Here is a 918,143-nt window from a genome sequence, read left to right as displayed (position 1 = left end):
TTATAATTAACGCTTCTTACGGTTGGCCACGTGAATGGCGCCGCCATTCACCGCCAGCGCTGCTTCATGCAACGCTTCGGACAGGGTTGGATGGCTGAAGACCATCATGCCCAGGTCCTCGGCACTGGTGCCGAATTCCATTGCGATTGCGCCCTGCTGCACCAGTTCGGCAGCCGATGGGCCAATCACGTGTACACCCAGAACGCGGTCAGTCTTGGCATCGGCGATGACCTTGACGAAACCACCGGTGTCGTTGGCCGCCATCGCACGGCCGCTGGCAGCGAACGGGAAGGTGCCTACGTTAACCTCAACACCCTCGGCCTTCAAGGACTGTTCGGTCTTGCCGACCCATGCGATTTCCGGGTGGGTGTAGATAACCGAAGGGATCAGGTCGTAGTTCATCTGGGCCTTGTGGCCCTTGATGCGCTCAACCACCATGATGCCCTCTTCCGAGGCCTTGTGGGCCAGCATCATGCCGCGTACCACGTCACCGATGGCGAACACGCCCGGCACGCTGGTGGCGCAGTGATCGTCGACGAAGATGTAGCCACGCTCATCGATGGTCACGCCGCTGTCCGAAGCCAGCAGGTCGGTGGTCACCGGGCGACGGCCGACCGCAACGATCAGCTTGTCGAAGGTAATCTTCTGCTCGCCTTCGGCGTTGGTGTAGGTGACTTCGACTTCGTCGCCGTTGACTTTCGAGCCGGTGACGCGCGCACCCAGCTTGATGTCCAGGCCTTGCTTGGTCAGGGTCTTCTGGGCTTCTTTCGACACGGCGGTGTCGGCAGCCATCAGGAAGGTGTCCAGGGCTTCCAGGACGGTGACTTCAGCACCCAGGCGAGCCCACACCGAGCCCAGCTCCAGGCCGATGACGCCGGCGCCGATAACGCCCAGGCGCTTCGGTACGGTCTGGAATTCCAGGGCGCCGGTGGAGTCGACGATGACGTTCTGGTCGACCGGGGCCGGCGGAATGTCGATCGGACGCGAGCCGGAAGCCAGGATCACGTTTTCGGCTTCGATGACTTCGGTGGTGCCGTCAGCCTTGGTCACTTCGACTTTCTTGCCGGCCAGCAGTTTGCCGTGGCCCTGGATCGAAGTAACGCCATTGGCCTTGAACAGGGTGGCAACGCCGCCGGTCAGGTTCTTGACGATGCCAGCCTTGCGGCCAACCATCGCGGCCACGTCCATCTTCACTTCGCCAGTGGAGATACCGTGCACGTTGAAGCTCTCTTTGGCTTCCTTGTACTTCCAGGAGCTGTCCAGCAGCGCCTTGGACGGGATGCAACCTACGTTAAGGCAGGTGCCGCCCAGGGCCAGCTTGCCCTCGCCGTCGGTGTATTTTTCGATACAGGCAGTCTTCAGACCAAGTTGGGCGGCCTTGATGGCAGCTACATAGCCGCCAGGACCTGCACCAATCACCACTACGTCGAATTTCTGGGTCATAAAAGATTCCTTATCAGCAACAAGCTACAAGCCAAAAGCTGCAAGCCTACACGCTTCTACTTGAAGCTTGCAGCTTGCAACTTGTGGCTGTTTGATTAGATGTCCAGCAGCAGGCGAGACGGATCTTCCAGCAGGTTCTTGATGGTGACCAGGAAGGTTACCGCTTCCTTGCCGTCGATGAGGCGGTGATCGTACGACAGCGCCAGGTACATCATCGGACGGATCACGACCTGGCCATTGATGGCCATCGGGCGCTGGATGATGTTGTGCATGCCGAGAATGGCGGCCTGCGGCGGGTTGACGATCGGGGTCGACATCATCGAACCGAAGGTACCACCGTTGGTGATGGTGAAGGTGCCGCCGGTCATTTCCTCGATCGACAGCTTGCCGTCACGGGCCTTCTTGCCGAAGGTGGCGATGCCGTTCTCGATTTCAGCCAGGCTCATCGACTCGGCGTTACGCAGTACCGGTACCACCAGGCCACGGTCGCTGGATACGGCAACGCCGACGTCGGCGAAGCCGTGGTAGACAATGTCGTTGCCGTCGATCGAGGCGTTGACTGCCGGGAAACGCTTCAGCGCTTCGGTGGCGGCCTTGACGAAGAACGACATGAAGCCCAGGCGCACGCCGTTGTGGGTCTTCTCGAACAGGTCCTTGTACTTCGAACGCAGGGCCATGACTTCGGTCATGTCGACTTCGTTGAAGGTGGTCAGCATGGCCATGTTCGACTGGGCTTCGACCAGGCGCTCGGCGATCTTGGCGCGCAGGCGGGTCATTGGCACGCGCTTCTCGGTGCGGTCGCCAGCGGCGGTCACAACCGGGGCTGCAGCGGCAGCGGCAGGCTTGGCAGCAGGAGCCGCGGCAGGCGCGGACTTCTTGTTGGCGACTGCAGCAACCACGTCTTCCTTGGTGATGCGACCACCTTTGCCGGTACCGGCCACGGTAGCCAGGTCGATGCCGTTTTCTTCAGCCAGCTTGCGCGCGGCCGGGGCGGCAACCGGGTCGTCTTCGCCAGCGTCGGCAGCAGCGCCAGCCGGGGCAGCAGCGGCCGGGGCTGCAGCTGGGGCAGCAGCAGCGGCAGCGCCTTCAACGATCGAACCCAGTACTTCGTCGGACAGGACGGTATCGCCCTCGCCCTTGACGATGTCGCCCATCACGCCATCAGCGGTAGCCAGTACTTCCAGGACGACCTTGTCGGTCTCGATGTCGACGATCAGCTCGTCACGCTTGACGGCTTCGCCCGGCTTCTTGTGCCAGGTGGCAACGGTGCCATCGGCAACCGATTCCGGGAAGGTTGGGGCTTTGATCTCGATAGCCATTATCTGTGTTTCCTTAAATTCGGTTTCAGGTGCGCGAAGGTGTTAGACAGTGAAGGCGTCTTGCAGCAGTTTTTCCTGCTGTTCGGCGTGCTTCGAAGCGTAACCACAGGCTGGCGCGGCAGAAGCGTCGCGGCCGGCGTATTCCAGGACCAGTGCCTTGTTGTGGCGGCCCAGGATACGGCGCATGTGGTGCTGGCTGCTGTACCAGGCGCCCTGGTTCATCGGCTCTTCCTGGCACCATACGGCGTGCTTGAGGTTGCTGTATTGACCCAGGATTTCGACCAGGTCGTCCTCCGGGAACGGGTACAGCTGCTCGAGACGCAGGATGGCGATGTCTTCGCGGCCTTCGGCACGGCGTTTTTCCAGCAGGTCGTAGTAGACCTTGCCGCTGCACAGCACCAGGCGCTCGACCTTGGCCGGATCGATCGCGTCGATTTCCGGGATCACGGTCTGGAACGAGCCTTCGGCCAGGTCTTCCAGGGTCGAGATGGCCAGCTTGTGGCGCAGCAGCGACTTCGGCGTCAGCACCACCAGCGGCTTGCGCAGCGGGCGGATCACCTGGCGACGCAGCAGGTGGTAGATCTGTGCCGGGGTGGTCGGTACGCACACCTGGATGTTGTGCTCGGCGCACAGCTGCAGGTAACGCTCCAGACGCGCAGAGGAGTGCTCCGGGCCCTGACCTTCATAACCGTGCGGCAGCAGCATGGTCAGACCGCACAGGCGGCCCCATTTGTGCTCGCCGCTGGTGATGAACTGGTCGATCACCACTTGCGCACCGTTGGCGAAGTCACCGAACTGGGCTTCCCAGATCACCAGCGCGTTCGGCGTGGTGGTCGAGTAGCCGTATTCGAAGGCCAGTACCGCTTCCTCGGACAGGAACGAATCGTACAGGTCGAAACGTGGCTGGCCCGGGAACAGGTTCTGCAACGGAATATAGGTGCTGGCGTCCTTCTGGTTGTGCAATACCGCATGGCGGTGCGAGAAGGTGCCACGGCCGATGTCCTGGCCGGTCATGCGGATCGGGTGACCTTCGAACTGCAGGGTGGCGTAGGCCATGGTCTCTGCATAACCCCAGTTGATCGGCAAGCCACCGGCCTGCATCTTCTGACGGTCTTCGTAGATCTTCGATACCTGGCGCTGGACGACAAAGCCTTCAGGCAGCTCGAGCAGCTTGGCCGACAGGTCCTGCAGGGTCTTGAGGTCGAAGCGGGTGTCGTGACGCGCGGTCCAGGCATGGCCCAGGTACGGACGCCAGTCGACGAACAGCTCGCGGTTCGGCTCCTTGACCAGGCTTTTTACAACGTGCAGGCCATTGTCCAGCGCGTTGCGGTACTCGTCGATCTTGGCCTGGGCGCGGTCGGCGTCGATGCGCCCGGCCTTGATCAGTGCCTCGGCATACAGTTCACGGGTGGTGCGCTGCTTGCTGATCTGCTGGTACATCAGGGGCTGGGTGCCGTTCGGCTCGTCAGCCTCGTTGTGGCCGCGACGACGGTAGCAGACCAGGTCGATGACCACGTCACGCTTGAACTGCATGCGGTAATCGATGGCCAGCTGGGTCACGAACAGCACGGCTTCCGGGTCATCGCCGTTGACGTGCAGGATCGGCGCCTGGATCATCTTGGCAACGTCGGTGGCGTACTCGGTGGAGCGCGCGTCCAGCGGGTTGCTGATGGTGAAACCGACCTGGTTGTTGATCACGATGTGCACGGTACCGCCGGTCTTGAAACCGCGGGTCTGTGACATCTGGAAGGTTTCCATGACCACGCCCTGGCCAGCGAACGCAGCGTCGCCGTGGATCGAGATCGGCAGCACCTTGTCGCCAACGGTGTCGTTGCGGCGGTCCTGACGGGCGCGCACCGAACCCTCGACCACTGGCGAAACGATTTCCAGGTGGGACGGGTTGAACGCCATGGCCAGGTGCACTTCGCCACCGGTGGTCATCACGTTCGAGGAGAAGCCCTGGTGATACTTCACGTCACCGGAGCCCAGCTCGTTCATCTTCTTGCCTTCGAACTCGTCGAACAGCTCGCGCGGGTTCTTGCCGAAGGTGTTCACCAGCACGTTCAGACGGCCCCGGTGGGCCATGCCGATGACGACTTCCTTGGTGCCGTAGGAGCCGCAACGCTGGATCATTTCGTCCAGCATCGGGATCAGGCTCTCGCCACCTTCAAGGCCGAAGCGCTTGGTGCCTGGGTACTTGGTGCCCAGGTACTTCTCAAGGCCCTCACCGGCGGTCACGCGCTCGAGCAGGTGGGTCTGCACGTCGGCGGAAAACTCCGGACGGCCGCGCACGCTTTCGAGGCGCTGCTGGAACCAGCTGCGCTGCTCGGAGTCGACGATGTGGGTAAATTCGGCGCCAATGGTGCGACAATATGTCTTCTGGAGTGCATCGACGATGTCGCGTAGGCTCGCCTCCTCTTTGCCGATGAACAGGTCGCCGGCACGGAAGGTCGTATCAAGATCGGCATTGGTCAAGCCGTAGTGATTGATCGACAGGTCTACGGGCGCAGGGCGCTGCCACAACCCCAACGGGTCGAGCTTGGCAGCCTGATGGCCACGCATACGATAGGCCTGGATCAGTCGCAGAACTTCAACCTGCTTCTTCTCGTGTTCACTGCTCACGCTCCCGGCAGATACCGGTTGGGCGCGGCGCTGGTTCTTTGCCAGCAGTACGAAATGGTCGCGGATTGTCGAGTGCGATACATCGGTAGCGGTGCTGCCGTCGGCGGGCAACTTCTGGAAGTAGGTGCGCCACTCTTCTGGCACAGCGTTAGGGTCGTGCAGGTAGAGCTCGTAGAGCTCTTCCACATATGCAGCGTTACCACCTGAGAGGTGGGCGCTTTCCCACATGCGCTGCATCACGCTTTCTTGCATGCTTGGTCACCCTCGATTAGGGGACTGATCGGCGAGAGCCACAGCAAACCTGGAAAAGTCCGAATAAAGCGACTGAACCACGCCACTTGGATCCTGCTGATTTTCCGGGTACCAGCCCGGAAAGCCCCTGCTGGTCTCATATCTTCATAGGTAATGAGCGCGGGCTTTGTGGGCCCTTGCTCGGGTTTTACCTCAGTGCGGGCTCACCACCCGCACCTCGGCTTACTGCAGGTACAACACTTTGTATCAGGTGCCGCTTTGCAGCAGCATGTTACGTACGTGACCGATTGCCTTGGTCGGGTTCAGACCTTTCGGGCAAACGTTTACGCAGTTCATGATCCCGCGGCAGCGGAATACGCTGAACGGGTCATCCAGGGACGCCAGGCGCTCCTGAGTCTTGGTGTCGCGGCTGTCGGCCAGGAAGCGGTAAGCCTGCAGCAGAGCGGCCGGACCCAGGAACTTGTCCGGGTTCCACCAGAACGACGGGCAGGAAGTCGAGCAGCAAGCGCACAGGATGCACTCGTACAGACCGTCCAGCTTATCGCGGTCTTCCGGCGACTGCAGGCGCTCGATGGCCGGCGCCGGGGTGTCGTTCTGCAGGAACGGCTTCACCTTCTCGTACTGCTTGTAGAAGATGCTCATGTCGACCACCAGGTCACGAATGACCGGCAGGCCTGGCAGCGGGCGCAGAATCAGCTTGTTGCCCTTGACCACACCCGACAGCGGGGTGATGCAGGCCAGACCGTTCTTGCCGTTCATGTTCATGCCATCGGAACCGCACACACCTTCACGGCAGGAGCGACGGTACGAGAAACCCTCGTCCTTTTCCTTGATCAGTGCCAACACATCGAGAACCATCAGGTCCTTGCCGCCGGTATCGACGTCGAACGACTCCATCTTGGGCGCCGCGTCGGTGTCGGGGTTGTAGCGATAAACTTCGACTTTCAACATAGCAGCCACCCTTAGTAAGTCCGGATTTTTGGTTCGAAGGCCGGTACGGTCTTCGGCGCAAAGTTGACGCCACGCTTGGCAACGCGCTTCTCACCCGGGTAGTACAGGGTGTGGCACAGCCAGTTTTCGTCGTCACGGTCTTCGAAGTCTTCACGGGCGTGAGCGCCGCGGGACTCTTTACGGGCTTCGGCCGCGATGGCGGTAGCTTCGGCGACTTCCAGCAGGTTCTGCAGCTCCAGCGCTTCGATCCGCGCGGTGTTGAAGGCCTGGGACTTGTCGTTGATCTTGACGTTGGCGATGCGGTCACGCAGGCCGGCCAACTGCTCGATACCCTTCTGCATGTATTCGCCGGTACGGAATACACCGAAGTAGTTCTGCATGCAGCTCTGCAGTTCGCGCTTGAGGCTGGCAACGTCTTCGCCAGTGGAGCGCTCGTTGAGCTTGTTCAGGCGGTTCAGGGCAACATCGATGTCGGTGTCGCTGGCGTCGAGGTGCTCGATGCCGTCGCTCAGCGCCTTCTCCAGGTGCAGGCCGGCAGCACGGCCGAACACCACCAGGTCGAGCAGCGAGTTGCCGCCCAGGCGGTTGGCACCGTGAACCGATACGCACGCCACTTCACCTACTGCGAACAAGCCAGGGATGATGTGATCCTTGCCTTCTTCGTCCATGGTGATGGCCTGGCCATGAATGTTGGTGGCAACGCCGCCCATCATGTAGTGGCAGGTCGGAACGACCGGCACCGGCGCGACCACAGGGTCGACGTGGGCGAAGGTCTTGGACAGTTCGCAGATACCTGGCAGGCGGCTGTGCAGCACTTCCTCGCCCAGGTGGTCCAGCTTCAGCAGTACGTGGTCCTTGTTCGGGCCCACGCCGTTGCCAGCGATGATTTCCTTGACCATGGAACGGGCAACCACGTCGCGGCCGGCCAGGTCTTTCGCGTTCGGCGCGTAACGCTCCATGAAGCGCTCGCCGTGGGCGTTGATCAGGTAACCACCTTCACCGCGGCAACCTTCGGTGACCAGTACACCGGCGCCGGCGATGCCGGTCGGGTGGAACTGCCACATCTCGATGTCCTGCACCGGTACACCGGCACGCAGGGCCATGCCGATACCGTCACCGGTATTGATCAGGGCGTTGGTGGTGGAGGCGTAGATGCGGCCTGCACCGCCAGTGGCCAGAACGGTGGCCTTGGACTTGATGTACATGGTTTCGCCGGTTTCGATGCAGATCGCGATCACACCGACAAAAGCGCCTTCCTGGTTCTTCACCAGGTCAACGGCATAGTACTCGTTGAGGAAGGTGGTACCGGCTTTCAGGTTGCCCTGGTACAGGGTGTGCAGCAGCGCGTGACCGGTACGGTCGGAAGCGGCACAGGTACGGGCGGCCTGGCCACCTTTACCGAAGTCCTTGGACTGGCCACCGAACGGACGCTGGTAGATACGGCCGGTTTCGGTACGCGAGAACGGCAGACCCATGTGGTCCAGTTCGAAGACCGCAGCCGGGCCTTCCTGACACATGTATTCGATAGCGTCCTGGTCACCGATGTAGTCGGAGCCCTTGACGGTATCGTACATGTGCCAGCGCCAGTCGTCGTTCGGGTCGGCCGAAGCGATGGCGCAGGTGATGCCGCCCTGGGCGGATACAGTGTGCGAACGGGTCGGGAAGACCTTGGTGACTACGGCGGTCTTGTGGCCGCCTTGAGCCAGTTGCAGCGCTGCGCGCATGCCGGCGCCGCCGCCACCGATGATGATGGCGTCGAAGGAAATGGTTGGAATGCTAGCCATGGATCAGATACCCCAGAGAATCTGCACACCCCAGACGAAGTAAGCGAACATCGCAACGCCGCATACCGCCTGGAACAGGAAACGAATCGCAGTTGCCGACTTGCCGAACGACATTGGCGTCAGGTAGTCGGTCGCAATGGTCCACATGCCGACCCAGGCGTGAGCGCCCAGGGCAACGAGGGCCAGCAGACTGAAGATCCGCATCGCGTTGTTGGAGAACAGACCATGCCACTGGGTGTAGTCGATGCCTGGGTGGGCGACCACGTAGCCGATCAGGAAGATGAAGTAAGCCGCGAGAACGACCGCAGATACGCGCTGCGCCATCCAGTCATAGAGGCCCGAACGCGACAGGTTCGTGACATTGGTTACCATACCCAAACTCCCACCAGAACGATCAGCACCACGGAGATGACAATCACGATTTTCGAGCCCAGTTTGCCGCCTTCCAGCGTCTCACCGATGCCCATGTCCATGATCAGGTGGCGAACACCTGCCACCAGGTGATACAGCAAGGCGGATAGCAGGCCCCAGGTCACGAACTTGGCCAGCGGACTGGTCAGACACGCCTTCACCTCACCGAAGCCTTCCTCGGAACCCAGCGATTTGCCCAATGCGTAAAGCATGATGGCAAGGCCGATGAACAGGATGACGCCGGAGATACGGTGCAGAATGGACGTGTACGCGGTGACAGGGAGCTTGATGGTCCTTAGGTCTAGGTTTACAGGTCGTTGGCTTTTCACGGCTTTTTTCACACTGAAGAGCCCCTAGCGAATCAGGGCAAAGTTGTTGGTAAGTGTACTGGTCAGGTACCCACCACCCAGGGAACGGCGACCCCCAGCAGTTCGGGCTTGCAAGCCCCTGGCGGTCGGGTGCCGAGTATAGACAGTTAGGCTGCTTATGACAACGTGACGGGGTAGCCCAAATAGCGCATTGCCTTTAGCGAACAAAAGGCGTAAATGGGCGAGAATTTCGCGAAAAACCAGGCTTCAAAGCCTGTTTCAACAAGCCTTTAGGCAAATTGACATCTGAATTTATCCCTCTATAGTGGTGCGGGCCCTGCGTGGGGGGTCTGTCTGATGATTTCTAGCATTAATAGGAGGCCACATGGCTGACAAAAAAGCGCAGTTGGTCATCGAGGGCGCTGCCCCCGTCGAGCTGCCCATTTTAACCGGCACCGTTGGTCCTGATGTAATCGACGTCCGCGGGTTGGGGGCCACTGGTCACTTCACCTTCGACCCTGGTTTCATGGCGACCGCCTCGTGCGAGTCGAAGATCACCTACATTGACGGCGACAAAGGTATCCTGCTGCACCGCGGCTACCCGATCGAGCAACTCGCCGAACAGTCCGACTACCTCGAAACCTGCTACCTGCTGCTCAACGGCGAACTGCCGAATGCCGAGCAGAAGGCCCAGTTCGTCAGCACCGTGAAAAACCACACCATGGTTCACGAGCAGCTGAAGTCCTTCTTCAACGGCTTCCGTCGCGACGCTCACCCGATGGCGGTGATGTGCGGCGTGGTCGGCGCCCTGTCGGCGTTCTATCACGACTCCCTGGACATCAATAACCCGCAACACCGCGAAATTTCCGCGGTGCGCCTGGTCGCGAAAATGCCGACCCTGGCCGCGATGGTCTACAAGTACTCCATGGGCCAGCCGATGATGTACCCGCGCAACGACCTGTCGTACGCGGAAAACTTCCTGCACATGATGTTCAACACCCCGTGCGAGATCAAACCGATCAGCCCGGTGCTGGCCAAGGCAATGGACCGGATCTTCATCCTCCACGCCGACCACGAGCAGAACGCCTCCACCTCCACCGTGCGCCTGGCAGGCTCCTCGGGCGCCAACCCGTTCGCCTGTATCGCCGCCGGTATCGCTGCACTGTGGGGCCCGGCCCACGGCGGTGCGAACGAAGCCGTGCTGACCATGCTGGATGAAATCGGCGATGTCTCGAACATCGACACCTTCATCGCCAAGGCCAAGGACAAGAACGACCCGTTCAAGCTCATGGGCTTCGGTCACCGCGTGTACAAGAACCGCGACCCGCGCGCCACCGTCATGAAGCAGACCTGCGACGAAGTCCTGCGCGAGCTGGGCATCAAGAACGACCCGCAGCTGGAACTGGCCATGCGCCTGGAAGAGATCGCCCTCACCGATCCTTACTTCATCGAGCGCTCGCTGTACCCGAACGTCGACTTCTACTCGGGGATCATCCTCAAGGCCATCGGCATTCCGACCAGCATGTTCACCGTGATCTTCGCCCTGGCACGTACCGTGGGCTGGATTTCGCACTGGAAAGAAATGCTCTCCAGCCCGTACAAGATTGGCCGCCCGCGCCAGCTGTACACCGGCGAGCAGAAGCGCGACATCGTTGCGCTGACGGACCGCAAGTAAGCTTTTTCAGCCGAACGCAAAAAGGCTGCCCTCGGGCAGCCTTTTTTATTTGTCCTGTATTGGTCTCTTCGCGGGCAAGCCCGCGAAGAGACCAATACAGGCAGCATAAAACCTCAGTTTTTCTCGGCCCGCTCACGCAGCCCTTTCAGGGTATTGAACGGCGCATCCACCACGAATTTGTTGGCCACCATCGCAGGCACACTGCCCCCCGGCTCGGTATGCACCTGGTACGTGACCTCGGTGTTGTCACCCTTGGGCACCAGCTTCCAGAAGCCCTCGACCTTGGCCACCCGCACAAAGCCTTTCTCTTCCGGGATATAGGTCGGTTCCTCCTTCAGGTTACGCGTCAGGCTGCCATCAGCACCCTTGACCGTGGTCACGTGCAGCACAGAATCCCGCGGCGTCACCGGCCATGGCGTATTGAACTGGGTGTAGGTCCAGCTCTGGTCACCTTCATGCTTGAGCAGCTTCTGCGTCTTGCACTCGTGAATCCAGGCGCAAGCACCGGCCACGTCTTCCTGCAACGCCTGGACCTTGGCCAGCGGCGCCTTGATCAGGGTCACGCCCTGATAGGCCTTGTACTTGGAGCCCGCCACTTCGCTGAGGGAAACCTTGATCCCCTCCTCGTCCTTGGCCACCTGCCAGTTTTCGGCCCAGGCAGCAGGCGACAGCAGAACACCCATGCCACACAGCAGTGCAATACGCTTGAACGATCTCATCATGTTTATCCTTGTTGTCGAAGATCCAGCCAGTCACGCCGCCGTCATCTGCTCCCACCAGCCAAGAATCCTGATTGCCTCTTCACTGTCACTGCCACACACCTCGGCATCTGCCTTGAAACCACCACACACCGCCGGCCGCTCGGGCTTGCCGAACAGGTCGCAGAGGTTGGCGGCCGTCAGGTGCAGGCAGCGCTCGCCCGCCGGCTTGCCATTGGGCATGCGCGGCATGGCAGAAGTGATGGACGGGGCGATGCAGCAGGCACCGCAACCCTCACGGCAATTCATGGCAACTCACCAAAATCAGGACTCCCTGAAACAGAAACGGGACGAATGCCCCTGGATAGTAACGGCTCAAACAGACGTTTGAAATTGCTGGCACAAGGAAATATGCCGTGACCCGGTAGTCAGTTCCCGGTTACTGACGATACTCGAAATCGATGGCTGCCCCTTCCACGTCATGACGGCTGTCATTGCGCAACTGCAACTGCATTTCGTTGCTGATCAGCCGACCATTGAGCTGGAACGGGCTATCGCTGGGCTCAGGGCTCTGGCTGAACATGGGAGGCAGCAAAGGTTTGCGACGCTGGATGGGTGAAGGCGTAACTACATTCGGCTCGAGGTTGTCGACCAGGTCCGTGGGCAGACTCAAATCGAGCGTTGCCTTGGGCAATGGCTTGGCGACGGCCTTGCTCACCGGTTTACGCGCCGGCTTGGCCTTGCTGTTGCTGGCCTTCTTCGCCACCGGCTTGGTTGCCGCCTTGGTTGCCGCCTTGGGCGCCGGCTTGTTCGAGGCCGCCTGCGCCTGAGCAGCCGGCTGCGCAGCCTGGGCGACACTACCCAGCGTGCAGAACGGTGCAAGGCACAAGATCAGGACAAAACGGCGTAAGGCGCTCATGGCAATTGGACAGACTGGCCGGAAAAGTGCGTATGCTCTCTGTTCCGCGGGCTGCTGGCAAGCCTTACAAAAGTGTGAGGGCAGGCTCTCTGCACAGCTGTTGCGCCAGCAAACCCAGGGTAATCACTGCGCGCTCGGCCTCTTTGTTCCACGGAATACCGCAATTCAAGCGAATGCAGTGATTGAACTGTTCTGTGTTACTGAATATTAGCCCCGGAGCAATGCTGATCCCCTGCTCCAGCGCACGCACGTGCAGCTCCTGGGTATTGACCCGCCCAGGCAGGCTCACCCACAGAATGAAACCGCCTGTCGGCCGGGTCATCTGGGTACCCTCGGGAAAGTGCTGCTGCACCGCCAGCTGGTAGGCACTGAGGTTCTTGCGGTACTCCTGGCGAATGTAACGCAGGTGGCGATCATAGCCGCCGTTTTCCAGGTAAGCCGCCACCCCCATCTGCGTCACGCTGCAGGCCGAGTGGGTGGTGAAGGTTTGCAGGCGCTGGATTTCGTCCTTGTAACGCCCGGCAATCATCCAGCCAACACGCACCCCCGGTGACAAGGTCTTGGAAAAGCTTGAGCAGTAGATCACCCGGTCCAGCCGGTCGTACGCCTTCAGCGCCTTGGTCTTGCCCTGCTCGAACATCAGCTCGCCATAGATATCGTCTTCGATGATCTGAATATCGAAGTCCGAAGCCAGGCGCAGCAATTGCTTCTGCCGTTCTTCGGGGACGGTGCCGCCCAGCGGATTGCTCAGGCGCGCAGTCAGCACCAGAGCCTTGATCGACCACTGGTTGGCTGCCAACTGCAAGGCTTCGAGACTGATCCCGGTGGACGGGTCACTAGGGATCTCGATCACCTTCAGGCCCAGCAGGTCAGCCAATTGCAGCAAGCCGTAATAGGTCGGCGACTCGGCGGCGATCAGATCACCCGGGCGCGTCAGCACACGCAGCGACATCTGCAGCGCATCGACACAGCCGTGGGTCACGATCACCTCTCGCGGATCGACCAGCACCCCGGCATCGCGCATGCGAATGGCGATCTGCCGGCGCAGCGGCTCGAAACCCGGGCTGAACATGTAACTGAAGGCGCGCGGGCTGTGAAAGCGCGTCACCTTGGCAATTTGCTGGTGCAGGGCCCGCACGGGCAGATAGTCGACATGCGGCACGGCGGCGCCAAACGGGAAAACGCCGTCGCGCCGCGCCTCGGTCAGTACCTGCTGGATGATGCTGGCGCGGGTCACCAGACCGGGGCGCTCGACCCGGGCGATGTCCGGGGTCTGGGCAGTCAGGGCCGGGGTCTGGTGCACGTAGTAGCCAGACTGCGGCCGCGCGCGGATAAGGCCCTGGTCTTCGAGGTTGGCATAGGCCTGCAGCACCGTGGCATGGCTGACATTGAGCTGGGCGCTCATCTTGCGCACGGAAGGCACCCGCTCGCCTGGCTGGTAGACACCGCGACGGATGTCATCGGCCAGTTGCTGGGCGATACGCTGGTACAGCAGCAGGTTGGTCATGGCTGGATCTCGACGCGCGGACGGCTAGTTATTCTTGTGCGACACACTGACGGTAGAGGATACCGTAACAGTTGCAAAGTGTACTGGGACAGATGGCAAGATAGTCAACAATACAATTGCGTGGCAGCCATAGAAAGGATTATGCCGCTGCCAGACCAATCACAAGCGGGGGCTGCTCTGCAGCCCCCGCTTGTCATCAATCAGCGCGCTGGCGCGAGCTTGCCTTTTTCATCGGAAAACACGATCTCGACCCGGCGGTTCTGCGCCCTGCCCCGCTCCGACGCATTGGCCTCGATCGGATACTGGTCGCCATAACCTTCCACCTGCAGGCGCTTCTCGTCGATGCCCAGGTCGACCAGCATGTCGGCCACGGACTGTGCCCGATCGCGCGACAGCTTGACGTTGTCCTCGGGGGCGCCGGTGCTGTCGGTATAGCCCTCGATACGCACCACCCGACGCGGGTTCAGTTGCAGGAACTGCACCAGCTTGAGCACGGTACGGCTGGCCGAGTTCTTCAGGTCGGCACGGCCGGTATCGAACAGCACATCGCCCAGGGTCATCACCAGGCCACGGTCGGTCTGCTCCGAGGCCAGCGCTGCAATCTGCGACTCGACCCACTTGCCCTGCTGCTGCACGCTGGCCAGCTTGGCCTCGCGCAGGGCCAGTTGCAGGCGCTGGCGCTCGAGATCGAGCTTGGCCTGACGCTCCTGGCTCAGCGCCAACTTGGCATGCTCGCCGGCGATTTCGCTGTAGCGCTGGCTGAGATAGGCGTAATGCCGCACATCGGAGCCGGTGCCGATATAGCTCGACAGGCGCTCGGCGCGTGCCAGCGATTCGCCAGCACGAATCACGTCGCGCGGCGCGCTGCGCAGCACATCGGAATCATCCTTGACCTTCTGGAACGCGGCAGTGGCGTCGTCCAGCGCTGAGCTGCTGCGCTGGCTGGCGCAACCTTGCAAACCTGCCGCCAGCGCCAGCAACGCCAGCGCGGCCAATGGTGCACGGCGAATCATGGCTGCACCTCCAGCTGCTTGCGCAGGCGCTTGACCCGCGACTGCAGCAGTTGCAGCTGCTCTTCGCTCTTCTGGTTCAGCACCTGGGCCTCGGCCAGACGTGCATCCAGCTCCGCCTGCTCGGCGCGCATGCGCGCATCGCGATAGTCTTGGGTAAGCATATTGGTCTTGGCCCGGGCCAGCTTGTCTTCGGCCAGTTTCAGCGTTTCGACCTGGTCGGTGGCACCGACGGCCCTGGCCTGCTCCAGTGCCTGTTCGGAAATGCGCATCTGCTCGTCAGGGGCCGGATCATTGGCGCAGCCAGCCAGGCCGAGCACGGCCAGGGCAAGGATTAGTGGTTGGGTTCTCACGCAATCTTCCTAGTGTTTGGGGGCGTCCGTCGGCACCCGCAGTTGCTGCGCTTTCCAGCGCTCGACATTACGTTGCAGCACGGCCTCGGACGCACCGGAGATCGGCAATTCTGTCAGTTTTTTCGCCAATTGCCCACGCAACCAGCTGTCATTGCATGCCGAGTTGTGTGACAGGGCCAGGTACAGGCCCGGCCGATCCACCGGCAAGCCCCGGGCAATCAGGTCATTGCTCATGCCCAGGCTCTGGGCCATGGCCATGCCCGCATAGCGGCCAGCCAGCACATAGTCGACCTGGCCGAGCACCAGTTTCTGGAATGCCTGGGTAAGGTTCTGTGCCGGCACCAGCTTGAGCTGGGTTTTGGCGAAGGCAGTGAAGGCTGGCGTGAGACGTGCGCGTTCGGACAAACTGCCCTGGTACCTGGCCAGGTCCGCCGGGCCGTCGAAGTCCAGCACGGCATCATGGCGCGTCCATACCAGGTACTCGTTGAGCTGCAGGGGTGGATGGATGTAGTCCAGCGCGGTCAGCTGCTCCACTTGCATGGGGGTGTCGAGCAGCAGGTCCATGCGCCCGCTGCGTACCTCGTCCAAGGCCTGATCGCGACGGCCCGCATTCAGCACTTCTACCTTTACACCCAGCTCGCCAGCTACCTGGCGCAACAGGTCCACATTGGCACCGATCAGGTGTTTCGGGTCTTTCGGGTCTTGCCACGAATACGGTGGCGCATCCGGGCTGCCGGTCGCCACCAGGCGCTCGCATTTGCCTGCTGCCATGGCCAGTGGTGACATCAACACCGCCACACATGCCAGCGCCCTGCCCGTTCCGCGCAACCTCATCCCTCACTCCTTGTATTGCTTGATCCGGCCCTATCGCCGGCAAGCCAGCTCCCACAGGTACTGCAACGCCCTGAAGCGTGGCGCCGTACCTGTGGGAGCTGGCTTGCCGGCGACAAGGCCGCTACAGACCATAAAAAAACCCGGCCCCCTGTACGAGGGCCGGGTTCTTTATAAGTGAAGCAGGCGGATCAGACCAGCTTTTCCAGCTCTGGCACCGCTTCGAACAGGTCAGCGACCAGACCGTAGTCGGCTACCTGGAAGATCGGCGCTTCTTCGTCCTTGTTGATCGCAACGATCACCTTGGAGTCCTTCATGCCGGCCAGGTGCTGGATCGCGCCGGAGATACCGACGGCGATGTACAGCTGCGGGGCCACGATCTTGCCGGTCTGGCCGACCTGCATATCGTTGGGCACAAAGCCTGCGTCGACCGCAGCGCGCGAGGCACCGACGGCAGCGCCGAGCTTGTCGGCCAGGCTGTACAGGTGCTTGAAGTTGTCACCGTTGCCCATGCCACGGCCGCCGGAAACGACGATCTTGGCAGCGGTCAGCTCTGGGCGGTCGGACTTGGCCAGCTCTTCACCAACAAATACCGAGATGCCAGCGTTGTGCGCGGCACCTACCGCCTCAACGGCAGCGGAACCACCTTCGGCAGCGACAGCGTCGAAACCGGTGGTACGCACGGTGATGACCTTGACCGCAGCGCTGGATTGCACGGTGGCAATGGCGTTACCGGCATAGATCGGCCGCTTGAAGGTGTCGGCGGACTCGACCGCGATGATCTCGGAGATCTGGTCGACATCCAGCAACGCGGCAACGCGTGGCAGGATGTTCTTGCCGTTGGTGGTGGCCGGGGCCAGCACGTGGCTGTAGGCCTTGGCCAGCTCGACGATCAGCGGCGCAACGTTTTCCGGCAGAGCGTGGGCGTAGGCGGCGTTATCAGCTACCAGCACCTTGGCCACGCCAGCGATCTTGGCAGCGGATTCGGCAACACCACCGACGTTCTGGCCAGCGACCAGCACGTGTACATCACCACCGATCTTGGCGGCAGCAGCTACGGTGTTCAGGGTGGCCGGGGCTACGGCACCATTTTCGTGTTCAGCGACAACCAGGATAGTCATTTAGATTACCTTCGCTTCGTTCTTCAGCTTCTCGACCAGTTCGGCCACCGACTTGACCTTGATACCCGCGCTGCGGGCAGCCGGGGCTTCAACCTTCAGGGTCTTGTTGGTGGAGGCGAGGGAAACGCCCAGATCGTCAGGTTTGACGGTCTCCAGCGGCTTCTTCTTGGCCTTCATGATGTTCGGCAGCGACGCATAGCGTGGCTCGTTCAGGCGCAGGTCGGTGGTGACGATGGCGGGCAGGTTCAAAGCCACGGTCTGCAGGCCGCCGTCGATTTCACGGGTGACGTTCAGCTTGTCGCCCGCCACTTCGACCTTGGAGGCGAAGGTGCCTTGGGCGAAGCCCGTCAGCGCCGCCAGCATCTGGCCGGTCTGGTTGTTGTCGCTGTCGATGGCCTGCTTGCCGAGGATGACCAGCTGCGGCTGCTCCTTGTCGACAACGGCTTTCAGCGCCTTGGCCACGGCCAGGGAGTTCAGTTCGTCAGCGGCTTCGACCAGGATGGCACGGTCGGCCCCCAGGGCCAGGGCAGTACGCAGTTGCTCCTGGGCAGTGGTCGGGCCGACGGAAACCACGACGATCTCGGTCGCAACGCCTTTTTCCTTCAGGCGTACGGCCTCTTCCACGGCGATTTCGCAGAAGGGGTTCATGGACATCTTGACGTTAGCAAGGTCGACGCCGGAGTTGTCCGCTTTGACGCGAACCTTGACGTTGTAGTCGACCACTCGTTTGACAGCTACAAGAACCTTCATGGATTCCTCGTTACTCTCCGGTGAATAGATAGTCGCCTGGGGCAGAGCCCAGCGATGCGCGTGGGTACAAGGGCACCTCTGAAGACGTAGCGGGAGGCAGCAACTTCACAGTGACCGAACAGTCATGACCGGACTCTTGCGACAAATACTCGCGGGTCATTTTCTGTCGTGGCGTGTAAACTCCACTACAAACCGGATTTCAGCCCGAAAACCCTGCTCCACACCTGGTCTTTAGAGGTGTACCTGCGCCCGGCTGCAAGCCTACGGCGAACGTAAAACCGCTCGTATCTTGACCGTAACACCCCATCCGGTCAATACGGCAAATCGGTCACCCTCCAGCCGCGTTCCTGTGATTTTACTGGCCTGCGGCAAATTCAAACAAACGTTTGTATTGGACCCGCCAAGTGGTGTAGATATAATGCGCGGCCAAGACAAAACGGTGTAGTCCGTCATTTGCGCAGCTACAGTTTCGCTCCCGTGATGAGCCACTGTGCGCAAGCACCCATAAGACAAAGCAACAGCACGAGCCTTGATGAGTAGGAGAGAACCTGTGGAACGCGAATACATGGAATTCGACGTGGTCATCGTCGGCGCCGGCCCGGCAGGCCTGTCCGCCGCCTGCCGCCTGAAGCAGAAGGCCGCCGAAACCGGTAGCGAAATCAGCGTCTGCGTGGTGGAAAAAGGCTCTGAAGTCGGCGCCCACATCCTCTCCGGCGCGGTGTTCGAGCCCCGCGCCCTGAACGAACTGTTCCCTGACTGGAAAGCACTCGGTGCGCCGCTGAACACCGAAGTGAAGCGCGACGACATCTACGTGCTCAAGGATGCCGGCAGCGCCACCAAGGTGCCTGACCTGTTCGTGCCCAAGACCATGCACAACCATGGCAACTACATCATCTCGCTGGGCAACCTGTGCCGCTGGCTGGCCCAGCAGGCCGAAAACCTCGGCGTGGAAATCTACCCGGGCTTCGCCGCCCAGGAAGCGCTATTCGACGACAACGGCGTGGTCCGCGGCATTGTCACCGGCGACCTGGGTGTCGACCGCGAAGGCAACCCCAAGGACGGCCTGTACACCCCGGGCATGGAGCTGCGCGCCAAGTACACCCTGTTCGCCGAAGGCTGCCGCGGCCACATCGGCAAGCAATTGATCAAGCGCTTCGATCTCGACAACGAGTCCGATGTCCAGCACTACGGCATCGGCCTGAAGGAAATCTGGGAAATCGACCCGGCCAAGCATGAGCAGGGCCTGGTGGTGCACACCGCCGGCTGGCCGCTGGACGTGGTGGCCAAGGACAACACCGGTGGCTCGTTCCTTTACCACCTGGAAAACAACCAGGTGGTGGTCGGCCTGATCGTCGACCTGTCCTACGCCAACCCGTACCTGTCGCCATTCGACGAATTCCAGCGCCTCAAGCACCACCCGGTGATGAGCCAGTACCTCGAAGGCGGCAAGCGCATCAGCTACGGTGCCCGGGCCATCTGCAAAGGCGGCCTGAACTCGCTGCCGAAAATGGTCTTCAACGGCGGCGCGCTGATCGGTTGCGATCTCGGCACCCTGAACTTCTCCAAGATCAAGGGCAGCCACACCGCCATGAAGTCCGGCATGCTCGCCGCTGAAGCGGTGGCCGAGGCCCTGGCCGCCGGCCGCGAGGGTGGTGACCAGCTCGACGGTTATGTCAGCGCGTTCAAGGCCAGCTGGCTGTATGACGAACTGTTCGCCAGCCGCAACTTCGGCCCAGCCTTGCACAAGTTCGGCCCGCTGCTCGGTGGCGCGTTCAACTACGTGGACCAGAACTGGTTCGGCGGCAAGCTGCCGTTCACCCTGCACGACACCAAGCCGGACTATGCCTGCCTGAAGCTGGCGGCCGACTCGCAGAAGATCGACTACCCGAAACCGGACGGCAAACTCAGCTTCGACAAGCTCAGCTCGGTATTCCTCTCCAGCACCAACCACGAAGAGGAACAACCCTGCCACCTGAAGCTGACCGACCCGAACGTGCCGATCGCCAGCAACCTGCCGCTGTACGACGAACCGGCCCAGCGCTACTGCCCGGCAGGCGTGTACGAGGTGGTCACCCAGGAAGACGGCAACAAGCGCTTCCAGATCAACGCGCAGAACTGCGTGCATTGCAAAACCTGCGACATCAAGGACCCGGCCCAGAACATCACCTGGGTCACCCCTGAAGGCGCTGGCGGGCCTAACTACCCGAACATGTAAGGCCCCTGCCCTGGCTGTAACAAAAAGCCCCCGGCTCGTGAGAACCGGGGGCTTTTTGTTGCCTCCTGGTGTCAGGCCGTACGCACTTCCTCGAAAAGCTCTGGATGACGGTCCAGCAGCTTGAGCAGTTTCACCAGCGCCACTGGCGGCGTGGTCTTGCCGTTTTCATAGCGGGAGAATGCATTGACCCCACCGCCGAAAATCTCACCCGCTTCGCGCTGGTCGAGGTCGAACTTTCTGCGTATGGAGGCAATAAAGGAAGGATCTACAACAGTTGCGTTGATCTGGCGCTCGAATACCGTCATCAGGTGACTGACGCGCATGGCTTCATCATGACTCAGTACACATTCACCACATGCGGAACAGTAATCGCCACTTACTTCAGGGATCACTGTCGCCTCTCCTTTGTAGCTATAGGGCATGCCCTGAACGTCAGGTGCAAGCTCCGAGCCGCCGCATATTGGACATCTCATGGTTACAACTCCTTGAAAGACACGATGAGCACGTCGTCTACCACGGACAATTTCAGATAAACGTACCCAATTGCTGTAAGCGGGCGATACACGTCCTCCCAGACCCGATGATCAATATGGCTGGTCATGCTCTTGTAGAAATCATTGCGCCTCAAGCTGTTGATTACTTCAAGCATGCCCGAAAAATCCATTCCCAGCGCCTTGGCACCTCTCAATGCAGCGCCCGTAGGGCTGATTCGCCTTGCCGCAGCCAAGGCCTTCACCCGCTCCAGCGGGCAGTGAGGCGTTCTCTTTTCCATGAGAAATTAACCTTCCAGGTTAAATTTGGCTAATAGGTTATTCCAATAACCCCCGCCCAGAAGTCTGCCTCACCACCCCACAGCCGTTACCGGCTCATTTGTCACCGCACATGATCGGCATCGGCTCTGCCGCCAGCCCCAATGGCTCGCGACGCCCGAAATACAAGGCGGTCAGCAGCCCCACAGCGCCCATCACCAGACAAAAGCCGACACACACCCACGGGCTCCACGGCATCAGCGCGATCAGCGCCAGCGGCGTGGTGCTGGCCCACAGCGCGTAGGCCACGTTGTAGGTAAAGGAAATGCCCGACACGCGAATCTCCGCAGGGAACAGCCCCACCATGATCGACGGCACCACGCCCACCACACCGCAGCTCAACCCGGCCAGCGCATAGGCCAGCCAGGTCATGCCCCACTGCCCCACCAGGCTGGCGTACAACGCGCCGATCCCCAGCGGCAACAGCAGGCTGTAGAGCATCAGCGCACGCCAGGCGCCCACGCGATCGACCAGCAGGCCAGCCAGCACGCAGCCGATGTTGAGGAAGACGATGCCCACGCTGCTGAGGGCAAAGGTATGCCCGGCACTCATGCCGAAGCGCTGTTGCATCACCGTCGGGGTGATCACCACCAGCACCACCACGGCAGAGGTCAGCACACAGGTCAGCAATGTTGCCGGGATCAGCGCCCCACGGTGCTCGCCCAGCACCCGCCGCAGCGGGAACTTCACCGGCTGCTGCTGGCGTGCGCGCAGGGCCAGAAACACCGGCGTTTCGCTAAGCCAGCGGCGCAGCCACACACCGATTACCCCAAACACCCCACCCAGCAGGAACGGATAGCGCCAGGCGTAGTCGAGGATTTCCTGTGGGCTGAACAGCTGCGCCAGCAACGTCGCGGTCAGCGCCCCCAGCAGGTAACCGAAGGTCAGCCCGGCCTGAAGGAAGCCCAGGGCATAACCACGCCGCCCGGTCGGGGCATGCTCGGCGACGAAGGTCCAGGCACTTGGCACTTCGCCGCCTACCGCAGCGCCCTGCAGGATGCGCAGGGCCAGCAGGATCAGCGGCGCGGCATAACCGATGTCGGCATAGGTCGGCATCACCCCGATCAGCAGGCAAGGCAGGGCCATCATCAGGATGCTCAGGCTGAACACCCGCTTGCGCCCCAGGTGGTCGGCGAAATGCGCCATCAGGATGCCGCCCAGCGGCCGTGCCAGGTAACCGGTGACGAAGATGCCGAAGCTTTGCAGCAGGCGCAGCCACTCGGGCATCTCGGGCGGGAAGAACAGCTGGCTGAGGGTTAGCGCAAAGAACACGAAGATGATGAAGTCGTAGATTTCCAGCGCGCCGCCCAGCGCCGCCAGGCCCAGGGTCCGATGGTCGCTGCGGCTGAAGCGCGGCGGGCGAGCGGTATCGATGGCAGTCATGGCAGGGTCCGCAAATCGGCAAAGGGCAAGAGCATAACAAATACCTGCCGCGTTGCCCTGCCCGCTGCGTCGCTAGCGGTTGAACACCGTATGCGCAAAGTTGGCGCGCGGCCGTGGCCGCGTCGTGGTAGCGGGCATGGCGCCTGGCAGCGGCAACTTGCCGACCAGCAGCGGTGCGTCGATGATCGTCATGAACGACTCCAGCGCCTCGTTATCGGGCACCTGGGGCAGGCTCAGGCTGACGGCCTGGCGCTCGGTCTGCGGTACGGCTGGCACCTTCAGCTGGGTGGAGTGGTAAAGCAGGGCGTGCTGGATTTGCGTGCTGACCCGGCAGAAGCGCTCCAGGTCGACCCCGGCATGGCTGGCCAGCTCGATATTGCCCAACAGCAGGTGGAAGGGCTGCAAGGCGCAATGCACCAGGCGCTGCAGCTCCTCGAAACTGTCCACGGGGGCTATGCGGAAGTAGCCCAGGCCGTTGAGCAGCCGCTCCAGCTGCAAGCGCTGACAAGGGTGTGCGTCGGCGATGAGGATGCGCAGGGTCTTGTTTGCCATGGACGGACCTGGGCAGTTGGCTGATAGGTAGGCTCCATGACCATAACTGCGCCAGTGACGGCTACTGCCAAACCCACGCGTGGCAGCGGTCTTCTTTGATAAAAGTCGGGAAAGCCGCATAAATCAAGTGATTGACTGACGGAATTTTCATTTCGCTTTAACTCGGCAATCAGGATTCCCACTCACGCATGCGCACCCTGCAGTGCTTCATGGCATTGACGATGTGCTTTTCCACCACGCTGCGGGACACGCCCAGGTGTTCGGCAATCTGCTGGTGCGACAGGCCTTCGAGCTTGCGCAGCAAAAAACATTCGCGGCACACCTGGCCCAGTTCATCCAGCGCGCGCTGCATCAGCGCCAGGCGCTGATCGAGCTGCATGTCATGCGTGAGCGCCGGGCTGTGCCAGCGCTCGTCGCTGTCCAGCACCTCCAGCGGCTCGGACTGGCGCACCAGATGGCGCCGATGGCGGTCGACCACCAGGTTGAGCGCGGTGCGGTAGAGGAAGGCGCGCGGGTGCTCGATGCGCTCGGCGTCAGTGCGCTCCAGCACCCGCAGGTAAGCATCGTGCGCCACGTCCTCGGCGGCCTGGCGACTGCCCAGGCGGGCGGAGAGGAAGCCCACCAGTTCGCGATAATAATGTTCCACGACGTTACCTGAGATCGTCCTGCCAGCTTGTGCCCGAAAATCCTTTCAGGCGGCAACGCGGGACCGAGTGATGTCAACGTGCGATCTTACAAATTATAATTATTCTCAGCAACAGGGGTGTGTCTGAAGAGGTTTGCCGCCACGAAGCTGTCAGCTCCAACCCGATATCCGCTAAATCCCCCCCTCCCGCTCTCGTCTATCTGGCACCCGGTCCGCGCCTGCCACCCGCGCGTACCCACACCCCTCGGCTGGATGTCTGCATGAGACCTTTAACCAACACCCGTCGCCGTGTCCTGCTCACCGGCCTGGGCCTGCTCGGCCTTGGCAGCCTGCTCGCCTGGAAGACCCTGCCCTACGGCGCGCAGCCGCTGAGCACGGTTGCCGTGACCCGCGCCGACATCGAAAGCAGCGTAACAGCGCTGGGCACCCTGCAGCCGCGGCGCTACGTGGACGTTGGCGCACAAGCGTCCGGGCAGATCCACAAGCTGCACGTCGAAGTCGGCGACACGGTGCGCAAAGGCGAGCTGCTGGTCGAGATCGACCCCTCCACCCAGCAGGCGCGGCTGGATGCCGGGCGCTTCTCGATCGATAACCTCAAGGCCCAGCTGGCCGAGCAACGTGCCCAGTACCTGCTGGCCCAACAGCAGCTCAAGCGCCAGCGCGACCTGGCCGCCGCCGGCGCCACCCGTGACGAGGACGTGCAAACCGCCGCCGCCCAGCTGAAAGTCACCCAGGCGCGCATCGACATGTTCCAGGCGCAAATCCGCCAGGCCCAGGCCAGCCTGCGCAGCGACGAGGCGGAACTGGGCTACACGCGTATCTACGCGCCCATGGACGGCACGGTGGTGGCGGTGGATGCCCGTGAAGGGCAAACCCTCAACGCCCAGCAACAGACGCCGTTGATCCTGCGCATTGCCAAGCTCTCGCCGATGACCGTATGGGCCCAGGTGTCGGAGGCCGACATCGGCAAGGTACAACCGGGCATGACCGCCTACTTCACTACCCTGGCCGGCGGCAAGCGCCGCTGGACCAGCACCGTGCGGCAGGTGCTGCCGATCCCGCCCAAACCGCTGGAGCAGTCCAGCCAGGGTGGCGGCAGCCCGGCCAGCGTCAGCAATGGCAGCGCCGGCAGCCAGGTAGTGCAGTACAGCGTGTTGCTGGATGTCGACAACCCGGACGGGGCGCTGATGGCCGAGATGACCACCCAGGTGTTCTTTGTTGCAGGCCAGGCCAGCCAGGTGCTGACCGTGCCACTGGCGGCGCTGGAGGACGGCGACGACCTGCGCCTGGCGCATGTGCTTACCGGCGAGGGCAAAGTGGTGCAGCGCCAGGTACGCACCGGCCTCAGCGACCGCCTGCGAGTGCAGGTGCTGGAGGGGCTCGACGAAGGCGAGCGCCTGGTCATTGGCGCCCCTGGCGTGAGCGGAGGCTGAATGAGCACGCCATTGATCGAGCTGGTCGACATCCGCAAGTCCTACAGCGGCGTCGAAACGCCCAAGGTCGACATCCTTCACGGCATCAGCATGCGCATCCACCCCGGTGAGTTCGTCGCCATCGTCGGTGCCTCGGGCTCTGGCAAGTCGACCCTGATGAACATTCTTGGCTGCCTCGACCGGCCTACCTCCGGCAGCTACCGGTTTGCCGGCAGGGACGTGGCCGAACTGGACAGCGACGAACTGGCCTGGCTGCGCCGCGAAGCGTTTGGCTTCGTGTTCCAGGGCTACCACCTGATCCCCTCGGGCTCGGCTCAGGAAAACGTGGAAATGCCGGCCATTTATGCCGGCATCGACGCCAGCGAACGCCACGCCCGCGCCAGCGCCCTGCTCGGCCGGCTGGGATTGGCCAGCCGCACCGGCAACCGCCCGCACCAGTTGTCTGGCGGCCAGCAACAACGGGTGTCGATTGCCCGCGCGCTGATGAACGGCGGCCATATCATCCTCGCCGACGAGCCCACCGGCGCCCTCGACAGCCACAGCGGCACCGAGGTGATGGCGCTGCTCGACGAACTGGCCAGCCAGGGCCACGTGATCATCCTGATCACCCACGACCGCGAAGTGGCGGCGCGGGCGCAGCGGGTGATCGAGATCCGTGATGGCCTGGTCATCAGCGACTCGGCCGCCGAGCAACGCCCCGCCAACACCGGCCAAGGGCTGCAGGCTGACCAGCTGCGCCAGCGCCTGGACCGTGGCGCAACCTTGCGCGGGGCGTGGAAAGGCGAGTTGATCGAAGCCCTGCAGGCCGCCTGGCGGGTAATGTGGGTCAACCGCTTCCGCACCGCCCTGACCCTGCTGGGCATCGTCATCGGCGTGGCCTCGGTGGTGGTCATGCTGGCGGTGGGCGAAGGCAGCAAGCGCCAGGTGATGGCGCAGATGGCCGCCTTCGGCTCCAACATCCTCTACCTCAACGGCAAACCGGCCAGCCTGGGTGAACAGGCCGGCACCATCACCCTGGATGATGTCGCCGCCATCGGCCAGCTGCCGCAGGTCAGGCACGTGATGCCGGTGATCGGCGAAAAGATGATGGTGCGCCATGGCAACAGCAGCCAGCGGTTCTACGTGGGCGGCAACAACACCTGGTTTCCCGAGATTTTCAACTGGCCAGCGGTCGAAGGCAGCTTCTTCACCGACGCCGACGAGCGCAACGGCGCGGCAGTGGCGGTGATCGGCCAGAAAGTGCGGGAAAAGATGCTCGAGCCCGGGCGCGATCCGCTGGGGCAGTACATCCTGATCGGCAATGTGCCGTTTCAGGTAGTCGGCATCCTGGCCGGCAAGGGCGCCAGCTCGGGCGACCAGGACAGCGACGGGCGCATCGCGGTGCCCTACTCCGCCGCCGCCATCCGCCTGTTCGGCCAGCGCGACCCGGACTACATCACTGTCTCGGCCATCGACTCTACCCGCGTAAACGAAGCCGAAGCGGCCATCGAGCGGCTGTTGCGCCAGCGCCACAACGGCCGCCAGGATTTCGAGCTGACCAACGATGCGGCACTGATCCAGGCCGAAGCGCGCACGCACAACAGCCTGTCGCTGATGCTTGGGGCGATCGCAGCCATTTCGCTGCTGGTGGGCGGTATCGGCGTGATGAACATCATGCTGATGACCGTGCGCGAGCGTACCCGGGAAATCGGTATCCGCATGGCAACCGGTGCACGCCAGCGCGACATCCTGCGCCAGTTCCTCAGCGAAGCGGTGATGCTGTCGATGGTCGGCGGCCTGGCCGGCATCGTCCTGGCCCTGGCCATCGGCGGTGGCCTGATGCTGGCCGAAGTGGCGGTGGCCTTTGCCCTGCCCACCATGCTCGGCGCGTTCGCCTGCGCCGTCGTCACCGGCATCGTGTTCGGCTTCATGCCGGCACGCAAGGCCGCCCGCCTTGACCCGGTCAAAGCCCTTACCAGCGAATAGCCCATGACATTGCCCAGCCGCATCAGCCTGTTGACCTTGTGCCTGCCCCTGTGTGCAACCATTGCCGCCTGCAGCACACCGCCCACACCCGCCAGTGGCATCGCCGCGCCGCCCGCCTGGCAAGGCGGCACATCGGCGTTGGCACAACGGCCGACAACAAAATGGTGGCATGCCTTCGCCAGCCGAGAGCTGGACCGCCTGGTGCAGCGGGCCCTGCTCAATGCCCACGACCTGGCCGCCGCCACCGCGCGGGTACGCCAGGCACAGGCGCGGGCGGTGATTGCTGGCGCGCCTTTGCTGCCAGAGCTGCAACTGGGCCTGAATGGTGAACGCCAACGCCTGCTGCACGGCGATGGCAACGACCAGCTCGACGTCAGCCGCAACCAACCCACCAGTACCTCGTTCGACATGCAGCTCAGCGCCAGCTACGAAATCGACTTCTGGGGCGGCCTGCGCGCGACCCGCGACAGCGCCTTGCGCACGCTTGATGCCAGCCGCCTGGACCGCAAGACCGTAGAGCTGACGCTGGTCAGCGCGGTCGCCGACAGCTACCTGCAAGGGCTGGCCCTGGAACAGCAGTTGCGCATTGCCCGCCTTAACCTGCGCAATGCCCAGGACGTGCTGAAACTGGTCGAGGCGCGCCAGCGCAGCGGTTCTGCGACCCGCCTGGAGCTGGCCCAGCAGCGCAGCCTGGTCGCCACCCAGCAACGTCAGCTGCCGCTGCTGGAACAGAAATGGCAGGACAGCCGGGTCACCCTGGCGACCCTGCTCGGCGACCCCGTGCAGTCGCTGCCCGCCAGCCAGGAGGCGATCGATGCGCTGCAATGGCCGGCCATAGGCAGCGGCGTGCCCAGTGAACTGCTCACCCGTCGCCCGGACATTGCCGCGGCAGAAGCACGGCTGGCTGCAGCCAGTGCCAACGTGCAGGTCGCCCGCGCCGCCATGCTGCCCAAGCTTACCCTTGGGGCCAACCTGGGGGCTGGCGCCAACACCTTTGCGCATTTGTTCGACAGTTCCTACTACACCCTCACCAGTGGCCTGGTCGCACCCATCTTCAACAATGGCCGGCTGCGCGCCGCGCGCCAGCTGGCCGAAGCCGAGCAGGCGGAGCTGTTGGAGGCCTACCGCAGCAGCATCCTCGCCGGGTTTGCCGATGTGGAGAAAGCGCTTAATGCGATCCAGGGCGTGGACCGCCAGCGGCAGTGGCAGGATGAAGAGCTGGATCAGGCGCGGCTGGCGTTCGACCTGGCGCAGCAACGCTATGGGGCGGGGGCCGAAACCCTGCTGACCGTGCTGGAGACCCAGCGCACCTTGTATGTGGCACAAGACCAGCAGGCGCAACTGCGGCTGGCGCGGTTGCAGGGTAGCGTGGCGCTTTACAAGGCGCTGGGGGGCGGGTGGGAGGTTGGGCGGTAGGGTTCATCGACCACATTGCCGGCAGGCCAGTTCTCATAGGGACCGCATCAGGGCTGACAGGCGCTGAATATACCAAGGCATACACCTGACAGCCCTGATGCAACCTGCACATACCATGGAATTCCCCACAGGTACGGCAGCGATAGCCCCAATACAGCCCGTAGCTAAGCTCGAACCTTCAGATTGCGCGCATACCACGGCCGCTGCGGCACCCTGGGCCGCAGCTTGTCGAACAGGCCTTCATCGCTGTAGATGATGCGCAATGCCAACTTCATGGTCTCCGGGTCCATCTCCACGCTGCGCCCCGGCCGCAGCCCTGGCACCGTCGAACACCCGTGGGTATCCGGCCCCAGCCACGGGTCCGCCACTTCCACCCAGCGCCCCGGCGCAAACCAGGGCACGCCGTTGACCTCAAGGCGCCGCACCTCACCGGGGTGAAGCCGTTCATGGGCACGGAACCAGTCCTCGATGCGGTCGTCTATCCAGCCGTGAAAATGCCAGAACACCGGGTTTACATGGGATGAAAACGGGTCGCCAAGAAAGTCGTTTTCCGCCGCGAACCAGCGCTCGGCAAAGTCATCCGGCGTGCGTGCCGTCGGCACCGGCATGCCGTTGGAGGGGTCACGCGGCACCGAGGCCCAGCGCATGTGCAGCCAGTCGTGCAGGCCCAGCTCCACCTCCGAGCCGAACTGGCCCAGGGTCAGGGTGCTGAGGTAGTCCGGGTCGGTGTAGCGCGACTCCCAGACCTGGAAGTTGCCGTGGAAGGTGTCCGGCGTCTTGATGTCGCGCACCCACTGGGTGTATTCCCCGTCACCGCTGGCCAGCCAGGTCGGCGGCAAGGCACTGCCGTCATGGTTGTCGAAGTAGCGGGCAAAGCCTGCGCGGTCACGCTCGAGCTCGGGTTGCGGCAGCGGAAAACGCGTCCATGAGGGCAAGTCTTGCAAGGCTCGGGCGCTGCCGAGCATGTGCCGGTGCATGAAGAAAAAGTCCTCGCCCGAGCCGTTGCGGTCTTTGTGCCGGCCACGTGCGTCACGCTCGTGGTCTCGTGGCCCTGGCTGCCAGCCCAGGCCGCGCAGCGCGCCCTGCTTGTCCTTGTCCAGCTTGTGCCATTTGTCCCGCGACGAATGCCACAGCTGGTGGAACAGGCGATGCTCCGGGGCGATCAGCCGGGCCAGCAGTACCGGGTTGAGCGGGGTACGCTCGCGCGCCTCGGGGAAGGTGCGCTTCACGGCCAGGAAACGGTTGTCCTGCACGGGCAACGACAGTGCGCGGTCCATGCATGCGATGCGCCCGTTGAGGCTTGCCGGGCCGGCGTTGCCGAAACGCCCCCAGACCTGATCGAGCACAATATGGCATTCATAGCGGGCCTGCGCCTGACCGGTTTCGAACAGGCGCCAGCGCAAGCGGCCTGGGGTGTCTGCCAGCAAGTCGCCGACCACCCGGTAACGCGGCTGCGCATCGCCGCGCAAGCGTTCGGGGGTATCCAGGTAGCCGCGCAGGGCGCGGCCGCTGGCGGCCACGTCGAGGAACAGTTCCAGTTCGCCCATGGGCAAGCCATGCAGGTCTGCGTCCTTGCCCTGCATGGTCCAGCGCCAGATGCCACGCAAGGTGTCGCCCAGCTGCTGCAGCCCGGTATCGGCCAGCTCGACGACGGCCTCGCCAGGGGTTTCCGGGAACTCCTCGGCGGCCCGCTGGCGTTGCACATACAGTGCACCCAGCGCACCGGGCACCACCACACCCGTCAATGCCACACCGGCGATGAAACCGCGTCGGGAAATCGTCATTGCATACCTGTGCATTCATTGCGGCCATGGAGCACGGCCCGTCCAAGGCTAGAACGTTGCGCGGGCGACGAAATTTAACGGCGCAGCGCCCCTGTCACTGGCTAAATTTCCCGGCTGCGGGCTCGTTCCCTCCAGGTAGCGGCGGCCTCTGTGCCCATCCCTCGACGGTGAACCTACTGAGACCAAGATGACGACTCCACGCTGGAAGAAAGCCCTGTTTATCAGCCTGGCCGCGGCAGTTGCCGCAGGGGCCGGGTTCGCCGCCTGGCACTACTTCGCCACACCCGCTGGCTACTCGCGCGAGGTGACCCGCCAGGCCAACGACCTGCAGCAACGCATCATCTCGTTCGATAGCCATATCACCCTGCCGCTGGCCTTCGGCACCGAAGGCAGCGAAGCCGACAAGGACGGCGATGGCCGCTTCGACCTGGCCAAGGCTGCGCGCGGGCGCTTGTCGGGCGCGGCCCTGACCATCTTCGCCTGGCCCGAGTCCTGGACCGGCAGCGGCGGCCCGCACCGCCCTACCCCGGGCTTCGTCGAGGCTGCCCGGCATACCCAGGAAGTGCGCTTCAACGCCATCAGCGCCATGGTCCGCGACTTCCCGCAGCAGGTCGGCATCGCCTACACACCGCAAGACATGCGGCGCCTGCACGGCGAAGGCAAGTTCGCGGTGTTCCTCAGCATGCTCAACGCCTACGCGCTGGGCGATGACATCGATCAGCTCGACCGCTGGGCCGCGCGCGGCGTGCGCATGTTCGGCTTCAGCTACGTGGGCAACAACAGCTGGGCCGACTCTTCGCGCCCGCTGCCGTTCTTCAATGATACTGCCGATGCACTGGACGGCCTTTCGCCCGTCGGCAAGCGTGCCGTACAGCGGCTGAACGACCTGGGCGTGATCATCGATGTGTCGCAGATGTCGAGCAAGGCGCTGGTCCAGGTGGTCGCCCTCAGCCGCGCACCGGTGGTGGCTTCGCACTCGGCGCCACGGGCGATGGTCGACATCGACCGCAACCTCTCCGACAAGGAGCTGCAGCTGATCAAGGACAGTGGCGGCGTGGTCCAGCTGGTGGCCTTCTCCACCTACCTCAAGCCCCTGAGCAGCAACACCCAGGACAAGCTCAACGCGCTGCGTGCCCGCTACGCCCTGCCACCGCTGGCCAACCTCAACTACGCACTGATGCCCGGCGATCCGGTGATTGCCGGCTGGCCCGAGCCGAAGGTGGGCCAGTATGCCAACGAGCTGTACGGCATTCTCGACGAAGAGCCGCCAGCCACCCTCAAGGACTTTGGCGACGCCATCGACTACACGGTGCGCAAGGTGGGTATCGACCATGTCGGCCTGAGTTCGGACTTCAACGAAGGCGGCGGCATCGACGGCTGGCATGACGCCAGCGAAGCACGCAATGTCACCGCCGAGCTGATCAGCCGCGGCTACTCGGAGGCGGATATCACCAAGCTCTGGGGCGGCAATTTCCTGCGGGTGTGGGAACAGGTACAGCGCACCGCGCAGCCTGTGGCCACTTCGTCTCCATAACTCGTCGAGCACAGCCATGAACGATCGCCGCACCTTTCTCAAGCAGGCTGGCCTGCTGGCTGCCGCCCTGCCCTTGAGCGGCCCGGGCGGATTGCTGCCTGCAGCCCACGCAGCGCCTGCGAAACCGCTCACGGGCGATAACTGGGCCGGCTTTCGCGAGCTGTTCGAGCTGGACCTGGGCTATGCGCACTTCGCCAACTTCCTGATCACCTCACACCCCAGGCCGGTACGCGAAGCCATCGAGGCCCTGCGTGCCCGCTTCGACCGTCACCCGGCACAGATGGTCGACTGGGACAGCCAGTCCGAGTGGAAGCACGAAGCCGCCGTGCGCGAGTCGGCCGCCCGCTACCTCGAAGTGACACCCCGGCAGATCGCCCTGACCGGCAGCACCACTGAAGGCCTCGGGCTGATCTATGGCGGGCTGAAGATTACCCCAGGGCAGGAAATTCTCACCACCGTGCACGAACACTCGGCAGCCCGCCATACCATGGGTTTTCGCACTACCCGCGATGGCACGCCAGTGCACCGGTTGCGCTTGTTCGAAGAACCGGCCAAGGTCAGTACCGACCAGGTGCTGGCAACGATTGCGGCTGCCATCGGGCCGAAAACCAGGGTACTGGGGATGACCTGGGTCCACTCGGGCAGCGGTGTGAAGCTGCCAGTGGGCGAAATAGGCAAGCTGGTGCGCGAGGTCAATCGCCAGCGTGACGAACAGGACCAGATTATCTACGTGATTGACGGGGTGCACGGCTTTGGCGTTGAAGACGTGCGCTTCGCCGACTTCAATTGCGATTACTTCATCGCCGGCACGCACAAATGGATGTTCGGGCCGCGAGGCACCGGAATCATCTGTGCAGCCTCCAGCGAAATGAAGCTACTGACGCCGACCATTGCCTCGTTTTCGGAGAATGAGGATTTCGCCACGATCATGACGCCAGGCGGTTATCACGCGTTCGAGCACCGCTGGGCGCTGGGCAAGGCGTTCGATTTGCACCTGCAGCTCGGCAAGGCGGCAGTGCAGGCGCGTATCCATGGGCTGAACGACGTCCTCAGGCAGCGGCTTGAGGCACTGCCGGGGATTGAACTGGTCACCCCGCGCAGTGCCCGCTATTCGGCGGGTTTTACCTTCTTCCGGGTCAAGGGGGAGGATGCCGATGAGGTGGCCAAGTACCTCAACAGCCAGCGCATCGTTGTGGATGCAGTGTCGCGGGATGCCGGGCCGGTGGTGCGTACGGCGCCTGGCCTGCTGAATACCGAGGCTGAGATCGAGCGGTTGGTGGATGTATTGGCGCGACGTGTTCGCGGGTGACGCCCTGGGCGGGCGCGTTGCGGCTTCAAGCTTCAAGCTTCAAACTTCAAACTTCAAACTTCAAGCCATGGGCATCAACACCAAGTTGACATTCATCAGCGAGGGTGGCGCTAAGTCACCTTTCCGCCCTTACGGCGGGTCACTTTTGTCTTGGCAAAAGTAACCAAAACCGCCCGCTCCCATCATCCGGCCCCTACGCTGCGCTTCGGGGTCCCCTCGCTCCGGCCTTGCTCCCGGGAGGACCGCGCTGCAGGCCCCATCCTGGGGCCCAGCGCTTGACGGGCATCCATGCCCGTCACCTCCCTCCGCAAGCCCTACGCTCGGCCTCCTGAAGTCGCAATCCGTGGCGCCTGGACTATCGCGCGCTTAGAAGCAAAAGCAGGAGCAGGAGCTGTTGCTGTTGCTGTTGCTGTTGCTGTTGCTGTTGCTGTTGCTGTTGCTGTTGCTGTTGCTGTAGATCTTGATCTTGATCTTGATCTTGATCTTGATCTTCGCGACTTCAGGAGGCCGAACGCAGGCCTTGCGGAGGGAGGTGACGGGCATGGATGCCCGTCAAGCGCTGGGCCCCAGGATGGGGCCTGCAGCGCGGTCCTCCCGGGAGCAAGGCCGGAGTGAGGGGACCCCGAAGCGCAGCGTAGGGGCCGGATGATGGGAGCGAGCGGTTTTTGGTTACTTTTTTCCAAGAAAAAAAGTGACTCGCCGTAAGGGCGAAAAGGTGAGTAAGCGTCGCCATCGCAAATGGACTGTTCGCTGCATCAAAACCGGCACATATCTGCAAGCTGCAAGCTGCAAGCTGCAAGCTGCAAGCTGGAAGCTGGAAGCTGGAAGCTGGAAAGTCATGACTGACCGTCGACCACCTTCAACCACTCCCCAACATCCCGATAAAGCCCCTCCACCTGCCCGACAATCCCCGACATGCGCAGGAAGTCATGGGTCAACCCCTCCACCCGGGCAAAGCTCACCGCCGTTCCGCCCGCCAGCAACCAGTCCCGATACGCAATGCCTTCATCATGCAGCGGGTCATACTCGGCCACGAACAGGTACGCTGGCGCCAAGGGTGTCCGCAGCGTCGACAGCAACGGCGACACCCGCCAGTCCAGGCGCTGCGCAGGCAGCGGCGCATAGTGCTGGTAGAACCACTCCAGGGTAGGCGTCTCCAGCAGGTAGCCCTCGGCGTGCTCGCGATGAGAATCACGCTGGCAGGAAATATCGGTCACCGGGTAGAACAGCAACTGCGCCAGCGGTTTGAATGCCAGCGCTTCGGGCTGTTCGACCGCAGTAATGGCCAGTACCGCCGCCAGGCTCGCCCCCACACTGTCCCCTGCCAGCACCACCCGGCGGCTGTCCAGGCCCAGCGCCGTTGCCTGTTCGGCCAGCCAGTTAGCGACATCCAGCACATCGTGCAGGGCCACCGGGAACTGCTGCTCAGGCGCCAGCCGATAGTCCGGCGCCAGCACCGCAAACTCGCCAAGCGCCGCCAGACGGCGGCACACCGAGTCATGCGAGTCGAGGCTGCCAACCACATAGCCACCGCCATGCAGGTAGAAGATCACCGGTTGCAAGGCATCCCCGCCATCGCCCTGGCGATACAGACGCGCTGCCAGGCTGGCCCCGTCGCGGGCGGTGAGCTGCAGTTCGCTGACCGTGAGATTGCCGGGCGGGCTCGGGTCGAGTACCTGCGAGCTGCCGGCGAACTCGGCCCGGGCCTGGGCAACGTCCATCGCATGCATGGGCAGGCTCCTGCCCGTCAGCCGGCCAAATTCGACCAGTTCCAGAAATGCCGCCAGATCAGGATGCAATGCCATGTGGGTTCCTTGGGTGAAGAATGTGACGCGAACATTCCTACGGGACGTAGCAGCAGCCTGAAAAATTACCCACCACACGCTAAATCGCTGGTGCAGGTACTCGTTATTCCTGCACAACGAAAGACCGCCAGAGGCTTACCGTGGACCTTCAGAGCATCCTCAGCAAACTGTTCGCCAACGCCCATGCCGTCGGCATCGAAGGCGTTTTCCAGTTCGTCTTCGGCGACGACCGGGCCTTCTGGTCGGAGGTGCGCGACAGCAGCCGCACCGGTGCCGGCCGGCACAGCGCCCCGGATGTCACCATCGAAGTGGCCGAGCGCGACTTCCTCGGCATCATGGGCGGCACGGCCAACGTCGAGGAACTGTTCGCCAGCGCCCGGCTGAAGATCACCGGCAACATGGGCCTGGCCACTTTGCTGCCGCAGATTATCAGCAACGCCCGTCGCGGCACGCCAACTGCCAAGGCATCGATGAACCAGCGTTACCCGACACCGGCGCGCCTGAGCGAACGGGTGTCGGCCGCGCAACCGCTGCAGCGCGAGGTGGCACGCATCGCCTACACCGACATGCCCCTGGCGCGCTTCCAGCGCGAGCACCTGGAGCACGGCAAACCAGTAGTCATCTGCGATGCGCTGCAGGACTGGCCGCTGTTCACCATGGGTCGGCAAGCCTCGCTGGAGCACTTCGCCGAATTGCAGGGCATCACCCGGCACGGCGATTACGTGAAGAAAACCTTCTCCACCGACCGCGACTTCCGCTCCACCTCCATGGCCGACTTCATCGCGTCGCTGGACACCCCGGCCAAACCGGGTGAAACCCCTGCCTACATGGGCAACAACATCGTGCCAGAGAAGCTGTTGACGCTGATCCGTCACCCGCAGTACTTCAGCCGCGACAAATTCATCGCGCCGCGCATCTGGATCGGCCCCAAGGGCACCCTCACACCCCTGCACCGCGACGATGCCGACAACCTGTTCGCCCAGGTCTGGGGGCAGAAGTCGTTCATCCTCGCCGCGCCGCATCACCGTCCGGCCTTGGGCACCTGGTCGACCAGCCCCAAAGGCGGCCTCGACGGCTGTGATTTCAACCCCGACGCGCCGGATTACCAGCGCTTCCCGGCAGCGCGTGACGTGCCCTTTCTACGCGTGGTGCTGCAGGCCGGTGACCTGCTGTTCCTGCCTGAGGGCTGGTTCCACCAGGTGGAGTCAGTATCCACTTCGCTGTCGGTGAACTTCTGGGTTAACTCCGGGCGCGGGTGGTAACCGCCAGGGTGGAGTTAATTTGCGCCGCTGGCGGCTCGCTCCTGAAGACCACCGCTTGCAAAAGCCCCCCGCATGTCCAGCTCCGCCAGCATCACCCAAGCGCTGCAGCAAGGCCTGCGCAGCCTGATCAAGGGCTGCGCGCCGGGGGACATTCGATTGATTTGCGCCGGGCGCGCTGTGCACGCCTTTCGCCGGCAAGCCAGCTCCCACAGGGGTCGCCTCAGGGCTGACAGGTGCACGCCACAACATTATCAGCGCCTGTCGGCCCTGATGAGGTCCCTGTGGGAGCTGGCTTGCCGGCGAAAGGGCCGCAGCGCGGCCCCGACAATCGATCAGACGGCCGCGATAAACGCCTCGGCAAATCGCTGCGCCACTTCATCGATCTGTTCACCACTGATGATCAACGGCGGCAGAAAGCGCACCACCGCGCCATGGCGCCCACCCAGTTCCAGAATCAACCCACGCTTGAGGCACTCACGCTGCACTTTCGCGGCCAGGTCACGATTGGCCGTCGGGTAACCCAGGGCGTCACGCGGCGCTTGTGGATCGATCAGTTCCACTCCAAGCATCAACCCACGCCCGCGAATATCACCCAGTTGCGGATAATCCTTCTGTAGCGGCTGCAAATGCTTGCGCAGCCGCAGCCCCATGGCCTCCGCATGCTCGGCCAGGCGATGCTCGACCAGGTAATCGATCACCGCCGACCCCGCCGCCATGGCCATCTGGTTGCCACGGAAGGTGCCGGCATGTGCGCCTGGCTTCCAGGTGTCCAGCCACTTGCGGTACACCACTACCGCCAGCGGCAGGCTGCCGCCAATGGCCTTGGACAGGGTCACCACGTCCGGCACGATGCCGGCGTGCTCAAAGGCGAACATGCGCCCGGTACGGGCAAAGCCGCTCTGGATCTCATCGACGATCAACGCCACGCCAGCCTGCTCGGTGATACGGCGCACGCCCTTCAGCCATTCGATAGCGGCCGGAACCACGCCGCCCTCGCCCTGCACCACCTCAAGGATCACCGCAGCCGGTAGCGGTACACCGCTTTCCGGATCGAGCAGCAGGTTTTCCAGGTAATGCAGGCTGGCCCTGACCCCGGCTTCGCCGCCCAGGCCGAACGGGCAACGGTAATCGTAAGGGTACGGCATGAACTGTACACCGCTGCCAAGCAAAGCCCCCAGCGGCTGTTTCGGCCCATGGCTGCCCATCAGACTCAAGGCGCCCTGGCTCATGCCATGGTAGGCGCCGTGGAAGGCCAGCACCGTGCTGCGGCCGGTGGCGATGCGAACCAGCTTGAGCGCCGCCTCCACCGCGTCGGTGCCGGACGGGCCGCAGAACTGTACCTTGGCCTCGCGGCGCAGGGCCTCTGGCAGGATGCCGAACAAGTCCTGTACGAAGCGGTCCTTGACCGGCGTGGTCAGGTCCAGGGTATGCAGAGGCAGCTCGTCGGCCAGTACCCGCTGGATTGCCTCGACCACCACCGGGTGGTTGTGGCCCAGCGCCAGGGTGCCAGCGCCGGCCAGGCAGTCGATGAACTGGCGGCCTTCGACATCCTCTACATAGATGCCACGGGCGCGCTTGAGCGCCAGCGGGATGCGTCGTGGATAGCTGCGGGCGTTGGACTCCTGCTGCTGCTGGCGTTGCAGCAACGGCGAATCGTTGAACTCGTACAAAGGCTGCGGCGCGCTGGCCGGCGGGACCTGGGCAAGGCTGGAAGCGGTGGACATGGGTGAATCCTCGCAAGCAAGCGAATGAGCGGTTATCGCTTGGGAAACGCTTGAGTGCGGGGAGGATTTAGCCGTTGTTACCGGATTTTGCTTTACCTGCACCGGCCCTTTCGCGGCGGTCGAAATCAATGCCCCGGGCGCGCCGGCACTTGCAACAGCACCCGCAACCCGTCGCTACGGCTGTCGAACCTGAGGTGCCCGGCACAGCGCTGCACGATCGCCTGCACAATCGCCAGGCCCAAGCCGCAGCCACCACTCTGCCCATTACGCCAGAAGCGCTCGGTCAGGTGCTCCAGGTCCGCCTCGGCAATCCCCGGCCCATGGTCACGCACCATGAAACCCACCTGCCCGTCGGCCATCTGCACGTCCAGCTCTACCGCCGCATCACCGCCATGGCGCAGGGCGTTGTCCAGCAGGTTGCGCAGCGCCGCCACTGCCAGCGGTGCGGGCATGCCCAGGTAGATCTGCGTGGCCTCCTCCGGCAGGCGCAACACGATGCGCCGGTTGTCACCGCCCCCGGCATCCTGCACGGCCTGGCGGGCCACCTGCTCGGCGCTGCACTGCACGCCATCCTCGAACGACAGGCTGCCTTCCACCCGCGCCAGCATCAGCAACTGCTCCAGCGTGCGGTGCATGCGGTCGGTGCCCTGCTCGGCATGCTCCAGCGCCTGCTCGCGCACGGCACCGTCGGTCATGCGCGCCACCTGCAGGTGGGTCTTGATCGCGGTCAGCGGGCTGCGCAATTCATGCGCGGCGTCGTCGGTGAGGCGCCGCTCGCGCTCGATGGTCTGGGCAATGCGCAGGAACAGCTGGTTCTGGGTTTCCAGCAACGGCTGCAGCTCGCTGGGCATGCCGGCCACCTGCAGCGGCTCGACACTGTCCGCGCGCCGTCGGCGCAGTGCATCACGCATGCGGTTGAGCGGCTCGAGGCCCTTGCCCAGGCCGATCCACAGCAACCCCAGGCTGCCAAGCAGCGCCATCAACACCGGGGCCGACGCCGCCAGCAGAATCGACTGGTTCAGCGCCTCGCGCTCCATGTGCCGGTCGGCGGTGGTAATGCGTACATCACCGTGGTTGTAGGTGAAGGTGCGCCAGCGTGCGTCGTCGATGGTCTGGTCACGGAAACCGCTGCGCTCGTCGTCCATGGCGCCATCGTGCTTGTGGTTGCTGGCCAGGATCTCGCCACGCAGCGAGCTGACCTGGCAGGCCATGCCGTCTGGCACGCTGAACTGGTCAGCGGAAAAATGCGCCTCGCCGCCCTTGGCGGTGAGCGGTTGCGGCAGCTGGTCGATCAGCCCGGCGACCATCCGTGCCGACGCCACCAGGCGCTGGTCGAGGGAAAACATCATCTGCTGGCGCAGGTCACGCAGCATCCAGGCGGCAGCCAGCGCCCAGATGATCACGAAGGCACTGCCCAGGATCAGGCTCAGACGTACCCGCAGGCTCATGATGCTGCCTCTTCCGGCGCCTGCGCCGGGCCCAGCCGGTAGCCCAGGCCGCGCACGGTTTCGACGATGCCGTTACCCAGCTTGCGCCGCAGGTGGTGGATATGCACGTTCAGGGCATTGCTCTCGACCTCGTCACTGAAGCCGTACACGCAGTCTTTCAGTTGCTCGCTGGACAGCACTCGCCCGGGGTTCTGCAACAGGGCCTGAAGCAGCGCCTGCTCACGGCGGGACAGGTCGACCGGGTGGCCGGCCAGGGTGGCCACGCAACTGCTCGGGTCATAGTGCAGCGGGCCGTGCTCGATCCCATTCACCGCCCGCCCGGCCACCCGCCGCAGCAAGGTATGCAGGCGTGCGGCCAGTTCGCGCAGGTCGAAGGGCTTGAGCAGGTAGTCGTCGGCGCCAGCCTGCAGGCCATCGACGCGGTCGGTGACTGCATCGCGGGCAGTGAGCACCAGCACGGGCAGTGTCTCGCCCTGCTGACGCAGGCGGCGCAGCAGCTTGAGGCCGTCTTCGTCGGGCAGGCCGAGGTCGAGGATCATCACGTCGAACTGCGCGGCCTGCAACATCGCGCGCGCATCCTTGGCGTTGCCCACCCGGTCCACGGTCAGGCCCTGGGCGGTGAGGCCGGCACAGATGCCGGCGGCGATCAGGTCGTCGTCCTCGCAGAGCAGAACATGCATGGTGGAGGCTCCCGGAGTGGTGTGGCGGGTATTGCACCTTGGGCGGATTAAGGGGGGATTATGGACCTTTGTGACCTGGGTGGGGTACCCGCTCAGGCTGCGCTAACGGCCTTGCCAATCGCCAATTTTCACACCCCGGAAACGAAGTCGCCTTTTCCTACCACTGACTCAGCAATTTCCGAACCCGATCCATGATGGGATTTCCCCCTGCCCACGCTGTCAGGGAGACACCCATGTACCTTGGTTACCCCGTACCCTCGTGGCCCGAGATCGAATCACGCATTGCCGATGAAACGGGCTATCAGGGACACGCCCATTATCGTACCCAGCTCAACGAACCGGCAGCTTCACTGGCCCTCAACCTACGTCGGGTCAGGGCTGTCCAGTCAGCCTTCAACCAGGCCGAATGGCAGGCCAGCAACATCCTGCGTCGGCGCTTTGCCGAGCTGGAAATCGCCAGCATCCTCAACGAACTGCTCCAGGCAGTGAGAGAAATGGCGATGATCGTCGTCGGCAGCACCCTCAGCGGCGCTGCCATTGGCGCCGGCATCGGGGTATTTGGCGCGGGGGCCGGGGCCATTCCCCTGGCCGGCACAGGCGCGATGATCGGGCTCAAGGTCAGTGGCTGGATACTGGGTGTACTAGGGCTTTCCTCGATTGCCGAATTCTTTATCGAAGGCCTGCCCCGCACCGGCAAGTACTACCTCGATGGCATCCGCATTGCCTGGGAGGGCACGCGGGACGAAAGCCAGAACCCGTTCGGGCGGGACGATCCGCACGCAGTTTCCAGGGCTGCTCACCACATCGCCCTGGGCCATGTGGACGTGGTGGTGTTGCTGCTAGGGGCAATGGTGTCGTATCTCACCCGCGGGCGCGGCGATGCCCGGGTGCTGGCACAGGAGATGGCAGCCAGCCGCAAAGGCGCAAGGCTGGGGCAATGGATGCTCAAGCATGAAGAGGGGTTGAAGCAACGGCCGGATCTGCAGGTGCCGGAGCGGCGCAAAGGAGCAGTGATTGAATCACAATCCATACCCCCGCAGCGGCCGACGGGCAAGGACAAGGAGCCGTCGCCAGGGAAGCCCGGTAGCATGCCGCTGCATACGGTGTCGTGCTTCAAGGCGGACAAATTGCCAGCATCGAAGCATGGAGAGTTTGAGCGGCAGTTGAAAGGGCAACAGGATGGATTGAACCGCCTGACGGTTGAAGAGTTCCTGGAAAATGTTAACAACCCCATCAAACGTGACCCCAAGTTTGCCAAAAAGGCACGTAGGGATCTATACACAAATTTAAGTGACAGGATTCACCAGGACTTATCCAGAACGATGGGGCCGCGTGAAGCAAGAAAGCTTTCGGAAACGCAAGCCAAGGAGACGATGTCAACGCTCGCAGCGTTGCACAACCCTGATCTTAGTGCGGGTGGACGAGACACTATCGCTGACTTCGGCGATAAAAAGGTTAATTCGAGCATCGGCCCTCAGTGGAAAAGCCGATCGGAGGGCTCCGACAAGTCGCCGAAGAAATGGCTGGGTCGGGTGGCGGGAGCGGCCATTTAAACGTGAAATTACACAAGTGCTGACAGACGGGAGATCATCATATGGATGAAGCATTCTCTGTTTTCATCGAAGAAGCTGGAGCACCCATGCACAGACAGGAGGTTCCCCCATCAACTATCGAAAACTATTTGGGGAAGCTACCGGACAAGCTTCTGGAATATTGGATTGAGCATGGGTGGTGTGGGTACGGGGAAGGAATATTTTGGACCGTGAACCCAAAAGAGTATGAGGGGGTGGTCGCATCTGTGCTTGAGAGTGCAAATCTAGCAACCTTCGACAGATTTCATCTCATCGCCCGAGGCGCCTTTGGCGACCTTTACCTGTTTGGTGAAAGCACAGGATTTTCATTGAAAGTCGCGCCACACATAGGCCGTTATATTGCTAGTAAGCGTGAGATAACAAGGGCCGACATGGACAGAGAGGTGCAAAATTTCTTTGCCAGTCGAGATCTGGATTCGAATGACTTCGGTGACATGTTTGTGCCTGCTAAAAATAGCCTCGGCATACTTGAACCCGAAGAAATGTACGGTTTCGTTCCGGCCTTGGCGTTCGGCGGACCAAGTGAGCTTGCCAATATCGAAAAAGTCAAGGCAGTGGAACACTTGATACTGCTTTCTCAGATTGCCACCCTCGAACCCTACAGTTTCTCCGACTTCTGAGCACACAAAAAGGACCTGACAAATGGACGTGATCTCACCGTTTTCCTGGAAACCTACGGGACACCGTCGGCCACCAACCTGTAGCGCCCTGCGCCCTCGGTCATTACCAAGGCAAACTCCCCGATCGTCTTCCTGAATACTGGTCCACGGCTGTGGCGTGTTCTGGCTGGTAAATCCCCAGGACTACGAAGACATGGTAGCGGCGCTGACAAGCGCGTTCACCGGTGCACGGCGTCCGGGCTGTCGACATCCAGCAGCACACCGGCATCCTGCACCTCCAACCTGACACAACTCGTCGGGTTGGCCTTGACCACCGAACGCGCGCCTTCATCACCCGTCAGCCGCGCCAGTGCCGGCCAGAAAGTGCGACCGAACAGCACGGGGTGCCCTTGTTGCCCGTCATGGCAAGGCAACACGATAGTCGATGCGCTCGCATTGAAACCCAGCCCCGCGAGGGTCGCGGTCTCCACCCAAGGCATGTCCCCCAACAGTATGGCCACCGCCTGCGCCTCGCTGTCGACCAGTGATGCGGCGCCGGCTGCCAGGCTATGGCCCATGCCCGATGCGCAATTCGGGCTGGAGATCACCCGACATCCCGGTGGCAACCCCAGGTCCATGCCCCGCTCCCCGTCGCGCAGCACTACCCGCACATCATCGAACACTGCACAGGCCCGCTCGACGCTATGCACCAGCAAGCTGCGACCATCCATCAACAGCGCCCGGCGCTTGTCAGTGCCGAAACGCACGCTGTTCCCGGCAGCAAGTACCAATGCAACCACGTTCACAGCGCCACCCGCTCGATACCGTTGCGCACGCGGAGGATATCGGCCAACACCGCCAGGGCGATCTCCGCCGGGGTCTTGCTGCCCAGGTTGAGGCCGATCGGGGCGTGGATGCGACCCAGCTCGGTAGCACCCAGGCCACCAATGCGCTGCAGGCGTTCACGGCGCTTGTCGGAAGTGGCCCGGGAGCCCATCACGCCGATGTAGAAAGCCTCGGTGCGCACGGCTTCGAGCATCGCCAGGTCATCGATCTTCGGGTCGTGGGTAAGTGCCACCACTGCGGTATCGGCATGGCAACCGCCGTTGAGGATGAACTGCGAGGGCAGCTCGCGGCGCACCTCGATGCCATCCAGTTGCACACCCTCTAGCAATTCTTCACGTGGCTCGCAAAGCACCACTTCGAAACCCATGCCCCTGCCAAATTCGGCGCAAAAATGTGCCACGCTGGAATACCCGGCCAGCAGCAGACGCTGCGCAGCACCGACGCGCAAGCGTACACGGGCGTGTTCCCGCTCCACACGTGGCCCCTGGCTGAGGTCATCGGCCAGCTGGCGCGTCCCCTGGGGCAGGCTCACCTCGCGCAGCACCCGGCGCTGGCCCAGCAGCGCGCTTTCCAGCGCACGCAGGTGGGCCTGCACCTCGCACTCGGCCGGCAGGTTTTCCACCAGCACCTCAAGCACGCCGCCACACGGCAGGCGGATGCTTGAACGCGGGTCGCTGCCATCGCCGTAACGCACGATGACAACCGGCTCGGGGTATTCACCCGCGGCCACCCGTTCCAGGAAATCGTCCTCGACGCAGCCACCGGACAGCGAACCCAGCCACTGACCGCCGGCATTCACCGCCAGCAGCGAACCCGGCGCGCGCGGCGCCGAGCCGTAGGTGGCGAGCACCGTGCACAACCACACCCGCTGGCCAGCGCACGACCACTGCAAGGCCTGGCGGATCACCTGTAGATCGAGATGCTGCACGCTTACTCCGCCTTCAGCTCGGCGAGCTGCTGTAGGTTCAGGTCGCCAGGCAGTCCACCCCAGGCCTGGCGCAAGTAGTTGACCATATCCGTCACCTGTTGGTCATCGAGCTTGTCGGCAAAACCCGGCATCGGCTGCATGCGTTCGAAGCCGGTGAACTGCTGCTCGCGGATACCTTCGAGGATGACCTTGACCAGGTTGCGCGAGTCATCCTGGCGCAACACGGTGTTACCGCGCATGGCCACGGCGATGTGCGGCTTGCCTTCGCCGTCTACCCCATGGCAGCCGGCGCAAACGTTCAGGTACTGCTGATGGCCGCGTTTGGCACTGTCGCTCATCTGTTCCAGGGCAACCGCCTGGATCACCTTGGCCGGCGGTGGCTGGTCGCCCAGCAGGTAGGTGGCCATGGCGGCCAGGTCGGCGTCCTGCAGATGCTGGGTGCTGTGGTGTACCACCGGGAACATCTCGTTGAACATACTGCCCTGGGCACTGATGCCGTGCTTGAGGAAGGTGGTCAGGTCTGGCTGGGTCCAGCCGCGCTCGGCCAGGTCCTGCGCCAGCAGGCTTGGGGCCAGGTAGCCGCCCAGCAGGCCGCCGCTCAGGCGCAGGTCCTGCTGCAACGCGCCGATCGGGTTGCGCGGAGTATGGCATTCGCCACAGTGGCCCATCACCTCGACCATATACTGCCCACGCTGCCAGGCCGGGCTTTTGCCTTCGGTGGGCTGCAACTGCACGCTCTTGCCGTACAGCATGTTCCAGCCACTCAAGCCCAGGCGCACATTGAACGGGAAGCGCAGCGCGGTCTGCGGCGCCGGGCGGTTGATCGGCGGCACGGTCATCAGGTAAGCGAGGATTGCGTCCGAGTCCTCGCGCCTGATCAGGTGGTACGAGGTGTACGGCATTGCCGGGTAAAGGTTGGCGCCATCCTTGCGCTTGCCCTCGGTGACGGCGGCAAAGAACTCGTCGGCGCTGTAGTTGCCGATGCCGTACTGCTTGTCCGGGGTGATGTTACTGCCATAAATAGTGCCGAATGGTGAATGAATCGGCAGGCCGCCGGCGTATGGGGCGCCGCCTTCGGCGGTATGACAGGCCATGCAGTCGGCCGCGCGGGCCAGGTATTCACCACGCTTGACCTGTGCCTGGTCGTCGGCCAGGGCAGCTGAAGTGACGGCAAGGCCGAGGGCCAGCGCCAGTGCGCTACGAACGAAAGCCATGCTCAACCCTCCTTGACCAGGCCAAGGTCGTTGAGCACCGTGCGGGTGGCAGCGTAATAGCGCACGTAGCCGGTGCAACGGCAGATATGGTGGCCCAGGCTGGCCTCGATGCGCTCTTCCACCTCGCTCTTTTTCAGCGGCTGACGCTGCGCCGTTTCCACCAGTACGGTGGCGGCGTTGACGAAGCCCGGTGCGCAGTAGCTGCACTGGAAGGCGAACAGGTCGACGAATTTCTGCTGGATCGGATTCAACGTCAGGTTGCCGGCCTCGTCCTGGCTGGCATGGCCCTCGATGGTGCGGACTTTCTTGCCTTCGAAGTAGTGAGCACCGGTGATGCAGGTGCGCACTTCCTCGCTGGTACCGTCGGGTTTGTCGACGATCACCACGCAGGCGTGGCAGATGCCCTGGCCGCAGCCCAGGCGCGAACCGGTGAGGTTCTGGTGTTCGTGCAGGTAATCGATCATCGCCAGGTCATCAGGCACCTCGACCGGGCCGACCGGTTGACCATTGAGGGTCAGTTGCAGTGGACGGTTAGCCATTGAGGGCCTCCTTGATACGGGCTGGGGTGATGGGTAGATCGCGCACGCGCTTGCCAATGGCATGCGCGACAGCGTTGCCGATGGCGCCGACGACCGGGATCATCACCACTTCGGCGATACCCTTCGACGGGTCGGTCGGTGACAGCGGCGGGAGGATTTCGCTGGTCTGCTTCCATACCGCCACGTCACGCGCATGCGGCAGGCGGTAGCGGTTGAAGTTCCAGTCGCCCTCCCCGGGCCCGCCCTCGTACATCGGCATTTCTTCGGTCAGTGCATGGCCAATGCCCATGGCGATACCGCCTTCGAGCTGGCCCTTGACCAGTTCCGGCACCAGCACCCGGCCGCATTCGACCCAGCTGTGGTGGTTGAGCACCTGCACCTCATGCGTACCCTTGTTGACCTTGACTTCGACGATGGTCGCCACCGGGCTGTAGTAGGTGACCATGGCATTGTTCAGTTGGGTGTCCGGGTAGTGCGCGTTCTGCCGGTCGAGCAGGTGGTAGCCGTGGCTGCTCATCTGCGCTTTCTTGGCATTCACCGCGCCATCGCCGTATTTCACCGCCACGGCATCAAGCGGGAAGCGCTCGCGCACGCCGTCGACGACGAAGTCGGCCTGGGCCCAGCTCCAGCGGTTGAAGCCGTGCACGCTAACCCCGGTAACCAGGCCCATGTCGTGGGCCTTCTGGGCCAGCTGGGCGAACGGGATCGGCGCCAGACCGTTGCCGGTCAGCTCACCGTTGACCCACACCGCATTCTCGCGGCGCACCACCAGCGGGTTGGCCTGGCCGCCGTATGGCCCCTGGCTCCAGATGGCCATGGCCGCCGGCCACAGGCCGTGGTTGAACAGTACGCGCGCCGCCTCGCGGGTGGCATGGCTGAAGTAGAACGCCGAGTTGGTCGCCGATGATGGCGAAGCCAGTTTGCCGACCCAGCGCGGGTTGCGCAGCGCAGCGTCCTGCTCGGGCTGGCTGATCAGGTACGGGTTGCCGCTGGTGGTCAGCTGCAACTCCGGCCATTCGGTGACTGCAGTCCTGACCTCGTCCGCCGAGCGACCAAGGAAATCGCTGACCACCAGGGCCTGGGAAGTGGACATGCCAGTGCCCAGCTCAGTGCCGATATGGCGCAGGCTGATGCGCCCGTCGCGGCTGAACTCGATGCTGGCCATCGGCGCTTCGGAACCGGTGCCGAAGTCCTTCTGGCAGATGGCAAAGCCTACGCCGTACCAGTGGTCCTGGTCCTGGGCATCCATCTGCTGCTTGCGTGCGTCACGGTTGCGCCACCAGTCGTGCACGGCGGCCTTGTCGAGGATCTCGTACAGACGCAGGGCACCGGCCGGCACCGCGCCTTGGGTGTTCTTCATGCCCGACTTGAGTGCGTTGGCGCGGCGCAGGTCGATGGCATCGACACCCAGGCGACCGGCGATCTCGTCGACCATCATCTCGGTCGCAGCCATGGTCTGCAGGGTGCCGTAGCCGCGCATTGAGCCGGCCTCGACCCCACGCGAATGGTAGGCGGTGACCGACAGGTCGTTCTGCGGCATGTAGTAGATCGACTGCGCCGCCGTGGCCCCCACCGCCGCCACCGACGGGCTGTAGTTGATACGCCCGCCGCCGTCGCAACTCAGGTCGGCACGAAAGATCTTGAAGCGGTTGTCACGCTTGTCCACGGCCAACTGGTAGCGGATATCGAAGGCATGGCGCTTGATGCCGCTCTGGAACTGCTCGTAGCGGTCGTTGGCCAGGCGGATCGGTACACCCGCGCCGTACAACGCGGCCACGGCGGCGTAGAAGACGAAGATGTTGTTGTCCTTCGAGCCATAGCCCACGGTGTAGCCCGGGTGCATGTTCAACGTGTTCAGGGCAAAGCGCGACGGCTTGATCATGTGCACGCATTCCTGCGCCACTTCGAACGGGCACTGTGTCGCGACCACGAAGTGCAGGGTGCCGGTGGCCGGGTCATACCAGCCGTTGCCGTTGTCCGGCTCGAGGGCTGCAGGTTCGATGGAGGGTGTCTTGTAGCGTTCGTCGAACACCAGCCAGTTCTCCGGCGGGTTGGCCAACTGCTCGGCGATGCGCCCGGCGTAGAACAGCCCCTGCTCGGTCAGGTCGCCATGCTGGTTGGGCTGCTTGGACCACACCGGTTTGCGGTTGAGAATGGTCGGGAACAGCATGGAGTTCTTCAGGCTGGAGAATTCATCGTCGTCGAACGGCGTAGCCCCGCCCACCCGCACGAAACGAAAGCTGCCGTAAGGGTCGCGCTGATACAACGGGGCCTGGGCACCGTAGCGGATCGCCTGGTCGTTGAACTGCAGTTTGCGCTTGGCCTGGCGGAAGCGCTCGAAGTCGTGCCAGATCAAGATGGCCACCGGGTGGCCGATGAACATCGGCACTTTGCCCGGGGGCAGCAGCGGGTCCGGCGAGTGGGCCTCGGGCCAGGCGATGCCGTCCTGCTCCAGGTCGGCGGCGGTGACGACGCGGTCCGGTTGCAGGTCGGCGCCCAACAGGGTCAGGTCGTGCCCGGCGTAGATGCGGTCGGCCTTGGTCGCCTTGAGCAACAGCGCATGGCCCTGCTGCGCGGGCCAGCCGGGCATGTCCTTGGCGCGGATGTCGCGGGCGAAGACCTTGTCGCCGCAGACCTTGGACAACGCATCGTTGCGAAAACGCGCCTTGCCGTCATGGTTCATCCACTTCAGCGGCGAGGTGGTGACGCGGTCCTCCATCAGGGCGGCGAATGCCTGGCTGCCAAGCGGCGCCATGGTCACGCCGACACCAGCGATCAGGCCGCCTTGCAGGAAGGCGCGCCGGGAAATATCACGGTTGGACATGCTTGATCCTCTGGGCAGTTGGGGGCCTGCCCTTTTTTGATTCTAGTACTAGCGGGGAAAAGCTGACTTGTGCGTCAACTTTACAGCAAATTGGTGGGGGGAAGCAAAGTCAAGCCGACAATGTGTCGCGGTATGTCTCAGATGTGTGCGGGTGCGGGGCGTGAGGCGGTTAACCTTTACTTAATCATCCCCAGCCAGCATGGCCCCATTCCCAGTTCTGCCAAGGCGAAGACATGCGCGTCCTCCTGCTCTTCCTGACATTTTTCCTGGCCGGCCCGTTGCAGGCCAACCCGTTCGAGGTCAAACCCGACTTCCTGCCGGTCAACCAGGCCTTCGTGCTGACCCACGACCGCCAGCCCGATGGCCAGATGCGCCTGTACTTCCAGATCAAGCCGGGCTACTACCTGTACCAGAAGCGCCTGAAATTCGACGGCCTGCCGGCCGAGCAGCACCCGCAATTGCCGCCGGCGCTCAACCACCATGACGAGTTCTTCGGCGACAGCGCGGTGTACCGCGACCAGCTCGAACTGCTGCTGCCCGCCAACGCCCAGGGCCAGCTGCGCCTTGGCTGGCAGGGTTGTGCCGACGCCGGCCTGTGCTACCCGCCGCAAACAACCATGATCGAGCTGGGCGGCAGCGCGGCACCCGCCGCCGAACAAGCCAGCGACCAAGCCCTGGCCAGCGGCCTGCAAAGCGGCAACCTGGCCTGGGGCGTACTGGCATTCTTCGGCCTTGGCCTGCTGCTGGCCTTTACCCCCTGCTCGCTGCCAATGCTGCCGATTCTCGCCGGGCTGGTCATGGGCAATGGCGCCAGCGCCCGGCGCGGTTGGCTGCTGGCCGGCGTCTACGTGCTGAGCATGGCCCTGGTGTATGCCGCCCTGGGCGTGGTCGCCGCGCTGCTGGGAGCCAGCCTGCAGGCCTGGCTGCAGCAACCCTGGCTGCTGGGCAGCCTGGCGGGGCTGTTCGTGCTGCTGGCCCTGCCGATGTTTGGTGCCTTCGAGCTGCAACTGCCCGCCGCCCTGCGTGACCGCCTCGACCGCGCCGGGCAAGGTACCCGCGGTGGCAACCTGTATGGCGCGGCGCTGCTGGGCGCGCTGTCCGGCCTGCTGCTCGGCCCGTGCATGACCGCGCCACTGGCCGGCGCGCTGCTGTACATCGCCCAGAGCGGCGACGTGCTGCAAGGTGCGCTGGTGCTGTTCAGCCTCGGCCTGGGCATGGGTGTGCCACTGCTGTTGCTGGTGACCCTGGGCAACCGCTACCTGCCGCGCCCGGGCGCCTGGATGAACCGGGTAAAAGGCGTGTTCGGCTTCGTGTTCCTGGCCATGGCGCTGTACACCGTGCGCAGCCTGCTGCCTGCCCCCCTGGTGCTGGGCATTGGCGGCGCCTGGCTGATTGCCCTGGCCTGGGCTGCCTGGCCAGCCCTGCAACGTTTGCCGGCGTTGCGCGCGGTGCCCCTGCTGTGTGCCCTGTGGGGCGGCCTGCTGCTGGTGGGTGCAGCAGCCGGTGGCGACGACCTGTGGCAGCCGCTGCGCCCGTTCGCCGGGGGGGGTGCACCGGCCGCCAGCCAGCACGCCGAAGACCGCTTCGTCACCGTCAGCCGGCCCGAAGACCTGCAACGTGAACTGGATGCAGCCAAGGCCCGTGGCCAGTGGGTGATGGTCGACTACTATGCCGACTGGTGCGTGTCGTGCAAGGTCATGGAAAAACAGGTATTCGCCCGCAGCGACGTGCAGGCCGGCCTGGCCGGTGTGCACCTGCTACGGCTGGACGTGACCGCTGACAGCCCGGCCAGCAAAGCCCTGCTGCAGCGCTACCAGGTACCCGGCCCGCCAAGCATCATCTGGATCGGCCCGGAAGGCGACGAACGCCGCGCGCGGCGCATCACCGGTGAAGTGGATGCGGCCACGTTCCAGCAACACTGGACCCAGACCAGGAGCCAAGGCTGATGCTCACCGTAACCCTCGGGCCACTGACCATGGCCCTGAACCACCTGCTGATGCTGACCGCCCTGGTAATTGCCAGCGTGGTCGGCTGGTGGGTGGCCCGGCGTGGCGGCCAGAGCCCGGAATCGGCGCTTTTCAACCTGTTCCTGATCGGCCTGCTGTGCGCCCGCGCCGGCTTCGTGCTGGCCTACTGGCCCATGTACCAGGGCGACCTGGTGCAGGTCATCGACATCCGTGATGGCGGTTTCCTGTTCTGGTCGGGCCTGGCCGGCATCGTACTCGCAGCCCTGTGGCAGGGCTGGCGCCAGCCGGGCCTGCGCCGGCCGCTGGGCTGGGCGTTGTTCAGCGGCGCATTGTTCTGGGGCCTGGCCAGCTTCGGCGGGCACTTGTACAGCAAAGGCACCGAGCTGCCCGAACTGACCCTGCGCAATGCCGGCAGCCAGCCGGTGGCACTGCACAGCTACCGCGGCAAGCCATTGGTGATCAACATCTGGGCCACCTGGTGCCCACCCTGCCGGCGCGAAATGCCGGTACTGCAACAGGCGCAAGGCGACTATCCGCACGTGACCTTCCTGTTCGTCAACCAGGGCGAAACCCCGGAAAACGTCAGCACCTTCCTCGCCACCACCGGCCTCAGCCTGACCCATGTGCTGTTCGATGGTACCGGCCTGCTGGCCCAGCGCGTCGGCTCCATGGCCCTGCCCACCACCCTGTTCTACGACGCCGATGGGCGGCTGGTCGGCAGCCACCTGGGCGAGCTGTCCCGGGCCAGCCTGCGCCATGCCCTGGAGCCTTTCGACCGGGCCGCAGCGCCCGCCCCTGCCGCACAAGGAAACTGACATGCGATTGACTGCACTACTGCCCCTTTCACTGGCCCTGCTGGCCGCCCCCGCCCTCCAGGCCGAAGAACTGCCCAAGGCGGTTCAGCAACTGCAAGCCAAAGGCGCCGTGATCAAGGGCAGCTTCGACGCCCCCAACGGCCTGCGCGGCTATGCCGCCGAGTATCAGAACAACGCCCTGGCCCTGTACCTGACCCCAGACGGCAAGCACGTACTGGTCGGCAGCCTGTTCGACGAACAGGGCAAGGACCTCAGCGCCGAGCCGCTGCAAAAGCTGGTGTACGCACCGATGAGCAAGGAGGTCTGGGCGAAGATGGAGAAAACCGCCTGGATCGCCGACGGCAAGGCCGATGCGCCGCGCAAGGTATACCTGTTCAGCGATCCCAACTGCCCGTACTGCAACATGTTCTGGGAGCAGGCGCGGCCGTGGGTGGAGTCGGGCAAGGTGCAGTTGCGCCATATCATGGTCGGCATCATCCGCGAGGACAGCCCTGGCAAGTCGGCGGCGCTGCTGGCAGCGAAAGACCCGGCCAAGGCGCTGCAGCAGCACGAGAAGGCAGGCAAGGCCAGTACGCTGAAGGCCCTGGACCAGGTGCCGGAGGCAGTGCAGCAGAAGCTGGCGGCAAACATGGCGCTGATGGAAGAGCTGGGGTTGCAGGCTACCCCGGCGATTTTCTATCAGGATGAGCAAGGCCAGCTGCAGAGCCAGCAGGGGGCACCGCGGCCGGAGATGCTGGGCAAGATTCTCGGCAAGCGCTAGCGCATGTCGTGAGTTTTGCAGTGGGGCAGAGATCGAGCGCCGCCCGCGCGGCGCTCGATTTCCGCCACTCTGCATGTCCCAAGCCGAACCCTCCCCTACAACCCCTCCAGCTCGGCCATCAGGTCACTCAGCCGGTCGACCTTGTCGTCATCCAGCGCACTGCCCTGCAACCCCTGCACATACACCGCAAGCTCCGCCACCGTGCTGCACTCGAACATCGCCCGCAGCGGCACATTCAGTTGCAGTTGCTTCTGCACCCGCGAGGCGATCTGCGTGGCCAGCAGCGAATGCCCGCCCAACTCGAAGAAGTTGTCATGCACCCCGACCCGGTCGGCCTTCAGCACATCAGCCCAGATACCGGCCAGTACCTCCTCCAGCTCGTTGCCCGGCGCCTGGTATGCCTGGCTGTGCTGGCCACCGATATCGATGGCCGGCAGCGCCTTGCGGTCGAGCTTGCCATTGGCGTTGTGCGGCAGGCTGTCGAACCAGCCCCAGTTCAGCGGCACCATGTACTCCGGCAACTCGGCACGCAGGCGCTGCTTGACCCGCTCCAGCAGCGCGGCATCAGCGACGATGCCCTGGTGCGCCACCAGGTAACCGACCAGGTGCTTGCCGTTGACACCCTCCTGCACCCCGACGGCAGCATCGCGGATTTCGGCCTGCTCATGCAGCCTGGCCTCGATCTCGCCCAGTTCGATGCGGTAGCCGCGAATCTTCACCTGATGGTCGATGCGGCCGACATACTCCAGCACACCGTCCGGTCGTTGCCGGGCCAGGTCACCCGTGCGGTACAGGCGTTCACCCGGCGCCCCGTAAGGATGAGGGATAAACGCCAGCGCAGTGCGCACAGGGTCACCCACATAGCCACGGCCCACACCGGTACCGGCCACGCACAGCTCGCCCACCGCCCCCAGCGGCACCAGCGTCTGGTCCTCGGCAAACAGGTACAGGCGGTTGTTGTCGGTGGGGGTGCCGATCGGCAGGTAGCTGCCTTGGGTCGACGCGGCATCGACGCGGAAGAACGCCACGTCATCCGAACACTCCGCCGGGCCATAGGCGTTCACCAGGCCCATGTGCGGGTATCGCTGCAACCATTGCGCCGCCAGTTCCGGTGGCATGGCTTCGCCGGTCGGCAGCATCCAGCGCAGGCCATCCAGCGCCTGGTGGTCGTTGGCCAGCATGCCCTGGATCAGCGACGGCACGCTTTCCAGCACGGTGATGCCAGTGGCCTGCACATGCGCCAGCAAGCCCTGCGGGTCATGCGCGATGGCGTTGGGCACGATCTCCACTTTGGCGCCGAACAACGGTGCCGCGAGGAACTGCCACACCGAAATGTCGAAGCTCTGCGAGGCGGTCTGGGCGATCACGTCGTGCTCGCTCAGCGCCAGGTAGGGCACCTTGCTCAGCTGGTTGTTGAGCATGCCGCGCTGCTCGACCATCACCCCCTTCGGCAGGCCGGTGGAGCCTGAGGTGTAGATCACATAGGCGAGGTTATCCGGCCCACTGTGGATACCCGGGTTGTGGCTCGCCACCGAGCTGGCCTGGATGTCTTCCCACACCAGCAACTGCGGCCGCACGGTCGCTTCCAGTTCACCCAGCAACTGCCGCCCCTGCTCGGCACAGGCCGCGCTGCACACCAGCACTGGCGTGCGGCTGAGCTGTACAATGCTTTGCAGGCGCGCCGCCGGCAGGCCCGGGTCCAGCGGCAGGTAGCCAGCACCGGCCTTGAAGCTGCCGACGATCATACCCAGCAACGGCAGCCCGCGTTCGGCCAGCAACGCCACCGGCTGGTCCACGCTGACCCCGGCGGCTACCAAGGCGTGGCCCAGTCGGTTGGCCGCCAGGTTCAGGCCGGCGTAGTCGTAGGCGGCCTCCAGGCAGCGCGCCACGGTACGTTGCGGGTGCGCGGCGACCTGCGCTTCGAACTGCGCGATGTAGCTTTGCTCCAGGGGGTAGGCGCGCTCGGTGCGGTTGCAGTCCTCCAGCAGGAAGCGCTGCTCCTCGTCGCCCAGCAGCGGCAGTGCACTCACCTCCCCTTCAAAACCTTGCACCAGCGCCAGCAGCAGGCGCTTGAACTCGGCGAGCAGGCGCTCGACGGTCGGGTAGTCGAAGTAGCGCTGGTCGAACGACAGGTGCAGGCCCAGGTCATCGCCCGGGTAGCACACCGCCGTCAGCGGGAAGTTGGTGTGGGTACGGCCCGAGTCGGAGCTGGCGTTCAAGTGCTGGGCGTGGTCGAGCACGGCGGTTTCCACCGGCGCATTCTCGAACACGAACAGGCTGTTGAACAGTGGCTGGCCCTTGGGCAGTTCGCTGCATTCCTGGATTGCCACCAGCGGCAGGTACTCGTACTCGCGCAGTTCCATGTTGCGCTCCAGCAGGCTTTGCAGCCACTGGCGCACGCTGCAGCGCTCGCCGGCTGCCGGCAACTGCACGCGCAGGGCGACGCTGTTGATGAACAGGCCGACGGTGCGCTGCATCTGCGGCATGCTGACCGGGCGCCCTGCAACGGTGACACCAAAGGCCACGTCGCGCTCGCCACTGTAGCGTGCCAGCACCAGCGCCCAGGCCGCCTGGGCGAAGGTGTTGACGGTGAGTTGATGGGCCTGGGCCAGTTCGCGCAGGCGCCCGCCTTCGCTTATGTCCAGGCGGGTATGGCAGTCGCCCACGATCATGCCGTCACCGGCATGGTCATGACGCAGCGGGCGGTCGCTGGGGATCGCCGTGGCGCGTTCGAAGCCGGCCAGGCTGGCCTGCCACCAGGCGCGTGCGTCGTCCAGGCCCTGGCGTTGCAGCCAGCCGATGTAGTCGCGGTAGCGCGGCGGCACCGGCAGCTGCGCCTGGCGGCCTTCGCCGAGGGCCTGGTAGAGCTCGAAGAAGTCGTTCATCAACAGCGAGCGGCACCAGGCATCGATGAGGATGTGGTGGTTGCTCATCATGAACCAGTAGCGCTGGTCGGCCACCCGCACCAGGCGCAGGTGGAACGGCGCTTCGCTGAGCAAGGCAAAGCCGGCTTCGCGCTCCTGCTTGTGCAAGGCCTGCAGGCGCTGCTCCTGGGCGTCATCGGCAACGCCGCGCCAGTCCTGGTAGTCCACCGCCAGGTTGCCCGGTTTGTGGATGATCTGCAGCATTGCCTCGCCGCTGTTCCAGCTGAACGATGCGCGCAGCGCCTCGTGGCGCGCGACCACGGCCTGCCAGGCCTGGGCAAAGCGTTCAGGGTCGAGCGCGCTGTTGATGCGGTAGCGGTCTTGCATGTAATACAGACCGGTGCCCGGCTCCAGCAGGGTATGCAGCAGCATGCCTTCCTGCATCGGGGTCAGCGGGTAAACGTCCTCGATCTGTGCAGCCGGCACCGGCAGCGCGTCGATCTGCTGCTGGGTCAGGTGCGCCAGCGGGAAGTCCGAGGGTGTGAAGCTGCCATTGCCATCGGCCAGGCAATGGGCGATCAGCGCCAGCAGCTCCTGGCGATAGGCGTCGGCCAGGCGGGCGATGGTCGGCTCGTCATAGCGCTGGGCGCTGAAGGTCCAGCGCAGTTGCAGGGCGCCGCCATACACCTGGCCATCGACGCTCAGCCAGTTGGGCAGCGGCGCGTCGAGGTCATGCGCCAGACCGGCAGCGCTGTCCAATGGCTGGAACAGCGCGGTGCTGTCGAACTGCTGGTCGAACTGGCCGAGGTAGTTGAAGGTGATCCGCGCTTGCGGCAAGGCCGCCATCTGCTCGCGCCCGGCCGCATCGGCCAGGTAGCGCAGCACGCCGTAGCCCAGGCCTTTGTGCGGCACCTGACGCAGCTGCTCCTTGATGCGCTTGATCGAACCGGCCCGTGCCACCTCGTCCTCGCCCGGCAGCGGGCGCAGGCTCAGGGGATAAGCGTTGGTGAACCAGCCGACGCTGCGGGTCAGGTCCATGTCTTCGAACAGCCCGTCGCGGCCATGGCCTTCAAGCTGTACCAGCACTTCTTCGGCGCCGCTCCATGTGCACAGGGCACGCGCCAGGGCGGTCAGCAGCAGGTCGTTGACCTGGGTGTGGTAGGCCGCCGGGGCCTGCTGCAGCAACTGCCGGGTCTGCTCCACATCCAGGCCGATGGCCAGGGTGCGGGCATGGCGGTGCAGGTTGCCGCCCTGCGGGTGATCGCACGGCAGCTCACGGCGCACGCCGCCCAGCTGCCCTTGCCACCAGCCCAGCTCGTCGCGCAGCGAATCGCTGCCGGCGTAGCTGGCCAGGCGCGCGGCCCAGTCGCCCATGGCATGGGTCTTGGCCGGCAACGGCTGGCCGCGGTACAGCGCCTGCAGGTCTTCGAGCAGCACGCGCCACGACACGCCATCGACCACCAGGTGATGGATCGCCAGCAACAGGCGCTGGCTGCCCTGCCCGTCCTGCACCAGCAAGGCGCGCAGCAGCGGGCCCTGTTGCAGGTCGAGGCTGCGCTGCAGGTCGCTGTACAACGCCTCGCAATCATTGAAGTCGGCGACGCTGGCGGTCCACAGCAGCTGCTCGGCGGCAGGCGCGGTGTATTCGGCCTGCCAGCGGCCAGCGGCGTCGCTGAAACGCAGGCGCAGGCTGTCATGGTGCTGCACCAGGCCGGCCAGCGCCTGTTCCAGTGCGGCCTCGTCCAACGGCTGCCGAGCCTCCAGCAGCACGGCCTGGTTCCAGTGCTGCGGCTGCGGCACTTCGCTGTCGAAGAACCAGTGCTGGATCGGCGTCAGGCCAGTCTGGCCTTGGCGCAAGCCCTGTTCGATGTTGCCCGGGGCGTCGCTGTGGCGGGCGACGGCCGCCAGGGTCTGGATGGTCTGGTGCTGGAACAGGTCGCGCGGGGTGAATTGCAGGCCGGCCTGACGGGCGCGGCTGACCACCTGGATCGACAGGATCGAGTCGCCACCCAGTTCGAAGAAGTTGTCCTGCACGCCGACCCGGGCAATGTTCAGCACGTCGCGCCAGATCTGCGCCAGTTGCGCTTCCACCTCGTTGCCAGGCGCCTGGTATTGCTGGCGCGCCTGTTCCAGGTCCGGCAGCGGCAACGCACGGCGATCAAGCTTGCCGTTGCCCATCAGCGGCAGGTTGTTCAGCAGCACCAGGTGCGCGGGCACCATGTAGTCCGGCAGATGCTGGCGAGCGTCGGCCTTCACCGCCTCACGCAAGCGGCTTTGCGCCTCGCTGTCGGCGGCGGCCTGTCGGCACACCAGGTAACCCACCAGTTGCTTGCCACCCGGCAGGTCGAGCGCCAGCACCACCGCCTCTTCGACATCGGCATGCGCCTGCAGGCGGCTTTCGATTTCGCCCAGCTCGATGCGGAAGCCGCGGATCTTGACCTGCTGGTCGGCACGGCCGACGTACTCCACCAGGCCATCCGTGCCCAGGCGCACCAGGTCACCGGTGCGATACAGGCGCCCGCCTTGGGTGCTGAACGGGTCGGCAACGAAGCGCTCGGCACTGAGGCCCGGGCGGTCGTGATAGCCCTGGGCAAGGCCGGCGCCGCCGACATACAACTCACCAATGCCGCCTTGTGGCAGCAGGGCCAGGTCTTCGTCGAGGATGTAGGCGGTACGGCTGCCGATGACGCGACCGATCGGCACGCTGCCCAGCTCCGGCGGCAGCGCCTCTGGCGCCAGGCAGGCCAGTGGCATGACCACGGTTTCGGTCGGGCCGTAGGCGTTGAAGAACTGCTGCGGCACAAACGCCTGGCGGATGCGCTGCAGGTGCTCGCCGGTCAACGCTTCGCCACCAGTGATCACCAGGCGCACGGGCAACTGTTCGGCCTGCCCGCCCAGGTACTGCGCCAGCTGGCTACCGTAGCTGGGGGTGAAACCAAGAATGCTCACCTGATGGTCGCGCACCAGCTGGCAGATTTCCTCGGCGCCCCACTGCCCCTGGGCGCGCAGCACCACACGGGCACCGCACATCAACGGCACCCACAGGCGCTCGCTGGCAGCGTCGAAGTTGATCGAATAGAAGTGCAGCTCGCAGTCATCGCTGCGCATGCCGAACGCAGCGATGACTGCCTGGCAATGCATGGCGAACTCGCCGTGGCTGACCACCACACCTTTGGGCTTGCCGGTGGACCCGGAGGTGTAGATCAGATAGGCCTGGTGTTGCGGCAGGGTAAGGTTGTCCAGCGCTGCATCGCTATACCCCGACAAACTGGCAGCGTCGTCTTCCAGGCTCCAGCGCGCCACCCCTTCGGGCAGCTCGCCCAGGCTTTGCAGCAGCTCGCGCTGGCCTAGCAGCAGGCCGATGCGGCTGTCTTCGATCATGTAGCGCAGGCGGTCGAGCGGGTACTCGGGATCGAGCGGCACGTAGGCACCACCGGCCTTGAGAATGGCCAGCAGGCCGACGACCATTTCCAGCGAGCGCTCCAGCGCCAGGCCCACGCGCACCTGCGGGCCGACACCACGCTCACGCAGGGCGCGGGCCAGGCGGTTGGCCTGCTGGTCGAGTTCGGCATAGCTCATGTGCTGGCCGGCAAAGGTCAGCGCACCCGCCTGCGGCGTGCGTGCGGCCTGGGCGGCAAACAGGCCATGCAGGGTCTGCCTGAGGTCGAAGTCATGCTCGCCCTGCAGCTGGCTCACCATCACCTGCTGCTCGGCGTTGCTCAGCATCGGCAGCTCGCACAGGCGCTGTTGCGGGTTGTCCAGCAGGCCGACCAGCAAGTGCTGCCAGTGCTCGGCCATGCGCGCAATGCGCGGCTCGTCGAACAGGTCGCGGCTGTAGGTCAGGCAGCAGCCCAGACGGCCGTCGAGGTCGGTCACCTCCAGGTACAGGTCGAACTTGGTGGCGCTGGCGTCGTTGACCAGGTAATCCACCTGCATGCCCGCCAGCGTGCGGCTTTGCTGGAAGGCCCAGCGCTGCACGTTGCACATCACCTGGAACAGCGGGTTATAGGCGCTGCTGCGCGGCGGCTGCAAGGCTTCTACCAGCTGATCGAAAGGCAGGTCCTGGTGCGATTGGCCTTCAATGGCGGCCTGGCGTATCTGCTCCAGCAACGCGCTGGCGGTCATCTGCCCGTCCAGCTCGCAGCGCAGCACCTGGGTGTTGAGGAAGGCGCCGATGAGGCCTTCGCTTTCAGGGCGAATGCGGTTGGCCACCGGCGCGCCGATGCGCAGGTCGCGCTGGCCGCTGTAGCGGTGCAGCAAGGCGGCCAGGGTGGCGGTCATGGTCATGAACAGGGTCAGGCCGCGCTGGCTGTTGAACGCATGCACGCGGGCGACCAGTGCCGGGTCGAGCTCAAAGCGGAACAGCTCGCCGCGGTGGCTCTGCACAGCCGGGCGCGGGCGGTCGGCGGGCAAGGCCAGCACCGGGTGCTCGTCGCCCAGGCGGGCTTGCCAGTAGGCGAGCTGGCGGGCGCCTTCGCCGCTTTCCAGCCATTGCCGCTGCCACACGCTGTAGTCCAGGTATTGAACCGGCAGTGGCGCCAGCGGCGACTCGCGGTCATCGACGAAGGCTTCGTACAGCTCGCCCAGCTCGCGGGCGAAGATGTCCATGGCCCAACCTTCGGTGACGATGTGGTGCAGGGTCAGGACGAAGAAGTGCTCGCGCTCCCCGGCCTTGACCAGGCAGGCACGCAGCAGCGGGCCGCGCTCCAGGTCGAACGGCTGGTGCGCCTGGTCGTCGGCCAGCTGCTGCAGGCTTTGCTGGCGCATATCGACGGGCAAGGCGCTGAAATCCTGCCAGTCCAGCTGCAGGCCGCTGTCTTCGGCCACGCACTGGTACGGCACGCCGTCGATGCTGGGGAAGGTGGTGCGCAGGGTTTCGTGGCGCACAATCAGCGCCTGCAGCGCGCGCTCGAAGGCATCCACATGCAGGGTGCCGCGCAGGCGTGCCATGCCGCCGACGTTATAAGCCGGGCTGCCCGGCTCCATCTGCCAGAGGAACCACATGCGCTGCTGCGAATACGACAGCGGCACCGCCTGGCGGCGATCGACGCGGGCGATCTCGCCTTGCAGGTTGCGCTCACCGGCTGCGCGAATACGCGCAATCTCGGCACAGAACGCACCCAGCTCGCTGGCTTCGAACAAGGCCTTGAGCGGCAGTTCGACATCGCAGGCCTGGCGGCTGCGCGAGACGATCTGGGTCGCCAGCAGCGAGTGGCCGCCCAGGGCAAAAAAGTCGTCCTGCAAGCCCACGCGCGGCAGGTTCAGCACTTCGCGCCAGATGGCGGCAACCTGTTGCTGCAGCTCGGTTTGCGGTTCGACGTGCTCACGCTGCTGCCACACCGGGGCCGGCAGCGCCTTGCGATCGACCTTGCCACTGGGGCCCAGGGGCATCTGTGCCAGCGGGATCAGTTGTGCCGGCACCATGTAGACCGGCAGTTGTTCAGCCAGCACGGCCAGCACCTCGGCAGGCTGAGCGCTGCCGCTGTAGTAACCGACCAGTTGCGCACCGACAGCATCCTTGTGGATCACGACCAGCGCCTGCTCGACACCCGCCTGTGCGAGCAGGCAGGCCTGGACTTCCTCGGGCTCGACGCGGAAGCCACGCACCTTTACCTGCTGGTCGATGCGGCCAAGGTACTCCAGCGCCTCGAGCTGGGCCTGCCAGCGGGCACGGTCGCCACTGCGGTACAGGCGTTCGCCGTTGCCGTCGGCGTGGGGTACGAAGCGCTCGGCGGTAAGGCCCGGGCGGCCGAGGTAGCCACGGGCCAGGCCCGCCCCGCCCAGGTACAGCTCGCCCGCAACGCCCGGGGCGGCCAGTTCCAGTTCATCGTCCAGCACGCGGCACAGCACATTGCCCAGCGGGCGGCCGATTGGCGAACGCTCGCCATCTGCAACCTGGCAGTGCCAGTGAGTGACGTTGATGGCGGTTTCGGTCGGGCCATAGCGGTTGTGCAACTGCACCTGGGGCAGCACTTGCAACACCCGGTCCCGCAGTGCGGCAGGCAGCGCCTCGCCACCGGAGAACAGCCGGCGCAGGCTGCTGCAGGCGGCAGCCTGAGGCTCCTGGACGAACACTTGCAACAGTGGCGGCACAAAGTGCAGCGTGGTCACGCCATGGGCCTGTACCAGCGCGGCGATGCGCTGCGGGTCGCGGTGCTCGCCGGGGCCGGCAAGCACCAGCTTGCAACCGGTGACCAACGGCCAGAAGCACTCCCACACCGAAACGTCGAAGCTGATTGGCGCCTTCTGCATCAGCACGTCGCTGTCGTTCAGCGCATAGGTGGCTTGCATCCATTGCAGGCGCTCGGCCAACGCCGCGTGGGTGCTGCCCACGCCTTTGGGCTGGCCGGTGGAGCCGGAGGTGTAAATCACGTAGGCCAGGTTGTCGCCGTGCAGGCGCAGGCCGGGGGCATGGCTGGGCCAGCTGTCCAGGTGCAACTGGTCGAGGGCGATGGCGCTCACCCCTTCGACCTGCGGCAGCTTGCCCAGCAGGTTGCTGTGGCTAAGCAGCAGGCCGGCATTGCAGTCGGCGAGCATATACGCCAGGCGCTCCGCCGGGTAATCCACGTCCAGCGGCACGTAGGCACCGCCTGCCTTCAGAATCGCCAGCAGGCCGACCAGCAGTTGTGACGAACGCTCGATGGCGATGGCCACGCAGGTGTCGGGACCGACGCCTTTGTCGCGCAGGTAGTGGGCCAGGCGGTTGGCCTGCTGGTGCAGCTCGGCGTAATCCAGGCTGCCACCTTCCCAGGCCAGGGCAGTGCGTTGCGGGGTCGCGCGTGCCTGCTCGTTGAGCTGTTCTACCAACAGGCGCTGCGGCGCAGCGGTGGGTGCCTGGCCCCAGCCCAGCAACTGCGCGCGGCTTGGCGCGTCAAGCAACTGCACTTCGCCCAGCGCCCGTTGCGGCGCGGCACACACCTGCTCCAGCAGGGCCAGCAGATGCTGTGCCAGGCGCTTGACGGTGCTGGCCTCGAACAGCTCGGCGGCATAGTCGAAGGCCAGGCTCAGGCGGCCCTGGTGGTCTTCTTCACTGTGCAGCTGCAAGTCGAACTTGGCCTCGCGGCTGTGCCATGGCAGCTCTTCGGCCAGCAGACCCGGCAGCCGGCGCAGGGCCGACAGGTCGCGTTGCTGATGGTTGAACATGACCTGGAACAGGCCCTGCTCACGGGCTTCGGGCAGGGCTTCGACCAGCTGTTCGAAGGGCAGGTCCTGATTGGCCTGTGCCTCCAGCGTGGCCTGGCGCACCTGCGTCAGCAGCTGGGTGAACGGCAGGCGACCATCCAGTTGTGCGCGCAGCACCTGGGTATTGATGAAGAAGCCGAGCATATCCTGGGTTTCCAGGCGTGGGCGGTTGGCATTGGGTACGCCGACGCGAATGTCGGCCTGGCCGCTGTAGCGGTGCAACAGCGCCTGCCAGCCTGCCAGCAGGACCATGAACAGGCTGGCCTGCTGCTCACGGGCCAGGCCCTTGAGCGCGTCGGCAAGCTGGGCCGGGACCTTGAGGCTGAGCCGGGCGGCGCTGTGCTCGCGCTGGTTGGCGCGCGGGTGGTCGGTGCACAGGTCGAGCACCGGCAGCTCATCGCCCAGTTTGCCTTTCCAGTACTGCAATTGTCGCTTGGCTTCGCCTGCGGCCAGCCACTGGCGCTGCCAGGTGCCGTAGTCGGCGTAACCCAGGGTCTGCGGCGCCAGTGTGGCCTCCAGGCCTTGGCAACGCGCGGCGTACAGCTTGGCAAACTCGTCGAGCAGAATATTCAGCGACCAACCGTCGGCCACGATGTGGTGCAGGGTCACCCACAGCTGGTGATCTTCATCGTCCAGGCGTACCAGGGTGACGCGCAGCAGCGGGCCCTGGGTCAGGTCGAACGGCAACCGGGCCTCGGCTTCGCGCCGGGCCGCAACCGCTTCGCCACCCAGGCCTTGCAGGTCCAGGCGCTGCACGTCGAGGGGCTGATGCGCCAGGATGCGCTGCAGCGCCTGGCCGTTGTCTTCGCTGAACACGGTGCGCAGGGATTCGTGGCGCGCTACCAATGCCTGGAAGGCGGCTTCCAGTGCGCTTTGGTCAAGCTCCCCACGCAAACGCAGGCCGGCCGGAATGTTGTAGGCCGCCGATTGCGGCTGTAACTGCCAGAGTAACCACAGGCGGTTTTGCGCCAGCGACTGGGGCAACGCCTGAGCGCGCTCCAAGGTAGCGATTGCCGCGTTCTGGGCACCGCCTTCGGCGAGCAGGGTGGCCACGGCGTTGCTGTAATCGGCCAGTACCGGCGCTTCGAACAAGGTGCGCAGGCTCAGGTTGATGCCCAGCTCATCGGCCAGGCGTGCGGTGGCCTGGGTGGCGGCGATGGAGTTGCCGCCCAGCAACAGGAAGTGGTCGTCTGCCGTCACCGACCCTACCTTGAGGATGTCGCGCCAGACGCCGGCGATGCGTGCCTGCAGTTCATCACCCGCCGCCGCGCCCGCACGCGCTTCGCTCACCTCGGGGAAGCGCGCGTAGCAGTCCAGGCTGCCATCGTCCATGCGCAGGCGGCAGGCCGAGCGCTGCAGCTTGCCGCTGGAGGTTTTCGGCAGTGCGCCGGGGTTCAGCAGCAGGACCACGGCCGGGGCTTGGCGGCACGCATCGGCGATGACCTGGCGCAGCGTCCTGATCAGTTCCTGGGGCTTGATTGCCTTTTGCACGTTGCGGCTGATTTCCACTGCAACGCCGATGCCCTCCTCGCCCTGGTGCTCGACCGCGAACACCGCCACCCGGCCTTTGCGCAGCACCTCGACTTCGCGCTCCAGGGTTTTTTCCAGGTCCTGCGGGTACAGGTTCTGCCCGCGCACGATCAACATGTCTTTCAGGCGCCCGGTGACGAACACTTCGCCGCCCCGCATGAAGCCAAGGTCGCCGGTACGCAGCCAGGTCTGGCCGTCCATTTCGACAAAAGTGCGGGCACTGGCTTCGGGGTTGCGCCAGTAACCCAGGGCGATGCTCGGGCCACCGGCCCAGATTTCGCCGACCTGATTGTCGCCCAGCACCTGCAGACGCTGCGGTTCGACGACGCGTACCGCGTGCCCTGGCTGGGGGTAGCCGCAGCTCATCAGCACACTGCCCTTGCCGGGCTCGGCGCGGTTGGCGGCGAAGGCTTGGGCGTCCAGTTCCAGTGCGGCGATGCCCTGGCCACGGCGGCTGCCGCTAACGAACAGGGTCGCCTCGGCCAGGCCGTAGCTGGCGAAGAAGTTCTGCCGGTCGAAGCCGCAGGCCTGGAACTTGTCGGCGAAGGTCGCCAGGCTGTCCTGGCGGATCGGCTCGGAGCCGGAGTAGGCGACACGCCAGCGGCTCAGGTCGAGGCCGGCCAGGGACGCTTCGCTGACCCGCTCGCTGCACAGGCGATAGGCGAAGTCGGGGCCACCGCTGATGGTGCCGCCGTACTCGCTGATGGCCTGCAACCAGCGCAGCGGGCGGGCCAGGAAGTAACCCGGCGACATCAGCACGCAAGGCACGCCGCTGAAGATCGGCTGCAGCAGCCCGCCGATCAGGCCCATGTCGTGGTACAGCGGCAGCCAACTGACGATCACGTCGTCGGGGTTGAGGTCGATGCCGAAGCCACAGCGGATCAGTTGCTCGTTGGCCACCAGGTTGCCGTGGCTGACCTGCACGCCCTTGGGCAGTGCGGTGGAGCCCGAGGTGTACTGCAGGAAGGCGATGTCATCGCCCTTCAGCGCCGGCTCGCGCCAGCTGGCGGCCAGTGCCGGGTCCAGGCCATCCACCGCCAGCAGTTCGGGGCCATCGGCTGCCGCCAGGGCATGCAGCCCTTGCAGGCTGTGGTGCAGCGCCGCCACGGTCAGCAGCAGGCGCGGTTCGGCGTCGGCGATGATCGACAGCAAGCGGTCCTGGTGGTGCTGGCGTGCGGATTCCGGCGGGTAGGCCGGCACCGCGATCACGCCCGCGTACAGGCAACCGAAGAACGCCGCCACGTAGTCCGGCCCGCTGGGGAACAACAGCACTGCACGGTCGCCGAAGCTGGCACGGGCCTGCAACGCAGCGGCGATGGTGCGCGCGCGCTGGTCGAGGTCCCGGTAGCTGAGCATGGCCTGCTCGCCGGGAGCATCGGCCAGAAAGCGCAAGGCGATCTTGTCCGGGGTCTGCGCGGCGCGTTGCGCCAGGGCCTGGACCAGCGAGAGCGGGAGTTCGAAGGCGTCCGTCATGGGGTGTTCCTGCCAGTGTCTGGTGGGGTCGGCCGGCTGCTCCGCGACGTGGGGCGGGCAGGGTCGGCGGCCGGGGATGTACACAGGGGAACGGATGGGCGGGGGGAGAAATTAGCGGGGGGTTGGGGTTTTGGGGGTTGTGGGGGCATGCCTTAAGAGGGCTGCCCTTAGAACCGAAAGATACAGATACTAATTACGTTTCGTATTTGACAATCATTATCATTCTGAATAGTTTGTCGCACGTCGTAGGAAGCTTCCCAAAAACGGGTGCGTCCTTTCCCCTCTGTGACAAGGTGATTTCCATGGCGGAACAACTATCCACAAGTAAGTGCGATTCACCATTACTCCAGGCCTTCGTCGACAACCGCAGCATCCTGGTCAAGATCGCTGCACGCATTACCGGCTGCCGCTCACGCGCCGAAGATGTGGTGCAGGATGCGTTCTTCAGGCTCAGCGCCGCCCCGCAGATCACCTCGTCGTTCAAGGCGCAGCTCAGCTACCTGTTCCAGATCGTGCGCAACCTGGCGATCGACCACTACCGCAAGCAGGCGATGGAGCTGAAGTACTCCGGCACCGAGGAGGAAGGCCTGAACGTGGTCATCCAGAACGCATCGCCCGAAGCCACGCACATCAACCTTGCCGCACTGGACGACATTGCCGAAGCCTTGAACGAGCTACCGCAGCGCACCCGCTATGCCTTCGAGATGTACCGCCTGCATGGCGTGCCGCAGAAGGACATCGCCAAGGAGTTGGGCGTGTCGCCGACGCTGGTCAACTTCATGATTCGCGATGCCCTGGTGCATTGCCGCAAGACGGCCAACCGGCAGGCTTGAGTCTTCAGGTTCGCGTCCATGGGGCTGCTACGCAGCCCATCGCCGGCAAGCCAGCTCCCACATCGACCGCATCAACTTCAAGCCATGCGCCATCCCTGCGGGAGCTGGCTTGCCTGCGATGGGCCGCAAAGCGGCCCCATGGCCCTCAAGCCAGTTTGCAGCGGTCGAAAAACCGCTCCCGCCCGAGAATCATCAGCGCCGCCCGCTTGTGCGGGAAGTCGAATTCCTTGTCGCAATGGAAACACTGATCCTGCATGTAGCCGATCATCTTGCCGTTGTCGGCGCGCGGCTCGGCCACCACCCGCTGGGTACGCGGGTCATCCAGGAACAGGTAGTGCACCAGCGCCGAGAGCCAGCTGGCCACCTTGTGCGGACCGCGATGGCTCTCCTCCCCAACCAGCATGTGAATGCCACGGTCGTAGTCGTCGGCCGGATAGAACGGCGCGATGCGGTCTTCCTTGGCCCAATACGCCTCGAAATAGGCGAACGGCTCATCATCGAAGCAGCCGATCAGCGTCAGCGTATGCGGGTCCACTTCAAGCTTGCTCAGGTACTCATGGTGCTGGGCAAGCGAGCCACCCTCCTGCCAGAACGCTTCTACCCGCGGGTTGTTCTGCCAGCGGTTGAAACGCTCCAGATCGTGCTCGATCTCCAGGGTGCGCAGCGACACCCAGCTCCCCAGCCGTGCATCGAAACGCCGGTACACTTCGCCACGCGGTTTGGGCGCGCGGCGCGGGTGGCGCTTGCCGTTGCCGAGCTGCATCTGCTGCGGGTACACCGCGGCCGCCGCCTCGCCCAGCCAAGGCTGCGGCAACTGCCAGAACAGCGACCGCTCGCACAGGTACTCACCCGGCCGTTCAGCGATCAGCAGCAGGCCACTGGCCAACGCTTGCGGCAGCGCCTCGGGCAGGTGCCAGGCCAGGCGCTGGCAGGCTGTGTCGCGGGACAACAGCCAGTAGCAGGCAGCCCACAAGGCTTGATAGGGGCGCTCGGGGCACAGGCGCTCAAGGTGAACATGCAGGGTGGCACCCGCCTCCAGCCGCAACTGGATCAGCGGGCGGCCTTCAAGCGACAAGCTCAACACGCTATCGCCCTCCTCGGCACTGAGGCTGCGCCAGCGAGGCGGTGATTGGGGCTGCGAAGCGGCATCGAAGGGCATGGGCTCGACTCACTAAAATGAAGAAAAGGCTCACTGCTGGGAACGAGGCCGGCGCGCCGGAATTTACTCCTTGGGTGCCGTGACCGTGATGCGATAGGGCGCGAAGATGCGCGCCAGCTCACCGCTGTCGCGCAGGCCCCGCAGCAGCTCGGCGAACGACTGCTCGCCAATCGGCGCGCCCGGGCGCAGCAAGGCGTAGTGGTGATAGACCTGGTCGATACGCTGCGACGGCACCAGCTGCGCCTGGCTGGCCGGGTTGCGCGCCAGAAAGTCGCTGAGGTAGGAACGGGTGACCAGCGCGATATCCGCACGGCCTGCCTGCACCATCAGCAGGTTGCTGTCGTGTGAGTAGGTCAGGGTCGCGCTGTAGGTTTTGCGCAGGTAGTCCGGGTCGGACTTGAAGCCGGCGAACGCATAGTGATAGCCGTTGAAAAGGGCCAGGCGCTTGCCGCGCAGCTCGTCGAAGTAACGCGGGTCACGGCCGTTGGCCTGGCGGGCAACGAATACTTCGGCGTCTTCCAGGCCCATGTCCACGGTCTGGTGGGCAATCGTTTGCCAGCCCCATTGCGGGTTTTCGAAGATAGCCATGTCGGTGCGGCCTTGCTGGAAGTCACCAAAGCGCCGCTGGATGGACGTCGGCACCAGTACAAAATGGTAGTGCTGCTGAGCGCGGTTCAGCGCGTCGATCAGTTGCGGCAGCAGGCCGGTGTCGGCCCCCTGTTCCGGGCGCACCGTGTAAGGCGGGAAATGCGCCGCGCCGATCTTGACCTCGACCGCTGCACCAGCCCATGCCGGCCCCGCCAGCCAGAACATGGCCAGCAGCATCAGGGTGGACAAGGCCTTGAGGCCGGGCGCTGGAGTCAAGACGGACACTCGTAACGGATCATGCCTGGGTCCGCCTAAGCTAGGCGTTTTCCGGGGAGGGCACAACTGCTGATGCCTGATCTTTGCCACTCTTCATGCCGCTCTTTATGCCAAGGCAGACGGCAAAATGCCATAGGGTGCCGGATGCCCCGAGTTTGGCTACGCTCTAGCAGGATCTGCAAGGGAGCCTGCTATGGGCCAGTGGTTGGTGATTGACCTGGAAGCCACCACCGACGAGGGTGGGTGGCCGGTCACAGAGATGGAAATCATTGAAATCGGCGCAAGCCTTGTGACCCGCGAAGGCCGCGAAGTCGACCACTTCCAGCGCTTCGTGCGGCCGCGGCGGCGGCCGCAGCTGACCCCGTTCTGCCGCGAGCTGACCCACATCAGCCAGGCCGACGTGGACAGCGCCGTGCCGTTTCGCGAGGTGTGGGCGAGCTTCGAGCGCTGGCTCGGGCATTATCGCGGGCAGCTTCAGGGCTGGGTCAGTTGGGGCGACTACGACCGCCAGCAGTTGCATCAGGAATGGCAGCAGCAGGGGCTCGACAGCCTGCTGCGCAGCCTGCCCCATATCAACCTCAAGCAACGCTTTGCCAAGGCCCGCCACCTGCAGCGCCCCACCGGGCTCAATGGTGCCCTGCAACTGGCCGGCATGCACTTTTGCGGGCAGCAGCACCGGGCCCTGGAAGATGCGCGCAACACGGCGCGGTTACTGCCTTCGACCCTGCCTCCAAATGGCACCTGAAAGCGGATGACGGGGCGGATGGGCTTGGGCATACTGGCCAGCCCTTTTTTCATCTCCCTCTATTCAGGAGTCGCCCATGTTCCAGGTCAACGAGTACTTCAACGGCACCGTCAAGTCGATCGCATTCGCGGGCGAAGAAGGCCCGGCCACCGTGGGCGTCATGGCCCCGGGCGAGTACGAATTCGGTACCGCCAAGCGCGAGATCATGCACGTGGTATCGGGTGCGCTGACCGTGAAGCTGCCGGGTAGCGACAACTGGGAAACCTTCAAGGCTGGCGACAAGTTCAACGTGGCTGCCGACAGCAAGTTCCAGCTGAAAGTGGCAGTGGATACCGCTTACCTGTGCGAGTACCGCGACTAAGCATTGCTATCGGCACGCTCGTTGTAGGAGCGGCCTTGTGTCGCGAAAGGGCCGCAACGCGGCCCCAGCAACTCGGGTTGCGAAGCTTGGATCCTGGGGCTGCTTCGCAGCCCTTTCGCGACACAAGGCCGCTCCTGCAAATCATCTGCCAACCAGGAAATCTGCTACTTTTTCGGCGGCCGCCTGCATATGCTGCTCATGACTGAACCCCGACGCCTTCAACGGCTTCAGGTCATGGTCCCCCGCCACTAGCCAGCACACCTCGATCGCCGGCGACAACACATACCCCGCCACCGCCTCGCGATTGCCCAGCGCATCCCGCTCGCCCTGCACGATCAACGTCGGCGTCTTCAGATCGGCCAGGTGCTCGACCCGTGGCTTCTCCGGTTTGCCCACCGCATAGAACGGGTAGCCCAGGCACACCAGCGCATCCGCACCCAATTCGTCAGCCACCAGGCTGGCCATGCGCCCGCCCATGGACTTGCCGCCCACGGCAAGCTTGCCCGCGACCAAAGGTCGCACCTGCCGGTACACCTCGCGCCAGCATTCCAGCAAAACCTTTTGCGGATTCGGCGGCCGCTTGCCGCCGCCAACCCTGCGCTCGGCCATGTACGGAAACTCGAAGCGCACTACCGCTACCCCAAGTGCCGCAAGCCTTTGCGCCATTTCTTCCATGAACCCGCTGTCCATCGGCGCACCGGCGCCGTGGGCCAGGATCAGGCAGCCCTTGTAGCCGTCTTTGCCCTGCACCTGGGCAGGATCGCAGCGCAAGCCTGGGACATTTGCGACCTTCGCCCATTGATCCCCGTCAATACCGGCACTTTGCCCATTAATCATGCTTGCCTCGCTGTAAAGCCTGCCAAATAACCGTGGATGGGAACCCATACATGAACACAACCAGCAGTACCGCCTATAACTACAAGGTGGTCCGCCAATTCGCCATCATGACGGTGGTGTGGGGAATCGTCGGGATGGGGCTCGGCGTCTTCATCGCCGCCCAGCTCGCCTGGCCTTCCCTCAACTTCGACCTCCCCTGGACCAGCTTCGGCCGCCTGCGGCCCCTGCATACCAATGCGGTGATCTTCGCCTTCGGCGGCTGCGCACTGTTCGCCACCTCCTATTATTCGGTGCAACGCACCTGCCAGACCACCCTGTTTTCGCCCAGGTTGGCGGCGTTCACCTTCTGGGGCTGGCAACTGGTGATCGTGCTGGCGGCCATCAGCCTGCCACTGGGCTACACCAGCTCCAAGGAGTACGCCGAGCTGGAATGGCCGATCGACATCCTGATCACCATTGTCTGGGTCTGCTATGCCATCGTGTTCTTCGGCACGCTGATGAAGCGCAACACCAAGCACATCTACGTGGGTAACTGGTTCTTCGGCGCCTTTATCCTGACTGTGGCGTTGCTGCATCTGGTCAACAACCTGGAACTGCCGGTCAGCCTGACCAAGTCGTATTCGGTGTATGCCGGCGCCACCGACGCCATGGTGCAATGGTGGTACGGCCACAACGCCGTGGGCTTCTTCCTGACCGCGGGCTTCCTGGGGATGATGTACTACTACGTGCCCAAGCAGGCCGAACGCCCGGTGTATTCCTATCGCTTGTCGATCGTGCACTTCTGGGCGCTGATCACCCTGTACATCTGGGCCGGCCCGCACCACCTGCACTACACCGCCCTGCCCGACTGGGCGCAGTCGCTGGGCATGGTGATGTCGCTGATCCTGCTGGCACCCAGCTGGGGCGGCATGATCAACGGCATGATGACCTTGTCGGGTGCCTGGCACAAACTGCGCAGCGACCCGATCTTGCGCTTCCTGGTGGTGTCGCTGGCGTTCTACGGCATGTCCACCTTCGAAGGGCCGATGATGGCCATCAAGACGGTCAACGCCCTGTCTCACTACACCGACTGGACCATCGGCCACGTGCACGCCGGCGCGCTCGGCTGGGTGGCGATGATCTCGATCGGCGCGCTGTACCACACCATCCCGAAAGTGTTCGGCAAAGAACGCATGCACAGCCTCGGCCTGATCAACGCGCACTTCTGGCTGGCTACCATCGGCACTGTGCTGTACATCGCCTCGATGTGGGTCAACGGCATCGCCCAGGGCCTGATGTGGCGTGCGGTCAACAGTGACGGCACGCTCACCTACTCGTTCGTGGAAACCCTGGTGGCCAGCCACCCAGGCTTCGTGGTGCGCTTCGTCGGCGGCGCGATCTTCCTCAGCGGCATGTTCCTGATGGCCTGGAACACCTGGCGCACCGTCCGTTCGCCGGCGCTCGATATCGCCCCTGCGAACGCCCAGCTGGCTTGAGGAGACCTGCCTGATGAAACATGAAGTCATCGAGAAAAACGTCGGCCTGCTTGCCCTGCTGATGGTGTTCGCCGTCAGTATCGGCGGCCTGACCCAGATCGTCCCGCTGTTCTTCCAGGATGTGACCAACAAGCCGGTGGAGGGCATGAAGCCCTACACGGCGCTGCAACTGGAAGGCCGCGACATCTACATCCGCGAAGGCTGCGTGGGCTGCCACTCGCAGATGATCCGCCCGTTCCGCGCCGAAACCGAACGCTACGGCCACTACTCGGTGGCCGGCGAGAGCGTGTGGGACCACCCGTTCCTGTGGGGCTCCAAACGCACCGGGCCGGACCTGGCCAGGGTCGGTGGCCGCTACTCGGACGACTGGCACCGCGCGCACCTGTACAACCCGCGCAACGTGGTACCGGAGTCGAAGATGCCGTCGTACCCGTGGCTGGTGGCCGAGCAGGTCGACAACAGCCACACCGACACCAAGATGCGCACCCTGCGCACCCTCGGCGTGCCGTACACCGACGAAGACATTGCCGGGGCCCGCGAGGCGGTCAAGGGCAAGACCGAGATGGATGCCCTGGTCGCCTACCTGCAGGTGCTCGGCACCGCGATCAAGAACAAGAGGTGACTGCGATGGAAATGGACATCGGCATGATCCGCGGGCTGGGCACCCTGGTGGTGATGATCGCCTTCATCGGCCTCAGCCTGTGGGTATTCAACCGCCGCCGCGACCGTGATTTCGCCGAAGCGCGCCTGCTGCCCTTCGACGACGACCGCCTGCCCGCTGCCGGGCAGGAACCTGCCAAGCCTGCCGTTAGGAGTAATGGGCAATGACCACCTTCTGGAGTACGTACATCAGCGTACTGACCATCGGCAGCCTGATCGGCCTGACCTGGCTGTTGCTGTCGACCCGCAAGGGCCAGAGCAACAACACCACCGACCAGACCATGGGCCACAGCTTTGACGGCATCGAGGAATACGACAACCCGCTGCCCAAGTGGTGGTTCTGGCTGTTCGTCGGCACCCTGGTGTTCTCGGTCGGCTACCTGATCCTCTACCCGGGCCTGGGCAACTGGAAAGGTATCCTGCCGGGCTATGAAAACGGCTGGACCGGCGTCAACGAATGGCAAAAGGAAATGGACAAGGCGGATGCCAGGTTCGGCCCGATCTTCGCCAGGTACGCCGCCATGCCAGTCGAGGAAGTGGCCAAGGACCCGCAAGCGCTGAAGATGGGCGGGCGCCTGTTCGCATCGAACTGCTCGGTGTGCCATGGCTCGGACGCCAAGGGTGCCTATGGCTTCCCCAACCTCACCGACAAGGACTGGCGTTGGGGTGGCGAGCCGGAAACCATCAAGGCTTCGATCATGAACGGCCGCCACGGTGTGATGCCGGCCTGGGCGCAAGTGATCGGCGAGCAGGGCGTGGCGGATGTGGCTGCGTTCGTGCTGACCAACCTCGATGGCCGCAGCCTGCCGGAAGGGATCAAGGCCGACGCGGCCAAGGGCAAGGAGGTTTTCGCCGCCAACTGCGTGGCCTGCCACGGGCCTGAAGGGAAAGGTACAGCGGCCATGGGGGCGCCGGACCTGACTCATCCGCAGGCGTTCATCTATGGTTCGAGCTTTGCGCAGCTGCAGCAGACCATTCGCTATGGCCGCCAGGGGCAGATGCCGGCGCAGGCCGAGATCCAGGGTAATGACAAGGTGCATCTGTTGGCGGCTTATGTGTACAGCCTCTCGCAGGAGCCTGAAAACCTCACCGCCCAGTAACACCCGGGGGCTGCTTTGCAGCCCATCGCCGGCAAGCCAGCTCCCACAGGTACAGCGCAAGACTTCAGCGTTGTGAAATCCTGTGGGAGCTGGCTTGCCGGCGATAGGGTCGCAAAGCGGTCCCCGCTCTTGCCCGCCACATACCCTCCCTTGCACCCCCTCCGAACACAACTAAGCTTGTTGCCTCAGCGGGCGTCGCTCCAAAAGGGCCGACGCAGACGCGGCGCATGGCCTGTCGCCGCCCCGATAAAAGCCTGACCGATCGATCAGAAAAATATGAAAAACGGTACACATTACAAATATTTATTTGTGTACAATCGTTCAGACCCGATCGCTGCGGGACATCAGTGAACGGGCCCGGACACGGGTCGGCGTACCAAAGTTGCGTTGCGGTAACCGCGGTGGTTATCAATACTGGCGCCGATTTTTCGACCAACAAGAACATCAAAACCGTGGAACCTTAGAATGAGCACAGCAATCAGTCCGACTGCTTATAACTATAAGGTCGTCCGCCAGTTCGCCATCATGACGGTGGTCTGGGGGATCCTTGGCATGGGCCTCGGCGTCTTCATCGCCTCGCAGCTGGTGTGGCCGCAACTGAACCTGGACCTGCCCTGGACCAGCTTCGGCCGCCTGCGCCCGCTGCACACCAACCTGGTGATCTTCGCCTTCGGCGGCTGTGCGCTGTTCGGCACCAGCTACTACGTGGTGCAGCGCACCTGCCAGACCCGGCTGATCTCCGACAGCATGGCCGCCTTCACCTTCTGGGGCTGGCAGGCAGTGATCGTCGGCGCACTGATCACCCTGCCGATGGGCTACACCACCACCAAGGAATACGCCGAGCTCGAATGGCCGCTGGCAATCCTGCTGGCCATCGTCTGGGTCACCTACGGGCTGGTGTTCTTCGGCACCATCGTCAAGCGCAAGACCAAGCACATCTATGTCGGCAACTGGTTCTACGGTGCCTTCATCGTGGTCACCGCGATGCTGCACATCGTCAACCACATCTCGCTGCCGGTAAGCCTGTTCAAGTCATATTCGGCCTACGCCGGCGCCACCGACGCGATGATCCAGTGGTGGTACGGCCACAACGCGGTGGGCTTCTTCCTGACCACCGGTTTCCTGGGGATGATGTACTACTTCGTGCCCAAACAGGCCGAGCGGCCGATCTACTCGTATCGCCTGTCGATCGTGCACTTCTGGGCGCTGATCACTCTGTACATCTGGGCCGGCCCGCACCACCTGCACTACACCGCCCTGCCTGACTGGGCGCAGTCGCTGGGCATGGTGATGTCGATCATCCTGCTGGCGCCAAGCTGGGGCGGCATGATCAACGGCATGATGACGTTGTCCGGCGCCTGGCACAAACTGCGCACCGACCCGATCCTGCGCTTCCTGGTGGTGTCGCTGGCGTTCTACGGCATGTCCACCTTCGAAGGCCCGATGATGGCCATCAAGACCGTCAACTCGCTGTCGCACTACACCGACTGGACCATCGGCCACGTGCACGCCGGCGCCCTCGGCTGGGTGGCGATGATCTCCATCGGTGCCGTGTACCACATGATCCCGCGCCTGTATGGCCGCGAGCAGATGCACAGCGTCGGCCTGATCAACGCGCACTTCTGGCTGGCCACCATCGGTACCGTGCTGTACATCGCCTCGATGTGGGTCAACGGCATCACCCAAGGCCTGATGTGGCGCGCCATCAACGATGACGGCACCCTCACCTACTCCTTCGTCGAAGCCCTGCAGGCCAGCCACCCGGGCTATATCGTCCGCGCGCTGGGCGGTGCGTTCTTCGCCAGCGGCATGCTGCTGATGGCCTACAACGTGTTCCGTACCGTACGTGCCGCCAACCCGGTAGAGGCTGAGGAAGCCGCCAAGATTGTTGTCGTGGGAGCGCACTGATGAAGCATGAAGCCGTCGAGAAGAACATAGGCCTGCTGGCCTTCTTCATGGTCATCGCCGTGAGCGTCGGTGGCCTGACCCAGATCGTCCCGCTGTTTTTCCAGGATGTGACCAACAAGCCGGTGGAAGGCATGAAGCCGCGCACCGCGCTGGAGCTGGAAGGCCGCGACATCTACATCCGCGAGGGCTGCGTGGGCTGCCACTCGCAGATGATCCGCCCGTTCCGCGCCGAAACCGAACGCTACGGCCACTACTCGGTGGCTGGCGAGAGCGTGTGGGACCACCCGTTCCTGTGGGGCTCCAAGCGAACCGGGCCGGACCTGGCCCGGGTCGGTGGCCGCTACTCCGATGACTGGCACCGTGCGCACCTGTACAACCCGCGCAACGTGGTACCGGAATCGAAGATGCCGTCCTACCCCTGGCTGGTCGAGAACAAGCTCGACGGCAAGGACACCGCGAAGAAGATGGAAGTGCTGCGCACACTCGGCACCCCGTACACCGACGCCGACATCGCCGGCGCGCGTGACGCGGTCAAGGGCAAGACTGAAATGGACGCCATCGTTGCGTACCTGCAGGGTCTTGGCACCATCATCAAGAGCAAACGGTGACGCTGATGGATATCGGGATGATTCGCGGCCTGGGCACCGTGGTGGTGATGGTGGCCTTCGTGGGCCTGGCGCTGTGGGTGTTCAACCCGCGGCGTAAAAAGGACTTCGACGAAGCGACCCAGCTGCCCTTCGCAGATGACCCCGATGCCAGCCGCCACGTTGAGCACGAGCACGCAAAAGCTTCTGGGAGCAAAAAACAATGACAACCTTCTGGAGTCTGTACGTTACCGTCCTGACCCTGGGCACCATCTTCGCGCTGACCTGGCTGTTGCTGTCGACCCGCAAGGGCCAGCGCGAGGAGGTGACCGATGAAACCGTGGGGCACGCCTTCGACGGCATCGAGGAATACGACAACCCGCTGCCGAAATGGTGGTTCTGGCTGTTCGTCGGCACCATCATCTTCGCCCTCGGCTACCTGGTGCTATACCCGGGCCTGGGCAACTGGAAAGGCATCCTGCCGGGCTATTCGTACCTGGACAGCGAGAAGCAGACCGAGTTTTCCAACGGCCAGCCGGGCTGGACCGGCGTGCACGAGTGGGAAAAGGAAATGGCCAAGGCCGACGCACGCTTCGGGCCGATCTTCGCCAAGTTTGCCGCCATGCCCATCGAAGAGGTGGCCAAGGACCCGCAGGCGCTGAAAATGGGCGCGCGGCTGTTCGCCTCCAACTGCTCGGTCTGCCACGGTTCCGACGCCAAGGGTGCCTTCGGCTTCCCCAACCTGACCGACAACGACTGGCGCTGGGGCGGCGAGCCGGAAACCATCAAGACCACCATCATGGGCGGCCGCCACGGCGTGATGCCGGGCTGGGCCGAGGTGATCGGTGACCAGGGCGTGGCCGACGTGGCTGCGTTCGTGGTCAGCAAGCTCGATGGCCGTACCCTGCCAGAGGGCGCGAAGGCCGATGCCGAGAACGGGCAGAAGATCTTCGCAGCCAACTGCGTGGCCTGCCACGGGCCGGAGGGCAAGGGCACGCCGGCCATGGGCGCACCGAACCTGACCCACCCGCAGGCGTTCATCTATGGGTCGAGCTTTGCGCAACTGCAGCAGACCATTCGCTATGGCCGTCAGGGGCAGATGCCGGCCCAGGAGCAGATGCAGGGTAACGACAAGGTGCATTTGCTGGCGGCTTACGTGTACAGCCTCTCGCACAAGGACCAGGAACAGGCCAAGGCTGAGTAGGCAGGCCTGGCCCTTTCGCGGCTAAAGCCGCTCCCACAGGATAATGCAATCGCTGTGGGAGCGGCTTTAGCCGCGAAGAAGCCGGTACTGGCACAGCATTTCTTGCAGGCAAATGACCTGGATCAATTGACACCTGCCATAACACGTTTCACACCCCAAACCCAACGCGACTAAAGGTCGCAGCGAGGTCCCATACCGCCACCAGCGGCGTATCATGGACCGCAGAGCGCTAGCAGATTGCGCGAGACTGCGGCCGGCACGCACTGGCCGCGGCGTTTCTCCACTGCCGTGGGACTTGATGATGAGCAAGCAAATTCCGGTACATGATGTAACCCCGCCTGCCAACAAAGGGAAGGATTCCGTCGACCTCTACGCCTCCCGCGAGAAAATCTACACCCGCGCCTTCACCGGCGTATTCCGCCGCCTGCGCATGGTTGGCGGGGCGCTGCTGTTCCTGCTGTACTTCGGCACCGTCTGGCTGAGCTGGGGCGGGCACCAGGCCGTGTGGTGGAACCTGCCCGAACGCAAGTTCTACATCTTCGGCGCCACCATTTGGCCACAGGACTTCATCCTGCTCTCGGGCATCCTCATCGTCGCCGCCTTCGGCCTGTTCTTCGTCACTGTCTATGCCGGGCGCGTGTGGTGCGGCTACACCTGCCCGCAAAGCGTGTGGACGTGGATCTTCATGTGGTGCGAAAAGGTCACCGAAGGCGATCGCAACCAGCGCATGAAACTGGACAAGTCGCCCATGAGCGGCAACAAGTTCCTGCGCAAGTTCGCCAAGCACAGCCTGTGGCTGCTGATCGGCTTTGTCACCGGCATGACCTTCGTCGGCTACTTCTCGCCGATCCGTGAACTGGTCATCGAATTCTTCACCGGCCAGGCCGACGGCTGGGCCTACTTCTGGGTCGGTTTCTTCACCCTCGCCACCTACGGCAACGCCGGATGGCTGCGCGAACAGGTGTGCGTTTACATGTGCCCGTATGCACGCTTCCAGAGCGTGATGTTCGACAAGGACACGCTGATCGTTTCCTACGACCCGCGCCGTGGCGAAACCCGTGGCCCGCGCAAAAAAGACGCCGACTACAAAGCCCAGGGCCTGGGCGACTGCATCGACTGCACGATGTGCGTGCAAGTCTGCCCTACCGGCATCGACATCCGTGATGGCCTGCAGATCGAGTGCATCGGCTGCGCCGCCTGCATCGACGCCTGCGACAGCATCATGGACAAGATGAACTACCCCAAAGGCCTGATCAGCTATACCACCGAGCACAACCTGTCCGGGCAGAAGACCCACATGCTGCGCCCGCGCCTGATCGGCTATGCCGCCGTGCTGCTGGTGATGATGATCGGCCTGGCCACTGCCTTCGCCACCCGCTCGCTGGTCGGCTTCGACGTCAGCAAGGACCGCGTGCTGTACCGTGAGAATGCCCAGGGCCGAATCGAGAACGTGTACAGCCTGAAGGTGATGAACAAGGACCAGCGCGACCACGTCTACGTGCTGGAGGCCGCCGGCCTGCCGGACCTCAAGCTGGAAGGCCAGCGCGAGATCCGCGTCGCCGCCGGTGACATCGTCAGCCTGCCGGTGCAGCTGTCGGTAGCCCCTGAAAAACTGCCGTCGACCACCAACGAAATCACCTTCATCCTCAAGAGCGCCGACGACAGCGACGCCCAGGTTGAAGCCAAGAGCCGCTTCATCGGCCCACAGATCCGCTAACAGAGAGATATCGCACAATGCCTGCCGCCACCGCTACCAGCCCCTGGTACAAGCACCTCTGGCCCTGGATCATCATTGGCATCCTCACCACCTCGGTGTGCCTGAGCCTGACCATGGTCAGCATCGCCGTGAGCAACCCGGACAACCTGGTGAACGACAACTACTACGAGGCAGGCAGGGGCATCAACCGCTCGCTGGACCGTGAACTGCTGGCGCAGAACCTGAACCTGAAAGCCAGCGTACACCTGGACGAGCTGACCGGCGAAGTGGACCTGCGCCTGGCCGGCAACAGCGACCCGCAGAGCCTGGAACTGAACCTGATTTCGCCGACCCAGCCGCAGAAGGACCGCAAGGTACTGCTGAGCCGGGTCGAGGCCGGGCGTTACGTGGGGCAGCTGGAGGATGAGGTCGACGGGCGCCGCTTTGTGGAACTGCTGGGTAGCGAAGGTGGCCAGGTGTGGCGCTTGTTCGAGGAGGAAAAGGTCGAGCATGGCGTGACCTTGGAACTGGGTGACGAAGCCATCCAGGGCGCCGAGCACCATTAACCAAATCACCGCCGCCAATCCCTGTGGGAGCGGGTTTACCCGCGAATGCGTCAGACCTGAGCCCATCATTACCTGAGCTGACGCATTCGCGGGTGAACCCGCTCCCACTGGTACTGTGACCGGCCCGCGCTATGTGCAAGGCAATGATGTGATGACCCAACCCACCCCCTGCTACCACTGCGCCCTGCCCGTCCCGGCCGGCAACCGCTTCAGCGCCGTGGTCCTCGGCCAACCCAGGCAGTTCTGCTGCCCCGGCTGCCAGGCAGTTGCCGAGTCGATCGTTGCCGGCGGCCTGGAGCACTATTACCAGCACCGCAGCGACAACAGCGCCAACCCCGAAGCCCTGCCCAGGCAGTTGCAGGACGAACTGGCCCTGTACGACCGCAGCGACGTGCAACAAAGCTTCGTCCGCCACCAGGGCCAGCTGGCCGAAACCACCCTGCTGGTCGAAGGCATCAGCTGCGCCGCCTGCGGCTGGCTGATCGAAAAGCACCTGCGCAATCTGCCTGCCGTCGCCGAAGCCCGCCTCAACCTGTCCAACCACCGCCTGCTGCTGAGCTGGGACGACCAGCAGCTGCCGCTGTCACGCCTGCTCGCCGAGCTGCGCCAGATCGGCTACGCCGCCCACCCGTACCAGCCGGACCAGGCTGCCGAGCAGCTGGCCCGGGAAAACCGCAGCGCCCTGCGCCGGCTGGGCGTGGCCGGGCTGCTGTGGTTCCAGGCGATGATGGCGACCATGGCCACCTGGCCGGAATTCAACATCGACCTGTCGCCCGAATTGCACACCATCCTGCGTTGGGTGGCGCTGTTTCTCACCATCCCCATCGTGTTCTACAGCTGTGCGCCGTTCTTCAAGGGTGCAGCGCGCGACCTGCGCACCCGCCACCTGACCATGGACGTGTCGGTATCGTTGGCCATCGCCCTGGCGTTCGGTGCAGGTATCTGGACCGCAATCACCGGCAGCGGCGAGCTGTATTTCGACACCGTGGGCATGTTTGCGCTGTTCCTGCTGACCGGCCGCTACCTGGAACGCCGCGCCCGCGAACGCACTGCCGCGGCCACCGCGCAGCTGGTCAACCTGCTGCCGGCTTCCTGCCTGCGCCTGGACGCCATTGGCCGCAGCGAGCGCATCCTGCTCAGCGAGCTGCACTGCGGTGACACGGTGCAGGTGCTGCCGGGTGCAGTCATCCCCGCCGACGGGCGCATCGTCGAAGGCCGCTCCAGCGTCGACGAATCGCTGCTGACCGGGGAATACCTGCCGCAACCGCGCCGGGTTGGCGAACGGGTCACTGGCGGCACACTGAACGTCGAGAGCACCCTCAACGTGGAAGTCGAAGCCCTCGGCCATGATTCGCGGCTGTCGGCCATCGTTCGCCTGCTGGAGCGGGCCCAGACCGAAAAACCACGCCTGGCGGAAATCGCCGACCGGGCCTCGCAGTGGTTCCTGTTGTTCTCGCTGCTGGCGGCCGCGGCCATCGGCCTGTGGTGGTGGCACCACGACCCTTCACGGGCGTTCTGGATTGTCCTGGCCATGCTGGTAGCGACCTGCCCGTGCGCCCTGTCGCTGGCCACGCCAACGGCGCTGACGGCAGCCACCGGCACCCTGCACAAGCTCGGCCTGCTGATCACCCGCGGGCATGTGCTGGAAGGCTTGAGCCAGATCGATACCGTGATTTTCGACAAGACCGGTACGCTGACCGAAGGCCGCCTGACCCTGCGCAGCATTCGCCCGCTCGGCAACCTGGCTGCCGACCGCTGCCTGGCCCTGGCGGCAGCCCTGGAAAACCGCTCCGAGCACCCCATCGCCCGCGCCTTCGGCCGCACCGCCACACCGGCCGACGACGTGCAGACCATGCCCGGCCTGGGCCTGGAAGGGCTGGTCGAAGGCCAGCGCCTGCGCATTGGCCAGGCCACCTTCGTCTGCGCCCTGAGCGGCGCAGAAATCCCCGGCGTGCCAGAGCCTCGCGGCCAGTGGCTGCTACTGGGCGACCGCCAGGGGCCGCTGGCCTGGTTCGGCCTGGACGACCGCCTGCGCGACGATGCCCCGGCCCTGCTGGCCGCCTGCAAGGCCCGTGGCTGGCGCACGTTGCTGTTGTCGGGCGACAGCTCACCGATGGTCGCTGAAGTGGCCGCGCAACTGGGCATTGACGAAGCTATTGGCGGCCTGCGTCCGGACGACAAGCTGGACCGCCTGAAGGCACTGCAAGCGGCCGGGTGCAAGGTGCTGATGCTGGGCGACGGGGTCAACGACGTACCCGTGCTGGCCGCTGCCGACATCAGCATCGCCATGGGCAGCGCCACCGACCTGGCCAAGACCAGCGCCGATGCCGTGCTGCTGTCCAACCGCCTGCAGGCGCTGGTGCAGGCCTTCGAACTGGCCCGCCGCACCCGCCGCAACATCCTCGAGAATCTGCTCTGGGCGACCCTGTATAATGGCCTGATGCTGCCGTTTGCCGCGCTCGGCTGGATCACCCCGGTATGGGCCGCCATCGGCATGTCGATCAGCTCGCTGATCGTGGTGCTCAATGCCCTGCGCCTGACCCGCATGCCGGCATCGGGCTTGCCGACACCTGCAACCCACTTGCCCGCGAGGAAGTCGCCATGCCCGCCCTCTATGTCATGATCCCCGCGGCCCTGCTGCTGGTCGGCGTGGCCGTGTACATCTTCTTCTGGGCGGTGGACAGCGGCCAGTACGACGACCTCGAAGGCCCTGCCCACAGCATCCTGTTCGACGACCAGGACCCGCGCCACCAGGCGGCAGTGAACGCTGACGACGCCCCGGCTGACGCCGACAAGGAACCACCACCCCGTGCCTGACCTGCTTCCCCTGCTCGGCTCGGCTTTGATCCTCGGTCTGCTCGGCGGCGGCCACTGCCTGGGCATGTGCGGCGGCCTGATGGGCGCGCTGACCCTGGCCATCCCGCCCGAGCAACGCGGTCGGCGCCTGCGCCTGCTGCTGGCGTACAACCTTGGGCGTGTGCTGAGCTATGCCAGTGCCGGCCTGTTGCTGGGCCTGGCCGGCTGGGCCGTGGCCAGCAGCCCGGCGGCGCTGGCGCTGCGGGTGCTGGCAGCGCTGCTGCTGATTGCCATGGGGCTGTACCTGGCCGGCTGGTGGAGCGGGTTGACCCGTATCGAAGCACTGGGCCGTGGGCTGTGGCGGCATGTCCAGCCGGTGGCGTCGCGCTTGCTGCCGGTATCCAGCCTGCCCCGCGCGTTGCTGCTCGGGGCCTTGTGGGGGTGGTTGCCGTGCGGGCTGGTGTACAGCACCCTGCTGTGGGCGGCCAGCCAGGGCAATGCTGGCCATAGCGCAGCGCTGATGCTGGCGTTCGGGCTGGGAACCTGGCCGGTGTTGCTGGCCACGGGTCTGGCGGCGGAGCAGGTCAACAGGTTGTTGAAACGGCGCAGTGTGCGCGTTGCCGGCGGTGTGCTGGTGATCCTGTTCGGGGTATGGACCCTGCCCGGCCCGCACCAGCATTGGCTGATGGGGCATTGAAAGGGGCAGCACAAAGCTTGAGACTTACACGCCCCCCTGTGGGAGCTGGCTTGCCGGCGATTGGGCCGCACAGCGGCCCTCGATAGCACGCCGACTCCCCTTGATACAAATCAACACAGATTCCTACGCGCGACCATAGACTCCGGTGCACTGCTGCTCTTTCCAGGGACCGCCTTCATGCTCGACGACCTACGTTGGGATACCGACCTGATCCGCCGCTACGATCTGGCCGGGCCACGCTATACCTCCTATCCGACCGCCGTGCAGCTGCACAGCGAAGTGGGCTCGTTCGACCTGCTCCACGCCCTGCGCGAAAGCCGCAGGGCGGTGCGCCCTCTGTCGCTGTACGTGCACGTGCCGTTCTGCGCCAACATCTGCTACTACTGCGCCTGCAACAAGGTCATCACCAAAGACCGCGCCCGCGCTGCGCCCTACCTGCAGCGCCTGGAGCAGGAAATCCGCCTGATCGCCTGCCACCTGGCGCCTGGGCAACGGGTCGAGCAACTGCATTTCGGCGGCGGCACGCCGACCTTCCTCAGCCATGTGGAATTGCGCCAGCTGATGGCCACCCTGCGCCAGCATTTCCACTTGCTGGAGGACGATTCCGGGGACTACGGCATCGAGCTCGACCCCCGCGAGGCCGACTGGTCGACCATGGGCCTGCTGCGCGAGCTGGGCTTCAACCGCGTCAGCCTCGGCGTGCAGGACCTCGACCCGGCCGTGCAGCGCGCAGTCAACCGCCTGCAAAGCCTGGAGCAGACCCGCACCCTGATCGAGGCTGCGCGCACGCTGCAGTTCCGCTCGGTCAACCTCGACCTCATCTACGGGCTGCCCAAGCAAACCCCGGAAGGCTTTGCCCGTACCGTCGAAGAAGTGATCCGCCTGCAACCCGACCGGCTCTCGGTGTTCAACTACGCCCACCTGCCCGAGCGGTTCATGCCACAGCGGCGCATCGACAGCAACGACCTGCCCAGCGCGGCCGCCAAGCTGGAGATGCTGCACGCGACCATCGACCAGCTGACCGCAGCCGGCTACCGCTACATCGGCATGGACCACTTCGCCCTGCCCGACGACGAGCTGGCGATTGCCCAGGAAGAAGGCACCCTGCAGCGCAATTTCCAGGGCTACACCACCCATGGCCATTGCGACCTGATCGGGCTGGGCGTGTCGGCCATCAGCCAGATCGGCGACCTGTATTGCCAGAACAGCAGCGACCTCGCCACCTACCAGGAAAGCCTGTCCAACGCCCAGCTGGCCACCCAGCGTGGTCTGCTCTGCAGCCAGGACGACCGCGTACGCCGGGCGGTGATCCAGCAGCTGATCTGCCATTTCGAACTGGACTTCGAGCCCATCGAACAGGCTTTCACCCTCGACTTTCGCGGCTACTTCAACGACCTCTGGCCCCAGCTGCTGAACTTGCAGCGCGACGGCCTGATCAGCCTGGACGACAAGGGCATCCGCATCCTGCCAGCTGGCCGCCTGCTGGCGCGCTCGGTGTGCATGGTGTTCGACGCCTACCTGGCGATGCAGAACCGCCAACGCTTCTCACGGGTGATCTGAACACCGAGTCGTTCGACCGCATGGACAAGTTTCCTTGTCGGGCACACTATTGGGCACACAAGGACTCCCGGCAGGCCACTGCCGGGGTTTCGCCACGGCGCACCATCATCGCGCACGCTGGCCTACACCCTGTGTCGTGGGTTACCCTTACGACTTATGTGTGCTTTCCCACAAGGATCGATTCAAATGTCCGAGCCAGTCAAACTGCGCCCACACAACCAGGCCCATTGCAAGGATTGCAGCCTGGCCCCCCTGTGCCTGCCTCTTTCACTGAATCTGGAAGACATGGATGCACTGGATGAAATCGTCAAGCGCGGGCGACCGCTGAAAAAAGGCGAGTTCCTGTTCCGCCAGGGGGACAGTTTTGGCTCGGTTTACGCGGTACGTTCCGGCGCCCTGAAAACCTTCAGCCTGAGCGACAGCGGCGAGGAGCAGATCACCGGCTTCCACCTGCCCAGCGAGCTGGTCGGCCTGTCGGGCATGGATACCGAAGCCTATCCGGTATCGGCCCAGGCTCAGGAAACCACTTCGGTGTGCGAAATCCCCTTCGAGCGCCTCGACGAGCTGTCGGTGCAACTGCCGCAGCTACGCCGCCAGCTGATGCGGGTGATGAGCCGGGAGATTCGTGACGACCAGCAAATGATGCTGCTGCTGTCGAAAAAGACCGCTGACGAGCGCATCGCCACCTTCCTGGTCAACCTGTCCGCACGTTTCCGCGCACGCGGCTATTCGGCCAACCAGTTCCGCCTGAGCATGTCGCGCAACGAAATCGGCAATTACCTGGGCCTGGCGGTGGAAACCGTGTCGCGGGTGTTCACCCGCTTCCAGCAGAACGGCCTGCTGCGCGCCGAAGGCAAGGAAGTGCACATCCTCGACCCGATCCAGCTGTGTGCGCTGGCCGGTGGCGCAATCGAGGCCTGAGGCCTGCGTTTAGCGGGTATACTTGGCCATTCGTTTTCCCAGGATACCCGCAACAATGCACAGCGACGCTTTCGACCTCAAAGCCCTGATCCGCCCGGTAGTGGACTTCCCGAAACCAGGCGTGATCTTCCGCGACATCACCCCGCTGTTCCAGTCGCCGCGTGGGCTGCGCTATGTCGCCGACCAGTTCATCGAGCGCTATGTCGAGGCTGAGTTCAGCCACATCGGCGCCATGGACGCGCGGGGCTTCCTGATCGGCTCGATCATCGCGCACCAGTTGAACAAGCCGCTGATCCTGTTCCGCAAGCAAGGCAAGCTGCCGGCTGACGTGCTTAGCGAGGGTTACCAGACCGAATACGGCGAAGCCTTCCTGGAAGTGCATGCCGACAGCCTGTGCGAAGGGGATTCGGTGCTGATCTTCGACGACCTGATTGCTACGGGCGGTACCCTGCTGGCAGCAGCGAACCTGGTGCGTAGGACCGGGGCGCAGGTGTTTGAGGCGGCGGCGATCATCGACCTGCCAGAGCTGGAGGGGTCGCGCCGGCTGCAGGCGGCCGGGGTGCCTACCTTCTGCCTTACCGAATTTTCTCTCAGCGAATACTGATTATTCGGGGGCGCAACGCGCCCCCGGCAATTCCGAATCAGAGCGAAATCGGCCGCCGCCCTGCAAAGGCGTGGGCCAAGGTCCCACCATCCACCAGCTCCAGCTCGCCGCCCAGCGGCACGCCATGGGCAATGCGCGACGCCACCAGGCCCTTCTCGTTCAGCAACTGCGCAATGTAATGCGCCGTCGCCTCACCCTCCACCGTCGGGTTGGTCGCCAGGATCACCTCAGTGAAGGTGCCCTGCTCCTCGATCCGCGCCATCAGCTGCGGAATACCGATCGCCTCCGGCCCCAGGCCGTCCAGCGGCGACAAGTGGCCCTTGAGCACGAAGTAACGGCCCCGGTAGCCGGTCTGCTCCACCGCATACACATCCACCGGGCCCTCGACCACGCACAGCTGGGTGTCGTCACGACGCGTATCGGCGCATTGCGGGCACAGCTCCTGCTCGGTCAAGGTACGGCACTGGCGGCAGTGGCCCACCCCTTCCATGGCCTGGGTCAGCGCCTGGGCCAGGCGCAGGCCGCCGCTGCGGTCACGCTCGAGCAGTTGCAGGGCCATGCGCTGGGCGGTTTTCTGGCCGACACCCGGCAGAATGCGCAGGCCGTCGATCAATTGGCGGATGAGGGGGCTGAAGCTCATGGGAATGGCCTGACAAATCAATAAGAGGCGGTTTATACCCAGCGTGGGCAGTGGCGTCAAATCAGCCTCCAGCCCCACACCGTCCTTGTAGGAGCGGCCTTGTGTCGCGATGGGGCGCGCAGCGGCCCCAGGAGCTTTGCTTCGCAGCATGAATTGCCGCGGCTGATGCGCAGCCCTATCCGACCGGTCCGGCGCCCCGGCAAGGCCGCTCCTACAAAAGAGCAGACCGCATCTGGCCTGAAATTTCTGCACAAAAAAACCGCCGCTGTTGTCAGCGGCGGTTTCGGTATCGCAATGCCCTTAGAACGGCATCTTGAAGCCCGGAGGCAGTTGCATGCCGGCGGTCATGCCGCCCATCTTGTCCTGGCTGCTCTGCTCGATCTTGCGCACGGCATCGTTAAGCGCGGCGGCGATCAGGTCTTCCAGCACTTCCTTGTCGTCTTCGTCAGTCGACATCAGGCTCTGGTCGATGCTGACGCGCTTCACGTCGTGACGACCGGTCATCACCACGCTCACCAGGCCGCCACCGGACTGACCGGTGACTTCGGCGTTGGCCAGTTCTTCCTGCATCTTGGCCATTTTTTCCTGCATCTGCTGGGCCTGCTTCATCAGGCCGGCCATGCCACCTTTCATCATGGGGGTATACCTCGATTGGGTCATGTGATGCGGCCCGGCACCGGGCCGGCCGCATGGTTATCCGTTACTGGCCCTGATTGGCCAGGGCCTCTACAGGCTCAATAGTATCCTGCCGCACCTTGGCACCGAACAACTTGATCATTTGCTGGATCAACGGATCCTGCTCGATCGAGGTGACCGCGTCCTGCTGGCGCTCGGCACGCTTGCGCGCCCCTGCCTGGGCCGGGGTTTCCTGCTCGGGCAGGATCAGCTCGATACGCAGGTTCAGGGTACGCCCCAGGTGCTGGTTGAGCGCATCGTTCAGGCGCCGCTGCTGGGTGGCGTTGAACAGCGCGCCTTGGCCAGGGTCCAGGTGCAGCAGCCAGTCATCGCCATCGGCGGCGATCAGGGTACAGTTTGCCGCGATGTTGCCTGTCATCCCGGACACAGGCAACTGCGGGAATAATTCCAGCCATTGCAGGGCCAGGCCGGTGGCCGGCTTGGCCGCTGGCAGCGGTTGCGCGACAGGTTTGGGCGCCTCTTCCTGGATGTGTTCGGCCAGTTCGTCCAGGTAGCTGAAGCCGACCGGGTCGCTTTCACCGCCGTAATAGTCGTCGTCCAGCGGCGGCTCATCGTCGCGATCCATGCCCACGGCGGCGTAGGCGGACGGATCGAAAGGCGGCGCGTCGGCTTCAGGCTGAGGTGCCGGCCGGGTTGCCGGCGGCGCAGGCTGAGGCGCTGCCTGCGGGGCAGCCAAGGGCTCTGGCACAGGCTCGACCGGCGCAGGCTCGGAGGCTGCGACCGGCTCCTCCCAAGGCAGGTCAACCACCTCGGCAACCGGCTCGGGCACTGAAATGGCCTCGATCTCGGCTTTCAGCGCGGTGTCTGGTTCCTGTTCCGGTTCATGGTCAGCTGTGGCAGGCGGCGGCACTACCAGCGGCGCAGTGGCAGGGGCAGGTTCTGGCGACACAGCCTCGGCAGGGGGCGGCGCCACGGCAACCGCTGGCGCTGCCACCGGGGTTGCAGGATCAGCTGTGGCCTGGCTGATCCCCACTGGCTTTAGCACCGGCTTCGGCGCATCGTCGGTGTCGGCCGGGCGGAACGCCAGCATGCGCAGCAACACCATTTCGAAGCCGCCACGCGGGTCCGGCGCCAAGGGCAGGTCACGGCGACCGATCAGGCCCATCTGGTAGTAGAACTGCACGTCCTCGGCGGGCAGCGCCGACGCCAGCGCCAGCACCCGGTCACGGTCGCCCTGGCCGTTGTCCACGGCCTCTGGCAGCGCCTGGGCAATGGCTACGCGGTGCAGCACATTGAGCATTTCGGCCAGCACGCCAGCCCAGTCCGGCCCCTGCTCGGCCAGGTTGCGCACGGCCTCGAGCAAGGCCCGGGCGTCGCCTTCGAGCAGTGCCTGCAACACACCATAGACCTGGCCGTGGTCAAGGCTGCCAAGCATCGCGCGCACATCGGCCGCCAGCACCTTGCCCTCGCCAAAGGCGATGGCCTGGTCGGTCAGGCTCATGGCGTCGCGCATCGAGCCATCGGCGGCGCGGCCCAGCAGCCACAGGGCATCGGGTTCGAACGGCACGTTCTCAGCGGCCAGCACGTGACTCAGGTGCTCGACCACCCGCTCCGGGCTCATGTTCTTCAGCGAGAACTGCAGGCAGCGCGACAGGATGGTGGCCGGCAGCTTCTGCGGGTCGGTAGTGGCCAGGATGAACTTGACGTAGGGAGGCGGCTCTTCCAGCGTCTTGAGCAAGGCGTTGAACGAGTGGGTCGAGAGCATGTGCACTTCGTCGATCAGGTAGACCTTGAAGCGCCCGCGGCTGGGGGCGTACTGCACGTTATCGAGCAGTTCGCGGGTGTCCTCGACCTTGGTACGGCTGGCGGCGTCGATCTCGATCAGGTCGACGAAGCGGCCCTCGTCGATTTCCCGGCACACCGAACAAGTGCCGCAGGGTGTAGAGGTGATGCCGGTTTCGCAGTTCAGGCACTTGGCGATGATTCGGGCGATGGTAGTCTTGCCCACGCCACGGGTACCGGTAAACAGGTAGGCATGGTGCAGGCGCTGGTTGTCCAAGGCATTGATCAAGGCCTTGAGCACATGGGCCTGGCCGACCATTTCGCGAAACGAGCGCGGACGCCATTTACGTGCAAGAACCTGATAACTCATCGAAAAACCATCGTAGCCTGATCGAGCGGAAGATCGCTAATGCTAGCGGAGCGGGGGCAAAATTGCACCCTGCGCGAGTCGTCTAAGCTTCAATACTGACGCGCTGTCCAGGGAGGATTGCTTTTGCGAACACTGCTGACCCTGTTACTGCTTTGGTGCTCCTGCAGCCTGGCTGAGCAGCCCGTAGTGCGTTTTTCCGTAGCTGAAAGCTGGAGCATGCCACTGGTGCGCATCGAAGGCGACCAGCCGGTGGAGGGTTTGCTGTACGACCTGATGCAGGCCATGGCCAGGGAAGTGGGCGTCCGCCCGGCGTTTCACGTGATGGCCCGCCTGCGCTTGCAGGAGGCCATGAACAGTGGCGATATCGATGTGCGCTGCTATGTGAGCACCCAATGGTTCAATGACCGGCCGGGGGATTTTGTCTGGAGCATCCCGCTGATTCACCAACGTGACGTGCTGGTGGGGGGGGTGGGTGAAAGCCAGCCGATGCCACCTGAGGATCTGCCACCCCAGACGGTCGGCACCGTGCTGGGCTACACCTATTCGACCCTGCAGCCTCTGCTGGACCAAGGCCGATTGCAACGCGAAGACAGCCGCAGCCAGCTGCTGGTGCTGCAGAAGCTGCAGGCGGGGCGGTATCGGCATGCGGTAAGCAACCAGCTGTCGTTGCAGTGGTTCAACCAGGGCTTGCCGGCGCAGCAGCAGCTGCCTGCGCTGGCAGTGCTGGAGGAACAGGACCTGGGGTGCATGGTGCGCAATGATCCGGCGATACCGACGCAGAGGCTGCTGCGGGCCTTGGTGCGGATGAAGCAGTCCGGTGAGATCGAGCGGATTGTGCAGCGGTATGGGGGGATCGGGTTGGTTGGGGTACGGCGGTAGTGCTTGATGGCGCAGCCGTGCCAGCACTGCCGCATCTCCCTATCTCCTCACACCGAAGCCAGCAGCCGCGCACTCACAAACAGCCCTACGCCAAACACGAAGTGCGTGGCCAGGCTCTTAAGGCAGTTACGCGCAGGCATCGGCGTTTTTGACGCAAAGAACCCCGCCCCCATCGCCGGCTGCATGAAGCACAATGGCGCCACGACGGTCAGCACACCTAGCGCCAGCGCTGGCACCAAGGTAGGGACCAGCAACCACCCCTCCCCCGCAACCACCACCAGAAGCACCGCGAACAGCACGCCAATGGCGTAATGAATCACCCAGCCCAACGCCAGTTCATGCCGAACCGGCTCGGCCTTGGCAATCGCCTGATGCCGCACACGCCCGCTCAGCAAATGCCCCGCCCAGCGCCCGACCATGGCCATATTCAACGTGGCGATACCCAGCCGCCTGAGCAGAAGCGCCCACAGGTCCATCACTACCGTGGCACCGATACCAATGGGCAACGCAGCGGAAAATATCGATAAAAATGTCATGCAAAAGCCCTCCAGGATTGACGATCAACACCATGCCGCGCAGCATAGAAGTTGAAGTCAACTTCAAGTCAAGGGCCCGAATGGATATTGCTGACGTCGCCAAGCGCACAGGCGTACGTGCATCGACGCTGCGTTATTACGAGAAGAAAGGCTTGCTCAAGTCCTTGGCCGGACCTGGGCAACGGCGGCAGTTCGCCGCCGATGTTGCGGACCGCCTGGCGTTGATCGCCCTAGGGCAGGCTGCAGGTTTTTCACTGGACGAAGTGGGGGCGATGCTGGTGGACCTGCAGGTAGACCGGCAGATGCTGATGGCTAAGGCGGACGAACTTGATGCGCGGATCAAGCAGTTGCAGGCCATGAGCAAGGGCTTGCGGCACGCAGCGCAATGCCCGGAAGAAGATCATTTGGCATGCCCGAAATTCCGCCGCCTGATGCAGCTAGCTGCGGCGGGGCTTGGGAAAAAAGGGGGCTACACAGGCCTGACGAGATGACAGTCAATGCGTGTGTAATACGCAAAAGGGCTGCCGTGATGCGCTGGCGGTAATAAAAAATATAGAACCGCGCGACTGATCCCAGTTTTGGGATCAGTCGGATGCTTTTTAAACTGGCAGCCACTGAAGTTAGCCAGAGATGCATGGCTTTTTCGGACCATCCCTAAAAAGGTGTGTACCGAATGTTATCGAGATGCACATTTGTACCGCCATCCATGAACTCAAACGACTTGATGGCAGAACTAGGTGAGGTGAATGAAACCCGTGTGGAATGAGGTCGATACCCCGCCGGCTTGGCATCGGAAAATTTCGGCGCTGGAATGGTAGTAATCACAGTGCCGGCTGCCGTGTAAAAGCGTACTTTATGCGCCCCTCTAAAATCATCCGCGATATCAAAGCTGATCGCCTTGGCCAACCCTCTCAGAGTAAATTTTATATGGGCACCATGGCCCGTAGAAATAATATTCCCCCAGGTTGGATACCAACCATCGCAGCGGCTACACAACAATGAGCAATGGCCTCTGGTCACTGTAACGGTTAGCCCAGGGCACTCTAGTACCGCCCCAAGCGGCAAAGTCCTGGCCCCAACCGACTCAAAATTCTCCTTGGAAACCGCTCCAATAAGCTGCAAATTAAGCACATTGGAAAGAGTGACCTGCGTGGTCCCATTGCGTACCAATTCGTAGCGCACAGCAAGGGGTTGAGCAGCACTATCCAGCAGTGATTTCATGTTCTGAGCGAGTACTCGATCAAGCGGCAAATTGAATGTTTTGGCACCCGCACTGGTCAGCAGCATCTTACCGCTTGAGTAATTACCGACCTTGATGACAACTTCATCGCCAAGCGCCAGACTGGGGTGATCGACACGCACGGGGAGTAGATTGTCAATGATTGGTGTCAGGTTCAGTTTGCCGCCCACTTCCAAGGGCACCACTGGAGCGCCAATGAAATTCTTCTGCATCGCTGCGGTTGCCACGGTGAAGACAAAATCAGCGGATGCAGCAATAGGCTTTCCTGGCCATTCGACCGCGTAGTATACCGTCATTTCTACAGGCGCTGCACCTTCTAACTCATAGACAGAGCGAGGCACAGTGAATCGAAAGGGTCCGTTATCATCTTTAGAGACTTTCAGTTCGTCGCGATAATAATCACCTTCAGAGGTTTCCCAATGCAGGTAAATCGTGCACGGGGCCGGTTGCTCAGCACCCTCAGGGATCTCGATGACCATATTGAATTCATATTCATCATTATCGGGATCCAGGGTGCTATTGATCAGCGGCAATTCAGTTGCAGGTGCCGGCAGGCTCTCAACAGGGTCGCCAATTTCGTAAGTTGCGGTTTCAGACTTGAAGACCTGCTTGCCTCGTGCCACGTGGTACGAGACTTTCACAAAACCACCTTCAAGCACCTTGAGGAAAGTCAGCCCAGCAAGCCGGATCGCTATCGGGCTGCCAACCATATTGCTGGTGACCGGTACCTTTTTTACAGGTATCGAAAGCGGGGAACCCTCCGATTTTGTACCATGCCACACAAGGGTAATTTCATCTTGTGCTTGAAAATTGGCAGTCAGCGGAATCAGGACATTAATGAATTTGAGGTCCGGATCAACCCAACCACCTTCTGTCTTGTGGATCGTCGGCACTGGCAACAACGAAGCCATGCCTGTAACGTTGATATACCCTTTCTTCGATGTAATGGGCACCCCAGTCTTGGGTGTCAACGTATATGAAAACTGTGCACTGCCTCCACCGAGTGGCCACCACTGATCGTACGGAACTTGAACTTGCTGAGGTTTGATCGAATCTTGGACGATAAGCGGCCCAAAGTTCTTTGATGTGCTTTGACCTTGCTCGGTAGTGCCCACCCAATGCAGGAGGAGACTGTCACCCACCTGAAACTTTCCAGGAAACTGAAGGGCCACATAGTCCAGTGAAATACTGGCAGTCTCGATCTCACCCGTTGTGATAACAGCACCATTACCACTCAGCACTTCAGGCGCGCTCAGCGTAACGCCTTCAGTATTGACCTCGACCTTGGTTTCTTCGGACCATTCCGATTCGTTACCAACGACATCTGCAACGTAATAATATACAGGCAATGATTTACTATCGCCCTCTGCCTTTACAACACCTTCCGGCACCATCAATTCAATAGGCTTACCGACCTGAGCTTCAGTCACCTTGTGCGAGATTTCCTGATCCCCCCAGTACACATAGATCACATCATTCTCATTCATGCTCAGATAGGCAAGTATGGTGACCTTGATACCTGCTTTTGCTTCGTCTTGACCAATAACGGAAGACGCAGGCAAGGCCACGACGGGCGCACTGAGCTCCAAGCCAACACCTTGCGTCCCTTTCACGCCCGGCTGACCTCTACGGAACAACGTGCTAACTGTCGGAGACTCAAGAAATGCGCCGCCGACTGCTTTGTACACCGTATACTTCAAAAAAGAGCTACCTTCTGGGATTTTCTTACCTTCAATCTTGAATGTCTTATACTTCCCTGCCTCACTACTAGTGATTTTCCCTCCCGCAACCAGATTCCCCCCCCAAAACAAGCCAAGATAGTCTTGCTCCGCCGTTTTGGCATCCAGAGCAACAAGCACAGTCACCGTACTCTCAGAATCCTCAACCAATTCATCACTGATCCCAAAATCCTCGGTGGCCGCAGGGTGAATCACATCATCTATATAAGGACGTTGCAAGGCTGTAGACGTCGTGTTCGGATATTTCGATTTCACGTAAGCCGCAAAGCCCTTGAGCTCTTCATCAATCGACGCGACGCCATCCACTGTTACTGGGGCGCTTGGGGGTACAGCTCCTGGTAAACTCATGGCTCATTCCTCACTCGTAACGGCATGGATTAAACAGCTCTACTGTAGGAGTGCCCGCTATGCAGGACAACTGGCAGAAATGTCAGGTCCAGCCCCCCTCCTTTCACATCTTTTGAGACCAGGGATGCTCCGACCAACTTCCCGCGCGGAAGCGGTGAGTTGATATTTCCCCGTCACGGTGAGCTATCTACAAATGCTATTAATAATCCCGAAATGAAAAACCCCGCAGACCTGGATCTGCGGGGCTTCATGTATGATGGCGGACAGATAGGGTAGGAAAAATGGCGGAGACACTGACAATTGCAACTGCTACGCCTACTGCGGGGTATCCAGAAGGAGCGGTACTTGCCGCTCCAGCTAGAGCCGCAGCAGCCACCTTCTTATCAAACGCAGTCTTGCGAGTTGTTTGGTTAGGTTGATCGCCAGTACCACGCCGCTGGGTACTGCAATGCGCATGCTACTGCCCTGTAGAAAATTGGGGCCGCAACCTCACAGTAACCTAACGAACACGACTATTACCACGGTAGCAAAAAGTGGTGGTGGAGCCTGTCTGAAGGCGGTTTATAGTCGGCTGGAATGCCGTCCACAGCGCACCACTAGGTGCAATACGGTACTGGCCCACTTCTAGATTTTCTTGGGAGGAAGTCCTTTAGAATTAAGGACTTACGTAATGGAGGCGGCCCCACCAGCCACACCCCGGCACTCGATGTTCCCGCTATGGCTGCTTCCTTCCGGATCTGACCAGGTTGACGGGTAATCAATGCGGGGGGACCGATGGGGCCACCACTACATGCCTCGCTGAGCAGCGAGTGGCGCCATTGTACCGGTCTTGGGGGCAGATACAACCTCTGGATGAGAAAAAGTCATCATTTCTCAATGACTTGTCCGGACAGGGGTGACCTGCAAAGGCCTATTCGCGGGTGAACCCGCTCCTACAATGGGAGGGGCGGCGCAAGGCCGCTCCTACAGGGGTGCGCAGAAGGGTTAGACCGCGATACCCTGCTCGGCCAGGAAGCCGATGAAGGCATCCTCATCGAGCACCTTCACCCCCAGCTCGCTGGCCTTGGCCAGCTTGGAACCGGCACCCGGCCCCGCCACCACGCAGTGGGTCTTGCCAGAAACCGAGCCGGCCACCTTGGCCCCCAGGCTTTCCAGCTTGTCCTTGGCTATGTCGCGGCTCATGCGCTCCAGGCTGCCGGTCAGCACCCAGGTCTGGCCCGCCAGCGGCAGGCCTTCGGCAACCTTCTTCTCGCTGCTCCAGTGCATGCCGAACGCCAGCAGCTGCGCCTCGATGGCCCGCGCCAGCTTCTGGTTGGCTTCATCCTTGAAGAACTCACGCACGGCATCGGCCTGCTTGGCCGCCAAGGCCTGGCGCAGGTCGATGCCGTCGGCCGCGATGATCTTTTCCAGGCTGTCGAGCTTGGCCACCAGCTTCTCGGCACCGGTCGGGCCGACCGAGGCGATGTCGAGCTTGGCAATCATGCCGGCCAGCGTGGTGCTGGCCGCAAAATCTGCCGCCAGCTCGCCTTCGTCCTGCAGCTGCATGCCGCTGTCCAGCAATTGCCTGATAACCTTCTGGTTGTGCTCGTCTTCGAAGAAGTTGTGGATCTCGTGGGCAACCTCCAGGCCGATGTCCGGCAGGTAGGTAAGCACCTGCGGCAGTGCCTGCTGCACCCGTGCCAGGCTGCCCAACGAGCGGGCCAGCACCTTGGCGGTTTCTTCACCAACATCCGGAATGCCCAGTGCATAGATGAAACGCGCCAGGCTCGGGCGCTTGCTGGCCTCGATGGCGTCCAGCAGTTTCCTGCTGGACACTTCAGCGAAGCCTTCCAGGCCGACGATCTGCTCGAATTCAAGCTTGTAGAGGTCTGCCGGCGAACCGATCAGGCCTTCGTCCACCAGTTGCTCGACGCTCTTCTCGCCAAGGCCGTCGATGTCCATGGCGCGGCGCGACACGTAGTGAATGATTGCCTGCTTGAGCTGGGCGCCACACGCCAGCCGGCCGACACAGCGATATACCGCACCTTCGCTGGTGGTTTCCTTGCCTTTGCTGCGCTTGACCAGCTGGGTACGCTCGACCTGCGAGCCACATACCGGGCATTCGCTTGGCACGGCGACCGGACGGGCACCTTCCGGGCGGCGCTCTAGCACCACCTGCATCACCTGCGGAATCACGTCGCCGGCACGGCGGATGATGACCGTGTCACCGATGCGCAGGCCAAGGCGGGCAATTTCATCCATGTTGTGCAGGGTGGCGTTGGACACGGTCACGCCGGCCACCTTGACCGGTTTCAGGCGGGCCACAGGCGTTACCGCACCCGTGCGGCCAACCTGGAACTCGACGTCGAGCACTTCGGTGAGTTCTTCCATGGCCGGAAATTTATGGGCGATTGCCCAGCGCGGCTCACGGGCACGGAAACCCAGCTCGCGCTGGGAGGCCAGGCTGTTTACCTTGAACACCACACCGTCGATTTCGTACGGCAGGTTGTTGCGCCGCTCGCCGATGTCGCGGTAGTAGGCCAGGCATTCCTCGATACCCGCCGCGTGCTTGAGCTCGCGGCTGATCGGCATACCCCAGGCCTTGAGTTGCTCGAGAACGCCGATATGGCTGTCGCCGATGCTCTCGGAAACCTGACCGACGCCATAGCAGCAGAACTCCAGCGGGCGGCTGGCGGTAATTTTCGAATCCAGCTGGCGCAGACTGCCAGCGGCGGCGTTGCGCGGGTTGGCGAAGGTCTTGGCGCCGGCCTCGGCCTGAGCAGCATTCAGCCGATCGAAACCGGCCTTGCTCATGTACACCTCGCCGCGCACCTCCAGCACCGCCGGCCAGCCCTCGCCCTGCAGCTTGAGCGGGATGTTGCGCACGGTGCGCACGTTGGCGCTGATGTCCTCCCCGGTGGTGCCATCGCCACGGGTGGCGCCCTGCACCAACTGGCCGTCGCGGTACAGCAAGCTCACGGCCAGGCCGTCGAGCTTGGGTTCGCAGCTGAAGTCGACCGCCCCGGGCTGGTCGAGGCCGTCAACCACGCGGCGGCCGAACTCACGCAGGTCGGCTTCCTCGAAGGCGTTGCCCAGGCTGAGCATGGGCACTTCGTGGCGCACCTGGCTGAAGGCGGCCAAGGCCTGGCCGCCGACGCGCTGGGTGGGCGAGTCGGGTGTTACCAGGTGCGGGTTTTCGGCCTCCAGGGCCTTGAGCTCGTTGAACAGACGGTCGTATTCGGCGTCGGGCACACTGGGCTCGTCGAGCACGTAATAGCGGTAGTTGTGCTGGTCGAGTTCGTGGCGCAGTTCGTGGATACGGGATTCGGCGGTCATGGGATTTGTCTTCTCTTGCAAAGCAAAAGAGCAGCCTGGAGGTGGTGACTGGAGCCTGGATTTGTTATCGCCTGCTCCGGCCCTATCGCCGGCAAGCCAGCTCCCACAGGTACACCACAGGCCCGGTGGACAATGGTATGTCTGTGGGAGCTGGCTTGCCGGCGATAGGGCCGGAACAGGTAACAACAACACCCGAACCGACCAGCACGCCCTCAGGCTGCTCTTTCGTCTGGATCTGTCAGCGCTTCTGGGTCAGCGCGCGGCGCTCGAATTCGACGATGCGCTGGCGGTAGTGCTCGATGGTCTGGGCGGTCAGCACGCTGCGCTGGTCATCCTTGAGCTCGCCGTTGAGCTCGTGGGCCAGCTTGCGTGCCGCGGCCACCATCACATCGAAGGCCTGCTTCGGATGACGCGGGCCTGGCAAGCCAAGGAAGAAGCTGACTGCGCGGGTGCTGAAGTGGTCGATGTCGTCCAGGTCGAACACACCAGGCTTGACCGCATTGGCCATGGAGAACAGCACTTCGCCGTGACCGGCCATGCTCTCGTGACGGTGGAAAATGTCCATTTCGCCGAAGCGCAGGCCGCTTTCCAGGATGTTCTGCAGCAGTGCCGGCCCCTTGAAACCGCCCTCGTCGCGGGAGATCACGCTGATGACCAGCACTTCCTCTGCCGGCGGCAGCTCCTTGACGCTGCTGCTGGCAGGCGCCGCACCGCTGCTGCGAGTGTTGTCGGCGGCAAAGTCGTCATCGCTGTCGGCAAACAGGTCGGCCTCGCGCGGAGCGGCGCTGAGGTTGAGATCGCCCTGCTGCACCTCTGCCGTAGCGGTGGCACGCTTGCCGCGCTTGCTGGCCTTGGCTGGCTTGGGCTCGCGCTCGCGATCACGCCCAGAAGCGCTGAGCGACGGCAGGTCGCTTTCGTCCAGCTCAGGCTCTTTGTGGGCATCCAGCACCCGGTGTGGGCCGAGCACTTCGGCAGTGCCGCCCTCTTCGTCCGGTACGTTGGAATAACTGCGATCCAGACGGAATTTCAACTTGCCTTTACCGCCGCGCATGCGGCGCCAGCCGTCGAAAAGAATCCCGGCAATGACAATGATGCCGATGACGATCAGCCACTCGCGCAGACCGATTTCCATGTAATCCCGTGCCTCTATAAAAATATGCTTGAAAACAAAGGGTTCAAAGCCCTTTAACACGTGGCGCCAACTCTATGTTCTGACAGGCGTTTTACCCACGCAAAAAACGAGTGACATTAAGCTAGCACGACCAAAGACAACTTTACACCGTCTGTCGCACCTGACGGGGGCATTTCGCTGCAGAATGTGCCCCTATCGTCGCGCATCAAGCGTCGACCATGGCCATGGCCGCCTCCACATCAACTGCTACAAGACGTGAACAACCTGGTTCATGCATGGTCACCCCCATCAATTGATCCGCCATCTCCATGGCAATCTTGTTATGGGTGATGTAGATGAACTGCACGCTCTCACTCATTTCCTTGACCAGGCGCGCATAGCGCCCGACGTTGGCATCGTCCAGCGGTGCATCGACCTCGTCGAGCATGCAGAACGGTGCGGGGTTCAACTTGAAGATGGCAAACACCAGCGCCAAAGCGGTCAGTGCCTTCTCGCCGCCGGACAGCAAGTGGATGGTGCTGTTCTTCTTGCCCGGCGGTCGCGCCATGATCGTCACCCCTGTATCGAGTAGATCTTCGCCCGTCAGTTCCAGATAAGCGCTGCCGCCACCGAAAACTTTTGGGAAAAGTGCCTGTAATCCGGCATTTATCTGATCAAAGGTATCCTTGAAGCGATTGCGGGTTTCCTTGTCTATCTTGCGAATGACGTTTTCCAGTGTCTCCAGGGCTTCGACCAGGTCGGCGTTCTGGGCGTCCAGGTAGCGCTTGCGCTCAGACTGCTGCTCGTACTCTTCGATGGCCGCCAGATTGATCGCGCCCAGGCGCTGGATACGCGCGTCGAGCTGCTCCAGCTCCTGTTCGGTGGCCTGTTCGCTGGCCTCGGCCTCCAGGGTGGCGAGCACCCCTTGCAGGTCGTAGCCATCGGCCAGCAACTGCTCCTGCAGGGTCTTGCGCCGCACATCCAGGCCTTGGGCCTCCAGGCGCAACTGCTCCAGCTGGCCACGCAGCAGCTGGGCCTGCTGCTCGGCCTGGGTACGGCGCTTTTCAGCATCGCGCAGTTCGCGGTCGGCTTCGTCCATGTGCAAGCGGGCCAGGCGCATTTCCTCGTCGACGCTCATGCGCCGCTCCAGCAGTTCTTCCAGCTTCAGGCGCAGCTCTTCTTGCGGGGCCTCGCCCTCCTCCAGGTTCAGGCTCAGTTGCTGCTGGCGCTCGGTCAGGCGCGCGGCCTGCTGCTCCAGGCGCTCCAGGGCCTGGCGGGTGGAGTCGTGCTGGGCACGCAGCGACCCCAGGCGCACGGCCAGCTGGTGGGCGTGATCCTTGTGCTGGCGGGCATCCTGACGCACCCGGTCGAGGCTTTCGCGCAGGGTGTCGCGGCGGGCCATCAACTGCTCGCGCTGTTCGGTGTCCTGAGCCATCAGTTCCAGGGCTTCCTGCAGCAGCAAGCGCCCTTCGCCCAGTTGCTCGTGCTCCAGGGCGCGCTGCTCCTCCAGCTCGGCCAGTTCTTCCTGCAGGCGCCGGCGGCGCAGTTCGACCTGCTCGGCGCGGGCGCGGCTGGCCGAGAGGCTGGCTTTCAGCTCGCCATGCAGGCGGTTTTCTTCCTGGGTGCGGCGGCGCAGTTGCTCGCGTTGTTCTTCCTGTCCCAGCTGCTGCTCACGCAAGGCCTGCAGTTGCTGCTCCAGCTGCTCAAGCGCCGCTTCCTGTTCCAGCTGCTGCTGGCCCAGCCGCTCGATTTCCTGGCCGCGCGCCAGCACGCCGCCCTCGGCTTCACTGCCACGGCGCACGCGCAAGAAGTGCCGACCCACCCAGTAGCCGTCGCGGCTGACCAGGCTCTGGCCTTCGCCAAGCGATGCGCGCTGCGCCAGCGCCTGGGCCAGGTCTTCCACGGGCTTGACCTGGCCCAGCCAGGGCGCCAGGTCGATACGGCCTTCGACCTTTGCCAGCAGGCTGCCGGTCAATGCCGGGCTGACGCTGCTGGCCACCAGCAAGCGCAGTTCACCTTGTTCCAGGCCAGCGAAATCGAGGCGACTGAAATCATCTACCAGCACGGCCTGCAAGTCGGCACCGAGCACTGTCTCAACCGCCAATTCCCAGCCCGGCTCCACCCGCAGCCCTTCGGCAAGGCGCGGCTGTTGCTCCAGGCCCTGGCCACGCAGCCAGTCGGCAGCACCGGCACCTGGCTCCAGTGCCGCCTGCTGCAGGGCTTCCAGCGAAGCCAGGCGGCCACCGAGGCGCTGCAGGTCACCCTGCGCCTGCTGCTGGGCCTGGGTGGCCTGTTGCAGCTGCTGACGCAGGTTTTCCAGGCGCTCGACCACCTGCTCTTCGGACAGCTGCAGCTCTTCAAGCTGCATTTCGCTACTGGCCAGTTGCTCGGCCAGTTCCAGCATGGCGGCGTCCTGCGGGTCGCTACCCAGTTGTTCGCGCTCCTCACCCAGCTTGCGCTGGCGTTCGGCCTGGCGCTCCAGGCTGGCCTCCAGCTGCAGCAGGCGCGCCTGCTGCACTTCGGCCTGGCGGCGCGGTTCGGCAGAGCGGCTGTTGAAGCTGTCCCACTGCTCCTGCCAGCCGTGCATGCCCAGCTCGGCCTCTTCCAGGGCCGCCGCAGCCTCTTCCGCGGCGGCCAGGGTCAGTTCCTGCTCGGGCTCGAGCATGGCCAGCTCTTCACCCAGGGTAGCCAGCAGGGTGCGGTCGTGACCCAGGTGCGACTCGGTTTCAAGCCGCGTGCGCTCGGCTTCCTTGAAGTCGTCCTGCAACTGGCGCAGGCGCTGCTGGCCGTGCTGGATGCTCTGCTCGACCCGGGCGATGTCACCGGCCACCGAGTAGAAGCGGCCCTGCACCTGGTTGAAGCGTTCGGACAACTCATGATGGCCGTCGCGCAGGCGCTCGATGCTCGCATCGGCATTACGCTGCTCGGCCACCAACGCTTCGTGCGAAACGTCCTGGTCGCCAATCACCGACTCGCGCTGGCGCACGCGCTCGTCCAGATCGCGCCAGCGCAACGCCGACAGGCGCGCCTTCAGCTGGCGCTCGTGGGCCTTGTACTCGCGGTACTTCTCGGCGGCCTGGGCCTGGCGGTGCAGGCGCTCCAGCTGGCGCTCCAGCTCTTCGCGCAGGTCGCTCAGGCGGGCCAGGTTTTCCTGGGTGCGGCGGATGCGGTTCTCGGTCTCGCGGCGGCGCTCCTTGTACTTGGAAATGCCGGCGGCTTCTTCGATGAAATTGCGCAGTTCCTCGGGCTTGGCCTCGATCAGCTTGGAGATCATGCCCTGCTCGATGATCGAATAACTGCGCGGCCCCAGGCCGGTGCCCAGGAAAATGTCGGTGATGTCGCGGCGCCGGCACTTGGTGCCGTTCAGGTAATAGCTGTTCTGCGCGTCGCGGGTGACCTTGCGGCGGATCGATATCTCGGCGTAGGCGGCGTATTCGCCCACCAGCGTGGTTTCGCTGTTGTCGAACACCAGCTCGATGCTGGCCTGACTGACCGGCTTGCGGCCGCTGGAGCCATTGAAGATGACGTCGGTCATCGACTCGCCGCGCAGGTTCTTGGCCGAACTCTCGCCCATCACCCAACGCACCGCGTCGATGATGTTGGACTTGCCGCAACCGTTGGGGCCGACCACGGCCGCCATGTTGCTGGGGAAGTTGACCGTGGTCGGGTCGACGAATGACTTGAACCCGGCCAGGCGAATGCATTTCAGGCGCATCGGTCAGCCTCGGGCCAGCGCCGCCAGCACCAGTTCGCAGCTGCGCTGGCCATAGGCGGTAAGCACCTCGCGAATGCGCGGCAGGTCACGGGCAACCACGGCGTCAAGCAGGCGGGCAAACAGGTCCAGGTAGTCGATCATGTTGGCCTGGCGCTGGTCCAGCGACAGGTAGTAGGCGCGGCTCATGGCTGGCTGCAGGTTTTCCACGGTTTCCTGCAGGTACGGGTTGTCGGCAAACGGGTAGGCCGCACGCATGACCGCGAAGCTGTCAGCGACGAACGCCTTGATGTCCAGCTGGTCATGGGCGCGCTGCAGGCGCTGCTGGATGTCCAGGAACGGGCGCAGGTCGGCATCGGTGCGCCATTTTTGCGCAACCGCGTTGCCCAGCAGGATGTAGAACTCGCCCATCAGCGCGCACAGGCTGCGCACACTGCGCTCGTCCAGCTCGGTCACGTGGGCACCGCGACGCGGCAGGATCGCCACCAGGTGACGGCGCTCGAGGATCAGCAGCGCCTCGCGCACCGAACCGCGGCTGACGTTGAGCGCCTGGGTAACCTTTTGCTCCTGGATACGCTCGCCTGGCGCCAGCTCGCCGCGAATGATGCGTTCGGCCAGGTAATCGGCAATCTGCTCGGAAAGGCTGTCCGGGGCCTTGAACGTCATGGTTTTCCTTCAAAATCGTTGAGCTCGCACAAGGGGCGGATTGTAGCGTACTTGATCGCTGCTGGCGCAGAGGGGCCAGGCGGTTTATTTGACCTGTCAGACAGCCATGCGCGCGGCGCGATCTATGCTTGTGATATGGGCGTACTGATCGGCCGGGTATGGATACGGGCATTTTCTTGACCTTTGAGTCAGAAAAATATTGACCTGCTGGACAGGTCTTGCTTAGAGTCCGCCCAACAACAATAAAACCATTGCGAGGCCACCCCCGTGATCCAGTTTCTCGTCAACCAGGAGCTGCGCAGCGAGCATGCCCTGGACCCGAACATGACGGTGCTGCAGTACCTGCGCGAGCACCTGGGCAAACCCGGCACCAAGGAGGGCTGCGCCAGCGGCGACTGCGGCGCCTGCACCGTGGTGGTCGGCGAACTGACCGAGGACGACCAGGGCAACGACAGCCTGCGTTACCGCAGCCTGAACTCATGCCTGACCTTCGTCTCGTCGCTGCACGGCAAGCAACTGATCAGCGTCGAAGGCCTCAAGCACCAGGGCCAGCTGCACAGCGTGCAACAGGCCATGGCCGACTGCCATGGTTCGCAGTGCGGCTTCTGCACCCCCGGTTTCGTCATGTCACTGTTTGCCCTGCAGAAGAACAGCAGCGGCCCTGACTTGCACCTGGCCCAGGAAGCCCTGGCCGGCAACCTGTGCCGCTGCACCGGCTACCGGCCAATCCTGGATGCCGCCGAACAAAGTTGCCGCCAGCCCTGCCGCGACCAGTTCGATGCCCAGCAAGCGCAGACCATCAGCCGCCTCAAGGCCATCGCACCGACCCAGACCGGCGAGCTGAACAGCGGCGACAAGCGTTGCCTGGTGCCGCTGACCGTGGCCGACCTGGCCGACCTGTACAGTTCGCACCCCGAAGCGCGACTGCTGGCCGGCGGTACCGACCTGGCGCTGGAGGTCACGCAGTTTCACAAGACCCTGCCGGTGATGATCTATGTCGGCCACGTGGCCGAACTCAAGCGCATCGAAAAAACCGCCAGCCATCTGCAGATCGGCGCCGCCACCCCGCTCACCGACTGCTACGGCGCGCTCCACCAGGAATACCCCGACTTCGGCGACCTGCTGCACCGCTTCGCCTCGCTGCAGATCCGCAACCAGGGCACGCTCGGCGGCAACATCGGCAACGCCTCCCCGATCGGCGACTCGCCGCCCCTGCTGATCGCGCTGGATGCGCAGATTGTCCTGCGCCAGGGCGAGCGGCAACGGGTGATGCCGCTGGAAGACTACTTCATCGACTACCGCATCACTGCCCGCCAGGACAGCGAGTTCATCGAGAAGATCATCGTGCCACGCGCCACCAGCGACTGGGCGTTCCGCGCCTATAAAGTGTCGAAGCGCCTGGACGATGACATCTCTGCCGTGTGCGGCGCCTTCAACCTGAGCATCGAAGACGGCGTGGTCAGCGGCGTGCGCATCGCTTTCGGCGGCATGGCGGCGATCCCCAAGCGGGCCCGCGCCTGCGAGGCGGCGCTGCGCGGCAAGCCGTGGAACCAGGCCGCCATCGAGCGCGCCTGCCAGGCTCTGGCCGAGGATTTCACCCCGCTCAGCGACTTCCGCGCCAGCAAGGAATACCGCCTGCTGACCGCGCAGAACCTGCTGCGCAAGTACTTCATCGAACAGCAAACGCCGCACATCGAGACCCGGGTGACCGCTTATGTCTAACCATCACGTAGCCAAGAGCCAGGCCGAGATGGCCGAACTGTTCAGCCAGGACCTGACCACCGGTGTCGGCCGCAGCGTCAAGCACGACAGCGCCGACAAGCATGTGTCTGGCGAGGCGGTGTATATCGACGACCGTCTGGACTTCCCCAACCAGCTGCACGTGTACGCACGCACCGCCGACCGCGCTCATGCGCGCATCCTGCGCGTCGATACCACACCCTGCTATGCATTCGAGGGCGTGCGTATCGCCATCACCCACGAGGACATCCCCGGCCTCAAGGACATCGGCCCGGTGGTGGCCGGCGACCCGCTGCTGGCCATCGACAAGGTCGAGTTCTTTGGCCAGCCGGTACTCGCTGTCGCCGCCCGCGACCTGGAAACCGCGCGCCGCGCCGCCATGGCCGCGATCATCGAGTACGAAGACCTGGAGCCGGTGCTGGACGTGGTCGAGGCGCTGCGCAAGAAGCACTTCGTCCTCGACAGCCATACCCACCAGCGCGGCGACTCGGCTGCTGCCCTGGCCAGCGCTCCGCACCGCATCCAGGGCACCCTGCACATCGGTGGCCAGGAGCACTTCTACCTGGAAACCCAGGTGTCCTCGGTGATGCCCACTGAAGACGGCGGCATGATCGTCTATTGCTCCACGCAGAACCCCACCGAAGTGCAGAAGCTGGTCGCCGAAGTGCTCGACGTGCCGATGAACAAGGTGGTGCTGGACATGCGCCGCATGGGTGGCGGTTTTGGTGGCAAGGAAACCCAGGCCGCCAGCCCGGCGTGCCTGTGTGCCGTGGTGGCGCGCCTGACCGGCCAGCCGACCAAGATGCGCCTGCCGCGGGTCGAGGACATGACCATGACCGGCAAGCGTCACCCGTTCTACGTGGAATACGACGTGGGCTTCGACGATGACGGCCGCCTGCATGGCATCAACTTCGACCTGGCCGGCAACTGTGGCTACTCGCCCGACTTGTCCGGTTCGATCGTCGACCGCGCGATGTTCCACTCCGACAACGCCTACTACCTGGGCGACGCCACCGTGCACGGCCACCGCTGCAAGACCAACACCGCCTCCAACACCGCCTACCGCGGCTTTGGCGGCCCGCAGGGCATGGTCGCCATCGAGCAGGTGATGGACCACATCGCCCGCCACCTGGGCCGCGACCCGCTGGCGGTGCGCAAGGCCAACTACTACGGCAAGACCGAGCGCAACGTCACCCACTACTTCCAGACCGTCGAGCACAACATGCTCGAGGAGATGACCGCCGAACTGGAAGCCAGCAGCGACTACGCCGAGCGCCGCGAGTCGATCCGTCGGTTCAACGCCAACAGCCCGATCCTGAAAAAAGGCCTGGCACTGACGCCGGTGAAGTTCGGCATTTCGTTCACCGCCACCTTCCTCAACCAGGCCGGTGCGCTGATCCACATCTACACCGATGGCAGCATCCACCTGAACCACGGCGGGACCGAGATGGGCCAGGGCCTGAACACCAAGGTGGCGCAGGTAGTGGCGCAGGTCTTCCAGGTGGATTTCAGCCGCATCCAGATCACCGCCACCAACACCGACAAAGTGCCCAACACCTCGCCCACCGCTGCTTCCAGTGGTGCCGACCTGAACGGCAAGGCGGCGCAGAACGCGGCCGAAATCCTCAAGAAGCGCCTGACCGAGTTTGCCGCTCGGCACTACCAGGTCACCGAGGAAGACGTCGAGTTCCGCAACGGCCATGTGCGCGTGCGCGACCAGATCGTCAGCTTCGAGCAACTGGTGCAGCAGGCGTACTTCGCCCAGGTATCGCTGTCCACCACCGGCTTCTACCGCACGCCGAAAATCTACTATGACCGCAGCCAGGCACGCGGCCGGCCGTTCTACTACTTCGCCTTTGGCGCCGCCTGTGTGGAGGTGATCGTCGATACCCTGACCGGCGAATACAAGATGCTGCGTGCCGACATCCTGCACGACGTGGGCGACTCGCTGAACCCGGCCATCGACATCGGCCAGGTAGAGGGCGGCTTCATCCAGGGCATGGGCTGGCTGACCACAGAAGAACTGGTGTGGAACGCCAAGGGCAAGCTGATGACCAACGGCCCGGCCAGCTACAAGATCCCGGCGGTGGCCGACATGCCGATCGACCTGCGGGTAAAGCTGGTGGAAAACCGCAAGAACCCGGAAGACACCGTGTTCCACTCCAAGGCCGTGGGCGAGCCACCGTTCATGCTCGGCATCGCCGCCTGGTGTGCGATCAAGGACGCCGTGGCCAGCCTGGCCGATTATCGCCTGCAGCCGCAGGTGGATGCGCCGGCGACGCCGGAGCGGGTGTTGTGGGGGTGCGAGCAGATGCGCAAGGCGGTGGCTGCCACGCAGCCTGCCGAACAGGAACTGGAAACCGCTCCTCACTGACAGCGAGGAACCCTGTGGGAGCGGCTTCACCCGCGAAGGCGGCGGTAATTCCACCCTCGCATTCGCGGGTAAACCCGCTCCCACAGGGACTGTGGAAGACCTTAAAAGAGGTTATGGATCATGCACCAATGGATCAACGCCCTCGCCGACCACCAGTCCCGGGGCGAAGCCTGCGTGCTGGTGACCATCATCGAGGAGCGCGGCTCTACCCCGCGCAACGCCGGCTCGAAGATGGTGGTCAGTGCCAGCGGCCTGTTCGACACCATCGGCGGTGGCCACCTGGAATACAAGGCCCTGCACATCGCCCGGCAGATGCTCGAAGAGCAGCGCACTACCCCGCACCTGGAGCGCTTCAGCCTGGGGGCCAGCCTGGGCCAATGCTGTGGCGGGGTGACCGTGCTGCTGTTCGAACCCATGGCGGCGGTACAGGCGCAGATCGCCGTGTTCGGCGCGGGCCATGTCGGCCGGGCTCTGGTACCCTTGCTCGCCGCGTTGCCCTGCCGGGTGCGCTGGATCGACTCGCGCGAGCAGGAATTCCCCGAGTTCATCCCCAACGGGGTGACCAAAGTGGTCAGTGAAGAGCCGGTCGACGAAGTGGCAGCACTGCCGCCAGGCTGCTACTGCATCGTCATGACCCACAACCATCAGCTCGACATGGAGCTGACCGCCGCCATTCTCAAGCGCAACGATTTCACCTGGTTCGGCCTGATCGGCTCGAAGACCAAACGCGTCAAGTTCGAGCACCGCCTGCGCGAGCGCGGCTTCGACGAGGCCGTGATGGCGCGCATGCGCTGCCCCATGGGCCTGGCGGAGGTCAAGGGCAAGCTGCCCATCGAGATCGCCGTGTCCATCGCCGGCGAAATCATCGCCACCTACAACGCCTGCTTCGGCCAGCACGATGCTGCTGCCAATGCCGGCCCCATTGCCCAGTTGCTGCCGCCCTCCCGGCGCAGCCAAGCCCTATGACGAGTGTGTTATGACCGTTACCCGCAAAGCCTACCGTGCCGCCATCCTGCACAGCATCGCCGACCCGGCCGAGGTGGGCCTGGAGGCTTCCCATGAGTACTTTGAAGACGGCCTGCTGGTAGTCGACGATGGCCGTATCAGCGCCATTGGCCACGCCAGCGAACTGCTGCCAAGCCTGGATGCCGACATCCCGGTGCAGCACTACCAGGACGCACTGATCACCCCGGGCTTCATCGACACCCACATCCACTTCCCGCAGACCGGTATGATCGGCTCGTACGGCGAGCAGCTGCTGGACTGGCTGAACACCTACACCTTCCCTTGCGAAAAGCAGTTCGCCGACAAGAACCACGCCGACCAGGTAGCGAAGATTTTCCTCAAGGAGCTGCTGCGCAACGGCACCACCACTGCACTGGTGTTCGGCAGCGTGCACCCCGAGTCGGTCAATGCCCTGTTCGAAGAGGCCGAGCGCCTGGACCTGCGTCTGATCGCCGGCAAGGTGATGATGGACCGCAACGCCCCGGACTACCTGACCGACACCGCCGAATCCGGCTACGCCGAAAGCAAGGCCCTGATCGAGCGCTGGCACGGCAAGGGTCGCCTGCATTACGCCGTCACTCCGCGCTTCGCGCCCACCAGCACACCTGAACAGCTGACCCTGGCGGGCCAGCTGCTCAAGGAGCACCCGGGCGTGTACATGCACACGCACCTGTCGGAAAACCTCAAGGAAATCGACTGGGTCAAGTCACTGTTCCCCGAGCAGAAGGGTTACCTGGACGTTTACGACCACTTCGAACTGCTGGGCGAGCGCTCGGTGTTCGCCCATGGCGTGCACCTGTGCGACGACGAGTGCCAGCGCCTGGCCGAAACCGGCTCGGCGGTGGCCTTCTGCCCTACTTCCAACCTGTTCCTTGGCAGCGGCCTGTTCAACCTGCCGCAGGCCGAACGGTTCAAGGTCAACGTCGGCCTGGGCACCGACGTCGGCGCCGGCACCAGCTTCTCGCTGCTCAACACCCTGAACGAAGCGTACAAGGTGATGCAGCTGCAAGGCGCGCGCCTGCACCCGTACAAGTCGCTGTACCTGGCCACCCTCGGCGGTGCCCGCGCACTGCGCCTGGACGATCGCATCGGCAGCCTGCGCACCGGCAATGATGCCGACTTCGTGGTGCTGGACTACAAGGCCACGCCGCTGCTGGACTACCGCATCCAGCAGTCCAACAGCATCGAAGAGACCCTGTTCGTGCTCACCACCCTGGGCGACGACCGTACCATACGCGAAACCTACGCTGCCGGGCGCTGCGTGCACCAGCGCTAAGGTTCTTTCGCCAGGCCCCGGTACAATGCGCCGCCGATTGCAGCCCCTATCAGCGGCGCCACCCAGAACAGCCACAGCTGTTGCAACGCCCACCCACCGACGAACAAGGCGGGCCCCGTGCTGCGCGCGGGGTTGACCGAGGTATTGGTGACCGGGATCGAGATCAGGTGGATCAGGGTCAGGGCCAGGCCGATGGCGATCGGTGCGAAGCCGGCCGGCGCCCGGGCGTCTGTTGCGCCCATGATCACCACCAGGAACATCGCCGTCATCACCACTTCGCTGACAAAGCCCGCCCCCAGCGTGTAGCCACCTGGCGAGTGGTCGGCGTAGCCGTTCGATGCCAGGCCCGAAGACAGCTCGAAACCGGCCTTGCCGCTGGCAATCAGGTAGATCACCCCGGCCGCCAGGATGGCGCCGATCACTTGGGCTATCACGTAGGGCAACAGCTCTTTTGCCGGGAAGCGCCCGCCCACCACCAGCCCGAAGGACACGGCGGGGTTGAGATGACAACCGGAGATATGGCCGATGGCGAAGGCCATGGTCAGCACGGTAAGGCCGAAGGCGAAGGCGACACCGAGTACACCGATGCCCAAAGGGGAACTGGCTGCGATTACCGCACTGCCACAGCCGCCAAGCACTAACCAGAAGGTACCGATCAGCTCGGCACCCATTCGTTTACCCAGAGACATGGTCATGGACCTTTCCTCAACAAGTAGTGGAACGCAACGGATGCGCAAGCCCAACTGCTTGATGAAGGTTTGCCCACAAGAATTTAGCAGACCTTTGGCTGATGGCCAGAAATGACTGGGGCCCCTTCGCGTTCCATTCGCAGCACAAGGCTGCTCCTACAGGGGTTACGCGATGCCCGTAGGAGCAGCCTTGTGCTGCGAATGGGCGGCGAAGCGGCCCCCTTCAATCAGCCAGGCAAACGATCAACCCTTGGCCGAAACCTTGGGCTTTTTCAGCAAATGCGAGAACACCGCATGCAGGTCGTCCGAGGCGCTCTCCTCGTCCAGGTTCAGCTTGCTGTCGATGTGGTCCATGTGGTGCATCATCAGGTTCACTGCCAGGTCGGCATCGCGCGCCTCGATGGCGTCGATCAGCTGCATGTGCTCGTCATACGAGCAGTGCGAGCGGTTGCCGCTTTCGTACTGGGCAATGATCAGCGAAGTCTGCGACACCAGGCTGCGCTGGAAGCTGACCAGCGGTGCATTGCCCGCCGCTTCGGCCAGCTTGAGGTGGAACTCGCCGGAAAGCCGGATGCCAGCACCCCGGTCACCCCGGGAGAAGCTGTCGCGCTCCTCACGCACCATCTGCCGCAGCTCGTTCAACTGCTCGAGGGTGGCGTGCTGCACGGCCAGTTCGGTAATGGCACGTTCGACCATGCGCCGCGAGAAAAACACCTGGCGCGCCTCTTCTACCGTCGGGCTGGCCACCACCGCACCGCGGTTCGGCCGCAGCAGCACCACGCTCTCGTGGGCCAGGCGCGACAGCGCGCGGCGGATGATGGTGCGGCTGACGCCAAAGATTTCGCCCAGTGCTTCCTCGCTCAACTTGGTGCCTGGTGCCAGGCGCTGCTCGAGGATCGCCTCGAAGATGTGCGCGTAGACGATGTCGTCCTGGGTACCACTGCGGCCGGCCTTGCCGACACGCGCAGGTTTCTTCAGAGGTTGCAGCTGTTCGTTCATGGGCTCTCGAGGCACGAAGAGAAAGTATGGCGCCATTGTACACAGGCTGAGGCGATTCCGCAGGGGGCGTTTTACCTATATAGCCGTTGTACGACGCATTGCGCACACAAAAGATAAAACATTATTTGCATTCTTTGTACACAAAAGCATAATCCACCGAGCAACTTCTTGACCCATGAGTCAACAAACAGGTCGGACGTCTGCCTTCCCTCTTGGGGCTACCAAGTGCATCGCTCAGGAACTGGCCCCTACAACAACAAGAAAGACTTGAGGAGTACTCGCTGTGGAAAGCCGCAAATCCGAAGCCCCTGCGCTGGATCTCGCCCCACCGCTCGAAACGAGCTGGCTGGAGCGGATTTTCAAACTCAAGCAACACGGCAGTACCGTCAAAACCGAGATGATCGCCGGGGTGACCACCTTCATCACCATGGCCTACATCATTTTCGTCAATCCCAACATCATGGCCGACGCCGGCATCGACCATGGTGCAGCCTTCGTCGCCACCTGCATCGCCGCCGCGCTGGGTTGCCTGCTGATGGGCCTGTACGCCAACTGGCCTGTGGGCCTGGCGCCGGGCATGGGGCTCAACGCCTTCTTCACCTACACCGTGGTCGGCACCATGGGCTACAACTGGGAAACGGCACTGGGGGCGGTGTTCGTCTCAGGCGTGCTGTTCATGTTCCTGACCTTGTCGAAAGTGCGCGAATGGCTGCTGAACAGCATCCCGGTCAGCCTGCGCCATGCCATGGGGGCCGGCGTCGGATTGTTCCTCGGGCTGATCGGCCTGAAGACCGCCGGCATCATCGTCGACAGCCCGGCCACGCTGATCAAGCTGGGTTCGCTGCATGAGCCAGGGCCGCTGCTGGCAGCCGTGTGCTTCCTGTTGATCGCCATCCTCAGCTACAAGCGGGTGTTCGGTGCGATCCTGATCAGCATCATTGGCGTAACCGTGGCTGGCTGGGGCCTGGGCCTGGTCAAGTTTGGCGGGGTGATGTCGATGCCGCCCAGCCTGGCACCCACCTGGATGGCCATGGACGTGGCTGGCGTGTTCAACGTCAGCATGATCAGCGTGGTGCTGGCGTTCCTCTTCGTGCACATGTTCGACACCGCAGGCACGCTGATGGGCGTGGCGCAGCGGGCCAATCTGGTGGCGCCGGACGGGCGTATCGAGAACCTCTCGCGGGCGTTGAAGGCCGACAGTGCTTCGAGCGTGTTCGGTGCGGTGGTCGGCGTACCGCCGGTGACCAGCTATGTGGAGAGCGCTGCGGGGGTCGCTGCCGGTGGTCGTACTGGTCTGACGGCGGTGGTGGTCGGCCTGTTGTTCGTCGCCGCGATGTTCTTCGCCCCGCTGGCCGGGATGATTCCGGCGTACGCGACGGCGGGTGCGCTGATCTATGTGGCCATGCTGATGATGGGCAGCATGGCGCACATTCATTGGGACGAAGCCACCGACAGCATTCCGGCGATCGTCACGGTGATCATGATGCCGCTGACGTTCTCTGTAGCGGACGGTATTGCGCTGGGCTTCATCAGCTATGTGGCGCTGAAGGCCGGTACCGGCAAATACAAGGAAATCTCGGCCAGCTTGTGGGTGTTGTGCGCGATCTTCATAGCCAAGTTCGTGTTTCTCTGACCCCTCATTGCACCAGTCAAGGGCGCCTCGGCGCCCTTTCTCTATTGCTTTAGCCTGTGCCTGCCTCTTCGCGGTGAACCCGCTCCTGGGGTTAGGTGATAGATGTTTGTGTGCGGCGGTGCGGCGATCCGATTACCCGCAAAGAGGCCAGATCAGACAATGCAAAAACAGCAGACGAAAAAAAGCCCGCCAGTGTGAGAGCGGGCCAAAGGACCTACGAAGATTCTTCTAGCGACCAACTAGCTTCCACGATAGGTCGAATAGCTGTACGGCGAAATCAGCAGCGGCACGTGGTAGTGCTCTTGCTGTTCATCGATACCAAAGCGCAGCACCACAACGTCCAGGAACGCCTGGGCCGGCAGCTGCACGCCGCGGGCGCGGTAGTAATCACCAGCGCTGAACTGCAACTGGTAGACACCGCTGCGATAGTCGTCACCCTGCAGCAGCGGCGCGTCGACGCGGCCATCGCTGTTGGTCAGGGCGGTGTTCACCAGCTCCAGCTGCTGGCCTTCGACGCGGTACAGCTCGACCTTGATCGAGCTGCCGGGGCAGCCATGCGCGGCATCCAGTACGTGTGTGGTCAAACGTCCCATTGCTTGTCGCCTCTTGTTCAATCTGTGGGCAAAAAATACACGGCCATCACCACGCCAAAGGGCCTGCGATGTGCGGGAATGACGCTATTAAGACATTCCGATGCAAAATTGTACACAATTTTTTGGGCCCTTCTTGCGCTCCTCCCCGATCATGCCCATAAACGACCCATCGGTCGCAAATACACGCTGCGTGCCGACGTCAACATCATTAGCTGACCGATCAGGCAGGTTTCTTGCACTGTATTTCCAGAGCGCTGCGAAGCGACAAAAGGGAAGAAATGCGGAAAAACAGGCTTACAAAAGATTTCAGAAGTTGTATACAATCAGCCCATCCGGTGGTGCGACATACCGACGCGGCCCGCCCACCACCCGCACTAACGCACAAGAAGGAAGACTGCAGTGAGCGCTGACTACCCTCGCGACCTGATCGGTTACGGCAACAACCCTCCTCACCCGCACTGGCCGGGCAACGCTCGCATCGCGCTGTCTTTCGTTCTCAACTACGAAGAAGGTGGCGAACGCAACATCTTGCACGGTGACAAGGAATCCGAAGCCTTCCTGTCCGAGATGGTTGCCGCCCAGCCGCTGCAGGGTGCGCGCAACATGAGCATGGAGTCGCTGTACGAGTATGGCAGCCGTGCCGGTGTGTGGCGCCTGCTGAAGCTGTTCAAGGACAGCGGCGTGCCGCTGACCGTGTTCGCCGTGGCCATGGCCGCCCAGCGCCACCCCGACGTGATCCGTGCCATGGCCGAAGCCGGCCACGAAATCTGCAGCCACGGCTACCGCTGGATCGACTACCAGAACATGGACGAGGCCCAGGAGCGCGAGCACATGCTCGAAGCCATCCGCATCCTCACCGAAATCAGCGGCAAGCGCCCGGTGGGTTGGTACACCGGCCGCACCGGCCCGAACACCCGCCGCCTGGTGATGGAAGAAGGTGGTTTCCTGTACGACAGCGACACCTATGACGACGACCTGCCCTACTGGGAGCCGAACAACCCCACCGGCAAGCCGCACCTGGTGATCCCCTACACCCTCGACACCAACGACATGCGCTTCACCCAGGTACAGGGTTTCAACTGCGGCGAACAGTTCTTCCAGTACCTGAAAGACGCGTTCGATGTGCTGTACGCCGAAGGCGCCGAAGCACCGAAAATGCTCTCCATCGGCCTGCACTGCCGCCTGGTGGGCCGCCCGGCGCGCCTGGCCGCGCTGAAGCGTTTCATCGACTACGCCAAAAGCCATGACCAGGTCTGGTTCGCCCGTCGTGAGGACATCGCCCGCCACTGGCACGCCACCCACCCGTACAAGAAAGAGACCGCCTGATGACCGCTTTCAAAACCCTCAAGCCTTCCACCCTGGGCCGTGACGCCTTCGTCGAGGCGTTCGCCGACATCTACGAGCACTCGCCGTGGGTTGCCGAAAAAGCCTATGACCTGGGGCAACTGGCTGAACTGGACGAGATCGAGGCGCTGCACCAGCGCATGAGCGACATCCTGCTCAGCGCCAACCACTCCGACCAGCTGGCGCTGATCAACGCTCACCCGGACCTGGCCGGCAAGGCCGCCGTCCAGGGCGAGTTGACCGAATCGAGCACCAATGAGCAAGCCGGCGCCGGTATCCACCAGTGCACCGCCGAAGAGTTCGCCCGTTTCACCGAGCTGAACGATGCCTACAAGGCCAAGTTCCAGTTCCCGTTCATCATGGCGGTGAAGGGCAGCAACCGGCACCAGATCCTGGCCGCCTTCGAAAAACGCATCCACAACGATGCCGATGCCGAATTCAAGGAAGCCCTGGCGCAGATCAACCTGATCGCCCTGTTCCGCCTGCTGCAGTTGTAAGCGACAGCCGAACCTTTTTCAGTACAACGAACATATAAGAGAGACCCGCATGCGCACCCTGATGATCGAGCCCCTGACCAAAGAAGCCTTTGCCCAGTTCGGAGACGTGATCGAAACCGACGGCAGCGACCACTTCATGATCAACAACGGCTCGACCATGCGCTTTCACAAGCTCGCCACGGTCGAAACCGCCGAGCCTGAAGACAAGGCGATCATCAGCATCTTCCGCGCCGACGCGCTGGACATGCCGCTGACCGTGCGCATGCTGGAACGCCATCCGCTGGGCAGCCAGGCTTTCATTCCGCTGCTCGGCAACCCCTTTCTGATCGTGGTCGCGCCAGTTGGCGATGCACCTGTATCAGGTTTGGTCCGCGCCTTCCGCAGTAATGGCAGGCAGGGCATCAATTACCATCGCGGCGTCTGGCACCACCCGGTGCTGACGATCGAAAAGCGGGATGACTTCCTGGTGGTTGATCGCAGTGGTTCTGGCAACAACTGCGATGAGCATTACTTCACCGAGGAACAAATGCTGGTCCTCAATCCCCACCAATAAGAGAAGGTCGGTCATCCGGGTTTCGACCTGAACGGTGACTGGCAGAGGTACATACTGTGGAAGCACACCTTCACGAATGGCTGAACCTGAGCATTCGCTGGGTTCACATGATCACCGGTGTCGCCTGGATCGGTGCATCGTTCTACTTCGTCTGGCTGGAGAACCACCTGAACCGAAGCAACCCGCGCGATGGGTTGTCGGGTGATCTCTGGGCGATTCACGGCGGTGGTATCTACCACCTGGAGAAATACAAGCTCGCACCCCCGAAAATGCCCGAGAACCTGCACTGGTTCAAATGGGAAGCCTACTTCACCTGGATGTCCGGTATCGCCCTGCTGTGCGTGGTGTTCTACTGGAACCCGGCGCTGTACCTGCTGGCCCCTGGCAGCACCCTGAGCGGCGCCGAAGGTGTGGCCATCGGTATCGGCTCGCTGGTCGCCGGCTGGTTCATCTACGACTTCCTGTGCGACTCGCCTCTGGGCAAGAAGCCAGCGCTGCTCGGCGGTGTCCTGTTCGTGCTGATCATTGCTGCATGCTGGGGCTTCAGCCTGGTGTTCAGCGGCCGTGGTGCGTACCTGCACACCGGCGCGATCATCGGCACCATCATGGTCGGCAACGTGTTCCGCATCATCATGCCGGCCCAGCGCCAGCTGGTGGCGGCGATCGAGAACAACCAGACACCTGACCCGGTACTGCCGGCCAAGGGCCTGCTGCGCTCGCGTCACAACAACTACTTCACCCTGCCGGTGCTGTTCATCATGATCAGCAACCATTTCCCGAGCACCTACGGTAGCCAGTACAACTGGCTGATCCTGGCTGGCATTGCAGTGGCCGCGGTACTGATCCGCCACTACTTCAACACCCGCCATGACAGCAACAAGTACGCCTGGACCCTGCCCGTCGGCGCCCTGGCAATGATCTGCCTGGCCTATGTCACCGGCCCGAAACCGATGGCCGTAAGCCCGGAGCAAGCCGCAGCGAAGATCGAGTACCAGCCGCTGCCGGCGACCGCCGTAGGTGGCAAGACCGCTGCCGAGCAGCGCGCCGAGGACGCCGCCAAGGCTGCCGAAGCACCCGCCGCTGAAGCCCAGGCTCCTGCCCAGGCCACGGCGCAGGTTGGCGGTGACGCTTTCGACAAGATCCACAATGTCATCCAGGAACGCTGCACCGTGTGCCACTCGTCCAAGCCGACCAGCCCACTGTTCAGCGCGGCCCCTGCCGGCGTGATGTTCGACACCCCGCAGCAGATCCAGGCCCAGGCCGCGCGCATTCAGGCGCAAGCGGTCGCCAGCCAGATCATGCCGCTGGGCAACATCACCCAGATGACCACCGAAGAGCGCAAGCTGGTCGGTGACTGGATCGCCAAAGGCGCCCCGGTGAACTGATACACAACTCTCGGGATCTCGCCGCTCCTGTGGGAGCGGGTTCACCCGCGAAGAGGCCGGTATTGCCGGCCTCGGTTTCAAGCCATACGCAACAAGCTAGCATCGAGCGTTCAGACTCAAGCGGGAATTCCAGGCTCTCTTCACCGGGAGCCTGCCGCTTGGGCCTGCCGCTTGGATCCGAGAATAAAAACAAAACTCGAGGTGCTGCATGTCCGAGTCACGCAAGGCGTACATCCCTGTTGCGCCGCCGCGAGAACCTCTGCCCTTGTTCCAACTGATACTGGTTGGCCTGCAACACGTCCTGCTGATGTACGGTGGCGCAATCGCTGTGCCGTTGATCATCGGTCAGGCCGCCGGTTTGTCCCGTGAAGAAGTCGCTTTCCTGATCAACGCCGACCTGCTGGTCGCTGGCGTCGCCACCATCATCCAGTCATTCGGTATCGGCCCGGTGGGCATCCGCATGCCGGTGATGATGGGTGCCAGTTTTGCTGCCGTCGGCAGCATGGTGGCCATGGCCGGCATGCCGGGCGTAGGCCTGCAGGGGATTTTCGGTGCAACCATCGCCGCCGGTTTCTTCGGCATGCTGATCGCGCCGTTCATGTCCAAGGTCGTACGCTTCTTCCCGCCACTGGTCACCGGCACGGTGATCACCTCGATTGGCTTGTCACTGTTCCCGGTGGCAGTCAACTGGGCCGGTGGCGGCCATGAAGCGGAAGCCTTCGGTTCGCCAATCTACCTGATGGTAGCCGGCCTGGTGCTGGCGGTAATCCTGCTGATAAACCGCTTCATGCGTGGCTTCTGGGTCAACGTGTCGGTGCTGGTGGGCATGGGCCTGGGCTACATCCTGGCCGGTTCCATCGGCATGGTCGATCTGTCCGGCCTGAGCGACGCACCGTGGGTGCAAGTGGTAACCCCACTTCACTTCGGCATGCCGACCTTCAGCCTGGCGCCGATCCTGTCCATGTGCCTGGTGGTGGTGATCATCTTCGTCGAGTCCACCGGCATGTTCCTGGCCCTGGGCAAGGTGACCGATCGCGAAGTTACCCCAGGCATGCTGCGTCGCGGCCTGCTGTGCGATGCCGGTGCATCGTTTATCGCCGGGTTCTTCAACACCTTCACCCACTCCTCGTTCGCCCAGAACATCGGCCTGGTGCAGATGACCGGGGTGCGCTGCCGGTTTGTCACGATCGTCGCCGGTGCACTGCTGATCGTGCTGAGCCTGCTGCCCAAGGCGGCCTTCCTGATTGCCTCGATCCCGCCTGCCGTACTGGGCGGCGCCTCCATTGCCATGTTCGGCATGGTCACCGCCACCGGGATCAAGATTCTGCAGGAAGCGGACATCGGCGACCGCCGCAACCAGTTGCTGGTTGCCGTGAGTGTCGGCTTCGGGCTGATCCCCGTGGTGCGTCCGGAGTTCTTTGCGCAGATGCCGCAGTGGATGGAACCCATCACCCACAGCGGTATTGCCATGGCCACGGTCAGTGCCCTGGTGTTGAACGTGTTGTTCAACATCCTCGGTGGCGCCGATCGCGCTGTGCACAACGACGCCTGTCACCAGCACTGAGTCGCAGGGCGGCGCAACGCCGCCCTTTCTCCCCTTTGCATTGATCGCAACACCGTCGGCCCGCCGGAATGGGCCGCCCGGGGCGCCTGCGCGCCAAAAAAATCCAACAAAAACAATAAGTCCGGGAACCACAACATGAAACGCATCGCATCAAGTCTCTTGCTGGGCAGCAGCCTGCTGGCCACCCTCCCCGCTCACGCTGGCGAATGGCTGCAGTGGCACGGCGAAAGCCTGACCTACCTGTACGGCAAGGATTTCAAGGTCAACCCGAGCATCCAGCAGACGGTGACCTTCGAGCACGCCAACAAATGGAAGTACGGCGACACCTTCATGTTCGTCGACAAGATTTTCTACAACGGCAAGCCCGACCCGGGCAAAGGCGTGACCACCTACTACGGCGAGTTCAGCCCGCGCCTGTCGTTCGGCAAGATCTTCGACCAGAAGCTTGCCTTCGGCCCGATCAAGGACGTGTTGCTGGCCATGACCTACGAGCGTGGCGAGGGCGATAACGAGGCCTACCTGATCGGCCCAGGCTTCGACCTGGACATCCCCGGTTTCAACTACTTCACCCTCAACTTCTACGTGCGCAACACCGAGGGCAGCCGCCCCGGTGACAATGTCTGGCAGATCACCCCCGGTTGGTCGTACACCATCCCCGTGGGCAGGTCAGACATTCTGATCGACGGCTACCTGGACTGGGTCACCGACAACGACCAGACCCGCCGCGGCACCTATCACGCCAACCTGCACATCAACCCGCAGGTCAAATACGACCTGGGCAAGGCGCTGAACCTGGGCGCCAAACAGCTTTATGTCGGCTTTGAATACAGCTACTGGAAGGACAAATACGGCATCGACAGCCGCGGTAACCTGGACAGTAACCAGAGCGTCGCCAGTGCCCTTGTCAAGGTACACTTCTAGAAAGTTGACCAAACGCACAAGTTTGTATCACCCCGCTCCAGGACGGAGCACTTGAGGCCCGGCGCGCAAGCCAGTAATCTGCGCGCCCCCTCGATCAGGGCAGAACGGATTCTGCCTGCGTTTACTGACCGCTCAGTCAATGAATACGGGCGGTTGGCCAACGTGTTGCCAGCCTGAAAGACCCTTTTCATCCGTTCAGAACGAAGTCGAGCAGGAAGGTTTTGCCAACCCGGAAAAGTTGGCCCAACCCTTGCCAAACAGCTGTGGCCTATCGAAAAAAGCTGACCCGAAAGACAAGAACAGCGCCACCACCGAGCGCTGACAACAGATCAACCAAGGGAGCGACACTCGCGATGCGTACCATCAATAGCCTGATCCTCGCCGGCGGCCTGCTGGCCTGCGGCGCCACCCAAGCCGACGACCTGCTGCAGTGGCAGAACAACAGCCTGACCTACCTGTGGGGCAAGAATTTCAAGGTCAACCCGGCGATCCAGCAGACGGTCACCTTCGAGCACGCTGACGGCTGGAAATACGGCGACAACTTCATCTTTGTCGACAAGATCTTCTACCAGGGGCAGAAAGACGCAGGTAACGGCCCGAACACCTACTACGGCGAGATCAGCCCGCGCCTGTCGTTCAACAAGATCTTCGACCAGAAGCTGGAATTCGGCCCGGTCAAGGACGTGCTGCTGGCGATGACCTACGAGTTTGGCGAGGGTGACACCGAAAGCTACCTGATCGGCCCCGGCTTCGACCTGGCCATCCCCGGCTTCGACTACTTCCAGCTGAACTTCTACAACCGCACCACCGATGGCAGCCGCGCCGGCGACAACGTGTGGCAGATCACCCCGGTATGGTCGTACACCATCCCGGTCGGCGATTCCGACGTGCTGATCGATGGCTTCATGGACTGGGTGGTGGACAATGACGAGAACCGCCGCGGCACCTACCAGGCCAACTTGCACTTCAACCCGCAGATCAAGTATGACCTGGGCAAGGCGTTGCACCTGGGCGAGAAACAGCTGTACGTGGGTGTGGAGTACGATTACTGGAAGAACAAGTACGGCATTAAGGACAGCGATGCCTTTACCACTGACCAGAACACCATGAGCTTCCTGGTCAAGGTGCACTTCTGACCTGATTGCGGGGGTCGCTTTGCGGCCCATTCGCGGGTAAACCCGCTCCCACAAGTTCCGCGCCGGGCTCAATGCAGGCGCTGCACCTGTGGGAGCGGGTTTACCCGCGAACCGGGGCAACGCCCCGGCCATGCGCACTAGCTGGCCGGCCGCACCAGCCGCCAAAGCTTGCTGGCCACCGCCACCACTGCCAGCACCACGGCACCGGCCACCACCCCGGCCACGCCGTTGAGCAGCGCCCCGGTCAGCGCCGCGCCGCGCCCTTCGCTGAATGCCTCGATGGCGTGATGCAAAGGCGCGATGCCATGCACCAGAATCCCGCCGCCTACCAGGAACATGGCCGCGGTGCCGATCACCGACAGGCTCTTCATCATGTATGGCGCCGCCCGCAGGATGCCGTTGCCGAGCCCCTGCGCCAGGCGCGATGCCTTGGTAGTCATCCACAACCCAAGGTCATCCAGCTTGACGATGCCGCCGACCAGCCCGTAAACGCCAATGGTCATGACAATGGCGATGCCCGACAGCACGATGATCTGCTGGGGCAGCGGCGAGTCGGCGACGATGCCCAGGGTAATGGCGATGATTTCCGCCGACAGGATGAAATCAGTGCGCACCGCGCCTTTGATCTTGGCCTTCTCGAAGGCCACCAGGTCAACACTGGCATCCGCCACCGCCTCCTTGCGTGCCTCGTGTTGCGCCGCGTCATCCTCCTTGCTGTGCAAGAACTTGTGGGCCAGCTTCTCGAAGCCTTCAAAGCACAGGTACGCCCCGCCCAGCATCAGCAACGGCGTCACCGCCCAGGGGATGAAGGCACTGATCAGCAGCGCCGCCGGCACCAGGATGGCCTTGTTCACCAGCGAGCCCTTGGCCACCGCCCATACCACCGGCAGTTCGCGGTCGGCACGCACTCCGGTGACCTGCTGGGCATTGAGCGCCAGGTCGTCGCCCAATACACCTGCGGTCTTTTTTGCCGCGACCTTGGTCATCAGCGAAACGTCGTCCAGCAAGGTGGCGATGTCGTCGATCAGTACCAGTAGACTGCTTCCTGCCATGTTGAGCTGTTTCCAAATGTGTGAATGAGCGGGAGTCTAGCCCAAAGCCGCTGCCTTGAGCGCCCGTCGAGCCCGGTGCTACCATGCCCGATCCCTCTTAGAGGTGGCCAGACACGAGGAAGATCCCTGACCATGAGCACCATTCGCGAGCGCAACAAGGAACTGATCCTGCGCGCGGCCAGCGAGGAATTCGCCGACAAGGGCTTCGCCGCCACCAAGACCAGCGATATCGCGGCCAAGGCCGGCCTGCCCAAGCCGAACGTGTATTACTACTTCAAGTCCAAGGACAACCTCTACCGCGAGGTCCTGGAGAGCATCATCGCGCCGATCATGCAGGCATCCACGCCGTTCAATGCCGACGGCGATCCGAAAGAAGTGCTGAGTGCGTACATTCGCTCGAAGATTCGCATTTCGCGGGACCTGCCCCATGCGTCCAAAGTGTTTGCCAGCGAAATCATGCATGGCGCGCCGCACCTGTCGCCGAACCAGGTGGAACAGCTGAACGAACAGGCCCGTCACAATATCGAGTGCATCCAGCGCTGGATCGACCGCGGGCAGATCGCCCACGTCGATGCCCACCACCTGATGTTCAGCATCTGGGCAGCGACGCAGACGTACGCGGATTTCGACTGGCAGATTTCGGCAGTGACCGGCAAGGCCAAGCTGGCTGACAGTGATTATGATGCGGCGGCCGAGACCATCATTCGCATGGTGCTCAAGGGTTGTGAGCCAGAGGTGGCCTGACAGGACCAGAGGGGCTGCTTTGCAGCCCATGCCGGCAAGCCAGCTGCCACAGGTCCTCCACAGACCTGAAGATCGGTGAAGCACCTCTGGGAGCCAGCTTGCAGAAAACCATACAATCTCCCGCAGGGCCATCACAGATCTGACTGTGGTGTCCCTGTGGGAGCTGGCTTGCCGGCGATGAGGCCAGAACAGGCAATAAAGGTTTAAGCTGCTACACCCGCATCCGCCCGCAACCCCACCTCCTCGATCGCACTGATCGCACACTGCTCGTCGATATCCGACGTATCGCCGCTGATCCCTACCGCACCCAGCACCTTGCCATCCTGATCACGAATCAGCACCCCACCCGGTGCCGGCACCACCGGCCGTTCCCCCAACCCGTTAAGCGCAGCAAAGAACGCCGGACGCTGCTGTGCATCCAGTGCCAGCAAACGCGAGCCCTTGCCCAGTGCAATCGCCCCCCACGCCTTGCCCGTGGCCACCTCGGGCCGGATCAGGCTGGCACCATCCTCGCGCTGCAGCGCCAGCAGGTGCCCGCCGGCATCCAGCACCGCCACGGTCAGCGGCGCGGCGTTGATCTTGCGGCCCGCTGCCAGCGCGGCATTGACCAGGCTGACGGCGAGTTTCAGGTTCAAAGCATTCATGCAAAAGGTCCTCTTCTTGTTGTGAGAAGCCCTGAGGGCAGTTGAAAACCGATCACACAAATAGAACACAACGAACAGTATTTTTGTATACAATATTTTCAAATGATCGTATGCGATAGCGCAAACCCCTGTTTTCACGGGCGCTCAGACGAAAGCCAGCTGACCCGATGAAAACCCATTGACCTAAACCGTCAGGCGTGAATACACTCTGTCGCAAAGCAAGTTGTATACAATTACAAAATCGATGAGGCACAACCCATGAGCAAAATGAGAGCAATCGATGCGGCCGTTCTGGTCATGCGCCGTGAAGGTGTAGATACCGCGTTCGGCATCCCAGGGGCTGCCATCAACCCGTTGTACTCGGCCCTGAAGAAAGTCGGTGGCATCGATCACGTCCTCGCTCGCCACGTCGAAGGTGCCTCGCACATGGCCGAGGGCTACACCCGTGCCAACCCAGGCAACATCGGCGTGTGCATCGGCACTTCCGGCCCGGCCGGCACCGACATGGTCACCGGCTTGTACAGTGCCGCTGCCGACTCCATCCCGATCCTCTGCATCACCGGCCAGGCCCCACGTGCGCGTCTGCACAAAGAAGACTTCCAGGCTGTCGACATCACCAGCATCGTCAAGCCGGTCACCAAGTGGGCCACCACCGTTCTGGAGCCAGGCCAGGTGCCTTACGCCTTCCAGAAGGCCTTCTACGAAATGCGTACCGGCCGCCCAGGCCCTGTGCTGATCGACCTGCCGTTCGACGTGCAGATGGCCGAAATCGAATTCGACATCGACGCCTACGAGCCACTGGCAGTCAACAAGCCGTCCGCCACTCGCGTTCAGGCCGAAAAAGCCCTCGCCATGCTCAATGACGCCGAGCGCCCACTGCTGGTAGCCGGCGGCGGCATCATCAACGCCGACGCCAGCGACAAGCTGGTCGAGTTTGCCGAACTGACCGGCGTACCGGTGATCCCGACCCTGATGGGCTGGGGCACCATCCCGGATGACCACGCACAAATGGTCGGCATGGTCGGCCTGCAGACCTCGCACCGCTACGGCAACGCCACCCTGCTGAAATCCGACCTGGTGTTCGGTATCGGCAACCGCTGGGCCAACCGCCACACCGGCTCCGTCGACGTCTACACCGAAGGCCGCAAGTTCGTGCACGTCGACATCGAACCGACCCAGATTGGCCGCGTGTTCACCCCGGACCTGGGTATCGTTTCCGATGCTGGCAAGGCGCTGGACATGTTCCTCGAAGTGGCCCGCGAGTGGAAAGCCGCTGGCAAGCTGAAAGACCGTGCCGCCTGGCTGGAAGACTGCCAGCAGCGCAAGGCCAGCCTGCAGCGCAAGACCCACTTCGACAACGTGCCGGTGAAACCGCAGCGCGTGTACGAAGAAATGAACCAGGTGTTCGGCAAAGACACCTGCTACGTCAGCACCATCGGCCTGTCGCAGATTGCCGGCGCGCAGTTCCTGCACGTGTACAAACCACGCCACTGGATCAACTGCGGCCAGGCCGGCCCGCTGGGCTGGACCATCCCGGCAGCCCTGGGCGTGGTGAAAGCCGATCCGAAGCGCAAGGTTGTAGCGCTGTCGGGTGACTACGACTTCCAGTTCATGATCGAAGAACTGGCAGTGGGCGCGCAGTTCAACCTGCCATACGTCCACGTACTGGTGAACAACGCCTACCTGGGCCTGATCCGCCAGGCGCAGCGTGGCTTCGACATGGATTACTGTGTACAACTGGCGTTCGAGAACATCAACTCGACCGACGCCGCCAGTTACGGTGTGGACCACGTAGCCGTGGTCGAAGGCCTCGGCTGCAAGGCCATCCGCGTATTCGAGCCGGCCGAAATCGCCCCTGCCCTGCTCAAGGCGCAGAAGATGGCCGAAGAGTTCCGCGTACCGGTGGTTGTCGAAGTGATTCTCGAGCGTGTCACCAACATTTCGATGGGTACCGAGATCAACGCGGTCAACGAGTTCGAAGACCTGGCCCTGGTCGGCAACGACGCGCCTACCGCGATCTCGATGCTCGACTGATTGCCTGACGCCCCCGCGCCAGCACGGCCGGGGGCTCTATTCTGCAAGGAGACAACCATGCCTCGCTTCGCTGCCAACCTGTCCATGCTGTTCACCGAACAGGACTTCCTGGCCCGCTTCAAGGCTGCCGCAGACGCTGGTTTCAGCGGCGTCGAGTACCTTTTCCCGTATGACTTCAGCGCCGCCGAAATCAAGCAGCAGCTGGACGCCAACGGCCTGACCCAGGTGCTGTTCAACCTGCCGGCGGGCGACTGGGCCAAGGGCGAACGTGGCATCACCTGCCACCCCGACCGCGTCGAAGAGTTCCGCGCCGGGGTCGACAAGGCCATCGAATACGCCAAGGTGCTCGGCAACACCCAGGTCAACGCCCTGGCCGGCATTCGCCCGCAAGGCCTGCAGTGCGCCGACGTGCGCAAAACCTTCGTCGACAACCTCAAGTATGCCGCCGACAAGCTCAAGGCCGCCGGGATCCGCCTGGTCATGGAAATGATCAACACCCGCGACATCCCGGGCTTCTACCTGAACACCACCCAGCAGGCCCTGGAAATCCAGGCCGAAGTGGGCAGCGACAACCTGTTCCTGCAGTACGACATCTACCACATGCAGATCATGGAAGGTGACCTGGCTCGCACCATGGAAACCAACCTGAAGCTGATCAACCATATCCAGCTGGCCGACAACCCCGGCCGCAACGAGCCAGGCACCGGCGAGATCAACTACCGCTTCCTGTTCGAGCACCTGGACCGCATCGGCTACCAGGGCTGGGTGGGCGCGGAATACAAGCCGCTGACCACCACTGAAGCCGGCCTGGGCTGGCTGAAGACCCACAACGCAATCTGAAGGCTGCTCACACCCTGTGACACACAATTGACCTTGTGGGAACGGGTTCACCCGCGAACACCGGCAAAGCCGGTGCCATCCACCGCGGTGCCTGCTTCGCGGGTAAACCCGCTCCCACAGGAGTTTTGTGTCCAACAGGAGGACTGTGCTGCCCTGTTCCATCGAGATTCAACAAATACAACGAGGTAATCTCTCATGGCTAAAATCGGTTTCATCGGCACCGGCATCATGGGCAAGCCCATGGCCCAGAACCTGCAAAAAGCAGGTCACAGCCTGTTCGTTTCCACTCACCACGACGCCGCCCCTGCCGACCTGATCGCAGCCGGTGCAGTGGCCCTGGCCAACCCTAAAGAAGTTGCCCAGGAAGCCGAATTCATCATCGTCATGGTCCCCGACACCCCACAGGTCGAGGCCGTACTGTTCGGTGAAAACGGCGTGGCCGAAGGCGTCGGCCCGAACAAGGTAGTGATCGACATGAGCTCGATCTCGCCGACCGCCACCAAAGCCTTCGCCGAAAAAATCAAGGCCACCGGCGCCGCCTACCTGGACGCCCCGGTGTCCGGTGGTGAAGTCGGTGCCAAGGCCGCGACCCTCAGCATCATGGTCGGTGGCTGCCCGAAAGCCTTCGAGCGCGCACTGCCGCTGTTCGAAGCCATGGGCAAGAACATCACCCGCGTGGGCGGCAACGGCGACGGCCAGACCGCCAAGGTCGCCAACCAGATCATCGTCGCCCTGAACATCCAGGCCGTCAGCGAAGCACTGCTGTTCGCCGCCAAGAACGGCGCCGATCCTGCCAAGGTGCGTGAAGCACTGATGGGCGGTTTCGCCTCGTCGAAAATCCTCGAAGTGCATGCCGAGCGCATGATCAAGGGCACCTTCGACCCAGGCTTCCGCATCAACCTGCACCAGAAAGACCTGAACCTGGCCCTGCAGGGCGCCAAGGAACTGGGCATCAACCTGCCCAACACCTCCAACGCCCAGCAAGTGTTCAACACCTGCCAGGCCCTGGGTGGCGGCAACTGGGACCACTCGGCGCTGATCAAAGGCCTGGAGCACATGGCCAACTTCTCGATCCGCGGCGACAAGTAATTCGAATTCGGGGGCTGCTGCGCAGCCCGATCGCCGGCAAGCCAGCTCCCACAGGGACCGCACAATCCCTCAATCCTGTGCTGTACCTGTGGGAGCTGGCCTGCCCGCGATGAATTCCACACCGATGAACCTGCGACCACAGGCTCATAAGGTGACACCGAGCAACACCCGCCCCTGGTTCGGCCTGCACGGAGGCAGTTCCAGGGGCGTTTTTGATTCTGCAGAACAACAATAACTGGGAGCCTGCCATGTCGGTCGATCCGCAAAAAATTCTCCGCGAGCTGTTCGACACAGCCATCGCTGCCGCCCACCCCCGCCAAGTCCTCGAACCCTACCTGCCCGCCGACCGTAGCGGCCGGGTCATCGTCATCGGCGCCGGCAAGGCCGCAGCCGCCATGGCCGAAGTGGTCGAGAAAAGCTGGCAGGGCGAAGTCTCTGGCCTGGTCGTGACCCGTTATGGCCACGGCGCCAACTGCCAGAAGATCGAAGTGGTCGAAGCCGCCCACCCGGTCCCTGATGCCGCCGGCCTGGCCGTGGCCAAGCGCGTGCTGGAGCTGGTCAGCAACCTCAACGAAGACGACCGCGTCATCTTCCTGCTGTCTGGCGGTGGCTCGGCGCTGCTGGCCCTGCCTGCCGAGGGCCTGACCCTGGCGGACAAGCAGCAGATCAACAAGTCGCTGCTGAAATCCGGCGCCACCATCGGCGAGATGAACTGCGTACGCAAGCACCTCTCGGCGATCAAGGGCGGCCGCCTGGCCAAGGCCTGCTGGCCGGCCACGGTCTACACCTATGCGATTTCCGATGTACCCGGCGACCTCGCCACGGTAATTGCCTCCGGCCCCACCGTGGCCGACCCGAGCACTTCGGCCGATGCGCTCGCCATCCTCAAGCGTTACAACATCGAAGCACCGAAAGCCGTTATCGACTGGCTCAACAACCCCGCATCGGAAACCGTCAAGGCCGATGACCCGGCCCTGGCCCGCAGCCACTTCCAGTTGATCGCCAAGCCCCAGCAGTCGCTTGAGGCAGCGGCGGTCAAAGCCCGTCAGGCCGGTTTCAGCCCGCTGATCCTCGGCGATCTGGAAGGTGAATCGCGCGAAGTGGCCAAGGTGCACGCCGGTATCGCCCGGCAGATCGTCCAGTACGGCCAGCCTTTGAAGGCGCCCTGCGTAATCCTGACCGGAGGCGAAACCACCGTGACCGTACGCGGCAATGGCCGTGGCGGGCGCAACGCCGAGTTCCTGCTCAGCCTCACCGAAAGCCTCAAAGGCCTGCCGGGCGTGTATGCCCTGGCCGGTGATACCGACGGCATCGACGGCTCGGAAGAAAACGCCGGCGCCTTCATGACCCCAGGCAGCTACGCCCGCGCCGAGGCCCTGGGCCTGTCGGCCAGCGACGAGTTGGACAACAACAACGGCTACGGCTACTTCGCCGCACTGGATGCGCTGATCGTCACCGAGCCGACCCGCACCAACGTCAACGACTTCCGCGCCATCCTGATCCTCGAGACTGCCCAATCATGACGCCTGATAAAAAAGTCAAAATCCTCGCCACCCTTGGCCCTGCGATCAATGGCATCGATGACATCCGCCAGCTGGTCGAAGCCGGGGTGAACATCTTCCGCCTCAACTTCAGCCACGGCGAACATGCCGACCACGCCCTGCGCTACCAGTGGATCCGTGAAGTCGAGCAGCAGCTCAACTACCCGCTGGGCATCCTCATGGACCTGCAAGGGCCAAAGCTGCGCGTCGGCCGTTTTGCCGAGGGCAAGGTGCAGCTGCAACGCGGCCAGGCGCTGCGCCTGGACCTGGACAAAACCCCGGGCGACAGCCACCGGGTCAACCTGCCACACCCGGAAATCATCGCCGCGCTGGAGCCGGGCATGGACCTGCTGCTGGACGATGGCAAGCTGCGCCTGCGGGTTACCGCCAAGCACAGCGACGCCATCGACACCGAAGTGCTGAACGGTGGTGAGCTGTCCGACCGCAAGGGCGTCAACGTGCCGCAAGCGGTACTCGATCTGTCCCCGCTCACCGAAAAAGACCGCCGCGACCTGGCCTTCGGCCTGGAACTGGGCGTGGACTGGGTGGCCCTGTCATTCGTGCAGCGCCCGGAAGACATCGTCGAGGCGCGCCAGCTGATTGGCGACCGCGCCTACCTGATGGCCAAGATCGAAAAACCTTCGGCGGTCGAGCAACTGCAAGCCATCGCCGAACTGGCAGATGCGATCATGGTGGCCCGTGGCGACCTGGGCGTGGAAGTACCGGCCGAAAGCGTGCCGCAGATCCAGAAGCGCATCATCGCTACCTGCCGCCAGCTGGGCAAACCGGTGGTGGTGGCCACGCAGATGCTCGAGTCCATGCGCTTTTCGCCCGCCCCGACCCGTGCCGAAGTCACCGACGTGGCCAACGCCGTGGCCGAAGGTGCCGATGCGGTCATGCTGTCAGCCGAGACGGCCTCGGGTGACTACCCGCTCGAAGCCGTGCAGATGATGAGCAAGATCATCCGTCAGGTAGAAAACGGCCCGGACTACCAGGCCCAGCTGGATGTTGGCCGGCCGAAGGCCGAGGCTACCGTGTCGGACGCCATCAGCTGCGCGATTCGCCGCATCAGCGGCATCCTGCCGGTGGCGGTGCTGGTCAACTACAGCGAGTCGGGCGCCTCTACCCTGCGTACTGCGCGCGAGCGACCACGGGCACCGATCCTCAACCTGACGCCGAACCTGAACACCGCGCGCCGCCTGAGCGTGGCCTGGGGTGTGCACTCGGTGGTCAACGACCGCCTGCGTCAGGTTGACGAGGTGGTTTCAACTGCGCTGGAAATTGCCCAGGCGCAGGGTATGGCAACCCGTGGCGACACGCTGCTGATCACTGCCGGTGTGCCTTTCGGCAAGCCGGGGTCGACTAACACCCTGCGGATCGAGACCTTGATCTGAGATTGCAGGGGGCGCTTTGCGCCCCCTGTGGGAGCTGGCTTGCCGGCGAATGGAGGGCGCAGCCCTCCGCCAACACTGAAAGCACACCTGCGGAAAACCTGAGGCCCAAAGAGGCCCACCGCCCTCCACCCACCTCACTGACTGCCCCATGTACAGCAAAAATTCCGTCAACCCGTGCCCCGACTGGGCCACGGCTATGCTCAACGGCTTCAGCCAGGTACTGCTGCTGCGCAGCCCCCTGTGCGGCCTGTGCTGCCTGCTGGCCATCCTGCTCACCGCGCCCAGCCTGGTCGGCGGCGCCCTGCTCGGCGCCCTGGCCGGCCTGCTGACTGCCCAGGCCCGCGGCTACGACCGCGCCGACCGCCAGGCCGGGCTGTACTGCTACAACGGCGTGCTGATCGGCATCCTGATCTGCGCCGTGCTGCCCTGGTCGGTCATTCTGCCGCCGCTGATCATCGCTGCGGGTGGCCTGTCCAGCATCATTACCCACCAGTGGCGCAAGCGCGGTGGCAAGCTGTTGATCGCCTATACCGCGCCGTTCGTGCTGTTGGGCTGGGCCACGCTGCTGCTGGCCGACCCCGGCACCTCGGCGTCGGTCGACGCAGCCCCTCTATTTGCCGTATTTCGCGGCGTGGGCCAGATCTTCCTACTGGACCAGCCCATGGCAGGGCTGCTGATCGCCGGCGGTTTGTACCTGGCTAATCCCTATGCCGCCACCTGGGCGATAATTGGCTCATTGCTAGGCGCCGGCGTAGCTTGGCTAGCCGGCGATTTCCAGGCGGCATGGCTTGGACTTTATGGCTTCAACGCCGCGCTGGCGGCACTGGCATTCAGTCGGCAAGGAGAGCGGCCGTGGGTGACACTGCTGGCGATCGTCATGGCGATCGTTATTCAACGAACTGCGTCCAACCTCGACCTGCCGCTGCTGACTGCTCCATTCGTCGTCGCCAGCTGGGTCATGGGCGCCGTCCTGGTTCAAATGAAACCAGGCAGATCGCATCAAGACTTGACCCAACGCATGTGAAGGCCACTTAGTTCGATGATGTACTTCTAGTGCGCTGCATTAGAACGGAAAGATCATCACCATAGTCGTTGCTCTGGACATTCAGGCTGAGATCGGCAATTCCGACGGCTCGGGCTTTCCCCACTTTAGGCGATATGGCTTCGAGAAGAGTATCGACGTCAAACTTGAATTTTCTAAAACCAGCGTTCAGAAGGCCTTCGACTGTGCTTGGAGGAGCTTTGCTTGCCGGAATAAACAAATCGTCACGCCGATAAAAAACCTCGTCGCTCAAGAAGGAGTCAAATACCCTAGTTCTGGAGAGCTTTTCCCCCTTGATCTTAGTCCCAAACCCCATGAACTCATACCTTTCAAATTGTTCGCCTTTAAGTTTGTATACCGTCCTTTTCTTACCAAAATTCTCTATATCAATCAGTGGTCTAAGAAAATCGCGAAGGGGTTCCTTCGGTAGATTGAATTTATTCAACCGCTTGGTAAGAAGCGTTCTGCCACGTCCCGAAGGATCGTGAAAATTTACGGGATCGCCAGAGCAGTATGCGTAGGCGTTGACTCCGCCCGCACCAAAGGGGCTTAGGCTGTCGGAGCTCAGGAACCGCATGATTGCCGGGCGATACACCCTGTGCCCGTTGCCCATCAGATATCCCTGCACTGCGGGATCAAACCACTGCCCGACAAACCGCAGCCCGCCGCCAGCCCGCTGCTTGGGAAGCTGCCCATAGGGTGGAAAAGACCACTCCTCACGACGAACGCGCTGATCGGCGACGGTACTACCGAGGCCATCATCCTGCAGCAGAAGGGTTTCGCCGGCGCACGGGGGTGAAGCAGGTAATCCAGACATTCTGTTCGCTCCATTTTCAAGCAGACTGAGGCTCAATGATGGCCGCTGCCCTTGCAGCGGAAAACTGGCATTTCTAACAGTTCCCTAGCTCTGCGCCGGCTTGTGCATCTCACCCGCGCACCTTAGTGTTGATCATCAACGTCAAGTATCAGGTACCTCATGTCCTCGCAATCTTTGCGCGAACGCCTCTACGTCATCGTCTTCCAGACCGACACCGTAGCCGGCCGGCGCTTCGACAAGATCCTCCTGCTGATCATCCTGGCCAGCCTGGTCACGGTAATCCTCGACAGCATCGACGAGGTTCACCAAGGCTACGCCGGCCTGCTGGCCGCCATCGAGTGGGGCTTTACCGCGATCTTCCTGGCCGAGTACATCACCCGCCTGTACTGCTCGCCCAAGCCATTGCGTTACGCCTTCAGCTTCTACGGCTTGGTCGACCTGCTGGCGATCGTGCCGGGGGTCATCGCGCTGTACTACAGCGACGCCCAGTACCTGCTGATTATCCGGGTGATCCGGATGCTGCGGATCTTCCGCGTACTAAAGCTCAGCCCGTACCTCAAGCAGGCCAACTACCTGATGGAGGCGCTGCGCGGCAGCAAGCAGAAGATCATCGTGTTCCTGGTCAGCGTATCGACCCTGGTGACGGTGTTCGGCACCTTGATGTATGTGATCGAGGGGCCGGAGCATGGCTTCACCAGCATCCCCAAAGGGATCTACTGGGCCATCGTTACCCTGACGACGGTAGGCTTTGGCGACATCGTGCCGAAAACGCCACTCGGGCAGGTGCTGTCGTCGCTGGTGATGATTACCGGTTATTCGATTATTGCCGTGCCGACCGGGATCTTCACCGCAGAGCTGGCCAATGCAATGCGCGGCGAGCAGTTGCAGCATGATTGCCCGACCTGCCACAAGAAAACCCATGAGCATGGGGCGGCGTTCTGTTCCCGGTGCGGGAATGGGTTGTTTCCCAAACAGTGATGTTGCCTGATCTGGCCCTATCGCCGGCAAGCCAGCTCCCACAAGTGCACTACAGCTATCAAGCCTTGTGCAGTACCTGTGGGAGCTGGCTTGCCGGCGATGGGGCCGGTATAGGCAGCGGAATAACCAAAGTCATTTTTGTTCTTTAATCCGCGCAAACCCACCCGCTATAGTCGCTGGCAACCTGCCCCAAAAACCTTCAAGAACAAGGAAGCAACGTGAAAAAACTCTTCACCGCCTCGCTGCTCGCCGCAGGCCTGGCGCTGGGCAACATCGCCCAGGCCGCCCCGACCCTGCTGAACGTTTCCTACGACGTGATGCGCGACTTCTACAAGGACTACAACCCGGCCTTCCAGAAGCACTGGGAAGCCGAGCACAACGAGAAGGTCAACCTGCAGATGTCCTTCGGCGGCTCTAGCAAGCAGGCGCGTGCGGTGATCGATGGTCTGCCGGCCGATGTCATCACCATGAACATGGCCACCGACATCAATGCTCTGGCCGACAACGGCAAACTGGTGCCGGACAACTGGGTGACCCGCCTGCCGAACAACAGCGCGCCATTCACCTCGGCCACCGTGTTCATCGTGCGCAAGGGCAACCCCAAGGCGCTGAAGGACTGGCCCGACCTGCTCAAGGACGGTGTGCAGGTGATCGTGCCCAACCCGAAGACCTCGGGTAACGGCCGCTACACCTACCTGTCGGCCTGGGGCTATGTGCTCAAGCAAGGCGGTGACGAGAACAAGGCCAAGGAATTTGTCGGCAAGCTGTTCAAGCAGGCACCCGTGCTGGACACCGGCGGCCGTGCGGCCACCACCACCTTCATGACCAACCAGATTGGTGACGTGCTGGTGACCTTCGAGAACGAAGCCGAGATGATCGCCCGCGAGTTTGGCCGCGACCAGTTCGAAGTGGTCTACCCGAGCGTGTCGGCCGAAGCCGAGCCGCCGGTGAGTGTGGTCGACAAGGTGGTGGCGAAGAAAGGCACCCAGGCCGTAGCCGAGGAATACCTGAAGTACCTGTGGTCGCCAGAGGCCCAGGAAATCGCCGCCAACAACTACCTGCGCCCGCGCGACGCGACGGTACTGGCCAAGTACACCGACCGTTTCCCGAAAGTCGATTTCCTGTCGGTGGAGAAGACCTTTGGTGACTGGCGCACCGTGCAGAAGACCCACTTCAACGATGGTGGGGTGTTTGACCAGATCTATACCAACCAATAACCGTAAGGGGGCTTCTGGCCCTCTTTTTTCGCCCCCCTTACTTACCCCTTTCGCAATCCCTGCTAGTCAAGAAACCATTTGATATAGCACACTCCACCCCCAACACCGGACCTATAACCTACAAATAAGTAAGACATTTCTGACATATAGAAATATCTCGTACACACCTGCCTTTCAAGCTACCTTGCCGAGAAAATCGCAAAGCGTTAAGGTACCGTCGACGACTTGAAAAGGATCAACCCAATGATAAATGGACATATCAATTGGTTGATAAAGCCGCTCGGCTATCAGCCAATTACCAAGCGATGCCCTTCGTGCGAAGTCAAAAAACTTTTTCTACCCGCAGGCACTTTCAGGGTCAACGCCCAGAAAAAAACTCTTGATGTCTGGAATATCTATAAATGCGAAAAGTGCGACTACACGTGGAATATTGACATCCACGCCCGCATCAACACCAACAAGCTCGACCCTGAACTTCATCAACGCTTTCTGCACAATGACCTTGATGAGGTTCGTCGTTACGCCTACAACTACAGCTTATTGAAACGCAACCATGCCGAACTCGGCCCGACCCCACGCTATGAAATACAGGGGCCATCACCGTATGCGCTCACTGACGCCGAACAGGTGACCATCACCCTTGACTTCGAGCAACCCATTCCTGTACGCCTGATCAATATCCTCACCCGCAAGCTCTGCCTTTCCCGCGGCCAGGTCGCTCGCCTGATCGACGAGGGCGTGTTGCTCGACTTGTCGCCAAGCGACCTCAATCGCAAGTTCAAGCAGAGCATGACGCTGCGCATGAACCTGGCACGCCTCTACCAGCTCGATCCACCGTTCGTGGAAAGTCCGGCCAATGTGGAAGTCTCCTGACATCAATGTTTTTCCAAGGAGGAGGACACTGTCATGCTGTTTGCAAAACCCGCCCATCCCGACAAACTCAATCTGCTGTGCTTTCCCTTTGCGGGTGGCAGTGCCGATTTCTACAACCGCTGGAAGCTCCCGGCGTTCGATGACATTATTGTCCACCCAATTCAATTACCGGGGCGCGGCCAACATATAAACCTGCCACTCATCAGTAGCATGTCACTGTTGATAGATCTGATAACCAACGAACTACATCACTTTCGCGATTGCCGCTTTGCATTACTGGGCACCAGTATGGGCGGGTGGCTCGCCTTCCAACTTGCACAACAACTCAAGCACCAAGAAAGTTCGCTGAAACCGGAATGCCTGGTCATATGTTCCACGGCCCATCCTGCTTTCCGAAAACACTTGCCGCAGATCGATAACATTGATCATAGCGCCGCGATCAGGCGGCTGGGCGAATTCAATCCCTCCTGCCTGGTCACGTTGAAAAACCCTGAACTGGCGTCGTTGTTCCTGCCCATCCTGCAAGCCGACTTCACCCTGTGCAGAACATGGCAATTCAATTCGAACATTGGCGTCGACTGCCCGATCTGGGCATTTCATGCCCATGACGATCACATCGTCGACCACAGCATGATGCTGCCCTGGAAAAACCTCACCTGCGGCGCGTTTCAGATGAGCCGCGTCGATGGTGATCATTTTTTCACCGAACACCCCTCGCCCGCGTTTCTCGAACAACTGCACCGCCTGCTTCACTTGACGCAACGCCAACCTCTGCTACGTCCTTGAATAGCGCCGGCAGTCACTGACGGCGCCCACCTCATCCCTAACCATCGACTTCTTCGAGCAAGCCACTGATCTGCTGGCGCACATGCGCGAACAACCGCCTGCCGATATCCGCGCTGGCGGTCGAAGTTTTCGACAACACCCCTTGAGTCGATGCGCCTTGCGAAAGCGGCAACCGGTAAACGCCGCAGCGTGGCGGATGCTCATGATCGGGACGCGGCGCACGTACCAGATGAGGGTGCAAGTGCAGCATCAAACTGGTCTCCGTGATCCCCGCATGCTCTGCATGCCAGCCAGGGAACTCGGGCAGGTGCTCGCCGACCCATCGTTCATCGACCAGGCTCCACCAACTGAACGCCAGAACCGAGCGCTGGCCAAGCAGCCCACGCTCGCGCACTTTGTCGAGCGCCTCGAAGACAAACGCTTCATTTTCATAGTGGCCGTTGATGATCACCAACTGCCGGAACGGCAGGCTGGCCAGGCTGCAAAGCGATTGTTCCAGGTAGTCGATGAAGGTGCCCCCTTCGACGAACACCGTACCTGGAAACTGCAACCCTCCCCCACTCTGTGGCAGCGAACGCACGGAGATGGGCAGCAGTGGCAGCATGATCGCCTGACGCTCGGCACACAGCGCCTCGGCGAATGCCTCGGGAATCAACGCATCCACATTGAGCGGCAGGTGCGGCCCATGCTGCTCGATGCCGCCCACCGGCCACACCAACACCTGGCCCTCCACGGCCTGCCGCACATCCTGGCTGGTCAGCTCGCTGAACCGCACGATGTTGAGCCCACTCATCCCGCCACCATCCGTGCAGATCCCAGATCGAGTTCGAAGTATTCATCGGTAATACGTTCAAGCGTGCCGAACATGTCCTGGTGCAGCGCCGAATACACCTGCGCCGTCTGCGCGCCGGCCAACTGGTACTCGCGCACATCGCGGCCGCTCTGCACGCCTCCGCAGCCCATGATCGGCAAGTCGAAACCGCGCTGGCGCAGTTCGTAGATCGCGGCGAGCACCAGTGGCTTGATCCCCGCACCGGAATAACCGCAAACCCCTCCCAGCACCACGTCCCTGCACTCAGGGTCGAACGCCAGCCCCGAGATAGTGTCGCTCAGGGTCAGCGCCGATGCGCCGCCACGCTGTGCGGCCATGGCACGCTCGTGCAAGCCTTGGCCGAGGGCCAGCTTGACCGCGAATGGCGCGTCGGTGCTTTGCCTCACGGCCTGTGCATAGGCCTCGACACGCCCGGGCGTGTCTTCGGTAACATCCTCCGCGTGCAGGCAGGAGATGCCCAGCTCCAATGGACAATCGCTGGCTTGCGCGACCTGCGCGGCCAGTTCGCCAAGCGCTGCAGGTGTGGCGGCGTGGATCGAGGCAATGATCGCCAGCCCCTCACGCTGGAACTGGCCGAGCAATATCAACCAGTCGGCGACCGAGCGCTTGGAGTAGGTAGTGTTGTTCAGCATGCCGGTACCAATAGCATGGATCCGCTCGGCATGGGTCTTTTCGCACCCCGGGAAAATGGTCTTGGTGACCACTGCCCCAGCCCCGCGCGCCAACAGCTGCCGGATGTTTCGCGCCTGGTCCGACAGCAGCCCCGAACCTACGATCAGCGGCGACGCCAATTGCAGGCCAAGCACCGAGTAGCCCCTGCGTTGTTGTTCAATGTTCATCACTGCATCCCTGTGACAAGAGTCGAAGAGGTGGAGCGTGGGCAGGCGCTTACACCTGTACCGCGCAAGGTTGCCTGGCGAGCAGCCCCTGGAAGATCTCGCCGATCTGCCAAGGGTTGGCGCGAAAATCACGGACATCGAGTCGGGCAACCGTGCCCACATGCTCCAGCCCCTTGAGCAGGTGGCTGGCGTTGTCGACGATCGGCATTTCGGTGACCAGCAGCACCGGCCGATGCAACGCCGAAGCCCAACCCAATTCGATGTGCGTGCCGTCGGTGCGCAACAATTCGCCATTGGCCAGCACCGGCAGGATAGGCATGAATACATCGCACTCCTGCATCCAGGCAAAATCACGTCGCGAGACCATTTCCGGGGTGAAGGCTGGCGTATCGACACCGAACTTCTCGGCTAGGTGAGCCGACAGCACCTGGCCGTTGAGGTCTCTGACCGCTTCGACCGCCAACTCGATGGTCTGCCTGAGTTCCTGATTGAAACTCTTTTTATGGATGGCGAACTGGATCGGGCCACCAATAAACACTTTCAGGTTGCGCAATGGCATGGGAACACTCCTTTTTGAGGTACTGGATGAACCATCGAGGGTGCCCGGCAGGCACCCTCGCCGGGTTAGATCAAGCCTTGGCCACGCAGCTCTGCAAGGCTGTCGGCGAATGCCTGGTGTACCTGGTCCAGGTGCCGGTTCTGGTGCGCGGCGCTGAGGAACCAGCAGCGCCACTCCCAGATGTAGACGCCGCGAAGCAGCAGGTTGTAATAGAGCAAGTCCATATTTTCGCGATGCACCAGGCGCATGAACGACGAGAAACTGCGCGCCTCGATGGCCACCTGATAGGTCGCGAACAGGTCGTTCAAGCGCGCCGCAAAAACCTGTGTCCGCAGGTTGAGCGCCTCGGTGAACGCCGCACCGCGGCGCTTGACTTCAAGTAACGAAGCCTTGGCGGTGGCCATCGCCAACGGGTGCTGGAAGAAGGTCCCGCCAAAGAATGTCGGTTCCACCGCGGGGAAGCTGTCGTCCCCGTACTGCCAGGGGCCACCATCGATGGCATCCAGCGTGCCGCCACGCCCGGCGACCACGCCCAGCGGCATGCCTCCACCTATGGTCTTGCCATAGGTCACGATGTCCGCGTCGATGCCGAATAGCCCTTGCACCCCTGCAGGGTGCGCGCGGAACCCAGTGACGATCTCGTCGAAAATCAGCAAGGCGCCCACGGCGCGGGATGCATCACGCAAGGCGCGCAGATAGGCTGGGTCGGCGAGGCCCGGGTCGCGGGTCGGCACCGGCTCTATCAACACCGCGGCGACCTGCTGGCCATGACTGGCAAGAAAATCAAGCGCCGCCTGCGCGCCGAACTCGAATACCGATACATCCGCCACCATGCCTGCGGGGATACCAATCGAGACCGGGCTGGTCGCGCCCGCGCGCGATGGGTCGGCGCTGGCCAGTACCGCATCCCAATGCCCGTGATAGCTGCTGGAAAACATCACCACATGGTTGCGCCCGGTCGCCGCCCGCGCCGCGCGCACGGCATTCATGATCGCCTCGGTGCCGCTGTTGACGAAGGCCACTCGGTCCATGCCTGTGACCTCGCACAACAGCTCGGCCACCTGCAGCGTCGTCTCGTTGCGCGCGCCCAGGCCAAAGCCCTGCTCAAGCTGGCTCTCCAGCGCCTGGCGGACGAAGCTCGGGGCATGCCCGAACAGATGGGTACCGAAGCCCATGGTCATGTCGATGTAGTCATTGCCATCGAGGTCGCGCACCCTGACGCCCTCGTACTCAGTGCACACCAGCGGGTAGAGCAGTTCCTTGACCGAACCCTTGAAGCCGATGCCCGAGCGGCTGTCGGCGATTCGCTGGCGAACGGCCGTGGCATGGGCCTTGGACATTTCGGTGCGCTGGGTATAACGCGGGATGAAGTTCGCCAGATAGCGGCGCCGGACATCCGACTCGATCGGGTCCGAACCACGACGCATCCACTTGAACGCGCCCTCCGGGAGCTCGCCCGCCACCTGTTGACCTGGCAAGCCTGACTGCACCTGCAAGTGCTCGCATAACTGACGGATGGTTTGCAGCTCGGCGAAGAACTGCCGCACCGACAACTTGACGCCGAACTTGCGCTGGATCGGCGCCAACACTTCGAACAACTGCAGCGAGTCGGCCCCCATCTCGGTGAGCGTCGCATCGATATCGACAGAGCGGGCCGGCAGGCCAAAGGCCTCGGCAAACACCTCGATCAGTTCCTGTTCCCTGGATTGCACAGCTTGCATGGGTATTTCCCTCCTTGACTATCAATCAGCGTATCTGTTCATGCCACGCCCGGTGCGCCGCCGACGATGACGTGCGCGTTGGTTCCACCGATGCCGAACGAGCTGACGCCAGCCAGACGCTCATGCACCGCGCGCTGCCACTGTCGGCTCCTGCCGCTCACGTCGAAGGGCGACAATGGGTCGCGCAACTCGCTGCAAGGTTGCTCGCAGTTGAGGGTCGCGGGCAGTACACCCCAGCGCACGGCCTGAATGGCCTTGATCAAGCCGACGATGCCTGAGGCGCAGTCCGCGTGCCCCAGCGTCGCCTTGACCGACCCAAGCGCACAGCTGCGTGGGGGCAAACCCTCGAAGATTCGCGACAACGCCCGCAGCTCCACGGCGTCGCCCACTGGCGTGCCGGTACCGTGGGCCTCGAGCAGGCCAACGTGCTCGGGTTGCACGCCCGCACGGCGCATCGCCTCGCGGATGACCCGCTCCTGGGCCTTCACGTTCGGCGCGCTGTAACCCGCCTTCTCCAGGCCGTCGTTATTGACCGCGGAGCCCTTGATCTGCGCCAGCACCGGGTTGCCGTCGCGCCGGGCATCAGCCAGGCGGCGCAGGCCGACGAAGGCTGCAGCATCGGCGAACAGGGTGCCATCGGCACGCTGGTCGAATGCCCTCACCCGACCCGACCGGGACAGAATGCCGCCTTCGTGGTGCAGGTAACCGACGTGCGCCGGGTAGCGCACGCACACACCGCCGGCCAGCGCCAGGTCGCACTCGCCGGCCCGCAGGCTGGCGCAGGCCAGGTGCACCGCCACCAGCGAGCCCGAGCAGAAATTCGCCACGTTGATCGCAGGCCCCGTGCAATCGAGCTTGTAGGCCACACGTGTGGCCATGGCGTCGCTGCTGCGGCCACCGAGGGTGAGCATCGCATCGGAGGGGCTGTGATCTTCGAGGCGTTGAAGGTCATGCCAGGTATCGGCTCGCGTGCCGACGAACACCCCGCAATGGCCGGCCTCGCGTCCCGTGCGGTAACCCGCGCCCAGCAATGCCGCCTGGCACAGCACCAGGCATTGACGTTGCTGCGGGTCCATGCGCGAAGCCTCACGCGGAGTAAAACGAAATGCACCATGGTCGAACTGCTCCGGCGCCTCGAGAAACGCCCCGCGCGGGACCAGCACCTGGCCTTCGCCGGCAGGCACCGGCCCACACCCCGGGCCATAGGTGGCTACCAGCTCCTGGGCGGCCTGGATCGCCTGCCACAGCGCATCGCAGTCAGCGGCTCCGGGAAAACGTCCCGCCAGGCTGACCACGGCAATCTCATCGGCGTTGTTGATGATGGCCTGCATCGCCCTCTTCCTCCTTGGTCACATCAGGTTGCTGTGTCTTCACCCGCTCGGCCAGTGCACGCGCACTGGCGAATTCGAACAGATCGACCATCGACAGGCTCACGCCAAACTGCAGATTGACCTGTCGGATCAATTCAGCCCCGACCAGCGAATCCCCTCCCAGATCGAAGAAGTTCGCCTCGTCACTGACCTGACAGCGCAGCACCTGCTGCCACAGGGCTGTCATCGTCTGCGGCCCCTGGCGTTGCGCGGCATTCGACACGCTCACGCAAGCTGGCGTGTGCGCGGCTGGCGCCGCGGCCAGTCGAGCGGCCAACGGGGTGCTGGAAACGACGAACCGGTGGTGGCCTTTCAGCGCGGCGAAGATCGCATCCAGCAGGCCATCAACCTCCTCGGCCACCAGGCCGGCGCTGCGACTTGTGCCATAGCGGAAACCCTCGTTGTGCTCCCAGCCCTCCCAACCATCCCAGTCGATGGCGAAATAGTTCGAGTGCCCGGCCCCGTGCCCGCTCCAGAAGGCACAGGCTTCATTCGCCGCAGCATAGGGGCCCAGGCCAAGACCACCGGCCAGCACCGCCAGCGAAGAGACAAAGCAGCCAAAGTGCAGGGGGCGCTCAGCGAACCACGCATGCAATGAACAGGCGCCCTCCCACTTGGCAGCCATCAACGCCTGCCACTGCTCGACCGTCGAACGCATCAGCCACTGCTGTGTGCTGGTGCCCGACAGCCCGGCCGCATGCACGAAGGCATTGGGCTCGATACCGCCCGCCTGCAAGCGGTCGAGCGCGGCGAACAGCGCCTCGCGGTCGGTGATGTCGGCGTCGACCACCTCCACACGCACGCCCAGTTCACGCAGGGCCGCCAGGCGCTGCTGGCGTGTCCGGCGACGTTCGTCATCGGTGCCTTGCGGGCGTTGCACCAGCACCAGGTCGGCAGCGTGACGCCGCGCCAGGTAGCTGGCCATGCCAAAACCCACCGTACCGAGCCCGCCGGTGACCAGACAGACCAAAGGCTGGGCAAACGTCGGCGCCTTGAGGGTGTTCGCCATCACCGCATGGCCCCGCGTCCACACCTGCCCTGAGCGCAGCGCGCAGAGCATCGGCAGCGAACCCGCTCGCGCCAGCACCTCGGCCAGGGCAGCGGCCTGGTCGGGGTCATCGGTCAATGCCGGAGGGACATCGATGACCCTGATCTTCACCGCGGGATGTTCATGCCCGATGGCCGCGACACACGCCAGCGCAGCGGCGGGGCCGACGCGCACCTCAGCGACAGCCAGGGGATCGACAAAACCCGCCCCGACCAACACCAGCTCCACGGCCTGGTGGCCATGCTCGATCAATTGCCTGACCTTTTCGCACAAGCGCCATGCCAGGCTCGGATCATCCATCGACGGTGCTCGGCTTTCCCACAACCAGACAAGCCGTTCGCCACCTTGTCCGGCTTGCCCTTCGGCCAAGGCTTGCACCCCCCGCCGCCGCAGTGCCTCGCACAGGGGCCCACGCATGCCCGGCGCCCCGCCGAGCAACCGCACGGAATCGGCAGCCCCGCCAAGGGCGCCCCCCTGCAAGCGCCCCTGCCGCCGCCACTGCTCCACATAAACCTCGGGACCCCGCTGTGCCGCGTCAAGGACCGGCTGCGTGTACCAACACTGCCTGCGCCGCAACGGCGCGAACGGCAGCTCACGGTGCGTCGCCTGCCGCCCCCCTGCGAGCACGGCCCAATCCACCTGCCCGCCCATCACCCAGAAGCGGCCCAGCCAGGCCCGCAATGGCGACCCGCACGCCTCCAGGTCCAGCACCAGCGTCGCCTGCCGGTGAGCCGCGAGGGGCGCTTCTTGCGGCTCGAACGCGAAGGCCAGCGCGTGCCCCGGCAGCAAGCGTTCTAGAAAGTCGGTCAGTGCCCAAGCCGGCATTTCACCTTCAAGCTCGTCACCCTGTACGCCTGCCTCGCCCTGCAATTGCCGCAGGCAACGCTGATAGCCAGGCTCATGGGAAAGTGCCAGCAACAGCGCGTGATTGACCACGACACGCAGCGTACGGGGCTCGGCTTCGACCTTGGCCACGCTGAACTCGCGCGCGCGCAGGGCATGGCTCAGTTGCTCGAGGTCATCGACATGCAGCGCCGCTCGCCAGGGCAGGCTGGCACGGCCCTGCGCCAGTCCATCGGCGACGTGTTCGAGGTGCAGGTCCGACGCCTGGCCAATCCGCTCGCCCAGCGCATCGGCCAGGGCCAGCACATCCTGCTGGTCACGCCCGCTGAGCAGGATCGCCTGTGGCAACCCGAGGGCCACCTGGACGGGCCGCTCGGGCGCTTGCTCGAGCACCATATGCACATTGCTGCCACCCGCACCGAACGAACTGACACCGGCCCTGCGCACCTGGCCTGGCTGCCAGTCCTTCGGCTGGGTATTGACCAGGAACGGGCTGCGCTCGAAATCGCAAGCCGGGTTGGCACGCGTGAAGGTCGGGTGTGGCGCGATACAGCTATTGCGCAGGCACAACACGGCCCTGGCAAGCCCGGCAAAACCAGCCGCGGCAGCCAGATGGCCGAGGTTGGCCTTCACCGAGCCCAGCGCGCAAAAGCCTCGACGGTCCGTGTGCTGGGCGAAAGCACGGCACAGGGCATCGAATTCGACCGGGTCACCGAGCGTCGTGCCGGTACCATGTGCCTCCACCATGCCAATCGTGTGCGCCTCGACCTGGGCCAGGGCCATGGCCTGAAGGATCAACTGCCGCTGCCCCTCCATACCAGGCGCGGTGAAACCGGCGCGCCCGGCACCGTCGTTGTTGGCCGCCGAACCCAGGATGACCGCCTGGATGCTGTCGCCGGCCGAAAGGGCGTCCTCCAACGGGCGCAGCGCCACCAGGCCGACGCCGTCACCAAAGAACGTGCCGCTGGCCTGGGCGTCGAAAGGCCGACAGCTGCCGTCACGCGAAAACATCAGACCAGGTTGGTAGAAGTAACCTGGGCGCGCCAGGGCATGAAACGACACCCCCCCGGCGAACGCGACTTCGCACTCCCCCAGCAACAAGCTGTTGACCGCCAGGTGCAGGGCGCTCAGTGAAGAGGAGCAGCCCGTCTGCACACTTATGCTCGGCCCCTCCAACCCAAGCTTGTAGGACACCCTAGCGGTCATGTAGTCCTTGTCGTTGGCCAGCATGCGTTCAGTACCGGCGGCGGACATCAGGTCACATTCCCCGCCGATCACATTGAGCTGGTAGGTGTTCATCGAGCACCCGGCGAACAGCCCGATTCGCGGACGCCGAAGCGGGTTGCCCAGCCCAGCGGTCTGCGTCAGCTCCCAGGCGCACTCGAGCAACAGACGATGCTGCGGGTCGAGCAGCTCGGCTTCGCGCTGGGTCATGGCGAAGCATTCAGGGTCGAACTGCGCGGCATCGGCAAGCCGCGCGTCGACCGGGACGAAGGCGGGGTTATCGATCACCGCGGCACTCACCCCCATGCGCCTCAGTTGCGCCGCCTCGTACCGGGTGGAGCAAACCTTGCCTTGCACCAGGTTGCGCCACAGCTGGCGAGGATCCTGCGCGGCCGGCAACCGGCAACTCATGCCGATGATGGCAATGGCTTGATCATTCATGGCGGCCTCCTTCGGCGACCTGTATCCCGGGCCGCTGCCTGCGCCGCAACAAGGTATCGCGCCGCCGCTCAGGCTCGAGAACCGGCGCGCTGGCCAAGTGGCCCTGCGCTTGCAGCGCCTCGGCCAACATCCTTGGCGTCACCCAGCGGAACAGGTCCGAGGGGCGCAGCTGCCGACCCTCAGGCCACTGTTGCAAGCGGCCATGCACTTGCAGCAGCGCCATCGAGTTGCCGCCCAGGTCGAAGAACACATCGTCCAACCCCACCTGGCTGCGCCCGAGTACCTGGGCCCAGATCGTCCGGACTCGTTCGCGCCAGTCGTCACTGTCCGCCGAGGATGGCGCTGGCGCCGCGTTGATAGCCTCGAACAGTTCGCCGACGGCCTTGCGATCGAGCTTGGCGTGACGGTTCAGCGGCAGCTGCGCCACTGCCAGCAACCGCGTAGGCTGCATGTAGGCCGGCAGCCTTCGGCGCAGGTGCTCGCGCAAGGCTTTCTCGTCGAAGCCGGTAACCTTGTCATGGCACTGCACCAGCACAACCAGTCGCGCATGCCCCGCCACATCTTCCAACAGCGCCGCCGCCTGACGCACTTGAGCGTGGGTTTCCAGGCAGCACTCGATCTCGCCAAGCTCGATGCGATAACCGTTGAACTTCACTTGCTCGTCGAGACGCCCCGCAAAGCGCAGCCGTTCACCATCCCAGTAGCCCAGGTCGCCGGTGCGATAGGCGATGGCATCCCCACGGTAGGGGTCGACGATGAAACGCTCGCGGTTGTGCTGGGCCAAGCCGACATAACCCAACGACACCCCCGCCCCACCGATCACGATTTCGCCCACCCCGCCCATGGCGGGGCACGCCTCGTCGTTGAGCAGATAGAGCGTTGCAAAAGGCAGTGCCCGGCCGATCGGCACGATCACCTCCTGCGCCAGCGCGGGGGTAACGCGCTCGATACTGGCGAACACTGTGGTTTCCGCCGGCCCATACAGGTTCCACAGCGCCCAGCGCTCGCTCAGAAAACACCTGGCGGTCGCACCGGGCAGTGCCTCGCCGCAAACGATCCAATGCCGGGCGGCGAGCTGCGCCGAATGCCTGGGCAAGTCGGCCAACAACTGCCGCAGCCCGGAAGGTGTCTGGGTGATCACATCGACCTGATGCCGAACCAGCCACTCGAGCAACTGGTCCGGACGTGAGCGCACCGCCTGCGGGATAACCAGCAGGCACCCGCCAGAGCACAGCGCACCCCAGATTTCCCAGATCGAAAGATCGAAGCTGGCCGCGTGCGACCAGCTCCATACCAGGCACTGCGGCATCTGCAGCGTCGTGAACATGGTTTCGAGCAGCGCCACCACGTTGTGCTGCGCCACATCGATCCCCTTGGGCTGGCCGGTGGAACCGGAGGTGAACACGCTGTAGGCGCAAGTGCCGGGTGCACTCAGGTCGAACAGTGGCCCCTGAACCGGCTCAAGACCTGGGCCTGCAACCGGGCAGCAGCGAACGCCGTGTTCATCACGCCATGGCAATGGCCCCTCGGCGACCACCAGGCTGATCGCCGACTGCCGGACGATCATGGCCAGGCGCTCGGACGGCAGGTTCGGATCCAGCGGGACATAGGCGGCTCCAGCGCGCATGGCCGCAAGCATCGCCACCACCGCCTCGATGCCGGGTGCGAGCAGCACGCCGACCCGATCACCGGGCGTCACGCCCAACTCGCCCAACTGCCGGGCCAAGCGCACGCTGCACGCCTGTACGGTGCGATAATCCAGCTCGGTGTCCTGGCCTCGCAGCGCCGCCGCGTGCGGATCGCGGGCAGCATGGGCATCGAACCAGGCCACCAGCGAGGGCTGCCGCGCCCTCTGGACCGGCTCACTGTTCAACGGCCCGGGGACACGGTTGTAGTCGCTGTGCCAGGCGATGTGATGCGCGTCGCCGCACACCGCCTGCTCACCCAGCAATGCATCGACGACACCCAGCCAATGCGTCGCGAAGCGCTCCAGGCCCGTGGTGGAAAAGCTCCGAGGATCACCTTTGATGACGCAGCGCAGGCTATCGTGAGCATCGACCAGCTCCAGTGCGATATCCACCTGGCCCTGCTGTTGCGCCAATGGCCAGGGGGCGATACGCAACCCGGCCCATTGGGCACACGCCTGCGGCCCTGCCATCTGCAAGGCCAACCAGCGCGAATGCTCCACCCGGCCAAGCAGGTTGACGGTGGTCTGGAACAACGGGTTGCGCCCTTCGGGGCGCGGCACGCCCAGGGCATCCACCACCGCGGCCAGGTCGAACCCCCGATTGTCCAGTGCCGCATGCAGGTCTGCGCGGATGGCACCGATCAGGTCATGCCATGCCTGCGCCGGGCGCACGCGCAAAGGCAGCACGTTGAACAAGCTGCCAAGGGTATGGACGAATGTCGTGTCGCGCATCGACATGGGCATGCCGACCACGATCTGTTCCTGGGCGCAGGCCCTGGCGACCGCCGTCGCCCAGGTTGCCAGGATCACCGCATACAGCGACGCCTGCCGTTCTTCGGCCACGCGCCTGAGACCACGCAGGCGCTCACCGTCGACATCCAGGTAGTGGCTGTCGCCTGCCGCGATCCCCTGTCGCCAGTGGTTCGGCCAGTCGAGGGGCGCCAGTACCTGGCCCAGGTAGCGATGCCAGTAGGTTTGCTCGCAACCTACGGATGAATCGCTGGTTCCGTGGGCACGGCGACGGTACTCGTCGAACGGCACGGGCGTGTCGCGCCAATGCTCGACCTCACTGCCGGTTTCGTCCAGGTACAGCGATTCCAGCTCATCGAGCATCAGGCCAAGGGAGGTGAAGTCGGCGATCACGTGGTGCGCGCATAGCACCAGGACATGCGCCTGCGCCCCCCGGGCGAAGCAGCCCAGGCGCAGGCAGGGGCCCTGGCGAAGTTCGAAGGGGGTGTCGAACCAGTTATCGACCCGCGCCTTGATGGCGGCATCGTCCAGGCCCTGCCCATCGATGAACGCGACTGGCACGTCCAGCTCGGCGTGGCAAACGGCCGTTGGGCCACTGCGACCGCCGTCATACGTCGTGCGCAGGATGTCGTGCCCGGCCACCAGCCTGTGCCAGGCGAAGCGCAGTGCCTCCAGGTCGAGGAAACCGGTAATGGCCGTGGCCAGCCCGATGTTATAGCGCGTGTCGTCCGGTTGCACCTCGGCCATCAGCCACTGTGCATGCTCTTGGGCCGTCACCCGCGTCTCCAGGGTTTGCGATGTGTCCATGAACGGTATCAACTCCTTGTAATGGGCCGTGTCGAATCAGGCTTGAGGTAGCAGCTTGGCCACCACGTCTTGCAGTGTCCGGCTGTCGAAGAACGCAGTGATCGGCAGCGACTTGCCGGTGCGCTCGCGGATACGCTGGACAATCGCGACCGCGCCGAGCGAGTCCAGGCCAAGCCCGGCCAGCGTGGTGTCACTGGTCACTGCCACGTTGCGCGTGGCCTTGCCCAGTTCTTCGATCACCAAGGCGGTCATCGCGGCATGCTGCTGCTCAGGGCTGCCCTGCATGGCCACCGGTTCACCCAGCGGCTCGTCCTGCACAGCCACACCGTGCTGGCCGCGCAGGCCCACGCGCTGGCGCAGAACATCCGGCGCTGCCTGGGCAACCATCACGTGCGGATGGGCGTCGAGCCCAGAGCAACCAAGGGCCCAACGCACCACCTCCTCAAGCGGCATCTGACCCAGCCCCGCGGCCTGCAAGCGTTGTTGGTGATCCGCCGCAAGACGCGCGGTCATGCCCGCGGCCCACGGCCCCCAGGCAATGGTCTGGCCGGCCAGGCCCATGGCCGTACGCTGGGCCATGAAGGCCTGGGCGAAACCGTTGGCCGCCGCATAGGCGGACTGCCCTGCCAGGCCGATGCACGCCGACAGCGATGCGAAGGTCACGAACCACTGCAACGGCTGCCCTTGCAGGGCGTGGTGCAAATTGACCGTGCCGGTGACCTTGGGCGCCAGTACACGGCTGACCGCTTGCGCATTCAGGCGTGTCAGAAGGGCATCCTCGACCACGCCCGCCAGATGCAGTACCCCCACCAGCGGCTGCCCTCGGCGCGCCACTTGGCGCATCAGCGCCTCGACATCGGCGGTGCTGGCCACATCGCCCTGGAACAGGTGCACATCAAGGCCCTGCTGGCTCAGGCTCCTCGACTCTTCGACCAAGGCCTGCGACGGCCGGCTGCGCCCCATCAGCGTGATCTGTCGCGCGCCACGTGCGATCAAGCCTCGGCACAACGCCTGCCCGGTGTCGCCAAAGCCACCGGTAATCAGGTAACGGCTGCCCGCTCGCACCGTCATCGCCTCGTCAGGTGCGTATGCCAGGGGCTCCAGGGCTTGCTCGAACACACGTCCGTTTTCCACCCGCAGCAATCCAGCGCCAGGCGCACCGCCCAGCAACCCCAGCAGCACATTGAGGTCGGTTGGCGACGGTGGCCACGGCGCGGGCAAGTCGATCGCCTGGCAGCGGATCGCCGGATACTCGCTGGCAATCACCCTCAGCACCGCAAGCGTCGCCGCGCCGAGCAGGTAGTTGTCGCCCGCTGACGGCTCATGGGCGCCCCGTGTCACCACGCAGAGGCGCGCTTCGCTCACCCCCGCGTCCTCGATCTGCCCGCACAGACGGCGCAACTGCTCCAGCCGCCCGCTGATCGCCACCGACCAATCAGCCGTGGCTTCGCGCCCTTGCCCGCCGGTATCCACCCATTGTCCGGGCGCGTCAGCCATCCCTGCAGCGGGGCGTGCGGACTGTTCGAGCCTGGCGGCCAGCAGGTTCGCCAATGGATCATTACCCAGCACCACAGGGCATAAGGCGACCGGCGTCAGCAGCGCTGACGGCATTTCACGCCAGGTGAACCCACACGCCAGGGTGACGCCCCCCGATTCGCTGTTGAGCAAAGCATCGCGCTGGGCGCGCTTGAGCTGGACATTGCGCAACGTACCCACCCGCCACCCCTGATCGTCGTGCAGCTCGATGTCGCCTTGGACGATCTGGCTGTGTTGATCGAAGTCTGCAGTGGTCAGGCGGATCGTCGCTCGCAGCTCACCGTGCACAGCGCGAGCGAGCGTCAGCTCCCCAATGGCCAGGGGAATGTAGAGATCCATTTCCGGGCATTGCTGCCAGTAGCCGGCAAACAGCGCCTGGAAACAGGCATCGAGTGCGCCAGGGTCGAGCACCAGCCCTTGGTCCTGCGACATGGCGCTACTGGCGAGCAGGCGCACCTGCATGAGCTGCGTGCGACAGTCGAGCCACATCGACTCGATCCGCTGGAACAACGGTCCCAGTTGCAACCCCCTGGCATAGGCCTGGGTGTAGAACGCCACGCAGTCCAGTTGCCGGGCGTCGGCGCCAGGTGCTGACGGCAGTTCATCCGTCACCCAGGACGATGACGGCATGGCCTGCACCACTGCGCTGGACAACACTTGAGGATTGCCTTCGTTAGCCACGGCGACCCCTGCCTGGTACTCGCCTTGCTGTGATGTACCGGCCCACTCGATGACCACTTCACGCCGCTCGCCAGGGGCCATGAGCAACGGCCGCAGAAAGCGCACGTCACGGATACATACCGCACGCATGTGCAGGCCCCGCAACGCCTGGGTGACCAAGGCACTCAGGTGCATCGCTCCAGGCACCACGACGCGGTCGAACATGCGATGGTCAGCCAGCAGCCCGGTGCCTGGCCAACTGGCCTCGAACCGCTTGGCCTCCGCGCCATCGCTCACCCGCGTGCCGGCAAGGCCCGGCAGCAAAGGCGGTGCCTCGCTCACGAATGGAGGCAACTCGTAGGTGGCGTGCTGCCAGGTGTGCAGCCGTGGCGTGGGATCGAGCTCGACTCCCAGCGCCTGTCCCGCCTCGTAGAGGTCGGCGAGCAAGGTGTTCAGCGATTGCTGCAACGGCTTGTGCCGATTGAGTACCGCCATGGCCCGCAGGCCAAGCCGCGAAGAGCCCAGGCAACGCTGGATGTGCTGGACCAGTGACGCATGCGGCCCCAGCTCGACGAACGTGTCACAACCCAGTTCCGCCAGCCGCGCCATGGCAAGGTCGAAGCGCACGGGGCGCAGGGCATTGCGCACCCAATAGCCGGCGTCCCGTGGCACAGGCGCCTCGTCATCGCCATGGCTGGTCGAAACGAATGGCACCACGCCCTGGCCGTGGCGCAGGTGCGCGAACGCTTCCTGCAGGTCCTGGGCCAGCGGTTCGAGTTGGCTGCAATGGAAGGGATAATGCTCATTGACCATGACCGGCTCGACACCGGCGGTGGCGCAACACGCCTGAAACCGAGCCAACGCCGACGCCGCAACCGAAACGATGCTGGCGCCGGGGCTGTTGTAAGCGCTGATGGAGACACCTGGGCACTGTTGCACGATTCGCTCGACCGTATCCGACGGAGTCAGAAGCGCATACATGCTGCCCTGCCCGTGCAGCACGGCCATGCAGCGCCCCCGGGCCAGGGCCGCCTGCAATGCCTGCTCACGGCTCAGTATGCCGGCGCAGCAGGCAGCGGAAAGTTCGCCGATGCTGTGCCCGCTGACTGCCGCAGGCTTCACGCCCCAGCTGATCAGCATGTCGAACAACGCCAGCTGGATCGCCACCACGCAGGGTTGCGCCCATTGGGTGAGCGTAAGGTCGGTGTCGCTGCGGGCGGCGATCGCACCGAGCAACGACCACCCGGCCAAGCATTGCACGATTGCCTCGCTCTGTTGCAGACTGCGTCGGAACGCTGCATCCTGCGCCAACAGCTGGTCGACCATCCCTGGCCACTGGCTGCCCTGGCCGGAGAACACCAAAGCCAGCTTTTCGCCCGGCCCTTGGGGCTGGCCGTCCTGCGCCAGCCATGCGCGCATGTCGTTGGCCAGCGCACCGGCCGTGCTGGTCAGGAAGGCCTTGCGAAACGCCCCTGTCGCGCCGGGCGAGTTCGGCTCGACTCGCTGATCGCCAGGCAGCGCGGCGAGCGCCGTGCAAGCGCGCGCCACCTCCTCGCGCAAGCCATCGCGGGTCTGGGCGGCAAGCCTGAACAAAGGGTCAGGCATCTTCGCAGCGCCTTGGGAGGCACTGGCGAGGATCACCTGGGCATTGGTGCCCGACCAGCCGAAGGAGCTGACAAGTCCGTACAACGGCTCGCCACCGGCATCCGGCCAGGCCAGGTTGGTGCGTGGAAATGCCAGGCTGGTGTGCGCGTCGATATGCTGGTTGAGTGACCTGAGGTCGGCAAGGCCCGGCACGCTTCGATGCTGCAGGCACAGGACGGTCTTGATCAACGAGGCGATACCTGCAGCCGCTTCGCAATGGCCGATATTGCCTTTGACCGAACCGATCAGGCACGGCGGCGATTCTCGCCGGGTGCCCAGCACCTTGGCCAAGGCCGCCACCTCGATCGGATCGCCCAGCTTGGTGCCCGTGCCATGCGCCTCGACATAGCCCAGGCTGTCGGCACTGATGCCGGCCCGGGCGAGCACGCCACGCAGCAGGGCCTCCTGGGCCAGGCCGTTGGGTGCGGTCATGCCGTTGGTGCGGCCATCCTGGTTGACCGCCGAAGCCTGGATCAACGCCAGCACTCGATCACCGTCACGGGTCGCATCGCTCAGCCGCTTGAGCACTATCACCCCACAACCATCACTGCGCACGATACCGTCGGCACGCTCGTCGAACGGTTTGCAGCGGCCATCCGCCGCCATCAACCCCATGCGCGAGGTCGCCACGGTGAACTCGGGACTCAGGACAACGTTCACGCCGCCAGCGACGGCCTGCTCGCACTCGTCGTTGCGCAGGCTCTGGCACGCCTGGTGAACCGCGACCAACGACGAGGAGCAGGCGGTATCGATCGCAAGGCAGGGGCCTTTGAGATCGAACAGGTAGGCCAGGCGGCCCGCCAGCACACTGTTGGAGACCCCGGGGCCACTGAAGGCGTTAACCCGTTCGATGTCATCGAACAGCCGTCGCGCATACCCATCGTTGTAATTGACCGCCCCGACATAGACACCCGTCAGGCTGCCGCGCAAGCGTTCACGGGTCTGCCCGGCGTTGACCAGCGCCTCCCAGGCGACCTCCAGGAAGATCCGCTGCTGGACATCCATGTGTGCGGCCTCGGTGTCGCTGATACCGAAGAAGGCGGCATCGAACGCCCGCTCATCGATCACCCCGGCCCAGCGGGTAGCCAGCTTGCCCACGGCCATCGGGTCGGGGTCGTAGTACCGCGCGTTGCTCCAGCGCGATGCAGGCACCTCCTCGATCGCATCGCGCTGTTGCGTCAACAGCGACCAGAACGCCTCCAGCGAGTCGGCCCCAGGCAAGCGGCAGGCAGCGCCAATGATGGCGATGGGTTCTTCGTTGCGTTGCAGTACGGCCTTGAGCTGGCGGACACTCGCCAGCGCCTGCTGCAATGCCGATGCCGATGCCGTTTCGGGTTTGGCTGATCCTTGTGTCATTTCATGTTGTCCCTGAATTTGTCCTTGAGCGTGGCCAGCTACCTGAGCAGCTCCGCCATCAACGCATCGTCATCCTCGTCAGGCTCCGTGATCGGCTCGGCCTCGCCGAGCCCTGCGCCCTCAATGGGCCACATCAACGATTCGAGGTAGCAGGCCAGGGCGGTGATGGTCGGGTAGTTCCACAGCACCGTGGCGGGCATGCGCACCTGCAGCTCGGTTTGCAGGCGATTACGGATTTCCACGCCCAGCAGCGAGCTGACCCCCAGTTCGGTCAGCGGCGCGTCCACCGGGATCCGCTCAAGCGGCACCTGAAGCAGCGACGCCACGAAACGACTGACGATGGCGCACAGTTGCCCATGGCGGTCCGCCGTGTTGGCCAGCACGTCATCGCGCTCCGCCAAGGTTGGCAGGTCACATGCCAATGCTGCCGGGCCGCGATAGCACATTATCAGCGGGTGGCCATGGCCCTCAGGCCATTGCTCCAAGTACCGCAAGGCCTCGCGCATGTCGATCGCCGGCAAGTGCTCGAACACCTGTGCAGCGCCACCCTGAACCAGCAACCCCTCGTCAGCGAACGGGCCGAACCTTGCACTGATGGCGGGTAACCCCTGGCTCAAGCGGTAGTCGGCCAGGCCATCGAGGTAGGCATTGCCGCTGGCGTAGGCAGCATGGCCGGGAAAACCGAACAGGCTCGAGACGGACGACACCAGAAGGAAGCGACGCACCGGCCACCGCAAGCTGACCTGGTGCAGGTTCCAGGCGCCCTCGCGCTTGGCGCGTACGCCGTCGAGAAAACCGGCCAGGGTCATCCCCTCGAGCGCCCCCGAGTGCAGCACGCCCGCCGCGTGGCTGATACAGGTCAGCGGCCCGAGTTGCCGGGCGGCAAGCTCGATCGTCTCGTCCAGGTGGGCAGCGTCAGCGACATCAAGCTGCTCGACGATGATCGTCGCGCCTTGGCTGCACAACGCCTCCATGGCCTCCATGGCCTGCTGGCTTGCCGGGCTGCGGCCCAGCAACAGGAAACGGCGCTCGCCCTGATCGAAATAGCGACGCAGCATGACTTGCCCCAGCGCCCCGAAGCCTCCCGTGATCAGGTGGAAACCTGCCTCCTCCTCAAGAGGGGTATTGGTTACCAGCGCCTGCGCGGGCACAGGCTGCAACGCCGGTACGTAGCGCACACCCACACGCCAGGCGCTTTGCGATACAGGCGTGGCAAGGCTGGCCAGCGTCGCCTGGACGAGGTCGCATTCAGCCGCCTCTGCATTGGCCGGGCCGACATCGGTGATGCACAAGCGCTGGCCATCCAGTTCCAACTGCGCCGTCCTGAGCAGCCCCCACAGCAAGGTGGCGTCTGCGACAACCCGGGTATCCATGGGCAACCGCTGGGCGGCACAGGTGACCACGTGCAACGTCGCAGCGCCTGCACGCATCCTGCCCAGCGCCTGCAGCAGACCCAGGACGCACGCGACCTCGGCTGACTCGGCCAGCAGCACGATAGTGTCGAACGCAGCACCTTCGAGCAGTTCGAGAAGATCCCGCTGATAGGTCTGGCAGGTACCACCGGGGGCAAACTCATGCCATGTGGCCCTGGCGAAGCTAACATGTGCGCGCAGCGCCGACCATCCAGGCGCACGCCCGACAACCAACAGACTCTGCGCATCAACACCAGCCACTGGCGAGCAGTCGGTTGGCAGCCAGGCCAGGCGATAGCCACTCGCACCGTTCGTTGGTGCAGATTCACGGGCTGGCCGTGTACCAGGGAGGGAGAGCGGTGGCTGTCGTGCGGCCGGAAGCGTCATAACGCCGACGCCGGCCAGGTAACTGCGCAGCTTCAACTCGGCGAGCAACTGCGCGGCCGTGCTGCCCTGAAGGTTTTCGAAGCACAGCAGCGCACCGTCGCCGACGCCCTCGGCTTGCGGCCAACCCCGCGCATCCCGCTCAACGACGGCACGGACCAGCACGCTCAAGCCGGACCGCCCCGCCACCAGGTCTTCAATGCTGCCAACCGTGTCGCCTGCACGATAGCGCGTGACCATCACGCCTTCATGACGCAGTAATTCGGTACAACCGATGTACATGGCCACGCCCTCGACCAGGTGCGCCTCAATGCCCAGGTCGTGCGCGACCTGCATGACCCGACCGTATCCGTTGGCGAATACGGGCAAGGCCTGAAGCACGTCCCTTTGTGCGGGGGAAAGTGGCGCACGCGGGCACACACGCAACAAGGGCGCAGCGCACACCCTGCTGGCTGCGAGCTCTACCGCCAGTGCCGAGCGCAGGCAGGCCAGTGCCTGGGCTGGCGTCTCGGCCATGAACGCCAGGCGATGGCGCTCATGGCTGCCGGCGCATTGCAGAGCCTGAGCGCAATCGGCCAGACGCAGTGTCGTATCCTGCTCGATCCAGTGCGCAATGCTGGCGCAACGTGCGAGCAGTGCTGCATGGCTGTGGCCACTGAGCAGTACTGCTTGCGGGCTGTCGCCCAGCAAAGGCGCCACTTCGTGGCAATCGTCCAGTGCCTGTGCCAAGGCATAGGCGTCGCTGCCCCCGCGCCGGGCAGTGGCCAGCAGGCCCCTGCCCGGCGCAGTCGCCGCCAGAGCTTCGCGCAGGCTGCCTTGCAGCACGGGATGACTGGAGACTTCCACGACCACCCCGTCACTGGCCCGCAAGGCCGTGCACAGCGCATCGAACCAACGCACCGGCCGGGCCACCGCATCCGCCCAGTAGCGCGGGCGCAAGCAGCCATCGGCCGCTGCGGCCGGACAGGTCCCCAGCAAAGGCAGGTGCGGGGCGCTCGGCACGATGTCCTCAAGCGCCTCGCACAGCGCCAGGTAGCCGTCTTCTTCAGCCCCGGTATGCACGGCGACTTCACACCTGATCTGGTTGAAGCGCATGCCGTTGTGCTGGCAATACTGTTGCACCTGGGCGATGGCGTCAGCCGAACCGCTGATGACCGTCGCCTGGTCAGCATGCTGGATTGCCACGCTGGCGGTCACTTCAAGCGTGGCGAGCAGCGCCTCGGCAGCGTTCCAGCCGAGGCCCAGCAAAGCCATTGCCCCTGGCCGCAGAGCAGCCCAGCGTGCCTGCGCAAGAATGACCCGCAAGGCATCGCGAAGGCTCAGCACCCCACACACATGCGCTGCTGCCACTTCACCGATGCTGTGGCCGATTGCCGCGACCGGGCGCAGGCCCTTGGCGAACCATACTTCGGCCAACGCTACCTGGAGGGCGAAATGGCAGGGCCAGGCGACTTCGACATCGCTGAAACATTCCTCGGCGTCATAGAGACGTTCGGCCAAGGACCAGCCTGCCATCGCCGTGAACAACTGGTCGCATCTGGCCACGCACGCGCGGAAAACCGGGTCAAGCCGGGCCAGCCGCAGCCCCATGCCCGGCCATTGCGCCCCTTGTCCGGAAAACACCAGCAAGGCACCTTTCGCCTTGCTGGCGGGCGGCACCACGATCAGGGAAAGGTCACTGCCATCAAGCGTGTCATCAGCCGGCACCGACCATTGACGGCCCACGATCACATGGGCATTGGTGCCACCGAAACCGAAGGAGCTCACCCCCGCCAGTGGCTGCGCCGAAGCCCAGGGCGTGTTCTGCAACACCGGTTGCAAGGACAGGCGCGACCAGTCGAGCGCAGGGTTGGGAGCGCGGTAGTTGAGGTGGGCAGGTATCACTTCATGCTGCAGCGCAAGCAGCACCTTGATCAGCCCGGCCATCCCCGCCGCCGCCTCGGCATGGCCGATGTTGGTCTTCACCGAACCGATGAGCAGGGGGTGACGACGGGCGCCGCGCGGGCAATAGGCTGCGGCGATGGCAGTGGCCTCGATCGGGTCGCCCATGGCCGTGCCGGTACCGTGGGCCTCAACGTACTCGACATCGCCCGGAGCGATCCCGGCCTGGCGCACAGCCTCGTCCAGCAATGCTTGCTGGGCTTGCATCGACGGCGCCGTGAGGCTGTTGTGAAAGCCGTTGTTGTTGACCACCGACGCGCGGATCACCCCCCAGATCGGCGATGCCGCCTGCAACGCGTCGGGTAGCCTGCGCAGTACCACCACGCCCGCGCCTTCGGCCCGTACATAGCCGTCGGCGGCCGCGTCGAAGGTATGGCAGGTCGCCGTCTCCGAGAGCCCGCCAAATCGGCGCATAGCGGTAAAGCTGTGCGCCGCAAGCATCAGGTTGACCCCGGCGACGATGGCGAAGTCGCATTCACCCTGCCGCAGGGCCTGGCAAGCCAGGTGCAGGGCGACCAGCGAGGAGGAACAGGCGGTGTTGACCGTCAAGCTGGGCCCTCCGAGCCCCAGGGCGAACGAGATCCTGGCCGAGAGGATGCTTGTATCCAGGCCCGTGGCGCTCTGCGCCGTCATCTGTTGCGGCGGCACATGATGGGCGAAGTCCGAACACATGGCGCCGACATAGACCCCACCGCGTTGTCCGCGCAATGCCGCAGGCGGCATCCCGGCCTGTTCCAGGGCAGCCCAGGCCAAGGTCAGCAGCAAACGCTGTTGCGGGTCCATCTGCGACGCCTCGTGGCCACCCAGCCCGAAGCGCTCGTGGTCAAAGTCGCAGGCACCGTCGATAAAACCACCGATCTCGTCAGGCGCCACATGCCAGCCACTTTCCGCTCGCTCGGTGAAATGATCGTGAGCAACCGGCCCGATGCCTTGGCCGCCGTTTTCGAGCAAGCGCCAGAACGCAAGGCTGTCGTCGGCCCCGGGGAAACGGCAGGCGAGGCCCGTGATCGCCACCGCCTGTCGGTGATCTGCAAGCCTTGATGCCTGCGGTTCGACACGTTCGCCCTCGTCACCACACAGGTGCCGGCACAACTGCGCGGGGGTCGCGAAGCGCCAGAACAAGGTAGGTTCCAGGTCCCGTTCCAGCTGTGCTCCCAAGGAAGCCAGTAGGCCGGTCACGGCGATCGAATCCAGGCCGAGGCTACCCAGCCGGGTGTCCTCCTCTACCCGCTCCCCATCACAGGCCGACGCCAGTTGCGTTAGCACCACAGCCATTACTTGCTCGTATCCAGCACTCATGCAGATATCCCTTTAGGTTTGCCATGGCTTCCTGTCATGGCGGCGGGTCGGTCATGCTCCACTTTCTGCCATTGCGATCGGCCGCATGTCCTCGAACAATCGATGGACCAATGCCTCGATGGGGAGCACACGGGCGATCTCAGGCGCCACCAGCACGGTGAGGCGCAAGCGTCGCTCGTACAGTTCGGCCTCGAAACTCAATGGCAGGTCGGCCACCTGCCGAGGATCGCGCGCGATGTGCAGTTGCTCCGGGGCAGGCCGGTAACCAATCAGGCTGCCGCCCGGCTTGTGCGCCGAGATGAAGTTGAAACCGATGGCAGGCAAGTCGGGCACCGGCGCGCCCGCGACACCGCTGAAATACCGGATTGCGAAGGCGTGTGCCTGCGCCATGGCCTGTTCGACCTCGGCCCTGGCCGACCGCGCGGTTTCTCGCAGGCAGGGTCCGGCCTGAAGCGTCAAGCGCACCGGGAGCGGGAACGACACCGACCCCACCAGCTGGGTGACGGGTGTCTGCCATTGGCCAACGAAATGCGGGCTGACCCACATCATTAGCGCTACCGAGCCGTGAGCCTGGATTTGGCTCAGCACTTGCAGCCAGCAACCGAGCAGGTAGTCGCTAAAGCTCACCTGCCACTCGGCCGCGCATCGACGCAGCTCATCCACGGCCTCAGGTTCCAACTGCAGGCAGTGCCCCACGAGGGTATGCTCCAGGACCTTGCCAGCCTGTTCCCCTGCTGCCTGGTCGAGTACCCCGACAAGTGCCGGGGCGCCGAGCGCTGGCGACACCTCGGCGGGCAGTGCCCGGTAGCACTGGGCAAGTTCCTGTGCGAAAGCCGGATAACTGTCGCAGGCCTCGTCGTCGAGCGGGCAGCCCTGCATCGAGGCGCGATAGGCCCTGGAAAGGTCCCGCCAGAGTATCCGGCTAGAGATGCCATCGCAGACCAGGTGATGGAAGATAAGCACCAGGCGCTGGTCCTCGGCCTGGTCGGCATCATGCAGGATGTACCTCAGCAAGGGAGGGACCAGGGTCGAGGTCGCGAGCAGTGCGTCGACGCTGGCCTGGGCCTGTGCACCAGGCAGCACCCCGGGTGCGGCGGCAACTACCTGTAACGCCTGGTCTACGGGAAATGCGTCCACAGCAAGAAAGTCCATGCGCCATTCGCCTTCGCTGCGCGTGAAACAGCCGCGAAGTGCCGGATACTTCTTCACGACAAACCGGATGGCCTCACGCAGATGATCAGCATAAAGATGCTCCTGCGGTATCAGGACGTCACCTACATAACGCTGCTCCAGATGCAAGGCCGCACGCTGATCATACAATTGCCCCAATAATAGGCGCATGCCATCTCTCCAAATTTAAAGCAGCACAAATCCGGACCTGTAACTATTCAACCGAACAGTTCCAAGCCAAGCATTATTTGACTGAATTAAGTAGAAACTTACTGTTCGGCAGAAGCTGTCGGATACCTTCGAAAGTTTACAAACACCAACAATGCGATCACCACCAGCACCCCCACGGTGGCCATCATTACCGATGACACCGCCTGGTCGAACGCCAATCGCGCATTCACCGCGATTTCCTGCCCCAGCGGTGCGGGCATCTGCGCGGCAGCAGCCAGCGCGCTGTCGATCCCGTCCTGCAGGCGCACCGCGTCGGCGGCCTGCTCGGGCACTACCAGGGAGCGGCTGTATACCACCGACATCAGGCTACCCATGAAGGCGATGCCCAACCCCCCTCCCAACTCGTAGGAGATTTCCTCGGCCGACGCGGCCATGCCCGCTCGCTCCGGCGGCGTGCTGACCATAATGATGGTGGACGCCCCGGTCATGCTCGCCCCTACGCAAGCGCCCATGACGAACAGCAGCAGCAGTTGCAGGGCGACCGAATGGCTGAAACTGTACATGAACAGGCCAATGGCACCGGCGTAGATCAACAGTGCGAGCACCAGGAACCGGTCACAGCGAACCTTGGGCAGCATCCAACCGCTCAACGGACCTGCCACGATCGCACCCACAGAAAGGGGCAGGAAATACAGACCGGTCTCGAGCGGGGATAGCCCGACCACCAATTGCAGGCGCTGGCTCAGTACCAGGTTGATGCCCATCAGGCAGCCGGCCGCGGCCAAACTGGCGATGACCGCGGAGGAGAACGCGGGACTGCGGAAAATCTGCAGGTCGATCAACGGAAATCCACGCTTGCGCTGCCCCCGTACGAACAACCAGCCGAAGCCCGCGCAGAGGACCAACGCCCCTAGCGCCGCAGCCAGCGAGGGCTCAGGCTTGGCGAATTCCTTGATCAGGTACGCCAGGCTAATGAGCCCTACCATTGCCTGCAGGGAACCAAGCAGGTCCCATGGGCCGGCGTTGGCCTGCGGCGTGTTCCTGATCAGGAGCAAGGACAACACCAAGGCCACCAGCACAATGGGCACGTTGATCAGGAATACCGAGCCCCACCAGAAATGCTCGAGCAGCGCCCCCCCTATCAGCGGGCCTATCGCTGCACCACCGGAAGCCACGGCCGTCCAGACGCCAATGGCCAAACCGCGCTCACGCTCATCCTCGAAGGTCAGGCTGATGATCGCCAGCGTGGCCGGCATCATGGCCGCCGCACCGACGCCCAGCGCCCCCCTGGCCAGGATGAGCAGCGCGGAAGATGGCGCGGATGCAGCCAGAAGCGACGCCGTCCCGAACAGCACAAGGCCGATCACGAACAAGCGCTGGTGACCGATACGATCACCCAAAGTGCCGGCGCCCAGTAACAGGCCAGCAACTACCAAGGGATACATATTTATGATCCACAGCTTTTCGGAGGCAGATGCCCCGAGCGCATGGGTAAGTGTAGGCAAGGCGATGTAAAGGACCGTCATGTCGATCGCAACCAATAGCAAGGCGAAGGACAGAACGGCCAATACGAGCCATCGCTGGTAATTGTTGAACATTGGCATTCTCCCTGCCTTGATCAAGCCGATCACTGATTGTCGGCGCCGCATCCAAATAGGAACTCTGACCCTAGTAGACGGCCAACCGCATTGCAAAAATCAAATATTAAAAATTGTAAAGCAATCAATCTTCTCACAATAAATATAAAAAAATAGATTATATCCGTAAGATAATTCCTACATCATTGGATGAATAATGACGTTTTTATAATATAACCCCATCGCCTTGAGCGCTCCTCCACGCCCGCATCCGAAAAATCCGGCGGATTCGCCAGCCGCTCGGCGAACGCCAGCGCCGGCGCATGCAAGGACAACTCTTCGATCAGGAACTGCAGCCCGATGCCTGGGTCGTTGGCACACGCCAGTAAGGTGTCGAACAACGGGGCAACCCGCCTGCCGGACAACAGCGTGCCGTTCACCTCGGCTCCTGCAAGGGATGCGCCGACATTTCATCGAACTTTTCCCTCGCCAATCAGTTCCTTGAGTAACCGAGCCCCGCTCACCCCGGCCCAAGGAGTACTCCAGTGCTGCGCTACCTCTATACCCTGCGGCTTGGCTGCCTGCTGAGCACCCACCTGCTGGCTGCCGACCCCGCCCCCACCGAAGAACAACCCGCCGAGCCCGAACCGGTACTGCAAGGCGGCCTGCTGGGCGCCCTGGCCGATGGCCTGGACAGCGCCGCCCAGGAGCTGGACCTGGACGCCCATCTGGTCGATGCGTGGCGCCTGCGCACCGAACGCGCCGCCAAGGAGGTGAAACGCCTGGTTGACCGCCATTCAGCCAGCGACTCGCTGCAACTGGCCGGCAAATTCCTGTTGCTCACCCTCACCTGGGCGGCCGCCTTCGCCCTACTCACCAGCCTGGGCCGCTGGATGGCCACTGGCTGCGCGAGCGCAAACGCGCCAGCAGCCTGCTCGGCTACCTGCTGCCCTACACCCTGCCAGCGCTGGCCAGCCTGCCACTGACGCTGTACGTCAGCCGCTTCCTCGACCCCTCGGTGGCCCGCGCACTGGGGCTGAGCCTGGCCTACGCCACCAGCAGCGGCCTGTTCTCGACCTCGATAATCCTCTGCCTGATCACCCTGTTCGACGCCGACCACAAGCCCCCGGCCGTGGCCGTAATCAAGCGCCTGGCGCCACGCCCGCTGTTCCTCATCGGCTTCCTCGCGGCCTGGAGCGACGCCCTGACCAGCCCACAGATCGCCCGCCAGTTGGGCGGCAACATCACCGCCAGCGTCGCCGTGATTACCGGCCTTACCGCCACCTTCATCTTCGCCAGCCTGGTCATCCGCTTGCGCCGCCCGGTAGCCCACCTGATCCGCAACCGCGCGTTCAAGGACCGCGTGCAACACCGGGCCGTGCAGGAAACGCTGCGGATCTTCTCGGCGCTGTGGTACCTGCCGATCCTGCTGATGATCCTGGTCTTGGCGGTTCACCTGGTCGGTGCCGGCGCAGAAATGCCAGAAGGCCTTGCAGAAAGTCTTGCTGACCACCGTGCTGCTGGTCTCGACCGTGTTCCTCAGCACTTTGCTGCAACACCTGCTGGCCCCGCGTGAAAGCGACCCAGCGCAGCGCGTGCGGCCCTACGAGGAACTGCTGCGCAGCCTCGCCCACGCATTGCTGCGCATTGCCATGGCCGTAGCGTTCATCGAGCTGCTGGGGCGCATCTGGGGTTTCTCGGTGATCGACTTTGCCCTCAGCAACAGCCTGGGCCAGGCGATCAGCAACTCGCTGTCGAGCATTGGCCTGATCCTGCTGGTCACCTGGCTGTTGTGGGTGGTGCTCGATACCGCCATCCAGGAAGCGCTCAAACCCGCCGTCGGCCGCCGCAGTGCGCGCCAGCCGAGCACCCGCGTGCGGACCATCCTGCCGATGCTGCGCAACGCCATCAAGGTGATCCTGATCGTCATCTGCACCATCACCACCATGGCCAACCTGGGCATCAACGTCGCGCCGCTGCTGGCCGGTGCCGGGGTAATCGGCCTGGCCATCGGCTTCGGTTCGCAGCAACTGGTGCAGGATGTGATCACAGGGTTGTTCATCCTGATCGAGGACACCATCTCGATTGGCGACTGGGTGGTACTCGACTCCGGCCATGCCGGCACCGTCGAAAGCCTGACCATCCGCACCCTGCGCCTGCGCCTGCGCGATGGCAAGGGCTTCGTACACTCGGTGCCGTTTGGCCAGATCAAGGCGGTTACCAACCAGTCGCGGCAGTTCGCCTATGCGTTCTTTTCGGTGCAGTTCACGTATGACAGTGATGTGGATGCGGCACTGGGGCTGATCCATGAAGTAGGCAAGTCGATCAGCGAAGACCCGCTGCTGCGCATCAATCTGCAAGGCCCGCTGCAGGTGTTCGGGGTCGACCGCATGGACTTGAACGGGTTTGTGCTGACGGCGCAGTTCCGCACCATTTCCGGGGGGGCAGTATGCGGTAAGCCGGGCGTTCAACGAGCGGCTGAAGAAGCGGGTGGACCAGACGGAGAATGTGAGTTTTTGCCCAGGTGTATCCGCTGCCGGTGCAGGCGCTGGGGGCTTGATGTTGCCTGGGCTGGCCCTTTCGCGGGTAAACCCGCTCCCACAGGGACCCCATAGTTTTCAAAGCTGCGGTGATTCCTGTGTGGCTTTAGCCGCGAAAGGGCCGGCAAAGACAACATCACACCTGGCGGAATACCAAGGCTTTGAGCCCACCCGCCGGGTCAACATCCGGAAATTCCGGCGGGTTTTCCAGGCGCTCGACAAATGCCAGTGTCGGCGCCTGCTCCGCCATCCCCTCTATCAGGAATTCCGGCCCGATCCCCGGGTCGTTCACGCACGCCAGCACTGTCCCACCCTCGTTCAGCAGCTCTGGCAAGCGCCGCAAAATCTTCGCGTAGTCCTGAGTCAGCACGAAACTGCCGCGCTGGAACGTCGGCGGGTCGATGATGATCAGGTCATACGGCCCATACTTGCGCACCTTGCCCCATGACTTGAACAGCTCGTGCCCCAAGTACGCCACCCGCGAGGCATCGTGACCATTGAGCCGATGGTTGTCCCGTCCACGAGCCAGGGCCGACTTGGCCATGTCCAGGTTCACCACCTGCTCGGCGCCACCGGCAATCGCTGCCACCGAGAAGCCACAGGTGTAGGCGAACAGGTTCAGCACGCGCTTGCCTGCAGCCTGCTCGCGCACCCAGCGCCGGCCATGACGCATATCGAGGAACAGGCCGTTGTTCTGCCGCACGCCCAGGTCCAACAGGTAGGTCAGGCCGTCCTCGACCACCTCGCGTTGCTGGCATGGCTCGCCCAGCAGCCACTGGCCCGGGCTGTCGGGCAGGTAGCGGTGCTGGATGATGATGGCTTGACCAGTCCACAGTGGTTGCTCGGCCAGGCTGCGCAGCATGGCTTCCAGTTCGGCCAGCTGGCCTTCGGGCGGCTCGCGGAACAGCGCGACCGACAACACCCCTTGCAGCCAGTCGACGGTGACCTGCTCAAGGCCCGGCCAGCAGCGGCCGCGGCCGTGGAACAGGCGGCGGGTTTCCTGCGGGGCAGGGTCGAGGGCGGCGAGCAGGTGTTGCTCCAGAGTCTGGATGGGCGAGGTCATGGTGGGTCGCAGGCTGGCAAAAAGCGGCATTCTACCCCCTTGAGGGCGCTTTGCGCCCTATCGCCGGCAAGCCAGCTCCCACAGGTTCCGCGTAAACGTCAACGCCTGCGCATTCGCCGGAGCAGTGCAATAGCCAGTTCCCACAGTTACTGCGCAAGCCTCTGTGGGAGCTGGCTTGCCGGCGATAGGGCGCGAAGCGGCCTCAATGGCCCTTGACCACTAACACCTTGGGCCTGAACCACCAGCCCTGCTGCATCCCCGCCGCGGCCAGCAGGATCAACCCCACCCCCAGCCACTGCAGCGGCGCCAGGCGATGCCCGAACGCCACCCAGTCGACCAGAATCGCCGCAATCGGGTAGATGAACGACAGCGCGCCGGTCAACGCCGTGGGCAGGCGCTGGATCGCGCTGTACAACAGCACATACATCAAGCCGGTGTGCACCATGCCCAGGGTCAGCAGGCTGGTCAGCGCCGGCACTTCAACCGGCAGCCCGCCGAGCTTGACCCACGGCGCCAGCAACAGCACGCCTGTAGTCACCTGGATCAAGGCGATCAGATGCGGGGGTGTGCCACTGAGGCGCTTGATGATCAACGCCGCAATTGCGTACAGGAACGCCGCCCCCAAGGCCAGTGCGATGCCCAGCAGGTAGTCCTCGCCGCCCCCCTGCCCCGTGCCATGGGCGCTGACGATGGCCAGCATGCCGAGGAACGCCACGCTCAGCCAGGTGAGCTTGGCCAAGGTGATCTTCTCGCCTAGAAACAGCGCCGCCAGGCCTACCAGTATGAACGGCTGCACGTTGTACACCGCCGTGCCGATAGCGATGGACGCTCGCGAGTACGAGGCAAACAACAGCAGCCAGTTACCGACGATGGCCATGCCACTGACAATTGCCAACAGGAACACCGTGCGGCTGATCACACCTGGCCGCAGAAAACCGAACGCAGCGCAAATCACCAGCAACGTCACCGCGCCGAACACACAACGCCAGAACACTACGTCCAGCACCGGCTGACCCGATACCAGCACGAACCAGCCTATGGTCCCCGAAATCAGCATGGCAGCGACCATTTCCAGCGAACCACGGCGCAACGAACTGTCCATCCCACACCTCCCATTGACGATGGCAACAGTATGCGAAGGTTACTGGCGGGCCTTCCAGCGGAAAACCAAGGCAGATTGGAAAAATGACCTTTACTATCAAGGCGAATTACATAGTTTACCTAACGAGGCGAAAATGACGGATGACATCGACCAGACCCTGATCAATGCGTTGATGGAGGACTCGCGCCGCTCGCTCAAAGCCTTGGGCCAGGTCAGCGGGTTGTCCGCGCCCAGCGTCAGCGAGCGCCTGCGCCGCCTGGAAGAGCGCGGCGTGCTGCGCGGCTACACCGTGGAGGTGGACCCGCACGCGTTTGGTTACCAGTTGCAGGCGATCGTGCGCATTCGCCCTTTGCCGGGGCAGTTGCACGAGGTGGAGCGGCAGATCATTGCCATCCCCGAGTTCACCGAATGCGACAAGGTTACCGGCGAGGACTGCTTCATCGCCCGGCTGCACGTGCGCTCGATGGAGCAGCTGGACACCTTGCTCGACCGTATCAATGTACTGGCCGATACCAATACCGCGATCGTCAAGAAGAGCCCGGTCAAGCGGCGGTTACCGCCAATGAATTGATGTCAGCGGTGCCCCGAAAAGGCCCGCACTGGAAAAGCTGCCTATTTTTTGTACACAAGAATGTCACCTTAGGTGCCATTTTTGTGTGCACTTTTTAGGTAACGCCCCAATACGTTACACCGTACTCACAACTAATTTTGACCAAATGATCAACTAATTATGCCTCTTGAAATTTAAACCTGTTCATTTGGTCAACTTATAACTTCGTCATTTCATCAACTTATCTTTCAACTAGATAGATTCAAAATGATGGCCACCTGAAGTGTGCTTTTCCCTTGGCATGGAACTGGCTTTTGTGTGTTCGTGTTTTGTATACAAACCGACCAAAACATAAATACACAAGAACTCGCGACGCCGCCCCAACAGCGGCCGCCGCGCCCAGAACCCTGTGATGCCAACGCTGCACCGACGAGATGGCGAGCCCGTGCGCATGCCCGCTCATCGCAGTCACGTGCATCAGGAGCCCGCCGGAATGAGCAACAGCCTCGACCTTGCCCCTGAACTATCCGTCGCCAGCACCCACCCCGCTTCCACCCTCGCCGGCAACCCGCCGGAACTTGCCCTGAGCCCGCGCCTGCATAACCGCGACCTTGCCCCGACGCGCATCGAAGGCAGGCGCTGGGGGCGCTACAGCATCTTCGCTTTGTGGACAAACGATGTGCACAACATCGCCAACTATTCGTTCGCCATGGGCTTGTTCGCCCTCGGCCTGGGTGGCTGGCAGATTCTACTGTCGCTGGGCATTGGTGCGGCGCTGGTGTACTTCTTCATGAACCTGTCGGGCTACATGGGGCAGAAGACCGGCGTGCCGTTCCCGGTCATCAGCCGCATCGCCTTCGGCATCCACGGCGCGCAGATCCCGGCGCTGATCCGCGCGGTCATTGCCATTGCCTGGTTCGGTATCCAGACCTACCTGGCGTCAGTGGTGCTGCGCGTGTTGCTGACGGCCGTGTGGCCGCAACTGGCCGCCTACGATCATGACAGCATTCTCGGCCTGTCGAGCCTGGGCTGGGTTTGCTTCGTTGCGATCTGGCTGGTGCAGCTGGGGATCCTGGCCTACGGCATGGAGATGGTGCGCCGCTACGAGGCTTTCGCCGGCCCGGTAATCCTGATGACGGTCGCCTCCCTGGCGGTGTTCATGTACATCAAGGCTGACGCGCATATCGCCTGGTCGGTGGCCGCACCACTGACCGGCGTTGATATGTGGCGCAACATCTTCGCCGGCGGCGCGCTGTGGCTGGCAATCTACGGCACCCTGGTGCTGAACTTCTGTGACTTCGCCCGCAGCTCGCCGTGCCGCAAGACCATCCGCGTCGGCAACTTCTGGGGGCTGCCGGTGAACATCCTGGTGTTCGCCATGATCACCGTGGTGCTGTGCGGCGCGCAGTTCCAGATCAATGGCCAGATCATCGACAGCCCGACGCAGATCGTCGCCGCCATCCCCAGCACGCCATTGCTGGTGCTCGGCTGCCTGGCCTTCCTGATCGTCACCGTGGCGGTGAACATCATGGCCAACTTCGTCGCCCCGGCCTTCGTGCTCAGCAACCTGGCGCCACGCCACCTGAACTTCAAGCGCGCCGGGCTGATCAGCGCCACCCTCGCCGTGCTGATCCTGCCCTGGAACCTCTACAACAGCCCGCTGGTGATCGTCTACTTCCTGTCCGGCCTGGGCGCCCTGCTCGGCCCGCTGTACGGGGTGATCATGGCCGACTACTGGTTGCTGCGCAAAGGCTGCATCAACGTGCCGCAGCTGTACAGCGAAGACCCGGCCGGCGCCTACCACTACACCAAGGGCATCAACCTGCGCGCGGTGGCCGCCTTCCTGCCGGCCGCGCTACTGGCCATCGTCCTGGCCCTGGTGCCCAACTTCCACAGCGTGGCGCCGTTCTCCTGGCTGATCGGGGCCGGCATCGCCGCCGCCGTGTACCTGCTGATCGCGCCACGCCACCGCCAATACTTTGATGTCAGCGGCGAATGCATTGCCGTCGACCACAGCAGCCACTGACCGGGGAAAACCGAACATGCGTATCCTGATCGCCAACGTCAACACCACCGAAGCCATCACCGAAGCCATTGCAGAGCAGGCCCGCGCCGTGGCCTCGCCCGGTACCGAAATCGTCGGCCTCACCCCCTGGTTCGGCGCCGAATCGGTGGAAGGCAACTTCGAAAGCTACCTGGCCGCCATCGCCGTAATGGACCGGGTGCTGGCCTACGAGGGCCCTTACGACGCCGTGATCCAGGCCGGTTACGGCGAGCATGGCCGTGAAGGCCTGCAGGAACTGCTGAATGTACCGGTGGTTGACATCACCGATGCCGCCGCCAGCACCGCGATGTACCTGGGCCACGCCTACTCGGTGGTGACCACCCTGGACCGCACCGTGCCGCTGATCGAGGACCGGCTGAAGCTGTCCGGCCTGTATGACCGCTGCGCGTCGGTAAGGGCCAGTGGGCTGGCGGTGCTGGAACTGGAGGCCGACCCGCAACGGGCGGTGGAGGCGATTGTCGAGCAGGCCGAACGCGCTGTGCGTGAGGACAAGGCCGAGGTGATCTGCCTGGGGTGCGGCGGCATGGCCGGGCTTGATGAACAGATCCGCCAGCGCACTGGCGTGCCGGTGGTGGATGGTGTGAGCGCGGCGGTGACCATTGCCGAATCGCTGGTGCGCATGGGGCTGAGCACTTCCAAGGTGCGCACCTATGCCACGCCGCGGGCGAAGAAGGTGGTGGGTTGGCCGATGCGCTTCGGTCGCTAGCCTTCTGTTTACCCGTACCGGCCCTGTCGCCGGCAAGCCAGCTTCCACAGGGACTGCGCAAGGTTTGAGGCCTGCGGTACCTGTGGGAGCTGGCTTGCCGGCGACAGGGCCGGTCCTGCTAATCCATCATCCTGGCCAACCGCTGCGCACTGCCACAGGCCAGGGTGAATCCCAAGGCCCCATGCCCCAGGTTCAGCCACACATTGCGATACAGCGTGCCGCCAATCATCGGCACGCCGGTCGGTGTCGCCGGTCGCATCCCTGCCCATTCCACCGCCTGGCCATAATCTGCAGCCTTGGGCAGCGTCTCCAGCGCCAACCGCCGCATGCTCTGCAGCCTGCGTTTTTCTACCGACTCGTCGAAGCCGACAATGTCCACCATCGCCGCCACTCGCAGTTGCTGCCCCAGACGGGCATAGACAATCTTGCGTTCATAGTCGGTCAGGCTCAGCTCCGGCGCCTGGTGCCCGGCACTGATCGGTGCGGTCAGGCTGTACCCCTTCAACGGGTAGACCGGCAGCTTCATGCCTGGCAAAGCCAAAGCTGTGCCGCGATGCCCGGCACACAGCACCACCTGTTCGACGTCCAGCCGGTCGAGCCCCAGCTGCAGCGCCACCACCCGGTCCTGGTGCCGCACCAGTTGCGTTACCGGCTGGCCGAGCAGCAGACGACACTCGCCCGAAGCGCGCAGCAGCGCCGCCAGTCGCTGACAGAACAGGTGGCAGTCGCCGACTTCTTCATCGGGTGTAAATACGCCGCCTACGAACGGCGCGCCATCCAGTGCAGGTTCCAACACGCGCAGCTCGGCTGTACTCAGCACACGCTGGCTGGCCGGGTCCAGCAGCTGATCGCGGCCATGGGTGAAAGCGCGCTCGCTGCGAAAGGCCACCAGCTTGCCGTTTCGTCGCCAGGCAAAATCGCCGAAGTCCTGGCTTTCGCGCCATTGCGCCAGAACAGCCTGGCTGTGCAGCGCAAGGTCCAGCAACTGCGCGGCATTGCGGCGATTGACGCTGCGCCGGCAGGCCAGGGTAAACGCCAACAGCCAGCGCCACTGCGCCGGGTCCATGCGCAAGCGCAAGCGTAGCGGCGACTCACCCTGCAACAGCCAGCCCAGCGCCTGCCATGGCACGCCGGCGTCGGCCAGCGGTGCCACATAGCGATAGGACAATTGCCCGCCGTTGGCGAAGCTGGTGGCCGACGCCAGGCTGTCGCGGGCTTCGATCAGGTCGACCGAATGCCCCTCGCGGACCAGGGCGTAGGCCGTCGCCAGGCCAATCACGCCACCGCCAATTACCGCCACACGCTGTTTCATCGCTCATCCCTGTTCCGGCACCATCGCCGAACAGTACCAGCGGATCAGCTCGGGCAGCTATGCGCGCCGTCGTTCAGGCCCTGGCGCACGTTGCGGCTGAGCAGGCTGGCCTTGCCGTCATGCCAGGTCAGGGTCAGTACGTAGAGGGTGTCGAAGTCGTCGCCGCTCCAGTCCTCGGTGATCACCCGCTCTTCACCGAGGGCCTTGCCGGCCACGCTATTGATCAGCTCCGGGAGGTAACCGTGGGACCAGGCGGTGTACACCGTCGCGTTGCGGTATTTGTCGCTCAGCAGCTCATCGGCCAGTTCGTCGGTATCGTTGGCGCCGTAGTCGATGTTCACCGGCAGGCCCAGGCGGATGGCGCTGGGGGTGATGGTCATCAACGGGCGAATGTAGCTGTAGGTTTGCTCCTGGCTGCCTTCCTCGACATGCCGTGAAGGGTTGGCAGCGAACACATAGTCGGCCTTGCCGAAGCGCTCGGGCAACAGCGTGGCCAGATCCAGCGCACGGTTGAGGCCTTGGCAGTTCAACTGGCCCAGCCCCTCGCCCGGCTTTTCGGCATGGCGCAGGAACACCAGGGTCTGGGTGCCATCGACCGGTTGTGCCCGGCTTTCGATTGCCTCCATCGCCAACGGTACGGCGACGGCTGCAAGCACCAGGCTCAGCAGCAAGGGGCGACGACGGCGGAAGAATGTAGGCAACTTCATCAAGGCAGGCTCGTGTGGCAAAGAAAATCGGGTCTACCCGCCACATCGCCCCGCTTGCGGTATCACGGGGCGCCATTAGTAGTGAATGCCATCCTTGGCAACGAGTGAGGGTCAGAGTGCCCTGAACCCGTTTGGTTCCTCCCTGGAGGTGGATGCCGTTCCCTGGGCAAGGCTTAGATTAAGGGAACGGTGTTGCTGAATTGTGTACGGTGCCAGAACCTGGGTAATAGGTCGGTGCCCGTATGCAGGGCCCTCATCAATCATCCCGCGTCAGCACTTCCAGCAATTCGATCTCGAACGTCAGGTCCGAATTCGGCGGGATTGCCGCCATGCTGCGCTCGCCATAGCCCAGCTGGGCCGGCACCAACAGTTTGCGCTTGCCGCCGACCCGCATTCCAATGATTCCCTGGTCCCAACCCTTGATCACCCGGCCTGTGCCGATCACGCACTGGAACGGCTTGCCGCGCGACCAGGACGAATCGAACTCGCTGCCGTCGGCCAGCCAGCCGGTGTACTGGGTGGTGATCAGGGCGCCTTTGACGGCGGCTTTGCCTTCACCCTCGACCAGGTCGATGATCTGCAGTTCTTGGCTCACGGGGACACTCCAACGCTGGAAAACAAAGCCGCCCTTTTCTCAGGAATGCACCGGTTTGGCAAGTGTGTGCGGGGTCAGGCAAAAGATAGATGCACGGTGGCATTCTCTGGAGGCATGGCTGGGCGCGGAGGCGAGCCAGCCGTAGGGAGCGCATCAGGGCTGACAAGTGTACCGACCTGAATCAGCTGCTCTGCTCAAACACCTGCTGCCCGGTCATTTCCCTGGTCTGGTTGGCAAAACAGTACCAGGCAGGTTTCTCTTCAACGAAGATCTGCATATTGAAATCCCAGTCCTGGTCGCCGTCGAGCAGGCCGACCGGGACGGCATGGAAGTCGTTGGCCTTGAGCCGATAGTAGAGATGTGTGCCGCATTGGCCGCAAAAAGCGCGTTGAGCCCAGTCGGACGAATCGTAGACGCTGGGCGCACGCCCTTCGATCAGCGGGGGTTTGCTGCAATCGACCACCAGCAGCGGGCCGCCGGTCCACTTGCGGCACATGCTGCAGTGGCAGGCGCTGATGTGGGTATTGTCGACGGTGACGGTAAGCCGGGTAGCGCCGCACAGGCAGGTGCCGTGTTTTTCCAGGGCCATGGCTGGCTCCTTGAGCGGAAGATGGGCCTGCAAGTATAGATGCGCGCTCTTGCAGGAGCGGCCTTGTGTCGCGATGGGCTGCGAAGCGGCCCTAGGATTCAAGCGGACACGTTGGATCCTGGGGCCGCTTCGCAGCCCATCGCGACGCAAGGCCGCTCCTACAAGGGGCAATATCGGTCGGTCAGATGAACACAGTGCCGCGCAGGTACAGCGCCGCACGCCCACTGATTATCACCCGGCCATTGCCCGGCACTTCACACAGCAGCTGCCCTTTGCGCACACCGCCCTGCTCGCAGGTCAACACGTGCTTGCCCAAACGTTCGGCCCAGACCGGCGCCAGCGAGGTATGCGCCGAACCTGTCACCGGGTCTTCATTGACGCCAACCCGCGGGCCAAACCAGCGCGTGACGAAATCAAAGCCACGGCCTGCGGCGGTCACGGCGATGCCGCGCACATCGAACGCCGACAGCGCAACGAAGTCCGGCTTCAGCGTATCGAGCAACAGGGCGTCATCGATCACCACCACATAATCGTCGCTGTGGTACAGCGCCTGCGCCTGGCTAAGGCCCAACGCCTGGAGCAGCCCGGCCGGTACGTCCACGGCCACCGGTTGCTTGGCCGGGAAGTCCATGGCCAGCAGCCCGTCAGCGCCCCGGCTGACGCGTAGCTCGCCGCTGCGGGTATTGAAGCGCAGCACCTGGGCATGCTCGCCCAGTTGTTCGAACAGCACATAGGCCGAGGCCAAGGTGGCGTGGCCGCACAGGTCGACTTCCACGGTGGGCGTGAACCAGCGCAGGTCGAAGGTTCCCCCATTACGTACGAAGTAGGCCGTTTCCGACAGGTTATTCTCTTCGGCAATGCGCTGCAGCACGTCGTCCGGCAGCCAGCTCTGCAGCGGGATCACTGCAGCCGGGTTGCCACCGAAGGGTTCGGCGGAAAAGGCATCGACCTGGAAGATTTCGAGTTGCATGCACACACTCCTTGTTACCTGGGCGCTGCCAGGCGGATATCTGGGAAAAGGTTACAGGCGCACTGGGGTCAACACGGGTTCGCCGGCGAAGAACGCCTGCAGGTTGCGCAGCACCCGATTGACCGTAGCGCGCGCCGCTTCCTGTGACTGGCCGGCTACGTGGGGTGTGAGCACGGAGTACCCCAGCACCTTGACCGAGCGCGCCGCGAGTCATTACGGCATCGATTTCGTCGGCATGCCGCTGGATGGCGTCGGCAGGTGTTTCGGCACTTTTGCGGGCAAGCCCGCTCTACTGGCCGAAAGCGCGCCCCAGCCCACCCGGCACACCACTGCTGTCGGTGTCCTGCCAAGGTCCGTTCGGGCTCAGCGACCAGCTCCAGCCATTGTCGAATCGGTAGTAGGTGCGCTGGCGGTAGAAGGTATTGGGTTGCTTCTCTAATACGTAGACACCCAGCTTCGGGTCCCAGTGGCTGGCCCCCCCAGGCGGTGGCGCAAAGCTGGCCGAGGTACGTGGCATCGGCTTGGGAATCGCCGCCGGCTTGCTTGGCTGGGTGGACGGCTGCCCACCCGGCAGCGGCTTCACAACCGGCCCCTGCGGCGGCACCCGCTCGATCGGTGGCGCGGGCTGCTCGTACGGCTGATGCACCGTACACGCAGACAAACCCAGGGCCAGGGTGATCAGGGTCAGGCGGACGGTGCTGTGCATGGCAGTGCTCTCTTACTTGTCAGGGCTGTCGATGGTCAGGTGCTGGGTGGCCTGGCTGGCGCTGGGCATTGGCGCGCCCTGGCCAATCCACTCGCCATGGGTAGGCTGGCCAGCCCGTGACACACGTGCAACCAGTTGGACTTCGCTGAAGTCGGACAGTTTCATCTGCGGCATCATCGCATCGGCATCAGACAACTCCACCTCGATCGGCAACTGCGCCACCGTCACCCGCTTGGCCGCCAGCGGCATCGGGGGGCCATTGCTGGCGCGGGCAAAGATGAACACCGTGTCCTCCGGTTTGACCTTGTCCCGCAACGCGGCAGCCAGTTCTACCCGCACCTTCAAACGGGCCGTTGCTACTGCCGCCGCGGGCTCTGCGGCCTGCGCTGGCGAGCCGCCCAAGCGCTCGGCGGCGCGATCAATGCCGCCCTGCAGGGCCGCACGTGAGGTATCGCCTTCCGGCAACTGCGCCAGCAGGCGCTTCCAGTAGTCGATGGCTTCCTGATAGCGCTCGCCTTCGAACGCGGCAATACCGCGCAGGCCCAGGCTGGTCACTTCGTTGGCGTCGGCCTGCAATGCTTCGTCAGTCAAGGCCTGGAGTTGCGGACTCCATTGCTTGTCGGCGGCAAAGTACAAGGCCTGGGCCCACTGCCCGAGCAGCTCTGGCTGACGACCGGCAAGGGCCACGGCACGCTCGAAGGTACGCGCGGCATCAGCGGGGCGCTGATCGGCCATATAGGCGCGGCCGAGGAAGTAAAGGGCCTCGGCCGAATCCGGCTGGGCCTTGACCACGCGCTCCAGGCGGGTAGTCATTTCTTCCATCGACTTGGGTGCCTGGGCAAACTCCTGGGTCAGGGCCACCTTGTCGGCCGCACCAAAATGCAGGTACAGCCCCAGCGCCATCAGCGGCACCAGTACGGCCGCAAGCAACGGCAAGGCCTTGCCAAGATGGCCCTGACGGGGTGCCTCGGCGCCTTCGGTATCGGCCAGCAGCTCTCGGGCAGCCTCGTCGCGGCCCTTGGCCAGCTGCGCCTCGTCGAGCACTCCGGCGGCCTGCTGGGTAGCCAGTTCGGCGATGCGCTCCTGGTACAGGGCCACGTTCAGGGCGGTGCGGTCTTCTTCCGCCTGACGACGACGGCCACGCAGGATCGGGATCAGCAGGAAGCTGAGGGCAGCGAGCAGCAGCAGGCCCGCGCTAAGCCAGAATTCAATCATGGGTCTGTTCTTTATCCAGCAGTTTGGCGAGACGCTCGCGTTCTTCGGCAGACAACTCATTACCGCCCGGTGCGGCCGTACTGCGGCGGCGGCGCACGATCAGCGCCAGCACCACGAAACCACCCGTCAGCAATATTCCCGGGCCAAACCACAGCAGCCAGGTGCGGCCACTGAGCGCCGGCTTGTAGCGCACGAAATCGCCGTAGCGGTCGACCATGAAGTCGACGATCTGCTGGTTGTTCTTGCCTTCACCGAGCATGCGAAAGATTTCCCGGCGCAGGTCGGCGGCAATCGGTGCGTTGGAATCGGCGATGTCCTGGTTCTGGCACTTGGGGCAGCGCAGTTCCTTGGTCAGCTGCTGATAGCGCTCGCGCTCGGCATCATCGCGAAACTGATAGGTGTCGATGGCTGCCTTGGCCACACTCGCTACGCCCAGGCCCAGCACAACGGCTGCCAGCCAGCGCTTCATGGCTTGGCCTCGTCGACCAGGCCCTGATACAGCGGCGCCAGCTGCTCACGCCACACGGTGGCATCGACGATGCCCACGTGCTTGTAGCGGATCACACCCTTGGCATCGATCAGGAAGGTTTCCGGCGCGCCATACACGCCAAGGTCCAGGCCCAGGCTGCCCTGCTCGTCACGGATATCCAGCTGGTAGGGGTTGTGGAATTCGGCCAGCCACTTCTGCGCGGCGGCGTTGTCGTCCTTGTAGTTGACCCCGTGAATCACCACGCCCTGCCGGGCCAGCTGGTTCAGGTAAGGGTGCTCGACCTTGCACGACGGGCACCAGGTGGCCCAGACGTTGACCAGCGCCGGGCGGCCGTGCAGATCGACCTGGGTCAGCGTGCGGTCACCCTGGGTCGAGGCCAGGGAAAACGCGGGGAATGGCTTGCCGATCATTGCCGAAGGCAGCTCGTCGGGCTTGAGGAACAGCCCCTTGTACAGGAACACCACCACCAGCAGGAACACCACCAGTGGGACTACCATGATCCAACGCTTCATGCAGCTGCTCCAGACACGCCCAGGGCCTCACGCACCCGGGTCTTGACCTTGACGCGGTAGCGCCGGTCGAGGGCCGCCAGCAACCCACCCAGGCCGGTCAGCAGACCGCCCAGCCAGATCCAGCGGACATAAGGCTTGATGTGCACGCGCACGGCCCAGGCGCCGTTTTCCAGTGGCTCGCCGAGGGCAACGTACAGGTCACGAGTAAAGCCGGCGTCGATGCCGGCCTCGGTCATCATCGACTGCTGCACGGTGTACAGGCGCTTCTCCGGGTGCAACGTGGTGACCTCACGGCCATCGCGGCTGACCACCACGGTGCCCCTGTCGGAGATGAAGTTCGGCCCTTCGAAATGCCTGGCACCCTGGAACAGGAACTGGTAACCGCCCAGCTCCACGCTTTCGCCCGGCGCCATGCGCAGGTCGCGTTCGGCGCTGTTGTTGCTCGACAGCACCACGCCCAGCGCGCACACCGCCAGGCCCAGGTGCGCCAGTTGCATGCCCCAGTAGCTGCGACCCAGGCCTGGCAAGCCCTTGATCAGGCCTTTGTGGCGGGTCTTGTCGAAGATGTCACGGAGCCCGCCGAGCACCACCCAGGCGGCCAGGGCGAAGGCGGTCAGGGTCGGCCAGTCGAAGTCGTCGACGATGAAGCCGGCAGCCGGGGCGAGGATGGCGCTGCCGATCAGCACCGGGGTCATCATGCTGACCAGCCATTTGCCCGGGGTGTCCTTCCAGCGCACCAGCACGCCCACGCTCATCACCACCATCAGCAAGGCCATCAGCGGCAGGAACAAGGCATCGAAGTACGGCGGGCCGACCGACAGCTTGGCCCCGGTAAGCGCATCGAGCACCAGCGGGTACAGCGTACCGAGCAGAATCATCGAGGCCGCCACCACCAGTACCAGGTTGTTGGCCAGCAGCAACGTCTCACGCGACCACAGGGTGAAGCCGACCTGGCTCTTGACCACGGGCGCACGCAGGGCGAACAGGGTGAGCGAACCACCGACCACGAACAACAGGAAGATCAGGATGAAAATGCCGCGCGACGGGTCGGCAGCAAATGCGTGCACCGAGGTGAGCACGCCGGAACGCACCAGAAAAGTCCCCAGCAGGCTCAGCGAGAACGCGGCAATGGCCAGCAGCACGGTCCAGCTCTTGAACACACCGCGTTTTTCGGTCACTGCCAGCGAGTGGATCAGCGCCGTGCCCACCAGCCAGGGCATGAACGAGGCGTTTTCCACCGGGTCCCAGAACCACCAGCCCCCCCAGCCAAGCTCGTAATAAGCCCACCAGGAGCCCAGGGTGATACCCACCCCGAGGAAGGCCCAGGCGACAATGGTCCAGGGCCGCGACCAGCGCGCCCAGGCTGCGTCCAGACGACCGCCGAGCAAGGCGGCGATGGCGAAGGCGAAGGCCACCGAGAAGCCCACATAGCCCATGTACAGCATCGGCGGGTGGACGATCAGGCCGAAATCCTGCAGCAGCGGGTTAAGGTCACGGCCATCGGTCGGCACCTGCGGCAGCAGCCGCTGGAACGGGTTGGAGGTGATGATCAGGAAGCTCAGGAAGCCCACGCTGATCATGCCCATTACCGCCAGCACTCGGGCCAGCATCACCTGCGGCAACTGCCGCGAGAACACCGACACGGCGAACGTCCAGCCGCCGAGGATCAGCGCCCACAGCAGCAGCGAACCTTCGTGGGCACCCCATACGGCACTGAACTTGTAGTACCAGGGCAAGGCGCTGTTGGAGTTGCTGGCTACATAGGCAACCGAGAAATTGTCGGTCATGAAGGCATGGGTCAGGCAGGCGAAGGCAAAGGCCAGGAAGGCAAACTGCCCCCAGGCCGCCGGCCGCGCCAGGCTCATCCACAGGCTGTCGCCACGCCAGGCGCCGAGCAGCGGCACGCTCGCCTGCACGATGGCAAAGCAGATGGCCAGGATCATTGCCAGCTGGCCGAGTTCGGGGATCACCAGTGCAGCGTTCATGGCTTGGCCTCCGCGCCGGCGGCGGCCTGGCCGCTTTCCTTCAAGGCCTTGGTGACCTCGGGTGGCATGTACTTCTCGTCGTGCTTGGCCAGCACCTCATCGGCCACGACCACGCCTTCGGCGTTGACCTTGCCGAGGGCAACAATACCCTGCCCTTCGCGGAACAGGTCGGGCAGGATGCCGCGGTAGGTGATGGGCACCGACTTGTTGAAATCGGTGACCACGAAGCGCACGTCCAGCGAGTCGGCCGAGCGCTGCACCGAGCCCTTCTCGACCATGCCGCCGGCGCGGATGCGCGTATCCTGCGGCGCTTCGCCGTTGGCGATCTGGGTGGGTGTGTAGAACAGGTTGATGTTCTGCTGCAATGCGCTCAAGGCAAAGCCGACGGCAACCCCGACGCCGACCAGCAGGCCGACGATGAGCAACAGGCGTTTCTTGCGCTGCGGATTCACTGGTTGTTCTCCCGGCGCAAACGGCGCGCCTCTTCTTGCAGGTAACGACGGCGGGCCAACAGGGGTGCGGCGACATTCAGCGCCAGCACTGCCAGGCAAATGCCATAGGCCGACCACACGTACAGGCCATGGTGGCCCATGGCGAGAAAGTCACCGAAGGTGGCAAAACTCATTGTGCCGCCCTCCGCCCCAGGCTGTTCAACACTTCGTCCTTGACCCAGCTGGCGCGCGCTTCGCGCTTGAGCACTTCAAGGCGCATGCGCAGCAACAGCACGGCGCCGAAGAAGCAGTAGAAGCCCAGCGCCGTGCACAGCAACGGCAGCCACATCTCGGCGGGCATCGCCGGTTTTTCGGTCAGGGTGAAGGTGGCGCCCTGGTGCAGGGTGTTCCACCACTCCACCGAATACTTGATGATCGGGATATTGATCACGCCGACAATCGCCAGCACCGCGCAGGCCTTGGCCGAACTGTCACGGTTACTGATTGCCTGGCCCAGCGCAATGATGCCGAAGTACAGGAAAAGCAGGATAAGCATGGACGTAAGTCGTGCATCCCAGACCCACCAGCTGCCCCAGGTCGGCTTGCCCCAGATGGCGCCGGTGACCAACGCCACGGCGGTCATCCAGGCGCCGATCGGCGCGGCGCATTGCAGGGCGACGTCGGCCAGTTTCATCTTCCACACCAGGCCCACCACCCCGGCCACTGCCAGCAACACATAGCAGGACTGCGCCAGCATCGCCGCCGGCACGTGGATATAAATGATGCGGAAACTGTTGCCTTGCTGGTAATCCTCGGGCGCAAAGGCAAGGCCCCAGGTGATGCCGACCGCCAGCAGCAGCACGGCAGCGCCAGCCAGCCAGGGCAGCATGCGGCCGCTGATGGCATAGAACCATTTGGGGGAGCCCAGCTTGTGGAACCACGTCCAGCTTATTTTCATCAGGGTACATCCAGGGTATTTGCCGGGCTTGAGAGCCCGGGACTCGTTATTCGCCAACGCTGATCTTCAGGCCAGCCGCTATCGCAAAGGGTGCCAGGGTCACGGCCAGGGCCGTCAGGCTGGCGAGCCAGAGCAGGTGGCCGGTTGCGGGCATATTCTGCAACGCCGCCTGCAACGCACCACTGCCCAGGATCAATACAGGGATATACAACGGCAGAATCAGCAATGCCAGTAACAAACCACCACGCTTCAGACCGACCGTCAGCGCGGCACCTACCGCACCCAGCAAACTCAACACCGGCGTACCCAGCAACAAGGAAGCGAGCAACACCGGCAAGCACTGGCTGGGCAGCCCCAGCATCAATGCCAGCAGTGGCGCCAACAGTACCAGTGCCAGCCCGGAAAAGATCCAGTGCGCCAGCACCTTGGCCAGCACCAGCAGCGCCAGCGGATGCGGCGACAGCACCCATTGTTCCAGCGAGCCGTCTTCGAAATCGCTGCGGAACAGGCCGTCCAGCGAGAGCAGCACCGCCAGCAGCGCCGCCACCCAGACCAGGCCTGGCGACAAGGTTTGCAACAATTGGCTTTCCGGGCCGACCGCCAGCGGGAACAAGGCCACGACGATGGCGAAGAACACCAGCGGGTTGGCCAGCTCGGCCGGGCGCCGGAACAGCAGGCGCGCTTCACGGCGCAGCAGCAGGATGAATACGCTCATGCGGCCCACTGCCCCAGGTTCAGCTCACGGTAACCGGACGGCTTGCGGTCGAGCGTGTGGTGGGTGGTCAGCACCACCGTGCCGCCCTGCTCGCAGTGGGCTGCCAGGTGCGCTTCAAGTTGCGCCACGCCTTGCTTGTCGAGGGCGGTGAACGGCTCGTCGAGAATCCACAGCGGCGGGCAGGCCAGGTGCAGCCGGGCCAGGGCCACGCGGCGCTGCTGGCCGGCAGACAAGGTGTGGCAGGGCACGTCTTCGAAACCGCGCAGGCCTACTGCCTGCAGCGCCGCCCAGATCGCATCGCGGCTGGCGGGCTGGTGCAAGGCGCATAACCAGGTGAGGTTTTCCTCGGCAGTGAGCAGGTCCTTGATACCGGCGGCATGGCCGATCCACAGCAGGATGCTGGCCAGGGCATGGCGCTGCTCGGCCAATGGCTTGCCGCCCAGCAGGATCTGCCCGGCGGTCGGCTGCATCAGGCCCGCCAACAGGCGCAACAGGCTGGTCTTGCCACTGCCGTTGGGGCCGCTGATCTGCAGCATGTCGCCGGGCCGCAGCTCGAAAGCGAGGTGCTCGAACAGCAGGCGCCAGTCGCGCTCGCAGGCCAGGCCTGCGGCTTGGAGGTGAAGGGTCACGGTTTCGCCTTATCTTGGTAGGGCCCAGCCCGATATTTTGCCTGTTTCGCGGGCAAACCCGCTCCTACCGGTACCGCGCAGCGCTCGGATGCTGCACAAAAACCTTGTGGGAGCGGGTTCACCCGCGAAGCAGGCAACACCGCGCTGACGCCCTCATGTCTCAAGTCGCCCCCCGCGCTGCCGTTATACTGGCAACCACGGGCGCTCGGCATTATTACACGCGCCGCCGCGCTGCCAAGAGGCCGGGCTCGACAGGTTGTATACAATCATGACTGAAATCAATAGTCTCGGCACACAAACCGCGATCAACAACCAAGCCATGAAGGCGGGCATGACCGGCGAACTGCTGCGCCTGATCCAGGCACAGCCCGGTTTGCTGGCCCCCGGCGAGACCGCGCAGGCCCAGGTAGTGTCGTTGCGCCAGACGGGCCAGGAATTCCAGCTGGTGCTGCGCCTGATCCAGGCCAACGGCGTGCAGACCCAGCTGCAAGCCAGCACCAGCCAGCCCCTGCCCCAAGGCAGCCAGGTCACAGTCAGCCAGACCGAAGGCAATCGCCTGGCGATCCTGCTGCAGCAAGCCAACGCCAGCCAGATCGCCACCCTCACCCGCCTCGATACCAGCAAAGTGCCAGTGGGCACCCTGCTGCAAGGCAAGGTCGTGACCAATCAGCTGCTGCCCCAGGGCCCTGGGCAACCCGCCGCCTACCGGGCGCTGGTCAGCCTGCTCAACAGCGCCCAGGCCGGCGCTACCCTGAGCATCGACAGCCCGCGCCCGCTGGCCATCGGCAGCCTGCTCAGTGCGCTGGTGCAGGGCGACCAGTCGCTGCGCTTCGTGCCGCTTAGCGGACGGCAGGACCAGCTCAATATTGCCCAGCAGCTGCTGACCCAGCAAAACCGCCAGGCCTCGCTGCCCGGCCTGCTTAACGCCCTGCAACAGCTGACCCGCGACCCAGGCGTCGAGGGTAACCTGCGGGCCAGCGCCGAACGCCTGCTGGCCGGCCTGCCGGACGCGCGGCAACTGGGCGACGCCAAGGGTGTGGCCCAGGCCTTGAACAACAGCGGGGCCTTCCTCGAAGCGAAACTGCTGGGCGGCTTCCCTGCCACCGTCGCTACCGACCTGAAGGCGCACCTGCTGCGGCTGGTGGCGCAGGCGCCGATCAACCCGACCGGCGCCCCCAACCTGGCCCCGGCCAGCCTCGCCGTGACCATGCCGGCGCTGGCACGCGGCGCACTGGGCATGCTCGAGCGGGTCAGCCCCAAACCGCAGCCCGGGGCCTTCCCGCTGCCGTCGCGCCTGCTCAAGGCCATGGAAGAAGAAGGCGACCTGCAGCAACTGCTGCGCCTGGCCGCTGCTGCCGTTTCACGCCTGCAAAGCCACGCCATGAGCAGCCTGCAGCAAACCGGCACACTGGAAAACGGCAACCTGCAGAGCACCTGGCAAACCGAAGTGCCGATCCGCCACGGCCAGGAGTTCATCCCCTTGCAGGTGAAGCTGCAGCGCGAGGAAACCCCGCAACAACAGGCCGACCGTCAGCATGAGGCGCAAGACCCGCTACAAGCCCTGTGGCGCATCGAGCTGGCCTTCGACCTCTCACCACTGGGCCCCATGCAGGTCCAGGCGCAACTGAGCCAGGGCCGGCTGAGCGGGCAGCTGTGGGCAGAACGCGAACAAACCGCGCGGCTGATCGACACCCAGCTCGGCGCCCTGCGCGAACGCCTGCTGGCCCGCGGCCTGGATGTCGGCGACCTGGAATGCCACCCCGGCACCCCGCCACAAGGCCCGCGCACGCGGGTAGAGCAACGCTGGGTGGATGAAAACGCATGACTCAGAAGCATCCCCGCCAGGCCATCGCCCTGAGCTACGACGGCCAGCAAGCCCCCACCCTCAGCGCCAAGGGCGACGATGCACTCGCTGAAGCCATCCTGGCGCTGGCCCGCGAACACGAGGTGCCGATCTACGAAAACGCCGAATTGGTGCGCCTGCTGGCGCGCCTGGAGCTGGGTGAGCAGATCCCGGAGGCGCTGTACCTGACCATTGCAGAGATCATTGCATTTGCCTGGCAACTGCGCGGCAAGGTGCCGCCCGGCTTCAGTGACGAACCCGCCACGCCCCGCGACATCACCCCGGTAACCCTGCTGCCGCCACCAGGCGACAACCGGTAGCTATCTACCACCCCCAGTCGGCGTCACCCGTTCAGCCTTGCCCTTTCCAAAAATGAGCAAGGTGAACACCATGTCCACGACCCGCATCAACGCCGCCGGCGTGCAGTATGTTCGCGACCACCTGCGCCAGGTGCCTCGCCCGGACCAGGAGGCCAGCCGCGCCCTGCGCCAATGGCTGGCCAGGCAGGGCCATGATCTCGACCCCACGCAGATCGACGTGGTTACCTTGCATCACGCCCCCGATGTGCGAGCTGGCCACTTGGTCGCGGTCACTCAGCGTGCAAGCCTGGTCGAGGCTCTGCTGGCCAACTGGCCGGGGGTAACCAACAACGATCTGTTCGGCGCCCTGTTTCGCCAGCCGTGGGCCGGCAGCTTGCCTGGCGGTCCGCTGCGCCTGGTCGAGACCTTGCCGGCACCGGCGCTCAACCACTATGGCGCCCCATACCAGGTATTCAACGGGCTGTTCCGCCGAACCTCGCCGCAACGCTATGACGCCTCGACCCTCCTGCCGATAGCCGCCGAGGCATTGCAGCGCTTCATCGCCGCCCTGGACTTCCATATCCCCTTCAAGGCCCAGCTGGACCGCTACTGGCGAGACCACCTGAACGGCCACCGGCTGGCCAGCAAGCTCAACTTCATCGCAGCTTGTAACAAACAGGTCAGCGAAGGCAGCCTCAGCGAGGCAGCAAGAAGGTTGATATGGCAAGCCGGCGGGCTGATGCCACGTGACAGTGCGCTACGGGTGAGCATGTTGAACATCTACGGCTACGCAGCCACCGATCTGTTGTGCCTCAAGGCCCCCGCCAGCGGCTTGATCGTGCTCTATGTTCCCGGCAACAGCTCGCCGCTGCTGGAGTTCGCCAGCGAAGACCTGCTGAAGGACTGGGTAGGCCAACAATGCAAAAACCCTGACAGACGCGCAGCGCTGAAGCAGCATTTCAGGCTGGCGGACGCCCCCCAGGGCCTCGACTTCAGCGGCCTGGATACAGCCCTTGAGGGTTTGGCCGCGTACCCTGCCCGGCATCCGTTACCGCCTGAACATGGCTTTTTCAACGACGACGGCAAGTGGTCACCGCGCACCTACGTGAATTACCGTCAGGAAAAATACTCGCCCGACATTGATGGTGACCTGTTTCAGGCAATGGCAGACCACCAGCGCCAACGCAGTTACGACGACGCAGCCTTTCTGATCACCACCGACAGCCAGGTCAGCAAAGCCCGCTGGGGCGGTTACCTGTCCAGCACCCTCAGCCTGTTGGCTCCGTTGTGCCTGGTAGTACCCGGGCTGGCGCCATTGCTGGCTATCGGCGGCATCGCGCAACTGGGCCTGGGGCTGGACCAGGCCATCAATGGCAAGTCGCTGCACGAAAAGCAGGATGGCGTCGGCAACATCACCTGGGGCCTGTTCAATGCCGTGCCGTTGGCTATCGCAGGCGCCACCAAGGCCCAAACCCTGTTCGAGTTCAAACTCGATGGCTTCGTGCCGCCCACCCGGCTGAACGAGCAGATCGGTTACCCGGCGAGCCCGGTCTCAGCCCCGCGCTTGCCAGCCCCGGAAGGCGTGCCCTATTTCCATATCACTGAGCCGATCCCGCCACTGCCCGATTGCGATCAGGCCATCGCCGACGCTGTCATCCGCGTGCCCCAATACGACAGCAATGTCGACCACCTCGATGCCTGCATCGACGGCTACACACAGCGCATGGTCTACGACCTTCAACGTGATGTGTTCATTCGCGAAGGGGATCTGAACGAGATCGAGCCCACCGGTTACGTTGCCCAGGCTGGCCGCCGCGACCTGGTCGCTGCGCCCGCCAGTCGCGTGCCCGGCAATGGCATGCGCAGCCAGAGCCTGCGTGCCCTGGGCGTAGAGCTCAGGTTGCCGGTAGATATCCCGGTGCAGGCCAGCAACAGCTACCCGATTCCGAAGACCATTTCGTGCCTGTGGGTAGGCGACCGCACCATCAGCCCCAAGCTCCTGGCCAACCTGGACAATAACGCTGCCCGGCTGAAGGACAGCGAGTACGAGTTGCGCCTGTACCTTGGCAAATCCGCCCCTCAGGCCTATGCCGAAAACCTTGAACTGCTGGCCGAACATGCGCCCGGCCTGCAAGTACTGCCACTAGAGGAGCAAGCGTTCTTCAGGGCCTTTCGCCAAAGCCGCTACTACGCACAGTACGACGCGGCCCTGGATGGCAACGGTGGTATCGCCACCAACTACGCCTCGGCATCCGATGTGCTGCGCTACCCGATGCTGCACCATGAAGGCGGCTTGTACATGGACGTCGACGACACCTTGCTTGGCACTGGCGAATACCCGCAGGTCACCGACGGGCAAACCGCCGGCAGCCCTGGCGAAGCTATCGACCAGGTAACGCTGGCCACCACCCCGGATGGCCTGCTGCTGGCGCCGCCCATGTCCAATGAAAAGCTGGGCATGAACTGCCTGTACAATACCAGCCTGATAGGCAGCCACCCGGGCAATCCGTTGCTGGAGGCCATATCCGAAGAAATCCACGCCCGCTACCAGACCAACCAGGACTTCTACGACAGCAAGCCGAGCCTGGCCGATGATCCAGCCAACTTCTACCGCTATGCCAACCGCCTCAGTCGCCTTACCGGCCCAGCCATGCTCACCGACGTCGTCGACCGTCACCTGCCAGGGCTGCGTACCCTGCGCCAGCTGATCAACCTTTACGCCATACCCCGGATCAATGCCTACCGGTTCGTCGACCTGGCCCAAAGCCAAAAGGCCATGCGCACACTGCTGCCACTCAACCGCTTCGCGAGGGTTGGCGGCAATCATTCCTGGAGCCACTCATGAGCCGGCAGCAGACCCGGCCTGGTCGGGGGTAAATACGCGAACAGACCGGGGCAGAGCCGTCAGGACGAGGCGTTTTCGCTGCGATGCAATTTACTCATCAGCTCCGCCTCGGCCTGGGTCAGGCCGCAGCTTTCGGTGAGCTCGGCGACGCTGGCGCCCATGCCCACCAGCTTGGCCGCCTGGCTGAAGGTGACGTTGCTGGGGTCGCGCTGCTCCAGTTGCTGGATCTTGTCGGGCAGCGGGGTAACCACTGCGCTCAACGCGTGCAGCGCCTCGCCCATGCGCACGGTACCGTTCTGGTAGTCGTCCAGGCGCTTGGCCAGGTCCTTGATGCGCTGGTCACGCAGGGCATCGCCCTCGGCCTGCTGCGCGGCCAGCTCGCGCTGGCGCTTGCTATAGTTGAGGAAAAACCACAGGCTCAGCGCCCAGACCAGCGCCAGGAAGATGACAGCAACCTGTAGGATCAACTCAGATATTCTCCAGCTCGGACCACTCTTCCTCGGTCATCATCTTGTCCAGCTCGACCAGGATCAGCAGTTCGCCATTCTTGTTGCACACGCCCTGGATGAACTTGGCCGACTCTTCGTTACCCACGTTAGGCGCGGTCTCGATCTCGGACTGGCGCAGGTACACCACCTCGGCCACGCTGTCGACCAGGATGCCGACCACCTGCTTGTCGGCCTCGATGATGACGATACGGGTGTTGTCGGTAACTTCGGTGGGCATCAGGCCGAAGCGCTGGCGGGTATCGATCACCGTCACCACGTTGCCGCGCAGGTTGATGATGCCCAGCACATAGCTAGGCGCGCCCGGCACCGGAGCGATTTCGGTGTAGCGCAGCACTTCCTGCACCTGCATCACGTTGATGCCGTAGGACTCGTTGTCCAGACGGAAGGTAACCCACTGCAGAATCGGATCTTCGGAACCTTGTGCGGACGACTTTTTCATTCCCCTACCCTCAAAATCCGCCATTGGCGGTGTGTTCGCTGTCATTGCTGTTTGGCATGCATCTGCTTGACCGCGCCGCTGGCGATCAGCTCGGCCAGTGCGGCGACGTCGAGCAGGGCACACATGTGTTCAATCACCGTGCCGGCCAGCCATGGCCGCTGGCCGCGCTGGCTGCGCCACTTGATCTCGGACGGGTCCAGGCGCAGCGAACGGCTGACCTGGTGCACGGCCAGCCCCCATTCGTAGCCCTGCACGGAAATCACGTATTGCAGGCCCTGGCGAAAGTCATCGCGATAGCGGTCAGGCATCACCCAACGGGCCGTGTCCAGCACCTTCAGGTTGCCGGCCTGGCAGGTCAGGATGCCGAGGAACCAGTCGGGCTGGCCGAACAGCGGCGTCAGCTCCTGGCCCGCCAGGTTGTAGATCGAGCCCAGGCACACCAGAGGCACCGCCAGGGTCAGACCGGCAACGTCGAACAGCAGGCATTCGAACGGCTCGGCCGCCCACGCCGGGCGACCGTCTTCACTGGGTGGCGGCGCAGGCAGGTCGGGGGCCGGCAAATGCACATCGACCAACGGTACCGCGGGCTGCGGGGCTTGCTCTTCGACCAGCACCGGTATGGCGGCCTCGGCCACCACCTGCTGCTCGACCACGGTCACCACCGGCGGCTCAACCGGTATCACGCTGGGCAACACCGCCAGCCGGGGCTCGGCGAAAGGTCGCAGCGCAGGGCTGATGTCGGCTTCGGCTGGCGCTTGCCTTGCCGGCTGGCGGGCATCACGCGCCTGCTTCTCGCGCACCGCTGCGGCGAATTCTTGCGCCGCTGCCGGTAGCTCGATCAGGTCGTCAGCTTCGGTGGCCTCCTGCAGCAACCCGTCAAGGTACGATTGCAGGGCCACCTGTGGCCGGGTGCTGGTGTGCCGAGTCTGGGTCATCAAGCCACCTGCGCTGCAGTCTTGTAAGTGAGCAGGTGCTTTAGCAGCGCCCGATAGGCAATCAGGCCGCGGCTCTTGCCGTCGAACTGCGAGGGCGTGACACCCTTGCGGCTGGCATCGCGCAGCCGCGTGTCGACCGGGATGTAGCCCTGCCACACCTGCTGGCCGTAGGTATCGCGCAACAGCTTGAGCGTGCCCAGCGAGGCCTGGGTACGGCGGTCGAACAGGGTGGGCACGATCTGGTAAGGCAGTGCCTGCTTGCGCGAGCGGTTGACCATCGCCAGCGTACCGACCATGCGCTCAAGCCCCTTGACCGCCAGAAACTCGGTTTGCACCGGGATCACCAGCTGCTGGCTGGCCGCCAGCGCGTTCACCATCAGCACGCCGAGCAATGGCGGGCTGTCGATCAGGGCGTAGTCGAAATCCTGCCACAGCTGCGCCAGACTCTTGGCGATCACCAGCCCCAGGCCATTCTGCCCCGGCGACTGGCGCTCCAGCACCGCCAGCGCGGTGCTCGACGGCAACAACGAAATGCGCTCGTCGCTGGTGGGCAGCAGCAGTTGCCCAGGCAAGCCTTCGGGCACCCCGCCCTTGTGCAGGAACAGGTCGTAGCAGCTGTGCTCCAGGGCATCCGGGTTGTGCCCGAAATAGCTGGTCATCGAGCCGTGCGGGTCGAGGTCGACGACGACCACGCGCTTGCCGGCCTCGGCCAGCAGGCCGGCCAGGGCAATGGTAGTGGTGGTCTTGCCGACGCCACCTTTTTGATTGGCTACTGCCCAGACTCTCATCAAGCAAACTCTATCTATTGATTTGGCAGGGACACTGCCTTGCTCAAAATTTGAAAGCTCGCGCAATCAATGTGGGAGCGGGTTTATCGAAGCGTCGAACCGCCACGAACACCGGCAAAGCCGGTGCCATATACCGAGTCGCGATCTTCGCGGGTGAACCCGCTCCCACAGGGATCGCCGTCAATGTCATGAACTCGTTAACAGTGACAGAGATTTGACGACTTATTGCCCCGCCACCGTTGCTGGCGTTGCCGGTGCACTTTGTGTGCCAGCCCGGCGCAATGCAGCGTCCGGTTTAGCGTTGGCACTGCCCGAGCCGGTCAGGCTGCGGCGCACTTCGAGGTTGCGCGAAATCACCAGCACCACCCGCCGGTTGCGCGCACGGCCGTCGGCGGTGTCGTTGCCGGCCACCGGCTGATACTCGCCGTAGCCCACCGAGGCCATGCGCGCCGGGTTGACCCCTTCCATGGCCAGCAGGCGCACGATGCTCGCCGCCCGCGCCGACGACAGCTCCCAGTTGGTCGGGTACTGCGCCGTGCGAATCGGCAGGTTGTCGGTAAAGCCCTCGACGTGCACCGGGTTGGCGAACGGCTTGAGAATGTTGGCCACCTTCTCGATGATGGCAAAGGCCTTGTCGCTGGGCATGGCATCGCCACTGCCGAACAGCAGCGACGAATTGAGCTCGATCTCGATCCACAGCTCGTTACCACGCACGGTCATCTGGTTGCTGTTGATCAGATCGCCAAAGGCATCGCGCACGTCATCGCTGATGGTTTTCAGCGGGTCGACATTGGTCGCGCCCAAGGCAGCCTCGGTCTGCTCGCTCTCTTTGACCAACGGCTCGGCCGGGCGCACGCTCAACGGCTGCTCATCACCGATAGGGATCGGCTTCATGCTGCGTTCCGGGTCGTTGAACACCCCGAGCAAGGCCTGGGAAATGACCTTGTACTTGCCCTCGTTGATCGAGGAAATCGAGTACATCACCACAAAAAAAGCGAACAGCAAGGTAATGAAGTCGGCGTACGACACCAGCCAGCGTTCGTGGTTTTCGTGTTCCTCGGTATGGCGACGGCGACGCATGGGTTACTCCATGAAGCCTTGCAGCTTCAGCTCGATCGAGCGCGGGTTTTCACCCTCGGCAATCGACAGCAGGCCTTCGAGCAGCATCTCGCGGTAGCGCGACTGGCGCATGACGAGGGCCTTCAGCTTGCTGGCGATCGGCAGCAGTATCAGGTTGGCGCTGGCCACCCCGTAGATGGTGGCGACGAAGGCCACGGCAATACCATTGCCCAGTTGCGCCGGGTCGGCCAGGTTGCCCATCACGTGGATCAGGCCCATCACCGCACCAATGATGCCGATGGTCGGCGCGTAGCCGCCCATGCTCTCGAATACCTTGGCAGCCTGGATGTCACGGCTTTCCTGGGTCAGGAAATCGACTTCGAGAATGCTGCGGATGGCTTCCGGTTCGGCGCCGTCCACCAACAACTGCAGGCCCTTGCGTGCATAAGGGTCGGGCTCGCTGTCGGCCACCCCCTCCAGGCCCAGCAGGCCTTCCTTGCGTGCGGTCAGGCTCCAGTTCACCACGCGGTCGATCCCGCCCGCCAGGTCGACCCGTGGCGGGAACAGAATCCAGCGCAGGATCTGCAAGGCACGCTTGAACGACGACAGCGGCGACTGCAGCAGCGCCGCCGCCAGGGTACCGCCCAGCACGATCAGCGCCGCCGGGCCGTTAACAAGGGCACCGGCATGGCCGCCTTCGAGAAAGTTGCCACCGACAATGGCGACAAAGGCGAGGATCAGGCCGATCAGGCTGAGGACGTCCATCAGACGCACGCCTCCACCAGGTGCTTGCCGATTTCGTCCAGGCTGTACACGGCGTCAGCCAGGTTGGCCTTGACGATGGCCATGGGCATGCCATAGATCACGCAGCTGGCTTCATCCTGGGCCCACACCGTGCTGCCGCCCTGTTTCAGCAGGCGCGCACCTTCGCGGCCATCGGCGCCCATGCCGGTGAGCACCACCGACAGCACCTTGTCGCCATACGACTTGGCCGCCGAGCCGAAGGTAATGTCCACGCACGGCTTGTAGTTCAGGCGCTCGTCGCCGGGCAGGATCTTCACCGTGCCACGGCCGTCGATCATCATCTGCTTGCCCCCCGGGGCCAGCAGCGCCAGGCCGGGGCGCAGCATGTCGCCGTCCTCGGCTTCCTTGACACTGATGCGGCACAGTTTGTCGAGGCGTTCGGCAAAGGCTTTGGTGAACGCGGCCGGCATGTGCTGGATGAGCACGATCGGTGCCGGGAAGCTGGCCGGCAGCTGGGTCAGCACCCGCTGCAGGGCAACCGGGCCACCGGTGGAGGTGCCGATGGCGACCAGCTTGTAGGGCTTGCGCTTGGCGGCTGGCGAATGCGTAGGCGCAGCGGCCGGTGCACGGGCAGGCACGGGAGTACGCGCCGGTGCAGGGCTGGTGAAACCGCTGGCAGGTGCAGGGCTGCTGGAAGGCGCCGGTGCAGGTGCGGCCACCGGCACGTGGCTGGCGTAGCTGCCAAAACGGCGGTTGCTGCGGGAAATGGTGTGCACCTTCTCGCACAGCATCTGCTTGACCTTGTCGGGGTTGCGCGAGATGTCCTCGAAGTTCTTCGGCAGGTAATCAACCGCACCGGCATCCAGCGCATCGAGGGTGACCCGGGCGCCTTCATGGGTCAGCGAGGAGAACATCAGCACCGGCGTCGGGCAGCGCTGCATGATGTGCCGCACCGCGGTGATGCCGTCCATCATGGGCATTTCGTAGTCCATGGTGATGACATCGGGTTTCAGCGCCAGCGCCTGGTCGATTGCTTCCTTGCCGTTGGTCGCGGTACCCACTACCTGGATCGTCGGATCCGACGAGAGGATTTCCGAGACGCGGCGGCGGAAGAAACCGGAATCATCCACCACCAGGACCTTGACTGCCATAAACACTCCATTAGGCGGCGCAACCCGCCAGGGTGCGCCACCGAAATCAAATACGCCGCGCGGCGTAACGCTTGAGCATGCTCGGGACGTCGAGAATCAACGCAATGCGCCCGTCACCGGTAATGGTGGCCCCGGACATCCCCGGGGTCCCCTGCAGCATCTTGCCCAGCGGCTTGATTACCACTTCTTCCTGGCCAACCAGTTGATCGACGACAAAACCGATGCGCTGGGTGCCCACCGACAGGATCACCACATGGCCCTCGCGCTGCTCTTCGTGCACCTGGCCCTGCACCAGCCAGCGCTTGAGGTAGAACAGCGGCAGTGCCTTGTCGCGCACGATCACCACTTCCTGGCCGTCGACCACGTTGGTGCGCGACAGGTCGAGGTGGAAGATTTCGTTGACGTTGACCAGCGGGAAGGCGAACGCCTGGTTGCCCAGCATCACCATCAGGGTCGGCATGATCGCCAAGGTCAGCGGCACCTTGATGACGATCTTCGAGCCCTGACCCTTGGCCGAGTAGATGTTGATCGAGCCGTTGAGCTGGGAAATCTTGGTCTTCACCACGTCCATGCCCACGCCACGCCCCGACACGTCGGAAATCTCGGTCTTGGTCGAAAAGCCCGGGGCGAAGATCAGGTTGTAGCAGTCCGACTCGCTCAGGCGCTCGGCGGCGTCCTTGTCCATCAGGCCCTTTTCAACGGCCTTGGCGCGCAGGATGTTCGGGTCCATGCCCTTGCCGTCGTCCGAGATCGACAGCAGGATGTGGTCGCCTTCCTGTTCGGCCGACAGCACCACGCGGCCCGTGCGCGCCTTGCCGGAGGCATCACGCTCATCGGGCATCTCGATGCCATGGTCGACGGCGTTGCGCACCAGGTGCACCAACGGGTCGGCCAGGGCCTCGACCAGGTTCTTGTCGAGGTCGGTCTCTTCGCCGACAAGCTCCAGGTTGATTTCTTTTTTCAGCTGGCGAGCCAGATCGCGGACCAGGCGCGGGAAGCGGCCGAAGACTTTCTTGATCGGCTGCATGCGGGTTTTCATCACCGCGGTCTGCAGGTCGGCGGTGACCACGTCGAGGTTGGACACGGCCTTGGACATGGCCTCGTCACCGCTGTTCAGGCCCAGGCGCACCAGGCGGTTACGCACCAGCACCAGTTCGCCGACCATGTTCATGATCTCGTCCAGGCGCGCGGTGTCCACCCGCACGGTGGTTTCCGCTTCGCTGACCGCGTGCTTGTCGGCGGCCGGGGCCGGCGCGCGAGGGGCAGCAGCAGGTTTGCTGGCAGGCGCAGGCGCCGCAGCTGGCGGCTGCGCCCTGGCCGCAGCCGGTGCTTCGACCGCAGCAACGTCGCCGCCGAACTTGCCCTTGCCGTGCAACTGGTCGAGCAGGGCTTCGAATTCGTGTTCGCTGATTTCGTCGCTGGCGGCGCTGGCCGTAGCGGTCTGTTCAGCGGCGGCAGGCGACGGCGCCTTGGCACCCGGCAACGCATCGACCTGGAACGTACCCTTGCCATGCAACTGGTCGAGCAGCGATTCGAACTCGGCGTCGCTGATCTCGTCGCTGACCGCTTCAGCGCTGACCGCAGCCGGCGGCGCCACAACCTCGGCGCTGAACTGGCCTTTGCCGTGCAACTGGTCGAGCAACGACTCGAACTCGGCGTCGGTGATTTCGTCGCCGGCCGCACTGACGGGCTCACCCTGCATCTGCTCGTCGGCAGCAGCTTGTGCCTTGACCGCATCGAGCGAATCGAGCAGCTGCTCGAACTCGCTGTCGGTGATGTCCTGGTGCGCGTCATCGGCCGCAGCAGCCAGCGGCGCCTCGGCGGCGGGCTGGGGTGCAGCAACGGGTGCCGCAGGCGCTTCGGCGCTGCCAGGTTCGGCCAGGCGCGACAATGCCGCCAGCAGCTCAGGGGTGGCCGGAGTCACTTCGGCGCGCTCGCGCACCTGGCCAAACATGCTGTTGACCGTATCCAGTGCTTCAAGCACTACATCCATCAGTTCCGCGTCGACCCGGCGCTCACCTTTGCGCAGCACGTCGAACACGTTCTCGGCGATATGGCAGCACTCCACCAGCTCGTTCAGCTGAAGGAAGCCGGCGCCCCCTTTTACAGTGTGGAAACCGCGAAAGATCGCATTGAGCAGGTCGGCATCGTCGGGCCGGCTTTCCAGCTCGACCAGTTGCTCGGACAGTTGCTCAAGAATTTCGCCGGCTTCTACCAGGAAATCCTGGAGGATTTCTTCATCGGCGCCGAAGCTCATCAAACGTGCTCCTTAAAAACCCAGGCTGGACAGCAAATCATCGACATCGTCCTGACCGGACACAACGTCTTCACGCTTATCGGCATGAATCTGCGGACCTTCACCCCGAGTCGGATGTTTTTCTCGATCTTTTTCTGCACGCAATTGATCGTGGTCATGCTGAATGCCCGCAAACCGGTCGACCTGGCTGGCCATCAGCACCAGCTTGAGCAGGTTGCTTTCCACTTCGGTCACCAAAGTGGTGACACGCTTGATCACCTGACCGGTCAGGTCCTGGTAGTCCTGCGCCAGCAGAATGTCGTTGAGGTGACCAGCTACCTTGCGGTTGCCTTCAGCGCTGTGCGTCAGGAAACTGTCGACGCGCTTGACCAGGTCACGGAACTCTGGCGCAGCCACTTCGCGGCGCATGAAGCGCTGCCAGTCGGTGCTCAGCGCCTTGGCCTCGCTGGCCAGGTCGTTGAGCACCGGAGTGCTTTCCTCGACCAGGTCCATGGTGCGGTTGGCCGCGCCCTCGGTGAGCTTGACCACATACGACAGGCGCTCGGTGGCGTCGGTAATCTGCGACACCTCCTCGGCTTGCGGCATGGTCGGGTCGATCTGGAAACTGACGATGGCACTGTGCAGCTCGCGGGTCAGCTTGCCGACTTCCTGATACAGGCCGCGGTCGCGGGTCTGGTTCAGCTCGTGAATCAGCTGCACCGCCTCGCCAAAACGGCCTCGCTCCAGGCTTTCGACCAGCTCCTGGGCATGCTTCTTGAGGGTCGATTCGAACTCGCCCAACGACGTTTGTGATGATTCCATGGCGCGCCCCCTGGCGTGACTCAGCCGTTGACGCGTTCGAAGATCTTCTCGATCTTTTCTTTGAGCACCTGAGCGGTGAACGGCTTGACCACGTAACCATTGACGCCGGCCTGGGCCGCTTCGATGATCTGGTCGCGCTTGGCTTCGGCGGTCACCATCAGTACCGGCATGGTTTTCAGCTTCTCGCTGGCACGCACCTTACGCAGCAGGTCGATGCCGGACATGCCAGGCATGTTCCAGTCGGTCACCAGAAAGTCGTAGTCACCGTTCTCCAGCATCGGCAGCGCCGTGGTGCCGTCGTCCGCTTCGTGCGTGTTGGTGAAACCCAGGTCGCGCATCAGGTTCTTGATGATCCGCCGCATCGTCGAAAAGTCGTCAACGATGAGGATTTTCATATCTTTGTTCAAGTAGACCTCCAAGCAGTCTCGAACGCGCTCGGCTGCGAGCGCGCATTCAATCAATCCGGTACAACGTAGAAAACGACTGCAACGACAACGGGCTCAACGCGCCCGCCATTCCCCAAGGCGGCTGCGCAGGCGCGCAGCACACTGGCTGTGCAACTGGCTGACCCGCGACTCGCTGACCCCAAGCACCTCACCGATTTCCTTGAGGTTCAGCTCTTCGTCGTAGTACAGCGCCAGCACCAGGCGCTCACGCTCCGGCAGGTTGGCGATGGCCTCGGTCAGGGCTACCTGGAAGCGCTCGTCCTCCAGGCCGCGGGCAGGTTCGACCTGGCCGCTGGCGCCATCCTCATGCAGCCCTTCGTGCTCGCCGTCCTGCAACAGGTCGTCAAAGCTGAACAGGCGGCTGCCCAGGGTATCGTTCAAGATCCCGTAGTAATCATCGAGACTCAATTGAAGTTCGGCAGCAACTTCATGATCTTTAGCGTCACGGCCAGTTCTGGCTTCGACTGCGCGCATCGCGTCACTGACCATGCGGGTGTTGCGGTGCACCGAGCGCGGTGCCCAGTCGCCCTTGCGCACTTCGTCCAGCATCGCGCCGCGGATGCGGATACCGGCGTAGGTTTCAAAGCTGGCGCCCTTGCTGGCGTCGTACTTGTTGGCCACTTCCAGCAGGCCGATCATGCCGGCCTGGATCAGGTCCTCGACCTGCACGTTGGCCGGCAGCCGCGCCAGCAGGTGGTAGGCGATGCGCTTGACCAGCGGCGCGTAGCGTTCTATCAGCTCGTACTGGGCGTCTTTCGACGCCCGGCTGTACATCTTGAAGCCACTCGCGTTCATAGCACGGGTCCCGCGCTGGTGGGTTGCACCAGACGCTCGACGAAGAACTCCAGGTGGCCGCGCGGGTTGGCCGGCAGCGGCCAGCTGTCGACCTTCTGCGCAATCGCCTTGAAGGCCAGCGCGCACTTGGAGCGAGGGAAGGCTTCGTAGACTGCACGCTGCTTCTGCACCGCCTTGCGCACACACTCGTCGTACGGCACGGCGCCCACGTACTGCAGGGCAACGTCAAGGAAGCGGTCGGTGACCTTGGTCAGCTTGGCAAACAGGTTGCGCCCTTCCTGCGGGCTCTGCGCCATGTTGGCCAGCACGCGGAAACGGTTCATGCCGTAGTCGCGATTCAGCAGTTTGATCAGGGCGTAGGCATCGGTGATCGAGGTCGGTTCGTCACACACCACCAGCAGCACTTCCTGCGCCGCGCGGACAAAGCTCACCACCGAGTCGCCAATGCCCGCAGCGGTGTCGATCACCAGCACGTCGAGGTTGTCGCCGACGTCGCTGAACGCCTGGATCAGCCCGGCATGCTGGGCCGGGGCCAGGTGCACCATGCTCTGCGTGCCCGAGGCCGCCGGCACGATGCGCACGCCGCCGGGGCCCTGCAGCATCACATCGCGCAGCTCGCAGCGCCCCTCGATGACATCGGCCAGGGTACGTTTGGGAGTCAGGCCCAGCAACACGTCGACATTGGCCAGGCCCAGGTCGGCGTCGAGCAGCATGACCCTGCGGCCAAGCTCGGCCAGCGCCAGGGACAAGTTCACTGAAACGTTAGTCTTGCCGACGCCACCTTTACCACCGGTCACGGCGATCACCTGTACAGGATGCATGCTACCCATGTCTGTTCTTTACCTTGTCTCGCTGGGACTCAGGCCACACGTAGGGCAATTCTGCGTACCCCTTGGTATAGCGACTTTGCACACGCTTCATGGTCAACCCGCTCGCCGTGGGTTGTGATAGAGATCAGCGAACATGTCGGCCATGGCCTCTTCACTGGGCTCGTCCTGCTGCTGCACATTGACTGCCCGGGTCACCAGCTGGTGCCCACGTGGCAAGTGCAGGTCGTCTGGAATGCGCGGGCCATCGGTGAGATAGGCCACGGGCAGTTCATGACTGATGGCAAGGCTCAGCACATCGCCAAGGCTTGCCGATTCATCGAGTTTGGTCAGGATGCAGCCCGCCAGGCCACAGCGCTTGTAGCTGTGATAGGCGGCGGTCAGCACCTGCTTCTGGCTGGTGGTGGCCAGTACCAGGTAATTCTTTGCGGCAATGCCACGCCCGGCCAAGGTTTCCAGTTGCATGCGCAGGGCCGGGTCGCTGGCCTGCAGGCCGGCGGTATCGATCAGCACCACGCGCTTGCGCAGCAGCGGCTCCAGCGCCGCAGCCAGCGACTGGCCCGGGTCGACGTAGGTCACCGGCACGTTGAGGATGCGGCCCAGGGTCTTGAGCTGCTCCTGGGCACCGATGCGGAAGCTGTCCATACTCACCAGCGCCAGGTTCTGCGCGCCGTACTTGAGCACGTAGCGGGCGGCCAGCTTGGCCAGGGTGGTGGTCTTGCCCATGCCGGCCGGTCCGACAACGGCAATCACCCCGCCCTCTTCGATCGGCTCGATTTCGGGAATGTCGATCATCCGCGCCAGGTGCGCCAGCAGCATGCGCCAGGCCTGGCGTGGTTCTTCGATTTCGGCGGTCAGGTCCAGCAGCTCACGGGCGATCGGCCCGGACAGGCCGATGCGCTGCAGGCGGCGCCAGAGGTTGGCCTGCTGCGGCTTGCTGCCCTGCAACTGAGTCCAGGCCAGGGAGCCGAGCTGCACTTCCAGGAGCTCGCGCAGGCCCGACAGCTCGGAGCGCATGGCATCGAACAGGCGCGGATCGACTGGCGCCGCGGCCGGGGCGGCAGCCGCCTCGGGGGTGTCGACGTGGGGCTCGACCAGCGGTTCGGCGGCCGTCAGCGACTGCCCGGCAAACAATTGGCGGTTGTTGTCGCTGCTGTCCTGGCGGTGGTCCAGCTCGGCCTGGGCAGTGGCGATGCGCGTGTGGGTCTTGCGCAGCTCTTCTTCCAGCTCGGCGTTGGGCACGCGCGGGGCCAGGGCGGACAGCTTGTAGTCCAGCGCAGCCGTCAGTTCGACACCACCGGCAATGCGGCGGTTGCCAATGATCGCGGCATCGGCGCCCAGCTCATCACGGACCAGTTTCATGGCCTGACGCATATCGGCGGCGAAAAATCGCTTAACTTGCATTATCCACTACCTCAGCCGTTAGGGCCCACGGTGGCAACGATGGTGACTTGCTTGTTGTCCGGTATTTCCTGATACGCCAGCACATGCAAATTCGGTACAGCCAGGCGACCGAAACGCGACAGCATGGCGCGGATCGGGCCGGCGACCAGCAGGATGGCCGGCTGGCCCTGCATTTCCTGGCGCTGGGCCGCCTCGATCAGCGAACGTTGCAGCTTCTCGGCCATGCTAGGTTCCAGAAGAACACCATCTTCCTGACCCTGCCCGGCCCTTTGCAGACTATTGAGCAAAATCTGTTCCAACCTTGGCTCCAGGGTAATCACTGGCAGCTCAGACTCAACACCGACAATGCTTTGCACGATGGCGCGACACAATCCGACGCGCACCATCGCCACCAGCGCGGCGGTATCTTGACTCTTGCCGGCATTGTTCGCGATCGCTTCGGCAATGCTGCGGATATCGCGCACCGGCACCTGCTCCGACAGCAGAGCCTGCAGCACCTTCAGCAGGCCCGACAAGGAAATGACACCGGGCACCAGCTCTTCTGCAAGTTTAGGCGATGCCTTGGCCAGCACCTGCAGCAATTGCTGCACCTCTTCGTGGCCGATCAGCTCGTGGCAGTGCTTCTGCAGGATCTGGTTGAGGTGGGTAGCCACCACGGTACTGGCGTCAACCACGGTGTAGCCCAGCGACTGCGCCTGCGAGCGCTGGCCAACGTCGATCCACACCGCTTCCAGGCCGAATGCCGGGTCCCGCGCGGCAATACCGTTGAGCGTGCCGAATACCTGGCCCGGGTTGATGGCCAGTTCGCGGTCCGGGTAGATCTCGGCCTCGGCAAGGATCACCCCCATCAGGGTCAGGCGGTAGGCACTGGGCTGCAGGTCGAGGTTGTCGCGGATGTGCACCGTGGGCATCAGGAAGCCCAGGTCCTGGGACAGTTTCTTGCGCACCCCCTTGATCCGCGCCAGCAGCTGACCACCCTGGTTGCGGTCGACCAGGGGGATCAGCCGGTAACCGACCTCCAGGCCGATCATGTCGATCGGCGTGACATCGTCCCAGCCAAGCTCCTTGGTTTCCAGTGCACGTTGCGGCGAAGGCAGCAAGTCCTGCTGCTGCTGCGCCTCCTTGAGTGCCTGCAGCCTGGTCTTCTGCTGCTTCTTCCACACCAGGTAGGCGCCACCGCCCGCCAGCAGGCCAAGGCTGATGAAGGCGACGTGCGGCATGCCCGGCACCAGGCCCATGACGATCATCAGCCCGGCGGAAACCGCCAGTGCCTTGGGCGAATCGAACATCTGCCGGTTGATCAGCTTGCCCATGTCCTCGGAGCCGGAGGCACGGGTAACCATGATCGCGGCAGCGGTGGACAGCAGCAGTGAAGGCAATTGCGCCACCAAACCGTCACCAATGGTCAGCAGGGCGTACACCTTGCCGGCCTCCGTGAAACTCATGCCGTGCTGCATCATGCCGATCAATATGCCGCCGATCAGGTTGATGAACAGGATCAACAGGCCGGCGATGGCGTCCCCGCGGACGAACTTGCTGGCACCGTCCATCGAACCGTAGAACTCGGCCTCCTGGGCCACCTCGGCACGGCGGTGCTTGGCCTGGGCCTGGTCGATCAGGCCGGCGTTGAGGTCGGCGTCGATAGCCATCTGCTTGCCGGGCATGGCGTCGAGGGTGAAACGCGCGCTCACCTCCGAGATACGCCCGGCGCCCTTGGTGACCACCACGAAGTTGATGATCATGAGGATGGCGAACACCACCGCACCAACGACATAATTACCGCCGATCACCACCTCGCCAAAGGCCTGGATCACCTTGCCGGCGGCGCCATGGCCTTCCTGGCCGTGCAGCATCACCACTCGGGTGGAGGCCACGTTCAGGGCCAGGCGCAGCAGCGTGGCCACCAGCAAGATGGTGGGGAATGCGGCGAAATCGAGCGGCCGCAGGGCGTACACGCAGACCAGCAGGACAACGATCGACAGGGCGATGTTGAAGGTGAAGAACACGTCGAGCAGGAACGGCGGTATCGGCAACATCATCATTGCCAACATCACCAGCAGCAACAGCGGCACACCCAGGTTGCCCCGGCCAAGACCGGCCAGGTTGTTACGGGCGTTGCTGATTAACTGAGTGCGATCCACCGCGAGTCCTCTTGATGCAAAACTTTGACGCCCAAGGGGCGTCTGCGGCTGGCTCTGCAAGAAGCTGTCCAACTTTGCTCGGCGGGGGATTTATATTGCCTGTCCCGGCCCTGACACAAGATCAACTGTCACGCCGCAAATCCGGCGGGATCGGCAGGTCGTCTTTCAACGGCTCCGGTCGCTTCCCTCTACCCGCCCGGTACTGGCGGATCTGGAACACATAGGCCAGCACCTGCGCCACCGCCAGGTACAACCCGGCGGGGATTTCCTGCTCGAGCTCGGTGGAGTAGTAGATCGCCCGCGCAAGGGCCGGCGACTCAAGAATCTGGATCTTGTGCTCGACAGCAATTTCGCGAATCTTCAAGGCCGTGAAATCAGCCCCCTTGGCCAGCAGCAACGGCGCCGCCCCACCCTTCTCCGGGTCATACTGCAACGCCACCGCATAATGCGTCGGGTTGGTGATGATCACATCGGCTTGCGGCACCGCGGCCATCATGCGCCGCTGCGACATCTCGCGCTGCAGCTGGCGAATGCGCTGCTTGACCTCGGGCTTGCCCTCGCTGTCCTTGTACTCGTCGCGCACTTCCTGCTTGGTCATCTTCATTTTCTTGTGCGTCTGGTACAGCTGGAACGGCACATCCGCCGCCGCAATCAGCAACAGCCCGGTCGCCATCCACAACGCACTCCAGCCCACCACCTGCAAGCTGTGAATGATCGCCTGCTCCAGCGGCTCGTTGGCAATCGACAGCAAGGCCTGGCGGTCGTTGGTCAGCACCACCACCGCCACTATCAGGATCACGAAGAACTTGGCCAGCGCCTTGAGCAGCTCGGTCAGGCTGTTCATCGAGAACATGCGCTTGATCCCCGACAGCGGGTTCATGCGACTGAATTTAGGTTGCAGCAGGCTGCCAGAAAACAGAAAACCGCCCAACGCGATAGGCGCCACGAAGGAGATCACAAACAACAGGATCAGGATTGGCTGTACCGCCCATATCGCCATCTTGCCCGATGCCAGAAGAAACGCCCCCATGGCCCGCTCGTCGACGATGATGTCGCGGGTCAGGCTGAAATTCATGCGCATCATCGCCAGCAGCGTCTCGGCCAGGTGGCCGCCGAACGCCAGCAGGCCACCGGCACCGGCCAAGGTCACTGCCACCGTGTTGAGCTCCTTGGAGCGGGCGATCTCGCCTTTCTCGCGGGCATCGCGCTTGCGCTTCTCGGTGGGGTCCTCTGTCTTGTCCTGGCCACTTTCGCTTTCTGCCATGCTCAGCGCGCCCTCGCCAGTTCACGCAGCCATTGCAGCGCTTCGCTGGCCAATGCCTGGTAGTGGGACAACACATCGGCCAGGCCGACCCAGAAGATGAACATGCCCATGACCAGGGTCAGCGGAAAACCGATGGAGAAGATGTTCAGCTGCGGCGCCGCGCGGGTCATCACGCCAAATGCGATGTTCACCACCAGCAAGGCGGCGATCACCGGCAGGATCAGCAGCAGGCCGGCGGCGAACACCCAGCCCAGGCGCCCGGCCAGCTCCCAGAAGTGGTTGACCACCAGCGCATTGCCCACCGGCAAAGTAGTGAAGCTTTCGGTCAGTACCTCGAACACGACCAGGTGGCCGTTCATCAACAGGAACAGCACGCTCACCAGCATGGTCATGAACTGGCTGATGACCGCCACGTTGACGCCGTTGGCAGGGTCGACCATCGAGGCGAAGGCCATGCCCATCTGGATGGCAACGACCTGACCCGCGATCACGAACGCCTGAAACAGCAGCTGCAGCGAAAAACCGAGCAGCGCACCAACAATCACCTGCTCAGCGCACAGCAACATCCCGCGCAGGCTCAGCGGGTCGAATTCAGGCAGTGGCGGCAGCGCCGGCACGATCACCACGGTGATGGCCACCGCCACGTACAGGCGCACCCGCGCCGGCAACATGCGGGTGCCAAAGATCGGCATGGTCATCAGCACCGCCGTCACCCGGAATAACGGCAGGATGAACGTGGCGACCCAGGTGCCGATCTGCGCGTCTGTCAGCTCCAGCATCGCCGCGTCAACCGATCAGCTGCGGGATGTTGGTGTACAGGTTGGTGATGTACTCCATGAACTTCTGCACCAGCCAGGGCCCGGCGACGATCAACGTGACCAGCATTACCAGCAGCCGCGGCAGAAAGCTCAGGGTCTGTTCGTTGATCTGCGTGGCCGCCTGGAACATCGCCACAACCAGACCCACCAGCAGGCTTGGCACCACCAGCACGGCCACCATCAGGGTGGTCAGCCACAAGGCATCACGGAACAGGTCAACGGCAATTTCCGGGGTCATGCGCTCTCCTTGACGGCGTCAGACGCCGCCGAAACTGCTGGCCAGGGTGCCCATGATCAGCGCCCAGCCATCAACCAGAACAAACAGCATGATCTTGAACGGCAGCGAGATGATCAGCGGTGACAGCATCATCATGCCCATGGCCATCAGCACACTGGCGACCACCATGTCGATGATCAGGAACGGGATGAAGATCATGAAGCCGATCTGAAATGCGGTCTTCAGCTCCGAGGTGACGAACGCCGGCACCAGGATCGTCAGCGGCACCTGGTCAGGGCCGGCGATGTCGGTGCGCTTGGACAGGCGCATGAACAGGTCCAGGTCGCTTTGCCGGGTTTGTGCCAGCATGAAGTCCTTGAGCGGCCCCTGGGCCTTGTCGATGGCCTGCTGCGCGGTAAGCTGTTCGTTCAGGTAGGGCTGCAGGGCGTTCTGGTTCACCCGGTCGAACACTGGCGCCATGATGAACAGGGTCAGGAACAGTGCCATGCCGGTGAGGATCTGGTTGGACGGCGTCTGCTGCAGGCCCAGCGCCTGGCGCAAAATCGAGAACACGATGATGATGCGGGTGAAGCTGGTCATCAGGATGACGAACGCCGGGATGAAGCTGAGCGCCGTCATGATCAGCAGGATCTGCAGGCTGACCGAATACTCCTGCTGCCCGTCCGCACCATTGGACAGGGTAATGGCCGGGATCGACAGCGGGTCGGCGGCCAGGGCCAGCGGCGCCGCCAGCAGCAGCGCCAGGGTCAACAACGTACGCAGCGCGCCACTCATCACTTCTTGTCCTTAGGGTCCTTGCCCATCAGCTCCATCAGTCGCTGGGCAAACTCGGGCGCCGCCTGGCGGCTGCCAACCGGCACTTGCACGGGCTCGGCCATGACATGCAGGGCCTCGATACTGCCGGGGGTATGGCCAATCAGGATCTGCTCGTTGCCCACCTGCACCAGCAACAGCCGGTCACGCGGGCCGATGGCGCGGCTGCCGACGATCTCGATCACCTGCCCGCCCTTTACCGCCGTGCTTTGCAGGCGCCGCAGCAGCCAGGCCAGGAAGAAGATCAGGCCCACCACCAACAGCAGGCCGAAGACCATCTGCGCCAGCTGCCCGCCCAGGCTGCCGGGCGCAGACGCCGGGGTCGCCGCAGGGGTGGCTGCGGCCAGACCTGCCTGGCTGGCAAGCAGCACCGCGGACGCCGCGATGGCGCGCATCGTGCCCTTCACTCAGCGCAGCTTCTTGATGCGTTCGCTGGGGCTGATCACGTCGGTCAGGCGGATGCCGAACTTTTCGTTGACCACGACCACTTCGCCATGGGCGATCAGCGTGCCGTTGACCAGCACGTCGAGTGGCTCGCCCGCCAGCCGGTCAAGCTCGATAACCGAGCCCTGGTTGAGCTGCAGCAGGTTGCGGATATTGATCTCGGTGCTGCCCACTTCCATGGAAATGTTCACCGGGATATCCAGGATCACGTCCAGGTTCGGGCCTTCCAGGCTGACGTTCTCGTTCGGCTTGGGCGAACTGGCGAACTCTTCCATCGGCAGGCGGCCCGGGCCACCCATACCGCCGGTGTCACCCCCCAGCAGCGCATCGATATCGGCCTGGCCGGCCGCACCGGTTTCTTCCAGCGCTGCGGCCCACTCATCGGCCAGTGCCTGGTCCTCTGCGGAGGTGATTTCGTTTTCGTTAGCCATGGTTTCCTCGACAGGCATTCAATTCGTTATGAGCGAGCGCTGCGCCGTCAGCGGCGCACGATCGGGTCGATGATCTGCAGGGCCAGGTTGCCCTTGTGCGAACCCAGCCGGGCCTTGAACGACGGCACGCCGTTGGCGCGCAGCACCAGGTGCTCGGGCAGCTCCACCGGGATCACATCGCCAGGCTGCATGTGCAGGATGTCGCGCAACTTCAGCTGGCGCCGGGCGACCGTGGCGGTCACAGGCACGGCCACGTCCAGCACGTCCTCGCGCAGGGCCTTGACCCAGCGCTCGTCCTGGTCGTCGAGGTCGGACTGGAAGCCGGCATCGAGCATTTCCCGCACCGGCTCGATCATCGAGTACGGCATGGTCACGTGCAGGTCGCCGCCACCGCCGTCCAGCTCGATGTGGAAGGTCGATACCACCACCGCCTCGCTGGGGCCGACGATGTTGGCCATGGCCGGGTTGACCTCGGAGTTCATGTACTCGAAGGTGACCGGCATGATCGCCTGCCAGGCTTCCTTGAGGTCGACGAAGCACTGGTCCAGCACCATGCGCACTACCCGCAGTTCGGTCGGAGTGAATTCACGGCCTTCGATCTTGGCGTGACGGCCATCGCCACCGAAGAAGTTGTCTACCAGCTTGAACACCAGCTTGGCATCGAGGATGAACAGCGAGGTGCCACGCAACGGCTTGATCTTGACCAGGTTGAGGCTGGTGGGCACGTACAGCGAATGCACGTACTCGCCGAACTTCATCACCTGCACGCCGCCGACTGCCACGTCGGCCGAGCGGCGCAGCAGGTTGAACATGCTGATGCGGGTGTAGCGGGCAAAGCGCTCGTTGATCATTTCCAGGGTCGGCATGCGACCCCGCACGATACGGTCCTGGCTGGTCAGGTCGTAGCTTTTGATACTGCCGGGTTCCGATGCACTTTCGGTCTGCACCAGCCCGTCGTCGACGCCGTGCAACAGGGCATCGATTTCATCCTGGGACAGCAGGTCCTGTACGGCCATTGCGGACTCCTACTGCAATACGAAATTGGTGAACAGCAACTGGTCGATGACCGGTTTGCCGACTTCCTTCTGCGCCACTTCCTGAACCACGGCAGTGGCCTTCTGGCGCAGCATCTCCTGCCCGACCGGGCTGGCGGCAAGGGTGTCGAAGCCTTGGCCGGAGAACATCATCACCAGGTTGTTGCGGATCACCGGCATGTGCACCTTGAGGGCGTCCATGTCGGCCTGGTTACGCGCCTGCAGGGTGACGCTGAGCTGCATGTAGCGCTGCCGGCCGTTCTGGTTGAAATTGACCACGAAGGCCGGGGTCAGGGCTTCGTAGATGGCCACAGGCTTGACGTTGCTGGCTGCAGTTTCGGCGGCCGGGGCCGGCTCGCTCTTGTGCATGAAGAACCAGGTAGCGCCCACCGAAAGCCCGATCGCCAGCAAAAGGCCTACGACGGCCAGCAGGATCAGCTTGAGTTTGCCTTTAGTGGCGGGGTCTTTGACTGCTTCGCTTTTCGCCATGCCAATAATCCGTCGTCCATTGGGAGTTCAAGGGAGAATGGCTTGGCTTGAGCAAGTGTTATGCCAGATTTAGCAGAGGTGGACCAATTGCGCGTGAGCAGGCTCGGCCCTATCGCCGGCAAGCCAGCTCCTACAGGATCTCCGTAGGCCATGAACCTTGTGCAGTACCTGGGGAAGCAGGCTCGGCCCTATCGTTGGCAAGCCAGCTCCCACATGCTCCCCGCAGGTCTTGAGCCTTGTGCAGTACCTGTGGGAGCTGGCTTGCCGGCGACAGGGCCCGCCCATTTAAACATCAGGCGTAATAATCGACCGCACTGTCACCCACAACCACCTGCTGTTCCACAGGCCGGGCGCTGTCGACAACCTCACGACCCTGCTCCGCCTGCCGCGCCGCCACCCCCGACAGGTTGCTACCCTGCGCCTGCCCCTGCTGCTGTTGCTGCCCGCGCGACTGGTCAGCCACATTCACATCCGGCTGCGCCAGCCCCTGCTGGGCAAACAGCTCGCGCAAGCGGTGCACCTGGCTGTCGAGAGCGTCACGCACGCCAGCGTGGCCGCTGATGAAGGTGACCTGGGTGGCCTGGTCCGCCGCTACATTGACGCGAATGTCCAGGCGGCCCAGCTCTGCCGGCTCCAGCTGGATATCCGCCGACTTGAGGTTCTGGCTGGACAGGTACATGACCCGGTTGACCAAGCCTTCGGCCCACGCGTTCTGGTTCATCGGCAATGGCTGGTGCAACGGGCTGGCGCTGGCCGGCACGGCATTGGCGGTCTTGGCCGTGGCAGCCTGGGTCAGGCTGGCCAGGCGGTTGGCGAAATCGTCGACGCGGGTATCGCTGCTGGCGCTCTTGGTGTCCTTCAGGCCATCTTCGAGCAAGGCACCGAAGGCCTTGTCACCCGATTCAGTGGATTCGCCTTCGCCGCCTTCGACCAGATTCGCCAAGGTATTGACGGCTGCCCGCCCTTCTTCACCCTGAGCCTGTGACGGGTCCAGAGCATGCGCAGAAGTGCCCCCCTTGGCCTGGGCACTGTGCTCCAGAGCCAGGCGCAGTGTAGGCAAATTGGCCAGGGGATCGGCGTCCGGGTCGAATGCTTCCTCGGCAGCCGCCTCCTCGGGTTGCGCGGCAGAGGCCTGCGCCGTAGCGGCCTGCAACACAGGCGCCACCGCCTCGGCCTGGGCCTGGATCAGCTGGCTGCCTGGCTGTGCGTCGGTTACCTGGCCGGCCACCAGGCTGGCATCGCGCAGCCCGGTATCGGCCTGGTCGTCTGCTGGCAACTTGTTGCCGTCATCGGCAACTGCGGCTTTGTCGGCGGGGTCTTTCTTGCCGCCCTGTGCAACCTCGGGCTTGTCCTTGGGCTTGGCCTGGGCGACCTTGTCGTCCTGGCCGCCGACCTTGTCGCGCCCCTGCCTGGCCATCACCTGGCCAAAGCCGTCGCCCTTGTCGCCCAGCGCCTGCAGCGGTTTGTCCATCTGCGCGGTGGCAGCACGCGAGGAATTGGCGATGGCGTTGGCTTGCAACAAAGGGTTGGGTGCGACAGGCATCGAGCGGTCTCCGCGCCAGAAACAAAAAGATCATCCGGCCAGAGACAGGCAAGACTCGCGCCAAGTCGAGTCTCAGCCCGCAGAAATGCGCTGGTGCTCGTCCTGGTAGAAGCGCTGCACCTCCAGAAATTCCTGGTCGATGCGATTGACAAGGTCCTCGATGCCATACAGCGGCGGCTGCCGGGCACGGTCTTCCAGCAGCTGGCACAGCGCGGCCAGCGCCACCGCACCCATGTTGCTGCTGCTGCCCTTGAAACTGTGCGCGGCGATGCCAAGCTCCTCGGCACTCTTGGCAGCGTGCAGCTGCGCAAGGCGCCGCTCGGAATCTTCGAGGAACGTCTGCACCAGCTGCAGGTAGCCCTCTTCCATGACATCACGCAGGTCGCTGAGCACCTTTTGGTCGATATGCATGTCAGTCACTTGTTCACTCCTTGATCAAGCCAGATTATGCCTGAGCCTGCCTGTGGCTCACCATACGAACTCGACGTGCGCACAGCGCCCGCCCTCACTCCAGCGCGCGTGGCTGGCCAGCCGCCGTACCAGGTGCAGGCCACGACCGCTCAGACCGTGCTCCTGCGAAGGCCGGGACAGCACCCGCTGCACATCGAACCCCGCTCCACTGTCGCGAACCTGAATCATCAGACGCCCGCCATCGGCATGCGGTTCAACCTTGAAATCAATGCGTACAAAACCATCGGTCAGCGACCCCAGCCGCCGGGCGCGCTCCTGATAGTAGTCGGTAAAACCCTGCACATCGCGCTTGAGTTGCGAGTCCAGGCCCAGCACGCCATGCTCGAGGGCGTTGGCGTACAGCTCGCTGAGCACGCTGTGCAAGCTACCGGTACGGGCGCGCAACCCGTGGATTTCCTGCAGCAACTGCACCAGGTACGGCACCGGGTTGAAGCGCTTCAGGCTCTCGCCACGCACTTCGAAGCCCAGTGACCAGTCAAGCGGGCTGGAGCGACCACTGTCAGCGTAAATCGTCGGCGCCGGCACCCGCTCATCGGCGCTGAACATGCGGATGTCGCACAAGCTGATGTCGTCGCGCGGATGCCCGCCAAAGTCCTCCAGGGCCTGCATCAGTTGGTCGAACAGCTGCGCCGGGTCACGGTTGTCGGCAAGCACCGCACGCAGCCGCTGCACGCCGAACAGGCGGTCATCGTTGTCGGCGGTATCGAGCACGCCGTCCGACAGCAACAGCAGGCGCTCGCCGGGCGCCAGCGGCAGTAACTCGGTGCTGTCATCGAACCGCTCGGCCGTCAGAATGCCCAGTGGCAGATGCCGCGAACTCAACGCCGACAACACCTCGCCGCTCGCCGACAGGCGATAGCCATCGGGCATGCCGCCGTTCCACACCTCTACCGTACCGCGCTGCATGCTGAGGTTGAGCAGCACTGCACAACAAAACATGTCGACCGGCAGGATGCGCTTGAGCTTGGCGTTCATCTCGCGGAGCATCTGCGCCATGCCGTAGCCCTTGGCGGTCATGCCGTAGAACACCTCGGCCAGCGGCATGGCGCCCACCGCCGCAGGCAGGCCGTGGCCGGTGAAATCCCCGAGCAGCACACGCATTTCGCCGGCCGGGGTGAAAGCCGCCAGCATGAGGTCACCGTTGAACAGCGCAAAAGGTGATTGCAGGTAGCGAATGTTCGGCGCAGACAGGCAGCCGGAGTGGGCCACCTTGTCAAACACCGCCTTCGCCACACGCTGCTCGTTGAGCAGGTGGTGATGGTGCCGGGTAATCTGGTCGCGCTGCTGCAGCACGGTGGCCTGCAACCGGCGCAGGCGGTCCATGGCGCGGATCTTGGCGCCGAGGATCACCGCACTGTAGGGCTTGGCCATGAAGTCGTCACCGCCCGCCTCCAGGCAGCGCACCAGGCCCTCCTCTTCATTGAGCGAGGTCAGGAAAATGATCGGCACCAGCGCCTCGCCAGCCAGGGCCTTGATCTGCCGCGCTGCCTCGAAGCCGTCCATCACCGGCATCAGCGCATCAAGCAGCACCAGCTGCGGGCGCCGTTCGACGAACAGCGCCACTGCCTGCTCGCCGTTTTCTGCGGTAAGTACCTGATGGCCCTGACGGCGAACGATCTGCGCCAGCAGCAGGCGGTCGGCGGCACCGTCTTCGGCAACCAGCACGGTCAACGCCTGTTCCGCCGGCATGTCGGCGCTCAACTGATATCGAAGAGTTTTTCGAAATTGGAAATGGCGAGGATCTTGCGCACGTCGGAGTTGGTATGCACCACACGCACATCCGAGTCATCGCCGCCCACATGGTCGCGCAGCATCAGCAGCATGCCGAGTGCGGAACTGTCGATGTAGGTGGCGTCGCTGAGGTCGACGACCACCGAATCTGGCTTGCTGATGCGTTCGTAAGCCTTGCGAAATTCCTGGTGTTTGCCGAAGTCGAAGCGCCCTTTGATCTTGATCGTCAGTTTTTTCCCGTCCGGCGAAATATCCGTATCGACTGCCATGCTAGCGATTCCTTCGATGATGGCGAATGCAACTCCATTAAGGTTTAGCAGGCCGCTGCAGGTGTAGCAAGGTCATACCTGTACCGGCCCTATCGCCGGCAAGCCAGCTCCGACAGGTGCGGCGCAAGGCCCGAGCCCTGCGCAATTCCTGTGGGAGCTGGCTTGCCGGCGATAGGGCCGGTACAGGCTAAAGGTGATTCTGCCGCGGCAGGCGCTGGGAAAGCTCGTCCAGCAAGCGCTGCTCGCGCTTGTCTTCGGCGCGCCGGGCCTCGTCCATATAGCGCTGCACCAGTTTGCGCAAACCTTCCACCCGGGCATAGGCCTGCTGCCAGGTGCCGCGGGCGTTGTTGAGGTTGTTCTGGTGCCACACCAGGCTCTGGCGCTGCTGGGTCATGGCCGTTTCCAGCTGCCCCAGGAAGCGCTGGTAATTGACCAGCCAGCTGCCATTGACGCCCTGCCCGCCGCGGTTGATCCACTGCAATTGGTAATCCTCGCGAAAACGCTCCAGTTCGGCCAGCTTGGCCTGCGCCGTGGTCACCTGCTGCTGGAAATGCCCAAGGCGCTGCGCTGCCTTGCGCTCGGCCTCCTCGGCCATGTCCACCACCGGCGCCAGGCGCGCGGCGCGCCCAGGCAGCGCCATGGCCTATCAGCCCGCCGGGGGCGAGAAGATCGCCCCCAGCTGGTCGCGGCTCTGCGCCATGCCCACGTTCTCGCGCAGGCCTTGGCGCAAGAACTCCACCAGCCTGGATTGCAAGGCAATCGCCAGGTCGGTTTCCGGGTCGCCGCCGGGCACGTAGGCGCCCACGCTGATCAGGTCGCGGCTTTGCGACAGGCGCGACCACAACTGCTTGAACTTCTGCGCCTGGCGCAAATGATCGGCATCGACCACCTGCGGCATGACCCGGCTGATCGAGGCCTCGATATCGATGGCGGGGTAATGGCCTTCCTCGGCCAGCCGGCGCGACAGCACGAAGTGGCCGTCGAGCACACCCCGCGCCGAGTCGGCGATCGGGTCCTGCTGGTCGTCGCCTTCGGACAGCACGGTGTAGAACGCAGTAATCGAACCACCACCCGCCTCGCCGTTACCGGCCCGCTCCACCAGCTTGGGCAGCTTGGCGAATACCGACGGTGGGTATCCCCGGGTGGCGGGCGGCTCGCCGATGGCCAAGGCAATTTCCCGCTGGGCCTGGGCAAAGCGGGTCAAAGAGTCCATCAGCAACAGCACATTCTTGCCCTTGTCGCGGAAATATTCGGCAATACGCGTGCAGTACATGGCGGCACGCAGGCGCATCAGTGGCGCATCGTCGGCGGGCGACGCCACCACCACCGAGCGCTTGAGGCCTTCTTCACCGAGGATATGCTCGATGAATTCCTTCACCTCGCGACCGCGCTCGCCGATCAGGCCAACCACGATGATGTCGGCTTCGGTGAAGCGGGTCATCATGCCCAGCAACACCGATTTACCTACCCCGGTACCGGCGAACAGGCCCAGGCGCTGGCCACGACCGACGGTGAGCAGGCCATTGATGCTGCGGATACCCACGTCCAGCGGCTTGCTGATGGGGTCGCGGTTGAGCGGGTTGATCACCGGGCCGTCCATCGGCACCCAGTCCTCGGCCTTCATCCCGCCTTTGCCATCCAGCGCGCGGCCGGCGCCATCGAGCACCCGGCCGAGCATGCTCATGCCCATCGGCAGCCGGCCGCCGTCATCCAGCGGCACCACCCTGGCGCCCGGGGCGATGCCGACGATGCTGCCGACCGGCATCAGGAATATCTTGGGCCCGGCAAAGCCCATGACTTCAGCCTCGACCTGCACCGGGTGGTAGCTGTCGTCGTTGATCACCAGGCAGCGGCTGCCTACGGCGGCGCGCAGCCCTTCGGCTTCCAGGGTGAGGCCGACCATACGCAGCAGGCGGCCTTCGACAATGGGCTGGGTCGGCAGCTCGATGGCTTCGGCGTAGCTGCCGAGACGCTTGCCGAAAGTGGTGCGTTCAAGGCGCATCCGGGCCATCCACAGAACGCTCGAACGGGGCATCCAGGTCTACCGCCATGTCTGGCGCGGCAGGGTGCAGGGAATGGTCGTGCAGCTGGTCGAACAGTTGTGCCACGGCCTTCTCGATGCGGGTTTCCATGCTGGCATCAATGCGGCTATGGGCCGTCTCGATGCGACAGCCGCCGGGCAGCAGCGCGCTGTCTTCGAGCAGCCGCCAGTTTTCCTCATGGCGTTCGCGCAAGGCCTTGGCCAGCTCGAAATCCTGCGGGTTGAGGTGGATGCGGATATTGTCCGCGCCCATGGGCAGCAGCTTCAGCGCTTCGCGCAGCACCTGGGTGATCTGGCTGGAGTCACTGCGCAGTTCACGGCCGATTACCTGGCGGGTCATGTGCGCCACCAGGTGCACGAGGGATTTCTCGATCTGCGTGTCCTGCTCGGCGATGGGCTCCATCAGGTTGGCCATCAGCCGCTCAAGACCGACCAGCTTCGCCTTAAGGGCCTCTTCGGCTTCCTGGCGAACCTTCAGCTGGGTGCTGTGGAAGCCCTCGCGCTCACCGGTGGCGAAACCTTCGTTGTAGGCTTCCTGGCGGATGGCCTCGAGTTCTTCCAGGGTCAGTGGCTGGACTTCTTCCAGCGGCACTTCCTCGACTTCTTCCTCGATCACCTCGGGTTCCGGCTCGGGCTCGGGTACGTACTCGGGCTCAGGGTCGAAGCTGGGCAGCCTCCACACGTCCACGCCTTCGAGGTCGCGGGCGCGGATCAGGTCGCTGGGGTGATGTTCTTTGGTGGACATGTTTTCAGATACTCAAAAGCCAGCAGCAACCAACGCGCCCCCTGTAGGAGCGGCCTTGTGTCGCGAAAGGGCTGCGGAGCAGCCCCAGATTTCAGCTTCGCAGTAGCTATAGTCGGGGCTGCTTCGCAGCCCTTTCGCGACACAAGGCCGCTCCTACAGGGACCGCGTCGCCCTCTGGATCAGATCATTTCCTCGGCGCCTTTGCCGCCGAGCACGATCTCGCCGGCCTCGGCCATGCGGCGGGCGATGGTGAGGATTTCCTTCTGCGCCGTTTCCACGTCGCTGACCCGTACCGGCCCCTTGGCCTCCAGGTCGTCGCGCAGCAGCTCCGAGGCACGCTTGGACATGTTCTTGAAGATCTTGTCCTTGACCCGCTCGTCGGCGCCCTTGAGCGACACCACCAGCACGTCGGACGACACTTCGCGCAGCAGTGCCTGGATACCGCGGTCGTCGACATCGGCCAGGTTGTTGAAGACGAACATCAGGTCTTCGATCTGCTCCGACAGGTCGCTGTCGATTTCGCGGATCGCGTCCATCAGTGCACCTTCCACCGAACTGTCGAGGAAGTTCATGATGTCGGCGGCGCGCTTGATGCCGCCCAGGGTGGTGCGCGCAGCGTTGGAGTTGCCCGAGAACTGCTTCTCGAGGATCTGGTTCAGCTCTTTCAATGCCGCCGGCTGCACGGTGTTCAGCGACGACACGCGCAAGACGATGTCCAGGCGCACCTTGTGGTCGAAATTGCTCAGCACTTCACCGGCCTGGTCGGGGTCCAGGTAGGCCACCACGATGGCCTGGATCTGCGGGTGCTCGTAGCGGATCACGTCGGCCACGGCGCGTGGCTCCATCCACTTCAGGCTGTCCAGGCCGCTGGTGTTGCCGCCCAGCAGGATGCGGTCGACCAGGCCATTGGCCTTGTCTTCGCCCAGCGCCTGGTTGAGCATCTTGCGGATGTAGGCATCCGAGCCCACCCCCAGGCTGGTCTGGTCGCCGACGATGTCGACGAACTCGCTCATCACCTGCTCGACCTGGTCACGGTGCACATTGCCCATCTGCGCCATGGCCACGCCCACCCGCTGCACTTCCTTGGGGCCCATGTGCCGCAGCACCTGGGCGGCATCGGTCTCGCCCAGCGAGAGCAGAAGGATCGCCGCTTTGTCGACGCGGCTCAGCTTGGCGGTAACGGCTCGGTTATCACTCATCGGCGTTGATCCAGTCTTTCACGACCTGGGCAACACGGCCCGGGTCTTCGGCCACCAGGCCTTTGATTGCGTTGAGCTGTGCCTCGTAACCCTCGCTCGGGCTAGGCAGCAGAATGCTTGTCGGGCCACCCAGGCTGACGCGATCGTTGGCCAGTTCGCCATCGAGCCCCATCATGCCGCCCAGCTCCATGTCGCTATCCGGGGCAGCCTGCTTGCCGCCCCCTGTGATGTTGTTAAGCACCGGCCGCAGCACGCCGAACACCAGCACCAGGATGAACACCACGCCCAGCACCTGCTTGACGATGTCCCAGAACCACGGCTGCTGGTAGAAGGCGATCTCGGCGATTTCTTCGCCACGGTCCACGGCGAACGGCACGTTGATCACCGTCACGCTGTCGCCCCGGCTGGCGTCGAAGCCGACGGCGTCCTGCACCAGGCGGGTAAAGCGTGCCAGGTCCTCGGCAGCCCACGGCGCACGAGTGGTGTCGCCAGTAGCCGGGTCGATCTTGACCTGGTCGTCCACCACCACAGCCACCGACAGGCGGGTCATGCGCCCCTGCTGCTGGCGGGTGTGGCTGATGGAACGGTCCAGCTCGAAGTTTCTGGTGCTTTGCTGGCGCTTGTCCGCAGGGTACGGCGCGAGCATCGGCTGGCCGGTGGCCGGGTCCATGATCTGCTGGCCGTTGGCATCCACCAGCGGCTGACCTGGCTGAATGGCGGCGGCCGGGGTGGCCGCGCCACCGGTGGTCTGCGGGGCCGAGGCAGCGCCGGGCGGCTGATTGCTCAGCGCGCCGGGTACGCCCTGCGGGCCTTGGCTGCTGGCGCGCTGCTCGTCCACCGACTGCTCGCTGCGCAACGCCGGCTGGTCGGGGTTGAACTGCTCGGCAGTCGATTCGACAGCGCTGAAGTCCAGGTCGGCAGACACTTCGGCCTTGTAGCGATCATTGCCCAGTACCGGCTGCAGGATGTTGCGCACGCGCTGGGTCAGCATGCTTTCCATGCGGCGGCTGTAGTCGTACTGCTTGCCGGCCTCGGTCAGGGCCGAATCCTGCAACTGCTCGGACAGCAAGGTGCCCTTCTGGTCGACCACGGTGACCTGTGACTTGTCCAGCTCCGGCACGCTGGTGGCGACCAGGTTGACGATGGCCATCACCTGCCCGGCTTCCAGGGCACGGCCCGGGTACAGCTCGACCAGTACCGAGGCGCTGGGCTTGCGTTCGTCACGCACGAACACCGAGCTTTTCGGGATGGCCAGGTGCACGCGGGCAGCCTTGACGTTGTTCAGGCTGGACACGGTGCGCGCCAGTTCGCCTTCCAGGCTGCGGCGGTAGCGGGTGGCTTCCATGAACTGGCTGGTGCCCAGGCCCTGCTCCTTGTCGAGCAGCTCGAAACCGACATTGCCGTCGCTCGGCGCCACGCCGGCGGCAGCCAGTTTCAGGCGCGCACGGGAGAGGTCGTCGGCCTTGACCAGCAGCGCGCCGGAATTGGGTTCAACGTTGTAGGGGATGTCGGCAGCGGCCAGGGTGTCCATGACCTGCTTGGTGTCCATGCCCGACAAGCTGCCGTACAGCGGCCGGTAGTCGGGTTGTTGCGACCACAGCACCACGGCAAAGCCGATCGCCACGCTGGCGGCCAGGCCGACCATGAGGCCGACCTGACGCAGCATGGGCATCTTCGCGATGTTTTCCAGGGACGCCATGCCGAACAGCGGCGGCTTGGCCGCCGGCGAGCCGGTTTTGGCAGGGGCGTTGTCGACGACTGCTTCAGCCATGGGTTACATCCGTCCTCAAACCGGCATCTGCATGATGTCCTGGTACGCCTGGACCAGCTTGTTGCGCACCTGGGTCATGGCCTGCATCGACACGCTGGCCTTTTGCGAAGCGATCATCACGTCGGTCAGGTCGACGCCGCTCTTGCCGATCTCGAAGGCATTGGCTAGCTGGGTCGAGGCCTGCTGCGTCTCATGCACCTTGCCGATGGCCTGGCCCAGCATGTCTGCAAAGCTGCTCTGCCCTGGCGCCAGTTCGGGCGCGGCAGTGACTTTTGGCAGCGACATGGCATCGGCCTGCATGGCCCGCATGTCCAGCATCAGACGATTGAATTCAACACCTTGGCTCATGACCTTCTCTCTCCTGCGGCCGCATTTTTTTGACACTCATGCGGCGGATAGCCTACGTAAAGCAACAAAGGTGCCAGCCTTGAATGCCAGTTTATCAGGGCCGCTTCGCGCCCCATCGCCGGCAAGCCGGGCTCCCACAGGTAAAGTGCAGGCTTCAAGCCAATGCGGTCTCTGTGGGAGCTGGCTTGCCGGCGATGGGCTGCGCAGCAGCCCCTTCGATCTTCAGCCGAACAGGCTGGCCTCGACGTCAAACCCGGCATCACGCATCTGAGCCAGCTTGTAGCGCAGGGTGCGCGGGCTGATGCCGAGGCGTTCGGCCGCCTCTTTGCGGCGGCCGCGCTCGGCGCGCAGGGTGTCGATGATCATCTGGTACTCGTGGCGACGCATGTCATCACCCAGCCCGCTGGCTTGCGCAACCACCTCAAGGGATGGCTCGGTGCCGGCCGACAATGGAATGGCGCCTGCCAGACAGAAATCCGCCGCCTCGATCACCCCACCCTGCTGCAGGATTAGCGCCCGCTGCAGGGCGTTGTCCAGCTCCCGCACGTTGCCCGGCCACACATACGCCTGCAGGCACGCGCGGGCCTGCGGCGACAGGCGCACGGGAGCATGCTTCATCTTGGCCGCATGCCGCGCCAGCAGGCGTTCGGCGAGCTGCAGAATGTCGCCTGGGCGCTCGCGCAGCGGCTGCCAGGCCAGGGGGAACACTGACAGGCGATAGTAAAGATCCTCACGGAAACGCCCGGCTGTCACTTCACCGAACAGGTCACGGTTGGTGGTGGCCAGCACCCGAATATCGAGGCTGATCGGCTTACGCCCGCCTACCCGCTCCACCTCGCGCTCCTGCAACACGCGCAGCAGCTTGGCCTGCAAGGCCATGGGCATTTCCGAAATCTCGTCGAGCAGCAAGGTGCCGCCTTCGGCCTGCTCGAACTTGCCCGCCTGCGCGGCAATGGCACCAGTGAAGGCGCCCTTCTCGTGGCCGAACAGCGTGGCCTCGAGCATGTTGTCGGGGATGGCCGCGCAGTTGATCGCCACAAAGGGCTGCGCTGCCCGTGGCGACTGCTGGTGAATGTAGCGCGCCAGCACTTCCTTGCCGGTCCCGGACTCACCGGAAATCAGCACGGTGGAGTCACTGCGCGCCACCCGGGCGGCCAGCTCCAGCAACTGGCGACTGGCCGGCTCGCAGGCCACCGGGCCTTCGTCGTTCGCCACCCGCCCGGCAGCATGTCGCTCGACCAGGCTGAGCAGCGCCCTGGGCTCGAACGGTTTGACCAGGTAGTCGGCGGCGCCTTGGCGCATGGCCTCGACGGCACGCTCGACCGCGGCGTGCGCGGTCATCAGCAGCACCGGCAACTGTGGTTGCTGGCGGCGCAGCTGGGCCAGCAGCTGGTGCCCGTCCATGCCGGGCATGTTCACATCACTGACCACCAGGCTGAAGGCTTCTTCCAGCACCGCCTCCAGCGCTTCTTCGGCACTGCCCACCGCCTGGTAGGCGAAACCGCCGATTTCCAGGGTGTCGCCCAGCGCCTGGCGCAATACGCGGTCGTCCTCGACCAGCAGCACCTTGATTGGCATTACACGCCCTCCGACGGTTGCCCGTCGATCAACGGCAGCTCGACCCGTACACAGGTGCCGCGGCCCACTTTCGAGCGCAGGCACAGCGTGCCCTGGTGCGCCCGCACGACTGCCTTGACCACCGCCAGGCCCAGACCGGTGCCGGTGGCCTTGGTGGTGAGGAACGGCTCACCCAGGCGGCCGAGCAGAACGGCGTCGATGCCACAGCCCGCGTCGCTGATGCACAAATGCAAGGTGTGCTCGCGGCGGAACAGGTGCACCTTCAGCCGCGCCGGGCCATCGCTGGCTTGCAAGGCATTCTCGATCAGGTTGAGCAAGGCACCGACCAAGGTGTCGCGGTTGCACAGCAACTCGCCAAGGTGGCTGTCGCACTGCCAGCGCACGGCGTGCCCTTGCACATGCGCCTGGGCGGCTTGCTGCAAGGCCTGGAACAGGCCTTTGGGGGTAATTCGGTCACCCAGCGGCAGCTCGCCACGGGCGAACACCAGCATGTCACGCACCTGGTGCTCCAGCTCGTGCAGGCGCTCCTTCAGAGTGCCGGCGAAGCGTTGGCGGGTTTGCGCGCTCAGGGCCTGCTCGGGATCGGCCAGGTGACTGGCGTACAGCATGGCTGCCGACAGCGGTGTACGGATCTGATGGGCCAGCGAGGCGACCATGCGCCCCAGTGACGACAGCCGCTCGTGGCGGGCCAGCTGGTCTTGCAGGCGCCGGGTTTCAGTCAGGTCGTTGAGCAGCACCAGCTGGCCGGGTTCGGCGTCCAGCGAGCGGGTGGCGATGGACAGCCGGCGGCCGTCGCGCAGCGAGACTTCGTGGCCGTCGTCCTTGCGCGGGGCGAAGCTGCGGGCGATCACCTGGCGCCACAGCTGGCCGATCAGCGGCTCGCCGAGCAAGTCGCAGGCGGCCGGGTTGGCTTCGCGCACCAGGCCCTGGCCATCGATCACGATCACCCCACCGGGCAGCAGGTCCAGCAGATTTTGCAGGCGGTTGGCCAGGCGTTCCTTTTCGTTGAGCTCGGCGATGCGCTGGGCGCTGACCACGGCCAGCTCCCCCTTGAGCTCACTGACCCGGGCTTCGAGCAGGCTGTAGGACTGGCTGAGCTGGCTGGACACCTGGTTGAACAGGGCGAAGGCATGCTCGATGCCCGGGCGGCTGTCCGGCTCGACCGGGGTTTGCCCCTGCGGATCGGGGGCTCGGGATAGGTGGGCGGCCTGGGGCATCGTGCTCTCTCGCGTGGCTGACCGTCATAAAAACGGTGTGTTGCCAGCGGTGTAGCAATAGCCGTGCCGGGGATGGGGATTTGGGTTGACTGTGCCGGCCTCTTCGCGGGAGAACCCGCTCCCACAGGATCGGCGCTGGGTTCGAGCCTTGTGCAGTGCCTGTGCCGGCCTCTTCGCGGGTGAACCCGCCCCCACAGGATCGGCGCTGGATTCGAGCCTTGTGCAGTGCCTGTGCCGGCCTCTTCGCGGGTGAACCCGCTCCCACAGGATCGGCGCTGGATTCGAGCCTTGTGCAGTGCCTGTGCCGGCCTCTTCGCGGGTGAACCCGCTCCCACAGGATCAGCGCGGGGTTCGAGACTTGTGCAGTGCCTGTGCTGGTCTCTTCGCGGGAGAACCCGCTCCTACAGGCCTGCGCGGTACCTGTGGGAGCGGGTTCACCCGCGAAAGGGCCCGCACAGGCGTGCGCCGGACTTCAATCCTCGGCCTGCTCCTCGCCACCCTGGCGGCTCATGCCGTACTTGCGCATTTTCTCGACCAAGGTGGTACGGCGAATGCGCAAACGCTCAGCCGCGCGCGCAACAATACCGTTGGCATCGTCCAGCGCCTGCTGGATCAACCCCTGTTCCAGGCTGCCAAGGTAATCCTTCAGGTCCAGGCCTTCAGGCGGCAGCATGGCGTGGTTGCTGAAGCTTGGCGCATGGCCATTGATCGCCACACGCTCTTCCAGGTCACTGCGCAGGCTGTCGACCATCTGCTCGTCTTCATCATCGACGTAACGGAATTTCTTCGGCAGCTCGGACACGCCGATCACCCCGTACGGGTGCATGATCGCCATGCGCTCGACCAGGTTGGCCAGCTCACGCACGTTGCCCGGCCAGCCATGACGGCACAGCGACATGATCGAGGCCGAGTTGAAGCGGATGGAGCCGCGCTTCTCGTGCTCCATGCGCGAGATCAGCTCGTTCATCAGCAACGGGATGTCTTCGACCCGCTCGCGCAGCGGGGCCATCTCGATCGGGAATACGTTAAGGCGGTAATACAGGTCTTCGCGGAAGGTGCCGTCCTCGATCATGTTCTCGAGGTTTTTGTGGGTCGCGGCAATGATGCGTACGTCGATGCTCTGGGTCTTGTTGCTGCCCACGCGCTCGAACGTGCGCTCCTGCAGCACACGCAGCAGCTTGACCTGCATCGGCAGCGGCATGTCGCCGATTTCGTCAAGGAACAGGGTACCGCCGTTGGCCAGTTCGAAACGCCCGGCACGGCTGGTGATCGCCCCGGTAAAGGCGCCCTTCTCGTGGCCGAACAGTTCGCTTTCCAGCAGCTCGGCCGGGATCGCGCCACAGTTCACCGGCACAAACGGCGCTTCGCGGCGCTTGGAATGGTAGTGCAGGTTGCGCGCCACCACTTCCTTGCCGGTGCCGGATTCGCCCAGGATCAGCACGCTGGCATCGGTATCGGCCACTTGCTGCATCATCTGCCGCACATGCTGGATGGCACGGCTGGTGCCGACCAGGCTGCGGAACAGGTTGGGCTCGCGCTGGCGGCCGCGCTCACGCGCCTGGTCGTACATCTCGCGATAGACCTGGGCACGGTGCAGCGAATCCAGCAGTTGGCTGTAGCTGGGCGGCATTTCCAGATTGGACAGGACCCGACGGCGAAGCTCTTCCGGCAGCTCGGCCGAAGAAATTTCACCCAAAAGCAGAACCGGAAGGAACTCATCCCACCCGGCCACTGTCTTAACGAGCCCCAGGAGATTGCCCGGAGCATTCACGGTGCCAACGAGCACGCACAAAATCTCGCGACTCGAGGACAGCGGCTCGACCGCTTGCAGCCAATCCTGGCTTGAGCAAGCGAGGTTTTCTTCGCCGAGGAAATTCAGCACCACCGCCAGGTCGCGGCGGCGGGCGCTGTCGTCGTCGATCAGCAGAATCTTGGTTTCACGCCACATGCAATAGCAACTTCCCTAGTCATATCGGCGCCCTGCAGGGGCATGCTCGACATCATTCCGACTGAATGGTCAGTGTTCGGACGTCTGAAATTCGAGAACAGCCACTAGTAAAGTCAAAAAGGGCCATACAGTCAAATTTATGGCGCCTTTTGTTAAGTTGTGCGCATCTTAACTGAAGAGATGGTAAACCTTCGAAGCATTTTTCGCCTGATTGATCTGCATCATCTCTTGCGCAATTGCCTGGCGCTCACCGGTTGTCACGTCGATCAGGTTGCGGTAGACCTCCAGCACCCCTTCCAGCTTCTCGCGCAGCAACGCCTGGTCCATCGCGTGGGTTTCCAGCACCTCGTCGATGCAGGTGCGGCAAGCCACATCCAGCTGGGCAATGGCATCCCAGTCTCGCTCGCTCAAGGCGCCGACCAGGGCATCACAGGTGTCATCGAGGCGTTGCAGTGCGGTCACGGTATTCTCCTTGCCGTCAGCTGGCAGGTTGGGCGTCGGCGATGCCGTCCCAACCGGTTTTCACAGTGATCAGTAGCTGGGCAACTTCGTCGATCATGCTGGCATCGTTTTCGACGTTGGCCTGCATCAGGCGGTTGGTCATGTACACATACAGCGCGTCGAGCTTTTCGACGTACTCGGGGTTTGCGCTTTTTTCCGGCTGCAGGCCGTCGCGCAGGCCGATGATGATGTCGATCGCCTTGCCGAGCATCAGGCCCTTTTCCGCGATATCACCGCGCGCCATGGCACCCTTGGCCTGGGCCATACGATCGAGGCCGCCTTCCATCAGCATCTGCACCAGGCGGTGCGGCGTGGCTTCGGAAATCTGGGCATGGGAATTGACCTTCTGGTACTGACGAAGGGCTCTCATGGGATTCATCTTGCGACCTCGTGGCGGGCAGGCTTGTTGGGGTGATATTCCCTGTATCGGGCAGCAGGCGAAAAACTTTACCGGCCGATGACATGAAGCCGGGCATCATGCCCGGACTTCACATGATGTTCACGGCTTAATCGTCGCTGTTCGACTTGTTCAGTGCGTTGAGCGTGCTCAGCACCGAGCTTTGCTGCTGGCGCAGCTGGGTGACCAGGGTGTCCATGTTGTTGTACTTGTCCTGCAGGCTTTTTTGCAGGGCTTCCATACGGGCGTCCAGGGTGTCCTGCTCGGTCTTGAGCTTGGTCAGGCTTTCGCTCAAGACCTTGGAGCGCTCGGCAAGGGTACCGGTAGCGGCCTTGGCAAATGGCTCAGTGACTTTTTGCAGACGCGCCAAAAGGCCGTCCTTGCCGTTGAAGATACTGGTCAGGTCCGCCGCGTTGGTGGTAGCGGCCTTGTCCCACTTCTTGTCGTCCAGGCTCAGCGCACCGCCATCCTGGGCAGAAGTGACGCCAAAGGCGGCGAGCGATTTCAAGGTACCGTTGCCCGACACCGCATTGAGTTCTTCACGGATGGAAGTCATCAGCGTGCGCATCGTGGCATCACCGGTCAGCGCCGCAGCCGTCATGGTGCCATCGGCATTTTTGGTGACCTTGGTTTCTGCGTTCATCACCGTGAGCAGGGCATTGTAGGTATCGATGAAACCCTTGAGGCCCGACTTCAAGGTGGTGGCGCTGGTAGTCAGCGAGAGAATGGTGGCTGTCTTTTCACCACTCGTAGCGCTTGTCGGCGAAGTGCCCACCAACTTGATATTGAGCCCACTGACGGCATCATTGATGTCGTTGGTCTTGGACTTCATGGCGATGCCGTCGAGCGTATATTCAGCGTCGGTAGGCTCGTCGACAACGGTATAACCGGTGTCGATGCCCGAATTGCCCGAAAGGGTAATGTCCGAGCCCTCGCCCATCTTGGTCGAGGTGACAATCAGGCGCGACCCATTGGCATCCGTCAGCACGTTGGCACTGAGGCCTGCCACACCGAACTGGCTGTTGATGCTGTCGCGCACCTGCTGCAATGTGGCACCAGCGGGAACGCTCAGGTCGAAGGCCTTACCACCCTGGGTCATGGTCAGGGTGGTGGGCTTGGTACCGGCATTGACTACCGAGCCCGCACCGTTGGCATAGACCTTGGTCGAAACCTTGGAGGCGGTCGCCAATTTGTCGACAATCAACTTGAACGAACCGTTGGCCGCCCCGGTACCCATGGTGACGGTCGCAACCTTCTCATCCGAAGACTTCAGGCTCAAGCCACCGAAGCTGTTGCTGTCGGTCATGGTGGTCAACGCACCACGGAAGGCATCCAGGGCCGACTGAATCTTGCCGATAGAGGACAACGTGGTGGTTGCCTTCAGCGTTTGGGTATTGATCTGCGCCTGCTTCGGCGCCTTCTGCGCGGCCACCAGGGAATCCACGATTGCCTGGGTATCGATGCCCGAGCCAATACCGCTGACTGTTGTACCTGCCATCATTGCTCTCCTTGTTCAGTAGCTGCCGGATCCTTGGCGGATAAATCCATCAAAGGGTCGACAGCAACAAAAATCATGCCAGCCTAAGCCTGATCATCGAACAGCAGGCTGCTGGCCTCACTGAGGCTTTCCGCCAGTTTCAGCGCGAGCTCCGACGGAAGCTGCCGGATTACCTCACCAGACTGGGTGGCTATTACCTTCACCACGACCCGACCGGAAGTATCATCAATGGAAAAGTCCAGCTGACGCTGGCTCGACTGGACGAAATCACGAATCTCGCCAACCGCCTTTTCCAGATCTTCGCGCGAGTGCGGCTGTTTTTCGGGGGATGCGGCTTCCTGCACTTTGGCAGGTGCAGCAGGGTCCCGATCAGCTACTGGCGCCTGGGGTAACACAGACGGATACACCTGGCTCAGCTTGACACTCATGTCCATGTTTCGAACTCCTCATGTCAAAAACGGCAAAAGGGCACGTAAACGCGCCCTTTCACCCTTTACTCAGGCGCCTGAATTACTGAAGCAGCTTCAGGACCGAAGATGGCAGCTGGTTAGCCTGCGACAGGATCGCGGTCGAAGCCTGTTGCAGAGTCTGCTGCTTGGTCAGCTCGGCAGTTTCCGAAGCGAAGTCCACATCCTGCACGGTGGAGCGGGCAGCGGTGGAGTTCTTCTGGATGTTCTGCAGGTTGTCGACGGTGGTTTGCAGACGGTTCTGGGTAGCACCCAGGCCCGAACGGACGCTGTCGATCGAACCAATGGCTTTGTCAATTACCGCCAGCGCATTCTGAGCAGTAGTTGCATCGGTGACATTGGTTTCGGCGATAGAAGTCTTGGTCGAAGTAATAGCTTGTGCGCCGGTGACAAACAGGTCTTCAACACCAGGGCCGGTCAGCGAGTAGCCTTTGGCAGAATCCAGGTTCACTGCACCAGTGACGATTAGCGTGGCTGCATCCAGCGCGGCAGCAGTGCCGAGCTTGCCGGAACCATCTTTGGCAGCAACCTGGATACCTGCAACAGCACCAGCGTCGGCGCCAGTAAACTCAAGGTTTTCACCGGTATCGGACTTGACCGACAGAGTGCCCTTGGTCTCATCGTAGTTGACACTGATACCCAGTTTAGCGGCGTTGGACTTCAGCTGGTCAGCCAAGCCGGCAGTGTCAGTGACACCAACGAAGTCGACAGTCTGGCCACCCACTTCCAGCTTGAAGTTGGCGGATGCTGGGGAGGCACCAGCGATAGCGGTTTTGTCGATGCTGAATTCGACTTCAGTGCTTGCAGTTGCGGTCAAGCCACCCACTGCACCATTCAGGGCCTTGGCGATTTCCTTGGCGGAAGCGCCTGGATCGAGAGTCAAGTCAGTGCTCTGGCCGTTACCAGTAATGGTGACATCGCCACCAGCAATACCATCGGCATCCGGCAGGATGCCAACGCTTTTCACTTGCTGCGAACCAATGCTCTTCGCCGAAACGTTATCCAGCGTCAGATTGATGGTTTCGTTGGCGTTGGCGCCGACCTGGATAGCCTTGGTGCCGTACGAACCGTCCAGCAGCTTCTGGCCACCGAAGGTGGTGGTGTCGGAAATACGGTTCAGCTCCGCGGTCAGAGCCTGGTATTCGTCGTTGTTCGACTTACGGTCGTCGGCGCTCAGGGAGCCAGTAGCCGAGGACAGGGCCAGGGTACGCATTTTCTGCAGGATGTCGGTCGAAGCCTGCATCGCGCCTTCGGCGGTCTGGGCGATCGAGATACCGTCGTTGGCGTTCTTCACTGCCTGACCCAGGCCGTTGATCTGGCTGGTCAGACGGTTGGCGATTTGCAGGCCGGCAGCGTCGTCTTTGGCGCTGTTGATACGCAGACCCGAGGACAGACGCTGCATCGAAGTGGTTTGAGCGTTGCTGGCCTTGGTCAGGTTGCCCTGGGTGGTGATCGACGCAATGTTGGTGTTTACAGTTAAAGCCATGACGAAATCCTCGTTGGATGGGTACTGCGGCTTCCGGCCTGGGCAACCGCCGGATTGGCCTAGAGAACCTTCGTAATAGTTATCGTCGGGTGCGCGGGTTGCTTGAGGGTTTTTTCGAAAAAAAATGCTGGCGTGAGGCCAGCCCTGAGAAATCAAGGGGTTAAGGGCGGTTTATTGGCGTCAAAAACCATTCAAGCCGAAACTGAAGGCCGCCATCTCTGTGGGAGCGGGTTCACCCGCGAAGAAGGCAATGCGGTGGATGGCACCGGCCTAGCCGGTGTTCGCGGGTGAACCCGCTCCCACAGAGACTGAGCCAGGGCCGTAATTTTATTTCGGGCATGAAAAAAGCGCCGGGCGGTGGCCGCCGGGCGCTTTTCTGGACTGGCTGAGGGGTCAGTCGCGGTACAGGATGGCCGAGCCCCACGACAGGCCCACGCCAAAGCCGCTGATGGCCACGCGCTTCCAGCTGCCGTCAAGCATGTGCTTCTGCAGCAGCAGCGGCACGCTGGAGGACACGGTATTGCCGGTTTCCAGCATGTCTTTCACAAACTTCTCAGGGTGCTGCTCTTCGAAGCGTCGAGCCACGGCATCGACAATCGCCGCACTGCCCTGGTGAATGCAGAAGGCGTCGATATCCGACGACTTCAGGCCGCTGGCATCCAGCAGCTCATGCAGGTGCGCCGGCACCTTGACCAAGGCAAAGTTGAACACTTGGCGGCCGTTCATGAAGAACTTGCCATCGGTCACCTTCAGGTGCTCGGCACCGGAACCGTCGGTGCCGAAACGCGCCTCGCCCAGGTTCCACACCGCGCCTTCACCCATCCAGGTGGCGGTAGCGGCGTCACCGAACAGCATGGTGGTGTTGCGGTCTTCCGGGTCGACGATCTTCGAATACGGGTCGGCGGTGATCAGCAGGCCGTTCTTCAGCCCGGCAGCTTCCATGAAGCCTTTGATCGCGTACAGGCCATAAACGTACCCGGAGCAGCCCAGCGACACGTCGAACGCCGCCACGCGGGTAGACAGGCCAAGCTTGCTCTGGACGATGGCGGCGGTGTGCGGCAGGCCTTCTTCGTCGCCGTTCTGGGTGACCACGATCAACGCATCGATCGACTGCGGGTCGAGGTCAGGGTTGCTGGCGAACAGTGCCTGGGCGGCTTCTACGCACAGGTCGGAGGTTTCCTGCTCTTCGGCCTTGCGCGGCAGGAACGACGCGCCGATCTTGCCGAACATGAACTCTTCGTCCTTGCCGAACTTCGCACCCTGGACGTAGTTGTCCAGGCCAGCGGTGGGCACGTAACTCGCGATGCTTTTGATGCCAATCATTCTGGCTTCCCAATGAAAACAGCCAAAGACCACCACTCGATGAATTGAGGGCGCCAAATACCGGAGCGTCACCGCTGGGGGCTGAAGGCAGTGCTCGCCTGCGCACCGGTAACAAAATGCTGCAACAGCTGCTGCATAGAATACAGGGAAGATGAACGTTTTGACTCATTGGTCACATTGAAATGCTACGAAAGCCGTGCCGAGGGTGCAGGGGCCAGGTTTTTGCGGGCATGAAAAAACCGGGGCTGCAAAGCAGCCCCGGTGTTCGGCACGGCAGATCAGAGCTTGTTGAACAGGCTCAGCTGCGAGATGCGCGAGAAGGCCAGCTGCGAGGCCTCGAGCATGGCCTGCTGCAAAGTCAGGGTGATGGCGGCCTGCGACATGTCGGTGTTGCCGATGGCGTTCTGGGTGGTCTTGTTGGCCAGGCCCAGGCTGGTGTTCTCCTGGCGCTGGATCTCCAGCGAGTTGCCACGGGCGCCGATCGAACCCCGAGTGATGTCGATCTGCTCACGGGCGCTGGCCAGGTTGGCGATTGCCGAGGCCACCGAATCCTTCAACGCATTGGCCTGGCCTGTGCCGGTCACCGGCGTGTCCAAAGCTGCGCGCAGCTGGCTGAGGGTTTCCAGCACGTTCTGGTTCTGGTGGGTATTGGCAGTGACCGCAAACTGGTCCCCCGCCTCCGGCGAACCGGACACCTGGTAGGTCACACCCGCCACGGTCAGCGACGGCGCAGTGAAGGTACCCTTGGCCACCGGCTTGCTGTCTGCAGTCAGCGGCTGGGCGTAGAACTCGTAGGCGCCCGGCCCGGTGAACTTGATCACCGCACCATTGCTGGGGAAGGTGCTGCGGTAGGCGGCTTCGTCGGTGACGGTGCTGCCGGTGACCTGAGCGCCAGAGGTGTTGCTGGCGTTGCGGGTGGTGTTGAACGAGTCGGCACGCGCCTCAAGGGAAAACTCACGGCCCGCCACGGCGGCGTCGGCATCGGCGCCCTCCTCCAGCGTTACGGTGATTTCGAACTCCACGCCACGCAGGCCAATCTTGTTGGCGCCTTCGGTCTTGCTGTCGAAGGTCCCGTTGGTCGCGGTTTCCGAGGTGATGTCCTTGCCGCTGGCGTCGGTGATGGTGTACTGGGTTGCGCTGGTAAACGTCAGCTTGTACGGCTGGCCGGCGGTGAAGCTGTTGTTGTAGCTGCTGCTTGAGGTCATCAGCCCTGGCGACACGCCGACCACGCCATCGTCGCTGGCCGGCGCCAGCAGGGTCGACTGGGTGCGGCTCTTGTTGCTGGCCGAGTCGAAGACGCTGAAGCCGGTGTCGTTGGTGGCCAGGTTCAGGGTGTCGGACACCTGCAGGCTCAGCTGGGTCTGGTCACCGTGGTAGCTGTAAGTGCCATCGGAATTGCGCACATAGGGCGGCGACTCGCTCTTCGAGCCACCGAACATGTAGTCGCCGTTGGCGTCGCGCGAATTCAGCAGGCCGAAGATATTCGCTTCGATCTCTTTCAGCTCGGTACTGATCGCCACACGGTCAGAGTCGGTCACCCCGGCGCCACCAGCGCGGATCGCCAGCTCGCTGGCACGCTGCATGGCATCGTTGATGGTGGAGAGCACGCTCTCTTCCTGCAGCAGGGCATTGCTGACGGTGTTGATGTTGCCGCTGTACTGGTCCAGCAGCGACTGCTGCTGTTGCAGCAGCAGCAGGCGCGCGGCACCGACCGGGTCATCAGCCGCCGTCTGGATGCGAATGCCCGAGGTGACCTGGTCGTTGGTCTTGTTCATGCTGGAGAAGTTCTTGGAGTAGCTGCTGGCGCTGGCCTCATAGAACTGAGCAGTGGAAATACGCACGTTAGCTACTCCTTACAGGGCGTTGATCAGGGTGCTGAAGGTTTCTTGCGCCGCCTTGATGATCTGCGACGACGCTGTGTAGTAGTGCTGGAATTTCACCAGGCTGGCGGCTTCGTCGTCCAGGTTCACCCCGGACACCGCGTTGCGGCTTTCGCTGGCAGACTTGAGCACTGCCTCGGTCGCCGTGTTGTCGATGGCCGCCTGGCTGGCCTTGGCGCCCACGCGCTCGACCAGCGAGGCATAGGCGGAAGTGAAGCTGGTACCGCCACCGGAGCCGGTGTTGACCGTCGACTTGGTCTGCAGGTCCAGCAGCGCCGTGGCGTTGCGGTTGTCGGCCTTGCCGTCGGCGTTGAACGACAGGGTGAAACTGTCGTTGGCCGCCGGGCTGCCGCCAATGGTGGTTTCCACCGAGAACGTGCGCGGCTTGCCGCTGCCATCCAGAATCGGCTCGCCGGCGGCATCGAGCATGGGCACGGCCACGGACAGTTTGTTGTCCTGGCCAGGCACCACGCTGCCAGTGCCGATCTGGGTGCCCTTGGCATCGAACAGCTTGTAACCCTGGCTGCCACCACTGGCCGCGTCGAACACCACACGCACCGGCATCGAGTCGCGAATCGACTGCTGGATCAGCGCGGTGTCGGCACCGCCGTAGATATCCAGCGACTCGCCCAGCGTCGGCTGGGTGATGGTGCCGGTACCGCTGTTGCCACTGCCCACGGCTGCACTGACCGGCCCGGCGAAGGCCAGCTTGTTGGCATCGGTCAGGGTGGTGGTGATGCTGCCCGCGGCGGCACGGGTGGGGATGACCTTGAAGCTGTCGCCTGCCGCCAGGCCGCCACCTTTGAGCGACAGGCTGAAGCCGTCGATCACCGGCGCCGGGTCGGCACTGAGGTCGAAGCTGCCCATGTCGGTGCCGTCGGAGCGGCGCACGCTGTACTGGTTGGCGCTGGTGAACTTCACCTCGTAGTCGTAGGTGGTCAGCGCGCCGCTGTTGGCGATGGTCACGTCCAGGTTGCCGGAGCCGGCACTGTTGTTCGACGAGGCCAGGCTGCGCTGGGCAATGGCCGTGGCGCTGTTGATGCTGGAAAACAGCGAGCTGCCGAACTGGCCATTGGCATCCAGGCCCTGCCCCAGCTGGCTGTTGATGCTGTCGGCAACGACCAGGGCAACCCGACCCAGCTCGTTCATCGACGGCGTCAGCACGTCCTGGCGATAGCGCAGCAAGCCACCAATCGAGCCACCCGACACTACTGAGGTCACGTCCGAGCTGAACGAGTCATAGTTGATGCGCAGGCCGGCCTGGCTCTTGTCGGCCACACCCGGCTCCACCGACAGGGTGTTGGCCTTGGTCCCGGTGACCAGCGACTGGCCACTGCCCAGGTACACGTCGTAGTTGCCCTCACGCTCCTGCACGGTCACGCCCACCAGCTCATTGAGCTGGCGCACGGCTTCGCTGCGTGCGTCCAGCAGGCTGTTGGGGGTGTTGCCGGAGGCGCTGGCCGCGGTGATCTGCTTGTTGTACTCGGCAATGTTGGCGGTGAGCTTGTTCACCTGCCCGGCCATGGTATCGAGCTGGGAGTTGATCGTGGCGTTCTGCTGGGTCAACTGGGTGCTTACCGCATTGAAACGGTTGCTCAGGGTTTGCGCCTGGGTCAGCAGCAGCTGGCGCGAGGCAACGTCACCCGGCTTGGCCGCCGCGGTCTGCAGCGCCGAGAAAAATGCAGTGAGGACCGAGCTGATGCCAGTGTCACGGTCGGCCAGCAACTTGTCGACGCTGGTGATCTGGTCCTGGAAGGTAACCGAGTCTGCCTGCAGCGAGGTGGCCGTCTGCAACTGGTTGTCCAGGTACGAGCTGTAGATGCGGCGCACGTCCGCCAGCGTGGTCCCGGTGCCCAGGAAACCCGCACCAATATTATGCGACGGGCCGGCCGCCTGCAGTGTCTGCTGGCGCGAGTAGCCACTGGTCGCGGCGTTGGCGATGTTGTTACTGGTTACCGACAATGCCGCCTGGCTGGCATTCAGGCCACTCAGGCCAATCGAAATCAGGCTCGACATGATTTAGTCCTTTTATAGATTCGTGGTTCTGCCAGCCATGGCGTATTGCGGGGTTGTCTGCATTTGCTGGGCGATGCTGATGATCTTGCGCGCATAGCCCGGGTCGGTCGCATAACCTGCCTTCTGCAGCTCTCTTGCAAACTGCTCCGGGTTATCGGCCGAATCCAGCGCACCTTGATAGCGAGAATTGTTCTGCAACAGGCTGACCAGGTCGTGGAAGCTGTCCTGGTACGAGTCGTAGCTGCGGAACGCTGCAGTTTCCTTGACGAACTGGCCATCGCGGAATTCGCTGGTGATCGCGCGCGCCTGCTCGCCCTGCCAGTTGCCGCTGGCCTTGATGCCGAACAGGTTGTGGCTGCTGCTGCCATCGCTGTTGCGCATCACCGACTTGCCCCAGCCGGTTTCCAGCGCGGCCTGGGCCACCAGGTAGCGCGGGTCGATACCGATGCGCTTGGCGGCCTGCTCGGCCATCGGCAGCATCGTGGCGACGAATTCGTCACTGTCGGCAAAGGCCTTTTTCGGCGCCAGCGGTGGCTGGGCCACGGCGCGGCCGACAATGCGCAGGCCGTTGTCCGGCACGGCAAAGGCCTTGGCCACTTGCTGGCCATCGCGAGCCGGCACGGCGGCGGTGTTGGCCGTGGCCGCAGCTGGCACGATACCGGCCAGCAGGCGATCGGTGAGCTTGCTGGGCAAGGCCAGGCGCCGCGAGTTGAGCGCGGCGACGTCATTGCGTGTGGTGGTATCGGCGGCGTGTACCGGCTCTGCCACCTTGTTGCCCCACAGCGCCGGGCCAGCATTATCGACACGCGGGAACGGGCTGGTGTTGACCGAGGCGCTGCGGCCCTTGGTCAGCTGCCGCACCAAAACGTCCTGCAGGCCGATACCGCCGCCTTCGCGGGACATGCTCACAGCCAGCTGCTGGTCGTACATGTCGCGGTACTGCTTGACCGTTTCGGTGTTCATCGGGTTGTCGGCGGCCAGCACGTCGCTGGCCTTGCGCGAGGCCTTGAGCATTTCGCTGATGAACAGCGACTCGAATTCCTGGGCCACCTTGCGCACGTTGGCTTCGCTGTCGCGGTCGCCGTGTTTGAGCGCGTTCAGGCGGTTCAGGTCGGTATAGGCGCCGCTGTCGGCGCTGCCGGAAACCAGGCTTTTGCTGTTCATGGGCGCCGTCCTCAGATCACGATCAGGTCGGCCTGCAAGGCGCCGGCCTGTTTCAGGGCTTCGAGGATGGCCATCAGGTCGCCGGGCGCTGCGCCCACCTGGTTCACCGCACGGACGATTTCATCCAGCGTGGTGCCCGGGCCGAACTTGAACATCGGCTTGGCTTCCTGCTCGGCATTTACCCGCGAACGTGGCACCACGGCAGTCTGGCCGTTGGAAAACGCCCCCGGCTGGCTCACGATCGGGTCTTCGGTAATGGTCACGGTCAGGCTGCCGTGAGTCACCGCTGCCGGCGACACCTTGACGTTCTGGCCAATGACGATGGTGCCGGTACGCGAGTTGATGATGACCTTGGCCACCGCCTGGCCAGGGTCGACTTCGAGGTTTTCCAGAATCGACAGGTAGTCCACCCGCTGGCTTGGGTCCATCGGCGCACTGACCCGTACCGAGCCACCGTCCACGGCCTGGGCCACGCCCGGCCCAAGCAGGTCGTTGACCTTGTCAACAATACGTTTGGCAGTAGTGAAGTCGGGGCGGTTGAGGTTCAGGGTCAGGGTGTTGCCCTGGTTGAAGCCGCTCGGTACCGAACGTTCGACACTGGCACCACCGGGAATGCGCCCGGCCGACGGAACGTTGACGGTGATCTTCGAGCCGTCACGGCCTTCGGCGTCGAAGCCGCCCACCACCAGGTTGCCCTGGGCGATGGCGTAGACATTGCCGTCGATACCCTTCAGCGGGGTCATCAGCAAGCTGCCGCCGCGCAGGCTCTTGGAGTTGCCGATCGACGACACGGTAATGTCCACCACCTGCCCTGGCTTGGCGAACGCCGGCAGGTCGGCATGCACCGACACGGCAGCGACGTTTTTCAGCTGCACGTTGCCGGAACCGGCCGGCACCTTGATGCCGAACTGCGACAACATGTTGTTGAAGGTTTGCAGGGTAAACGGCGTCTGGGTGGTCTGGTCACCCGTGCCATTCAGGCCCACCACCAGGCCGTAGCCGATCAACTGGTTGGAACGCACGCCAGAGATACTGGCGATGTCCTTCAGGCGCTCGGCCTGGGCCGCGAAGGCACAGGACAACAGCAGGGTTGCGGCAAACAGCTGCCTCAGGTTGAACATGGTCATCTGCACTCAGAAAGGCCAAAGCGGGCTGATGAAGAAGCGGTCCAGCCACCCCGGCTGGCTGGCATCGGCGAACGAGCCGGTGCCGGAATAGGTGATGCGCGCGTCGGCCACCCGGGTGGACGGCACAGTGTTGTCGGTGGCGATGTCGTCGGCACGGACCATGCCGGCAATGCGCACCAGCTCTTCGCCGGTGTTCAGGGTCAGCCACTTCTCGCCGCGCACGGCAATGATGCCGTTGGGCAGCACTTCGGCCACGGTCACGGTGATCGAACCGGTCAGGGTATTGCCCTGGGTGGCCTTGCTGTCGCCCTTGGTGGCGCGGTCACCGCTGTAGCCGGCCTCCAGCGACAGGTCACCGCCGCCGAACGGGTTGTTGGTGTTCGGGGTACTGCCGAACAGCGAGGTCAGGCCGATGTCGGTCTTGCTGGTCTTGGCGATCTGCGAACCGGCGTTCTTGCTGGCCGAAGTTTTCTCGTTGAGGGTGATAGTGATGATGTCACCCACCCGGAACGCCTTGCGGTCGCTGTACAGGTTCTGCTCGAACCCGGCCTGGTAGATCGAACCGTTGTTGGCCGCTGCCGGCAATGGGGTGCGCGGCAACACCGGCGCGTAGTACGGGTCGTTGGGCTTGGGCGTCGGGCCGACGCAACCTGCCAGCAACACCGCCCCCCCCAGGGCGAAAACGGACAACAGACGATTCATGACGCTTACCTCACGGGCACGGGTGTAACGAAAGTACGAAGCGGCTTACAGCTGCTGGGTAACGAACGACAGCATCTGGTCGGCGGTGGAGATGACCTTGGAGTTCATCTCGTAGGCGCGCTGGGTGGTGATCATGTTCACCAGTTCTTCCACGGTGCTGACGTTGGAGTTTTCCAGGGTCTGCTGCTGGGTGGTGCCGAAACCGTTCAGGCCCGGCGTGCCCACTTGCGGCGCGCCGCTGGCGGCAGTCTCGAGGAACAGGTTGTCGCCAATCGCCTGCAGGCCGGCCGGGTTGATGAAGTCGGCGGTCTGGATGTTGCCGATCACCTGGGCGGCCGGGTTGCCGGCGGTGGTGATCGACACGGTGCCGTCAGTGCCTACTGTGAAGGTTTGCGCGTCGTTGGGCACGACCACGGCAGGCTCCAGGGCGTAGCCGTTGGCGGTAACGATCTGGCCGTCGGAGTTCAGGTGGAAGGTACCGTCACGGGTGTAGGAAACCGTGCCATCCGGCTGCAGGACCTGGAAGAAACCACGGCCGTTGACTGCCATGTCCAGCGGGTTTTCGGTGGTCTGCAGGCTGCCGGCGACAAAGCTCTTCTGGGTACCGATGATGCGCACACCGGTACCGACCTGCAGGCCCGATGGCAGCTCGCTGTCCTGGGTGGACTGGGCACCCGGTTGACGCTTGATCTGGTACAGCAAGTCGGCAAACTCGGCACGGTCACGCTTGAAGCCGGTAGTCGAGACGTTGGCCAGGTTGTTGGAAATGACCGTCAGGTTGGTGTCCTGGGCGGACAGGCCGGTTTTAGCGACCCAAAGAGCCGGAAGCATGTAATTCTCCTCGTGCGCCTGTTTTACGGCACCCGTTCAAAAGTGATTAGCCGATTTGCAAAACCCGAGCCATGGCTTCGTCGCCTTCCTTGGCCGTGTTCATCATCTTGACGTGCAGTTCGAACTGGCGGGACAGCGCCAGTACCGAGGTCATTTCCTCGACAGCGTTGACGTTGCTGCCTTCCAGGAAGCCCGACACCACCCGCACATTGACGTCGGCATCGGCCGGCTGGCCGGAGGCGGTGTGGATCAGGCCGTCCAGGCCCTTTTGCAGGCCCTTGGTGTCCGGGTTGACCAGCTTGATGCGGTCGACTTCGGCGATCACCCGCGGGTCTTCACCCATGGAGCGGATGCTGAGGGTGCCGTCGGCGCCCACTTCCACCTTCTGCTCTGGCGGGATGGCGATGGGGCCGCCGTTGCCGATCACCGGCATGCCGTTGCCGGCACGCAGCACGCCGAGGGCGTCGATGTTCAGGCTGCCGGTGCGCACATAGGCTTCGCTGCCGTCCGGTGCCTGTACGGCGATAAAACCTTTGCCGGTCACCGCCACGTCCAGTTCGCGGCCGGTTTCAACCAGCGGGCCTTCGCTGAAGTCGGTGGCCGGGCGCTCGGTCAGGGCGTAGGCGCGCGCCGGAAAGCTGTCACCGAACACCGGCATCGAACGGGCCTGCTCCAGGTCACGCTGAAAACCGTTGGTGGAAACGTTCGCCAGGTTGTTGGCGTGAGCCTTCTGCGCCAGCGCGTTCTGGCTGGCACCGGTCATGGCCACATAAAGCAACTTGTCCACAGTATCTCCTCTGCGCGTCGCTGCCGCGCTGTCACTTGGCAGGTTCGAAGCAATAATCGAACCAAGTCTGAAACGACCGGTTTACGGGGGTTTCAGCGGGACGAGGGGCAAGAAACGTCAGTTTGTCGGCGGATGTTTGCCGCCTGCGGCAAGGGCGTGCTCAATGGCTGCGACAGGCGGCATTGTTATAGGGGCCGGCATGGCGCACCCAGCCCTTGCCCGGGTTGTGGGCCGAGCACAGGTAGCGGCCGGTGACCAGGCTTTGCCATTGGTAGAACGGGGCGGGGGCGGCGGAGAGCGGCAGGGCCATGGCCAGCAGGGTTATCAGCAGCAGCCTTGTCATGAGTGTCAGCCTTTTAGAATTTGGGGCCGCTTTGCGGCCCATCGCGACACAAGGCCGCTCCTACAACGGAATCGCGATCTCCTGTAGGAGCGGCCTTGTGTCGCGATGGGCTGCGCAGCAGCCCCAGCCATCATCAGGTCATCTGGATGATGGTCTGCATGATGGTGCTTTCGGTGGAAATGGTCTTGGCGTTGGCCTGGTAGTTGCTCTGCGCCTTGATCAGGTTGACCAGCTCGCCAGTCAGGTCGACGTTGGAATCTTCCAGCGCACCACCCGAGATCTGGCCCAGGGTACCGGTGTCCGGGGCGCCGATCACCGGCACACCCGAGGAGTAGGACTCTTTCCAGTTGGTCCCGCCAATCGGGGTCAGGCCCTGCAGGTTGGCGAAGTTGGCAATCGCCACCTGGCCAATCACCTTGTCCTTGCCGTTGGTGAAGCTGGCGAACAGGTAGCCATTCTGGTCAATGCTCAACCCCGAAAGCTCACCGGTGGCGAAGCCATCCTGGGTTTTGGCGATTTCTGCCGACGAGGCGTTGTATTGGGTGGCACCCAGCATGTCCAGCTTGACACCGCCGGCGTTGGCGATGGCGCCATTGGCCGACCACTCGCCGGCCGCATTTTTCTGCGCAGGGATCCAGTTCTGCAGCTGGAAGATCTTGTCTTCGCCAATGGCCAGGCCACCGGTGACCGCGCCCGCAGTCATTGCATCCTTGTCCAGGGTGCCATCGGACTTGAAGGGCACATTGTTGACCAGCGGCGTGGTGGAAGCCGGGTTTTCCGGATTGCGACCATCGATGGTGGTGTGCATCGACCAGGTGTTGGTTGCGTCGTCCTTGATGAAATACTGGTTCATCTGGTGTTCGTTGCCCTGGCTGTCGTACACCGGGGTATTGAACGTGAAGTTGTAGGAACTGGCGTTGGTCGGGTCGAACGGCGTTACCGAAGGACTGGTCGCGGCCGAGTTGAGGTTGATCTTCTCGGTGATCAGGCTGGTTGGCTTGGGCGTCAGGTTGGAAGTATCGATCTGCAGGTTGGTCAGCACGCCCTGGATGAGTTTGCCGTCCTCACCGACTGCATAGCCCTGCAGGTTGGCACCCGAAGAGTTCACCACATAACCGGCCTTGTCGCTGTAGAACGCGCCAGCACGGGTGTAGATCTTCGAACCGTTGTCGTTCAGGGCAAAGAAACCGTTGCCATCGATGGCCATGTCCAGCGCCTGGCCGGTGGCATTGATGTTGCCTGGAGTGAACAACTGCGAAACCGCAGCGGTTTTCACCCCGGTACCGATCACGGTCTTGCCCGCGCTGGTGCCACGTACGGAGTTGGAGTACTGGTCGGCGAACTCGGCGCGCGACGACTTGAAGCCGGTGGTGGCAACGTTGGCAATGTTGTTGCCGGTAACGTTCAGGGCCTTGTTTGCTGCATAGAGGCCGCTAAGGCCGATATTGAAAGACATGTGTAACTCCTGTCGTTTTGCTCAGGCCCTAGATGCCGATGCTTTGAATTTTGGAAAGCGCAACACTGCCCAGGCCGGCCAGGTTGAGCGTCATTTCCGAACCGTTGCTGCCCATGGTCACGCTGGTCACCGAGGCCGGCAGGTTGGTGGTCATGGCCGTGGCCTGGCCATCGATCGAGGCGCTGGCCTTGAAGGTGTAGGTGCCGGCATCGGCCACTTCACCGTCGTCGTTCAGGCCATCCCAGGTGAAGTCGATGCTGCCGGCCTTCTGGGTACCCAGCTCGATGGTACGTACCAGCTTGTCGTCCTTGTCGTAGATACCCACCGAGGTGGAGGTGCTGGACGAGGTCAGGTTGACCGAACCCTTCATGTCCTTGCTGGTGTCGACCACGGCCTTGTCGGTCTGCACGATCACATTGCGCCCGACCAGCGACGACGCCTGCAGGGCCTGGGAAGACTGCAGCCCAGTGGCGATATAGGTCACCGCATCATTCAGCGACTGCATGCTTTCGAGGCTGCTGAACTGCGCCAGCTGGGCCACGAACTCGCCGTTTTCCTGCGGGTCGAGCGGGTTCTGGTTCTGCATCTGGGTAACCAGCAGCTGCAGGAACGCGTCCTTGCCCAACGCGCTGCCGGCGGCACCGGTGCTGCTGTCGGTCTTGGAGGTCTGCTTCTGCAGCGAGGTCAGGTAGGCGCTACCGACGTCGGTGGTGGAATTGGTGGTGGTCATGTCGGCTTCCTATCACTGCCCCAGGGTCAGGACTTTCTGCATCATGCTTTTGGCGGTGTTCATCAGCTCGGCGTTGGTCTGGAACGCGCGGCTGGCGGAGATCATGTCAGCCATCTCCTCGACCACGTTGACGTTGGGGTAGTAGACGTAACCATCCTTGTTCGCCGCCGGGTGGTTCGGCTCGTAGCGCGCTTCCAGGGTGCTCTGGTCTTCGACGATGCCTTTGACCTGCACGCCCTGCCCCGCTTCGCCCTGGTCCTCGAACAGCGACTGGCTGCCGCCGGCCTGCGCATCCTGGAAGGTGGTGGCGAACACCGGGTGGCGGGCGCGGTAGGTCTGGTCGATGCTCGAGGACACGGTCTCGGCGTTGGCGATGTTGGAAGCGACGGTGTTCAGGCGCGTGTTCTGCGCGCTCATGCCGCTACCGGCAATATTGAAAACACTGGAAAGGGACATGGTCATTCTCCCCGCAGGGCGGAAACCAGCCCTTTGAATTTACTGTTGAGCAAGGTGAAGCTGGCCTGGAAACCGATGGCGTTTTCGGTGTAGTTCGATTGCTCGATCTGCGCGTCCACGGTGTTCTGGTCGATCGAAGGCTGCAGCGGGGTACGGTACTTGAGGGTATCGTCGGCCGCGATCGCCAGCCCATCGGCTTCGATATGGCGGCTGTTGGTCCGGTCCATGGCGAACCGGCCACCCTGCTGCTTGCTGGTTTCGGCAGCCAGCACCGAGGAAAAGTCCATGTCACGCGCCTTGTAGTTGGGCGTGTCGGCGTTGGCGATGTTGTTGGCCAGCACTTCGGCGCGCTGGGCGCGGAAGCCCAGGGCCTTTTCGTGGATACCAAGCGCCTTGTCGAAGCTGATGCTCATGTCGGGGAAACCTTCGGAGGTTGACCGGAATATCGTTGAGCAAGGGATAGCAAGGGTTGTGCCAACCCTGCCGAAGCCAGGAATTACGCGGGCAAGATGTAACCCGGCAACAAATAGCTGCCAGAAAAGCGGCAAAGGCTTTCCGCCTTTGCAGGCTTGAGCGGCAATCGCCGGCAGGCGAACACGCCAACACAAAAAATTGACGCCATTTTATTGATCCAATATCCAGCCTGAAAACACGACAAAATATTTCTTCATCCCCATAAAGTATCAAAATGCCATGCCGATGAGATCTGCAGGCATCGCGCGCGTGGTCTCGCCTTGAGGCAACGCAAGAGAGTCTGGATGCCGCCCCCTCCCCCTGGATTATGAATCTATGACCTCAATCGTCACGGCAATGTCAACGGCACAAATCGCCGCTCTGTCAACCAAGCAAATATCGGCCCTGGGCACATCCGATATTGCCTCCCTGAGCTCCGCTCAGGCCGGCGCACTGTCCACCGCGCAGATTGCAGCACTTTCGACCTCCGATGTCGTGTCGCTGAGCACCGCGGCGATTGCGGCCTTCAACGCATCGCAACTCAAGGCGCTGGGCAAGGATGATGTCGCGGCGCTGGCTTCGTCTCAGGTCGCCGCCCTGTCGTCGACCCAGGTGGGGGCATTTTCCACCACCCAGATCGCCGCCATGACCACCTCGCAAGTGGGTGCACTGGCCGGCGCCATGACCACTGCCCAGATCGGCGTGTTGTCGACTAAGCAGATCGCCAGCGTGTCCACCACGACAATGGCTGCCCTGAGCACTGCTCAACTGGCAGCGATATCGACCAAGGACATCGCCGCCCTGACCACTGCCCAGCTGGGCGCCGTGGCCACCGCCGACCTCGCCACCTTGTCGACCGCCCAGGTCACGGCCATGACTACTGCACAGGTAGGCGCACTGGCTGCGAAGATGTCTACTACACAGATTGGCGCGTTGACAGCAACGCAGACCGCCGGGTTGTCCACGGCCGTGATCGGCTCGCTGGGTACCGCGCAGTTGCAGGCGATTTCCACCAAGGATATCGCCGCCCTGTCGACATCGCAGGTAGCCGGTTTGTCGACTGCCGTGCTCGGCAACCTGACTAACACGCAACTGAAGGCCATCGAGACCAAAGACATCGCTGCGATGTCGACCACTCAGTTGGCCGCCCTGACAACGGCTCAAGTGGGCGCCTTCACAACAGCGCAGGTGACGACTTTGAGCAGCACCCAGGTCGGTAGCCTGGGCGCCAAATTCAGCACCGGCCAGATCGCTGCATTGTCGACCAAGCAAATCGCAGGCGTTTCCACCACTACCATGGCCGCGCTGAGCACCGCTCAACTGGCAGCTATTTCAAGTAAAGACATTGCAGCCCTGAGCACCGCCCAACTGGGTGCGGTGGCTACCGCCGACCTCGCCAGCCTGTCGACCGCGCAGATCGGTGCAATGACAACCGTACAGGTCGGTGCCCTTGCTACCAAAATGTCGACCACCCAGATTGGCGCACTCTCCGTGGCACAGACTGCAGGGTTGTCGACCTCGGTATTGGGCGCTCTGAGCACGGCTCAGATCCAGGCGATCAGTACCAAGGACATCGCCGCCCTTTCGACTTCGCAGGTAGCCGGCCTGTCGACCGCTGCACTGGGCAACCTGACAACCGCGCAACTGACTGCCATCGAAACCAAAGACATCGCCGCCATGTCGACCAGCTTGCTCGGGGCCCTGACGACGGCCCAGGTTGGTGCCTTGGCCAAAGTCCAGGTTGCCGCGTTGAGCAGCGCTCAGGTCGATACGCTCGGCGCCAAGCTCAGCACCACCCAGGTCAACGCATTGTCGACCGGGCAAATAGCAGGCGTGTCCACCACGACCATGGCCGCCCTGAGCACCGCTCAGCTGGCGGCGATTTCGACCAAGGACATCGCCGCACTGACCACCGCCCAACTGGGCGCCGTGGCCACTGCAGCCCTCGCTACCTTGTCGACCGCCCAGATCACGGCAATGACCACGGCGCAGGTCGGCGCTTTGGCGGCCAAGATGTCGACGACGCAAATCGGCGCACTCACCGCGGCGCAGACCGCAGGGTTGTCGACCACCACTCTCGGCTCGCTTGGCACCGCTCAACTGCAGGCGATTTCCACCAAGGATATCGCAGCGCTATCCACCTCTCAGGTAGGCGGCCTGTCGACTACCGTGCTGGGCAACCTGACCACCGCCCAGCTGAAGGCCATCGAGACCAAGGACATCGCGGCAATGTCGACCACCCAGCTGGGTGCATTGACAACGGCCCAGGTCGGCACCCTGGCTACCGCTCAGCTTGCAGCGCTGAGCAGCACTCAGGTCGGTAGCCTTGGCGCAAAACTCGGCACCGCCCAGATCAGCGCACTGACGACCAAGCAGATCGCGGGCGTGTCGACCACCACCGTGGCTGCGCTGAGCACCGCTCAGGTAGCAGCAATCACCACCAAAGACATCGCCTCGATGTCGACCGCCCAACTGGGCAGCTTGGGCACGGCGGCCGTTGCAGCACTGACGACGGCTCAGATCGGCGCGCTGTCGACCACCCAGGTAGGAACCCTGCAAGCCAACCTCTCGACCGGGCAGATCGCAGCCTTGTCGACCAGCCAGGTGACCGGCCTGAACGCCGCCAGCCTGACCACTGCGCAGTTGCAGGCGATCGAGACCAGGGACATCAGCGCGCTGGTGACCTCGCAGCTGTCTGCATTGACCACCGGACAGATCGGCAACCTCACCACCGGCCAGGTAGCTGCGTTGAAGTACACCCAGGTCAACGCCCTGGCGTCGAGCTTCACTACCAGCCAGATCGGTGCCCTGACCGTTTCGCAGGCAGCGGGCCTGACCACCACCGTGCTCAACGGCCTCAGCACCTCGCAGTTGCAGTCGATTTCGACGAAGGACATCGCGGCACTGACCACCAGCCAGGTAGCGGGGTTGTCGACCACGTCCCTGGCGGCCCTGAGCACCACGCAGGTCAAGGCCATGGAGGCGGTCGACGTTGCCGCGCTGTCAACCGCGCAGGCCGGCGCGATGACCACCGCGCAAGTTACCAGCCTGACCACCAGCCAGGTAGCTGCCCTGAAGTACGCGCAGGTCAGTGCGCTGGCCAGCAATCTGTCTACTGGCCAGATCGGCTTGCTGAGCACCACTCAGATCTCGGGCATCACCACTACCGTGCTGGCCGGGCTGAGCACCACTCAGGTCGCCGCGATCTCGACCAAGGACATCGCGGCCTTGACGACTGCCCAGGTGAGCTCGCTTACCACATCGCAGATCGCCACGCTGTCGACTTCCCAGGTCAACGCACTGTCGCGCAACCAGGTTGGCTCCATGACCTCTGCGCAACTTGGTCAGCTCTCTACCACCCAGATCCCTTACCTGAACGTGTAAGGCAGGCCCGCTGCACTTGATTCATCACTGGCCCCTGCGCGTATCGCCACACCGATACGTGACAGGGCCTGTGGTGATGACAGGACGCAAGCACTCGGTTTCGGGCAGGCTCCTGCCGGAACCTTGCGCTCATCCCTTGTTTGTGGACGGGTTCCGCCATGCCCCTTTAGGATGTGCCGCAACCAGGTACCTGTGACGCCGATTCGCCTTTTTTTTCATTCCGACACCTCTGTGTGTTCCCGTCGCGATTTTGCGATTTTTTTTGAAACCCATTCTCCTATGACCATTCAGGAAGGGCGCCTCGAGGCGCTACTCGCTCAGATCAATAGCGGCCATGCTTGCGAGGCCCTGCCCGAACTTGAACAGCTGCTGGTACAGCTACCGGCCAACCCTGCCCTGCTTGGCTTGAGAGCCGAGGCCTTACGCCTCAGCGGGCGCCCGGTCGAGGCAATAGAGGCATTCAGGCTTGCGGCCGAAAACGGCGCCGGCGCGCGCAACTGGCTAGCCGCCGGCGTACTGCTGGCAGCCATGCGAACCACGGACGAGGCCCTGCAGTGTTTGCTCAAGGCCCACGAGGAAGCGCCCGACAACGAAGAAGTGCTCGACGCGCTTGTGACGACGTGTTTCAACGCAAATCGCCAGCATGAGGCAGTCGGCTATGCGCGCCTGCAGTTGTCGCTGAGCCGCAACCCTCGGCTACTGACGCATGCAGCACTGCTGCTGCAGAGTAACGACTGCTATGAAGAGTCGTCGAACGCCTTCAAGCAGATTCTCCAGCTGGCACCTGAAGATCCTGCCGTCATTGGCGCAGCGCTGGTGCCGGCGCGCTTCACCTGCGACTGGGACTGGATAGAAACCCTGCAACAAAAGATCGGCGCCTGGTACGACCAAGGGGCATTCGATTTTCCGCAGGAATACCCTTTGACCCACCTGACCTGGTGCCCGGATGAGGGGCGCAACCTTGGCGTCACCCAAGCCTACGTCAGTCGTATGGTACCGACGGTCACGCCACTTCCAACGCCTGCCAACGCCAGCGATCCGGGGGGGCGGCTGAGGGTAGGTTACGTGTCCTGCGACTTCCGCAATCATGCCACCATGCACCTGATGGCTGGCTTGCTCGAGTGCCATGACCGGGAACGCTTCGAAATTTTTGCCTACGACTACAGCGCATTCGATACTTCAGACTATCGGCAACGCTTCATCGACGCCGTTGAGCATCACATCGCCATTGATGCCATGAGTGATCAGCAGGCCGCCGAGCGGATTGCAGCCGATCGACTCGATATCCTGTTCGACCTCAAGCTGTATACGGGCGGCGGTCGCCCCGGCATCCTTGCGTACCGCCCCGCGCCGCTGCAGGTAGCCTACCTTGGCTTCCCCGGCAGCGCCGCAAGCCGCGATATCGACTACATCGTTTCGGACCGCTTTGTCACACCCGACAGCAGTACCACGCATTACCCGGAAGCATTCTGCCGCCTGCCGCACTCCTATCAGTGCAACGACCGTAAACGGGGTGCTGCATCCACCCCGACTACCCGCAGTGCCCACGGCCTGCCGGAAGACAAGGTGATCTTCGCCGCCTTCAATCAGTCCTACAAGATCGATCGCTCCAGCTTTGCCGTCTGGCTGCGTGTGCTGCAGGAAGTGCCGGGCTGCGTACTCTGGTTGCTAGGCCAGTGCGAAGCGGCGATCGCCAACCTCACCCGCCAGGCAGAGCGCGCGGGCGTCGACCCGCAGCGGCTGATTTTTGCCCCCTTCGCCGCGCCGGAACAGCACCTGGCCCGCTTGCAGCTGGCCGATGCGGTGCTGGATACCCTGGTGTGCAACGGCCATACCACCACATCGGATGCACTCTGGGCTGGCGTGCCGGTGATCACCTCGCAGGGCGGCCACTTTTGCTCACGGGTCAGCGAAAGCCTGCTGAACGCCATTGAAATGCCGGAACTGGTAGGTTCCGACCCTGACGACATGGTGCGCATCTGCCGACGGATCGGCAGCGACGCCGATTATCGCTCAGCGCTGCGCAACAAGGTCAGCGCCAACCGTTTGACGACTCCATTGTTCGACACGCTACGTTTCACCCGCAATTTCGAAATGGGCATTGAACTGATGACCCGGCAGCATCGCCCAGGGCTGAAGGGCGAGCATATCGATGTGCCAGACTGCGGCCCGGTGACGCTAGACCAGGCCCCTGAGGCGCAGCCGCGATCCCGCTCACACGCTTTGCAAGAGGCGTACACGGCGTGCCCTTTGTGCGAAGGGGCGAGCACGACGCTTGGCTTCGCCAACTGCGCTGCTCACCCCCTGTGGCATGAACCGCTGCCAGCGACTATCGAATGGATGCGCTGCCCGACCTGCGGCCACGTGCACAGCCGCCATTACTGGACAGATGCGGGCCTGGCCGAGGTGTTCCGCAACGCCAACGCCAATCAGCTTGCGCAGTTTTCTGACAACCATGACAACAAACGGGCGCTCTGGGTACCCGTGGTGGAGAGGAGCATAGGGTTGCTGGGCGGCTTCCAGTCGGTGCTTAACCGTGACTGCAAACCTTTATGGCTGGATGTCGGCTGTGGCGACGGTACGCTGGTCATGACCGCAGGTGACTACGGGTTTTCGACCACCGGCCTGGATGCCCGCGCAGAGGCCGTCAGCCGCCTTCAGGGGCTGGGGTTCGATGCGCTGCAACAGGACTTCATGACGCTGCAATGCGAGCGACCGCTCGACGTTCTATCGATGATGGACCTTCTCGAACACATGCCCTACCCGATCAGGGCCTTGCGCAAAGCTGCGCAACTCCTACGCCCGGGCGGTATTTTGGTCATCAGCCTGCCCGACATGACATGTTCAAGCTGGAAAATAATGGATGCGGAGAATGCCAACCCGTACTGGATGGAAATCGAGCATTACCATAATTTCAGCCGCGAACGGCTGCTTGCGTTGCTGAACGACAACGGTTTCAGCGTGGCCGACTTCACCGTGCCCAACCGCTACAAAGCCCAGATGGAGCTTTACGCAATACGCAGGTAGCGCACCGGGTGGTCAGGCGCGGCATTGCCCAACAATGCACGAACCTGGCCACCCGGCGCGGATGAAGCCCCTTACTTGGCCTGGTAGATGATCCCCGGGCTGCACTGCACCATCTGGTAATGGTCCGGCAACCCGTTCAGCGCCTCCGAAGCCCCCAGGAACAGGTACCCGCCCGGCTTCAGGGTACTGTGAATGCGCAACAGAATGTCGCGCTTCACCTGCGCCGAGAAGTAGATCAGCACGTTGCGGCAAAACACGATGTCGAACTTGCCCAGGCTGGCATAACTGTCCAGCAGGTTGAACGAGCGGAATTCGACCCGGCTGCGAATCGCCGGTTTCACTGCCCAGCGCCCGGCCCCCTTGGGGTCGAAGTAACGTTGCAGGCGCTCCTGCGACAGGCCGCGGGCAATCGCCAGGCTATCGTACTCGCCGGTCTTGCAGTTGTTCAGCATGGTGCCGGACAGGTCGGTGGCAACAATTTGCGCCCCCATCTTCAGCTGGCCAAGGTTGCTGCGCTCGAATTCGTCGATGGCCATCGAGATGGAATACGGCTCCTGCCCCGACGAACAGGCCGCCGACCACATGCGCAGGCGCTGGCCGGGGTTGTTGCGGATGAACTCGGGGATCACCTTGTTCTTCAGCACTTCGAACGGGTAGGTATCGCGAAACCACAAGGTCTCGTTGGTGGTCATGGCATCGACCACCTGCTCGCGCAAACCGCTGCGCGGCTGGGTCTGGATGCGCTGCACCAGCTCGCCCAGGCTCTTGATGCCCTGTTGTTCCATCAGCTTGTTGAGACGGCTGGAAACCAGATACTGCTTGTTCTCGCCCAGCAGGATGCCACAGGCTTTCTCCAGGAAGACCCGGAACTGTTCGAAATCCAAATTACCCGTAGACACTACTTTGCCGCCTCTTTTCAATCACTGGTGCCGGGGCGTACCCCGGCTGCTTCAATGCGCTGCCTTGATCCGGTCGACCACCCGCTGGGCCAGGTCGTCCGGCTTGAACTTGGCCAGGAAGTCATCGGCACCGACCTTCTTGACCATCGCCTGGTTGAACACCCCGGAAAGCGAAGTATGCAGGCAGATGTGCAATTTTTGCATGCGTGGGTCGCTGCGGATCTCTGCCGTTAGCGTATAGCCGTCCATTTCCGGCATTTCAATGTCCGAGATCATCATCAGGAACTCTTCTTCCGGCTTTTTACCCTCATCCACCAGCTGGCGCAGGTAGTTCAGGGCCTGACGGCCGTCATTGAGTGCCACCACCTCGACCCCCACGGTCTGCAGGCAACGGCTGACCTGCTTGCGCGCCACCGATGAATCGTCGACGGTCAGCACCCGCAGCAGCACGGCCTTGTCCTGGGTTTCGGCATCGATCACCCCGACCGACACCGACTCGGACGACGGCGACACTTCGGCCAGCACCTTTTCCACGTCGATGATCTCGACCATGCGGTTGTCCACCCGGGTCACCGCAGTCAGGTAGTGGTCGCGGCCGGTCCCCTTGGGTGGCGGGTGGATTTCTTCCCAGTTCATGTTGACGATGCGCTCTACCGAGTGCACCAGGAAACCCTGGGTCTTGGTGTTGTACTCGGTGATGATCACGAAGCTGTTGCGCGTCTCTTCCTCCAACGGCCGCAACCCGGTGGCCATCGACAAGTCGAGGATCGGGATGGTCGCCCCGCGAATGTTGGCAACGCCACGCACCACGGGGTGCGCCTTGGGCAGCAGGGTCAGTGCAGGGCACTGCAGCACTTCCCTGACCTTGAATACGTTGATTCCGTACAGCTGTTGGCCATTGAGGCGAAACAGCAGCAATTCCAGGCGATTCTGCCCCACCAGCTGCGTGCGCTGGTTGACCGAATCCATAACACCCGCCATGCCAGACTCCTTTACATTTCAGCCTTTGGTTGCAACTCAGGTAGCGAGTCGGCACGGGCTTTGCTTTTTTGAGCGCCATGCACACGAAAACGACATTTTTCCGACGATTGACGCACCTGCTGACTGGCTTGCTGGCAACCCTGTGCCTGCTGGTGCCCGGCGTTCGCACGGTAGCGGACGCGTTCACCTTGCCTGAACAGCTTATCGGTGTCACCCAAGGGTTTCTTGAATTCACCGTCGAAGATTATCTGGCCACCACCCAGACAGCCGGCCGCTACGAAATCCAGGTCAACCCGCTGGACCCGCGCCTGCGCATGCCGCTGTGCAGCCAGCAGCTGGACGCCTCGCTGGAAAGCCCCGCGCTACCGCTGGGCCGGGTGACAGTGCGGGTACGCTGTGACAGCGCCGCACCGTGGACGGTGTTTGTGCCGGCTACCGTGCGCCTGTTCCGCGACGTGGTAGTGGTAACCCGCCCGCTCAAGCGTGACAACGTGGTGGGCGAAGGCGACGTGGCCCTGCGCGAGCGCGATGTGGGCACCCTGGGCCAGGGCTTCCTGACCGAGCTGGACCAGGCGGTAGGCATGAAGATGCTGCGCCCCACGGTGATCGATCAGGTGCTCACCCCGCAGCACCTTGAGCAGGCCGAGGTGGTACGCAAGGGCGACCATGTGGTGATCATCGCCCGCAGCGGCAGCCTGAGTGTGCGCATGCCCGGCGAAGCGCTGGCCAAGGGTGGCCTGAGCGAGCAGATTCGGGTGCGCAACCTGAATTCCAAGCGGGTGGTCAAGGCCAGGGTGACCGGCCCGGGCCAGGTCGAGGTGAGCATGTAGGCCAGCCGCCAGATTGCGCTGGCAGAGAGGAACCGCTTTTTCTAAACTGTGTCAGAACACGGGTTCGCGAGCTTGCTGACAGGCGGCTGTGCATTTGTGCCTAAAGTTTCTATCGGGTTGGCCGAAAACAAGGCAAGCGTCCAAATACCCAGAGGTTTCTGATCATGGTCATCGACTTCAGTCGTTTGAATAACTCTCCGTCCGTCACGGGCGGTGTGCGCGGCAACAGCGCGCCCGGCAGCGCCGAAAAACCGGCAGCCAGCCCGGAAGCCGCCAGCGGCACCAGCGCCAGCGGAGAAGCGGTACACCTCAGCCAAGAGGCAAAGCAGTTGCAAAAGATCAGCGACAAGCTGCGCGACGAGCCAGTGGTCAACAACGCCCGCGTGGCCCAGTTGAAGCAGGCAATCGCCGATGGCAGCTACCAGGTCGATACCGGCCGGGTCGCCAGCAAACTGCTTGATTTCGAAGCCCAGCGCTGACCCTACGGCGCGCTGACTTCACGGACGCTTGAAAAGCCAAGAGTTAGCCATGCACGACACGACCTTGCTGCAACTGATGGAAGATGACATTGCCCCGATGCAGGAACTGCTCGACCTCCTGAACAAGGAGGCGATCGCTCTGCACGGCCGCGACATGCCGTTGCTGGAGCAGATCCTGGCCCGCAAGCAGTCGTTGATCATCTTGCTCGAGCAGCATGGCCAGCGCCGCAGCCAGTTGCTCGGCAGCCTGGGCCTGACTGCCGACCGTGCCGGCGTGCAGGCATTGGCCGCGCAATCGCAGCATGGCGAGGCGATGCTGCAGCGGCTCGACATGCTGTCGAAGCTGATGGACGACTGCCAGCAGGTCAACCAGACCAATGGCCGGATCATCCAGGTGCAGCAACACATCACCAGCAACCAGGTCAGGATTCTCATGGGTGGCGATTCGCCGTCGCTCTACGACAGCCGTGGCAGCACCTCGCTGCTGGCCAAGCCTCGGGCGCTCAGCCAGGTGTGATTTTTTCTATCAAGGCACGGAACATACTGGCAAAATGCCGTTACTTGCGTGTGTCGCTTTTGCCTGGAGAACGATAAGCCGTGTTCAATGAAACCGATGCCCCGCAGCCGCCGAAGGTGCTGAACACCCCTTTGGAGATTGCGGCCAACTTGCGGCAGCTGCAGGAAAGCCACGACCCCCTGATCATCACCTTCCACGACCGCAGCCAGCGCTTCCAGAGCTACGTGGTGCACGTGGACCGTGACAGCAACACCCTGGCGCTGGACGAAATGATCCCGCGTGACGGCGAGAAGTTCATCGAGAATGGCGAACACTTCCGCGTCGAAGGCTTCCACGATGGCGTACGCATCGCCTGGGAATGCAACCACGAACTGAAGATTACCGAGGTCGATGGCCACCGCAGCTACCGTGGCGCCATGCCTGTAGAGATGACCTACCACCAGCGCCGCAACGCCTTCCGTGCCGCGCTGAAGCTTTCGCAGCTGGTCGATATCATCCTCGACGGCACCCACCTCAAGGGCAACGGCGCCTTGCGCGGCAAACTGCTGGACATCTCCGCCACCGGCTGCAAACTGCGCTTCGAGGGCAATGTCGAAGACCGCTTGCAACTGGGGCAGGTGTACGAGCGGTTCAAGGCGGGGAACCCGCTGGGCCTGGTGGATACCATGGTCGAGCTGCGCCACCTGCACTACGAAGAGCGTATCAACACCACCTTCGCTGGCGTGCGCTTCCACAACCTCAGTGGGCAGGCGCAGCGCAAAATCGAGAGTTTTGTCTACCAGCTGCAGCGTGAAGCGCGGCGGTTTGACAAGGACGACTATTGATCGTCGGTCTGTAAAACGCAAACGCCACCTTTCGAGGTGGCGTTTTCATTTGTGTTTCTCCTGTGCTGGCCATTGGGGCCGCTACGCGCCCCATCGCCGGCAAGCCAGCTCCCACACGGACGGCGCCAGTCTCAGGCTATGAGCTGTACCTGTGGGAGCTGGCTTGCCGGCGATGAGGCCAAGGCATGCAGCCTAGCTGCCACAGGGACGGCGCCAATCTCAGGCCATGAGCTGTACCTGTGGGAGCTGGCTTGCCGGCGATGAGGCCAAGGCATGCAGCCTAGCTGCCACAGGGACGGCGCCAGTCTCAGGCTATGAGCTGTACCTGTGGGAGCTGGCTTGCCGGCGATGAGGCCAGGGCAGGCAACCTGGCTGCCACAAGGACGGCGCCAGTCTCAGGCCATGAGCTGTACCTGTGGGAGCTGGCTTGCCGGCGATGAGGCCAAGGCATACAGCCTAGCTGCCACACGGACGGCGCCAGTCTCAGGCCATGAGCTGTACCTGTGGGAGCTGGCTTGCCGGCGATGAGGCCAGGGCAGGCAACCTAGCTTTTGTTGGCCTCCGCAGGTTCTGCAACCTGTGGCTTGCTTTCTGACTCACCCTTCTCTTCTGCCTCGGTATCCTCCGCCGCCACCGGCGCCTGCATCACGTCCTGCACGGTCTGCTCATCCACCCGTGGGTCCAGCGCTGCCGACAACGGCGAACCGGCTGCGGGCATTGCCACGTGGCCCAGCGGCGCATCCTGCACCTGGTGCAGCCCGGTAACCGCTTTCGGCCGGATGCGCCACACCAGCACCAGCGCGAAGAACACGAAAAAGGCATACAGCATCTGCGGGCCCAGCACCTTCATCAGCACGCCCGCCGCCAGTGGCCCGATGCATGCGCCCACGCCATAGGTCACCAGTAGCATTGCCGTCAGCGACACCCGTCGCTCGCTTTCCACATGGTCGTTGGAGAATGCCACCGCCAATGGGTACAGGCAAAACTGCAGCAACGAAATCAGAAAGCCCATGCCGAACAGCAGCTCCAGCGGCACGCTGGGCAGTATCGCCAGCGGCGCAGCGGCAAGCGCCAGGCCAACCGCCACACTGCGGATCAGCACCGCTCGGTCGTAGCGGTCCGACAGCCAGCCTAACGGCCACTGCACCAGCAGGCCGGCAAAGATACAGCTACCCATGAACAGACCGATCTGCTCGGTGCTCATACCCTGACTGGAGGCATACAAAGGCGCCAGGCCGTAGAACGAGCCGACGATCAGCCCGGAGCCGAGCACCGTGCTGAGCGACTGCGGCACACGCTTGATGAAGAACTTCGGCTCCATCGGCGCCGGGCGCAGCGGAGCCGGGTGAATGCGCCGGGTCATCGCCACCGGCACCAGGCACAGGGCAAAGCACATGGCCACCAGCATCAGCAGCTCGGGGCCGAGTTGCGGATGCACCACCAGGATCAGCTGGCCGAGCACCAACCCCAGGTAAGAGGCGATCATGTAGCCGCTGAACACCGCCCCGCGGTGCTTGACGTCGGCCTGCTCGTTGAGCCAGCTCTCGATGACCATGTACTGGCACATCATCCCCAGGCCGACGATCATTCGCAGCCCCACCCACGCTGGCAACCAGCTGGTGAGGCCATGGCCCAGCACCGCCGCGCCGACGATACCGGCGCAGGTGGCGTACGCACGGATATGCCCTACCCGGCCAATCAACCGGTGGCCGACCTTGCCGCCCAGGGCCAGGCCGAAGTAGTTGGCAGCCATCAGCGCACCAATCCACAGGCTGTCGACATTATCGGCAGCCAGGCGCAGGGCCAGGTAGGTACTGAGCAGGCCCGAGCCGATCAACATCATCAGCGCGGCGAAATACAACGACTGAAACGGCTTCCAGATATTTCGCATACGTCCCGTGAAGCTCCCTGGTCAGGTGGCGGTTGGGTGCTAGCAGCATAAAGGCAAAAACCGCCTGGCGCAGGCCCCTCATAAGCGATTTGCCGGTGCAGAGGCGTGTCCGGTGCAGGTCGTGTCGCGATCAGGCCTGTGCCGCCAGCACCCGGCGTTCCCATGGCGTGATTTCGTCGAAGAAGTCGGTCAGCTCCAGGGTCTTGCTGGCGATGTAGCCTTCGATGAACTCGCTGCCGAACAGTTCCCGCGCCAGCGTGCTGCCCTTGAGCCGCTGCAGCGCAGCATGCAGGGTGCATGGCAGGCCCAGGTGCTCCGGCACCTCGAACTCGCCCTGAATGGCCGGCGACGGCTGCAGGCGCTGCTCGATGCCATGCAGGCCGGCAGCCAGGCTGGCGGCAATGGCCAGGTACGGGTTGGCGTCGGCGCCAGGCAGGCGGTTTTCCACCCGCCGCGCCACCGATGCACTGGCCGGGATGCGCAGGCCGGCGGCGCGGTTGTCCTCGGACCAGCAGGCGTTGTTCGGCGAGGCATAGGGGTGGCACAGCCGCTGGTAGGAGTTGACGTTGGGCGCGAACAGCGCAGTAAAGTCGGCCATGCACGCCTGCAGGCCGCCGATGAAGTGGTGGAAGGTGTCGGTCGGCAGGCCCTGCGCATCACTGAATATGTTACGCCCGCTGCTGGCTTCGACCAGGCTCTGGTGAATATGCATCGAGCTGCCCGGGGTGCGCGCCAGCGGCTTGGCCATGCACACCACGGTCAGGCCGTGCTTGAGCGCCACCTCCTTGAGCAGGTGTTTGAACAGAAAGGTCTGGTCGGCCAGCAACAGCGGGTCGCCGTGCAGCAGGTTGATTTCGAACTGGCTGACGCCCATTTCGTGCATGAAGGTGTCGCGCGGCAGGCCCAACGCGGCCATGCACTGGTAGACATCGCTGAAGAACGGGCGCAGGCCGTTGTTGGAACTGACGCTGAATGCCGAATGGCCCGACTCCCGGCGGCCATCGGTACCCAACGGTGGCTGGAACGGCTGCAGCGGGTCGCTGTTGGGCGCAAACACGAAGAACTCCAGCTCGGTCGCCACCACTGGCGCAAGGCCCAGCGCTGCGTAGCGGGCGATCACCGCCTTGAGCTGGCCACGGGTGGACAGCGCCGAAGGCCGGCCATCCAGTTCGATGGCATCGCAGATGGCCAGGGCACGGCCGTCACTGCTCCAGGGCAGACGATGCAGCTGGCCGGGCTCGGCTACCAGCGCCAGGTCACCGTCATCGCCACCATAGAACTTCGCCCGCGGGTAGCCGCCCATGATGCATTGCAGCAGCACACCGCGGGCCATCTGAAGGCGGCGGCCTTCGAGAAAGCCTTCGGCGGTCATCACCTTGCCGCGTGGCACGCCGTTAAGGTCGGGGGTGACGCATTCGACTTCATCGATACCTTGGAGCTGAGCAGTGCTCATGACACTTGTCCTTGTTGTTGTATGCCGACAACAACATAGGCCGGGGGTGTTTAAAATATCAAGCAGCAAGCTCACTAGAGGTTACCCGCTGCCCCCGACTTGGCAGCAAGGCTTTCCATCTCCCCCCTGCGCCCGCCTGAAGATTACCTTGGGCTCACCCCATGCTGGGGTGATTGAAACCGGAGGGCTGTATGTTGAAAGCTGATTTTACCGCAGAGTTGCACCGCGAAGGCGGAGGCCAAGTGGTCGTTGCAAGCCCGAGTCTGTTTAGCAAGAAAGGGAAAATGTTTAACCCGGAAGGGTTAGTGGATGACGAGGGCTGGTTGTGCATTGATGCCGAGCGCGACGAGTATAAGTTCACCCGCGGGGAGTACAGACCTATTGTATTTAAATTCAATTACATCAAAGAGGAAGGGAAAGGCGTCGGGAAACGCACGCTTTACTCCATCTCATGCAAAAGCGGGTGGGAATACGACGGCGCCAGGCTGGAAAGAAATGCCAGGGGCTGGCTGGGTCTATATGGTACGGGTGTGATCGGCAGAATCACGGACGCCGTGACAAACTATCCCTTGCACCTGGCAGGACTGGGTGACTACTGGAAAATCGAGACACTGCAGGATTGGGATGGTGACTTGCGTAGTGCCGAAGACGTTCCATTCTACCTGCGCGACAAACACGGCCATCGTGTTGCGCTGGCAACGCCAGATGACGCCGCCGTCGACCTGTCCACCAGACATGACAGATATTTGAACGCCGGCGAAACACCCGGCGACATACTCAAGTTCAACCTACGCAATATCAACCTGATCGAGTAGCGGTGAGTTAACGCAGTGCCGGACAGTGCGGACGCTGGCCCTATGTCTGGTTTCAAGAGGCATGCTTGAAGGGAGCTGGCCTATTGCGCATCAACGCTTTCCAACTCTCTTTTCTCAAGCATGAGCATTACCGTTACTCACCCCATGCTGGGATTATCTAAGACCGGAGACTACATGATCAAAGCTGATTTCACCGCCGAGTTGCATTGTGAAGGCGCAGGCCAAGTGGTAGTTGCAGACGCAAGTTGGTATGAGCCTACCATGAGACTGGATGACCAAGGCTGGTTATGCGCCGAAAACGACCGCGAAGACCACCAACTCACCAGCGGCCAATTCCTGCGTATCAAATTTGACTTCGAGTATCTGAGAATGGAGCGGGGCTCTGCCGGGGAGCGCGCGATCTACAACATAAAATGCAATAACCGATGGAACTATGCAGGCGCGAGGCTGGAAAGAAATGCCAGAGGCTGGCTGGGCCTGTATGGCACGGGATGGACGGGCAGGGTCACTGATGCAGTGACGAACCTCCCCCTGCACCTGGCTGGATTTGGCGACTATTGGAAAATTGACACGCTTCGGGACTGGAACGGTAACGTGGAGAGCGCCGACAGCATTCCGTTCTACCTGCGCGACAAACACGGCCACCGTGTAGCACGGGCAAAGTCCAAAGACGCATCGGTAGACCTGTCTCTGAATCGGGCCAGGTTTCTGAATTCAGGCGAAACGCCTGGAGAAATAGTCACGTTCTATCTTAAAAACATCCAACTCGCCTCATAACCACATTGGGCCTCGGCATGGGCTACAGGACCCAACCTGTAGCCATGCCAGCCAAGGGCATTGCCCAATATGATCAGCGGCTCAAACGACGTCTATTCGCGCAAGGTCATGCCATTGGCCGGCAACGGCAAGGCCGTCTTGTAGCGCACCTGCTTCAACGCAAAGCTCGAGCGTATATTCGCCACCCCCGGCAACCGCGTCAGGTAATCGAGAAACCGCTCCAGCGCCTGGATGCTCGGCAGCAAGACCCGCAGCAGGTAATCCGGGTCCCCCGTCATCAGGTAGCACTCCATCACCTCGGGCCGCTCGGCGATTTCTTCCTCGAAGCGGTGCAGCGACTGCTCCACCTGCTTCTCCAGGCTGACATGGATGAACACATTTACATCAAGCCCCAGCGCCTCGGGTGATAACAAGGTCACCTGCTGGCGGATCACCCCCAGTTCTTCCATGGCCCGCACCCGGTTGAAACAGGGCGTCGGCGACAGGTTGACCGAGCGTGCCAGCTCGGCATTGGTGATGCGGGCATTTTCTTGCAGGCTGTTGAGAATGCCGATATCGGTACGATCGAGTTTGCGCATGAGACAAAATCACCGGTTTTTTGTGTTTATGCGGAATGTTTATCTGGCCCGATCGGCAAAGGCAATCAACTTGAGAGAAAAATTCTCCTGCCGGGCCACTAAGATGTAGATGACGCTGACCTACCAGTCACAAGCCGGTATTCAGCGGCGGCCGCTTCAGAGCTCACAAAAACAAATATCCGAGCGAGCGTAAACAGCATGAACGAGTACGCCCCCCTGCGTTTGCATGTGCCCGAGCCTACCGGCCGGCCAGGCTGCCAGACCGATTTTTCCTACCTGCGCCTGAACGATGCAGGTAAAGCCCGTAAACCCCCTGTCGATGTCGATGCTGCCGACACCGCCGACCTGTCCTACAGCCTGGTCCGCGTGCTCGATGAGCAGGGCAACGCCCAAGGCCCGTGGGCCGAGGACATCGACCCGCAAGTGCTGCGTCAAGGCATGCGTGCCATGCTCAAGACGCGGATCTTCGACAGCCGTATGGTGGTCGCCCAGCGCCAGAAGAAGATGTCCTTCTACATGCAGAGCCTGGGTGAAGAAGCCATCGGCAGCGGCCAGGCCCTGGCGCTTAACCGCACCGACATGTGCTTCCCCACCTACCGCCAGCAAAGCATCCTGATGGCCCGCGACGTGTCGCTGGTGGAGATGATCTGCCAGCTGCTGTCCAACGAGCGCGACCCGCTGAAGGGTCGCCAGCTGCCGATCATGTATTCGGTGCGCGAGGCCGGCTTCTTTACCATCAGCGGCAACCTGGCGACCCAGTTCGTGCAGGCGGTCGGCTGGGCCATGGCTTCGGCAATCAAGGGTGATACCAAGATCGCTTCGGCCTGGATCGGCGACGGCGCCACCGCCGAGTCGGACTTCCACACCGCCCTCACCTTCGCCCACGTGTACCGTGCGCCGGTGATCCTCAACGTGGTCAACAACCAGTGGGCCATCTCCACCTTCCAGGCTATCGCCGGTGGCGAGTCGACCACCTTTGCCGGCCGTGGCGTGGGTTGCGGCATCGCCTCGCTGCGGGTTGACGGCAACGACTTCGTCGCCGTGTACGCCGCTTCGCGCTGGGCCGCCGAGCGCGCCCGTCGGGGCCTGGGCCCGAGCCTGATCGAGTGGGTCACCTACCGTGCCGGGCCACACTCGACGTCTGACGACCCGTCCAAGTACCGCCCCGCCGATGACTGGAGCCACTTCCCGCTGGGTGACCCGATCGCCCGCCTGAAGCAGCACCTGATCAAGATCGGCCACTGGTCCGAGGAAGAGCACCAAGCCACCACGGCCGAGTTCGAAGCCACCGTGATTGCGGCGCAGAAGGAAGCCGAGCAGTACGGCACCATGGCCAACGGTCACATTCCGAGCGCCGCCTCGATGTTCGAGGACGTGTACAAGGACATGCCCGACCACCTGCGCCGTCAACGCCAGGAACTGGGGGTTTGAGATGAACGACCACAACAACAGCATCAACCCGGAAACCGCCATGGCCACCACTACCATGACCATGATCCAGGCCCTGCGCTCGGCCATGGATATCATGCTTGAGCGCGACGACAATGTGGTCGTGTACGGCCAGGACGTCGGCTACTTCGGTGGCGTATTCCGCTGTACCGAAGGCCTGCAGACCAAGTACGGCAAATCCCGCGTGTTCGACGCGCCGATCTCCGAGAGCGGCATTGTCGGCACCGCCGTAGGCATGGGCGCCTACGGCCTGCGCCCGGTGGTGGAAATCCAGTTCGCCGATTACTTCTACCCGGCCTCGGACCAGATCGTTTCCGAGATGGCGCGCCTGCGCTACCGTTCAGCCGGCGAATTCATCGCCCCGCTGACCCTGCGCATGCCATGCGGCGGCGGCATCTATGGCGGCCAGACCCACAGCCAGAGCCCGGAAGCGATGTTCACCCAGGTCTGCGGGCTGCGCACGGTGATGCCGTCGAACCCGTATGACGCCAAAGGCCTGCTGATTGCCTCGATCGAATGCGACGACCCGGTGATCTTCCTCGAGCCCAAGCGCCTGTACAACGGCCCGTTCGACGGCCACCACGACCGCCCGGTAACGCCGTGGTCCAAGCACCCGCACAGCGCCGTGCCCGATGGTTACTACAACGTGCCGCTGGACAAGGCCGCCATTGCCCGCCCTGGCAATGACGTCACCGTGCTGACCTACGGCACCACCGTGTACGTGGCCCAGGTGGCCGCTGAAGAAAGCGGCGTGGATGCCGAAGTGATCGACCTGCGCAGCCTGTGGCCGCTGGACCTGGACACCATCGTCGAGTCGGTGAAGAAGACCGGCCGCTGCGTTGTCGTGCATGAAGCCACGCGTACCTGCGGCTTTGGCGCCGAACTGGTGTCGCTGGTGCAGGAGCACTGCTTCCATCACCTGGAGGCGCCCATCGAGCGCGTCACCGGCTGGGACACCCCCTACCCTCACGCACAGGAATGGGCTTACTTCCCAGGCCCTTCGCGGGTAGGTGCGGCACTGAAAAAGGTCATGGAGGTCTGAATGGGCACGCACGTCATCAAGATGCCGGACATTGGCGAAGGCATCGCGCAGGTCGAGTTGGTTGAATGGTTCGTCAAGGTCGGCGACATGATCGCCGAGGACCAGGTAGTGGCCGACGTCATGACCGACAAGGCCACCGTGGAAATCCCTTCGCCGGTCAGCGGCAAGGTGCTGGCCCTGGGTGGCCAGCCCGGTGAAGTGATGGCGGTCGGCAGCGAGCTGATCCGCATCGAAGTGGAAGGCAGCGGCAACCATGTGGATACGCCAATGCCGAAACCCGCCGAAACCGCTGCGGCCCCGGTGGCGACCAAGCCGGAGCCACAGCAGCCAGTAAAACCCGCTGCCTACCAGCACCAGGCGCCGGTCAACCACGAGGCCGCCCCCATCGTGCCGCGCCAGCCGGGCGACAAGCCATTGGCGTCGCCGGCAGTGCGCAAGCGCGCGCTGGATGCCGGTATCGAACTGCGTTACGTGCATGGCAGCGGCCCGGCCGGGCGCATCCTGCATGAAGACCTCGACGCCTTCATGAGCAAGCCGCAGAGTGCCGCCGGGCAGGCGCCAACTGGCTATGCCAGGCGCACCGACAGCGAGCAGGTGCAGGTGATCGGTCTGCGCCGCAAGATCGCCCAGCGCATGCAGGATGCCAAACGTCGGGTCGCGCACTTCAGCTATGTGGAAGAAATCGACGTCACCGCCCTGGAAGCGCTGCGCCAGCAGCTCAACAGCAAGCATGGCGACAGCCGCGGCAAGTTGACTCTGCTGCCGTTCCTGGTGCGCGCGCTGGTGGTGGCGCTGCGTGACTTCCCGCAGATCAATGCCACCTACGACGACGAAGCCCAGATCATCACCCGCCATGGCGCGGTGCATGTGGGTATCGCCACCCAGGGTGACAACGGCCTGATGGTGCCGGTACTGCGTCACGCCGAAGCGGGCAGCCTGTGGGCCAACGCCAGCGAGATTTCGCGCCTGGCCACTGCCGCGCGCAACAACAAGGCCAACCGCGATGAGCTGTCTGGTTCGACCATCACCCTGACCAGCCTGGGCGCCTTGGGCGGCATCGTCAGCACGCCGGTGGTCAATACCCCGGAAGTGGCGATCGTCGGCGTCAACCGCATGGTCGAGCGGCCAGTGGTGATCGACGGCCAGATCGTCGTGCGCAAGATGATGAACCTGTCCAGCTCGTTCGACCACCGTGTGGTCGATGGCATGGATGCCGCGCTGTTCATTCAGGCCGTGCGTGGCCTGCTCGAACAACCCGCCTGCCTGTTCGTGGAGTGAGCATGCAACAGACTATCCAAACTACCTTGCTGATCATCGGCGGCGGCCCTGGCGGCTATGTGGCGGCCATCCGCGCCGGGCAACTGGGCATCCCTACGGTGCTGGTGGAAGGCCAGGCGCTGGGCGGTACCTGCCTGAACATCGGCTGCATCCCGTCCAAGGCGCTGATCCACGTGGCCGAGCAGTTCCACCAGACCTCACGGTTTGCCGGGCCATCGGAGCTGGGTATCAGCGTCTCCTCGCCGCAGCTGGACATCGGCAAGAGCGTGGCCTGGAAAGACGGCATCGTCGACCGCCTGACCACCGGCGTTGGCGCCCTGCTGAAAAAGCACGGGGTCAAGGTGGTGCAGGGCTGGGCCAAGGTGCTTGATGGCAAGCAGGTCGAAGTCGATGGCCAGCGCATCCAGTGCGAACACCTGTTGCTGGCCACCGGCTCCAGCAGTGTCGAATTGCCAATGCTGCCGCTGGGTGGCGCGGTCATTTCCTCGACCGAAGCCCTGGCCCCGAAAGCCCTGCCGCAACACCTGGTGGTGGTGGGCGGTGGCTATATCGGCCTGGAACTGGGCATCGCCTATCGCAAGCTGGGCGCGCAGGTCAGTGTGGTGGAGGCGCGCGAGCGCATTCTGCCGACCTATGACAGCGAGCTCACCGCCCCGGTGGCCGAGTCGCTGAAGAAGCTGGGCATCGCCCTGCACCTGGGCCACAGCGTCGAAGGTTACGAAAATGGCTGCCTGCTGGCCGCCGATGGCCAGGCCGGGCAACTGCGGCTGGAGGCCGACCAGGTACTGGTGGCCGTGGGCCGTCGCCCGCGCACCCAAGGTTTCAACCTGGAATGCCTGGACCTGAAAATGAACGGCGCCGCAATCGCCATCGACGAGCGCTGCCAGACCAGCATGCATAACGTCTGGGCCATTGGCGACGTCGCGGGCGAGCCAATGCTGGCGCACCGGGCCATGGCCCAGGGCGAGATGGTAGCCGAGATCATCGCCGGCAAGGCGCGCCGCTTCGAGCCGACGGCGATTGCCGCAGTCTGCTTCACCGACCCGGAAGTGGTCGTGGTCGGCAAGACCCCGGAGCAGGCAAGCCAGCAAGGCCTGGACTGCATCGTCGCGCAGTTCCCGTTCGCCGCCAACGGCCGGGCCATGAGCCTGGAAGCGAAAAGCGGTTTCGTGCGCGTGGTGGCGCGCCGCGACAACCACCTGATCCTGGGTTGGCAGGCGGTGGGCGTGGCGGTTTCCGAGCTGTCCACGGCATTTGCCCAGTCGCTGGAAATGGGCGCATGCCTGGAAGACGTGGCCGGCACCATCCATGCGCACCCGACGCTGGGTGAAGCGGTACAGGAAGCGGCGCTGCGCGCGCTGGGCCACGCCCTGCATATCTGACACTGAAGCGGCCCAGGCCGATTTTACCCGCTGCGCCGTGAGGCGTTGCGGGTGTTTTTTTGTCTGGGGTAGGGGTGATGGCGGGAGGCCACATGGATCGTCTGGGTTGATAGGTGCTTGCCACAGGCGCTGCACCTCTCGCGGCAAGCACCTGTCAGCCCTGATGCGATATCCTAAAACCATAAACCAACTCACTGACCTATGGCGTTCTTCCCGGCCCCCTTGGCCCGGTAAAGCGCTTGGTCGGCACGCGCCAGCAGCGCCTGCTGGTCCTCCCCTTCCTGCCACTGCACCACGCCATAACTCATGGTCAACCGACAATCCCCCACCGGCTCCACCTGCTCCATTACCCGGCGCAAGCGCACTGCCACATCCAATGCCTCCCCCAGCGTGGTCTGCGGCAGCACAATGACGAACTCGTCACCGCCCCAGCGGGCCAACAGGTCCATATCGCGCAGGCATGTGCGCAAGTTCTCGGCCACCCGTACCAGCGCCGCGTCGCCGCGAGCGTGGCCGTAACAATCGTTGATCGGCTTGAAATCATCCAGATCCATGGCGATCAGCGACAATGGCTGGCGAAAGCGCTGGGCTCGCTCGCATTCCCGCTGCAAAGCCTTTTCCAGCCGATAACGGTTGGCAATGCGGGTCAGTGCATCGCGCTCGGCCAGTTCGCGGTTTTCGTCCAGTTGCCGCTGCAGCTGCTGGTTCACCCAGGACAACTCACGGGTGCGTTCGGCCACCTGGCACTCCAGCGACTTATTCTTCTGCTCCAGCTGCGCCACCAGGCGCTTGCCGGCATCGATGTTGCGGTGGGCACCCAGCATGCGCGCGACCGAGCCGTCCTCGTTGCGGGCGATGATGTAGCCGCTGTCTTCGATCCACAGGTAGCTGCCATCGCGGCACCGGCAGCGGTACTCGACCAGGTAATGTTCGTTGCGCTGCTGGATATACGCTTCGAAATGCGCCATTACCCGCGGGTAGTCCTCTGGGTGAATGACGTTTTCCCAGGTGAGGACCGAGTTGTCCATGGAATGGCTGGGGTACCCGAGCATGGCGTACCAGCCTGGGTTGCGGTAGACATAGCCGGTGTTGGCATTCCAGTCCCAGATGCCATCACTGATCAATTCGAACAAGGTGTGCAGCTGCTGTTCACTGAAGCCTGCAGGTGCCGGCCTGGTTTCCTGATTCATGGACGCTCTCCCTGATGCCCAGCAACTGCGCCCCGTTTCATAGGGGCTGCCGACGATGATGGCAATTGCCGCAGACGGCAACATCATGCCTTTGACGGGCAAGCATATGCCCGACGTGCCGCCACCGGAATAGCCCCAACGCGCTATTTGCCTACGGTTTTCCCCGGCAACGGCTCAAGCCAGTTGCAGCAACGCCTCTTCCACAGCGGCAACCTTCTGGTTGCCCTCGGCGCCGGGCAAACGCCATGCGGCGATGCCTACCCTACCAAGCCGGCACGGCCATCACCATGTGCTTCGGCTGGAACCTGTCCGTGCTGGTGGCCATGTACCTGGGTGCTGGCATTCCTGAAGACTGGGCGCGGCCCTGGCCGGTGGCGTGGGCATGGGTGTCCTTTGGGCTTTGAAACACTGGGCGCTGCAGGGCACTTCCACCGCCGCCAAAGGCTCTGCGCCGCAGCATGGAGCACAACAACCCTCAGGAAAAATCGGCAGGACGTTGTGCACAGAATTCGTTTGAGCTCCTTGGTCTTGTTGTCCATGGTGGCAGGCTGGTAGCCATTGCCTGTAAAAGGCAGCCGCGCGTCGACGCAGGCGCATGACGACGCCTGCGTCGGGGGATGTTTTCGTATCCCCCCATAATAAGAGAGGACAAGGAAATGCAATCCAACAGTTTGAAGCAAAGCCTGAAGCAGCGGCATATCACCATGATTGCGCTAGGCGGGGTGATCGGTGCAGGGTTGTTCATGGGTTCGGGGGCGCTGATCGCATCGGCGGGGCCTGCAGCCATCCTGTCGTACTTCATCGGCGGCCTGGTGGTCACGCTGGTCATGTTCATGCTCGGGGAAATGGCCTGCCGCACCCCGGATGCCGGGTCGTTTTCGACCTACGCCAACATGTACCTGGGCGACTGGGCGGGGTTTGCCGTCGGCTGGCTGTACTGGTTCAAGTCGATGATGACCATCACCCTCGAAGCCGTATTGCTGGGCGCCATCCTGCATGACTTTCTGCCTTGGCTGCCGATCTGGGCAGGCGCCTTCCTGATGCTGGTGACGCTGATGGCCAGCAATGCCTACTCGGTGCGTTCGTTTGCCGAAGTGGAATATTGGCTGGCTGCGATGAAGGTAGCCACCATCCTCATCTTCATGCTGCTGGGCCTGTCCATCCTGCTCGGCCTGCACAGCGATATCCCCTCCCCCGGCCTGGTCAACCTCACCGCCCATGACGGCTTCATGCCCAACGGCCTGTCGCCGGTGATGGCCGGCGTGATCGTGGTGATCTTCTCGCTGGGGGGCAGCGAAATCGCCGCCGTCGCGGCGGGTGAATCGGAGAACCCGCGGCAGAACGTGATCCGCGCGATCAAGAGCGTGATCCTGCGGGTGATGCTGTTCTATGTCGGCTCGGTGTCGATCCTGATCCTGTGCCTGCCGTGGACCGACAAGGCCAACCTGGCCTCGCCCTACGTCTCGCTGTTCAGCCTGGCCGGTTTCGGCGGCGCGGCAGTGGCCATGAAGCTGGTGCTGTTCGTCTCGTTCATGTCGGTGATGAACTCGTTCATGTTCTCCAACTCGCGCATGCTGTTCTCGCTGAGCCAGCGTGGGCACGCGCCCAAGCTGTTCTCGCGTACCAGCGCCAAGGGCGTGCCGATCAATGCGCTGCTGCTGAGCCTGTCGATTTGCGTGATGATCCTGACCGTGCATTTTCTCAGCGGCGGCGACTTGTTCATGACCTTGGCCAAGAGCACCGGCAGCCTGGTGATGATCGTGTGGATCTTCATCATCATCGCCCACGTGGCCATGCGCTGGAAAACCCGCCACGAACCCGTCGACCCGAACGCATTCCGTGCCTGGTTCTTCCCGTATGCCAATCTGGTCGCACTGTTCGCCTTGCTGACGGTGATCGGCACCCAGGCGTTCGACCCGGCGTCGCGCTTCCAGTTCTGGTTTACGGTGCTGGCAGTGGGGCTGGTCTTGACGGGGTATCTGGTGATGCGTCAGCGCCTGGCAGGCAAGCTTGTGGCCAGCTGACGGAGTGTTGCCCTGCGGGCACGGGAGAGGCAAGAAATGGCGTCCCAGGGCAGGTTCGAACTGCCAACCTTCCCCTTAGGAGGGGGATGCTCTATCCAATTGAGCTACTGAGACGCAAGCACCGGCAGCGGGCGCTGCGCAGCGGGTCGGCCAGCATGTTAACCAGCATGCTGGCGTTTGTCATGTACTCGCCGGGGATTTTGCGTAATCCTTTTCTGGTATTGCTACAACCGGGGGAGCACACCCTCATCGCCAAGCAAAAGGAACAGCCCCGCCACAGCTGTTTCCAGGGCGCCAGAGTTGTCCAGCACATGCACCGACGGGTCGGCCGATGTCTGCATCCGGGCGTTGCGGGCCAGGCGCTGCTCGATTTCCTCTGCCGTTTCCCGGCCGCGTGCCAGCAAGCGCTGGCGCAGCACCTCGGGCCTGACCTCGATCAGCACGGCCAACAGGTCCGGGTAGCGCTGGCGGGCCTCGGCCAGATAGGCCCGCGAGCCATTCACCAGCACCGCCCTGCCCGCCGCCAGCCAATCGTCGATCTGACGCGGGATGCCGTAGCCCAGGCCGTTGGCTCGCCAATGCATGGCAAAGGCGCCCTGTGCACACAAGGTTTCGAACTGTTCCGCCGTCACGCCTTGGGCGGCTTCGCCCTTCGCTTCAGCGGAACGGGTGATGACGCGCCGGGCGACTTCCACACCTGCGGCCGCCAGCCGCTCACGTGACGCGTCGATCAGGGAATCTTTCCCCGAACCCGACGGCCCTAACAAAAATATCAACCGGCCTGTCCCTGATCGGCGGTCGCTTGCGTCATGTTGCATAGCCACTATGCTCTATGTAGGGGAACCGGCGCATTTTAGGGGGGTTCCTGATCTTTTGCTGTGTTTTACCCGTTTTTGACGGCAAAAGTCTGACGGTTAGCCAAGTCGGAGTATGTAAAACTTTTCAAACCAGTGCTCATTTCTGATAATTGGTACTGGCAGAAAGCCTTTACCCGGCTCACTATTTGTCACAGAATTGACGCCAAGGAAACGGCGACTATGAGGCAAGATGAACACCCATTTTTCACCGACGGTTGAACATTTTGTCGTCGCCACGGTCGTACTTCCATCCCGTGCGGCCAATTTGAGAACCGCTTCCCCCTGAACCAAAATCTGGTCAATTTATATGCGCCCATTGAAACAGGCTATTTATTCGAGCCGCACCGCTGACAAGTTCGTCGTCCGCCTGCCAGACGGGATGCGTGAGCGCATTGCCGAGGTAGCGCGCAACCATCACCGCAGCATGAACTCCGAAATCATCGCCCGCCTGGAACAGAGCCTGATCCAGGAAGGTGCGCTGGGTGAAGAGCTGAGCATGCGCCTGGACAGCCCGGAGCTGTCCCTGCATGAGCGCGAGTTGCTGCAACGCTTCCGCCAGCTGTCCCACCGACAGCAGAACGCCCTGGTGGCGCTCATCGCTCATGATGTGGAAATGGCTGCCGACGCCTCCTGAGGTTTGCAGCGAACATGAAAAAGCCAGCGTAAGCTGGCTTTTTTGTGGGCGGCCCCCAGGGACCTGTGGGAGCGGACGCACCCGCTCCCACACTGTACGCGGAGCGCCCAGCATCAGTTCTGTGCGCAAAAGCGCAGCCCAATGGGCTGGGCAATCTCTCCTGCAGCCGGGTCAGAGCAAGAACACCGTAGCCAGGCCGAGGAAGATGAAGAAACCGCCGCTGTCGGTCACAGCAGTGATCATCACACTCGCGCCCATCGCCGGGTCGCGCCCAAGGCGGGCCAGGGTCATCGGAATAAGCACGCCCATCAGCGCCGCCAGCAACAAGTTCAAGGTCATCGCCGCGGTCATGACCACGCCAAGTGACCAGCTGCCATACAGCCAGAAGGCCACCGCACCAATCACCCCGCCCCAGACCAGGCCGTTGATGAGCGACACCGCCAGCTCTTTGCGCATCAGGCGGCTGGTATTGCCCGGCGACACCTGGTCCAGCGCCATGGCACGGACGATCATGGTGATGGTCTGGTTACCGGAGTTGCCACCAATACCCGCTACGATCGGCATCAACGCGGCCAACGCCACCAGCTTCTCGATCGAGCCTTCGAACAGACCAATCACTCGCGAAGCGACAAAGGCGGTAATCAGGTTTATCGCCAGCCATGCCCAACGGTTGCGCAACGAGCGCCAGACCGAGGCAAAGATATCTTCCTCTTCACGCAGACCGGCCATGTTGAGGACTTCGCTTTCGCTTTCCTCACGGATCAGGTCGACCATCTCGTCAATGGTCAGACGGCCAATCAGGCGGTCGTTCTTGTCGACTACCGGTGCCGATACCAAGTCGTAACGCTCGAACGCCAGTGCAGCGTCGTAGGCATCTTCCTCGGGCTTGAAGGATACCGGGTCGGTCGCCATGACCTCCGCCACCTTCTTCTCCGGGTCGTTGACCAGCAGGCGCTTGATAGGCAGTACACCCTTGAGGATGCCTTCGTAGTCGACCACGAACAGTTTGTCGGTATGGTTGGGCAGCTCTTTCAGGCGGCGCAGGTAGCGCAACACCACTTCCAGGCTGACGTCTTCGCGGATGGTGACCATCTCGAAGTCCATCAGCGCGCCGACCTGCTCCTCGTCGTAGCTCAGCGCCGAACGCACGCGCTCGCGTTGCTGGGCATCGAGGGTTTCCATCAGCTCGTGGACAACGTCGCGCGGCAGCTCGGGCGCAAGGTCGGCCAGCTCGTCGGCGTCCATTTCCTTGGCAGCAGCGAGCAGTTCGTGATCGTCCATGTCGGCGATCAGCGATTGACGAACCGAGTCGGATACTTCCAGCAGGATGTCGCCATCGCGGTCCGAGCGCACCAGCTGCCAGACCGTCAGGCGGTCTTCCAGGGGCAAGGCTTCGAGGATGTAGGCGATGTCGGCAGGGTGCAGGTCATCGAGCTTGCGCTGCAGCTCGACGAGGTTCTGGCGGTGTACCAGGTTTTCCACCAGGTCGTTGTGCGCACCTTCCTGGCGGTGGGTCAGGTCTTCGACCACGCGCTGGCGCTGCAGCAATTCGACCACCTGGGCCAGGCGGTCCTGCAGGCTGTCTTGCGCTTTTTTTACTTCTACTTCAGTCATAGGCGAACTCCACTCCCAGCAGTGGAGCACGCCGGGAGAATCAATCGGTCAGATCGTTCTGTATAAAACTTGTTAAGGGGTAACTACTGGGTAAGTCCATGGTGGTTTTCCACAAGCCCCGGCGGGGCTGACGGGCGCAATCATACACTGCTCAAGCTGTCAGATCGCTTAAATTTTCGGCCAGAACAATCGTTTGCGTGATAAAGCTAGGACAACGGTCGAAGCCATCAGTGCGACGGTTGCGGAAGATGGGAAAGCACATTGCGCTCACAGAAGAGCTTAGATCGACATCACCAACAATTTCAGTGGCGATAAAAACAAGAAGCCCGCTCAATTGAGCGGGCTTCTTGATGGGGTATGGCGGACTCAGCAGGATTCGAACCTGCGACCGCTCGGTTCGTAGCCGAGTACTCTATCCAGCTGAGCTATGAGTCCGTGGTGGTAGTTTTAGACCAGGTTACCACTGGTTGACTTAAGCAGCTTTGCAAGCAGAGCCACTTCAAGAAAGTGGCGGACTCAGCAGGATTCGAACCTGCGACCGCTCGGTTCGTAGCCGAGTACTCTATCCAGCTGAGCTATGAGTCCGCAATTGGTAGTTTTAGACCAGATTACCACTGGTTGTTTGAAGTAGCCTTGCAATCAAAGCCACTTCAAAAGTGGCGGACTCAACAGGATTCGAACCTGTGACCGCTCGGTTCGTAGCCGAGTACTCTATCCAGCTGAGCTATGAGTCCGTGTCTTGCCGCGCATTATAGGTCGCTGAAACATTTTTGCAAGAACTTTTTCGTTTAAGATCAACTACTTAGCGTTCTTACTGTTTACAGCGCCCTAAGCGAATAATGGCGGTGAAGGGGGGATTCGAACCCCCGATACCCTTATGAGGTATACTCCCTTAGCAGGGGAGCGCCTTCGGCCACTCGGCCACCTCACCGCAACACGAGGCGAATATTAAAGAACCTCTTTCACCTTTGCAACCCTTTTTTTGAAAAAAACTTCAAAAGAATTAAAGGCTTGGCTCTTCATCCTTCTCTTTCTTGATCCGCAGGTAGATTTCCTCACGGTGAACAGCCACTTCCTTGGGGGCGCTGACGCCAATACGCACCTGGTTGCCTTTCACGCCGAGCACCGTCACGGTGATCTCGCCGTCTCCAATGATCAGGCTCTCGGCGCACCGACGAGTCAGAATCAACATAGCTTTCTCCTTACGCAAACATTCAGGGGTAACAGTCTTGGGTATCTGGGCCTGGCCGTGGACGACGACCTGGCCCGGTTACTCGCCACACAGGGCAGGACAGGGCCTGCGCGGCAAGCAGAAACGCGAAGGGCGCGGCAAGCCGCGCCCTTCCAGGCAGCGCCTTACTCGCCCTGTCGGGCTGGGGCGTCAAGCTCGAACGCGGTGTGCAGCGCACGTACCGCCAGCTCCAGGTACTTCTCTTCGATCACCACCGAGACCTTGATCTCGGAGGTGGAGATCATCTGGATGTTGATGCTCTCCTTCGCCAGGGCTTCGAACATGCGGCTGGCGACACCGGCGTGCGAACGCATGCCGACGCCAACGATCGATACCTTGGCGATCTTGGTGTCGCCGATCACTTCACGCGCACCGATTTCACGGGCGGTGTTCTCCAGCACGTTCTGCGCCTTCTCGTACTCGTTGCGGTGCACGGTGAAGGTGAAGTCGGTGGTGTTATCGTGAGCGACGTTCTGCACGATCATGTCGACTTCGATGTTCGAAGCGCTGATCGGGCCGAGGATCTTGAAGGCCACGCCCGGGGTGTCCGGCACGCCGCGAATGGTCAGCTTGGCTTCATCACGGTTGAAGGCGATACCGGAAATGATCGGCTGTTCCATGGATTCCTCTTCATCAATGGTAATGAGGGTCCCCGGACCCTCCTTGAAGCTGTGCAGCACGCGCAGCGGAACGTTGTACTTGCCGGCGAACTCCACCGACCGGATCTGCAGCACCTTGGAGCCGAGGCTGGCCATTTCCAGCATCTCTTCGAAGGTGATCTTCTCCAGGCGACGGGCCTGCGGCACAACGCGCGGGTCGGTGGTGTAGACACCGTCGACGTCGGTGTAGATCTGGCACTCGTCAGCCTTCAGCGCCGCCGCCAGGGCCACGCCGGTAGTATCGGAGCCGCCACGGCCCAGGGTGGTGATGCTGCCGTGCTCGTCGACGCCCTGGAAGCCCGCTACAACCACCACACGGCCTTCCTTGAGGTCGGCACGAATCTTCTGGTCGTCGATTTGCAGGATGCGCGCCTTGTTATGCGAGCTGTCGGTAAGAATGCGCACCTGATTGCCGGTGTAGGACACCGCTGGCACACCACGCTTGATCAAGGCCATGGTCAGCAGGGCGATAGTGACCTGCTCACCGGTCGACACGATCACATCCAGCTCACGCGGCACCGGCTGATCGGTGATCTGCCTGGCCAGATCGATCAGGCGATTGGTTTCACCGCTCATGGCCGACAGCACGACCACCAGGTCGTCGCCCGCTTCACGGTGTTTCTTGACCTTTTCGGCTACCTGCTCGATCCGCTCGATGGAACCGACAGAGGTGCCGCCAAATTTCTGTACGATCAACGCCATTTCAATGGTGCCTCAGCCCATAAAGGGCCCCAAAAAACAATCCAACATGAAGGGGCCGGCGACTAGACCGCCGGCCCCCTCATCTCAAAGTCCCTGCTCTGCGAACGGCACGGCCAGCGCCAGGGCCTGGTCCAGTGCAGCGACGTCGACGCCGCCACCCTGGGCCATGTCCGGACGGCCACCGCCCTTGCCACCCACTGCCGCAGCGGCTTGCTTCATCAGATCGCCAGCCTTGAGTTGGCTGGAGAGGTCTTTGGTCACGCCGGCCACCAGCACGACCTTGCCCTCATGCTCGCTGCCCAGCAGGATCACTGCGTGGCCGAGCTTGTTCTTCAGCTGATCGACCAGGGCCAGCAGGGCCTTGCCGTCCTGCCCATCCAGGCGGGCTGCAAGTACCTTGGCACCCTTGACCTCAACGGCCGCGTTGGAGAGATCATCCCCGGCGGCGCTGGCGGCCTTGGCCTGCAGCTGTTCAAGCTGCTTCTCCAGCTGGCGGTTGCGCTCGAGCACAGCCGACAGCTTGTCGATCAGGTTGTCGCGGTTACCCTTGACCAGCTGCGCGGCTTCCTTGACCTGCTCTTCGGCAGCGTTCAGGTAGGCCAGCGCCGCAGCCCCGGTAACTGCTTCGATACGGCGCACGCCAGAGGCCACGCCGCCTTCGCTGATGATCTTGAACAGGCTGATGTCACCGGTTCGCTTGGCGTGAATACCGCCGCACAGCTCCACCGAGAAATCGCCGCCCATGCTCAGTACACGCACGGTATCGCCGTACTTCTCGCCGAACAGCGCCATGGCACCTTTGGCCTTGGCGGTCTCGATGTCGGTCAGCTCGGTTTCAACCGGGGTGTTCTTGCGCACTTCGCGGTTGACGATGTCTTCCAGAAGCTTGATCTGCTCTGGCTTCAGTGCCTCGAAGTGGCTGAAGTCGAAACGCAGGCGCTGGCTGTCGACCAGCGAGCCCTTCTGCTGCACGTGCTCGCCCAGCACCTGGCGCAGCGCTTCGTGCAGCAGGTGGGTGGCGGAGTGGTTCAGCGAGGTGGCGTGCTGCACCTCGGCATCGACCTTGGCCTCGACCGGCGAACCGATCAGCAGCGCACCGCTGGCGACCACGCCATGGTGCAGGAAGGCACCACCGGTCTTGGTGGTGTCGCGCACGTCAAACCGTGCAGCGCCGGCCTGCAGGAAGCCCGAGTCGCCAACCTGGCCACCGGATTCGGCGTAGAACGGCGTGCGGTCAAGCACCACCACGCCCTGCTCGCCCTCACCCAGCTGGTCGACCGCCTGGCCGTCCTTGTACAGGGCGATGATCTTGCCCTGGCCTTCGGTGGCGTCATAGCCGAGGAACTCGGTGGCACTGTCGACCTTGACCACACTGTTGTAGTCCATGCCGAAGGCGCTGGCAGAACGGGCACGCTCACGCTGGGCGTCCATTTCGCGCTCGAAGCCGGCTTCGTCGATGGTCAGCTCACGCTCACGGGCGATGTCGGCGGTCAGGTCCATCGGGAAACCGTAGGTGTCATAGAGCTTGAACACCACGTCGCCCGGGACCACGTCGCCTTGCAGCTGGGCCAGGTCCTGCTCGAGGATGCGCAGGCCCTGCTCCAGGGTCTTGGCAAACTGCTCTTCTTCCGCCTTGAGCACGCGCTCGATGTGCGCCTGCTGGCTCTTCAGCTCAGGGAAGGCATCGCCCATCTCGGCAGCCAGTGCGGCGACGATCTGGTAGAAGAAGCTGCCCTTGGCGCCCAGCTTGTTACCGTGACGGCAAGCGCGACGGATGATGCGGCGCAGCACGTAGCCACGGCCTTCGTTGGATGGCAGCACGCCGTCGGCGATAAGGAAGCCGCACGAACGGATGTGGTCGGCGACCACTTTGAGCGAGGCCTGGCCCTCGTTGCTGCAACCGATGGCCTTGGCCGCGGCAGCCAGCAGGTTCTGGAACAGGTCGATCTCGTAGTTCGAGTGCACGTGCTGCAGCACGGCGCTGACGCGCTCCAGGCCCATGCCGGTGTCCACCGACGGCGCTGGCAGCGGGTGCAGCACGCCGTCGGCAGTGCGGTTGAACTGCATGAAGACGTTGTTCCAGATCTCGATGTAGCGGTCACCGTCTTCTTCCGGCGAGCCGGGCGGGCCGCCCCAGATGTCGGCGCCGTGGTCGTAGAAAATCTCGGTGCACGGGCCGCACGGGCCGGTGTCGCCCATGGTCCAGAAGTTGTCGGAGGCGTACGGGGCGCCCTTGTTGTCGCCGATGCGCACCATGCGCTCGGCCGGCACGCCAACTTCCTTGGTCCAGATGTCGTAGGCTTCGTCGTCAGTGGCGTAGACGGTGACCCAGAGCTTTTCCTTGGGCAGGTTCAGCCACTGTTCCGAGGTCAGGAAGGTCCAGGCGAAGGTGATGGCGTCGCGCTTGAAATAGTCGCCGAAGCTGAAGTTGCCCAGCATTTCGAAGAAGGTGTGGTGACGCGCGGTATAACCGACGTTTTCCAGGTCGTTGTGCTTGCCACCGGCGCGCACGCACTTCTGGCTGCTGACGGCCCGGGTGTAGGCACGCTTCTCCGCACCGAGGAAGCAGTCCTTGAACTGGTTCATGCCTGCGTTGGTGAACAGCAGGGTCGGGTCGTTGTTCGGAATCAGCGAACTGGAGGCGACTCGGGTATGTCCCTGCTCTTCGAAGAAGCGAAGGAAGGCTTCACGGATTTCTGCGCTTTTCATAGGTTCTTCCACGGAAACGGCGGCCCAGTCGGGCAAACACGTCGACGAAACGACGGCAAAGGGCCGCATTATATCGGTCCTGCAATCTCGGTGCAGTGTGTTTATGCGATAGAAAGTGTCGATTGGACGGCTTTGATGGCCATGCAAACGAAAATGGCATGAATGGATGCTAAATCCAGCCTTTCGCCACTGGCAAGCCAATTACCGCCCAAGGGAAGGGAAAATGGAACAGGCGGTGAATTAAAAGGTGTTCATCCGTAATGGGATCCGAAATAGCAGGGCTGAGATGGGCGCCTCACCCCAGCTGCTGGCCCGAATCCGGCACGATCAGGATGCCCGCCCGCAGGCCATTTCTTACCTTGGGGTTGGGAAAGATGATGCGCGCGCCCTCCTCTTCCACCACCCAGCGCGTTTCGGCCAGGTCTTCGGCCAGCAGGTAACCCTTGCTGAGCTCGGAGAAGTTCTCGATGTCTGCAGGCAGGTGCAGGTGAAAGCTGTCGCTGTGCTTGATGATCTCGCGGGAGACGCTGAACAGCTGCAGACCATCCAGAGAGCTTTCACCCTCTGGCTCGGTGCCTTCGATGATCTGGATCAGCCGCTCCTCCAGCCTGTCGAGGTTGACCTGCTCGTTCTGCCCGAACGGTCTCGCCTTGCCGAGCTCCAGGGTGAATGCTTCGGCATCCAGTTGCTCGTAGGTGAAGGCACTGAAGGTGATGGAGGACTTGCTCTGCAGCAGCACGGCCTCCATGCCTGCTGCGGCCAGGCGCGCCAGCTCGCGGCGGGAATGGGTGCGGCCCTCTTTATAAGGATAAAGGGCAAACTGCTCGATCTTCGAACCGCGAATGGCGGTATGCAGGTCGTAATGCAGGCGGCTGCGCAGCGGCTTGCTGAAGAACACCCGGGCGAATTGTTCCAGCTCGGCGGCACGCAGGGCCTCGAAGCCGCTGGACAGCTCGTGGCGGCCATTGAACAGGCGGTTGATGTCCTGCTCGATGAAGCGCTCGCCCTTGCGGATCGCTGCGGGGTTGCCAAACAGGAACAGCACCCGCGCTTTCGGTTTGATCTTGCCGTTGGCGACGCCGTGGAGCAGCCGCTCGAGCAGCTCTATCGGCGCCGTCTCGTTACCGTGAATACCGGCGGAGAGCAGCAGGTCCAGCCCGCAATCCTCGGCTTCGGGGGGACGCACTTCGAGCGCGCCCTCCCCCAGCCAGCGCAAACGCGCGCCCTTGGGTGTCACTTGGGTCTTCTCGGCCGGTTCGTGATCGGTGAGGGTCAGCTCAAGCAATTTGCCAAGGGCGAGCATAGGGGCTTCCTTAGTGGTGGTGGCCGCAGTCGGGACCATGGACGTGATCGTCGCCTTCGGCGACTTCAGCCGGTTCCATTTCCAGCTGCAGGCTGACCAGGTTGGTGGCCATCGGACGCAGCAGCAGGTTGGCGTATTCGCTATCGTCCTCATCGACATCCACACCGATCAGCAGCTGGCCACGGCCATCCTGCTGAATCCACACTTCCTTGCCTTGCCAGACCACGGCAAAGCGGGTGCAGGAGGTTTCCAGCTGGGTGCCGTCTTCATCTTCAAGGATCAGGCGCAGGGCGTCGGTCATAACAAAGTCTCTCTTCAAGGTTGGCGTTGGAACGGATACACCGAGCCCAACTTCAGGATCTGGGTCAATTCGTCCAGGGCCGTACGGCACTCCAGCAGTAGCTGTGGGTCGGCCAGGTCCGCCTCTACAAGGCGATCACGGTAATGCTTGTCGACCCATTGCAGCAGGGTGTCGTACAGCGGGGCGGTCATGATAACGCCTTGGTTGACCGCCGCCAGTTCGGTTTCTTTCAATGCCACGCGCAAACGCAGGCAAGCCGGGCCACCGCCGTTCTGCATGCTTTGCTTGAGGTCGAACACCTTGACCTCCTTCACCGGGCCGCCTTGGTGCGTCAGCTGGCCCAGGTAGGCCCACACGCGCTCGTTGCTGCGGCATTCTTCCGGCACCACCAGCAGCATGGAGCCGTCATCACGGCTGAGCAGCTGGCTGTTGAACAGGTAGGAACGCACCGCGTCCTCTACCCCCACCGCCGCCCGCGGCACGCAGATGGCCTGGAAGTTGCCACCCTTGCTGGCCAGTTTAGCTCGCAGTTGGCCAAGTACCGCGTCGGTGTCGAGGAACGCGTCCTCGTGGTAGAACAGCACCTCGCCGTTACCCACAGCAATCACATCGTTGTGAAATACGCCCTGGTCGATCACTGCCGGGTTCTGTTGAGCGTAGACCACCCCGTCATCGCTCAGCCCATGCAGCCGGGCCACTGCCTGCGAAGCTTCGAGGGTTTGCCGCGCCGGATACTTCTGCGGCGCCGGATAACGGCTGTCGAAGGCACTGCGACCGTAGACGAAAAACTCGACGCCAGCCTCACCATAGCCACGGCAGAACCGCGTATGGTTGGCCGCCCCCTCGTCACCGAACTGTGCCACGGCAGGCAGCGCCGGGTGGTGGGCAAAGTGTTTCTCGTTGTTGAACATGGCCCCCAGCACGCGGCTGGTGGTCGGGTGCTCGATGCTGCGGTGGTACTTGCAGTTGAGGTTGGCGGCGGTGAAGTGCACACGGCCATCGGCGGTGTCGGCACTGGGGCTGACCGTGGCGGCGTTGGCCACCCACATGCTCGACGCCGAACAGCTGGCCACCAGCAGCGGCATGGCATCGATGGCGGCGCGCTGGATCACCTCGGAATCGCTGCCGCTGAAGCCCAGGCGGCGCAGCGCGGCCACGTCGGGGCGCTCCTGCGGCGCCAGCACACCCTGCTTGAAGCCCATGTCGGCCAGGGCTTTCATTTTTGCCAGGCCCTGGCGCGCCGCTTCACGCGGGCTTGAACCCTGCTGGCTGTTGCTTTGCGAAGCCACGTTGCCGTAGGACAGGCCGCCATAGTTGTGGGTAGGCCCCACCAGGCCATCAAAATTCACTTCATAGGATTTCATCGGCTAGGCTCCGTGACCTGTTGTTATAGGGTGATGCCCGGCGTGAGGGTGGCCGGCAAGGCAAGGCTGGCGGTCTCCAGCGAAGCCACGGGGTAAGCGCAGTAGTCGGCCGCGTAATAGGCACTGGCACGGTGGTTGCCGCTGGCACCCACGCCACCGAAAGGCGCGCTGCTGGCGGCACCGGTCAGTTGCTTGTTCCAGTTGACGATACCGGCGCGGCTACGCAGCCAGAAGTACTGATAGCGCGCACGGGAGTCGGACAGCAACCCGGCGGCCAGGCCGTACTGGGTGTTGTTGGCTTCATCGATGGCAGCGTCGAAATCGACATAGCGCACAACTTGCAGCAGCGGGCCGAAGAACTCTTCGTCCGGGCGCCCAGCCACGGCGGTGACATCGACAATGCCGGGGGTCAGCAGCGCAGCATTCGCCTGCGGCTGGGTCATTTCCAGGAGTTTTACGGCGCCCTTGGCGACCAGTTCGGCCTGGGCTGCGATCAGCGCCCGCGCCGCCTGCAGCGAAATCACCGAGCCCATGAACGGTGCTGGCTGCTGATCGAAGGCGCCGACCGTGATGGTTCTGCACACCTCGACCAGGCGGGTGATCAGCGCATCACCCCAGGCGCCTTGCGGAACCAGCAGGCGGCGGGCACAGGTGCAGCGCTGGCCAGCGGAAATGAATGCCGACTGGATGATGGTGTATACCGCAGCATCGAGGTCCTTGACCTCATCCACCACCAGTGGGTTGTTGCCGCCCATTTCCAGGGCCAGGATCTTGTCCGGGCGCCCTGCGAACTGCTGGTGCAGCAGGTTGCCGGTACGGCTGGAGCCGGTGAAGAACAGCCCATCGATACCTGCGTTGGCGGCCAGCGCAACGCCGGTCTCGCGCGCGCCCTGCACCAGATTGAGCACACCCGCCGGCAAGCCCGCAGCGATCCAGCAGTTGACGGTCAGTTCGGCGACCTTGGGAGTCAGCTCGCTGGGCTTGAACACCACGCAATTGCCCGCCAGCAGCGCCGGCACGATATGACCATTGGGCAGGTGGCCGGGAAAATTGTAGGGGCCGAATACCGCCACCACACCGTGCGGCTTGTGCCGCAGCACCGCCGTGGCATCGGCCAGCGGGCCGCTTTTTTCCCCCGTCCGCTCGCGATAGCTTTGCACCGAAATCGCCACCTTGTTGATCATGCTGGTGACTTCGGTCGCCGATTCCCACAGCGGCTTGCCGGTTTCTTCGCCAATGCACTGGGCCAGCGCTTCGGCATGGGTTTTCAACTGCTCGGCGAATTTTTCCAGTACATCGATGCGCGCTTCCAGGCTCAGTTGCGCCCAGGCCGGGAAGGTCTGGCGTGCAGCTTTGATGGCAGCGTCAACCTGACTGGCGTCAGCGCCCTGCCCTTGCCAGACCACAGCTTGCGTCACCGGGTTCAGCGACTGCAGGGGTTCGCCCTGGCCGGACTGCCAATTGCCTGCGATGTAATGCGTGGTCATTTACTGGGCCTCCCGGCTTGCAGACAGCGGCACGGCGCGCACATTGTCGCCTGCGCCCATGCGCAGGCGCTTGGCGGTCGCCGGGTCGACCACCAGGGTACCGGCAGCCAGCCGCGCAGGTGCGGCAGTGATGCGGCAGTCGTCGCGTTTGCGGTTGTGGATGATGAATGGAGTGGCGTCATCGCCCGGCGTGCCTACCGCCAGCACCAGGGTCTGGCTTTCGCGCACCGCGCGGATCCTGGCGGTCTCGCATTCGATGGCCGGGCCGGCATCGAAGATGTCGACGTAGCCCTGGTAGTTGAAACCTTCCTGCTTGAGCATGGCCAGCGCCGGTTCGGTGTCGGTGTGCACCCGGCCGATCACGCTACGCGCCGCCTCGGACAGGAAGCAGGTGTACAACGGGAACTTGGGCATCAGTTCGGCGATGAACGACTTGTTGCCCACGCCGGTGAGGTAGTCGGCCTGGCTGAACTCCATCTTGAAGAAGTGCCGACCCAGGCTTTCCCAGAATGGCGAGCGGCCTTGCTCGTCGGACATGCCACGCATTTCGGCAATGATCTTCTTGCCGAACAGCTCGGGGAACTCGGCAATGAACAGCATGCGAGCACGCGACAGCAGGCGACCGTTGAGGCCGGAGCGATGGTCGCTGCGCAGGAACAGCGAGCACAGCTCGGAGTTGCCGGTCAGGTCGTTGGCCAGGAACAGGGTAGGGATTTCGCGGTAGATCTTCAGCTCCTGCGAGGCGCTGACGGTCAGGCCGACCCGGTAGTTGTACCAGGGCTCGCGCAAACCGACGGCACCGGCGATGGCACTGATGCCCACCACCAGGCCTTCGTCGTTTTCCAGCACGAACAGGTAGTCGGTGTCGCCACGCTCGGCTTCGCCGCGAAAGCTTTTTTCCGCCCAGCCAACGCGATGCCCCAGGCGTTCTTCGTTGGCCGGCAGCGTGGTCAGCCCGGTGGTACCGGTGCTGCGTGCCAATTCGATCAACGCAGGCAAATCGCTGCTGCGTACAGGACGAACGATCATGCTATCTCCTTGAGCGTCGGCGTCTGCCGGCGCGAAACTCTGCTAACGCATCAATCCCGAAACGTCTGTTGCCAGACCTCAGACCGCGACCAGGCGCACGCTCGCGCCCTCGCCCACACCCAGTGCATCGGCGGCTGCCAGGCTGAGGCTGACCGGCTTGCCCGGCACCCAGTCGAGCTCCAGCAGCACCGCGCGGTAGTCCTGCAACTGGCCATTGCAGACCAGGTACGGGCGGCTGCCCTTGGCCGGAGCTTCCTCGATTTTCACGGGTACCACGCGGCTTTGCGCGATCGAGCGAATGCCCGAAGTACGCGCATGCAGGGTTGGGCCGCCGTCGAAGATGTCGATGTAGTGCTCGGTTTCGAAGCCTTCACGCATGAGGATGTCGAAGGTGATCTGCGCGCGCGGGTGCACCTGACCCATGGCTTCCTGCGCTTCATCGGGCAGCAGCGGCACATAGATCGGGTAGTGAGGCATCAGCTCGGCCAGGAACGTACGGCTTTTCAAGCCGCACAGGCGCTCGGCATGGGCGTAGTTGAGGTCGAAGAAATTGCGGCCGATGGAATCCCAGAACGGCGATTCACCCTGCTCGTCGCTGTAGCCGACGATCTCCGTGACCACCGAGTCGGCAAAACGCTCCGGGTGCGCGGCCATGAACAGCAGGCGGCCGCGCGAGTTGAGCTCGGCCCAGCCACTGCTCACCAGTTCCGGCAACACGTAGAAGCTGGTCAGCAGACTGTTGCCGGTCAGGTCATGACACAGCGACAGCACGTGAATCTTGTTGTGGATCTTCAGCTCGCGCGAGGCGTGCACGAAGGTCTCGTTACGAAAGCTGTAGAACGGCTCGGAGTAGCCGGCAGAAGCGACGATGGCGGAGCAGCCCGCCAGCTTGCCGGTTTCACTATCTTCGAGCACGAAGAAATAGCTTTCTTCGCCGTTGAAGCTGACCTCGGCGGCGAAGGAAGTTTCGGAAGCGGCGATCTTGTCGCCCAGGCGAGCGGTGTCGTCCGGCAGCGAGGTGACACCAATGGGGCTGTCTGCAGCCATGCGCTGCACTTCGTTCAGATCAGCCATTTGCGCGGGGCGCATCACCAGCATGGTGTCACTCCTTTGGAATACGGGCCGTTCACGGCGGCACGGAAAAACGGCAGGCACACAGGCACCTGCACTGAAATCGGCTATCGCCGGCCCGGTCACGACAGGGGCCGGCGAAGGGAACGCAGGTGAATCAGCCCTGGGTCAGGGTGGCCACGGCGCGCTCGAAGCGGTCAAGGCCGGCATCGATGTCGGCATCTTCAACCACCAGGCTTGGCGCGAAGCGAACCACGTCCGGGCCGGCCTGCAGCACCATCACACCTTCCTTTTCGGCAGCGTTGAGCACGTCCTTGGCCTTGCCTTGCCAGGCCTCGGTCAGCACGCAGCCCAGCAGCAGGCCCACCCCACGCACCTGGCTGAACAGCTTGTACTTCTGGCCGATCTGCTCCAGGCGGGTTTTGAAGCGCTCATGCTTGGCTTTGATGCCGGCCAGGGTTTGCGGCGTGTTGATCACATCCAGCACCGCGCAGGCCACGGCGCAGCCCAGCGGGTTGCCGCCGTAGGTGGTGCCGTGGGTACCGACGGCCAGGTGCTTGGCCAGTTCGTTGGTGGTCAGCATGGCGCCGATAGGGAAGCCCCCGCCCAGGCTCTTGGCGCTGGTCAGGATGTCCGGCGTCACGCCGTAGTGCTGGTAGGCGTACAGCGAGCCGGTACGACCCACACCGGTCTGCACTTCGTCAAAGACCAGCAGGGCGTTGTGCTGGTCACACAGCTTGCGCGCGCCTTCCAGGTAGGCCAGGTCAGCCGGCACCACGCCACTCTCGCCCTGGATCGGTTCGATCACAACGGCGCAGGTCTTGTCGGAAATCTGTGCCTTCAACGCTTCCAGGTCGTTGTATGGCACGTGGCTGATTCCGGTGATCTTCGGGCCGAAGCCGTCGGAGTACTTCGGCTGGCCACCGACACTGACAGTGAACAGGGTACGACCGTGGAAGCTGTTTACGGTGGCAATGATTTCGTGCTTTTCAGGGCCGAAGCGGTCATGGGCGACGCGACGGGCCAGCTTGAAGGCGGCCTCGTTGGCTTCGGCGCCGGAGTTGCAGAAGAACGCACGGTCGGCAAAGGTGGCGTCCACCAGCTTGTGGGCCAGGCGCAGGGCCGGCTCGTTGGTGAACACGTTGGATACATGCCAGAGGGTGTTGGCCTGCTCGGTCAGGGCCTTGACCAGTGCCGGGTGGCAGTGGCCCAGGGCGTTGACCGCGATGCCGCCGGCAAAGTCGATCAGCTCGCGACCCGACTGGTCCCAGACTCGGGAACCCTCGCCTCGCACAGGAATGAAGGCCGCCGGAGAATAGTTGGGGACCATGACCTGGTCGAAATCGGCACGTTGCACCGGGGCTTGCTCAACGGACATCTGAGTCTCCTGAAGAGGAACGCTGGCCTGGAAGTGGCGAGCGATGGGGGGATTGTAAGGACTGATCCGCGCCTGTCCTTGCGGCCAAGCGACAACTTGTTACAGCGCAAAACCCAGTTTTGAGAAGGTTTTCGGCAATGCGACAAACACTGTCGCAAACGCGCAGTGTACGGGAGAGAGGGGGCTGGGTGAACGGGTGTTCACAGACAATTCGGGGAAGCGGCGGGTGCAAGTCGTTGGTGTTGTGTTGTGGCGGAAATCGAGCGCCGCGCGGGCGGCGCTCGATATCCGCCCCACCATCACCCTCAAGGCATACCCCCCAGGCACTCATCCCAAACCCAACCGAAATCTCAGCCCTTTTCGGCAGGCGCCGAACTCAATTCGAACGGGCTGCTGCTACGCCGCTGGTTCCGATCTTCTCGCGGCGTCGCGCCAAAGAAATTGCGGTACGCACTGGAAAAATGCGGCCCGGAAGAGAACCCGCAGGACAACCCGATCTGGATGATCGACTTGCTGGTCTGCATCAGCATCTGCCGCGCCTTGTTCAACCGCAGCTCCAGGTAGTACTGGCTCGGCACACGATTCAGGTACTGCTTGAAGATGCGCTCCAGCTGCCGGCGCGACACGCATACGTGCTGGGCAATTTCATCGGTAGTCAGCGGCTCTTCGATGTTGGCTTCCATCAAAAGAACCGCCTGGGTCAGCTTCGGATGGCTCGAGCCCAGGCGGTTCTGCAACGGAATGCGCTGGCGCTCGCCACCCTCGCGAATGCGTTCGACTACCAGCTCCTCCGACACCGCCCCCGCCAGCTCCGCGCCGTGATCACGGGCCAGCACTGCCAGCATCAGGTCGGTAACGGCCATGCCGCCACAGGCGGTCAGGCGATCACGGTCCCAGTCGAACAGGTGGCTGGTGGCGATGACCTTGGGGAAGCGTTCGGCAAAATCATCCTGCCAGCGCCAGTGCACCGCAGCCCGATAGCCGTCGAGCAGGCCCAGCATCGCCAGCGGATAAACACCAGCGGACAACCCGCCAATCATGCAGCCGCTACGGGCCAGCTGCTTGAGCGCCGCCGACAAGGCAGCCCCCATCGCCACAGGCGGTTCATCGGCGAGCAGAAACAGCTTGTGGAAGCCCTCAAGCCGGCCAGTCCACGGCTCGCCAGGCAGGCGCCAGGCACTTTCCTGCGCAGGCTCCGCCTGCAGGAACGCCAACTCGTAGACCACGTCCGGATGCACCCGCTGCGCCACCAGCAACACTTCCTCTGCCAGCGCCAGGGTCAAGGGCCTGGTGCTGGGCCAGATGAGAAAACCGATTCGCTGGGTGGTCATAGGGTGCGGTCCGAAACCTGGGGTCGTTCGAGTCTGTGCGCCGGGTCAGGCTGCGCTCGCCGCGCAGCATGCCCTATTCTGGTGCAAAAATGCAGCTTTTACTTCAGGCTGCCGGAGAGGAACTGCTTCAAGCGCTCCGACCGCGGGTTGGCCAATACTTCACGCGGGCAGCCGGTCTCTTCGACCAGGCCCTTGTGCAGGAACACCAACTGGTTGGACACCTCGCGGGCAAAGCCCATTTCGTGGGTTACCACCACCATGGTCCGGCCTTCCTGGGCCAGCGCCTGCATCACCTTCAGCACGTCGCCTACCAGCTCCGGGTCCAGCGCCGAGGTCGGCTCGTCGAACAGCATAACCTCAGGCTCCATGGCCAGGGCCCGGGCAATTGCCACACGTTGTTGCTCGCCGCCAGACATGTGCCCGGGGAAAGCGTCCTTGCGGTGGGCGACACCGACCTTGGCCAGGTAGTGCTCGGCTTTTTCCAGCGCCTCTTTCCTGTTCATGCCCAACACGTGCACCGGCGCTTCGATGATGTTTTCCAGCGCGGTCATGTGCGACCACAGGTTGAAGTGCTGGAACACCATCGACAGGCGCGAGCGCATGCGCTGCAGTTGGCGCGGGTCGGCTGCCTTGAGCGCGCCGTCCTTGCCCGCGACCAGTTTCAGCTCTTCGTTGTTGAGCAGGATCTTGCCGGCGTGCGGCTGCTCCAGCAGGTTGATGCAGCGCAGAAAGGTCGACTTGCCCGAACCGCTGGAGCCGATAATGCTGATGACGTCGCCGGCCTTGGCCGCCAGGGACACGCCCTTGAGCACTTCATGGCTGCCATAGCGCTTGTGCAGGTCTTGGACTTCGAGTTTGTACATGCTGTCGATTCTCACAAAGCGGTCAGTGCTTGCGCGGCGCCAGGTAGCCGAGCCAGCGGCGTTCGGCCATCTTGAACAGGCGCACCAGGATGAAGGTCAGGCACAGGTAGAACACGCCCGCCGTGATGTAGGCCTCGAAAGGCAGGTAGTACTGGGCATTGACCGTACGCGCGGCACCGGTGATGTCGATCAGGGTAACGATCGACGCCAGGCTGGTGGTCTGCAGCATCATGATCACTTCGTTGCTGTACTGCGGCAGCGCACGGCGCATGGCCGAAGGCAGCAGGATGCGCCGGTACATCTTCATGCGCGACATACCCATGGCCTTGGCTGCCTCGATCTCGCCATGGGGCGTGGCCTTGAGGCTGCCGGCGATGATTTCGGCGGTGTAGGCGCTGGTGTTGATGCCGAACGCCAGACAGGCACAGAAGGTGGCACTGGACAGCAAAGGCCAGAAGATACTTTCACGCACCGCTTCGAACTGGGCCAGGCCATAGTAGATCAGAAACAGCTGCACCAGCATCGGCGTGCCGCGGATCACGTAGGTGTAGAGCCAGGCGGTGAGGTTGACCACCGGCTGTTTCGACACGCGCATCAGGCCCAGCGGCACAGCCGCCAAAAGACCGAAGAACAGCGAAATCGCCAGCAGCTTGAGGGTGGTCAGCAGGCCGCCGAAATACATCGGCAATGCCTCCCAGACAACGTTGTAGTCGAAGATCATAGTTCAGCTACCTTGACGCCCACCGAATAGCGGCGCTCGAGATACTTCAGGGCCAGCAGCGAAACGCTTGTCAGCACCAGGTACAACGCCGCCACCGCCAGGAAAAAGGTGAAAGGCTCGCGGGTGGCATCGGCCGCCTGCTTGGCCTTGAACATCATGTCCTGCAGCCCGACCACCGAGATCAGCGCAGTGGCCTTGGTCAGCACCAGCCAGTTGTTGGTGAAGCCAGGGATCGCCAGGCGAATCATTTGCGGCACCTGGATGCGGAAGAACACCTGGCGGTTGCTCATGCCATACGCCACGCCCGCTTCGGCCTGGCCCTTGGGGATGCCGAGGAAGGCACCGCGGAAGGTTTCCGACAGGTAAGCGCCAAAAATGAAGCCCAGGGTGCCGATACCCGCAACCAGCGGATTCAGGTCGATGTAGTCTTCGTACCCGAGCAGCGGTGCCACCCGGTTGATGATGTCTTGCCCGCCGTAGAAGATCAGCAGGATCAGGACCAGGTCCGGAATGCCACGGATCACCGTGGAATACAGATCACCCAGCCAGGCCAGCCAGCGCACCGGCGACAAACGCAGCGCCACGCCGATCAGGCCGAGGACAATGGCCAGGGCCATCGACGACAAGGCAAGCTGCAGCGTCAGCCACGCCCCGTCGAGGATGACTGCCCCATAGCCTTTCAACATGTTTGGTATTCCTCAGGGCTTGGGAATGAAAAATGGTGCAAACCTCAGAACCTCTGCTGTTTGCACCATTGCACAGGTCAACCCGATGTCTTAGTTCGAGTCTGGACCGTAGATGTCGAAGTTGAAGTACTTCTTCTCGATTTCTTTGTATTTGCCGTTGGCACGGATGGCGTCGATGGCCGCGTTGATGCGGTCGACGTTGGCCTTGTCGCCCTTGCGCACGGCGATGCCGATGCCGTCACCGAAGTACTTGGCGTCGGTGAATGCCGGGCCCACGAAGGCGAAGCCCTTGCCGGCGTCAGTCTTGAGGAAGCCGTCTTCCAGCAGGGTGGCGTCAGCCACGGTGCCGTCGAGGCGGCCGGCTGCCACGTCCAGGTAAATTTCGTTCTGGGTACCGTAAGGCACTACGGTGGCACCTTTGGCACCCAGTACTTCCTTGGCGAAGCGATCGTGGATGGAGCCGCGCTGCACGCCGATCTTCTTGCCTTTCAGCTCATCCAGGCTTTCGCTGACGGTGGTGCCGTCCTTCATGACCAGGCGCGCCGGGGTCAGGTAGTAGCGCTTGGTGAAGTCGACCGACTTCTTGCGGTCGTCGGTAATCGACATCGACGACAGGATGGCGTCGATCTTGCGCACTTTAAGCGCAGGAATCAGGCCGTCGAATTCCTGCTCGACCCAGGTGCATTTGGCCTTCATCTCTTCGCACAGGGCGTTGCCGATGTCGTAGTCGAAACCGGCAATGCTGCCATCGGGCTGCTTGAAGGCGAAGGGTGGGTAGGCGGCTTCGATGCCGATCTTCAGCGGTTTCTCATCGGCCTGCGACACCAGGGAAAACACGGACAGCGCCAGGGCGCCAAGCAGTGCGAGCTTCTTCATCAGGTAACTCCATCGGTACGGGGCAATACAAGGCAGGTAACCGCTGCCCGATATGCGAATGGGTACAACGCAAGCCGCGCAGGGTCGGTCGAAGACCACGAGCGAGTGACTGGCATTTTAACGACAGCCCACTAGTCGATATTTCTTCAAAGCGACAACTACTTACAGAAGCGCTTGAAACCGCAGCGGGCGATGTTGACAGCCATTGCAAAATATGCAAAAGCGCAAGAAATAGAACCTTTAGACCTAGCAATTCCTGGGCCTATTATTGGCAAAGCCTTGTGGTACGGCAAGTGGAGCGTGCTGTGTAGCACAAAAAGGCGGCGGATTTGCACCGAAACCAGGCGGATTTGTTTCCTGCCGCCCCGATCTTGCGCAGGACCGGTGACATATCGGTTACCGATGAATGTCGGGTAACAGTAAAGCAAAAACCCCGCCGGTTGCCCGGTCGGGGTTTCATTCACCAAGGCTGCTGCGCAGCCTTTGCGCCTATCAGGCCGAGGCCAGGTTCATCGCCTTGTGGGTATCGATCAGGTGCTGCACCACCCCCGGGTCGGCCAAGGTCGAGATGTCGCCCAGGGCATCATACTCACCGGTGGCAATCTTGCGCAGGATACGGCGCATGATCTTGCCCGAACGGGTTTTCGGCAGCCCCGGCGCCCACTGGATCACATCCGGCGAGGCGATCGGACCGATCTCCTTGCGCACCCAGTTTTTCAACTCCAGGCGCAGCTGCTCGCTGGCCTCGATGCCGGCATTGAGCGTGACATAGACATAGATGCCCTGCCCCTTGATGTCGTGCGGCACGCCCACCACGGCGGCTTCAGCCACTTTCGAGTGCGCCACCATGGCGCTTTCGATCTCGGCAGTGCCCATGCGGTGGCCGGATACGTTGAGCACGTCATCCACACGACCGGTGATCCAGTAGTAACCGTCCTCGTCGCGCCGCGCACCGTCGCCGGTGAAGTACATGCCACGGAAGGTCTTGAAGTAGGTGTCGACGAAACGGTCGTGGTCGCCATACAGCGAACGCGACTGGCCCGGCCAGGAATCAAGGATCACCAGGTTACCTTCGGCGGCGCCGTCAATCAGGTTGCCCAGGTTGTCTACCAGCGCCGGCACCACACCGAAGAATGGGCGGGTCGCCGAGCCTGGCTTCAGGCCGGTTGCGCCCGGCAGCGGGCTGATCAGGATGCCGCCGGTCTCGGTCTGCCACCAGGTGTCGACGATCGGGCAACGCTCCTTGCCCACAGTCTTGTAGTACCAGTTCCAGGCTTCCGGGTTGATCGGCTCGCCCACCGAACCCAGCAGGCGCAGGCTGGAGCCGTCAGCTCCTTCGACTGCAGCCTGCCCTTCCGCCATCATCGCGCGGATGGCTGTTGGCGCGGTGTACAGAATATTGACCTTGTGCTTGTCGACGATCTTCGACACCCGGGTAATGTCTGGGTAGTTCGGCACGCCTTCGAACAGCAAGGTGGTGGCACCGTTGGCCAGCGGCCCGTAGACGATGTAGCTGTGGCCAGTGACCCAGCCGACGTCGGCGGTGCACCAGTACACCTCCCCGGGGCGGTAGTCGAACACCCGCTCATGGGTCAGCGCGGCATACACCAGATAGCCGCCAGTGGTGTGCAACACGCCCTTGGGCTTGCCGGTGGAGCCGGAGGTATAAAGGATGAACAGCGCTTCCTCCGCGCCCATCTCTTTCGGCGCGCAGTGGCTGGAGGCGACTTTCATCAGGTCTTCGTACCAGATGTCGCGGTGCTGGTGCCAGGCAATCTCGCCACCGGTGCGCTTGCACACGATGATCTTCTGCACGCTGTTGGTTTCGGGGTTGGTCAGCGCCAGGTCGACGTTGGCCTTGAGCGGAGTACGGCGACCGCCGCGCAAACCCTCGTCGGCCGTGATCACCACCTTCGACTTGCAGTCGATGATACGACCCGCCAGCGCCTCGGGCGAGAAGCCACCGAACACCACCGAGTGGATCGCACCGATGCGGGCACAGGCCAGCATGGCGACCACGGCCTCGGGGATCATCGGCATATAGATGGTGACAACGTCACCGCGGTGAACGTCCTGGCCACGCAGGGCGTTGGCGAACTTGCAGACCTGCTCGTGCAGTTCGCGGTAGGTGATGTTGCGGTGCTCGGAAGGGTCGTCGCCCTCCCAGATGATCGCAAGCTGGTCGCCACGCTCTTCAAGGTGGCGATCCAGGCAGTTGGAGGAAACGTTCAGAGTGCCGTCGGCGAACCATTTGATATCGACGTGGTGGTCGTCGAATGAGGTCTGCTTGACCTTGGTGAACGGCTTGATCCAGTCGATTCGCTGGGCCTGCTCGCGCCAGAAGCCGTCCGGGTTGATCACCGATTGCTGGTACATGGCCTTGTAGGTGGCCTCGTCGGTCAGGGTAGTGGCCGCAACCTCGGGACGAACGGGATACAGTGGAGCCGCACTCATCTGTGTTACCTCGGTGTAATAGTTGTTTTTGTATGGGACCGTTTGTAACTGTACCAGAGCGACAAAAGCCATTCGACGTTGGTAGTAATTTGGCACGCGCGTTCCGGCAGGGCGCTCTGGCGCGGGCATTACAGCCCGGCAAAGAAAAAACGAGGGGATTTACCACAGGATTGTTACAGATTCTGTCAAAACACTTTATCAAAAGACCCACTGTTTCAGCGGCCGCCCTGGTCATAAAATTCACCTCGCCAGCAACGGCAAGGCGATTAACAACTGGTAACAGCCCCCACGAAGGCAAGCGTTAATCCCCCTCTCATCCTGATAGTTAAAACTAGTTGTACTCGCGGCGCCATCAGCGCCGCGTGCCCCCTCACGACCTTAGACAGGTAAATGGAAAATGAAAGCTTTACTGGTATTGGTACTTGGTAGTCTTTGCGGCGCGGCGATGGCCGGCGAAGCCAAAGATGCCGAGCAGATTCCGGTTGAACAGTACAGTTACTCTCAGCACCTGGACATTGCCCGCGTCATTTCCATGAGCGAAGTGCCCAATGTGTGCGAAGTTGTGCCAGCGCGCATGACCTACGAGGACTCCAAGGGCCAAAAGCACATTCTCGAATACCGCGTGATGGGGAACGGCTGCTCCAACGGCTGAAAACCTGTGAATTGGGGGCCCTGCGGGCCCCACTCGCGGGTAAACCCGCTCCCGCAGGTACAGCGCCAGCTTCACGATCGGCGTGGTATCTGTGGGAGCGGGTTTACCCGCGAAGCAGCCCCCGCCGAATTAACAGGCTATCAACTAACTACTTCTTAATTTTCCGACTTGCCCAAGGAGTAATCCCTCAACTTGTTGGCAATCGTAGTATGTGAAACACCCAATCTTTTTCCTAGCGCCCGGCTACTGGAAAACTCCCCCATCAAACTTTCCAGCACCGCTTTTTCAAACCGGCCGACAATTTGCGAAAGATCACCTTCCAGCGAAAACTCCCCCAAAGGCTGGCGCACCCCATAATCCGGCAAGCGAATATGTTCGCCCTTGACCACACCGCCGTCGCATAACGAAACCGCCTGGAACAAAACGTTTTCCAGCTGCCGTACATTGCCCGGCCAGTGGTACTGCGCCAGCTTGTCCATGGCCGCCGGTGCCAGACGCGGCATGGCGCAGCCGATCTGCCGGCTGGCCTGGTCGAGGAAATGCTGCACCAGCCCTTCCAGGCCATCCATGCACTCACGCAAGGGCGGGATATGCAGCGACAGTACGTTGAGCCGGTGGTACAGGTCCTGACGAAACTCGCCACGGGCACACAACTCCGACAGATCCACCTGGGTCGCGCAGATCACCCGCACATCCAGGTACACCTCTTCATCGCTGCCTACACGGCGGAAGCAACCATCCTGCAAAAAACGCAGCAGTTTCACCTGCAGGCGCGGGCTCATCTCCCCTACCCCATCCAGGAACAGCGTGCCACCTGCGGTCAGCTCCAGCAGCCCCAGCTTGCCCTCGGCCCGCGCCCCTTCGAATGCCCCAGGGCCATAGCCGAACAATTCGGTCTCGGCCATCGACTCGGGCAACCCGGCGCAGTTCAGCGCCATCAGTGGCGACTGGCCACGCGGGCTGGCCAGGTGGCAGGCACGCGCCAGCAGCTCCTTGCCAGTACCGGTTTCACCCTCGATGAGCAATGGCGCATCGAGTGGTGCCATGCGCCGCGCTTCCCGCACCACAGCGGCCATTACCCGCGAGCTCTGGAATATGCTGTCGAAGCCACGCAACTCCTGCTTGCGCACGTTGTAGATACGCTCGCCAATGCGGTCGGCGCGGTGCAGGGTGAGCACCGCACCGGCCAGAGCCTCGCTGTCATCGTGTTCGGATTGCAGCGGCGCGATATCGGCCAGGAACACATCGCCTTTGACCTTGATGCGCAGCCCGTTGATGCGCGACTGGTTGGCCCGCACCAGTTCCGGCAGGTCGAAGTCCTCCACATAGCGCGCCAGGGGCATGCCTGGCACTTCGTCCACCCGCACGCCCAAAAGCTGCGCCGCAGTGCGGTTGGCGGCGACGATGCTGCCGCCCATGTCCACCGACAGTACCGGAAAGTCCAGCGCCCCCAGCAATGCATTCAGCTCCATGTGTCGGCGTTCGCTGGGCATCAGCCCCACCCGTTTGACGCCGAACACGCCGGTGATCGCTTCAAACTTCGGCCGCAAGGCCTGGAACTGCAGGTTGATCAGGTTCGGGCAGTGCAGGTAGATGGCATTGCCATGGTCACCGCCCACCTCCCCGCGCAGCACGTTGATACCGTACTCGACGAGCAAGTTGAGAATGTCGCGCAGGATGCCGATTCGGTTCTGGCAATGCACCTTGATACGCATGAGGGCTCTCGAAGCGCCAATGTTTTTCAACACCACGCAGAAATTTCGTAAAGATAAGCTGACAAAAACAACCCAAACATCAGCCGCATGCCCCGAATTTTCCGACACCTGCGTCTTTTTGTAAAATTATCGTTACGAATACCCGGGTAACCACTCTGGCCCGAAGCCGCCAACCCCGGTGCAAAACCGCCGGTAACGGGATATTCCTAAGGCATGTCCTGCACATAACAAGAAAAGCCCTCACCAGGAGAGCCTCATGAAACAGACGCAATACGTGGCACGCGAGCCCGATGCGCAAGGCTTTATCGATTATCCGCAGCAAGAGCATGCGGTATGGAACACCCTGATCACCCGCCAGCTGAAAGTGATCGAAGGCCGCGCGTGCCAGGAATACCTGGACGGCATCGACCAGCTCAAGCTGCCGCATGACCGTATTCCGCAGCTCGGCGAGGTCAACAAGGTATTGGGTGCCACCACCGGCTGGCAGGTTGCCCGGGTACCGGCACTGATCCCGTTCCAGACTTTCTTCGAACTGCTGGCCAGCAAGCGCTTCCCTGTGGCCACCTTCATCCGCACCCCGCAAGAGCTGGACTACCTGCAAGAGCCGGACATCTTCCACGAGATCTTCGGCCACTGCCCGCTGCTGACCAACCCGTGGTTCGCCGAATTCACCCACACCTACGGCAAGCTCGGCCTGGCGGCGACCAAGGAACAACGCGTGTACCTGGCACGCCTGTACTGGATGACCATCGAGTTTGGCCTGATGGAAACGTCGCAGGGTTGCAAGATCTACGGTGGCGGCATCCTCTCCTCGCCCAAGGAGACCGTCTACAGTTTGTCTGGCGAGCCTGAGCACCAGGCCTTCGACCCGATCGAAGCCATGCGCACGCCGTACCGCATCGACATCCTGCAGCCGCTGTACTTTGTACTGCCGAACATGAAGCGCCTGTTCGACCTGGCCCATGAAGACATCATGGGCATGGTCCACAAAGCCACGCAACTGGGCCTGCACGCCCCGAAATTTCCTCCCAAGGTCGCTGCCTGAACGTCCTTGCCGATAACAACTCGAAGCGGAAACCACACCATGAATGCCTTGAACCAAGCCCATTGCGAAGCCTGCCGCGCAGACGCGCCGAAAGTGACCGACGACGAACTGGCCGAGCTGATTCGCGAGATCCCGGACTGGAACATCGAAGTGCGTGACGGCCACATGGAGCTGGAGCGCGTGTTCCTGTTCAAGAACTTCAAGCACGCCCTGGCGTTCACCAATGCCGTAGGCGAAATCGCCGAGGCCGAAGGCCACCACCCAGGGCTGCTGACCGAGTGGGGGAAAGTCACCGTGACCTGGTGGAGCCACTCCATCAAAGGCCTGCACCGCAATGATTTCATCATGTGCGCACGCACTGACAAGGTCGCCGAAACGGCCGAAGGCCGGAAGTAACCACCTGAAAAATGGGGCCCCAGCGGCCCCATTTTTCATGGGGCAAATGTGCGCTGTTCGCCCGCAAAACCGACAAACGACCGGGAAAAAATACAAACTGTCATCCAGACTTGTGTATCCTGCCCCAGCTTTGCAAAGCCTCACACGCGCCTGGCGCAGACTTTTCAATCACTCTTGCGAGGAACGACGAGATGCATGAGATCCCGAATCTTCCCTTCCCAAGCCTGAACCCAGAAGAGCCAACCGTTACCGTCCACGCCGAACCGGCAGCTGCCGTCGAGCAGGATGGTGACGATCAATCCAGCGCCGACCAGGAATAACTGCGCATCCCCGACTGTGTGAAAACGGCTGACCTGCGGGCAACCTCCGTCATCACGTTTTCACACCGTCCAGAACTCACGTAGGCCGTCATGCCCGATTCACCCCGCCCCGTTGCAGTCACGCTGCAAGTCGTCTCCATCGTCCTCTTCACCTTCATCGGCTACCTGAACATCGGCATCCCGTTGGCCGTGTTGCCCGGCTATGTGCACAACGATCTGGGCTTCAGCGCCGTGCTCGCCGGCCTGGTTATCAGCGTGCAATACCTGGCTACCCTGCTCAGCCGCCCTACCGCCAGCCGCATCATCGACAACCACGGCAGCAAGAAGGCGGTCATGTATGGCCTGTTCGGCTGCGGCCTGAGCGGGGTATTCATGCTCGCTTGCGCCTTCCTCACTCAGCTGCCCTGGGTCAGCCTGGCCTGCCTGCTGGTTGGCCGATTGGTGCTCGGCAGCGCGGAAAGCCTGGTGGGCTCTGGTTCAATTGGCTGGGGCATCGGGCGGGTCGGTGCCGAAAACACTGCCAAAGTGATCTCCTGGAATGGCATCGCGAGTTACGGCGCGCTGGCCATCGGTGCGCCGCTGGGCGTGCTGATGGTCAACGGCCTGGGGCTGTGGAGCATGGGTGTGAGCATCATCCTGCTATGTGCGCTCGGCCTGCTGCTGGCGTGGCCGAAACGCGCCGCGCCGATCGTCACAGGCAAGCGCCTGCCGTTCATGCAGGTGCTGGGCAAGGTGTTCCCCCATGGTTCGGGGCTGGCCCTGGGCTCGATCGGCTTTGGCACCATCGCCACCTTCATCACCCTGTATTACGCCAGCCGTGGCTGGGCCAATGCAGCGCTGACCCTGAGCCTGTTTGGTGCCAGCTTCATCAGTGCGCGGCTGCTGTTCGGCAACCTGATCAACCGGATTGGCGGGTTTCGCGTGGCCATCGCGTGCCTGTCGGTGGAAACACTGGGGCTGCTGATGCTGTGGCTGGCGCCCAGCGCCGAACTGGCATTGGCGGGTGCAGCGCTGAGCGGGTTTGGCTTCTCGCTGGTATTCCCGGCGCTGGGCGTTGAGGCAGTGAACCAGGTATCGGCGGCCAACCGCGGGGCGGCGGTGGGGGCGTATTCGCTGTTCATCGATTTGTCGCTGGGGGTGACCGGGCCGCTGGTGGGCGCGGTGGCGGCGGGGTTCGGGTTTGCTTCGATGTTTCTGTTTGCGGCGGCTGCGGCTGCTTGTGGGTTGGTGCTGAGCCTGTATTTGTATCGCCAGGCGCGCCGGCGTAGGGACCGTACAGCAGAAGGCTGACAGTTGTATTGCCGGGGCGGGCCTCTTCGGGGAGTGTCAGGTTTTTTGTGTGCGGGCCGGTAACGGCCTGCCGCCCGGCAGGCCTTGATTTCACCAGGTTGGCCTGATGAACCGATCTCCGTACAGAATCGCAAATTGATTCATCGCACTTTTCCAGTCATGCGCCGCTGACCCCCAGTTCGCTGTGATGTTGCGCAGCCCCAGCCAGATCAGTTTGGTCGCCGCGTCGTCGTTCGGGAAGTGACCGCGGGTTTTGATGATCTTGCGTAGCTGAGCGTTGATACTCTCGATGGCGTTGGTGGTGTAGATCACCTTCCGGATGGCCGGTGGGAAAGCAAAGAACGGAATCACTCGATCCCACGCCCGTCGCCAGGCAGTCACCACTGTTGGATATTGCGTGCCCCAAGGCCCGCTTTCAAACTCATCCAGTGCCTGTTCAGCCGCCTGGGCGTTGATGGCCTGATAGATCGGTTTGAGAGCCTTGGCCAAGGCTCGACGCTTGTCCCAGGCCGCATAAGCGAGGCTGTTGCGGATCAGGTGGACGATGCAGGTCTGCAGTGTCGTCTCCGGAAATACTGCACTGAGCGCTTCCGGCATGCCTTTGAGGCCGTCGGTTACGGCAATCAGCACATCCTCGACGCCGCGCGTCCTGAGGTCATTGAACACCTTCATCCAGAACTTCGCACCTTCGGTGTTCTCAATCCAGATGCCAAGAATATCGCGCGTTCCATCTGGCAAAACGCCCAGTGCCAAGTAGATCGCTTTATTGCGAACCAAGCCTTCTTCGCGAATTTTGACCCGCAGAGCATCAAAGAAAATGACCGGATACATCGGTTCCAGAGGCCGCTGTTGCCACGCGCCAATCTCCTCCATGACCTCGTCGGTCACGGAACTGATGAAGTCGGGCGAGACCTCTGTTCCATACTGCTCGGAGAGAAAGGCACGGATTTCTCTGACCGTCATACCGCGGGCATACATGGCGATGATCTTGTCGTCAAAACCGGTGTAACGGCGCTCATGTTTGGGGATCAAAATGGGCGAAAAGCTGCCATCCCGGTCACGAGGGATATCCAGCCTTAGCGGGCCATCACCAGTGAGTACCGTTTTGCCGCTCTTCCCATTTCGCTGGTTTGTTTCATCCTCCGGGCGCTGCGCGCCCGGTGGATAGCCCAGGTGATGACCCAGTTCGGCATTCAAGGCTCGCTCTATCAGCGCCTTCTTGAATGCCGCAGAGGCCTCTTCGATGGCTTCTGCGGTCATCAGCGGAACAGCGGAAAACTGTTCCAGCAGCTCTTGCGGAACCTTTGGTAACTCTCGGAGCGGTTTTTTTTTGGTTGGCATACATGCACCTCTTACTCATGTTATGCCCGAACACAAAATTTCTGACACCCTCCCTCTTCGCGGGTGAACCCGCTCCCACAGGTACAACACTGCCCTCAGGCCCTGTGACATCCCTGTGGGAGCGGGTTCACCCGCGAATGGGGCTGCCAAGCAGCCCCTAGGCGCCCTGTTGGTCAGCGCTGGGCGTACTGCAACACCACTTCCAGTGGGTGACGCATCTTGCGCTCGGTCATGCGTTTGACCTGGCTGCGGCACGAGTAACCGGTCGCCAACGGCTCTCCCTCCTTGTCCAGCTTGGTCGCCCACGACTGCTCGAAGATGGTCCGCGAGGTTTCCTGGTTGCGCGCCTCGTGCCCATAGGTGCCGGACATGCCGCAGCAGCCAGTGGCCTCGGTTACCAGGTTCAGCCCCAGGCGGGCGAACACCTGCTCCCACTGTCGGGTACTGGCCGGCACATTGGTCTTCTCGGTGCAGTGCGCCATCAGGCGGAAATTGCCCGGGGCGGCCGGTGCCTGCTCGGGCAGCACATCCATCAGCCATTCCTGCGGCAGCAGCACCTTCGGGCAACCCTCCAGGCCTGGCACCTTCTGGTACTCCTGGCGATACACCAGGGTCATCGCCGGGTCCAGGCCCACCAGCGGCACACCACAGTCGGCCAGGGCCTTGAGCTGGGTGCCGTTGCGGACCGCCGCCTTGGCGAACGCCCCAAGGAAGCCCTGCACATGCAGCGGCTTGCCGTTGGCGCTGTACGGCGCCAGGAACACCCGGTGGCCCAGGCGATGGGCCAGGTCGATGAAGGCCGACAGCAACGGTGTTTCGAAGTAGCGGGTAAAGGCATCCTGCACCAGCACGATGCTGCGCTCGCGCTGGGCCGGAGTCAGTTCACGCAGGGCCGGCACGCTGGCCACGCCGACATGGCAGCGGGTCAGGGTGGCCTGGAAGTTGAAGCGGCTGATCAGCGGGCTGTCGACCATGCCGACCTTGTCCGCCAGCAGCTTGCTCACGAATCCGGAGCCCATCACCGCGTTGTACAGCCCCGGTGCATGCGCCAGGTACGGGACGGTGAACTCCAGCGAACCGATCAGGTAGTCACGCAGCGGGCGCTGGTAGCGACCGTGGTACAGCTCGAGGAAGCGCGAGCGGAAGTCCGGCACATTGACCTTGATCGGGCACTGGCCGGCGCACGACTTGCACGCCAGGCAACCGGCCATGGCGTCGTACACTTCATGGGAGAAGTCTTCCTGGCCCTGGCTGCGCGCACGGTTGTTGCGCAGGCGTGCGGGCAGGCCCCTGAGCCACGACACCTTGTTGCGCGCCGCAGCCAGCACGTCGATGTTCGCTGCGCCTTGCAGGCGCAGCCACTCGCGCATCAGCGAGGCACGGCCCTTGGGCGAATGCTGGCGTTCACGGGTGGCCTTCCACGACGGGCACATGGCGTCGTTGGGGTCGTAGTTGTAGCAGGCGCCGTTGCCGTTGCAGTGCACGGCGCTGGCAAAGTCCTGCCAGACACGCTCGTCGATGGTGCGATCAAGGTCGCCGCGCAGGGGCACGCCATCGACCTTGGTCAGGCCTTCGGCGCTGTCTGGCGGCGTGCAGATCTTGCCGGGGTTGAGCTGGTTGAAGGGGTCGAAGGCGCCCTTCAGGCGCTGCAGCGCCGGGTACAGTTCGCCGAAGTATTCCGGCACGTACTCCGAACGCAGACCCTTGCCGTGTTCGCCCCACAGCAGGCCGCCGTAGCTTTTGGTCAGTGCCGCCACGGCGTCGGAAATCGGCTTGACCAGTGCTGCCTGGGCCGGATCTTTCATGTCCAGTGCGGGGCGCACATGCAGTACGCCAGCATCGACGTGGCCGAACATGCCATAGGCCAGGCCGTAGCCATCGAGCAAGGCACGGAAGTCGGCAATGTAGTCGGCCAATTGCTCTGGCGGCACGGCGGTGTCTTCCACGAAAGGCTGCGGCCGCACCTCGCCTTCGACGTTGCCCAGCAACCCGACCGAGCGCTTGCGCATGACGTAGACGCGGGTAACCGCTTCAGATCCCTCGGCCAGGGTATGGCCCAGGCGCTCGACACTGGTGTCGGCTTGCAGGTGCTCGACAAATGCCTGCACCCGGGCGTTGACCTCGGCCGGCTCGTCGCCGCAGAACTCCACCAGGTTGATACCCAGGGTCGGGCGCTCAGGGTCGGCCGGGAAGTATTCGGCAACGCTGTGCCAGACGATATCCTTCATCGCCAGCATCAGCACCTTGGAGTCGACGGTCTCGATCGACAGCGGCTTGTGCGCCATCAGCGCATTGGCGTCACGCAGGGCATCCATGAAGCTGGTGTAGCGCACGTTGACCAGCACCGCGTACTTGGGAATCGGCAGCACGTTGAGCTTGGCCTCGACCACGTAGCCCAGCGACCCCTCGGCGCCGCACAGCACGCTGTTGAGGTTGAAGCGGCCCTGCTCGTCGCGCAGGTGCGCCAGGTCGTAGCCGGTCAGGCAGCGGTTGAGCCTGGGGAAGGTGGTTTCGATCAATTCGGCCTGGGTTTCCTGGATATCGCGGGCCATGCGGTACACCTCGCCGACCCGACCGGGCGTGGCGCAGGCCTGCTCCAGCGCAGCATCGTCGATCGGCAGGCTGTGCAGGTGCTCGCCACCCAGCAGCACGCTGTGCAGTTCCAGTACGTGGTCGCGGGTCTTGCCGTAGGTGCAGCTGCCCTGGCCGCTGGCGTCGGTGTTGATCATGCCGCCGACAGTGGCGCGGTTGGAGGTGGACAGCTCAGGGGCGAAGAACAGACCGTGGGGCTTGAGCGCAGCGTTGAGCTGGTCCTTGACCGTACCGGCCTGCACCCGCACCCAACGCTCCTCGACGTTGATTTCGAGGATCTTGTTCATGTGCCGCGACAGGTCGACGACGATGCCGTCTGTCAGCGACTGGCCGTTGGTGCCGGTGCCGCCGCCACGCGGGGTCAGCTTGACGTCCTGGAAGCGCCCTTCCCCCATCAGTGCAGCAACCCGCGCCACATCGTCGGCGTCCAGCGGAAACACCGCCGCCTGTGGCAGACGCTGGTAGATCGAGTTGTCGGTGGCCAGCACCGTGCGGGTGCCGTAGTCGGCACTGATCTGGCCGCGGAAGCCGCTGTTGCGCAGGGCTTCGAGGAATTCGGGGTAGTTGGCGCCGGGTGCAACGGTGGAAAGCTGGGCGATCATCGAAGGATGGCCTCTTGATATAGGCTAATTCACGGGATTCCTGTCGTCCCGGCATGGGTGTTTGCATGCAGGGATGACGTATAGACCAATGTTCCTGTAGTTTGGCGTCAGGGGCAAACGGATAATCCTGCCGCTATCAATGACTTTTATGAATGAATTACCGCCACCTGACACCGTCCATGTCGCTGCTGCTGGCTTTCGAGGCCGCCGCCCGGCATGAAAGCTACACCCGCGCCGCCGCCGAACTGTCGCTGACCCAGAGCGCGGTCAGCCGCCAGGTGCAGGCACTGGAGCAGCAACTGGGCCTGACCCTGTTCCGCCGTGAAGGGCGCCAGGTGCAGCTGACCGATGTTGGCCGCCTGTACCAGCGCGAACTCAGCGAGGCACTGGGGCGCATCCGCAGCGCCACGCTGCAGGCGCTGGCCTATCAGTCGGGGGTCGGCACCTTGCGCCTGGCCACCCTGCCCACCTTTGGTTCGAAGTGGTTGTTGCCCAGGCTTCATGAGTTCTACAGCGCTCACCCAGGGATGCTGGTGCACATTCATTCAAGGATCGAAGCTATCAACTTCGACACCAGCGAGATCGATGCGGCCATCGGCGTAGCCAGCCATGACCTGCCAGGGCTGATCTGCCATCGCCTTCACGCCGAGGAACTGGTGGTCATACTGCCGCCGGAAGCCGGCACAGATACTCAAGGCTGGGGCCCGGCACGAATCAGCCAGGAAGTGCTGCTCAACGTAGCGAACAACCCGCATGCCTGGGGCGAGTGGTTCTCGCACCACAGCCTGCCGCATCGGGGCATGCGCCTGGGGCCCAGTTTCGAGCTGACCTCGCACCTGATCCAGGCGGTACGGGCCGGGATCGGGATCGGCCTGGTGCCGAGAATCCTGGTTGACGAGGAATTGAGCAAAGGCGAGTTGTTTAGCCCAGGCAGCGCCATTGCCAGCCAGCGTAGCTATTACCTTGTCTACCCTTCGCGAAATGAAGCGCTGCCGTCGCTGAAAGCTTTTCGTGGCTGGCTGCTGGGGCAGATATAGGGAGTAAGCATTCCTGGAATTGTGCCTGCCCCCCTATCATTCATTCGGGGATGTTAACGTTCCACATATATGCCGCGCGCTGCATGGCCGCCTCGGTCAACGCCATACGCTGATCACGCAACCAGTCCGCCTCCCATTGGTTAAATGCCTCCATGCCCTCTGCATCATCTGCCTCATGTAACCGATTCTTTTCGATGATTCGTTGTGCTGGTAACTTGAAGCGTGCCGGCGACGTCCGCTCAAGGTATTTTCGCCAGTACGCTTGCTCACAAAACCATGGGGCCATTTCGGCAACCACTTGATGTTCCCGGATGTCCCTCAATACCCTAGGACGGTCTACAGCCCTTCGGTCAAACTCACGGGTAAAACGCATAACAGGACGGCGAATGGGAAGTTGCAGGTCATCGTACAGCTCGATTCGATACATCAACTGCACATCGACCGACTTCGCAGCCATTCCCAATTCAAAAGCATGCATCGAAGAAAACTCATCCAGCTTTTGCATCCGCCAAAATTGACCACCGACCCTCAACAACTCTGCCTCCGAGTGAGCTTCAGGATTTCGGATAAGCCCCCACGTCTGGATCTTCATCTCAAGATCGATAAAATGAGAGAGCGCATCATCACCACAGGTATTGACCTCCGACTCCCTGAAGAAATCAGCCCTGAAGCTGTATTGCTCCCGGGTGTCGGCCATCAGTTTTTCCCTGCCTGCATTCAACCCAGCTTCCTGTGCCAGCTCGTTCTCAACGATCGTGGCAAGTTCATCCTCTGTGATCACAAGCGAATCTCCGGCATCCTTGATCGCCTCCATCATCTCCTGCACCCGATAAGCAAGCTCATTCGCACCGTTATCAGAGGCGAACTCTGCAGAGGTACTCAAGCGTTTGAGGAGGTCGAAAAAATTATGCGAGCCGGGCAGTTCTTCAATACTCTGCCACAACGATGCCAGCTCATCCCTGAACTCCGGATCCACAGCGTCCTCCCACTGATAACGCTGAGGCACAGGATTCAGAATACTCTCCGGGTCATACCACCGCCTATCTGCTTCACCGCGCATTCCTACCCGGAATCTTCCCCTGCGCACGATGGGTGACGCCCAAAAATCCGGATCGAATGAAGTGATCGTAGTGTCCGTCAGTTCAAACCTTGACAATTTCTGGTGCCTCAACACTCCCCCCGGCATGCTCGGGAGCCGGGTAGAACAAAGCAACAATGACCTCAACTCCGGCATCCCGCTGATTGAAAAGCCAACGTTCAGCGGGTTATTCGACAAGTTCAGGTACAACAGCGCCGTGCAACTCTCCAGCACCTCCACCTGCCGGGCGTCCAGTTTTATTCTGTTCCCTGACAAGTCCAACGACGTCAACTGGCTACGAAGAAAGGGGGGCAAGGAAATTTTGCGAATTTGACCATTGGTCAGGTCAAGCGCCTGCAAGTTCGGGAACGCACGCAGAAAGTTTTCAGAAATTTCCGTCAATTCGGAGTCTCTCAGCGCGAACTGGGTCACGTGTGGGAAGACGATGGACTCCGGTAGCTCAGGAAGTTGCTGAAACCCCATCCCGATATCCCATAGCGCGCTTGGCACCTTGAGATCCAGAAATTTTCCGAGTATCGAAAGACGCCACCGCGCAATCAGTGTTTTGCGAAAACCATAACGCGCCAACCATTCAAGCTTGAACGCACCGAGCCGCTGCCAACGCGTCAAGCTGGTTTTCAATATTTTAAGCTGGCTCTCAAATTCACGTATTGCCGTCTCGGCATTTTCAGGCCCTGCGGCACTGAGCCACGCCTCGATCTGCTCGTCACTGGCGCCGGCGCACAACGTTCGTAGCCGGGTTGGCAGCGCGGCGGGCGGGCGGCTGCCGAACAGCCGGCCACCGCCTGAAAGTGGATAACCTATCCTGCCATCATCCAGACGTCTGGGCAGCAAGAAGGGCGCCGAAGGTTGATCACCTCCGAACAGGCTCTCAATGTCCTGCCGGCTTGTCATCCACTGCCTTGCCACTGCTTGCCGAAGGTTGACGGCAAAGGGCTCTGCGATCCCCATGGCAGCACGCTCTGCTGTGCTGAATGCATCGGCCAGGGTTTCAAACAATTCTCCGGGTGTACTTTCATCGTTGCCCTGCGCATCTCGCAACCAGAATGCACCGTCCTGGTAAAGCAAGCTTGAGGCAGTGGACTGGCTACTTGGCGCGGGCAATGCCAAGCGGCCTTGCGCATCTATCAAGTGCCAGCTTTTGTCAGCAGGCACGCCAGGCAGCCCCTGCACAAGCTTGAGGATAGCCCTGGCAAAATCGAACGTCTGCGGCACGTCGATCCACAAGCCTTCCCCCACTCGCGTCACCCTTATGCGCAAAACCCGCTCCCGCGCAGCCAGCGCCATGGCCAGCGGCACACGCCCCGATTCGGCCATCTGGGTGCGCTGGGCCTCACTCGCTTCGGCCAGCACCTGCTGCGCAGCCAGCTGGTGCAGGCTGGCAAAAGCCCGCCGCAAAGGGCGAGTGGTTTCATCCATCACGTCCAAAGGCTCATAGAGCATCTGGAACAGCTGCCGTCGATGATCGGCAACGACTTGCGCCAAGCCTTCATCCGCCAACCCGGCGGCACCGGGAAGCTCATGCGCTTTGAGCAACAAAGGCCGGTCCGCGATCTGCTCACCGGAACGCAAGCATCGCTGCAGATCAGCCACGCGCTCGGCCATCAAAAACCGGTTTACCGTATCAATCAGCTCAACCTCGGGCGCCTGGCCAAAAACGTGCAAAGCCCTCAGGTGCAGGTCGCTGAGGCCATGCACGGCAATCACATGATCAACCAAGCTGCGTGGAAGCCGAGCGCACGGGCCGCCCAGTCGGCTGAACATCCGTTGAGTATCACTCCATTGCTCTGGCCGTTCGCTCCAGAGCCGCCATGCCCCGGCGCCATTGTGCTCCAGCTGAGGCGAATGATTCGCGTGCGGACGAAGGTACCATTCCCCGTCAACGCGCTCACTCACCTGGTAGTAAGCCCCATCCATCTCAATCCAGCTTTGCGCGTCCTGATGGTAGATCCCCTGCGCATCAACCACCGCAGTCACCGGTGGTGGCTGACTTACATAAGGCGCAAGATCCTGGTTCCACAGCTTTTCACTGCCGTCCTCCAATACAGCAGGCACCATGTCATCGACCATTACCGCTCGCTGCCACGCGTGTCGCACGGCAACACCTCCAACACCCACCGCTGCCACCATCGCCAGGGTCTTGCCCACGTTGAGCAGATGGTCCAGCGCTGCGGCGTCGTCGCCCTCGCGCCAACCCGCCGCGGCTTGAAAGGTTTCGTCCAGCAGGTCCCAGGCCATCACGGCCAGCAAGATAACTCCCAGCTGTGGAACAAACAGGCTGGCAAGCGTCAATCCCGCCCATCCCTCAGCGGCGATTCGCCGGTCATGCTCCGCCTGCGCTGCACTGTCGATCTGGGCTACAGGCACCGCAATCATGGCTGCGTCATGCTTGATCTGCCTGATCCGCCTGGCCGCTAGCCCCTGGAATAGCGAATCCAGGTCACGGGTCATGTGTTGATCCAGGTCTCGGGTAGCAAAATCAGCAACATCGCCCAGTCGCTTCTGCACTTCGGAAAAAAAATGCTGGCTGTCACGTCTGCGCACAAAGCGACTGAAGAACTTGCGATACTGCTCATCGCGCAAGCGACGCCCCAGCACCCTGCGTGCAAATCCTTCAAGATCGTCATTCACGCTCCACGGGCCCTGCGGATCCGCAGGTATGTAAACCAGTACGGCTTGGCTGGTATTACGTAAAACGCCCTCATCGATCACATCGAACACTACAATCTGCTGAAGCTCGCAACCGAGTGCCTGCAGTTTCTTGGCAACGACCGGAGCACCTGCCAGTCGACCGGGGCGACCTTGGCGGTAGAGACCGATCACCCACTCCAGTTGCAGTTCGCTGAGAATGCCGTCCGAGCGCGCTTTGAAGGCGTCGACCAGCATCATCGAGCGGATCTGCCTTTGCAGCGACTCAGCGAAGCTGTGCTCGCCTTCACCTCGACTTCGAGGCGCCTCCAACACCGATTGCAAATGGCTCTGGTATTTCCCGCCTATATCAAGGCTGCGGCACGCCTGAATGAATGCCCTGGCCGAAGGCTGCGCAATTTTCTGCCCTGCCAGATCGACCAGGCTATCCGCATTCATGCTGATGTGGTCCTTGCCGAAGTTCTGCAATGCCGCCCATAACAATGGAGTGTCGTACCAGTCGCGCTCTTGTATCGGTAGTCGACTCGTCGTCCAATGCACCGAAGGCGATGAATAGGTGTACCACTGGCGCAGGAAAAGCTTGTCCGGCGGCGCATTCAGCCCTACCTGAGCGGCAACGTGTTTGCGCGCAAACTCATTGATGCCCTGCACCCTGGAAAAGGTTGCGCAGAGCTGGCGTCGCGCGGCTAGCCCGGCGTGCAATGCCTCGCTCAGCAATGCAAAGTGCGTCGGGTTCAGCTTTTTCAACCAGCCAGGAAGCCGACTGGCAATAAAACTGTCCTGAAAGCTGCGCAGTTGTTCAGTCACATCGGACTGCGTGGAGTGATCGTCGTAAGCCATGTCTGCCTGGAACCCCGTTCATGAGTAGCTCCAGCATCGGCAGCGGCAACCTGCACCAGGCGGTATCCGGTTGCCACCTGTCATTACCCCCCGTGCGCACGACGATCGATGGCACCTTTGGACAAGGCAAAAAAAACCCGAAGCCAGTCACCTGGCTTCGGGTTGGGTGGTCAGCTACAGCGGCTTACTTGGCCACGCTAGCGGCAGCCGCACGCACCTGCGCCTTGCGTCGCGGTTTGACCATGTAGATCACGAACATCGCAAACAGCCACACCGGGATTGCATACACGGAAACCTGGATACCCGGGATCATCAGCATGATGCCAAGGATCAGCACCACGAAGGCCAGCACGACATAATTGCCGTACGGGTACCACAGCGCCTTGAACAGCGGCTTCTGGCCGGTGCGGTCCAGATGCTGGCGGAACTTCAGGTGCGAGTAGCTGATCATCGCCCAGTTGATCACCAAGGTGGCCACCACCAGCGACATCAGCAGTTCCAGGGCGTTTTGCGGCATCAGGTAGTTGAGCAGCACGGCAACCAAGGTAACCGCAGCCGACACCAGGATCGAACGCACCGGCACGCCGCGCTTGTCGACCTTGGCCAGCGACGCCGGGGCATCACCCTGCTCAGCCATGCCCAGCAGCATGCGGGCGTTGCAATAGGTACCGCTGTTGTACACCGACAGCGCCGCAGTCAGTACCACGAAGTTGAGCAGGTTGGCGGCAACGTCACTGCCCAGCAGCGAGAACACCTGCACGAACGGGCTGCTGCCATAGCTGCCACCCGAAGCGTCGATACTGGCGACCAGGGTGTCCCACGGCGTCAGCGACAGCAGCACCACCAAAGCGCCGACATAGAAGATCAGGATGCGGTAGATGACCTGATTGATGGCCTTGGGGATCACGGTTCTCGGCTTGTCGGCCTCGGCAGCGGTGAAACCGAGCATTTCCAGGCCACCAAAGGAGAACATGATGAACGCTAGGGCCATGACCAGCCCGCTGACGCCATGCGGGAAGAAGCCACCGTGCGACCACAGGTTGGTGATCGAGGCGTCAGGGCCACCGCTGCCACTGGTGAGCAGGTAGGCACCCAGGCCGATCATGCTGACAATGGCCACGACCTTGATGATGGCAAACCAGAATTCGGCCTCACCGAAGAACTTCACGTTCATCAGGTTGATGGCGTTGATCAGCAGGAAGAACGCCGCCGCCGTGACCCAGGTGGGGATCTCCGGCCACCAGTAGTGAACATACTTGCCGACCGCCGAAAGCTCCGACATGCCCACCAGGATGTACAGCACCCAGCAGTTCCAGCCCGACAGGAAGCCGGCGAAACCACCCCAGTAGGTGTGGGCGAAGTGGCTGAACGAGCCGGCCACCGGCTCTTCGACGATCATTTCGCCAAGCTGGCGCATGATCATGAAGGCGATGAAGCCGCAGATGGCGTAGCCAAGGATCATTGACGGGCCGGCGGATTTCATCACGCCTGCCGAACCGAGGAACAGGCCGGTACCAATTGCACCGCCGAGGGCGATCAATTGGATGTGACGGTTCTTCAGGCCCCGCTTCAGCTCGCCTGAATGCATGTTTTGTCCACTCATGAACGAAGTCACCTGCATTGTTTTTATCTGTGACGGAATCGGACCCACCGCGCTCGTGGCGCAGCGGAATGGGCAAGGTGGTTACCTTGGGTTTCTTGACCTCGGTTGCCGCCGAAGCGGATCAGCCGGGCGTGATCAAGAGTGCGCGGTACGCAAAGGAGTCACAGGTAAAACGCGGCGCACTGTATACCCCTGCAAACGCGCAGGCGTCAACGCGTTGCATCGTTTCCTTGGGAAAAAACGCAGCGATCCTGTGGTATGGGCCTTGAAAGGCGGAGTGATCGGCGTACATGGCGCCTCCATTTGTTGTTTTGTCAGCCAGGCTCTGTGGACGGGCTCTTGCACGGGGCAATGGCGGCTATAACACCGTGGTACGGGGGTTTGGGCAAGGGTGGGCAAGGGCCGCGCGGCGGGTTTGGGGCAGGCGTAGCGGCAAGGTTTGTTTACAGGATTGGGCATCTTCTGAAATGCGAAGTGAAATGGCTCAGGTTTGTATAAATTTCTTTACAGCGTGGTTCGGGAACTTGCCAGTCGTCCGAAAAAATTCTTTTGCTTCAGTATGTTAGGGCTGCTTTGCAGCTCCGGGTTCTCAACAGGCATAAAAAAACCAGCCCGAAGGCTGGTTTTCTCTATCGCAAAGGCTGATCAGCCACGCGGCTTGCCGCGACCACGGCCGGCCGGCTTGGCGCCGTCAGGCTTGGCCGGACGCTTGCGCATATCGCTCGGGCGTTCTGCCACGGCGCTGCCACGGCTGCCCTTGCGCGGGGCTTCTTCACGCGGCTGACGCGCTGGGCGCTCGCCAGCAGCGGCACCTTCCTGGGCAGGGCGCAGGCTGCGCACGCGCTCGCCACGGCCCAGCGGACGGGACGATTTGCGCTGCAGGCGCTCCATCTTGTCCTTGGCCTTGAGGTTCAGGGTCGGCAGCGCTACCGGCTGCAGGCCAACCTCGGCGGCAAGGATGTCGATTTCGCCCTGGCTCATTTCGCGCCAGCGGCCCATCGGCAGGTCGGAGTTGAGGAATACCGGGCCGAAACGCACGCGCTTCAGGCGGCTGACCACCATGCCCTGGGATTCCCACAGGCGACGTACTTCACGGTTACGGCCTTCCATCACCACGCAGTGGTACCAGTGGTTGAAGCCTTCGCCACCCGGTGCCTTCTGGATGTCGGTGAACTTGGCCGGACCGTCTTCCAGCATTACGCCGGCTTTCAGGCGCTCGATCATTTCGTCGTCGACCTCACCACGCACACGTACCGCGTACTCACGGTCCATCTCGTAGGACGGGTGCATCAGGCGGTTGGCCAGTTCACCGTCGGTGGTGAACAGCAGCAGGCCGGTGGTGTTGATGTCGAGGCGACCGATGTTGATCCAGCGGCCTTCTTTTGGCCGTGGCAGGCGGTCGAACACGGTCGGGCGACCTTCCGGGTCGTCACGGGTACAGATTTCGCCATCGGGCTTGTTGTACATGATCACCCGGCGGGTGGCCTCGGCGGCCTCCTCGCGCTTGATCAGCTTGCCGTCCACGGCAATGGCGTCGTGCAGGTCGACGCGCTGGCCGAGGGTAGCAGCAACGCCATTGACCTTGATGCGGCCCTGGCTGATCCAGGCCTCGACGTCACGGCGTGAACCGACGCCAATGCGCGCCAGCACTTTCTGCAGCTTTTCGCCGGATGGAGGGGTGATCTCGGTATCTTGCAGGTTTTGCTCACTCATCTGGGCACCTCCCGGTGTAGGAATGAAAACAGGTTTCTGGCGACGAATGCGCCAAAAGGCCGCGCATCATACGCGGTTCGGCGGGTGAACGCACTGGAGCGTAGAGGGTTTTGTGGGCATTGGCAGGGGTTTCTGCCAGATGGTGATGTGGAGGCACTGCCGGCCCTATCGCCGGCAAGCCAGCTCCCACATGGAGATCACAGGTCCTGAGAGTGGTGCGATCCCTGTGGGAGCTGGCTTGCCGGCGATAGGGCCGGTGCAGGCAACTGCAGAGTCAGGGCTGTACCTTGCCCTGTTCTTCCACCGACACCACAGGCTCCTCTTCCCGCAAATCATCAAAGTCGGTCTTCAGCCCTTCCTCCATGGCATCCAGCTCCACCAGCAAGCTGCGGAAACTGGTCTCATCCTTCGGCTCTGCAGGCTCTTCGTCTTCACCAAGGCTGGCATCGGCCAACGCCTGCAGGTGTGCCGGCACCGGCGCATCATCCGGGTCCAGCAACGGCTCAGGTTCCATTTCCCGCAGGTCGGCCAAAGCCGGCAGGTCTTCCAGGCTCTTCAGGTTGAAATGGTCGAGAAACGCCTTGGTAGTGGCGAACATTGCCGGCCGGCCGGGCACTTCACGGTAGCCAACCACGCGAATCCACTCGCGCTCCATCATGGTCCTGATAATATTGCTGTTTACCGCCACGCCGCGCACGTCCTCGATCTCGCCACGGGTGATGGGCTGACGGTAGGCGATCAACGCCAGGGTTTCGAGCAGCGCACGCGAATAGCGCTGTGGGCGCTCCTCCCACAGGCGACCGACCCAGGGGGCATAATCCTCGCGAATCTGCAGGCGGTAGCCGCTGGCTACCTCCTTGAGCTCGAAGGCGCGGCCACTGCACGACTTGCCCAGCACCTCCAGGGCCTGCTTGAACACCCTGGGCTCTGGCCGTTCGGCCTCTTCAAGCAGTTCGTACAGACGCTCCAGTGATTGCGGCTTGCCCGAAGCCAGCAGAAAGGCTTCGATCAGCGACGCCAGGTCGCGGGGTTCATTCAGGTTCATCAGGTTCTTCAACAAGCGCCGGGCGAAGCCGCACGTGAATGGCGGCGAAAGGTTCATTCTGCAGCAGTTCAATCAGCGATTCCTTGACCAGCTCGAGAATCGCCATGAAGGTCACCACCACGCCCAGCTTGCCTTCCTCCGCGGAAAACAGCTCGACGAACGGGACAAAGGCGCCACCCTTGAGCCGTTCCAGCACCTGGCTCATGCGCTCGCGGGTAGACAAGGTCTCGCGGCTGATCTGGTGGCTCTCGAACAGGTCATTGCGGCGCATCACCTCGGCCATGGACATCAGCAGCTCTTCCAGGCTGACCTGGGGCAACAACTTGCGAACCTTGGCCTGCGGCGCTTCCAGCCGTGGCACCACGACCTCACGACCAAGCCGCGGTAGCTCGTCGATGCCTTCGGCAGCGGCCTTGAAACGCTCGTACTCCTGCAGGCGGCGGATCAGTTCGGCGCGCGGGTCGCCCTCCTCCTCCTCGACGTCGGCCGAGCGCGGCAGCAGCATGCGCGACTTGATCTCGGCGAGCATGGCCGCCATCACCAGGTACTCGGCGGCCAGCTCCAGGCGCACGCTCTTCATCAGTTCCACGTAGCCCATGTACTGACGGGTGATCTCCGCCACCGGGATGTCGAGGATGTCGATGTTCTGCTTGCGGATCAGGTACAGCAACAGGTCCAGCGGGCCTTCGAAGGCTTCGAGGATGACTTCCAGGGCGTCTGGCGGGATGTACAGGTCCAGTGGCAGCTCGGTCAGGGCTTCGCCGTAGACCAGCGCCAATTGCAGCTGCCGAGGCAGGTCGGCCTGTTCGGCCGGTGCCTCGGGCGCGTCCACCTGGGTCACGCGCTGACCAGGAACGGCGAGGGATCGCCGCAGCCTTCGCGGATCAGCGCAGGCTCATCGCCGGTCAGGTCAATGATGGTCGATGCCTTGAGGTCGCCGTAACCGCCATCGATGATCAGGTCGACATGGTGCTCCAGGCGCTGGCGTATCTCATACGGGTCGGTCATCGGTTCTTCTTCGGGCGGCAGGATCAGGCTCACGCTCATCAGCGGTTCACCCAACTCTTCCAGCAGCGCCAGCACAATCGGGTTGGACGGTACGCGCAGACCGATGGTGCGGCGCTTTTCGTGCATCAGCAGGCGCGGCACTTCCCGGGTCGCGTTGAGGATGAACGTATAAGGCCCAGGCACATGCGCCTTGAGCAGGCGAAAGGTGGACGTATCGATCTTGGCGAACAGCCCCATTTGCGACAAGTCGCAACACAACAGGGTGAAGTTGTGCTGCTTGTCAAGCTGGCGCAAGCGCCGGACCCGCTCGATGGCGCCCTTGTCGCCAATCTGGCAACCGAGCGCATAGGCAGAATCGGTCGGGTACACCACCACGCCACCCTTGCGGATGATCTCGACGGCCTGTTTGATCAGGCGCGCCTGCGGGTTTTCCGCATGAATCTGGAAAAATTGGCTCACGTAGTCTTCCTGTTCATACCGCCATAGGCTGTTCATGGCTGAATCGGCGCCACAGAGGTGGCAGGTCCTCGGGCAAGGGCCGGTAGGCACCTATCTCGCCCCAGGTGCCGGGGCCGTGGAAATCACTGCCAGCGCTTGCCAGCAGGCCGAACTCTCGGGTGAGGATGGACATCGTGCCCACCTGCTCGGCTGGCATCATTCCGTTGACCACTTCCAGTGCCTGCCCGCCTGCCTGAATATAGTCGGCAATCAGCCTTCTGCGCTTGCTGCGGGTCAGGTCGTAGTGCATGGGGTGCGCCAGGCTCACCCAGGCTTTGGACTGCCGCAGGGTGGCAACGGTTTCGTCGAGGGTCGGCCAATGCTGCTTGACGTCGCCCAGCTTGCCGGCGCCCAGCCACTTGCGAAACGCTTCGCCGCGGTCCTTGACGTGCCCGGCACGCACCAGGTACTCGGCAAAATGCGGGCGCGCCGGGGCGTTGCCGCTGTCGCCCAGCTCCTGCTGCACGGCGCGGGCGCCGTCCAGCGCGCCGGGCATGCCTTTGGCCGCCAGCCGTTTGTCGATTTCTTCGGCGCGCAACCAGCGGCCGCGGTGCAACGCCTCGATCGCTGCCAGCAAAGGCGGCGCGTCGAGCGGGAAGTCATAGCCCAGCACGTGGATGGTTGCACCACCCCAGGTGCACGACAGTTCAACGCCACTGACCCAGCGCATGCCCACGTCCCGGCAGGCCTGGCGCGCTTCAGGCAGGCCTTCGAGGGTGTCGTGGTCGGTCAGGGCCAGCGTCTGCACCCCGTGTTCAAAGGCGCGGGCAACCAGTACAGAGGGCGCCAGGGCGCCGTCGGAGGCCGTGCTGTGACAGTGCAGATCAACATTCATGGAGGAGCGCTTTCGCTGGATTCGATGTTTGTTATTATGCCGTCACATCCCGATTCTGGCTGCCATTGTGAAACAATTCATCGATTTCATCCCGCTGCTGCTGTTCTTCATCGTCTACAAGCTCGACCCGCGCCCTTTGGAGGTGGCTGGCCACAGCTTCGAATTCGGCGGCATCTACAGTGCCACGGCCATGCTGATCATCAGCTCGCTGGTGGTCTACGGCGCGCTGTTCCTGCGCCAGCGCAAGCTGGAAAAGGGCCAGTGGCTGACCTTGGTGGCCTGTCTGGTGTTCGGCGGCCTGACCCTGACCTTCCACAGCGAAACCTTCCTGAAGTGGAAGGCGCCGGTGGTGAACTGGCTGTTCGCCCTGGCCTTTGCCGGCAGCCACTTCATCGGTGACCGGGTGCTGATCAAGCGCATCATGGGCCATGCCCTGAGCCTGCCCGATGCCATCTGGGCGCGCCTGAACGTGGCCTGGATCGCGTTTTTCCTGTTCTGCGGTGCGGCCAACCTGTTCGTCGCCTTCACCTTCCAGGAATTCTGGGTCGACTTCAAGGTGTTCGGCAGCCTGGGCATGACCGTGATCTTCCTGGTGGCGCAAGGCGTTTACCTGTCGCGCCACATGCACGATGACCCCTCTACCTCCAAACCCAAGGATTGACATGCTCTACGCCATTATCGCCAGCGACGTCGCAAACTCCCTGGAAAAGCGCCTGGCCGCACGCCCGGCGCATATCGAGCGCCTGCAGCAGCTGAAGGCCGAAGGCCGTGTGGTGCTGGCCGGCCCACACCCGGCCATCGACAGCAACGACCCGGGCGAAGCGGGTTTCAGCGGCAGCCTGATCGTTGCCGAGTTCGATTCGCTGGCTGCGGCGCAGGCCTGGGCCGATGCCGACCCTTACATTGCTGCAGGCGTGTACGACAAGGTCGTGGTCAAGCCGTTCAAGCAAGTGCTGCCTTGATCTGAGACCGCATCGGCTTCTCGCGGCCGGGCCCGCGAAGAAGCTGACCGGTGCGGGCAGTTATACGGTTGCCATCAGTCTGCGGTATCTTTGCCACTGGCGGGCCGAATAGCCGCCGTCAATGGTTGAATTGAGTGAGTCATGAGCGAGCTGTTACTGATTGATGATGACCAGGAACTGTGCGAGCTGCTCGGCAGCTGGCTGACCCAGGAAGGGTTTACCGTCCGTGCCTGTCACGATGGCGTAAGCGCACGCCAGGCCTTGGCCGAGCATGCCCCTGCAGCAGTGGTGCTGGATGTGATGCTGCCCGATGGCAGTGGCCTGGAACTGCTCAAGCAGCTGCGCAGCGAGCATGCCGAACTGCCGGTACTGATGCTGTCGGCCCGCGGCGAGCCGCTGGACCGTATTCTGGGCCTGGAGCTGGGTGCCGATGACTACCTGGCCAAACCCTGCGACCCGCGTGAGCTCACCGCTCGCCTGCGCGCGGTATTGCGCCGCAGCCACCCCACCGCCACCACCAGCCAGGTAGAACTGGGCGACCTGGTGTACAGCCCCGCCCGTGGCGTGGCAAGTATCGATGGCCGCGAGATGACCCTGACCCTGTCCGAAAGCCGCATTCTCGAGGCCCTGCTGCGCCAGCCCGGCGAGCCGCTGGACAAACAGGAACTGGCGCAAATCGGCCTTGGGCGCAAGCTGACCCTGTACGACCGTAGTCTGGACATGCACGTGAGCAACCTGCGCAAGAAGATCGGCCCGCACGCCGATGGCCGTCCGCGCATCGTCGCCCTGCGTAGCCGTGGCTATTACTACTGCCTGTAGTTTGCGGGTCATGGCCATTCTTTACCGAGCCTTTACCCTTCCCTGACTGCGCTTGACGGTGATCTCCCTAGACTGTGCTCATCCGGTAATCACCGGCCAATGAAAGGAGAGACACCATGCGCAAGACCCTTATCGCCCTGATGTTCGCCGCCGCCCTGCCGACCGTTGCCATGGCCATGCCAGAAGGCGGCCCGCGCCACGACGGCCCGCATCACCGCGGTGATGCGCCTTTCCACCAGCTGGACCTGAGCCGCGACCAGCGCCAGCAGATCGGCAAGCTGATGGGCGAGCAGATGAAGCAGCGCCGCGACATCAACGAGCGCTACCTGGCCAAGCTGCCGGCCGCCGACCAGAAAGCCATGAAGGACGAGCTGCAGGCAAGCCGCGCCAAGACCGACAGCGCTGTACGCAACCTGCTCAAGCCTGAGCAGCAGAAGAAGTTCGACGAACTGCAAAAGGAACGCGCCGCCAAGAAAGCCGAATGGCAGGAGTTCCAGGCCTGGAAAGCTGAAAAAGGCAACAAGGCCCAGTAACCTGTCCGCCCAATGCCCGGCCCGCCTCAGTGCGCGCCGGGCTTTTCCCGTTTAGGAGGTGCACTTGCGTTCACTGTTCTGGCGCATCCTGGCCAGCTTCTGGCTGGCCATCACCCTGGTTGCAGGCCTGTCGATCCTGCTGGGCCACATGCTCAACCAGGATGCCTGGATACTCAGCCGCCACCCTGGCCTGAATACGCTGGCCAGCAAGTGGGCCAGACACTACGAACAGGAAGGGCTGGATTCGGCACAACACTTCCTGGAGCGGCGCAAAGACCGCTACAAGATCGACGTGCAGGTGCTCGACGACAGTGGGGAAGCCGTGGTGCCCGGCACCTTCCCGCGCCGCGCGGCCGCGTTCGAGGCGCGCCAGCACAATGACGAGCGACGCTTGCCGTGGCGTCGGCTGACCGAGGAATACACCAGCCCCGACACCGGCGAAACCTACCTGCTGATCTACCGCATCCCCCACCCGGCGCTGGATGCCTGGCACCGCGAAAGCCTGCTGTGGCCACTCAGTGCGCTGGGGATCGCCCTGGTGGTGCTGACTTTGTTCAGCCTGCTGGTGACCCTGTCCATCACCCGCCCGCTCAGCCGCCTGCGCGGCGCCGTGCATGACTTGGGCCAGTCGACCTACCAGCAGAACAGCCTGGCGCAGCTAGCCGCACGGCGCGACGAGTTCGGCGTGTTGGCCAAGGACTTCAACAAGATGGGCGCGCGCCTGCAGAGCACCCTTGGCAGCCAGCGCCAGTTGCTGCGCGACGTTTCGCATGAGCTGCGCTCGCCACTGGCCAGGCTGCGTATCGCCCTGGCTCTGGCCGAGCGTGCCGGGCCGGAGCAGCGGGAAAGCCTGTGGCCGCGCCTGACCCGCGAATGCGACCGCCTGGAAGACCTGATCAGCGAAATCCTCACCCTGGCACGGGTGGATGCCGAACAGGCCCATGCCGAACCGGTCGACATCAACGCGTTGCTGGGGAGTGTGCGCAAGGACGCTCTGCTCAGTGCGCCGGACCAGGAGGTGCGCCTTGAAGCACAGCCGGGGCTGACCTTGCAGGGCTGGCCAACCCTGATCGAGCGTGCCGTGGACAACCTGCTGCGCAATGCCCTGCGGTTCAACCCGGTTGGCCAGCCGATCGAGGTCAGCGCCGTGCGCGAGCAGGACCGGATCGTGTTGAGCGTGCGTGACCATGGGCCGGGGGCGGCAGTGGAGCATCTGGCGCAGCTTGGCGAGCCGTTCTTCCGGGCGCCGGGGCAGGACGCGCCGGGGCATGGGCTGGGGCTGGCGATCGCGCGCAAGGCGGCGGAGCGCCATGGCGGCAGCCTGGTCCTGGACAATCATCCACAGGGTGGGTTTGTGGCCAGGCTGGAGTTGCCCCTGGCGGAAGCAACCGGCAGTTGATGTGATGTAAAGGCACCCGGCCCCTTCGCGGCGATCCGATTCACCCGCGAAGAGGCCGGCAGCCCTGATCCAGCCTTCAGGCCAAGGCTGCGTTACTCACCCCAGCCACTGACGAAATCGGCAGTCTCCAGCACTGGCGCCGTACGCGGTTCGTTCAGCGGCGTACCAACGTACAGGTAACCGATCAGCTCCTCGTTCTCGTTCAGCCCCAGGCCCTTGTGCACATGGGCATCGAACGCCATGTCGCCAGTGCGCCATACCGCCCCGATGCCCTGCGCATGCGCGGCAATCAGGATCCCGTGCGCCGCACAGCCGGCCGCCAGGCGCTGCTCGGACTTGGGCACCTTGAAGTGATCCTGAAGCTTGGCAACCACCACGATCAGCAACGGCGCCCGCAGCGGCATCGCGCGCGCCTTGTCCAGGGCAGCCTGGCTGGCATCGCCCTTTTGCTGCACGGCTTCGGCGAACAGCTCGCCCAGCTTTTCACGGCCCTGGCCTTCGATGGTGAGGAAACGCCACGGCCGCAGCTGGCCATGGTCCGGTGCCCGCAGGGCAGCCTGGAACAGCGCCTCGCGCTGGGCGGCATTGGGCGCCGGTTCGGTCAGGCGTGGCACGGATACACGGTTGAGCAATGCGTCGAGAGCCTCCATCGGCTACCCTCCTGGCAGTTGAATGTGCGGCCATTCTAGCGTTTACATCACCAGACCCATAGGTAGAATGGCGCCCTTCCGTTTCGAGTCAGAGCAGATCACATGGCGTTGCCGACCTTAAGGATCATTGGTTTCATCATCGGCATCTTCCTGATCACCCTCGCCGTCAGCATGGCCGTGCCGATGGCGACCCTGGTGATCTTCGAACGCACCGGTGACATGCCGTCGTTCCTGTGGTCGAGCCTGATCACCTTTATCGCCGGCCTGGCCCTGGTGGTGCAGGGGCGACCCGAGCATGTACACCTGCGCCCGCGCGACATGTACCTGCTGACCGTCTGCAGCTGGCTGGTGGTGTGTGTATTCGCCGCCCTGCCGTTCCTGCTCACCCAGCACATCAGCTATACCGACGCCTTCTTCGAAAGCATGTCGGGCATCACCGCCACCGGCGCCACCGTGCTCAGTGGCCTCGACAGCATGTCGCCGGGCATCCTGATGTGGCGCTCGATGCTGCACTGGCTTGGCGGTATCGGCTTCATCGCCATGGCCGTGGCGATCCTGCCACTGCTGCGCATCGGTGGCATGCGCCTGTTCCAGACCGAATCGTCCGACCGCTCGGAAAAGGTCATGCCGCGCTCGCACATGGTCGCCAAGTCCATCGTCGGGGTGTACGTCGGCTTCTCGATTTTCGGTTCGCTGGCCTTCTGGTGGGCCGGCATGAGCCCATTCGATGCGATCAACCACGCCATGTCGGCGATCTCCACGGGCGGTTTCTCCACCTCCGACCAGTCGCTGGCAAAGTGGGATATCCCCGCCGTGCACTGGGTCGCGGTAGTGGTGATGATCATGGGCAGCCTGCCGTTCACCCTTTACGTGGCGACCCTGCGCGGCAACCGCAAGGCGCTGATCCGCGACCAGCAGGTGCAGGGCTTGCTGGGCATGCTGGTGGTCACCTGGCTGGTACTCGGCACCTGGTACTGGTACAGCACCAACCTGCACTGGCTTGATGCCCTGCGCCATGTGGCACTGAACGTCACCTCGGTAGTGACCACCACCGGCTTCGCCCTGGGCGACTACAGCCTGTGGGGCAACTTCTCGCTGATGCTGTTCTTCTACCTGGGCTTCGTTGGCGGCTGCTCCGGCTCGACCGCAGGCGGGATCAAGATCTTCCGCTTCCAGGTTGCCTACATCCTGCTCAAGGCCAGCCTCAACCAGCTGATCCACCCGCGCGCGGTGATCAAGCAGAAGTACAACGGCCACCGGCTCGACGAAGACATCGTGCGCTCGATCCTGACGTTCTCGTTTTTCTTTGCCATCACCATTTGCGTCATGGCGCTGCTGCTGTCGTTGCTTGGCGTGGACTGGATGACCGCATTGACCGGTGCTGCCGGCACGGTTTCAGGTGTGGGCCCAGGGCTGGGTGAAGTGATCGGCCCGTCTGGCAACTACGCCACGCTGCCTGATGCAGCCAAGTGGATCCTGGCCGGCGGTATGCTGCTTGGTCGCCTGGAAATCATCACGGTGCTGGTCCTGTGTATGCCGGCGTTCTGGCGTCACTGAGTAGCTCGCTGTCCGCGCCCAGACGGGCGCGGTATTCGCTGGGCGTGGCATCGAACCAGCGGCGGAAGGCCCGGTAGAAGTTGCTGGGGTCGGCAAAACCAAGCAGGTAGGCGGTTTCCAGCAAGGTCATGCCGGGCTGGGCCAGATACTGTTCGGCCAGTTCGCGGCGGGTGTCGTCGAGCAGCGCCTGGAAGCTGGTGCCCTCCTCCTGCAGGCGCCGCTGCAAGGTGCGCTGCGACAGGTGCAAGGCCTGGGCCAGGGTTTCGCGCTTGGGCTCGCCCTGCGGCAGGATGCGGCACAGCACCTGGCGTACGCGGTGGGTGACGCGGCTTTCGGAAAACCGTGCCAGGTACTCCCCGGCAAACCGGTCGTGCAGCACCGCCATGGCCTCGTTGGCAGTCGGCAACGGCGCCTCCATGTCGGCCCGCTCGAACACCAGCGCATCGTGCGCCGCGCCGAACACCAGCGGCGAATGGAACGCCACCTTGTACGGCTCCACATTCTTTGGCTGCGGCCCTTGCACCAGCACCCGTCGCGGCTGCACCGGCCGGCCGCTGAGCCATTTGCACAGCGCCAGGGCGCAGGCCAGCGACGCTTCTGCACTGTGCCGGGTCGGCGGCAAGTGGTCGCCGTGCACGGTGAGGATCAGCGAATAGCCCTCGGCGCCGAGGACGAAGCTGAGGTCGGAGCTTTCGGCGATGATGCGCTGGTAGCGCACCAGGCGCTCGAAGCCCTCGGCCAGGGTGCGGCTGGACATCAGTGCATAACCCACCACATGGAACGACGCCGGGCGCACCACGCGCGCCATGTTCAGGCCGATGGCCTCGTTGCCCGACAGCTCCACTGCCAGCTGCCAGAGACGGGTCATGGAGTCCTGGGGGAAACGCGCGTCGGGGTCGTCAAGGGCAGCGAAGTCCAGGCCCAGCTGCTTGAACATGGCCCGGCAGTCCAGCCCTTCCAGTTCGAGTGCCTTCACAATCCCTGATGCCCAGCTGGCTGACGTGGTTCTTTCGCTCATGACAGGCTTCTTATGCTGACCGCTCCTGCGGTGAACCCCAAGGATACTCAATTGGCGCCTATTGTCACTGGTAGGCCCCGCCAGTCACTCTAGACTCGAATCAGGCTCCACGCCGTGCATCTTGTCCAGAAGTATTAATCCCGGAGCACAGCCATGAACAGCACAGCGCAGTTTCGCAGTTTTGCCGAGTTCTATCCGTACTACCTGGGGGAGCACAGCAACCCCACCTGCCGCCGGTTGCACTTTGTCGGCACCAGCCTGGTGATCGCCCTGCTGGCCTATACCATCGGCAGTGGCAAGTGGTTGCTGCTGCTGGGCGTACCGCTGTTCGGCTACGGCTTTGCCTGGGTCGGGCATTTCTTTTTCGAAAAGAACCGGCCGGCCACTTTTACCTACCCGTTTTATAGCCTTGCCGGGGATTTCGTCATGTTCAGGGATATCCTGCTGGGCAAGATCCGCCTGTAGCGTCGCCGCCCCTAGGCCGGCTCCCGCTCGGCCGCCGCTGCCTGCACCTGCCGCGCCTGTGCGTCCACCAGCCGATACAACTCGATGCTGCCATCCCAGTGCTCGATCAACGCTGTGCACGACTCCACCCAATCGCCGCAATTGAGGTATTCCACCTCCCCCACCTTGCGGATCTCGGCATGGTGGATGTGCCCACACACCACCCCCTGAAAACCACGCCGGGTGCACTCGTGGGCGATGGCATCCTCGAAATCGCTGATGAAGTTCACCGCGCCCTTGACCTTGTGCTTCAGGTAGGCCGACAGCGACCAGTAGCCATAGCCGTAACGCGCACGCCAGTGGTTGAGCCAGCGATTCAGTACCAGGGTGAACTCGTAGGCGCGGTCACCGAGAAACGCCAGCCAGCGGTGGTAACGGGTAATGACATCAAACTGGTCGCCATGGATCACCAGCAGGCGGCGGCCATCGGCAGTGAGGTGTTCGGCCTCGTCCACCAGCTGGATGTTGCCCAGCATCAGCCTGGAGTAGCGGCGCAGGAATTCGTCGTGGTTGCCGGTGACATAGATCACCTCGGTGCCGCGCTTGCTCATGGTCAGCAGCCGGCGGATCACGTTGGTGTGCGCTTGCGGCCAGTAGATACCGCTGCGCAGCTTCCAGCCGTCGATGATGTCACCGACCAGGTAGACGCGGTCGGCCTGGTAGCCCTTGAGGAACTGCGACAGGTGCTCCGCCTGGCAATCGCGGGTGCCCAGGTGCACATCGGAGATCCACAGGGTACGCACGCGTTGCTTGCGCGAGGGACGGGAGAGTTCGGCATGGGTCATGGACAGGCTCCGGCGCAGTTTGCTGGAGACTGGCAGGCGCGTGTGACAGCGCCGTGGCAAAACGGTGACGAGTGATGACTGTCAGCAGTCTTGCGACAGAACGGTTTGCCGAGCCTTTACACTTGCCTGTGCCGGCCTCTTCGCGGGCTTGCCCGCGAAGAGGCCGGTATAGTCAGCAGACATCTTCAGCAAGGACCCTTCATGAACCACCGCACTGCCCTGGGCGCCCTGCACATTGGCGCGCTGTTCTTCGGCCTCACCGGCGTCTTCGGCAAACTGGCCGCCAGCGCCAGCCCGGCAATCATCGTTTTCGGCCGCGCCGCTTTTGCCGTACTTGCCTTGGCACTGTTTGCCAGCCTTACTGGCCCGGGCTGGCGACGCCTGAGCGGCCAGGACATCCGCCGCCTGCTGCTCGGCGGTGTGCTGCTGGCTGGCCACTGGGTCAGCTTCTTCATTGCGGTAAAGGTCGGCGGCGTGGCCATCGCCACCCTCGGCTTCGCCAGCTTCCCGGCCTTTACCGTGATCCTTGAAGGCGTGTTGTTCCGTGAACGCATCCGCCGCAACGAAGCCGTGCTGGTAGTGCTGGTGAGCATCGGCCTGATCCTGGTCACGCCGGCATTCGACCTGGCCAGCGAGGCCACCGGCGGCCTGCTCTGGGCGCTGCTCTCGGGGCTGTTGTTCTCGCTGCTGTCGCTCACCAACCGCGCCGGCTCCGGACGCTTGCCGGCGGTTCAGGCAGCGCTGTGGCAAAACCTGGTGGTCGGCCTGTGCCTGCTGCCGTTCGCAGCCCCGGGCGTGGCTGACGTCGCAGCCATGGACTGGCTGTGGATCGCCTTGCTCGGCATCTTCTGCACCGGCGTGGCGCACAGCTTGTTCGTCGCCAGCCTGGCAGTGATCAAGGCGCGCACCGCCGCCGTGGTGTTCGGCATGGAGCCGGTCTATGGCATCGCGGTGGCCTGGGCGGTGTTCGCCGAGACCCCCACCGTGCGCATGCTGCTGGGTGGGGCGCTGATCATTTTTGCCATCGTGCTGTCCAGCCGCCTGGCCGCCGAACAGCCACCCAGGACGCGGCCACTGGCGGAGGGCGCCTGATCAGCGATCGTTATGGCCCAGGTCGCGCTGTGGGTCGATCTGGTCGCGCACGCGCTGCTTCAGCACCTTGGCTTCGGGGAAACCCGCGTCAGCCTTGCGCTCCCAGATCTGCACGCCGTTGCAGGTGATGCGGAAGATGCCGCCGGTGCCAGGCTCCAGCGCCACCCGGCCGAGGTCGTCGGCAAAGGTGCTGAGCAGTTCCTGGGCCAGCCATGCAGCGCGCAGCAGCCACTGGCATTGGGTGCAATAGGTGATGACAATTTCCGGCTTGCTGTCGGCCATGCTGACCATTCTCCTGGTGAGGGGCCGCTTATACTAGCGCCCTTTAGCCCACGGTTTGAGACTCACGATGCGCCGTTTGCTGTGCTGTTTTCTACTCGCCCTTGCCTCCCTGACCGCATTTGCCGCTGAACCGGCCAGGCCCAAGGTAGGCCTGGTGCTGTCTGGGGGCGCCGCCCGTGGCCTTGCCCACATCGGTGTGCTCAAGGCACTGGAGGAACAGGGGGTGCATATCGACGCCATCGCCGGCACCAGCATGGGCGCGGTGATCGGCGGGCTGTACGCCTCGGGCTACAGTGTCGAAGAGCTGGAAAAACTGGCCACCACTCTCGACTGGCAACAGGCGTTGTCCGATGCCCCGCCGCGCAAGGACGTGCCGTTCCGGCGCAAGCAGGATGACCGCGATTTTCTGGTCAAGCAGAAACTCAGCTTCCGTGACGACGGCAGCCTGGGCCTGCCACTCGGGGTAATCCAGGGCCAGAACCTGTCGCTGCTGCTGGAAAGCAAGCTGGCGCATACCGCCGATACCCGTGACTTCGACAAGCTGCCCATCCCCTTCCGCGCAGTGGCCACCGACATTGCCAGTGGCGAAAAAGTGGTGTTCCGCCGCGGCCACCTGCCCCAGGTGATCCGCGCCAGCATGTCGATACCGGCGGTGTTCGCCCCGGTCGAACTCGACGGCCGCCTGCTGGTGGATGGCGGCATGGTCGACAACATCCCCGTCGACGTGGCCCGCGAGATGGGCGTGGACCTGGCCATCGTGGTCGACATCGGCACCCCGCTGCGCGACCGCAAGCAGTTACTGACCGTGGTCGATGTGCTGAACCAGTCGATCACCCTGATGACCCGGCGCAATTCGGAAGAGCAACTGGCCAGCCTGCACCGCGACGACATCCTCATCCAGCCCTCCCTGAGTGCTTTCGGCGTGACCGATTTCGGCCGCGCCCGCGACATGATCGACGCCGGCTACCGCGCCACCCGCCTGCTCGAGCCGCGCCTGGCCGCACTGCGCCAGCCCGAGGGTGACAGCAGCCTCGCCGTAGCCCGCTCGCCGCGCCAGCGCACGCCGGTGATCAGCGCCATCAGGATCGAGAACGACTCCAAGGTCAGCGATGATGTCATCCGCTCTTACATCCGCCAGCCGATCGATGCGCCGCTGGAACTCGGCCGCCTGCAGACCGACATGGGCACGCTGTACGGCCTGGACTACTTCGACCGGGTGCAGTACCGCGTGGTGCACAAGGGTGACGACAACACCCTGGTGATCAACGCCCGCGGCCGACGCGGCGGCACCGACTACCTGCGCCTGGGCCTGAACCTGTCGGACGACCTGCGCGGCGACAGCGCCTTCAACCTGGGCGCCAGCTACCGGGTCAACGGCATCAACAGCCTGGGCGCCGAATGGCTGACCCGGGGCCAGATCGGTGACCAGCAAGAGCTGTACAGCGAGTTCTATCAACCACTGGACGTAGGCTCACGCTACTTCGTCGCGCCCTACCTGGACTTCGGCTCGCAGAACATCGAGGCCACCCTGGACAACGACCCGGTCGCCGAGTACCGCCTGGAGCGCTATGGCTTCGGCCTTAACGTGGGCCGGCAGATCGGCACCAGCGGCGAGGTGCGCCTGGGCGTGGGCAAGGCGTGGGGCGAGGCCGAGGTGCGCATCGGCGATCAGGACCTGCCCAAGGTCAGTTTCAACGAAGGCTTCTATGAGTTGAAGTACTCGTTCGACACGCTCGACAATGTCTACTTCCCGCACCGGGGCGAGGACATCAGCCTGACCCTGCGCAAGTACGACAAGTCACTGGACTCCGACCAGGACTACCGGCAGTGGTTGTTCAACCTGGACAAGGCCATCAGCAGCGGGCCGAATACCTTCGTGCTGGGCGGGCGCTACGGGCGCACGCTGGATGCCACCGAAGTGGTGACGTCGAGCTTCGTGATGGGTGGGGCGCGTGAGCTGTCAGGTTTCCGCCAGGACTCGCTGTCGGGGCAGAACGTGAGCCTGATGCGGGTGGTCTACTATCGCCGCCTGACGCCGCGGGCCTATGTGCCGCTGGACTTCCCGCTGTACATCGGTGGCTCGCTGGAACGTGGACGGGCGTGGAACAACGACAACGAATTCGACAGCGGGTACATCAATGCGGCGAGCGTTTTCCTGGGCCTGGAAACACCACTAGGGCCGTTGAACCTCAGCTACGGGGCCAACAGTGCGCATGAGCATGCGGTGTACCTGAACCTGGGGCATACCTTCTGAATTGCCGGGGCTGCCTTGCAGCCCCAATGGCCCTCAGGATTTCTCCAGGTTGGCCAGGATCTTGGCATGCACCCGCATGCACACCTGCAGGTCGGCTTCTTCCACGCCGGTAAACAGCTCCAGCCGCAGCTCATTGGCAATGGTTTCGATCTGCTCGATCAGCGGCTTGGCCGGTGGGCACAGGTGGATCTTCTTCGCCCGCCGATCTTCCAGCACCGCCTGCCGACGCACCAGCCCCTGTGCCTCCAGGCTGTCGAGCAGGCGCGCCAGGGTCGGGCCTTCGACGCCAACGCTCTGGGCCAGTTCACGCTGGGTTGGCGCTTCTTCGAAACGGGCCAGGTGCAGCAACACCAGCCAGCGCGCCTGGGACAGGTTCAGCCCAGCCAGGCGGCGGTCCAGCTCGGCGCGCCAACCCCGAGACATCTGGGCCAGCTGCATGCCAAAGCGGTGTTGGTTGTCGGTCAGGGGCATATAGCAACTCATCGAATGGATCTAATTATTAGGCAGCTAACCATGCCCCGCCGCACGAGGCAAGGCTCGGGGCCGGTTGTTTGCCCGATAATCGTCAAAAAGCATGACAAAGGTCAGCAGATGGCGGTTCTGCCCTCGAACTTGCCACCGGCTACATCTCGAACTCGGCCGCCAGCGCCGCGCGCACGCAATACAGCACGCCCTCCGGCACCCGCGCACCGAACAGCGGGGCAATGGCCGACACCGGCGGCAGCTCGCCTTCGCCATCGAGGAAGGCATCCTGCACTTCCGCCAGCAGGTCTTCCGGCAGGTCCAGGGCCTGGTCCAGGCTCAGCTCCTGACGGCCCAGCGCTTCGGCCAGCAGGCTGTACACGTTTTTCTCACTGCAGTTGAGCTGCCCGGCGATCTGCGCCGGGGTCATGCCGGCGCGGGCCAGGCTGACCAGCTCGTGGCGCAGGTCGAGCACCACTTTCGGCGCCTCGTCGGTACCGCCACTGCTGTTGAGCACTTCGAGAAACGCCTGGCCATAGCGCTCCAGCTTGCGCGCACCCACACCGCTGACCTGAGCCATGTCGCTGAGGCTGACCGGCTGGCTGCGCAGCATCTCCAGTAGCGTCGAGTCGGGGAAGATGACGTAGGGCGGTACGCTGTGTTCTTCCGCCAGCTTGCGCCGCAGGGTGCGCAACGCTTCCCACAGCTCGCGCTCTTCGGCCCGCACCAGCTGGCTGGCCGGGCTGCCGCCGCTGGACGACGAGGTCTTGGCGGTGGTCTGCGGCTTGAGGTCGCGGCGCAACTGCAAGGTCACCTCGCCGCGCAGCAGTGGCCGGCAGCTGTCGGACAGGCGCAGGCCACCGTAACCCTCGAGGTCGATGTCGACCAGGCCGCGCGCCACCAGCTGGCGGAACAGCGAACGCCACTCGACCTCGGCCATGCCCTTGCCAACGCCGAATACCGACAGCTTCTCGTGGCCGAAATTGCGTACTTTGTCGGTGTCCTTGCCCAGCAGCACATCGACCAGGTGGCCGACGCCATAACGCTGGCCGGTGCGGAACACCGCCGACAATGCCTGGCGGGCCGGCTCGGTGGCATCCCAGGTCTGCACGTTGTCGATGCAGTTGTCGCAGTGCCCACAAGGCTGCTCGAGGGTTTCGTCGAAATAGGCCAGCAGCGACTGGCGACGGCAACGGGTTTCTTCGCACAGGGCCAGCATGGCGTCGAGCTTGTGCTGCTCGATGCGCTTGTGGCGCTCGTCACCTTCGGAATTCTGCAGCATCTGCTTGAGCATCACCATGTCCTGCAGGCCGTAGGCCATCCAGGCATCGGAAGGCAGGCCGTCACGGCCGGCACGGCCGGTTTCCTGGTAATAGGCCTCGAGCGACTTGGGCAGGTCGAGGTGGGCGACGAAGCGCACGTTGGGCTTGTCGATGCCCATGCCGAAGGCAATGGTGGCGACCATGATCAGGCCTTCCTCATTGAGGAAGCGGTGCTGGTTGGACGAGCGCGTTTCGGCAGCCAGGCCGGCGTGATACGGCAGCGCGGGGAAGCCCTGGTCGCAGAGGAACGCGGCAGTTTCGTCGACCTTCTTGCGTGACAGGCAGTAGACAATGCCGGCATTGCCGCGGCGCTCGCCAAGGAAGGCCATCAGCTGTTTGCGCGGCGCCTCCTTGGGCACGATACGGTAGAAGATGTTGGGCCGGTCGAAGCTCGACAGGAACCGCTCGGCGCCTTGCAGGTGCAGGCGCTGGACGATTTCTTCGCGGGTGCGCATGTCGGCGGTGGCGGTCAGTGCAATGCGCGGTACATGCGGGAACAGCTCGGCCAACTGGCCCAGCTGCAGGTACTCGGGACGGAAATCGTGGCCCCATTGCGACACGCAGTGGGCTTCGTCGATGGCGAACAGCGAGATGTCCAGCTCGCGCAGGAAGTCGAGCATGCGCGGCTGCACCAGGCGCTCCGGTGCCAGGTACAGCATCTTCACCTCGCCACGGCGCAGGCGCCCGGCCAGTTCGCGCTGCTGCTCGGCGGTGAGCGTGGAGTTGAGCGCAGCCGCCGCCACCCCCAGTTCGTCGAGGGTGGCCACCTGGTCGTCCATCAGCGCGATCAGTGGCGAGACCACCACCGTCAGGCCCGGGCGCAGCAGCCCCGGTACCTGGAAACACAGCGACTTGCCGCCGCCGGTGGGCATCAGCACCAGGGCATCGCCGCCATTGGCCACGCATTCGATGATCGCTGCCTGGCGCCCGCGGAAACTGTCGTAGCCGAAGATGTCCTTGAGAACGCGCTGAGCCTGTTCGAGCATGTGCAACTCCACAAATCGCCGTACCATCCGGGATACAGGCTGGACGAAAAAACCGTCCCGCACACGCCGAATGCGTAAGCGGTTTTTACCAGACAGCTGGTAGAAGCTGCCCCACGGTGAAAAATGGCGGAGTATACCGCAGCGCTGCACCGTGCAGGGCACCACCGCGATAGACGTTCCTTTGCCCCGGCGCCGCCGCAAGGTGCTAGAATTCGTTATCGTTTATTCCCCAAGGTAGCCCTGTAATGTCCTTCGCCGAGCAACTGACCCGCCTTCAAGCCTTCCTCGACGCCGACGAGCTGCACGAAGAAGCGCTGGATTATGTCGCCGCACACGGCTACCTCACCGCCCTGTCGATCAACGCCGAGGACGTGCCCGAGCGCGAATGGATCGATGCCCTGTTCGCCGAAGAGCCGCATTACGCCGGCGAAGCCCAGCGCACCGAGATCGAAGCTACCCTGGTCGCGCTCAAGGCGCATATCGCTCGTCAGCTGGCCAGCGAAGAAGAATTCGACCTGCCTTGCGAACTCGACCTGACCGATGAGCCGGACGATTCTGACCTGCGCGGCTGGTGCATCGGCTTCATGGAAGGTGTGTTCCTGCGCGAGGAAGCCTGGTTCGACCGCGACGAAGAAGAAGTCAGCGAAATGCTGCTGCCGATCATGGTCGGCTCGGGCCTGTTCGACGAACAGCCGGAGTTCGCTGACATCGCCAGCAACGCCAACCTGCAGGACGACATGATCGTACAGATCCCCGAGGCGCTGACCGCGCTGTTCCTGCTGCTGCACGCCCCTGACGAAAAGCCTGCACTGCTCAAGCCACGCCACCACTGAGTCACCTGTGCGCTACCTGCTGCTGGCCATCGGCTGGCTCAGCGTCGCGCTGGGGGTGTTGGGGATATTCCTGCCGGTTTTGCCCACCACCCCGTTCCTGCTGTTGGCGGCGGCCTGTTTTGCCCGCAGCTCGCCGCGCTTTCACCACTGGCTGGTCCACCACCCCAAGCTCGGGCCGTGGATTCGCGACTACCTCAGTGGCGAGGGCATCCCCCTCAAGGGCAAGGTCTACGCCATCGGCCTGATGTGGGCCAGCATTGGCCTGTCGTGTTACCTGGTGCCGCTGTTCTGGGCGCGCCTGTTCATGTTGACCAGTGCTGTGCTGGTCAGCCTGTATATCCTCAAGCAGAAAACCCTGCCGAATCGAAAGTGACAATATTTTGTCGCCAAATATCACTTTCGCCTAAACGCCCTCTTCTTTATCCGAATTAGTTCTGGAACCGCCTCAGACCTTTGAATCCATTGGTTTACATGGCATTTGACGGTTGCATTTGCAGCCCGTGAACGGAGCGATGATAGACAATAAAAGTCTTACATGGCAGTTTGATATGAGTAAATCTTCTTATCTATCGCGTTGAATGTACTTAGCTGTGTTGTTAAAAACCTGCAACACTATACGCATTCTTTTTATCGTCATTTTTTTGGCGAGCAGCAGGATAAATTCCAGATCAGGGAGATGTACCATGCGCGTTTTGAACCCCATCACCAGTGCATTACTGTTGGCCCTGGCAAGTGCCAACGTACAGGCGATGTCGATCACCGAGGCCGTCCAAAGCGCCGTGGACTACCACCCGCAAGTCAGCTCCAACCGCAACAGCAAGCTGTCGGCCGATGAGGATGTGAAGTTTGCGCGTGGTGGCTACTACCCTTCCGTGGACCTGGTCGCGGGCTATGGTCGCCAGCGTTCCGACAACGCCACCACCCGCGCCCAGGGCAACCATAACAAAGAGACCCTCAGCTACACGCAGTCCGAGCTGCGCCTGCGGCAGATGATTTTCGATGGTTTCAATACCTCGAGCGAAGTCGGTCGCACCGAGGCGGTGTCCACATCCCGCGCTTATTACACCCAGGCAGTGGCCCAGGACGTCGCACTGCGTGCCACCGAGGTCTACCTCGAAGTGCTCAAGCGCCGCGAGCTGGTAACCCTGGCCCGCAACAACCTGCAAGCCCACCTGCGCGTCAACGACCAGATCGGCCTGCGCAACGAGCGTGGCGTCGGCAGCACCGCCGACCTCGACCAGTCCCGCGCACGTCGCGCTCTGGCGGAAAACAACCTGGACACCGCAGAAGTAGACCTGGCCGACGCCGAGGCCAACTTCTTCAGCGTGGTCGGCCGCATGCCTGACGAACTGGAAGACCCGGTGTCGATCAAGGTGCAAATGCCTGGCAACCTCGAAGAAGCCCGCGAGGGCATGCGCCAGAACAACCCCTACATCAAGTCTGCCCAGGCTGACGTGAATGCCGCCGAGCAGCAGTACGAAGTCGCCAAGTCGACCTTCTACCCACGCTTCGACGCCATTCTGGCCACCGGTGCCAATAACAACACTGGCGGCGAGAAAGGCCACAACAACAACGACTGGCAAGCCGGCGTAGAGATGAACTACAACCTGTTCCGTGGCGGCAGCGACAAGGCGCGCCTACAGTCCGACGCGCACAAGATCAACCAGGCCCTGGACATCCGCAACAACGCCCTGCGCGAGCTGACCGAGAACCTGAGCCTGGCGTGGAACGCCATGAATAACGCCACCAAGCAGTTGCCGACCGCGCGTGAATACGCCGAGACCACCAAGCGCGTGCGTGCCGCCTACCAGGACCAGTTCGGCCTGGGCCAGCGTACCCTGCTGGACGTGCTGGACAGTGAGAACGAGCTGTACAACGCCGACCGGCGCTACACCGAAGTGCGTTATACCGAAGAGTTTTCGCGCTACCGCGTACTGGCGACCATGGGCGAGCTGCTGAGCAAGCAGCGCATCTCGCTGCCGCCAGAGGCGCTGGCTACCTCCGAGGTACGCACCGAGGCGCGTCTGCCTGAGATGCGCTGATCGGATTTAGATCGCGGGGCCACTTTGCGGCCCCCTGCCCTCACTCGGTGCCATGCTCGGTGTTATGGTTGCGCTGGAATGTCTCAACACCCATGGCCCTGATCTGCCCTTCGATCAACGCCTCGAACGGTGCCAGCAGTGCATCAAAGCAGGCCGGTTGCTCCAGCGTATTCAGTGCTCCTGCCACCGCCTCGATAGTCGACAGCGCGCCCGCTTCCGGCGCCTTGCGCAGGCGATAGCGTGAAGGGGCCACGTCGCCCAGCGTCACCCGTGGCAAGGCCTCCAGTATCGGGTTCAGGTACAGCAGCTTGCGCGCCTTGCGCCAGGTGCCGTCTGGCACGATAAGCAGCAACGGCTCGTTATCTTCCTTGCCATAGCCCCTCAGCACCTGAGCATCATCACCCGGAAACAGCAGGGCCGGTCGGTAACCCGGTGTTGCCAGCAATTCACCCAGGTCATCGAACACTTCCCCGATCCGCAGCTCGGCATTGTTCAGGCCAAGGGCAGCCAGGCGCGCAGTGTTCAGTGCATGGGCGGTTTCACTGGGATGCTGCAGCAGGATGACGCGGGTGCGGCTGTCGAGCGCGGGGATCAGCGGGCAGAGGCAGTGGTCGAGCGGGCGCTGACAGCGCCCGCAGCGGGGTCTGGGCATCGGGTTCTCCTTTTACGGGAACAGTTTGCCACAGAACCGGGGCCCGCTTTGCGGGCCTTTCGCCGGCAAGCCAGCTCCCACAGGGACCCCGCAGCCTTCAAGCCGCGGTCCCGGTGGGGGCCGGCTTGCCGGTGAAAGGGCTGCAGAGCAGCCCCGCCGCTATTTCAACGGTTGAACCGCTCCGCCAGGCTATGCAGGTACTCCGCCATGCGCTCCAGGTCCTGGCTGATTTCAGCCCCCTGCCTGGCCTGCCCCGCACTCTGGTCACACAGCTGGGCGATGCGCACGATCTGCTGGTTTATGTCCTCCGCCACATGGGTCTGTTGCTCCGACGCCGTCGCCATCTGCTGGCTCATGCCGGTGATGCGGCTGACCGCCTGGGCAATCCCGCTCAATGCCCCCTGCACCGCCTCGACGCTGTGCACACTGTCCCGCGAGATCTGCTCGCCGCGGTTGGCAGTACTCACCGCCCGCTCTGCGCCAGCGCGTAATGAAGCGATGATCTGGTGGATTTCCTGGGTCGAGGCGCGGGTGCGCTGGGCCAGCGAACGCACCTCGTCAGCCACCACGGCAAACCCACGCCCTTGTTCACCGGCCCGCGCGGCTTCAATGGCGGCGTTGAGCGCCAGCAGGTTGGTCTGTTCGGCAATCGAGGTGATCACATCGACCACGCTGCCAATCGACTGAGTCTGTTCGGCCAGGGCATTCACCGCCTGGCCGATGTCACTGACCGCATCGCTCATGCTGCCCATCGCTTGCAGGCTCTTCAACGCCAGTTCGCTGCCCTGCTGCGCCAGCTGGTCGGCATCACCGGCAGCATGCGCCGTACTCTGCACGTTGTGGGTGACCTGCTGGATGGTCGCCGCCATCTGCGCAATGGCCGTGGCGGACTGGTCGGTCTCGCTGCGCTGGCGGTCGAGCATCTGCGCCTGGGCATCCGACAGCTCGGACGATTGCGTCGCCCGCGACTTCACCCCGACGCCGGCGTCCACCAGACGTGTCAGCGCCGTTTGCAGGCGGGCTTCTTCGCTGATGATGGCCAGGTCGAGCTGGCCTTGCAGGCCCGGGTTGTCACTGTAGGTAAGCGCCACCAGCGGGCTGGTGAACGCCTTGGGGTGCTCGGCCAACGTGCGGCGAATGGCCTGGTTTTGCCGATGCTCGACCAGGTACCAGGCCAGCAGCAAGCTGGCCATGAGCACGCCGAGCGCCGCGTAGGCCGGCAACCACAGGTAGCCTGCCGCCGACAGCAGCCCGGCACCGATCAATGGCCAGCCGTGGGTCAGGCCATGCCCCAGGCGAGCCGCCCACGACACCGCTGGGCGACCGTCGCGCAGACGCGCATACAAGGCTTCGGCGCGGTGGATCTGTTCGCGTGTGGGTACGGAGCGCACCGACTCGTAGCCACTGATGCGGCCCTGCTCGTAAATCGCCGTGACATAGGCGCTGACCCAGTAGTAATCACCGTTCTTTGCCCGGTTCTTGACCACCCCCATCCACGGCTTGCCCTGCTTGATGGTCTCCCACATATGGCCGAACACCGCCGCTGGCATGTCCGGGTGGCGCACCAGGTTGTGCGGTTGGCCGACCAGCTCCTCGTAGGTGAACCCGCTGATCGCCACGAAGGCATCGTTGCAGTAGGTGATGCGGCTGTTGAGGTCCGTGGTGGAGATCAGGCGTTGGTCGCTGGAGAAGGTTCTTTCATGCTCGGTGACGGGCAGATTCATGCGCATCTTCGGCGATCCTTGCAGGATGAAATAAGGGGAAATCATCAGCGCACGTTGATGTTTAGCAGAGCGCTATCAGGTTAGCGGTCGGCTTTTGCCAGAATTTAACACCGCCCGACGGAATGCACGCAGGCGTCGCCGCTCAGCCCACATTCAGCTGGCTTTTCAGCAGGTCGCGGAAGGTCTGGATCAGCGGTTCGCGGCTGCGTCCCCGGCGAATGATCAGCGAGAACGGTGCCTGATAGCCGAAAGTGGATGGCGACAGCACGCGCAAGTCGCCCTTGTCGACCCAGGCCTGGGCGTAGTGCTCGGGCAGGTAGCCGATATAGGCGCCGGAGAGGATCAGGATCAACTGCGCCTCCATGCTCTCTACCGTTGCCGCGCTGTGCTTGAAGCCGTGCCGGGCCAGCTCGGCCTGGCTCCAGTAGCCGCGCCCGACCATCCGCTGCTGGGTCACCACCTGCTCGGGGATGCGCCGCTCGGCAAACAGCGTGTGTCGGCTACTGCAGTACAGCCAGTGCTGCTCGCGGTACAGCGGTTGATACAGCAGCCCGCTCATGCGCGAGGAAAACGCGCCAATGGCCAGGTCCAGGCGGTTGTCCTGTACGCCCAGCTGCAACTCGTAGGGGCTGGACACCGACAGGTGCAGGTGCACCGCCGGGTGCTCCTGACTGTAGGCACCGATGGCTTCAGCCAGCGGCAAGGCACTGTCGCCAACGGTGGAGTCGATCACCCCCAGGTTGAGGGTGCCACGCAATTCGCCCTTGAGTGCTGCGGCGTACTGCTCGAACCCGTCCAGCTCGGCGAGCAGGCGCAGGGTTTCCTGATGGAATAGCTCGCCTTTGCTGGTCAGGCTGAAACCGCCACGCCCGCGGTGGCACAGCACGATCCCCAGGGCGCCTTCGAGCTGGCTCATGTAGGTGCTGATGGCCGAGGTCGACAGGTTGAGATCGCGCTGGGCGTTGGCAAAGCCCTGATGGCGCACCACGCTGATGAAGATGCGCAGCAGTTTCAGGTCAGGCAGGGTCGAGGCCATGGTGTAGCGGTTCCGCAGTGTCATTTGCGCGCAGTCTAACCGCTCAGCCAACGATTAGTTTAGAAATTCCTGAACTAAGTATTTGCCGGTAGCGATTCTTCCCGCGCACTACCTTGCGCAAACTCGGCCGAAATGTCCCTGCCCGCCGGCACGATCACACTTGAAAGGCGCGCGGCGGCACAGGTTCGAACAAACACAACAATCGACCGACTGATGAGGCCCACTGTGGACAAGACTCTCCACCAACCACTGGGCGGCAACGAAATGCCGCGTTTCGGCGGCATCGCCACCATGCTTCGCCTTCCCCACCTGCAAAGCGCCGAGGGCCTGGACGCTGCCTTCATCGGCGTCCCGCTGGATATCGGTACCTCGCTGCGCTCCGGCACCCGCTTCGGCCCGCGCCAGATCCGCGCCGAATCGGTGATGATCCGCCCGTACAACATGGCCACCGGTGCCGCGCCGTTCGACTCGCTGTCGGTCGCCGACATCGGTGATGTGGCGATCAACACCTTCAACCTGCTGGACGCCGTGCGCATCATCGAAGAAGCGTACGACGAGATCGTCGAGCACAATGTGATCCCGATGACCCTGGGCGGCGACCACACCATCACCCTGCCGATCCTGCGTGCCCTGCACAAGAAGCACGGCAAGATCGGCCTGGTGCACATCGACGCCCACGCCGACGTCAACGACCACATGTTCGGCGAAAAAATCGCCCACGGCACCACCTTCCGCCGCGCCGTCGAAGAAGGCCTGCTCGATTGCGACCGCGTGGTGCAGATCGGCCTGCGCGCCCAGGGCTACACCGCCGACGACTTCAACTGGAGCCGCCGCCAGGGCTTTCGCGTGGTCCAGGCCGAAGAATGCTGGCACAAGTCGCTGGAGCCATTGATGGCCGAAGTGCGGGAAAAAGTCGGCGGTGGCCCGGTATACCTGTCGTTCGACATCGACGGCATCGACCCGGCCTGGGCGCCTGGCACCGGCACGCCGGAAATCGGCGGCTTGACCACCATCCAGGCGATGGAGATCATTCGCGGCTGCCACGGCCTGGACCTGATCGGCTGTGACCTTGTCGAAGTCTCCCCGCCTTACGACACCACCGGCAACACCTCGCTGCTCGGTGCCAACTTGCTGTTCGAAATGCTCTGCGTGCTGCCAGGCGTGGTGCGTCGCTAGTCCCGCTTGACCCCGGCAGGAGCCATATGGGAGGGCCACTGAGGCCCGCCAACACAAAACCAGACCGCCGGGCGCCGTGCAAACGCCCGTGTGGTCGATCTCGCCATAATAAAGATAATCGGGAGACCCCCAATGGCCTTGGACATCATTGTTGTAATGATCTACACCGCCGGCATGCTCGGGCTTGGCTGGTATGGCATGCGGCGTGCGAAAACCCATGAAGACTATCTGGTGGCCGGGCGCAACCTCGGCCCGGTCCTGTACATGGGTACCATGGCCACCACCGTGCTGGGTGGCGCGTCCACCGTCGGCACCGTGCGCCTGGGCTATGTCCATGGCATCTCCGGGTTCTGGCTGTGCGCAGCGCTGGGCCTGGGCATCATCGCCATCAACCTGTTCCTCGCCAAACCGCTGCTGCGCCTGCGCATCTTCACCGTGACCCAGGTGCTGGAGCAGCGCTACAACCCGACCGCTCGCCAGGCCAGTGCGGTGATCATGCTGGCTTATGCCCTGATGATCGGCGTGACCTCGACCCTGGCCATGGCCACCGTGCTGCAGGTGCTGCTGGACCTGCCGTTCTGGGCGTCGCTGCTGCTCGGTGGCGGTGTGGTGGTGCTGTATTCGACCATTGGCGGCATGTGGTCGCTGACCCTGACCGACATCGTCCAGTTCGTGATCAAGACCGTCGGCCTGATGTTCATCCTGCTGCCGGTGTGCCTGTACAAGGCCGGGGGCTGGGACACACTCGTGGCCAAGCTGCCGGCGGCCAGCTTCCAGCTGACCAGCATTGGCTGGGACACCATCATCACCTACTTCCTGATCTACTTCTTCGGCATCCTCATCGGCCAGGACATCTGGCAGCGGGTGTTCACCGCCCGAGACGAGAAGGTCTGCCAGCGTGCGGGTACCATCGCCGGTGTCTACTGCGTGGTATATGGCCTGGCCTGCGCCGCGATCGGCATGGCCGCGCACGTGCTGCTGCCCGACCTGGCCAACCCGAACAATGCCTTTGCCGAGATGATCAAGAGCACGCTGCCCGATGGTATCCGCGGCCTGCTGATGGCGGCGGCCCTGGCCGCCATGATGTCCACTGCCAGCGCCGGCCTGCTGGCTGCATCCACCACAGTCACCGAAGACTTGCTGCCCAAGCTGCGCGGTGGCAAGCAGTCGAGCCTGGGCATGAGCCGCCTGTTCACCCTGCTCACCGGGCTGGTGGTGCTGGGTATCGCGCTGATGGTGAACGATGTGATCAACGCCCTGACCTTGGCCTACAACCTGCTGGTCGGCGGCATGCTGATCCCGCTGATCGGGGCCATCTTCTGGAAACGTGCGACCACAGCGGGCGCCATCGCCAGCATGTCGCTGGGCTTTGCCACCGCGCTGCTGTTCATGTTCAAGGACGGGCTGGAGGCCAATACGCCGATCTACTACAGCCTGGCGATCGGCCTGGTGAGCTTTGTGGTGGTGAGCCTGGCTTCGCGCAAACCAGTGGCGGCGGTAAAGCTGGCCTGACAAAACCCGCCCGGCAGGCATCACACGACTGACAGAAACAGAAAGGCCGTTGCACCCACCCAGGTGCAACGGCCTTTGCTTGTATCAGCGACGACGCGGTTGGCGCTTGCGCTGCTCTTCATCAGTCGGGATCGGCACCGGCTGCAAGGGTGGTGGAATCAGCCCCAGGGCGACCGCCAGATCGTGGAGCCAGTTTGACAGTGGTCTATTCATATTGCCCCCTTGACGGGTCAGCCTCACGGTAAATCAATCCTGCGATGTTTCATACAGATCATAGCCTGATGTCCTGTAGAACGCATGCCTCTGATATTACAGATACGGGCCATTTTGACGTGGATCAAGGCGTAACGGTGCATTCCGACGACTGGTTAATCGTTTCGCTTTGTTGCAGGTGGATCCACGCCTGCAAATTTGCCCCACGCATGCCCTGCCGCCACATCAGCCAGGTGACGGCCTGATCGAACGGCGCCTGCAGCGGATACACGCTAACCCGGTCACGCCCAGGCAGGCTGTCGAGCATCGAACGGGCCATCATCGCCACGCCCGCGCCCGCGATCACACAGGCCAGCATGCTCTGGTACGACTCGATCTCCATCACCCGGCCCATTGGGGTATGGGCATGGGCATACCAGGCTTCAAGGCGCATGCGGTACGAGCAGCCCTGACGGAACGTGAACACCGCCTTGCCCGCCACATCCTTGGCGGTATGCACGGCCGGGTGCTCGGGGCTGGTGATCAGTACCAGTTGTTCATCGCACAGCGGCACGCCATCCAGCCCGGCCAGGCTGGGCGGGCCGTCGATCAGGGCAGCGTCCAGGGTATGGTTGAGCAAGCCTTCCAGCAACTCGCCACTGGGCGCTGCACGCACCTGCAGGTTTACCGCCGGGTAGGCCTGGTGGTAACGCGCCAGCAACCCCGGCAAATGGGTCGCGGCCGTGCTGTACATGGTACCCAGCACAAAATCGCCGGCCGGCTGGCCACCCCGCACGGCAGCCAGCGTCTCGTCGCGCAACGCCGACAGACGGTTGGCATAGTCCAGCAACACCTTGCCGGCTGGCGACAGCTGCAGGCGCTGGCGTTCGCGCAGGAACAGCTCGACGCCCAACTGCTCCTCGAGTTGGCGCAACCGCGTCGACAGGTTTGACGGCACACGATGCAAGCGCTCGGCGGCACGGGTAACAGAACCCTCTTCGGCCACGGCCTGGAAGATACGCAGCTGGCTGAATTCCACGGCATTCTCCAAAACAGAACAACTTACTCATCATTATTCAATTTTATTGAAAAAGAAACAGCCCTAACCTGCCAACCATCGCTTACATCCGCGCAGGAGACTCGTCATGTCACCCCTCACTCAACTGCTGGCCAGCGCCGTTGCGCTGATGATGGCCATGGGTATCGGCCGTTTTGCCCTTACCCCGCAATTGCCGCAACTGATCGCCGAAGGCCAGTTCGACCTGACGGTCGCGGGGCTGGTGGCGGCCGCCAACTACCTGGGCTACTTCGTGGGGGCGGTAGACGCCATGTTCGCCCGCTCGCCCGGCCAGGTGCGCCTGCGCCTGCATGGCGGGCTGTGGCTGTGCGTGGTGCTGACGCTGGCTTCATGGGCGGCAGACGGGTTCTGGAGCCACCTGTTGCTGCGCTTTGGCACCGGCGTGGCGAGTGCCTGGGTGTTGGTGATGATCACCAGCCTCAGCCAGCAGGTGGCCAATGCCAATAACCGCCAGCGCCTGGGCGCCCTGGTCTTCGCCGGACCCGGCCTGGGCATTGCCTTGACCGGGCTGCTGGCGCTGGTTGCGCACCTGCTGGGGCTGGGCTCGGCGGCGCTGTGGCTGATCTATGCCGTGGCGGCGCTGGTGATGCTGCTGGCAGTCCGGCCTTGGCTGCCCCGGGCGCTGCAAGCGGCGCCTGTGCTGACGCCTGCGCATCAGGGCCCGACCCGCAGTGTCGGTATCGGCCGGTTGGGGCTGGTGTATGCGCTGTACGGGGTGGGCTACATCCTGCCGGCCACGTTCCTTTCGCAGATGGCCAACCAGCAGTTGCGCGGGCAGTGGCTGGCTGATCTGTTCTGGCCGGCATTTGGCCTGGCAGCGGCGCTGGGTGTGCTGCTGGTGAGCTTGCGCCGCAGCGGTCCTACCTCGACCTGGCTGACCGCCACCCTGTGGCTGCAAGGGTTGGGTGTGCTGGCCTGCCTGGTGGGCGGGGGTGTCGGGCTGGCGTTGGGTGTGGTGCTGTGTGGCGGCCCGTTCCTGGCGTGCATGCAGCTGGTGATGCAGCGTTCGCGGGAACTGGCGCCGCATGCAACACAGCGCAATGCCGGTTTGCTCACGGCGTGCTTTGCCCTGGGGCAGTTGAGCGGGCCGTTGCTGGCAGCGGTCAGCAGCCATTACAGCGGTGGGCTGCAGCCGGCGCTGATGATAGCGGCAGGTGGCCTGGCGGTGGCCGGGGGGCTGGTGCAATTGGCCGGCAGCAGCAAGGCCGCATGCGCCTGCCCCAGCAAGGTTGCATCCTGAATCGGGTTGCCTGTACCGACCTCTTCGCGGCGGTACAGGCGATGCATCACCCCACGAACCGCCGCAAATGCCGCTTCACCCAGGGCTCGGCACTTACCAGGACCACGCCCAGCAACACCATCAGCGCCCCGATTACAAAGTTGGCGCTGAGCGGCTCATCCAGCAGCAACACGCCAAAGGTCACCCCGAACAGCGGGGTGATGAAGGAAAACACCGCCAGGTTGGACGCCAGGTACTTGCGCAGCAACCAGAACCAGGTCAGGTAGCTGACGAACGACACCACGATGCCCTGGAACAGCACGCTACCCATCGCCAGCGGTGTCAGCGACACCTCACCGATCTGCCCGCTGAGCAGTGCAATCAGCAGCAGCCCGACAAAACCGACCCCCAGCTGATAGAACAGGGTCAGGGTCGCCGGTGCTTCAGACAAGCGTGAGCAGCGCACCACTACCGTGGTGGCGCCCCAGGCCAGGCCGGCGATCACGCCAAAGGCATCACCCAGCAAGGTGCGGCCATCCATGTCCTCGAACGACATGCCACCGGCAAACGCCATGGCAATGCCACCGAACGCCAACAAGATTCCCAACCACTGCAGCAGCCGCAGACGTTCGCTAGGCAGCCGGAAATGCAGGCCCAATGCGGTGAACACCGGGGCGGTATAGAGGAACACCGACATGTGCGCCGCCGAGGTCAGCTTCAGGCCCTCGGCGATGAACAGAAACTCTACGCCGAACAGCCCGCCCGCCAGCAACCCTGCACGCCAGGTGCTGCCGACCTGCCCCCAACCACCTCGCCAGCACACCAGCAGGCCGACCAGCACGGCGGCAATGCCATTACGCAATGCCGCCTGCATCACCGGGGCGATGTCCACGGCGGCGGTCTTGATCAGTACCTGCTGGCAGCCCCAGATCAGGCACAGTCCGAGCATCACCTGAAAGGCGAAGGCGTCAGGGTTCTTGCGGACCGCGCTCATGAGCGGGCCTTCGAGCTGATGGTGGGCATGGGCAAAAGGCTCGGCAGCATTCAGGAACTACCGATTATCGGGTTTCCCGGGCCAGCCTTGCCAGCCTCAAAACGACCTCAAGCAATCTGCGCTTTTGCCGACACGTGCTCGAAGGTACTTTCATCCAGCGCATCTGCCTGCTCGTCCAGCACCTGGCGCGGGTGCTCGAAGCCGGGGATGCTGCTGTCGATCAGGCTCATCAAACGCGAACCGCGCTCGGTCAGCACGAAATTCTCGCCATTGCCACCGTCTTCTTCAGGCCGGCTTGCGATGAAGCCGCGCTTGAACAGCAATTTTTCATACTCGCAGGCGCGGGTTTTCAGGTGGTCCAGATCACCCACCGGCTCGCCCTTGGCGGCCAGCGCCGCAGCGTGCTGTTCGGCATAGGGGCGTGGCGTGAAGCTGTGACCGGCGCCGTTCTGCACCTCGTGCAGCAAGCGTTCGATCAGGTCCCAGTCGTAGGCGATGCTCATGGCTCGTGCTCCTGCAGTGGACGGAAGGGGTACACAGGGTGGGACCCACCAGTAGAAGCGGTGTTCCAAAAAAGCGCGACTACGTATCTGTCCCGCTGCCATGACTCACGCACTTGAGGCCGACGATACCAGCCGGTTTGGCGCTGGCAGCAAAACTCAGCGTAGCTTCTGCTGGGCTTGCATATACTGGCGCAGCAACTGATTGATCCGGGTCTGGTAGCCGCCCCCCTGCTCTTTGAACCAGGCGAGGACATCAGTATCCAGGCGAATGGTCACCGTCTGCTTGGCTGGAACTCGCAGCTCGGCCTCCCGAAAAAAATCGTCATTCAGCTCAGGGATATCCGAGGTATCAATAGCCTGGTCGTCCTGCCGAGCCAAGCGGCTCCAGTCAGTTTTCGATGTTTTGGTCATAGTGAGTGGCCTCCCACCTGGTGGCTTTACGCGCAGAAATGATTCGAATGACATCACCACGCCTCTCCGTATACACGACTACGCCTATCAAGCACTTCAGCCAGCCCAGGCAGACCCAGCGTTCCTCGCCAAGGCCGGGATTGTCATCGCGGCGTATCAGCATCGGGTGATTGAACATCTCCGGAACATCGCTGAAGTCGATTCCATGCTTGCGGATGTTGATATGGTTCTTGGCATCGTCCCACTCAAAGAACATGGGCCGCTCCGTATTTACATCTGTACATACGATACCTCCTGATTCAGCTCAAGGCTAGAGGGCGACCGCTCGCCATTCAATAGCTTCAGGAGGCTTTGGGAAAAGGACTACAGCCTGGAGCGTAAGCAGCCCGACCAGCCGGTTGGCACGGCTGCGCTTACTGCTTGACCAGATAGTTGATGAACAACCGGAACAGCTCCGCATTCCCGGCGATGCCCAGCCGCTGCCAGATATTGTGGCGGTGCACCTTCACCGTGCCCTCCGAAATCCCCAGTACACGGGAGATAGACTGGCTGCTGTGGCCCTGCAGAATCAGCTTGGCCACATGCCGTTGGGTTTCAGTCAGGTGGCCCTGGAGAATATCGACGAAGGCATCCTCCAGCTGGCTGTCCGAATCCTGCGGGTCGGCCAGCTCATCGGCATGGGCCAGACGCAGGTGCTGGCTGAATATGGCTTCGATCACCGGCGTCAATGCAGCCAGCCGTTGCGCTTCTGCGGCCTCGAAGGCGCCCTTGTCCAGGCCACGCATCAGCGAGTAGACCAAGGCGGTTCGCGGCCTTACCGGCACGATGAAACCGATCTCCTCGATCAGGCTGCCATGGTGCGAGGAGACGCAGGGATGGATGTCGTGAGAAATGGAAAAGCCCGAGGCAAAGAAGCTGTCCGGGGCCAGCTCGCTCATGCGCCACAAACCGGCCGGGTGGTTGTTGGTGCAGGCGACGTAGAACGGGTCCAGCAGGTAACCGCCACGCAGGTAAGCCTTGAGCGTCCGTTCGGCCACGCGCTTGTGGTAGCCGTCATGAACCAGCAATGCGGGCTGGTTGAAGCGAAACAGGTAGGCGCAGCTCATGTCGAAATCGACCCCGCTCTTGAGCGCCATGTCGAGGGCCGGGCCCAATGCGTCGCTGCCAATAGCGTGAATGACCGCGCCCAGGCGGTTGGCGTTGTCGCTGTTCATTGCGATGGCCTGTGCAGTGATAGGTGAAAACGCGAATGCCGCCCGGCTGTACCAGCCCGAGCGACATTGAACGATGCCTGGCCCTGTCAGTGCAACGGTACGCTGGCCGGCAGCACACCGTCTTCCTCTTCCTGCCGCCCCAGCTCCAGGGCCTTCGGTACCGCCAGCCAGTAAGCCAGCAGCATGCCCAGCAGGCCACCGGCGAGCTTGCCGATGATCAACGGCCCGATCAGGCTGGGCTGGAAATTGGCCGAGTAGGCCAGGTGGTCACCGAAGGTGAACGCCGCGCACACGGCAAAGGCGATCACCAGCACCTTGTCTTTGGGCGGCATGTCGGCCACCAGGCGGAACATTGCCAGTATATTGGCGGAAGCTGCGAGGACACCGGCCGCGCCCACGGGCGACAGGCCGAGTTTCGACGCCACCGTTTCGATCGGCCGCGACAGGAAACGCTTGATCAGGTAGACCATCGGGAACGCACCGCAGAGCATGATCCCGACATAGCCGGCTATTTCCAGGGCGCGGAACTGGTCGGCCTTGTCGGCAATGATCGGCGCAAAACCCCAGCCACCGAACAGCGAGGTGAACGCGCCGGTGAAATACTCGACGATCGAGGCCACCAGTACCAGGGTCACCGCCGCATACATCAGCTGCCCCAGTTTGAGGAAAAGGCTGACCATGAGGTTGGGGAAATAACGCAGCGCAGCAGCCAGCGCCACACAGAACAGGATCAGCGGCGACAGGTTGCGCAGCAGGGTCGGCAAGGTAAAGTGCAGCGCCTGGGTGGCCGCGCCTGCCGTGGCGATATCCGGGCGCACGCCCAGGCCCATCGCCTGCATGCCCATGGCGATGAACACGATGCTGATCGGGATGCTAAGCAACCCGGCCATGATGCCCAGCGCCATGTACTTGTGATCGGCTTTGTTGAGCATGGCAAGGCCCACCGGGATGACGAAAATCACCGTCGAGCCACACTGGAAGCCGGTGATCAGCCCCAGGATCCAGCCTTCAGGGCTTTGCGACAGCGCCTGCGCCAGTTGGTAACCGCCCAGGTCCGAAGCGATGAAGATCGGCCCGGCGATGCCGGCATCGGCGCCCATGGCCTGGAACAGCGGGCCAATGAACTGGCTGATGAAACTGGAGATGAACGGGATGGCAGCCATGATCCCGGCCACTGGTATGAAAATCGGGCCAATGCTGTGCAGGCCGGCGGTGAACTCTTTGGCCAGCTCCGATTCCGCATTGACGATCGATGCGATCGCGCCGATGACGGCGCACACCATGATCACGTAGATGACGTAAGTGCCTATGTTTTCCATCTGCTGCCTCTGTCTTGTTGGAATTGGCTTGTGGGCAGAATTGAGGGTTTCTTCATGTTTTTCTTGTTGAAAACCGGCAGCACAGTGCCGGCCGGGCATCACATGGCGGTGTAGGCGTTGTCGACGAACAGGTGCGAGCCGCTGACGAAACTGGACTCGTCGCTGGCCAGAAACAAGGCGGCGTTGGCCACTTCGCTCGGATCGCACAGGCGCCCTTGCATGGTCTTGATCGCCTCGTCAGAGGCGTCGACACCATAACCGCGCAGCAGGTCGAGTTCGCGGCGGCCATGGGCGGTGCCGATAAAGCCTGGGCAGATGGCATTGCTGCGGATGTTCTGGTCGCGGTACTCCACGGCCAAGGCGCGGGCGAACATGTGGCAGGCACCTTTGGTGGTGCAATACAGCACTTCCATCGGGGTGCCGACCACTGCCGAAATCGACGAAGTGCAGATGACGCTGCCGCCGCCGGCGGCGAGCATGCCTGGCAATACGGCCTTGGTGACCAGGAACATGCTTTTCACGTTGACGCTCATCAACCGGTCCCAGTCGGCTTCGCTGGTTTCCAGGAACGGGCCGGCTGCGATGATGCCGGCGTGGTTCATCAGCACGGTGATCGGGCCAAAGTGTGCCTGGGCCTGGCTTACCGCTCGGTGCACCTGGTCGGCCTGGGACACATCGGCAGCGACGAACAGCGCCTGACCGCCGTCGGCATTGATACCTGCCGCCACCGTTTCACCCTGGCTGGTCGGCAAGTCGAGGATCACCACCTTGGCGCCCTCGGCGGCGAAAAGCTGCGAAGCGGCCAGGCCGCACCCGCCTGCGCCGCCGGTTATCAGCGCCACTTTGCCTTTCAATCGATCCATGGGTCTGTTTCTCGGTTGTCATGTTTGTGGCTTCAAACTAGAGCCGAGGATGACTGCGGTAAATATACCCAGGGGTATAGCCGCCGGTCGAAGGCACTGAACCAAATGCCGTAGGCGCGTCTCCACCGCTCATCACCCCCCGGAGGTATAAGGATGAAACCGCTGCTGCCTATCGCCTGCGCCACTCTACTGTTCAGCGCCCTGCCCGCCTGGGCCTGTACACCGGAGGAGGCAACGCAAAAACGTGAAGAGCTGGCCGGCTTGGTTTCTCGGTTGACCGAGCAGAACCCGCAAAAGGCCAAGGAGATCAATGACGAGCTTCAGGGAATGGAGTTGGGGACGGCGAGCAAGGACTTGCCCGACAAGTGCCAGCTGATCGACCAGCGGGTCAAGGAACTGAAAGAGGCGGAGAAAAAGGCTGATTGAAGGTTTGTTGACAGCCCTGTCGCCGGCAAGCCGGCCACAGGGCTAGTACCGGCCGATTACTCGGCGGCAGTCCTGCGCTTCTTCAACGGCGCCAGGCCATCCGCACTCGCCAGCGGGGCGTTGGCCTTCGGCTTGGCGGTAGGCTTGCGCTTGGCAGCAGCCTTCTTGTCACCCGACTTCTTGTCGACCTTTTTCTTCTTGCTACCGACAGCCTTGCCCGATGCCTTGACCTTCTTCGGCCCGCTGTAGGTGCCCTTCACTTCCTTGATCACCCGGCGCTCGAACTGCTGCTTGAGGTAGCGTTCGATGCTGGACATCAGGTTCCAGTCGTTGTGGGTGATCAGCGAGATCGCCAGGCCTTCGCCACCGGCCCGGCCGGTACGGCCAATGCGGTGTACGTACTCGTCACCGCTGCGCGGCATGTCGAAGTTGATGACCAGGTCCAGGCCATCGATGTCCAGGCCACGGGCCGCCACATCGGTGGCCACCAGTACCTTGGAGCCGCCCTGCTTGAAGCGCTCGATGGCCAGCTTGCGGTCTTTCTGGTCCTTTTCGCCATGCAGCACGAACGCTTTCACGTCCTTGGCGACCAGGTGGCCGTAGATACGGTCAGCCATGACGCGGGTGTTGGTGAAGATGATGGCCTTGTCGAACGTCTCGTTGGCCAGCAACCATTGAACGATCTGCTCTTTGTGCTGGTCGTGGTCAGCGGTGATGACCTGCTGGCGGGTACCTTCGGCCAGCTGCGAAACGCTGTTGAGCATCAGGTGTTCAGGGTCTTTCAGCACCTTGCCGATGATGTCGCGCAGGGCCGCGCCACCGGTGGTGGCCGAGAACAGCAGGGTTTGCTCGCGGTTCTCGCACTCCTTGCACAGGCGCTCCATGTCTTCGGCAAAGCCCATGTCGAGCATGCGGTCGGCTTCGTCGAGGATCAGCACCTTCACATGGGACAGGTCGAGGTTGCCGGCATTGAGCTGCTCGAGCAGGCGGCCCGGGGTGCCGATCAGCACGTCCGGCACCTTGCGCAGCATGGCGGCCTGTTCCTTGAAGTCTTCGCCGCCGGTCACCAGGCCCGACTTGATGTAGGTGAACTGCGAGAACAGCTGCACTTGCTTGAGGGTCTGCTGGGCCAGCTCACGGGTCGGCAGCAGGATCAGCGCGCGGATCTCGACGCGAGGGCCGCTGAGGTCGACCAGGCGGTTGAGCATGGGCAGCACGAAGGCCGCGGTCTTGCCGCTGCCGGTCTGTGCGGTCACGCGCAGGTCACGCCCTTGCAGGGCCAAGGGGATGGCCGCGGCCTGCACCGGGGTAGGCTCGACGAATTTAAGCTCGGCCACGGCTTTAAGCAGGCGTTCATGCAGGGCGAATTGGGAGAACACGGAGGTAACCTCAGGCAAGTGCGGGAAATTCAGTTGCATAGGGTAACGTTTTCTGCAGCCTTAGCCGAATTTCTTTTGGCAACTTTGTCGCCATCCGCGCTCTAATGGCGCTTCGTTTCGCAACAAGACTGTACGCAAACCCATGGATATCCAAAGAATCTGGCGTGACTCCCTCGACCTGTGGGGCACCCTCGACCAACATCCCATGCTGCACGCCGCCATCGGTCTGGCGGTGCTGCTGCTGATTTCCCTTGTCATCGGCCGCCTGGCACGCTTCCTGATGCTGCACGGCGCCCGCTTGCTGGCCCGCCAACAGGCGTTGAAGTGGCTGGACGACCTGCGCCACAACAAGGTCTTCCACCGCCTGGCCCAGACCACACCGTCGCTGGTGCTGCAATTTGGCCTGAAGCTGGTGCCGGAGCTGTCCGACACCGCTCAGCACTTCCTCGGCAATGTCGCCCTGGCCTTTACCCTGCTGTTCATGACCATGGCGCTGTCGTGCCTGCTGGATGCCCTGCTCGACATCTATGCCCGCACCGAACATGCCCGCACCCGCTCCATCAAGGGCTACGTGCAGCTGGCCAAGATGATGCTGTGGATCTTCGCCTCCATCGTCATCGTCGCCACCCTGATCGACCGTTCGCCGCTGTTGCTGCTGTCTGGCCTGGGCGCCATGTCGGCGGTACTGCTGTTGGTGTACAAGGACACGCTGCTGTCGTTCGTCGCCAGCGTGCAGTTGACCAGCAACGACATGCTGCATGTGGGTGACTGGATCGAAATGCCGCAGGTGGGTGCCGATGGCGATGTGGTGGATATCACCTTGCACACGGTGAAGGTGCAGAACTTCGACAAGACCATCGTCTCCATCCCCACCTGGCGCCTGATGAGCGAGTCGTTCCGCAACTACCGCGGCATGCAGCAGTCCGGCGGCCGGCGGATCAAGCGCAGCCTGTTCATCGATGCCGCCGGCGTGCGCTTCCTTACCCGCGAAGAGGAACAGCGCCTGAGCCAGATACACCTGCTTGGCGACTACCTGGCCGGCAAGCGCCAGGAGCTGCAGAACTGGAACGAGGCGCTGGGGCCGGTGGCCGAGCTGTCGGCCAACCGCCGCAAGCTGACCAATATCGGCACGTTCCGCGCGTTCGCCCTGGCCTACCTGAAGAACCACCCCAACATTCACCCGAACATGACCTGCATGGTACGGCAGATGCAGACCACCGCCGAGGGTGTGCCGCTGGAGATCTATTGCTTCACCACCACCACGGTGTGGGCGGACTATGAGCGGATTCAGGGGGATATCTTCGACTACCTGCTGGCGGTGCTGCCGGAGTTTGGCTTGAGCCTCTATCAGCAGCCGAGTGGCAATGACATGCGGGTGGGGTTGGCCGGGCGTATGGCGGCCGAGCCGATGCCGCGTCGCCTGGAAGAGATGAGCGAGGCTTGAGATTGCCGGGGCTGCTGCGCAGCCCATCGCCGGCAAGCCAGCTCCCACAGGTACCGCGCAGTTCCGCAAGACGGTGGTGTTCCCGTTTGGAGCTGCTTTGCAGCCCACCACCCCCACAGTTACTGGGAGTTGGCTTGTCGTGGCGACTAACCGCGGCGACAGGGCCTTCGGCTACCCCGCATAACCCAGCAGGTACAACAACCCGGTCAAGGTCAGCAGCGAAGCCACGGTCGACAACAGGATCGTGCGCGATATCAACCCCGCCTCACGGTTGTAATACTCCGCCAGCATGAACGGCCCGGTCCCGGTCGGCAGTGCCGCCAGCAGCACCGCCGAAGCCGCCCACATGGTCGGCAGGCTGAACACCTTGAACGCCAGTACCCAGGTCAACGCCGGCTGCCCCACCAGCTTCAAGCCCACCAACGGCCATGGGTTGGCCTGCGCACCCGGGCGTTTTTCTGCCAGAAACGCGCCCAGCGAGATCAACGCGCAAGGCGTGGTGGCCAACGCCAGCATGTCGAGAAAGTGCATCACCGGCTCGGCCAGGCCCAATCCAGCCATGGCCCACCCCGCCCCCGCCAGCGGCGAGAACACCAGCGGGTTCTTCGCCAGCGCCTTGCTCACCAGCAGGATCGCCCGGCCAATCTGCCGCTCCTCCTGCAGCCCGACTTCGATCAGGGTCAGCGAAATGGCAAACACCAGGCACACCACGAGCAACGACGAGATCAGCGCCGGCTGCAGGCCTGCCTGGCCAAACAGCAACAAGCACAACGGAATGCCGATGTAGCCGGTGTTGGCATACCCGGCACTCAGCCCGTCGATGCTCGCCGCGACCAGGCCGTGGCCGCTGTGCAAGCGCCACAGCAGGGTCACCACGAACATGGCCAGGGCGCCCCCGCCAAAGGCGACGATGAACCCCGGGTGCCAGATCTCGCTCCAGGTGGCTGTGGCGGTTACCTTGAACAGCAACGCCGGCAGGCACAGCCAGACCACCATCTTGTTGATTTCGGCGGCGGCCTTGTTGCCCAGCTTGTTGGTCTTGCGGCACAGGTAGCCGACCAGGATCAGGGCGAAGATCGGCGCGACGATGACGAAGACAGTGTGCATGTCAGGCCTTGCCGGCCAATGGCGCTTGCCCGCGAGCACCCAAGCGGCTCAACCACACCGACGCCAGAATGATCGCGCCGCCGATGAACAACCGCCCCAGCGGTTCGTGCTGGTTCCAGATCAGCAGGTTCAGCAGCAGCCCCACCGGTACATGCAAGTTGTTCATCACCGCCAGCGTGCCGCCAGAAACCATGCACGCACCCTTGTTCCACCAGTACAGGCCCAGCGCCGTCGGGCACAAACCCAGGAACAGCAGCACCAGCCATTGCACGTCGGTACTCGGCAGGTGCTGCGCATTGCCGAACAGCAGGAACGCCGGCAGCACCACCAGCAAGGCGCCGAGGTAGAAGTAGCCAAAACGCGCGTAGTGCGGCAGGTCGCTGGGGTTGCGGGCGACCAGGTGACGGTACAGCACCTGGCCGGCAGCGTAGGTGAAGTTGGCCAGTTGCAGCAGCAGGAAGCCGATGAAGAACTCGCCGCTGATGCTGTCGAAACGGATCACCGCCGCGCCGGCCACGGCCACCAGCGCCGCCACCAGCGCCCACGGGTTGAAGCGCCGGTTCATGGCGTCCTCTATCAGCGTCACGTGCAGCGGCGTGAGGATGGTGAACAGCAGTACCTCGGGCACGGTGAGCACGCGAAAGCTCAGGTACAGGCAGACATAGGTGATGCCGTACTGCAACGCGCCGATCAGCAGCATCGAGCGCATGAAGCGCGGTTCCACCTGGCGCCAGCGGGTCAACGGCAGAAACACCAGGCCGGCCAGCAGCACCCGTGCGAGCACGGCGAAATAGCTGTCGACGTGCCCGGCCAGGTACTCGCCGATCAGGCTGAAGGAAAACGCCTGGATCAGCGCGACGATTATAAGGTAGCCCATGGTTGCCTCTCGTGGATCAAGGCCGCGACCTTAGCGGGTTGCGGGCTTTGTGTTCAACCATGAGGAATGTGGGGGCTGTGCCGGCCTCTTCGCGGGCTTGCCCGCGAAGAGGCCGGCACAGGCCGCCACCAAATCCCAGGCATAAAAAAGCCCGGCCAAAAGGACCGGGCTAGGTACACCCAAAGGAGCAAAAACAGGTGTCAGGGTTGGGAATTCGTTAAGCCTCAGGCCACCGCCGCCAACTTGGCCTTGGCCTGGTTCAGGCCCTTCTCATGGAACTCGCCGCTCATGTTCAGGCCTTCGGCATGGATGAAATCGACATCGTGAATGCCGATGAAAGCCATTACCTGGCGCAGGTACGGTTCCTGGTGGTCGCTGGTGGCGCCGGCGTGGATACCGCCGCGGGCAGTCAGCACGATGGCGCGCTTGCCGGTCAGCAGGCCTTGCGGGCCGGTAGGGGTGTACTTGAAGGTGATGCCGGCACGCAGCACATGGTCCAGCCAGGCCTTGAGGGTGCTGGGGATGGTGAAGTTGTACATCGGTGCAGCCATCACCAGCACATCGGCGGCAAGCAATTCATCGGTCAATTCGTTGGAACGGGCCAGGGCCTCCAGCTCGGCAGCGCTGCGCTGTTCTTCCGGCTTCATCCAGCCGCCGAGCAGGTTGGCATCCAGGTGTGGCACCGGGCTTACCGCCAGGTCGCGTACGGTGATCTGATCGGCCGGGTGGGCGGCCTGCCATTGCTGGATGAAGTCACGGGTCAGCTGACGAGAAACGGAATCCTGCTGGCGGGCGCTGCTTTCGATGATCAGTACGCGGGACATGAGGTGCCTCCATCGGCAAAAAAGGGTGCGATTCGATGGAGGTGAGATTAAGGCTTGACCTATCGATAAAAAAGCGTAAAAAGTGGGTTCAATCTATCGATTTATCGGTTTATTCCGCCGCACAGCTCAACGCGATGCGCAGCTTGATGATCTGCCGGTTGAATTTGGCAGTGACGTCGACACTTTTACCCGCTGGCACGTTTACCCGGCGCACCCGCGGGGCCTCCGGGCCATTGCGGAAGGTTACCTTGCACGCTGCCGGAACCTGCCCATAGTTGTTCAGGGTAATGGCGCCAATGTCGTAGGCCGTGTCATACGCGGTGTAGTCAAGCTTGACCCCGGCCAGCTGCTTCTCTACATCGATGGGGTAAGCCATGGCCCCGAGGGGCAGGCACATCAGTATTGCCGCACAACATTTCTTCATGGGCCGCTCTCCTTGAAAGAGCGCAGCTTAGGACAACAGGAGCGAAACATGAAAGCGCCGCGCGTAACCCTTGACCAGTGGCGGACCCTGCAAGCAGTGGTCGATCACGGCGGGTTTGCCCAGGCCGCCGAGGCTCTGCACCGCTCACAGTCATCGGTCAGCTACACCGTGGCGCGCATGCAGGAGCAACTGGGCGTGCCGCTGCTGCGCATCGATGGCCGCAAGGCGGTGCTCACCGAGGCCGGTAACGTTCTGCTGCGCCGCTCGCGGCATCTGGTCAAGCAGGCCAGCCAGCTCGAAGACCTGGCCCACCACATGGAGCAGGGCTGGGAAGCCGAGGTGCGTCTGGTAGTCGATGCAGCCTACCCCAGCGCCCGCCTGGTACGCGCCCTGGCCGCGTTCATGCCGCAAAGCCGTGGCTGCCGGGTGCGCCTGCGTGAGGAGGTGCTGTCTGGCGTCGAGGAAGTGATGCACGAAGGCATCGCCGACCTGGCCATCAGCAGCTACAGCATCGGCGGCTACCTGGGCGCCGAACTGAGCGCAGTGGAGTTCGTCGCCGTCGCCCACCCCGAACACAGCCTGCACCGCCTTGGCCGCGAGCTCACCTTCCAGGACCTGGAAAGCCAGCTGCAGGTGGTGATCCGCGACTCTGGCCGCGCGCAACCGCGCGACGTCGGCTGGCTGGGCGCCGAACAGCGCTGGACCGTGGGCAGCCTGGGCACCGCCGCCACCTTCGTCGGCAGTGGCCTGGGCTTTGCCTGGCTGCCCCGGCACATGATCGAGCGCGAGCTGCGCGATGGCGTGCTCAAGCCTTTGCCGCTGGATCAGGGTGGCAGCCGCCATCCACTGTTCTACCTTTATTCGAGCAAAGAGAAGACCTTGGGCCCGGCCACGCAGATTCTCATCGACCTGCTGCGCAACTTCGACACTGCGCCACTGGACGTGCCCTTCGCAGCCCCCCCACAAGCCTGAGAGGACCGCGCCCGTGGCCTATTTCGAACATGAAGGATGCGCACTGCATTACCGGGAATATGGCCAGGGCGAACCGCTGGTACTGCTGCACGGCCTGGGTTCCAGCTGCCAGGACTGGGAGTTGCAGGTGCCGGCGCTAAGCCGCCACTACCGGGTCATCCTCATGGACATTCGCGGCCACGGCCGCTCCGACAAGCCCCGTGACGGTTACCAGATCGCCACCTTCAGCGCCGACCTGCTGGCCCTGCTCGAACACCTGCACACCGGTCCGGTGCACCTCGTCGGTTTATCCATGGGCGGCATGGTCGGTTTCCAGTTTGCCGTCGACCACCCCCAGTGGCTGCGCAGCCTGTGCATCGTCAACAGCGCCCCGGAGGTCAAGCGCCGCACCCGCAGTGACTGGGTCTGGTGGCTCAAGCGCTGGGGCCTGGCGCGCATCCTCAGTGTCGAAACCGTCGGCAAAAGCCTGGCCGAACGCCTGTTCCCCAAACCCGGGCAGGCCGACTTGCGGCAAAAGATGGCCGAACGCTGGGCACGCAACGACAAGCGCGCCTACCTCAAGAGCTTCGACGCCATCGTCGACTGGGGCGTGCAGGAACGCATCGGCCAGATCCACTGTCCTACCCTGGTAATTGCCGCCGACCACGATTACACCCCGATACACCTGAAAGAGCGCTATGTCGCCCTCATGCCCAACGCCAGACTGGTCGTCGTCGACGATTCGCGGCACGCTACACCCCTCGATCAACCCGAGGTCTTCAACCAGACCCTGCTGCAGTTCCTCGCGGCCGCCTCCACCTCTCAAGGATCTTTGAGCCCATGCTGAAAAAACTCCTGCTCACCGCCTGCTCGGTTGCCTTCGCCACCAGCGTCATGGCCTCCGACAAGACCCCGCACGTCATGCTGGACACCAGCTTCGGCCAGGTCGAAATCGAGCTGAATGCCGAGAAGGCGCCGATCAGTACCAAGAACTTCCTCGAATACGTCGACAGCGGTTTCTACAACAACACCATCTTCCACCGTGTGATCCCCGGTTTCATGGTGCAAGGCGGTGGCTTCACCGACCAGATGGTGCAGAAAAACACCCAGGACCCGATCAGGAACGAAGCCAGCAACGGCCTGCTGAACACCCGTGGCACGCTGTCGATGGCACGCACCTCGGACCCGAACTCGGCCACCAGCCAGTTCTTCATCAACGTGGCCGACAACGACTTCCTCAACCCCGGGCGTGACCGGGGCTATGCCGTGTTCGGCAAGGTGACCAAGGGCATGGAAGTGGTCGACCAGATCGTCAACTCGCCGACCACCGTCAAGAAAGGCATGCGCGATGTACCGGCCGACCCGGTCTACATCAAGTCGGCCAAACGCATCGACTGACCGCAGGCTTCACAGGGACGTGAAACCGCCTGAGGGCCGGATGGAACAGGAGTGTCGCACCCCATGCTTTACCGCCGTTTCGAACAGCTGATCGATATTTTCCGCGAGGCGCCCAGCGAGTCGCCGCCCACCACCGTGTGGCCGTTCTACCTGTACTACCTGCGCCAGGTGTGGCCCAGTTTTCTCGCCCTGCTGGTAGTCGGCCTGTTCGCCTCGCTGATCGAGGTGGCGATGTTCAGCTATCTCAGCCGCATCATCGACCTGGCCCAGGGCACGCCAAATGCCAACTTCTTCAGTGAGCACAGCGGTGAACTGATCTGGATGCTAGTGGTGATACTGCTGCTGCGCCCCGTGTTCTTCGGCCTGCACGACCTGTTGGTGCACCAGACCATCAACCCGGGCATGACCAGCCTGATTCGCTGGCAAAACCACAGCTACGTGCTCAAGCAGAGCCTGAACTTCTTCCAGAGCGACTTTGCCGGGCGTATCGCCCAGCGCATCATGCAAACCGGCAACTCACTGCGCGACTCGGCCGTGCAAGCAGTGGACGCGCTGTGGCACGTACTGATCTACGCCATTACTTCGCTGGTGTTGTTCGCCGAGGCCGACTGGCGCCTGATGCTGCCGTTGCTGGCGTGGATCATCTGCTACATCGCCGCGCTTTTCTACTTCGTGCCGCGGGTAAAGGAGCGCTCGGTGATCTCGTCCGATGCCCGCTCCAAGCTGATGGGGCGCATCGTCGACGGCTATACCAACATCGCTACCCTGAAGCTGTTTGCCCACACCGACTACGAGCAGCAATACGCCCGCGAGGCAATCAGCGAGCAAACCGAGAAAACCCAGCTGGCCTCGCGGGTGATCACCAGCATGGACGTGGTCATCACCACCCTCAACGGCTTGCTGGTGGTCGGCACCACCGGCCTTGCGCTGTGGCTGTGGAGCCAGTCGCTGATCACCGTCGGCGCCATTGCCCTGACCACTGGCCTGGTGATTCGCATCGTCAACATGTCGGGCTGGATCATGTGGGTGGTCAACGGCATTTTCGAGAACATCGGCATGGTCCAGGACGGCCTGCAGACCATCGCCCAGCCGGTTACTGTCACCGACAAGCCCAACGCGCCAGCGCTCAAGGTCAGCCGAGGGGCGGTACGCTTCGATGACGTGGACTTCCACTACGGCAAGGCTGCCAACGTGATCGAGGGGCTGAACCTGGACATCCGCCCGGGTGAGAAAATCGGTTTGATCGGGCCCTCCGGGGCAGGCAAATCGACCCTGGTCAACCTGCTGCTGCGGCTGTACGACGTGCAGGGCGGACGCATCCTCATTGACGGCCAGAACATCGCCGAAGTCAGCCAGGCCAGCCTGCGTGCGCAGATTGGCATGATCACCCAGGACACCTCGTTGCTGCACCGCTCGATCCGCGACAACCTGCTGTATGGTCGCCCCGAGGCCAGCGAGGCAGCGTTGCACGAAGCCGTACGCCGCGCGCGCGCCGATGAGTTCATCCCGCAGTTGTCGGATGCCCAGGGCCGCACCGGGTTCGATGCCCATGTGGGTGAGCGTGGGGTGAAACTGTCGGGTGGCCAGCGCCAGCGCATCGCGATTGCCCGGGTGCTGCTGAAGAACGCGCCGATCCTGATCATGGACGAAGCCACGTCGGCGCTGGACTCGGAGGTGGAGGCGGCGATCCAGGAAAGCCTGGAGACACTGATGCAGGGCAAGACCGTGATCGCCATCGCCCACCGGCTGTCGACCATCGCGCGGATGGACCGCCTGGTGGTGCTGGACAAGGGGCGCATTGTCGAGAGTGGCAGCCACAGTGAGCTGCTTGAGCAGCAGGGGCTGTATGCCCGCTTGTGGCATCACCAGACCGGGGGCTTTGTCGGAGTCGACTGACTCCTGTACCGGCCCTATCGCCGACACGCCAGCTCCCACAGATCCACCACAGATTTCAAGGCCTGTGGTGATCCTGTGGGAGCTGGCTTGCCGGCGATAGGGCCATTACAAGCAGCACAAGACGCTTAGTCCCGGCGATAAGGCAGCATCCCCCGCGCCTCTTCTGCATAAGCCCTGACCCCTTCCCGCTCCTGCAGCAAAAAATCCTCCACCGCACGCCGCAACCCCGCATGCAGCAGGTAATGCCACGACCGCGTCAGCACCGGCTCGAACCCGCGTATCAGCTTGTGCTCCCCCTGCGCTCCGGCATCGAAACGCTGGTAACCCTCGGCAATGGCAAAGTCCATCCCCTGATAGAAGCACGTCTCGAAATGCAGCCGGTCGAACTCGTCCAGGCACCCCCAGTATCGGCCGAACAGGCTGTCGCCACCCACCAGGCTCAGGGCCATCGCCACATCACGCCCGCCTTGTCTGGCCATCACCACGCGCAGCGCCTCGGGCATGCGCTCGGCTATAAGGCTGAAAAACTCGCGGGTCAGATAAGGCGCACGGCGACGCACGGCGTAAGTGTTGGCGTAGCAGCGATAGACAAAATCCCACTGTGCCTGGTCCAGCTCCCCCCCGCGGTACCAGCGGAATTCGATGCCCTGCCCGGCCACCTGCTCACGCTCCTTGCGCATCTGCTTGCGCTTGCGCGAGCTCAAGGTGTCGAGAAAATCCTGGAAGTCGCGATAGCCGCGGTTATGCCAGTGGAACTGGCAACCCAGGCGCTCCATCCACCCCGGCAGGCCAGCCAGTTGCTGGTCCAGGACCGGGTCGGTGAAATTGATGTGCGCACCGGAAAGCCCGCCCTTGCCCAGATACTCCGGCAGCGCCTGCAGCAACAGCTGGCCATCGCCAGGGTCGGCGCTGAGCAGCCGCGGGCCGTTCACCGGGCTGAACGGCACGGCGCCAAGCAGTTTGGGGTAATAGGCGATGCCGGCCCGTTCACAGGCATCGGCCCAACCATGATCGAACACATATTCGCCAAACGAGTGCCACTTGCGATACGCCGGCAACAGCGCCCGCACCTGCCCGTCACGCTCCAGCACCAGGTGCTCGGCGGCCCAGCCGGTATTGCGGGCGACGCTGCCGCTGTCTTCCATGGCACTAAGAAAAGCATGGCGCAGGAAGGGTTGGCCGGCCGGCACCAGGGCATCCCAGGTGGCCGCCGGAAGATCACGCAAATGGGCAAGGCTGTAGAGGCTGGTCACGGTTCTGGCTCGCTGTCTCAAGGCACCCAGTATCCCCAAGGAAGGCCCGTCACTCAAATGGCGAACGCGGCACTGATCCTTTTATTCTCAATTACTTAACAACAGTGCCACTAATTAGACATTAATCTGTCATTGGCCCCCGCAATACTTGCGCCTGTTTTCCGGAACCCCAGAACCTGTCTATTCAGGCCCTTTCCGAAGACATGCCAACGCAGGGGCAGGCGCTTGAGCCTCCCCAATTTTTTTTAGTAGGGAGAACCTTATGCGTCTTGTTTCTACACTTACCGGAGTGAGCCTCACCGGCATGATGCTGGCTCTGAGTGCCCCGGCCAGTGCAGCTGTCGACGCCAAGCTGCTCGAAATGCTCCGCGCCAACGGCTCGATCAACCAGGCGCAGTACACCGAACTGCAGGGCGACCTGGCGAAAGAAACCAAGGAAAAGGCCGACCAGAAAGCTCAGTCCGAACGTATGAGCTCCTTCGAACAAAAAGTGGCATGGGCCGCCAAGACCCAGATCAAGGGTGATGTACGCCTGCGTTACGAAGACGTCAACGTCGATGACCCGAACAGCAGCAGTGGCAACCAGGACCGTCAGCGCGTACGCGCTCGCGTCGGGTTCTACAGCGAGATCAACCCGCAGGTCGATGCTGGCGTGCGGATCGCCACAGGCAGCAGCGCCGACCGTCGTTCGACCAACCAGAGCTTCGACAACTACTTCGACAAGAAGTCGCTGTGGGTCGACCTTGCCTACCTCGACTGGCACCCGACCGCTGTCCCGAACTTGCACCTGATCGGCGGCAAGATGCCCCAGCCGTGGGTGAGCATGGGCGACATCATCTGGGACAGCGACATCAACCCTGAAGGCGTGGCCGCCACCTACAAAGCGGATCTGGGCGGCGCGGAAGTCTTTGCCAGCGCCGGTCAGTACACGTTGAAAGACAACGTCGATGGCGACGGTGTTCAGTACAAGCACGACGCGCAGGTCTACCATGGCCAGTTGGGCGCCAAGTTCGCCCCAGCTGATGTGCTCAAGCTCACCGTGGGCGCCAGCATCTATGGTTACGACAACGACAAGGAAGCAGCCATTCTGCAGTCGTTCGGCAACACCACCAATGAATTCAACCTGGTCGAGGGCTTCGGCCAGGTTGACTTCACCGGCTTTGCCATCCCGCTGTCGGCTTACGGCCAGTACGTAAAGAACACCGAGAGCACCGATGGCGAAGACCAAGCCTGGCTGGCTGGCCTGAAGACCAAGGTCGGCGCCTGGAGCCTGGACTACAACTACCGCGACGTGCAGCGTAATGCCGTGGTCAGCCTGTTCACGGACTCCGACTTTGGCAACGGCTTCACCGGCTCGCGCGGTCACAAGTTCAAGGTCGGCTACGAGATCGACAAGAACTTCTCGCTGGGCGCGGCCTACCTGATGGCCAAGACCGACCTTTCGCAGCTGCCTAACAGCAATGCCGACGTAGACACCCTGCAGGTAGACCTGGAAGCCAAGTTCTAAACGAAACCCTGCTCTGCTTCACACTGAAGCGGGAAATGCCGACCCCATCCGGCATTTCCCGCTTTTTTTGCCTGTGAGATCGTAGGGGGCTGCTTTGCAGCCCCGACATTCCGAAGCAATCAGCGCTTGCGCAGAATCACGCTACCAATCGAATACCCCGCACCAAACGAGCTCAACACCCCCAGCGAGCCCTTGGCCAAGTCATCCTGGTACAAGTGGAAGGCAATCACCGACCCCGCCGAACTGGTATTCGCGTAGCGGTCGAGAATCACCGGTGCATCCTCCTCGGCCACTTCACGCCCCAGCAGCTTCTTGACGATCAGGTGATTCATGCTGAGGTTCGCCTGGTGCAGCCAGAAGCGCTTGACGTCCGACGGCTGCAGGTCGTTCTCGCCCAGATGCTTGCCGATCAGCTCGGCGACCATCGGGCAGACTTCCTTGAACACCTTGCGGCCTTCCTGCACGAACAGTTTGTCGCGGGTGTCGATACCCTCTTCCGCCGCGCGGTTGAGGAAGCCGAAGTTGTTACGGATGTTGTTGGAAAACGCGGTTTGCAGCTTGGTACCGACGATGTCGAACTGGTGCGCCGAGGTTGCCAGGTCGGCACGCTCGACCAGCACGGCAGTGGCAGCGTCGCCGAAGATGAAGTGGCTGTCGCGGTCACGGAAGTTCAGGTGCCCGGTGCAGATCTCCGGGCTGACCACCAGCAGTGCCCGGGCCTGGCCCAGCTGCACGCTGTTGGCGGCAGTCTGGATGCCGAAGGTGGCCGACGAGCAAGCCACGTTCATGTCGAAGGCAAAGCCCTGGATGCCCAGCGCCTGCTGCACTTCGATGGCGATGGCCGGGTAAGGGCGCTGCAGGTTGGAGCAGGCGACGATCACCCCGTCGACATCGGCAGGGGTGCGGCCGGCGCGTTCCAGTGCCTGGCGTGCGGCGGCAACGCCCATTTCACAGAGGATCGACTGTTCGTCGTTGGAGCGCTCTGGCAGGCGTGGTTTCATGCGTTGCGGGTCGAGGATACCCGCCTTGTCCATGACGAAGCGGCTCTTGATGCCCGAGGCCTTTTCGATGAACGCAGCATCGGACACTGGCGCCGCTTCGACTTCACCGCGCGCGATGGCGTCGGCGTTGTCCAGGTTGAACTGCTGCGACCAGGCATTGAAGGAAGCCACCAGTTCTTCGTTGGAAATGCTTTGGGCCGGGGTATACAGGCCGGTGCCGCTGATCACGACGTTATGCACGGTCGTTCCTCTGGTCAAAGGCCATCGCCACAGGGCGCTGGCTGGGAATATGACAGGTTAATGGCACTTTAGTACCAACTAGACAGCGAGGGCGGTGCCCTCGTTCGCGGGTGAACCCGCTCCCACAGGGGCCGTGCACCGGCCCCAAATTGCATCAATACTGCCACAACTGTGGAAGTTTAGCCCTCCACCTGGCTCCACTGCTTGCTCAATCTTTTATCCGAAATGGGCACTTTGGTACCCAGTTGCTGGGCAAACAGCGACACTCGGTATTCCTCCAGCCACCAGCGATACAAAGCCAGCTGCTCGTCACGCTTGCCCTCCTGGGCATGCTTGTCGGCACGAGCCTTGTACTGCGCCCACAAGTTGGCCAGCTCACCACTCCACACCCGGTCCTTCTGCACCTGCGACCCCAGCTTTTCAAGGCGCAGCTCCACCGCCTTCAGGTAACGCGGCAGCTCCTTGAACCAGATACCAGGCGTCTCGCGTACGAAGCCCGGGTACACCAGGTTGCCCAACTGCTGCTTGATGTCGTTCAGCGCCACTGCCTGGCTCAGGTCGATCTTGCCCTTGAAGCGCTTCTGCAGCCCATGCCACAGCTTCAATACCTCCAGGGTAAGCCGAGCCAGGCGCTCGGCGTGCTCGGCCCATGCGCCACGCTTGCGCTCTGCCAGCCCGGCCAGTGCCGCGCCATCACGGGGCAAAGGCTGCTCGCCTTCGAGAATGCAACTGTCCAGGCTGGCCAGCAGGATGTCCTCGACCAGCGCATCGACCCGGCCCATGTCACGGTACAGCAGCCCCAGTTCGGTAAGCCCCGGCAACTTGCCGCGCAGGAACTTGGCCGGCTCGGCCAACTGCTGCAGCAGCAGGCGCTGCAAGGCGCGGCGGTGCTGGAACTCGGCTTCGGCCTGGGTCGAGAAGCGCCCTTCACGCACCGTACCGTTGTCTTCCACCAGCGCCGGGTACACGGTCATCGATAGCCCGGCGATCTTCTGCTGGGCGGTCTGCTTCACTTCGCTGAAGGCCTTGGCCTGCACCGGTTGTTCGTTATTGGCATCACGCGGCACGGCCAGCGCCGCCTGGCTGGCCGCGGCAAAGCGTGCAGTCAGCTCGGCGAGATCGCGGCCTTCACCGAGGAACTTGCCCTGGCCATCGACCACTTCGATGTTCATGCGCAGGTGGCCTTCGACCAGCTTGACCGACTCCTCCCACGCCTCATCAGAGACACGCGCACCGGTCATGCGCAGCAGCTCCTGGCCCAACGCCTGCGGCAATGCCCCTTGGCCAAAGGTCATGCGCGCCAGTGAAGCCTTGACGAAGTCCGGCACCGGCACGAAGTTCTTGCGCAGAGCCTTGGGCAGGTTGCGCACCAGTGCCACGCACTTGGCTTCCAGCAGGCCTGGCACCAGCCATTCGAGACGCTCGCCCGGCAGGCTCGGCAGCAGCGGCGCCGGCACCCGCACGGTCACACCATCACGGGGGTGGCCAGGCTCGAAGTGGTAGCTCAGCGGCAAGCGCAGTTCGCCCACCTGCAGGCTGTCGGGGTACTGCGCGGCAGTCACTTCGCTGGCCTCGCGGGCCAGCACGTCTTCCTCGCGCATGATCAGCAGGCTGGCATCCTTCTGGCTGCCCATGCGGTACCAGCTGTCAAAGGTCGCGGTCTGGTGGATCTCCGCCGGCAGGCGTGCTTCGTAGAAGGCGTACAGCGTTTCTTCGTCAGCCAGAATGTCGCGCCGGCGGGCCTTGGCCTCCAGTTCATCGAGTTCTTCGAGCAGGCGCTTGTTGGCCGCCAGGCACTTGGCCCGCGACTGGATTTCGCCACCCACCAGGGCTTCGCGGATGAACAGCTCGCGCGAGGTGACCGGGTCGATCGGGCCGAAGTGCACCGGGCGGCGGCCGACCAGGATCAGGCCGTACAGGGTGATCTGCTCATAGGCCACCACTTGCCCGCGCTTCTTCTCCCAGTGCGGTTCGAAGTGGTTTTTCTTGACCAGGTGCCCGGCCAGCGGTTCGATCCAGTCCGGCTCGATCTTGGCCACCATGCGTGCATACAGCTTGGTGGTCTCGACCAGTTCGGCAGCCATCATCCACTGTGGGCGCTTGCGCCCCAGGCCCGACGACGGGTGTACCCAGAAGCGCCGCTGGCGGGCGCCCTGGTAGTCGCCCTCTTCGGTCTTCTGGCCGATCTGGCTGAGCAGGCCACTGAGAATGGCCTTGTGCATTTTCTGGTAGTCGGACGGTTCCTTGTTCACCGTCAACTGCAGGTCGCGGCAGATCAGCGCCAGTTGGCGATGGGCGTCGCGCCACTCGCGCAGGCGCAAGTAGTTGAGGAAGTTCTTCCGGCACCAGTTGCGCAGCGGGCTGGCCGTCAGCGCCTGGCGTTGCTCTTCGAAGCCGCGCCACAGGTTGACCAGCGCGGCGAAGTCGGAATCCACGTCCTTCCATTGTGCGTGCGCCTGGTCGGCCGCCTGCTGGCGCTCTGGCGGGCGCTCGCGCGGGTCCTGCACCGACAGCGCACTGGTAACGATCAGCACTTCCTGCAGGCTGCCCTGGCGGGCGCCCTCCAGCAACATGCGGCCCAGTCGCGGGTCGATCGGCAGGCGCGCCAACTGGCGGCCGAGCGGCGTCAGCTGGTTCTCGCGGTTGACCGCCGACAGCTCCTGCAGCAGGTTGAAACCGTCGCTGATGGCCTTGCCATCTGGCGGTTCGATGAACGGGAAGGCATCGATGGCACCCAAGCGCAGGTGCAGCATCTGCAGGATCACCGCGGCCAGGTTGGTGCGCAGGATCTCCGGGTCGGTAAACGCAGGCCGGCCGTTGAAATCCTCTTCGCTGTACAGGCGCACGCAGATACCCGGCTCGACCCGCCCACAGCGGCCTTTACGCTGGTTGGCACTGGCCTGCGACACCGCTTCGATGGGCAGGCGCTGGACCTTGGCGCGGTAGCTGTAGCGGCTGATGCGCGCGGTGCCGGTGTCGATCACGTAGCGGATGCCGGGCACGGTCAGCGAGGTCTCGGCGACGTTGGTGGCCAGAATCACCCGGCGCCCGGTATGCGACTGGAAAATGCGCTGCTGCTCGGCGGGCGAAAGGCGCGCATACAGCGGCAGGATTTCGGTGTGACGCAGTTGCGCCTTGCGCAGGATTTCGGCGGCATCGCGGATTTCCCGCTCGCCCGGCAGAAAGATCAGCACATCGCCTGGGCCCTTGCCCTCGCTGCGCTCGTGGTGCGCAAGCTCGTCCAGCGTGGCGAGGATGGCCTGGTCGACGGTCAGGTCGTCCTCGATCTGGTTGCCTTCTTCGTCCTGCTCGCTGGTGAGCGGTCGGTACCAGGTTTCTACCGGGAAGGTGCGCCCCGACACCTCGATGATCGGCGCGCCGTCGAAGTGCCTGGAGAAGCGCTCCAGGTCGATGGTCGCCGAAGTGATGATCAGCTTCAGGTCCGGGCGGCGGTGCAACAGGGTTTTCAGATAGCCGAGCAGGAAGTCGATGTTCAGGCTGCGTTCGTGGGCTTCGTCGACAATGATGGTGTCGTAACGCTCCAGAAGGCGGTCGTGCTGGGTTTCGGCCAGCAGGATACCGTCGGTCATCAGCTTGACCAGGGTATTGGAGTCACTCTGGTCTTCGAAACGCACCTGGTAGCCAACCAGCCCGCCCAGGGGCGTGCCCAGCTCTTCGGCGACCCGCGCTGCCACGCTGCGTGCGGCGATCCGGCGCGGCTGGGTGTGGGCGATCAGGCCATGGCTGCCACGGCCCAGTTCCAGGCAGATCTTCGGCAGCTGGGTGGTCTTGCCCGACCCGGTTTCGCCGGCGATCACCAGCACCTGGTGTTCGGCCAGGGCCTTCTTGATTTCGTCACGCTTGGCGGCGATCGGCAGGCTGTCGTCGTAGCGCACGGTGGGCACGCTCTGCTGGCGTGCAGTGACCTGGGCGCAAGAGGCCTGGACCTTTTCCACCCATTGGGCCAGCTTCGCCTCGTCGGGGCGCTTGCGCAGTTCATGCATTTGCCGGCGCAGGCGATGGCGGTCGGCGATCATGGCGTGGTCGAGATTTTGCAGCAGTTTGTCGATGGCGTGGTCAGTCATGGGGCTTTTTAGTGATGCAGGTGAGCCTGCTTTTTCATGATCGGCATTCGAAGGATGCGCGATTGTCGCAGATTTGCGGATTCTCTGCTGCCTGGACCGGCCCTATCGCCGGCAAGCCAGCTCCCACAGGTACTCCACAATCCTGCGGCCTGTGATGATCCCTGTGGGAGCTGGCTTGCCGGCGATAGGGCCAGCCTAGGCTGCCTGAATGTTTAGTCAGGCTCGATGTAAAGGTTGCCATTCACTGCTTTAATCAACCTTACGCCGCATGTGAGTATCAAAGGCATGACTCCCGCCCCAGCCATCGCCCCACCGTCTTCCCGCCCTTCGCTACCGAAGGCCCGGAGCCGTGCCGGGGAAAATCCGCTGGTGCACATCATCCTCGCCTTCTGGGCCTTGTGGCACTGCCGCCACGCACGCCCACCGGATACTTCGCACACGCCATCGTGACCAAACCCGGCCGCCTTCTGGCCGTTTGACTCAGCTGGGCCGCCCGTTTGCGCGGTGGCCAGTGCGCCCGTGAGCGAATCCATCATGCCCTTTGCACCTGTAGAGCAGGCCAGCCGTTTCCTGGCCGACAACCCCGATATCGAGCTGTTCGAACTGTTCATCCTCGACGCCAACGGCGTGCCGCGCGGCAAACTGCTGCACCGTGACGAACTGCTGGCCGTGTACCAGACCGGCCGGCCACTGCCCAGCACCATCCTCGGCCTGACCCTGAACGGCGACGACGTGGAAAACTCCGGCCTGGTGTGGGACGTGGGCGACATCGACTGCCGTGCCTACCCGCTTGAAGGCAGCCTGGTGCGTTTGCCCTGGCGCCGGGTGCCGACCGCTGCGGTGCAGGTGAGCATGCACCCGAGCGAGGGCCTGCCCGCCAGCATCGCCGATCCGCGCCATGTCCTGGTACGCACCATCGATGCGCTGAAAGCCGACGGCTACCACCCGGTGATGGCCTGTGAGCTGGAGTTCTTCCTGCTCGACCAGCAGCGCGACGCCCAGGGCCGCCCGCAGCCGGCACTGGACAACGATGGCGGCCGCCCCCGATCCACCCAAGTGTATGGCCTGCGCGAACTGGAGCAGATCGAGCCGTTCCTCGCCGACCTGTACGCCGCTTGCAAAGCCCAGGGCATCCCGGCGCGAACGGCAATTTCGGAGTACGCCCCGGGCCAGGTGGAGATCACCCTCGAGCACGGCGATGCGCTGCAGGCGATGGACCAGGCCGTGCGCTACAAGCGCCTGGTCAAAGGTGTAGCCCATGCCCATGGCATGCAGGCCTGCTTCATGGCCAAGCCGTTCGCGCAACTGGCCGGCACCGGCATGCACATGCACCTGAGCCTGGCCGACAGCGCCGGCAACAACCTGTTCGCCAGCGAAGACAAGGCCGGCACCCCGCTGCTGCGCCATGCCGTGGCCGGCATGCTGCGCCACCTGCGCGACTCGCTGCTGCTGTTCTGCCCCAACGCCAACTCGTTCCGCCGCTTCCAGGCCAACAGCTACGCACCACTGGCGCCAACCTGGGGCGTCGACAACCGTACCGTGAGCCTGCGCGTGCCGGGCGGCCCGGCCAACAGCCGGCATGTCGAGCATCGCATCTGCGGCGCCGACGCCAACCCGTACCTGGCTGCCGCAGCGATCCTCGCCGCCAGCCACTGGGGCATCCGCCAGCAGCTTGACCCAGGCGCACCGGTGGAAGGCAATGGTTATGCCCAGGCCACCGAGCACCTGCCCACCGACTGGCTGACCGCCCTCGACGCGCTGCAGCAGTCCAGCTGGGCCCGCGAAGCCCTGGGCGAGGACTTTCTGGGCGTCTACCTGAAGGTCAAGCGCGCCGAGTACCGTCAGTTCATGGCCGAGGTCAGCGAACAGGACTGGCGCTGGTACCTGCACCAGGCCTGAGCCCCAATACAACAAGGAACACCCATGAACGCAGCATTGAACAAAGGGCCGGCGCAGCGCGCGCCGTCCTACTACAGCGCCACCCTCAACGACCACACCGAGTACCCGCAACTCAAGGGCACGGTACAGGTGGATGTGGCCATCATCGGTGGCGGCTTCACCGGCGTGGCCACGGCAGTGGAACTGGCCGAACGGGGCCTGAAGGTGGCCATTGTCGAGACCAACCGCATTGGCTGGGGCGCCAGCGGGCGCAATGGCGGCCAGGTCACCGGCAGCCTGTCGGGGGACGAGGCCATGCGCGCGCAGATGCGCAACCGGCTGGGCGCCGAAGTCGACGATTTCATCTGGCACCTGCGCTGGCGCGGGCATGAGGTCATCGAGCAGCGCGTAGCGCGCTATGGCATCGACTGCGACCTCAAGCGCGGCCACCTGCATGCGGCGATGAAGCCTTCGCACATGAACGAGCTGCGTGCCTTCGAGGCCGAGGCCCGGCGCCGGGGCATGGGCGAGCAGGTGCAGCTGCTGGACCGCGATGGCATGGCCGCGCACCTGCAAAGCCCGCTGTACCTGGGTGCGCTGAAGAACCTGCGCAACCTGCACCTGCACCCGCTCAACCTGTGCCTGGGCGAAGCCCGCGCCGCGCACAGCCTGGGTGCATTGATCTTCGAGAACTCCGAGGTGCTGGACATCGTCCACGGCCCCCGCCCGGCGGTGGTCACAGCCCATGGCCGGGTCGAGGCACGCCAGGTGATGCTGGCCGGCGATGTGTATCACAAACTGGAAAACCGCCAGCTGAAGGGCAAGATCTTCCCGGCCATGGGCGGCATTGTCACCACCGCGCCGCTGGGTGAACTGGCCGAGCAGATCAACCCGCAGGACCTGGCGGTATACGACTGCCGCTTCGTGCTCGACTATTACCGCCTGACCGCCGACAAGCGATTGCTGTTTGGCGGTGGCGCCAACTATTCCGGGCGTGACTCACGCGATATCGAAGGCGAACTGCGCCCGTGTATCGAGCGTACGTTCCCCGCGTTGAAAGGAGTGCCGATCGAGTTCCAGTGGAGTTGCGCCATGGGCATCGTGGTCAACCGTATCCCGCAACTGGGCAAGCTGTCGGACAACGTGTGGTATTGCCAGGGCTATTCAGGGCACGGTATTGCCACCAGCCACATCATGGGCGAGATCATGGCCGAGGCATTGACCGGCACCTTGCAGCAGTTCGACACCTTTGCGCAGTGCAAGCACGTGCGCGTGCCGATGGGGGATTTGCTGGGCAACCCGCTGCTGGCGGCGGGGATGTGGTACTACCAGATGCTTGAGAAACTGCGCTGAGCGTGATGCCCGCGCAACCTCTGTAGGAGCGGCCTTGCGTCGCGAAAGGGCCGCGAAGCGGCCCCAGGTTCTCAGCCGTGACGCTGAAAATGCCGGGGCCGCTTCGCTGCCCTTTCGCGACGCAAGGCCGCTCCTACAAGGGCCGGGGGCCTCAGGCGATTTTCTTCAAACCTTGCTTTTTCAGCTCTTCATCGCGCAGTTCACGGCGCAGGATCTTGCCCACGTTGGTGGTCGGCAGGACATCGCGGAACTCGATCTGGCGCGGTACCTTGTAGCCGGTGACGTTGGCACGCATGTGCTCCATCACCTGCTCCTTGGTCACGGTCATACCCGGCTTGACCACGATGAACACCTTGATCACTTCACCGGACTTTTCATCCGGCACTCCGATGGCCGCGCACTGCAGCACACCCGGCAATGCTGCCAGCACGTCTTCCAGCTCGTTGGGGTACACGTTGAAGCCCGAGACCAGGATCATGTCCTTCTTGCGGTCGACGATACGCATATAGCCATCGGCCTGGATCAGGGCGATGTCGCCCGTCTTCAGCCAACCTTCGCTGTCGAGGATCTCGGCAGTGGCGTCCTCGCGCTGCCAATAGCCCTTCATCACCTGCGGGCCCTTGACGCACAGCTCGCCGACTTCGCCCAGTGGCAGCTCGATGCCGGCATCGTCGATGATCTTGCACAGGGTCGAAGGCACCGGAATGCCGATCGTGCCCACCTGGTTGGCTTCGGCCGGGTTGACCGCCGCCACCGGGCTGGTCTCGGTCATGCCGTAGCCTTCACAGATGGCGCAGCCGGTCACGGCCTTCCAGCGCTCGGCCACGCTCAGCTGCAGGGCCATGCCCCCGGACAGGGTGATTTTCAGCGCCGAGAAGTCCAGGGCGCGGAAGGCGTCGTTGTTGCACAGCGCAACGAACAGGGTATTGAGGCCGACGAAGCCGCTGAACTTCCACTTGCCCAGTTCCTTGACCATGGCTGGCAAGTCACGCGGATTGCTGATCAGCACGTTGTGGTTGCCGATCAGCATCATGGCCATGCAATGGAAGGTAAAGGCATAGATGTGGTACAGCGGCAGCGGGGTGATGAGGATTTCGCAGCCTTCGTGCAGGTTCGCGCCCATCAGTGCCCGACACTGCAGCATGTTGGCCACCAGGTTGCGGTGGGTCAGCATCGCGCCCTTGGCCACCCCGGTGGTACCGCCGGTGTACTGCAGCACTGCCACGTCGTTGGCCTGCGGGTTGGCCTCGGTCACCGGCTGGCCCTTGCCCAGTGCCAGGGCGTCGTTGAAGCGCACGGCACGCGGCAGGTTGTAGGCCGGCACCATCTTCTTCACGTACTTGATCACACTGTTGATCAGCAGGCGCTTGAGCGGCGGCAGCAGGTCGGCCACTTCGGTGACGATGACGTGCCTGACCTGGGTCTTGGGCACCACCTTTTCGGCCAGGTGGGCCATGTTGGCCAGGCACACCAGGGCCTTGGCGCCGGAGTCGTTGAACTGGTGTTCCATCTCCCGCGCGGTGTACAGCGGGTTGGTGTTGACCACGATCAGCCCGGCGCGCATGGCACCGAATACCGCGACCGGGTATTGCAGGACATTGGGCAGTTGCACGGCAATGCGGTCACCCGGCTTGAGGTCGGTATGCTGCTGCAGCCAGGCGGCAAACGCCCCGGACAGCGCATACAACTCGCCATAGGTGATAGTCTTGCCCAGGTTGCTAAAGGCCGGTTTGTCGGCAAAGCGTTGGCAGGATTGCTTGAGTACCGCCTGGATATTGGGGAATTCGTCAGGATTGATTTCCGCCGTAATCCCGGCTGGGTATTTATCCTTCCAAAAATTTTCGATCATGGAAGCCCACTCCTTCAGCAACAGCGAAGTTCGGTTTACGCGTCTATGCGCTTATTATTGATATGAGATGACGGTTCGTTGCAAACCGGATCATCTGAAAGCGGGCCGAGAGTAACAGCTTTGCCGGGGGTCGCCTAGAGGCCAAAACAGGCCTTACGGTCACAAAAATGACTCAATGAACGATACAGGTCATTTTTAGAGTAATTATCCAAAATGTCGCAGATTCGGCTGTGATCCGCTTGTTAGAGCGTCTTGGGCATCCGCGGATGAACCCGCACCCACAGGGACTTCACAGTTCTGAAGTTCTGTGCAGTACCTGTGGGAGCGGGTCCCCGCGAAAAGATTGACTCGATATCAAGCTATATCACGCAGCTCCCGCCGCAGGATCTTGCCCACCGGGGTCATCGGCAGCGACTCGCGCAACACGATGTGCTTGGGCACTTTGTAGCCGGTGAAGTTGGCTTTGCAATAAGCCTTGAGCTCATCCACGCTCAACCCACCCTCGCGCGGCACCACGAACAGCTTCACCGCCTCGCCGGAACGCTCGTCCGGCACGCCGATGGCTGCGCAGTTGGCGACCTTGGGGTGGCCCATCACCACGTCCTCGATCTCGTTGGGGTACACGTTGAAACCCGAGACGATGATCATGTCCTTCTTGCGGTCGACAATGCGGGTAAAACCGTCCGGGTCGATGATGGCGATGTCGCCGGTCTTGAACCAGCCGTCGGCATCCATGGCCTGGGCAGTGGCTTCGGGCTGCTGCCAGTAACCTTTCATCACCTGCGGCCCCTGGATACACAGCTCGCCCCGCTCGCCCAGCGGCAGTTCGTTACCCTCGTCATCGATCACCTTGAACGCCGTGCATGGCACCGGGATGCCCACCGTGCCCAGGCGCGCCAGCTGGCCGTAGGGGTTGGTGCTGGCCACCGGCGAGGTTTCGGTCAGGCCGTAGCCTTCGACAATGCGGCAACCGGTGAGCGCTTCCCAGCGCTCGGCAGTGGCCTTGACCAGCGCCGTGCCGCCCGAGTTGGTGACCTTGAGCGCCGAGAAATCAAGCTGGCGGAAGCCTGGGTGATCCATCAGCGCGACAAACAGGGTGTTAAGCCCCAGCAACGCGGAAAAGCGCCATTTGCCCAGCTCCTTGATGAAGCCGGAAATATCCCGTGGGTTGGTGATCAGCACGTTGTGGTTGCCGGTGACCATCATGCACATGCAGTTCGCGGTAAAGGCATAGATGTGATAAAGCGGCAGCGGCGCAATCATCACCTCCTGGCCGTCCTTGAGCAGTTTCTGCCCGTCGGGGCCATGCTGCGAGAAGCAGGCCAGCACCTGCAGCATGTTGGCCACCAGGTTGCCGTGGGTGAGCATCGCGCCCTTGGCCAGGCCGGTTGTGCCGCCGGTGTATTGCAGTACGGCGATGTCGTCGAGGTTCTGCGAGACCGGCTTGGGGGCCAGTTCGCGCCCCTGGCGCAGCACTTGCTTGAACGATGTGGCCTGGGGCAGCTGATAGGCTGGCACCATCTTTTTCAGCTTGTCGACCACGGTGTTCACCAGCCAGCCCTTGGCGGTGGGCAGCATGTCGCCCATCTTCGCCTCGATCAGGTACTCGATGCCGGTATCGGGCAGCACCTCCTGCACCCGCTTGCCGAACATGTTCAGGAACACCAGCGCACGTGCACCGCTGTCCTTGAACTGGTGGCGCATCTCGCGCTCGGTGTACAGCGGGTTGGTGTTGACCACGATCAGGCCGGCGCGCATGGCCCCGAACACGGCGATCGGGTACTGCAGCACGTTGGGCATCTGCACCGCGATGCGGTCACCCGGTTTGAGGTCTGTGTGCTGCTGCAACCAGGCAGTAAAGGCTGCCGAATGGCGCTCCAGCTCCGCGTAGGTCAGGGTAACGCCCAGGTTGCTGAAGGCCGGGCGATCGGCGAAGCGCTTGCAGGAGCGCTCGAACACCTCGACGACCGAGGCGTAGGCATTGATGTCGATGGTGGAAGGCACGCCCGCCGGGCGCTTGTCATTCCAGAAGTCGGCTTGCATTTATTATTGTTCCTCTGCCTGGACCTGCACTGCGTCCTTTAGTCCTTTACCTGATCGCCCGAGGGCAAAAAGGCGTTGCTCCGACGTTAGCAGGTAAGCCCAAGGCGGCATACACGCCAAGTGCCGCCATTAACATTGTGAATCTTATTTGTGCCCTTCCTGCAATCCGGCCGGTTGTGCATACACTGTCCGGGTACCCGTGCGCACAAGGATCCACCATGCTCCACGACGCCTTCTGGCTGCCCGCCAGCGAGCATTGCAGCCTGCATGTGCACCAATGGCTGCCGGACACGCCGGTAAAAGCCGTGGTGCTACTGGCCCATGGCATGGCCGAGCATGCCGGGCGCTACAAACGCCTGGGGCATGCCCTGAGCGCGGCCGGCTTTGCCCTGTTCGCCGCGGACCAGCGCGGCCACGGGCGCACCGCCGAACTGGGCAACCTCGGCCTGTTCGCCCGCCATCATGGCTGGAATGCCGTGGTCGACGACCTGGGTCTGCTGGCCCAGCACATCGGCCAGCAGTACCCGTGTACGCCGCTGTTCCTGCTTGGCCACAGCATGGGCAGCTACATTGCCCAGGCCTACCTGCTGCACCACAGTGGCAGCCTGCACGGGGCGATTCTCAGCGGCTCCAACTACCAGCCGGCGGCGCTGTACCGCGTGGCGCGGCTGATCGCCCGGCTGGAGGCGTGGCGCCAGGGGCCGCTGGGCAAGAGCGCACTGATCGAGTGGCTGTCGTTCGGGTCCTTCAACAAGGCCTTCAAGCCCAACCGTACGGCGTTCGACTGGCTCAGCCGCGACCCTGCCGAGGTCGACCTGTACGTCAACGACCCGTTGTGCGGCTTTCGGTGCAGCAACCAGTTGTGGCTCGACCTGCTGCAAGGCTTGGCGCAGATCAGCCAGCCAAGTAACCTCGCGCAGATCGATCCGAACCTGCCTGTGCTGATAATCGGTGGTGAATGTGATCCGGTCAGTGCCGGCAAGCGTCTCACCCATCTGGCCGACGCCCTGCGCGCGACCGGCAATCGACATGTGCAGCTGCGCGTCTATCCAGAGGCGCGGCATGAAGTACTCAACGAAACCAACCGTGACGAGGTTACCGCCGATATCCTCGGCTGGCTCGAACAGGCGCTGGCCCTTGGCCGCCCTGTGCGCAGTGAATGATAGCCGCCCTCGCCTACCGCTTAAGGAAGCCACGATGTCCCAGGTCACCAACACGCCTTACGAAGCCCTCGAAGTCGGCCAGAAGGCGGAATACAAGAAGTCTGTCGAAGAGCGCGACATCCAGCTGTTTGCCGCCATGTCCGGTGACCACAACCCGGTGCATCTGGACGCAGAGTTCGCGGCCAAGAGCATGTTCCGCGAGCGGATTGCCCACGGCATGTTCAGCGGCGCGCTGATCAGTGCCGCAGTGGCCTGCACCCTGCCTGGGCCAGGCACCATTTACCTGGGCCAGCAGATGAGCTTCCAGAAACCGGTAAAGATCGGCGACACCCTGACCGTTCGCCTGGAAATTCTCGAGAAGCTGCCCAAGTTCAAGGTGCGCATCGCCACCAATGTGTACAACCAGAACGATGAGCTGGTCGTACAGGGTGAGGCCGAGATCCTGGCGCCGCGCAAGCAGCAGACTGTCGAGCTGGTGTCGCCGCCGAATTTTGTGGCCAGCTGAAGTTTGATGCAGTCAGTACCGGCCCTATCGCCGGCAAGCCAGCTCCCACTGGATCACCACAAGCTCAGACTCAGACATTGTAATGACCCTGTGGGAGCTGAAGATTGATGCAGTCAGTGCCGGCCCTATCGCCGGCAAGCCAGCTCCCACAGGAGCACCACAGGCTCAGGCTTTGTAGTGACCCTGTGGGAGCTGGCTTGCCGGCGATAGGGCCGGTACTGCCAACATCATTCAAGAGCCTGTAACCGCCGCTCGATATGCCGCCGCTCCGGCGCCTGCCGGGTCAGTGCCAGTGCCTGCCGCCAGGCTGCACGCGCCTCTTCCACCTGCCCCAGCTGATAGTGCAGCTCGGCCCGCGCCACATACGCCAAGTGATAATCCAGCAGTTCACCGCGCGCCAGAATCCCTTCGACTTCCTGCAAGCCAACCTGCGGCCCATCCCGCTTCGCCAACGCCACCGCACGGTTCAACTCAACCACGGCTGATGGCCAGTGCCGCTGCAATACGTCATACAGCCCGACAATCTCCGCCCAGTCAGTCTCTTCTGCCGTTGCCGCTTCAGCGTGCACCGCGGCTATCGCCGCCTGCACGGTATAGGCACCAAACGCCCGGCTTTGCAGGGCCTGGCGGACCAACTCGCAGCCCTCGTCAATCCGCTGCCGGTCCCACAGACCGCGGTCTTGCTGCTCCAGCACCACCAGGTTGCCCTGGGCATCGGTTCGCGCCTGCTGCCGGGACGCCTGCAGCAGCATCAACGCCAGCAAACCGACCGCCTCAGCATCCGGCAACAATTGCACCAGCATACGTGCCAGGCGAATGGCTTCATCGCTCAGTTCCTGCTGCAGCAGTGACTCACCCGATGAGGCTGAATAACCTTCGTTGAACACCAGGTAGATCACCCGTAACACACTCTCCAGGCGCTCGGGCAGTTCGTTCAGTTCCGGTACCTGGTAAGGGATGCCGGCTTCGCGAATCTTGGCCTTGGCGCGCACGATACGCTGGGCAATGGCCGCCGGGCTTTGCAGGAAGGCGCGGGCGATCTGCTCGGTGGTCAGGTCACAGACTTCGCGCAGGGTCAGCGGCACCTGGGCATCGGCCGACAGCGCGGGGTGGCAGCAGGTGAATATCAGCCGCAGGCGGTCGTCCGCCAGCAGCTCTTCATCGCTGGGGTCTTGCGACTGGCCTTCAAGCAGCATGCCCAAGTCCGCCTGGGAACGAGCGAAACGCGCGCGCCGACGCAATGCATCGATGGCTTTGAAGCGCCCGGTAGAGACCAGCCACGCGCGCGGGTTGGCGGGTATGCCATCGCGCTGCCAGCGCTCCACAGCGATGAAAAAAGCATCATGCATGGCCTCCTCGGCCAGGTCGAAATCACCCAGCAGGCGGATCAGGGTGGCCAGTATGCGCCGCGACTCCCCGCGATAGACCGCCTCGACCTCGGCGCGCACCTGCGCCAGTGCCGCCATCAGTCAGGCATCCGCTGGGTCACCACCTCCACCAGGCGGTCCAGGCTTTCTCCCCAGCCCTGGTGGAAGCCCATCTCCTCGTGAGCCCGGCAGTCGGCGGCATTCCAGTGCCAGGCCCGGGCGGTGTAGCGGGTTTTGCCCTGCTCCTCGTCAAAGCTGATCACCGCAGTCATGAAGGCCTTGTCCGACGGCACCCAGCCTGGGCCAAATGCATCGGTGAACACCAGCCGCCGCGGCGCGGCAATTTCCAGGAACACGCCCTGGTTGGGGTACTCGCTGCCGTCCGGTGCCCGCATCAGCGTGCGGAACAGGCCGCCGGCCCACAACTGCATCTCGCATTCCGGGGTGGTCATGCCGTGCGGCCCCCACCACTGCATCAGCCACCGGGGTTCGGTCCAGGCGCGGAACACCTTGGCCGGTGGCGCATCGATCAGGCGGCTGATGGACAACTCGTGTTGCGCTTGCGCAGGCTGTGCAAGGCTCATGCTGGTTGTTCTCCGTGGCTGTCAGGGTTGCAGTTCACGCACCGGTCGCACTTCGACGCTGCCTACCCGTGCGGCGGGGATGCCCTTGGCGATGTTGAGGGCTTCATTCAGGTCGCGGGCCTCCACCAGATAAAAGCCGGCCAGCTGTTCCTTGGTTTCGGCAAACGGGCCATCGGTCAGGCTCATGTGCCCGTTGCGCATGCGCACCGTGGTGGCTGTCTGCACCGGCTTCAGCGCCTCGGCCGCGAGCATTCGCCCGGAGCCGTGGATGGCTTCGGCATAGGCCATGCATTCGGCGTCTTCCGGGCTGTCGGGCAAGCTGTGCAGCAGCCCTTCGTCACAATAGACCAGGCACAGGTATTTCATGGTCGCCTCCAGGGGGTGGGCACAGTGCGTTTGGCGATAAGTACTCAGGGCTTGAGATCGAACAGGGCTTTCTGGGTTTCCATGTCGAAAGGTGCGGACCAGTGCTCATGGATCACTTGCCACTGGCCATCAACCCGACGATAGCCCACCGTGGCGCGCATGAAGCCGCACTGGCTCTCGTCATCGCCCGGGCCGCAGCGGTTCAGCCAGTGGGCTAGCGCCAGGTCGCCGTCAGCCTGTACGCAAAGCTCGGCGAGCTCGAACACCATGGGGCCGCTGCACATGCCCATGCACATTTCCCAGTGCGCGGTGTAGGCGGCCTTGCCTTTGAACTGCAAGGCCTGGATGGCATCGAAGGCGACGATGTCATCGGCATAAGGGGCGGTGATGCTGGGGATGTCGCGGTCGCGCACGGCCTGCATCCAGCGCTCGATCAGTTGGCGGATCTCGGTTTCGGCTGCGGTGCTCATCGGGGGTTCCTCCGACAGGTCATGGGTGGCACGGTGTGCCTTCACCTATGGTCGAACGGTGATCGGAGGAATCGACAGGGCGTGGGAGTTTCTTGCGGGAGGGTGGCAACACCTGTGAGGAACAACTCGAAACCAAGCGGGTTGAGGCCATTGCCGCCTGCTTGAAAACTTCATTAGCCCACTGCAGTACAGCCGCTGGCCCTCCCGCCTTCAGACGGCGGATGGGCCACCGACACCAGCCGACAGGCTGATCAACCCTGCTGGCAACCCTCACCCATGGCACGGTACTGAATGGTGTGCACCTGGCCCTGGTGGTCTTCATAGGTCATGGTCGCAGGCACTACTTCGCAGACATTGGGGATGGTCGACAGGTTGATCACCCGCTTGATGTCCAGGTTCATCGAATAGTCGTACTGCTGAGCCACAGGCTGGCTGGAGACGGGTTTGGCCTCATCGGCAAGGGCGAACGAGGACATACCGACCAATGCAAGAATCAGTAATGGTTTCATGTGGGTCTGCCTTTTGAGCATTCAAGCTGATCGATTGACTTCTGATGCCGTCATTGGCGCGGAGAAGTTGCCATCTACGGTGAAGATGGCACGAAGTACCGATCCCGCTTAGTACTGCAAGGGGGGATGAATCAAATTCTACTCCCGGCCGGCAATAGTTGAACCCTGCAGTCGGATATTCACCCTTGCCAGTTTTGCAACAATCTGCGACAAAATGGTCGCAAATCATCAAGCCAGAGCCTCTCGTCACGTTTCAGGGCAGGAACCATCATTTCAGAGAATATCCACTGTTCGAAACTCACGGACACAGAACGCCGGCTGCTGGACCACTTCTACCGGCAGCACGGCTCGCGCATGCGTGCTGCAAGCGACGCTGAACTGTGGGTGGCCCGGGCCCCGGGCATCATTGCCGGACTGAGCCTTAGCCCGGTGGGCAACGGTTACTGGCTGACCGGCCTGTTCGTCGACCCGCAGCGGCGCAGCCATGGGGTCGCCGGGCAGTTGGTCGAGGCCGCACTGGTACAGGCTGATGGGCCCACCTGGCTGTTCTGCCACCCCGACCTGGCACCGTTCTATCAGCGGCTGGGCTTCGAGCTGGCCGGGCAGTTGCCGGAAGCGCTGGCTGGCCGCCTGCAGCGCTACCAGCACAGCAAACGCCTGGTCGCACTGCAGCGGGGTCAGTCGTCGCTGACGTCGAGCCCGGGGAACAGCACGTCGGTGTAGCCGAACTTGGCAAAGTCCTGGATGCGCGAAGGGTACAGGCGCCCGATCAGATGATCGCACTCGTGCTGCACCACCCGTGCATGGAAGCCGTCGGCAAAGCGGTTGATGGGGTTACCCTGAGGGTCTATGCCTTCGTAGCAGATGTGCTTGAAGCGTGGCACCACGCCACGCAAGCCAGGCACCGACAGGCAACCTTCCCAGCCGTCCTCGACCTCGGTGGAGGACGGCGTGATTACCGGGTTCAACAGGATGGTCTGCGGTACCGCCTCGGCATCGGGGTAACGCTCGCTGCGCTCGAAGCCGAAAATCACCAGCTGCAGGTCGATACCGATCTGCGGCGCAGCCAGCCCGACGCCGCCGACGTGGCGCATGGTTTCGAACATGTCATCGATCAATTGCAGCAATTCGGCGCTGCCGAGCATGTGCTCGGGCACAGGCGGGGCGATGCGCAGCAGGCGCTCATCGCCCATCTTGAGAATTTCACGAATCATCGGGGGTTCGGCTCGGCGGTTTGCGGTTCGCTGGGTTTCGGGTGCTCGTGGCCCAGTACCGTCAGGGTTTCCTCGGCTTTTGCACCGCTGAAATCCTTCTCGCCAGGGTTCTTGCCCTCGGCGGACATGTGCTCGATCACAGCATTCATTTCGGCGCCGAGCAGCAGCACGGCAGCGGAGATATAGAAATACAGCAACAGCACGATGATTGCACCAATGCTGCCGTACATGGCGTTGTAGTCGGCAAAGGTCTTCACGTAATAGGCAAAGCCCAGCGAAGCCACGATCCACACCACCACCGCCAGCACCGAGCCTGGCGTGATGAAGCGAAACTTCTGTTTCACGTCGGGCATCACGTAATAGATCAGCGCCACCGCCACCATCAGCAGGATGACGATCACCGGCCAACGCAGAATGGTCCACAGCGTGACGATGAACTCCTGCATGCCGATCTGCGAGGCGATCCACTCCATCACCTGCGGCCCCAGCACCATCAGCGCGGCGGCGGCCAGCAGCATGCCGGCCAGGCCTATGGTGTAGAAAATCGACAGTGGGATGCGCTTCCATACCGGGCGGCCTTCGGGTACGTCGTAGGCAGCGTTCATCGCGCTCATCATCAGGCGCACACCTGCGGAGGCAGTCCACAACGCAATCACGATACCCACCGACAGCAGCCCGCCTTTGGATTGCTGCAGTTGATCGATCACCGGGTTTACCTGCTCCAGTGCCTGCGGCGGCAGCACCAGTTCGGATTGCAGGCGCAGCCAGGAGAAGAAGTCCGGCAGGTGCAGGAAACCAATCAGGGCAATCAGAAACAGCAGGAAGGGAAATAGCGAGAACAATGCCTGGTACGCCAGCGCAGAGGCGTAGGTGGACATCTCGTCGTCAAGGAATTCCTTGACGGTGCGCACCAGCACGCGGTGCAAGGACAGGCCCTGCAGGGCGGGAAAAATCATAGCGTCTCCTTTCGCCGCTCGATCGATTCAACGGACAAGTCTAATAGACCGCGCCTTTGCTGTGCTGCTCCCGTCCATGATTGAAGAAATTGCCTACGCCAATCCCGGCCTGTCCGCGGGCACGCCCGCGAAGAGGCCGGTTCAGGCCACCTCAAATCAAGGTTTCTTCACCGCATCCTTGATATCACCCTTGATCTGCTGCCCTTCACCTTTGATTTCCTGCGCCTTGCCCTCGGCCTGCAGCTTGTCGCTGCCAGTCACCTTGCCAACACCCTGTTTCACGTTGCCGATTGCTTCGTTGGCCAAGCCCTTCGCTTTGTCTTTAGTACCGCTCATGGCAAAACTCCTGCAAATGGAGACACGTGAACCGTGTCGACAGAAGGTGGACCCAACGCCTGCGCCAGGAGTTTCAACGAATTTTCCACCGAGAAGCCGAGCGGTAAAACTGCGGGCGAATATCGCACCAAATCACCGCTGTGCCACTACGCTGCCGCCGCCGCTGCCCTAGAATCCCCGCAAACGTCCGCCCGATGCAGGCTGACCCTCGATAAAAACAAAGCTTTCCGGATACCCGCACCCATGCGTCTGATGCCTTTGCTGGTGGCCGTGCTGCCACTGCTGCCCCTGCCCACCCTTGCCGCTGCACCGACCAGCCCCGAAACCTTGCGCGTCGACCATTACGCCGACGACGGCCAACCCGGGTCGCTGCGCTGGGCGATCGAAACCAGCAACCAGAACCCCGGCCACTACCGCATCGACATCGCCGCCGTCGGCAAGCCGCCCTACGTAATCCGCCCCAGCCGCGCGCTGCCGGAAATCAAAGGCCCGGTGCGCATCACCGGCCTGCCCTGGGCGCGCGATGGTCAGTACATCGCCATCGACGGTTCGGCGTACATCAAGGACCAGGGCGTACGTACCTGCCCTGGCGCCCTGCCGGGCCAGTTCGGCACCAACGTGCGCACCACCACCAACCCCGGCCTGGTGCTGCGCGATACCCAGGGCGTGCACCTGAGCGGCCTGGAGGTGCGCAATTTCTGCATCGGCATCCTGGTCAACCGCGCCAGCGGCAACGTCATCGAAGACAACCGCATCGTCGCCAACAAAGGCGGTGCGGGCATCATGCTGACCGGCGATGACGGTGCCGGTAACCCCACCGCCACCACCACCAATAACAACAAGGTGCTGCGCAACCAGCTGATCGACAACGGCGACGGCCTGGAGCTGACCCGCGGCGCGGCGTTCAACCTGGTGGCCGACAACCTGTTCCGCTCCACGGCTGCCAACCCCGAGCCATCGCAGGGCATCGAGATCCTGCTGGGCAACGACAACAGCGTGGTCCGTAACCGCTTCGAGAACTACTCCAACGGCCTGCAGATCAACTGGGGCAAGCGCAACTACCTGGCGGCCAACACCTTCAGCGGCAACTCGATCGGCGTCAGCGTCACCGGCGAGGGCAATATCCTCGACGGCAACCTGATCCACGGCAACCGCATTGGCGTAGCCCTGCGCCCGGAGCCGGAAGTAACCGCCACGCGCCTGAGTGGCAACCGCATCTGGGGGAACAGCCAGGACATTCGCCGCTGCGAGGCAGGTGGTTCCTGTGTACCCGACCAACGCACCGGTGCCATCGTGTTTGGCGTACCGGCCCAGGCGCATGCGCTGTATGTAGGGTCGCGTGGGGTCGGGGCCGATTTGCCGAAGCAGGAACAGGCGATCATCTGTGACGGCAAAGGAGAGCCCAAACCGTGCCAGCCGCTACCCAACCATGACCAGCAGGCGCCACGGCTGATTGCGCTCGAAGGCGAGCTGCTGCGCGGCGAGGTGCACGGGCCGGCGTCGAGCCTGTTGCGGGTGGAGTTCTTTGGCAATGCCGAGGCGGATGGCACCGAGGCCGAGCAGTATCTTGGCGAGGTGCTGGTGAACAGCGACACCCGGGGGCAGGCGCGGTTTGCCCAGGTGCTGGAGAACATGGGTGAGTTGCGCAGCTTTACGGCGACTGTGACTACTGCTGATGGGGCTACTTCCGAGTTGAGCCTGCCGGTTCGTCGCTAAGGCAACTGGCCCTATCGCCGGCAAGCCAGCTCCCACAGGATCACCGAAGGCCTTGAAAAATGTGGGGTACCTGTGGGAGCTGGCTTGCCGGCGATGGGGCCATCAGACCTTGCCCCACTACCCGACACCCCTCACAATGCAGGCCTTCATAGCGTCAACCCGCAGGAACCTGCATGAAACTCGACAAACCCGCCGCCATCGCCCGGCGTAACGAAGCACTGGCCCGCCCGGTGCTGAACAGCAGCAACACCCTGTTCGCCATCCTGGACAACAAACGCAACCTGTGGTGGTTCGAAGTGCCGGTGGCGCTCCTGGGCAAGGGCCAGGCCGACTGGGTCAACCTGCTGCTGCACACGCCGGAAAGCGACGAACTGCAGCACCTGAAGGTGCCCACCAACTTCCTCAAGGCTCACCTGGAGCAGATGGAAGTGCGCAAGCCGGGCAAGCGCCGCTCCACCATCAGCCTGGCCCTCAGCGCCGACCGCGACTCGCTGCTGCGCGACACCCGCCCGGGTGGCGAGCAGCTGGACTTCCGCAACTTCGTCCAGGCCTGATCAGGCCTTTTCGATGCGATCGTCATGGATGACGATCAGGCCCTGCTTGAACAGTGCGCCAATGGCTTTCTTGAAGTTGCCCTTGCTGACGTTGAACAGCTTGCTGATCAGCGCCGGGTCGCTCTTGTCGCACACCGCCAGCACCCCACCTTCGGCTTCCAGGCGCGCCATGATCTGCTCCTGCAGGCTGTCGGCCAGGGCAGCGCCGACCGGTTGCAGGCTCAGGGCGATCTTGCCGTCGTGGCGCACTTCCTTGATGAAGCCCTTTTCGTGCATGCCCGAGCGCAGGAACTTGAACACCTCGTTCTTGTGAATCAGGCCCCAATGGCGGTTGTTGATGATGGCCTTGAAGCCCATCGGCGTTTCGCCGGCCACCAGCAGCTCGACGGGCTGGCCAACCTTGTAGTCGGCCGGAGTGACATCGAGGTAGCGGTCCAGGCGAGAGGTGGCGGTGATACGGCGGGTGCGCTTGTCGAGGTAGACATGCACCACGCAGTAATCGCCGATCTTCAGCTGCCGCGCCTCTTCCGAGTAGGGCATCAGCAGGTCCTTGGACAGGCCCCAGTCGAGGAAGATGCCGGCACCGTTGATGTCCTTGACCTTGAGGCTGGCGAACTCGCCCACCTGCACCTTGGGCTTTTCGGTGGTGGCGATCAGCTGGTCTTCGCTGTCCAGGTAGATGAACACGTTCAGCCAGTCATCGACTTCGGTCTCGGCGTTTTTCGGGATGTAGCGCCCCGGCAGCAGGATCTCGCCATCGGCGCCGCCGTCCAGGTACAGGCCGAAGTCCACGTGCTTCACGATTTGCAAGCTGTTGTAACGCCCAAGCAGAGCCATTTCTGATGATCCTCAAGACAAGGGGGGTATTCTCCGGATAGACACGGGGTGGTGTCAAAGCTTCCGGACGGTTGCCCCCTGATCGGTGATGGAAGGAACCGCCATTGCAGCACTGCAGTGGAACCGTACGGCTACCCTTACGTCTACCGATTGGCCGCCACTGCAAGGATCAGCATATGCCTGTACGCCTGTCCAAAGCCCTGCTCATCGCCTTCGGCTTCGCCCTGGCGCTGGTCAGTTGCAGCCGTATCGACCTGGCCTACCGCAACCTCGACCGGCTGGTGCCGTGGTCGCTGGGCGACTACCTGGACATGAACCGTGAGCAGAAAGCGATGCTCGACGACCGCCTGAAAGAGCACCTGGCCTGGCATTGCAAGACTCAACTACCCGGGTACCTGGACTGGCTGGACCGAGTGCGCGACATGGTCGCCGATGGCCAGGTGACCGACCAGGCCCTGCAGCAGCGCACCCGTGAAGCCCGCGAAGCGATAGGCCGGGTGGCCGAGGAAATCACCCCGTCGGCCACCGAGTTGCTGCGCGGCATGAGCGACGCCCAGGTGGCGGAGATGCGCGATGCCTTTCGCGACGACATCAGCGAGCGACAGAAGCAGTATGTGGACACCCCGCTGGACAAACAGATCGCCCGCCGCACCGAACGCATGGAAAAACGCCTGACCCCGTGGTTTGGCGAGCTGACGCCTGCGCAGAAGCAACGCGTTCAAGCCTGGTCGCAGGCTTTGGGCGACCAGAACCGCGAATGGATCGCCAACCGCGCCCACTGGCAGCAGCAGCTGCTGCTGGCGATGAACCAGCGCAACGACGCCAGCTTCGAGCCGCGCCTGGCGACCTTGTTGCAGCGCAAGGAAAGCTTGTGGACGCCGGGGTACCGCAAGGCGTTTCAGAATACCGAGCAGCAGGCGCGCAGCCTGCTGGTAGACCTGGTGCAGCAGAGCACAGCGCAGCAACGGCGGGTGTTGCAGGAGCGGTTGAGCAAGGTGCGTACGAATTTCAGTGAGTTGAAGTGTTTGCAGGGTTGAAGAAATGGGTCGCCAGCCCCGGCCCTATCGCCGGCAAGCCAGCGCCCACAGCTACCTCACCAAGCCTGGCAGCAATCTCACCCCAACCGCGCCATCTCCTCCGCCACCACCGCGACCGTATGCCGAATCTGCTCTTCCGTATGCTCACAAGACACAAAGAACCGCACCCGGGCCGAATGCTCCGGCACCGCCGGGTACAGGATCGGCTGGGCATTGATCCCGCGCTCGAACAAAGCGCTGGACAACCGCCCCGCCTTGAACGAACTGCCGGTAATCACCGGAATCACCGCCAAGCCCGTACTGGTCGCCGTGTCCAGTCCGGCTTCACGCGCCAGCCGCAGGAACAGCTCACCCCGTGCCTGCACCTTGGCCACGCCCGCCGCATCATCGGCAAGCAGTTGCAACGCCGCCAATGCAGCAGCCGTCACCGCCGGGGGCATGCCGACGCTGTACAAAAAGCCCGGTGCCAGAAACTTCAGGTGCTCGATCAGCGCTGTGCTGCCCGCAATGTAGCCGCCGCAACTGGCCAGGGTCTTGCTCAGTGTGCCCATCCAGATGTCGACGTCATTACCCGCCAGCCCGAAGTGCTCGCGAATGCCTTTGCCGGTAGCGCCCATCACCCCCAGCGAATGCGCTTCATCCACCATCAGAAACACTTTGTGCTTGTGCTTGAGCTCGACGAACCGGGGTAGCTCGGGGTAGTCGCCATCCATGCTGTAGATGCCTTCCACCACCACCAGCACCCGCTCGAAATGCTGGCGCTGCTCACCCAGCAAACGGTCCAGCGCCTGCCAGTCGTTATGGGCAAAACTCAAACGGCGGGCACCCGACAGCTGGATACCCTGCAACACGCTGTTGTGGATCAGCTCGTCATGCACCACCAGGTCGCGCGGCCCGAACAGGTAGCCGATGGTGGTGACGTTGGTGGCGTGGCCACTGACCATCACCACCGCATCGTCGACCTCGTACAGGCTGGCCAGTTCGCGCTCAAGCGCGCGGTGCAGCGGGCGGTCACCCGAAACCGGGCGGCTGGCCGACACCGAAGTGCCATAGCGGTCGATGGCGGCCTTGGACGCTTCGGCCACGCGCGGGTGGCCGGAATAACCCAGGTAGTTGTAGCTGGCAAAGTTGAGGTATTCGCGCTCGCCAATCTGCGTTTGCGCACCCGCAGTACCCTGGTGCAGGCGGAAGAACGGGTTGCTCAGGCCCAGGCGCAGGCCGCTCTGCTGGATCACCCGCAGCTGCTGGTACCCCGGGTGCTGGTCGAAGCGATAGTGCGCCTCGGGCACCTTCAGGGCAGCCTGCTGCACCTGCTCCAGGGTGGCGCCTTGCTCGCCCGCGCCAGCCGAATGGCGGCGGCGTTCGAGGGCTTGCTGGATCAGGCGTTGCTTGGCATCACCAGCAAGGCCGGTCGGGGTTTTGGCTGTCATTCAACGCTCTTGATCAATCAGTCGGTTGGGGGCCGCGCTGGTGTCGGCCAGCGCTGCGCTCATCTGCGCCAACTCTTCGGCGCTGTGCTCACTGCCATGGCGGGCAAGCACATTCTGCGCCAGCTGCTCTTCGCTGCTGCCCGCCTCGCCGCGCAGCAGCTCCAGCAGCCGGGCGGCCAGCTTGTCGATGCTGGAACTGTCGCTCAGCTCCATCACCGGCAGGCGAATTCCGAACCGCTCCTCCAGCGCCACCACCAGCTCGACGCTCATCAACGAGTCGAGCCCCAGCTCCTGCAGCGGGCGCTGGGCATCCAGGCGCGCCGGCGGCAGGCGCAGAATCTCGCACACCTCGTGCTTGAGCATGTCGGCGAAGCGCTCCAGCAGCTCGGCGTCGTCCAGCTCTGCCAGCATGCGCTGGATGTCCTCGCCGCTGCCCTCGTCCTCCTGGTCACCGCCATAGGCACGCGCCAGTTCGACAAAGCGCGGCGTAGTGGCGCTTGGGAGGAAGCGCGACAGCGCCTTGAAGTCCAGCTCCAGCACGCCGTGGCCGTTGTCGCCGTCCAGCAACATGGCCTCGAGCTGCGCCAGGGCCGCCTCGGCCCGCAGCGCCGCGCCACCCATGCGGCTTTGCAGGGCGTCCTTGATCTGGCTGTTGCGGGCCAGGAAGCCGACATCGTCGATCGCCCCCCACAACACCGCCGTGGCCGCCAAGCCCTGAGCGCGACGGTGCCGCGCCAAGGCTTCCAGCCAGTGGTTGGCCGCCACGTAGTTTGCCTGGCCGGGGTTGCCGAACAGGGTAGTGGCCGACGAGAACATCACGAAGAAGTCCAGCGCCAGGCCCTGGGCCAGTTCGTGCAGGTACTGCGCACCTTTGGCCTTGGGCTCCAGCACGCGGCGTAGCTGGTCTGCCCCCAGGTTGCGGATCAGGCTGTCGTCGATCACCGTCGCGGCATGCACCAGGCCACGCAGTGGCCATGGGCTGGCAGCGATGCGCTGGAACACCCCGCGCAGTTGCTCGCGGTCGGTGATGTCGCACGCCACGGCCTGCACATCGATACCCTGGGCCTGCCACAGTGCCAGCTGCGGCTGGGCTTCGGCACTAGCAGGGCCACGACGGCCGAGCAGCACCAGATGGCGGGCACCTTTGTCGATCAGCCATTGCGCGGTGCGCAAGCCAAAGCCGCCCAGCCCACCGGTAACCAGGTAGCTGGCATCGGCGCCAAGCTGCAGCGCCTGCGCAGGCTGGGCACGGGTGTCGACGGTCTGCTGGATCGGGTTGGCGTAGGTCACCACCACCTTGCCGATCTGCCGTGCCTGCTGCATGTAGCGGTAGGCTTCAACCACCTGGTTGGCGTCGAACTCGCGGAACGGCAACGGGTGCAGGATGCCTTGCGCGAACAGGCCCATCATTTCTGCGAACAGCCGACGAGTGAGTGCCGGGCGCTCGCTCATCAACTGGTCGGCATCGATACCGAAGTAGCTGATGTTGTTGCGGAACGGCCGCAGGCCGATCCGGGTGTTCTGGTAGAAATCGCGCTTGCCCAGTTCGAGGAAGCGGCCAAACGGCTTCAGCACCTGGAAGTTGCGGTTGATGGCCTCACCGGCCAGCGAGTTGAGCACCACGTCCACACCACGCCCGCCAGTGGCCGCCAGCACCTGGTCGGCATAGGCCAGCGAACGCGAGTCGTACACGTGCTCGACACCCAGCAGGCGCAGGAAGTCGCGCTTCTCGTCGCTGCCGGCAGTGGCATGGATTTCCGCACCCAGCCACTTGGCGATCTGGATGGCAGCAATGCCGACACCCCCCGCAGCGCCATGGATCAATACCTTTTCGCCGGGTTCCAGGCGCGCCAGGTGATGCAGCGCGTAGTACACGGTGAAGAAGGTGCTCGGAATGGTCGCCGCTGCTTCGAACGACATCCCCTCGGGGATACGGGCCACGGCGTTGGCGTTGGTCACCAGGCGGTTGGCGAAGCTGCACGGGCCAAAGCCCACCACGCGATCGCCCGGGGCGAAATCACCGACTACCTCGGCGCCTTTGCCCTGCACCACACCGGCAAACTCGAAGCCCAGGGTGGGGCCGGAGAAGCCGTTTTCGATGGCTTCGTCCGACAGCAGGCCCAAGGCAAACATCACGTCACGGAAGTTGAGGCCGGTCGCGCGCACGGCGATGTCAAGCTCGTCCGCCGCCGGCTGGCGCGGCTCGCGCACTTCCCAGCGCAGGTTGCGCAACTGGCCGGGCAGGTCGAAGCCCAGGCATACCCACTGCGCGTCGCTGCCCGTGTTGCGCGGTTGACCGGCCAGCACCCGCAGGCGCGGCACGTAACGACGGCCTTGGGCATCCAGGGCCAGCTCGGTTTCGCTGTCGGCGTGCAGCAGCGCTGGCACGGCCAGTTCGACCGGCGCCAAGTGGCCCAGGTCGAGCTGGCGAATGCAGCAGCTGGGCGACTCGTTGGCCAGGGTGCGGCCAAAGCCCCACAACGCGGCGTCGGCGATCGCCGCAACATCAGTGGCGGTATCGGCGCTGTACAGGTGCTCGGCAGCGCCGCGGCTGAACAGCCAGCACTGCGGGGCGATGGCCAGCGACTCACAGGCCTGCACCAGCGCGGCAGCCTGCAGGCAGCGCTCGGCCTGGCCATCCAGGCCGGCAGCGCTGTCGAACCCGGCCAGGTGCAGCACATGCTCCGGGGCCTGGGCCAGGGCGCCAAGCTGCGCCGCCAGCGCCTGCGCATCGCCCGGCTGCAGCAGGTCGACCTGCTGGCCGTGGGCGCGCAGCTGCTCGGCCAGGCTCAGGGCTGCAGCCTGCCCGGCTTCGGCCAGCACGGCCCAGCGCTGCACCGCCAAGGGTTCGTCAGCGTCAGCACCCGCCGGCTTGTCAGCCAGCAACAGGTAGCTGCCACAGGCGTTGCCCGGCAAGGCATCCAACGTGCGCAGGCCAGTCAGGCCGTGGCGCTGCAGCTCGTGGCTCCAGAACGCCGGGCCTTGCTGGCGCGACAACGCCTGTTGCGGGCCGGCCAGCCACCACTCTGGCTGGGCGCCGAAGACGAAATCGGCCCAACGCGCCGGGTACTGCCCCAGCAGCGCCAGCTGGCCGTGTGGGTTGAGCTGGGCACTGGCCAGGCGCAGGGCATTGCCCACCGCGCCAAGTGCGCCAAGGTCGCTGGGCACCAGCACCCAATCAAAGCTGCCGGCTTCGGCCAGTTGTTCCATGCCCAGCACATTCAGCGCCGGGCAATCGTCACGCAGACGTTGCTCCAGCTCAGGCTCGGCAACGCAGTACGCATAATCGATGCGGTCGAAATCCAGGCCGGCGTACAGCAGCTCGGCGAACGAAGCGCCGCCAAAGCCGATTTCCAGCACGCGCAGGCGCTGCCCCGCGGGCAGTTGCGCCAGGCGCGCGGCCAGGGTCTGGCCGATGCCGCTCAGCAGGTGCTGCTGCCCTGCCGCGCCCAGCACCAGGCGCGTCAGACTGGCGCCGCTGGTTTCCCGCGGTTGCAGGGTTTCGAACGCTTGGCTGCCATCGAGCAACGCCGGCAGGTGGCGGCCGATACGGCCCACCGAATGGATGATCTGGAAGTACTCGGGGTAGCTCTGGAACAGCTCCTGCCAGATCGCCTCCGAGGCCGGGCGCTCGCCCAGATCGGCCAGCTGCCAGCCGCCATCGGCGCTGCGCAGCAAGCTGCCGTCTTGCTCAGCGTGACCGAGCAAGGCCGCCAGGAAGTCGCCCTGGGCCTGCGACCACACGGCGACCTGCTCGGCGCTCAAGCGCCCACCGGCCTGCTCGACGGCATCCACCACGAAGCTGGTGCACAGTACGTCCAGCAATGGCTCCACTTCGTTAAGGTAGCGCACCTGTGCCGGCTCGTCGGCCAGGCGCTGCAAGGCGTCAGCCAACGGCGTGCGGGCCACGGCATGGCGCTGCAGTGGCACCACCTTGCCTGGGGCCGCCAGGCCCACATGGCCCATGCGCTTGATCTCGCCACTGCGGTCGTACTGCAGGCGCACGGCCCGCATGCGCGCGGCCTTGATCGCCAGCACGGCAGCGCCGCTGGCATCGAACAGGGTGAAGTCGACCAGCAGCGAATGCGCAGTGCGCTTGCGCTGACGCACCTCGGCCAGCACCGGCACGCCGCCGGCATTGGTGAAGGCAATGCGCCCCAGCTTGACCGGGATGAACGCCAGGCCATCGTTGTGGCCGCGGCGGCTGGCAAGCAGCTCGGTAATCAGCTGGAAGGCACCGTCGAGCAACGCCGGGTGCAGGTGCAGGCCTGCCAGTTCGTGTTCGATGGCAGCCGGCACGGCCAGCTGGGCCAGCACGCGTTCGTCCTCGACCCAGGCCGCAGCCACGGTCTGGTAGGCCGGGCCGTAGTTCAGGCCGACCGCGCAGGTCAGCGCCAGATGCTGCTCGCCGGTAAAGTCCGCCGGGCGGGTTGGCAGCGCCGGCGCGCGAACGTCCAGCAGCACGCCACGGGCCTCACCCGGCAGGCGGGCGACCACGTGCTGCACCCAGTCTTCGCGCTGCGCCAGGGTGCGCGAGCTGATGCGCAACGTGCCATCGGCCTCTTCGACCTGCACGCGCAGCTTCTTGCTGCCCTCGCTGCCGAGCAGCAGCGGGTTGTGGATCTCGAGCTCTTCGATGTCGACGAATTCGCCCGGCTGGTGCAGTTGCGCCACAGCCAGGGCCAGCTCGGTAAAGCCGGCACCGGGGAACAGCACCGACTCTCCCACCTTGTGGTCGGCCAGGGTTGGGTACTGCTGCGTGTCCAGGCGGTTTTCCCAGGTCAATGCCTGGTCGGCTACCGGGTAGCCCAGCAACGGGTGCACGCGCTCGCGGCCCAGCGGGCTGTTGGATTCGGCGCTCACCGGCAGGGTGAAGTGGTCACGCTGCCAGGCATAGTTCGGCAAGCGCAGCTGGCGCCCCGCCACCGGGAAGCGGGTTTGCCACTGCGGCTCGGCAGCGGCCAGCAGCAGCCGCGCCACGCTGCGCTCGAGCAGCTGCGGGCTGTGGTCGTTGCGCTTGAGGGTGGCAACCACCTGGCCGGCCTGCTCGCACTCGGCCAGCACATCGCTGACATAGCTGCGCAGAATGGCGTGCGGACCCACCTCCACAAACAGGTTCAGGCCGCTGCGTACCAGCGCCGCAAGCGCGCCCTGGAACAGCACCGGGAAGCGGATGTTCTGCCACCAGTAGTGGCTGTCCAGGCGCTCGCCGTCCAGCTCGCCACCGACCACGGTGGAGTAGAACGGAATACGGGTGGCACGCGGACGAATGTGGGCAAGGTCGGCGATGACCGCCTGCTCGATGGGGTTCATCGCCGGCGAGTGGAAGGCGTAGTCCAGGTCCAGGCGGCGGGCAAACACCTGGCGCTCGGTCAGGGCCTCTTCGAGCAGCGTCAAAGCCTCGACTTCACCGGCCACGGTGGCGCCGCGGGCGCTGTTTTCACCGGCGACGACCAGGCCGCCGTCCAGTTTCAGTTCGCTGATCAGCTGCGCGCTGGCCTCGCCCGACAGGCCCACGGCCGTCATCTGCCCGCTGCCGCGGGTCAGGCCTTGCAGGCGGCTGCGGTGGAAGATGACCTGGGTGGCATCTTCCAGGCTCAGCGCCCCGCTGGCCCAGGCTGCCGCCACTTCACCGACGCTATGGCCAATGACCGCGACCGGGGTGATGCCTTCGGCGGCCAGTACCCGGGTAACCGCCACTTGCAGGGCAAACAGAGCCGGCTGGGCGATTTCGGTGCGGGCATAACGGCCTTCGCCGTTTTCACCCAGCAGCTCGGCGCGCAGCGAATAGCCTGCCAGGGGCTGGAACAGCGCGTCCACTTCGGCCACGGCGGCAGCGAACAGCGGCTGGTCGAGCATCGCCCGGCCCATGCCCTGCCACTGCGAACCGTTACCGGAATAGACAAACACCGGAGCCGATGCGGCGTCCAGCGCCTGGCCAGCCTCAAGCACCGCGCTCAGCTCGCTGAGGGTCGGGTCCTGGGCATAGTCATCCAGAGCCTGGGCGGCTTCGGCCGCGTTGTCGCTGATCAGCAGCAGGCGGTGGCTGTGTGCATCGCGGCGGAACATCGCCTGGTAGGCGACATCGTAGTAATCGGCCTGGGGATGCTCGGCCAGGTAGGCGGCAAACCGTTCGGCCATGGCGCGCAGGCCTTCTTCGCTTTTTGCGCTGAGCAGCAACGGCACCCGGCGTGCACTGGGCTGTACGGGCGCTGGCGCTTGCGGTTCCGGGCTTTGCAGAATGACGTGGGCGTTGGCGCCGCCAAAGCCGAACGAGTTCACACCCACCGTCAGCTGGCCATCCGCCTTCAGCGGCAGGGGCTCGGTGACTACCTGCAGGTTGAGGTCGGCAAAGGCGATATTCGGGTTCAGCGCCTGCACACCGATGGTGGCGGGCACGGTGCGCTCGCTCAGGCAGTTCAGTGCCTTCATCAGACCGGCCACGCCAGAGGCGGCCTCCAGGTGGCCGATGTTGCTTTTCACCGAGCCGATCGGCAGCGGGTTGCCGGCGCCACGCGCCTGGCCCAGCGCCTCGCCGATGGCGCGGGTTTCGATCGGGTCACCCACGGCGGTACCGGTGCCGTGCGCTTCCAGGTAGTCCAGCTGCTCCGGGGCGATGCCGGCCTGGGCATAGGCGCGCGTGAGTAGTGCTGCCTGCGCCTCGGCGTTGGGCAGGGTAAGGCTGGACTTGCGCCCATCGGTGTTGACCGCACTGGCCGCGACCACCGCCAGAATGGTGTTGCCATCGGCCAGCGCCTGGTCGTAGTCCTTGAGCAGGAACAACCCGCCACCTTCGGAACGGGCATAGCCGTCGCCGTTTTCATCGAACGACTGGCAGCGCCCGGTGCGCGAAAGCATGGTCGCCTTGGCGAAGATCATGAAGCCGAACGGGTGCATGTGCAGGCTGATGCCGCCGGTCACGGCCTGGTCGACATCCCCGCTGAGAATGGCCTGGCAGGCCTGATGGAAGGCCACCAGCGACGACGAACACGCCGTGTCGATAGCCATGCTCGGCCCGCGCAGGTCGTAGAAGAACGACAGCCGGTTGGCGGCGATGCTCATGGTGTTGCCGGTGGCGGTGGCGCCATCGATCGACGACAGGTCCTCGACCAGCCGGTACGACTGCTCGACCCCGGCAATGCCCAGGTACACGCCGCAGTTGCTGCCGCGCAGGCTGGAAGGCTTGACCCCGGCGTTCTCGAAGGTTTCCCAGCACATTTCCAGGAGCATGCGCTGCTGTGGGTCCATCATCGCCGCTTCGCGTGGCGAGATGCTGAAGAAGCCCGCGTCGAAAGCGCTGATATCACCCAGGGTGCCGGATGCGAAGGTGTAGCTGGTAGCCGGGCTGGCCTTGTCGGGGTGCAGGAACTCGTTCTGGTTCCAGCGCGATGGGTCCACCTGGGTGACCAGATCGCGCCCTGCCATCAGGTTTTGCCAGAAGCCGGCATTGGAGGAACCCGGAAAACGGTAAGCACAGCCAACGATTGCAACCTTTCTACGCTTGATCAAAACCTATTCCTTCAAATCTCATCGGGCACCGTCCCATCCGTCGGACAGCCGGCATGCCTGGCCAGGCCATGAAATTGGCCGGTCGTTGTATGTCACTGATGATTGTCTGGGTATCTGAAGCCGCTAAGTACGCTGGGGCGCAAGACTTTTGGTCCGAGGCTGGCGTGGGATTATTCAGATTTGTATGAGCGGATGATACGCGGGTTCTGGGGGCAGGGAAAACCCTGGGTGCGGGAAGAGGCTGAATGTCGCTGAGTGGCAGGGTGATGCGAGGGTTGGGGCTGTAGGAGGTGGCTTAATGCTATCGAGTTTTTCGGTGGGAGATTGGGTCATACGACACCCACCGATAGATGTAGCGACGGTGCGGCGATCCGATTTACCCGCGAGGCGCCGCGCGGGCGGCGCTCGGAGTTCAGAGACGATGAAAAGGCTAATGGCACGTCAATCCCTAGAAAACCGTGTCCCGAACCACCCGCTGCAGGTACTGGCCATACCCGTTCTTTGCCAGCGGTGCAGCAAGTGCTTCCAGTTGCCCCGCATCGATCCAGCCCTGGCGGAACGCCACTTCCTCCGGACAGGCTACCTTCAACCCTTGGCGCCGCTCGATGGTGGCAATGTAGCCGCTGGCCTCGAGCAGCGAGTCATGGGTGCCGGTGTCCAGCCATGCATATCCACGCCCCATGATTTCTACCGACAGACGGTTCTGCTCCAGGTAGGTGCGGTTCACATCGGTAATTTCCAGCTCGCCCCGCGCCGACGGCCTGATGCTCTTGGCAATCTCGACAACATCCTGGTCATAGAAATACAAGCCAGTGACAGCGTAGTTGGACTTGGGCCTGGCCGGCTTCTCTTCCAGGCTGATCGCCCTGCCCTGCCCGTCGAACTCGACTACGCCATAACGCTCGGGGTCCTGCACGTGGTAGGCGAACACACTGGCACCCTCCCGGCAGTCCATCGCATGACGCAACAGCTGCTGGAAGTCATGGCCGTAATAGATATTGTCGCCCAACACCAGCGCCGACAGGTCATTGCCGATGAATTCCCTGCCGATGAGAAAAGCCTGCGCCAGGCCGTCCGGCGAGGGCTGCACGGCGTAAGTGATGTCGAGGCCCCAGCGGTGGCCGTCGCCCAGCAGCTGCTCGAAGCGCGGGGTGTCTTGCGGGGTGGAGATGATCAGGATGTCGCGGATGCCGGCCAGCATCAGCGTGGTCAGCGGGTAATAGATCATCGGTTTGTCGTACACCGGCAGCAGTTGCTTGGAAATTGCCAGGGTCGCGGGGTGCAGGCGGGTACCTGACCCGCCTGCCAGAATGATGCCTTTACGCTTCATAGCCGTCCTTTCTCGTGGATTTCCTTCAGCATGCGGGCCACACCCAGGCGCCAGTCCGGCAGGGTCAGGGCGAAGGCCTTCTGCAGTTCATGGGTATCAAGGCGGGAGTTGCCCGGCCGCCTGGCCGGTGTGGGGTAGGCATCGGTGGTCAACGGCTTGACCTGTCCGGCGCCGGCTTGCAATGGCACGCCCAGGGCTGTCGCCTGCTCCAGCACATAGCGGGCGTAGCCGCACCAGCTGGTTTCACCGGCGGCGGCCAAATGATACAGGCCTGCCAGGGCCGGGTTGCGGCAGGTTGCGATGACGGCGTGGGCGGTGATGTCGGCGATCAGCTCGGCACCGGTCGGGGCGCCATACTGGTCATCGATCACGCCCAGGCTGTCGCGTTCCGCAGCCAGACGCAGCATGGTCCTGGCGAAGTTGTTGCCGCGGGCGGCATACACCCAGCAGGTGCGGAAAATCAGGTACCGGCAGCCAGCGGCCTGGATGGCCTGCTCGCCGGCAAGCTTGCTGGCGCCGTAAACATTCAGCGGGCCGACAGCATCGTCTTCGCGCCAGGGCCGGCTGCCCTGCCCCGGGAACACATAGTCGCTGGAATAATGCACCAGCAAGGCGCCACATTCGGCGGCGGCGCGCGCCAACACGCCGACGGCATCGGCGTTTATCCTGAACGCTTGCTCGCGCTCGCTTTCAGCCCTGTCCACAGCGGTGTAGGCGGCAGCATTGACGATGACGTCGGGGGCGTAGCCACGTACGGTTTCGGCCAGGCCTGGCAGGTTGCCCAGGTCGCCACAATGCACCGTGCTGCGGGCATTCAGCGCCAACAGCTGGCCCAGCGGCGCCAGGCTGCGTTGCAGCTCCCAGCCTACCTGGCCGTCCTTGCCCAGCAGCAGTACCTTCATGCAGTACGCCCTGCGTAGTTTTTCTCGACCCAGTCGCGGTAGCTGCCAGACTGTACGCCCTCCACCCACTGCGGGTTGTCGAGGTACCAAGCGACGGTTTTACGGATCCCGCTCTCGAACGTTTCGGCGGGTTTCCAGCCCAGCTCGCGCTCCAGCTTGCGGGCGTCGATGGCGTAGCGGCGGTCATGCCCGGGGCGATCGGTAACGTAGCTGATCTGTGCCGCGTAGGGCTTGCCATCGGCGCGGGGGCGCAGTTCGTCCAGCAGCGCACAGACGCGCCTGACGATCTCCAGGTTGGGCATTTCGTTCCAGCCGCCCACGTTGTAGACCTCGCCAGGCACGCCGGCGTCCAGCACGCGGCGGATGGCGCTGCAGTGGTCCTTGACGTACAGCCAGTCGCGAATCTGCTGGCCGTCGCCGTACACCGGCAACGGCTTGCCGGCCAGGGCATTGACGATCATCAGCGGGATGAGCTTTTCCGGGAAGTGGTACGGGCCATAGTTGTTCGAGCAGTTGGTGGTGAGCACCGGCAGGCCATAGGTGTGACGATACGAGCGCACCAGGTGGTCGCTGGCGGCCTTGCTCGCCGAGTACGGGCTATTGGGCTGGTATTGATGGGTTTCGGTAAAGGCCAGTTCGCCGTCGGCCAACGAGCCGTACACTTCGTCGGTAGACACATGCAGGAAGCGGAACGCCTGCCGGGCCTGCTCAGCCAGGCCGCCCCAGTAGGCGCGTACGGCTTCGAGCAGCTGGAAGGTCCCGACCACGTTGGTCTCGATGAAGGCCTGCGGGCCGTGAATCGAACGGTCGACGTGGGACTCGGCGGCAAAATTGACGACCGCGCGGGGCTGGTGGGTTTTCAGCAGTTCTGCGACCAGCCCGCTGTCAGCAATGTCGCCATGCACAAAGATATGCCGGTCGTTGCCTTGCAGGCTGCTCAAGGTTTGCAGATTGCCTGCGTAGGTGAGTTTGTCCAGGTTGACCACAGCCTCATCGCTGCCCGCCAGCCAGTCCAGCACGAAGTTTGCCCCGATGAAGCCTGCACCGCCGGTTACCAGAATGGTCATGTTTGTCTGCTTCCGCTGTCAGGTCTGCTTTTCCACTTTCAGGATTCTAGCCTGTCGGTGGATGCTTGGAGAGCGAAGGCGATGTCATTGTGATACTTGGCTGGAAACCAGCATGTTGGGCACCGGCTTTCCCGGTGTTCGCGAGTAAACCCGCACCTACACCGGGGGAGCGTCAGGCTGCAGATGTAATCAGGGCTCCAGGCGGCGCTGCTGGTAGATCCAGTCGACGATCTCGCCTTCTGGGGTGTAGCCGCTCACGCTCTCGCGCAGCAACTGACGCACCCGCACAAAATCATCCGCCGCTGCCGCCGCCATCAATTGCCGCAGCGACTCCTTGAGCGTGTCCCAGGCCAGGAAGTCTTCGTTTGCACTCATGATCATCGGGTGGCGCGTGGCGATCACGTTGTCGCCGATCAGCAGCTCTTCATACAGCTTCTCCCCCGGCCGCAGCCCAGTGAACTGGATGGCGATGTCGCCCATCGGGTTACGCTCGGAGCGCACGCTGAACCCTGTCAGGTGAATCATCTTCTCGGCCAGCTCGACAATTTTCACCGGCTCGCCCATGTCCAGCACGAACACATCGCCGCCCTTGCCCATGGACCCGGCCTGGATCACCAGCTGCGCGGCCTCGGGAATGGTCATGAAGTACCGGGTGATCTTCGGGTGGGTGACGGTCAACGGGCCACCGGCCTTGATCTGCTTGTGGAACAGCGGGATGACCGAGCCCGAAGAACCCAGCACATTGCCGAAGCGAACCATGGTGAAGCGGGTCTTGTTGACCTGCGATACGTTGCCGCTGTCGCCGAACAGCACAGGGGCCACTTCGCGGCTGAGGGCCTGCAGGGTCATTTCGGCCAGGCGCTTGGTGCTGCCCATCACATTGGTCGGGCGCACCGCCTTGTCGGTGGAAATCAGCACGAAGTTGGCAACCCCGGCCTGCAAGGCCGCCTGGGCGGTGTGCAGGGTGCCGATGACGTTGTTCATCAGGCCTTCGGCAATGTTGTGTTCCACCATCGGCACGTGTTTGTAGGCAGCGGCGTGGTAGACGGTGTCGACGTGCCAGGTTTTCATGATGTCGAGCATCTGCGCCTGGTTGCGGACGGAGCCCAGGATCGGTAGCAGGCACACCGACAGCGACTCGCGGGCGATGCGTTGCTCCAGCTCGGAGAGGATGCTGTACAGGTTGAACTCGCTGTGGTCGAACAACAGCAGCGTTTTCGGTGCTTGCCCCAGTATCTGTCGGCACAGCTCCGAGCCGATGGAGCCACCGGCCCCGGTGACCAGCACCGTCTGATCGGTAATGCAGCGCTCGAGCAGGTCGGGCTGGGCCGGCACAGCATCACGCCCGAGCAAGTCGGCAATATCGACTTCCTGGATGTCATCGACCTTTACCTTGCCGCTGGCTAGGTCAATAAAGCTGGGCACACTCCGCACGTGCAGAGGGTAGCCCTCGAGAAAGTTGAGAATTTCGCGACGACGGGTACGGGTTTCGGAAGGCAATGCCAGCAGAATCTCCTCGGCCCCCGTTACATCGATCATCTTTTGCAAATGATCAGGGCGGTAGACCTGCAGGCCGGCGATCACCCGGTCGGTGATGCTGGGGTCGTCGTCGATGAAGGCGACCGGACGCATCATTCTGTCCATGCGTAGCGCAGCAACCAACTGGTTACCTGCGGCACCTGCGCCGTAAATCGCCACCCGGGGCATGCCGTCAGCTTTCTGGGCAAACGGCACATGCTGCGCGGCCGCAGCGAACCAGTCGCCAAGGAAGTACTGGCGCATGGCCAGGCGCAAGCCTCCCACCATGATCAGGCTCAACCACCAGTAATTGAAGGTGATCGAGCGCGGTACCACGTTCTGGTGGTTACCGGCCCAGTAAATGATGAACCCGAGAATAAGCGCGGAAAGCGTAACCGCCTTGATGATAGCGATAAGCGCGTCGTTGCCGAAATAACGCATCACCGCCCGGTACAGGCCAAAACGGATGAATAGCGGAATGGACACAAGCGGCGCGCACAGGAACAACCACGTGTGGTCGATGATCGGGTTTGCCAGCTCTTCGATACCAAGGCGGACCACAAACGCCAACCACAGTGCGCCCCATATCAGCACGATATCGGTCAGCACCTGCAACATGCGCTTGTGCCGGCGAGGCAGAGCAAGCAGTTTCGTACGCACTTTTCCCATAACCCCTCTAGATGCTTTCCACGTATGAACCGACAATCCGTTGTCCCATTACTCTAGTGTCAATTTTCCAGGTCGCCCGCACGAAACCGCACCGCCAGCACAATCAGCGGAATGTACGCCAGCACCACGCCCAACGCGCCATCAAGGCCCAGCCGGGCAACGCAGTACGCGATGGGCAGCAGCCAGCAAACATTGAGAGCGGCCACTGCGACGGTTACCGGCAGGTGCTTGCCATACGCGCGCGATGCGAACTGATACGCGTGGCTGCGGTGCGCTTCGTAAACCTTGTCACCGCGTAACAGGCGCCGCACCAAGGTATAAGTTGCATCGACAATGAAGACGCCCAGCAGGATCAGCCAGCACCAGAACATCGGTGGCGATACCCACGCGGCCTGTAGAGACAGCCCACCCAGCACGATACCGATAAATCCACTGCCTGCATCTCCCATGAAAATTTTTGCGGGAGGAAAGTTCCAGTACAGGAAGCCCGCCACGGCTGCGGCCAATAACAAAGGCAGTACAGCAGTGGCACCTAGCCCCGAGAGCCAGTACAGCCAGGCTGCACCCAGGCACGCGGTAATTGCCTCGACACTGGCGATGCCGTCGATGCCATCCATGAAGTTGTACAAGTTGAGCAACCATACCAGGTAGACAGATGCCAGCAGCCCGCCCAGCCACCCCATGTCCAGCGTCCAGCCGAACATCATCAGCGGCGGCAACCCGCCTAGCCAGCCCAGCATCCACGCGGCGGCGACGAAATGCCCAAGCAGTCGCCAGCGAGCAGCAATATGCCCGTGGTCATCCATGAAGCCAATGACCGCGATCAATGCCCCGCCACCTCCCAGCGCCAGCAGCGTACTGATCTGCTCGACACCAGATGGCATGAGACCAACCACGCCTAACAAGAACGTCAGCACTATCGCCACTCCGCCGCCCCTGGGGGTGGGGACCGTATGCGAGCTACGTGCGTTGGGCACATCTATCACACTGCGCGCCAGCGCATAGCGACGCAGACCCGCTGTCAGCACGAGTGACAGAATCAAAATGGCCGGAAGCAACCACAAAAGCATCATTTCTTGTCGAATTCCTGATAGTGCCTGGCGGCAGCTCGAAGCGCAGTATCCACGTCTATCGGCGGGCGCCAGCCGAGCAAATCACGGGTTTTACTGATATCCACCTGCAGCGAGCCACACAGGCGCTGAGACAAACTACCTTTACCCAGCGCCTTGGCGCCGGCACTCAGCAAGCCCGCCGGTACCGGCAGCAACCGCGCTGGCCTGCCCAGCGCCTGGCCCATGCGGCGCAGAAGCCCGGTTGTCGAAAGGTCCTCGCCATCACTGACCAGAAACACCTGGTTGGCTGCTGCCTCATGCCCGATGCACGTGACCACCAGATCCACCAGATTCTCCACGGCGACCAGGCTTCTTCGATTGTCGATGGCGCCAAACGGCAGCGGTATGCCACGGTCGAGCCAGCGCATCATGTTGAGAAAGTTGGCCTTCACTCCGGGCCCGTAGACCAGTACCGGGCGCACGATCACCACCTCAAGGCCGGTGTCCCGGGCCAATGCCTGCAACGCTGTCTCCGCCTCCAGCTTTGAAGTCCCGTACGGATCCTGCGGCTGAGGGGTGTCATTGGCAGCGTAAGGCCTGCCCGGCGCAGTGCCCTCACCGTTCACCTTGATCGAACTGATGAACACAAACCGTTTTACGCCGGCAGCAATGGCCTGGCGGGCCAGTGCCAATGTTCCATCCACGTTGACGCGTCGAAAGGCGGCCAGCGGGTCGCTCTCAGTGTCGTTCATCACATGAACACGCGCCGCGCTATGGACTACGACATCACACTCGGCCAGCGCTCCATCCCAGTCGTTATCCTGCTCGAACGACTGGAACAGTACGCTGCGCACCATTGGCGACTGCACCACATCCGCCTGCCTCACAGCAGCAACCACGGGAGTTCCGTCGGCGACCAGCCTGTGCATGATCGCGCTCCCGACGAAGCCGCTGGCTCCAGTAAGAAATACCTTGTGCTTCATCGTCCTGACCTTCTCAAGGTGGCGTTGCCAAAAAGGCGCTCCAGACGCGCCAGCAGCGCAGGCCGGGCAAATTCCTGCTCGTAGTATTGTCGCCCCGCTGCCCCCATCTGCTGGCGCTGCGCGCAAGGCAGCTGGGCGAGCTTACGGGTGATGTTGGCCAACTCGGCGCCATTCCCCGATTCGCAGGCAAAACCAGCCCCGGACGCTTCAATGACTCGGGCAGCCTCACCGTTGATCATACCGAGTACCGGCCGGCCGGATGCCAGGTAAGCCTGAACCTTGCCAGGAATGGTCTTCTCGAACACGTCATTGGTGCGCAACGACACCAGCAAGGCATCAGCCTGCGCAAACAATGGCGGCATTGCTTCCAGTGGGTGACGCCCGAGCAGCAGCACATTGTCCAACCCCCGACTGCGCACCTGCTCCTCAAGCCAGCTACTCATCCGGCCATCACCGACGATCACCCAGCGCACCGCTACTTGGCCACGCAGGGCCTGTGCGGCGTCAAGAATGGCCGGAAAATCCTGCGCCTCCCCCAGGTTACCGGCAAACACCACGGTGAACGTCGCAGCATCGGCCTCAACCAGCTTTGACGGTTCCAGTGTCTGAGCCGAAAAATCATCTTCGGCCCAGCTTGGGAAATACACCAGGCGGTCCGACTCGATGGCTTTGGTGCAATAACGGCGCACGTTGTCGAAAAAGCCGTTGGACTGCAGCAAAAGGTAATCAGTACGGTTGTAGATCCACGACACTGCGAGACCCACCAGCCCCAGGACCTTAGGGTTGTGAATGATATTCACCGCGCGCAGTGTTTCCGGCCACAAATCAAGCACCCAGATAAACAATGGCGCGCGCTTCAGTCGGCGCAGCACCACTGCAGGTATCGCGGCAAGAATCGGCGAAACTGCATAAACAAATATCGCGTCAAACTGCTTGCCTCTGAGCTTCCACGAACCCAAAAGAGCCGCCGACAGCACGAAAGAAAGGTAGTTGAGCACCAACTGGATACTGCGCCTGCCGCGAGGTACCAACGGCACCCTGACGACCTCGGCGCCTTCGTAGTTGCAAAACTGCTCGGGCTGATCCTTGAATCGCTTATAGACCTTGCCTTCGGGATAATTGGGCCAGGCCGTGAGCACCGTGACTTCGTGGCCTTTTTCGGTGAAGTCACGAACCATGTCGTTGATCCGCATGTTTTCCGGCCAGAAATACTGACTGACCACCAACACTTTCAGCTTCTTGCCCGCTATTTCTTCCACAGGCTCAGTACCGTTTCCAAACCGTACGGTTCACGTAATCGGTGTAGCTGTGGACGATACGCACCACCTTGTCGGATACATTGGGCATGCTGTAGTCGGCAACCAGGCGCAAGTTGCGTTGCTCGCCGCGCAACTGGCTTTCAAGAATGCTCAGCCCCTGCAGCACGCGCTCGGCCTCCAGCCCGACCATCATCGCCGCCGCCTCTTCCATGCCTTCAGGGCGCTCGTGGGCCTCACGGATATTCAAGGCCGGGAAGTTGAGGATCGAGGCTTCCTCGTTGATGGTGCCGCTATCGGACAGCACCGCCTTGGAGGAGAGCTGCAGCTTGTTGTAATCCTTGAAGCCCAAGGGCTTGAGCAAACGGACATTGGCGTGGAATGTAACCCCCATTGCGTCGACACGCTTCTGCGTACGGGGGTGGGTCGACACAATGACCGGCAAATCGAATTGTTCGGCAATGGTATTGAGTGTGCCAACCAACGAAAGGAAGTTTTTGTCAGAGTCGATATTTTCCTCACGGTGGGCGCTCACCACAAAGAACTTGCCGGCTTCAAGGCCAAGCCGCTCAAGCACATCGGACGCTTCGATGCCGTCGCGGTAGTGGTTGAGTACTTCGAACATCGGGCTGCCCGTCTTGATCACCCGGTCGGCTGGCAGGCCTTCGCGCAACAGGTAGTCACGGGCGATGGTGCTGTAGGTCAGGTTGATGTCGGCAGTGTGGTCGACGATACGGCGGTTGATCTCCTCGGGCACGCGCATGTCAAAGCAGCGGTTGCCTGCTTCCATGTGGAAGGTGGGGATCTTGCGGCGCTTGGCAGAAATCACGGCCATGCAACTATTGGTATCACCCAGCACCAACAACGCCTCGGGGTTCACTTCGGCCAGTACCCGGTCAACTGCAATAATCACATTGCCGATGGTTTCGGCCCCGGAAGCGCCTGCGGCGTTCAGGAAATGATCCGGCTTGCGGATACCCAGGTCCTGGAAAAAGATCTCGTTCAGTTCGTAGTCATAATTCTGCCCGGTGTGTACCAGGATGTGTTCGCAGTGCTCATCAAGCGCGCTCAGGACCCTGGACAAGCGAATGATTTCCGGGCGTGTTCCAACAACGGTGACGATTTTGAGCTTTTTCATACTGTCCTCATTCCTGAGCCAGCCGTTTTATGGGCAGACCGGCAGCGCATAAGTGTCCGGGTGTTCACGATCGAAGATTTCATTGGCCCAGAGCATCACGATCATCTCGTCTTCACCGATATTGGTGATGTCATGGGTCCAGCCTGGCACCGTTTCGACGATGGTCGGTGACTCGCCACAGGTCTCCAGTTCATAGAACTCGCCTGTCACCACCTGACGGAAACGGAAGTTGGCCTTGCCTTTGATGACCAGGAATTTTTCGGTTTTCGAATGATGGTAATGACCACCACGGGTGATGCCCGGGTGCGCCGTAAAATAGGAAAACTGCCCGGCTTCGGGCGTTTTCAGCATCTCCACGAAAACACCGCGCGGGTCGCCATACTTGGGCACCTCGTAGGTGAACGCGGCCGGAGGCAAATAGCTCAGGTAAGTCGAGTACAGAGCCCTGACCAGACCCACGCCGACGTTTTCGGTCACCAACGTATCCCGGCTGGCACGGAAGCGGCGTATTTGCGCGGCCAGCTCACCTACGCTGGTACTGTAGATCGGCTCTACCTCTACCAGGCCACTGTCAGGTGCTTCCCCATCCATGATGGCGAGAAACTTGCTGACCACGTCGTCAACATAGACCAGGTTCAATGCCGCAGATTCGTCATGAATGTGAATGGGCAGGTCGTGGGCAATGTTGTTGCAAAACGTTGCAACGGCCGAGTTATAGTTCGGCCTTGCCCATTTACCAAACACATTGGGCAGGCGGAATATATAGACCGGGCTGGCGTTCTGCTGGTGCAGCGCCGTCAATGCCTGCTCAGCCGCGAGCTTGCTGAGCCCATACGGATTGTCCCGCTCTGCCTGGGTGGAGGACGAGTACAACACAGGTATCTTGCGCCCAGACGCTCTTATCGCATCGCACAGCTGCTGGGTCAGCTCGCTGTTACCACTGTCGAACTCCGCAGGGTCCTGGGGGCGATTCACGCCGGCCAGATGGAAGATGCAATCCACTTCGGCGACCTTGAGCTTCAGGGCAGCCAGGTCATCGCCGCGAACAAACAGGTTCACTTCGATGTCCTTGCGCTCTTCGAGATGAACCAGCAGGTTGCGCGCAATAAAGCCGTTGCCCCCGGTAACCAGAACCTTCATCGCTCACTCCTCCGGTGTAGCGTGTTCGCCACGCTGGATAGCCTGGATGAACTCGAGCTTCAGCAGCAGTGCCTGCATGCCTGTAACGTCGAGGCGCTCGGTGTTGTGAGAGTTGTAATCTTCGGTACGGGAAATTTTTTCCTCACCTTGCTCGACGTACTTGCTGTAGTTCAGGTCGCGCAGGTCCGGTGGCACCCGGAAGTAGTCGCCCATGTCATCGGCACACGCCATCTCCTCCCGGCTAAGCAGCGCCTCGTAGAGCTTTTCACCGTGCCGTGTACCGATTACCTGGACCGGGTGCTCGGGCGTGCCAAGCAGCGCGGTCAACGCCTTGGCCAGGGTTTCCACAGTCGCGGCAGGTGCTTTTTGCACGAACAGGTCACCGTTGTTGCCGTGCTGGAACGCATATAGCACCAGGTCCACGGCGTCTGCCAGGGTCATCATGAAACGGGTCATGTTCGGGTCGGTGATTGACAATGGTTTGCCTGCCCGAATCTGTTCGATGAACAGCGGAATCACCGACCCGCGCGATGCCATGACATTGCCGTAGCGTGTGCCGCAAATGACCGTGTTGGTCTGGTCGAGGTTGCGCGACTTGGCCACCATGACTTTTTCCATCATAGCCTTGGAAATACCCATCGCATTGATTGGGTATACCGCTTTGTCAGTGCTGAGGCAGACCACGCGTTGCACCTGGTTCTGAATCGCCGCTTCCAGAACGTTCTCAGTGCCGATGACATTGGTCTTCACGGCCTCCATCGGGTGGAATTCGCAAGAGGGGACTTGCTTCAACGCGGCCGCGTGGAAGATGTAGTCGACCCCTCGCGTAGCATTCAACACGCCCTGATAGTCCCGGACATCGCCGATGTAGAACTTCAGCTTGGCGCTGCCGTAGCGCTTGCGCATGTCGTCCTGCTTCTTCTCATCGCGGCTGAAAATGCGGATTTCGGCAATGTCGCTTTCGAGAAAACGCTTGAGTACAGCGTTGCCAAAAGATCCGGTGCCGCCAGTGATGAGGAGTGTCTTACCTTTGAACATATGATCTGACCCTTGCGACGCGCGGTGGAGGTTAGCGGGCTCGGAGAGCGGAATAAATGATGTCATCTTTCTGCTGGGCAGTCGGGTAGCTGATCAGCACAGCGCGATAGGGCCCCTTGAAAACGAAGAAACTGCCAGCTGCCACGCCGACCACACCGCACGCCTTGACCACGTTGGCCATATCTTCGAGCGAGCCTCCCCCACCCAGAATGGTGATAGGGATATGCACCGCAGCGCGCAGCTTGCTGGCCAACTCCAAGTCGTAGCCCTTCATCTTTCCGTCATTCTCGATGGAGTTGAGCACGATCTCACCTACACCAAGCTTCTCCAGTTCTTGTGCAACTTCAACCACGTTGCGCTTGGTATTACGCGTGCCGTTGTGCGTCCAGACTTCCTGATGCTTGCTCAACAAGCGCGACTTGTGGTCCAGCACGACCACGACGCTCTGGCTGCCGATTTCCTCGGCAATCTGGGTCACCAGTCCTGGATTCTCCAGCGCGGCTGAACTGATGGCCACCTTCTCGACGCCCAGCTGGATGATCTTCTTGGCTTGCTCTGCGGTGCGAATGCCCCCGCCGTAGCACAGTGGCATGCGGCACTCGGCTGCCAGCTTGGCGATCTGGGTATAGTTGGGCTCTACACCATGAGCAGTGGCATCGATATCGATCACGATCAGTTCATCGGCTTCCTTTTCGTTGAAGATCTTCACCGCATTGATGGGATCTCCGACGTACTTCGGGTCCTTGAACTTGACCGTCTTCACCAGCCCCCCGTCTTGGATGAGCAGGCATGGGATAATCCGTGGTCTTAACATTTGTCAGTTCCCGCTCACAGTTCGGCGAAGTTTTTCAGCAGGCCGACACCGAAGTGGTGGCTCTTCTCAGGGTGGAATTGAACGCCGTAGACGTTCCCGGCCTGAACGGCGCAGCTGAACTCCAGCCCGTAGGAGGACATTCCGGCGCGGTGCTGGTGCTGCTCGCAATCAAAGAAGAACGAGTGCAGGAAATAGAAGCGCGCCTCTTCTTCGAAACCCTTGAACAAGGGGTTGTCGTCGAGCGCAGTTACGTCGTTCCAACCCATGTGAGGCAACGGCAGGTCGGTGAGGTTTGGCACCGACTTGAACGACCGCACGCACCCCGGCACCCAGCCCAGGCCGGGCAGGCGCCCTTCCTCGCTGCTGTTGGCGAGAATCTGCATGCCCACGCAAATGCCAAGTACAGGAACCTTGTGCTGCTGCACCAGCTCCTCAAGGGCAGGACGCATGCCCGACGCGTCAAGCCGTTCGATCGCGTGGTCGAAGGCGCCGACGCCGGGCAGGATCAGCTTGGTTGCGCCGTCCAGTTGCGCTGCGGTTTGCGCGACCGCAACCGGAATATGCAAGCGTCGATAGACGTTGACGAAAGCCTGGATGTTGCCCAAGCCGTAATCAATGATGGTAATCATCTGAACAGCCTTCTTTCCAATCCGATGGCGCTGAGCACTCTAGCCCCAATGCCGATCAAGAAACGTTTGTTTTTGTAGTCACGGAAGGTCTTGTTCTGACCTTCGAAAATGCCCTGAAGCTCAGGCACAGTCAAGTCCAGCTTGTGCGCGACGTACTCGAACTCGGATTTCAGGAAGTTTTCGTCCATCTCAGGCTTGGCAATGCGCTCAAGGGCTGCCTCGCGGGTCAGCTGGCCTGTCATGATCAGGCTGGAAAAATGCGCGCGGCGCTTTTCGTAGCCGAACTTGCGTGGCATCCAGTAATCTTCATAAAACCGCGTGAAGCGCGACTCATGATGTTTATGCTTGAATCGCTTCCAGCCGAACAGACGCTCCAACGTGGCCTCGGCATCGGCTTTGACGTAAGGCACCAGATTGAGTGGTTTTACGATCTGCATACCGAGGATGCGCTGGTAATAAATCTTGTAGGTCATGATATCAACCAACGGGAAGCTCTTCAGTGCCCGCTTGCCGAATTGACCGTGAATATCGCCGAACAGTGTCTTGTCGATACCGGGGTAGCCGCCCCACTCTTCCGGCTCGCGGCAGCACTCCGTGGAGTAGTTCGCCCCGGTCAGGACATATTTGATCTTGTGCTGGCGTGCGAACTTGTACAGCGAGGAGAAGAAGGCGGCATCCTGCGGCAGATCCTGGTCGGAAATCTGCGAACGCAGGAACGCGACTTGCAGGTCCTTCATCTCTTCCCAGTTGATTACGTCGGTATAGAGGTCCAGACCGAGGCCATCAACCAGGCGTTCAATGTTGCCCACCGCCTGGTCAGTGTTCCAGCCTGCGTCCACGTGGAACAGCAATGGTCTCAGGCCCATTACAGTCTTTGCGATGTAGGCGGCATAGGAGCTGTCCAGGCCGCCGCTCAAGCCGATGATGCAGTCGAAATCCTTGCCTTTGCCGTGTTCTTTAATCTTTTCTGCAAGCGCCATCAATTCGGACTGGCCGCGCGCGCCGGTATCCCAATTGGGCTTGATCTCGCGCGCAAAGTTCGCGCAATACTCGCAGACACCTTGCTCATCGAACGAAATGTTCGGATCCGAGGTGTCCATGATGCATGAATTGCAAATTCTGTAACCTGCATTATTGGCGTTCATTATTGCTCTCTTGCCAAGACTTGGCGGATGACATCTGTATACTGGTGTGCCTGTGCACGGCGCGACAGGCCTTGAGCGAAATCAGATACAACGTTCGCCTTGCGCTGATAGAAATCTGCAGCACTAAAGGCTTCGAAGAAGATATCCGATGTCACGCCAATCACGTTGTTTTCGTCTGCACGGCGGAGGAACGAACCAGCCAGCGTGTCCACCGAAATATCACCCAGGACCGGTCGCCCAGCGCCAATATACTCGAAGAGTTTGGTCGTCAGGATGCCTTGCGCACTGAGTGTCTGAGTGGATGAAGTTTCGGCAAATATCAGATAGTCCGACTCGACAATCAGCCGAAGCGAATCCTGGTAGGGCACCGCAGCATGGAAGGAGAACGCCGAGTCAATAGAGGGGTACTGCTTGACCAAGGCATCCTTTATCAAGTCCGCACCACCATAATACTCAATCTGGAAGCGCTCGAATAGCTGGGGTTGACTCGCCTTCAACCGAACCAAAGCACGCATTACATTATGAGGAACGCGCCCGGGGGAGACGATACCCATGTAACGCAGCACGACTTTCTCGGGCAAAGGCGGATTGGCCCGCAACCTTGCTGCATCCAGGACTTCATGATCGTAGCCGTTCATGATGGTAGCAACGTTGGGTGACATGGTCCGGTAGTACGAACTCATCGGTTCCGAAATGGTTACCAGATGACTGGCGTTCCCCACCAACCATCTGTCGATCTTTAGCTCCAGCCATTTGGCGAAGCGACCACCCGGCATCTCATGACACTCGCTGAAGTGATCTCTGTAGTCAAGTATGCACGGCACGTTGAAGCGTTTTTTGCATATGACTGCCGCCAGCAGCAGAGGCCAGGGTGGAGAAGAACCTATCACCACATCCGCTCTGTTCAGTACCGCTTTGACTTGAGCGTTCATCATCGGGCTGAGGAACGAGATCGCAAATGGCAAGCGTGGATCAGGGACCTGGCCCAGCACGTTGAGGACAACGTCCTTGATCCGGCGCTTGAGCGAGGGCTTTTCGGTATACATGGGCTCGAACGCTCCAGAGTTCTCCTGCGAGGCGCTCACGCGCCCTAACTGATCGAGCTCGAGCACCCGGACGCCTTCAGGATAAACCTCGGTAAAGCCACCGTCAGAGGCAGTTTTTCGGGTGGTGATCACAGTCACATCATGACCATCGGCTGCCAGGTATTTGGAGATGGCCTCAACCCGCTTTGCACCAGAACTGTTCACCGGCGGGAAATAATGCACTATAAAAACGATATTCATTTCACCTGCATCCTTAACGCACCCGACAGAACGTGATTATCGGAAATTTTTTTTTCATTGCTGCCCCCTAAACCAATCCTGATTAACAAAGCATGGAGCAGCATATAGGCAAATCCATTGCTGATCAGCATACCTATCAGCGAAGCTGAATACAGGGTAAAAGCGAAAATCGGCCACAGTGACTTGAATGCAATGTCCTGAGACAACCGAAACCACCTGAACACCTGCCCAACCAGCAAACTAAAGATTATGACACCCAGCCACCCAAAGTTCACATACGCATCTGTAATGTAAACCGCATTCGCATTGGCAATCTCATTCCAGCTTCCGAATTGGTGCTGAAAAACGTAGCGTTCGATATTCACACGCTCGGCACCGGTCAGCAGGGAAATCAGCGTACTCGTCGAACCCAGCAAATAATCGTTTTTCAAGACCTCGGCCTGCACCAGCAGGGTATCGGTCGCCGTAAAAAGAGGCACTGCAAGCGCACGCCAGAGGAAGTAATCCCCGGCGCCAGAAGGGAGATACTTCGATGAAAAATACTCAGCAAGCGGAGCACCTGACGCATTTAGCTCCCCCGCCTCCCCTCCGCCCAGCGAAAGAAAAACTGCAGCGACCAGTATCGTGATCGCCAGCCCCAGACAGACCACCAGAGCTTTGAAAGACAGCCTGCCAGCCAAGGCAAAACACACCATGACGGGTAGGAAAACATTCAAAAAGAGCGATTTCTGAAGGAAGCTGATACAAAATGCGAACGCGACTATCAAGAACAGATACCGCAGGGGTGATTTTTTAAGAAACATCAGCACCAGGCTATACGGAATCAGCACCGTTGTAAAAATAGTGCTGAGGTACAGCAAAATGGTTTCAAACCCGCTCCGCCCCTTGAAAAAATCTCCTCTCTGCTGGCTTAGTTCATCAGCGCTTGCACCTTGAAGCGCACTGATCAACGGTATCGAGGGTGCGGTGTAGTAGGTATAGAAAGCAAAGATAAAAAAGAAGCTCCACACACAAAAATTGAACAGCCGACTGGGGACGATTACCCTGACAGCACCGACGCCGAACTGGCCATCTAGGACAGGCAATTTGTATCCCGCGACAAGCGCAATCAACGCCACCAGCGTCAGCACCGATAATTTCAGGAAATAGTCGCTCGCGCCGGCAAAAAAATAAAGCAAGGCAGGCATGAGGCCGTAGGTAACGCCTACCACAACCACAAATAGGTAAAACCCAAATCGTGGGGAAAACAGCTTGGCGCCGAGACTACTTTGCACTTTATCCACCCCTGCCTATAGTTGAATGGCTTGATGCTCAAGCCAAGCCTTTCAACACTTTGATGATGTTGCCGGCCGCATCGCCGTTGCCGTAAAGATTCTGTTCAAAAGCACTGGCAGTGGTCGCGCGCACGGCGTTAGCAATTTTGTCCGTCGACGCCCCTACCAAGGTATTCACGCCCCTTTGCACAAGTTCAACCCATTCGGTTTCGTCGCGCAGCGTAACGCAGTGCTTGCCATGAAAATACGCTTCTTTCTGCACGCCACCCGAGTCCGTCGCAATCAACTTGCAATTGGACTCGAGCCAGTTCATTTCAAGATAGCCAACAGGCTCAACGATGATGATGTTGTCCGCGACCTCAACACCCAGCGACTTGATTTTATTCCTGGTTCTCGGATGCAAGGGCAGAATGATGGTTTGTTGGGAACCCTCAAGCCCTTGGAGAATAGACCGCAACCTAGCTTCGGAATCGGTGTTCTCGGCCCGGTGAATGGTGCAGAGCACATATTCACCGGCATTGATATTCAACGCATCGAACCATGCGGGCTTTACCGCCTTGGATTTATAGAATTCCGTAGCGTCACACATGACATCGCCAACGATTTCAATTTTTTCCTCGGCAACCCCTTCCTTGAGCAGGTTGGCTTTCGCCACGTCCGTCGGAGCAAACAGGACGGTCGACACGTGATCAGTCAGTAAACGGTTGATTTCCTCAGGCATGGCGCGGTTATAGGAACGCAGGCCGGCTTCTACGTGTGCGATTGGGATATGCAGCTTGACCGCAGCAATTGCACCCGCCAGCGTACTGTCCGTGTCGCCATAGACAAGCACCCAATCTGGCTTCTCCTTGAGCATCAACGCTTCCAGCTGCTCAATCATCCGTCCAGTATTCTGCCCGTGGGTACCACCGCCCAGTCCCAGACTGTACGTAGGCTTGGGAATACTCAATTCATCAAAGAACACATCCGACATGTTGCTGTCATAGTGCTGCCCCGTGTGTACCAGGACCTCTTTCACCGGAAAGTCAGCGCTAGCCAGGGCCCTGGACAGTACCGCTGCCTTGATGAACTGTGGCCTGGCACCAACAACAGTAAAAACTTTCATGCAAATACCCTCAAGATTCAAGCCAGCCGACGCTTTAGTATCCGCAGCGTCACAACGACATTAATCACGTACATCACAAACATCAGCACACTAAAACTCAGCAGAGCTTCGACAAAACTGAAGCCTGAGAGCGCAACCATCAAGAATCCAAGATTGGGCACGCACAACCTGAAAAAGTCCCATAGCAACTGCACATCTTGCCGTTCGATGACGTTCAGCGTCTGACTCAATGGTGACACCACAAACTGGCCAAAGAATAACGGGACAAGCACCACCATGAGGACGGCAGCTTCAGACCAGGTAGAACCAAATATGAACTCCACAGAATAGAACAGGCATACCCCCGCGCCCGATACGATTGGCAATCCTAGCAGAGCCAAGTTTCGCAGCGCTTTTCTGTAAAAGACGATGACCTGATCTGGAGAGGTTTCGACAACCCGAGGGATTTCCGCAAGGTAGACATTCGCAATAGCCGTACCGAGAAAGGCCATGGGCACCCCCATGGCACGCTGGGCGAGGGCGAACAAACCCGCTTCATGCATGCCAAATGCATAGATGATAACGAAAGGCGAGACATTCAGTGCCGCCGCATTCAACAGCGCAGCTGGCGCCGCCATCACCGGAAACCGTTTATATTTTTTCGCCAGTGCCACTAGCCGCAGTCTACTCGGGCTGCTGCGCCCGCGGAACGCCTTGATGACGATTCTCGCTCCTGCGGCGCCCTGGCTAATCACATACCCGAGGATGAGTGCGCCGCTGCCAAGCGCAGCGAGTCCCGCTGATACTTGCAGCACAGATTGAACGACACTCCGCTGAATGTTGGCTGCAGTCAGCCCGGAAAAGTCCTTGTTGCGGATTGCCAGGTAACTGGCAATTTGAAATGCCCCGGCAAACAACAGTCCCGGCGGAATAAACCAGCAATAACCCGGCAGCTCAACGAACGGTGTTAGCCAAGCAACGACGATCAGAAGAGTCGCCGCCAAGCCAAGTCCCCCCAAGACACAAAACGAGAGCACGGCCACTTCAAACGCCTGCTTCGCCGATTTGGCCTGGGGAATGGCCAGCTCATATTTCAGGGAGGCAAGCGCTATGAGAATCGTGAGCACCGACGTGAACGCGACAAGAACCCCGAAGCTTTCCGGGCTAAACAGCCTGGTCAGCAACGGGGTAACGGCAACGATCAGTCCCTGCGAGACCAGAGCGCCTCCCGCCACCAATAATACCGAGCGAACAAACCCCGTATTCAACCTGGAATAGAACCGGGCGCTCATCACTTTAGTGCTGCAGCCACAAGTTCAACATCATCATCGGTCAGGTAAGGGTGCATCGGCAGGCTCAACACCTGCTCTGCAACCTCATCACCCACGACAAGACTGACCTCGCTGTCCATTACTGCGGGCTGCTTGTTCAGAGGGATAGGATAGTGAACAACGCTCGGGACCCCGGCGCGCCGCAGTTTCTCCTGGACCTCCGCCCGATCATTCACGCGGATCGTGTACTGCGCGTAAACACTGGTAGCGTGCGCTTCCACATGAGGAATGCTCAGGATGTCAGCACCCTGCAACCGAGAAGCATAGCGTTGTGCGACATTTTGGCGAAGCGCTACTTCATCCGCAAAAATATCGAGTTTCTGCAAGAGTATTGCAGCCTGCAGGGTATCCAGTCGGCTGTTCATACCGATACGAATATGGTGGTAACGCCTGTCCTGACCATGTCGGGCAATTTGCCGTAACACAATAGCCAGGTCATCATCACTGGTAAACATGGCGCCACCGTCGCCGTAGCAACCCAATGGTTTACTCGGAAAAAAACTGGTACACGCAACTTTGCTCAAGTTACCCGAGCGTTTGCCCTTGTAGCTTGCACCGAAACTTTGGGCAGCGTCTTCAATTACCGGTATACCGTACTTATCCGCGATTGCGTTGATAGCATCGAAGTCAGCACATTGGCCGTACAAGGACACAGGGATGATTGCCTTGGTCTTTTTAGTGATACTGCTTTCTAGCAAGCGCGGGTCAAGATTATATGTTTTTTTATCAATATCCACATAGACAGCTTTAGCTCCGAGCACCGCAGCAGCTTCAGCGGTAGCAATGTAGCTAAAGCCTGGAGTAATGACTTCATCACCCGCCTTGACACCCACGGCCATCAGGGCAATCTGCAGGGCATCAGTGCCATTCGCGCAGGTGATGCAATGCTTGGCGCCTACAAACGACGCCAGCTTTGCCTCGAGCTCGGCCACTTCGGGGCCTAGTATATATTGGCCATGGCTCATGACGCGCTGGATGGCAGCATCCAGCGAGTCTTTGATACGCGCCTGTTGTTTTTTCAGGTCGATGAACTCGATCATTTCGAAACTTCCATTTTGTGCAGAATGCTTCCTTCCAGCGTGTAGCGAGCACCGCTGTGTTCGCACAATACCACTCCGCTACCCGACACCGGCAAGTCCAGCTGCTCACCGAATTCGCTCATCCAGCCGATCTGCCGGGCGGGCACCCCCACCATGAGGGCATAATCCGGTACGTCACGATTTATCACCGCACCGGCCCCAATGAATGCGAATTCACCGATCGTGACCCCACAGACAATCGTGCAGTTCGCCCCAAGGGTCGCGCCCTTCTTCACCCGGGTATCCCGGTACTGGTCCTTGCGTTCGATGAGCGAACGCGGGTTGTAGACATTGGTGAAAACCATGCTTGGACCACAGAATACGCCTTCCTCAAGCGTGACGTTGTCATACACAGACACGTTGTTCTGAACCTTGCAACGGTCGCCGATCACGACCTTGTTGCCGACAAAGACGTTTTGCCCGAGAGAGACCCCCGAGCCGATCCGGGCACCGCCGCAGACATGCACGAAATGCCACACGCGCGAGTCTTTGCCGATCTGCGCGCCTTCATCGACGATTGCACTGGGATGCTGATAATGATTCATTGCTTGAGACTCACGCTGGATTGAGTTTGGTCGAACAGCCGTTTCAGCTGTTCACCTGCAAAATGCCCGTAGCGACGCGCGCCGATTTCATTCAGATGGTGAGTGTCTTGGTAGATAAGCTCGCCATGCTCGTAGGGCGCATCAGCAAAAAAGCCCGACCGGGAGAAATCCACATACTGCACGCCTGGCCTCCCCGCAGCGAGCCTTTCCACCTGCGTGTTGGCGACCCGCCACTCCTCATTGAAGGCCAGACCGGCCGGCAGCCCAAGCTCCCGAAACCTGCGTACCCTTTGTACATCGGAGCGAAACATCGGCACCTGCCCCATAATTACGACCTGCTTGTGCGCTGATGCAGCATCATCCAGAAACCTCTGCAGCGCTTTGACAAATGCAGGATTCGGCATCTGGTATTGCCACATTCCGGCGACGATTACCTTGTCCATTGTCGCCAGCGCCTGTTTCACTGCGATGATCTGCTCACGGCAAGCGAGCTGCGCGTACTCAGGAAGTCGCTCTACATCGAAACCCGGGATTGGCACACAGCTGCTGGCAGTAAGCACGCGGTAAGCAATGCCCTGCTCGCTGCCCGCCTGATCAAAGAAGTAGTTGAGTTGGGCAGCGTGGCTGTCACCAATTACCAGAACTGAGGGAGCGACGCTGGCCAGGCCGCGCTTGCATTCACCCACTTGCTGCCCGTGGCAAATCAGCTCAGGGGCTGCATATCGAGCCTGTTCGATCGGTACCGGGCCAACCATCACCGAGTTGAGCCGGGCACTCAGCAAGGCAATCGCCGTGATGCCGAGTACTGCAAGTGCAGCCGTCGGCGCTAGGCGACGAAAGCCGGACAACACACGCACCGGCTCCTCGACAAATCGACAGGAAATCCACGCCAGCGCAAACGACGCTACCAGCGCGACCGACAACCACTGCATGCCGAGTTCATTCTGGCCTGTGTAGTAGCGAAGAAACGCCAGGACCGGCCAATGCCACAGGTACAGGGAGTAGGAAATGCCACCGATCCACACCATCCCTGGTGTGGACAAAAGCGTGTTGACCGCACTGCGTCGCGCTGCGATCAGCAGCGCCGTTCCGGTGCATGGCGCCAGCGCCCATAACCCAGGGAACTGGGTTTTATCTACCAGAACGAAGCTGGCGGCAAGCAAGCCCAAGCCCAGCACGCCTAACAGTGACGACACAGCTGTGGTTAACTCACGGTCTCGCATACCGAGCGCTACCACACCCCCGATCAGAAATTCAGGTGCACGGGCAAGTAGCGAAAAATACTCCCGGCCCTGCCCCATCAGCACGCTCCGACTGCTCCACACGAGCAGAAGGACCGACAGCACCGCGAGCCCAGGCAAGCGCCAGGAACGGGGCAGACAAAGCAGAACAAATGGGAAGATCAAATAGAATTGCATCTCTATCGCGAGCGACCAGGTATGCAATAGCGGTAGCTCTTCTGCACGAGGAGCGAAATAGCTGCCAAAGTCGGCGAAATACAGGTTGCTAGCAAAGACAGCTGCCGACTTCGAACTCTGATGGAAAAACGTGAAGTCTGCAGGTAGCAGAAGGACTGACGACACAACGCTGACCACAGCCAGCATGACTGCATAGGCGGGAACGATGCGCTTGAAACGGTTCAGGTAAAAGTCAGCCAAGCGAATCTTTTGCCCCGGCTCCGTCAATAGCGCAGTGATGATAAAACCCGAAATAACAAAAAATACATCGACCCCAACGAACCCCGCTGGAAGCCATGCGCTGTCCATGTGGTAGGCAAGAACTGCCAGAACCGCTACCGCACGCAAACCCTGAACGTCCAGGCGCATGTGTTTGCGCGCCCGTAACGAGCTCCATTCCTGCGGCGATGTTTCATTGTTATTGGACAAGCTGGCCAAGACCTTGCAAAGGGTAGCGCAAGAAAAAAGGCGGCCCGGCGGCCGCCCGGTATCATGCCTGTTTCAGCGGGAGAGACTCAGCACGAAAGGATGTGCCTCGTTGTCCTTCGCCTGAGCGATAGCTGAACTACGAATCACGTTCACAGTCTCCACGCAATGGCGAGCGTCCTCGATGCCGTAACCACGGCCGGCCAGGATTTCCTCATAGCTGGTTGTATGCAGGTCCGTGAAACCTTCGGAAAACTCCATCTCCTCGCCATCTACGGTGATGGAGCGATAGGTAGGCTTCTTACCTTTGACGGACTCAGGCAGGTCATCGGCATCCACCGAAAGGAACCAGCGCACGCGTGCCTTCTCGTATTCGAGGTAGCCGGCGGCCTTGTGCTCCGATGAATAATGTACGACGTTGCGCTGCAGCTTGCCGAATATGAAGTGCAGCATGTCGTAGAAGTGGACGCCAATATTGGTGGCGACGCCAAACGACTTGCGAGGGTCCCCTTTCCAGCTTTTTAGGTACCACTTGCCGCGCGAAGTGATATAGGTCAGATCTACTTCGTACTTGTGCTCACGATGCGCTGCCGCAACTTTTTCCTTCAGCTTGATGATCGCCTGGTGATGACGCAGCTGCAGGATATTGTAGAGGCGCTTGCCGGTCTCTTTTTCGATGAGAGAAAGCTGATCGAGCATTTCTGGTGTTGGTACCAACGGCTTTTCGCAGATCACATCGCAACCCAAGCGCAGCCCCGCGGCGATGTGCGGGTAATGCAAGTAGTTTGGAGAGCAGATGGCGACATAATCCAGCGCGGTCGCAGCATCTCGCTTCAGACCATTAGCATGCTCGAGGAAAAATTCAAACTCGGTGAAAAACTCGCTCTGCGGCGAGATGCTGTCGATGATACCGACCGAATCATTGATGTCGTAAGCGGATACCAGGCGGTTGCCGGTGTCCTTGATAGCCCGCATGTGTCGCGGAGCAATGTAGCCGGCAGCGCCGATCAGTGCAAAATTCTTCATGAACCGTCCTTACCAAACAGTTGAACCCGCCCGGTACCGAGCCCCAGGCGGATAGGCAAAACTACCTGCGGCTCACGCCTTTATGATGTGGGCTGCGGGAGCACGGTATTTGCCACGGCTGTCCACGATCAACTTGGCCTTGGCCTCGATCAACGCGTAATCGAACTTGTCGTGGTCGGTCGCCAATACCACCGCATCGAAGGAAGCCAGGTTTTCTGGAGTCAAGGGCTCGCTGCGAAGGTCAAAGTGATGTTCGCGCATCTTCGGGAAGACCGGCACATGGGGGTCGCTGTAGGCAACCACGCCACCTTTAGCCTCGATCAGTTCCATGATTTCTACCGAGGGCGACTCGCGCATGTCATCGACATTTTTCTTGTAGGCAATGCCCAGGACGAGAATTCGGCTACCTTTCAGCGCCCTGCCAGCCTCGTTCAGCCCATCCATCAGTTTGCCGAGGACGTATTCCGGCATTGCCTGGTTGACCTCACCCGACAGCTCGATGAAGCGGGTATTTACACCGTATTCACGCGCTTTCCAGGTCAGATAGAAGGGATCGATCGGAATGCAATGGCCGCCAAGCCCAGGGCCGGGATAGTAGGCAGTGAAACCAAATGGCTTGGTGGCTGCGGCATCGACCACTTCGAAGATGTCGATGCCCATGCGATCAGCGACGATCTTCATTTCATTCACTAGGCCGATATTTACTGCCCGATGAATGTTTTCCAAAAGCTTTGTCATTTCAGCAGCCTTGGTGGAGCTTACCGGTACGACTTTTTCAATGGCCTGATCATACAAAGCGATCCCCACATCCAGGCAGGCTGGTGTGTGCCCGCCGATGACCTTGGGAATTGTGCGTGTTTCAAAGTTGGCATTGCCAGGATCTTCACGCTCCGGCGAATAGACTAGGAAAATATCTTCGCCTACTTTCAAGCCATTTTCCTGAACGCGCGGCAGAAGTTCCTCTTCCGTGGTTCCCGGATAGGTAGTACTTTCCAGTGAAACCACCTGCCCTGCCCGTAAATAAGGCTTTATGGCATCTGTGGTGTTAATGACAAAGCTCATGTCAGGTTCGCGGTATTTGTTCAGCGGCGTTGGCACACACAGAATCAATGCGTCGCACTGGCTGACACGACTAAAGTCCGTGGTAGCCTCGAACCCCTGCTGCCGAGCAGCAGAAATTCGCTCACTGGAAATATGCTCAATGTAGCTTTGCCCAGCATTCAGGCGCTCGACTTTTACTTTATCAATGTCTATACCTAAAACATTGAAGCCGATTGCGTTATAACGCAGCATCAGCGGCAGCCCAACATATCCGAGCCCCACAATACCGATCAGGGCTGTTTTACCCTGAAACTTCTCAACTGCCTGCTTTCTGATATCCATCATTCGCGCGAACCACCCTTCTATATTACCCGCCTGCACAGATGACAGGAGGCGGGGTGTTTAAGATATCCATTTCATCCTACGACGGGATGAACCCAGCTGAAGCAGTTCCCGCGACTCAAGGCTGAGACCCGCCATAGGTTGGCAACGACAACCCGCCAGCGGATTCTACCCGCCACACTGCAGGGCATCCACATTACACCGTTGCGAACCCTGGCGTCATCAAAACAGGTTTCTTGCACCCCTCAACCGTTCACCGGGCGCCACCTAACATTCTTTTGTATATGAATCAAAGAGATGCATGTATTAGTGAGAGATGGTCCGACTCAACTTGGGCGACGCCGACTCCAGAGCTCTCTGCCGATTGCAAGCATGACACCCGCGCCCAACCCCAAAACTGCGCTAAGCGCGACGATCAATGCCTTTCTTGGTTTGACCGGACGATCCGGTAGCTCCACAGCCCCGTCCTGCTCAAAAACCTGAATGACCGCTGGGTCAAGCTTCAAATTACGATAGAACATGACGCTCTCTTGCAAAGGGCGAAGTCCACGGATGAATGGGTCATCCGAGGTACGCGCTAGAAGGTTCGAGATTTCCGACTCCAGCGCTCTGCTCCCGCGCATGTAGGTGAGTGACCCTCCCATCGCAGCCGAGACCTCATCAGTTAACGATTGCGAGATGACTGGCGGTTTCTCCAAGCCTATGGATTTGGCGACGACCAAGGCCTCCTTCAGCTGGGCGATGCGGTCTTCCCTCTCCCGAAGAGCACTGGCCTTCATGGCATCGATCTGAGTCTGCAGGTTGTCAGCCTTGATCAACATGTCACTGCGGTTGCTTTCTAGCACCTCATGCTTGGCATTACCTGCAGCCAGCTCGTTATAAGCCACCACCCACTTTGCCGCCTGCTCAGGGTCGGCGGTAGAAGCGGTAACCGCGTAACGCGTGGTTGAACCTTTGCCTGCCGGCGCCACGGTCAACACATTGGCAAATTCGCTATACAACGAGTCGCGCGAGCCCTGCCGACGTTCCTGGTCTAGGCTTGGCAGATAAACATCACGGAAAAACTTGTTGCGCACACCCTCTGACTGCAATGCCTGAAGGTGAGTGTCATACACGTCTTTTACCGTCAGGTGGGCCAAGCCCGACTCACCGCCACGGCCGTAATTCAGCTGAGCAATATCGTTCTGGCTGGGAGGCTCTACGAACAGCCTCGCCTCATATACCGGGGTCGCCAGCAATGCATAAGCAACGCCCACTGAAACAATCGGCGCAGCGACCAAACCCACCCACACCTTCTGGCGCCATACTCCCTGTATCAGTTCGACAAGTTCAATTTCATCATCACGATTCGGGCGCTGAGGGTCGTTAAGCATTTATTCTGATTATCCTGGGGTCCGTCAAACATCATTCAAACACCGACCTCACCCGAAGCGCGGGCCACTCGCCAGCGATTTGGCTTCATCAGGGCGGTCGAGATCGAGCGTAGGGTCAATCTGCCTTCATACTCTGCCTGATTCCACCCTACCCGGCACGTCCGGTCAAGATGAATGAAACGAACACGGTTGGAGCTCAGAAGATATTAGTGGTTCCCAACTAGATTAACTCCCTGTGAAATTCTGCTAAATGGTCAATCAGGTATGGAAACACACGCGCCTCGTGTACCGCATGCAAACGCTTGCTTGAGGGCCGATGCCAGCAGGATCTTCGATCTTCGCTCGCCGTGCACCAGCACTATTTTTTCAGGCGCACGCTGCATTCCGTCAACAAATCCAAGCAAACCCGCTTGATCCTTATGCCCTGAGTATCCCGGTAGTGTCCTGACTTTCGCCCGCACCTCATACATCTGCCCATCCAGATCAACCTGCTCAACCCCCTGCGCAGCTTCACTGGCCTGTATAACCGCCCCAGGCGTGCCCTTACCCTGGTACCCCACAAACATCACCTCATGCCGTGCATCCCCCAGCATGGCCTTGAGGTAGTTGACGATACGCCCACCCGAACACATGCCGTTGCCGGCAATCACGATCGCTGGCCGCCCGGTACTCTTCAGGTAGTTGACCACCTGCTGGTGACGGGCATGGCTGTCCACGCTGATCAGCTGGCTGAAACCAAGCGGGTCGCGCCCTTCGACGAGGCGCGCCCTCGCTTCGGCGCTCCAATATTCATGCAGCTCGCGGTACACGCCAGTGATGCGCTGGGCCAAGGGTGAATCAAGGATAATCGGCAATTGTGACCAATTGAGGGGATCCTCCTCAGAGCCATGGCCGGCTGAGCCCAGCAAGGCCTTGCGGTGAAGAATGTCTTCGAGCTCGTACAGCAGCTCTTGGGTGCGGCCCAGGCTGAATGCAGGAATCAGGACAGTGCCCTGGTCGGCCAGGGCGCGGTCAATGGCAGCTTCCAGACGCTGGCGTCGGTCACCTGCAGGCGGGTGCAGGCGGTCGCCGTAGGTGCTTTCGAGTACCAGCACGTCAGCCCGCTCCGGTGGCTGCACGGGCCGCAGCATGGGGTTGCTGCAAGCGCCCAGGTCACCGGAGAACACGTAACGGCTGTTGGCATGCTCCCGCTGGATATCACACTCGACATAAGCCGAGCCCAGCAGGTGCCCGGCACGCTGGAGGCGAATGCGGCAGGTCAGGCCGGGGCGTTCGAGCAGCATGTGCCAGCGCTCGAACGGCAGCGGCACGACAAGGCTGCGCACCAGGTCGAGATAACGCGCCACCAGCGCAGGCTTTCTGCTGATGCCCAGCCTGAAGGCATCTTCCAGCACCAGCGGCAATAAACGGGCGGAGGGCTCGCTGCACAGGATGGGGCCGCGGTAGCCAGCAGCCAGCAGTGCCGGGATCCGACCAACGTGATCAAGATGAACATGGGTGACGACCAGCGCCTGGATGCCTTGTACATCGAAACCAAGCGCCGCAGACTCGGCGCCTGGCGCGGCCTCGGCCCCCTGCTCCAGGCCGCAGTCGACCAGCAGGCTACTGGACGGGGCAAGGTGCAGCTGGTGGCAAGACCCGGTGACGCCACGGGTACCGCCGTGATGGGAAAGGCTGGGGTATTGCATGCTGCACGCGTTCGCCTGAGCCGAAGAGGTGCCCTATTACCCCATGACGGCCGGCACATGCATAGGTGAGACTTTCCTATGTGTGCGTAGGAATTTTCGCTAGTTACCGCTCAACGCGGCCTGTCGGGCAGACGCCCTGATCTTGCGCTTGCTGCGCTGCACGCCGTAGGCACCTAGCAATGGCCCGACCGCCAGGCCGAGGACCAGGGCAGCCAACACCACCACGGCAACCGGCATTGCCGGGGCGGCCCAGCCGAACAGGACCAACGACACGGTCTGCTGGTTTTCCAGCACAAAGAACAGCACCACAGCCGCCAACAGCAGCACAAACACCGCCGCCAGGGCGCGCTTGAGGTTACGCATCAGATTGCTCCTTGATGATCAGGCTTCCGCCTCGTCTTCTTCATTGACCCGGTCGCGCAGCTCTTTGCCGGGCTTGAAGTGCGGCACAAACTTGCCTTCGAGGCTGACCGACTGCCCCGTCTTGGGGTTACGACCCACACGAGGGGCCCGATAGTGCAGCGAGAAGCTGCCAAAACCGCGGATCTCGATGCGATCACCGGTCGCCAGGCACTGTGACATCTGCTCAAGCATAGTCTTGATGGCCAGCTCCACGTCCTTGGACGAAAGCAGCCCTTGATGGGTGACAATACGTTCGATCAGCTCCGACTTCGTCATATTTTTCCCTTCGTTATCAAGCAGCTAGATCATTGCTTAACCAGTTTGTAGCACGCCGGGAGAGATTTGAACAGGGTGGATCTTGACTTAATAAAAAAATTCAAGATTGAAGTAATTCAAGAATGGTCTACACCGTGAACCCCGGCTAAGCCGGCGCCATCCACCGCGACGCCTGATTCGCGGGTGAACCCGCTCTCACAACGGGCGGTGTTGGCCGGATGTGAGCGTGAGCCTGCGCCATCTGTGTAGCACAGCCCGCAAACCCACCGCATTCGGTGTGGGAGCCGCGCTTGCCGGCGATGGGCCGCGCAGCGGCCCCAACGTTTCAAGTCACTCAAAATTCGTCAGAATGGTGTCGCTTGCATGGGGGCTGCTTCGCAGCCCATCGCCGGCAAGCGCGGCTCCCACAGAGACCGCAGGATAGGCCGGCCCTAGAAATTCGCAGGCATAAAAAAAGGGCGACCCGAGGGTCGCCCTTTTTTACCGATCAAACAGAACTCAGTTCTGTTTGGCCATTGCTTCGCGCAGCAGCGCAGCCATGGTGGTGTCGGCAGCCGCTTCCGGAGCGTTTTTCAGGCTCTGGATGGCTTCGCGCTCTTCAGCGTCGTCTTTCGATTTGATCGACAGGCTGATAACGCGGGACTTGCGGTCAACGCTGATGATCTTGGCTTCGATCTCTTCGCCTTCCTTCAGAACGTTACGCGCGTCTTCAACGCGGTCACGGCTGATTTCGGAAGCTTTCAGAGTAGCTTCGATGTCGTCGGCCAGAGTGACGATGGCGCCTTTGGCGTCAACTTCTTTCACGATGCCACGGACGATAGCGCCCTTGTCATTGACAGCAACGAAGTTGGAGAACGGATCGTCTTCCAGCTGCTTGATGCCCAGGGAGATGCGCTCGCGCTCTGGGTCGACCGACAGGATGACGGTTTCCAGCTCGTCGCCCTTCTTGAAACGACGTACGGCTTCTTCGCCGGTTTCGTTCCAGGAGATGTCGGACAGGTGAACCAGGCCGTCGATGCCGCCGTCCAGACCGATGAAGATACCGAAGTCGGTGATCGACTTGATGGTACCGGTGATCTTGTCACCCTTGTTGAACTGGCCGGAGAAGTCTTCCCATGGGTTGGACTTGCACTGCTTGATGCCCAGGGAGATACGACGACGCTCTTCGTCGATGTCCAGAACCATGACTTCCACTTCGTCGCCAACCTGAACGACTTTCGACGGGTGGATGTTCTTGTTGGTCCAGTCCATTTCGGAAACGTGTACCAGACCTTCAACGCCTTCTTCCAGCTCAGCGAAGCAGCCGTAGTCGGTGAGGTTGGTAACGCGCGCTTGTACGCGGGTACCTTCTGGGTAACGGGCAGTGATAGCTACCCACGGATCTTCGCCCATCTGCTTCAGACCCAGCGAAACGCGGTTACGCTCACGGTCGAACTTCAGAACGCGTACGTCGACTTCGTCGCCAACGTTAACGATTTCCGACGGGTGCTTGATGCGCTTCCAGGCCATGTCGGTGATGTGCAGCAGGCCGTCGATGCCGCCCAGGTCCACGAATGCGCCGTAGTCGGTGAGGTTCTTGACGATACCTTTGACTTGCTGGCCTTCCTGCAGGGTTTCCAGCAGGGCTTCGCGCTCGGCGGAGTTCTCGGCTTCCAGCACGCTGCGACGGGAAACGACAACGTTGTTGCGCTTCTGGTCCAGCTTGATGACCTTGAATTCCAGCTCTTTGCCTTCCAGGTGGGTGGTGTCGCGCACAGGGCGGACATCAACCAGGGAGCCCGGCAGGAACGCACGGATGCCGTTAACGTCGACAGTGAAGCCGCCTTTAACCTTACCGTTGATAACGCCCTTGACCACTTCTTCGGCGGCGAAAGCTGCTTCCAGAACAATCCAGCACTCGGCGCGCTTGGCTTTTTCACGGGACAGTTTGGTTTCGCCAAAGCCGTCTTCGACCGCGTCCAGCGCAACGTGAACTTCGTCACCGACCTTGATGGTCAGCTCGCCAGCTTCGTTGTAGAACTGCTCGAGCGGGATGACGCCCTCGGACTTCAGGCCAGCGTGTACGGTAACCCAGTCGCCGTCGATGTCGACAACGATACCGGTGATGATCGCACCCGGCTGAAGATTGAGGGTTTTCAGGCTTTCTTCAAAGAGTTCTGCAAAGCTTTCGCTCATTTTAATTCCTGTAGATTCGGGCGAAACAGACGCCCATCGCCACATTCCAGACAATGTGGGTTTGTTTTAAGTAAAGGAAAGCCGGCAGGACGTTGACTGGTGCACCTGCCTGCTTTCCTGGCTATCAGGCAATGTCGCGTAATGCGATCTCGCTTCTGATACGTTGCAGCACCTGCTCGATGGACAACTCGGTAGAGTCCAACTGAATGGCATCGGCCGCTGGTCTCAGCGGGGCCACTGCGCGTTGGGTGTCGCGCTCATCACGCGCACGAATCTCATCCAGCAGACTCGACAGACTAACATCTTCACCCTTGCCCTTCAACTGCAGGTAACGGCGACGAGCACGTTCTTCTGCACTGGCAGTAAGGAAGACCTTCAACGGCGCGTCCGGGAACACCACGGTGCCCATGTCGCGGCCGTCGGCGATCAGGCCGGGCAGTTCACGGAAAGCGCGCTGACGCTGAAGCAGCGCATCGCGCACCGCAGGCAGTGAGGCGACCATGGAGGCACCGGCACCGACGGTTTCGGTGCGGATCACCTGGCTGACGTCCTCGCCTTCAAGGATCGTCTGCTGAAGCTTACCGGGCTCGGCCGCAATGAACTGCACATCCAGATGGGCGGCAAGCTTGGTCAGCAGCTCTTCATTGGTCAGGTCGACGCCGTGGTTGCTGGCGTTGAACGCCAGCAGGCGGTACAGCGCACCGGAATCGAGCAGCCGCCAGCCCAGCTCGCGTGCCAGCAGCCCGGCAACCGTGCCCTTGCCAGAGCCACTTGGCCCGTCGATGGTGATGATGGGTGCTTGCGAACTCACGACTTACCCTCTTCTGCCACGCGAATGCCGACTTCTGCGCACAGCGCCAGGAAGTTGGGGAACGAGGTGGCGACGTTGGCGCAGTCATGGATGCGGATCGGCGCGCTGGCACGCAGCGAGGCGACGCTGAAGGCCATGGCGATGCGGTGATCACCGTGGCCATGCACTTCGCCGCCGCCCAGCTGGCCGCCGTCGATGATGATGCCGTCCGGGGTAGGCTCGCACTTGATACCCAGGGTGATCAGGCCATCGGCCATGACCTGGATGCGGTCGGACTCCTTCACCCGCAGCTCCTCGGCACCACGCAGCACGGTGCGGCCTTCGGCGCAGGCGGCAGCGACGAACAGCACCGGGAACTCGTCGATGGCCAGCGGCACCAGGTTCTCAGGGATGTCGATACCCTTCAGCCTGGCACCGCGCACGCGCAGGTCGGCGACCGGCTCGCCACCCACTTCACGCTGGTTTTCCAGGGTGATGTCGCCGCCCATCAGGCGCAGGATGTCGATTACACCGGTACGGGTCGGGTTGATGCCGACATGCTCCAGTACCAGCTCGGAGCCTTCGGCAATGGACGCCGCCACCAGGAAGAACGCCGCCGAGGAAATGTCGGCCGGTACTTCGATGCGGGTTGCAGTCAGCTTGCCACCGGATTGCAGCGAGGCAACCGGCCCATTGCTTTCGACCGGGTAACCGAAGCCGCGCAGCATGCGCTCGGTGTGGTCGCGGGTAGGCGCAGGCTCGGTGACGGTGGTCTTGCCTTCGGCATACAGGCCGGCCAGCAGCAGGCAGGATTTGACCTGGGCACTGGCCATCGGCAGCGTGTAGGTCAGCCCCTTGAGCGTGTGGCCACCGCGGATGGTCAGCGGCGGACGGCCTTCAGGGCCAGTCTCGACCACCGCACCCATTTCGCGCAGCGGGTTGGCCACACGGTTCATCGGGCGCTTGGACAGCGAGGCGTCGCCGGTCATGGTCACGTCGAACGACTGGCCGGCCAGCAGGCCCGACAGCAGGCGCATCGACGTGCCGGAGTTACCCACGTATAGCGGGCCGGGTGGTGGCTTGAGGCCGTGCAGGCCGACACCGTGAATGGTCACGCGACCATGGCTGGGGCCTTCGATGACCACACCCATGTCACGAAATGCCTGCAGGGTCGCCAGTGCATCCTCACCTTCGAGGAAACCCTCGACCTCGGTGGTGCCTTCGGCCAGCGAGCCGAGCATGATCGAGCGGTGGGAAATCGACTTGTCGCCCGGTACACGGATGCGTCCGGACAGGCGGCCACCTGGTTGGGCCAGGAAAATCAGATCGTTGGCGTTCATAGCGTCCACATAGGCCCGGCGGGCCAGGATTTTACTGAAATGCTCGCGGGCCACCCGAGCGCGGGTGAATACACCCAGCAGCTGGTGCCCGTCCCCTTCAGCGATCGCGTCGCGCAAGGCGTCGAGATCACTGCGATATGTATCAAGCGTGCGCAGCACAGCGTCGCGGTTGGCAAGAAAGATGTCATGCCACATGGTCGGGTCGCTACCAGCGATCCTCGTGAAATCGCGGAAGCCCCCCGCAGCGTACCGGAAGATCTCGAGGTTTTCATCGCGCTTGGCAAGCGAATCGACCAGGCCAAAGGCCAGCAGGTGCGGCAGGTGGCTAGTGGCGGCCAGCACTTCGTCATGGCGCTCGACCGGCATGTGCTCGACGTCTGCGTCCAGCGCACGCCACAGGCGGTCGACCAGGGCCAGCGCGGCTGGGTCGGTTTCTGCCAACGGCGTGAGGATGACCTTGTGACGGCGGAACAGCGCGGCGTTGGAGGCCTCCACCCCGCTCTGCTCGGAACCGGCGATGGGGTGGCCCGGGACGAAGCGCGGCAGGCGCGCACCGAAGACGGCGCGCGCTTCACGCACCACGTTGCCCTTGGCGCTGCCGACGTCGGTAATGATGGCAGCGCCAAGGTCCAGCTGCGCCAGGCGCGTCAGGAGCTTTTCCATGGCCAGGATCGGCACCGCCAACTGGATAACGTCGGCGCCCATACAAGCGGCGGCGAGGTCTTCTTCGCAGCGGTCGACCACGCCCAGGGCCACGGCCTGCTTGCGCGAGGGGGCATCCAGATCGACACCGACCACTTCGCGGCACAGGCCGCTTTCACGCAGGCCCTTGGCGAACGAGCCACCGATCAGGCCGAGGCCGACCACGACCAGCCGGTTGATGATTGGCGCGGGTTTGGTTTTTGCTGCTTTTACCACTGGTGCGAACCCTGTTCAGAAATCTAGACAGCCTGTTAGGGCCATTGGGGCTGCTTTGCAGCCCATCGCCGGCAAGCCAGCTCCTACAGGGACCGTGCAAACCTGAAAGTTGCCCGGCCCCTGCGAGGCCACTGGGACACTGCAAACCTGCGAGCTTGCGCTGTACTTGTGGGGGCTGGCTTGCCGGCGATGGGCCGCAGAGCGGCCCCATTGGCCTTGAATCAAAGCACCGCCTTCGGATACGAGCCCAGCACCTTCAGCGCCACAGCCTCCTGGCTGATCTGCTCGAGCACCGCCTTGATCAGTGGGTCGCGGTGGTGGCCGACGAAGTCGATGAAGAACACGTAGGTCCACTTGCCGCTGCGCGAGGGGCGGGTCTCGATGCGGGTCAGGTCGATGCCGTTCTGGTGGAACGGCACCAGCAGCTCGTGCAACGCACCCGGCTTGTTGCTCATCGAAACAATGATCGAGGTCTTGTCGTCGCCGGTCGGCGGCACTTCCTGGCTGCCGATCATCAGGAAGCGCGTGGAGTTGTCCGGGCGGTCTTCAATCTTCTCGGCCAGGCGGGTCAGGCCATACAGGCTGGCCGCCATGTCACCGGCGATCGCCGCCGAATTCCACTCGCCCTTGACCCGTTTGGCGGCCTCGGCGTTGCTCGACACTGCCACGCGCTCCACGTTCGGGTAGTGCGCGTCCAGCCACTTGCGGCACTGGGCCAGCGACTGGGCGTGGGAGTAGATGCGGGTGATGCTGTCGGTCTTGGTGTTCTCGCCCACCAGCAGGTGGTGGTGAATACGCAGCTCGACTTCGCCGCAAATCACCATGTCGTGCTCGAGGAAGCTGTCCAGGGTGTGGCTGACCGCACCTTCGGTAGAGTTTTCCACCGGCACCACACCGAAGTTGACGGCACCGGCCGCCACTTCACGGAACACTTCGTCGATGGCAGCCATCGGCCGGCTGATTACCGCATGGCCGAAGTGCTTCATGGCCGCTGCCTGGGTGAAAGTACCTTCAGGGCCCAGGTAGGCGATTTTCAGCGGCTGCTCCAGGGCCAGGCACGACGACATGATTTCGCGGAACAGCCGCGCCATCTCTTCGTTGCCCAGCGGGCCCTTGTTGCGTTCCATCACGCGCTTGAGCACGGCGGCTTCACGCTCGGGGCGGTAGAAAACCGGCTTTTCGCCAGCTGGCAGCGAGGCAGTCTTGACCCGCGCCACTTCTTCGGCGCAACGGGCGCGGTCACTGATCAGCTCGAGAATCTTCTCGTCAAGGCTGTCGATGCGCACGCGCAGCGCCTTGAGTTCCTGTTCGGACATCAGCCGTGCTCCTTCTCGAATTCGGCCATGTAGCCAACCAAGGCTTCCACAGCCTCGAGGCCCAAGGCGTTGTAGATGGAAGCGCGCATGCCGCCCACCGAGCGGTGGCCCTTGAGGTTGAGCAGGCCGCGGGCATCGGCGCCAGCGAGGAAGGCCTTGTCCAGGCGCTCGTCAGCCAGGCGGAACGGCACGTTCATCCACGAACGGGCGTTGACGCTGATCGGGTTGGTGTAGAAATCGCTGTTGTCGATGAAGCCGTACAGGCGCTCTTTCTTGGCGCGGTTGCGCTGCTCCATGGCGTCGACGCCACCCTGCTCTTTCAGCCACTCGAAGACCAGGCCCGAGAGGTACCAGGAGTAGGTAGCCGGGGTGTTGTACATCGAACCGTTGTCGGCCGAGACCTTGTAGTCGAGCATGGTCGGGCAGCTGCTGCGGGCGCGACCCAGCAGGTCTTCACGCACGATCACCACCACCAGGCCGCTCGGGCCGATGTTTTTCTGGGCACCGGCGTAGATCAGACCGAACTGTGACACGTCGATCGGGCGCGAGAGGATATCGGACGACATGTCGACCACCAGCGGCACGTCACCGGTCTGCGGCACCCAGTCGAACTGCAGGCCACCGATGGTTTCGTTGGACGCATAGTGCACGTAGGCCGCATTGCTGGTCAGGTTCCACTCGTTCTGGCCCGGGATGGCCAGGTAGTCGAACGGCTTGGCGCTGGCGGCGACATTGACGTTGCCGAAGCGGCGCGCTTCCTCGATGGCCTTCTTCGACCAGATGCCGGTCTCGATGTAGTCGGCGGTGCCGTTTTCCGGCAGCAGGTTCAGCGGGATTTCGGCGAATTGCTGGCTGGCGCCGCCCTGCAGGAACAGCACCTTGTAGTTGGAGGGGACGGACAGCAGGTCACGCAGGTCCTGCTCGGCCTTTTCGGCGATGGCCACGTAATCGTCGCTGCGATGGCTCATCTCCATCACCGACAAGCCCTTGCCGTGCCAGTCCAGCATCTCGGCCTGGGCGCGCTGCAAGACAGCGTCAGGAAGCGCGGCAGGGCCTGCGCAGAAGTTAAAGGCTCGTTTGCTCACATCCACTCTCGCTCTGCCAAATGGTACAAATTCTAAATTCAGTGCTGACCCGATGAATCTGTGTCACCTGCCATGGGCCTGCCCTGCAGGCCATCGCCGGCAAGCCAGCTCCCACAGGGAACGCACAAACTTCAGGCTGGCGCCTTACCTGTGGGAGCCTGGCTTGCCGGCGATGGGCCGTACAGCGGCCCCAAAGGCCTACTGTCATCAGTCAAACGGGGCGACCTTGGTCGCCCCGTTCGGGTTTTACGCTTGCTTATTCCTGCGGGGCCTCTTCGGCACCAGCAGCTTCATCGTCGGGCGCATCGGCCTCGACGCCCTCCTCGTCGTTCTCGATCACATCATCGAGCTCTTCCTCGGATGGCTCCTGGATACGCTCCAGACCTACCAGCGTCTCGTCGGTCGCCAGCTTGATCAGGGTCACGCCCTGGGTGTTGCGGCTGAGGCTGGACACCTCGCCAACCCGGGTACGCACCAGCGTGCCCTGGTCGGAGATCAGCATGATCTCTTCGCCTTCCTGCACCTGGATGGCACCGACCAGCAGGCCGTTGCGCCCTTTGGTACCCATGGCGATCACGCCCTGGCCACCACGGCCGCGACGCGGGAACTTGGACAGCGGGGTGCGCTTGCCAAAGCCACGCTCGGAGGCGGTAAGGATCTGCGCGCCGGACTCGGGGATCAGCATGGAGATGATCTGCTGCCCCTTGCCCAGCTTCATGCCGCGCACGCCACGGGCGGTACGGCCCATTTCGCGCACCACGCTTTCAGCGAAGCGGATCACCTTGCCGGCGTCGGAGAACATCATGACTTCCTTGGCACCGTCGGTGATGGCCGCAGCAATCAGGGTGTCACCTTCTTTAAGCTTCAGGGCGATCAGGCCGTTGGAGCGCGGGCGGGCGAACTGCACCAGCGGGGTCTTCTTGACGGTGCCGGAGGCAGTGGCCATGAAGATATACGCGCCGGTCGGCTCTGCCACCCACTCCGGGGTATCGCCTTCTTCTTCGTCGACTTCTTCAGGCTCTACCAGCTCACCTTCGAGCACGGTGTCATCGGCGTCTTCCAGTTCTTCGTCGAGGTCGGCGTTCTGCTGCAGGGCCTCGAGGTCGATCTGCAGCATGGCGGTGATGCGCTCACCCTCCTCCAGCGGCAGCAGGTTGACCAGCGGGCGACCACGGGCAGCACGCGACGCTTCCGGGATTTCGTAGGTCTTCTTCCAGTACACCTTGCCCTTGCTGGAGAACAGCAACAGGGTGGCGTGGCTGTTGGCGACCAGCAAATGCTCGATGTAGTCCTCGTCCTTCACACCGGTCGCCGACTTGCCCTTGCCGCCACGGCGCTGAGCCTGGTAGGCCGACAATGGTTGGGTCTTGGCATAGCCACCGTGGGAGATGGTCACCACGCGCTCTTCTTCCGGGATCATGTCGCCGTAGTTGAGGTCGTGGCTGGCATTGAGGATTTCAGTGCGACGCACATCGCCGTACTCGGCGCGGATCGCTTCCAGCTCTTCGCGGATCACTTCCATCAGGCGCTCGGCGCTGCTGAGGATGCGGATCAGCTCGCCGATCTGCTCGAGGATTTCCTGGTACTCGGCCAGCAGCTTCTCGTGCTCCAGGCCGGTCAGGCGGTGCAGGCGCAGGTCGAGGATGGCCTGGGCCTGTTCCGGCGACAGGTAATACTTGCCTTCGCGCAGGCCGTACTGCTCCGGCAGGTCTTCAGGGCGGCAGGAATCGGCGCCGGCGCGCTCGACCATGACCTGCACGGCACTGGATTCCCACGGCGTGGTGATCAGCGCTTCCTTGGCCTCGGACGGCGTCGGCGAAGCCTTGATCAGGGCGATGACCGGGTCGATGTTGGACAGCGCGACCGCCTGGCCTTCAAGGATATGGCCGCGTTCGCGGGCCTTGCGCAGCTCGAACACGGTACGCCGGGTCACCACTTCACGGCGGTGACGGACGAACGCTTCAAGCAGGTCCTTGAGGTTGAGCAGGCGCGGACGACCGTCGATCAGGGCCACCACGTTGATGCCGAACACGCTCTGCAGCTGGGTTTGCTGGTAGAGGTTGTTGAGCACCACCTCGGGCACCTCGCCGCGACGCAGCTCGATGACGATGCGCATGCCGTCCTTGTCGGACTCGTCACGCAGCTCGGTGATGCCTTCGATCTTCTTCTCTTTGACCAGCTCGGCGATCTTTTCGATCAGGCGCGCCTTGTTCAGCTGGTACGGCAGCTCGGTAATCACGATCTGCTGGCGGCCACCGACCTTGTCGATGTCTTCGATTTCGGAGCGGGCGCGCATGTAGATGCGGCCCCGGCCGGTGCGATAGGCCTCGATGATGCCCTGGCGACCGTTGATGATGCCGGCAGTCGGGAAGTCTGGCCCGGGGATGAACTGCATCAGCTCATCGATGGTGACTTCCGGGTTGTCGATCAGCGCAAGGCAGCCGTCGATGACCTCACCGAGGTTGTGTGGCGGGATGTTGGTCGCCATGCCCACGGCGATACCGCTGGAGCCGTTGACCAGCAGGTTCGGGATACGGGTCGGCATGACCGCCGGGATCTGCTCGGTGCCGTCGTAGTTGGGCACCCAGTCGACGGTTTCCTTGTGCAGGTCGGCCAGCAGCTCGTGGGCCAGCTTGGTCATGCGCACTTCGGTGTATCGCATGGCCGCAGCGTTGTCGCCGTCCACCGAACCGAAGTTGCCCTGGCCGTCGACCAGCAGGTAACGCAGCGAGAACGGCTGGGCCATACGCACGATGGTGTCGTAGACCGCAGTGTCGCCGTGCGGGTGGTACTTACCGATCACGTCACCGACCACACGGGCGGATTTCTTGTACGGTTTGTTCCAGTCGTTGCCCAGTTCGCTCATCGCATAGAGAACGCGACGATGCACGGGCTTCAAGCCGTCACGTGCATCGGGCAGCGCTCGCCCGACAATCACGCTCATCGCGTAGTCGAGGTAAGACTGTCTCAGTTCGTCTTCGATATTGACCGGGAGGATTTCTTTGGCCAGTTCGCCCATGAGAAGCCTGATTCCTTTTTCTGGTGAAACTTCGCAGCTCCATCAAGGGCCGAACGAAGCTCGCCGCCGCAGCGTATAAGCGTGCGACGACTTACGACAAATCAATGAGTTGTGCCATGGATCTGCGCAATGAAGGCCGCCGTGATGGGCGGTCTTGGAAACTGCCGGATGTTACCACAAAGGCGGGGCAGTGGGGAGATGTGGCGGGTAGCAAGAAGTGGGTTTGAATCTTGATTTTTTGTTGCCTGTGCCCCCGCGAAGAGGCCGGCACAATTATCAATGCAACCGCTTGCGACACATCAACTGCGCCAGCTTGGCCGTATCCGGACGCTCGACAATCCCGCGCTCGGTCACAATTACATCGATCAGGTCAGCCGGGGTCACATCGAATACCGGGTTGAACACTTCGACATCCGGCGCCACCCGGGTACCGGCATAGTCCAGCAACTCATCGGCCTCACGCTCTTCCAGCGGAATCTCCTCGCCAGTAGCCAGGTTGAGGTCGATGCTGGTGCTCGGCGCGACCACCATGAACCGCACCCCATGGTGCATGGCACTGACCGCCAGCTGGTAGGTGCCGATCTTGCTGGCCACATCGCCGTTTGCGGCAATGCAGTCCGCCCCCACCACCACCCAGGTAATGCCCTTGCTCTTCATCAGGTGAGCCAGCGCCGAGTCGGCGCACAAGGTCACCGGGATGCCTTCGTTGGCCAGCTCCCAGGCGGTCAGCCGCGAGCCTTGCAGCCACGGACGGGTCTCGCCGGCATATACCCGCTCGACCATGCCTTCCAGATAGCCCGCGCGAATCACCCCCAACGCGGTGCCGAAACCGCCACTGGCCAGGGCACCGGCGTTGCCGTAGGTGAGCAGGGCCTGGGCATTGCCCTGGTGCCGGCGGATCAGCTCGATGCCGTACTGCGCCATCGTCAGGTTGGCTTCACGGTCGCTTTCATGAATGGCCACGGCTTCGGCCTCCAGCGCCCGCAGCACGTCTTCGCCCTGGCGCAGCCGCAGCAGGCGCTCGCGCATGCGGTTCAGCGCCCAGAACAGGTTGGCGGCGGTGGGGCGCGCCTCGGCCAGGCTGAGGAAGTCTTCTTCGAGGTCCATTTCCCAGTCACCGCCCTCGGCCAGCCGCTCTTCCAGCGCCAGTACCAGGCCGTAGGCTGCGGCAACGCCGATGGCCGAGGCGCCGCGCACCGCCATGTCGCGGATGGCTGCGGCCACCTGCGCGACATTGTCGCAGGCCAGCCAGCGCTCCTCGGACGGCAACAGGCGCTGGTCGAGCAGGTGCAGGACGCCGCCCTGCCAGCGGATCCCGGTCACCTTCTCCGCCGCCAAAAGTCGCTCGCGCATCGCCTCTCCCCGTCGTTCGGATATCAAAAGCCGGCGATTATAGCGACCCTCGGCCCTGAGCGCTCGGGTATACTCCTGCGCAATTTTGCGAAGTTTCAGAGGACTGTTCAATGAGCAACGTCGACCGCGCCGAAATCGCCAAGTTCGAAGCGCTGGCCCACCGCTGGTGGGACCGCGAAAGCGAGTTCAAGCCGCTGCACGAAATCAACCCGCTGCGCGTCAACTGGATCGATGAACGCGCCAGCCTGGCCGGCAAGAAAGTGCTGGACGTGGGTTGCGGCGGCGGCATCCTCAGCGAAGCGATGGCCCTGCGCGGCGCCACGGTGACCGGTATCGACATGGGCGAGGCGCCCCTGGCCGTGGCCCAGCTGCACCAGCTGGAATCGGGCGTGCAGGTGGACTACCGGCAGATCACCGCCGAAGCCCTGGCCGAAGAAATGCCCGAACAGTTCGACGTGGTCACCTGCCTGGAAATGCTCGAGCACGTGCCCGACCCGTCTTCGGTGATTCGCGCCTGCTACCGCATGGTCAAGCCCGGCGGCCAGGTGTTCTTCTCCACCATCAACCGCAACCCCAAGGCCTACCTGCTGGCCATCGTCGGCGCCGAGTACATCCTCAAGATGCTGCCCCGCGGTACCCACGACTTCAAGAAGTTCATCCGCCCGTCCGAGCTGGGCGCGTGGAGCCGCGATGCCGGCCTGCAGGTGAAGGACATCATCGGTCTCACCTACAACCCGCTGACCAAGCACTACAAGCTGGCCAGCGACGTTGACGTCAACTACATGATCCAGACCCTGCGCGAGGAATGAGCATGCGTTTGCGAGCAGTACTCTTCGACATGGACGGCACCTTGCTCGACACGGCGCCGGACTTCATCGCCATTTGCCAGGCCATGCTCGCCGAACGCGGCTTGCCGGCCATTGACGACCAGCGCATCCGCGACGTGATTTCCGGGGGCGCCCGTGCCATGGTCGCCGCCACCTTTGCCATGGACCCGGAGGCAGAAGGCTTCGAGGCCCTGCGCCTGGAGTTTCTGGAGCGCTACCAGCGCGACTGCGCGGTGCACAGCAAACTGTACGACGGCATGGCCGAGCTGCTGGGCGACATCGAGAAGGGCAACCTGCTGTGGGGCGTGGTCACCAACAAGCCGGTGCGCTTCGCCGAGCCGATCATGCAGCAACTGGGCCTGGCCGAGCGCTCGGCGCTGCTGATCTGCCCGGACCACGTGAAAAACAGCAAGCCCGACCCCGAGCCACTGATCCTGGCCTGCGCCACCCTGGGCCTGGACCCGGCCAGCGTGTTGTTCGTCGGTGACGACCTGCGCGACATCGAGTCTGGCCGCGATGCCGGCACCCGCACGGCGGCCGTGCGCTACGGCTATATTCATCCAGAGGACAACCCCAACAACTGGGGTGCCGACGTGGTGGTGGACCACCCGCTGGACCTGCGCAAAGTGATCGACAGCGCGCTGTGCGGCTGCTGAACCCCGCCTGGACCGCAGCACAGTCCCCGTGGGAGCGGTGCTGCGCCAACGAACACGAAGGACAGAACCATGTTCGACTACACCGCCCGCCCCGACCTGCTGCAAGGCCGGGTCATCCTGGTTACCGGTGCCGGCCGCGGCATTGGCGCCGCTGCTGCCAAGGCCTACGCCGCGCTGGGCGCCACTGTGCTGCTGCTGGGCAAGACCGAGGCCAACCTGAACGAGGTGTATGACCAGATCGAAGCCGCCGGGCATCCGCAGCCGGTGGTGATCCCGTTCAACCTGGAAACCGCCCTGCCCCATCAGTACGACGAGCTGGCCGTGATGATCGAGGACCAGTTCGGCCGCCTCGACGGCCTGCTCAACAACGCCTCGATCATCGGCCCGCGCACGCCGCTGGAGCAGCTGTCGGGTGAAAACTTCATGCGGGTGATGCACATCAACGTCGATGCCACCTTCATGCTCACCAGCACCCTGTTGCCGCTGCTGAAACTGTCGGAAGACGCCTCGGTGGTGTTCACCAGCAGCAGCGTCGGGCGCAAGGGGCGGGCTTACTGGGGCGCCTACGGGGTGTCGAAGTTCGCCACCGAAGGCCTGATGCAGACCCTGGCCGATGAACTGGAGGGTGTGGCGCCGGTGCGCTCCAACAGCATCAACCCGGGCGCCACGCGCACGGCGATGCGGGCCCAGGCTTACCCCAGCGAAAACCCGCAGAACAACCCGCTGCCCGAAGAGATCATGCCGGTGTATGTATACCTGATGGGGCCGGACAGCAAGGCGGTGAATGGGCAGGCGCTGAACGCCCAGTAAAGCTTTTGCCTGTCCGGCCCCTATCGCCGGCAAGCCAGCTCCCACAGGATCACCTCAAGCCAGGGCAATGCGGGACCCCTGTAGGATCTGGCTTGCCGGCGATGGGGCCGGCACAGACGAACGGTCAGCCCGCCGCCAACGCCGGGCGCATACGCCCCTGCTGGCGCCCTTCCAGCTGCATGCACCGCTCCAGGAACAGGTACATGCAGTCATAACTCTTGCAAATCGCCCGGCGTAGCTCGGTTCGCAAGCCCAGGGTCGGGTTCTCGCCAGCCAGGGTACAGATGATCTCCAGCGCCTCCCACGGGTGCGCATCATCGTACTGGGCGTGCATCTTCAGCCACTTCATCGCCCGCTTGCGCTGATCCTCCGGGAACCCCTGCGCATAGGTATCGGTAGAGCACACCACCGCCGACCATTCGCCGGTCGCACCTTCGATGGCATAGTTGGTGGCCGCCATGGAAATGGCCAGGTTCTCGGTAGCGCACACGCGCCAGCACCAGTCGTTCAAGCCGTTCAGCTCGGGCGGCACTTCCTGCGCCTGCAACTCGTGCAGGTGCACGCCGTGGGCCTGGCACCAGTTCACCCAGTAGTCGGCGTGGTTGAGCTCGACACGGATGTTGCGCATCAACCAGCGCCGCGCCATGTCTTCGCCCTGATGCCGGCCGTAGCGGGTCTTGGTCAGGTTATGGGCCATGTACAGCGAGAACTGCTCTACCACCGGCCAGCCACCGATCAGGTACTGGCGGATGGTCGACTGCTTCAGCTGGCCATCGCGAAGGCGCGTGTAGAACTCATGCTCGACCACCCGGCGCTTGCTTTCTCGGCAGTCTTCAATCAGTTGCTGGGCCCATTGGGGGTAGCTGGCGGGGTCCATCAAAGGCCCGATACGGATGAATGCATCAATCACTTTCAGCTCCTTGATCCTTGTGATTTCTAGCTAGCGAAAGGTGCCAGGCGCCCGCTGCAACAGAGGCCGGGCGGCGATCCGTTGGCGCTGCAGACTGTCACAGGTGAACACCTGAGGGCGTTCGATCAGGTAGCCCTGGGCGTAATCCACGCCTATTTCCTGCAGGGCCTGCTCGATCAAGGGTGTTTCGACAAACTCGGCAATGGTGCGCTTGCCCATCACATGGCCGATGTGGTTGATGACCTCGACCATGGCCCGGTTGACCGGGTCGTCGAGCATGTCCTTGACGAAACTGCCGTCGATCTTGAGGAAATCCACGGGCAAATGCTTGAGGTAGGCGAACGAAGACATGCCGGCGCAGAAATCATCGAGCGAGAACCTGCAGCCCAGCCCCTTTAACTCGTTGATGAAGCGGATAGCGCTGCCCAGGTTGGCAATGGCGCTGGTTTCGGTGATTTCAAAACAGATCATGCGCGGCGGAATGGCGTACTCGACAAACAGCCGCTGCAGGTATTCGAGGAACTTGTCGTCACCAATGCTCGACCCCGAAAGGTTGATGGCGCAGATCGACAACGGCCCTTCGCGCCCTTCGTCCAGGCACTGGCGAATGACCTGGAACACATTGCGCACCACCCAGCGGTCCAGCGCGGTCATCAGGCCATAGCGCTCCGCCGCCGGGATGAAGCTGCTGGGCAGGATGGTGCGCCCGCTTTCATCGTGCAGGCGCAACAAGATCTCGATATGGCCCGGGCCTTCGAACGATTTCAGCGGGGCGATTTCCTGCGCGTACAGGCAAAAGAGGTTTTCTTCCAGGGCCACATGCAAGCGCTGGATCCAGGCCATTTCGCCAAAGCGCATGGACAACTCGCTGTCGTCGGCGTGGTACACCTGCACGCGGTTGCGGCCCTTCTCCTTGGCCATGTAGCAGGCCATGTCGGCGGCGCGCAGCGAAGTCTCCAGGGTGCCGGGCGCCTGGGCCATGTGCACCAGGCCAATGCTGACCGTGGTGACGAACGGCCGGCCTTTCCAGACAAAGTGCAAACTCTGCACCATCTGCCGCAGTTGCTCGGCAATGCGCTCGGCCTGGTCGGGCGGGCAGTTTTCCAGCAGCACGCCAAATTCGTCGCCACCCAGCCGCGCCAGGGTGTCGCCTTCGCGCAAGCCGGATTGCAGCACGGCGCAGATGTGCCGCAGCAACTCGTCGCCGGCGGCATGCCCGCAGGTGTCGTTGACCAGCTTGAACTGGTCGAGGTCGAGGAACATCAGCGAATGCCGCCCAGCCTGGCGCGCCAGGCCATTGAGCGCCTGCTCCAGGCGGTATTCGAACTCGCGGCGGTTGGCCAGACCGGTCAGGGCGTCGTGGGTGGCCTGCCAGGACAGGTTGGCGATGTACTGGCGCTCCTGGGTCATGTCGTGCAGCACCAGCACCATACCGCTGACCTGGCCCTCATTGACGATTGGCGAGCCCACCAGGTTGATCGACACGGTGCTGCCATCCAGGCGCTGGATCAGCCGGGCATGCTCGGCGCCGCCCTTGAGGCTGCCGCTAAGTACCTGCTCGACCAGGCTGCGGTCATCCTCCTCGGCATGTTCGTCAACCAGGCTGAACAGCGCCGACAGCGGCAGGCCCTGAGCCTGGCCGGCCTGCCAGTGGGTCAGTTGCTCGGCGGCCGGGTTCATGTAGCCGATGTAGCCCTCCACATCGGTGGTAATCACCGCATCGCCAATGGCCTGCAGGGTGATTTGCGCGCGCTCTTTTTCTTCCTGCAGAGCGCTGGCGAAGGCCTGCCGCTGGGCCAGCAGCTTGCTCGAACGACGCCAAGCGATGGCAATCAGAAACAGCGCGGTCAGCAGGTTGGTGATCAGCAGCACCCGCAGCAGCATGCGCGAGCCTTCGCCCAAGGCATCGCTGAACGCTTTCGCGGCCGGCGTGACGCCTTCGTTGATGGCAACGATACGGGCCTGCCAGTCATCGACCGTGCGCGCATCCACCGGCGGGCCGCTGCTGAAGCGCTGGCGCACTTCGCCGGCCAGTACATCCAGCTTGGCCAGGTACTCGTCGCCAATGTTCCAGAAGTCGATGGCGGTCTGCATGTAGCTGACGTTACGGAAGTTGCGGTAGAACCAGATGATCCGCTCGACATCGTCGGGGTGGTTGCCACCTTGCAGCACAGCCTGGCGCGCGGCGTCCAGGTCGGGCCGCGGGTGGTCCAGCACTTCGCGCACCTGCTGGTCGCCCTGGGGCACGGTGATGGCCTGGCGATAGCGCTGATAGGTGCTATCGTCGCGGTTTTCGGCATACAGGGTGAGGTAGTAGATGGCGTCTTTCTGTGCCTTGGACCACAGGCTTTCGCCCGCAACATAGGCGCGCACGGCCGAGAGCGTATAAAGACTGAGGCTGCCCAGCGCCACCTGGAAGACCACGACGGCGATGAAGGGCCAGGTAATGCCGAGCAACTTTGGCGCTTCTAGAGTGCGATGTCCCTTCATGGAGTCCCTGTCACAGAGCAGATAAGGCGCAAATCAACCCAGACAAGCACAGCGTAGGCCATTTGCCATCTTCGTGGAGGGGATTTTTATGACAGAAAACCGGGAATTTGTACGGCCTGTGCCGGCCTGAGGTTCAGCTCTGCTGGAGATGTCCGTAGAGCTTGGCATACAGCCCACCGTCGGCAATCAGCTGCTGGTGGTCACCGTCTTCGGCCACATGCCCGCCATCGAACACCAGCACCCGGTCAGCCTGCTTCACCGCCGACAGCCGGTGGGCGATGATCAGCGTGGTACGGCCGCTGAGGAAGCGCGCCAGGGCCTGGTGCAGGTTGTACTCGGTAGCGGCGTCCAGGGCCGAGGTGGCCTCGTCGAGGATCACCACCTTGGGCTCGGCCAATACCATGCGGGCAATTGCCAGGCGCTGGCGCTGGCCACCCGACAAACGCACACCCGAGCGCCCCACCACGCTGTCCAGGCCCTGCGGCAAGGCGGCGATGGTGGCATCCAGCTGGGCAATGCGCAGCGCCTGCCAGCAAGCCTCGTCACTGCAATCGCGGCCCATGCTCAGGTTGGCACGCACGCTGTCGTTGAAGAGCGACGGGTGCTGCAACACCACTGCGACGTTTTCACGCAGGGTTTCCAGGCCGATTTCCTGCAGGCTGGCACCGCCAAAGCGGATGGTGCCGGCCTGGGCGCTGTAAAGCCCCAGCAACAGCTGCACAAGGGTGCTCTTGCCACCGCCGCTGGCACCTACGATGGCCACTTTTTCGCCCGGGGCAATGGACAGGTCGAGGTGCTCCAGCACCGGTTCGTCGGCATAGGCAAAGCGCAGATCGCGCACATCGATACCCACTGTCTCGCGCCCGGCGAACGGGTCGCTGGCAGCCGGGTATTGCGGTTCGTCGGCCCGCGCCAGCAGCTCGTTGAGCCGGCTCAATGCGCCGCCAGCGGCATAGTAGGCGTACTGCAGGTTGAGCAGCTGCTCCACTGGCCCGATCATGAACCACAGGTAGCTGAACACTGCCAGCATCTGCCCGATCGACAGGTCGGAGAACAGCACGGTCAACATGGCCGCAGCCCGGAAGATATCGATGCCGAACTGGAACAGCAAGCCACTGGCACGGCCGCTGGCGTCGCTCTTCCATTGCGAATCCACGGCGAAGTCGCGCACTTCGCGGGCACGCAGGCCCAGGCGGCCGAGGAAGTAGCCCTGGCGGTTGCTGGCGCGGATCTCCTGGATGGCATCGAGGGTTTCGGTCAGCGCCTGAGTGAAGCGTGCGGTGCTGTCGTTCTCGAGCTTTTTCAGGTGCTTGACGCGCTTGCCCAGCTGTACGGTGAAATAGATCACCAGCGGGTTGAACAGCAAGATCAGCAGGGCCAGCTGCCAGTGCATCCAGATCAGGATGGCCGCGGTGCCGGTCAAGGTCAGCATGGCCACCAGGAAGCGGCTGAGGGTTTCGCCGACGAATTTGTCGAGGGTGTCCAGGTCGGTGACCAGGTGAGTGGTGACCGTGCCGCTGCCCAGGTCTTCGTATTCCTTCAGCGAAATCCGCTTCAGCCGCTCGATCAGGCGAATGCGCAGGCGGTACACGATGTCCTTGGCCAGGCCCGCGAACAGCTTGGCCTGGACCACATTGAACGCCAGCGCCGCCAGGCGCAGGCAAAGCGTGAGGCACAGCATCAAGCCGATATAGCCGGCCGCTACCTGCCAACCGGACGGCAGCAGGTTGTTCATCCATTTCAGCGCGGCATCACCATGACCCAGCAGCACTTCATCGACCAGCAGTGGCAGCAGCAACGGAATGGGCACGCTGCAGCACGCTGCCAGTACGGCGATGAGGTTGGCAGACCAGAGGTTTTTCTTGTGGTGCAGGGCCAGACGGCGAATTTCCGCCCAGCTCAGTCGATCGGCCGCAGCGCAAGGCTTGCCCGGTACCGGGTCGGGTGACCCAGGCACATCAAGCACAGGCGGCCTGCTGCAACCAGCGGCCAAGCAACGGCTGCAGGCTGTCCAGCGGCTGGTAGCCGTTGGTCAGCAAGGCCAGCTGGCCGTGGCGCTCGGCCAGCAGGGTCGGGAACCCGGCAATGCCCAGGTCCTGGGCCCAGCTGAAATCGGCAGCGGTCGCGGCGCGGGTGTCGGCGCCGGCGAAGGCCTGGGCGAACACGGCGCGGTCGAAGCCCGCCTGTTCGGCCAGGTCGACCAGCTGCGGCGCGGTGGTCACATCCATGCCTTGCTCATAGAACCCGCGCTGGATCAGCGCCAGCAACGGCCAGACGCGCTCGGCGTCCAGCTCGCGGGCCGTGACCAGGGCGCGGCAGGCAGGCTCGGTGTCGTAGACGAAACCGTCGGGCATGGCACCCTCGAAACGGAACGGCTGGCCGGTCGCTTCAGCCACCGCCTGCCAGTGTTCGAGGATGTACTTGCGGGTAGAGCTGTCCAGCGCGCTGCCGCCGGTGCGCAGCCCGCCTGGCACCACACGGGTGGGCACGCCGGCCTCACGCGCCTGGGCGATCAGGGCCGCGGCCACCGGCGCGAAACCCCAGCACCAGGAGCACATCGGGTCCATCACATAGATCAGGCGTGCAGACATGCATCAGGCCTCGGCTTTGTAGTTGAAACCGATCGGGTGCGGCAGGTTGCGCGCCTTGGCCAGTTCGATCTGCTTCTGCCGGTCGATGGCACTGCGCCGGGTCTTTTCGCTCAGGGTGTCCCAGCAATGCGGGCAGCTGACACCTGGCGAATAGTGCTCGGACGCGCGCTCCTCTGCATTGATCGGGTGGCGGCAGGCGTGACACTGGTCGTACTCGCCTTCGCTCAGGTCATGGCGCACCGTGACGCGGTTGTCGAAGACGAAGCAGTCGCCGTCCCACAGGCTTTGTTCCTGAGGCACTTCTTCGAAGTATTTCAGGACGCCGCCTTTAAGATGATAGACCTCCTCGAAGCCTTCACCGAGCATGTAGCTGGAAGCTTTTTCACAACGAATGCCGCCGGTGCAGAACATGGCAACCTTCTTGTGCTTGCTCGGGTCAAAGTTGGCCTTGATGTACTCGGGGAACTCGCGGAAGGTTTCGGTCTTGGGATCGAGGGCGCCCTTGAAGGTGCCGATGGCCACTTCGTAGTCGTTGCGGGTGTCGATCAGCAGCACTTCAGGGTCGCTGATCAGGGCGTTCCAGTCCTTGGGCTCGACGTAGGTGCCGACGGCCTGGTTCGGGTCCACGCCCGGCACGCCGAGGGTGACGATCTCTTTCTTGAGCTTGACCTTGGTGCGGTAGAACGGCTGCTCGTCGCAGTACGACTCTTTATGGTCGACGTCGACCAGGCGTGGGTCGGTGCGCAGCCAGGCCAGCAGGCCATCGATGCCTTCGCGGGTGGCCGACACGGTGCCGTTGATGCCCTCATGGGCAAGCAGCAGGGTGCCTTTGACGTTGTTGTTTACCATGGCCTCGAGCAGCGGCTCGCGCAGCTCGACGTAGTCTTGCAGGGTGACGAACTTGTACAGCGCCGCGACGACGATCGGTTGAGACATGAAGCAGGATCTCCAGGTGGGTGCCCTCGTAAGGGGCGGACCGGGTTGTGCAAAAAACAGGGGGCCGCTGTGCGGTCCATCGCCGACAAGCCAGCTCCCACAGATACTGCACCACTCTCAAGTAGGGCGCTTTACCTGTGGGAGCTGGCTTGCCGGCGATGGGCTGCACAGCAGCCCCCTTTTGGGATGTAGCGAATTCTACCAGAACAACAGCAAGGTTTCAGTGCCCGCCGCCCGCGCACACCGGCGAGGCCGGTGCAACACCGACCTTGGTCCACTCTTCGCCGGTATAGGTATGAATGGCCAGGGCATGGATCTGCCCCATCAGCTCACCCATGGTGGCGTACACCTTCTGGTGGCGCTTGACGCTGTTCAACCCGGCAAACTGCTCGCTGACGATCACTGCCTTGTAGTGGGTCTCCTGACCACGACTGTGCATGTGACTTTCATCGAGCACCTGCAGATGTTGCGGCGCCAGGGCTGCCAGCTGCTGTTCGATACGCTGTTGCATGGTCATTGCGGCGTTCTCACTTTTTCGCCGGAACGGCGGCCTTGCCTGCGTTCGGGTCCAGTTCCTTGGTCATGTCTTCGAGCAGCTTGTTGACCACAGGTACTGCAGGCTCCAGGCTCTGCTGGGTCAGCTGGGCCGACTGCTGGGTGACCTTGGGCATTTCACGCAGCACTTTCTTGCCCAGCGGCGATTCGTAGAACTTGACCAAGTCCTTGAGCTCCTGCTCGGTGAAGGTCTGGGTGTACAGGTCGACCATCTTCGGCTTCAGCTTGTTCCAGCCGATGGCGTTGTCCAGCGCGGCGTTGGCCTTGGCCTGGTAGCCTTCGAGTACCGGCTGCTTGCTGGCCGGGGCCTTGGTCTGGGCGAAGCGCTGGGCAAACATCTGCTGGACCTGCATGTACACCGGGGTGCCCAGCTTGTCGGCGTTGGCCAGGGTCAGGAATTTCTCGGCAGCAGCGTTGTGGCTGGCGGTGGCAGCGAGCACCTGGCCGCTGGCGCAAGCCAGGGCAACGGCGGCACAAAGGACACGGAGACGGGTCATTGCATTTCCTTCAAAGAGGGGGAGGCAGGTACCTCAGGGTAGAGCATTCTGCGCCGTGGTGGCGATGTGCTCAAGTGGCACGACGAGCGACGGAACCGCTCGGTCGAATCAGGGCCTAAACTGCGATTTCGAACTACACAGGAGTGCGTACAGAATGAGCCGTATCGAGACAGACAGCCTGGGCCCGGTCGAAGTTCCGGAGGACGCCTACTGGGGTGCGCAGACCCAGCGTTCGCTGATCAACTTTGCCATCGGCAAGGAACGCATGCCCCTCGCGGTGCTGCACGCCCTGGCGCTGATCAAGAAAGCCGCGGCGCGTGTCAACGACCGCAATGGCGACCTGCCGGCGGACATCGCCCGGCTGATCGAACAGGCCGCCGACGAGGTGCTGGACGGCCAGCACGATGACCAGTTTCCGCTCGTCGTGTGGCAGACCGGCAGCGGCACCCAAAGCAACATGAACGCCAACGAAGTAATCGCCGGGCGCGCCAACGAACTGGCCGGTAAAGGCCGGGGCGGCAAGGCGCCAGTACACCCTAACGATCACGTCAACCGCTCGCAGAGCTCCAATGACTGCTTCCCCACCGCCATGCACATTGCGGCAGCCCAGGCGGTGCATGACAAACTGCTACCTGCAATCGCCGAACTGTCCTCGGGGCTGGCGGAGCTGTCTGCACGCCACCACAAGCTGGTCAAGACCGGTCGCACGCACATGATGGACGCCACGCCGATCACCTTCGGCCAGGAAGTGTCCGCCTTCGTTGCCCAGCTGGACTATGCCCAGCGCGCCATCCGCGCCACCCTGCCAGCAGTGTGCGAGCTGGCCCAGGGCGGCACCGCCGTGGGTACCGGGCTCAACGCCCCGCATGGCTTTGCCGAAGCCATTGCCGCCGAGCTGGCGGCGCTGTCCGGGCTGCCGTTCGTCACCGCGCCAAACAAGTTTGCCGCCCTCGCCGGCCACGAACCGCTGACCAGCCTGGCGGGTGCCCTGAAGACCCTGGCCGTGGCCCTGATGAAAATCGCCAACGACTTGCGCCTGCTCGGCTCCGGCCCGCGCGCCGGGCTTGCCGAGGTACGCCTGCCGGCCAATGAACCAGGCAGCTCGATCATGCCGGGCAAGGTCAACCCTACCCAGTGCGAGGCGCTGTCGATGCTGGCCTGCCAGGTGCTGGGCAATGATGCGGCGATTGGCTTTGCCGCCAGCCAGGGCCACTTGCAGCTGAACGTGTTCAAGCCGGTGATCATCCACAACCTGCTGCAGTCGATCGAATTGCTGGCCGATGGCTGCCGCAACTTCCAGCTGCACTGCGTGGCGGGTATCGAGCCGGATGCCGAGCAGATGGCCGCGCACCTGGAACGGGGGCTGATGCTGGTGACGGCGCTGAACCCGCATATTGGCTATGACAAGGCGGCGGAGATCGCCAAGAAGGCCTACAGCGAGGGCAAGACCCTGCGCGAGGCGGCGTTGGAGCTGAAGTACCTGACCAATGAGCAGTTCGACCAGTGGGTGCGGCCCGAGAACATGCTGGCACCGGGGGGCAAGGGATAAGCTCTTTAATGCCCGCCCCGGCCGTATCGCCGGCAAGCCAGCTCCCACAGGCATCCCACATCTTTCAGGCTTGGGGTTATCCTGTGGGAGCTGGCTTGCCGGCGATAGGGCCGGGGCAGGCGATCAACGAGCCTGGGCCAGCCGCGCCCGTCTCGAGCGCCAGCTGGCCACCAGCGAGGGCCCCAGCGCCACCAGTGCCGAACCCAGCACCACGGTCACCGCCCCCACATAACCCAGGGCATTGATGTCCTCGGCATGCACATGCTCAGGCCATACCACCGCCGCCAGCGCCACCGCGACAAAGGTCACCAGCGGGGTCAGCGCCAGGGTGGCACTCACCCGCGACGCCTCCCAGTGCGCCAGCGCCTCGGCAAACGCGCCGTAGGCCACCAGGGTATTCAGGCAGCAGGCCAGCAACAGCCAGCCCTGCACCGGCGTCAGCTGCAAGGCTTGCAGCGGGTGCACCCAGGGCGTCAACAGCGCAGCGCAACTGAGGTAGATCACCATCATCACCTGCTGCGAATGCCAGACTGTCAGCAGCTGCTTCTGGCTCAGGGCGTAGAACACCCAGATGCTGGTCGCCAGCAGAATGGTCAGCACACCGGTGGTGTAGGTTCCCAGTGAAGTCAGCAGTTCTTCCAGGCGCTGGTTGAAAAACAGGCCAAAGCCCGCCAGCAGGATCAGCAGGCCCACGCCTTGCCCGAGGCTGAAGCGTTCACGGAACACGAACACGCTGGCCACCAGCAACAGCACCGGGCCAATCTGCACCACCAGCTGCGCGGTGCCCGGGCTGAGCAGGTTGAGGCCGATCAGGTACAGCACGTAGTTGCCCATCAGCCCGAGCACGGCCACCACCACCAGGCCCTTGCCACCGGCCGACAGCTTGCGCAATGACGGCAGCTGGCGCTTGGTCGCCAGCCAGACGAACAGCAGGCCGCCGGAGACCAGCAGGCGATACCAGGTGACCGTCACCGGGTCGACCACTTGCAGCACCTGCTTGAGCTTGATCGGCAAGATGCCCCAGAGCAGCGCGGTCAGAAGTGCCAGGAACAGGCCAAAGCCCCAGCGGCCGGAAGTGGTGTGCATAGCGTCCTCGATCAAGCCCGTGGTGGGGTGGTTGAATTCTACGGGCTTGGAGGGTGGGGGCGGTGGAGAGTGCCGAGAAAAGAATTCATCAGGTCATTCTTCTGGGGCATGGCTGGGCAAGCGTATGTCCTGTGCCGACCCCTTCGCGGCGGTTCGACGCCTCGATGAACCGATCTCATAGAACTGCACATAACTTACTGATTCAGCAGGGACCATGTGGGAGCGGGCGTGCCCGCGAACACCGGCGCAGCCGGTGCCATGCACCGCGTTGGATTCTTCGCGGGCGCGCCCGCTCCCACAGGGTCCGCGGAGCGCCCAGCATTCACCCGCGAAGAGGCCAGAACAGGCAACCTACTTCTTGTGCTTGGCAAACGCCGCCTCAAGCGCCTGATTGATAGTGCGCAACACCTTCACCCGCGCCCAGCGCTTGTCGTTGGCCTCCACCAGCGTCCACGGTGCGATCTCGCTGCTGGTGCGGTCGACCATGTCGCCGACCGCCTGGGCGTAGTCGTCCCACTTTTCGCGGTTGCGCCAATCATCCTCGGTGATCTTGTAGCGCTTGAACGGGATCTGCTCGCGCTCTTCAAAACGCTCCAGCTGGGTCTGCTGGTCGATCGACAGCCAGAACTTGACCACCACCACGCCCGCATTCACCAACTGCTCTTCAAAATCGTTGATCTCGCTGTAAGCGCGCATCCAGTCCGCCGGGGTGCAAAAACCTTCCACCCGCTCCACCAGCACCCGGCCATACCACGAGCGGTCGAAGATGGTGAACTTGCCGCGCGCCGGAATATGCCGCCAGAACCGCCACAGGTAAGGCTGAGCACGCTCTTCTTCAGTGGGCGCGGCGATCGGCACAATGCGGTACTGGCGCGGATCCAGCGCTGCCGCCACGCGGCGGATGGCACCGCCCTTGCCGGCCGCATCGTTGCCTTCGAATGCAGCTACCAGGGCATGCCGGCGCATGCGTTTGTCGCGCAGCAGGCCGGCCAGGCGGGCCTGCTCGGTGACCAGTTGTTCCTGGTAGTCTGGCTTGTCCAGGCGCAGGGTCATGTCCAGCGCGCCGAGCAGGCTGCGGTCGTCGATGCTGCGCCCCAGCGGCGCAACGTTGCCCTGGTGCTTGCCCTTCGGGTTGTTGGCCAGCGCTGCCTGCAGGCTTTCGAGCAGAATGCGCCCCACCGCCAGGCTGCGGTAGTTGGGATCGACACCTTCGACGATATGCCACGGTGCATAGTCGCGGCTGGTGCGACGCAGCACGCGCTCGCCAAAACGCACGAAACGGTCATAGGTTTCCGACTGCTGCCAGTCCAGCGGGCTGATCTTCCAGCTGTGCAGCGGGTCGTCCTTGAGCGATTTCAGCCGTGCCTTCATCTGCTTCCTGGACAGGTGGAACCAGAACTTGATGATCAGCGCGCCTTCGTCGCACAGCATCTGCTCCAGGCGCTCGGCGCCGGTGATGGCCTGGTCGAGCACGGCGTCCTTGAACACCCCGTGCACCCGCCCCTGCAGCATCTGGCTGTACCAGTTGCCGAAGAACACCCCCATCCGCCCTTTCGGTGGCAAGGCCCGCCAGTAACGCCAGGCCGGCGGGCGGGCCAGCTCTTCGTCGGTCTGCTGGTCGAAGGTGAGCACATCGATCATGCGCGGGTCCATCCACTCGTTGAGCAGTTTTACCGTCTCACCCTTGCCGGCGCCTTCGATGCCGTTGATCAGTACGATCACCGGGAAGCGCGCCTGCTGCTTGAGTTCGTACTGGGCTTCGAGCAGGGCCTCGCGCAAAGCGGGTACCTCGGCGTCGTAAGCCTCCTTGTCGATGCTGTGGCCGATTTCGGCGGATTCGAACATGCACTGGCTCCTTCAATGGCTAACCAAGACTAGCGGATTTCATTTCTGCCTGTATTGACCTGTTGACGGCCGAAGCCGCTGCCACAGGTGTTGCGGATGGCATAAAATCCGCCCATCCGCTGCAACCGAGCCAACCATGTCCACCCTCCTCCAGCATGCCCAGATCGACTGGGACGACCAAGGCCGCCCCCATTCGCGGCAGTACGACGACGTCTATTTCGCGGTCAACGAAGGCATCGAAGAAACCAAGCACGTGTTCCTTGGCCAGACCCGCCTGGCCGAGCGATTTGCCAGCCTTGCGCCGCACACCTGCATGGTGATCGGCGAAACCGGTTTTGGTACCGGCATGAACTTTTTCTGCGCCTGGCAGCTGTTCGACGCGCACGCGCACAGCGATGCACGCCTGCACTTCGTCAGCGTCGAGAAATACCCCCTCGGCCACGCCGACATGCTCCGTGCCGTACGCCTGTGGCCTGAGCTTGCCGCCTATACAGAGCCACTGCTGGAACAGTACGTGGCCATCCACCCGGGCTTCCAGCAGTTCACCTTCGACAGCGGCCGGGTCACCCTCACCCTGTTGATCGGGGATGTGCTGGAACAGCTGCCGCAACTCGATGCACAGATCGATGTGTGGTTCCTCGACGGCTTTGCGCCGGCCAAGAACCCGGACATGTGGACACCACAGCTGTTCGCGCAACTGGCGCGGCTGTCGCACCCGGCTGGTGCTGCCGAAGCCACAGTGCTGGGCACCTTCACCACCACTGGCTGGGTACGCCGCAGCCTGGTCGAAGCCGGTTTTGCCATGAAAAAGGTGCCCGGCATCGGCAAGAAGTGGGAGGTGATGAGCGGCGCCTACGTCGGCCCCCTGCCCGGCCCCGAAGCGCCCTGGTATGCGCGCCCGCCTGCCGCACCAGGGCCGCGCGAGGCGCTGGTGATCGGTGCCGGCCTGGCCGGTAGCAGCAGCGCCGCCAGCCTGGCCCGGCGTGGCTGGCAGGTGACCGTGCTGGAGCGTCACCAGGGCGCGGCACAAGAGGCCTCAGGCAATCCGCAAGGGGTGCTGTACCTGAAGCTGTCCGCCCATGGCACTGCCTTGTCGCAGATGATCCTGTCCGGTTTCGGTTATACCCGTCGCCAGCTCGAACGCCTGCAGCGGGGCCGTGACTGGGATGCCTGCGGGGTGCTGCAGCTGGCTTTCGACAGCAAGGAAGCCGAGCGCCAGGGCAAATTGGCTGCTGCCTTCGACCGCGACTTGCTGCAGCCACTGCAGCGCGCCGAGGCTGAGGCCCTCGCCGGTGTCACCTTGCCGGCGGGTGGGCTGTTCTACCCCGAAGGCGGCTGGGTACACCCGCCTGCACTTTGCCAGCAGCAGCTGCAGCACCCGGGCATTCGCCTGCTGACGCACCATGAGGTGCTGGAACTGCGCAAGGTTGACCAGCAGTGGCAGGCCTGGGCTGGCGATCGCCTGCTGGCCAGCGCACCGGTGGTGATCCTGGCCGGTGCGGCCGAAGTACGCCGGTTCGAGCCTTGTGCGCAGCTGCCGCTCAAGCGCATCCGTGGGCAGATAACCCGCCTTGCCGCCACCGCCAGCAGCCGGGCGCTGCGCACGGTGGTGTGTGCGGAGGGCTACGTGGCACCGCCGCGCGACGATGAACATACCCTGGGCGCGAGCTTTGATTTTCACAACGAGGACCTGACGCCGACGGTTGCCGAGCACCAGGGCAACCTGGCGTTGCTGAATGAGATTTCACCCGACCTGGCCCAGCGCCTCGGCGCGGCGGAGCTGGACCCTGAGCAGTTGCAGGGCCGTGCGGCGTTTCGTTGCACCAGCCCGGATTACCTGCCGCTCGTCGGGCCGGTGGCCGACGCGCAGGCGTTTGCCCAGGCCTATGCGGTGCTGGGGCGGGATGCACGCCAGGTGCCGGATGTGGCTTGCCCTTGGCTGGGTGGGTTGTATGTGAACAGCGGGCACGGGTCGCGTGGGTTGATTACCGCGCCGCTGAGCGGTGAGCTGCTGGCGGCCTGGGTGTGCGGGGAGCCGCTGCCGTTGCCGCGGGGGGTGGCGGAAGGTTGTCATCCGAACCGGTTTGGGGTGCGGCGATTGGTTCGGGGAAAGTGATTGCCTTGGGGCGCATGCCGTTGAATTCATGGCGCCTGCGAATCGAGCGCCGCCCGCGCGGCGCTGGATTTATCGCCACGCCACAAAAACCAGGGCGGACAACCAAAAACTGAAAACCCTTATAACAGATCGTTCTAAAACTCCTGCAAACCACCCGGGTCAGTTCCTTAAGGTGCCCTAATCCGGGGCATCACCTCCCCAACGGAAAAACCGGTAAGGACTTATGTGCGGATTAGCAGGAGAGTTACGTTTCACCCCCATCGACCAAGCCCCTCGCCCAGCCGACCTGGCTGCGGTAGAGCGCATGACCCATCACCTGGCCCCGCGTGGCCCGGATGCCTGGGGCTTCCATAGCCAAGGCCCGATCGCCCTTGGCCATCGGCGCCTGAAAATCATGGACCTGTCCGACGGCTCGGCGCAGCCAATGGTCGACAACACCCTTGGCCTGTCACTGGCCTTCAACGGCGCCATCTACAACTTCCCCGAGCTGCGCCAGGAACTGCAAGACCTGGGCTACAGCTTCTGGTCCGACGGCGACACCGAGGTGCTGCTCAAGGGCTACCATGCCTGGGGCGCGGCCTTGCTGCCCAAGCTCAACGGCATGTTCGCCCTGGCCATCTGGGAACGCGACAACCAGCGCCTGTTCCTGGCCCGCGACCGCCTGGGCGTCAAACCCCTGTACCTGTCGCGCAATGGCGAGCGCCTGCGCTTTGCATCGACCCTGCCAGCGCTGCTCAAAGGTGGCGACATCGACCCGATGCTCGACCCGGTGGCGCTCAACCACTACCTGAACTTCCATGCCGTGGTACCGGCACCGCGTACCCTGCTGGCCAACGTGCAGAAGCTGGAACCGGGCACCTGGATGCGCATCGACCGCCATGGCGAAGTCGAACGCCAGACCTGGTGGACGCTGCATTACGGCCCCCACCCGGACGAGCGTGAACTGGACCTTGAAGGCTGGACCACCCGAGTACTCGATGCCACCCGCGATGCCGTAGCCATTCGGCAGCGGGCCGCCGTGGACGTAGGCGTACTGCTGTCCGGCGGGGTCGATTCCAGCTTGCTGGTCGGCCTGCTGCGCGAAGTGGGCGTGGACGACCTGTCGACCTTCTCCATCGGCTTCGAGGACGCCGGCGGCGAGCGCGGCAACGAGTTCGAGTATTCCGACCTGATCGCCAGGCATTACGGCACCCGCCATCACCAGTTGCGCATCGCCGAGCACGAGATCATCGACCAGCTGCCAGCGGCCTTCCGCGCCATGAGCGAGCCGATGGTCAGCCACGACTGCATCGCCTTCTACCTGCTGTCGCGGGAAGTGGCCAAGCACTGCAAGGGCGTGCAGAGCGGCCAGGGCGCCGACGAGCTGTTTGCCGGCTACCACTGGTACCCGCAGGTGGACGGCGCCGAGGATGCGTTCGGGGCCTACCGCGACGCCTTCTTCGACCGCAGCCACGCCGAATACCGCGACACCGTACAGGCGCCTTGGCTGCTGGAAACCGACGCAGCCGGCGACTTCGTGCGCGAACACTTCGCCCGCCCCGGCGCAGCGGATGCCGTGGACAAGGCCCTGCGCCTGGACAGCACGGTGATGCTGGTGGAAGACCCGGTCAAACGGGTGGACAACATGACCATGGCCTGGGGCCTGGAGGCACGCACGCCGTTCCTCGACTACCGCCTGGTAGAGCTGTCGGCGCGTATTCCAGCGCGTTTCAAGCTGCCTGACGGCGGCAAGCAGGTGCTCAAGCAAGCGGCCCGCCGGGTGATCCCGCATGAAGTGATCGACCGCAAGAAGGGCTACTTCCCGGTGCCAGGCCTGAAGCACCTCGAAGGTGCGACCCTGGGCTGGGTGCGCGAGCTGCTGACCGACCCCAGCCAGGACCGCGGTTTGTTCAACCCGGCCATGCTCGACCGCTTGCTGAGCAACCCGCACGGCCAGCTGACGCCGCTGCGTGGCTCCAAATTGTGGCAGCTGGCCGCGCTGAACCTGTGGCTGAGCGAACAAGGAATCTGACCGATGAAAGCCCACGAAATCGCTTACGGTCAGCGCCTGCTGCGCGGCCAGGCGCCGTCCTACGAGCGCCTGCAGGCGCGCCTGGCCGGCGACGGCAGCCAGCCCCACGACCAGCCGCGTGCCGTGCACTGCGGCTGGGGCCGGTTGCTGATTGGCCACACCTACCCGGACCCGAACAGCCTGGCCGACGAACTGCTGGACGAGCGCCCGGGCGAGCGCGATATCGCCTTGTACGTGGCAGCACCGCAGCAGGTGCTGGCGCAAGCGCCGCAACAGCTGTTCCTCGACCCGTCCGATACCCTGCGCCTGTGGTTTACCGACTATCGCCCGGCGCAGCGTGTTTTTCGCGGTTTTCGTGTACGCCGGGCGCAGAACCCCGCCGACTGGCAAGCCATCAACACCTTGTATCAGGCCCGCGGCATGTTGCCGGTCGATGCCGATCGGCTGACGCCTCGGCACCTCGGCGGCCCGGTGTACTGGCTGGCGGAGGACGAAGACAGCGGCGCGGTGATCGGCAGCGTCATGGGCCTCAACCACAGCAAGGCGTTCGATGACCCCGAGCACGGCAGCAGCCTGTGGTGCCTGGCCGTGGACCCGCACTGCACCCGTCCCGGGGTGGGTGAAGTGCTGGTGCGCCACTTGATCGAACACTTCATGAGCCGTGGCCTGGCCTACCTGGACCTGTCAGTGCTGCACGACAACCGCCAGGCCAAGCGCCTGTACCAGAAGCTGGGCTTTCGCAACCTGCCCACCTTCGCGGTCAAGCGCAAGAACGGCATCAACGAACCCCTGTTCCTGGGGCCCGGCCCACAGGCCGACCTGAACCCGTATGCGCGCATCATCGTTGACGAAGCGTTGCGCCGAGGTATCGAAGTGCAGGTGGACGATGCCGCAGGCGGGCTGTTCACCCTGAGCCTGGGCGGGCGCCGCATTCGCTGCCGTGAATCGCTAAGCGACCTGACCAGCGCCGTGACCATGACCCTGTGCCAGGACAAGCGCCTGACCCAGCATGCGCTGCACAACGCCGGGCTGCAGGTGCCCGCGCAACAACTGGCCGGCAACGCCGACGACAACCTGGCATTTCTCGACGAGCATGGCGCGGTGGTGGTCAAACCGGTGGATGGCGAGCAAGGCCAGGGCGTTGCCGTGAACCTGACCTGTATCGACGATATCACCCGCGCTGTGGCCCACGCTCGCCAGTTCGACAGCCGCGTGCTGCTGGAGAGCTTCCATGCCGGGCATGACCTGCGCATCGTGGTGATCGGCTATGAAGTGGTGGCCGCCGCCATCCGCCACCCGGCGCAAGTGCTGGGCGATGGCAAGCACAGCGTGCGCCAGTTGATCGAAGCCCAGAGCCGTCGGCGCCAGGCTGCTACGGCAGGCGAGAGCCGGATCCCGCTGGACGACGAGACCGAACGCACGTTGCACGCTGCGGGTTTTGGCTATGACGACGTGTTGCCCGCCGGCCAGCGCCTGGCGGTACGGCGCACTGCCAACCTGCACACCGGTGGCACCCTGGAAGACGTGACCGCACGCCTGCACCCGGTGCTGGCCGACGCCGCCGTGCGCGCTGCACGGGCACTGGAAATTCCGGTGGTGGGGCTGGACTTCATGGTCCGCGACGCCGAGCAGGCCGAGTACGTGATCATCGAGGCCAATGAACGCGCCGGGTTGGCCAACCATGAACCGCAGCCAACGGCCGAGCGTTTTATCGACCTGCTGTTTCCGCATAGCCGGCCTTTGGCGTAAACCAGTCCCGGCCTCTTCGCGGCGGTTCGACGCCTCGATGAACCCGCTCCCACAGGGATATCACCGACCCTGGGGGCGCGCCTTACCCGCGAAGAGGCCGGCACAGGAGTAGAGGAGCACCCCACATGTCCGAACGACACCCCGAACCCGATCTCGACTACCTCAAGCGCGTACTCCTGGAGATGCTCGCCATCCCCAGCCCCACGGGCTTTACCGACACAATCGTGCGCTACGTGGCCGAGCGCCTCGACGAGCTGGGCATCCCCTTCGAGCTGACCCGCCGTGGCACCATCCGCGCCACCCTCAAGGGCCGGCAAACATCGCCCGACCGCGCTGTATCCGCCCACCTGGACACCATTGGCGCCAGCGTGCGCCAGTTGCAGGACAACGGCCGCCTGGCCCTGGCACCGGTCGGCTGCTGGTCCAGCCGCTTCGCCGAGGGCAGCCGGGTCAGTGTATTCACCGACACCGGCGTATTCCGTGGCAGCGTGCTGCCGCTGATGGCCAGCGGGCATGCCTTCAACACCGCCATCGACCAGATGCCGATCAGCTGGGACCACGTCGAGGTACGCCTGGACGCCTATTGCGCCACCCGCGCCGACTGCGAGGCGCTGGGCGTGAGCATTGGTGACTTCGTCGCCTTCGACCCGCTGCCCGAGTTCACCGAAAGCGGCCATATCAGTGCCCGCCACCTGGACGACAAGGCTGGCGTGGCAGCGTTGCTGGCGGCATTGAAGGCGGTTGTGGAAAGCGGCCGCCAGCCGCTGATCGACTGCCACCCGCTGTTCACCATCACCGAGGAGACCGGCTCAGGTGCAGCCGGCGCCCTGCCCTGGGACGTCAGCGAGTTCGTCGGTATCGACATCGCCCCGGTGGCGCCCGGGCAGGCCTCCAGCGAGCATGCGGTGAGCGTGGCCATGCAGGACTCGTCGGGGCCTTACGACTACCACCTGTCCCGGCACCTGTTGAAACTGGCCGGCGATCACGACCTGCCGGTGCGGCGCGACCTGTTCCGCTATTACTTCAGCGATGCCCATTCGGCGGTGACCGCGGGGCATGATATTCGTACCGCCTTGGTGGCGTTCGGCTGCGATGCCACCCATGGCTATGAGCGCACACATATCGACAGCCTGGCGGCGCTTAGCCGGCTGCTGTCGGCGTACCTGCTGAGCCCGCCGGTGTTTGCCAGTGATTCACAGCCGGCCAACGCGTCGCTGGAGCGCTTCAGCCATCAGCTGGAGCATGATGCGCAGATGGAAAGCGATACGCGGGTGCCGGCGGTGGATAGCCTGGTAGGTAATAAAGGCTGATGGCCTAGGGGCTGCAATGCGGCCCCAAACCATCAGATGTTTCGCGTAGCATGCCTACACCACTTCCAGACAAGTCACACCATGCTGATCCCCTACGAACAACTGCAAGCCGAAACCCTTACCCGCCTGATCGAGGACTTCGTCACCCGCGACGGCACCGACAACGGCGACGACACCCCGCTGGAAACCCGCGTGCTGCGGGTTCGTCAGGCATTGGCCAAGGGCCAGGCGTTCATCCTGTTCGACCTGGAAAGCCAGCAGTGCCAGCTGCTTGCCAAGCATGATGTGCCGCGCGAGCTGCTCGACTGACAGCACGGGTGTCCAAGCGGGTGTCCAAGCGGGTACAGGCGACATCAGGCCCTTCGGGTCTTGCACTTTTCGCCTTCCTTGATGCGCTTGTACACCTCGGCCCGATGCACCTGCACCTCGCGCGGGGCATCGATCCCCAAGCGCACCACGCCATCCCGCGTCTCCACCACCATGATGCGGATGTCATCACCAATCACGATGATCTCGCCTACTTCACGCCCTATTACCAGCATGTTCCGATCCTCCTGCAAAGGGAAAACCGGAGCCTGCCTCGTAAGCATTTGGCTACTCAATAGCTCTACTGCGAATCAGAAGCGCCCTACATTTGCGGGTAAATTGCCCTACAGACAGGTCAGCGCGATTGGGCTTTCGAGCGCATTTTTACCGCCATTTCGGCCATCTCTTCGTACAGCCGCTCGGGGGCCTCGCGCTTCAACTGCCACGCCTGGCGCCCGGCCTCGTGCGGCAGTATGAGGAACTCGCCGGCGGCGACCTGTTGGTGGATATACTCGGCAATATCGGCAGCACTGATCGGCGAACCTTCCAGCAGCTTGCCCACCTGCGCCTTCATGGCTGGGTTCGGCCCGCGGAACGAGTCCAGCAGGTTGGTCTGGAAGAACGACGGGCACACCACATGCACGGCCACCTCCAGCTGCTGCAACTCGACCAGCAGGCTCTCCGACAGCGCCAGCACGCCCGCCTTGGCCACGTTGTAGTTGCTCATGCCGGGGCCCTGCATCAGCGCGGCCATCGAGGCGATGTTGATGATGCGCCCCTTGCTGCGCTCCAGCAGCGGCAGGAAGGCCTTGCAGCCTTTGACCACGCCCATCAGGTTGACCGCGATCTGCCAGTCCCAGTCTTCCAGCGACAGTTCGGCAAAGAACCCGCCCGAGGCGACCCCGGCGTTGTTGACGATCACATCGATGCCGCCGAACTTCTCGTCGCAGGCCTGGGCCAGGGCAGTCAGCTGGCTGTAGTCGCGCACGTCGCAGCGCTGCACAAAGCCTTCGCCACCGAGCGCGCGAACCTGTTCCAGGGTTTCGCCCAGGCCGGCGTCGTTGACATCGGCCAACGCCAGGCGCCAGCCCTCACGTGCCCAGCGCAGGGCGATCTCGCGACCGAGGCCGGACCCGGCGCCGGTGATCATGATGCGGTTTTGCATGGTGGCTAGCCTTGTTCTGATGAGCAATGGAGGCAGTCTAAACAAGGGCCGGGGGGTCAGCAGGGTTAATCAGGGTAGTGAATGGGGGAGCATGACTGTGCTGCTAAGAGGCCGGTGTCGGCGCACATCAATGGAATCTTTCACAAGCGGCAACAGTCCGAACTTACAAGAGGCCAGCAGTCCGAGGCCCTTGACCCTCAACCACGCAAGGACTCCGTCATGACCACGATTCTCATCATCATCCTGATCCTGCTGCTGATTGGTGGCTTACCAGTCTTCCCGCACTCGCGCAGCTGGGGCTATGGCCCGTCCGGCATCATTGGCGTAGTGCTGGTGGTCCTGCTGGTGTTGTTGTTATTAGGCATGATCTAGCCCTGAACCAATAAAAAAACCGCGCCTGAGCGCGGTTTTTTTATTGCCCGGCGAATCAGTGCGAAACAGCCCCCGAAGCGCCCAGGCCAGTCTGCGACCGCACGAATTGCGGGTAGAACAGAGCCCGTTCGTCATCAGCCGCCTTGGACTTGTCGGTGACCGAGAAGAACCAGATGCTGGCGAAGGCGATGGCCATCGAGAACAGCGCCGGGTACTCGTAAGGGTAGATCGGCTTTTCATGGCCGAGGATCTGTACCCAGATGGTAGGCCCGAGAATCATCAGGGTCACCGCGCTTACCAGGCCCAGCCAGCCGCCGATCATCGCGCCGCGGGTGGTCAGCTTCTTCCAGTACATCGAAAGCAGCAGCACCGGGAAGTTGCAGCTGGCAGCAATCGAGAATGCCAGGCCGACCATGAAGGCGATGTTCTGCTTCTCGAACAGGATACCCAGGCCGATCGCCAGCACGCCCAGGGCGATGGTGGTGATCTTCGAGACGCGGATCTCATCCTTGTCGTTGGCCTTGCCCTTGCGCCAGACGCTGGCATACAGGTCGTGGGACACCGCCGAGGCGCCTGCCAGGGTCAGGCCGGCAACCACCGCCAGGATGGTGGCGAAAGCCACGGCCGAGATGAAGCCGAGGAACACGCTGCCACCCACCGCGTTGGCCAGGTGCACCGCTGCCATGTTGTTGCCACCCAGCAGGGCGCCGGCGGCGTCCTTGAAGTCCGGGTTGGTGCTGACCAGCAGGATTGCGCCAAAGCCGATGATGAAGGTAAGGATGTAGAAGTAGCCGATGAAGCCGGTGGCATACAGCACGCTCTTGCGGGCTTCCTTGGCGTCACTGACGGTGAAGAAGCGCATCAGGATGTGTGGCAGGCCGGCGGTACCGAACATCAGCGCCAGGCCCAGCGAGAAGGCCGAGATCGGGTCCTTGACCAGGCCGCCTGGGCTCATGATCGCTTCACCCTTGGCATGCACCTTGATCGCTTCGGAGAACAGGGTGTTGAAGTCGAAGTTCACGTGTTTCATCACCATCAGCGCCATGAAGCTGGCACCGGACAGCAACAGCACGGCCTTGATGATCTGTACCCAGGTGGTGGCCAGCATGCCGCCAAACAGCACGTACAGGCACATCAGGATACCCACCAGGATCACCGCCACGTGGTAGTCCAGGCCGAACAGCAGCTCGATCAGCTTGCCGGCACCCACCATCTGCGCGATCAGGTAGAACGCCACCACCACCAGCGAACCGGAGGCCGACAGGGTACGGATCTCCTTTTGCCCGAGGCGGTAAGAGGCGACGTCGGCAAAGGTGTACTTGCCCAGGTTGCGCAGGCGTTCGGCGATCAGGAACAGGATGATCGGCCAGCCGACCAGGAAGCCGATGGAGTAGATCAGGCCGTCGTAGCCAGAGGTGAACACCAACGCGGAAATGCCCAGGAACGAGGCGGCCGACATGTAGTCGCCGGCAATCGCCAGGCCGTTCTGGAAACCGGTGATCTTGCCGCCGGCGGCATAGTAGTCAGCGGCAGACTTGTTGCGTTTGGAGGCCCAGTAGGTGATGCCAAGGGTGAAGGCGACAAAGGCCACGAACATGGCGATCGCCGAAACGTTCAGCGGTTGTTTCTGCACCTCGCCGGTCAGGGCATCGGCGGCCCACACGGCGGGTGCGAAGGCTCCGCAGGCCAGTACGGCCAAGGTTTTGGCATGGCGGATCATTGTTGCGCCTCCTTCAGGATGGCCTTGTTCAGCTCATCGAACTCGCCGTTGGCGCGGCGCACGTAGATGGCGGTCAGGACGAATGCCGAAATGATCAGGCCAACACCCAGGGGGATACCCCAGGTAATCGACGACTCAGGGCTGAGCTTGGCGCCCAGGATATGAGGACCGTAGGCAATCAGGAGGATGAAGGCGCAGTACAGGCCGAGCATGATCGCCGAGAGGATCCAGGCGAACCGTTCGCGTTTGGTGACCAGCTCCTTGAAGCGGGGGCTGTTTTGTATCGAGAGGTAAATGCTGTCGTTCATTGTTTTTGTCCTAGCAGCACAGATAGGGGATGGAACCCACACCCTTACTTTATGCGGCTGCTGGACGCCAACCAGACGACCTTAGTCTTAGATGCAACGGTGTTTTACCAATTGCGTAACAAACTGACGGCCCTTTCGCGGGCATGCCCGCTCCCACAGGGGTATCACGAGGCCTGAGGGCAGTGATATCCGTGTGGGAGCGGGCGAGCCCGCGAAGAAGCAAACTGGCCCTTGCAGTTAGTTACTTGCCGGTCCACTCCTTGACGCGATCAGGGTGCTTGGCCACCCAGTCCTTGGCCGCCGCTTCAGGCTTGGCGCCTTCCTGAATCGCCAGCATCACTTCGCCAATCTCGTCTTTCGACTGCCAGTTGAATTTCTTCAGGAACTCCGCCACTTCCGGCGCCTTGGTCGCCAGTTCCTTGCTGCCGATGCTGTTCACGGTTTCGGCCGCGCCATACACGCCTTTCGGGTCTTCGAGGAACTTCAGCTTCCACTTGGCAAACATCCAGTGCGGCACCCAACCGGTCACCGCGATCGACTGCTGCTTGGCATAGGCACGTCCCAGCTCTGCAGTCATCGCCGCGCCAGAGCTGGCCTGCAGCTTGTAACCGGTCAGGTCGTAGTCCTTGATGGCCTGGTCGGTCTTGAGCATGACCCCGGAGCCGGCGTCGATGCCGACGATCTTCTGCTTGAAGCTGTTGTCGGTCTTGAGGTCGGCGATGCTCACCGCCTTGACGTACTCGGGGACGATCAAGCCGATCTTGGCGTCCTTGAAGTTGGGGCCGTAGTCGACCACGTTGTCCTTGTTCTTGGTCCAGTACTCGCCGTGAGTCACCGGCAACCAGGCCGACAACATGGCATCGAGCTTGCCGGTCGCCACGCCCTGCCACATGATGCCCGTGGCCACGGCCTGCAGCTTCACGTCGTAGCCGAGCTTCTGCTTGATCACTTCGGCGGCCACGTTGGTGGTCGCCACGCTGTCGGCCCAACCATCCACGTAACCGATGCTTACTTCCTTGGCCATTGCCTGTGCACCGCTCATGGCCAATACCAGGGCGGTTCCCACGCCCAGGACACGTCGCATTCTTCTCAAAGCTGCCATCAAAGCATCCCCTCGTCAGGTCTTGGAGATTGCATCATCTGCCTGTCACACCAGTCGACCTGATCCGCCTGCGACCTGTACCCGCCTCATATGCGACAGCACTGTGCCATTAGCGTCATCTGCCTACACCGACCTGCGCGATCCTTGCATGCCAAAGTCTTGGCGCCGGGCTACTATCTACCCTTTTGTGCCTGACGATGGACCGCCCGATGCCCCGTTCTGCTCGCCTGCTGCTGCCGTTGTACCTGCTTGCCTGCCTGCTGGCCCTGCTTGGCCTCGCAGGCCTCTGGTACGGGCTTGGCAAGCCGGTGCACCTGGCCGATGCGGCCAGCCCCACGCACAAGTTGCAATGCGCTTCGTACACACCGTTCGACAAGGACCAGTCGCCCTACGACCAGCCGTTTCACCTGCGCCCGGAGCGGATGGATGCCGACCTGGCGTTGCTGGCTGAACGGTTCCAGTGCATCCGTACCTATTCGCAAACCGGCCTCGAAGCGCTCCCGGCGCTGGCGCGCAAGCATGGCCTGAAGGTGATGCTCGGGGCCTGGGTCAATGCCCACGCGGCGGACACGGCCAAGGAAATCGACCTGCTGATCGCCGCTGCCAACGCCAACCCCGACGTGGTCACTGCCGTGATCGTCGGCAACGAGACGCTGCTGCGCAAGGAAGTTACCGGCGCTCACCTGGCCAAGCTGATCGCCAAGGTGAAAAGCCAGGTGCAGGTACCGGTTACCTATGCCGATGTGTGGGAGTTCTGGCTGCAGCATCCGCAGGTGGCACCTGCGGTCGACTTCCTCACGATCCACCTGCTGCCTTACTGGGAAGACGACCCACGCGGCATCGACGATGCCCTGGCCCACGTGGCCGATGTGCGCCGGGTGTTCGGCACGCGCTTCGCGCCCAAGGATATCGTGATCGGCGAAACTGGCTGGCCCAGCGAAGGCCGGCAGCGCGAAACCGCAGTGCCCAGCCGGGTCAACGAAGCGCGCTTCATTCGCGGCTTCGTTGCGATGGCGGAAAGCAACGGCTGGCATTACAACCTGATCGAGGCCTTCGACCAGCCCTGGAAGCGTGCCAACGAGGGCGCGGTGGGCGGTTATTGGGGGCTGTACGATGCCAACCGGCAGGACAAGGGCGTGCTCGAAGGGCCGGTCAGCAACCTGCCCTACTGGCCGCAATGGTTGCTGGCCAGTGCGCTGCTGATGGCGGCCATGCTGCTACTCGCCGGGCGCCCCGCCACAGTGCAGGCTGCCGTGCTGCTGCCGCTGCTGGCCGCGTTTGGTGCGGGCTGCCTGGGATTATGGGGCGAGCTGATGCGCACCCATGCGCGGTTTGCCGGGGAATGGCTGTGGGCGGTAGTGCTGGCGGGGCTGAACCTGCTGGTGCTGGCCCATGGGGTGCTTGCCTTGGCACAGCGGACGGGCTGGCGCGAGCGTCTGTACGCCTGGCTGCAGGCGCAGGCCGGCTGGTTGCTGCTGGCGGCGGGTTTTGCGGCGGCAGTGAGCATGCTGGCGATGGTGTTCGACCCGCGCTACCGCAGCTTCCCCAGCGCGGCGCTGGCGTTGCCGGCAGTGGTCTACGTGCTGCGGCCGGTGCGCGCGCGACGGGCGGAGGTGGCGTTGCTGGCGTTCATCATCGGTGCTGGGGTGGCGCCGCAGTTGTTCGTTGAAGGGCTGGAGAACCAGCAGGCCTGGGCCTGGGCACTGGTGAGTGTGCTGATGACGGCAGCCTTGTGGCGCAGCCTGCGGTTGCGCCACGCCTGATTACCAGGCTGGGTTCTGGGCAAACACGGCGCCTGGTGGGAGCGGGTTCACCCGCGAATGCGGTGGCGGAGACAACGGTGAATGCCCAAGGATAGTGGCCGGCAGGTCCGGCCTCTTCGCGGGTAAATCGGATCGCCGCACCGCCGCTCCCACAGGGATCACGCACGCTTTTTAAATCTTGCGCAAGACAGTTGCGCCCACAGTCGTAGTTGCAGCAGCTTAGCGAGAGGGCTGCCTGACCAACCGCAACCCCGCCAGTACCAGCGCAAACACGGCAATGCTGGCGGTATACAGCACCAGCGCCGGCACCGCGAACACCAGGGCCAGCACCGCCAACCACCAACCGGCGCGGCCGGCGACCACCTGCGCCAGCAGCGCCAGCCCCAGCCCGCCCCAGGCCATCACCTGGTGATGGATGCCCAACCCCAGCAACGAACGCACCTCGCACTGCCAGTACATCGCTGGCGCGGTGCACAGCCCCACCCACTGGCCGTCCTCCATCAGCCCGTAGCGCACGCCATAACTGGCCGCGAGCCACAGCCCCAGAAACAGCACGAGCAATGCAGCGGGCAGCGAACGAGACATCCTGTTTTTTCCCATAGCGGTAATCGAAAGTATCCATGATCACTCAAGCCCGGTTCTAAGGCAAAATCATGGCTCTGCAGCTATGTTGCAGATAACAAGCACACCAAAGGCAGGCGCACCTGGCAACTTTGCCCGGTAGGATGTGGTCCTAGCCTGCACACTGCTCGACCTTGCGTTCTTTTGGGGGAATACATGCATCTATCTTTGCGCCTCGCTGCCCTGCTCGGCGGCCTGCTCATGGCTGTGGCCGCTTCAGCGCGAGATATCGACGCCGCAAGCTATGGCTACCCCTTGACCAACCCGTTCGAGGCGACCATCGCCACCACCCCGCCGGACCAGCGCCCCACCCTGCCCAGCGACGACGAAATCAACCAGTCCGACTACAGCCTCACCTTGCGCCCCGAGCGTGAGTTCACCCTGCCCGACAACTTCTGGGCGGTGAAAAAGCTCAAGTATCGCCTGGCCCGCCAGGACCACGAGGCGCCCCTGATCTTCATCATCGCCGGTACCGGCGCCCCGTACAGCAGCAGCATCAACGAATACCTGAAAAAGCTGTTCTACCAGGGCGGCTTCCATGTGGTGCAACTGTCGTCGCCCACCAGCTACGACTTCATGAGCGCCGCCTCACGCTTCGCCACCCCCGGTATCAGCAAGGAAGACGCCGAAGACATGTACCGGGTGATGCAGGCCGTACGCGCCCAGCACCCGCGCCTGCCCGTCAAAGATTTCTATCTCACCGGCTACAGCCTGGGGGCACTCGATGCCGCCTTTGTCAGCCACCTGGACGAAACCCGCCGCAGCTTCAACTTCAAGCGCGTGCTGCTGCTGAACCCGCCGGTGAACCTTTACACCTCCATCAACAACCTCGACAAACTGGTGCAAACCCAGGTCAAGGGCATCGACCGCAGCACCACGTTCTACGAACTGATGCTGACCAAGTTGACGCGCTACTTCCAGGACAAGGGTTATATCGATCTGAATGAAGCGCTGCTGTACGACTTCCAGCAGTCGAAACAGCACCTGTCCAACGAGCAGATGGCGATGCTGATTGGCACCTCGTTCCGCTTCTCGGCGGCCGACATTGCCTTCACCTCCGACTTGATCAACCGCCGCGGCCTGATCATTCCGCCGAAGTTCCCGATCACCGAGGGCAGCAGCCTCACGCCGTTCTTCAAGCGCGCCCTGCAGTGCGACTTCGACTGCTACATGACCGAGCAGGTCATCCCCATGTGGCGCGCCCGCACCGACGGCAACAGCATCCTGCAGTTGGTCAACCAGGTCAGCCTGTATGCCCTGGAAGACTACCTGCGCAGCAGCGACAAGATCGCCGTGATGCACAACGCCGACGATGTCATCCTCGGCCCGGGCGACATAGGCTTCCTGCGCAAGGTGTTCGGTGACCGGCTGACCCTTTACCCCCATGGCGGCCATTGCGGCAACCTCAACTACCGCGTCAACAGTGACGCCATGCTGGAGTTCTTCCGTGGTTAACAAACTCCTCTTCGCCACTGCCCTGCTCGTCGCCGGCCACGCGCTGGCGGCCGAAACCGCGCCCCGCGCCAGCGTGGTCGAGGGCGACCCGCAGGTGATGGGTACAGCGCCTCTGGTGCCGGAAGCCGACGGCTTCATCGACCCGCTGCGTGAGCTGAAATTCAACCCGGGGCTGGACCAGCGCGAGTTCGAGCGCTCCACCCTGGAGGCGCTGAACGTGTACGACCCGCTGGAGTCGATCAACCGTCGCGTCTACCACTTCAACTACCGTCTGGACCAATGGGTGCTGCTGCCGCTGGTGAGCGGTTACCAGTACGTCACCCCGCGCTTCGTGCGCACCGGGGTGAGCAACTTCTTCAACAACCTGGGCGATGTGCCGAACCTGTTCAACAGCGTGTTGCAACTCAAGGCCAAGCGTTCGGCAGAGATCACCGCACGGCTGATGTTCAACACCATCATCGGCGTGGGTGGGTTGTGGGACCCGGCGACCAGCATGGGGCTGCCACGCCAGAGCGAAGATTTCGGCCAGACCCTGGGCTTCTACGGCGTACCAGACGGGCCGTACCTGATGCTGCCGGTGCTGGGCCCATCGAACCTGCGCGATACCACCGGCCTGGTGGTGGACTATGCGGGTGAGCAGGCGATCAACTACCTGAACGTGCCCGAGGCCAGCACTGACCACCCGGAGATCTTCGCGCTGCAGGTGGTGGACAAGCGCTATACCACCAAATTCCGCTATGGCCAGCTGAACTCGCCGTTCGAGTACGAGAAGGTGCGTTATGTGTATACCCAGTCGAGGAAGTTGCAGATAGCTGAGTAGGACTGATCTGGGCACAGGGACCGCATCAGGGCTGACATCTGTAAGCCCTGACGCGATCCCCTTGAGAACCACCCGAACAAGCAACCTCAAATTCCCAGGAACAGACACAACTCCCGCTTCTTGGCCAGGGCGTCGCGCCGCCCCAGCTCGATCAGCTCGCTGCAGTAGCTGGCCTCGAACAGCAAATAGCTCAACACCCCTGCCCCGCTGGTGCGCGTGGCCCCCGGCCCGCGCAAGAACAGCCGCAGTGCCGCCGGCAACTCGCGCCGGTGCCGTGCGGCGATCTCATCGAGCGGCTGGCTGGGCGCCACCACCAGCACCTCGATCGGCGCCAGCCCCAGGTGTCGCGCATCCAGGTGTGCGGGCAACAGCCGGCTGAGGTGATTCAGGCGCTGTAGCAGTTCGATGTCGTCTTCCAGGCTGTCGATGAAGGTGCTGTTGAGCATGTGCCCGCCGATCTGTGCCAGGCTCGGCTGCTGCCCACTGAACACCCGCTGGGTCGGCAAGGGTGGCGCCAGCCGCTGGGGGTTGCCACTCACCCCCACCACCAGCACCCGGCTGGCGCCCAGGTGCAAGGCCGGGCTGATCGGCGCCGACTGGCGCACAGCACCGTCACCGTAATACTCGTCGCCCAGCTGCACCGGGGCGAACAGCAGCGGGATCGCCGCGCTGGCCAGCAGGTGGTCGATGGTCAGCGCCGTGGGCACGCCGATGCGGCGGTGGCGCAACCAGCCTTCGATGGTGCCGCGGCCCTGGTAGAAGGTCACCGCCTGGCCAGACTCGTAGCCGAAAGCGGTCACTGCAACGGCGCTCAGCTGCTCGGCCGCCAGGGCGTGGCTGATACCGTCCAGGTTCAGGTGCGCTTGCAGCAGGCTGCGCAAGGGGCTGCTGTCGAGCAGCGCCACCGGGGCCTGGGCGCCCAGCCCGAGCAGGCTGTGGCCAACGAAGCGGCTGGCCTGGCGGACTACACCCGGCCAGTCGCTGCGGATGACCAGGTGGCTGCGAAAGTTCTGCCAGAAAGCGGTCAGCCGTTGCACGGCGTCATGGAACTGGGTGGCGCCACTGGCCAGGGTGACGGCGTTGATGGCACCGGCAGAGGTGCCGACAATGACCGGGAACGGGTTGTGCGCGCCGGCGGGCAGCAGTTCGGCGATGCCGGCCAGCACGCCAACCTGATAGGCGGCCCGGGCGCCGCCCCCTGAAAGGATAAGACCGGTTACCGCGGGTGGGGCCATGGAATCCTTCCTGGGGTTGATCTGTTTTCAGGCCAGACCTGGCTACACAAGGCTCAACGCTTTTTCTTGTCGTACAGCCGCGGTGCGCCCTCGGGCCGCGACTTGAACCGGCGGTGCGCCCACAGGTATTGCTCGGGGCATTCGCGCAACACACCCTCGACCCACTGGTTGATGCGCAGGCAGTCAGCCTCTTCGCTTTCGCCGGGGAAGTCTGCCAGCGGCGGGTGGATCACCAGACGATAGCCGCTGCCGTCCTCCAGGCGCCTTTGAGTGAACGGAATCACCTGCGCCTTGCCCAGCCGGGCGAACTTGGTGGTGGCGGTAACCGTTGCCGCAGGGATGCCGAACAACGGTACGAACAGGCTCTGCTTGGCGCCGTAGTCCTGGTCGGGTGCGTACCAGATGGCCCGGCCCGAACGCAGCAGCTTGAGCATGCCACGCACGTCCTCGCGTTCCACCGCCAGCGAGTCAAGGTTATGTCGCTCGCGGCCGCTGCGCTGGATAAAGTCGAACAGCGCGTTACCGTGCTCGCGGTACATGCCGTCAATGGTGTGCCGCTGGCCCAGCAGCGCCGCGCCGATTTCCAGGGTAGTGAAGTGCACCGCCATCAGGATCGCGCCTTGCCCCGCCTGCTGGGCCGCCTGCAGATGCTCCAACCCCTCGATATGGGCCAGGCGCGCCAGCCTGGCCTTGGGCCACCACCAACTCATGGCCATTTCGAAGAAGGCGATGCCGGTGGAGGCGAAATTGGCCTTGAGCAAACGCTGCCGTTCGTCGACCGACAGCTCCGGGAAGCACAGCTCCAGGTTGCGCGCGGCAATGTGCCGGCGCTCACCGGCAAAGCGGTACATGACCGCGCCCAGCGCGGCACCGATTTTCAACAGGGCCCGGTACGGCAGCTGGACCACCAGCCACAGCACGCCCAGGCCCAGCCACAGGCCCCAGAACTTGGGGTGAAGGAAATAGGGACGAAAACGCGGGCGTTCCATTGAAGCATCCGGAAAGACAAAGGCCGCGCATTCTACAACGGATCAGCGCATGTTGCGGGCAACCGGTGTTCTCGTTATAAGTCAGGGCACTTTTTTCGCAACAAGCCGTCTATGCAGACCATGAGCCCAAACCACACACCCGACACCGCCTCCGTGTTCCAGCTCAAGGGCAGCATGCTCGCCATTACTGTGCTGGAACTGGCGCGCAATGACCTTGAAGCCCTCGACCGCCAATTGGCGGCCAAGGTCGCCCAGGCACCGAACTTCTTCAGCAACACGCCGCTGGTATTGGCGCTGGACAAGCTGCCGGCAGGCGAAGGGGCAGTCGACCTGCCCGGCTTGATGCGGATCTGCCGCCACCATGGCCTGCGCACCCTGGCCATCCGCGCCAACCGCATCGAGGACATCGCCGCCGCCATCGCCATCGACCTGCCGGTGCTGCCACCGTCCGGTGCCCGCGAGCGGCCGCTGGATCCCGAGCCCGAGGTGGTGAAGCAGCCCGAGCCGGCCCCGGCACCACCACCACCACCACCACCCGTCGCCGAACCCGAAGTGCGCCCGACCCGGATCATCACCTCGCCGGTGCGCGGCGGCCAGCAGATCTACGCCCAAGGTGGCGATCTGATCGTGACCGCATCGGTCAGCCCGGGTGCGGAACTTCTGGCCGATGGCAACATCCATGTGTACGGCGCCATGCGCGGCCGGGCCCTGGCCGGCATCAAAGGCAATACCAAGGCACGGATCTTCTGCCAGCAGATGACCGCCGAAATGGTCTCCATCGCCGGCCAGTACAAGGTCTGCGAAGACTTGCGGCGCGACCCGCTGTGGGGAACTGGCGTGCAAGTCAGCCTGTCTGGCGACGTGTTGAACATCACCCGTCTTTAACGGATACTTGCCTGCATTTTTAGAGCAACTTTTTTACCGTTGCCGTTATTTCAAGCTATTCAAGATATTTCAGTTTTTTGCAGGGACGACTGTCCCGACTATTTTAGGGGTGAAACACCTTGGCCAAGATTCTCGTGGTTACTTCCGGCAAAGGGGGTGTGGGCAAGACCACCACCAGCGCCGCCATTGGTACCGGCCTCGCACTGCGCGGCCACAAGACCGTCATCGTCGACTTCGACGTGGGCCTGCGTAACCTCGACCTGATCATGGGCTGCGAACGCCGCGTTGTGTACGACTTCGTCAACGTGGTCAACGGCGAAGCCAACCTGCAGCAGGCCCTGATCAAGGACAAACGCCTGGAAAACCTGTTCGTGCTGGCCGCCAGCCAGACGCGTGACAAGGACGCACTCACCCAGGAAGGCGTCGAAAAAGTGCTGATGGAGCTGAAGGAAACCTTCGACTACGTCATCTGCGACTCGCCAGCCGGTATCGAGAAAGGCGCGCACCTGGCGATGTACTTCGCCGACGAAGCCATTGTCGTGACCAACCCCGAAGTGTCTTCGGTACGTGACTCCGATCGCATGCTGGGTATCCTGTCGAGCAAGTCGCGCCGCTCCGAAAAAGGCGAAGAGCCGATCAAGGAGCACCTGCTGATCACCCGCTACCACCCCGAGCGCGTGGAAAAGGGCGAAATGCTGAGCATCGCCGACGTCGAAGAGATCCTGGCGATCAAGCTCAAGGGTGTGATCCCTGAGTCCCAGGCTGTGCTCAAGGCTTCCAACCAGGGCATCCCGGTCATCCTCGACGACCAGAGCGATGCCGGCCAGGCCTATAGCGATACCGTCGACCGTCTGCTGGGCAAAGAAAAGCCCCTGCGGTTCATCGAAGTGCCGAAGCAAGGATTCTTCGCGCGCCTGTTTGGAGGCAAGTAAACCATGAACCTTTTTGACTTCTTTCGTGGCAGACAAAAACAGACCAGCGCGTCGGTGGCGAAAGAGCGTCTACAGATCATCGTGGCGCACGAGCGCGGCCAACGCAGCGAGCCGGACTACCTGCCTGCGCTGCAGAAAGAACTGCTGGAAGTGATCCGCAAGTATGTGAACATCGGCAACGATGACGTGCATATCGAGCTGGAAAACCAGGGCAGCTGCTCGATCCTTGAGCTGAACATCACGCTGCCGGATCGCTGATTCAGCGACCTGCCTGGTTCATTGGGGCTGCGTTGCAGCCCATCGCCGGCAAGCCAGCTCCCACAGGGTCCGCACTGTACCTGTGGGAGCTGGCTTGCCGGCGATGGGCCGCAACGCGGCCCCAATGGTTTTCCCCGCTATCACAGAGATGCCGCAATGCCGCTGTCCAACATCCAGATCCTGCACGAAGACGCCGCCATCCTGGTGATCAACAAACCGACCCTGCTGCTGTCGGTGCCCGGCCGTGCCGACGACAACAAGGACTGCCTGATCACCCGCCTGCAGGAAAACGGCTACCCCGACGCGCTGATCGTGCACCGCCTGGACTGGGAGACTTCCGGCATCATCCTGCTGGCCCGCGATGCCGACAGCCACCGCGAGCTGTCGCGCCAGTTCCATGACCGAGAAACCGAAAAGGCCTACACCGCGCTGTGCTGGGGCCAGCCGGCGCTGGAGAGCGGCAGCATCGACCTGCCGCTGCGTTACGACCCGCCCACCAAGCCACGGCATGTGGTGGACCACGAGCAGGGCAAGCATGCGCTGACCTTCTGGCGCATCGTCGAGCGTTGCGCTGACCACTGCCGGGTCGAGCTGACGCCAATCACCGGGCGTTCGCACCAGTTGCGCGTGCACATGCTGTCGATCGGGCACCCGCTGCTCGGCGACCGCTTGTACGCCAACCCCGAGGCACTGGCAGCACATGAGCGGCTGTGCCTGCATGCGTCGATGCTCAGCTTCACCCATCCGGTTTCCGGGCAGCGGTTGAAGTTCGAGTGCCCGGCGCCGTTCTAACCACAAACCCTACTCGGTAGGAGCAGCCTCTTCGCAGGACAAGGCTGCTCCTGCAGGGTGCAATGCAGACACAAATTGTCGACATTCTGCGTTAAACTCGCGCCACTGCTGTCTGGAGTGAGCTATGCGCGAAGTACTGAATTCTGGCCTTATCGATTTCCTCAAGGCCTCCCCTACGCCCTTCCACGCCACCGCCAGCCTGGCCCAGCGCCTGGAAGCTGCCGGCTACCAGCGCCTGGACGAGCGCGACAGTTGGGCCACGGTGCCTGGCGGTCGCTATTACGTCACCCGCAACGACTCTTCGATCATCGCCATCAAGCTGGGCAGACAGGCCCCGCTGCTGAACGGCATCCGCATGGTCGGCGCCCACACCGACAGCCCGTGCCTGCGGGTCAAGCCACAGCCTGAACTGCAGCGCCAGGGCTTCCTGCAACTGGGCGTGGAAGTGTATGGCGGCGCGCTGCTGGCCCCCTGGTTCGACCGCGACCTGTCGCTGGCGGGCCGCGTCACCTACCGCCGTGACGGCAAGGTCGAAAGCCAGCTGATCGACTTCAAGCTGCCGATTGCAACCATCCCCAACCTGGCCATCCACCTGAACCGCACCGCCAACGAAGGCTGGATGATCAACCCGCAGAACGAGTTGCCGCCGATCCTGGCCCAAGTGGCAGGTGACGAGCGTATCGACTTCCGCGCCCTGCTCACCGAACAACTGGCCCGCGAGCACGAACTGATCGCCGACGTGGTGCTGGACTACGAACTGAGCTTCTACGATACCCAGGACGCTGCACTGATCGGCCTGAACGGCGACTTCATCGCCGGCGCGCGGCTGGACAACCTGCTGTCGTGCTACGCCGGCCTGCAGGCCCTGCTCGCCGCCGACAGTGACGAGACCTGCGTGCTGGTGTGCAACGACCACGAAGAAGTCGGCAGCTGCTCGGCCTGCGGCGCCGACGGGCCGATGCTGGAGCAGACCCTGCAGCGCCTTTTGCCCGAGGGCGATACTTACGTGCGCACCATCCAGCGCTCGCTGATGGTGTCGGCCGACAACGCCCATGGCGTACACCCCAACTACGCCGACAAGCACGACAGCAACCACGGGCCCAAGCTCAACGCCGGGCCGGTGATCAAGGTCAACAACAACCAGCGCTACGCCACCAACAGCGAAACGGCCGGGTTCTTCCGCCACCTGTGCATGGCCGAGGAAGTACCGGTGCAGAGCTTTGTAGTGCGCAGCGACATGGGTTGTGGCTCTACCATCGGGCCGATCACTGCCAGCCACCTGGGTGTGCGCACGGTGGATATCGGTTTGCCGACCTTTGCCATGCATTCGATTCGTGAATTGTGCGGCAGCCATGACCTGGCGCACCTGGTGAAAGTACTTACAGCCTTCTACCGTAGCCGCGAACTGCCCTGAGATTTATTTGGGCAGGCCCGGCCCTATCGCCGGCAAGCCAGCTCCCACAGGATAACCCCAGGCCCAGGCATCATGGGGAACCTGTGGGAGCTGGCTTGCCGGCGATAGGGCCGGGCCTGTTCAAGGTCAATGCCGCTTCGCTTGCCAGCCGCTATGCTTGTTACATGGCCCCACTGCAAAAGGATTGCTTTCCATGTCCCCGTTTCTGTCGCTGTTCGTGCCGGTGTTCCTGTTCCTGATGCTGCTCACCATCGGCTTCAGCCTGCGCGAACGCAACATCGGCGTGCTGATGATGTGGATCGGCACCTTGGGCATCTTCGGCCTTACTTGCTGGAAGATCCTCGAGAAACTACCGACATAAACCTCTACACTCGGTCAATCGTTTGACCTGAGGTAGTTTTGCCCGTGCCTGCCCTCCTGCGTTACCTGTTCCTGCTGCTGTTTCTATTCATCACTCCGGTACAGGCAGCGGGCCTGCCCGGCCTGCTGGGCGGCAGCGCGCCCGCCCAGCCCGAAGCCAGCGAGCCACTGGGCAAGTCGCTGGACGAGGTGATCAAGAACCTGGAAAACGACCAGCAACGGGCCAAGCTGCTAGCCGACCTGAAAAAGCTGCGCGACGCCACCAAGCAATCGCAACCGAATGTCGAACAGGGCGTGCTCGGCCTGATCGGTGGCGCCCTGCATGATTTCGAAAAGCAGTTCAGCGGTGATGCCAGCCCGTTCCACCGCTGGTCCGCAGAAATAGAACAGGCCCAGGCCGAATTGACCGAACTGATAGTACCGGTGCACCAGTGGCCGGCCATCCTGTTCGGTTTTGCCGCGGTCATTGCCGTGTGGAGCGTGCTGGCCTATGCCTTCAACTGGGTTGGCCACCGGGTGCGCCTGCGCTTCGGCCTGAGTGAAGAACTGCCGCAGCACCCGCGCACCTGGGACCTGGTGCGCTTTGCCCTGCGCAAGCTCGGGCCGTGGCTGGTGGCGCTGGTGTTCACCGTGTACCTGAGCTTCGTGCTGCCGCCGTCGCTGGGCAAATCGCTGGCCATGGTGCTGGCCTACGCGCTGGTGGTGGGTACCTGCTTCTCGGCCATCTGCGTGATCGCCTTCTCGCTGCTCGACGGCCCGCACCGCCATCGCGCCCTGCACATCCTGCGCCACCAGGCGTTCCGCCCGCTGTGGCTGATCGGCAGCTTTGCCGCCTTTGGCGAGGCGATGAGCGACCCCCGCATGCTGGTCGCGTTGGGCACGCACCTGGCGCACGCCCTGGCGACCCTGGCCAACGTGATCGCGGCGCTGTGCACCGGGCTGTTCATCCTGCGTTTCCGCCGCCCGATCGCCCACCTGATCCGCAACCAGCCGCTGTCGCGACGCCTGACCCGGCGTACCCTCAGCGATACCATCGAGATCCTCGGCAGCTTCTGGTTCATCCCGGCGCTGATCCTGGTGGCCATCTCGCTGTTCGCCACCTTCGTATCCGCCGGCGATACCAGCACCGCCCTGCGCCAATCGCTGATGTGCACGGTGCTGGTAGTGGTGTGCATGGTGCTCAACGGCCTGGTGCGCCGGCATGCGGCCAACCCCAAGCGGGCCAGCAAGCGCCAGGCGGTGTACGCCGAGCGCCTGCGCAACTTCGGCTACCTGCTGGTGCACCTGTTCATCTGGCTGGTGTTCATCGAGCTTGGCCTGCGTGTATGGGGCCTGTCGATGATCAGCTTTGCCGAGGGCGATGGCCATGACATCAGCCTGCGCCTGCTGGGTCTGGCCGGCACGTTGATCGTCGCCTGGCTGGTGTGGATCCTCGCCGATACCGCCGTGCACCATGCCCTGGTGCGCTCGCGCCGGGGCCTGGCCAACGCCCGTGCGCAAACCATGATGCCGTTGATCCGCAACGTGATGTTCGTGGTCATTTTCATCATCGCGGTGATCGTGGCCCTGGCCAACATGGGCATGAACGTCACCCCGCTGCTGGCTGGTGCCGGTGTGATCGGCCTGGCCATCGGCTTTGGCGCGCAGTCGCTGGTGGCCGACCTGATCACCGGGCTGTTCATCATCATCGAAGACTCGCTGGCCATCGACGACTACGTGGACGTTGGCGGGCACCTGGGCACGGTGGAGGGGCTGACCATTCGTACCGTGCGCCTGCGTGACATCGATGGCATCGTGCACACCATCCCGTTCAGCGAGATCAAGAGCATCAAGAACTACTCGCGGGAGTTCGGCTACGCGATCTTCCGGGTCGCGATCCCGCACAACATGAACATCGACCAGGCGATCACGCTGGTGCGCGAGGTCGGCCAGAAGCTGCGCAATGACCCGCTGATGCGCCGCAATATCTGGTCGCCGCTGGAGCTGCAGGGGGTCGAAAGCTTCGAGTCGGGGTCGGCGATCTTGCGGGCGCGGTTCAAGACGGCACCAATCAAGCAGTGGGAGGTGTCACGGGCGTTCAACCTGGCGCTGAAGCGGCAGCTCGATGAGGCCGGGCTGGATCTGGCGACGCCGCGGTTGTCGGTGCAGGTGGTGACAGCGGGTGGTGGGGGGATGGCGGAAACCGGTTCTTCCAGCTAGGCCCTATCGCCGGCAAGCCAGCTCCCACAGGTACTGCGCAAGGCTGGAAGCCAATGCGGTCGAGGTGGGAGCTGGCTTGCCGGCGATGGGCTGCAAAGCAGCCCCGGAATCTACTATCAACCCGCCTGGGCGCGGATGCGGATGGCATCATGCCGCCAATACTCCAGGTCGCAGTCGATCAGGTGCCCATGCTGGTCACTGTTGACCCGGGTAATGTGCAGCCCGGGGCTGCCCACCGACACCTTCAATGCGGCCGCTGCCTCCACCGGCAGCGCCGTCGGCAGGATTTCGAAGCACACCTGCCCATAGCGGATGCCATACACCCGCCCATAAATCTCGGTCAGCGACTGCGCCAGGTCGTACTGCAGAATCTCGGGAAAATACCGCGGGTTGAGGTAATGCTCGGCGTACAGCACCGCGCGGCCGTCAATCCGCCGTAGCCGGCAAATCCGCACCACGCTGGACAACGCGGGCAGCTGCAAGCGCGCACAGATGGCCGCCGATGCCGGCTGCAGCCGCGCCGACAGCAGCTCGGTACTGGCCAGCCGGCCCTGGTCGCGCACCATGGCATGGAAATGACTACGCTCGATCAGGTCGTAGGTCAGCCGCTCCGGCGCAACGAACCAGCCACGGCGTTCTTCGCGGTAGATCAACCCCTGGGCTTCCAGCTGCGCCAACGCCTCGCGCAGGGTAATGCGCGTGGTATCGAACACCTCGCTCAGCCGGCGCTCGGCCGGAAGCTTGCCGCCCGGCGCCAGCAAGCCGTGCTCGATCTGCTCCTGTAGGGCATGGCAGATAGCTGTTACCGCACGCGGGGGCGTCGACTGCATCGAAAGGTTACCTATCTGGACTAGTCCAGCCCCAGCACAGGGCATGTGGAGAATAGTGCAGCCTAGGCAGGGCTGATGAACATCCTGTGACAAAGGCTTTGGCCAGTCACTGCCAGAAACGCGCCAAGCCAGCAGGGCCGGGGTGATTAGGTGGTCTACGCTGTAGCTGCAGGGCGCTTGCCGGCCCTTCCCTACATCAAATTGTCACGCAAGCGGCCTACCTTGGCTCAAGGTTTGCTGACCTAGACCAATGGTCGCGGGCAACGGCTTTACCCATAACAACGATCGCAAAAGGCACCCACCCAAGGAGCTACGGATGAAAAAGTTCTTCATGGCGTCACTGCTCGGTTCGGCCATCGCCCTGTGTACCACGGCCATGGCCGCCGGCACCGACCTCAAGGCACTGGAAGACGCCGCCCGCAAGGAAGGCAACATCAACAGCGTGGGCATGCCCGATGCCTGGGCCAACTGGAAAGGCACCTGGGAAGACCTGGCCAGCAAGTACGGCCTCAAGCACAGCGACACCGACATGACCTCGGCCCAGGAAATCGCCAAGTTCGATGCCGAGAAGGACAACGCCAGCGCCGACATCGGCGACGTGGGTGCCGCCTTCGGCCCCATCGCCGTGACCAAGGGCGTCAGCCAGCCGTACAAGCCAAGCACCTGGGACCAGGTGCCTGAATGGGCCAAGGACAAGGATGGCCACTGGGCACTGGCCTATACCGGCACCATCGCGTTCATCATCAACAAGGACCTGGTCAAGGAAGACGAACGCCCGAAAACCTGGCATGACCTTGAAAAAGGCAAGTACAAGGTCGCCATCGGTGACGTCGGCACCGCCGCCCAGGCCGCCAACGGTGTGCTGGCTGCGGCCATCGCCTACAAGGGTGACGAGAACACCATAGAACCGGGCCTGCAGCTGTTCACCAAGCTGGCGCAGCAGAAACGCCTGTCGCTGGCCAACCCGACCATCCAGACCCTGGAAAAGGGCGAGGTGGAAGTTGGCGTGGTGTGGGACTTCAACGGCCTGAGCTACCGTGACCAGATCGATCCCAACCGCTTTGAGGTGTTGATCCCCTCGGATGGCTCGGTCACTTCGGGTTACACCACCATCATCAACAAGTACGCCAAGCACCCGAATGCGGCCAAGCTGACCCGCGAATACATCTTCAGTGATGCAGGGCAGATCAACCTGGCCAAGGGTCACGCGCGGCCGATCCGGGCGGAGCACCTGAAGCTGCCCGCAGACGTGCAGGCCAAGTTGCTGCCCAACGAGCAGTACGGTGCGGCGCAGCCGATCAAGAACGCCGACGCTTGGGAAAAGACCTCCAAGGCGCTGCCGCAGAAGTGGCAGGAGCAGGTGATCATCGAAATGGAGTAAGGCGCCAGCATCCCTGGCACCTGTACGGGCCTCATCGCCGGCAAGCCAGCTCCCACAAGATAGCCACAACACTCGCCATGTGGGATCCCTGGGAGAGCTGGCTTGCCGGCGATGAATCCAACGCGGTTCATGACTGGAGCAAACATGCAACACAACGTCATTCTGGTCCTGCTAGACGGCCTCAACTACCAGGTCGCCCACCACGCCATGGGCCACCTGCACGCCTATGTCGAGGCCGACCGCGCCGCGCTGTACCGTGTGGAATGCGAGCTGCCGTCGCTGTCGCGACCGCTGTACGAATGCATCCTCACCGGCGTGCCGCCCATCGACAGCGGCATCGTGCACAACAACGTCAACCGCCTGTCCAACCAGCGCAGCGTGTTTCACTACGCCCGCGAGGCCAACCTGGGCACCGCTGCAGCGGCCTATCACTGGATGAGCGAGCTGTACAACCGCTCGCCCTTCGACCCGCAGCGCGACCGCCATACCCACGCTCCGAAGCTGCCGATCCAGCACGGGTTGTTCTACTGGGACGACCGCTACCCCGACTCGCACCTGCTGGCCGACGGCGAATACCTGCGTCGCCGCCACGCACCCAACTTCCTGCTGGTACACCCGATGAGCGTCGACGACATCGGCCACCGCCACGGGCTGGACAGCAGCCAGTACCGCAACGCCGCGCGCAGCGTCGACATCCTGCTGGCCGACTACCTGCCACGCTGGCTTGAAGAGGGTTACCAGGTCCTGGTCACCGCCGACCACGGCATGAACAACGACCGCTCGCACAACGGCCTGCTGGCCGAGGAGCGCGAAGTGCCGCTGTTCGTGTTCGGCGATGCCTTCAGCCTCGACCCTGCGGCAAAACCGCTGCAGACCGAGCTGTGCGGGACCATCTGCGAAGTGCTGGGTGCGGCACACGACAAAACGGTCTGCCGGGAGTTGCTCAAGTGAATACCCCCAACCGCAGCAGCCGTGGCCGTTACCTGGCCCTGCTGTGCCTGCTGCCGTTCGCCGTGTTCTTCGTCATTTTCCAGATCGCCCCGCTGGCCTGGGTGGCGATCAACAGCGTGCAGTCCGAGGCGGGCTGGGGCGTGGAAAACTTCAGCAAGGTGTTTGCCTCGAAGTTCTACCTGCAGGCCTTGCAACGCAGCCTGGAGATCAGCTTCTGGTCGAGCCTGTTCGGCATCATCATCGCCACCCTTGGCGCCTACTCGCTGCGCCAGGTCGATTCGAAGCTGCGCGACTTCGTCAGCGCCTTCGCCAACATGACCAGCAACTTCGCCGGGGTGCCGCTGGCGTTCGCCTTCATCATCCTGCTCGGGTTCAATGGCGCGCTGACGCTGCTGCTGAAGCAGGTCGGCCTGCTGGAAGACTTCAGCATTTATTCCAAGAGCGGGCTGATTCTGGTGTACACCTACTTCCAGATCCCTCTTGGCGTGTTGCTGCTGTACCCCGCATTCGACGCCTTGCGCGAGGACTGGCGCGAGTCGGCCGCATTGCTGGGCGCCAACCACTGGCAGTACTGGCGGCACATCGGCCTGCCGGTGCTGACCCCGGCACTGCTAGGCACCTTCGTCATCCTGCTGGCCAATGCCCTCGGTGCCTACGCCACCGTGTACGCACTCACCACCGGCAACTTCAACGTGCTGCCAATCCGCATCGCTGGCCTTGTGGCCGGTGACATCAGCCTCGACCCCAACCTGGCCAGCGCACTGGCGATGGTGCTGGTGGGGCTGATGACGCTGGTCACGGTGGTGCATCAATGGCTGCTGAAAAGGAGCTATCATGCGCGCTGACGCCCGCTCCGGCGGCTGGTACCACCGCGTCGTGGTCTACCTGCTGTTCCTGATCCTGTTGTTGCCCCTGGCTGGCACCCTGCTCTACTCGCTGGCCACCAGCTGGTCGGCCAGCCTGCTGCCCAGCGGCCTGACCCTTAAATGGTATGCGGCGCTGTGGAGCGAACCGCGCTTCCTGGCGGCCTTCGGCCAGTCGCTGCTGGTGTGCGTCGGCGCACTGGTGCTGTCGGTGGTGCTGATCCTGCCGCTGCTGTTCGTGGTGCATTACCACTTCCCCAGGCTCGATGCGCTGATGAACATCCTTATCCTGCTGCCCTTCGCGGTGCCACCCGTGGTGTCGTCGGTGGGGCTGCTGCAGCTGTACGGCAGCGGGCCGATGGCGATGGTCGGCACGCCGTGGATCCTGATCGGCTGCTACTTCACCATCGCCCTGCCGTTCATGTACCGGGCCATCACCAACAACCTGCAGGCGATCAACCTGCGCGACCTGATGGACGCCGCCCAGCTGCTCGGCGCCAGCACCTGGCAGGCGGCACTGCTGGTGGTGCTGCCGAACCTGCGCAAGGGCCTGATGGTAGCGCTGCTGCTGTCGTTCTCGTTTTTGTTCGGCGAGTTCGTGTTCGCCAACCTGCTGGTCGGCACGCGCTACGAAACCCTGCAGGTGTACCTGAACAACATGCGCAACAGCAGCGGCCACTTCAACAGCGCGCTGGTGATCTCTTACTTCGCTTTCGTGCTGGTACTGACCTGGGTCGCCAACCGCCTGAACAAGGACAAGACCTGACATGAGCTTCGTCAGCGTGCAAAAACTGCAGAAAAGCTACGGCGGCAGCCCGGTGTTCGAAAACATCGACTGCCATATAGAGCGTGGCGAGTTCGTCACCCTGCTGGGCCCTTCCGGTTGCGGCAAGTCCACCCTGCTGCGCTGCATCGCCGGGCTGACCCCGGTGGACAGCGGGCAGATCCTGCTCGACGGCCACGACATCGTGCCCGTCAGCCCGCAAAAACGTGGCATCGGCATGGTGTTCCAGAGTTACGCACTGTTCCCCAACATGACCGTGGAGCAGAACGTCGCCTTTGGCCTGCGCATGCAGAAGGTCAAGGCCGATGAAAGCCTGGCCCGGGTACGCGAGGTACTGGCGCTGGTGGAGCTGGGCAGCTTTGCCGGGCGCTACCCGCACCAGCTGTCTGGCGGCCAATGCCAGCGTGTGGCCTTGGCGCGTTCGCTGGTCACCCGCCCGCGCCTGCTGCTGCTGGACGAGCCGCTGTCGGCGCTGGATGCGCGCATTCGCAAGCACCTGCGCGAGCAGATTCGCGCGATCCAGCGCGAACTGGGGCTGACCACCATCTTCGTTACCCACGATCAGGAAGAAGCGCTGACGATGTCCGACCGCATCTTCCTGATGAACCAGGGGCGCATCGTCCAGAGCGGTGATGCCGAAACCCTCTACACCGCGCCGGTGGACCTGTTTGCCGCCGGCTTTATCGGCAACTACAACCTGCTCGACGCCGAAAGCGCCAGCCGCCTGCTGCAGCGCCCGGTCACCAGCCGCCTGGCCATCCGCCCAGAGTCGATCACCTTGGGCGTGAATGGTGAGCTGGACGCAGAAGTACGTAGCCACAGCCTGTTGGGCAATGTGATTCGCTACCGGGTAAACGTGCGCGAGGTGGAGTTGGTGGTCGACGTACTCAACCGTTCGCCGGCCGACCTGCACGCGGACGGGAAGCGGGTAAGCTTGTCGATCGACCCCACGGCGCTGCGGGAAGTGGCTTAAGGAGATTCAACACAATGGCACTGGCAATATTCGATCTGGACGAAACCCTGATCCATGGCGACTGCGCGTCGTTGTGGAGCGAGCAGATGGCCCGGCTGGGCTGGGTCGACGGCAAGGAGTTTGTGCGTCGCGACCATGAACTGATGGAGGCCTACGGCAAAGGCCACCTGCAGATGGAAGACTACATGGCGTTCAGCCTGGAGCCGATTGCCGGGCGTACCCTGGAAGAGGTCGAGCATCTGGTAGAGCCGTGGGTCGAGGACGTGATCGAGCCGATCATCTACGGCGACGCCTGCCGCTGCATTGCCGAGCACCGCAAGCGTGGGGATCGGATTCTGATCATTTCCGCTTCGGGGACGCACCTGGTGGGGCCGATTGCGGCGCGGCTGGGGGTGGATGAATACCTGGCGATCGAGCTGGAGGCTGTGAACGGGGTGTATACCGGCAAGACCCATGGGGTGCTGACCTACCGCGAAGGCAAGATCACCCGGTTGCTGGAGTGGCTGGATCAGGAGCAGGAGAACCTGGAGGGGGCGAGTTTCTATTCCGATTCGAGGAATGACCTGCCGTTGCTGCTGAAGGTGGATCACCCGTATGCGGTGAACCCGGATGGGGTGTTGCGTGAGCATGCCGAGACCAACAAATGGCCGATCCTGAGTTGGTCCTGAGCTTCTTGCATTGCCTGTACCGGCCCTTTCGCGGGTGAACCCGCTCCCACAGGGGATACCACAACCCTGGAACCTGTGGTGATCCCTGTGGGAGCGGGTTTACCCGCGAAGAGGCCTGACCTGCTTACACCAGGCTCGGGTCGATGACCATCACCAGCTTGCCCGACACCTGGTTGGTCTCAAGCTCGGCATACGCCGCCTGGGCAAACTCGACCGGGTAGGTATCGACCAGCTGCGGCGACAAGCGCTTTTCGGCAAATAGCGGCCACACCTGCTGCTGCAGCTCGCGCAGCAATTCGGCCTTGAAGCTGTCATCGCGGTTGCGCAGGGTGGAACCGGTAATCTCCAGGCGCTTGCCCAGCACCTGAGCAAGGTCCAGCTCGAACTTGCGCCCGCCCATCAGGCCAATGATCACCCAACGGCCGTCACGGGCCAGAACCTTCAGGTTGAGTTCACCGTAGCTGGCGCCGACCGGGTCGAGAATCACGTCGAACGGGCCGAAACCTTCCAGCGCATCCAGGTTTTCGTTACGCACCACGCCACCTGCGGCGCCCAGCGCCTCGCAGTAGGCCAGCCGGTCCGGCGAACCGACGCTGACCCACACCGGGCTGCCGAACGCCTTGCACAGCTGGATGGCAGCCGAACCAACGCCACTGGCACCGGCATGCACCAGCACCTTCTCACCGGCTTTCAGCGCACCCAGCTGGAAGATGTTCAGCCAGGCAGTGGCATAGACCTCCGGCAACGCCGCGGCCTCATTCAGGCTCAGGCCCTCGGGCACCGGCAGCACGTGGCGGGCATCCACCACCACTTGCTCGGCCATGGCGCCGCTGGCCAGCAGCGCACACACCCGGTCGCCGACCCGCCAGTCGGCACCGGCGCCCACTTCCTCGACCACCCCGGCGCACTCCAGCCCCATGTAAGGGCTGGCCCCCGGCGGTGGCGGGTACAAACCTTTCATCTGCAGCAGATCGGCGCGGTTCAGCCCCGCGGCGGCCACGCGAATGCGCACTTGGCCGGCGTCACAGGCCGGGCGTTCGGCCTCGACCCACTCCACATGTCCGTCAACGCCTTGCAATGCCTTCACAGTGCCTCCATAGTTGAATCATATGACCGAGCCTGGGACCGCTATGTCCCAGGCTTTTTGCAGTATGCGCCCGGCTCTGATGGAGCCGGCGAACGGAATAGACGGCCTACTATGCGTGATCAAATGCCCCCACGTCGAATCAGCATGAAGCATTTCCTTCCAAGCACCGCCCTGGCCCTGATGATCGGCCTGGGTAGCCTCACGCTCGGCGGCAATGCGGCGGCCGCCAACAAGTGGGACACCCTGCAGCCGGACCGCGACGAGATCGTCGCCAGCCTCAACGTGGTGGAATTGCTCAAGCGCCATCACTACAGCAAGCCGCCGCTGGATGACGCCCGTTCGGTCATCATCTATGACAGCTACATCAAGCTGCTGGACCCGGCGCGCAGTTACTTCACCGCGGCCGATATTGCCGAATTCGACAAATGGAAAACGCAGTTCGACGATTTCCTCAAAAGCGGCAACCTCGACCCGGGCTTCACCATCTACAAGCGCTACCTGGATCGCGTCAAACAACGCCTGGACTTTGCCCTGGCCGAGCTGAACAAAGGTGCGGACAAGATGGACTTCTCTACCAAGGAGACCTTGCTGATCGACCGCAAGGATGCGCCGTGGCTGAAGAACCAGGCTGAACTCGACGACCTGTGGCGCAAGCGCGTCAAGGACGAGGTGCTGCGCCAGAAAATCGCCGGCAAGGAACCCAAGCAGATCCAGGAAACCCTGACCAAGCGCTACAAGAACCAGCTGGCGCGCCTCGACCAGACCCGTGCCGAGGATATCTTCCAGGCCTACATCAACACCTTCGCCCAGTCCTACGACCCGCACACCAACTACCTGTCGCCGGACAACGCGGAAAACTTCGATATCAACATGAGCCTGTCGCTCGAAGGTATCGGCGCAGTGCTGCAGAGCGACAACGACCAGGTCAAGATCGTGCGCCTGGTACCGGCAGGCCCGGCCGCCAAGACCAAACAGGTAGCGCCGGCCGACAAGATCATCGGCGTGGCCCAGGGCAACAAGGAAATGGTCGACGTGGTCGGCTGGCGCCTGGACGAAGTGGTCAAGCTGATCCGTGGCCCGAAAGGCTCGGTGGTGCGCCTGGAGGTGATCCCGGCCAGCAATGCGCCAAGCGACCAGACCAGCAAGATCGTGGCCATCACCCGCGAAGCGGTGAAGCTTGAAGAGCAGGCGGCGAAGAAGTCGGTGCTCAAGCTCAAGCAGGACGGGCGTGACTACAAGCTGGGCATCATCGAGATCCCGGCCTTCTACCTGGACTTCAAGGCTTACCGCGCCGGCGACCCGGAGTACAAGAGCACCACCCGTGACGTGAAGAAGCTGCTCACCGAACTGCAGAAAGAGAAAGTCGACGGCGTGGTCATCGACCTGCGCAACAACGGCGGCGGCTCGCTGCAGGAAGCCACCGAGCTGACCAGCCTGTTCATCGAAAAAGGCCCGACCGTGCTGGTGCGCAATAGCGATGGCCGCGTCGACGTGCTGGAAGACGAAAACCCCGGTGCCTTCTACAAAGGCCCGCTGGCACTGCTGGTCAACCGCCTGTCGGCCTCGGCCTCGGAGATCTTCGCCGGTGCCATGCAGGACTACCACCGCGCCCTGATCATCGGCGGCCAGACCTTCGGCAAAGGCACCGTGCAGACCATCCAGCCGCTCAACCATGGCGAGCTGAAGCTGACCCTGGCCAAGTTCTACCGGGTGTCCGGGCAGAGTACCCAGCACCAGGGCGTGCTGCCCGACATCGACTACCCGTCGATCATCGACACCAAGGAAATTGGCGAGAGCGCCCTGCCCGAGGCCATGCCGTGGGACACCATCCGCCCGGTGGTCAAGCCGGCGGCCGACCCATTCAAGCCGTTCCTGGCCCAGCTCAAGGCGCAGCATGAAGCGCGCAGCGACAAGGATGCCGAGTTCACTTACATCCGCGACCGCCTGGCCCTGACCCAGAAGCTGATGAACGAAAAAACCGTCAGCCTCAACGAGCAGGACCGCCGTGCACGCCACGACGATATCGAGGCCAAGCAGCTGGCGCTGGAAAACATCCGCCGCAAGGCGAAGGGTGAAGAGCCGCTCAAAGAGCTGAAGAAAGAGGACGAGGACGCGCTGCCGGCCGAGGATGACAACACCAAGCCGGAAGACGATGCCTACCTGTCCGAAACCGGCCGCATCCTGATCGACTACCTCAGCGCCAGCACCAAGGTGGCCAAGAAGTAAGGCACCAGTGACAGTGATGGCAGATTAATGTGACCTGTCATCATACAGTCATCGCGCTGTCGTGAAATATAAGGGCCGGGCATGCAGATGCCCGGCCCTTTCATTTTCAGGAATACGCCATGACCGTTGCCGAACAGCTCAGTGCCTTGAGCGCCATTCTGGCTCAAAGCCGCATTCACAGCCTGTTTCAACCGATCATGTGCCTGAGCGAGCAACGGGTATTCGGCCATGAGGCGCTGAGCCGTGGGCCGTCGAACAGCCCGCTGCACGCACCGCTCAACCTGTTTACCGTGGCCCGCCAGGCCGGCCGCCTGACCGAGCTGGAGGCCGCTTGCCGGGAAAGTGCCTGCCGCCGCTTCAGCGAGCAACAGTTGCAGGGCAAGCTGTTTCTCAACGTCTCGCCAGAATCGCTGCTGGAACCGCACTACCCCTCCGGCCTTACCCTGAAACTGCTCGAACAGGTCGGGCTGCCGCCAAGCCGGGTGGTGATCGAGCTGACCGAGCACACCCCCACCGACGACTTCCAGCTGCTGTCCAATGCCCTGCACCACTACCGCGACATGGGCTTTTCGATTGCCATCGACGATCTGGGCGCAGGATATTCGAGCCTGCGCCTGTGGTCGGAGCTGCGCCCTGAATACGTGAAGATCGACCGCCATTTCATCGACGGCATCCACCGTGATCCGCTCAAGCGCGAGTTCGTGGGTTCGATATTACAGATTGCCCGAGCGTCCAAGGCGCAGGTTATTGCCGAAGGTATCGAGCTGGCAGAGGAGCTGGCGGTGCTGGTGGAGATGGGCGTGGACCTGGTGCAGGGTTACCTGCTGGGGCGACCGCAGGAGCTGGGCGTGCGTGAGGCCAGGCCGTTGCCGGTATCGATCAGCGTGCCGTTGGCCGAACAGCCGACGGTGCGGCTCAATGCCACGATCGGGCAGCTGCTGGAGTTGTTCGGTCGGCATCAGCACCTGGATGCATTGCAGGTGGTCGATGCCGATGGCAGGCCTTGTGGGTTGATTCACAGGGATGCGTTCCCTGTCATGGCCCTATCACCGGCAAGCCAGCCCCCACACAGGTACAGCGCAAAGGCTCAAGGCCTGTGGTGAACCTGTGGGAGCTGGCTTGCCGGCGATAGGGCCGGTACAGGTAAAGACTCAGGCTGTTTCGGGATAGCAGTACTCGAACACCCGCACCACCTCGGAGGCATGCCATGACGCCGCTTCCATGCCATCCACCGGCCCGGAAAAACGCCCAAGCCGCTCCACGCACTCAAAAAAGCCGGTACGCGGCAAACGGCTGGCACCCTGGCTGATCACCAGCGAGCTGCGCAGTGGCTGCTCGGCGCGGGCATCGAGCAGCGCCAGGTATTCCAACGCCGCGGTCAGCGTCTGCATGGCCGGGCTGGGCAGTTGCAAGCGCTCGATCAGCGCTCGGTACGTCAGCAGGTGACGTTGACGACGGGCCAGGTCAAGCTCGCCCAGCAGGTTATCCCAGTGCTGACGGCTGATCCTGACCTGGCTCATGATGGCTCGCTCCAGCCCGCCACACCCAGGTGCCACGCCAGTGCGCGGCGGATGGCGGCATCGGGCTGACGCTCACCCGACTCGATCATGGCCAGGTACGCCGGGCTGACCCCGACATTGCGCGCCAGTTGCTCAGGGGCAATGCCCTTGGCCTGACGAATCTGCCCTACTTCACTGAACCCCGGCAACGGCGCTTCGGCAACGCTGCTGGCCGTTTCACCGACAACCGCCTCGGCGGGTGCCTGCCCGGCGGCCTTCAGCAGGGCCTGATACTGCTCCCAGGGAACCACGGCGTACTCGGGCTGACCGTCCCGGCTGATGACCTGAATACCCATTACAAACCCCTTAAAAATGGATTACCGCATGTAATCCGTAGGCATAACCCTTATGCCAATTATATTACCAACTCCGGGGTCTGTGCAGTTGCGGTAGTTATGGCCGGTTTCACGGCGTATTACGCTCCAGCCGCAGCGCTTCCGGGGTAGCCGGCAAGCGCTCGACCACCCGCAGCCGCTCGGGTGCCTGGCTGTCGCGCCAGGCCTTGAAGCGCGCCAGTTCGTCGGCCACGGTCTTCAACACCCAGCCCAGCACGGCGATGTCGTCGAGGAAGCCCACGCCCAGTATCCAGTCGGGGATGGCATCGATAGGGCTGACGAAATACAGCAGTCCGGCGACGATGGTGACCAGCGCCTTGGGGCTGATGGCGCGGTATTCGCCACGCCACCAGGCCAGGCACAGCGACTGCAGCAGCTTCACATCTTCGCGTAGCTGGCCCAGGCGTGGGCCTTTACGCGCCACGGCAAACAGCAAGGCCGGCAACCGGCCGCGGCTAAGCAGGCGCTCTGCCAACGGCAGGAAACGGGCGAAATTCCAGGGACCGCTCATGGAGCCTCCAAGAGGAAAGGTTATCCACATTTATTGTGGATAACCTTGTGAACAGGGCGAATTTTCTGACCTCAGGTGCCTGTCAGGCAAGGGTCCCGGTCAGATCGGGCGTTTTTTACACAACCGTTTCACACCGTGGTGTGTACGCCGCAAACGGTTGGCGTTACAAGCATCCTGCATCTTCAAGCTGCACTTTCTCGGACAGTATCAGCAGTCGGGGGTTCGACCAACCCGCCAGGCAAAAACACAAACGCCCCGTGAGAACGGGGCGTTTGCTGAAACCAGCCAGTGTTACTTGGCAGGTGCTTCGGCCGGGGCTTGCGCCTCCGGCTCGGCGCCTTGCAGCTGGGCCGGATCCTTGATGGCGATCAGTTCCAGGTCGAAGACCAGCACCGAGTTGGCCGGGATCAGCGGGCTTGGGCTTTGCGCGCCGTAGGCCAGTTCAGCCGGGATGAACAGCTTGTACTTCTCGCCGACGTGCATCAGTTGCAGGCCTTCGACCCAACCCGGGATCACGCCGCTGACCGGCAGGTCGATCGGGCTGCCGCGCTCGACGGAGCTGTCGAACACCTTGCCATCGGTGAGCTTGCCTTCGTAGTGGACGGTGACCACGTCGGTCGGCTTGGGCTGCGGGCCGTCGGCCTTCTTGACCACTTCGTACTGCAGGCCCGAGGCGGTGGTGACCACGCCAGGCTTCTTGGCGTTTTCCTCAAGGAACTTCTTGCCGGCCGAGGCAGCTTCTTCGCTGGCCTTGGCCAGGCGCTCCTCAGCGCGTTTCTGCAGCGAGGTGAAGGCCTCTACCAGCTCTTCATCCTTGATGCGTTGCTCTTTCTTGCTGACGGCGTCTTCGATGCCGAGCGCGACTGCTTTCGAATCAAGGTCTTCCATGCCTTCCTGAGCCAGGCTCTTGCCCATGTTCAGGCCGATTCCGTAGGAGGCTTTCTGTGCCGGAGTCTTCAGCTCGGGGCTGCTGGCCTGTTGATCACAGCCAGCCAGTACCAGGCCAACCAGGGCAACCGCAGCCGCCAAACGATGCTGTTTCATGTGATTTCCTTGTTCATGCGCCATAAGGGCAATCAGGGTAGAAGCCGCGAGCTTATCAGGCGTCCCCAACCCATGGCTACCGGCATAAGAGCAGGAAAAGCCTGATTAGTTCCACCTCTGCCAGCCCTGCCCCACAGCCCTAATTAACGCAAAAGATAGTTCGTTACGCTTTGTATCGACCAAGATATACCATAACGCTATCATCTGCCGCTTTCAGGATACTGGCCCGGGCGCGGCCAGGCTATCTAGAACGGGCTTCAGGGATGCACAATGAGATGGGATGGCGCAGTAACCTTCGGTGATTACTGGCTGGGCTACACCGGCCAGACTGACCAGACCGCTGCCCATGCCCACGTTGCCATCCAGCTGTGCATCGGCTTGAGTCTGGACATCACGGTGGAGTTCGGCGAAGAGGTGGTCACTGCCCCAGGGGTATTGATCGGCCCCTCGGTCAACCACCGTTCGCTGCCCAACCCTGGCCGGGTCGCCTTCCTCTATTTCTATCCCGACGCACCACTGGGGCGTGCGCTGAAAGCCTTGCTCGACGAGAGCGGCAAGGCTGCGGTGAGCGCCGACATCGTCGATTGCGTGCGTCAGGCCGCCAACTTCCATGATGTGGTCGCCGCTCTGGAACTCAAGCTGGTCCCCCCGGAAAGCTTCGACCCACGCCTGTCCAACGCCCTGCACCTGCTGCGCGAAGACTGGGCCGGTATCGGCGCGGTGTCGCGCGCGGCCAGCGCGGTGGGCCTGTCCAGCCCGCGCCTGCGCTTCTTCGCCACCCGCCAGATGGGCGTGCCACTGTCGCAGTGGATCATCTGGCGCAAACTCGAACGTGCCTGCCACGCCCTCGCCCACGACGCCAGCCTCAGCGATGCCGCCATGGCCGGCGGCTTTGCTGACCAGGCTCACCTCACCCGCATGATGCGGCGCATGGTCGGCATGTCGCCGAGCCGCGTTGCAGCCGTGCTGCGCAATACAAGCGATTCATTCAAGAATCAGCAGTTCTAAATCGCCATCATCCCCTCCAGCCCGCGCCACCCGGGGTCTCCACCTCCAGGCGCAGGGCCGCTTGCCGGCCGCCGCCCGTGAAATACAGGCGCACAGGTCGGCTTTTTTAATCGTTCCGATCCTTGGCCCCCTTGCGGCTGCCAGGCAGACGGGCGCCATGGCACATGCCACTTCACCCACCTAGTAAGCAAGGAGTGCTAGCCCATGTCAGGACCCTCGCGGCTGACTGTTTTTCTCACCGGCGGTGCCGGCGTGCTGGGCGATACGTTGATCGACCAGTTGGCCGAGCGTTATCACCTGGTGTGCCTGACCCGCCGTAGCAGCATCAGCCACCCCGGGGTCGAGACCCTGCGCGGTGATATATGCCAACCGCGCCTGGGCCTGTCCAGCGCGGACTACCTGGCGCTGACCAAGCGCGTCGACTGGGTCATCCACTGCGCAGCCATCACCCGCCTGGACGGCCACGCCGAAGCCGTGTTCTCGGTCAACTACCAAGGCACCGAGCAGGTGCTGGAGTTTGTCCGCGACGCCGACGTGCCGCTGTACCACGTCAGCACCGCCTTCACCCACCCCTGTGACTACCACCCCGGGGTAATGCCCTCGACGCCATACGAAGTGGTCAAGCGCCAGGCCGAAAGCCTGGTGCGTGAGGCCGGCGTACCGGTTTCGATCTTCCGCCCGTCGATCATCATCGGCGACAGCCACAGCGGCCACATGCCGACCCTGCAGGGCTTTCACCTGACCATGGGGCTGATGATGTCAGGCTACCTGCCGATCATCCCCTGCCCGGAAGACGGACGCGTGGATGTGATCGCCCGTGATGTCGCGGCAGCCGGCATTGCCAGCGCCCTGGACCAGCGCCTGATCGGTGACGACTACTTCCTTACCAACGGCCCGCAGGCACTGGACATTCGCACCCTGCTCGACCTGATGTGCGCGCAAATGCAAGACCAGGGCAAGCCCTTCCAGCGCCCGCGCTGCATGAACCCGGATATCTACGAACGCCTGGTGCGTCCGGTGTTCCTGCCGGCCCTTGAAGAGAATATCCGCGCCGCCCTCGGCCGGGCGACCCAGCTGTGCCGCTACGCCAGCCTGCTGCAGCCGCTGCCCAGCTCGCTGGAGCAACTGCTGCCTGCCCGCCACCTGGCCTGCCGCTCGCCACGCCAGGAACTGGCCCTGACCCTGGCGCGGCTGTCGCCCAAGCTCTCGGCCATGCAACGCATGCTGAAGATTCCGGCAGCGGCCGAGCGCCGCGCCGAACCGGCCCTGGAGGCCTGACCGATGAACAGTTTCATCCCCCTGCCCCAAGGGCTTGATGCCGAACGTGTGCGCGCGCAGTACCGCGACCACGTCAACGCCGGCTATGCGCGCCTGGCGTCGATGATGAACCTGCCCATCGAGGTGAGTGGCGAAGGTGTCTACCTGTTCGACATGGACGGCAACCGCTACCTGGATGCCGGCGGCTACGGCGTGTTCCTGCTCGGGCATTCACACCCGCAGGTGGTCGAGCGGGTGAGCCGGCAGCTGCACAGCCACCCGATGGCCAGCAAGCTCATGCTCAACCCGTTCCAGGCCCAGGCTGCTGCGGCCCTGGCAGCGGTATGCCCACCCCCGCTGCAATACGTGTTCTTCTGCAACTCCGGCACCGAAGCCACCGAGGCGGCGTTGAAGCTGGCCTGGCTCAACGGCTGCCAGCGGGTGATCTCGACCCACGGTGGCTACCACGGCAAGACGCTAGGCGCGCTGGCTGTGACCGGCAGGGCGCTGTATCGCTCACCGTTCAGCGAGCGCCTGGGTGACAGCCACTTCATACCATTCGGTGATGCCGAGGCGCTGCGCCTGCAACTGCAGGCACAGCCTGAGCGAGCCTGCGTGATCCTCGAACCGGTACAGGCCGAAGCCGGGGTGATCGTACCCCCGGCCGGCTACCTGCAGCAGGTGCGCGCGCTGTGCGACCAATACGGTGCAGTACTGATTGCCGATGAAATCCAGTCTGGCATGGGCCGGACCGGGCGCTGGTGGGCTTGCGAGCATGAGGGCGTGGTGCCCGACATTCTGCTGGTCGGCAAAAGCCTTTCCGGCGGTTGCGTGCCGGTCAGCGCCATGGTCTGCACCGCCGACATGCAGGCGCCGCTGAACCGCAACCCGCTGATGCACACCTCCACCTTCGGCGCCAACCCACTGGCCATGGCCGCGGTCATGGCCACCCTCGAAGTGATGCAACGCGAGCAACTGGTGGCGCGTGCCGAGGCCCTGGGGCAACGCCTGCAACTGGGCCTGCAGACGCTACTGCGCCAGCACCCCTGCGGCAGCCAGGTGCAGCTGCGCTGCGCCGGCCTGTTGCTGGGCCTGGAGTTCGCCGATGCGGGGCTGGCGGCAAACATGGTCATGCACCTGATCGACCAACGCATCGTGGTCAACCATTCGCTCAACGATCACCGGGTAATCCGCCTGACCCCGCCAGCCCTGTACAGCGACAGCGACGTTGAGTGGCTGCTGGGCGGCTTTGCCCGGGCCATTGCCCGCACCTTCGAATAGGACACCGTAATGAAAGAAGTCAGCCTGAACGCCCATGTTCCCAGCCAGAGCGCCGAACAGGTCTACGCCGCCATCAGCAACTTCAGCGTGTACCCGCAGTTGTGCGAATCGGTGCGCAACATCGAGATCGAGTCGATCCACGAGCACGAGGTGCTGAGCAACTGGGAGGTGAACTTCCACAGCGGCATCCTCAAATGGCAGGAGCGCGATGTCTTCGACCCCGCCAACCTGCATATCCATTTTCGCCAGACCGCGGGCGACATCGACCACTTTTCCGGCTCGTGGCAAGTTAGCGAAACCGCCGAAGGCGCCAGCATCGCCTTCCGCTCCTGCTTCGACCTGGGCTTGCCGATGCTTGCCGACATGCTCGACCCGGTTGCCCGGCAAGCGATCCGCGACAACATCAGCGCCATCATCCATGGCCTGTTCCCGAACAGCCAGATCAAGGATTGATGCCATGCCCTTGTCACTCCTGCAAAACGCCAGGCACACCCTGCAACGCTTTGCCCCAGGCTTTGCCAACCTGCTGAGCGAATTGCCGTTCGAACAGCGCGAGGCTGCAGGCAGCCCGGTGGTGGACTGGTTCAAGCATACCGGCCCGGTTGCCCTGCTGGTGCCCAAGGCCAGCGGGGGCCTGGGTGCCAGCGCCCGCGAAGCGCTGCACGTGCAGCTGGCCCTCGGTGCCCTGTCGCCTTCGCTGGCCGTGGCCAGCACCATGCATCAGTTTTCCGTGGCCAGTCTGGTCGCCGTGGTGGCCCAGGGCGCAGGCGCCGAAGGCCTGCTGTTGTCGGCCATCGCCCGGCAGCGCCTGCTGCTGGCTTCGGGCTTTGCTGAAGGCGTGCCCGGTGGCGGCATTCTCGATGCCGGCATGGAAGCCGTGCAACTGGCAGACGGCGTGCGCCTGAGTGGCAGCAAGCAACCGTGCAGCCTGAGCACCTCGATGGACCTGCTCACGGCCAGCTTCAGCCGCGCCGGCGAGCATGGCGAAGAACTGATGATCGCGATGATCCCGGCGACCGCACCGGGCATCAGCCACCACCCGTTCTGGGGCAACAGCGCCTTGGCCGGGGCACAGAGCCTGGAGCTGCGACTGGAGGATGTGTACGTCAGCGACAAGATGATTTTTTCCGCCGGCCTCAAGTCGCAGCTGGGCGATGTGCAGACCATCGGCTTCGTCTGGTTCGAGCTGCTGATCAGCGCCAGCTACCTGGGCGCCTGCATGGGCCTGGTGGAGCGCGCGGTCGACGAGCGCCGCTGGAGCGACCAGCAGCGTGTGCAGCTGGCCTGCCAACTGCAACTGTGCCTGAGCGCCCTGGAAGGCCTGGCGCAGGAAGTGGAGCAGCTGCAAGGCGACGCCGATGACCTGCTGGCGCGCCTGCTGCTGACCCGCTACGGCATCGAGCAACAACTGGCCAGCGCCTCCGACCTGGCCCACCAGATGCTCGGCGGCCTGGCCTTCATCCGCTCGAACCTGGGCTGCGACTGGCTGGCCAGCACCCGCGGCCTGCAGTTCCACCCACCCGGGCGTTTCAGCATGACCGCCAACCTTGACCGCTACCTGCAAGGCGCCACCTTCAGCATTGCCAATGGAGTCACCCTGTGAAACTGCTCAACAAGATCGTCGTCATCACCGGCGCAGCACGCGGCCTGGGCCTGGAAACCGCACGCAAGCTCAAGCGCCAGGGCGCTACCGTGATCGGCATCGACCAGCTCGAACCGCACACCGCGCTGAATTTCGACGCCTACTACCTGCTCGACCTGTGCGACCGCGAACGCCTGGACGAAGCGGCCACCTCGATTCTGGAGCGCTTCGGCGACATCGATATCCTGGTCAACAATGCCGGGGTGCTGACCCTGGAGCGTGGCGAGACGGGGGTGAACGATGACGTGCGCCGCGCCCTCGAAGTGAACCTGCTGGCCCCTTGGCAGCTGACCTCGCGCTTGCTGCCGGCGCTGCTGCGCAAGCACGGCAAGGTGGTCAACGTATCGTCGCTGTTTGCCCTGGTGAACGCGCCCTATGTGGCCGCCTACGCCACCAGCAAGCGGGCCATGAGCGCTTATTCGGACGTACTGCGCATGCAGTACCCAGGCCAGCTCGACGTGGTCACGGTGTTCCCCGGTTTCATCGACACGGCCATCCACGACCCGGCCGAGCGGGTCGGCCTGTCGGTCAAGCGCCTGGTCAGCTTCAAACGTGGCGAGCGGGTGCTGCTGTCGCTGGAGGAAAAGCTTGATGACGCCAGCAATGGCCTGGTCCGCGCCTGCACCCAGGCGGGCCTGCGCAACCGCGGCCTGACCTTCCTCGGCAGCGTGGCCATGTACACCGCCCGTTGGATGCCGAGCCTGGTCGACGCCTTCATCAGCCTGCGCCTGCGCAGCCTGAGCAAGGCGGGCCAGCTGTCGCTCAAGCCCGAACTGATCGACTGAGGCCGGGCCGATGACGCAACTGGCACTGGACAAGCCCACGCTACGCCCGGCGCGCAGCCTGCTGACGCCGTCCGCCCTGGAAACCACCCTGGTGGTCGGCTATGCGTTGCTGCTGTTCGCCGTACCGCTGGCGCTACTGGTGGCGATTGTCGACCAGGCTCCGCAGGCATGGCCGCTGGCTTTGCCGCTGCTGCTGCCGGCGGGCTACGGTCTGTTCCTGATGGGCATCCTGGGCCACGAGGGTTTCCACTTCAACCTCAGCGACAACCGCCTGTTCAGCTGCCTGCTGGCAGTGCTGCTGAGCTCGATGCTGACCGGCTTCTGCGTCACCGGCTACTTCGTCGACCATTGGCAGCACCATCGCCACAACGGCGGCCCCAAGGACCCGGACTGGCGCCTGCTGCGGCGTTATCGTCTGGCCGTCACCCGGCTGCTGGTGTCGCGCCTGCATGCCACCGGGTGGTACCTGGTGCAGACCGTGCGCCTGGCCCTGCCTGGTGCCAAGGTCAGCGGCACGCTGCCTTTGCCGGACACCCAGGTGCGCCTGCTGGCCAGGGCCAACCTCGCCTGCCAGCTGTTGTGGCCGGCACTGTGGCTGGCGCTGGCAGCGCAGTGGCCGGTGCTGCTGCCCGCCGTGGCCGGGTGCCTGCTGCTGGCGCTGCTGGTGTCCGCCCTCAACGCCTACCAGGAGCATGCCTTCGAGGCCAGCGTTGCACTGCCGGTGGCCCGCTCGCGCACAGCGTGGCTCAGCACCCTGCTGCACCTGGGCTCGAACTATCACCTGGAGCACCACCTGTACCCGCGGGTGCCGTGCTGGCGCCTGCCACGCCTGCATCGCCAACTGCTCGCCAGCGGTTGGTACGACGGCCGCCAGGCGCTGCTCGAACCGCGTTTCTTCGGCGCCCTGCGCTACTGCAAGGCACGTTTCCCCTATGCCGGCGCCTGGCAAGCAATGCCACCGCCTGGCCGCAGCGGGCAATGACCCGCGCCCGCTGCACACCCCTCACACTCATGGAGCCGAGTATGTCTTTTGACGTAGATGCATTGATTGAAAACGAACGCCGCACCCTGCTGGCACACCCGCTGTTCGCCCGTATCAGCTCGCTGGACGACGTACGCCTGCTGATGGAGAACCACGTCTTTGCGGTGTGGGACTTCATGACCCTGCTCAAGCGCATCCAGCGCGACCTGACCTGCGTGACGCTACCGTGGTTGCCGCCACGGCACATCATTGCCGCGCGGCTGATCAACGAGATCGTCACCGGCGAGGAGACCGACGAGCACCCTGCCGGCGGCTTCATCAGCCACCTGGACCTGTACCTGGCCGCCATGGACGAGATCGGCGCCGACACCGGGCCGTTCCGCCAGTTCCAGGCCCTGCTGCAGGCCGGCGTGCCGCTGGCCCAGGCGTTGACCACCGTCGATATTCCGCTGCCGGCCAAGGTGTTCGTCAGCAAGACCCTCGATGTTGCCCTGCATGGCTCGACCGAGCAGGTGTTGGCGTACTTCTTCTTCGGCCGCGAAGACATCATCCCCGACATGTTCGGCGGCCTGCTGCAGCGCTGGGCCATCGATGAAGCCAGCGTGCCGATGCTCACCTACTACCTCAAGCGCCATATCGAGATGGACGGAGACGATCACGGCCCGGCGGCCAAGCGCATCATCGCCGAGATCGTCAGCGAGCCCGCGCAGCAAATGGCCCTGGCCAAAAGCGCTGGCGACGCGCTGGTGGCCCGCACCGTGCTGTGGGACGGCGTGCTCGAGCTGCTGCACCAACGCGCCACCGCTATCGCGCAGGGCAACTGCGTGGCCGCCGCCAGCTGAGTACTGCCCCTTGCCTGCGCCCACCGCGAGCAAGGGGTAATGGCCTACAACGACAAGGACGAGAGCGTGTGACATGGTGAAAGGCAAATACGCCAAGCTGGCGGTATCGGCGCTGGTCATCGCAGGCCTGGCAGCATTGGGCGTGCAACGCTGGCAATACGCACGGCAGTACGTCAGCACCGACAACGCCGAAGTGGAAGGCGTGATCATTCCCATCCGGGCCAGGCTCAGCGGCGTGGTGGTGCAGGTGCCGGTGCACGAGAACACGCGGGTGAAGCAAGGCGACCTGCTGTTCCAGGTGCGTGAGGACGAATACCAGCAACGGGTCGAACAGGCCCGGGCCAACTACCTGGGTGCGCTGGTGACCACCGGGCAAGGCGGCATGCCTGGCCTGATGGACAGCCAGGTCCGCAGTGCGGCGGCACGCAGCCAGGCGGCGCAAGCCACCATCGGGCAACTGGTGGCCAATGTCGAGCAGGCCCGCAGCGACTACCAGCGCACGCAACGCCTGGCCGGGCAAGGGGTGGTCAGCACCCAGGACCTGGAAGCCGCACGGGCGCGCTTCAACGCCCTGAACCACCAGTTGCAGGCAGCCCGCGACAACTCCACCGCCGCCCGCGAAGGCACCCTGGCCAACGAGGCGGCACTGAAAGTGGAGGAGTACCGGATCAAGGCCGCCGAATCGGCACTGGCGCTGGCCCGCATCGAGCTGCAGGACACCCGGCAGGCTTCGCCGCGCGGCGGGGTGATCGTGCACAAGGATGTGCAGCCAGGGCAGTTCGTGGTCGCCGGGCAAAAGCTGCTGAGCCTGGTCAGCACCGAGCACATGTGGGTGGTGGCCAACTTCAAGGAAACCCAGATCGGCCGTGTCCGCGTCGGCCAACCGGCGCGCATCAGCGTCGACGCCTTTCCGGGGCAGCACTTCGAAGGTGTGGTGCACAGCCTGGTGCCGGCCACCGGGGCGCGCTTCTCGCTACTGCCGCAGGAAAACGCCACCGGCAACTTCACCAAGGTGGTGCAGCGCATGCAGGCGCGAATCGAGTTCCGCGAGCTGCCCACGTCCATGCAGCAGGCGCTGGGCCAGGGCATGAGTGTGTTCGTCGAGGTTGATACCCGCGACAGCGGGCAGCCCCTATGAAGTCGCCCTGGCTGGTGGCGGTGACCGTCACCTTGATCTCGATGATGGAATTGCTCGACGTGACCATCGTCAACGTCGCCATTCCCAGCCTGATGGGTAGCCTGGGGGCTTCGGTGGACGAGATCTCCTGGGTCTCGACCGGCTATATCGTCGCCAACGTGGTGATCCTGCCAGCCAGCGGCTGGCTGTCGGCGTGGTTTGGCCGGCGCCGCTATTACCTGGTGTCGTCGGCGCTGTTCGTGCTGGCGTCGCTCGGTTGCGCCATGTCCCAGGAGCTGTGGCAGATGGTGTTGTGGCGGGTGGTGCAGGGTTTGGCCGGCGGCGGCCTGCTGGGCATCTCGCAGGCGATCATCTATGACGTGTTCCCCAAGGAAAAGGTCAGCTCGGGCCTGGCCTTGTACGGGGTCGGGGTAATGATGGGGCCCACCCTCGGCCCTTCGGTGGGCGGCTACCTGATCGACGAGTTCTCCTGGCACTGGATTTTCCTCATCAACCTGCCCATCGGCGCGCTGGCGCTGCTGCTGGCCTGGCTGTGCGTGAACGACTCGCCCAACGAACGGCGCCCGCAAAGCATCGACTACCTGGGTTTCGTACTGCTCGCGGTGGGTGTCGGCAGCTTGCAGATCCTGCTGGAACGGGGCGAGCACTGGGACTGGCTGGAGTCGGACCTGAGCCTGTTGTGCCTGGCCCTGGCACTGCTTGGCCTACTGGGCTTCTGCTACTGGGAACGACGGGTCGCCAACCCCATCGTCAACCTGGCGCTGTTCAACAACCGCGAATTCCTGCTGGGTTCGGTCTGTGCCTTCTGCGTCGGCTTCGGCCTGTACAGCACGCTGTTCATGGTACCGCTGCTGTTGCAGACGCTGCTCGAACAAAGCGCCTATCAGAGCGGCCTGGTGATCTTCCCCGGGGCCTTGGCCAGCGCTGTCAGCACCCTGGTGATCGGCAAGCTGTCGCAGGAAAACCGCATTGATGAGCGTTACTTCATTTGCGTAGGCATCCTGGTCTACGGCTATGCCATGTACCTGCACACCCAGTTCACCCTGCAAAGCAACCCCGACACGTTGTACTGGCCGCTGATCATCCGTGGTTTCGGCCTGGGCATGATCTTCGTGCCACTGACCAACCTGGCCATGCGCCAACTGCCGGCACAGCTGATCTCGGTGGGCTCCGGCGTGCTCAACCTGATGCGCCAGCTGGGTGGCAGCGTCGGTATCGCCATCGCCGCCACCCTGCTCACGCGCTTCTCCTGGGCGCGTTACCGCCAGCTCGCCGAGCATGTCGACGAAAACCGCCTGCTCGCCAGTGGCTGGGACCTGGCCAGCCTTGACCCGCGGCGGCTGTCCACCGACCTGCTCGGCGCCGACCAGGCCAACGCCCTGCTGGCCTTCGTCCAGGCCCGGGAGCAGGCGCAGATGCTCGGTTTCAGCACGCTCTTCGGCCTGCTTGGCGCGGTGATGCTGATCGGCGTGCCCATGGTGCTGCTGATGCGCAACCCCCGCCAACCCAAGCCCTCACTTGCAAAGGAGTCCGTGACGTGTTCGGACAATGCACACCCCTCCGCCTAGCCGTGCTGGTGCTGTCGCTGATCTGCGCCAGCCCTGTTCAGGCCCGCGACCTGTACCAGACCTACCAGCAGGCGCTGGGGCATGACATGGCCTATGCCGCCGCCCAGCAACGCCAGCTGGCGGCTGCGCAAAAGGCCCCGCAAGGGCTGGCCAGCCTGCTGCCGCACCTTTCACTGGAAAGCGGCGCAGCCTGGGTCGACCGCGAACACAGTGGGGCCGCCCGACGCAACCGGGACAACTCCAATGCCTACGCGCTGGTATTGATCCAGCCGCTGCTGCGCTGGCAGAACGTGATTGGCCATGAACAGGGCAAGGCCCTGGCCACAGCCGGCGAGATCGACTTGCTCGCCGCCCGCCAGGACCTGATGCTGCGCGTGGCCGACAGCTACTTCGAACTGCTGCTGGCCGAAGACCAGTTGGCGACCAGCCGCCAACAGGTACACACCCTCGGCCAGCAACTGGACAAGGCGCAGCGTTTTCGTCGCGAGGGCTCGGGCACCGAGAACGAGGTGCAGCGCATCCAGGCCCGCTACGACCTGGCGCAGGCCGAACAGATAGCTGCCGGCAATGCCCTGCGCCTGAATCAACAGGCGTTGGCCCGGCTGACCGGCAGCACGCCGGGCGAGCTGGCCAGGCTGGATGAGCAGGTGGCGTTCAGTGGCCCGCAACCGGCCCGCCTGGATGCCTGGACCGAACAGGCGCGCCAGCACAACCTGAAGGTGCAGGCCGCCGAAGTACGCCAGCTTATCGCCGAACAGGAAGTGCACAAGCAACAGGCCGGCCACTTGCCAACCCTCGACCTGGTGGCCGCACATGGCCGCTTTGCCTCGGTGGGTGGCAGCCTCTACGACGTCACCGTACCCGAGGAGAAATACACCCAGACCGTGGTCGGCGTGCAACTCAGCGTGCCGCTGTATGCCGGTGGCGGCACCCAAAGCCGCACCCGCGAGGCGCGTGCCCTGCAGGGCGCCGCCGAGGACGAACTGGAAGATGCCCGGCGCGAGGCCGACTTCATGGCCCGCCAGGCCTACCTGAACCTGACCGGCGGCATCAGCCAGTACCAGGCGCTGAAACAGGCCTTGCGTTCCAGCCAGAGTGACCTGCGCATTACCACCCATGCCTTCGAGGCCGGTGCGCGGATCAGCAGCGATGTGCTGGATGCCGAACAGCAGGTCACCCGCACCCAGCTGCAACTGGCGCGTCAGCGCTACGCAATCCTGCAGGCACAGCTACGGCTGATGGCGGCCAGCGGCAGCCTCGGCGACGACAACCTCAAGGCCCTCAGCGCCCTGCTCACGGCGCGGGTTCAAGGGTAGGCACCTTCACGGTACTGCCCCGCCACCTCGCGCAGCACCTCGCACATCCACTGCCCCGGCAGGCTCTGCGGCAAGGCGGCATTGCGGCAGATGCCCACCGAGCCGCCGGGCTCGCGCACACCCAGGTCGAGCTCGATCAGGTCGCCACGGCGCAGGTCGAGCAGCACCGCATCGCGCGGTGCAACCCACAGCGCATCGCTGCCCAGCAGGTAGCGCCGGCTCAGGGCCAGTGACAGGGTTTCCAGGCGCTGCGCCGGCATCTGGATGGCGCACTGCACGAACAGGCTGTCGGCGTGCTGGCGGATGGTGGTGCCCGCAGGCGGCAGCACCAGCGGGTAGCGGCCTACCTGGGTGCGCTCTACCGGCGAGCTGGCCAAGAGCGGGTGGCCGGGCCGCACCACCAGGCTCATCGATTCGCTGTACAAGTGCTCGAACGACAGGCCCTGGATTTGCGGGCTGTCGGTCATGCGCCCGACCACCAGTTCCAGCTCGCCCAGGCGCAGCTGGCCGAGCAGTTGTGCGCTGACCCCGGTGACCACGCTGATCACCAGCGCTTCATGGCGCTGGTGCAGGCGGCACAGCACCTCGGGCATCAGCAGGCCTTCGACGGTGGAGAGCACGCCAATGCGCACCTGCGACGGCGCCCGCGCTTCACCCCGCAGGCTGCTGACACCGTCGCGCAGGGCCTGCACGCTGGGGCCGGCATAACGCATGAAACGCGTACCGGCGGGGGTCAGTTCCACACCTTGGCGGCTGCGTGAAAACAGTCGCGTTTCCAGCAGCGCTTCGAGCTCCTTGAGGGTTTTCGAGATGGCCGGCTGGCTGATTGCCAGGCTGTCGGCCGCCCTGGCCAGGCTGCCCTGCCGGGCAATCTCCAGGAAGCACAGCAGGTGGCGGTACTTGATGCGGGTGTCGAGGTTCATGCTGGCAAGCTTACCGCATCGCCACCTGCGGCGTATCCGGGTCGCGCTGCTGGCGGCGGAACTGCCCGGGTGGCAGGCCGTGGATCTGGCGGAAACGTCGGGAAAAGTAGGCTTCGTCGGCAAAGCCACACAGCCGTGCCACCTCGCCCACCGGGCGGCTGCCGTTGAGCAGGTAGTTGCGTGCGGCGTGCATGCGCCGCTCCAGCACCAGCTCGCTGAAGGTCTTGCCGATTTCCTTGCGCAACCAGTGGGTCAGGTAGGTGGGCGACAGGTAGGTGGCGGCGGCGACCTTCTGCAGGTTCAGGTCGGGGTCGTCGATATGCCGGCGCAGGTATTCGCTCATGCGGCCCAGCGCAGCGCGGCGGCTGAGCTGCGCGGCATTGCTGTCGGCCAGTTCACGCAGCGGCTCGGCATACAGGCCACAGACCTGGCCGATCAGTTGCAGCAACAGGCCCTTGAGGATTTCGCGGGTGCCGAAGCGGCGGTTGGCATCCAGTGCACGCATGCGGTCGAGAACTTGCCGCAGCTCGGCAAAGTCGGCCTCGCCCAGGCAAAAGTCGAGATGCTCCTGAAAGCGGAACGGTGACAGCTCCGGCGCCTGCAGGATCGACACCTCTTCCAGATCCATCGGGTCACAGGCCAGGTGCGGCAGCAGGAACGTCTGGGAGAAGTTGATCACCACAAAGTCACTGTCGAGCGGGTGCGGAATCACATGCACCCGGTGCGGCAGGATGAAGGCCAGGGTGTTGCGCTTGAAGGGGCGCTGCACGCTGCCGATGTGTTGCACCGTGTCACCGCCGAAGTTGACCTGGATCTGGAAGTACTCGTGGCGATGCGGCGAGGTTTCGGCGGGGCGCCCGCGCTGGTCGCGGATGTAGAAGTCCATCAGCTCGCTGCGCTGCTGCATGACGTAGGTCGGGACCTCGCGCTTTGGGGGCATTGGGCTGGCTCCAGGTTCTAGGTAAAAAGTTGCCTGTGCGGGCCTCTTCGCGGGTAAACCCGCTCCCACAGGTACAGCGCAGCTCCCAAATCATGTGCTGACTCTGTGGGAGCGGGTTCACCCGCGAAGAGGCCCGACGAGGCAAGGCAAGTTGTACGATGTCCAAGCTTTTCAAATTAAACCTGTCTGCAAAAAACCGCGCAACCTTGAACCCCCACAGCCCTCTAAAAATGCGACACCCAGCAGAAAAACCAATCAAAACCCCGCCTTCCGATTTTTTTGGACAGTTCAGCCCTCCCCCGCCTTTAGTGAAAAAAACGGTCTAAAACCAACGTTGCATTCAACAAGTCGTACGACCACCTTAGTAAAGAGACTGCAGCCCAACCTCTATCAACAACAACAAACGAGGTCGACTCATGTCGAGCACGCCTACCCCCCGCGCCGCGTCGTCGTACGCGCTGGACGCGGCCCCTGCCCAGCGCCTGCCCACCCGCCGCCGCTGGTTCATGCTGTCGCTGCTGCTGGTGGCGACCATCATCAACTACGTCGACCGGGTGAACATTTCCATCGCCGCCCCGTTCATGGCCAAGGACCTGGGCCTGGACAAGGTCGAGATGGGCCTGATCTTCTCCGCCTTCGCCTGGACCTACGCCCTGGCCCTGGTGCCGGCAGGCTTCATCGCCGACCGCTTCGGCTCGCGCCTGACCTACGGCGTGTCGCTGATCAGCTGGTCGGCGGTGACCGTGGCCCAGGGCCTGGCCAGCGGCTTTGCCTCGCTGTTCGGCCTGCGCCTGGCGGTCGGCGCCATGGAAGCCCCGGCCTTCCCGGCCAACAGCCGCGCCGTCACCGTGTGGTTCCCCGCCCGCGAGCGCGGCATGGCCAGCAGCATCTACGTGTGCGGCCAGTACCTGGGCACTGCGCTGTTCACCGGCGCCCTGCTATGGCTCGCGACGACCTACGACTGGCGGCATGTGTTCTACAGCACCGGCCTGGTCGGCATCGTGTTTGGCGTGGTGTGGCTGTTCCTGTACCGCGACCCGCTGAACTGCAAGAAGGTCAGCAAGGAAGAGCTGGCCTACATCGAGAACGGCGGCGGCCTGATCAAGAGCAGCCAGGAACGCACCCGTTTCGACTGGCGCCAGGTGGCCGAGCTGTTCCGCTACCGCCAGGTGTGGGCGATCTGCCTGGGCAAGTTCGCCAGCACCTCGGCGCTGTACTTCTTCCTCACCTGGTTCCCCACCTACCTGATCGAAGAGCGCCAGCTGACGTTGATCAAGGTCGGCATCTTCGCGGTCATGCCATTCATCGGGGCCACGGTCGGCATCCTGCTGGCGGGCATCGTCTCCGACCTTCTGATCCGCAAGGGCTACTCGCTGTCGTTCGCCCGCAAGCTGCCGCTGGTGGTGGGCTCGATGCTGGGCATGTCGATCGTGCTGGTGAACTTCACCGACTCGAACGTGCTGTGCATCGCCGTCCTCACCCTGGCGTTCTTCGCCCAAGGTATCGCTTCGTCGTCATGGGCGGCGGTGTCGGAAGTGGCCCCCAAGGAGCTTATCGGCCTGACCGGCGGGGTTACCAGCCTGGCCGCGAACATTGGCGGCATCGTCACGCCGATCGTGATTGGCGCGATCGTGCATGCCAGCGGTTCGTTCGCCATGGCGTTCTGGTTCATTGGCGGGGTGGCGTTGATGGGGACGCTTTCGTATTCGCTGCTGCTTGGGAAGCTGTATCGCATTGAGCTGAAGACGGCTGACTGAGCCTGAGGTGTTGTGGCTGTACTGGCTTCTTCGCGGCTAAAGCCGCTCCTGCAGGGGTAGCGTCAACCCCGAGGGCACACCGTCCCCCTGCAGGAGCACCTTAGCCGCGAAGAGGCCAGCACAGGTTACTTGGATAGTCCAACCCAACCCCGCTTTCGTCCAACTTTGCCGGCCAGCCTGTGACATACGCTGGCCACTCCAGAACGGAGGATCCACCCATGACTTACCTGTTCAACCCGCCGGCCATCGTCAGCCTGCCGATCCGCGGCAGCGATGCGCGCTTTCCGGTCGGCCGGGTGTTCTGCCTGGGCCGCAACTACCCATGGCCGGAAACCTACGGCCCGGCGCCACAGGAGCCGGTGTTCTTCATGAAACCGGCAAGCAATGTGGTCGAGGCAGCGGGAGAGCTGCCCTTCCCGCCGCAGACCGACGAGTTCTGCCACGAAATCGAGCTGGTCGCGGCCATCGCCAAGGGCGGTGCCGACATTGCCCCGGAACATGCCCTGGAACACGTGTTCGGCTTTGCCGCCGGCCTGGACATGACCCGTCGCGATCACCAGCGCAAGGCCAAGGCCGAGGGCCTGCCGTGGGAAGCGGCCAAAGTGTTCGAGGCATCGGCACCCATGACCGCCATCGTCCCCGCCAGCGAATGCGCCTGGCCGCTGAATGCGGCGCTGTGGCTGCAGGTCAATGGCCAGGAGCGCCAGCGCGCGCACCTCAGTCAGCAGACCTGGGCGTTGGCCGAAGTCATCAGCCGGCTGTCCCGCCAGCTGCCGCTACGCCCGGGCGACCTGATCATGACCGGCAGCCCGCCCGGCGTGGCGCCGCTGAACCCGGGCGACACGATCCATGCCGGCATCGACGGTATCGGCGAACTGCACCTGCGCGTCGGCCCCCGCCCTGTCGGGCAAGCCGCCAACGCTGCCTGATTCCCCTGGAGTGACGAAATGAAGCAGAACAAGAAAATCGCTTTGGTCACCGGCGCCGGCAGCGGCATCGGCCGCGCGGTCGCCCTCGCCTTGCTGGAAGACGGCTTCAGCCTGGTCCTCGCCGGGCGCCGCCGCGAACCGCTGCAAGCAGTCGTCGAACACGCGCAGGCAGCGGGCGGTGAAGCCATGGCTGTACCCACTGACGTGCGCGATGAACAGAGCGTCGCGCAGCTGTTCGCCACCATCGAGGAGGTACATGGCCGCCTGGACGTGATCTTCAACAATGCCGGCATCAACGCCCCCGCCGTACCGGTCGACGAGCTACCGCTGGAAAACTGGCGCAACGTCATCGCCACCAACGTCGACGGGGTGTTCCTCTGTGCCCGTGCGGCCTTCGGCCTGATGCGCCGCCAGCAGCCGCAAGGCGGGCGGATCATCAACAACGGCTCGATCTCGGCGCATACCCCGCGCCCGTTCACCGCGCCCTACACCGCCAGCAAGCATGCGGTGCTGGGCCTGACCAAGGCACTGGCGCTGGATGGCCGGCCTTACAACATCGTCTGTAGCCAGGTGGACATCGGCAACGCCCTGACCGAGCTGTCCGAACGCATGACCCGTGGTGTGCGCCAGGCCAATGGCGAGATCGCCGCCGAGCCGATGCTCGACGTGCGCCATGTGGCCGACGCGGTGCGCTACATCGCCGCGCTGCCGCTGGACGCCAACGTACTGAACATGACCGTGATGGCCAGCAACATGCCATTCGTTGGCCGTGGCTGAACCTTGTTTTCGATGAGCCCTGTTCCTGATGGAGTGACCGATGAAACCAGAAGTCCTGCAACTTAGCCCGATCCTCATCCCGCAGATCCGTGAGCGCCTTGAACAGTTGTTCACCGTACACCGCTACTACGAACAGGCCGACAAGGAGGCCTATGTCAGCCAGCATGCCGACAATATTCGCGGCGTGATCACCGGCGGCCACACTGGTATCAGCCAGGCGCTGATGGCGCGCCTGCCCAATCTGGAAGTGATTGCGGTCAACGGTGTCGGCACCGACGCGATCGACCTGGCCTACGCCCGCGACCGCGGCATCCAGGTGACAGCGACCATCGGAGCCCTAACCGAAGACGTCGCCGATCTCGCCATCGGCATGCTGATCGGTTTGTGCCGGGGTATCTGCACCGGTGACCGTTTCGTGCGCGCCGGCCATTGGGCCACCAGTCCCACGCCGCTGGCGCCGTTGCCGCTGGCCCGTCAAGTGTCGGGCATGCGCGTGGGCATCGTCGGCATGGGCCGGGTCGGCCGCGCGGTGGCGCAGCGGGCGGCCGCGTTCGGTTGCCCGATTCGCTACACCGACCTGCAGGCGCTGGATGTGCCTTACGGCTTCGAGGCCGACCTGCTGCAGCTGGCCAAGGACAGCGATGCGCTGATCCTTGCAGCGGCGGCCGACAAGGGTGAGGCGCTGATCAATCGCGACGTGCTGCGGGCCTTGGGCAGCGAGGGTTACCTGATCAACATCGCGCGCGGCAAGCTGGTGGATGAGCCCGCCTTGACCGCTGCGTTGCAGGCCGGCGAGATCGCGGGGGCGGGGCTGGATGTGTTTGCCGATGAACCGCGAGCGCCCGAGGCGTTGTTCGAGCGTGAGGATGTGGTGCTGCAGCCGCATCGCGCCAGTGCCACGGTGCAGACCCGCACGCGCATGGGCGAGATGGTGGTGGCCAGCCTGGTGGATGTGTTTGCCGGGCATAAACCTCAAGGGCTGGTGATCTAGGCCACCTGTCCCGGCCTCTTCGCGGGTAAACCTGCTCCTGCAACGGGACGCGATCTGTCAGGAGCGGGTTTACCCGCGAAAGGGCCGGCACGGGCAATGCACCATGATCAGGCTACCGCCAATTCCACCCACTCACCCTTCAACCGCACCGGCCACACCCGCAACCGCTGGCCCCCATCATCCAGGCATGCCCCGCTCTGCAAGCTGAAGCGCTGCTTGTACAACGGCGCGGCCACAACCAGTTCCCCTTGCACGCTACCGACCAGCCCGCGGCCGATGATGTTGGCGCCGGAGCGTGGGTCGCGGTTGTCCACCGCGTACAGGGTTTGGGCTTGCCCAGGAAGATAGAACAGCGCGACCTGGGCACCGTCGAGCCACACCACCACGCCAGAATCGGCCACCAGGTCTTGCGCCCGGCATACCGCCTGCCAGTTTTCGCGGGTTTTCACAGCAGCATTGGACAGATTCATCAGACAGCCTCCTCGACAGTAGGGATCAGGTGCAACGGCGCCGCCGGTCGGCGTTGTTCACGTTCGCGCACGAAATGTACGTCCGGGTCGGCGCGATGGTCGTTGACGAAGGTGCGGAAGCGCTTGAGCTTTTCCGGGTCGTTGAGGGCGTTGGCCCATTCGCATTCATACTGCTCGACCACATGCTGCATCTGCGCCTCCAGCTCGTGGGCCAGGCCCAGGCTGTCGTCGAGGACCACCTGCTTCAGGTAGTCCAGCCCGCCCTCCAGGTTCTCGCGCCACACCGACGTGCGCTGCAGCTTGTCGGCGGTGCGGATGTAGAACATCAGCACGCGGTCGATCAACCGCACCAGGGTCTCGTCGTCGAGGTCGGTAGCGAACAGTTCGGCATGCCGCGGGCGCATGCCGCCATTGCCACACACGTAGAGGTTCCAGCCCTTGTCGGTGGCGATCACGCCGATGTCCTTGCTCTGCGCCTCGGCACATTCGCGGGTGCAGCCAGATACCGCGAACTTGAGCTTGTGCGGGCTGCGCAGGCCCTTGTAGCGGTCTTCCAGGCGCAGGGCCATGGCGACGCTGTCCTGCACGCCGTAGCGGCACCAAGTGCTGCCCACGCACGACTTCACCGTGCGGGTCGACTTGCCATAAGCGTGGCCGGTCTCGAAACCGGCTTCGATCAGCTCGCCCCAGATCAGCGGCAACTCGTGCAACTGGGCGCCGAACAGGTCGATGCGCTGGCCGCCGGTGATCTTGGTGTACAGGTCGTACTTTTTCGCCACCTGGCCGATGACGATGAGCTTGTCGGGGGTGATTTCACCTCCCGGAATACGCGGCACCACCGAGTAGGTGCCGTTCTTCTGCATGTTGGCCATGAAGGTGTCGTTGGTGTCCTGCAGCGGCACCAGCGCCGGGTCCATGATCGGCTGGTTCCAGCACGAGGCGAGGATGTTGCCCGCTGCCGGCTTGCAGATGTCACAGCCGGTGTGGCCTTTGCCATGGCGTTCGAGCAGTTGGTTGAAGGTACGGACTCCCTCCACCCGCACCAGGCCATACAGCTCCTGACGGGTGTAGGCGAAGTGCTCGCACAGGCTCTTGTCCACCGACACGCCACGGGCAGTCAGCTCGTGTTCGAAGACTTGCTTGAGCAGGGCCGCGCAACCCCCGCAGCCGGTCGCGGCCTTGGTGCAGCCCTTGACCGCAGCGAGGTCGCTGCAACCGCTGTCGATGGCGGCGCACACCGCGGCCTTGCTGACGTTGTGGCAGGAGCAGATGGTCGCGCTGTCGGGCAACGCATCGGCGCCCAGGGCCGGCGCGCCACCGCCTTGCGGCAGGATCAACGCTGCCGGGTCGGCCGGCAGGGCGATAGCGTTCTGGGCGTACTGCAGCAGGGTGTCGTAGTAACTGTTGTCGCCGACCAGCACCGCACCCAGTACCCGCTTGCCGCTGGCATCCACCACCAGCCGCCGATAGGCGCTGTTGGCTTCGTCGATGAAGCGGTAGCTGCGTGCGCCCGGCGTGGCGCCGTGGGCGTCGCCGATCGAGCCGACATCCACGCCCAGCAGCTTGAGCTTGGTCGACATATCGGCACCGCTGAATGCCACCGCCGCCTCATCCATCAGCAACGCTGCCAGGTTGCGCGCCATGCTGTAGCCCGGGGCGACCAGGCCGAACACGCTGCCGTTCCACGAGGCGCACTCGCCAATGGCGAAGATGCGCGGGTCGCTGCTGCGGCAGTGGTCGTCGATTACCACGCCGCCCCGCGCGGCGATGTCCAGGCCGCAGGCACGGCCCAGGGCATCTTGCGGGCGAATGCCGGCGGAAAACACGATCAGGTCGGTTTCCAGGTGCTCGCCGCCATCGAAGTTCATGCGATAGCGGTAGGCCTCACCGGCACTGATCGACTGGGTGGCGCGTGACAGGTGCACACCCACGCCCAGCGCTTCGATCTGCGCCTTGAGCGCGGCACCGCCTTCGCCGTCCAGTTGCACCGGCATCAGCCGGGGCGCGAACTCCACCACATGGGCTTCCAGGCCCAGCGACTTCAGGGCGTTGGCGGCCTCCAGGCCAAGCAGGCCACCACCGACCACCACGCCACGGCGGGCATCGGCGGCAGCAGCGCGAATGGCATCAAGGTCGTCAAGGCTGCGGTAGACCAGGCGGGCATGGCCGCTGGAGCCTTCGATCGGCGGTACGAAGGGGTATGAACCAGTGGCCAGCACCAGGTGGTCGTAGCCGTAACGGCCCTCGCTGGTGATCACCTCGCAACGCTCGCGGTCGATTTCCAGCACGGCTTCGCTCAGGTGCAGGTGAACGCCGTTAGTGTTGTAGAAATCGTGCTCGCACAGGGCCAGGGTTTCGGCACAGCTGCCAGCAAAGTACTCGGACAGGTGCACGCGGTCGTAGGCGCGCTGGCGTTCTTCACCAAACACCCGCACCTCGAAGCGCTGCAGGGCGCCACGGCTGACCAGTTGCTCGACGCAATGGTGGCCGACCATGCCGTTGCCGACGATGACCAGTCGCTGTTGTTGCGCGCTGCTCGCTGTTGCCTTCATAAGCCGATCCTCGATCAAAAAAAAAGCGCCTGGAGCCGAAGCTCCAGGCGCCTTTGCCTGTATTCATCACGGTGTGCCCCCGGGTTGATCGCCGTTGATCAGCGGGGCTTGTTGTAGTGGAGATAAAGCAGGGACTGTGCCAATTGCCTTGCCTGAGCCGGCCTCTTCGCGGGTGCCCCCCTCCCACGGGGGCTCCACAGGGTCTCAGGCTTGCACAGTACCTGTGGGAGCGGGCTCACCCGCGAAGAGGCCGGCACAGGCATGCACATTCACAGTGCACATCACCCCATCCCGGTGCACTCAGTACACATCCCGCCGATAACGCCTGGCCTTGCTCAAACCTTCGACATAGGCAGCCGCCTGCGCCGCATCCATCCCGCCATGCTCGGCCACCACGGCACGCAATGCCGCATCCACATCCTTGGCCATGCGCTGGGCATCACCACACACATAGAAGTACGCCCCCGCCTGCAGCCAGCGCCACAACTCGGCGCCCTGCTCCAGCATGCGCTGCTGCACATAGACCTTCTGCGCCTGGTCCCGCGAGAACGCCGTGTCCAGGCGCAGGTGGCCGGCTGCCTGCCAGGCTTGCAGCTGGTCCTGGTAATAGAAATCGGTAGCCGCGTACTGCTCGCCGAAGAACAGCCAGTTGCCGCCGTTTGCCCCACGGGCCTGACGCTCTTCGAGAAAGGCGCGAAATGGCGCGATGCCAGTGCCAGGGCCGACCATGATCACTGGCAGGCTATCGTCCTCAGGCAGACGGAAGTGCTTCGACACCTGGGGGAAGATCGCCACCCGCAACGCCTGCACACGGTCGGCGAGAAAGCTCGAGCACACCCCTTTGCGCTCGCCATAACGAACCGTCGACACGGTCAGGTGTACCTGGCCCGGGTGCGCCAGCGGGCTGGAGCTGATCGAGTACAGGCGTGGCTGCAACGGCTTGAGCAGCGCCAGCCAGCTGGCCAGCGGCAGCTGCTGGGGGAAAGCGCGCAGTACATCGACCAGTTGCCGGCCCCACAGCCAGTCCTGCAATTCGCTTTTGCACGCGGGCTGCAGCAGGCGCTGCAGATCGGGCGCATTGACGGCAAAGGCCTGCAGTTGCTGCGCAGTGACCTTGGCGATTTCCAGATGCGTTTGCAGGGCTTCGGCCAGAGGCATGGCAGGCTTACCGTTGAGCTCGACCAAGACCTGGCCGTCAAGCTGCATCAGCGCCAGCAGTTCGTCGACCAGGGCCGGGCAGTTACGCGGCCACACCCCCAAGGCATCACCGGCCGCATAGCTGAAGCCGCTGCCACTGAGGTCGAAGACCAGCTGGCGGGTTTCCTTGCTGGCGCCTGGGCCATTGAGCAGGCGGTTTTCCAGCACGCTGGCGACCCACGGCTGCTGCTTGCTGTAGGTGGCCACAGTGGCCGGTTCACTGAGCGCTTGCGCTGTGCTTGCACGCCCCAGCGTGGGCAGCAGGGCCTCGAGCCAGTCGGCGAAGGTGTCGTCGAAGTCCGGCTCGCAGTCCACCCGTTGCAACAGGCGCCGCCCACCCAGCTCGGCCAGGCGCTGGTCGAGCTTGCGGCCAAAGCCGCAGAACTGGTCGTAGCTGGAGTCGCCCAGGGCCAGCACGGCATAGGGCAACTCGGCGCAGTGGGCGCCTTCCTCGCCCTGCAAGGCCTGCCAGAAAGCCGCCGCGCTGTCGGGCGCCTCGCCATCGCCAAAGGTGCTGGCGATCAACACCACACTGGGCACCCCCTGCAGCTGGCTCGGGCTGACCGCCTCCATGCAGCTGAGCTGCACGTCCAGGCCGGCTGCGCGCAGGCGCTCGGCACAGCGTTCGGCCAGCAGCTCGCCATTGCCGGTCTGCGAGGCCCACAGCACCTGATGCTTCGGCGCCGCCTGCAGCGCAACGGGCAGGGCCGCTGGCTGGGCAAACAGCCCGGCGAGCAGGCCGTCGACGAACAACCGGCGGTTGGCAGCCAGCGGCGCAGTGGCCGGCAGGCTGGGCACGCCTTCGGCGCGCGACTGATCCAGGCCCAGCAAAAAGCCTTGCAGGTAATGGCGCTCTTCCTCGGCCAGCACCGGGGCCGGCAGTTGGTCCAGGCCAAGCAGGCGGGACAGGGTGGCGGTCGGCATGCGGGCTGGCTCCGGAATGGCAGTGTTCAGGTCAAGGGCTTCGATACGCTCACCGGCGACCCGCTCAAGGGCCACGGCGCAGTGTTTGAGGGCGGGCTGCAACGACAGCGGGTCGACCGCATCGCAGGTGACGGCATTGATCGCGAGTTGCTCGCCGAGCAGGTCGTTCCAGTGGAACGGCGCAAAACAGTTACCCGGCATCACCCGATCACTGATGCGCACCGGCAGCACGGCTTGGCCACGCCGCGAGCGAATGGCCAGCTGGTCCTTGTCGGCGATGCCCAGGCGGGCGGCGTCGTCAGGGTGAATTTGGACGAAAGGCCCGGGCTCCAGCTTGTTCAGCGCCGGCACCTTGCCGGTCTTGGTCAGGGTGTGCCACTGGTGCTGCACGCGGCCGGTATTCAGCACCATGGGGTAGTCGGCATCCGGCAGCTCCGGCGCCGGCAGCCATGGCCGGGCGAAGAAGCGGGCCTTGCCGCTGGCGGTCGGAAAGGCCAGCGCCGGCCGTTGGCCCTCGGCGTCGTGCAGCATCGCCTGGCTGCTGCCGTCGTTGATATAGCGCAGCGGGCTGCGCTCAGCTTCACGCCCGGGGGCGCTGGGCCACTGACGCGGCTGTTGGCGGAGGTCGGCATAGCCGATACCGCGCAGGTCGTAGCCGGTTGCGGGATTGTGGAAACGGCGGATTTCCTCGTAAACCGCTTCGGCATCGGGGTAGTCGAAGGCCTCGGCATAGCCCATGGCGCAGGCGACGCGGGCGATGATCTGCCAGTCCGGCAGGCTCTGCCCGGGCGGCTCGACGGCGCGTGGCATCAGGGTCAGGTTGCGCTCGCTGTTGATCATCACGCCCTCGCCTTCTGCCCACAGCGCGGCCGGCAGCAGGATGTCGGCGTAACGGTTGGTTTCGGTGTCGAGGAAGGCATCCTGGGTAATGACCAGCTCGGCCTGGCGCAGGCCGTCGATGACCTGCTGACGGTTGGCGACGCTGGCCACCGGGTTGCTGCAGATGATCCAGCAGGCTTTCACTTCAGCCGTTTTCAGCTGTTCGAACAGCGCCACCGTGCCCTCGCCGCCCTCGCTGCGCAGGCTGCCGGGTGCCAACTGCCATTGCTGTTCGACGAAGGCGCGGTCGGCGGCCACCAGCGCCGAGCGCTGGCCTGGCAGGCCTGGGCCCATGTAGCCCATCTCGCGGCCGCCCATGGCATTGGGCTGGCCGGTCAGCGAGAACGGCCCGCTGCCGGGGCGGCAGATCGCGCCCGTGGCCAGGTGCAGGTTGCAGATAGCGTTGCTGTGCCAGGTGCCGTGAACGCTCTGGTTCAGGCCCATGGTCCAGCAGCTCATCCAGTTGTTGGCGCCACCGATCCATTCGGCGGCCTGGATGATGTCGGCCTCGGTCAGCCCGGTGATGGCGGCCACGCGCTCGGGGGTGTAGTCGTCGAGAAAGGCCGGCAGTTGGTCCCAGCCCTCGGTGTGGCGGGCGATGAAGTCGGGGTCGGTATGGCCATTGCGCTGCAGCAGGTACAGCAGGCCGTTGAGCAAGGCCATGTCGCTGCCGGGGCGCACCTGCAGGAACAGGTCGGCCTTGTCGGCGGTGGCACTGCGCCGTGGGTCGACCACGATCAGCTTCGCCCCGGCCTTGACCCGATCGAGCAGGCGCAGGAACAGGATCGGGTGGCAGTCGGCCATGTTGGCACCGATCACCAGGAACACATCGGCGTGCTCGAAGTCCTGATAGCTGCCGGGCGGGCCGTCGGCACCGAGCGACAGTTTGTAGCCGCTGCCCGCACTGGCCATGCACAGGCGCGAGTTGGACTCGATATGGCGGGTGCGGATAAATCCCTTGGCCAGTTTGTTGGCCAGGTACTGGGCCTCCAGCGACATCTGCCCGGACACGTACAGCGCCACTGCATCGGCGCCGTGCTGGTCGATGATGCCGCGCAGGCGTGCAGCGGTGGCGGCGATAGCCTGGTCCATGCCGGTGCGTATCGGCTGCTGGCTGCGTTGCTGGCGCACATAGGCGTCCGCCATGCGCCCGGCGGCGCTCAGCGGCACATGCGCGGTAAGGCCTTTGGTGCACAGGCGGCCGAAATTGCTGGGGTGCAGTTTGTCGCCGCTGATCTTGCCGACCTTGCCGTCGGCAACGCTCATGACGATGCCGCAACCGACGCCGCAATAGGGGCAGACGCTGCGTACTTCGCTATTGGCCATGGGCGGGCTCCTGTTCCGGGCGTGCAAAAAAGGCGCCGGTTGCCCCCGCCTTGCCTGGCAAGCGGGGACAACACGGCGCCTTTGTCGTGAAATGTTGTGGGCAGTCGACGTTGATAGCCCTGGATGCAGGTTGATCAGCAAATTACGGGCCAGCTGTGCCGGCCCTTTCGCGGGTGAATCGGATCGCCGCACCGCCGCTCCCACAGGGTTGACGCAAGGCCTGAGGGCGGTGATGTGCCTGTGGGAGCGAGTTCACCCGCGAAAGGGCCGGCCCAGGCAATGCACCAAGCGGTGGCAGCCTCGCACTCCCTGGCGCTATGCTGGGTCAATTTCCAGCATGAGCGCCTGCCCTCCCCCCATGTCCAAAGTGATTCTCAAGACCCCTGCCCAACTCGACCTGATGCGCCGCGCCGGCCAGCTGCTGGCCCAGGTGTTCGCCGAACTCGACGGTTTCATCCGCCCTGGTGTTACGACGATGCAAATCAATGACCGCGCTGAAGCGTTCATCGTCGACACGCTCAAGGCACGCCCGGCGAGCAAGGGCCAGTACGGGTTCCCCTACTCGCTCAATACCTCGGTGGACCACGTCGTCTGTCATGGCATCCCCAAGGCGGATGAAGTGCTGAAGGACGGCTCGATCATCAACGTCGACATCACCCTGGAACAGGGTGGCTACATCGCCGACTCATCGAAGATGTACTGTATCGGGCACATCAGCGATGAAGCGCAGCGGCTGGTCGACACCACCTACGACGCGTTGTGGAAAGGCATCGAACAGGTGCGCCCGGGGGCGACGCTCGGTGATATCGGCCATGCCGTGCAGCGCCATGCCGAAGCAGCGGGCTACAGCGTGGTGCGCGAATACTGCGGGCATGGCATTGGCCAGCAGATGCACGAAGGGCCGGAGGTGCTGCACATCGGCCAGCGCGGGATGGGCATGAAGCTCACGCCGGGCATGGTGTTCACCATCGAGCCGATGATCAATCAGGGCAGCCGCGGGACACGGACGTTGAAGGATGGCTGGACGGTGATTACCCGCGACAACAGCTTGTCGGCGCAGTGGGAGCATACCGTGGCGGTGACCGAGGATGGTTTTGAGGTGCTGACCTTGCGGGAAGAAGAGCGCCGTCGCTGACGGTGCTGCATTCCATGCGTTCAGTAACAAAAAAAGCGACCCTAAGGTCGCTTTCTTTGTTACTTCCGGGTGTTCAGTGGGCCCTGGAAGTGGAATATGGCGCAGCGGACGGGACTCGAACCCGCGACCCCCGGCGTGACAGGCCGGTATTCTAACCGACTGAACTACCGCTGCGCTATACATCGAGTGGTGGGTGATGACGGGATCGAACCGCCGACCCTCTGCTTGTAAGGCAGATGCTCTCCCGGCTGAGCTAATCACCCATGTCTCTCGGTGTGGCGCGCATTCTACGGGCGACTTTCCGCTCTGGCAAGCACTTATCGAAGTTTTTTCAAATATCGTACAAATGCCAAAATTCGCCCACAAAAAAAGCGACCCTAGGGTCGCTTTCTTTGTTACTTCCGGGTGTTCAGTGGGCCCTGGAAGTGGAATATGGCGCAGCGGACGGGACTCGAACCCGCGACCCCCGGCGTGACAGGCCGGTATTCTAACCGACTGAACTACCGCTGCGCTATACATCGAGTGGTGGGTGATGACGGGATCGAACCGCCGACCCTCTGCTTGTAAGGCAGATGCTCTCCCGGCTGAGCTAATCACCCTTCGTCTCGGTGTGGCGCGCATTCTACGGACGCACCTGTACCCTGGCAAGCACTTTTTAAACTTTTTTCAAAAAAAACCTCAGGCCTTTCAAAGACCTAGCGCTGCGGTGCAGTTGTTTTACCGATAAGCCACTGCTGGCCCTGTGACAGGGCTGGTCTCAGAGCAGCGCTCGGAGAATAATGCCCGCCTTATGCATTAAGGAGAGATTGCCCCTCATGTGGTTCAAGAACCTGCTGACCTACCGCCTGACCCAGGATGTCCCGTTCGAGGCTGAAGCGCTGGAAGCCGCCCTGGCCAGCAAGCCGGCCCGCCCCTGCGCCAGCCAGGAGCTGACCACCTATGGTTTCGTCGCGCCGTTCGGCAAAGGCGAAGACGCTCCCCTGGTGCATGTCAGCGGCGAGTACCTGCTGATCGCCGCGCGCAAGGAAGAACGCATCCTGCCGAGCAGCGTTGTCAACGACGCGGTCAAGGAAAAGGTCGAAGAGATCGAGACCGAGCAAATGCGCAAGGTCTATAAAAAGGAGCGTGACCAGATCAAGGACGAGATCATCCAGGCGTTCCTGCCGCGCGCGTTCATCCGCCGCTCGATGATCTTCGCCGCAATTGCCCCGCGCCTGGGCGTGATCCTGGTCAACTCGGCCAGCGCCAAGCGTGCCGAAGACCTGCTGTCGACACTGCGTGAAGTGATGGGCTCGCTGCCGGTGCGCCCGGCGACAGTGAAAATTGCACCGGCTGCCACCATGACCGACTGGGTCAAGTCGCAGCAGGCCGCCGAAGGCTTCTATGTGCTGGACGAATGCGAGCTGCGCGACACCGCCGAAGACGGCGGCATCGTGCGCTGCAAGCGCCAGGATCTGACCAGCGAGGAAATCCAGCTGCACCTGAGCACCGGCAAGGTGGTGACCCAGTTGGCCCTGGCCTGGCAGGACAAGCTGTCGTTCGTCCTGGACGACAAGATGGTGATCAAGCGCCTGAAGTTCGAGGAGCTGCTGCAAGAGCAGGCCGAGCAGGACGGCGGTGACGAGGCGGCCCAGCAGTTCGATGCCAGCTTCCAGCTGATGATGATGACCTTTGCCGAGTTCCTGCCGGTGCTGTTCGAGGCACTGGGTGGTGAAGAGATTCCGCAAGGGGTCTGATGTGTCTTGAAATGCCAGTGCAGGCCTGAAAGCCATTTTTGTCTGCACCGGCCCTATCGCCGGCAAGCCAGCGCCCACAGGTACGCCACAGTTTTCAGAATCTGTCGCCTACCTGTGGGAGCTGGCTTGTCGGCGACAGGGCCGTGGAATTTCACAAAGCAATAAATAGAAAAGGAATTGCCCCCCATGCGCGCCCTCGCCGCCCTCAGCCGCTTCGTCGGCAACACCTTCGCCCTGTGGGTGCTGGTGTTCGCCGCGCTGGCCTTCCTGCAACCGCAATGGTTCATCGCCCTCAAGGTGGCCATCGTGCCGCTGCTGGGGCTGGTGATGTTCGGCATGGGCCTCACCCTCAAGCTCGACGACTTCGCCGCCCTCGCCCGCCAGCCCTGGCGGGTAATGCTGGGTGTGGTCGCACACTTCGTGATCATGCCGGGCATGGCCTGGCTGCTGTGCCAGCTGTTCCACCTGCCGGCGGAAATCGCCGTAGGCGTGATCCTGGTCGGCTGCTGCCCAAGCGGCACGGCGTCGAATGTGATGGTGTGGCTGTCCAAGGGCGACCTGGCGCTGGCCGTGGCGATCGCTGCAGTCACCACCCTGCTCGCCCCGCTGCTGACCCCGGCGCTGATCTGGTTCCTGGCCTCGGCCTGGTTGCCGGTGTCCTTCATGGACATGTTCTGGTCGATCCTGCAGCTGGTGATGCTGCCCATCGTGCTCGGCGTGCTGGCCCAGCGTTTGCTCGGTGCCCGGGTGCAGGCAGCGGTACAGGTGCTGCCGCTGGTATCGGTGGTGAGCATCGTGATGATCGTGTGCGCGGTGGTAGCAGCCAGCCAGGCGAAGATAGCCGAGTCGGGGCTGCTGATCATGGCGGTGGTGATGCTGCACAACAGCTTCGGTTATCTGCTCGGGTACCTGACCGGCAAGGTGTGCAAGCTGCCTCTGGCCCAGCGCAAATCGCTGGCGCTGGAGGTGGGCATGCAGAACTCCGGGCTGGGCGCAGCATTGGCTGCGGCGCACTTCTCGCCGCTGGCGGCCGTGCCCAGTGCTTTGTTCAGCGTCTGGCACAATATTTCCGGGGCGCTGCTTTCGACCTGGTTTCGGCGGATGGATGAGCCTGAGACCGAGGCTGAAGGGATCGAACCGGCCAAGCATTGATGTATGCCTATGCGGGCCTCTTCGCGGGTGAACCCGCTCCCACAGGGCCGCACAGCCATCAGGCCTTGTGGGAGCGGGTTCACCCGCGAAGAGGCCCGTACAGGCTTGCCCTGAGACCCGCAGGTGTGCACCATGGTGCTCACTGTGAGGACGACCTCGCGACGCACCGCGTGACCATTCCGGGGACGGCCCCATCATTTGCAACGATGGAGACGCACCATGTCCTGGATCATCCTGTTCTTCGCCGGCCTGTTCGAGGTCGGCTGGGCCGTCGGCCTGAAATACACCGACGGTTTCAGCAAGCCACTGCCCACCGTACTCACCGTCGCCGCCATGGCTGTCAGCCTGGGCCTGCTGGGCCTGGCCATGAAAGAGCTGCCGCTGGGCACTGCCTATGCCATCTGGACCGGCGTTGGCGCGGTTGGCACGGTAATCGCCGGCATCATCCTGTTTGGCGAGTCGATGGCCCTGATACGGCTGGCCAGCGTGGCGCTGATCATCATCGGCCTGGTAGGCCTGAAAGTCAGCGCCAGCTGACCCCCTCCCCTAGCGCAGGTCACCTCGCAAACGGCTGACCTGCTCGCGCAACACGTCGGGCTGCGCCGCCTCCACCGGGATCGCGGCGCCGGCCACGATGGTCACCCGCGACCACAGCCGCTTGAAAAAGCCCTTGGCCGGGTCGCGGCTGAAGAAGCTGCCCCACAAACCCTGTAACGCCAGCGGAATCACCGGCACCGGGGTTTCTTCGAGGATGCGGTTGACGCCGCCCTTGAACACGTCGATCTCGCCATCACCGGTCAGCTTGCCCTCGGGGAAGATGCACACCAGTTCACCATCGGCCAGGTACTCGGCAATACGCGCAAACGCCCGCTCGTAGATGGTCGGGTCTTCGTTGCGCCCGGCAATCGGAATGGCGCCTGCGGTGCGAAAGACGAAGTTGAGCACCGGCAGGTTGTAGATCTTGTAGTACATCACGAAGCGGATCGGCCGGCGGATTGCCCCGCCCAGCAGCAGTGCATCGACGAACGACACATGGTTGCACACCAGCAACGCTGCGCCCTGGTCGGGGATGCGCTCGAGGTCACGGTGCTGCACGCGGTACATCGAATGGCTGAGCAGCCAGATCAGGAAGCGCATGGTGAACTCGGGCACGATCCTGAAGATATAGGCGTTAACCGCGATATTGAGCAGCGACACCACCAGGAACAGCTGCGGAATACTCAGCTCGGCCACGCCCAGCAGCACGATGGTGAGCAGCGCCGACACCACCATGAACAGGGCATTGAGGATATTGTTGGCGGCGATCACCCGCGCGCGCTGGTCTTCGGCAGTGCGCGCCTGGATCAGCGCGTACAGCGGCACGATATAGAAACCGCCGAACACACCAAGGCCAACGATGGAAAGCAGAATCCACCAGGCCTCGCGCATGCCCAGCAGCGCCAGCCAGTCATGCGGCGTCGCTGCCGCCGGCACATCGCCGGAATGCCACCACCACAGCAGGCCGAACAGGGTCAGGCCGAACGAGCCGAACGGTACCAGGCCGATTTCCACCTTGCGCCCACTAAGCCGTTCGCACAGCAGCGAGCCCAGCGCGATGCCCACCGAAAACAGTGTCAGCACCAGGGTCACGACCGTACCGTCACCGTGCAGCCAGTCCTTGGCGTAGGCCGGGATCTGCGTGAGGTAGATGGCGCCGACGAACCAGAACCACGAGTTGCCGACAATCGAGCGCGACACCGCTGCCGGCTGGCCCAGACCCATGCGCAGGATCGCCCACGACTGTTTGAAGATATTCCAGTCCAGGGCCATTTCCGGCGCGGCGGCAGCCGCCCGCGGGATCCAGCGGCTGGCCAGGTAGCCGAGCACTGCCGTGCCGACCACGCCACCAGCCACCACCGTGGCATAGCTATCGGCCGACATCATCACCCCGGCGCCGATGGTGCCGGCGAGGATGGCCAGGAAGGTGCCGGTTTCCACCAGCCCATTGCCACCGACCAGTTCCTCTTCACGCAGGGCCTGCGGCAGGATCGAATACTTCACCGGGCCGAACAGCGCCGAGTGGGTGCCCATGCCGAACAGCGCCACCAGCATCAGCGCCAGGTGGTTGGTGATGAACCCCAGCGCACCGACCGACATGATCACGATCTCGGCCAGCTTGATGAAGCGGATCAACGCATCCTTGGCGAACTTTTCCCCAAACTGCCCACCCAGCGCCGAGAACAGGAAGAACGGCAGGATGAAGAGCAAGGCGCACAGGTTGACCCAGATCGAACGGTCACCGTCGCCCAGGCTGAGCTTGAACAGGATCGCCAGGATCAGAGACTGCTTGAACAGGTTGTCGTTGAAGGCACCCAGTGACTGGGTGATGAAGAACGGCAGGAAGCGCCGTTTGCCGAGCAAGGTGAATTGCGAGGAGTGACTCATCGTCCTTGGTCCTGGGTTCGGCCAGAAGGGCCCGTTGCCTTATTAGAATGCGCATGACGCTGCAAAGCCACATCGCAGATGTCAACTGACAGTAATGACAGTAGCGAGTTACGCGCCCAGGCATCAATGTCCAGGCTATGTGTTCTGCCGGAAACCTGGATGAACAAGCGTATCGGTCTGATCAAGGTTTTGCGCAAAAGGCCTGTGGCAACCCTCTGGCTTGCGGCCTTGCTCGCCGCCTACCCCGCCAGCGGGCACTCCATGAGCGCCGACAAGGACGCGTTGCTGGATGCGCTGCTCAGGCAAATGACCGTGCAGGAGAAAATCGGCCAGCTACGCATGCAGCATGCACGCGCTGCGCCGCCCTCCAGCACGGAGCTCGATGCGGTTGCCCGGGGTGAAGTGGGGGCGATGTTCACCGAACCCGGCATAACCCCTGCGCAGATCCGCGCCCTTCAGCAGGCGGCCACCCAGCGCAGCCGGCTGCGCATCCCGCTGTTCTTTGCTGGCGATGTGGTGCACGGGCAGCGCACGATCTTTCCGATCAACCTTGGCCAGGCTTCAAGCTGGGACCTCGACGCAATCGCCAGCGCTGCCCGGGTGGCCGCCATCGAAGGTTCCGCCGATGGCCTGGACATGACATTCGCCCCCGTGCTGGATATCAGTCGCGATCCGCGCTGGGGCAGGATGTCGGAGGGCTACGGCGAAGATACCTACCTTGCCGCACGCATCGCCCAGGTAGTGATCCGCGCACTGCAGGGGCCGACACTGGGGGCCAGCAACAGCTTGATGGCCTGCGTAAAGCATTTCGCCGGCTATGGCGCAGTCGAGGGTGGCCGCGACTACAACACCACGGACATGAGCGAGCGACGCCTGGCCGAAGACCACCTGCCGCCCTTCAAGGCGGCGGTGGACGCCGGGGCTGGCGCTGTAATGACCGCGTTGACCAGCCTCAACGGCGTGCCGGCAACTGCCAACCGCTGGCTGCTGCAGGACGTGCTTCGTCGGCAGTGGCAGTTCAACGGGCTGGTCATCAGTGATCACGGTGCGGTGGCGGAGCTGACCGACCATGGAATTGCCGAGGACGGCCAGGGTGCGGCGGAAGCGGCGTTCACCGCCGGCACACAGATGAGCATGAGTGACCGCTACTTCGCCCGGTACTTGCCGAGCCTGATCAAGCAAGGGCTGGCAAGTGAGCAACAACTCGATGCCGCGGTGCGCCAGGTGCTCGAGACCTGGTTCAGTGGAACCGAAGGTGGCAATGCCATCGCCGACGTGCTGTTTGGCGATTACAACCCCTCTGGCAAGCTGCCGGTGACCTTCCCGCGCAGCGCGGGCCAGATTCCGATGTACTACAACCATCTCAATACCGGTCGGCCGTTCGATCCGGCAACGCCATCTGCTTATCGATCACGCTACTACGACATCGACGATACGCCGCTTTACCCCTTCGGTTTCGGCTTGAGCTACACCCGATTCAGTGTCTCGCCACCCCGTTTGTCGAGCGCCCGATTGCGATCGGGGCAGGATTGGCGTGTCGCGGCCACTGTTTGTAACGAAGGGACCCGCAGCGGTGAAACAGTCGTGCAATTGTATGTGCGTGACCGTAGCGCCTCTGTGAGCCGGCCGGTAAAACAGCTGATAGGGTTCGAAAAGCTGCTGCTCGAACCCGGCCAGACTCGAGAGGTGGTTCTTGAAATACCCCAGTCTGCACTCGGCTTCATGGACCGCGACTTGCGCCATGTCGTTGAGCCCGGCTGGTTCGACGTGATGGTGGGCCTGGACTCGCAGGCGCTGGAAAAGGCCAGTTTTCAGACAATGCCCTGAGGGTTACCCGGCGATGGGCTGCACAGCGCCCATCATGTGGCATATGCTCCGACCAGGCTGTTCCACAACAAGGACGTGGCAATGTTCGCCGCCATAAGACGCTACCCGCACACCGTGCGCCTGCTGCTCACCACCACCTTCACCCTGACCGTCGCCCGCGCCCTCACCCTGCCTTACCTGGTGGTGTACCTGGCCGACAACTTCCAGCTGCCGATCAGCCAGATCGGTCTGCTGATCGGTGGCGCGCTGATCATTGCCTCGCTGTTGAGCCTGTACGGCGGCCACCTGGTGGATACCTTGCGCAACCACACGCTGGTCAGCGTCAGCACCCTGCTGTTTGCCCTGGCCTTTGTCGGCGCCGTCGCCAGCCGCTCGGCACTGCTGTTCTTCCTGTGCCTGGTGCTGATCAACCTGGCCCTGGCGGTGGTGGATATCGCTGCCAAGGCCGGGTTCTGCGCGTTATTGCCGGTGGAAGAGCGGGCCGAAGTGTTCGCCATCAAGTACACCCTGAGCAACGTCGGCTATGCCACAGGCCCGCTGCTGGGCGTAGCCATGCTGGAGTTGCACGACCATATGCCGTTCATCGCCTCCGCCGTGCTCGGCCTGGGCATGTGCCTGGCCTACTGGCGCCTGGGTGATCGCAGCCTGCAGGCCAGTACGGCGGAAAAACCTGCGGCCGGTTTCGGCCAGGTGGCGCTGGGGCTGGCGCGGGACCGCAGGCTGGTGTGCTTTACCCTGGGCGGGGTGCTGAGCGCGGTGGTGTTCGGCCAGTTCACGGCCTACCTGTCGCAGTACCTGGTGGTGACCAGCAGCCCGGCCGAGGCGGCGCGGCTGGTCGGTTACCTGGTGACCACCAACGCGGTCACGGTGATCGCCCTGCAATACCTCATTGGCCGGCGCATCAGTCGTCAGCGCCTGATGCCCTGGTTGCTGGCCGGGATGGGCCTGTTCATTGCCGGGCTGCTGGGTTTTGCGCTGGCCGGCTCGGTGCTGGCCTGGTGCCTGGCGATGCTGGTGTTCACCCTGGGCGAAATCATCGTGATCCCGGCGGAATACATGTTCATCGACCTGATCGCGCCGGAGCACCTGCGCGGGGTGTATTACGGTGCGCAGAACCTGTCCAACCTTGGCGCGGCACTGGGGCCGGTGATGGTGGGGTTCGCCCTGGTGCACCTGTGGCCGGGGGCGATCTTCTACCTGCTGGTGTTGTCGGTGATACTGGCAGGGGTGTTTTATGGGTTGGGTATCCGTAAAGCATGACAGAGGCTTGCCGGCTCCCCCTGCGACCCGCTGCCACGCGACTATCGTCGGCGCTGACGTAACGCCACCTGCGTGCCAGACTGACTGATCGGGACCGCGTTATCTTTTTGCTTCGGAGTTTTCATGTCGTTGTCCAGCGGGCTGATCGCCGTGGTCGCCCTGGCCTATATGGCCGTCATGTTCGCCATCGCCTTCTATGGCGACCGCCGCAGCACGCCGTTGCCGCCGAAGCTGCGTGCCTGGGTGTACAGCCTGTCGCTGGCGGTGTACTGCACCAGCTGGACCTTCTTCGGCGCGGTCGGCCAGGCCGCCGAACAGCTCTGGGCGTTCCTGCCGATCTACCTGGGCCCGGTGCTGCTGCTGCTGTTCGCGCCCTGGGTGCTGCAGAAGATGGTGCTGATCAGCAAGCAGCAGAACATCACCTCGATCGCCGACTTCATCGCCGCCCGCTATGGCAAATCGCAAACCCTGGCGGTGGTGGTGGCGCTGATCTGCCTGGTCGGTGTCTTGCCGTACATCGCCTTGCAGCTCAAGGGCATCGTGCTGGGCGTGAACCTGCTGATCGGCGCCAGCGCCGACGCCACCGGCACCCGGGTACAGGACACCGCACTGGTGGTGTCGCTGGTGCTGGCGCTGTTCGCCATCGTCTTCGGTACCCGCAGCCTGGATGTGACCGAGCACCACCGCGGCATGGTGCTGGCCATTGCCTTTGAGTCGCTGGTCAAGCTGCTGGCCTTCCTGGCCGTGGGCATTTTCGTCGTCTTCAACCTGTACGACGGTTTCGATGACCTGTTCACCCAGGCGCGCCAGTCGATCCACCTGCAGGACTACTGGCAAGAAACCATCAACTGGCCGTCGATGGTGGTGCAAACCGCCGTGGCGATGATGGCGATCATCTGCCTGCCGCGGCAATTCCACGTCACCGTGGTGGAAAACATCGAACCCCAGGACATGCGCCTGGCACGCTGGGTGTTCCCGATGTACCTGGCGCTGGCTGCGCTGTTCGTGGTGCCGATTGCCCTGGCCGGGCAGATGCTGCTGCCGGGGACGGTGATTTCCGACTCGTTCGTGATCAGCCTGCCGCTGGCCGAGGCCCACCCGAGCCTGGCGCTGCTGGCGTTCATTGGCGGCGCGTCGGCAGCCACCGGCATGGTCATCGTCGAGGCCGTGGCGCTGTCCACCATGGTGTCCAACGACATGCTGCTGCCCTGGCTGCTGCGGCGCAACAACGCCGAGCGGCCGTTCGAGGCATTCCGCCACTGGATGCTCTCGGTGCGTCGGGTCACCATCGTGGTGATCCTGTTGCTGGCCTACGTCAGTTATCGCCTGCTGGGCTCCACGGCCAGCCTGGCGACCATCGGCCAGATCGCCTTCGCCGCCGTGACCCAGCTCACCCCGGCCATGCTCGGCGCGCTGTACTGGAAGCAGGCCAACCGGCGTGGCGTGTTCGCCGGCCTGGCCGCCGGCATTTTCCTGTGGTTCTACACCCTGGTGCTGCCAATTGCCGCGCATAGCCTGGGCTGGTCGCTGCAGCTGTTCCCGGGGCTTGCCTGGCTGCACGGCAACCCGCTTGACCTGCCGATCAGCCCGTTGACCCAAGGCGTGGTGCTGTCACTGGCGGGCAACTTCACCCTGTTTGCCTGGGTGTCGGTGCTGTCGCGCACCCGGGTGTCCGAGCACTGGCAGGCCGGCCGTTTCATCGGCCAGCAAACCAGCGCCCGCCCTAGCAGCAAGCCGCTTCTGGCGGTACAGATCGACGACCTGCTGACCCTGGCCTCGCGCTTTGTCGGTGAAGAGCGCGCGCGGCAGAGCTTCATCCGCTTCGCCTACCGCCAGGGCAAGGGCTTCAACCCCAACCAGAATGCCGACGGCGACTGGATCGAACATACCGAACGCCTGCTGGCCGGCGTGCTTGGCACCTCGTCGACCCGCGCCGTGGTCAAGGCCGCCATCGAAGGCCGGGACATGCAGCTCGAAGACGTGGTGCGCATAGCCGACGAAGCCAGTGAAGTGCTGCAGTTCAACCGCGCCCTGCTGCAAGGGGCCATCGAAAACATCAACCAGGGCATCAGCGTGGTTGACCAGAACCTGCACCTGGTCGCTTGGAACCGCCGCTACCTGGAACTGTTCAACTACCCGGACGGGCTGATCAGCGTAGGCCGGCCGATTGCCGACATCATCCGCTACAACGCCGAGCGCGGCTTGTGCGGCCCCGGCGAGGCGCAGGTGCATGTGGCCCGGCGCCTGCACTGGATGCGCCAGGGCCGCGCGCACTCCTCCGAGCGGCTGTTCCCCAATGGCCGGGTGATCGAGCTGATCGGCAACCCGATGCCCGGTGGAGGCTTTGTCATGAGCTTCACCGACATCACCCCGTTCCGCGAGGCCGAGCAGGCCCTGCGCGATGCCAACGAAGGCCTGGAACAACGGGTGGCAGAACGCACCCATGAGCTGTCGCAACTGAACCAGGCGTTGTCCGAAGCCAAGAGCCAGGCCGAAGCGGTGAGCAAGTCCAAGACCCGCTTCCTGGCGGCCGTCAGCCATGACCTGATGCAGCCGCTGAATGCCGCGCGGCTGTTCTCCGCCGCCCTGTCGCAGCAGGCCGAGGGCATGAACGATGAAGCCCAGCAGCTGGTGCAGCACATGGACAGTTCTCTGCGCTCTGCCGAAGAGCTGATCAGCGACCTGCTGGATATCTCGCGCCTGGAGAACGGCAAGATCACCCCGGATGCCAAGCCGTTCGCCCTCAACGAGCTGTTCGACACCCTGGGCGCCGAGTTCAAGGTGCTGGCCGCCGAAAAAGGCCTGGAGTTCCGCTTGCGCGGCAGCCGACTGCGGGTGGACAGCGACATCAAGCTGCTGCGCCGGGTGCTGCAGAACTTCCTGACCAACGCCCTGCGCTATGGCAAGAGCCCGATCCTGCTGGGTGCACGGCGCCAGGGCGAGCGCCTGTGGCTGGAGGTCTGGGACCGTGGCCCGGGCATTGCCGACGACAAGCTGCAGGTGATCTTCCAGGAGTTCAAGCGCCTGGACAGCCACCAGACCCGGGCCGAAAAAGGCCTGGGCCTGGGCCTGGCGATTGCCGACGGCCTGTGCCGGGTACTGGGGCATACGCTGGAAGTACGCTCGTGGCCGGGCAAGGGCACGGTGTTCCGCGTCAGCGTGCCCATTGCCCGCCAGGCCGCGCCGGCCCCCACTGCCGCGGTGGAGCAAGGCGGCCAGCCGCTGGCCGGGCTGCAAGTGCTGTGCGTGGACAATGAAGACAGCATCCTGATTGGCATGAACAGCCTGCTAAGCCGTTGGGGCTGCCAGGTGTGGACTGCACGCAACCAGGCCGAATGCGAGGCGCTGCTGGCCAAGGGCATGCGCCCGCATCTGGCGCTGGTGGACTATCACCTGGACGACGGCGAGACCGGCACCGGCCTGATGGGCTGGCTGCGAGCCCGCGTTGGCGAGCCAGTGCCGGGCGTGGTCATCAGTGCCGACGGCAGCAAGGAAACCATCGCCATGGTGCATGCGTCAGGCCTGGATTACCTGGCCAAGCCGGTCAAGCCGGCGGCCCTGCGCGCCCTGCTCAATCGCCATCTGAGCCAGGTTCAGTAAGCGCCGCGTCCGGCAACGCTTCGTCGGACAGCGCCCGTTCCAGCAGGTCTGGCGGCAGGCTTTTGCTGGCCCGCGCGCCCAGCAGTTTCAGCTGCTCGCTGCGACTGACCAGGTTGCCGCGCCCTTCGCACAGCTTGTTGCGCGCCGCGGCATAGGCCTTGTCCACCTGCTGCAGGCGGCTGCCCAACTCGTCCAGGTCCTGGATGAACAGCACAAACTTGTCGTACAGCCAGCCTGCCCGCTCGGCGATTTCGCGGGCGTTCTGGCCTTGGCGTTCCTGCTTCCACAGGCTGTCGATCACCCGCAAGGTGGCGAGCAAGGTGGTGGGGCTGACGATCACGATCTGCCGGTCGAAGGCTTCCTGGAACAGGCCCGGCTCGGCTTGCAGGGCTGCCGCGAAAGCCGCTTCGATGGGCACGAACAGCAGCACGAAATCCAGGCTGTGCAGGCCTTCGAGGCGGCTGTAGTCCTTGCCCGACAGGCCTTTGACATGGCTGCGCAGCGACTGCACGTGCTGTTTGAGCGCCGCCTCGTCATTACCGGCGACAAACTGCTGGTAGGCGGTGAGGCTGACCTTGGCGTCCACCACCACCTGTTTGTCGCCCGGCAGCATGATCAGCACGTCGGGCTGGAAGCGTTCGCCATCGGCGCTCTTCAGGCTGACCTGGGTCTGGTATTCGCGGCCCTTTTCCAGGCCGGCATGCTCCAGTACGCGTTCGAGGATCAGCTCGCCCCAGTTGCCTTGGGTTTTCTGGCCCTTCAGGGCCTGGGTCAGGTTGGTGGCCTCGTCGGAGAGGCGCAGGTTGAGCTGTTGCAGGCGCTCGAGCTCCTTGCCCAGCGAGAAACGTTCGCGCGCCTCCTGCTGGTAGCTTTCTTCCACGCGTTTTTCGAAGGACTGGATGCGCTCCTTGAGCGGGTCGAGCAGCTGGCCCAGCTGTTGCTGGCTGGTCTGGGCAAAGCGCTGCTCGCGCTCGTCAAAAATCCGCGTGGCCATGTCGGCGAACTGGGCACGCAAGGTTTCGCGTGCCTCCTGCAGGTCTTCCAGGCGCTGCTGGTGGCTTTCCTGCTGCTCGCGCAGTTCGGCCTCCAGGCGTGCCGTCTGCGCTTCCAGCCGGCGCAGTTCGGCTTCGCGGTTGGCGCGTTCCAGGTTCCAGGCGTGGGCGGCGTCACGGCCGTTGTCCCGGTCGACCTGCAGCAGCTCCAGCTCGCGGCCCTGGGCAGCCAGCTGGGTCTGCTTGAGGGTGTTGGCTTCGCTGAGGTCACTGACCTCGTCGCGGCTGGCCTCCAGCTGCGCCTGCAGGCCGGCCTGGGCCAGCTGTGCGGCGTTCAGGCGCTCTTCGAGCAAGGCCTGCTCGCCTTGCCGGGCGCCTTGCCGGCGCTGCACCTGCATGAGCCAACCCAGGCAGGGTACGGCACCCGCCACCAAGCCCAGCAGAATGCTGGCCAGATCCACTGTCATGCTTACCCCGAAAGATCCTGGATGATTGCTGCGCAGCTTATCAGCCCGAGCGGTGTGTTGCCTGTGCCGGCCCTTTCGCGGGCACGCGCACTACACCTTCAGGACGGGAACCACTGCCGGAGCAACCTTCGCGCTTCCTGCGATCCCTGCCCGGCGGCCAGCTCCAGCCAGTAGCGCGCCTGATCCGGCTCGTTGTGCTGGCACAACCGCGCGTACTCGAGCTGCGCCCGCCGATCACCGGCGCGGGCCGCCTGACGCAGCAGATCATGGCCGATGCGGCGGTCTCGGGCATTGCCGCAATCACGGCACAGCATCTGGCCCAGTCGGCTTTGCGCCACCACCACACCTTGCCGCGCAGGCTGCTTCAGCAGACGCCCTGCCAGGTGCTTGACCTGGGACTTTTCGCCCAGGCGCGGGCTGTCGAGCAGCCATAAGGCCACGGTGAGGGAAAAGCGCTTGGCGGAGGGTGCAGGACCAGATGCCGCAGGGCTGGCGAGGTGTTTACCGCGAAACTTCATTAGCAACAGGTTTGGCAACTCGAAAGGCGCGCCACTCTACGCTGTTTTTGCCACCTTGACCTGTCGATTTACGGAGGATTGAAAAAAATTTTCAATGATCTTTTCTTGACGTTTTCAGCTGAGTGACCGACCAGTCCGTTGGTGCATCACGATTGTCGGACAGTTCACTCTGTTGCTGGCACACCCGTGCTAGAGCAAGCGCGCGGGACAATCCACAGATCCTGTGGATAACTCGGTGGACAACCCCCCTCCACACCCCGCAAACCCCCGTGAATTGGGGGCCTTGGTCAAACTGACGATTTTTTCACCAGCTAAAAATAGTGTTTTTTTTCATTGACTTAACCCTGCAGTCAAGGCATTGGCGAGACGCCAGGGCCGTGTTGCGGACCTGTTACAACCGCTGCCGGGAATGTGAACAACTGCAGCAGAAACCCTCATTTGCATGCACGAAACAGGTGCATTCGCCCGAATACGGGCCACTTGCCCCCTCTTCCCAGCAACGCAAATACGCGCCATACTGCTCGGCTCACCTCGACCAGCGTGGCAACGCTTGCAAAGCACCCACGGTTGCGGTAAGGTGCCCCTCGTTAGTACCAAGCTGAAAGTCAATTCTGGCCTAAAGCGTCCTTGCAGACCCGCCCTCACTAATGAGTGGCCCTGCCGAAAGCGGACCGGCCCAATCGATGATTCCCTCGCCAGCCCAGCGCTGCCCAAGCACGAATCACGTGACAGATTGATCAGGATTCCACCCCGACGGCCTAGAACCTTGGCCCCGGCGTGCTGCCTGCCTTCCTAAGTACCTACCAGTCAGCCCAAGCGCCCACCTTTGATTGCGCCCCCTCTGGCTGCTTTGTTCCAGTCAGGTTCGTTCGTCCCTTAATAAAGGCGTCACTGGAACGTTTCTATCATGCACGGATCATATCTCCCGTGTTTAAAGCAGGAACCTCCAACAATATGCATACTCATCAAATTCAGGCTGCCATTGGCACCCTTTCCCAGGCCTTCTCGCCGTTGAAGTGCCTTATCGTTGCCCCACGCAAGGGCAGCTTCAGTTTCACCCTGGTAGACGAACACGGCGTCGCCTGCCACACCGAACGCCTGTACCCCGAACAGTACAGCCGCACTGAACCGCTGCAGGCGGTCATCGCCCGGACTCGCCAATCGCTCACCGCGTGAGTGGCGAATACGGCGGCATTCAAGCGCTGAATCCTCCCATCGTGAGCCTGCCTGAACGTTCTTGGCGTAATTGCCTTAGGGCATATCGCCCAGTGCGTCAGGCAGCAATCGATTTAAAAACAGCTCTTTACACCACGGTTATCACACTACACTTCAACTCGAGCGGTGCTAACCGCTTCCGGCGGGCCTGATCATTCACCAGCTGCCAAGCTCCAGTGCCCGTCCGGCCTTTTACTGTTCGAGGGCATCATGGGTATTGCGGCGAATGAATTGTGTCAGTATGTGATCCGACCCACCCTGGTCTACCTCAATCGTCACTGCGCGAGCGCCGAAGCCTTGTTGCTGGGTATCGCCGCCAGCCAGTCGGCATTGGGCTCGGCCCTGCATGACCGGCGCGGGCATGGCCTGTACCGCATCGGCGAACACCGCCACCAGGCACTGTGGGATGACTATCTGGCCCGCGATCCCGACCTGGCCAGCGTAGTCCGTGGCCTCGCCAGCCAGCACGCCTTCCTCGGCGGCCCGCACCTGGAGCTCACCGTCAACCTGCGCTACTCCACCGCTATCGCCTGGATGCTCGTCGAAGAGCAGGCAACGCTGCTGCCTGCGGCGGACGACTTGCTGGGCCTGGCGCGGATCTGGCGACAGATTTTCAACCCCCAGGGTCGCCTGCGCGACTTCACTCATGCCTGGCACACCTGCATAGATCAGAGATTGCCACAGGCATCTTAGGAAGCGTCCTACAAAAAAAGCGAAAAAAAGGGAATTGTGGTCGGATTGTCCTACAAAACCGCTCTAACTCCTGCGATTGAGGCTATAGCGCAGAGCGTGATTTGTTGGTAGCTTTTCGCCCCGGAGATCCCAAGGAGTTTTCTAATAATGAAAAAAGTAATGCTCAAAACCTCCCTCGGCGTTGCGATCACGCTTGCATCCAGCCAATTGTTCGCTGCCGGCTTCGCGCTCAACGAGCAGAGCATCAGCAGCATGGGGACAGGTTTCGCGGGACGTTCTTCATCTGCCGAAGATGCCAGCACCGTGTTTGGTAACCCGGCCGGCATGTCTCGCCTCAAACGTGAACAATTCACCGTGGGCGGCGCCGCCGTCATCGCCAAGTCCGACATCTCGGGCCCGGGTAGCAACCTCGGGGGGGAAACCGATGGTGACATGGTGCCGTTGGTTGGCGTACCCATGGGTTACTACGTCAAGCCGATCGACGACCACTGGAGCGTCGGCTTCGGTGTCTACGTTCCATTCGGCCTGGTAACCGACTATGGCAGCGATGACGCTGCACGATACTGGGGCAAGAAGAGCCACGTCGAGGTAGTCACCTTCCAGCCAACCGTCAGCTACGCCTTCAACGACAAGGTTTCGATCGGTTTCGGCCCTACCATCAACCGCATCAAGGGTGAACTGGGTTCGAGCCTGATCAACCCGTTCACCCCGGGCCGCAACGACGGCGAAGTGAAGATCAAGGGCGACGATACCGCCATTGGCTACAACATCGGTATCCTGGTACAGGCCACCGACAGCACCCGCGTCGGCCTGACCTACCATTCGATGGTCGACTACAAGCTCGAAGGCAAGACCCGCGTCAGCACCCCGCTGATCGGGCCGTTCAACGGCAACAAGTTCGACGCCAGTCTGAAGATCAAGACACCGGAATCGGTCGACCTCTCGGTAACCCATGAACTGGACGACCAGTGGACCCTGTACGCAGGCAGCACCTGGACGCGCTGGAGCCGCCTGAAAGACATCACAGTGCAGAACGATGTACCAGGCCCGCTGACAGGTTCGGCCTTCGAAACCATCAAGGAAGACCAGAACTGGCACGACACCTGGGCGCATGCCATTGGCGCGTCGTACAAGGTCAACAAGGAGTGGGTGTTGCGCACCGGCTTCACCGTCGACCAGTCGCCGACCAACAACCATGACCGCTCACCGCGCATCCCCACTGGCGACCGCAAGGTCTTCAGCCTGGGTGCCGGCTGGAGCCCCAACGACGACATGACCATCGACGTGGCCTACTCCTACCTGTGGGAAGAGGACACCAAGGTCAACCAGGTCAGCGCAACCAAAGGCAGCTACCAGGCCAAGTATGAGAACAGCGCTCACGGTGTCGGCGCGTCGCTCACCTACCGCTTCTGATTCATCCGCGCCGCATGAAAAACCGCCCTCGTGGCGGTTTTTTCATGCCTGCACCTGCCAGCTGTCGCCCAGGCATTCGCGCAGATAATCCATGAAAGCGCGTACCTTGGTGGTCATGGCGAAACGGTCGGCCAGGCACAGGTAGATGTCCATTGGCTCGGTCTGGGCATAGGCGTTGCCACTGTCGCTGTACTCGAACAGCGGCACCAGCGCACCGGATGCCAGGTGTGGCCGTACGATGAACTCGGCCAGACGAGTGATGCCGCCATGGTGCACTGCCATCTGGGTCAGGGCATCGATGTCATCGCTGATAAGTACGCTGCCGAACTCCGGCTCGAAGCGCAGCCCGTCCCGCACGAAGCCCCAGCGCAGAAAGCGGCCGTCTACCGGATAGCGGAATACCAGGCAACGGTGATCGCGCAGGGCCTCGGGGGTAGCAGGCACACCTGCGCCTTGCAGGTAGCCGGGCGAGGCACAGCAGATGAACGGGATACGGGCGATGGGCCGGGCGAGCAGCTGGTCTTCCAGTTGCGGGGCAATGCGCAGACTGACATCCACGTCTTCACGGGCATGGTTGACCCTGCGATCGGTCGTTACCAACTCTATCGAAAGCAGTGGGTAGCGGGCACTGAATGCAGGAATCAGCGGCGCCAGGACGTGTCGCCCGAACGCGGAGGTGGAGGCAATGCACAGCCGCCCCTGCGGCTCGCTGTCGGGGGTGGTGACGGCCTGCTCAGCCAGGGCGAGGTCGCGCTCGATGTGCCTGACGTGCTGGTAATACTGGCTGCCGGCGGGTGTCAGCGCCATGCTGCGGGTAGTCCGGCTGATCAGGCGCACCTGCAGGTGGGCTTCCAGGCGCGCCAGGTTCTGACTGACCGCAGCCGGGCTAAGCCCGAGGTTGCGAGCGCCGGCGGCGATACTGCCGGCGTCTGCCACCTTGATGAAACTGCGAATGGCGTTGAGCAGATCCATGGGCGAGCTCTTGGATTCGTAAGATTTTCTTTATAAAGAAATCAATCCGGCGGGTCTACAGCGGCTTGATGCTGGATTGTTAACCTGCGCGTCTACCCAGCTTTCAGGAGTTGCTATGAGAGACCTGTCCCAAGCGCGTAGCCGTCGCAAATTGCACCCGGGCGCCACGCCTTACGTGTTCGCTTTCTATATGTCGTCGATCATGGCGCTGTTGATGTGTTTTGTGATCACCGCGGCCAATGCCGGCCTCGGCCCGGAGTACCTGAGCAACGTCATGAAGGCGTATCAGCTGGCGATGCCAGTGGCTTTCGTTTGTGTGCTAATGGTTAGGCCGCTGGTGGTACGGTTGGTGGCCATTACGGTGCATGCGAAGTGAAATCCTCCGCTCCTTTGCCGTAGGAGTGAGCGCATACTCTTCACGCTCACGCCATGGGCATTCATTTTTAGTAGACATTCCTTAGCGAGGGTGGGGCTGAGTCACCTTTCCGCCCTTAGGGCGGGTCACTTTTGTCTTGGCAAAAGTAACCATGGGCCTGCCCCGTGACAACGGACGCCAAGAGGCGATACTTGAATCGTTCTCTTGGAGGTTGCCAAGTCCACTCGAACCTACCGTAACTACACCGAAGAGTTCAAAATCCAGGCCATTGCCTTAGCGCAAACGCTAGGAAGAACCGAAGCTGCCCGGCAACTCGAGATTCCCGTAAAGACGCTAGATAACTGGGTTGATGCGTCTCGAAAAGGGCACTCGTTAAGCTCCCCGACCGACGCCCTGTCAGTAAAGACGACAGCGAGCTGGCGCGGCTCAGGGCCGAGAATGCCGAACTCAAACTGGAGCGCGAAATCCTAAAAAAGGCGGCGGTATTCTTTGCCAAAGAGTCCAGGTGAGATACGCCTTCGTCGCTAGTGAACGGCTCAATTCCCGGTGCGATTGCTCTGCCGGGTGATGGGTGTCTCAGTTTCAGGGTTTTACGACTATCAGCATCGCCAGGGCCGTCCAGATCGAGACGCTCAGATTCGCGTTGATTTGCGCAAGGCCTACGCGGCCAGCCGGAATACATATGGCCGACCACGGCTGGTCGAAGCGTTGCGCCGGCAGGCACACGCAGTGGGCCACAAGCGGATAGGTCGGGTGATGCACGAGGAACACATCCAAGGCAAATGCAAAGGCGGTTTCAAACCCTGTACGACTGATAGCCACCACTACCTACCCGTAGCGGACAATGTGCTGGCTCGTCAGTTTTCCGTGAGCAGCGCCACGCCCACTTGGGTCAGCGATATCACCTACATCGCCACCAAAGAGGGATGGTTCAAGTAGACATTCATTAGCGAGGGTGGCGCTGAGTCACCTTTCCGCCCTTACGGCGGGTCACTTTTGTCTTGGCAAAAGTAACCAAAACCGCCCGCTCCCATCATCCGGCCCCTACGCTGCGCTTCGGGGTTCCCTCGCTCCGGGCTTGCTCCCGGGAGGACCGCGCTGCAGGCCCCATCCTGGGGCCCAGCGCTTGACGGGCATCCATGCCCGTCACCTCCCTCCGCAAGCCCTGCGCTCGGCCTCCTGAAGTCGCAATCTGTGTCGTCTGGACTATCGCGCGCTTAGAAGCAGAGCAAGAGCAGAAGCAGGAGCTGTTGCTGTTGCTGTTGCTGTTGCTGTTGCTGTTGCTGTTGCTGTAGATCTTGATCTTGATCTTGATCTTGATCTTGATCTTGATCTTGATCTTGATCTTCGCGACTTCAGGAGGCCGAACGCAGGCCTTGCGGAGGGAGGTGACGGGCAAGGATGCCCGTCAAGCGCTGGGCCCCAGGATGGGGCCTGCAGCGCGGTCCTCCCGGGAGCAAGGCCGGAGTGAGGGGACCCCGAAGCGCAGCGTAGGGGCCGGATGATGGGAGCGAGCGGTTTTTGGTTACTTTTTTCCAAGAAAAAAAGTGACTCGCCGTAAGGGCGAAAAGGTGAGTAAGCGTCGCCATCGCAACTGGACTGTTCGCCATATCAAAACCGGCGCATAAGCTCCAAGCTCCAAGCTCCAAGCTTCAAGCCATGGGCATTCATGGAGGTCACGGCTGAGAGCCGATAGCCCTTTCAATGGCAGCCCGGAATTCCGGGTCATCCGGCTTGGTCAGGCTAGAGAAATTACCAATCACCTTGCCCTTGCGATCCACCACATACTTGTAGAAATTCCACTTCGGCGCACTGCTCTGGCTAGCCAGCTCCGCAAACAGCGGTATTGCATCCTTGCCCCGCACCGCCTGCGTCTTGGTCATCGTGAACGTAACCCCGTAATTGGCATAGCAGACCTTGGCCGTCTGCTCACTGTCGGCATCTTCCTGCTTGAAATCATTGGACGGCACACCAAGCATTTCAAGCCCCTGCCCGTGATACTCCTTGTACGTCGCCTCAAGCCCCTCGAACTGCGGCGCAAACCCGCAATAGCTCGCCGTATTGATCACCACCAGCGGCTTGCCCGCAAACCGCTCGCACAACTCGACCTGCCCCTTGCCCCGCAATTCTGGCAGGCTCCCCTGCAACAACGCCGGGCAATCGGCAGCCCAGCCTGATGCGCTGCCAACCAGGGCCAGCACCGGCACCGTCAACCAATGTGCACGCATGGTTCATCACTCCCGCAAAACATTCCTTGAGCTTGCAGGGTAGCGCCTAACAAACACTCATGCCCAATTGCATCAACGCCATCCCGCCCTGGTGCCAGCCCCACCACGCCAACGCCAGCAGCATCAGCGCAGCCACGGCCAGCAGCCCGCGAACCAGGTAGCGGTTCATACCGCCTGGGCCTGCAAGCGGGCCACCGGGCGCTCGCGCACCGGCCAGTTCAGGGCGGCAGCCAGCAGGCTGAGCAGGATGGATATCTGCCAGACCAGGTCGTAGCTGCCGGTACGGTCATACACCACCCCGCCCAGCCAGCCACCCAAGAAGGCACCCAACTGGTGGAACAGGAAAACAATACCGCCAAGCATGGACAGATTACGCACCCCGAACAGCGTGGCCACGGTGCCGTTGGTGAGTGGAACGGTGGACAGCCACAGCAGGCCCATGGCGATACCGAACAGGTAAGCACTGAACTGGCTAACCGGCGCCCACAGGAACAGCCCGATCACCCCCGCACGTAGCAGGTACAAGCCGGTCAACAGGCGCGGCTTGGACATGCGCCCGCCCAGCCAGCCGGCGGTGAAGGTGCCGACAATATTGAACAGGCCAACCAGCGCCAGCACCGTCGTGCCAGTTGTCGCCGCCAAGTGCTGGTCAACCAGATACGCAGGTAAATGCACACCGATAAACACGACCTGGAAGCCACAGACGAAGAAGCCCAGCGCCAGCAACCAGAAACCGGAATGCGAGCAAGCCTCGCGCAGTGCCTCACCCAGGGTCTGCTCGGCGCCATGACTGGGCAGCGGACGATCGCGCAGCAGCCCGACGAAGGGCACGATAAACGCCACCATCAGGCCCAGCACCAGCAGCGCGGCGGACCAGCCCAGCCACTGGATCAGGCCAAGGGTGCCCGGCAGCATGGCGAATTGGCCGAAAGAGCCGGCAGCACTGGCGATGCCCATGGCCATGCTGCGCTTCTCGGAAGGTACAGCCCGCCCGACCACGCCTAGAATGACCGAGAACGACGTGCCGGACAGGCCGATACCAATCAGCAAACCGGCACTGAGCGACAGCGACCATGCCGAATCGGCCATGCCCATCAGCATCAACCCCGCGGTGTAGAGAATGCCACCAATGATCACCACCCGCGCCGCCCCCAACCGGTCGGCCAGGGCGCCCGCGAACGGCTGTGCCAGGCCCCAGATCAGATTCTGCAAGGCAATGGCGAAGGCGAACACTTCACGCCCCCAGCCAAAATCGGCGCTCATTGGCGCCAGAAACAGGCCAAAGCCGTGCCGCACACCCAGGGACAGCGCCAGGATCAGCGCGGCCCCTACCAATACCCACCCGCTGGTTCGCCACACCGAAGTCATTGTCATTATCTCCAGCACATCGCAAGGTTTTTACGGGTATATACCCGCTTATAGTCGTATCAATTCAGGCCAGCTGGTCCAGCAGGCGCACCAGTTCATCCCGCTGCCCTGCCCCCAGCCGCTCGACAAGCGAGGCCTGGGCCTGTTCCCAGGCTGGGCGGGCCGCGTGCAGCAGTCGCATGCCCGCCTCGGTCAGCAACACCACACGGTTGCGCTGGTCGTCGCCATCGGCCAAGGCCACCAAGCCCTCAGCCTCCAGCACACGCAGGTTGCGCCCCAGGGTACTGCGCTCCAGCCCCATGGCTTCGGCCAGGGCAGTGATGCTCGGGCGATCGAGCCGCTGCAAATGCCGCAGCAGGGAAAACTGGGCAACGTTCACCCCGAAGTCCGCAAGGGCTTCGTCATAGTGCCGGCTCACCCCGCGGGCGGCACGACGCAAATGGGTGCAGATGCATTCACTGGTCAGCATGGATACGTGTATATACCCGCGTCATGACTGTTGCAAGACATTTCATTTTTAGCCGACAAGCTCAATCTGGATTCAATCGTTTGCGAATCGGCTCGAATTCCGGCGTGCCGTTGCGCGGCAAAGGGTCCGGCGCGTTTTCCTCGATCGCCTGCCAATAGCGCCATGGCACCTTGGCCGAACCCAGCTCGTAATCCATGCCATCCCAGTTGTCTTCGCGAAAGCTGTAGAACGCCCAGTGCAACTGGTTGCGATCCAGCACGCTGAGGACATCCTCAAGGTATTGCTTGCAGCCCGGCAGCCGGCGCATGCAGCCGAACTCACCCACCACCAGGCGTGAACGCGGCAGGTTCATGGCCGCAATCCAGGCCAGCGGCAGTTGCAGATAACGTTCCACCCGTTGGCCATCCCACTGCTGGATTTGCCCGGCGAAGGCTACCGGACCGGGATAGGCGATGGGCTGCTTGCGCGTCATGTTGGGCGCACTGGTGGCAACATAGGGTTCGTACATGTGCACGCTGTACAGCACCCGCTGGTCTTCCAGAGGGGCGGGCCAGTAACCGAACGCGTCTGCTGCAGCGAACCAGCCGGCATCGACCATGATGGGTGTATCGGCATCCTCTTCACGAATAGCCGCTATCAATTGCCGATAAAGCGCTGGCAGATCTCGCGCACCACCCTGCTCTCGCGCATACCACTGCTGCATTTGTACCGTCTCGGCATGCTCGGCCAAGCCGCCCTGTTTTTCCGGTGCTGGTTCATTGATCAGGTTATAGGCGGCGATAGCCGGGTGGTCCTTCAGTTCGCGCGCCACATCGCGCCAGAAGGCCTCAGCCTGCCGCCAGTAACGCTTGTCTTGCCAGAGACGATCGTCGAACTGCCCCTGGTTGTTCTGCGACCAGCGCATGCCAGGCAGCGAGAGCGGTGCAATGACAACTTTCAGCCCCGCCTGGTGAGCTCGGTCGAGGGTGGCGCGCAAGATCGCCAGGTCGCCAGCAGGCAGGCCTTGATAGTCATCGGCGTCGCCGAGCAGAAAATCACGCTGGGCCGGCTGCCATTTATCGTAGGACAGCCGCACCCAGGTCGCGCCATAGCCGCTCAGGCCATCGAAGTAGGCTTGATCGGGCGGTAACCGATTGAAGCTGTTGCCGCCATGGCGAGGGTTGTCCCAGAAAGCCATTAACTCGGCCGCCGTGGCAGCCGGCAGCATGAACGACAACAATGCAGCGAGAACGAAATGACGCATGGCACGCACGCTCCTTGTCAGTTGAAGAAGCGGCGAGCATACGCCTGCAAGAAGATGGTGGCTTTTGCTGATATCTTTCCGGAAATTACCGGGATTCGAAGGGTAAAAAGCCTTACAGCTACGTCTTAAAAAATCGTCGGAATATTCCTAGATCGCCAGCACCAGCACCACTGCCAGCTCCAACAGCTCCAACATCGCCCCTGCCGTGTCACCCGTAGTCCCTTCAAGGCGCCGACACATCGCGTGACGTAGCCAGGCGAAGCCCGCCAATACCACCAGCATGACCGAGAACGCCTGATGGCCAGCTAGCACGATGCACAGCAGCACACTGACGAGCAAAACCCAGGCAGCCTCGCGCCGAGGCAGGTGCTCGGCCAGCGCCTGGCCCAACCCGCCGGGACGCACATAAGGCGTACCGAGGAACAGGCCCAACATTGCCGCTCGCCCGATCAGCGGCGCCAGCAGCAACTGCGCCCCGATACCTTGCCCAACCAGCACCCACAAGGCGCAGAACTTCAACAGCAGCACCAGCACCAGAGTGACCACGGCAATCGGGCCACTGCGAGGGTCTTTCATGATCCGCAGTGTGCGTTCACGGTCGCCGAAACCACCTAGCCATGCATCAGCACTGTCAGCCAAGCCATCCAGGTGCAAGGCGCCACTGAGCAGTACCCACAGCGTCAGCAGCAAAGCCGCGTGCAGTGGTGCCGGGGTACCTTGCAGTAGCTGGCTGGCCAGCCACAGCAGCAGGCCAAACAGCAGCCCCACCAGCGGGTAATACAAAAGGGAACGCCCCACCTCGCGCGGTGCCGGCATACCCGGCAGGCTTACGGGCAAGCTGCTGAGAAACTGCAAGGCAATCCAGAACGGCAGCATTTCAACGCCCCTCCAGCAGTTGCCCGTCGTCGTTCGGTACCAGCCGCATCAACGCACCATGCCCGACTTCGACCTGCAGCAACTGCGCCTTGGGCAAGCCACGGGCACGCGCCAGCAACAGCCGCATGACCCCGCCATGCGTCACCAGCAGCACGCGTTTGCCGGCATGCTGACCGGCCAGGCGCTCGATAGCCTCCAGCACACGCTGGGCAAACGCTTCGACCGGCTCGCCATTGGGCGGTGTGAAGGCGTAAGGGTCTGCCCAGAAACGCCCCAGCGCATCCGCCTGATCTTCCATGATCTGTGCGGCGCTGCGGCCTTCCCAATCGCCGAAGTGCAGCTCCTGCAGTGCGGGCTCACGCTGCACCGGCAGGTTCAGCCGTGCGCCCAGTTCATCGGCAAAGCGCGCACAGCGCTGCAACGGCGAGCTGACCAGTACCTCCCAGGGGCCGGCCTGGGCAACCGCGCTGCGCATCTGCGCCCAGCCCTTGTCGGTCAGGGCATCGTCGAGGCTGCCACGCAGGCCGCCCTGTTCCGTTTCACCGTGGCGCAGCAGGTCGAGGATCATGCCGGGCGGTCCGCCACTGCAGCTTCGGCAAAGGTTGCCATCTGCCCGTGCAGCGCACAGGCCAGGCGTAGCAGCGGCACGGCCAGGGCAGCCCCGCTCCCCTCGCCCAGGCGCAGCCCCAAGGCCAGCAATGGCTCGGCCTGCAGCGCGGCAAGCAGGGCCTTGTGCCCAGGCTCTGCGCCTTGATGGGCAAATAGCAGCCAGGCCCGGCACTGCGGGTTGAGGCGCACGGCCAGCAGCGCGGCGACGCTGCAGATGAAGCCATCCACCAGCACCGCGATACCTGCCTGCGCGCAGCCGATGTAGGCGCCGACCAAAGCCGCGATTTCAAAGCCGCCGACACAGCCCAGTGCTTGCAGTGGATCATCCGCTTGCAGGCCATGCAGGCTCAGCGCCCGTTCGATGACCTCGGCCTTGTGCCGCACACCGGCGGCGTCCAGGCCCGTGCCAGGACCGCTCAGTTCAAGGGCCGGGCAGCCCAGCAGGATGCTGGCCAAGGCCGCGGCGGCCGTGGTGTTGCCAATGCCCATCTCGCCACCGATGAACAACTGCGCGCCTTGTTCGGCTGCGCGCAGGGCGCTGTCGCGGCCGGCCTGCAGGGCGGCGTGTAACTGACCTTCGGTCATCGCTGGCTGGCGGGCGAAGTTGGCCGTACCGGTGCCCAGGCGCAGATGGCGCACGCCGGGGAGCTCGAGATGAGCGTCGATGGTGCCCAGGTCGATCACTTCCAGGCTGCCCTGCAGCTGGCGCGCCAGCACACTGATTGCCGCGCCGCCGCCGACGAAGTTGCGCAGCATCTGGCCGGTCACCGCCTGCGGATAGGCCGAGATGCCCTCTTCGACTACGCCGTGGTCGCCGGCGAAAATGCTGATCGCGAGCTGGTCCAGGCTTGGTCGCTCACGGCCTTGCAGACCGGCCAGCTGGATGGCCAGGCCCTCCAGCTGGCCGAGCGAGCCTGCGGGTTTGGTCAGCTGTTGCTGACGGGCGCGGGCCTGGTCCATGGCGACGCTGTCTTGGGGTTGGCAGGGGGTTTGCCACCAGGGTTGGGTCATGGGTGTAGGCCTGTTTCAGGTTGGGAAAAGAGTTGTGAGTGTGGTGGACCGGGAGGTGTCCGCCTTGAGTATTTCGGCGCCTGTGAGATCGAGCGCCGCCCGCGCGGCGCATCGCCGGCAAGCCAGCTCCCACCTCTGTTTCAGGCCAATTACTCCTGATCCATTAGCGCGCGGTCCCTTGGTTGTCCCCTTCGATACTGCGTCGTGCTCCAGGGGGACGCGCGCCAATTGCACAGGTATAACTGGCCAGAAACAGATGTGGGAGCTGGCTTGCCGGCGATGCGCCACGCGGGCGGCGCTCGATCTCACCGGCGGCGGAATACTCAAGGCGGACACTTCCCGGCTCAAAGCATTCATGACGGCCCCTCACAACCCAGCCCCTTTCAGCACCAACGGCAACCCCGCCACCGTCAGCACCACGCGCTGACAACGCTCGGCCACCGCCTGATGCAACCACCCGGCCAAATCGACATAACGCCGGGTCAGCTCCCCCATGGGCACTACCCCCAAGCCAGTTTCATTACTGACCAGGATGATAGTGCCAGGCAATGGCTCCAGGCAGGCCAGCAGGGCATCACGTTCCTCGGCCAGGCGCTGTTGGTCTTCCAGCATCAACAGGTTGGTCAGCCACAGGGTCAGGCAATCCACCAGCAGGCAGCGCCCTTCTGCCGCGTTGGCACGGAGCACTGCGGCCAGAGCCAGCGGCTCTTCGATCAGCCCCCAGTCATCCGGCCGCCGCTGGCGGTGCAGCAGCACGCGCTCGTTCATCTCACCGTCCAGCGGCTGGCTGGTGGCAATGTAGGTCACTGGCAGGCCGCTATCACTGGCCAGTTGTTCGGCCAGGCGGCTTTTACCGGAGCGGGCACCACCGAGTACAAGGCTGCGCATATCAGGCCACCCCACAAAGTTGACGCAATTGCGCCGTGTCCAGGTGCTTATCCACCAGGTCGGCCAGGCGTTCGATATCGCGTTCGCGCAGAGCCTGGTAGTCGATGGTCTGCACATCCTCCAGCCCTGCCCAGCGCAGCAGCGCCGCGCACGACTGGCTGCCTTCGAACAAACCGTGCAGATAAGTGGCGAGCACCTGGCCATCAGCACTGACAGCACCGTCACAGCGGCCATCAGCCAGCGTCACTGCAGGATGCTCCAGGGCAGGCCCCGTGGTGACGCCAGCGTGAATTTCATAGCCTGCCACCGCCGCTGCTGCCAGGTTCAGCGTGCCAGCAACGTTGCGCAGTTGCTTTTCAGCTTCCAGCACCGTGGCATAGTCGAGCAGGCCAAGCCCCAGGCTTGAGCCTGCAGGGCCTTCGAGGCCCAGCGGGTCATGCACTTCGCGACCCAGCATTTGCAAGCCGCCGCAAATACCAATCAACTTGCCGCCATAGCGCAAATGCCGCGCGATGGCCTTTTCCCAACCGCGCTCGCGCAACTGTGCCAGGTCGCCGCGCACGCTCTTGGAGCCCGGCAGGATGATCAGGTCGGCAGCCGGAATCGGCTGACCCGGACCGATGAACTGCAGGTCTACCTGCGGGTGCAGGCGCAGCGGGTCGAAGTCGGTGTGGTTGCTGATGCGCGGCAGTACCGGCACGATCACCTTGAGCACGCGCTCGTGCTTGGCGCCCTGGCGCACATCGATGCCGTCTTCGGCCTCCAGGTGCAGGTCGGTCACATACGGCAGCACACCAAGCACCGGCTTGCCGGTACGCTCTTCCAGCCAGTCCAGCCCCGGTTGCAGCAAGGCAATGTCACCGCGGAAGCGATTGATGACAAATCCCTTGACCCGCGCCTGCTCACTAGGCGACAGCAGTTCGAGGGTGCCGACCAGATGGGCGAATACACCGCCGCGGTTGATGTCGGCGACCAGGATCACCGGGCAGTCCACCGCTTCGGCAAAGCCCATGTTGGCGATATCGCCGGCACGCAGGTTGATCTCTGCCGGCGACCCCGCACCTTCGACCATCACCACTGGCCAGGCGGCACTCAGGCGCTGGTGCGAGGCCAGCACCGCCTGCATGGCGATGACCTTGTAGTCGTGGTAGGCCACCGCGTTCATGCTGGTGACGGCGCGGCCATGGATGATCACCTGGGCGCCGGTGTCGCTGTTGGGCTTGAGCAGCACCGGGTTCATGTCGGTGTGCGGCGCCAGCCTGCAGGCCTGGGCCTGCACGGCCTGGGCCCGGCCGATTTCACCGCCGTCGGCAGTTACCGCGCTGTTCAACGCCATGTTCTGCGGTTTGAACGGCACCACGCCGACGCCCTGGCGCAACAGCCAGCGGCACAGCGCGGTCACCAGGGTGCTCTTGCCCGCATCAGAGGTGGTGCCCTGCACCATGAGGGTGGTCATGCTGTTTCCTTCTGGTAATCCGCCAGGGCCTGGGCCAGGCGCTGTTCATCTGCCGCGCAAGCGGGCAGCCCAAGGCGCACGGCCAGAGGCTGCTCGAACAGGCGCACGAGGATGCCGCGGCGGGCGAGGAAGTCATGCAATTGCACAGCGTGCTGGCTACGCACGTACTGGAACAGGTCGCAGCCACCGCTGGGCGCCAGGCCAGCGCTGCGTAAAAGCTCGGCCAGCCGCAGGCTGGCGCCGGCGCAGCGTTCGATCTGCTGACGCTGGGCGGCTTGATCGGCCAGGCAGGCCTGGGCCAGCACCCGGGTCGGGCCGTTCACGGTCCAAGGGCCGAGCAGCTCAGCCAGGCGCAGCAGGAGGCTGCGCTCGGCAGCAACAAAACCCAGGCGCACGCCAGCCAGGCCGAAGAATTTGCCAAACGAGCGCAGCACGATCAGGCCTGGGCGTTCGGCGCAACCGACCACGCCTTCGGCAGGTGTGTTGTCGATAAACGCTTCATCGACCAGCAACCAGCCACCGCGGGCGGCCAAGCGAGCATGCCAGGCCAGCAGGCGCTCACGCGGCACCCGGCGCCCCGTTGGGTTGTTGGGGTTGACCAGCACCAGCACATCGAGCGTGTCGAGCGCCGCCTCGACCTGCGTTTCATCCAGCTCCAGCAGCTGATGCCCCGCCCGCTGCCATGCATACGGGTGCTCGGCATAGCACGGGGTCAGCACCCCTACCCGGCCGGCTGCGCGCAGCTGCGGCAATGCCTGGATCGCGGCCTGCGAACCGGCCACTGGCAGCAATTGACGGGCACCGTAGTAGGTGCGCGCTGCATCTTCCAGGCCGTCCTCGGTTTCCGGCAGGCGGGCCCAGGCATCCACAGGGATCGAAGGGATAGGGAACGGCCAAGGCGCGATGCCACTGGACAGGTCGAGCCATTGCTCGCGAGCAATGCCGTATTGCCGCACAGCGCGCAGCAAGCGGCCACCGTGTTCAAGCATTGATATACGCCCCCAGGCAGATCACCAGCAGCCACAGCCACACGCCGCGCTGGACCAGGTACCAGCCACGCTCGATGGCGTCGGCGTCGGCCATCGGCCCCTCGCCCAGGCGGGGTCGTTCATGCAGCTCACCGTGGTACACCGCCGGGCCGCCCAGCTCGACCCCCAGCGCACCGGCACCGGCGGCCATCACCGGCCCGGCGTTGGGGCTGTCCCACAACGGGCCCTGCTTGCGCCAGCAGGCCAGGGCCAGGCGGGTCTTGCCCAGCAGCGCATAGGTCAGCGCCACCAGCCTTGCGGGAATATAGTTGAGCACATCGTCGATGCGCGCCGCACACCAGCCAAAGCGCTCGAAGCGCTCGTTGCGGTAACCCCACATGGCATCCAGGGTGTTGCTCAGGCGGTACAGCACCACGCCCGGCGCGCCAGCGACCACAAACCAGAACAGCGCGGCGAACACTGCATCGCTGCCGTTTTCCAGCACCGACTCGGTGGCCGCGCGGGCCACGGCGGGCTCGTCCAGTTCGCGGGTTTCGCGGCTGACCAGGTAGCCGACCCGCCGCCGTGCCTCTGCCAGGTCGCCCTGGCGCAAGGCGTTGGCCACTGGCAGTACATGCTCGCCCAGGCTGCGCAGCCCGACGGCGCAGTACAGCGCCAGCACGTCCACCAGCCAGCCGATATACGGCAGCCAGGACAGAATCAGCGCCACCAGGGTCAGCGGCACCACCGCCAGGAACCACGCGCTCACGCCGTGGCTGCGCCAGCCGCGCCCGCCGGCGTTCAGGCGGCGCTCGAGGTTACCGGCCATAGTGCCGAATGCCACCAACGGGTGGCGCCGCTGCGGCTCGCCCAGCAAGGCGTCCAGCGCCACCCCGGCCACGGTCAGCAAGGCCACGCTCATTGGCGCTCTCCCCATTGGTTTTCGAACAGCATTTCAGTCAAGGGCCGTTCTTCGGCCCAGCCTTCCTGCACCAGCATCGGCGCCGGGTAGAATTCGGTGACCGGCCCCAGGCACAGCACCGCCACCGGTTTGGCGCCGGCCGGCATGCCCAGCAAGGCCGCCAGCGCCTGCGGGTCGAACAGCGACACCCAGCCCATGCCCAGGCCTTCGCCCCGGGCGGCCAGCCAGAGGTTCTGGATGGCGCAGGCCAGCGAGGCGAGGTCCATTTCCGGCAGGGTGCGGCGGCCGAATATGTGCGACTCACGGTTGTCCATCAAGGCCGCCACCAGTAGCTCGGCACAGTCGTTGATGCCCTCCACCTTCAGTTTCATGAAGGCATCGGAGCGCTCGCCCAGCGCCTCGGCGGTACGCACTCGCTCCGCCTCCACCAGTGCCTGGATACGTGTACGCAGGTCACGCTGGGTAATGCGGATGAAGCGCCAGGGCTGCATCAGCCCGACACTGGGTGCCTGGTGCGCGGCAGCCAGCAGGCGGCCAAGCAGTTGCGGCGCTACCTCGCCAGCGGCGAAATGGCGCATGTCGCGGCGCTCGCCGATGGCCCGGTAAATGGCGGCGCGCTCGGCGTCGCTGAAGGCGTGCTGGCTCATGGTCGCAACAGCGCCGCCGCCGCGTCCGGGTTGGAGGGGAAGTAGAAGTGCACGTAGGAAGCCGTCAGCCGCCCCAGGCGATACACCGCTTCATTGCCCCGCCCGCCGTTGGGGCTCAGGCCGCGAGCGATCGGTTCCTGCGTGGTGCTGGTCAGCGAGTGGTGATAGGTGTGGCCACGCAGGGTGCCTTCCGGCAGCGCCACTGCTTGCAGGGCCAGCGCTGCCAGGCGCTTCTGCATGGTTGCCTCGCCGGGCAGCAGGCCGAGCAGTTCGGCACGTTCGCCGGCCACATCGGTCAGGGCATCGAGCAGGTACAGCATGCCGCCGCACTCTGCCAGCAGCGGTTTTCCCTGGACGTGATGGGCACGGATCGCCTCGCACATCGGCGCGTTGGCAGCCAGGGCGTGGTGGTGCAGTTCAGGGTAGCCGCCCGGCAGGTAGAGGCTGTCGACCGCAGGCAATTCGCGGTCATGCAGCGGCGAGAAAAATTCCAGGTGTGCACCCTGGTTGCGCAGCAGTTCGAGGTTGGCGCCATAGGTGAAGGCAAAGGCTTCGTCCCGTGCGACACCAATACGCACGCCGGCCAGCAAGGCAGCACTGGCTTGTGGCTCGGGCGCGGCAAAGGCCACTGGCGGCGGCAAGGCAGCATCGCAACTGGCGCCCAGCGCCTCGGCGGCGGCGTCCAGGCGTGCGTCGAGGTCGTTCAGCTCGCTGGCCTGGACCAGGCCCAGGTGACGGCTGGGCAGTTCGATGCCACGCTCGCGCGACAAGCCACCGTACCAGCGCAAGCCTTCGGTCAGGCTGCCCTCCAGCAGTTGCGCGTGGCGCAGGCTGCCGACACGGTTGGCCAGCACGCCGGCGAATGGCAGGTCGGCCTGGTAACGTGCCAGGCCCAGGGCCAATGCGCCGAAGGTCTGAGCCATGGCCGTGCCATCGATCACCGCCAGCACCGGCACGCCAAAGTGGCGCGCCAGGTCGGCGCTGGACGGCGTGCCGTCGAACAGCCCCATTACCCCTTCGATCAGGATCAGGTCGGCGTCACCTGCGGCTTGCCACAACAGGCGGCGGCTTTCCTCGGCACCGATCATCCACAAATCCAGTTGATAAACCGGCGCACCGCTGGCACGTTCCAGAATCATCGGATCGAGAAAATCTGGCCCGCATTTGAACACCCGCACCTTGCGCCCGTGGTTACGGTGCAAGCGGGCCAACGCAGCAGTAACGGTGGTCTTGCCCTGGCCCGAGGCCGGTGCCGCGATCAACACGGCGGGGCAATGACGGGGCTGGTTCACAGTTCTACGCCCTTTTGTGCGCGGATCCCGGCCTGAAAGGCGTGCTTGAGCATGCCCATTTCGGTCACCGTGTCCGCCAGCTCGATCATCTCGGGCTTGGCCGCACGGCCGGTGACGATCACATGCTGCATGGGCGGACGGGCCTGGATGTCGGAAAGCACCTGGTCAAGGTCGAGATAGCCATGCTTGAGGGCGATGTTCAGCTCATCCAGTACCACGAACTGCACGCTCGGGTCCTGAAGCAACTGGCGCGAAACGGCCCAGGCCGCTTCGGCGGCGGCGATATCACGCTGGCGGTCCTGGGTCTCCCAGGTAAAGCCTTCGCCCATCACGTGGTAGCGCACCTGCTCGGGGAAACGCCGGAAGAACAGCTCCTCACCAGTGCTGTTACGGCCCTTGATGAACTGCACCACGCCACACTGCATGCCATGGCCCAGGGCGCGCGCGAGCATACCGAAGGCCGAGCTGCTCTTGCCCTTGCCATTGCCGGTCAGCACCAGCAACAAGCCGCATTCGTTGGGGGAATTGGCGATACGTTCGTCGATGATCGCCTTCTTGCGCTGCATGCGCGCCAGGTGGCGTTCGTCGCGTTCGGTGGGTTCGCTCATCAGGGTTCTCCGCTGGCTGGCGCCACGGCAACGCGCGACGGCAGGTAATAGGCAGGCAAACGGAGAACGCGCAGGGGCCGCGGCCGCAGGCCACGGTGCACCGCGCATCACCCTCCGTGATGCCGTTGGCAGTTTCAGGCCGGTCTCCGGGCTTGTGAGCGGGCCTTGGCCCGGGCCTGCGCGCCTTCCCGGGTGCTGGCACCCAGTGGCCCTGCGCGGCCGCGACTCACCTACCGTTGCGGGGGCAGCGCCGGAATCGCGCCCTGCTGGCGCCCACCGGCTTCCCAGTTTCACCCTGCCAGGTCGAGGCTGGCAGGGCACCTGAAACACGCGCGAAGGTTAGAGGGTTGCACCCTGAGCGTCAATCGAACCGGGACCATTGCCGTCGAACAGGCACGCCACCGCGCAATGGCCAAATCCCCAAGGTGTGCCACACTCAACCCAGTGATGGCTCATAGCCATCACCCCCGAGTGAATGGGAACACACCTGCAACAGGAGAGCGCAGCATGCGAGGCCAGATCATCAACAACCCGCGCCTGGAGTTTCTCAGCCCCGTGCTGGAGCGCTGGGTCGACTGCATCGACCGCTTCAACCAGTTTGCCGGCGATGCTGAAGCCCCTTACTGGCACGGCGCCGCTGCCAACGTCGGGCTGCTGGCAGCGGCCGCCTGGCAGGCCGAGCTGGCAGCATTGCAGCAGTTCGCCGGCAAGAAGCAGCGCGACGAAGGCGAAAACGAAGGGCGTTGCGACCTGTCGATCATCAGCGCCGAGGAGGCCCTGTACCTCAGTACAAGCCAGCGCTGGCCGAAGGTCGGCCGGCTGGACATGGCTGGCGCCCTGCAACAGACCGCCGCCCTCGCCCGACAGGTCGCCTACCCGAGCCAGTTGAAGGCGGCGGCGCTGTTCATCAGCCCCTGGAAAGCAGGCCAGCACGCCAGCCCCGAAGAACTGCAGGACCTGGTCGACGACCTGAAAACGCATACCGCCTGCGCCATCGCCTGGTACTTCCCGTATGCCTATCGCAAGCTGCACAACGAGCAAGGCCAGTACTTCCCGGGGGTGGCGCTGCTGCTCAAACAAGCCTGAGCAGCGGGACGGCCACAAGATCAGGCCGGGAAGAAACGATCGACCAACTGCGGGCTACCCAGGCGCTCGAGGTAGGCATCCCTGGCAAACACCACGCCAGTGCGCAAGTCATACACCGGACCTGAAGCCGGCTTGGGTACCTGGCGCAACCGGACATTGACAAAGCGGTAGTCCGCCCCGGTGATCTGGCCTATATGCTCGATCTGGAAATAGGCGCCAGGCATGAACAAGGTTTCGGCTTCCTCCTTGTAGGCAGAGAACGCCGTGACCGGAACGCCACTCGAATACGCGCCAGCAGGTAGTTCGAACACCACTGAACTTTCATCGAACACACCGAGTTCCCCCGTACTGGCCATGTCATCCGGGTCGGCGGCGAACTTGCGCATCATGTATGGGTTTTCGGTGAAGGATGAGAGATCGGTGTTGACCAATGTATCGCCTACCTTGAAACGCCCACTGCGAAAATGCACGCCACTGGTGCCTCGTACCCCGTGCCCGCCGCGGTAAAGGGGGACTGCAGCATCCCGGGGCAGGCGCTCCATACTGGTTGCAAGCTTGTTCAGGTAGCGGACCGACGAGCTGGTTCGCTGCCCCTCACGCAGGAAACTGTTGATCGAATCATCATGCGTGTAGACCTCGATCAGGCTGTTGTTGTAGCCCGCGCCCTCCCGGTAGGTGTAATGCGCCTGCCCCTCGTACTCGACGTATTCGTATCCCTGGGAATCGGATAACGGATCGCCCCCGTCAGGCACCAAGGCGATATCCGCTGAATCCAGCAGCGCCTGATGCCGCAAGAACGCCTCAGTGGAGATTGCAGCACTGCGCTGCTGGTTACTGCGCATGTACTCGTCCCAGAATGGCGATGTCTCACTTGCCAAGCCGTCGTCAGGGGCCCCACCCGTCAGCCGCGGTGGTTCGAGCATCTCCCATTCGCCACTACCTGACAGGCGCACCGGGCGTATGGGGCTGAAGGCGAACGGGTTGTCCGGGTCAACCACCAGCCAGTGCTCGAGCTCGCTGCTGTAGCGCACCCGGTACGGCAAGCCACCCAGGTCAATCCAGCATTCGCCATTGGCGCCAAGCCGGATGCCCTTGAGCTCGTCGGCGCCAAGCGGCTTGCCCGCCAGCAGTACATTGGCCTCCTGCCCCTCCAGCACCTGTTCAGGCGCGGGTGCCACTTGCCAGCCGGCCAGTGAAGCCTCTGCCTCGTGAAATGCGGGTCGATACAACAGGGCTCTGAGCGTGCTCGCAGTCTTGGCGTCGACCTCGACCATGCCCAAGGCCGCGAAGATACTGTCGAATATCGCTGCCCCCAGCGCTGCCTCGCGGCCCTCGCGGGTACGGGCATGCAGGCCCTGATCGATATCTACATACAGCTTGGCAAGCGACAGGCCCAGAATCGCCAGCGGCAGGCTTGGGCATAGCGGCGCAAAGTAGAACGAGAACCGTAACAACACATCGACATAGCCGCTGAACATTCCTTCCCGCAACCGGTGGTTGTCCACCAGCATTTCAGCGTTGTGCCGCATGTTCTGCGCGGCGTCCTTCCCCAGGTGGGCGAAGAAATCACCTGAAACAGGCCTGTATGAACGCGCCAGCAGGCCCAGCGCCTCGCGCTCGCCCGGGCTATCTGCAATGGTGTGCAGGGCCTCTCGTGCATCATCCGTTTCCACCGTCAACTGCGGGTCTGTGACGATGCCCGCCAGTACACGCTGCACCCCCGCCTTGCTACGCAGCTGGGCGCTGAACCATCCGGCCATCGCTTCCGGTGAGTCAAAGCCGCGCAGTGTCTGTTCATCGAAAGGCAGGTAAAGCACGGTTCGCCCGTGTGGTAGCGACAGCACATACATCCACACCCGCCCAGCCCCTGCGGGGTGGCAGGCGCTGACGGCTATTTCGCTGGCCCCAGTCGGCTGACGCAGTTGTGCCAGGGTCGGCACGCTGCCTTGGGGCTTCAAGCCGATATTCACCAGGCTTCGCAGTTGCGAGGCATCGTCGCCAGTGATGCTGCCTTCGCGCAGCGCTCGCGCGCATTCACCCATCAGGTTGACCTTGGCCAACACCTGAAAGTCGCCCGCATGGGCAACCCAGAAGTCATTAACCTGCTGGCGCACGACCTGGGCAAAATCCAGCTTCCAGAAGTCGCGCTGTACATCGCGCGCCAGCATCGGCACTTCGTTACGTTCATCGAACCAGGGGGCATGGGGGCCCTGTCGGTAGAAGCCACCGTACAGGTCGAGCTCATCGGTGGCGTCCTGAAAGCCCAGGTCGAAACGCTCGATCACCAGCTCGGTCAGGCGCAGCGACTTGACCGGGGGGCCGCTGTGCGCCCAACCGTTGAAACTGCGGCTGCTGGAACTGGCACCCGTGAACTGGTGCCACCAGACACGGTCCGGATCCCAGTCTTTTTTCGTGTGCTGGCGCACGATGGCACTGGCATGGTCGCGGGCCAACCGGTAGGGGTCGGGGTACTCGCGAACAAAATCCCGCGCCAACTGCGCCAGCTCATGACCAGCCCCCAGCACTCGAAGGTTATGCAGCATTGCCTGTTGCAGGTCGTACATGGTCGTTTCCTGATAGATGCCGGAAACGAAATGTTCGTCAGCTGCACACCCCTGGCGGCGGTAGATATATCTGAGCGCGGTAGGTGACCCTGCCTGACTGAACCCAACGTGCAGCAGCGAGTTCTGAATGCAAAAGACTCCCTGCAGAGCAGCGCACATGAACCGAACCCGCACCCTCACTGCACTGACAATCGCGGCATGCCTGGCCGGCTGTGGCGAAACAGCCCTGTTGAATGTGGACCAGGGCAGCGGCCCGACGCCGCAATTGCCCGCCCCTAGAAAGTCCCTGATTCCCACCGTAAACGTTGCCCCGGCGATCGGCTGGCCGCAGGGCGGCAAACCCACGGCCGCAGCAGGCACGCAAGTGGTGGCGTTTGCCGACAAGCTCGACCATCCGCGCTGGTTGTACGTGCTGCCCAACGGCGATGTGCTGGTGGCAGAAACCAATGCACCGCCCAAACCCGAAGATGGCAAGGGCATACGCGGATGGTTCATGGGCAAGGCAATGCAACGCGCAGGCGCAGCGGTGCCCAGCGCCAACCGTATCACCCTGTTGCGCGATGCCGACCATGATGGTGTCGCAGAACTGCGCACACCGTTTATCGAAGGGCTCAACTCCCCGTTCGGCATGGCCTTGGTTGGCAATGACCTGTACGTCGCCGACACCGACAGGCTGTTGCGCTTTCACTACCAGCCGGGGGCTTTGCAGATAGGTGAAAAAGGGCAGCCGGTGGTCCAGCTGCCAGGCGGTCCGCTGAACCACCACTGGACCAAGAACGTGGTGGCTAGCCGCGACGGTAAAAAACTCTATGTGACGGTTGGCTCCAACAGCAATGTGGGAGAAAACGGCATGGACAAAGAGCAAGGCCGGGCGGCCATCTGGGAAGTTGACCCGGCCAGCGGCCAGCACCGGCTGTACGCCACCGGCCTGCGCAACCCCAACGGGCTGGCCTGGGAACCACACAGCGGGGCATTGTGGACCGCTGTGAACGAGCGCGACGAAATTGGCAGCGACCTGGTGCCGGACTACATCACATCGGTGCAGGACGGCGGCTTCTATGGCTGGCCCTACAGTTACTACGGGCAGCATGTAGACACCCGGGTGCAACCGCAGAACCCGCAAAAGGTGGCCCAGGCACGGGTGCCGGATTATGCGGTAGGCCCACACACCGCATCACTCGGGTTGGCATTCGCCGCCCCCGACGCTTTGCCGCCGCCCTTCAACCAGGGGGCACTGGTGGGCCAGCACGGCTCGTGGAACCGCAAGCCACACAGCGGCTACAAGGTGATTTTCGTGCCGTTCAACGCTGCCGGCAAACCATCGGGGCAGCCTGTCGACCTGCTGACGGGGTTTGTCGATGGCAGCGGCAATGCCATGGGCCGACCCGTAGGCGTGACCAACGACGGTCGCGGTGGCGTGCTGGTGGCGGATGACGTGGGCAATGTGGTCTGGCGAATCAGCAGGCTGCACTGAAGCAAAACCGCGGGCTGTCGCCGGCATGCCGGCGATGGCACCGGGTTAAGGATTCTGTGCCAGATGCCCTGCCGGGATCACCCGCTTGGCTTCCAGGTATGCCTTCGCCCAATAGCTGTTGGACAGGTAATCCAGGCGAACCGTGCCGCCAGTGGAAGGAGCATGGACGAAGCGCCCCTCACCTACATAGATACCCGCATGGCTGACCTGCGAGCCGCCGCTGGTGGCAAAGAACACCAGGTCACCGGACTGCAGCGACTTGGCGTCCACCGTCGGCGCACGCATGACGATCATCTCCCGCGTCGAACGCGGCAGGCTGATGCCGGCAGCATCACGGTACACATACTTGATCAGGCCACTGCAATCAAAACCGGAGTCCGGGGTGTTGCCGCCCCAGCGATAAGGCGTGCCTACCAGACCGATGGCACGGATCAGCACGTCATCGGCAATGGGCGAAGGGCTGGGCTGACTGTAGCTGACCTGCGGCTGCACCACAGGCGCCGGCGCGGGCGCGCGGCTGGAGCAGGCAGCCAGCAAGGCCGCCAGGGAGAGAAATGCAAAGCGCGCCATCTTTATCATGGCCAGACCATCCTGTCCGAGACTGCTGAACCGCAGCCGAAAAGAGTTGAGAATTCAGATTAGACGACTTCTGTAAATGCGCACGGCGGCGAGCTTTTTTCAAAGCATCGCCGCCGTGGCGGGTGCATCCGTTTCATCAGTTGCGCGCGATGTTGGTCGGCGCCATGGCCAAGGCGCGCTTGGCTTCGATGAAGGTCTTGCTCCAGTAGCGGTCACCGAGGCTGTCGATGCGCACGCCACCGCTGCGGCGGCTGCTGGAGTGGATGAACTGGTTGTCACCCAGGTAGATGCCGGCATGGCTGACGCGACCGCGGCCATTGGTGCTGAAGAACAGCAGATCACCCGGCTTGAGCTTGTTGCGTGCCACTTTCGGGGCATCGACGTTGATCATTTCACGCGTGGAGCGTGGCAGGGTCACGCCCGCCTCTTCGCGGAACAGGTAGCCGATGAAACCGCTGCAGTCGAAGCCGGACTTTTCCGAGGTACCACCGAAGCGGTAGCGGGTACCGATCAACGACATGCCACGCTCGAGAATGCTGTCCGCCAGCACTGGCAGCTGGTAAGGCTTGCTGCTGCTGGAGAAGACCTCCAGGTCATCTTCAGTGGCCAGCTCTTCCGGTTCGCCGAAAACCGACGAGGTCGAGGCTTTGGCCTTGACCGCCGACTGTGCGGCGATCGGGGTGTGATCCTGAGGTGCTGATTGAGAAGCCGGGCCATGGGCCGCGCAGCCAAAAAGCAGGGTCACGAGTGCGAGTGGCACGAGGGGTGCGAAGCGCTTCAGCATGGGCACGACCGTGTCTGTAATCCTTTAGAAGGGGGAAACTATGCCCTCTATCATGGCCATTTGCAAATTTTATCGAAAAACATGTGACTTTTTCGTTTTGCCGCTCTGGCCCAAGGTTTTCAGGGGGTTACCAGCCGAGGGTTTCCTTGAGAAAAGGGATGGTGAGCTTGCGCTGTGCCTGCAGCGAGGCCTGGTCGAGGCGCTCGAGCAGGTCGAACAGCGCACTCATGCTGCGCGCGCCACGGGTAAGGATGAAGTGACCGACTTCGTCGGTGAGGTGCAGGCCACGGCGCGAGGCACGCAGCTGCAGGGCGCGCAGCTTGTCTTCGTCGGACAGGCCACGCATCTGGAACACCAGGGCCAGGGTCAACCGCGACTTGAGGTCCGGCAACTTGATCGGCAGTTCGCGTGGCGAAGCCGAGGCTGCCAGCAACAGGCGTCGGCCGCTGTCACGCAGGCGGTTGAACAGGTGGAACATGGCCTCTTCCCAGTCTGCCTTGCCGGCGATCACGTGCAGGTCGTCGATGCACACCAGTTCATACTGGGCCAGGTAGTCGAGCAGCTCTACACCGCGCTCGAGCAGTTGTGCCAAGGGCAGGTAGACCGCGGGCTCGCCGCGCTGCTGAAAGCGGTGGGTGGCAGCCTGCAGCAGGTGGCTACGGCCAACACCCTGCTTGCCCCACAGGTAGATAAGGCTCTCGGTCCAGCCGGCGTCGGCTTCGCATAGCCGCTCGACGTAGCCCAATGCCGCAGCATTGGCGCCCGGATAGTAGTTGATGAAGGTGGCGTCATCGCGCAGGCGCACACCCAGGGGCAACTGGATCGGTGGTTTCATGCTCGCGGGCGGTCGGCAGGACCGCAGGGGGCCTTTGGTGAACAATGTGCAAAGTCTATACCCGCAGCGCTGGGTGCACAATCACGGCATCGGATAGCGCAAGGAAAATCAACAGGTTGCGGGTTTTGGGGTGGGTCGGAAGTATATGGCATCACAATTCCGGGTCCACATCCCCGGCATACATATCCGATTCCTTGTACAAATCATGCACATGCCGCAGCAGCACCATGATCACCGCGGCCACCGGCAACGCCAGCAAGACCCCGGTAAACCCGAACAGCTCACCGCCGGCAAGGATGGCAAAGATCACTGCCACCGGATGCAGCCCGATGCGGTCGCCCACCAGCAACGGCGTCAGCACCATGCCCTCCAGCGCCTGCCCGACCATGAACACGGCAACAATGCCCAGCATCGGGTACAAATCGCCGCCGAACTGGAACAGGCCGGCCACCAGCGCTGCACCAATGCCGATGATGAAGCCCATATAAGGAACGATGGCCGCAAGGCCCGCGAGCATGCCGATCAGCAGCCCCAGCTCCAGCCCCACCAGCATCAGCCCGGCAGAATAGATGAACCCCAAGGCCACCATCACCATCAGCTGGCCGCGAACGAACGCCCCAAGTACTTCATGGCATTCGCCCGCCAGGCCGACCACATCTTCCTCATGCTGGCGTGGCAGCAAGCTGCGCAGCTTGGCCATCATCAGGTCCCAGTCACGTAGCAGATAGAACCCCACGACCGGAATCAGGACCATGTTGGCCAGCCAGGCCATCAGCGCCAGGCTCGACGCCGTCGCCTGTGACAATACCACCCCGACAATGTCGGTGGTCTGCCCCATGTGTTCGCTGATGGCCGCCTTGATCTTGTCGAACTTCCAGAAACCATCGGCCAGCCCCAACCGGTGTTGCACCCAGGGCAGCGCCACATGCTGCAACCAGTCGAGCATCTGCGGCGCCAGCTCGTACAAACGCACCAGCTGCTTGGCCAGCATTGGCACCAGCACCAGCAACAGGGCCATGAACAGCAGAGTGAAGAGGCCGAACACCACTACCACCCCCCAGGTGCGTGACAACCCCCGGCGCTCAAGCCAGTCGACCAGGGGGTCGGCCAGGTACGCCAGGAGAATGCCGATCAGGAAGGGCGTGAGAATGTTGTGCAAGCTGTACAACAGTACGGCGAGCAGCAGTGCAACGCCCAGCCAGATCCAGCGACGCATGTCAGTCAATTTTGGAGCTCCTTACCAACGGAATCGCAGGCCATCGAACGGCTTGGGTGCAGGTTGCGCCGGCACGGCCGGGTCTTGCCCGGCAACTGGTGCCGGTGTCGCGGGCGCGGCTTGCTCTGCCGGCAGCTCCTGCAGCTTGGCCAGGGCAAGCTGGGCACGCAGCTGTTCACGGTTGGCGGTGACGCCATAGGTCAGGGTGGTCCCTTCGGCCAGTTGCAGGCGTGGGCCATAGGGCTCAAGCACACGGGCCAACTCCGCGTAGCGCTGCAGGCTCATCCCCTGCACCTGCACCTGCAATTGGCTGCTGGCGCCGGGGCGGGTGACATAGCGTGGCGCCAGGCGGCTGCTTACCGCCAGCATCACCGCATCGGCCAACGCCGCCTGGTCGGCGCCCTCGGCATTGCCCTGCTCGCGCTGGTCGCCCAGCCACAGCTGCCACTTGCCCTGCCACTTGCCGTCGGCCTCCTGGGCATGCACCGCCAGCAAGGCATCGGCGCCGTAACGTTCGGCGGCCTGGCGCAGCGGCGCCGGGTCGCTGGCTTCGAGCTGCTTGGCATTGGCCACCAGTTGTTCCTGCAGGTCAGCCAGCGGCAGACGCAGTGGCAAGCCACGGTGCTGGGCGGCACGGCGCAGGGGCTGGGCGCTGGCCTGGCCGTCACCGACCAGGCTGCTGCCCTCGACACTGTCGTTCAACCACCAGCCAAGGATCGACGGCCGGTTGCTGCCCCACAGGGCCAGGCCGGCCTTGCGCAGGGCCCGCTCGGTACTGCCAGGGTCGAATTCGACCAGCACCGACTCGGGTGGGCCGGCTTCGGTGCCCACCTGGTTGATGATTTGCTGGGGGTCCTTGCGCAGCTCGGCAAGGGCCGGGCTTTGCGCCGCCTTGGGGTCGCCGGTCAGGCGCAACACCAGCGTGTCAAGGGCCTGGGCAGTGGCGGCGGTACGCGCCTCAGCCCCCTGCCCGGTGACCGGTTCGCGCACCTGGTAAAGGCCGGAGACATTTTCAGCCAGGGCAGTGGCCGAGATCAGGGCCAGGCAACCTGCTGCCAGAATGTTGAACAAACGCATGGAGGGTTCCTGTCCATTTACCGCAATGCCTATACCTTATACACGGGGGCGCCAGGTAACCAGTCGCGCGGGTGAAAGATTGGTTGCTGCAGATATGCCTGGATCCGACAGGTGTCGGATCTCAGAGGTTCAGCGCCTCACCTTTACCCACTTTAATGCCCTGCCCGTCGGCCTGAGGATGGCCGCTGCCCGGCAACCCTGATAAAATCGCGCGCCTTCACAGACCACTGACGTTTCAGGCAGCCGCCGCTCACCCGCCGGCCTTGGCCGTCATGGTCGTTTTTAAGAATCCCTCCCTCCTAAAGGCCTGGATCAATGAGCAAGCAACCCTCCCTGAGCTACAAGGACGCCGGTGTAGACATCGACGCCGGCGAAGCACTGGTCGAACGCATCAAGGGCGTGGCAAAACGCACCGCACGCCCTGAAGTCATGGGTGGCCTGGGCGGCTTCGGCGCCCTCTGCGAGATCCCGGCCGGCTACAAGCAGCCGGTGCTGGTCTCCGGCACCGACGGCGTCGGCACCAAGCTGCGCCTGGCGCTGAACCTGAACAAGCACGACAGCATCGGCCAGGACCTGGTCGCCATGTGCGTCAACGATCTGGTTGTGTGCGGTGCCGAGCCACTGTTCTTCCTCGACTATTACGCCACCGGCAAGCTCAACGTGGACGTAGCCGCCACCGTGGTGACCGGCATCGGCGCCGGTTGCGAACTGGCCGGTTGCTCGCTGGTCGGTGGTGAAACCGCCGAAATGCCAGGCATGTACGAAGGCGAAGATTACGACCTGGCCGGCTTCTGCGTAGGCGTGGTGGAAAAGGCCGAGATCATCGACGGCTCCAAGGTTGCCACCGGCGACGCGCTGATCGCCCTGCCGTCCTCCGGCCCGCACTCCAACGGCTACTCGCTGATCCGCAAAATCCTCGAAGTGTCCGCTACCGACATCGAGAACACCCAGCTGGATGGCAAGCCGCTGACCGACCTGCTGATGGCCCCGACCCGCATCTACGTCAAGCCGCTGCTGCAGCTGATCAAGAACACCGGCGCCGTCAAGGCCATGGCCCACATCACCGGTGGCGGCCTGCTGGACAACATTCCGCGCGTCCTGCCGAAAAACGCCCAGGCCGTGGTCGACGTGGCCAGCTGGCAGCGCCCGGTAGTGTTCGACTTCCTGCAGGAAAAAGGCAACGTCGACGAGCATGAAATGCACCGCGTGCTGAACTGCGGTGTCGGCATGGTCATCTGCGTAGCCCAGGACCAGGTCGAAGCGGCCCTGAACGAATTGCGCGCCGCCGGTGAACAGCCGTGGGTGATCGGCCACATCGCCGAGGCCGCTGAAGGCGCTGCCCAGGTCGAGCTGCAGAACCTCAAGGCACACTGATGCCAAGCAAGACCTGCAATGTAGTGGTACTGCTGTCGGGCTCCGGCAGCAACCTGCAAGCCCTGATCGACAGTTGCCAGGGCCAGGACAGCACGGCGCACATCCGCGCGGTGGTGTCCAACCGCGCCGATGCCTACGGCCTGCAGCGCGCTGCGGCCGCCGGCATCGACAGCGCCGTGCTCGACCACACCCGCTACGACGGCCGTGAAGCCTTCGATGCCGCGCTAATGGCGTGCATCGACGGCTTTGCCCCGGACCTGGTGGTACTGGCCGGCTTCATGCGTATCCTCAGTGGCGACTTCGTACGCCACTACCAGGGCCGTCTGCTCAATATCCACCCGTCGTTGCTGCCCAGATACAAGGGCCTGCATACCCACCGCCGGGCCCTGGAGGCAGGCGACGCCGAGCATGGCTGCAGCGTTCACTTCGTGACCGAGGAACTCGATGGCGGGCCACTGGTCGTACAGGCTGTGGTGCCGTTGGTGTCTGATGACACCGTCGAAAGCCTGGCTCAGCGGGTGCACTGTCAGGAACATCTGATCTATCCGCTGGCAGTGCGCTGGTTTGCCGAAGGGCGCTTGCGTCTTGGTGAACAGGGTGCATTACTGGATGGCCAGCCGCTGCCCGCCAGCGGTCATTTGATTCGATCCTAGGAGAACTTATGCGTCGCGCCCTGCTCTTGGCACTTGCCGTGCTCGCCCTGCCCCTCCAGGCAGCTGATCTGAAGCCGTTCTCGGCCAGCTACACCGCCGACTGGAAGCAACTGCCCATGAGCGGCACCGCCGAGCGCAGCCTGGTCAAGAATGCCAACGGTACCTGGGACCTGAACTTCAAGGCTTCCATGATGATCGCCAGCCTGACCGAGCAAAGTACCCTGCGCCTGGAAAACGACACTCTGCTGCCGCAGAAGTACCACTTCGAGCGCGGTGGCCTGGGCAAGGCCAAGAAGGTCGACCTCAATTTCGACTGGACCGCCAAGAAGGTCACTGGCAGTGACCGTGGCGATGCCGTCAGCCTGCCGCTGAACCGCGGCGTGCTGGACAAGTCGTCTTATCAGCTGGCCCTGCAGCATGATGTGGCCGCTGGCAAGAAGAGCATGACTTACCAGGTGGTTGATGGTGACGAGATCGACACCTACGACTTCCGCGTACTGGGTACTGAAAAGGTCACCACCAAGACCGGCCAGGTCGATGCGGTAAAGGTCGAGCGCGTGCGCGACCCAAGCCAGAGCAAACGCATCACCGAGCTGTGGTTTGCCAAGAGCTGGGACTACTTGCTGGTGCAACTGCGCCAGGTGGAGACCGATGGCAAGGAGTACGTGATCGTGCTGCAGGATGGCACGGTCGATGGCAAGCCGGTGAAAGGCAACTGATACTGCCCTGCCAGCAACACCTGAAGCCCCGCCCAGTGCGGGGCTTTTTCATGGCTGGGCGGCCTACATGAAACTTGTTTCATGCCTGTTTTATTTACTTAGCCTGCTAACAAACTCTATAAAGAAGGTGTGCGACACAGTGTCGCAGCCAACTGAAGAAGTGGAGTTTACCGATGACAGTCCAAGTAACCGAACGCGACGAATCGAAAATGTCCCACGAAGGCCTGGCCGCTGGCGTGCGGATCTGGGATGTGCACCAGCAAGGCCAGCTGGTGGGCATGTTCCACAATGAGCACGAAGCGCATCAGTACCGCGTAGAACTGGAAGACCTGGAAAACCAGCGCACCACGCAATGACCGGGCTTTCAACGCAATGACCCAGCCTTCAAAAGAAAAACCCCGCCAAGGCGGGGTTTTTCGTGCTTACCACATCAGATCGTCAGGGATCTTGTAGGCCGCGTACGGGTCGTCCTCGTCCGCTTCCTCGACATGGGTGTTGAGCAACAGGATGCGACCAGGGTCACGCTCCTGGATCTTCACTGCCGCTTCTCGCGGAATCACCTCGTAACCACCACCATGGCCCACCACAGCCAATGCACCGTTGCTCAGCCGGGTACGCATCAGGGCGTTGACGGCGATGCGCTTGACCTTCTTGTCGTCGACGAAGTTGTAGTAGTCCTCGGTATTGAGCTTGGGCAGGCGGGTAGCTTCGATCAGTTGCTTGATCTGCGCGGCACGGGCCTTCTGCTCGGCCTTTTCCTGCTGCTGGCGGTTCAGCTCCTGGTCACGCTTGGCTTTTTCGGCCATGGCTTCCTTGGCCAGGCGCTGCTGACTGTCGTCCACCTCGACCTGGCCCTTGTGTTCCAGGCGTTTCTGTTTCTTCTCGGCCTTGGTGGCCTGAGAAACCTGTTTCTGGTTGACCAGACCGGCTTTGAGCAATTGGTCGCGAAGGGAAAGGCTCATGAATGTTCACTCACTTATGCAACAGCTCAGCCGCAGCTGGGCAGGTTCTTTTCCTGACGTTTGGCTTCACCCCAAAGGGCGTCCAGCTCGTCAAGGCTACAATCTTCAATGGGGCGGCCACTGTCGCGCAATGCCTGTTCGATAAAGCGAAAACGCCGCTCGAACTTGCGGTTGGCGCGGCGTAGGGCATTTTCCGGGTCCTGCTTGAGGTGCCTGGCCAGGTTGACGGCGGCAAACAGCAGGTCACCGACTTCATCTTCCAACGCATCGGCGTCGCCATCGGCCATGGCCTGAAGCACTTCATCCAGCTCTTCGCGCACCTTGTCCAGCACCGGCAAGGCCGCTGGCCAGTCGAAGCCGACCGTGGCCGCGCGTTTTTGCAGTTTGGCTGCCCGCGACAGCGCCGGCAAGGCTGCCGGCACATCGTCGAGCAGCGAGAGCTGTTCGGGCTGGCTTTTTTCGGCGCGTTCTTCGGCCTTGATCTCTTCCCAGCGTGACTTGACCTGGGCTTCGCTCAGGCTGGGGGTATCCACCGGGGCGTAGAGCTCGCCGGTGGGGAAGACATGCGGATGGCGGCGGATGAGTTTGCGGGTGATGCTGTCGACCACGCCATCAAACTCGAAACGCCCCTCCTCCCGGGCCAGCTGGCTGTAGTAGACCACCTGAAACAGCAAGTCGCCCAGCTCGCCCTGCAGGTGCTCGAAATCGCCGCGTTCGATGGTGTCGGCGACTTCGTAGGCCTCTTCGATGGTATGCGGGACGATGCTCGCGTAGTTCTGCTTCAGGTCCCATGGGCAGCCGTATTGCGGGTCGCGCAGGCGGGCCATGAGGTGCAGCAGGTCGTCGAGGGTGTAGGTCATTCAGGCAGGTCCTTCGGTGGTGGCTTCTTCGCGGGTGAACCTGCTCCCACAGGTGCGGGAGCGGGTTTACCGGCAAAGCAGGCGCCGCGGTCTCAAGGGGTACGGTTACGCCGCGTCTCGATGATGTTCGGCAACTGCGAGATCCGCCCCAGCAGGCGCCCAAGGGCGTCCAGGCCCGGAATCTCGATGGTCAGCGACATCAGCGCGGTGTTGTCTTCCTTGTTCGAGCGGGTGTTCACCGCCAGCACGTTGATCTTCTCGTTCAGCAGTACCTGCGACACGTCGCGCAGCAGGCCGGGGCGGTCGTAGGCGCGGATGACGATGTCGACCGGGTAGGTCTGCACCGGAATCGGCCCCCAGCTGACCTGGATCATGCGCTCCGGCTCCTTGCCGGCCAGCTGCAGTACCGAGGCGCAGTCCTGGCGGTGAATGCTCACGCCGCGGCCCTGGGTGATGTAGCCGACAATGGCGTCGCCGGGCAGCGGCTGGCAGCAGCCGGCCATTTGCGTCAGCAGGTTGCCAACACCCTGGATCTGGATGTCTCCACGCTTGCCGGTACGCGGCCCGGTGGGCTTGCGCGGTACCAGTTCGATCTGCTCGATGCGGTCGGGCTCCAGCAACTGCTGGGCGGCATTGACCAGGTGGGCAAGGCGCAGGTCGCCGGCGCCGAGCGAGGCGAACATGTCCTCGGCGGTCTTGACGTTGGTCTTTTCGGCCAGGCGCTCGAAGTCCACCTGCGGCAGGCCCAGCCGGCTGAGCTCGCGCTCGAGCAAGGTCTTGCCGGCGGCGACGTTCTGGTCGCGCGCCTGCAGCTTGAACCAGTGCACGATCTTGGCCCGCGCCCGCGAGGTGGTGACATAACCCAGGTTGGAGTTCAACCAGTCACGGCTGGGGTTGCCGTGCTTGCTGGTGATGATCTCCACCTGCTCGCCAGTCTGCAGGCTGTAATTGAGCGGCACGATGCGCCCGTTGATCTTGGCGCCGCGGCAGTTGTGACCGATCTCGGTGTGCACGCGGTAGGCGAAGTCCAGCGGCGTGGCCCCCTTGGGCAAGTCGATGGCGTGGCCGTCCGGGGTAAACACATAGACCCGGTCCGGCTCGATGTCGACCCGCAGCTGCTCGGCCAGGCCACCGATGTCGCCCAGCTCCTCGTGCCATTCCAGCACCTGGCGCAGCCAGGAGATCTTTTCTTCGTAATGGTTGGAGCTGGGCTTGACGTCGGTGCCCTTGTAGCGCCAGTGCGCGCACACCCCCAGCTCCGCTTCTTCGTGCATGCCGTGGGTGCGGATCTGCACCTCCAGCACCTTGCCCTCGGGGCCGATCACTGCGGTGTGCAGCGAGCGGTAGCCGTTCTCCTTGGGGTTGGCGATGTAGTCGTCGAACTCCTTGGGGATATGCCGCCACAGGGTGTGCACGATGCCCAGCGCGGTGTAGCAGTCGCGGATTTCCGGGACCAGCACGCGCACGGCGCGCACATCGTAGATCTGGCTGAATTCCAGGCCTTTGCGCTGCATCTTGCGCCAGATCGAATAGATGTGTTTCGCCCGGCCGCTGATGTCGGCATTGACGCCGGTGGCCAGCAGCTCGTTCTGCAGCTGGTTCATCACATCGCTGATGAAGCGCTCGCGGTCCAGCCGGCGCTCGTGCAGCAGCTTGGCGATCTGCTTGTACTGGTCGGGTTCGAGGTAGCGGAAGGACAGGTCTTCCAGCTCCCACTTGATGTGACCAATACCCAGGCGGTGCGCCAGCGGCGCATAGATGTCGAACACCTCGCGTGCGACACGCAGGCGCTTCTCGTCGTCAGCAGCCTTGACCGCGCGGATCGCACAGGTGCGCTCGGCCAGCTTGATCAGGGCCACGCGCACGTCGTCGACCATGGCCACGAGCATCTTGCGCAAGTTCTCGACCTGCGCCTGCGAGCCCAGCACCAGCGACTGCCGTGGGCTGAGGCTGGCGCTGATGGCGGCCATGCGCAGCACGCCGTCGATCAGCTTGGACACCACCGGGCCAAACCGTTGGCTGACCTCGGCCAGGGTGACCTTGCCCTCGCGCACCGAGCGGTAGATGACGGCTGCCACCAGGGAGTCCTGGTCGAGCTTGAGGTCGGCGAGAATTTCGGCGATTTCCAGGCCCGCCTGGAAGCTGGACGTACCGTCCGCCCAGGAATGCTTGGCCGGGTTACCTTTTTTCTCCACCTCATGGGCAAACTCGCAGGCTTCTTTCAGCGCTGCGCGATCCAGTGCTGAATCGACGCTTACCACATGGTCCAGCCATGCTTCGAGATTGATACTGCCGTCAGTATTGACCGGCTGGTGCACTCTCACCTGTACCATCTTTTTTTTACCTTTCCATACAGCGCAGCACTAATGGATGCGCTGGCGATCACCGTGCGGCCGCCATTCCCTGGAAGCCGCACCAAGGGGCCAGTCAGCTAGCCCGCTTCGAATAACGCCATGGCCTCGACATGTGCCGTTTGAGGAAACATGTCGAGAATCCCGGCCCTTTTTAACCGGTACCCCTGGCCGACCAGCACCTGGGCGTCTCGCGCCAGCGTGGCCGGGTTGCACGATACATAGACCAGCCTGCTGGCCTTGAGGCGGGCGATGCCTTGCACCACCTCGAACGCACCGTCGCGCGGTGGATCCAAGAGTACCGCAGAAAAGCCCTCGGCGGCCCATCCGGCGCCTGCCAAAGGCTGCGATAAATCGGCCTGAAAAAACCGTGCGTTATGCACATTGTTGTTCCGGGCATTGGCTGCAGCGCGATCAACCATCGCCTGCACACCTTCCACTGCCACCACCTCGCGAGCCTGTCGGGCCAGCGGCAGGGCAAAGTTGCCCAGGCCGCAGAACAGGTCCAGCACGCGCTCCTCGGCCTGCGGTGCAAGCCAGGCCAGTGCCTGCTCGATCATCGCGGTGTTGACCTGCGCATTCACCTGCACGAAGTCGCCCGGGCGCCAGGCCAGCTCCAGCTGCCACGGCGCCAGGGTAAAGCCGAGTTGCGCCGTCGGATCGACCGGCGCGGGCTCACCTTCGCCTTGCAGCCACAACTGGGCATTGGCCTGCTCGCAAAACGCCTGCAGCTTGGCCAGATCGTCTGCCGGCAGCGGTGCAACATGGCGCACCAATAGCGCCTCGGCGGTGCCACTGAACAATTCCACATGGCCCAGCGCCTGCGGTTTGCCCAGCGAGCGAAGTACGGTCGGCAAGTGGCGCAGAATCGACTGCAAGGGCTGTACCAGCACCGCGCAGTCGTCGATGGCGATGATGTCCTGGCTGGCTTCGGCGCGGAAGCCGACCTCAAGCTGACGCGCCTTGACGTCCCAGCGCACGGCTACCCGGGCCCGGCGCCGGTAGCCGAATTCCGGCCCGCTCAGCGGCGCGGCCCATTCCTCTGGCTGTACCCCGGCTACCCGCTGCAGCTGTTCGGCCAGCGTGCGCTGCTTCAGCGCCAGCTGCGCCTCGTGTGGCAGGTGCTGCACGTTGCAGCCGCCGCAGCGGTCGTAGTAGCGGCACGGTGCTTCACGGCGCTCGGGACTGGCCTGCAGCAAGCGCTCCAGGCGCGCCTCGACCACTTTGCCGCGGGCATTGAGCACCCGCGCCTCCACGGCCTCACCGGCCAGGGCGCCACTGACGAACCAGGTACGCCCCTCGACAAAGGCGATGCCACGGCCATCACCAGCCAGGCGCTCGATTTCCAGGCGCTGTTTCTTGCCCACGGGGACCTGGGCGCTGCGGTTGCCGCCGGCTGGCTGGAAGCGCAGGCCGCTGTTGCTTTTTTTCTTGGACATTTAGCTCGGATCGAACAGGCCGGTGGACAGGTAACGGTCGCCACGGTCGCAGATGATCGCGACCATCGTGGCATTTTCCACTTCGCGGGACAGGCGCAGCATGGCTGCAACCGCACCACCAGAGGACACACCGCAGAAAATGCCCTCTTCACGGGCAAGGCGGCGGGTGGTGTCTTCGGCTTCCTGCTGCGACATGTCGACCACACGGTCGACGCGGGTGGCGTCGAAAATCTTTGGCAGGTACTCCTCGGGCCAGCGGCGGATGCCCGGAATGGCCGAGCCTTCCATCGGCTGCAGGCCGATGATCTGCACAGCGGGGTTCTGCTCCTTCAGGTACTGCGAGCAGCCCATGATGGTGCCGGTGGTGCCCATGGAGCTGACAAAGTGGGTAATGCTGCCCTGGGTCTGCTGCCAGATCTCGGGGCCGGTGCTGTTGTAGTGGGCGATCGGGTTGTCGCCGTTGGCGAACTGGTCGAGGACCATGCCGCGGCCTTCGGCCTGCAGCTTCTCGGCCAGGTCACGGGCGCCTTCCATGCCCTCCTCCTTGGTCACCAGGATCAGCTCGGCACCATAAGCGGTCATGGCAGCCTTGCGCTCGGCGGTGGAGTTGTCGGGCATGATCAGGATCATCTTGTAACCCTTGATCGCCGCCGCCATCGCCAGGGCGATACCGGTATTGCCGGAGGTAGCCTCGATCAGCGTATCGCCGGGCTTGATCTGGCCGCGCAGCTCGGCGCGGGTGATCATCGACAGCGCCGGGCGGTCTTTTACCGAGCCGGCAGGATTGTTACCTTCGAGCTTGAGCAGGAGGGTATTGCTGGTTTCGCCAGCGATGCGCTGCAGGCGAACCAGAGGCGTATTGCCGACGCAATCGGCGATGGTTGGGTACTGCAAGGTCATGGCGTGTTTCACAATCCGGACGGCAGGGGCGCCTATCATACCGGCAAACCCTTCCGGGCCATATCACGCAATCTGTGGTGCATATAGCTACAAGCTATATAAGCCTGATTTGAATGGAATGATTGCCGTCTAGGCCGCTGCGGCGGCCGGCGCATGTAGCGGCAACCTCATCCACAGCCGCAGCCCGCGCTTGCCGTTCTGCGCCCACAGGGTCCCGCCCTGGCGCTGGATGGCACTGCGGGCGATGCTCAGCCCCAGCCCGAAGCCACCGTCCCCGGGCCGTGAACCGTCCAGCCGTGAGAACGGCGCAAAGATCCGCTCCAGGTCATCCTCGGCCACGCCACCGCCTTCATCCTCCAGCCACAGCCACCAGTAACCACCTTCGCGCTGTCCGCCCAGGCGCACCAGGCCACCGGCCGGCGAATGACGGATGGCATTGCGCAACATGTTCTCCAGCGCCTGGGCCAGGTGGTTGAGGTTGCCCTCCACCCAGCAATCGGCCGGCACCTCGCAACGCAGGCGCACAGGCGACCAGCCGCTCTCGTAGCTGGCGTTTTCGGCCAGCAGTTCCCACAGTGCGTGGACCTCGATCGGCTCCAGGTTCATCGGCGCACGTTCGGCGTCCTGCCAGGCCAGCTGCAAGGTGTCCTCGACCAGTTGCTGCATGCAGTCCACTTCACGGGTCAGGCGCTCGCGCAGGCGCTGCAGGTCGGTTTCGCCATCGCAGGCTACCCGCAGCCGGCTCAGCGGCGTGCGCATTTCGTGGGACAAGTCGCGCAGCAACTGCTGCTGCATGGCCACCGTACCCTGCAGCCGCTCGGCCATCTGGTCAAAGGCGCGGGCCAGTTCCCCCAGCTCGTCATGCCGGGCAATGGTGCGCGAGTCGAGGCGTGCCGACAGCTGATCGGCGCGCCAGGCATTGGCCTGCTCGCGCAACTGGTTCAGCGGCACGATCAACATGCGATACAGGCCCACGCACAGCATCAAGGTGAACAGCCCGGGGATGATGCCGTTGGTGACAATGCGCCACAGCAACCGGTGCTGGTCCGGGTTGAACCGCTGCGGCAGTTCGATCACCAGCATGCCCTGCTCCGGCGCCCCCGGGAACGGTATGCGCACCCATGGCTGGTTGACGCTGCGCCGGCTCATGGGCCAGTCGACCCCGCGCAGGCGTGTCAGTCGCTGCATGATCTGCGGGTTCAGGGTGGCACTGTCGAGCGGCCGCAAGTTCAGATCAAGCACACCCACCCAACCCCGTTCGCGCTGGTGCATCGTCGTCACCCAGCGGTCCAGCCCTGTGCGCCCCCCGGTGCGCCAGGCCTGCTCGGCCTCGCCAGCGTAGCCACGCAACGCCTGCCGCGCAGGCTCCGACAGGAAGGCGTTCTGGGTTTCCATGTGCCGGCCCCAGGTGTAGCTGAGGCCGATCATCAGCAGGCAGAAGCCCACCAGCAGGATGGCCAGCTTCCAGAACAGCGAATGGCGGTCGAGCATGCCTCACTCCACCTCGCTGGCGCTGAGCACGTAGCCCTTGCCCCATACCGTGCGAATCTGCCGTTCGTGATAGCCGATGCCCTTGAGCTTGCGACGGATCTGGCTGACGTGCATGTCCAGGCTGCGGTCATGCCGCGAATAGCCACGCTGCAGCACTTGCTGATACAGGAAAGGCTTGCTCAGGACGTCGTCGAGGTTGCGGTTGAGGATGTCGAACAGGCGGAATTCGCTGGGGGTAAGACCTGCCAGGCGGCCATCCAGGCGCACGTCGCACAGCCCCTCGTCGAATTGCAGTTCGCCACAGCCGGCCTGCTCCTGCGGGGCCTGGTGGCGACGCTCCAGCGCCACGCGGCGCAGGATTGCCTCGATGCGCACCCGCAGCTCGGCCATGCTGAACGGCTTGGGCAGGTAATCGTCGGCACCCCGCTGGAAGCCGCTGATGCGGTCTGCCTCGGCGCCCAGCGCCGACATCAGGATCACCGGCGTGGCGCTGCGCGTGCGCAACTGTGCCAGCGCGTCCAGGCCGTTGAGCCCGGGCAGCAGAATATCCATGAGCACCACATCGAACACCTGGCGCCCTGCTGTTTCCAGGCCCTCCAGGCCGTTGCGGCACCAGGTCACCTGAAAACCGCCACGCTGCAATTCTTCATGCAGGTAGGCGCCAAGCACCGGATCATCCTCGATGGCAAGGATGCTGGAGTTGTAAATAGTTACAGGATTCATTGGCAACTGCCATTTATTCTCAATTGCGCGATTATTGAGCATCTAACGCCTGCCAGGCAACCGCCCTGCGACCAATGCCCCTGCAGCGGCGCAAAACACCTACTAAAGAGGTGCAATAGCATCGCAGCCGGAGTAACTTGCCGGCTTGGCCGTCAGCGCTTGACGGCATCCAGGCACATCACAGGAGGCGAGTGTGCTCGATCGCTTGGGAATCCGCAGCCGCGTGTTGCTGCTGGCCCTGCTGCCAGCGGGCCTGATGGCCCTGGTGCTGGGCAGCTACTTTACCTGGTTGCAACAGAACGACCTGCGTACCCAGCTGCTGCAGCGGGGCAAGATGATCGCCGAGCAACTGGCGCCGCTGGCCGCGCCTGCCATGGCCCGACTGGCCCCGGCGCAACTGGAGCGCATCGCCGCGCAAACCCTCGAGCAAACTGATGTGCGCGCAGTTGCCTTCCTTGCCCCGGACCGCACGCGCCTGGCCCACGCCGGCCCCAGCATGCTCAACCAGCCACCCAGCGGCGGCACCGGCACCCAGCTGCTGCAGCGCAGCGGCAATGACGCCACCCGCTACCTGATGCCGGTGTTCGGCCACCACCGCGACCTGGCCACCGATGCCGTACCGGCCGAAGCCGAACGCCTGCTGGGCTGGGTCGAGATAGAGCTGTCGCACGACGGCACGCTGCTGCGCGGGTACCGCAACCTGTTCACCAGCCTGTTGCTGATCCTCGCCTGCATGGTGCTCAGCGGCCTGCTGGCGCTGCGCATGAGCCGCACCATCAACGACCCTATCGAGCGCATCAAGCACGCGGTCAACCAGCTCAAGGACGGCCACCTGGAAGAACGCCTGCCCGCCATGGGCAGCCACGAGCTGGACGAGCTGGGGCGCGGCATCAACCGCATGGCCGAAACCCTGCACAACGCCCACGAGGAGCTGCAGCACAGCATCGACCAGGCCACCGAGGACGTGCGCCAGAACCTGGAAACCATCGAGATCCAGAACATCGAGCTGGACATGGCGCGCAAGGAGGCGCTGGAGGCCAGCCGCATCAAGTCGGAGTTCCTGGCCAACATGAGCCACGAAATCCGCACCCCGCTCAACGGTATCCTCGGCTTTACCCACCTGTTGCAGAAAAGCGAGATGAGCCCGCGCCAGCTGGACTACCTGAGCACCATCGAAAAGTCTGCCGACAACCTGCTGGGCATCATCAACGAGATCCTCGACTTCTCCAAGATCGAGGCCGGCAAGCTGGTCCTCGACAGTATCCCGTTCAACCTGCGCGACCTGATCCAGGACACCCTGACCATCCTCGCCCCGGCCGCCCACGCCAAACAGCTGGAGCTGCTCAGCCTGATCTACCGCGATACGCCCTCGTCGCTGGTCGGCGACCCGCTGCGGCTGAAGCAGATCCTTACCAACCTGGTCAGCAACGCCATCAAGTTCACCCGCGAAGGCACCATCGTCGTGCGTGCCATGCTCGAAGACGAACACGAAGACTACGCCCAGCTGCGCATCAGCGTGCAGGACACCGGTATCGGCCTGTCGCCACAAGATGTGCGCACGCTGTTCCAGGCGTTCAGCCAGGCCGACAACTCGCTGGCCCGCCAGCCTGGCGGTACCGGGCTGGGGCTGGTGATTTCCAAGCGCCTGATCGAGCAGATGGGTGGCGAAATTGGCGTCGACAGCACCCCGGGCGAAGGCTCGCAATTCTGGATCAGCCTCAACCTGCCCAAGGCCCACGACGATATCGAGGAACTGCCGCTGCAGCCGCTGCTGGGCCGCCGTGCTGCCATCGTCGACGGCCACGAGCTGGCGCGCCAGGCGCTGGAGCACCAGCTGGAAGACTGCGGCCTCAGCGTCAGCCTGTTCGCCACCTACGACCAGCTGCTGCAAGCGGTGCAGGCCGCCAGCCAGGCTGGCCAGCCGTTCGAGCTGGCCGTGCTCGGGGCCAACCTGGGCAACCTGTCGCCCGAACAACTGGGCAAATACCACCAGCAGCTCGAGCGCAACCAGTGCCAGTGCGTAGTGTTGTGCCCAACCACCGAGCAGGCGCTGTACCACCCTTACCTGCCCAACGGCCACGGCCAGTTGCTGTCCAAGCCGACCTGCACGCGCAAGCTGCGCCGCCTGCTGCTGGAACTGGTACAACCGCGCCGACCGCTGGGCGAGGTCACCAGCGCCAATGGTCAGCGCCAGCCGAGGATTCTCTGCGTCGATGACAATGCCGCCAACCTGCTGCTGGTGCAGACGCTTCTTGAAGACCTGGGTGCCGAGGTGCTGGCAGTCGACAACGGATATGCCGCGGTACAGGCCGTGCAGGGCGAGCCGTTCGACCTGGTGCTGATGGACGTGCAGATGCCGGGCATGGACGGGCGCGCCTGCACCGAACAGATCCGTCAGTGGGAAAACACCCAAAGCGGCAACCCGCTGCCGATCGTCGCGCTCACCGCGCATGCCATGGCCAACGAAAAACGCGCCTTGCTGCACGGCGGCATGGACGATTACCTGACCAAGCCGATCAGCGAGCGGCAACTGGCCCAGGTGGTGATGAAGTGGACCGGCCTCAGCCTTGGCATGCCGCAGCAATTGCAGGCCGAGCAACTGGTCAATGGCGACGAACTGAAGGTGCTGGACGCTGAGGAAGGCCTGCGCCTGGCGGCTGGCAAAGCCGATCTGGCGGCCGACATGCTGAGCATGCTGCTGGCCTCGCTGGATGCCGACCGCGAAGCCATCCGCAGCGCCCGCGACGCTGATGACCGCGACGGCCTGATCGAACAGGTACACCGCCTGAACGGTGCCTCGCGCTATTGCGGCGTACCGCAATTGCGCGCGGCCTGCCAGCGCAGCGAGACCTTGCTCAAGCAGGAGAGCCCGCTGGTGCAACAGGCCCTGGATGAGCTGGATGCGGCAATCAATCGCCTGGCCGCACAGGCCCGCCTGAGCGCCTGAAATCGAGCAATGATCAAGGAGCCCCACCATGCGCGCATTGTTATTCAGCAGCCAGCACTACGACCAGGAAAGCTTCACCCGCGCCGCCATCGGCAGCAGCCTGGAGCTGCATTTCCAACCCGCCCGCCTGACCCTCGACACCGCCGCGCTGGCGAGCGGCTACGGAGTCGTCTGCGCGTTCATCAACGACGAGCTCGACGCCGGGGTGCTGCAGCGCCTGGCCGAAGGTGGCACACGCCTGATCGCGCTGCGTTCGGCCGGCTACAACCACGTCGACCTGGCCGCCGCCGAGCGTCTGGGCCTGGCGGTAGTACGCGTGCCGGCATACTCGCCACACGCAGTGGCCGAGCACGCCGTGGCACTGATCCTGGCCTTGAACCGGCGCCTGCATCGGGCCTACAACCGCACCCGCGAAGGTGACTTCACCCTGCACGGGCTGACCGGCTTCGACCTGCACGGCAAAACCGTCGGTGTGGTCGGCACCGGCCAGATCGGCGTCGCGTTCGCCCGTATCATGGCCGGTTTCGGCTGCCAGTTGCTGGCCTACGACCCCTACCCCAACCCAGAGCTGCTGGCCCTGGGGGCGCGCTACCTGACATTGCCCGAGCTACTGCGCGAAGCGCGCATCATCAGCCTGCATTGCCCGTTGACCGAGCACACCCGGCACCTGATCAACGCGCACAGCCTGGCGCAACTACAGCCCGGCGCCATGCTGATCAACACCGGCCGCGGCGCACTGGTCGACACCCCGGCACTGATCGACGCGCTGAAAAGCGGCCAGCTCGGCTACCTGGGCCTGGACGTCTATGAAGAAGAAGCACAGCTGTTCTTCGAGGACCGCTCCGACTTGCCGCTGCAGGACGATGTGCTGGCCCGCCTGCTGACGTTCCCCAACGTGATCATCACCGCCCACCAGGCCTTTCTCACCCGCGAGGCGCTGGATGCCATTGCCGCGACCACGCTGGACAACATCAGCCGCTGGGCGGCAGGCAATCCGCAGAATCAGGTCTCGGGTTAATGCTAGGATACGCGGCATTTCTGGAGGACCCATGGTCGAGCACGATTTCCGCTACACCCTTTTCAACCCGCAACACACCCTGATCGAGTGCCGTGCACTGGTGCCGGGCCGCTACCAGGTCACCGGCAACGGTGGCTCGATGCACAAAGGCGATACCCTGCTGGTCACCCTCAAAGGCAGCAAGGACTTGTCCATGCGCCTGACCGTGGAGAGCGTGCGCCACCTGATCAATCCGCGCGGCCAATGGGTTGCCGTGGCCAGCGGCCCGCTGTTCAACGAGCTGGAAATCCTCAGCTGGCAGGTCGAGTGCGACAGCTGCGACGCCGTGCTGGACTTCGAGTTTGCGGTCGACGCCAAGCTGGGCAAGAAAGCCCGCCAGCCAGCCGCCAGCGCGCGTATCGCCGAGCTGGGCTGGGCCAGCCGTGGTGAAAAGCACCTGTGCCCGCGTTGCCAGGAGAGCGCCGAGTGAAGAATCTGCTGACCGGCGCGCTGATTGCCACCGGCCTGCTCGGCTGCGCCGCAGAACCATCCAAGCTGCAACAGGAGCGCAGCTACGTGCTGGAATGGATTGGCGAACGCCCGCTGATCGATTACAGCCACCTGACGCTAACCCTGGCCAGCGACGGCCGTGCCTATGGCAACGGCGGCTGCAACCACTGGTTTGCGCCCTACACGCTGGACGGCAAGCACCTGAGCTTCGGCAAGGTCGGCAAGACCCGCAAGCTGTGCGCGCCGGCGTTGATGGAGCAGGAGAAGCGCTTCCTGCAGGCGCTTGAGACCGTGCAGCGCTGGGATGTGTCGCCGGTGGAGCAAATGCGCTTCTGGCCGGCCAAGGGCAAGCCGCTGCGCTTCTGGCCTGAAGAAGGCTGAAGCGCCAACCTGTACCGGCCTCATCGCCGGCAAGCCAGCTCCCACAAGTACAACGCAGGTTTCAAATGCTGTGCGGTCCTGTGGGAGCTGGCTTGCCGGCGACAGGGCCGGCACAGGCGAATATCAGGCGCCTTTCAGGGCCTTGATCTTGGCCTGCAACCCTTCCAGGGTCTGCTCACCCATCAGTTGCTCACGCACCTTGCCCTTGTCGTCAATGATGTAAGTGACCGGCAGCGCCTCGCTGCGAGGCAGGTCATAGCGCTCGGCCGGGTCCTGGGCCAGCACGGTGAAGCCGATGCCCAGGGTTTCCGCGGCCTGCTTCAGGTCCTGCCCTTGCAAGCCGTCGAAGTTCACCCCCACCACCTTGACGCCGTCGGCAGCCCACTGCTTGGCCGCGCTGTTCAGTTCAGGGATTTCGGTACGGCACGGCCCGCACCATTCAGCCCAGTAGTTGAGCACCAGCCAGTGCCCTTCGATCTGCTCGGCCTTAACCGTATTACCGTGCTGGTCCACGCCATAATCGGCACCGCAACCACCGAGCAACAAGCTCGCGGTGATGGCCAGTACTGCTGCCAGACGCCTTGCCATGGGTCAATCCTTCTCGAGTTTTAAAGCAAATGGGTCAGTCGCTGCGGTTAGAATAGCCGCCACACCCTGCTGGATGCGACCCGACATGACCGACCTGACGCTCTATCATAACCCGCGCTGCTCGAAATCCCGCGGCGCGCTGGAACTGCTCGAAGCCCGCGGCCTGGCGCCGACCATCGTGCGCTACCTCGAGACCCCGCCCGACGCCGCTACCCTCAAGGCCCTGCTCGGCAAGCTGGGCATCGCCCCACGCCAACTGCTGCGCACTGGCGAAGACGAGTACAAAACCCTCAACCTGGCCGACCCGGCGCTGACCGATACGCAACTGATCGAAGCCATGGCCCAACACCCCAAGCTGATCGAACGGCCGATCCTGGTTGCCGGTGACAAGGCCGTGGTCGGTCGCCCGCCAGAAAAAGTGCTGGAGATCCTGCCGTGAGCGCGCCCTTCATCCTGGTGCTGTATTACAGCCGCCATGGTTCGACCAGCGAAATGGCCCGGCACATTGCCCGCGGCGTCGAACTGGCCGGCATGGAGGCGCGGCTGCGTACGGTGCCGGCGATATCCACCGAATGCGAAGCGGTGGCCCCGGACATCCCGGCCAGTGGCGCGCTGTACGCCACCCTGGACGACCTGCGCCACTGCGCCGGGCTGGTACTGGGCAGCCCTACCCGCTTCGGCAACATGGCGGCGCCGCTCAAATACTTCCTCGATGGCACCAGCAGCTTGTGGCTGGGCGGTGAGCTGGTCGGCAAACCGGCTGGCGTGTTCACCTCCACCGCCAGCCTGCACGGCGGCCAGGAAACCACCTTGCTGTCGATGATGCTGCCGCTGATGCACCACGGCATGCTGGTGATGGGCCTGCCCTACAGCGAATCGGCGCTGCTGGACACCCGTGGCGGCGGCACGCCTTATGGCGCCAGCCATCATGCGGGCGCCGATGGCAAGCGTGAACTCGACCCACATGAAATCGCCCTGTGCCGCGCCCTTGGGCAACGCCTGGCGACCACCGCCAAAGCCCTGGAGGCCGCGCGTGGCTAAACAGCCCAAGGTGTTGCCGCCACTGGATTGGCTGGCACCGCGCCTGCGCCTGACGCGGGCGCTGAGCCTTGCGTTGTTCCTTGGCCTGATCGCCCTGCTACTGGTGAACAACCTGTGGTTCGCGAACCTGCATGGGGCACGGGTCGAAGTGATCCTGGCGATCGAGTTGGTACCGCTGCTGCTGTTGCTGCCAGGCATGCTGTCGGGCAGCGCCCGGGCACATGCCTGGACCTGCTTCGTGGTGAATATTTATTTCATCAAGGGCGTGCTGGCAGCGTTCGACCCAGCGCGGGCGGTGTTTGGCTGGCTTGAGGTGCTGGTCAGCCTGGGGCTGTTCATTGCCGGGCTGCTGTATGTGCGCTGGAAGTTCCAGCATGAGCGGCGCATCGCGGGCGAAGGCAGTTGAATTCGGGGGCTGCTCTGCAGCCCAATCGCCGGCAAGCCAGCTCCCACAGATATTGCACAGTACTGAGGACTTGTGAGGTCTCTGTGGGAGCTGGCTTGCCGGCGATTGGGCCGCACAGCGGCCCCAGCAATCTCAATGGTTGACGGTATGCGCCAGCATCACCGAAAGCTGGCACAACGGCCGCCCGCTCTCTTCGTGCCACTGGTTGAACGCCTGCTGGACCAGCGCCAGGTCGCGCAGGCTGGTCGGCTGCTTGTCGATCACCTTCTGCGCAATCAATGCCGCCGCCATGTCATCGGTCGGGATGAACGTATCCTTGCCGACCATGCGCAGAAAGCGCGGTGCCGAGAGCCCGCCCAGCTGGTTGCCGTGCTTGGCCAGGTACTTCCACAAGCCGACGATATCGGTCACTGGCCAGTCGGCGACGAACGCGCCGAAGCTGCCGTGCGCCTTGGCGATATCCAGCACCATCTGGGCATTGCGCGGCACGCTCTTGAGCTTGCCCAGGTGGCGAATGATGCGCTCGTCGTGCATCAGCCGCTCCAGGTGCTCGGCGCCCATCAACACCACCTTCTCCGGGTCGAAGCCGAAGAACACCTGTTCGAACACCGGCCACTTGGCATCCACCAGCCTGTGCTTGAGCCCGGCGCGGAACACGCGCAGGGCCAGGGTCGACAGGTAGCGGTCGTCACTGATGTCGCGCAGTTGCGCCGGGGTGCGCGGCTGCGGCAGGAAGGCCTCCAGGGCCTGGGCCGAGCCAAAACGGTTCAGGCAATACTCGTGCAGCCACTGGTAATCGCGCATGGCTTCAGATGTTCAGCACGTCGAGGAAGCGCGGGGTGGCGCTTTCGTCGATCTTCAGGCTGGTGAAGTCGAACAGGTTGCGGTCGGCCAGTTGCGACGGCGCCACGTTCTGCATGGCGCGGAAGATGCTTTCGGTACGGCCCGGGTGCTTGCGCTCCCACTCCACCAGCATGTCCTTGACCACCTGGCGTTGCAGGTTTTCCTGCGAGCCGCACAGGTTGCAAGGAATGATCGGGAACTCTTTCATATCCGAGTAGGCCTGGATGTCTTTCTCGTGGCAGTAGGCCAGCGGGCGGATCACCACATTGCGGCCGTCGTCGGCACGCAGCTTCGGCGGCATGCCCTTGAGCGCGCCGTTGAAGAACATGTTGAGGAAGAAGGTTTCGACGATGTCGTCGCGGTGGTGCCCCAGCGCCATCTTGGTCGCGCCGATTTCGTCGGCGAAGGTGTACAGGGTGCCACGGCGCAGGCGCGAGCACAGCGAGCAGGTGGTCTTGCCCTCGGGTACCAGCTCCTTGACCACCGAGTAGGTATCCTTCTCGACGATGTGGTAGTCGACGCCCAGTTCCTTCAGGTAGGCCGGCAGCACGTGCTCGGGAAAGCCCGGCTGTTTCTGGTCCATGTTCACCGCGACGATCTCGAACTTGATCGGTGCCACCTTCTGCAGGTGCAACAGAACGTCGAGCATGGTGTAGCTGTCCTTGCCGCCGGACAGGCAGACCATCACCTTGTCGCCATCCTCGATCATGTTGTAGTCGGTGATGGCTTCGCCAGCGAGACGACGCAGGCGTTTTTGCAGTTTGTTCTGGTTGACCGAGAGGGTGCCCATAGCGCTTGGATCCGCGAGGTGTGACAAAAGCCGGCTATTTTACCCACAAACGCGGCATCACTGTAGGCATTCCGACAAAGACTTCAATGTAATCAGCAGCACGCCCTAAAGCGCAATTTGCTCTAAAAAGGCCGGTTTGTGCCGGTAACGGCTTCCTATACTGCGACATAAGGCCACATTACCGCTTGCATCTGTGTTCAGGCCCCTGGCCGCATGCGCTCCATTCGGGGGGCGCTTGGCAACATTGAGAGGAGTGAAGGCATGATTCATCACGTTGTGGGGCTGTTTACCCATCCCGACCAGGAATGGCGGGAAATTCGTGGCGAAGAAGAAACCATCAGCCACATGTACCTGACGCACACCTTGATCCTGGCAGCCATTCCCGCTATTTCGGCGTTCATCGGCACCACCCAGGTTGGCTGGGTGATCGGCGACCGACCCGCCGTGATGCTGACCATGGAAAGCGCGCTCTGGATGAGCATCATGTCTTACCTGGCAATGCTCGGCGGTGTTGCGGTGATGGGCGCGTTCATCCACTGGATGGCGCGCACCTACGATGCCAACCCGTCCATGGCGCAATGCATCGCGTTTGCCACCTACACCGCCACCCCGTTGTTCATCGGCGGCCTGGTCGCGCTGTACCCGCACTTGTGGCTGGGCATGCTGATCGGCACCGCTGCAATCTGCTACACCGTGTACCTGTTGTATGTCGGCTTGCCGACGTTCATGAACATTCCGCCTGACGAAGGCTTTCTGTTCTCCAGCTCGGTGCTGGCGGTAGGCCTTGTGGTACTGGTGGCGATCATGGCCGCCACGGTGATCATCTGGGGACTGGGCGTGGGGCCCGTCTACACCAACTAGAACAGACTCAACCAACACTGGGGCATCAACCAGAGGCCGCCGCGAGGCGGCCTCTGGCTGTGCGCTGACGGGCGGTGGCTCGGCAGGCGGCTCGCGGCTGCGGCATAATGACCAGTCAGGAGAACCATGCCGCCATGCCCGAGTTGCTCAAACAACGCGTCGAAATCTGTTACCAGCAAGCCGAAACCTTCTTCAAACGCCCCTTTCCGCGCCCGGAAGTCAGCTTCAGGCTGCGCGGGCAAAAAGCCGGAGTCGCGCACCTGCACGAGAACCTGCTGCGCTTCAACTTGCAGCTGTACCGGGAAAACCAGGATGATTTCCTGCGTCAGACCGTAGCCCATGAAGTGGCGCATCTGGTGGCCCACCAGCTGTTCGGCGAACGCATCCAGGCCCATGGCGAGGAATGGCAGCTGATCATGCGCGGGGTCTACGAACTGCCGCCCAACCGCTGCCACAACTACGAAGTGCAACGGCGCGTGGCCACTCGCTATATCTACCGCTGCCCGTGCCCGCAGAGTGACTTCCCCTTCACTGCACAGCGCCACAAGCTGGTGCGTCAAGGGCGGCGGTACCTGTGCAAGCGGTGCCGAGCGATTCTGGTGTACAGCGGCGAGACGCGGGTCGAATAGACCGGGTTTTGCCTTGCACCGGCCCTATCGCCGGCAAGCCAGCTCCCACAGGTACAGCAGAGGTTTGGAATGCTGTGCCGAACCTGAGGGAGCTGGCTTGCCGGCGATAGGGCCGGACCAGGCAATGCATGGATACCAGATATAAGAAAGGCGACCCGAGGGTCGCCTTCTTCATACCAGCCTGCGCTTACTTCTCGACGAAAGCACGCTCGATCAGGTAGTCACCCGGCTCACGCATACGGGCCGAAACCTTCAGGCCGAAGCTGTCCAGCACTTCGCTGGTCTCGTCGAGCATGCTCGGGCTGCCGCAGATCATCGCGCGGTCGTCCTGCGGGTTGATCGGTGGCAGGCCGATGTCGCTGAACAGCTTGCCGCTGCGCATCAGGTCGGTCAGGCGACCCTGGTTCTCGAACGGCTCACGGGTCACGGTCGGGTAGTAGATCAGCTTGTCGCGGACCGACTCACCGAAGAACTCGTTCTGCGGCAGGTGTTCGGTGATGAATTCGCGGTAGGCCACTTCGTTCACGTAACGCACGCCGTGCACCAGAATCACCTTTTCGAAGCGCTCGTAGGTTTCCGGGTCCTGGATGACGCTCATGAACGGCGCCAGGCCAGTGCCGGTGCTCAGCAGGTACAGGTGCTTGCCCGGGTTCAGGTCGTCGAGCACCAGAGTACCGGTAGGCTTCTTGCTGATGATGATCTCATCGCCTTCCTTCAAGTGCTGCAGCTGCGAGGTCAGCGGACCGTCCGGCACCTTGATGCTGAAGAACTCCAGGTGCTCTTCCCAGTTCGGCGAAGCGATGGAATAGGCACGCATGAGCGGGCGGCCGGTTTCCTGCTGCAGGCCGATCATCACGAACTGACCGTTCTCGAAGCGCAGCCCCGGGTCGCGGGTGCACTTGAAGCTGAACAGGGTGTCGTTCCAGTGGTGCACACTGAGGACACGTTCGTGGTTCATGTTGCTCATCGATGGGGCTCCTGAAGAAAACGCAGCGCGCAAAACGCGCAGTTGCGCGATAGTTTAGGGGCAGCGACAATATCTGTTAACTGGATTATCAAGATATGTGTTATCGGTTATATCGATATGCGATTCACACTCCGTCAACTGCAAGTCTTCGTCGCCGTAGCCCAGCACCAGAGCGTCTCTCGAGCCGCCAGCCTGCTGGCCTTGTCGCAGTCGGCTGCCAGCACTTCGATCACTGAGCTGGAGCGCCAATCAAGCTGCCAGCTGTTCGACCGTGCCGGCAAGCGCCTGGCGCTGAACGCCCTGGGCCATCAACTGCTGCCCCAGGCTGTGGCCCTGCTCGACCAGGCCAAGGAGATCGAAGACCTGCTCAATGGCAAGTCCGGGTTCGGCTCGCTGGCGGTCGGCGCCACGCTGACCATCGGCAACTACCTGGCCACCCTGCTGATCGGCAGCTTCATGCAGAGCCACCCGGAAAGCCAGGTAAAACTGCATGTACAGAACACCGTGCATATTGTGCAGCAAGTGGCTCACTACGAAATTGATCTGGGTCTGATCGAGGGGGATTGCAACCACCCGGACCTGGAAGTACAGCCATGGGTAGAGGATGAGCTGGTGGTGTTCTGCGCGCCGCAGCACCCGCTGGCCAAGCTGGGCCGCGCCGACATCGAAAGCCTGTCGCAAGAGGCGTGGATACTGCGTGAGCAAGGCTCGGGCACGCGCCTGACCTTCGATCAGGCCATGCGCCATCACCGCGCCAACCTCAATATACGCCTGGAGCTGGAGCACACCGAGGCGATCAAGCGGGCGGTGGAGTCAGGCCTGGGTATCGGCTGCATATCGCGCCTGGCCCTGCGTGACGCATTCCGCCGCGGCAGCCTGGTGCCGGTGGAAACCCCCGAACTGGACCTGATGCGCCAGTTCTACTTCATCTGGCACAAACAGAAGTACCAGACCTCGGCCATGCGCGAGTTCCTCGAGCTATGCCGCAACTTCACCGCGGGCTTTACCCGCAGTGATGAAATCGTGCTGCCGCCGATCGCTTAAAGCAGGATCACGCCCCACACCAGCGCCACCATGGTCAGCGCCACCAGCTGCGCAGCGCTGCCCATGTCCTTGGCGTTTTTCGACAAGGGGTGGCGCTCCAGCGAAATGCGGTCGATGGCAGCTTCGACTGCCGAGTTGAACAGCTCGACGATCAACCCCAGCAGGCACACCGCGATCATGATCGCCCGCTCGGCGCGGCTGACCGGCAGCCAGAACGCAATCGGGATCAGCAGCACGTTAAGCAGCACCAGTTGGCGAAACGCCGCCTCGCCCTTGAAAGCGGCGCGCAGGCCGTCCAGTGAGTACCCGGCAGCGTTGAAAATGCGTTTGAGGCCGGTCTGGCCCTTGAATGGCGATGTCATGTGAGTCACTTAACGACAGAAAGGCCAGCAGACTAGACCGGCACGGGTCAAAAAAGCGTGAAGCCAGGCGCAGTCAGTTGCTGGCAACCGATTCAAGTTGTTGCAGCAACAGCGCGGCCTGGGTCCGGGTACGCACCCCCAGCTTGCGGAAGATCGCGGTCACGTGGGCCTTGATGGTCGCTTCGGAGACGCTGAGCTCATAGGCAATCTGCTTGTTCAGCAAGCCTTCGCAGACCATGGTCAGCACGCGGAACTGTTGCGGCGTGAGGCTGGCCAGGCCTTCGCTGGCGGCTTTGGCCTCGGCCGATACATCGACCTTCTCGAACGCCTGCGGTGGCCACCAGACCTCGCCGTCGAGCACCTTGCGCACGGCATCCTGAATCACTTCCAGGGTGCTGGACTTGGGGATGAAACCGCTGGCGCCGAACTCGCGGGACTTGACCACCACGGCGGCCTCTTCCTGGGCCGAAACCATCACCACGGGGATCTGCGGGTATTGCCCGCGTAGCAGCACCAGCCCGGAAAAACCGTAGGCCCCCGGCATGTTCAAATCCAGCAACACCAGGTCCCAGTCGGCTTTTTCGCTCAGGCGGGCTTCCAGCTCGGCAATGCTCGCGACTTCGACCAGGCGTACATCCGGGCCCAGGCCAAGGGTAACGGCCTGGCGCAGAGCGCCACGGAACAGTGGGTGGTCATCGGCAATCAGGATTTCGTAAGTGGCCATCGATCTAGGGATCCTGTTCTGTGCCGGGCGTTCGGGGGTAAGGGAAGCGCCCGGTGGGGAATCGGCGCCAAGGAGGCCGAGCACGGTCGAGGATGATCAAGCCAATCGCCCTGCCGTCTCGCCCACCCTGGCTGCCAGCTCCGTCATTATGAACCAAAGCAGGGGTTGTGCCCCTTGGACTATAGGAAGGTATGCAAACGCTGGTGGGTGTCGTCCTGGTCGTCCAGCGGCAAGCGCCGCTTGCCGCTCAGGTAATGCAGGCTGAACACATCCAGGTAGGCATCCAGCGCCTGCGAGGCCTGACTGTCACCGGCAAGGTCCAGGCACATGGCCGCGACTTCCGCCGTGCAGAAGTGATCGTCCCGCTTGGAGCGTCGCAGACGGTAGCGGGACATCTGCTCGGCCTCCAGGCTCAACACCGGGAAGCGGTCGAGGTACGGGCTTTTGCGAAACATCTTGCGCGCTTCGGTCCAGGTGGCATCCAGCAGGATGAACAGCGGGCGTTTGCCCGGCTCACGCACCACTTCAGTGACAACCCGCTCCTGGGCGACGAACTCGCCAGGGAAGACGATATAGGGCTGCCAGCGCGGGTCGTCGAGCAAGGCCAGCAAGCCCTCGTCTACCGAGGTACGCAGCCAGCCAAAGGCGGCGGTGTCGTCGATCAGGTCGGCAATCAGCCAGCCGGTGTTGGTGGGCTTCAACGGCTCGGTGTCGTGCATCAGCAGGCATACACCCGATTCGGCCTGCACGCGGGGTTTCCAGGCGCACAGGCAATGGGTGGCGATGACCCGGCAAGCCGGGCAGCGCTCGGCACGTGAGCCGCGGGCGATGAAAGGCTTGACGCTGCGGGCCAGACGTTCGGCGCGCAGGCGCGCTACCGCATGGCTCATGCCGGCAGGCCTCTGGACAGGTTGGAAATGGGCACAAGGATGGCTCGAAAAAAACAAGGGAGCCAGTTTACCAGAACGGCGGCCATTTGCTGTGCAGGTGGCAAGGCGGCCCTTATAATCGACACTTTACCGAGCCTGAACTTCACGCCAGCGTGGTTCACGGAACACCGCCGGCCCGCGCATGTCAAAGCGCCAGTCATCGAACCAGGAGAGATTCATGCTGCGCCTTATAGCCCCCGCCCTGAGCCTGCTACTCGCTCTGCCCCTGGCAGCCCACGCGGCTTCCAAGCAGGATTACGACCTGAACAAGACGTTGCAGAAGGTCGCCAAGGAGAGCAGCGTCGGCACCCCGCGCGCAATCAACGAGGACATCCTCGACCAGGGCTACACCGTAGAAGGCAAGGCACTGGTCAACCACCTGAGCGTGCGCCAGAGCCACGCCGAGCGCATGCAGGCCAACCCGGCGCAGGTGCGCAGCCAGCTAGGCGACAGCGTCTGCCGTAACAGCGGCTACCGCAACCTGATGTCCAAAGGTGCGGTAATGGTCTACCGCTTTACCGTCTACAAGACCAACCAGCCGGTCATGGATCAGGCCTTCGACAGCGCCAGCTGCGTGGCAGGCAACAAGAAGAAGTAACAACAGCTGTTATGCAGCTATACCTTTTCGTCTTCACGGGCGCGCCAGCGCCCATCGTCAGCATCGGCGCGCATGTCAGCCAGCAACGCCTGCAAGTAACGCGACTGGCACTCCAGCCCTGATAAACGGCGCCGACACTCGGCCTCAAGGCTCAGGTGATGCACCTGGGCCGCGTTCTCAAGCAGCTGATAGAGCTGCCCGTCCACCTCGATGGTCAAGCGATGCATACCGCCACCTCCTGCATCGACACGTTTCGCTTCACCAGTTAACCAAACCCTCACCGCCAGTGGCGGTATACCGACGGGCGGCTGCGGTAAACACTCCGGCACGATCGGGCCGGAGGGTCTAGATTGAGGTCAGAGGTATTGGTGCAGAAGGAGACGTTGCATGCCTTACCAATCGAACGAACAATTGTTCAGCCACTTCCACGACAACAACATCGACCTGAGCAACATCGACGCACAACTGCAACTGGTAGCCCCCGACAGCCCCAACTTGCCGCTGTATCGCGACATGATGCTGACCATCCTGCGCATGGCCCATGACGACAGCGACCGCTGGAGCGCGAAGATCACCCTGCAGGCCCTGCGCGAACTGGACCAGTCGTTCCGCACCCTGCAACGCTACAAAGGCCGGCGCAAGGTGACCGTATTCGGCTCGGCGCGCACGCCGCTGGAACACCCGATGTACGCCTTGGCCCGCGAGCTGGGCGCCACCTTGGCGCGCTCCGACCTGATGGTTATCACTGGCGCCGGCGGCGGCATCATGGCGGCTGCCCATGAAGGCGCTGGCAGTGCACACAGCCTGGGCTTCAACATCACCCTGCCCTTCGAACAGCACGCCAACCCCACAGTGGATGGCACCGACAAACTGCTGCCGTTCCACTTTTTCTTCATCCGCAAACTGTTCTTCGTCAAGGAAGCCGACGGCCTGGTGCTGTGCCCGGGCGGGTTCGGCACGCTGGATGAAGCGCTGGAGGTACTGACCCTGATCCAGACGGGCAAGAGCCCACTGGTTCCGGTGGTGCTGCTGGATTCGCCCGGCGGCAGCTTCTGGCGCGACTGCCTGGACTTCATCAGCCGCCAGCTGGAAGAAAACCGCTACATCCTGCCCACCGACCTGAAGCTGGTGCGCCTGGTGCACAGCGCCGACGAGGCCGTGGAGGAAATCAACCAGTTCTACAGCAACTATCACTCCAGCCGCTGGCTGAAGAGCCAGTTCGTGATCCGCATGCATCACCCGCTCAGCGACGCGGCGCTGCATGAGATCCAGGAGGGCTTTGCCGACTTGCGCCTGAGCGGCAGGTATCACCAGCAGGCGGACAGCAGTGCGGAACATGAGGTGGGCAATTACAGCCACCTGACCCGCCTGTCATTTGCTTTCAATGGTCGGGATCAGGGCCGACTGCGCGAGCTGGTGGATTTTATCAACCTGTCGGAGAACTGGGCCAAGCCGCAGCCAATGCATACCACGCAGCGGGCCAGGGAGGCGTTGAAGGTCAGTTGATAACGGGTCGATCCTACCTGTAGGAGCAACTGTCTTGCGCAAAATTTAAAAAGCGCCCGCTCCCACAGGGTACGCGGTGCGCCCAGCATCAGCTCTCTGCGCGACAGCGCAGCGCCAGCCGTCAGTAATCGTCGAGATCCCGGCCGCTGAGCAGCCGGCCGATCATGTCCATCGGGAACCCGCGGTAAGCGAGGAACCGGGTCTGCTGGGCGCGGCTGCGCGGGTCATGCGGCGGCTGCCCGGCAAACTTGCGCTGCCACACCTCACGCAGGCGCTCGCGCCAGTCGATCTCGCTCTCGCGTAACGCCTGGTCGATATCAGCACGCGCCAAGCCACGCTGACCCAGCTCTTCGCGAATGCGCGCAGGGCCATAGCCAGAGCCGGAACGGTACCTGATGAAACTTTCGAGGTAGCGGGCTTCACTGAGCAGCCCTTCTTCGGCAAGCCGGTCGAGCTCGGGCTCGATCAGCTCATCCGAAGCGCCGCGCTGACGCAACTTGCGCGTCAGCTCGACGCGACCGTGCTCACGTCGCGCGAGCAGGTCCATGGCTGTCCGCCGGATGGCGACGGGGGTGTCGAGTACGGCGGACATGTTCGACTAACTACCGAGCAATCAATAACCGGCTTCAGCATCAGCGACGTCGTCGGCGCTGGCGTCCGCGGCGGCAGCCTTGTTCGCTTCACCCGCAGCGCCGGCTTTCAGCAGCTTTTCACGGATCTGCTTCTCGATTTCGGTACCGATAGCCGGGTTCTCAGCCAGGTACTTGGCAGCGTTGGCTTTGCCCTGACCGATCTTGTTGCCTTTGTAGGCATACCAGGCACCGGATTTTTCGACTAGGCCTTGGGAAACACCCAGGTCAATGATCTCGCCGTTACGGTAGATGCCTTTGCCGTAGAGAATCTGGAACTCGGCCTGACGGAACGGTGGCGAAACCTTGTTCTTGACGATCTTGACGCGGGTTTCGCTGCCAACCACTTCGTCGCCTTCCTTGACTGCGCCAGTACGGCGGATGTCCAGGCGGACCGACGCGTAGAACTTCAGGGCGTTACCACCGGTAGTGGTTTCCGGGCTACCGAACATCACACCGATCTTCATACGGATCTGGTTGATGAAGATGACCAGGCAGTTGGCGTTCTTGATGTTACCGGTGATCTTGCGCAGCGCCTGGGACATCAGGCGAGCCTGCAGGCCCACGTGCATGTCGCCCATTTCGCCCTCGATCTCGGCCTTGGGTACCAGCGCGGCCACGGAGTCGACGATGATCACGTCAACGGCGTTGGAGCGCACCAGCATGTCGGTGATCTCCAGGGCCTGTTCGCCGGTATCCGGCTGCGAAACCAGCAGGTCGTCGACGTTGACGCCCAGCTTGCCGGCGTACTCGGGGTCGAGGGCGTGTTCGGCGTCGACGAAGGCGCAGGTAGCACCACTTTTTTGGGCTTCGGCGATGACCGACAGAGTCAGCGTGGTCTTACCCGACGATTCCGGGCCGTAGATCTCGACGATACGGCCTTTCGGCAGGCCGCCGATGCCCAGGGCGATATCCAGCCCCAGGGAACCGGTGGAGATGGCAGGAATACCTTGGCGCTCATGGTCACCCATGCGCATGACCGCACCTTTGCCGAATTGGCGTTCGATCTGACCCAGGGCCGCAGCCAAGGCGCGCTTCTTGTTGTCGTCCATTGAAATCCTCACGTGTTCGACTTGGCCCTGATGGCCGCAATAACTGTATAAGTAGCCAGTATTATTCCACAGGCCAGCGCCCGCGCAAACCCCTGTCGTCGATTTACTCGGCACCAAGCTGTAACAAGCCGTCTAACGCGGCGATCACCGTTTGTCGGCGCACCGCATCGCGGTCGCCGTTGAAGTGCCGGCGTTCGGTCACTACACGGCTACCGTCACCCCAGGCCAGCCACACGGTCCCTACCGGCTTGGCAGGCGAACCGCCGTCCGGCCCGGCCACGCCGCTCACCGCCACGGCGAAGCGCGCGCCGCTGGCGGCCTGCGCACCACGGACCATGGCTTCGACCACTTCCTGACTGACTGCGCCGACCTGACCGAACAACGCCTCAGGCACCCCGAGCTGGCGGGTTTTCTGGGCGTTGGAGTAGGTTACGTAGCCGGCCTCGAACCATGCCGAGCTGCCGGGTACGCGGGTGATGGCCTCGGCAATGCCACCGCCGGTGCAGGACTCGGCGGTGGTGACCTGCGCGCTGAAGCGGCGCAGGTGCTCACCCAGGCGGATGGCAAGCGTGGTGATCGGGTCCATGTCGGGCTCCTTGAAGGCTGCCCTCTACCCTACCACCCTGCACAGCGCCCTGGCTCAGGAAACCTGCAGGCTGTCCCGGGCAATTTCGCTGAACGCACGCTCGTCACGCCGACCGAGCCGCGGTAGCCCTTCAGGCCATGCCTGGCTCCAGTCCAGGCCGTCGAGCTTGCGCATGTCTTCAATTGCCGAACGCCACCAGACCACCTTGCAGGCGCGCTGGTAGTCGTCACGGCTCATCACGCTGCCATACAACAGCTTGCGCCCGATGCCGCGCAGCTCCCGCGGCACCCCCTTGAGACTCCACTTGACCGAGAGCCGCGACAGCCACGACGGCACCGGGCGATGCGCCGGCACTTTTACGGCCAGGCCCGGCATTCCTGGATGGAAGCCTTCGCCCTGTTTGGCGAAGAAAATTTCAAGGATGGCATGCACGTACTGCTTCATCGCGAAGTAGTGGCTGATCACGCCACGCGCCTCATTGAGCTGCGCCCCGTGCAGTTCGAAGGAAAAGGCGATCTGTTCAATGGTGTGCAGGTCACCGGCATAAGGCGTCCAGGCATCGATGCGCGGGATAGCGCGCTCGGCGACGCCGACATTGCAGCGGGTGAAACCCATCACACCGCTGTTGCAGAGCTGCAAATCAGCGGCCGGGGCATCGCCCGCCTCGGCCAGCCCTGCGCTGAAATTACCGTAGTCCGCGCAGCGCGAGGCCTCGGCCCAGCTCATTTCCACTTCGTCGACCAGGAACTGCCCGGCATCGACCTGGCTGAACAGCTTCAGCGGCGACTGCAGGAACACCGTATCGGTATCGATGAACACTGTCTTGTCTGCCCACTTCCCGGCCAGGGCGATGGCGCATGCCTTGCGTCGGTGGGTGTAGCCGCCGTCGCCGGTCCATGCGTGCAGGGTCTGCGGGTCCAGGCTGATCACTTCCACCGGCCAGCCGACAAAGGCTTGTGGCTGGTCGGTGAGTACTCGGATCGTGGGCAACTCCGCCGGCTTGCAACGCGCCAGGGCGGTAAGGATGCTGAGCTTGGCTTCCAGCTGATAGATACGGCGATCGCCATAAAGGAGGTAGATCAGCTGTTGCTTTACATGAGGGACAGGGTTGGACACATTCATCGCGCAAATCACGGCTAACGGCATTCATCGAGGGCCGCGCATTCTAGAGACTAACGCGCTGCAGCTCCACCATTGCCCGCCGGGTTGCGCGCGCATGCCCCATCGCGGGCGCCTGCATCGTAACGAAAAAGCCTGTACCATTGCGGGTTTACCATCGCCAACCAGATCACCCGCTGTAAGGCCCTGAATGTCAGATCTTTCCGCACACACACCGATGATGCAGCAGTACTGGAAGCTGAAGAACCAGCACCCGGACCAGCTGATGTTCTACCGCATGGGCGACTTCTACGAGATCTTCTACGAAGATGCGAAGAAGGCCGCGAAACTGCTGGATATCACCCTGACCGCACGCGGTCAGTCGGCCGGGCAGTCCATTCCCATGTGCGGAATTCCGTTCCATTCGCTGGAAGGCTACCTGGCCAAGCTGGTCAAGCTCGGCGAATCGGTGGTGATCTGTGAGCAGATAGGCGACCCGGCCACCAGCAAGGGCCCCGTCGAACGCCAGGTGGTGCGCATCATCACCCCAGGCACGGTCAGTGACGAGGCGCTGCTCGACGAGCGCCGCGACAACCTGATTGCCGCGCTGCTGGGCGACGAGCGCCTGTTCGGCCTGGCCGTGCTCGACATCACCAGCGGCAACTTCAGCGTGCAGGAGATCAAGGGCTGGGAAAACCTGCTGGCCGAACTCGAGCGCCTCAACCCCGTCGAACTGTTGATCCCCGACGACTGGCCGCGCGACCTGCCTGCCGAAAAACGCCCGGGCGCCCGCCGCCGTGCACCGTGGGACTTCGACCGCGATTCGGCACGCAAGGCGCTGTGCCAGCAGTTCGCGACCAAGGACCTCAAGGGCTTTGGCTGCGACAAGCTGACCCTGGCCATTGGCGCCGCCGGCTGCCTGCTGACCTACGCCAAGGAAACCCAGCGTACCGCCCTGCCGCACCTGCGCAGCCTGCGCCACGAGCGCCTGGACGACACGGTGATCCTCGACGGCGCCAGCCGCCGCAACCTGGAGCTGGACATCAACCTGGCGGGCGGGCGTGACAACACCCTGCAGTCGGTAATCGACCGCTGCCAGACTGCCATGGCCAGCCGCCTGCTGAGCCGCTGGCTGAACCGCCCGTTGCGCGACCTCAAGGTGCTGCAGGCGCGTCAGGATTCGATCCGCTGCCTGCTCGACAGCTACCGGTTCGAGAAGCTGCAGCCACAGCTGAAGGAAATTGGCGACATCGAGCGGATCCTCGCCCGAATCGGCCTGCGCAATGCCCGTCCTCGCGACCTGGCCCGCCTGCGCGATGCCCTCGGCGCGCTGCCCGAGCTGCAAAACGCCATGACCGAGCTGGAGGCGCCACACCTGGCACGCCTGGCCGCCATCACCGGCACCTATCCGGAGCTGGCCAGCCTGCTGGAGCGGGCTGTGGTCGACAACCCGCCGGCGGTGATCCGCGATGGCGGCGTGCTCAAGGCGGGCTATGACAACGAACTGGACGATCTGCTGGCGATCAGCGAAAACGCCGGCCAGTTCCTGATCGACCTGGAAGCCCGGGAAAAGGCGCGCACCGGTCTTGCCAACCTCAAGGTCGGCTACAACCGCGTGCACGGCTACTTCATCGAACTGCCTACCAAGCAGGCCGAGCAGGCACCGGGCGACTATATCCGGCGCCAGACTCTGAAGGGCGCGGAGCGCTTCATCACCCCCGAGCTGAAAGCGTTCGAGGACAAGGCGCTGTCGGCCAAGAGCCGCGCCCTGGCCCGCGAAAAGATGCTCTACGATGCGCTGCTGGAAACCCTGATCAGCCACCTGGCGCCGCTGCAGGACAGCGCCGCCGCGCTGGCCGAACTGGATGTGCTCAGCAACCTCGCCGAGCGGGCACTGAACCTCGACCTGAACTGCCCACGCTTCGTCGATGAACCGTGCCTGCGCATCGAGCAAGGTCGCCACCCGGTAGTGGAACAGGTACTGACAACGCCGTTCGTGGCCAACGACCTGGGCCTGGACAACAGCACCCGCATGCTGATCATCACCGGCCCGAACATGGGCGGTAAGTCCACCTACATGCGCCAGACCGCCCTGATCGTGCTGCTGGCGCACATCGGCAGCTTCGTCCCGGCGGCCTCCTGCGAGCTGTCACTGGTCGACCGTATCTTCACCCGCATCGGCTCCAGCGACGACCTGGCCGGTGGGCGCTCGACCTTCATGGTCGAGATGAGCGAAACCGCCAACATCCTGCACAATGCCACCGACCGCAGTCTGGTGCTGATGGACGAAGTGGGCCGCGGCACCAGCACCTTCGACGGCCTGTCGCTGGCCTGGGCCGCCGCCGAGCGCCTGGCCCAGCTGCGTGCCTACACGCTGTTCGCCACGCATTATTTCGAGCTCACCGTGCTGCCCGAAAGCGAGCCACTGGTGGCCAACGTGCACCTGAACGCCACCGAGCACAACGAGCGCATCGTGTTCCTGCACCACGTGCTGCCTGGCCCCGCCAGCCAGAGCTACGGCCTGGCCGTGGCGCAACTGGCCGGCGTACCGACGGTGGTCATCCAGCGTGCCCGCGAACACCTGGGGCGCCTGGAAACCACCAGCCTGCCACATGAACAGCCAGCAGCGCAGAAAGCGAAGGACGCGCCACAGGTGCCGCACCAGAGCGATCTGTTCGCCAGCCTGCCCCACCCGGCCATCGACAAGCTGGGCAAGCTGCAACTTGACGACATGACCCCGCGTCAAGCTATCGAAATGCTATATCAACTAAAGAACCTGTTATAACGGCGCCCATTACAAGCTGGTAGAATCCGCCGCGGTTTGCTGGTGCTGCAGGTTACTAGCCTGGCCTGCAGCCACATACCTGTAAACCGCGCGGCCCTGAGAGGAAGGGCCGCCGCCGTCGCCTGAGGAGAGAACTAGAAATGACCTTCGTCGTCACCGACAACTGCATCAAATGCAAATACACCGACTGCGTGGAAGTCTGTCCGGTGGACTGCTTCTACGAAGGCCCGAACTTCCTGGTCATCCACCCGGACGAGTGCATCGACTGCGCTCTGTGCGAGCCGGAGTGCCCAGCGCAAGCCATCTTCTCGGAAGACGAAGTGCCTTCGGGCATGGAGAACTTCATCGAGCTGAACGCCGAACTGGCGGAAGTCTGGCCGAACATCACCGAGCGTAAGGAAGCCCTGCCGGACGCTGCAGAATGGGACGGCAAGACTGGCAAGATTGCAGACCTGGCGCGCTGATAGCACCCGGACACGACAAAGGCCCCTCGGGGCCTTTTTTGTTTTTCTGCGGGCAAAAAAAGGGGCGGTTTGACCCGCCCACATTTTTTTCCGTAGTCCCTGCTTGTCCTGAACATCGTCCTGATGAAATCGCTTCTTGCGATGTCCCTGGCCTTCATCCTGAAAGCCTGTGCATGTCCCTGTGCACAGTTCGAATACTAGCGGGTTGAGCTGAGCGAGCAAGCGCGAAAGCTCACAAGGTATTGCACTGGACACATTTCCTCACGGCCGAATAATCCTTGACTTTCAATGGCTTGGAAAAATACAGGCGCTGGAAACGACAATGATTTACTGAGGCATGCATAGATAGCTTACAAAACAAGTAAGAAAAGGCTTACATGCAATGTTACCGGGGTGGCGCAGTACATATTCGACATCTGCTGTGGCTGGCAGATTTTGGGGCTGCTTGGCCGCCCATTCGCAGCACAAGGTTGCTCCCACAAGAGACCGGGAGGGCCTGCATGATCCTGTATCTCTGCAGGAGCAGCCTTGTGCTGCAAAAATGACGCACACAAAAACGCCCCGAGGCTATCGGGGCGTTTTTAATGTTGCAGCCTCAGCTACTGAAACAACGACTCGCTGGACAGGCCGTTCTTCTCAAGGATCTCGCGCAGGCGCTTGAGCCCTTCTACCTGAATCTGCCGCACCCGTTCACGGGTCAGGCCAATCTCCAGGCCAACATCCTCCAGCGTGCTGCTTTCATGCCCACGCAGGCCGAAGCGGCGCACCACCACTTCACGCTGCTTGTCGGTCAACTCGCCTAGCCATTGATCGATGCTCTGCGACAGGTCGTCATCCTGCAGCAGTTCGCACGGGTCGGTCGGGCGATCATCGGTCAGGGTATCGAGCAGGGTCTTGTCCGAGTCAGGGCCGAGCGACACATCTACCGAAGAGACCCGCTCGTTCAGGCCGAGCATGCGCTTGACCTCGGCGACCGGCTTCTCCAGCAAGGTGGCGATTTCTTCTGGCGAGGGTTCGTGATCGAGTTTCTGGGTCAGCTCACGCGCGGCGCGCAGGTAGACGTTCAGCTCCTTGACCACGTGGATTGGCAGGCGAATGGTGCGCGTCTGGTTCATGATCGCCCGCTCGATGGTCTGGCGAATCCACCAGGTCGCATAGGTCGAGAAACGGAAGCCACGTTCCGGGTCGAACTTCTCGACCGCACGGATCAGCCCCAGGTTGCCCTCCTCGATCAGGTCGAGCAGCGACAGGCCACGATTCACGTAACGACGGGCAATTTTTACAACCAGGCGCAGGTTGCTTTCGATCATGCGCTTGCGGCCAGCAGGGTCGCCCTTTTGCGACAAGCGCGCAAAGTGCACTTCCTCTTCTGGCGAAAGCAGAGGCGAGAAACCAATCTCGTTGAGATACAGCTGGGTGGCATCGAGCGCCCGGCTGTAATCGATGTACTTGTGTTGCTTGAGCGAAGAGCCCGACTTGGCCCTCGTCCGAACCGAAGATACAGCAGGTTCGTCTGACACCACATCCGTTTCCAAAACGATTCCCGTCTCCATCAGGAGGACGTCATCGTCGATGTCAAACTCCGGCACTTCTTTACTGAGAGCCATTGTTATAGTCCTTTGCTGAGTTCGAACTCAGACTCGAGCGGCACCTTCATCCCTGGCAGCGCAAGAGCCTGTCCCCTCTACATCACAGGAACAGGCGGGGGTACAAAGGTCAACGACGTGGCAGGAACTGGAGTGGATCGACGGGTTTGCCCTGGCGGCGAATCTCGAAATGCAGCTTCACCCGATCAGTGCCCGTGGACCCCATTTCAGCAATCGACTGCCCTGCCTTGACCTGCTGCCCCTCCCGAACCAACAGCCTGCGGTTGTGACCGTAGGCACTGACGTAGGTATCGCTGTGCTTGATGATGATCAGCTCGCCGTAGCCCCTCAAACCACTCCCGGCGTAGACCACTGCACCATCAGACGCAGCAAAAACAGGCTGTCCCAAATCACCGGCGATATCAATGCCTTTATTCAAACTACCGTTTGAAGCAAATTTTCCAATCAGCACACCGTTGGCCGGCCAGGTCCAGCCGCCTACTGCGCGCTCCGCAGCCGGCACGGTTGCCACCACCGGCGCGCTGGTGGAAGGTGTCGGCGTAGCTGGCTTGCCGGTGTTGGCGGGCGCCGGGGCAGGGCTGCCAACAGGGCGCCGGGTGACCGTGGTGCGGCTTGACGAGGACGGGCTGGACACCACCGTGGTGCTGCTGGTGGAACCGCTGCTGAAACGAATCGGCTGGCCCGGGCGAATGGTGAAAGGCGCCGGGATGCCGTTGCGGGCTGCCAGCTCCTTGTAATCCCAGCCATAACGGAAGGCGATCGAGAACAGCGTATCCCCTGGCTTGACGATGTATTGGCCGGAGGTCACCGTCGGGCGCTTGGGCACGGTGTTGTTGCGGTCGACCACCCGCGCGCTGTTGCTGCTGGTGCTCGAGCAACCCGCCAGGAACGTGCCCATGGCCAATGCAATCAGCAGAAGCTTGAAGCCCGACCCGTCCTTGCGCTGCCGAATGACTGTGTGACCCACCCGCGCTCCCCTCATGGTGCCGAAAAACGATATGAAGACAAGAAATGCAATATTGTTGCAATTATAACCAAGCCGGCCGGTATTGGCAGGCGGGTATCAAAGGCATTCGCAATACCCCGGCGCTCGTTGCGCGCTAGCACTCCGCCAGATAGACAGGGTGAAACTGCAAGAATTCGCCGAGCGCGTAAAAATACCGCGTGGCTCGCGCCTGCACTGCTCAGGCCAGCGGGCCATTGAGCAGCGGCACGAAACGCACGGCGCCCAGCACGCGACGGGAAAACCCATGCTCCTCGCGCACGATCAGCATCAGCTGCTGGGTTTCGCCCGCTGGCCCCACCGGGATCACCATGCGGCCACCCGGTGCCAGCTGGTCAAGCAGCGCCTGCGGCACCTCCGGCGCCACGGCGGTGACGATGATGCCGTTGTACGGCGCCAGCGCCGGCCAGCCCTCGCAACCGTCGCCCCAGCGGAACACCACGTTGCGCAGGTTCAGTTCCACCAGGCGCTCCTTGGCCCGGTCCTGCAGCACCTTGATTCGCTCTACCGAGAACACCCGCTCGACCAGCTGGGCCAGGATCGCCGTCTGGTAACCCGAGCCGGTGCCGATTTCCAGCACCTTGTCCAGCGGGCCGGCCTCGAGCAGCAACTCGCTCATATGCGCAACCATGAACGGTTGCGAGATGGTCTGGTTGTGGCCGATTGGCAGCGCGGTGTCTTCATAGGCGCGGTGCGCCAGCGCTTCGTCGACGAACAGATGCCGCGGGGTGCGACGGATCACGTCAAGCACCTTGGTGTTCGCAACGCCTTCTTCGCACAGGCGCTGGATCAACCGCTCCCGGGTACGTTGGGAGGTCATGCCGATACCACGCCGCAGCATATCGTCCTCGCGCATCAGAGCACGCCCTCCAGCCAGCCGTCGAGCTGTTCGAAGGCGTCATTGAAGGTGCGGTCGAGCTGCAGCGGGGTGATCGATACATAGCCTTGCATCACCGCATGGAAGTCGGTGCCCGGGCCGCCGTCCTCGGCATCACCGGCCACAGCGATCCAGTAGCCTTCCTTGCCGCGCGGATTGACCACCTTGGTTGGCGCCGCCGCCCGGGCCCGGTGCCCCAGGCGGGTGAGCTGGATGCCACGGATGTGCTCCAGCGGCAAGTTGGGGATGTTGATGTTGAGTACAGTGCGTGGTGGCAGCTCCAGGCGCGACTGTGCCTCAACCAGGCGGCGAGCGATATACGCGGCAGTAGGGAGATTGTCCGGCTGGCGCGACAGCAGCGAAAACGCCAGCGAAGTACCGCCGAGGAAGCGGCCTTCCAGTGCTGCGGCGACCGTGCCGGAGTACAGCACGTCATCGCCCAGGTTGGCACCGAGGTTGATCCCCGACACGACCATGTCCGGCGTGTACGGCAATAGCCCGTTCAGCCCCAGGTGCACGCAGTCGGTCGGCGTGCCGTTGAGGCTGATGAAGCCGTTGGCCAAGGTCTGCGGGTGCAGTGGCCGGTCGAGCGTCAGCGAACTGCTGGCGCCGCTCTTGTCTTGGTCCGGGGCGATCACCGCGCACTCGGCATAATCCGCCAGCGCAGCGTGCAGCGCGGCGAGGCCTGGTGCGGTAACACCGTCGTCGTTCGAAATCAGAATACGCATGGGCTGTCCGTCTGCCCTGCCGACACCAGATCCACGACTTCGCGCACCACCACGGTGGCGAAGCATCCGGCCGGCAGGACGAATTCCAGTTGCAGGATATCAGGCTCGGGATAATGCCACGTCAGGCCGCCAATAGGGAGCCGCAGAATACGCCGTTCGTGATCCATGCCCGCAAGGGCCAACCAATGGCAAAGTGCCGGCTGACGTGCGCCGACAGCATTTTCAAGCTGCGCGGTGGCGCCGCTGGCCGGCGAAGCGCCCTCGCCCCACATCGGGCCGGTCGGGTGCAGGTCGAGAATCGCCAGGCGCGGGTCGACACATTCCGCCTCGCCCGCGGCAAAGAAGCTGCGGCTGTCGGTGAACGCCAGCAGGTCGCCAACCTGGGCCTGCGCCCAGCTACCCTCGGCCACACGCGCGGCCAACAGCTGGTTGAACAGGTAGCTGCGCCCGGCCGACAGCAGCCGCGAGCGCACGTTGCGCTGTTCGGGCAGGGCCTTGCGTGCAGCCCAGTCGAGGGCGTCGTGGACGTTGCCGCCGCCGTGGCCGAAGCGCTGACTGCCAAAGTAGTTGGGCACGCCGTGCTGCTTGAGCTGTGCCAGGCGTGCATCCACGGCCTGGTGATCAGCGGCAAGCGCAGTCAGGCGCAGGGTGAAGCCGTTGGCCGAATGCGCACCACGCTGCAGCTTACGCTGGTGGCGCACCTGCTTGAGCACACGCAGGCTGGCGTCTTCGGCCCGCGACAGGTCGGGGTCGGCCTTGCCTGGCAGGTGCAGGCTGAACCACTGGCGGGTCAGCGCCTGACGGTCCTTGAGCCCGGCGTAGCTGATACTGCGCGCCGGCACGCCAGCAGCGCGAGCCAGGCGGCGGGCGGCTTCTTCGGTGTTCAGGTCGCGCTTCTCGACCCACAGCCACAGATGTTCGCCTTGGCCGGACAGCGGGATATCCAGCACCTCGTCGACCTGGAAGTCTTCCGCCACAGCCTTGAGCACGGCAGTGCCCAGTGGTTCGCCCGATGCACGCGGGCCCAGCAGTTCGAGTTCAGTCATGCTGGCAGCAGCAGGGCAACCGAATGCACGGCGATCCCCTCCTCGCGGCCGGTGAAGCCCAGCTTCTCGGTAGTGGTGGCCTTGACGTTGACTTGGTCGAGTTCAACCTTGAGGTCTTCGGCGATCAGCTGGCGCATGGTCTCGATATGAGGGGCCATTTTCGGCGCCTGGGCGACGATGGTGGCGTCTACGTTGCCAACCTTCCAGCCCTTGGCCTGGACGATAGCGATCACATGACGCAGCAGCGCGCGGCTGTCGGCGCCCTTGAACTGCGGGTCGGTGTCGGGGAAGTGCTTGCCGATGTCGCCCAGCGCTGCCGCGCCGAGCAAGGCGTCGCTCAGGGCATGCAGCAGTACGTCGCCATCGGAGTGGGCCAGGAGGCCGTATTTGTGCGGGATACGCACCCCGCCCAGGGTAATGAAATCACCGTCGCAGAAGCGGTGCACATCGTAGCCGTGGCCAATACGCATAAAAAAACGCCCTGAATGAGTCAGGGCGTGATTCTACCTGCTTTTGAGGCATAGGGGCTGCTTCGCAGCCCATCGCCGGCAAGCCAGCTCCCCCAGGATCACCACAGCCGATCAGACCTGTGAAATACCTGTGGGTGCTGGCTTGCTGGCGATGAGGCAAACACCTTGGCTATGCCCTACACCCGCCCCAGCGCCACCGCATGATGACGCAGGTGCTCTTCGATGAAGCTGGCAATGAAGTAGTAGCTGTGGTCATAGCCAGGCTGCAGGCGCAGGGTCAGCTCATGGCCGCCTTTGCGTGCCGCCTGCTCAAGCGCTTCGGGCTTGAGCTGCTTCTCGAGGAAGTCGTCACGGTCGCCCTGGTCCACCAGCAACGGCGGGCACTCCCCAGCAGGGGTTTCGGCCAGCAATACGCTGGCATCCCATTCACGCCAGCGCGCGCGGTCTTCACCCAGGTAGCGGCTGAAGGCCTTTTCGCCCCACGGGCAATCCATCGGGTTGCTGATCGGCGAGAACGCGGACACCGAGCGGTACCGCCCCGGGTTGCGCAAGGCGCACACCAGCGCACCATGCCCGCCCATGGAGTGGCCGCTGATGCTGCGCTCGGCCGATGCCGGGAAGTGCGCCTCGATCAGCGCCGGCAACTCCTGCACCACGTAGTCGTGCATCCGGTAGTGCTGGGCCCAGGGTTGCTGAGTCGCGTTGAGGTAGAAGCCGGCACCCAGGCCGAAGTCCCAGGCACCGTCCGGGTCACCCGGCACCTGCTCGCCACGCGGGCTGGTGTCCGGGGCAACGATGATCAGCCCCAGCTCGGCGGCCAGGCGCTGGGCGCCGGCCTTCTGCATGAAGTTCTCGTCGGTGCAGGTCAGGCCGCTGAGCCAGTACAGCACCGGCAGCTTCTCACCCTGCTCCGCCTGCGGCGGCAGGTACACGGCAAATACCATGTCGCAGCCCAGCACCTTGGAGTGATGCCGGTAACGCTTGTGCCAGCCGCCGAAGCTCTTCTGGCAGGAGATGTTATCCAGGCTCATGGCTCACCTCAGAAGTGGATCACGCTGCGGATGCTCTTGCCTTCGTGCATCAGGTCAAAGGCCTTGTTGATGTCTTCCAGCCCCATGGTATGGGTGATGAAGGTATCCAGCGGAATCTCGCCCTTCTCGGACATTTCCACGTAGCTTGGCAGCTCGCTGCGGCCGCGCACGCCGCCGAACGCCGAACCGCGCCAGACGCGGCCGGTGACCAGCTGGAACGGACGGGTGGCGATTTCCTGGCCGGCACCGGCTACACCGATGATCACAGATTCGCCCCAGCCCTTGTGGCAGCATTCCAGCGCCGCACGCATCAGCTGGACATTACCGATGCATTCGAAGGAGAAGTCCACGCCGCCGTCGGTGAGGTCGACGATGACTTCCTGGATCGGCCGGTCGTAGTCTTTCGGGTTGATGCAGTCGGTGGCGCCCAGCTGGCGGGCGATCTCGAACTTGGCCGGGTTGATGTCGATGGCGATGATGCGCGAGGCCTTGGCCTTCACCGCACCGATCACTGCCGACAGGCCGATGCCGCCGAGGCCGAAGATGGCCACGGTGTCACCCGGCTTGACTTTGGCGGTATTGAGCACCGCACCGATGCCGGTAGTGACGCCGCAGCCCAGCAGGCACACCTTCTCCAGCGGCGCTTCCTTCTGGATCTTGGCCACCGAGATTTCCGGCAGCACGGTGTACTCGGAGAAGGTCGAGGTACCCATGTAGTGGAACAGCTGCTGGCCCTTATAGGAGAAGCGCGTGGTGCCGTCCGGCATCAGACCCTTGCCCTGGGTGGCACGGATGGCCTGGCACAGGTTGGTCTTGCCCGAGAGGCAGAACTTGCACTTGCCGCATTCCGGTGTGTACAGCGGGATCACATGGTCGCCGACGGCCACCGAGGTCACGCCCTCACCTACCGCTTCGACGATCGCGCCGCCTTCGTGGCCGAGGATCGACGGGAAGATCCCCTCCGGGTCGGCACCGGACAGGGTGTAGGCGTCGGTGTGGCAGACACCACTGGCGACCACGCGCAGCAGCACCTCACCCGCCTTGGGCATGGCCACGTCGACTTCGACGATTTCCAGGGGTTTCTTGGCTTCAAAGGCTACGGCAGCACGGGACTTGATCATCAAAGGTCTCCAGACAGAGTGGCGATTCAGGCTGGCAGTGTAATTCACCCTCATTTGATGAATAATCCGGGCCAAGACAAAACATTATTGCCATACAGGGATAATCCATGAACAGCCGCTGGGAAGGCATAGACGAATTCGTCGCCGTGGCCGAGTCGGGGCAGTTCACGGCAGCAGCCGAACGCCTGGGCGTCTCCTCGTCGCACATCAGCCGGCAGATAGCCCGGCTGGAAGAGCGCCTGCAAACACGCCTGCTGTACCGCAGCACCCGCCGGGTAACCCTGAGCGAGGCCGGGCAGACCTTTCTGCAGCATTGCCAGCGCCTGCAGGATGGCCGCGAGGAGGCCCTGCGCGCCATGGGTGACCTGGCCAGCGAGCCCAAAGGGCTGCTGCGCATGACCTGCGCGGTGGCCTACGGCGAGCGTTTCATCGTGCCACTGGTGACGCGGTTCATGGCGCTGTACCCGCAATTGCGGGTGGACGTTGAACTGAGCAACAACACCCTTGACCTGCTGCATGAAGGCATGGACCTGGCGATCCGTCTGGGCCGGCTGGCCGACTCGCGGCTGGTGGCCACCCGCCTGGCGCCCCGACGCATGTACCTGTGTGCCTCGCCGGCTTACCTGGAGCGCTATGGCCGACCGCACAGCCTGTCGGAGCTGGCGCGGCACAACTGCCTGGTGGGCAGCTCGGACTTGTGGGCGTTGCAGCAGGACGGCCGCGAGATCAGCCAGCGGGTTCAGGGTAACTGGCGTTGCAACAGCGGTCAGGCGGTGCTGGATGCGGCATTGCAAGGCATCGGCTTGTGCCAGTTGCCGGACTATTACGTACGGGAACATTTCAACAGCGGCGCATTGGTCTCGCTGCTGGAGGCGCACCAGCCGCCGAATACTGCGGTATGGGCGTTGTATCCGCAGCAGCGGCACCTGTCGCCGAAGGTGCGGCGTCTGGTGGATTACCTGAAGGAAGGGTTGGCGGGGTTACCGGAGTATCGCGGGATCTGATTGCAAAGCGGTCCGCTTCGCGGCCCAATCGCCGGCAAGCCAGCTCCCACAGGGTCCCCACAGACCTGAGGGCATCGCGGTTACTGTGCGAGCTGGCTTGCCGGCGATTGGGCCGCGAAGCGGACCCAGCGAGCTCAGCGTCTACCCGACCAACGCTGGCGCAGCCACTCCAGGTCTTCCGGCCGGGTCACCTTGATATTGTCACTGCGCCCTTCGACCAGCCGCGGCGCCTGGCCGGACCATTCGATGGCGGAGGCCTCATCGGTCACCACTACATCCGACACCAGGCACTCGGCCAGCGCCCGGTGCAGGGCCCCCAGGCGGAACATCTGCGGTGTATACGCCTGCCAGATCGTACTGCGATCAACGGTGGCGCTCACTCGCCCATTGCTGTCGGCACGCTTCAGGGTATCGCGTGCCGGCACCGCCAGCAGGCCGCCCACCGGGTCGTCCGCCAGCTCCGACAACAGCTTGTCCAGGTCGCTGCGCGCCAGGTTCGGCCGCGCGGCATCGTGCACCAGCACCCAGTCGCTGTCCGCCGCCCCTTGGGCATGCAGCAACAGCAACGCGTTCAGCACCGAGTCGGCACGCTCGCGGCCACCCGCCGCGCGCTGGATGCGCGGATCACGGGCGCAGCGCAGGCCGGGCCAGTAGGGGTCATCTTCGGCAATGCTGACCACCACGCCCTTGAGCGCGGGATGGCCAAGAAAACAGTCGAGGCTGTGCTCAAGAAGGGTCTGCCCGGCCAGCTCCAGGTATTGCTTGGGGCGGTCGGCAGCCATGCGGGCACCTACGCCCGCAGCAGGAATCACGGCCCAGAAGGCCGGCAAGGTATCGATCATTTCTGTGGCAACTGGAAGAGGGTTTCGCCCTCTTTGACCATTCCCAATTCGTGGCGAGCCCGTTCTTCAACGGTCTCCATGCCTTTTTTCAACTCCAGCACTTCGGCATCGAGCACGCGGTTCCGCTCGAGCAGGCGCTCGTTTTCGGCATGCTGCTCGGCGATCTGCTGCTGTAGCTCGGTCACTTGCGCGAGGCTGCCATTACCCACCCACAGGCGGTACTGCAGGCCACCCAGCAGCAGGAGCAGGACGAGGAACAACCAATAAGGACTGCGCATGATGGTATCCAGGTAAAAAAGACCGCCGCACGCTTTTCAGTCATGGGGTCCAGTTCGGGGTTTCGAATAGCACGAAGCCTGGCCGAGGCCAGGCTTCGCAGACAGAAACCCGTTGGAGGATTGTAGGAAAATTCAGTACGAACGTTCCTACGGCTCCGGCGACTGTCTTTTTACCATCTCTTGCTTAGCCGCGAAACTCGGTACGACCACGGTATACAGCTTTGGCACCCAGTTGCTCTTCGATGCGCAACAGCTGGTTGTACTTGGAAACGCGATCGGAACGGCACAGCGAACCGGTCTTGATCTGGCCGGCAGCGGTACCCACGGCCAGGTCGGCAATGGTCGAATCTTCGGTTTCACCGGAGCGGTGCGAGATCACGGCAGTGTAGCCGGCAGCCTTGGCCATCTGGATGGCTTCCAGGGTTTCGGTCAGCGAGCCGATCTGGTTGAACTTGATCAGGATCGAGTTACCGATGCCCTTCTCGATGCCTTCCTTGAGGATCTTGGTGTTGGTCACGAACAGGTCGTCGCCAACCAACTGAACCTTTTCGCCGATCTTGTCGGTGAGAATCTTCCAGCCTGCCCAGTCGGACTCGTCCAGGCCGTCTTCGATCGAGATGATCGGGAAACGCTCGGTCAGGCCTTTCAGGTACTCGGCAAAGCCTTCGGCGTCGAACGACTTGCCTTCGCCAGACAGGTTGTACTTGCCATCTTCGTAGAATTCGGACGCTGCGCAGTCCAGGGCCAGGGTCACGTCGGTGCCCAGCTTGTAGCCGGCTTTCTCGACGGCTTCGGCGATGGCGGCCAGGGCGTCTTCGTTGGAAGCCAGGTTCGGCGCGAAGCCACCTTCGTCACCTACGGCGGTGTTCAGGCCACGGGCCTTGAGCACGGCTTTGAGGTGGTGGAAGATTTCGGTGCCCATGCGCAGGCCGTCGGAGAAGGTCTTGGCGCCAACCGGCTGCACCATGAACTCCTGGATGTCGACGTTGTTGTCGGCGTGCTCGCCGCCGTTGATGATGTTCATCATCGGAACCGGCATCGAGTACTGGCCCGGGGTGCCGTTCAGGTTGGCGATGTGCGCGTACAGCGGCAGGTCCTGGTCCTGGGCAGCGGCCTTGGCGGCAGCCAGGGAGACAGCCAGGATGGCGTTGGCGCCCAGCTTGGCCTTGTTCTCGGTACCGTCCAGTTCGATCATGGCGCGGTCCAGGGCCTTCTGCTCGGAAGGGTCCTTGCCCAGCAGCAGGTCACGGATCGGGCCGTTGATGTTGGCGACGGCCTTCAGCACGCCCTTGCCCATGTAACGGCTCTTGTCGCCATCACGCAGCTCAAGCGCTTCGCGCGAGCCAGTGGAAGCACCGGACGGCGCGCAGGCGCTGCCGATGATGCCGTTGTCGAGCAGTACATCGGCTTCCACGGTGGGGTTGCCACGCGAATCGAGAACTTCACGACCTTTGATGTCGACGATTTTTGCCATTGTTGTAAGCACTCCAGAATTGACGAAAACAACGCAGCTTTAGGAAATTCTTGCCTTTCACCAGGCGGGGACGCAGCAGGCAGGCCTGGCAAAAGCAACCCCTGACCGAGCGGTCAGGGGGAGATCGGGGCGTACTTTACCCGAGAACTGAGCCTTGCGCGGCCTTAACCGTCGGAAAACTCATCAAAGACCTGAAAAATCAGGCCTTGTTCTTCTGGGCCAGGGCCGCCTTGACGAAGCCGCTGAACAGCGGGTGGCCATCACGCGGGGTGGAAGTGAATTCCGGGTGGAACTGGCAGGCAACGAACCATGGGTGATCCTTGGACTCGACCACTTCCACCAGCGCGCCGTCTTCGGAACGGCCCGAGACCACCAGGCCGGCATCGACCAGTTGTGGCAGCAGGTTGTTGTTCACTTCGTAGCGGTGACGGTGGCGCTCGGTGATCACGTCCTTGCCGTAGCAGTCGTGCACCTTGGAACCGGCAGCCAGCTGGCAGTCCTGTGCGCCCAGACGCATGGTGCCGCCCAGATCCGAAGTTTCGTTGCGGGTTTCGACCGCACCGGTAGCATCTGCCCACTCGGTGATCAGGCCGACTACCGGGTGGCCGCTATTGCGGTCGAACTCGGTGGAGTTGGCGTCTTTCCAGCCCATCACGTTGCGGGCGAATTCGATCACCGCCACTTGCATGCCCAGGCAGATACCCAGGTACGGCACCTTGTTCTCACGGGCGTATTGCACCGCGGTGATCTTGCCTTCCACGCCGCGCAGGCCGAAACCGCCCGGTACCAGGATGGCGTCGGCGCCTTCGAGCAGGCTGGTGCCCTGGTTCTCGATGTCTTCGGAGTCGATGTAGCGCAGGTTGACCTTGGTGCGGTTGCTGATGCCGGCATGGCTCATCGCTTCGATCAGCGACTTGTAGGCATCCAGCAGCTCCATGTACTTGCCGACCATGGCAATGGTGACTTCCTGCTCGGGATTGAGCTTGGCATCGACCACGGCGTCCCATTCGGACAGGTCAGCACTGTCGCACTGCAGGCCGAAGCGCTCGACGACAAAATCGTCCAGGCCTTGCGAATGCAGGATGCCCGGGATCTTGTAGATGGTGTCGGCGTCTTCCAGGGCAATCACCGCGCGTTCTTCAACGTTGGTGAACTGGGCGATCTTGCGGCGCGACGAGCTGTCGATCGGGTGATCGGAGCGGCAGACCAGCACATCAGGCTGCAGACCGATGGAGCGCAGCTCCTTGACCGAATGCTGGGTCGGCTTGGTCTTGGTCTCGCCGGCAGTGGCGATATAAGGAACCAGCGTCAGGTGCATCAGCATGGCGCGCTTGGCGCCCACTTCGAAACGCAGCTGGCGAATAGCCTCAAGGAACGGTTGCGACTCGATGTCACCCACCGTGCCACCAATCTCGACCATCGCCACGTCCGCGTCGCCGGCACCCTTGATGATGCGGCGTTTGATTTCGTCGGTGATGTGCGGGATGACCTGGATGGTCGCGCCCAGGTAGTCACCACGGCGCTCCTTGCGCAGCACGTGCTCGTACACCCGGCCGGTGGTGAAGTTGTTGTTCTGGGTCATCGTGGTGCGGATGAACCGCTCGTAGTGGCCCAGGTCGAGGTCGGTCTCGGCGCCATCGTGGGTGACGAACACTTCACCGTGCTGGAACGGGCTCATGGTGCCCGGATCGACGTTGATGTACGGATCCAGTTTGAGCATGGTGACCTTCAGGCCCCGCGCTTCCAGGATGGCCGCCAGGGAAGCGGAGGCAATGCCTTTCCCCAATGAAGAAACAACACCGCCCGTGACGAATATGTAGCGCGTCATGAAAAACCCTAGAAGTCTGCGTTAAGGCGGCCAGCGCCGCCGGAGAAAGCGAAGGAAGGCCGAAGCCCCCGATCACCTGCGTCAATCACAGTGCATCTCGAAAAACTGCCGCGTCTGTACAGACCAGGGATATCCCCGGCATGGAGCTCGCTCGTCATTTCCAGAATCAGCTCAGCAAAAAACTGCTTGGTAATCGGCAACTGCCGTGTTTCCGAGGAACGCACAGAAGTTGTATCAAGAAGGGAGGGTAGTCTACCGGAATGTACCCTTCAGCTCAAACCTTGCGCGTTCGTCGGAGGCTGCCAGTGAAGCTGGCAATCCGCCTGCCCCAGTCCGGGCAGGTTGGCCACCGCCAGCAGGCGCTCGCCGCCATACAGCAGGGGCAGCCGCGGGCGCACGAAGTGCGGGACTTGCAGCTCGTTGAGCAGGCGCTTCAGGTCGCGTCGGCCACGGCCGGGGATATCCAGTATCTCGCCGCCCTGACGGTAGCCGACGTGCAGTTCACCGTGCAGCTGGGGGCAGACAACACGCACGCTGCCGTTGCCCGGCAACACCAGTGCTTGTGCAGGATCACGCCAGCGTACCCTGCCCGTCGGTTGCTCCAGCCAGTCGCCGCTCAACCACCAGATTCGCCCGTGACTGCGCAGCAACCGACCGTCGGCAAGCCGCCAGACAGGTTGCGCATCCTCGGCTGCGTCGCGCAGGTCATCCCAGCCCGCCCAATGACGGGCATCAGGCAGGCGGGTTCTGCTGTTTAGCCAATACTGCAGCGCATTGCGCTGACGGGCAGGCGACAATGCACCAAGCGTTGCCAGGTCCAACGAATCCAGGCCGGCCCAGGCTGGCGCTGCGCCCTCCCCGGCTTTGGCCAGGTCGCTTGATGCCACTTCATCCAGCAGGCCCAGTGCCTCGCCCAGATGTTCTGCACAGCGCGCGAGATTCTGGCCGGCCTGCGGCCAGCGCTGCTGCAACACCGGGAACACTTCGCCACGCAGGTAATTGCGTGCGAACGCCGTGTCGCTGTTCGACGGGTCTTCGATCCAGCGCAAACCGTGAGTCAGGGCATAGTCATGCAGTTGCTGACGCGGTATCGCCAATAGCGGCCTGACCAGCGTGCCCTGCCCCAGTGGCCGCTGCCCGGGCATGGCCGAGAGGCCGCGCAGGCCGGCGCCGCGCAGCAGGCGGAAAAGCAAGGTTTCGGCCTGGTCGTCGCGGTGCTGGCCGGTAAACAGGATGTCGCCTGGGCCGAGGACCTGCTTGAAGGCGGCATAGCGGGCGTTGCGGGCGGCCTGTTCGAGGCTGGCGCCGGGGCTGACCTGGACGTGGATGACCTGCAGTACGATGCCAAGGCTGTCGCAGATGGCTTGGCAATGGGCGGGCCAGGCGTCGGCGGCGGGTTGCAGGCCGTGGTGGATGTGCAGGGCGCGCAGCGGCGGGGTTGCGTGGCTGCGGCCGTGATGGGCCAGCAGGTGCAGGAGGACGGTGGAATCGAGGCCGCCGGAGAAGGCGATGTACCAGGCGGGGGCGTTGAGCCAAGGGGTGAGGTAGATCATGAGGGCCTCACATGGCTTGAGATCGCAGGGGGTGCTTTGCACCCCTTTCGCCGGCAAGCCAGCTCCCACATTGTCCGCGTAGATGCTGACGCATGCGGGAGTCTGGCTTGCCGGCGATAGGGCCGCAAAGCGGCCCCCGGACAAATCATCGAATCAGAGGCCGTAGCTCATCAGACGGTCGTAACGACGGGCCAGCAGCGCGTCGTGGTCGAACTTGCCGAGCATGTCCAGTTGCTGCACCAGGTCGGCACGGACGCTTTCGGCCATTTTCACCGGGTCGCGGTGGGCACCGCCCAGCGGCTCCTGGATGACCTTGTCGACGATGTCCAGGCTCTTCAGGCGCTCGGCAGTAATGCCCATGGCCTCGGCCGCATCAGCCGCCTTGTCGGAAGTCTTCCACAGGATCGAAGCGCAGCCTTCTGGCGAAATCACCGAGTAGGTGGAGTATTGCAGCATGTTCAACTGGTCGCAGACACCGATGGCCAGCGCGCCGCCAGAACCACCCTCACCGATTACGGTGGCGATGATCGGGGTTTTCAGCCGCGCCATCACGCGCAGGTTCCAGGCGATGGCCTCGCTCTGGTTGCGCTCTTCGGCGTCGATGCCCGGGTAGGCGCCCGGGGTGTCGATGAAGGTCAGGATCGGCATCTTGAAGCGCTCGGCCATTTCCATCAGGCGGCAAGCCTTGCGGTAGCCTTCCGGGCGCGGCATGCCGAAGTTGCGGCGCACCTTCTCGCGTACTTCACGGCCCTTCTGGTGGCCGATGACCATCACCGGCTTGCCGTCCAGGCGCGCGGTACCACCGACGATGGCGGCGTCGTCGGAGAAGTGGCGGTCACCGTGCAGTTCTTCGAACTCGGTGAAGATGTGCTCCAGGTAGTCCAGGGTGTAAGGACGACGTGGATGACGGGCCAGGCGGGCGATCTGCCAGCTGGTCAGGTTGCCGAAGATGCTTTCGGTCAGGGTATTGCTCTTGTCTTGCAGACGGGCAATTTCATCGCTGATGTTCAGCGAGTTGTCGTTGCCTACCAGGCGCAGGCCTTCGATCTTGGCTTGCAGGTCGGCAATCGGCTGTTCGAAATCGAGAAAATTCGGGTTCATAGTCATCCGTCTTGGGTCTACGGCCAGGCGGCCGGCCGGTTGATCCGTTTGGCGCCCTACCTTAAGGGATCAGGCGCATTCAGGTCGAGATTAAATTTTTGTCGATTCAACGATATTGCAGGAAGACGTTCTCACGCCCGAACTGGTCACGCAGCGCCTGAATCAGGCCGTCAGCCGGGTCGATCGCCCACTGCTCGCCGAACTGCAGCATGGCCTTGGCATCGCTGCCGGTGTACTCCAAGGTGATCGGGCACGCCCCGCGATGACGGGTGATCAGCTCGCCCAGCCACTTCAGCCGGTCGCCCTTGAGGGCCTCGTGCGCCACCTTCAGGCGCAGGCTCTCGGCCAGCTTGGTGCGCGCATCTTCCATGGTCATTACCTGCTTCACCCGCAGGCGCAGGCCACCGGAGAAGTCGTCATTGCTGACCTCGCCTTCCACCACCACCATGGCATCGGCCTGCAACAAGGACTGCGCCGCGATGTAGGCGTCGGCAAACAGCGACGCCTCGATCCGCCCCGAGCGGTCATCGAGGGTGACGAAGCCCATCTTGTCGCCCTTCTTGTTCTTCATCACCCGCAACGCGATGATCATGCCGGCGACGGTCTGGGTTTCGCGTGACGGCTTGAGGTCGATGATGCGCTGGCGGGCGAAGCGGCGGATCTCGGTTTCGTACTCGTCGATCGGGTGGCCGGTGAGGTACAGGCCAAGGGTGTCCTTCTCGCCCTTCAGGCGCTCTTTCAGGGTCAGCTCGCGCGCCTTGCGATGGCTGGCATACACGTCGGCGTCGACCTCGTCGAACATGCCGCCGAACAGGTCGATGTGGCCACTGTCGGCGGTGCGGGCGGTCTGCTCGGCGGCCTTGATGGCCTCGCCCAGCGCCGAAAGCAAGGTCGCACGGTTACGGTCGATGTTGGCGTGGTAAGCCTTTATCTCGTCATGGAAATACGGGCCAAGACGGTCCAGCGCGCCACTGCGCACCAGCGCATCGAGGGTGCGCTTGTTGACGCGCTTGAGGTCGATGCGCTCGCAGAAATCGAACAGGTCCTTGAACGGGCCGCCCTCGGCACGGGCTTCGACGATGGCCTCCACCGGGCCCTCGCCGACCCCTTTGATGGCGCCCAGGCCATAGACGATGCGGCCATCGTTGTTGACGGTGAACTTGAAGTCGGAGAAGTTCACGTCCGGGGCGTCGAGGCGCAGCTTCATGTTGCGCACCTCCTCCACCAGTACCACCACCTTGTCGGTGTTGTGCATGTCCGCCGACAGCACCGCCGCCATGAATGGCGCCGGGTAGTGGGTTTTCAGCCAGGCCGTCTGGTACGACACCAGGCCGTAGGCGGCGGAGTGGGACTTGTTGAAGCCGTAGCCGGCAAACTTCTCTACCAGGTCGAAAATGTTGCCCGCAAGATCCGCTTCGATATTGTTGGCCACGCAGCCTTCGATGAAACCGCCCCGCTGCTTGGCCATTTCCTCGGGCTTTTTCTTGCCCATCGCGCGGCGCAGCATGTCGGCACCACCGAGGGTGTAGCCCGCCATTACCTGGGCAATCTGCATCACCTGTTCCTGGTACAGGATGATGCCGTAGGTGGGTGCCAGGACCGGCTTCAGGCCTTCGTACTGGTAGTCGGAGTGCGGGTAGGCCAGTTCGGCGCGGCCGTGCTTGCGGTTGATGAAGTCGTCCACCATGCCCGATTGCAGCGGGCCCGGGCGGAACAGTGCCACCAGTGCGATGAGGTCTTCCAGGCAGTCGGGCTTGAGCTTCTTGATCAGCTCCTTCATGCCGCGCGACTCAAGCTGGAATACCGCCGTGGTTTCGGCTTTCTGCAATAGCTCGTAGGTTTTGCGGTCGTCCAGCGGGATGAAGTCGATATTGAGGTCGGGCAGGTCCTTCTTGGCCTGCTCGCGGTTGATGATCTCCATCGCCCACTTGATGATGGTCAGGGTACGCAGGCCGAGGAAGTCGAACTTCACCAGACCCGCCGCCTCGACGTCATCCTTGTCGAACTGGGTTACCAGGCCACCGCCTTCTTCATCACAGGCAATCGGCGAGAAGTCGGTGAGCTTGGTGGGGGCGATAACCACACCACCGGCGTGCTTGCCGGTACCCCGGGTGACGCCTTCCAGCTTCAGCGCCATGTCCCAGATTTCGCGGGCGTCCTCGTCACCCTTGAGGAAGTCGCGCAGGATTTCTTCCTGCTCGTAGGCCTTCTCCAGGGTCATGCCCACTTCGAACGGGATCATCTTCGAAAGGCGGTCGGCCAGGCCGTAAGACTTGCCCTGCACCCGCGCCACGTCACGCACCACCGCCTTGGCGGCCATGGTACCGAAAGTGATGATCTGGCTGACCGCGTTGCGCCCGTAGGCCTCGGCCACGTAATCGATGACCCGGTCACGGCCGTCCATGCAGAAGTCGACGTCGAAGTCGGGCATGGAAACACGTTCAGGGTTGAGGAAACGTTCGAACAGCAGGTCGTAGGCCAACGGGTCGAGGTCGGTGATCTTCAGTACGTAGGCCACCAGCGAGCCAGCACCCGACCCCCGGCCTGGGCCAACCGGCACGTCGTTGTTCTTGGCCCACTTGATGAAGTCCATGACGATCAGGAAGTAACCGGGGAAGCCCATCTGGATGATGATATCCAGCTCGAACTTCAGGCGGTCCAGGTACTCCTGGCGCTTTTCTTCGTAATTGGGGGTGGTCTCTTTCGGCCACAGCACCGCCAGGCGCTCTTCCAGGCCTTCATGGGACACGTGGCGCAGGTAATCGTCGATGCCCATGCCGTTGGGCGTCGGGAAGTCGGGCAGGAAGTACTTGCCCAGCTGTACCTGGATATTGCAGCGCTTGGCAATTTCCACGGTGTTGGCAATGGCGTCGGGCAGGTCGCTGAACAGCTCGGCCATTTCTGCGGCCGACTTGAGGTACTGCTGGTCACTGTAGTTACGCGGGCGCCGTGGATCGTCGAGGGTCCAGCCTTCGCCGATACAGACGCGGGTTTCGTGGGCGTCGAAGTCGGTCTGCTTGAGAAAGCGCACGTCGTTGGTGGCCACCAGCGGGGCGCCAAGGCGGTCGGCCAGCGCCACGGCGGCGTGCACATACTCTTCGTCGCGAGCGCGGTTGGTGCGCTGCACTTCGACGTAGAAGCGCTCGGGGAACATGCCCATCCAGTCTTGCAGCAACGCGGCAGCTTCATCGTCCCTGCCGGCCAGCAAGGCCATGCCGATGTCACCCTCCTTGCCTGCCGACAGGGCGATCAGGCCCTCGCTGGCAGGTGCGATCCACTCACGCTGAAGGATGACCAGGCCGTTACGCTGACCCTCGGTCCAGCCGCGCGAAATCAGCTCGGTGAGGTTGCGGTAGCCCTGTGGGTCCATCGCCAGGAAGCAAATACGCGACAGCGGTGCTTCCGGGTCGGCGCCGGCCAGCCACAGGTCGGCGCCACTGATCGGCTTGATGCCGGCGCCCATGGCGGTCTTGTAGAACTTGACCAGCGAGCACATGTTGCTCTGGTCGGTAATCGCCACCGCCGGCATGTTCATCCCGGCCAGCGCCTTGGCCAGCGGTTTGATCCGCACCAGGCCGTCAACCAGCGAGAATTCAGAGTGGACGCGCAGGTGAACGAAGGGAACCGACATGGAAGATCCTGTAGCAGTGCTTGACGACAAGGGCGGGATTGTAGCTTATGAGGGAGGATTTGGGGCCTCTGTGGGAGCCGGCTGGTCGGGGCGACGAACCGCGGCGATGGGCCGCAAAGCGGCCCCGGGGTCAGATCAGCGAATCGACCACACCGCTGCGCGCGTCCCATGCTGCCCGCACCGGGGCAAAGGAACGCCGATGAATGGGTGTAGGCCCAAGCCGCGCCAGGGCCTCAAGGTGGACCGGCGTCGGGTAGCCCTTATGCCCACCGATGCCATAACCCGGGTAGATCAGCTCGAACGCGCTCATCTCCCGATCGCGGGACACTTTGGCCAGAATCGAGGCAGCAGCGATCGCCGGTACCTGGCTATCACCCTTGACCACCGGCGCCGATGGCACAGCCAGTTTCGGGCAGCGGTTGCCGTCGATCAGGGCCAGCCTGGGCGTAATGTGCAGGCCCTCGACCGCGCGCTGCATGGCCAGCATCGTGGCTTGCAGAATGTTCAGCCGGTCGATTTCCTCGACCTCGGCACGGGCGATGCAGAAACTCAGGGCCTTTTCGCAGATCTCGTCGAACAGCGCTTCACGCCTGGCTTCGGTGAGTTTCTTCGAATCGTTCAGGCCGAGGATCGGGCGTGCAGGATCAAGGATCACCGCCGCCGTCACCACCGCGCCGCACAGCGGGCCACGGCCCACTTCGTCGACGCCGGCGACCAGGTCTTCGACCAGTTTGAAGTCCAGTCCAGTTTGCATGTCAGCGGTCCTTGAGCAGGGCCAGTACCGCCTCGGCCGCCTGGTTGGAGGCGTCACGGCGCAGGGTGCGGTGAATTTCGTCGAAGCGTTCGGTCTGCTGGCTGCCATCGCCAACCAGTGGCGCCAGGGTGTTGGCCAAGGCTTCGCTGGTGGCGTCGTCCTGCAGCAGCTCGGGTACCAGCTCGCGCTGGGCCAGCAGGTTCGGCAACGAGACGTAGGGGCTTTTCACCAGGCGCTTGAGTATCCAGTAGGTCAAAGGCGCAAGGCGATAGGCGACCACCATCGGACGCTTGTACAGCAGCGCTTCGAGGGTGGCGGTGCCCGAGGCGATCAGTACTGCATCGCAGGCCGCCAGGGCCTGGTGCGACTGGCCATCGAGCAGGGTCAGCGGCAGGTGCCGACCTTCGAGCATCTGCTCGACCTGGGCGCGTCGCGCGGCGTTGGCGCAGGGCAGCACGAAACGCACGCCCGGCACCTGCTGGCACAGGCGTTCGGCGGCATCGAGGAACAACGCCCCAAGGCGCCCTACTTCGCCACCTCGGCTGCCCGGCATCAATGCCACCACCGGCCCGTCGTCGAGGCCCAGCGCAGCACGTGCCGCCGGCCGGTCGGCTTCAAGCGGAATGGTGTCGGCCAGCGGATGGCCGACGAAGCGTACCGGTACGCCCTGCTCCTCGTAAAAGCGCGCCTCGAATGGCAGCAGGGTCAGCATCAGGTCGCAACCCTCGCGAATCTTCAGCACGCGCTTCTGCCGCCACGCCCACACCGAGGGGCTGACGTAGTGCACGGTCTTGATCCCGGCCTGGCGCAGTTTCAGTTCGATGTTTAGGGTGAAATCAGGTGCGTCGATGCCGATGAAGACATCGGGCTTTTCGTCAATCAAGGTCTGGATCAGCAGCTTGCGGCGCTTGAGCAGCTCGCGCAGGCGCCCCAGCACTTCGACCAGGCCCATCACCGCCAGGCGCTCCATGGGGAAGTAGGATTGCAGCCCTTCGGCTTCCATCAAGGGGCCACCAACGCCGATGAAACGGACGTCAGGGTGGCGCGCCTTGAGCGCACGCATCAAGCCTGAACCGAGAATATCACCACTGGCCTCACCTGCGACCAGGGCTACGCAAAGCTGGGCCATATCAGCGGGTGATGCCGCGAGCGGAGTTCACGATCGACTGACGGAACAGGTCGACTTCAGGGTGCTTTTCGGCCATTTCGGCCAATTCCTTCAGCGCGTCTTCGACGGTAAGGCCCTGGCGATAGACAATCTTGTAGCAACGACGCAGCACGTGGATCACCTCGTCGCTGAAACCTCGGCGGCGCATGCCCTCGAAGTTCATGCTGCGGGCTTCGGCAGGGCTGCCGAAGACGGTCACGAAGGCAGGTACGTCCTTGCCGATTGCCGTGCCCATGCCGGAAAACGCGTGGGCACCGATATGGCAGTACTGGTGCACCAGGGTATAGCCGGACAGGATCGCCCAGTCACCCACATGCACATGGCCGGCCAATGCCGTGTTGTTGACCAGGATGCAGTGGTTGCCGATGACACTGTCGTGGCCGATATGGGCGTAGGCCATGATCAGGTTATGGTCGCCCACGGTGGTTTCCGCGCGGTCCTGAACGGTACCGCGGTGAATGGTCACCCCTTCGCGAAACACGTTGTGGTCGCCGATCACCAGGCGCGTCGGTTCACCCTTGTACTTGAGGTCAGGGGTGTCTTCACCGATCGAGGAAAACTGAAAGATACGGTTGTGCTTGCCGATACGGGTCGGCCCTTTGAGCACAACATGCGGGCCGATGACGGTGCCCTCCCCGATTTCTACATCGGGGCCAACGATCGACCAAGGGCCGACCTCGACACCCTCGGCCAGCTTGGCCGAGGGATCGATAATGGCCCGAGGATCAATCGAATTCATAGGGAGCGTTCCGCGCAGGTGATCTGTGCCGAGCAGACCGGCTTGCCGTCGACCAGCGCGCGGCATTCGAACTTCCAGATCATGCTCTTGCGGCTGAGGAACTTGGCTTCCAGTACCAGCTGGTCACCCGGCAGTACTGGTTGACGGAAGCGCAGTTTGTCGGAGCCGACAAAGTAGTACAGGGTTCCATCGGCCGGCTTGGCATCGAGCATCTTGAAACCGAGAATACCGGCCGCCTGGGCCATGGCTTCGATGATCAGGACGCCCGGCATGATCGGGTGCGCTGGAAAATGGCCGTTGAAGAACGGCTCGTTGATGCTGACATTCTTGTAGGCACGAATGCTCTGGGCCTCGAAGTCCAGATCCGTCACACGGTCCACCAACAGGAACGGGTAACGGTGAGGCAGGTATTCGCGAATCTCGTTGATGTCCATCATTTCGGGGGGGAAGCCTGTAATAATAATAGGGAGCGCAGGTGCTGACCAAACGCTCCTTTTGCAGTCCAAAGAGGAGCCAGCTAGCGACTGTTCACTCTTGCTCAGGGAATGGTATCAGCCTTCTGATGCCGGCAGGCCACCTGAGGTCACGGTATCGACGCGTTTTTCCAGCTGCTGGAGACGCTTGGCGATGTCGTCCAGATGGCGGATGCGCGCGGCGCTCTTGCGCCATTCAGCCAGTGGCTGCATGGCAGTGCCGGAAGAATAGGCACCCGGTTCTGTGATCGAACGGGTCACCATGGTCATCCCGGACACGAAAACGTTATCACAGACATCGATATGGCCAACCATGCCGACACCGCCGGCGATGGTGCAATGCTTGCCAATGCGCGTGCTGCCGGAGATACCGACGCAGGCGGCCATGGCCGTATGCTCACCGATCTGCACGTTGTGGGCGATCTGGATCTGGTTGTCGAGCTTGACCCCGTCAGCGATCCGCGTGTCCGACAGTGCACCGCGGTCGACCGCAGTGTTGACACCGATTTCCACGTCATCGCCAATGGTCACGCCACCGATCTGGGCGATCTTGCGCCACACGCCCTTCTCGTTGGCGAAGCCGAAGCCTTCACCACCAATCACCGCACCCGACTGGATCACCACACGCTTGCCGATGGTCACGTCATGGTACAGGGTGACCCGTGGCGCCAGCCAGCCGCCCTCACCGATCACGCAACGGGCACCGACCACGCAGTGTGCACCCACACTGACATTTGCCGCGATGCGCGCGCCGCTTTCAATGACCGCAAACGGCCCGATGCTGGCACTGGCATCCACCTGCGCGTCCTCAGCCACCACGGCGCTGGGATGAATACCCGCCACAGCCTTGGGTTTGGGGTCGAACAGGTGGGAAATGCGCGCATAGGCCAGGTACGGATCGGCGACGATCAGTGCATTGCCGGCAAAGCTATCGGCATCCGCAGCCTTCAGCAGCACCGCAGCCGCCTGGCTGTTGTCCAGGTATTTGCGGTACTGCGGGTTGGCGAGGAAGCTCAATTGGCCGGGGCCAGCCTCCTGCAAGGTGGCCAGCCCGGTAATCTGCAGCGCCTCGGGCCCCTTGAGGGTGGCACCGAGGGCCTCGGCCAGCTGGCCTAGCGTCATGGTCACACTCATATCAACGGGCTTGGTTCATGCGCTCGATGACCTGGCGGGTGATGTCGTACTGAGGCTTGACATCGATGACCGCACCACGTTCGAGAACCAGGTCGAAACCACCCTTCTTGATCACTTCCTCGACAGCGCCATCCAGCTTCGGCTTCAGCTGCTTGAGCATGTCGCGGTCGGCAACGGCCTTGGCTTCGTTCAGCTCCTTGGACTGGAACTGGAAGTCGCGGGCCTTCTGCTTGAATTCGAGCTCCAGGCGCTCGCGCTCCTGCTGCTGCATCTTGTCACCGCCCTTGATCAGGCGGTCCTGGATGCCCTTGGCGCTGCTTTCCAGGCTTTTCAGCTTGGTCAGTTGCGGGCCGAATTTTTTCTCGGCATCAACCGCGTACTTCTTGGCGGCATCCGATTCGAGCAGGGCCATCTGATAGTTCAGCACGGCGACCTTCATTTCGGCGAAAGCCGGGGTGGCGACCAGCGCCGCGGCCACTACGGCCAGTTGAGCCAATTTACGCACGATGCACTCCTGGATAAACCGTTGTCGTTAAGCGAGGGCCGACCTTAGAAGGTCTGGCCCAGAGAGAATTGGAACACTTGAGTATCGGCATCGTCCGGCTTCTTGACCGGCATCGCCAGGCTGAAGCTCAACGGGCCCAGCGCGGTAATCCAGGTCACACCCAGGCCGACCGAGCTGGCCATGCCCGAGAACCCGACCTTCTCGCAATCAGGCTTGTTGCCGCAATTGGTGTCGAACACGTTACCCACATCCCAGAATACGGAGGTGCGCAGGGAACGCTGGTCTTTCACGAACGGCAGCGGGAACAGCAATTCGACACCACCTTGCACCAGCACGTTGCCACCGAACGGCAGCGGATCCTGGTCCGGGTCGGCGATGGTGCCAGGCCGGTTACCATTGCTCGGGGTGCTGCGTGGGCCCAGGCTGCTGTCCTTGAAGCCACGCACGGAGTTGAAGCCACCCGCGAAGTAGTTCTCGTAGAACGGCAGGCCAGAGGTGCTGCCATAACCATCACCATAGCCCAGCTCGGTGTGCAGGCGCAGGGTGTAGTCGTTGTTGATCGGCTGGAACAGCTGGCCGCGGTAGTCGAGCTTGAAGAACGACAGGTCGCTGCCCGGAATGGTGGACTCCAGGGTCAGGCTCTGGGAATGACCACGGGTCGCCAGCACGCCTTTGTTCAGGGTCGATTCCGACCAGCCGATCGAGGCCTTGAAGTTGAGGAAGTTGTCGCCTTCCTGGTCGAGGAAATCGAAGATCTCGTCAACGGTGTACTTGCCGGTCTTGATCTTGTCCTGCTGCACGCTCAGGCCGTAGGTCAGGCGCGAGGTTTCGCTGATCGGGTAACCCAGGCTGACGCCCGCACCGTAGCTGTCCACCGCATAGCTGGCCACGTCGACGTCGAGGTCGTCGTAGTCGGTGCTGCGGTAGAAGGCGTTGTAGCCCAGGCTGACGCCGTCGGCAGTGAAGTAGGGGTCGACGAAGCCGAAGTTGTAGCGGGTCTGGTATTCCGAACGGGTCAGGCCGATGGACACCTTGTTACCGGTACCGAGGAAGTTGCTCTGGCTGATCGAACCACCGAGGATCAGGCCGGCGCTCTGAGCAAAACCGACGCTGGCGGTGATCGAGCCGGACGCCTGCTCTTCGACGCTGTAGTTGACGTCGACCTGGTCGTCGGTGCCTGGCACTGGCGGGGTCTCGACGTTGACTTCCTTGAAGAAGCCCAGGCGCTCGAGGCGGGTCTTGGACTGGTCGATCAGGTAGGTCGACGCCCAGCCACCTTCCATCTGGCGCATCTCGCGACGCAGCACTTCGTCTTCGGTCTTGGTGTTGCCGCGGTAGTTGATGCGGTTGACGTAGGCACGCTTGCCCGGGTCGACCACGAACATGATGTCGACCGTGTGGTCCTGCTCGTTCGGCTGTGGCACGCCGTTGACGTTGGCGAAGGTATAGCCTTCGTTACCCAGGCGGCGGGTGATCAGCTCGGAGGTGGTGGTCATCACCTTGCGCGAGAATACCTGGCCCGGCTGCACCAGCAGCAGCGACTGAACCTGGTCCTGCGGCACCTTCAGGTCACCGGACAGCTTCACGTCGCGAACGGTGTACTTCTCGCCTTCGTTGATGTTGACGGTGATGTAGACGTGTTTCTTGTCCGGCGTGATGGACACCTGGGTAGAGGCGATGTCCATGTTGATGTAGCCGCGGTCCAGGTAGTAGGAACGCAGGCGTTCCAGGTCACCGGAAAGTTTTTCGCGGGCGTACTTGTCGTCGTTCTTGAAGAACGACAGCCAGTTGGTGGTTTTCAGCTCGAACAGCTGCCCCAGGGTTTCATCGTCGAACACGTTGTTGCCAACGATGTTGATGTGCTGGATGGCAGCCACGGTGCCTTCGTTGATCTTGATCTTCAGCGCCACGCGGTTGCGCGGCTGCGGCACCACTTCGGCGTCGACTTCGGCCGAGTAGCGGCCCTGGGCCACGTACTGGCGCTGCAGCTCATTACGCACACCTTCGAGGGTGGCACGCTGGAAGATCTCGCCTTCGGCCAGGCCCGATTGCTTCAGGCCCTTCATCAGGTCTTCGGTGCTGATCGCCTTGTTGCCTTCGATCTCGATGCTGGACACCGACGGGCGCTCGACCACATTGATGATCAGCACATTGCCGTCGCGATTCAGCTGGATGTCCTGGAAGAACCCGGTCTTGAACAGCGAGCGGGTCGAGTCCACCAGGCGGCGGTCGTCGGCCTGGTCGCCGACGTTCAGCGGCAGGGCACCGAAGACACTGCCGGCGGAAACCCGCTGCAGGCCGTTGACGCGGATATCGGAGATGGTGAAGGACTCGGCGTGAACTTCAGCGATCATCAGTGCGGACATGACCGCAGTTAGCAGCAGACGTTTCATGAAGTCCTTTTATTCCAACTGGCAATAAACAACCCGCCGTGACAACACGGCAGGTTTGCAATTGAGCGAAGCTTTATAGTCGACCCAGATCGTTGATCAGGGCGAGCAACATCACCCCTACGACCAAACTGATACCGATCTGGACCCCCCAACCTTGCACCCGATCTGAGAGCGGACGACCGCGCGCCCACTCGACCAGGTAAAACAGCAAATGCCCCCCATCCAGTACCGGTATGGGCAGCAAGTTAAGAACCCCTAGGCTTATGCTCAGGTAGGCCAGGAAATTCAGGAAATCTCCGACGCCGGACTGGGCTGAAGCGCCCGCCACTTTAGCAATGGTTATCGGTCCGCTCAAGTTTTTTACCGAGAGCTCCCCGAACAGCATTTTCTTCAGTGATTCAAGGGTCAGGACGCTCATGCTCCAGGTGCGCGACAAGCCCTCACCCACCGCATCCAGCGGCCCGTAGCTGACTTCGCGGAGCATGTCGGCAGGCCATTCGCCACCTTTTACCCCCGCCCCCAGGTAACCACCAACCGCCTTGCCCTCACCCTTGCGGGCCAATGTCACCGGCACGTCCAGGGCAGCGCCCTCGCGCTCGACGCGCACCACCACCTTGGCATCCGGGCGCGCACGCACGCTGTCCACCACTTGCTGCCATTGCGTCACCGCCACCCCATCGAGGCTCAGCAGCTTGTCACCGGTTTTAAGGCCTGCAGCCGCTGCGGGGCCCTTCGGGTCGATCTCGGCCAGCACCGGCACGATCGCCGGGCGCCAAGGGTGCAGCCCCAGGGACTGGATCGGGTCCGGCTCGTCGGCGCCTTTCAGCCAGCTGTCCAGCTTCACCTGCAGCTGGCGCTCGGCGCTGGCACCTTCATCACGCACCCCTACCTGCAAGGTGCCACTTTCGCCCAGGCGGCGCACCAGTTGCAGATTGACCGCCGACCAGCCGCTGGTCGGCTTACCGTCGACGGAAACGATTTCCTGACCCGCCGTCAGGCCGGCCGAGGCGGCCAGGCTGCCGGCGTCTACCGCACCGATCACCGGGCGGATCTGCTGGGTGCCCAGCATTGCCAGCACCCAGAAGAAAAAGATCGCCAGCAGGAAGTTGGCGATCGGGCCCGCCGCGACGATCGCGATGCGCTGGCGCACGGACTTGCGGTTGAACGACTGGTCGGCCAGCGCGGGCGGCACATCGCCTTCACGCTCGTCGAGCATCTTGACGTAGCCCCCCAGCGGAATCGCCGCGACCACGAACTCGGTACCCTGGCGGTCATGCCAGCGCAGCAGCGGCGTGCCGAAGCCCACCGAGAAGCGCAGCACCTTGACGCCGCAGCGGCGCGCGACCCAGAAGTGGCCGAATTCGTGGAAGGTGACCAGCACACCCAAGGCCACGAGGGTGCCGATAATCATGTAGAGCGCTGTCATGTCCATCTCCGAATGATGTTCAGCGGGCCGGCGTCATGCCCAGCCCCTCGCGAACCGTGGTGGGCCTGCATCAGCGACCGTGACGCCTCAGCCACTCACGGGAAAGCTCCCGGGCACGCTGGTCGGCGGCGAACACCGCGTCCAGCGACGGCAGCGGTACGACGGGCTCCTGATCGAGCACCTGTTCGATCATACCCGCGATATCGGGGAAGCGGATACGCCGCTCGAGAAATGCCTCGACCGCCACTTCGTTGGCCGCGTTCAGTACGGCGGGTGCGCTATTGCCGGCCTCGGCAGCCTGCCGGGCCAGGCGCAGGCAAGGGAAGCGCTGTTCGTCGGGCGCCTGGAAATCCAGACGGGCGATGGCAAACAAGTCCAGCGGAGCCACGCCCGAATCGATCCGCTCAGGCCAGGCCAAGGCATTGGCGATTGGTGTGCGCATGTCCGGGTTGCCCAACTGCGCCAGCACCGAACCGTCCACATAGTCGACCAGGGAGTGGATCACGCTCTGCGGATGCACCACTACCTCGACCTTGGCCGGCACGGCATCGAACAACCAGCAGGCTTCGATCAACTCGAGCCCCTTGTTCATCATGCTGGCCGAATCCACGGATATCTTGCGCCCCATGGACCAGTTGGGGTGCGCGCAGGCTTGCTCCGGCGTCACGTCCAGCAACGCCTCGACAGGCGTTTCGCGGAACGGGCCTCCAGAGGCTGTGAGCAGGATTCGACGGACACCCACGGCACTCAGGCCGCGCGCGTAGTCGCCAGGCATGCACTGGAAGATTGCGTTGTGCTCGCTGTCGATCGGCAGCAGCACGGCGCCGCTGCGCCGCACCGACTCCATGAACAGCGCCCCGGACATTACCAGGGCTTCCTTGTTGGCCAGCAACACCTTCTTGCCCGCTTCGACCGCCGCCAAGGTCGGGCGCAGGCCGGCTGCACCGACAATGGCGGCCATCACCGCGTCCACCTCAGCAGCGCAGGCAACCTGGCAAAGGCCCGCCTCGCCTTCGAGCACCTCGGTAGCACAGCCAGCCGCTGCCAGGCCCTCGCGCAGTCGCGCGGCCGCCTCGGTGCTGGGCACCACGGCAAAGGCCGGGCGATGCCGCACGCACAACGCCAGCAACTCGTCGACGCGCGAATAGCCGCTCAAGGCAAACGCCTGGTAACGGTCAGGGTGACGCGCGATCACGTCCAGCGTGCTCAGGCCGATCGAGCCAGTGGCGCCCAGCACGGTAATGCGCTGCGGGCGACTCACATCACACCCCATTCGGCAGCCCACAACAGCACGGCGAAAATCGGGATGGCCGCGGTAAGGCTATCGATGCGATCGAGCACGCCGCCATGGCCAGGCAGCAGGTTACTGCTGTCCTTGATGCCGGAACGACGCTTGAACATGCTCTCGGTCAGGTCACCGACCACAGAGGCCATGACCAGCAGCGCGGCACCCAGCAGGCCCAGCAGGATCTGGCCGACGCCCCAGTCGCGGCTGATGCCGACCCCCAGGGTAATCAGCAGGCTGACCGCCAGGCCACCGTACACGCCTTCCCAGCTCTTGCCCGGACTGACCTGCGGGGCCAGCTTGCGCTTGCCGAACGCGCGCCCGGAAAAGTACGCGCCTATGTCGGCGGCCCATACCAGCACCATTACCGACAGGATCAGCCAGTTGCCCAGCGGCCAGTGCTTGAGCAGTACCAGCCCTTGCCAGGCCGGCAGCAGCACCAGCAGGCCGATCAGCAATCGGCAGGCGGCACTGGCCCACAGTTCGCTGCTGCGCGGGTAGGTAAGCACCAGCCAGGTGGCCAACCCCCACCAGATAACTGCAGCCCCCAGCACCCAGGGCGCCAGCTCGGGAAGCACATACAGCAGCATCAGCGCCCCAGCGACCGCTGCGGCATAAGCGATGCGCAGCGGCTGGGCCATCAGCCCGGCGAGGCGCGCCCACTCCCATGCACCCAGGGTGACCACAAAGCCGATGAACAGGGCGAAATCCCCGCCGTTGAGCAGGAAGAAACCGCCCAGCGCGATCGGCAGCAGGATCAGCGCGGTAATGATGCGTTGTTTAAGCATTAAGCACGAGCTCCAGCCTCGACCTGCTCGCTCGTCTTACCGAAGCGGCGCTGGCGCGAAGCGAAATCGGCCAGGGCATTGCGCATGGCCTCGTGTTTGAAGTCCGGCCAGTACAGGTCGGAGAAGTACAGTTCTGCGTAGGCCAGCTGCCACAGCAGGAAGTTGCTGATGCGGTGCTCGCCACCAGTGCGGATGCACAGGTCCGGCAGCGGTAGCTCGCCGGTCGACAGGCAGGTCTGCAAAAGGCCCGGGGTGATATCGTCCGGGCGCAGGTGCCCGGCCTGCACTTCCCGCGCCAGCCGCTGGGCCGCCTGGGCGATATCCCATTGGCCGCCATAGTTGGCCGCGATCTGCAGGATGAAGCGATTGCTGCCGGCGGTCAGCGCCTCGGCTTCGCGCATGGCAGCCTGCAACTCGGGATGAAACCGTGAACGGTCACCAATGATGCGCAGGCTGATGTTGTTCTCGTTGAGGCGCCTGGCCTCGCGGCGCAGCGCCGAGAAGAACAGTTCCATCAGTGCACCGACCTCTTCGGCGGGGCGCTGCCAGTTTTCACTGGAGAACGCGAACAGGGTCAGCACTTCGACCCCGGACTGGGCGCACACCTCGATGACCGCGCGAACGGCGTCGACGCCCGCCTTGTGCCCGGCAACGCCGGGCAGCAGGCGTTTTTTCGCCCAGCGGTTGTTGCCATCCATGATGATCGCGACATGACGCGGCACCGAGGACGGCGCCGCTGGCTTGGTCTTTTCCATTAAAAAACCCCGGCCTTAGACGGCCATCAGGTCCTTTTCCTTGGCCTTGAAGGCTGCATCGGCGTCAGCAACGAACTTGTCGGTGAGCTTCTGGATCTCGTCAGCGGCGCGACGTTCTTCGTCCTCGCTGATTTCCTTGTCCTTGGTCAGCTTTTTCAGGTCGGCCAGGGCATCGCGGCGCACGTTGCGCACGGCCACCTTGGCATCCTCGACAACGCCGCTGGCCTGCTTGGTATAGCCCTTGCGGGTTTCCTCGGTCAGGGCCGGCATCGGCACACGAATAGTGGTACCGGCGCTGGACGGGTTCAGGCCCAGGTCGGAGGTGAGGATGGCTTTCTCGATGGCCGCGCTGAGATTCTTGTCGTGGGCAACGATTTTCAGGGTGCGGGCATCTTCGACGCTGATCGCGGCAACCTGGTTCAGCGGCATCTCGCTACCCCAGGCGGTGACCTTGACGCTGTCGAGGATGCTCGGATGGGCGCGACCGGTGCGGATCGCGGCCAGGTGGCGACCCAGGGCCTCGAGGGACTTGGTCATGCGCTCCTGCGCGTCTTTCTTGATGTCGTTGATCATTTTTGAACTTCCTCGATCAGAGTTCCTTCCGCGCCGCCATGCACGATGTTCAGCAGGGCGCCGGGCTTGTTCATGTTGAAGACGCGCAGTGGCATCTTGTGGTCGCGGCACAGACAGATTGCCGTCAGGTCCATCACACCCAGCTTGCGATCCAGCACTTCATCGTAGGTCAGATGATCGAACTTCTCGGCATGCGGGTCCTTGAATGGATCTGCAGTGTATACACCATCGACCTTGGTTGCCTTCAATACCACATCGGCATCGATTTCGATGGCGCGCAGGCAAGCGGCAGAGTCGGTGGTGAAGAACGGGTTGCCAGTACCGGCAGCGAAGATTACGACTTCCTTGGCGTTGAGGTGGCGCATGGCCTTGCGGCGATCATAGTGATCGGTCACGCCAACCATGGAGATCGCCGACATGACGATGGCGGTAATGTTTGCCCGCTCCAGCGCGTCGCGCATGGCCAGGCCATTCATCACGGTGGCCAGCATGCCCATGTGGTCGCCGGTAACGCGGTCCATGCCGGCTGCACTGAGCGCCGCACCACGGAACAGGTTGCCACCACCGATCACCAGGCCTACCTGGACACCGATGCCGACCAGCTGGCCGACTTCCAGCGCCATGCGATCCAGGACCTTGGGGTCGATCCCGAACTCTTCCGAGCCCATCAGGGCCTCGCCGCTAAGTTTGAGTAGAATGCGTTTATAGCGAGCCTGATGACCACTGCCCTGCTGAGCCATTGCGAATCTCTCCTGCGGCGTTTGTAAAATTCTGGCGGGCTTCTTGAGCCTGCGTATAACTCTAATGTGACGCAGCGACTGCGTCAGCGAGCAACGGCCTTGTAAACCGCTCCCGCTTTGACAAAGAGGCTGCGCGCGTGAGCGGGCAGCCTCTTTGTGGCGACAGACGGGGCTGTCTTACTGCTTGGCAGCAGCCAGCTGGGCGGCAACTTCTTCAGCGAAGTTGTCGACCGGCTTCTCGATGCCTTCGCCTACTTTGAAGTAGGTGAACGAAACGATTTCAGCACCGGCTTTCTTGGCCAGCTCGCCGACCTTGACTTCCGGGTTCATGACGAAAGCTTGCTCTTTCAGCGAGGCTTCGGCCTTGAACTTGGTGATACGACCGTTGATCATGTTCTCAACGATGTTTTCCGGCTTGCCGGCGATCTTGTCAGCGTTCAGCTGCAGGAAGACGGCCTTCTCGCGCTCGATGGCTTCGGCGGAGATTTCCGACGAATCCAGGAACTCCGGATTCGAAGCGGCAACGTGCATGGCGATGTTCTTGGCCAGCTCGACGTCGCCGCCTTTCAGGACAACGACAGCACCGATCTTGTTGCCGTGCAGGTAGGCACCGACAACGTCACCCTCAACGCGCACCAGGCGACGGATGTTGACGTTCTCGCCTACCTTGGCAACCAGGGCTTCACGAGCAGCTTCACGCGAAGCGATCAGCGGAGCGGCGTCGGTCAGCTTCTGGGCGAAGGCTTCTTCGAGGCTTTCGGCGACGAAGGTCTTGAAGTCGTCTTGCAGGGCCAGGAAGTCGGTCTGCGAGTTCACTTCCAGCAGGACGGCGGATTTACCGTCGGTCTTGACGGCGATAGCGCCTTCAGCAGCGACGTTGCCAGCCTTTTTGGCGGCCTTGATGGCGCCCGAGGCACGCATGTCGTCAATGGCTTTTTCGATGTCGCCGCCAGCCTTTTCCAGGGCTTTCTTGCAATCCATCATGCCTTCGCCGGTACGCTCGCGCAGTTCTTTGACCAGCGCTGCAGTAATTGCTGCCATTTCAAAATCCTCTTGGAAAGTTTTTCAACCATTCCACCCGTTGCTCACGGGCGTTCAATTCTGCAAATCCGCTGTTTTTGACTCAGCGGGCCCATGATGCGGGGCCGATGCTGACAGCAGGATTTCAAGGTGGCAAAAAGGGGGCAGAGCCCCCTTTTTGCGTGCCAAGTCGACGCTAGCGTCTAATTACTCGGCAGCAGGTGCAGCCGCTTCTTCAGCGTAGACTTCGGTGCCGCCAGCAACGTGGTTGCGGCCGCGGATGATGGCGTCAGCCATCGAAGTCATGTACAGCTCGATAGCGCGAATGGCGTCATCGTTACCTGGGATGATGTAGTCAACACCTTCCGGGCTGCTGTTGGTATCGACAACGCCGATAACCGGGATACCCAGCTTGTTGGCTTCGGTGATCGCGATGCGCTCGTGATCAACGTCGATAACGAACAGGGCATCAGGCAGACCGCCCATGTCCTTGATACCACCCAGGCTGCGGTCCAGTTTTTCCAGATCGCGCGAACGCATCAGGGCTTCTTTCTTGGTCAGCTTGGCAAAGGTGCCATCTTCGGCCTGGGTTTCCAGGTCGCGCAGACGCTTGATCGAAGCACGAATGGTCTTGTAGTTGGTCAGCATGCCGCCCAACCAGCGGTGGTCAACGTATGGCGAACCGGCGCGAGCAGCTTGCTCGGCCACGATCTTGCCGGCGGAACGCTTGGTACCGACGAACATGATCTTGTTCTTGCCCTGAGCCAGACGCTCTACGAACGCCAGGGCGTCGTTGAACATTGGCAGGGTTTTTTCCAGGTTGATGATGTGAATCTTGTTACGCGCGCCGAAAATGTACTTGCCCATTTTCGGGTTCCAGTAACGGGTCTGGTGGCCGAAGTGCACACCGGCCTTCAGCATATCGCGCATATTGACTTGGGACATGATAGTTCCTTGGTAAGTCGGGTTGGGCCTCCACGCATCCCAATGACCAACCCGCGATTCCGAAGAGATCGGGGCACCCAGGTCATCGTGTCGACACGTGTGTGGGTTTGAAGCTCACGGGGTCATCCCCGAAAGCGGCGCATTTTATACCACAGACCGCGAGCGAACGGAACCCGAATACTGTTGCGTCCGTCAGCGGCTTTTGCAGCACCCCGGCTTTCGCGCCAGAATGCCAGCTGTAGACAGCAGCATGGCCGCCTTTATCCCGACCGATCGGCGCCCTGCTCTGCTAGAATCCGGCCTTTCCCGTTTGTTCGCGCCGTGCACGGCGCCGTAGAGAGCCTGTAATGACCGTCACCATCAAGACCGCAGAAGACATCGAGAAGATGCGCATCGCTGGCCGCCTGGCCGCCGAAGTGCTGGAAATGATCGAAGAGCACGTCAAGCCCGGTGTCACCACCGAAGCGCTCGACCGCCTGTGCCACGACTATATCGTCAACGTCCAGCAGGCCATCCCGGCACCGCTCAACTACAAGGGCTACCCGAAGTCGATCTGCACCTCGATCAACCATGTGGTCTGCCACGGCATACCCAACGACAAGCCGCTCAAGGACGGTGACACGCTGAACATCGATGTCACCGTGATCAAGGACGGCTACCACGGCGACACCAGCCGCATGTTCCACGTCGGCACCGTGCCGGTATGGGCCGAGCGCCTGTCCCAGGTCACCCAGGAATGCATGTACAAGGCCATCGAACTGGTCAAGCCGGGCTGCCGCCTGGGCGACATCGGCGAAGTGATCCAGAAGCACGCGGAAAAGAACGGCTTCTCGGTGGTGCGCGAGTTCTGCGGCCACGGTATCGGCAAGATATTCCACGAAGAGCCGCAGATTCTGCACTACGGCCGCGCCGGCACCGGCATGGAACTCAAAGAAGGCATGACCTTCACCATCGAGCCGATGATCAACCAGGGCAAGGCCGACACCAAGGTGCTGGGCGACGGCTGGACCGCCATCACCAAGGACCGCAAGCTCTCGGCCCAGTGGGAGCACACCCTGGTGGTGACTGCGACCGGCTACGAGATCTTCACCCTGCGCAAGGACGACACCATCCCGCGCATCTCGGCCTGACCGCACGCCGGCAGCCACCCCCGACAGGAACGTGACGCGATGCCCCAGGTGGACCCCGAGCTGTTCGACCGCGGCCAGTTCCAGGCGGAACTGGCCCTCAAGGCGAGCCCCATCGCCGCCTTCAAGAAAGCCATCCGCCAGGCCGGCGAGGTGCTCGACAAGCGTTTCCGCGCGGGTGGTGAAATACGCCCGCTGATCGAAGCCCGCGCCTGGCTGGTCGACAATATCCTGCAACAGGCGTGGAACCAGTTTGCCTGGGGCGACCCCAGCGGCATCGCCCTGGTGGCTGTGGGCGGCTACGGGCGCGGCGAACTGCACCCACATTCGGACATCGACCTGCTGATCCTGCTGGGCGCGGCCGAGCACGAACAGTACCGCGACGCGATCGAGCGTTTTCTCACCTTGCTGTGGGACATCGGCCTTGAAGTGGGTCAGAGCGTGCGCACCGTCGACGAGTGCGCCGAACAGGCCCGCGACCTCACGGTCATCACCAACCTGATGGAAAGCCGCACCATCGCCGGCCCCGAAGCCCTGCGCCAGCGCATGCTCGAAGTCACCAGCACCGTGCACATGTGGCCCAGCAAAGACTTCTTCCTGGCCAAGCGCGCCGAACTCAAGGCCCGCCACCACAAGTACAACGACACCGAGTACAACCTCGAGCCGAATGTGAAGGGTTCGCCCGGTGGCCTGCGCGACATCCAGACGGTGCTGTGGGTGGCCCGCCGCCAGTACGGCACCCTGAACCTGCACGCACTGGCCGGCGAAGGCTTCTTGCTGGAGAGCGAGAACGAACTGCTGGCCTCGTCCCAGGACTTTTTGTGGAAGGTGCGCTACGCCCTGCACATGCTGGCCGGGCGTGCCGAGGACCGCCTGCTGTTCGACCACCAGCGCAGCATTGCTGCGCTGCTTGGCTACAGCGACGACAACCCCAAGCGGGCCATCGAGCAGTTCATGCAGCAGTACTACCGGGTGGTGATGAGCATCAGCCAGTTGTGCGACCTGATCATCCAGCATTTCGAGGAAGTCATCCTCGCCGACGATGACAGCGGCACTACCCAACCCCTCAACGCACGCTTCCGCCTGCACGACGGCTACATAGAAGCCAGCAAGCCGAACGTGTTCAAGCGCACTCCGTTCGCCATGCTGGAAATCTTCGTGCTGATGGCCCAGCACCCCGAGATCAAGGGCGTGCGCGCCGACACCGTACGCCTGCTGCGCGAGCACCGGCACCTGATCGACGACACCTTCCGCACCGATATTCGCAACACCAGCCTGTTCATCGAGCTGTTCAAGTGCGAAATCGGCATCCACCGCAACCTGCGGCGGATGAACCGCTACGGCATCCTTGGCCGTTACCTGCCGGAATTCGGCCTGATCGTCGGGCAGATGCAACACGACCTGTTCCACATCTATACGGTCGATGCGCACACCCTCAACCTCATCAAGCACCTGCGCAAGCTGCAATACACGCCGGTGTCCGAGAAATTCCCGCTGGCCAGCAAGCTGATGGGCCGCCTGCCCAAGCCCGAGCTGATCTATCTGGCCGGGCTGTACCACGACATCGGCAAGGGTCGCCAGGGCGACCACTCGGAAATCGGCGCGGTGGATGCGCAGAAATTCTGCGAACGCCACCAGTTGCCGGCCTGGGACAGCCGGCTGATCGTGTGGCTGGTGCAGAACCACCTGGTGATGTCCACCACCGCCCAGCGCAAAGATTTGTCCGACCCGCAGGTGATCAACGACTTTGCCCTGCACGTGGGCGACGAGACGCGCCTGGACTACCTGTATGTACTGACCGTGGCCGACATCAACGCCACCAACCCCAGCCTGTGGAACTCGTGGCGGGCCAGCCTGCTGCGCCAGCTGTACTCCGAGACCAAGCGTGCGCTGCGCCGGGGCCTGGAAAACCCGCTGGATCGCGAAGAACAAATCCGCCAGACGCAGTCCGCAGCGCTGGACATCCTGGTACGCGAAGGCACCGACCCGGACGATGTCGAGCAGCTGTGGTCGCAGCTTGGCGATGACTACTTCCTCAAGCACAATGCCGGCGATGTGGCCTGGCACACCGACGCGATCCTGCAGCAACCTGCCGATGGCGGGCCGCTGGTGCTGATCAAGGAAACCACCCAGCGCGAGTTCGAGGGTGGCACGCAGATTTTCATCTACGCCCCCGACCAGCACGACTTCTTCGCTGTGACGGTGGCGGCCATGTCGCAGCTGAACCTGAACATCCATGACGCGCGGATCATCACCTCGAGCAGCCAGTTCACCCTCGACACCTACATCGTGCTGGACAACGATGGCGGCTCGATCGGTGACAACCCGCAGCGGGTCAGGCAGATTCGCGACGGCCTGACCGAAGCGCTGCGCAACCCCGAGGACTACCCGACCATCATCCAGCGCCGGGTGCCGCGCCAGCTCAAGCACTTCAACTTCCCGCCGCAGGTGACCATCCTCAACGATGCCCAGCGCCCGGTGACCATCCTCGAGATCACCGCGCCCGACCGTCCAGGCCTGCTGGCCCGGCTGGGGCGGATCTTCCTGGAGTTTGACCTGTCGCTGCAGAACGCCAAGATCGCTACCCTCGGCGAGCGGGTCGAAGACGTGTTCTTCATCACCGATGCCGACAACCAGCCGTTGTCCGACCCACAACTGTGCAGCCGCCTGCAGGAAGCCATCGTCCAGCAGCTGCAGGCCGGCCAGACCAGTGATGCCAGCCCTACCCGCGTGAATTTTTAACGACTAGACGATTGACGAGACCTTGCGCCGATGAACCATGCATTGACCCAGCTTCAGCCCTACCCGTTCGAGAAGCTCCGCGCCCTGCTGGGCAGTGTTGTGCCTGCGGCGGACAAACGCGCCATCGCCCTGTCGATCGGTGAGCCGAAGCACGAATCGCCGGCGTTCGTCGCCCAGGCCATGGCCGACAACCTCGACAAGCTGGCGGTGTACCCCAGCACCCTCGGCCTGCCCGCCCTGCGCCAGGCCATCGGCCAGTGGTGCGAGCGGCGCTTTGGCGTACCGGCTGGCTGGCTGCACGCCGACAGCAATATCCTGCCGGTCAACGGCACCCGTGAAGCGCTGTTCGCCTTCACCCAGGCCGTGGTCAACCGCGCCGATGATGGCCTGGTCATCAGCCCCAACCCGTTCTACCAGATCTACGAAGGTGCAGCGCTGCTGGCCGGTGCCACCCCGCACTACCTGCCGTGCCTGGAAGACAACGGCTTCAACCCCGACTTCGACGCCGTACCCGCCGACGTCTGGAAGCGCTGCCAGATCCTGTTCCTGTGCTCGCCAGGCAACCCCACCGGCGCGCTGGTGCCAATGGATACCCTGAAGCAGCTGATTGCCCTGGCTGACGAACACGACTTCGTGATTGCCGCCGACGAGTGCTACAGCGAGCTGTACTTCGACGAAGACGCCCCGCCACCGGGCCTGTTGAGCGCCTGCGCCGAGTTGGGCCGCAGCGACTTCAAGCGTTGCGTGGTGTTCCACAGCCTGTCCAAGCGCTCCAACCTGCCAGGTTTGCGCTCGGGCTTCGTCGCCGGCGACGCCTCGATCATCAAGCCGTTCCTGCTGTACCGCACCTACCATGGCTGCGCCATGCCGGTGCAAACCCAGCTGGCCAGCATCGCCGCCTGGCAGGACGAGGCGCACGTGCGCGAGAACCGCGACCAGTACCGCGCCAAGTACGATGCCGTGCTGGATATCCTGCAACCGGTAATGGACGTACAGCGCCCGGACGGCAGCTTCTACTTGTGGGCCAAGGTGCCGGGCTGTGATGCCGATTTCACCCGCGACCTGTTCGAGGCCCAGCATGTCACGGTAGTGCCGGGTTCGTACCTGTCGCGTGAAGTGGACGGCGTGAACCCGGGTGCAGGACGTGTGCGGATGGCCCTGGTCGCACCGCTGGCCGAGTGCATCGAGGCGGCGGAGCGGATTCGCGCGTTCCTGCAGAACCGCTGATTCAACAAGGGCTGCATAGTTCTTGAGGACTGCGCAGTACCCTGTGCCAGCCAGTCAAGATTGCCGGGGCCGCTTTGCGGCCCCTACGCTCTACCTGACTGACCCCAGGTTCGCCTCACTCATATCCAGCTCACCCAGCACCTGCCGCACCACTTCATCCCCAACCTCGTGCTGGCGATGCAGGTTGTACAGCTCCAACCGCTGCGCCCTCAGTGCCCGCAAGCGCAACTTACGCTCCAGCAGATCCATCTGCTCGGCGAGCGCCTTGGCTTCGGCACTGTCGTTGTAGCTGTCCAGTTCATCCCGGTATTCAGCCATCAAGCGTGCCTTCAGCTCGGTCGCCAGGGTCGCCTGCGCAGCATCCTGCGGGGCATTGGCGTCAATCACATCCTCTGCCTCCAGCGCATGGATCGCCGCCTCGGCGGTGCGCCGCCAGGCTTCCTGCACTTCTTTCTGCAAGCGCTCGTCCGGGCTCTGGGTCACCCCACGCAGCAGGATCGGCAGCGCGATGCAGGCACTTATCAGCGACAGCAGGATTACCCCGGCCGCGATGAAGATCAGCAAGTCACGTTCAGGGAAAGCGTTGCCCGCCCCTATCAACAACGGGATCGACATCACACCGGCCAGAGTGACCGCACCGCGTACCCCGCCCAGGGTCAGCAACCAGCACGAGCGTGCCGTCGGCATCAGCACCAGTGCAGGCTTGCCGCGCCAGCGACGGACCACTCCGATGGCGCGCCAAATGCTCTGCACCCAGATAAACCGCAGCAGGATCAGCGCAGCGAAGATCGCCACCACGTCCAGGCTGCGATAGGCCAGTGTCGGCCAGAGGGTCGCTTCATGGCTGACCACGGCCTTGATGATGTCCGGCAGTTGCAGGCCCAGCAACAGGAAGATCAGGCCGTTGAAGGCAAACTCCAGCAGCGACCAGACGCTGCGGTTGAGCAGCCGGGTGCTGGTCTGCCGTGGCAGCAGGTCGAGCCAGCTCTGCATCATGCCGGCCGCTACCGCCGAGAGGATGCCCGACACGCCCAGGCGCTCGGCCAGCACGTAGGCGGCAAACGGCAACAGCAGCATGAACACCACGTGGGTGGCCGGGTCGTCCCAGCCACGGGTGATCATCCACATGCGCAGACGGCCGATCAGCCAGCTCAGGGCCACGCCCACAGCCAGGCCGCCCAGCGCCACGAGGACGAAGCTGAAGCTGGCGTCGGCCAGCGAGAACGCCCCGGTAATCGCCGCCGCCAGGGCAAACTTGAAAGTCACCAGGCCCGTGGCGTCGTTCATCAAGGCCTCGCCCTGCAGCATATGCATCAGCGGGGTGGGCAGGCGGTCCTGGGCAATGGCCGAAACCGCCACGGCATCGGTCGGCGACAGCACGGCGGCAAGGGCGAAGGCCACCGGCAGCGGAATGCTCGGCAGCAGCCAGTGAATGAAGTAGCCGGCCCCGACCACGGTGAACAACACCAGGCCAACGGCCAGCGCCACCACCGGACCGCGGATGCGCCACAACTCACGTTTGGGAATGCGCCAGCCGTCGGCGAACAGCAGCGGTGGCAAGAACAGGAACAGGAACAATTCGGGGTCCAGGGCTACGTGCAGGCCCAGTGTCGGCCATGCGAGCAAGGCGCCGGCGGCGATCTGCACCAATGGCAACGGCAGCGGAATCATGCGGCCGACCAGCTTCGACAGGCTGACCAGCGTCAGCAGGATCAGGACGGTGTAGGCAGACTGCATCCGGGAAGGCTTCCTTTGTGAACCAGAATCGACAACAGGGCGAAACATCGCCATTGGAACAATATGTTAGCGGGGACTGGGGATAGGGGACCGCTGCACGATAGTCGCAGGTGTTGGATGAATGTGTAACATGATGATACTTCGGTTGGGTAATTGGGCAGGGTCGGGCTGTATTGCCCATGGGTGTATGCCTTGAGGTGTGCAGCGCCTGTGAGATCGAGCGCCGCCCGCGCGGCGCATCGCCGGCAAGCCAGCTCCCACATCTGTTTCGGGCCAATCATACCTGTGGCATTGGCGCGCGCCCCCTTGTCTGCTCCCTTCACTATCGAAGGTTGCGCTGCTGCTTTGCTGCAACCTCCAGGCATGCACCCAGGGCGCGAGTGCGGAGGATGCAGGAGTGCTTGGCCCGGAACAGATGTGGAAGCTGGCTTGCCGGCGATGCGCCTCGCGGGCGGCGCTGGATCTCCGACACACTGCAAGACTCAAGGCAAGCACACCCGTGGCGCTCACTGTTTCGTTCCCGCATAATCCCGCGACTGAAATCGAAAAATGGAGAAATTGGGGCAACCTGTATCCCCAATGCACACAATGACCTACACGCTCTACGGCATCAAAGCCTGCGATACCATGAAAAAAGCGCGCACCTGGCTCGAAGACCAGGCCATCGCCTACGAATTCCATGACTACAAAGCCCAAGGCATCGACCGTGACAGCCTGAACCGCTGGTGCGACGAACACGGCTGGGAAATCATCCTCAACCGTGCAGGCACCACCTTCCGCAAGCTGGACGACGCCAGCAAAGCCGACCTCGACCAGGCCAAGGCCGTCGAGTTGATGCTGGCCCAGCCGTCGATGATCAAGCGCCCGGTGCTCGACCTTGGCGCGCGTACCCTGGTCGGCTTCAAGCCCGACCTGTACGCCGCTGCCCTGGCCTGAGCCCCTACCCTATTTCGCACGAGGTAATCACATGTCCAATACCCTGTTCAGCCTGGCCTTCGGTGTCGGCTCCCAGAACCGCCAGGGCACCTGGCTGGAAGTATTCTACGCACAACCACTGCTCAACCCGAGCGCCGAGCTGGTTGCCGCAGTAGCCCCTGTTCTTGGTTATGAAGGCGGCAATCAGGCCATCGCCTTCACCAATGGCCAGGCCGCGCAGCTGGCCGAAGCCCTGAAGGGCGTGGACGCCACCCAGGCCGCCCTGCTGACCCGCCTGGCCGAGAGCCACAAGCCGCTGGTCGCCACCCTGCTGGCCGAAGACGCCGCGCTCAGCTCCACCCCTGAGGCCTACCTCAAGCTGCACCTGCTGTCGCACCGCCTGGTCAAGCCGCACGGTGTGAGCCTGGCCGGTATCTTCCCGCTGCTGCCGAACGTGGCCTGGACCAACCAGGGCGCGGTCGACCTGGCCGAACTGGCCGAGCTGCAACTGGAAGCGCGCCTGAAGGGCGAGCTGCTGGAAGTGTTCTCGGTGGACAAGTTCCCGAAGATGACCGACTACGTGGTCCCGGCCGGCGTGCGCATCGCCGACACCGCCCGTGTGCGCCTGGGCGCCTACATTGGCGAAGGCACCACCATCATGCACGAAGGCTTCGTCAACTTTAACGCTGGCACCGAAGGCCCGGGCATGATCGAAGGCCGCGTTTCCGCTGGCGTGTTCGTCGGCAAAGGCTCGGACCTGGGCGGCGGCTGCTCGACCATGGGCACCCTGTCCGGTGGCGGTAACATCGTCATCAGGGTGGGCGAAGGCTGCCTGATCGGCGCCAATGCCGGCATCGGTATCCCGCTGGGCGACCGCAACACCGTCGAAGCCGGCCTGTACATCACCGCCGGCACCAAGGTGAACCTGCTGGACGAGAACAACGAGCTGGTCAAAGTGGTCAAGGCGCGCGACCTGGCCGGCCAGACCGACCTGCTGTTCCGCCGAAACTCGCTGAACGGCGCGGTCGAGTGCAAGACTCACAAGTCGGCCATCGAGCTGAACAAGGCACTGCACGCCCACAACTGAGTCGTTGGGGATGTTAAGATCGGGTCTGGCACAACGCCAGACCCGTTTTTCATTCCAGGCCCCGCTAACATGTTCCAGCCCTCCCCCTGGCGTGCCGATTTTCCCGCCATCGCCGCCCTGCAACGGCAGCACCAGACCTACCTGGACAGCGCCGCCACCACCCAGAAGCCGCAGCCCCTGCTCGACGCCCTGAGTCATTACTACGGCCATGGCGCGGCGAACGTGCACCGTGCCCAGCATTTGCCCGGCGCACTGGCCACCCAGGCCTTCGAAACCAGCCGCGACAAGGTCGCCGCCTGGCTCAATGCGCCTGACTCACAGCAGATCGTGTTCACTCACGGCGCCACCTCGGCCTTGAACCTGCTGGCCTACGGCCTGGAGCACCGCTTCGAGGCCGGCGACGAAATTGCCGTCAGCGCCCTGGAACACCATGCCAACCTGCTGCCCTGGCAACAGCTGGCGCACCGGCGCAACCTGCGCCTGGTGGTACTGCCGCTGGATATCCACGGCCGCATCGACCTGGACCAGGCGCTGCAGCTGATCGGCCCGCGCACCCGGGTGCTCGCTATCAGCCAGCTGTCCAACGTGCTGGGTACCTGGCAGCCGTTGCCGGCGCTGCTGGCCCATGCCCGCGCCCAGGGGGCGCTGACCGTGGTCGACGGCGCCCAGGGTGTGGTGCATGGCCGCCATGACGTTCAGCAACTGGGCTGTGATTTCTATGTGTTCTCCAGCCACAAGCTGTATGGCCCGGACGGCGTCGGCGTACTGTATGGCCGCAGCCAGGCGCTGGCGATGCTGCGTCATTGGCAGTTCGGCGGCGAAATGGTGCAACTGGCCGAGTACCAGAGCGCCAGTTTTCGCCCGGCGCCGCTGGGGTTCGAGGCAGGGACCCCGCCGATCGCCGGGGTGATTGGCCTGGGCGCGACCCTGGACTACCTGGCCAGCCTTGATGCCCAGGCAGTCGAAGCCCATGAAACCAGCCTGCACCAGCACCTGCTGCGCGGCCTGGCCGATCGCGAGGGCGTGCGGGTAATCGGCGCCCCGCAGGCGGCCTTGGCCAGCTTCGTCATAGACGGTGTGCACAATGCCGACATCGCCCACATGCTCACCGAACAGGGCATTGCCGTGCGTGCCGGCCACCATTGCGCCATGCCGCTGCTACAAGGCTTGGGGCTGGAAGGTGCGATCCGCGTATCGCTGGGCTTGTACAGCGACAGCGATGACCTGCAGCGTTTCTTCGCCGCGCTCGATCAAGGCCTGGAGCTGTTGCGATGAGGCTGCCTGAAGACGCACGCCAGGCGCTGGAGGCCTTTGCCCAAGGCAAGGGCTGGGAACAGCGCGCGCGGCTGCTGATGCAGTGGGGCGAGCGCCTGCAACCGCTGGCTGACGCCGAAAAAACCGAGGCCAACCGGGTGCATGGCTGCGAAAGCCTGGTATGGCTGGTGGCCGAGCAGGTCGAGGGGCTGTGGCGGTTCAAGGCCAGCAGCGATGCCCGCTTGTTGCGCGGGCTGCTGGCCTTGCTGTTGGTGCGGGTGCAGGGGATGACCAGTGCAGAACTGGCCGGGCTCGATCTGCGCGGGTGGTTCACCGAGCTGGGGCTTGAGCGCCAGCTGTCGCCATCGCGTAGCAATGGGCTGCATGCGGTGTTGCAGCGGATGGCGGAGTTGGCGTCTAACCATTGAATCGGCGCTGGCTTCTTCGCGACGGTTCGACGCCTCGATGAACCCGCGAAGAAGCAGCGCGGTTTATTCAGGCTTTACTCGCTCCGCAGGCCGCCGCGCCCCGGCGACCAGCTTCTCGACAGCCTTGCTCGCCGCCACCATGCCAAAGGTCGCGGTCACCATCATCACCGCGCCAAAGCCACCCGAACAGTCCAGCCGCACACCCTCGCCAACGAAGCTCTTCTGCAGGCAAACGCTGCCATCGCCCTTGGGATAGCGCAGCTGTTCGCTGGAAAATACGCACGGTACGCCGTAGTTGCGGCTGACATTACGCGAAAAATTGTAGTCGCGACGCAGCGTTGAGCGAACACGTGAGGCCAGCGGGTCGTTGAAGGTCTTGTTCAGGTCAGCGATCTGGATCTGCGTCGGGTCGATCTGCCCGCCAGCGCCACCGGTGGTGACGATGGCGATCTTGCGCCGCCGGCACCAGGCAATCAGCGCGGCCTTGGCCATGACGCTGTCGATGCAGTCGATCACGCAGTCAAGGTTCTCGGTGATGTATTCGACCATGGTGTCGCGGGTGACGAAGTCGGCCACCGCATGCACCGTGCACGCCGGGTTGATCCCCCGCAGGCGCTCGGCCATGACCTCGACCTTGGGCCGCCCCACCTGCCCCTCCAGGGCATGGGCCTGGCGGTTGGTATTACTGACGCAGACATCGTCCAGGTCGAACAGGGTGATTTCGCCCACGCCACTGCGGGCCAGCGCTTCGGCCACCCACGAGCCTACCCCGCCAATCCCGACCACGGCCACGTGGGCCTGGCCCAGGCGTTGCAGCCCTTGGTCGCCATACAGCCGGGCAACACCGGCGAAGCGTGGATCTTCTGTGCTCATGTTCATACCCCAAAAAACCGGCGCGCATTATATGCCAGCCGGCCGCTGGCCTGCATCGTTAGGAAAGAGCCTACCAACCCTGCTTTAATGTCCTATCACTTCGACAGATATGGACGACAATGTCTTCACGTAAATTCGGCCTGAACCTGGTCGTGGTCCTGGCCATTGCCGCGCTGTTCACCGGGTTCTGGGCGCTGATCAACCGCCCGGTATCCGCCCCTGCCTGGCCAGAGCAGATCTCTGGCTTCTCGTATTCGCCATTCCGCCTGGGTGAAAGCCCGCAGAAGGGCCAATACCCCAATGACGACGAGATGCGCCAGGACCTGGAGCAGTTGAGCAAGCTGACCGACAGCGTGCGTATCTACACCGTGGAGGGGACACAGGCGGATATCCCACGGCTGGCCGAAGAATTCGGCCTGCGGGTAACCCTGGGCATCTGGATCAGCCCGGACCTGGAGCGCAACGAACGCGAAATCGCCACGGCCATCGAGTTGGCCAATACCTCGCGCAGCGTGGTGCGGGTGGTGGTGGGCAACGAGGCGCTGTTCCGTGAAGAGGTGACACCGGAAAACCTGATCAAATACCTGGACCGGGTGCGCGCAGCCGTCAAGGTACCGGTGACCACCAGTGAGCAGTGGCACATCTGGAAGGAAAACCCCGAACTGGCCAAGCACGTCGACCTGATCGCCGCGCACATCCTGCCTTACTGGGAATTCGTGCCGATGAAAGACTCGGTCGAGTTCGTCCTCGACCGGGCGCGAGAGCTGAAGCACCAGTTCCCGCGCAAGCCCCTGCTGCTGTCGGAAGTCGGCTGGCCGAGCAACGGCCGCATGCGTGGTGGCGCCGATGCCACCCAGGCCGACCAGGCCATCTACCTGCGCACTCTGGTCAACACCCTCAACCGCCGCGGCTACAACTACTTCGTCATCGAAGCCTATGACCAGCCGTGGAAGGCCAGCGACGAGGGTTCGGTAGGCGCCTACTGGGGCGTGTACAACGCCGAGCGCCAGCAGAAATTCAATTTCGACGGCCCGGTGGTGGCAATCCCGCAGTGGCGTGCCCTGGCGGTAGCCTCGGTGGTGCTGGCGATGATTGCGCTGATGGTGCTGTTCATCGACGGTTCGGCCCTGCGTCAGCGTGGTCGCACCTTCCTGACCTTCATCACCTTCCTGTGCGGGTCGGTGCTGGTGTGGATTGCCTACGACTACAGCCAGCAATACAGCACCTGGTTCAGCCTGACTGTGGGTGTGCTGCTGGCCCTGGGCGCGCTGGGGGTATTCATCGTTCTGCTCACCGAGGCCCACGAACTGGCCGAGGCGGTGTGGACCCACAAGCGACGTCGTGAGTTCCTGCCCGTGCAGGCCGACAGCGCCTACCGCCCCAAGGTATCGGTGCATGTGCCGTGCTACAACGAACCGCCTGAGATGGTCAAGCAGACCCTCGATGCCCTGGCCGCGCTGGACTACCCCGATTACGAAGTGCTGGTGATCGACAACAACACCAAGGACCCGGCCGTGTGGGAGCCGCTCAAGGCCCACTGCGAGAAGCTCGGCGAGCGCTTCAAGTTCTTCCATGTCGCGCCTTTGGCGGGCTTCAAGGGCGGCGCACTGAACTACCTGATCCCGCATACCGCCAAGGATGCCGAAGTGATCGCGGTGATCGACTCGGACTACTGCGTCGATCGCAACTGGCTCAAGCACATGGTGCCGCACTTCGCCGACCCGAAAATTGCCGTGGTGCAGTCGCCGCAGGACTACCGCGACCAGCACGAGAGCGCCTTCAAGAAGCTGTGCTACAGCGAGTACAAAGGCTTCTTCCACATTGGCATGGTCACCCGCAACGACCGTGACGCGATCATCCAGCATGGCACCATGACCATGACCCGGCGTAGCGTGCTGGAAGAGCTGGGCTGGGCCGAATGGTGCATCTGCGAGGACGCCGAGCTGGGCCTGCGGGTGTTCGAGAAGGGCCTGTCGGCTGCCTACGCCCATAACAGCTATGGCAAGGGCCTGATGCCCGACACCTTCATCGACTTCAAGAAGCAGCGCTTCCGCTGGGCCTACGGTGCCATCCAGATCATCAAGCACCACGCCAGCGCCCTGCTGCGCGGCAAGGGCAGCGAGCTGACCCGTGGCCAGCGCTACCACTTCCTGGCCGGCTGGCTGCCATGGATTGCCGATGGCATGAACATCTTCTTCACGATCGGCGCATTGTTGTGGTCGGCGGCGATGATCATCGTGCCACACCGGGTCGACCCGCCGCTGATGATTTTCGCCATCCCGCCGCTGGCGCTGTTCTTCTTCAAGGTGGGCAAGATCATCTTCCTCTACCGCCGTGCGGTGGGGGTGAATCTGAAGGACGCCTTCGCTGCGGCGCTGGCCGGGCTGGCGCTGTCGCATACCATCGCCAAGGCAGTGCTGTATGGCTTCTTCACCAGCAGCATGCCGTTCATCCGCACGCCCAAGCATGCTGACAGTCATGGGCTGCTGGTGGCGATTTCCGAGGCGCGGGAGGAGCTGTTCATCATGTTGCTGCTGTGGGGCGCAGCGCTGGGCATCTACCTGGTGCAGGGGCTGCCGAGCTCGGACATGCGCTTCTGGGTGGCGATGTTGCTGGTGCAGTCGTTGCCGTACCTGGCAGCGTTGGTGATGGCCTTGCTGTCGTCGCTGCCAAAGCCGGAGGCCGAGGTGCAAACGGCGCACACATAACGGAAACTTGCGGCCACCTGGCATAGTTCGGGCTTACAAATAGACGATCTCCAGCGTGGCCGCCCCGTCGACGGCAGTCTCGTCGCGCAGGTCGAGTTGACGCAAAGGAGCAATGTACAACTCGACCATCAGCATAGCCTCGAGCTGCCTGATCAAGGCAGGTCCGGCTGCTGCGCGGTTACTGAGGGCAAACCCCAGCAAACGACCGTCGTTATGGAAGAACGCAGCTCCCGGGCCTGGCTGCCAGCCTGCACCACTCTGCGGGGAGTAGAGCGGCTGGAGCACCTGCCCATCCCCTAGCGCCGGCCCCTCAAGCTGTAAAGACCATGCCAGGCCGTCACTGGTCTTTTTACCTGCGCCAAACAGGGCGGAGCGTGCTACGTCTTTGACGTGACTGATCAAGCCGGGCTGGCGGTTGTCCACCGCGCGCAGAGCGAAACGAGTGAGGCCGTCGCAGGTCACGGCAGCAGGCAACGAACGTCGCAAAGTGGTGGTTTTGCCAGCCGATAGCTGTCCAGGTTCAATGAGGCCGAAGTCCACCACACCGTCATGACCCAAGAACAGCTTGCAAGCTGCTGGGACGACACTTGCCTGTAACGCCAAGGCTGCAGTTGCGCCATCGACTTCCAACACACCACCTGCGTGCAACTCGTCGGCGTTTGACAAGTTCGACGCTGCATCGAGCCAGCCCTGGATTGTAAGGCGAGCCGTGAAATTTGTGCCTTGAAGCGCTACATCTGCAAGCAATGGCGTGACCTGCATGCCTGGCACCCAGCGAATCCGGTCGCCTTTTTGCATCCAGGGGCCACGCGGGTCCCTGGCTGCACCCAGCATGACCGGTTGGCCATCGAGCTGTGCGTCAGACAGTTGCATTGAATACTGTCCTCGCTCGCCAAAGCCATAGCTATCACCATAGGTGCCGGCAGCCAGATAGTTCAGGAGCATGTCGGTTCTTCTGGAGCACTGAACCGTCAGTTGCAGATGTTTCGCGGCAAACAGGTATTGATTCCCATGCTTTTGCAACTGAGTCCTGTTGACCTGGCCAAACTCGATAACGGGCTGGCTGAGCAAGATCTGACAGCCCTGCGCGGCGACAGATCCGGCCACTCCCATCAACAACATCCCCAGGCACCCGCTCAGCAAAAGCAGCGCGCCGCGGCGGTCGCGAATGGGGCGCGTCCTGCACAAGAACTCATATCGCATGGCAAAGGGCCGTGGTCGTTTCATAGTATTGATCCGGCTCCGGATTGTCGCTGAGGGTAAACTCCAGTGCACAGCCAGGTCCGCCTGGCGAGGTCACCTGATAGCGCTCGTTCTCCTGAAAGTCATGCAGGAATATCAAGCCACCGGCCTGCACCATCGTCACGAAGCTGCCGTTGGCATCCGTTACCATCGAGCTGTCCGCCACGGGCTGCCCGCCAACGTGCAGTGTTTGTAGCAAGACACGTCGAGTGCGCTCTACAGCGAAACGCAAATGCGAAAATGCCCCTCGACCGGCCCTTACAATGCCCTGGCTGTTGGCCAGATCGACACTACGTGGCAGGCTCCGGGGCTGTACTTGCAGACGATTGTCAGCGTATGGGCGAACCTGCGAGGCCACTGCTCGTCCTTCGCCATCGGTCCACACGGGCCCACTTGGCGTGTCGATTTTCACACCTGCAAGATCACCGACTTCGATGAGTGCGTAGGTATCCTGTATCGGGTAAGGCGATAACGTGATGCCATCTGCATGCCCCACTGCGCCGCCACGCAGGTTGGCAGCGAGCGTTTGCGCACTGCTGCCGGTGGCCGAGTAATCCAGCTGCATCTGGCCGAATGGCGCCAGCCATGAAGCGCCAAGGCTGGGTCGCAACACCGGGTCATTGCCTGCATGGCTGCCTCCCAGGCGATAGCTGAACGATTCATTGACACGTTCCCGCAGGTTGATGGATGAGCGGTAGTTGCCGGCGCTACCTCGGCTCGATGCGTACAGCCTGCGCTTGCTGCCCAATGGCAGACTGGCGCTCAGATACAGCAAGCGCCCCTGCTCACCTGCCCCGCTGAGCCTCCATTCCATGCCCGCATTCAGCGAAACCCGCTTCAGCGTTGTTCCCCAGCCGAAATTTGCCTGGGTGCTGACCTGACCGCTACCCGCACGCGACTGGCTGCCGCCAATACTGAAGTTCCCCAGCGCGCCCCCTTGCCATGACAAGCCGACGCCAAGGTAATCCTGCACCCCGTTCAAGCTGCGTGACGGCTCCAGCGCCTGTTGGATGTCTTGATAGTGCGGGCCCTGCACCGCGTAGCTGAAACTTGCCGCCCAACCTTCGGCTAGCTGCTGGCTGAGGGTAACCTGACTTTGCATTCCTGCTTTCTGGCGTCGAGGCTGCGAATAGCCGATTGACCACTGCATCTGAGCTTGCGTCCATGGCTGAACGCCCAGTGCAAACCCTGTTGCCTGATAACCATCGGTTGCAAGCATGCCGCCACCAAAGGCCACGCCATCGAGCACACTCCCGCTCCACCCGGCGCTCAGCACCCAGGGCGAAGCCGCACTGCTGTGGCGCAGTTGACCGACACCGAACTGGTACCCCCCCGACAAGCTGCCAGTCATGGGCGTAGCGGGCAAGGTCACGCGTCGCTGCTCGCCGTCCGCTTCATGGATGGTCATTTCCAGTTCGGCAAAGGCATCGACTGGCGCAGGGCTTTCGATGGAAAACGGGCCCGGCGGCACGACTGTCGCGTACACCAGCCGATTGCGCTGAAAGATCTCCACCCTCGCCTGGGTCTTGGCGATGCCTTGAACCGCACGGCGCTGCTGCAGATGCCCCAAGGCCTGCTCAGGGAACACCTGAAAGCCGTCAACAGATACACCAGCGAGCACAGGGTTGCCCAGGTGGATCTGGCCAACCTGCAAAACCGCCGCCTGCCCGGCGAACGTTCGTTGCGCGTAGGCATCAAGCGCGTTGAACTGCCTGGACTGCTGGCCAATGCTGGCAACCTGACGGCTGCGCACGATCCAGTCACCGAGGTTGAAACCCGGCTCGGTAAGCGCGGTCCAGGCTCTGCTGCTGCCATCCTTGAAGCGTGTATCCAGCATCGTCACATCGTAATTGAACATGCCGGCTAACCCACCAGTGGCAAACGCCGATAAATCATGGCCTGCAGCGGACTTGCGCAGCGCTTGTGCCGGCACGACCATGGATACACTGGCGGATTGCGGGTCTGCGTTTATCTGGCTCTGTGGGTAATCCGCCAACAGGTCGATGCACAAGTCAGCAGCCGTATCTGACGCGCCGGCCGGCACCTGTATGCCTCCGGCTTCCAGCAAAGCGGAGTCGATGCACAAACTGCCATCGTCGAGAAAGCGTGCCTGTGCTTGTCCTGCTCGATCGCCATTTACCTCCAGGCTTACGGTGTGATTGCCGGGGGTAAACCGGGCGATGTCCTGAAAGTAAGACGCCAGCTCTTCACTCAAGCCTCTCTGACGCAATAGTTCGAGGTCGAACGCGACGCCGTCACTGGCGCTGCACTCAAGAAGATAAACAGCAAAGAAAAGCACCACTGGCCAACGCCAGCCAACCGCCCGGCACTTTCCCGCGCCCCCACTCAACCGTTCCCCCTGCCTAACGGTGCCTCGAATTCATCTACGGCATAGCCGTACACCGTGGCCGGGAACAGCTTTACGCTGCGATTATCCCGTCGGGCTGCCGCGTCCAGCCGAAGCACTAGCGATTCGCCGGGCAATATGTAGGTGCGCGGCAAATACGCTTGCTCGTCCGCGGGCATCAACCTGACTTCCTGCGCCAGCCGCACCACATAGGGAGTCGGGTTCTCAACCTGTACACCTTGGCCGTGGTAGCGCCACTGCAAGCCCTCCCACGGTGAGCGATTGGCAGCAAGCCCCTTGGGATGGATGATGACAGGCAGGTTCTGCCTCACGCTCACCCCGACCTTGGCGATACGCTCACCTGTCAGTTTTTGCTGCTGAATGCCTTCGAATATCACCCGTTTCAAACGCTGGACTTGCAGGGGCGCAGTTGCACGCAACATAAACCTTACCCGCTGCTCCTCGCCCGCCTCGACGCGCCACGCGGGCTGGGAGAGAAACAGCAATGGCTCCAGGTCTTCAGGCAGGTTCTGCAGGGTGACGAGCAACAGCGCGGGGGTGGGGTCTTCATTGCGTACCGTGATCGTTGCCTCGCCATCGGCTTCGTTGACGATCACCACCGAAGTTTCCGGGACCATGCCAGCAGCCTGTGCTGCACTGCCCGACAGCAGCAGGCCGCCCGCACTCAACAGTAAACGGATCAATATGCTCAAACTCGAATCTCTACAAGAAACGTGCTCGCCGCCCTGGAGCAGCGAGCACGTCAAGGCCCCAATGCGCTTAGCGTCAACGTTGTAGGCTTGACGTCAGCGCTTGATCACAGATAGGACAGTTCGATGGTCGAAGCGCCATCGATCTTTACGTCATCGGTCACGGTGAGGTTCCTCAACGCAGCAATGTTCATGTCAATCTGCAAATCAGCGGTCAGATTCCGGATGGCCGTGGGTACTGCTGCTCCGACCGCAAAACCATGGAACCTGCCCACTGCACCGTTATAGAGATAGGAATAGTCCGGCGTATAATCGCGCTGCCAGGACGTACCACTGTCAGCTGTAATAAGACGCGTCACGGACGTGCTGCCATCGACAACATAGCTGCTGGCATTCGTTCGCAGGAAATAGGCGCCGATTCGCTGGCCATGCTCGTTCATCCCAAGGCCAAATGCGATGATCGTGCCCGCTGCCGAGTCCGCACTGCCCGCTCTGCCATCCACCCCCCGCAAGGCGAACCGGGTAGGGCTTTTACAGTTCACGGAAAGTTGCTGGGGGGGCGATATGAACTGAGTTTGTCGATCTCGATGTAGCTGGTCTACCGAAATATCACCGAAGTCAAATGTTCCGCCGCCACTGAGTGAAGGCGTGCATGCACCAGGTTTGATGACACCGGTGACGACAATATCCGTTGCGCTGGCAAACACGGTCGTGCTGCACATCAGCGCAATGCCCATGGCGATCAACTGCTTGTTACTCATTGTGCTCTTCACCTTACATTGTGTGTTGGTTGGCCCCTAGGGGCGGGGCACAACCTACACATTCGCGTACGCGGAACAGATTGAGAAATACTTCCCTTGACTCAGGCTTGCCGGCCGAACGAGTCGAAGCCGAACGCTTCACACCCAGGTTTTGCTTTAAACTATTGCGCCTTGCCCGCCTTGCCCGCTTTCGGAGTTTTACCATGACGGCCCCTGCCGAGCTCTCGCCTACCCTTCAACTGGCCTGCGACCTGATCCGTCGCCCCTCGGTCACCCCCCTCGACGCCGACTGCCAGGCGCAGATGATGAACCGTCTGGGCGCCGTCGGGTTCCAGCTGGAGCCCATGCGCTTCGAGGACGTCGACAACTTCTGGGCCACCCACGGTACCCAGGAAGGCCCGGTGCTGTGCTTCGCCGGCCATACCGACGTGGTACCGACCGGCCCGGTGCAGCAGTGGCAGCATGAGCCGTTTGAAGCGCTGATCGACGCCGACGGCATGCTTTGCGGCCGGGGCGCTGCCGACATGAAGGGCAGTCTGGCGTCCATGGTGATCGCCAGCGAGCGCTTCGTGCAGGACTACCCGAACCACCGCGGCAAGGTCGCGTTCCTGATCACCAGCGACGAAGAAGGCCCGGCCCACCACGGCACCAAGGCCGTGATCGAGCGCCTGAAAGCACGCAGCGAGCGCCTGGACTGGTGCATCGTCGGCGAGCCGTCCAGCACCACCCTGCTGGGCGACGTGGTCAAGAACGGCCGTCGCGGCTCACTGGGTGCCAAGCTGACCGTGCGCGGCAAGCAGGGCCACGTGGCCTACCCGCACCTGGCCCGCAACCCGATCCACCTGGCCGCCCCAGCCCTGGCGGAACTGGCGGCCGAGCACTGGGACGAAGGCAACGCGTTCTTCCCGCCTACCAGCTTCCAGATCTCCAACCTCAACTCCGGCACCGGCGCCACCAACGTGGTCCCGGGCGATCTGACCGCGCTGTTCAACTTCCGCTTCTCCACCGAGTCCACCGTCGAAGGCCTGCAGGCGCGGGTTGCGGCAATTCTCGACAAGCATGAACTGGACTGGTCGGTCGACTGGGCACTGTCGGGCCTGCCGTTCCTCACCGAGCCGGGCGAACTGCTGGACGCGGTGTCGGCCAGCATCAAGGGCGTCACCGGGCGCGACACCCAGCCGTCCACCAGCGGCGGTACCTCCGATGGCCGTTTCATCGCCACCATGGGCACCCAGGTGGTCGAGCTGGGGCCGGTCAACGCCACCATCCACCAGGTGGATGAGCGCATCCTCGCCAGCGACCTCGACCTGCTGACTGAAATCTACTACCAGACCCTGGTCCGGTTGCTCGCCTGATGCTTGCCTGCCCTCTTTGCCAGGCGCCCTTGAGCCCGCTCGACAACGGCGTGGTGTGCCCGGCCGGCCACCGCTTCGATCGCGCCCGCCAGGGTTACCTGAACCTGCTGCCCGTGCAGCATAAAAACAGCCGCGACCCGGGTGACAACCAGGCCATGGTCGAGGCTCGCCGCGACTTTCTCGACGCCGGTCACTACGCGCCGGTGGCCCGCCGCCTGGCCGAGCTGGCCAGCGAGCGCCAGCCGGGCGCGTGGCTGGACATCGGCTGCGGCGAGGGCTACTACACCGCCCAGCTGGCCCAGGCCCTGCCTGCTGCTGACGGCTACGCCCTGGACATCTCACGCGAGGCGGTCAAGCGCGCCTGCCGCCGGGCGCCAGCAGTGACCTGGATGGTGGCCAGCATGGCCCGCGTGCCACTGGCCGACGCCAGCTGCCAGTTCATCGCCAGCGTGTTCAGCCCATTGGACTGGGCCGAGGCCAAACGCCTGCTCAGCCCAGGCGGTGGGCTGATGCGGGTTGGCCCGACCAGCGGCCACCTGATGGAACTGCGCGAGGTGCTCTACGATGAAGTACGCCCTTATGCAGACGACAAGCACCTGGCCCTGATCCCCGAAGGTATGGCCCACGCCCACAGCGAAACCCTGGAGTTCCGCCTGAGCCTGGCCTTGCCCAAGGCCCGCGCCGACCTGCTGGCAATGACCCCGCACGGGTGGCGCGCCAGCGCCGAAAAACGGGCCAGGGTGATCGACCAGCCAGAACCGTTCGAAGTCACGGTTTCCATGCGTTATGACTATTTCGTGCGCCAAGACTGAGCACACCGGAGCCCTTATGCGTCAACCTGATATCGAGATTTACCTGAAGGACGCCGACGTCGACCACAAGCAGATTGCCCAGTGGCTGGCCGAGGCAGTCGGCCCGTGCAGCGAATGGCAGCAGAAAGGCCAGACCTTCAAATGCAAGGCCGGTAACATTCCGGTGACTTGGTTACCCAAGGCTGTAGGGAAATGGAACAGCCTGTACCTGGAAAGTGACCAGACGCCGTGGGACGACGACGTCGCCTGCGCCCGTGCCGCGTTCGCCGCACTGGGTGTGGAAGTGCGCTGTGCGCCGGGTGGCTGGGTAGAGGAAGATGGGGAAGAAGACGCCGACCGCTGGGTCCGCATCAGCGCCGACGGTGAAGAGGAAATCACCTGGCGTACGTCATGAATCCGGGCCGTTCCTGACTCTGCAGGAGCGGGCTTGTCCGCTCCTGCAGCTTGAAACCAGAGGCTCAGAGCCCTACTACGTCCTCGGCTTGCAGGCCTTTCTGGCCCTGCACGCAGGCGTACTCCACCCGCTGCCCTTCGACCAGGGTACGATGCCCCTCACCGCGGATCGCCCGATAGTGGACGAACACATCCGCACCACCTTCGCGCTGAATGAAGCCATAACCCTTGGCATCGTTGAACCACTTTACATTCCCAGTCTCACGAGACGACATCTGAACTACTCCGGATTTTTATTGTGAAAATCGCCTTGTTGACACGAGGCCACCGCCCCGTGTCGACGCCGCTTGGGGAAATATCCTGCAAGTGGCAGGCCGAGTATATGACACAGAACAAAATAATTTGATGACGGTCCCGCCGTTCGGCGATTTTTGCTGAACTTGCGCGGATACGGCAGACTAATTGGCTGGATACCCATCTAAAATCACACCCAGGGCACACACCCCATGACCCGTTCCCCCCTGCGCCGCCTGATCTTCGGCGCCTTGCGTCGCCTGTTGTACCTGTGGGTGCGCTCCGAAACCATCAACCAGTCTTCACTCACCCTCAAGCTCGACCGCAGCCGCCCGGTGTTCTACGCCCTGCCTTCGCCGGCCCTCACCGACCTGGCCGTGCTTGACCACGAATGCACCAAGGCGGGGCTGCCACGCCCGGTGCTACCGGTGGCGGTCGGCCCGCTGCAGGAACCGGCCGCGTTCTTTTACCTCACCCCCGACCCGGACTGGCTCGGCCGCCAGGACAAGCGTGGCGCCCCGCCCACCCTCGAGCGCCTGGTCGCGGCCATCAGCCAGCATGCCGAGGAAGATGCGCAGATCATTCCGGTCAGCGTGTTCTGGGGCCAGACCCCGGCCAGCGAGTCCAGCCCATGGAAGCTGCTGTTCGCCGACAGCTGGGCAGTGACCGGGCGCCTGCGCCGGCTGTTGACCGTGGTTATTCTGGGGCGCAAGACCCGGGTGCAGTTCTCGGCGCCGATTCACCTGCGCGAACTGGTGCAGCACAACAAGGGCCACGAGCGCACCGTGCGCATGGCCCAGCGCCTGATGCGCGTGCATTTTCGCAACCTCAAGACCGCCGTCATCGGCCCGGACATCTCGCACCGGCGCAATCTGGTCAAAGGCCTGGTCCACGCCCCGCAGGTGCGCCAGGCCATCCTCGACGAAGCGCAGCGCGAAAACCTGCCGCTGGCCAAGGCCGAGGCCCAGGCACTGCGCTACGGCAACGAGATCGCTTCGGACTACACCTACACCGCCATCCGCTTCCTCGAAGTGGTGCTGAGCTGGTTCTGGAACAAGATCTACGACGGCATCAAGGTCAACCACATCGAGCAGGTACAGGGCATCGCCCCCGGCCATGAAGTGGTCTACGTGCCGTGCCACCGCAGCCATATCGACTACCTGCTGCTGTCCTACCTGCTGTTCCGCAATGGCCTCACCCCGCCGCACGTGGCCGCCGGCATCAACCTCAACATGCCGGTGGTGGGCAACCTGCTACGCCGCGGCGGCGCCTTCTTCATGCGCCGCACGTTCAAAGGCAACCCGCTGTACACCGCCGTGTTCAACGAGTACTTGCACACCCTGTTCAGCAAAGGCTTCCCGGTCGAGTATTTCGTCGAAGGCGGCCGCTCGCGTACCGGGCGCATGCTGCAGCCGCGCACCGGGATGCTGGCCATCACCTTGCGCAGCTTCCTGCGCTCGTCACGCACCCCGATCGTGTTCGTACCGGTCTATATCGGCTACGAACGCGTGCTCGAAGGCCGTACCTACCTGGGCGAACTGCGTGGCGCCAGCAAGAAGAAAGAGTCGATCTTCGACATCTTCAAGGTGTTCGGCGCACTCAAGCAGCGCTTTGGCCAGGTTTACGTCAACTTTGGCGAGCCGATCCGCCTGGCCGGTTTCCTCGACCAGCAGCAGCCTGGCTGGCGTGATCAGGACCACGGCCCCCAGTACCGTCCGGGCTGGCTCAACGCGACTACCACGCGCCTGGGTGAAACCGTGGCCCGCCACCTGAATGAGGCCGCTGCGGTCAACCCGGTCAACCTGGTGGCCCTGGCGCTGCTGTCCACCAGCCGCCTGGCGCTGGACGAACGCGCGCTGGTGCGCGTACTCGACCTGTACCTGGCCCTGCTGCGCCAGGTGCCCTACTCGCCACATACGACCCTGCCAGACGGCGACGGCCAGGCGCTGATCGAACACGTGCGCGGGATGAACCTGGTTTCCGAACAGAAAGACGCCCTGGGCCGCATCCTTTACCTGGATGAAGGCAACGCGGTGCTGATGACCTACTATCGCAACAACGTGCTGCACATCTTCGCCCTGCCGGCACTGCTGGCCAGTTTCTTCCTCAGCAGCTCGCGCATGAGCCGCGAACTGCTGGGCCAGTACGTGCACGCCCTGTACCCGTACCTGCAGACCGAGCTGTTCCTGCGCTGGGCACCGGAGCAGCTGGACGAAGTGATTGACCAGTGGCTGGCCGCACTGGTCGACCAGGGCCTGCTGCGCCAGGACAACGACGTGTACATACGCCCGGCGCCCAGCTCGCGGCCGTTCGTGCTGCTGACGCTGCTGGCCCGCACCATCACCCAGACCCTGCAGCGCTTCTACATGGTCACCTCCCTGCTGCTCAACAGCGGCCAGAGCACCCTCAGCGCCGAGGAACTGGAGGACCTGTGCGTGATGATGGCCCAGCGCCTGTCGATTCTGCACGGCCTGAACGCCCCGGAGTTCTTCGACAAGACGTTGTTCCGCCATTTCATCCAGACCCTCATCCAGCAAGGCGTGCTGCACGCCGACGCGCAGGGCAAACTGGGGTTTCACGACAAGCTCGGCGACTTGGCCGAAGGCGTGGCCAAGCGTGTGCTGTCGGCCGAGTTGCGCCTGTCGATCCGCCAGGTGGCGCTGCATCGGGACGAGCCAGTGGATGTAGTCCAAGGGTAGGTTTTCAGCCTGCCGCCAGGCCTTGAGAGGGGACAGGATCGACGTGCTGTTTCCCTTCTCAAGGAGTAACACCATGACCCAGCTAAAGTCGTTCAACGTCGAGATCGTCTCCTCCAGCGATAACCGCCTGCCACCCTCCGGCCAGGTCCAACTGAGCCTGCTTGATGTTTCCCTGGCGGATGCCCCGGCCGTCAGCCAGGCCGAGCTGCGCCTGCGATGTGGGGGTGTGATGCCGATCAATCTGCAACTGGCCTTCGACAGCAGCCTGATCGACCCTCGCCGGACCTACGCGTTGTCCGTGCGCATCGAGAAGGACGGCAAATTGCACTTCATCAACACCAGCCGTCACCCGATAGATCCGTACAGGGTGTTCGGCACCCAACGCGTCGTGGTCGACAGCGTCGCAGGCGCGGTCGAAGGCATGCATGGCGGCAATTTGTTCAAGGACCAATGACATGGAAATCACCGGTAACCTTGCCACCCCTTATATCCCGGATCTGCCCGAAGGTTTGCCACGACTTTCGGTCAGGGTGACCGCCTTTATAGACGGACACGAACAGTTCCTTGCCACCTGCAGCGCCCAGGCCAGCGGGTCGCCCATGCCGTTTCGCGTCCACCTCGACCCGCTGAGCCTGGACGGCCTGGAACAGGTCACCCTTGAAGCCCTGTGTACCATCGGGCTCGGCGCAGAAGCCGTGGTCGCGCGCGCCACACAAACCCTGGCCATCGCCGATGTCCTGCAGGGCATGCCGCTGGAGCTGAACCTTGATGCAGTCGATGCTGCTGCGCAGGCGTCGCAAAAGTACCCTGTCGAACCTCTCGTGTTCGGCTTGAGCGGGCAGATAGTCGTCCCGCCGGAACTGCGCGTGGAGGCGGCCTACCTGGATGCCCACCTGCTGCTGATTCAAGAGGACGGTTACAGCAATCGCTACGCCAGCAACCTCGCCGAGCATTCGCTGTACCTGAGAAACGGTGGCGCGCCGTTCTCGATGTTCCTCGATGCGGCCTCGGTGCCAGAAGGCCGACAAGCCAAACTGCACCTGGGTTTGTATGACCTCGAACGCACAGTGCTGCTGGCTGGCAACGTCGTTAAAAACCTGGACCTTTCCAGCCCGCCTGACCTCTCCAATATCGTATTGCGCAAGCCGCGGCGCTGATTGATCAGGGAAAATCCGCTAAAGTCCCGGGGTTGGTTACGAGCCAGCCCCAAGGACACCGGAGATTCCATGAAAAAGCTCTTTATGCTGTGTTGCGCATCCCTGCTCGCAGCCTGTTCCAGCCACACCCCGTCCAACCAGGCCAGCCTGGATGGCGAAGTCTTCTACGTGCAACGCATCGCCCTGCCCCCCGCCGCCACCTTGAGCGTAGAACTGCAGGACGTTTCCCTGATGGACGCCCCCGCAGTGACCCTCGCGCGCCAGGCCGGCCCGGTCAAAGGCAACGTACCGCTGCCGTTTCACCTCACCTACGACCCGGCCCAGGTCAAACCCGGCCACCGCTACGCGGTGAGCGCGCGCATCGAGCTCGATGGCAAGCTGCTGTTCATCAACACCGAACACCACGGCGTGATGCTCGACGGCAATGACCCGCAGCCTGTGCGCATCAAGGTCGACCAGGTTCGTTGATACCCGTATTCACCTGTTTACAAGGAACGCTTCATGATCCGCACTTCCCTGCGCTTCACCACCCTGTGCGCCGGCTTGCTGCTGTCGGCCAGTGCCCTGGCCCTGTCGCTGGGCGACCTGACCCAGAAGGACGCCAGCGGTGGCCTTAAAGATGCCCTGACCCAAGGCGCGCAGCTGGCCGTCAAGCAGCTGAGCACGCCGGGTGGTTTCAGCAACAACCCGGATGTGCGCATCGAGCTGCCGGGCAACCTGGGCAAAGCGGCCAAGGCCATGAAGATGTTTGGCAAGGGCGACCAGGTCGAAGCCCTGGAAACCAGCATGAACAAGGCCGCTGAAGCAGCAGTGCCGCAGGCCCAGGCGATTCTGGTAGATGCCGTGAAGAACATGAGCGTGACGGATGCCAAGGGGATTCTCAGCGGCGGCGACGATTCGGCCACCCAGTACCGGAACAAGAGCAGCCGCGAGCAGATTCGCGCCAAGTTCCTGCCTATCGTCAAGCAGGCTACCGACAAGGTCGGCGTGGCTCAGCAATACAATGCCTTCGCCGCCCAGGCCAAGGGGTTGGGGCTGGTCAAGGATGACGCCAATATCGAGAACTATGTGACCGAGAAGGCGCTGGATGGGCTGTTCGAGATGATCGCCAAACAGGAACAGAGCATTCGCCAGAACCCGGCTCAGGCGGCTACCAGCCTGGCCAAGAAGGTGTTCGGCGCTCTTTGAGGCCGCCAAGGGCTGCTTCGCAGCCCATCGCCGCGAAGCGGCCCCAATGGCTTGATTGACTGATATCAGCCCTTCCTGACCCTGAACCATGCCGCATACAACGCCGGCAGAAACAGCAAGGTCAACACCGTGGCCACGATCAACCCGCCCATGATCGCCACTGCCATCGGCCCATAGAACACGCTACGCGACAGCGGAATCATCGCCAGCACGGCCGCCAGCGCGGTCAGCACGATCGGCCGGAAGCGCCGCACCGTGGCCTCGATGATCGCCTGCCAACGCTGCATGCCCGAGGCGATGTCCTGCTCGATCTGGTCGATCAGGATAACCGAGTTGCGCATGATCATCCCCGCCAGGGCAATGGTGCCCAGCATGGCAACGAAGCCGAACGGCTGGCGGAACACCAGCAGGAACAGGGTCACTCCGATCAGCCCGAGGGGGGCGGTGAGGAACACCATGACCGTGCGCGAGAAGCTGCGCAGCTGAATCATCAGCAGGGTCAGCACCACCACCACGAACAGCGGCATGCCGGCATTCACTGACTTCTGCCCGCGCTCGGAGTCCTCTACCGTGCCGCCTACCTCCAGCAAGTAACCGTCCGGCAGCTTGGCGCGAATCTCGTGCAGGGTCGGCTCGATCTGCTTCACCAGCGTCGCCGGCTGTTCCTTGTCGTAGATGTCGGCACGCACCGTCACCGTCGGCAAGCGGTTGCGGTGCCAGATGATGCCTTCCTCGAAGCCGTACTCCAGGCTCGCCACCTGCGACAGCGCCACGCTCTGACCGTTGTCGGTCGGCAACGCCAGGCTGCCCAGGTTGGCCAGCTCGCTGCGCTCCTGCCGGGTGCCGCGCAAAAGGATCTCGATCAGTTCGTTGTCTTCGCGGTACTGGCTGACCGTGATACCGGTCAACGAGCTCTGCAGGAAGCTCGACAGGTGCGCGGTGCTGACGCCAAGCGCGCGGGCACGGTCCTGGTCGATTTCCAGGAACACCGCCTTGCTCGGCTCTTCCCAGTCCAGGTGCACGTTCACCACGTGCGGGTTCTCGCGCACCTTGTCGGCCACTTCACGGGCCAGTGCACGGGCCTTCTCGATGTGTTCGCCAGTGACCCGGAACTGCACCGGGTAACCCACCGGCGGGCCGTTTTCCAGGCGGGTAACGCGGGCACGCAGGTCGGGGAACTGCTGGTCCACGGTGTCGATCAGCCAGCTGCGCAGGCGCTCGCGGTCCTCCATCGACTTGGCCAGCACCACGAACTGGGCAAAGCTGGCTGCAGGCAGTTGCTGGTCCAGTGGCAAGTAGAAGCGCGGCGAACCGGTACCCACATAGGCCACATAGTTGTCGATGCCATCCTGCTGCTTGAGCAGTGCCTCGAGCTGCTTGACCCGCTCGGCGGTATTGGCCAGCGAGGCGCCTTCGGCCAGCTTCAGGTCGACCATCAGCTCCGGGCGCCCGGAGGCCGGGAAGAACTGCTGAGGCACGAAACGGAACAGCAGGATGCTGCCGACAAAGGCTGCCAAGGTCAGCACTATGACCGTCTTGCGGTGCCCCACGCACCACGCCACCACTCGCCGCACACGCTGGTAGAACGGCGTGGCGTAGGGGTCTGGTGCGTGGCCGTCCGAGCCATGGCGCGCCGCATGCAGCTTGGCCAGGTCAGGCAGCAGGCGCTCGCCCAGATAAGGCACGAACACCACGGCTGCGACCCACGAGGTGAGCAAGGCGATGGTCACCACCTGGAAGATCGAGCGGGTGTATTCGCCAGTGCTGGAGGCCGCCGTGGCAATCGGCAGGAAGCCCGCCGCCGTGATCAGGGTGCCAGTGAGCATCGGAAAGGCGGTGCTGGTCCAGGCGTAGCTGGCCGCCTTGAGGCGGTCGTAGCCCTGCTCCATCTTGATCGCCATCATTTCCACGGCAATGATCGCGTCGTCCACCAGCAGGCCCAGGGCCAGCACCAGCGCGCCCAGGGATATCTTGTGCAGGCCGATACCGAAGTAATGCATGGCGGCGAAGGTCATCGCCAGCACCAGCGGGATGGCCAGCGCCACCACCAGGCCGGTGCGCAGGCCGAGGGAGAAGAAGCTCACCAGCAGCACGATCACCAGTGCCTCGACCAGCACCTGGACAAACTCGCCCACGCCAGCCTTGACCGCCGCCGGTTGGTCCGAGACCTTGCGCAGCTCCATGCCGGCCGGCAGGTTGTGCGCCAGGCGCTCGAACTCGCCTTCCAGGGCCTTGCCCAGCACCAGAATGTCACCGCCGTCCTTCATCGACACGGCCAGGCCAATGGCATCTTCACCCATGAAGCGCATGCGCGGTGCAGGTGGATCGTTGAAGCCACGGTGCACCTCGGCCACATCTCCGATGCGGAACGTGCGGTCACCGACGCGGATAGGGAACTGGCGAATCTGCTCGACACTGTCGAAACGCCCGCTCACCCGCAGTTGCAGGCGCTCGCTGGGTGTCTCGAAGAAGCCGGCGGTGCTGACCGCGTTCTGCTCCTGCAGGGCCTGCTGCACCGCCTCCAGCGGCACGCCAAGGGTCGCCAGCTTGAGGTTGGACAGCTCGATCCAGACCTTCTCGTCCTGCAGGCCGAGCAGCTCTACCTTGCCCACGTCCTTGACCCGCTGCAACTGGATCTGGATCCGGTCGGCGTAGTCCTTGAGCACCGCATAGTCGAAGCCGTCACCGGTCAGCGCATAGATGTTGCCGAACGTGGTGCCGAACTCATCGTTGAAGAACGGGCCCTGGACCTCGGGCGGCAAGGTGTGGCGGATGTCCGCGACCTTCTTGCGGATCTGGTACCAGAGCTCGGGGATGTCGTCTGAATGCAGCGAGTCGCGAGCCATGAAGGTGACCTGTGACTCGCCGGGGCGGGAGAACGAAACGATCTTCTCGTACTCGCCGGTTTCCATCAGTTTCTTCTCGATGCGCTCGGTCACCTGGCGCGCCACTTCTTCAGCAGTGGCGCCAGGCCACAGGGTGCGGATGACCATGGCCTTGAAGGTGAACGGCGGGTCCTCGCTCTGGCCGAGCTTGGTGTAGGACATGGCGCCAATGGCCGCCAGCAGGATCATCAGGAACAGGACGATCTGGCGGTTGCGCAGCGCCCAGGCAGAAAGGTTGAAACCCATCGGGACTTACTCCTTGGCCGTCAGGTTCACTACACGGTTGGTGCGGTCCACAGGGCGTACCTCCTGGCCCTCGCGCAGCACATGGCCACCGGCGGCAACCACCCAGTCGCCCGGGTCAAGGCCTTCGAGCACCGGCACGCTGTCACTGCCATACGCCCCCAGGCGCACCGTAGCCCGCTCCAGGCGGCTGTCCTTGTTGACCCGCCAGACATAGGCCTGGCCGTTTTCCGCAGTGACGGCGGACAGCGGCACAGCCAACGGGATCAGCCCTTCGTGGGCAATGAATACCCGGGCGCTCTGGCCCAGGTCCGCAGGTGTAGCGGCCGTGGCAAAGGCGATGCGCGCGGCGAAGGTGCGTGAGCGCGGGTCGGCGGCAGGTGACAACTCGCGAATACGCCCCTGGAAGCGCGCCTCCGGGAGCGACCACAACTCGACACTCACCGGCTGGCCCACGGCGAAGCGGGCAAAATGCTGCTCCGGCAGGCTGATGGCCACCTCCCGTTCGCCATCGGCGGCCAGGGTGAACACGGTCTGCCCGGCGGCAACCACCTGGCCCACCTCGACCTGGCGCTTGGCGATAACCCCGGCCTGCGGCGCGCGCAACACGGCATATTCGGCCTGGTTGCCGGCCACGTCGAACTCGGCCTTGGCCTGCTTCAGGCGGGCCTGGCCGGCGCGGTAGAGGTTTTCGGCATTGTCGTACTGCGAGTGGCTGACCATCTGCCGGTCCAGCAGCTTCTGGTAACGATCGCGCTCGGCGCGCACCAGCGACAGGTTGGCCTCGGCGGCCGCCAGCTGGGCGCGGTTGGCTTCCAGTTGCAGGCGCACATCTTGCGGGTCGAGCTCGGCCAGCGGCTGGTCGGCCTTGACCCGCTGCCCCTCCTCGACCAGGCGCTTGCTGACCTTGCCGGCAATGCGGAAGGCCAGCTCCGGCTCGAAGCGCGCCCGCACTTCACCGGGGTAACTGTCGGCAGCGGCTTCGGCCGGCTGCGGCTGCACCACCAGCGCCGGGCGAGGCGCGGCGGGCGGGGCGGCTTCCTGGCCGCACGCCGCCAGGAACAGCACGGCGGCGGCGGGCAAGGCGATGGACAAGGCATGGCGCAACATGATGAATCCTTTCGCGGAGGGCACTTCGAATATTTGTACTGACGGGTATATTAAGTCAGGCAAGCGGTGGCGGGAAGAGTGTGCGTGGTGGATTTTGCGAGGTACGGCGGAGCGCTGTGGCGCCTGACCCGTTAAGATGGGCGCTTCTTCAAGCAGATGCAGACCACAATGTCCAACGACGCCCCCATCGGTCCAGGCCGGCCAAAGGACTTGGCCAAGCGCGAGGCGATTCTCGAAGCGGCCAAGACGCTGTTCCTCAGCCTTGGCTACGCCAACACCAGCATGGATGCGGTCGCTGCGGCGGCAGGTGTTTCAAAGCTCACCGTCTACAGCCATTTCACCGACAAGCAGACGCTGTTCTGCTCAGCGGTCATGGCAACCTGTCAGATCCAGTTGCCCGACTTGCTGTTCGAGTACCCCGAAGGGGCGCCGGTGGAAGAGGTTCTGCTGACCATCGCTCGTGGCTTCCAGGCGCTGATCAGCAGTGACGAAGCGGTCAAGCTCAGCCGCTTGATAATGGCTCAGGGCAGCCAGGACCCGAGCTTTGGCGAGTACTTCTACGAGGCCGGGCCCAAGCGCGTGCTGGCGGGGATGGAAGCGTTGCTGCGTGGGGCGGATGAGCGGGGCTTGCTGCGCATCGACAACCCGCTGCGGGCGGCCGAGCATTTCTTCTGCCTGGTCAAAGGCGCCCCGGATTACCGGTTGTTGCTGGGCTGCGCGGGGCCCCTGGACGGCGACGAAGCCGAGGCCCATGTGCGCGAGGTGGTGGGGGTGTTCCTGCGGGCTTATCAACCCTGAGGCCCGCGAATGTCTTTGCGGGAGCGCAGGCTCCGAGCTGGTTGGCACCGGCTACGCCGGTGTTCGCGGCTGAAGCCGCTCCCACAGAAGTAACGAGGTTGCTCAGGCCTTCAGGGCCTTCTTCGGGTAAATGTCATACCGGCTCGACTTGCCCTCCAGGCTATGACTCGGCTTCGGCCCGTCGATGATCGGTGCCTTGCGCGGGCGCTTCACCACCACCCGGTGGCTGGCCAGGACAAGAGCGGCTTCGAGCAGCGCCGGGGCGTCCAGGTCATCACCGACCAATGGCCGGAACACGCGCATTTCCTTCTTCACCAGCGCGCTCTTGTCCCGGTGCGGGAACATCGGGTCGAGGTAGATCACCTGCGGCGCCTCACCTTCCCAGTCGCGCATGCGCTGAATGGCGTTGCCCGTCAGCAGGCGCATGCGCCCCACAATCGGCCCAACCTCGGCATCCGACCGGGCCCGCGCCAAGCCATCCTCCAGCAACGCGGCAATCAGCGGCTGTCGCTCGATCAGGGTCATCTGGCAACCCAGGCTGGCCAGCACGAACGCGTCCTTGCCCAGCCCCGCCGTGGCATCCAGTACCTGTGGTCGCACGCCCTGGGCGATGCCCACCGCCTTGGCGATCATCTGCCCGTTACCGCCGCCGAACTGGCGCCGGTGCGCCGCCTGGCCGTCGACGAAGTCAACCCGCACCGGGCCCGGTGCCTGCGGCCCCAGTTGCTGAACCTGCAGGCCATCGACGCCCACCTGCACGGCAAAGCCTGCGGCCTCGTCCTGCAGCGGCAACGCTAGCCGCTCGGCCCATGCGGCGGCTTGCGCCTCGAACTCAGCCGACAGTGCCTCGACCCGGATACCTGTGCCCTGCTCTTCCATCATCCACACCTGAAAATTGAACCCAGCCGTTAATGTATCGGCAGCCACGGCCGATACAGGCAATATCCCGCTATTCTGCCAGAGCACAACGCGCGCGGCTGCCATGTCAGATACTCTTCCCATCGGCTTGACCTATTTGTCGCCTGTCGGCAACTACAGTCAGCACAATACCCAGGCACTCGGGGGCGTCAGCCACCTGTGGCAGGATTTCTTTGCCCGGGCCATGGCCGAACAGCCGGAAGAGCCCGTCGACCAGGTCAGCCAGTCGTTCGTGCAGTACGACCACGACAGCGGCGAGCCAATCGGCGGCGCCCGTGCGCTGGCCCTGATTGACGCCCAGCGCGCCTGCCCGGTGCAGGACACCGTGGTGGCACCGCCGGAGCCGCTGTTCCTGCCCAAGGCCGAGCTTGAGGCTAACTTGCTGGAGCCTGCTGCCGAGCCGTTCAGCGCCATCGAGCTGATCGAGCAGCAACGCCAGCTCGACATCAGCAACAGCTGGCTGCGCCCGGTGGTGATGAGCCAGGGCCACGCGATTGCCGAGCCCGGGCCAGGTCCCGCACCGCGGTCGCTGTTCCTGCCCATCGCCGAGTTCGAGACCAACCTGCTGGACCCGGCCCCGGAACCCTTCGACGAAGCCACGCTAGCCAAGCTGCAAAATGACCTGGAGTTCGACATCCACTGGGCGCGCCCGGTGGTGCTGAACAACGTGCGCGTTCACGCCTGAGCCTGGATCAACTCAGCGGCAGATCGGCCAGCGCCCCATGTCCAGATGAAAGTGGTTGTGGTGCGCAGCGTTGTAGTCCGGGCCCAGCACCGTACTGAAACTCTCGCAAGCTGCCTGCTGCACTTGCCGCAGGAACTCCGCCTTCTGCCCGCCCGCCTGCCAGTCCCGCGCCAGCACGATGCGTTGGCCGTCCTGCAGGCGGAAACCGCTGATGTCCAAGGCATTGGCCGTGGCGTGCTGGCTCAGCCGGCCCTGTTTGCGGTGGTAGACGTTACGACAGGCAAAGCTGCCCAGGTGATCTACCTGCGCCACCGGCTGCCCCAGTACCCGTTGGGCAACAGGTTGCAGGCCGTGGTTTTCGAACAGTGCGTAGGCCACCGCCAGCGGGCAACTGGCCAGGAAGCTGCTGCTGAGCCGCGCCTGGCCCGCTTCGAGGCGCCATACATTGTGCAGGGGGCAATTGGCCGTAGCGGGGCTATCGGCTTGCGCCCGGTAGCGCAGATGGCTGGTTTCCAGCGCCTGGCGGCACAACGCCGGGTCATCACGCAGACGCGACAGCTTGTAGGGTGTCAGCAGATTGGGCGGCTGTCGCACGTCCAGCGGCGCCCAGGGGTTCCACACGGCGGGCAGGCGCCAGCCGAACTGCCAGGCCAGGCCAGCCAGCAACAGCAGGCCGGCCAGCAGCGCCAGCAGCACCCGCATCAGCGGCGGAACAGGTCATTAAGCTGGGCAAACGGCAATGCTTGCTCCGCGTAGCCGAACGTGCCCTCGTCACGAATCTCCAAGGCCGCGCGGTGGACGGCGCCGAGCGCAGCGCGAGCCAGCGACGAGCCGACGCTGATGCGACGCACGCCCAGGTCCTGCAACTGGTTGACGCTCAACGGCACCCCCGCCATCCCCATCAGCACGTTGACCGGCCGTGGTGCCACTGCCTGCACCACCGCGCGGACTTCCTCGACGGTACGCAGGCCCGGGGCATAGAGCACATCGGCGCCGGCCTCGGCGTAGGCCTGCAGACGCAGGATGGTGTCGTCCAGGTCCATGCGCCCGTGCAGCAGGTTTTCTGCCCGGGCGCACAAGGTGAATGGGAACGGCAGGCTGCGCGCTGCCTGCACGGCTGCACGCACGCGCTCCACTGCCAGGCCGATGTCATAGATGGGGGCGTCACTGCGGCCGCTGGCATCCTCGATGGAACCGCCCACCAGACCAGCCTCGGCAGCACGCAGAATTGTCTGGGCGCAGTCCTCGGGCAGGTCGCCGAAGCCGTTTTCCAGGTCGGCAGCCACCGGCAACGCCGTGGCATCGACGATCTCGCCGGCATTATCAAGGGTATCGTCAAGGGTCAAGGCGCCTTCGGCGTCCGGGCGACCCAGGCTGAAGGCCAGCCCGGCACTGGTGGTGGCCAGTGCCTCGAAGCCAAGGCTGGCCAGCAGCTTCGCGGAGCCGGCATCCCACGGGTTGGGGATGACGAAGGCACCATCACGTTCGTGCAAGGCCTTGAAGGCTTCGGCACGCAGGGTTTGCACATCCATGGTTCAACCTCCGGCAGTCAGGGAAGGCTCAGAGTAGCCCCAGTTGTTCGACCTCGGGGGCTCGCGGCAATTCCGGCAAAGGTGCAAGGCCGGGCAGGCGCTGCATCAGGCGCTGGTGAAAACGCAGGGCCAGCGCCGCCGCCAGGCGGTTATCCGAGGTGTGCAGGAAGATATAAGGGCTGCGGCCTTCTTCGATCCAGCCAGCGACTTTTTCCACCCACGGGGTGAGAAACGACTCGTTGGCTTCCAGCTGCGGATGACCGATGAAGCGCACCTGCGGGTGCTGGCTGAAAGCCGCCGGGCGTGGCGGCACCTTGGGCTTCTTCGACTGCGCGTGCAGCACGGCAGGGTCGCGTGAAGTGCAACTGAACAGCGCGCGCGGGTCGAGGCAGATACGCTCCACGCCGCGCTCGTGCAGCAGACGGTTGAGCAGGCGCTCCTCCTCGCCCTTGGTGAAGAACGCCGGGTTGCGCACCTCCACAGCCACCGGCACGCCAATCTGGTCAAGGAAGTGACCAAGCTCACCCACCCGCGCCGGGCCGAACTGGCGCGGCAACTGCAGCCAGCAAGGCGAGACGCGCTGGCCCAGCGGGGCCATCAGCCGGGTGAAGTCGAAGGCCGGCTCAAGCTGATCACGCAGGTCACCCTCATGGCTGATGTCCCGGGGGAACTTGGCAGTGAAACGGAAGTGCGCCGGCATCACCTGGGCCCAGCGCGCAATGGTGCCGGGTGCGGGGCGTGCGTAGAAGGTGGTGTTACCCTCGACGGCGTTGAACACCTGGCTGTAGAAGCCAAGCATTTCAGCGCTGCTGGCGTCGGCGGGGTACAGGTAGTCGCGCCAGGCGTTTTCGCTCCACGACGGGCAACCGAGAAAATAAGGCAGTGGTGATGGACTCATCCATCAAATGTACAGGTCGAGCCCCAGCACTTCCATGTCCCAATCGGTGAAACCGGCGGTGCTCAGGTAGCTGGCCAGCGCCGTGGCGGTACGGCGGTCACGGGCGCGGGGGAAGACCATGTCCTGCTGGCGGGCTGGCAGGCCACCGCTGCGACGGCGGGCGGTGGCTTCCTGAGCGGCGACTTCGGCTTCTTCTACAACTTCGGCGTCATCGATGGCCTCGTCACGCACCGCTGCCTTGCGCGGTGCGCGCTTGACCGGGTAGGACTGCGATGAGAAACCGTCGATACGCATGGCATGAACACTCAGGACCAATGATGGCAATTTAGCAGCATCAGAGTCAGGTCGCTAATGCTTGAGTGATAACTGGACCACAGATCGCGCAAAAGGTTTTAGTGTGATCGGCGATAACCGACGAACAGCACTCAGCGCTTCTTCGGCGTAGCTACATTATCGCGCAGATACACCGGTTGCGCCTGTTCGGCACCGATCGCCTCGCCGCGGGTCCAGGCGAAGCTGGCCAGGCTCAGAACGTCCAGGGCATGGGGCAAGGCGCTGGCATTGCTGGCCGCCACCTGCACTGCAAGGCGCTCGGCATAGCCCCAACCGGTACCGGCACCGAACCACTCGCCAGCGCTGCCCGCCGGCAGCGCCACCTGCTCCGGCGGCAATACCGCCTCGTGACCGACCAGGCGCATTTCGCCTGCGCTGGCCTGATAGCAGCCCCAATAGACTTCGTCCATACGCGCATCGATGGCAGCGGCCACCTGCTGAACGCCATGCTCGCGCAGCGCCCCCTGGGCCAGTGCGGCCAGGTTGGAAACCGGCAGTACCGGGCGCTCCAGCGCGAAGGCCAGGCCCTGGACCACACCGATGGCAATGCGCACGCCGGTGAACGCGCCCGGGCCACGGCCGAAGGCGATGGCATCCAGTGCATTCAGCGCGACGCCAGACTCGGCCAGCAACTGCTTGATCATCGGCAGCAGTTTCTGCGCGTGCTGACGTGGGATCACCTCGTAATGGCTGGTTACCTTGCCGTCATGCAGCAGCGCAACGGAACAGGCTTCGGTGGCGGTATCCAGGGCCAGCAGGGTGGTCATCGAACAGGTATCCAGGTGCGAAGAAAAAGAGCGGCAGTATAGAGCAGCGGCGGCGTTGTGTCCCGAAGGGGCCGCTGTGCGGCCTATCGCCGGCAAGCCAGCTCCCACAGATACTGCACAGCCTCAGAAATGGCGCGATCCTGTGGGAGCTGGCTTGCCGGCGATGGGCTGCGTTAGCAGCCCCAAACGACAACGGCCCGCAAGCGGGCCGTTGTCGACAGGTACTGGATCAGCTCAGGGCTGCCAGGACCTTGGCGGTGATGGCTTCGACCGAGCCAACGCCTTCGATGTGGCTGTACTTCGGCTTGCCCGCATTGGCAGCCGACAGCTTCTGGTAGAAGTCCACCAGCGGCTTGGTCTGGCTGTGGTAAACCGACAGGCGATGACGAACGGTTTCTTCCTTGTCGTCGTCGCGCTGGATCAGGTCTTCGCCAGTGACGTCGTCCTTGCCTTCCACTTTCGGCGGGTTGTACTGAATGTGGTAAGTGCGGCCCGAGGCCAGGTGCACGCGGCGACCGGCCATGCGGCCGACGATCTCTTCGTCATCCACGGCGATTTCGACCACGGCGTCAATGTCGACACCGGCAGCGACCATGGCTTCGGCTTGCGGAATGGTGCGTGGGAAACCGTCGAACAGGCAGCCGTTGGCGCAATCAGGCTGGGCGATGCGCTCCTTGACCAGGCTGATGATCAACTCGTCGGAAACCAGCTGGCCGGCATCCATGACTTGCTTCAGTTCCAGGCCCAGCGGGGTACCGGCCTTGACGGCGGCACGCAGCATGTCGCCGGTGGAAATCTGTGGAATACCGAACTTTTCGGTGATGAACTTTGCCTGAGTACCTTTACCGGCCCCGGGAGCTCCCAGCAGAATTACGCGCATCTCGTGCTCCTCAAATTTTTTTATGAAATTCAATGGATTCGGCAACCAGGGCCAAGTCCGGAAAATCGGGTATGACCATAAAACGGTCAGAAGGCTGCTCAAGATACACAGCGCCCGGCAGCCATACAAGCGTCCCAAAGTTGCAGGAATGCGCCACTTGCGGCTGACCCGCCCGGTGGTTGCGCCAGGCGCAACCACCTTCTCCGTCTTCGCCCCCGCCCCTCGCGCCCCGCACCCAGGGTGGCCAGGCCCTGCCCTCAGCCGGTGTTGCGCAGGCCTGCGGCGATACCCGCCACGGTCACCAGCAAGGCCTGCTCCAACGGGCTGTCCAGAGCGGCTTCGCGGCTGCGCGAGCGGGCCAGCAACTCTGCCTGCAGGCGGTGCAGCGGGTCCAGGTAGGTGTTGCGCAGGCTGATGAACTCCAGCGTCTCGGGGCTGTGCGCCAGTAGCACCGGCTGCCCGGTCAGGCCCAGCACCACCTGGCACGACTGCGACAATAGGTCGCGCAGATGCACACCTAAAGGACGCAAGTGCGGTTGCACCAGACGTTCGTCGTAGGCCTCGGCGATTTGTGCATCGGCCTTGGCCAGCACCATCTCGAGCATGTCGATGCGGGTTCGGAAGAACGGCCATTGCTCACGCATCTGCGCCAGCAGCTCGCCTTGGCCGCGGGCCAGGGCATTGCTCAGCGCCGTTTCCCAGCCCAGCCAGGCGGGCAGCATCAGGCGGGTCTGGGTCCAGCCGAAGATCCACGGGATTGCCCGCAGGCTTTCAATGCCCCCGGCGCGGCGCTTGGCCGGGCGGCTGCCCAGCGGCAAGCGCCCCAGTTCCTGCTCTGGCGTCGACTGGCGGAAATACTCGACGAAGTCGGGGTTTTCGCGCACGACCCTGCGGTAGGCCGCGACGCCATCGGCGGCCAGTTGGTCCATCACCTCGCGCCAGGCCGGTTGCGGCGGCGGTGGCGGCAACAACGTGGCTTCCAGCACAGCGGCCAGATACAGGTTGAGGTTTTGCTCGGCGATGCCCGGCAAACCGAACTTGAAGCGGATCATCTCACCCTGCTCGGTGGTGCGGAAACGCCCCGCTACCGAGCCCGGTGGCTGCGACAGGATCGCCGCATGGGCGGGGCCGCCGCCGCGGCCTACCGTACCGCCCCGGCCATGGAACAGCAGCAACTCCACCTGGTGTTCGGCACAGATCCGCACCAGGTTTTCCTGTGCCCGGTACTGGGCCCAGGCGGCGGCGGTGGTGCCAGCGTCCTTGGCCGAGTCGGAGTAGCCGATCATCACTTCCTGCGGGCCCCGCAAGCCGGCGCGGTAGCCCGGCAAGCCGAGCAGGCGTTGCATCACCGGGCCGGCGTTGTCGAGGTCGGCCAGGGTTTCGAACAGCGGCACCACGCGCATTGGCCGGGTCAGCCCGGCTTCCTTGAGCAGTAATTGAACCGCCAGCACGTCAGAGGCAGCACCGGCCATGGAGATGACATAGGACCCCAACGAAGCAGCAGGCGCAGCGGCCACCTCTCGGCAAGTGGCCAGCACTTCGGCGGTATCGGCCTGCGGCGTGAAGTGCGCAGGCAGCAGTGGCCGGAGGTTTTTCAACTCGGCCTGGAGGAACTCGATGCGTTGCTCTTCATCCCAGTCGGCGTAACGCCCCAGGCCCAGGTAGTCGGTGATTTCGGTCAGCGCATCACAGTGGCGGGCAGCGTCCTGGCGCACATCCAGGCGAACCAGGAACAGGCCGAAGGTAACGGCGCGACGCAGGCAGTCGAGCAACGGCCCTTCGGCGATCACGCCCATGCCGCATTCATGCAGCGACTGGTAGCACAGCTGCAGCGGCGCGATCAGGTCGCGGTTGTCCACCAGCACTTCGGCGCTGGCTGGCTGGTCGCTGGTCAACGCCGAATGCGCCCAGGCACGTGTTGCGCGCAGTCGGTCGCGCAGTTGCTTGAGCAAGGCGCGGTAAGGTTCGGCACTGTCGCCAACCCGTTCACGCAGGGCGCCGCTGGCCTGCTGCATGGACAACTCGGCGGCCAGCGCATCGATATCGCGCAGGAACAGGTCGGCGGCCATCCAGCGCGCCAGCAGCAGCACCTCGCGGGTAACGGCAGCGGTCACGTTGGGGTTGCCGTCACGGTCACCGCCCATCCACGAGGCGAAGCGCACCGGGGCGGCCTCCAGCGGCAGGCGCAGGCCGGTGGCCTCCTGCAGGGCCTGGTCGACCTTGCGCAGGTGGCTGGGGATCGCGTGCCACAGCGAATGCTCGATCACCGCGAAGCCCCACTTGGCTTCGTCTACCGGGGTGGGCCGGGTGCGGCGGATTTCTTCGGTGTGCCAGGCCTCGGCGATCAGCCGGCGCAGGCGTTCGCGCACTTGCTGGCGTTCGGCCGGGGTCAGGTCGCGATGATCCTGGGCGGCCAGCTGGCCGGCGATGGCGTCGTACTTCTGGATCAAGGTGCGGCGGGCCACCTCGGTGGGGTGCGCAGTCAGCACCAGCTGGATATCGAGCTTGGCCAGTTGCCGGGCCAGGGCATCGTTGCTGTGCCCGGCCTGCTTCAGACGTGCCAGCAGCTCGGGCAGTACCCGCGCCTCGAACGGCTCGGGCTGATCGGCATCACGGCGGCGGATCAACTGGTACTGCTCGGCCATGTTGGCCAGGTTGAGGAACTGGTTGAAGGCCCTCGCCACTGGCAGCAGGTCTTCTTCGGCAAGGTCCGCCAGGGTCGAGCTCAGTTGCTCGCCGGGGCCGCGACGGTCGGCCTTGGCACTGTGGCGGATGTCCTCGATCTTCTGCAGGAACGCATCACCATGCTGCTGGCGAATGGTTTCACCCAGCAGCTCACCCAACACATGGACATCTTCACGCAAACGCACATCGATATCGGTCATTGGCCCTTCTCTCCGGCGCGGCTCTGGCGCACTGCATCCCTTTCAGCCTCAGCGCGGCCCACTGGGGCGCGCGGTACACACCCCAAGAGTGCCCACAGCCGGGCAGCGATGGCAAGCCGTGATCGGCCAAAGCAAACTAATCTCAAAGCACAGCACTCCGATGCCATGCAAGCCCTACGAGGCGTTAACAGAGGTCGTCATGAAAATCCGTGAACTCGCCCAGCACTGGGAACAGAACGCCGCCGGTACCTTGAGCCGCACAGGCCATGTGTTGCACCTGGACCTTGAGTCCGAGGCGCGCCTGGCCGCGCTGATCGACATGTACCCCAAGCGCACCGCCGAAGAACTGCTTGGCGAACTGGTGGCTGCCGCACTGGAGGAACTGGAAGCCAGCTTCCCCTATGTGCAGGGCCGCCAGGTCATTGCCACCGACGAGGAAGGTGATCCGCTTTACGAGGACGTCGGCTCTACGCCGCGCTTTCTGTCCTTGTCGCGGCAACATCTGCAGAGCCTCAGCACCACCGCCGATGACAGCGAAAAGTAACCGCCCGCACCACCCTTCCGGGCCCTGTCGAGGCCCGGGATACCTCCCCAGCCCGCAGAAGTTCCAGGCATAAATCATTGACCGATCAGTCACGAATAGTTGCTCTATCGGGCAACTTTTTTCTGAACTATTGGAAAAACGTTCGAGTCGGAGCCAATAGCCATCACGCTAAAACCCTGCACACCTGCCCTCGTGCACCGTTGAGCTGAAGCGCACGGAAACTGTCAGGGAATGAGCGATGGACTGCTACGGACATCGTCGTTATCAGGAGTGATCCAATGGAACTGACCACCATGAAAACCCGCACTTTCAAACCGTCATCCACTCATGTGCGCGGGTTCAAGCTGGCCGCGCTGGCCCTGGGCAGTAGCCTGGTCCTGGCTGGCTGTGCGGGCAACCCGCCCACCGAGCAGTATGCCGTCACCCAGTCCGCCGTTAACTCAGCCGTCAGCGCTGGCGGTACCGAGTTTGCCGCCGTGGAAATGAAAGCGGCGCAGGACAAGTTCAAGCAGGCCGAAATCGCCATGCACGACAAGAAGTACGACGAAGCCAAGCGTCTGGCCCAACAGGCCGAATGGGACGCCCGCCTCGCCGAACGCAAAGCCCAGGCGGCCAAGGCCCAGAAGGCTGTGCAGGATGCCCGCCAGGGCGTTCAGGACGTACGTGAGGAAGGCCTGCGCAGCGCTCAGTGAGCCCTGCCCCGCCAACCTTAGCCTTCGCACTCGATCAAAGGATGAACACTATGCGCAAACACGTCATGATTCCCGCCCTGCTGGCCCTGAGCGTCGGTCTTGCTGCCTGCTCCCACGACCCTAACGCCAACCTCGAGTCGGCCCGCACCAACTTCTCCGCGCTGCAAAGCGACCCGCAATCGAGCAAGGTCGCGGCACTGGAGACCAAGGACGCCCAGGACTGGCTGAACAAGGCCGACAAGGCCTACATGGACCGTGAGGACGAGAAGAAAGTCGATCAGCTCGCCTACCTGACCAACCAGCGCGTCGAAGTGGCCAAGCAGACTATCGCCCTGCGCACCGCTGAGGGCGAGTTGAAAAACGCCTCGGCAGAGCGCGCCAAGGCCAAGCTCGATGCCCGCGACGCACAGATCGCCAAGCTGCAGGACAGCCTCAACGCCAAGCAGACCGACCGCGGTACCCTGGTCACCTTTGGCGACGTGCTGTTCGACTTCAACAAGGCCGAGCTCAAGAGCAACGCCTACCCGAACGTTACCAAGCTGGCGCAGTTCCTCCAGGAAAACCCGGAGCGCAAGGTGATCGTCGAGGGCTACACCGACAGCGTCGGCTCGGCCAACTACAACCAGACCCTGTCCGAGCGCCGTGCCAACAGCGTGCGCATGGCACTGGTGCGTGCCGGTGTAGACCCGGCGCGTATCGTGTCGCAAGGGTATGGTAAGGAATATCCGGTGGCTGACAACGGCAGCAATTCGGGCCGTGCTCAGAACCGTCGGGTCGAGGTGACCATCTCCAACGACAACCAGCCGGTGGCACCGCGCTCGGTGAGCCAGGTCAGTCAGTAAGACCGGTTGGCTGAACCCGGAACCCCGCCTTCATGGTGGGGTTTTTATTTGGGCGTTTGGTCTCGTGCCTTTAGAGATGTGGTGATTGGGAGACCGAGCGCCGCGCGGGCGGCGCTCGATTTCCCAGGCCCCACAAAAATCACGTCGCTCCCTCACTGCACCTGCTGCGGGCTTTCCTCCCCCATGCAGCGCACCGCGCGCTTGCGGTTGTCCACCAACACGCCGGTCAGGCCTTTTTGCTGAGTGTCGAACAGCACCAGCACGCCATCCATGCACTGGGCCACTTGCGGGGCGGGGTCGAGGGAGACTTTGTAGTCCTCGCCGGGGATGGTCTTGAGCATGGTGAAGTCCTGCAGCAGCAGGGCATCCTCGGGCTTGGCGAAATGCAGGTAACCGTAATACCACAAGGCCCCCACCGTCACGATGATGCTGCCGACGCCGGTCAGGATCAGCGGGATGGCGTTGCGTTCTTCACTCATTGCTTGTTCTTCTCGTCAGGGTAATTGGGCACTTCGGCCAGCCGCCGAAGCCCGTTGAAATGGCTGGGGTCGTCGAGGAAACGCAACATGACCTGGCGCCACGTAGGGTCGGCAAAAGTCTGCACGTGGCCGCCGCGGGTCAGTTGCAGCACGCGCGGTGGAGGTGCGTGCTGATACAGCTGGATGCCGTTGTCCATCGGCACGAGATTGTCGTCGATGCTGTGGAAAAACAACTTGGGCGGGCTGCTTAGCTGCTCGATCGAGCGGATCGCGCTGTCGCCGTCCGGCACCAGCCACGACAGCGGCACCTGCAGCGGCCAGGTCATCCAGGACGTACTGAGGGCAAAGCGCCCGACAGCACGGTAACTGGCCGGCACGCCGTCGAACACCAGCGCGCTGAAGCGCTGGCGCTGCTCGGGGTGGGCCGCCAGGTAGTGAATGGCCATGGCACCGCCGAGGCTCTGCCCCAGCAGCACCAGCGGCTTGCCCTTGGCCTCGGGCGCCTGGTCGAGCCAGGCCATGGCGGCGGCAATGTCCTGGTACACCTCAGGCAGGCTCGGCTTGCCCTCGGACAAGCCGTAGCCGCGGTAATCGATCATCAGCACCTGGTAGCCCTGCTCCGGCAGCCAGTAGCTGCCGCCAAGGTGCCCGGGCAGGTTGCCGCCGTTGCCGTGCAGGTGCAGCACCGTGCCCTTGACCTCGACCCCCGCCTTGGCCGGCAGCCACCAACCGTGCAGGCGAATACCGTCAGCGCTGGTGAGGGTGACATCACGGTACTCGAGCTTGGCCCGCTCCGGGGTAAAGGCCTGGCCAGGTTCGGGGTAGAACAGCAGGCTGCTGCAGCCGCCAGGCCCGAGCAGGACCAGGCCAAGGGCCAGCAGGCGGCAGCGCTCAGAGAATGTTCGCGTAGTCGGCTTCAATACGGTCCAGGCTCAGGTGGTTGAGGAAGTTGGAGAAGCACATCCAGGCTGACAGCGCGTTCAGGTCGCGGAACTGTTCCGGCAGGTACTTGGGCGGCTCGACAAGGCCCTCTTCGACCAGCTGGCGCAAGGTGCGCATGTCTTCCAGGGTGGTCTTGCCACAGAACAGCAGCGGAATCTGCTCGAGCTTGCCCTTCTTCACGGCCAACTGAATGTAGTTGTAAACCATGATGAAGCCCTTGAGGTAGGACAAGTCCTTGGTGAATGGCAAGCCATTGGGCACCGAACCGCGGAACACCCGGCTGGCGTTGCTGTAGCTTTGCGCCATCTCGAAGCCCTGCTCGCGGAAGAACCCGTACACCTGCATGAAGTCCGCGCCCTCCTCGACCATGTGGATGGCGCGGGTGCGGTTGGTGAGCTTGCGCAGGCGGCTGGGGTAGGAGGCAAAGGCTATCACCTCCATCAGAATGGCCAGGCCCTCCTGGGTCACCGTCGACGAGGGTGGGCCCTTGGCCAGGAAGGTGCAGATCGGCTGGTTCAGGCCATTGAGCGTGGTACCGACGTGCACCAGCCCTTCGTGCACCTCCAGGGCGCGCACGTCGCGAGCGTTGAACATGGCGTCGGCACGCACCTTGATGTAGTCGGCACCCGCTGCGGCATCGGCGACGATACCGTCGGACTCGAACACGCGGATGGTCTCCTCGGCCTCGCCGAACACCTTGTTCAGCCGGCGCTGGAGGATCTCCACGGCCTCCTTGGCGGTGAGGTTCTTGGGTTCGTCCTTGAGGTCGCCGCGGCCATCGATGTTGTTCAGGTAGTCCGACAGCATCAGGCCGAGGTCTGCCAAGGTCGGGTCGCCGGCGTGGAAGGCGTCCGAGGCAGCGCCGTACAGCTCCTGGGAGATCAGGCCGAAATCCTCGGTGCCGCGCGCTTCGAGCATACGCACCACCATGCGGTACTCGCGGCACATGCGCTTCATGATCTGGCCGACCGGGTTGAACTGGCCGAGCTGGCGGATGATGTCGCGTTCGATGCCCTGGAACTCGGCCTTGACCGCGTTGGAGTCGAAGGCCAGCGGGCGCGACTGGTAATAGGCGCGGTCGACTGCCGGTGGTTCCTTGCCCTTGGCCTTGAGGAAGCCCTGGCGGATGTTGTCGTCCCACTTCACCGCGTCCAGGACCCGAATCGGGGTCTGTGCCGCAACGATGCGGTCGGACAGGGCGCGGATGGTTTGCTGGTATTCGTCCACCGGGGACTCCTTTCTAGTACAGGAAACCTGTACCGGCCTCTTCGCGGCTAAAGCCGCTCCCACAGGTACCGCACAGTATTCAGGACCTGTGCAGTGCCTGTGGGAGCGGCTTTGGCCGCGAAGAGGCCAGCACGGTCATTTGCCGGAGCGCTGGAACCGCGCCACCTCGACGAACAGGTCCGAGTTGGCCGGGTCGTCAAGGTATGCCAGCACCCGCGCCGCAGGGCTGTCGATCAGCACGCCGTCGCCGTTGTCTTCCGGCACCTCGGTGCTGCGCCCGCTCAGTTCCTTCTTGTCCACCGCCTGCTGCACCTGCTCGACATCCAGGTTGTAGACCACCAGTTCCTTGCCATCGACGATGTCGAAACCGCCGATGAGGAAATTGCCGCCCAGGCGCTTGGGCACGCCAGCCGACAGGTACCAGCGGTTGCCGTGGCGCGAGACGGTGAACACGTATTCTTCAGGGGCCTTGCCCTTGGCCGTTGCCACCGCCTTGTAGGCATCGCCGCCGCTGCGGCTGATGGTGAGCTTCAGCGGCTCGCCCCAGGCGTCCTTGCTGCTCCATTTACCGAGCAGGGACTTGGGCGCCGACTGGTTGCTGGGCAGGGGCTCGTGGAAGGTCACCAGACAACCGCCCAGCAGCAGGAATGACAGAGTCAACAACACCACACGCCAGGCTTTCATCAGGTTCTCCTTGAAAAGTCGGACTCGCCTCAGGCCGATGCCAGCACCAGCTGCAGGTACCGGGTAAGCATAGCGAGCATCTGCCCATCGGCTTGCGCGTTCGCATCCTTGAGCAGGCCCTGATATTCCATCTGCTCGATAATCGCCGTCAACATCTGGGCGTCCTGTTCCGGTTGCCGCGAGCCTACCACCTGCAGCAATTGCCGAGTGCCGTGCAGCAGGATCTGCTCGTGGGCGCGTACCAGTTCGGCCAGGCGCGGGCACAGCAGGGCTTCCTGGCGGAAGGCCTGTTCGGCCATCAGGAAGTCGCGACGGTTGAGCAACTGGCGCTGTACGTAGTCGGCGGTCATGCCCGCCACTTCGTCGGCCAGGCGTGCCCGTGCCTGCGGGGTGCCATCACCCTGGGCCACCAACTGGCGCAACAGCACCTCGGTGTTGGCCCACAGCTTGGCCATGTAGGCAGCGCTGCGCTCGACGTACTGGGCAAAGGTATCGGTGAGCAGGTCCTCGATATCCTTGAAGTAGTAGGTGGTGGCCGACAACGGCACACCGGCCTCGGCCGCCACCGCGCGGTGGCGCACACCGCGCACGCCGTCGCGCACGACAATGCGCATGGCGGCGTCGAGGATCAGCTGGCGGCGCTGCTCGCTGCCTTGGCGGGCAGTCTTGCGGCCTTGGTATTGCACGCTTTCGGCGACGGCGGTGGCGATGCCGGCGGCGCCTTGGTCAGGCATGGCGGGTGTCAAGGGACTACCTCATGGTTCAAGTCATCTGCAGCCTGTACCGGCCCTATCGCCGGCAAGCCAGCTCCTACAGGTACGGCACAAGCCTGAGACCTGTGCGATACCGGTGAAAGCTGCCTTGCCGGCGATAGGGCCGGTACAGACAACATAATGCTTCAGGCAAGAAAAAGCCGCCTCGAAAGGCGGCTCGTTCACTTCACTCAGGCCTGCGGACGCATGTGCGGGAACAGGATCACGTCGCGGATCGACGGCGAGTTGGTCAGCAGCATCACCAGGCGATCGATACCGATGCCCTCGCCTGCAGTCGGCGGCATGCCGTACTCCAGGGCGCGGACGAAGTCGGCGTCGTAGTGCATGGCTTCGTCGTCACCGGCATCCTTCTCGGCCACCTGGGCCAGGAAACGCTCGGCCTGGTCTTCGGCATCGTTGAGCTCGGAGTAGGCGTTGGCAATCTCGCGGCCACCAATGAACAGCTCGAAGCGGTCGGTCACGGCCGGGTTGTCGTCGTTGCGACGGGCCAGCGGCGACACTTCGAACGGGTACTCGGTGATGAAGTGCGGCTGCTCCAGCTTGTGCTCGACCAGCTCTTCGAAAATCATCACCTGCAGCTTGCCCAGGCCTTCGTGGCCCAGCACCTTGGCACCAGCCTTTTTGGCGATGTCACGGGCGCGGTCGACGTCCTGCAGATCGGCGGCGGTCAGCTCCGGGTTGTACTTGAGGATCGAGTCGAACACCGACAGGCGCACGAACGGCTCGCCGAAGTGGAACACCTTGTCGCCGTAAGGCACGTCGGTGCTGCCCAGTACCAGCTGCGCCAGCTCGCGGAACAGTTCCTCGGTGAGGTCCATGTTGTCGCGGTAGTCGGCGTAGGCCTGGTAGAACTCGAGCATGGTGAATTCAGGGTTGTGACGAGTCGAAACGCCTTCGTTACGGAAGTTGCGGTTGATCTCGAACACCTTTTCAAAGCCACCCACTACCAGGCGCTTGAGGTACAGCTCCGGCGCAATGCGCAGGAACATGGCCATGTCCAGGGCGTTGTGGTGAGTTTCGAACGGCTTGGCGGCGGCACCGCCCGGGATGGTCTGCAGCATCGGCGTTTCGACCTCGAGGAAGTCGCGCTCGATGAGGAACTTGCGAATGTGCGAGATCACCTGCGAACGCACACGGAAGGTGTGGCGGGTTTCTTCGTTGACCATCAAATCGACGTAACGCTGGCGGTAGCGCTGCTCGGTGTCGGTCAGGCCGTGGTGCTTGTCGGGCAGCGGGCGCAGCGACTTGGTCAGCAGGCGCACGTTGGTCATCTCGACGTACAGGTCGCCCTTGCCGGAACGGGCCAGGGTGCCTTCGGCGCTGATGATGTCGCCCAGGTCCCAGGTCTTGACCGCCGCCAGGGTTTCTTCCGGCAGGGTCTTGCGGTTGACGTAGACCTGGATGCGACCGGTCATGTCCTGGATCACCATGAACGAGCCACGGTTGAGCATGATGCGGCCGGCTACCTTGACCGGGATCGCGGCTGCTTCCAGCTCTTCCTTGGTCTTGTCCGCGTACTGTTTCTGCAGGTCGTTGCAGTAGCTGTCGCGACGGAAGTCATTGGGGAAGGCATTGCCTTTGGCGCGCTCGGCGGCAAGTTTTTCCTTGCGCAGGGCGATCAGGGCATTTTCTTCCTGTTGCAGGTCTTGCGATTCGGTCTTCAGGTCGCTCATGTCGTCATTCTTTCCATCAGGTATTCGTTGCCCTTCTCGGGCAGGGCACGCGCTACCGGCAAGCGGCCGGTAGCGCGGCAGTGGTATGCGGCTTACAGCCCCTGCTTGAGGCTCGCTTCCAGGTACTGGTCGATGTCGCCGTCCAGCACCTTGTTGCAGTCGCTGCGCTCGACGCCGGTACGCAGGTCCTTGATACGCGAGTCATCGAGGACGTAGGAGCGAATCTGATGGCCCCAGCCGATGTCCGACTTGCTGTCTTCCAGCGCCTGCGAAGCAGCGTTGCGCTTCTGCATTTCCAGCTCGTACAACTTGGCCCGCAGCATTTTCATGGCGGTGTCCTTGTTGGCGTGCTGCGAGCGTTCGTTCTGGCAGGCCACCACGGTGTTGGTCGGCACGTGGGTGATACGCACCGCCGAGTCGGTGGTGTTCACGTGCTGGCCACCGGCACCCGAGGAGCGGTAGGTGTCGATGCGCAGGTCGGACGGGTTGATATCGATCTCGACCTTGTCGTCGATTTCGGGCGACACGAACACCGCCGAGAACGAGGTGTGGCGACGCGCACCGGAGTCGAACGGGCTCTTGCGCACCAGGCGGTGCACGCCGATTTCGGTGCGCAGCCAGCCGAAGGCATACTCGCCCTTGATGTGCACGGTGGCGCCCTTGATGCCGGCGACTTCACCTTCGGACAGCTCGATGATGGTGGCGTCGAAACCACGCTTGTCGGCCCAGCGCAGGTACATGCGCAGCAGGATGTTGGCCCAGTCCTGCGCTTCGGTACCACCGGAGCCGGCCTGGATGTCCAGGTAGGCGTTGTTCGGGTCCATCTCGCCGCTGAACATGCGACGGAACTCAAGCTGGGCCAGGGATTCTTCCAGGCCTTGCAGCTCGGTCTCGACGTCGCTCACGGCGCTTTCGTCGTCTTCCTCGACAGCCATGTCGAGCAGGTCCTTGCAGTCGGCCAGGCCGTTGGACATCTTGTCCAGGGTCTCGACCACCTGCGCCAGCATGGCACGCTCGCGGCCCAGGGCCTGGGCGTACTCTGGCTTGTTCCAGACGTTGGGGTCTTCCAGCTCGCGGTTGACTTCGATCAGGCGGTCATGCTTTTGATCGTAGTCAAAGATACCCCCGAATGGACTGGGAACGCTCGGTGAGGTCCTTGATGGTGTTCAGGATCGGTTGGATTTCCATGGTCGGCGGCTCTCGTGCGAATTCGGTGAAAAGCCCGCGAGTATAACCGAGTCCGCAGCACGGCGGCAGACCCGCCGGGCGGTAGAAGTGGCATCGCCTGAATGACCTCTGGCACCTGCCCCGGCCCTGTTGCCCTCAAGCCAGCCCCACAAGGCGGGTGCTGCACCTGTGGGAGCTGGCTTGCCGACGATGAGGCCCTGTCAGGCGATACCGACCTGATTGCGCCCGTTGTTCTTGGCTTGGTACAGGCCTTTGTCCGCCGCCGAGATCAGCTGACGGCAGTGGTGGCCCTGCGCCGGGGTCTGGGTGGCCAGGCCAATGCTCACGGTGAGGTACGAGCCGGCCGCCGGCGCGCTGTGCGGGATACCCAGGCCTTGCACGGTCTGACGCAGCTTCTCGGCCACCAGCCGCGCACCGCCTGGCGAGGTATTGGGCAGCACCAGGGCGAACTCCTCGCCACCGTAACGTGCCGGCAGGTCGGTCGGCCGCGCGCAGGAGCCACGGATGGATTCGGCCACCTGGCGCAGCGCTTCATCGCCGGCCAGGTGGCCGAAGCTGTCGTTGTAGGCCTTGAAGTAGTCGACGTCGATCATCAGCAACGACAACTGCTGCTGTTCACGCATGGCCCGGCGCCATTCCAGCTCCAGGTACTCGTCGAAGTGGCGGCGGTTGGACAGCCCGGTCAGGCCATCGGAGTTCATCAGCCGCTGCAGCATCAGATTCGAGTCCAGCAACTGCTGCTGGCTGACGCGCAAGGCGCGGTAGGCTTCGTCACGCTGCAGCAAGGTCAGGTAGGAGCGCGAGTGATAGCGAATGCGCGCCACCAGTTCGATGGTGTCCGGCAGCTTGACCAGGTAATCGTTGGCCCCGGCGGCAAATGCCGCGCTTTTCACCAGCGGGTCTTCCTTGGTCGACAGGACGATGATCGGGATGTCCTGGGTTGCCGGGTTGTTGCGGTATTCGCGTACCAGCGTCAGCCCGTCCAGGCCCGGCATGATCAGGTCCTGCAGGATCACCGTGGGCTTGATGCGCATGGCCTGGGCCACGGCCTGGTGCGGGTCGGCGCAGAAGTGGAAATCGATGTTGTCTTCATTGGCCAGGCCACGCCGCACCGCCTCGCCGATCATGGCCTGGTCGTCGACCAACAGCACCATCGCCGAATTTTCATGGGCGGTCGCGAAACCTTCGATCGGTAAATCATTCATGCCAGTTCACCCGATCACTGCCGGCCAGGCGGCGTGATTCAATACACTTCGTCATTTTGCGAAAATTTCCGTCAAGCGCCCGGCTATTCGTTCCAACGGGCGGATCTCCACCGCAGCATCTATCGCCGCAGCAGCCTTGGGCATCCCGTAGACGGCGCTGCTGGCCTGGTCCTGAGCAATGGTCAGAAAGCCCTGCTGGCGCATCTGTTTCAGGCCTTGGGCACCATCGCGGCCCATGCCGGTGAGCAACACGCCCACCGCATCGCCGGTCCAGTACCGTGCCACGCTCTCGAAGAACACATCGATGGAGGGCCGGTAGATCTCGTTGACAGGTTCGGCAGTGTAGGCCAGTTGGCCGTTTTTCAGCAGCCGGATGTGGTGGTTGGTGCCTGCCAGTAACACCTGGCCAGGCTGCGGCGGCTCGCCTTCCTGGGCCAGGCGCACCGGCAAGCCTGCAGCGCTGCTGAGCCATTCGGCCATACCAGCGGCAAACACCTGGTCGACATGCTGGACCAGCACGATGGCTGCGGGGAATTTGCTCGGCAAGCCTTTGAGCAACACTTCGAGCGCTGCCGGCCCGCCAGCCGACGAGCCGATCGCCACCAGGCCAGGGCGTTGCGAGGCCTCCCGCACCGGCACGGCCTTCGGGCGTTCGGCAGGGGCACGCTGCTGGCCGACCAACCAGCCGATATTGAGAATCTTGCGCAGCAATGGCGCCGCCGCCTCGCGGGCATCGCCAGCACCCAGCGCCGGGGTATCGACCACATCCAGGGCGCCATGGCCCATGGCCTCGAACACCCGGTGCACGTTCTGCTGGCGGTCGACGGTGACGATGACAATGGCACACGGGGTTTCGGCCATGATCCGCCGGGTGGCCTCGACGCCATCCATCACCGGCATGATCAGGTCCATCAGGATCAGGTCCGGCAGTTGTTCGGCACAGCGCTGCACCGCTTCGGCGCCATTGCTGGCCACCCACACCACCCGATGCGCGGGCTCGAAAGCGACTGCCCGGCGCAGCGCCTCGACGGCCATGGGCATGTCATTGACGATGGCGATCTTCATCCTTGAGCACCTCCGATCAGCTCGACTACAGCATCCAGCAACGCATCGTCGTGGAAACTGGCTTTTGCCAAATAGTAGTCGGCGCCGGCATCCAGGCCACGCCGCCGGTCTTCCTCACGGTCCTTGTACGACACCACCATCACCGGCAGCGCCTGCAGGCGCTGGTCGCGGCGCACCAGGGTGACCAGTTCGATGCCGTCCATGCGCGGCATGTCGATGTCGGTGATCAGCAGGTCGAAATCCTCGCCACGCAGGGCGTTCCAGCCGTCCATGCCATCCACCGCCACGGCCACGTCATAGCCACGGTTACTCAACAGCTTGCGCTGCAGTTCACGCACGGTCAGTGAATCGTCGACCACCAGCACGCGCTTGCGGACCATGCCACGGGCACTGCTGTTACCGCGTTCGATACGCTCAAGGCTGCCGGTGCTGAGCAGTTTTTCCACCGAGCGCAGCAAGTCCTCGACATCGACGATCAGCACCACCGAACCATCATCGAGCAAGGCGCCGGAAGAAATGTCCTGCACCTTGCCCAGCCGTGGGTCGAGCGGCATCACCACCAGCACCCGCTCGCCCACCAGCCGTTCCACGGCCACGCCGTACAGTTGCTCGCGCTCCCGGATCACCACCACCCGCAGGCTGGCCTCTTCGGTTTGCCCGGCCGGGCGGTTCAGCAACTGGCTGGCTGCCACCAGGCCAATATGCCGGCCTTCGTGCCAGAAGTGCTGGCGCCCTTCGATCTGCACGATCTGCTCGGCAGTCACCTCCAGGGTGCGTTCGATATGGGCGAGGGGGAAGGCATAGGCCTCACCGCCCACCTCGACCACCAGGCTGCGCACCACCGACAGGGTCAGCGGCACCTGCAGGTGGAAGCGGCAGCCCTGCCCCGCCACCTGGGTAAGCTCGATCGAGCCGCGCAGCTCGCGGATCATGTGTTGCACCGCATCCAGCCCCACGCCACGGCCGGACACTTCGGTGACCTTGTCGCGCAGGCTGAAGCCGGGCAGGAACAGGAACGTCAGCAGCTCCGCCTCGCTCATCCGCGCCACTGTGTCGGCAGGCGACAGGGCGCGTTCCACGATGCTGCTGCGCAGGCGCTCAAGGTCGATGCCGGCGCCATCATCGATCAGCTCCAGGCTGAGCATGCCGGCCTGGTGCGAAGCACGCAGGCGGATCACGCCCTCATCCGGCTTGCCTGCCAGCAGGCGCCGTTCCGGCGGCTCGATGCCGTGGTCGACCGCGTTGCGCAACAGGTGGGTCAACGGTGCTTCGAGCTTTTCCAGTACATCGCGGTCGACCTGGGTCTTTTCGCCTTCCACGGCCAGCCGTACCGGCTTGCCCAAGGACCGGCCGAGGTCACGGACCATGCGGCTCTGGCCGGTCAGCACATCGGCAAACGGGCGCATGCGGCAGGCCAGCGCGGTGTCGTAAAGCAGTTGCGCACGCTGGCTGGCCTGCCAGCCGAACTCATCAAGGTCGGCGGCCTGCTGCTGCAGAATCTGCTGGGTCTCGGCCAACAGGCGCTGGGTTTGCGCCAAGGCATCAAGCACCTCGCTGCTCTGGCCGCTGTCTTCCAGTTGCATGCGCAGGCCGTCGAGCGCCTGCATGCCCTGCCCGTGCATGCGCTTGAGGCGCTGCAGGGTGGCCAGGTAGGGCTTGAGCCGCTGGGTTTCCACCAGCGACTTGCTGGACAGGTCGAGCAGGCTGTTGAGGCGGTCGGCGGTGACCCGTAGCACCCGTTCGCTACCTTCGCCGGCGCGCTTGCCGGCCTTGCGATGCACGGTCGGCTCAGGCTCCGGCTCAAGCTCCAGTGGCTCCCTTGCCAGCAGCACAGGTTCGATTGGCGGCGCCAGGCCCGGCAAAGCCGGCGTGGCAGCTATAGCCGCAGCGCCTGGATCGAGCAGGCTGGCCATTTGTGCAAGGAACACCGGCAGGGTCGCCTGCGCCCTGGCGTCGCCCGGCGTAGCGATGCGCATCAGCAGGTCGGTCCCCTGCAACAACGCGTCGATATGCTCGGCGGTGAGGCGCAAGCGCCCTTCCTGGGCTGCCACCAGGCAATCTTCCATGACGTGGGCAACGCTGACGCCAGCATCCACCCCGACGATACGAGCCGCGCCCTTCAGCGAATGGGCGGCACGCATGCACGCCTCAAGCTGGTCGGCCTGCGTGGGGTTGCGCTCCAGCGCCATCAGGCCGGTACTCAGTACTTGAGTCTGCGCCTCGGCCTCCAGGCTGAACAGTTCGAGCAACGATGCGTCGCGCATTTGCTCCGGGGTCATGAAAGGCTCCGCTGTACGGCAGACAATAATTGTTGATCGTCCAGCACTCGCACACTGCGGCCGCGCCATTGCAGCACTGCAGCAGTGAAGTGCGTGGCATCCTGGCCACTGCCTTGCAGCAGCGGGTCGAGCCGATGAATACCGTCGACTTCTTCGACAGCCAGCACTACCGGGCCACCTTCGGCAGCCAGGATCAGCATGCGTGGCATCGCCCGCCCGCCGCGCGGCTCAGCGGCAGCGGCCTGCACACCCAGCAGGTCGGCCAGCGACAGGCACGGGACCAGCGCCCCCCGCACATTGGCAACCCCCCGCAGCACCCGCGAGCGCTGGTGTGGCAGCGAATGAACCGCCTGCAACGGGGCGATCTCGGCCAGGCAGGCCGTGGCCAGCGCCAGCCATTCTTCACCCAGGCGGAACAGCAGCATGGAGCGGCCGGTGTGTTCCTCCACCGGCGCCACTGCCGGCTGGTGGTCCTGCATCAAGGCATAGCGGTCGAGCAGGCGCGTGGCTGCAGCGGCATACACCTCGCAATTGCGACAGTGGACATGCTGTTCCAGCAGTGGGCACTGCTTGTCACCGTGGACGCCAATGCGGTTCCAGCAGTCGTCGATGTGCGCGTCATCCTCGGCCAGTAGCTGCATCGCGGATTCACCCTTCATCGCTCAGACTCCCGGCCAACCCGCGCAGCCCGCTCCTGCAGGCGCCGGGCCCCGGCCAGGTCGCCCTGGGCCGCCAGCAGGGCCGCCAGGTGCACCAGCGCCTCGGGGTGCTGTGGTTCCAGGTACAGGGCCTTGCGGTAGTGGGTCAGTGCCTGCTGCGCATCGCCTGCGGTGTCACTGAGCAGCCCCAGCCAGTAGTACACCTGCGCCGACGGCGCGAACTGCCCCAGGTAGCGCTGGCATTCGCTGCGGGCCTGATCGCTGGCACCGGCATTGGCCAGCCGGGCAATGCTGTCCAGCAACTCGCTTTCGTCCTCACGCTGGTTGCGCGCCGGCGCGGGCCTGGTCGTGACGGGCAGCACCCGCAGCGGGCGCGGCAACGCTGCACCCGGCGGCGGATAGCCCGGGGTGGCCAGTGCGGGTTGGGGACGCTTTACGGGCAGGGCCGAAGCCGCCGCCAGCGGCGTGCTGCCGCCCTCCTGACGCACATAGGCGAACGACTGCGCGATGCCCAGCGGGCGCATGCCCAACCGTGCCAGCAAGCTGCCCTCGGCGGGGCCGATGAACAGCACACCCTGCGGATGCAGCAGGCGTTTGAGCACTTCGAACACTCGCTGCTGGGTTGGCACGTCGAAATAGATCAACAGGTTGCGGCAGAACACGAAGTCGTACAGGCCATCGCGGCTGGCCAGCGCCGGGTCGAGCACGTTGCCTACCTGCAGGCTGACTGGCTGGCGTACCCGCTCATGCAGGCGGTGGCCTTCGTCAACAGCATCGAAGTAGCGCTCGCGAAAGCCCAGGTCGCTGCCGCGAAACGCATTGCGCCCATACACGGCCTGCCCAGCCTTGGCCACCGAGCTGGGACTGATGTCCATGCCGTCGATCAAAAACGCACCCGGTGCGATGCCGGCATCCAGCAAGGCCATGGCCAGCGAATAGGGCTCCTCGCCGGTCGAGCACGGCAAGCTGAGCAAGCGCAGTGGCCGCGCCCCCGCCAGCTCGGCCAGGCGCTTGTGCGCCAGGCTGGCCAGGGCGGTGAAGGACTCCGGGTAACGGAAGAACCAGGTTTCCGGAACGATCACCGCCTCGATCAGCGCCTGCTGTTCATCGGCAGACTGCTGCAGCCGCAGCCAGTAATCGTCCAGGTCGATGGCGTTCATGGCAACACAGCGCTGGCGCAGCGCACGCTCGACCATGGGCGCGCCCACCGACTCCACGTCCAGGCCGATGCGCTCGCGCAAGAAGCGAAAAAAACGCTGTTCGATCATGTCGCCATCCCTGTCTGGTGATCCGCGTACAGCAGTTCATGCACGGCCGCCGGCAGCAGGTCGTTTACTTCCACACGCTGCAGCAGGCCTTGTTCATCCTGGCGCACCGGCCCCAGGTACGGCGCCTCGCCGGTATCCACACCATAGGGCTGGAATTCGTCGGGGTGGCAACGCAGTGTTTCGGTGGCCTGTTCCAGGATCAGGCCAAGCTGCAGCCCCCCTCGGTAGTGCACCAGCACCAGGCGGGTACTGGTGCGCTGCGCCGCCGGCTGGCCGAAGCTCAATGCGGCCAGGTCGATCACGGGCACCAGCAGGCCGCGGTGGGCGAGGATGCCCGCGACCCACGCGGGCGCCTGGGCAATCGGCTTGAGCGGCTGACGCGGCAGCACCTCGATCACCTCGTGCGCACTCAGGGCAAAGCGCTGCTGCCTGATGCGAAACTGCAGGTACAACGCACCCTTGGCGTTGCCCGCCCGCGCGGCGCGGGGTTGCAAGTCGTTCATCGCAGTCAGACTTTGAAGCGCGACACGCCGCCGCGCAGGCCTGCGGCCACCTGGCTCAGCTCATCGATGGCGAAGCTTGCCTGGCGCAGCGACTCGACAGTCTGGGTGCTGGCGTCGCTGAGCTGGGCCAGCGCCTGGTTGATCTGCTCGGCACCGGTAGCCTGGGCCTGCATGCCTTCATTGACCATCAACACGCGCGGCGCCAGCGCCTGCACCTGGTGGATGATCTGGCTGAGCTGCTCGCCGACCTGCTGCACCTCGAACATGCCGCGGCGCACTTCTTCGGAGAACTTGTCCATGCCCATCACCCCGGCCGACACGGCCGACTGGATCTCGCGCACCATCTGTTCGATGTCGTAGGTGGCCACGGCGGTCTGGTCGGCCAGGCGGCGCACTTCGGTGGCCACCACGGCAAAACCACGGCCGTACTCGCCGGCCTTTTCCGCTTCGATAGCGGCGTTGAGCGACAGCAGGTTGGTCTGGTCGGCGACCTTGACGATGGTCACCACCATCTGGGTGATATTGCTGGCCTTCTCGTTGAGAATGCCCAGCTTGGCGTTGACCAGGTCGGCAGCGCCCATGACCTGGTGCATGGTCTCTTCCATGCGCGCCAGGCCCTGCTGGCCGGAGCCGGCGAGGCTGGAGGCCTGGTCGGCGGCCGAGGTGACTTCGGTCATGGTGCGCACCAGGTCACGCGAGGTGGCGGCAATTTCCCGCGAGGTAGCGCCGATCTCGGTGGTGGTCGCGGCAGTTTCGGTGGCAGTGGCCTGCTGTTGCTTGGAAGTGGCGGCAATTTCAGTCACCGAGGTGGTCACCTGCACCGACGAGCGCTGGGCCTGGGCCACCAGGTTGGCCAGGGCTTCGGCCATTTCGTTGAAGCCGCTTTCGATGGCACCGAACTCGTCCTTGCGGTCCAGGCTCAGGCGCATGCTCAGGTCGCCCGAGCGCAGCTTGTCGAGGGCATGCACGATGCGCTGCATGGGCGCGGTGATGGCGCGCATCAACAGCAGGCCGCAGATGCCGGCGGCGACGATGGCCAGTAACAGCGATACCACCATGCTGCCCTTGGCGGTGCTCACGGCACTGACGATCTCACTGGTGTCGGCTTCGGAGGAGGCACGGTTGTGATCGATCACTTCGTTTAGCAGCTTGCGCCCGGCCACCCAGGCCGGGGTCAGCACCTCGGTGATCAGCCGCTGGGCTTCGTCGTAGTCATGCTGGCGGTAGGCGTCCAGTACCTGGCCGACGACCTTGAGGTAGGCCTGCTCCATCTGATTGAAGCTGTCGAAGCGCGTCTGGTCGTCGGTATCCTGAATGGTCCCCTGGTAGCTGGCCATGTGCTGCTTCAGACGGTCCTCGAAGCTCTTGAACAGTTCCAGGTCGGCAGATGTGATTTCGCGTCGGTTGGAAAGGCCGACCAACTGCTGGCTGGTGACGTAACTGTCGACCCACGCGCTGCGGATCATCGAGCTGTAATAGAGCCCCGGAATGCTGTCTGTCCCCACCGCCTCTTCGGCGCTTTCGATGGTCACCAACCGCGAGTAGGCGGCCACGATCATCAGCAGCATGATGGCGATGATCACGGCGAAACTTGCCAGGATCCGTTGGCGCAAGGTCCAGTTCTTCACGTTCAGCCCTCAGGAATTCACAACGAGCGGGAAAATCGCCGAAGTATAGCCCAGAGGCCTTATGCTTTTGCGGGTGAAATGTGGGGATGGGGCGTCAAGGCCACCGGGTGCCCGCTTCGACAGATTCAGCGCCTGTGAGATCGAGCGCCGCGCGGGCGGCGCTCGATCACCCAGCCGCTGCAAATGCCATGGCGAGCACTGCCACTACGCTCCCGCCAACCGTACCTGGCTTTCAAGCTCCTGACGCAGCGCCGGGTCCAGCCGCAACTGGCGCGCCAGTTCATCCAGGTACGCGCGCTCCATGAAGTTTTCCTGGTCAACCATCATCACGCTGGCCAGGTACATCTCGGCAGCCATCTCCGGGGTTTGCGCAGCTCGCGCCACCTCGGCCGGGTCAAGCGGCTTGTTCAGCTCGGCATGCAGCCAGTACTGCAGTTCGCGGTCACTGTCCAGGCGGGCGAATTCACCCTCGATCAAGTCCCGCTCACGCTCGTCGATATGCCCGTCGGACTTGGCCGCCGCGACCAGCGCCCGCAGCACCGCCTGGCTGTGCTGCTCGACCTGGGGCGGTGGCAGGCGGTCGACCGTCTGCGGCTCCGGCCTGGCGCCCTGCTGGTTCGCCTGCCAGTTGCCATAGGCCTTGTAGGCCAGCACGCCCAGCGCGGCCAGGCCGCCGTAGGTCAGCGCCTTGCCGCCATATTTGCGGGCTTTCTTGTTGCCCAGCAAGAGCCCCAGCGCCCCCCCGCCCAGCAGGCCGCCCCCCGCACCGGACAACAGCCCGCCAAGGCCCCCGCCAGCACTGGCGGATTGGCTTGTACCTGCCTTTTTGTCGAGCAGTTGCTGGCCGGATTTGAGCAGTTGATCAAGCAAGCCCCGGGTATTCATTCGCGCGTCTCCGCATCTGGGAAATGAATGGCCAGAGTAAGGCTTGGCGCAGCGTGCGCCATCGGGGATTTGCTTCTGGATGTTGCGTTGGCTGGCAAAAAGCCAACTAGACTCGAGCACTGCCCGGACCAAAATCTCCAAGAAGAGGGAACACCATGCCAGTGCACAAGACCGCATTGCTCGGCGCCATGTCGGGCGCCTTGCTCGCCAGCGCCAGCCTGCAGGCCGCCGAGCCACCCAAGGCCGTGGGGCCCGGCGAGGGGCGCCTGGACATCGTCGCCTGGCCCGGCTACATCGAACGCGGCGAAAGCGACAAGGCCTACGACTGGGTGACCGGTTTCGAGAAGGAGACCGGCTGCAAGGTCAGCGTCAAGACCGCCGCCACCTCGGACGAAATGGTCAGCCTGATGACCAAGGGCGGCTACGACCTGGTCACCGCCTCGGGCGACGCCTCGCTGCGGCTGATCGTGGGCAAGCGCGTACAGCCGATCAACACCACCCTGATCCCCAACTGGAAGAACATCGACCCGCGTCTGCAGGACGGCGGCTGGTACGTGGTCGACAAGCAGGTGTATGGCACCCCGTATCAGTGGGGGCCGAATGTGCTGCTGTACAACACCAATACCTTCAAGCAGCCGCCCACCAGCTGGGGCGTGGTGTTCGAGCCGCAGAACCTGCCCGACGGCAAGCCCAACAAAGGCCGGGTCCAGGCCTACGACGGCCCCATCTACATCGCTGACGCGGCGCTGTACCTGAAGTCGGCCAAGCCCGAGCTGGGCATCAACGACCCGTACGAACTCAACGAGCAGCAATACAAGGCCGTGCTCGAACTGCTGCGCCAGCAACAACCGCTGATCCACCGCTACTGGCATGACGCCACGGTGCAGATGAGCGATGTGAAGAACGAAGGTGTAGTCGCCTCCAGCTCGTGGGGCTACATGGTCAATGGCCTGAAGGCCGAGAACCAGCCGGTGGCCTCGACCATTCCCAGGGAGGGCGCTACCGGCTGGGCCGACACCACCATGCTGCACAGCGAGGCCAAACACCCCAACTGCGCCTACAAGTGGATGGACTGGTCGCTGCAGCCGAAGGTGCAGGGTGACGTGGCGGCCTGGTTCGGCTCGTTGCCGGCGGTGCCAGCGGCCTGCACCGGCAGCGAACTGCTGGGCGCCGAAGGTTGCAAGACCAACGGTTTCGACAACTTCGACAAGATCGCGTTCTGGAAAACCCCGCAGGCCCAGGGCGGCAAGTTCGTGCCGTATAGCCGCTGGACCCAGGACTATATTGCGATCATGGGTGGGCGCTGAGGCCGCCTGAATGCCTGTGCCGGCCTCTTCGCGGGTAAACCCGCTCCCACAGGTTGTTCGCTGCCTGTGAGGGTTGCGCTCCAGCTGTAGGAGCGGGTTTACCCGCGAAGAGGCCGGCACAGGAGAAACAGTGTTGCTCGGAGCTCACGCATGCCCCTAGCCGTCCAGTTCACCCAGGTTTCCCGTACCTTCGGCGAGGTCAAGGCCGTCGACCAGGTCAGCATCGACATCATCGATGGCGAGTTCTTCTCCATGCTCGGCCCCTCGGGCTCGGGCAAGACCACCTGCCTGCGCCTGATCGCCGGCTTCGAGCAGCCCACTCACGGCTCGATCCGCATCCACGGTGTGGAGGCCGCCGGCGTGCCGCCCTATCAACGTGACGTCAACACCGTGTTCCAGGACTACGCGCTGTTCCCGCACATGAATGTGCTGGACAACATCGCCTATGGCCTGAAGGTAAAAGGCGTCGCCAGGGCCGAACGCCAGGCCCGCGCCGAAGAAGCCCTGGCCATGGTGGCACTGGCCGACTACGGCGCCCGCAAACCGGCGCACCTGTCCGGGGGCCAGCGCCAGCGCGTGGCCCTGGCCCGGGCACTGGTCAACCGGCCGCGGGTGCTACTGCTGGACGAACCCCTGGGCGCGCTGGACCTGAAACTGCGTGAGCAGATGCAGGGCGAACTGAAAAAGCTGCAGCGCCAACTGGGCATCACCTTCATATTCGTCACCCACGACCAGACCGAAGCCCTGTCGATGTCCGACCGGGTCGCTGTGTTCAACCGCGGCCGTATCGAGCAGGTCGACACGCCGCGCAACCTGTACATGAAACCCGCCACCACCTTCGTCGCCGAATTCGTCGGCACCTCCAACGTGGTGCGTGGCGAGCTGGCGATGGCCCTGAACGGCAGCCCGGCGCCCTTCTCGATCCGCCCCGAGCACATCCGCCTGGGCGACCCGGTGGTCACCAGCCATGAGGTGCAGGTCAGCGGCCTGTTGCGCGATGTGCAGTACCAGGGCAGCGCCACCCGCTACGAGCTGCAGCTGGACAGCGGCCAACTGCTGGCGGTGACCCAGGCCAACGACCGCTGGCAGGCACAGGCACAGGCCTGGCAGCCGGGGCAACGGATTCAGGCGCACTGGCCGCGTGAGGCGATGACGGTGTTGCAGGAAACCGAGGCCCACTGACATGAGCACATTGCGCAGCCTGTCCAACCTGCTGTACCGGCGCCCCAACCTGTACCTGGCGCTGCTGTTGATCCCGCCGCTGACCTGGTTCGGCGCCATCTACCTGGGCTCGCTGCTGAACCTGTTGTGGCAGGGTTTCTATACCTTCGACGACTTCACCATGGCGGTGACCCCGGACCTGACCCTGGGCAACTTCGCCGCGCTGCTCAACCCGTCGAACTTCGACATCATCCTGCGCACCCTGGGCATGGCGGTGGCCGTGTCGCTGGCCAGCGCGGTGCTGGCCTTTCCCATCGCCTACTACATGGCGCGCTACACCAGCGGCAAGACAAAGGCGTTTTTCTACATCGCGGTGATGATGCCGATGTGGGCCAGCTACATCGTCAAGACCTACGCCTGGACCCTGCTGCTGGCCAAGGGCGGCGTCGCCCAGTGGTTCGTCCAGCAGCTGCATCTGGATGCGCTGCTGCAAGCCGTGCTGACCGTGCCGGGGGTGGGCGGCAGTACATTATCCACCTCGCACCTGGGGCGCTTCATGGTGTTCGTGTACATCTGGCTGCCGTTCATGATCCTGCCCATCCAGGCCGCTCTGGAGCGCTTGCCGCCTTCGCTGCTGCAAGCGTCGGCGGACTTGGGTGCGCGGCCCGGGCAAACCTTTGTGCAGGTGATCCTGCCGCTGTCGATTCCGGGCATCGCCGCCGGCTCGATCTTCACCTTCTCGCTCACCCTGGGCGATTTCATCGTGCCGCAACTGGTCGGCCCGCCCGGGTACTTCATCGGCAGCATGGTCTACGCCCAGCAAGGGGCGATCGGCAACATGCCGATGGCCGCCGCGTTCACCCTGGTGCCGATCGTGCTGATCGCGGTGTACCTGTCCATCGTCAAGCGCCTGGGGGCCTTCGATGCACTCTGAAAAAGCGTCAACCGGGCTGCGCCTGGCAGCCTGGGGCGGCTTGTTGTTCCTGCACTTCCCGATCCTGATCATCTTCCTGTACGCGTTCAACACCGAAGAAGCCGCGTTCAGCTTCCCACCCAAGGGTTTTACCCTGAAGTGGTTAACCGTGGCCTTTGCCCGGCCCGATGTGCTGGAGGCCATCAAGCTATCGCTGCAGGTGGCCTGCCTGGCCACGCTGATCGCCCTGGTGCTCGGCACGCTGGCCTCGGCGGCGTTGTACCGGCGCAGCTTTTTTGGCAAGGAGAGCATTTCGCTGATGCTGATCCTGCCCATCGCCCTGCCCGGCATCATCACCGGCATCGCCCTGCTCTCGGCATTCAAGACCCTGGGCATCGAGCCGGGGGTGTTCACCATCGTGGTCGGCCACGCCACGTTCTGCGTGGTGATCGTCTACAACAACGTGATCGCCCGCCTGCGGCGGACCTCGCAAAGCCTGATCGAGGCCTCGATGGACCTTGGCGCCGATGGCTGGCAAACCTTCCGCTACATCATTCTGCCCAACCTTGGCTCGGCGCTGCTGGCGGGCGGCATGCTGGCCTTTGCCCTGTCGTTCGATGAAATCATCGTCACCACCTTTACCGCCGGCCACGAACGCACCCTGCCGATCTGGCTGCTCAACCAGCTCAGCCGCCCGCGCGACGTGCCGGTGACCAATGTGGTCGCCATGCTGGTGATGCTGGTGACCATGCTGCCGATCCTTGGCGCCTATTACCTGACCCGCGGCGGCGAAAGCGTCGCGGGCAGTGGCAAATGACCCTGGAGGAGTCTCCGATGCAAACGCAGATGCTGATCAACGGCCAACTGGTCGCGGGCGAAGGCCCGGCCTGGACCGTGCTCAACCCGGCCCTGGGCAGTGCCCTGGCGCAAATCAACGAAGCCACCGAAGCCCAGGTGGACAGCGCCGTGCGGGCCGCCGACCAGGCCTTCGACAGCTGGTCGCAAACCAGCCCCAAGGAGCGCTCGCAGGCGTTGCTGGCGCTGGCCGACACGATCGAAGCCCATGGCGATGAACTGGCGCGGCTGGAATCGCAGAACTGCGGCAAGCCATTGAGCGCCGCACTGAATGACGAAATCCCCGCGATTGCCGATGTGTTCCGCTACTTCGCCGGTGCCGCGCGTTGCCTGGGCGGCTCGGCGGCGGGCGAATACCTGCCGGGCCACACCTCGATGATTCGCCGTGACCCGGTGGGCGTGGTGGCCTCGATAGCCCCCTGGAACTACCCGTTGATGATGCTGGCATGGAAGATCGCCCCGGCCCTTGCGGCCGGCAATACCGTGGTGATCAAACCTTCGGAGATGACCCCGTTGACCGCCCTGCGCCTGGGCGAAATGGCCCGGGAGCTGCTACCGCCTGGCGTCTTGAACATCCTCTTCGGCCGAGGCCAGACAGTCGGCAACCCGCTGGTCAACCACCCCAAGGTGCGCATGGTGTCGCTGACCGGTTCGATCCCCACCGGCGCACATATCATCAGTGCCACCGCCGACAGCGTGAAACGCATGCACATGGAACTGGGTGGCAAGGCCCCGGTGCTGGTGTTCGATGATGCCGACATCGATGCCGCCATCGACGGCATCCGAACGTTCGGCTTCTACAACGCCGGCCAGGACTGCACTGCAGCCTGCAGGCTGTATGTGCAGGACGGTATCTACGAACGCTTTGTCGAGCGCCTGGGTGAAGCAGTCTCCAGCCTGAAGGCCGGCCTGCAGGAAGCAGAAGACACCGAACTGGGGCCATTGATCAGTGCCCAGCACCGCGACAAGGTCTCCGGCCTGGTGCAGCGGGCCATCGCCCAGCCGCACATTCGCCTGGTAACGGGTGGCAAAGCCATTGATGGCGATGGTTTCTTCTACGCCCCGACCGTGCTGGCCGACGCCCTGCAGGACGACGAGATCGTGCGCAACGAAGTGTTCGGCCCGGTGGTATCGGTGACGCGATTTACCGACGAGGCGCAGGCGCTGGAGTGGGCCAACGATTCCAACTACGGCCTGGCCTCATCGGTATGGACCCGCGACACCGGCCGCGCCCATCGCCTGGCTGCGCGCCTGCAATATGGCTGTACCTGGGTGAATACCCACTTCATGCTGGTCAGCGAAATGCCGCACGGTGGGCAGAAGCATTCCGGGTATGGGAAGGATATGTCGATGTACGGGCTGGAGGATTACACCTGCGTGCGGCATGTGATGATCAAACATTGAGCGTAAAGCCTGGATTGGGACCGGCAGCTCAATCCAGGCGCTTCTACAAGCGGTTCAGCGCATTCCCAATGCCACATCCTTTATCTTGCAGCCATCAAAATGGGATGGGCATCATCCAGCCCTTCAGGCTGCGCAGACTCTGTGGGAGCGGGTTTACCCGCGAATGCGGAGGTAAAACCACCATCGCATTCGCGGGCGTGCCCGCTCCCACAGGTACATCACAGCCCTTGAGGTTAGTGCTGTACCTGTGGGAGCGGGCACGCCCGCGAAGAGGCCTGTACAGGTAGCCTCTAGTCGCGTAGGTCTGACTCATGAATCGGGTTGGCCCGGCTGGTCGCGCGCTGGTATTGCGCCGGCCAGGTGGCCTTGTTGCCGCCCAGGTCGTCGTCGGCATGCAGCGGCCAGTAAGGGTCGCGCAACAGTTCGCGGGCGAGGAAGATCACATCGGCCTGGCCGGTGCGCAGGATGTGCTCGGCCTGGGCGGGCTCGGTGATCATGCCCACGGTGCCGGTGGCGATTTCCGCCTCTTTGCGCACGCGTTCGGCGAAACGGGTCTGATAACCGGGGCCCGTAGGGATTTCGGCGTTGACCGACGTGCCGCCCGACGATACATCGATCAGGTCGACACCCAGCGCACGCAGGCGCCGCGCCAGCTCGACGGTTTCATCCGGGTTCCAGCCGTCCTCCACCCAGTCGGTCGCCGATACCCGCACCAACAGCGGTAATTCGGCGGGCCAGGCATTGCGCACAGCCTCGACCACCTGCAGGGTCAGGCGGATGCGGTTTTCGAAGCAGCTGCCGTACTCGTCGCGGCGCTGGTTGCTGAGCGGCGACAGGAACTGGTGCAGCAGGTAGCCATGGGCTGCATGGATTTCCACCACCTTGAAACCCGCCGTCAAGGCACGCTTGGTCGAGGCCACGAAGGCGTCGACCACGTCCTGGATTTCTTCCTTGCTCAATTCACGCGGCGCAGTGTGTTGTGGGTCGAAAGCGATCCTCGACGGCCCCACCGGCTGCCAGCCCCCCTCCTCCAGCTTGACGCTGCCCTGCTTGCCCAGCCAAGGGCGATAGGTACTGGCCTTGCGTCCGGCGTGGGCCAGCTGGATACCGGGCACGGCGCCCTGGGCGGTGATGAAGCGGGTGATGCGTTGCAGCGGGGCGATCTGGGCGTCTTCCCACAGGCCGAGATCTTCGGCGGTGATACGGCCATCGGCAGTGACCGCCACGGCTTCGGTGATCACCAGCCCCGCACCGCCTACGGCGCGGCTACCCAGATGAACAAGATGCCAATCGTTGGCCAGGCCATCGATGGCGGAATACTGGCACATCGGCGACACAGCGATGCGGTTGGGCAGGGTCAGCTGACGCAGGGTGTAAGGCTCGAGCAGCAAGCTCATGAGGGCACCTCCCAAGGACTCCAATGGTGATCCGGCCCGAGCACTCAATTACACGTCCCTGGCCCGGGTCCGGTCAGTATTCAGACTAGACCAGAATGGTTGGGGGGAAGGTTCCATGGGATTTTGGGGTGTCTGACGTGGGGATGATGGCGCTCGATCTTATAGGCGACATCACACTGAAGGCAGGCAACTGGTAGCCCAAACCGCCGCGACAGCCAAACACCCTGACAAGCATTTCAGATATCCCCTACAACCGATGTATGGCGATTCCCAACCTGAGGAAATACCCTACAAGTCCTGTCGACACCCGCCTGATTGTTACTGGAATCCTGAGTCATTAGCCTTTGCTGGTCGCTGCCATTCAGCGTCCGGGCGTGGAATCCCGATCAATTACCGAGTAGCTGTCCTCATGGCAGTTGTGCGCGGGATCTGGGCTGCCCACTACCTCAGTGCGATGGCCAAGGCGTTGATGGATGATGCCGAGTTAGGTATGTCGCGTTGAGGTTGGTGTGGTCGTTGTTCGCGTGAAGGCCACCGGGTGTACGCCGACAAGTTTGCAGCGCCTGTGAGATCACACTAAAGGCAGGCACCTGGCAGCCCCAACCGCCGCGACAGCCAAGCACCCTTACAGGCATTTCAGCCCGCCGCACAACCCTGTGGGAGCGGGCATGCCCGCGAAGCAGGCGACTCGGTGGATGGCACCGGCTTCGCCGGTGTTCACGGGTATGCCCGCTCCCACAGGGAAGGCGCATGACTTGAGGGCAAAGCGGTCGCAGTGGGAGCTTGCCGGCGATGGGCTGCAGAGCAGCCCCCGGAACTGCAGTCAGCGCGGCTCCATATGGGCAATCATCAACTGCACACTTTCATTGCCGCGAAACTCGTTCACATCCAGCTTGTAGGCCAGCTCGACCCAGCGCACTGTCGGGTTCGGCCAGACTTCGCGGTCGATACCAAAGGCAATGCCGTCCAGCCGCACCGAACCACATTCGCTCTTGAGCACCACCTTCAAATGCCGCTCGCCAACCACACGCTGCTCCACCAGCTGGAACACGCCATGGAACAGTGGCTCGGGGAAATGCTGCCCCCACGGCCCGGCATTGCGCAGGGCCTTGGCCAGGTCGAGGTGGAACTCTTCCACTGCCAGGCTGCCATCGGACAGCAGACGGCCGGTCAGGTCGTCCTCGCACAACTGGCGCCGCACTTCCTCGTCGAACGCCTCGGCAAACGCCGGGAAATTGCCCTCGGGCAAAGACAGCCCTGCTGCCATGGCGTGGCCACCAAACTTGCTGATCAGCTGCGGCTGGCGCGCCGCCACGGCATCCAGCGCATCACGAATGTGAAACCCCGGCACCGAGCGCGCCGAGCCTTTGAGCATGCCGTCACCGGCATCGGCAAAGGCGATGGTCGGCCGGTGATAACGCTCCTTCAGGCGCGATGCCAGAATACCGATCACCCCCTGGTGCCAGTCGGCATCGAACAGGCAAAGCCCGTACGGCATGGACTCGACCGGCAGGTCCTTGAGCTGCGCCAGCGCTTCGCGCTGCATACCCTGCTCGATGGACTTGCGGTCCTGGTTAAGGCCATCCAGCTGTTGGGCCATGTCCTGGGCCAGGGCCTGGTCCTCGCACAGCAGGCACTCGATACCCAGGCTCATGTCATCCAGGCGCCCGGCGGCGTTCAGCCGTGGGCCAAGGATGAAGCCGAGGTCGGTCGAGGTGATGCGTCGGTGATCACGGCGCGCCACTTCGAGAATGGCTTTCAGGCCCGGCCTGGCGCGGCCGGCGCGGATACGCTCCAGGCCCTGATGGACCAGAATGCGGTTGTTGGCGTCCAGCGGCACCACGTCGGCAACACTGCCCAGCGCCACCAGGTCGAGCAGTTCGCCGATATTGGGCTGCGGCTGCGTTTCGTAGCGGCCGAGGCTGCGCAGGCGCGCGCGCAAGGCCATAAGCACGTAGAAGATGACGCCAACCCCGGCCAACGCCTTGCTGGGAAACTCGCAGCCCGGCTGGTTGGGGTTGATGATGGCGTCGGCATCGGGAAGCTGCTGGCCGGGCAGGTGGTGGTCGGTGACCAGCACCTTGAGCCCGGCCGCCTTGGCGGCGGCAACGCCGTCGACGCTGGAAATGCCGTTGTCCACGGTGATCAGCAGCTGTGGCTGGCGCTGCAGCGCTACCTCGACGATTTCCGGGGTCAGGCCGTAGCCGTATTCGAAGCGGTTGGGCACCAGGTAGTCGACATGGGCCGCGCCCAGCAGGCGCAGGCCCAGCACCCCGACGGTGCTGGCGGTGGCGCCGTCGGCATCGAAGTCACCGACGATGAGGATACGCTGGCGCTGGTCAAGGGCCTGGACCAGCAGGTCCACGCCGGCCTCGATGCCCTTGAGACGCTGATACGGCAGCAGACGCGCCAGGCTCTTGTCCAGCTCGGCCTCGTTCTGCACGCCACGCGCAGCGTACAGGCGGGTCAGCAAGGGTGGCAGGTTACCCAGCAATGGCAGGGTCGGCGGCAGGGGACGCGGTTCGATACGCATGGGTCGCTTCAGCCACGCTCACCGAGCAGCCACTGCAACTGCACTTCGTGCTGGCCACGGTCGTCAGTCACGAATACCGTGCCTTCGCTGATCATCACGTCCCATTTGATGCTGCGTGGCATATCGGTAGCCAAGGTCTCCAGCACTTCCTGGGGCACGGCGGCGATGTTCAGGTTCTTCAGGTTCTTGACTGCGCTCAACACCTTGGTTTCCCACACACGCAGGCTGCCATACGCCAGCAGGCTGGTGCGTTCGGTGCGACGCGAGCACCAGGTCAGGCGGTCGGCATCGGGTTGGCCCACTTCGATCCAGTGCAGCACGCGGTCATCCAGGCTTTTTTCCCACAGCGCCGGCTCATCGACATCCGACAGGCCACGACCGAACGACAGGTTCTCGTTGTACCACAGCGCGTACGCCAACAGCCGGACTGCCATGCGCTCTTCGGTTTCCGATGGGTGGCGGGCGATGGTCTGCTTGACGCTTTCGTAGACGTTGCGATCAAGGTCAGTCAGATTCAGTTCGAACTTGTAGGTGGTGGACGGCTGGGCCATGGTCGACGGGCTTCGTGCAAAAGAAAAGTGCAACAGTCTAACCTATCCACACCCTGCATGCGCCGCAGCAGTACCCGGCGCTACCGACCTATGATAAAACCACGGCTCTGCCCAGTTGCCACGGATGCCCCATGCCTACGCCCAGCAAACCCCTCGCCGGCCTCAAAGTCATCGAACTCGGCACCCTGATTGCTGGGCCGTTTGCGTCGCGCATCTGTGCCGAGTTCGGTGCCGAGGTGATCAAGGTCGAGTCGCCCGATGGCGGCGACCCGTTGCGCAAGTGGCGCAAGCTGTACGAGGGCACGTCGCTGTGGTGGTTCGTGCAGGCCCGCAACAAACAGTCGCTGACCCTGAACCTCAAGCACCCCGAAGGCCGAGACATTCTGAAGCAGTTGCTGGCCGAGGCCGACATCCTGATCGAGAACTTTCGCCCGGGCGTACTGGAAAAGCTCGGCCTGGGCTGGGATGTGCTGCATGCGCTGAACCCGCGCCTGGTGATGGTGCGCCTGTCAGGCTTTGGCCAGACCGGGCCGATGAAAGACCAGCCAGGCTTTGGCGCCGTGGGCGAGTCGATGGGCGGCCTGCGCTACATCACCGGCTTCGAAGACCGCCCACCGGTGCGCACGGGCATTTCCATCGGTGACTCGATTGCCGCCCTGTGGGGGGTGATCGGCGCGCTCATGGCTTTGCGCCACCGCGAAGTCAACAACGGCCAGGGTCAGGTGGTGGACGTTGCGCTGTACGAGGCGATCTTCGCCATGATGGAAAGCATGGTCCCGGAGTTCGACGTGTTCGGTTTTATCCGCGAGCGCACCGGCAATATCATGCCGGGCATCACCCCCTCCTCCATCCATACCAGCGCGGATGGCAAACATGTGCAGATCGGCGCCAACGGCGATGCGATCTTCAAGCGCTTCATGCAGGCCATCGGCCGCCCCGACCTGGCCGACGACCCTGCGCTGGCCAGCAACGACGGCCGGGACCTGCGCCGCGACGAGCTGTACGGAGTGATCGACCGCTGGGCCAACAGCCTGCCGCTGGAACAGCTCATGCAGGTGCTGACCACGGCCGAAGTGCCGGCCAGCCGCATCTACTCGGCCGAAGACATGTTCAGCGACCCGCAGTACCTGGCACGCGAGATGTTTCTGCAGGCGAAGCTGCCCGATGGCAAACCGTTCCGCATGCCCGGCATCGTGCCCAAGCTGTCGGACACCCCAGGCTCCGCCGAGTGGGTCGGCCCGGCACTGGGCGAGCACACCGAAGCGCTGCTTGGCGGCCTGGGCTACGACCCAGCGGCCATCGCCAGCCTGCGCAAAGCCGGCACGGTCTGACCCTGGCGCTGCCCGGCCCCATGCGCGCTGCCCGCTGCTTACGCCGACTGGTCCTGCTGTGCGGGCTTCTGCCCGCATTGCTGCAGCCTGCAAGCGCCAGAGAGCGCCTGTTCTGGCTGGTGCGTGACCTGCCGCCGTTCACCATCTTCGAAGGCTCGGAGAAAGGCCAAGGGGTGATCGACCAGTTGCTGCCCATTCTGATCGGGCAGATGCCCGAGTACGACCACAGCATCGTGCGGGTCAACCGCGCCCGTGGCATTCAGATGCTGCAAGACCCCAACAGTTTCACCTGCGACCCGACCCTGCTGTGGACCCCGGAGCGCGCCAGGTACGTGCACTTCTCCATGCCGTCGCTTGGTGTGTTGAGCGGGGGGCTGGTGCTGCGCCGGGAAAACCAGGCACTGGTTGAGCCGTTTCTGAGTGGGCAGGACGTGGACCTGCTCGCGCTGTTCAAACAGCCGGCACTAAAGCTGGGCATCGTTGCCGAACGCAGCTACGGCACCCAGATCGATACCATTCTGGGTCAGTTGCCCGGTACCTCGCTCAGCCGTCATTACGGCAACGACGCTACCGCCAACCTGCTGCAGATGCAGCAACTGGGTCGCCTGCGCATGGTGCTCGGCTACTGGCCCGAAGTGCGCTACCTGATCCAGCAACAAGGCGGGTCACTGACCGAGTACCAGTTCCATCCGGTGCAGGGCGTGGAGCGCTACCAGTTTTTGCATGTGGGGTGTTCCGACAGCCCGCTGGGGCGTGCTGCAGTGGCGCATATCGACCAGCTGTTGCCTGCGCTGCGCCACGATGTGCTGCCTGGGTTGTATGCGCGCTGGCTGGACCCTGCGTTGCGGGGAGACTACCTGGACGACAGCAAGCGCTTCTTCGAAACCCAATAACTGCCTGGCTGCGGATAAAAGAAACCCCGGACGCTGGGGAGGACGCCCGGGGCCAAGCGAAAGCCCTTCAGGACTTCCCGTGACAGCCATGCCAGCACCGGAGCAAAGCACTGGCTGGCTGCCCTACTGTGTCTGATACGCCACTCAGGCAAAGGTTCCCTGGGGTTGTTGGCGTTGCTGCAGGGCGGCGATCACACAGGGCTGCAATCGCCCTTCGGCTATCTGCAAATCACGGTGCAGACCATCCACCAGATCGATCAACAGGCGTTGCTCCTGCAACTGCCGCTCGCTGACCGTACGCCGCAGGGTGATGCCGGCGAGGCGGTCGTGAACGGTCAGTTGGCGATTACCGCTGGCATCGGCGAGGCCGAGGTGGGTCTGATAGGGGGTCAGTGCGTCGTTGAGCAGTCTGCAGATTCTTTCCATCCGTATCACTCGCTGCGTGGTGGGATATAAAGCAACTGACCAGCAAGCGCAGCGGAAAGTTCGCCACGCTGTGGCGGGTTCACTGAGCATGCGGGGCGGACATGACAGTTTGAATACGCCGCCCCTGGCCCAGTTGCAGAGCACTCAGCGCCTGTTGCAAGCGGGGCATCGACAACGGCCAGGGCAGCTCGGCCAGCACCCATAGACCGCGTTTTCTGGCCTCATCGGCGAGGTTGCGCTGCCTGGGGGTCGGCTGGCCGACAAATAGCAGAGCGCGGGGCTGTTGCTGCCGGGCGAGCAAGGCAAGGCCGGAGCGGGTTGGCATGGCATGGTCGATGACCAGCAGATCAGGGCGGCGTGCCGCATCAAGGCAGGCGTCGGTGCCCTCGCTGAGGCGCACATTGAAGATGCCCTGGGCATTGAGGGCCTGATGCAGGAGGATCTGGTGGGATGGGCGAGCCTGGTGGATCACCACGTAGGGCTGGTGCATGAGCCGCTCCTGGTGTGAGGACCGACTACGGTAGGCGTTGCGCTACGCGCACCTGAATAGGACGTTTCTGAGGGAATTGAAGGAAAAGACTGATAGTTCCGGGACTGCTACGCAGCCCATCGCCGGCAAGCCAGCTCCCACACGTATTGCACATGATCTCGGGTCTATGCGATCAAGGTGGGAGCTGGCTTGCCGGCGATGGGCCGCAGCGCGGCCCAGGCTATTACAGCGGCTTGCCGCGGTTGCCGTGCTGGCTGACAAAGCTTTGCACAGCCTTCAGGTCATTGGCCAGCACGGTGCAACGTTCCTCACGGCTGAACAGGTCGCTGAGGTGCGCCGGCAGCTCCAGCGCCCTACCTACACCGGCCTTCTCCACCGCTTCAGGGAACTTGACCGGGTGCGCAGTGCCCAGCACCACCATCGGCGTGTCCAGGCTGCGGCGGCATTCGCGGGCGGCCTTGACGCCGATCGCGGTGTGCGGGTCGAGTACTTCACCGGTGGCAGCGAACACTTCGGCGATGGTCTCGCAGGTCTGCTCGTCGCTGACGGCCAGGGAGTCGAACAGCTTGCGGGCTTCGGTCCAGCGATCTTGCTCGACGCTGAAGCCACCGCCTTGCTTGAAGTTGGCCATCAGCTCGGCGATAGCCGCACCATTGCGACCGTGCATGTCGAACAGCAGGCGCTCGAAGTTGGACGAGACCATGATGTCCATCGACGGCGACAGGGTGGCGTGCAGGGTTTCCTTCACGTACTGGTTGCCGCTCATGAAGCGGTGCAGGATGTCGTTGCGGTTGGTGGCGACCACCAGCTGGCTGACCGGCAGGCCCATGTTGCGGGCCAGGTAACCGGCGAAGATGTCGCCGAAGTTGCCGGTGGGTACCGAGAACGCCACCGAGCGCGCGGGGCCGCCCAGCTGCAGGGCCGCGTGGAAGTAGTAGACGATCTGGGCCATGATCCGCGCCCAGTTGATCGAGTTCACGGCCACCAGGCGGGTGCCTTTGAGGAACGACTGGTCAGCGAAGCTGGCCTTGACCATTTCCTGGCAGTCATCGAAGTTGCCTTCGATGGCGATGTTGTGAATGTTGTCGCCGAACAGCGTGGTCATCTGCCGACGCTGCACTTCCGACACGCGCTGGTGCGGGTGCAGGATGAAGATGTCGACGTTGTCGCAACGGCGGCAACCTTCGATGGCGGCCGAACCGGTGTCACCGCTGGTGGCGCCGATGATCACCACGCGCTCGTTGCGCTTGGCCAACACATGGTCGAGCAGGCGGCCGAGCAGTTGCAGGGCGAAGTCCTTGAACGCCAGGGTCGGGCCGTGGAACAGCTCCAGCACCCATTCGTTGCTGTTCAGCTGACGCAGCGGGGCAACCGCAGCATGGGCGAACTCGCCGTAGGTTTCTTCAAGGATTTTCTTGAAGTCGGCATCGGCGATGCTGCCTTCGACGAACGGGCGCATCACACGGAAAGCCAGTTCGTGATACGGCAGGCCGGCCCACGAAGCGATTTCTTCCTGGGTGAAGCGTGGCAGGTTTTCCGGGACGTACAGGCCGCCGTCACTGGCCAGGCCAGCCAGCAGTACGTCTTCGAAGTTCAGGGCCGGTGCCTGGCCGCGGGTACTGATATAGCGCATGGTGCAAACCTTCGATGCTGAGGCCGGGGCCACGCTGGCGGCCCGACGGCGCTATGTGTTAGTTGAGCTGTTCGACGCGAATGCGCACGACCTTGCCGACCACGTCCTGCAGGGCTTCCAGGGCGACGATGGCGTCGTTGATGCCCTGTTCGACCACACGGTGGGTCAGCAGGATCATCGGCACCAGGCCGTCCTGCTCCTCGGCTTCCTTCTGCATGATCGACTCTATGTTGATACCACGCTCCGAGAGGATGCTGGCCACCTGGGCCAGTACGCCCGGGTGATCCTTGGCCTGGATGCGCAGGTAGTAGGCGCTTTCGCAGGCCTCGATCGGCAGGATCGGGTGAGCCGACAGCGAATCAGGCTGGAAGGCCAGGTGCGGCACGCGGTTTTCCGGGTCGGAAGTCATGGCACGGACCACATCGACCAGGTCGCCGATCACCGACGAAGCGGTAGGCTCCATGCCAGCGCCGGCACCGTAGTACAGGGTGGAGCCGGCGGCATCACCGTTTACCATGACCGCGTTCATCACGCCGTTGACGTTGGCGATCAGGCGATCGGCCGGGATCAGCGTCGGGTGCACGCGCAGCTCGATGCCCTCGGCGGTGCGACGCGCCACGCCCAGGTGCTTGATGCGGTAGCCCAGGGCCTCGGCGTAGTTCACATCAGCGGTGGTCAGCTGGGTGATGCCTTCGGTGTAGGCCTTGTCGAACTGCAGCGGGATGCCAAACGCAATCGAGGCGAGGATGGTCAGCTTGTGCGCGGCATCGATGCCTTCCACGTCGAAGGTCGGGTCGGCTTCGGCGTAACCCAGCGCCTGGGCTTCGGCCAGTACGTCGGGGAAGGCGCGGCCTTTCTCGCGCATTTCGGTGAGGATGAAGTTGCCGGTGCCGTTGATGATGCCGGCCAGCCAGTTGATGCGGTTGGCCGACAGGCCTTCACGAATGGCCTTGATGACCGGAATACCACCGGCCACGGCCGCTTCGAAGGCGACGATGACGCCCTTCTCGCGCGCCTTGGCGAAGATTTCGTTACCGTGTACGGCGATCAGCGCCTTGTTGGCGGTAACCACATGCTTGCCGTTTTCGATGGCCTTGAGCACCAGGTCACGGGCCACGGTGTAGCCACCGATCAGCTCGATGACAATATCGATCTCCGGGTTGCTCGCAACTTCGAACACGTCAGCGGTAATGGGGGTACCGGTAATCTGGCAGTTCGGGTTCTGCGAGCGCATGGCAATCTGGGCCACTTCAATACCGCGCCCGGCACGGCGGGCAATCTCCTCGGCGTTGCGCTGAAGTACATTGAAGGTTCCGCCACCGACGGTCCCCAACCCACAGATGCCTACTTTGACCGGTTTCACTGTGAACTCCCCATTGAACGGCCGACACTTCGCCGACCGTGAAACATGCCGTCACCCCATGACGACGGCGTACTGAATTGTATTACTTGGCAAGTGCCAGCTTGGCGACCTGCGGTGCCGGCTGGTAGCCCGGAATGACCTGGCCGCTTTCCAGGACGATGGCTGGCGTGCCATTGACGCCGATCGACTGGCCCAGCTGGAACTGCTTGCCCACCGGGTTGGCGCACTTGGCCGCCTTGATTTCTTCGCCTTCGACCATCTTGTCCATCGCCCCGCGACGGTCGCTGGAGCACCACACGGCCTGCAACTGCTGGTCACCTGCCGAGCCGAGGCCCTGGCGCGGGAAGGCGACGTAGCGCACTTCGATACCGCGACGGTTCAACTCAGGCACTTCGGCATGCAGCTTGTGGCAGTACGGACAGGTGGTGTCGGTGAATACGGTGATGTGTGACTTGGTCTCGCCCTTGGCAGGATAAACCACCATCTCGGCGGCTGGAATGCCATTGATGAGCTTGGCGATGCCCAGGCGTTCGGTTTTTTCAGTCAGATTGACCGGCTTGCCGTCCTGGATCTGGAACAGGTAGCCCTGCATCACGAACTGGCCGTCGCCGCTGGCGTACAACACGCGGCCACCCTGCAGCTTGACCTCGTAAAGGCCGCTGACCGGGCTGCTGGCCACGCTTTCTACAGGTACTTCCAGCTCGAGGTTCTGCAACGATTTACGGATGGCCTGCTCGGCACCGGCGTTGCTATCGGTTGCCGCAGCAACGGCAAAAGTACTGGCCAACGCCAACGCGGCGGCGGCGAAAAACTGGGTCACGCGCATGGGAACTCCTGAAGGCGGACAGGGGCCGGAGGGCGCCACCTGCGGAAAATACGCGGTGGCCGTGCGGCCCTTGGTGCAAACCGCCCAAGCCTACCACATCACACCGCCGGTGAAGGGCCTTGCAAGGACCGGTCGGCAGAACATGAAAAACATTCATCCACGCGGGTGGTGCTGGGCATGCAGTTGCTGCAAGCGGGCCTTGGCGACGTGGGTGTAGATCTGGGTGGTGGACAGGTCACTGTGGCCCAGCAGCATCTGCACCACGCGCAAGTCGGCGCCATGGTTGAGCAGGTGGGTGGCGAAGGCATGGCGCAAGGTGTGCGGCGACAGCGGCTTGTCGATGCACGCCACCCGGGCATGCTGCTTGATGCGATGCCAGAAGGTCTGGCGGGTCATCTGCTCGCCGCGCTGGCTGGGGAACAGCACATCGCTGGGGCGCCCGTTGAGCAGCTCGGCGCGGCCGTCGCGGGTATAGCGCTCCACCCACAGCACCGCTTCTTCGCCCATGGGCACCAGCCGCTCCTTGCTGCCCTTGCCCATTACCCGCAGCACACCCTGGCGCAGGTTGACCTGGTCCAGGGTCAGGCTGACCAGTTCGGTAACGCGCAGGCCGCAGGCGTACAGCACTTCCAGCATGGCCCGGTCGCGCTGGCCGATGGCTTCACCCAGGTCCGGGGCCAGCAGCAAGGCTTCGACGTCCGCCTCCGACAGCGACTTGGGCAATGGCTTGCCGAGCTGTGGCATGTCGATTTGCAGGGTCGGGTCGACGGCGACCAGCTTTTCCCGGAGCAAGTAGCGGAAGAAACCACGCAGCCCGGACAGGAAGCGCGCCGTCGAGCGAGGCTTGTAGCCTTGGTCGATGCGCCAGGCCAGATGATCGAGAATCAGGTCGCGGCCAGCGTCGGGCAGGGATACCGAATGCGCCTGCAGCCAGCCGTTGAACAGGGCCAGGTCGCTGCGGTAGGACACGCGGGTGTTATCGGACAGGCCTTTTTCCAGCCACAGGGCGTCGAGGAACTGGTCGATCAGGGGGTGGTCGAGGGCAGACATGAAATCTCGGTGGCAAACGACGAAATGGCGCTTAGTCTTTCATAACAACGCCGGCATAGGGAGGCCGCATGAACGAACAGCAGATCCTTCTCAGCGTCGGTGGCATTGGCGCCGCGGCACTCGCCTGCCAGTGGCTGGCCTGGCGCCTTAAGCTTCCAGCGATCCTGTTTCTGCTGCTGGCCGGCATCGTGGTCGGGCCGCTGCTCGGCTGGCTCGACCCGCAGGCACTGTTCGGCCCATTGCTGATGCCGCTGGTTTCACTGGCGGTGGCGCTGATCCTGTTCGAGGGCAGCCTCACCCTGCACCTGTCACAGTGGCGCGAGATCGGCAGCGTGGTGCACCGCCTTGTCACCCTCGGTGCGTTGTCGACCTGGCTGGTCATCGCGCTGGCGACCCACTGGCTGCTGGGCTTTGAATGGCAGCTGGCAATCCTCTTTGGTGCCCTGACCCTGGTCACCGGCCCCACCGTGATCGTACCGATGCTGCGCGTGGTCCGGCCCAACGCGACGATCGCCAACATCCTGCGCTGGGAAGGCATCGTCATCGACCCGATCGGCGCCTTGCTCGCGGTGGTGGTGTACAGCTTCATCATTGCCAGCGCCGACGGCAATGGCCTGACCCAGAGCCTGGGCACCTTTGCCGGGGTGATCTTCTGCGGCAGTGCGCTGGGGGCTGCGGGGGGCTGGTTGCTGGGGCAGATCATGCGCGAACAGTGGCTGCCGGAATACCTGCACAACCTGGCCTCGCTGGCCGCCGTGCTGGGCATCTTCATTGCCGCCAACCTGATCGTGCACGAGTCCGGGCTGTTGGCAGTGACGATCATGGGTATGTGGCTGGCCAACATGCGCGGGGTCGATGTGCGGCAGATCCTGCACTTCAAGGAAAACCTCAGCGTGCTGCTGATCTCCGGCCTGTTCATCCTGCTGGCCGCGCGGCTCGACTTGCATGCCCTGCTCGGGCTGGGTCCGGCGGTACTTGCGCTGCTGCTGGTGATCCAGTTGCTGGCACGGCCATTGAACGTGTTGCTGTCGACGCTGGGCTCTTCGCTGAACTGGCGTGAACGCGCCCTGCTGGCCTGGATAGCACCACGCGGCATCGTCGCCGCGGCGGTGTCGGCCATTTTTGCCATTCGCCTGCACGAGGCTGGCCATCAGGATGCTTTGCTGCTGGTGCCGCTGACGTTCGCCGTGATTATCGGCACCGTCGTGCTGCAAAGCGCCACGGCCCGGCCACTGGCGCGCCTGCTCAGGGTCGCAGAGCCGGCGCCCAGCGGCTTTCTGATCGTCGGCGCCAGCAGCCCTGCGCGCGCCATCGGCAAGGCCCTGCAGCAATTGGGCAGCCGGGTATTGCTGACCGATTCGAGCTGGGAAAACATCCGCGCCGCGCGCATGGACGGCCTGCCGACCTACTTCGGCAACCCAGCCTCGCAACACGCCGACGCCCATCTGGACCTGGTCGGCCTCGGCCATCTGCTGGGGCTTTCACCGGCGGGTGAAATCAACACCCTGGCCTGCGCACGCTTTCGCCATGACTTCGGCCATGGCCGCCTGTATGTGCTGGCCAGCGGCCTGGAGAAACAGCGCAGCGACAAACACCGGGCCAGCCAGGAACACCGCGGCCAACTGCTTGGCGCAAGCCCGATGACCTACCAGCAACTGGCCAACCACCTCCACCACGGGGCGGAACTGTACAGCACCAACCTGACCGAGGGCTTTGACTGGGAGGACTACCAGGCGCTGCATGGCGAGCGCGCTCATCTGCTGTTTGCGCGTGATGCCCACGGCTGGGTGCATGTTTCAAGCCCCGACAACCCGCTGGCCCCACAGCCCGGCTGGACCCTGGTGGCACTGGTCGAGCCAGCCCCCGTCAGCGAGACGGCAGTTGCTGCAGGTTGAGATTCAGGCTTGCGGCAGCACCGGCACCGGGCGCTTGTCCTCATCGATGGCGACAAAGCTGAACACGCCATGGATCGCGCGCTCGCGGCCATCGAGGTACATGTTCTCGACGAACACGTCGACCTGCACCTGCAAGCTGGTGTTGCCCACCTTGACCACCGAGCCTACCAGCTCAACGATAGAGCCGGCCGGGATCGGGTGTTTGAAGTCGATGCGGTCGGTGGACACGGTCACCAGCGGCAGGCGACAGAAGCGGGTGGCGGCAATGAACGATACTTCGTCCATCCAGGCCAGGGCGGTGCCGCCGAACAGGGTGTTGTGGTGGTTGGTGGTGTTGGGGAATACCGCCTTGGTCACGCGGGTCACCGACAGCTCGGTGCGACGCTGGATTTCCTGGTCTCGGGTAGTGCTCATGGGCTACTCCATCGTAAGGCGGGCGTGCCAGTGCACACCCTTCGCGGGTAAACCTGCTCCCACAAAAAAGCAGCCCGAAGGCTGCTTTTTTCTCGCTAGGCGGCCTGGGCCACCGGGCAAACTGTACTCAGGACAGTTTTTCCTTGATGCGAGCGGCTTTGCCGGACAGGTCACGCAGGTAGTACAGCTTGGCTTTACGCACGTCACCACGACGTTTCACGGCCAGGCTGTCGATCTGCGGGCTGTAGGTCTGGAAGGTACGCTCTACGCCAACGCCGCTGGAGATCTTGCGCACGGTGAAGGCGCTGTTCAGACCGCGGTTACGCTTGGCGATAACGACGCCTTCGAACGCCTGCAGACGGGAACGCTCACCTTCCTTCACTTTAACCTGGACGACTACGGTGTCACCTGGTGCGAAGGTCGGGATTTCCTTGCTCATCTGCTCGGCTTCGAGCTGCTGGATGATCTTGTTGGTCATGCTGTGCTCCTAAGATGGATACGTGATCCACCATCGATACGTTTAACTATCGTCCCGCTCGCGGAGATATTCCTCGAGCAGCTTCTTCTCTTCTCCAGAAAGTGAGCGACTTTCCAGAAGATCGGCGCGTCGTTCGAAGGTCCTACCAAGGGACTGCTTCATCCTCCAACGCCGGATATGTGCATGGTTGCCACTTAGCAACACGTCGGGAACACGCTGATCCGCATACACCTCAGGTCGGGTGTAGTGCGGGCAATCGAGCAGACCGTCGGTGAAGGAATCCTCTTCCGCCGAGTCCACATGCCCTAAAGCTCCGGGCAGCAGCCGCGTAACCGCATCGATCAGTACCATGGCCGGCAGCTCGCCACCGGAAAGCACATAGTCGCCAATCGACCACTCCTCATCGACATGAGCCTCGATAAAGCGCTCGTCGATGCCTTCATAACGACCGGCGATCAGGATCAACGATTCCTGTTCGGCCAGGCCTTTGACCGCCTGCTGAGTCAGCTTGCGGCCTTGCGGCGAAAGGTAGATCACCTTTGCCGATGCTCCGGTCGCTTGCCTGGCGTTAACCAGTGCGTCTTCCAGAGGCTTGATTTTCATCACCATGCCCGGACCACCGCCAAACGGCCGATCATCCACCGTGTGGTGACGATCTGTGGTGTAGTCCCGCGGGTTCCAGCAAGTCACCTGAAGCAACCCCTGTTTCACCGCACGGCTGGTAATGCCGTACTCCGTGATGGCCGAAAACATCTCGGGGAACAACGTGATGACGTCTACGCGAAGGTTACCCATCGTCTAGAAGTCCGCGTCCCATTCAACCCGCATCACGCCTGCTTCCAGGTCGATTGCCAGCACGCATTGCTCCGTATAGGGCAACAGACGCTCGCGATCATCCAGGCTGCCTGCGCAGGGTTTGACCACCATTACATCGTTCGCACCGGTCTCCAACAGGTGATCGACCTTGCCGAACAGGTGTTCGTCCTGGTTGATGACCTTCAGGCCTTGCAACTGGTACCAGTAGTACTCGTCGGCTGCCAGGTTGGGCAAAAGGCTCCGCGCAATGCAGATATCGTAACCGCTCAGAAGCCGGGCTTCATCGCGATCCTCGAGGCCTTTCAGTTTCACGACCAGGCCCTTTTGGGAGCCACGACCGCTGACCAGCTCGACCTGCTTTACCTTGCCTTCGTGCCGAAGCGTCCAGCGTGGATAATCCAACAGGTTTTCAATCGGATCGGTAAAGGAATACACCTTCACCTCGCCGCGAACGCCGTGAACCGAAAAAATCTTGCCAACGACGATGAGGTCGTCAGTCTTTTCTGGCGTCGCGTTCATACTGTTCAGGCAGCGGCCTTGGCAGCTTCCTTCAGCAGCTGAGCAACACGCTCAGACGGCTGTGCGCCCTGGCTCAGCCAGTAGGTGACGCGCTCTTGGTTGACCGACAGCTTGACTTCGGCGCCCGATGCGATCGGGTTGAAGAAGCCAACGCGCTCAACGAAACGGCCGTCACGGGCGTTACGCGAGTTGGTCACGGTCAGGTGGTAGAATGGGCGCTTTTTCGAGCCGCCACGGGCCAGACGAATGGTTACCATGTGAACATCGTTCCTATAGTCGGTGCTGCAGTTGATACAGCAGCTGGTACTGCAAATCTGAATGCCAAATAGGCACACGGGTGCCCAAAAGGCCGCATATTCTCGGGGAATACACGGACATTTGCAAATGACTTTTTCGGCAAGGCCATGGCCTACCGTCCAGATTTGCCGGTTGAGCCGCGAAATCCGCGGCAATTGCCCCGCCAGAGCGGGGTTTCTGGGTACCTGCCCGACAAAAGGCAGGCACCCGGAATAGGGGTTACAGCTTGGGCATGCCGCCGCCTGGCATCATGCCGCCCAGGCCGCGCATCATCTTGGCCATGCCGCCTTTGGCAGAGAATTTCTTCATCATCTTCTGCATTTGCTTGTGCTGCTTGATCAACCGGCCGATGTCCTGCACCTGAGTACCGGAGCCCAGGGCGATACGGCGCTTGCGTGAACCGCTGATCAGGTCGGGGTCGCGGCGTTCGGCCGGGGTCATGGAGTTGATGATCGCCTCCATCTGCTTGAACTGCTTCTCGGCCGCGCCCTGGGCGTTGCCCATCTGGGACAGATTCACCCCGCCGATGCTCGGCAGCTTGTCCATCAGGCCGCCCAGGCCGCCCATGTTCTTCATTTGTTGCAGCTGGTCGCGGAAGTCTTCGAGGTCGAAGCCTTTGCCTTTCTTCAGCTTTTTGGCCAGCTTGTCGGCCTTGGCCTTGTCGATGGTCTGCTCGGCCTGCTCGATCAGGCTGAGCACGTCACCCATGCCGAGGATGCGCGAAGCGACGCGGTCAGGGTGGAACGGCTCGAGGGCTTCGGTTTTTTCACCCATGCCGATGAACTTGATCGGCTTGCCGGTGATGGCACGTACCGACAGCGCGGCACCACCACGGGCGTCACCGTCGACCTTGGTCAGCACCACGCCGGTCAACGGCAGCGCCTCGCCAAACGCCTTGGCGGTGTTGGCGGCGTCCTGGCCGGTCATGGCGTCGACCACGAACAGGGTCTCGATCGGCTTGACCGCGGCGTGCAGCGCCTTGATCTCGTCCATCATGTCGGCGTCGATGTGCAGGCGGCCGGCGGTGTCGACGATGACCACGTCGATGAACTTCAGCTTGGCTTCACGGATGGCCGCTTCGGCAATGGCTACCGGCTTCTGGCTGATGTCGGACGGGAAGAAGGTCACGCCGATATCGTTGGCCAGCGTTTCCAGCTGCTTGATCGCCGCCGGGCGATAGACGTCGGCGGACACCACCATCACGCTCTTTTTCTTGCGTTCCTTGAGGAAGCGCGCCAGCTTGCCGGCGGTGGTGGTCTTGCCGGCGCCCTGCAGGCCGGCCATCAGCACCACAGCAGGCGGGGCAGCATTGAGGGCCAGGTCTTCGTTGGCCGCCCCCATCAGGCTCTCAAGCTCGGCCTGGACGATCTTCACGAACGCCTGGCCCGGGGTCAGGCTGCGCGACACTTCGGTGCCGACCGCACGTTCCTTGACGCTGTTGACGAAATCCTTGACCACCGGCAGGGCAACGTCGGCCTCGAGCAGGGCCATGCGCACTTCGCGCAGCGTGTCCTTGATGTTGTCTTCGGTCAGCTTGGCCTTGCCGGTGACATGGCGCAGCGTCTGTGACAGGCGGTCGGTCAGGTTTTCGAACATGGTGATCCTTTCAGGCCCAGTAAAAGCCGAGGTTTGTCAGGCGCCCTAGGGGAAATACACACCCGCCGGGCACAGCAAGGCGGCGATTATAGCGAAGTGCGGCGGCGGCGCACACCTTGGGAGATATTCGGTGGCTGTGCCTGCCTGTTCGCGGGTGAACCCCCACCCACAGGATCTTCACTACACTTGTGGCTTGCGCGGTACCTGTGGGAGCGGGTTCACCCGCGAATGCCGTTACGCGGCCTGCCAGTCTTCCTAGAGCGGCGGGATCTATGCCAAACTCCGTCTCTTTAAGGCTCGTCAACCAGGACTTATGGTCTCCTCACCCAGCCTCATCCCCAACCTGATCGCCGCCGGCCTCTATATAGCTGCAGCCGTCTACCAGGGCCTGCACCTGGCCCAGGGTCGCAAGGCCGACAAACGCCTGCTTGCCCTGCTGGGTGCCGTCGCGGTGCTCGCCCAGGCCGGCGCGCTGTTCTTCCAGCTGATCACCCCGCTGGGCCTGAGCCTGGACTTCTTCAGCGCTGCCAGCCTTATCGCCGTGGCCGTCATCGCCCTGACCCTGCTGGCCTGCATGCGCATACCGGTGGAAAACCTGCTGGTGCTGCTGTTCCCGCTGGGCGCGGTGACGGCGCTGCTGGCGCAGTTCGCGCCCCCCGGCACGGTGCCGCTGATCAACGAGGAGCCGGGCATCCTGGCGCATATCCTGTTGTCGATCCTGGCCTACGGGCTGTTCACCATCGCCGTGTTCCAGTCGCTGCTGTTGCTGCTGCAGGACCGTCAGCTGAAGAACAAGCACCCGTCCGGGCTGATTCGCAACTTCCCGCCGCTGCAAACCATGGAAAGCCTGCTGTTCGGCTTCCTCTGGGCCGGCTGGTGCCTGCTGTCGCTGTCGCTGATCTCGGGCTGGCTGTTCCTTGACAACCTGTTCGCCCAGCACCTGGTGCACAAGACTTTGCTGGCCTGTGTCGCCTGGGTGGTGTTCAGCGTGCTGTTGTGGGGCCGCACCCGCCTGGGCTGGCGTGGCCACAAGGCGATCCGCTGGACCCTGGCCGGTTTCTGCCTGCTGATGCTGGCCTATTTCGGCAGCAAGCTGGTTCGCGAATTCATTCTGCATATCTGACGGCCGCCCATGGACACCTTGCCGTACGCAACGCTATTGGGCACCTTGGCACTGGCGCTGCTGTGGGCAGCGCTGTTCACCGCCGTGGATGCCGCCCGCCTGCAACTCAATGGCTCGCTGCGCAACGGCGATGACGGTCAACCACCACTGCCAGCCCAGGCGCTGGTGCTTTGCGCCAGCCTGGGCAAGTTGCTGGTGCTGGGCCTGGCGTGCCTGATCGGGCAGCGCTACAGCGGTGAACACGGTTTCTGGCTGGCCGGCCTGGGCGCCGCCCTGGTATTGCTGGTTTTCGCCGAATTCCTGCCCCGGCGCCTGGCCAGGCGCAACCCGCAGGCACTTGTCAGCCTCGGTGTCAGCCTGCTGAAAGCGCCGCTGACACTGCTGCAACCCTTTGCCTGCCTGCTCGACGGCTGCGCGAAGCTGATCCTGCGCCCCTTCCGTGCACAGCCGACAGCAGTTGCCCTGCACGCGCAGGAAGACGACGACACGGATGAAGATGAAGCGCACGAGGCGCCGCGCCACGGCCTGCTCGACGGCCTGCAGTCACTGGACAAGGTCACCGTCAACGACATCCTGGTGCCACGCAACGAAGTGGACGGCATCAACCTCGACGAGCCGATGGAACGCATCATCGAGCAACTTATCGTCAGCCGCCACACCCGCTTGCCCGTCTACCACAACGATATCAACCAGGTCGAAGCGATCCTCAACACCAAGTTGATCAGCCACCTGCTGCCCAAGGCCGAGCTGACCCTTGAGGCACTGCACGGCGCCTGCTACGAGCCTTATTTCGTGCCAGAGAGCACGCCCTTGCAGATGCAGTTGCTGAACTTCCACAAGCAGCAGCGGCGCCTGGGCGTGGTGGTGGACGAGTACGGCGAAGTGCAGGGCATTGTCACCCTGGAAGACATCCTCGAAGAGATCGTGGGCGAGTTCGAGGACGAGCAAAGCCTGGGAAACCCGCACGTGCACCCACAGCCCGATGGCACCTTCGTGATCGACGGCACCGCCTCGCTGCGCGAGATCAACCGCAGCCTTGGCTGGCATCTGCCTAGCGATGGCGGGCCAAAAACCCTCAACGGGCTGGTGACCGAAGCGCTGGAAAGCATCCCCGAAAGCGCCGTTTGCCTGAAGATCGGCCGCTATCGCCTGGAAATCCTCGAAACAGAGGACAATTGTGCCAGCAAGGTACTGGTGTGGACCGTGACCCGATAGCTATACTCCGGTCACGCTTACCCAGCCCCGCCGCCACGCCTGCTACCCGCACCCGGCGTTACACGGCCAGTCCGCTCCACTGACACGCCCTGCGGTCCTGCTTCAATACCCCGAACAGTGCCCGCCCCGCCCCTACCCCCCTTGGGCTATCGTCAGTCGGGCGCACACAACAACAAAACGCTCCGGCGCCCGCGCGACATGCCTGCCCTTTGCCTGGCACACCGCGCGAGCCATGCCCATGGAGCCGGACCAGACTGTTAGGGACCTACTTAATGACAAGCAGCACCTATGCCCAAGCCCCTGCCGCGCCGGTCAACTCGCCCGCGCGGGTAGCCACCGCAAGCTTCATCGGCACCGCCATCGAGTTCTACGATTTCTACGTGTATGCCACTGCCGCTGCCTTGGTAATCGGCCCGGTGTTCTTCCCGTCCGGGTCGGGTACCGCGCAGATGCTGGCGGCCTTCCTTACCTTCGGCATCGCCTTCCTTGCCCGGCCGCTGGGCTCGGCGTTGTTCGGCCACTTTGGTGACCGTATCGGTCGCAAGTCGACCCTGGTCGCCTCGCTGCTGCTGATGGGTGTGTCGACCACCGCCATCGGCGTGCTGCCGGGCTATGACAGCATCGGCGTCTGGGCGCCGATCATCCTCTGCCTGCTGCGCTTTGGCCAAGGCCTGGGCCTGGGCGGCGAATGGGGCGGCGCGGCTTTGCTGGCTACCGAGAACGCCCCGGAAGGCAAGCGCGCCTGGTTCGGCATGTTCCCGCAGCTGGGCCCTTCGATCGGGTTTCTGGCCGCCAACGGTCTGTTCCTGACCCTGGCCCTTACCCTCAGCGATGAACAATTCCGTGACTGGGGCTGGCGCATTCCGTTCCTGCTCAGCGCCGCGCTGGTACTGGTGGGGCTGTACGTGCGCCTGAAGCTCGAAGAAAGCCCGGTGTTCGCCACTGCCGTTGCGCGCCAGGAGCGGGTGAAAATGCCGGTGGTGGAGCTGTTCGCCAAGCATTGGCGGCCAACCCTGCTGGGCGCTGCAGCCATGGTGGTGTGCTATGCGCTGTTCTACATCTCCACGGTGTTCTCGCTGAGCTATGGCGTGACCACGCTGGGCTACAGCCGCGAAACATTCCTTGGCCTGCTGTGCTTTGCGGTGGTCTTCATGGCCTTGGCTACGCCGCTGTCGGCCTGGCTCAGCGACCGTTACGGGCGCAAGCCGGTACTGATCGTCGGCGGCGTGCTGGCGGTGGCATCGGGCTTTACCATGGAGCCGTTGCTGACCTCGGGGTCGACTACCGGCGTGGCGCTGTTCCTGGCCATCGAGCTGTTCCTGATGGGCGTGACTTTTGCGCCGATGGGCGCACTGCTGCCTGAGCTGTTCCCGACTCACGTGCGGTATACCGGGGCTTCGGCGGCGTATAACCTGGGCGGCATCGTCGGGGCCTCGGCGGCGCCGTTCTTTGCCCAGAAGCTGGTGAGCATGGGTGGGTTGAGCTGGGTGGGGGGTTATGTGTCGGCGGCGGCGGTGATCAGCCTGATTGCCGTGCTGTGCCTGAAAGAGACCCGCAATACCGAGCTTTGAGAAAGCCGGGGCTGCTTTGCAGCCCATCGCCGGCAAGCCAGCTCCCACAGGGATATACAGCCCTAGGGCCTTGTGGAGACCCTGTGGGAGCTGGCTTGCCGGCGAAAGGGCCGCAAAGCGGCCCCTTGGGTCCCGGATCAGAACTCGACTTTGACCGCCTGCGCTGCCCGGGTCGCCTTGGCCCGCGCGGCTTCGACCGATTCGTCACGCGCCAGGCACACGCCCATGCGCCGGGTGCCGTTGATTTCCGGCTTGCCGAACAGGCGAATGGCGGTATCCGGCTCGCTCAGCGCTGCGCCCAGGTTGGCAAAGCTGGTTTGCTGCGACTGGCCTTCCGGCAAGATCACCGCCGACGCCGATGGGCCGAACTGACGCACGACCGGGATCGGCAGGCCAAGAATGGCGCGGGCATGCAGGGCGAATTGCGACAGGTCCTGGGAAATCAGGGTTACCAGGCCAGTGTCATGCGGGCGCGGTGACACTTCGCTGAACCATACCTGGTCGCCTTTGACGAACAGTTCCACGCCAAACAGGCCGCGACCACCCAGCGCATCGGTGACCGCCTTGGCCACGCGCTGCGACTCGGCCAGCGCCTTGGGGCTCATGGCCTGCGGCTGCCACGACTCCTGATAGTCGCCCTTCTCCTGACGATGACCAACCGGCTCGAGGAACGTAGTACCACCGACGTGGCGTACGGTCAGCAAGGTGATTTCGTATTCGAAGTCGATAAAGCCTTCGACGATCACCCGGCCTTTGCCGGCGCGACCGCCTTCCTGGGCGTAGTCCCACGACGTCTGCAGGTCGGCATCGCTGCGCAGCAGGCTCTGGCCCTTGCCCGACGAGCTCATCACCGGCTTGACCACGCAGGGGTAGCCGACATCGGCCACGGCCTTGGCGTAGTCTTCGAAGGTGTCGGCAAAGTGGTACGGCGAGGTCGGCAGATCCAGCTCTTCGGCGGCCAGGCGGCGGATGCCTTCACGGTTCATGGTCAGCTGGGTGGCGCGGGCGGTCGGCACCACGTTGAAACCTTCGTTTTCCAGCTCCACCAGGGTGGCGGTGGCGATGGCTTCGATTTCCGGGACGATATAGTGCGGCTTCTCGGCCTCGATCACCGCGCGCAGGGCAACGCCATCAAGCATGTTGACCACGTGGCTGCGGTGCGCCACTTGCATTGCCGGGGCATTGGCGTAGCGGTCGACGGCGATCACTTCGACGCCCAGGCGCTGCAACTCGATCACCACTTCCTTGCCCAGCTCGCCACAGCCGCAGAGCAGTACACGGGTCGCGGTGGGCGACAAGGGGGTTCCGATACGGGTCATTTCAGGTCCTCGAAGGCATCCGGGGCCGTACCAGGCGTGGCACTGCCCGCTGAAAAAGGACCGCTATTCTACACCATCAACCGGCCACGGCAGCCCGCCGGGCGCGAAATGCCATGGCCAGCCACACGGCAGTGACACCGGCGAATTTCGAGGCCATGGCGGTGCCGATCACCGCAGGGGTCAGGGCGCCGATCATGCCGAAGAAGATGAACGTGTCCACCGGAATACTCAGCGCCGAACTCAGCCACAGGCGGTCGCGCAGTGGCCGGCGGGTGATGCTGAACACCAGCCAGTCGATCAGCTCGGAAATGAAGAACGCAGTGGCACTGGCCAGGGCGATGGCCGGCTCCGAGGTCACATAGGACAGCACCAGGGCCACCAGCATCGCGACCAGCGCGCCATGGCCGAAGCGGGTCTGCACCATGTCACGCAGGATAAACACCAGGCCGCCCCAGGCAGACCAGATGATGTCCAGGTGCGGGGCGCTGGAGAACGCGAAGTTGATCAGCACTACGCTGCTGATATAGGCAATGAGATAGAACATGGGCAGTGACCGTCGGGCAAGCGGCACAGATTACTTGATTTTCAGGTCAATGGCAGCTTGATCAAGCAGGTGTGTTACCTGCACTGGCCCTATCGCCGGCAAGCCAGCTCCCACAGTGATCGTGCAAACCCTCAGGCCACATGGACTACCTGTGGGAGCTGGCTTGCCGGCGATGAAGCCAGCACTGTGTTCAGCCTCCGATAATCAGGCCGGCCTCCACTGCCCTTTCATGGCAGCGTTTCAGCACCACCCGGCGCTCGTCGTTGTCCATCCGACCCCAGCGGCCAATTTCGGCCACGGTACGCTGGCACCCGGTACAGATATCCTGCTCATCCAGCGCACAGATGCTCACACACGGCGAGGCCACCGGCCGCTCTGCAACTTCACTCATCATCAACCACCAACTCCTGCGCATAACGCCGGGCATTGTGCACGTAATGCGCAGCGCTGGCTTCGAGCATGCGCATCTGCTGCTCGGTCAGCTCACGCACCACCTTTCCCGGCGAGCCCATGACCAGCGAACCATCAGGAATTTCCTTGCCCTCTGCGATCAGCGCATTGGCGCCGATGATGCAATGCCTGCCAATGCGCGCGCCGTTGAGGATCACCGCATTGATGCCGACCAGGCTGTAGTCGCCCACCGTGCAGCCATGCAGCATGGCGTTGTGGCCAACGGTCACGCCCTTGCCCAAGGTGAGCGGCGAGCCCATGTCGGTGTGCATCACCGTGCCATCCTGGACATTGCTGCCCTCGCCGATGTCGATCAGCTCGTTGTCCCCGCGCAGCACCGCGCCAAACCACACGCTGGCATCAGCCTGCAGGCGAACGTTGCCGATCAACGTGGCGTTAGGGGCGGCCCAACTGGTGGGGTGACACTCGACCCGCAGGTCGCCCAGGCGGTATTTCATGAAGGTTCCTCAGGCTAGGACACAGTTGGCAGGGTTGGCCCCGCTCAGATTTCGATATAACGCTCGGGCGGCTGGTGGAGGCTGATGCCGGCATCGAACAGCAGGTTGACCAGCTCGACGATCATGATCGCCGACAGCCCCCAGATCTTGTATTCGCCGTAACGATAGCTGGGCACGTACCAGCTACGCCCCTGGTAGTCGATACGGTGGGTATGGTCACGCGGGTCCTGGCGGAAGAATTCGAGCGGCACGGTGAATACTGCCGCGATCTCGGCGTCGTTGGCGCGGTATTCGACAAAGTCCGGGATTACCCCGACGAATGGCGTCACTTTCAGACCATGCAGCGATATCAGCGGGCTGAGCGGGCCCAGCACTTCGACCAGGCCGGGCGGCAAGCCGATTTCTTCTTCGGCTTCGCGCAGCGCAGTGAATACCAGGTCTGGGTCTTCGGGGTCGCGACGACCACCGGGAAAAGCCACTTCACCACCGTGGGTGGACAGGCCCTTGGCGCGCAGTGTCAAGACCAGTTCGGGCGCTTCGCTGCGAGTAATGGGCAAAAGGACCGCCGCTTCCGGAAACCGTCGGTCGGTTTCCAGTGACGCGGGTTGGTGGTTGCTCATTCGGCGAAGTAGCTCGTCCAGCATTGCGCACGCTCGTATCCAAGGCCTGTCTTGCATGATGCACCAAAGCCGCGAAGCACCCAAGCCCCGCGCACTTGCGACGGCCCGGCAGGCACGCCAAGATAGCCTTGAGCAAAAGGACCCCCCTATGAAATTCTGCAGCGCGTGCGGCCAGCCGGTCACTCAGCGGATCCCCGAGGGCGACAGCCGCCTGCGGTATGTCTGCGACCATTGCCAGACCATCCACTACCAGAACCCCAACATCGTCGCAGGCGTGCTGCCGACCTGGGGCAGCCGGGTACTGCTGTGTCGGCGTGCCATCGAGCCGCGCCGAGGCTACTGGACCTTGCCCGCCGGTTTCATGGAGAACGGCGAAACCCTCGACCAGGCCGCCCGTCGCGAAACCGTAGAGGAAGCCTGCGCCAGGGTCGGGCCGCTGAGCCTGTACCGGCTGTTCGACCTGCCGCACATCAACCAGGTGCATGTGTTCTTCCGCGCCGAACTGGCGGACCTTGATTTTGCGGTCGGTGTCGAAAGCCTGGAGGTGCAGCTGTTCGAAGAGCACGAGATACCGTGGAGCGAGCTGGCTTTCCGCACCGTCACTCTCACACTAGAATGCTACTATCGCGACCGCATCGGGCAGCACTACCCCATAGGCCATGAATACCTGCCGCCGATGACCGTCCCGACCACCACCTAGAACCCTTCAGGGATACGTTACATGCGCTGGTTGCTTGCCTTTTTCTGCCTTTGCGTTACCTCGGTGTCCCAGGCGGCCTTCACCGAGACCATCGTCCGCAAGCCCCTGCCGGCAGCGCAAACTCCGTCGCCTTCGCAGCAGGCCATGCAACCGCTGATCGACAAGGTACTGGTGATCAAGTCCGAACGCCGCCTGCAGTTGATCAGCCGTGGCGAGCCGCTGAAAACCTACCGTATCTCGCTGGGCAAGCAGCCCAAGGGTGCCAAGGAACGAGAAGGCGACAAGAAAACCCCCGAAGGCCTGTACTGGCTGGACTGGCGCAAGCAAAGCGACCGTTTCAACCTGGCCATGCACATCAATTACCCGAACATCAGCGATGCAGCCCGCGCCACCCGTGAAGGGGTGAGTGCCGGCAGCATGATCATGATCCATGGCACGCCGCTGAACGATGAATACCCGGAATGGTACTTCCATACCCTGGACTGGACGGACGGCTGCATTGCCATGCGCAACCGCGACATGCAGGAAGTGTGGGAACTGGTGCGCGATGGGACGTTGATCGAGATTCGGCCCTGACCTAGCGACCTGCAGCAGGCTCTGCAGGTCGAAATCCGTACATCAGTTGCCTACCAGTGAAGGTTTCGCTGCCCTGCCAACGCTTGCGGTCCGAGCCACTGTGCACCACGCAACAACGGCGTCAGCGCCGCCTCGGGCTGCAATTCGAACACTACCTGCGCCTGGCGCTGTTGCAGGTCGGCCTCCAGGGTCAATTGATGCTGGCTCTGTTGTGTCAGATGCCCACGCAGGCGCCAGCCGCTGGCGCAGTCGATTTCCAGCCAGCCCTCGCCCAAACCCAGCGACCACGGGGCGCTCAGTGCAAGGTCGGTGACCGTCAAGCGGCCCTCGCTGGCTCTACATTGGCGCCCTCCCCCCTCCAGCCGTATCGTCCCCTGCCACTGGCCAGCCAGGCGGTAGTCCGTGAACGCCGTAGCCTGGGCACCCATTGGCACTGCCTGCAACTGCCAGCGCCACGGCCAGCCTTCGGCGCGCAACTGCCAGGTTTGGCCCTGAAAGCCCAACTGCAGGTTCGCCTGCAAGCGCCAAGGCTGCACCGCCCAGCGCAAGGGGCCGACCACCCCCATCTGTTGCGCCTCGCCTAGCCACAGGCTGCCACTGACATCACGCATGGGCAGGCCAAACGCACGCGCCACCCAGCTGGCCGGCAGTTCGACCAGCAGCGTCAACACGAAGACCAGCACAACCCATGCCGCTGCCCGACGCCTCATGGTTGAACCACCAGATCAAAACCCAACCCCTTGCCCTCTCGCTCCATGCCCCATTGCAAGGGCTGTAGGCCCTCTGCTCGCAACATCTGCAACCAGCCTTCCAGCTCGCGTCCATCGACCACCTGGCCGCGCAGTTTCCAGGTGCTGCCCTGCGCATCCACCTCAGCCAGTTCAATCCCCCGTGCCTGGGCCGATTGGCGAAGCCGCTCCAGGTTCAACCCAGGCCCGCCCTTCAGGCCGGCAGCCTGCTCGGCCAAAGCGCGCCACTGGCTGAGCTCTCGCCATTGCGCAACACCTGCGCGCAGGGCCAGGAAGGCCAGCAACAGGGCTATCAGTACCCAGGCGAAGGCCAATCGATGACGTTGCAGCCATTCGCGGTTCATGAGGTCGCTCCCAGATCGAACACCACCTGCCCACCGTTTACCTGCACGGAGGCGCCGGCAGCGCTGGCCATGTCCTGCCAAGGCGGCGCACTGCCCTCGCCCTCCAGTCGCAGGTGCCAGCGCTGGCCATCAAAGCGCACCGCCAGCAGACGCCAGTCGGGGTGGCTGCGCAGCCACGCCTGCAATGCCGATTGCAGGCCGTGCAGCTGGCGGCTGTGCAGTTGCTGTTGCAGTTCGCTTTCGCGCAGGCGTTTGAGGGCTTGCGCGGCATGCCGCGGGCTGGCCTGCTCGCCGGTTACCGCAATAACCTGGCTGCGCCAGAGTTGCGCCTGACGCCATTGCTGGTTCAGCCACAGGCCGCTCCATACAGCGGCCAGCACCAGGCAGGCGGCGAGCAGACGTCGTTGTTGCCGCGACGCCAGCGGCAACGCTCGCGTCCTGTGGGTGCGTTCGAACAGGCCGGGCAGTTTTTCCAGCACTGCGAATGTGCTTGGCCAATTGCCGCTCAGCGCCACCGTCTGCAGCTGCGCCCACGGCTGCCGCGGCACGTCACCCAGCACTTGCGGCCATGCCAGCCAGTGCTCCTGCCAGTCCTCGGCCAGCCCTTTGTACAACGACACACCAGGTGTGCGCTGCCATTGCCAGGCGCTACCCGGCTCAGGCGTGGGCAGCAGTTGCAACTCTGCCCAGCAGCGCTCGACCTGCAAGCCCCATGCGGCACACTGCCCACGCCAGTCTTCCAGTTGCTGACGCGCGACCACCAGCAGGCGAAGGTGCCCAGGCTTACGGGCCAGGCAGGCGCAGGCGACCTCCTCGGTGGCCTGCAGCAGGCGGTCTTCGAGCAACAACGGCCACTCTTCGCGCTTGAGCCCGGGTGGCGCCGGCACCCGGAAACGGCTGCTGGCCTCGGCAGGCAGGATCAATGCCACGCGAGCCTGGAGGTTCGCCGGCGGCTCGCCCTGCCCTTCATCTTGCACGTGACTGCCCGCAACCAGTGCCCAGTGCCAGACCGAGCCCGGGCGCAGCAACAGCCAAGGCTGTGGCGGTGCATGCCGCCGCCATTCAAACTTCATGAGCGCCCCCAAGGGAGGGCGAAAGTGCAGACATAGGGTGCTCCGTCACGCTGCAGTTCCACACGCACGCCACGCCCGGGGTGCGCGGGTTGATCGGAAGGCCAGGCCAGCCAGCGGCCGCCCTGGTAATACAGGACATTCATGGCGCTGACCCGCTCCAGCCGCTCGCGTCGTACCCAGTGTGGGGCCGTGGCGGCGTACAGGTCGGCCGAGCTTTCCAGCAGCAGGCGCTGCTCGCGGGCGTCCAGGCGCAGGCGCTGACGTTGCAGGCGCGAGCCGCCTTCGGCCTCGGGCAGGCCGGTAGTAGCGACCCACAGCAATTGCTTGCTTGCCGGTTGCCAGTCCAGCCAGCGGCTGGTCTGGGGCAGGCGCTGCTCATAGACGCGGCGCAGCACCGGGCTGTCGAAACGGCGCTCCAGGGCCAGGCAGAAATCCAGCACCGAGGTTTCCTGGGTAGTCACTTGCAGGCGTTCACGTACCTTGAGCCACCCGTTGACCAGCGCGGCGAGCATGATGCCGAGCAAGGCGGTCAGGGCCAGGGCGACCATCAGTTCGATCAGGGTCAGGCCGGCCTGGCGGTGTTTCATGGGTTGATTCTCGGATTTGATGCTTGCACTGAGCCCTTGCAGGAGCAGCCTTGTGCTGCGAAGAGGTCCGACCGACTGACAGAAGTCCATTGGGCACACTGGCCTCTTCGCAGCACAAGGCTGCTCCTACCGGGACCGCGGAGGATTGGCGAATTTTTCATGGGCGCTCCAGGAACACGGTGTATTGGCCCAGCGGCAGGCGCTGGTCGCGGTCGGCGTACAGCTGCAGCTCGCCACGGCGCAAGTCGCGCACGCCGGTGCGCCGCAGTTGCATTTGCCAATGGCACAACTGGCCGCCCTGGCCAAGTTCGCCGCCGACCTGATTGGCGGCGGGCCAGTACTGCTCGACGGCGAAGCGGGTTTGCAGCTCCCGCGCGCACAGCAGGCCCAGGCGGTGTTGCTGCAGGTTGTCCTGCACCATCAGGCGTTGGCGCAGCACCTGGCTGGTGATCACCGCCAGCACGGCGGCAATTGCCAGGGCCACGGTCACTTCCAGCAGGGTGAAACCGCGCTGTGCCTGCTTCATGGTGCTACCCGCAGGCCGTCGGCCCGGCTCCATGCCCACTGCTGGCTGCCATCGGCCCAGCGCCAGTACACGCTGCCCGGCTGCGACCAGCCGTGTGGCGTGAACAGCAGGCGCGGCTGTGGGCTGGCGGGCCAGTCCGGTTGCAGGCCCTTGGGCCAATCGCCGAGGGCAGTTGCTGCCACCACCCAGCCATTGCCCTCGCGCAGCACGAACTCGGGGCGCTGGCCATTCCAGCGCAGCCCGCGCAATTGCCCGGCATGCCGGGCAAGCGCAGCCTGGCTGCGGATTTCCGCAGCCAGGCGTTGCAGGGCCTGGTCGACACCAGCCTGGCCGCCAAGCCCGGCCACTGCCAGCCCGGTCATCAACCCGGCAATGGCCAGCACTACCAGCAACTCGATCAGGCTGAAGCCACGCTGACGGCGCACCCGTTACAGCGCCCAGTTACCCAGGTCGGCATCCTGCCCTTCGCCGCCCGGCAGCCCGTCAGCGCCCAGCGAGTAGATATCCACCCGCCCATGTTCGCCAGGCATGCGGTACTGGTAAGGGGTGCCCCACGGATCTGCCGGCAGGCGGCGCACATAGCCGTCACTGCGCCAGGCCCGTGGCAACGGCTCCTGGGCCGGCTTTTTCACCAGCGCGGCCAGGCCCTGTTCGCTGCTGGGGAAGCGCAGGTTGTCCAGCCGGTACATGTCCAGCGCCTGCTCCAGCGTGGCCAGGTCGGCCAGCACCTTCTGCTTCATGGCCTTGTCCTGGTTGCCCAGCACGCTGGGGGCGACCACGGCGATCAGCAGGCCGATGATGAAGATCACCACCATGATTTCCATGAGGGTGAACCCGCGCTGGCGATTACGTCGATGCTGCATGGCAATACTCCTTGTGTTCACAGTTGCAGGCCCTGGTTGAGTTGCATGATCGGCAGCAGCACCGCCAGCACGATGAACAGCACCACGGCGCCCATCACCAGAATCATCAGGGGTTCGAACAGCGCCATGGCGGTATCGACCTGGCGGGCAAAACCGCGCTCCTGGTCGTCGGCCACGCGCTCGAGCATGTCGGCCAGGGTGCCGCTGGCCTCGCCGCTGCCGACCATGTTCACCAGCAGCGGCGGGAATTGCTGGCTGGCATCCAGCGCACGGTGCAGGCTGGTGCCGCCCTGCACCTGCTGGCGCACCTGCTCCATGGCCAGGCGGATGCGCCGGTTGCCGACGGTTTCGGTCGCCACTTGCAAGGCTTCGAGCAAGGCCACGCCGCTGCCACTGAGAATCGCCAGGCTGCGCGCCAGGCGTGCGCTTTCCAGCACCTGCAACAGGCTGCCGATGCGTGGCAGGCGCAGCAGCAGCTGGTCGCGGCGCAGGCACCAGTGCGGCTTGCGCAATAACCAGCCGCCCAGCACGCCGAGTATCAGCGCCAGGCCCAGCAACCAGGGCCCGGCGTGCACCAGCCCCTGGCTCAGGCCGATCAGCAGCGAGGTAATCAGCGGCAGGCTCTGCCCGGCATGGGCGAACTGCTCGGTGAGCTTGGGCACCACGAAGGTCATCAGGCCGACCACCACGGCCAGCGATACGCCCATCAGCACCGTGGGGTAGATCAACGCGGTTCGCGCCTTGTGCTGCTGGCGTTGTACCTGTTCCAGGTGATCGGCCAGGCGGGTCAGTACCTGGGCAAGGCGCCCGGAACGTTCGCCTGCCTCGACCAATGCGCAGTACAGGCCGGTAAACGGTGCACCCTGGCGCGCCAGGCTGCGGGCCAGGCCGAGGCCTTCGGCCAGCGAACCCCGCAGCGCCACCAGCACACTGTGCAGGGCCGGCTGACGCAACTGGCGCTCAAGTGTGGCCAAGGCATCCACCAAGGGGATGCCGGCACCGGTCAGAGTGGCCAGCTGACGCGTCAGCTCGCACAGCTGGGCCCGGCCAAGGCGCTGACGGCGGGGTGGCCGGGTGCCGGACTCATGGCGCTGCAACTGCCGGGCAAACAGGCCCTGCTCGCGCAACAACTGGCGCGCATGGCGTTCACTGTCGGCCTGCAGGCTGGCCTTGTGGGGTTTGCCGGCGAGGTCGACGGCCTGGTAGCGATAGGTCGGCATGGCTCAGCCCTGCACCGCGCGTAGCACTTCGGCCAGGCTGGTCTCACCGCGCGCCAGGCAGTCGCTGGCCATCGCGACCAGGCTCTGGCGGCGGTCGATCAGGTAATCCTGCATGGCCAGCTCACTGGCACCGGCGTACAGCAGGCCAACGAGCCCGGCGTCCAGTTCGATGAATTCGTACAAGCCCAGGCGCCCGACATAACCACTGCCCTGGCACTGCTCGCAGCCAACCGCATGGTAGCTGCTGCCCAGCGCTGCCAGCTCCGGCCACAGCTCCCGCTCGGCAGGCTGCAGCGGGTGGGCCACGGCGCAGCTGCACAAGCGCCGCACCAGGCGCTGGGCCAGTACCCCGCGCAGGCATGAGGCGATCAGGAACGGTTCGATACCCATGTCGCGCAGGCGGGTCACCGCGCCCACGGCACTGTTGGTGTGCAGGGTGGACAGCACCAGGTGGCCGGTGAGGCTGGCTTGCACGGCGATCTGCGCGGTTTCCTGGTCGCGGATTTCGCCGAGCATGATCACGTCCGGGTCCTGGCGCAGGATGGCCCGCAGGCCGCTGGCGAAGGTCAGCCCGGCGCGCGGGTTGATGGCGGTCTGGCCAATCCCGGCGATGGCGTATTCCACCGGGTCCTCGACCGTGAGGATATTACGGCTGCCGTCATTGAGGCTGTTGAGGCTGGCGTACAGCGTGGTGGTCTTGCCCGAACCGGTCGGGCCGGTGGACAGCACGATGCCATTGGGGCGCGCCAGGCAGCTCCGCAGGCCCTGCAGCACAGCCGCCGGCATGCCCAGGTTGCTCAGCGCCAGCAGGCTGGCCTGCTTGTCCAGCACACGCATCACCACCCGCTCGCCGTGGATACCGGGCAAGGTCGAGACCCGCACATCCACCTCGCGCCCTGCCGCGCGCAAGGTGATGCGACCGTCCTGGGGCTGGCGCTTTTCGGCGATATCCAGGCGCGCCATGACTTTGATCCGCGACACCAGCATGGCCGACAGCGCACGCGGCGGGCGCAGCACTTCGCGCAGGTGGCCATCGACTCGCAGGCGTACCACCAGGCTTTGTTCGAAGGTTTCTATATGGATGTCCGAAGCACGCAGGCGCAGGGCCTGGCCGAACAGGCCGTTGATCAGGCGGATCACCGGGGCTTCGTCGTCGCTTTCCAGCAGGTCTTCGATACGCGGCATCTCGCTCATCAGGCTGGCCAGGTCGACCTGGTCGCCAATGCCCTCGATCAAGGCTGCTGTGGCCGCATCGCCGCCCTGATACAGCTGCCCGAGGCGCTCGTCGAAGGCAGCCGGCTCCAGGTATTCGAGCGCGCAGGGCTGGCCATGCACGCGCAGCAGCTCCTGCAACTGGGCACTGTCGGCATCAGGGCGCAGCCACAGCTGCCAGCCCTGCTCGGTCGGGGCCATGGCTACCCCACTGTGGCGCGCCTGGCGATACGGCAGCATCACCAGTCACCGCCTTCCAGGCGCGCGCGGCTGGAGGGAAACACCTGCAGCAACGGCGTCCCTTGTGCCAGGTCCGGCAGTTGCAGCGGCGTGGTCTGCTGCAAGCTGCGGTACTTGTCTTCACTCAGCCCGGCCAGGCTCGGCCCGTCCCGCAGGATGCGCGGGCGGATGAACACCATCAGATTCTGCTTGGTGTTCTTGCTGGCATCGGAGCGGAACAGCCGGCCCAGGTAAGGAATATCGCCGAGCAAGGGCACACGCTGATTGCTGGTGCTCAGCTCGTCGCTGATCAGGCCACCGAGGATCACCAGGCCATTGTCCTCGACCATGACCTTGGTCTTGATCTCGCGCTTGTTGGTGATCACGTCGCTGGCGGCGCTGGATTCGGCAATCGATGACACCTCCTGGACGATGTCCAGGCGCACGCTGTTGTCGATGTTGATCTGCGGCTTGATGCGCAGCTTCACCCCGACTTCCTTGCGCTCGATGGTCTGGTACGGGTTGGCGTTGTTCTGGGTTACCGAGCCCGTGACAAAAGGCACTTCCTGACCGACCAGGATCGACGCCTCGGCGTTGTCCAGGGTCAGCAAGGTGGGCGTGGACAGCAGGTTGAAGCCGCTTTTGCCCTTTAGCGCATTGACCAGCATGGCGAAGTTGAAGCCGCCGCCAAAGTGGCCAATACCTGCCGTGGCGCCGGCAGTGGTCGACAGCAGGTCGCCCAGCGCCTCGCTGTCACCACTGGCGGCAGCCCCGGCGATGTTGGCGATGTTCACCCCGTTGCTGCCGAAGTTGACGATGCCGGCGCCGAACTTTTCATCGGCGAACAGCCATTGCACACCGAGCTCCTGGGCGCTGCTGTCCGATACCTCGGCAATGATCGCCTCGACCACCACCTGGGCACGGCGGATATCCAGTTGCTCGACGATATCGCGGTAGGCAGCCAGCTCGCTGTCCGGGCCGACCATGACCACGGCATTGGTGCCTTCTTCGTACTCCAGGCGGATACCCGAGTCACTGGCCACCGCCAGCGGCTGGTCCTTGCCCTGGCCTTCGCCACCGCCATTGGCCGCGCCTTCGCCGGGCACCGCGCCTTCCTGGCTGAGCCCGCGCAGCACCTTGACCACTTCACCGGCATTGGCGTGGCGCAGGTAGATGACCTGGGTACGGGTGCCGGCGGCTTCGCTGGGGCGTTCCAGCTGATGCAGCAGGCTGGCAATGCGGTCAAGGTTGCTGCGCCAGTCGGTGACCACCAACTGGTGCGCCGCCGGGTAGGGCGTGATCACGCCCACCCGCGGGTCGATCAGCGGCTTGAGGATGCCCAGCACCTGTTCGCTGGCGGCATTGCGTACATTGAAAACCCGGGTGGCCACACTGTCGCTGCCCGCGCCCTGCCCTGCGCCGGTCTCCACCGGCACCGGCTCCAGCCGCGCGACCTGGTCAGGGACGATCTTCACGCTGCCGTTGGGCAGGTCGACGGCGGCATAGCCCTGGGCGCGCAGTTGCGCCAGGAAGATGTCGTAGATGGCATCGGCGTCGTGCAGGTCGACCGTGCGCACGGTGACCTTGCCTTTGACCCGCGGGTCGACGATGAAGGTAGTGCCGGTGATGCGCGACACGCTGTCGATGAACTCGCCGAGTTCGGTGTCGACGAAGTTCACCTCGTACATCGGCGTGCCGTTTTCATCGAACGTAGGTTCCTCGGCACTCACCCCCGGCACGGCCAGGACCAGGGCCAGGCTCAGCGCAGCCGCCATGCAGTATCTAACAGGCATCGTTCATCCTTGGCGCTTGAAGCCGGTCACGGCAGGGCGTGGCGGCCAGGGCAGGCGTTCACGCCGCCCCTGGTTGTTGAAGATCAGGCCATCGCCATCGATGTCCTGCAGCACGATTCCTGGCGCCAGGCGCTGGCCGCGGGCCAGGGTGCGCACCTGCTCGCCATACCGCAGCACCACCACGCTGGAGCTCAGGGGGTGAGCCTTGAGGCCACCGAGGTAGTGCAGCGGCAGGCGGGTAATGGCGATGCTGCCGTCGTCGACCGGCACCTGCCAGTGACCGACCATCAGCCCCGCTAGCGGGCTGTTCACCCTTGCTGGCGCCGTGGCAGGCTGCGGCTGGCGACTCAGTTGCAGCACGCATTGGGCGGCCAGCCAGCCGGCCAGGGCCAGGCCAGCGCCGGTGAACAGGCGCGAGGCAACTATCACGAGGCCAACTGCCGTGGATGCCAGCCCGGGTGGCCCTGCACGTAACGCACGTCGGGCAGTTGCAGGGCGGCCAGTTGCCAGTCGCCAGGCTGCCGAGCCAGCCAGGCCTCGACCCGCTGCCAAAGCGGTTCGCCGGCCTGGGTTTCGAACTGCAGGCCAAATGTGCGGCACAGCCCTTGTACCGGTTCCAGGCCGGTGATGCGCTTGCCTTGCGGGCTGTAACTGACATGCCAGGCCTGGCCCTGCCAGCGTGGCAGGTCCTGGCTGTTGTCCAGCAGCAGCGGGTCGCCGAACAGTTGCTCTGCGGCGTTTTCCAGTACTTGTTCCACCTGTCGGGCCGGCGCTTCGACTACAGGTGCCGGGTAGCCACCGGTCAGACTTATCAGGTGTTCGCGGGTGATGCTTGCCCCTGCCGGCAGCGGATAGTCATAACGCAGGCCCGGCAGCAAGACGGGCATGCTGCTGTCGTCAGCCAAGGCTTGATGCAGCAAGCGGTCCCAGCTGCCGCCACGGGTATCGCGGCGCCACAAGGCCTGCGGCGCACGGGCCAAAGGCTGGTCGAGCCAGGCCGCGTGGCCGGCCCGTTGTTGCCGTAATTTCGCCTGCAATTGCGCGACACGTAACAGGGCGGCAGGTGCCAGCTGTTGTTCGAAAGCCGGGAAGAAACGCCCGTCGAACTGCCATAGCCCAGCGACGCGCTGACAGCGCAGGCGGAACGCGCCACTGCCCCGGCAGCCGGCGAACAGCACCGGCACACGGCGCCCGCTGGCCTGGGTGACCGCCACCGGTGCCGGCCACAAGTCCTGACCACGGGCGCACAGCAGGACGTCGATCTGTGCTACCCGCTCGGCCAGCCACAGGCCGGGGCCGGTACCGACATCAGCCATGGCCACTACCAGGTCGGCCTCGCGCCGGGCCTGTTCGAACACCGGCTGCAGCGACTGATACCACTGTTTCAGGGAGGCTTTCTGGTCCTGTGCGTAAGGGTCGGTGACACCGACCACGGCAATACGGGCGCCGCCGCGCTCGAAGACGTGCAAGGTTTCTACACCCAGCGCCTGGCGTTGCGCATCTGCCAGCCCGGCGCCCAGGGTGATGGGGCCAGCCTGGCGATACAGGCCGGGGCTGCGTTGTGGCCACAGCACGCGTTCGTCGCTGCTGACCCGCACCTCGCTGCCCAGCAGCTGGCTGCCCTGCACCCCGCTTTCGCCTTGGGTCAGGTAGGCCAGGCCACTGCCGTTCCAGCCCTGCCCGTTCTCCAGGGTCAGGCTGTTGCCTGCCCCCGCCTCGCCGCGCAGTTGCTCCAGCAACGCGGCCAGCACCGCATAACCGCCCAGTTGGGCAGACGCTGCCTGGCCGGCATCGAGCAAGGGTGCCAGTTGTGGGTAGGCGACGCTGGCGCTGCTGCCGGTCATCCACGGCGCACGGCCCAGGTGGCTGACCGGCCCCAGGCGGGTGGCCGGCACCACAGCCTGGCCAGGCTGGCGGGCATCGAGGGTATCGGCCACATACAGCAGGTCGAGGTGGGCGTGACCGTCCTGCTGCCCAGGCAAGGCGGAACAGGCGCCAAGCAGCGGTGCCAGGGCACCGACACCCATCCAGCCAATCACTTCGCGCCTGTGCACACTGCTTGCCATCGAACCCGCCATCCTTATCCACGCTCATTCAGGGCTCCGGATGTTGCGGCGTTGGCATTACAGTTTGATGGCAGAAATCCGACAGCAATTCCAAATTGGTCTGTAGGCCACGGATCTAAGAACCGGTAGTTTTAAAAGCTCGTTAACATTTCTGCCAATGAATCATCACACTAGCGCTCTAAAGTCGCGGTTTCCTCCAACTCAGCCACAACAAGGACACCCTGATGAGTCGAGATACCGGCGACAACCTGGACCGGAACCAAAGCGGCAACCTGCCGATGGCCAACGTCATGGACGCCTACCTGAGCCGCCGTAGCGTGATGCGCGGCAGCCTGGGCGCCGCCATCGCCATGATTGCCGGTACCGGCCTGACAGGCTGCTTCGACGGTGGTGGCTCCGATCATGATGATCCGGTCACCGAACCACCGGTGACCGAGCCGCCAGTCACCGAGCCGGAAGTGCCGAAGCTGGCGCTGGGCTTCCAGTCCATCCCCGGCTCGCGCACCGACGCCTGCGTCGTTGCCGCCGGCTACAGCGCCTATGTGCTGGCCCCGTGGGGCACACCGATCAACAGCAATGGCAGCCCATGGAAGTCCGACGGCAGCAACACCTCCACCGACCAGGCCAACGCCATGGGCATGCACCATGACGGCATGCATTTCTTCCCTATCAACGGCAGCTCGGAAGACGGCCTGCTGGCGATCAACTTCGAATACATCGACGCCGCCGCCTTGCACCCGGCCGGCCCTACCACCGATGTCAACGGTAAGCGCCCGGTGGAAGAAGTACGCAAGGAAATCAACGCCCACGGCGCTGGCGTGGTGCGCCTGCAGAAAGTCGGCGGCCGCTGGCAGGTAGTCGACAACGACCCGCTCAACCGCCGCTTCACCACCGCCTCGCGCATGGAGATCACCGGCCCGCTGCGTGGCACCGAGCACGTCAAGACCAAGTACTCCAGCGCCGGCACCCACTGCCGTGGCACCAACAACAACTGCGGCAACGGCTACACCCCGTGGGGCACCTACCTGACCTGCGAAGAGAACTGGCCTGGCATCTTCGTCAACAAGGGCACCCGCCCCGAAGACCAGCGCCGCATCGGCGTGGGCACTTCCAGCGGCCAGTACAAGTGGGAAAGCGCTGCCGGTGACAGCAGCGAAGTGGCCGACGAATTCGCCCGTTTCGACGTGACCGTGAAAGGCGCCAGCGCCACCGACGACTACCGTAACGAAGCCAGCACCTACGGCTACATCGTCGAGATCGACCCGTACAACAGCAGCACCTTGGCCACCAAGCGCACGGCCATGGGCCGCTTCCGGCACGAGGGCTGCTGCCCTGGCCTGCCGGTCGCCGGCAAGCCGCTGGTGTGGTACATGGGCGACGATTCGAACAACGAGTACCTGTACAAGTGGGTATCCACTGCCGTTTGGGACGCCGCCGACGCCAGCCCGGCCGACCGCCTGGCCACCGGTGCCAAATACCTGGACCAGGGCAAGCTGTACGTGGCCCGCTTCAATGCCGACGGCACCGGCGTCTGGCTGCTGCTGGACGTGACCACCGCCACCACCGCCGGCAGCACCCTTGGCGCGCTGTATGGCGACCTTCCCGGCATCATCCTCAACACCCGTGGCGCGGGCGATGCCGTGGGCGCCACGCCGATGGACCGGCCGGAATGGACCGCAGTCAATCCGCTGAACGGCGACGTATACCTGACCCTGACCAACAACAGCGCGCGCACCCCGGAAAAGGTCGATGCGGCCAACCCGCGCGGCCCGAACCGTCACGGCCACATCATCCGCTGGCACGACAGCGACGACCAGCTGAGCTTCAGCTGGGACATCTTCGTGTTCGGCGCCAACGCAGCCGGCACCGCCGACATCAACCGCTCGGGCCTGACCGAACTGAACCAGTTCGCCAGCCCGGATGGCATGAGCTTCGATAGCCGTGGTGTGCTGTGGTTCGAGACCGACAACGGCGAAACCACCCTCACCGACTACACCAACGACCAGTTGCTGGCGGTAATCCCCACCGACCTGGTGGATGCCAGCGGCAAGCAGGTGCCGGTGAACGCGCAGAACCAGGTGGACCTGCGCCGCTTCTTCGTCGGGCCGAATGATTGCGAGGTGACGGGGATTGCGTTTACCCCGGACAACAAGACCTTGTTCGTTAACATTCAGCACCCGGGGAACTGGCCGTATACCGACAAGGCTACCGATGCTACGCCAGCTGGGGCCACGGTGCGGCCGCGGGCTTCGACGGTGGTGATACAGCGGGATGATGGTGGGGAGATCGGCACGGCCTGATTTACCAGGCCGCCATTCAGTGGTCGACCGGATTCGAACACCGGTCGTCCATGACCGATCTGGGTAGATTTCCTGATTCAACCCCGCAATCCGGAGCACTAGCGTTGTTGCTCACAAAGCGTATCGAGAGAATGCCCGGATGAGCCGAGACACCACTGATAACCACGACAGAAATCCCAGCCGCAATCCTTCCCTACACGATGTTACCGACGCCTGTTTGATCAAGAATCAAAGAATCCCTGCCGGCGACACAGCTGCCGCCATGGTTGTCGCCATGGGCAAGGGCAGCTGCCTGCGCCAGCCTGACGCCCCTGAGCTAACGGTGCGACCTGCGCCCACCCTGGGCTTCGAATCCATCAACGGCTCGCGTACCGACGGTTGCAGCGTCCCGCCGGGATACACCGCCCATGTTCTGGCGCCCTGGGGCACGCCGCTCAATGAGTTATCACGCCCATGGCGGCAGGATGGCAGCAACACATCCGTCGACCAGGCCAATGCGATGGGCATGCACCACGACGGCATGCACTTTTTTCCCCTCGACGGCAGCTCCAGTGACGGCCTGCTTGCGATCAACTTCGAATTCATCGACCCCCAAGCCTTGCACCCGAATGGCCCTACCACCGACGCTATTGCAAACCGCCCGCCCGAAGAAGTTCGCAAGGAGATCAACGCCCACGGAGCTGGCGTGGTCCGCGTTAAAAAAGTCGCTGGCCGTTGGCAAGTGGTTGAGAACGACCCGCTCAACCGCCGCTTTACAAGCGCCACAGTTATGGAGCTCGCCGGCCCCCTGCGTGGCACCGACCATGTTAAGACCAGATTTTCGCCCACAGGCACTCATTGTCGGGGCACCAATAACAACTGCGGCAACGGCTACACCCCCTGGGGCACTTACCTGAGCGGTGAAGAGAATTGGCCACGCTATTTCGTCAATAAAGCCACGCTGCCAAGCGATCAGGCACGCCTTGGGGTGCGCGCCACGAATAGTGAATACAGCTGGGAGAGTGCTGCCGGTGCCCCTTGTGAAGTGGATGACGAGTTTGCCCGTTTCGACGTTACCCCGACCGGTCCCAGCGCCACCGATGACTACCGCAACGAAGCCAGCACCTACGGTTATATTGTCGAGATCGACCCGTTCAGCGCTACTACCCGCGCCGTGAAACGTACTGCCATGGGCCGCTTTCGACATGAAGGCTGCGGCCCGGCCGGGCTGTAGCCGGCAAACCGCTGGTCTGGTACATGGGCGACGACTCCAATAATGAATATTTGTACAAATTCGTTTCTGACGCCCTTTGGGACGCAGACGATGCCAACCCGGCTGATCGCCTGGCTACCGGAGACAAATACCTGGACAGCGGCAGTTTGTACGCCGCCCGTTTCAATGCTGACGGCAAGGGTGAATGGCTATTGCTGGACGTCGGCACGGCGACTACGGACGGGAGCACCTTGGGTGCCCTGTATGGTGACCTGCCAGGCATCCTGCTCAATACCCGCGGTGCCGGTGATGCCGTGGGCGCGACGCCAATGGACCGGCCGGAATGGACCGCTGTGAACCCGCTGAATGGCGATGCTTACGTGACGCTGACCAATAACAAGGTGCGTCCGCCGGAAAAAGTCGACGCAGCCAACCCTCGCGGCCCCAACCGCCACGGCCAGATCATTCGCTGGCGAGAGTGTGAAGGCCAGCCAACCTTCAGTTGGGACATTTTCGTATTCGGGGCCAATGCGGCGGGCACGACTGACATCAATCGTTCGGGCCTGACCGAGGCCAATCAGTTTGCCTGCCCTGACGGCATGAAATTCGATAGTCGCGGTGTGCTGTGGTTCGAGACGGATAGCCGCGAGAGCACAGTCACCGAATACACCAACGATCAGTTACTGGCAGTAATTCCCACTCATCTGATTGACACGCATGGCATGCAGGTCCCGGTAAATGCCAAGAACCAGGTAGATCTACGGCGCTTTTTTGTTGGGCCTAACGGCTGTGAAGTAACTGGCATCGCGTTCACGCCTGACAATAAAACGATTTTCGTCAACATTTCGCACCCCGATAACTGGCCCTGCAGCGAAATCGCAACTGACATCCCCCCAGCTGGGGTCAAAGTGCGGCCACGGTCCTCGACTGTGGTGATTCAGCGAGAAGATGGTGGGGAGATCGGTACTGCCTGATCGACCTGTGCGCCGGGGGGGGCGCTTTGCGGCTCTTTTCGGGGCAAGGCCTTGACTGGGATTGCCCGCGAACAGGCCGCAAAGCAGCCCCGCCCCCTACCAACCCATCGGCTCCCTGCTGCGAACCCGCACCTGCTGCGCCGGCACCCGTGCATGCCATTGCACCACCCCCAGCGCTTCGACCTGGAACTCGCTGCGAATCACCCGCCCCTCCTCCTCGAACGACAGCTGCAACAGAAAATGCCCGCTGTTGAGCAACAAGCCTTCGCTCAACCGTTCAAACGTTTCATCATCCACCGCCCCCAGCGCCTGGCGCAGCGCTGCGGCATCCACATAGCCCGACGCCGGCCGGCCACTGACGATGCGGCTGAGCAATGAACGCGAGTAGCGCCCTTCGTACAGCGCGTCCAGCAGTGGCAGATGCTCCAGCCCCAGGGCATTGGCATTCAGCCGCCAGCCGCTGGTCTGCGGCAACGCACACAGCATCGGGTAACGGGCCTGGCGAGTAGCATCCGGCTCCAGCAACAGGTTCAGTTCGCTGGTGTCGAGCATCGGCTGGTTGGCCGCCAGCCGCGGCGGTTGCTGGCGCAGGTACTGGGCACTCTCGGCGCCTTGCAGGCGGGCGTCGCTGTCGGGGTCAAGCCAGTCGGCCAGGGCATCGACCAGGCGCTCGGCGGCCATGGTGTCACCCAGCAGGTAACGCAACTGCCGTTCGGCGCGTTCCCCGTCGGCGCCCAGCAGCGCGTTGACGTTGAAGCAGGTGTGCTGGTCGCGCACCCGCAGCTGCGCCTGACCGGCGCCAAAATCATAGTTCAGCGGTTGCCCGCGCAACGCCTGCCAGAACAGCGGGCTAAGCCGCCAGGCAGGGTCACGCAGCGCCTGCCCGGCATAGGCAAGGCCAGCCTGCTCCATGGCCCGGGCCTGCACCCGCTGGTGCAACAGGCGCACCTCGTCGACCTGCCGTCGGCCATCCTCCACCAGCCATGCCATGCCCGCCGCCAGCATCGCCAATACCACCATCACCATCAGCAGGGCCGCGCCCCGCTGTTTCCTGCCTCCCATGCGTGCGTGCCTCGCGTGCCGGATAAAAACGCCAGTCAACACGCGGCGTGTTGCAGCTAGATGGCAATGCCCGTTCGTCATGTTCACGTCATCTGGACGAGGCAGGATTAGCCTTCCTTTTCATGGCCTTACAGGAGTAGTCGCAATGGGTGGTATTGGAATCTGGCAACTGGTGATCGTACTGCTGATCGTATTCCTGCTGTTTGGTACCAAACGCCTGAAGGGCCTGGGTAGCGATGTGGGCGAGGCGATCCAGGGTTTTCGCAAATCCATGGGTGGTGACACGGATGCCAACGCCCGCGGCCAGGCACACGTGCAGCAACAGTGCCCACTGACCGGGCAGTCCACACAATCCTCGCAAACGGACCGGCAGGCCTGATGTTCGAGGTCGGCTTCAGCGAGTTGCTGCTGGTGGGCATTGTCGCGTTGCTGGTGTTGGGCCCGGAGCGCCTGCCGGTGGCCGCGCGCACGCTTGGCCGCGGCCTGGGCCAGGCGCGCCGGGCCATGCACGCCTTGCGCACGCAGGTGGAGCGCGAGATTGAGCTGCCAGAGCTGGACAGCGCGCCTTTGCGGCGCCTGGAACACGAGATTCGCCAAGGCATCAGCCTGAATACGCAGCCAGCCGGTGCGGTGACCACGGCTGCAGAGCCCAAGGAAAACGCCTCATGACTATTGCCACGGGGCCGGCGGCCAGCATGCCGCTGACCGAACACCTGCGCGACCTGCGCAAACGCCTGGTGCGCTGCCTGGCGCTGGTGGCGCTGGTATTCGCCGGCCTGTTCCCCTTTGCCCAGGCGCTGTACACGTTCATTTCCGAGCCGCTGCGGCGTTTTTTGCCGGAAGGCGCGAGCATGATCGCGACCAGCGTCACTTCGCCGTTCCTGACGCCGTTCAAGCTGACGGCGATGTGCGCGCTGTTCGTCGCCATGCCGCTGTTGCTGCAACAGGCCTGGGGCTTTCTGGCACCGGGTCTGTACCAGCGCGAACGGCGCATCGTGCTGCCGCTGCTGTTATCGAGCATCTTGCTGTTCTATGGCGGCATGGCATTCGCGTTCTTCCTGGTATTCCCGATGATGTTCGGCTTCTTCGCCAGCGTGACACCGGACGGCGTAGCGATGATGACCGACATCAGCCAGTACCTGGACTTCATCCTGGCGCTGTTCCTGGCTTTCGGCCTGGCGTTCGAGATTCCGGTAGCGACGTTTATCGTGGTCTGGATGGGGTTGGCCGATGTGGCCACGTTGCGGCGCAGCAGGCCCTACGTGATCGTGGGCTGCTTTGTGGTGGGGATGATACTTACGCCGCCGGATGTGTTTTCACAGACAATGCTGGCGGTGCCGATGTGGGTGCTGTTCGAGGTGGGGTTGCTGGCTTGTGCCTGGTTGAAGCGGCCTGAGCCCGGCAAGGAGATTGTGGCTGGATCATAGGGCCCTTTCGCGGGTGAACCCGCTCCCACAGGGACCTCACAAGTTTCAAACCCTGTGAAGTACCTGTGGGAGCGGGTTCACCCGCGAAGGCCGTGATGCGGTCTAGAACTCGCCGAGCCGCCAGACTTCATAGGCTGGCGTCTCGTACGGGTGGCTCTGCTTGAGCGCAGCGACGACCTGGGCTACCCGCTCGTCATCCACCACCAGCTCCACCTTCCACTCCTCCACCACCTCGACCTGACCGGTTTGCCCGAGGTACGGCTGGCTGCCGTGCAACGGGCGAAACTGGCCCTGGCCCAGGGTTTGCCAGGCGCAGTGGTCATAGTCACCGATGCGCCCGCCGCCAGCGGCGAACACAGCGGCCTTGACCACTTCAACATGGCTGGCCGGGACGAAGAAGGCGAGCTTGTACACGCCTTAGTTCACCCACACCCGCGCGTTGCGGAACATGCGCATCAGTGCGGCATCTTCCTGCCACTCATCCGGGCGCCAGGAGTTCTGCACGGCACGGAACATACGCTCCGGGTGCGGCATCATGATGGTCACGCGGCCGTCGCGGCTGGTCAGGCCGGTGATACCCCGCGGCGAGCCGTTCGGGTTGGCCGGGTAGGCTTCGGTGACCTTGCCGTGGTTGTCGACGTAGCGCAGGGCCACGCAGCCAGAGACATCGGCTTCCAGCAGTGCTTCTTCGCTGGCGAACTCGGCATGCCCTTCGCCGTGGGCGATGGCGATCGGCATGCGCGAACCGGCCATGCCCTGCAGGAAGATCGAGTTGGACTTCTGCACTTCGACCATGGCCACGCGCGCCTCGAACTGCTCCGAGCGGTTGCGCACGAAGTGCGGCCAGTACTCGGTGCCCGGGATCAGCTCGTGCAGGTTGGACATCATCTGGCAACCGTTGCACACGCCCAGGGCGAAGCTGTCGGTACGCTCGAAGAAGGCCTGGAAAGCGTCGCGGGCGCGGCTGTTGAACAGCGCCGACTTGGCCCAGCCCTCACCAGCGCCCAGCACGTCACCGTACGAGAAGCCACCGCAGGCCACCAGGCCCTTGAAGGCATCGAAGTCGACACGACCGGCGAGGATATCGCTCATGTGCACATCGATGGCAGCGAAGCCGGCGCGGTCGAAGGCAGCAGCCATCTCGACCTGGCCGTTGACGCCCTGCTCACGCAGAATTGCCACTTGCGGGCGCACGCCTTTCTTGATGTACGGCGCAGCGATGTCGTCGTTGACGTCGAAGCCCAGCTTCACCGACAGGCCAGGGTTGTCTTCCTCGAGCAGCAGGTCGAATTCCTGGTCGGCGCAGTCGGCGTTGTCGCGCAGGCGCTGGATCTGGTAGCTGGTTTCGGCCCACTGGCGTTGCAGCATGCGGCGGTCGTCGTCGAACAGCACTTCGCCGTTCAGGCTGATGGACACTTCAGCGTTGTTGACCGGCTTGCCGATCACTGCGACGCACTCTTCGCCCAGGCCAGCGGCGCTGAACTGTGCCAGCACGTCCGGGGTGGCATCCTGGCGAACCTGGATGACCGCGCCCAGCTCTTCGTTGAAGAGGATGGCCGGCACTTCGACACGGTTGTCGGTGAGCGGATCGAGTTGCAGGTCGAGGCCGCAGTGGCCGGCAAAGGCCATTTCCATCACTGTGGTCACCAGGCCACCGTCGGAACGGTCGTGGTAGGCCAGCAGGTGGCCGTCGGCGTTCAGGCCCTGGATCACGGCAAAGAATGCCTTGAGGTCTTCGGCGTCATCGACGTCCGGTGCCTGGGCAGCGATCTTGCCGTAGGTCTGGGCCAGGATCGAGGCGCCCATGCGGTTCTTGCCACGGCCCAGGTCGATCAGGATCAGGTCGGTCTCGCCCTTGTCCATGCGCAGTTGCGGGGTCAGGGTCTTGCGGATGTCGGTGACCGGGGCAAAGCCGGTGATGATCAGTGACATCGGCGAGGTGACGCTCTTCTCGCCGCCCTCATCGCTCCACTGGGTCTTCATCGACATCGAGTCTTTGCCGACCGGAATGGTGATGCCCAGTTCCGGGCACAGCTCCATGCCAACGGCCTTGACCGTGTCGTACAGGCGCGCGTCTTCACCCGGGTGGCCGGCAGCGGACATCCAGTTGGCCGACAGCTTGATGTCGGACAACTTTTCGATCTGCGCAGCGGCCAGGTTGGTGATGGTTTCGCCGATAGCCATGCGCCCGGACGCCGGGGCATCCAGCAGCGCCAGCGGGGTGCGCTCGCCCATGGCCATGGCTTCACCGGTGTAGACGTCGAAGCTGGTGGCGGTGACGGCACAGTCGGCCACCGGAACCTGCCACGGGCCGACCATCTGGTCGCGGGCAACCAGGCCGGTGATGGTGCGGTCGCCGATGGTGATCAGGAAGCTCTTGCTGGCTACCGCCGGGTGGTTCAGCACGCGCTGGACGGCGCTGTCCAGGTCCAGCTCGCTCGGGTCGAAGTCATCGCCCAGTTCGGCTTCACGGGTAACCGAACGGTGCATGCGTGGCGGCTTGCCCAGCAGCACGTCGAGCGGCATGTCCACCGGCGTGTTGCCGAAGTGGCTGTCGCTTACGGTCAGGTGCGGCTCTTCAGTGGCTTCGCCGACCACGGCGAACGGGCAACGCTCACGTTCGCAGATGGCCTGGAAGCGCTCGAAGTCGACGGCGCTGACCGCCAGCACGTAGCGCTCCTGCGATTCGTTACTCCAGATTTCGTGCGGGGCCATGCCCGGCTCGTCGTTGGGCACGTTGCGCAGTTCGAAGCGGCCACCACGGCCACCGTCGTTGACCAGTTCCGGGAAGGCGTTGGAGATACCACCGGCACCGACGTCGTGGATGAAGGCGATCGGGTTGTTGTCGCCCAGCTGCCAGCAACGGTCGATGACCTCTTGGCAACGGCGTTCCATTTCCGGGTTTTCGCGCTGTACCGAGGCGAAGTCCAGGTCAGCCGAGCTGGCACCGGTAGCTACCGACGAAGCAGCGCCGCCGCCCAGGCCGATCAGCATGGCCGGGCCGCCGAGCACGATCAGCTTGGCGCCCACGGTGATCTCGGCTTTTTGCACGTGCTCTTCACGGATGTTGCCCATGCCGCCGGCAAGCATGATCGGCTTGTGGTAGCCGCGCACTTCTTCACCGTGCGGGGTGCTGATCGCCTGCTCGAAGGTACGGAAATAGCCGGTCAGCGCCGGGCGGCCGAATTCGTTGTTGAACGCGGCGCCGCCCAGAGGGCCTTCGATCATGATATCGAGGGCGTCGACGATACGCTCTGGCTTCCCGTAGGCCTGCTCCCACGGCTGTTCGAAGCCAGGGATGCGCAGGTTGGACACGGTGAAGCCGGTCAGGCCAGCCTTCGGCTTGGCGCCGCGGCCGGTAGCACCTTCGTCACGAATTTCGCCGCCGGAGCCGGTGGAGGCGCCGGAGAACGGAGCGATGGCGGTCGGGTGGTTGTGCGTCTCGACCTTCATCAGGATGTGCACCGGCTCCGTCACCGCGCCGTACTGGCGGGTTTCAGGGTTCGGGAAGAACCGGCCGGCAACATTGCCGACGATGACCGAGGCGTTGTCCTTGTACGCAGACAGCACACCTTCGCTGTGCATCTGGTAGGTGTTCTTGATCATGCCGAACAGGCTTTTTTCCTGGCCCTGGCCGTCAATGTCCCAACTGGCGTTGAAGATCTTGTGGCGGCAGTGTTCGGAGTTGGCCTGGGCGAACATCATCAGTTCGATGTCGTTCGGGTTGCGCTTGAGGCCCTGGAAGGCATTGACCAGGTAGTCGATCTCGTCTTCGGCCAGGGCCAGGCCCAGGTCGATGTTGGCCTTGGCCAGGGCATCGCGGCCACCGGCCAGGATGTCTACCGAGGTCATCGGCTTGGGCTGGGCGTGGCTGAACATGTCAGCGGCCTGCTCCAGCTGGCCGAGCACGCGCTGGGTCATGCGGTCGTGCAGTTCGGCGGCGATCAGTTGGGCATCAGCGTCGCTCAGGTTGCCGGCGACGTAATAGGCGATACCACGCTCCAGGCGCTGGATCGACTGCAGGCCGCAGTTGTGGGCGATGTCGCTGGCCTTGCTGGCCCACGGCGAAATGGTGCCCAGACGCGGCACGACCAGGAACAGGCGGCCAGTCGGCTCTTGTACCGGCACGCTCGGGCCGTACTTGAGCAGACGGCCCAGCACCTGCTGCTGGTCGGCGGTCAGCTCGCCGTCGACGTCGGCGAAATGGGCAAATTCGGCATACAAACCAGTAACAGCGGGGACTTTCTGGCTCAGTTGCTCGAGTAATTTACCGTGGCGAAAGGCAGAAAGGGCAGGAGCGCCGCGCAGGATCAACATCGTCGGGACAGCCTCAGGAAGGGGTGTGCTTAGAGGCCGTGCATTCTAGCCTAATTCGTTGGCTTTCGGCACCCGCTCTAAGCCATGGCTGCCGGGCGGTGGAACCGGACTTCCGGGTCAAAAATTCCACCTGTTCTCCACGCGCCCTGTAGGAGCGGCCCATCGCGACGCAAGGCCGCTCCTACAGAGGATCAGGCCGCCACTGCACAGAATGTGCTACCAGACAAGCAAACCGTTGTCGAGATATGGCAGCGCCAGTCCTTTGCGTATACTGCAACCTATGTTCGCCCACACTGCTTTGCGCCAGCGTTGCGCCAAATGGCTTTTCGCAACCGGACTCTTTCTGCTGCTCGGTGCCTGCGTTGAAAAACCCAGCACCCTCGAGCGCGTGAAGGAGGATGGCGTGCTGCGCGTGATCACCCGCAACAGCCCGGCCACCTACTTCCAGGACCGCAACGGCGAAACCGGCTTCGAATACGAGTTGGTCAAACATTTCGCCGATGATCTCGGCGTGAAGCTGGAGATCGAAACCGCCGACAACCTCGACGAACTGTTCGATGACCTTGGCAAGCCCTCCGGCCCGGTACTGGCCGCAGCCGGGCTGGTCAGCAGCGAACGGCGCAAGACCCAGGCGCGGTTCTCGCATCCCTACCTCGAAGTCACCCCCCAGGTCATCTACCGCAACGGCCGCCCTCGCCCGACCAACGCCAAGGGCCTGGTCGGCAAGAAGATCATGGTGCTCAAGGGCAGCAGCCATGCCGACCTGCTGGCAGAGCTGAAACAGCAGAATCCGGGCCTGGAATACGAAGAATCCGACGCCGTCGAGGTGGTCGACCTGCTGCGCATGGTCGATGAAGGCCAGATCGACCTTACCCTGGTCGACTCCAACGAGCTGTCGATGAACCAGGTGTACTTCCCCAACGTCCGGGTCGCTTTCGACGTAGGCGACACGCGTGACCAGCGCTGGGCGGTTGCGCCTGGCGAAGACAACAGCCTGCTCAACGAAATCAACGAATTTATCGACAAGGCGCAGAAAAACGGCACCCTGCAGCGCCTGAAGGACCGCTACTACGGCCATGTGGACGTACTGGGGTATGTCGGCGCCTATACCTTCGCCCAGCACCTGCAACAGCGCCTGCCCAAATACGAAAAGCACTTCAAGAGTTACGCCAAGGTCGAGCAGGTGGACTGGCGCCTGCTGGCCGCCATCGGCTATCAGGAGTCGATGTGGCAACCGGAGGTCACGTCCAAGACCGGCGTGCGCGGCCTGATGATGCTGACCCAGCGCACCGCCCAGGCCATGGGCGTATCCAACCGCCTTGACCCGAGGCAGAGTATTCAGGGCGGCGCCAAGTACTTCATGAAGATCAAGGCAGAGCTCGACGACAGCATCAAGGAGCCTGACCGCACCTGGTTCGCCCTGGCCGCCTACAACGTTGGCGGCGGTCACCTGGAAGACGCCCGCACCCTGGCCAAGCGCGAAAAGCTCAACCCCAACAAGTGGCTGGATGTGAAGAAGATGCTGCCGCGCCTGGCGCAGAAGCAGTGGTACCGGCAGACCAAGTACGGCTATGCCCGCGGCGGCGAGCCGGTGCACTTCGTGGCCAACATCCGCCGCTACTACGACATCCTCACCTGGGTAACCCAGCCGCAGCTCGAAGGCCAGGTGGCCGAGGGCAATCTGCATGTGCCTGGGGTAAACAAGGACAAGCCGGCGGATCAGTCGCCGCCGATGTAAGTCCCGGGTGGCAGCAAGTCCCGCCTCGGGGCGATCAAGAAAACCGAATGGCTGCAACTGATATAACTGCCAGTTTCCCCATGCCTGAAGGCGGGTTAAAACACGCCAGCACCCACGTGCATTCAATCATGGAGAGGATCATGAGCAAGCTGACTTATTTGCTGTGCGCGCTACTTCTCAGCAACGTTGCATATGCCGAACAATCGGCTCAAAGCGTCAACGGCCAGCTGCACCTGAAGAAGAAAAATCAGTCCGTCGCCTGCACCACGCTCGACATCCAGGAGCGAAGCGCGGCCTACATGGGCAACTACCCTTGCAAAAACGATGAAGTTTATGACTTCAAGCTGGAACAGGCAGCAAAACACTCGGTGATCATTCTCGGCGCGGATAACCCCAGGGGTGCTAAAGATTGCCCGCTGGATGACTGGCTTTTCTACCTGGAAGTTACCAGTGATACGCCCCTGGACACCGAGTGGACCTCGATCGCAGATCTGAAACTGAAGAAGACAGGTGAAGACGTCCTCCCGGGCCTGAAAATGCAGAAAAACGATTATGATCACGGGAACATTGCCGGAAAACTTTCTTGCGTAAACACGCTTCCACCCCGTTGAGCGACACCCTGCCCCCTGTTCTGTTCCACCACCGACAGGGGGCATCCTCCCGCCACTTCACAGAGCGACGGTGACAGACTTCATGAATTCTTCGCCCGACGCGCCCTGAAGAATTCACTCAGGATCTGCCCGCACTCCTCCGCCAGCACGCCCCCCTCCACCATCACCCGATGGTTCAGGAAGCCCTGCCCGAAAAACTGGCCTTGGCTCTGCACGATGCCCGCCTTGGGCTCCAACGCCCCATACACCACCCGCATCACCCGCGCATGCACGATCAGCCCGGCGCACATGCTGCACGGCTCCAGAGTCACGTACAGGGTGCTGCCCGGTAGGCGATAATTGCTGGCGGACTTCGCCGCCGCGCGCACTGCCACCATCTCGGCATGGGCACTAGGATCGCTATCGATGATCGGCCGGTTGAACCCCTGGCCGATCACCTGGCCATGCTGGACCAGCACTGCACCCACCGGCACCTCGCCCAGGGCCGCACCCTCGGCGGCCAGGTCGAGCGCCAGGCGCATGAATTCCTGATCGCGGCTACGATCGATGATCTGCGGACGCATCAGACCACCGCGATCGCGGCCATCAGGCCGGTTTCCATGTGGTCGATGACATGGCAATGGAACATCCAGGTGCCCGGATTATCCGCCACCAGCGCCACCTGGGCGCGCTCGTTCTTGCCCAGCAGGTAGGTGTCGGTGAACCACGGCTCGGTGATGTCGTGGCGGTTGGAGGCGATCACCTTGAAGCTCATGCCGTGCAGGTGGATCGGGTGCTGGTACTGGGTCATGTTCTTCAGCTCGAAAATGTAGCTCTTGCCCTTCTGCAGCGTGGCGATCGGCCGGTCCGCGCAGGTCTTGTCGGTGATGTCCCAGGCCTGGCCATTGATCTGCCACAGGCTCGGCGGCCGGCCGTTGTCGGTATCCACCGAGACCTTGCCGACCCACTCGAAATTGAAGTTGAGCTTTTCGGCATTCTCCAGGTCCGGCTCGGCCACCGGGTTTGGCGGTAACGCGGGTGGCCAGTCGCTTGGCGCGGCATTGCTGGCAACCGACCGCAATGTGCCCAGGCGCACGAAACCGTCACGCAGGGAAATTTCCTCCCCAGGCTGGGGTATGCGAATCGCCAGGCAGATACGCATGCCCGGGCCCAGCCAGTAGTCGTCGTCGAGTTTGCGCGGCGTAACCGGGTTACCATCGAGGGCGTAGATCATCGCCTCGCAGTTGCCCTTGAGGTTGATGCGGTAGGTCCAGGTGTTGTCGAGGTTGAGCAGGCGCACCCGCACCACCTGGCCGGCAGGCAGCTCAGTCACCGAATCGGCCTGGCCATTGATGGTGATCAGCCGGCCAGCAGTACCATTACGCGCCGCCTCGCGGGGGATGCTGAAGGGCAGCCAGGCGCCCTGCTCGTCCACGTGCCAGTTTTTCAGGCTCAAGGTGCGTTCATGCTTGAAGCCGGTCGGCTCGCGCTCCTCGACGATCAACGGGCCGACCAGACCACGGCCCAGTTCTTCGGAACTGCTGACATGCGGGTGGTACCAGTAACTGCCGGCGTCCGGTACGCGGAACTTGTAGTCGAAGTACTCGCCCGGCTTGACCGGCAACTGCGACACATAAGGCACGCCGTCCATTTCCAGCGGCAGGCGGATGCCGTGCCAGTGGATGGTGGTCTCGACCGGCAGGTGGTTGATAAACCGTACCCGCAGCCACTCGCCCTGCCGCACCCGCAGTTCGGTACCCGGCGCCGATGGGCCGAACGCCCAGGCCTCGGTCTTGAAACCCGGTACCAGCTCTACCTCCAGGGGCGCGGCGATCAGCTCGTAGTCATGCCCGGCATTCTCGTCTTCGACCTTGCCCAGCCAATAGCGCGCCGCGCCACCGGCGCCCAGGCCAACCACAACCAGGCCGGTGAGGCCTTTGAGCATTTGTCGACGGGTGAAGGACATCGGTGCGGGTACCTCATGTTCTGCGCAATCAAGCTGCCAGCAGTGGCTGGCGATGAAGGGCGAATACGATACACCTGCAAATGGGAAAGATTAAGTGAACTCTCCGGATTGCGCCTGCCTGGAGCGTTAATTACCGCCTGTTTGCCAGCCCCCAAGCGCACGCTGCGGCCCTCATCAAGCCGTGTGAGATCGCCCATGCCCCTTTCCGATACGCAGCAACAGGACCTGAAAACACTCCAGCAAATCGCCATGAAGCTGAGTACCGCCTGCCCGGACATGCTGCAGATGGCCCGCGAGACGGCCCTGACGCTATTGGCCGAACATCAGCTCGACGACCTGGAGCCAGACCAGGTGTACTTTCATCGCTTCCACCAGGCCACCAGCAGTCCGCGCACATTCACCGGCTGGCAACATGACACCCAACCCTCTCAAACCCTCACCCTTGTCCAGCTGGTCATGCGCCGCTTCAGCGTTGCCGAGCAAGACGCCAGCGACCTGCTAAGCACTTACTGCGGCTTCTACAGCAAGGGGCCGGGCGAGGCTGCCTATGACGAGTGCAACGAGATCAGGCTGTTGCCAAAGGATGCGCTCGACTACTTCTGGAGCATCGATTTCAGCAGCCTCTTCGACCAGCGCGCCCGCGATTTCTGGGCCCGACATGGCGACGATTACCGCACGCTGGCAAAAGCCACATTCCTGGTCAAGGCACTCGAAACCCAGGCGCATGCGGGCAACAAGGCCTTGGCCGCCCGCGTTCGGCTGGCCGCCGAGGCCTTGGCCGGAAAGCGCGACGGCGCACCCACCCTGGCGCATCTGCAGCAAACGAATCTGCCGCCGGCAGGCATGAAGGTCCTTGCCTTCAGCCTCGGCGAGCGCATTTCCAGCGACATCCTCAGAATCGTCATGGCTGACGGCTACCAGCTGCTGTATCTGCCCGGTGAGGCCGAGGCGTTTCGATTGTTCGCCAACGACCGCGAGCTTCACGCCTGGGTCCTGGCAACCACCCTGACGCCTGCCGGCAAAGCACGCCTGACCAGCCACTTCCCGCTTGCCTGCCATCAAGAGTCCTCGTTGATCAAGGTCGCGGACTACCTCGCTCACTGGACCAACACCGGCTTGGCTGCCCTGCTCGACCTGATGAGGCGCCAGTGGGATGCGCTCGAGGTGGGCGGGATCAACACCCTCGGCAAACCCTTGCATATGGACGCGTTCAGCTATCTTCACAAGGCTGCCCAGCAGCGCATGACCGACGATGCGGAGTTGGCGCTGCGCTCCAACGCAGACCTGCGCAAGCAATTGTGGCTCGGCTACTTGAGTGCCGCCAACACGGTTTTCGGGCCCCTGACAGCGCTGGCGTGGCCGGTAGCATTGGCAGGAGTGGGCGCCGGGCTGGTCGAGATCGGCCTGGATATCGATCAAGCCATCAACGGACATACCAGCGCTGAACGCCAGGCAGGCGTGCAAAACGCCATCTTTGCGGTGATCAACACCCTGATGATCGGCCTCGCAGGGGCCACTGACGCCGGCGCGCCAGCCTCCGAAACGGGCGCAGCTGGCCCGGCCCTCGAACCGCCGATCGCGCCTGGCCTACCCGTAGAGCATGATTTCCCCGAAGAATTGCAGCCTGCGACCCCGGAAGAAATCGAGACCTGGGTGCCCAAGGCATTCCAGCCAGGCGAGCTGGACAACCAGTTGCAGGCCCTGCAAAGCAACGACATCGTGGCAACCAAAGCGGGCAGCGGGCCGCTGGAGGGCGTACACCTGCAAAACGGCAATTTCTATGCAATGGTCGGCGACCTGACTTATCAGGTGCGCTTTATCCATGAACTGGAGACGTGGGTTATCGTCGACCCCGAAACGCCATTCTCTTTCCGCCAGGCAATTCCCATCGTCAGGGATGTCGATGGCCGCTGGCAGCCCCATGAGCGTATGGGCCTCAAAGGTGGCACGCCGCGCTTTCTGCTCAAGGCCTGGGGGCGTCTACGGCCAAGGCCGCAACTGCCCCCTTTGACACTGGAGCTTTATGATATTGCCGAGCCAGAACGGTCCGAGTTGAAACCTTTCGCGCTTACTGGAGCAGGCGCACAACTGATGCGAGACCCATACGGCAGCCCTCTCAACAGGGCATATCATCAAGCGCTTGGGCAGATGACACGCGACGTGGAAATTTTCTATGACCAGCTCCGACTGCCAGAGCGCCCAGCGATTCCCAATATCCCGCAAGGGGCTGATGCTCGGCAGATAATCGGTAGCCTGTACGAAGAGCACCAAGGGCTGGTGATGGGTGAGTCGCACATCGAGGATGGCGCAAGGCAGTTCTTGACGAGGAATATGAAGCAGTTCAAACGCCAAGGGGTCAAGGTGCTGTACTCCGAGCACTTCATGGTCGATTACCAACAGGCCGACATGGACATGTTCAACCGAACAGGCGTACTGCCGGCAGACTTGAAAACCTACGTGGAGACCTGGGACGAAACTGCGGCGGTGCAGTCCAACGATCCCGTTCATTACACCCTCAAAGGCATGCTGTACGAGGCTTACAGCCAGAACATCAGAGTGCAGGGCATTGACAGCATGCTCAGCTACCGTATGGGCTGGGAAGAGCTCCCGCCTTTTCCTGCTCCCCGACAGCGCATGATGAATTACGCTGCTCAGCAGATCATCACTGCCGACCAGACGCAACGCGGAACATCCAAGTGGGTGGCGCTCATGGGCAACAGCCACGCCAATCTGTTTGAAGATGTGCCCGGCGTGAGCGAACTGCAGGGCTGTATCGGCTTGCGCGTGGCGCGCGCGGGTGTCGGCCAAACCTTGGATATCGGTATTGATCCCGGACTTGGTGTTGATGGGGGCTTTGTGCGCAGCGACTTGCTGTTGAGTGTCCCGCCAGTGCGCAGCTGATCGGAGCAATCCATTTGCCCGATAGCACAAGGGCGCCTTGCGGCGCCCTTGTGGCTCAACTCATTCCCACTCGATGGTGGCCGGCGGCTTGCTCGACACGTCGTAGGTAACGCGCGAGATGCCTTCGATTTCGTTGATGATGCGGCCGCTGACGGTCTCAAGCAGCTCGTACGGCAGGTGTGCCCAGCGCGCGGTCATGAAGTCCACGGTCTCGACGGCACGCAGGGCAACGACCCAAGCGTAGCGACGGCCGTCGCCAACGACGCCAACCGACTTGACCGGCTGGAATACCACGAACGCCTGGCTGGTCTTGTGGTACCAGTCGGCCTTGCGCAGTTCTTCGATGAAGATGTGGTCGGCGCGGCGCAGGATGTCGGCGTATTCTTTCTTCACTTCACCGAGGATCCGCACGCCCAGGCCCGGGCCCGGGAACGGGTGGCGGTAGACCATGTCGTACGGCAGGCCCAGTTCCAGGCCGATCTTGCGCACTTCGTCCTTGAACAGTTCACGCAGCGGCTCGACCAGCTTGAGGTTCATTTCCTCTGGCAGGCCACCGACGTTGTGGTGCGACTTGATCACGTGGGCCTTGCCGCTCTTGGCGCCAGCCGACTCGATCACGTCCGGGTAGATGGTACCCTGGGCGAGGAACTGGATGTTGTCCAGCTTGCTGGCTTCGGCATCGAAGATGTCGATGAAGGTGCGGCCGATGATCTTGCGCTTCTTCTCCGGGTCGGCTTCGCCTTCCAGGTTATCGAGGAACTGCTTTTCAGCGTCGGCGCGGATTACCTTGACCCCCATGTTCTCCTTGAACATGGCCATTACCTGGTCACCTTCGTGCAGGCGCAGCAGGCCGTTGTCGACGAATACGCAGGTCAGCTGGTCGCCGATGGCACGGTGCAGCAGCGCGGCAACCACCGAGCTGTCGACGCCGCCGGACAGGCCCAGCAGGACGTTGGCCGAACCGACTTGCTGACGCACCTGGGCGATGGCGTCTTCAACGATGTTGGACGCAGTCCACAGGGCTTCGCAGCCGCAGATATCCTGCACGAAGCGCGACAGGATGCGACCGCCCTGCTTGGTGTGGGTCACTTCCGGGTGGAACTGCACGCCGTAGTAGCCGCGCGCATCGTCGAACATGCCGGCAATCGGGCAGCTCGGGGTGCTGGCCAGCACGTGGAAGTCGCCTGGCATCTGGGTAACCTTGTCGCCGTGGCTCATCCACACGTCCAGGCCCAGTACGCCGTCAGCGTCGATGTGGTCTTCGATGCCATCGAGCAGGCGGCTCTTGCCGACCACATCTACGCGGGCATAACCGAATTCACGCAGGTCGGAACCTGCAACCTTGCCGCCCAGCTGCTCGGCCATGGTCTGCATGCCGTAGCAGATGCCCAGCAGCGGTACGTTCAGGTCGAACACGGCCTGTGGCGCGCGCGGGCTGTTGGCTTCGTGGACCGACTCGGGGCCGCCGGCGAGGATGATGCCGCGCGGGTTGAATTCGCGGATCGCTTCATCGTCCATGTCGAACGGGTGCAGTTCGCAGTACACGCCGATTTCGCGCACGCGGCGGGCGATCAGCTGGGTGTACTGGGAACCGAAATCGAGGATCAGGATGCGGTGAGCGTGAATGTCGAGGGCCATGACTCAATCTCGTCAGTGGAAATCGGAAACGACGCGGGGCTGTAATGACAGCCCCGCATGCTGATGTTGCTGGGCTTCGTACGAAATGTGCCTGCGCGTCGATCATGCTGCGTTGAAAACAGGCTCGGAATGCTCATTTGCAACCAGCAAACTCCGCTTCCTCGCCTGTTTTCGCCTTGCCTGATCGCCGCTCGGCTACATTTCGTACGAACCCAAGAAGCCTCAGCCTACGCGGTAGTTAGGGGCTTCTTTGGTGATCTGCACGTCATGCACGTGGGACTCGGCCATGCCGGCACCAGTGATGCGTACGAATTCCGGCTTGGTGCGCATCTCTTCGATGGTTGCGCTGCCGGTGTAGCCCATGGACGAACGCAGGCCGCCCATCAGCTGGTGGATGATCGCGGCCAGGGCGCCCTTGTAAGGCACACGGCCTTCGATGCCTTCCGGTACCAGCTTCTCGGCGCCGGCCGAGGAGTCCTGGAAGTAACGGTCGGACGAGCCCTGCGCCTGTGCCATGGCACCCAGCGAGCCCATGCCGCGGTAAGCCTTGTAGGAACGGCCCTGGAACAGTTCGACTTCACCCGGGGCTTCTTCGGTACCGGCGAACATCGAACCCATCATCACGCAGGAAGCACCAGCAACGATGGCCTTGGACAGGTCACCGGAGAAGCGGATGCCGCCGTCGGCGATCAGTGGCACGCCAGTGCCTTCCAGCGCTGCGGCAACGTTGGCGATGGCGCTGATTTGCGGCACGCCGACACCGGCAACGATACGGGTGGTGCAGATCGAGCCTGGGCCGATACCGACCTTGACCGCGTCAGCGCCAGCTTCGGCCAGGGCCTTGGCGGCGGCGCCGGTGGCGATGTTGCCGCCGATCACCTGCACTTGCGGGTAGGTTTCCTTGACCCAGCGAACGCGGTCGATCACGCCCTTGGAGTGGCCGTGGGCGGTGTCGACCACCACCACGTCAACGCCAGCGGCAACCAGCGCGGCAACGCGCTCGCCGGTGTCCTTGCCAGTGCCGACGGCGGCGCCGACGCGCAGGCGACCCTGGTCGTCCTTGCTGGCCAGCGGGTAGGCCTTGGCTTTTTCGATGTCCTTGACGGTCATCATGCCCTTGAGGCTGAACTTGTCGTCGACGATCAGGACTTTTTCCAGGCGGTGCTTGTGCAGCAGCTCGCGGACTTCGTTCTTGTCGGCGCCTTCGCGCACGGTGACCAGACGCTCTTTAGGCGTCATCACGTCGCGTACCTTGGCATCCAGGCGGGTTTCGAAACGCACGTCACGCGAGGTGACGATACCGACCAGGTCGCCGTTTTCCAGCACTGGAACACCAGAGATGTTGTTCAGGCGGGTCAGGTCGAACAGGTCACGCACGGTGGCGTCGGCATCGATGGTGATCGGGTCCTTGACCACGCCAGCCTCGAACTTCTTGACCTTGCGTACTTCGCCGGCCTGCTGATCGATGGTCATGTTCTTGTGGATGATGCCGATGCCGCCTTCCTGGGCCATGGCAATGGCCAGACGCGCTTCGGTCACGGTATCCATGGCAGCGGATACCAGCGGAATGTTCAGCTCGATGCCACGGGTCAAACGGGTCTTGAGACTGACTTCATTGGGCAGTACCTCGGAATAGCCAGGTACAAGGAGAATATCGTCGAAGGTCAGGGCTTCTTGGCTGATACGCAGCATCGCGGGGGCTCCCGGGCGGGAAAAATGGAAGCGCGCCATTATACTCATCCACGGCGCGCCGCTCAATGCAAAATAAGGGCCTTCGGTCAGCCTTGTGGCAGTTTTACCTGCACAACGGTCACCGGCTGGTCGAGCCAGTCGGCGAAGCTGTCGAGAAAGGCCTGGGTAAACCCGGCCTCGCCCCAGTTGTTGAAGATGAACCCGAGGTTGGAAAAGGCACATGGCTGCAGGTAAATGAAGCCATTGATGTCATCTTCATGACCGCAGAGCGGGCAGGTAAAGTTGTCGCTCACTGCCGGCATCCACTCTTCCAGGCTTTCGAACAGCGGCTCGCCCACTTCACGCCGGCACTCCGGGCAGCCAGCCTCTTCGAGGAAGCCCTCGGTGGGGGTATAAATGCAGCGCTTGAGCATCACCTCCAAGCCGTTGACCGGTTCGCCGAACGGTAGCTTGTCGGGGTGCAGGGCGACTTTGCGGGCACCGGCGGCCAACGCGTGGCCCATCCGGTTGCCGGTGCGGCCACAGGTGGTCAGTTGCTCCTCGACCACCTTCTCACGTACCAGCCAGCGCAGGATGGCGCGGCTGCGGGCCTCATGCGCCGGGACGGTAGACAGCTTGGGGACGATGATGCTCTGGGTGTTCATGAAAGAGGCAAGCCTGAAAAACTGCGGTAATGGCGCAATTCTACCGCCTGCTCAAGCGCTGAGGTAGCGACCTATCAGCGCCAGGCCACTGGCCAGTACCAGCCAGGTGACCAGACGCACGAAGGCTTCGCGGGACAGCCTGTGGGTAAGCCTGCGCCCGACCCACAGGCCGACGAACATTACCGGCAACAGGCAGGCGGCGAGCAGCAGCAGGCTCTGATCGGCATACACACCGGCGATCAGGAACAGCGTCAGGCGTACGACCGTGCTGCAACTGATCAGCGCGCTCTGGGTGGCGCGCACTTGTTCCTTCGCCTGCAGCCGTGCACTCAGGTAGAGCGCATAAAGGAAGCCACCACTGCCGAACAACGCGCCGAACAGCCCGCCTGCCGTGCCCATCGGCACCGCCCAGAAACCGGACAGGTTCGCCGGCCGCACCTTCACCGCCAGGCCGTACAGCGCATAGGCCGTGACAAACACACCCATCAACAGCAATAACAAATCAGACTTCAACTGCAGCAGGAACACCACACCGAACGTGCAGCCTATGGCCATGAACGGCAGTAGCCGTAGCAACTCACTGCGCACCACATCGCGGCGCGACGGCAGCAGGTTGCCGAATGCCGCGACGAAGTCGAGCAACACCAGCAGCGGAATGATCCGTGACAGCGGCATAAAGTGGATCAGTACCGGGCCAGCCACCAGCGCAGTCCCGAAACCGGCGATGCCGAAGACGATGTAGGCCACCCCGACACCGAGCAGGATGGGCAGCCAGTCAAGGCCGGAAAAAGACAGCTGGGCGATCATGGCAGCAGTTCCTGGGAAGACAGACAAAGGTTAGCCAGCAGCGAGCCATGCCGACTAATATGCCTTTATCGCCAAAGCCATCTCGAAAAGGCATGACATGACGTCGATCCGCCAGTTGCGTTACTTCGTGGAAATCGCCGAGTGCGGGAGCTTCAGCGGCGCCGCCGAGCGACTCTACGTAGCCCAGTCGGCGCTGAGCCGGCAGATCAAGGAGCTGGAGCAACAGTTGGGCACTCCGCTGTTCGAGCGTACCGCGCGCCTGCCGCGCCTGACGCTGGCGGGGCAGGCCTTCCTGGAGCGGGCGCGGCGTTTGCTGGCTGACCTGGCACAAGCGGAGCGGGTTACCCGCGATATTGGCGAAGGGTTGCAGGGCAGCCTGCGCCTGAACCATTCAAGTACCGTACCGCTGACCGGCTCGCTGCTGGCTCGCCTGGGCGGCTACTTGCGCGATAACCCTGGGGTTGCGCTGGAGATTGCTCAGCAGTCGTCGGAGGCGCAGCTGGAGGATATTGCGGCGGGGCGTCTGGATATCGGCCTGCTGCGTTTGCCGGTGTTGCGCCAGCATGAGGGCGTGGTGCTGCATGAATTGTTCAGCGAACCGTTGTTTCTGGCCGTTTCGGCTGGGCATCCGTTGGCTGGTGCAACGCAGGTGAGGCTGGAGCAGTTGCGTGAAGAGCGCTTTATTTCCATTCCGCACCGCGACCGTGGCGGGCTGAGTTACCTGTCTGCCTCCCTGTGCATGGACGCGGGCTTTTTCCCGCAGGCGGCACAGGTGCTGTCGCGCAAGACGACGCAGTTGCAACTGATTCAAGCCGGATTTGGCGTGGCATTGTTGCCGGCATGCATGCGTGAGATCGCCCCGGTTTCGGTCAGCTTCGTGGCACTGGAGAGTCGCTGCATGAGTACCGTTGCGCTGGCCTGCCGGCGAGAAGCGGGGCAACTGGCGCGGCACTTCACTGGTGCCATGTGGCTGTGACCGCCGCCGTCACATTACTTGTTTGCCATGCCAGGCAAGTGTAATTCGGGCAACTCAGTTACTACTGCTTGAAGCTCGCCACCCGCAACTGCGATGATGCCGAGCATGATCAGAGACCCCTTCGAACGACTCGGCCTGGACCGCGAGGTCCTTACCGTCAGCCAACTCAACGGCCGCGCCCGCGTGCTGCTGGAAGACGTGTTCCGCAGCGTGTGGGTAGAGGGCGAGATTTCCAATCTCGCCCGCCCCGCGTCCGGGCACATGTACTTCACCCTCAAGGACAGCGGCGCCCAGGTGCGCTGCGCGCTGTTCCGCCAGAACGCCACGCGTGTGCGCCAGGCCCTGCGCGATGGCCTGGCTGTGCGGGTGCGCGGCAAGGTTTCGCTGTTCGAAGGGCGTGGCGACTACCAGCTGATTCTCGACACCGTCGAACCGGCCGGCGACGGCGCGCTGCGCCTGGCGTTCGAGGCCCTGAAGGAAAAGCTCGGTGGTGAGGGGCTGTTCAGCGCCGAGAGCAAGAAGCCGCTACCGGCCCACCCGCAGCGCATCGGCATCATCACCTCGCCCACCGGCGCGGTGATCCGCGACATCATCAGCGTGTTCGGCCGCCGCGCGCCGCAGGTGGAACTGAACCTGATCCCCACGGCAGTGCAGGGCCGCGAAGCCATCGCGCAGATCGTGCGCGCCATCCGTCTGGCCGACAGCCTGGGTTTCGACGCACTGATCCTGGCCCGTGGCGGTGGCTCGCTGGAAGACCTGTGGTGCTTCAACGAAGAAGCCGTGGCGCGGGCGGTGGCTGCCTGCGTCACGCCCATCGTCAGTGCGGTGGGCCATGAGACCGATGTGTCGATCAGCGACTTCGTCGCCGACGTGCGTGCGCCCACACCGTCTGCCGCCGCCGAGTTGCTGGCCCCCGACAACAGTGGCCTGCAGCAACGCCTGGAAGGCCTGCAACGGCGCCTGCTGCTGCGCATGCAGAACCGCCTGACTCACGACCGCCTGCGCCTGGAATCACTGACCCGGCGCCTGCGCCACCCCGGCGAGCGCCTGCGCCAGCAGGCCCAGCGCCTGGACGACCTGGACATGCGCCTGCGGCGCGCCTTCACGCTCAACCTCAACCAGCGCCGCGAACGCCTGGCACGCCTGGATACCCGCCTGGCCGCGCAGCACCCGGGGCGCACCCTGAAACTGCTGAACCAGCGCCTGGACAGCCTGGCCGAGCGCCTGCCACGGGCCATGCGCGAAGTGCTCAAGGACCGTCGCCAGCGCTTCCAGGCGCAATTGCAGACGCTGCAAGTGGTCAGTCCGCTGGCCACCCTCGCCCGCGGCTACAGCATCCTGCTGGATGAACAAGGCCAGGCGATACGCAGCGCCGAACAGACCCGCAATGGCCAACGCCTCACCGCCCGCCTGAACCAGGGCGAGCTGCTGGTGCGGGTTGAAGACAACCACCTGACCCCGGTCACCCTCTCACTACTGGACTGACACATGCCCCGCCTGTTCGCGCCCTTGCTTGCCCTTTCCCTGCTGCTACTGGCTGGCGGCGCCCAGGCCAGCTACATCACCCGCACACTGAACAAGCCGGTACCCGGCGGTGTGGCGGTGATCGACCTCGGCCCTGCCGCCAGCGCACCCAGTGCCCGCTTCGACGGCAAACCGGTGCTGGTGGTAAAGGAACAGGACAACTGGCTGGCCATCGTCGGCATCCCGCTGACCCAGAAGCCCGGCACCGCCCTGCTGAGCCAGGGCGGTCGCACCCTGCCGTTCACGGTCGGCAGCAAGCAATACCCCGAGCAACGCATCACCCTCAAGAACACCCGCCAGGTCAACCCGAACCCGGCCGACCTCAAGCGCATCGACCGCGAACTGGCCGAGCAGATCAAGGCATACCGCAGCTTCAGCCCGTCCCTGCCGAGCAACCTGATCCTCGACAAGCCGGTCAGCGGCCCGCTGTCGAGCAAGTTCGGCGTGCGCCGCTTCTTCAATGGCGAAGAACGCAACCCCCACGCCGGGCTGGACTTTGCAGTGCCGGCCGGCACGCCGATCAAGACCCCGGCCAACGGCAAGGTGATCCTGGTGGGGGACTACTTTTTCAATGGCCGTACCGTCTTCGTCGACCATGGCCAGGGCTTCATCAGCATGTTCTGCCACATGTCGAAGATCGATACCCAGGTAGGGCAACAGCTGCGCCGCGGCGATGTGGTCGGGCGCGTGGGCTCGACCGGGCGGGCTACCGGGCCGCATATGCACTGGAACGTCAGCCTGAACGATGCTCGGGTGGACCCGGCAATCTTCATTGGTGCCTTCCAGCCCTGAGCTTTGGGTTGCGCCAGCGAAAAATACCGCGCAACAATCAATAAGCACCCAGAAAATCCCTGCCATAAAATCTCGCAAAACCGACTTTTTTAAGCATTCCTCTCAATTTCTGCCGAACGCTTGCCATCCCCCACCCCACTGGTTAAGTTTGGAAGCATGAAAACCTTCAGCACCCTCATCCTGCTCCGACAACATCGCAGCCTCTGCCTGGTCAGCGCCCGACTACCAGGCTGAATCGCGTCGCCTCGCCTCTTCACCTCGTTATCGCTCGGCAGGCCCGATCTCGGCCGCACACAAAAGGATTGCTTCCATGACCATGCTCAAAGACCCTTCGAAAAAATACCGCGCGTTCCCGACCATCGACCTGCCTGACCGTACCTGGCCGTCGAAAACCATCACCGAGCCGCCAATCTGGTGTAGCTCCGACCTGCGTGATGGCAACCAGTCGCTGATCGAGCCGATGGATTCGGAGAAGAAACTGCGCTTCTGGAAGACCTTGGTGCAGGTTGGAGTGAAAGAAATCGAGGCTTCGTTCCCGTCCGCTTCGCAGACCGACTTCGACTTCGTGCGCACCCTTATCGAAGACGGCCATATCCCGGACGACACCACCATCCAGGTGCTCACCCAGGCCCGTGAAGACCTGATCGCCCGCACCTTCGAGTCGCTGCGCGGCGCGAAGAAGGCCATCGTCCACCTGTACAACGCCACCAGCCCGTCGTTCCGCCGCATTGTCTTCAACCAGGACAAGCAAGGCGTGAAGGACATCGCAGTGAACGCGGCCAAGCTGTTCGTCAAGTACGCTGCCCAGCAACCGGACACCCAGTGGACCTTCCAGTACTCGCCAGAAACCTTCAGCGCCACCGAGCTGGAGTTCGCCAAGGAAGTCTGCGATGCGGTCATCGAGGTGTGGAACCCGACGCCTGAGCACAAGGTCATCCTCAACCTGCCGGCCACCGTGGAAGTCGCCACGCCGAACATCTACGCCGACCAGATCGAGTGGTTCTGCCGCAATATCAGCCGCCGCGACAGCGTGATCATCAGCCTGCACTGCCACAACGACCGTGGCACCGGCATCGCTGCCACCGAACTGGGCCTGATGGCCGGTGCGGACCGCGCCGAAGGCTGCCTGTTCGGCAACGGCGAGCGTACCGGCAACGTCGATCTGGTGACCCTGGCGCTGAACCTCTACACCCAAGGCATCGACCCGCAACTGGACTTCTCGGACATCGACGGCGTGCGCAAGGTTGTCGAAGAGTGCAACCAGCTGCCGGTGCACCCGCGTCATCCCTACGTTGGCGATCTGGTTCACACCGCGTTCTCCGGCTCGCACCAGGATGCCATCCGCAAGGGCTTTACCAAGCAGCAAGAAGGCGAGCTGTGGGAAGTGCCGTACCTGCCGATCGACCCGGCCGACATCGGCCGCAGCTACGAGGCGGTGATCCGCGTCAACAGCCAGTCGGGCAAAGGGGGCATCACCTATCTGCTCGAGCAGGAATACGGCATCAGCCTGCCGCGTCGCATGCAGATCGAGTTCAGCCAAGTGGTGCAAGGCGAAACCGACCGCCTGGGCCTGGAAATGACCGCCCAGCAGATCTACAGCCTGCTGCACAAGGAATACCTCCAGGCCAACGCCCCATATGCGCTGGTCAGCCACCGCCTGCAGGAAGAAAACGGCCACAGCACCGTGGAAGTGGAAGTTGCCGGTGAAGGCGAAACCACGCTGCACTGGCGCGGCAAGGGCAATGGTGCCCTGGAAGCGCTGGTAGCCGGCCTGCCGATTGCCGTGGAGATCATGGATTACAACGAGCATGCCATTGGCGCGGGTACCAACGCCAAGGCTGCGGCCTACATCGAACTGCGCGTCGCTGGCGGCCGTCCGGTGCACGGTGTGGGTATCGATGAAAACATCACCACGGCCAGCTTCAAGGCGCTGTTCAGCGCGCTGAACCGTTCGCTGAGCCAGCAGGAAGCCAAGGCGGCCTGAGCCGTGCTGCAATGAATGAAAAAGCCCGCATCCTGTGATGCGGGCTTTTTTATTTACTGCCCTATCGTGGTAAACCTGCCGCACAACCAACGCGCAATCTGCAGGTGTAGCGCAGAAGTACCAAGCGAGTAGCCATCCGCCAATGGCGGGTTGCTCATGGCTTTCTTCAGTAATGACACCCGGGAAGATTACGGGCCTTCCAGTCGAAGGCAAAACGGCCACTATTGAACTCTGCATTGTATCCGTCCATGAGGGCGGCAATCTGTATCTCTCCCCAGCCCAGCGGCGCAATAGAGTATTTTGAGGCAACAGCAACGGTGGTTTCACTGGCCAGCGAAGTCAGGAAGAACAGGTCTTCGCGATTTTTGATTTTTTGGCACTTCGAATACTCGAAGAAATCCCCAAAGTTACCTGCCGACGTCACACAATGTGCATAGACATAGTGCAACTGGTAGATATTAAACACTCCTGGGCCTTCCATTTCAATTTTACGCGTATTGACCGTAGACCCGTAAATCCCCTCACTGGAACTCGACGTCAACTTGCCACCGATCACACACCCCAGAAAACCAGACCCCAGACCAATTTCCGTTTCCAATGTTGAAGTGAATGTCGAGCTATACCCCTCGGTTACAGCCACGTCCTGTATATATTTGACGCTACTGGGCACACGTACGGTATTCAAATGCGCCAGGTAAGCCAAGACCGGCGTACTGTATGTCGCCCAATTCTGCGATCCCAGCTTCATGTCGCCATAGACGGTTTTATCATATATCCAGCAACCGGCGTTGACTGCACCGTCACCACCAAGCAAATAATTCTCAACCTCATAAGACCCGCGCTTGTGCGGAAAGTCTCCGATGTCCTTGACCATTGCCTTGTCAATAAAGCTCATATCATCTGATTTCCTGTCAAGTACTGTTATTTATATCGATAGAAGGGAACATCTCGTGCAGCGTAGTCAAACTGAAGTACACCCTGCCCTGCCCGCTCAAGCACTGCCTGCTTTATAAGGGGCCAGCCAGCAAGCTCAACAGCCTGCGATTCATCGACTGCAACCAGGCTACTGGTGGCGGTTGCGGACACAAGCACCTGTTGCCCGCCCACATCGCCAAACGCACCTTGGAGTTCTTTGCTTATTTTGTTTGCGAGCAGGCAATGGGCGTAAGCGATATTCACCTGATAAATCAGATATGCCGCACTACCGTTCAAATACACATCGCGCACGTGCTCGCTGGGTTCGCCCCACAACACATGAGCAGGCAAATCAGTGACAATGCCGGACAATGAATTTGCCCGATTAACGCCCGCACTGATTTTGAACGCGCACCCTATATTCCCCATGAATTCCCGACCAAGCCCACACCAGTAATGCTGCCGGCTTACATATTGATCAGAACGACTCTCCTGCACCCGGGAGCAATAAGAAAGGTAGGCAAAAGCGGGGCGGGTATAGCACTCGACAGAAACACCGTTCACTTTAATGCTGCCAAAAACCGTTTTCCCGGCAACCCAACTCCCCGCTTGCAAACCCTGCGCACCATACAGGTGGCGCTCAATCTCATACGACCCTTTAAATTCATGTTCGTGATGACTGATCACCGTTAGTTCCCCTGTTACCGAAAGAGGTACAAACTTAACGGTCGACAACACGCTCCTTCAGCAGGAATACTTTCTTGCAGGCGAAAAAAAGGGCGCCGACCAAGCGCCCCACAAGCCGTAAAGCACACAACAAATTCAGTTGGCGTCCAGCAGCGCCATCGCCTCCGCGCTGCACGCCTCGATCCGCGCCCAGTCGCCGTTCTTGATCCAGCTGCTGTCGAGCATCCAGGTACCACCCACGCACATCACATTGGGCAAGGCCATGTAATTGCGGACATTGGCCGGGTTCACGCCACCGGTCGGGCAGAAGCGGATATCACCGAACGGCCCGCCAAAGGCCTTGATCGCCGCCACGCCGCCACTGATTTCCGCCGGAAACAGCTTGAACCGGCGATAGCCCAAGGCATAGCCCATCATGATTTCGGACGGCGTGCTGATACCCGGCAGCAATGGAATTTCGCTGTCTACTCCCGCCGCCAGCACGTCCGGAGTAATGCCCGGTGTAACGACGAATTGCGCACCTGCCGCCTCAACAGCGGCGAACATGCTGCGGTCCAGCACCGTACCGGCGCCGACGCACAGCTCCGGGCGCTGTTCGCGCAGCACCTGGATGGCCTTCAGGCCGTGCTGTGATCGTAAGGTCACTTCCAGGGTGCGGATGCCGCCAGCAGCCAGCGCATCAGCCAGCGGCAGGATATCTTCCTCACGGGCGATGGTGATCACCGGCAGGATGCGCGCCTTTTTGCAGATGGCGTCGATCCGTGCGGCTTTATCGGCCATCGAGAGCAGGGCCTGTGGGCGTTCGAGGGTGGTCATGACTGTAGATCCTTGGCTCATGGGCACCAGTAGATGTCCAGGGGGTCGTGAAGAAAAGCGCGAATCGGCATTTCGGTAAGGTCGTTGCCACCCAGCGCGGCGCGCAGGGTAGCGAGTTTGCCCTGCCCTTGCACGGACAGCGCGATGAAGGCGGCACTGGCCAGCAGCGCGCGGGTCATCGACAGGCGCTGGTGCGGCACGCCAGGTGCCAGCATCGGCAGGCAGCGGCGTGAGCTCGCCAGGTCCAGGCCTGCTTTCAGCTCGGGGCTGGCGGGGAACAGCGAGGCGGTATGGCCATCGTCACCCATGCCGAGCACCAGCACATCGATCACCGGCAGCGCAGCCAAAGCCTGGTCGGCCTTGAGCGCAGCGGCATCCAGGCTTTCAGCCTGCTGGTACAAGCCAACGAAGCGCGCCTTGGCCGCCGGCCCCTTGAGCAGGTGACGGGCCAGCAGGCCGGCGTTGCTGTCAGCGTGCTCCACTGGCACCCAGCGTTCATCGGCCAAGCTGACGGTGACCTTGGCCCAGTCCAGGCTCTGGCCAGAAAGTTTCTCCAGGAACGGCACCGGGCTGCGGCCGCCGGACAACACAACGCAGGCCTCGCCCTTGGCCGCAACGGCCGCACGCAGACGTTCAGCCACGTCATTGGCCAGAGTCGTGGCCAAGGTGTTGGCGTCGGCCAGGGCGTGTGCCTTCACGTCTGCTGGCAGTTTCAGTTCGGTTATCGCCTCAGATGTCGCCATACCAGGCCCTCCCATCGCGTGTGATCAGTGCAATCGAGCTCATCGGCCCCCACGAGCCTGCCGCATAAGGCTTGGGCGCATCGCCCGCGTTCCGCCAGCCGGCGATCAGCTGGTCGCACCACTTCCAGGCGTACTCGATTTCGTCCTTGCGCACAAACAGGTTCTGGTTGCCGCGCATCACTTCGAGCAGCAGCCGCTCGTAGGCATCCGGAATCCTTGTGCTGCGCCAGGTGTCGGAAAAATTCAGCTGCAACGGGCCGCTGCGCAGTTGCATGCCCTTGTCCAGGCCCTGCTCCTTGGTCATCACCCGTAAAGAAATGCCTTCGTCCGGTTGCAGGCGGATGATCAGCTTGTTACCGATTTGCAAACGCTGTTCCGGGGCGAAGATGTAGTGCGGTGTTTCCTTGAAATGGATGACAATCTGCGACAGCTTCTGCGGCATGCGCTTGCCGGTGCGCAGGTAGAACGGCACGCCGGACCAGCGCCAGTTGCGAATGTCTGCGCGCAGCGCGACGAAGGTTTCGGTGTCGCTCTGGGCGTTGGCGTTGTCTTCTTCAAGGTAGCCAGGTACCGGCTTGCCTTCGCTGTAGCCGGCAATGTACTGGCCACGCACCACACGCGTGCTCAGCCCATCGCCGGTGATTGGCGCCAGGGCCTTGAGCACTTTTACCTTCTCGTCGCGAATGGCATCGGCAGACAGTTCGCTGGGCGGGTCCATGGCGATCAGGCACAGCAGCTGCAACAGGTGATTCTGGATCATGTCACGCAGCTGGCCGGCCTTGTCGAAGTAGCCCCAGCGGCCCTCGATGCCGACTTTTTCGGCAACCGTGATCTCCACATGGGAGATGGAATTCTGGTTCCACTGGGTTTCGAACAGGCTGTTGGCAAAGCGCAGGGCAATCAGGTTCTGCACCGTTTCCTTGCCCAGGTAATGGTCGATACGGTACACCCGGTTTTCGGGGAAGAACCGCGCCACGGCATCGTTGACCCGGCGCGACGATTCCAGGTCGTGGCCGATCGGTTTTTCCAGCACCACCCGGGTGCGTTGGGCCAGCCCGGCCTTGTCGAGGTTTTCGCAGATGGCCCCGTACACCGCCGCGGCAGTGGCGAAATAGGCGATCAGCGGTAGTTCGCCTGGCAGTTGCCCGGCCAGCGCCTGGTAACCCTCGGGTTGCAGAAAATCCAGGTGCTGGTAGCCCAGGCGACCCAGAAAGCGGCCCAGCGCAGCAGGCTCGATATCCGCCTCGGGCACATGCCGGCGCAAGTGTGCTTCGATAGTGTTCAGGTGGTCCTGCGCACTGCCTGCCTCGCGGGCCAGCGCCAGCAGGCGGGTATCAGCGTGCAGCAGGTTGGCACGGTCGAGTTGGTAGAGCGCAGGAAACAGCTTGCGCAATGCCAGGTCGCCCAAGGCGCCAAACAGGGCAAAGGTGCAAGGTTCGACACTGATCGCAGCCATGATGTTGGTTCTTTCCTAAAGTTGTACTAGGAATACCGCTTTCACATACGGTTTTCAAGGGTAAATGTAGTAAAAACCACAACATTACCCACAAGTGTTACAGACAAGTGGTACGTCAACCGTACCGACAGTACGATAGACGACCCTGCAAAAAGCCTGCTGCTCCCACAGCCGGCTGCCTTCCCGACCCAAGGACACACCCATGGACCGCGTGCGAAACCTTCTGGAACAGATCCAGGGACGCCTGGACGAGCTGAACAAGGCCGAACGCAAAGTCGCCGAAGTCATCCTGCTCAACCCGCAACAAGCTACCCGTTTCAGCATCGCTGCGCTGGCTCAGGCGGCCAAGGTCAGCGAACCGACCGTCAACCGCTTCTGCCGGTCGTTCGGCGTCAGCGGCTACCCGGAACTCAAGCTGCAGCTGGCACAGAGCCTGGCCAGCGGCGCCGCCTACGTCAGCCGCGCAGTAGAGGCTGACGACGACCCGGCAGCCTATACCCAGAAGATCTTCGCCAGTGCCATCGCCTCGCTCGACAGCGCCTGCCAGCAGCTCGACCCACAGCAGGTCAGCCGTGCCGTGGACATGATGATCCAGGCCCGGCAGATCCACTTCTTCGGCCTCGGCGCCTCGGCACCGGTCGCCCTGGACGCGCAGCACAAGTTCTTCCGCTTCAACCTGGCGGTGTCGGCCCACGCCGACGTGCTGATGCAGCGCATGCTGGCCTCGGTGGCCCACACCGGTGACCTGTTCGTGATCATTTCCTACACCGGGCGCACCCGGGAACTGGTCGAAGTGGCCCGCCTGGCCCGCGAAAACGGCGCCTCGGTGCTGGGCCTGACCGCCGCCGGCTCGCCGCTGGCCAACGCTTGCAGCCTGAGCCTGCATATTCCGCTACCTGAAGACACCGACATCTACATGCCGATGACCTCGAGGATCATCCAGCTGACCGTGCTCGATGTGCTGGCCACCGGCATGACCTTGCGCCGCGGTGTGGATTTCCAGCCGCACCTGCGCAAGATCAAGGAAAGCCTCAACGCCAGCCGCTACCCGATCGAGGACGACGAACTCAACTGAGCCGGTGCGCCTGCAGCCGCAGGTGGGCGCGTTGCCCTGGGGCCAGGCTCAGGCCTTCGCCACTGCCGCTGGCGGCCTCGACGCAGATAAATCGCTGGGATTCGCGGCCGCTCACGCCCATCAACGGGCGGTTGCCGGGGTGCCACACCACCGTGTCATCGCTGTCGCCGGTATCGATGCACAGCTCGCGCTGCCAGGCCGGGTCCTGTAACTGCACGCGCGGCGTTCCCGGGTAGACCTTCTGGCAGCCACCCCTGGGCTTCAGCGCGCCATCTTCACGGCAGGCCTGGCGGTTCAGGCGGTCGTAGCCCTCGATATCCTCAAGCCCGGACAGCGCTATCTCGGACACGTCACTGATGCGCCAGTAGGCCAGCAGCGCATGGCTCAGCTGGCAAGGTTCACTGTCCTGGTGCTCGGTACTCAGGCTCAGTTCCATGCGGCTTCCCAGCCGCGCATGCAGGTCGACCTGCCAGTCGCACAGGTCCAGCCGCCACTTCAGGGTCACGCCCTCCTCGTCCTCGCGGCTGTCCACCAGCTTCCAGTCCAGCAGGCGTGCCCAGCCATGGGCTGGCCACAGGTCTTCGCTGGGGTGGCGGCCATACCAGGGCCAGCACACCGGTACGCCCCCGCGAATCGCCCCCACCTGCGGCCACTGCTCGGCGCACCATAGCCAAGGCCGTTCTCCGGCCGGTTGAAAGTGCAGCAGCTGCGCGCCCTGGCGGCTGAACACTGCCTGGCAACGGGGATGATCGATGATCAGCACATCGCGCTGCTGGTAACGCTCCCACTCGAATGTCGGCCTTGGCCGCTGCGAGGAAAAGAAGCGATGGAGCGGATGTTCGGGCATGGTTCAGAGCTCTTGTTGTTTGAGATAGCGCTGTCTCGGCCTATCCCCGACACCCACTGCAGGCCAGTGGGTGCCGGGAACCGAAAAGGGATTGGCGTAAATTTACAACAATTGCCCTCAGAATGACGACTGAATCTTCAAACCTGCGACCAGCGCGTTGTCCACTTCATCCACCCCGCCAGGGCTCTTGATGTACTGCAAGTTGGGCCGCACGGTCAGCCAGTTGGTAACATGGAAGCCGTAGTAGAGCTCGGCGTTGTACTCGGTACGCTGCAGCGGCACGAAGCCTGCGTTGTCGTAATCACTGATACCGCTCTGGGCGTTGAGCAGTTCGGCGCGCTTCTTCACGTCGTCATTTACATGAATACGCGCCACGCCGAAGCCGATGTCATCCTTGGGGCGGGCGTCGAAGGCACCCTTGTAGACCAGCCCCACCTGCTGGTAGTTGTCGACCACGTTGGTGGCCTTGTCATGCACCGTGAAGTTGGCGAACAGGCTCAGGCCTCGGTTGATATCGCCGCCTTGGGCAGTCACCTGCTGCTGCGCGACCACCCACCAGCCATGCTTGCTGGAGTGCGACTTGAAGGCGCCACCGCTGAGCGCCTGCGGGTTGCCGTTGACGTCGTCGAACACATCGTCGGCATTCGCCGTGCTGTAGTAGTAGCCCAGGCGGTACTCGCCCGGCAGGCCATTGACCTTGGGCGACCACACGGCCTCTACCGGCAGGATGGCCCCCTTGGTACCGCTGCCGCTGAGCTTGAAGCCATTGCCGGTTTCCAGGTTGGAGGGGTTCTGCTCGAAGGCGCCGACCTGGACGAAGAATTCCGGTGTGATGTTGTACTTCACCCGCAGCGCCCACTGGCTGACCGGCCAGTTGTACCAGATGCCGCCTACCCAGTTGCCCACCTGCGAGCCGCAGAAGGCCAGGTTCTGGAAGTCGCAGGGGAAGCTGTTGAAGTCCTCGCCCTCGCCGAAGCGGCCGAACTTCACGTCCAGCGCGCCGTCGAAGTACTTCTGCTTGACCCACATCTGCGTCAGGCGCCAGGTCTGGCCGCGGCCCCACACCTCCTGCACCGAGCTGAACTGCCCGGCACGCGGATCACTGATGCGGTCGTTGGACAGGTTGCGCCCGCTGCGCTCGGTGATCGCCAGTTTGAACTCGGCATCGTGCCAGCCAAGAATCTTCTGCAGGTCCAGGTGCGCACCGAGGGCAAACTGGTCGCTGTAGCGTGCGGTCTTGTCGTCGTTGTAGCCCCCGTTCAGATTGCCGGCCACCTCGCCGACGTAATCGAGGGTGAAGTCATAGCCCTTGTCCAGCAACTCGGTGCGCGTGCCGCCCCAGTCGCCGGTCATCCATTTCGATTCGCTGGAAAATGCCTCGGCAGCCTGCGCGCCGCTGCTGCCGACCACGGCGAGCAATGCCAGCGAGCCCAATGTCCTGATGCGTTTGCGCTGTTCCATCCCTTTGCGTCCTCTTTTTTCTTATTGATGGTGTAGACGAGTCAACGGCCTTTGAAGTGAGCCACGTTGTCCTTGGCGGTTGCGCCAGTGCTGGCCAGGCGCAGGCGCTGGCCGCTGTCGGCATCGAACAGCAGCACCCGGGCCGGGTCCAGTTGCAGGTTCAGGCTGTCGCCGATCCGGCACTCCACGTCCGGTGCCAGGCGGCAGCACACCTTGGTCTGGTTGAGGGTGACGAATACCAGCAGGTCCGGCCCGGTGGGCTCGGTCACCTGCACCTCGGCGCGAATGCCCGGCAGGCCATTGCCCTCTGCTGCTCCCAGGGTAATCTGCTCCGGGCGGATACCAAGGATGATCTCGCGGCCGTCAAGGTCGTCAGCCGCCACGCCCAGAGGCAGCGCGCAGCGCGCCTGGCCGCTGTCGAGCAGCGCCAGCAGTCGGCCATCCTGCTGCGTCAGCCGCACCGGAATGAAATTCATCGGCGGCGAGCCGATGAAACTGGCCACGAACTGGTTGGCCGGGTCGTTGTAGATCTGCTGCGGGGTGCCGAACTGCTGGATGATGCCGTCCTTCATCACCGCCACCTTGTCGCCCAGGGTCATGGCCTCGATCTGGTCATGGGTGACGTACACGGTGGTGGTCTTCAGGCGCTGGTGCATCAGTTTCATTTCGGTGCGCATCTCGACCCGCAGCTTGGCGTCGAGGTTGGACAGCGGCTCGTCGAACAGGTAGATCTTCGGCCGCCGCGCCAGCGCCCGGCCCATGGCCACGCGCTGCTGCTGGCCACCGGACAGTTGCGCCGGCTTGCGCGCCAGCAGGTGCTCGATCTGCAGCAGCCTGGCCACGCGCGCCACTTCCTCGTCGATGGCGGCCTGCGGCAGCTTGCGGATCTTCAGGCCAAACTCGATGTTTTCGCGCACGCTCATGGTCGGGTACAGCGCGTAGGACTGGAACACCATGGCGATGTCACGATCCTTGGGGCTCATGCCGCTGACGTCTTGCTGGTCGATCAGTATCGCGCCGCCGCTGATCTGCTCCAGCCCGGCGATGCAGTTCATCAAGGTGGATTTGCCACAGCCCGACGGGCCGACCAGGATCAGGAACTCGCCGTCCCTGATCGACAGCTGGATATCCTTCAGGGTGTCTGGCAAACCACTGCCGTAGGTCTTGTTCACATTGCGAAGTTCGAGCGTTGCCATGACTTACCCCTTTACCGCGCCGGCCGTCAGCCCGCGGACGAAATATTTGCCTGCCACCACGTAGACCAGCAGCGTTGGCAGGCCGGCAATCATCGCCGCCGCCATGTCGACGTTGTATTCCTTGGCCCCGGTGCTGGTATTGACCAGGTTGTTCAGGGCCACGGTGATCGGTTGCGATTCGCCGCTGGAGAACACCACCCCGAACAGGAAGTCGTTCCAGATCTGGGTGAACTGCCAGATCAGGCAGACCATGATGATCGGCGTCGACATCGGCAGGATGATGCGGCGGAAGATGGTGAAGAACCCGGCTCCGTCCAGGCGGGCAGCCTTGACCAGCGCCTCGGGGATGCTCACGTAGAAGTTGCGGAAGAACAGCGTGGTAAAGGCCAGGCCGTAGACCACGTGCACCAGCACCAGGCCACTGGTGGTGCTGGCCAGGCCGAGCTTGCCAAGGGTGAACGAGGCCGGCAGCAGCACGGTCTGGAACGGCAGGAAGCAGCCGAACAGCAGCAGGCCGAAGAACAGCTGCGAACCGCGAAAGCGCCACATCGACAGCACGTAGCCGTTCAGCGCGCCAATGGCGGTGGAGATCAGCACCGCAGGCACGGTGATCATGATCGAGTTCCAGAAGTAGCCGCTGACCGTGCCCCAGGCCTTGATCCAGCCGATGCCGGTGATCACCGAGGGCCAGCTGAGCAGGTTGCCGGTGCTGATGTCTTCCGGGGTCTTGAAGCTGGTCAGCAGCATCACTACCAGCGGCACCAGGTACAGCAGCACAGCAATCAGCAACACCACGTGGATGGCGATGCGGCTGGGGCTCAGTGGCGGTTTTTGGGCAGGGCTATGCATGGCGTTTGCTCCGCAGCTCCGAATACAGGTAAGGCACGAGGATCGCGAGGATCGCCCCGAGCATGAGCATGGCGCTGGCCGAACCCATGCCCATCTGGCCGCGGCTGAAGGTGAACGAATACATGAACATCGCCGGCAGGTCGGACGAGTACCCGGGGCCACCGGCAGTCATCGCCGCGACCAGGTCGAAGCTCTTGATGGCGATGTGCGAAAGGATCATCAGCGAGCTGAAGAACACCGGGCGCAGGCTGGGCAGCACCACTCGCCAGTAGATGCGCGGCAGGCTGGCGCCGTCGATTTGCGCAGCGCGGATGATCGACGGGTCGACGCCGCGCAGACCGGCCAGGAACATCGCCATGATGAAGCCCGAGGCCTGCCACACGGCGGCAATCACCAGGCAGTACACCACCCGGTCAGGGTCGATCAGCCAGTCCAGCCGAAAGCCTTCCCAGCCCCAGTCGCGCAGCAGCTTGTCCAGGCCCATGCCGGGGTTGAGCAGCCACTTCCATGCCGTGCCGGTGACGATCATCGACAGCGCCATGGGGTACAGGTATAGGGTGCGGATGAAGCCCTCGCGGCGGATGCGCTGGTCCAGCAATACCGCCAGCAACACGCCGATGACCAGGCTGATGGCGATGAACAGGCCACCGAAAACCAGCAGGTTCTTGCTCGCCACCCACCAGCGATCGTTGTCGAGCAGCCGCGCGTATTGCGCCAGGCCCGCCCACTTGTAGGTGGGCAGGAAGGTCGAGGTGGTGAAGGACAGCACGAAGGTCCAGAGGATGTAGCCGTAGAAGCCCACCAGGACGATGATCATGCTTGGCGCCAGCACCAGTTTGGGCAGCCAGCGCTGTAGCGCGTCCAGGGGTGAGGCCCGCAGTTGAGCGGTTGTAGTGGTCATGATGTGGTACCCGAAGCCCAGACAGTGCGTGGCTCTGCCTTTTGTGTTGTCGGTACTGGCCCTATCGCCGGCAAGCCAGCTCCCACAGGTAACCCACAGTTTTCAAAGGCAGTGAATACCCTGTGGGAGCTGGCTTGCCGGCGATAGGGCCATCAGCGCTTTACTGGGCGGACTTGATGGCAGCCGCCAGCTTCTTCGCCGCATCGGCCGGGTCGGCCTTGGGGTCGTTGATGTAGTTGGTCACCACATCGAAGAACGCCCCCTGCACGGCCAGCGTGGTGGCCATGTTGTGCGCCATGCTCGGCTGCAGGCCGCCATTTTTTGTGTCGGCAAGGAAGTCCTTGGCGGAGGTCTGCGCGCAGGCATCAAAACCATACCTGCCCATGTCGGCCAGCATGTCGTTGCGCACCGGGATCGAGCCCTTGTTGCTGCTGAAGACCTTCTGGAAGTCCTCGCCCAGCACCTTGCGAGCAATGTCCTGCTGGCCGGCAGCGGTGCCGGCGTCGTTCTGCTTGAACACCACCAGCGAGTCGATGTTGTACAGGAAGGCCTTTTCGGTGCCGGGGAACGGCACGCACTGGTAGTCCGTACCGGCGGTTTTCTTCGCCAGGGTCCATTCGCTCTTGGCCCAGTCGCCCATGATCTGCATGCCGGCCTTGCCGTTGATGACCTTGGCGGCTTCCAGGTTCCAGTCCTGGCCTTTGCCATCCGGGTCCATGTAGGTGGCGACTTTTTTCAGCTCGGTCAGCGCCTTGATCATCTGCGGGCCGGTGAGGGTTGCGCTGTCGAGGTCGACCATGGCCTTCTTGTAGCCATCTGCACCCATCACCGACAGCACCACGCTTTCGAACACCGTGCTGTCCTGCCACGGCTGCCCACCATGGGCGAGCGGGATGAAACCGGCCGCCTTGAGCTTGTCGGCAACCGCATAGAATTCGTCGAGGGTGGTCGGCGGCTTGTCGATACCGGCTTTCTTGAACACTTCAGGGTTGATCCACAGCCAGTTGATGCGATGGATGTTGACCGGCACGGCGACATAGTCACCGTCGTACTTGACGGTATCGGCGACTTTCTTGTCGAGCAGCGAATCCCAGTTTTCGGCCTTGGCCACCTCCTTGAGCACATCCGCGTCGAGCAGCCCGGTGGCCGCCCAGTCCTGGATGTCCGGGCCTTTGATTTGCGCGACACCCGGCGGGTTGCCGGCCACGGCGCGGCTCTTGAGTACGGTCATGGCAGTGGCACCACCGCCGCCAGCAACGGCACCGTCCTTCCAGGTGAAGCCATCTTTTTCGACTTGGGCCTTGAGCACATCGACGGCTGCTTTTTCGCCACCCGAGGTCCACCAGTGCACGACCTCGACGCTGCCTTTGGCGTCGGCAGCCTGGGCACTGAAGGGCAGTATCGAGGCCAAGGAAATTGCGGCAGCGAGACGGAGTGTGGAATTCATCGAAGCACCTTTCTTGTTGTTATGCCGTGCAAGTCGAGCGCTTGCGTTGCATGGAGTCTAAACAGCCCGCCCGCCTCGTCAGGTAACGAAGCGATGCTTGAATGTCATCATCTGGTTACATTGCCGGCCAGGGCGCTGGCCAGGCTCGGCGCCAGCGGCAAGCCGGGCAACAGCAGTGCCTGGCCGGCGTGATAAAGGTCGGGTTTGCCCGGCCAGATGCTCCCGGCCGGCTGGTTCAGCGCATCGAGCTCGTGGTGCCAACTGCCCGCGGTGTGGTCGATGAAATGGTTGGCGATGAAGTCCCAGCAGCGCCGGTACCACTGCTCGTAATGCGCCTCGCCGGTCCTTTGCAACAACGCGGCGGCGGCGGCGCAGGCCTCGGCGTGCACCCAGTGCAAACGCGCGTGCACCACCGGGCGATCGGCCCAGTCCAGGGTGTAGACAAAGCCCGGGGCGCCATCGGCATGCCACGCCTGCCCACAAGCGCCGTCGAACAGCGCGCGGGCGCTGCCAAGCAGCCAGTCCGGTGCGTGCAGGCCGGCCTGCGCAAGGCTGGCCTCCAGGTGCAACAGCAGCCGCGCCCATTCCAGCGCGTGCCCGGGCGTGGTGCCATAAGGGCGGAAGTGGTCGGCCGGGTGTTCCTGGTTGTAGTGCGGCAGCGGTTGCCATAACGCGTCGAAATGCTCGATCACCCGGTGGCCGTTGGCGGCGGCATGGGTATGGATGATGCGTTCGGCGATGCGCAGGGCGCGTTGCAGCCACAGCGTGTTGCGGGTGACGTCTGCAAGCGCCAGGAAGGCCTCGGTCGCGTGCATGTTGCTGTTGGCGCCCCGATACGGTTCAGGCAACTGCCACGCACGGGACAAGGTTTCGCGCAGGGCGCCTTCCCCTTCGCACCAGAAATGCGACTCCAGCACTTGGGCCGCGTCTGCCAGCAAAGCGGGCGCATCGTCGACACCCGCTACTACCGCCGAACTGGCGGCCAGGGCGACAAAGGCATGCAGGTAGGCCGCCTTGCCGCTGTCATCATGGCCGCCGGGGTGGGCGAACCAGCCGCCGTAGCGGGCATCTTGCATGGCCCCGCGCAGGGCGGTCACGCCGTGCTCGGCATAGGCCAGGTAGCCAGGCACACCCTGCAGATGGGCCAGGGCGAAGCAGTGGGTCATGCGGGCGGTGTTCATGGTTTGGGCGCGGGCGCCGGGGGCGAGCTGCCCTTTGGCATCGAGGTTACCGAAGCCGTCCGGCAGTTTCGCGGCCTTGGCAAAGGCCAGCAGGCGATGTGCTTCAGCCTGGCGCCAGTTGGAATGGGCCGGGGCGTTGAGCCAGCTGGTTGCTGGCAGGTCGAGGGGGGTCATGGGCCAGCTTGCTCCTTGCCAGTCGTTTGCGAATTCTAGCCAGCGGGATTTGGGCGGATGTCACGAAGGACGGCAGGTTTGTCACTCGACAGTGACAATTGAGTGACCTGCAACGGCCCTATCGCCGGCAAGCCAGCTCCCACAGCTACAGTGCAAACCTTGAACCCCGTGCGGTCATTGTGGGAGCTGGCGTGCCGGCGATAGGGCCAGAACTGCCAGCGCATAAAGTCAGTCCATACCCCGCGGTAGATACAAGGTCACCCGTAACCCGCCCTCGCGCAGGTTCAGCAAACTCACTTCCCCGCCATGGCTATGGGCAATGTTGCGCGCAATTCCCAACCCCAGCCCATACCCCTGCTGCTGCCCGGCCAGGCGAAAATGCGGCTCGAACACCTGCTCCAGCTGCTGCTGCGGCACCCCGGGGCCCTGGTCGTCCACCTGCAGCACAAACCCCTCGGCACTGTCGATGATGCGCAACCGTGCCCGCTCGCCGTACTTGATGGCATTGTCGATCAGGTTGCCAATGCAGCGCCGCAGCGCCAGCGGCTTGCCCGCATACGGCGCCAACGCCCGCCCCAGCAACGTGATGCGGCCATCGCCCAGGTACGGCTCGGCCAGAATCTCCAGCACCTGGTTGAGGTCGACAGGCTCGATGTTCTCGTGGATGTCAGTGTCCTTCACGCACTGCAAGGCGCCTTTGACCAGCAGCTCCAGTTCGTCCAGGTCCTGGCTGAACTTGGCCTGCAGGCGCTCGTCTTCGAGCAGTTCGACACGCAACCGCAGGCGGGTGATCGGCGTACGCAGGTCGTGGGAAATGGCGCTGAACAGCTGGCTGCGCTCGGTCAGGTAGCGGCTGATACGCTCGCGCATGCTGTTGAACGCCCGACTCACTTCGACCACTTCACTGCCGCCACCTTCGGCCACCGGCGCCACATCGGCGCCCAGCGACATCTCGCGCGCGGCCCGCGCCAGCCGTTTCAGCGGCCAGCTCTGCCAGTGCACCAGCAGGCCGATGAACAACAGCAGCAAGGCGGTGGTCAGCACGATGAAGCCGATCTGCTGGCGTGGCAGGCGTTCGGCCTCAAGGCTGGTGTAGGGCTCGGGCAGCAGCGAGGCGATGTACAGCCACTCGCCCTCAGCCAGGCGGATCTGCGTTACCAGCACCGGCGGGTTGAGCGGCTCCAGGGTCAGCGAATAATGCGCCCAGGAACGTGGCAGTTCGTCGAGCTTCAAGCCACTGTTGAAGATGCGCAGGTCATCCGGGGCGACGAACTCGACGGAAATGTCCATCTGCGCGCCCAGGCGCTCATGCAGCACTTGCTGGAACACCTCGATCACCGCCTGCTTGCGCGGCGTGACGGGCAGTACCGGCATGTCCAGCGGCTTGGCATTGAGCGACACGAAAAAGCGCGTGCCCCCCATGCTGCGCAGCTGGTCTAGCACCAGTGGCCGGTAGGCCACCGGCAGCGAGCGGAAGTAGCTGACACTGGCGCTCATCGAATGGGCCAGGCTGCTGGCGCTGGCGCGCAGGCCCTGAACCTGGCTGGCGCGCAGCTGGGCGACCCAGATGATGCTCGACAAACCCTGGGCCAGCACCACCACCAGCAGGGTCAGCAACAGCATGCGCGCCAGCAGCGAACGAGGCAGCAGGCGCCAGCGCCGCTCAGGATGCACTGCAGACATGCGCAGCCAGCAGGTAGCCACTGCCACGCACCGTGCGGATCAGCCGTGGGGGTTTGTCGGTGTCGCGCAGGCGCTGGCGCAGGCGGCTGACCGCCATGTCGACGATGCGGTCCAGCGGCATCGGCTCGCGGCCACGGGTGGCGTTGCCGATGGTGTCACGATCGAGGATCTGCTGTGGGCGGTCGAGAAAAAGCTTGAGCAGGGCGAAGTCGGCGCCCGAGAGGATCACCTCTTCACCGTCACGGTGGAACAGGCGATGGCTGACCGTGTCCAGGCGCCAGTCGTCGAAGGCCAGCACGGCACTGACCGGTGCTGCCTGGCCGAATTCGGCACGGCGCAGCAGGGCCTTGATCCGCGCTTGCAATTCGCGGGGGCTGAAGGGCTTGCCCAGGTAGTCGTCTGCGCCCAGTTCCAGGCCGATGACCCGGTCGGCTTCGTCGGAGCTGGCGGTGAGCATGATGATCGGCACCCGTGCCAGACGGGGATGCTGGCGCACCCAGCGGCACAGGCTGAAGCCGTCTTCGTCGGGCAGCATCACGTCGAGGATGACCAGGTCGCAGGGGGTGGATTCGAGGGCCTGGCGAAAGCCCCTGCCGTCCGCTTCGGCATGCACCTGGAAGCCGGAACGGCTCAGGTAGGTTTGCAGCAGTTCGCGGATTTCCTGGTCGTCGTCGACCATCAGGATCGATTTGCCGGCAGTGCTCAAGGTGGTCCTTCCTCTTGTTGATTGCAGGTCTTTTGCCTGCTGTACGGTGTTGCCTTCCGGGGCTGAGTTGCAGCCCATCGCCGGCAAGCCGGGCTCCCACAGTTAGTGTACAAATCCAGTCTTGACGCGATCGGTGTGGGAGCTGGCTTGCCGGCGATCGAGCCGCGCTGCGGCCCCCTTCAACTGTCAGTGATCCAGCGCCTGCTGCAAGGCCACCCCGGCCCCCAGCAACCCGGAAAACTCCGCCGTCACCAACCACACCGGCACGCCGGCAAAATAACCACTCATGCAACCCTTGTCGGCAAAACTTGTGGCAAACCCACTGCGCAGGAACAGCTCGGCAAAGCGCGGGATCACCCCGCCGACAATATAGACCCCACCCCGCGCGCCCAAGGTCAGCACATTGTTACCGGCCACTCGCCCCAGGAAGCGGCAGAACTGCTCGACCACCGCCAGCGCCCGCGGCTCGCCGCCCAGCGCGGCATCGGTGATGTGCGCCGGGGTCTTGTGTCGCGGTATGTCTCCGTCCAGCGCGCAGATCGCCTGGTACAAACGCACAAGACCTCCCCCGCTGAGCACCGTCTCGGCACTGACGTGGCCGATCTGGCCATGGATCTGCTGGTGGATCGCCGCTTCGCGGGCATTGCCCACCGGCAAGTCGACATGCCCGCCTTCGCCGGGCAGGGCCTGCCAGTGCTTTTCGCCCAGGCGCAGCAGCGAGCCCACGCCCAGGCCGGTACCAGGCCCGATGACCAGTGCCGGGCGCGACGGGTCAGCCGTGCCGGGGCACACTTCGCGAAACTCCCCCTCGCGCAGGCGGGTCATGCCCAACGCCATGGCGGTGAAGTCGTTGACCAGCAACAACTGCCCGACCTGCAAGGTCCTGCAGAACGCCGTACGGCTGAGCCGCCAATGGTTGTTGGTAAAGCGGAATTCATCGCCATCTACCGGCCCGGCCACTGCCAGGCAGGCCGCGGCCACGCCACCGCGAGCAATGCCCTGCCCCTGCAGATAGGCTTCGATGGCCTGTTCAGGGCTGGTGTAATCCTCGGTGGCGAAGACTTTCACTTCATGCAGCTGGTTGTCACGCCACAACGCAAAACGGGCATTGGTGCCGCCGATGTCGCCAACCAGCAAGTCCTTCATTTGAGGTTCTCCAGGGCCGAAGTGAATGCACTGGCGCCCTGCTCTGCGGGGCTGAACGCCATGCGCATGAAGCCGAACAGCTCGCGCCCGCAACCCAGGTCGTTGCCCTGGGGCGCCGGCGGCAGGTCACGGCTGGCCAGTTCTTCGGCCGACACCATCACCCGCAGCGTGCCTTCGACACCATCGACCCGCACCATATCACCCTCACGCACGCGCGCCAGCGGGCCGCCATCATAAGCTTCGGGGCACACGTGGATAGCCGCAGGGATCTTGCCCGAGGCACCCGACATGCGCCCGTCGGTGACCAGCGCCACCTTGTAGCCACGGTCCTGCAGCACCCCCAGGAAGGGCGTGAGCTTGTGCAGTTCCGGCATGCCATTGCAGCGCGGGCCCTGGAAACGCACCACCGCAACAAAGTCACACTCCAGCTCGCCGGCCTTGAACGCATCGGCCAGCGACTGCTGGTCGTGGAACACCCGCGCCGGGGCTTCCACCACGCGGTGCTCGGGGGCAACGGCAGACACCTTCATTACCCCACGGCCGAGGTTGCCTTCCATGACGCGCAGGCCACCTTCGGCCGAAAACGGCCGCGCCACCGGGCGCAGGATGGTCTCGTCCAGGCTGTGCTGCGGCCCTTCGCGCCACACCAGCTTGCCGTTGTCGAGAAACGGTTCCTGGGTGTAACGGCGCAGGCCGGGGCCGGCGACGGTGTTGACGTCTTCATGCAGCAGCCCGGCGTCGAGCAGCTCGCGAATCAGGAAGGCCATGCCGCCAGCCGCCTGGAAGTGGTTGATGTCAGCCTTGCCGTTGGGATAGACGTGGGACAGGGTCGGCACCACCTCGGACAGGTCGGCCATGTCCTGCCAGGTCAGCTGGATACCCGCCGCCTGGGCAATCGCCGGGATGTGCAGGGTGTGGTTGGTCGAGCCGCCGGTGGCATGCAGGGCGACGATCGAGTTGACCAGCGCCTTCTCGTCGACGACTTCGCCCAGCGGCATGAAGCTGCCGCTGGCCTTGGTCATGCGCGTCACCTGCCGTGCGGCCTCGGCGGTGAGCGCGTCGCGCAGCGGGGTGTACGGGTTGACGAACGAGGCGCCGGGCAGGTGCAGGCCCATGACTTCCATCACCAGCTGGTTGGTGTTGGCGGTGCCGTAGAACGTGCAGGTGCCCGGGCTGTGGTAGGAGTTCATCTCCGACTCCAGCAGTTCTTCGCGGCTGGCCTTGCCCTCGGCATAGCGCTGGCGTACATCGGCTTTCTGCTTGTTGGAAATGCCCGACACCATCGGCCCGCCCGGGACGAAAATAGTCGGCAGGTGGCCAAAGCGCAGGGCGCCCATCATCAGGCCGGGGACAATCTTGTCGCAGATGCCCAGCATCAGCGCGCCATCGAACATGTTGTGCGACAGGGCCACGGCGGTGGACATGGCGATCACTTCGCGGCTGGCGATGGCCAGTTCCATGCCTGGCTCGCCCTGGGTCACGCCGTCGCACATGGCCGGCACGCCACCGGCGAACTGGCCCACCGAACCCACCTCGCGCAGGGCCTGCTTGATCTGCTCGGGGAAGTGCAAATACGGCTGGTGCGCCGAGAGCATGTCGTTATACGCCGAAACGATAGCCACGTTGGCCGCGTTCATCAGCCGCAGGGTCTGCTTGTCGTCGCTGCCGCAACCGGCCACGCCATGGGCGAAGTTGGCGCACTGCAGGCTGGCGCGCATGGGGCCGTCACTGGCCGCCCCGCGAATCAGCTGCAGGTAGCGTTCGCGGGTGGCACGGCTGCGTTCGATCAGCCGCTGGGTGACCTCAAGGATGCGCGGGTGCATGTACTGGACTCCAGGCTAATTGTAAGGGCGGTTTACCGGGCATTTCCCCTCCAAACGATTGCGGCCTAGGCTCAAGGTAAAGGGCCTGGTGCAACGCTGGGGGCACATCGCCCAACCACTCGTTGTATGTTTAAACAAAATACTGCCACTAAAAAGGCTTGTTTTCTATCTGATAGTGAATAATCTTGTAATTCCAACAACAAAACCGTTTCAGTGAAGCTCCTTTGTGCCACAGGTTTCACTCGGACTGCCAGAGGTACTGCCATGACCCTACGCATCGCCATCAACGGATTCGGCCGCATCGGGCGCAACGTCCTGCGCGCACTGTATACCCAAGGCTACCGCCAGGACCTGCAGGTCGTCGCCATCAACGACCTGGGCGACAGCGCCATGAATGCCCACCTGCTGAAATACGACAGCGTGCATGGCACCTTCGATGCCATTGTCGAGGCGGACCATGAGAGCCTGACGGTGAATGGCGACCGCATTGCGGTCAGCGCCATCCGCAACCCGGCCGAGCTACCCTGGAAGGCCGAAGCCATCGATGTGGTGTTCGAGTGCACCGGTCTGTTCACCGACCGCACCAAGGCCGCCGCACACCTGGCCGCCGGGGCTGGCAAGGTGATTGTGTCGGCGCCAGCCAAAGGCGCCGATGCCACTGTGGTATACGGGGTCAACCACGACATCCTGCGGTCTACGCACCAGGTCATTTCCAATGCCTCCTGCACCACCAACTGCCTGGCGCCGATTGCCCAGGTGCTGGACCGCGAGTTCGGCATCGAACAGGGCCTGATGACCACCATCCATGCCTACACCAACGACCAGGTGCTGACCGACGTGTACCACAGCGACCCGTACCGCGCGCGCTCGGCGACCCAGTCGATGATCCCGAGCAAGACCGGCGCCGCCGAGGCTGTGGGCCTGGTGCTGCCGGAACTGGCGGGCAAGCTCACCGGCATGTCGGTGCGGGTGCCGGTGATCAACGTGTCGCTGGTGGACCTCACCGTGAACCTCAAGCGTGAAGCCACGGCCGAGCAGGTGAATCAGCTGTTTCTCGAAGCCAGCAAGCATTCCAGAGTGTTGGGCTACAACGCCCTGCCGTTGGTTTCATGCGATTTCAACCATAACCCGCTGTCGTCGATCTTCGATGCCAACCACACCAAGGCCAACGGGCGCATGCTCAAGGTGATGGCCTGGTATGACAATGAGTGGGGGTTCAGCAACCGCATGCTGGATAACTGTCTGGCGCTGTGCCGGGCGCGGTGAGTTCGGCTTGCCATTATCTGCGCCTGTGAGACCGAGCGCCGCCCGCGCGGCGCTCGATCTTACAGCCGATGTGAATTCCCCGGCAGGCACCTTCAAGCCCTTACTCACAATCTTTACCTTTTCCTAACACTTCCACACTTGACCTTCCGCAAAGATGATAAGCATTATCATTAACCTTTCGTCGGCCAGGTCCACCCGTGAGTCAGTCCCGGTTCAATTCCGTTTTCCTCATCCAGCGCCTGACCCTGCTGCGTACCCTCCAGCGCATGGTAGGTAATCCCAGCACGGCCGAGGACCTGCTGCAGGAAACCTACCTGCGGGTATCCCGCGCGTTGGGCGAACGGCCCATCGAGCACATCGAACCGTTCGTGTTCCAGACCGCACGCAACCTGGCGCTTGACCACCTGCGCGCACGCCGGGTGCAGGCACGCATGCTGGTCGACGACGTGCCCGACGAAGTGCTGCACAGTGTCGCCGCCCCCGCCACCAGCAGCGAAGATGCGGCCCATGCCGAGCAGTTGCTCAAGCACCTGAGCGTCAGTCTCAACCAGCTGAGCGAACGCCAGCAGCGCATATTCATCCTCAGCCGCCTGCATGGCGCCACCTACCTGGAAATTGCCGAACAGCTGAATGTTTCGTCCAGCACGGTACAAAAGGAATTGAAACTGATCATGGCCATCTGCATGGGCGTCGCCGAGCGCTTGAAGTGAGCCGACCGCTGGCCAGTGCAGCAGCGCAAAGCCCTTGCCACACACCGCCTTAGCCTTGATCATTCGAAAAAAAACCATTCAAGGATTCACCGTGACCGACAGCCCCGCCCCTCGCCCGTCACCCGCCGGGCCTAGCGCCCGTGCTCGTGCCATGGACGAGGCGCTGGACTGGCTGGTACGCCTGGAATGCGCGGATGCACAAGATACCCAGGCCTTTGAAGCCTGGCTTTGCGCTGCACCTGAAAACGCCGAGGCGTATGTCGAGGCAGAGGCCCTGTGGAACGGTAGCCCGCTGCATCAGGTGGCCGGGCACCTGCACCAGCAAAAACGCCGCTCCTGGAGAGGGCGCCTGCGCAGCCACTGGAAACCCATGGCTACCGCCGCGGTGTTGCTGGTGGGCCTGTTCACCCTGGGCAATCTGCCCATGCGCCTGCAGGCCGACCACCTCACGGTGGTTGGCGAGCGCCAGCGCTTGCAACTGGATGACGGCGCGAAAGTGTTGCTCAATACCAATTCGGCCTTCGCCAGCGACCTGCGCGACGGCCGCCAGGTGGCGCGGCTGCTGCAGGGCGAGGCGTATTTCCAGGTGCCCGATGGCGCGCGGCTGCCACTGGAAGTGCAGGCCGGACCATTGCGTGCGCAAGTACGCGATACCGACTTCGCCGTGCGTTACGTCGACGGCGAGGCGCAGGTGCGGGTGCAGCGCGGCGATGTCGACCTGCAAGGCGGCCGTGACCAGCGTATCCGCCTGAGCGCTGGCGACAGCATCAACGTAGGGCCGCAGGGCTTCGGTCAGCGCCAGCGCCCCGACATGCACAAGGACCTGGCCTGGATCGACGGCCGCCTGGTGTTCGAGAACTGCCCGCTGAGCCAGGTGCTGGCCGAGGTGCGCCGCTACTACCCGGGCTGGATCATCAATCGCAACACGCAGCTCGAAGACGTAGCGGTCACCGGCAACTATCGCCTCGACCAACCGCTGGAAACCCTGCGGGCCCTGGCTCACATCACCTCTGCGCAACTGCACGAGTACCCTGCGCTGGTCATTCTCGACTGACCTGAAATTATTTTTACGCGACTGCGCTACCCCGCCCGTCTCGTTATAGCCAATGCAACTGATTCTTGTTTGATAACGAGAACAGCCATCACCTATAACAGTCCGCGCGTCTGGGAGCGCTTTCGATGTCCACAGGTCCTACCCGCTCGTCCATCCTTCCTCGCCGCACAGGGCAATTGTCCCTGTTGACCCTGGCCCTGCTCGCCAGCGGCGCCTGCAGCCTGCCAGCGCTGGCTGCAGGCTCCGCTGGGGAGCAGGGCCAGGCCAGCAGCCCGCGCATCGGTGACTACCGCTTCAGCATCGGCCAGCAGCCGCTGGTGTCGGCAATCAACGCCTTCAGCCAGGTCACCGGCTGGCAGGTCGGCTTCAGCGCCGAGCTGGCCGACGGCGTGGCGTCGCCGGGGGTGCAGGGCGCGCTACCGGCGGAAGCCGCACTCAAGCGCCTGCTCAACGGTACCGGCCTGGGCTTTCGCAAGATCAGTAACGGCAATGTGGTGCTCGAGCGCCAGGCCGGCGGCAATGTGGTAGCCCTGCAACAGGTCACCGTCAGCGCCACCCGCAGCGCCCAGGACGCAAGCCAGGTGCCTAGCACCGTCAGCGTGCAGACCCGCGAGCAACTGGACCGGCAGAACGTCAACAACATCCAGGACCTGGTGCGCTACGAGCCGGGTGTGTCGGTGGCCGGCACCGGCCAGCGCAGCGGCCTGAACGGCTACAACATTCGGGGTATCGACGGCGAGCGGATCCTTACCCAGGTCGACGGAGTGTCGATCCCTGACAGCTTTTTCTACGGCCCGTACGCCCAGACCCAGCGCAACTACGTGGACCCGGAGATCGTCAAGCGCGTGGAAATCCTCCGCGGCCCGGCTTCGGTGCTGTATGGCAGCAACGCCATCGGCGGCGCGGTCAGCTACTTCACCCTCGACCCGGACGACATCATCAAGCCCGGCAAGGACGTGGGTGCGCGCCTGAAGACCGGCTACAGCTCGGCTGACGAAAGCTGGCTGACCTCTGCCACCGTCGCCGGCCGCCAAGGCGATGTCGACGGCCTGCTGCACCTGAGCCAGCGCAACGGCCACGAAACCGAAACCCACGGTAGCCACAGCGGTGACGGCCTGTCGCGCACCGAAGCCAACCCGATGGACGTGCGCACCACCAACGTACTGGCCAAGCTGGGCTGGAACTACGCCGACGATGCCCGCCTGGGCTTCACCTTCGAGCGCTACAAGGATGACCGCGACCAGAACATCCTCAGTGCGGTGGGCGGGCCGTTCATTCCTGGCTTCGGTGGCATGGGCTACTACAAGGCGCGCAATGGCAACGACACCATCACCCGCGAGCGCTACGGCATCAACCATGAGTTCGGCCTGGATTCGCGGGTCGCCGACCATGTGAAGTGGAGCCTGAACTACCAGATCGCCAAGACCGACCAGCACACCGAAGAAGTCTATGCGCCGCCTGGCCGTCAGGTACTGCGAACCCGCGACACTACCTACAAAGACCGCCAGTGGGTGTTCGACGCCCAGCTGGACAAAGCCTTCAGCATCGGCGCCACCGACCACCTGCTGACCTATGGCATTACCCTCAAGCATGAAAAGGTCACCGGCTCGCGCAGCGGCACCGGCACCTGCCTGACCGTGGGCGCGGGCTGCTCCGCCGTCGGTGCCGAACGCCCGGCAGACGGCCAGGTGCTGGTCAGCGACTTCCCGGACCCGACGGTGAACACCTACAGCCTGTTCATGCAGGATGAAATCCGCTGGAACAACTGGACCTTCATGCCCGGCGCACGCTACGACTACACGCGCATGGAGCCCACGTTCACCGAGGAGTTCCTGCGTGGCCTGGAGTCCACCGGCACGGCGCCGACGTCGCAGGACGACTCGGACAAGAAGTGGCACCGCGTGTCGCCCAAGTTCGGCCTGACCTATGCCTTCAACGACAACTACACCTGGTACGGCCAGTACGCCGAAGGCTTCCGTACACCGACCGCCAAGTCCATGTACGGCAAATTCGTCAACCTCGAGGAAGGCTACCGCGTAGAAGGCAACCCGGGCCTCGAACCGGAGAAGAGCAAAAGCTACGAAACCGGCCTGCGTGGCAACTTCGTCGCCGGCAACTTCGACGTGGCGGTGTACTACAACAAGTACCGCGACTTCATCGACGAAGACGCCGTGCAAAGCGCCAACCTGGAGCAGACCTTCCAGGCCAACAACATCAAGCACGCCACCATCAAGGGTGCCGAGGTCAAGGGCCGCCTGAACCTCGACCACTTCGGTGCACCTCAGGGCCTGTATACCCAGGGTTCGATCGCCTACACCTACGGCCGCAACGATGATACCGGCCAGCCGCTGAACACCGTCAACCCACTGAAGGGCGTATTCGGCCTGGGCTACGAGCAACAGAACTACGGCGGCCTGCTGAGCTGGACGCTGGTCAAGCGCAAAACCCGGGTGGACGACGGCACCTTCTATTCGCCTGACGGCTCGACCTCGAAGTTCCGCACCCCGGGTTACGGCGTGCTGGACCTGACCGGCTTCTACAAGGTCACCGACGACGTGACCATCAACGCCGGGTTGTACAACCTCACCGACAAGAAGTACTGGCAGTGGGATTCGATCCGCAGCTACGACGGCCAGGGTGAGGCCGCGGTGACCCAGCCGGCCAACATCGACCGCCTGACCATGCCGGGGCGCAACTTCGGTATCAATGTGGTGTGGGATATCTGATCTCTACCGCCTGTGCCGGCCTCTTCGCGGGTGAACCCGCTCCCACAGGTATCACGCAGGTCTTGGACCTGTGATGTTCCTGTGGGAGCGGGTTCACCCGCGAAGAGGCCGGCACAGGCAACACAAACTCCGGTTTTTTTACTGTCCCGCCCACACTGTTTCGTCTTGTATCTAGACGCCCCCCTTTTCCAAGGACTGCCCCATGACCGACCGCCCAGCCCTGCGCTCCCAGCGCCTGAACCAGATCACCCACGCCCCGCACGCCGAGCTGGATGCCCTGGTCAAAGCCCACGCACCCTTCGACAGCCGCGAAAGCTTCGCCCGCTTCGTAGTCGCCCAGTACCTGTTCCAGTCCGAGCTGCAAGCCCTGTACAACGACCCGCGCCTGATCGCCATCGTCCCCGACCTGGCCGAGCGCTGCCGTGCCGACCAGGCCCGCCTGGACCTCGCCGACCTCGACACCGAAGTGCCGGCCGCCGTGCCGGGCGCCCTGGGCACCACCAGCCTGGGCGAAGCAATGGGCTGGATCTTCGTCTCCGAAGGCTCCAAACTGGGCGCTGCGTTTCTGATCAAGCGTGCCGTGGCCTTGGAATTGTCCGACAGCTTCGGTGCCCGCCACCTGGGCGAACCGGCCGGCGGCCGTGCCGAAGGCTGGAAGCAGTTCACCCGCATCCTCGATGGCCTGGCGCTGTCGGCCGAAGAGGAAGCCGCTGCCGAGCGTGGCGCAGTCGCCGCCTTCGAGCGCTTCACCGAACTGCTCAAGCACGCCTATGCTGTGGATGCCGCGCTGGTTTGATACGCCGTACCCGGCCACCCTTCCGGTGGCCGAACCGTTTTTGCAGTGAGACCATGACCCAACCCGCCCGCTCGAAACTCGCCCGCCTGCTGTACGGAATCCTGGCTTACGTGAGCCTGGGAATCGGGTTGGTCGCAATCGTGATCCCCGGCCTGCCGACCACCGAGTTCATCCTGCTGGCCGCCTGGGCCGCCACGCGCAGTTCGCCGCGCCTGTCAGCCTGGCTGGAAAACCACCGGCTGTTCGGGCCGATCCTGTACAACTGGCGCAATGGCAAGGTGATCCAGCGCCGGGCCAAGGTCAGCGCGACCATCAGCATGTTGCTGTGTGCAGGCCTGATGCTGACCTTTCTGGAACACCACTGGCCGGTGTTCCTGGCTATCGCCGGCATGACCCTGGGCAACCTGTGGATCTGGTCGCGCCCGGAGCACGCCTGCCCTGCCCCGTCACAGGCTCAGCAGCCCTGAGTAAAGGGCATAGGCGGCCAGCGCGGCACCCGCCAGCACGGCGGCAAAAATCAGCTTTTCCCAGTGCGTGAACAAAGCCTGCCCCTGTTCACGCTTGGCCCTGGCGAACAGGATCACACCGGGGGCGTACAACAGCGCCGACAGCAGCAGGTACTTGAGCCCGCCGGCGTACAGCAGCCACACCGCATATAGCAAGGCAACCACCGCCACCAGCAAGTCCTTGCGCCGCAGCCCAGGCTGCCCGGCATAGGTTTCTGCGCGTGCCGCCAACAGCACGGCATAGGCCGCCGACCACAGGTATGGCACCAGGATCATCGACGAGGCCAGGTAGATCAGGCTGGTGTAGGTGCCCGCCGAAAACAGCGTGATCAGCAGAAAGCCCTGAATCATGCAGTTGGTCAGCCACAAGGCATTAGCGGGCACCTGGTTGGCGTTTTCCTTGGTCAGAAAGCGCGGCATGGTCTTGTCGCGCGCAGTGGCGTAAAGGATTTCGGCACACAACAACGCCCATGAAAGCAGCGCGCCAAGCAGCGACACCGCCAGCCCGAGGCTGATCAGCAAGGCGCCCCAGGGCCCGACGATATGCTCCAGCACCGAGGCCAGCGACGGGTTCTGCAACCCGGCCAGCTCCGGCTGGGTCATTACCCCCAGCGACAACACGTTGACCAGCACCAGCAGCGCCAGCACGCCGAGAAAACCAATGACCGTGGCCTTGCCCACGTCCGAACGGCGCTGGGCTCGCCCGGAATACACGCTGGCGCCCTCGATGCCGATGAACACGAACACGGTCACCAGCATCATGTTGCGCACTTGCTCCAGCACGCTGCCGAACTGCGGGTTGCTCAGGCCCCAGATGTCCCGGGTGAAGATATCGGCGCGAAAGGCAAATGCCGCGATGACCACGAACATCACCAGCGGCACTATCTTGGCCACGGTGGTGACCTGGTTGATGAACGCCGCCTCCTTGATGCCGCGCAGCACCAGGAAGTGCACTGCCCACAGCAGCAGCGAGGCGCAGCCGATGGCGATGGGCGTATTGCCTTCACCAAATACCGGAAAGTAGAACCCCAGGGTGCTGAACAGCAGCACGAAGTAGCCGACGTTGCCCAGCCAGGCGCTGATCCAGTAGCCCCAGGCCGACGAAAACCCCATGTAGTCGCCGAAGCCGGCCTTGGCATAGGCGTACACCCCCGAATCCAGCTCAGGCTTGCGGTTGGCCAAGGTCTGGAACACGAACGCCAGGGCCAGCATGCCGACCGCGGTGATCCCCCAGCCGATCAGCACCGCGCCGACATCGGCACGCGCCGCCATGTTCTGCGGCAGCGAGAAGATCCCGCCGCCAATCATCGAGCCGACCACCAGCGCGATCAATGCGCCCAGGCGCAGCTTTTGTCCAGGTTCGCTCATGGGCCTACCTTGTCACCTGTTGTCATCCGCCTGAAACAGTCAGGCGGTACTTGAAGATAGTGGTACTTATATTAAAGCGAGGCACCCACGCTAGCGCTGTCATAACTGCTTTATCTATGCAGATCCATTGTAAAAATTAGCAGCTAGTCAGCAACTAGAAAAGAAATTGATAAAACTCGAAATTCTTGTGAAAAATTTGCGAAAGCGGCAAAAACGGCTAGCGTCAAGCATCGCAGGCTGAACGGAGCGTTTGCTCTAGAAAGACATGGAGGTGCCAGCGCAAAAGGCCTGCAGCAAAAGCTGTCGGCACTCTCCAGGAGCACCGTGAAGGAAATTTCCTACTTCACGACGCCATTAACTGACCCACGTCAGCGAACGGCACAGGCGACGGATTTATGCTGTCGTCAACTTTCTCCTGGCAGGAGTTGTTAAATGTCTGATTCATCCGGAAAATTAAAACTCGGCGCGTTAGTTGCACTTGTCGTCGGCTCGATGATTGGTGGCGGGATCTTCTCGCTGCCACAAAACATGGCCGCCAGCGCGGGAGTTGGCGCGGTGCTGATCGGCTGGGGCATTACCGCGGTCGGCATGCTGACCCTGGCATTCGTGTTCCAGACCCTGGCCAACCGCAAGCCTGACCTGGATGGCGGGGTGTACGCCTACGCCAAGGCCGGTTTCGGCGACTACATGGGCTTCTCGTCCGCCTGGGGCTACTGGATCAGTGCCTGGCTGGGCAACGTCGGTTACTTCGTGCTGCTGTTCAGCACATTGGGCTACTTCTTCCCGATCTTCGGCGAAGGCAACACCCCGGCCGCCATCATTGGCGCATCGGTGCTGCTGTGGGCAGTGCACTTCCTGGTACTGCGTGGCATCAAGGAGGCGGCGTTCATCAACCTGGTCACCACCGTGGCCAAAGTGGTGCCACTGGTCCTGTTCACCCTGATCTGCCTGTTCGCGTTCAGGCTCGACATCTTCACCGCCGACATCTGGGGCAAAGGCACGCCCGAGCTAGGCAGCGTGATGAGCCAGGTGCGCAACATGATGCTGGTCACCGTGTGGGTGTTCATCGGCATCGAGGGCGCGAGCATCTTCTCGTCACGAGCGGAAAAGCGCGCTGACGTGGGCAAGGCCACGGTCATCGGCTTTGTCACCGTGCTGTTGTTCCTGGTGCTGGTCAATGTGCTGTCGCTGGGCATCATGACCCAACCGGACCTGGCCAAACTGCAGAACCCGTCGATGGCCGCGGTACTGGAACATGTGGTCGGCCACTGGGGGGCGGTGCTGATCAGCGTCGGCCTGATCATCTCGCTGCTGGGAGCACTGCTGTCGTGGGTGCTGCTGTGCGCCGAGATCATGTTCGCCGCAGCCAAGGACCACACCATGCCGGAGTTCCTGCGCCGCGAGAACGCCAACCAGGTGCCGGCCAACGCCCTGTGGCTGACCAATGCCATGGTGCAGATCTTCCTGGTGATCACGCTGTTCTCCAGCAGCACCTACCTGTCGCTGATCTACCTCGCCACTTCGATGATCCTCGTGCCTTACCTGTGGTCGGCGGCCTACGCCTTCCTGCTGGCGCTACGCAGCGAAACCTACGAACAGGCCCTGGCCGAACGCAAGAAAGACCTGGTCATCGGTGGCATCGCCCTGCTGTACGCCATCTGGCTGCTGTATGCCGGCGGCGTGAAGTACCTGCTGCTCTCGGCCCTGCTCTACGCACCTGGCGCGATCCTGTTCGCCAAGGCCAAGCGTGAGATCGGCCAACCCATTTTCACCAACGTGGAAAAACTGATCTTCGCAGCCGTTGTCATCGGCGCCCTGGTGGCAGCCTATGGCCTGTATGACGGCTTCCTGACCCTTTGACCCACGTCTTCGTTCAATTGGAGGAATGAAACCATGTCCGCTGAAAAACAGAAGTACGGTGTCCACTCCGAAGCCGGCAAACTGCGCAAAGTGATGGTTTGCGCCCCGGGCCTGGCGCACAAGCGCCTGACGCCGAGCAACTGTGACGAGCTGCTGTTCGACGATGTGATCTGGGTCGACCAGGCCAAGCGTGACCATTTCGACTTCGTCACCAAGATGCGCGAGCGCGGCGTGGATGTGCTTGAAATGCACAACCTGCTGACCGACATCGTGCAGCAGCCCGAAGCGCTGAAGTGGATCCTCGATCGCAAGATCACCCCCGACACCGTGGGTGTCGGCCTGACCAACGAAGTGCGCAGCTGGCTCGAAGGCCTCGATCCACGCCACCTGGCCGAGTTCCTGATCGGCGGTGTGGCTGGCCAGGACCTGCCGCAGAGCGAAGGCGCCGATGTGGTCAAGATGTACAACGACTACCTGGGCCACTCCAGCTTCATCCTGCCACCGCTGCCCAACACCCAGTTCACCCGCGACACCACCTGCTGGATCTACGGCGGCGTCACGCTGAACCCGATGTACTGGCCGGCGCGCCGTCAGGAAACCCTGCTCACCACCGCCATCTACAAGTTCCACAAGGAGTTCACCGGCGCCGACTTCGAGGTGTGGTACGGCGACCCGGACAAGGAGCACGGCAATGCCACCCTTGAAGGCGGTGACGTGATGCCGATCGGCAATGGCATCGTGTTGATCGGCATGGGTGAGCGCACCTCGCGCCAGGCCATCGGCCAGCTGGCGCAGAGCCTGTTTGCCAAAGGCGCGGTGAAGGAAGTGATCGTCGCCGGGCTGCCCAAGTCTCGCGCCGCGATGCATCTGGACACCGTGTTCAGCTTCTGCGACCGCGACCTGGTCACGGTCTTCCCGGAAGTGGTGAAAGAGATCGTACCGTTCATCATTCGCCCGGACGAGGGCAAGCCGTACGGCATGGATGTACGCCGCATCAACAAATCGTTCATCGAGGTAGTGGGCGAGCAGCTTGGCGTCACCCTGCGCGTGGTCGAGACCGGCGGCAACAGCTTTGCCGCCGAGCGCGAACAGTGGGATGACGGCAACAACGTGGTTGCCATCGAGCCAGGGGTGGTCATTGGCTACGACCGCAACACCTACACCAACACCCTGCTGCGCAAGGCCGGTATCGAGGTGATCACCATCAGCGCCGGCGAACTGGGCCGGGGCCGCGGCGGCGGCCACTGCATGACCTGCCCGATCGTGCGCGACCCTGTCGACTACTAACGACCATTGCCCCCGGCCGCGCTCACAAAGCCGCGGCCGGTGTGTTCACCAAACTCAAGGAGAAATGTCATGGCGTTCAATATTCACAACCGCAACCTGCTCAGCCTGGAGCACCACACCACCCGCGAGCTGCGCTACCTGCTGGACCTGTCCCGCGATCTCAAGCGCGCCAAGTACACCGGGACCGAGCAGCAGCACCTGAAAGGCAACAATATTGCCCTGATCTTCGAAAAAACCTCCACCCGTACCCGCTGTGCCTTCGAAGTGGCGGCCTATGACCAAGGCGCCAACGTCACCTACATCGACCCCAACTCGTCGCAGATCGGCCACAAGGAAAGCATGAAGGACACCGCCCGCGTACTCGGGCGCATGTACGACGCCATCGAATACCGTGGCTTCAAGCAGGAAATCGTCGAAGAGCTGGCAAAGTTCGCCGGTGTACCGGTGTTCAACGGCCTGACCGACGAATACCACCCCACCCAGATGATCGCCGACGTGCTGACCATGCGTGAGCACAGCGACAAGCCGCTGCACGACATCAGCTACGCCTACCTGGGCGACGCGCGCAACAACATGGGCAACTCGCTGCTGCTGATCGGCGCCAAGCTGGGCATGGACGTGCGCATTGCCGCGCCCAAGGCGCTGTGGCCGCACGACGACCTGGTCGAGCGCTGCCAGAAGTACGCCGAAGAAAGCGGCGCGCGCATAACCCTCACCGAAGACCCGAAAGCCGCCGTCAAGGGCGTGGACTTCGTGCACACCGACGTGTGGGTATCGATGGGTGAGCCGATCGAGGCCTGGGGCGAGCGCATCAAGCAGCTCAAGCCGTACCAGGTGAACGCCGAGCTGATGAAGTCGACCGGCAACCCACGCACCAAGTTCATGCACTGCCTGCCGGCGTTCCACAACTCCGACACCAAGGTCGGCAAGCAGATTGCCGAGCAATATCCGGACCTGGCCAACGGCATCGAAGTGACCGACGACGTGTTCGAGTCGCCGGCCTGCATTGCTTTCGAGCAGGCGGAAAACCGCATGCACACGATCAAGGCGATCCTGGTATCGACGCTGGCTGACTTGTAAGGGCTGACTCGCCAGGCCGGGCGACTACGATCCCCTGTGGGAGCGGGTTCACCCGCGAATGCGTCGGCAGCACCAGCACCTTAACCCTGGGCTGACGCCTTCGCGGGTAAACCCGCTCCCACAAGGGGGCTGTGATATCCGGTCCAGAGCAGCGCTCCCTCTTTCGTTAAAGGACATTCCTCATGCGTATCGTTGTTGCATTGGGCGGCAACGCCCTGCTGCGTCGCGGCGAGCCGATGACCGCTGACAACCAGCGCGCCAATATCCGCACCGCCACCGAACAGATCGCCAAGATCCATCCTGGCAACGAACTGGTCATCGCCCATGGCAACGGTCCGCAAGTCGGCTTGCTGTCGCTGCAGGGCATGTCGTACAAGCCCGACGAGGCCTACCCGCTGGACGTGCTGGGTGCAGAAACCGAGGGCATGATCGGCTACATGATCGAACAGGAACTGGGCAACCTGCTGGCTTTCGAAGTGCCGTTCGCCACGCTTTTGACCCAGGTGGAAGTGGACGCCAACGACCCTGCGTTCAAGGACCCGACCAAGTTCATCGGCCCGGTCTACGGCAAGGAAGAGGCCGAGCGCCTGGCCAAGGAAAAAGGCTGGGTGGTCAAGGCAGACGGCGACAAGTATCGCCGCGTGGTGGCCAGCCCCAAACCCAAGCGCATCTTCGAGATCCGCCCGATCAAGTGGCTGCTGGAAAAGAGCAGCATCGTGATTTGCGCCGGCGGCGGCGGCATCCCCACCATGTACGATGAAAACCGCAAACTCAAAGGCATCGAGGCGGTGATCGACAAGGACCTGTGCTCGGCCTTGCTCGCAGAGCAGCTGGATGCCGACCTTCTGGTAATCGCCACGGATGTGGATGCGGCGTACATTGATTTCGGCAAGCCGACGCAGAAGGCCATCGCCCAGGCGCATCCCGACGAGCTGGAGAAGCTGGGCTTCGCCGCAGGCTCTATGGGGCCGAAGGTGCAGGCCGCCTGCGACTTTGCCCGCAACACCGGCAAGGTGGCGGTTATCAGCTCGCTGGAAAACATCGAGGATATCGTCAAGGGCACTGCCGGCACCCGGGTTTCCACCGCGAAGCCGGGGATAAGCTACCGTTGAATGCAGCGGGCGGGCCTGCGTGGCCCGCCGTTTTCGACCTTCCAAAGGAGCCTGCCATGGCCCAGTACCAGTCCGGTCATGTACACATCGAGCGCACTGCGCTGAACAGCAGCGACCACAGCTACGACCTCAACATTCAGTACGAAGCGGCGCAGGATCCCAGGGAAGGACGTGGCATTCAGTTTCACATGCATGGCAGCATCGAAGGCAAGCCGGTGGACGAAAAGTTTTTCCTGCCCAAGGATCAGGTGTTGCCCAGTTTCCTGATGGTGCTGAGCCGCAAGGCCCAGGCCCATCTGGCGCCACCAAAGAAATTCGAAACCCTTGGTTCACCGCACAAGATCTATGACCTGATGTTCGAAGACATTCGCACCAAGCTGGATGTGAAATCCGGTGACCCGATCAAGCCAGAACATCTGGAGTGAGCACCAGAATCGGGGGCTGCTTTGCAGCCCTATGCGACACAAGGCCGCTCCTACAGATATAGCGCGACGCTTGAAACCGGCGCGCAGCCTGTAGGAGCGGCCTTGTGTCGTGATAGGGCCGCAAAGCGTCACCAGCGCTGTTAAGGCATACTACCGCCCTCCCTGGCCACCACTTCACCGTACCCATGCGCATCCACGTCAGCTTCATCGACCGCGTCGGCATCACCCAGGAAGTCCTTGCCCTGCTCGGTGCCCGCCACCTCAATCTGGACGCCGTGGAGATGGTCCCGCCGAACGTCTACATCGACGCCCCGACCCTCAGCCCCGCCGTACTTGAAGAGCTGCACGACGCACTGTTCGAAGTACATGGCGTGCAGTCGGTGGACGTGGTCGACATCCTCCCCGGCCAGCGCCGTCACCTGCAGCTCGATGCCCTGCTTGCCGCCATGAGCGACCCGGTACTGGCGGTAGACAGCGCTGGCAAGGTACTGCTGGCCAACCCGGCGCTGATCGAACTGTGCGGCCGCGAATCAGCCGGGCGTTCGGTGGGCGAGCTGTTCGACGACCCGGCGCTGCTGCAAGCGCTGCTGGACAACAATTTCCACCTGCCGATGCGTGAGATGCAACTGAACGGCCAAAGCCTGTTGCTGGACGCCATGCCGATCACCAACGCCGGTGGCCTGCTGACGCTGTACCCGCCGACCCGCATGGGTGAACGCCTGTCGGCCCTGCACCACGACCACGCCGAAGGTTTCGATGCCTTGCTCGGTGAGTCGCCGGCCATCCGCACCCTCAAAGCCCGCGCCCTGCGCGTGGCGGCACTGGACGCACCGCTGCTGGTGCATGGTGAAACCGGCACCGGCAAAGAGCTGGTGGCCCGTGCCTGCCATGCCATCAGCAGCCGTCACTCGGCACCGTTCCTGGCCCTGAACTGTGCTGCATTGCCCGAAAGCCTGGCCGAGAGCGAGCTGTTCGGCTACGCCCCCGGCGCCTTCACCGGTGCACAGCGCGGTGGCAAGCCCGGGCTGATGGAGCTGGCCAACCAGGGCACGGTGTTCCTCGATGAAATTGGCGAAATGTCGCCGTACCTGCAGGCCAAGCTGCTGCGTTTTCTCAGCGATGGCAGCTTCCGCCGGGTGGGCGGCGACCGCGAAGTGAAGGTGGATGTGCGCATCATCAGCGCCACCCACCGCGACCTGGAGCGCATGGTTGCCGAAGGCAGCTTCCGCGAAGACCTGTTCTACCGCCTCAACGTGCTCAACCTGCAGGTACCGCCGCTACGCGACCGTGGCCAGGACATCCTGATGCTGGCGCACTTCTTCATGCAGCAGGCCTGCACGCAGATCCAGCGCCCAGCTTGCCGGTTGACCCCGGCCACCCATTCGGCACTGCTGGCCAACCCCTGGCCGGGCAATGTGCGCCAGCTGCAAAACGTGATTTTCCGCGCGGCCGCCATCTGCGAGGGCAACCTGGTGGACATCGGCGACCTGGACATCGCCGGCACCTCGGTAGCGCGCGGGCAAGATGGCGAAGTGGCCAGCCTGGAGCAAGCCGTGGGCGATTTCGAACGTGAGCTGTTGCAGCGGTTATATGCCAGCTATCCCTCGACCCGGCAACTAGCCGGGCGCCTGCAAACTTCGCATACCGCCATCGCCCAACGCCTTCGCAAATATGGAATACCGGGTAAAGGCTGACTGTAGTTGGAATAACCCGGTCGTTATTCAGGCTCTTCCTACGCCAGCCGGCTGTACGGGAAACAGCTGCCAGCCCCGGGCATGGCTAGCCCAGGGCTGGCGGGCAGCCTGGTTCAGGGACGAACTGCGGTAACTTCGATTTCGACACGCCAGGCAGGGTCGGCCAGGCCGGCGATCTGGAACGCCGAGCGCGCAGGAAGGACCGGCTGCTTGGCGGTTGGTCCGAAGAACTGGGTATAGCCAGCCATGAATCCGTCGAAGTCCATCTTCCCGCCGTTCTCCGGCCCGCCCACCAGGAATACCTGCATCTTCACCACGTCGGCAAGGCCAAGGCCCAGGTCTTTCAATTGCTGCTGAATGTTCTGCAGCACATTGATGGTTTGTGCCTTGGTATCTCCATAGGCTTCCAGCGACCCCTTGGGCGCATCAGGATGGATGACCGTCGGGACGGAACCACTCAGGTAGACGACCGTCTTCCCTGCAGGAACCTCTACTGCCGACGAAATAGGGAAACTGCCGGCGCCATGGCGCACGATGTCTTGTGCCTGCACGCTTGCGGCACCTGCGAGTGCCACGGCCATTGCTGCTGCAGTCTTGAAAGCGACTTTCATACTGTTCTCCTGATGATTGCCAAAAATATGCACGCATCGTCGATGCGTGCACGGGTCATTCCATGGCGCCAGGTGTGCTTAGAATCGATACAGGCTGAACGGTTTCGGGTCCAGCACAGGCGCTTTGCCAAGCAGCAAGTCCGCCGACAGTTCGGACGACACCGGGCTCTCCGTCATCCCCCACCCGGTTGCGGTATTGAGAACCAGGCCGGGGTACTCCTTGACCTGCGAAATGATGGGGTTCTCATCCGGTGCGATGGCCATCGCACCGCTCCACTGATCGATCAGTTTTGCATCGCTGAAAGCCGGGAATTCGACCTTGAGTTTTGCCAAAGACGCATTCAGCTCCGGCAGGTCCGGGGCCGCTGTCATCAACCGGTTTTTCTCGAAAGGCGAAACCTCGTCCAGTTTCCAGTGCGTGGGCTGGATGAACGAATCAATCAGCTGCTTGTTGAGCGAGATGTGCACCGGGAAGTCAGGGATGGCCAGCAAGGGCAGGTACTTGTAGCCGTACATGAACGACTCTTTCACCACGGGGGCAACCACGACGCGCGGCGAGGTGGCATAGGTACCGTCGGCCTGCTCGCGGAAGTAGATATTCCCTGGCAACGCAACGTTGCCGCCAGGCGCACGGGGCGCCGCACTGATGATCTGCTGGGACTGGTAAGCGGGCAAGGTAGGCACATCGACGCCCAGGTTCTGCATGAACAACCTCGACCACGCGCCGCCGGCCACTATCACACGCGAAGTGCGGATGGCGCCCTTCTCGGTCACCACGTCAGAGATGGCTCCTGCCTGGGTTTCCAGGCCCCTCGCGGCGCAGTGAGTGTAGATACGCACACCCGCTTTCCTGGCGTATTCCGCCATCACAAACGATGCGCGCTCGGCATCCAGGCTACCGGAATCTTCCTCGAAGCCTGCCACTGTCCAGCGCGATGCTGCACCACGCAGGCGCTGTTCAAGTTCATTGCCTTGAATGATGCGCGTATTGAACGGTATATCTGCTGCAACTTCGCGGGTTTTGACATCAATCCACTTTCTGACGCCTTCCAGGTCTTCTTCATCGAAGGGCACTTCAACCCGGCCTTGTGTGCGATAACTGGTATCTGCACCCACTTTGGCATTCATTTCTCGCCAGCGTTGTTTGGCAAGATGATGCAACTGGAAAGTTGCATCCGGCATCTTGTAGGTCATGACCTGGCCATAGAACCGGCAGGACTGCTCACCGGCAATTTCACCTTTCTCAACAACAACTACCGAGAGGCCGCGCTCGACCAGATTGATTGCCGTCATCAGCCCCAGAATGCCCGCCCCTACAACGACCACATCTGCCTGTTTAGGGAGTGCGCCCTCGGTGCCTTCGACATAGCCAAACCGCGGTTTGCCAGGGATCAACCTGCCTTCGCGGGTCAGCAAGGGGGTAAGGATTCCCGCGCCTGCCACGACAGCCGCGACGCCGCCGCCGATCAATAGATTACGCCTCGTCATTCCCATGACACTTTCCTTTCCTGGTATTCGGTGTTGTTTGCATAAGCCCGGGCAGCCAGCCATCTGCCTGGCCGACAGACGTCCTGGCCAACTTCCTGACCAGCGCGTGGCGGCGGGCGGTGCAAATTGAAGGGGGGCTATTTTGGTGAGCGCCAGCGGGCAAACACATCGCTGAAGGCAAATACTTAGTTCAGCCATTTGAAAACTATCGTGCAGGTGACACAAATAGTTGATTTGGCGACATTAAATAGGAGAAAGAGCACAGTAATGCTGCGAGTTGTCAGGACTGTTTCAAGCAGCGTACTTGCCCGAATTCAACGCAGCGTATCGATTTGAATACACCGTACCGAAATCGATACAAGCTCGTTCGAATGCGCCCGCGCAAGGGTTTGATCCCCAAACCCTTTTCACCTGCTGCCCTTGCGTAGCGTTTTCGTTCCAGAAAAACCACGAAACGAACATGGGAAATACCTATCTCATTGTTTTATATGGTTTTTCCAAGATTGGCCGTGTTCTTGCTAGTAGATTATCAACCCAAGAGCGCGGAGCCACCGCGCCCAACGCCCTGCTTCCCGAGGATTCCCCATGAGCGAGTTGCGTTTCACTGAAGATCACGAATGGCTGCGCGTCGAAGCCGATGGCAGCGTCACCGTGGGCATCACCGCCTACGCCCAGAACGCCCTTGGCGATGTGGTTTTCGTGCAACTGCCCGAGTTGCAGCAGTATGAGAAAGGCAGCGAAGCCTCCACCGTCGAATCGGTGAAGGCTGCAAGCGGGGTGTACATGCCCCTGACCGGCGAAGTGGTCGAAGTCAACGGCCAGCTCGAAGACAGCCCGGAACTGGTCAACGAAGACCCGATGGGCGAAGGCTGGTTCTTCCGCTTCAACCCGGCCGACATGAGCGAAGTGACCGCCCTGCTCGACCAGGACGCCTACGACCGCCTGATCAAAGCCAACGACGACGCCTGAGGAACCCTGCCATGACCACCAACCTCGGCACCGCCAACGAGTTCATCGCCCGTCACATCGGCCCGCGCGCCGCTGACGAGCAGGCCATGCTCGCAGCACTGGGCTTCGACTCGCTGGAAGCCATGACCGCCGCAGTCATCCCCGACAGCATCAAGGGCACCAGCGTGCTTGGCTCGCATGACGGCCAAAGTGAAGCCGACGCGCTTGCCGCGCTCAAGGCCATCGCCGGCAACAACCAGCTGTTCAAGAGCTACATCGGCCAGGGCTACTACAACACCCACACCCCGGCACCGATCCTGCGCAACCTGCTGGAGAACCCGGCCTGGTACACCGCCTACACCCCGTACCAGCCAGAAATTTCCCAGGGCCGCCTGGAAGCACTGCTGAACTTCCAGACCCTGATCAGCGACCTGACCGGCCTGCCGATCGCCAACGCCTCCCTGCTCGACGAAGCCACTGCAGCGGCCGAGGCCATGACCTTCTGCAAGCGGCTGTCGAAGAACAAGACCAGCCACGCCTTCTTCGCCTCGGTGCATTGCCACCCGCAAACCCTTGATGTGCTGCGCACCCGTGCCGAGCCGCTGGGTATCGAGATCGTGGTCGGCGACGAGCGCGAACTGGGTGATGTCAGCGCCTTCTTCGGCGCCCTGCTGCAGTACCCGGCTAGCAACGGTGAAGTGTTCGACTACCGCGACGTGGTGCAGCGCTTCCACGCCGCCAATGCTCTGGTCGCCGTCGCCGCCGACCTGCTGGCCCTGACCCTGCTGACCCCGCCGGGCGAGTTCGACGCCGACGTGGCCATCGGCAGCGCCCAGCGCTTCGGCGTGCCACTGGGCTTCGGTGGCCCGCACGCGGCCTACTTCGCCACCCGTGACGCGTTCAAGCGCGACATGCCGGGCCGCCTGGTGGGCGTTTCTATCGACCGCTTCGGCAAGACTGCGCTGCGCCTGGCCATGCAAACCCGCGAGCAGCATATCCGCCGCGAAAAGGCCACTAGCAACATTTGCACCGCCCAGGTACTGCTGGCCAACATCGCCAGCATGTTCGCCGTCTATCACGGCCCGGCCGGCCTCAAGCGCATCGCCGAACGTACCCATGCCCTGACCGCTATCCTCGCCGCCGGCCTGAACACGCTGGGCGTGCAGGTGGTGGGCGCCAGCGCCTTCGACACCCTGACCCTGGCCACCGGCAGTTCCACTGCCGGCCTGCATGACCAGGCACGCGCCCAAGGCATCAACCTGCGCCAGGTCGACGCCGGCCACCTGGGCCTGTCGCTGGACGAAACCAGCAGCCAGGCGGATGTCGAGGCCCTGTGGCAGCTGTTCGCGGGCGACCAGGCCCAGCCAGATTTTGCCGCGCTGGCCGCCAGCACCGGCTCGCTGCTGCCTGCTGCCCTGCTGCGCCAGTCGGCCATTCTCGAACACCCGGTGTTCAACCGCTATCACAGCGAAACCGAGCTGATGCGCTACCTGCGCCGCCTGGCCGACAAGGACCTGGCGCTGGACCGCAGCATGATCCCGCTGGGCTCGTGCACCATGAAGCTGAACGCCGCCAGCGAAATGATCCCGGTTACCTGGGCCGAGTTCGGCAACCTGCACCCGTTCGCCCCTGCCGAGCAAAGCCAGGGCTACCTGCAGATGACCACCGAGCTGGAGGCCATGCTGTGCGCCGCCACCGGTTATGACGCCGTGTCGCTGCAGCCCAACGCCGGCTCCCAGGGCGAGTACGCCGGCCTGCTGGCGATCCGTGCCTACCACCGTAGCCGTGGCGAGGCGCACCGTGACATCTGCCTGATCCCGTCCTCCGCCCACGGCACCAACCCGGCGACCGCGCACATGGCCGGCATGCGCGTAGTCGTCACCGCCTGTGACGCCCGCGGCAACGTCGATGTCGAGGACCTGCGCGCCAAGGCCATCGAACATCGCGAGCGCCTGGCCGCGATCATGATCACCTACCCGTCGACCCACGGCGTGTTCGAGGAAGCGATCGGCGAGATCTGCGCGATCATCCATGACAACGGTGGCCAGGTGTACATCGACGGCGCCAACATGAACGCCATGGTCGGCCTGTGCGCCCCGGGCAAGTTCGGCGGCGATGTTTCCCACCTGAACCTGCACAAGACCTTCTGCATCCCCCACGGTGGCGGCGGCCCGGGCGTCGGCCCGATTGGCGTCAAATCGCACCTGGCGCCGTTCCTGCCCGGCCATGCGCAGCTGGAAAACACCACCGGTGCGGTGTGTGCCGCGCCGTTCGGCAGCGCCAGCATCCTGCCGATCACCTGGATGTACATTCGCATGATGGGCGGTGCCGGCCTCAAGCGTGCTTCGCAGATGGCAATCCTCAACGCCAACTACATCGCCCGCCGCCTGGAAGAGCACTATCCTGTTCTGTATACCGGCGGCAATGGCCTGGTGGCCCACGAGTGCATCCTCGACCTGCGCCCGCTGAAGGACACCAGCGGTATCAGCGTCGACGACGTGGCCAAGCGCCTGATCGACTTCGGTTTCCATGCTCCGACCATGTCGTTCCCGGTGGCCGGCACGCTGATGATCGAACCGACCGAAAGCGAGGCCAAGGAAGAACTGGACCGCTTCTGTGATGCGATGATCCAGATCCGCGAAGAAATTCGCGCCGTGGAGAACGGTAGCCTGGACAAGGACGACAACCCGCTGAAAAACGCCCCGCACACCGCGGCCGAACTGGTTGGCGAATGGACCCACGGCTACAGCCGCGAGCAGGCGGTGTACCCGCTGGCGAGCCTGGTCGAAAGCAAGTACTGGCCGCCGGTTGGCCGGGTCGACAACGTGTTCGGCGACCGCAACCTGGTGTGCGCCTGCCCGTCGATCGAGAGCTATCAGGACGCCTGATTCGACGCACTGGCCTCATCGCCGGCAAGCCAGCTCCCACAAGGGCTCCACTGCTGCAAAGGGTTGTGCATTACCTGTGGGAGCTGGCTTGCCGGCGATCGAGTGCGCAGCACTCGCCTTTACCTTCTGGAGGGAACGAGCAATGTCACTGAGCGTCTTCGACCTGTTCAAGATCGGCATCGGCCCCTCCAGCTCCCACACGGTCGGCCCGATGCGCGCTGCTGCGCGCTTCGCCGAAGGGTTGCGCCGTGATGGCCTGATCAACCGCACTGTCGCCGTCAAGGCCGAGCTGTATGGCTCGCTGGGCGCCACCGGCAAGGGCCACGGCAGTGATAAAGCCGTGCTCCTGGGCTTTGAAGGCGAACACCCCGACACTGTCGACACCGACAGCATCCCCGCCCGGCTGCAGGCCATCCGCGACAGCGGTCGCATCAACCTGCTGGGCGAGCACAGCATCGCTTTCAACGAAAAACAGCACCTGGCGATGATCCGCAAGCCGCTGGCCTATCACCCCAACGGCATGATCTTCCGCGCCTTCGATGACGCCGGCCTGCAAATCCGCAGCCGCGAGTACTACTCGGTGGGCGGCGGCTTCGTGGTCGACGAGGACGCCGCCGGCCACGACCGCATCGTCGAGGACAGCACGGTGCTGGCCTACCCGTTCAAGACCGCCAGGGAACTGCTCGGCCATTGCACCGCGCAAAACCTCTCGGTCAGCCAGGTGATGTTGGCCAACGAAGCCGCTTGGCGCCCGGAGGCGCAAACCCGCGAGGGCCTGCTGCACATCTGGCAGGTGATGCAGCACTGCGTCGAAACAGGCTGCCAGCATGAAGGCATCCTGCCCGGCGGGCTCAAGGTCAAACGCCGCGCCCCAGCGCTGTATCGCCAGCTTAGCCGTCACCCGGAGGCCAGCCTGCGCGATGCCCTTTCGGTGCTCGACTGGGTCAACCTCTACGCCTTGGCGGTCAACGAAGAAAACGCCTACGGCGGGCGCGTAGTCACCGCACCCACCAACGGCGCGGCCGGCATCGTCCCGGCAGTGCTGCACTACTACATGCGCTTCGTGCCGGCTGCCAGCGATGACGGGGTGGTGCGCTTTCTGCTCACCGCTGCGGCGATCGGCATCCTGTACAAGGAAAACGCCTCCATCTCCGGCGCCGAAGTGGGCTGCCAGGGCGAGGTCGGCGTGGCCTGCTCGATGGCCGCCGGGGCCCTGTGCGAGGTGATGGGTGGCAGCGTACAGCAGGTGGAAAACGCCGCCGAGATCGGCATGGAACACAACCTGGGCCTGACCTGCGATCCGATTGGCGGGCTGGTCCAGGTGCCTTGCATCGAGCGCAACGCCATGGGCTCGGTAAAGGCCATCAACGCGGTGCGCATGGCCTTGCGCGGCGACGGGCAGCACTTTGTGTCGCTCGACAAGGTCATCCGCACCATGCGCCAGACCGGCGCCGACATGAAAAGCAAATACAAAGAGACCGCCCGCGGCGGCCTGGCCGTCAACATCATCGAATGTTGACCCGACAACAACAGCAAGGAGTCACCGATGTCCGAAACACTGCTCAAGACCCCGCTGCACGCCCTGCACCTGGAACTGGGTGCACGCATGGTGCCGTTCGCCGGCTACGACATGCCGGTGCAGTACCCGTTGGGCGTGCTCAAGGAACACCTGCACACCCGCGAGCAGGCCGGCCTGTTCGATGTCTCGCACATGGGCCAGATCATGCTGCGCGGCAGCGATGCTGCCAGGGCCCTGGAAAGCCTGGTACCGGTAGATATCATCGACCTGCCGGTGGGCATGCAGCGCTATGCCATGTTCACCAATGAACAAGGCGGCATCCTCGACGACCTGATGGTTGCCAACCTGGGCGACGACACCCTGTTCCTTGTGGTCAACGCGGCCTGCAAGGACCAGGACCTGGCCCACCTGCAACAGCACATCGGCAAACGTTGCGACGTCCAGCCGCTGTTCGAGCAACGTGCCCTGCTGGCCCTGCAAGGCCCGGCAGCGGTCAAGGTGCTGGAGCGCCTGGCCCCGGAAGTCGCGGGCATGACCTTCATGCAGTTGCGCCCGATCAAACTGCTGGGTGAGGAATGCTATGTCAGCCGTTCGGGCTACACCGGCGAAGACGGCTACGAGATCTCGGTACCCGTCAACGCAGCAGAAGCCTTGGCCCGCGGCCTGCTGGCCGATCCGCAAGTACAGCCGATCGGCCTGGGTGCACGCGACTCGCTGCGCCTGGAAGCCGGCCTGTGCCTGTATGGCCACGACATGAACAGCGAGACCACGCCGGTCGAAGCCAGCCTGCTGTGGGCGGTTTCCAAGGTGCGCCGTGCCGACGGTGCACGTGCCGCAGGCTTCCCGGGGGCCGAAGCCATCTTCGCCCATCAACGCGACGGAGTGGCGCGCAAGCGCGTCGGGCTGTTGCCGCAGGAACGTACGCCCGTGCGTGAAGGTGCAGACATCGTCGACGCAAACGATAAACCTGTAGGCAAAGTGTGCAGTGGCGGTTTTGGTCCGACACTCGGCGCGCCTGTCGCAATGGGGTATATCGATAGCGAACATACCGCACTCGACACCCCGTTGTATGCAGTGGTGCGCGGCAAGAAGGTGGCCTTGAAAGTCAGTAAAATGCCTTTCGTGGCACAACGTTACTACCGTGGTTGAAACTGTTTTGTGAAGGTTATCGGGCAGCTTGGACATATTCGTTTTCGAACCTGCCCAATAACTTTTGAACATGGCGCCAGGCCAGGCGCCATGCCGTTTCCGACCATTCGGTCGGTTATCGGTAAACGGCCGGTTTTCCATACGACCAAGGGCTTGTTTTTCGCTCGGGAGTTGGCGTAGAGTCACTGCACTGTGTTTGCATGGGTCGCAACAGTTCGTGACCTGGGCCAGTAGCCGCGATCTGCTACAACCCGTTCGCCGTCTCTTACTTTCCTGCAACCCAGCCCAGTAATCTTTTGCCTACAATAAATGCAAAAGAAACTGTCATCAAAATTTAAGCTTCGTAGGAAACAAGACAATGGCTGAGCGTCTGAACGGTACCGTCAAGTGGTTTAACGACGAGAAAGGTTACGGCTTCATCACTCCAGAAAGCGGTCCGGATCTGTTCGTGCACTTCCGCGCTATCCAGGGCAACGGCTTCAAAAGCCTGAAAGAAGGCCAGAAAGTGACCTTCGTTGCCGTGCAGGGCCAAAAAGGCATGCAGGCTGACGAAGTCCAGGCAGAAGCCTGATAATCTTCAAAAAAGAGCCCCTGCGTTGACCCGCAGGGGCTTTTTTATGCCTGCAATTCCATAGAATGAGCCTTTGCCATCCGGAGCTGCCACGCATATGCCTACCCGTCACCTTCTCCCGCAGGGTGAATTCCCGCCCGTTGGCCTTGGCCGGCGTCTGGCTGCGATGTTCTACGATTTCCTGCTGTGTACTGCGCTGCTGATCGTTACCGCCGGCGCCTACAAGCTGATCCAGATGGCAATCATTGGCGAAGCGCGCATGCGCGAGCTGACCGAGGCTGGCGCACTGGATGGTGACCCGCTGCTATCGACGGTGCTGCTGTTCGCCTTGTTCGGCTTCTTTGCCAAGTTCTGGACCCATGGCGGGCAGACCCTGGGCATGCAGGTGTGGGGCGTGCGGGTGCAGAATGCCGATGGCTCGGCGATCAGCCTGTGGCAGGCACTGTTGCGCTTCGTGGTGTCGATCGCCTCGTGGCTATGCCTGGGGCTGGGGTTTTTCTGGGCGTTGATCGACAAGCGCAAGCGCGGGTGGCATGACATCTATTCGGAAAGCCAGCTGGTGCGGGTGCCGAAGCAGAAGAAGTGACTTGAGCCTTGTGTTGCCTGCTCCGGCGATAGGGCATCAGCCACAAAAAAGCCGACCCTGAGGTCGGCTATTTTGTACCGCTAAGGCAATCAACCTGCCCGGCGCAACAGCCAGACACCGGCCAGGGCACAGACCCCCGCCGGTATCACCACCGCCAGCAGCGGCGGGAAGCCGAACACCTGGCTCGATGGCCCTAGCAGGTCCTGGGCAATGCGGAACACGAAGCCCACCAGCACGCCGGTGAACACGCGCTGGCCGAGCGTTACCGAACGCAGCGGGCCGAAGATGAAGGAAATCGCCATCAGCACCAGCGCAGCGGTCACCATCGGCTGCAGCACCTTGGTCCAGAACGCCAGCCAGTAACGGGCATTGTTCAGGCCCTGGTCGGACAGGTAGTGAATGTAGTCCCACAGCCCGGTGATCGACAGCGATTCAGGGGCGAGGATCACGGTGTTCAGCAACTGCGGGGTAAGCGAAACATCCCAGCGCTCGTCGGGCGCCTTCACCACTTCGGTGTGGTCACCGCGGAAGAACGTGGTGCTGACATCGCTGAGCATCCAGTGATCGTCATTGTACTGGGCACGCCGGGCGAAGCTCGAGGTAACGATCTTGCGCTCGCTGTCAAAGCGGTAGCGGGTCACGCCCAGCAGCAGGCCGTTGGGCTGCACGGCGTTGATGTGCACGAATTCCTCACCTTGGCGGTGCCACATGCCGCGCTTGGAGCTCTGCGCTTCACCACCGCCCTGGGCCAGGGAACGATCGGCCTGGGCCTTGTTCTCGGTCACCGGGGCCACGTATTCGCCGATCAGCAGGCCGACCAGCATCAGCACCAGCATCGGCTTCATCACCGCCCAGACGATGCGGCCGATGGAAACCCCGGCGGCACGCATGATGGTCAGCTCGCTGCTGCTGGCCAGGCTGCCCAGGCCGATCAGGCAGCCGATCAGGGCCGCCATGGGCAGCATGTCGTACAGCCGCCGCGGGGCGGTCAGCAGAACAAAGTTGACCGCCTCCATCAGCGTGTAGGTGTCACTCAGGTCGCTCATCTCGTCGATGAACGCGAACAGCGAGGCCAGGCCGAGAATGATGCCCAGCACCGCCAGAATTGCCATCAGCACGCTCTGGCCGATGTAGCGGTCAAGCTTAGCCATGGGCCACCTCCGCACGACGGGCGGCGCGTTTCAGGCGCAGGGGTTCCCAGTACATCAGGCCCAGGCCGATCAGCAGGAACAGGCCGTGGACCCACCACATGCCTAGGGCGATCGGCAGTTTGCCCTTCTCGAGGGCGCCGCGTACGGAAATCAGCATTGTCAGGTAGGCCATGTACAGGAGAATTGCCGGCAACAGCTTGAGGAACCGGCCCTGGCGCGGGTTGGCCCGGGACAGCGGTACTGCCAGCAGGGTAACGACGAACACCAGGATGGGCAGCGACAGCCGCCATTGCAGCTCGGCGCGCTCACGCAGGTCGGTCTTGCCGAACAGATCCAGGGTCGGGATGGCTTCGCGTTCGGTCACTTCCTCGCTGACTTCCGGCTTGGGCAGCAGTACACCGTAGGTGTCGTACTTGATGGCGCGGTAGTCGGCCTGGCCCGGGTTGCCGTCATAGCGGTAGCCGTTTTCCAGTACCAGGTAGCGGTTGCCGTCGGCCTGGATTTCCTGGTGGCCTTTTTCGGCGACCAGTACCGAGGGGGCGCGGTCCTTGGTCTTGTCCTGGTTGAAGCGCTTCTCGGAGATGAACACACCGCCCAGGTTGACGCGATCATCCGACAGCTGTTCGGTGTAGGTCACCCGCGAACCGTCGCGCAGGGTCTGGAAGCGGCCCGGCACCAGGGTATCGAACTCGGTCAGGGCATCCTGCTGGCTGATGATCTGCTGCACCTGAGCCACGCCCAGCGGCGCCAGGCTCAGGCTCAGCCAGGCGACCAGCAGGGCAACCAGCGCCGCCGGCGCCATGGTCATGCCCAGCAAGCGCTGCTGGCTCATGCCGGTGGCCGAGAGCACGGTCATCTCGCTTTCCAGGTACAGGCGCCCGTAAGCCAGGAGAATGCCGAGGAACAGCCCCAGCGGCAGGATCAGTTGCAGGAAGCCTGGCAGACGGAAGCCCATGATCAGGAACAGCACGCCCGGGTCGAGCACGCCCTGGGCAGCCTGGGCCAGGTACTTGATGAAGCGCCCGCTCATGATGATCACCAGCAGCACAGCGCTGACGGCGCTCAAGGTCACCAGGACCTCGCGGGACAGATAACGAAAGACGATCAAACCAGACACTCCTGGGTTGTCAGGGCGGACTGCCATGCAATGGCGCCAGACAATGACTTGCTACAGCCTAGACCGATGCCGGTTCGCCAAAGGCGAACCTCCATGTAAAGTGCGCGCATTATCCTGTGATTGACCGCCCCTGTCACTTGGCCGCGCGTTAACGTGCATGACGGGGTTGTCAGCACGCTTGCCGCAGGCTCAAACTGGCAGCTTTTCCGCTGGCGCGCGACGACGCGGCCAGGCCCGCGCAGAGCGCTGGAACACACAGCGCCATTCGTATCGATCATTCGGGGATCCTGACATGGAACTGGTTGTAAAAAGCGTAGCTGCTGCATCCGTAAAAACCGCCACTCTGGTCATCGCAGTAGGTGAAAACCGCAAGCTCGGCGCAGTTGCCAAGGCTGTCGACCAAGCCTGCGAAGGCGCCATCAGCGCCGTGCTCAAGCGCGGCGACCTGGCCGGCAAGCCAGGCCAGACCCTGTTGCTGCACAGCCTGCCAGGCCTGAAAGCCGAGCGCGTGCTGCTGGTGGGCTGTGGCAAGGACGACGCCTTGGGCGACCGTGCCTGGCGCAAACTGGTGGCCAGCGTCGCCGGCGTGCTCAAGGGCCTGAACGGCGCCGACGCAATGCTGGCCCTGGATGACATCGCCGTCAGCAACCGTGACGCCCACTACGGCAAGTACCGCCTGCTGGCCGAGACCCTGCTGGACGGCGAGTACGTGTTCGACCGCTTCAAAAGCCAAAAGGTCGAGCCACGTGCCCTGAAAAAGGTCACCCTGCTGGCTGACAAGGCCGGCCAGGCCGAAGTCGAGCGCGCCGTGCAACACGCCAGCGCGATTGCCACCGGCATGGCCTTCACCCGCGACCTGGGCAACCTGCCGCCCAACCTGTGCCACCCAAGCTTCCTGGCCGAGCAGGCCAAGGAACTGGGCAAGGCGCACAAGGGCCTGAAGGTCGAGGTGCTGGACGAGAAGAAGATCAAGGACCTGGGCATGGGCGCGTTCTACGCCGTCGGCCAGGGCAGTGACCAGCCGCCACGCCTGATCGTGCTCAATTACCAGGGCGCCAAGAAGGCCGACAAGCCGTTCGTGCTGGTCGGCAAGGGCATCACCTTCGACACCGGCGGCATCAGCCTCAAGCCAGGCGCCGGCATGGACGAGATGAAGTACGACATGTGCGGCGCTGCCAGTGTGTTCGGCACCCTGCGCGCGGTGCTCGAGCTGCAGCTGCCGATCAACCTGGTGTGCCTGCTGGCATGCGCCGAAAACATGCCAAGCGGCGGCGCCACCCGCCCAGGCGACATCGTCACCACCATGAGCGGGCAAACCGTCGAAATCCTCAACACCGACGCCGAAGGCCGCCTGGTGCTGTGCGACACCCTGACCTACGCCGAGCGCTTCAAGCCGCAGGCGGTGATCGACATCGCCACCCTGACCGGCGCCTGCATCGTCGCCCTGGGCAGCCACACCAGCGGCCTGATGGGCAACAACGACGAGCTGGTCGGCCAACTGCTCGACGCCGGCAAGCGCGCCGACGACCGTGCCTGGCAGCTGCCGCTGTTCGACGAGTACCAGGAGCAACTGGACAGCCCGTTCGCCGACATGGGCAACATCGGCGGGCCCAAGGCCGGCACCATCACTGCCGGCTGCTTCCTGTCGCGCTTCGCCAAGGCCTACAACTGGGCGCACATGGACATCGCCGGTACCGCCTGGGTCAGCGGTGGCAAGGACAAGGGCGCCACTGGCCGCCCGGTGCCCCTGCTGACCCAGTACCTGCTGGACCGCGCTGGCGCATGACGCCATGAAGCCGGTGGTGCCTTGCGCGCCACCGGCTGGCGATACCACCATGAGCAAAGTCGATTTCTACATCCTGCCCACCGACTCGCTGTCAGCGCGGCTCGATTTCGCCTGCAAGCTGTGCGACAAGGCCTGGCGCCTCGGCCACCGGGTCTATCTGCACTGCCAGGATGCCGAACAGCGCGACGAACTGGACCAGCGCCTTTGGCGCTTCCGGGGCGAGGCCTTCGTGCCCCACGACCTCGCCGAGGTGCATGGCGATGCTGGCGTGGCCCTGGGCCTGGCGGACAGCGCGGGCGAGCACCGCGACCTGCTGATCAACCTGGGCGCCAGCGTGCCGGGGTTCGTCGGCCAGTTCGAGCGGGTAGCCGAGATCGTGATCGAAGAGCCTGGCATTCGCCAATCGGCGCGTGAGCGATTCCGTTTCTACCGTGAACAGGGCTATGCTCTGCAAGACCACCGCTTACAGCGACTTTGACGACGATGGACAAGCCCTCCTCCCTGCCCGACTCCGCCCACCTGCTCGATGACCTCGAGTCGATCCGCCAGCTGCTTGGCGATGCCGACCTGCAACCGCCGCTGCTGACCGAGACGGTCGAGCAGATCCCGTTGCTGCTGAATGAGCCCGCCGGCAATGTGCCAGCGCCGCCCGAAACGGTTGCCGCAGTGCCTGCAGAAGACTCGCAGACCCGCCGCCAGGACACCCTGCTGCACCTGGAAAGCGAGCTGCGTGCGGCGGCGCAGATGATCATGCAGGACGTGATCAACGACTTCACCCCGCATATCGAAAACGAGATCAAGCGCCGGCTGGATGCGCGCATCGAGCGGTTGATCACGCGTTCCGAGTAAAACAGGACATCGGTGTCGCCTGCTTCGCGGGTGAACCCGCTCCCACAGGATCACCACAGGCCTGAAGGCGGTGCTGTACCTGTGGGAGCGGGTTTACCCGCGAAGAGGCCATGCCTGCCTTGCCAGATAGCAGCAGCTTGTCGCCTGCGGCCCCCAGCTTGGTTATACTTCCCGGCTTTCCCGAATTAATGCACAGGGTCCCGCCGCGCATGGATAAGACCTACCAGCCGCACGCCATCGAAACTTCCTGGTACAACACCTGGGAGTCCGAGAACTATTTCGCCCCACAAGGTGCAGGCGAGTCCTACACCATCATGATCCCGCCGCCGAACGTGACCGGCAGCCTGCACATGGGCCACGGGTTCAACAACGCGATCATGGACGCCCTGATCCGTTTCCGCCGCATGCAAGGCCGTGACACCCTGTGGCAGCCAGGCACCGACCACGCCGGTATCGCCACCCAGATGCTGGTCGAGCGCCAGCTCGAGGCCAAGGGCCAGAACCGCCATGACCTGGGCCGCGAAAAGTTCCTGGACAAGGTCTGGGAATGGAAGGACCAGTCCGGCGGCAACATCAGCCGTCAGATCCGTCGCCTGGGCTCGTCGGTAGACTGGAGCCGCGAGCGCTTCACCATGGACGACGGCCTGTCCGAAGCGGTCAAGGAAGCCTTCGTGCGCCTGCACGAGGACGGCCTGATCTACCGCGGCAAGCGCCTGGTCAACTGGGACACCAAGCTGCACACGGCCATCTCCGACCTCGAAGTGGAGAACCACGACGAGAAAGGCCACCTGTGGAACCTGCGCTACCCGCTGGCCGACGGCGCCAAGACCGCCGAAGGCAAGGACTACCTGGTCGTTGCCACCACCCGTCCGGAAACCCTGCTGGGTGACGCCGCCGTTGCGGTCAACCCAGGTGACGAACGCTACCAGGCACTGATTGGCAAGTTCGTCGAACTGCCCCTGGTCGGCCGCCGCATCCCGATCATCGCCGACGACTACTGCGACCCCGAGTTCGGTACCGGCTGCGTGAAGATCACCCCGGCCCACGACTTCAACGACTACGAAGTCGGCAAGCGCCACAACCTGCCGCTGCTGAACATCTTCGACAAGAACGCCTTCGTGCTGGCCAGCGCCCAGGCGTTCAACCTCGACGGCAGCATCAACGAGCAGGTCGACACCAGCCTGCCGGCCCAGTACGCCAATCTTGACCGCTTCGTCGCGCGCAAGCAGATCGTCGCCGACCTGGACGCCCAAGGTTTGCTGGTGAGCATCGACGACCACGCTCTGAAAGTGCCGAAGGGCGACCGTTCGGGCACCGTGATCGAGCCGTGGCTGACCGACCAGTGGTACGTCTCCACCAAGCCGCTGGCAGAACCTGCCATCGCTGCAGTGGAAGATGGCCGCATCCAGTTCGTGCCCAAGCAGTACGAAAACATGTACTTCTCCTGGATGCGTGACATCCAGGACTGGTGCATCAGCCGCCAGCTGTGGTGGGGCCACCGTATCCCGGCGTGGTACGACGAGGCCGGCCAGGTGTATGTCGGCCGCAACGAGCAAGAGGTGCGCGCCAAGCACAACCTGGGCGCCGACGTGGTCCTGCGCCAGGACGACGACGTGCTCGACACCTGGTTCAGTTCGGGCCTGTGGACCTTCTCCACCCTGGGCTGGCCGGAGCAGACCGAGTTCCTCAAGAAGTTCCACTCCACCGATGTACTGGTGACTGGCTTCGACATCATCTTCTTCTGGGTTGCGCGCATGATCATGCTGACCATGCACCTGATCAAGAACGAGGACGGCACTCCGCAAGTACCGTTCAAGACCGTGTACGTGCACGGCCTGGTGCGTGACGGCCAGGGCCAGAAGATGTCCAAGTCCAAGGGCAACGTGCTGGACCCGCTGGACATCGTCGACGGCATCACCCTCGACGCCCTGCTGGAGAAACGCACCAGCGGCATGATGCAGCCAAAGCTTGCCGAGAAGATCGCCAAGCAGACCAAGGCCGAGTTCCCCGAAGGTATCGCCAGCTACGGCACCGACGCCCTGCGCTTCACCTTCTGCTCGCTCGCCTCGACCGGCCGCGACATCAAGTTCGACATGGGCCGCGTCGAAGGCTACCGCAACTTCTGCAACAAGATCTGGAACGCCGCCCGCTACGTCCTGGACAAGGGCGAGGACTGCGGCCAGAACGGCGAAGCCTACGAGCTGTCGCTGGCTGACCGCTGGATCATCTCGCAGTTGCAGCGCACCGAAGCCGAAGTGACCCGCCAGCTGGAGCAGTTCCGCTTCGACCTGGCCAGCCAGGCGCTGTACGAGTTCATCTGGAACCAGTACTGCGACTGGTACCTGGAGCTGTCCAAGCCCGTACTGTGGGACGAGAATGCCCCGGTCGAGCGCGCCCGTGGCACCCGTCGCACCCTGGTGCGCGTGCTGGAAGTGGCGCTGCGCCTGGCGCACCCGTTCATGCCGTTCATCACTGAAGAAATCTGGCAGCGCATCGCGCCGCTGGCCGGCATCGAAGGCAAGACCATCATGCTGCAGCCGTGGCCAGTGGCCAATGAAGCTCGCATCGACGCCGCTGCCGAAGGCGACATCGAGTGGCTCAAAGAGCTGATGGTCGGCCTGCGCAACATCCGCGCCGAAATGAACATTGGCCCGGGCAAGCCGCTGCCGCTGTTCCTGAAGAACGCCAACGCCGACGACCAGCGCCGCCTGCAGGAAAACGAGGCACTGCTGAAGAAGCTGGCCAAGGTCGAGTCGTTCACGGTACTGAGCGATGCCGACGAAGCGCCGCTGTCGGCCACCGCCCTGGTAGGTGACCTGCAGGTACTGGTGCCGATGGCCGGGCTGATCGACAAGGATGCCGAGCTGGCGCGCCTGAACAAGGAAATCCAGCGCCTGCAAGGCGAAGTCCAGCGTGTCGGTGGCAAGCTGTCCAACGCGGCCTTCGTCGACAAGGCACCGCCTGCGGTGATCGAGAAAGAGCGCGCCAAGCTGGCCGAGTCCGAACAGGCCCTGGCCAACTTCACCGAGCAGCATGCGCGGATTGCAGCGCTGTAACCAAAAGTGAAGCCATAGCGGGCTGCTGCGCAGCCCATCGCCGGCAAGCCGGCTCCCACAGGAAAGCACCGTACCTGTGGGAGCCGGCTTGCCGGCGATGCTTTTCAGGATCCGACCATGACCGAAAAACCCACCCTGCACCCGCGCAACCGCCACCAGGGCCGCTACGACTTCCCCAGCCTGATCAAGGCCCACCCTGACCTGGCGCGGTTCACCATCACCAACCCACACGGCAAACCCAGCATCGACTTCGCCAACCCCGAAGCCGTGCGGGTGTTCAACCGCGCCCTGCTCAAGGCCCAGTACGGCATCCAGCACTGGGACATTCCGGCCGATTATCTGTGCCCACCGATCCCCGGCCGCGCCGACTACATCCACGTGGCCGCCGACCTGCTGGCTGACGATAACGCCGGTGAAATCCCCAAAGGCGCCCAGGTGCGCGTACTGGACGTTGGCGTAGGAGCCAACTGCATCTACCCGCTGCTGGGCCACAGCGACTACCGTTGGCGTTTCCTCGGTTCGGACATCGACCCGGTAGCCCTGGCCTCGGCCAAGGCCATCATCCAGGCCAATGGCCTGGCCAAGGCCATCACCCTGCGCCAGCAGGCCAAGCGGGCGCACATCCTCACCGGCCTGCTGCAGGACGACGAACGCTTCGACCTGACCCTGTGCAACCCGCCCTTCCATGCCTCGCGCGATGAAGCCACTCGTGGCAGCCAGCGCAAGTGGAAGAACCTTGGCAAGCAGGACCCCAAGCGCAAGCTGCCGGTGCTGAACTTCGGTGGCCAGAACAACGAGCTGTGGTGCGAGGGCGGCGAAATCCGCTTCGTTACCCAGCTCGCGGGAGAAAGCGTGCAATACGCCGAGCAGGTACTCTGGTTCACCAGCCTGGTGTCCAAGGCCAGCAATCTGCCGGGGATCGAGGCTGCACTCAAGAAGGCCGGCGCCAAGGCCGTGCGCATTGTCGAAATGGGCCAAGGGCAGAAGCAGAGCCGCATGGTCGCCTGGAGCTTCCATGACGACGCTGCGCGCCAGGCCTGGCGCACCCGCAGTAAATCACAGGCATGAAAAAACCGCGCCCGGGCAAGCCGGGCGCGGTTTCGTCAAAGCGTCAACAATTACTTGTTGATAGCGTCGGTCAGCACTTTGGCTGGTACGAACTTGACGACTTTCTTGGCAGCGATTTCGATGGCAGCGCCAGTCGAAGGGTTGCGGCCGGTACGGGCAGGACGCTCGGAGACTTTCAGCTTGCCGATGCCTGGCAGAGTGATTTCAGCGCCGTTTTCCAGCTGGTCGGCAACGATCTGGCCCAGTTGCTCCAGCGCGTTTTTGGCGGTGGCTTTTGGCGCGGCGATCGATTCGGCGATGTCGGCAATCAGTTGGTCTTTGGTCAATGCCATGGTGATGTTCCTTCCCTATCAAATTCGATGGTTATGCAGCGAACTACGACGTTATCGGGCCAGCCCCTGTAAGTGGAGGGCCGCGCCAATCCCGTATCTAGATACGTAAATCGGCGTTTGGTTCGACACGACGACAGCACGCTGCCAGCAATGCGCCACACGAGGTGCACAAGACCGCGCAAAGCTACCACAGGAACGGATAAATATCCGCTGCGCACTTCGATTTAATGCAGGTTTTTCGGGGGTTTTAGCCTTAATCGCACAAATTTGAACAAAAAACGAACAACCGGCATTTCTGCCAACATCCGGCCACTGCACCACCTTGTGTCTGGGTTAAACTTGACGACTTTTGCAGCTCGCCGAGAATCCCATGCCAATCCGTCATTGCATCGTTCACCTGATCGACAAAAAGCCTGATGGCAGCCCCGCCGTGCTGCATGCCCGCGATAACGAACTGGCCGCTTCCGATGCCATCGAAAACCTGCTGACCGACCTCAACGACAGCTATAACGCCAAGCAAGGCAAGGCCTGGGGCTTTTTCCACGGCGAGTCTGGTGCGTACCCGCTGAGCGGCTGGCTGAAGCAATACCTGGAAAAGGAGAAAGACTTCACCGCGTTCAGTCGCGTGGCCGTGGAGCATCTGCAAAAGCTGATGGAGGAGTCGAACCTGTCCACCGGTGGCCACATCCTGTTTGCCCACTATCAGCAAGGCATGACCGAATACCTGGCAATCGCCCTGCTGCACCACAGCGAGGGTGTGGCGGTAAACGCCGAACTGGACGTAATGCCTTCGCGCCATCTTGACCTGGGCCAACTGCACCTGGCGGCGCGCATCAATTTGTCGGAGTGGAAGAACAACCAGAATTCCAAGCAGTACATCTCGTTCATCAAAGGCAAGAACGGCAAGAAGGTCTCGGAGTATTTCCGCGACTTCATCGGCTGCCAGGAAGGCGTTGATGGCCCGGGTGAAACCCGCACCCTGCTCAAGGCCTTCAGTGATTTTGTCGAGAGCGAGGACTTGCCCGAAGAGTCCGCGCGCGAAAAGACCCAGACCCTGGTCGAGTACGCCACTGCGCAGACCAAGATGGGCGAACCGGTGACCCTGGAAGAGCTGTCGAGCCTGATTGACGAGGACCGCCCCAAGGCGTTCTACGATCACATCCGCAACAAGGATTACGGCCTGTCGCCGGAAATCCCTGCGGATAAACGCACCCTTAACCAGTTTCGCCGCTTTACCGGGCGCGCCGAAGGGCTGTCGATCAGCTTCGAGGCGCATCTGCTGGGGGACAAGGTGGAGTATGACGAGGAAGCCGGGACCTTGATCATCAAAGGGCTGCCGACCACCTTGGTGGACCAGTTGAAACGACGCAAGGACTGATGGCCCTGGGGGCTGCCTTGCAGCCCTAAATCATGCAAGAAGCATCATAGGAGGCGACCAACGCCTCCTTCGCCGACTTGCGCAGCCGCTTCACCAGCCGCTCCTGCCGCAACGCCTCACCCTTGTCCGGCCACTGCTCCACATACACCAGCGCCTGGGCCGGGCTGGTCTTGAAGTACCGCGCCCCCCGCCCCTTCTGGTGCGCGGCAAAGCGCCGCTGCGGGTCGTCACTGATACCGCAATACAACGAACCATTCGCCGCCCGTACCAGATAGACAAACCAGGGTTTGCCTATGGCATGCACGACGACCTCACTCACCACGGGCCTGCTGAAATGCCCGCAGGCCCTTGAACGCTTGCTGGCGGACCTTGTTCTGCACCAGCGGCGACCAGCCGAGCAGCACCCCGGGCACGCCCAGCGCTTGCCGTGACCAGCGCCACAGATCGAAGCTGTCGTCGTGCTGGCAGATCAACCCATCACGAATCACAAAGCGCGCCTGGATGTCATTGACCACGACACGGCCGGTCTGGCTGAACAGGTAAGTCGCCACCCAGTGCGCACCACCACCACGTTCGTCGGCGCGGACGCTGTCGAACGCAAGGGTGAAGTCTGTGGCACGGCTGGTGAGCATGCGCCACATGTCACCCGCGTCCTTGCCGCGCAGGGTGCCGAAGACCGGGTCGCTGAAAACGACATCATCGCTGTAGCAGGCCACCATGGCCTCGGCGTCCAGGCGCTGGAAGGCCTGGTAGAAACGGGTGATCAGGTCGCGGTTGGCGTCGCTCATGGGCGGGTCCGTGCTGGGATCGAAAGCAGCACGATAATCTGCCCCGACGGCTTACGCCAGTGCCGGCCTCTTCGCGGGTAAACCCGCTCCCACAGGAAAGTGACAGGCCCAGAGCAGGCACAGATTCTGTGGGAGCGGGTTTACCCGCGAAGAGGCCGGCACTGCCAACATTTTCCTCAAACCCTCTCGCTGGTCACCTGCACATGCAAAGCACGCCCGGCACCCAACCCGAACACGATGGCGCCAATCCCCAGCACGGCAAAAATCCAGCCCACCGCCGCCCAGCCGCCGGTCATGTCATGTACCAGCCCTACTGCAAACGGCCCCATGGACGCCAAGGTGTAACCTACGCCTTGAGCCATGCTCGACAGGTTCGCCGCCACATGAGCATCTTTCGAACGCAGCACGATAAGGGTCAGCGCCAGGGCAAAGGTCCCCCCCTGCCCCAGGCCCAGCACCACCGCCCAACCCCATAGCCCCGAAATCGGCGCGTACAGGCAACCGAACAAGCCCGCCAAGGTGATCAGCATGACCATCACGATCGCCAGGCGCTGATCCTTGCCGCGGGTCGCCAGCCAGGGTGCGCTGAGGGAACTGACCAATTGCACGATCACCGACCCCGACAGCACCAGCCCCGCCTCTGTAGGGCTCAGGCCGCGGCCGATCAGGATCGATGGCAACCAGCCAAATACTATGTAGGCCAGCGACGACTGCAGCCCCATGTACAGGGTCACCTGCCAGGCCAAGGGGTCACGCCACAGGCCGCGCACCCGGTAGGCTACTTTGTGCAAGCCATGCCCCTGACGGGCCTGTGGCAGCCACACCAGCATGGCCAGCAAGGCCGGGAGCACCCAGAAGCCCAGCCCCACCGCCCAGCTGTCGTCGAAATGCTGCGCCAGGGGCACAGTAGCCCCGGCAGCCATGGCCGCGCCCAGGCATAGCGCCATGGTGTACACGCCAGTCAGGGTGCCAGCGTGCTGGGGGAAATCGCGCTTGACGATACCGGGCAGCAGCACGCCGATGATACCGATGCTGGCTCCCGCCATCAGGCTACCAAGGAAAACCCCGGCGGCCCCCAGGGTACTGCGCACGACAATCCCCAGCGCCAAGGTGAGCAGAATGCCCACGATCACTCGCTCACTGCCAAAGCGCCGCGCCAGCAGCGGCGCCAGCGGGGCGAACAAGCCCAGGCACAGCACCGGCAAGGTGGTCAGCAAGCCTGCCTGCGACGCACTCAGCCCCAGGCCTTCGGAGACCTGGCCCAGCACCGGCGCCATGCTCGACAACGCCGGACGCAGGTTCAAGGCCACCAGCACCAGGCCGAGCAACAGCAACCAGGGCCTGCGCAGCAGCACCGGCTGTTGCTGGACCTGCTCGTCGTCGGCTTCAGCGTCGATCAGCAGCTCATCGAGATCGCGCGGGTCGGGCGGGGTATTGCGAGTGATGGATTCAGCCATGGCCTTCTCGGGGTCAGGATTCGATGAGGGTACGGCTCAGGCGCTTGGCCCGCTCCGCGTCGCGTTGCTCGATGGCGTCGAGGATCTGTCCATGCAGGTCGAACGTGGCCTGGCAACGCGGCACGGTCGCCATGTTCTGCTGCAGCGCGGCAGCGACCACCCCGGAAAAGTAGCGGTACAGCTCACTTAACGCCGGGTTGTGAGCGGCATCTACCAGCCGTTGGTGAAACACCAGGTCGCAGGCCACATAAGCGTCGACATCACCATGAAAATGCCCGGCACTGCTGCCTAAGGCATCGCGCAGTGCTTGCAGGTCGGCAGCGGTACGGCGCAGGGCCGCCAGGCCAATCGCTTCGGTTTCCAGGATATGGCGGGTTTCCCGGGCCTGCTCGGCACTGCAGCGCGACATCGCCTGCACCGCTTGCAGCGGCTCCTGGGCGGTGCGCAGGTAGCTGCCGTCGCCTTGACGGATTTCCACCAGGCCGCTGAAGGCCAGCACCCGCATGGCTTCGCGCACGGTATTGCGGCTGATGCCAAGCTGCAAGGCCAGTTCCGGCTCGGTTGGCAGACGCTGCCCTACCTGCCAGTCGCCCTGCAGAATGCGCTCGCGCATAGATTCCACAGCCAATTCGACCAAGGAACGCCTGGTCAGCTCTGTACCCATCCCACTCAACCAATCATCCGATGAATTGCTGCAGCTTACTGGATCCGGGTCAATGGCGTAAACCACCTGTCATTTTTGCCAGTTGTGGAGAATACGCTTTGTTGCAACGCTCGCAGCATACCTTCAAGGATGCCTTTGCATGCGACGAGCGAGCCTGCTGCTATTGCTGTTCCTCACCTTGCTGCCCGGTTGTGATCCGGCGCAACAGCGCAGCCGCCCGAAGGCTTTGTTCATTGGCCTGGACGGTGTGCAACTGGAGCGATACCTGCTGCTGGGTGACGCCACCCACCTAAGGCAGCGGCTGTATTACGGCAAAGCCTACGCTGGCGGGATCAACGGCAGGGGCAGCGAGCAGCCGACCCTGAGCGGCCCAGGCTGGGTGACGCTGCTGACCGGCGTGTGGAGCAACAAGCATGGCGTTACCTCCAACGACGAATCATTGCGGGTTGACCGGGCGTTCCCCAGCCTGTTCAGGCGGCTGCGCCTGGCCATGCCCAACGCCTACCTGGCCAGCGTGGTCAACTGGTCGCCGCTGAATACGGCATTCATGCTGGAAGATGCGCATGGCGCAGATGTGCGTGAAAGTGGTTTATCGGATGAGCAGGTGATCGAGCGTACGCTGCAGATCCTTGGCAACACGCCCGCGGACTTCACCTTCATCCAGCTCGACGAACCGGACCAGGCCGGCCACGACAGAGGTTTTGGTGATCGTTACCAGCGCGCGCTGCGCAAGGTCGACAACCAGATTGGCCAGTTGCTGGACAAGGTCGATGAGCGGCGGCGCAGGTATCCGCAGGAAGACTGGCTGGTGATGGTCAGCACCGACCATGGCCGCGACTACTGGGGCAAAAGCCACGGCGGGCTGTCGGAACAGGAAAAGACCATCTTCATCGCCAGCAACAAGCCGCTGAACCAGGAGTTTACGCAACCCGGCATTCCTGCGGAAAACCCCGGCCCGAACCACCTGTACAGCCTGCCCGCGCAAACCTCGGTTGCACCGACCCTATTGCGCCACATGGGGTTGAAACTGCAGCCGGACTGGTTACTGGACGGGACGCCCTTGCTGGGAAACACCGGGGTGCGCAAGGCACGGGCGGATGAAAGCAAAGGGCAGCTGCGCTGGAACAGTAACGCCAGCGGCCATCTGAGCATTTTGAAGAACGGGCATGTGGTGGCGCAGGTGCCGGCCGCAGGCGGGCAATGGCGCGATCCGGAGGGGATGAAGCAGCAGAACGACTATGTGCTGGTGCTCGACGGAACACCGGCGGCGGTACGCAACAGGCCAGAGCCCAAGGCGGTTGTCATCGAAGAAAGCGGCTATTGAACACCGTTGCAGCGGCCTTGCGTCACGATTGGCGTGCAAGGCCGCTGCCACAGGGACTGCCGTCAGTTCAACGCATCAAGCAGCGCCTGGTTCATCTCCGGCGTGCCAATGGTGATCCGCAGGAACTGGGCAATACGCTGCTGCTTGAAGTGGCGCACGATCACCCCTTGCTCGCGCAAACGGGCCGCCAGCTCAGCGGCGTCCTGCTGCGGGTGACGGGCAAAGATAAAGTTGGCCGCCGATGGCAGCACGTCGAAACCTTTGGCCTGCAATTGACCAACCAGCACTTCGCGACTGTCGATCACCTTGCGACAGGTAGCCTCGAAGTACTCGCGGTCCTCGAACGCCACCGCAGCACCGACGATCGCCGCACGGTCCAGCGGATAAGAGTTGAAGCTGTTCTTGATCCGCTCCAGCGCCTCGATCAGGTCCGGGTGACCCACTGCCAGACCAACCCGCAGGCCGGCCAGCGAGCGCGATTTCGACAAGGTCTGGGTGACCAGCAGATTGTCGTAGCGGTCCACCAGGCTGATGGCTGTTTCGCCACCAAAATCGATATAGGCCTCATCCACCACCACCACCGAATCACGGTTGGCTTGCAGCAGCTGCTCCACCGCCTGCAACGGCATCAGGCAGCCAGTCGGCGCGTTGGGGTTGGGGAAGATGATGCCGGCGTTGGGCTTGTTGTAGTCACCAATGCGGATCTGGAACTGCTCGTCCAGCGCCACCTGTTCGAAGGCGATACCGTACAGGCCGCAGTAAACCGGGTAGAAGCTGTAGCTGATGTCCGGGAACAGCAGCGGGGCATCGTGCTGGAACAGGCCGTGGAAGATGTGCGCCAGCACTTCGTCCGAGCCATTGCCGACAAATACTTGCGCCGCAGTCACGCCGTAATACTCGGCCACCGCCTGCTTGAGCCGGTCGCCGTTCGGGTCTGGATAAAGGCGCAGATTGTCGTTCAGCTCGGCGCGCATGGCCTCCAGCGCCTTGGGCGACGGGCCGTAGGGGTTTTCGTTGGTGTTCAGCTTGACCAGGCGGGCCAGTTTGGGCTGCTCGCCCGGCACGTAAGGCACCAGGTCCTTGACGAAGGGGCTCCAGAATCGACTCATGCTCAGTTCCCCTTCTCTTGGGTCAGGATGCGGTATTCAGCACTGCGGGCGTGGGCGGTCAGCGACTCGCCACGGGCCAGCACCGATGCAGTGTGGCCCAGCTCGGACGCGCCCTGCTCGGAGCAGAAGATGATCGACGAACGCTTCTGGAAGTCATACACCCCCAGTGGCGACGAGAACCGCGCGGTGCCCGAGGTAGGCAATACGTGGTTGGGGCCGGCACAGTAGTCACCCAGCGCTTCGCTGGTGTGGCGGCCCATGAAGATCGCGCCGGCATGGCGGATGTGCGGCAGCCAAGCCTGCGGGTCGGCCACCGACAGCTCCAGGTGCTCCGGTGCGATGCGGTTGGCCACTTCGATCGCCTGCTGCATGTCACGCACCTGGATCAGCGCACCGCGGCCATTGATCGACTTCTCGATGATTTCGGCACGCTCCATGGTTGGCATCAGCTTGTCGATGCTGGCAGCAACGCGGTCGAGGAAACCGGCATCCGGGCTGACCAGGATGGCCTGGGCGTCTTCGTCGTGCTCGGCCTGGGAGAACAGGTCCATGGCGATCCAGTCCGGGTCGGTCTGGCCGTCGCATACCACGAGGATTTCCGACGGGCCGGCAATCATGTCGATACCGACCTGGCCGAACACGTGGCGCTTGGCGGTGGCGACATAGATGTTGCCGGGGCCGACGATCTTGTCTACCTGTGGCACGCTTTCGGTGCCGTAGGCCAGTGCAGCCACGGCCTGGGCGCCACCGACGGTGAACACCCGGTCGACACCGGCGATGCAGGCAGCCGCCAGCACCAGCTCATTGACCTCGCCACGCGGGGTCGGCACCACCATCACCACTTCCGGCACGCCGGCGACCTTGGCCGGAATGGCGTTCATCAACACCGACGACGGGTACGACGCCTTGCCGCCAGGCACATACAGGCCGGCGCGGTCCAGCGGTGTCACCTTCTGGCCAAGCACAGTGCCGTCGGCTTCGGTGTACTGCCAGGAGTCCTGCTTTTGCCGCTCGTGGTACATGCGCACACGGTTGGCGGCCTTTTCCAACGCTTCGCGCTGGGCCGCGGTGATGCGGGTCAGGGCCAGCTCCAGACGCTCACGGCCGAGGATCAGGTCATCGATACAGGTGGCGGCAACAGCGTCAAAACGCTGGGTGAACTCCACCAGCGCCGCATCGCCGCGCTCGCGCACGGCCTTGATGATGTCGAGCACGCGCTGGTTGACCGCGTCATCGGACACACTTTCCCAGCTCAGCAGATGATCCAGATGTCGGGCGAAATCCGGATCAGCAGCGTTGAGACGGGCAATTGCAGTGGACACGGTCATGGCGAGGGCCTCGATTATTAGCGAATGCTCAGGCGCCCTAGGCTACCAGTCCATCCGCGCGGGCACCCGAGAAAAGTGGCTATGACGCGGATAGACGGGCGCGACAGCGAAGGTCGCGCTCAGGAGTCAGCCGCGGTGTCGCGATTCGACAGCTTTACGCAGGGTGTCGATCAGGCTCTGGATACGGGCGTGCTGCATTTTCATCGAGGCCTTGTTGACCACTAGGCGCGAGCTGATCGTGGCGATCATTTCCTGGGGTTCGAGGCCGTTGGCACGCAGGGTGTTGCCAGTGTCGACCACGTCGATGATCTTGTCGGCGAGGTTGATCAGCGGCGCCAGCTCCATCGAGCCGTACAGCTTGATGATATCGACCTGGCGGCCCTGTTCGGCGTAGTAGCGCTTGGCTACGTTGACGAACTTGGTGGCCACCCGCAGACGGCCCTTGGGCTCGGGTGCACCCACCACGCCAGCGGTCATCAGCTTGCAGCAGGCAATCTGCAGGTCCAGGGGCTCGTACAGGCCCTGGCCGCCGTATTCCATCAGCACGTCCTTGCCGGCCACGCCAAGGTCGGCGGCACCATGCTCGACGTAGGTTGGCACGTCGGTGGCACGCACGATCAGCAGGCGCACGTCGTCCTGCGTGGTGGGGATGATCAGCTTGCGGCTCTTGTCCGGGTTCTCGGTCGGTACAATACCGGCCTCGGCCAGCAATGGCAGGGTGTCGTCGAGAATACGGCCTTTGGAAAGCGCGATGGTCAACATTGGAACGTCGGTCCTTAAGCGGCTACTGCCGGCCGGGCGTTGAGCCCGACCGCATTCAATTCATCAGGTGCATCCTTGCACCAGCGGGCTACTAGCCCGGTACGCGGCGGATTTTCGCGCCGAGCATCTGCAGTTTTTCTTCGATGCACTCGTAACCACGGTCAATGTGGTAGATGCGATCGATCAGGGTGTCGCCTTCGGCCACCAGCGCAGACAGCACCAGGCTGGCGGAAGCACGCAGGTCGGTTGCCATTACCGGGGCACCCTTCAGCGTCTTGACGCCAGTGACGATGGCCGTGTTGCCTTCGACCTGGATCTGCGCGCCCATGCGGTGCATTTCGTACACATGCATGAAGCGGTTTTCAAAGATGGTCTCGATCACCGCGCCAGTGCCTTCGGCGATGGCGTTCAGCGAGATGAACTGCGCCTGCATGTCGGTCGGGAAGGCCGGGTACGGTGCGGTACGCAGGTTGACGGCTTTGGGCCGCTTGCCGTGCATGTCCAGTTCGATCCAGTCTTCGCCGGTATTGATGTCGGCGCCCGCTTCCTTGAGCTTTTCCAGCACGGCTTCAAGGATGGTCGGGTCAGTGTCCTTGACCTTGACGCGGCCACCGGTCACGGCAGCGGCAACCAGGTAGGTACCGGTTTCGATACGGTCCGGCATCACGCGATAGGTGGCCGAGTGCAGGCGCTCTACGCCATCGATGGTGATGGTGTCGGTACCCGCGCCTTGAACCTTGCCGCCCATGGCGTTGATGAAGTTGGCCAGATCGACCACTTCAGGCTCGCGCGCAGCGTTCTGCAGCACGCTGCGGCCTTTGGCCAAGGCAGCGGCCATCATGATGTTCTCGGTACCGGTCACGCTGACGGTGTCGAAGAAGAAGTGCGCACCGCGCAGGCCACCCTCAGGCGCCTTGGCCTTGATGTAGCCGGCTTCGACATCGATCTTCGCACCCATGGCCTCAAGGCCGCGGATGTGCAGGTCGACCGGGCGCGAGCCAATGGCGCAACCGCCTGGCAGGGCCACTTCGGCCTCGCCGAAACGGGCGACCATCGGGCCCAGCACCAGGATCGAGGCGCGCATGGTCTTGACCAGCTCATACGGCGCGACCAGGGTCTTGATGGTGCGTGGGTCGATCTCCACCGCGAGCTTTTCGTCGATCACAGGCTCGATGCCCATGCGACCGAACAGCTCGATCATGGTGGTGATGTCGTGCAGGTGTGGCAGGTTGCCCACGGTTACCGGGCCGTCAGCCAGCAGGGTCGCTGCCAGGATCGGCAGGGCTGCGTTCTTCGCGCCCGAAATGCGGATCTCGCCGTCAAGACGAGGGCCGCCAGTAATAATCAGTTTGTCCATTGGAGTCTCGCCGCCAAGTTGGCTCAGGTGCGCTCAGCCCAGGCTGCGCTGCTGAAAAATTTCATGGTTACCGCATGGATGCTGCCATTGGCGATCCACGGGTTCAGGTGAGCATAGATCGCCTGCTGACGTTTGACCGGGCTCAGGCCAGCCAACTCGTCGCTGATCACGTTCAACTGGAAGTTGCAGCCTTCGCCTTCAACTTCGACCCGGGAACCGGGCAATTTTTCTTCAAGGAAGCTTTTAACTTCTACGGCCTGCATGCTCAACCTCAATCGGCGCCCGATGCGCACGGGTCGGCCATCATACAAAAAAGCCCCTCGCCTGCGAAGCCCAACGAGGGCTTCGCTGACCGAGGGGCCATCATCCGTGCCGGGCCATCAGGTTGCCAGCACTTCATCGAGGTCATAGACCCCGGCAATTTCCCGCATGTCGTCGGGCATGCCACGTACCAGGCAGCCCTTGCCGGCGGCCTGGGCGTCACGCACGAATGCCAGCAGCAGCGAAAGGCCGACGCTGGTGGAGTGCTGCACCGCCGTGCAATCGAGCACCAGCTGTGCCTCAGCGCTGGCCGCGATCAGTGCCTTGCCCTGCTTGCGCAGGGCCGGCCCGCTGCGATAGTCCAGCACACCGGCCAGGCGCAGCACGCCCGGCTCGGCCATGCTTACAGCGGCTTCACTCATTTGACGGTCTTCTCTGGCGAGCTGTCGGCGGTCTGCTTGGCCTTGGCCACTTCGCCGGCCCAGCCATCGATGGTCTTGTCCAGGTCGTTGCCGTTGCGCTGCATGGCGTCGGCAAACTGGTCGCGGAACAGCTTGCCGATATTGATGCCGTTGACGATGACGTTACGCACCTTCCACTCGCCGGAGATGTTCTCCAGGGTGTACTGCACCGGGTACACGGCACCGTTGTTGCCGGTAACCTTCATGCCGACACTGGCACGCTTGCCGTCATCGGCCTTGGCCGGATCAACCACGATACCCTGGTTGTTGTACTCCAGCAGCGCGTTGCCATAGAACTGCATCAGGCTGCGCTTGAAGTTTTCCTGGAAGCGCTGCATCTGCTCCGGGGTGGCCTTGCGCGAGTACTTGACGGTCATGATGCTGCGGGAAATACCGTCTGCGTCCACCACCGGGCCGAGGATACGATTCAGGGAATCATAGAAAGCACTGGGGTTGGACTTGTACTGTTCCTTGTTGGCCTTGAGGTCACCAAGCAACTCGTTGGTCGTGCTCTGAACCACGTCATGAGGCGTTTGGGCGGCCAACGCCAGCAAAGGGAAAGCCGCCAGCAGGACCAGCAGGCCACGTCGCAGGATCGAAATCATGGAAACTCCTTAATTAGCCGGTTGCGCTTCTTTCGGTTCCTTGCCAACAGAGTTGAGCAAGAACTTGCCAATCAGATCTTCCAGCACCAGTGCCGACTGGGTGTCGTGGATGGTCGCACCGTCCTTGAGCACTTCGTCTTCGCCGCCCACGCTGATGCCGATGTACTTTTCGCCAAGCAAGCCGGCGGTCAGGATCGAGGCAGTGGAGTCGGTCGGCAGGTTGTCAACCGACTTGTCCAGCTGCAGGGTTACCCGACCGGTGTAGGAATCACGGTCCAGATCGATGGCGGTGACCTTGCCGATGGTCACACCGGCCATGGTCACTTTAGCTCTGACCGTCAAACCGGCGATATTGTCGAAGTAGGCATAAACTTTATAGGTATCGCTGCTCGGGCTGGCCGACAGCCCGCTGACACGCAGGGCCAGCAGCAGCAGCGCCAGGATCCCGGCCAGGAGGAACAGGCCGACACCGATTTCCAGGGTGCGGTTTTGCATCAGAAATCTCCAAACATCAAGGCGGTCAGAATAAAGTCCAGACCCAGCACTGCCAACGAGGCATAGACCACGGTCTTGGTGGTGGCACGGCTGATCCCTTCTGAGGTGGGCTCACAGTCGTACCCCTGGAATACGGCGATCCAGGTCGTGACGAAGGCGAACACCAGGCTCTTGAGCAGCCCGTTGAGCACGTCGTCGGTAAACGAAACACTGTTCTGCATGTTGGCCCAGAACGAACCCTCGTAGACGCCCAGCCAGTCCACGGCCACCCACGAGCCACCCCAGATACCGACCACGCTGAAGATCAGCGCCAGCAGCGGCAGCGAGATGAAACCGGCCCACAGGCGGGGCGCGACGATGTACTTGAGCGGGTCGACGCCGATCATTTCCAGGCTCGACAGCTGCTCGGTGGACTTCATGTTGCCGATTTCGGCGGTCAGCGCAGACCCCGCACGGCCGGCGAACAGCAACGCCGTCACCACCGGGCCAAGCTCACGCAGCAGGGTCAGGGCCACCATCTGCCCTACCGCCTGCTCCGAGCCGTACTTGGTCAGGATGCTGTAGCCCTGCAGCGCCAGCACCATGCCGATGAACACCCCGGACACGACGACGATCGCCAGCGACAGCACACCAACCGAATACAGCTGCCTGGTCAGCAGCTGGAAGCCACCACCAATGCCGCCACGCCCGACCAGCGCATGGAACAGGAACAGGCAGGAACGCCCCAGCACTGCCAGCACGTCGATTGCCGAGCGGCCCAGCAGGCGGACACGTTCGAGTAAGGATTTTCTGCGCATCAACGCGCCCCCAGCAGGTCGGCGCGGTAGTCAGGCGCAGGAAAGTGGAAAGGTACCGGGCCATCCGGGTCACCCTTCATGAACTGGCGGATACGCGGGTTATCCGAGCCCATCAGCTCGTCAGGCGTACCCTGGCCCAGCACCTGGCCGTCACCCACCACGTAGATGTAGTCGGCAATGCTGGCGGTTTCCGCCAGGTCATGCGAAACGACGATGCTGGTGATGCCCAGGGCATCGTTGAGCAGGCGAATCAGCCGCACCAGCACGCCCATTGCGATCGGGTCCTGGCCGACGAACGGTTCGTCGTACATGAGGATCTGCGGGTCCAGGGCAATTGCCCGGGCCAGCGCCACCCGGCGCTTCATGCCACCGGAAAGCTCGTCAGGCATCAGGTCGATGGCGCCGCGCAGGCCGACGGCCTGCAGTTTCATCAACACGATGTCCCGGATCATTTCGTCCGACAGCTGGGTATGCACGCGCAGCGGGAACGCGACGTTCTCGAAGACATCGAGGTCGGTGAACAGCGCACCGCTCTGGAACAGCACACCCATGTGCTTGCGGGCATCGAACAGATCGCTGCGCGACAGGGTCGGCAGGTTCTGCCCGGCAACCCATACCTCACCGCTGGACGGGCGCAACTGGGCGCCCATCAACCGGAGCAACGTGGTCTTGCCGCAACCCGATGGCCCCATGATGCCGGTGACCTTGCCGCGCGGGATGCGAATGTCGACGTTGCTGAAAATGCTGCGCGAACCACGTTTGAAGGTAACCCCCTTCAACTCGACCGCGTAGGCGCTATCCACACTCATCTAGACTCCTTGCTAGTGCAGCCTCGTCCTAATGGACGCCGGCCTCCATCTGGAAGGCACACGCACCCCTGACAGGCCGAATAGCGGCGAACTATAGCACCGCTGACAGCGCCGCCCCAAGGGCGGGCAACGAGTCGTTCAGCGCTGCGACAGGCTGGCCTGACATTCTTCACGGCAATCGAAAGCGTGAGGGTTTCTTCCATTGCGGCTATAATCGCCGCCTTTTCATCAGGCACTGCGTTTTCGACATGAGCCAATCCAGCGAGCTGATTCAATCCGCCCAGCGCACCGTGCGCCTGGAACTCGAGGCCGTCGAGGGCCTGCTGGCGCGCATCGACCAACACTTTGTCAAAGCCTGCGAAATCATCCTGGCTAGCGAGGGCAGGGTCGTGGTGCTGGGCATGGGCAAATCCGGGCACATCGGCAACAAGATCGCCGCCACCCTGGCCAGCACTGGCACACCGGCGTTCTTCGTGCACCCTGCCGAAGCCAGCCATGGCGACATGGGCATGATCACCGGCAACGATATCATCCTGGCGCTGTCGAACTCCGGCAGCACCGCCGAGATCGTCACCCTGGTGCCGCTGATCAAGCGCCTGGGCATCAAGCTGATCAGCCTGACCGGCAACCCGGACTCCACCCTGGCCCAGGCAGCGGATGTCAACCTCGATGCCAGGGTCGCGCAGGAGGCCTGCCCGTTGAACCTGGCGCCCACCTCCTCCACCACCGCAGCACTGGTACTGGGCGACGCCCTGGCCATCGCCCTGCTGGAGGCGCGCGGCTTCACCGCAGAAGACTTCGCCTTCTCGCACCCTGGCGGCGCACTTGGGCGGCGCTTGCTGCTCAAGGTCGAGAACGTCATGCACGCCGGGGGTGAATTGCCTCAGGTGCAGCGCGGCACCCTGCTGAAGGATGCGCTGGTGGAAATGTCCCGCAAGGGCCTCGGCATGACCGTGGTCGTCGAAGCTGACGGCAAGCTGGCCGGGATTTTCACCGACGGCGACCTGCGCCGCAGCCTGGACCGCAACATCGATGTGCACACCACCCTGATCGACCAGGTGATGACGGTGCATGGCAAGACCGCCCGCGCGGAGATGCTCGCCGCCGAGGCCTTGAAAATAATGGAAGACCACAAGATCAACGCGCTGGTGGTCGTGGACCACGAAGACCGACCGACCGGCGCCCTCAACATGCACGACCTGCTGCGCGCCGGCGTGCTGTAAGGAGCGATGGAATGAGCCAGAACCTGATGCAACGTGGCAAGGCCATCAAACTCGCGGTGTTCGACGTCGATGGCGTACTGACCGATGGCCGCCTGTACTTCCTCGAGGACGGCAGCGAATTCAAGACCTTCAACACCCTCGACGGCCAGGGCATCAAGATGCTCATGGCCTCGGGCGTAACCACCGCGATCATCAGCGGCCGCAAGACCCCGGTGGTCGAACGCCGGGCCAGCAACCTCGGCATCCCGCACCTTTTCCAGGGCCGCGAAGACAAATTGGTGGTACTCGACGGCCTGCTCGCCGAACTGGGCCTAAGCTATGAACAGGTCGCCTACCTTGGCGATGACCTGCCCGACCTGCCGGTGATTCGCCGGGTAGGCCTGGGCATGGCGGTAGCCAGCGCCGCGCCGTTTGTTCGCCAGCACGCCCATGGCGTGACCCAGGCTCGCGGCGGCGAAGGTGCCGCCCGCGAGTTCTGCGAACTGATCATGCAGGCCCAGGGCACCCTGGACGCTGCCAACGCCAACTACCTGTAAGGCTGCCCATGTTCAGCAAGAAACTCCGCAATATCGCGCTGCTGACGGTGATCGCCGCCGTACTGGCAGCCATCGGTTACTGGAATGTCAGCCCGGAAAGCTTCCTCGACCAGCCGGTGGCCCAGGTCGACGAAAGCGCCATCGACTACTATGCGATCAACGCGCACAGTGTGCAGTTCCTGCCTGACGGCAAGCTGCAGTACGAAATGACCGCCGACAAGGTCGAGCATGTAAAGGCCAGCGAAATCACCCTGGTGACCACCCCGGACCTGCGCCTGTACCGCGGCACCGAATACCCGTGGCACGTACAAAGCGTGCGCGCCGAGGTGAATCCGGACGGTACCGAGGTCGAACTGATCGACAAGGTACGTGTGGCACGCACCGACGAGAAGCAACGCGAAACGATTATTACCAGTTCGCGCATGACCGTATTTCCACAGAAGCAATATGCTCAGACCGAGCAAGCCGTTAGAATCGACGGCGCCGGTGGGACAACCACGGGCAAGGGCATGAAAGCCTATTTGAAAGAAGGCAGGATGGACCTGCTCTCTAACGTAAGAGGACAGTATGAGGCTCGTTAAAACCCTCCCCCTTTTGCTCAGCCTGAGCGCAGCACTGGGAACCGCGAGCGCCTTCGCCCTGCCGAATGACCGTGATCAGCCTATTCGCATCCAGGCCGACAACGCACACCTGGATGACAAGCAGGGTGTGGCCACCTATACCGGTGACGTGATCATTACCCAAGGCTCGATGATGATCAAAGGCAACACGGTGACCATGACCCGCGCGAGCAATGGCGACATCGACGTCGTCACCTCGGTTGGCAACCTGGCCTACTTCGAGCAGCAACAGAGTGCTGCCAAGCCCGACAAGATGAAAGGCTGGGCAGTCACCATCCAGTACCAGGCGCAAAAAGACACCGTGATCCTCACCGACCGCGCCAAGGTCGAGAACGAGGGCAACACCACCGAAGGCGAGAAGATCGTCTACAACACCAAGAGCCAGGTGGCGACTGCCGGGCGCGGTGGCAATGTGACCCAGCCACGTCAGCGTATCGACATGGTGATCCAGCCCAAGAAGAAGGCCGAGTAAATGGCAACCCTCAAAGCCCAGCACCTGGCCAAGAGCTACAAGGGGCGGCAGGTCGTGCGTGATGTCAGCCTGTCGATCGACAGCGGCCAGATCGTCGGCCTGCTCGGCCCCAACGGCGCCGGCAAGACCACCTGCTTCTACATGATCGTCGGCCTGGTCCAGGCCGAACAGGGGCGCGTGCTGATCGACAACCTCGACGTCAGCCACCAGCCCATGCACGGTCGCGCACGCGCCGGTATCGGCTACCTGCCGCAGGAAGCCTCGATCTTCCGCAAGCTGTCGGTGGCGGACAACATCATGGCCATCCTCGAGACCCGCAAGGACCTCGACCGCGACGGCCGGCGCAAAGAGCTGGAAAGCCTGCTGCAGGAATTCCATATCAGCCATATCCGCGACAACCTCGGCATGAGCCTGTCCGGCGGTGAGCGCCGCCGGGTGGAAATTGCCCGCGCCCTGGCGACCGCACCCAAATTCATCCTGCTGGACGAACCGTTCGCCGGCGTCGACCCGATCTCGGTCGGCGACATCAAGCAGATCATCCACCACCTCAAGGCCAAGGGTATCGGTGTGCTGATCACCGACCACAACGTGCGCGAGACACTGGATATCTGCGAAACCGCCTATATCGTCAACGATGGCCGGCTGATCGCCGAAGGTGATGCCGAAACCATTCTGGCCAACGAACTGGTCAAGGAAGTCTACCTGGGTCACGAGTTCCGGCTCTGACCCCGGAACGCGCCTGGAGCACCGCCAGACAGCCCTGCAACCGGGGGTAAAGTTGTTACGGTGCTCTAGGCAAACGCTACAATTTAAGGCATAAAACTTGCTTGATCTGGCGCCCCGGCGCCCTCGTGTAGTGGATGGCGCATGCGCGCCGGCGAACAAGGTATTAAGCCCCTGCCATGAAACCATCGCTCGTCCTAAAAATGGGCCAGCAACTGACGATGACACCGCAGTTGCAACAGGCCATCCGCTTGCTCCAGCTTTCCACCCTGGACCTCCAACAGGAAATCCAGGAAGCGCTGGAGTCGAACCCGATGCTCGAACGTCAGGAAGACGGCGAGGACTTCGACAACGGCGACCCGATGGCGGATAACGCCGAGAACAAGCCGACTGCCGAAGCCCAGGACAACAACTTCCAGGAAAGCACCGTCACTGTCGACAACCCGGAAGAAGGTGAGTGGAGCGAACGCATCCCCAACGAGCTTCCGGTCGACACCGCCTGGGAAGACATCTACCAGACCAGCGCCAGCAGCCTGCCGAGCAACGATGACGACGAGTGGGACTTCACTACCCGCACCTCTGTCGGCGAAAGCCTGCAAAGCCACCTGCTGTGGCAGCTCAACCTGGCGCCGATGTCCGACACCGATCGCCTGATCGCCGTCACCCTGATCGACAGCATCAACGGCCAGGGCTACCTGGAAGACACTCTCGAGGAGATCTGCGCCGGGTTCGACCCGGAGCTGGACATCGAGCTGGACGAAGTCGAAGCGGTACTGCACCGCATCCAGCAGTTCGAGCCAGCCGGCGTCGGCGCCCGCAACCTCGGCGAGTGTCTGTTGCTGCAACTGCGCCAACTGCCCGCCAGCACGCCGTGGATGACCGAAGCCAAGCGCCTGGTCAGCGACTTCATCGACCTGCTCGGCAGCCGTGACTACAGCCAGCTTATGCGGCGCATGAAAATCAAGGAAGACGAGCTGCGCCAGGTCATCGAGCTGGTGCAAAGCCTCAACCCGCGGCCTGGTTCGCAGATCGAGTCCAGCGAGCCTGAATACGTGGTGCCCGACGTGATCGTGCGCAAGGACAGCGAGCGCTGGCTGGTCGAACTGAACCAGGAGGCCATCCCGCGCCTGCGCGTCAACCCGCAATACGCAGGCTTCGTGCGCCGCGCCGACACCAGCGCCGACAACACCTTCATGCGCAACCAGCTGCAGGAGGCGCGCTGGTTCATCAAGAGCCTGCAAAGCCGCAACGAAACCCTGATGAAGGTTGCCACGCAAATCGTCGAACACCAGCGTGGTTTCCTCGACCACGGCGATGAAGCCATGAAGCCGTTGGTGCTGCATGACATCGCCGAAGCGGTGGGCATGCACGAGTCGACCATTTCGCGGGTGACCACGCAGAAATACATGCACACGCCGCGTGGCATCTACGAACTGAAATACTTTTTCTCCAGCCACGTCAGCACCTCCGAAGGCGGAGAATGCTCGTCCACGGCGATTCGCGCGATCATCAAGAAACTGGTTGCGGCGGAAAATCAGAAAAAGCCATTGAGTGACAGCAAGATCGCTGGTTTACTGGAGGCACAAGGCATCCAGGTAGCCCGTCGCACCGTCGCCAAGTACCGCGAGTCTCTCGGCATCGCACCGTCGAGCGAGCGCAAGCGACTGATGTAGCCCCTGGGATGTGCCACAGCGTTTCTGGGGCAGGTGCAAGACCTGCCTCTTTATGCACGGGCAACAAAGGAGAAGCTGTATGCAAGTCAACATCAGTGGACACCATGTAGAAGTCACCGAACCACTGCGTGAGTACGTGCTTGAAAAGCTGGCTCGCGTGGAGGGGCACTTTGACAAGATCACCAACGCCCAGGTCATCCTGAAAGTCGAGAAGCTGCAGCAGAAAGTCGAAGCGACCCTGCAGATTCCTGGCGGCGAGGTGGTTGCCAATGCCGAAGACCAAGACATGTATGCAGCGATCGACGCCATGGCCGACAAGCTCGACCGCCAATTGAAAAAACACAAGGAAAAACAGCAAAGCCTGCTGCAAGGTGCAGCTGCCCGCTGATCCCCCTCATCCATGATCCGACTTGAAACCATCCTGACCCCCGGCCGTTCACTTGTGAACGTGCCGGGCGGCAGCAAGAAGCGCGCCCTTGAAAAGGTCGCCAACGTCATCGCCGATCAAGTGCCAGAACTGGAGATGCAAGACGTCTTCGAAAAACTGGTCGCCCGGGAAAAACTCGGGTCGACCGGTTTCGGCAATGGCATTGCCATCCCGCACTGCCGGCTTGAAGGATGCTCGGCACCGGTCAGCGCCCTGCTGCACCTGGAAGCCCCTATCGATTACGACGCCATCGATGGCGCGCCGGTGGACCTGCTGTTCGTCCTGCTGGTGCCTGAAGCCGCCACCGATGCCCACCTGGAACTGCTGCGCCAGATTGCCAGCATGCTCGATCGCAAGGAGGTCCGTGATCGCCTGCGTGCGGCCACCAGCAGTGACGCCCTGTTCCAGGTTGTCCTGGACGTACAGAACGAGCACTGAACATGCGCCTGATCATCGTCAGCGGCCGGTCCGGCTCCGGCAAGAGCACCGCCCTCGATGTCCTGGAAGACAACGGTTTCTACTGTATTGACAACCTGCCCGCCGGGCTGCTGCCGCAGCTGGCGGAAAACGCACTGATCAATACCGAATTGCTGCAACCCAAGGTGGCCGTGTCTATTGACGCACGCAACCTGCCCAGCCACCTGACGCGCTTCCCGGAACTGCTTGAAGAAGCCCGTGCCCGGCACATCCAGTGCGACGTGCTGTACCTGGATGCCGACGAAGAGGTGCTGCTCAAGCGTTTCTCGGAAACCCGCCGACGCCACCCGCTGACCAACGCCGACCGCTCGCTCGCCGAAGCCATCCGCGTCGAAAGCGATTTGCTGGGGCCGATTGCAGACCTGGCCGACCTCAAGATCGACACCACCAACCTCAACCTGTACCAGTTGCGGGACTCGATCAAGCTGCGCCTGCTCAACCAACCCGAGCCCGGCACGGCGTTCCTGGTCGAGTCGTTCGGCTTCAAGCGCGGGATGCCGGTCGATGCCGACCTGGTGTTCGATGTACGCTGCCTGCCCAACCCCTACTGGAAGCCCGAGCTGCGCGAGCACTCCGGCCTTGATCAGCCGGTGGTCGACTACCTGGCTGCACAGCCCGATGTCGAAGAAATGTTCAACGACATTTCCAGCTACCTGTTCAAGTGGCTGCCCCGTTTCGCCGCCAGCAATCGCGCTTATGTGACCATCGCCATCGGCTGCACGGGTGGCCACCACCGCTCGGTGTACATCACCGAACGCCTTGGCCAGTTGCTGCAGAAATCCCTGAAAAACGTCCAGGTCCGCCACCGCGACCTCTAGCCCAAGGATCCGCCCCACCATGCCCGCCCGTGAAATCACCATCATCAACAAGCTGGGTTTGCATGCCCGGGCGGCAGCCAAGTTCGTCGGCGTTGCCGGCCGTTTTCCCTGCCAGGTGCGGGTTGGCCGTGCGCCGGACAAACTGGTGGACGGCAAGAGCATCATGGCGGTGATGATGCTCGCGGCCGGCAAGGGCACTCAGGTGCACCTGCATACCGAAGGTGACCAGGACAACGACGCCATGGACGCGCTGGTCGAGCTGATCAACAACTTCTTCGACGAAGGCGAATAACTACGTGGCTAGCAAGGCCACCCTTGTAGGAGCGGCCTTATGTCGCGAAAGGGTCGCAAAGCAGCCCCTGCAATCTGTGCATCGCTGCTGAAATCTTGGGGCCGCTGCGCGCCCCATCGCGACACAAGGCCGCTCCTACAGGCTCAGCGTCAACCTTCCGGCAGGCTGGATCAGGACATCGCCGTATCCATCACCATCATCAGGCAGAAGCCTATGCACAGCCCCAGGCTGGCCAGGCGGTGATGGCCGTTGCTGCGCGATTCGGGGATGATTTCCTGGGTCACTACCAGCAGCATTGCCCCCGCGGCGCAGGCCAGGCCCAACGGCAGCAGCAGTTCGGCGACGTTCACCAGCCACGCACAGATCACTGCGGCCACCGGCTCGACCAGGCCAGAGGCCGCGCCGATGAGAAAAGCCTTGAAACGCGGCATGCCCGCGCCAGCCAGCACCAGTGCGATCACCAGGCCTTCGGGAACGTCCTGCAAGGCGATGCCCATGGCCAGGCTGTCGGCATCGGGCATGCCACCACCCGCCGACACGCCAATGGCCATGCCTTCAGGGATATTGTGAGCAATGATGGCAATCACGAACAACCAGATGCGTGCGGCAATCACCGGCTGGTTTTCCGTACCGACCAGCGCCTCGGGCGATGCACCGGAAACCTTGAGGTCGATCAGGAACAGGCACAAGGCGCCGAACATCAGGCCGAAGCTGATCAGCCCACCTGCACCCCAGGGGCTGAAACCAATGTTCTGCGCCGCATCCAGCCCTGGGATTATCAAGGAAAACGCCGTGGCCGCCAGCATCACCCCGGCACCAAAGCCCAGCAGCGTGTCAGCCAGCGCCACCGGCATGTTGCGAATGATCAGTACCGGTACCGCGCCCAGTGCCGTACCCAACGCGCACAGTGCTCCGCCCTCCAGGGCGCGCAGCATGCGGGGTTCCAGGTCGAGCCAGGCGAGGCCCCGCGCCACCAGCAGCGCGGTGCCGGCCAGCAATAGCACAGTCCCGAGCGCCAGACGGAACAGGCGCACACTGCTGACAGACATCACCTCAGAGCGCATACCGGTCAGACTCACTTCAAGGCTTCGACATAGCGACGTTCCACTTCCGCCCAGTCAATGACGTTGTAGAAGGCACCGATGTATTCCGGGCGACGGTTCTGGTACTTGAGGTAGTAGGCGTGTTCCCACACGTCCAGGCCAAGGATCGGGGTGTTGCCGTGCATCAGCGGGCTGTCCTGGTTGCCGCTGCTCTCAACCACGAGGGTTTTCTGCGGGGTCACGCTGAGCCAGGCCCAGCCGCTGCCGAAGCGAGTCAGCGCAGCTTTTGTGAAGGCGTCCTTGAACGCGTCGAAGCCGCCCAGCTGCGCGCCGATGGCTTGTGCCACCTGACCGTGCGGTTCGCCGCCGCCCTCTGGCGACATCACCCGCCAGAACAGGCTGTGGTTGGCGTGGCCGCCACCATGGTTGGTCACCGCGCCGCGCAGGTTTTCCGGCAGTTGCTTGACCGCGCCGACCAGTTTCTCGACCGGCCATTCAGCCCATTCGGTGCCTTCGATGGCGGCGTTGAGGCCGTTGACGTAGGTCTGGTGGTGCTTGGTGTGGTGAATTTCCATGGTTTGAGCATCGATGTGCGGTTCCAGCGCATCGTAGGCGTAAGGCAATGCAGGCAAGGTGTGGGGCATGTCAGTGGATTCCGTAGGTATGGGGGCTGGGCGCCGTTTGTGCTTGGGCAGCAACGGCGCTGGCCCCGGCGCTGTGACGGTTGAGCAGGCGCGCGGTACGCGGGTACTGGCCATACTCGGCGATGAAACTCAGCAATTCGGTGTAGGTGCGCCCGCTGTGGCGCAGGGCCGCATCGCGCAGGCCCTGGGGCAAACGCGCTTCCTGACTGGCCTGAAGCAGCCGCTGGTGAGCCGCGCAGAGGTAGTCGGCGCTTTCGTGTGGCTGGTTAAGGCGCAGATGCAGGTCGGCGAGGTTGTGGTGGGCAATGACGAAAGCGGCCACCGCCTCGTCCACGTCATTCCAGCGCTCGAACAGCACCTGGGCCAGCGCCAGGGCTTGCAGGTAGTGTTCCCGGGCATCCACCAGCTGGCCTTGTTCAAACAGGCGGTTGGCGATTTCGGTGGTGCGTTTCCAGTACTGCATGACGTTTCTCCTGCGGGCATTGACGCCCGGTCAGATGCCGCCGGCGGTGAGTTTTTCCGGATCCAGCAGCGCTTCCAGCTGGGCGCGCGACAGGTCAGTGTGCTCCAGCGCCACATCAATGACCGGGCGGCCCTGCTTGTAGGCGGTCTTGGCGATTTCAGCGGCCTTCAGGTAGCCAATGATCGGGTTCAGCGCGGTGACCAGGATCGGGTTGCGGGCCAAGGCTTCCTTGAGCTTGCCTTCATTGACCTTGAAGCTGGCGATGGCCTTGTCGGCCAGCAGCCGACTGACGTTGGCCATCAGCTCGATGCTTTCCAGCAGGTTGCGGGCGATGACCGGCAGCATCACGTTCAGCTCGAAGTTGCCTGACTGGCCGGCGATGGCGATGGTTGCGTCGTTGCCGATCACCTGGGCGGCAACCATGGCGGTGGCCTCCGGAATCACCGGGTTGACCTTGCCTGGCATGATCGACGAGCCCGGCTGCAGGCCTTGCAGCTCGATTTCGCCCAGACCGGCCAGTGGGCCGGAGTTCATCCAGCGCAGGTCGTTGGCGATCTTCATCAGCGCCACGGCGGTGGTCTTGAGCTGGCCGGACAGGGCCACGGCGGTGTCCTGCGAGCCGATCAGGGCGAACAGGTTCTGCCCGGGGGTGAACTCGACCTTGCTCAGGCCGCTGAGTTGACGGGCAAAACCGGCTGCGAACTGCGGGTGGGCGTTGATGCCGGTACCCACGGCTGTGCCGCCCTGGGCCAACGTCTGCAGGCTCGGCAAAGTGGCTTCGATATGCGCTTTGGCGCCGTTGATTTGCGCTGCCCAGCCATCCAGTACCTGGCTCATGCGTACCGGCATGGCGTCCATCAAGTGCGTACGACCGGTCTTCACATACCGATGCACTTGCGCCGACTTGGTCTCGATCACCTGTACCAGGTGGGCCAGGGCCGGCAACAACTGCTCGTGCAGGGCCAGCGCGGCGCTGACATGGATGGTGGTCGGGATGATGTCGTTGCTGCTCTGGCCACAGTTGACGTGGTCATTGGCGTTGACCGTCTCACCCAGCACGCGGGTTGCCAGGGTGGCGATGACTTCGTTGGCGTTCATGTTCGAGCTGGTGCCGGAACCTGTCTGGAACACGTCCACCGGGAAGTGCTGGATGAAGTCGCCCGCCAGCAGTTGCTCCACGGCCTTGACGATGGCCAGGCCCTGCGCAGCCGACAGTTGCTCCAGCTCGACGTTGGCCTTGGCCGCGGCAGCCTTGGCCAGCAACAGCGCACGAATGAACTGGGCCGGCATGCGCTGGCCGCTGATCGGGAAGTTGTCGACCGCGCGCTGGGTCTGGGCGCCGTACAGGGCCTGGGCCGGCACCTGCAGTTCACCCATGCTGTCACGCTCGATACGGGTATCACTCATCATCAAATCCTTGCATCAGTTCATCGGGAGAAATCGACGGCAGCAGGCGGCAACTGGCCAATTGCAGGGCATAGGGCTGCCAGCGCTGGTTGTTTTCCTGGCGGTCGAGGTTGCGCAGGTCCAGCAAAGGGCGCCAGGCCTGGTCAAGGCACAGGCAGCGCCAATGCCAGGGCAGCATGCGGTCGCAGGCGGTATCCAGCAGCAGGCGGAAGGATGTCAGCGCCACCGTCCATGGCGAGGTGTCGGTGCAGCACACCAGGTAGCGGCCTTCGGCCAGGTAGTGCTCGATCAGGCGCGGCTCGTCGGGTTCGAGGGCGCATCGGATGCGACGGCTGAGCCAGCGCCAGTTTTCCAGGTAGGGGAGTTCGCGGAGGACGGGTTTCATGAACATCATCGCCGGGCTACTGGGTAATGATATTCATTATTAAGTGATAAACAGAATCACTTCAAGAAAAACGTGGTGAAAAAAAACCCGGCGCGAGGGCCGGGTCTTGGCAGGTTTGCTGAAGATCAGCTTCCTGCAACCGTCATCCGCTCGATAAGCACCGAGCCAGTATGAATATTGCTACGAGTTTCAAGATCACTGCCAATCGCCACAATCTGCTGGAACATGTCCTTCATATTGCCGGCAATGGTGACTTCCTGCACTGCGTGCTGGATCTCGCCATTCTCGACCCAGAACCCTGCTGCACCACGGGAGTAGTCACCCGTCACCATGTTCAGCCCGTGACCCATCAGCTCTGTCACTAACAGCCCGCGGCCCATGCGGCGGATCAGCGCTGCCTGGTCTTCCACGCCATGGCTGACGAACAAGTTGTGCACGCCGCCCGAGTTGGCCGTGCTTGGCAACCCCAGCTTGCGCCCGGAATAGGTACCCAACAGGTACGACACCAGCTCGCCTTTGTCGACGAACGGTTTGGCATAGGTGGCCAGGCCATCACCGTCGAACGCAGCGCTGCCGAGTGCGCGAGGGATGTGCGGGCGCTCGTCCAGGGTCAGCCAGGTGGGGAACAGGCGCTGGCCAATGGTACCCTCCAGGAACGACGATTTACGGTACAGGTTGCCGCCGGAAATGGCCGACAGGAAGCTGCCGAACAAGCCACCGGCGAGCTCGGCAGAAAACAGTACCGGCACCTCGCACGTGGGTACCGGGCGGGCGCCCAGGCGGCTGGCGGCACGCTGGGCCGCGCGCACGCCAATGCTACGCGGGTCGGCCAGCAGGTCGCCCTGGCGGTTCACGTCGTACCAGTAGTCACGCTGCATCTGGCCGTCGCCTTCGGCAATCATCACGCAGCTGAGGCTGTGCCGGGTCGAGGCGTAGGCACCGATGAAACCGTGGCTGTTGCCATACACGCGGCAGCCCTGGTGGGTATTGAGGGTAGTGCCGTCCGCGTTGAGGATGCGCGGGTCGGCATCGAACGCCGCCGCTTCGCAGGCGAGGGCCATCTCGATGGCCTTCTCGGGCTCGATGTCCCAGTCGTGATACAGGTCCAGGTCGGGGATTTCACGGGCCATCAGCGCCGCGTCGGCCAGGCCCGAGCATTCGTCCTCGGAGGTGTGCTTGGCAATCGCCAAGGCAGCGGCGACGGTTTCGCGGATCGCTTCCGGGCCACTGGCCGAAGTGCTGGCCGAGCCTTTGCGCTGGCCGACATACAGGGTGATGCCAAAGCCTTGGTCGCGGTTGAACTCGACCGTTTCGACCTCACGCTGGCGTACCGTGGTGGACAGGCCCTGCTCCAGTGACACCGCCACTTCGCAGGCACTGGCCCCCTGGCGGCGCGCTTCGGCGATGATCGCCTCGACCTGCTCCTGCAATGCTGGCAGGTCCTTGGGACCTACGCTCTGGACTGCACTCATGGTTCTCTCCACTCAAATTCTGCGTTCGGCGAGGGTCATTCTACGACCGGGCCGGACAAGCGGCCCCCGACTGGTTATCATGGCGGCGATTTCTAGCGGACTGCCACCATGGTTGATTCAAACGACGACGCCTTCGACGGCGAAAAAAGCAAAACCCAGATCAAGCGCGAACTGCATGAGCTGGTCGAACTCGGTGAGCGCCTGACTACGCTCAAGGCCGATACCCTCGCCCGCCTGCCGTTGACCGACGAGCTGCGCAAGGCCTTGGCCGAGGCCAGCAAGCACACCGCTCACGGTGCCCGCAAACGCCACATGTCGTTCGTCGGCAAGCTGATGCGCGTGCAGGACCTGGAAGCCATCCACGCCCTGCTCGAGCAGATGGACAGTTCGAGCCGCCAGTACAACGAGCGTTTCCACGGCCTGGAGCGCTGGCGCGACCGGCTGATCGACGGTAACGACGAAGACCTCGAGCGCTTCGTCAAAGAATACCCCGACACCGACCGCCAGCAGCTGCGCTCGCTGGTGCGCCATGCCCAGCACGAGAAGGCGCGGAACAAGCCGCCCGCCGCCGCACGCAAGATGTTCAAGTACATCCGCGACCTCGACGAGATGCAGCGCGGCTTGCGCTGATCGCACAGCGGCCTGTGGGCTTGGGCTTGCCCACCCCACAGGCCCGCGCCGCCATCAAGCCCCGGTACCGCCCACGGTAATCGCATCCAGCTTCAAGGTTGGCTGCCCTACCCCGACCGGGACCGACTGCCCGTCCTTGCCGCAAGTCCCTACCCCGCTGTCCAGCGCCAGGTCGTTGCCCACCATCGACACCCGGCTCATCGCCTCCGGGCCATTGCCGATCAGGGTCGCGCCTTTTACCGGTGCGGTAATCTTGCCGTCTTCGATCAGGTAAGCCTCACTGGTCGAGAACACGAACTTGCCGCTGGTGATGTCCACCTGGCCACCCCCGAGGTTGGCGCAGTAGATGCCTTTCTTCACTGACGCGATGATTTCCTGCGGGTCGCTTTCGCCAGCACGCATGTAGGTGTTGGTCATGCGCGGCATCGGCAGGTGCGCGTAGGACTCACGCCGGCCGTTGCCGGTGACCGCCATGCCCATCAGGCGGGCGTTGAGCTTGTCCTGCATGTAGCCCTTGAGCACGCCGTTCTCGATCAGCGTGGTGCACTCGGTCGGGGTGCCTTCGTCGTCCACGCTCAGCGAGCCACGGCGGCCCTCGAGGGTGCCATCGTCGACGATGGTGCACAGGCTCGATGCCACTTTCTCGCCAATGCGGCCGCTGAATGCCGAACTGCCCTTGCGGTTGAAGTCGCCTTCCAGGCCGTGGCCGACGGCCTCGTGCAGCAGCACCCCCGACCAGCCAGAGCCGAGCACTACAGGCAAGGTACCGGCAGGTGCAGGGATTGCCTCCAGGTTCACCAGGGCCTGGCGCAGCGCCTCACGGGCATAGCCCATTACCCGTTCTTCGGTGAAAAACCGGTAATCGGTACGCCCGCCACCGCCCTGCCCGCCGCGCTCGCGACGGCCATTCTGCTCGACGATGACGCTCACGTTGAAGCGCACCAGCGGGCGCACGTCGGCGGCCAGGCTGCCGTCCGCCGCAGCGATCAGGATGCGCTCCCAGACCCCGGCCATGCTTACGCTGACCTGCTGGATGCGGGGGTCCAGGGCACGGGTGGCGACATCGACACGCTTGAGCAGTTCTACCTTCTCGGCACGGCTGAGTACATCGAGCGGGTTGTCGGCGGCATACAGCGCGGGCACTTCCTGGCTACGGAATGCCTGCACACTGCCGTTCTGCCCCGCACGGGAAATCGACCGGGCAGCGCGGGCCGCCGAGGTCAGAGCTTCGAGGTTGATCGCATTGCTGTAGGCGAAACCGGTCTTTTCACCGGACTGGGCACGCACGCCCACGCCTTGATCGAGGTTGAAACTGCCCTCTTTGACAATACCGTCTTCCAGCGCCCAGGTTTCCGAGATCTGGCCCTGGAAGTACAGGTCAGCGGCATCGATGCCGGGGCCGGCCAACTCACCCAGCACGCTCTGCAGGCTGTCCAGGGTCAAGCCGCCTGGGGCCAGGAGCTGCTCACTGACGGTGGATAACATCTGGCTCATAGTCACTCCGAGGTGTGCGCAGGCCGCAATGCGTCCTGCGAGAAAAAGCGCCGGTGCAATACCACCGGCATGCGCGCCCGGATGGACGCTTGTTCATCTGTATTGCGCTCGGCAAGCAGTACCGCTTCGCCGTGCGCCTGTTGCGCGACAATCCGCCCCCAGGGGTCGACAATCGCCGCATGGCCATGAGTTTCCCGTGGGCCAGGGTGGGTGCCGCCCTGCGCCGCAGCCAGCAGGTAGCACTGGGTTTCGATAGCTCGGGCGCGCACCAGTACGTCCCAGTGCGCCGCGCCCGTCACTGCGGTAAACGCAGCTGGGGCCGTTATCAGCTCTGCCCCAGCGGCCCGCAGCGCGGTGTACAGCTCGGGGAAGCGCAAGTCGTAGCAAACGCTCAGCCCCAGCTTGCCAATCGGTGTTTGCGCCACCACCACCTGGGCGCCATGGGCGTAATCATCCGACTCGCGGTAGCGGCCACGGTTGTCGGTAACGTCCACGTCGAACAGGTGCAACTTGTCATACCGTGCCACTACCTCACCGTGTTCGTCGATCAGCAGCGAGCAGGCATGGGCCTTGGCCTCGGGCTGGCCGACCGGTGGCAATGGCAAGGTGCCGGCGACAATCCATAACCTGAGGTCGCGAGCAGTGCGTTTCAACCATGGCAGGATCGGCCCGTCACCCATTGCTTCGGCGCGGCCTATGGCGGCGGCGTCCTTGCGGCCCATGGCGGCGAAGTTTTCCGGCAGCACCGCCAGCCGCGCCCCTCCGAGCGCGGCCTGCTCCAGCAGGGCAGCGGCGCGCTGCAGGTTGGCCAGCACATCGTCCTGGCTGACCATCTGGATTACCGCTGCCTTCATGGGCACTCCTAGCGGGATTTCTCGAAAGGTTTCACAAAGGTGATTCTAGGCTCTTTCCACGGGCCTTCGACACGGTAATTCACGCTGGCAAAGCGCGATACACGGTCACCGATCAGCCGGTCGACCAGGAACAACGCCCCGCCGATGGCCGGGGCACCGACAATCAGCGCGGCCAGCGGCAGGTTGTTGGTCACCGGCAGGCTCACCTGCAGGTTGGCGGCGACCCGGTCACGCACCATGTCCAGGGTGCCTTCGAGTTCGAAACTGCTCGAAGGGCCGGTCATGGTGATCGGCTCGCGGGTCACGTAGACGCCATTGCTGGCCACCAGCAGGCCCTTGACCCGGTCATAGGCCAGGCCTTTGTCGAACAGGTCGGAGAAGTCCAGGCGCAGGCGCCGGCCAATCGAGTTGAAGTTGAGCAGGCCGAACACCCGCAAGGCCTGGGCACTGCCTTCTACCTCGACGAACTGGCCACTGCGCAGTGCCGCGTCCATGCTCCCGGAGAAGCGCTTGAGGCCCACCGCAGCAGGCGAACCCGGCCACCGGCCATCCACATCCAGGCGGAAGTCACGGCTGGTCACGGTCGGCGCAAAGCCCCAGGCCTTGAGCACGTCTGCCAGGTTCTTGCCGTCCAGGCGCCCTTTGTACCAGCTGCTGGTATCGCCCACCTGGCCTTCCCAGCCACCACCGCCATCAATGCGCAGGCCCTTGAAGTCGAGATCGATATCGCTGGCAGTGACACCCCGGGTGGTCGGCCGCAGTTTGACCGACGCGCTGCCGAACAGGTCATCACCGCGGTACAGCTTGTCGATGCTCAAATCCAGTGCCGGCACCTTGCGCGGGTCGAAACTGGCCAGTGGATCCGGGCCGTCCTCGGCCTGCTTTTCAGCAGGCGTGGCGGCAGGCAGGCGCAAGGTCTGCATGCGCACGACCATGGGCGCGCCCTTGGCATCGGGCACCCGGGCATTGCCGATGACTTCCTTGCTGTCGAGCCGCAGGTCCCAGGCCGAGCCGCCACGGGCCAGGCGCACCACGGCCTGGTTCAGGTCCATGCCAAAGGCTTTCAGCTGGCCGATGCTCAGGTCGACGCTTTGCAGGTTCTGCCGTGCACTGCCGCCCGGGTCATCGCCGGCCAGGCGCGCCGCCTGTTCCTGCCAGGGCGCCAGGTCCAGCGCGTCCAGGTGCCCGCGTACACGCAGGCCTTGCCCGGCCGGCACCTGGGCGTCACCGGTACCCAGCAACAGTTCGCCACGGCCCTGGGCCAGCTTGTCTGATGGCGCGGCGTAGGCGAAGCGGGCCAGGTCGGCGTAGGCGCCATCGAAGCGCCGCTCCGGCCCCTGCAGGCTCATGCTGAAACGGCTGTCACGGGTATCCGCTGCGGCCTTGCCGAACGGCGCAGGCAAGTCGATGGCCAGGCCCTTGAGGCTGGAGTTGACGCTCAGCCGGTTGTCGCGGCTGCCCAGGCTCAGTTGCAGCTGATAGGGCAGGTCGCCGGACGCTGGCAGGGCCTGGTTGAACTGCAGCCATTCGGTGAGTGCCTTGAGCGACACCTGGCCATTGGCGTCAATGCGCGTCTGCATTGGCCCGTCCTGCCCCTCGGCCGTGATTTGCGCCGTCACAGGCTTGCCGAACGCCTGCAGACTGATCCCCTTGCCACTCAGGCCCTTGTCGAAATCGAACTTGAAGTCACCCTTCAGGCGGCTCAACTCAAGAGTTGGCGGCGCCACCTTGAGGCGCGCATCTGCGGTGGCGAAATCCACCTGCACCTTGGGTCGCTGCCCGTGGGCCAGAGGGATATCGAGCTTGACCTTGCCCTTGAGCGGCCCCTCGCCCTCCCAGCCGGCAAAGATCTCGCCGGTGCCGATGGGCGCCTCCTTGAGAATCTTCAGGCCATCGCCCAGGCTGCCGTCGAAGTTGCCATCCAGGTACAGGTGGCTGTGCTGGTCACCCTCGGCGTGGGGGATGTCGACATTGACGTCGCTGACCTTGGTGTCCAGCAGCACGCCACGCTGGGCCTTGACCCGCACACCGCTGTCCTCGATGAACACGTCGCCATCCACATGCTGCACCTGCGGCCAGCCAGGCTGGAAGTCCAGGGCCGCGTCCCGCACCTTGAAGAACAGGCTGATGCTGCGGGCTTCCGGCGTGGCACCATGGTTCAGCGAGCCCTGGTACTGGAAGTAGCCTTCGTCCACCGTGCCTTTGACGATGGCGCTGCGCAGCCATTCGTCCAGGGCCGGGCTGAGTACTTCGGGCAGGTACTTGGCGGTGTAGCGGCCATCGCCCTCGGTGAGGCCGACGCGCAGGTCCATGTAGTCTTCGCGACCCTCCTCGAACAGCAGGCGGATCAAGAAGTCACCGGCAATCTTGCCCTCCTCGCCCAGCACCTTGAGGTAGGGCGCGACCAGGGTGAAGCCGTCCTTGTCGAGGGCATAGGTCAGCCGCGCATTGGCCTTCAGGTAGTGCCAGGGTTTGGCGAAGATCGGGTACAAGTGCAGCATGAACGCATCGGTGTCCAGGCGCAGCTCGCCATGGCCCAGGTCGCCGCTGATGCTGCCGCTGACGTTCCCCGCCGCCGGGGCCCCGTGATAGGCGTCGAAACCGACCGCCTCCAGGTTGGTTTCGAACTGCAGCCGCTGGTCACCTTCAGCCTTGGGCCGCGCCTCCAGGCGCACATTGCGCAAGGCCCCGGTCACGTTCAGGCCATCGACGACTGCCATGACCTTGTCCGGCAAGGGCGCCAGGGCATTGATCAACGGGGTCAAGGGGGTAAGGTCGAGCCGGTCGGCTTGCACTCGCCAGCTTTCATCGGCTGCATTCTCGCCAGCGCGCTGCTGCAACTGCAGGTGCGACTCCCAGCGGGTCTTGCCGATATCCATGGCCAGCGAGTCGACCACTACGTCGAAGCCCTTATCCTCGCGCTGGAACCACGCCCCCAGGGCCAGATTGGCGAGCTTGGCAGGCTTGCGCCCGGCATAGGCACCCTGCAGCTCGGGTGCATTGAGCCGCACCACGGCACGTTGCAACTGCTCATTGCCCCAGTCGACCCAGATTTCGCCGCCGGCGTGCAGGGCGTTGGCCTGCCACTGCCCCAGCAGGCTGGGTGGCAACCAGCGTGCCCAGTCACTTTGCGGCAGGCTCAGGTAGGCTTCGACCTGGGCCTCACGCCACGCCTCGGCCGACGCACGGCTGCGCAGGTTCAGCGCCAGCGGCTGGCCATCGGGCAATGTCGCACGCAGGTCCAGTGCCTGGCGCGAGGCGCCGGCCTGCAGGCCGGCGCTGACATAGGTAAGGGTCAGCGGATCGCGCTGCCAAGGGCGCAGGGTGACCTGGCTGTCGAACACATCGATGCGCCCCAGCTGGCGCATGCGCTGCAACAACTGGGCAGGGTCGAGCGGCGCGTCATCCTGCTTCGGCAGCCCTTCGAGCTGCCAGGCGCCCTGCTCGTTTTCGCGCAGGATCAGCTGCAGGCCGCCCAGCCGGATGCGCGCCAGGCGCACTTCGCGGGCAGTGAGGCTGGCCCACACGTCGGGCACCAGCATGACATCGTCCAGACGTAGCGCCGTGGCGCCCTCGCCCAATTGCAGGTCGCGCACCCGCAGCACCGGCGCCAGCCCACTCCAGTGCCCCTCCAGGGCACCGACATGCACTGGCAGGCCCAGTGCCTGCCCAGCCTTGCTTTCCACATCGGCGCGGTACTCGGCCACCAGTGGCAGCAGTTCGCGGCCGAGGCTGACATACAGCGCCACCAATACCGCCAGCAGGGCGCAAATACCCAGCCCCCAGCGGGTCAAGGCGACAAGAACGCGGGTCAGACGTCCCATGGCCATGGCCCTCCAAGTCGTATATCCATGATGGCCCGCGGTGCCGGTTTTGCCAGCCCGAACCCGCCGCAGCGCAGGTCAGGAAGCCTCAGAGCAGCACCACGTCATATTGTTCCTGCGAATACATCGACTCGACCTGGAAGCGAATGGTTCGCCCGATGAAGGTTTCCAGCTCTGCCACGTTGCCGGATTCTTCATCCAGCAGGCGGTCGACCACCTTCTGGTTGGCCAGCACACGGTAACCTTCGGCCTGGTAGGCACGGGCCTCACGGAGGATCTCGCGGAAAATTTCGTAACAGATGGTCTCGGGGGTTTTCAGCTTGCCGCGGCCCTGGCAGCCCGGGCACGGCTCGCACAGCACCTGCTCAAGGCTTTCACGCGTGCGCTTGCGGGTCATCTGCACCAGGCCCAGTTCGGTAATACCGATGATGTTGGTCTTGGCGTGGTCGCGTTCCAGCTGCTTTTCCAGGGTGCGCAGCACCTGACGCTGGTGCTCTTCATCTTCCATGTCGATAAAGTCGATGATGATGATGCCGCCGATGTTGCGCAGGCGCAGCTGCCGGGCAATGGCGGTGGCAGCCTCGAGGTTGGTCTTGAAGATGGTCTCCTCAAGGTTGCGATGGCCGACGAATGCACCGGTGTTGACGTCGATGGTGGTCATCGCTTCGGCCGGGTCGACCACCAGGTAACCACCGGACTTCAGCGGCACCTTGCGTTCCAGGGCACGCTGGATCTCGTCTTCGACGCCGTACAGATCGAAGATCGGCCGCTCGCCAGGGTAGTGTTCGAGGCGATCGGCAATTTCCGGCATCAGTTCGCCGACGAACTGCGTGGTCTTCTGGAAGGTTTCCCGCGAGTCGATGCGTATTTTCTCGATCTTCGGGTTGACCAGGTCACGCAGGGTGCGCAGGGCCAGGCCGAGGTCTTCGTAGATGACCGTGGGCGCACCGCAGGTCTGGATCTGGGTGCCGATCTGCTCCCACAGGCGGCGCAGATAGCGGATGTCCTGCAGGATCTCCTCGGCACGCGCGCCTTCGGCGGCAGTACGCAGGATGAAACCGCCGGCATCCTTGATGTTCTCGCTGTCCATGCAGTTGCTGACCACCTGCTTGAGGCGGTCCCGCTCGGCTTCGTCCTCGATCTTCAGCGAAATACCGACATGGCTGCTGCGCGGCATGTACACCAGGTAGCGCGACGGAATCGACAGCTGGGTGGTCAGGCGCGCGCCCTTGGTGCCGATCGGGTCCTTGGTCACCTGCACCACCAGTGCCTGGCCCTCGTGCACCAGGGCGGTGATGTTCTCTACTGCCGAGCCTTCGCGCTGGGAAATTTCCGACGCATGGATGAACGCCGCGCGCTCCAGGCCGATGTCGACGAAGGCCGCCTGCATGCCCGGAAGCACCCGCACCACCTTGCCCTTGTAGATATTGCCGACGATGCCACGGCGCTGGGTGCGCTCGACGTGCACTTCCTGCAGTACCCCGTTTTCCACCACCGCCACGCGTGACTCCATCGGGGTGATGTTGATCAGGATCTCTTCACTCATGGCCGGCTCTCGTCTAAGGTCTTTTGTAATGATGGATGGCGTATGACGTGCTGGCTACTACCGGTTCGCTCCCGCTGGGGCATGCGCAGGCAATTGCCAGCAGGCGATGCCAAACTGGCCGAGCAATTCGGCTGTTTCACACAGCGGCAAGCCGACCACCGCCGAGTAGCTGCCCGCAAGGCCGGTCACGAACACCGCGCCCAGGCCCTGGATGGCATAGCCGCCGGCTTTGTCGACCGGTTCGCCGCTGGCCCAGTAGCGCTGCGCTTCAGCGTCGCAGATCGGGCGAAAACACACCGTGCTGGTGACACACAGGCTGCCCACCCGCTGGCCGTCGCTTAGGGCGACTGCGGTCAGTACCTGGTGCTCGCGGCCTGACAGGTCGGCCAGCATGGCCAGCGCATGTTCGCGGTTTTCCGGTTTGCCGAGAATACGACCATCGAGCACCACGGCGGTGTCGGCGCCCAGCACTACAGCCGGCCCGGTAACGCAGGCAAGGCCCGCGGCGGCCTTGGCCCGGGCCAGGCGTTCGACATAGGCCGGGGCACTTTCGTCGGCAAGCGGGGTTTCATCGATGGGGGCGCTGACGACGCTGAACGGCACGCCGATCTGGGTCAGCAGTTCACGACGACGGGGCGAGCCAGAGGCCAGGTAAAGCGTATTCATGCAGACTTCTCCCTGTCGGCGGCGGCGTCGCCGTCAGTTGATACGCAAGCGGCGGCGCAGGTCGCGCAGGGCGAAACTGATCCACGGCCAGAGCAAGGCGCTGATCACTGCCGACCAGACCAGTGCCAGGGTGGGCAGGCGGTTGCCGGTCAGCGCGCTGAGCCACAACTGGATCAGCTGGGCGATGCCGAAGATCACCAGGATGACCAGGCTTTGTTGCCACATGGGGAACATCCGCAAGCGCTGCTGCAAGGACAACACCAGGAAGGTGATCAGGGTCAGCACCAGCGCGTTCTGCCCCAGCAGGGTGCCGTACAGTACGTCCTCGGCCAGGCCCAGCACGAACGCCGTGGTCATGCCGACCTTGCCGGGCACGGCGAGCGTCCAGAACGACACCAGCATGGCCAGCCACATGGGCCGGAACACTTCCATGAACTGCGGCATGGGCGAGACGCTGAGCAACAGGCCGATGGCGAAAGTCAGCCAGATGACCCAGCCGTTGTTGCGGCGTGATGCAGCCATCATTGCCTCCGGGGTTGAGCGGGTGCGGCCGGCGCGGCGGCAGGCGCGACAGCCGGGACTGCAGGCTGCGCGGCCGGCGTGGCCGGCGCTGCAGGGGTGGCTGGCGCAGCAGGTGTGGCAGCCGGCTGGCCAGGGGCGGCCAAGCCCTTGCGGTCGGCCTCTTCCTGGGCAAGGGCTGCGTCGGTGGCACGCTGTTCCGGGCTACGTCGGTCGCTGAACACCAGCAACATGTAGCGGCTGCGGTTGAGCGCGGCCGTGGGAATGGCACGCACAATGGCGAACGGCTGGCCGGAATCGTGGATCACTTCGTTGACCGTGGCCACCGGGTAGCCGGCAGGGAAACGCTGGCCCATGCCGGAACTGACCAGCAGGTCGCCTTCCTTGATGTCGGCAGTATCGGCCACATGGCGCAGCTCCAGGCGCTCCGGGTTGCCGGTGCCGCTGGCGATGGCGCGCAGGCCATTGCGGTTGACCTGCACGGGGATGCTGTGGGTGGTGTCGGTGAGCAGCAGCACCCGCGAGGTGTAGGGCATCAGTTCGACCACCTGGCCCATCAAGCCGCGGGCATCGAGTACCGGCTGCCCCAGGAACACACCGTCACGCTCCCCTTTGTTGATCAGGATGCGGTGGGTGAACGGGTTGGGGTCGACCCCGATCAGCTCGGCCACTTCGACCTTTTCGTTGACCAGCGCCGAGGAATTGAGCAACTCGCGCAGGCGCACGTTCTGCTCGGTCAGAGCCGCCAGCTTTTGCAGGCGCCCCTGCAGCAGCAGGGCTTCGGTCTTGAGCTTCTCGTTTTCGGCGATGAGTTCGGTGCGGCTGCCGAACTGGCCGGCCACGCCTTGCCAGGCACGCTGCGGCAAGTCGGTGATCCAGTACGATTCCATCAGCACCAGGCCCATCTGGCTGCGCACCGGCTTGAGCACGTCGAAGCGCGCGTCGACAACCATCAACGCGACCGACATCACCACCAGAACGAGCAGGCGAACGCCCAGCGAAGGGCCCTTGGAGAAAAGCGGTTTAATGGGCCGTTCCTCGTGGACGACTCAGGAGGTCATTGGACATGGGACAACGCACCAGCCTGGTTGCGGATTGATGGATACGGCGCCCCAACGGGCGCCAGCACGGCACATACAGGTAGCACTGTGCGTACTACCTGTAAACCGGATGCTCATGAACAGCGAGCGGGATCACTCGCTGGAGAGCAGGTCCATCGCGTGCTTGTCCATCATCTCCAGGGCACGACCACCGCCACGGGCGACGCAGGTCAGCGGGTCCTCGGCGACGATCACCGGCAGGCCGGTTTCCTGGGCCAGCAGCTTGTCGAGGTCACGCAGCAGCGCGCCACCACCGGTCAGCACCAGGCCGCGCTCGGCGATGTCGGAGGCCAGTTCCGGTGGCGATTGCTCCAGCGCGCTCTTGACCGCCTGGACGATGGTCGCCAGCGATTCCTGCAGTGCTTCGAGCACTTCGTTGGAGTTCAGGGTGAAGGCACGCGGCACGCCTTCGGCCAGGTTGCGGCCGCGTACGTCGACTTCACGCACTTCGCCGCCCGGGTAGGCCGTACCGATTTCCTGCTTGATGCGCTCGGCGGTGGATTCGCCGATCAGGCTGCCGTAGTTGCGGCGCACGTAGGTGACGATGGCTTCGTCGAAGCGGTCGCCGCCAACGCGGACGGACTCGGCATAGACCACACCGTTCAGCGAGATCAGGGCGATTTCAGTGGTACCGCCACCGATATCCACGACCATCGAACCACGGGCTTCTTCAACCGGCAGGCCGGCACCGATCGCCGCCGCCATGGGTTCTTCGATCAGGAACACTTCACGCGCACCGGCACCCAGCGCCGACTCGCGAATGGCGCGGCGCTCTACCTGGGTGGACTTGCACGGCACACAGATCAGCACGCGCGGGCTTGGCTGCAGGAAGCTGTTCTCGTGGACCTTGTTGATAAAATACTGCAACATTTTTTCGCAAACGCTGAAGTCGGCGATGACGCCGTCCTTCATCGGACGAATGGCAGCAATATTGCCAGGCGTACGGCCCAGCATGCGTTTGGCTTCGGTACCGACGGCGACGACGCTTTTCTGGTTGCCATGGGTACGGATGGCAACAACCGAGGGCTCATTCAGGACGATACCGCGCTCACGCACGTAAATAAGGGTGTTGGCAGTACCCAGGTCGATGGAAAGATCGCTGGAAAACATGCCACGCAGTTTCTTGAACATGGGAAAGTGACCCTGGGGAAAGCGTGGGTAAAAAAGTGCGGCAAACTCTAACAATGGCAGGGATTTTGGGCAAGGAGCCAATATGTTAAATTGGCTGTTTTTCCGAGCACGCCAGCAGATGATCGCGGCCGTTAGACCGCCAGAAAGCTGACATGTTCCTCACCACGGACATCATTCCGTTCTTTGTTTCCCCTGGAGATCACCATGGCGCTTGAACGCTGCGACGTGGAAAAGATCGCCCATCTGGCCCGACTGGGCCTGAATGATGGCGAACTGCCACGCATTACCGATGCCCTGAACAGCATTCTCGGGCTCGTCGACCAGATGCAAGCGGTCGACACCACCGGCATCGAGCCCTTGGCCCACCCCCTGGAGGCCAGCCAGCGCCTGCGTCCCGACCAGGTCACCGAAAGCAACCAGCGCGACACCTACCAGGCGATCGCGCCATCGACCGAAAACGGTCTGTACCTGGTTCCCAAAGTCATCGAGTAAGGGATAGAGCCTGCCATGCATCAATTGACCCTGGCCGAGATCGCCCGCGGACTCGCCGACAAGTCGTTTTCATCCGAAGAGCTGACCGGCGCCCTGCTGGCGCGCATCAAGCAGCTCGACCCGCAAATCAACAGCTTCATCAGCGTCACCGAAGACCTGGCCCTGGGCCAGGCGCGTGCCGCCGACGCCCGTCGTGCCGCAGGCGAAAGCGGTGCGCTGCTGGGTGCGCCAATCGCCCACAAGGACCTGTTCTGCACCAACGGCGTACGCACCAGCTGCGGCTCGAAGATGCTCGACAACTTCAAGGCGCCCTACGACGCCACCGTGGTCGCCAAGCTGGCCGAAGCCGGCATGGTCACCCTGGGCAAGACCAACATGGACGAGTTCGCCATGGGTTCGGCCAACGAATCCAGCCACTACGGCGCGGTGAAGAACCCGTGGAACCTCGAGCACGTCCCGGGCGGCTCGTCCGGTGGCTCGGCGGCGGCAGTGGCCGCGCGCCTGCTGCCGGCCACCACCGGCACCGACACCGGGGGCTCGATCCGCCAGCCCGCGGCACTGACCAACCTCACCGGCCTGAAACCGACGTACGGTCGTGTTTCGCGCTGGGGCATGATCGCCTATGCCTCCAGCCTCGACCAAGGTGGCCCGCTGGCCCGCACTGCCGAAGACTGCGCCCTGCTGCTGCAAGGCATGGCCGGTTTCGACGCCAAGGACTCCACCAGCATCGAAGAGCCGGTGCCGGACTACAGCGCCAACCTCAATGCCTCGCTGCAGGGCCTGCGCATCGGCCTGCCGAAGGAGTACTTCGGCGCAGGCCTCGACCCGCGCATCGCCGAGCTGGTCCAGGCCAGCGTAAAGGAGCTGGAAAAGCTCGGTGCAGTGGTCAAGGAAATCAGCCTGCCGAACATGCAGCATGCCATTCCGGCTTATTACGTGATCGCCCCGGCCGAGGCGTCCTCCAACCTGTCGCGTTTCGACGGCGTGCGTTTCGGCTACCGCTGCGAGGAACCCAAGGACCTCACCGACCTGTACAAGCGTTCCCGTGGCGAAGGCTTTGGCGTGGAAGTACAGCGCCGCATCATGGTGGGCACCTACGCCCTGTCGGCCGGCTACTACGATGCCTACTACGTGAAGGCCCAGCAGATCCGCCGCCTGATCAAGAACGACTTCATGGCCGCCTTTGACGACGTCGACCTGATCCTCGGCCCGACCACGCCAAACCCGGCCTGGAAGCTCGGCGCCAAGAGCAGCGACCCGGTCGCCGCCTACCTCGAGGACGTCTACACCATCACTGCCAACCTGGCGGGCCTGCCGGGCCTGTCGATGCCAGCCGGCTTCGTCGACGGCCTGCCGGTCGGCGTACAGCTGCTGGCGCCGTACTTCCAGGAAGGCCGCCTGCTCAACGTCGCGCACCGCTACCAGCAAGTGACCGACTGGCACACCCGCGCCCCCAACGGCTTCTGAGGAGTTCACACATGCAATGGGAAGTTGTGATCGGGCTGGAAATCCACACTCAGCTCGCCACCCAGTCGAAGATCTTCTCCGGCAGCGCCACCACCTTTGGCTCCGAGCCGAACACCCAGGCCAGCCTGGTAGACCTGGGCATGCCCGGCGTACTGCCGGTACTGAACCAGGAAGCCGTGCGCATGGCGTGCATGTTCGGCCTGGCGATTGATGCCGAAATCGGCAAGCGCAACGTATTCGCGCGCAAGAACTACTTCTACCCTGACCTGCCCAAGGGCTACCAGATCAGCCAGATGGACCTGCCGATCGTCGGCAAGGGCCACCTGGACATCGCCCTCGAAGACGGCACCATCAAGCGCATCGGGGTAACCCGCGCGCACCTGGAAGAAGACGCCGGCAAGAGCCTGCACGAAGACTTCAGCGGCTCCACCGGCATCGACCTGAACCGCGCCGGCACCCCGCTGCTGGAAATCGTCTCCGAGCCTGACATGCGCAGCGCCAAGGAAGCGGTGGCCTACGTCAAGGCGATCCACGCACTGGTGCGCTACCTGGGCATCTGCGATGGCAACATGGCCGAAGGCTCGCTGCGTTGCGACTGCAACGTGTCGATCCGCCCGAAGGGCCAGGTGGAGTTCGGTACCCGCTGCGAAATCAAGAATGTCAACTCGTTCCGCTTCATCGAGCGTGCGATCAACACCGAGATCCAGCGCCAGATCGACCTGATCGAGGACGGCGGCAAGGTGGTGCAGGAAACCCGCCTGTACGACCCGAACAAGGACGAGACCCGCTCGATGCGCAGCAAGGAGGAAGCCAACGACTACCGTTACTTCCCCGACCCGGACCTGCTGCCGGTGGTGATCGAGGACAGCTTCCTCGCTTCCATTCGCGCCGGCCTGCCGGAGCTGCCGCCACAAAAGGTCGAGCGCTTCCAGGGCCAGTACGGCCTGTCGGCCTACGACGCCAACGTGCTGGCCTCCAGCCGCGAACAGGCGGACTACTTCGAAGAAGTGGTGAAGATCGGCGGCGACGCCAAGCTGGCTGCCAACTGGGTCATGGTCGAGCTGGGCAGCCTGCTGAACAAGCTGGGCGTGGAAATCGACCAGGCGCCGGTCAGCGCCGCACAGCTGGGCGGCATGCTGCTGCGTATCCGCGACAACACCATCAGCGGCAAGATCGCCAAGACCGTGTTCGAGGCCATGGCTGCCGGTGAAGGCGATGCCGACAGCATCATCGAGAGCAAAGGCCTGAAACAGGTCACCGATACCGGTGCGATCGACAAGATGCTCGACGAAATGCTGGCAGCCAACGCCGAGCAGGTCGAACAGTACCGCGCAGCCGACGAGGCCAAGCGGGGCAAGATGTTCGGCTTCTTCGTCGGCCAGGCGATGAAAGCGTCCAAAGGCAAGGCCAACCCGGGGCAGGTGAACCAATTGCTCAAGGCCAAGCTCGAAGGGTGATTGTTTTACCCCCGTAGTCCTGCGAGGGCTTCGCCCTCGTTCGCGGCTAAAGCCGCTCCCACAGGGTTGCGCTGTACCTGTAGGAGCGGCTTTAGCCGCGAATGGCCGCACCAGGAGAGCACCTGACTTGTTGAAACGATCCCTCGGCACCCTCGCCCTGTTTTCCTTCCTGGCCGGCTGCGCCAGCCATGACATCGACCCCCGCGGTTACGACAAGACCGGCACCGCTTCCTATTACGGCTCACGCCACCATGGCAAACGCACTGCCAGCGGCGAACCGTTCAACCAGCATGGCCTCACCGCCGCCCACCGCAGCCTGCCATTCGGTAGCCGCGTGCTGGTCACCAATACCGCCAACCAGCGCAGTGTGGTGGTGCGCATCAATGACCGTGGCCCGCATACGCGTGGCCGCCTGATCGACCTGTCACGTGCCGCAGCAGAAAAAATCGGCATGCTCCGTAGCGGAACGGCGCGCGTACGGGTACAAGGGCTTAGCGACTGACGCGACAGGAGTCCGACCATTTTCGACCTCGCCACCCTTCCCACTTTCAGCCTGCTGCAACTGGGCATTGCCCTGCTGTTGCTGGTAGGCGGCGCCGAACTGCTGGTGCGCGCCGCGCTGCGCCTGGCACAGCGCCTTCATGTACGCCCGCTGATCATCGGCCTCAGCCTGGTGGCCTTCGGCAGTACCGCACCACAGCTGACCGTGAGCCTGCAGGCCGCCTACCAGGGCGCGCCCGACGTGGCGGTAGGCAGCGTTATCGGCAGCAATATCTTCAACGTGCTGGTCATTCTCGGCCTGGCAGCGTTGATCATCCCGCTGCGAGTTTCGCGCCAGCTGGTGCGCCTGGATATCCCGCTGATGATCATCGCCAGTGCGCTGGTGTACGGGCTGTCTGCCAACGGCCATCTGGGTCGGGTCGAAGGCGGGCTGCTACTGCTGGGCCTGGCCGGCTATCTGGTAATGCTCTGGCACCAGTCCCGCCACTACGCGCGCACCTATCCCGCCCCGGACACCGTCAAGGCAAGCGCCCGGCGCTTCTGGTCAGGGACGTTGCTGCTGGTGCTGGCCGGCCTGGGGCTGCTGAGCCTGGCAGGCCACCTGTTGCTGGATGCCGCAGTGGAGGTGGCTACCGATCTGGGCCTGTCCGAGCGCATCATCGGCCTGACGGTCGTCGCCATCTGCACCTCCCTGCCGGAACTGGCCGCAGCGCTGGTTGCCGCCCTGCGGGGTGAGCGGGAAATCGCCGTAGGTACGGTGATCGGCAGCAACCTGTTCAACCTGCTGGCGGTGCTGGGGCTGACCGCGCTGGTTACCCCAGAGCCACTGTCGATCTCGCCCAACGCCCTGGCCTTCGACCTGCCGGTGATGCTCGGCGTGGCGGTGCTGAGCCTGCCGGTGTTCTATTCCGGCTACCGGATCACCCGCGCCGAAGGCCTGGTGTTTCTCTGCCTGTACCTGGCTTATGGCCTGCACGTGGCAGCCTTTACCATGGGCATGCCGCTGGCGGGACGCCTGGAGCGATTGATGCTGTTTTACGTGCTGCCGGTACTGGCCCTGGTGTTGCTGTATACCACTGTGCGGGCCTGGCGACGGCAACACTAGATCGGTTGCCAGTCCCGGCCTCCACCTATCTGGCCTGTCGAGCTTTCTTGAGCTTGAAGGCCACCCACAGCACCAGGATCCACCCCGGAATCAGCATCACCGAAATCCGGATCGGCGGGGTCAGGTACATCACCACCAGGATCAGCACGATGAACGCCAGACACAGGTAGTTGGTCAGCGGATGCCCCAGGCTCTTGTAGAACGGGGTTATCCCCGCTGCCAGCTTGGCCTTGCGGAACTTCAGGTGGGTGATGCTGATGCTCGCCCAGTTGATCACCAGTGCCGACACTGCCAGCGCCATCAGCAAGCCAAACGCCTCACCCGGCATCAGGTAGTTGATCAGCACGCACAGGCCGGTGGCGAAGGCGGACACGCCCAGCGCAGTCAGCGGTACACCGCTACGGCTTACTTTCAGCAACTGGCGCGGCGCATCGCCCTGGCTGGCCAGACCGAACAGCATGCGGCTGTTGGCGTATACGCAGCTGTTGTACACCGACAGCGCGGCGGTCAGCACCACGATGTTGAGGATGGTTGCTACCAGATCGCTGTCCAGCTCGTGGAAAATCATCACGAACGGGCTGCCGCCCTGCACCACCTTCTGCCACGGGTACAGCGACAGCAATACGGCCAGGGCACCGATGTAGAAGATCAGGATGCGGTAGACCACCTGGTTGGTGGCCTTGGGGATGCTCTGGCGCGGGTTGTCGGCCTCGGCGGCGGTAATGCCCACCAGCTCCAGGCCACCGAACGAGAACATGATCACCGCCAGGGCCATGACCAGGCCGCTGACGCCGTTAGGGAAGAAGCCGCCGTACTGCCACAGGTTGGCTACGCTGGCATCCGGGCCGCCATGGCCGCTGGTCAGCAGCCAGGCGCCAAAGCCGATCATGCTGACGATGGCTACCACCTTGACCAGGGCGAACCAGAACTCCATCTCGCCATAGACCTTTACCTGGGTCAGGTTGATGAGGTTGATTGCCACGAAGAAGATTGCTGCCGTGGCCCAGGTGGGGAAGTCGGGCCACCAGTACTGCACGTAGATGCCCACCGCCGTCAGCTCGGCCATGCCGACCAGCACATACACCACCCAGTAGTTCCACCCCGAGACGAAGCCGGCGAACTCGCTCCAGTACTGGTGGGCGAAGTGACTGAAGCTGCCGGCTACCGGCTCTTCGACCACCATCTCGCCCAACTGGCGCATGATCAGGAAGGCCATCAGGCCGGCGACGGCATAGCCCAGCAATACGGAGGGGCCAGCCAGCTGGATGGTCTGGGCGATGCCCAGGAACAAACCGGTACCAATGGCCCCGCCCAGCGCGATCAACTGGATATGGCGATTCTTCAGCCCGCGCTGTAACCGCTCGGGCGTGCTCTGGTCTTGCATGAAGTGTCCTTTAGCTCAGTGAGGCAGTGTTGTTGCTGTTATTTGCAGTCAAGGATCTAGATCCATCCGCCCCACTGCAAGATGAAAATACCAACGTTGGTGGTGATCGCCGCCATTAGCGTTGTAATGACGATGATCGACGCCGCCAGTTCATGATTGCCATTGGCCGCCCGCGCCATCACGTAGCTTGCCGCTGCGGTCGGGCTGCCGATGTACAGGAACAGGATGCCAAGTTCCGCCCCGCGGAAGCCGCACAACCACGCACCCAGTGTGCCAAGCAGGGGCAGCCAGGCCATCTTCACCAGGCTGGCATCCACGGCCAGCCTCCCGCTGTCGCGAAGCGCCGCCAGCGACAGCGTGCCGCCAATGCAGATCAGTGCCAGCGGCAGGGTCATCTGCGCCAGGTAGTCGCCCGAGGTCAGCAGCCAGTTGGGCAGCGGCACCTGGCCGTAAGCCATCGGCGCGGCCACCAGCACGCTGATGATCAGCGGGTTGCTGAAAATGCTCTTGCAGATGCTCCACGGGTCGGACTTGAGGTCCGGGCTGTATACCGCCAGCACCACCGCCGACAGCGAGTTGTACATGAGGATGACCAGGCCGGCGAGCACCGCCCCCAGGGAGATGCCGTAGTCGCCATACAGGCTGGCGGCCAGGGCCAGGCCGATCACACCGTTGTTGCCACGGAACGCGCCCTGGGTATAAATGCCGCGATCGGCCAGCGGGCTGCGCCAGATGGCCATGCCCCAGGCGATGGCAAAGCCGACCAGAGTGGCGACGATGAAATAGAGGATGACCCCCGGTTTGACTGCCGAGGCCAGGTCGGCGTGGTAGATGCCAAGGAACAGCAGTGCCGGCATGCACACGTTGAACACCAGCTGCGAGGCGACGCGGTTGAAATTGTCGTCGATCAGGTGGATGCGTTTGAGCAGTATGCCCATGAACAGCATGGCGAAGACTGGTGCCGTGATGTTCAGCGTCTGGATAAGAAGGGCGAGCATGCGCAAGCGATCCTGGAGGGGTTGCCGTCAGGTGGCCAATGATACGCCAACGGCCGGGATTTGCGGGGATCGCGGGGTGTTATAGAGAAATTTCTGTCTGTACCGGCCCTATCGCCGGCAAGCCAGCTCCCACAGGTGCTGCACAGGTTTCGGAACCAGTGGCGTCCCTGTGGGAGCTGGCTTGCCGGCGATGAGGCCGGTACAGGCGAAATGAATCAGCGCCGGACCGGGCGCTTCTGCAGTTTGCGCTGCAAGGTCCGCCGGTGCATGCCCAGCGCGCGCGCGGTGGCCGAGATATTGCCCTCGTGCTCGCCCAGCACGCGCTGGATGTGCTCCCATTGCAGGCGGTCTACCGACATCGGGTTTTCCGGCACCAGGGTATCCAGGTCGGTATGCTCCGACAGCAACGCCGCCAGCACATCGTCGGCGTCCGCCGGTTTGCACAGGTAGTTGCAGGCGCCGCGCTTGACCGCTTCCACCGCAGTGGCAATGCTCGAGTAACCGGTCAGGATCACCACGCGCATTTCCGGGTCCAGCTCCAGCAGCTTGGGCAGCAGCACCAGGCCAGAGTCGCCTTCCATCTTCAGGTCCAGCGTGGCGTAGTCCGGCAGGTCCTGCTGGGCCAGGATCAACCCCTCTTCGGCAGAGCTGGCAGTGCTTACACGGAAACCGCGGCGGCTCATGGCACGTGCCATGACCCGGGTAAAGGTGGCATCGTCATCCACCAGCAGCAGGTGCGGCAGCTCTTCGCTTTCGACCTGGTTTTCTTCGCTCATCATTCATCTCCTCGCTTGCCATGAGGCAGGCGCAGTTCGGTCAGGGTGCCACCCTGTTCATGACTATAGAGTTTCACCGAACCGCCCGCACGGGTCACGCTGGCCTTGCTCAAGAACAGGCCGAGGCCGAAGCCTTTGCCTTTGGTGGTAATGAAGGGTTTGCCGATAGCTTCGGCAATGGCCGGCGGCACGCCGGGGCCATGGTCGCGGATGCTGATGACGATGTCCTGGGCGTCCCAGTCCAGGTGCACCTGCAGGTCATCGGGGCAGGCATCTGCGGCATTGTTCAACAGGTTCAACAGCGCCTGGGTCAGGTCCGGCGGCGGGGTCAGGCGCGGCACCTGGCCGTCACGCAGGCGCTGGAAGCGGTAGCTGGCCTCCGGGCGCATCAGGTGCCAGCGGTTCAGCGCCTCGTCCAGCCAGGCGGTCACATCCTGCTCCTGCACCGCCAGGCGGCGGTTGGCTTCGGCGGCACGCACCAGCTGCTGCAGGGTTTCCTTGCACAACTTGACCTGGTCCTGGAGGATCTGCAGGTCCTCCTGCAGCAGAGGGTCGGTGTGGTCCTGGCGCATCTCGTTGATCAGTACGCTCATGGTCGCCAGGGGCGTGCCCAGCTCGTGCGCGGCACCCGCAGCCTGTGTGGCCACGGCCAGCAGTTGCTCGTCACGCAGGCTTTCTTCACGCCGCTCGGAACGCAGCTGCTCCTGGCGGCGCAGCTCTTCGGCCATGCGTGCAGCAAAGAACGTGATCACTGCCGCGGCCAGGGCGATGCTCAGCCACATGCCGTAGACCTGCATCTTGTCGCGCGCCATGGGCAGGCCTTCGAGCGGGTAGAACTGCACCAGCAGCATGCTGTAGGCGGTCAGGGCGATACCGGAAAGAATCAGCGAGTACAGCCAGGGCAATGTCACTGCGGCAATCGCCAGCGGCACCAGGTAGTACGAGACGAACGGGTTGGTGGACCCGCCGGAGTAATACAGCAAAGCGCTGTGGATCAGCAGGTCGCAGGCCAGCTGCAGGGCGTACTCCATTTCGGTGACGGGCAATGAAAGGCGCAGGCGCAGGGCCGTGAAGGCACACAACAGCGACGACAGGGCCAACGTGCCCGCCAGCGACAGCCAGGGCAACGGCAGCAGTTCGGTCCAGTAGGCGACACCCACGGAGCCGGCCTGGGCAGCCAGGACCAGTACGCGAATGACAGTCAGGCGCCAGAGGTTCTGGCGGGTAGCGGACAGCGGTTGTACGGCAGCGAGCATGAGCTCTCCTGATGAGTGCTCCAGAAAATCGGCTGGAGTATACCGAAGCCGGGGGCCTCGCTGCAGCGCTGCGGCAAAGCGCCACACTTTGTCACAGCTTCATGATGGCACTTTTGAACCCACTACACTGTTGCCGGTCTGATTGGCCATGCGTGGAATGGATGGCCACATCCCACGCCTTTTATTGCCAAGGAGTACCACATGCAAATCCCACGTCGCGGCGCCGCCCTGATCCTGTCCTGCGGCCTGCTCGCCAGCCTGCCGGCGCTGGCCGCCGATGAACCGCGTTACAACCAGGTTTCGCTGCGCGCCGAAGTCAGCAAGGAAGTGCCGCGCGACCTGATGGTCGTGACCCTGTACAGCGAAGCGCAGAACACCGACCCGGGCAAGCTCGCCAAGCAGATCACCGAAACCATGAACAAGGCGGTGCAGCAGTCGCGCCAGGTCAAGGACGTGAAGATCAGCCAGGGCAGCCGCAACAGCTACCCGGTCTATGACAGCAAGGGCCAGAAGATCACCGGCTGGCGCGAACGCGCCGAACTGCGCCTGGAAAGCGCCGACTTCCCGGCCCTGTCCCAGCTCACCGCCGACCTGCTGCAGGAACTGAAGATGGGCGGCATGGACTTCTCCATCGCCCCGGCCACGCGCAAGACCAGCGAAGACGCCCTGCTCAAGGATGCGGTCGATGCCTTCAAGGCGCGCGCGCAACTGGCCACCGAGGCGTTGGGCGGCAAGGGCTACAAAGTGGTCAGCTTGAACCTCAACAGCAGCGGCTACCCACGCCCGTACATGCGCAGTGCACCAATGGCGATGAAGGCCATGGGCGCGGATGAAGCGGCGCCGGCGCCGGATATCGAAGCCGGGACCAGTGAAGTGAGCATGAATGCTGATGGTTTGATCGAAGTGCAGATGCCGTAAGGCCACATAGTCCCTGTGGGAGCGGGCACGCCCGCTCCCACAGGGACCGCGTCAACGCCAAATCAAGTGTTTTCAGACCTTTCCTACGCGCCATAAAGGTGCCGCCTACAAATATCCCCGCCTCGAAACATCCAGCAAAATGCCATCATTTTGCCTGCGCAAACGTTTAACTTCGCCGAAAGTTATACCGATGCGACATCCATGTACGCTCGTACTACTTTTCTGACGCCAACTATCCTTATGCCTGTTGCATTGGGATCACCCCCTGCATAAGTATCCGCAGGTCGGCTCACGAGGCCACCTCAATCGAAAAATGACAACAATGAGGCCACCATGCTCAAACACGCAGTCATTCCGTTCCTGCTAGGCGCAGGTCTGCTCACCGGTGCTCCGTCGGCACTTGCCGCGTCCAACCTGGTGTTCTGCTCCGAAGGCAGCCCGGCAGGCTTCGACCCAGGGCAGTACACCACCGGCACAGACTTCGATGCCTCGGCCGAGACCGTGTTCAACCGCCTCACCCAGTTCGAACGCGGCGGCACTGCAGTCATCCCGGGGCTGGCGACCAAATGGGAAGTGTCCGACGACGGCAAGACCTACACCTTCCACCTGCGCGAAGGGGTCAAGTTCCACACCACCGACTACTTCAAGCCCAGCCGCCCCTTCAACGCCGACGACGTGCTGTTCACCTTCAACCGCATGCTCGACAAGGACCACCCGTTCCGCAAGGTCTACCCCACCGAGTTCCCGTACTTCACCGACATGGGCATGGACAAGAACATCGCCAAGCTCGAGAAGCTCGACGAGCACACGGTGAAGTTCACCCTCAACGAAGTGGACGCAGCGTTCATCCAGAACCTGGCCATGAGCTTCGCCTCCATTCAGTCCGCCGAATACGCCGACCAGCTGCTCAAGGGCGGCAAGCCCGCCGACATCAACCAGAAGCCGATCGGCACCGGCCCGTTCGTGTTCAGCAAGTACCAGAAGGACGCGCAGATCCGCTTCAAGGGCAACAAGGACTACTGGAAGCCCGAGGACGTGAAGATCGACAACCTGATCTTCGCCATCACTACCGACGCCTCGGTGCGCATGCAGAAGCTGAAGAAGAACGAGTGCCAGGTCACCCTGTTCCCGCGCCCGGCCGATATCGAGCCGCTGAAGGCCGACAAGAACCTGCAGATGCCGCAGCAGGCCGGCTTCAACCTGGGCTACATCGCCTACAACGTGATGGACAAGATCAAGGGCAGCAACGAGCCCAACCCCATGGCCCAGCTGAAGGTGCGCCAGGCACTGGACATGGCCGTGGACAAGAAGAAGATCATCGAATCGGTGTATCAGGGCGCGGGCCAGCTGGCAGTCAACGCCATGCCGCCGACCCAGTGGTCCTATGACGACAGTATCAAGGACGCCCCGTTCGACCCCGAAAAAGCCAGGCAGCTGCTCAAGGAAGCCGGCATCAAGGACGGTACCGAGATCAGCCTGTGGGCCATGCCCGTGCAACGGCCATACAACCCCAATGCCAAGCTGATGGCCGAAATGCTGCAGTCCGACTGGGCCAAGATCGGCATCAAGGCGAAGATCGTCAGCTATGAATGGGGCGAGTACATCAAGCGCTCCAAGGGCGGCGAACAGGGCGCCATGCTGATTGGCTGGAGCGGTGACAACGGTGACCCGGACAACTGGCTGGGCACGCTTTACGGTTGCGATGCCGTGGACGGCAACAACTTCTCCAAATGGTGCTACAAGCCCTACGACGACCTGATCAAGCAGGCCAAGGCCACCTCCGACCAGGCCAGACGCACCGCGCTGTACCAGCAGGCGCAGCACATCCTCAAGGAGCAGGTGCCGATCACCCCGATCGCCCACTCCACCGTGTACCAGCCCATGAGCGCCAAAGTGAAGGACTTCAAGATCAGCCCGTTTGCGCTGAACTCCTTCTACGGCGTCAGCGTGGACAAATAGGGTAACGCCGGCGCCCGCCGAGCCGCGGGCGCCCCTTCCTCCAGCAACTTTTGCATGTCGTCCTGCGGCTATCCGCTGCGGGGTCGGCGAACTGTTGCCGTCATTCGTACCCCGAGACGGCGCAAACAGACGAAAAAGGACTTGCCATGCGCCACGCTACCCGCCTTTCGACCCTGCTGGCCCTGGGCCTGATGAGCCAGTCACCGGCCTTGCTGGCCAACAACCTGGTGTTCTGTTCCGAAGGCAGCCCCGCAGGCTTCGACACCGCCCAGTACACCAGCGCCACCGACAACGACGCCGCCGAGCCGATCTACAACCGCCTGGTCGAGTTCGAACGCGGCGGCACAGCCGTGCACCCTGCTTTGGCGACCCGCTGGGAAGTCTCCGACGATGGCCTGCGCTATACCTTCCAACTGCGCGAGAGGGTCAAGTTCCACAGCAACAAGGCCTTTACCCCGAGCCGCGACTTCAATGCCGACGATGTGCTGTTCACCTTCAATCGCATGCTCGACAAGGACCACCCGTTCCGCAAGGCGTACCCTACCGAGTTCCCCTATTTCATCAGCATGGGCCTGGACAAGAACATCGCCGGTGTCGACAAGGTCGACCCGCTGACCGTGGTGTTCACCCTGAATACGGTCGACGCCGCGTTCATCCAGAACCTGGCCATGAGCTTCGCCTCGATACTGTCTGCCGAATACGCCGAGCAACTGCTGGCCAGCGGTCGCCCCAGCGACATCAACCAGCAACCGATCGGCACCGGGGCGTTTGTGTTCCAGCGTTACCAGAAGGACTCGCAGATCCGCTACAAGGGCAACAAGGACTATTGGGCACCGGAGCAGGTCAAGCTCGACAACCTGGTGTTCTCGATCAACATCGACCCTTCGGTGCGCATCCAGAAGCTACGGCGCAACGAGTGCCAGGTCACCCTGCACCCACGCCCGGCCGACCTGCCGGCGCTCAAGGCCGACAGCAAGTTGCAGGTGTTGCAGCAACCGGGCTTCAACCTTGGCTACATCGCCTACAACACCCAGCACCCCCCTTTCGACCGCCTGGAAGTGCGCCAGGCGATGGACATGGCAGTCAACAAGCAAGCGATTCTCCAGGCGGTGTACCAAGACTCCGGCCAACGGGCAGTCAACGCCATGCCGCCAACCCAATGGTCCTACGACAAAAGCCTGAAGGACGCACCCTACGACCCGGAAAAGGCCAGGCAGCTCTTGCAGCAGGCGGGGGTCAAGCCGGGCACCGAGGTCACCCTCTGGGCCATGCCGGTGCAGCGCCCGTATAACCCCAACGCCAAGCTGATGGCCGAAATGCTCCAGGCCGACTGGAACAAGCTCGGCTTCAAGGTGCGCATCGTCAGCTACGAATGGGGCGAGTACCTCAAGCGCATGAAAAGCGGCGAACACGACATCGCCCTGATCGGCTGGACCGGTGACAACGGCGACCCGGACAACTGGCTGGGCACCCTCTATAGCTGCGATGCCATCGGCAGCAACAACTACTCGCTGTGGTGCGATCCGCAGTACGACAGCCTGGTCAAACAGGCCAAGCAGGTAACCGATCGCGCGCAGCGCAGCGCGCTGTACCAGCAAGCCCAGCAGCGGCTAAAGCAGCAGGTCCCGATTACCCCGGTGGCGCATTCCACGGTCAACCAGCCACTTGGCATCAAGGTTTCCGGGTTCAAGGTCAGCCCGTTCGGGCGCAATGATTTTTCCGGTGTGAGTGTTGACTGATTTTTAACCTGCACCGGCCTCATCGCCGGCAAGCCAGCTCCCACAAAGTACTCCACAGATCTCGGGACCTACCCAGTTCCCTGTGGGAGCCGGCTTGCCGGCGATTGGGCCAGCACAGGCAACACATCTCCCCAATTTTGCCCGGCGATCCCGTGGCACCCCTGGCAACACCGCTACAAGCACCCCGGCTCACAAGGCCGGCAATAACTAGAAAAGAAAAGGAGCTTCAACCTTGAAAGCATTCACCTTGACCGCACTGGCGTTATCCATCGGTGCCTTGACCACCATGGCCCAGGCCGACCCGCAAAGCCAGGCTTTCATCCCCATCACCTTGAAGGACAGCAGCGAGCAGGCCCAGGCCAGCGGTTTCATCGACGGCCAGAGCCTGTCCGGTAGCACCCGCAACTGGTACGCCCGCGAACGCGCCGCACGCGCCCCGCTGTGGAAGTACTACAAGAATGACGGCACCCGCCACGACACCCACAGCCGCGAAAACTGGCTACAGGGCACCATCCTCAACTACAGCTCGGGCTTCACCGAGGGCACTGTGGGCTTTGCCGTCGAGGCCGCCGGCTACAACGCCATCGCCCTGCAGCAGAGCCGCCAGGCCATTGCCGGGCCCAATAACCGCACACTGACCCACAGCGACGGCGATCCCATCGGCCAGTGGAGCAAACTGGGCCTGGGCAACATCAAGGCGCGCGTGTCCAACACCACCCTGACCCTGGGCCGCCAGTCGGTGGATACGCCGATGCTCGCCTACATCGGCAACCGTGCCCTGCCCTCAAGCTTCCAGGGCGCGTTCCTGCACAGCGCCGAGTTCGACAACCTCAGCATCGACCTGGGCACCTTCGACCGCGTCTCGCCACGTACCGAGCAGAGCCTGAGCAAGTTCCGCAGCGAGTACGGCGCCGCCGGCGTTGAAACCGACCGCGCCAGCACCGCCGGCATCAACTACCAGCCGTTCAGAAGCCTCAGCACCAGCCTGTACGCCACCAAGGTCGACGACTTCTGGAACCAGTACTACTTCGGCGCCAACCACGTGCTCGGCGACAGCGCGGTGCTCAGCCTGAACACCGGCCTGAACTACTACAAGACTGTCGACGCCGGCAGCCAGAAGATGGGCAAGATCGACAACGACACCTACAGCCTGTCGCTCGGACTGACCCATCAGGCGCACACCCTCAGCGCTTCGTGGCAGCAGGTGGACGGCAACGAGTACTTCGACTACCTGCACGAAACCAACGGCATCTTCCTGGCCAACTCGCTGCTGTCGGACTTCAACGGCCCCAACGAGAAGTCGCTGCAGATTTCCTACGTGCTGAACATGGCGCCCTATGGCGTGCCGGGCCTGAAGTTCAACCTGTACAACGCCCGCGGCTGGGGCATCGATGGCACGCACTACCGCGGCACGGCCTATGACGTGAAAGGCCTGGATGGCGAAACCCACTACGAGTGGGGCATCGGCAGCAGCTACGCGGTGCAGAGCGGGCCGCTGAAAGACACCAGCATCCGCGCCACCTACACCACCCACCGCGCCAGCAAGGCCCAGGGCGATGGCAGCCTGGACGAGTTCCGCGTGGTGACCACCATTCCGTTCAACATTCTCTGACCGTTGACGCCACGGTCCGCTTCACGGCGGGCCGTGGCGGCTACGCTGGAACCCATGCAAGCAGGGAGAACTCAACCCATGCAGAAAGCTTTCATGAAATCGCTACCGCTGCGCCTTGCCCTGGCCGCACTGGTCCTGGGCAGTGCCACGCAGCTGGCGGCCAAGCCGCTGGTGGTATGCACCGAAGCCAGCCCGGAAGGGTTCGACGTGGTCCAGTACACCACCGGGGTCACCTTCGATGCCACCGCAGAAACGCTGTTCAACCGCCTGGTCGACTTCAAGCCCGGTACCACCGACGTGCAGCCAGCCCTGGCCGAACGCTGGGACATTTCGGCAGATGGCCTGACCTACACCTTCCACCTGCGCCAGGGAGTGAAGTTCCACACCACTGACTACTTCACCCCCACCCGGGACTTCAACGCCGACGACGTGCTGTGGAGCTTGCGGCGCCAGCTCGACCCGGCCCACCCGTGGCATGGCAAGACCAGTGTCGGCTACCCGTACTTCGAAAGCATGTCCTTCAGCCGCCTGCTCAAGTCGGTGGAAAAGATCGACGAGCACACCGTGGTGATCACCCTGGTCCGTCCCGAATCGCCGTTCCTGCGTGACATGGCAATGGCCTTTACCTCGATCTACTCCGCCGAATACGGCGACCAGTTGCTCAAGGCCGGTAACACCGCCCAATTGAACAGCAAGCCGATCGGCACCGGCCCGTTCATCTTCCAGCGCTACAACAAGGACGCCCAGGTCCGCTTCAAGGCCAACCCCGACTACTTCCGCGGCAAGCCGCCAGCCGAGAGCCTGGTATTCGCCATCAGTACCGACAGCAACGTGCGCTTGCAGAAGCTGCGCGCCAACGAATGCCAGGTCGCCGTGTACCCCAAACCGGAGGACGTGCCGTCGATCAAGGCCGACCCCAGGCTCAAGGTGGCCGAGACCGAAGCGCTGGTCACCGGCTATATCGCCATGAATACCCAGCACAAGTACCTCAGCGACGTGCGCGTGCGTAAAGCCATCAACATGGCCTTCGACCGGCAGAGCCATGTTGACCAGCTGTTTGGCAACGGCAACGCGCTAGTGGGCGTGAACCCGTACCCGCCGACCATGATCGGCTACAACACCAGCAACCAGAACCCACCCCGCGACCTCGACAAGGCGCGTGCCTTGCTCAAGGAAGCTGGCGTACCGGAAGGCGCAGTGATCACGTTGTTCACCCGTAACGGCGGCGGCATGACCAACCCCAACCCGCGCCTGTCCGCCGAAATGCTGCAGGCCGACCTGAAACAGATCGGCCTGAAGCTGGACATTCGCGTGATGGAGTGGGCCGAAATGCTGCGCCGGGCGAAAAAGGGCGAAGCCGACCTGGTGTCCACCGGCTGGGCAGGTGACAACGCCGACCCGGACAACTTTCTTACCCCGCTGCTGAGCTGCGAAGCGGCAAAAAACGGCGAGAACTACGCGCGCTGGTGCAACTCGAAATTCCAGGACCTGATTACCCAGGCCCGCGAGGTGATCGACAACGACGAACGCGCAAGGCTCTATAGCGAGGCATTGAAAGTGTACGATGACGACCAACCCTGGATCAGCATGGCCCACCCGAAGGTGTTCACGGCCATGCGTGACAACGTGGAGGGCTACGTGATCAGCCCTCTGACCAACAACAACTTCGCCACCACCAAGGTGAAGTAGAACAACAACGACCGCCGGCAACCCTCACGGGGACCGGCGGCACTGCCGTCGCGCGCTGTTGGCCGCACGGCCTGATGAGGTAACCCCGACAATGTTGAGTTTTATTGCCCGGCGCCTTGGCCTGCTGATACCGACCTTTTTCGGCATCACCTTGCTCACCTTCGCGCTTATACGCCTGATCCCCGGCGACCCGGTGGAAGTGATGATGGGCGAGCGCAGGGTCGACCCCGAAATGCATGCCCAGGCCATGGAGCGCCTGGGCCTGAACAAGCCGCTGCCGGTCCAGTACCTGGACTACGTCGGCAAGCTGGCCCACGGTGACCTGGGTGAATCGCTGCGCACCCGCGAAAGCGTGTGGACCGAGTTCCTCACCCTGTTCCCCGCTACCCTCGAACTGGCCCTGGCCGCCCTGCTGTTCGCCGGCGTCGTCGGCCTGCTGGCCGGGGTGATCGCCGCGCTCAAGCGTGGCTCGCTGTTCGACCATGGGGTGATGGGCATATCGCTGGCCGGCTACTCGATGCCGATCTTCTGGTGGGGCCTGATCCTGATCATGTTCTTCTCGGTCAGCCTGGGCTGGACCCCGGTGTCCGGGCGCATCGACCTGCTCTACGACATCGAGCCGAAGACCGGCTTCATGCTCATCGACACCCTGCTCAGCGACGAAGAAGGCGCGTTCAAGGACGCGGTGATGCACCTGATCCTGCCGGCCATCGTGCTCGGTACCATCCCGCTGGCGGTGATCGCCCGCATGACCCGCTCGTCGATGCTCGAAGTGCTGCGCGAGGACTATATCCGCACCGCCCGCGCCAAGGGCCTGTCGCCAGCCCGCGTGGTGTTCGTGCACGGCCTGCGCAACGCGCTGATCCCGGTTCTGACCGTATTCGGCCTGCAGGTCGGCACGCTGCTGGCGGGGGCGGTGCTGACCGAAACCATCTTTTCATGGCCGGGCATCGGCAAGTGGCTGATCGAAGCCATCGGCGCCCGCGACTACCCCGTGGTCCAGAACGGCATCCTGTTGATCGCCTGCCTGGTAATCCTGGTCAACTTCGTCGTGGACATTCTCTACGGCCTGGCCAACCCACGCATCCGTCATCAGCGCTGAGGCCCTTGCCATGACTAGCCCGATTGCAAAACCTGTGGCGCCGGCCAGCCCGGTGGACCACAGCCTGCTCTACCCTTCGCCGTACAAAGAGTTCTGGCAAGCCTTCGCGCGCAACAAGGGCGCGGTAATGGGCCTGGCCTTCATGTGCCTGGTGGTGTTCTGCGCACTGTTCGCACCCTGGGTCGCCCCGCATGACCCGAGCGAGCAATACCGCGACTTCCTGCTGACCCCGCCGGTGTGGCTCGAAGGCGGCACCTGGCAGTTCATCCTCGGTACCGACGAACTGGGCCGCGACCTGCTTTCGCGGTTGATCCAGGGCGCGCGGCTGTCGTTGCTGATCGGCCTGTCGTCGGTGGTGATGTCGCTGATCCCGGGCATCCTGCTGGGCCTGCTGGCCGGCTTTTTCCCGCAAATTCTCGGGCCGTCGATCATGCGCCTGATGGACGTGATGCTGGCCCTGCCGTCGTTGCTGCTGGCCGTGGCCATCGTCGCCATCCTCGGCCCAGGCCTGATCAACACGGTGATTGCCATCGCCATCGTTTCGCTGCCCTCCTACGTGCGCCTGACCCGCGCTGCGGTGATGGGCGAACTGAACCGCGACTACGTCACCGCCGCGCGCCTGGCCGGTGCCGGGCTGCCGCGGCTGATGTTCGTCACCGTGCTGCCCAACTGCATGGCGCCGCTGATCGTGCAGGCCACCTTGAGCTTTTCTTCGGCGATTCTGGATGCCGCCGCCCTGGGCTTCCTGGGCCTGGGCGTACAACCGCCAACCCCCGAGTGGGGCACCATGCTGGCGTCGGCCCGTGACTACATCGAGCGCGCCTGGTGGGTGGTGAGCCTGCCGGGCATCACCATTCTGCTCAGTGTGCTGGCAATCAACCTGATGGGCGACGGCCTGCGCGATGCGCTGGACCCGAAACTCAAGAACGCCGCCTGAGGAGAACGCCATGTCACTGTTGCAGATCAATAACCTCAACGTGCGCTTCGGCGACGCCAACGCAGTACCGGTGGTCGACGGCCTGGACCTGGTGGTGGACGCCGGCGAGATCCTGGCCATCGTCGGCGAGTCCGGTTCGGGTAAATCGGTGACCATGATGGCCCTGATGGGGCTGATCGACGCGCCGGGGCGCATTACCGCCGATACCCTCAACTTCGACGGCACCGACATGCTCAAGCTCAGCGGCCGGCAGCGGCGCAAAGTGGTGGGCAAGGACATCGCGATGGTCTTCCAGGACCCGATGACCGCGCTCAACCCCAGCTATACGGTGGGCTTCCAGATCGAGGAAGTGCTGCGCCAGCACCTTGGCCTGAAAGGCAAGGCGGCGCGCCAACGGGCCCTGGAGCTGTTGAAAAAGGTGGAAATCCCGGCTGCGGAAAGCCGCCTGGATGCCTACCCGCACCAACTGTCCGGCGGCATGAGCCAACGTGTGGCCATTGCCATGGCAATTGCCGGCGAGCCCAAGCTGCTGATCGCTGACGAGCCCACTACCGCGCTCGACGTGACCATCCAGGCCCAGATCATGGAACTGCTGGTCAACTTGCAGAAAGAACGCAACATGGCGCTGATCCTGATCACCCATGACCTCGCCGTAGTTGCCGAAACGGCCAGGCGAGTGTGCGTGATGTACGCCGGCCAGGCCGTGGAAGTCGGCCAGGTACCCGAGCTGTTCGATGTGCCCGCCCACCCCTACAGCGAAGCCTTGCTGGCGGCGATCCCCGAGCACAGCATCGGCGCCGAACGCCTGGCCACCCTGCCCGGCATCGTCCCCGGCCGCTACGACCGCCCGGTCGGTTGCCTGCTGTCGCCGCGCTGTCCGTATGTGCAGGACAACTGCCGAAACCAGCGCCCGTCCCTCGACCCCAAGGCGCATAGCCTGGTGCGTTGCTTCTACCCGCTGAACCAGGAGGTGGCGTGATGGCCGTCGTTCTATCCGCCCGGGCGCTGACCCGGCATTACCAAGTGTCCCGCGGGCTGTTCAAGGGCCATGCCCTGGTTCAGGCGCTGAATGGCGTGTCGTTCGAGCTGGAAGCTGGCAAGACCCTGGCGGTGGTCGGCGAGTCCGGCTGCGGCAAGTCGACCCTGGCGCGTGCCCTGACCCTGATCGAAGAGCCATCCTCGGGCTCGTTGCAGATCGCCGGCACCGAGGTGACAGGCGCCAGCAAGGCCGAACGCAAGCAACTGCGCCGTGATGTGCAGATGGTGTTCCAGAGCCCCTATGCCTCGCTCAACCCGCGGCAGAAGATTGGTGACCAACTGGCCGAGCCACTGCTGATCAACACCTCGCTGAGCAAGGCCGAACGGCGCGAGAAGGTGCAGAAGATGATGGAACAGGTCGGCCTGCGGCCCGAGCACTACCAGCGCTACCCGCACATGTTTTCCGGTGGCCAGCGCCAGCGTATCGCCCTGGCCAGGGCGATGATGCTGCAGCCCAAGGTGCTGGTGGCGGACGAACCGACCTCGGCGCTGGACGTGTCGATCCAGGCCCAGGTGCTGAACCTGTTCATGGACCTGCAGAAGGAGTTCAACACCGCCTACGTGTTCATCTCGCACAACCTGGCGGTAGTGCGGCATGTGGCTGACCAGGTGCTGGTGATGTACCTGGGGCGGCCGGCGGAGATGGGGCCCAAGGCGGATATCTACGAGAAGCCGCTGCATCCCTATACCCAGGCGCTGCTGTCGGCCACGCCGGCTATTCATCCGGACCCACTCAAACCAAAGATACGCATTGTTGGCGAGCTGCCCAACCCGTTGAATCCGCCGGATGGCTGTGCGTTTCACAAGCGCTGCCCGTATGCGACCGAGCGGTGCGCCAAGGAGGTGCCGGCGCTGCGACAGGTCAGTACCCGGCAGGTAGCGTGCCACTATGCCGAGCAGTTTCTTTGATCGTTGATTAAGGGCGGGCCGCTTTGCGGCCCATCGCCGGCAAGCCAGGCTCCCACAAGTACGGCGCAGGGCGTGAATTCGATGCGGTCTGGGTGGGAGCTGGCTTGCCGGCGATTGGCCGCAAAGCGGCCCCGGCTATTTCAATGCATGAACAACCAGATCAGGATGATCACCGGGATCGGCACCCCGATCATCCACAGCAATATCGAGCGCATGGCCTGTCTCCTTGTCGAGCGCCAAAGCAAAGGGCGGCATAAGCCGCCCCTCGATTCAGTGCATGAACAGTGCAATCAGGATAATCACGGGAATCGGTACCCCGATCATCCACAACAGTATCGAGCGCATGGCAGTTCTCCTTGCTTAACGTTGAATGGTCCGGTGAGCGACGTAGTCACCTTCAAGCCACTGCACGCGGTCACGTTGACGGCCACCGTACAGCGCCGCGACGCTGGCGAAGAACGCGCCGCACAGCAGTGCGACAAAGGTCCACAGCGCCGTCCAGGCGGCAACCTTGGCAGCGGTGTCGGCCGCTTGCTTGGCGTCGGTCTTCAGCTGCTGTACCTGGGCCATCACCTGGTCGACACGTGCCTCTGCTTCGGCCTGGCTCAGGCGGGTACGCTGCGCCACCAGTTGCGCCAGGTAGGCGCGATCTTCGGCAGGCAATGCCTGGTCACTGGCAATCCCTTTGGCCAGGATGCGTGCGGCTACACCGTTGGCGGCATCGTCGCTGACCGGTGCCGGGCCATCGCCACGGAACAGGCTGTCGACGAAGTAACCCATCGAGTCATTATTGCTACCCGCCGCTGCTGCACCACCTGCTGCTACCGACATGGTCGCGGCCTGTGACGCGGCACTGGCACCGGCACCTACCAGGTTGCCAGCTGCACCCAGTACCAGCATCGCCGCTACCAGCGTGGCTACAGCCCAGGACAGGAAGCCATGTGCGGTATCGCGGAAATATACCTCGTCACCGTGCAGGTTGGCCCATTTCACCCGCAGCCGACCGGCAATGTAGCCGCCCAGCCCTGAGGCGATGATCTGCGTCAGCAGCAGCCAGACAATGGTGGAGACGCCCAGGGCCTTGGCACTTGCACCCTCATCAGCCCAGGGCGAAGTGGCCGCAAAGCCAAGGCCCGCACCCAGTACCACAAGGATGAGAGACAAGGCTGCAGCAGTAGCGGCGCCAGCGAAGATAGCCGCCCAGGAAACCCCTGAGCGGCTTTGGGTATCGACAACGGGGTAGTCGGCAGAGGTGATCATGATGTTTGGCCCTATGTTGTTAGCGAGAAATCCATTCGCGCAGTAACCATTGCAGCAGCCATGCCATTTGTGACAAAAAATGACCATCATTAAAATCAATGACTTAGTGAAATATGCTGTTTCAGAACCGTGCAAAATGCGCGAGAGGCGCTCAGGCATCAGGTGTTCTGCATTCTTGGGTCAATTGACGATCTGGGGTTCAGCGCCGGATCAATTCGCTGTCGACGCTCTACAAGTGCCCCGCCACCACACCGGCAGTGCCGCCTGCAGGCGGGTCGTGGCGACCTCGTTGCGGAGTTCAGGGAGTGTTTGATGAAGTGAACTGAAATGGGGCCGCGTTGCGGCCCCATTTCAGTTATCAGTGATGTTCGCGGGTAGCGCGGAACTTGACGTCCGGCCAGCGCTCTTCCATCAGTGCCAGGTTGACCCGGGTCGGGGCCAGGTAGGTCAGGTGCCCGCCACCGTCGATGGCCAGGTTTTCCATGGCCTTGGTCTGGAATTCCTCGAGCTTCTTCTTGTCGTCGCAGCTGATCCAGCGCGCCGACCAGACGGTGATCGGTTCGTATGCGCATTCCACCTTGTACTCTTCCTTAAGGCGGCTGGCGACCACGTCGAACTGCAGCACACCCACCGCACCCAGGATGATGTCGTTGCTGCGCTCCGGGAAGAACACCTGCGTTGCACCCTCTTCGGCCAACTGCTGCAGGCCCTGGCGCAACTGCTTGGATTTCAGCGGGTCCTTCAGGCGTACGCGGCGGAACAGTTCCGGGGCGAAGTGCGGGATACCGGTGAAGCCCAGCGCCTCGCCTTCGGTGAAGGTGTCGCCGATCTGGATGGTGCCGTGGTTGTGCAGGCCGATGATGTCACCGGCAAACGCCTCTTCCAGTTGCTCACGCTCGGAGGAGAAGAAGGTCAGTGCATCGCCGATGCGCAAGTCTTTGCCGGTACGCACATGACGCATCTTCATGCCCTTCTCGTACTTGCCCGAGCAAATGCGCATGAAGGCGATACGGTCGCGGTGCTTCGGGTCCATGTTCGCCTGGATCTTGAACACGAAGCCGGTGAACTTCTCTTCCACCGGCTCCACGGTGCGCTCGTGGGCGACACGGGCCAGCGGGCGCGGCGCCCAGTCGACAACCGCGTCGAGCACATGGTCTACGCCGAAGTTGCCCAGTGCGGTACCGAAGAACACCGGGGTCAGCTGGCCGTTGATGAACTCGTCCTGATCGAACTCATGGCAGGCGCCCTGGACCAGTTCGAGCTGTTCGAGGAAACGATCATATTCGTCCCCCAGGTGCGCACGGGCTTCATCGGAGTCGAGCTTCTCGATGATCTTCACCTCGGTACGCTCATGGCCGTGGCCCGGGGTGTAGACAATGATGTAGTCACCGCGCAGGTGGTACACGCCCTTGAAGTCGCGGTAGCAACCGATCGGCCAGGTGATTGGCGCGGCCTTGATCTTGAGCACGGCTTCGATTTCGTCGAGCAGTTCGATCGGGTCGCGGATATCACGGTCGAGTTTGTTGATGAAGCTGACGATGGGCGTGTCGCGCAGGCGGCACACGTCCATCAGGGCTATGGTCCGCGGCTCTACACCTTTACCGCCGTCGAGCACCATCAGCGCCGAGTCCACCGCGGTCAGGGTGCGGTAGGTGTCTTCCGAGAAGTCTTCGTGGCCGGGGGTGTCGAGCAGGTTGATCATGTGCTCCCGGTACGGGAACTGCATCACCGAGGTGGTGATGGAGATGCCGCGCTGCTTCTCCATTTCCATCCAGTCGGAGGTGGCGTGGCGGTCGGACTTGCGCGACTTCACGGTACCGGCGACGGCAATGGCCTTGCCCATCAGCAACAGCTTCTCGGTGATGGTGGTCTTACCGGCGTCGGGGTGGGAAATGATTGCGAAAGTGCGGCGCTTCGCGACTTCGGCGGCCTGGTTGGTCATGGGAAATCGCCTGACTGGGGGATTTTAAAAGGGGCGATATCATACCTGAAGTTGGGCGGGGACCAAAATTTGCTGAACAGGCGGCGCTTGGTACGGCCCTTTCGTGGGTGAATAGGCCGGCCCTGCCACAACAAATTTTCCAGGCAATTGCTTTATCACGGCAAATGGCCACAGGGTAGTTGTTTCAACGCCCGCAGCACATTAACCCACTGTTTTTTCTCGCCATAATTACGCACACCCAGTGATTAACGCTGGCCAAATGCCGCTTCAAGTGGGAACCTTTGCGCCCACGGAGACGTCCACTCCCCTGCAACCCGCTTCGCTTGGGGATTGGTTTTACTGGCATTTTCGGGCCCGACGGGGTTCGGCTCATGGCTTGATTCGCAGCCTTCGGCCTGCGTCACGCTGCTACTCGCGAACACACCACCCGCCGCCAACCATGGCCGGCTTCAAAGAAGTGTGCTCGCCGACAACACAAGGAGTCCGCCTGTGGCTAAACGCTACGGTAAAGGGCTGTTGGGATGGGCCGCCGTGCTCGTCATCCTGGCCCTGCTGATCCACTGGATCGGCATCGACACGATCGCGCGTTATCGCGACGATCTTGGGTTCTACCTGCAAGCGCACCTGATACTGGTGCTGGCTTCGATGGCGGCGGCGTTGGCCGTGGGCATCCCCGCCGGCATTGCGCTCAGTCGACCGCACCGGGTCGACAAAGCCGAGCGCTTCATGCAGTTCTTCAACGTTGGCAACACCATTCCCCCTCTGGCCGTTCTGGCCATCGCCCTCAGTATCCTGGGCATCGGCGCCGGGCCTGCGATCTTCGCGCTGTTCCTCGCCTCCCTCCTGCCCATCGTGCGCAACACCTACGAGGGCCTCAAAAACGTCCCCGCCTCGCTCAAGGAAGCCGCCACCGGCATCGGCATGACCCCGCGCCAGCAACTCTGGCAAGTGGAGCTACCGAACGCCGTGCCGATCATTGTCGGCGGGGTGCGCGTGGCCCTGGCGCTGAACGTGGGTACCGCGCCACTGGCTTTCCTGATCGGGGCCAACAGCCTGGGCAGCCTGATCTTTCCCGGCATCGGCCTGAACAACCAGCCACAGCTGCTGCTGGGTGCCGCCTGCACCGCATTGCTGGCCCTGGTGCTGGATGCTGCGGTGAGTTTCTCCAGCAAGCGCTGGCTGGAACGTGGCCTGGCCCAATAAAGATAGGGAACGTATGAAGAAGAGAATCGCCTTGCTGCTGGGCGCGGCCCTGCTGTTTGCAGGATTTGCCCAGGCGGCGGACAAACCGCTGATCCGTATCGGCGCGCGGGTGTTCACCGAACAGACCGTGCTAGCCGAAATCACTGCGCAGTACCTGCGCGCCAATGGCTTTGACGTGCGCGTCACCACCGGCCTTGGCAGCAACATTGCCCGCCAGGCCCAGGAAACCGGCCAGCTCGACCTGATGTGGGAATACACCGGCGTGTCGCTGGTGTCGTACAACCATATCGACGAGCGCATGCCCAGTGCCGCAGCCACCTTCGCCCGGGTAAAGGCGCTGGATGCAAAAAAGGACCTGATCTGGCTGAGCCCGTCGAAGTTCAGCAACACCTACGCGCTGGGTTTGCCCAAGCAAGTGGCCGAAGCCTATCCGCAGATCAATACCATCAGCGACCTCAACCTGGTACTGCGTGACGAAAGCGAGCGCACCCACCTGGTGGCACTGGACACCGAGTTCGCCAACCGCCCCGACGGCCTGGTCGGGCTGCGCGAGATGTACCGACTGCCGCTGGACCGGCGCAATATCCGCCAGATGGACGGCGGCCTGGTGTACACCGCCATGCGCAACAACCAGGTATTCGCCGGGCTGGTCTACACCACCGACGGCCGCCTGAGCGCGTTCAACCTGAAACTGCTGGAAGACGACAAGCACTACTTCCCCGACTACACCGCCGCGCCGGTGGTACGCAAAGCCGTGCTCGATGCCAACCCGCAACTGGTCGGCCTGCTCAAGCCTCTGGCCGAGCTGCTGGATGACGAAACCATGCGCCAGCTGAACGCCCAGGTCGACGTCGAGCACCAGAACCCCACCGCCGTGGCTGCCGCCTTCCTGCGAGAGCACCCACTGCACAGCGAGGGCCAGCCATGAACCTGATCGACACTTTCAACCACCTGGACTGGGCGCAGGTGCTGCAGCTGACCTGGCAGCACATCATGCTGGTCGGCGTCGCCGTCAGCCTGGCGATTCTGGTCGGCGTGCCGCTGGGCATCCTGATGACACGCTTCCCGGCCGTCGCCGGCCCGCTGCAGGCCAGCGCCACGGTGCTGCTGACCATTCCGTCCATCGCCCTGTTCGGCCTGCTGCTGCCGTTCTATTCAAAGTTCGGCCAGGGCCTTGGCCCACTGCCGGCGATCACTGCGGTGTTCCTGTACTCGCTGCTGCCGATCATGCGCAACACCTACCTGGCCCTGACCAACGTCGAACCCGGCATCCGTGAAGCGGCGCGCGGCATCGGCATGACCTTCGGCCAGCGCCTGCGCATGGTCGAACTGCCCATCGCAGTGCCGGTGATTCTTGCCGGTGTGCGCACTGCCGTGGTCATGAACATCGGCGTCATGACCATTGCCGCCACCATCGGCGCCGGCGGCCTGGGCGTGCTCATCCTCACCTCCATCAGCCGCAGCGACATGTCGATGCTGCTGGTCGGCGCCGTACTGGTCAGCCTGCTGGCGATCATCGCCGACCTGCTGCTGCAAACCCTGCAACGTGCCCTGACTCCAGAAGGACTGCGCTCATGATCGAACTGAAAAACCTCAGCAAGACCTTCAACGCCAACGGCAAGGACGTCAAAGCCGTCGACTCGGTGAACCTCACCGTCAACGAAGGCGAAATCTGTGTGTTTCTCGGCCCGTCGGGCTGCGGTAAAAGCACCACGTTGAAAATGATCAACCGCCTGATCAAACCTACCTCCGGCCAGGTGTTCATCAACGGCGAGGACACCACCGGGCTGGATGAGGTCACCCTGCGCCGCCATATCGGCTATGTGATCCAGCAGATCGGCCTGTTCCCCAACATGACCATCGAGGAGAACATCACCGTGGTACCGCGCCTGCTCGGCTGGGACAAGCAGAAGTGCCACGACCGCGCCCGCGAGCTGATGCACATGATCAAGCTCGAACCCAAACAGTACCTGCAGCGCTACCCGCGCGAGCTTTCCGGCGGCCAGCAGCAGCGTATCGGCGTGATCCGCGCCCTGGCAGCGGACGCGCCGGTGCTGCTGATGGACGAACCGTTCGGCGCGGTCGACCCGATCAACCGCGAGATGATCCAGAACGAGTTCTTCGAGATGCAACGGGCATTGAACAAGACCGTGATCATGGTCAGCCACGATATCGACGAGGCGATCAAGCTGGGTGACAAGATTGCCATCTTCCGCGCGGGCAAGCTGTTGCAGCTGGACCACCCGGACACCTTGCTGGCGCACCCGGTGGACGACTTTGTCAGCAATTTTGTCGGCCAGGACAGCACCCTCAAGCGCCTGTTGCTGGTGCGTGCCGAAGATGCAGCGGACAACGCGCCGTCGGTAAGCCCGGGGACGCCGGTGAGCGATGCGGTGGAACTGCTGGACGAGCACGACCGCCGCTATGTGGTAGTGACCGATGGGCAGAACCAGGCGCTGGGCTACGTGCGCCGGCGTGACATGCATCGCCAGCAAGGTACGTGTGGCGACTTCCTGCGCCAGTTCAATGCCACGGCCTCGCATGATGAGCATCTGCGCATCCTGCTGTCGCGCATGTACGAGTTCAACCGGGCCTGGTTGCCGGTGCTGGATGCCGAGCAGGTGTTCCTGGGTGAAGTGACCCAGGAGTCGATTGCGGCTTACCTGAGCTCGGGGCGCTCGCGTGGGGCCAAGACCAGCATTGTTTCGCCAGCCGAGGCGGTCGCGTCCTGATCCGAGAGCCTCTTCGCGGGTAAACCCGCTCCCACAGGGTAGGTGCAGAAGCCAAGACTTGCACCGGACCTGTGGGAGCGGGCTCACCCGCGAAGCAGGCGACGCGGTATCAGAACCCTACACTGGCCTGCACATAGAAGGTCCGCGGCTCACCCACATAGATGCCGGCATTGTTGTCGCTGGAGCGAGTGAAGTACTGTTTGTCGAACAGGTTCTTCACCCCCGCCGCCAGCTTCAGGTTGGACATCTGCGGCCCGAACTCATACCCGCCCCGGGCATGCCAGGTCACGTACCCCGGAATATCGCCATACTGCCCATCGGCACCAGGCTCGGTGATGTAGTCGCCGTTGAAGCTGCCGTCGGCGTTGATCCCGGTACCTGGCGCGCGCTGCTTCGACTGGGCGTAGGCATCCAGGTTCCAGGTCCAGCGGTTGACCGCGTAACGCACTCCGGCAGTAGCCACCTGGCGTGAATAGAACGGCAAGTCACGGCCCTTGAAGCCCGGGATCTCCCCTTCATAGGTGGCGCGGGTGAAGGTATAACCGCCGCTCACCGACAGCCCGTCAAGGCGCGGGTCCAGCCCGGCCAGGTCATAGCGCACTGACGCCTCGATACCCTGGTGCCTGGTGGCGCCAAGGTTGGTCCAGCCCACGTCATTGCTGATGTATTGCAACTCGTCATCAAAGTCGATGTAGAACGCTGTCAGTTCACCGGCAAACCCGCCATCGTCATAGCGCGTACCCACTTCATACGTCTTGGCTTTTTCCGGCTCCAGGCCATTGGCCGTGCTGTCGCCCGCACCACCCTGCCCCAGCTGGAAGTACTGCAGGCTGCCAAACGAGGTCTCGTAGTTGGCGAACACCTTCCACGCATCGGAGATGTGGTACATCACGCTGAGCGCCGGCAACGGCTCGTTGCTGGTGATGCTGCGGTTTTTCTCCGGCACCGGGCGGTTGTTGGCGTCCAGCACCGAGCGGTCGCGCCAGTCGGTGTTGATGTGCTCGAAGCGGATGCCCGGGGTGATCGTCCAGTTGCCCACGTCGATCTTGTCGTCGATGTAGTAGGCGCTGGCCTCGGTGCCGCCGCTGCGGTCCTGGAACACGTGACCATCGGACGTCGGGGTGGGGGTCGGCACATTGTCGATCAGCGCAAGGCGGGTCGACTGCTCGCGCATGGCTTCCTTGAGGTAGCGGTAGCCCACGCTGACTTCCTGGGTGGTCGGCCCGGCGAAGAAGATGCGCGACAGGCGTGGCTCGATGGCGAAGGTGTGGTAGTTGCGCGGGTATGACGACAGGGTTTTCATGTCGCGCGCGGCGATGGTGCTGCCGCGAAAGCTGTCGGTGTAGTACGTCAGCACCTCGAACTGGGTAGCGTCGTCGAGCTGGCGCTGCCACTTGAACGATACGTCCTTGCGCCGGCCGGCGAAGTAGTCGTAGTCGCGCAGCGACTGGTACGGGTTGCTGTCGTACTGGGCCTGGGTCAGCCCGCCGGGCATGTCGGCGCGGCCATCGTAATAATGAAAGTTGAGCCAGAACTCGTCGACATCGGTGGGCGCCCAGTGGGTCTTGAGGATGACGTCGTCGATGTCGTTGCCGTTGTTGCTCTCGCGGTAGCCGTTGCCATTCACCCCGGTGTAGAGCAGCGCAACGCCCATGCCGTTGTCTGCAGTGCCGCCGACGAACGCTGACTCGGTGTGCTTCCAGCCGCCGTGTTGGGAGGTTTCCAGGGTGGTGGACAGTTCCGCTGAGGCTTTCTCCGGGATCGCCCGGGTGACGAAGTTGATCACCCCGCCGACGTTCTGCGGGCCATAGCGCACCGAGCCTGCGCCGCGAACCACATCAATGCTGTCGAGGTTGCCGGATGAAATCGGCGCCATCGACAACTGCGGCTGGCCGTAAGGCGCAAAGGCCGCCGGAATGCCATCGATCAGTACCGTGGAGCGCGGCGACAACCGCGAGGTCAGGCCACGCACACCGACGTTCAACGACAGGTCGCTGCCGCCGGTGCCGTTGGAATCCTGTACCTGCACGCCAGGGATGCCGCGCAACACGTCGCGCACATTCATCGCGCCCTTCTCCACCATCGCCTCGCGGCGCACCACGGTGCGTGCGCCGGGGTGGTTCTGCACCACGCTCTGCTGGGCCTCACCCAGCCAGTCACCCACCACCTTGATGTCTGTGGGCGCCAGCTCCAGGCTGCCGCCGCCGAGGGCGTCAGCGGCCTGGGCCGGCTTGACCACCACCGTGCCCTGGGACATCTCGTAGGTCAGGCCGCTGCCTTGCAGCAACTGCTGCAGCGCCTGCTCGGGGGCCAGCTGGCCAGACACGGCCGGGGCCTGCTTGCCGGCGACCAGGTCGGGGCTGAAGAACAGCTGCAGGTTGGTCTGCTGGCCAAGCTGGTTCAGCGCCGAAGCCAATGGCTGGGCCTGGATCTGGATGGTGCCGGCCGCCGCTGCGGACTGGCTGTTGACGGCCACGGCACTGACTGCCAAGGCCAGCGCCAAGGCACGGAAGCGTGGGAAGGGCTTGTTATTGTTCACGTCGTCGAAACTTCCTGGAATGCGGGATAAACGCCAACCGCATGCAAATGTAAATGCTTGGCAGTTGCAGCTGGCGGGGAAGACGAACGAGCGGAAAAAAACCTGAATCTATTTCGCGATTATTTCTCGCGACCCGTCTTCATGGGCCTTGATGGCCACCGGCAGGATGCTCGGCAAGGCCCGCAGCAAGGCGTCGGTATCGTCGGTGCTGAAGGTGCTGGAAAGCCGCAGCTGGGCGACTTTGCCGGGGGCGATCCATATCGGCTGGCTGCGATAGCGCGATGCTTCGGCCACCACCTCGGCGAGGGTGGCGTTGTCGAACACCAGCTTGCCCTGGCGCCAGGCGGTCACGGCATTGGTGTTGACCGTATAGGGTGCGGCCACCACGCCTTTTGCATCTATATATGAGCCCAGGCCAGCAGTCAGTCGCGCCAGCGAAGCGCCCTGGCCCTGCACCCGCACCGAGCCCTGCTCCACTGCCACGCGGGTAGCGGTCGGGTCGAGGCGTACATCAAAGCGGGTACCGGTGACGGTCACGCTGCCCTGGGCAGTGTCCACCACGAATGGCCGGCTGCTGTCGTGGGCGACGGTGAACATCACCTCGCCGGCACTCAGCCGGACATGCCGCTGGCCGGCGCTGAAATCGACCTGCAACTGCGTGCTGCCGTTGAGTTCGAGGTGCGAGCCGTCCGGCAATTCGACCTGGCGGCGCTCATTGAAGGCAGTCTGCAGGGTGTCTTGGTGATTCAGTTGCTGGTAGTGCCAGGCACTCCAGCCCAGCCCCAATGCCAATACCGCCACACTAGCGGCCAACGCCTGGCGCAATAAACGCCGGCGCGGCAGCTGCTGCACCGGGTCCGGCTGGCATAGGGCCTCGAGGCGCTGACGAGGTATGAGGTCGGCGGCCTGCCAGACGCGGCTGAGATGGTCGAATTCTTCGCGGTGGCGCGCGTCGCTCTCCAACCAGGCACGTAACTGCTTCTGCAGCGCGGTATCACCGGGCGCGTCCTGCACGCGAACGAACCATGCGGCCGCCTGCTCGCGGACGGTATCGGTACCGGTACCGGGCTGTTTCATCGAAAAGGCCTCCTGACTCATCATGCCGACACATCCAGGTGCTCACGCAGATGCCGGAGCGTGCGGATCATATACTTTTCGACCATGTTCTTGCTCAACCCCATGCGCTGGGCAATCTCGGCCTGGGTCAGGCCTTCGAGCTTCTGCCAGATGAACACCTGCCGGCAGTTGAGCGGCAGCTCGGCCAGCGCCCGCTCGACGCTGTCGGCCAGTTCCAGTGCATGCACGTAAGCCTCCGGGTCGCTACTGCCGACAGCGCCGGCGTCGAACGCGTCCAGCTCAAGTGCCTGGCGCCGGTCTTCGCGGCGAAAGCCGTCCACCGCAATGTTGCGGGCCGTCTGGTGCAGGTAGGCACGCGGCTGCTCAACCTGCTCACGCGGGTTTTCCAGCACCCGGACAAAGGCGTCATGGGTGAGGTCTTCGGCCTGCTGGCGATTGCGCAACTTGCGCGTCCAGGTGCCGATCAGCTCATGGTAATGGTCGAAGAAGCCTTTGTGTCCGGACACGATCAGGGCCGTCAGGGAGGCAGATAAGGGTGCGAATAGTAATGGTTCTCATAAAAACCGGCAATTCCGCCAGTCGGTAACAAAAAATTTATGACGGATTTCATGCACGGTCGTACAAAAAAATGTGGCCATAAATATGAACACCTGTGGCCATTTGGCGGGTGAACCTGCTGCCACTTCAACAGCGAAAACCCTGCGGGGGCGGGTTTACCCGCGCAGGGGTCAACGCGGTCCATTCCACAATTATTTACGCTTGAAACATCCCGGGGAACATCAGCCGGTCACACGAGTCGGTTATTCAAATGGCGGGTCGTCGATCCACGCCGATCGCGCCCGGATTGCCTGTTGATTCTGCATTCTTCACGCCCTAAAGTGCGCGCCGAACGTCCATGCTGGAAACGATCCATCCGGCTCAAGTACTGAGTAGGCGAACCAAAGTGGGGATACGGAGGACGTTCAGTTTGCAGCCACTTAAATTTACCGTTTGCCCATGGAGTCCCTGAGCATGTCGATCCAGGTTGAAGACTATTTCGCGCGTGACACCTTCCAGAAAATGAAGGCGTTCGCCGACAAGCAGGAAACCCCGTTCGTGGTCATCGACACCCAGATGATCAGCCAGGCCTACGACGACCTGCGCGCCGGTTTCGAATTCGCCAAGGTCTACTACGCGGTCAAGGCCAACCCGGCCGTTGAAATCATCGACCTGCTCAAAGAGAAAGGTTCGAGCTTCGACATCGCCTCGATCTACGAGCTGGACAAGGTGCTGGACCGCGGCGTCAGCGCCGACCGCATCAGCTACGGCAACACCATCAAGAAGTCCAAGGACATCCGCTACTTCTACGAGAAGGGCGTGCGCCTGTTCTCCACCGACTCGGAAGCCGACCTGCGCAACATCGCCAAGGCCGCGCCGGGCTCGAAAGTGTACGTGCGTATCCTGACCGAAGGTTCCACCACTGCCGACTGGCCGCTGTCCCGTAAATTCGGCTGCCAGACCGACATGGCCATGGACCTGCTGATCCTCGCCCGCGACCTGGGCCTGGTGCCTTACGGCATTTCCTTCCACGTGGGTTCGCAGCAGCGCGACATCAGCGTATGGGACGCAGCCATCGCCAAGGTCAAAGTGATTTTCGAGCGCCTGAAGGAAGAAGACGGCATCGAGCTGAAGCTGATCAACATGGGTGGCGGCTTCCCGGCCAACTACATCACCCGCACCAACAGCCTGGAAACCTACGCCGAAGAGATCATCCGCTTCCTGAAGGAAGATTTCGGTGACGACCTGCCGGAAATCATTCTGGAGCCAGGCCGCTCGCTGATTGCCAACGCCGGCATTCTGGTCAGCGAAGTAGTGTTGGTTGCACGCAAGTCGCGCACCGCCGTCGAGCGCTGGATCTACACCGACGTGGGCAAGTTCTCCGGCCTGATCGAAACCATGGATGAAGCCATCAAGTTCCCGATCTGGACCGAGAAGAAAGGCGAAACCGAAGAAGTGGTCATCGCCGGCCCGACCTGCGACAGCGCCGACATCATGTACGAAAACTACAAGTACGGCCTGCCGCTGAACCTGGCCATCGGTGACCGCCTGTACTGGCTGTCGACCGGTGCCTACACCACCAGCTACAGCGCAGTGGAATTCAACGGCTTCCCGCCGCTGAAGTCGTTCTACCTGTAATGCATAACGGGGCCGAAACGCCCCGTTTTCATTTGTGTGCTGTTCAGTTACGGCCCTTTCGCGGGTAAACCCGCTCCCACAGGTACGGTGCTCCCTTCAGGCCCAGCGCAGTACCTGTGGGAGCGGGTTTACCCGCGAAGAGGCCGGCACAGGCACCCTCACTCCCCGCGCCGTTCGATCTCCTCGGCATAGCGCCCGGCAAACGCCATCAACACCGGCCCCGCGCCCTGCAAGGTCACCAGCGCCGCGCGCAGGAAGTTCATGTTCCCCTCGACCCGCGCCCGCTCCAACCACTGCCCTGCTTCCGCCAGCTCACCCCGCTCGACCAGCACCAGCGCCAGGCTGAACATGCCGCGAAAATCCCCCGCCTCGGCCGAACGCCGGTACCAGCGCACCGCCCGCGCCGGGCTGGGTGCCGTGGCGATGCCTTGCTCAAGGTAGCGCCCGTACAGGTTCATCGACTTGGCATGGCCCTGCTGGGCAGCCTTCTCGTAACACATCAGCGCCTGCGCCTGGTTGGCCGGTACGCCACGCCCGGTTGCCAGCAGGTTGGCAAGGTTGTACAGGCCCCAGTCCAGGCCGGCATCTGCCGCCCGGGCATAGTGAATGGCGGCCTGGGACAGGTTCACCTCACCGCCCCAGCCATGCTCCAGGCAACGCCCGAGCATGTTGTGCGCCATGGCACTGCCGCCCTGTGCAGCAATGCCGAACCAGCGGCGGGCGACCCCGGCATCCGCCTCGATACCGCGCCCGTCGAGCAGGATCTGACCCAGCAGCGACTGCGCCTCGATCACGCCCTGCCCGGCTGCGGCGAGGATCGCCTGGGCAGCCTTGCCGGGGCTTTCTTCGAGCATGGCCTGCAAGCCAGCCACATCCACCACTTCTTCACGTCGTAACAGGTAGGACACGGTTCAGACCTCGGCCCAGCGGCGCAGCAGGTTGTGGTAGGTGCCGGTCAATTGCAGCAGCGAAGGGTGATCCGGCACATCGGCGGTCAGTTGCTGGATGGCGTTGTCCATCTCGAACAGCAGCGCCCGCTGGCTGTCCTCGCGCACCAGGCTCTGGGTCCAGAAGAACGCAGCATAGCGTTGCCCGCGGGTCACCGGGTTGACCTTGTGCAGGCTGGTGCCGGGGTACAGCACCAGGTCTCCGGCAGCCAGCTTGATCTGCTGCACGCCATAGGTGTCCTGGATAACCAGCTCGCCGCCGTCATAGCTGTCCGGGTCACTGAGGAACAGCGTGGAAGACAGGTCGGTGCGCACCCGTTCGGCGCTGCCCTTGGGCTGGCGCAAGGCGTTGTCGATGTGGAAACCGAAGTTGCCGCCTTCGCGGTAGCAGTTGATCAACGGCGGGAACACCTTGTGCGGCAAAGCCGCCGACATGAAGCGCGGGGTTTTCCACAGACGGTCGATCAGCGCAGTGCCTATCTCCTTGGCCAGCGGGTGGCCCTCCGGCAACTGCAGGTTGTGCTTGGCCTTGGCCGACTGATAGCCAGCCGTGATCTTGCCGTCGGCCCAGTCGGTCTGCTCCAGCGCCTCGCGGATACGGGCCAGTTCATCAGCCTCGAACAGGCCGGGGATGTGCAGCAGCATGTCGAAGTACCGTCAGGAAATCCAAAGGAGTCAATGATATTGATTCCCTTTTGCACTTCACAAGCCCCATTCGCCGCTTAAGACGTTTCAGCTTGATGAAACCGTAAAGGCAAATTGTAAAGATTGTAAATTCTTCACGAATGGTAACGAATCTCAATTGTTAGTCACAATTGCTTACATTAGTATCCGCCGCCACAACACCTTGGGGAAGGTCCTTAGCAATGCGCCAGTACGTACCATCTGCAGTGAGTTCGCCACGCCTGATCGTCACCGCTATCGGTGTAGCGGTATCTGCTGTATCGACTGCTCAGTTTGCTCACGCAGATGATCAGCTGGGTGATTCCGTCATTTCGCTGGATGCGACCAGTGTCAACGCGGCGCAGGATGCCACCAGCTACAAGGCTGACACCGCCAGCTCCAAGAAATACACCGCGCCACTGCGTGAAACACCTAAAAGCGTTACGGTGATCCCACAACAAGTCATCCGTGACACAGGTGCGACCTCCTTGGTAGATGCCCTGCGTACTACACCTGGCATCACCTTCGGCGCCGGCGAGGGCGGCAATCCGGCTGGAGACCGCCCAATCATTCGCGGTTTCAACGCAGAGAGCGACGTCTTTATCGATGGCATGCGCGATGTTGCTTCCCAAAGCCGGGAAATCTTCAACGTTGAATCCATCGAAGTGGCCAAAGGCCCTGGTTCTGCATTCACCGGTGCCGGCTCAACGGGCGGTAGCCTGAACCTCGTTACCAAGAACGCAAAACTGGGTGACAGCTACAACGGTGGGTTCACCTGGGGCTCAGACCAAACCAAACGCACCACACTGGATCTGAACAAACAGCTGACCGACACCTCCGCCTTCCGCCTGAACCTGATGAAGCACGAGGCCAACGTCGCCGGTCGTGACGATGTAGATGTGAGCCGCTGGGGCGTGGCTCCCTCCTTCGCTTTCGGTTTGGGCACCGATACCCGGGTAACAGTGGGTTACTACCACCTGAAAACCGACGACATGCCGGACTATGGTATCCCGCTTGATCGGAGCGCCACGCGTAGCAAATACGATGTAGATGGCCCGGCACATGTTGATCGCGATAATTTCTACGGTTTGAATGGTCGCGATTATCGCAAGACCAGCAACGACAGCGGCACGATCCGTATAGAACATGACCTGAACGACAATCTGACGCTGTCCAACAGCTTCCGGATGTCACGTTCGACACTCGACTACATCGTAACCAACCCGGATGACAGCAAAGGGAACGTGGCCAATGGTACGGTCTACCGCTCTACGAAGAACCGCAACTCGACGTCCAAAGGCTGGGTGAACCAAACCGACCTGAGTGCCAAGTTCGATACTGGTTTCATTCAGCATAGCCTTGTAACGGGCCTTGAGTTCAGTTACAGCGACACCCATAACCGCGGTTATGTCATTACTTCGGCAGCTGGCACGGGTACCGTTTGCAGCCCGGCGCTGCTGGCTTCGGGCGATTGCACGAGCCTCTATGACCCTTCTCCCGATGACGGCTGGTCTGGAACCATCGCTGATAGCGCTGCATTCACTGACACCGACACCAAGACCAGCGCTGCTTATGTATTCGACACACTCACCTTCAATGATCAATGGTCGCTGAACCTTGGCTTGCGTTACGACGATTACCAGACAAAATCGAGCGGCTACAGCACGGGTGGTCGTGGCTCACTCCCAGGCGACTTCTCTCGGGAAAACAATGCGCATTTGTGGAATTATCAGGTCGGCGTAGTCTACAAGCCGCTGCCTAACGGCAGCATTTACGCTGCATGGTCGACTTCCAGCAACCCGTCGGGGGAAACCAGCGGTAACGGTGGGCTGGAACTGGCAGTCAACAACAGCAACCTCGATCCGGAGCGCAACCGCAACTACGAGATCGGTACGAAGTGGGATTTCTTCGACGACAACCTGTCGCTGACCGCTGCCTTGTTCCGCACCGACAAAACCAATGCACGGGTCACCGATCCTGACAATGCGACCTATCAAGTACTGGATGGCGAACAACGTGTACAGGGTGTGGAGCTTACGTATGCGGGTAACCTGACAAGCAAATGGAAGGTCTACGGTGGCTACACGTATATGGAAAGCGAGATCGTGAAAACCTCGACCGCAGCGAACGAGGGCAACCACATGCCTAGTACGCCGCGAAACAATTTCACCTTCTGGTCGACTTACGACATCATTCCTCAGCTGACTATTGGTGCCGGTGCCACCTTCGTTGACTCGCGATTTGGCGACGAAGCCAACTCAGTCGAAGTGCCTTCCTACTGGCGCTACGACGCCATGGCGACCTATCGTCTGACTAAGAATGTAGACCTGCAGTTGAATGTGCAAAATTTGACTGACAAGCGTTACTTCGATCAGGTGTTCGCTCCGCATTACGCGCACGTAGCGCCCGGCCGAACTGCGCTCATGAGCGCTAACTTCCACTTCTAAGGAAGTCACCCCGAGCCCCGTTCATTCCAGTGAGCGGGGCTTTTGCGTATCAAGGCATAATGCACGCCGCGCAGGCAGCGGCAGAAACACAAGGTGATCATGTGGTGAAGAAGACGCTGTTCCAATTGCACTGGTTCTTTGGCATCACCGCTGGCCTGGTGCTGGCCGTGATGGGCATCACCGGCGCCCTGTACTCGTTTCAGGAAGAACTGCTGCGCGCATTCAATGCCGACGTACTCAAGGTAGAAGTCCGCGCCGAAGGCGTACTGCCACCGGCCGAACTGGTGCAGCGCGTCGAAGCCCAGCAACACGACAAGGTGTCGATGCTGTGGGTGGACGTACGCGAAGGCAACGCCGCACGCATCTTCTTCATGCCGGCACCGGGCGAACGTCGCGGCGAGCTGCGCTACGCCGACCCCTACACCGGCGAACTCAAGGGTGAAGTGGCCGGGCAAGGCTTCTTCAACCTCATGCTCAAGCTGCACCGTTTCCTGGCCATCGGCGACACAGGCCGGCAGATCACCGGCGCCTGTACCCTGATGCTGGTGTTCTTCTGCCTGTCCGGCTTGTGCCTGCGCTGGCCGCGCAAGGCGCTGGACTGGCGCACCTGGCTGACCTTCGACTGGGCGAAGAAAGGCCGCGCCTTCAACTGGGACCTGCACGCCGTAGCCGGTACCTGGTGCCTGCTGTTCTACCTGTTGTTCGCCCTGACCGGCCTGTTCTGGTCCTACGAGTGGTACCGCGAAGGCCTGAACAAGCTGCTGGCCGACGCGCCGGCCGCCGGCCAGCAGCAAAAGCGCGGCGAAGGCCGTGGCCGCCACGGGCCGCAAAAGGTCGACAAGAACGCGCCGCCGCTGGTCGTCGACTACGATGCCATCTGGGCCAACCTCAAGGACGCCGCCGGCCCAGGCCTGGCCGCCTACAACCTGCGCCTGCCTCCGGTTGGCGGCCAGCCGGCCAACCTGTTCTACCTGCTGGACAGTTCCGATCACCCACGCGCCTTCAACACCCTGGTACTGGACCCGGCCACCGGCCAGGTGAAAAAACACGACCGCTACACCGACAAGTCCTTCAAGGCCCAGCTGCTGCAAAGCGTCTACGCCCTGCACGTCGGTGAATACTTCGGCCTGCCGGGACGCATTATCGTCACCATCGCCAGCCTGACCATGCCGCTGTTCTTCGTCACCGGTTGGCTGCTGTACCTCGACCGCCGCCGCAAGAAGCGCCAGGTCCGCGCAGCCCGCGGCAATGTCACAAGCAACACTGGCAGCAGCGACAGCTGGCTGATCGGTTTTGCCAGCCAGAGCGGCTTTGCCGAGCAGCTCGCCTGGCAGAGCGCCGGGCAGTTGCAGGCGGCCGGCCTGCCGGTGCAGGTACGCGCCTTGGCCGATCTGGCGGAAAGCGACTTGCGCCAGGCGCGCCGCGCGCTGTTCGTGGTCAGTACCTTCGGCGACGGCGAAGCGCCCGACAGCGCCCGCGCCTTCGAACGCAAGGTGCTGGGCCAGCCGTGGGCGCTGAACAACCTCAACTACGCCCTGCTCGCCCTGGGTGACCGCCAGTACCCGCACTTCTGCGGTTTTGCCCGCCGTCTGCAAGCGTGGCTGGGTGAGCGCGGTGCCAGCAGCGCGTTCAGCCCGGTGGAAGTGGACAATGCCGACCAGGCAGCCCTGCAGCAATGGCAGCAGGAGCTGGCGCAATTGACCGGCGCCCAGCCAGTGGCCGCCTGGCAGCCGCCAAGCTTTGGCAACTGGTCGCTGGTGCGCCGCGAACTGCTCAACCCGGGTAGCCAAGGCCAGCCGGTGTACCTGCTGGGCCTGCAACCGGAGCAACCCGCCAGCTGGGAAGCCGGAGACCTGGTGGAGATCCTGCCGCTCAATGGGCAGCCACGGATCGACGCTTTCCTCAACGGCATGGCGCTGGACCCCACTGCCCGGGTGCAGGTGAATGGCCTGGGCGAAACGCTGGCCCAGGCCTTGGTCGGGCGACAGTTGCCGACGCGACGTGATCACCTGATCGGCTTGCAGCCGCAAGCGCTGGTGGACGCACTGGTACCGATCGGCAGCCGCGAATATTCGATCGCCTCGATTGCCAGCGATGGTGTGCTGGAACTGATCGTGCGCCAGGAGCGCCACGCCGATGGCAACCTGGGCCTGGGTTCCGGCTGGCTGACCGAGTACCTGCCGCTGAACGGCACGCTAAGCCTGCGCCTGCGGCGCAACAGCGGCTTCCACCTGCCGGAAAGTGCCGCACCGATGATATTGATCGGCAATGGCACTGGCCTGGCCGGCCTGCGCAGCCTGATGCGGGCGCGGGTGAATGCGGGCGAGCAGCGCAACTGGCTGCTGTTCGGCGAGCGCAATCGCGCCCATGACCTGCTGTGCGCTGATGAGCTGCAAGGCTGGTTGGCCAGCGGCGACCTGGCACGCCTGGACTTGGCGTTTTCGCGGGATCAGGCCGAGAAAGTGTATGTGCAGGATGTGCTGCTGCAGCAGGCCGAGGAATTCAAACGCTGGGTGGCAGATGGCGCCTGTGTGTATGTCTGCGGCAGCCTGCAGGGGATGGCTGCGGGAGTGGATGCGGCGCTCAACGGTTTGCTTGGCGAGGCGGTTGTGCAGCAGCTGGTCGAGGATGGGCGATATCGGCGGGATGTGTACTGATCTGTAATAGATGTAGTTGGCCCTTTCGCAGCACAAGGCTGCTCCTACAGATGCAGCGCGTAACCTGTAGGAGCAGCCTTGTGCTGCGAAAGGACCGGCCCTGCTTTAGTGCAGCTCGAAGGTATCGGCATCCAGGTTGGCCGGGAACTTGGCCCGGTACGCCGCCAGCTCCGCCGCCCTCAACACGACGGTGAACACCCCGTCGGCCTCCCCCGCGCTGAGCAGGCTTTCACCCTGGAAGTCCAGCACCTGGCTATCGCCGGAATACGCAAAGCCCTTGCCATCGGTGCCCACCCGGTTCACCGCAGCCACAAAGCACAGGTTTTCGATGCCCCGCGCCGGCAGCAGCCTGTTCCAGTGCTGCCGGCGCGCCGCTGGCCAGTTGGCGGTGTACAGCAGCAGGTCGGTGTCCTGGGCGTCGCGGCTCCACACCGGGAAGCGCAGGTCGTAGCAGATCAGCGGGCGAATCCGCCAGCCCTTGAGCTCGAACTGCACCTGGCGCTCACCCGGTGTGTAGTGTTTGTGCTCGCCGGCCATGCGGAACAGGTGGCGCTTGTCGTAGTGCAGGATCTCACCGTCCGGGCGCGCCCACAGCAGGCGGTTGCGGTGGCTGCCGTCGGCGGCCTGGATGATCACGCTGCCCGTGATCACCGCGTTACGCTTCTTCGCCTGCGCCTTCAGCCATTTGTACGTCGGGCCGTTCTCCGGCTCGCACAGGCTTTCAGACTGCATTGAGAACCCGGTGGTGAACATTTCCGGCAGAACCACCAGGTCCACCTCGCCCACTTGCTCCAGCAGCACCTCGAAGTGTGCATAGTTGGCTTCGCGGTCGTGCCAGGCCAGGGTGGTTTGCACCAAAGCGACTCTCAGGTTAGGCAAGGTACTTAGATCGCGCATAATTTTTCCGCTGCCTGGCGCAGCGTCTCCTCTCGTTTGGCAAAGCACAGGCGTACCAGGCGTTGCTCGGGGATGGGTTGCTGGTAGAACACCGATACCGGGATGGTCGCCACGCCGTGCTCGCGGGTCAGCCACAGCGACATGTCGACATCATTCAGGTCCGGACGGATCAGCGAATAGTCCACCAACTGGAAATACGTACCCGTCGTGCGGGTGAAGCTGAAGCGCGAGCCTTCCAGCAAGCCGCAGAACAGGTCGCGCTTGGCCTGGTAGAAGGCTGGCAGTTCATCGATATGCTCGGGGTGCTCAGCCATGAAATCGGCCAGGGCGCACTGCAATGGCGTCACGCCGCAGAAGTTGACGTACTGGTGCACCTTGCGCAACTCGGCGGTCAACGCCGGCGGGGCGATCACGTAGCCGGTCTTCCAGCCGGTAACGTGGTAGGTCTTGCCGAACGAACTGACCACGAAGGCCTTCTGGTACAGCTCATCATGGGCCAGCACGCTGGCGTGGCGCACGCCGTCATAAACCAGGTGCTCATACACTTCATCGCTGACCAGGTAGATATCGCGTTCGGCAATCAACCGGGCCAGCTGGTCGAGGTCTTCACGGGTGATCAACGCACCGCTGGGGTTGTGCGGCGAGTTGAGGATGACCATGCGTGTGCGCGGGCTCAGGGCGTCACTGAACTTCTGCCAGTCGATACGGAAGCTGCCGTCGCTCAGTTGCACATGCACGCAACGTCCACCGGCCAGCTCCACAGATGGCTCGTAGCTGTCGTAGCAAGGGTCGAAGACGATCACCTCGTCACCGGCATGGATCAGCGCCTGGATCGCGCAGAAGATCGCCTCGGTGGCGCCGGGGGTGATGGTCACTTCCTGGTCGGCATCCACCTGCGCGCCGTACAGCCGCGCGACCTTGGCCGCTACCTGCTGACGCAGGGCCGGCAGGCCGGTCATGGGCGAATACTGGTTATGCCCGGCGGCCACATGCCGGCCGACTGCGTCGAGCAGCGCCTGCGGGCCGTTGAAATCGGGAAAACCTTGCGACAGATTGAGCGCACCGGTTTGCACGGCGAGCTGGGACATGGTGGTGAAGATGGTCGTGCCGACATTCGGCAGTTTGCTGCGGATCATGAAGCCCTCTTTCCTGGGGACTGAGAGCTATAAGCTACAAGTTTCAAGCTGCAAGCTACAAGAAAAAGCAGCGTGGATCGCTGTCTGCTTTCACTTGCAGCTTGCCGTTGATCAACGCTTGTCGCGGCGCTTCTTCTCGGCCTTCTTGTGGTGCGACATCAGGCGGCGCTTCTTGTTGACCTGGCGATCGGTGAGGGTGTTCTTCTTGCCCTCGTACGGGTTCTCACCGCCCTTGTACTCGATGCGGATCGGCGTACCGACCAGCTTCAGCACCCGGCGATAGGTGTTTTCCAGGTAACGCGAGTACGACTTGGGAATCTTGTCGGTCTGGTTACCGTGGATCACGATCAGCGGCGGGTTGGCACCCCCCAGGTGGGCATAGCGCAGCTTGATGCGGCGACCGTTCATCAGCGGTGGCTGGTGCTCGCTCACGGCGTCTTCGAGGATCTGCGTCAGGCGGCTGGTCGGCCAGCGGGTGACCGCCGACTTGAACGCGGCCTGTACCGACTTGTACAGGTTGCCCACGCCGGTGCCGTGCAGGGCGGAAATGAAGTGGATGTCGGCGAAGTCGACGAAGAACAGCCGGCGCTCCAGCTCGGTCTTCACGTAGTCGCGCTCACCCGGCTCCATGCCATCCCACTTGTTCAGGGCGATGACGATGGCACGGCCGGCTTCCAGGGCGAAGCCCAGCAGGTTCAGGTCGTGGTCCACCACACCTTCGCGGGCGTCCATGACGAAGATCACCACGTTGGCGTCCTTGATCGCCTGCAGGGTCTTCACCACCGAGAACTTCTCGACTTCCTCGTGGATCTTGCCGCGCTTGCGCACGCCCGCGGTGTCGATGAAGGTGTACTTGTCGCCATCGCGCTCGAACGGGATGTAGATACTGTCGCGGGTGGTGCCTGGCTCGTCGTAGACCACCACACGCTCTTCACCGAGCATGCGGTTGACCAGGGTCGACTTGCCGACGTTCGGCCGGCCGATGATGGCGATCTTGATGCCATCTTTCTCGCTCGGGCCGGGGATGCGTACCGCTTCCTCGCCTTCGGCGACTTCCTGATCGAGCGATTCCTCTTCGGCATCACGCGGCAGGTGACCGAGCACGGCTTCCATCAGGGCGTTGATACCACGGCCCTGGGAGCCCGCCACCGGAATGGCGTTGCCCATGCCCATCGGCGAGAACTCGGCGCGGGCAACGTCCGGGTCGATGTTGTCGATCTTGTTGGCCACCAGAATCGCCGACTTGTTCCGCTTGCGCAGGTGTTCGGCGATCATCTGGTCTGCCGCCGTCATGCCCGCGCGGGCATCGACCAGGAACAGCACATGATCAGCTTCTTCGATGGCCATCAGCGACTGCTCGGCCATCTTCTCGTCCATGCCCACTTCGTCACCGGTGATACCGCCAGTGTCGATCAGGATGAAGGAACGACCCTGCCAGCTGGCATCACCATACTGGCGGTCACGGGTCAGGCCAGACAGGTCACCGACGATGGCATCGCGGGTCTTGGTCAGGCGGTTGAACATGGTGGATTTGCCGACGTTCGGGCGGCCCACCAGGGCAATTACGGGAACCATCGGCTCTCCACTCTCGAATTCTTGAAAATACAAAGGCCGCTGCAAGGCAGCGGCCGGAGGTCTGGCGGCGTGTCCTACGCCGCGGCTTGAAGCCCGCCAAGGCTTCAAGCATAGCTTCAGCGGATGGTCAGTGCCTCGAGCTTGCCGCTGTTGCCGAATACATAGATGGTGTCGCCGACCACAAGTGGGCGGGCGCGCAGGCCATCGCTGTCGATACGCTCACGGCCGACAAAGCGGCCATCGACCTGGCTCAGCAGGTGCAGGTAGCCCTCGAAGTCACCCACGGCCACGTAGCTGGAAAACACTTCCGGTGCCGACAGCTGACGGCGGGCCATGGTGTCGTTGGTCCACAGGGCGCTGGAAGAACGCTCATCGACGCTCTCGACGTTACCCGAGGCTTCGCTGACGTAGACGTTACCGTAGCCCTGGGCGACACCCACGTAGCTGGAAGCATCACGCTGCCAGAGCACACGGCCGCTTTCCAGGTCCAGGCCCGCTACGCGGCCCTGGTAGGTGCTGACGTACAGGGTACCACCAGAAAGCAGCAGACCACCGTCGATATCGACCACACGGTCCAGCTCGGAACGGCCCTGCGGGATGGCCACGCGGCTTTCCCACACAGGCACGCCGTTGTTGATATCCACCGCCACCACCTTGCCGGTGGACAGGCCGGCAACCGCCAGACGATTGGTGGCAATCGGAGCACCGGTGCCACGCAGGGTCAGCACGGCCGGAGTGCTTTCGTAGATCCAGCGGCGATCGCCAGTGGCGGCATCCAGGCCGATCAGGCGATCGTCCTGGGTCTGCACCACCACCACATCACCGTTGTTGGCCGGCGGGGCCAGCACTTCGCTGGTCACGCGCGAACGCCAGCGTTCTTCACCGGTGGTCGAGTCCAGGGCGATGACTTCACCCTTGAGGGTACCGAGCATGACCAGGCCGTAGCCCACGCCGACAGCGCCGGAAACCTGCAGCTCCAGGTCCTTTTTCCACACAACGTCACCGGTGATGCGGTCCAGGGCGAAGACTTCGCCGTTGACGTCGGAAGCGTAGATGCGGTCGTTTTCGATGGCCGGTACCAGGGTGTTGTAGGTTTCACCCTGGCCGTCGCCGATCGAACGGCTCCACTGCTTCTTCAGCACCACTTCCTCGGTGAACTTGGTCAGCTCGGCCGGTGGCAGTTCCTTCTTGCTGTTGCTGCTGCAACCCGCGGCCAGTACGGCCAGGGTCAGCACTGCTGCTTGTTTCCAACCGATCACTTACGCGTCCCCTTTGGCCAGGTCATCCAGCTTCAATTGCAGGCCACCGACCGCCGCCTCATCGGACAGCGCAGCCTTGGCTTTTTCGTAAGCGCTGTGCGCATCGTCGGCGCGACCCAGCTGTACCAGCAGGTCACCCTTCAATTCTTCGCGGCTGGCCAGGAAGGCCTTGTCGGCGTCGCCATCAAGCAGCTTGAGGGCGTCCTCGGCCTTGTTCTGGGCAGCCAGCACACGCGCCAGGCGCTGGCGCGAAATCTCGCCCAAGGTCACATCGGCCGGCTTGTCCAGCACGCTTTTCAGCTCGGCAGCGGCGTCGTCGAGCTTGCCGCTCTCGACCGCGACCTTGGCCACGAACAGGCTGCCGTACTGGGCGTAGGCGGTACCACCGAAATCGCTCTTGAGCTTGCCGGCCAGTTCCGCCACCTTGGTGGTATCTGGCTGGCCAGTCGGCGTCAGGCTGGTCTCAAGCAAGGCCTGATACAGCTGCGAGGCACCTTGGGACTGGTTGTTCTGGTACTTGTGCCAGGTGTTCCAGCCCAGCACCACCACGCCAGCCAGCAATGCGCCTGTCAGCAGCGGCTTGCCGTTGCGGTTCCACCAGTCCTTGACCCCTGCCAGGTCATCATCATCGGTACTCGACACCCCAATACTCCTTTTCGCCTATTCGTTGTTGAACCGCGTTACGCCTGAGCGATCGCGGTTTCCAGGTGCTCTGCAAGAGCATCCCAGGCAATGTTCTGTTGTTCGCCCTGGCCACGCAGGGGCTTCAAGCCGATTTCCTGCTTTGCCAGCTCGTCGTCGCCGAGGATCAAGGCGAACAGTGCGCCGCTCTTGTCGGCTTTCTTGAACTGGCTCTTGAAGCTGCCACCGCCGGCATTGACCGCCAGGCGCAGGCCCGGCAAACGGTCGCGCAGGCTTTCGGACAAGCGCAGGCCGGCCAGCTCCGCCTGCTCGCCAAAGGCGCACAGGTAGACGTCGATCTGACGGCTGATGGACGCCGGTACCTTGCCCAGGGTTTCCAGCAGCAGGATCAGGCGCTCGATACCCATGGCGAAACCGACGCCCGTGGTCGGCTTGCCACCCATCTGCTCGACCAGGCCGTCGTAGCGGCCGCCGGCGCACACCGTGCCCTGGGCGCCGAGCTTGTCGGTGACCCACTCGAACACGGTCTTGCTGTAGTAGTCCAGGCCACGCACCAGCTTGGTGTTGATCACGAACGGAATGCCGGCGGCGTCCAGGCGAGCCTTGAGGCCCTCGAAGTGCACGCGCGATTCTTCGTCCAGGTAGTCTTCCAGCTTCGGCGCGCCGACCAGCACGGCCTGGGTGTTCTGGTCCTTGCTGTCGAGGATGCGCAACGGGTTGCTCTTCAGGCGGCGCTGGCTGTCTTCGTCCAGCTGCTCCAGGCGCGCCGAGAGGAACTCGACCAGCGCATCACGGTAGCGCGCACGGGCTTCGCTGGTACCCAGGCTGTTGAGCTCGAGCTTGACCGCGTCCTGGATGCCCAGCAGGCCCCACAGGCGCCAGGTCAGCATGATCAGCTCGGCATCGATGTCCGGGCCATCGAGGTTGAACACTTCCACGCCAATCTGGTGAAACTGGCGATAGCGGCCCTTCTGCGGGCGCTCGTGGCGGAACATCTGGCCGATGTACCACAGCTTCTGCACCTGGCCGTTGCCGGTGATGCCATGTTCGAGCACGGCACGCACACAAGCGGCGGTACCTTCAGGGCGCAGGGTGAGCGAATCGCCGTTGCGGTCCTCGAAGGTGTACATCTCTTTTTCGACGATGTCGGTAACTTCACCGATAGAGCGCTTGAACAGCTCGGTGAACTCGACGATCGGCGTGCGGATCTGGCTGTACCCGTAGGTGTCCAGCAGCCCGGCCACGGTGCCTTCGAAGTAGCGCCACAGCGGCGACTGTTCTGGCAGGATGTCGTTCATGCCACGGATGGCTTGCAGCGATTTGCTCACGAATAGTCCTTACGAATTCTGTGTGTCAGCCACGGGCGATCAGCGCCGCGTCGGCTTCGGCCTTTTCGGCGGCCTTCTGACGGATGAGTTTTTCCAGCTCATCCACCAGGTTGTCATTGGTAAGCTTCTGCGCCGGCTTGCCATCGATGTAGATCAGGTTCGGCGTACCGCCGGTCAGGCCGACATGGGCTTCCTTGGCTTCGCCGGGGCCGTTTACGACACAACCGATCACCGCTACGTCCAGCGGCACCAGCAGGTCTTCCAGGCGCCCTTCCAGCTCGTTCATGGTCTTGACCACATCGAAGTTCTGCCGCGAACAGCTCGGGCAGGCGATGAAGTTGATGCCACGCGAACGCAGGTGCAGCGACTTGAGGATGTCGTAGCCGACTTTCACTTCTTCGACCGGGTCGGCCGCCAGCGAAATGCGGATGGTATCGCCGATGCCCTCGGCCAGCAGCATACCGAGGCCGACGGCGGATTTCACCGTCCCCGACCGCAGGCCACCGGCTTCGGTGATGCCCAGGTGCAGCGGTTGCACAATCTGTTTGGCCAACAAGCGGTAGGCCTCGACGGCCATGAACACGTCGGAGGCCTTGACGCTGACCTTGAAGTCCTGGAAGTCCAGGCGGTCGAGGTGCTCGACGTGCCGCAAGGCCGACTCGACCAGCGCGGCTGGGGTCGGTTCGCCGTACTTCTTCTGCAGGTCTTTTTCCAGGGAACCGGCGTTGACGCCGATACGGATCGGAATGCCACGGTCACGCGCGGCATCGACCACCGCCCGCACACGGTCTTCACGGCCGATGTTGCCCGGGTTGATACGCAGGCAATCGACGCCAAGCTCGGCCACACGCAGGGCGATCTTGTAGTCGAAGTGAATGTCGGCGACCAGCGGCACACTGACCAGCTGCTTGATCTTGCCGAACGCTTCGGCGGCGTCCATGTCAGGTACCGAGACCCGCACGATGTCCACGCCGGCATCGACCAGGCGCTGGATTTGCCCGACGGTGGCGGCCACATCGTTGGTGTCGGTATTGGTCATGCTCTGCACCGCGATGGGCGCATCACCACCCACCGGCACATTGCCGACCCATATTTTGCGGGATTCGCGACGTTTGATCGGAGATTCACCGTGCATGACTTACTGTCCCAACTTCAGGCGAGCGGTCTCGCCACTGGTGAACGGGGCAACATCGACGGGCTGGCCGTTGTAGCTGACCTGGGCGCCACGGGCAAAGCCCAGGCGTACCGCGAACGGCGGCTTGCCGGTCAGCTCGAGGTTGTCCCCCTTGCGCTTGATGGCGCTGAACAGCACCTTGCCGTTGCCGTCGCTGACCTGGGTCCAGCAATCGGCGACGAACTGGATCGCGACCTTGGCGCTGCCTGCCGGCACTGCGGCAGGCTCGGCGGCGGCCACGGCTGGCGCCGGCGCGACGGCAGCGGGCGCAACAGGGGCAGGCGCCGGGGTAGCAGGTGCCGGGGTCGCAGCAGGTGCTGCTTGCTCGGGGGCCTGTTGAGCAGGCGCTGCGGCAACGCTTGGCGCAGGGCTGGCAGGTGCCTGCTCGGCGGCAGCGGCAGGCTGGCCGTCGGCGCCCTGTTCCAGCGACAGCGGCGCGCTTTCGGGCTGCTGGCCAACCGAGACGGCCTGGTCTTCAGGCTCATCGAGCGGGTGAATCTGGGTGGTGCCGTCGGCACTTTCGACTTCGACGTGCTCCAGGGCGATCTTGGCCAGGTCCTTGCCACGCAGGCTGCCCTGGTCCTGCCACCAGAAGAACCCGCCACCGACCACGACCACCAGCAGCAGCAGGCTGACGCCGCGCAGGATGTTGTGCGACAGGCGTACCGGCTCTTCGATACGGCCCAGCGAATGCACGTCACTGCCCTTGGCGTGGGTACCGGTGTAGCGGTCGAAGGCGTCGACCAGGGCGGCCTGGTCCATGTCCATCAGCTTGGCATAGGCGCGAATGTAGCCACGGGCGAAAGTATGCCCGGGCAGCTTGTCGAAGGCGCCGGTTTCCACGTGGTTCAACGAACTGACAGTGAGGTTGAGCTTGCGGGCCACCTCGGCTTGAGACCAGTCCCGTTTCTCACGGGCCAGGCGCAAAAGCTCACCGGGGTTCTGGCCAGGCGCTACTGCTACTTCGGGATGCGCGGCGTTCATCGTTGCTCCGACAGGTATTGCTGATATTCCGGCGTACCGGGATAAAGTCGTTGTAATTGCTGGCCAAGCTCGGCCAATGTGCCCTGCTCGTCGAATACCCTGGCAAGGCGGCTACCCAGCAGCAGGCTACGGGCGTCGTGGTCGCTCAACTGGCTGAAACGATCGTAGTAGTCCCGGGCCGGCACATAATGCCTGTTTTCGTAGGACAACTCAGCCATTTCCGGCAACGCTTTCGGTTGCCGCTGGTTGAGTTGCAAAGCTTTGAGCAGATACGTGTGCGCCTGGTCGCGGCGCTCGAGCCTCAGGGCAGTCAGGCCCAGGTTCTCGTACACGCGTGAACGCTCAGGATACAGGGTATCGGCACTGGCCAGCAGAAACATCTGCTCGGCCTCTGCAAATTGCCCCTGAGCATAAAGGAAACTGCCGTAATTGTTGCGCATTCGCGTGCTGGCGCTGTTTATTTGCAGGGCCTTGCGAAAGTGCGCTTCGGCGAGCGCTGGCTCCCCCTCGGCCTGAAACACCAGCGCCAGGGCGGCGTGGGCGTCGGCATCCCGCTCATTCAGGGCCAGGGCCTTGCCCAACGGCGCCTTGGCCTGCTCGGTCAAACCCTGCTGCAAATAACCCAGGCCTAGCTGCACATACGCCCGCCCTGCCTCTGCCCTGCCCTGGCGGCTGGCCAGGGGGTCGCCCGAGCCACCCGACACGCAGCCGGCCAGCAGCAAAAGCGCAAGGATCGACAGCGCGGCGCGCAGGCTCATGGGCAACGTCCCGGTCAGTGGCTGGCGGCGCTGTCTTGCAGCTCGACGTCTGCGGAAAGCTGACGTACGGCGATGTAGCGCTCACTGCGACGGGTGCGGTCGTTGACCTGGCCAACCAGCTGGCCACAGGCGGCGTCGATGTCCTCGCCACGGGTGGTGCGGGTGGTGACGTTGAAACCAGCGTGGTGCAGCAGGTCCTGGAAGCGACGAATGGCGTTGTTGCTTGGCCGCTCGTAGCCCGAATGCGGGAACGGGTTGAACGGGATCAGGTTGATCTTGCACGGCACGTCGCGCAGCAGCTCGACCATCTGTGCGGCATGCTCGGGCTGGTCGTTGACGTCCTTGAGCAGGGTGTACTCGACAGTGAGGACACGCTTGCCACCCAGGGTGGCCATGTAACCCATGCACGATTCCAGCAGCACTTTCAGCGGGTACTTCTTGTTGATCGGTACCAGCTTGTTGCGCAGCTCGTCGTTCGGTGCATGCAGCGACAGGGCCAGCGACACGTCGATGTGCTTGGCCAGTTCGTCGATCATCGGCACCACACCCGAGGTGGACAGGGTCACGCGACGCTTGGAAATGCCATAGCCCAGGTCATCCATCATGATTTTCATGGCAGCGATGACGTTGTCGAAGTTCAGCAGGGGCTCGCCCATGCCCATCATCACCACGTTGGTAATCGCGCGGTCGACTTTGGCAGGAACGGTCCCGAAGGATTTGTTCGCAAGCCACACTTGGCCAATCACTTCGGCGGCGGTGAGGTTGCTGTTGAAGCCTTGCTTGCCGGTGGAGCAGAAACTGCAGTCCAGGGCACAGCCGGCTTGCGACGAAACGCAGAGCGTGCCGCGGTCGTCGGTAGGAATGTAGACGGTTTCGACACAGCTGCCGGAGGCAACGCGGATCACCCACTTGCGGGTGCCGTCGGCGGAAATGTCTTCACTGACCACTTCCGGTGGTCGAATTTCGGCAACGGCCTCGAGCTTTTCGCGCAAGACCTTGCCGACGTTGGTCATGGCCGCAAAATCGGACACGCCAAAATGGTGAATCCATTTCATCACCTGGCCGGCACGGAAGCGTTTTTCCCCGATCGAGTCGAAGAATTGTTCCATTTCCGGCTGGGTCAGACCCAACAGGTTGATTTTGCCAGTAGATGTCGTCATGGATTCACCCTCACCCGTAAGCTTTCGCTTAGCGAGTGGTTACCTCGGTAGCAGCGAAGAAGTAAGCGATTTCGCGAGCAGCAGCAGCTTCGGAGTCCGAACCGTGTACGGCGTTGGCGTCGATCGACTCGGCGAAGTCAGCACGGATGGTGCCGGCAGCAGCTTCTTTAGGGTTGGTAGCGCCCATCAGCTCACGGTTCTTGGCGATGGCGTTCTCGCCTTCCAGCACCTGAACAACAACCGGACCGGAAGTCATGAAAGCAACCAGGTCACCGAAGAAGCCGCGCTCGCTGTGCTCGGCGTAGAAGCCTTCGGCTTCGGCTTTGGACAGTTGCTTGATTTTCGAGGCAACGATTTTCAGGCCGGCGTCTTCGAAGCGGGTGGTGATCTTGCCGATGACGTTTTTGGCAACGGCGTCAGGCTTGATGATCGAGAAAGTACGTTGAACAGCCATGGAAAACTCCAGAATTTGAGTGTTACGAAAAATTAAACCCGCGAATTATACGCGGGTTCCAGGGGATTGCCTAACCTGCAGTGTCACGCTTAGTCGGCTTCGTCTATCCAGGCCGCCTGGATGGCCTCGAGCACTTTCTCACCGCCGCGTGACGGATCGTCGCTGAACTCTGGCAAAGCCAGCACCCAACGGTGCAGATCGACGAAATTCACATATCTAGGATCGGTGTCCGGCCGGCTTTCTGCAAGCTGGATGGCGATCTCAAGTACATCAACCCATTTCAGACTCATGCGCGATCCTCAGTGCGGCGCTTCAGCAGCGTGGTTGAGCGAATACTTGGGGATCTCGATGGTCAGGTCCTGATCAGCCACGACCACCTGGCAGCCCAGGCGCGATTGCGCCTCCAGGCCCCAGGCCTTGTCCAGCATGTCTTCTTCCAGCTCGTCGGCTTCTTCCAACGAATCAAAACCCTTGCGCACTACGCAGTGGCAGGTGGTGCAGGCCTTGACGCCGCCGCAGGCGCTTTCCATCTCGATGTGATGGTCGTGGGCCAGTTCCAGGATGTTGGTCCCGGTCGGCACCTCCACGGTCAGCCCCTCGGGGCAGAACTTCTCATGCGGCAGGAATGTCACCAGCGGCATCGATTACTCCTCGATCTCATTCAGGTTGCGCCCGGCCAGTGCGGCTTTGACCGTCGAATCAAGGCGACGGGCGGCAAATGCATCGGTCACCTGCGACAGACGCTTGGTCTGTTGCTCGATGGCTGCGCCATCGGTGCCGGCCAGCAAATCACGTAGTTCTTGCATCTGGAATTCGATTGCGTCGCGCTCGTCTCTGCTCAGCAGGCGCTCGCCGTCGGCGTCCAGGGCGCCCTGTACCGCTTCGAGCAGGCGCTCGCCGTCCACCTGGTGCTCGCGCAACTGGCGGGCATGCTTGTCGGAACCTGCGTGTTCGAACGAGTCCTTGAGCATGCGGGCGATTTCGCCGTCGGTCAGGCCATAGGACGGCTTGACCTGGATGCTGGCTTCCACGCCCGAGCCCAGTTCGCGGGCCGCGACGCTGAGCAGGCCGTCGGCATCGACCTGGAAGGTGACGCGGATTTTCGCCGCACCGGCAACCATCGCCGGAATGCCGCGCAGCTCGAAGCGCGCCAGCGAGCGGCAGTCGCTGATCAGCTCGCGCTCGCCCTGCAGCACGTGGATCATCATGGCCGACTGGCCATCTTTGTACGTGGTGAACTCCTGGGCACGCGCCACCGGAATGGTAGTGTTGCGCGGAATCACCTTCTCCATCAGGCCGCCCATGGTCTCAAGACCCAGCGACAGCGGGATGACATCGAGCAGCAGCAGTTCGCCACCTTCACGGCGGTTGCCGGCCAGGGTGTCGGCCTGGATGGCAGCACCGATAGCCACCACCTGGTCGGGGTCGATCGAGGTCAACGGGGTACGGCCGAACAATCCGCCCACCGCTTCACGCACACGCGGCACGCGGGTCGAACCACCGACCATGACCACCGCGCTGACTTCTTCCAGCTCGACGCCACTGTCGCGCACGGCGCGGCGGCAGGCCTTGAGGCTGCGGGCGACCAGGGGTTCGATCATGGCCTCGAAGGCGGCGCGGCTGAGCTCGCCCTGCCAGGCGCCATGGCTGATGCTGACCACGTCGGCGTCGGTGAGGGCTTCCTTGGCAGCGCAGGCGGTTTGCAGCAGCGCCCGCTGGGTGGCCGGGTCCAGGTCGGACGACAGCCCCGCCTGGTCGATGATCCAGCTGGCCAGCGCATGGTCGAAATCGTCACCGCCCAGAGCGGTATCACCACCGGTGGCCAGCACTTCGAACACGCCTGCAGTCAGGCGCAGGATGGAAATATCGAAGGTACCACCGCCCAGGTCATAGATGGCCACCACGCCTTCGGCATTCTGGTCCAGGCCATAGGCCACGGCAGCTGCAGTCGGTTCGTTGAGCAGGCGCAGCACGTTGAGACCGGCCAGGCGTGCAGCGTCCTTGGTGGCTTGGCGCTGAGCATCGTCGAAATAGGCCGGCACGGTGATCACCGCGCCCACCAGCTCGCCACCCAGGGTGGCTTCGGCGCGCTCGCGCAGTACTTTGAGGATGTCGGCGGACACTTCCACCGGGCTTTTCGGGCCCTGGACCGTTTCGATGAACGGCATGTGCGACTCACCGCCAATGAAGCGGTACGGCAGCTGCTCGCCCAGTTGCTTGACGTCGGCCAGGCCGCGCCCCATCAGGCGCTTGACCGAAAGCACGGTGTTCAGCGGGTCAATGGACGCGGCATCGCGCGCAGCCTGCCCCACCTCGTTGCGCCCTTCGAGGTAGCGCACCGCGGACGGCAGAATGACGTTGCCCTGCGCGTCAGGCAGGGGCTCGCTACGGCCGCTGCGCAGTGCGGCGACCAGAGAGTTGGTGGTACCCAGGTCGATACCCACCGCCAGGCGGCGCTGGTGCGGCTGAGGGGTTTGACCGGGTTCGGCAATCTGCAGTAGGGCCATGCTTATCTGATACCTTAGGTGCCATCACGGGCAGCACCGGGTTAATCGTCGAGGCGCTCTTCCAGCTGGCGCACTTCTTGGGCGAGCTTGTCGAGGAATTGCATGCGGCGCATCAGGCGCTCGGCCTTGTCGCGCTCGCCTGGGGCATCCCAGCAGGCGGCAAAGTCCTCATTCAGCGTGTCCTGGGCAACCCGCAGGCGCTTCTTGAACACACCGACACCGTCAAGGTCGGCTTCGTCCTGCAACTCTTCGAGCTCTTCACGCCACTGCATCTGCTGCATCAGGAAGTCCGGGTCGTGGACCGTGACCTCCTGGGGCACTTCGTGGCCGCTGATGGCCAGCAGGTAGCGGGCACGGCGCGGCGCACTGCGCAGCGTCTGGTAGGCGTCGTTGAGGGCGGCGGACTTTTCCAGCGCTACGCGCTGCTCACGCTCGGAGGCGTCGGCAAAGCGGTCGGGATGGACTTCGCGGGCCAGCTCGCGATAGCGAGTGGCCAGCTTGTCGAGATCCAGGCGGAAGCTTGGCTGGAGGTCAAACAATGCGTAATGACAAGGAGTACCCACAGCCAGCCTCAAACGTTGAAGCTTTCGCCGCAGCCACATTCACCGCGCACGTTGGGGTTGTTGAACTTGAAACCTTCGTTCAACCCTTCCTTGACGAAGTCCAGCTCGGTACCGTCGAGGTATACCAGGCTCTTGGGATCGATGATCACCTTGACGCCGTGGTTTTCGAACACTGTGTCTTCGTCCGCCAGCTCGTCGACGAACTCCAGCACGTAGGCCAGGCCCGAGCAACCGGTGGTGCGCACGCCCAGGCGAATGCCTTCACCCTTGCCGCGCCCATCGAGGGAGCGGCGAATGTGGTTGGCGGCGGCTTCTGTCATGCTGATAGCCATCAGAACTCCTTACCTTGCAACAGGCGACTTAGATCAAGCCTTTCTTCTGCTTGTAATCGCGCACGGCTGCCTTGATGGCATCCTCTGCGAGTACCGAGCAGTGAATCTTGACCGGCGGCAACGCCAGTTCTTCGGCCAGCTGGGTGTTCTTGATGGTTTCGGCTTCGTCCAGGGTCTTGCCCTTCATCCACTCGGTGGCGAGGGAGCTGGATGCGATGGCCGAACCGCAGCCGTAGGTCTTGAACTTGGCGTCTTCGATGACGCCCTGCTCGTTGACCTTGATTTGCAGACGCATCACGTCACCGCACGCTGGAGCACCGACCATGCCGGTACCGACATCCGGGTCCTCGGCATTCATCTTGCCGACGTTGCGTGGGTTTTCGTAGTGGTCGATGACCTTTTCACTGTATGCCATGGTGCAATTCCTTCCTCATCAGGGAGCCGCTCTTGCCGGCGACTGCTTAGTGGGCGGCCCACTCGATCTTGGAGATGTCGACGCCGTCTTTGTACATGTCCCACAGCGGGGACAGTTCGCGCAGTTTGTTGACTGCCTTGCAGACTTCCTGCGCGGCGTGGTCGACTTCTTCTTCAGTGGTGAAGCGGCCGAAGGAGAAGCGGATCGAGCTGTGCGCCAGTTCGTCGTTGCGGCCCAGAGCGCGCAGTACATACGACGGCTCGAGCGAAGCGGAGGTGCAGGCCGAACCGGACGATACGGCGATGTCTTTCAACGACATCAGCAGCGACTCGCCTTCGACGTAGTTGAAGCTCAGGTTCAGGTTGTGCGGTACACGGGCGGTCTGGCTGCCGTTGACGTACAGTTCTTCAAGGTCCGAGACCTGCTTGAAGAAGCGGTCGCTCAGGGCCTTGATGCGCACGTTTTCAGCGGCCATTTCCTGCTTGGCAATGGCGAAGGCTTCGCCCATGCCGACGATCTGGTGGGTCGGCAGGGTGCCCGAACGCATGCCGCGCTCATGGCCACCGCCGTGAATGATGGCTTCCAGACGTACACGCGGCTTGCGGCTGACGTACAGCGCGCCGATGCCTTTGGGGCCGTAGACCTTGTGCGCCGAGAACGACATCAGGTCGACTTTCAGCTTTTGCACGTCGATGTCGACCTTGCCGGCCGACTGCGCGGCGTCGACATGGAACAGCACGCCACGCGAGCGGGTCAGCTCACCGATGGCGGCGATGTCGTTGATCGAACCGACTTCGTTGTTCACGTGCATCAGCGAGACCAGAATGGTGTCGTCACGCAGTACCGCTTCTACCATGGCCGGGGTGACGATGCCGTCTTCGCCTGGCTCGAGGTAGGTGACTTCGAAACCTTCACGCTCCAGCTGGCGAGCAGTATCCAGGACCGCCTTGTGCTCGATCTTGGAGGTGATGATGTGCTTGCCTTTGGTCTGATAGAAGTGCGCGACACCCTTGAGTGCGAGGTTGTCGGACTCGGTGGCACCGCTGGTCCAGACGATTTCGCGCGGATCGGCGTTGATCAGCTCGGCAACCTGGCGACGACCGTTCTCGACCGCCTCTTCGGCCTTCCAGCCGAAGACATGGGAGCGCGAAGCCGGGTTACCGAAGTTCCCGTCGACCAGCAGGCAGTCGGCCATTTTCTGGGCCACGCGTGGGTCGACCGGAGTGGTCGCGGAGTAATCAAGGTAGATCGGCAACTTCATTTGTCTCTCCTATCAGGCGGTGGCGTCGCTCGTCGTCCCAGGGGGATCAATCGACGGCGGACGTCTCAATCTTGTCCAGCTGGGCGGTTCGGCCTGCGACACGCCGCAGGTCCTGGCGCTGGGCGACTTCCTGCACCTCACGGCGCTTGACGAGGTCGGCCAGGCTGATGCCACTGAGGAATTCATGGATCTGCTGACTGAGGTCGCACCACAGGTGGTGGGTCAGGCAGGTATCACCGGCATGGCAGTCCCCAAGCCCCTGGCAGCGGGTAGCATCGACCGATTCATTGACCGCATCGATGACCTGGGCCACCTGGATGGTTTCCATGCCCCGCGACAGCTGATAGCCACCGCCTGGACCGCGCACACTGGAAACCAGGCTGCTGCGGCGCAGCTTGGCGAACAGCTGCTCCAGATAAGAGAGGGAAATGCCCTGGCGCTCGGAAATGTCGGCCAAAGACACCGGCCCATGCTGCGCGTGCAACGCCAGGTCGAGCATGGCAGTCACGGCGTATCGGCCTTTGGTAGTCAGTCGCATGGCTATTGGGTACCACGGGAGTTTCGGGATGTGTCGGAGTATGCGATTCCCGAGCATTTAAGTCAACTATTAGACCTACTGCTTTAGTCGGGTTTGCATCCGGGAGGCGGGCGCGATTGTAGCAGACGAGGGGCGTGCGCACACGCCCCGTATGTCACCATGATGTCAGCGCGGCGCAATCAATGCGACTGAGTGTCGCGCTGGGCGGCCTGAGCAACCTCGGTGAAGTCGTCTTCCGGCAGTGCCGGCAGCTCCTTGGCACAGTAGTCACTGCCCATCTTGGTCAGCGCCCCGCACATACCCTCCAGCCGCTCGTCGACTGCCTGCAGGTGGTCGAGCATCTGGCCGATGGCACGGGCCACAGGGTCAGGCATGTCGCCACTGACACCGTAGGCATCGAAGCCGATCTTCTCGGCCATGGCCTTGCGCTTGGCCTCCACCTCGCTGTCTTCGCTCTTGACGATGATCCGCCCCGGGATGCCCACCGCCGTAGCCCCGGCCGGCACCGCCTTGGTCACCACCGCGTTGGAGCCGATCTTGGCGCCGGCGCCGACGGTGAACGGGCCCAGCACCTTGGCCCCCGCCCCTACCACCACGCCGTTTTCCAGGGTGGGGTGGCGCTTGCCTTTGTTCCAGCTGGTGCCGCCCAGGGTCACACCCTGATAGAGGGTGACGTCATCGCCGATCTCGGCGGTTTCGCCGATGACGATGCCCATGCCATGGTCAATGAAGAAACGCCGACCGATGGTGGCACCGGGATGGATCTCTATACCGGTCAGCCAGCGGCCGAAGTTCGACACCAGCCGCGCCAGCCACTTGAAATCACGCTTCCACAGGGCATTGCCCAGGCGGTGCAGCCAGATGGCATGCATGCCCGGGTAGCAGGTAAGCACCTCGAAAGCATTGCGCGCAGCCGGGTCACGATGGAATACGCTTTGAATATCTTCACGCAGGCGTTCGAACATCTGATCAGTCCTTCCGTTTATGCGGCTCGCCCCGGACCACCTTCTGGGTCTCGGTAAGGATGCCGCGCAAAATGCTCATTTCCGTACGCTCGACCGCCACCCGCCCGTACAGCCGGCGCAGGCGCGGCATCAGGTGCTTGGGCTTGTCGGGGTCGAGGAAGCCGATGCCCACCAGGGTTTTTTCCAGGTGGTCGTAGAACAGCTCCATTTCGTCCATGGTCGCCAGCTCGCTGGCGTCAGCCTTCTCGACCTTGCCCGGCGCTTCTACGGTGGCCAGCGAGGCCATGCGCACTTCGTAGGAGAGCACCTGGACAGCGGCAGCCAGGTTCAGCGAGCTGAAGTCGGGGTTCGAGGGAATGTGCACGTGGAAGTGACATCGCTGCAGTTCTTCGTTGGTCAGGCCGGCGTGTTCGCGCCCGAACACCAGGGCGATTTCCTCGCCACCATTGGCATGCTCCACCGCCTTGGCGCCGCACTCGCGCGGGCCGATCAACGGCCAGGGAATGCTGCGCTCGCGGGCGCTGGTGCCCATTACCAGGTTGCAGCCGACCAGGGCCTGCTCGAGGCTGTCGACCACCTGGGCGTTATCCAGCACATCGTCGGCGCCCGAGGCCCGGGCACTGGCATCCGCAGCGGGGAATTCTTTCGGCTGCACCAGCACCAGGCGCGACAAGCCCATGTTTTTCATGGCACGCGCAGCGCCGCCGATGTTGCCGGGGTGGCTGGTATTGACCAGAACAACACGAATATTTTGCAGCAAGGTGTTGTGCTCACAAGGGCAGTAATCAGGACGTTCGATCTTACAGAACCGACAGACGTAACGCCATGAAAGCAAATGTGACACTTCTGCCGCCAAAGTTTTCTGCTAGAATGATCGGCTTTCTTCTTTAACATCTCCAGGTGACCCGCCCATGCAGCCTATGCTGAATATCGCCCTGCGCGCCGCTCGCAGCGCCAGTGAACTGATTTTCCGCTCCATCGAACGCCTGGATACCATCAAGGTGGACGAGAAAGAGGCTAAGGACTACGTCTCCGAGGTTGATCGCGCCGCCGAGCAGAAAATCGTCGACGCGCTGCGCAAGGCCTACCCGAACCACTCCATCCAGGGTGAAGAGACGGGCATGCACGCGGGCACCGGCGAAGAAGGCAAGGACTACCTGTGGATCATCGATCCGCTGGACGGCACCACCAATTTCCTGCGCGGTATCCCGCACTTTGCCGTGAGCATCGCCTGCAAATACCGCGGTCGCCTTGAGCACGCCGTTGTTCTCGACCCGGTTCGCCAGGAAGAATTCACCGCCAGCCGTGGCCGTGGCGCCCAGCTCAACGGCCGCCGCCTGCGCGTCAGCTCGCGCACCAGCCTGGAAGGCGCCCTGCTGGGTACCGGTTTCCCGTTCCGTGACAGCCAGATGGCCGATATCGACAACTACCTGGGCATGTTCCGCGCCCTGACTGGCCAGACCGCCGGCATCCGCCGCGCCGGCTCCGCCAGCCTGGACCTGGCCTACGTGGCCGCCGGCCGTTTCGATGCGTTCTGGGAGTCGGGCCTGTCCGAGTGGGACATGGCAGCTGGCGTGCTGCTGATTCAGGAAGCGGGCGGTCTGGTGAGCGACTTCAACGGTGGCCATGACTTCCTTGAGAAGGGCCACATCGTTGCCGGCAACATCAAGTGCTTCAAGGCCGTGCTGACTGCCATCCAGCCGCACCTGCCAGAAAGCATGAAGCGCTAAGCGCGGATAGCCGACAAAAAAAGCACCCTTTCGAGGTGCTTTTTTTGTGCCTGATGGTTTGCATTCCCTGTTCCAACCCCATCGCCGGCAAGCCAGCTCCCACAAGGTTATCCACAGGCCTGCGAGCAGATGCTTTCCTGTGGGAGCTGGCTTGCCGGCGATGAGGCCGGTACAGGCAACGACATTACTGCCCAGCTTCGCTGAGGATCAGCTTGCCATTCTTGTCGACAGGGATGGTCGAGCCTGGCTCATGATCCATCTTCACCTGGCCCACCTTGTCACCGATGGTGTACTTCACGTTGTAACCCACCACCTTGTCGCTGATGTCATTGACCGTATTGCAGCGGGTTTGCGTGGTGGTATAGGTGTCACGCTGCTGCATGCCCTCCTGCACCTTGTTGCCGGCATAACCACCACCGACCGCACCGGCCACGGTAGCGATCTTCTTGCCGGTACCACCGCCAATCTGGTTGCCCAGCAGGCCACCGGCAAGGGCTCCCACCACAGTACCGGCGATCTGGTGCTGGTCCTTGACCGGCGCCTGGCGCGTCACGGCTACGTCCTTGCACACTTCACGCGGTGTCTTGATCTGTTGCTTGATCGGTTGCACGTCGGTGACCTGGGCGTATTCAGGCCCCTTGTTCACCAAGCTGTAGGTCGCGACAGCACCTCCGGCAGTGACACCGACAGCACCCAGCACAGCACCTACCAGCATTGATTTATTCACATGAACCTCCTGATCGTACCCGCGGGGGCTAGCCCGCCTTCTCCCTGCCTTGGAGCAAAAAAAAAGGCGCGAGTTCAACACTCGCGCCTTTTTGATCGCCAAGCGGCGTAAGAAACCCCCTTATGGGCGGTCGTCCACACCCTCAGCCTTTACCGGCGGGATCAGGTCTTCGCTGTTCAGGTTCAGCCAGATCAGTACCACGTTGGCGATGTAGATCGACGAGTAAGTACCGGCCAGGACGCCGATGAACAGGGCCAGCGAGAAGCCAAACAGGTTGTCACCACCGAAGAACAGCAGCGCCGCAATGGCCAGCAAGGTCGAAACCGAGGTGGCAACGGTACGCAGCAGCGTCTGGGTAGTGGAAATGTTGATGTTCTCGATCAACGAGGCCTTGCGCATGACGCGGAAGTTCTCACGCACCCGGTCGAATACCACGATGGTGTCGTTAAGCGAGTAGCCGATGATCGCCAGCACCGCCGCCAACACCGTCAGGTCGAAGGTGATCTGGAAGAACGACAGGATACCCAGGGTGACCACCACGTCGTGGATCAGCGAGATGATCGCACCCACGGCGAACTTCCACTGGAAGCGGAACGCCAGGTAGATCAGGATGCCGCCCAGCGCCAGGAGCATACCCATGCCACCCTGGTCGCGCAGCTCTTCACCCACCTGCGGGCCGACGAATTCGACACGCTTGAGCGTGGCCGGGTTGTCGCCGCCAGCCTTCTCCAGTGCTGCCGCCACCTTGCTGCCCAGCTGCGGGTCATCACCCGGCATGCGCACCAACAGGTCGGTGGTCGCGCCGAAGCTCTGCACCACCGCCTCGTGGAAGCCGGACTCGACCAGCTCGGCACGTACGGCGTTGAGGTCGGCAGGACGCTCGTACGTCAGCTCGATCAGCGTACCGCCGGTGAAGTCCAGACCAAAGTTCAGGCCTTTCTGCCACCAGCTGAACAGCGCCAGGACAGTGAGGAGCACAGTAACGGCAAACGCGACATTGCGCACGCCCATGAAATTGATGGTTTTCATCGCAGCTCCCTCAAACCCACAGCTTCTTGATGTCACGCCCGCCACAAGTCAGGTTGACCAATGCACGGGTCATCATGATGGCAGTGAACATCGAGGTGAAAATCCCGAGGGACATGGTGACCGCAAAGCCTTTGACCGGGCCGGTACCCATGGCAAACAGGATGCCGCCGACCAGCAAGGTGGTCAGGTTGGCGTCGACGATTGCCGAGTAGGCGCGGTTGAAGCCTTCGTGGATGGCGCGCTGCACCGACATGCCGGCAGCAATCTCTTCGCGAATACGCGAGAAGATCAGCACGTTGGCGTCCACCGCCATACCCATGGTCAATACGATACCGGCGATACCCGGCAGGGTCAGGGTGGCGCCCAGCAGTGACATCAACGCCAGCAGCAGCACCATGTTGCCCGCCAGGGCGATGGTGGCCAGCACACCGAAGGCGCGGTAGATGGCGATGATGAACAGCGAGACGAACAGCATGCCCCACAGCGACGCATCAATACCCTTGGTGATGTTGTCGGCACCCAGGCTTGGGCCAATGGTGCGCTCTTCAGCGAAGTACATCGGTGCGGCCAGGCCGCCGGCACGCAGCAGCAGGGCCAATTCGGACGATTCGCCCTGGCCGTTCAGGCCGGTGATGCGGAACTGGCTGCCGAGCGGCGACTGGATGGTCGCCAGGCTGATGATCTTTTTCTCTTCCTGGAAGCTTTGTACGGCAACGTCCTTCTCGACGCCGCCCACGGTCTGCTTGACGTAACGGGTGACCGGCTTCTGCTCGATGAAGATCACCGCCATGCTGCGGCCGACGTTGCTGCGGGTTGCGCGGCTCATCAGCTCGCCACCGTGGCCATCCAGGCGGATGTTCACCTGCGGGCGGCCGTGCTCGTCGAAGCTGGCCTGGGCATCGGTAACCTGGTCACCGGTGATGATCAGGCCGCGCTCGACAGGGGCCGAACGACCGCCTTCACGGAACTCGAAGACTTCGGTAGTGGCCTTGGACGCGCCCGGCTCGGCACCGAAACGGAACTCCAGGTTGGCGGTTTTACCGAGGATACGCTTGGCTTCGGCAGTGTCCTGCACGCCTGGCAGCTCGACCACGATGCGGTTGGCGCCCTGGCGCTGTACCAGCGGCTCGGCCACGCCCAGCTCGTTCACGCGGTTGCGCACGGTGGTGAGGTTCTGCTTGATCGAGTACTCGCGGATCTCGGCGACTTTCGCCTGGGTCAGCGCCAGACGCAGCACGGCAAGCTCGTTGCGGTCGCTGGTGGTCAGCTCGAAATCATTGAAATTCTTGCGGATCAGGGCACGTGCCTGTTCGCGGGTAGCATCGTCAGAGAAGCCCAGCATGATGCCGCCATCCTGCTGAGGCAGGCTGCGGTAGCGGACGCGCTCTTTGCGCAGCAAGGTCTTGACCTCGCCTTCATAGACTTTCATGCGGGCGCTCATGGCCTTGTCCATGTCCACTTCCAGCAGGAAGTGCACACCACCGGACAGGTCCAGGCCCAGCTTCATCGGGCTCGCACCCAGGTTGCGCAGCCATTGCGGGGTAGTCTGGGCCAGGTTAAGGGCCACGACGTAATCATCGCCCAGTGCCTTGCGCACTACATCCTTGGCTGGCAGCTGGTCTTCCTGATTGGTCAGGCGGATCAGCCCGCTGCCCTTCTCGCCCAAGCTCGCGCCTTTTACGGCGATCTTGGCATCGACCAGCGCCTTGCTGACGCGATCGAGGTCGGCCTGGTTCACCTGCAGCGCCGAGCTGGCACCGCTGATCTGCACCGCCGGGTCGTCCGGGTAGAGGTTGGGAGCGGAATAAATGAAACCGACCACCAGTACCAGCACGATCAGTGCATATTTCCACAGAGGGTATTTGTTCAGCATCACGCCGCCCGTTCAAGACGCGGGGCGCGTTGCGCGCCCCGACTGGAAAAATAAACCGGTAACTCAGATAGCCTTGAGCGTACCTTTTGGCAGGGTGGCCGCGATGGCACCCTTCTGGAACTTCAGTTCGACAGTGTCGGACACTTCCAGTACCACGAAATCATCGGAAACCTTGACGATCTTGCCGGCGATGCCGCCGTTGGTGACAACTTCGTCACCTTTCTGCAAGTTGCTCATCAGGTTTTTCTGCTCTTTGGCACGCTTGGCCTGTGGGCGCCAGATCATCAGGTAGAAGATGACCAGGAAACCGACCAGGAAGATCCACTCGAAACCGGTACCGGCTGGGCCGGCGGCAGGTGCAGCAGCGTCCGCGTATGCGGCGGGGATGAAGAAGCTCATTGGGCACTCCTAATGTAATTTTCTAATAATGGATGCGGGCAGTCAGTCCAAGGGCGGCACAGGCAGCCCGCGCTTGGCGTAGAAGGCGTCGACAAAGGCGGCCAATTTACCCTGTTGAATAGCCTCGCGTAAACCGGCCATCAAGCGCTGGTAATGGCGCAAGTTGTGGATGGTATTCAGCATGCTGCTCAGCATTTCGCCGCACTTGTCCAGGTGATGGAGATAGGCGCGGGAGAAGTTGCTGCAGGTGTAGCAGTCACAGGTCGGGTCCAGCGGCGATTCATCATGGCGATGGAACGCGTTGCGGATCTTGATCACCCCTGTATCGACGAACAGATGGCCGTTGCGCGCGTTGCGCGTAGGCATCACGCAGTCGAACATGTCGACGCCGCGGCGCACACCCTCAACGAGATCTTCCGGTTTGCCTACCCCCATAAGGTAACGAGGTTTGTCAGCAGGCATCTGGCCCGGCAGGTAATCCAGCACCTTGATCATTTCGTGCTTGGGTTCGCCCACCGACAGGCCGCCGATGGCCAGGCCGTCGAAGCCAATGTTTTCCAGGCCTTCCAGCGAGCGCATGCGCAGGTCCTGGTACATGCCGCCCTGGACGATGCCGAACAGCGCCGCGGTGTTGTCGGCGTGGGCGTTCTTCGAGCGCTGGGCCCAGCGCAGCGATAGCTCCATGGAGGTACGCGCCACGTCGTGCTCGGCCGGGTACGGAGTGCATTCGTCGAAGATCATCACCACGTCCGAGCCCAGGTCGCGCTGCACCTGCATCGACTCTTCCGGGCCCATGAACACTTTCGAGCCATCGACCGGCGAGGCGAAGGTCACGCCCTCTTCCTTGATCTTGCGCATAGCGCCCAGGCTGAACACCTGGAAACCGCCGGAATCGGTGAGGATCGGGCCTTTCCACTGCATGAAGTCGTGCAGGCCGTTGTGCTTCTTGATCACCTCTGTGCCCGGGCGCAGCCACAGGTGGAAGGTGTTGCCCAGGATCATCTCGGCGCCGATGGCCTCGATGTCGCGCGGCAGCATGCCCTTGACCGTGCCATAGGTACCCACCGGCATGAACGCCGGGGTTTCCACGGTGCCGCGTGGGAAGGTGATGCGACCACGACGGGCCTTGCCGTCGGTGGCCAGCAGTTCGAAGGACATTCGACAGGTGCGACTCATGCTTGATCCTCGGGCCCGCGTGGCGCCGGATTGCGGGTGATGAACATGGCATCACCGTAACTGAAGAAGCGGTACCCGTGCTCGACCGCCGCCGCGTAGGCGGCCATGGTCTCGGGGTAGCCGGCGAAGGCCGAGACCAGCATCAGCAGCGTGGACTCCGGCAGGTGGAAGTTGGTGACCAGGGCGTCGACTACATGGAACGGGCGGCCTGGGTAGATGAAGATGTCGGTGTCGCCGCTGAAGGCCTTGAGCACGCCATCGCGCGCTGCGCTTTCCAGCGACCGCACGCTGGTGGTACCGACCGCGATCACGCGGCCGCCACGGGCACGGCAGGCCTCGATGGCGTCGACCACATCCTGGCCCACTTCGAGCCACTCTTTATGCATGTGGTGGTCTTCGATCTTGTCGACCCGCACTGGCTGGAAGGTACCCGCGCCCACGTGCAGGGTGACAAAGGCCCGCTCGACGCCCTTTGCGGCAATTTTTTCCAGCAAGGCTTCGTCAAAGTGCAGGCCCGCAGTGGGCGCTGCGACCGCCCCGGCACGCTCGGCGTACACGGTCTGGTAGCGCTCGCGGTCGGCGCCCTCATCGGGGCGGTCGATGTAGGGCGGCAGTGGCATATGGCCGACGCGGTCGAGCAATGGCAGCACCTCTTCGGTGAAGCGCAACTCGAACAGCGTGTCATGGCGCGCGACCATCTCGGCCTCGCCACCGCCATCGATGAGAATGACCGCACCCTCCTTGGGCGCCTTGCTGGCACGCACATGGGCCAGAACCCGGTGGCTGTCGAGCACGCGCTCGACCAGCACTTCCAGCTTGCCGCCGGAGGCCTTCTGGCCAAACAACCGCGCCGGGATCACCCGGGTGTTGTTGAACACCATCAGGTCGCCGGGGCGCAGGTGGTCGAGCAGATCGGGAAATTGCTGATGGGCCAGCGCGCCGCTCGGCCCATCGAGGACCAGCAGACGGCTGCCATGGCGCTCGGCCAGTGGGTGGCGAGCGATCAGGGAATCGGGGAGTTCGAAGGAAAAATCGGCGACGCGCATGATGATGTTCGGTTCGGCAGGGCCGGGAAGTTTAGCCCAATGCGCGAAAATTGACCATGAAAGCCGATTGACCGACCAGCGGCGTCTCTCTATACTGCGCGCCACGCCCTGATGGCGGAATTGGTAGACGCGGCGGATTCAAAATCCGTTTTCGAAAGGAGTGGGAGTTCGAGTCTCCCTCGGGGCACCAAGATCCGGAAAAAACCGACCTTATGGTCGGTTTTTTTTCGTCTGCATTTTTTGCAAGCGCGCGTGAGCTCGCCGGGCTTATGCCCATCTATGTTCTGGGCTCAGGCACGCTTCATGCCGAGATGTTCAGAAAAGCGCAGCTGGTAGCCGTCCGCGTCAGCGTTTTCAATCGGATTTCTCATGACATGCCCCGAAGCCGCAAGCGTAAGCAAATCCAATTAAAGTCCCCGCAGGCGCCAGAGTCCGGCAGCTTGACGCCGCCCCAATGACTCCGGGCACTTCACGCATATCTGCACTCTATTGGCCATCACCGGGATTAACACTTAAGCTTTCATTCGTCGGATATATTCCGAAAGCATTGATAGCGTAATAGCACTTGGCCATAGTTGCGCTCCCTTTTATCCACCCTGTGTGACCCATGAAAACAATCGCGCCCTGTGTGGCAGCAATGATGCTGCTTAGTGGGTGCAATGGAGTGCCAACGTCGTACCTTTCAGATCCCGTCTACAGCCAGGCCTTTCTGGTGACATCTGGCCCGCCGCTGCCAATGTTGCTGATGGCCAGCGCCATCCAGTGGAACGAGGATTATGCAGTAACCGCCAAACATACCCCCTTCCTGCGCCACGTTGTCCATGAAGGCCTGGGCGATGTGGTGTTCTTCAAGCACAAGGCAGCCAAGGTCCCGCTGTGGCGCCAGTATGTGCCTGGTGAGGGGGTAACGGCGGTCGGCTTCAACAGCCTGATGATGCCGGTACAGGGCAAGGGCCATGCACTGCCGTCGCTGGTGCGCCTTGAAGGGACGCCAGGCAGTGTCTTCTACTCGGTGCACGACGGGCCTGTGGTCAAAGGCATGTCCGGCGGGCCGGTGTTCGCCGACGATGGCACGGTGGTGGGGATCAACATTGCGATCATCCCCAAAGGCGAGATCGACGCCAGCAAGCGCCCCGACCTCATCGGCAAGGCACGCATCAGCGTGTTCATGTCGTTCAGCGAAATAGACAAGGAATGGCGGCGTTACCAGTTTCAGCTGGCGCAAAAAGCCAAGACCGCTGCTCCTGTGGCTATCAAGGGGTATGTGGCGGTGGTTGCCAAACCAAAACCCTGAATTGGCGCTGGCCCGCATGTTCCTGGCTTCGCCATTGACCAGGAGCTGGTCGAGCGCCGGGCCGCAAAATTCGCGGACGAAATGCTGATCATGATGCAAGGCTAGCGGCCCCTTCGCGGTGAATCCGCTCCTACAGGGGCCCAGCCCTGTTGCTGAACACTTCTGTAACACCACCCTGACGAACAGCACCGAACCATGCCAGTCCCTCGACGTCCGATCCTGCATCCCCCGCGTTCCGAGGTACCCCGCGTGAAAGACATCATCGCCCGCAAGTACCGCCTGGTCGTGAAGACCATCGGTTACATCGGCTGGTCGCTGTTCTGGCTGCTGATCTGGGATGTGCTGGTCACCATCGACTTCATGCTGTTCTTCAACAGCAAGTTCACCCTGCCGCTGATTCCGCTGACCCTGCTGGGCTCGGCGCTGGTGGTGCTGGTGAGTTTCCGCAACAGCAGTGCCTACAACCGCTGGTGGGAGGCGCGCACGTTGTGGGGCGCGCTGGTGAACAGTTCGCGCAGCTTTGCGCGACAGACGCTGACACTGATCGATGACCGCGACGATGGGCTCAACCCGGTGAAGGCCACGTTGCTGCGCAGGCATATCGCCTATGTGAACTGCCTCGCCGCGCACCTTAAAGGCGAGCGCTGCCCGGATGAACTGATGGCCTTCATCCCGCCGGCAGAATTCGAGCGGCGCAACCGTTCGAACAACTTTGCCAATGACATTCTTGGGGGCTCGGCGGCCCTGCTGGCACGGGAATACCAGGCCGGACGCCTGGACAGCATTCGCCTGGCGCGGCTGGAATCGACCCTGGTGGACCTGTCCAATGCGCAGGGCGGCATGGAGCGCATCGCCAATACGCCGCTGCCCTACCCTTATGTGTATTTTCCGCGGTTGTTCATCACCCTGTTCTGCCTGATCGTGCCGGTCGGGCTGGTGGAGTCGCTGGGCTGGTTTACGCCGCTGGCTTCGACCGTGGTGGGGTTCATGCTGCTGGCCATCGAGCGGATTGGCACGGATTTGCAGAGCCCGTTCAGGTTCAGTGAGCACCAGATCCAGATGGACACCATTTGCGAGACGATCGAGCGCAATCTGGAATCGATGCAGCGGGAGGCGCAGTGTGGGGAGCTGGCCTAGCGCATGACCTCAAGGGCCCTATCGCCGGCAAGCCAGCTCCCACAAGGGAGCGTGAAAACCCGAAGACTTGCGCAATACCTGTGGGAGCTGGCTTGCCGGCGATGGGCCGCAACGCGGCCCCGGCTATCGGTCAGGCCCGCACATACCGCTGGCGCAGCACATCACTGAGCACATCCACCAGCAACACCAGCACCAGCATGCCCAGAATCACCGTGCTGGCCTGGGCCTCCTGGAACAGGCTCAGGGTCGTGTACAGCATCTGCCCCAACCCGCCCGCCCCGACCAACCCCAGCACACTGGCCATGCGGATGTTGTTCTCCCAGCGGTACAGGCTGTAGGCCAGCAACTGCGGCCACAGGTTGGGTAAGGTGCCATAGCAGAACGCCGCGATCTGGCTGCCACCCTGCAAGCGAATCGCCGCTGCAGGCTCCGGCGACGCATTTTCCAATGCCTCGGCGAACAGCCGCCCCAACACGCCAGCAGTATGCAGCGCCAGGGCCAGGGTACCGGCATTGGGGCCAAGGCCGGCCGCCAGCACCGTAAGGGCCGCCCATACCAGTTCCGGAATGGCCCGCAAGCCATTGAGCAGCAACCGCGACGCCGCCTGGAACGGCCAACCGAAGCGGCCCGCAGCCGGCAGCGCCAGCAGCATCCCCAGCACCATGGCCAGCAGCGTCCCCAGGCCGGACATGGCCAGGGTCTCCAGCGCCCCGTGCCAAACGGCACGCAGGTGTGCAGCCGACAGGTCCGGGTGCAGGAAACGCCCGGCATACTCCCCCATCTGCCCCAGCCCGCCGTTGCCCACCAGCGCCTGCAGGTCCAGCTCCAGGTAAGCGAACGAGGCCGCCACCGCCGTCACGATGGCAGCCAGCAGGAACAGGTTGATCACCCGGCTCATGCCAGCCTCCAGCGCAACAGGCGGCTAAGCAGGTCGGCCAGCATCACCAGCAGCAGGAAAGTCAGCAGCATGCTCGCCACCTCCGCACCGGCGAACATGCGCATCGACAAGTCGATCTGCTGCCCCAGCCCGCCAGCGCCTACAAAGCCCATCACCACCGACGCCCGCACCGCGCATTCCCAGCGGTACACGGTGTAGGACACAACCTCGGAGGCAGCATTGGGCAGAATGCCGTAGAGAAACGCCGCCAGCCGGCCGCTGCCCGCCTGCATCAAGGCATGCGCCGGGCGCTGGTCGACCGACTCGAAAATCTCGGCGTATACCTTGCCGAGCATGCCGCTGTAGGTGATGGCGATGGCCAGTACGCCCGCCGTCGGCCCAAGCCCCACAGCCCGCACAAACAGCAGTGCCCAGACGATTTCCGGCACACTGCGCAGGAAAATCAGCAACCCGCGCACAGGCAGGCGCAGCAACCGCGACCAGAAACCGGCCCGCCCACTGCGGGAGGCGGCACGCAGCGACAACGCTCGGCTAGCCAGCAGCCCTGCAGGAATCGCCAGCAACAACGCCAACGCCATGCCGGCAGTGGCCACCGCCAGGGTCTGTAAGGTGGCTTCGTACAGCAACGCAAGGAAATCGGCATCGTGTGCCGGCGGCCAGAAGGCGCCGGTGAAACTGGCGATCTGCTGCCGGTTCTCCGCCTGAAACAGCACCCAAGGGTCAAGTTCGCTCAATTGCACGCCTGGCCACAGCACCGCTACGGCCAGCAAGGTTAGCAGCAACCGCGGCATCAGGGCCGGGTCGCGCGCGTCAGCTGTCAGCATCGCGGAATCTGCACGGTCAGAGTCGGTCCCTGGGTGGGCGGCGAAGCCAGTTGTTCGTTGGCGTACAACGCATCCAGCATCTGCTCGCTCACCGCCTCGGCCGCGCAGTCGAACACCACCTGCCCGTCGCGAATGCCGATCACCCGCGGGAAGTGCGCCAGCGCCAGCTCTACTGCATGCAAGCTCGCCACCAGGGTCACACCATTAGCCTGGGCATGGCGGTTGAGCAAGGCCAGGCTATGGTCGGCCAACACCGGGTCCATTGCTGACACCGGCTCGTCAGTCAGCAACAGTTGCGGCCGCTGGTACAACGCCCGGGCAATCCCCACTCGCTGCAACTGCCCGCCGGACAGTTGGCCACATTGCACGAACAGCTTGTCGGCCAGGCCCAGCTCTGCCAGAACCTGGCGCGCCCCCGGTACATCGCTGGGGTACAGCAGGTTGAGCAAGCCGCGCAGCATTCCCCACTGCCCCAGGCGGCCGGCCAGCACCGCTGTCACCACTCGCTGGCGCGGCGGCAACGGCGGTGCCTGGTGCACCAGGCCTACCTGCGCCCGCAGGCGCTGACGTGCCCTGGCCGACAAAGCCCACGGCTGCTCGCCGAGCAGCTCCAGGCGACCGCTGCCAGGCCGAATAGCCGAAGCCATCAGGTGCAGCAAGCTCGACTTGCCCGCCCCCGACGGCCCGATGATGGCGACACGCTCGCCCTGCTCGATGCACAGGCTCACCGCGTCAAGCGCACGCACCTGGCCATGACGCAGCCCGGCACTGTGCAGATGGATAGCCACGTTGGAAGCAGTCACTTGAGCAGACCGGCCTCGCGTGCAGCTTGCTCGGTGCCCACGTAGTTTTCAGGCTTGGTCTCGATGAAGCGGCTGGCAGCCTGCAGGTCGAGGATCGCCTTGTGCTCCGGGTTGGCCGGGTCGAGGTCGAGGAAAGCCTTCTTGATCTTCTCTTTCAGCGCCGGCTCCATATTGCCGCGCACGGTCCAGTTGTAGTCGAAATAGGTCGGGGTGGTAGCGAACACCTTCACCTTGCCGGTATCGACCTTGCCGGCATCCACCAGCTTCTGCCACACGCTGGCATTGAGCACACCACCGTCCACCTTGCCGGCCTGCACCCAGGCCACGGTGGCGTCGTGGGCACCGGAATAGGCCACTCGGCTGAAGTAGTCCTCGGGCTTGATGTTGTCCTGCTTGAGCATGAAGTAACGCGGCATAAGGCTGCCCGAAGTGGACGAGATGGAGCCGAAGGCGAACGATTTGCCCTTGAGGTCGCTGAGGCTTTTCACGTCTGGGTTGGCGGTGATGAACTTGGAGGTGAACTGCGCATCCTGCTCACGCTGCACCAGCGGGGTTGCCTTCGGGTCCTTCAGGTGCACCTGGACAAAGGTGAAGCCGCCCAGCCAGGCCAGGTCCAGCCGGTCGGCAGCCAGCGACTCGACCACCGCCGGGTAGTCGGCTACCGGCACAAACTTCACCTCCATGCCCAGTTGCCTGGCCAGGTACTCGCCCAATGGCTTGAACTTGCGCTGCAATTCGGTCGGCGCTTCGTCGGGGATGGCGCTGACCCGCAGGGTTTCGGCGGCCTGGGCGACAACGGCACAACAAGACAGCACGAGGCCGGCGGCGAGCGCCAAGGGGCGTTTGAGCATGGGTGATCTCCGGTTCAATGGCGAGAAGAGCAGCGGGTAGCTGACCCGCAGAAGTATAAGAGCCACAGCCCCAAAGGCCAGCTTTGCTACAATCGCGCAACAATTTGACCTGCCGAGGTGCGTATGAGCGAGCCGATTCGCCTGACCCAGTACAGCCATGGTGCCGGCTGTGGCTGCAAGATTTCCCCCAAGGTGCTGGACGTGATCCTCGCCGAGAGCGGCGCCCAGGCCCTGGACCCGAAACTGTGGGTCGGTAACGCCTCGCGCGACGACGCAGCCGTGTACGCGCTGGACGAAGAGCGCGGTGTGGTCTCCACCACCGACTTCTTCATGCCGATTGTCGATGACCCCTACGATTTCGGCCGCATCGCCGCCACCAATGCCATCAGCGACATCTACGCCATGGGCGGTGATCCGCTGATGGCCATTGCCATCCTCGGCTGGCCGGTCAACGTACTGCCACCGGAAGTCGCCCGCGAAGTGATCCGCGGTGGCCGTGCGGTGTGCGCCGAAGCCGGCATCCCGCTGGCCGGCGGCCACTCCATCGACGCCCCCGAGCCAATCTTCGGCCTGGCCGTGACCGGCGTGGTCAGCAAGCGCCACCTCAAGCGCAACGACACCGCCACCGTGGGCTGCCAGCTTTACCTGACCAAGCCGTTGGGCATCGGCATCCTCACCACCGCCGAGAAAAAGACCAAACTGCGCGCACAGGACCAGGGCCTGGCCCGCGACTGGATGTGCACCCTCAACACCCCCGGCAGCCGCTTCGGCAAACTCGATGGGGTCAAGGCCATGACCGACGTCACCGGTTTCGGCCTGCTCGGCCATCTGGTGGAGCTGGCCGAAGGCAGCGGCCTTACCGCGCACCTGGACTACGCCGCCGTGCCGCGCCTGCCCAGCGTGGACCATTACCTGGCCGAGGGCTGCATCCCTGGTGGCACCCTGCGCAACTTCGACAGCTACGGCCACAAGATCGGCGCCCTCGGCGACGACCAGAAGCACCTGTTGTGCGACCCGCAAACCAGCGGCGGTCTGCTGGTGGCGGTGGCCCCGGAAGGTGTAACCGAATTCCTCGCGGTGGCCGCAGAGCTGGGCCTGAAACTGTCGCCGATCGGCACGCTGGTCGAGCGACAGAGCCACGCAGTCGAGGTGATCTGATGCGCCCCGACTGCACCGATTTTGCCCAGCTGTTCCTCGACGACGTGCCGATGATGGACATGCGTGCCCCGGTCGAATTCGCCAAAGGCGCCTTCCCGGGCGTGGTCAACCTGCCGCTGATGAATGACCAGGAGCGGCAGAAGGTCGGCACCTGCTACAAGCAGCAGGGCCAGGCTGCCGCCATCGCCCTGGGCCACCAGCTGGTCAGCGGCGCCACCAGACAGGCACGCCTGGACGCCTGGGTGGCGTTCACCCAGGCCCACCCCGAGGGCTACCTGTACTGCTTCCGTGGCGGCCTGCGCTCGCAGATCGTGCAGGGCTGGCTGCGCGATGAGGCGGGTATCCGCTACCCGCGCATCAAAGGTGGCTACAAGGCCATGCGCACCTTTTTGCTGGAGACCACCCAGCAGGCGGTCGAGCAGTGCGATTTCGTGCTGCTGGGCGGCCTGACCGGCACCGGCAAGACCGACGTGCTACACCAGCTGGGCAACGTGCTGGACCTGGAAGGCCATGCCAATCATCGTGGTTCCAGCTTTGGCAAGCGCGCCACTGCGCAACCAGCTCAGATCGACTTCGAAAACCAGCTGGCAATCGATGTGCTGAAGAAACGCGCCAGGGGCATCGGGCAGTTTGTGCTTGAAGATGAAGGGCGCATCGTTGGCAGCTGCACCGTACCCTTGGCGTTGTACCAAGGTATGCAGCAGTACCCGCTGGTGTGGCTGGAAGACAGTTTCGCCAACCGCGTCGAGCGCATTCTGCGCGACTACGTGGTCAACCTGAGTGCCGAGTTCGTCAGCGTGCATGGCGAAGAAGATGGCCGCCGCCTGTTTGCCGAGCGAATGCTGCAAAGCATGGCCAATATCCACAAACGTCTTGGTGGCGAACGTTACCAGAGGTTGTCGGAGACCCTGCGCCAGGCCCTGGAAGAACAGCAGCGCAGCGGCGCGGTGGACCTGCACCGGGGCTGGATCGAAGGCTTGCTCAACGAATATTACGACCCGATGTATGCCTACCAGCGCGATGCCAAAGCCGAGCGCATCGAGTTTGCCGGGGATGCCGTGGAAGTGCGCGAGTACCTCAAGGCCCGGGCGCTTCGCGAACCCCGCAAATAAAACCAGGGCCGCTTCGCGCCCCATCGCCGGCAAGCCAGCTCCCACCTGGACAGCGCAAGCCTCAAGCTGTGCGCTATCCCTATGGGAGCGGCGGTGCGGCGATTCGATTTACCCGCGAAGGGGCCGGAACAGGCAACTTACTGCCCCGGACTGAGCACCCGCTCCAGCTCGGCCGCCCGGTCGCGGGTCATGTCCATCATGCATGAACCACCCTCCAGCTGCGCCATGGTCCCGCCACTGGCCTGCACATGGAACTGGCAATTACCATCGCGGTAGGCCAGCCACTTGCGCTGTACATCGCGCAAGCTCTTCTGCTGCCCGGCATCCAGCTTGCCCATCAGTTGCTTGTACACACGGTTCAAGCGCTGGTCCTGCACGTGTGTCTCGGCCCCGATGCATTCACTCATGGCCACAGTACTGGAGGCCTTGTCCATGCACTGTCCATAGGCCGGCGTGTAGT

806 protein-coding genes, 10 tRNA genes, 1 other RNA gene, 6 pseudogenes and 1 riboswitch (1 of these 824 only partly in view) are annotated in these 918,143 nt (G+C 63.1%); of the genes and pseudogenes, 305 read left to right on the top strand and 518 right to left on the bottom strand.

Annotation, left to right across the window (positions count from 1 at the left end):
* Positions 1-6: 6 nt before the first annotated feature.
* The 7 genes from lpdA (AC5O5I_RS08105) to sdhC all read right to left on the bottom strand — a co-directional run bounded on the left by lpdA (AC5O5I_RS08105) (position 7) and on the right by sdhC (position 9,123).
* The gene (gene lpdA, locus AC5O5I_RS08105; RefSeq protein ID WP_172230025.1) at positions 7-1,443 is read right to left on the bottom strand and encodes a dihydrolipoyl dehydrogenase; all 1,437 of its coding nucleotides are present in this window, start codon (positions 1,441-1,443) and stop codon (positions 7-9) included.
* A gap of 95 nt (positions 1,444-1,538) precedes the next feature.
* Entirely contained in the window at positions 1,539-2,762 is a 1,224-nt protein-coding gene (gene odhB / locus AC5O5I_RS08100) for a 2-oxoglutarate dehydrogenase complex dihydrolipoyllysine-residue succinyltransferase (RefSeq protein WP_172287555.1), read from the bottom strand.
* Positions 2,763-2,804: 42 nt separating this feature from the next.
* On the bottom strand, positions 2,805-5,636 hold the full coding sequence (locus AC5O5I_RS08095) for a 2-oxoglutarate dehydrogenase E1 component (protein ID WP_172231856.1): 2,832 nt from the start codon (positions 5,634-5,636) through the stop codon (positions 2,805-2,807).
* Positions 5,637-5,882: 246 nt separating this feature from the next.
* Positions 5,883-6,587, bottom strand: a complete 705-nt coding sequence (locus AC5O5I_RS08090) for a succinate dehydrogenase iron-sulfur subunit (protein WP_494512323.1) — start codon at positions 6,585-6,587, stop codon at positions 5,883-5,885.
* A gap of 11 nt (positions 6,588-6,598) precedes the next feature.
* Positions 6,599-8,371, bottom strand: a complete 1,773-nt coding sequence (sdhA, locus tag AC5O5I_RS08085) for a succinate dehydrogenase flavoprotein subunit (protein WP_172287553.1) — start codon at positions 8,369-8,371, stop codon at positions 6,599-6,601.
* A gap of 3 nt (positions 8,372-8,374) precedes the next feature.
* Positions 8,375-8,743, bottom strand: a complete 369-nt coding sequence (gene sdhD / locus AC5O5I_RS08080) for a succinate dehydrogenase, hydrophobic membrane anchor protein (protein WP_008091903.1) — start codon at positions 8,741-8,743, stop codon at positions 8,375-8,377.
* Entirely contained in the window at positions 8,737-9,123 is a 387-nt protein-coding gene (gene sdhC, locus AC5O5I_RS08075) for a succinate dehydrogenase, cytochrome b556 subunit (protein WP_008091902.1), read from the bottom strand. The genes sdhD and sdhC overlap by 7 nt, the downstream gene beginning before the upstream one ends.
* 352 nt (positions 9,124-9,475) lie before the next feature.
* Here sdhC and gltA point away from each other — a divergent pair, with 352 nt between their 5' ends.
* Entirely contained in the window at positions 9,476-10,765 is a 1,290-nt protein-coding gene (gltA, locus tag AC5O5I_RS08070) for a citrate synthase (RefSeq protein ID WP_027592878.1), read from the top strand.
* Positions 10,766-10,878: 113 nt separating this feature from the next.
* Here the strand turns inward: gltA and AC5O5I_RS08065 are convergent, their stop codons facing one another.
* The 9 genes from AC5O5I_RS08065 to AC5O5I_RS08025 all read right to left on the bottom strand — a co-directional run bounded on the left by AC5O5I_RS08065 (position 10,879) and on the right by AC5O5I_RS08025 (position 17,954).
* Positions 10,879-11,484 carry an START domain-containing protein gene (locus AC5O5I_RS08065; RefSeq protein ID WP_172288286.1) on the bottom strand — a complete coding sequence of 202 codons (606 nt, stop codon included), beginning with the start codon at positions 11,482-11,484 and terminating at the stop codon, positions 10,879-10,881.
* A 33-nt stretch (positions 11,485-11,517) separates the two neighbouring features.
* Complete coding sequence (locus tag AC5O5I_RS08060) at positions 11,518-11,772, bottom strand: YkgJ family cysteine cluster protein (RefSeq protein WP_172230995.1); 255 nt, start codon at positions 11,770-11,772, stop codon at positions 11,518-11,520.
* Positions 11,773-11,902: 130 nt separating this feature from the next.
* Positions 11,903-12,382, bottom strand: coding sequence for a hypothetical protein (locus AC5O5I_RS08055; protein WP_494512322.1), 480 nt, complete (start codon positions 12,380-12,382; stop codon positions 11,903-11,905).
* Positions 12,383-12,446: 64 nt separating this feature from the next.
* The gene (locus AC5O5I_RS08050; RefSeq protein ID WP_494512321.1) at positions 12,447-13,889 is read right to left on the bottom strand and encodes an aminotransferase-like domain-containing protein; all 1,443 of its coding nucleotides are present in this window, start codon (positions 13,887-13,889) and stop codon (positions 12,447-12,449) included.
* Positions 13,890-14,089: 200 nt separating this feature from the next.
* Entirely contained in the window at positions 14,090-14,902 is an 813-nt protein-coding gene (locus tag AC5O5I_RS08045; protein ID WP_172231004.1) for an OmpA family protein, read from the bottom strand.
* Entirely contained in the window at positions 14,899-15,252 is a 354-nt protein-coding gene (locus AC5O5I_RS08040; RefSeq protein ID WP_172231007.1) for a DUF4398 domain-containing protein, read from the bottom strand. Before AC5O5I_RS08040 ends, AC5O5I_RS08045 begins: the two co-directional genes overlap by 4 nt.
* A 9-nt stretch (positions 15,253-15,261) precedes the next feature.
* Positions 15,262-16,086: a substrate-binding periplasmic protein gene (locus AC5O5I_RS08035; RefSeq protein WP_172231010.1), complete on the bottom strand. Its 825-nt coding sequence runs from the start codon at positions 16,084-16,086 to the stop codon at positions 15,262-15,264.
* 188 nt (positions 16,087-16,274) lie between these two features.
* Positions 16,275-17,204 carry an electron transfer flavoprotein subunit alpha/FixB family protein gene (locus AC5O5I_RS08030; RefSeq protein WP_494512320.1) on the bottom strand — a complete coding sequence of 310 codons (930 nt, stop codon included), beginning with the start codon at positions 17,202-17,204 and terminating at the stop codon, positions 16,275-16,277.
* Positions 17,205-17,954, bottom strand: a complete 750-nt coding sequence (locus tag AC5O5I_RS08025; protein WP_110745644.1) for an electron transfer flavoprotein subunit beta/FixA family protein — start codon at positions 17,952-17,954, stop codon at positions 17,205-17,207.
* Positions 17,955-18,486: 532 nt separating this feature from the next.
* On the opposite strand from AC5O5I_RS08025, the gene AC5O5I_RS08020 reads away from it, so the two are divergent.
* On the top strand, positions 18,487-20,169 hold the full coding sequence (locus AC5O5I_RS08020; RefSeq protein ID WP_172226146.1) for an electron transfer flavoprotein-ubiquinone oxidoreductase: 1,683 nt from the start codon (positions 18,487-18,489) through the stop codon (positions 20,167-20,169).
* 71 nt (positions 20,170-20,240) lie between these two features.
* Here AC5O5I_RS08020 and AC5O5I_RS08015 read toward each other — a convergent pair whose 3' ends face one another.
* The 5 genes from AC5O5I_RS08015 to AC5O5I_RS07995 all read right to left on the bottom strand — a co-directional run bounded on the left by AC5O5I_RS08015 (position 20,241) and on the right by AC5O5I_RS07995 (position 23,559).
* On the bottom strand, positions 20,241-20,642 hold the full coding sequence (locus tag AC5O5I_RS08015) for a type II TA system antitoxin MqsA family protein (protein WP_172226149.1): 402 nt from the start codon (positions 20,640-20,642) through the stop codon (positions 20,241-20,243).
* Between the two features lie 2 nt (positions 20,643-20,644).
* Entirely contained in the window at positions 20,645-20,941 is a 297-nt protein-coding gene (locus tag AC5O5I_RS08010) for a type II toxin-antitoxin system MqsR family toxin (RefSeq protein ID WP_172226152.1), read from the bottom strand.
* A gap of 94 nt (positions 20,942-21,035) precedes the next feature.
* Entirely contained in the window at positions 21,036-22,361 is a 1,326-nt protein-coding gene (locus tag AC5O5I_RS08005; RefSeq protein WP_172226155.1) for an MFS transporter, read from the bottom strand.
* Positions 22,362-22,433: 72 nt separating this feature from the next.
* The gene (locus AC5O5I_RS08000) at positions 22,434-22,913 is read right to left on the bottom strand and encodes a histidine kinase (protein WP_172226158.1); all 480 of its coding nucleotides are present in this window, start codon (positions 22,911-22,913) and stop codon (positions 22,434-22,436) included.
* A gap of 169 nt (positions 22,914-23,082) precedes the next feature.
* The gene (locus tag AC5O5I_RS07995) at positions 23,083-23,559 is read right to left on the bottom strand and encodes a sigma-70 family RNA polymerase sigma factor (RefSeq protein ID WP_172226161.1); all 477 of its coding nucleotides are present in this window, start codon (positions 23,557-23,559) and stop codon (positions 23,083-23,085) included.
* 260 nt (positions 23,560-23,819) lie between these two features.
* Here AC5O5I_RS07995 and AC5O5I_RS07990 point away from each other — a divergent pair, with 260 nt between their 5' ends.
* Genes AC5O5I_RS07990 through AC5O5I_RS07980 form a run of 3 tightly spaced genes read left to right on the top strand, consistent with a single transcriptional unit; the run spans position 23,820 to position 28,373 of the window.
* Positions 23,820-24,992 (top strand): efflux RND transporter periplasmic adaptor subunit, encoded by a 1,173-nt coding sequence (locus AC5O5I_RS07990; RefSeq protein WP_172287551.1) that lies wholly within the window; start codon positions 23,820-23,822, stop codon positions 24,990-24,992.
* Complete coding sequence (locus AC5O5I_RS07985) at positions 24,993-26,957, top strand: MacB family efflux pump subunit (RefSeq protein WP_494512319.1); 1,965 nt, start codon at positions 24,993-24,995, stop codon at positions 26,955-26,957.
* Positions 26,958-26,960: 3 nt separating this feature from the next.
* Positions 26,961-28,373: an efflux transporter outer membrane subunit gene (locus tag AC5O5I_RS07980; protein WP_494512318.1), complete on the top strand. Its 1,413-nt coding sequence runs from the start codon at positions 26,961-26,963 to the stop codon at positions 28,371-28,373.
* Between the two features lie 164 nt (positions 28,374-28,537).
* Here AC5O5I_RS07980 and pvdP read toward each other — a convergent pair whose 3' ends face one another.
* Positions 28,538-30,157 carry a pyoverdine maturation tyrosinase PvdP gene (gene pvdP / locus AC5O5I_RS07975; protein ID WP_494512317.1) on the bottom strand — a complete coding sequence of 540 codons (1,620 nt, stop codon included), beginning with the start codon at positions 30,155-30,157 and terminating at the stop codon, positions 28,538-28,540.
* A gap of 187 nt (positions 30,158-30,344) precedes the next feature.
* Between pvdP and AC5O5I_RS07970 the strand changes: the two genes are divergently transcribed.
* Positions 30,345-31,691 carry a dipeptidase gene (locus tag AC5O5I_RS07970; RefSeq protein WP_172226176.1) on the top strand — a complete coding sequence of 449 codons (1,347 nt, stop codon included), beginning with the start codon at positions 30,345-30,347 and terminating at the stop codon, positions 31,689-31,691.
* Between the two features lie 16 nt (positions 31,692-31,707).
* Positions 31,708-33,000: a pyoverdine-tailoring periplasmic protein PvdN gene (gene pvdN / locus AC5O5I_RS07965; RefSeq protein WP_494512316.1), complete on the top strand. Its 1,293-nt coding sequence runs from the start codon at positions 31,708-31,710 to the stop codon at positions 32,998-33,000.
* A 366-nt stretch (positions 33,001-33,366) separates the two neighbouring features.
* Here pvdN and AC5O5I_RS07960 read toward each other — a convergent pair whose 3' ends face one another.
* Together AC5O5I_RS07960 and AC5O5I_RS07955 are read right to left on the bottom strand one after the other, a co-directional pair.
* The gene (locus tag AC5O5I_RS07960) at positions 33,367-33,543 is read right to left on the bottom strand and encodes a hypothetical protein (RefSeq protein ID WP_494512315.1); all 177 of its coding nucleotides are present in this window, start codon (positions 33,541-33,543) and stop codon (positions 33,367-33,369) included.
* 293 nt (positions 33,544-33,836) lie between these two features.
* Entirely contained in the window at positions 33,837-34,805 is a 969-nt protein-coding gene (locus tag AC5O5I_RS07955; protein ID WP_172287030.1) for an alpha/beta hydrolase, read from the bottom strand.
* Positions 34,806-34,945: 140 nt separating this feature from the next.
* Between AC5O5I_RS07955 and AC5O5I_RS07950 the strand changes: the two genes are divergently transcribed.
* The gene (locus tag AC5O5I_RS07950; RefSeq protein ID WP_172230529.1) at positions 34,946-36,067 is read left to right on the top strand and encodes a cupin-like domain-containing protein; all 1,122 of its coding nucleotides are present in this window, start codon (positions 34,946-34,948) and stop codon (positions 36,065-36,067) included.
* 332 nt (positions 36,068-36,399) lie between these two features.
* On the opposite strand, the gene AC5O5I_RS07945 is transcribed toward AC5O5I_RS07950, so the two are convergent.
* The 3 genes from AC5O5I_RS07945 to AC5O5I_RS07935 form a co-directional block, all read right to left on the bottom strand.
* Positions 36,400-37,791, bottom strand: a complete 1,392-nt coding sequence (locus AC5O5I_RS07945) for an aspartate aminotransferase family protein (protein WP_494512314.1) — start codon at positions 37,789-37,791, stop codon at positions 36,400-36,402.
* A gap of 125 nt (positions 37,792-37,916) precedes the next feature.
* Entirely contained in the window at positions 37,917-39,239 is a 1,323-nt protein-coding gene (locus AC5O5I_RS07940) for an ATP-binding protein (protein ID WP_172230523.1), read from the bottom strand.
* Positions 39,236-39,919 carry a response regulator gene (locus tag AC5O5I_RS07935; protein WP_172287027.1) on the bottom strand — a complete coding sequence of 228 codons (684 nt, stop codon included), beginning with the start codon at positions 39,917-39,919 and terminating at the stop codon, positions 39,236-39,238. The genes AC5O5I_RS07940 and AC5O5I_RS07935 overlap by 4 nt, the downstream gene beginning before the upstream one ends.
* 233 nt (positions 39,920-40,152) lie before the next feature.
* Between AC5O5I_RS07935 and AC5O5I_RS07930 the strand changes: the two are divergent.
* Both AC5O5I_RS07930 and AC5O5I_RS07925 read left to right on the top strand, forming a co-directional pair.
* Positions 40,153-41,495 (top strand): annotated as a pseudogene (locus AC5O5I_RS07930) (DUF6861 domain-containing protein).
* Positions 41,496-41,513: 18 nt separating this feature from the next.
* Complete coding sequence (locus tag AC5O5I_RS07925; protein WP_494512313.1) at positions 41,514-42,131, top strand: GAD-like domain-containing protein; 618 nt, start codon at positions 41,514-41,516, stop codon at positions 42,129-42,131.
* A 218-nt stretch (positions 42,132-42,349) separates the two neighbouring features.
* On the opposite strand, the gene AC5O5I_RS07920 is transcribed toward AC5O5I_RS07925, so the two are convergent.
* Genes AC5O5I_RS07920 through AC5O5I_RS07900 form a run of 5 tightly spaced genes read right to left on the bottom strand, consistent with a single transcriptional unit; the run spans position 42,350 to position 48,461 of the window.
* A complete protein-coding gene (locus tag AC5O5I_RS07920) occupies positions 42,350-42,916 on the bottom strand; it encodes a nucleotidyltransferase family protein (protein ID WP_494512312.1) in 567 nt (188 codons plus the stop codon).
* Positions 42,913-43,884 (bottom strand): XdhC family protein, encoded by a 972-nt coding sequence (locus AC5O5I_RS07915; protein ID WP_494512311.1) that lies wholly within the window; start codon positions 43,882-43,884, stop codon positions 42,913-42,915. The genes AC5O5I_RS07920 and AC5O5I_RS07915 overlap by 4 nt, the downstream gene beginning before the upstream one ends.
* A gap of 2 nt (positions 43,885-43,886) precedes the next feature.
* On the bottom strand, positions 43,887-45,098 hold the full coding sequence (locus AC5O5I_RS07910) for a cytochrome c (RefSeq protein ID WP_494512310.1): 1,212 nt from the start codon (positions 45,096-45,098) through the stop codon (positions 43,887-43,889).
* Between the two features lie 2 nt (positions 45,099-45,100).
* The gene (locus tag AC5O5I_RS07905; protein ID WP_172224121.1) at positions 45,101-45,637 is read right to left on the bottom strand and encodes a (2Fe-2S)-binding protein; all 537 of its coding nucleotides are present in this window, start codon (positions 45,635-45,637) and stop codon (positions 45,101-45,103) included.
* Positions 45,630-48,461, bottom strand: a complete 2,832-nt coding sequence (locus tag AC5O5I_RS07900) for a xanthine dehydrogenase family protein molybdopterin-binding subunit (RefSeq protein ID WP_494512309.1) — start codon at positions 48,459-48,461, stop codon at positions 45,630-45,632. The genes AC5O5I_RS07905 and AC5O5I_RS07900 overlap by 8 nt, the downstream gene beginning before the upstream one ends.
* Before the next feature lie 233 nt (positions 48,462-48,694).
* Between AC5O5I_RS07900 and dsbD the strand changes: the two genes are divergently transcribed.
* From dsbD to dsbG, 3 genes are read left to right on the top strand one after another with little or no spacing between them, the layout of a single operon-like run.
* Positions 48,695-50,407, top strand: coding sequence for a protein-disulfide reductase DsbD (dsbD, locus tag AC5O5I_RS07895; RefSeq protein WP_172224115.1), 1,713 nt, complete (start codon positions 48,695-48,697; stop codon positions 50,405-50,407).
* Positions 50,407-51,243 (top strand): TlpA disulfide reductase family protein, encoded by an 837-nt coding sequence (locus AC5O5I_RS07890; RefSeq protein ID WP_172224112.1) that lies wholly within the window; start codon positions 50,407-50,409, stop codon positions 51,241-51,243. The genes dsbD and AC5O5I_RS07890 overlap by 1 nt, the downstream gene beginning before the upstream one ends.
* A 1-nt stretch (position 51,244) precedes the next feature.
* Positions 51,245-52,003, top strand: coding sequence for a thiol:disulfide interchange protein DsbG (gene dsbG, locus AC5O5I_RS07885; RefSeq protein ID WP_172224109.1), 759 nt, complete (start codon positions 51,245-51,247; stop codon positions 52,001-52,003).
* A gap of 95 nt (positions 52,004-52,098) precedes the next feature.
* On the opposite strand, the gene AC5O5I_RS07880 is transcribed toward dsbG, so the two are convergent.
* Entirely contained in the window at positions 52,099-65,052 is a 12,954-nt protein-coding gene (locus AC5O5I_RS07880; protein ID WP_494512308.1) for a non-ribosomal peptide synthetase, read from the bottom strand.
* A gap of 302 nt (positions 65,053-65,354) precedes the next feature.
* Between AC5O5I_RS07880 and AC5O5I_RS07875 the strand changes: the two genes are divergently transcribed.
* Positions 65,355-65,885, top strand: a complete 531-nt coding sequence (locus tag AC5O5I_RS07875; RefSeq protein ID WP_012273397.1) for an RNA polymerase factor sigma-70 — start codon at positions 65,355-65,357, stop codon at positions 65,883-65,885.
* Positions 65,886-66,030: 145 nt separating this feature from the next.
* Here AC5O5I_RS07875 and AC5O5I_RS07870 read toward each other — a convergent pair whose 3' ends face one another.
* Positions 66,031-67,044, bottom strand: coding sequence for a GNAT family N-acetyltransferase (locus tag AC5O5I_RS07870; protein WP_494512307.1), 1,014 nt, complete (start codon positions 67,042-67,044; stop codon positions 66,031-66,033).
* A gap of 63 nt (positions 67,045-67,107) precedes the next feature.
* Positions 67,108-67,908, bottom strand: coding sequence for a substrate-binding periplasmic protein (locus AC5O5I_RS07865; protein ID WP_494512306.1), 801 nt, complete (start codon positions 67,906-67,908; stop codon positions 67,108-67,110).
* A gap of 193 nt (positions 67,909-68,101) precedes the next feature.
* Between AC5O5I_RS07865 and AC5O5I_RS07860 the strand changes: the two genes are divergently transcribed.
* Both AC5O5I_RS07860 and ppnP read left to right on the top strand, forming a co-directional pair.
* Positions 68,102-68,653, top strand: coding sequence for a 3'-5' exonuclease (locus tag AC5O5I_RS07860; RefSeq protein ID WP_494512305.1), 552 nt, complete (start codon positions 68,102-68,104; stop codon positions 68,651-68,653).
* Positions 68,654-68,729: 76 nt separating this feature from the next.
* The gene (gene ppnP, locus AC5O5I_RS07855; RefSeq protein ID WP_043203870.1) at positions 68,730-69,014 is read left to right on the top strand and encodes a pyrimidine/purine nucleoside phosphorylase; all 285 of its coding nucleotides are present in this window, start codon (positions 68,730-68,732) and stop codon (positions 69,012-69,014) included.
* A gap of 141 nt (positions 69,015-69,155) precedes the next feature.
* Here the strand turns inward: ppnP and AC5O5I_RS07850 are convergent, their stop codons facing one another.
* Positions 69,156-69,851 (bottom strand): alpha/beta family hydrolase, encoded by a 696-nt coding sequence (locus AC5O5I_RS07850; RefSeq protein WP_256678515.1) that lies wholly within the window; start codon positions 69,849-69,851, stop codon positions 69,156-69,158.
* 50 nt (positions 69,852-69,901) lie between these two features.
* Here AC5O5I_RS07850 and ccoN (AC5O5I_RS07845) point away from each other — a divergent pair, with 50 nt between their 5' ends.
* The 16 genes from ccoN (AC5O5I_RS07845) to AC5O5I_RS07770 all read left to right on the top strand — a co-directional run bounded on the left by ccoN (AC5O5I_RS07845) (position 69,902) and on the right by AC5O5I_RS07770 (position 85,622).
* Positions 69,902-71,326 carry a cytochrome-c oxidase, cbb3-type subunit I gene (gene ccoN, locus AC5O5I_RS07845; RefSeq protein WP_172229182.1) on the top strand — a complete coding sequence of 475 codons (1,425 nt, stop codon included), beginning with the start codon at positions 69,902-69,904 and terminating at the stop codon, positions 71,324-71,326.
* Positions 71,327-71,339: 13 nt separating this feature from the next.
* Positions 71,340-71,948 carry a cytochrome-c oxidase, cbb3-type subunit II gene (gene ccoO, locus AC5O5I_RS07840; RefSeq protein ID WP_172232491.1) on the top strand — a complete coding sequence of 203 codons (609 nt, stop codon included), beginning with the start codon at positions 71,340-71,342 and terminating at the stop codon, positions 71,946-71,948.
* A gap of 5 nt (positions 71,949-71,953) precedes the next feature.
* Entirely contained in the window at positions 71,954-72,154 is a 201-nt protein-coding gene (locus tag AC5O5I_RS07835; protein ID WP_494512304.1) for a cbb3-type cytochrome oxidase subunit 3, read from the top strand.
* Positions 72,151-73,086: a cytochrome-c oxidase, cbb3-type subunit III gene (ccoP, locus tag AC5O5I_RS07830; protein WP_172232485.1), complete on the top strand. Its 936-nt coding sequence runs from the start codon at positions 72,151-72,153 to the stop codon at positions 73,084-73,086. Before AC5O5I_RS07835 ends, ccoP (AC5O5I_RS07830) begins: the two co-directional genes overlap by 4 nt.
* Before the next feature lie 465 nt (positions 73,087-73,551).
* Complete coding sequence (ccoN, locus tag AC5O5I_RS07825; RefSeq protein ID WP_172286827.1) at positions 73,552-74,994, top strand: cytochrome-c oxidase, cbb3-type subunit I; 1,443 nt, start codon at positions 73,552-73,554, stop codon at positions 74,992-74,994.
* The gene (gene ccoO / locus AC5O5I_RS07820) at positions 74,994-75,602 is read left to right on the top strand and encodes a cytochrome-c oxidase, cbb3-type subunit II (RefSeq protein WP_003254286.1); all 609 of its coding nucleotides are present in this window, start codon (positions 74,994-74,996) and stop codon (positions 75,600-75,602) included. Before ccoN (AC5O5I_RS07825) ends, ccoO (AC5O5I_RS07820) begins: the two co-directional genes overlap by 1 nt.
* A gap of 5 nt (positions 75,603-75,607) precedes the next feature.
* The gene (locus AC5O5I_RS07815) at positions 75,608-75,805 is read left to right on the top strand and encodes a cbb3-type cytochrome oxidase subunit 3 (RefSeq protein ID WP_172231941.1); all 198 of its coding nucleotides are present in this window, start codon (positions 75,608-75,610) and stop codon (positions 75,803-75,805) included.
* Positions 75,802-76,782, top strand: a complete 981-nt coding sequence (ccoP, locus tag AC5O5I_RS07810) for a cytochrome-c oxidase, cbb3-type subunit III (protein ID WP_172231935.1) — start codon at positions 75,802-75,804, stop codon at positions 76,780-76,782. Before AC5O5I_RS07815 ends, ccoP (AC5O5I_RS07810) begins: the two co-directional genes overlap by 4 nt.
* Positions 76,783-77,083: 301 nt before the next feature.
* On the top strand, positions 77,084-78,499 hold the full coding sequence (gene ccoG / locus AC5O5I_RS07805; protein ID WP_494512303.1) for a cytochrome c oxidase accessory protein CcoG: 1,416 nt from the start codon (positions 77,084-77,086) through the stop codon (positions 78,497-78,499).
* 17 nt (positions 78,500-78,516) lie between these two features.
* Positions 78,517-79,044 carry a FixH family protein gene (locus tag AC5O5I_RS07800; RefSeq protein ID WP_494512302.1) on the top strand — a complete coding sequence of 176 codons (528 nt, stop codon included), beginning with the start codon at positions 78,517-78,519 and terminating at the stop codon, positions 79,042-79,044.
* 151 nt (positions 79,045-79,195) lie between these two features.
* Positions 79,196-81,667 (top strand): heavy metal translocating P-type ATPase, encoded by a 2,472-nt coding sequence (locus tag AC5O5I_RS07795; protein ID WP_494512301.1) that lies wholly within the window; start codon positions 79,196-79,198, stop codon positions 81,665-81,667.
* Positions 81,646-81,861 carry a cbb3-type cytochrome oxidase assembly protein CcoS gene (gene ccoS / locus AC5O5I_RS07790; RefSeq protein ID WP_494512300.1) on the top strand — a complete coding sequence of 72 codons (216 nt, stop codon included), beginning with the start codon at positions 81,646-81,648 and terminating at the stop codon, positions 81,859-81,861. The genes AC5O5I_RS07795 and ccoS overlap by 22 nt, the downstream gene beginning before the upstream one ends.
* A complete protein-coding gene (locus AC5O5I_RS07785; protein WP_172231398.1) occupies positions 81,854-82,537 on the top strand; it encodes a sulfite exporter TauE/SafE family protein in 684 nt (227 codons plus the stop codon). The genes ccoS and AC5O5I_RS07785 overlap by 8 nt, the downstream gene beginning before the upstream one ends.
* 177 nt (positions 82,538-82,714) lie before the next feature.
* A complete protein-coding gene (hemN, locus tag AC5O5I_RS07780) occupies positions 82,715-84,097 on the top strand; it encodes an oxygen-independent coproporphyrinogen III oxidase (protein WP_494512299.1) in 1,383 nt (460 codons plus the stop codon).
* 186 nt (positions 84,098-84,283) lie between these two features.
* A complete protein-coding gene (fnrA, locus tag AC5O5I_RS07775; RefSeq protein ID WP_003254301.1) occupies positions 84,284-85,018 on the top strand; it encodes a Crp/Fnr family transcriptional regulator FnrA in 735 nt (244 codons plus the stop codon).
* A gap of 55 nt (positions 85,019-85,073) precedes the next feature.
* Positions 85,074-85,622, top strand: a complete 549-nt coding sequence (locus AC5O5I_RS07770) for an adenine phosphoribosyltransferase (RefSeq protein WP_054573138.1) — start codon at positions 85,074-85,076, stop codon at positions 85,620-85,622.
* A gap of 37 nt (positions 85,623-85,659) precedes the next feature.
* On the opposite strand, the gene recR is transcribed toward AC5O5I_RS07770, so the two are convergent.
* The 3 genes from recR to dnaX all read right to left on the bottom strand — a co-directional run bounded on the left by recR (position 85,660) and on the right by dnaX (position 89,050).
* Positions 85,660-86,262 (bottom strand): recombination mediator RecR, encoded by a 603-nt coding sequence (gene recR, locus AC5O5I_RS07765; protein WP_172227565.1) that lies wholly within the window; start codon positions 86,260-86,262, stop codon positions 85,660-85,662.
* A gap of 300 nt (positions 86,263-86,562) precedes the next feature.
* On the bottom strand, positions 86,563-86,898 hold the full coding sequence (locus AC5O5I_RS07760; RefSeq protein ID WP_172227563.1) for a YbaB/EbfC family nucleoid-associated protein: 336 nt from the start codon (positions 86,896-86,898) through the stop codon (positions 86,563-86,565).
* A 64-nt stretch (positions 86,899-86,962) separates the two neighbouring features.
* Positions 86,963-89,050 (bottom strand): DNA polymerase III subunit gamma/tau, encoded by a 2,088-nt coding sequence (gene dnaX, locus AC5O5I_RS07755; RefSeq protein ID WP_172227561.1) that lies wholly within the window; start codon positions 89,048-89,050, stop codon positions 86,963-86,965.
* 123 nt (positions 89,051-89,173) lie between these two features.
* Between dnaX and AC5O5I_RS07750 the strand changes: the two genes are divergently transcribed.
* Positions 89,174-89,929: a substrate-binding periplasmic protein gene (locus AC5O5I_RS07750; RefSeq protein ID WP_494512298.1), complete on the top strand. Its 756-nt coding sequence runs from the start codon at positions 89,174-89,176 to the stop codon at positions 89,927-89,929.
* A gap of 47 nt (positions 89,930-89,976) precedes the next feature.
* Here the strand turns inward: AC5O5I_RS07750 and AC5O5I_RS07745 are convergent, their stop codons facing one another.
* Positions 89,977-90,465 (bottom strand): DUF2938 domain-containing protein, encoded by a 489-nt coding sequence (locus tag AC5O5I_RS07745; RefSeq protein ID WP_172227557.1) that lies wholly within the window; start codon positions 90,463-90,465, stop codon positions 89,977-89,979.
* 80 nt (positions 90,466-90,545) lie between these two features.
* Between AC5O5I_RS07745 and AC5O5I_RS07740 the strand changes: the two genes are divergently transcribed.
* Entirely contained in the window at positions 90,546-90,956 is a 411-nt protein-coding gene (locus tag AC5O5I_RS07740) for a helix-turn-helix domain-containing protein (protein WP_172227569.1), read from the top strand.
* Positions 90,957-91,119: 163 nt separating this feature from the next.
* Here AC5O5I_RS07740 and AC5O5I_RS07735 read toward each other — a convergent pair whose 3' ends face one another.
* From AC5O5I_RS07735 to AC5O5I_RS07710, 6 genes are all read right to left on the bottom strand, one after another.
* A complete protein-coding gene (locus AC5O5I_RS07735) occupies positions 91,120-93,792 on the bottom strand; it encodes a hypothetical protein (protein WP_172227555.1) in 2,673 nt (890 codons plus the stop codon).
* 680 nt (positions 93,793-94,472) lie between these two features.
* Positions 94,473-94,569, bottom strand: an RNA gene (ffs, locus tag AC5O5I_RS07730) — signal recognition particle sRNA small type.
* A 207-nt stretch (positions 94,570-94,776) separates the two neighbouring features.
* Positions 94,777-97,107, bottom strand: a complete 2,331-nt coding sequence (ligA, locus tag AC5O5I_RS07725) for an NAD-dependent DNA ligase LigA (RefSeq protein WP_494512297.1) — start codon at positions 97,105-97,107, stop codon at positions 94,777-94,779.
* A 238-nt stretch (positions 97,108-97,345) separates the two neighbouring features.
* Positions 97,346-98,239, bottom strand: coding sequence for a cell division protein ZipA (gene zipA, locus AC5O5I_RS07720; protein ID WP_172286890.1), 894 nt, complete (start codon positions 98,237-98,239; stop codon positions 97,346-97,348).
* Between the two features lie 205 nt (positions 98,240-98,444).
* Positions 98,445-101,933, bottom strand: coding sequence for a chromosome segregation protein SMC (gene smc, locus AC5O5I_RS07715; protein ID WP_172220394.1), 3,489 nt, complete (start codon positions 101,931-101,933; stop codon positions 98,445-98,447).
* A 3-nt stretch (positions 101,934-101,936) separates the two neighbouring features.
* On the bottom strand, positions 101,937-102,596 hold the full coding sequence (locus tag AC5O5I_RS07710) for a GntR family transcriptional regulator (RefSeq protein WP_172220397.1): 660 nt from the start codon (positions 102,594-102,596) through the stop codon (positions 101,937-101,939).
* 267 nt (positions 102,597-102,863) lie between these two features.
* Between AC5O5I_RS07710 and xdhA the strand changes: the two genes are divergently transcribed.
* The 4 genes from xdhA (at position 102,864) to guaD (ending at position 108,991) form a co-directional block, all read left to right on the top strand.
* Positions 102,864-104,318: a xanthine dehydrogenase small subunit gene (xdhA, locus tag AC5O5I_RS07705; protein ID WP_172220399.1), complete on the top strand. Its 1,455-nt coding sequence runs from the start codon at positions 102,864-102,866 to the stop codon at positions 104,316-104,318.
* The gene (gene xdhB, locus AC5O5I_RS07700) at positions 104,311-106,710 is read left to right on the top strand and encodes a xanthine dehydrogenase molybdopterin binding subunit (RefSeq protein ID WP_172220402.1); all 2,400 of its coding nucleotides are present in this window, start codon (positions 104,311-104,313) and stop codon (positions 106,708-106,710) included. The genes xdhA and xdhB overlap by 8 nt, the downstream gene beginning before the upstream one ends.
* A 120-nt stretch (positions 106,711-106,830) precedes the next feature.
* The gene (xdhC, locus tag AC5O5I_RS07695; RefSeq protein ID WP_172220405.1) at positions 106,831-107,676 is read left to right on the top strand and encodes a xanthine dehydrogenase accessory protein XdhC; all 846 of its coding nucleotides are present in this window, start codon (positions 106,831-106,833) and stop codon (positions 107,674-107,676) included.
* A gap of 10 nt (positions 107,677-107,686) precedes the next feature.
* Complete coding sequence (guaD, locus tag AC5O5I_RS07690) at positions 107,687-108,991, top strand: guanine deaminase (protein ID WP_172220408.1); 1,305 nt, start codon at positions 107,687-107,689, stop codon at positions 108,989-108,991.
* Here guaD and aqpZ read toward each other — a convergent pair.
* Positions 108,988-109,686: an aquaporin Z gene (gene aqpZ, locus AC5O5I_RS07685; protein WP_172286694.1), complete on the bottom strand. Its 699-nt coding sequence runs from the start codon at positions 109,684-109,686 to the stop codon at positions 108,988-108,990. The two genes, guaD and aqpZ, sit on opposite strands and share 4 nt — an antisense overlap.
* 237 nt (positions 109,687-109,923) lie before the next feature.
* Entirely contained in the window at positions 109,924-110,679 is a 756-nt protein-coding gene (locus AC5O5I_RS07680; protein WP_172220413.1) for a GntR family transcriptional regulator, read from the bottom strand.
* A 283-nt stretch (positions 110,680-110,962) separates the two neighbouring features.
* Here AC5O5I_RS07680 and AC5O5I_RS07675 point away from each other — a divergent pair, with 283 nt between their 5' ends.
* On the top strand, positions 110,963-112,312 hold the full coding sequence (locus AC5O5I_RS07675; RefSeq protein ID WP_172220416.1) for an NCS2 family permease: 1,350 nt from the start codon (positions 110,963-110,965) through the stop codon (positions 112,310-112,312).
* Between the two features lie 239 nt (positions 112,313-112,551).
* Here the strand turns inward: AC5O5I_RS07675 and uraH are convergent, their stop codons facing one another.
* The gene (gene uraH / locus AC5O5I_RS07670) at positions 112,552-112,905 is read right to left on the bottom strand and encodes a hydroxyisourate hydrolase (RefSeq protein WP_016711727.1); all 354 of its coding nucleotides are present in this window, start codon (positions 112,903-112,905) and stop codon (positions 112,552-112,554) included.
* A gap of 399 nt (positions 112,906-113,304) precedes the next feature.
* Between uraH and puuE the strand changes: the two genes are divergently transcribed.
* The 7 genes from puuE to AC5O5I_RS07635 all read left to right on the top strand — a co-directional run bounded on the left by puuE (position 113,305) and on the right by AC5O5I_RS07635 (position 120,305).
* On the top strand, positions 113,305-114,231 hold the full coding sequence (puuE, locus tag AC5O5I_RS07665) for an allantoinase PuuE (RefSeq protein WP_172220419.1): 927 nt from the start codon (positions 113,305-113,307) through the stop codon (positions 114,229-114,231).
* A complete protein-coding gene (gene uraD, locus AC5O5I_RS07660; protein ID WP_172220422.1) occupies positions 114,231-114,746 on the top strand; it encodes a 2-oxo-4-hydroxy-4-carboxy-5-ureidoimidazoline decarboxylase in 516 nt (171 codons plus the stop codon). The genes puuE and uraD overlap by 1 nt, the downstream gene beginning before the upstream one ends.
* Before the next feature lie 49 nt (positions 114,747-114,795).
* Complete coding sequence (locus AC5O5I_RS07655; protein ID WP_172220425.1) at positions 114,796-115,299, top strand: ureidoglycolate lyase; 504 nt, start codon at positions 114,796-114,798, stop codon at positions 115,297-115,299.
* A gap of 56 nt (positions 115,300-115,355) precedes the next feature.
* Positions 115,356-116,684, top strand: a complete 1,329-nt coding sequence (locus tag AC5O5I_RS07650) for a urate hydroxylase PuuD (protein ID WP_172220428.1) — start codon at positions 115,356-115,358, stop codon at positions 116,682-116,684.
* A gap of 208 nt (positions 116,685-116,892) precedes the next feature.
* Positions 116,893-118,248, top strand: a complete 1,356-nt coding sequence (locus tag AC5O5I_RS07645) for a nucleobase:cation symporter-2 family protein (protein ID WP_172220431.1) — start codon at positions 116,893-116,895, stop codon at positions 118,246-118,248.
* A gap of 135 nt (positions 118,249-118,383) precedes the next feature.
* The gene (locus AC5O5I_RS07640; RefSeq protein WP_172220434.1) at positions 118,384-119,169 is read left to right on the top strand and encodes an outer membrane protein OmpK; all 786 of its coding nucleotides are present in this window, start codon (positions 118,384-118,386) and stop codon (positions 119,167-119,169) included.
* 353 nt (positions 119,170-119,522) lie between these two features.
* Entirely contained in the window at positions 119,523-120,305 is a 783-nt protein-coding gene (locus AC5O5I_RS07635) for an outer membrane protein OmpK (RefSeq protein ID WP_172220437.1), read from the top strand.
* 137 nt (positions 120,306-120,442) lie between these two features.
* On the opposite strand, the gene AC5O5I_RS07630 is transcribed toward AC5O5I_RS07635, so the two are convergent.
* The gene (locus AC5O5I_RS07630) at positions 120,443-121,357 is read right to left on the bottom strand and encodes a DUF808 domain-containing protein (protein WP_172220440.1); all 915 of its coding nucleotides are present in this window, start codon (positions 121,355-121,357) and stop codon (positions 120,443-120,445) included.
* Between the two features lie 132 nt (positions 121,358-121,489).
* Between AC5O5I_RS07630 and AC5O5I_RS07625 the strand changes: the two genes are divergently transcribed.
* On the top strand, positions 121,490-122,101 hold the full coding sequence (locus AC5O5I_RS07625) for a TetR/AcrR family transcriptional regulator (RefSeq protein WP_014590197.1): 612 nt from the start codon (positions 121,490-121,492) through the stop codon (positions 122,099-122,101).
* Positions 122,102-122,304: 203 nt separating this feature from the next.
* Here AC5O5I_RS07625 and AC5O5I_RS07620 read toward each other — a convergent pair whose 3' ends face one another.
* Positions 122,305-122,745, bottom strand: coding sequence for a GlcG/HbpS family heme-binding protein (locus tag AC5O5I_RS07620; RefSeq protein ID WP_172220443.1), 441 nt, complete (start codon positions 122,743-122,745; stop codon positions 122,305-122,307).
* A gap of 258 nt (positions 122,746-123,003) precedes the next feature.
* On the opposite strand from AC5O5I_RS07620, the gene gcl reads away from it, so the two are divergent.
* From gcl to AC5O5I_RS07590, 6 genes are all read left to right on the top strand, one after another.
* Positions 123,004-124,779, top strand: a complete 1,776-nt coding sequence (gcl, locus tag AC5O5I_RS07615; RefSeq protein WP_172220446.1) for a glyoxylate carboligase — start codon at positions 123,004-123,006, stop codon at positions 124,777-124,779.
* 57 nt (positions 124,780-124,836) lie between these two features.
* Positions 124,837-125,619 carry a hydroxypyruvate isomerase gene (gene hyi / locus AC5O5I_RS07610; protein ID WP_172220449.1) on the top strand — a complete coding sequence of 261 codons (783 nt, stop codon included), beginning with the start codon at positions 124,837-124,839 and terminating at the stop codon, positions 125,617-125,619.
* Positions 125,620-125,814: 195 nt separating this feature from the next.
* On the top strand, positions 125,815-126,708 hold the full coding sequence (locus tag AC5O5I_RS07605) for a 2-hydroxy-3-oxopropionate reductase (protein ID WP_172220452.1): 894 nt from the start codon (positions 125,815-125,817) through the stop codon (positions 126,706-126,708).
* 248 nt (positions 126,709-126,956) lie between these two features.
* The gene (locus AC5O5I_RS07600; protein ID WP_494512296.1) at positions 126,957-128,231 is read left to right on the top strand and encodes a glycerate kinase type-2 family protein; all 1,275 of its coding nucleotides are present in this window, start codon (positions 126,957-126,959) and stop codon (positions 128,229-128,231) included.
* Entirely contained in the window at positions 128,228-129,643 is a 1,416-nt protein-coding gene (gene pyk, locus AC5O5I_RS07595; RefSeq protein WP_172288536.1) for a pyruvate kinase, read from the top strand. The genes AC5O5I_RS07600 and pyk overlap by 4 nt, the downstream gene beginning before the upstream one ends.
* A gap of 148 nt (positions 129,644-129,791) precedes the next feature.
* Entirely contained in the window at positions 129,792-130,667 is an 876-nt protein-coding gene (locus tag AC5O5I_RS07590) for an urea transporter (RefSeq protein ID WP_172229282.1), read from the top strand.
* 7 nt (positions 130,668-130,674) lie between these two features.
* Here the strand turns inward: AC5O5I_RS07590 and AC5O5I_RS07585 are convergent, their stop codons facing one another.
* Complete coding sequence (locus tag AC5O5I_RS07585) at positions 130,675-131,502, bottom strand: RHS repeat-associated core domain-containing protein (RefSeq protein ID WP_494512295.1); 828 nt, start codon at positions 131,500-131,502, stop codon at positions 130,675-130,677.
* A gap of 159 nt (positions 131,503-131,661) precedes the next feature.
* Between AC5O5I_RS07585 and AC5O5I_RS07580 the strand changes: the two genes are divergently transcribed.
* The 4 genes from AC5O5I_RS07580 (at position 131,662) to AC5O5I_RS07565 (ending at position 135,356) form a co-directional block, all read left to right on the top strand.
* Complete coding sequence (locus AC5O5I_RS07580) at positions 131,662-132,480, top strand: ion transporter (RefSeq protein WP_172229286.1); 819 nt, start codon at positions 131,662-131,664, stop codon at positions 132,478-132,480.
* Between the two features lie 218 nt (positions 132,481-132,698).
* Positions 132,699-133,697 carry a sulfate ABC transporter substrate-binding protein gene (locus tag AC5O5I_RS07575; protein ID WP_494512294.1) on the top strand — a complete coding sequence of 333 codons (999 nt, stop codon included), beginning with the start codon at positions 132,699-132,701 and terminating at the stop codon, positions 133,695-133,697.
* Positions 133,698-133,922: 225 nt separating this feature from the next.
* A complete protein-coding gene (locus AC5O5I_RS07570; RefSeq protein WP_494512293.1) occupies positions 133,923-134,570 on the top strand; it encodes a DUF1062 domain-containing protein in 648 nt (215 codons plus the stop codon).
* Positions 134,571-134,603: 33 nt separating this feature from the next.
* On the top strand, positions 134,604-135,356 hold the full coding sequence (locus AC5O5I_RS07565; RefSeq protein WP_494512292.1) for a thioesterase II family protein: 753 nt from the start codon (positions 134,604-134,606) through the stop codon (positions 135,354-135,356).
* 37 nt (positions 135,357-135,393) lie between these two features.
* On the opposite strand, the gene AC5O5I_RS07560 is transcribed toward AC5O5I_RS07565, so the two are convergent.
* The 12 genes and pseudogenes from AC5O5I_RS07560 to AC5O5I_RS07505 form a co-directional block, all read right to left on the bottom strand.
* On the bottom strand, positions 135,394-136,149 hold the full coding sequence (locus tag AC5O5I_RS07560) for a creatininase family protein (protein WP_494512291.1): 756 nt from the start codon (positions 136,147-136,149) through the stop codon (positions 135,394-135,396).
* Positions 136,146-137,027, bottom strand: a complete 882-nt coding sequence (locus AC5O5I_RS07555) for a beta/alpha barrel domain-containing protein (protein ID WP_494512290.1) — start codon at positions 137,025-137,027, stop codon at positions 136,146-136,148. Before AC5O5I_RS07555 ends, AC5O5I_RS07560 begins: the two co-directional genes overlap by 4 nt.
* Before the next feature lie 49 nt (positions 137,028-137,076).
* Positions 137,077-137,586 carry a nucleoside 2-deoxyribosyltransferase gene (locus AC5O5I_RS07550; RefSeq protein ID WP_494512289.1) on the bottom strand — a complete coding sequence of 170 codons (510 nt, stop codon included), beginning with the start codon at positions 137,584-137,586 and terminating at the stop codon, positions 137,077-137,079.
* Between the two features lie 65 nt (positions 137,587-137,651).
* Positions 137,652-139,307 carry an aminotransferase class III-fold pyridoxal phosphate-dependent enzyme gene (locus AC5O5I_RS07545; protein WP_494512288.1) on the bottom strand — a complete coding sequence of 552 codons (1,656 nt, stop codon included), beginning with the start codon at positions 139,305-139,307 and terminating at the stop codon, positions 137,652-137,654.
* A 38-nt stretch (positions 139,308-139,345) separates the two neighbouring features.
* A complete protein-coding gene (locus tag AC5O5I_RS07540) occupies positions 139,346-140,638 on the bottom strand; it encodes a beta-ketoacyl [acyl carrier protein] synthase domain-containing protein (RefSeq protein WP_494512287.1) in 1,293 nt (430 codons plus the stop codon).
* A complete protein-coding gene (locus AC5O5I_RS07535) occupies positions 140,610-144,233 on the bottom strand; it encodes a beta-ketoacyl synthase N-terminal-like domain-containing protein (protein WP_494512286.1) in 3,624 nt (1,207 codons plus the stop codon). The genes AC5O5I_RS07540 and AC5O5I_RS07535 overlap by 29 nt, the downstream gene beginning before the upstream one ends.
* On the bottom strand, positions 144,226-147,477 hold the full coding sequence (locus AC5O5I_RS07530) for a non-ribosomal peptide synthetase (RefSeq protein ID WP_494512285.1): 3,252 nt from the start codon (positions 147,475-147,477) through the stop codon (positions 144,226-144,228). Before AC5O5I_RS07530 ends, AC5O5I_RS07535 begins: the two co-directional genes overlap by 8 nt.
* 36 nt (positions 147,478-147,513) lie before the next feature.
* Positions 147,514-152,673, bottom strand: a complete 5,160-nt coding sequence (locus AC5O5I_RS07525; protein WP_494512284.1) for an SDR family NAD(P)-dependent oxidoreductase — start codon at positions 152,671-152,673, stop codon at positions 147,514-147,516.
* A gap of 38 nt (positions 152,674-152,711) precedes the next feature.
* A complete protein-coding gene (locus AC5O5I_RS07520; RefSeq protein WP_494512283.1) occupies positions 152,712-157,709 on the bottom strand; it encodes an SDR family NAD(P)-dependent oxidoreductase in 4,998 nt (1,665 codons plus the stop codon).
* A gap of 51 nt (positions 157,710-157,760) precedes the next feature.
* Positions 157,761-159,050 carry a condensation domain-containing protein gene (locus AC5O5I_RS07515; RefSeq protein WP_494512282.1) on the bottom strand — a complete coding sequence of 430 codons (1,290 nt, stop codon included), beginning with the start codon at positions 159,048-159,050 and terminating at the stop codon, positions 157,761-157,763.
* A gap of 98 nt (positions 159,051-159,148) precedes the next feature.
* Positions 159,149-160,648: an MFS transporter gene (locus AC5O5I_RS07510; protein ID WP_494512281.1), complete on the bottom strand. Its 1,500-nt coding sequence runs from the start codon at positions 160,646-160,648 to the stop codon at positions 159,149-159,151.
* A gap of 182 nt (positions 160,649-160,830) precedes the next feature.
* Positions 160,831-161,019 (bottom strand): annotated as a pseudogene (locus AC5O5I_RS07505) (class I SAM-dependent methyltransferase); the annotation flags it as partial.
* A gap of 153 nt (positions 161,020-161,172) precedes the next feature.
* Between AC5O5I_RS07505 and AC5O5I_RS07500 the strand changes: the two are divergent.
* Positions 161,173-163,187: pseudogene (locus AC5O5I_RS07500) on the top strand (mechanosensitive ion channel family protein).
* Between the two features lie 116 nt (positions 163,188-163,303).
* On the opposite strand, the gene AC5O5I_RS07495 reads toward AC5O5I_RS07500, so the two are convergent.
* A complete protein-coding gene (locus AC5O5I_RS07495) occupies positions 163,304-164,230 on the bottom strand; it encodes a class I SAM-dependent methyltransferase (RefSeq protein WP_494512743.1) in 927 nt (308 codons plus the stop codon).
* 202 nt (positions 164,231-164,432) lie between these two features.
* The gene (locus AC5O5I_RS07490) at positions 164,433-165,332 is read right to left on the bottom strand and encodes a DMT family transporter (RefSeq protein ID WP_172229292.1); all 900 of its coding nucleotides are present in this window, start codon (positions 165,330-165,332) and stop codon (positions 164,433-164,435) included.
* A 133-nt stretch (positions 165,333-165,465) separates the two neighbouring features.
* Between AC5O5I_RS07490 and AC5O5I_RS07485 the strand changes: the two genes are divergently transcribed.
* The 3 genes from AC5O5I_RS07485 (at position 165,466) to AC5O5I_RS07475 (ending at position 168,653) form a co-directional block, all read left to right on the top strand.
* The gene (locus AC5O5I_RS07485) at positions 165,466-165,903 is read left to right on the top strand and encodes an Lrp/AsnC family transcriptional regulator (RefSeq protein ID WP_172229294.1); all 438 of its coding nucleotides are present in this window, start codon (positions 165,466-165,468) and stop codon (positions 165,901-165,903) included.
* A gap of 472 nt (positions 165,904-166,375) precedes the next feature.
* Positions 166,376-167,908: an NCS1 family nucleobase:cation symporter-1 gene (locus AC5O5I_RS07480; protein ID WP_172286680.1), complete on the top strand. Its 1,533-nt coding sequence runs from the start codon at positions 166,376-166,378 to the stop codon at positions 167,906-167,908.
* Between the two features lie 16 nt (positions 167,909-167,924).
* Positions 167,925-168,653, top strand: coding sequence for an aspartate/glutamate racemase family protein (locus AC5O5I_RS07475; protein WP_494512280.1), 729 nt, complete (start codon positions 167,925-167,927; stop codon positions 168,651-168,653).
* Positions 168,654-168,771: 118 nt separating this feature from the next.
* Here AC5O5I_RS07475 and AC5O5I_RS07470 read toward each other — a convergent pair whose 3' ends face one another.
* From AC5O5I_RS07470 to ccmA, 16 genes and pseudogenes are all read right to left on the bottom strand, one after another.
* Positions 168,772-169,965 (bottom strand): D-amino acid dehydrogenase, encoded by a 1,194-nt coding sequence (locus AC5O5I_RS07470; RefSeq protein ID WP_172228634.1) that lies wholly within the window; start codon positions 169,963-169,965, stop codon positions 168,772-168,774.
* Between the two features lie 44 nt (positions 169,966-170,009).
* Positions 170,010-170,672 (bottom strand): histidine phosphatase family protein, encoded by a 663-nt coding sequence (locus AC5O5I_RS07465; protein WP_172228636.1) that lies wholly within the window; start codon positions 170,670-170,672, stop codon positions 170,010-170,012.
* A 256-nt stretch (positions 170,673-170,928) separates the two neighbouring features.
* Entirely contained in the window at positions 170,929-171,267 is a 339-nt protein-coding gene (locus tag AC5O5I_RS07460) for an FKBP-type peptidyl-prolyl cis-trans isomerase (RefSeq protein ID WP_172228638.1), read from the bottom strand.
* A gap of 181 nt (positions 171,268-171,448) precedes the next feature.
* Complete coding sequence (locus tag AC5O5I_RS07455) at positions 171,449-171,856, bottom strand: GFA family protein (RefSeq protein WP_172286683.1); 408 nt, start codon at positions 171,854-171,856, stop codon at positions 171,449-171,451.
* 181 nt (positions 171,857-172,037) lie between these two features.
* Positions 172,038-172,826, bottom strand: a complete 789-nt coding sequence (locus AC5O5I_RS07450; protein ID WP_172286684.1) for a PhzF family phenazine biosynthesis protein — start codon at positions 172,824-172,826, stop codon at positions 172,038-172,040.
* A 51-nt stretch (positions 172,827-172,877) separates the two neighbouring features.
* A pseudogene (locus AC5O5I_RS07445) lies at positions 172,878-173,012 on the bottom strand (2-hydroxyacid dehydrogenase); the annotation flags it as partial.
* 103 nt (positions 173,013-173,115) lie between these two features.
* The gene (locus AC5O5I_RS07440; protein WP_172228644.1) at positions 173,116-173,532 is read right to left on the bottom strand and encodes a hypothetical protein; all 417 of its coding nucleotides are present in this window, start codon (positions 173,530-173,532) and stop codon (positions 173,116-173,118) included.
* Positions 173,533-173,544: 12 nt separating this feature from the next.
* The gene (ccmI, locus tag AC5O5I_RS07435) at positions 173,545-174,747 is read right to left on the bottom strand and encodes a c-type cytochrome biogenesis protein CcmI (RefSeq protein WP_494512279.1); all 1,203 of its coding nucleotides are present in this window, start codon (positions 174,745-174,747) and stop codon (positions 173,545-173,547) included.
* Positions 174,740-175,216, bottom strand: a complete 477-nt coding sequence (locus AC5O5I_RS07430) for a cytochrome c-type biogenesis protein (protein ID WP_172228648.1) — start codon at positions 175,214-175,216, stop codon at positions 174,740-174,742. Before AC5O5I_RS07430 ends, ccmI begins: the two co-directional genes overlap by 8 nt.
* Complete coding sequence (locus AC5O5I_RS07425; protein ID WP_172228650.1) at positions 175,213-175,749, bottom strand: DsbE family thiol:disulfide interchange protein; 537 nt, start codon at positions 175,747-175,749, stop codon at positions 175,213-175,215. The genes AC5O5I_RS07430 and AC5O5I_RS07425 overlap by 4 nt, the downstream gene beginning before the upstream one ends.
* Positions 175,746-177,719, bottom strand: a complete 1,974-nt coding sequence (locus tag AC5O5I_RS07420) for a heme lyase CcmF/NrfE family subunit (protein WP_172286687.1) — start codon at positions 177,717-177,719, stop codon at positions 175,746-175,748. Before AC5O5I_RS07420 ends, AC5O5I_RS07425 begins: the two co-directional genes overlap by 4 nt.
* An 11-nt stretch (positions 177,720-177,730) precedes the next feature.
* Complete coding sequence (ccmE, locus tag AC5O5I_RS07415; RefSeq protein WP_172230176.1) at positions 177,731-178,186, bottom strand: cytochrome c maturation protein CcmE; 456 nt, start codon at positions 178,184-178,186, stop codon at positions 177,731-177,733.
* Positions 178,183-178,359: a heme exporter protein CcmD gene (gene ccmD / locus AC5O5I_RS07410; protein WP_012273475.1), complete on the bottom strand. Its 177-nt coding sequence runs from the start codon at positions 178,357-178,359 to the stop codon at positions 178,183-178,185. The genes ccmE and ccmD overlap by 4 nt, the downstream gene beginning before the upstream one ends.
* Complete coding sequence (locus AC5O5I_RS07405) at positions 178,356-179,123, bottom strand: heme ABC transporter permease (protein WP_172230178.1); 768 nt, start codon at positions 179,121-179,123, stop codon at positions 178,356-178,358. Before AC5O5I_RS07405 ends, ccmD begins: the two co-directional genes overlap by 4 nt.
* 46 nt (positions 179,124-179,169) lie before the next feature.
* On the bottom strand, positions 179,170-179,838 hold the full coding sequence (gene ccmB / locus AC5O5I_RS07400; protein ID WP_172288588.1) for a heme exporter protein CcmB: 669 nt from the start codon (positions 179,836-179,838) through the stop codon (positions 179,170-179,172).
* Positions 179,835-180,467, bottom strand: a complete 633-nt coding sequence (gene ccmA / locus AC5O5I_RS07395) for a cytochrome c biogenesis heme-transporting ATPase CcmA (RefSeq protein WP_172230182.1) — start codon at positions 180,465-180,467, stop codon at positions 179,835-179,837. Before ccmA ends, ccmB begins: the two co-directional genes overlap by 4 nt.
* A gap of 268 nt (positions 180,468-180,735) precedes the next feature.
* Here ccmA and fliK point away from each other — a divergent pair, with 268 nt between their 5' ends.
* From fliK to AC5O5I_RS07380, 3 genes are all read left to right on the top strand, one after another.
* Positions 180,736-182,292, top strand: a complete 1,557-nt coding sequence (gene fliK / locus AC5O5I_RS07390) for a flagellar hook-length control protein FliK (RefSeq protein WP_494512278.1) — start codon at positions 180,736-180,738, stop codon at positions 182,290-182,292.
* Positions 182,289-182,630 carry an EscU/YscU/HrcU family type III secretion system export apparatus switch protein gene (locus tag AC5O5I_RS07385; protein ID WP_172230186.1) on the top strand — a complete coding sequence of 114 codons (342 nt, stop codon included), beginning with the start codon at positions 182,289-182,291 and terminating at the stop codon, positions 182,628-182,630. The genes fliK and AC5O5I_RS07385 overlap by 4 nt, the downstream gene beginning before the upstream one ends.
* A gap of 70 nt (positions 182,631-182,700) precedes the next feature.
* A complete protein-coding gene (locus tag AC5O5I_RS07380) occupies positions 182,701-185,454 on the top strand; it encodes a dermonecrotic toxin domain-containing protein (RefSeq protein ID WP_494512277.1) in 2,754 nt (917 codons plus the stop codon).
* Between the two features lie 59 nt (positions 185,455-185,513).
* On the opposite strand, the gene AC5O5I_RS07375 is transcribed toward AC5O5I_RS07380, so the two are convergent.
* From AC5O5I_RS07375 to flgB, 53 genes are all read right to left on the bottom strand, one after another.
* Positions 185,514-185,921, bottom strand: coding sequence for a DUF2802 domain-containing protein (locus AC5O5I_RS07375; protein ID WP_172228064.1), 408 nt, complete (start codon positions 185,919-185,921; stop codon positions 185,514-185,516).
* Position 185,922: 1 nt separating this feature from the next.
* Positions 185,923-186,402, bottom strand: coding sequence for a chemotaxis protein CheW (locus AC5O5I_RS07370; RefSeq protein ID WP_003254393.1), 480 nt, complete (start codon positions 186,400-186,402; stop codon positions 185,923-185,925).
* 41 nt (positions 186,403-186,443) lie between these two features.
* Positions 186,444-187,337, bottom strand: coding sequence for a CheW domain-containing protein (locus AC5O5I_RS07365; RefSeq protein WP_494512276.1), 894 nt, complete (start codon positions 187,335-187,337; stop codon positions 186,444-186,446).
* Positions 187,337-188,125 (bottom strand): ParA family protein, encoded by a 789-nt coding sequence (locus tag AC5O5I_RS07360; RefSeq protein WP_172228068.1) that lies wholly within the window; start codon positions 188,123-188,125, stop codon positions 187,337-187,339. The genes AC5O5I_RS07365 and AC5O5I_RS07360 overlap by 1 nt, the downstream gene beginning before the upstream one ends.
* Positions 188,126-188,347: 222 nt before the next feature.
* Complete coding sequence (motD, locus tag AC5O5I_RS07355) at positions 188,348-189,205, bottom strand: flagellar motor protein MotD (RefSeq protein WP_494512275.1); 858 nt, start codon at positions 189,203-189,205, stop codon at positions 188,348-188,350.
* Between the two features lie 3 nt (positions 189,206-189,208).
* Positions 189,209-189,949: a flagellar motor protein gene (locus AC5O5I_RS07350; protein WP_172228072.1), complete on the bottom strand. Its 741-nt coding sequence runs from the start codon at positions 189,947-189,949 to the stop codon at positions 189,209-189,211.
* On the bottom strand, positions 189,949-191,079 hold the full coding sequence (locus AC5O5I_RS07345) for a protein-glutamate methylesterase/protein-glutamine glutaminase (RefSeq protein WP_172228074.1): 1,131 nt from the start codon (positions 191,077-191,079) through the stop codon (positions 189,949-189,951). The genes AC5O5I_RS07350 and AC5O5I_RS07345 overlap by 1 nt, the downstream gene beginning before the upstream one ends.
* A gap of 46 nt (positions 191,080-191,125) precedes the next feature.
* Positions 191,126-193,336 (bottom strand): chemotaxis protein CheA, encoded by a 2,211-nt coding sequence (locus AC5O5I_RS07340; RefSeq protein ID WP_494512274.1) that lies wholly within the window; start codon positions 193,334-193,336, stop codon positions 191,126-191,128.
* 12 nt (positions 193,337-193,348) lie between these two features.
* Positions 193,349-194,137 (bottom strand): protein phosphatase CheZ, encoded by a 789-nt coding sequence (locus tag AC5O5I_RS07335; protein ID WP_172228078.1) that lies wholly within the window; start codon positions 194,135-194,137, stop codon positions 193,349-193,351.
* A gap of 20 nt (positions 194,138-194,157) precedes the next feature.
* Positions 194,158-194,532 carry a chemotaxis response regulator CheY gene (locus AC5O5I_RS07330; RefSeq protein ID WP_172228080.1) on the bottom strand — a complete coding sequence of 125 codons (375 nt, stop codon included), beginning with the start codon at positions 194,530-194,532 and terminating at the stop codon, positions 194,158-194,160.
* 105 nt (positions 194,533-194,637) lie between these two features.
* On the bottom strand, positions 194,638-195,378 hold the full coding sequence (gene fliA, locus AC5O5I_RS07325; protein WP_013973585.1) for an RNA polymerase sigma factor FliA: 741 nt from the start codon (positions 195,376-195,378) through the stop codon (positions 194,638-194,640).
* Complete coding sequence (gene fleN / locus AC5O5I_RS07320) at positions 195,375-196,208, bottom strand: flagellar synthesis regulator FleN (RefSeq protein ID WP_027593013.1); 834 nt, start codon at positions 196,206-196,208, stop codon at positions 195,375-195,377. The genes fliA and fleN overlap by 4 nt, the downstream gene beginning before the upstream one ends.
* 93 nt (positions 196,209-196,301) lie before the next feature.
* Positions 196,302-197,609 carry a flagellar biosynthesis GTPase FlhF gene (flhF, locus tag AC5O5I_RS07315; protein ID WP_494512273.1) on the bottom strand — a complete coding sequence of 436 codons (1,308 nt, stop codon included), beginning with the start codon at positions 197,607-197,609 and terminating at the stop codon, positions 196,302-196,304.
* Between the two features lie 11 nt (positions 197,610-197,620).
* Complete coding sequence (flhA, locus tag AC5O5I_RS07310) at positions 197,621-199,750, bottom strand: flagellar biosynthesis protein FlhA (RefSeq protein ID WP_172231707.1); 2,130 nt, start codon at positions 199,748-199,750, stop codon at positions 197,621-197,623.
* Positions 199,751-199,871: 121 nt separating this feature from the next.
* The gene (gene flhB / locus AC5O5I_RS07305; protein ID WP_172231710.1) at positions 199,872-201,014 is read right to left on the bottom strand and encodes a flagellar biosynthesis protein FlhB; all 1,143 of its coding nucleotides are present in this window, start codon (positions 201,012-201,014) and stop codon (positions 199,872-199,874) included.
* A gap of 2 nt (positions 201,015-201,016) precedes the next feature.
* Positions 201,017-201,793 carry a flagellar biosynthetic protein FliR gene (fliR, locus tag AC5O5I_RS07300; RefSeq protein WP_172231713.1) on the bottom strand — a complete coding sequence of 259 codons (777 nt, stop codon included), beginning with the start codon at positions 201,791-201,793 and terminating at the stop codon, positions 201,017-201,019.
* Between the two features lie 7 nt (positions 201,794-201,800).
* Positions 201,801-202,070: a flagellar biosynthesis protein FliQ gene (fliQ, locus tag AC5O5I_RS07295; RefSeq protein WP_172232589.1), complete on the bottom strand. Its 270-nt coding sequence runs from the start codon at positions 202,068-202,070 to the stop codon at positions 201,801-201,803.
* 18 nt (positions 202,071-202,088) lie between these two features.
* Positions 202,089-202,844 (bottom strand): flagellar type III secretion system pore protein FliP, encoded by a 756-nt coding sequence (gene fliP, locus AC5O5I_RS07290; RefSeq protein WP_172232586.1) that lies wholly within the window; start codon positions 202,842-202,844, stop codon positions 202,089-202,091.
* Positions 202,844-203,278: a flagellar biosynthetic protein FliO gene (gene fliO / locus AC5O5I_RS07285; protein WP_172232584.1), complete on the bottom strand. Its 435-nt coding sequence runs from the start codon at positions 203,276-203,278 to the stop codon at positions 202,844-202,846. The genes fliP and fliO overlap by 1 nt, the downstream gene beginning before the upstream one ends.
* A gap of 12 nt (positions 203,279-203,290) precedes the next feature.
* The gene (gene fliN / locus AC5O5I_RS07280; protein ID WP_172232581.1) at positions 203,291-203,758 is read right to left on the bottom strand and encodes a flagellar motor switch protein FliN; all 468 of its coding nucleotides are present in this window, start codon (positions 203,756-203,758) and stop codon (positions 203,291-203,293) included.
* Positions 203,759-203,805: 47 nt separating this feature from the next.
* Positions 203,806-204,774, bottom strand: a complete 969-nt coding sequence (gene fliM / locus AC5O5I_RS07275) for a flagellar motor switch protein FliM (RefSeq protein WP_172232578.1) — start codon at positions 204,772-204,774, stop codon at positions 203,806-203,808.
* Positions 204,775-204,783: 9 nt separating this feature from the next.
* Positions 204,784-205,281, bottom strand: coding sequence for a flagellar basal body-associated protein FliL (gene fliL / locus AC5O5I_RS07270; protein WP_172231641.1), 498 nt, complete (start codon positions 205,279-205,281; stop codon positions 204,784-204,786).
* A gap of 292 nt (positions 205,282-205,573) precedes the next feature.
* Complete coding sequence (locus AC5O5I_RS07265) at positions 205,574-206,824, bottom strand: flagellar hook-length control protein FliK (protein WP_494512272.1); 1,251 nt, start codon at positions 206,822-206,824, stop codon at positions 205,574-205,576.
* 72 nt (positions 206,825-206,896) lie between these two features.
* Positions 206,897-207,244, bottom strand: a complete 348-nt coding sequence (locus tag AC5O5I_RS07260; protein WP_172231635.1) for an Hpt domain-containing protein — start codon at positions 207,242-207,244, stop codon at positions 206,897-206,899.
* Positions 207,245-207,292: 48 nt separating this feature from the next.
* Positions 207,293-208,984 carry a SpoIIE family protein phosphatase gene (locus tag AC5O5I_RS07255; protein WP_494512271.1) on the bottom strand — a complete coding sequence of 564 codons (1,692 nt, stop codon included), beginning with the start codon at positions 208,982-208,984 and terminating at the stop codon, positions 207,293-207,295.
* A gap of 8 nt (positions 208,985-208,992) precedes the next feature.
* Positions 208,993-209,295 carry an STAS domain-containing protein gene (locus AC5O5I_RS07250; RefSeq protein ID WP_172287361.1) on the bottom strand — a complete coding sequence of 101 codons (303 nt, stop codon included), beginning with the start codon at positions 209,293-209,295 and terminating at the stop codon, positions 208,993-208,995.
* A 187-nt stretch (positions 209,296-209,482) separates the two neighbouring features.
* Complete coding sequence (fliJ, locus tag AC5O5I_RS07245) at positions 209,483-209,935, bottom strand: flagellar export protein FliJ (protein ID WP_172230505.1); 453 nt, start codon at positions 209,933-209,935, stop codon at positions 209,483-209,485.
* Between the two features lie 6 nt (positions 209,936-209,941).
* Positions 209,942-211,297 (bottom strand): flagellar protein export ATPase FliI, encoded by a 1,356-nt coding sequence (gene fliI, locus AC5O5I_RS07240; RefSeq protein WP_172230508.1) that lies wholly within the window; start codon positions 211,295-211,297, stop codon positions 209,942-209,944.
* Entirely contained in the window at positions 211,287-212,081 is a 795-nt protein-coding gene (fliH, locus tag AC5O5I_RS07235) for a flagellar assembly protein FliH (RefSeq protein WP_494512270.1), read from the bottom strand. Before fliH ends, fliI begins: the two co-directional genes overlap by 11 nt.
* Before the next feature lie 179 nt (positions 212,082-212,260).
* Positions 212,261-213,280 (bottom strand): flagellar motor switch protein FliG, encoded by a 1,020-nt coding sequence (gene fliG, locus AC5O5I_RS07230; RefSeq protein ID WP_003254434.1) that lies wholly within the window; start codon positions 213,278-213,280, stop codon positions 212,261-212,263.
* Complete coding sequence (gene fliF, locus AC5O5I_RS07225) at positions 213,273-215,051, bottom strand: flagellar basal-body MS-ring/collar protein FliF (RefSeq protein ID WP_172230514.1); 1,779 nt, start codon at positions 215,049-215,051, stop codon at positions 213,273-213,275. The genes fliG and fliF overlap by 8 nt, the downstream gene beginning before the upstream one ends.
* 15 nt (positions 215,052-215,066) lie before the next feature.
* Positions 215,067-215,399, bottom strand: a complete 333-nt coding sequence (fliE, locus tag AC5O5I_RS07220; RefSeq protein WP_172223884.1) for a flagellar hook-basal body complex protein FliE — start codon at positions 215,397-215,399, stop codon at positions 215,067-215,069.
* 222 nt (positions 215,400-215,621) lie between these two features.
* Positions 215,622-216,977 (bottom strand): sigma-54-dependent transcriptional regulator, encoded by a 1,356-nt coding sequence (locus tag AC5O5I_RS07215; RefSeq protein WP_494512269.1) that lies wholly within the window; start codon positions 216,975-216,977, stop codon positions 215,622-215,624.
* Positions 216,977-218,194 (bottom strand): sensor histidine kinase, encoded by a 1,218-nt coding sequence (locus AC5O5I_RS07210; protein WP_494512268.1) that lies wholly within the window; start codon positions 218,192-218,194, stop codon positions 216,977-216,979. The genes AC5O5I_RS07215 and AC5O5I_RS07210 overlap by 1 nt, the downstream gene beginning before the upstream one ends.
* A gap of 472 nt (positions 218,195-218,666) precedes the next feature.
* The gene (gene fleQ, locus AC5O5I_RS07205) at positions 218,667-220,142 is read right to left on the bottom strand and encodes a transcriptional regulator FleQ (protein WP_172223897.1); all 1,476 of its coding nucleotides are present in this window, start codon (positions 220,140-220,142) and stop codon (positions 218,667-218,669) included.
* A gap of 168 nt (positions 220,143-220,310) precedes the next feature.
* Positions 220,311-220,604, bottom strand: coding sequence for a flagellar protein FliT (locus tag AC5O5I_RS07200; RefSeq protein WP_172223899.1), 294 nt, complete (start codon positions 220,602-220,604; stop codon positions 220,311-220,313).
* Positions 220,605-220,620: 16 nt separating this feature from the next.
* Positions 220,621-221,022 carry a flagellar export chaperone FliS gene (gene fliS, locus AC5O5I_RS07195; RefSeq protein WP_494512267.1) on the bottom strand — a complete coding sequence of 134 codons (402 nt, stop codon included), beginning with the start codon at positions 221,020-221,022 and terminating at the stop codon, positions 220,621-220,623.
* Between the two features lie 127 nt (positions 221,023-221,149).
* Positions 221,150-222,538 (bottom strand): flagellar filament capping protein FliD, encoded by a 1,389-nt coding sequence (gene fliD / locus AC5O5I_RS07190; protein WP_494512266.1) that lies wholly within the window; start codon positions 222,536-222,538, stop codon positions 221,150-221,152.
* An 83-nt stretch (positions 222,539-222,621) separates the two neighbouring features.
* A complete protein-coding gene (locus tag AC5O5I_RS07185; RefSeq protein WP_494512265.1) occupies positions 222,622-222,972 on the bottom strand; it encodes a flagellar protein FlaG in 351 nt (116 codons plus the stop codon).
* 76 nt (positions 222,973-223,048) lie between these two features.
* Entirely contained in the window at positions 223,049-224,491 is a 1,443-nt protein-coding gene (locus AC5O5I_RS07180) for a flagellin N-terminal helical domain-containing protein (protein WP_494512264.1), read from the bottom strand.
* 393 nt (positions 224,492-224,884) lie between these two features.
* A complete protein-coding gene (locus tag AC5O5I_RS07175) occupies positions 224,885-225,814 on the bottom strand; it encodes a ketoacyl-ACP synthase III (protein WP_172223920.1) in 930 nt (309 codons plus the stop codon).
* 278 nt (positions 225,815-226,092) lie between these two features.
* Complete coding sequence (locus AC5O5I_RS07170; RefSeq protein ID WP_172223925.1) at positions 226,093-227,655, bottom strand: flagellar hook-associated protein 3; 1,563 nt, start codon at positions 227,653-227,655, stop codon at positions 226,093-226,095.
* Positions 227,656-227,667: 12 nt separating this feature from the next.
* Complete coding sequence (gene flgK, locus AC5O5I_RS07165; RefSeq protein ID WP_172286026.1) at positions 227,668-229,710, bottom strand: flagellar hook-associated protein FlgK; 2,043 nt, start codon at positions 229,708-229,710, stop codon at positions 227,668-227,670.
* 12 nt (positions 229,711-229,722) lie between these two features.
* On the bottom strand, positions 229,723-230,874 hold the full coding sequence (flgJ, locus tag AC5O5I_RS07160) for a flagellar assembly peptidoglycan hydrolase FlgJ (RefSeq protein WP_172223933.1): 1,152 nt from the start codon (positions 230,872-230,874) through the stop codon (positions 229,723-229,725).
* 11 nt (positions 230,875-230,885) lie between these two features.
* Complete coding sequence (locus AC5O5I_RS07155) at positions 230,886-231,995, bottom strand: flagellar basal body P-ring protein FlgI (RefSeq protein ID WP_172223938.1); 1,110 nt, start codon at positions 231,993-231,995, stop codon at positions 230,886-230,888.
* 12 nt (positions 231,996-232,007) lie between these two features.
* The gene (gene flgH / locus AC5O5I_RS07150) at positions 232,008-232,703 is read right to left on the bottom strand and encodes a flagellar basal body L-ring protein FlgH (protein ID WP_172223942.1); all 696 of its coding nucleotides are present in this window, start codon (positions 232,701-232,703) and stop codon (positions 232,008-232,010) included.
* 45 nt (positions 232,704-232,748) lie between these two features.
* A complete protein-coding gene (flgG, locus tag AC5O5I_RS07145; RefSeq protein ID WP_172223945.1) occupies positions 232,749-233,534 on the bottom strand; it encodes a flagellar basal-body rod protein FlgG in 786 nt (261 codons plus the stop codon).
* Between the two features lie 46 nt (positions 233,535-233,580).
* The gene (locus AC5O5I_RS07140) at positions 233,581-234,321 is read right to left on the bottom strand and encodes a flagellar basal body rod protein FlgF (RefSeq protein ID WP_494512263.1); all 741 of its coding nucleotides are present in this window, start codon (positions 234,319-234,321) and stop codon (positions 233,581-233,583) included.
* Between the two features lie 160 nt (positions 234,322-234,481).
* Positions 234,482-234,664, bottom strand: a complete 183-nt coding sequence (locus AC5O5I_RS07135; protein WP_172223954.1) for a hypothetical protein — start codon at positions 234,662-234,664, stop codon at positions 234,482-234,484.
* A 133-nt stretch (positions 234,665-234,797) separates the two neighbouring features.
* Entirely contained in the window at positions 234,798-236,120 is a 1,323-nt protein-coding gene (flgE, locus tag AC5O5I_RS07130) for a flagellar hook protein FlgE (RefSeq protein ID WP_172286027.1), read from the bottom strand.
* A 28-nt stretch (positions 236,121-236,148) separates the two neighbouring features.
* Positions 236,149-236,850, bottom strand: a complete 702-nt coding sequence (gene flgD, locus AC5O5I_RS07125; RefSeq protein ID WP_172232595.1) for a flagellar hook assembly protein FlgD — start codon at positions 236,848-236,850, stop codon at positions 236,149-236,151.
* Between the two features lie 12 nt (positions 236,851-236,862).
* Positions 236,863-237,306: a flagellar basal body rod protein FlgC gene (flgC, locus tag AC5O5I_RS07120; RefSeq protein ID WP_026034446.1), complete on the bottom strand. Its 444-nt coding sequence runs from the start codon at positions 237,304-237,306 to the stop codon at positions 236,863-236,865.
* 2 nt (positions 237,307-237,308) lie between these two features.
* Positions 237,309-237,719: a flagellar basal body rod protein FlgB gene (gene flgB / locus AC5O5I_RS07115; protein ID WP_172232598.1), complete on the bottom strand. Its 411-nt coding sequence runs from the start codon at positions 237,717-237,719 to the stop codon at positions 237,309-237,311.
* Between the two features lie 397 nt (positions 237,720-238,116).
* On the opposite strand from flgB, the gene AC5O5I_RS07110 reads away from it, so the two are divergent.
* Together AC5O5I_RS07110 and AC5O5I_RS07105 are read left to right on the top strand one after the other, a co-directional pair.
* A complete protein-coding gene (locus AC5O5I_RS07110) occupies positions 238,117-241,143 on the top strand; it encodes a beta strand repeat-containing protein (RefSeq protein WP_494512262.1) in 3,027 nt (1,008 codons plus the stop codon).
* Between the two features lie 279 nt (positions 241,144-241,422).
* Complete coding sequence (locus AC5O5I_RS07105) at positions 241,423-244,170, top strand: O-linked N-acetylglucosamine transferase family protein (protein WP_494512261.1); 2,748 nt, start codon at positions 241,423-241,425, stop codon at positions 244,168-244,170.
* Positions 244,171-244,241: 71 nt separating this feature from the next.
* On the opposite strand, the gene cheR is transcribed toward AC5O5I_RS07105, so the two are convergent.
* Positions 244,242-245,069: a protein-glutamate O-methyltransferase CheR gene (gene cheR / locus AC5O5I_RS07100; protein ID WP_172288765.1), complete on the bottom strand. Its 828-nt coding sequence runs from the start codon at positions 245,067-245,069 to the stop codon at positions 244,242-244,244.
* Positions 245,070-245,120: 51 nt separating this feature from the next.
* A complete protein-coding gene (locus AC5O5I_RS07095; RefSeq protein WP_172232027.1) occupies positions 245,121-246,050 on the bottom strand; it encodes a chemotaxis protein CheV in 930 nt (309 codons plus the stop codon).
* Between the two features lie 77 nt (positions 246,051-246,127).
* Here AC5O5I_RS07095 and flgA point away from each other — a divergent pair, with 77 nt between their 5' ends.
* The 4 genes from flgA (at position 246,128) to AC5O5I_RS07075 (ending at position 248,700) form a co-directional block, all read left to right on the top strand.
* Positions 246,128-246,880, top strand: coding sequence for a flagellar basal body P-ring formation chaperone FlgA (gene flgA, locus AC5O5I_RS07090; RefSeq protein ID WP_172232030.1), 753 nt, complete (start codon positions 246,128-246,130; stop codon positions 246,878-246,880).
* A 164-nt stretch (positions 246,881-247,044) separates the two neighbouring features.
* Positions 247,045-247,359, top strand: a complete 315-nt coding sequence (gene flgM / locus AC5O5I_RS07085; RefSeq protein ID WP_494512260.1) for a flagellar biosynthesis anti-sigma factor FlgM — start codon at positions 247,045-247,047, stop codon at positions 247,357-247,359.
* Between the two features lie 49 nt (positions 247,360-247,408).
* On the top strand, positions 247,409-247,876 hold the full coding sequence (locus tag AC5O5I_RS07080) for a flagella synthesis protein FlgN (protein ID WP_172232036.1): 468 nt from the start codon (positions 247,409-247,411) through the stop codon (positions 247,874-247,876).
* A gap of 80 nt (positions 247,877-247,956) precedes the next feature.
* Positions 247,957-248,700 carry a flagellar brake protein gene (locus AC5O5I_RS07075; protein WP_494512259.1) on the top strand — a complete coding sequence of 248 codons (744 nt, stop codon included), beginning with the start codon at positions 247,957-247,959 and terminating at the stop codon, positions 248,698-248,700.
* 544 nt (positions 248,701-249,244) lie between these two features.
* On the opposite strand, the gene AC5O5I_RS07070 is transcribed toward AC5O5I_RS07075, so the two are convergent.
* The gene (locus AC5O5I_RS07070; RefSeq protein WP_172229235.1) at positions 249,245-250,591 is read right to left on the bottom strand and encodes an MFS transporter; all 1,347 of its coding nucleotides are present in this window, start codon (positions 250,589-250,591) and stop codon (positions 249,245-249,247) included.
* A 130-nt stretch (positions 250,592-250,721) separates the two neighbouring features.
* Positions 250,722-251,963: a glutamine synthetase family protein gene (locus tag AC5O5I_RS07065; RefSeq protein WP_494512742.1), complete on the bottom strand. Its 1,242-nt coding sequence runs from the start codon at positions 251,961-251,963 to the stop codon at positions 250,722-250,724.
* A 272-nt stretch (positions 251,964-252,235) separates the two neighbouring features.
* On the opposite strand from AC5O5I_RS07065, the gene AC5O5I_RS07060 reads away from it, so the two are divergent.
* Complete coding sequence (locus AC5O5I_RS07060) at positions 252,236-252,859, top strand: hypothetical protein (RefSeq protein WP_172288038.1); 624 nt, start codon at positions 252,236-252,238, stop codon at positions 252,857-252,859.
* Positions 252,860-253,033: 174 nt separating this feature from the next.
* A complete protein-coding gene (locus tag AC5O5I_RS07055) occupies positions 253,034-253,636 on the top strand; it encodes a hypothetical protein (RefSeq protein ID WP_494512258.1) in 603 nt (200 codons plus the stop codon).
* A gap of 92 nt (positions 253,637-253,728) precedes the next feature.
* Here AC5O5I_RS07055 and bkdR read toward each other — a convergent pair whose 3' ends face one another.
* Positions 253,729-254,214 carry a Bkd operon transcriptional regulator BkdR gene (gene bkdR, locus AC5O5I_RS07050; RefSeq protein ID WP_012273540.1) on the bottom strand — a complete coding sequence of 162 codons (486 nt, stop codon included), beginning with the start codon at positions 254,212-254,214 and terminating at the stop codon, positions 253,729-253,731.
* Positions 254,215-254,412: 198 nt separating this feature from the next.
* Between bkdR and AC5O5I_RS07045 the strand changes: the two genes are divergently transcribed.
* Genes AC5O5I_RS07045 through lpdA (AC5O5I_RS07030) form a run of 4 tightly spaced genes read left to right on the top strand, consistent with a single transcriptional unit; the run spans position 254,413 to position 259,365 of the window.
* On the top strand, positions 254,413-255,645 hold the full coding sequence (locus AC5O5I_RS07045; RefSeq protein WP_172229241.1) for a 3-methyl-2-oxobutanoate dehydrogenase (2-methylpropanoyl-transferring) subunit alpha: 1,233 nt from the start codon (positions 254,413-254,415) through the stop codon (positions 255,643-255,645).
* A gap of 1 nt (position 255,646) precedes the next feature.
* On the top strand, positions 255,647-256,705 hold the full coding sequence (locus AC5O5I_RS07040; RefSeq protein ID WP_172229243.1) for an alpha-ketoacid dehydrogenase subunit beta: 1,059 nt from the start codon (positions 255,647-255,649) through the stop codon (positions 256,703-256,705).
* Positions 256,706-257,983 (top strand): dihydrolipoamide acetyltransferase family protein, encoded by a 1,278-nt coding sequence (locus AC5O5I_RS07035; protein ID WP_494512257.1) that lies wholly within the window; start codon positions 256,706-256,708, stop codon positions 257,981-257,983.
* A gap of 2 nt (positions 257,984-257,985) precedes the next feature.
* Complete coding sequence (gene lpdA / locus AC5O5I_RS07030; protein WP_494512256.1) at positions 257,986-259,365, top strand: dihydrolipoyl dehydrogenase; 1,380 nt, start codon at positions 257,986-257,988, stop codon at positions 259,363-259,365.
* A gap of 191 nt (positions 259,366-259,556) precedes the next feature.
* Here lpdA (AC5O5I_RS07030) and AC5O5I_RS07025 read toward each other — a convergent pair whose 3' ends face one another.
* Positions 259,557-260,555, bottom strand: coding sequence for a sensor domain-containing diguanylate cyclase (locus AC5O5I_RS07025; RefSeq protein WP_172232817.1), 999 nt, complete (start codon positions 260,553-260,555; stop codon positions 259,557-259,559).
* A 245-nt stretch (positions 260,556-260,800) separates the two neighbouring features.
* Here AC5O5I_RS07025 and AC5O5I_RS07020 point away from each other — a divergent pair, with 245 nt between their 5' ends.
* Together AC5O5I_RS07020 and AC5O5I_RS07015 are read left to right on the top strand one after the other, a co-directional pair.
* Positions 260,801-260,959 (top strand): hypothetical protein, encoded by a 159-nt coding sequence (locus AC5O5I_RS07020; protein ID WP_172232814.1) that lies wholly within the window; start codon positions 260,801-260,803, stop codon positions 260,957-260,959.
* Positions 260,960-261,211: 252 nt separating this feature from the next.
* Positions 261,212-262,579, top strand: a complete 1,368-nt coding sequence (locus tag AC5O5I_RS07015; protein ID WP_172222414.1) for an amino acid permease — start codon at positions 261,212-261,214, stop codon at positions 262,577-262,579.
* A gap of 37 nt (positions 262,580-262,616) precedes the next feature.
* Here the strand turns inward: AC5O5I_RS07015 and AC5O5I_RS07010 are convergent.
* Positions 262,617-262,693: transfer RNA gene (locus tag AC5O5I_RS07010), tRNA-Arg, on the bottom strand.
* A 110-nt stretch (positions 262,694-262,803) separates the two neighbouring features.
* Entirely contained in the window at positions 262,804-263,397 is a 594-nt protein-coding gene (gene phnN / locus AC5O5I_RS07005; protein WP_172285870.1) for a phosphonate metabolism protein/1,5-bisphosphokinase (PRPP-forming) PhnN, read from the bottom strand.
* Positions 263,398-263,743: 346 nt separating this feature from the next.
* Between phnN and AC5O5I_RS07000 the strand changes: the two genes are divergently transcribed.
* Positions 263,744-264,070: an Arc family DNA-binding protein gene (locus tag AC5O5I_RS07000; protein WP_172222409.1), complete on the top strand. Its 327-nt coding sequence runs from the start codon at positions 263,744-263,746 to the stop codon at positions 264,068-264,070.
* Positions 264,071-264,241: 171 nt separating this feature from the next.
* Here the strand turns inward: AC5O5I_RS07000 and mgtE are convergent, their stop codons facing one another.
* The 21 genes from mgtE to acs form a co-directional block, all read right to left on the bottom strand.
* Positions 264,242-265,684 (bottom strand): magnesium transporter, encoded by a 1,443-nt coding sequence (gene mgtE / locus AC5O5I_RS06995; protein ID WP_172222406.1) that lies wholly within the window; start codon positions 265,682-265,684, stop codon positions 264,242-264,244.
* 358 nt (positions 265,685-266,042) lie between these two features.
* Positions 266,043-266,119: transfer RNA gene (locus AC5O5I_RS06990), tRNA-Arg, on the bottom strand.
* Positions 266,120-266,192: 73 nt separating this feature from the next.
* Positions 266,193-266,269, bottom strand: a tRNA-Arg gene (locus tag AC5O5I_RS06985).
* Between the two features lie 72 nt (positions 266,270-266,341).
* Positions 266,342-266,418: transfer RNA gene (locus AC5O5I_RS06980), tRNA-Arg, on the bottom strand.
* A 106-nt stretch (positions 266,419-266,524) separates the two neighbouring features.
* Positions 266,525-266,615: transfer RNA gene (locus AC5O5I_RS06975), tRNA-Ser, on the bottom strand.
* Positions 266,616-266,687: 72 nt separating this feature from the next.
* Complete coding sequence (gene csrA, locus AC5O5I_RS06970; RefSeq protein WP_003254503.1) at positions 266,688-266,876, bottom strand: carbon storage regulator CsrA; 189 nt, start codon at positions 266,874-266,876, stop codon at positions 266,688-266,690.
* A gap of 164 nt (positions 266,877-267,040) precedes the next feature.
* Positions 267,041-268,276 (bottom strand): aspartate kinase, encoded by a 1,236-nt coding sequence (locus AC5O5I_RS06965; protein ID WP_172222400.1) that lies wholly within the window; start codon positions 268,274-268,276, stop codon positions 267,041-267,043.
* 84 nt (positions 268,277-268,360) lie between these two features.
* Entirely contained in the window at positions 268,361-270,985 is a 2,625-nt protein-coding gene (gene alaS, locus AC5O5I_RS06960) for an alanine--tRNA ligase (RefSeq protein ID WP_494512255.1), read from the bottom strand.
* A gap of 295 nt (positions 270,986-271,280) precedes the next feature.
* The gene (gene astE, locus AC5O5I_RS06955) at positions 271,281-272,288 is read right to left on the bottom strand and encodes a succinylglutamate desuccinylase (RefSeq protein ID WP_494512254.1); all 1,008 of its coding nucleotides are present in this window, start codon (positions 272,286-272,288) and stop codon (positions 271,281-271,283) included.
* A gap of 10 nt (positions 272,289-272,298) precedes the next feature.
* Positions 272,299-272,589, bottom strand: a complete 291-nt coding sequence (locus AC5O5I_RS06950; protein WP_172222387.1) for a topoisomerase II — start codon at positions 272,587-272,589, stop codon at positions 272,299-272,301.
* 14 nt (positions 272,590-272,603) lie between these two features.
* The gene (gene astB, locus AC5O5I_RS06945) at positions 272,604-273,953 is read right to left on the bottom strand and encodes an N-succinylarginine dihydrolase (RefSeq protein WP_494512253.1); all 1,350 of its coding nucleotides are present in this window, start codon (positions 273,951-273,953) and stop codon (positions 272,604-272,606) included.
* Positions 273,954-273,976: 23 nt separating this feature from the next.
* The gene (gene astD, locus AC5O5I_RS06940) at positions 273,977-275,440 is read right to left on the bottom strand and encodes a succinylglutamate-semialdehyde dehydrogenase (RefSeq protein WP_172222379.1); all 1,464 of its coding nucleotides are present in this window, start codon (positions 275,438-275,440) and stop codon (positions 273,977-273,979) included.
* The gene (gene astA / locus AC5O5I_RS06935; RefSeq protein ID WP_172222375.1) at positions 275,441-276,469 is read right to left on the bottom strand and encodes an arginine N-succinyltransferase; all 1,029 of its coding nucleotides are present in this window, start codon (positions 276,467-276,469) and stop codon (positions 275,441-275,443) included.
* Positions 276,470-276,547: 78 nt separating this feature from the next.
* The gene (aruF, locus tag AC5O5I_RS06930; protein WP_172222371.1) at positions 276,548-277,567 is read right to left on the bottom strand and encodes an arginine/ornithine succinyltransferase subunit alpha; all 1,020 of its coding nucleotides are present in this window, start codon (positions 277,565-277,567) and stop codon (positions 276,548-276,550) included.
* A 130-nt stretch (positions 277,568-277,697) separates the two neighbouring features.
* A complete protein-coding gene (locus AC5O5I_RS06925; protein WP_172222367.1) occupies positions 277,698-278,918 on the bottom strand; it encodes an aspartate aminotransferase family protein in 1,221 nt (406 codons plus the stop codon).
* Positions 278,919-279,268: 350 nt separating this feature from the next.
* Positions 279,269-280,249, bottom strand: coding sequence for a transcriptional regulator ArgR (gene argR, locus AC5O5I_RS06920; RefSeq protein ID WP_172288087.1), 981 nt, complete (start codon positions 280,247-280,249; stop codon positions 279,269-279,271).
* 98 nt (positions 280,250-280,347) lie between these two features.
* Positions 280,348-281,112 (bottom strand): ABC transporter ATP-binding protein, encoded by a 765-nt coding sequence (locus AC5O5I_RS06915; protein ID WP_172222359.1) that lies wholly within the window; start codon positions 281,110-281,112, stop codon positions 280,348-280,350.
* A gap of 22 nt (positions 281,113-281,134) precedes the next feature.
* Positions 281,135-281,833, bottom strand: coding sequence for an ABC transporter permease (locus tag AC5O5I_RS06910; RefSeq protein ID WP_172222354.1), 699 nt, complete (start codon positions 281,831-281,833; stop codon positions 281,135-281,137).
* Positions 281,830-282,519, bottom strand: a complete 690-nt coding sequence (locus AC5O5I_RS06905; protein ID WP_016488497.1) for an ABC transporter permease — start codon at positions 282,517-282,519, stop codon at positions 281,830-281,832. The genes AC5O5I_RS06910 and AC5O5I_RS06905 overlap by 4 nt, the downstream gene beginning before the upstream one ends.
* Before the next feature lie 90 nt (positions 282,520-282,609).
* The gene (locus AC5O5I_RS06900; RefSeq protein WP_172222349.1) at positions 282,610-283,395 is read right to left on the bottom strand and encodes an ABC transporter substrate-binding protein; all 786 of its coding nucleotides are present in this window, start codon (positions 283,393-283,395) and stop codon (positions 282,610-282,612) included.
* 492 nt (positions 283,396-283,887) lie between these two features.
* Positions 283,888-285,849, bottom strand: a complete 1,962-nt coding sequence (gene acs / locus AC5O5I_RS06895; protein WP_494512252.1) for an acetate--CoA ligase — start codon at positions 285,847-285,849, stop codon at positions 283,888-283,890.
* 397 nt (positions 285,850-286,246) lie between these two features.
* Between acs and AC5O5I_RS06890 the strand changes: the two genes are divergently transcribed.
* Entirely contained in the window at positions 286,247-286,501 is a 255-nt protein-coding gene (locus AC5O5I_RS06890; RefSeq protein ID WP_003260110.1) for a DUF2790 domain-containing protein, read from the top strand.
* Between the two features lie 155 nt (positions 286,502-286,656).
* Here the strand turns inward: AC5O5I_RS06890 and AC5O5I_RS06885 are convergent, their stop codons facing one another.
* A complete protein-coding gene (locus tag AC5O5I_RS06885; protein ID WP_172230358.1) occupies positions 286,657-288,216 on the bottom strand; it encodes a sigma-54-dependent transcriptional regulator in 1,560 nt (519 codons plus the stop codon).
* A gap of 256 nt (positions 288,217-288,472) precedes the next feature.
* Between AC5O5I_RS06885 and phhA the strand changes: the two genes are divergently transcribed.
* From phhA to AC5O5I_RS06865, 4 genes are all read left to right on the top strand, one after another.
* Positions 288,473-289,261 (top strand): phenylalanine 4-monooxygenase, encoded by a 789-nt coding sequence (phhA, locus tag AC5O5I_RS06880; protein ID WP_172230356.1) that lies wholly within the window; start codon positions 288,473-288,475, stop codon positions 289,259-289,261.
* A gap of 39 nt (positions 289,262-289,300) precedes the next feature.
* Positions 289,301-289,657, top strand: coding sequence for a 4a-hydroxytetrahydrobiopterin dehydratase (locus AC5O5I_RS06875; protein ID WP_008096719.1), 357 nt, complete (start codon positions 289,301-289,303; stop codon positions 289,655-289,657).
* Between the two features lie 191 nt (positions 289,658-289,848).
* Positions 289,849-289,977 carry a hypothetical protein gene (locus AC5O5I_RS06870; RefSeq protein WP_015271274.1) on the top strand — a complete coding sequence of 43 codons (129 nt, stop codon included), beginning with the start codon at positions 289,849-289,851 and terminating at the stop codon, positions 289,975-289,977.
* Positions 289,978-290,067: 90 nt separating this feature from the next.
* The gene (locus AC5O5I_RS06865) at positions 290,068-291,267 is read left to right on the top strand and encodes an MFS transporter (RefSeq protein ID WP_494512251.1); all 1,200 of its coding nucleotides are present in this window, start codon (positions 290,068-290,070) and stop codon (positions 291,265-291,267) included.
* 90 nt (positions 291,268-291,357) lie between these two features.
* Here AC5O5I_RS06865 and AC5O5I_RS06860 read toward each other — a convergent pair whose 3' ends face one another.
* Positions 291,358-292,608, bottom strand: coding sequence for an IS256 family transposase (locus AC5O5I_RS06860; protein ID WP_494510981.1), 1,251 nt, complete (start codon positions 292,606-292,608; stop codon positions 291,358-291,360).
* Positions 292,609-292,781: 173 nt separating this feature from the next.
* Positions 292,782-295,802, bottom strand: a complete 3,021-nt coding sequence (ydiJ, locus tag AC5O5I_RS06855; protein ID WP_494512250.1) for a D-2-hydroxyglutarate dehydrogenase YdiJ — start codon at positions 295,800-295,802, stop codon at positions 292,782-292,784.
* A 152-nt stretch (positions 295,803-295,954) separates the two neighbouring features.
* Between ydiJ and AC5O5I_RS06850 the strand changes: the two genes are divergently transcribed.
* Positions 295,955-296,839: a LysR substrate-binding domain-containing protein gene (locus AC5O5I_RS06850; protein ID WP_172222663.1), complete on the top strand. Its 885-nt coding sequence runs from the start codon at positions 295,955-295,957 to the stop codon at positions 296,837-296,839.
* Positions 296,840-296,879: 40 nt separating this feature from the next.
* On the opposite strand, the gene AC5O5I_RS06845 is transcribed toward AC5O5I_RS06850, so the two are convergent.
* The 7 genes from AC5O5I_RS06845 to AC5O5I_RS06815 all read right to left on the bottom strand — a co-directional run bounded on the left by AC5O5I_RS06845 (position 296,880) and on the right by AC5O5I_RS06815 (position 308,129).
* Positions 296,880-301,427 (bottom strand): dermonecrotic toxin domain-containing protein, encoded by a 4,548-nt coding sequence (locus AC5O5I_RS06845; protein WP_494512249.1) that lies wholly within the window; start codon positions 301,425-301,427, stop codon positions 296,880-296,882.
* Between the two features lie 184 nt (positions 301,428-301,611).
* Complete coding sequence (locus AC5O5I_RS06840) at positions 301,612-303,030, bottom strand: amino acid permease (protein WP_172222658.1); 1,419 nt, start codon at positions 303,028-303,030, stop codon at positions 301,612-301,614.
* Between the two features lie 645 nt (positions 303,031-303,675).
* Positions 303,676-304,743, bottom strand: coding sequence for a 23S rRNA pseudouridine(2605) synthase RluB (gene rluB / locus AC5O5I_RS06835; RefSeq protein WP_172222655.1), 1,068 nt, complete (start codon positions 304,741-304,743; stop codon positions 303,676-303,678).
* Positions 304,744-305,017: 274 nt separating this feature from the next.
* Complete coding sequence (gene scpB / locus AC5O5I_RS06830; protein ID WP_172287003.1) at positions 305,018-305,788, bottom strand: SMC-Scp complex subunit ScpB; 771 nt, start codon at positions 305,786-305,788, stop codon at positions 305,018-305,020.
* Positions 305,775-306,629 carry a segregation and condensation protein A gene (locus AC5O5I_RS06825; RefSeq protein WP_494512248.1) on the bottom strand — a complete coding sequence of 285 codons (855 nt, stop codon included), beginning with the start codon at positions 306,627-306,629 and terminating at the stop codon, positions 305,775-305,777. Before AC5O5I_RS06825 ends, scpB begins: the two co-directional genes overlap by 14 nt.
* Complete coding sequence (locus tag AC5O5I_RS06820) at positions 306,626-307,255, bottom strand: L-threonylcarbamoyladenylate synthase (protein ID WP_172222650.1); 630 nt, start codon at positions 307,253-307,255, stop codon at positions 306,626-306,628. The genes AC5O5I_RS06825 and AC5O5I_RS06820 overlap by 4 nt, the downstream gene beginning before the upstream one ends.
* Before the next feature lie 13 nt (positions 307,256-307,268).
* Positions 307,269-308,129, bottom strand: coding sequence for a PHP domain-containing protein (locus AC5O5I_RS06815; protein ID WP_172222648.1), 861 nt, complete (start codon positions 308,127-308,129; stop codon positions 307,269-307,271).
* Positions 308,130-308,196: 67 nt separating this feature from the next.
* On the opposite strand from AC5O5I_RS06815, the gene AC5O5I_RS06810 reads away from it, so the two are divergent.
* The 5 genes from AC5O5I_RS06810 to AC5O5I_RS06790 all read left to right on the top strand — a co-directional run bounded on the left by AC5O5I_RS06810 (position 308,197) and on the right by AC5O5I_RS06790 (position 311,842).
* On the top strand, positions 308,197-308,790 hold the full coding sequence (locus AC5O5I_RS06810; RefSeq protein WP_494512247.1) for a septation protein A: 594 nt from the start codon (positions 308,197-308,199) through the stop codon (positions 308,788-308,790).
* 1 nt (position 308,791) lies between these two features.
* Entirely contained in the window at positions 308,792-309,091 is a 300-nt protein-coding gene (locus AC5O5I_RS06805) for a YciI family protein (protein ID WP_015271283.1), read from the top strand.
* 141 nt (positions 309,092-309,232) lie between these two features.
* Positions 309,233-309,910: a response regulator transcription factor gene (locus tag AC5O5I_RS06800; protein ID WP_172287002.1), complete on the top strand. Its 678-nt coding sequence runs from the start codon at positions 309,233-309,235 to the stop codon at positions 309,908-309,910.
* 116 nt (positions 309,911-310,026) lie between these two features.
* On the top strand, positions 310,027-310,443 hold the full coding sequence (locus AC5O5I_RS06795) for a Spy/CpxP family protein refolding chaperone (RefSeq protein ID WP_172222642.1): 417 nt from the start codon (positions 310,027-310,029) through the stop codon (positions 310,441-310,443).
* Between the two features lie 58 nt (positions 310,444-310,501).
* Positions 310,502-311,842: a sensor histidine kinase gene (locus AC5O5I_RS06790; protein ID WP_172287001.1), complete on the top strand. Its 1,341-nt coding sequence runs from the start codon at positions 310,502-310,504 to the stop codon at positions 311,840-311,842.
* A 92-nt stretch (positions 311,843-311,934) separates the two neighbouring features.
* Here the strand turns inward: AC5O5I_RS06790 and AC5O5I_RS06785 are convergent, their stop codons facing one another.
* Positions 311,935-312,492, bottom strand: a complete 558-nt coding sequence (locus tag AC5O5I_RS06785; protein WP_172222640.1) for an NAD(P)H nitroreductase — start codon at positions 312,490-312,492, stop codon at positions 311,935-311,937.
* A 102-nt stretch (positions 312,493-312,594) separates the two neighbouring features.
* Here AC5O5I_RS06785 and AC5O5I_RS06780 point away from each other — a divergent pair, with 102 nt between their 5' ends.
* Positions 312,595-314,049: a TrkH family potassium uptake protein gene (locus AC5O5I_RS06780; RefSeq protein WP_172222639.1), complete on the top strand. Its 1,455-nt coding sequence runs from the start codon at positions 312,595-312,597 to the stop codon at positions 314,047-314,049.
* Here AC5O5I_RS06780 and AC5O5I_RS06775 read toward each other — a convergent pair.
* Positions 314,006-315,067 (bottom strand): AraC family transcriptional regulator, encoded by a 1,062-nt coding sequence (locus AC5O5I_RS06775; RefSeq protein ID WP_172288703.1) that lies wholly within the window; start codon positions 315,065-315,067, stop codon positions 314,006-314,008. The two genes, AC5O5I_RS06780 and AC5O5I_RS06775, sit on opposite strands and share 44 nt — an antisense overlap.
* Before the next feature lie 153 nt (positions 315,068-315,220).
* Between AC5O5I_RS06775 and AC5O5I_RS06770 the strand changes: the two genes are divergently transcribed.
* Entirely contained in the window at positions 315,221-315,532 is a 312-nt protein-coding gene (locus AC5O5I_RS06770) for an Mpo1-like protein (RefSeq protein WP_172222635.1), read from the top strand.
* Between the two features lie 11 nt (positions 315,533-315,543).
* On the opposite strand, the gene AC5O5I_RS06765 is transcribed toward AC5O5I_RS06770, so the two are convergent.
* Positions 315,544-316,356, bottom strand: a complete 813-nt coding sequence (locus tag AC5O5I_RS06765; RefSeq protein WP_494512246.1) for a UDP-2,3-diacylglucosamine diphosphatase — start codon at positions 316,354-316,356, stop codon at positions 315,544-315,546.
* Positions 316,357-316,557: 201 nt separating this feature from the next.
* Here AC5O5I_RS06765 and AC5O5I_RS06760 point away from each other — a divergent pair, with 201 nt between their 5' ends.
* The gene (locus AC5O5I_RS06760; RefSeq protein WP_494512245.1) at positions 316,558-317,448 is read left to right on the top strand and encodes a DMT family transporter; all 891 of its coding nucleotides are present in this window, start codon (positions 316,558-316,560) and stop codon (positions 317,446-317,448) included.
* On the opposite strand, the gene AC5O5I_RS06755 is transcribed toward AC5O5I_RS06760, so the two are convergent.
* Positions 317,449-317,730, bottom strand: coding sequence for an Rdx family protein (locus AC5O5I_RS06755; protein WP_172285757.1), 282 nt, complete (start codon positions 317,728-317,730; stop codon positions 317,449-317,451).
* Positions 317,731-317,797: 67 nt separating this feature from the next.
* On the opposite strand from AC5O5I_RS06755, the gene AC5O5I_RS06750 reads away from it, so the two are divergent.
* Positions 317,798-319,984 carry a patatin-like phospholipase family protein gene (locus AC5O5I_RS06750; protein WP_172230456.1) on the top strand — a complete coding sequence of 729 codons (2,187 nt, stop codon included), beginning with the start codon at positions 317,798-317,800 and terminating at the stop codon, positions 319,982-319,984.
* Positions 319,985-320,017: 33 nt separating this feature from the next.
* On the opposite strand, the gene AC5O5I_RS06745 is transcribed toward AC5O5I_RS06750, so the two are convergent.
* Both AC5O5I_RS06745 and recQ read right to left on the bottom strand, forming a co-directional pair.
* Complete coding sequence (locus tag AC5O5I_RS06745; protein WP_172230453.1) at positions 320,018-320,455, bottom strand: MarR family transcriptional regulator; 438 nt, start codon at positions 320,453-320,455, stop codon at positions 320,018-320,020.
* A gap of 151 nt (positions 320,456-320,606) precedes the next feature.
* A complete protein-coding gene (gene recQ / locus AC5O5I_RS06740) occupies positions 320,607-322,754 on the bottom strand; it encodes a DNA helicase RecQ (RefSeq protein WP_494512244.1) in 2,148 nt (715 codons plus the stop codon).
* A 245-nt stretch (positions 322,755-322,999) separates the two neighbouring features.
* Between recQ and AC5O5I_RS06735 the strand changes: the two genes are divergently transcribed.
* The 3 genes from AC5O5I_RS06735 (at position 323,000) to AC5O5I_RS06725 (ending at position 325,629) form a co-directional block, all read left to right on the top strand.
* Positions 323,000-323,587, top strand: a complete 588-nt coding sequence (locus AC5O5I_RS06735; protein WP_172230447.1) for a YecA/YgfB family protein — start codon at positions 323,000-323,002, stop codon at positions 323,585-323,587.
* A 7-nt stretch (positions 323,588-323,594) separates the two neighbouring features.
* The gene (locus AC5O5I_RS06730) at positions 323,595-323,960 is read left to right on the top strand and encodes a YbaN family protein (RefSeq protein ID WP_172285760.1); all 366 of its coding nucleotides are present in this window, start codon (positions 323,595-323,597) and stop codon (positions 323,958-323,960) included.
* A gap of 310 nt (positions 323,961-324,270) precedes the next feature.
* Positions 324,271-325,629 carry a TolC family outer membrane protein gene (locus AC5O5I_RS06725; protein WP_172226684.1) on the top strand — a complete coding sequence of 453 codons (1,359 nt, stop codon included), beginning with the start codon at positions 324,271-324,273 and terminating at the stop codon, positions 325,627-325,629.
* Positions 325,630-325,669: 40 nt separating this feature from the next.
* Here the strand turns inward: AC5O5I_RS06725 and AC5O5I_RS06720 are convergent, their stop codons facing one another.
* The 3 genes from AC5O5I_RS06720 to AC5O5I_RS06710 all read right to left on the bottom strand — a co-directional run bounded on the left by AC5O5I_RS06720 (position 325,670) and on the right by AC5O5I_RS06710 (position 329,041).
* Positions 325,670-326,281, bottom strand: a complete 612-nt coding sequence (locus AC5O5I_RS06720) for a tRNA-uridine aminocarboxypropyltransferase (RefSeq protein WP_172285761.1) — start codon at positions 326,279-326,281, stop codon at positions 325,670-325,672.
* A gap of 164 nt (positions 326,282-326,445) precedes the next feature.
* Complete coding sequence (locus tag AC5O5I_RS06715) at positions 326,446-328,011, bottom strand: methyl-accepting chemotaxis protein (protein WP_494512243.1); 1,566 nt, start codon at positions 328,009-328,011, stop codon at positions 326,446-326,448.
* 136 nt (positions 328,012-328,147) lie between these two features.
* Positions 328,148-329,041, bottom strand: a complete 894-nt coding sequence (locus tag AC5O5I_RS06710) for a LysR family transcriptional regulator (RefSeq protein ID WP_172226690.1) — start codon at positions 329,039-329,041, stop codon at positions 328,148-328,150.
* Positions 329,042-329,266: 225 nt separating this feature from the next.
* Here AC5O5I_RS06710 and speB point away from each other — a divergent pair, with 225 nt between their 5' ends.
* Both speB and AC5O5I_RS06700 read left to right on the top strand, forming a co-directional pair.
* Entirely contained in the window at positions 329,267-330,217 is a 951-nt protein-coding gene (speB, locus tag AC5O5I_RS06705; protein WP_003254586.1) for an agmatinase, read from the top strand.
* A 132-nt stretch (positions 330,218-330,349) separates the two neighbouring features.
* On the top strand, positions 330,350-331,729 hold the full coding sequence (locus AC5O5I_RS06700; protein ID WP_494512242.1) for a sodium:solute symporter family protein: 1,380 nt from the start codon (positions 330,350-330,352) through the stop codon (positions 331,727-331,729).
* An 84-nt stretch (positions 331,730-331,813) separates the two neighbouring features.
* Here the strand turns inward: AC5O5I_RS06700 and AC5O5I_RS06695 are convergent, their stop codons facing one another.
* Positions 331,814-331,942 (bottom strand): PA1414 family protein, encoded by a 129-nt coding sequence (locus AC5O5I_RS06695; RefSeq protein ID WP_256676271.1) that lies wholly within the window; start codon positions 331,940-331,942, stop codon positions 331,814-331,816.
* 124 nt (positions 331,943-332,066) lie between these two features.
* A complete protein-coding gene (ptrR, locus tag AC5O5I_RS06690) occupies positions 332,067-332,960 on the bottom strand; it encodes a putrescine utilization regulator PtrR (protein WP_172226675.1) in 894 nt (297 codons plus the stop codon).
* A gap of 106 nt (positions 332,961-333,066) precedes the next feature.
* On the opposite strand from ptrR, the gene AC5O5I_RS06685 reads away from it, so the two are divergent.
* Positions 333,067-334,239, top strand: coding sequence for an MFS transporter (locus AC5O5I_RS06685; RefSeq protein WP_172226672.1), 1,173 nt, complete (start codon positions 333,067-333,069; stop codon positions 334,237-334,239).
* A 46-nt stretch (positions 334,240-334,285) separates the two neighbouring features.
* Here the strand turns inward: AC5O5I_RS06685 and AC5O5I_RS06680 are convergent, their stop codons facing one another.
* The 7 genes from AC5O5I_RS06680 to AC5O5I_RS06650 all read right to left on the bottom strand — a co-directional run bounded on the left by AC5O5I_RS06680 (position 334,286) and on the right by AC5O5I_RS06650 (position 339,522).
* Positions 334,286-335,212 (bottom strand): DMT family transporter, encoded by a 927-nt coding sequence (locus AC5O5I_RS06680; RefSeq protein WP_172226669.1) that lies wholly within the window; start codon positions 335,210-335,212, stop codon positions 334,286-334,288.
* Positions 335,213-335,319: 107 nt separating this feature from the next.
* Positions 335,320-335,715 (bottom strand): transcriptional regulator, encoded by a 396-nt coding sequence (locus AC5O5I_RS06675; RefSeq protein ID WP_172226666.1) that lies wholly within the window; start codon positions 335,713-335,715, stop codon positions 335,320-335,322.
* 156 nt (positions 335,716-335,871) lie between these two features.
* Positions 335,872-336,126, bottom strand: coding sequence for a BrnA antitoxin family protein (locus AC5O5I_RS06670; protein WP_494512241.1), 255 nt, complete (start codon positions 336,124-336,126; stop codon positions 335,872-335,874).
* On the bottom strand, positions 336,104-336,382 hold the full coding sequence (locus tag AC5O5I_RS06665; protein ID WP_172226659.1) for a BrnT family toxin: 279 nt from the start codon (positions 336,380-336,382) through the stop codon (positions 336,104-336,106). The genes AC5O5I_RS06670 and AC5O5I_RS06665 overlap by 23 nt, the downstream gene beginning before the upstream one ends.
* Before the next feature lie 157 nt (positions 336,383-336,539).
* Entirely contained in the window at positions 336,540-337,340 is an 801-nt protein-coding gene (locus tag AC5O5I_RS06660) for a helix-turn-helix domain-containing protein (protein WP_172226656.1), read from the bottom strand.
* Between the two features lie 86 nt (positions 337,341-337,426).
* A complete protein-coding gene (eutH, locus tag AC5O5I_RS06655; protein ID WP_494512240.1) occupies positions 337,427-338,659 on the bottom strand; it encodes an ethanolamine utilization protein EutH in 1,233 nt (410 codons plus the stop codon).
* Between the two features lie 98 nt (positions 338,660-338,757).
* Positions 338,758-339,522 carry an SDR family NAD(P)-dependent oxidoreductase gene (locus tag AC5O5I_RS06650; protein WP_494512239.1) on the bottom strand — a complete coding sequence of 255 codons (765 nt, stop codon included), beginning with the start codon at positions 339,520-339,522 and terminating at the stop codon, positions 338,758-338,760.
* Positions 339,523-339,675: 153 nt separating this feature from the next.
* Between AC5O5I_RS06650 and AC5O5I_RS06645 the strand changes: the two genes are divergently transcribed.
* Positions 339,676-339,948, top strand: coding sequence for a hypothetical protein (locus AC5O5I_RS06645; RefSeq protein ID WP_172285764.1), 273 nt, complete (start codon positions 339,676-339,678; stop codon positions 339,946-339,948).
* 56 nt (positions 339,949-340,004) lie between these two features.
* Here AC5O5I_RS06645 and AC5O5I_RS06640 read toward each other — a convergent pair whose 3' ends face one another.
* Entirely contained in the window at positions 340,005-341,366 is a 1,362-nt protein-coding gene (locus AC5O5I_RS06640) for a DEAD/DEAH box helicase (RefSeq protein WP_172225448.1), read from the bottom strand.
* 103 nt (positions 341,367-341,469) lie between these two features.
* Between AC5O5I_RS06640 and AC5O5I_RS06635 the strand changes: the two genes are divergently transcribed.
* Positions 341,470-342,771: a mechanosensitive ion channel family protein gene (locus AC5O5I_RS06635; RefSeq protein WP_494512238.1), complete on the top strand. Its 1,302-nt coding sequence runs from the start codon at positions 341,470-341,472 to the stop codon at positions 342,769-342,771.
* A gap of 171 nt (positions 342,772-342,942) precedes the next feature.
* Here the strand turns inward: AC5O5I_RS06635 and AC5O5I_RS06630 are convergent, their stop codons facing one another.
* The 4 genes from AC5O5I_RS06630 to AC5O5I_RS06615 form a co-directional block, all read right to left on the bottom strand.
* Positions 342,943-343,878, bottom strand: coding sequence for an AEC family transporter (locus AC5O5I_RS06630; protein WP_172285765.1), 936 nt, complete (start codon positions 343,876-343,878; stop codon positions 342,943-342,945).
* Position 343,879: 1 nt separating this feature from the next.
* Positions 343,880-344,755: a carboxylate/amino acid/amine transporter gene (locus AC5O5I_RS06625; RefSeq protein WP_172225443.1), complete on the bottom strand. Its 876-nt coding sequence runs from the start codon at positions 344,753-344,755 to the stop codon at positions 343,880-343,882.
* Between the two features lie 224 nt (positions 344,756-344,979).
* Positions 344,980-345,579 carry an FMN-dependent NADH-azoreductase gene (locus AC5O5I_RS06620; RefSeq protein ID WP_172225441.1) on the bottom strand — a complete coding sequence of 200 codons (600 nt, stop codon included), beginning with the start codon at positions 345,577-345,579 and terminating at the stop codon, positions 344,980-344,982.
* Between the two features lie 109 nt (positions 345,580-345,688).
* On the bottom strand, positions 345,689-346,003 hold the full coding sequence (locus AC5O5I_RS06615; protein WP_172285767.1) for a 3-phosphoglycerate kinase: 315 nt from the start codon (positions 346,001-346,003) through the stop codon (positions 345,689-345,691).
* A 48-nt stretch (positions 346,004-346,051) separates the two neighbouring features.
* On the opposite strand from AC5O5I_RS06615, the gene AC5O5I_RS06610 reads away from it, so the two are divergent.
* The 4 genes from AC5O5I_RS06610 (at position 346,052) to AC5O5I_RS06595 (ending at position 350,248) form a co-directional block, all read left to right on the top strand.
* Complete coding sequence (locus AC5O5I_RS06610) at positions 346,052-346,975, top strand: PA3225 family LysR-type transcriptional regulator (protein WP_172225437.1); 924 nt, start codon at positions 346,052-346,054, stop codon at positions 346,973-346,975.
* A gap of 13 nt (positions 346,976-346,988) precedes the next feature.
* On the top strand, positions 346,989-347,801 hold the full coding sequence (locus AC5O5I_RS06605) for an alpha/beta fold hydrolase (RefSeq protein WP_494512237.1): 813 nt from the start codon (positions 346,989-346,991) through the stop codon (positions 347,799-347,801).
* Positions 347,795-348,352, top strand: coding sequence for a peptidylprolyl isomerase (locus AC5O5I_RS06600; protein WP_172225433.1), 558 nt, complete (start codon positions 347,795-347,797; stop codon positions 348,350-348,352). The genes AC5O5I_RS06605 and AC5O5I_RS06600 overlap by 7 nt, the downstream gene beginning before the upstream one ends.
* A gap of 63 nt (positions 348,353-348,415) precedes the next feature.
* A complete protein-coding gene (locus AC5O5I_RS06595) occupies positions 348,416-350,248 on the top strand; it encodes an ABC transporter ATP-binding protein (RefSeq protein ID WP_172225431.1) in 1,833 nt (610 codons plus the stop codon).
* Between the two features lie 125 nt (positions 350,249-350,373).
* Here the strand turns inward: AC5O5I_RS06595 and AC5O5I_RS06590 are convergent, their stop codons facing one another.
* A complete protein-coding gene (locus tag AC5O5I_RS06590) occupies positions 350,374-351,501 on the bottom strand; it encodes a GNAT family N-acetyltransferase (RefSeq protein WP_172225429.1) in 1,128 nt (375 codons plus the stop codon).
* Positions 351,502-351,763: 262 nt separating this feature from the next.
* Here AC5O5I_RS06590 and AC5O5I_RS06585 point away from each other — a divergent pair, with 262 nt between their 5' ends.
* A complete protein-coding gene (locus AC5O5I_RS06585; RefSeq protein ID WP_172225427.1) occupies positions 351,764-353,008 on the top strand; it encodes a putative porin in 1,245 nt (414 codons plus the stop codon).
* Positions 353,009-353,127: 119 nt separating this feature from the next.
* Here the strand turns inward: AC5O5I_RS06585 and AC5O5I_RS06580 are convergent, their stop codons facing one another.
* Together AC5O5I_RS06580 and hrpA are read right to left on the bottom strand one after the other, a co-directional pair.
* Entirely contained in the window at positions 353,128-354,249 is a 1,122-nt protein-coding gene (locus tag AC5O5I_RS06580; protein ID WP_172225425.1) for a beta-ketoacyl-ACP synthase III, read from the bottom strand.
* Between the two features lie 179 nt (positions 354,250-354,428).
* A complete protein-coding gene (gene hrpA / locus AC5O5I_RS06575; protein ID WP_172287032.1) occupies positions 354,429-358,334 on the bottom strand; it encodes an ATP-dependent RNA helicase HrpA in 3,906 nt (1,301 codons plus the stop codon).
* A 534-nt stretch (positions 358,335-358,868) separates the two neighbouring features.
* Here hrpA and AC5O5I_RS06570 point away from each other — a divergent pair.
* A complete protein-coding gene (locus AC5O5I_RS06570) occupies positions 358,869-360,233 on the top strand; it encodes a glutamine synthetase family protein (protein ID WP_494512236.1) in 1,365 nt (454 codons plus the stop codon).
* Between the two features lie 24 nt (positions 360,234-360,257).
* Entirely contained in the window at positions 360,258-361,565 is a 1,308-nt protein-coding gene (locus tag AC5O5I_RS06565; protein WP_494512235.1) for an NAD(P)/FAD-dependent oxidoreductase, read from the top strand.
* Positions 361,566-361,716: 151 nt separating this feature from the next.
* Here AC5O5I_RS06565 and fadD1 read toward each other — a convergent pair whose 3' ends face one another.
* Both fadD1 and fadD2 read right to left on the bottom strand, forming a co-directional pair.
* Positions 361,717-363,414 (bottom strand): long-chain-fatty-acid--CoA ligase FadD1, encoded by a 1,698-nt coding sequence (gene fadD1, locus AC5O5I_RS06560; RefSeq protein WP_172227808.1) that lies wholly within the window; start codon positions 363,412-363,414, stop codon positions 361,717-361,719.
* Between the two features lie 354 nt (positions 363,415-363,768).
* Positions 363,769-365,457 carry a long-chain-fatty-acid--CoA ligase FadD2 gene (fadD2, locus tag AC5O5I_RS06555; RefSeq protein ID WP_494512234.1) on the bottom strand — a complete coding sequence of 563 codons (1,689 nt, stop codon included), beginning with the start codon at positions 365,455-365,457 and terminating at the stop codon, positions 363,769-363,771.
* A gap of 218 nt (positions 365,458-365,675) precedes the next feature.
* Between fadD2 and AC5O5I_RS06550 the strand changes: the two genes are divergently transcribed.
* Both AC5O5I_RS06550 and AC5O5I_RS06545 read left to right on the top strand, forming a co-directional pair.
* Entirely contained in the window at positions 365,676-366,620 is a 945-nt protein-coding gene (locus AC5O5I_RS06550; RefSeq protein ID WP_172227804.1) for an alpha/beta hydrolase, read from the top strand.
* A gap of 34 nt (positions 366,621-366,654) precedes the next feature.
* A complete protein-coding gene (locus AC5O5I_RS06545) occupies positions 366,655-367,125 on the top strand; it encodes a MaoC family dehydratase (RefSeq protein WP_012273633.1) in 471 nt (156 codons plus the stop codon).
* A 227-nt stretch (positions 367,126-367,352) separates the two neighbouring features.
* Here the strand turns inward: AC5O5I_RS06545 and AC5O5I_RS06540 are convergent, their stop codons facing one another.
* From AC5O5I_RS06540 to AC5O5I_RS06520, 5 genes are all read right to left on the bottom strand, one after another.
* Entirely contained in the window at positions 367,353-368,591 is a 1,239-nt protein-coding gene (locus tag AC5O5I_RS06540) for an RNA polymerase sigma factor (RefSeq protein WP_494512233.1), read from the bottom strand.
* Entirely contained in the window at positions 368,591-369,076 is a 486-nt protein-coding gene (locus tag AC5O5I_RS06535) for an SRPBCC family protein (protein WP_172233193.1), read from the bottom strand. The genes AC5O5I_RS06540 and AC5O5I_RS06535 overlap by 1 nt, the downstream gene beginning before the upstream one ends.
* A 21-nt stretch (positions 369,077-369,097) precedes the next feature.
* Positions 369,098-369,442 (bottom strand): YciI family protein, encoded by a 345-nt coding sequence (locus AC5O5I_RS06530; protein WP_172233190.1) that lies wholly within the window; start codon positions 369,440-369,442, stop codon positions 369,098-369,100.
* 44 nt (positions 369,443-369,486) lie between these two features.
* Positions 369,487-369,912 carry a YybH family protein gene (locus AC5O5I_RS06525; protein ID WP_172233187.1) on the bottom strand — a complete coding sequence of 142 codons (426 nt, stop codon included), beginning with the start codon at positions 369,910-369,912 and terminating at the stop codon, positions 369,487-369,489.
* A 251-nt stretch (positions 369,913-370,163) separates the two neighbouring features.
* Positions 370,164-370,421, bottom strand: coding sequence for a DUF2790 domain-containing protein (locus AC5O5I_RS06520; RefSeq protein ID WP_172285903.1), 258 nt, complete (start codon positions 370,419-370,421; stop codon positions 370,164-370,166).
* A 354-nt stretch (positions 370,422-370,775) separates the two neighbouring features.
* On the opposite strand from AC5O5I_RS06520, the gene AC5O5I_RS06515 reads away from it, so the two are divergent.
* Complete coding sequence (locus tag AC5O5I_RS06515; RefSeq protein ID WP_172233488.1) at positions 370,776-371,144, top strand: GNAT family N-acetyltransferase; 369 nt, start codon at positions 370,776-370,778, stop codon at positions 371,142-371,144.
* Here the strand turns inward: AC5O5I_RS06515 and def are convergent.
* The 3 genes from def to AC5O5I_RS06500 all read right to left on the bottom strand — a co-directional run bounded on the left by def (position 371,099) and on the right by AC5O5I_RS06500 (position 372,927).
* Entirely contained in the window at positions 371,099-371,635 is a 537-nt protein-coding gene (gene def / locus AC5O5I_RS06510) for a peptide deformylase (RefSeq protein WP_172233491.1), read from the bottom strand. The two genes, AC5O5I_RS06515 and def, sit on opposite strands and share 46 nt — an antisense overlap.
* Positions 371,632-372,591 (bottom strand): YihY/virulence factor BrkB family protein, encoded by a 960-nt coding sequence (locus AC5O5I_RS06505; RefSeq protein ID WP_494512232.1) that lies wholly within the window; start codon positions 372,589-372,591, stop codon positions 371,632-371,634. Before AC5O5I_RS06505 ends, def begins: the two co-directional genes overlap by 4 nt.
* A 156-nt stretch (positions 372,592-372,747) precedes the next feature.
* Positions 372,748-372,927: a CsbD family protein gene (locus AC5O5I_RS06500; RefSeq protein ID WP_172226888.1), complete on the bottom strand. Its 180-nt coding sequence runs from the start codon at positions 372,925-372,927 to the stop codon at positions 372,748-372,750.
* 243 nt (positions 372,928-373,170) lie between these two features.
* Between AC5O5I_RS06500 and AC5O5I_RS06495 the strand changes: the two genes are divergently transcribed.
* Together AC5O5I_RS06495 and AC5O5I_RS06490 are read left to right on the top strand one after the other, a co-directional pair.
* Complete coding sequence (locus AC5O5I_RS06495; RefSeq protein ID WP_494512231.1) at positions 373,171-374,643, top strand: right-handed parallel beta-helix repeat-containing protein; 1,473 nt, start codon at positions 373,171-373,173, stop codon at positions 374,641-374,643.
* 173 nt (positions 374,644-374,816) lie between these two features.
* Positions 374,817-375,197, top strand: coding sequence for a hypothetical protein (locus AC5O5I_RS06490; RefSeq protein ID WP_172226882.1), 381 nt, complete (start codon positions 374,817-374,819; stop codon positions 375,195-375,197).
* Here the strand turns inward: AC5O5I_RS06490 and AC5O5I_RS06485 are convergent, their stop codons facing one another.
* Positions 375,198-376,034 carry a CvfB family protein gene (locus tag AC5O5I_RS06485; RefSeq protein WP_172226879.1) on the bottom strand — a complete coding sequence of 279 codons (837 nt, stop codon included), beginning with the start codon at positions 376,032-376,034 and terminating at the stop codon, positions 375,198-375,200.
* 176 nt (positions 376,035-376,210) lie between these two features.
* Between AC5O5I_RS06485 and AC5O5I_RS06480 the strand changes: the two genes are divergently transcribed.
* Positions 376,211-377,071, top strand: coding sequence for a DUF6279 family lipoprotein (locus tag AC5O5I_RS06480; protein ID WP_172226876.1), 861 nt, complete (start codon positions 376,211-376,213; stop codon positions 377,069-377,071).
* Between the two features lie 77 nt (positions 377,072-377,148).
* Here AC5O5I_RS06480 and AC5O5I_RS06475 read toward each other — a convergent pair whose 3' ends face one another.
* From AC5O5I_RS06475 to mtnA, 35 genes are all read right to left on the bottom strand, one after another.
* Positions 377,149-378,501 carry an aminotransferase class I/II-fold pyridoxal phosphate-dependent enzyme gene (locus AC5O5I_RS06475; RefSeq protein WP_172226873.1) on the bottom strand — a complete coding sequence of 451 codons (1,353 nt, stop codon included), beginning with the start codon at positions 378,499-378,501 and terminating at the stop codon, positions 377,149-377,151.
* Complete coding sequence (locus tag AC5O5I_RS06470) at positions 378,502-386,010, bottom strand: type I polyketide synthase (RefSeq protein WP_172226870.1); 7,509 nt, start codon at positions 386,008-386,010, stop codon at positions 378,502-378,504.
* 448 nt (positions 386,011-386,458) lie between these two features.
* Positions 386,459-387,340 (bottom strand): glucose-1-phosphate thymidylyltransferase RfbA, encoded by an 882-nt coding sequence (gene rfbA, locus AC5O5I_RS06465; protein WP_172233342.1) that lies wholly within the window; start codon positions 387,338-387,340, stop codon positions 386,459-386,461.
* The gene (gene rfbD, locus AC5O5I_RS06460; RefSeq protein WP_494512230.1) at positions 387,337-388,242 is read right to left on the bottom strand and encodes a dTDP-4-dehydrorhamnose reductase; all 906 of its coding nucleotides are present in this window, start codon (positions 388,240-388,242) and stop codon (positions 387,337-387,339) included. Before rfbD ends, rfbA begins: the two co-directional genes overlap by 4 nt.
* Entirely contained in the window at positions 388,239-389,309 is a 1,071-nt protein-coding gene (gene rfbB / locus AC5O5I_RS06455; RefSeq protein WP_172230835.1) for a dTDP-glucose 4,6-dehydratase, read from the bottom strand. The genes rfbD and rfbB overlap by 4 nt, the downstream gene beginning before the upstream one ends.
* 189 nt (positions 389,310-389,498) lie before the next feature.
* Complete coding sequence (locus AC5O5I_RS06450) at positions 389,499-391,496, bottom strand: polysaccharide biosynthesis protein (protein WP_172230838.1); 1,998 nt, start codon at positions 391,494-391,496, stop codon at positions 389,499-389,501.
* Between the two features lie 59 nt (positions 391,497-391,555).
* Positions 391,556-392,569: an MraY family glycosyltransferase gene (locus AC5O5I_RS06445; RefSeq protein ID WP_172230841.1), complete on the bottom strand. Its 1,014-nt coding sequence runs from the start codon at positions 392,567-392,569 to the stop codon at positions 391,556-391,558.
* Positions 392,566-393,531, bottom strand: a complete 966-nt coding sequence (locus AC5O5I_RS06440) for a UDP-glucose 4-epimerase family protein (RefSeq protein WP_172285913.1) — start codon at positions 393,529-393,531, stop codon at positions 392,566-392,568. Before AC5O5I_RS06440 ends, AC5O5I_RS06445 begins: the two co-directional genes overlap by 4 nt.
* Positions 393,528-394,781 carry a glycosyltransferase family 4 protein gene (locus AC5O5I_RS06435; protein ID WP_172227385.1) on the bottom strand — a complete coding sequence of 418 codons (1,254 nt, stop codon included), beginning with the start codon at positions 394,779-394,781 and terminating at the stop codon, positions 393,528-393,530. The genes AC5O5I_RS06440 and AC5O5I_RS06435 overlap by 4 nt, the downstream gene beginning before the upstream one ends.
* A gap of 13 nt (positions 394,782-394,794) precedes the next feature.
* Positions 394,795-395,925 (bottom strand): non-hydrolyzing UDP-N-acetylglucosamine 2-epimerase, encoded by a 1,131-nt coding sequence (gene wecB / locus AC5O5I_RS06430; protein WP_172227368.1) that lies wholly within the window; start codon positions 395,923-395,925, stop codon positions 394,795-394,797.
* Between the two features lie 27 nt (positions 395,926-395,952).
* Positions 395,953-397,065: a UDP-2-acetamido-2,6-beta-L-arabino-hexul-4-ose reductase gene (gene wbjC / locus AC5O5I_RS06425; protein ID WP_172227370.1), complete on the bottom strand. Its 1,113-nt coding sequence runs from the start codon at positions 397,063-397,065 to the stop codon at positions 395,953-395,955.
* Between the two features lie 3 nt (positions 397,066-397,068).
* The gene (locus AC5O5I_RS06420) at positions 397,069-398,103 is read right to left on the bottom strand and encodes a polysaccharide biosynthesis protein (protein WP_172227386.1); all 1,035 of its coding nucleotides are present in this window, start codon (positions 398,101-398,103) and stop codon (positions 397,069-397,071) included.
* Between the two features lie 31 nt (positions 398,104-398,134).
* Positions 398,135-398,917, bottom strand: coding sequence for an AglZ/HisF2 family acetamidino modification protein (locus tag AC5O5I_RS06415; protein ID WP_172227372.1), 783 nt, complete (start codon positions 398,915-398,917; stop codon positions 398,135-398,137).
* A gap of 14 nt (positions 398,918-398,931) precedes the next feature.
* Positions 398,932-399,546 (bottom strand): imidazole glycerol phosphate synthase subunit HisH, encoded by a 615-nt coding sequence (gene hisH, locus AC5O5I_RS06410; RefSeq protein WP_172227374.1) that lies wholly within the window; start codon positions 399,544-399,546, stop codon positions 398,932-398,934.
* Complete coding sequence (locus tag AC5O5I_RS06405) at positions 399,543-400,691, bottom strand: N-acetyl sugar amidotransferase (protein ID WP_172227376.1); 1,149 nt, start codon at positions 400,689-400,691, stop codon at positions 399,543-399,545. The genes hisH and AC5O5I_RS06405 overlap by 4 nt, the downstream gene beginning before the upstream one ends.
* On the bottom strand, positions 400,691-401,977 hold the full coding sequence (locus tag AC5O5I_RS06400; protein WP_172227378.1) for a glycosyltransferase: 1,287 nt from the start codon (positions 401,975-401,977) through the stop codon (positions 400,691-400,693). The genes AC5O5I_RS06405 and AC5O5I_RS06400 overlap by 1 nt, the downstream gene beginning before the upstream one ends.
* The gene (locus AC5O5I_RS06395) at positions 401,974-403,251 is read right to left on the bottom strand and encodes a hypothetical protein (protein ID WP_172227379.1); all 1,278 of its coding nucleotides are present in this window, start codon (positions 403,249-403,251) and stop codon (positions 401,974-401,976) included. Before AC5O5I_RS06395 ends, AC5O5I_RS06400 begins: the two co-directional genes overlap by 4 nt.
* Positions 403,252-403,288: 37 nt before the next feature.
* On the bottom strand, positions 403,289-404,356 hold the full coding sequence (gene wecB, locus AC5O5I_RS06390) for a non-hydrolyzing UDP-N-acetylglucosamine 2-epimerase (RefSeq protein WP_172227381.1): 1,068 nt from the start codon (positions 404,354-404,356) through the stop codon (positions 403,289-403,291).
* Positions 404,357-404,373: 17 nt separating this feature from the next.
* Complete coding sequence (locus AC5O5I_RS06385) at positions 404,374-405,627, bottom strand: oligosaccharide flippase family protein (protein WP_172227383.1); 1,254 nt, start codon at positions 405,625-405,627, stop codon at positions 404,374-404,376.
* Positions 405,627-406,706 (bottom strand): DegT/DnrJ/EryC1/StrS family aminotransferase, encoded by a 1,080-nt coding sequence (locus AC5O5I_RS06380; protein WP_172287316.1) that lies wholly within the window; start codon positions 406,704-406,706, stop codon positions 405,627-405,629. Before AC5O5I_RS06380 ends, AC5O5I_RS06385 begins: the two co-directional genes overlap by 1 nt.
* On the bottom strand, positions 406,703-407,290 hold the full coding sequence (gene wbpD / locus AC5O5I_RS06375; RefSeq protein WP_172231923.1) for a UDP-2-acetamido-3-amino-2,3-dideoxy-D-glucuronate N-acetyltransferase: 588 nt from the start codon (positions 407,288-407,290) through the stop codon (positions 406,703-406,705). The genes AC5O5I_RS06380 and wbpD overlap by 4 nt, the downstream gene beginning before the upstream one ends.
* On the bottom strand, positions 407,287-409,116 hold the full coding sequence (locus AC5O5I_RS06370; RefSeq protein ID WP_172231929.1) for an acyltransferase family protein: 1,830 nt from the start codon (positions 409,114-409,116) through the stop codon (positions 407,287-407,289). Before AC5O5I_RS06370 ends, wbpD begins: the two co-directional genes overlap by 4 nt.
* A 132-nt stretch (positions 409,117-409,248) precedes the next feature.
* Positions 409,249-410,199: a UDP-N-acetyl-2-amino-2-deoxy-D-glucuronate oxidase gene (gene wbpB / locus AC5O5I_RS06365; protein WP_172231926.1), complete on the bottom strand. Its 951-nt coding sequence runs from the start codon at positions 410,197-410,199 to the stop codon at positions 409,249-409,251.
* Between the two features lie 72 nt (positions 410,200-410,271).
* Positions 410,272-411,582: a UDP-N-acetyl-D-glucosamine 6-dehydrogenase gene (wbpA, locus tag AC5O5I_RS06360; protein WP_372242981.1), complete on the bottom strand. Its 1,311-nt coding sequence runs from the start codon at positions 411,580-411,582 to the stop codon at positions 410,272-410,274.
* 326 nt (positions 411,583-411,908) lie between these two features.
* A complete protein-coding gene (locus AC5O5I_RS06355; RefSeq protein ID WP_172288474.1) occupies positions 411,909-412,955 on the bottom strand; it encodes an LPS O-antigen chain length determinant protein WzzB in 1,047 nt (348 codons plus the stop codon).
* 254 nt (positions 412,956-413,209) lie between these two features.
* Positions 413,210-414,643 (bottom strand): MBL fold metallo-hydrolase RNA specificity domain-containing protein, encoded by a 1,434-nt coding sequence (locus AC5O5I_RS06350; RefSeq protein WP_172232336.1) that lies wholly within the window; start codon positions 414,641-414,643, stop codon positions 413,210-413,212.
* A 99-nt stretch (positions 414,644-414,742) separates the two neighbouring features.
* Positions 414,743-415,006 (bottom strand): lipopolysaccharide assembly protein LapA domain-containing protein, encoded by a 264-nt coding sequence (locus AC5O5I_RS06345; protein WP_172288947.1) that lies wholly within the window; start codon positions 415,004-415,006, stop codon positions 414,743-414,745.
* 18 nt (positions 415,007-415,024) lie between these two features.
* Positions 415,025-415,321, bottom strand: coding sequence for an integration host factor subunit beta (gene ihfB / locus AC5O5I_RS06340; RefSeq protein ID WP_003252675.1), 297 nt, complete (start codon positions 415,319-415,321; stop codon positions 415,025-415,027).
* Positions 415,322-415,819: 498 nt separating this feature from the next.
* Positions 415,820-417,496 carry a 30S ribosomal protein S1 gene (gene rpsA / locus AC5O5I_RS06335; protein ID WP_172230678.1) on the bottom strand — a complete coding sequence of 559 codons (1,677 nt, stop codon included), beginning with the start codon at positions 417,494-417,496 and terminating at the stop codon, positions 415,820-415,822.
* A gap of 124 nt (positions 417,497-417,620) precedes the next feature.
* Complete coding sequence (gene cmk / locus AC5O5I_RS06330; RefSeq protein ID WP_494512229.1) at positions 417,621-418,307, bottom strand: (d)CMP kinase; 687 nt, start codon at positions 418,305-418,307, stop codon at positions 417,621-417,623.
* Complete coding sequence (locus tag AC5O5I_RS06325) at positions 418,304-420,511, bottom strand: bifunctional prephenate dehydrogenase/3-phosphoshikimate 1-carboxyvinyltransferase (protein WP_372242460.1); 2,208 nt, start codon at positions 420,509-420,511, stop codon at positions 418,304-418,306. The genes cmk and AC5O5I_RS06325 overlap by 4 nt, the downstream gene beginning before the upstream one ends.
* Before the next feature lie 254 nt (positions 420,512-420,765).
* Entirely contained in the window at positions 420,766-421,860 is a 1,095-nt protein-coding gene (gene pheA, locus AC5O5I_RS06320; protein ID WP_494512228.1) for a prephenate dehydratase, read from the bottom strand.
* The gene (gene serC / locus AC5O5I_RS06315) at positions 421,860-422,945 is read right to left on the bottom strand and encodes a 3-phosphoserine/phosphohydroxythreonine transaminase (protein WP_172232397.1); all 1,086 of its coding nucleotides are present in this window, start codon (positions 422,943-422,945) and stop codon (positions 421,860-421,862) included. The genes pheA and serC overlap by 1 nt, the downstream gene beginning before the upstream one ends.
* 256 nt (positions 422,946-423,201) lie before the next feature.
* Positions 423,202-425,964, bottom strand: coding sequence for a DNA gyrase subunit A (gene gyrA / locus AC5O5I_RS06310; protein WP_172286133.1), 2,763 nt, complete (start codon positions 425,962-425,964; stop codon positions 423,202-423,204).
* 276 nt (positions 425,965-426,240) lie between these two features.
* Complete coding sequence (gene mtnA / locus AC5O5I_RS06305) at positions 426,241-427,317, bottom strand: S-methyl-5-thioribose-1-phosphate isomerase (RefSeq protein WP_172232536.1); 1,077 nt, start codon at positions 427,315-427,317, stop codon at positions 426,241-426,243.
* Positions 427,318-427,427: 110 nt separating this feature from the next.
* On the opposite strand from mtnA, the gene ubiG reads away from it, so the two are divergent.
* The 3 genes from ubiG (at position 427,428) to AC5O5I_RS06290 (ending at position 429,610) form a co-directional block, all read left to right on the top strand.
* Positions 427,428-428,126 (top strand): bifunctional 2-polyprenyl-6-hydroxyphenol methylase/3-demethylubiquinol 3-O-methyltransferase UbiG, encoded by a 699-nt coding sequence (gene ubiG / locus AC5O5I_RS06300; protein WP_172233371.1) that lies wholly within the window; start codon positions 427,428-427,430, stop codon positions 428,124-428,126.
* A gap of 2 nt (positions 428,127-428,128) precedes the next feature.
* Complete coding sequence (gene mupP / locus AC5O5I_RS06295) at positions 428,129-428,800, top strand: N-acetylmuramic acid 6-phosphate phosphatase MupP (RefSeq protein WP_494512227.1); 672 nt, start codon at positions 428,129-428,131, stop codon at positions 428,798-428,800.
* Between the two features lie 69 nt (positions 428,801-428,869).
* Positions 428,870-429,610 (top strand): YciK family oxidoreductase, encoded by a 741-nt coding sequence (locus AC5O5I_RS06290; protein WP_172286132.1) that lies wholly within the window; start codon positions 428,870-428,872, stop codon positions 429,608-429,610.
* Positions 429,611-429,734: 124 nt separating this feature from the next.
* On the opposite strand, the gene AC5O5I_RS06285 is transcribed toward AC5O5I_RS06290, so the two are convergent.
* The 7 genes from AC5O5I_RS06285 to AC5O5I_RS06255 form a co-directional block, all read right to left on the bottom strand.
* A complete protein-coding gene (locus AC5O5I_RS06285; protein ID WP_172223449.1) occupies positions 429,735-430,520 on the bottom strand; it encodes an iron-containing redox enzyme family protein in 786 nt (261 codons plus the stop codon).
* Positions 430,521-430,550: 30 nt separating this feature from the next.
* Positions 430,551-433,010, bottom strand: coding sequence for an EAL domain-containing protein (locus tag AC5O5I_RS06280; RefSeq protein ID WP_172223453.1), 2,460 nt, complete (start codon positions 433,008-433,010; stop codon positions 430,551-430,553).
* A 133-nt stretch (positions 433,011-433,143) separates the two neighbouring features.
* The gene (locus tag AC5O5I_RS06275; RefSeq protein WP_172286131.1) at positions 433,144-434,976 is read right to left on the bottom strand and encodes an ABC transporter ATP-binding protein; all 1,833 of its coding nucleotides are present in this window, start codon (positions 434,974-434,976) and stop codon (positions 433,144-433,146) included.
* Entirely contained in the window at positions 434,969-435,601 is a 633-nt protein-coding gene (locus AC5O5I_RS06270) for a DsbA family protein (protein ID WP_172223460.1), read from the bottom strand. Before AC5O5I_RS06270 ends, AC5O5I_RS06275 begins: the two co-directional genes overlap by 8 nt.
* 3 nt (positions 435,602-435,604) lie before the next feature.
* Positions 435,605-436,537, bottom strand: a complete 933-nt coding sequence (gene trhO, locus AC5O5I_RS06265; protein ID WP_172223465.1) for an oxygen-dependent tRNA uridine(34) hydroxylase TrhO — start codon at positions 436,535-436,537, stop codon at positions 435,605-435,607.
* Positions 436,538-436,757: 220 nt separating this feature from the next.
* Positions 436,758-437,054 carry a BolA family protein gene (locus AC5O5I_RS06260; RefSeq protein WP_172286129.1) on the bottom strand — a complete coding sequence of 99 codons (297 nt, stop codon included), beginning with the start codon at positions 437,052-437,054 and terminating at the stop codon, positions 436,758-436,760.
* A gap of 10 nt (positions 437,055-437,064) precedes the next feature.
* On the bottom strand, positions 437,065-437,589 hold the full coding sequence (locus AC5O5I_RS06255) for a DUF2059 domain-containing protein (protein WP_172223471.1): 525 nt from the start codon (positions 437,587-437,589) through the stop codon (positions 437,065-437,067).
* Positions 437,590-437,743: 154 nt separating this feature from the next.
* Between AC5O5I_RS06255 and AC5O5I_RS06250 the strand changes: the two genes are divergently transcribed.
* Complete coding sequence (locus AC5O5I_RS06250; RefSeq protein ID WP_172223475.1) at positions 437,744-439,138, top strand: class II fumarate hydratase; 1,395 nt, start codon at positions 437,744-437,746, stop codon at positions 439,136-439,138.
* A gap of 123 nt (positions 439,139-439,261) precedes the next feature.
* Here the strand turns inward: AC5O5I_RS06250 and AC5O5I_RS06245 are convergent, their stop codons facing one another.
* Both AC5O5I_RS06245 and pap read right to left on the bottom strand, forming a co-directional pair.
* The gene (locus AC5O5I_RS06245; protein WP_172223479.1) at positions 439,262-440,224 is read right to left on the bottom strand and encodes a DMT family transporter; all 963 of its coding nucleotides are present in this window, start codon (positions 440,222-440,224) and stop codon (positions 439,262-439,264) included.
* Between the two features lie 351 nt (positions 440,225-440,575).
* Positions 440,576-442,069 carry a polyphosphate:AMP phosphotransferase gene (pap, locus tag AC5O5I_RS06240; RefSeq protein ID WP_172286127.1) on the bottom strand — a complete coding sequence of 498 codons (1,494 nt, stop codon included), beginning with the start codon at positions 442,067-442,069 and terminating at the stop codon, positions 440,576-440,578.
* A gap of 136 nt (positions 442,070-442,205) precedes the next feature.
* Between pap and mnmC the strand changes: the two genes are divergently transcribed.
* The 5 genes from mnmC (at position 442,206) to AC5O5I_RS06215 (ending at position 449,564) form a co-directional block, all read left to right on the top strand.
* Positions 442,206-444,185, top strand: a complete 1,980-nt coding sequence (gene mnmC, locus AC5O5I_RS06235) for a bifunctional tRNA (5-methylaminomethyl-2-thiouridine)(34)-methyltransferase MnmC2/FAD-dependent 5-carboxymethylaminomethyl-2-thiouridine(34) oxidoreductase MnmC1 (protein ID WP_494512226.1) — start codon at positions 442,206-442,208, stop codon at positions 444,183-444,185.
* A gap of 223 nt (positions 444,186-444,408) precedes the next feature.
* Positions 444,409-446,196, top strand: a complete 1,788-nt coding sequence (locus AC5O5I_RS06230) for an N-acetylglutaminylglutamine amidotransferase (protein ID WP_172231180.1) — start codon at positions 444,409-444,411, stop codon at positions 446,194-446,196.
* 3 nt (positions 446,197-446,199) lie between these two features.
* Positions 446,200-447,945: an N-acetylglutaminylglutamine synthetase gene (gene ngg / locus AC5O5I_RS06225; protein WP_172231183.1), complete on the top strand. Its 1,746-nt coding sequence runs from the start codon at positions 446,200-446,202 to the stop codon at positions 447,943-447,945.
* 125 nt (positions 447,946-448,070) lie between these two features.
* Positions 448,071-449,255 (top strand): osmoprotectant NAGGN system M42 family peptidase, encoded by a 1,185-nt coding sequence (locus AC5O5I_RS06220; RefSeq protein ID WP_172231186.1) that lies wholly within the window; start codon positions 448,071-448,073, stop codon positions 449,253-449,255.
* A gap of 81 nt (positions 449,256-449,336) precedes the next feature.
* A complete protein-coding gene (locus tag AC5O5I_RS06215) occupies positions 449,337-449,564 on the top strand; it encodes a YheU family protein (RefSeq protein ID WP_054900489.1) in 228 nt (75 codons plus the stop codon).
* A gap of 44 nt (positions 449,565-449,608) precedes the next feature.
* Here the strand turns inward: AC5O5I_RS06215 and csrA (AC5O5I_RS06210) are convergent, their stop codons facing one another.
* On the bottom strand, positions 449,609-449,797 hold the full coding sequence (gene csrA / locus AC5O5I_RS06210) for a carbon storage regulator CsrA (protein WP_172233261.1): 189 nt from the start codon (positions 449,795-449,797) through the stop codon (positions 449,609-449,611).
* Positions 449,798-449,916: 119 nt separating this feature from the next.
* Positions 449,917-450,726 carry an SDR family oxidoreductase gene (locus AC5O5I_RS06205; protein WP_172286551.1) on the bottom strand — a complete coding sequence of 270 codons (810 nt, stop codon included), beginning with the start codon at positions 450,724-450,726 and terminating at the stop codon, positions 449,917-449,919.
* Between the two features lie 219 nt (positions 450,727-450,945).
* On the opposite strand from AC5O5I_RS06205, the gene AC5O5I_RS06200 reads away from it, so the two are divergent.
* Positions 450,946-451,098, top strand: coding sequence for a DUF3309 family protein (locus tag AC5O5I_RS06200; protein ID WP_013971433.1), 153 nt, complete (start codon positions 450,946-450,948; stop codon positions 451,096-451,098).
* Positions 451,099-451,153: 55 nt separating this feature from the next.
* Here AC5O5I_RS06200 and AC5O5I_RS06195 read toward each other — a convergent pair whose 3' ends face one another.
* From AC5O5I_RS06195 to AC5O5I_RS06185, 3 genes are all read right to left on the bottom strand, one after another.
* Entirely contained in the window at positions 451,154-452,818 is a 1,665-nt protein-coding gene (locus AC5O5I_RS06195; protein WP_172286552.1) for a cation acetate symporter, read from the bottom strand.
* A complete protein-coding gene (locus tag AC5O5I_RS06190; protein WP_172232781.1) occupies positions 452,815-453,126 on the bottom strand; it encodes a DUF485 domain-containing protein in 312 nt (103 codons plus the stop codon). The genes AC5O5I_RS06195 and AC5O5I_RS06190 overlap by 4 nt, the downstream gene beginning before the upstream one ends.
* Before the next feature lie 241 nt (positions 453,127-453,367).
* The gene (locus AC5O5I_RS06185) at positions 453,368-454,228 is read right to left on the bottom strand and encodes a glycine betaine ABC transporter substrate-binding protein (RefSeq protein WP_172286553.1); all 861 of its coding nucleotides are present in this window, start codon (positions 454,226-454,228) and stop codon (positions 453,368-453,370) included.
* Positions 454,229-454,425: 197 nt separating this feature from the next.
* Here AC5O5I_RS06185 and AC5O5I_RS06180 point away from each other — a divergent pair, with 197 nt between their 5' ends.
* Positions 454,426-455,991 carry a glycoside hydrolase family 17 protein gene (locus tag AC5O5I_RS06180; RefSeq protein WP_494512225.1) on the top strand — a complete coding sequence of 522 codons (1,566 nt, stop codon included), beginning with the start codon at positions 454,426-454,428 and terminating at the stop codon, positions 455,989-455,991.
* Between the two features lie 219 nt (positions 455,992-456,210).
* On the opposite strand, the gene AC5O5I_RS06175 is transcribed toward AC5O5I_RS06180, so the two are convergent.
* Positions 456,211-456,576, bottom strand: a complete 366-nt coding sequence (locus AC5O5I_RS06175; protein ID WP_172231647.1) for a hypothetical protein — start codon at positions 456,574-456,576, stop codon at positions 456,211-456,213.
* A 192-nt stretch (positions 456,577-456,768) separates the two neighbouring features.
* Here AC5O5I_RS06175 and AC5O5I_RS06170 point away from each other — a divergent pair, with 192 nt between their 5' ends.
* Both AC5O5I_RS06170 and AC5O5I_RS06165 read left to right on the top strand, forming a co-directional pair.
* The gene (locus AC5O5I_RS06170) at positions 456,769-458,067 is read left to right on the top strand and encodes a serine/threonine protein kinase (RefSeq protein ID WP_172286555.1); all 1,299 of its coding nucleotides are present in this window, start codon (positions 456,769-456,771) and stop codon (positions 458,065-458,067) included.
* Positions 458,060-458,887, top strand: a complete 828-nt coding sequence (locus AC5O5I_RS06165; protein WP_172286556.1) for an MlaA family lipoprotein — start codon at positions 458,060-458,062, stop codon at positions 458,885-458,887. The genes AC5O5I_RS06170 and AC5O5I_RS06165 overlap by 8 nt, the downstream gene beginning before the upstream one ends.
* 86 nt (positions 458,888-458,973) lie before the next feature.
* On the opposite strand, the gene AC5O5I_RS06160 is transcribed toward AC5O5I_RS06165, so the two are convergent.
* Positions 458,974-460,122 (bottom strand): patatin-like phospholipase family protein, encoded by a 1,149-nt coding sequence (locus AC5O5I_RS06160; protein ID WP_494512224.1) that lies wholly within the window; start codon positions 460,120-460,122, stop codon positions 458,974-458,976.
* Between the two features lie 53 nt (positions 460,123-460,175).
* Entirely contained in the window at positions 460,176-461,111 is a 936-nt protein-coding gene (locus AC5O5I_RS06155; protein ID WP_494512223.1) for a lipid A biosynthesis lauroyl acyltransferase, read from the bottom strand.
* Positions 461,112-461,222: 111 nt separating this feature from the next.
* On the opposite strand from AC5O5I_RS06155, the gene minC reads away from it, so the two are divergent.
* From minC to AC5O5I_RS06120, 7 genes are all read left to right on the top strand, one after another.
* A complete protein-coding gene (gene minC / locus AC5O5I_RS06150; protein ID WP_172286557.1) occupies positions 461,223-461,996 on the top strand; it encodes a septum site-determining protein MinC in 774 nt (257 codons plus the stop codon).
* A gap of 119 nt (positions 461,997-462,115) precedes the next feature.
* Entirely contained in the window at positions 462,116-462,928 is an 813-nt protein-coding gene (minD, locus tag AC5O5I_RS06145) for a septum site-determining protein MinD (protein WP_016485323.1), read from the top strand.
* Between the two features lie 3 nt (positions 462,929-462,931).
* The gene (minE, locus tag AC5O5I_RS06140; RefSeq protein WP_003252572.1) at positions 462,932-463,186 is read left to right on the top strand and encodes a cell division topological specificity factor MinE; all 255 of its coding nucleotides are present in this window, start codon (positions 462,932-462,934) and stop codon (positions 463,184-463,186) included.
* A 156-nt stretch (positions 463,187-463,342) separates the two neighbouring features.
* Entirely contained in the window at positions 463,343-463,978 is a 636-nt protein-coding gene (locus tag AC5O5I_RS06135) for an RluA family pseudouridine synthase (RefSeq protein ID WP_172224869.1), read from the top strand.
* A 124-nt stretch (positions 463,979-464,102) separates the two neighbouring features.
* Complete coding sequence (locus AC5O5I_RS06130; RefSeq protein WP_172224870.1) at positions 464,103-465,392, top strand: M18 family aminopeptidase; 1,290 nt, start codon at positions 464,103-464,105, stop codon at positions 465,390-465,392.
* Positions 465,393-465,585: 193 nt separating this feature from the next.
* Positions 465,586-465,753 (top strand): hypothetical protein, encoded by a 168-nt coding sequence (locus AC5O5I_RS06125; protein WP_011532728.1) that lies wholly within the window; start codon positions 465,586-465,588, stop codon positions 465,751-465,753.
* Positions 465,754-465,797: 44 nt separating this feature from the next.
* A complete protein-coding gene (locus AC5O5I_RS06120; RefSeq protein WP_172224873.1) occupies positions 465,798-467,951 on the top strand; it encodes a mechanosensitive ion channel family protein in 2,154 nt (717 codons plus the stop codon).
* A gap of 116 nt (positions 467,952-468,067) precedes the next feature.
* On the opposite strand, the gene AC5O5I_RS06115 is transcribed toward AC5O5I_RS06120, so the two are convergent.
* A complete protein-coding gene (locus tag AC5O5I_RS06115; protein ID WP_172224875.1) occupies positions 468,068-468,781 on the bottom strand; it encodes a UTRA domain-containing protein in 714 nt (237 codons plus the stop codon).
* Between the two features lie 316 nt (positions 468,782-469,097).
* Between AC5O5I_RS06115 and AC5O5I_RS06110 the strand changes: the two genes are divergently transcribed.
* The 6 genes from AC5O5I_RS06110 to AC5O5I_RS06085 all read left to right on the top strand — a co-directional run bounded on the left by AC5O5I_RS06110 (position 469,098) and on the right by AC5O5I_RS06085 (position 474,401).
* Complete coding sequence (locus AC5O5I_RS06110; RefSeq protein ID WP_494512222.1) at positions 469,098-470,162, top strand: ABC transporter substrate-binding protein; 1,065 nt, start codon at positions 469,098-469,100, stop codon at positions 470,160-470,162.
* A 144-nt stretch (positions 470,163-470,306) separates the two neighbouring features.
* Positions 470,307-471,113 carry an alkaline phosphatase family protein gene (locus tag AC5O5I_RS06105; protein WP_172224880.1) on the top strand — a complete coding sequence of 269 codons (807 nt, stop codon included), beginning with the start codon at positions 470,307-470,309 and terminating at the stop codon, positions 471,111-471,113.
* Complete coding sequence (locus AC5O5I_RS06100; protein WP_172224883.1) at positions 471,110-471,958, top strand: ABC transporter permease; 849 nt, start codon at positions 471,110-471,112, stop codon at positions 471,956-471,958. The genes AC5O5I_RS06105 and AC5O5I_RS06100 overlap by 4 nt, the downstream gene beginning before the upstream one ends.
* The gene (locus AC5O5I_RS06095) at positions 471,945-472,742 is read left to right on the top strand and encodes an ABC transporter permease (protein ID WP_372242427.1); all 798 of its coding nucleotides are present in this window, start codon (positions 471,945-471,947) and stop codon (positions 472,740-472,742) included. Before AC5O5I_RS06100 ends, AC5O5I_RS06095 begins: the two co-directional genes overlap by 14 nt.
* Position 472,743: 1 nt before the next feature.
* Complete coding sequence (locus AC5O5I_RS06090) at positions 472,744-473,733, top strand: ABC transporter ATP-binding protein (RefSeq protein ID WP_172286182.1); 990 nt, start codon at positions 472,744-472,746, stop codon at positions 473,731-473,733.
* Between the two features lie 14 nt (positions 473,734-473,747).
* Positions 473,748-474,401 (top strand): HAD family hydrolase, encoded by a 654-nt coding sequence (locus tag AC5O5I_RS06085; protein WP_172224891.1) that lies wholly within the window; start codon positions 473,748-473,750, stop codon positions 474,399-474,401.
* Positions 474,402-474,525: 124 nt separating this feature from the next.
* Here AC5O5I_RS06085 and AC5O5I_RS06080 read toward each other — a convergent pair whose 3' ends face one another.
* Positions 474,526-475,488 carry an NAD(P)H-quinone oxidoreductase gene (locus AC5O5I_RS06080; protein WP_494512221.1) on the bottom strand — a complete coding sequence of 321 codons (963 nt, stop codon included), beginning with the start codon at positions 475,486-475,488 and terminating at the stop codon, positions 474,526-474,528.
* Positions 475,489-475,632: 144 nt separating this feature from the next.
* Between AC5O5I_RS06080 and AC5O5I_RS06075 the strand changes: the two genes are divergently transcribed.
* Both AC5O5I_RS06075 and AC5O5I_RS06070 read left to right on the top strand, forming a co-directional pair.
* Positions 475,633-477,714, top strand: a complete 2,082-nt coding sequence (locus tag AC5O5I_RS06075; RefSeq protein WP_172286184.1) for a carboxy terminal-processing peptidase — start codon at positions 475,633-475,635, stop codon at positions 477,712-477,714.
* Positions 477,715-477,833: 119 nt separating this feature from the next.
* The gene (locus tag AC5O5I_RS06070; protein ID WP_494512220.1) at positions 477,834-478,817 is read left to right on the top strand and encodes an EAL domain-containing protein; all 984 of its coding nucleotides are present in this window, start codon (positions 477,834-477,836) and stop codon (positions 478,815-478,817) included.
* A gap of 48 nt (positions 478,818-478,865) precedes the next feature.
* On the opposite strand, the gene AC5O5I_RS06065 is transcribed toward AC5O5I_RS06070, so the two are convergent.
* From AC5O5I_RS06065 to bamJ, 4 genes are all read right to left on the bottom strand, one after another.
* Positions 478,866-479,234 carry a hypothetical protein gene (locus tag AC5O5I_RS06065; RefSeq protein WP_172231955.1) on the bottom strand — a complete coding sequence of 123 codons (369 nt, stop codon included), beginning with the start codon at positions 479,232-479,234 and terminating at the stop codon, positions 478,866-478,868.
* Positions 479,231-479,569: a helix-turn-helix domain-containing protein gene (locus AC5O5I_RS06060; RefSeq protein WP_494512219.1), complete on the bottom strand. Its 339-nt coding sequence runs from the start codon at positions 479,567-479,569 to the stop codon at positions 479,231-479,233. The genes AC5O5I_RS06065 and AC5O5I_RS06060 overlap by 4 nt, the downstream gene beginning before the upstream one ends.
* Before the next feature lie 109 nt (positions 479,570-479,678).
* Entirely contained in the window at positions 479,679-480,119 is a 441-nt protein-coding gene (locus AC5O5I_RS06055; protein ID WP_172228342.1) for a YkvA family protein, read from the bottom strand.
* 291 nt (positions 480,120-480,410) lie between these two features.
* The gene (gene bamJ, locus AC5O5I_RS06050) at positions 480,411-481,163 is read right to left on the bottom strand and encodes a BamJ family beta-barrel-assembly machinery protein (RefSeq protein WP_494512218.1); all 753 of its coding nucleotides are present in this window, start codon (positions 481,161-481,163) and stop codon (positions 480,411-480,413) included.
* Positions 481,164-481,433: 270 nt separating this feature from the next.
* On the opposite strand from bamJ, the gene AC5O5I_RS06045 reads away from it, so the two are divergent.
* From AC5O5I_RS06045 to AC5O5I_RS05995, 11 genes are all read left to right on the top strand, one after another.
* Positions 481,434-482,171: an AraC family transcriptional regulator gene (locus tag AC5O5I_RS06045; protein ID WP_172231593.1), complete on the top strand. Its 738-nt coding sequence runs from the start codon at positions 481,434-481,436 to the stop codon at positions 482,169-482,171.
* A gap of 204 nt (positions 482,172-482,375) precedes the next feature.
* The gene (locus tag AC5O5I_RS06040) at positions 482,376-483,449 is read left to right on the top strand and encodes an SDR family oxidoreductase (protein ID WP_172286186.1); all 1,074 of its coding nucleotides are present in this window, start codon (positions 482,376-482,378) and stop codon (positions 483,447-483,449) included.
* Between the two features lie 3 nt (positions 483,450-483,452).
* On the top strand, positions 483,453-484,709 hold the full coding sequence (locus AC5O5I_RS06035) for an aspartate aminotransferase family protein (protein ID WP_172286187.1): 1,257 nt from the start codon (positions 483,453-483,455) through the stop codon (positions 484,707-484,709).
* Positions 484,710-484,718: 9 nt separating this feature from the next.
* Positions 484,719-485,162: a type II toxin-antitoxin system RatA family toxin gene (locus AC5O5I_RS06030; protein ID WP_172233569.1), complete on the top strand. Its 444-nt coding sequence runs from the start codon at positions 484,719-484,721 to the stop codon at positions 485,160-485,162.
* A 4-nt stretch (positions 485,163-485,166) separates the two neighbouring features.
* On the top strand, positions 485,167-486,312 hold the full coding sequence (locus AC5O5I_RS06025; RefSeq protein WP_494512217.1) for an acyl-CoA dehydrogenase family protein: 1,146 nt from the start codon (positions 485,167-485,169) through the stop codon (positions 486,310-486,312).
* Entirely contained in the window at positions 486,309-487,136 is an 828-nt protein-coding gene (locus AC5O5I_RS06020; RefSeq protein WP_172229449.1) for an SDR family NAD(P)-dependent oxidoreductase, read from the top strand. The genes AC5O5I_RS06025 and AC5O5I_RS06020 overlap by 4 nt, the downstream gene beginning before the upstream one ends.
* 10 nt (positions 487,137-487,146) lie before the next feature.
* Positions 487,147-488,118 carry a fatty acid desaturase gene (locus AC5O5I_RS06015; protein ID WP_172229451.1) on the top strand — a complete coding sequence of 324 codons (972 nt, stop codon included), beginning with the start codon at positions 487,147-487,149 and terminating at the stop codon, positions 488,116-488,118.
* Between the two features lie 41 nt (positions 488,119-488,159).
* Positions 488,160-488,960 carry a DUF3050 domain-containing protein gene (locus tag AC5O5I_RS06010; protein WP_172229453.1) on the top strand — a complete coding sequence of 267 codons (801 nt, stop codon included), beginning with the start codon at positions 488,160-488,162 and terminating at the stop codon, positions 488,958-488,960.
* Positions 488,961-489,033: 73 nt separating this feature from the next.
* On the top strand, positions 489,034-490,098 hold the full coding sequence (locus tag AC5O5I_RS06005; RefSeq protein ID WP_172229455.1) for an HlyD family secretion protein: 1,065 nt from the start codon (positions 489,034-489,036) through the stop codon (positions 490,096-490,098).
* Positions 490,095-491,666: a DHA2 family efflux MFS transporter permease subunit gene (locus AC5O5I_RS06000; protein WP_494512216.1), complete on the top strand. Its 1,572-nt coding sequence runs from the start codon at positions 490,095-490,097 to the stop codon at positions 491,664-491,666. Before AC5O5I_RS06005 ends, AC5O5I_RS06000 begins: the two co-directional genes overlap by 4 nt.
* Complete coding sequence (locus AC5O5I_RS05995) at positions 491,636-492,982, top strand: TolC family outer membrane protein (RefSeq protein WP_494512215.1); 1,347 nt, start codon at positions 491,636-491,638, stop codon at positions 492,980-492,982. Before AC5O5I_RS06000 ends, AC5O5I_RS05995 begins: the two co-directional genes overlap by 31 nt.
* On the opposite strand, the gene pcaQ is transcribed toward AC5O5I_RS05995, so the two are convergent.
* Both pcaQ and AC5O5I_RS05985 read right to left on the bottom strand, forming a co-directional pair.
* On the bottom strand, positions 492,973-493,905 hold the full coding sequence (pcaQ, locus tag AC5O5I_RS05990; protein WP_172286190.1) for a pca operon transcription factor PcaQ: 933 nt from the start codon (positions 493,903-493,905) through the stop codon (positions 492,973-492,975). The two genes, AC5O5I_RS05995 and pcaQ, sit on opposite strands and share 10 nt — an antisense overlap.
* A 10-nt stretch (positions 493,906-493,915) precedes the next feature.
* A complete protein-coding gene (locus tag AC5O5I_RS05985; protein ID WP_172228207.1) occupies positions 493,916-494,845 on the bottom strand; it encodes a helix-turn-helix transcriptional regulator in 930 nt (309 codons plus the stop codon).
* A gap of 416 nt (positions 494,846-495,261) precedes the next feature.
* Here AC5O5I_RS05985 and AC5O5I_RS05980 point away from each other — a divergent pair, with 416 nt between their 5' ends.
* From AC5O5I_RS05980 to AC5O5I_RS05965, 4 genes are all read left to right on the top strand, one after another.
* Positions 495,262-496,602 (top strand): MFS transporter, encoded by a 1,341-nt coding sequence (locus AC5O5I_RS05980; RefSeq protein ID WP_172228209.1) that lies wholly within the window; start codon positions 495,262-495,264, stop codon positions 496,600-496,602.
* A gap of 218 nt (positions 496,603-496,820) precedes the next feature.
* Complete coding sequence (locus AC5O5I_RS05975; RefSeq protein ID WP_172285705.1) at positions 496,821-497,531, top strand: fumarylacetoacetate hydrolase family protein; 711 nt, start codon at positions 496,821-496,823, stop codon at positions 497,529-497,531.
* An 18-nt stretch (positions 497,532-497,549) separates the two neighbouring features.
* Positions 497,550-498,308: an SDR family oxidoreductase gene (locus tag AC5O5I_RS05970; RefSeq protein WP_494512214.1), complete on the top strand. Its 759-nt coding sequence runs from the start codon at positions 497,550-497,552 to the stop codon at positions 498,306-498,308.
* 40 nt (positions 498,309-498,348) lie between these two features.
* Complete coding sequence (locus tag AC5O5I_RS05965) at positions 498,349-499,299, top strand: 2-hydroxyacid dehydrogenase (protein WP_172228215.1); 951 nt, start codon at positions 498,349-498,351, stop codon at positions 499,297-499,299.
* A gap of 107 nt (positions 499,300-499,406) precedes the next feature.
* Here the strand turns inward: AC5O5I_RS05965 and nirD are convergent, their stop codons facing one another.
* The 3 genes from nirD to AC5O5I_RS05950 all read right to left on the bottom strand — a co-directional run bounded on the left by nirD (position 499,407) and on the right by AC5O5I_RS05950 (position 506,647).
* Complete coding sequence (nirD, locus tag AC5O5I_RS05960) at positions 499,407-499,769, bottom strand: nitrite reductase small subunit NirD (protein WP_172228217.1); 363 nt, start codon at positions 499,767-499,769, stop codon at positions 499,407-499,409.
* Positions 499,769-502,321, bottom strand: coding sequence for a nitrite reductase large subunit NirB (gene nirB / locus AC5O5I_RS05955; protein WP_494512213.1), 2,553 nt, complete (start codon positions 502,319-502,321; stop codon positions 499,769-499,771). The genes nirD and nirB overlap by 1 nt, the downstream gene beginning before the upstream one ends.
* Before the next feature lie 300 nt (positions 502,322-502,621).
* Positions 502,622-506,647, bottom strand: coding sequence for a bifunctional nitrate reductase/sulfite reductase flavoprotein subunit alpha (locus AC5O5I_RS05950; RefSeq protein WP_494512212.1), 4,026 nt, complete (start codon positions 506,645-506,647; stop codon positions 502,622-502,624).
* A gap of 337 nt (positions 506,648-506,984) precedes the next feature.
* Between AC5O5I_RS05950 and map (AC5O5I_RS05945) the strand changes: the two genes are divergently transcribed.
* On the top strand, positions 506,985-507,782 hold the full coding sequence (gene map, locus AC5O5I_RS05945; RefSeq protein ID WP_172229516.1) for a type I methionyl aminopeptidase: 798 nt from the start codon (positions 506,985-506,987) through the stop codon (positions 507,780-507,782).
* Positions 507,783-507,879: 97 nt separating this feature from the next.
* On the opposite strand, the gene AC5O5I_RS05940 is transcribed toward map (AC5O5I_RS05945), so the two are convergent.
* The 4 genes from AC5O5I_RS05940 to AC5O5I_RS05925 form a co-directional block, all read right to left on the bottom strand.
* A tRNA-Asp gene (locus AC5O5I_RS05940) sits at positions 507,880-507,956 on the bottom strand.
* A gap of 13 nt (positions 507,957-507,969) precedes the next feature.
* A tRNA-Val gene (locus tag AC5O5I_RS05935) sits at positions 507,970-508,045 on the bottom strand.
* A 170-nt stretch (positions 508,046-508,215) separates the two neighbouring features.
* Positions 508,216-508,292, bottom strand: a tRNA-Asp gene (locus AC5O5I_RS05930).
* A 13-nt stretch (positions 508,293-508,305) separates the two neighbouring features.
* Positions 508,306-508,381 (bottom strand) — tRNA-Val (locus AC5O5I_RS05925).
* Between the two features lie 216 nt (positions 508,382-508,597).
* On the opposite strand from AC5O5I_RS05925, the gene rdgC reads away from it, so the two are divergent.
* The 3 genes from rdgC to sugE all read left to right on the top strand — a co-directional run bounded on the left by rdgC (position 508,598) and on the right by sugE (position 511,207).
* A complete protein-coding gene (gene rdgC / locus AC5O5I_RS05920; protein ID WP_172229518.1) occupies positions 508,598-509,518 on the top strand; it encodes a recombination-associated protein RdgC in 921 nt (306 codons plus the stop codon).
* Positions 509,519-509,704: 186 nt separating this feature from the next.
* Complete coding sequence (locus AC5O5I_RS05915) at positions 509,705-510,670, top strand: bile acid:sodium symporter family protein (RefSeq protein ID WP_494512211.1); 966 nt, start codon at positions 509,705-509,707, stop codon at positions 510,668-510,670.
* A 219-nt stretch (positions 510,671-510,889) separates the two neighbouring features.
* Complete coding sequence (gene sugE, locus AC5O5I_RS05910) at positions 510,890-511,207, top strand: quaternary ammonium compound efflux SMR transporter SugE (RefSeq protein ID WP_494512210.1); 318 nt, start codon at positions 510,890-510,892, stop codon at positions 511,205-511,207.
* A gap of 9 nt (positions 511,208-511,216) precedes the next feature.
* On the opposite strand, the gene AC5O5I_RS05905 is transcribed toward sugE, so the two are convergent.
* Positions 511,217-513,094 (bottom strand): MFS transporter, encoded by a 1,878-nt coding sequence (locus AC5O5I_RS05905; protein WP_494512209.1) that lies wholly within the window; start codon positions 513,092-513,094, stop codon positions 511,217-511,219.
* A 159-nt stretch (positions 513,095-513,253) separates the two neighbouring features.
* Between AC5O5I_RS05905 and AC5O5I_RS05900 the strand changes: the two genes are divergently transcribed.
* From AC5O5I_RS05900 to AC5O5I_RS05890, 3 genes are all read left to right on the top strand, one after another.
* Positions 513,254-514,921 carry a glycoside hydrolase family 3 N-terminal domain-containing protein gene (locus tag AC5O5I_RS05900; protein ID WP_494512208.1) on the top strand — a complete coding sequence of 556 codons (1,668 nt, stop codon included), beginning with the start codon at positions 513,254-513,256 and terminating at the stop codon, positions 514,919-514,921.
* An 81-nt stretch (positions 514,922-515,002) separates the two neighbouring features.
* The gene (locus AC5O5I_RS05895; RefSeq protein ID WP_494512207.1) at positions 515,003-516,181 is read left to right on the top strand and encodes an MFS transporter; all 1,179 of its coding nucleotides are present in this window, start codon (positions 515,003-515,005) and stop codon (positions 516,179-516,181) included.
* A gap of 123 nt (positions 516,182-516,304) precedes the next feature.
* Positions 516,305-519,781 carry a hybrid sensor histidine kinase/response regulator gene (locus tag AC5O5I_RS05890; protein ID WP_172226430.1) on the top strand — a complete coding sequence of 1,159 codons (3,477 nt, stop codon included), beginning with the start codon at positions 516,305-516,307 and terminating at the stop codon, positions 519,779-519,781.
* Here the strand turns inward: AC5O5I_RS05890 and AC5O5I_RS05885 are convergent.
* Positions 519,753-521,126 (bottom strand): DNA recombination protein RmuC, encoded by a 1,374-nt coding sequence (locus tag AC5O5I_RS05885; RefSeq protein WP_494512741.1) that lies wholly within the window; start codon positions 521,124-521,126, stop codon positions 519,753-519,755. The genes AC5O5I_RS05890 and AC5O5I_RS05885 overlap by 29 nt on opposite strands.
* Before the next feature lie 212 nt (positions 521,127-521,338).
* Complete coding sequence (locus tag AC5O5I_RS05880) at positions 521,339-521,758, bottom strand: tetratricopeptide repeat protein (RefSeq protein WP_494512206.1); 420 nt, start codon at positions 521,756-521,758, stop codon at positions 521,339-521,341.
* Positions 521,759-522,712: 954 nt separating this feature from the next.
* On the opposite strand from AC5O5I_RS05880, the gene AC5O5I_RS05875 reads away from it, so the two are divergent.
* The 3 genes from AC5O5I_RS05875 (at position 522,713) to AC5O5I_RS05865 (ending at position 525,079) form a co-directional block, all read left to right on the top strand.
* Positions 522,713-522,934 (top strand): hypothetical protein, encoded by a 222-nt coding sequence (locus AC5O5I_RS05875; protein WP_172226407.1) that lies wholly within the window; start codon positions 522,713-522,715, stop codon positions 522,932-522,934.
* A gap of 249 nt (positions 522,935-523,183) precedes the next feature.
* Positions 523,184-523,666, top strand: coding sequence for a hypothetical protein (locus tag AC5O5I_RS05870; protein WP_172226404.1), 483 nt, complete (start codon positions 523,184-523,186; stop codon positions 523,664-523,666).
* A gap of 147 nt (positions 523,667-523,813) precedes the next feature.
* Positions 523,814-525,079, top strand: coding sequence for an OmpP1/FadL family transporter (locus tag AC5O5I_RS05865; RefSeq protein WP_172226401.1), 1,266 nt, complete (start codon positions 523,814-523,816; stop codon positions 525,077-525,079).
* Positions 525,080-525,121: 42 nt separating this feature from the next.
* On the opposite strand, the gene AC5O5I_RS05860 is transcribed toward AC5O5I_RS05865, so the two are convergent.
* Positions 525,122-526,051: a LysR family transcriptional regulator gene (locus AC5O5I_RS05860; protein ID WP_172226398.1), complete on the bottom strand. Its 930-nt coding sequence runs from the start codon at positions 526,049-526,051 to the stop codon at positions 525,122-525,124.
* 115 nt (positions 526,052-526,166) lie between these two features.
* Between AC5O5I_RS05860 and AC5O5I_RS05855 the strand changes: the two genes are divergently transcribed.
* From AC5O5I_RS05855 to AC5O5I_RS05840, 4 genes are all read left to right on the top strand, one after another.
* Complete coding sequence (locus AC5O5I_RS05855) at positions 526,167-526,427, top strand: DUF2798 domain-containing protein (RefSeq protein WP_494512205.1); 261 nt, start codon at positions 526,167-526,169, stop codon at positions 526,425-526,427.
* Between the two features lie 204 nt (positions 526,428-526,631).
* On the top strand, positions 526,632-526,898 hold the full coding sequence (locus tag AC5O5I_RS05850; protein WP_494512204.1) for a transposase: 267 nt from the start codon (positions 526,632-526,634) through the stop codon (positions 526,896-526,898).
* Between the two features lie 96 nt (positions 526,899-526,994).
* Positions 526,995-527,366 (top strand): IS3 family transposase, encoded by a 372-nt coding sequence (locus AC5O5I_RS05845; protein WP_494512203.1) that lies wholly within the window; start codon positions 526,995-526,997, stop codon positions 527,364-527,366.
* A gap of 200 nt (positions 527,367-527,566) precedes the next feature.
* A complete protein-coding gene (locus AC5O5I_RS05840) occupies positions 527,567-527,722 on the top strand; it encodes a hypothetical protein (protein WP_494512202.1) in 156 nt (51 codons plus the stop codon).
* Positions 527,723-528,103: 381 nt separating this feature from the next.
* Here the strand turns inward: AC5O5I_RS05840 and AC5O5I_RS05835 are convergent, their stop codons facing one another.
* The 15 genes from AC5O5I_RS05835 to cobO form a co-directional block, all read right to left on the bottom strand.
* The gene (locus AC5O5I_RS05835) at positions 528,104-528,655 is read right to left on the bottom strand and encodes a glutathione peroxidase (RefSeq protein WP_172225371.1); all 552 of its coding nucleotides are present in this window, start codon (positions 528,653-528,655) and stop codon (positions 528,104-528,106) included.
* Between the two features lie 46 nt (positions 528,656-528,701).
* Entirely contained in the window at positions 528,702-528,824 is a 123-nt protein-coding gene (locus AC5O5I_RS05830) for a hypothetical protein (RefSeq protein ID WP_494512201.1), read from the bottom strand.
* Positions 528,821-530,023 carry an MFS transporter gene (locus AC5O5I_RS05825; protein WP_175586347.1) on the bottom strand — a complete coding sequence of 401 codons (1,203 nt, stop codon included), beginning with the start codon at positions 530,021-530,023 and terminating at the stop codon, positions 528,821-528,823. Before AC5O5I_RS05825 ends, AC5O5I_RS05830 begins: the two co-directional genes overlap by 4 nt.
* 64 nt (positions 530,024-530,087) lie before the next feature.
* On the bottom strand, positions 530,088-530,492 hold the full coding sequence (locus tag AC5O5I_RS05820; RefSeq protein WP_172225374.1) for a MarR family winged helix-turn-helix transcriptional regulator: 405 nt from the start codon (positions 530,490-530,492) through the stop codon (positions 530,088-530,090).
* 61 nt (positions 530,493-530,553) lie between these two features.
* Positions 530,554-531,669, bottom strand: a complete 1,116-nt coding sequence (locus AC5O5I_RS05815) for a glycoside hydrolase family 5 protein (protein ID WP_256676398.1) — start codon at positions 531,667-531,669, stop codon at positions 530,554-530,556.
* 213 nt (positions 531,670-531,882) lie between these two features.
* A complete protein-coding gene (locus AC5O5I_RS05810; RefSeq protein ID WP_494512200.1) occupies positions 531,883-532,611 on the bottom strand; it encodes an adenosylcobinamide-GDP ribazoletransferase in 729 nt (242 codons plus the stop codon).
* 1 nt (position 532,612) lies between these two features.
* On the bottom strand, positions 532,613-533,179 hold the full coding sequence (cobC, locus tag AC5O5I_RS05805) for an alpha-ribazole phosphatase family protein (protein ID WP_494512199.1): 567 nt from the start codon (positions 533,177-533,179) through the stop codon (positions 532,613-532,615).
* Entirely contained in the window at positions 533,176-534,231 is a 1,056-nt protein-coding gene (gene cobT / locus AC5O5I_RS05800; protein ID WP_172225386.1) for a nicotinate-nucleotide--dimethylbenzimidazole phosphoribosyltransferase, read from the bottom strand. Before cobT ends, cobC begins: the two co-directional genes overlap by 4 nt.
* A 366-nt stretch (positions 534,232-534,597) precedes the next feature.
* Positions 534,598-535,119 carry a bifunctional adenosylcobinamide kinase/adenosylcobinamide-phosphate guanylyltransferase gene (gene cobU / locus AC5O5I_RS05795; protein WP_172225388.1) on the bottom strand — a complete coding sequence of 174 codons (522 nt, stop codon included), beginning with the start codon at positions 535,117-535,119 and terminating at the stop codon, positions 534,598-534,600.
* Position 535,120: 1 nt separating this feature from the next.
* Positions 535,121-536,575 carry a cobyric acid synthase gene (locus AC5O5I_RS05790; RefSeq protein ID WP_494512198.1) on the bottom strand — a complete coding sequence of 485 codons (1,455 nt, stop codon included), beginning with the start codon at positions 536,573-536,575 and terminating at the stop codon, positions 535,121-535,123.
* Positions 536,572-537,564, bottom strand: coding sequence for a threonine-phosphate decarboxylase CobD (gene cobD / locus AC5O5I_RS05785; RefSeq protein WP_494512197.1), 993 nt, complete (start codon positions 537,562-537,564; stop codon positions 536,572-536,574). Before cobD ends, AC5O5I_RS05790 begins: the two co-directional genes overlap by 4 nt.
* A complete protein-coding gene (gene cbiB, locus AC5O5I_RS05780; RefSeq protein WP_494512196.1) occupies positions 537,557-538,465 on the bottom strand; it encodes an adenosylcobinamide-phosphate synthase CbiB in 909 nt (302 codons plus the stop codon). The genes cobD and cbiB overlap by 8 nt, the downstream gene beginning before the upstream one ends.
* Positions 538,462-539,112 carry a 5,6-dimethylbenzimidazole synthase gene (bluB, locus tag AC5O5I_RS05775; protein WP_494512195.1) on the bottom strand — a complete coding sequence of 217 codons (651 nt, stop codon included), beginning with the start codon at positions 539,110-539,112 and terminating at the stop codon, positions 538,462-538,464. Before bluB ends, cbiB begins: the two co-directional genes overlap by 4 nt.
* A complete protein-coding gene (locus tag AC5O5I_RS05770) occupies positions 539,109-540,404 on the bottom strand; it encodes a cobyrinic acid a,c-diamide synthase CobB (protein ID WP_494512194.1) in 1,296 nt (431 codons plus the stop codon). Before AC5O5I_RS05770 ends, bluB begins: the two co-directional genes overlap by 4 nt.
* Positions 540,401-541,012 carry a cob(I)yrinic acid a,c-diamide adenosyltransferase gene (cobO, locus tag AC5O5I_RS05765; protein WP_172225412.1) on the bottom strand — a complete coding sequence of 204 codons (612 nt, stop codon included), beginning with the start codon at positions 541,010-541,012 and terminating at the stop codon, positions 540,401-540,403. The genes AC5O5I_RS05770 and cobO overlap by 4 nt, the downstream gene beginning before the upstream one ends.
* A 120-nt stretch (positions 541,013-541,132) precedes the next feature.
* A riboswitch (cobalamin riboswitch) is annotated at positions 541,133-541,352 on the bottom strand.
* Between the two features lie 167 nt (positions 541,353-541,519).
* On the opposite strand from cobO, the gene AC5O5I_RS05760 reads away from it, so the two are divergent.
* On the top strand, positions 541,520-542,098 hold the full coding sequence (locus AC5O5I_RS05760; RefSeq protein ID WP_172225415.1) for a hypothetical protein: 579 nt from the start codon (positions 541,520-541,522) through the stop codon (positions 542,096-542,098).
* A gap of 20 nt (positions 542,099-542,118) precedes the next feature.
* Here the strand turns inward: AC5O5I_RS05760 and AC5O5I_RS05755 are convergent, their stop codons facing one another.
* Positions 542,119-544,662, bottom strand: coding sequence for a dermonecrotic toxin domain-containing protein (locus AC5O5I_RS05755; protein WP_494512193.1), 2,544 nt, complete (start codon positions 544,660-544,662; stop codon positions 542,119-542,121).
* Between the two features lie 157 nt (positions 544,663-544,819).
* Here AC5O5I_RS05755 and AC5O5I_RS05750 point away from each other — a divergent pair, with 157 nt between their 5' ends.
* Positions 544,820-546,136 carry a PQQ-dependent sugar dehydrogenase gene (locus AC5O5I_RS05750; protein ID WP_494512192.1) on the top strand — a complete coding sequence of 439 codons (1,317 nt, stop codon included), beginning with the start codon at positions 544,820-544,822 and terminating at the stop codon, positions 546,134-546,136.
* 45 nt (positions 546,137-546,181) lie between these two features.
* On the opposite strand, the gene AC5O5I_RS05745 is transcribed toward AC5O5I_RS05750, so the two are convergent.
* The 5 genes from AC5O5I_RS05745 to AC5O5I_RS05725 all read right to left on the bottom strand — a co-directional run bounded on the left by AC5O5I_RS05745 (position 546,182) and on the right by AC5O5I_RS05725 (position 550,627).
* Entirely contained in the window at positions 546,182-546,715 is a 534-nt protein-coding gene (locus tag AC5O5I_RS05745) for a C40 family peptidase (RefSeq protein WP_172230639.1), read from the bottom strand.
* A gap of 136 nt (positions 546,716-546,851) precedes the next feature.
* On the bottom strand, positions 546,852-547,499 hold the full coding sequence (locus AC5O5I_RS05740) for a C40 family peptidase (RefSeq protein ID WP_172230642.1): 648 nt from the start codon (positions 547,497-547,499) through the stop codon (positions 546,852-546,854).
* A 127-nt stretch (positions 547,500-547,626) separates the two neighbouring features.
* Positions 547,627-548,334 carry a DnaA regulatory inactivator Hda gene (hda, locus tag AC5O5I_RS05735; protein ID WP_056796562.1) on the bottom strand — a complete coding sequence of 236 codons (708 nt, stop codon included), beginning with the start codon at positions 548,332-548,334 and terminating at the stop codon, positions 547,627-547,629.
* Between the two features lie 151 nt (positions 548,335-548,485).
* Positions 548,486-549,559 carry an AI-2E family transporter gene (locus AC5O5I_RS05730; protein ID WP_172230645.1) on the bottom strand — a complete coding sequence of 358 codons (1,074 nt, stop codon included), beginning with the start codon at positions 549,557-549,559 and terminating at the stop codon, positions 548,486-548,488.
* A gap of 12 nt (positions 549,560-549,571) precedes the next feature.
* Positions 549,572-550,627 (bottom strand): DUF2066 domain-containing protein, encoded by a 1,056-nt coding sequence (locus AC5O5I_RS05725; RefSeq protein ID WP_172286748.1) that lies wholly within the window; start codon positions 550,625-550,627, stop codon positions 549,572-549,574.
* A gap of 315 nt (positions 550,628-550,942) precedes the next feature.
* Here AC5O5I_RS05725 and purM point away from each other — a divergent pair, with 315 nt between their 5' ends.
* From purM to AC5O5I_RS05705, 4 genes are all read left to right on the top strand, one after another.
* Positions 550,943-552,001, top strand: coding sequence for a phosphoribosylformylglycinamidine cyclo-ligase (gene purM / locus AC5O5I_RS05720; RefSeq protein ID WP_016485267.1), 1,059 nt, complete (start codon positions 550,943-550,945; stop codon positions 551,999-552,001).
* Complete coding sequence (purN, locus tag AC5O5I_RS05715) at positions 552,001-552,654, top strand: phosphoribosylglycinamide formyltransferase (RefSeq protein ID WP_172229543.1); 654 nt, start codon at positions 552,001-552,003, stop codon at positions 552,652-552,654. The genes purM and purN overlap by 1 nt, the downstream gene beginning before the upstream one ends.
* Before the next feature lie 8 nt (positions 552,655-552,662).
* Positions 552,663-553,373, top strand: a complete 711-nt coding sequence (locus tag AC5O5I_RS05710; RefSeq protein ID WP_172229545.1) for a DUF3108 domain-containing protein — start codon at positions 552,663-552,665, stop codon at positions 553,371-553,373.
* A 173-nt stretch (positions 553,374-553,546) separates the two neighbouring features.
* Positions 553,547-553,729, top strand: a complete 183-nt coding sequence (locus tag AC5O5I_RS05705; protein WP_012270943.1) for a hypothetical protein — start codon at positions 553,547-553,549, stop codon at positions 553,727-553,729.
* Between the two features lie 66 nt (positions 553,730-553,795).
* On the opposite strand, the gene AC5O5I_RS05700 is transcribed toward AC5O5I_RS05705, so the two are convergent.
* From AC5O5I_RS05700 to AC5O5I_RS05670, 7 genes are all read right to left on the bottom strand, one after another.
* Positions 553,796-554,335, bottom strand: a complete 540-nt coding sequence (locus AC5O5I_RS05700) for a DUF2058 domain-containing protein (protein WP_172229549.1) — start codon at positions 554,333-554,335, stop codon at positions 553,796-553,798.
* Between the two features lie 26 nt (positions 554,336-554,361).
* Positions 554,362-555,195 (bottom strand): nucleoside triphosphate pyrophosphohydrolase, encoded by an 834-nt coding sequence (gene mazG / locus AC5O5I_RS05695; protein ID WP_172229551.1) that lies wholly within the window; start codon positions 555,193-555,195, stop codon positions 554,362-554,364.
* Positions 555,196-555,287: 92 nt separating this feature from the next.
* Positions 555,288-557,528, bottom strand: coding sequence for a GTP diphosphokinase (gene relA / locus AC5O5I_RS05690; protein WP_172229553.1), 2,241 nt, complete (start codon positions 557,526-557,528; stop codon positions 555,288-555,290).
* Between the two features lie 98 nt (positions 557,529-557,626).
* Positions 557,627-558,985 carry a 23S rRNA (uracil(1939)-C(5))-methyltransferase RlmD gene (rlmD, locus tag AC5O5I_RS05685; RefSeq protein ID WP_172287300.1) on the bottom strand — a complete coding sequence of 453 codons (1,359 nt, stop codon included), beginning with the start codon at positions 558,983-558,985 and terminating at the stop codon, positions 557,627-557,629.
* Positions 558,986-559,885, bottom strand: a complete 900-nt coding sequence (gene cysM / locus AC5O5I_RS05680) for a cysteine synthase CysM (protein ID WP_172224625.1) — start codon at positions 559,883-559,885, stop codon at positions 558,986-558,988. It lies immediately after the preceding gene.
* Positions 559,886-560,014: 129 nt separating this feature from the next.
* Complete coding sequence (locus AC5O5I_RS05675; RefSeq protein ID WP_172287301.1) at positions 560,015-561,376, bottom strand: sensor histidine kinase; 1,362 nt, start codon at positions 561,374-561,376, stop codon at positions 560,015-560,017.
* A 3-nt stretch (positions 561,377-561,379) separates the two neighbouring features.
* Entirely contained in the window at positions 561,380-562,099 is a 720-nt protein-coding gene (locus tag AC5O5I_RS05670) for a response regulator transcription factor (protein WP_172224619.1), read from the bottom strand.
* Between the two features lie 193 nt (positions 562,100-562,292).
* On the opposite strand from AC5O5I_RS05670, the gene AC5O5I_RS05665 reads away from it, so the two are divergent.
* The 4 genes from AC5O5I_RS05665 to AC5O5I_RS05650 are packed head-to-tail and all read left to right on the top strand — an operon-like array spanning position 562,293 to position 566,934.
* Positions 562,293-565,046: a response regulator gene (locus tag AC5O5I_RS05665; protein ID WP_494512191.1), complete on the top strand. Its 2,754-nt coding sequence runs from the start codon at positions 562,293-562,295 to the stop codon at positions 565,044-565,046.
* A 28-nt stretch (positions 565,047-565,074) separates the two neighbouring features.
* Entirely contained in the window at positions 565,075-566,064 is a 990-nt protein-coding gene (locus AC5O5I_RS05660; RefSeq protein WP_494512190.1) for a 2-hydroxyacid dehydrogenase, read from the top strand.
* 31 nt (positions 566,065-566,095) lie between these two features.
* The gene (locus AC5O5I_RS05655) at positions 566,096-566,533 is read left to right on the top strand and encodes a hypothetical protein (protein WP_172224610.1); all 438 of its coding nucleotides are present in this window, start codon (positions 566,096-566,098) and stop codon (positions 566,531-566,533) included.
* Positions 566,530-566,934, top strand: coding sequence for an META domain-containing protein (locus AC5O5I_RS05650; protein WP_494512189.1), 405 nt, complete (start codon positions 566,530-566,532; stop codon positions 566,932-566,934). The genes AC5O5I_RS05655 and AC5O5I_RS05650 overlap by 4 nt, the downstream gene beginning before the upstream one ends.
* Positions 566,935-567,057: 123 nt before the next feature.
* On the opposite strand, the gene AC5O5I_RS05645 is transcribed toward AC5O5I_RS05650, so the two are convergent.
* Entirely contained in the window at positions 567,058-567,522 is a 465-nt protein-coding gene (locus tag AC5O5I_RS05645; RefSeq protein ID WP_172224604.1) for a peroxiredoxin family protein, read from the bottom strand.
* A gap of 85 nt (positions 567,523-567,607) precedes the next feature.
* On the opposite strand from AC5O5I_RS05645, the gene arsC reads away from it, so the two are divergent.
* From arsC to AC5O5I_RS05630, 3 genes are read left to right on the top strand one after another with little or no spacing between them, the layout of a single operon-like run.
* Positions 567,608-567,961 carry an arsenate reductase (glutaredoxin) gene (gene arsC / locus AC5O5I_RS05640; protein ID WP_172224601.1) on the top strand — a complete coding sequence of 118 codons (354 nt, stop codon included), beginning with the start codon at positions 567,608-567,610 and terminating at the stop codon, positions 567,959-567,961.
* Positions 567,958-568,563, top strand: a complete 606-nt coding sequence (gene wrbA / locus AC5O5I_RS05635; protein ID WP_172224597.1) for an NAD(P)H:quinone oxidoreductase — start codon at positions 567,958-567,960, stop codon at positions 568,561-568,563. The genes arsC and wrbA overlap by 4 nt, the downstream gene beginning before the upstream one ends.
* Positions 568,556-568,969, top strand: coding sequence for a DUF2069 domain-containing protein (locus tag AC5O5I_RS05630; protein WP_172224595.1), 414 nt, complete (start codon positions 568,556-568,558; stop codon positions 568,967-568,969). The genes wrbA and AC5O5I_RS05630 overlap by 8 nt, the downstream gene beginning before the upstream one ends.
* 132 nt (positions 568,970-569,101) lie before the next feature.
* Here AC5O5I_RS05630 and AC5O5I_RS05625 read toward each other — a convergent pair whose 3' ends face one another.
* Both AC5O5I_RS05625 and ttcA read right to left on the bottom strand, forming a co-directional pair.
* Positions 569,102-569,773, bottom strand: a complete 672-nt coding sequence (locus tag AC5O5I_RS05625; protein WP_494512188.1) for a DNA-3-methyladenine glycosylase I — start codon at positions 569,771-569,773, stop codon at positions 569,102-569,104.
* A 4-nt stretch (positions 569,774-569,777) separates the two neighbouring features.
* Positions 569,778-570,602 carry a tRNA 2-thiocytidine(32) synthetase TtcA gene (ttcA, locus tag AC5O5I_RS05620; RefSeq protein WP_172224588.1) on the bottom strand — a complete coding sequence of 275 codons (825 nt, stop codon included), beginning with the start codon at positions 570,600-570,602 and terminating at the stop codon, positions 569,778-569,780.
* A gap of 261 nt (positions 570,603-570,863) precedes the next feature.
* On the opposite strand from ttcA, the gene AC5O5I_RS05615 reads away from it, so the two are divergent.
* Together AC5O5I_RS05615 and AC5O5I_RS05610 are read left to right on the top strand one after the other, a co-directional pair.
* Positions 570,864-571,463, top strand: a complete 600-nt coding sequence (locus AC5O5I_RS05615; protein WP_172224585.1) for a Yip1 family protein — start codon at positions 570,864-570,866, stop codon at positions 571,461-571,463.
* Between the two features lie 107 nt (positions 571,464-571,570).
* Positions 571,571-572,092 (top strand): SprT family zinc-dependent metalloprotease, encoded by a 522-nt coding sequence (locus tag AC5O5I_RS05610; protein WP_172285384.1) that lies wholly within the window; start codon positions 571,571-571,573, stop codon positions 572,090-572,092.
* Between the two features lie 187 nt (positions 572,093-572,279).
* Here the strand turns inward: AC5O5I_RS05610 and fpr are convergent, their stop codons facing one another.
* The gene (fpr, locus tag AC5O5I_RS05605; RefSeq protein WP_033700840.1) at positions 572,280-573,059 is read right to left on the bottom strand and encodes a ferredoxin-NADP reductase; all 780 of its coding nucleotides are present in this window, start codon (positions 573,057-573,059) and stop codon (positions 572,280-572,282) included.
* A 117-nt stretch (positions 573,060-573,176) separates the two neighbouring features.
* On the opposite strand from fpr, the gene finR reads away from it, so the two are divergent.
* Complete coding sequence (gene finR / locus AC5O5I_RS05600) at positions 573,177-574,103, top strand: LysR family transcriptional regulator FinR (RefSeq protein WP_172224577.1); 927 nt, start codon at positions 573,177-573,179, stop codon at positions 574,101-574,103.
* Here finR and AC5O5I_RS05595 read toward each other — a convergent pair.
* The 3 genes from AC5O5I_RS05595 to AC5O5I_RS05585 form a co-directional block, all read right to left on the bottom strand.
* The gene (locus AC5O5I_RS05595; protein ID WP_010952700.1) at positions 574,100-574,465 is read right to left on the bottom strand and encodes a diacylglycerol kinase; all 366 of its coding nucleotides are present in this window, start codon (positions 574,463-574,465) and stop codon (positions 574,100-574,102) included. The genes finR and AC5O5I_RS05595 overlap by 4 nt on opposite strands.
* Before the next feature lie 73 nt (positions 574,466-574,538).
* Positions 574,539-575,189, bottom strand: a complete 651-nt coding sequence (gene erdR / locus AC5O5I_RS05590) for a response regulator transcription factor ErdR (RefSeq protein ID WP_172224574.1) — start codon at positions 575,187-575,189, stop codon at positions 574,539-574,541.
* Positions 575,190-575,368: 179 nt separating this feature from the next.
* Positions 575,369-576,079, bottom strand: a complete 711-nt coding sequence (locus AC5O5I_RS05585; protein ID WP_172224571.1) for a tRNA-uridine aminocarboxypropyltransferase — start codon at positions 576,077-576,079, stop codon at positions 575,369-575,371.
* Positions 576,080-576,296: 217 nt separating this feature from the next.
* On the opposite strand from AC5O5I_RS05585, the gene AC5O5I_RS05580 reads away from it, so the two are divergent.
* Positions 576,297-576,716, top strand: coding sequence for a quorum-sensing-regulated virulence factor family protein (locus tag AC5O5I_RS05580; protein WP_172285383.1), 420 nt, complete (start codon positions 576,297-576,299; stop codon positions 576,714-576,716).
* 17 nt (positions 576,717-576,733) lie between these two features.
* On the opposite strand, the gene AC5O5I_RS05575 is transcribed toward AC5O5I_RS05580, so the two are convergent.
* The gene (locus AC5O5I_RS05575) at positions 576,734-576,943 is read right to left on the bottom strand and encodes a hypothetical protein (protein ID WP_172224565.1); all 210 of its coding nucleotides are present in this window, start codon (positions 576,941-576,943) and stop codon (positions 576,734-576,736) included.
* Between the two features lie 160 nt (positions 576,944-577,103).
* On the opposite strand from AC5O5I_RS05575, the gene AC5O5I_RS05570 reads away from it, so the two are divergent.
* Positions 577,104-578,222 carry an LOG family protein gene (locus AC5O5I_RS05570; protein ID WP_494512187.1) on the top strand — a complete coding sequence of 373 codons (1,119 nt, stop codon included), beginning with the start codon at positions 577,104-577,106 and terminating at the stop codon, positions 578,220-578,222.
* A gap of 121 nt (positions 578,223-578,343) precedes the next feature.
* On the opposite strand, the gene recX is transcribed toward AC5O5I_RS05570, so the two are convergent.
* The 4 genes from recX to AC5O5I_RS05550 all read right to left on the bottom strand — a co-directional run bounded on the left by recX (position 578,344) and on the right by AC5O5I_RS05550 (position 581,611).
* Positions 578,344-578,814: a recombination regulator RecX gene (recX, locus tag AC5O5I_RS05565; protein ID WP_172219581.1), complete on the bottom strand. Its 471-nt coding sequence runs from the start codon at positions 578,812-578,814 to the stop codon at positions 578,344-578,346.
* 21 nt (positions 578,815-578,835) lie between these two features.
* Positions 578,836-579,903: a recombinase RecA gene (recA, locus tag AC5O5I_RS05560; RefSeq protein WP_172219579.1), complete on the bottom strand. Its 1,068-nt coding sequence runs from the start codon at positions 579,901-579,903 to the stop codon at positions 578,836-578,838.
* 103 nt (positions 579,904-580,006) lie between these two features.
* On the bottom strand, positions 580,007-580,489 hold the full coding sequence (locus tag AC5O5I_RS05555) for a CinA family protein (protein WP_172219577.1): 483 nt from the start codon (positions 580,487-580,489) through the stop codon (positions 580,007-580,009).
* Positions 580,490-580,543: 54 nt separating this feature from the next.
* Positions 580,544-581,611 (bottom strand): hypothetical protein, encoded by a 1,068-nt coding sequence (locus AC5O5I_RS05550; protein WP_494512186.1) that lies wholly within the window; start codon positions 581,609-581,611, stop codon positions 580,544-580,546.
* 187 nt (positions 581,612-581,798) lie between these two features.
* On the opposite strand from AC5O5I_RS05550, the gene mutS reads away from it, so the two are divergent.
* Both mutS and fdxA read left to right on the top strand, forming a co-directional pair.
* Positions 581,799-584,372: a DNA mismatch repair protein MutS gene (mutS, locus tag AC5O5I_RS05545; RefSeq protein ID WP_172219573.1), complete on the top strand. Its 2,574-nt coding sequence runs from the start codon at positions 581,799-581,801 to the stop codon at positions 584,370-584,372.
* A 140-nt stretch (positions 584,373-584,512) separates the two neighbouring features.
* Positions 584,513-584,836, top strand: a complete 324-nt coding sequence (fdxA, locus tag AC5O5I_RS05540; RefSeq protein WP_172219572.1) for a ferredoxin FdxA — start codon at positions 584,513-584,515, stop codon at positions 584,834-584,836.
* Positions 584,837-585,435: 599 nt separating this feature from the next.
* Here the strand turns inward: fdxA and rpoS are convergent.
* The 8 genes from rpoS to AC5O5I_RS05500 form a co-directional block, all read right to left on the bottom strand.
* A complete protein-coding gene (gene rpoS, locus AC5O5I_RS05535) occupies positions 585,436-586,443 on the bottom strand; it encodes an RNA polymerase sigma factor RpoS (RefSeq protein ID WP_003252351.1) in 1,008 nt (335 codons plus the stop codon).
* 109 nt (positions 586,444-586,552) lie between these two features.
* Entirely contained in the window at positions 586,553-587,410 is an 858-nt protein-coding gene (locus AC5O5I_RS05530) for a peptidoglycan DD-metalloendopeptidase family protein (RefSeq protein WP_494512185.1), read from the bottom strand.
* 217 nt (positions 587,411-587,627) lie between these two features.
* Positions 587,628-588,266, bottom strand: a complete 639-nt coding sequence (locus tag AC5O5I_RS05525) for a protein-L-isoaspartate(D-aspartate) O-methyltransferase (protein ID WP_172219585.1) — start codon at positions 588,264-588,266, stop codon at positions 587,628-587,630.
* Positions 588,267-588,301: 35 nt separating this feature from the next.
* Entirely contained in the window at positions 588,302-589,051 is a 750-nt protein-coding gene (gene surE, locus AC5O5I_RS05520) for a 5'/3'-nucleotidase SurE (protein ID WP_172219568.1), read from the bottom strand.
* Complete coding sequence (gene truD / locus AC5O5I_RS05515) at positions 589,039-590,097, bottom strand: tRNA pseudouridine(13) synthase TruD (RefSeq protein WP_172219566.1); 1,059 nt, start codon at positions 590,095-590,097, stop codon at positions 589,039-589,041. The genes surE and truD overlap by 13 nt, the downstream gene beginning before the upstream one ends.
* Positions 590,094-590,567, bottom strand: coding sequence for a 2-C-methyl-D-erythritol 2,4-cyclodiphosphate synthase (gene ispF / locus AC5O5I_RS05510; protein WP_494512184.1), 474 nt, complete (start codon positions 590,565-590,567; stop codon positions 590,094-590,096). The genes truD and ispF overlap by 4 nt, the downstream gene beginning before the upstream one ends.
* A 176-nt stretch (positions 590,568-590,743) precedes the next feature.
* Positions 590,744-591,598: an S-formylglutathione hydrolase gene (gene fghA, locus AC5O5I_RS05505; RefSeq protein WP_172219562.1), complete on the bottom strand. Its 855-nt coding sequence runs from the start codon at positions 591,596-591,598 to the stop codon at positions 590,744-590,746.
* A gap of 8 nt (positions 591,599-591,606) precedes the next feature.
* Complete coding sequence (locus AC5O5I_RS05500) at positions 591,607-592,719, bottom strand: S-(hydroxymethyl)glutathione dehydrogenase/class III alcohol dehydrogenase (protein ID WP_016712915.1); 1,113 nt, start codon at positions 592,717-592,719, stop codon at positions 591,607-591,609.
* A gap of 107 nt (positions 592,720-592,826) precedes the next feature.
* Here AC5O5I_RS05500 and AC5O5I_RS05495 point away from each other — a divergent pair, with 107 nt between their 5' ends.
* Positions 592,827-593,723 (top strand): LysR substrate-binding domain-containing protein, encoded by an 897-nt coding sequence (locus AC5O5I_RS05495; protein WP_494512183.1) that lies wholly within the window; start codon positions 592,827-592,829, stop codon positions 593,721-593,723.
* A 134-nt stretch (positions 593,724-593,857) separates the two neighbouring features.
* On the opposite strand, the gene ispD is transcribed toward AC5O5I_RS05495, so the two are convergent.
* The 22 genes from ispD to rpsB form a co-directional block, all read right to left on the bottom strand.
* The gene (gene ispD / locus AC5O5I_RS05490; protein ID WP_172285377.1) at positions 593,858-594,565 is read right to left on the bottom strand and encodes a 2-C-methyl-D-erythritol 4-phosphate cytidylyltransferase; all 708 of its coding nucleotides are present in this window, start codon (positions 594,563-594,565) and stop codon (positions 593,858-593,860) included.
* A complete protein-coding gene (gene ftsB / locus AC5O5I_RS05485) occupies positions 594,562-594,843 on the bottom strand; it encodes a cell division protein FtsB (protein ID WP_172219556.1) in 282 nt (93 codons plus the stop codon). Before ftsB ends, ispD begins: the two co-directional genes overlap by 4 nt.
* 184 nt (positions 594,844-595,027) lie before the next feature.
* Positions 595,028-596,317, bottom strand: coding sequence for a phosphopyruvate hydratase (gene eno, locus AC5O5I_RS05480; protein WP_172219554.1), 1,290 nt, complete (start codon positions 596,315-596,317; stop codon positions 595,028-595,030).
* A gap of 199 nt (positions 596,318-596,516) precedes the next feature.
* Entirely contained in the window at positions 596,517-598,145 is a 1,629-nt protein-coding gene (gene pyrG / locus AC5O5I_RS05475) for a CTP synthase (RefSeq protein WP_172219552.1), read from the bottom strand.
* A gap of 269 nt (positions 598,146-598,414) precedes the next feature.
* Complete coding sequence (gene tilS / locus AC5O5I_RS05470) at positions 598,415-599,698, bottom strand: tRNA lysidine(34) synthetase TilS (RefSeq protein WP_172285374.1); 1,284 nt, start codon at positions 599,696-599,698, stop codon at positions 598,415-598,417.
* 153 nt (positions 599,699-599,851) lie between these two features.
* Positions 599,852-600,799, bottom strand: a complete 948-nt coding sequence (gene accA / locus AC5O5I_RS05465; RefSeq protein WP_172219540.1) for an acetyl-CoA carboxylase carboxyl transferase subunit alpha — start codon at positions 600,797-600,799, stop codon at positions 599,852-599,854.
* 106 nt (positions 600,800-600,905) lie between these two features.
* Positions 600,906-604,430 (bottom strand): DNA polymerase III subunit alpha, encoded by a 3,525-nt coding sequence (gene dnaE / locus AC5O5I_RS05460; protein WP_494512182.1) that lies wholly within the window; start codon positions 604,428-604,430, stop codon positions 600,906-600,908.
* Between the two features lie 130 nt (positions 604,431-604,560).
* The gene (rnhB, locus tag AC5O5I_RS05455; RefSeq protein WP_172219536.1) at positions 604,561-605,184 is read right to left on the bottom strand and encodes a ribonuclease HII; all 624 of its coding nucleotides are present in this window, start codon (positions 605,182-605,184) and stop codon (positions 604,561-604,563) included.
* Position 605,185: 1 nt separating this feature from the next.
* Positions 605,186-606,313: a lipid-A-disaccharide synthase gene (lpxB, locus tag AC5O5I_RS05450; RefSeq protein WP_172219534.1), complete on the bottom strand. Its 1,128-nt coding sequence runs from the start codon at positions 606,311-606,313 to the stop codon at positions 605,186-605,188.
* A gap of 1 nt (position 606,314) precedes the next feature.
* Positions 606,315-607,091, bottom strand: coding sequence for an acyl-ACP--UDP-N-acetylglucosamine O-acyltransferase (gene lpxA, locus AC5O5I_RS05445; RefSeq protein WP_172219532.1), 777 nt, complete (start codon positions 607,089-607,091; stop codon positions 606,315-606,317).
* Complete coding sequence (gene fabZ / locus AC5O5I_RS05440; RefSeq protein WP_008094893.1) at positions 607,088-607,528, bottom strand: 3-hydroxyacyl-ACP dehydratase FabZ; 441 nt, start codon at positions 607,526-607,528, stop codon at positions 607,088-607,090. Before fabZ ends, lpxA begins: the two co-directional genes overlap by 4 nt.
* A gap of 114 nt (positions 607,529-607,642) precedes the next feature.
* On the bottom strand, positions 607,643-608,698 hold the full coding sequence (gene lpxD / locus AC5O5I_RS05435; RefSeq protein ID WP_172219530.1) for a UDP-3-O-(3-hydroxymyristoyl)glucosamine N-acyltransferase: 1,056 nt from the start codon (positions 608,696-608,698) through the stop codon (positions 607,643-607,645).
* 1 nt (position 608,699) lies between these two features.
* The gene (locus AC5O5I_RS05430; RefSeq protein ID WP_012270843.1) at positions 608,700-609,203 is read right to left on the bottom strand and encodes an OmpH/Skp family outer membrane protein; all 504 of its coding nucleotides are present in this window, start codon (positions 609,201-609,203) and stop codon (positions 608,700-608,702) included.
* A gap of 44 nt (positions 609,204-609,247) precedes the next feature.
* Positions 609,248-611,596, bottom strand: a complete 2,349-nt coding sequence (gene bamA, locus AC5O5I_RS05425; RefSeq protein WP_172285371.1) for an outer membrane protein assembly factor BamA — start codon at positions 611,594-611,596, stop codon at positions 609,248-609,250.
* Between the two features lie 73 nt (positions 611,597-611,669).
* A complete protein-coding gene (rseP, locus tag AC5O5I_RS05420; protein WP_494512181.1) occupies positions 611,670-613,022 on the bottom strand; it encodes an RIP metalloprotease RseP in 1,353 nt (450 codons plus the stop codon).
* Positions 613,023-613,092: 70 nt separating this feature from the next.
* Positions 613,093-614,283 carry a 1-deoxy-D-xylulose-5-phosphate reductoisomerase gene (gene ispC / locus AC5O5I_RS05415; RefSeq protein ID WP_172219525.1) on the bottom strand — a complete coding sequence of 397 codons (1,191 nt, stop codon included), beginning with the start codon at positions 614,281-614,283 and terminating at the stop codon, positions 613,093-613,095.
* Positions 614,280-615,095, bottom strand: coding sequence for a phosphatidate cytidylyltransferase (locus tag AC5O5I_RS05410; RefSeq protein WP_172219523.1), 816 nt, complete (start codon positions 615,093-615,095; stop codon positions 614,280-614,282). Before AC5O5I_RS05410 ends, ispC begins: the two co-directional genes overlap by 4 nt.
* The gene (gene uppS / locus AC5O5I_RS05405; protein ID WP_172219521.1) at positions 615,095-615,850 is read right to left on the bottom strand and encodes a polyprenyl diphosphate synthase; all 756 of its coding nucleotides are present in this window, start codon (positions 615,848-615,850) and stop codon (positions 615,095-615,097) included. The genes AC5O5I_RS05410 and uppS overlap by 1 nt, the downstream gene beginning before the upstream one ends.
* 15 nt (positions 615,851-615,865) lie before the next feature.
* The gene (frr, locus tag AC5O5I_RS05400; RefSeq protein WP_172219519.1) at positions 615,866-616,423 is read right to left on the bottom strand and encodes a ribosome recycling factor; all 558 of its coding nucleotides are present in this window, start codon (positions 616,421-616,423) and stop codon (positions 615,866-615,868) included.
* A complete protein-coding gene (gene pyrH / locus AC5O5I_RS05395) occupies positions 616,420-617,163 on the bottom strand; it encodes a UMP kinase (RefSeq protein ID WP_027920035.1) in 744 nt (247 codons plus the stop codon). The genes frr and pyrH overlap by 4 nt, the downstream gene beginning before the upstream one ends.
* Before the next feature lie 177 nt (positions 617,164-617,340).
* The gene (gene tsf / locus AC5O5I_RS05390) at positions 617,341-618,204 is read right to left on the bottom strand and encodes a translation elongation factor Ts (RefSeq protein WP_172231884.1); all 864 of its coding nucleotides are present in this window, start codon (positions 618,202-618,204) and stop codon (positions 617,341-617,343) included.
* Between the two features lie 186 nt (positions 618,205-618,390).
* On the bottom strand, positions 618,391-619,128 hold the full coding sequence (gene rpsB / locus AC5O5I_RS05385) for a 30S ribosomal protein S2 (RefSeq protein WP_172231881.1): 738 nt from the start codon (positions 619,126-619,128) through the stop codon (positions 618,391-618,393).
* A 347-nt stretch (positions 619,129-619,475) separates the two neighbouring features.
* On the opposite strand from rpsB, the gene map (AC5O5I_RS05380) reads away from it, so the two are divergent.
* Genes map (AC5O5I_RS05380) through dapC form a run of 3 tightly spaced genes read left to right on the top strand, consistent with a single transcriptional unit; the run spans position 619,476 to position 624,224 of the window.
* Complete coding sequence (gene map / locus AC5O5I_RS05380) at positions 619,476-620,258, top strand: type I methionyl aminopeptidase (protein WP_494512180.1); 783 nt, start codon at positions 619,476-619,478, stop codon at positions 620,256-620,258.
* A 39-nt stretch (positions 620,259-620,297) separates the two neighbouring features.
* Positions 620,298-622,997, top strand: coding sequence for a [protein-PII] uridylyltransferase (locus AC5O5I_RS05375; RefSeq protein WP_172287254.1), 2,700 nt, complete (start codon positions 620,298-620,300; stop codon positions 622,995-622,997).
* 30 nt (positions 622,998-623,027) lie between these two features.
* Complete coding sequence (gene dapC / locus AC5O5I_RS05370; protein WP_172227748.1) at positions 623,028-624,224, top strand: succinyldiaminopimelate transaminase; 1,197 nt, start codon at positions 623,028-623,030, stop codon at positions 624,222-624,224.
* A 90-nt stretch (positions 624,225-624,314) separates the two neighbouring features.
* Here the strand turns inward: dapC and AC5O5I_RS05365 are convergent, their stop codons facing one another.
* A complete protein-coding gene (locus AC5O5I_RS05365; RefSeq protein ID WP_172227750.1) occupies positions 624,315-625,961 on the bottom strand; it encodes a Na+/H+ antiporter in 1,647 nt (548 codons plus the stop codon).
* 588 nt (positions 625,962-626,549) lie between these two features.
* Here AC5O5I_RS05365 and AC5O5I_RS05360 point away from each other — a divergent pair.
* From AC5O5I_RS05360 to AC5O5I_RS05345, 4 genes are all read left to right on the top strand, one after another.
* Positions 626,550-626,897: an ArsC family reductase gene (locus AC5O5I_RS05360; protein ID WP_172227752.1), complete on the top strand. Its 348-nt coding sequence runs from the start codon at positions 626,550-626,552 to the stop codon at positions 626,895-626,897.
* Positions 626,898-626,928: 31 nt separating this feature from the next.
* Positions 626,929-627,963 carry a 2,3,4,5-tetrahydropyridine-2,6-dicarboxylate N-succinyltransferase gene (gene dapD / locus AC5O5I_RS05355; RefSeq protein ID WP_494512179.1) on the top strand — a complete coding sequence of 345 codons (1,035 nt, stop codon included), beginning with the start codon at positions 626,929-626,931 and terminating at the stop codon, positions 627,961-627,963.
* A 69-nt stretch (positions 627,964-628,032) separates the two neighbouring features.
* The gene (locus AC5O5I_RS05350) at positions 628,033-629,238 is read left to right on the top strand and encodes a cysteine desulfurase (protein WP_172227756.1); all 1,206 of its coding nucleotides are present in this window, start codon (positions 628,033-628,035) and stop codon (positions 629,236-629,238) included.
* Positions 629,235-629,645, top strand: coding sequence for a SufE family protein (locus AC5O5I_RS05345; protein WP_494512178.1), 411 nt, complete (start codon positions 629,235-629,237; stop codon positions 629,643-629,645). The genes AC5O5I_RS05350 and AC5O5I_RS05345 overlap by 4 nt, the downstream gene beginning before the upstream one ends.
* Positions 629,646-629,708: 63 nt before the next feature.
* On the opposite strand, the gene tcdA is transcribed toward AC5O5I_RS05345, so the two are convergent.
* Positions 629,709-630,518 (bottom strand): tRNA cyclic N6-threonylcarbamoyladenosine(37) synthase TcdA, encoded by an 810-nt coding sequence (gene tcdA, locus AC5O5I_RS05340; RefSeq protein WP_172287255.1) that lies wholly within the window; start codon positions 630,516-630,518, stop codon positions 629,709-629,711.
* Positions 630,519-630,637: 119 nt separating this feature from the next.
* On the opposite strand from tcdA, the gene AC5O5I_RS05335 reads away from it, so the two are divergent.
* Entirely contained in the window at positions 630,638-633,226 is a 2,589-nt protein-coding gene (locus AC5O5I_RS05335) for a glycosyltransferase (RefSeq protein ID WP_494512177.1), read from the top strand.
* A gap of 33 nt (positions 633,227-633,259) precedes the next feature.
* Here the strand turns inward: AC5O5I_RS05335 and AC5O5I_RS05330 are convergent, their stop codons facing one another.
* From AC5O5I_RS05330 to AC5O5I_RS05315, 4 genes are all read right to left on the bottom strand, one after another.
* Positions 633,260-634,348, bottom strand: a complete 1,089-nt coding sequence (locus tag AC5O5I_RS05330; RefSeq protein WP_494512176.1) for a DUF1120 domain-containing protein — start codon at positions 634,346-634,348, stop codon at positions 633,260-633,262.
* Between the two features lie 70 nt (positions 634,349-634,418).
* Complete coding sequence (locus tag AC5O5I_RS05325; RefSeq protein WP_494512175.1) at positions 634,419-636,770, bottom strand: fimbria/pilus outer membrane usher protein; 2,352 nt, start codon at positions 636,768-636,770, stop codon at positions 634,419-634,421.
* Positions 636,771-636,814: 44 nt separating this feature from the next.
* Positions 636,815-637,528, bottom strand: coding sequence for a fimbria/pilus chaperone family protein (locus tag AC5O5I_RS05320; RefSeq protein ID WP_494512174.1), 714 nt, complete (start codon positions 637,526-637,528; stop codon positions 636,815-636,817).
* Between the two features lie 104 nt (positions 637,529-637,632).
* On the bottom strand, positions 637,633-638,286 hold the full coding sequence (locus AC5O5I_RS05315) for a DUF1120 domain-containing protein (RefSeq protein ID WP_494512173.1): 654 nt from the start codon (positions 638,284-638,286) through the stop codon (positions 637,633-637,635).
* A gap of 203 nt (positions 638,287-638,489) precedes the next feature.
* Here AC5O5I_RS05315 and dapE point away from each other — a divergent pair, with 203 nt between their 5' ends.
* From dapE to AC5O5I_RS05300, 3 genes are read left to right on the top strand one after another with little or no spacing between them, the layout of a single operon-like run.
* Positions 638,490-639,641: a succinyl-diaminopimelate desuccinylase gene (gene dapE, locus AC5O5I_RS05310; RefSeq protein ID WP_172228967.1), complete on the top strand. Its 1,152-nt coding sequence runs from the start codon at positions 638,490-638,492 to the stop codon at positions 639,639-639,641.
* Entirely contained in the window at positions 639,641-640,453 is an 813-nt protein-coding gene (locus AC5O5I_RS05305) for a putative RNA methyltransferase (protein WP_172228969.1), read from the top strand. The genes dapE and AC5O5I_RS05305 overlap by 1 nt, the downstream gene beginning before the upstream one ends.
* A gap of 16 nt (positions 640,454-640,469) precedes the next feature.
* Positions 640,470-640,847: a hypothetical protein gene (locus AC5O5I_RS05300; protein WP_172228971.1), complete on the top strand. Its 378-nt coding sequence runs from the start codon at positions 640,470-640,472 to the stop codon at positions 640,845-640,847.
* A gap of 64 nt (positions 640,848-640,911) precedes the next feature.
* Here the strand turns inward: AC5O5I_RS05300 and AC5O5I_RS05295 are convergent, their stop codons facing one another.
* Positions 640,912-641,121 (bottom strand): cold-shock protein, encoded by a 210-nt coding sequence (locus tag AC5O5I_RS05295; RefSeq protein ID WP_003252255.1) that lies wholly within the window; start codon positions 641,119-641,121, stop codon positions 640,912-640,914.
* Positions 641,122-641,352: 231 nt separating this feature from the next.
* On the opposite strand from AC5O5I_RS05295, the gene plsB reads away from it, so the two are divergent.
* The 5 genes from plsB (at position 641,353) to AC5O5I_RS05270 (ending at position 646,184) form a co-directional block, all read left to right on the top strand.
* Complete coding sequence (gene plsB / locus AC5O5I_RS05290; RefSeq protein WP_494512172.1) at positions 641,353-643,839, top strand: glycerol-3-phosphate 1-O-acyltransferase PlsB; 2,487 nt, start codon at positions 641,353-641,355, stop codon at positions 643,837-643,839.
* A gap of 73 nt (positions 643,840-643,912) precedes the next feature.
* Positions 643,913-644,293, top strand: a complete 381-nt coding sequence (locus AC5O5I_RS05285; protein WP_494512171.1) for a YbaY family lipoprotein — start codon at positions 643,913-643,915, stop codon at positions 644,291-644,293.
* A gap of 1 nt (position 644,294) precedes the next feature.
* The gene (locus AC5O5I_RS05280; RefSeq protein ID WP_172287886.1) at positions 644,295-644,996 is read left to right on the top strand and encodes a hypothetical protein; all 702 of its coding nucleotides are present in this window, start codon (positions 644,295-644,297) and stop codon (positions 644,994-644,996) included.
* Positions 644,997-645,065: 69 nt separating this feature from the next.
* Positions 645,066-645,464 carry a YbaY family lipoprotein gene (locus tag AC5O5I_RS05275; RefSeq protein ID WP_172228986.1) on the top strand — a complete coding sequence of 133 codons (399 nt, stop codon included), beginning with the start codon at positions 645,066-645,068 and terminating at the stop codon, positions 645,462-645,464.
* Between the two features lie 33 nt (positions 645,465-645,497).
* Positions 645,498-646,184, top strand: a complete 687-nt coding sequence (locus tag AC5O5I_RS05270) for a DUF4197 domain-containing protein (RefSeq protein ID WP_494512170.1) — start codon at positions 645,498-645,500, stop codon at positions 646,182-646,184.
* A 65-nt stretch (positions 646,185-646,249) separates the two neighbouring features.
* Here AC5O5I_RS05270 and AC5O5I_RS05265 read toward each other — a convergent pair whose 3' ends face one another.
* Both AC5O5I_RS05265 and AC5O5I_RS05260 read right to left on the bottom strand, forming a co-directional pair.
* The gene (locus tag AC5O5I_RS05265) at positions 646,250-649,315 is read right to left on the bottom strand and encodes an efflux RND transporter permease subunit (protein ID WP_494512169.1); all 3,066 of its coding nucleotides are present in this window, start codon (positions 649,313-649,315) and stop codon (positions 646,250-646,252) included.
* A 6-nt stretch (positions 649,316-649,321) separates the two neighbouring features.
* Entirely contained in the window at positions 649,322-650,422 is a 1,101-nt protein-coding gene (locus AC5O5I_RS05260; RefSeq protein WP_172230933.1) for an efflux RND transporter periplasmic adaptor subunit, read from the bottom strand.
* Between the two features lie 156 nt (positions 650,423-650,578).
* Here AC5O5I_RS05260 and AC5O5I_RS05255 point away from each other — a divergent pair, with 156 nt between their 5' ends.
* Positions 650,579-651,220: a TetR/AcrR family transcriptional regulator gene (locus tag AC5O5I_RS05255; RefSeq protein WP_172230936.1), complete on the top strand. Its 642-nt coding sequence runs from the start codon at positions 650,579-650,581 to the stop codon at positions 651,218-651,220.
* A gap of 102 nt (positions 651,221-651,322) precedes the next feature.
* Here AC5O5I_RS05255 and AC5O5I_RS05250 read toward each other — a convergent pair whose 3' ends face one another.
* The gene (locus tag AC5O5I_RS05250) at positions 651,323-652,099 is read right to left on the bottom strand and encodes a class I SAM-dependent methyltransferase (RefSeq protein ID WP_494512168.1); all 777 of its coding nucleotides are present in this window, start codon (positions 652,097-652,099) and stop codon (positions 651,323-651,325) included.
* 103 nt (positions 652,100-652,202) lie between these two features.
* Between AC5O5I_RS05250 and AC5O5I_RS05245 the strand changes: the two genes are divergently transcribed.
* Positions 652,203-652,823 carry an energy transducer TonB gene (locus AC5O5I_RS05245; RefSeq protein WP_172229269.1) on the top strand — a complete coding sequence of 207 codons (621 nt, stop codon included), beginning with the start codon at positions 652,203-652,205 and terminating at the stop codon, positions 652,821-652,823.
* Positions 652,824-652,835: 12 nt separating this feature from the next.
* On the opposite strand, the gene AC5O5I_RS05240 is transcribed toward AC5O5I_RS05245, so the two are convergent.
* From AC5O5I_RS05240 to ppc, 7 genes are all read right to left on the bottom strand, one after another.
* Positions 652,836-653,525: an extensin-like domain-containing protein gene (locus tag AC5O5I_RS05240; RefSeq protein WP_494512167.1), complete on the bottom strand. Its 690-nt coding sequence runs from the start codon at positions 653,523-653,525 to the stop codon at positions 652,836-652,838.
* Positions 653,525-654,355, bottom strand: coding sequence for an isocitrate lyase/PEP mutase family protein (locus AC5O5I_RS05235; protein ID WP_172229273.1), 831 nt, complete (start codon positions 654,353-654,355; stop codon positions 653,525-653,527). Before AC5O5I_RS05235 ends, AC5O5I_RS05240 begins: the two co-directional genes overlap by 1 nt.
* A 28-nt stretch (positions 654,356-654,383) precedes the next feature.
* Entirely contained in the window at positions 654,384-655,253 is an 870-nt protein-coding gene (locus AC5O5I_RS05230; protein WP_494512166.1) for a DUF72 domain-containing protein, read from the bottom strand.
* A gap of 3 nt (positions 655,254-655,256) precedes the next feature.
* Positions 655,257-655,547, bottom strand: a complete 291-nt coding sequence (locus AC5O5I_RS05225; protein WP_494512165.1) for a hypothetical protein — start codon at positions 655,545-655,547, stop codon at positions 655,257-655,259.
* 131 nt (positions 655,548-655,678) lie between these two features.
* Complete coding sequence (tsaB, locus tag AC5O5I_RS05220; protein ID WP_172229278.1) at positions 655,679-656,353, bottom strand: tRNA (adenosine(37)-N6)-threonylcarbamoyltransferase complex dimerization subunit type 1 TsaB; 675 nt, start codon at positions 656,351-656,353, stop codon at positions 655,679-655,681.
* Between the two features lie 229 nt (positions 656,354-656,582).
* Positions 656,583-657,233 carry an adenylate kinase gene (gene adk, locus AC5O5I_RS05215; RefSeq protein ID WP_110678221.1) on the bottom strand — a complete coding sequence of 217 codons (651 nt, stop codon included), beginning with the start codon at positions 657,231-657,233 and terminating at the stop codon, positions 656,583-656,585.
* A 257-nt stretch (positions 657,234-657,490) separates the two neighbouring features.
* Positions 657,491-660,118 (bottom strand): phosphoenolpyruvate carboxylase, encoded by a 2,628-nt coding sequence (gene ppc, locus AC5O5I_RS05210; protein ID WP_494512164.1) that lies wholly within the window; start codon positions 660,116-660,118, stop codon positions 657,491-657,493.
* Between the two features lie 199 nt (positions 660,119-660,317).
* Here ppc and AC5O5I_RS05205 point away from each other — a divergent pair, with 199 nt between their 5' ends.
* From AC5O5I_RS05205 to lptF (AC5O5I_RS05195), 3 genes are all read left to right on the top strand, one after another.
* Entirely contained in the window at positions 660,318-660,662 is a 345-nt protein-coding gene (locus tag AC5O5I_RS05205) for a pilin assembly protein (RefSeq protein WP_172231668.1), read from the top strand.
* A gap of 278 nt (positions 660,663-660,940) precedes the next feature.
* The gene (locus AC5O5I_RS05200; protein WP_172231671.1) at positions 660,941-661,354 is read left to right on the top strand and encodes a DUF4398 domain-containing protein; all 414 of its coding nucleotides are present in this window, start codon (positions 660,941-660,943) and stop codon (positions 661,352-661,354) included.
* Between the two features lie 50 nt (positions 661,355-661,404).
* Entirely contained in the window at positions 661,405-662,196 is a 792-nt protein-coding gene (lptF, locus tag AC5O5I_RS05195; protein WP_172231674.1) for a lipotoxin F family OmpA-related lipoprotein LptF, read from the top strand.
* 152 nt (positions 662,197-662,348) lie between these two features.
* Here the strand turns inward: lptF (AC5O5I_RS05195) and AC5O5I_RS05190 are convergent, their stop codons facing one another.
* The 15 genes from AC5O5I_RS05190 to AC5O5I_RS05120 form a co-directional block, all read right to left on the bottom strand.
* Positions 662,349-662,675 (bottom strand): PA3694 family proteiin, encoded by a 327-nt coding sequence (locus tag AC5O5I_RS05190; RefSeq protein ID WP_172231677.1) that lies wholly within the window; start codon positions 662,673-662,675, stop codon positions 662,349-662,351.
* On the bottom strand, positions 662,672-663,595 hold the full coding sequence (locus AC5O5I_RS05185; RefSeq protein ID WP_172231680.1) for an alpha/beta hydrolase: 924 nt from the start codon (positions 663,593-663,595) through the stop codon (positions 662,672-662,674). The genes AC5O5I_RS05190 and AC5O5I_RS05185 overlap by 4 nt, the downstream gene beginning before the upstream one ends.
* Positions 663,567-664,844, bottom strand: a complete 1,278-nt coding sequence (locus AC5O5I_RS05180; protein ID WP_172288280.1) for a flavohemoglobin expression-modulating QEGLA motif protein — start codon at positions 664,842-664,844, stop codon at positions 663,567-663,569. The genes AC5O5I_RS05185 and AC5O5I_RS05180 overlap by 29 nt, the downstream gene beginning before the upstream one ends.
* 135 nt (positions 664,845-664,979) lie before the next feature.
* Positions 664,980-665,528 (bottom strand): hypothetical protein, encoded by a 549-nt coding sequence (locus tag AC5O5I_RS05175; protein ID WP_172230610.1) that lies wholly within the window; start codon positions 665,526-665,528, stop codon positions 664,980-664,982.
* Between the two features lie 29 nt (positions 665,529-665,557).
* On the bottom strand, positions 665,558-666,262 hold the full coding sequence (locus AC5O5I_RS05170) for a TetR/AcrR family transcriptional regulator (RefSeq protein ID WP_172230607.1): 705 nt from the start codon (positions 666,260-666,262) through the stop codon (positions 665,558-665,560).
* A gap of 209 nt (positions 666,263-666,471) precedes the next feature.
* On the bottom strand, positions 666,472-667,974 hold the full coding sequence (lysS, locus tag AC5O5I_RS05165; protein ID WP_012270790.1) for a lysine--tRNA ligase: 1,503 nt from the start codon (positions 667,972-667,974) through the stop codon (positions 666,472-666,474).
* Positions 667,975-668,066: 92 nt separating this feature from the next.
* Positions 668,067-669,162, bottom strand: a protein-coding gene (gene prfB / locus AC5O5I_RS05160; protein ID WP_172230604.1) for a peptide chain release factor 2 whose coding sequence is annotated in 2 segments (ribosomal slippage) — positions 668,067-669,089 and positions 669,091-669,162 — 1,095 coding nt in all. Because the reading frame shifts where the segments join, the coding sequence is not laid out codon by codon here.
* Between the two features lie 200 nt (positions 669,163-669,362).
* Positions 669,363-670,367, bottom strand: a complete 1,005-nt coding sequence (wspR, locus tag AC5O5I_RS05155; protein WP_172230601.1) for a Wsp signal transduction system regulator diguanylate cyclase WspR — start codon at positions 670,365-670,367, stop codon at positions 669,363-669,365.
* Positions 670,368-670,418: 51 nt separating this feature from the next.
* Positions 670,419-671,432 (bottom strand): Wsp signal transduction system protein-glutamate methylesterase WspF, encoded by a 1,014-nt coding sequence (gene wspF / locus AC5O5I_RS05150; RefSeq protein ID WP_172286137.1) that lies wholly within the window; start codon positions 671,430-671,432, stop codon positions 670,419-670,421.
* A complete protein-coding gene (locus AC5O5I_RS05145; RefSeq protein WP_494512163.1) occupies positions 671,429-673,711 on the bottom strand; it encodes a hybrid sensor histidine kinase/response regulator in 2,283 nt (760 codons plus the stop codon). The genes wspF and AC5O5I_RS05145 overlap by 4 nt, the downstream gene beginning before the upstream one ends.
* Complete coding sequence (locus AC5O5I_RS05140) at positions 673,708-674,370, bottom strand: chemotaxis protein CheW (RefSeq protein ID WP_494512162.1); 663 nt, start codon at positions 674,368-674,370, stop codon at positions 673,708-673,710. Before AC5O5I_RS05140 ends, AC5O5I_RS05145 begins: the two co-directional genes overlap by 4 nt.
* Positions 674,367-675,638, bottom strand: a complete 1,272-nt coding sequence (locus tag AC5O5I_RS05135) for a CheR family methyltransferase (RefSeq protein ID WP_172229906.1) — start codon at positions 675,636-675,638, stop codon at positions 674,367-674,369. Before AC5O5I_RS05135 ends, AC5O5I_RS05140 begins: the two co-directional genes overlap by 4 nt.
* The gene (locus AC5O5I_RS05130) at positions 675,635-676,141 is read right to left on the bottom strand and encodes a chemotaxis protein CheW (RefSeq protein WP_494512161.1); all 507 of its coding nucleotides are present in this window, start codon (positions 676,139-676,141) and stop codon (positions 675,635-675,637) included. The genes AC5O5I_RS05135 and AC5O5I_RS05130 overlap by 4 nt, the downstream gene beginning before the upstream one ends.
* 5 nt (positions 676,142-676,146) lie before the next feature.
* Complete coding sequence (locus tag AC5O5I_RS05125) at positions 676,147-677,769, bottom strand: methyl-accepting chemotaxis protein (RefSeq protein WP_172286142.1); 1,623 nt, start codon at positions 677,767-677,769, stop codon at positions 676,147-676,149.
* 204 nt (positions 677,770-677,973) lie between these two features.
* Positions 677,974-678,654 (bottom strand): tellurite resistance TerB family protein, encoded by a 681-nt coding sequence (locus tag AC5O5I_RS05120; RefSeq protein WP_172232436.1) that lies wholly within the window; start codon positions 678,652-678,654, stop codon positions 677,974-677,976.
* 155 nt (positions 678,655-678,809) lie between these two features.
* On the opposite strand from AC5O5I_RS05120, the gene ydcS reads away from it, so the two are divergent.
* From ydcS to AC5O5I_RS05095, 5 genes are all read left to right on the top strand, one after another.
* Positions 678,810-679,961: a putative ABC transporter substrate-binding protein YdcS gene (gene ydcS / locus AC5O5I_RS05115; RefSeq protein WP_172232439.1), complete on the top strand. Its 1,152-nt coding sequence runs from the start codon at positions 678,810-678,812 to the stop codon at positions 679,959-679,961.
* Positions 679,962-680,111: 150 nt separating this feature from the next.
* Complete coding sequence (locus tag AC5O5I_RS05110; protein WP_494512160.1) at positions 680,112-681,143, top strand: ABC transporter ATP-binding protein; 1,032 nt, start codon at positions 680,112-680,114, stop codon at positions 681,141-681,143.
* Position 681,144: 1 nt separating this feature from the next.
* The gene (locus tag AC5O5I_RS05105; RefSeq protein ID WP_172223238.1) at positions 681,145-682,056 is read left to right on the top strand and encodes an ABC transporter permease; all 912 of its coding nucleotides are present in this window, start codon (positions 681,145-681,147) and stop codon (positions 682,054-682,056) included.
* Positions 682,046-682,852: an ABC transporter permease gene (locus tag AC5O5I_RS05100; RefSeq protein WP_172223243.1), complete on the top strand. Its 807-nt coding sequence runs from the start codon at positions 682,046-682,048 to the stop codon at positions 682,850-682,852. Before AC5O5I_RS05105 ends, AC5O5I_RS05100 begins: the two co-directional genes overlap by 11 nt.
* 17 nt (positions 682,853-682,869) lie before the next feature.
* Positions 682,870-684,294 carry a gamma-aminobutyraldehyde dehydrogenase gene (locus AC5O5I_RS05095; protein WP_172223247.1) on the top strand — a complete coding sequence of 475 codons (1,425 nt, stop codon included), beginning with the start codon at positions 682,870-682,872 and terminating at the stop codon, positions 684,292-684,294.
* 290 nt (positions 684,295-684,584) lie between these two features.
* On the opposite strand, the gene AC5O5I_RS05090 is transcribed toward AC5O5I_RS05095, so the two are convergent.
* Positions 684,585-685,691, bottom strand: a complete 1,107-nt coding sequence (locus AC5O5I_RS05090) for an NADH:flavin oxidoreductase/NADH oxidase (RefSeq protein WP_172223252.1) — start codon at positions 685,689-685,691, stop codon at positions 684,585-684,587.
* A 421-nt stretch (positions 685,692-686,112) separates the two neighbouring features.
* On the opposite strand from AC5O5I_RS05090, the pseudogene AC5O5I_RS05085 reads away from it, so the two are divergent.
* Positions 686,113-686,193: pseudogene (locus tag AC5O5I_RS05085) on the top strand (DUF3077 domain-containing protein); the annotation flags it as partial.
* 321 nt (positions 686,194-686,514) lie between these two features.
* Here AC5O5I_RS05085 and recJ read toward each other — a convergent pair.
* Together recJ and AC5O5I_RS05075 are read right to left on the bottom strand one after the other, a co-directional pair.
* On the bottom strand, positions 686,515-688,224 hold the full coding sequence (recJ, locus tag AC5O5I_RS05080; RefSeq protein WP_494512159.1) for a single-stranded-DNA-specific exonuclease RecJ: 1,710 nt from the start codon (positions 688,222-688,224) through the stop codon (positions 686,515-686,517).
* Between the two features lie 8 nt (positions 688,225-688,232).
* Positions 688,233-688,775: a YaeQ family protein gene (locus AC5O5I_RS05075; RefSeq protein ID WP_172223260.1), complete on the bottom strand. Its 543-nt coding sequence runs from the start codon at positions 688,773-688,775 to the stop codon at positions 688,233-688,235.
* A 131-nt stretch (positions 688,776-688,906) separates the two neighbouring features.
* On the opposite strand from AC5O5I_RS05075, the gene AC5O5I_RS05070 reads away from it, so the two are divergent.
* Both AC5O5I_RS05070 and AC5O5I_RS05065 read left to right on the top strand, forming a co-directional pair.
* Complete coding sequence (locus AC5O5I_RS05070; RefSeq protein ID WP_172223264.1) at positions 688,907-690,106, top strand: CaiB/BaiF CoA transferase family protein; 1,200 nt, start codon at positions 688,907-688,909, stop codon at positions 690,104-690,106.
* A gap of 20 nt (positions 690,107-690,126) precedes the next feature.
* Positions 690,127-690,999 (top strand): TIGR02285 family protein, encoded by an 873-nt coding sequence (locus AC5O5I_RS05065; protein ID WP_494512158.1) that lies wholly within the window; start codon positions 690,127-690,129, stop codon positions 690,997-690,999.
* 144 nt (positions 691,000-691,143) lie between these two features.
* Here AC5O5I_RS05065 and AC5O5I_RS05060 read toward each other — a convergent pair whose 3' ends face one another.
* The 6 genes from AC5O5I_RS05060 to xerD all read right to left on the bottom strand — a co-directional run bounded on the left by AC5O5I_RS05060 (position 691,144) and on the right by xerD (position 696,787).
* Positions 691,144-691,425 (bottom strand): DUF3509 domain-containing protein, encoded by a 282-nt coding sequence (locus tag AC5O5I_RS05060; protein WP_172223271.1) that lies wholly within the window; start codon positions 691,423-691,425, stop codon positions 691,144-691,146.
* 79 nt (positions 691,426-691,504) lie between these two features.
* Positions 691,505-691,915, bottom strand: coding sequence for a DNA-binding transcriptional response regulator (locus tag AC5O5I_RS05055; protein WP_172223274.1), 411 nt, complete (start codon positions 691,913-691,915; stop codon positions 691,505-691,507).
* Positions 691,916-692,138: 223 nt separating this feature from the next.
* On the bottom strand, positions 692,139-693,548 hold the full coding sequence (thrC, locus tag AC5O5I_RS05050) for a threonine synthase (protein ID WP_172223277.1): 1,410 nt from the start codon (positions 693,546-693,548) through the stop codon (positions 692,139-692,141).
* A gap of 58 nt (positions 693,549-693,606) precedes the next feature.
* Positions 693,607-694,911, bottom strand: coding sequence for a homoserine dehydrogenase (locus AC5O5I_RS05045; protein WP_172223280.1), 1,305 nt, complete (start codon positions 694,909-694,911; stop codon positions 693,607-693,609).
* A gap of 82 nt (positions 694,912-694,993) precedes the next feature.
* Positions 694,994-695,737, bottom strand: coding sequence for a thioredoxin fold domain-containing protein (locus AC5O5I_RS05040; protein WP_172223283.1), 744 nt, complete (start codon positions 695,735-695,737; stop codon positions 694,994-694,996).
* 153 nt (positions 695,738-695,890) lie between these two features.
* Positions 695,891-696,787 carry a site-specific tyrosine recombinase XerD gene (xerD, locus tag AC5O5I_RS05035; protein WP_172223287.1) on the bottom strand — a complete coding sequence of 299 codons (897 nt, stop codon included), beginning with the start codon at positions 696,785-696,787 and terminating at the stop codon, positions 695,891-695,893.
* A gap of 68 nt (positions 696,788-696,855) precedes the next feature.
* Between xerD and AC5O5I_RS05030 the strand changes: the two genes are divergently transcribed.
* The gene (locus tag AC5O5I_RS05030; protein WP_172223290.1) at positions 696,856-698,682 is read left to right on the top strand and encodes a cation:proton antiporter; all 1,827 of its coding nucleotides are present in this window, start codon (positions 696,856-696,858) and stop codon (positions 698,680-698,682) included.
* Positions 698,683-698,685: 3 nt separating this feature from the next.
* On the opposite strand, the gene AC5O5I_RS05025 is transcribed toward AC5O5I_RS05030, so the two are convergent.
* The 6 genes from AC5O5I_RS05025 to ffh all read right to left on the bottom strand — a co-directional run bounded on the left by AC5O5I_RS05025 (position 698,686) and on the right by ffh (position 702,802).
* Complete coding sequence (locus AC5O5I_RS05025) at positions 698,686-699,096, bottom strand: acyl-CoA thioesterase (RefSeq protein ID WP_016485145.1); 411 nt, start codon at positions 699,094-699,096, stop codon at positions 698,686-698,688.
* Between the two features lie 127 nt (positions 699,097-699,223).
* A complete protein-coding gene (rplS, locus tag AC5O5I_RS05020) occupies positions 699,224-699,574 on the bottom strand; it encodes a 50S ribosomal protein L19 (protein WP_003252148.1) in 351 nt (116 codons plus the stop codon).
* A gap of 42 nt (positions 699,575-699,616) precedes the next feature.
* Positions 699,617-700,369 (bottom strand): tRNA (guanosine(37)-N1)-methyltransferase TrmD, encoded by a 753-nt coding sequence (trmD, locus tag AC5O5I_RS05015; protein ID WP_172223294.1) that lies wholly within the window; start codon positions 700,367-700,369, stop codon positions 699,617-699,619.
* Between the two features lie 3 nt (positions 700,370-700,372).
* The gene (rimM, locus tag AC5O5I_RS05010) at positions 700,373-700,909 is read right to left on the bottom strand and encodes a ribosome maturation factor RimM (RefSeq protein ID WP_172286732.1); all 537 of its coding nucleotides are present in this window, start codon (positions 700,907-700,909) and stop codon (positions 700,373-700,375) included.
* A 5-nt stretch (positions 700,910-700,914) separates the two neighbouring features.
* Positions 700,915-701,166, bottom strand: coding sequence for a 30S ribosomal protein S16 (gene rpsP / locus AC5O5I_RS05005; protein WP_011535318.1), 252 nt, complete (start codon positions 701,164-701,166; stop codon positions 700,915-700,917).
* Positions 701,167-701,425: 259 nt separating this feature from the next.
* Positions 701,426-702,802 (bottom strand): signal recognition particle protein, encoded by a 1,377-nt coding sequence (gene ffh, locus AC5O5I_RS05000; RefSeq protein WP_172286731.1) that lies wholly within the window; start codon positions 702,800-702,802, stop codon positions 701,426-701,428.
* 313 nt (positions 702,803-703,115) lie between these two features.
* Between ffh and AC5O5I_RS04995 the strand changes: the two genes are divergently transcribed.
* The 3 genes from AC5O5I_RS04995 to AC5O5I_RS04985 all read left to right on the top strand — a co-directional run bounded on the left by AC5O5I_RS04995 (position 703,116) and on the right by AC5O5I_RS04985 (position 706,711).
* Positions 703,116-703,925: a cytochrome C assembly family protein gene (locus AC5O5I_RS04995; RefSeq protein ID WP_172222201.1), complete on the top strand. Its 810-nt coding sequence runs from the start codon at positions 703,116-703,118 to the stop codon at positions 703,923-703,925.
* Positions 703,926-703,934: 9 nt separating this feature from the next.
* The gene (locus AC5O5I_RS04990) at positions 703,935-705,140 is read left to right on the top strand and encodes a transporter associated domain-containing protein (RefSeq protein WP_172222225.1); all 1,206 of its coding nucleotides are present in this window, start codon (positions 703,935-703,937) and stop codon (positions 705,138-705,140) included.
* 272 nt (positions 705,141-705,412) lie between these two features.
* Positions 705,413-706,711, top strand: coding sequence for an MFS transporter (locus tag AC5O5I_RS04985; protein ID WP_172222229.1), 1,299 nt, complete (start codon positions 705,413-705,415; stop codon positions 706,709-706,711).
* 137 nt (positions 706,712-706,848) lie between these two features.
* On the opposite strand, the gene purT is transcribed toward AC5O5I_RS04985, so the two are convergent.
* The 5 genes from purT to AC5O5I_RS04960 all read right to left on the bottom strand — a co-directional run bounded on the left by purT (position 706,849) and on the right by AC5O5I_RS04960 (position 710,126).
* Positions 706,849-708,030: a formate-dependent phosphoribosylglycinamide formyltransferase gene (purT, locus tag AC5O5I_RS04980; protein ID WP_172222234.1), complete on the bottom strand. Its 1,182-nt coding sequence runs from the start codon at positions 708,028-708,030 to the stop codon at positions 706,849-706,851.
* Between the two features lie 76 nt (positions 708,031-708,106).
* Positions 708,107-708,574 carry a 7-cyano-7-deazaguanine/7-aminomethyl-7-deazaguanine transporter gene (locus AC5O5I_RS04975; protein WP_172222237.1) on the bottom strand — a complete coding sequence of 156 codons (468 nt, stop codon included), beginning with the start codon at positions 708,572-708,574 and terminating at the stop codon, positions 708,107-708,109.
* 190 nt (positions 708,575-708,764) lie between these two features.
* The gene (locus AC5O5I_RS04970) at positions 708,765-708,968 is read right to left on the bottom strand and encodes a DUF1289 domain-containing protein (RefSeq protein ID WP_172222246.1); all 204 of its coding nucleotides are present in this window, start codon (positions 708,966-708,968) and stop codon (positions 708,765-708,767) included.
* Positions 708,958-709,482, bottom strand: a complete 525-nt coding sequence (locus AC5O5I_RS04965) for a gamma carbonic anhydrase family protein (RefSeq protein WP_172222249.1) — start codon at positions 709,480-709,482, stop codon at positions 708,958-708,960. Before AC5O5I_RS04965 ends, AC5O5I_RS04970 begins: the two co-directional genes overlap by 11 nt.
* Positions 709,483-709,526: 44 nt before the next feature.
* Positions 709,527-710,126: a CoA pyrophosphatase gene (locus AC5O5I_RS04960; protein WP_172222253.1), complete on the bottom strand. Its 600-nt coding sequence runs from the start codon at positions 710,124-710,126 to the stop codon at positions 709,527-709,529.
* Positions 710,127-710,250: 124 nt separating this feature from the next.
* Here AC5O5I_RS04960 and AC5O5I_RS04955 point away from each other — a divergent pair, with 124 nt between their 5' ends.
* Positions 710,251-710,802, top strand: coding sequence for an NUDIX hydrolase (locus tag AC5O5I_RS04955; RefSeq protein ID WP_494512157.1), 552 nt, complete (start codon positions 710,251-710,253; stop codon positions 710,800-710,802).
* Positions 710,803-710,823: 21 nt separating this feature from the next.
* Entirely contained in the window at positions 710,824-711,378 is a 555-nt protein-coding gene (locus AC5O5I_RS04950) for a L,D-transpeptidase family protein (protein WP_172222260.1), read from the top strand.
* A 50-nt stretch (positions 711,379-711,428) separates the two neighbouring features.
* Here the strand turns inward: AC5O5I_RS04950 and AC5O5I_RS04945 are convergent, their stop codons facing one another.
* The 12 genes from AC5O5I_RS04945 to AC5O5I_RS04890 form a co-directional block, all read right to left on the bottom strand.
* On the bottom strand, positions 711,429-712,088 hold the full coding sequence (locus AC5O5I_RS04945; RefSeq protein WP_494512156.1) for a hypothetical protein: 660 nt from the start codon (positions 712,086-712,088) through the stop codon (positions 711,429-711,431).
* Positions 712,085-712,471 carry a type II secretion system protein GspM gene (gene gspM / locus AC5O5I_RS04940; RefSeq protein WP_172222268.1) on the bottom strand — a complete coding sequence of 129 codons (387 nt, stop codon included), beginning with the start codon at positions 712,469-712,471 and terminating at the stop codon, positions 712,085-712,087. Before gspM ends, AC5O5I_RS04945 begins: the two co-directional genes overlap by 4 nt.
* Positions 712,468-713,544 (bottom strand): type II secretion system protein GspL, encoded by a 1,077-nt coding sequence (gspL, locus tag AC5O5I_RS04935; RefSeq protein WP_494512155.1) that lies wholly within the window; start codon positions 713,542-713,544, stop codon positions 712,468-712,470. Before gspL ends, gspM begins: the two co-directional genes overlap by 4 nt.
* Positions 713,541-714,131 carry a type II secretion system protein gene (locus AC5O5I_RS04930; protein WP_172222276.1) on the bottom strand — a complete coding sequence of 197 codons (591 nt, stop codon included), beginning with the start codon at positions 714,129-714,131 and terminating at the stop codon, positions 713,541-713,543. Before AC5O5I_RS04930 ends, gspL begins: the two co-directional genes overlap by 4 nt.
* Positions 714,132-714,288: 157 nt before the next feature.
* Positions 714,289-714,657 (bottom strand): type II secretion system protein GspI, encoded by a 369-nt coding sequence (locus AC5O5I_RS04925; protein ID WP_172222297.1) that lies wholly within the window; start codon positions 714,655-714,657, stop codon positions 714,289-714,291.
* A complete protein-coding gene (gspH, locus tag AC5O5I_RS04920) occupies positions 714,654-715,082 on the bottom strand; it encodes a type II secretion system minor pseudopilin GspH (protein WP_494512154.1) in 429 nt (142 codons plus the stop codon). Before gspH ends, AC5O5I_RS04925 begins: the two co-directional genes overlap by 4 nt.
* Positions 715,083-715,085: 3 nt before the next feature.
* Positions 715,086-715,520: a type II secretion system major pseudopilin GspG gene (gene gspG, locus AC5O5I_RS04915; protein WP_172287707.1), complete on the bottom strand. Its 435-nt coding sequence runs from the start codon at positions 715,518-715,520 to the stop codon at positions 715,086-715,088.
* A 17-nt stretch (positions 715,521-715,537) separates the two neighbouring features.
* Positions 715,538-716,740: a type II secretion system inner membrane protein GspF gene (gene gspF, locus AC5O5I_RS04910; RefSeq protein WP_172287710.1), complete on the bottom strand. Its 1,203-nt coding sequence runs from the start codon at positions 716,738-716,740 to the stop codon at positions 715,538-715,540.
* Positions 716,741-716,743: 3 nt separating this feature from the next.
* Entirely contained in the window at positions 716,744-718,192 is a 1,449-nt protein-coding gene (locus AC5O5I_RS04905) for a GspE/PulE family protein (protein WP_494512153.1), read from the bottom strand.
* Positions 718,192-719,946: a type II secretion system secretin GspD gene (gspD, locus tag AC5O5I_RS04900; protein ID WP_172222335.1), complete on the bottom strand. Its 1,755-nt coding sequence runs from the start codon at positions 719,944-719,946 to the stop codon at positions 718,192-718,194. The genes AC5O5I_RS04905 and gspD overlap by 1 nt, the downstream gene beginning before the upstream one ends.
* Positions 719,947-719,967: 21 nt before the next feature.
* A complete protein-coding gene (locus tag AC5O5I_RS04895; protein WP_172222313.1) occupies positions 719,968-720,393 on the bottom strand; it encodes a pilus assembly protein PilZ in 426 nt (141 codons plus the stop codon).
* Positions 720,390-722,030, bottom strand: coding sequence for a bifunctional UDP-sugar hydrolase/5'-nucleotidase (locus tag AC5O5I_RS04890; protein ID WP_494512152.1), 1,641 nt, complete (start codon positions 722,028-722,030; stop codon positions 720,390-720,392). Before AC5O5I_RS04890 ends, AC5O5I_RS04895 begins: the two co-directional genes overlap by 4 nt.
* A 224-nt stretch (positions 722,031-722,254) precedes the next feature.
* Here AC5O5I_RS04890 and AC5O5I_RS04885 point away from each other — a divergent pair, with 224 nt between their 5' ends.
* Together AC5O5I_RS04885 and AC5O5I_RS04880 are read left to right on the top strand one after the other, a co-directional pair.
* Entirely contained in the window at positions 722,255-724,330 is a 2,076-nt protein-coding gene (locus tag AC5O5I_RS04885) for a PhoX family protein (RefSeq protein ID WP_172222321.1), read from the top strand.
* Between the two features lie 139 nt (positions 724,331-724,469).
* A pseudogene (locus AC5O5I_RS04880) lies at positions 724,470-726,496 on the top strand (PhoX family protein).
* 96 nt (positions 726,497-726,592) lie between these two features.
* On the opposite strand, the gene gspK reads toward AC5O5I_RS04880, so the two are convergent.
* On the bottom strand, positions 726,593-727,558 hold the full coding sequence (gspK, locus tag AC5O5I_RS04875; protein WP_172286603.1) for a type II secretion system minor pseudopilin GspK: 966 nt from the start codon (positions 727,556-727,558) through the stop codon (positions 726,593-726,595).
* A gap of 145 nt (positions 727,559-727,703) precedes the next feature.
* On the opposite strand from gspK, the gene tatA reads away from it, so the two are divergent.
* From tatA to tatC, 3 genes are read left to right on the top strand one after another with little or no spacing between them, the layout of a single operon-like run.
* Positions 727,704-727,937, top strand: coding sequence for a twin-arginine translocase TatA/TatE family subunit (tatA, locus tag AC5O5I_RS04870; RefSeq protein WP_494512151.1), 234 nt, complete (start codon positions 727,704-727,706; stop codon positions 727,935-727,937).
* Complete coding sequence (gene tatB, locus AC5O5I_RS04865) at positions 727,937-728,227, top strand: Sec-independent protein translocase protein TatB (protein ID WP_494512150.1); 291 nt, start codon at positions 727,937-727,939, stop codon at positions 728,225-728,227. The genes tatA and tatB overlap by 1 nt, the downstream gene beginning before the upstream one ends.
* A complete protein-coding gene (gene tatC / locus AC5O5I_RS04860; RefSeq protein ID WP_494512149.1) occupies positions 728,224-728,985 on the top strand; it encodes a twin-arginine translocase subunit TatC in 762 nt (253 codons plus the stop codon). The genes tatB and tatC overlap by 4 nt, the downstream gene beginning before the upstream one ends.
* Before the next feature lie 102 nt (positions 728,986-729,087).
* Here tatC and AC5O5I_RS04855 read toward each other — a convergent pair whose 3' ends face one another.
* Positions 729,088-729,399 (bottom strand): YqfO family protein, encoded by a 312-nt coding sequence (locus tag AC5O5I_RS04855; RefSeq protein ID WP_172221525.1) that lies wholly within the window; start codon positions 729,397-729,399, stop codon positions 729,088-729,090.
* Between the two features lie 3 nt (positions 729,400-729,402).
* On the bottom strand, positions 729,403-733,302 hold the full coding sequence (gene purL / locus AC5O5I_RS04850) for a phosphoribosylformylglycinamidine synthase (RefSeq protein WP_172221528.1): 3,900 nt from the start codon (positions 733,300-733,302) through the stop codon (positions 729,403-729,405).
* Positions 733,303-733,582: 280 nt separating this feature from the next.
* Here purL and mltF point away from each other — a divergent pair, with 280 nt between their 5' ends.
* Positions 733,583-735,040 carry a membrane-bound lytic murein transglycosylase MltF gene (gene mltF / locus AC5O5I_RS04845; protein WP_494512148.1) on the top strand — a complete coding sequence of 486 codons (1,458 nt, stop codon included), beginning with the start codon at positions 733,583-733,585 and terminating at the stop codon, positions 735,038-735,040.
* A 140-nt stretch (positions 735,041-735,180) separates the two neighbouring features.
* Entirely contained in the window at positions 735,181-735,651 is a 471-nt protein-coding gene (locus AC5O5I_RS04840) for a hypothetical protein (RefSeq protein WP_172286600.1), read from the top strand.
* A gap of 80 nt (positions 735,652-735,731) precedes the next feature.
* On the opposite strand, the gene tadA is transcribed toward AC5O5I_RS04840, so the two are convergent.
* Together tadA and AC5O5I_RS04830 are read right to left on the bottom strand one after the other, a co-directional pair.
* Positions 735,732-736,214, bottom strand: coding sequence for a tRNA adenosine(34) deaminase TadA (gene tadA, locus AC5O5I_RS04835; RefSeq protein ID WP_494512147.1), 483 nt, complete (start codon positions 736,212-736,214; stop codon positions 735,732-735,734).
* Positions 736,214-737,596, bottom strand: coding sequence for a multicopper oxidase family protein (locus AC5O5I_RS04830; protein WP_494512146.1), 1,383 nt, complete (start codon positions 737,594-737,596; stop codon positions 736,214-736,216). The genes tadA and AC5O5I_RS04830 overlap by 1 nt, the downstream gene beginning before the upstream one ends.
* 15 nt (positions 737,597-737,611) lie before the next feature.
* Here AC5O5I_RS04830 and AC5O5I_RS04825 point away from each other — a divergent pair, with 15 nt between their 5' ends.
* The gene (locus AC5O5I_RS04825; RefSeq protein ID WP_494512145.1) at positions 737,612-740,497 is read left to right on the top strand and encodes a dermonecrotic toxin domain-containing protein; all 2,886 of its coding nucleotides are present in this window, start codon (positions 737,612-737,614) and stop codon (positions 740,495-740,497) included.
* 60 nt (positions 740,498-740,557) lie between these two features.
* Here AC5O5I_RS04825 and guaA read toward each other — a convergent pair whose 3' ends face one another.
* The 4 genes from guaA to AC5O5I_RS04805 all read right to left on the bottom strand — a co-directional run bounded on the left by guaA (position 740,558) and on the right by AC5O5I_RS04805 (position 745,278).
* Complete coding sequence (gene guaA, locus AC5O5I_RS04820; RefSeq protein WP_172221546.1) at positions 740,558-742,135, bottom strand: glutamine-hydrolyzing GMP synthase; 1,578 nt, start codon at positions 742,133-742,135, stop codon at positions 740,558-740,560.
* Between the two features lie 222 nt (positions 742,136-742,357).
* Positions 742,358-743,827, bottom strand: a complete 1,470-nt coding sequence (gene guaB / locus AC5O5I_RS04815) for an IMP dehydrogenase (RefSeq protein WP_172221549.1) — start codon at positions 743,825-743,827, stop codon at positions 742,358-742,360.
* An 86-nt stretch (positions 743,828-743,913) separates the two neighbouring features.
* Complete coding sequence (locus tag AC5O5I_RS04810; RefSeq protein WP_172221552.1) at positions 743,914-744,471, bottom strand: sugar ABC transporter ATPase; 558 nt, start codon at positions 744,469-744,471, stop codon at positions 743,914-743,916.
* Positions 744,472-744,522: 51 nt separating this feature from the next.
* On the bottom strand, positions 744,523-745,278 hold the full coding sequence (locus AC5O5I_RS04805; RefSeq protein ID WP_172221554.1) for a sulfite exporter TauE/SafE family protein: 756 nt from the start codon (positions 745,276-745,278) through the stop codon (positions 744,523-744,525).
* A gap of 97 nt (positions 745,279-745,375) precedes the next feature.
* On the opposite strand from AC5O5I_RS04805, the gene AC5O5I_RS04800 reads away from it, so the two are divergent.
* From AC5O5I_RS04800 to leuA, 4 genes are all read left to right on the top strand, one after another.
* The gene (locus AC5O5I_RS04800; RefSeq protein ID WP_494512144.1) at positions 745,376-746,254 is read left to right on the top strand and encodes a LysR family transcriptional regulator; all 879 of its coding nucleotides are present in this window, start codon (positions 745,376-745,378) and stop codon (positions 746,252-746,254) included.
* Positions 746,255-746,359: 105 nt separating this feature from the next.
* A complete protein-coding gene (xseA, locus tag AC5O5I_RS04795; RefSeq protein ID WP_172221559.1) occupies positions 746,360-747,739 on the top strand; it encodes an exodeoxyribonuclease VII large subunit in 1,380 nt (459 codons plus the stop codon).
* Between the two features lie 3 nt (positions 747,740-747,742).
* A complete protein-coding gene (locus AC5O5I_RS04790; RefSeq protein WP_172221562.1) occupies positions 747,743-748,570 on the top strand; it encodes a M23 family metallopeptidase in 828 nt (275 codons plus the stop codon).
* A gap of 310 nt (positions 748,571-748,880) precedes the next feature.
* Positions 748,881-750,554 carry a 2-isopropylmalate synthase gene (gene leuA / locus AC5O5I_RS04785; RefSeq protein WP_172221565.1) on the top strand — a complete coding sequence of 558 codons (1,674 nt, stop codon included), beginning with the start codon at positions 748,881-748,883 and terminating at the stop codon, positions 750,552-750,554.
* 166 nt (positions 750,555-750,720) lie between these two features.
* Here leuA and AC5O5I_RS04780 read toward each other — a convergent pair whose 3' ends face one another.
* The 5 genes from AC5O5I_RS04780 to zwf all read right to left on the bottom strand — a co-directional run bounded on the left by AC5O5I_RS04780 (position 750,721) and on the right by zwf (position 755,171).
* Positions 750,721-751,449 (bottom strand): monalysin family beta-barrel pore-forming toxin, encoded by a 729-nt coding sequence (locus tag AC5O5I_RS04780; protein ID WP_172221568.1) that lies wholly within the window; start codon positions 751,447-751,449, stop codon positions 750,721-750,723.
* Positions 751,450-751,475: 26 nt separating this feature from the next.
* Positions 751,476-752,204 (bottom strand): monalysin family beta-barrel pore-forming toxin, encoded by a 729-nt coding sequence (locus AC5O5I_RS04775; protein ID WP_494512143.1) that lies wholly within the window; start codon positions 752,202-752,204, stop codon positions 751,476-751,478.
* 87 nt (positions 752,205-752,291) lie between these two features.
* On the bottom strand, positions 752,292-752,972 hold the full coding sequence (locus tag AC5O5I_RS04770) for a bifunctional 4-hydroxy-2-oxoglutarate aldolase/2-dehydro-3-deoxy-phosphogluconate aldolase (RefSeq protein WP_172221574.1): 681 nt from the start codon (positions 752,970-752,972) through the stop codon (positions 752,292-752,294).
* Positions 752,973-752,989: 17 nt separating this feature from the next.
* Positions 752,990-753,730, bottom strand: coding sequence for a 6-phosphogluconolactonase (pgl, locus tag AC5O5I_RS04765; RefSeq protein ID WP_172221576.1), 741 nt, complete (start codon positions 753,728-753,730; stop codon positions 752,990-752,992).
* Positions 753,702-755,171, bottom strand: a complete 1,470-nt coding sequence (gene zwf / locus AC5O5I_RS04760; RefSeq protein WP_494512142.1) for a glucose-6-phosphate dehydrogenase — start codon at positions 755,169-755,171, stop codon at positions 753,702-753,704. The genes pgl and zwf overlap by 29 nt, the downstream gene beginning before the upstream one ends.
* A gap of 211 nt (positions 755,172-755,382) precedes the next feature.
* Between zwf and hexR the strand changes: the two genes are divergently transcribed.
* Positions 755,383-756,246: a DNA-binding transcriptional regulator HexR gene (gene hexR / locus AC5O5I_RS04755; RefSeq protein ID WP_169774905.1), complete on the top strand. Its 864-nt coding sequence runs from the start codon at positions 755,383-755,385 to the stop codon at positions 756,244-756,246.
* Here hexR and AC5O5I_RS04750 read toward each other — a convergent pair.
* From AC5O5I_RS04750 to edd, 11 genes are all read right to left on the bottom strand, one after another.
* Positions 756,239-757,093 carry a D-hexose-6-phosphate mutarotase gene (locus tag AC5O5I_RS04750; protein WP_172224411.1) on the bottom strand — a complete coding sequence of 285 codons (855 nt, stop codon included), beginning with the start codon at positions 757,091-757,093 and terminating at the stop codon, positions 756,239-756,241. The genes hexR and AC5O5I_RS04750 overlap by 8 nt on opposite strands.
* Before the next feature lie 117 nt (positions 757,094-757,210).
* On the bottom strand, positions 757,211-758,554 hold the full coding sequence (locus AC5O5I_RS04745; RefSeq protein WP_172286856.1) for a carbohydrate porin: 1,344 nt from the start codon (positions 758,552-758,554) through the stop codon (positions 757,211-757,213).
* Between the two features lie 41 nt (positions 758,555-758,595).
* Positions 758,596-759,750 carry an ABC transporter ATP-binding protein gene (locus tag AC5O5I_RS04740; RefSeq protein ID WP_172224405.1) on the bottom strand — a complete coding sequence of 385 codons (1,155 nt, stop codon included), beginning with the start codon at positions 759,748-759,750 and terminating at the stop codon, positions 758,596-758,598.
* A 3-nt stretch (positions 759,751-759,753) separates the two neighbouring features.
* Positions 759,754-760,599 carry a carbohydrate ABC transporter permease gene (locus AC5O5I_RS04735; RefSeq protein WP_172224402.1) on the bottom strand — a complete coding sequence of 282 codons (846 nt, stop codon included), beginning with the start codon at positions 760,597-760,599 and terminating at the stop codon, positions 759,754-759,756.
* On the bottom strand, positions 760,592-761,500 hold the full coding sequence (locus AC5O5I_RS04730) for a carbohydrate ABC transporter permease (protein WP_172224399.1): 909 nt from the start codon (positions 761,498-761,500) through the stop codon (positions 760,592-760,594). Before AC5O5I_RS04730 ends, AC5O5I_RS04735 begins: the two co-directional genes overlap by 8 nt.
* Before the next feature lie 160 nt (positions 761,501-761,660).
* Complete coding sequence (locus AC5O5I_RS04725; protein WP_494512141.1) at positions 761,661-762,947, bottom strand: ABC transporter substrate-binding protein; 1,287 nt, start codon at positions 762,945-762,947, stop codon at positions 761,661-761,663.
* 107 nt (positions 762,948-763,054) lie between these two features.
* Entirely contained in the window at positions 763,055-764,302 is a 1,248-nt protein-coding gene (locus AC5O5I_RS04720; protein WP_494512140.1) for a D-mannose isomerase, read from the bottom strand.
* 228 nt (positions 764,303-764,530) lie between these two features.
* Positions 764,531-765,985 (bottom strand): ATP-binding protein, encoded by a 1,455-nt coding sequence (locus tag AC5O5I_RS04715; RefSeq protein WP_172224414.1) that lies wholly within the window; start codon positions 765,983-765,985, stop codon positions 764,531-764,533.
* A complete protein-coding gene (gene gltR, locus AC5O5I_RS04710; RefSeq protein WP_172224390.1) occupies positions 765,966-766,691 on the bottom strand; it encodes a two-component system response regulator GltR in 726 nt (241 codons plus the stop codon). Before gltR ends, AC5O5I_RS04715 begins: the two co-directional genes overlap by 20 nt.
* Before the next feature lie 186 nt (positions 766,692-766,877).
* On the bottom strand, positions 766,878-767,837 hold the full coding sequence (locus AC5O5I_RS04705; protein ID WP_172224387.1) for a glucokinase: 960 nt from the start codon (positions 767,835-767,837) through the stop codon (positions 766,878-766,880).
* Positions 767,834-769,660, bottom strand: a complete 1,827-nt coding sequence (gene edd, locus AC5O5I_RS04700) for a phosphogluconate dehydratase (RefSeq protein WP_172224384.1) — start codon at positions 769,658-769,660, stop codon at positions 767,834-767,836. The genes AC5O5I_RS04705 and edd overlap by 4 nt, the downstream gene beginning before the upstream one ends.
* Positions 769,661-769,924: 264 nt before the next feature.
* Here edd and gap point away from each other — a divergent pair, with 264 nt between their 5' ends.
* The 6 genes from gap to AC5O5I_RS04670 all read left to right on the top strand — a co-directional run bounded on the left by gap (position 769,925) and on the right by AC5O5I_RS04670 (position 776,679).
* A complete protein-coding gene (gene gap, locus AC5O5I_RS04695; protein WP_494512139.1) occupies positions 769,925-770,926 on the top strand; it encodes a type I glyceraldehyde-3-phosphate dehydrogenase in 1,002 nt (333 codons plus the stop codon).
* Between the two features lie 197 nt (positions 770,927-771,123).
* On the top strand, positions 771,124-771,636 hold the full coding sequence (locus tag AC5O5I_RS04690; RefSeq protein ID WP_172224378.1) for an RNA polymerase sigma factor: 513 nt from the start codon (positions 771,124-771,126) through the stop codon (positions 771,634-771,636).
* Positions 771,637-771,727: 91 nt separating this feature from the next.
* Positions 771,728-772,690, top strand: a complete 963-nt coding sequence (locus tag AC5O5I_RS04685; protein ID WP_494512138.1) for a FecR family protein — start codon at positions 771,728-771,730, stop codon at positions 772,688-772,690.
* 125 nt (positions 772,691-772,815) lie between these two features.
* Positions 772,816-775,416, top strand: coding sequence for a TonB-dependent receptor (locus tag AC5O5I_RS04680; RefSeq protein ID WP_172224372.1), 2,601 nt, complete (start codon positions 772,816-772,818; stop codon positions 775,414-775,416).
* Between the two features lie 202 nt (positions 775,417-775,618).
* On the top strand, positions 775,619-776,212 hold the full coding sequence (locus AC5O5I_RS04675) for a biliverdin-producing heme oxygenase (protein WP_172231838.1): 594 nt from the start codon (positions 775,619-775,621) through the stop codon (positions 776,210-776,212).
* A 53-nt stretch (positions 776,213-776,265) separates the two neighbouring features.
* Positions 776,266-776,679: a YbaN family protein gene (locus AC5O5I_RS04670; protein ID WP_172231835.1), complete on the top strand. Its 414-nt coding sequence runs from the start codon at positions 776,266-776,268 to the stop codon at positions 776,677-776,679.
* Here the strand turns inward: AC5O5I_RS04670 and arcD (AC5O5I_RS04665) are convergent.
* Positions 776,659-778,086: an arginine-ornithine antiporter gene (gene arcD / locus AC5O5I_RS04665; RefSeq protein WP_494512137.1), complete on the bottom strand. Its 1,428-nt coding sequence runs from the start codon at positions 778,084-778,086 to the stop codon at positions 776,659-776,661. The two genes, AC5O5I_RS04670 and arcD (AC5O5I_RS04665), sit on opposite strands and share 21 nt — an antisense overlap.
* A 432-nt stretch (positions 778,087-778,518) precedes the next feature.
* On the opposite strand from arcD (AC5O5I_RS04665), the gene arcD (AC5O5I_RS04660) reads away from it, so the two are divergent.
* The 6 genes from arcD (AC5O5I_RS04660) to gcsR all read left to right on the top strand — a co-directional run bounded on the left by arcD (AC5O5I_RS04660) (position 778,519) and on the right by gcsR (position 785,544).
* Positions 778,519-779,946, top strand: a complete 1,428-nt coding sequence (gene arcD / locus AC5O5I_RS04660) for an arginine-ornithine antiporter (protein ID WP_494512136.1) — start codon at positions 778,519-778,521, stop codon at positions 779,944-779,946.
* Positions 779,947-779,979: 33 nt separating this feature from the next.
* Complete coding sequence (arcA, locus tag AC5O5I_RS04655) at positions 779,980-781,233, top strand: arginine deiminase (RefSeq protein ID WP_172288496.1); 1,254 nt, start codon at positions 779,980-779,982, stop codon at positions 781,231-781,233.
* A gap of 69 nt (positions 781,234-781,302) precedes the next feature.
* Complete coding sequence (locus AC5O5I_RS04650) at positions 781,303-782,313, top strand: ornithine carbamoyltransferase (RefSeq protein ID WP_172219258.1); 1,011 nt, start codon at positions 781,303-781,305, stop codon at positions 782,311-782,313.
* 182 nt (positions 782,314-782,495) lie between these two features.
* Positions 782,496-783,425, top strand: a complete 930-nt coding sequence (gene arcC / locus AC5O5I_RS04645) for a carbamate kinase (protein WP_172219256.1) — start codon at positions 782,496-782,498, stop codon at positions 783,423-783,425.
* A gap of 56 nt (positions 783,426-783,481) precedes the next feature.
* On the top strand, positions 783,482-783,850 hold the full coding sequence (locus AC5O5I_RS04640) for a DUF5064 family protein (protein WP_172219254.1): 369 nt from the start codon (positions 783,482-783,484) through the stop codon (positions 783,848-783,850).
* 185 nt (positions 783,851-784,035) lie between these two features.
* Positions 784,036-785,544, top strand: a complete 1,509-nt coding sequence (gene gcsR / locus AC5O5I_RS04635; RefSeq protein WP_172219252.1) for a transcriptional regulator GcsR — start codon at positions 784,036-784,038, stop codon at positions 785,542-785,544.
* A gap of 113 nt (positions 785,545-785,657) precedes the next feature.
* Here gcsR and AC5O5I_RS04630 read toward each other — a convergent pair whose 3' ends face one another.
* Together AC5O5I_RS04630 and AC5O5I_RS04625 are read right to left on the bottom strand one after the other, a co-directional pair.
* Positions 785,658-786,155, bottom strand: a complete 498-nt coding sequence (locus AC5O5I_RS04630; RefSeq protein WP_494512135.1) for a RidA family protein — start codon at positions 786,153-786,155, stop codon at positions 785,658-785,660.
* Between the two features lie 78 nt (positions 786,156-786,233).
* The gene (locus AC5O5I_RS04625; protein WP_218584422.1) at positions 786,234-787,625 is read right to left on the bottom strand and encodes an NAD(P)/FAD-dependent oxidoreductase; all 1,392 of its coding nucleotides are present in this window, start codon (positions 787,623-787,625) and stop codon (positions 786,234-786,236) included.
* Positions 787,626-787,947: 322 nt separating this feature from the next.
* On the opposite strand from AC5O5I_RS04625, the gene AC5O5I_RS04620 reads away from it, so the two are divergent.
* From AC5O5I_RS04620 to AC5O5I_RS04590, 7 genes are all read left to right on the top strand, one after another.
* Positions 787,948-788,232, top strand: a complete 285-nt coding sequence (locus AC5O5I_RS04620) for a hypothetical protein (protein WP_494512134.1) — start codon at positions 787,948-787,950, stop codon at positions 788,230-788,232.
* Entirely contained in the window at positions 788,229-788,612 is a 384-nt protein-coding gene (gcvH, locus tag AC5O5I_RS04615; RefSeq protein ID WP_172288869.1) for a glycine cleavage system protein GcvH, read from the top strand. The genes AC5O5I_RS04620 and gcvH overlap by 4 nt, the downstream gene beginning before the upstream one ends.
* Positions 788,613-788,623: 11 nt before the next feature.
* Entirely contained in the window at positions 788,624-791,479 is a 2,856-nt protein-coding gene (gene gcvP, locus AC5O5I_RS04610; protein WP_494512133.1) for an aminomethyl-transferring glycine dehydrogenase, read from the top strand.
* Positions 791,480-791,621: 142 nt separating this feature from the next.
* Positions 791,622-792,998: an L-serine ammonia-lyase gene (locus AC5O5I_RS04605; protein ID WP_494512132.1), complete on the top strand. Its 1,377-nt coding sequence runs from the start codon at positions 791,622-791,624 to the stop codon at positions 792,996-792,998.
* A 27-nt stretch (positions 792,999-793,025) separates the two neighbouring features.
* Positions 793,026-794,147 (top strand): glycine cleavage system aminomethyltransferase GcvT, encoded by a 1,122-nt coding sequence (gcvT, locus tag AC5O5I_RS04600; RefSeq protein WP_494512131.1) that lies wholly within the window; start codon positions 793,026-793,028, stop codon positions 794,145-794,147.
* A 358-nt stretch (positions 794,148-794,505) separates the two neighbouring features.
* A complete protein-coding gene (locus AC5O5I_RS04595) occupies positions 794,506-794,718 on the top strand; it encodes a cold-shock protein (RefSeq protein ID WP_172219240.1) in 213 nt (70 codons plus the stop codon).
* A 97-nt stretch (positions 794,719-794,815) separates the two neighbouring features.
* Positions 794,816-795,304 carry an RDD family protein gene (locus tag AC5O5I_RS04590; protein ID WP_172219238.1) on the top strand — a complete coding sequence of 163 codons (489 nt, stop codon included), beginning with the start codon at positions 794,816-794,818 and terminating at the stop codon, positions 795,302-795,304.
* Between the two features lie 89 nt (positions 795,305-795,393).
* On the opposite strand, the gene lptG is transcribed toward AC5O5I_RS04590, so the two are convergent.
* Both lptG and lptF (AC5O5I_RS04580) read right to left on the bottom strand, forming a co-directional pair.
* Positions 795,394-796,455 (bottom strand): LPS export ABC transporter permease LptG, encoded by a 1,062-nt coding sequence (gene lptG, locus AC5O5I_RS04585; protein ID WP_172219236.1) that lies wholly within the window; start codon positions 796,453-796,455, stop codon positions 795,394-795,396.
* Positions 796,448-797,563 carry an LPS export ABC transporter permease LptF gene (gene lptF / locus AC5O5I_RS04580; RefSeq protein ID WP_172219234.1) on the bottom strand — a complete coding sequence of 372 codons (1,116 nt, stop codon included), beginning with the start codon at positions 797,561-797,563 and terminating at the stop codon, positions 796,448-796,450. The genes lptG and lptF (AC5O5I_RS04580) overlap by 8 nt, the downstream gene beginning before the upstream one ends.
* Before the next feature lie 301 nt (positions 797,564-797,864).
* Between lptF (AC5O5I_RS04580) and AC5O5I_RS04575 the strand changes: the two genes are divergently transcribed.
* From AC5O5I_RS04575 to rlmF, 5 genes are all read left to right on the top strand, one after another.
* A complete protein-coding gene (locus AC5O5I_RS04575; RefSeq protein WP_494512130.1) occupies positions 797,865-799,358 on the top strand; it encodes a leucyl aminopeptidase in 1,494 nt (497 codons plus the stop codon).
* Positions 799,359-799,407: 49 nt separating this feature from the next.
* Positions 799,408-799,836 (top strand): DNA polymerase III subunit chi, encoded by a 429-nt coding sequence (locus AC5O5I_RS04570; RefSeq protein ID WP_172219230.1) that lies wholly within the window; start codon positions 799,408-799,410, stop codon positions 799,834-799,836.
* A gap of 5 nt (positions 799,837-799,841) precedes the next feature.
* Positions 799,842-800,207, top strand: a complete 366-nt coding sequence (locus tag AC5O5I_RS04565) for a DNA polymerase III subunit chi (RefSeq protein ID WP_172219228.1) — start codon at positions 799,842-799,844, stop codon at positions 800,205-800,207.
* 209 nt (positions 800,208-800,416) lie between these two features.
* Complete coding sequence (locus AC5O5I_RS04560) at positions 800,417-803,263, top strand: valine--tRNA ligase (protein ID WP_172219226.1); 2,847 nt, start codon at positions 800,417-800,419, stop codon at positions 803,261-803,263.
* Between the two features lie 117 nt (positions 803,264-803,380).
* On the top strand, positions 803,381-804,331 hold the full coding sequence (gene rlmF / locus AC5O5I_RS04555) for a 23S rRNA (adenine(1618)-N(6))-methyltransferase RlmF (RefSeq protein WP_172219217.1): 951 nt from the start codon (positions 803,381-803,383) through the stop codon (positions 804,329-804,331).
* A 50-nt stretch (positions 804,332-804,381) separates the two neighbouring features.
* On the opposite strand, the gene AC5O5I_RS04550 is transcribed toward rlmF, so the two are convergent.
* Positions 804,382-804,663 carry an HU family DNA-binding protein gene (locus tag AC5O5I_RS04550; RefSeq protein WP_003255106.1) on the bottom strand — a complete coding sequence of 94 codons (282 nt, stop codon included), beginning with the start codon at positions 804,661-804,663 and terminating at the stop codon, positions 804,382-804,384.
* Between the two features lie 370 nt (positions 804,664-805,033).
* Here AC5O5I_RS04550 and yejK point away from each other — a divergent pair, with 370 nt between their 5' ends.
* Positions 805,034-806,041: a nucleoid-associated protein YejK gene (yejK, locus tag AC5O5I_RS04545; RefSeq protein WP_172219215.1), complete on the top strand. Its 1,008-nt coding sequence runs from the start codon at positions 805,034-805,036 to the stop codon at positions 806,039-806,041.
* A gap of 25 nt (positions 806,042-806,066) precedes the next feature.
* Here the strand turns inward: yejK and AC5O5I_RS04540 are convergent, their stop codons facing one another.
* From AC5O5I_RS04540 to AC5O5I_RS04525, 4 genes are all read right to left on the bottom strand, one after another.
* Positions 806,067-806,360: a GIY-YIG nuclease family protein gene (locus AC5O5I_RS04540; RefSeq protein ID WP_172219213.1), complete on the bottom strand. Its 294-nt coding sequence runs from the start codon at positions 806,358-806,360 to the stop codon at positions 806,067-806,069.
* Complete coding sequence (locus AC5O5I_RS04535) at positions 806,353-806,829, bottom strand: nuclear transport factor 2 family protein (RefSeq protein ID WP_172219211.1); 477 nt, start codon at positions 806,827-806,829, stop codon at positions 806,353-806,355. Before AC5O5I_RS04535 ends, AC5O5I_RS04540 begins: the two co-directional genes overlap by 8 nt.
* A 176-nt stretch (positions 806,830-807,005) precedes the next feature.
* Complete coding sequence (locus tag AC5O5I_RS04530; RefSeq protein WP_172219209.1) at positions 807,006-808,286, bottom strand: CynX/NimT family MFS transporter; 1,281 nt, start codon at positions 808,284-808,286, stop codon at positions 807,006-807,008.
* A 13-nt stretch (positions 808,287-808,299) separates the two neighbouring features.
* Positions 808,300-808,950 (bottom strand): FadR/GntR family transcriptional regulator, encoded by a 651-nt coding sequence (locus AC5O5I_RS04525; RefSeq protein WP_494512129.1) that lies wholly within the window; start codon positions 808,948-808,950, stop codon positions 808,300-808,302.
* A 139-nt stretch (positions 808,951-809,089) separates the two neighbouring features.
* Between AC5O5I_RS04525 and AC5O5I_RS04520 the strand changes: the two genes are divergently transcribed.
* Positions 809,090-810,274 (top strand): alkaline phosphatase family protein, encoded by a 1,185-nt coding sequence (locus AC5O5I_RS04520; protein WP_494512128.1) that lies wholly within the window; start codon positions 809,090-809,092, stop codon positions 810,272-810,274.
* Between the two features lie 62 nt (positions 810,275-810,336).
* Here AC5O5I_RS04520 and hisC read toward each other — a convergent pair whose 3' ends face one another.
* The 10 genes from hisC to AC5O5I_RS04470 all read right to left on the bottom strand — a co-directional run bounded on the left by hisC (position 810,337) and on the right by AC5O5I_RS04470 (position 818,258).
* The gene (hisC, locus tag AC5O5I_RS04515; RefSeq protein ID WP_172219194.1) at positions 810,337-811,383 is read right to left on the bottom strand and encodes a histidinol-phosphate transaminase; all 1,047 of its coding nucleotides are present in this window, start codon (positions 811,381-811,383) and stop codon (positions 810,337-810,339) included.
* Positions 811,384-811,385: 2 nt separating this feature from the next.
* Complete coding sequence (hisD, locus tag AC5O5I_RS04510; RefSeq protein ID WP_172219192.1) at positions 811,386-812,711, bottom strand: histidinol dehydrogenase; 1,326 nt, start codon at positions 812,709-812,711, stop codon at positions 811,386-811,388.
* Between the two features lie 126 nt (positions 812,712-812,837).
* On the bottom strand, positions 812,838-813,473 hold the full coding sequence (gene hisG / locus AC5O5I_RS04505) for an ATP phosphoribosyltransferase (RefSeq protein WP_033701084.1): 636 nt from the start codon (positions 813,471-813,473) through the stop codon (positions 812,838-812,840).
* A gap of 91 nt (positions 813,474-813,564) precedes the next feature.
* On the bottom strand, positions 813,565-814,830 hold the full coding sequence (murA, locus tag AC5O5I_RS04500) for a UDP-N-acetylglucosamine 1-carboxyvinyltransferase (RefSeq protein WP_172219190.1): 1,266 nt from the start codon (positions 814,828-814,830) through the stop codon (positions 813,565-813,567).
* 23 nt (positions 814,831-814,853) lie between these two features.
* Positions 814,854-815,093, bottom strand: coding sequence for a BolA family protein (locus AC5O5I_RS04495; protein ID WP_003255121.1), 240 nt, complete (start codon positions 815,091-815,093; stop codon positions 814,854-814,856).
* A gap of 117 nt (positions 815,094-815,210) precedes the next feature.
* Complete coding sequence (locus AC5O5I_RS04490) at positions 815,211-815,513, bottom strand: STAS domain-containing protein (protein ID WP_172219188.1); 303 nt, start codon at positions 815,511-815,513, stop codon at positions 815,211-815,213.
* On the bottom strand, positions 815,510-816,157 hold the full coding sequence (locus tag AC5O5I_RS04485) for an MlaC/ttg2D family ABC transporter substrate-binding protein (RefSeq protein ID WP_172219186.1): 648 nt from the start codon (positions 816,155-816,157) through the stop codon (positions 815,510-815,512). Before AC5O5I_RS04485 ends, AC5O5I_RS04490 begins: the two co-directional genes overlap by 4 nt.
* A gap of 9 nt (positions 816,158-816,166) precedes the next feature.
* Positions 816,167-816,652: an outer membrane lipid asymmetry maintenance protein MlaD gene (gene mlaD, locus AC5O5I_RS04480; protein WP_010952152.1), complete on the bottom strand. Its 486-nt coding sequence runs from the start codon at positions 816,650-816,652 to the stop codon at positions 816,167-816,169.
* Positions 816,652-817,449 (bottom strand): lipid asymmetry maintenance ABC transporter permease subunit MlaE, encoded by a 798-nt coding sequence (mlaE, locus tag AC5O5I_RS04475; RefSeq protein ID WP_172219184.1) that lies wholly within the window; start codon positions 817,447-817,449, stop codon positions 816,652-816,654. The genes mlaD and mlaE overlap by 1 nt, the downstream gene beginning before the upstream one ends.
* Positions 817,449-818,258 (bottom strand): ATP-binding cassette domain-containing protein, encoded by an 810-nt coding sequence (locus AC5O5I_RS04470; RefSeq protein ID WP_172219182.1) that lies wholly within the window; start codon positions 818,256-818,258, stop codon positions 817,449-817,451. Before AC5O5I_RS04470 ends, mlaE begins: the two co-directional genes overlap by 1 nt.
* A gap of 248 nt (positions 818,259-818,506) precedes the next feature.
* Between AC5O5I_RS04470 and AC5O5I_RS04465 the strand changes: the two genes are divergently transcribed.
* From AC5O5I_RS04465 to AC5O5I_RS04420, 10 genes are all read left to right on the top strand, one after another.
* Positions 818,507-819,481, top strand: coding sequence for a KpsF/GutQ family sugar-phosphate isomerase (locus AC5O5I_RS04465; RefSeq protein WP_494512127.1), 975 nt, complete (start codon positions 818,507-818,509; stop codon positions 819,479-819,481).
* An 11-nt stretch (positions 819,482-819,492) separates the two neighbouring features.
* Positions 819,493-820,017, top strand: coding sequence for a KdsC family phosphatase (locus AC5O5I_RS04460; RefSeq protein WP_172219178.1), 525 nt, complete (start codon positions 819,493-819,495; stop codon positions 820,015-820,017).
* An 8-nt stretch (positions 820,018-820,025) separates the two neighbouring features.
* Positions 820,026-820,598 carry an LPS export ABC transporter periplasmic protein LptC gene (lptC, locus tag AC5O5I_RS04455; protein ID WP_494512126.1) on the top strand — a complete coding sequence of 191 codons (573 nt, stop codon included), beginning with the start codon at positions 820,026-820,028 and terminating at the stop codon, positions 820,596-820,598.
* Positions 820,585-821,109, top strand: coding sequence for a lipopolysaccharide transport periplasmic protein LptA (lptA, locus tag AC5O5I_RS04450; RefSeq protein WP_172219174.1), 525 nt, complete (start codon positions 820,585-820,587; stop codon positions 821,107-821,109). The genes lptC and lptA overlap by 14 nt, the downstream gene beginning before the upstream one ends.
* Entirely contained in the window at positions 821,110-821,835 is a 726-nt protein-coding gene (gene lptB, locus AC5O5I_RS04445) for an LPS export ABC transporter ATP-binding protein (RefSeq protein WP_010952146.1), read from the top strand.
* A gap of 176 nt (positions 821,836-822,011) precedes the next feature.
* A complete protein-coding gene (locus AC5O5I_RS04440; protein WP_494512125.1) occupies positions 822,012-823,505 on the top strand; it encodes an RNA polymerase factor sigma-54 in 1,494 nt (497 codons plus the stop codon).
* A gap of 79 nt (positions 823,506-823,584) precedes the next feature.
* Entirely contained in the window at positions 823,585-823,893 is a 309-nt protein-coding gene (gene hpf, locus AC5O5I_RS04435; protein ID WP_172232868.1) for a ribosome hibernation-promoting factor, HPF/YfiA family, read from the top strand.
* A gap of 12 nt (positions 823,894-823,905) precedes the next feature.
* Complete coding sequence (gene ptsN / locus AC5O5I_RS04430) at positions 823,906-824,370, top strand: PTS IIA-like nitrogen regulatory protein PtsN (RefSeq protein WP_172232865.1); 465 nt, start codon at positions 823,906-823,908, stop codon at positions 824,368-824,370.
* Positions 824,371-824,372: 2 nt separating this feature from the next.
* Entirely contained in the window at positions 824,373-825,227 is an 855-nt protein-coding gene (gene rapZ, locus AC5O5I_RS04425; RefSeq protein WP_494512124.1) for an RNase adapter RapZ, read from the top strand.
* A 19-nt stretch (positions 825,228-825,246) separates the two neighbouring features.
* Entirely contained in the window at positions 825,247-825,519 is a 273-nt protein-coding gene (locus AC5O5I_RS04420; protein ID WP_086979053.1) for an HPr family phosphocarrier protein, read from the top strand.
* Positions 825,520-825,689: 170 nt separating this feature from the next.
* Here the strand turns inward: AC5O5I_RS04420 and AC5O5I_RS04415 are convergent, their stop codons facing one another.
* From AC5O5I_RS04415 to pmbA, 6 genes are all read right to left on the bottom strand, one after another.
* Positions 825,690-826,583 carry a ZIP family metal transporter gene (locus AC5O5I_RS04415; RefSeq protein ID WP_172230317.1) on the bottom strand — a complete coding sequence of 298 codons (894 nt, stop codon included), beginning with the start codon at positions 826,581-826,583 and terminating at the stop codon, positions 825,690-825,692.
* Between the two features lie 11 nt (positions 826,584-826,594).
* The gene (locus AC5O5I_RS04410; protein WP_172286874.1) at positions 826,595-827,206 is read right to left on the bottom strand and encodes a superoxide dismutase; all 612 of its coding nucleotides are present in this window, start codon (positions 827,204-827,206) and stop codon (positions 826,595-826,597) included.
* Between the two features lies 1 nt (position 827,207).
* The gene (locus AC5O5I_RS04405) at positions 827,208-827,669 is read right to left on the bottom strand and encodes a DUF2753 family protein (protein ID WP_172230308.1); all 462 of its coding nucleotides are present in this window, start codon (positions 827,667-827,669) and stop codon (positions 827,208-827,210) included.
* A 30-nt stretch (positions 827,670-827,699) separates the two neighbouring features.
* Positions 827,700-829,076 carry a class II fumarate hydratase gene (locus AC5O5I_RS04400; protein WP_494512123.1) on the bottom strand — a complete coding sequence of 459 codons (1,377 nt, stop codon included), beginning with the start codon at positions 829,074-829,076 and terminating at the stop codon, positions 827,700-827,702.
* On the bottom strand, positions 829,069-829,470 hold the full coding sequence (locus AC5O5I_RS04395; protein ID WP_172286872.1) for a FagA protein: 402 nt from the start codon (positions 829,468-829,470) through the stop codon (positions 829,069-829,071). The genes AC5O5I_RS04400 and AC5O5I_RS04395 overlap by 8 nt, the downstream gene beginning before the upstream one ends.
* A gap of 116 nt (positions 829,471-829,586) precedes the next feature.
* Positions 829,587-830,933, bottom strand: coding sequence for a metalloprotease PmbA (gene pmbA, locus AC5O5I_RS04390; RefSeq protein WP_172230299.1), 1,347 nt, complete (start codon positions 830,931-830,933; stop codon positions 829,587-829,589).
* Positions 830,934-831,041: 108 nt separating this feature from the next.
* Between pmbA and yjgA the strand changes: the two genes are divergently transcribed.
* On the top strand, positions 831,042-831,563 hold the full coding sequence (gene yjgA, locus AC5O5I_RS04385) for a ribosome biogenesis factor YjgA (protein WP_172230296.1): 522 nt from the start codon (positions 831,042-831,044) through the stop codon (positions 831,561-831,563).
* A gap of 54 nt (positions 831,564-831,617) precedes the next feature.
* Here the strand turns inward: yjgA and tldD are convergent, their stop codons facing one another.
* The 8 genes from tldD to mreB form a co-directional block, all read right to left on the bottom strand.
* Positions 831,618-833,057, bottom strand: coding sequence for a metalloprotease TldD (gene tldD, locus AC5O5I_RS04380; protein WP_172286871.1), 1,440 nt, complete (start codon positions 833,055-833,057; stop codon positions 831,618-831,620).
* Positions 833,058-833,059: 2 nt separating this feature from the next.
* Positions 833,060-833,911 carry a carbon-nitrogen hydrolase family protein gene (locus tag AC5O5I_RS04375; RefSeq protein ID WP_172286870.1) on the bottom strand — a complete coding sequence of 284 codons (852 nt, stop codon included), beginning with the start codon at positions 833,909-833,911 and terminating at the stop codon, positions 833,060-833,062.
* A gap of 8 nt (positions 833,912-833,919) precedes the next feature.
* The gene (locus tag AC5O5I_RS04370) at positions 833,920-837,741 is read right to left on the bottom strand and encodes a YhdP family protein (protein ID WP_494512122.1); all 3,822 of its coding nucleotides are present in this window, start codon (positions 837,739-837,741) and stop codon (positions 833,920-833,922) included.
* Positions 837,742-837,823: 82 nt separating this feature from the next.
* On the bottom strand, positions 837,824-839,281 hold the full coding sequence (gene rng / locus AC5O5I_RS04365) for a ribonuclease G (RefSeq protein WP_172219013.1): 1,458 nt from the start codon (positions 839,279-839,281) through the stop codon (positions 837,824-837,826).
* Between the two features lie 57 nt (positions 839,282-839,338).
* Positions 839,339-839,947: a Maf family protein gene (locus AC5O5I_RS04360; RefSeq protein WP_172219011.1), complete on the bottom strand. Its 609-nt coding sequence runs from the start codon at positions 839,945-839,947 to the stop codon at positions 839,339-839,341.
* Between the two features lie 33 nt (positions 839,948-839,980).
* Positions 839,981-840,469 carry a rod shape-determining protein MreD gene (mreD, locus tag AC5O5I_RS04355; protein ID WP_172219009.1) on the bottom strand — a complete coding sequence of 163 codons (489 nt, stop codon included), beginning with the start codon at positions 840,467-840,469 and terminating at the stop codon, positions 839,981-839,983.
* Positions 840,469-841,494, bottom strand: coding sequence for a rod shape-determining protein MreC (gene mreC, locus AC5O5I_RS04350; protein WP_172219017.1), 1,026 nt, complete (start codon positions 841,492-841,494; stop codon positions 840,469-840,471). Before mreC ends, mreD begins: the two co-directional genes overlap by 1 nt.
* A gap of 165 nt (positions 841,495-841,659) precedes the next feature.
* On the bottom strand, positions 841,660-842,697 hold the full coding sequence (gene mreB, locus AC5O5I_RS04345) for a rod shape-determining protein MreB (RefSeq protein WP_003255163.1): 1,038 nt from the start codon (positions 842,695-842,697) through the stop codon (positions 841,660-841,662).
* Between the two features lie 204 nt (positions 842,698-842,901).
* Between mreB and gatC the strand changes: the two genes are divergently transcribed.
* From gatC to AC5O5I_RS04320, 5 genes are all read left to right on the top strand, one after another.
* Entirely contained in the window at positions 842,902-843,189 is a 288-nt protein-coding gene (gene gatC, locus AC5O5I_RS04340) for an Asp-tRNA(Asn)/Glu-tRNA(Gln) amidotransferase subunit GatC (protein WP_172219007.1), read from the top strand.
* 15 nt (positions 843,190-843,204) lie between these two features.
* Positions 843,205-844,656, top strand: a complete 1,452-nt coding sequence (gene gatA / locus AC5O5I_RS04335; RefSeq protein WP_494512121.1) for an Asp-tRNA(Asn)/Glu-tRNA(Gln) amidotransferase subunit GatA — start codon at positions 843,205-843,207, stop codon at positions 844,654-844,656.
* 11 nt (positions 844,657-844,667) lie between these two features.
* On the top strand, positions 844,668-846,113 hold the full coding sequence (gene gatB, locus AC5O5I_RS04330) for an Asp-tRNA(Asn)/Glu-tRNA(Gln) amidotransferase subunit GatB (protein WP_172219003.1): 1,446 nt from the start codon (positions 844,668-844,670) through the stop codon (positions 846,111-846,113).
* A 127-nt stretch (positions 846,114-846,240) separates the two neighbouring features.
* A complete protein-coding gene (locus tag AC5O5I_RS04325; protein ID WP_172219001.1) occupies positions 846,241-846,615 on the top strand; it encodes a septal ring lytic transglycosylase RlpA family protein in 375 nt (124 codons plus the stop codon).
* Positions 846,616-846,675: 60 nt separating this feature from the next.
* The gene (locus AC5O5I_RS04320) at positions 846,676-847,719 is read left to right on the top strand and encodes a calcium/sodium antiporter (protein WP_494512740.1); all 1,044 of its coding nucleotides are present in this window, start codon (positions 846,676-846,678) and stop codon (positions 847,717-847,719) included.
* 25 nt (positions 847,720-847,744) lie between these two features.
* Here AC5O5I_RS04320 and AC5O5I_RS04315 read toward each other — a convergent pair whose 3' ends face one another.
* From AC5O5I_RS04315 to AC5O5I_RS04300, 4 genes are all read right to left on the bottom strand, one after another.
* Positions 847,745-849,103: an amino acid permease gene (locus tag AC5O5I_RS04315; RefSeq protein WP_494512120.1), complete on the bottom strand. Its 1,359-nt coding sequence runs from the start codon at positions 849,101-849,103 to the stop codon at positions 847,745-847,747.
* Positions 849,104-849,159: 56 nt separating this feature from the next.
* The gene (locus tag AC5O5I_RS04310; protein WP_494512119.1) at positions 849,160-850,101 is read right to left on the bottom strand and encodes an AEC family transporter; all 942 of its coding nucleotides are present in this window, start codon (positions 850,099-850,101) and stop codon (positions 849,160-849,162) included.
* Positions 850,102-850,316: 215 nt separating this feature from the next.
* A complete protein-coding gene (locus AC5O5I_RS04305) occupies positions 850,317-850,877 on the bottom strand; it encodes a response regulator transcription factor (RefSeq protein WP_172218995.1) in 561 nt (186 codons plus the stop codon).
* Complete coding sequence (locus tag AC5O5I_RS04300; protein ID WP_172287365.1) at positions 850,877-852,133, bottom strand: ATP-binding protein; 1,257 nt, start codon at positions 852,131-852,133, stop codon at positions 850,877-850,879. The genes AC5O5I_RS04305 and AC5O5I_RS04300 overlap by 1 nt, the downstream gene beginning before the upstream one ends.
* A gap of 201 nt (positions 852,134-852,334) precedes the next feature.
* Between AC5O5I_RS04300 and AC5O5I_RS04295 the strand changes: the two genes are divergently transcribed.
* From AC5O5I_RS04295 to AC5O5I_RS04255, 9 genes are all read left to right on the top strand, one after another.
* Positions 852,335-853,051, top strand: a complete 717-nt coding sequence (locus AC5O5I_RS04295) for an SIMPL domain-containing protein (RefSeq protein ID WP_172287366.1) — start codon at positions 852,335-852,337, stop codon at positions 853,049-853,051.
* A 333-nt stretch (positions 853,052-853,384) separates the two neighbouring features.
* Entirely contained in the window at positions 853,385-855,010 is a 1,626-nt protein-coding gene (locus tag AC5O5I_RS04290) for an ABC transporter substrate-binding protein (RefSeq protein ID WP_172218989.1), read from the top strand.
* A 146-nt stretch (positions 855,011-855,156) separates the two neighbouring features.
* Positions 855,157-856,749, top strand: coding sequence for an ABC transporter substrate-binding protein (locus AC5O5I_RS04285; RefSeq protein WP_494512118.1), 1,593 nt, complete (start codon positions 855,157-855,159; stop codon positions 856,747-856,749).
* 232 nt (positions 856,750-856,981) lie between these two features.
* A complete protein-coding gene (locus tag AC5O5I_RS04280) occupies positions 856,982-858,361 on the top strand; it encodes an OprD family porin (RefSeq protein ID WP_494512117.1) in 1,380 nt (459 codons plus the stop codon).
* A 78-nt stretch (positions 858,362-858,439) separates the two neighbouring features.
* On the top strand, positions 858,440-860,050 hold the full coding sequence (locus tag AC5O5I_RS04275; protein ID WP_494512116.1) for an ABC transporter substrate-binding protein: 1,611 nt from the start codon (positions 858,440-858,442) through the stop codon (positions 860,048-860,050).
* A 91-nt stretch (positions 860,051-860,141) separates the two neighbouring features.
* On the top strand, positions 860,142-861,152 hold the full coding sequence (locus AC5O5I_RS04270) for an ABC transporter permease subunit (protein WP_027920247.1): 1,011 nt from the start codon (positions 860,142-860,144) through the stop codon (positions 861,150-861,152).
* A gap of 10 nt (positions 861,153-861,162) precedes the next feature.
* A complete protein-coding gene (locus AC5O5I_RS04265) occupies positions 861,163-862,089 on the top strand; it encodes an ABC transporter permease subunit (RefSeq protein ID WP_172218981.1) in 927 nt (308 codons plus the stop codon).
* Between the two features lie 10 nt (positions 862,090-862,099).
* Complete coding sequence (locus AC5O5I_RS04260) at positions 862,100-863,068, top strand: ABC transporter ATP-binding protein (RefSeq protein WP_494512115.1); 969 nt, start codon at positions 862,100-862,102, stop codon at positions 863,066-863,068.
* Entirely contained in the window at positions 863,068-864,036 is a 969-nt protein-coding gene (locus AC5O5I_RS04255; protein WP_172218977.1) for a peptide ABC transporter ATP-binding protein, read from the top strand. The genes AC5O5I_RS04260 and AC5O5I_RS04255 overlap by 1 nt, the downstream gene beginning before the upstream one ends.
* Before the next feature lie 360 nt (positions 864,037-864,396).
* On the opposite strand, the gene AC5O5I_RS04250 is transcribed toward AC5O5I_RS04255, so the two are convergent.
* Together AC5O5I_RS04250 and AC5O5I_RS04245 are read right to left on the bottom strand one after the other, a co-directional pair.
* Positions 864,397-865,296, bottom strand: a complete 900-nt coding sequence (locus AC5O5I_RS04250) for a hypothetical protein (RefSeq protein WP_172287324.1) — start codon at positions 865,294-865,296, stop codon at positions 864,397-864,399.
* A 358-nt stretch (positions 865,297-865,654) separates the two neighbouring features.
* On the bottom strand, positions 865,655-867,238 hold the full coding sequence (locus tag AC5O5I_RS04245) for a peptide chain release factor 3 (protein WP_172218973.1): 1,584 nt from the start codon (positions 867,236-867,238) through the stop codon (positions 865,655-865,657).
* Between the two features lie 489 nt (positions 867,239-867,727).
* Between AC5O5I_RS04245 and AC5O5I_RS04240 the strand changes: the two genes are divergently transcribed.
* From AC5O5I_RS04240 to AC5O5I_RS04225, 4 genes are read left to right on the top strand one after another with little or no spacing between them, the layout of a single operon-like run.
* Positions 867,728-868,441, top strand: a complete 714-nt coding sequence (locus AC5O5I_RS04240) for an ABC transporter permease (protein WP_172218971.1) — start codon at positions 867,728-867,730, stop codon at positions 868,439-868,441.
* 13 nt (positions 868,442-868,454) lie between these two features.
* The gene (locus AC5O5I_RS04235; RefSeq protein WP_172218969.1) at positions 868,455-869,369 is read left to right on the top strand and encodes a glycine betaine ABC transporter substrate-binding protein; all 915 of its coding nucleotides are present in this window, start codon (positions 868,455-868,457) and stop codon (positions 869,367-869,369) included.
* A complete protein-coding gene (locus AC5O5I_RS04230) occupies positions 869,366-870,019 on the top strand; it encodes an ABC transporter permease (protein ID WP_172218967.1) in 654 nt (217 codons plus the stop codon). Before AC5O5I_RS04235 ends, AC5O5I_RS04230 begins: the two co-directional genes overlap by 4 nt.
* Positions 870,016-871,173, top strand: coding sequence for an osmoprotectant ABC transporter ATP-binding protein OsmV (locus AC5O5I_RS04225; RefSeq protein ID WP_494512114.1), 1,158 nt, complete (start codon positions 870,016-870,018; stop codon positions 871,171-871,173). The genes AC5O5I_RS04230 and AC5O5I_RS04225 overlap by 4 nt, the downstream gene beginning before the upstream one ends.
* Positions 871,174-871,282: 109 nt before the next feature.
* Here the strand turns inward: AC5O5I_RS04225 and AC5O5I_RS04220 are convergent, their stop codons facing one another.
* The 3 genes from AC5O5I_RS04220 to AC5O5I_RS04210 form a co-directional block, all read right to left on the bottom strand.
* Positions 871,283-873,712 carry a TonB-dependent siderophore receptor gene (locus AC5O5I_RS04220; protein ID WP_494512113.1) on the bottom strand — a complete coding sequence of 810 codons (2,430 nt, stop codon included), beginning with the start codon at positions 873,710-873,712 and terminating at the stop codon, positions 871,283-871,285.
* 108 nt (positions 873,713-873,820) lie between these two features.
* A complete protein-coding gene (locus AC5O5I_RS04215) occupies positions 873,821-874,789 on the bottom strand; it encodes a FecR family protein (RefSeq protein ID WP_494512112.1) in 969 nt (322 codons plus the stop codon).
* Positions 874,790-874,809: 20 nt separating this feature from the next.
* A complete protein-coding gene (locus tag AC5O5I_RS04210) occupies positions 874,810-875,295 on the bottom strand; it encodes a sigma-70 family RNA polymerase sigma factor (protein ID WP_172287687.1) in 486 nt (161 codons plus the stop codon).
* A gap of 505 nt (positions 875,296-875,800) precedes the next feature.
* Here AC5O5I_RS04210 and AC5O5I_RS04205 point away from each other — a divergent pair.
* Complete coding sequence (locus tag AC5O5I_RS04205) at positions 875,801-876,964, top strand: type III PLP-dependent enzyme (RefSeq protein ID WP_172218957.1); 1,164 nt, start codon at positions 875,801-875,803, stop codon at positions 876,962-876,964.
* Between the two features lie 158 nt (positions 876,965-877,122).
* Here AC5O5I_RS04205 and AC5O5I_RS04200 read toward each other — a convergent pair whose 3' ends face one another.
* Positions 877,123-877,872: a tetratricopeptide repeat protein gene (locus AC5O5I_RS04200; protein WP_172218955.1), complete on the bottom strand. Its 750-nt coding sequence runs from the start codon at positions 877,870-877,872 to the stop codon at positions 877,123-877,125.
* 3 nt (positions 877,873-877,875) lie between these two features.
* Positions 877,876-878,556 (bottom strand): Fe2+-dependent dioxygenase, encoded by a 681-nt coding sequence (locus tag AC5O5I_RS04195; protein WP_172218953.1) that lies wholly within the window; start codon positions 878,554-878,556, stop codon positions 877,876-877,878.
* A 221-nt stretch (positions 878,557-878,777) separates the two neighbouring features.
* Here AC5O5I_RS04195 and AC5O5I_RS04190 point away from each other — a divergent pair, with 221 nt between their 5' ends.
* Together AC5O5I_RS04190 and AC5O5I_RS04185 are read left to right on the top strand one after the other, a co-directional pair.
* Positions 878,778-881,021 (top strand): TonB-dependent receptor, encoded by a 2,244-nt coding sequence (locus AC5O5I_RS04190; RefSeq protein WP_172218951.1) that lies wholly within the window; start codon positions 878,778-878,780, stop codon positions 881,019-881,021.
* Positions 881,022-881,122: 101 nt separating this feature from the next.
* Positions 881,123-883,678, top strand: a complete 2,556-nt coding sequence (locus AC5O5I_RS04185; protein WP_494512111.1) for a PepSY domain-containing protein — start codon at positions 881,123-881,125, stop codon at positions 883,676-883,678.
* Between the two features lie 105 nt (positions 883,679-883,783).
* Here the strand turns inward: AC5O5I_RS04185 and AC5O5I_RS04180 are convergent, their stop codons facing one another.
* The 21 genes from AC5O5I_RS04180 to trmJ form a co-directional block, all read right to left on the bottom strand.
* Positions 883,784-884,575: an amidohydrolase gene (locus tag AC5O5I_RS04180; RefSeq protein ID WP_172231890.1), complete on the bottom strand. Its 792-nt coding sequence runs from the start codon at positions 884,573-884,575 to the stop codon at positions 883,784-883,786.
* Positions 884,563-885,711 (bottom strand): pyridoxal phosphate-dependent aminotransferase, encoded by a 1,149-nt coding sequence (locus AC5O5I_RS04175; protein WP_494512110.1) that lies wholly within the window; start codon positions 885,709-885,711, stop codon positions 884,563-884,565. The genes AC5O5I_RS04180 and AC5O5I_RS04175 overlap by 13 nt, the downstream gene beginning before the upstream one ends.
* Positions 885,712-885,822: 111 nt before the next feature.
* Positions 885,823-887,286, bottom strand: a complete 1,464-nt coding sequence (gene der / locus AC5O5I_RS04170) for a ribosome biogenesis GTPase Der (RefSeq protein WP_172231896.1) — start codon at positions 887,284-887,286, stop codon at positions 885,823-885,825.
* A 116-nt stretch (positions 887,287-887,402) separates the two neighbouring features.
* On the bottom strand, positions 887,403-888,545 hold the full coding sequence (gene bamB, locus AC5O5I_RS04165; protein ID WP_172286975.1) for an outer membrane protein assembly factor BamB: 1,143 nt from the start codon (positions 888,543-888,545) through the stop codon (positions 887,403-887,405).
* Complete coding sequence (locus AC5O5I_RS04160) at positions 888,546-889,187, bottom strand: tetratricopeptide repeat protein (protein ID WP_172286976.1); 642 nt, start codon at positions 889,185-889,187, stop codon at positions 888,546-888,548.
* A 38-nt stretch (positions 889,188-889,225) separates the two neighbouring features.
* Positions 889,226-890,515, bottom strand: a complete 1,290-nt coding sequence (gene hisS, locus AC5O5I_RS04155; RefSeq protein ID WP_172224140.1) for a histidine--tRNA ligase — start codon at positions 890,513-890,515, stop codon at positions 889,226-889,228.
* 25 nt (positions 890,516-890,540) lie between these two features.
* Positions 890,541-891,650 (bottom strand): flavodoxin-dependent (E)-4-hydroxy-3-methylbut-2-enyl-diphosphate synthase, encoded by a 1,110-nt coding sequence (gene ispG, locus AC5O5I_RS04150; RefSeq protein ID WP_110744926.1) that lies wholly within the window; start codon positions 891,648-891,650, stop codon positions 890,541-890,543.
* 3 nt (positions 891,651-891,653) lie between these two features.
* A complete protein-coding gene (locus AC5O5I_RS04145; RefSeq protein ID WP_172286978.1) occupies positions 891,654-892,673 on the bottom strand; it encodes a RodZ domain-containing protein in 1,020 nt (339 codons plus the stop codon).
* Positions 892,670-893,431: a type IV pilus biogenesis/stability protein PilW gene (gene pilW / locus AC5O5I_RS04140; RefSeq protein WP_494512109.1), complete on the bottom strand. Its 762-nt coding sequence runs from the start codon at positions 893,429-893,431 to the stop codon at positions 892,670-892,672. Before pilW ends, AC5O5I_RS04145 begins: the two co-directional genes overlap by 4 nt.
* A gap of 14 nt (positions 893,432-893,445) precedes the next feature.
* Complete coding sequence (rlmN, locus tag AC5O5I_RS04135) at positions 893,446-894,591, bottom strand: dual-specificity RNA methyltransferase RlmN (RefSeq protein WP_172224149.1); 1,146 nt, start codon at positions 894,589-894,591, stop codon at positions 893,446-893,448.
* Positions 894,592-894,619: 28 nt separating this feature from the next.
* Positions 894,620-895,045 (bottom strand): nucleoside-diphosphate kinase, encoded by a 426-nt coding sequence (gene ndk / locus AC5O5I_RS04130; protein WP_172224153.1) that lies wholly within the window; start codon positions 895,043-895,045, stop codon positions 894,620-894,622.
* 89 nt (positions 895,046-895,134) lie between these two features.
* Complete coding sequence (iscX, locus tag AC5O5I_RS04125) at positions 895,135-895,335, bottom strand: Fe-S cluster assembly protein IscX (protein ID WP_172224156.1); 201 nt, start codon at positions 895,333-895,335, stop codon at positions 895,135-895,137.
* 9 nt (positions 895,336-895,344) lie between these two features.
* A complete protein-coding gene (gene fdx / locus AC5O5I_RS04120) occupies positions 895,345-895,686 on the bottom strand; it encodes an ISC system 2Fe-2S type ferredoxin (protein WP_172224159.1) in 342 nt (113 codons plus the stop codon).
* Positions 895,687-895,689: 3 nt separating this feature from the next.
* Positions 895,690-897,552, bottom strand: a complete 1,863-nt coding sequence (hscA, locus tag AC5O5I_RS04115) for a Fe-S protein assembly chaperone HscA (RefSeq protein ID WP_494512108.1) — start codon at positions 897,550-897,552, stop codon at positions 895,690-895,692.
* Positions 897,553-897,593: 41 nt separating this feature from the next.
* Positions 897,594-898,115 (bottom strand): co-chaperone HscB, encoded by a 522-nt coding sequence (gene hscB, locus AC5O5I_RS04110; RefSeq protein WP_172224168.1) that lies wholly within the window; start codon positions 898,113-898,115, stop codon positions 897,594-897,596.
* 8 nt (positions 898,116-898,123) lie between these two features.
* Positions 898,124-898,447: an iron-sulfur cluster assembly protein IscA gene (iscA, locus tag AC5O5I_RS04105; RefSeq protein ID WP_060511418.1), complete on the bottom strand. Its 324-nt coding sequence runs from the start codon at positions 898,445-898,447 to the stop codon at positions 898,124-898,126.
* Positions 898,448-898,475: 28 nt separating this feature from the next.
* The gene (gene iscU, locus AC5O5I_RS04100) at positions 898,476-898,862 is read right to left on the bottom strand and encodes a Fe-S cluster assembly scaffold IscU (RefSeq protein WP_003248539.1); all 387 of its coding nucleotides are present in this window, start codon (positions 898,860-898,862) and stop codon (positions 898,476-898,478) included.
* A gap of 46 nt (positions 898,863-898,908) precedes the next feature.
* Positions 898,909-900,123 (bottom strand): IscS subfamily cysteine desulfurase, encoded by a 1,215-nt coding sequence (locus AC5O5I_RS04095; RefSeq protein ID WP_172224172.1) that lies wholly within the window; start codon positions 900,121-900,123, stop codon positions 898,909-898,911.
* Between the two features lie 46 nt (positions 900,124-900,169).
* Entirely contained in the window at positions 900,170-900,661 is a 492-nt protein-coding gene (gene iscR / locus AC5O5I_RS04090) for a Fe-S cluster assembly transcriptional regulator IscR (RefSeq protein ID WP_043196984.1), read from the bottom strand.
* A 179-nt stretch (positions 900,662-900,840) separates the two neighbouring features.
* Positions 900,841-901,626, bottom strand: coding sequence for a serine O-acetyltransferase (gene cysE, locus AC5O5I_RS04085; RefSeq protein WP_172224177.1), 786 nt, complete (start codon positions 901,624-901,626; stop codon positions 900,841-900,843).
* A gap of 4 nt (positions 901,627-901,630) precedes the next feature.
* A complete protein-coding gene (gene trmJ, locus AC5O5I_RS04080; RefSeq protein ID WP_172224181.1) occupies positions 901,631-902,386 on the bottom strand; it encodes a tRNA (cytosine(32)/uridine(32)-2'-O)-methyltransferase TrmJ in 756 nt (251 codons plus the stop codon).
* A gap of 151 nt (positions 902,387-902,537) precedes the next feature.
* On the opposite strand from trmJ, the gene suhB reads away from it, so the two are divergent.
* On the top strand, positions 902,538-903,356 hold the full coding sequence (suhB, locus tag AC5O5I_RS04075) for a type III secretion system regulator SuhB (RefSeq protein ID WP_172224184.1): 819 nt from the start codon (positions 902,538-902,540) through the stop codon (positions 903,354-903,356).
* Positions 903,357-903,540: 184 nt separating this feature from the next.
* On the opposite strand, the gene AC5O5I_RS04070 is transcribed toward suhB, so the two are convergent.
* From AC5O5I_RS04070 to queA, 6 genes are all read right to left on the bottom strand, one after another.
* On the bottom strand, positions 903,541-904,083 hold the full coding sequence (locus tag AC5O5I_RS04070) for a glycine zipper 2TM domain-containing protein (RefSeq protein ID WP_172224187.1): 543 nt from the start codon (positions 904,081-904,083) through the stop codon (positions 903,541-903,543).
* A 120-nt stretch (positions 904,084-904,203) separates the two neighbouring features.
* Positions 904,204-905,112, bottom strand: a complete 909-nt coding sequence (gene secF / locus AC5O5I_RS04065) for a protein translocase subunit SecF (protein WP_172224190.1) — start codon at positions 905,110-905,112, stop codon at positions 904,204-904,206.
* Between the two features lie 10 nt (positions 905,113-905,122).
* A complete protein-coding gene (gene secD / locus AC5O5I_RS04060; protein WP_172224194.1) occupies positions 905,123-906,985 on the bottom strand; it encodes a protein translocase subunit SecD in 1,863 nt (620 codons plus the stop codon).
* 63 nt (positions 906,986-907,048) lie between these two features.
* Complete coding sequence (gene yajC / locus AC5O5I_RS04055; RefSeq protein ID WP_172224197.1) at positions 907,049-907,384, bottom strand: preprotein translocase subunit YajC; 336 nt, start codon at positions 907,382-907,384, stop codon at positions 907,049-907,051.
* Between the two features lie 42 nt (positions 907,385-907,426).
* Positions 907,427-908,542 (bottom strand): tRNA guanosine(34) transglycosylase Tgt, encoded by a 1,116-nt coding sequence (gene tgt, locus AC5O5I_RS04050; RefSeq protein WP_172287079.1) that lies wholly within the window; start codon positions 908,540-908,542, stop codon positions 907,427-907,429.
* 14 nt (positions 908,543-908,556) lie between these two features.
* A complete protein-coding gene (queA, locus tag AC5O5I_RS04045; RefSeq protein WP_172231411.1) occupies positions 908,557-909,606 on the bottom strand; it encodes a tRNA preQ1(34) S-adenosylmethionine ribosyltransferase-isomerase QueA in 1,050 nt (349 codons plus the stop codon).
* Between the two features lie 105 nt (positions 909,607-909,711).
* Here queA and AC5O5I_RS04040 point away from each other — a divergent pair.
* From AC5O5I_RS04040 to AC5O5I_RS04030, 3 genes are all read left to right on the top strand, one after another.
* Positions 909,712-909,796 (top strand) — tRNA-Leu (locus tag AC5O5I_RS04040).
* Positions 909,797-910,246: 450 nt separating this feature from the next.
* Entirely contained in the window at positions 910,247-910,900 is a 654-nt protein-coding gene (locus AC5O5I_RS04035) for a serine protease (RefSeq protein WP_172287078.1), read from the top strand.
* A gap of 249 nt (positions 910,901-911,149) precedes the next feature.
* Complete coding sequence (locus AC5O5I_RS04030; protein ID WP_172231414.1) at positions 911,150-912,037, top strand: bestrophin family protein; 888 nt, start codon at positions 911,150-911,152, stop codon at positions 912,035-912,037.
* 130 nt (positions 912,038-912,167) lie between these two features.
* Here the strand turns inward: AC5O5I_RS04030 and phnE are convergent, their stop codons facing one another.
* From phnE to AC5O5I_RS04010, 4 genes are read right to left on the bottom strand one after another with little or no spacing between them, the layout of a single operon-like run.
* Positions 912,168-912,935, bottom strand: coding sequence for a phosphonate ABC transporter, permease protein PhnE (gene phnE / locus AC5O5I_RS04025; protein WP_172288749.1), 768 nt, complete (start codon positions 912,933-912,935; stop codon positions 912,168-912,170).
* On the bottom strand, positions 912,932-913,759 hold the full coding sequence (locus AC5O5I_RS04020; RefSeq protein WP_172288747.1) for a PhnE/PtxC family ABC transporter permease: 828 nt from the start codon (positions 913,757-913,759) through the stop codon (positions 912,932-912,934). Before AC5O5I_RS04020 ends, phnE begins: the two co-directional genes overlap by 4 nt.
* Positions 913,753-914,562, bottom strand: a complete 810-nt coding sequence (locus AC5O5I_RS04015; protein WP_172221143.1) for a phosphonate ABC transporter ATP-binding protein — start codon at positions 914,560-914,562, stop codon at positions 913,753-913,755. The genes AC5O5I_RS04020 and AC5O5I_RS04015 overlap by 7 nt, the downstream gene beginning before the upstream one ends.
* On the bottom strand, positions 914,559-915,413 hold the full coding sequence (locus AC5O5I_RS04010) for a putative selenate ABC transporter substrate-binding protein (RefSeq protein WP_172221146.1): 855 nt from the start codon (positions 915,411-915,413) through the stop codon (positions 914,559-914,561). The genes AC5O5I_RS04015 and AC5O5I_RS04010 overlap by 4 nt, the downstream gene beginning before the upstream one ends.
* A 123-nt stretch (positions 915,414-915,536) precedes the next feature.
* Between AC5O5I_RS04010 and selD the strand changes: the two genes are divergently transcribed.
* On the top strand, positions 915,537-916,571 hold the full coding sequence (gene selD / locus AC5O5I_RS04005; protein WP_172221148.1) for a selenide, water dikinase SelD: 1,035 nt from the start codon (positions 915,537-915,539) through the stop codon (positions 916,569-916,571).
* Positions 916,571-917,683, top strand: coding sequence for a tRNA 2-selenouridine(34) synthase MnmH (mnmH, locus tag AC5O5I_RS04000; RefSeq protein ID WP_494512107.1), 1,113 nt, complete (start codon positions 916,571-916,573; stop codon positions 917,681-917,683). The genes selD and mnmH overlap by 1 nt, the downstream gene beginning before the upstream one ends.
* A gap of 137 nt (positions 917,684-917,820) precedes the next feature.
* Here mnmH and AC5O5I_RS03995 read toward each other — a convergent pair whose 3' ends face one another.
* Positions 917,821-918,143, bottom strand: the 3' portion of a protein-coding gene (locus AC5O5I_RS03995; protein WP_494512106.1) for a lysozyme inhibitor LprI family protein. It continues 64 nt past the right edge of the window; only the last 323 of its 387 coding nucleotides appear in the window; the start codon falls outside the window, past its right edge; it ends in the stop codon at positions 917,821-917,823.

The organism is Pseudomonas sp. 9_2_1 (assembly GCF_059295275.1).
This window is presented reverse-complemented; position numbering and strand designations above follow the sequence as displayed.

Excerpts from the sequence above, each read along its gene's own strand:
- lpdA (WP_172230025.1), bottom strand. The coding sequence starts at position 1,443 with ATGACCCAGAAATTCGACGTAGTGGTGATTGGTGCAGGTCCTGGCGGC.
- odhB (WP_172287555.1), bottom strand. The coding sequence starts at position 2,762 with ATGGCTATCGAGATCAAAGCCCCAACCTTCCCGGAATCGGTTGCCGAT.
- AC5O5I_RS08095 (WP_172231856.1), bottom strand. The coding sequence starts at position 5,636 with ATGCAAGAAAGCGTGATGCAGCGCATGTGGGAAAGCGCCCACCTCTCA.
- AC5O5I_RS08090 (WP_494512323.1), bottom strand. The coding sequence starts at position 6,587 with ATGTTGAAAGTCGAAGTTTATCGCTACAACCCCGACACCGACGCGGCG.
- sdhA (WP_172287553.1), bottom strand. The coding sequence starts at position 8,371 with ATGGCTAGCATTCCAACCATTTCCTTCGACGCCATCATCATCGGTGGC.
- sdhD (WP_008091903.1), bottom strand. The coding sequence starts at position 8,743 with ATGGTAACCAATGTCACGAACCTGTCGCGTTCGGGCCTCTATGACTGG.
- gltA (WP_027592878.1), top strand. The coding sequence starts at position 9,476 with ATGGCTGACAAAAAAGCGCAGTTGGTCATCGAGGGCGCTGCCCCCGTC.
- AC5O5I_RS08065 (WP_172288286.1), bottom strand. The coding sequence starts at position 11,484 with ATGAGATCGTTCAAGCGTATTGCACTGCTGTGTGGCATGGGTGTTCTG.
- AC5O5I_RS08060 (WP_172230995.1), bottom strand. The coding sequence starts at position 11,772 with ATGAATTGCCGTGAGGGTTGCGGTGCCTGCTGCATCGCCCCGTCCATC.
- AC5O5I_RS08055 (WP_494512322.1), bottom strand. The coding sequence starts at position 12,382 with ATGAGCGCCTTACGCCGTTTTGTCCTGATCTTGTGCCTTGCACCGTTC.
- AC5O5I_RS08050 (WP_494512321.1), bottom strand. The coding sequence starts at position 13,889 with ATGACCAACCTGCTGCTGTACCAGCGTATCGCCCAGCAACTGGCCGAT.
- AC5O5I_RS08045 (WP_172231004.1), bottom strand. The coding sequence starts at position 14,902 with ATGATTCGCCGTGCACCATTGGCCGCGCTGGCGTTGCTGGCGCTGGCG.
- AC5O5I_RS08035 (WP_172231010.1), bottom strand. The coding sequence starts at position 16,086 with ATGAGGTTGCGCGGAACGGGCAGGGCGCTGGCATGTGTGGCGGTGTTG.
- AC5O5I_RS08030 (WP_494512320.1), bottom strand. The coding sequence starts at position 17,204 with ATGACTATCCTGGTTGTCGCTGAACACGAAAATGGTGCCGTAGCCCCG.
- AC5O5I_RS08025 (WP_110745644.1), bottom strand. The coding sequence starts at position 17,954 with ATGAAGGTTCTTGTAGCTGTCAAACGAGTGGTCGACTACAACGTCAAG.
- AC5O5I_RS08020 (WP_172226146.1), top strand. The coding sequence starts at position 18,487 with ATGAGTAGGAGAGAACCTGTGGAACGCGAATACATGGAATTCGACGTG.
- AC5O5I_RS08015 (WP_172226149.1), bottom strand. The coding sequence starts at position 20,642 with ATGAGATGTCCAATATGCGGCGGCTCGGAGCTTGCACCTGACGTTCAG.
- AC5O5I_RS08010 (WP_172226152.1), bottom strand. The coding sequence starts at position 20,941 with ATGGAAAAGAGAACGCCTCACTGCCCGCTGGAGCGGGTGAAGGCCTTG.
- AC5O5I_RS08005 (WP_172226155.1), bottom strand. The coding sequence starts at position 22,361 with ATGACTGCCATCGATACCGCTCGCCCGCCGCGCTTCAGCCGCAGCGAC.
- AC5O5I_RS08000 (WP_172226158.1), bottom strand. The coding sequence starts at position 22,913 with ATGGCAAACAAGACCCTGCGCATCCTCATCGCCGACGCACACCCTTGT.
- AC5O5I_RS07990 (WP_172287551.1), top strand. The coding sequence starts at position 23,820 with ATGAGACCTTTAACCAACACCCGTCGCCGTGTCCTGCTCACCGGCCTG.
- AC5O5I_RS07985 (WP_494512319.1), top strand. The coding sequence starts at position 24,993 with ATGAGCACGCCATTGATCGAGCTGGTCGACATCCGCAAGTCCTACAGC.
- AC5O5I_RS07980 (WP_494512318.1), top strand. The coding sequence starts at position 26,961 with ATGACATTGCCCAGCCGCATCAGCCTGTTGACCTTGTGCCTGCCCCTG.
- pvdP (WP_494512317.1), bottom strand. The coding sequence starts at position 30,157 with ATGACGATTTCCCGACGCGGTTTCATCGCCGGTGTGGCATTGACGGGT.
- AC5O5I_RS07970 (WP_172226176.1), top strand. The coding sequence starts at position 30,345 with ATGACGACTCCACGCTGGAAGAAAGCCCTGTTTATCAGCCTGGCCGCG.
- pvdN (WP_494512316.1), top strand. The coding sequence starts at position 31,708 with ATGAACGATCGCCGCACCTTTCTCAAGCAGGCTGGCCTGCTGGCTGCC.
- AC5O5I_RS07960 (WP_494512315.1), bottom strand. The coding sequence starts at position 33,543 with ATGCCCGTCACCTCCCTCCGCAAGGCCTGCGTTCGGCCTCCTGAAGTC.
- AC5O5I_RS07955 (WP_172287030.1), bottom strand. The coding sequence starts at position 34,805 with ATGGCATTGCATCCTGATCTGGCGGCATTTCTGGAACTGGTCGAATTT.
- AC5O5I_RS07945 (WP_494512314.1), bottom strand. The coding sequence starts at position 37,791 with ATGTCCACCGCTTCCAGCCTTGCCCAGGTCCCGCCGGCCAGCGCGCCG.
- AC5O5I_RS07940 (WP_172230523.1), bottom strand. The coding sequence starts at position 39,239 with ATGAGCCTGCGGGTACGTCTGAGCCTGATCCTGGGCAGTGCCTTCGTG.
- AC5O5I_RS07935 (WP_172287027.1), bottom strand. The coding sequence starts at position 39,919 with ATGCATGTTCTGCTCTGCGAGGACGACGACCTGATCGCCGCCGGCATC.
- AC5O5I_RS07925 (WP_494512313.1), top strand. The coding sequence starts at position 41,514 with ATGGATGAAGCATTCTCTGTTTTCATCGAAGAAGCTGGAGCACCCATG.
- AC5O5I_RS07910 (WP_494512310.1), bottom strand. The coding sequence starts at position 45,098 with ATGGCTTTCGTTCGTAGCGCACTGGCGCTGGCCCTCGGCCTTGCCGTC.
- AC5O5I_RS07905 (WP_172224121.1), bottom strand. The coding sequence starts at position 45,637 with ATGGCTAACCGTCCACTGCAACTGACCCTCAATGGTCAACCGGTCGGC.
- AC5O5I_RS07900 (WP_494512309.1), bottom strand. The coding sequence starts at position 48,461 with ATGTCCAACCGTGATATTTCCCGGCGCGCCTTCCTGCAAGGCGGCCTG.
- dsbD (WP_172224115.1), top strand. The coding sequence starts at position 48,695 with ATGCGCGTCCTCCTGCTCTTCCTGACATTTTTCCTGGCCGGCCCGTTG.
- AC5O5I_RS07890 (WP_172224112.1), top strand. The coding sequence starts at position 50,407 with ATGCTCACCGTAACCCTCGGGCCACTGACCATGGCCCTGAACCACCTG.
- dsbG (WP_172224109.1), top strand. The coding sequence starts at position 51,245 with ATGCGATTGACTGCACTACTGCCCCTTTCACTGGCCCTGCTGGCCGCC.
- AC5O5I_RS07880 (WP_494512308.1), bottom strand. The coding sequence starts at position 65,052 with ATGACGGACGCCTTCGAACTCCCGCTCTCGCTGGTCCAGGCCCTGGCG.
- AC5O5I_RS07875 (WP_012273397.1), top strand. The coding sequence starts at position 65,355 with ATGGCGGAACAACTATCCACAAGTAAGTGCGATTCACCATTACTCCAG.
- AC5O5I_RS07870 (WP_494512307.1), bottom strand. The coding sequence starts at position 67,044 with ATGCCCTTCGATGCCGCTTCGCAGCCCCAATCACCGCCTCGCTGGCGC.
- AC5O5I_RS07860 (WP_494512305.1), top strand. The coding sequence starts at position 68,102 with ATGGGCCAGTGGTTGGTGATTGACCTGGAAGCCACCACCGACGAGGGT.
- ppnP (WP_043203870.1), top strand. The coding sequence starts at position 68,730 with ATGTTCCAGGTCAACGAGTACTTCAACGGCACCGTCAAGTCGATCGCA.
- AC5O5I_RS07850 (WP_256678515.1), bottom strand. The coding sequence starts at position 69,851 with ATGATTAATGGGCAAAGTGCCGGTATTGACGGGGATCAATGGGCGAAG.
- ccoN (WP_172229182.1), top strand. The coding sequence starts at position 69,902 with ATGAACACAACCAGCAGTACCGCCTATAACTACAAGGTGGTCCGCCAA.
- ccoO (WP_172232491.1), top strand. The coding sequence starts at position 71,340 with ATGAAACATGAAGTCATCGAGAAAAACGTCGGCCTGCTTGCCCTGCTG.
- AC5O5I_RS07835 (WP_494512304.1), top strand. The coding sequence starts at position 71,954 with ATGGAAATGGACATCGGCATGATCCGCGGGCTGGGCACCCTGGTGGTG.
- ccoP (WP_172232485.1), top strand. The coding sequence starts at position 72,151 with ATGACCACCTTCTGGAGTACGTACATCAGCGTACTGACCATCGGCAGC.
- ccoN (WP_172286827.1), top strand. The coding sequence starts at position 73,552 with ATGAGCACAGCAATCAGTCCGACTGCTTATAACTATAAGGTCGTCCGC.
- ccoO (WP_003254286.1), top strand. The coding sequence starts at position 74,994 with ATGAAGCATGAAGCCGTCGAGAAGAACATAGGCCTGCTGGCCTTCTTC.
- AC5O5I_RS07815 (WP_172231941.1), top strand. The coding sequence starts at position 75,608 with ATGGATATCGGGATGATTCGCGGCCTGGGCACCGTGGTGGTGATGGTG.
- ccoP (WP_172231935.1), top strand. The coding sequence starts at position 75,802 with ATGACAACCTTCTGGAGTCTGTACGTTACCGTCCTGACCCTGGGCACC.
- ccoG (WP_494512303.1), top strand. The coding sequence starts at position 77,084 with ATGAGCAAGCAAATTCCGGTACATGATGTAACCCCGCCTGCCAACAAA.
- AC5O5I_RS07800 (WP_494512302.1), top strand. The coding sequence starts at position 78,517 with ATGCCTGCCGCCACCGCTACCAGCCCCTGGTACAAGCACCTCTGGCCC.
- AC5O5I_RS07795 (WP_494512301.1), top strand. The coding sequence starts at position 79,196 with ATGACCCAACCCACCCCCTGCTACCACTGCGCCCTGCCCGTCCCGGCC.
- ccoS (WP_494512300.1), top strand. The coding sequence starts at position 81,646 with ATGCCCGCCCTCTATGTCATGATCCCCGCGGCCCTGCTGCTGGTCGGC.
- hemN (WP_494512299.1), top strand. The coding sequence starts at position 82,715 with ATGCTCGACGACCTACGTTGGGATACCGACCTGATCCGCCGCTACGAT.
- fnrA (WP_003254301.1), top strand. The coding sequence starts at position 84,284 with ATGTCCGAGCCAGTCAAACTGCGCCCACACAACCAGGCCCATTGCAAG.
- AC5O5I_RS07770 (WP_054573138.1), top strand. The coding sequence starts at position 85,074 with ATGCACAGCGACGCTTTCGACCTCAAAGCCCTGATCCGCCCGGTAGTG.
- recR (WP_172227565.1), bottom strand. The coding sequence starts at position 86,262 with ATGAGCTTCAGCCCCCTCATCCGCCAATTGATCGACGGCCTGCGCATT.
- AC5O5I_RS07760 (WP_172227563.1), bottom strand. The coding sequence starts at position 86,898 with ATGATGAAAGGTGGCATGGCCGGCCTGATGAAGCAGGCCCAGCAGATG.
- dnaX (WP_172227561.1), bottom strand. The coding sequence starts at position 89,050 with ATGAGTTATCAGGTTCTTGCACGTAAATGGCGTCCGCGCTCGTTTCGC.
- AC5O5I_RS07745 (WP_172227557.1), bottom strand. The coding sequence starts at position 90,465 with ATGACATTTTTATCGATATTTTCCGCTGCGTTGCCCATTGGTATCGGT.
- AC5O5I_RS07740 (WP_172227569.1), top strand. The coding sequence starts at position 90,546 with ATGGATATTGCTGACGTCGCCAAGCGCACAGGCGTACGTGCATCGACG.
- AC5O5I_RS07735 (WP_172227555.1), bottom strand. The coding sequence starts at position 93,792 with ATGAGTTTACCAGGAGCTGTACCCCCAAGCGCCCCAGTAACAGTGGAT.
- ligA (WP_494512297.1), bottom strand. The coding sequence starts at position 97,107 with ATGACCGCCGAATCCCGTATCCACGAACTGCGCCACGAACTCGACCAG.
- zipA (WP_172286890.1), bottom strand. The coding sequence starts at position 98,239 with ATGGAAATCGGTCTGCGCGAGTGGCTGATCGTCATCGGCATCATTGTC.
- smc (WP_172220394.1), bottom strand. The coding sequence starts at position 101,933 with ATGCGCCTGAAATGCATTCGCCTGGCCGGGTTCAAGTCATTCGTCGAC.
- AC5O5I_RS07710 (WP_172220397.1), bottom strand. The coding sequence starts at position 102,596 with ATGACGTTCAAGGCCCCGGACAGCCTTTCCGAGCAGATTGCCGATTAC.
- xdhB (WP_172220402.1), top strand. The coding sequence starts at position 104,311 with ATGTCTAACCATCACGTAGCCAAGAGCCAGGCCGAGATGGCCGAACTG.
- xdhC (WP_172220405.1), top strand. The coding sequence starts at position 106,831 with ATGCACCAATGGATCAACGCCCTCGCCGACCACCAGTCCCGGGGCGAA.
- guaD (WP_172220408.1), top strand. The coding sequence starts at position 107,687 with ATGACCGTTACCCGCAAAGCCTACCGTGCCGCCATCCTGCACAGCATC.
- aqpZ (WP_172286694.1), bottom strand. The coding sequence starts at position 109,686 with ATGACCATGTCTCTGGGTAAACGAATGGGTGCCGAGCTGATCGGTACC.
- AC5O5I_RS07680 (WP_172220413.1), bottom strand. The coding sequence starts at position 110,679 with ATGAACGAACAGCTGCAACCTCTGAAGAAACCTGCGCGTGTCGGCAAG.
- uraH (WP_016711727.1), bottom strand. The coding sequence starts at position 112,905 with ATGGGACGTTTGACCACACACGTACTGGATGCCGCGCATGGCTGCCCC.
- uraD (WP_172220422.1), top strand. The coding sequence starts at position 114,231 with ATGACCGCTTTCAAAACCCTCAAGCCTTCCACCCTGGGCCGTGACGCC.
- AC5O5I_RS07655 (WP_172220425.1), top strand. The coding sequence starts at position 114,796 with ATGCGCACCCTGATGATCGAGCCCCTGACCAAAGAAGCCTTTGCCCAG.
- AC5O5I_RS07645 (WP_172220431.1), top strand. The coding sequence starts at position 116,893 with ATGTCCGAGTCACGCAAGGCGTACATCCCTGTTGCGCCGCCGCGAGAA.
- AC5O5I_RS07640 (WP_172220434.1), top strand. The coding sequence starts at position 118,384 with ATGAAACGCATCGCATCAAGTCTCTTGCTGGGCAGCAGCCTGCTGGCC.
- AC5O5I_RS07635 (WP_172220437.1), top strand. The coding sequence starts at position 119,523 with ATGCGTACCATCAATAGCCTGATCCTCGCCGGCGGCCTGCTGGCCTGC.
- AC5O5I_RS07630 (WP_172220440.1), bottom strand. The coding sequence starts at position 121,357 with ATGGCAGGAAGCAGTCTACTGGTACTGATCGACGACATCGCCACCTTG.
- AC5O5I_RS07625 (WP_014590197.1), top strand. The coding sequence starts at position 121,490 with ATGAGCACCATTCGCGAGCGCAACAAGGAACTGATCCTGCGCGCGGCC.
- AC5O5I_RS07620 (WP_172220443.1), bottom strand. The coding sequence starts at position 122,745 with ATGAATGCTTTGAACCTGAAACTCGCCGTCAGCCTGGTCAATGCCGCG.
- gcl (WP_172220446.1), top strand. The coding sequence starts at position 123,004 with ATGAGCAAAATGAGAGCAATCGATGCGGCCGTTCTGGTCATGCGCCGT.
- hyi (WP_172220449.1), top strand. The coding sequence starts at position 124,837 with ATGCCTCGCTTCGCTGCCAACCTGTCCATGCTGTTCACCGAACAGGAC.
- AC5O5I_RS07605 (WP_172220452.1), top strand. The coding sequence starts at position 125,815 with ATGGCTAAAATCGGTTTCATCGGCACCGGCATCATGGGCAAGCCCATG.
- AC5O5I_RS07600 (WP_494512296.1), top strand. The coding sequence starts at position 126,957 with ATGTCGGTCGATCCGCAAAAAATTCTCCGCGAGCTGTTCGACACAGCC.
- pyk (WP_172288536.1), top strand. The coding sequence starts at position 128,228 with ATGACGCCTGATAAAAAAGTCAAAATCCTCGCCACCCTTGGCCCTGCG.
- AC5O5I_RS07590 (WP_172229282.1), top strand. The coding sequence starts at position 129,792 with ATGTACAGCAAAAATTCCGTCAACCCGTGCCCCGACTGGGCCACGGCT.
- AC5O5I_RS07585 (WP_494512295.1), bottom strand. The coding sequence starts at position 131,502 with ATGTCTGGATTACCTGCTTCACCCCCGTGCGCCGGCGAAACCCTTCTG.
- AC5O5I_RS07580 (WP_172229286.1), top strand. The coding sequence starts at position 131,662 with ATGTCCTCGCAATCTTTGCGCGAACGCCTCTACGTCATCGTCTTCCAG.
- AC5O5I_RS07565 (WP_494512292.1), top strand. The coding sequence starts at position 134,604 with ATGCTGTTTGCAAAACCCGCCCATCCCGACAAACTCAATCTGCTGTGC.
- AC5O5I_RS07560 (WP_494512291.1), bottom strand. The coding sequence starts at position 136,149 with ATGAGTGGGCTCAACATCGTGCGGTTCAGCGAGCTGACCAGCCAGGAT.
- AC5O5I_RS07555 (WP_494512290.1), bottom strand. The coding sequence starts at position 137,027 with ATGAACATTGAACAACAACGCAGGGGCTACTCGGTGCTTGGCCTGCAA.
- AC5O5I_RS07550 (WP_494512289.1), bottom strand. The coding sequence starts at position 137,586 with ATGCCATTGCGCAACCTGAAAGTGTTTATTGGTGGCCCGATCCAGTTC.
- AC5O5I_RS07545 (WP_494512288.1), bottom strand. The coding sequence starts at position 139,307 with ATGCAAGCTGTGCAATCCAGGGAACAGGAACTGATCGAGGTGTTTGCC.
- AC5O5I_RS07540 (WP_494512287.1), bottom strand. The coding sequence starts at position 140,638 with ATGCAGGCCATCATCAACAACGCCGATGAGATTGCCGTGGTCAGCCTG.
- AC5O5I_RS07535 (WP_494512286.1), bottom strand. The coding sequence starts at position 144,233 with ATGAATGATCAAGCCATTGCCATCATCGGCATGAGTTGCCGGTTGCCG.
- AC5O5I_RS07530 (WP_494512285.1), bottom strand. The coding sequence starts at position 147,477 with ATGGACACATCGCAAACCCTGGAGACGCGGGTGACGGCCCAAGAGCAT.
- AC5O5I_RS07525 (WP_494512284.1), bottom strand. The coding sequence starts at position 152,673 with ATGACACAAGGATCAGCCAAACCCGAAACGGCATCGGCATCGGCATTG.
- AC5O5I_RS07520 (WP_494512283.1), bottom strand. The coding sequence starts at position 157,709 with ATGAGTGCTGGATACGAGCAAGTAATGGCTGTGGTGCTAACGCAACTG.
- AC5O5I_RS07515 (WP_494512282.1), bottom strand. The coding sequence starts at position 159,050 with ATGCGCCTATTATTGGGGCAATTGTATGATCAGCGTGCGGCCTTGCAT.
- AC5O5I_RS07510 (WP_494512281.1), bottom strand. The coding sequence starts at position 160,648 with ATGTTCAACAATTACCAGCGATGGCTCGTATTGGCCGTTCTGTCCTTC.
- AC5O5I_RS07495 (WP_494512743.1), bottom strand. The coding sequence starts at position 164,230 with ATGACCTCGCCCATCCAGACTCTGGAGCAACACCTGCTCGCCGCCCTC.
- AC5O5I_RS07490 (WP_172229292.1), bottom strand. The coding sequence starts at position 165,332 with ATGGACAGTTCGTTGCGCCGTGGTTCGCTGGAAATGGTCGCTGCCATG.
- AC5O5I_RS07485 (WP_172229294.1), top strand. The coding sequence starts at position 165,466 with ATGACGGATGACATCGACCAGACCCTGATCAATGCGTTGATGGAGGAC.
- AC5O5I_RS07480 (WP_172286680.1), top strand. The coding sequence starts at position 166,376 with ATGAGCAACAGCCTCGACCTTGCCCCTGAACTATCCGTCGCCAGCACC.
- AC5O5I_RS07475 (WP_494512280.1), top strand. The coding sequence starts at position 167,925 with ATGCGTATCCTGATCGCCAACGTCAACACCACCGAAGCCATCACCGAA.
- AC5O5I_RS07470 (WP_172228634.1), bottom strand. The coding sequence starts at position 169,965 with ATGAAACAGCGTGTGGCGGTAATTGGCGGTGGCGTGATTGGCCTGGCG.
- AC5O5I_RS07465 (WP_172228636.1), bottom strand. The coding sequence starts at position 170,672 with ATGAAGTTGCCTACATTCTTCCGCCGTCGTCGCCCCTTGCTGCTGAGC.
- AC5O5I_RS07455 (WP_172286683.1), bottom strand. The coding sequence starts at position 171,856 with ATGGCCCTGGAAAAACACGGCACCTGCCTGTGCGGCGCTACCCGGCTT.
- AC5O5I_RS07450 (WP_172286684.1), bottom strand. The coding sequence starts at position 172,826 with ATGCAACTCGAAATCTTCCAGGTCGATGCCTTTTCCGCCGAACCCTTC.
- AC5O5I_RS07440 (WP_172228644.1), bottom strand. The coding sequence starts at position 173,532 with ATGCACAGCACCGTCCGCCTGACCCTGATCACCCTGGCCCTGGGTTTG.
- ccmI (WP_494512279.1), bottom strand. The coding sequence starts at position 174,747 with ATGATTGAATTCTGGCTTAGCGCGGGCCTGCTGCTGCTCGCTGCCCTC.
- AC5O5I_RS07430 (WP_172228648.1), bottom strand. The coding sequence starts at position 175,216 with ATGAAGCGCTGGCTGGCAGCCGTTGTGCTGGGCCTGGGCGTAGCGAGT.
- AC5O5I_RS07425 (WP_172228650.1), bottom strand. The coding sequence starts at position 175,749 with ATGAAGCGTTGGATCATGGTAGTCCCACTGGTGGTGTTCCTGCTGGTG.
- ccmD (WP_012273475.1), bottom strand. The coding sequence starts at position 178,359 with ATGAGTTTTGCCACCTTCGGTGACTTTCTCGCCATGGGCCACCATGGC.
- AC5O5I_RS07405 (WP_172230178.1), bottom strand. The coding sequence starts at position 179,123 with ATGAAAATAAGCTGGACGTGGTTCCACAAGCTGGGCTCCCCCAAATGG.
- ccmB (WP_172288588.1), bottom strand. The coding sequence starts at position 179,838 with ATGAGCGTATTCATCCTGCTGCTGCGCCGTGAAGCGCGCCTGCTGTTC.
- fliK (WP_494512278.1), top strand. The coding sequence starts at position 180,736 with ATGACTGAAATCAATAGTCTCGGCACACAAACCGCGATCAACAACCAA.
- AC5O5I_RS07385 (WP_172230186.1), top strand. The coding sequence starts at position 182,289 with ATGACTCAGAAGCATCCCCGCCAGGCCATCGCCCTGAGCTACGACGGC.
- AC5O5I_RS07380 (WP_494512277.1), top strand. The coding sequence starts at position 182,701 with ATGTCCACGACCCGCATCAACGCCGCCGGCGTGCAGTATGTTCGCGAC.
- AC5O5I_RS07370 (WP_003254393.1), bottom strand. The coding sequence starts at position 186,402 with ATGAAAAAGTCGTCCGCACAAGGTTCCGAAGATCCGATTCTGCAGTGG.
- AC5O5I_RS07365 (WP_494512276.1), bottom strand. The coding sequence starts at position 187,337 with ATGACCCAGACTCGGCACACCAGCACCCGGCCACAGGTGGCCCTGCAA.
- AC5O5I_RS07360 (WP_172228068.1), bottom strand. The coding sequence starts at position 188,125 with ATGAGAGTCTGGGCAGTAGCCAATCAAAAAGGTGGCGTCGGCAAGACC.
- motD (WP_494512275.1), bottom strand. The coding sequence starts at position 189,205 with ATGCGTCGCCGTCGCCATACCGAGGAACACGAAAACCACGAACGCTGG.
- AC5O5I_RS07350 (WP_172228072.1), bottom strand. The coding sequence starts at position 189,949 with ATGGACGTCCTCAGCCTGATCGGCCTGATCCTCGCCTTTGTCGCCATT.
- AC5O5I_RS07345 (WP_172228074.1), bottom strand. The coding sequence starts at position 191,079 with ATGGCAGTCAAGGTCCTGGTGGTGGATGATTCCGGTTTCTTCCGCCGC.
- AC5O5I_RS07340 (WP_494512274.1), bottom strand. The coding sequence starts at position 193,336 with ATGAGCTTCGGCGCCGATGAAGAAATCCTCCAGGATTTCCTGGTAGAA.
- AC5O5I_RS07335 (WP_172228078.1), bottom strand. The coding sequence starts at position 194,137 with ATGGAATCATCACAAACGTCGTTGGGCGAGTTCGAATCGACCCTCAAG.
- AC5O5I_RS07330 (WP_172228080.1), bottom strand. The coding sequence starts at position 194,532 with ATGAAAATCCTCATCGTTGACGACTTTTCGACGATGCGGCGGATCATC.
- fliA (WP_013973585.1), bottom strand. The coding sequence starts at position 195,378 with ATGAACGCGAGTGGCTTCAAGATGTACAGCCGGGCGTCGAAAGACGCC.
- fleN (WP_027593013.1), bottom strand. The coding sequence starts at position 196,208 with ATGGGTAGCATGCATCCTGTACAGGTGATCGCCGTGACCGGTGGTAAA.
- flhF (WP_494512273.1), bottom strand. The coding sequence starts at position 197,609 with ATGCAAGTTAAGCGATTTTTCGCCGCCGATATGCGTCAGGCCATGAAA.
- flhB (WP_172231710.1), bottom strand. The coding sequence starts at position 201,014 with ATGGCAGAAAGCGAAAGTGGCCAGGACAAGACAGAGGACCCCACCGAG.
- fliR (WP_172231713.1), bottom strand. The coding sequence starts at position 201,793 with ATGCTGGAGCTGACAGACGCGCAGATCGGCACCTGGGTCGCCACGTTC.
- fliQ (WP_172232589.1), bottom strand. The coding sequence starts at position 202,070 with ATGACCCCGGAAATTGCCGTTGACCTGTTCCGTGATGCCTTGTGGCTG.
- fliP (WP_172232586.1), bottom strand. The coding sequence starts at position 202,844 with ATGAGTGGCGCGCTGCGTACGTTGTTGACCCTGGCGCTGCTGCTGGCG.
- fliO (WP_172232584.1), bottom strand. The coding sequence starts at position 203,278 with ATGCGCGCCATCGCGGCGTCCGCGGTGCTGCTTGCCAGCCAGGCAGGT.
- fliN (WP_172232581.1), bottom strand. The coding sequence starts at position 203,758 with ATGGCTAACGAAAACGAAATCACCTCCGCAGAGGACCAGGCACTGGCC.
- fliM (WP_172232578.1), bottom strand. The coding sequence starts at position 204,774 with ATGGCCGTACAGGACCTGCTGTCCCAGGATGAAATCGATGCCCTGTTG.
- fliL (WP_172231641.1), bottom strand. The coding sequence starts at position 205,281 with ATGGCGAAAAGCGAAGCAGTCAAAGACCCCGCCACTAAAGGCAAACTC.
- AC5O5I_RS07265 (WP_494512272.1), bottom strand. The coding sequence starts at position 206,824 with ATGCCTGTCGCACCCAACCCTTTGTTGCAAGCCAACGCCATCGCCAAT.
- AC5O5I_RS07255 (WP_494512271.1), bottom strand. The coding sequence starts at position 208,984 with ATGCCGGCGGAACAGGCGTTGACCGTGCTGGTTGCCGAAGACGGTGCC.
- AC5O5I_RS07250 (WP_172287361.1), bottom strand. The coding sequence starts at position 209,295 with ATGGCAGTCGATACGGATATTTCGCCGGACGGGAAAAAACTGACGATC.
- fliJ (WP_172230505.1), bottom strand. The coding sequence starts at position 209,935 with ATGGCGCTGCCTGGGCGCGCCGCGCGCCTGGCGCCGGTGGTGGACATG.
- fliI (WP_172230508.1), bottom strand. The coding sequence starts at position 211,297 with ATGCGCCTTGAACGCACCACTTTCGGCAAGCGTCTCGGCAGCTACGCC.
- fliH (WP_494512270.1), bottom strand. The coding sequence starts at position 212,081 with ATGTCCACCAAAGAACATCACCCCAGCGACCTGATCCGCGCCCGCGAC.
- fliG (WP_003254434.1), bottom strand. The coding sequence starts at position 213,280 with ATGAGTGATAACCGAGCCGTTACCGCCAAGCTGAGCCGCGTCGACAAA.
- fliF (WP_172230514.1), bottom strand. The coding sequence starts at position 215,051 with ATGGCTGAAGCAGTCGTCGACAACGCCCCTGCCAAAACCGGCTCGCCG.
- fliE (WP_172223884.1), bottom strand. The coding sequence starts at position 215,399 with ATGAGCCAAGGTGTTGAATTCAATCGTCTGATGCTGGACATGCGGGCC.
- AC5O5I_RS07215 (WP_494512269.1), bottom strand. The coding sequence starts at position 216,977 with ATGCCAATCAAGGTGCTGCTGGTCGAGGACGACCGCGTATTGCGCCAG.
- AC5O5I_RS07210 (WP_494512268.1), bottom strand. The coding sequence starts at position 218,194 with ATGCCCCAGGCCGCCCACCTATCCCGAGCCCCCGATCCGCAGGGGCAA.
- fleQ (WP_172223897.1), bottom strand. The coding sequence starts at position 220,142 with ATGTGGCGTGAAACCAAGATTCTGCTGATCGACGACGACAGCGCCCGC.
- fliS (WP_494512267.1), bottom strand. The coding sequence starts at position 221,022 with ATGAATCCCATGAGAGCCCTTCGTCAGTACCAGAAGGTCAATTCCCAT.
- fliD (WP_494512266.1), bottom strand. The coding sequence starts at position 222,538 with ATGGCAGGTACAACAGTCAGCGGTATTGGCTCGGGCATCGATACCCAG.
- AC5O5I_RS07185 (WP_494512265.1), bottom strand. The coding sequence starts at position 222,972 with ATGGACATGAGTGTCAAGCTGAGCCAGGTGTATCCGTCTGTGTTACCC.
- AC5O5I_RS07180 (WP_494512264.1), bottom strand. The coding sequence starts at position 224,491 with ATGGCTTTAACTGTAAACACCAACATTGCGTCGATCACCACCCAGGGC.
- AC5O5I_RS07175 (WP_172223920.1), bottom strand. The coding sequence starts at position 225,814 with ATGATTGGCATCAAAAGCATCGCGAGTTACGTGCCCACCGCTGGCCTG.
- flgK (WP_172286026.1), bottom strand. The coding sequence starts at position 229,710 with ATGTCGAGCCTGATTTCGATTGGCCTGAGTGGCCTGAATGCCAGCCAG.
- flgJ (WP_172223933.1), bottom strand. The coding sequence starts at position 230,874 with ATGAACAGCAAAAGCCTGGTTTCCGGCAGCGCCGACAGCGGCGCCTAT.
- AC5O5I_RS07155 (WP_172223938.1), bottom strand. The coding sequence starts at position 231,995 with ATGTTCAACCTGAGGCAGCTGTTTGCCGCAACCCTGCTGTTGTCCTGT.
- flgH (WP_172223942.1), bottom strand. The coding sequence starts at position 232,703 with ATGAATCGTCTGTTGTCCGTTTTCGCCCTGGGGGGGGCGGTGTTGCTG.
- flgG (WP_172223945.1), bottom strand. The coding sequence starts at position 233,534 with ATGCTTCCGGCTCTTTGGGTCGCTAAAACCGGCCTGTCCGCCCAGGAC.
- AC5O5I_RS07135 (WP_172223954.1), bottom strand. The coding sequence starts at position 234,664 with ATGACAAGGCTGCTGCTGATAACCCTGCTGGCCATGGCCCTGCCGCTC.
- flgE (WP_172286027.1), bottom strand. The coding sequence starts at position 236,120 with ATGTCTTTCAATATCGGCCTTAGCGGCCTCTATGCAGCAAACAAGGCC.
- flgD (WP_172232595.1), bottom strand. The coding sequence starts at position 236,850 with ATGACCACCACCAATTCCACCACCGACGTCGGTAGCGCCTACCTGACC.
- flgC (WP_026034446.1), bottom strand. The coding sequence starts at position 237,306 with ATGTCCCTTTCCAGTGTTTTCAATATTGCCGGTAGCGGCATGAGCGCG.
- flgB (WP_172232598.1), bottom strand. The coding sequence starts at position 237,719 with ATGAGCATCAGCTTCGACAAGGCGCTTGGTATCCACGAAAAGGCCCTG.
- AC5O5I_RS07110 (WP_494512262.1), top strand. The coding sequence starts at position 238,117 with ATGTCAACGGCACAAATCGCCGCTCTGTCAACCAAGCAAATATCGGCC.
- AC5O5I_RS07105 (WP_494512261.1), top strand. The coding sequence starts at position 241,423 with ATGACCATTCAGGAAGGGCGCCTCGAGGCGCTACTCGCTCAGATCAAT.
- AC5O5I_RS07095 (WP_172232027.1), bottom strand. The coding sequence starts at position 246,050 with ATGGCGGGTGTTATGGATTCGGTCAACCAGCGCACGCAGCTGGTGGGG.
- flgA (WP_172232030.1), top strand. The coding sequence starts at position 246,128 with ATGCACACGAAAACGACATTTTTCCGACGATTGACGCACCTGCTGACT.
- flgM (WP_494512260.1), top strand. The coding sequence starts at position 247,045 with ATGGTCATCGACTTCAGTCGTTTGAATAACTCTCCGTCCGTCACGGGC.
- AC5O5I_RS07080 (WP_172232036.1), top strand. The coding sequence starts at position 247,409 with ATGCACGACACGACCTTGCTGCAACTGATGGAAGATGACATTGCCCCG.
- AC5O5I_RS07070 (WP_172229235.1), bottom strand. The coding sequence starts at position 250,591 with ATGCGAAATATCTGGAAGCCGTTTCAGTCGTTGTATTTCGCCGCGCTG.
- AC5O5I_RS07065 (WP_494512742.1), bottom strand. The coding sequence starts at position 251,963 with ATGACCGCCGAAGGCTTTCTCGAAGGCCGCCGCCTTCAGATGGCCCGC.
- AC5O5I_RS07060 (WP_172288038.1), top strand. The coding sequence starts at position 252,236 with ATGTTGAAAGCTGATTTTACCGCAGAGTTGCACCGCGAAGGCGGAGGC.
- AC5O5I_RS07055 (WP_494512258.1), top strand. The coding sequence starts at position 253,034 with ATGATCAAAGCTGATTTCACCGCCGAGTTGCATTGTGAAGGCGCAGGC.
- bkdR (WP_012273540.1), bottom strand. The coding sequence starts at position 254,214 with ATGCGCAAACTCGATCGTACCGATATCGGCATTCTCAACAGCCTGCAA.
- AC5O5I_RS07045 (WP_172229241.1), top strand. The coding sequence starts at position 254,413 with ATGAACGAGTACGCCCCCCTGCGTTTGCATGTGCCCGAGCCTACCGGC.
- AC5O5I_RS07040 (WP_172229243.1), top strand. The coding sequence starts at position 255,647 with ATGAACGACCACAACAACAGCATCAACCCGGAAACCGCCATGGCCACC.
- AC5O5I_RS07035 (WP_494512257.1), top strand. The coding sequence starts at position 256,706 with ATGGGCACGCACGTCATCAAGATGCCGGACATTGGCGAAGGCATCGCG.
- lpdA (WP_494512256.1), top strand. The coding sequence starts at position 257,986 with ATGCAACAGACTATCCAAACTACCTTGCTGATCATCGGCGGCGGCCCT.
- AC5O5I_RS07025 (WP_172232817.1), bottom strand. The coding sequence starts at position 260,555 with ATGAATCAGGAAACCAGGCCGGCACCTGCAGGCTTCAGTGAACAGCAG.
- AC5O5I_RS07020 (WP_172232814.1), top strand. The coding sequence starts at position 260,801 with ATGCGGCGATGCCTACCCTACCAAGCCGGCACGGCCATCACCATGTGC.
- AC5O5I_RS07015 (WP_172222414.1), top strand. The coding sequence starts at position 261,212 with ATGCAATCCAACAGTTTGAAGCAAAGCCTGAAGCAGCGGCATATCACC.
- phnN (WP_172285870.1), bottom strand. The coding sequence starts at position 263,397 with ATGCAACATGACGCAAGCGACCGCCGATCAGGGACAGGCCGGTTGATA.
- AC5O5I_RS07000 (WP_172222409.1), top strand. The coding sequence starts at position 263,744 with ATGCGCCCATTGAAACAGGCTATTTATTCGAGCCGCACCGCTGACAAG.
- mgtE (WP_172222406.1), bottom strand. The coding sequence starts at position 265,684 with ATGACTGAAGTAGAAGTAAAAAAAGCGCAAGACAGCCTGCAGGACCGC.
- csrA (WP_003254503.1), bottom strand. The coding sequence starts at position 266,876 with ATGTTGATTCTGACTCGTCGGTGCGCCGAGAGCCTGATCATTGGAGAC.
- AC5O5I_RS06965 (WP_172222400.1), bottom strand. The coding sequence starts at position 268,276 with ATGGCGTTGATCGTACAGAAATTTGGCGGCACCTCTGTCGGTTCCATC.
- alaS (WP_494512255.1), bottom strand. The coding sequence starts at position 270,985 with ATGAAAAGCGCAGAAATCCGTGAAGCCTTCCTTCGCTTCTTCGAAGAG.
- astE (WP_494512254.1), bottom strand. The coding sequence starts at position 272,288 with ATGCTCGCCCTTGGCAAATTGCTTGAGCTGACCCTCACCGATCACGAA.
- AC5O5I_RS06950 (WP_172222387.1), bottom strand. The coding sequence starts at position 272,589 with ATGACCGACGCCCTGCGCCTGATCCTTGAAGATGAAGACGGCACCCAG.
- astB (WP_494512253.1), bottom strand. The coding sequence starts at position 273,953 with ATGAAATCCTATGAAGTGAATTTTGATGGCCTGGTGGGGCCTACCCAC.
- astD (WP_172222379.1), bottom strand. The coding sequence starts at position 275,440 with ATGACCACGCATTACATCGCAGGCAATTGGCAGTCCGGCCAGGGCGAA.
- astA (WP_172222375.1), bottom strand. The coding sequence starts at position 276,469 with ATGATCGTTCGTCCTGTACGCAGCAGCGATTTGCCTGCGTTGATCGAA.
- aruF (WP_172222371.1), bottom strand. The coding sequence starts at position 277,567 with ATGCTGGTGATGCGCCCCGCGCAAATGGCTGATCTGAACGAAGTGCAG.
- AC5O5I_RS06925 (WP_172222367.1), bottom strand. The coding sequence starts at position 278,918 with ATGTCCGTTGAGCAAGCCCCGGTGCAACGTGCCGATTTCGACCAGGTC.
- argR (WP_172288087.1), bottom strand. The coding sequence starts at position 280,249 with ATGACCACCCAGCGAATCGGTTTTCTCATCTGGCCCAGCACCAGGCCC.
- AC5O5I_RS06915 (WP_172222359.1), bottom strand. The coding sequence starts at position 281,112 with ATGTACAAACTCGAAGTCCAAGACCTGCACAAGCGCTATGGCAGCCAT.
- AC5O5I_RS06910 (WP_172222354.1), bottom strand. The coding sequence starts at position 281,833 with ATGATCTTCGACTACAACGTTGTCTGGGAGGCATTGCCGATGTATTTC.
- AC5O5I_RS06905 (WP_016488497.1), bottom strand. The coding sequence starts at position 282,519 with ATGTTGAAAGGCTATGGGGCAGTCATCCTCGACGGGGCGTGGCTGACG.
- AC5O5I_RS06900 (WP_172222349.1), bottom strand. The coding sequence starts at position 283,395 with ATGAAGAAGCTCGCACTGCTTGGCGCCCTGGCGCTGTCCGTGTTTTCC.
- acs (WP_494512252.1), bottom strand. The coding sequence starts at position 285,849 with ATGAGTGCGGCTCCACTGTATCCCGTTCGTCCCGAGGTTGCGGCCACT.
- AC5O5I_RS06890 (WP_003260110.1), top strand. The coding sequence starts at position 286,247 with ATGAAAGCTTTACTGGTATTGGTACTTGGTAGTCTTTGCGGCGCGGCG.
- AC5O5I_RS06885 (WP_172230358.1), bottom strand. The coding sequence starts at position 288,216 with ATGCGTATCAAGGTGCATTGCCAGAACCGAATCGGCATCCTGCGCGAC.
- phhA (WP_172230356.1), top strand. The coding sequence starts at position 288,473 with ATGAAACAGACGCAATACGTGGCACGCGAGCCCGATGCGCAAGGCTTT.
- AC5O5I_RS06875 (WP_008096719.1), top strand. The coding sequence starts at position 289,301 with ATGAATGCCTTGAACCAAGCCCATTGCGAAGCCTGCCGCGCAGACGCG.
- AC5O5I_RS06870 (WP_015271274.1), top strand. The coding sequence starts at position 289,849 with ATGCATGAGATCCCGAATCTTCCCTTCCCAAGCCTGAACCCAGAAGAG.
- AC5O5I_RS06865 (WP_494512251.1), top strand. The coding sequence starts at position 290,068 with ATGCCCGATTCACCCCGCCCCGTTGCAGTCACGCTGCAAGTCGTCTCC.
- AC5O5I_RS06860 (WP_494510981.1), bottom strand. The coding sequence starts at position 292,608 with ATGCCAACCAAAAAAAAACCGCTCCGAGAGTTACCAAAGGTTCCGCAA.
- ydiJ (WP_494512250.1), bottom strand. The coding sequence starts at position 295,802 with ATGATCGCCCAGCTTTCCACCGTTGCACCCGGCGCCAACTACCCCGAA.
- AC5O5I_RS06850 (WP_172222663.1), top strand. The coding sequence starts at position 295,955 with ATGAATTACCGCCACCTGACACCGTCCATGTCGCTGCTGCTGGCTTTC.
- AC5O5I_RS06845 (WP_494512249.1), bottom strand. The coding sequence starts at position 301,427 with ATGGCTTACGACGATCACTCCACGCAGTCCGATGTGACTGAACAACTG.
- AC5O5I_RS06840 (WP_172222658.1), bottom strand. The coding sequence starts at position 303,030 with ATGAGTGGACAAAACATGCATTCAGGCGAGCTGAAGCGGGGCCTGAAG.
- rluB (WP_172222655.1), bottom strand. The coding sequence starts at position 304,743 with ATGAGTGAGCAAAACCTGCAAGATACCGAGATCACCCCTCCATCCGGC.
- scpB (WP_172287003.1), bottom strand. The coding sequence starts at position 305,788 with ATGAACCTGAATGAACCCCGCGACCTGGCGTCGCTGATCGAAGCCTTT.
- AC5O5I_RS06815 (WP_172222648.1), bottom strand. The coding sequence starts at position 308,129 with ATGAATGTTGATCTGCACTGTCACAGCACGGCCTCCGACGGCGCCCTG.
- AC5O5I_RS06805 (WP_015271283.1), top strand. The coding sequence starts at position 308,792 with ATGCTCTACGCCATTATCGCCAGCGACGTCGCAAACTCCCTGGAAAAG.
- AC5O5I_RS06800 (WP_172287002.1), top strand. The coding sequence starts at position 309,233 with ATGAGCGAGCTGTTACTGATTGATGATGACCAGGAACTGTGCGAGCTG.
- AC5O5I_RS06795 (WP_172222642.1), top strand. The coding sequence starts at position 310,027 with ATGCGCAAGACCCTTATCGCCCTGATGTTCGCCGCCGCCCTGCCGACC.
- AC5O5I_RS06785 (WP_172222640.1), bottom strand. The coding sequence starts at position 312,492 with ATGGAGGCTCTCGACGCATTGCTCAACCGTGTATCCGTGCCACGCCTG.
- AC5O5I_RS06780 (WP_172222639.1), top strand. The coding sequence starts at position 312,595 with ATGGCGTTGCCGACCTTAAGGATCATTGGTTTCATCATCGGCATCTTC.
- AC5O5I_RS06775 (WP_172288703.1), bottom strand. The coding sequence starts at position 315,067 with ATGAGCGAAAGAACCACGTCAGCCAGCTGGGCATCAGGGATTGTGAAG.
- AC5O5I_RS06770 (WP_172222635.1), top strand. The coding sequence starts at position 315,221 with ATGAACAGCACAGCGCAGTTTCGCAGTTTTGCCGAGTTCTATCCGTAC.
- AC5O5I_RS06765 (WP_494512246.1), bottom strand. The coding sequence starts at position 316,356 with ATGACCCATGCCGAACTCTCCCGTCCCTCGCGCAAGCAACGCGTGCGT.
- AC5O5I_RS06760 (WP_494512245.1), top strand. The coding sequence starts at position 316,558 with ATGAACCACCGCACTGCCCTGGGCGCCCTGCACATTGGCGCGCTGTTC.
- AC5O5I_RS06755 (WP_172285757.1), bottom strand. The coding sequence starts at position 317,730 with ATGGCCGACAGCAAGCCGGAAATTGTCATCACCTATTGCACCCAATGC.
- AC5O5I_RS06750 (WP_172230456.1), top strand. The coding sequence starts at position 317,798 with ATGCGCCGTTTGCTGTGCTGTTTTCTACTCGCCCTTGCCTCCCTGACC.
- AC5O5I_RS06745 (WP_172230453.1), bottom strand. The coding sequence starts at position 320,455 with ATGCCCCTGACCGACAACCAACACCGCTTTGGCATGCAGCTGGCCCAG.
- recQ (WP_494512244.1), bottom strand. The coding sequence starts at position 322,754 with ATGCTCGAACAGGCTCAGCGCGTTCTCAAGGACATCTTCGGCTACGAC.
- AC5O5I_RS06735 (WP_172230447.1), top strand. The coding sequence starts at position 323,000 with ATGTCCTTCGCCGAGCAACTGACCCGCCTTCAAGCCTTCCTCGACGCC.
- AC5O5I_RS06725 (WP_172226684.1), top strand. The coding sequence starts at position 324,271 with ATGCGCGTTTTGAACCCCATCACCAGTGCATTACTGTTGGCCCTGGCA.
- AC5O5I_RS06720 (WP_172285761.1), bottom strand. The coding sequence starts at position 326,281 with ATGCCCAGACCCCGCTGCGGGCGCTGTCAGCGCCCGCTCGACCACTGC.
- AC5O5I_RS06715 (WP_494512243.1), bottom strand. The coding sequence starts at position 328,011 with ATGCGCATGAATCTGCCCGTCACCGAGCATGAAAGAACCTTCTCCAGC.
- AC5O5I_RS06710 (WP_172226690.1), bottom strand. The coding sequence starts at position 329,041 with ATGGCCTCGACCCTGCCTGACCTGAAACTGCTGCGCATCTTCATCAGC.
- AC5O5I_RS06700 (WP_494512242.1), top strand. The coding sequence starts at position 330,350 with ATGGCCTTGGACATCATTGTTGTAATGATCTACACCGCCGGCATGCTC.
- AC5O5I_RS06695 (WP_256676271.1), bottom strand. The coding sequence starts at position 331,942 with ATGAATAGACCACTGTCAAACTGGCTCCACGATCTGGCGGTCGCCCTG.
- AC5O5I_RS06685 (WP_172226672.1), top strand. The coding sequence starts at position 333,067 with ATGTCACCCCTCACTCAACTGCTGGCCAGCGCCGTTGCGCTGATGATG.
- AC5O5I_RS06680 (WP_172226669.1), bottom strand. The coding sequence starts at position 335,212 with ATGAGCGCGGTCCGCAAGAACCCTGACGCCTTCGCCTTTCAGGTGATG.
- AC5O5I_RS06675 (WP_172226666.1), bottom strand. The coding sequence starts at position 335,715 with ATGAGCATCGCCTACGACTGGGACCTGATCGAACGCTTGCTGCACGAG.
- AC5O5I_RS06670 (WP_494512241.1), bottom strand. The coding sequence starts at position 336,126 with ATGACCAAAACATCGAAAACTGACTGGAGCCGCTTGGCTCGGCAGGAC.
- AC5O5I_RS06665 (WP_172226659.1), bottom strand. The coding sequence starts at position 336,382 with ATGTTCTTTGAGTGGGACGATGCCAAGAACCATATCAACATCCGCAAG.
- AC5O5I_RS06660 (WP_172226656.1), bottom strand. The coding sequence starts at position 337,340 with ATGAACAGCGACAACGCCAACCGCCTGGGCGCGGTCATTCACGCTATT.
- eutH (WP_494512240.1), bottom strand. The coding sequence starts at position 338,659 with ATGGAAAACATAGGCACTTACGTCATCTACGTGATCATGGTGTGCGCC.
- AC5O5I_RS06650 (WP_494512239.1), bottom strand. The coding sequence starts at position 339,522 with ATGGATCGATTGAAAGGCAAAGTGGCGCTGATAACCGGCGGCGCAGGC.
- AC5O5I_RS06645 (WP_172285764.1), top strand. The coding sequence starts at position 339,676 with ATGAAACCGCTGCTGCCTATCGCCTGCGCCACTCTACTGTTCAGCGCC.
- AC5O5I_RS06640 (WP_172225448.1), bottom strand. The coding sequence starts at position 341,366 with ATGCAACTGAATTTCCCGCACTTGCCTGAGGTTACCTCCGTGTTCTCC.
- AC5O5I_RS06635 (WP_494512238.1), top strand. The coding sequence starts at position 341,470 with ATGGATATCCAAAGAATCTGGCGTGACTCCCTCGACCTGTGGGGCACC.
- AC5O5I_RS06630 (WP_172285765.1), bottom strand. The coding sequence starts at position 343,878 with ATGCACACTGTCTTCGTCATCGTCGCGCCGATCTTCGCCCTGATCCTG.
- AC5O5I_RS06625 (WP_172225443.1), bottom strand. The coding sequence starts at position 344,755 with ATGGGCTACCTTATAATCGTCGCGCTGATCCAGGCGTTTTCCTTCAGC.
- AC5O5I_RS06620 (WP_172225441.1), bottom strand. The coding sequence starts at position 345,579 with ATGTCCCGCGTACTGATCATCGAAAGCAGCGCCCGCCAGCAGGATTCC.
- AC5O5I_RS06615 (WP_172285767.1), bottom strand. The coding sequence starts at position 346,003 with ATGAAGAAATGTTGTGCGGCAATACTGATGTGCCTGCCCCTCGGGGCC.
- AC5O5I_RS06610 (WP_172225437.1), top strand. The coding sequence starts at position 346,052 with ATGAAAGCGCCGCGCGTAACCCTTGACCAGTGGCGGACCCTGCAAGCA.
- AC5O5I_RS06600 (WP_172225433.1), top strand. The coding sequence starts at position 347,795 with ATGCTGAAAAAACTCCTGCTCACCGCCTGCTCGGTTGCCTTCGCCACC.
- AC5O5I_RS06595 (WP_172225431.1), top strand. The coding sequence starts at position 348,416 with ATGCTTTACCGCCGTTTCGAACAGCTGATCGATATTTTCCGCGAGGCG.
- AC5O5I_RS06585 (WP_172225427.1), top strand. The coding sequence starts at position 351,764 with ATGCGTCTTGTTTCTACACTTACCGGAGTGAGCCTCACCGGCATGATG.
- hrpA (WP_172287032.1), bottom strand. The coding sequence starts at position 358,334 with ATGACTGACCACGCCATCGACAAACTGCTGCAAAATCTCGACCACGCC.
- AC5O5I_RS06570 (WP_494512236.1), top strand. The coding sequence starts at position 358,869 with ATGCCCTTTGCACCTGTAGAGCAGGCCAGCCGTTTCCTGGCCGACAAC.
- AC5O5I_RS06565 (WP_494512235.1), top strand. The coding sequence starts at position 360,258 with ATGAACGCAGCATTGAACAAAGGGCCGGCGCAGCGCGCGCCGTCCTAC.
- fadD1 (WP_172227808.1), bottom strand. The coding sequence starts at position 363,414 with ATGATCGAAAATTTTTGGAAGGATAAATACCCAGCCGGGATTACGGCG.
- fadD2 (WP_494512234.1), bottom strand. The coding sequence starts at position 365,457 with ATGCAAGCCGACTTCTGGAATGACAAGCGCCCGGCGGGCGTGCCTTCC.
- AC5O5I_RS06550 (WP_172227804.1), top strand. The coding sequence starts at position 365,676 with ATGCTCCACGACGCCTTCTGGCTGCCCGCCAGCGAGCATTGCAGCCTG.
- AC5O5I_RS06545 (WP_012273633.1), top strand. The coding sequence starts at position 366,655 with ATGTCCCAGGTCACCAACACGCCTTACGAAGCCCTCGAAGTCGGCCAG.
- AC5O5I_RS06540 (WP_494512233.1), bottom strand. The coding sequence starts at position 368,591 with ATGGCGGCACTGGCGCAGGTGCGCGCCGAGGTCGAGGCGGTCTATCGC.
- AC5O5I_RS06535 (WP_172233193.1), bottom strand. The coding sequence starts at position 369,076 with ATGAGCCTTGCACAGCCTGCGCAAGCGCAACACGAGTTGTCCATCAGC.
- AC5O5I_RS06530 (WP_172233190.1), bottom strand. The coding sequence starts at position 369,442 with ATGAAATACCTGTGCCTGGTCTATTGTGACGAAGGGCTGCTGCACAGC.
- AC5O5I_RS06525 (WP_172233187.1), bottom strand. The coding sequence starts at position 369,912 with ATGAGCACCGCAGCCGAAACCGAGATCCGCCAACTGATCGAGCGCTGG.
- AC5O5I_RS06520 (WP_172285903.1), bottom strand. The coding sequence starts at position 370,421 with ATGAAACCATTACTGATTCTTGCATTGGTCGGTATGTCCTCGTTCGCC.
- AC5O5I_RS06515 (WP_172233488.1), top strand. The coding sequence starts at position 370,776 with ATGCGTGCTGCAAGCGACGCTGAACTGTGGGTGGCCCGGGCCCCGGGC.
- def (WP_172233491.1), bottom strand. The coding sequence starts at position 371,635 with ATGATTCGTGAAATTCTCAAGATGGGCGATGAGCGCCTGCTGCGCATC.
- AC5O5I_RS06505 (WP_494512232.1), bottom strand. The coding sequence starts at position 372,591 with ATGATTTTTCCCGCCCTGCAGGGCCTGTCCTTGCACCGCGTGCTGGTG.
- AC5O5I_RS06500 (WP_172226888.1), bottom strand. The coding sequence starts at position 372,927 with ATGAGCGGTACTAAAGACAAAGCGAAGGGCTTGGCCAACGAAGCAATC.
- AC5O5I_RS06495 (WP_494512231.1), top strand. The coding sequence starts at position 373,171 with ATGCGTCTGATGCCTTTGCTGGTGGCCGTGCTGCCACTGCTGCCCCTG.
- AC5O5I_RS06490 (WP_172226882.1), top strand. The coding sequence starts at position 374,817 with ATGAAACTCGACAAACCCGCCGCCATCGCCCGGCGTAACGAAGCACTG.
- AC5O5I_RS06485 (WP_172226879.1), bottom strand. The coding sequence starts at position 376,034 with ATGGCTCTGCTTGGGCGTTACAACAGCTTGCAAATCGTGAAGCACGTG.
- AC5O5I_RS06480 (WP_172226876.1), top strand. The coding sequence starts at position 376,211 with ATGCCTGTACGCCTGTCCAAAGCCCTGCTCATCGCCTTCGGCTTCGCC.
- AC5O5I_RS06475 (WP_172226873.1), bottom strand. The coding sequence starts at position 378,501 with ATGACAGCCAAAACCCCGACCGGCCTTGCTGGTGATGCCAAGCAACGC.
- rfbA (WP_172233342.1), bottom strand. The coding sequence starts at position 387,340 with ATGAAGCGTAAAGGCATCATTCTGGCAGGCGGGTCAGGTACCCGCCTG.
- rfbD (WP_494512230.1), bottom strand. The coding sequence starts at position 388,242 with ATGAAGGTACTGCTGCTGGGCAAGGACGGCCAGGTAGGCTGGGAGCTG.
- rfbB (WP_172230835.1), bottom strand. The coding sequence starts at position 389,309 with ATGACCATTCTGGTAACCGGCGGTGCAGGCTTCATCGGGGCAAACTTC.
- AC5O5I_RS06450 (WP_172230838.1), bottom strand. The coding sequence starts at position 391,496 with ATGGGAAAAGTGCGTACGAAACTGCTTGCTCTGCCTCGCCGGCACAAG.
- AC5O5I_RS06445 (WP_172230841.1), bottom strand. The coding sequence starts at position 392,569 with ATGATGCTTTTGTGGTTGCTTCCGGCCATTTTGATTCTGTCACTCGTG.
- AC5O5I_RS06440 (WP_172285913.1), bottom strand. The coding sequence starts at position 393,531 with ATGAAGCACAAGGTATTTCTTACTGGAGCCAGCGGCTTCGTCGGGAGC.
- wecB (WP_172227368.1), bottom strand. The coding sequence starts at position 395,925 with ATGAAAAAGCTCAAAATCGTCACCGTTGTTGGAACACGCCCGGAAATC.
- wbjC (WP_172227370.1), bottom strand. The coding sequence starts at position 397,065 with ATGAAGGTTCTGGTTACCGGGGGCAACGGCTTTATTGCGCGCAACCTG.
- AC5O5I_RS06420 (WP_172227386.1), bottom strand. The coding sequence starts at position 398,103 with ATGTTCAAAGGTAAGACACTCCTCATCACTGGCGGCACCGGATCTTTT.
- AC5O5I_RS06415 (WP_172227372.1), bottom strand. The coding sequence starts at position 398,917 with ATGTTAAGACCACGGATTATCCCATGCCTGCTCATCCAAGACGGGGGG.
- hisH (WP_172227374.1), bottom strand. The coding sequence starts at position 399,546 with ATGATTACCATCATTGATTACGGCTTGGGCAACATCCAGGCTTTCGTC.
- AC5O5I_RS06405 (WP_172227376.1), bottom strand. The coding sequence starts at position 400,691 with ATGAACGCCAATAATGCAGGTTACAGAATTTGCAATTCATGCATCATG.
- AC5O5I_RS06400 (WP_172227378.1), bottom strand. The coding sequence starts at position 401,977 with ATGAATATCGTTTTTATAGTGCATTATTTCCCGCCGGTGAACAGTTCT.
- wecB (WP_172227381.1), bottom strand. The coding sequence starts at position 404,356 with ATGAAAGTTTTTACTGTTGTTGGTGCCAGGCCACAGTTCATCAAGGCA.
- AC5O5I_RS06385 (WP_172227383.1), bottom strand. The coding sequence starts at position 405,627 with ATGAGCGCCCGGTTCTATTCCAGGTTGAATACGGGGTTTGTTCGCTCG.
- AC5O5I_RS06380 (WP_172287316.1), bottom strand. The coding sequence starts at position 406,706 with ATGATCGAGTTCATCGACCTGAAAAAACAACAGGCGCGTATCAAAGAC.
- wbpD (WP_172231923.1), bottom strand. The coding sequence starts at position 407,290 with ATGAATCATTATCAGCATCCCAGTGCAATCGTCGATGAAGGCGCGCAG.
- AC5O5I_RS06370 (WP_172231929.1), bottom strand. The coding sequence starts at position 409,116 with ATGCGCCTGGACGTTCAGGGTTTGCGTGCGGTAGCGGTTCTGGCAGTT.
- wbpB (WP_172231926.1), bottom strand. The coding sequence starts at position 410,199 with ATGAAGAATTTTGCACTGATCGGCGCTGCCGGCTACATTGCTCCGCGA.
- wbpA (WP_372242981.1), bottom strand. The coding sequence starts at position 411,582 with ATGGATATCAGAAAGCAGGCAGTTGAGAAGTTTCAGGGTAAAACAGCC.
- AC5O5I_RS06355 (WP_172288474.1), bottom strand. The coding sequence starts at position 412,955 with ATGCTTAACGACCCTCAGCGCCCGAATCGTGATGATGAAATTGAACTT.
- AC5O5I_RS06350 (WP_172232336.1), bottom strand. The coding sequence starts at position 414,643 with ATGCAATACCCCAGCCTTTCCCATCACGGCGGTACCCGTGGCGTCACC.
- AC5O5I_RS06345 (WP_172288947.1), bottom strand. The coding sequence starts at position 415,006 with ATGCGTAACCTCAAGCGCGCCCTGGCGGCGGTGTTTGTGCTGCTGTTG.
- ihfB (WP_003252675.1), bottom strand. The coding sequence starts at position 415,321 with ATGACGAAGTCGGAGCTGATCGAACGTATTGTCACCCATCAAGGGCTG.
- rpsA (WP_172230678.1), bottom strand. The coding sequence starts at position 417,496 with ATGAGCGAAAGCTTTGCAGAACTCTTTGAAGAAAGCCTGAAAACCCTC.
- pheA (WP_494512228.1), bottom strand. The coding sequence starts at position 421,860 with ATGTCCGAACAGGAACTCAAGGCGCTGCGCGTGCGCATCGACAGCCTT.
- gyrA (WP_172286133.1), bottom strand. The coding sequence starts at position 425,964 with ATGGGCGAACTGGCCAAAGAAATCCTCCCGGTCAATATCGAAGACGAA.
- mtnA (WP_172232536.1), bottom strand. The coding sequence starts at position 427,317 with ATGCGCGAGCGACTTTTGGCGGCGGAGAAGGTGACCGGGATCCGCTGG.
- ubiG (WP_172233371.1), top strand. The coding sequence starts at position 427,428 with ATGAGCAACGTCGACCGCGCCGAAATCGCCAAGTTCGAAGCGCTGGCC.
- mupP (WP_494512227.1), top strand. The coding sequence starts at position 428,129 with ATGCGTTTGCGAGCAGTACTCTTCGACATGGACGGCACCTTGCTCGAC.
- AC5O5I_RS06290 (WP_172286132.1), top strand. The coding sequence starts at position 428,870 with ATGTTCGACTACACCGCCCGCCCCGACCTGCTGCAAGGCCGGGTCATC.
- AC5O5I_RS06280 (WP_172223453.1), bottom strand. The coding sequence starts at position 433,010 with ATGAAGGGACATCGCACTCTAGAAGCGCCAAAGTTGCTCGGCATTACC.
- AC5O5I_RS06270 (WP_172223460.1), bottom strand. The coding sequence starts at position 435,601 with ATGTCTGCACGCCTGATCTATGTGATGGACCCGATGTGCTCCTGGTGC.
- trhO (WP_172223465.1), bottom strand. The coding sequence starts at position 436,537 with ATGTCTCAACCGATCGTCGTCGCGGCGCTGTACAAGTTCGTCACCCTG.
- AC5O5I_RS06260 (WP_172286129.1), bottom strand. The coding sequence starts at position 437,054 with ATGACCATGCAACAGCGTATCGAACAGCAGCTGGCAGCCCTGGCGCCG.
- AC5O5I_RS06255 (WP_172223471.1), bottom strand. The coding sequence starts at position 437,589 with ATGACCCGTCTCCGTGTCCTTTGTGCCGCCGTTGCCCTGGCTTGCGCC.
- AC5O5I_RS06250 (WP_172223475.1), top strand. The coding sequence starts at position 437,744 with ATGAGCCGTATCGAGACAGACAGCCTGGGCCCGGTCGAAGTTCCGGAG.
- AC5O5I_RS06245 (WP_172223479.1), bottom strand. The coding sequence starts at position 440,224 with ATGCACACCACTTCCGGCCGCTGGGGCTTTGGCCTGTTCCTGGCACTT.
- pap (WP_172286127.1), bottom strand. The coding sequence starts at position 442,069 with ATGTTCGAATCCGCCGAAATCGGCCACAGCATCGACAAGGAGGCTTAC.
- mnmC (WP_494512226.1), top strand. The coding sequence starts at position 442,206 with ATGTCCACCCTCCTCCAGCATGCCCAGATCGACTGGGACGACCAAGGC.
- AC5O5I_RS06230 (WP_172231180.1), top strand. The coding sequence starts at position 444,409 with ATGTGCGGATTAGCAGGAGAGTTACGTTTCACCCCCATCGACCAAGCC.
- ngg (WP_172231183.1), top strand. The coding sequence starts at position 446,200 with ATGAAAGCCCACGAAATCGCTTACGGTCAGCGCCTGCTGCGCGGCCAG.
- AC5O5I_RS06220 (WP_172231186.1), top strand. The coding sequence starts at position 448,071 with ATGTCCGAACGACACCCCGAACCCGATCTCGACTACCTCAAGCGCGTA.
- AC5O5I_RS06215 (WP_054900489.1), top strand. The coding sequence starts at position 449,337 with ATGCTGATCCCCTACGAACAACTGCAAGCCGAAACCCTTACCCGCCTG.
- csrA (WP_172233261.1), bottom strand. The coding sequence starts at position 449,797 with ATGCTGGTAATAGGGCGTGAAGTAGGCGAGATCATCGTGATTGGTGAT.
- AC5O5I_RS06205 (WP_172286551.1), bottom strand. The coding sequence starts at position 450,726 with ATGCAAAACCGCATCATGATCACCGGCGCCGGGTCCGGCCTCGGTCGC.
- AC5O5I_RS06200 (WP_013971433.1), top strand. The coding sequence starts at position 450,946 with ATGACCACGATTCTCATCATCATCCTGATCCTGCTGCTGATTGGTGGC.
- AC5O5I_RS06195 (WP_172286552.1), bottom strand. The coding sequence starts at position 452,818 with ATGATCCGCCATGCCAAAACCTTGGCCGTACTGGCCTGCGGAGCCTTC.
- AC5O5I_RS06190 (WP_172232781.1), bottom strand. The coding sequence starts at position 453,126 with ATGAACGACAGCATTTACCTCTCGATACAAAACAGCCCCCGCTTCAAG.
- AC5O5I_RS06185 (WP_172286553.1), bottom strand. The coding sequence starts at position 454,228 with ATGGCAGCTTTGAGAAGAATGCGACGTGTCCTGGGCGTGGGAACCGCC.
- AC5O5I_RS06180 (WP_494512225.1), top strand. The coding sequence starts at position 454,426 with ATGGACCGCCCGATGCCCCGTTCTGCTCGCCTGCTGCTGCCGTTGTAC.
- AC5O5I_RS06175 (WP_172231647.1), bottom strand. The coding sequence starts at position 456,576 with ATGTCTCGTTCGCTGCCCGCTGCATTGCTCGTGCTGTTTCTGGGGCTG.
- AC5O5I_RS06170 (WP_172286555.1), top strand. The coding sequence starts at position 456,769 with ATGCATCTATCTTTGCGCCTCGCTGCCCTGCTCGGCGGCCTGCTCATG.
- AC5O5I_RS06160 (WP_494512224.1), bottom strand. The coding sequence starts at position 460,122 with ATGGCCCCACCCGCGGTAACCGGTCTTATCCTTTCAGGGGGCGGCGCC.
- AC5O5I_RS06155 (WP_494512223.1), bottom strand. The coding sequence starts at position 461,111 with ATGGAACGCCCGCGTTTTCGTCCCTATTTCCTTCACCCCAAGTTCTGG.
- minC (WP_172286557.1), top strand. The coding sequence starts at position 461,223 with ATGCAGACCATGAGCCCAAACCACACACCCGACACCGCCTCCGTGTTC.
- minE (WP_003252572.1), top strand. The coding sequence starts at position 462,932 with ATGAACCTTTTTGACTTCTTTCGTGGCAGACAAAAACAGACCAGCGCG.
- AC5O5I_RS06135 (WP_172224869.1), top strand. The coding sequence starts at position 463,343 with ATGCCGCTGTCCAACATCCAGATCCTGCACGAAGACGCCGCCATCCTG.
- AC5O5I_RS06130 (WP_172224870.1), top strand. The coding sequence starts at position 464,103 with ATGCGCGAAGTACTGAATTCTGGCCTTATCGATTTCCTCAAGGCCTCC.
- AC5O5I_RS06125 (WP_011532728.1), top strand. The coding sequence starts at position 465,586 with ATGTCCCCGTTTCTGTCGCTGTTCGTGCCGGTGTTCCTGTTCCTGATG.
- AC5O5I_RS06115 (WP_172224875.1), bottom strand. The coding sequence starts at position 468,781 with ATGCAGTCGACGCCCCCGCGTGCGGTAACAGCTATCTGCCATGCCCTA.
- AC5O5I_RS06110 (WP_494512222.1), top strand. The coding sequence starts at position 469,098 with ATGAAAAAGTTCTTCATGGCGTCACTGCTCGGTTCGGCCATCGCCCTG.
- AC5O5I_RS06105 (WP_172224880.1), top strand. The coding sequence starts at position 470,307 with ATGCAACACAACGTCATTCTGGTCCTGCTAGACGGCCTCAACTACCAG.
- AC5O5I_RS06090 (WP_172286182.1), top strand. The coding sequence starts at position 472,744 with ATGAGCTTCGTCAGCGTGCAAAAACTGCAGAAAAGCTACGGCGGCAGC.
- AC5O5I_RS06085 (WP_172224891.1), top strand. The coding sequence starts at position 473,748 with ATGGCACTGGCAATATTCGATCTGGACGAAACCCTGATCCATGGCGAC.
- AC5O5I_RS06075 (WP_172286184.1), top strand. The coding sequence starts at position 475,633 with ATGAAGCATTTCCTTCCAAGCACCGCCCTGGCCCTGATGATCGGCCTG.
- AC5O5I_RS06070 (WP_494512220.1), top strand. The coding sequence starts at position 477,834 with ATGACCGTTGCCGAACAGCTCAGTGCCTTGAGCGCCATTCTGGCTCAA.
- AC5O5I_RS06065 (WP_172231955.1), bottom strand. The coding sequence starts at position 479,234 with ATGAGCCAGGTCAGGATCAGCCGTCAGCACTGGGATAACCTGCTGGGC.
- AC5O5I_RS06060 (WP_494512219.1), bottom strand. The coding sequence starts at position 479,569 with ATGGGTATTCAGGTCATCAGCCGGGACGGTCAGCCCGAGTACGCCGTG.
- AC5O5I_RS06055 (WP_172228342.1), bottom strand. The coding sequence starts at position 480,119 with ATGAGCGGTCCCTGGAATTTCGCCCGTTTCCTGCCGTTGGCAGAGCGC.
- bamJ (WP_494512218.1), bottom strand. The coding sequence starts at position 481,163 with ATGAAACAGCATCGTTTGGCGGCTGCGGTTGCCCTGGTTGGCCTGGTA.
- AC5O5I_RS06045 (WP_172231593.1), top strand. The coding sequence starts at position 481,434 with ATGAGATGGGATGGCGCAGTAACCTTCGGTGATTACTGGCTGGGCTAC.
- AC5O5I_RS06040 (WP_172286186.1), top strand. The coding sequence starts at position 482,376 with ATGTCAGGACCCTCGCGGCTGACTGTTTTTCTCACCGGCGGTGCCGGC.
- AC5O5I_RS06035 (WP_172286187.1), top strand. The coding sequence starts at position 483,453 with ATGAACAGTTTCATCCCCCTGCCCCAAGGGCTTGATGCCGAACGTGTG.
- AC5O5I_RS06030 (WP_172233569.1), top strand. The coding sequence starts at position 484,719 with ATGAAAGAAGTCAGCCTGAACGCCCATGTTCCCAGCCAGAGCGCCGAA.
- AC5O5I_RS06025 (WP_494512217.1), top strand. The coding sequence starts at position 485,167 with ATGCCCTTGTCACTCCTGCAAAACGCCAGGCACACCCTGCAACGCTTT.
- AC5O5I_RS06015 (WP_172229451.1), top strand. The coding sequence starts at position 487,147 with ATGACGCAACTGGCACTGGACAAGCCCACGCTACGCCCGGCGCGCAGC.
- AC5O5I_RS06010 (WP_172229453.1), top strand. The coding sequence starts at position 488,160 with ATGTCTTTTGACGTAGATGCATTGATTGAAAACGAACGCCGCACCCTG.
- AC5O5I_RS06005 (WP_172229455.1), top strand. The coding sequence starts at position 489,034 with ATGGTGAAAGGCAAATACGCCAAGCTGGCGGTATCGGCGCTGGTCATC.
- AC5O5I_RS06000 (WP_494512216.1), top strand. The coding sequence starts at position 490,095 with ATGAAGTCGCCCTGGCTGGTGGCGGTGACCGTCACCTTGATCTCGATG.
- pcaQ (WP_172286190.1), bottom strand. The coding sequence starts at position 493,905 with ATGAACCTCGACACCCGCATCAAGTACCGCCACCTGCTGTGCTTCCTG.
- AC5O5I_RS05985 (WP_172228207.1), bottom strand. The coding sequence starts at position 494,845 with ATGCCCCCAAAGCGCGAGGTCCCGACCTACGTCATGCAGCAGCGCAGC.
- AC5O5I_RS05980 (WP_172228209.1), top strand. The coding sequence starts at position 495,262 with ATGTCGAGCACGCCTACCCCCCGCGCCGCGTCGTCGTACGCGCTGGAC.
- AC5O5I_RS05975 (WP_172285705.1), top strand. The coding sequence starts at position 496,821 with ATGACTTACCTGTTCAACCCGCCGGCCATCGTCAGCCTGCCGATCCGC.
- AC5O5I_RS05970 (WP_494512214.1), top strand. The coding sequence starts at position 497,550 with ATGAAGCAGAACAAGAAAATCGCTTTGGTCACCGGCGCCGGCAGCGGC.
- AC5O5I_RS05965 (WP_172228215.1), top strand. The coding sequence starts at position 498,349 with ATGAAACCAGAAGTCCTGCAACTTAGCCCGATCCTCATCCCGCAGATC.
- nirD (WP_172228217.1), bottom strand. The coding sequence starts at position 499,769 with ATGAATCTGTCCAATGCTGCTGTGAAAACCCGCGAAAACTGGCAGGCG.
- nirB (WP_494512213.1), bottom strand. The coding sequence starts at position 502,321 with ATGAAGGCAACAGCGAGCAGCGCGCAACAACAGCGACTGGTCATCGTC.
- AC5O5I_RS05950 (WP_494512212.1), bottom strand. The coding sequence starts at position 506,647 with ATGGCCAATAGCGAAGTACGCAGCGTCTGCCCCTATTGCGGCGTCGGT.
- map (WP_172229516.1), top strand. The coding sequence starts at position 506,985 with ATGAGCGCCTGCCCTCCCCCCATGTCCAAAGTGATTCTCAAGACCCCT.
- rdgC (WP_172229518.1), top strand. The coding sequence starts at position 508,598 with ATGTGGTTCAAGAACCTGCTGACCTACCGCCTGACCCAGGATGTCCCG.
- AC5O5I_RS05915 (WP_494512211.1), top strand. The coding sequence starts at position 509,705 with ATGCGCGCCCTCGCCGCCCTCAGCCGCTTCGTCGGCAACACCTTCGCC.
- sugE (WP_494512210.1), top strand. The coding sequence starts at position 510,890 with ATGTCCTGGATCATCCTGTTCTTCGCCGGCCTGTTCGAGGTCGGCTGG.
- AC5O5I_RS05905 (WP_494512209.1), bottom strand. The coding sequence starts at position 513,094 with ATGAGTCACTCCTCGCAATTCACCTTGCTCGGCAAACGGCGCTTCCTG.
- AC5O5I_RS05900 (WP_494512208.1), top strand. The coding sequence starts at position 513,254 with ATGAACAAGCGTATCGGTCTGATCAAGGTTTTGCGCAAAAGGCCTGTG.
- AC5O5I_RS05895 (WP_494512207.1), top strand. The coding sequence starts at position 515,003 with ATGTTCGCCGCCATAAGACGCTACCCGCACACCGTGCGCCTGCTGCTC.
- AC5O5I_RS05890 (WP_172226430.1), top strand. The coding sequence starts at position 516,305 with ATGTCGTTGTCCAGCGGGCTGATCGCCGTGGTCGCCCTGGCCTATATG.
- AC5O5I_RS05880 (WP_494512206.1), bottom strand. The coding sequence starts at position 521,758 with ATGAAGTTTCGCGGTAAACACCTCGCCAGCCCTGCGGCATCTGGTCCT.
- AC5O5I_RS05875 (WP_172226407.1), top strand. The coding sequence starts at position 522,713 with ATGCATACTCATCAAATTCAGGCTGCCATTGGCACCCTTTCCCAGGCC.
- AC5O5I_RS05870 (WP_172226404.1), top strand. The coding sequence starts at position 523,184 with ATGGGTATTGCGGCGAATGAATTGTGTCAGTATGTGATCCGACCCACC.
- AC5O5I_RS05865 (WP_172226401.1), top strand. The coding sequence starts at position 523,814 with ATGAAAAAAGTAATGCTCAAAACCTCCCTCGGCGTTGCGATCACGCTT.
- AC5O5I_RS05860 (WP_172226398.1), bottom strand. The coding sequence starts at position 526,051 with ATGGATCTGCTCAACGCCATTCGCAGTTTCATCAAGGTGGCAGACGCC.
- AC5O5I_RS05855 (WP_494512205.1), top strand. The coding sequence starts at position 526,167 with ATGAGAGACCTGTCCCAAGCGCGTAGCCGTCGCAAATTGCACCCGGGC.
- AC5O5I_RS05845 (WP_494512203.1), top strand. The coding sequence starts at position 526,995 with ATGGGTGTCTCAGTTTCAGGGTTTTACGACTATCAGCATCGCCAGGGC.
- AC5O5I_RS05840 (WP_494512202.1), top strand. The coding sequence starts at position 527,567 with ATGCCCGTCACCTCCCTCCGCAAGCCCTGCGCTCGGCCTCCTGAAGTC.
- AC5O5I_RS05835 (WP_172225371.1), bottom strand. The coding sequence starts at position 528,655 with ATGCGTGCACATTGGTTGACGGTGCCGGTGCTGGCCCTGGTTGGCAGC.
- AC5O5I_RS05830 (WP_494512201.1), bottom strand. The coding sequence starts at position 528,824 with ATGAACCGCTACCTGGTTCGCGGGCTGCTGGCCGTGGCTGCGCTGATG.
- AC5O5I_RS05825 (WP_175586347.1), bottom strand. The coding sequence starts at position 530,023 with ATGACTTCGGTGTGGCGAACCAGCGGGTGGGTATTGGTAGGGGCCGCG.
- AC5O5I_RS05820 (WP_172225374.1), bottom strand. The coding sequence starts at position 530,492 with ATGCTGACCAGTGAATGCATCTGCACCCATTTGCGTCGTGCCGCCCGC.
- AC5O5I_RS05815 (WP_256676398.1), bottom strand. The coding sequence starts at position 531,669 with ATGGCTTTCTGGGACAACCCTCGCCATGGCGGCAACAGCTTCAATCGG.
- AC5O5I_RS05810 (WP_494512200.1), bottom strand. The coding sequence starts at position 532,611 with ATGCTGCCGTTCTGGATTGCCTTGCAGTTTCTCAGCAGCTTGCCCGTA.
- cobC (WP_494512199.1), bottom strand. The coding sequence starts at position 533,179 with ATGATCCTCGACCTGCTGCGCCACGGTGAAACGGAACAGGGCGGCCTG.
- cobT (WP_172225386.1), bottom strand. The coding sequence starts at position 534,231 with ATGACCCAACCCTGGTGGCAAACCCCCTGCCAACCCCAAGACAGCGTC.
- cobU (WP_172225388.1), bottom strand. The coding sequence starts at position 535,119 with ATGCGCAGCCTTGTACTCGGTGGTGCCCGCTCCGGTAAAAGCCGCCTG.
- AC5O5I_RS05790 (WP_494512198.1), bottom strand. The coding sequence starts at position 536,575 with ATGACCACCCTCATGGTGCAGGGCACCACCTCTGATGCGGGCAAGAGC.
- cobD (WP_494512197.1), bottom strand. The coding sequence starts at position 537,564 with ATGCTTGAACACGGTGGCCGCTTGCTGCGCGCTGTGCGGCAATACGGC.
- cbiB (WP_494512196.1), bottom strand. The coding sequence starts at position 538,465 with ATGAGCGTGGCCTTGCTGACCGTGGCCGGGGTGGCGCTGGACGCCTTG.
- bluB (WP_494512195.1), bottom strand. The coding sequence starts at position 539,112 with ATGAGCCAGCACGCCTTCAGCGACGCCGAGCGCGCCGCCATTTACCGG.
- cobO (WP_172225412.1), bottom strand. The coding sequence starts at position 541,012 with ATGAGCGAACCCACCGAACGCGACGAACGCCACCTGGCGCGCATGCAG.
- AC5O5I_RS05760 (WP_172225415.1), top strand. The coding sequence starts at position 541,520 with ATGCGAGGCCAGATCATCAACAACCCGCGCCTGGAGTTTCTCAGCCCC.
- AC5O5I_RS05755 (WP_494512193.1), bottom strand. The coding sequence starts at position 544,662 with ATGTACGACCTGCAACAGGCAATGCTGCATAACCTTCGAGTGCTGGGG.
- AC5O5I_RS05750 (WP_494512192.1), top strand. The coding sequence starts at position 544,820 with ATGAACCGAACCCGCACCCTCACTGCACTGACAATCGCGGCATGCCTG.
- AC5O5I_RS05745 (WP_172230639.1), bottom strand. The coding sequence starts at position 546,715 with ATGATAAAGATGGCGCGCTTTGCATTTCTCTCCCTGGCGGCCTTGCTG.
- AC5O5I_RS05740 (WP_172230642.1), bottom strand. The coding sequence starts at position 547,499 with ATGCTGAAGCGCTTCGCACCCCTCGTGCCACTCGCACTCGTGACCCTG.
- hda (WP_056796562.1), bottom strand. The coding sequence starts at position 548,334 with ATGAAACCACCGATCCAGTTGCCCCTGGGTGTGCGCCTGCGCGATGAC.
- AC5O5I_RS05725 (WP_172286748.1), bottom strand. The coding sequence starts at position 550,627 with ATGCGTTTGTTCAACATTCTGGCAGCAGGTTGCCTGGCCCTGATCTCG.
- purM (WP_016485267.1), top strand. The coding sequence starts at position 550,943 with ATGAGCAAGCAACCCTCCCTGAGCTACAAGGACGCCGGTGTAGACATC.
- purN (WP_172229543.1), top strand. The coding sequence starts at position 552,001 with ATGCCAAGCAAGACCTGCAATGTAGTGGTACTGCTGTCGGGCTCCGGC.
- AC5O5I_RS05710 (WP_172229545.1), top strand. The coding sequence starts at position 552,663 with ATGCGTCGCGCCCTGCTCTTGGCACTTGCCGTGCTCGCCCTGCCCCTC.
- AC5O5I_RS05705 (WP_012270943.1), top strand. The coding sequence starts at position 553,547 with ATGACAGTCCAAGTAACCGAACGCGACGAATCGAAAATGTCCCACGAA.
- AC5O5I_RS05700 (WP_172229549.1), bottom strand. The coding sequence starts at position 554,335 with ATGAGCCTTTCCCTTCGCGACCAATTGCTCAAAGCCGGTCTGGTCAAC.
- mazG (WP_172229551.1), bottom strand. The coding sequence starts at position 555,195 with ATGACCTACACCCTCGACGACCTGCTGCACCTCATGGCCCGCCTGCGC.
- relA (WP_172229553.1), bottom strand. The coding sequence starts at position 557,528 with ATGGTACAGGTGAGAGTGCACCAGCCGGTCAATACTGACGGCAGTATC.
- rlmD (WP_172287300.1), bottom strand. The coding sequence starts at position 558,985 with ATGTCCAAGAAAAAAAGCAACAGCGGCCTGCGCTTCCAGCCAGCCGGC.
- cysM (WP_172224625.1), bottom strand. The coding sequence starts at position 559,885 with ATGACCTTGCAGTACCCAACCATCGCCGATTGCGTCGGCAATACGCCT.
- AC5O5I_RS05675 (WP_172287301.1), bottom strand. The coding sequence starts at position 561,376 with ATGCTCGACCGCCATTCGCTGTTCTGGAAGCTGGCCATCCTGCTGGTG.
- AC5O5I_RS05670 (WP_172224619.1), bottom strand. The coding sequence starts at position 562,099 with ATGAATCCTGTAACTATTTACAACTCCAGCATCCTTGCCATCGAGGAT.
- AC5O5I_RS05660 (WP_494512190.1), top strand. The coding sequence starts at position 565,075 with ATGCGCGCATTGTTATTCAGCAGCCAGCACTACGACCAGGAAAGCTTC.
- AC5O5I_RS05655 (WP_172224610.1), top strand. The coding sequence starts at position 566,096 with ATGGTCGAGCACGATTTCCGCTACACCCTTTTCAACCCGCAACACACC.
- AC5O5I_RS05645 (WP_172224604.1), bottom strand. The coding sequence starts at position 567,522 with ATGGCAAGGCGTCTGGCAGCAGTACTGGCCATCACCGCGAGCTTGTTG.
- arsC (WP_172224601.1), top strand. The coding sequence starts at position 567,608 with ATGACCGACCTGACGCTCTATCATAACCCGCGCTGCTCGAAATCCCGC.
- AC5O5I_RS05625 (WP_494512188.1), bottom strand. The coding sequence starts at position 569,773 with ATGCGCGATTACCAGTGGCTGCACGAGTATTGCCTGAACCGTTTTGGC.
- ttcA (WP_172224588.1), bottom strand. The coding sequence starts at position 570,602 with ATGGGCACCCTCTCGGTCAACCAGAACAAACTGCAAAAACGCCTGCGT.
- AC5O5I_RS05615 (WP_172224585.1), top strand. The coding sequence starts at position 570,864 with ATGATTCATCACGTTGTGGGGCTGTTTACCCATCCCGACCAGGAATGG.
- AC5O5I_RS05610 (WP_172285384.1), top strand. The coding sequence starts at position 571,571 with ATGACCAGTCAGGAGAACCATGCCGCCATGCCCGAGTTGCTCAAACAA.
- fpr (WP_033700840.1), bottom strand. The coding sequence starts at position 573,059 with ATGAGCAACATGAACCACGAACGTGTCCTCAGTGTGCACCACTGGAAC.
- finR (WP_172224577.1), top strand. The coding sequence starts at position 573,177 with ATGCGATTCACACTCCGTCAACTGCAAGTCTTCGTCGCCGTAGCCCAG.
- AC5O5I_RS05595 (WP_010952700.1), bottom strand. The coding sequence starts at position 574,465 with ATGACATCGCCATTCAAGGGCCAGACCGGCCTCAAACGCATTTTCAAC.
- erdR (WP_172224574.1), bottom strand. The coding sequence starts at position 575,189 with ATGGCCACTTACGAAATCCTGATTGCCGATGACCACCCACTGTTCCGT.
- AC5O5I_RS05585 (WP_172224571.1), bottom strand. The coding sequence starts at position 576,079 with ATGAGCCATGCGGTAGCGCGCCTGCGCGCCGAACGTCTGGCCCGCAGC.
- AC5O5I_RS05580 (WP_172285383.1), top strand. The coding sequence starts at position 576,297 with ATGCTGCGCCTTATAGCCCCCGCCCTGAGCCTGCTACTCGCTCTGCCC.
- AC5O5I_RS05575 (WP_172224565.1), bottom strand. The coding sequence starts at position 576,943 with ATGCATCGCTTGACCATCGAGGTGGACGGGCAGCTCTATCAGCTGCTT.
- AC5O5I_RS05570 (WP_494512187.1), top strand. The coding sequence starts at position 577,104 with ATGCCTTACCAATCGAACGAACAATTGTTCAGCCACTTCCACGACAAC.
- recX (WP_172219581.1), bottom strand. The coding sequence starts at position 578,814 with ATGTCCGCCGTACTCGACACCCCCGTCGCCATCCGGCGGACAGCCATG.
- recA (WP_172219579.1), bottom strand. The coding sequence starts at position 579,903 with ATGGACGACAACAAGAAGCGCGCCTTGGCTGCGGCCCTGGGTCAGATC.
- AC5O5I_RS05555 (WP_172219577.1), bottom strand. The coding sequence starts at position 580,489 with ATGGACCCGATCACCACGCTTGCCATCCGCCTGGGTGAGCACCTGCGC.
- AC5O5I_RS05550 (WP_494512186.1), bottom strand. The coding sequence starts at position 581,611 with ATGAATGTGTCCAACCCTGTCCCTCATGTAAAGCAACAGCTGATCTAC.
- mutS (WP_172219573.1), top strand. The coding sequence starts at position 581,799 with ATGTCAGATCTTTCCGCACACACACCGATGATGCAGCAGTACTGGAAG.
- fdxA (WP_172219572.1), top strand. The coding sequence starts at position 584,513 with ATGACCTTCGTCGTCACCGACAACTGCATCAAATGCAAATACACCGAC.
- rpoS (WP_003252351.1), bottom strand. The coding sequence starts at position 586,443 with ATGGCTCTCAGTAAAGAAGTGCCGGAGTTTGACATCGACGATGACGTC.
- AC5O5I_RS05525 (WP_172219585.1), bottom strand. The coding sequence starts at position 588,266 with ATGACCTCCCAACGTACCCGGGAGCGGTTGATCCAGCGCCTGTGCGAA.
- surE (WP_172219568.1), bottom strand. The coding sequence starts at position 589,051 with ATGCGTATTCTGATTTCGAACGACGACGGTGTTACCGCACCAGGCCTC.
- truD (WP_172219566.1), bottom strand. The coding sequence starts at position 590,097 with ATGACTGAACTCGAACTGCTGGGCCCGCGTGCATCGGGCGAACCACTG.
- ispF (WP_494512184.1), bottom strand. The coding sequence starts at position 590,567 with ATGCGTATTGGCCACGGCTACGATGTGCACCGCTTCTGCGACGGTGAT.
- fghA (WP_172219562.1), bottom strand. The coding sequence starts at position 591,598 with ATGAGCCTGGATAACATCTCCTGCCAGAAGAGCTTCGGCGGCTGGCAC.
- AC5O5I_RS05500 (WP_016712915.1), bottom strand. The coding sequence starts at position 592,719 with ATGATCAAGTCCCGTGCTGCCGTAGCCTTTGAAGCCAAGAAACCCCTG.
- AC5O5I_RS05495 (WP_494512183.1), top strand. The coding sequence starts at position 592,827 with ATGAACAGCCGCTGGGAAGGCATAGACGAATTCGTCGCCGTGGCCGAG.
- ispD (WP_172285377.1), bottom strand. The coding sequence starts at position 594,565 with ATGATCGATACCTTGCCGGCCTTCTGGGCCGTGATTCCTGCTGCGGGC.
- ftsB (WP_172219556.1), bottom strand. The coding sequence starts at position 594,843 with ATGCGCAGTCCTTATTGGTTGTTCCTCGTCCTGCTCCTGCTGCTGGGT.
- eno (WP_172219554.1), bottom strand. The coding sequence starts at position 596,317 with ATGGCAAAAATCGTCGACATCAAAGGTCGTGAAGTTCTCGATTCGCGT.
- pyrG (WP_172219552.1), bottom strand. The coding sequence starts at position 598,145 with ATGACGCGCTACATATTCGTCACGGGCGGTGTTGTTTCTTCATTGGGG.
- tilS (WP_172285374.1), bottom strand. The coding sequence starts at position 599,698 with ATGATCTACCTCACCCCTTGGCTCAACGCCCCCGCCTGGTACATCGCC.
- accA (WP_172219540.1), bottom strand. The coding sequence starts at position 600,799 with ATGAACCCGAATTTTCTCGATTTCGAACAGCCGATTGCCGACCTGCAA.
- dnaE (WP_494512182.1), bottom strand. The coding sequence starts at position 604,430 with ATGTCGGTTCCCTTCGTTCACCTGCGCGTCCACTCTGAATTCTCGCTG.
- rnhB (WP_172219536.1), bottom strand. The coding sequence starts at position 605,184 with ATGCAAACTGGACTGGACTTCAAACTGGTCGAAGACCTGGTCGCCGGC.
- lpxB (WP_172219534.1), bottom strand. The coding sequence starts at position 606,313 with ATGGCCCAGCTTTGCGTAGCCCTGGTCGCAGGTGAGGCCAGTGGTGAT.
- lpxA (WP_172219532.1), bottom strand. The coding sequence starts at position 607,091 with ATGAATTCGATTGATCCTCGGGCCATTATCGATCCCTCGGCCAAGCTG.
- fabZ (WP_008094893.1), bottom strand. The coding sequence starts at position 607,528 with ATGATGGACATCAACGAGATTCGCGAATACCTGCCTCACCGTTACCCG.
- lpxD (WP_172219530.1), bottom strand. The coding sequence starts at position 608,698 with ATGAGTGTGACCATGACGCTAGGCCAGCTGGCCGAGGCCCTCGGTGCC.
- bamA (WP_172285371.1), bottom strand. The coding sequence starts at position 611,596 with ATGAAACGTCTGCTGCTAACTGCGGTCATGTCCGCACTGATGATCGCT.
- rseP (WP_494512181.1), bottom strand. The coding sequence starts at position 613,022 with ATGACAGCGCTCTACATGATTATCGGCACCCTCGTGGCCTTGGGTGTG.
- AC5O5I_RS05410 (WP_172219523.1), bottom strand. The coding sequence starts at position 615,095 with ATGCTTAAACAACGCATCATTACCGCGCTGATCCTGCTGCCGATCGCG.
- uppS (WP_172219521.1), bottom strand. The coding sequence starts at position 615,850 with ATGGAAAAGACCAAGCCAGCGGCGCCGTCCTCGGTGCCGCGTCATGTC.
- frr (WP_172219519.1), bottom strand. The coding sequence starts at position 616,423 with ATGATCAACGACATCAAGAAAGACGCGCAGGAGCGCATGACCAAGTCC.
- pyrH (WP_027920035.1), bottom strand. The coding sequence starts at position 617,163 with ATGGCTCAGCAGGGCAGTGGTCATCAGGCTCGCTATAAACGCATTCTA.
- tsf (WP_172231884.1), bottom strand. The coding sequence starts at position 618,204 with ATGGCAGCAATTACTGCAGCGCTGGTCAAAGAACTGCGCGAGCGTACC.
- rpsB (WP_172231881.1), bottom strand. The coding sequence starts at position 619,128 with ATGTCCCAAGTCAATATGCGCGATATGCTGAAGGCCGGTGTGCACTTC.
- map (WP_494512180.1), top strand. The coding sequence starts at position 619,476 with ATGACCGTCACCATCAAGACCGCAGAAGACATCGAGAAGATGCGCATC.
- AC5O5I_RS05375 (WP_172287254.1), top strand. The coding sequence starts at position 620,298 with ATGCCCCAGGTGGACCCCGAGCTGTTCGACCGCGGCCAGTTCCAGGCG.
- dapC (WP_172227748.1), top strand. The coding sequence starts at position 623,028 with ATGAACCATGCATTGACCCAGCTTCAGCCCTACCCGTTCGAGAAGCTC.
- AC5O5I_RS05365 (WP_172227750.1), bottom strand. The coding sequence starts at position 625,961 with ATGCAGTCTGCCTACACCGTCCTGATCCTGCTGACGCTGGTCAGCCTG.
- AC5O5I_RS05360 (WP_172227752.1), top strand. The coding sequence starts at position 626,550 with ATGACCTACACGCTCTACGGCATCAAAGCCTGCGATACCATGAAAAAA.
- dapD (WP_494512179.1), top strand. The coding sequence starts at position 626,929 with ATGTCCAATACCCTGTTCAGCCTGGCCTTCGGTGTCGGCTCCCAGAAC.
- AC5O5I_RS05350 (WP_172227756.1), top strand. The coding sequence starts at position 628,033 with ATGTTCCAGCCCTCCCCCTGGCGTGCCGATTTTCCCGCCATCGCCGCC.
- AC5O5I_RS05345 (WP_494512178.1), top strand. The coding sequence starts at position 629,235 with ATGAGGCTGCCTGAAGACGCACGCCAGGCGCTGGAGGCCTTTGCCCAA.
- tcdA (WP_172287255.1), bottom strand. The coding sequence starts at position 630,518 with ATGAGCACAGAAGATCCACGCTTCGCCGGTGTTGCCCGGCTGTATGGC.
- AC5O5I_RS05335 (WP_494512177.1), top strand. The coding sequence starts at position 630,638 with ATGTCTTCACGTAAATTCGGCCTGAACCTGGTCGTGGTCCTGGCCATT.
- AC5O5I_RS05330 (WP_494512176.1), bottom strand. The coding sequence starts at position 634,348 with ATGTTGTTGATGGGAGTGGCCGGATCTGTCGCCGCGCAGGGCTGTCAG.
- AC5O5I_RS05315 (WP_494512173.1), bottom strand. The coding sequence starts at position 638,286 with ATGAGTAACAAGCAGTTGATCGCCATGGGCATTGCGCTGATGTGCAGC.
- dapE (WP_172228967.1), top strand. The coding sequence starts at position 638,490 with ATGACGGCCCCTGCCGAGCTCTCGCCTACCCTTCAACTGGCCTGCGAC.
- AC5O5I_RS05305 (WP_172228969.1), top strand. The coding sequence starts at position 639,641 with ATGCTTGCCTGCCCTCTTTGCCAGGCGCCCTTGAGCCCGCTCGACAAC.
- AC5O5I_RS05300 (WP_172228971.1), top strand. The coding sequence starts at position 640,470 with ATGCGTCAACCTGATATCGAGATTTACCTGAAGGACGCCGACGTCGAC.
- AC5O5I_RS05295 (WP_003252255.1), bottom strand. The coding sequence starts at position 641,121 with ATGTCGTCTCGTGAGACTGGGAATGTAAAGTGGTTCAACGATGCCAAG.
- plsB (WP_494512172.1), top strand. The coding sequence starts at position 641,353 with ATGACCCGTTCCCCCCTGCGCCGCCTGATCTTCGGCGCCTTGCGTCGC.
- AC5O5I_RS05285 (WP_494512171.1), top strand. The coding sequence starts at position 643,913 with ATGACCCAGCTAAAGTCGTTCAACGTCGAGATCGTCTCCTCCAGCGAT.
- AC5O5I_RS05280 (WP_172287886.1), top strand. The coding sequence starts at position 644,295 with ATGGAAATCACCGGTAACCTTGCCACCCCTTATATCCCGGATCTGCCC.
- AC5O5I_RS05275 (WP_172228986.1), top strand. The coding sequence starts at position 645,066 with ATGAAAAAGCTCTTTATGCTGTGTTGCGCATCCCTGCTCGCAGCCTGT.
- AC5O5I_RS05270 (WP_494512170.1), top strand. The coding sequence starts at position 645,498 with ATGATCCGCACTTCCCTGCGCTTCACCACCCTGTGCGCCGGCTTGCTG.
- AC5O5I_RS05265 (WP_494512169.1), bottom strand. The coding sequence starts at position 649,315 with ATGGGTTTCAACCTTTCTGCCTGGGCGCTGCGCAACCGCCAGATCGTC.
- AC5O5I_RS05260 (WP_172230933.1), bottom strand. The coding sequence starts at position 650,422 with ATGTTGCGCCATGCCTTGTCCATCGCCTTGCCCGCCGCCGCCGTGCTG.
- AC5O5I_RS05255 (WP_172230936.1), top strand. The coding sequence starts at position 650,579 with ATGCAGACCACAATGTCCAACGACGCCCCCATCGGTCCAGGCCGGCCA.
- AC5O5I_RS05250 (WP_494512168.1), bottom strand. The coding sequence starts at position 652,099 with ATGGAAGAGCAGGGCACAGGTATCCGGGTCGAGGCACTGTCGGCTGAG.
- AC5O5I_RS05245 (WP_172229269.1), top strand. The coding sequence starts at position 652,203 with ATGTCAGATACTCTTCCCATCGGCTTGACCTATTTGTCGCCTGTCGGC.
- AC5O5I_RS05240 (WP_494512167.1), bottom strand. The coding sequence starts at position 653,525 with ATGCGGGTGCTGCTGGCGCTGCTGGCCGGCCTGCTGTTGCTGGCTGGC.
- AC5O5I_RS05235 (WP_172229273.1), bottom strand. The coding sequence starts at position 654,355 with ATGGATGTGCAAACCCTGCGTGCCGAAGCCTTCAAGGCCTTGCACGAA.
- AC5O5I_RS05230 (WP_494512166.1), bottom strand. The coding sequence starts at position 655,253 with ATGAGTCCATCACCACTGCCTTATTTTCTCGGTTGCCCGTCGTGGAGC.
- AC5O5I_RS05225 (WP_494512165.1), bottom strand. The coding sequence starts at position 655,547 with ATGCGTATCGACGGTTTCTCATCGCAGTCCTACCCGGTCAAGCGCGCA.
- tsaB (WP_172229278.1), bottom strand. The coding sequence starts at position 656,353 with ATGACCACCCTGCTGGCCCTGGATACCGCCACCGAAGCCTGTTCCGTT.
- adk (WP_110678221.1), bottom strand. The coding sequence starts at position 657,233 with ATGCGCGTAATTCTGCTGGGAGCTCCCGGGGCCGGTAAAGGTACTCAG.
- ppc (WP_494512164.1), bottom strand. The coding sequence starts at position 660,118 with ATGACCGATATCGATGTGCGTTTGCGTGAAGATGTCCATGTGTTGGGT.
- AC5O5I_RS05205 (WP_172231668.1), top strand. The coding sequence starts at position 660,318 with ATGAAAATCCGTGAACTCGCCCAGCACTGGGAACAGAACGCCGCCGGT.
- AC5O5I_RS05200 (WP_172231671.1), top strand. The coding sequence starts at position 660,941 with ATGGAACTGACCACCATGAAAACCCGCACTTTCAAACCGTCATCCACT.
- lptF (WP_172231674.1), top strand. The coding sequence starts at position 661,405 with ATGCGCAAACACGTCATGATTCCCGCCCTGCTGGCCCTGAGCGTCGGT.
- AC5O5I_RS05190 (WP_172231677.1), bottom strand. The coding sequence starts at position 662,675 with ATGAGTGAAGAACGCAACGCCATCCCGCTGATCCTGACCGGCGTCGGC.
- AC5O5I_RS05175 (WP_172230610.1), bottom strand. The coding sequence starts at position 665,528 with ATGAAAGCCTGGCGTGTGGTGTTGTTGACTCTGTCATTCCTGCTGCTG.
- AC5O5I_RS05170 (WP_172230607.1), bottom strand. The coding sequence starts at position 666,262 with ATGCCTGACCAAGGCGCCGCCGGCATCGCCACCGCCGTCGCCGAAAGC.
- lysS (WP_012270790.1), bottom strand. The coding sequence starts at position 667,974 with ATGAGCGACCTGAAGACCGAATCGCAAGACCTGCAACAGGAAGAAAAT.
- wspR (WP_172230601.1), bottom strand. The coding sequence starts at position 670,367 with ATGAATGATTTACCGATCGAAGGTTTCGCGACCGCCCATGAAAATTCG.
- wspF (WP_172286137.1), bottom strand. The coding sequence starts at position 671,432 with ATGAAGATCGCCATCGTCAATGACATGCCCATGGCCGTCGAGGCGCTG.
- AC5O5I_RS05145 (WP_494512163.1), bottom strand. The coding sequence starts at position 673,711 with ATGACCCCGGAGCAAATGCGCGACGCATCGTTGCTCGAACTGTTCAGC.
- AC5O5I_RS05140 (WP_494512162.1), bottom strand. The coding sequence starts at position 674,370 with ATGAAGGGTGAATCCGCGATGCAGCTACTGGCCGAGGATGACGCGCAC.
- AC5O5I_RS05135 (WP_172229906.1), bottom strand. The coding sequence starts at position 675,638 with ATGATCGAACAGCGTTTTTTTCGCTTCTTGCGCGAGCGCATCGGCCTG.
- AC5O5I_RS05130 (WP_494512161.1), bottom strand. The coding sequence starts at position 676,141 with ATGAACGACTTGCAACCCCGCGCCGCGCGGGCGGGCAACGCCAAGGGT.
- AC5O5I_RS05120 (WP_172232436.1), bottom strand. The coding sequence starts at position 678,654 with ATGAATACCCGGGGCTTGCTTGATCAACTGCTCAAATCCGGCCAGCAA.
- ydcS (WP_172232439.1), top strand. The coding sequence starts at position 678,810 with ATGCCAGTGCACAAGACCGCATTGCTCGGCGCCATGTCGGGCGCCTTG.
- AC5O5I_RS05110 (WP_494512160.1), top strand. The coding sequence starts at position 680,112 with ATGCCCCTAGCCGTCCAGTTCACCCAGGTTTCCCGTACCTTCGGCGAG.
- AC5O5I_RS05105 (WP_172223238.1), top strand. The coding sequence starts at position 681,145 with ATGAGCACATTGCGCAGCCTGTCCAACCTGCTGTACCGGCGCCCCAAC.
- AC5O5I_RS05100 (WP_172223243.1), top strand. The coding sequence starts at position 682,046 with ATGCACTCTGAAAAAGCGTCAACCGGGCTGCGCCTGGCAGCCTGGGGC.
- AC5O5I_RS05095 (WP_172223247.1), top strand. The coding sequence starts at position 682,870 with ATGCAAACGCAGATGCTGATCAACGGCCAACTGGTCGCGGGCGAAGGC.
- AC5O5I_RS05090 (WP_172223252.1), bottom strand. The coding sequence starts at position 685,691 with ATGAGCTTGCTGCTCGAGCCTTACACCCTGCGTCAGCTGACCCTGCCC.
- recJ (WP_494512159.1), bottom strand. The coding sequence starts at position 688,224 with ATGCGTATCGAACCGCGTCCCCTGCCGCCGACCCTGCCATTGCTGGGT.
- AC5O5I_RS05075 (WP_172223260.1), bottom strand. The coding sequence starts at position 688,775 with ATGGCCCAGCCGTCCACCACCTACAAGTTCGAACTGAATCTGACTGAC.
- AC5O5I_RS05070 (WP_172223264.1), top strand. The coding sequence starts at position 688,907 with ATGCCTACGCCCAGCAAACCCCTCGCCGGCCTCAAAGTCATCGAACTC.
- AC5O5I_RS05065 (WP_494512158.1), top strand. The coding sequence starts at position 690,127 with ATGCGCGCTGCCCGCTGCTTACGCCGACTGGTCCTGCTGTGCGGGCTT.
- AC5O5I_RS05060 (WP_172223271.1), bottom strand. The coding sequence starts at position 691,425 with ATGGAAAGAATCTGCAGACTGCTCAACGACGCACTGACCCCCTATCAG.
- AC5O5I_RS05055 (WP_172223274.1), bottom strand. The coding sequence starts at position 691,915 with ATGCACCAGCCCTACGTGGTGATCCACCAGGCTCGCCCATCCCACCAG.
- thrC (WP_172223277.1), bottom strand. The coding sequence starts at position 693,548 with ATGCGCTATATCAGTACCCGCGGCCAGGCACCGGCCCTGAACTTCGAA.
- AC5O5I_RS05040 (WP_172223283.1), bottom strand. The coding sequence starts at position 695,737 with ATGCGCGTGACCCAGTTTTTCGCCGCCGCCGCGTTGGCGTTGGCCAGT.
- xerD (WP_172223287.1), bottom strand. The coding sequence starts at position 696,787 with ATGTCTGCCCTCGACCACCCCCTGATCGACCAGTTCCTCGACGCCCTG.
- AC5O5I_RS05030 (WP_172223290.1), top strand. The coding sequence starts at position 696,856 with ATGAACGAACAGCAGATCCTTCTCAGCGTCGGTGGCATTGGCGCCGCG.
- AC5O5I_RS05025 (WP_016485145.1), bottom strand. The coding sequence starts at position 699,096 with ATGAGCACTACCCGAGACCAGGAAATCCAGCGTCGCACCGAGCTGTCG.
- rplS (WP_003252148.1), bottom strand. The coding sequence starts at position 699,574 with ATGACCAACAAGATCATCCAGCAGCTCGAAGCCGAGCAGATGAGCAAG.
- trmD (WP_172223294.1), bottom strand. The coding sequence starts at position 700,369 with ATGGGTAACCTTCGCGTAGACGTCATCACGTTGTTCCCCGAGATGTTT.
- rimM (WP_172286732.1), bottom strand. The coding sequence starts at position 700,909 with ATGAACGCGACGCCAGAAAAGACTGACGACCTCATCGTCGTTGGCAAG.
- rpsP (WP_011535318.1), bottom strand. The coding sequence starts at position 701,166 with ATGGTAACCATTCGTCTGGCCCGTGGCGGCTCGAAAAAGCGCCCATTC.
- ffh (WP_172286731.1), bottom strand. The coding sequence starts at position 702,802 with ATGTTCGAAAACCTGACCGACCGCCTGTCACAGACGCTGCGCCATGTC.
- AC5O5I_RS04995 (WP_172222201.1), top strand. The coding sequence starts at position 703,116 with ATGGTCTCCTCACCCAGCCTCATCCCCAACCTGATCGCCGCCGGCCTC.
- AC5O5I_RS04990 (WP_172222225.1), top strand. The coding sequence starts at position 703,935 with ATGGACACCTTGCCGTACGCAACGCTATTGGGCACCTTGGCACTGGCG.
- AC5O5I_RS04985 (WP_172222229.1), top strand. The coding sequence starts at position 705,413 with ATGACAAGCAGCACCTATGCCCAAGCCCCTGCCGCGCCGGTCAACTCG.
- purT (WP_172222234.1), bottom strand. The coding sequence starts at position 708,030 with ATGACCCGTATCGGAACCCCCTTGTCGCCCACCGCGACCCGTGTACTG.
- AC5O5I_RS04975 (WP_172222237.1), bottom strand. The coding sequence starts at position 708,574 with ATGTTCTATCTCATTGCCTATATCAGCAGCGTAGTGCTGATCAACTTC.
- AC5O5I_RS04970 (WP_172222246.1), bottom strand. The coding sequence starts at position 708,968 with ATGATGAGTGAAGTTGCAGAGCGGCCGGTGGCCTCGCCGTGTGTGAGC.
- AC5O5I_RS04965 (WP_172222249.1), bottom strand. The coding sequence starts at position 709,482 with ATGAAATACCGCCTGGGCGACCTGCGGGTCGAGTGTCACCCCACCAGT.
- AC5O5I_RS04960 (WP_172222253.1), bottom strand. The coding sequence starts at position 710,126 with ATGCTGGACGAGCTACTTCGCCGAATGAGCAACCACCAACCCGCGTCA.
- AC5O5I_RS04955 (WP_494512157.1), top strand. The coding sequence starts at position 710,251 with ATGAAATTCTGCAGCGCGTGCGGCCAGCCGGTCACTCAGCGGATCCCC.
- AC5O5I_RS04950 (WP_172222260.1), top strand. The coding sequence starts at position 710,824 with ATGCGCTGGTTGCTTGCCTTTTTCTGCCTTTGCGTTACCTCGGTGTCC.
- AC5O5I_RS04945 (WP_494512156.1), bottom strand. The coding sequence starts at position 712,088 with ATGAGGCGTCGGGCAGCGGCATGGGTTGTGCTGGTCTTCGTGTTGACG.
- gspM (WP_172222268.1), bottom strand. The coding sequence starts at position 712,471 with ATGAACCGCGAATGGCTGCAACGTCATCGATTGGCCTTCGCCTGGGTA.
- gspL (WP_494512155.1), bottom strand. The coding sequence starts at position 713,544 with ATGAAGTTTGAATGGCGGCGGCATGCACCGCCACAGCCTTGGCTGTTG.
- AC5O5I_RS04930 (WP_172222276.1), bottom strand. The coding sequence starts at position 714,131 with ATGAAACACCGCCAGGCCGGCCTGACCCTGATCGAACTGATGGTCGCC.
- AC5O5I_RS04925 (WP_172222297.1), bottom strand. The coding sequence starts at position 714,657 with ATGAAGCAGGCACAGCGCGGTTTCACCCTGCTGGAAGTGACCGTGGCC.
- gspG (WP_172287707.1), bottom strand. The coding sequence starts at position 715,520 with ATGCAGCATCGACGTAATCGCCAGCGCGGGTTCACCCTCATGGAAATC.
- gspF (WP_172287710.1), bottom strand. The coding sequence starts at position 716,740 with ATGCCGACCTATCGCTACCAGGCCGTCGACCTCGCCGGCAAACCCCAC.
- AC5O5I_RS04905 (WP_494512153.1), bottom strand. The coding sequence starts at position 718,192 with ATGCTGCCGTATCGCCAGGCGCGCCACAGTGGGGTAGCCATGGCCCCG.
- gspD (WP_172222335.1), bottom strand. The coding sequence starts at position 719,946 with ATGGCGGCTGCGCTGAGCCTGGCCCTGGTCCTGGCCGTGCCGGGGGTG.
- AC5O5I_RS04890 (WP_494512152.1), bottom strand. The coding sequence starts at position 722,030 with ATGGCAAGCAGTGTGCACAGGCGCGAAGTGATTGGCTGGATGGGTGTC.
- AC5O5I_RS04885 (WP_172222321.1), top strand. The coding sequence starts at position 722,255 with ATGAGTCGAGATACCGGCGACAACCTGGACCGGAACCAAAGCGGCAAC.
- gspK (WP_172286603.1), bottom strand. The coding sequence starts at position 727,558 with ATGGGAGGCAGGAAACAGCGGGGCGCGGCCCTGCTGATGGTGATGGTG.
- tatA (WP_494512151.1), top strand. The coding sequence starts at position 727,704 with ATGGGTGGTATTGGAATCTGGCAACTGGTGATCGTACTGCTGATCGTA.
- tatB (WP_494512150.1), top strand. The coding sequence starts at position 727,937 with ATGTTCGAGGTCGGCTTCAGCGAGTTGCTGCTGGTGGGCATTGTCGCG.
- tatC (WP_494512149.1), top strand. The coding sequence starts at position 728,224 with ATGACTATTGCCACGGGGCCGGCGGCCAGCATGCCGCTGACCGAACAC.
- purL (WP_172221528.1), bottom strand. The coding sequence starts at position 733,302 with ATGTTGATCCTGCGCGGCGCTCCTGCCCTTTCTGCCTTTCGCCACGGT.
- mltF (WP_494512148.1), top strand. The coding sequence starts at position 733,583 with ATGTTCGCCCACACTGCTTTGCGCCAGCGTTGCGCCAAATGGCTTTTC.
- AC5O5I_RS04840 (WP_172286600.1), top strand. The coding sequence starts at position 735,181 with ATGAGCAAGCTGACTTATTTGCTGTGCGCGCTACTTCTCAGCAACGTT.
- tadA (WP_494512147.1), bottom strand. The coding sequence starts at position 736,214 with ATGCGTCCGCAGATCATCGATCGTAGCCGCGATCAGGAATTCATGCGC.
- AC5O5I_RS04830 (WP_494512146.1), bottom strand. The coding sequence starts at position 737,596 with ATGTCCTTCACCCGTCGACAAATGCTCAAAGGCCTCACCGGCCTGGTT.
- AC5O5I_RS04825 (WP_494512145.1), top strand. The coding sequence starts at position 737,612 with ATGTTCTGCGCAATCAAGCTGCCAGCAGTGGCTGGCGATGAAGGGCGA.
- guaA (WP_172221546.1), bottom strand. The coding sequence starts at position 742,135 with ATGGCCCTCGACATTCACGCTCACCGCATCCTGATCCTCGATTTCGGT.
- guaB (WP_172221549.1), bottom strand. The coding sequence starts at position 743,827 with ATGCTGCGTATCAGCCAAGAAGCCCTGACCTTCGACGATATTCTCCTT.
- AC5O5I_RS04810 (WP_172221552.1), bottom strand. The coding sequence starts at position 744,471 with ATGAACACCCAGAGCATCATCGTCCCCAAGCTGTCTACCGTCCCGGCG.
- AC5O5I_RS04805 (WP_172221554.1), bottom strand. The coding sequence starts at position 745,278 with ATGATCGCCCAGCTGTCTTTTTCCGGCCTTGACTGGCTGCCCATCCTG.
- AC5O5I_RS04800 (WP_494512144.1), top strand. The coding sequence starts at position 745,376 with ATGACGTCGATCCGCCAGTTGCGTTACTTCGTGGAAATCGCCGAGTGC.
- xseA (WP_172221559.1), top strand. The coding sequence starts at position 746,360 with ATGATCAGAGACCCCTTCGAACGACTCGGCCTGGACCGCGAGGTCCTT.
- AC5O5I_RS04790 (WP_172221562.1), top strand. The coding sequence starts at position 747,743 with ATGCCCCGCCTGTTCGCGCCCTTGCTTGCCCTTTCCCTGCTGCTACTG.
- leuA (WP_172221565.1), top strand. The coding sequence starts at position 748,881 with ATGACCATGCTCAAAGACCCTTCGAAAAAATACCGCGCGTTCCCGACC.
- AC5O5I_RS04780 (WP_172221568.1), bottom strand. The coding sequence starts at position 751,449 with ATGAGCTTTATTGACAAGGCAATGGTCAAGGACATCGGAGACTTTCCG.
- AC5O5I_RS04770 (WP_172221574.1), bottom strand. The coding sequence starts at position 752,972 with ATGACCACCCTCGAACGCCCACAGGCCCTGCTCTCGATGGCCGATAAA.
- pgl (WP_172221576.1), bottom strand. The coding sequence starts at position 753,730 with ATGGGAGGGCCTGGTATGGCGACATCTGAGGCGATAACCGAACTGAAA.
- zwf (WP_494512142.1), bottom strand. The coding sequence starts at position 755,171 with ATGGCTGCGATCAGTGTCGAACCTTGCACCTTTGCCCTGTTTGGCGCC.
- AC5O5I_RS04750 (WP_172224411.1), bottom strand. The coding sequence starts at position 757,093 with ATGCCCGAACATCCGCTCCATCGCTTCTTTTCCTCGCAGCGGCCAAGG.
- AC5O5I_RS04745 (WP_172286856.1), bottom strand. The coding sequence starts at position 758,554 with ATGGAACAGCGCAAACGCATCAGGACATTGGGCTCGCTGGCATTGCTC.
- AC5O5I_RS04740 (WP_172224405.1), bottom strand. The coding sequence starts at position 759,750 with ATGGCAACGCTCGAACTTCGCAATGTGAACAAGACCTACGGCAGTGGT.
- AC5O5I_RS04735 (WP_172224402.1), bottom strand. The coding sequence starts at position 760,599 with ATGCATAGCCCTGCCCAAAAACCGCCACTGAGCCCCAGCCGCATCGCC.
- AC5O5I_RS04730 (WP_172224399.1), bottom strand. The coding sequence starts at position 761,500 with ATGACCACTACAACCGCTCAACTGCGGGCCTCACCCCTGGACGCGCTA.
- AC5O5I_RS04725 (WP_494512141.1), bottom strand. The coding sequence starts at position 762,947 with ATGAATTCCACACTCCGTCTCGCTGCCGCAATTTCCTTGGCCTCGATA.
- AC5O5I_RS04720 (WP_494512140.1), bottom strand. The coding sequence starts at position 764,302 with ATGACCCCCCTCGACCTGCCAGCAACCAGCTGGCTCAACGCCCCGGCC.
- AC5O5I_RS04715 (WP_172224414.1), bottom strand. The coding sequence starts at position 765,985 with ATGTCTGCAGTGCATCCTGAGCGGCGCTGGCGCCTGCTGCCTCGTTCG.
- AC5O5I_RS04705 (WP_172224387.1), bottom strand. The coding sequence starts at position 767,837 with ATGAAGGACTTGCTGGTTGGCGACATCGGCGGCACCAATGCCCGTTTT.
- edd (WP_172224384.1), bottom strand. The coding sequence starts at position 769,660 with ATGCACCCGCGCATCCTTGAGGTCACCCAGCGGCTGATCGAACGCAGC.
- gap (WP_494512139.1), top strand. The coding sequence starts at position 769,925 with ATGACCCTACGCATCGCCATCAACGGATTCGGCCGCATCGGGCGCAAC.
- AC5O5I_RS04680 (WP_172224372.1), top strand. The coding sequence starts at position 772,816 with ATGTCCACAGGTCCTACCCGCTCGTCCATCCTTCCTCGCCGCACAGGG.
- AC5O5I_RS04675 (WP_172231838.1), top strand. The coding sequence starts at position 775,619 with ATGACCGACCGCCCAGCCCTGCGCTCCCAGCGCCTGAACCAGATCACC.
- AC5O5I_RS04670 (WP_172231835.1), top strand. The coding sequence starts at position 776,266 with ATGACCCAACCCGCCCGCTCGAAACTCGCCCGCCTGCTGTACGGAATC.
- arcD (WP_494512137.1), bottom strand. The coding sequence starts at position 778,086 with ATGAGCGAACCTGGACAAAAGCTGCGCCTGGGCGCATTGATCGCGCTG.
- arcD (WP_494512136.1), top strand. The coding sequence starts at position 778,519 with ATGTCTGATTCATCCGGAAAATTAAAACTCGGCGCGTTAGTTGCACTT.
- arcA (WP_172288496.1), top strand. The coding sequence starts at position 779,980 with ATGTCCGCTGAAAAACAGAAGTACGGTGTCCACTCCGAAGCCGGCAAA.
- AC5O5I_RS04650 (WP_172219258.1), top strand. The coding sequence starts at position 781,303 with ATGGCGTTCAATATTCACAACCGCAACCTGCTCAGCCTGGAGCACCAC.
- arcC (WP_172219256.1), top strand. The coding sequence starts at position 782,496 with ATGCGTATCGTTGTTGCATTGGGCGGCAACGCCCTGCTGCGTCGCGGC.
- AC5O5I_RS04640 (WP_172219254.1), top strand. The coding sequence starts at position 783,482 with ATGGCCCAGTACCAGTCCGGTCATGTACACATCGAGCGCACTGCGCTG.
- gcsR (WP_172219252.1), top strand. The coding sequence starts at position 784,036 with ATGCGCATCCACGTCAGCTTCATCGACCGCGTCGGCATCACCCAGGAA.
- AC5O5I_RS04630 (WP_494512135.1), bottom strand. The coding sequence starts at position 786,155 with ATGAAAGTCGCTTTCAAGACTGCAGCAGCAATGGCCGTGGCACTCGCA.
- gcvH (WP_172288869.1), top strand. The coding sequence starts at position 788,229 with ATGAGCGAGTTGCGTTTCACTGAAGATCACGAATGGCTGCGCGTCGAA.
- gcvP (WP_494512133.1), top strand. The coding sequence starts at position 788,624 with ATGACCACCAACCTCGGCACCGCCAACGAGTTCATCGCCCGTCACATC.
- AC5O5I_RS04605 (WP_494512132.1), top strand. The coding sequence starts at position 791,622 with ATGTCACTGAGCGTCTTCGACCTGTTCAAGATCGGCATCGGCCCCTCC.
- gcvT (WP_494512131.1), top strand. The coding sequence starts at position 793,026 with ATGTCCGAAACACTGCTCAAGACCCCGCTGCACGCCCTGCACCTGGAA.
- AC5O5I_RS04595 (WP_172219240.1), top strand. The coding sequence starts at position 794,506 with ATGGCTGAGCGTCTGAACGGTACCGTCAAGTGGTTTAACGACGAGAAA.
- AC5O5I_RS04590 (WP_172219238.1), top strand. The coding sequence starts at position 794,816 with ATGCCTACCCGTCACCTTCTCCCGCAGGGTGAATTCCCGCCCGTTGGC.
- lptG (WP_172219236.1), bottom strand. The coding sequence starts at position 796,455 with ATGGCTAAGCTTGACCGCTACATCGGCCAGAGCGTGCTGATGGCAATT.
- AC5O5I_RS04575 (WP_494512130.1), top strand. The coding sequence starts at position 797,865 with ATGGAACTGGTTGTAAAAAGCGTAGCTGCTGCATCCGTAAAAACCGCC.
- AC5O5I_RS04570 (WP_172219230.1), top strand. The coding sequence starts at position 799,408 with ATGAGCAAAGTCGATTTCTACATCCTGCCCACCGACTCGCTGTCAGCG.
- AC5O5I_RS04565 (WP_172219228.1), top strand. The coding sequence starts at position 799,842 with ATGGACAAGCCCTCCTCCCTGCCCGACTCCGCCCACCTGCTCGATGAC.
- AC5O5I_RS04560 (WP_172219226.1), top strand. The coding sequence starts at position 800,417 with ATGGATAAGACCTACCAGCCGCACGCCATCGAAACTTCCTGGTACAAC.
- rlmF (WP_172219217.1), top strand. The coding sequence starts at position 803,381 with ATGACCGAAAAACCCACCCTGCACCCGCGCAACCGCCACCAGGGCCGC.
- AC5O5I_RS04550 (WP_003255106.1), bottom strand. The coding sequence starts at position 804,663 with ATGGCATTGACCAAAGACCAACTGATTGCCGACATCGCCGAATCGATC.
- yejK (WP_172219215.1), top strand. The coding sequence starts at position 805,034 with ATGCCAATCCGTCATTGCATCGTTCACCTGATCGACAAAAAGCCTGAT.
- AC5O5I_RS04535 (WP_172219211.1), bottom strand. The coding sequence starts at position 806,829 with ATGAGCGACGCCAACCGCGACCTGATCACCCGTTTCTACCAGGCCTTC.
- AC5O5I_RS04530 (WP_172219209.1), bottom strand. The coding sequence starts at position 808,286 with ATGGCTGAATCCATCACTCGCAATACCCCGCCCGACCCGCGCGATCTC.
- AC5O5I_RS04525 (WP_494512129.1), bottom strand. The coding sequence starts at position 808,950 with ATGGGTACAGAGCTGACCAGGCGTTCCTTGGTCGAATTGGCTGTGGAA.
- AC5O5I_RS04520 (WP_494512128.1), top strand. The coding sequence starts at position 809,090 with ATGCGACGAGCGAGCCTGCTGCTATTGCTGTTCCTCACCTTGCTGCCC.
- hisC (WP_172219194.1), bottom strand. The coding sequence starts at position 811,383 with ATGAGTCGATTCTGGAGCCCCTTCGTCAAGGACCTGGTGCCTTACGTG.
- hisD (WP_172219192.1), bottom strand. The coding sequence starts at position 812,711 with ATGACCGTGTCCACTGCAATTGCCCGTCTCAACGCTGCTGATCCGGAT.
- hisG (WP_033701084.1), bottom strand. The coding sequence starts at position 813,473 with ATGTTGACCATCGCGCTTTCCAAAGGCCGTATTCTCGACGACACCCTG.
- murA (WP_172219190.1), bottom strand. The coding sequence starts at position 814,830 with ATGGACAAACTGATTATTACTGGCGGCCCTCGTCTTGACGGCGAGATC.
- AC5O5I_RS04495 (WP_003255121.1), bottom strand. The coding sequence starts at position 815,093 with ATGCAGGCCGTAGAAGTTAAAAGCTTCCTTGAAGAAAAATTGCCCGGT.
- AC5O5I_RS04490 (WP_172219188.1), bottom strand. The coding sequence starts at position 815,513 with ATGAGTGAAGCCGCTGTAAGCATGGCCGAGCCGGGCGTGCTGCGCCTG.
- AC5O5I_RS04485 (WP_172219186.1), bottom strand. The coding sequence starts at position 816,157 with ATGATTTCGATCCTGCGACGTGGCCTGCTGGTCCTGCTGGCGGCTTTC.
- mlaD (WP_010952152.1), bottom strand. The coding sequence starts at position 816,652 with ATGCAAAACCGCACCCTGGAAATCGGTGTCGGCCTGTTCCTCCTGGCC.
- mlaE (WP_172219184.1), bottom strand. The coding sequence starts at position 817,449 with ATGCGCAGAAAATCCTTACTCGAACGTGTCCGCCTGCTGGGCCGCTCG.
- AC5O5I_RS04470 (WP_172219182.1), bottom strand. The coding sequence starts at position 818,258 with ATGAGTGTGGATAGCGCCTACGCGGTCGAGTTGAAGGGGGTTACCTTC.
- AC5O5I_RS04465 (WP_494512127.1), top strand. The coding sequence starts at position 818,507 with ATGAGCCAATCCAGCGAGCTGATTCAATCCGCCCAGCGCACCGTGCGC.
- AC5O5I_RS04460 (WP_172219178.1), top strand. The coding sequence starts at position 819,493 with ATGAGCCAGAACCTGATGCAACGTGGCAAGGCCATCAAACTCGCGGTG.
- lptC (WP_494512126.1), top strand. The coding sequence starts at position 820,026 with ATGTTCAGCAAGAAACTCCGCAATATCGCGCTGCTGACGGTGATCGCC.
- lptA (WP_172219174.1), top strand. The coding sequence starts at position 820,585 with ATGAGGCTCGTTAAAACCCTCCCCCTTTTGCTCAGCCTGAGCGCAGCA.
- lptB (WP_010952146.1), top strand. The coding sequence starts at position 821,110 with ATGGCAACCCTCAAAGCCCAGCACCTGGCCAAGAGCTACAAGGGGCGG.
- AC5O5I_RS04440 (WP_494512125.1), top strand. The coding sequence starts at position 822,012 with ATGAAACCATCGCTCGTCCTAAAAATGGGCCAGCAACTGACGATGACA.
- hpf (WP_172232868.1), top strand. The coding sequence starts at position 823,585 with ATGCAAGTCAACATCAGTGGACACCATGTAGAAGTCACCGAACCACTG.
- ptsN (WP_172232865.1), top strand. The coding sequence starts at position 823,906 with ATGATCCGACTTGAAACCATCCTGACCCCCGGCCGTTCACTTGTGAAC.
- rapZ (WP_494512124.1), top strand. The coding sequence starts at position 824,373 with ATGCGCCTGATCATCGTCAGCGGCCGGTCCGGCTCCGGCAAGAGCACC.
- AC5O5I_RS04420 (WP_086979053.1), top strand. The coding sequence starts at position 825,247 with ATGCCCGCCCGTGAAATCACCATCATCAACAAGCTGGGTTTGCATGCC.
- AC5O5I_RS04415 (WP_172230317.1), bottom strand. The coding sequence starts at position 826,583 with ATGCGCTCTGAGGTGATGTCTGTCAGCAGTGTGCGCCTGTTCCGTCTG.
- AC5O5I_RS04410 (WP_172286874.1), bottom strand. The coding sequence starts at position 827,206 with ATGCCCCACACCTTGCCTGCATTGCCTTACGCCTACGATGCGCTGGAA.
- AC5O5I_RS04405 (WP_172230308.1), bottom strand. The coding sequence starts at position 827,669 with ATGCAGTACTGGAAACGCACCACCGAAATCGCCAACCGCCTGTTTGAA.
- AC5O5I_RS04400 (WP_494512123.1), bottom strand. The coding sequence starts at position 829,076 with ATGAGTGATACCCGTATCGAGCGTGACAGCATGGGTGAACTGCAGGTG.
- AC5O5I_RS04395 (WP_172286872.1), bottom strand. The coding sequence starts at position 829,470 with ATGATGTTCATGAAACCCGTCCTCCGCGAACTCCCCTACCTGGAAAAC.
- pmbA (WP_172230299.1), bottom strand. The coding sequence starts at position 830,933 with ATGAGTGCAGTCCAGAGCGTAGGTCCCAAGGACCTGCCAGCATTGCAG.
- yjgA (WP_172230296.1), top strand. The coding sequence starts at position 831,042 with ATGGTTGATTCAAACGACGACGCCTTCGACGGCGAAAAAAGCAAAACC.
- tldD (WP_172286871.1), bottom strand. The coding sequence starts at position 833,057 with ATGAGCCAGATGTTATCCACCGTCAGTGAGCAGCTCCTGGCCCCAGGC.
- AC5O5I_RS04375 (WP_172286870.1), bottom strand. The coding sequence starts at position 833,911 with ATGAAGGCAGCGGTAATCCAGATGGTCAGCCAGGACGATGTGCTGGCC.
- AC5O5I_RS04370 (WP_494512122.1), bottom strand. The coding sequence starts at position 837,741 with ATGGCCATGGGACGTCTGACCCGCGTTCTTGTCGCCTTGACCCGCTGG.
- rng (WP_172219013.1), bottom strand. The coding sequence starts at position 839,281 with ATGAGTGAAGAGATCCTGATCAACATCACCCCGATGGAGTCACGCGTG.
- AC5O5I_RS04360 (WP_172219011.1), bottom strand. The coding sequence starts at position 839,947 with ATGAATACGCTTTACCTGGCCTCTGGCTCGCCCCGTCGTCGTGAACTG.
- mreD (WP_172219009.1), bottom strand. The coding sequence starts at position 840,469 with ATGGCTGCATCACGCCGCAACAACGGCTGGGTCATCTGGCTGACTTTC.
- mreB (WP_003255163.1), bottom strand. The coding sequence starts at position 842,697 with ATGTTCAAGAAACTGCGTGGCATGTTTTCCAGCGATCTTTCCATCGAC.
- gatC (WP_172219007.1), top strand. The coding sequence starts at position 842,902 with ATGGCGCTTGAACGCTGCGACGTGGAAAAGATCGCCCATCTGGCCCGA.
- gatA (WP_494512121.1), top strand. The coding sequence starts at position 843,205 with ATGCATCAATTGACCCTGGCCGAGATCGCCCGCGGACTCGCCGACAAG.
- gatB (WP_172219003.1), top strand. The coding sequence starts at position 844,668 with ATGCAATGGGAAGTTGTGATCGGGCTGGAAATCCACACTCAGCTCGCC.
- AC5O5I_RS04315 (WP_494512120.1), bottom strand. The coding sequence starts at position 849,103 with ATGCAAGACCAGAGCACGCCCGAGCGGTTACAGCGCGGGCTGAAGAAT.
- AC5O5I_RS04310 (WP_494512119.1), bottom strand. The coding sequence starts at position 850,101 with ATGCTCGCCCTTCTTATCCAGACGCTGAACATCACGGCACCAGTCTTC.
- AC5O5I_RS04305 (WP_172218995.1), bottom strand. The coding sequence starts at position 850,877 with ATGAGCGAAGAAAACCAGGTCGAAAGCGAAGAGCTGCCGCACCTGCTG.
- AC5O5I_RS04300 (WP_172287365.1), bottom strand. The coding sequence starts at position 852,133 with ATGCTCGCTGCCGTACAACCGCTGTCCGCTACCCGCCAGAACCTCTGG.
- AC5O5I_RS04295 (WP_172287366.1), top strand. The coding sequence starts at position 852,335 with ATGCAAATCCCACGTCGCGGCGCCGCCCTGATCCTGTCCTGCGGCCTG.
- AC5O5I_RS04290 (WP_172218989.1), top strand. The coding sequence starts at position 853,385 with ATGCTCAAACACGCAGTCATTCCGTTCCTGCTAGGCGCAGGTCTGCTC.
- AC5O5I_RS04285 (WP_494512118.1), top strand. The coding sequence starts at position 855,157 with ATGCGCCACGCTACCCGCCTTTCGACCCTGCTGGCCCTGGGCCTGATG.
- AC5O5I_RS04275 (WP_494512116.1), top strand. The coding sequence starts at position 858,440 with ATGCAGAAAGCTTTCATGAAATCGCTACCGCTGCGCCTTGCCCTGGCC.
- AC5O5I_RS04270 (WP_027920247.1), top strand. The coding sequence starts at position 860,142 with ATGTTGAGTTTTATTGCCCGGCGCCTTGGCCTGCTGATACCGACCTTT.
- AC5O5I_RS04265 (WP_172218981.1), top strand. The coding sequence starts at position 861,163 with ATGACTAGCCCGATTGCAAAACCTGTGGCGCCGGCCAGCCCGGTGGAC.
- AC5O5I_RS04260 (WP_494512115.1), top strand. The coding sequence starts at position 862,100 with ATGTCACTGTTGCAGATCAATAACCTCAACGTGCGCTTCGGCGACGCC.
- AC5O5I_RS04255 (WP_172218977.1), top strand. The coding sequence starts at position 863,068 with ATGGCCGTCGTTCTATCCGCCCGGGCGCTGACCCGGCATTACCAAGTG.
- AC5O5I_RS04250 (WP_172287324.1), bottom strand. The coding sequence starts at position 865,296 with ATGATCACCTCTGCCGACTACCCCGTTGTCGATACCCAAAGCCGCTCA.
- AC5O5I_RS04245 (WP_172218973.1), bottom strand. The coding sequence starts at position 867,238 with ATGACCAACCAGGCCGCCGAAGTCGCGAAGCGCCGCACTTTCGCAATC.
- AC5O5I_RS04235 (WP_172218969.1), top strand. The coding sequence starts at position 868,455 with ATGAAGAAGAGAATCGCCTTGCTGCTGGGCGCGGCCCTGCTGTTTGCA.
- AC5O5I_RS04230 (WP_172218967.1), top strand. The coding sequence starts at position 869,366 with ATGAACCTGATCGACACTTTCAACCACCTGGACTGGGCGCAGGTGCTG.
- AC5O5I_RS04225 (WP_494512114.1), top strand. The coding sequence starts at position 870,016 with ATGATCGAACTGAAAAACCTCAGCAAGACCTTCAACGCCAACGGCAAG.
- AC5O5I_RS04215 (WP_494512112.1), bottom strand. The coding sequence starts at position 874,789 with ATGAAACAGCCCGGTACCGGTACCGATACCGTCCGCGAGCAGGCGGCC.
- AC5O5I_RS04205 (WP_172218957.1), top strand. The coding sequence starts at position 875,801 with ATGTCGATCCAGGTTGAAGACTATTTCGCGCGTGACACCTTCCAGAAA.
- AC5O5I_RS04195 (WP_172218953.1), bottom strand. The coding sequence starts at position 878,556 with ATGCTGCTGCACATCCCCGGCCTGTTCGAGGCTGATGAACTGGCCCGT.
- AC5O5I_RS04190 (WP_172218951.1), top strand. The coding sequence starts at position 878,778 with ATGCGCCAGTACGTACCATCTGCAGTGAGTTCGCCACGCCTGATCGTC.
- AC5O5I_RS04180 (WP_172231890.1), bottom strand. The coding sequence starts at position 884,575 with ATGCGCGATCTAAGTACCTTGCCTAACCTGAGAGTCGCTTTGGTGCAA.
- AC5O5I_RS04175 (WP_494512110.1), bottom strand. The coding sequence starts at position 885,711 with ATGATCCGCAGCAAACTGCCGAATGTCGGCACGACCATCTTCACCACC.
- der (WP_172231896.1), bottom strand. The coding sequence starts at position 887,286 with ATGGTTCCCGTAATTGCCCTGGTGGGCCGCCCGAACGTCGGCAAATCC.
- ispG (WP_110744926.1), bottom strand. The coding sequence starts at position 891,650 with ATGCACGGTGAATCTCCGATCAAACGTCGCGAATCCCGCAAAATATGG.
- AC5O5I_RS04145 (WP_172286978.1), bottom strand. The coding sequence starts at position 892,673 with ATGAACGCCGCGCATCCCGAAGTAGCAGTAGCGCCTGGCCAGAACCCC.
- pilW (WP_494512109.1), bottom strand. The coding sequence starts at position 893,431 with ATGAGCCTGCGCGCCGCGCTGTCGATCCTTGCGCTTTTGCTGCTGGCC.
- rlmN (WP_172224149.1), bottom strand. The coding sequence starts at position 894,591 with ATGACGACATCTACTGGCAAAATCAACCTGTTGGGTCTGACCCAGCCG.
- ndk (WP_172224153.1), bottom strand. The coding sequence starts at position 895,045 with ATGGCTGTTCAACGTACTTTCTCGATCATCAAGCCTGACGCCGTTGCC.
- iscX (WP_172224156.1), bottom strand. The coding sequence starts at position 895,335 with ATGAGTCTGAAATGGGTTGATGTACTTGAGATCGCCATCCAGCTTGCA.
- fdx (WP_172224159.1), bottom strand. The coding sequence starts at position 895,686 with ATGCCGCTGGTGACATTCCTGCCGCATGAGAAGTTCTGCCCCGAGGGG.
- hscA (WP_494512108.1), bottom strand. The coding sequence starts at position 897,552 with ATGGCCCTACTGCAGATTGCCGAACCCGGTCAAACCCCTCAGCCGCAC.
- iscA (WP_060511418.1), bottom strand. The coding sequence starts at position 898,447 with ATGGCTATCAGCATGACAGAAGCCGCCGCCAACCACATTCGCCGCTCC.
- iscU (WP_003248539.1), bottom strand. The coding sequence starts at position 898,862 with ATGGCATACAGTGAAAAGGTCATCGACCACTACGAAAACCCACGCAAC.
- AC5O5I_RS04095 (WP_172224172.1), bottom strand. The coding sequence starts at position 900,123 with ATGAAGTTGCCGATCTACCTTGATTACTCCGCGACCACTCCGGTCGAC.
- iscR (WP_043196984.1), bottom strand. The coding sequence starts at position 900,661 with ATGCGACTGACTACCAAAGGCCGATACGCCGTGACTGCCATGCTCGAC.
- cysE (WP_172224177.1), bottom strand. The coding sequence starts at position 901,626 with ATGTTCGAACGCCTGCGTGAAGATATTCAAAGCGTATTCCATCGTGAC.
- suhB (WP_172224184.1), top strand. The coding sequence starts at position 902,538 with ATGCAGCCTATGCTGAATATCGCCCTGCGCGCCGCTCGCAGCGCCAGT.
- secF (WP_172224190.1), bottom strand. The coding sequence starts at position 905,112 with ATGAAAACCATCAATTTCATGGGCGTGCGCAATGTCGCGTTTGCCGTT.
- secD (WP_172224194.1), bottom strand. The coding sequence starts at position 906,985 with ATGCTGAACAAATACCCTCTGTGGAAATATGCACTGATCGTGCTGGTA.
- yajC (WP_172224197.1), bottom strand. The coding sequence starts at position 907,384 with ATGAGCTTCTTCATCCCCGCCGCATACGCGGACGCTGCTGCACCTGCC.
- tgt (WP_172287079.1), bottom strand. The coding sequence starts at position 908,542 with ATGTCCTTCGAACTGCTGGCCACCGACGGCAAGGCCCGTCGTGGTCGC.
- queA (WP_172231411.1), bottom strand. The coding sequence starts at position 909,606 with ATGCGCGTCGCCGATTTTTCCTTCGAACTCCCCGATTCCCTGATCGCT.
- AC5O5I_RS04035 (WP_172287078.1), top strand. The coding sequence starts at position 910,247 with ATGCTGCTTAGTGGGTGCAATGGAGTGCCAACGTCGTACCTTTCAGAT.
- phnE (WP_172288749.1), bottom strand. The coding sequence starts at position 912,935 with ATGAGCCGGGTGATCAACCTGTTCCTGCTGGCTGCCATCGTGACGGCG.
- AC5O5I_RS04020 (WP_172288747.1), bottom strand. The coding sequence starts at position 913,759 with ATGCTGACAGCTGACGCGCGCGACCCGGCCCTGATGCCGCGGTTGCTG.
- AC5O5I_RS04010 (WP_172221146.1), bottom strand. The coding sequence starts at position 915,413 with ATGCTCAAACGCCCCTTGGCGCTCGCCGCCGGCCTCGTGCTGTCTTGT.
- selD (WP_172221148.1), top strand. The coding sequence starts at position 915,537 with ATGAGCGAGCCGATTCGCCTGACCCAGTACAGCCATGGTGCCGGCTGT.
- mnmH (WP_494512107.1), top strand. The coding sequence starts at position 916,571 with ATGCGCCCCGACTGCACCGATTTTGCCCAGCTGTTCCTCGACGACGTG.